The organism is Enterobacter cloacae complex sp. EB5, assembly GCF_031432835.1.
In the GTDB taxonomy this organism is placed as follows: domain Bacteria; phylum Pseudomonadota; class Gammaproteobacteria; order Enterobacterales; family Enterobacteriaceae; genus Enterobacter; species Enterobacter hormaechei_C.
The window spans coordinates 113,202-1,027,198 of record NZ_CP133860.1; the positions used below are offsets into that span (position 1 = coordinate 113,202).

Annotated in this window: 844 protein-coding genes, 17 tRNA genes, 4 other RNA genes, 11 pseudogenes, 3 CRISPR repeat arrays, 2 riboswitches and 2 other annotated features (2 of these 883 cut by a window edge); of the genes and pseudogenes, 403 read left to right on the forward strand and 473 right to left on the reverse strand. The window is 56.1% G+C overall.

Translation table 11 applies throughout. From position 1 onward, the window contains the following. The 3 genes in view from RHN82_RS00595 to RHN82_RS00605 are tightly spaced (each overlapping or abutting the next) and all read left to right on the forward strand, a layout consistent with a single transcriptional unit that may run on beyond the window. Positions 1-298 carry the end of a hemin ABC transporter substrate-binding protein gene (locus RHN82_RS00595; protein WP_047051462.1) on the forward strand. It extends 521 nt beyond the left edge of the window, so 298 of the gene's 819 nt are visible here — the last part of the coding sequence; the start codon falls outside the window, past its left edge; its stop codon occupies positions 296-298. After that, the gene (locus RHN82_RS00600) at positions 298-1,290 is read left to right on the forward strand and encodes an iron ABC transporter permease (protein WP_047051463.1); all 993 of its coding nucleotides are present in this window, start codon (positions 298-300) and stop codon (positions 1,288-1,290) included. The genes RHN82_RS00595 and RHN82_RS00600 overlap by 1 nt, the downstream gene beginning before the upstream one ends. After that, positions 1,283-2,062: a heme ABC transporter ATP-binding protein gene (locus RHN82_RS00605; protein WP_047051464.1), complete on the forward strand. Its 780-nt coding sequence runs from the start codon at positions 1,283-1,285 to the stop codon at positions 2,060-2,062. The genes RHN82_RS00600 and RHN82_RS00605 overlap by 8 nt, the downstream gene beginning before the upstream one ends. On the opposite strand, the gene selO is transcribed toward RHN82_RS00605, so the two are convergent. The 14 genes from selO to thrS all read right to left on the reverse strand — a co-directional run bounded on the left by selO (position 2,059) and on the right by thrS (position 14,701). Further along, complete coding sequence (selO, locus tag RHN82_RS00610; RefSeq protein WP_047051465.1) at positions 2,059-3,501, reverse strand: protein adenylyltransferase SelO; 1,443 nt, start codon at positions 3,499-3,501, stop codon at positions 2,059-2,061. The genes RHN82_RS00605 and selO overlap by 4 nt on opposite strands. Before the next feature lie 61 nt (positions 3,502-3,562). Continuing rightward, positions 3,563-4,276 carry an EAL domain-containing protein gene (locus tag RHN82_RS00615; protein WP_017384651.1) on the reverse strand — a complete coding sequence of 238 codons (714 nt, stop codon included), beginning with the start codon at positions 4,274-4,276 and terminating at the stop codon, positions 3,563-3,565. Positions 4,277-4,568: 292 nt separating this feature from the next. After that, positions 4,569-5,033: an NlpC/P60 family protein gene (locus RHN82_RS00620; RefSeq protein ID WP_015570730.1), complete on the reverse strand. Its 465-nt coding sequence runs from the start codon at positions 5,031-5,033 to the stop codon at positions 4,569-4,571. A gap of 72 nt (positions 5,034-5,105) precedes the next feature. Then, positions 5,106-5,861: a vitamin B12 ABC transporter ATP-binding protein BtuD gene (gene btuD / locus RHN82_RS00625; RefSeq protein WP_047051466.1), complete on the reverse strand. Its 756-nt coding sequence runs from the start codon at positions 5,859-5,861 to the stop codon at positions 5,106-5,108. Next, positions 5,861-6,412, reverse strand: coding sequence for a glutathione peroxidase (locus tag RHN82_RS00630; RefSeq protein WP_017384653.1), 552 nt, complete (start codon positions 6,410-6,412; stop codon positions 5,861-5,863). The genes btuD and RHN82_RS00630 overlap by 1 nt, the downstream gene beginning before the upstream one ends. Positions 6,413-6,445: 33 nt before the next feature. After that, positions 6,446-7,426: a vitamin B12 ABC transporter permease BtuC gene (gene btuC / locus RHN82_RS00635; protein ID WP_047051468.1), complete on the reverse strand. Its 981-nt coding sequence runs from the start codon at positions 7,424-7,426 to the stop codon at positions 6,446-6,448. Positions 7,427-7,529: 103 nt separating this feature from the next. After that, positions 7,530-7,829 carry an integration host factor subunit alpha gene (gene ihfA / locus RHN82_RS00640; protein ID WP_013097001.1) on the reverse strand — a complete coding sequence of 100 codons (300 nt, stop codon included), beginning with the start codon at positions 7,827-7,829 and terminating at the stop codon, positions 7,530-7,532. 4 nt (positions 7,830-7,833) lie between these two features. After that, positions 7,834-10,221: a phenylalanine--tRNA ligase subunit beta gene (gene pheT, locus RHN82_RS00645; protein ID WP_047051469.1), complete on the reverse strand. Its 2,388-nt coding sequence runs from the start codon at positions 10,219-10,221 to the stop codon at positions 7,834-7,836. Between the two features lie 15 nt (positions 10,222-10,236). Further along, entirely contained in the window at positions 10,237-11,220 is a 984-nt protein-coding gene (pheS, locus tag RHN82_RS00650; protein ID WP_003857809.1) for a phenylalanine--tRNA ligase subunit alpha, read from the reverse strand. A gap of 62 nt (positions 11,221-11,282) precedes the next feature. Then, positions 11,283-11,407: a sequence feature (Phe leader region), on the reverse strand. Beyond that, entirely contained in the window at positions 11,358-11,402 is a 45-nt protein-coding gene (gene pheM / locus RHN82_RS00655; protein ID WP_001386830.1) for a pheST operon leader peptide PheM, read from the reverse strand. (Overlaps the previous feature by 45 nt.) A gap of 117 nt (positions 11,408-11,524) precedes the next feature. After that, positions 11,525-11,881 carry a 50S ribosomal protein L20 gene (gene rplT, locus RHN82_RS00660; RefSeq protein ID WP_000124850.1) on the reverse strand — a complete coding sequence of 119 codons (357 nt, stop codon included), beginning with the start codon at positions 11,879-11,881 and terminating at the stop codon, positions 11,525-11,527. A gap of 50 nt (positions 11,882-11,931) precedes the next feature. Then, positions 11,932-12,129, reverse strand: coding sequence for a 50S ribosomal protein L35 (rpmI, locus tag RHN82_RS00665; RefSeq protein WP_001124225.1), 198 nt, complete (start codon positions 12,127-12,129; stop codon positions 11,932-11,934). Positions 12,130-12,226: 97 nt separating this feature from the next. Then, a complete protein-coding gene (gene infC / locus RHN82_RS00670; RefSeq protein ID WP_023616141.1) occupies positions 12,227-12,769 on the reverse strand; it encodes a translation initiation factor IF-3 in 543 nt (180 codons plus the stop codon). 3 nt (positions 12,770-12,772) lie between these two features. Continuing rightward, positions 12,773-14,701, reverse strand: coding sequence for a threonine--tRNA ligase (thrS, locus tag RHN82_RS00675; protein ID WP_047051470.1), 1,929 nt, complete (start codon positions 14,699-14,701; stop codon positions 12,773-12,775). A gap of 324 nt (positions 14,702-15,025) precedes the next feature. Here thrS and yncL (RHN82_RS00680) point away from each other — a divergent pair, with 324 nt between their 5' ends. Further along, the gene (gene yncL, locus RHN82_RS00680; protein WP_071842885.1) at positions 15,026-15,118 is read left to right on the forward strand and encodes a stress response membrane protein YncL; all 93 of its coding nucleotides are present in this window, start codon (positions 15,026-15,028) and stop codon (positions 15,116-15,118) included. Between the two features lie 98 nt (positions 15,119-15,216). After that, positions 15,217-15,324 carry a small membrane protein YniD gene (yniD, locus tag RHN82_RS00685; RefSeq protein ID WP_003857815.1) on the forward strand — a complete coding sequence of 36 codons (108 nt, stop codon included), beginning with the start codon at positions 15,217-15,219 and terminating at the stop codon, positions 15,322-15,324. A 150-nt stretch (positions 15,325-15,474) separates the two neighbouring features. On the opposite strand, the gene RHN82_RS00690 is transcribed toward yniD, so the two are convergent. Next, complete coding sequence (locus RHN82_RS00690; protein ID WP_023324497.1) at positions 15,475-15,708, reverse strand: hypothetical protein; 234 nt, start codon at positions 15,706-15,708, stop codon at positions 15,475-15,477. Between the two features lie 266 nt (positions 15,709-15,974). Further along, positions 15,975-16,733 (reverse strand): YdiY family protein, encoded by a 759-nt coding sequence (locus RHN82_RS00695; RefSeq protein ID WP_026080717.1) that lies wholly within the window; start codon positions 16,731-16,733, stop codon positions 15,975-15,977. A gap of 296 nt (positions 16,734-17,029) precedes the next feature. Between RHN82_RS00695 and pfkB the strand changes: the two genes are divergently transcribed. The 3 genes from pfkB (at position 17,030) to RHN82_RS00710 (ending at position 19,310) form a co-directional block, all read left to right on the forward strand. Beyond that, on the forward strand, positions 17,030-17,962 hold the full coding sequence (gene pfkB / locus RHN82_RS00700; protein WP_039271037.1) for a 6-phosphofructokinase II: 933 nt from the start codon (positions 17,030-17,032) through the stop codon (positions 17,960-17,962). A 91-nt stretch (positions 17,963-18,053) separates the two neighbouring features. Next, positions 18,054-18,344, forward strand: a complete 291-nt coding sequence (gene ghoS / locus RHN82_RS00705; RefSeq protein WP_047051472.1) for a type V toxin-antitoxin system endoribonuclease antitoxin GhoS — start codon at positions 18,054-18,056, stop codon at positions 18,342-18,344. Between the two features lie 105 nt (positions 18,345-18,449). Further along, the gene (locus tag RHN82_RS00710) at positions 18,450-19,310 is read left to right on the forward strand and encodes a fructosamine kinase family protein (RefSeq protein ID WP_032619835.1); all 861 of its coding nucleotides are present in this window, start codon (positions 18,450-18,452) and stop codon (positions 19,308-19,310) included. Positions 19,311-19,346: 36 nt separating this feature from the next. Here the strand turns inward: RHN82_RS00710 and RHN82_RS00715 are convergent, their stop codons facing one another. Beyond that, positions 19,347-19,883: a YniB family protein gene (locus RHN82_RS00715; protein ID WP_047051473.1), complete on the reverse strand. Its 537-nt coding sequence runs from the start codon at positions 19,881-19,883 to the stop codon at positions 19,347-19,349. 142 nt (positions 19,884-20,025) lie between these two features. Here RHN82_RS00715 and hxpB point away from each other — a divergent pair, with 142 nt between their 5' ends. The 4 genes from hxpB to tcyP all read left to right on the forward strand — a co-directional run bounded on the left by hxpB (position 20,026) and on the right by tcyP (position 23,792). Beyond that, a complete protein-coding gene (gene hxpB, locus RHN82_RS00720; protein ID WP_003857825.1) occupies positions 20,026-20,697 on the forward strand; it encodes a hexitol phosphatase HxpB in 672 nt (223 codons plus the stop codon). A 128-nt stretch (positions 20,698-20,825) separates the two neighbouring features. Beyond that, positions 20,826-21,587 carry a 2-dehydro-3-deoxy-D-gluconate 5-dehydrogenase KduD gene (gene kduD / locus RHN82_RS00725; protein ID WP_047051474.1) on the forward strand — a complete coding sequence of 254 codons (762 nt, stop codon included), beginning with the start codon at positions 20,826-20,828 and terminating at the stop codon, positions 21,585-21,587. 95 nt (positions 21,588-21,682) lie between these two features. Beyond that, positions 21,683-22,273 carry a metal-dependent hydrolase gene (locus tag RHN82_RS00730; RefSeq protein WP_015570742.1) on the forward strand — a complete coding sequence of 197 codons (591 nt, stop codon included), beginning with the start codon at positions 21,683-21,685 and terminating at the stop codon, positions 22,271-22,273. 127 nt (positions 22,274-22,400) lie between these two features. Then, positions 22,401-23,792 carry a cystine/sulfocysteine:cation symporter gene (gene tcyP, locus RHN82_RS00735; RefSeq protein WP_015570743.1) on the forward strand — a complete coding sequence of 464 codons (1,392 nt, stop codon included), beginning with the start codon at positions 22,401-22,403 and terminating at the stop codon, positions 23,790-23,792. Between the two features lie 48 nt (positions 23,793-23,840). Here tcyP and cedA read toward each other — a convergent pair whose 3' ends face one another. After that, the gene (cedA, locus tag RHN82_RS00740) at positions 23,841-24,095 is read right to left on the reverse strand and encodes a cell division activator CedA (RefSeq protein WP_071524159.1); all 255 of its coding nucleotides are present in this window, start codon (positions 24,093-24,095) and stop codon (positions 23,841-23,843) included. A gap of 188 nt (positions 24,096-24,283) precedes the next feature. On the opposite strand from cedA, the gene katE reads away from it, so the two are divergent. Continuing rightward, positions 24,284-26,533 carry a catalase HPII gene (gene katE / locus RHN82_RS00745; protein ID WP_047051476.1) on the forward strand — a complete coding sequence of 750 codons (2,250 nt, stop codon included), beginning with the start codon at positions 24,284-24,286 and terminating at the stop codon, positions 26,531-26,533. A 127-nt stretch (positions 26,534-26,660) separates the two neighbouring features. On the opposite strand, the gene chbG is transcribed toward katE, so the two are convergent. From chbG to osmE, 7 genes are all read right to left on the reverse strand, one after another. After that, on the reverse strand, positions 26,661-27,410 hold the full coding sequence (chbG, locus tag RHN82_RS00750) for a chitin disaccharide deacetylase (protein ID WP_047051478.1): 750 nt from the start codon (positions 27,408-27,410) through the stop codon (positions 26,661-26,663). Positions 27,411-27,421: 11 nt separating this feature from the next. Continuing rightward, a complete protein-coding gene (locus RHN82_RS00755; protein WP_047051479.1) occupies positions 27,422-28,777 on the reverse strand; it encodes a 6-phospho-beta-glucosidase in 1,356 nt (451 codons plus the stop codon). Positions 28,778-28,886: 109 nt separating this feature from the next. Continuing rightward, complete coding sequence (gene chbR, locus RHN82_RS00760) at positions 28,887-29,705, reverse strand: transcriptional regulator ChbR (RefSeq protein ID WP_017384663.1); 819 nt, start codon at positions 29,703-29,705, stop codon at positions 28,887-28,889. A gap of 29 nt (positions 29,706-29,734) precedes the next feature. Beyond that, complete coding sequence (gene chbA / locus RHN82_RS00765) at positions 29,735-30,082, reverse strand: PTS N,N'-diacetylchitobiose transporter subunit IIA (protein ID WP_003857835.1); 348 nt, start codon at positions 30,080-30,082, stop codon at positions 29,735-29,737. Between the two features lie 47 nt (positions 30,083-30,129). Further along, positions 30,130-31,488, reverse strand: a complete 1,359-nt coding sequence (chbC, locus tag RHN82_RS00770) for a PTS N,N'-diacetylchitobiose transporter subunit IIC (protein WP_047051480.1) — start codon at positions 31,486-31,488, stop codon at positions 30,130-30,132. A gap of 80 nt (positions 31,489-31,568) precedes the next feature. After that, positions 31,569-31,886: a PTS N,N'-diacetylchitobiose transporter subunit IIB gene (chbB, locus tag RHN82_RS00775; RefSeq protein ID WP_015570750.1), complete on the reverse strand. Its 318-nt coding sequence runs from the start codon at positions 31,884-31,886 to the stop codon at positions 31,569-31,571. Positions 31,887-32,167: 281 nt separating this feature from the next. Next, entirely contained in the window at positions 32,168-32,512 is a 345-nt protein-coding gene (osmE, locus tag RHN82_RS00780) for an osmotically-inducible lipoprotein OsmE (RefSeq protein WP_003857836.1), read from the reverse strand. Positions 32,513-32,743: 231 nt separating this feature from the next. Between osmE and nadE the strand changes: the two genes are divergently transcribed. Next, positions 32,744-33,571 (forward strand): ammonia-dependent NAD(+) synthetase, encoded by an 828-nt coding sequence (gene nadE / locus RHN82_RS00785; protein WP_003857837.1) that lies wholly within the window; start codon positions 32,744-32,746, stop codon positions 33,569-33,571. Positions 33,572-33,674: 103 nt separating this feature from the next. Further along, positions 33,675-34,565, forward strand: a complete 891-nt coding sequence (gene cho, locus RHN82_RS00790; RefSeq protein ID WP_199802062.1) for an excinuclease Cho — start codon at positions 33,675-33,677, stop codon at positions 34,563-34,565. Here cho and ves read toward each other — a convergent pair. The 7 genes from ves to RHN82_RS00825 form a co-directional block, all read right to left on the reverse strand. Further along, on the reverse strand, positions 34,543-35,100 hold the full coding sequence (gene ves, locus RHN82_RS00795; protein ID WP_017384666.1) for an environmental stress-induced protein Ves: 558 nt from the start codon (positions 35,098-35,100) through the stop codon (positions 34,543-34,545). The genes cho and ves overlap by 23 nt on opposite strands. Before the next feature lie 167 nt (positions 35,101-35,267). After that, a complete protein-coding gene (gene spy / locus RHN82_RS00800; protein WP_015570753.1) occupies positions 35,268-35,762 on the reverse strand; it encodes an ATP-independent periplasmic protein-refolding chaperone Spy in 495 nt (164 codons plus the stop codon). A 336-nt stretch (positions 35,763-36,098) separates the two neighbouring features. After that, entirely contained in the window at positions 36,099-37,064 is a 966-nt protein-coding gene (astE, locus tag RHN82_RS00805; protein WP_047051482.1) for a succinylglutamate desuccinylase, read from the reverse strand. A gap of 9 nt (positions 37,065-37,073) precedes the next feature. Beyond that, on the reverse strand, positions 37,074-38,399 hold the full coding sequence (gene astB / locus RHN82_RS00810) for an N-succinylarginine dihydrolase (RefSeq protein ID WP_047051483.1): 1,326 nt from the start codon (positions 38,397-38,399) through the stop codon (positions 37,074-37,076). Then, positions 38,386-39,873: a succinylglutamate-semialdehyde dehydrogenase gene (gene astD / locus RHN82_RS00815; RefSeq protein WP_047051485.1), complete on the reverse strand. Its 1,488-nt coding sequence runs from the start codon at positions 39,871-39,873 to the stop codon at positions 38,386-38,388. The genes astB and astD overlap by 14 nt, the downstream gene beginning before the upstream one ends. Then, positions 39,870-40,904 (reverse strand): arginine N-succinyltransferase, encoded by a 1,035-nt coding sequence (gene astA / locus RHN82_RS00820; RefSeq protein ID WP_015570755.1) that lies wholly within the window; start codon positions 40,902-40,904, stop codon positions 39,870-39,872. The genes astD and astA overlap by 4 nt, the downstream gene beginning before the upstream one ends. Then, positions 40,901-42,121: an aspartate aminotransferase family protein gene (locus tag RHN82_RS00825; RefSeq protein WP_047051487.1), complete on the reverse strand. Its 1,221-nt coding sequence runs from the start codon at positions 42,119-42,121 to the stop codon at positions 40,901-40,903. The genes astA and RHN82_RS00825 overlap by 4 nt, the downstream gene beginning before the upstream one ends. A 433-nt stretch (positions 42,122-42,554) precedes the next feature. Here RHN82_RS00825 and xthA point away from each other — a divergent pair, with 433 nt between their 5' ends. From xthA to RHN82_RS00855, 6 genes are all read left to right on the forward strand, one after another. Next, a complete protein-coding gene (xthA, locus tag RHN82_RS00830) occupies positions 42,555-43,361 on the forward strand; it encodes an exodeoxyribonuclease III (RefSeq protein ID WP_047051489.1) in 807 nt (268 codons plus the stop codon). Positions 43,362-43,367: 6 nt separating this feature from the next. Further along, positions 43,368-44,051, forward strand: a complete 684-nt coding sequence (locus RHN82_RS00835) for a TVP38/TMEM64 family protein (protein WP_047051490.1) — start codon at positions 43,368-43,370, stop codon at positions 44,049-44,051. A gap of 6 nt (positions 44,052-44,057) precedes the next feature. Beyond that, the gene (locus RHN82_RS00840) at positions 44,058-45,227 is read left to right on the forward strand and encodes an ABC transporter substrate-binding protein (protein ID WP_072203531.1); all 1,170 of its coding nucleotides are present in this window, start codon (positions 44,058-44,060) and stop codon (positions 45,225-45,227) included. After that, the gene (locus RHN82_RS00845) at positions 45,200-46,729 is read left to right on the forward strand and encodes an ABC transporter permease subunit (RefSeq protein ID WP_047051491.1); all 1,530 of its coding nucleotides are present in this window, start codon (positions 45,200-45,202) and stop codon (positions 46,727-46,729) included. The genes RHN82_RS00840 and RHN82_RS00845 overlap by 28 nt, the downstream gene beginning before the upstream one ends. Next, positions 46,729-47,349 carry an ATP-binding cassette domain-containing protein gene (locus RHN82_RS00850; protein ID WP_047051493.1) on the forward strand — a complete coding sequence of 207 codons (621 nt, stop codon included), beginning with the start codon at positions 46,729-46,731 and terminating at the stop codon, positions 47,347-47,349. The genes RHN82_RS00845 and RHN82_RS00850 overlap by 1 nt, the downstream gene beginning before the upstream one ends. A gap of 73 nt (positions 47,350-47,422) precedes the next feature. Beyond that, positions 47,423-48,730 carry a sulfurtransferase gene (locus RHN82_RS00855; RefSeq protein WP_047051528.1) on the forward strand — a complete coding sequence of 436 codons (1,308 nt, stop codon included), beginning with the start codon at positions 47,423-47,425 and terminating at the stop codon, positions 48,728-48,730. Here the strand turns inward: RHN82_RS00855 and RHN82_RS00860 are convergent. Both RHN82_RS00860 and RHN82_RS00865 read right to left on the reverse strand, forming a co-directional pair. Next, positions 48,727-49,344: a CDP-alcohol phosphatidyltransferase family protein gene (locus RHN82_RS00860; protein ID WP_047051495.1), complete on the reverse strand. Its 618-nt coding sequence runs from the start codon at positions 49,342-49,344 to the stop codon at positions 48,727-48,729. The two genes, RHN82_RS00855 and RHN82_RS00860, sit on opposite strands and share 4 nt — an antisense overlap. Further along, positions 49,334-49,906 carry a carboxymuconolactone decarboxylase family protein gene (locus RHN82_RS00865; protein ID WP_047051496.1) on the reverse strand — a complete coding sequence of 191 codons (573 nt, stop codon included), beginning with the start codon at positions 49,904-49,906 and terminating at the stop codon, positions 49,334-49,336. Before RHN82_RS00865 ends, RHN82_RS00860 begins: the two co-directional genes overlap by 11 nt. A 75-nt stretch (positions 49,907-49,981) precedes the next feature. On the opposite strand from RHN82_RS00865, the gene RHN82_RS00870 reads away from it, so the two are divergent. Beyond that, positions 49,982-50,395: a pyrimidine (deoxy)nucleoside triphosphate diphosphatase gene (locus RHN82_RS00870; RefSeq protein ID WP_047051498.1), complete on the forward strand. Its 414-nt coding sequence runs from the start codon at positions 49,982-49,984 to the stop codon at positions 50,393-50,395. On the opposite strand, the gene RHN82_RS00875 is transcribed toward RHN82_RS00870, so the two are convergent. After that, positions 50,358-50,630: a YnjH family protein gene (locus RHN82_RS00875; protein WP_047051500.1), complete on the reverse strand. Its 273-nt coding sequence runs from the start codon at positions 50,628-50,630 to the stop codon at positions 50,358-50,360. The two genes, RHN82_RS00870 and RHN82_RS00875, sit on opposite strands and share 38 nt — an antisense overlap. A gap of 225 nt (positions 50,631-50,855) precedes the next feature. Here RHN82_RS00875 and gdhA point away from each other — a divergent pair, with 225 nt between their 5' ends. Beyond that, positions 50,856-52,199: an NADP-specific glutamate dehydrogenase gene (gene gdhA / locus RHN82_RS00880; RefSeq protein WP_047051502.1), complete on the forward strand. Its 1,344-nt coding sequence runs from the start codon at positions 50,856-50,858 to the stop codon at positions 52,197-52,199. Between the two features lie 114 nt (positions 52,200-52,313). On the opposite strand, the gene RHN82_RS00885 is transcribed toward gdhA, so the two are convergent. The 3 genes from RHN82_RS00885 to RHN82_RS00895 all read right to left on the reverse strand — a co-directional run bounded on the left by RHN82_RS00885 (position 52,314) and on the right by RHN82_RS00895 (position 55,952). Further along, entirely contained in the window at positions 52,314-54,236 is a 1,923-nt protein-coding gene (locus RHN82_RS00885; RefSeq protein ID WP_047051503.1) for a DNA topoisomerase III, read from the reverse strand. 4 nt (positions 54,237-54,240) lie between these two features. Then, on the reverse strand, positions 54,241-55,284 hold the full coding sequence (selD, locus tag RHN82_RS00890; RefSeq protein WP_047051505.1) for a selenide, water dikinase SelD: 1,044 nt from the start codon (positions 55,282-55,284) through the stop codon (positions 54,241-54,243). Positions 55,285-55,400: 116 nt separating this feature from the next. After that, positions 55,401-55,952, reverse strand: a complete 552-nt coding sequence (locus tag RHN82_RS00895; protein WP_023303509.1) for an NAD(P)H nitroreductase — start codon at positions 55,950-55,952, stop codon at positions 55,401-55,403. Between the two features lie 167 nt (positions 55,953-56,119). On the opposite strand from RHN82_RS00895, the gene sppA reads away from it, so the two are divergent. The 4 genes from sppA to RHN82_RS00915 all read left to right on the forward strand — a co-directional run bounded on the left by sppA (position 56,120) and on the right by RHN82_RS00915 (position 61,178). Next, positions 56,120-57,976 (forward strand): signal peptide peptidase SppA, encoded by a 1,857-nt coding sequence (sppA, locus tag RHN82_RS00900; protein ID WP_032653247.1) that lies wholly within the window; start codon positions 56,120-56,122, stop codon positions 57,974-57,976. A gap of 62 nt (positions 57,977-58,038) precedes the next feature. Beyond that, positions 58,039-59,055 carry an asparaginase gene (gene ansA, locus RHN82_RS00905; protein ID WP_023303507.1) on the forward strand — a complete coding sequence of 339 codons (1,017 nt, stop codon included), beginning with the start codon at positions 58,039-58,041 and terminating at the stop codon, positions 59,053-59,055. Positions 59,056-59,064: 9 nt separating this feature from the next. Further along, the gene (pncA, locus tag RHN82_RS00910; protein ID WP_047051509.1) at positions 59,065-59,706 is read left to right on the forward strand and encodes a bifunctional nicotinamidase/pyrazinamidase; all 642 of its coding nucleotides are present in this window, start codon (positions 59,065-59,067) and stop codon (positions 59,704-59,706) included. A 218-nt stretch (positions 59,707-59,924) separates the two neighbouring features. Further along, the gene (locus tag RHN82_RS00915; RefSeq protein ID WP_047051510.1) at positions 59,925-61,178 is read left to right on the forward strand and encodes a glycoside hydrolase family 18 protein; all 1,254 of its coding nucleotides are present in this window, start codon (positions 59,925-59,927) and stop codon (positions 61,176-61,178) included. Positions 61,179-61,228: 50 nt separating this feature from the next. Here RHN82_RS00915 and RHN82_RS00920 read toward each other — a convergent pair whose 3' ends face one another. Both RHN82_RS00920 and msrB read right to left on the reverse strand, forming a co-directional pair. After that, a complete protein-coding gene (locus RHN82_RS00920) occupies positions 61,229-61,501 on the reverse strand; it encodes a YeaC family protein (RefSeq protein WP_047051511.1) in 273 nt (90 codons plus the stop codon). Positions 61,502-61,542: 41 nt separating this feature from the next. Next, positions 61,543-61,956 carry a peptide-methionine (R)-S-oxide reductase MsrB gene (msrB, locus tag RHN82_RS00925; RefSeq protein ID WP_003857865.1) on the reverse strand — a complete coding sequence of 138 codons (414 nt, stop codon included), beginning with the start codon at positions 61,954-61,956 and terminating at the stop codon, positions 61,543-61,545. Positions 61,957-62,297: 341 nt separating this feature from the next. Between msrB and gapA the strand changes: the two genes are divergently transcribed. Both gapA and RHN82_RS00935 read left to right on the forward strand, forming a co-directional pair. Further along, positions 62,298-63,293, forward strand: a complete 996-nt coding sequence (gapA, locus tag RHN82_RS00930; RefSeq protein WP_006809136.1) for a glyceraldehyde-3-phosphate dehydrogenase — start codon at positions 62,298-62,300, stop codon at positions 63,291-63,293. A 74-nt stretch (positions 63,294-63,367) separates the two neighbouring features. Further along, the gene (locus tag RHN82_RS00935; RefSeq protein WP_047051512.1) at positions 63,368-64,252 is read left to right on the forward strand and encodes a D-hexose-6-phosphate mutarotase; all 885 of its coding nucleotides are present in this window, start codon (positions 63,368-63,370) and stop codon (positions 64,250-64,252) included. Between the two features lie 66 nt (positions 64,253-64,318). Here the strand turns inward: RHN82_RS00935 and RHN82_RS00940 are convergent, their stop codons facing one another. After that, positions 64,319-65,065 carry a MipA/OmpV family protein gene (locus RHN82_RS00940; RefSeq protein WP_017384691.1) on the reverse strand — a complete coding sequence of 249 codons (747 nt, stop codon included), beginning with the start codon at positions 65,063-65,065 and terminating at the stop codon, positions 64,319-64,321. 432 nt (positions 65,066-65,497) lie between these two features. Here RHN82_RS00940 and yeaG point away from each other — a divergent pair, with 432 nt between their 5' ends. Continuing rightward, the gene (gene yeaG, locus RHN82_RS00945; RefSeq protein ID WP_006809140.1) at positions 65,498-67,432 is read left to right on the forward strand and encodes a protein kinase YeaG; all 1,935 of its coding nucleotides are present in this window, start codon (positions 65,498-65,500) and stop codon (positions 67,430-67,432) included. Positions 67,433-67,521: 89 nt separating this feature from the next. Next, positions 67,522-68,805 (forward strand): YeaH/YhbH family protein, encoded by a 1,284-nt coding sequence (locus tag RHN82_RS00950; protein WP_023299884.1) that lies wholly within the window; start codon positions 67,522-67,524, stop codon positions 68,803-68,805. A 258-nt stretch (positions 68,806-69,063) separates the two neighbouring features. On the opposite strand, the gene RHN82_RS00955 is transcribed toward RHN82_RS00950, so the two are convergent. Then, positions 69,064-69,384 carry a hypothetical protein gene (locus tag RHN82_RS00955; protein WP_023303504.1) on the reverse strand — a complete coding sequence of 107 codons (321 nt, stop codon included), beginning with the start codon at positions 69,382-69,384 and terminating at the stop codon, positions 69,064-69,066. Beyond that, on the reverse strand, positions 69,384-69,623 hold the full coding sequence (locus tag RHN82_RS00960; protein ID WP_047051515.1) for a hypothetical protein: 240 nt from the start codon (positions 69,621-69,623) through the stop codon (positions 69,384-69,386). Before RHN82_RS00960 ends, RHN82_RS00955 begins: the two co-directional genes overlap by 1 nt. Before the next feature lie 112 nt (positions 69,624-69,735). Between RHN82_RS00960 and RHN82_RS00965 the strand changes: the two genes are divergently transcribed. The 3 genes from RHN82_RS00965 to RHN82_RS00975 are packed head-to-tail and all read left to right on the forward strand — an operon-like array spanning position 69,736 to position 72,454. Next, on the forward strand, positions 69,736-70,098 hold the full coding sequence (locus tag RHN82_RS00965) for a GtrA family protein (protein WP_023303502.1): 363 nt from the start codon (positions 69,736-69,738) through the stop codon (positions 70,096-70,098). Further along, positions 70,095-71,012 carry a glycosyltransferase family 2 protein gene (locus RHN82_RS00970; RefSeq protein WP_047051516.1) on the forward strand — a complete coding sequence of 306 codons (918 nt, stop codon included), beginning with the start codon at positions 70,095-70,097 and terminating at the stop codon, positions 71,010-71,012. The genes RHN82_RS00965 and RHN82_RS00970 overlap by 4 nt, the downstream gene beginning before the upstream one ends. Then, a complete protein-coding gene (locus RHN82_RS00975) occupies positions 71,009-72,454 on the forward strand; it encodes a glucosyltransferase domain-containing protein (RefSeq protein WP_047051518.1) in 1,446 nt (481 codons plus the stop codon). The genes RHN82_RS00970 and RHN82_RS00975 overlap by 4 nt, the downstream gene beginning before the upstream one ends. Before the next feature lie 39 nt (positions 72,455-72,493). Here RHN82_RS00975 and RHN82_RS00980 read toward each other — a convergent pair whose 3' ends face one another. The 3 genes and pseudogenes from RHN82_RS00980 to RHN82_RS00990 all read right to left on the reverse strand — a co-directional run bounded on the left by RHN82_RS00980 (position 72,494) and on the right by RHN82_RS00990 (position 77,783). Further along, the gene (locus tag RHN82_RS00980) at positions 72,494-74,875 is read right to left on the reverse strand and encodes an SGNH/GDSL hydrolase family protein (RefSeq protein ID WP_047051520.1); all 2,382 of its coding nucleotides are present in this window, start codon (positions 74,873-74,875) and stop codon (positions 72,494-72,496) included. Between the two features lie 49 nt (positions 74,876-74,924). After that, a pseudogene (locus RHN82_RS00985) lies at positions 74,925-76,622 on the reverse strand (host specificity factor TipJ family phage tail protein); the annotation flags it as partial. Positions 76,623-76,662: 40 nt separating this feature from the next. Beyond that, positions 76,663-77,783 (reverse strand): IS3-like element ISSen4 family transposase gene (locus tag RHN82_RS00990; RefSeq protein ID WP_085950818.1). Its coding sequence is split into 2 segments (ribosomal slippage): positions 76,663-77,525 and positions 77,525-77,783, totalling 1,122 coding nucleotides; the frame shifts between segments, so codons are not numbered across the junction. A 97-nt stretch (positions 77,784-77,880) separates the two neighbouring features. Between RHN82_RS00990 and RHN82_RS00995 the strand changes: the two genes are divergently transcribed. Beyond that, positions 77,881-78,414, forward strand: a complete 534-nt coding sequence (locus tag RHN82_RS00995; RefSeq protein WP_224213927.1) for a tyrosine-type recombinase/integrase — start codon at positions 77,881-77,883, stop codon at positions 78,412-78,414. Between the two features lie 219 nt (positions 78,415-78,633). Further along, a complete protein-coding gene (locus tag RHN82_RS01000) occupies positions 78,634-79,134 on the forward strand; it encodes a YbaK/prolyl-tRNA synthetase associated domain-containing protein (RefSeq protein ID WP_047051951.1) in 501 nt (166 codons plus the stop codon). A 20-nt stretch (positions 79,135-79,154) separates the two neighbouring features. Here RHN82_RS01000 and yoaI read toward each other — a convergent pair whose 3' ends face one another. Next, positions 79,155-79,256, reverse strand: coding sequence for a small membrane protein YoaI (yoaI, locus tag RHN82_RS01005; protein ID WP_017384693.1), 102 nt, complete (start codon positions 79,254-79,256; stop codon positions 79,155-79,157). Positions 79,257-79,543: 287 nt separating this feature from the next. Here yoaI and RHN82_RS01010 point away from each other — a divergent pair, with 287 nt between their 5' ends. From RHN82_RS01010 to RHN82_RS01020, 3 genes are all read left to right on the forward strand, one after another. Then, a complete protein-coding gene (locus RHN82_RS01010) occupies positions 79,544-80,875 on the forward strand; it encodes a glycoside-pentoside-hexuronide (GPH):cation symporter (RefSeq protein WP_047051949.1) in 1,332 nt (443 codons plus the stop codon). A 15-nt stretch (positions 80,876-80,890) separates the two neighbouring features. Next, complete coding sequence (locus tag RHN82_RS01015; protein WP_047051948.1) at positions 80,891-82,927, forward strand: TIM-barrel domain-containing protein; 2,037 nt, start codon at positions 80,891-80,893, stop codon at positions 82,925-82,927. Between the two features lie 106 nt (positions 82,928-83,033). Then, positions 83,034-83,480 carry a DUF441 domain-containing protein gene (locus RHN82_RS01020; RefSeq protein WP_003857881.1) on the forward strand — a complete coding sequence of 149 codons (447 nt, stop codon included), beginning with the start codon at positions 83,034-83,036 and terminating at the stop codon, positions 83,478-83,480. Here RHN82_RS01020 and RHN82_RS01025 read toward each other — a convergent pair. Next, positions 83,464-84,255 (reverse strand): helix-turn-helix transcriptional regulator, encoded by a 792-nt coding sequence (locus RHN82_RS01025; RefSeq protein WP_017384695.1) that lies wholly within the window; start codon positions 84,253-84,255, stop codon positions 83,464-83,466. The genes RHN82_RS01020 and RHN82_RS01025 overlap by 17 nt on opposite strands. 99 nt (positions 84,256-84,354) lie before the next feature. Here RHN82_RS01025 and RHN82_RS01030 point away from each other — a divergent pair, with 99 nt between their 5' ends. After that, on the forward strand, positions 84,355-85,542 hold the full coding sequence (locus tag RHN82_RS01030; protein WP_047051946.1) for a CynX/NimT family MFS transporter: 1,188 nt from the start codon (positions 84,355-84,357) through the stop codon (positions 85,540-85,542). Positions 85,543-85,573: 31 nt separating this feature from the next. Here RHN82_RS01030 and RHN82_RS01035 read toward each other — a convergent pair whose 3' ends face one another. Beyond that, positions 85,574-86,281, reverse strand: a complete 708-nt coding sequence (locus RHN82_RS01035; RefSeq protein WP_047051944.1) for a CTP synthase — start codon at positions 86,279-86,281, stop codon at positions 85,574-85,576. Positions 86,282-86,432: 151 nt separating this feature from the next. Here RHN82_RS01035 and RHN82_RS01040 point away from each other — a divergent pair, with 151 nt between their 5' ends. Next, positions 86,433-86,777: a DUF488 domain-containing protein gene (locus RHN82_RS01040; RefSeq protein WP_047051942.1), complete on the forward strand. Its 345-nt coding sequence runs from the start codon at positions 86,433-86,435 to the stop codon at positions 86,775-86,777. On the opposite strand, the gene RHN82_RS01045 is transcribed toward RHN82_RS01040, so the two are convergent. Both RHN82_RS01045 and RHN82_RS01050 read right to left on the reverse strand, forming a co-directional pair. Continuing rightward, complete coding sequence (locus tag RHN82_RS01045; protein ID WP_047051940.1) at positions 86,778-87,083, reverse strand: periplasmic protein; 306 nt, start codon at positions 87,081-87,083, stop codon at positions 86,778-86,780. An 80-nt stretch (positions 87,084-87,163) separates the two neighbouring features. Then, positions 87,164-87,418: a DUF333 domain-containing protein gene (locus RHN82_RS01050; RefSeq protein ID WP_015570791.1), complete on the reverse strand. Its 255-nt coding sequence runs from the start codon at positions 87,416-87,418 to the stop codon at positions 87,164-87,166. Between the two features lie 312 nt (positions 87,419-87,730). Between RHN82_RS01050 and RHN82_RS01055 the strand changes: the two genes are divergently transcribed. Genes RHN82_RS01055 through yoaJ form a run of 3 tightly spaced genes read left to right on the forward strand, consistent with a single transcriptional unit; the run spans position 87,731 to position 88,978 of the window. Next, positions 87,731-88,759, forward strand: a complete 1,029-nt coding sequence (locus tag RHN82_RS01055) for a sensor domain-containing diguanylate cyclase (RefSeq protein ID WP_047051937.1) — start codon at positions 87,731-87,733, stop codon at positions 88,757-88,759. 45 nt (positions 88,760-88,804) lie between these two features. Next, positions 88,805-88,903: a YoaK family small membrane protein gene (locus RHN82_RS01060; RefSeq protein WP_015570793.1), complete on the forward strand. Its 99-nt coding sequence runs from the start codon at positions 88,805-88,807 to the stop codon at positions 88,901-88,903. After that, positions 88,904-88,978: a protein YoaJ gene (gene yoaJ, locus RHN82_RS24545; protein ID WP_015570794.1), complete on the forward strand. Its 75-nt coding sequence runs from the start codon at positions 88,904-88,906 to the stop codon at positions 88,976-88,978. It abuts the gene before it with no gap. A 53-nt stretch (positions 88,979-89,031) separates the two neighbouring features. Here the strand turns inward: yoaJ and RHN82_RS01065 are convergent, their stop codons facing one another. Beyond that, positions 89,032-89,280 (reverse strand): GlsB/YeaQ/YmgE family stress response membrane protein, encoded by a 249-nt coding sequence (locus RHN82_RS01065; RefSeq protein WP_003857896.1) that lies wholly within the window; start codon positions 89,278-89,280, stop codon positions 89,032-89,034. 371 nt (positions 89,281-89,651) lie between these two features. Here RHN82_RS01065 and yncL (RHN82_RS01070) point away from each other — a divergent pair, with 371 nt between their 5' ends. Then, positions 89,652-89,744, forward strand: coding sequence for a stress response membrane protein YncL (gene yncL, locus RHN82_RS01070; protein ID WP_071524166.1), 93 nt, complete (start codon positions 89,652-89,654; stop codon positions 89,742-89,744). 124 nt (positions 89,745-89,868) lie between these two features. Further along, positions 89,869-91,368 carry a cyclic diguanylate phosphodiesterase gene (locus RHN82_RS01075; protein WP_047051936.1) on the forward strand — a complete coding sequence of 500 codons (1,500 nt, stop codon included), beginning with the start codon at positions 89,869-89,871 and terminating at the stop codon, positions 91,366-91,368. A gap of 4 nt (positions 91,369-91,372) precedes the next feature. Here RHN82_RS01075 and RHN82_RS01080 read toward each other — a convergent pair whose 3' ends face one another. Both RHN82_RS01080 and icd read right to left on the reverse strand, forming a co-directional pair. Further along, positions 91,373-91,618, reverse strand: coding sequence for a YmjA family protein (locus tag RHN82_RS01080; protein ID WP_022650806.1), 246 nt, complete (start codon positions 91,616-91,618; stop codon positions 91,373-91,375). Positions 91,619-91,693: 75 nt separating this feature from the next. Further along, a complete protein-coding gene (gene icd, locus RHN82_RS01085; RefSeq protein WP_003857898.1) occupies positions 91,694-92,944 on the reverse strand; it encodes an NADP-dependent isocitrate dehydrogenase in 1,251 nt (416 codons plus the stop codon). Positions 92,945-93,061: 117 nt separating this feature from the next. Here icd and rluE point away from each other — a divergent pair, with 117 nt between their 5' ends. From rluE to purB, 5 genes are read left to right on the forward strand one after another with little or no spacing between them, the layout of a single operon-like run. After that, positions 93,062-93,724 carry a 23S rRNA pseudouridine(2457) synthase RluE gene (gene rluE / locus RHN82_RS01090; protein ID WP_022650805.1) on the forward strand — a complete coding sequence of 221 codons (663 nt, stop codon included), beginning with the start codon at positions 93,062-93,064 and terminating at the stop codon, positions 93,722-93,724. After that, a complete protein-coding gene (locus RHN82_RS01095; protein ID WP_047051934.1) occupies positions 93,724-94,197 on the forward strand; it encodes an NUDIX hydrolase in 474 nt (157 codons plus the stop codon). The genes rluE and RHN82_RS01095 overlap by 1 nt, the downstream gene beginning before the upstream one ends. A gap of 40 nt (positions 94,198-94,237) precedes the next feature. Then, the gene (gene mnmA / locus RHN82_RS01100) at positions 94,238-95,350 is read left to right on the forward strand and encodes a tRNA 2-thiouridine(34) synthase MnmA (protein WP_032103856.1); all 1,113 of its coding nucleotides are present in this window, start codon (positions 94,238-94,240) and stop codon (positions 95,348-95,350) included. Positions 95,351-95,377: 27 nt separating this feature from the next. After that, positions 95,378-96,007, forward strand: a complete 630-nt coding sequence (gene hflD, locus RHN82_RS01105; protein WP_047051933.1) for a high frequency lysogenization protein HflD — start codon at positions 95,378-95,380, stop codon at positions 96,005-96,007. Between the two features lie 19 nt (positions 96,008-96,026). Then, a complete protein-coding gene (purB, locus tag RHN82_RS01110) occupies positions 96,027-97,397 on the forward strand; it encodes an adenylosuccinate lyase (RefSeq protein ID WP_023305884.1) in 1,371 nt (456 codons plus the stop codon). A gap of 86 nt (positions 97,398-97,483) precedes the next feature. Here the strand turns inward: purB and RHN82_RS01115 are convergent, their stop codons facing one another. Beyond that, positions 97,484-97,876: a hypothetical protein gene (locus tag RHN82_RS01115; protein ID WP_168928031.1), complete on the reverse strand. Its 393-nt coding sequence runs from the start codon at positions 97,874-97,876 to the stop codon at positions 97,484-97,486. Positions 97,877-98,270: 394 nt separating this feature from the next. Here RHN82_RS01115 and phoP point away from each other — a divergent pair, with 394 nt between their 5' ends. The 3 genes from phoP to RHN82_RS01130 all read left to right on the forward strand — a co-directional run bounded on the left by phoP (position 98,271) and on the right by RHN82_RS01130 (position 101,619). Next, complete coding sequence (gene phoP / locus RHN82_RS01120) at positions 98,271-98,942, forward strand: two-component system response regulator PhoP (RefSeq protein WP_026094318.1); 672 nt, start codon at positions 98,271-98,273, stop codon at positions 98,940-98,942. After that, positions 98,943-100,406 (forward strand): two-component system sensor histidine kinase PhoQ, encoded by a 1,464-nt coding sequence (phoQ, locus tag RHN82_RS01125; RefSeq protein WP_047051930.1) that lies wholly within the window; start codon positions 98,943-98,945, stop codon positions 100,404-100,406. 91 nt (positions 100,407-100,497) lie between these two features. Then, positions 100,498-101,619 carry a cupin domain-containing protein gene (locus tag RHN82_RS01130; protein ID WP_047051928.1) on the forward strand — a complete coding sequence of 374 codons (1,122 nt, stop codon included), beginning with the start codon at positions 100,498-100,500 and terminating at the stop codon, positions 101,617-101,619. An 88-nt stretch (positions 101,620-101,707) separates the two neighbouring features. Here the strand turns inward: RHN82_RS01130 and RHN82_RS01135 are convergent, their stop codons facing one another. Next, positions 101,708-102,199, reverse strand: a complete 492-nt coding sequence (locus RHN82_RS01135; RefSeq protein ID WP_047051926.1) for an REP-associated tyrosine transposase — start codon at positions 102,197-102,199, stop codon at positions 101,708-101,710. A gap of 101 nt (positions 102,200-102,300) precedes the next feature. Further along, entirely contained in the window at positions 102,301-103,524 is a 1,224-nt protein-coding gene (gene pepT / locus RHN82_RS01140; RefSeq protein WP_047051922.1) for a peptidase T, read from the reverse strand. Positions 103,525-103,761: 237 nt separating this feature from the next. On the opposite strand from pepT, the gene potA reads away from it, so the two are divergent. From potA to potD, 4 genes are read left to right on the forward strand one after another with little or no spacing between them, the layout of a single operon-like run. Continuing rightward, positions 103,762-104,910, forward strand: a complete 1,149-nt coding sequence (potA, locus tag RHN82_RS01145) for a spermidine/putrescine ABC transporter ATP-binding protein PotA (RefSeq protein WP_173647333.1) — start codon at positions 103,762-103,764, stop codon at positions 104,908-104,910. After that, a complete protein-coding gene (gene potB, locus RHN82_RS01150; RefSeq protein ID WP_017693625.1) occupies positions 104,894-105,751 on the forward strand; it encodes a spermidine/putrescine ABC transporter permease PotB in 858 nt (285 codons plus the stop codon). The genes potA and potB overlap by 17 nt, the downstream gene beginning before the upstream one ends. Further along, entirely contained in the window at positions 105,748-106,539 is a 792-nt protein-coding gene (gene potC, locus RHN82_RS01155) for a spermidine/putrescine ABC transporter permease PotC (protein WP_047051917.1), read from the forward strand. The genes potB and potC overlap by 4 nt, the downstream gene beginning before the upstream one ends. Then, complete coding sequence (potD, locus tag RHN82_RS01160; RefSeq protein WP_047051916.1) at positions 106,536-107,570, forward strand: spermidine/putrescine ABC transporter substrate-binding protein PotD; 1,035 nt, start codon at positions 106,536-106,538, stop codon at positions 107,568-107,570. The genes potC and potD overlap by 4 nt, the downstream gene beginning before the upstream one ends. A 34-nt stretch (positions 107,571-107,604) precedes the next feature. On the opposite strand, the gene cobB is transcribed toward potD, so the two are convergent. From cobB to lolC, 5 genes are read right to left on the reverse strand one after another with little or no spacing between them, the layout of a single operon-like run. After that, positions 107,605-108,426, reverse strand: coding sequence for a Sir2 family NAD+-dependent deacetylase (gene cobB / locus RHN82_RS01165; protein WP_022647760.1), 822 nt, complete (start codon positions 108,424-108,426; stop codon positions 107,605-107,607). 14 nt (positions 108,427-108,440) lie between these two features. Next, a complete protein-coding gene (nagK, locus tag RHN82_RS01170) occupies positions 108,441-109,352 on the reverse strand; it encodes an N-acetylglucosamine kinase (RefSeq protein ID WP_047051914.1) in 912 nt (303 codons plus the stop codon). A 54-nt stretch (positions 109,353-109,406) separates the two neighbouring features. Continuing rightward, on the reverse strand, positions 109,407-110,651 hold the full coding sequence (gene lolE / locus RHN82_RS01175) for a lipoprotein-releasing ABC transporter permease subunit LolE (protein ID WP_017384711.1): 1,245 nt from the start codon (positions 110,649-110,651) through the stop codon (positions 109,407-109,409). Then, positions 110,651-111,352 (reverse strand): lipoprotein-releasing ABC transporter ATP-binding protein LolD, encoded by a 702-nt coding sequence (gene lolD / locus RHN82_RS01180; protein WP_015570809.1) that lies wholly within the window; start codon positions 111,350-111,352, stop codon positions 110,651-110,653. Before lolD ends, lolE begins: the two co-directional genes overlap by 1 nt. Beyond that, positions 111,345-112,544: a lipoprotein-releasing ABC transporter permease subunit LolC gene (lolC, locus tag RHN82_RS01185; RefSeq protein ID WP_017384712.1), complete on the reverse strand. Its 1,200-nt coding sequence runs from the start codon at positions 112,542-112,544 to the stop codon at positions 111,345-111,347. The genes lolD and lolC overlap by 8 nt, the downstream gene beginning before the upstream one ends. Before the next feature lie 256 nt (positions 112,545-112,800). Between lolC and RHN82_RS01190 the strand changes: the two genes are divergently transcribed. The 3 genes from RHN82_RS01190 to RHN82_RS01200 all read left to right on the forward strand — a co-directional run bounded on the left by RHN82_RS01190 (position 112,801) and on the right by RHN82_RS01200 (position 118,576). Next, positions 112,801-113,874, forward strand: coding sequence for an acyltransferase family protein (locus tag RHN82_RS01190; protein ID WP_047051911.1), 1,074 nt, complete (start codon positions 112,801-112,803; stop codon positions 113,872-113,874). A gap of 145 nt (positions 113,875-114,019) precedes the next feature. Further along, on the forward strand, positions 114,020-117,466 hold the full coding sequence (gene mfd, locus RHN82_RS01195; protein ID WP_047051909.1) for a transcription-repair coupling factor: 3,447 nt from the start codon (positions 114,020-114,022) through the stop codon (positions 117,464-117,466). A 144-nt stretch (positions 117,467-117,610) separates the two neighbouring features. After that, positions 117,611-118,576 (forward strand): L,D-transpeptidase family protein, encoded by a 966-nt coding sequence (locus tag RHN82_RS01200; RefSeq protein ID WP_022650791.1) that lies wholly within the window; start codon positions 117,611-117,613, stop codon positions 118,574-118,576. 77 nt (positions 118,577-118,653) lie between these two features. On the opposite strand, the gene bhsA is transcribed toward RHN82_RS01200, so the two are convergent. After that, positions 118,654-118,911: a multiple stress resistance protein BhsA gene (gene bhsA, locus RHN82_RS01205; RefSeq protein WP_006809234.1), complete on the reverse strand. Its 258-nt coding sequence runs from the start codon at positions 118,909-118,911 to the stop codon at positions 118,654-118,656. Between the two features lie 245 nt (positions 118,912-119,156). Here bhsA and comR point away from each other — a divergent pair, with 245 nt between their 5' ends. Then, positions 119,157-119,792, forward strand: coding sequence for a TetR family copper-responsive transcriptional repressor ComR (gene comR / locus RHN82_RS01210; RefSeq protein ID WP_047051907.1), 636 nt, complete (start codon positions 119,157-119,159; stop codon positions 119,790-119,792). Positions 119,793-119,851: 59 nt separating this feature from the next. Here the strand turns inward: comR and RHN82_RS01215 are convergent, their stop codons facing one another. The 8 genes from RHN82_RS01215 to hinT all read right to left on the reverse strand — a co-directional run bounded on the left by RHN82_RS01215 (position 119,852) and on the right by hinT (position 125,935). Further along, positions 119,852-120,391 carry a glycine zipper 2TM domain-containing protein gene (locus RHN82_RS01215; RefSeq protein WP_017384715.1) on the reverse strand — a complete coding sequence of 180 codons (540 nt, stop codon included), beginning with the start codon at positions 120,389-120,391 and terminating at the stop codon, positions 119,852-119,854. A gap of 193 nt (positions 120,392-120,584) precedes the next feature. After that, the gene (locus RHN82_RS01220; RefSeq protein WP_017693633.1) at positions 120,585-121,889 is read right to left on the reverse strand and encodes an NAD(P)/FAD-dependent oxidoreductase; all 1,305 of its coding nucleotides are present in this window, start codon (positions 121,887-121,889) and stop codon (positions 120,585-120,587) included. A 236-nt stretch (positions 121,890-122,125) separates the two neighbouring features. After that, positions 122,126-122,668, reverse strand: coding sequence for an alpha/beta hydrolase YcfP (gene ycfP, locus RHN82_RS01225; protein WP_006809239.1), 543 nt, complete (start codon positions 122,666-122,668; stop codon positions 122,126-122,128). 31 nt (positions 122,669-122,699) lie between these two features. Then, entirely contained in the window at positions 122,700-123,725 is a 1,026-nt protein-coding gene (nagZ, locus tag RHN82_RS01230) for a beta-N-acetylhexosaminidase (RefSeq protein ID WP_047051905.1), read from the reverse strand. Positions 123,726-123,736: 11 nt separating this feature from the next. Continuing rightward, on the reverse strand, positions 123,737-124,561 hold the full coding sequence (gene thiK, locus RHN82_RS01235; RefSeq protein ID WP_047051904.1) for a thiamine kinase: 825 nt from the start codon (positions 124,559-124,561) through the stop codon (positions 123,737-123,739). Continuing rightward, the gene (lpoB, locus tag RHN82_RS01240) at positions 124,542-125,186 is read right to left on the reverse strand and encodes a penicillin-binding protein activator LpoB (RefSeq protein WP_085929697.1); all 645 of its coding nucleotides are present in this window, start codon (positions 125,184-125,186) and stop codon (positions 124,542-124,544) included. Before lpoB ends, thiK begins: the two co-directional genes overlap by 20 nt. 13 nt (positions 125,187-125,199) lie before the next feature. Then, complete coding sequence (locus RHN82_RS01245; protein ID WP_003857939.1) at positions 125,200-125,574, reverse strand: YcfL family protein; 375 nt, start codon at positions 125,572-125,574, stop codon at positions 125,200-125,202. Between the two features lies 1 nt (position 125,575). After that, positions 125,576-125,935 carry a purine nucleoside phosphoramidase gene (gene hinT / locus RHN82_RS01250; protein WP_006809243.1) on the reverse strand — a complete coding sequence of 120 codons (360 nt, stop codon included), beginning with the start codon at positions 125,933-125,935 and terminating at the stop codon, positions 125,576-125,578. Positions 125,936-126,288: 353 nt separating this feature from the next. Here hinT and fhuE point away from each other — a divergent pair, with 353 nt between their 5' ends. Continuing rightward, positions 126,289-128,478 (forward strand): ferric-rhodotorulic acid/ferric-coprogen receptor FhuE, encoded by a 2,190-nt coding sequence (gene fhuE, locus RHN82_RS01255; protein WP_047051901.1) that lies wholly within the window; start codon positions 126,289-126,291, stop codon positions 128,476-128,478. A 141-nt stretch (positions 128,479-128,619) separates the two neighbouring features. On the opposite strand, the gene ptsG is transcribed toward fhuE, so the two are convergent. The 14 genes from ptsG to yceD form a co-directional block, all read right to left on the reverse strand. Continuing rightward, positions 128,620-130,053, reverse strand: coding sequence for a PTS glucose transporter subunit IIBC (gene ptsG / locus RHN82_RS01260; protein ID WP_003857942.1), 1,434 nt, complete (start codon positions 130,051-130,053; stop codon positions 128,620-128,622). Positions 130,054-130,350: 297 nt separating this feature from the next. Further along, complete coding sequence (locus RHN82_RS01265) at positions 130,351-131,145, reverse strand: metal-dependent hydrolase (RefSeq protein WP_015570819.1); 795 nt, start codon at positions 131,143-131,145, stop codon at positions 130,351-130,353. A gap of 10 nt (positions 131,146-131,155) precedes the next feature. Further along, positions 131,156-132,160, reverse strand: coding sequence for a DNA polymerase III subunit delta' (gene holB, locus RHN82_RS01270; protein ID WP_047051899.1), 1,005 nt, complete (start codon positions 132,158-132,160; stop codon positions 131,156-131,158). Further along, positions 132,157-132,798: a dTMP kinase gene (tmk, locus tag RHN82_RS01275; RefSeq protein ID WP_047051898.1), complete on the reverse strand. Its 642-nt coding sequence runs from the start codon at positions 132,796-132,798 to the stop codon at positions 132,157-132,159. The genes holB and tmk overlap by 4 nt, the downstream gene beginning before the upstream one ends. Beyond that, positions 132,788-133,810, reverse strand: coding sequence for a cell division protein YceG (gene yceG, locus RHN82_RS01280; protein WP_047051896.1), 1,023 nt, complete (start codon positions 133,808-133,810; stop codon positions 132,788-132,790). Before yceG ends, tmk begins: the two co-directional genes overlap by 11 nt. Positions 133,811-133,812: 2 nt before the next feature. Continuing rightward, a complete protein-coding gene (pabC, locus tag RHN82_RS01285) occupies positions 133,813-134,622 on the reverse strand; it encodes an aminodeoxychorismate lyase (protein ID WP_047051894.1) in 810 nt (269 codons plus the stop codon). Between the two features lie 121 nt (positions 134,623-134,743). Then, complete coding sequence (gene fabF / locus RHN82_RS01290; protein ID WP_003857950.1) at positions 134,744-135,985, reverse strand: beta-ketoacyl-ACP synthase II; 1,242 nt, start codon at positions 135,983-135,985, stop codon at positions 134,744-134,746. A 91-nt stretch (positions 135,986-136,076) separates the two neighbouring features. Beyond that, the gene (acpP, locus tag RHN82_RS01295; protein WP_003857954.1) at positions 136,077-136,313 is read right to left on the reverse strand and encodes an acyl carrier protein; all 237 of its coding nucleotides are present in this window, start codon (positions 136,311-136,313) and stop codon (positions 136,077-136,079) included. A 154-nt stretch (positions 136,314-136,467) separates the two neighbouring features. Continuing rightward, the gene (fabG, locus tag RHN82_RS01300; protein WP_003857956.1) at positions 136,468-137,202 is read right to left on the reverse strand and encodes a 3-oxoacyl-ACP reductase FabG; all 735 of its coding nucleotides are present in this window, start codon (positions 137,200-137,202) and stop codon (positions 136,468-136,470) included. Between the two features lie 12 nt (positions 137,203-137,214). Then, entirely contained in the window at positions 137,215-138,144 is a 930-nt protein-coding gene (gene fabD / locus RHN82_RS01305) for an ACP S-malonyltransferase (RefSeq protein ID WP_003857958.1), read from the reverse strand. Between the two features lie 15 nt (positions 138,145-138,159). Then, the gene (locus tag RHN82_RS01310) at positions 138,160-139,113 is read right to left on the reverse strand and encodes a beta-ketoacyl-ACP synthase III (protein ID WP_003857960.1); all 954 of its coding nucleotides are present in this window, start codon (positions 139,111-139,113) and stop codon (positions 138,160-138,162) included. Between the two features lie 6 nt (positions 139,114-139,119). Next, the gene (gene plsX, locus RHN82_RS01315; RefSeq protein ID WP_017693638.1) at positions 139,120-140,154 is read right to left on the reverse strand and encodes a phosphate acyltransferase PlsX; all 1,035 of its coding nucleotides are present in this window, start codon (positions 140,152-140,154) and stop codon (positions 139,120-139,122) included. Between the two features lie 81 nt (positions 140,155-140,235). Beyond that, positions 140,236-140,409 (reverse strand): 50S ribosomal protein L32, encoded by a 174-nt coding sequence (gene rpmF, locus RHN82_RS01320; protein ID WP_003857964.1) that lies wholly within the window; start codon positions 140,407-140,409, stop codon positions 140,236-140,238. Between the two features lie 16 nt (positions 140,410-140,425). Next, the gene (gene yceD, locus RHN82_RS01325) at positions 140,426-140,947 is read right to left on the reverse strand and encodes a 23S rRNA accumulation protein YceD (RefSeq protein WP_003857966.1); all 522 of its coding nucleotides are present in this window, start codon (positions 140,945-140,947) and stop codon (positions 140,426-140,428) included. A gap of 140 nt (positions 140,948-141,087) precedes the next feature. Between yceD and RHN82_RS01330 the strand changes: the two genes are divergently transcribed. Then, positions 141,088-141,672, forward strand: coding sequence for a nucleoside triphosphate pyrophosphatase (locus tag RHN82_RS01330; RefSeq protein WP_047051892.1), 585 nt, complete (start codon positions 141,088-141,090; stop codon positions 141,670-141,672). Between the two features lie 83 nt (positions 141,673-141,755). On the opposite strand, the gene rluC is transcribed toward RHN82_RS01330, so the two are convergent. Continuing rightward, positions 141,756-142,703 (reverse strand): 23S rRNA pseudouridine(955/2504/2580) synthase RluC, encoded by a 948-nt coding sequence (gene rluC / locus RHN82_RS01335; protein WP_047051890.1) that lies wholly within the window; start codon positions 142,701-142,703, stop codon positions 141,756-141,758. Between the two features lie 570 nt (positions 142,704-143,273). Here rluC and rne point away from each other — a divergent pair. Further along, positions 143,274-146,390 carry a ribonuclease E gene (gene rne, locus RHN82_RS01340; RefSeq protein WP_047051889.1) on the forward strand — a complete coding sequence of 1,039 codons (3,117 nt, stop codon included), beginning with the start codon at positions 143,274-143,276 and terminating at the stop codon, positions 146,388-146,390. A 44-nt stretch (positions 146,391-146,434) separates the two neighbouring features. On the opposite strand, the gene RHN82_RS01345 is transcribed toward rne, so the two are convergent. Next, entirely contained in the window at positions 146,435-147,373 is a 939-nt protein-coding gene (locus RHN82_RS01345; RefSeq protein ID WP_176686931.1) for a LysR family transcriptional regulator, read from the reverse strand. Positions 147,374-147,482: 109 nt separating this feature from the next. Here RHN82_RS01345 and RHN82_RS01350 point away from each other — a divergent pair, with 109 nt between their 5' ends. Further along, on the forward strand, positions 147,483-148,679 hold the full coding sequence (locus tag RHN82_RS01350) for an MFS transporter (RefSeq protein WP_047051885.1): 1,197 nt from the start codon (positions 147,483-147,485) through the stop codon (positions 148,677-148,679). 90 nt (positions 148,680-148,769) lie between these two features. Here RHN82_RS01350 and flgL read toward each other — a convergent pair whose 3' ends face one another. From flgL to flgB, 11 genes are all read right to left on the reverse strand, one after another. Further along, positions 148,770-149,723 carry a flagellar hook-associated protein FlgL gene (gene flgL / locus RHN82_RS01355; protein ID WP_047051884.1) on the reverse strand — a complete coding sequence of 318 codons (954 nt, stop codon included), beginning with the start codon at positions 149,721-149,723 and terminating at the stop codon, positions 148,770-148,772. Positions 149,724-149,739: 16 nt separating this feature from the next. Next, positions 149,740-151,380 carry a flagellar hook-associated protein FlgK gene (gene flgK, locus RHN82_RS01360; RefSeq protein WP_033487237.1) on the reverse strand — a complete coding sequence of 547 codons (1,641 nt, stop codon included), beginning with the start codon at positions 151,378-151,380 and terminating at the stop codon, positions 149,740-149,742. Positions 151,381-151,455: 75 nt separating this feature from the next. After that, positions 151,456-152,409, reverse strand: a complete 954-nt coding sequence (gene flgJ / locus RHN82_RS01365) for a flagellar assembly peptidoglycan hydrolase FlgJ (RefSeq protein ID WP_017384732.1) — start codon at positions 152,407-152,409, stop codon at positions 151,456-151,458. After that, on the reverse strand, positions 152,410-153,507 hold the full coding sequence (locus RHN82_RS01370) for a flagellar basal body P-ring protein FlgI (RefSeq protein WP_047052430.1): 1,098 nt from the start codon (positions 153,505-153,507) through the stop codon (positions 152,410-152,412). Positions 153,508-153,519: 12 nt separating this feature from the next. Beyond that, the gene (gene flgH, locus RHN82_RS01375) at positions 153,520-154,218 is read right to left on the reverse strand and encodes a flagellar basal body L-ring protein FlgH (RefSeq protein WP_003857987.1); all 699 of its coding nucleotides are present in this window, start codon (positions 154,216-154,218) and stop codon (positions 153,520-153,522) included. Positions 154,219-154,275: 57 nt separating this feature from the next. Beyond that, positions 154,276-155,058 carry a flagellar basal-body rod protein FlgG gene (flgG, locus tag RHN82_RS01380; protein WP_000625853.1) on the reverse strand — a complete coding sequence of 261 codons (783 nt, stop codon included), beginning with the start codon at positions 155,056-155,058 and terminating at the stop codon, positions 154,276-154,278. A gap of 11 nt (positions 155,059-155,069) precedes the next feature. Further along, positions 155,070-155,825 carry a flagellar basal body rod protein FlgF gene (locus RHN82_RS01385; protein WP_003857990.1) on the reverse strand — a complete coding sequence of 252 codons (756 nt, stop codon included), beginning with the start codon at positions 155,823-155,825 and terminating at the stop codon, positions 155,070-155,072. A 20-nt stretch (positions 155,826-155,845) separates the two neighbouring features. Further along, positions 155,846-157,054, reverse strand: a complete 1,209-nt coding sequence (flgE, locus tag RHN82_RS01390) for a flagellar hook protein FlgE (RefSeq protein ID WP_003857992.1) — start codon at positions 157,052-157,054, stop codon at positions 155,846-155,848. A 26-nt stretch (positions 157,055-157,080) separates the two neighbouring features. Continuing rightward, entirely contained in the window at positions 157,081-157,791 is a 711-nt protein-coding gene (gene flgD, locus RHN82_RS01395; protein WP_003857994.1) for a flagellar hook assembly protein FlgD, read from the reverse strand. Between the two features lie 11 nt (positions 157,792-157,802). Then, positions 157,803-158,207 carry a flagellar basal body rod protein FlgC gene (flgC, locus tag RHN82_RS01400; RefSeq protein WP_003857997.1) on the reverse strand — a complete coding sequence of 135 codons (405 nt, stop codon included), beginning with the start codon at positions 158,205-158,207 and terminating at the stop codon, positions 157,803-157,805. A gap of 3 nt (positions 158,208-158,210) precedes the next feature. Then, complete coding sequence (gene flgB, locus RHN82_RS01405; protein WP_003857999.1) at positions 158,211-158,627, reverse strand: flagellar basal body rod protein FlgB; 417 nt, start codon at positions 158,625-158,627, stop codon at positions 158,211-158,213. Between the two features lie 157 nt (positions 158,628-158,784). Between flgB and flgA the strand changes: the two genes are divergently transcribed. The 3 genes from flgA (at position 158,785) to flgN (ending at position 160,261) form a co-directional block, all read left to right on the forward strand. Beyond that, complete coding sequence (flgA, locus tag RHN82_RS01410; protein ID WP_045344268.1) at positions 158,785-159,444, forward strand: flagellar basal body P-ring formation chaperone FlgA; 660 nt, start codon at positions 158,785-158,787, stop codon at positions 159,442-159,444. Positions 159,445-159,537: 93 nt separating this feature from the next. After that, positions 159,538-159,831, forward strand: a complete 294-nt coding sequence (gene flgM / locus RHN82_RS01415; protein ID WP_003858002.1) for a flagellar biosynthesis anti-sigma factor FlgM — start codon at positions 159,538-159,540, stop codon at positions 159,829-159,831. A 4-nt stretch (positions 159,832-159,835) separates the two neighbouring features. Next, entirely contained in the window at positions 159,836-160,261 is a 426-nt protein-coding gene (gene flgN / locus RHN82_RS01420; RefSeq protein ID WP_003858003.1) for a flagella biosynthesis chaperone FlgN, read from the forward strand. Positions 160,262-160,320: 59 nt separating this feature from the next. On the opposite strand, the gene murJ is transcribed toward flgN, so the two are convergent. The 4 genes from murJ to rimJ all read right to left on the reverse strand — a co-directional run bounded on the left by murJ (position 160,321) and on the right by rimJ (position 164,156). After that, positions 160,321-161,856: a murein biosynthesis integral membrane protein MurJ gene (gene murJ / locus RHN82_RS01425; RefSeq protein WP_045349245.1), complete on the reverse strand. Its 1,536-nt coding sequence runs from the start codon at positions 161,854-161,856 to the stop codon at positions 160,321-160,323. Positions 161,857-161,985: 129 nt separating this feature from the next. Next, positions 161,986-162,909: a Gfo/Idh/MocA family protein gene (locus RHN82_RS01430; protein ID WP_047052429.1), complete on the reverse strand. Its 924-nt coding sequence runs from the start codon at positions 162,907-162,909 to the stop codon at positions 161,986-161,988. Between the two features lie 2 nt (positions 162,910-162,911). Continuing rightward, positions 162,912-163,562 (reverse strand): YceH family protein, encoded by a 651-nt coding sequence (locus RHN82_RS01435; protein WP_047052428.1) that lies wholly within the window; start codon positions 163,560-163,562, stop codon positions 162,912-162,914. 9 nt (positions 163,563-163,571) lie between these two features. After that, the gene (rimJ, locus tag RHN82_RS01440; RefSeq protein WP_045349243.1) at positions 163,572-164,156 is read right to left on the reverse strand and encodes a ribosomal protein S5-alanine N-acetyltransferase; all 585 of its coding nucleotides are present in this window, start codon (positions 164,154-164,156) and stop codon (positions 163,572-163,574) included. Positions 164,157-164,392: 236 nt separating this feature from the next. Here rimJ and mdtH point away from each other — a divergent pair, with 236 nt between their 5' ends. The 9 genes from mdtH (at position 164,393) to RHN82_RS01485 (ending at position 171,054) form a co-directional block, all read left to right on the forward strand. After that, positions 164,393-165,601 (forward strand): multidrug efflux MFS transporter MdtH, encoded by a 1,209-nt coding sequence (mdtH, locus tag RHN82_RS01445; protein ID WP_047052427.1) that lies wholly within the window; start codon positions 164,393-164,395, stop codon positions 165,599-165,601. Between the two features lie 98 nt (positions 165,602-165,699). Further along, positions 165,700-166,260: a lipoprotein gene (locus RHN82_RS01450; RefSeq protein WP_023305855.1), complete on the forward strand. Its 561-nt coding sequence runs from the start codon at positions 165,700-165,702 to the stop codon at positions 166,258-166,260. 128 nt (positions 166,261-166,388) lie between these two features. Further along, positions 166,389-167,435, forward strand: a complete 1,047-nt coding sequence (gene pyrC, locus RHN82_RS01455; RefSeq protein ID WP_017384740.1) for a dihydroorotase — start codon at positions 166,389-166,391, stop codon at positions 167,433-167,435. 74 nt (positions 167,436-167,509) lie between these two features. Then, positions 167,510-167,755: a DNA damage-inducible protein I gene (gene dinI, locus RHN82_RS01460; protein WP_003858011.1), complete on the forward strand. Its 246-nt coding sequence runs from the start codon at positions 167,510-167,512 to the stop codon at positions 167,753-167,755. 274 nt (positions 167,756-168,029) lie between these two features. Next, a complete protein-coding gene (gene bssS / locus RHN82_RS01465; protein WP_015570838.1) occupies positions 168,030-168,284 on the forward strand; it encodes a biofilm formation regulator BssS in 255 nt (84 codons plus the stop codon). A 114-nt stretch (positions 168,285-168,398) separates the two neighbouring features. Continuing rightward, positions 168,399-169,517: an N-methyl-L-tryptophan oxidase gene (gene solA / locus RHN82_RS01470; protein ID WP_047052426.1), complete on the forward strand. Its 1,119-nt coding sequence runs from the start codon at positions 168,399-168,401 to the stop codon at positions 169,515-169,517. A 50-nt stretch (positions 169,518-169,567) separates the two neighbouring features. Next, complete coding sequence (locus RHN82_RS01475; protein ID WP_003858014.1) at positions 169,568-169,681, forward strand: YceO family protein; 114 nt, start codon at positions 169,568-169,570, stop codon at positions 169,679-169,681. 226 nt (positions 169,682-169,907) lie between these two features. After that, the gene (locus RHN82_RS01480; RefSeq protein ID WP_017384743.1) at positions 169,908-170,474 is read left to right on the forward strand and encodes a cytochrome b; all 567 of its coding nucleotides are present in this window, start codon (positions 169,908-169,910) and stop codon (positions 170,472-170,474) included. 1 nt (position 170,475) lies between these two features. Beyond that, on the forward strand, positions 170,476-171,054 hold the full coding sequence (locus RHN82_RS01485; protein ID WP_022650779.1) for a YceI family protein: 579 nt from the start codon (positions 170,476-170,478) through the stop codon (positions 171,052-171,054). Positions 171,055-171,092: 38 nt separating this feature from the next. Here RHN82_RS01485 and RHN82_RS01490 read toward each other — a convergent pair whose 3' ends face one another. Continuing rightward, on the reverse strand, positions 171,093-172,142 hold the full coding sequence (locus RHN82_RS01490) for a rhodanese-related sulfurtransferase (RefSeq protein WP_032647970.1): 1,050 nt from the start codon (positions 172,140-172,142) through the stop codon (positions 171,093-171,095). Positions 172,143-172,360: 218 nt separating this feature from the next. Here RHN82_RS01490 and RHN82_RS01495 point away from each other — a divergent pair, with 218 nt between their 5' ends. The 3 genes from RHN82_RS01495 to RHN82_RS01505 all read left to right on the forward strand — a co-directional run bounded on the left by RHN82_RS01495 (position 172,361) and on the right by RHN82_RS01505 (position 175,118). Then, positions 172,361-173,287: a Kdo(2)-lipid IV(A) acyltransferase gene (locus RHN82_RS01495; protein ID WP_047052425.1), complete on the forward strand. Its 927-nt coding sequence runs from the start codon at positions 172,361-172,363 to the stop codon at positions 173,285-173,287. A gap of 141 nt (positions 173,288-173,428) precedes the next feature. Continuing rightward, the gene (mdtG, locus tag RHN82_RS01500) at positions 173,429-174,664 is read left to right on the forward strand and encodes a multidrug efflux MFS transporter MdtG (protein WP_047052424.1); all 1,236 of its coding nucleotides are present in this window, start codon (positions 173,429-173,431) and stop codon (positions 174,662-174,664) included. Positions 174,665-174,743: 79 nt separating this feature from the next. After that, a complete protein-coding gene (locus tag RHN82_RS01505; RefSeq protein WP_003858026.1) occupies positions 174,744-175,118 on the forward strand; it encodes a MysB family protein in 375 nt (124 codons plus the stop codon). Positions 175,119-175,125: 7 nt separating this feature from the next. Here RHN82_RS01505 and RHN82_RS01510 read toward each other — a convergent pair whose 3' ends face one another. The 3 genes from RHN82_RS01510 to mdoG all read right to left on the reverse strand — a co-directional run bounded on the left by RHN82_RS01510 (position 175,126) and on the right by mdoG (position 179,490). Next, positions 175,126-175,353, reverse strand: a complete 228-nt coding sequence (locus RHN82_RS01510; RefSeq protein WP_047052423.1) for a YceK/YidQ family lipoprotein — start codon at positions 175,351-175,353, stop codon at positions 175,126-175,128. Positions 175,354-175,415: 62 nt separating this feature from the next. Beyond that, positions 175,416-177,944: a glucans biosynthesis glucosyltransferase MdoH gene (gene mdoH, locus RHN82_RS01515; protein ID WP_047052422.1), complete on the reverse strand. Its 2,529-nt coding sequence runs from the start codon at positions 177,942-177,944 to the stop codon at positions 175,416-175,418. Next, the gene (mdoG, locus tag RHN82_RS01520) at positions 177,937-179,490 is read right to left on the reverse strand and encodes a glucans biosynthesis protein MdoG (protein WP_047052421.1); all 1,554 of its coding nucleotides are present in this window, start codon (positions 179,488-179,490) and stop codon (positions 177,937-177,939) included. Before mdoG ends, mdoH begins: the two co-directional genes overlap by 8 nt. A 255-nt stretch (positions 179,491-179,745) precedes the next feature. Between mdoG and mdoC the strand changes: the two genes are divergently transcribed. Beyond that, positions 179,746-180,885: a glucans biosynthesis protein MdoC gene (gene mdoC, locus RHN82_RS01525; RefSeq protein ID WP_047052420.1), complete on the forward strand. Its 1,140-nt coding sequence runs from the start codon at positions 179,746-179,748 to the stop codon at positions 180,883-180,885. 41 nt (positions 180,886-180,926) lie between these two features. Here mdoC and ymdB read toward each other — a convergent pair whose 3' ends face one another. The 5 genes from ymdB to csgB all read right to left on the reverse strand — a co-directional run bounded on the left by ymdB (position 180,927) and on the right by csgB (position 183,357). Beyond that, on the reverse strand, positions 180,927-181,463 hold the full coding sequence (gene ymdB / locus RHN82_RS01530; RefSeq protein WP_047052419.1) for an O-acetyl-ADP-ribose deacetylase: 537 nt from the start codon (positions 181,461-181,463) through the stop codon (positions 180,927-180,929). An 80-nt stretch (positions 181,464-181,543) separates the two neighbouring features. Beyond that, positions 181,544-181,864 (reverse strand): type 1 fimbrial protein, encoded by a 321-nt coding sequence (locus RHN82_RS01535; RefSeq protein WP_047052418.1) that lies wholly within the window; start codon positions 181,862-181,864, stop codon positions 181,544-181,546. Between the two features lie 153 nt (positions 181,865-182,017). Next, positions 182,018-182,350 carry a curli assembly chaperone CsgC gene (gene csgC / locus RHN82_RS01540; RefSeq protein WP_023296298.1) on the reverse strand — a complete coding sequence of 111 codons (333 nt, stop codon included), beginning with the start codon at positions 182,348-182,350 and terminating at the stop codon, positions 182,018-182,020. 56 nt (positions 182,351-182,406) lie between these two features. Beyond that, entirely contained in the window at positions 182,407-182,862 is a 456-nt protein-coding gene (csgA, locus tag RHN82_RS01545; protein WP_003858043.1) for a curli major subunit CsgA, read from the reverse strand. 39 nt (positions 182,863-182,901) lie between these two features. Then, on the reverse strand, positions 182,902-183,357 hold the full coding sequence (gene csgB / locus RHN82_RS01550; RefSeq protein ID WP_047052417.1) for a curli minor subunit CsgB: 456 nt from the start codon (positions 183,355-183,357) through the stop codon (positions 182,902-182,904). Positions 183,358-184,100: 743 nt separating this feature from the next. Here csgB and csgD point away from each other — a divergent pair. The 4 genes from csgD to csgG are packed head-to-tail and all read left to right on the forward strand — an operon-like array spanning position 184,101 to position 186,448. After that, positions 184,101-184,751, forward strand: a complete 651-nt coding sequence (gene csgD, locus RHN82_RS01555) for a biofilm master transcriptional regulator CsgD (protein ID WP_006809293.1) — start codon at positions 184,101-184,103, stop codon at positions 184,749-184,751. Positions 184,752-184,755: 4 nt separating this feature from the next. Next, positions 184,756-185,145, forward strand: coding sequence for a curli production assembly/transport protein CsgE (gene csgE / locus RHN82_RS01560; RefSeq protein WP_003858052.1), 390 nt, complete (start codon positions 184,756-184,758; stop codon positions 185,143-185,145). Positions 185,146-185,171: 26 nt separating this feature from the next. Beyond that, positions 185,172-185,588 carry a curli production assembly/transport protein CsgF gene (csgF, locus tag RHN82_RS01565; protein ID WP_003858054.1) on the forward strand — a complete coding sequence of 139 codons (417 nt, stop codon included), beginning with the start codon at positions 185,172-185,174 and terminating at the stop codon, positions 185,586-185,588. A gap of 26 nt (positions 185,589-185,614) precedes the next feature. Then, on the forward strand, positions 185,615-186,448 hold the full coding sequence (csgG, locus tag RHN82_RS01570) for a curli production assembly/transport protein CsgG (protein ID WP_003858055.1): 834 nt from the start codon (positions 185,615-185,617) through the stop codon (positions 186,446-186,448). 43 nt (positions 186,449-186,491) lie between these two features. On the opposite strand, the gene RHN82_RS01575 is transcribed toward csgG, so the two are convergent. From RHN82_RS01575 to ghrA, 4 genes are all read right to left on the reverse strand, one after another. Continuing rightward, positions 186,492-186,974, reverse strand: coding sequence for a DUF1097 domain-containing protein (locus RHN82_RS01575; RefSeq protein ID WP_072189991.1), 483 nt, complete (start codon positions 186,972-186,974; stop codon positions 186,492-186,494). 96 nt (positions 186,975-187,070) lie between these two features. Next, the gene (locus tag RHN82_RS01580; RefSeq protein ID WP_003858059.1) at positions 187,071-187,625 is read right to left on the reverse strand and encodes a molecular chaperone; all 555 of its coding nucleotides are present in this window, start codon (positions 187,623-187,625) and stop codon (positions 187,071-187,073) included. Positions 187,626-187,644: 19 nt separating this feature from the next. Beyond that, on the reverse strand, positions 187,645-188,382 hold the full coding sequence (locus RHN82_RS01585) for a phosphatase (protein WP_003858061.1): 738 nt from the start codon (positions 188,380-188,382) through the stop codon (positions 187,645-187,647). A gap of 84 nt (positions 188,383-188,466) precedes the next feature. Then, complete coding sequence (ghrA, locus tag RHN82_RS01590; RefSeq protein ID WP_047052415.1) at positions 188,467-189,405, reverse strand: glyoxylate/hydroxypyruvate reductase GhrA; 939 nt, start codon at positions 189,403-189,405, stop codon at positions 188,467-188,469. Between the two features lie 229 nt (positions 189,406-189,634). Between ghrA and RHN82_RS01595 the strand changes: the two genes are divergently transcribed. The 4 genes from RHN82_RS01595 to RHN82_RS01610 all read left to right on the forward strand — a co-directional run bounded on the left by RHN82_RS01595 (position 189,635) and on the right by RHN82_RS01610 (position 190,265). After that, positions 189,635-189,722 (forward strand) — tRNA-Ser (locus RHN82_RS01595). Between the two features lie 44 nt (positions 189,723-189,766). After that, positions 189,767-189,903, forward strand: a non-coding RNA gene (locus RHN82_RS01600) — RtT sRNA. A 44-nt stretch (positions 189,904-189,947) separates the two neighbouring features. Next, positions 189,948-190,084: non-coding RNA, RtT sRNA (locus RHN82_RS01605), on the forward strand. 44 nt (positions 190,085-190,128) lie between these two features. Beyond that, positions 190,129-190,265, forward strand: a non-coding RNA gene (locus RHN82_RS01610) — RtT sRNA. Between the two features lie 109 nt (positions 190,266-190,374). On the opposite strand, the gene RHN82_RS01615 is transcribed toward RHN82_RS01610, so the two are convergent. Then, positions 190,375-191,280 (reverse strand): LysR family transcriptional regulator, encoded by a 906-nt coding sequence (locus tag RHN82_RS01615; RefSeq protein WP_047052414.1) that lies wholly within the window; start codon positions 191,278-191,280, stop codon positions 190,375-190,377. Between the two features lie 109 nt (positions 191,281-191,389). Here RHN82_RS01615 and RHN82_RS01620 point away from each other — a divergent pair, with 109 nt between their 5' ends. The 3 genes from RHN82_RS01620 (at position 191,390) to RHN82_RS01630 (ending at position 193,172) form a co-directional block, all read left to right on the forward strand. Next, entirely contained in the window at positions 191,390-192,250 is an 861-nt protein-coding gene (locus RHN82_RS01620) for a pirin family protein (RefSeq protein ID WP_003858066.1), read from the forward strand. 19 nt (positions 192,251-192,269) lie between these two features. Continuing rightward, on the forward strand, positions 192,270-192,947 hold the full coding sequence (locus RHN82_RS01625; RefSeq protein ID WP_003858068.1) for an isochorismatase family protein: 678 nt from the start codon (positions 192,270-192,272) through the stop codon (positions 192,945-192,947). Between the two features lie 137 nt (positions 192,948-193,084). Beyond that, positions 193,085-193,172 (forward strand) — tRNA-Ser (locus RHN82_RS01630). 229 nt (positions 193,173-193,401) lie between these two features. Here RHN82_RS01630 and phoH read toward each other — a convergent pair. The 4 genes from phoH to efeU form a co-directional block, all read right to left on the reverse strand. Next, positions 193,402-194,190: a phosphate starvation-inducible protein PhoH gene (gene phoH / locus RHN82_RS01635; protein WP_047052678.1), complete on the reverse strand. Its 789-nt coding sequence runs from the start codon at positions 194,188-194,190 to the stop codon at positions 193,402-193,404. A gap of 500 nt (positions 194,191-194,690) precedes the next feature. Then, entirely contained in the window at positions 194,691-195,974 is a 1,284-nt protein-coding gene (efeB, locus tag RHN82_RS01640) for an iron uptake transporter deferrochelatase/peroxidase subunit (RefSeq protein WP_047052679.1), read from the reverse strand. Between the two features lie 3 nt (positions 195,975-195,977). Continuing rightward, positions 195,978-197,105, reverse strand: coding sequence for an iron uptake system protein EfeO (gene efeO / locus RHN82_RS01645; RefSeq protein WP_023303411.1), 1,128 nt, complete (start codon positions 197,103-197,105; stop codon positions 195,978-195,980). Between the two features lie 40 nt (positions 197,106-197,145). Next, complete coding sequence (efeU, locus tag RHN82_RS01650) at positions 197,146-197,979, reverse strand: iron uptake transporter permease EfeU (protein WP_003858080.1); 834 nt, start codon at positions 197,977-197,979, stop codon at positions 197,146-197,148. A gap of 251 nt (positions 197,980-198,230) precedes the next feature. Here efeU and RHN82_RS01655 point away from each other — a divergent pair, with 251 nt between their 5' ends. Then, a complete protein-coding gene (locus RHN82_RS01655) occupies positions 198,231-199,415 on the forward strand; it encodes a NupC/NupG family nucleoside CNT transporter (protein ID WP_047052680.1) in 1,185 nt (394 codons plus the stop codon). A 72-nt stretch (positions 199,416-199,487) separates the two neighbouring features. Here RHN82_RS01655 and RHN82_RS01660 read toward each other — a convergent pair whose 3' ends face one another. Both RHN82_RS01660 and putP read right to left on the reverse strand, forming a co-directional pair. Further along, the gene (locus RHN82_RS01660; RefSeq protein ID WP_047052681.1) at positions 199,488-199,907 is read right to left on the reverse strand and encodes a DUF3574 domain-containing protein; all 420 of its coding nucleotides are present in this window, start codon (positions 199,905-199,907) and stop codon (positions 199,488-199,490) included. 76 nt (positions 199,908-199,983) lie between these two features. Then, a complete protein-coding gene (gene putP / locus RHN82_RS01665; RefSeq protein ID WP_047052682.1) occupies positions 199,984-201,492 on the reverse strand; it encodes a sodium/proline symporter PutP in 1,509 nt (502 codons plus the stop codon). 422 nt (positions 201,493-201,914) lie between these two features. On the opposite strand from putP, the gene putA reads away from it, so the two are divergent. Continuing rightward, positions 201,915-205,877, forward strand: a complete 3,963-nt coding sequence (putA, locus tag RHN82_RS01670) for a trifunctional transcriptional regulator/proline dehydrogenase/L-glutamate gamma-semialdehyde dehydrogenase (protein WP_047052683.1) — start codon at positions 201,915-201,917, stop codon at positions 205,875-205,877. A 100-nt stretch (positions 205,878-205,977) separates the two neighbouring features. Beyond that, positions 205,978-206,373 (forward strand): lysozyme inhibitor LprI family protein, encoded by a 396-nt coding sequence (locus RHN82_RS01675; RefSeq protein ID WP_045911602.1) that lies wholly within the window; start codon positions 205,978-205,980, stop codon positions 206,371-206,373. Here RHN82_RS01675 and rutR read toward each other — a convergent pair. Continuing rightward, positions 206,370-207,008, reverse strand: coding sequence for an HTH-type transcriptional regulator RutR (gene rutR, locus RHN82_RS01680; protein WP_023324433.1), 639 nt, complete (start codon positions 207,006-207,008; stop codon positions 206,370-206,372). The genes RHN82_RS01675 and rutR overlap by 4 nt on opposite strands. Before the next feature lie 245 nt (positions 207,009-207,253). Here rutR and rutA point away from each other — a divergent pair, with 245 nt between their 5' ends. Genes rutA through rutG form a run of 7 tightly spaced genes read left to right on the forward strand, consistent with a single transcriptional unit; the run spans position 207,254 to position 212,688 of the window. After that, positions 207,254-208,345 (forward strand): pyrimidine utilization protein A, encoded by a 1,092-nt coding sequence (gene rutA / locus RHN82_RS01685; protein WP_047052684.1) that lies wholly within the window; start codon positions 207,254-207,256, stop codon positions 208,343-208,345. After that, a complete protein-coding gene (rutB, locus tag RHN82_RS01690) occupies positions 208,345-209,034 on the forward strand; it encodes a pyrimidine utilization protein B (RefSeq protein ID WP_047052685.1) in 690 nt (229 codons plus the stop codon). The genes rutA and rutB overlap by 1 nt, the downstream gene beginning before the upstream one ends. Positions 209,035-209,045: 11 nt before the next feature. Continuing rightward, on the forward strand, positions 209,046-209,432 hold the full coding sequence (gene rutC / locus RHN82_RS01695) for a pyrimidine utilization protein C (protein ID WP_032670161.1): 387 nt from the start codon (positions 209,046-209,048) through the stop codon (positions 209,430-209,432). Between the two features lie 7 nt (positions 209,433-209,439). Continuing rightward, entirely contained in the window at positions 209,440-210,240 is an 801-nt protein-coding gene (gene rutD / locus RHN82_RS01700) for a pyrimidine utilization protein D (RefSeq protein WP_047052686.1), read from the forward strand. Between the two features lie 9 nt (positions 210,241-210,249). Then, a complete protein-coding gene (locus RHN82_RS01705; RefSeq protein ID WP_047052687.1) occupies positions 210,250-210,840 on the forward strand; it encodes a malonic semialdehyde reductase in 591 nt (196 codons plus the stop codon). 12 nt (positions 210,841-210,852) lie between these two features. Beyond that, positions 210,853-211,344, forward strand: a complete 492-nt coding sequence (gene rutF, locus RHN82_RS01710) for an NADH-dependent FMN reductase RutF (RefSeq protein ID WP_047052688.1) — start codon at positions 210,853-210,855, stop codon at positions 211,342-211,344. A 21-nt stretch (positions 211,345-211,365) separates the two neighbouring features. Further along, positions 211,366-212,688 (forward strand): pyrimidine utilization transport protein G, encoded by a 1,323-nt coding sequence (rutG, locus tag RHN82_RS01715; protein WP_048982825.1) that lies wholly within the window; start codon positions 211,366-211,368, stop codon positions 212,686-212,688. Between the two features lie 58 nt (positions 212,689-212,746). Here the strand turns inward: rutG and RHN82_RS01720 are convergent, their stop codons facing one another. From RHN82_RS01720 to RHN82_RS01735, 4 genes are all read right to left on the reverse strand, one after another. Next, positions 212,747-213,268, reverse strand: a complete 522-nt coding sequence (locus tag RHN82_RS01720) for a GNAT family N-acetyltransferase (RefSeq protein WP_032670168.1) — start codon at positions 213,266-213,268, stop codon at positions 212,747-212,749. Positions 213,269-213,274: 6 nt separating this feature from the next. Beyond that, positions 213,275-213,544: a DUF1778 domain-containing protein gene (locus RHN82_RS01725; RefSeq protein WP_001303459.1), complete on the reverse strand. Its 270-nt coding sequence runs from the start codon at positions 213,542-213,544 to the stop codon at positions 213,275-213,277. 74 nt (positions 213,545-213,618) lie between these two features. After that, positions 213,619-214,524: a DMT family transporter gene (locus RHN82_RS01730; RefSeq protein ID WP_047051684.1), complete on the reverse strand. Its 906-nt coding sequence runs from the start codon at positions 214,522-214,524 to the stop codon at positions 213,619-213,621. A gap of 116 nt (positions 214,525-214,640) precedes the next feature. Next, positions 214,641-214,811: a general stress protein gene (locus tag RHN82_RS01735; RefSeq protein WP_001273664.1), complete on the reverse strand. Its 171-nt coding sequence runs from the start codon at positions 214,809-214,811 to the stop codon at positions 214,641-214,643. A gap of 391 nt (positions 214,812-215,202) precedes the next feature. Between RHN82_RS01735 and wrbA the strand changes: the two genes are divergently transcribed. After that, the gene (wrbA, locus tag RHN82_RS01740; protein WP_006809323.1) at positions 215,203-215,799 is read left to right on the forward strand and encodes an NAD(P)H:quinone oxidoreductase; all 597 of its coding nucleotides are present in this window, start codon (positions 215,203-215,205) and stop codon (positions 215,797-215,799) included. An 18-nt stretch (positions 215,800-215,817) separates the two neighbouring features. Beyond that, positions 215,818-216,045: a YccJ family protein gene (locus RHN82_RS01745; RefSeq protein ID WP_006809324.1), complete on the forward strand. Its 228-nt coding sequence runs from the start codon at positions 215,818-215,820 to the stop codon at positions 216,043-216,045. Positions 216,046-216,077: 32 nt separating this feature from the next. Here RHN82_RS01745 and agp read toward each other — a convergent pair whose 3' ends face one another. Next, on the reverse strand, positions 216,078-217,319 hold the full coding sequence (agp, locus tag RHN82_RS01750) for a bifunctional glucose-1-phosphatase/inositol phosphatase (RefSeq protein ID WP_047051685.1): 1,242 nt from the start codon (positions 217,317-217,319) through the stop codon (positions 216,078-216,080). Between the two features lie 152 nt (positions 217,320-217,471). Here agp and RHN82_RS01755 point away from each other — a divergent pair. Further along, a pseudogene (locus RHN82_RS01755) lies at positions 217,472-217,573 on the forward strand (winged helix-turn-helix transcriptional regulator); the annotation flags it as partial. 71 nt (positions 217,574-217,644) lie between these two features. Here RHN82_RS01755 and RHN82_RS01760 read toward each other — a convergent pair. Then, positions 217,645-218,004: a helix-turn-helix domain-containing protein gene (locus RHN82_RS01760; protein ID WP_040117469.1), complete on the reverse strand. Its 360-nt coding sequence runs from the start codon at positions 218,002-218,004 to the stop codon at positions 217,645-217,647. A 100-nt stretch (positions 218,005-218,104) separates the two neighbouring features. On the opposite strand from RHN82_RS01760, the gene RHN82_RS01765 reads away from it, so the two are divergent. Continuing rightward, positions 218,105-218,854: an SDR family oxidoreductase gene (locus RHN82_RS01765; RefSeq protein WP_047051686.1), complete on the forward strand. Its 750-nt coding sequence runs from the start codon at positions 218,105-218,107 to the stop codon at positions 218,852-218,854. 1 nt (position 218,855) lies between these two features. On the opposite strand, the gene RHN82_RS01770 is transcribed toward RHN82_RS01765, so the two are convergent. Further along, the gene (locus tag RHN82_RS01770) at positions 218,856-219,359 is read right to left on the reverse strand and encodes a DedA family protein (protein WP_047051687.1); all 504 of its coding nucleotides are present in this window, start codon (positions 219,357-219,359) and stop codon (positions 218,856-218,858) included. 159 nt (positions 219,360-219,518) lie between these two features. After that, positions 219,519-219,688, forward strand: a riboswitch (M-box (ykoK) riboswitch). Between the two features lie 60 nt (positions 219,689-219,748). Here RHN82_RS01770 and RHN82_RS01775 point away from each other — a divergent pair. Beyond that, positions 219,749-220,750 carry a magnesium transporter gene (locus tag RHN82_RS01775; RefSeq protein WP_015570882.1) on the forward strand — a complete coding sequence of 334 codons (1,002 nt, stop codon included), beginning with the start codon at positions 219,749-219,751 and terminating at the stop codon, positions 220,748-220,750. A 42-nt stretch (positions 220,751-220,792) separates the two neighbouring features. On the opposite strand, the gene RHN82_RS01780 is transcribed toward RHN82_RS01775, so the two are convergent. After that, positions 220,793-220,880: transfer RNA gene (locus RHN82_RS01780), tRNA-Ser, on the reverse strand. A gap of 254 nt (positions 220,881-221,134) precedes the next feature. Between RHN82_RS01780 and RHN82_RS01785 the strand changes: the two genes are divergently transcribed. Continuing rightward, a complete protein-coding gene (locus RHN82_RS01785) occupies positions 221,135-221,653 on the forward strand; it encodes a LuxR C-terminal-related transcriptional regulator (RefSeq protein WP_047051688.1) in 519 nt (172 codons plus the stop codon). A 40-nt stretch (positions 221,654-221,693) separates the two neighbouring features. On the opposite strand, the gene RHN82_RS01790 is transcribed toward RHN82_RS01785, so the two are convergent. Continuing rightward, the gene (locus RHN82_RS01790) at positions 221,694-223,307 is read right to left on the reverse strand and encodes a mechanosensitive ion channel family protein (RefSeq protein WP_047051689.1); all 1,614 of its coding nucleotides are present in this window, start codon (positions 223,305-223,307) and stop codon (positions 221,694-221,696) included. A 173-nt stretch (positions 223,308-223,480) separates the two neighbouring features. On the opposite strand from RHN82_RS01790, the gene RHN82_RS01795 reads away from it, so the two are divergent. Genes RHN82_RS01795 through RHN82_RS01805 form a run of 3 tightly spaced genes read left to right on the forward strand, consistent with a single transcriptional unit; the run spans position 223,481 to position 226,274 of the window. Beyond that, on the forward strand, positions 223,481-224,488 hold the full coding sequence (locus RHN82_RS01795) for an ABC transporter substrate-binding protein (protein ID WP_047051690.1): 1,008 nt from the start codon (positions 223,481-223,483) through the stop codon (positions 224,486-224,488). Beyond that, on the forward strand, positions 224,485-225,516 hold the full coding sequence (locus tag RHN82_RS01800) for an iron ABC transporter permease (protein ID WP_047051691.1): 1,032 nt from the start codon (positions 224,485-224,487) through the stop codon (positions 225,514-225,516). The genes RHN82_RS01795 and RHN82_RS01800 overlap by 4 nt, the downstream gene beginning before the upstream one ends. Continuing rightward, entirely contained in the window at positions 225,513-226,274 is a 762-nt protein-coding gene (locus tag RHN82_RS01805) for an ABC transporter ATP-binding protein (RefSeq protein ID WP_047051692.1), read from the forward strand. The genes RHN82_RS01800 and RHN82_RS01805 overlap by 4 nt, the downstream gene beginning before the upstream one ends. Before the next feature lie 60 nt (positions 226,275-226,334). Here the strand turns inward: RHN82_RS01805 and RHN82_RS01810 are convergent. Together RHN82_RS01810 and RHN82_RS01815 are read right to left on the reverse strand one after the other, a co-directional pair. Continuing rightward, positions 226,335-226,422, reverse strand: a tRNA-Ser gene (locus tag RHN82_RS01810). Positions 226,423-226,566: 144 nt separating this feature from the next. Beyond that, positions 226,567-228,195: an ABC transporter substrate-binding protein gene (locus RHN82_RS01815; RefSeq protein ID WP_047051693.1), complete on the reverse strand. Its 1,629-nt coding sequence runs from the start codon at positions 228,193-228,195 to the stop codon at positions 226,567-226,569. Between the two features lie 270 nt (positions 228,196-228,465). Between RHN82_RS01815 and yccA the strand changes: the two genes are divergently transcribed. Further along, positions 228,466-229,125 (forward strand): FtsH protease modulator YccA, encoded by a 660-nt coding sequence (yccA, locus tag RHN82_RS01820; protein ID WP_003858127.1) that lies wholly within the window; start codon positions 228,466-228,468, stop codon positions 229,123-229,125. 88 nt (positions 229,126-229,213) lie between these two features. After that, positions 229,214-229,543 carry a sulfurtransferase TusE gene (gene tusE / locus RHN82_RS01825; RefSeq protein WP_003858129.1) on the forward strand — a complete coding sequence of 110 codons (330 nt, stop codon included), beginning with the start codon at positions 229,214-229,216 and terminating at the stop codon, positions 229,541-229,543. Here tusE and yccX read toward each other — a convergent pair. Next, positions 229,540-229,821: an acylphosphatase gene (gene yccX, locus RHN82_RS01830; protein WP_072189990.1), complete on the reverse strand. Its 282-nt coding sequence runs from the start codon at positions 229,819-229,821 to the stop codon at positions 229,540-229,542. The genes tusE and yccX overlap by 4 nt on opposite strands. Positions 229,822-229,914: 93 nt before the next feature. Between yccX and rlmI the strand changes: the two genes are divergently transcribed. Together rlmI and hspQ are read left to right on the forward strand one after the other, a co-directional pair. Then, a complete protein-coding gene (gene rlmI, locus RHN82_RS01835) occupies positions 229,915-231,105 on the forward strand; it encodes a 23S rRNA (cytosine(1962)-C(5))-methyltransferase RlmI (protein ID WP_047051695.1) in 1,191 nt (396 codons plus the stop codon). Positions 231,106-231,165: 60 nt separating this feature from the next. Next, positions 231,166-231,483 carry a heat shock protein HspQ gene (hspQ, locus tag RHN82_RS01840; RefSeq protein ID WP_003858136.1) on the forward strand — a complete coding sequence of 106 codons (318 nt, stop codon included), beginning with the start codon at positions 231,166-231,168 and terminating at the stop codon, positions 231,481-231,483. A 32-nt stretch (positions 231,484-231,515) separates the two neighbouring features. Here the strand turns inward: hspQ and RHN82_RS01845 are convergent, their stop codons facing one another. Then, positions 231,516-231,929: a CoA-binding protein gene (locus RHN82_RS01845; protein ID WP_006809337.1), complete on the reverse strand. Its 414-nt coding sequence runs from the start codon at positions 231,927-231,929 to the stop codon at positions 231,516-231,518. Between the two features lie 172 nt (positions 231,930-232,101). Here RHN82_RS01845 and csgI point away from each other — a divergent pair, with 172 nt between their 5' ends. After that, positions 232,102-232,764, forward strand: a complete 663-nt coding sequence (gene csgI / locus RHN82_RS01850) for a curli synthesis inhibitor (protein ID WP_047051696.1) — start codon at positions 232,102-232,104, stop codon at positions 232,762-232,764. Between the two features lie 80 nt (positions 232,765-232,844). After that, complete coding sequence (gene mgsA / locus RHN82_RS01855) at positions 232,845-233,303, forward strand: methylglyoxal synthase (RefSeq protein WP_003858146.1); 459 nt, start codon at positions 232,845-232,847, stop codon at positions 233,301-233,303. Between the two features lie 53 nt (positions 233,304-233,356). Here mgsA and helD read toward each other — a convergent pair whose 3' ends face one another. Further along, complete coding sequence (gene helD / locus RHN82_RS01860) at positions 233,357-235,411, reverse strand: DNA helicase IV (protein ID WP_047051697.1); 2,055 nt, start codon at positions 235,409-235,411, stop codon at positions 233,357-233,359. A 122-nt stretch (positions 235,412-235,533) separates the two neighbouring features. Between helD and RHN82_RS01865 the strand changes: the two genes are divergently transcribed. After that, a complete protein-coding gene (locus RHN82_RS01865; protein ID WP_003858149.1) occupies positions 235,534-235,980 on the forward strand; it encodes a YccF domain-containing protein in 447 nt (148 codons plus the stop codon). An 18-nt stretch (positions 235,981-235,998) separates the two neighbouring features. Next, on the forward strand, positions 235,999-238,161 hold the full coding sequence (gene yccS, locus RHN82_RS01870) for a YccS family putative transporter (protein WP_047051698.1): 2,163 nt from the start codon (positions 235,999-236,001) through the stop codon (positions 238,159-238,161). Here the strand turns inward: yccS and RHN82_RS01875 are convergent. Further along, entirely contained in the window at positions 238,118-238,744 is a 627-nt protein-coding gene (locus RHN82_RS01875) for a TfoX/Sxy family DNA transformation protein (RefSeq protein WP_023299743.1), read from the reverse strand. The two genes, yccS and RHN82_RS01875, sit on opposite strands and share 44 nt — an antisense overlap. 217 nt (positions 238,745-238,961) lie before the next feature. Between RHN82_RS01875 and sulA the strand changes: the two genes are divergently transcribed. Further along, positions 238,962-239,471 (forward strand): SOS-induced cell division inhibitor SulA, encoded by a 510-nt coding sequence (gene sulA, locus RHN82_RS01880; protein ID WP_047051722.1) that lies wholly within the window; start codon positions 238,962-238,964, stop codon positions 239,469-239,471. Between the two features lie 356 nt (positions 239,472-239,827). Next, positions 239,828-240,880 carry a porin OmpA gene (gene ompA, locus RHN82_RS01885; protein WP_017694761.1) on the forward strand — a complete coding sequence of 351 codons (1,053 nt, stop codon included), beginning with the start codon at positions 239,828-239,830 and terminating at the stop codon, positions 240,878-240,880. A gap of 65 nt (positions 240,881-240,945) precedes the next feature. On the opposite strand, the gene matP is transcribed toward ompA, so the two are convergent. Beyond that, entirely contained in the window at positions 240,946-241,398 is a 453-nt protein-coding gene (matP, locus tag RHN82_RS01890; protein WP_003858158.1) for a macrodomain Ter protein MatP, read from the reverse strand. Positions 241,399-241,584: 186 nt separating this feature from the next. Here matP and RHN82_RS01895 point away from each other — a divergent pair, with 186 nt between their 5' ends. Then, complete coding sequence (locus RHN82_RS01895) at positions 241,585-243,345, forward strand: Lon protease family protein (RefSeq protein ID WP_047051699.1); 1,761 nt, start codon at positions 241,585-241,587, stop codon at positions 243,343-243,345. A gap of 68 nt (positions 243,346-243,413) precedes the next feature. After that, on the forward strand, positions 243,414-243,932 hold the full coding sequence (gene fabA / locus RHN82_RS01900) for a bifunctional 3-hydroxydecanoyl-ACP dehydratase/trans-2-decenoyl-ACP isomerase (protein WP_000227926.1): 519 nt from the start codon (positions 243,414-243,416) through the stop codon (positions 243,930-243,932). Positions 243,933-244,003: 71 nt separating this feature from the next. Here fabA and rmf read toward each other — a convergent pair whose 3' ends face one another. From rmf to rlmKL, 6 genes are all read right to left on the reverse strand, one after another. Further along, positions 244,004-244,171, reverse strand: coding sequence for a ribosome modulation factor (gene rmf / locus RHN82_RS01905; protein ID WP_003858162.1), 168 nt, complete (start codon positions 244,169-244,171; stop codon positions 244,004-244,006). A gap of 254 nt (positions 244,172-244,425) precedes the next feature. Further along, on the reverse strand, positions 244,426-244,992 hold the full coding sequence (pqiC, locus tag RHN82_RS01910) for a membrane integrity-associated transporter subunit PqiC (protein WP_047051700.1): 567 nt from the start codon (positions 244,990-244,992) through the stop codon (positions 244,426-244,428). Next, positions 244,989-246,629, reverse strand: coding sequence for an intermembrane transport protein PqiB (pqiB, locus tag RHN82_RS01915; RefSeq protein ID WP_032647911.1), 1,641 nt, complete (start codon positions 246,627-246,629; stop codon positions 244,989-244,991). Before pqiB ends, pqiC begins: the two co-directional genes overlap by 4 nt. A 4-nt stretch (positions 246,630-246,633) precedes the next feature. Next, positions 246,634-247,887: a membrane integrity-associated transporter subunit PqiA gene (gene pqiA, locus RHN82_RS01920; RefSeq protein WP_047051701.1), complete on the reverse strand. Its 1,254-nt coding sequence runs from the start codon at positions 247,885-247,887 to the stop codon at positions 246,634-246,636. Between the two features lie 13 nt (positions 247,888-247,900). Next, complete coding sequence (locus tag RHN82_RS01925) at positions 247,901-249,808, reverse strand: ABC transporter ATP-binding protein (RefSeq protein WP_047051702.1); 1,908 nt, start codon at positions 249,806-249,808, stop codon at positions 247,901-247,903. A 12-nt stretch (positions 249,809-249,820) separates the two neighbouring features. Then, on the reverse strand, positions 249,821-251,929 hold the full coding sequence (gene rlmKL / locus RHN82_RS01930; protein WP_047051723.1) for a bifunctional 23S rRNA (guanine(2069)-N(7))-methyltransferase RlmK/23S rRNA (guanine(2445)-N(2))-methyltransferase RlmL: 2,109 nt from the start codon (positions 251,927-251,929) through the stop codon (positions 249,821-249,823). Positions 251,930-252,027: 98 nt separating this feature from the next. Between rlmKL and RHN82_RS01935 the strand changes: the two genes are divergently transcribed. Next, a complete protein-coding gene (locus RHN82_RS01935; protein WP_047051703.1) occupies positions 252,028-253,137 on the forward strand; it encodes a YcbX family protein in 1,110 nt (369 codons plus the stop codon). Here RHN82_RS01935 and zapC read toward each other — a convergent pair. Both zapC and pyrD read right to left on the reverse strand, forming a co-directional pair. Beyond that, positions 253,134-253,676, reverse strand: a complete 543-nt coding sequence (gene zapC, locus RHN82_RS01940; RefSeq protein WP_006809355.1) for a cell division protein ZapC — start codon at positions 253,674-253,676, stop codon at positions 253,134-253,136. The two genes, RHN82_RS01935 and zapC, sit on opposite strands and share 4 nt — an antisense overlap. 166 nt (positions 253,677-253,842) lie before the next feature. Continuing rightward, the gene (pyrD, locus tag RHN82_RS01945; protein WP_015570907.1) at positions 253,843-254,853 is read right to left on the reverse strand and encodes a quinone-dependent dihydroorotate dehydrogenase; all 1,011 of its coding nucleotides are present in this window, start codon (positions 254,851-254,853) and stop codon (positions 253,843-253,845) included. Between the two features lie 249 nt (positions 254,854-255,102). Here pyrD and ssuE point away from each other — a divergent pair, with 249 nt between their 5' ends. The 5 genes from ssuE to ssuB are packed head-to-tail and all read left to right on the forward strand — an operon-like array spanning position 255,103 to position 259,343. Continuing rightward, on the forward strand, positions 255,103-255,678 hold the full coding sequence (gene ssuE, locus RHN82_RS01950; protein ID WP_023296267.1) for an NADPH-dependent FMN reductase: 576 nt from the start codon (positions 255,103-255,105) through the stop codon (positions 255,676-255,678). Next, a complete protein-coding gene (locus RHN82_RS01955; RefSeq protein ID WP_047051704.1) occupies positions 255,671-256,633 on the forward strand; it encodes a sulfonate ABC transporter substrate-binding protein in 963 nt (320 codons plus the stop codon). Before ssuE ends, RHN82_RS01955 begins: the two co-directional genes overlap by 8 nt. Next, entirely contained in the window at positions 256,630-257,775 is a 1,146-nt protein-coding gene (gene ssuD, locus RHN82_RS01960) for an FMNH2-dependent alkanesulfonate monooxygenase (RefSeq protein ID WP_017384817.1), read from the forward strand. The genes RHN82_RS01955 and ssuD overlap by 4 nt, the downstream gene beginning before the upstream one ends. A 9-nt stretch (positions 257,776-257,784) precedes the next feature. Next, complete coding sequence (ssuC, locus tag RHN82_RS01965; RefSeq protein ID WP_047051705.1) at positions 257,785-258,576, forward strand: aliphatic sulfonate ABC transporter permease SsuC; 792 nt, start codon at positions 257,785-257,787, stop codon at positions 258,574-258,576. Continuing rightward, positions 258,573-259,343, forward strand: a complete 771-nt coding sequence (gene ssuB, locus RHN82_RS01970) for an aliphatic sulfonates ABC transporter ATP-binding protein (RefSeq protein ID WP_022647644.1) — start codon at positions 258,573-258,575, stop codon at positions 259,341-259,343. Before ssuC ends, ssuB begins: the two co-directional genes overlap by 4 nt. 100 nt (positions 259,344-259,443) lie before the next feature. On the opposite strand, the gene pepN is transcribed toward ssuB, so the two are convergent. After that, positions 259,444-262,056, reverse strand: coding sequence for an aminopeptidase N (gene pepN / locus RHN82_RS01975; protein WP_047051706.1), 2,613 nt, complete (start codon positions 262,054-262,056; stop codon positions 259,444-259,446). Positions 262,057-262,310: 254 nt separating this feature from the next. Between pepN and pncB the strand changes: the two genes are divergently transcribed. The 4 genes from pncB to RHN82_RS01995 all read left to right on the forward strand — a co-directional run bounded on the left by pncB (position 262,311) and on the right by RHN82_RS01995 (position 268,121). After that, a complete protein-coding gene (pncB, locus tag RHN82_RS01980) occupies positions 262,311-263,513 on the forward strand; it encodes a nicotinate phosphoribosyltransferase (protein WP_003858188.1) in 1,203 nt (400 codons plus the stop codon). Positions 263,514-263,681: 168 nt separating this feature from the next. Further along, the gene (gene asnS, locus RHN82_RS01985) at positions 263,682-265,082 is read left to right on the forward strand and encodes an asparagine--tRNA ligase (protein ID WP_015570955.1); all 1,401 of its coding nucleotides are present in this window, start codon (positions 263,682-263,684) and stop codon (positions 265,080-265,082) included. Between the two features lie 605 nt (positions 265,083-265,687). After that, positions 265,688-266,746, forward strand: a complete 1,059-nt coding sequence (gene ompF / locus RHN82_RS01990; protein WP_047051707.1) for a porin OmpF — start codon at positions 265,688-265,690, stop codon at positions 266,744-266,746. 184 nt (positions 266,747-266,930) lie between these two features. Then, on the forward strand, positions 266,931-268,121 hold the full coding sequence (locus tag RHN82_RS01995) for an amino acid aminotransferase (RefSeq protein ID WP_023299734.1): 1,191 nt from the start codon (positions 266,931-266,933) through the stop codon (positions 268,119-268,121). A 53-nt stretch (positions 268,122-268,174) separates the two neighbouring features. Here RHN82_RS01995 and RHN82_RS02000 read toward each other — a convergent pair whose 3' ends face one another. The 7 genes from RHN82_RS02000 to cmoM form a co-directional block, all read right to left on the reverse strand. Beyond that, positions 268,175-268,822, reverse strand: coding sequence for an MBL fold metallo-hydrolase (locus tag RHN82_RS02000; protein ID WP_047051708.1), 648 nt, complete (start codon positions 268,820-268,822; stop codon positions 268,175-268,177). Positions 268,823-268,842: 20 nt separating this feature from the next. Further along, positions 268,843-269,394 carry a YcbK family protein gene (locus tag RHN82_RS02005; RefSeq protein ID WP_003858202.1) on the reverse strand — a complete coding sequence of 184 codons (552 nt, stop codon included), beginning with the start codon at positions 269,392-269,394 and terminating at the stop codon, positions 268,843-268,845. A gap of 175 nt (positions 269,395-269,569) precedes the next feature. Continuing rightward, on the reverse strand, positions 269,570-271,393 hold the full coding sequence (ldtD, locus tag RHN82_RS02010) for a L,D-transpeptidase (RefSeq protein ID WP_047051709.1): 1,824 nt from the start codon (positions 271,391-271,393) through the stop codon (positions 269,570-269,572). Positions 271,394-271,572: 179 nt separating this feature from the next. After that, positions 271,573-276,021: a chromosome partition protein MukB gene (mukB, locus tag RHN82_RS02015; protein ID WP_047051710.1), complete on the reverse strand. Its 4,449-nt coding sequence runs from the start codon at positions 276,019-276,021 to the stop codon at positions 271,573-271,575. Beyond that, positions 276,021-276,725, reverse strand: a complete 705-nt coding sequence (gene mukE, locus RHN82_RS02020) for a chromosome partition protein MukE (protein ID WP_003858208.1) — start codon at positions 276,723-276,725, stop codon at positions 276,021-276,023. The genes mukB and mukE overlap by 1 nt, the downstream gene beginning before the upstream one ends. Continuing rightward, positions 276,706-278,028 carry a chromosome partition protein MukF gene (gene mukF, locus RHN82_RS02025; RefSeq protein WP_047051711.1) on the reverse strand — a complete coding sequence of 441 codons (1,323 nt, stop codon included), beginning with the start codon at positions 278,026-278,028 and terminating at the stop codon, positions 276,706-276,708. Before mukF ends, mukE begins: the two co-directional genes overlap by 20 nt. A gap of 3 nt (positions 278,029-278,031) precedes the next feature. After that, the gene (gene cmoM / locus RHN82_RS02030; protein WP_003858212.1) at positions 278,032-278,811 is read right to left on the reverse strand and encodes a tRNA uridine 5-oxyacetic acid(34) methyltransferase CmoM; all 780 of its coding nucleotides are present in this window, start codon (positions 278,809-278,811) and stop codon (positions 278,032-278,034) included. A gap of 120 nt (positions 278,812-278,931) precedes the next feature. On the opposite strand from cmoM, the gene elyC reads away from it, so the two are divergent. Then, positions 278,932-279,711: an envelope biogenesis factor ElyC gene (elyC, locus tag RHN82_RS02035; protein ID WP_047051712.1), complete on the forward strand. Its 780-nt coding sequence runs from the start codon at positions 278,932-278,934 to the stop codon at positions 279,709-279,711. On the opposite strand, the gene RHN82_RS02040 is transcribed toward elyC, so the two are convergent. The 13 genes from RHN82_RS02040 to RHN82_RS02100 all read right to left on the reverse strand — a co-directional run bounded on the left by RHN82_RS02040 (position 279,688) and on the right by RHN82_RS02100 (position 294,612). Next, on the reverse strand, positions 279,688-280,581 hold the full coding sequence (locus tag RHN82_RS02040; protein WP_003858216.1) for a YcbJ family phosphotransferase: 894 nt from the start codon (positions 280,579-280,581) through the stop codon (positions 279,688-279,690). The genes elyC and RHN82_RS02040 overlap by 24 nt on opposite strands. A gap of 143 nt (positions 280,582-280,724) precedes the next feature. Next, entirely contained in the window at positions 280,725-281,471 is a 747-nt protein-coding gene (gene kdsB, locus RHN82_RS02045) for a 3-deoxy-manno-octulosonate cytidylyltransferase (protein ID WP_047051713.1), read from the reverse strand. Continuing rightward, a complete protein-coding gene (ycaR, locus tag RHN82_RS02050) occupies positions 281,468-281,650 on the reverse strand; it encodes a protein YcaR (protein ID WP_003858220.1) in 183 nt (60 codons plus the stop codon). Before ycaR ends, kdsB begins: the two co-directional genes overlap by 4 nt. A gap of 45 nt (positions 281,651-281,695) precedes the next feature. Then, entirely contained in the window at positions 281,696-282,925 is a 1,230-nt protein-coding gene (locus tag RHN82_RS02055) for a winged helix-turn-helix domain-containing protein (protein WP_047051714.1), read from the reverse strand. 43 nt (positions 282,926-282,968) lie between these two features. Further along, the gene (gene lpxK / locus RHN82_RS02060) at positions 282,969-283,946 is read right to left on the reverse strand and encodes a tetraacyldisaccharide 4'-kinase (RefSeq protein ID WP_047051715.1); all 978 of its coding nucleotides are present in this window, start codon (positions 283,944-283,946) and stop codon (positions 282,969-282,971) included. Beyond that, entirely contained in the window at positions 283,943-285,691 is a 1,749-nt protein-coding gene (gene msbA, locus RHN82_RS02065; RefSeq protein ID WP_003858227.1) for a lipid A ABC transporter ATP-binding protein/permease MsbA, read from the reverse strand. The genes lpxK and msbA overlap by 4 nt, the downstream gene beginning before the upstream one ends. Positions 285,692-285,727: 36 nt before the next feature. Further along, positions 285,728-287,992, reverse strand: a complete 2,265-nt coding sequence (locus RHN82_RS02070) for a ComEC family protein (protein ID WP_047051716.1) — start codon at positions 287,990-287,992, stop codon at positions 285,728-285,730. Between the two features lie 212 nt (positions 287,993-288,204). After that, positions 288,205-288,492, reverse strand: coding sequence for an integration host factor subunit beta (ihfB, locus tag RHN82_RS02075; protein ID WP_003858233.1), 288 nt, complete (start codon positions 288,490-288,492; stop codon positions 288,205-288,207). A gap of 170 nt (positions 288,493-288,662) precedes the next feature. Continuing rightward, complete coding sequence (gene rpsA / locus RHN82_RS02080) at positions 288,663-290,336, reverse strand: 30S ribosomal protein S1 (protein WP_003858235.1); 1,674 nt, start codon at positions 290,334-290,336, stop codon at positions 288,663-288,665. A gap of 111 nt (positions 290,337-290,447) precedes the next feature. Next, positions 290,448-291,131: a (d)CMP kinase gene (gene cmk / locus RHN82_RS02085; protein WP_015570968.1), complete on the reverse strand. Its 684-nt coding sequence runs from the start codon at positions 291,129-291,131 to the stop codon at positions 290,448-290,450. A 185-nt stretch (positions 291,132-291,316) separates the two neighbouring features. Then, positions 291,317-292,600 carry a 3-phosphoshikimate 1-carboxyvinyltransferase gene (aroA, locus tag RHN82_RS02090; protein WP_047051717.1) on the reverse strand — a complete coding sequence of 428 codons (1,284 nt, stop codon included), beginning with the start codon at positions 292,598-292,600 and terminating at the stop codon, positions 291,317-291,319. Between the two features lie 68 nt (positions 292,601-292,668). Beyond that, positions 292,669-293,757 (reverse strand): 3-phosphoserine/phosphohydroxythreonine transaminase, encoded by a 1,089-nt coding sequence (gene serC / locus RHN82_RS02095; RefSeq protein WP_023303390.1) that lies wholly within the window; start codon positions 293,755-293,757, stop codon positions 292,669-292,671. 162 nt (positions 293,758-293,919) lie between these two features. After that, positions 293,920-294,612, reverse strand: a complete 693-nt coding sequence (locus tag RHN82_RS02100) for a DUF421 domain-containing protein (RefSeq protein ID WP_047051718.1) — start codon at positions 294,610-294,612, stop codon at positions 293,920-293,922. A gap of 127 nt (positions 294,613-294,739) precedes the next feature. On the opposite strand from RHN82_RS02100, the gene ycaO reads away from it, so the two are divergent. The 4 genes from ycaO (at position 294,740) to pflA (ending at position 301,041) form a co-directional block, all read left to right on the forward strand. After that, complete coding sequence (gene ycaO / locus RHN82_RS02105) at positions 294,740-296,500, forward strand: 30S ribosomal protein S12 methylthiotransferase accessory factor YcaO (RefSeq protein WP_047051719.1); 1,761 nt, start codon at positions 294,740-294,742, stop codon at positions 296,498-296,500. 405 nt (positions 296,501-296,905) lie between these two features. Next, a complete protein-coding gene (gene focA, locus RHN82_RS02110; protein ID WP_017384832.1) occupies positions 296,906-297,763 on the forward strand; it encodes a formate transporter FocA in 858 nt (285 codons plus the stop codon). A gap of 51 nt (positions 297,764-297,814) precedes the next feature. Then, on the forward strand, positions 297,815-300,097 hold the full coding sequence (pflB, locus tag RHN82_RS02115) for a formate C-acetyltransferase (RefSeq protein ID WP_003858247.1): 2,283 nt from the start codon (positions 297,815-297,817) through the stop codon (positions 300,095-300,097). A 203-nt stretch (positions 300,098-300,300) separates the two neighbouring features. Next, positions 300,301-301,041 carry a pyruvate formate lyase 1-activating protein gene (gene pflA, locus RHN82_RS02120; RefSeq protein ID WP_003858250.1) on the forward strand — a complete coding sequence of 247 codons (741 nt, stop codon included), beginning with the start codon at positions 300,301-300,303 and terminating at the stop codon, positions 301,039-301,041. A gap of 36 nt (positions 301,042-301,077) precedes the next feature. Here the strand turns inward: pflA and RHN82_RS02125 are convergent, their stop codons facing one another. The 10 genes from RHN82_RS02125 to lrp all read right to left on the reverse strand — a co-directional run bounded on the left by RHN82_RS02125 (position 301,078) and on the right by lrp (position 315,074). Continuing rightward, entirely contained in the window at positions 301,078-301,599 is a 522-nt protein-coding gene (locus tag RHN82_RS02125; RefSeq protein ID WP_047051720.1) for an anti-virulence regulator CigR family protein, read from the reverse strand. Between the two features lie 123 nt (positions 301,600-301,722). Then, entirely contained in the window at positions 301,723-302,871 is a 1,149-nt protein-coding gene (locus RHN82_RS02130) for an MFS transporter (protein ID WP_003858254.1), read from the reverse strand. 274 nt (positions 302,872-303,145) lie between these two features. Next, positions 303,146-304,009 carry a dimethyl sulfoxide reductase anchor subunit family protein gene (locus RHN82_RS02135; RefSeq protein ID WP_047051721.1) on the reverse strand — a complete coding sequence of 288 codons (864 nt, stop codon included), beginning with the start codon at positions 304,007-304,009 and terminating at the stop codon, positions 303,146-303,148. A 1-nt stretch (position 304,010) separates the two neighbouring features. Beyond that, positions 304,011-304,628: a DMSO/selenate family reductase complex B subunit gene (locus RHN82_RS02140; RefSeq protein WP_022647979.1), complete on the reverse strand. Its 618-nt coding sequence runs from the start codon at positions 304,626-304,628 to the stop codon at positions 304,011-304,013. Positions 304,629-304,638: 10 nt separating this feature from the next. Further along, on the reverse strand, positions 304,639-307,083 hold the full coding sequence (dmsA, locus tag RHN82_RS02145) for a dimethylsulfoxide reductase subunit A (protein ID WP_022650720.1): 2,445 nt from the start codon (positions 307,081-307,083) through the stop codon (positions 304,639-304,641). 212 nt (positions 307,084-307,295) lie between these two features. After that, a complete protein-coding gene (serS, locus tag RHN82_RS02150; protein ID WP_008499983.1) occupies positions 307,296-308,588 on the reverse strand; it encodes a serine--tRNA ligase in 1,293 nt (430 codons plus the stop codon). Between the two features lie 92 nt (positions 308,589-308,680). Then, positions 308,681-310,024 carry a replication-associated recombination protein RarA gene (gene rarA / locus RHN82_RS02155; RefSeq protein WP_047052389.1) on the reverse strand — a complete coding sequence of 448 codons (1,344 nt, stop codon included), beginning with the start codon at positions 310,022-310,024 and terminating at the stop codon, positions 308,681-308,683. Between the two features lie 9 nt (positions 310,025-310,033). Next, positions 310,034-310,648, reverse strand: coding sequence for an outer membrane lipoprotein chaperone LolA (gene lolA / locus RHN82_RS02160; RefSeq protein ID WP_003858270.1), 615 nt, complete (start codon positions 310,646-310,648; stop codon positions 310,034-310,036). A gap of 127 nt (positions 310,649-310,775) precedes the next feature. Further along, positions 310,776-314,444, reverse strand: a complete 3,669-nt coding sequence (locus tag RHN82_RS02165; protein ID WP_047052387.1) for a DNA translocase FtsK 4TM domain-containing protein — start codon at positions 314,442-314,444, stop codon at positions 310,776-310,778. Between the two features lie 135 nt (positions 314,445-314,579). Then, positions 314,580-315,074 carry a leucine-responsive transcriptional regulator Lrp gene (gene lrp, locus RHN82_RS02170; RefSeq protein WP_000228469.1) on the reverse strand — a complete coding sequence of 165 codons (495 nt, stop codon included), beginning with the start codon at positions 315,072-315,074 and terminating at the stop codon, positions 314,580-314,582. Between the two features lie 543 nt (positions 315,075-315,617). Between lrp and trxB the strand changes: the two genes are divergently transcribed. The 7 genes from trxB (at position 315,618) to RHN82_RS02205 (ending at position 324,306) form a co-directional block, all read left to right on the forward strand. Then, positions 315,618-316,586 carry a thioredoxin-disulfide reductase gene (gene trxB / locus RHN82_RS02175; protein ID WP_047052385.1) on the forward strand — a complete coding sequence of 323 codons (969 nt, stop codon included), beginning with the start codon at positions 315,618-315,620 and terminating at the stop codon, positions 316,584-316,586. A gap of 114 nt (positions 316,587-316,700) precedes the next feature. Further along, positions 316,701-318,467, forward strand: coding sequence for a heme ABC transporter permease/ATP-binding protein CydD (gene cydD / locus RHN82_RS02180; RefSeq protein ID WP_047052383.1), 1,767 nt, complete (start codon positions 316,701-316,703; stop codon positions 318,465-318,467). Continuing rightward, on the forward strand, positions 318,467-320,188 hold the full coding sequence (gene cydC, locus RHN82_RS02185; protein WP_003858307.1) for a heme ABC transporter ATP-binding protein/permease CydC: 1,722 nt from the start codon (positions 318,467-318,469) through the stop codon (positions 320,186-320,188). Before cydD ends, cydC begins: the two co-directional genes overlap by 1 nt. 45 nt (positions 320,189-320,233) lie before the next feature. After that, entirely contained in the window at positions 320,234-320,938 is a 705-nt protein-coding gene (gene aat / locus RHN82_RS02190; RefSeq protein ID WP_047052381.1) for a leucyl/phenylalanyl-tRNA--protein transferase, read from the forward strand. Between the two features lie 284 nt (positions 320,939-321,222). Continuing rightward, a complete protein-coding gene (gene infA, locus RHN82_RS02195) occupies positions 321,223-321,441 on the forward strand; it encodes a translation initiation factor IF-1 (RefSeq protein ID WP_002211347.1) in 219 nt (72 codons plus the stop codon). A gap of 179 nt (positions 321,442-321,620) precedes the next feature. Next, positions 321,621-323,153: a CRISPR direct-repeat array (repeat unit 28 nt; unit sequence TTTCTAAGCTGCCTGTACGGCAGTGCAC). Positions 323,154-323,392: 239 nt separating this feature from the next. Beyond that, the gene (locus tag RHN82_RS02200) at positions 323,393-323,836 is read left to right on the forward strand and encodes an antitoxin Xre/MbcA/ParS toxin-binding domain-containing protein (protein WP_047052347.1); all 444 of its coding nucleotides are present in this window, start codon (positions 323,393-323,395) and stop codon (positions 323,834-323,836) included. Further along, complete coding sequence (locus RHN82_RS02205) at positions 323,833-324,306, forward strand: RES family NAD+ phosphorylase (protein WP_047052345.1); 474 nt, start codon at positions 323,833-323,835, stop codon at positions 324,304-324,306. The genes RHN82_RS02200 and RHN82_RS02205 overlap by 4 nt, the downstream gene beginning before the upstream one ends. Positions 324,307-324,328: 22 nt before the next feature. Here the strand turns inward: RHN82_RS02205 and cas6f are convergent, their stop codons facing one another. From cas6f to clpS, 9 genes are all read right to left on the reverse strand, one after another. Beyond that, positions 324,329-324,883, reverse strand: a complete 555-nt coding sequence (gene cas6f / locus RHN82_RS02210; RefSeq protein WP_047052344.1) for a type I-F CRISPR-associated endoribonuclease Cas6/Csy4 — start codon at positions 324,881-324,883, stop codon at positions 324,329-324,331. Between the two features lie 9 nt (positions 324,884-324,892). Then, the gene (csy3, locus tag RHN82_RS02215; protein ID WP_047052342.1) at positions 324,893-325,891 is read right to left on the reverse strand and encodes a type I-F CRISPR-associated protein Csy3; all 999 of its coding nucleotides are present in this window, start codon (positions 325,889-325,891) and stop codon (positions 324,893-324,895) included. Between the two features lie 13 nt (positions 325,892-325,904). Next, complete coding sequence (gene csy2 / locus RHN82_RS02220; RefSeq protein ID WP_047052340.1) at positions 325,905-326,840, reverse strand: type I-F CRISPR-associated protein Csy2; 936 nt, start codon at positions 326,838-326,840, stop codon at positions 325,905-325,907. Then, entirely contained in the window at positions 326,837-328,147 is a 1,311-nt protein-coding gene (gene csy1 / locus RHN82_RS02225; protein WP_047052339.1) for a type I-F CRISPR-associated protein Csy1, read from the reverse strand. Before csy1 ends, csy2 begins: the two co-directional genes overlap by 4 nt. 389 nt (positions 328,148-328,536) lie before the next feature. Beyond that, positions 328,537-331,755, reverse strand: coding sequence for a type I-F CRISPR-associated helicase Cas3f (cas3f, locus tag RHN82_RS02230; RefSeq protein ID WP_047052334.1), 3,219 nt, complete (start codon positions 331,753-331,755; stop codon positions 328,537-328,539). Continuing rightward, complete coding sequence (cas1f, locus tag RHN82_RS02235) at positions 331,752-332,735, reverse strand: type I-F CRISPR-associated endonuclease Cas1f (protein WP_047052332.1); 984 nt, start codon at positions 332,733-332,735, stop codon at positions 331,752-331,754. The genes cas3f and cas1f overlap by 4 nt, the downstream gene beginning before the upstream one ends. A gap of 323 nt (positions 332,736-333,058) precedes the next feature. After that, positions 333,059-333,806: direct repeats of the CRISPR family, unit length 28 nt; unit sequence TTTCTAAGCTGCCTGCACGGCAGTGAAC. Positions 333,807-333,983: 177 nt separating this feature from the next. Then, the gene (locus tag RHN82_RS02240; protein ID WP_047052330.1) at positions 333,984-334,424 is read right to left on the reverse strand and encodes a hypothetical protein; all 441 of its coding nucleotides are present in this window, start codon (positions 334,422-334,424) and stop codon (positions 333,984-333,986) included. A 469-nt stretch (positions 334,425-334,893) separates the two neighbouring features. After that, positions 334,894-337,173 carry an ATP-dependent Clp protease ATP-binding subunit ClpA gene (clpA, locus tag RHN82_RS02245; protein WP_006809407.1) on the reverse strand — a complete coding sequence of 760 codons (2,280 nt, stop codon included), beginning with the start codon at positions 337,171-337,173 and terminating at the stop codon, positions 334,894-334,896. Between the two features lie 27 nt (positions 337,174-337,200). Then, positions 337,201-337,521 (reverse strand): ATP-dependent Clp protease adapter ClpS, encoded by a 321-nt coding sequence (clpS, locus tag RHN82_RS02250; protein WP_006174393.1) that lies wholly within the window; start codon positions 337,519-337,521, stop codon positions 337,201-337,203. A gap of 267 nt (positions 337,522-337,788) precedes the next feature. Here clpS and cspD point away from each other — a divergent pair, with 267 nt between their 5' ends. Then, positions 337,789-338,010, forward strand: coding sequence for a cold shock-like protein CspD (gene cspD, locus RHN82_RS02255; RefSeq protein ID WP_006809408.1), 222 nt, complete (start codon positions 337,789-337,791; stop codon positions 338,008-338,010). Between the two features lie 70 nt (positions 338,011-338,080). Here the strand turns inward: cspD and macB are convergent, their stop codons facing one another. Next, positions 338,081-340,021 carry a macrolide ABC transporter ATP-binding protein/permease MacB gene (macB, locus tag RHN82_RS02260; protein WP_022650715.1) on the reverse strand — a complete coding sequence of 647 codons (1,941 nt, stop codon included), beginning with the start codon at positions 340,019-340,021 and terminating at the stop codon, positions 338,081-338,083. Continuing rightward, positions 340,018-341,133, reverse strand: coding sequence for a macrolide transporter subunit MacA (gene macA / locus RHN82_RS02265; RefSeq protein WP_047052327.1), 1,116 nt, complete (start codon positions 341,131-341,133; stop codon positions 340,018-340,020). The genes macB and macA overlap by 4 nt, the downstream gene beginning before the upstream one ends. A 159-nt stretch (positions 341,134-341,292) precedes the next feature. Here macA and RHN82_RS02270 point away from each other — a divergent pair, with 159 nt between their 5' ends. Further along, on the forward strand, positions 341,293-342,249 hold the full coding sequence (locus RHN82_RS02270) for a VirK/YbjX family protein (protein ID WP_047052326.1): 957 nt from the start codon (positions 341,293-341,295) through the stop codon (positions 342,247-342,249). Here the strand turns inward: RHN82_RS02270 and RHN82_RS02275 are convergent. Then, positions 342,246-343,904, reverse strand: coding sequence for an ATP-dependent endonuclease (locus RHN82_RS02275; RefSeq protein WP_047052323.1), 1,659 nt, complete (start codon positions 343,902-343,904; stop codon positions 342,246-342,248). The genes RHN82_RS02270 and RHN82_RS02275 overlap by 4 nt on opposite strands. Positions 343,905-344,195: 291 nt before the next feature. Here RHN82_RS02275 and aqpZ point away from each other — a divergent pair, with 291 nt between their 5' ends. The 8 genes from aqpZ to RHN82_RS02315 all read left to right on the forward strand — a co-directional run bounded on the left by aqpZ (position 344,196) and on the right by RHN82_RS02315 (position 355,100). Further along, positions 344,196-344,891 (forward strand): aquaporin Z, encoded by a 696-nt coding sequence (gene aqpZ / locus RHN82_RS02280; RefSeq protein ID WP_026080729.1) that lies wholly within the window; start codon positions 344,196-344,198, stop codon positions 344,889-344,891. A 176-nt stretch (positions 344,892-345,067) separates the two neighbouring features. Further along, the gene (locus tag RHN82_RS02285; RefSeq protein ID WP_015570988.1) at positions 345,068-345,967 is read left to right on the forward strand and encodes a lysine exporter LysO family protein; all 900 of its coding nucleotides are present in this window, start codon (positions 345,068-345,070) and stop codon (positions 345,965-345,967) included. Between the two features lie 144 nt (positions 345,968-346,111). Next, positions 346,112-347,764: a hydroxylamine reductase gene (gene hcp / locus RHN82_RS02290; protein WP_047052322.1), complete on the forward strand. Its 1,653-nt coding sequence runs from the start codon at positions 346,112-346,114 to the stop codon at positions 347,762-347,764. A gap of 10 nt (positions 347,765-347,774) precedes the next feature. Beyond that, on the forward strand, positions 347,775-348,743 hold the full coding sequence (hcr, locus tag RHN82_RS02295) for an NADH oxidoreductase (protein ID WP_047052320.1): 969 nt from the start codon (positions 347,775-347,777) through the stop codon (positions 348,741-348,743). Between the two features lie 436 nt (positions 348,744-349,179). Further along, positions 349,180-349,509: a CRISPR direct-repeat array (repeat unit 28 nt; unit sequence TTTCTAAGCTGCCTGCACGGCAGTGAAC). Positions 349,510-349,788: 279 nt separating this feature from the next. Further along, a complete protein-coding gene (poxB, locus tag RHN82_RS02300) occupies positions 349,789-351,507 on the forward strand; it encodes a ubiquinone-dependent pyruvate dehydrogenase (RefSeq protein WP_047051804.1) in 1,719 nt (572 codons plus the stop codon). Between the two features lie 38 nt (positions 351,508-351,545). Then, positions 351,546-352,547 (forward strand): low-specificity L-threonine aldolase, encoded by a 1,002-nt coding sequence (gene ltaE, locus RHN82_RS02305; RefSeq protein ID WP_047051803.1) that lies wholly within the window; start codon positions 351,546-351,548, stop codon positions 352,545-352,547. Between the two features lie 10 nt (positions 352,548-352,557). Continuing rightward, positions 352,558-353,994 carry an SDR family oxidoreductase gene (locus RHN82_RS02310; protein WP_047051802.1) on the forward strand — a complete coding sequence of 479 codons (1,437 nt, stop codon included), beginning with the start codon at positions 352,558-352,560 and terminating at the stop codon, positions 353,992-353,994. Between the two features lie 92 nt (positions 353,995-354,086). Next, positions 354,087-355,100: an NAD(P)-dependent oxidoreductase gene (locus RHN82_RS02315; RefSeq protein ID WP_017384852.1), complete on the forward strand. Its 1,014-nt coding sequence runs from the start codon at positions 354,087-354,089 to the stop codon at positions 355,098-355,100. Positions 355,101-355,244: 144 nt separating this feature from the next. Here the strand turns inward: RHN82_RS02315 and RHN82_RS02320 are convergent, their stop codons facing one another. From RHN82_RS02320 to gspC, 15 genes are all read right to left on the reverse strand, one after another. Further along, the gene (locus tag RHN82_RS02320) at positions 355,245-357,071 is read right to left on the reverse strand and encodes a chitinase (RefSeq protein ID WP_047051801.1); all 1,827 of its coding nucleotides are present in this window, start codon (positions 357,069-357,071) and stop codon (positions 355,245-355,247) included. Between the two features lie 134 nt (positions 357,072-357,205). Then, a complete protein-coding gene (iagB, locus tag RHN82_RS02325) occupies positions 357,206-357,646 on the reverse strand; it encodes a type III secretion system invasion protein IagB (protein WP_047051800.1) in 441 nt (146 codons plus the stop codon). A gap of 101 nt (positions 357,647-357,747) precedes the next feature. Further along, a complete protein-coding gene (locus RHN82_RS02330) occupies positions 357,748-360,450 on the reverse strand; it encodes a glycosyl hydrolase family 18 protein (RefSeq protein WP_047051799.1) in 2,703 nt (900 codons plus the stop codon). Between the two features lie 253 nt (positions 360,451-360,703). Further along, a complete protein-coding gene (locus RHN82_RS02335; RefSeq protein ID WP_047051798.1) occupies positions 360,704-361,501 on the reverse strand; it encodes an A24 family peptidase in 798 nt (265 codons plus the stop codon). Continuing rightward, a complete protein-coding gene (gspM, locus tag RHN82_RS02340) occupies positions 361,498-361,983 on the reverse strand; it encodes a type II secretion system protein GspM (RefSeq protein WP_047051797.1) in 486 nt (161 codons plus the stop codon). The genes RHN82_RS02335 and gspM overlap by 4 nt, the downstream gene beginning before the upstream one ends. Further along, a complete protein-coding gene (gene gspL, locus RHN82_RS02345) occupies positions 361,980-363,113 on the reverse strand; it encodes a type II secretion system protein GspL (protein ID WP_047051796.1) in 1,134 nt (377 codons plus the stop codon). The genes gspM and gspL overlap by 4 nt, the downstream gene beginning before the upstream one ends. A 15-nt stretch (positions 363,114-363,128) precedes the next feature. Beyond that, positions 363,129-364,139 carry a type II secretion system minor pseudopilin GspK gene (gene gspK, locus RHN82_RS02350; protein ID WP_047051795.1) on the reverse strand — a complete coding sequence of 337 codons (1,011 nt, stop codon included), beginning with the start codon at positions 364,137-364,139 and terminating at the stop codon, positions 363,129-363,131. Next, positions 364,136-364,795: a type II secretion system minor pseudopilin GspJ gene (gene gspJ / locus RHN82_RS02355; protein WP_059347438.1), complete on the reverse strand. Its 660-nt coding sequence runs from the start codon at positions 364,793-364,795 to the stop codon at positions 364,136-364,138. The genes gspK and gspJ overlap by 4 nt, the downstream gene beginning before the upstream one ends. After that, positions 364,792-365,172, reverse strand: a complete 381-nt coding sequence (gene gspI / locus RHN82_RS02360) for a type II secretion system minor pseudopilin GspI (RefSeq protein WP_045348025.1) — start codon at positions 365,170-365,172, stop codon at positions 364,792-364,794. Before gspI ends, gspJ begins: the two co-directional genes overlap by 4 nt. Beyond that, a complete protein-coding gene (gene gspH / locus RHN82_RS02365) occupies positions 365,165-365,650 on the reverse strand; it encodes a type II secretion system minor pseudopilin GspH (RefSeq protein WP_047051794.1) in 486 nt (161 codons plus the stop codon). Before gspH ends, gspI begins: the two co-directional genes overlap by 8 nt. Then, positions 365,650-366,099 (reverse strand): type II secretion system major pseudopilin GspG, encoded by a 450-nt coding sequence (gspG, locus tag RHN82_RS02370; protein WP_047051793.1) that lies wholly within the window; start codon positions 366,097-366,099, stop codon positions 365,650-365,652. The genes gspH and gspG overlap by 1 nt, the downstream gene beginning before the upstream one ends. 3 nt (positions 366,100-366,102) lie before the next feature. Further along, on the reverse strand, positions 366,103-367,311 hold the full coding sequence (gspF, locus tag RHN82_RS02375; RefSeq protein WP_047051792.1) for a type II secretion system inner membrane protein GspF: 1,209 nt from the start codon (positions 367,309-367,311) through the stop codon (positions 366,103-366,105). Beyond that, a complete protein-coding gene (gspE, locus tag RHN82_RS02380) occupies positions 367,311-368,789 on the reverse strand; it encodes a type II secretion system ATPase GspE (protein ID WP_047051791.1) in 1,479 nt (492 codons plus the stop codon). Before gspE ends, gspF begins: the two co-directional genes overlap by 1 nt. 14 nt (positions 368,790-368,803) lie before the next feature. Then, a complete protein-coding gene (gene gspD / locus RHN82_RS02385) occupies positions 368,804-370,720 on the reverse strand; it encodes a type II secretion system secretin GspD (protein ID WP_047051790.1) in 1,917 nt (638 codons plus the stop codon). A 13-nt stretch (positions 370,721-370,733) separates the two neighbouring features. Next, entirely contained in the window at positions 370,734-371,465 is a 732-nt protein-coding gene (gene gspC / locus RHN82_RS02390) for a type II secretion system protein GspC (RefSeq protein WP_047051789.1), read from the reverse strand. Positions 371,466-371,765: 300 nt separating this feature from the next. Here gspC and RHN82_RS02395 point away from each other — a divergent pair, with 300 nt between their 5' ends. Beyond that, positions 371,766-373,328 (forward strand): ExeA family protein, encoded by a 1,563-nt coding sequence (locus tag RHN82_RS02395; protein ID WP_047051788.1) that lies wholly within the window; start codon positions 371,766-371,768, stop codon positions 373,326-373,328. Further along, positions 373,328-373,960, forward strand: a complete 633-nt coding sequence (locus tag RHN82_RS02400; protein WP_047051787.1) for a hypothetical protein — start codon at positions 373,328-373,330, stop codon at positions 373,958-373,960. The genes RHN82_RS02395 and RHN82_RS02400 overlap by 1 nt, the downstream gene beginning before the upstream one ends. A 3-nt stretch (positions 373,961-373,963) precedes the next feature. On the opposite strand, the gene RHN82_RS02405 is transcribed toward RHN82_RS02400, so the two are convergent. From RHN82_RS02405 to RHN82_RS02415, 3 genes are all read right to left on the reverse strand, one after another. Continuing rightward, positions 373,964-374,587 carry a helix-turn-helix domain-containing protein gene (locus tag RHN82_RS02405; RefSeq protein ID WP_048981977.1) on the reverse strand — a complete coding sequence of 208 codons (624 nt, stop codon included), beginning with the start codon at positions 374,585-374,587 and terminating at the stop codon, positions 373,964-373,966. Positions 374,588-374,856: 269 nt separating this feature from the next. After that, positions 374,857-375,687: an N-acetylmuramoyl-L-alanine amidase gene (locus tag RHN82_RS02410; RefSeq protein ID WP_047051786.1), complete on the reverse strand. Its 831-nt coding sequence runs from the start codon at positions 375,685-375,687 to the stop codon at positions 374,857-374,859. Continuing rightward, positions 375,684-376,007, reverse strand: a complete 324-nt coding sequence (locus tag RHN82_RS02415; RefSeq protein ID WP_003858361.1) for a heavy metal-binding domain-containing protein — start codon at positions 376,005-376,007, stop codon at positions 375,684-375,686. The genes RHN82_RS02410 and RHN82_RS02415 overlap by 4 nt, the downstream gene beginning before the upstream one ends. 97 nt (positions 376,008-376,104) lie before the next feature. Between RHN82_RS02415 and RHN82_RS02420 the strand changes: the two genes are divergently transcribed. The 6 genes from RHN82_RS02420 to artJ all read left to right on the forward strand — a co-directional run bounded on the left by RHN82_RS02420 (position 376,105) and on the right by artJ (position 380,627). Then, positions 376,105-376,623, forward strand: a complete 519-nt coding sequence (locus tag RHN82_RS02420; protein WP_015571007.1) for a lipoprotein — start codon at positions 376,105-376,107, stop codon at positions 376,621-376,623. A 226-nt stretch (positions 376,624-376,849) separates the two neighbouring features. After that, positions 376,850-377,578 carry an arginine ABC transporter ATP-binding protein ArtP gene (artP, locus tag RHN82_RS02425; protein WP_006809439.1) on the forward strand — a complete coding sequence of 243 codons (729 nt, stop codon included), beginning with the start codon at positions 376,850-376,852 and terminating at the stop codon, positions 377,576-377,578. 18 nt (positions 377,579-377,596) lie between these two features. After that, positions 377,597-378,328 carry an arginine ABC transporter substrate-binding protein ArtI gene (gene artI, locus RHN82_RS02430; RefSeq protein ID WP_047051785.1) on the forward strand — a complete coding sequence of 244 codons (732 nt, stop codon included), beginning with the start codon at positions 377,597-377,599 and terminating at the stop codon, positions 378,326-378,328. 6 nt (positions 378,329-378,334) lie between these two features. After that, the gene (gene artQ / locus RHN82_RS02435) at positions 378,335-379,051 is read left to right on the forward strand and encodes an arginine ABC transporter permease ArtQ (RefSeq protein ID WP_047051784.1); all 717 of its coding nucleotides are present in this window, start codon (positions 378,335-378,337) and stop codon (positions 379,049-379,051) included. Beyond that, the gene (gene artM, locus RHN82_RS02440) at positions 379,051-379,719 is read left to right on the forward strand and encodes an arginine ABC transporter permease ArtM (protein ID WP_003858369.1); all 669 of its coding nucleotides are present in this window, start codon (positions 379,051-379,053) and stop codon (positions 379,717-379,719) included. Before artQ ends, artM begins: the two co-directional genes overlap by 1 nt. A gap of 176 nt (positions 379,720-379,895) precedes the next feature. Next, complete coding sequence (artJ, locus tag RHN82_RS02445; RefSeq protein WP_015571008.1) at positions 379,896-380,627, forward strand: arginine ABC transporter substrate-binding protein ArtJ; 732 nt, start codon at positions 379,896-379,898, stop codon at positions 380,625-380,627. A gap of 77 nt (positions 380,628-380,704) precedes the next feature. Here artJ and RHN82_RS02450 read toward each other — a convergent pair whose 3' ends face one another. From RHN82_RS02450 to nfsA, 11 genes are all read right to left on the reverse strand, one after another. Next, the gene (locus tag RHN82_RS02450; RefSeq protein ID WP_047051783.1) at positions 380,705-382,174 is read right to left on the reverse strand and encodes a sensor histidine kinase KdpD; all 1,470 of its coding nucleotides are present in this window, start codon (positions 382,172-382,174) and stop codon (positions 380,705-380,707) included. Beyond that, on the reverse strand, positions 382,158-382,865 hold the full coding sequence (locus RHN82_RS02455) for a response regulator transcription factor (protein ID WP_063160367.1): 708 nt from the start codon (positions 382,863-382,865) through the stop codon (positions 382,158-382,160). The genes RHN82_RS02450 and RHN82_RS02455 overlap by 17 nt, the downstream gene beginning before the upstream one ends. Positions 382,866-383,178: 313 nt before the next feature. Continuing rightward, on the reverse strand, positions 383,179-384,309 hold the full coding sequence (gene rlmC, locus RHN82_RS02460; RefSeq protein WP_047051780.1) for a 23S rRNA (uracil(747)-C(5))-methyltransferase RlmC: 1,131 nt from the start codon (positions 384,307-384,309) through the stop codon (positions 383,179-383,181). Positions 384,310-384,349: 40 nt separating this feature from the next. Continuing rightward, entirely contained in the window at positions 384,350-384,847 is a 498-nt protein-coding gene (locus RHN82_RS02465; protein ID WP_100245272.1) for a YbjO family protein, read from the reverse strand. A gap of 42 nt (positions 384,848-384,889) precedes the next feature. After that, positions 384,890-385,735 carry a putrescine ABC transporter permease PotI gene (gene potI / locus RHN82_RS02470; protein ID WP_003858378.1) on the reverse strand — a complete coding sequence of 282 codons (846 nt, stop codon included), beginning with the start codon at positions 385,733-385,735 and terminating at the stop codon, positions 384,890-384,892. After that, positions 385,732-386,685, reverse strand: coding sequence for a putrescine ABC transporter permease PotH (potH, locus tag RHN82_RS02475; RefSeq protein WP_017384875.1), 954 nt, complete (start codon positions 386,683-386,685; stop codon positions 385,732-385,734). The genes potI and potH overlap by 4 nt, the downstream gene beginning before the upstream one ends. 9 nt (positions 386,686-386,694) lie before the next feature. Next, a complete protein-coding gene (gene potG, locus RHN82_RS02480) occupies positions 386,695-387,828 on the reverse strand; it encodes a putrescine ABC transporter ATP-binding subunit PotG (protein ID WP_006809449.1) in 1,134 nt (377 codons plus the stop codon). Positions 387,829-387,971: 143 nt separating this feature from the next. Then, positions 387,972-389,084, reverse strand: a complete 1,113-nt coding sequence (gene potF / locus RHN82_RS02485; RefSeq protein ID WP_047051778.1) for a spermidine/putrescine ABC transporter substrate-binding protein PotF — start codon at positions 389,082-389,084, stop codon at positions 387,972-387,974. A 350-nt stretch (positions 389,085-389,434) separates the two neighbouring features. After that, on the reverse strand, positions 389,435-389,911 hold the full coding sequence (locus RHN82_RS02490; protein ID WP_003858385.1) for a YbjN domain-containing protein: 477 nt from the start codon (positions 389,909-389,911) through the stop codon (positions 389,435-389,437). Between the two features lie 63 nt (positions 389,912-389,974). Beyond that, a complete protein-coding gene (rimK, locus tag RHN82_RS02495) occupies positions 389,975-390,877 on the reverse strand; it encodes a 30S ribosomal protein S6--L-glutamate ligase (RefSeq protein ID WP_017384877.1) in 903 nt (300 codons plus the stop codon). A 64-nt stretch (positions 390,878-390,941) separates the two neighbouring features. Continuing rightward, a complete protein-coding gene (gene nfsA / locus RHN82_RS02500; protein WP_003858388.1) occupies positions 390,942-391,664 on the reverse strand; it encodes a nitroreductase NfsA in 723 nt (240 codons plus the stop codon). A 185-nt stretch (positions 391,665-391,849) separates the two neighbouring features. Between nfsA and RHN82_RS02505 the strand changes: the two genes are divergently transcribed. Continuing rightward, positions 391,850-392,119: a GrxA family glutaredoxin gene (locus RHN82_RS02505; RefSeq protein ID WP_006809455.1), complete on the forward strand. Its 270-nt coding sequence runs from the start codon at positions 391,850-391,852 to the stop codon at positions 392,117-392,119. 30 nt (positions 392,120-392,149) lie between these two features. Here RHN82_RS02505 and RHN82_RS02510 read toward each other — a convergent pair whose 3' ends face one another. Further along, positions 392,150-392,524 carry an inner membrane protein YbjM gene (locus RHN82_RS02510; protein ID WP_047051777.1) on the reverse strand — a complete coding sequence of 125 codons (375 nt, stop codon included), beginning with the start codon at positions 392,522-392,524 and terminating at the stop codon, positions 392,150-392,152. A 274-nt stretch (positions 392,525-392,798) separates the two neighbouring features. Here RHN82_RS02510 and RHN82_RS02515 point away from each other — a divergent pair, with 274 nt between their 5' ends. The 4 genes from RHN82_RS02515 (at position 392,799) to arsC (ending at position 396,833) form a co-directional block, all read left to right on the forward strand. Next, positions 392,799-394,484 (forward strand): aspartate:alanine antiporter, encoded by a 1,686-nt coding sequence (locus RHN82_RS02515; protein ID WP_032610193.1) that lies wholly within the window; start codon positions 392,799-392,801, stop codon positions 394,482-394,484. Positions 394,485-394,738: 254 nt separating this feature from the next. Beyond that, a complete protein-coding gene (locus RHN82_RS02520) occupies positions 394,739-395,059 on the forward strand; it encodes a metalloregulator ArsR/SmtB family transcription factor (protein WP_047051776.1) in 321 nt (106 codons plus the stop codon). A gap of 40 nt (positions 395,060-395,099) precedes the next feature. Next, entirely contained in the window at positions 395,100-396,389 is a 1,290-nt protein-coding gene (locus RHN82_RS02525; RefSeq protein ID WP_047051775.1) for an arsenic transporter, read from the forward strand. A gap of 12 nt (positions 396,390-396,401) precedes the next feature. Continuing rightward, positions 396,402-396,833 carry a glutaredoxin-dependent arsenate reductase gene (arsC, locus tag RHN82_RS02530; protein WP_047051774.1) on the forward strand — a complete coding sequence of 144 codons (432 nt, stop codon included), beginning with the start codon at positions 396,402-396,404 and terminating at the stop codon, positions 396,831-396,833. A gap of 21 nt (positions 396,834-396,854) precedes the next feature. Here arsC and RHN82_RS02535 read toward each other — a convergent pair whose 3' ends face one another. Continuing rightward, positions 396,855-397,406, reverse strand: a complete 552-nt coding sequence (locus tag RHN82_RS02535; protein ID WP_022650683.1) for a TetR/AcrR family transcriptional regulator — start codon at positions 397,404-397,406, stop codon at positions 396,855-396,857. A gap of 82 nt (positions 397,407-397,488) precedes the next feature. On the opposite strand from RHN82_RS02535, the gene RHN82_RS02540 reads away from it, so the two are divergent. Both RHN82_RS02540 and RHN82_RS02545 read left to right on the forward strand, forming a co-directional pair. Continuing rightward, complete coding sequence (locus RHN82_RS02540; protein WP_047051773.1) at positions 397,489-398,703, forward strand: MFS transporter; 1,215 nt, start codon at positions 397,489-397,491, stop codon at positions 398,701-398,703. Then, positions 398,693-399,505, forward strand: a complete 813-nt coding sequence (locus RHN82_RS02545) for a Cof-type HAD-IIB family hydrolase (RefSeq protein WP_047051772.1) — start codon at positions 398,693-398,695, stop codon at positions 399,503-399,505. Before RHN82_RS02540 ends, RHN82_RS02545 begins: the two co-directional genes overlap by 11 nt. Before the next feature lie 480 nt (positions 399,506-399,985). Here RHN82_RS02545 and RHN82_RS02550 read toward each other — a convergent pair whose 3' ends face one another. Beyond that, positions 399,986-401,218 (reverse strand): MFS transporter, encoded by a 1,233-nt coding sequence (locus RHN82_RS02550; RefSeq protein WP_047051771.1) that lies wholly within the window; start codon positions 401,216-401,218, stop codon positions 399,986-399,988. A 167-nt stretch (positions 401,219-401,385) separates the two neighbouring features. Between RHN82_RS02550 and RHN82_RS02555 the strand changes: the two genes are divergently transcribed. The 3 genes from RHN82_RS02555 to deoR all read left to right on the forward strand — a co-directional run bounded on the left by RHN82_RS02555 (position 401,386) and on the right by deoR (position 403,556). Beyond that, positions 401,386-402,114 (forward strand): phosphatase PAP2 family protein, encoded by a 729-nt coding sequence (locus RHN82_RS02555; RefSeq protein ID WP_047051770.1) that lies wholly within the window; start codon positions 401,386-401,388, stop codon positions 402,112-402,114. A 7-nt stretch (positions 402,115-402,121) separates the two neighbouring features. Next, complete coding sequence (gene ybjG, locus RHN82_RS02560) at positions 402,122-402,730, forward strand: undecaprenyl-diphosphate phosphatase (protein WP_047051769.1); 609 nt, start codon at positions 402,122-402,124, stop codon at positions 402,728-402,730. A 67-nt stretch (positions 402,731-402,797) separates the two neighbouring features. Then, positions 402,798-403,556 carry a DNA-binding transcriptional repressor DeoR gene (gene deoR / locus RHN82_RS02565; protein ID WP_017384886.1) on the forward strand — a complete coding sequence of 253 codons (759 nt, stop codon included), beginning with the start codon at positions 402,798-402,800 and terminating at the stop codon, positions 403,554-403,556. Between the two features lie 86 nt (positions 403,557-403,642). Here the strand turns inward: deoR and dacC are convergent, their stop codons facing one another. Continuing rightward, a complete protein-coding gene (gene dacC / locus RHN82_RS02570) occupies positions 403,643-404,848 on the reverse strand; it encodes a serine-type D-Ala-D-Ala carboxypeptidase (protein WP_022650677.1) in 1,206 nt (401 codons plus the stop codon). 243 nt (positions 404,849-405,091) lie between these two features. Between dacC and RHN82_RS02575 the strand changes: the two genes are divergently transcribed. After that, on the forward strand, positions 405,092-405,718 hold the full coding sequence (locus RHN82_RS02575; protein ID WP_040117423.1) for a glutathione S-transferase family protein: 627 nt from the start codon (positions 405,092-405,094) through the stop codon (positions 405,716-405,718). On the opposite strand, the gene RHN82_RS02580 is transcribed toward RHN82_RS02575, so the two are convergent. Further along, positions 405,719-406,837, reverse strand: coding sequence for a PQQ-dependent sugar dehydrogenase (locus RHN82_RS02580; protein ID WP_047053149.1), 1,119 nt, complete (start codon positions 406,835-406,837; stop codon positions 405,719-405,721). A 106-nt stretch (positions 406,838-406,943) separates the two neighbouring features. Beyond that, on the reverse strand, positions 406,944-407,327 hold the full coding sequence (bssR, locus tag RHN82_RS02585) for a biofilm formation regulator BssR (protein ID WP_032620009.1): 384 nt from the start codon (positions 407,325-407,327) through the stop codon (positions 406,944-406,946). A 217-nt stretch (positions 407,328-407,544) separates the two neighbouring features. Here bssR and rimO point away from each other — a divergent pair, with 217 nt between their 5' ends. After that, entirely contained in the window at positions 407,545-408,870 is a 1,326-nt protein-coding gene (gene rimO / locus RHN82_RS02590; RefSeq protein WP_022647549.1) for a 30S ribosomal protein S12 methylthiotransferase RimO, read from the forward strand. Between the two features lie 62 nt (positions 408,871-408,932). On the opposite strand, the gene gsiD is transcribed toward rimO, so the two are convergent. Genes gsiD through iaaA form a run of 5 tightly spaced genes read right to left on the reverse strand, consistent with a single transcriptional unit; the run spans position 408,933 to position 415,155 of the window. Further along, positions 408,933-409,844: a glutathione ABC transporter permease GsiD gene (gene gsiD, locus RHN82_RS02595; RefSeq protein WP_047053147.1), complete on the reverse strand. Its 912-nt coding sequence runs from the start codon at positions 409,842-409,844 to the stop codon at positions 408,933-408,935. A gap of 1 nt (position 409,845) precedes the next feature. Beyond that, complete coding sequence (gsiC, locus tag RHN82_RS02600) at positions 409,846-410,766, reverse strand: glutathione ABC transporter permease GsiC (protein WP_006809475.1); 921 nt, start codon at positions 410,764-410,766, stop codon at positions 409,846-409,848. Between the two features lie 5 nt (positions 410,767-410,771). Further along, a complete protein-coding gene (gene gsiB / locus RHN82_RS02605; protein ID WP_015571028.1) occupies positions 410,772-412,310 on the reverse strand; it encodes a glutathione ABC transporter substrate-binding protein GsiB in 1,539 nt (512 codons plus the stop codon). A 23-nt stretch (positions 412,311-412,333) separates the two neighbouring features. Beyond that, complete coding sequence (gene gsiA / locus RHN82_RS02610) at positions 412,334-414,205, reverse strand: glutathione ABC transporter ATP-binding protein GsiA (protein ID WP_023303356.1); 1,872 nt, start codon at positions 414,203-414,205, stop codon at positions 412,334-412,336. An 11-nt stretch (positions 414,206-414,216) separates the two neighbouring features. Beyond that, positions 414,217-415,155: a beta-aspartyl-peptidase gene (iaaA, locus tag RHN82_RS02615; protein WP_047053144.1), complete on the reverse strand. Its 939-nt coding sequence runs from the start codon at positions 415,153-415,155 to the stop codon at positions 414,217-414,219. 189 nt (positions 415,156-415,344) lie between these two features. On the opposite strand from iaaA, the gene moeA reads away from it, so the two are divergent. Both moeA and moeB read left to right on the forward strand, forming a co-directional pair. Beyond that, positions 415,345-416,577 carry a molybdopterin molybdotransferase MoeA gene (gene moeA / locus RHN82_RS02620; RefSeq protein ID WP_047053142.1) on the forward strand — a complete coding sequence of 411 codons (1,233 nt, stop codon included), beginning with the start codon at positions 415,345-415,347 and terminating at the stop codon, positions 416,575-416,577. 1 nt (position 416,578) lies between these two features. Then, positions 416,579-417,331, forward strand: a complete 753-nt coding sequence (gene moeB, locus RHN82_RS02625; RefSeq protein WP_047053140.1) for a molybdopterin-synthase adenylyltransferase MoeB — start codon at positions 416,579-416,581, stop codon at positions 417,329-417,331. A 205-nt stretch (positions 417,332-417,536) separates the two neighbouring features. On the opposite strand, the gene fsa is transcribed toward moeB, so the two are convergent. Next, positions 417,537-418,199 carry a fructose-6-phosphate aldolase gene (fsa, locus tag RHN82_RS02630; protein ID WP_047053138.1) on the reverse strand — a complete coding sequence of 221 codons (663 nt, stop codon included), beginning with the start codon at positions 418,197-418,199 and terminating at the stop codon, positions 417,537-417,539. 127 nt (positions 418,200-418,326) lie between these two features. Here fsa and RHN82_RS02635 point away from each other — a divergent pair, with 127 nt between their 5' ends. The 4 genes from RHN82_RS02635 (at position 418,327) to RHN82_RS02650 (ending at position 424,053) form a co-directional block, all read left to right on the forward strand. Further along, a complete protein-coding gene (locus RHN82_RS02635) occupies positions 418,327-419,226 on the forward strand; it encodes a glycyl-radical enzyme activating protein (protein ID WP_047053136.1) in 900 nt (299 codons plus the stop codon). A gap of 4 nt (positions 419,227-419,230) precedes the next feature. After that, complete coding sequence (locus RHN82_RS02640; protein ID WP_047053134.1) at positions 419,231-421,663, forward strand: formate C-acetyltransferase/glycerol dehydratase family glycyl radical enzyme; 2,433 nt, start codon at positions 419,231-419,233, stop codon at positions 421,661-421,663. Positions 421,664-421,829: 166 nt separating this feature from the next. Continuing rightward, complete coding sequence (locus RHN82_RS02645; RefSeq protein ID WP_047053132.1) at positions 421,830-422,645, forward strand: Cof-type HAD-IIB family hydrolase; 816 nt, start codon at positions 421,830-421,832, stop codon at positions 422,643-422,645. A gap of 151 nt (positions 422,646-422,796) precedes the next feature. Beyond that, on the forward strand, positions 422,797-424,053 hold the full coding sequence (locus RHN82_RS02650) for a DUF1479 domain-containing protein (RefSeq protein ID WP_047053130.1): 1,257 nt from the start codon (positions 422,797-422,799) through the stop codon (positions 424,051-424,053). Here the strand turns inward: RHN82_RS02650 and RHN82_RS02655 are convergent. Then, positions 424,050-425,123 (reverse strand): LacI family DNA-binding transcriptional regulator, encoded by a 1,074-nt coding sequence (locus RHN82_RS02655; protein ID WP_047053128.1) that lies wholly within the window; start codon positions 425,121-425,123, stop codon positions 424,050-424,052. The two genes, RHN82_RS02650 and RHN82_RS02655, sit on opposite strands and share 4 nt — an antisense overlap. Before the next feature lie 286 nt (positions 425,124-425,409). Here RHN82_RS02655 and RHN82_RS02660 point away from each other — a divergent pair, with 286 nt between their 5' ends. After that, positions 425,410-426,711, forward strand: coding sequence for an MFS transporter (locus RHN82_RS02660; RefSeq protein ID WP_047053126.1), 1,302 nt, complete (start codon positions 425,410-425,412; stop codon positions 426,709-426,711). A gap of 17 nt (positions 426,712-426,728) precedes the next feature. Then, positions 426,729-429,092, forward strand: coding sequence for a TIM-barrel domain-containing protein (locus tag RHN82_RS02665; RefSeq protein WP_047053125.1), 2,364 nt, complete (start codon positions 426,729-426,731; stop codon positions 429,090-429,092). Between the two features lie 82 nt (positions 429,093-429,174). On the opposite strand, the gene RHN82_RS02670 is transcribed toward RHN82_RS02665, so the two are convergent. Then, a complete protein-coding gene (locus tag RHN82_RS02670; RefSeq protein ID WP_003858434.1) occupies positions 429,175-430,770 on the reverse strand; it encodes an ABC-F family ATPase in 1,596 nt (531 codons plus the stop codon). A gap of 222 nt (positions 430,771-430,992) precedes the next feature. Here RHN82_RS02670 and ldtB point away from each other — a divergent pair, with 222 nt between their 5' ends. Further along, on the forward strand, positions 430,993-431,913 hold the full coding sequence (ldtB, locus tag RHN82_RS02675) for a L,D-transpeptidase (protein ID WP_003858435.1): 921 nt from the start codon (positions 430,993-430,995) through the stop codon (positions 431,911-431,913). Between the two features lie 40 nt (positions 431,914-431,953). Here the strand turns inward: ldtB and RHN82_RS02680 are convergent, their stop codons facing one another. From RHN82_RS02680 to mntR, 9 genes are all read right to left on the reverse strand, one after another. Continuing rightward, positions 431,954-432,670, reverse strand: coding sequence for a GntR family transcriptional regulator (locus RHN82_RS02680; RefSeq protein ID WP_015571043.1), 717 nt, complete (start codon positions 432,668-432,670; stop codon positions 431,954-431,956). A 15-nt stretch (positions 432,671-432,685) separates the two neighbouring features. Further along, positions 432,686-434,008: a PTS sugar transporter subunit IIC gene (locus RHN82_RS02685; RefSeq protein ID WP_047053123.1), complete on the reverse strand. Its 1,323-nt coding sequence runs from the start codon at positions 434,006-434,008 to the stop codon at positions 432,686-432,688. 51 nt (positions 434,009-434,059) lie between these two features. After that, positions 434,060-435,436, reverse strand: coding sequence for a glycoside hydrolase family 1 protein (locus RHN82_RS02690; protein ID WP_047053121.1), 1,377 nt, complete (start codon positions 435,434-435,436; stop codon positions 434,060-434,062). 161 nt (positions 435,437-435,597) lie between these two features. Beyond that, positions 435,598-436,638: an aldo/keto reductase gene (locus tag RHN82_RS02695; RefSeq protein ID WP_032608906.1), complete on the reverse strand. Its 1,041-nt coding sequence runs from the start codon at positions 436,636-436,638 to the stop codon at positions 435,598-435,600. A gap of 102 nt (positions 436,639-436,740) precedes the next feature. After that, positions 436,741-438,264: an efflux transporter outer membrane subunit gene (locus RHN82_RS02700; protein ID WP_047053119.1), complete on the reverse strand. Its 1,524-nt coding sequence runs from the start codon at positions 438,262-438,264 to the stop codon at positions 436,741-436,743. Next, positions 438,264-439,835, reverse strand: coding sequence for a DHA2 family efflux MFS transporter permease subunit (locus RHN82_RS02705; RefSeq protein ID WP_015571056.1), 1,572 nt, complete (start codon positions 439,833-439,835; stop codon positions 438,264-438,266). The genes RHN82_RS02700 and RHN82_RS02705 overlap by 1 nt, the downstream gene beginning before the upstream one ends. Then, positions 439,832-440,926 (reverse strand): HlyD family secretion protein, encoded by a 1,095-nt coding sequence (locus RHN82_RS02710; protein ID WP_047053117.1) that lies wholly within the window; start codon positions 440,924-440,926, stop codon positions 439,832-439,834. The genes RHN82_RS02705 and RHN82_RS02710 overlap by 4 nt, the downstream gene beginning before the upstream one ends. A gap of 101 nt (positions 440,927-441,027) precedes the next feature. Further along, on the reverse strand, positions 441,028-442,137 hold the full coding sequence (locus tag RHN82_RS02715; RefSeq protein ID WP_045347390.1) for an anion transporter: 1,110 nt from the start codon (positions 442,135-442,137) through the stop codon (positions 441,028-441,030). After that, the gene (gene mntR / locus RHN82_RS02720; protein WP_022650657.1) at positions 442,134-442,607 is read right to left on the reverse strand and encodes a manganese-binding transcriptional regulator MntR; all 474 of its coding nucleotides are present in this window, start codon (positions 442,605-442,607) and stop codon (positions 442,134-442,136) included. The genes RHN82_RS02715 and mntR overlap by 4 nt, the downstream gene beginning before the upstream one ends. Before the next feature lie 183 nt (positions 442,608-442,790). Between mntR and mntS the strand changes: the two genes are divergently transcribed. Together mntS and RHN82_RS02730 are read left to right on the forward strand one after the other, a co-directional pair. Further along, the gene (mntS, locus tag RHN82_RS02725) at positions 442,791-442,919 is read left to right on the forward strand and encodes a manganase accumulation protein MntS (protein WP_047053114.1); all 129 of its coding nucleotides are present in this window, start codon (positions 442,791-442,793) and stop codon (positions 442,917-442,919) included. Between the two features lie 269 nt (positions 442,920-443,188). After that, positions 443,189-444,772 carry a phosphoethanolamine transferase gene (locus tag RHN82_RS02730; protein WP_047053113.1) on the forward strand — a complete coding sequence of 528 codons (1,584 nt, stop codon included), beginning with the start codon at positions 443,189-443,191 and terminating at the stop codon, positions 444,770-444,772. A gap of 116 nt (positions 444,773-444,888) precedes the next feature. Here the strand turns inward: RHN82_RS02730 and ompX are convergent, their stop codons facing one another. Beyond that, entirely contained in the window at positions 444,889-445,407 is a 519-nt protein-coding gene (ompX, locus tag RHN82_RS02735) for an outer membrane protein OmpX (RefSeq protein ID WP_003858450.1), read from the reverse strand. 354 nt (positions 445,408-445,761) lie between these two features. Between ompX and rhtA the strand changes: the two genes are divergently transcribed. The 6 genes from rhtA (at position 445,762) to ybiO (ending at position 452,357) form a co-directional block, all read left to right on the forward strand. Further along, entirely contained in the window at positions 445,762-446,649 is an 888-nt protein-coding gene (gene rhtA, locus RHN82_RS02740; RefSeq protein ID WP_047053111.1) for a threonine/homoserine exporter RhtA, read from the forward strand. 298 nt (positions 446,650-446,947) lie between these two features. After that, positions 446,948-447,451, forward strand: a complete 504-nt coding sequence (dps, locus tag RHN82_RS02745) for a DNA starvation/stationary phase protection protein Dps (protein ID WP_000100801.1) — start codon at positions 446,948-446,950, stop codon at positions 447,449-447,451. A 361-nt stretch (positions 447,452-447,812) separates the two neighbouring features. Next, on the forward strand, positions 447,813-448,556 hold the full coding sequence (gene glnH, locus RHN82_RS02750; protein WP_003858455.1) for a glutamine ABC transporter substrate-binding protein GlnH: 744 nt from the start codon (positions 447,813-447,815) through the stop codon (positions 448,554-448,556). Positions 448,557-448,649: 93 nt separating this feature from the next. Then, positions 448,650-449,309: a glutamine ABC transporter permease GlnP gene (glnP, locus tag RHN82_RS02755; protein ID WP_003858462.1), complete on the forward strand. Its 660-nt coding sequence runs from the start codon at positions 448,650-448,652 to the stop codon at positions 449,307-449,309. Continuing rightward, on the forward strand, positions 449,306-450,028 hold the full coding sequence (gene glnQ / locus RHN82_RS02760) for a glutamine ABC transporter ATP-binding protein GlnQ (RefSeq protein WP_006809503.1): 723 nt from the start codon (positions 449,306-449,308) through the stop codon (positions 450,026-450,028). The genes glnP and glnQ overlap by 4 nt, the downstream gene beginning before the upstream one ends. 118 nt (positions 450,029-450,146) lie before the next feature. Further along, positions 450,147-452,357, forward strand: coding sequence for a mechanosensitive channel protein (ybiO, locus tag RHN82_RS02765; RefSeq protein ID WP_047053160.1), 2,211 nt, complete (start codon positions 450,147-450,149; stop codon positions 452,355-452,357). A 45-nt stretch (positions 452,358-452,402) separates the two neighbouring features. On the opposite strand, the gene rlmF is transcribed toward ybiO, so the two are convergent. Then, positions 452,403-453,314 carry a 23S rRNA (adenine(1618)-N(6))-methyltransferase RlmF gene (rlmF, locus tag RHN82_RS02770; protein ID WP_047053109.1) on the reverse strand — a complete coding sequence of 304 codons (912 nt, stop codon included), beginning with the start codon at positions 453,312-453,314 and terminating at the stop codon, positions 452,403-452,405. 242 nt (positions 453,315-453,556) lie between these two features. Here rlmF and mcbA point away from each other — a divergent pair, with 242 nt between their 5' ends. The 3 genes from mcbA (at position 453,557) to ybiJ (ending at position 454,756) form a co-directional block, all read left to right on the forward strand. Beyond that, positions 453,557-453,820 carry a DUF1471 family periplasmic protein McbA gene (gene mcbA / locus RHN82_RS02775; protein ID WP_003858470.1) on the forward strand — a complete coding sequence of 88 codons (264 nt, stop codon included), beginning with the start codon at positions 453,557-453,559 and terminating at the stop codon, positions 453,818-453,820. Between the two features lie 123 nt (positions 453,821-453,943). Continuing rightward, entirely contained in the window at positions 453,944-454,210 is a 267-nt protein-coding gene (locus tag RHN82_RS02780; protein WP_003858472.1) for a DksA/TraR family C4-type zinc finger protein, read from the forward strand. A 285-nt stretch (positions 454,211-454,495) separates the two neighbouring features. After that, a complete protein-coding gene (ybiJ, locus tag RHN82_RS02785; RefSeq protein ID WP_003858474.1) occupies positions 454,496-454,756 on the forward strand; it encodes a DUF1471 family protein YbiJ in 261 nt (86 codons plus the stop codon). Positions 454,757-454,872: 116 nt separating this feature from the next. On the opposite strand, the gene ybiB is transcribed toward ybiJ, so the two are convergent. After that, positions 454,873-455,835: a DNA-binding protein YbiB gene (gene ybiB / locus RHN82_RS02790; protein WP_047053105.1), complete on the reverse strand. Its 963-nt coding sequence runs from the start codon at positions 455,833-455,835 to the stop codon at positions 454,873-454,875. A gap of 256 nt (positions 455,836-456,091) precedes the next feature. Here ybiB and RHN82_RS02795 point away from each other — a divergent pair, with 256 nt between their 5' ends. From RHN82_RS02795 to RHN82_RS02815, 5 genes are all read left to right on the forward strand, one after another. Then, positions 456,092-456,628 (forward strand): fimbrial protein, encoded by a 537-nt coding sequence (locus RHN82_RS02795; RefSeq protein WP_047053102.1) that lies wholly within the window; start codon positions 456,092-456,094, stop codon positions 456,626-456,628. Between the two features lie 69 nt (positions 456,629-456,697). Continuing rightward, positions 456,698-457,372 carry a molecular chaperone gene (locus RHN82_RS02800; protein WP_047053100.1) on the forward strand — a complete coding sequence of 225 codons (675 nt, stop codon included), beginning with the start codon at positions 456,698-456,700 and terminating at the stop codon, positions 457,370-457,372. Between the two features lie 26 nt (positions 457,373-457,398). After that, positions 457,399-459,942 carry a fimbria/pilus outer membrane usher protein gene (locus tag RHN82_RS02805; protein WP_072190005.1) on the forward strand — a complete coding sequence of 848 codons (2,544 nt, stop codon included), beginning with the start codon at positions 457,399-457,401 and terminating at the stop codon, positions 459,940-459,942. 22 nt (positions 459,943-459,964) lie between these two features. After that, positions 459,965-460,954, forward strand: a complete 990-nt coding sequence (locus tag RHN82_RS02810; protein WP_047053096.1) for a fimbrial protein — start codon at positions 459,965-459,967, stop codon at positions 460,952-460,954. Positions 460,955-460,959: 5 nt separating this feature from the next. Next, positions 460,960-461,463: a fimbrial protein gene (locus RHN82_RS02815; protein WP_047053095.1), complete on the forward strand. Its 504-nt coding sequence runs from the start codon at positions 460,960-460,962 to the stop codon at positions 461,461-461,463. Here RHN82_RS02815 and dinG read toward each other — a convergent pair. Both dinG and rhlE read right to left on the reverse strand, forming a co-directional pair. Further along, complete coding sequence (gene dinG / locus RHN82_RS02820; RefSeq protein ID WP_047053093.1) at positions 461,450-463,627, reverse strand: ATP-dependent DNA helicase DinG; 2,178 nt, start codon at positions 463,625-463,627, stop codon at positions 461,450-461,452. The genes RHN82_RS02815 and dinG overlap by 14 nt on opposite strands. 97 nt (positions 463,628-463,724) lie before the next feature. Next, positions 463,725-465,107: an ATP-dependent RNA helicase RhlE gene (rhlE, locus tag RHN82_RS02825; protein ID WP_047053091.1), complete on the reverse strand. Its 1,383-nt coding sequence runs from the start codon at positions 465,105-465,107 to the stop codon at positions 463,725-463,727. Positions 465,108-465,311: 204 nt separating this feature from the next. On the opposite strand from rhlE, the gene cecR reads away from it, so the two are divergent. Genes cecR through RHN82_RS02850 form a run of 5 tightly spaced genes read left to right on the forward strand, consistent with a single transcriptional unit; the run spans position 465,312 to position 471,000 of the window. Continuing rightward, positions 465,312-465,989 (forward strand): transcriptional regulator CecR, encoded by a 678-nt coding sequence (gene cecR / locus RHN82_RS02830; protein ID WP_047053089.1) that lies wholly within the window; start codon positions 465,312-465,314, stop codon positions 465,987-465,989. Then, positions 465,986-466,981: a secretion protein HlyD gene (gene hlyD, locus RHN82_RS02835; protein ID WP_047053087.1), complete on the forward strand. Its 996-nt coding sequence runs from the start codon at positions 465,986-465,988 to the stop codon at positions 466,979-466,981. The genes cecR and hlyD overlap by 4 nt, the downstream gene beginning before the upstream one ends. Then, positions 466,974-468,713, forward strand: a complete 1,740-nt coding sequence (locus RHN82_RS02840) for an ATP-binding cassette domain-containing protein (RefSeq protein WP_047053085.1) — start codon at positions 466,974-466,976, stop codon at positions 468,711-468,713. The genes hlyD and RHN82_RS02840 overlap by 8 nt, the downstream gene beginning before the upstream one ends. Beyond that, positions 468,703-469,836 (forward strand): ABC transporter permease, encoded by a 1,134-nt coding sequence (locus RHN82_RS02845; protein ID WP_039271291.1) that lies wholly within the window; start codon positions 468,703-468,705, stop codon positions 469,834-469,836. Before RHN82_RS02840 ends, RHN82_RS02845 begins: the two co-directional genes overlap by 11 nt. Positions 469,837-469,893: 57 nt before the next feature. Beyond that, complete coding sequence (locus RHN82_RS02850; protein ID WP_017384932.1) at positions 469,894-471,000, forward strand: ABC transporter permease; 1,107 nt, start codon at positions 469,894-469,896, stop codon at positions 470,998-471,000. On the opposite strand, the gene RHN82_RS02855 is transcribed toward RHN82_RS02850, so the two are convergent. After that, on the reverse strand, positions 470,962-471,372 hold the full coding sequence (locus RHN82_RS02855; RefSeq protein WP_003858499.1) for a YbhQ family protein: 411 nt from the start codon (positions 471,370-471,372) through the stop codon (positions 470,962-470,964). The genes RHN82_RS02850 and RHN82_RS02855 overlap by 39 nt on opposite strands. A 133-nt stretch (positions 471,373-471,505) precedes the next feature. On the opposite strand from RHN82_RS02855, the gene RHN82_RS02860 reads away from it, so the two are divergent. The 3 genes from RHN82_RS02860 to RHN82_RS02870 are packed head-to-tail and all read left to right on the forward strand — an operon-like array spanning position 471,506 to position 474,464. Further along, complete coding sequence (locus tag RHN82_RS02860; protein WP_047053083.1) at positions 471,506-472,267, forward strand: endonuclease/exonuclease/phosphatase family protein; 762 nt, start codon at positions 471,506-471,508, stop codon at positions 472,265-472,267. After that, positions 472,264-473,502: a cardiolipin synthase ClsB gene (gene clsB, locus RHN82_RS02865; RefSeq protein ID WP_047053080.1), complete on the forward strand. Its 1,239-nt coding sequence runs from the start codon at positions 472,264-472,266 to the stop codon at positions 473,500-473,502. Before RHN82_RS02860 ends, clsB begins: the two co-directional genes overlap by 4 nt. Continuing rightward, positions 473,502-474,464, forward strand: coding sequence for a YbhN family protein (locus RHN82_RS02870; protein WP_047053078.1), 963 nt, complete (start codon positions 473,502-473,504; stop codon positions 474,462-474,464). Before clsB ends, RHN82_RS02870 begins: the two co-directional genes overlap by 1 nt. Positions 474,465-474,590: 126 nt before the next feature. Here RHN82_RS02870 and RHN82_RS02875 read toward each other — a convergent pair whose 3' ends face one another. From RHN82_RS02875 to moaA, 6 genes are all read right to left on the reverse strand, one after another. Continuing rightward, positions 474,591-475,298 carry a Bax inhibitor-1/YccA family protein gene (locus RHN82_RS02875; protein ID WP_015571081.1) on the reverse strand — a complete coding sequence of 236 codons (708 nt, stop codon included), beginning with the start codon at positions 475,296-475,298 and terminating at the stop codon, positions 474,591-474,593. 58 nt (positions 475,299-475,356) lie between these two features. Next, positions 475,357-475,809, reverse strand: a complete 453-nt coding sequence (gene moaE / locus RHN82_RS02880; protein ID WP_022647503.1) for a molybdopterin synthase catalytic subunit MoaE — start codon at positions 475,807-475,809, stop codon at positions 475,357-475,359. 1 nt (position 475,810) lies between these two features. Further along, entirely contained in the window at positions 475,811-476,056 is a 246-nt protein-coding gene (gene moaD, locus RHN82_RS02885; protein ID WP_040117401.1) for a molybdopterin synthase sulfur carrier subunit, read from the reverse strand. Beyond that, complete coding sequence (gene moaC / locus RHN82_RS02890) at positions 476,049-476,534, reverse strand: cyclic pyranopterin monophosphate synthase MoaC (protein WP_017384934.1); 486 nt, start codon at positions 476,532-476,534, stop codon at positions 476,049-476,051. The genes moaD and moaC overlap by 8 nt, the downstream gene beginning before the upstream one ends. A gap of 3 nt (positions 476,535-476,537) precedes the next feature. Beyond that, entirely contained in the window at positions 476,538-477,050 is a 513-nt protein-coding gene (gene moaB, locus RHN82_RS02895; RefSeq protein WP_045334163.1) for a molybdenum cofactor biosynthesis protein B, read from the reverse strand. Positions 477,051-477,074: 24 nt separating this feature from the next. Further along, entirely contained in the window at positions 477,075-478,064 is a 990-nt protein-coding gene (gene moaA / locus RHN82_RS02900) for a GTP 3',8-cyclase MoaA (protein WP_017384935.1), read from the reverse strand. Further along, positions 478,052-478,185, reverse strand: a riboswitch (molybdenum cofactor riboswitch). It overlaps the preceding gene by 13 nt. A gap of 226 nt (positions 478,186-478,411) precedes the next feature. Between moaA and yvcK the strand changes: the two genes are divergently transcribed. Continuing rightward, positions 478,412-479,320, forward strand: coding sequence for a uridine diphosphate-N-acetylglucosamine-binding protein YvcK (yvcK, locus tag RHN82_RS02905; RefSeq protein ID WP_017384936.1), 909 nt, complete (start codon positions 478,412-478,414; stop codon positions 479,318-479,320). Between the two features lie 78 nt (positions 479,321-479,398). On the opposite strand, the gene uvrB is transcribed toward yvcK, so the two are convergent. Continuing rightward, the gene (gene uvrB / locus RHN82_RS02910) at positions 479,399-481,414 is read right to left on the reverse strand and encodes an excinuclease ABC subunit UvrB (RefSeq protein ID WP_003858519.1); all 2,016 of its coding nucleotides are present in this window, start codon (positions 481,412-481,414) and stop codon (positions 479,399-479,401) included. 748 nt (positions 481,415-482,162) lie between these two features. On the opposite strand from uvrB, the gene RHN82_RS02915 reads away from it, so the two are divergent. Beyond that, positions 482,163-482,885, forward strand: coding sequence for an ABC transporter ATP-binding protein (locus tag RHN82_RS02915; protein ID WP_047053075.1), 723 nt, complete (start codon positions 482,163-482,165; stop codon positions 482,883-482,885). On the opposite strand, the gene bioD is transcribed toward RHN82_RS02915, so the two are convergent. From bioD to bioB, 4 genes are read right to left on the reverse strand one after another with little or no spacing between them, the layout of a single operon-like run. Continuing rightward, the gene (bioD, locus tag RHN82_RS02920; protein ID WP_063132343.1) at positions 482,848-483,549 is read right to left on the reverse strand and encodes a dethiobiotin synthase; all 702 of its coding nucleotides are present in this window, start codon (positions 483,547-483,549) and stop codon (positions 482,848-482,850) included. The genes RHN82_RS02915 and bioD overlap by 38 nt on opposite strands. Next, positions 483,542-484,297 (reverse strand): malonyl-ACP O-methyltransferase BioC, encoded by a 756-nt coding sequence (gene bioC / locus RHN82_RS02925; RefSeq protein WP_047053070.1) that lies wholly within the window; start codon positions 484,295-484,297, stop codon positions 483,542-483,544. The genes bioD and bioC overlap by 8 nt, the downstream gene beginning before the upstream one ends. Continuing rightward, complete coding sequence (gene bioF, locus RHN82_RS02930) at positions 484,281-485,438, reverse strand: 8-amino-7-oxononanoate synthase (protein WP_047053068.1); 1,158 nt, start codon at positions 485,436-485,438, stop codon at positions 484,281-484,283. The genes bioC and bioF overlap by 17 nt, the downstream gene beginning before the upstream one ends. Continuing rightward, entirely contained in the window at positions 485,435-486,475 is a 1,041-nt protein-coding gene (bioB, locus tag RHN82_RS02935) for a biotin synthase BioB (protein ID WP_003858529.1), read from the reverse strand. Before bioB ends, bioF begins: the two co-directional genes overlap by 4 nt. 86 nt (positions 486,476-486,561) lie before the next feature. Here bioB and bioA point away from each other — a divergent pair, with 86 nt between their 5' ends. Together bioA and RHN82_RS02945 are read left to right on the forward strand one after the other, a co-directional pair. After that, positions 486,562-487,851 (forward strand): adenosylmethionine--8-amino-7-oxononanoate transaminase, encoded by a 1,290-nt coding sequence (gene bioA / locus RHN82_RS02940; protein ID WP_047053066.1) that lies wholly within the window; start codon positions 486,562-486,564, stop codon positions 487,849-487,851. Positions 487,852-487,898: 47 nt separating this feature from the next. Further along, positions 487,899-488,375, forward strand: coding sequence for a kinase inhibitor (locus RHN82_RS02945; RefSeq protein ID WP_003858531.1), 477 nt, complete (start codon positions 487,899-487,901; stop codon positions 488,373-488,375). A gap of 102 nt (positions 488,376-488,477) precedes the next feature. On the opposite strand, the gene hutH is transcribed toward RHN82_RS02945, so the two are convergent. From hutH to hutI, 5 genes are all read right to left on the reverse strand, one after another. After that, positions 488,478-489,998, reverse strand: coding sequence for a histidine ammonia-lyase (gene hutH, locus RHN82_RS02950; protein ID WP_047053065.1), 1,521 nt, complete (start codon positions 489,996-489,998; stop codon positions 488,478-488,480). Continuing rightward, positions 489,995-491,683, reverse strand: coding sequence for a urocanate hydratase (gene hutU / locus RHN82_RS02955; RefSeq protein WP_003858533.1), 1,689 nt, complete (start codon positions 491,681-491,683; stop codon positions 489,995-489,997). The genes hutH and hutU overlap by 4 nt, the downstream gene beginning before the upstream one ends. 127 nt (positions 491,684-491,810) lie before the next feature. Continuing rightward, positions 491,811-492,545, reverse strand: coding sequence for a histidine utilization repressor (locus tag RHN82_RS02960; RefSeq protein WP_047053063.1), 735 nt, complete (start codon positions 492,543-492,545; stop codon positions 491,811-491,813). 19 nt (positions 492,546-492,564) lie between these two features. Further along, positions 492,565-493,503 (reverse strand): formimidoylglutamase, encoded by a 939-nt coding sequence (gene hutG, locus RHN82_RS02965; RefSeq protein WP_047053062.1) that lies wholly within the window; start codon positions 493,501-493,503, stop codon positions 492,565-492,567. Then, complete coding sequence (hutI, locus tag RHN82_RS02970; protein WP_047053059.1) at positions 493,500-494,723, reverse strand: imidazolonepropionase; 1,224 nt, start codon at positions 494,721-494,723, stop codon at positions 493,500-493,502. Before hutI ends, hutG begins: the two co-directional genes overlap by 4 nt. A 223-nt stretch (positions 494,724-494,946) precedes the next feature. Here hutI and RHN82_RS02975 point away from each other — a divergent pair, with 223 nt between their 5' ends. Further along, positions 494,947-496,230: a putative acyl-CoA thioester hydrolase gene (locus RHN82_RS02975; protein ID WP_045343747.1), complete on the forward strand. Its 1,284-nt coding sequence runs from the start codon at positions 494,947-494,949 to the stop codon at positions 496,228-496,230. A 102-nt stretch (positions 496,231-496,332) separates the two neighbouring features. Here RHN82_RS02975 and pgl read toward each other — a convergent pair whose 3' ends face one another. Then, a complete protein-coding gene (pgl, locus tag RHN82_RS02980) occupies positions 496,333-497,328 on the reverse strand; it encodes a 6-phosphogluconolactonase (RefSeq protein ID WP_047053058.1) in 996 nt (331 codons plus the stop codon). Between the two features lie 119 nt (positions 497,329-497,447). Between pgl and RHN82_RS02985 the strand changes: the two genes are divergently transcribed. Then, positions 497,448-498,266, forward strand: coding sequence for a pyridoxal phosphatase (locus RHN82_RS02985; protein ID WP_047053056.1), 819 nt, complete (start codon positions 497,448-497,450; stop codon positions 498,264-498,266). On the opposite strand, the gene modC is transcribed toward RHN82_RS02985, so the two are convergent. The 4 genes from modC to RHN82_RS03005 all read right to left on the reverse strand — a co-directional run bounded on the left by modC (position 498,267) and on the right by RHN82_RS03005 (position 501,121). Then, complete coding sequence (modC, locus tag RHN82_RS02990) at positions 498,267-499,325, reverse strand: molybdenum ABC transporter ATP-binding protein ModC (RefSeq protein WP_047053055.1); 1,059 nt, start codon at positions 499,323-499,325, stop codon at positions 498,267-498,269. Beyond that, complete coding sequence (modB, locus tag RHN82_RS02995) at positions 499,325-500,017, reverse strand: molybdate ABC transporter permease subunit (protein WP_015571097.1); 693 nt, start codon at positions 500,015-500,017, stop codon at positions 499,325-499,327. Before modB ends, modC begins: the two co-directional genes overlap by 1 nt. Continuing rightward, positions 500,014-500,790 carry a molybdate ABC transporter substrate-binding protein gene (gene modA / locus RHN82_RS03000; protein ID WP_047053054.1) on the reverse strand — a complete coding sequence of 259 codons (777 nt, stop codon included), beginning with the start codon at positions 500,788-500,790 and terminating at the stop codon, positions 500,014-500,016. Before modA ends, modB begins: the two co-directional genes overlap by 4 nt. Positions 500,791-500,968: 178 nt before the next feature. Further along, positions 500,969-501,121 carry an AcrZ family multidrug efflux pump-associated protein gene (locus tag RHN82_RS03005; RefSeq protein ID WP_003858549.1) on the reverse strand — a complete coding sequence of 51 codons (153 nt, stop codon included), beginning with the start codon at positions 501,119-501,121 and terminating at the stop codon, positions 500,969-500,971. Between the two features lie 127 nt (positions 501,122-501,248). On the opposite strand from RHN82_RS03005, the gene modE reads away from it, so the two are divergent. The 7 genes and pseudogenes from modE to gpmA all read left to right on the forward strand — a co-directional run bounded on the left by modE (position 501,249) and on the right by gpmA (position 509,058). Beyond that, positions 501,249-502,037, forward strand: coding sequence for a molybdenum-dependent transcriptional regulator (modE, locus tag RHN82_RS03010; RefSeq protein WP_047053052.1), 789 nt, complete (start codon positions 501,249-501,251; stop codon positions 502,035-502,037). Between the two features lie 67 nt (positions 502,038-502,104). Further along, a complete protein-coding gene (gene modF, locus RHN82_RS03015) occupies positions 502,105-503,577 on the forward strand; it encodes a molybdate ABC transporter ATP-binding protein ModF (protein ID WP_032647751.1) in 1,473 nt (490 codons plus the stop codon). A gap of 201 nt (positions 503,578-503,778) precedes the next feature. After that, entirely contained in the window at positions 503,779-504,795 is a 1,017-nt protein-coding gene (gene galE, locus RHN82_RS03020; protein WP_003858554.1) for a UDP-glucose 4-epimerase GalE, read from the forward strand. Positions 504,796-504,804: 9 nt separating this feature from the next. Further along, positions 504,805-505,852 (forward strand): annotated as a pseudogene (gene galT, locus RHN82_RS03025) (galactose-1-phosphate uridylyltransferase). A gap of 2 nt (positions 505,853-505,854) precedes the next feature. Then, positions 505,855-507,003, forward strand: a complete 1,149-nt coding sequence (galK, locus tag RHN82_RS03030) for a galactokinase (RefSeq protein WP_023324336.1) — start codon at positions 505,855-505,857, stop codon at positions 507,001-507,003. Beyond that, positions 506,997-508,040, forward strand: a complete 1,044-nt coding sequence (gene galM / locus RHN82_RS03035; RefSeq protein ID WP_047053048.1) for a galactose-1-epimerase — start codon at positions 506,997-506,999, stop codon at positions 508,038-508,040. The genes galK and galM overlap by 7 nt, the downstream gene beginning before the upstream one ends. Positions 508,041-508,305: 265 nt before the next feature. Beyond that, on the forward strand, positions 508,306-509,058 hold the full coding sequence (gene gpmA / locus RHN82_RS03040; protein WP_047053047.1) for a 2,3-diphosphoglycerate-dependent phosphoglycerate mutase: 753 nt from the start codon (positions 508,306-508,308) through the stop codon (positions 509,056-509,058). A 61-nt stretch (positions 509,059-509,119) separates the two neighbouring features. On the opposite strand, the gene aroG is transcribed toward gpmA, so the two are convergent. After that, positions 509,120-510,172 carry a 3-deoxy-7-phosphoheptulonate synthase AroG gene (gene aroG, locus RHN82_RS03045; protein ID WP_003858564.1) on the reverse strand — a complete coding sequence of 351 codons (1,053 nt, stop codon included), beginning with the start codon at positions 510,170-510,172 and terminating at the stop codon, positions 509,120-509,122. Positions 510,173-510,476: 304 nt separating this feature from the next. Here aroG and RHN82_RS03050 point away from each other — a divergent pair, with 304 nt between their 5' ends. Next, entirely contained in the window at positions 510,477-510,836 is a 360-nt protein-coding gene (locus RHN82_RS03050) for a protein YbgS (RefSeq protein WP_047053045.1), read from the forward strand. A gap of 99 nt (positions 510,837-510,935) precedes the next feature. After that, complete coding sequence (gene zitB, locus RHN82_RS03055) at positions 510,936-511,874, forward strand: CDF family zinc transporter ZitB (RefSeq protein WP_047053044.1); 939 nt, start codon at positions 510,936-510,938, stop codon at positions 511,872-511,874. Here zitB and pnuC read toward each other — a convergent pair. From pnuC to mngA, 20 genes are all read right to left on the reverse strand, one after another. Further along, positions 511,871-512,590 (reverse strand): nicotinamide riboside transporter PnuC, encoded by a 720-nt coding sequence (gene pnuC / locus RHN82_RS03060; RefSeq protein ID WP_023296141.1) that lies wholly within the window; start codon positions 512,588-512,590, stop codon positions 511,871-511,873. The genes zitB and pnuC overlap by 4 nt on opposite strands. A 22-nt stretch (positions 512,591-512,612) precedes the next feature. Continuing rightward, the gene (gene nadA, locus RHN82_RS03065; RefSeq protein ID WP_047053041.1) at positions 512,613-513,656 is read right to left on the reverse strand and encodes a quinolinate synthase NadA; all 1,044 of its coding nucleotides are present in this window, start codon (positions 513,654-513,656) and stop codon (positions 512,613-512,615) included. A gap of 230 nt (positions 513,657-513,886) precedes the next feature. Beyond that, positions 513,887-513,962, reverse strand: a tRNA-Lys gene (locus RHN82_RS03070). 31 nt (positions 513,963-513,993) lie between these two features. Beyond that, positions 513,994-514,069: transfer RNA gene (locus RHN82_RS03075), tRNA-Lys, on the reverse strand. Between the two features lie 41 nt (positions 514,070-514,110). Next, positions 514,111-514,186, reverse strand: a tRNA-Lys gene (locus RHN82_RS03080). Positions 514,187-514,189: 3 nt separating this feature from the next. Beyond that, positions 514,190-514,265: transfer RNA gene (locus tag RHN82_RS03085), tRNA-Val, on the reverse strand. A 27-nt stretch (positions 514,266-514,292) separates the two neighbouring features. Beyond that, positions 514,293-514,368 (reverse strand) — tRNA-Lys (locus tag RHN82_RS03090). A gap of 161 nt (positions 514,369-514,529) precedes the next feature. Beyond that, the gene (gene cpoB, locus RHN82_RS03095; protein ID WP_003858574.1) at positions 514,530-515,318 is read right to left on the reverse strand and encodes a cell division protein CpoB; all 789 of its coding nucleotides are present in this window, start codon (positions 515,316-515,318) and stop codon (positions 514,530-514,532) included. A gap of 9 nt (positions 515,319-515,327) precedes the next feature. After that, positions 515,328-515,849, reverse strand: a complete 522-nt coding sequence (gene pal / locus RHN82_RS03100) for a peptidoglycan-associated lipoprotein Pal (RefSeq protein WP_003858578.1) — start codon at positions 515,847-515,849, stop codon at positions 515,328-515,330. A 34-nt stretch (positions 515,850-515,883) separates the two neighbouring features. Beyond that, positions 515,884-517,176 carry a Tol-Pal system beta propeller repeat protein TolB gene (gene tolB, locus RHN82_RS03105; RefSeq protein WP_017384962.1) on the reverse strand — a complete coding sequence of 431 codons (1,293 nt, stop codon included), beginning with the start codon at positions 517,174-517,176 and terminating at the stop codon, positions 515,884-515,886. A gap of 100 nt (positions 517,177-517,276) precedes the next feature. Next, the gene (gene tolA, locus RHN82_RS03110; RefSeq protein WP_047053039.1) at positions 517,277-518,524 is read right to left on the reverse strand and encodes a cell envelope integrity protein TolA; all 1,248 of its coding nucleotides are present in this window, start codon (positions 518,522-518,524) and stop codon (positions 517,277-517,279) included. A gap of 28 nt (positions 518,525-518,552) precedes the next feature. Then, positions 518,553-518,981 (reverse strand): colicin uptake protein TolR, encoded by a 429-nt coding sequence (tolR, locus tag RHN82_RS03115; RefSeq protein ID WP_003858589.1) that lies wholly within the window; start codon positions 518,979-518,981, stop codon positions 518,553-518,555. 3 nt (positions 518,982-518,984) lie between these two features. Then, the gene (tolQ, locus tag RHN82_RS03120; protein WP_003858590.1) at positions 518,985-519,677 is read right to left on the reverse strand and encodes a Tol-Pal system protein TolQ; all 693 of its coding nucleotides are present in this window, start codon (positions 519,675-519,677) and stop codon (positions 518,985-518,987) included. Beyond that, the gene (gene ybgC, locus RHN82_RS03125) at positions 519,674-520,078 is read right to left on the reverse strand and encodes a tol-pal system-associated acyl-CoA thioesterase (RefSeq protein WP_003858593.1); all 405 of its coding nucleotides are present in this window, start codon (positions 520,076-520,078) and stop codon (positions 519,674-519,676) included. Before ybgC ends, tolQ begins: the two co-directional genes overlap by 4 nt. Before the next feature lie 148 nt (positions 520,079-520,226). Next, positions 520,227-520,517, reverse strand: a complete 291-nt coding sequence (gene ybgE, locus RHN82_RS03130; protein WP_003858596.1) for a cyd operon protein YbgE — start codon at positions 520,515-520,517, stop codon at positions 520,227-520,229. Beyond that, positions 520,517-520,630 (reverse strand): cytochrome bd-I oxidase subunit CydX, encoded by a 114-nt coding sequence (cydX, locus tag RHN82_RS03135; protein ID WP_003858598.1) that lies wholly within the window; start codon positions 520,628-520,630, stop codon positions 520,517-520,519. The genes ybgE and cydX overlap by 1 nt, the downstream gene beginning before the upstream one ends. Before the next feature lie 14 nt (positions 520,631-520,644). Beyond that, positions 520,645-521,784, reverse strand: a complete 1,140-nt coding sequence (gene cydB, locus RHN82_RS03140) for a cytochrome d ubiquinol oxidase subunit II (RefSeq protein WP_023303309.1) — start codon at positions 521,782-521,784, stop codon at positions 520,645-520,647. Positions 521,785-521,799: 15 nt separating this feature from the next. Then, positions 521,800-523,368 carry a cytochrome ubiquinol oxidase subunit I gene (cydA, locus tag RHN82_RS03145; protein ID WP_003858601.1) on the reverse strand — a complete coding sequence of 523 codons (1,569 nt, stop codon included), beginning with the start codon at positions 523,366-523,368 and terminating at the stop codon, positions 521,800-521,802. 679 nt (positions 523,369-524,047) lie between these two features. Beyond that, positions 524,048-526,684 (reverse strand): mannosylglycerate hydrolase, encoded by a 2,637-nt coding sequence (gene mngB, locus RHN82_RS03150; protein WP_047053035.1) that lies wholly within the window; start codon positions 526,682-526,684, stop codon positions 524,048-524,050. Positions 526,685-526,707: 23 nt separating this feature from the next. Further along, a complete protein-coding gene (gene mngA, locus RHN82_RS03155) occupies positions 526,708-528,624 on the reverse strand; it encodes a PTS 2-O-a-mannosyl-D-glycerate transporter subunit IIABC (protein WP_047053034.1) in 1,917 nt (638 codons plus the stop codon). Between the two features lie 171 nt (positions 528,625-528,795). Here mngA and RHN82_RS03160 point away from each other — a divergent pair, with 171 nt between their 5' ends. After that, the gene (locus tag RHN82_RS03160) at positions 528,796-529,512 is read left to right on the forward strand and encodes a GntR family transcriptional regulator (RefSeq protein WP_047053032.1); all 717 of its coding nucleotides are present in this window, start codon (positions 528,796-528,798) and stop codon (positions 529,510-529,512) included. Positions 529,513-529,598: 86 nt separating this feature from the next. Here the strand turns inward: RHN82_RS03160 and sucD are convergent, their stop codons facing one another. The 8 genes from sucD to sdhC all read right to left on the reverse strand — a co-directional run bounded on the left by sucD (position 529,599) and on the right by sdhC (position 539,370). After that, on the reverse strand, positions 529,599-530,468 hold the full coding sequence (gene sucD / locus RHN82_RS03165; protein WP_003858609.1) for a succinate--CoA ligase subunit alpha: 870 nt from the start codon (positions 530,466-530,468) through the stop codon (positions 529,599-529,601). Next, positions 530,468-531,634 carry an ADP-forming succinate--CoA ligase subunit beta gene (gene sucC, locus RHN82_RS03170; RefSeq protein WP_017384968.1) on the reverse strand — a complete coding sequence of 389 codons (1,167 nt, stop codon included), beginning with the start codon at positions 531,632-531,634 and terminating at the stop codon, positions 530,468-530,470. Before sucC ends, sucD begins: the two co-directional genes overlap by 1 nt. Before the next feature lie 84 nt (positions 531,635-531,718). Then, positions 531,719-532,945 (reverse strand): 2-oxoglutarate dehydrogenase complex dihydrolipoyllysine-residue succinyltransferase, encoded by a 1,227-nt coding sequence (odhB, locus tag RHN82_RS03175; protein WP_047053031.1) that lies wholly within the window; start codon positions 532,943-532,945, stop codon positions 531,719-531,721. 14 nt (positions 532,946-532,959) lie between these two features. Then, complete coding sequence (gene sucA, locus RHN82_RS03180; protein WP_003858615.1) at positions 532,960-535,767, reverse strand: 2-oxoglutarate dehydrogenase E1 component; 2,808 nt, start codon at positions 535,765-535,767, stop codon at positions 532,960-532,962. Between the two features lie 359 nt (positions 535,768-536,126). Continuing rightward, the gene (gene sdhB, locus RHN82_RS03185) at positions 536,127-536,843 is read right to left on the reverse strand and encodes a succinate dehydrogenase iron-sulfur subunit SdhB (RefSeq protein WP_017384969.1); all 717 of its coding nucleotides are present in this window, start codon (positions 536,841-536,843) and stop codon (positions 536,127-536,129) included. 15 nt (positions 536,844-536,858) lie between these two features. Beyond that, positions 536,859-538,625 carry a succinate dehydrogenase flavoprotein subunit gene (sdhA, locus tag RHN82_RS03190; protein WP_003858619.1) on the reverse strand — a complete coding sequence of 589 codons (1,767 nt, stop codon included), beginning with the start codon at positions 538,623-538,625 and terminating at the stop codon, positions 536,859-536,861. Continuing rightward, positions 538,625-538,972 (reverse strand): succinate dehydrogenase membrane anchor subunit, encoded by a 348-nt coding sequence (gene sdhD / locus RHN82_RS03195; protein ID WP_003858621.1) that lies wholly within the window; start codon positions 538,970-538,972, stop codon positions 538,625-538,627. Before sdhD ends, sdhA begins: the two co-directional genes overlap by 1 nt. Then, complete coding sequence (gene sdhC, locus RHN82_RS03200; protein WP_026080740.1) at positions 538,966-539,370, reverse strand: succinate dehydrogenase cytochrome b556 subunit; 405 nt, start codon at positions 539,368-539,370, stop codon at positions 538,966-538,968. The genes sdhD and sdhC overlap by 7 nt, the downstream gene beginning before the upstream one ends. Positions 539,371-540,009: 639 nt before the next feature. Between sdhC and RHN82_RS03205 the strand changes: the two genes are divergently transcribed. After that, a complete protein-coding gene (locus tag RHN82_RS03205) occupies positions 540,010-541,293 on the forward strand; it encodes a citrate synthase (RefSeq protein WP_003858624.1) in 1,284 nt (427 codons plus the stop codon). Between the two features lie 119 nt (positions 541,294-541,412). Here RHN82_RS03205 and nei read toward each other — a convergent pair whose 3' ends face one another. The 7 genes from nei to RHN82_RS03240 all read right to left on the reverse strand — a co-directional run bounded on the left by nei (position 541,413) and on the right by RHN82_RS03240 (position 547,518). Continuing rightward, the gene (gene nei / locus RHN82_RS03210) at positions 541,413-542,204 is read right to left on the reverse strand and encodes an endonuclease VIII (RefSeq protein ID WP_047053028.1); all 792 of its coding nucleotides are present in this window, start codon (positions 542,202-542,204) and stop codon (positions 541,413-541,415) included. Positions 542,205-542,222: 18 nt separating this feature from the next. After that, positions 542,223-542,963 (reverse strand): 5-oxoprolinase subunit PxpA, encoded by a 741-nt coding sequence (gene pxpA, locus RHN82_RS03215; protein WP_047053158.1) that lies wholly within the window; start codon positions 542,961-542,963, stop codon positions 542,223-542,225. Then, on the reverse strand, positions 542,950-543,882 hold the full coding sequence (gene pxpC, locus RHN82_RS03220; RefSeq protein ID WP_023315643.1) for a 5-oxoprolinase subunit PxpC: 933 nt from the start codon (positions 543,880-543,882) through the stop codon (positions 542,950-542,952). The genes pxpA and pxpC overlap by 14 nt, the downstream gene beginning before the upstream one ends. Beyond that, complete coding sequence (pxpB, locus tag RHN82_RS03225; protein WP_047053026.1) at positions 543,876-544,532, reverse strand: 5-oxoprolinase subunit PxpB; 657 nt, start codon at positions 544,530-544,532, stop codon at positions 543,876-543,878. Before pxpB ends, pxpC begins: the two co-directional genes overlap by 7 nt. Before the next feature lie 14 nt (positions 544,533-544,546). After that, complete coding sequence (locus RHN82_RS03230) at positions 544,547-545,290, reverse strand: type 2 GTP cyclohydrolase I (protein ID WP_047053156.1); 744 nt, start codon at positions 545,288-545,290, stop codon at positions 544,547-544,549. Positions 545,291-545,300: 10 nt separating this feature from the next. Continuing rightward, complete coding sequence (gene phrB, locus RHN82_RS03235; protein ID WP_047053024.1) at positions 545,301-546,713, reverse strand: deoxyribodipyrimidine photo-lyase; 1,413 nt, start codon at positions 546,711-546,713, stop codon at positions 545,301-545,303. Positions 546,714-547,311: 598 nt separating this feature from the next. Next, positions 547,312-547,518: a YbfA family protein gene (locus RHN82_RS03240; RefSeq protein WP_003858637.1), complete on the reverse strand. Its 207-nt coding sequence runs from the start codon at positions 547,516-547,518 to the stop codon at positions 547,312-547,314. Positions 547,519-547,829: 311 nt separating this feature from the next. On the opposite strand from RHN82_RS03240, the gene kdpF reads away from it, so the two are divergent. The 9 genes from kdpF (at position 547,830) to potE (ending at position 559,762) form a co-directional block, all read left to right on the forward strand. After that, a complete protein-coding gene (kdpF, locus tag RHN82_RS03245; RefSeq protein WP_003858638.1) occupies positions 547,830-547,919 on the forward strand; it encodes a K(+)-transporting ATPase subunit F in 90 nt (29 codons plus the stop codon). After that, the gene (kdpA, locus tag RHN82_RS03250) at positions 547,919-549,598 is read left to right on the forward strand and encodes a potassium-transporting ATPase subunit KdpA (protein WP_047053020.1); all 1,680 of its coding nucleotides are present in this window, start codon (positions 547,919-547,921) and stop codon (positions 549,596-549,598) included. The genes kdpF and kdpA overlap by 1 nt, the downstream gene beginning before the upstream one ends. Before the next feature lie 18 nt (positions 549,599-549,616). Next, the gene (gene kdpB, locus RHN82_RS03255) at positions 549,617-551,665 is read left to right on the forward strand and encodes a potassium-transporting ATPase subunit KdpB (protein WP_023303301.1); all 2,049 of its coding nucleotides are present in this window, start codon (positions 549,617-549,619) and stop codon (positions 551,663-551,665) included. 12 nt (positions 551,666-551,677) lie between these two features. Beyond that, positions 551,678-552,253, forward strand: a complete 576-nt coding sequence (kdpC, locus tag RHN82_RS03260) for a potassium-transporting ATPase subunit KdpC (RefSeq protein WP_047053016.1) — start codon at positions 551,678-551,680, stop codon at positions 552,251-552,253. Beyond that, a complete protein-coding gene (kdpD, locus tag RHN82_RS03265) occupies positions 552,254-554,941 on the forward strand; it encodes a two-component system sensor histidine kinase KdpD (protein WP_047053014.1) in 2,688 nt (895 codons plus the stop codon). Beyond that, positions 554,938-555,615 carry a two-component system response regulator KdpE gene (gene kdpE / locus RHN82_RS03270; protein ID WP_003858643.1) on the forward strand — a complete coding sequence of 226 codons (678 nt, stop codon included), beginning with the start codon at positions 554,938-554,940 and terminating at the stop codon, positions 555,613-555,615. The genes kdpD and kdpE overlap by 4 nt, the downstream gene beginning before the upstream one ends. 278 nt (positions 555,616-555,893) lie before the next feature. After that, positions 555,894-555,998: a leader peptide SpeFL gene (gene speFL / locus RHN82_RS03275; RefSeq protein WP_003858645.1), complete on the forward strand. Its 105-nt coding sequence runs from the start codon at positions 555,894-555,896 to the stop codon at positions 555,996-555,998. Positions 555,999-556,253: 255 nt separating this feature from the next. Continuing rightward, positions 556,254-558,452 carry an ornithine decarboxylase SpeF gene (gene speF, locus RHN82_RS03280; RefSeq protein WP_047053012.1) on the forward strand — a complete coding sequence of 733 codons (2,199 nt, stop codon included), beginning with the start codon at positions 556,254-556,256 and terminating at the stop codon, positions 558,450-558,452. Beyond that, positions 558,449-559,762: a putrescine-ornithine antiporter gene (gene potE, locus RHN82_RS03285; protein ID WP_047053010.1), complete on the forward strand. Its 1,314-nt coding sequence runs from the start codon at positions 558,449-558,451 to the stop codon at positions 559,760-559,762. The genes speF and potE overlap by 4 nt, the downstream gene beginning before the upstream one ends. Positions 559,763-559,905: 143 nt before the next feature. On the opposite strand, the gene pgm is transcribed toward potE, so the two are convergent. Both pgm and seqA read right to left on the reverse strand, forming a co-directional pair. Further along, a complete protein-coding gene (pgm, locus tag RHN82_RS03290) occupies positions 559,906-561,546 on the reverse strand; it encodes a phosphoglucomutase (alpha-D-glucose-1,6-bisphosphate-dependent) (RefSeq protein WP_003858649.1) in 1,641 nt (546 codons plus the stop codon). A 24-nt stretch (positions 561,547-561,570) separates the two neighbouring features. After that, complete coding sequence (gene seqA, locus RHN82_RS03295) at positions 561,571-562,116, reverse strand: replication initiation negative regulator SeqA (protein ID WP_003858650.1); 546 nt, start codon at positions 562,114-562,116, stop codon at positions 561,571-561,573. 183 nt (positions 562,117-562,299) lie between these two features. On the opposite strand from seqA, the gene ybfF reads away from it, so the two are divergent. From ybfF to fur, 4 genes are all read left to right on the forward strand, one after another. Then, positions 562,300-563,073, forward strand: a complete 774-nt coding sequence (ybfF, locus tag RHN82_RS03300; RefSeq protein ID WP_047053009.1) for an esterase — start codon at positions 562,300-562,302, stop codon at positions 563,071-563,073. 128 nt (positions 563,074-563,201) lie between these two features. Beyond that, the gene (ybfE, locus tag RHN82_RS03305) at positions 563,202-563,489 is read left to right on the forward strand and encodes a LexA regulated protein (protein ID WP_003858652.1); all 288 of its coding nucleotides are present in this window, start codon (positions 563,202-563,204) and stop codon (positions 563,487-563,489) included. A 155-nt stretch (positions 563,490-563,644) separates the two neighbouring features. Further along, positions 563,645-564,175, forward strand: a complete 531-nt coding sequence (fldA, locus tag RHN82_RS03310; protein ID WP_003858653.1) for a flavodoxin FldA — start codon at positions 563,645-563,647, stop codon at positions 564,173-564,175. Between the two features lie 291 nt (positions 564,176-564,466). After that, a complete protein-coding gene (gene fur / locus RHN82_RS03315; protein WP_003858655.1) occupies positions 564,467-564,913 on the forward strand; it encodes a ferric iron uptake transcriptional regulator in 447 nt (148 codons plus the stop codon). A gap of 142 nt (positions 564,914-565,055) precedes the next feature. Here the strand turns inward: fur and chiQ are convergent, their stop codons facing one another. The 4 genes and pseudogenes from chiQ to nagE all read right to left on the reverse strand — a co-directional run bounded on the left by chiQ (position 565,056) and on the right by nagE (position 571,061). Then, entirely contained in the window at positions 565,056-565,382 is a 327-nt protein-coding gene (gene chiQ / locus RHN82_RS03320; RefSeq protein ID WP_045896439.1) for a ChiQ/YbfN family lipoprotein, read from the reverse strand. Positions 565,383-565,429: 47 nt separating this feature from the next. Continuing rightward, positions 565,430-566,827 (reverse strand): annotated as a pseudogene (chiP, locus tag RHN82_RS03325) (chitoporin ChiP). Between the two features lie 447 nt (positions 566,828-567,274). After that, positions 567,275-568,942: a glutamine--tRNA ligase gene (glnS, locus tag RHN82_RS03335; RefSeq protein ID WP_047053006.1), complete on the reverse strand. Its 1,668-nt coding sequence runs from the start codon at positions 568,940-568,942 to the stop codon at positions 567,275-567,277. Between the two features lie 169 nt (positions 568,943-569,111). Beyond that, positions 569,112-571,061, reverse strand: coding sequence for a PTS N-acetyl glucosamine transporter subunit IIABC (gene nagE / locus RHN82_RS03340; RefSeq protein WP_048981656.1), 1,950 nt, complete (start codon positions 571,059-571,061; stop codon positions 569,112-569,114). Between the two features lie 325 nt (positions 571,062-571,386). Between nagE and nagB the strand changes: the two genes are divergently transcribed. From nagB to RHN82_RS03400, 12 genes are all read left to right on the forward strand, one after another. Next, positions 571,387-572,187: a glucosamine-6-phosphate deaminase gene (gene nagB / locus RHN82_RS03345; protein ID WP_003858663.1), complete on the forward strand. Its 801-nt coding sequence runs from the start codon at positions 571,387-571,389 to the stop codon at positions 572,185-572,187. A gap of 55 nt (positions 572,188-572,242) precedes the next feature. Then, on the forward strand, positions 572,243-573,391 hold the full coding sequence (nagA, locus tag RHN82_RS03350; RefSeq protein WP_023296119.1) for an N-acetylglucosamine-6-phosphate deacetylase: 1,149 nt from the start codon (positions 572,243-572,245) through the stop codon (positions 573,389-573,391). An 8-nt stretch (positions 573,392-573,399) separates the two neighbouring features. Continuing rightward, the gene (locus tag RHN82_RS03355) at positions 573,400-574,620 is read left to right on the forward strand and encodes an N-acetylglucosamine repressor (protein ID WP_006809613.1); all 1,221 of its coding nucleotides are present in this window, start codon (positions 573,400-573,402) and stop codon (positions 574,618-574,620) included. Between the two features lie 45 nt (positions 574,621-574,665). Beyond that, the gene (gene nagD, locus RHN82_RS03360; protein WP_003858667.1) at positions 574,666-575,418 is read left to right on the forward strand and encodes a ribonucleotide monophosphatase NagD; all 753 of its coding nucleotides are present in this window, start codon (positions 574,666-574,668) and stop codon (positions 575,416-575,418) included. 250 nt (positions 575,419-575,668) lie between these two features. Beyond that, positions 575,669-577,333 carry an asparagine synthase B gene (gene asnB / locus RHN82_RS03365; RefSeq protein ID WP_015571128.1) on the forward strand — a complete coding sequence of 555 codons (1,665 nt, stop codon included), beginning with the start codon at positions 575,669-575,671 and terminating at the stop codon, positions 577,331-577,333. 225 nt (positions 577,334-577,558) lie between these two features. Beyond that, positions 577,559-577,635, forward strand: a tRNA-Met gene (locus RHN82_RS03370). An 8-nt stretch (positions 577,636-577,643) separates the two neighbouring features. Further along, a tRNA-Leu gene (locus tag RHN82_RS03375) sits at positions 577,644-577,728 on the forward strand. Positions 577,729-577,751: 23 nt separating this feature from the next. Then, positions 577,752-577,826: transfer RNA gene (locus RHN82_RS03380), tRNA-Gln, on the forward strand. Between the two features lie 32 nt (positions 577,827-577,858). Next, positions 577,859-577,933: transfer RNA gene (locus RHN82_RS03385), tRNA-Gln, on the forward strand. A 17-nt stretch (positions 577,934-577,950) separates the two neighbouring features. Next, a tRNA-Met gene (locus RHN82_RS03390) sits at positions 577,951-578,027 on the forward strand. A gap of 41 nt (positions 578,028-578,068) precedes the next feature. Further along, positions 578,069-578,143, forward strand: a tRNA-Gln gene (locus tag RHN82_RS03395). Positions 578,144-578,177: 34 nt separating this feature from the next. After that, positions 578,178-578,252 (forward strand) — tRNA-Gln (locus tag RHN82_RS03400). Between the two features lie 108 nt (positions 578,253-578,360). On the opposite strand, the gene ubiF is transcribed toward RHN82_RS03400, so the two are convergent. Then, positions 578,361-579,536 (reverse strand): 3-demethoxyubiquinol 3-hydroxylase, encoded by a 1,176-nt coding sequence (gene ubiF / locus RHN82_RS03405; RefSeq protein WP_047053001.1) that lies wholly within the window; start codon positions 579,534-579,536, stop codon positions 578,361-578,363. A 135-nt stretch (positions 579,537-579,671) separates the two neighbouring features. Between ubiF and miaB the strand changes: the two genes are divergently transcribed. The 10 genes from miaB to rihA all read left to right on the forward strand — a co-directional run bounded on the left by miaB (position 579,672) and on the right by rihA (position 589,920). Beyond that, the gene (gene miaB, locus RHN82_RS03410; protein ID WP_047052999.1) at positions 579,672-581,096 is read left to right on the forward strand and encodes a tRNA (N6-isopentenyl adenosine(37)-C2)-methylthiotransferase MiaB; all 1,425 of its coding nucleotides are present in this window, start codon (positions 579,672-579,674) and stop codon (positions 581,094-581,096) included. A 163-nt stretch (positions 581,097-581,259) separates the two neighbouring features. Next, positions 581,260-582,306 (forward strand): PhoH family protein, encoded by a 1,047-nt coding sequence (locus tag RHN82_RS03415; RefSeq protein WP_003858674.1) that lies wholly within the window; start codon positions 581,260-581,262, stop codon positions 582,304-582,306. Next, positions 582,303-582,770, forward strand: a complete 468-nt coding sequence (gene ybeY / locus RHN82_RS03420; RefSeq protein ID WP_047052997.1) for an rRNA maturation RNase YbeY — start codon at positions 582,303-582,305, stop codon at positions 582,768-582,770. Before RHN82_RS03415 ends, ybeY begins: the two co-directional genes overlap by 4 nt. Before the next feature lie 84 nt (positions 582,771-582,854). Next, positions 582,855-583,733, forward strand: a complete 879-nt coding sequence (gene corC, locus RHN82_RS03425) for a CNNM family magnesium/cobalt transport protein CorC (protein ID WP_003858679.1) — start codon at positions 582,855-582,857, stop codon at positions 583,731-583,733. Positions 583,734-583,738: 5 nt separating this feature from the next. Continuing rightward, positions 583,739-585,277: an apolipoprotein N-acyltransferase gene (lnt, locus tag RHN82_RS03430; protein ID WP_017382463.1), complete on the forward strand. Its 1,539-nt coding sequence runs from the start codon at positions 583,739-583,741 to the stop codon at positions 585,275-585,277. Positions 585,278-585,657: 380 nt separating this feature from the next. After that, the gene (locus RHN82_RS03435; protein WP_047052994.1) at positions 585,658-586,563 is read left to right on the forward strand and encodes an amino acid ABC transporter substrate-binding protein; all 906 of its coding nucleotides are present in this window, start codon (positions 585,658-585,660) and stop codon (positions 586,561-586,563) included. A gap of 155 nt (positions 586,564-586,718) precedes the next feature. Continuing rightward, positions 586,719-587,459 (forward strand): glutamate/aspartate ABC transporter permease GltJ, encoded by a 741-nt coding sequence (gene gltJ / locus RHN82_RS03440; protein WP_015571133.1) that lies wholly within the window; start codon positions 586,719-586,721, stop codon positions 587,457-587,459. Continuing rightward, positions 587,460-588,134: a glutamate/aspartate ABC transporter permease GltK gene (gene gltK, locus RHN82_RS03445; RefSeq protein ID WP_003858686.1), complete on the forward strand. Its 675-nt coding sequence runs from the start codon at positions 587,460-587,462 to the stop codon at positions 588,132-588,134. Next, the gene (locus RHN82_RS03450; RefSeq protein WP_006809622.1) at positions 588,134-588,859 is read left to right on the forward strand and encodes an amino acid ABC transporter ATP-binding protein; all 726 of its coding nucleotides are present in this window, start codon (positions 588,134-588,136) and stop codon (positions 588,857-588,859) included. The genes gltK and RHN82_RS03450 overlap by 1 nt, the downstream gene beginning before the upstream one ends. A gap of 119 nt (positions 588,860-588,978) precedes the next feature. After that, entirely contained in the window at positions 588,979-589,920 is a 942-nt protein-coding gene (gene rihA, locus RHN82_RS03455) for a pyrimidine-specific ribonucleoside hydrolase RihA (RefSeq protein WP_032657583.1), read from the forward strand. Positions 589,921-589,974: 54 nt separating this feature from the next. On the opposite strand, the gene RHN82_RS03460 is transcribed toward rihA, so the two are convergent. Continuing rightward, complete coding sequence (locus RHN82_RS03460; protein ID WP_003858689.1) at positions 589,975-590,457, reverse strand: zinc ribbon-containing protein; 483 nt, start codon at positions 590,455-590,457, stop codon at positions 589,975-589,977. Between the two features lie 214 nt (positions 590,458-590,671). On the opposite strand from RHN82_RS03460, the pseudogene leuS reads away from it, so the two are divergent. The 14 genes and pseudogenes from leuS (at position 590,672) to lipA (ending at position 605,628) form a co-directional block, all read left to right on the forward strand. Further along, a pseudogene (leuS, locus tag RHN82_RS03465) lies at positions 590,672-593,255 on the forward strand (leucine--tRNA ligase). 14 nt (positions 593,256-593,269) lie between these two features. Beyond that, the gene (gene lptE / locus RHN82_RS03470) at positions 593,270-593,839 is read left to right on the forward strand and encodes an LPS assembly lipoprotein LptE (protein WP_047052991.1); all 570 of its coding nucleotides are present in this window, start codon (positions 593,270-593,272) and stop codon (positions 593,837-593,839) included. Further along, complete coding sequence (gene holA / locus RHN82_RS03475; protein WP_048981687.1) at positions 593,839-594,870, forward strand: DNA polymerase III subunit delta; 1,032 nt, start codon at positions 593,839-593,841, stop codon at positions 594,868-594,870. Before lptE ends, holA begins: the two co-directional genes overlap by 1 nt. Next, the gene (nadD, locus tag RHN82_RS03480; protein ID WP_047052988.1) at positions 594,863-595,528 is read left to right on the forward strand and encodes a nicotinate-nucleotide adenylyltransferase; all 666 of its coding nucleotides are present in this window, start codon (positions 594,863-594,865) and stop codon (positions 595,526-595,528) included. The genes holA and nadD overlap by 8 nt, the downstream gene beginning before the upstream one ends. 267 nt (positions 595,529-595,795) lie before the next feature. After that, the gene (gene rsfS, locus RHN82_RS03485) at positions 595,796-596,113 is read left to right on the forward strand and encodes a ribosome silencing factor (RefSeq protein ID WP_003858696.1); all 318 of its coding nucleotides are present in this window, start codon (positions 595,796-595,798) and stop codon (positions 596,111-596,113) included. Between the two features lie 3 nt (positions 596,114-596,116). Next, entirely contained in the window at positions 596,117-596,584 is a 468-nt protein-coding gene (gene rlmH, locus RHN82_RS03490; RefSeq protein ID WP_003858701.1) for a 23S rRNA (pseudouridine(1915)-N(3))-methyltransferase RlmH, read from the forward strand. Positions 596,585-596,612: 28 nt separating this feature from the next. After that, entirely contained in the window at positions 596,613-598,514 is a 1,902-nt protein-coding gene (mrdA, locus tag RHN82_RS03495; protein ID WP_015571138.1) for a peptidoglycan DD-transpeptidase MrdA, read from the forward strand. A gap of 2 nt (positions 598,515-598,516) precedes the next feature. Continuing rightward, entirely contained in the window at positions 598,517-599,629 is a 1,113-nt protein-coding gene (gene mrdB, locus RHN82_RS03500) for a peptidoglycan glycosyltransferase MrdB (RefSeq protein ID WP_015571139.1), read from the forward strand. 16 nt (positions 599,630-599,645) lie between these two features. Beyond that, the gene (rlpA, locus tag RHN82_RS03505) at positions 599,646-600,752 is read left to right on the forward strand and encodes an endolytic peptidoglycan transglycosylase RlpA (protein ID WP_047052986.1); all 1,107 of its coding nucleotides are present in this window, start codon (positions 599,646-599,648) and stop codon (positions 600,750-600,752) included. Between the two features lie 139 nt (positions 600,753-600,891). Beyond that, a complete protein-coding gene (gene dacA / locus RHN82_RS03510; RefSeq protein ID WP_003858714.1) occupies positions 600,892-602,103 on the forward strand; it encodes a D-alanyl-D-alanine carboxypeptidase DacA in 1,212 nt (403 codons plus the stop codon). Positions 602,104-602,210: 107 nt separating this feature from the next. Next, entirely contained in the window at positions 602,211-602,474 is a 264-nt protein-coding gene (gene ybeD, locus RHN82_RS03515) for a DUF493 family protein YbeD (RefSeq protein ID WP_003858718.1), read from the forward strand. 94 nt (positions 602,475-602,568) lie between these two features. After that, complete coding sequence (lipB, locus tag RHN82_RS03520) at positions 602,569-603,210, forward strand: lipoyl(octanoyl) transferase LipB (RefSeq protein WP_017382471.1); 642 nt, start codon at positions 602,569-602,571, stop codon at positions 603,208-603,210. 291 nt (positions 603,211-603,501) lie between these two features. Continuing rightward, a complete protein-coding gene (locus RHN82_RS03525; protein ID WP_047052984.1) occupies positions 603,502-604,455 on the forward strand; it encodes a YbeF family transcriptional regulator in 954 nt (317 codons plus the stop codon). A gap of 207 nt (positions 604,456-604,662) precedes the next feature. Beyond that, positions 604,663-605,628 carry a lipoyl synthase gene (lipA, locus tag RHN82_RS03530; RefSeq protein WP_006809637.1) on the forward strand — a complete coding sequence of 322 codons (966 nt, stop codon included), beginning with the start codon at positions 604,663-604,665 and terminating at the stop codon, positions 605,626-605,628. A 79-nt stretch (positions 605,629-605,707) separates the two neighbouring features. Here the strand turns inward: lipA and tatE are convergent, their stop codons facing one another. Together tatE and RHN82_RS03540 are read right to left on the reverse strand one after the other, a co-directional pair. Beyond that, positions 605,708-605,911 carry a twin-arginine translocase subunit TatE gene (tatE, locus tag RHN82_RS03535; RefSeq protein ID WP_003858723.1) on the reverse strand — a complete coding sequence of 68 codons (204 nt, stop codon included), beginning with the start codon at positions 605,909-605,911 and terminating at the stop codon, positions 605,708-605,710. A 125-nt stretch (positions 605,912-606,036) separates the two neighbouring features. After that, positions 606,037-606,825 (reverse strand): deaminated glutathione amidase, encoded by a 789-nt coding sequence (locus RHN82_RS03540; RefSeq protein WP_047052981.1) that lies wholly within the window; start codon positions 606,823-606,825, stop codon positions 606,037-606,039. Positions 606,826-606,892: 67 nt separating this feature from the next. On the opposite strand from RHN82_RS03540, the gene crcB reads away from it, so the two are divergent. Next, on the forward strand, positions 606,893-607,276 hold the full coding sequence (gene crcB / locus RHN82_RS03545) for a fluoride efflux transporter CrcB (protein ID WP_017382474.1): 384 nt from the start codon (positions 606,893-606,895) through the stop codon (positions 607,274-607,276). 219 nt (positions 607,277-607,495) lie between these two features. On the opposite strand, the gene cspE is transcribed toward crcB, so the two are convergent. The 3 genes and pseudogenes from cspE to RHN82_RS03560 form a co-directional block, all read right to left on the reverse strand. Then, complete coding sequence (cspE, locus tag RHN82_RS03550) at positions 607,496-607,705, reverse strand: transcription antiterminator/RNA stability regulator CspE (RefSeq protein WP_002439184.1); 210 nt, start codon at positions 607,703-607,705, stop codon at positions 607,496-607,498. A 190-nt stretch (positions 607,706-607,895) separates the two neighbouring features. Further along, positions 607,896-608,471, reverse strand: coding sequence for a lipid IV(A) palmitoyltransferase PagP (gene pagP, locus RHN82_RS03555; RefSeq protein WP_032647688.1), 576 nt, complete (start codon positions 608,469-608,471; stop codon positions 607,896-607,898). A 161-nt stretch (positions 608,472-608,632) separates the two neighbouring features. Then, positions 608,633-609,427, reverse strand: a pseudogene (locus RHN82_RS03560) (efflux RND transporter permease subunit); the annotation flags it as partial. A 368-nt stretch (positions 609,428-609,795) separates the two neighbouring features. Here RHN82_RS03560 and dcuC point away from each other — a divergent pair. The 7 genes from dcuC (at position 609,796) to ptsP (ending at position 618,497) form a co-directional block, all read left to right on the forward strand. After that, positions 609,796-611,163: an anaerobic C4-dicarboxylate transporter DcuC gene (dcuC, locus tag RHN82_RS03565; protein WP_017382481.1), complete on the forward strand. Its 1,368-nt coding sequence runs from the start codon at positions 609,796-609,798 to the stop codon at positions 611,161-611,163. Positions 611,164-611,257: 94 nt separating this feature from the next. Then, complete coding sequence (rna, locus tag RHN82_RS03570) at positions 611,258-612,067, forward strand: ribonuclease I (protein WP_040117369.1); 810 nt, start codon at positions 611,258-611,260, stop codon at positions 612,065-612,067. A 173-nt stretch (positions 612,068-612,240) separates the two neighbouring features. After that, a complete protein-coding gene (locus RHN82_RS03575) occupies positions 612,241-612,564 on the forward strand; it encodes a PTS fructose transporter subunit IIB (RefSeq protein WP_047052978.1) in 324 nt (107 codons plus the stop codon). Between the two features lie 27 nt (positions 612,565-612,591). Then, positions 612,592-613,842 carry a PTS fructose transporter subunit IIC gene (locus tag RHN82_RS03580; RefSeq protein ID WP_017382484.1) on the forward strand — a complete coding sequence of 417 codons (1,251 nt, stop codon included), beginning with the start codon at positions 612,592-612,594 and terminating at the stop codon, positions 613,840-613,842. A gap of 11 nt (positions 613,843-613,853) precedes the next feature. After that, positions 613,854-614,966 carry an aminopeptidase gene (ypdF, locus tag RHN82_RS03585; protein ID WP_047052975.1) on the forward strand — a complete coding sequence of 371 codons (1,113 nt, stop codon included), beginning with the start codon at positions 613,854-613,856 and terminating at the stop codon, positions 614,964-614,966. Then, positions 614,939-615,979 carry an aminopeptidase gene (ypdE, locus tag RHN82_RS03590; protein WP_047052973.1) on the forward strand — a complete coding sequence of 347 codons (1,041 nt, stop codon included), beginning with the start codon at positions 614,939-614,941 and terminating at the stop codon, positions 615,977-615,979. The genes ypdF and ypdE overlap by 28 nt, the downstream gene beginning before the upstream one ends. A 22-nt stretch (positions 615,980-616,001) precedes the next feature. Continuing rightward, entirely contained in the window at positions 616,002-618,497 is a 2,496-nt protein-coding gene (gene ptsP / locus RHN82_RS03595) for a phosphoenolpyruvate--protein phosphotransferase (protein WP_047052971.1), read from the forward strand. Between the two features lie 3 nt (positions 618,498-618,500). Here ptsP and RHN82_RS03600 read toward each other — a convergent pair whose 3' ends face one another. Then, positions 618,501-619,355: an AraC family transcriptional regulator gene (locus RHN82_RS03600; RefSeq protein ID WP_310398836.1), complete on the reverse strand. Its 855-nt coding sequence runs from the start codon at positions 619,353-619,355 to the stop codon at positions 618,501-618,503. A 1-nt stretch (position 619,356) separates the two neighbouring features. Continuing rightward, positions 619,357-619,977: a flavin reductase family protein gene (locus RHN82_RS03605; protein WP_003858756.1), complete on the reverse strand. Its 621-nt coding sequence runs from the start codon at positions 619,975-619,977 to the stop codon at positions 619,357-619,359. Positions 619,978-620,239: 262 nt separating this feature from the next. On the opposite strand from RHN82_RS03605, the gene rnk reads away from it, so the two are divergent. Further along, the gene (gene rnk, locus RHN82_RS03610) at positions 620,240-620,650 is read left to right on the forward strand and encodes a nucleoside diphosphate kinase regulator (RefSeq protein WP_006809650.1); all 411 of its coding nucleotides are present in this window, start codon (positions 620,240-620,242) and stop codon (positions 620,648-620,650) included. 137 nt (positions 620,651-620,787) lie between these two features. Then, a complete protein-coding gene (gene yldA, locus RHN82_RS03615) occupies positions 620,788-620,877 on the forward strand; it encodes a small membrane protein YldA (RefSeq protein WP_015571155.1) in 90 nt (29 codons plus the stop codon). Between the two features lie 10 nt (positions 620,878-620,887). Here yldA and RHN82_RS03620 read toward each other — a convergent pair whose 3' ends face one another. Further along, a complete protein-coding gene (locus tag RHN82_RS03620) occupies positions 620,888-622,126 on the reverse strand; it encodes a zinc-dependent alcohol dehydrogenase (protein WP_015571156.1) in 1,239 nt (412 codons plus the stop codon). Between the two features lie 181 nt (positions 622,127-622,307). Between RHN82_RS03620 and uspG the strand changes: the two genes are divergently transcribed. Then, a complete protein-coding gene (gene uspG / locus RHN82_RS03625; protein WP_047052967.1) occupies positions 622,308-622,736 on the forward strand; it encodes a universal stress protein UspG in 429 nt (142 codons plus the stop codon). Positions 622,737-622,776: 40 nt separating this feature from the next. Here uspG and RHN82_RS03630 read toward each other — a convergent pair whose 3' ends face one another. The 6 genes from RHN82_RS03630 to ahpC all read right to left on the reverse strand — a co-directional run bounded on the left by RHN82_RS03630 (position 622,777) and on the right by ahpC (position 629,460). Continuing rightward, the gene (locus RHN82_RS03630) at positions 622,777-623,544 is read right to left on the reverse strand and encodes a DmsC/YnfH family molybdoenzyme membrane anchor subunit (protein WP_047052965.1); all 768 of its coding nucleotides are present in this window, start codon (positions 623,542-623,544) and stop codon (positions 622,777-622,779) included. Continuing rightward, positions 623,544-624,101, reverse strand: coding sequence for a 4Fe-4S dicluster domain-containing protein (locus RHN82_RS03635; RefSeq protein WP_047052964.1), 558 nt, complete (start codon positions 624,099-624,101; stop codon positions 623,544-623,546). Before RHN82_RS03635 ends, RHN82_RS03630 begins: the two co-directional genes overlap by 1 nt. Next, a complete protein-coding gene (locus RHN82_RS03640; protein ID WP_047052962.1) occupies positions 624,098-626,374 on the reverse strand; it encodes a molybdopterin-dependent oxidoreductase in 2,277 nt (758 codons plus the stop codon). Before RHN82_RS03640 ends, RHN82_RS03635 begins: the two co-directional genes overlap by 4 nt. Further along, positions 626,371-626,943, reverse strand: coding sequence for a molecular chaperone (locus RHN82_RS03645; protein WP_047052961.1), 573 nt, complete (start codon positions 626,941-626,943; stop codon positions 626,371-626,373). Before RHN82_RS03645 ends, RHN82_RS03640 begins: the two co-directional genes overlap by 4 nt. Positions 626,944-627,143: 200 nt before the next feature. Further along, positions 627,144-628,709 carry an alkyl hydroperoxide reductase subunit F gene (gene ahpF, locus RHN82_RS03650; RefSeq protein WP_047052959.1) on the reverse strand — a complete coding sequence of 522 codons (1,566 nt, stop codon included), beginning with the start codon at positions 628,707-628,709 and terminating at the stop codon, positions 627,144-627,146. 187 nt (positions 628,710-628,896) lie between these two features. Then, a complete protein-coding gene (gene ahpC / locus RHN82_RS03655) occupies positions 628,897-629,460 on the reverse strand; it encodes an alkyl hydroperoxide reductase subunit C (protein ID WP_014882974.1) in 564 nt (187 codons plus the stop codon). Positions 629,461-630,087: 627 nt separating this feature from the next. On the opposite strand from ahpC, the gene citR reads away from it, so the two are divergent. The 3 genes from citR (at position 630,088) to RHN82_RS03670 (ending at position 632,993) form a co-directional block, all read left to right on the forward strand. Beyond that, entirely contained in the window at positions 630,088-630,993 is a 906-nt protein-coding gene (gene citR / locus RHN82_RS03660; protein ID WP_047052956.1) for a DNA-binding transcriptional repressor CitR, read from the forward strand. A gap of 165 nt (positions 630,994-631,158) precedes the next feature. Further along, the gene (locus RHN82_RS03665; RefSeq protein ID WP_047053153.1) at positions 631,159-632,382 is read left to right on the forward strand and encodes a phosphoadenosine phosphosulfate reductase; all 1,224 of its coding nucleotides are present in this window, start codon (positions 631,159-631,161) and stop codon (positions 632,380-632,382) included. Next, entirely contained in the window at positions 632,367-632,993 is a 627-nt protein-coding gene (locus RHN82_RS03670) for a ParB/RepB/Spo0J family partition protein (protein WP_047052954.1), read from the forward strand. Before RHN82_RS03665 ends, RHN82_RS03670 begins: the two co-directional genes overlap by 16 nt. Here RHN82_RS03670 and RHN82_RS03675 read toward each other — a convergent pair whose 3' ends face one another. Further along, a complete protein-coding gene (locus tag RHN82_RS03675; RefSeq protein WP_047052953.1) occupies positions 632,994-634,154 on the reverse strand; it encodes a pyridoxal phosphate-dependent aminotransferase in 1,161 nt (386 codons plus the stop codon). It lies immediately after the preceding gene. A 122-nt stretch (positions 634,155-634,276) separates the two neighbouring features. Between RHN82_RS03675 and RHN82_RS03680 the strand changes: the two genes are divergently transcribed. Genes RHN82_RS03680 through RHN82_RS03690 form a run of 3 tightly spaced genes read left to right on the forward strand, consistent with a single transcriptional unit; the run spans position 634,277 to position 636,116 of the window. Beyond that, complete coding sequence (locus tag RHN82_RS03680) at positions 634,277-634,891, forward strand: methylthioribulose 1-phosphate dehydratase (protein WP_022650583.1); 615 nt, start codon at positions 634,277-634,279, stop codon at positions 634,889-634,891. After that, positions 634,888-635,577: an acireductone synthase gene (mtnC, locus tag RHN82_RS03685; RefSeq protein WP_047052951.1), complete on the forward strand. Its 690-nt coding sequence runs from the start codon at positions 634,888-634,890 to the stop codon at positions 635,575-635,577. The genes RHN82_RS03680 and mtnC overlap by 4 nt, the downstream gene beginning before the upstream one ends. After that, the gene (locus RHN82_RS03690) at positions 635,574-636,116 is read left to right on the forward strand and encodes an acireductone dioxygenase (RefSeq protein ID WP_023315605.1); all 543 of its coding nucleotides are present in this window, start codon (positions 635,574-635,576) and stop codon (positions 636,114-636,116) included. The genes mtnC and RHN82_RS03690 overlap by 4 nt, the downstream gene beginning before the upstream one ends. Positions 636,117-636,233: 117 nt before the next feature. Here the strand turns inward: RHN82_RS03690 and RHN82_RS03695 are convergent. Beyond that, a pseudogene (locus RHN82_RS03695) lies at positions 636,234-636,305 on the reverse strand (polyketide cyclase); the annotation flags it as partial. 102 nt (positions 636,306-636,407) lie between these two features. Then, complete coding sequence (gene mtnA, locus RHN82_RS03700; protein WP_047052949.1) at positions 636,408-637,424, reverse strand: S-methyl-5-thioribose-1-phosphate isomerase; 1,017 nt, start codon at positions 637,422-637,424, stop codon at positions 636,408-636,410. A 102-nt stretch (positions 637,425-637,526) separates the two neighbouring features. Between mtnA and mtnK the strand changes: the two genes are divergently transcribed. Further along, on the forward strand, positions 637,527-638,726 hold the full coding sequence (mtnK, locus tag RHN82_RS03705) for an S-methyl-5-thioribose kinase (protein ID WP_047052947.1): 1,200 nt from the start codon (positions 637,527-637,529) through the stop codon (positions 638,724-638,726). Between the two features lie 52 nt (positions 638,727-638,778). Here mtnK and RHN82_RS03710 read toward each other — a convergent pair whose 3' ends face one another. The 4 genes from RHN82_RS03710 to RHN82_RS03725 form a co-directional block, all read right to left on the reverse strand. Beyond that, positions 638,779-640,020, reverse strand: coding sequence for an LVIVD repeat-containing protein (locus tag RHN82_RS03710; RefSeq protein WP_047052945.1), 1,242 nt, complete (start codon positions 640,018-640,020; stop codon positions 638,779-638,781). Positions 640,021-640,103: 83 nt separating this feature from the next. Then, complete coding sequence (locus RHN82_RS03715; RefSeq protein WP_047052943.1) at positions 640,104-641,168, reverse strand: sugar ABC transporter substrate-binding protein; 1,065 nt, start codon at positions 641,166-641,168, stop codon at positions 640,104-640,106. Positions 641,169-641,187: 19 nt separating this feature from the next. Then, complete coding sequence (locus tag RHN82_RS03720) at positions 641,188-642,183, reverse strand: ABC transporter permease (RefSeq protein WP_047052941.1); 996 nt, start codon at positions 642,181-642,183, stop codon at positions 641,188-641,190. Next, positions 642,180-643,682, reverse strand: a complete 1,503-nt coding sequence (locus RHN82_RS03725) for a sugar ABC transporter ATP-binding protein (RefSeq protein WP_047052939.1) — start codon at positions 643,680-643,682, stop codon at positions 642,180-642,182. Before RHN82_RS03725 ends, RHN82_RS03720 begins: the two co-directional genes overlap by 4 nt. 159 nt (positions 643,683-643,841) lie before the next feature. Here RHN82_RS03725 and RHN82_RS03730 point away from each other — a divergent pair, with 159 nt between their 5' ends. The 4 genes from RHN82_RS03730 to RHN82_RS03745 all read left to right on the forward strand — a co-directional run bounded on the left by RHN82_RS03730 (position 643,842) and on the right by RHN82_RS03745 (position 646,596). Beyond that, a complete protein-coding gene (locus RHN82_RS03730; protein ID WP_047052937.1) occupies positions 643,842-644,930 on the forward strand; it encodes an oxidoreductase in 1,089 nt (362 codons plus the stop codon). Positions 644,931-644,987: 57 nt separating this feature from the next. Beyond that, positions 644,988-645,731 (forward strand): SDR family NAD(P)-dependent oxidoreductase, encoded by a 744-nt coding sequence (locus tag RHN82_RS03735; RefSeq protein WP_047052936.1) that lies wholly within the window; start codon positions 644,988-644,990, stop codon positions 645,729-645,731. A 183-nt stretch (positions 645,732-645,914) separates the two neighbouring features. Beyond that, the gene (locus tag RHN82_RS03740) at positions 645,915-646,220 is read left to right on the forward strand and encodes a type II toxin-antitoxin system RelE/ParE family toxin (RefSeq protein ID WP_045142683.1); all 306 of its coding nucleotides are present in this window, start codon (positions 645,915-645,917) and stop codon (positions 646,218-646,220) included. Continuing rightward, entirely contained in the window at positions 646,192-646,596 is a 405-nt protein-coding gene (locus RHN82_RS03745; protein ID WP_032670385.1) for a helix-turn-helix domain-containing protein, read from the forward strand. The genes RHN82_RS03740 and RHN82_RS03745 overlap by 29 nt, the downstream gene beginning before the upstream one ends. Here RHN82_RS03745 and RHN82_RS03750 read toward each other — a convergent pair. From RHN82_RS03750 to entC, 7 genes are all read right to left on the reverse strand, one after another. Next, on the reverse strand, positions 646,593-646,790 hold the full coding sequence (locus RHN82_RS03750) for a YbdD/YjiX family protein (protein ID WP_006809671.1): 198 nt from the start codon (positions 646,788-646,790) through the stop codon (positions 646,593-646,595). The two genes, RHN82_RS03745 and RHN82_RS03750, sit on opposite strands and share 4 nt — an antisense overlap. Before the next feature lie 104 nt (positions 646,791-646,894). Further along, on the reverse strand, positions 646,895-649,000 hold the full coding sequence (cstA, locus tag RHN82_RS03755; protein WP_047052933.1) for a pyruvate/proton symporter CstA: 2,106 nt from the start codon (positions 648,998-649,000) through the stop codon (positions 646,895-646,897). A gap of 149 nt (positions 649,001-649,149) precedes the next feature. Then, positions 649,150-649,563 (reverse strand): proofreading thioesterase EntH, encoded by a 414-nt coding sequence (gene entH, locus RHN82_RS03760; RefSeq protein WP_032647647.1) that lies wholly within the window; start codon positions 649,561-649,563, stop codon positions 649,150-649,152. Further along, positions 649,563-650,318, reverse strand: coding sequence for a 2,3-dihydro-2,3-dihydroxybenzoate dehydrogenase EntA (entA, locus tag RHN82_RS03765; RefSeq protein ID WP_047052931.1), 756 nt, complete (start codon positions 650,316-650,318; stop codon positions 649,563-649,565). The genes entH and entA overlap by 1 nt, the downstream gene beginning before the upstream one ends. Then, complete coding sequence (locus RHN82_RS03770; protein WP_047052930.1) at positions 650,318-651,172, reverse strand: isochorismatase; 855 nt, start codon at positions 651,170-651,172, stop codon at positions 650,318-650,320. The genes entA and RHN82_RS03770 overlap by 1 nt, the downstream gene beginning before the upstream one ends. A 10-nt stretch (positions 651,173-651,182) precedes the next feature. Further along, positions 651,183-652,793 carry a (2,3-dihydroxybenzoyl)adenylate synthase EntE gene (entE, locus tag RHN82_RS03775; protein ID WP_047052928.1) on the reverse strand — a complete coding sequence of 537 codons (1,611 nt, stop codon included), beginning with the start codon at positions 652,791-652,793 and terminating at the stop codon, positions 651,183-651,185. 9 nt (positions 652,794-652,802) lie between these two features. Next, the gene (gene entC / locus RHN82_RS03780) at positions 652,803-653,978 is read right to left on the reverse strand and encodes an isochorismate synthase EntC (protein WP_047052927.1); all 1,176 of its coding nucleotides are present in this window, start codon (positions 653,976-653,978) and stop codon (positions 652,803-652,805) included. A gap of 188 nt (positions 653,979-654,166) precedes the next feature. On the opposite strand from entC, the gene fepB reads away from it, so the two are divergent. Continuing rightward, a complete protein-coding gene (gene fepB, locus RHN82_RS03785; protein WP_047052925.1) occupies positions 654,167-655,126 on the forward strand; it encodes a Fe2+-enterobactin ABC transporter substrate-binding protein in 960 nt (319 codons plus the stop codon). Positions 655,127-655,187: 61 nt separating this feature from the next. Here the strand turns inward: fepB and entS are convergent, their stop codons facing one another. Further along, positions 655,188-656,426, reverse strand: coding sequence for an enterobactin transporter EntS (entS, locus tag RHN82_RS03790; protein ID WP_047052923.1), 1,239 nt, complete (start codon positions 656,424-656,426; stop codon positions 655,188-655,190). Between the two features lie 108 nt (positions 656,427-656,534). On the opposite strand from entS, the gene fepD reads away from it, so the two are divergent. The 3 genes from fepD to fepC are packed head-to-tail and all read left to right on the forward strand — an operon-like array spanning position 656,535 to position 659,325. Beyond that, positions 656,535-657,539: a Fe(3+)-siderophore ABC transporter permease gene (fepD, locus tag RHN82_RS03795; protein WP_047052922.1), complete on the forward strand. Its 1,005-nt coding sequence runs from the start codon at positions 656,535-656,537 to the stop codon at positions 657,537-657,539. Beyond that, positions 657,539-658,528 (forward strand): iron-enterobactin ABC transporter permease, encoded by a 990-nt coding sequence (gene fepG, locus RHN82_RS03800; protein ID WP_072189935.1) that lies wholly within the window; start codon positions 657,539-657,541, stop codon positions 658,526-658,528. Before fepD ends, fepG begins: the two co-directional genes overlap by 1 nt. Next, positions 658,525-659,325 (forward strand): iron-enterobactin ABC transporter ATP-binding protein, encoded by an 801-nt coding sequence (gene fepC / locus RHN82_RS03805; RefSeq protein ID WP_032647637.1) that lies wholly within the window; start codon positions 658,525-658,527, stop codon positions 659,323-659,325. The genes fepG and fepC overlap by 4 nt, the downstream gene beginning before the upstream one ends. 89 nt (positions 659,326-659,414) lie before the next feature. Here the strand turns inward: fepC and entF are convergent, their stop codons facing one another. The 3 genes from entF to fes are packed head-to-tail and all read right to left on the reverse strand — an operon-like array spanning position 659,415 to position 664,691. Continuing rightward, on the reverse strand, positions 659,415-663,272 hold the full coding sequence (entF, locus tag RHN82_RS03810) for an enterobactin non-ribosomal peptide synthetase EntF (RefSeq protein ID WP_047052919.1): 3,858 nt from the start codon (positions 663,270-663,272) through the stop codon (positions 659,415-659,417). Continuing rightward, positions 663,269-663,481: an MbtH family NRPS accessory protein gene (locus tag RHN82_RS03815; RefSeq protein WP_047052918.1), complete on the reverse strand. Its 213-nt coding sequence runs from the start codon at positions 663,479-663,481 to the stop codon at positions 663,269-663,271. The genes entF and RHN82_RS03815 overlap by 4 nt, the downstream gene beginning before the upstream one ends. A 10-nt stretch (positions 663,482-663,491) precedes the next feature. Further along, on the reverse strand, positions 663,492-664,691 hold the full coding sequence (gene fes / locus RHN82_RS03820) for an enterochelin esterase (protein ID WP_047052916.1): 1,200 nt from the start codon (positions 664,689-664,691) through the stop codon (positions 663,492-663,494). Positions 664,692-664,837: 146 nt separating this feature from the next. Here fes and RHN82_RS03825 point away from each other — a divergent pair, with 146 nt between their 5' ends. Both RHN82_RS03825 and entD read left to right on the forward strand, forming a co-directional pair. Further along, positions 664,838-667,078: a TonB-dependent siderophore receptor gene (locus RHN82_RS03825; protein WP_047052915.1), complete on the forward strand. Its 2,241-nt coding sequence runs from the start codon at positions 664,838-664,840 to the stop codon at positions 667,076-667,078. A gap of 81 nt (positions 667,079-667,159) precedes the next feature. Further along, complete coding sequence (entD, locus tag RHN82_RS03830) at positions 667,160-667,849, forward strand: enterobactin synthase subunit EntD (protein ID WP_047052910.1); 690 nt, start codon at positions 667,160-667,162, stop codon at positions 667,847-667,849. Here the strand turns inward: entD and RHN82_RS03835 are convergent. Genes RHN82_RS03835 through RHN82_RS03850 form a run of 4 tightly spaced genes read right to left on the reverse strand, consistent with a single transcriptional unit; the run spans position 667,785 to position 671,186 of the window. Continuing rightward, a complete protein-coding gene (locus tag RHN82_RS03835) occupies positions 667,785-668,624 on the reverse strand; it encodes a metal ABC transporter permease (RefSeq protein ID WP_047052908.1) in 840 nt (279 codons plus the stop codon). The genes entD and RHN82_RS03835 overlap by 65 nt on opposite strands. Then, positions 668,618-669,469: an iron/manganese ABC transporter permease subunit SitC gene (sitC, locus tag RHN82_RS03840; RefSeq protein WP_047052907.1), complete on the reverse strand. Its 852-nt coding sequence runs from the start codon at positions 669,467-669,469 to the stop codon at positions 668,618-668,620. Before sitC ends, RHN82_RS03835 begins: the two co-directional genes overlap by 7 nt. Further along, positions 669,466-670,272, reverse strand: coding sequence for an iron/manganese ABC transporter ATP-binding protein SitB (gene sitB / locus RHN82_RS03845; protein ID WP_047052905.1), 807 nt, complete (start codon positions 670,270-670,272; stop codon positions 669,466-669,468). Before sitB ends, sitC begins: the two co-directional genes overlap by 4 nt. A 2-nt stretch (positions 670,273-670,274) precedes the next feature. Continuing rightward, positions 670,275-671,186, reverse strand: coding sequence for a metal ABC transporter substrate-binding protein (locus RHN82_RS03850; RefSeq protein ID WP_047052904.1), 912 nt, complete (start codon positions 671,184-671,186; stop codon positions 670,275-670,277). Positions 671,187-671,263: 77 nt separating this feature from the next. Between RHN82_RS03850 and RHN82_RS03855 the strand changes: the two genes are divergently transcribed. Then, positions 671,264-671,407 (forward strand): hypothetical protein, encoded by a 144-nt coding sequence (locus RHN82_RS03855; RefSeq protein WP_154815869.1) that lies wholly within the window; start codon positions 671,264-671,266, stop codon positions 671,405-671,407. Between the two features lie 20 nt (positions 671,408-671,427). Here the strand turns inward: RHN82_RS03855 and betT are convergent, their stop codons facing one another. Further along, positions 671,428-673,461 carry a choline BCCT transporter BetT gene (gene betT / locus RHN82_RS03860; protein WP_047052901.1) on the reverse strand — a complete coding sequence of 678 codons (2,034 nt, stop codon included), beginning with the start codon at positions 673,459-673,461 and terminating at the stop codon, positions 671,428-671,430. A 128-nt stretch (positions 673,462-673,589) separates the two neighbouring features. Here betT and betI point away from each other — a divergent pair, with 128 nt between their 5' ends. From betI to betA, 3 genes are read left to right on the forward strand one after another with little or no spacing between them, the layout of a single operon-like run. Then, the gene (gene betI / locus RHN82_RS03865; protein WP_003858827.1) at positions 673,590-674,177 is read left to right on the forward strand and encodes a transcriptional regulator BetI; all 588 of its coding nucleotides are present in this window, start codon (positions 673,590-673,592) and stop codon (positions 674,175-674,177) included. Between the two features lie 13 nt (positions 674,178-674,190). Continuing rightward, entirely contained in the window at positions 674,191-675,663 is a 1,473-nt protein-coding gene (betB, locus tag RHN82_RS03870; RefSeq protein ID WP_047052900.1) for a betaine-aldehyde dehydrogenase, read from the forward strand. A gap of 13 nt (positions 675,664-675,676) precedes the next feature. Then, positions 675,677-677,341, forward strand: coding sequence for a choline dehydrogenase (betA, locus tag RHN82_RS03875; protein ID WP_047052898.1), 1,665 nt, complete (start codon positions 675,677-675,679; stop codon positions 677,339-677,341). Positions 677,342-677,434: 93 nt separating this feature from the next. On the opposite strand, the gene RHN82_RS03880 is transcribed toward betA, so the two are convergent. Further along, positions 677,435-678,133 carry a GNAT family N-acetyltransferase gene (locus RHN82_RS03880; protein ID WP_047052897.1) on the reverse strand — a complete coding sequence of 233 codons (699 nt, stop codon included), beginning with the start codon at positions 678,131-678,133 and terminating at the stop codon, positions 677,435-677,437. A 200-nt stretch (positions 678,134-678,333) separates the two neighbouring features. Between RHN82_RS03880 and RHN82_RS03885 the strand changes: the two genes are divergently transcribed. The 5 genes from RHN82_RS03885 to RHN82_RS03905 all read left to right on the forward strand — a co-directional run bounded on the left by RHN82_RS03885 (position 678,334) and on the right by RHN82_RS03905 (position 683,367). Beyond that, entirely contained in the window at positions 678,334-679,902 is a 1,569-nt protein-coding gene (locus RHN82_RS03885; protein WP_047052895.1) for an ABC transporter substrate-binding protein, read from the forward strand. A gap of 98 nt (positions 679,903-680,000) precedes the next feature. Next, positions 680,001-681,014 carry an ABC transporter permease gene (locus tag RHN82_RS03890; protein ID WP_017694356.1) on the forward strand — a complete coding sequence of 338 codons (1,014 nt, stop codon included), beginning with the start codon at positions 680,001-680,003 and terminating at the stop codon, positions 681,012-681,014. Next, entirely contained in the window at positions 681,014-681,847 is an 834-nt protein-coding gene (locus RHN82_RS03895; protein ID WP_047052893.1) for an ABC transporter permease, read from the forward strand. The genes RHN82_RS03890 and RHN82_RS03895 overlap by 1 nt, the downstream gene beginning before the upstream one ends. Further along, positions 681,840-682,676: an ABC transporter ATP-binding protein gene (locus tag RHN82_RS03900; RefSeq protein ID WP_033486434.1), complete on the forward strand. Its 837-nt coding sequence runs from the start codon at positions 681,840-681,842 to the stop codon at positions 682,674-682,676. Before RHN82_RS03895 ends, RHN82_RS03900 begins: the two co-directional genes overlap by 8 nt. After that, positions 682,663-683,367: an ABC transporter ATP-binding protein gene (locus RHN82_RS03905; RefSeq protein ID WP_032103075.1), complete on the forward strand. Its 705-nt coding sequence runs from the start codon at positions 682,663-682,665 to the stop codon at positions 683,365-683,367. The genes RHN82_RS03900 and RHN82_RS03905 overlap by 14 nt, the downstream gene beginning before the upstream one ends. Positions 683,368-683,436: 69 nt before the next feature. On the opposite strand, the gene RHN82_RS03910 is transcribed toward RHN82_RS03905, so the two are convergent. From RHN82_RS03910 to budA, 4 genes are all read right to left on the reverse strand, one after another. Next, positions 683,437-683,910 (reverse strand): cold-shock protein, encoded by a 474-nt coding sequence (locus tag RHN82_RS03910; protein WP_015571193.1) that lies wholly within the window; start codon positions 683,908-683,910, stop codon positions 683,437-683,439. 130 nt (positions 683,911-684,040) lie between these two features. After that, the gene (locus tag RHN82_RS03915) at positions 684,041-684,811 is read right to left on the reverse strand and encodes a (S)-acetoin forming diacetyl reductase (RefSeq protein WP_003858846.1); all 771 of its coding nucleotides are present in this window, start codon (positions 684,809-684,811) and stop codon (positions 684,041-684,043) included. 20 nt (positions 684,812-684,831) lie between these two features. Beyond that, positions 684,832-686,511 carry an acetolactate synthase AlsS gene (alsS, locus tag RHN82_RS03920; protein WP_047052891.1) on the reverse strand — a complete coding sequence of 560 codons (1,680 nt, stop codon included), beginning with the start codon at positions 686,509-686,511 and terminating at the stop codon, positions 684,832-684,834. Positions 686,512-686,524: 13 nt separating this feature from the next. Beyond that, positions 686,525-687,304: an acetolactate decarboxylase gene (budA, locus tag RHN82_RS03925; protein WP_003858848.1), complete on the reverse strand. Its 780-nt coding sequence runs from the start codon at positions 687,302-687,304 to the stop codon at positions 686,525-686,527. Positions 687,305-687,409: 105 nt separating this feature from the next. On the opposite strand from budA, the gene RHN82_RS03930 reads away from it, so the two are divergent. From RHN82_RS03930 to RHN82_RS03950, 5 genes are all read left to right on the forward strand, one after another. Then, positions 687,410-688,291, forward strand: coding sequence for a LysR family transcriptional regulator (locus RHN82_RS03930; RefSeq protein ID WP_047052888.1), 882 nt, complete (start codon positions 687,410-687,412; stop codon positions 688,289-688,291). A gap of 306 nt (positions 688,292-688,597) precedes the next feature. Next, a complete protein-coding gene (locus tag RHN82_RS03935) occupies positions 688,598-688,708 on the forward strand; it encodes a hypothetical protein (protein WP_108454329.1) in 111 nt (36 codons plus the stop codon). Positions 688,709-688,721: 13 nt separating this feature from the next. Further along, positions 688,722-689,177: a hypothetical protein gene (locus RHN82_RS03940; protein WP_047052886.1), complete on the forward strand. Its 456-nt coding sequence runs from the start codon at positions 688,722-688,724 to the stop codon at positions 689,175-689,177. Positions 689,178-689,532: 355 nt separating this feature from the next. Next, a complete protein-coding gene (locus tag RHN82_RS03945; protein ID WP_227788390.1) occupies positions 689,533-691,017 on the forward strand; it encodes an SIR2 family protein in 1,485 nt (494 codons plus the stop codon). A gap of 2 nt (positions 691,018-691,019) precedes the next feature. Further along, on the forward strand, positions 691,020-691,487 hold the full coding sequence (locus RHN82_RS03950; RefSeq protein WP_047052884.1) for a TIR domain-containing protein: 468 nt from the start codon (positions 691,020-691,022) through the stop codon (positions 691,485-691,487). Between the two features lie 214 nt (positions 691,488-691,701). Here the strand turns inward: RHN82_RS03950 and RHN82_RS03955 are convergent, their stop codons facing one another. Continuing rightward, positions 691,702-692,592 (reverse strand): oxidoreductase, encoded by an 891-nt coding sequence (locus RHN82_RS03955; RefSeq protein ID WP_047052882.1) that lies wholly within the window; start codon positions 692,590-692,592, stop codon positions 691,702-691,704. Between the two features lie 105 nt (positions 692,593-692,697). On the opposite strand from RHN82_RS03955, the gene RHN82_RS03960 reads away from it, so the two are divergent. Beyond that, positions 692,698-693,819 (forward strand): YbdK family carboxylate-amine ligase, encoded by a 1,122-nt coding sequence (locus tag RHN82_RS03960; RefSeq protein ID WP_032652893.1) that lies wholly within the window; start codon positions 692,698-692,700, stop codon positions 693,817-693,819. Here the strand turns inward: RHN82_RS03960 and RHN82_RS03965 are convergent. The 3 genes from RHN82_RS03965 to RHN82_RS03975 all read right to left on the reverse strand — a co-directional run bounded on the left by RHN82_RS03965 (position 693,749) and on the right by RHN82_RS03975 (position 700,792). Further along, positions 693,749-696,904, reverse strand: a complete 3,156-nt coding sequence (locus RHN82_RS03965) for an efflux RND transporter permease subunit (RefSeq protein ID WP_047052878.1) — start codon at positions 696,902-696,904, stop codon at positions 693,749-693,751. The genes RHN82_RS03960 and RHN82_RS03965 overlap by 71 nt on opposite strands. A gap of 9 nt (positions 696,905-696,913) precedes the next feature. Continuing rightward, positions 696,914-697,978 carry an efflux RND transporter periplasmic adaptor subunit gene (locus tag RHN82_RS03970; RefSeq protein ID WP_310398868.1) on the reverse strand — a complete coding sequence of 355 codons (1,065 nt, stop codon included), beginning with the start codon at positions 697,976-697,978 and terminating at the stop codon, positions 696,914-696,916. A 105-nt stretch (positions 697,979-698,083) separates the two neighbouring features. Continuing rightward, the gene (locus tag RHN82_RS03975; RefSeq protein ID WP_047052874.1) at positions 698,084-700,792 is read right to left on the reverse strand and encodes a cation-transporting P-type ATPase; all 2,709 of its coding nucleotides are present in this window, start codon (positions 700,790-700,792) and stop codon (positions 698,084-698,086) included. 488 nt (positions 700,793-701,280) lie between these two features. Between RHN82_RS03975 and RHN82_RS03980 the strand changes: the two genes are divergently transcribed. Next, positions 701,281-701,529: a DUF1158 domain-containing protein gene (locus RHN82_RS03980; RefSeq protein ID WP_003858875.1), complete on the forward strand. Its 249-nt coding sequence runs from the start codon at positions 701,281-701,283 to the stop codon at positions 701,527-701,529. Here the strand turns inward: RHN82_RS03980 and RHN82_RS03985 are convergent. Continuing rightward, positions 701,515-703,083 carry an alpha/beta hydrolase-fold protein gene (locus RHN82_RS03985; RefSeq protein ID WP_047052872.1) on the reverse strand — a complete coding sequence of 523 codons (1,569 nt, stop codon included), beginning with the start codon at positions 703,081-703,083 and terminating at the stop codon, positions 701,515-701,517. The genes RHN82_RS03980 and RHN82_RS03985 overlap by 15 nt on opposite strands. A gap of 123 nt (positions 703,084-703,206) precedes the next feature. Here RHN82_RS03985 and RHN82_RS03990 point away from each other — a divergent pair, with 123 nt between their 5' ends. Continuing rightward, positions 703,207-705,351 (forward strand): TonB-dependent siderophore receptor, encoded by a 2,145-nt coding sequence (locus tag RHN82_RS03990; RefSeq protein ID WP_047052870.1) that lies wholly within the window; start codon positions 703,207-703,209, stop codon positions 705,349-705,351. A gap of 73 nt (positions 705,352-705,424) precedes the next feature. Here the strand turns inward: RHN82_RS03990 and RHN82_RS03995 are convergent, their stop codons facing one another. Continuing rightward, entirely contained in the window at positions 705,425-705,766 is a 342-nt protein-coding gene (locus RHN82_RS03995) for a RamA family antibiotic efflux transcriptional regulator (RefSeq protein WP_003858880.1), read from the reverse strand. 32 nt (positions 705,767-705,798) lie between these two features. Next, positions 705,799-706,902 carry a RomA family MBL fold metallo-hydrolase gene (locus tag RHN82_RS04000; protein ID WP_047052868.1) on the reverse strand — a complete coding sequence of 368 codons (1,104 nt, stop codon included), beginning with the start codon at positions 706,900-706,902 and terminating at the stop codon, positions 705,799-705,801. Positions 706,903-707,093: 191 nt separating this feature from the next. On the opposite strand from RHN82_RS04000, the gene RHN82_RS04005 reads away from it, so the two are divergent. From RHN82_RS04005 to nfsB, 3 genes are all read left to right on the forward strand, one after another. After that, positions 707,094-707,684 carry a TetR/AcrR family transcriptional regulator gene (locus RHN82_RS04005; RefSeq protein ID WP_003858882.1) on the forward strand — a complete coding sequence of 197 codons (591 nt, stop codon included), beginning with the start codon at positions 707,094-707,096 and terminating at the stop codon, positions 707,682-707,684. Continuing rightward, positions 707,674-708,042 carry an MmcQ/YjbR family DNA-binding protein gene (locus RHN82_RS04010; RefSeq protein ID WP_047052866.1) on the forward strand — a complete coding sequence of 123 codons (369 nt, stop codon included), beginning with the start codon at positions 707,674-707,676 and terminating at the stop codon, positions 708,040-708,042. Before RHN82_RS04005 ends, RHN82_RS04010 begins: the two co-directional genes overlap by 11 nt. 120 nt (positions 708,043-708,162) lie before the next feature. Next, positions 708,163-708,816 carry an oxygen-insensitive NAD(P)H nitroreductase gene (nfsB, locus tag RHN82_RS04015; RefSeq protein WP_003858884.1) on the forward strand — a complete coding sequence of 218 codons (654 nt, stop codon included), beginning with the start codon at positions 708,163-708,165 and terminating at the stop codon, positions 708,814-708,816. Positions 708,817-708,852: 36 nt separating this feature from the next. On the opposite strand, the gene RHN82_RS04020 is transcribed toward nfsB, so the two are convergent. From RHN82_RS04020 to RHN82_RS04030, 3 genes are read right to left on the reverse strand one after another with little or no spacing between them, the layout of a single operon-like run. After that, positions 708,853-709,140: a helix-turn-helix transcriptional regulator gene (locus RHN82_RS04020; protein ID WP_015571209.1), complete on the reverse strand. Its 288-nt coding sequence runs from the start codon at positions 709,138-709,140 to the stop codon at positions 708,853-708,855. Continuing rightward, entirely contained in the window at positions 709,121-709,327 is a 207-nt protein-coding gene (locus RHN82_RS04025) for a hypothetical protein (protein ID WP_047052864.1), read from the reverse strand. The genes RHN82_RS04020 and RHN82_RS04025 overlap by 20 nt, the downstream gene beginning before the upstream one ends. A 48-nt stretch (positions 709,328-709,375) precedes the next feature. Beyond that, positions 709,376-710,245, reverse strand: coding sequence for a helix-turn-helix transcriptional regulator (locus RHN82_RS04030; protein WP_017382554.1), 870 nt, complete (start codon positions 710,243-710,245; stop codon positions 709,376-709,378). A gap of 107 nt (positions 710,246-710,352) precedes the next feature. Here RHN82_RS04030 and RHN82_RS04035 point away from each other — a divergent pair, with 107 nt between their 5' ends. Together RHN82_RS04035 and RHN82_RS04040 are read left to right on the forward strand one after the other, a co-directional pair. After that, the gene (locus tag RHN82_RS04035; RefSeq protein WP_039271415.1) at positions 710,353-711,789 is read left to right on the forward strand and encodes an MFS transporter; all 1,437 of its coding nucleotides are present in this window, start codon (positions 710,353-710,355) and stop codon (positions 711,787-711,789) included. Between the two features lie 67 nt (positions 711,790-711,856). Beyond that, positions 711,857-713,101: a mechanosensitive ion channel family protein gene (locus RHN82_RS04040; protein ID WP_022650531.1), complete on the forward strand. Its 1,245-nt coding sequence runs from the start codon at positions 711,857-711,859 to the stop codon at positions 713,099-713,101. Here RHN82_RS04040 and RHN82_RS04045 read toward each other — a convergent pair whose 3' ends face one another. From RHN82_RS04045 to RHN82_RS04085, 9 genes are all read right to left on the reverse strand, one after another. After that, entirely contained in the window at positions 713,102-714,073 is a 972-nt protein-coding gene (locus RHN82_RS04045) for a LacI family DNA-binding transcriptional regulator (protein ID WP_047052861.1), read from the reverse strand. A gap of 75 nt (positions 714,074-714,148) precedes the next feature. After that, on the reverse strand, positions 714,149-715,291 hold the full coding sequence (locus tag RHN82_RS04050) for a Gfo/Idh/MocA family protein (RefSeq protein ID WP_047052859.1): 1,143 nt from the start codon (positions 715,289-715,291) through the stop codon (positions 714,149-714,151). Then, complete coding sequence (locus RHN82_RS04055) at positions 715,284-716,309, reverse strand: sugar phosphate isomerase/epimerase (protein ID WP_047052856.1); 1,026 nt, start codon at positions 716,307-716,309, stop codon at positions 715,284-715,286. The genes RHN82_RS04050 and RHN82_RS04055 overlap by 8 nt, the downstream gene beginning before the upstream one ends. 15 nt (positions 716,310-716,324) lie before the next feature. Then, positions 716,325-717,560, reverse strand: a complete 1,236-nt coding sequence (locus RHN82_RS04060; protein ID WP_047052854.1) for an MFS transporter — start codon at positions 717,558-717,560, stop codon at positions 716,325-716,327. 260 nt (positions 717,561-717,820) lie between these two features. Beyond that, entirely contained in the window at positions 717,821-719,206 is a 1,386-nt protein-coding gene (pheP, locus tag RHN82_RS04065) for a phenylalanine transporter (protein WP_047052853.1), read from the reverse strand. A 102-nt stretch (positions 719,207-719,308) separates the two neighbouring features. After that, entirely contained in the window at positions 719,309-721,282 is a 1,974-nt protein-coding gene (locus RHN82_RS04070) for a PhoX family phosphatase (protein ID WP_047052851.1), read from the reverse strand. A gap of 127 nt (positions 721,283-721,409) precedes the next feature. Then, positions 721,410-723,593 carry a TonB-dependent siderophore receptor gene (locus RHN82_RS04075; RefSeq protein ID WP_047052849.1) on the reverse strand — a complete coding sequence of 728 codons (2,184 nt, stop codon included), beginning with the start codon at positions 723,591-723,593 and terminating at the stop codon, positions 721,410-721,412. A gap of 201 nt (positions 723,594-723,794) precedes the next feature. After that, a complete protein-coding gene (yahO, locus tag RHN82_RS04080; protein WP_045334432.1) occupies positions 723,795-724,070 on the reverse strand; it encodes a DUF1471 family periplasmic protein YahO in 276 nt (91 codons plus the stop codon). 225 nt (positions 724,071-724,295) lie between these two features. Continuing rightward, positions 724,296-724,372 (reverse strand) — tRNA-Arg (locus RHN82_RS04085). 303 nt (positions 724,373-724,675) lie between these two features. Between RHN82_RS04085 and RHN82_RS04090 the strand changes: the two genes are divergently transcribed. The 3 genes from RHN82_RS04090 (at position 724,676) to fimZ (ending at position 727,521) form a co-directional block, all read left to right on the forward strand. Then, positions 724,676-725,338, forward strand: coding sequence for an EAL domain-containing protein (locus RHN82_RS04090; protein WP_047052846.1), 663 nt, complete (start codon positions 724,676-724,678; stop codon positions 725,336-725,338). A gap of 24 nt (positions 725,339-725,362) precedes the next feature. Continuing rightward, positions 725,363-726,079, forward strand: a complete 717-nt coding sequence (locus RHN82_RS04095) for a response regulator transcription factor (RefSeq protein WP_047052844.1) — start codon at positions 725,363-725,365, stop codon at positions 726,077-726,079. Between the two features lie 809 nt (positions 726,080-726,888). Continuing rightward, positions 726,889-727,521 carry a fimbria biosynthesis transcriptional regulator FimZ gene (gene fimZ, locus RHN82_RS04100; RefSeq protein WP_003858901.1) on the forward strand — a complete coding sequence of 211 codons (633 nt, stop codon included), beginning with the start codon at positions 726,889-726,891 and terminating at the stop codon, positions 727,519-727,521. Between the two features lie 50 nt (positions 727,522-727,571). On the opposite strand, the gene sfmF is transcribed toward fimZ, so the two are convergent. From sfmF to fimA, 6 genes are all read right to left on the reverse strand, one after another. Beyond that, entirely contained in the window at positions 727,572-728,093 is a 522-nt protein-coding gene (gene sfmF, locus RHN82_RS04105) for a fimbria assembly protein (protein ID WP_047052841.1), read from the reverse strand. Between the two features lie 9 nt (positions 728,094-728,102). Continuing rightward, entirely contained in the window at positions 728,103-729,110 is a 1,008-nt protein-coding gene (gene fimH, locus RHN82_RS04110) for a type 1 fimbria D-mannose specific adhesin FimH (protein WP_047052839.1), read from the reverse strand. Then, positions 729,103-731,661 carry a fimbrial biogenesis usher protein gene (locus tag RHN82_RS04115; RefSeq protein ID WP_047052838.1) on the reverse strand — a complete coding sequence of 853 codons (2,559 nt, stop codon included), beginning with the start codon at positions 731,659-731,661 and terminating at the stop codon, positions 729,103-729,105. Before RHN82_RS04115 ends, fimH begins: the two co-directional genes overlap by 8 nt. 14 nt (positions 731,662-731,675) lie before the next feature. Next, on the reverse strand, positions 731,676-732,368 hold the full coding sequence (gene fimC / locus RHN82_RS04120) for a type 1 fimbria chaperone FimC (RefSeq protein ID WP_015571222.1): 693 nt from the start codon (positions 732,366-732,368) through the stop codon (positions 731,676-731,678). A gap of 34 nt (positions 732,369-732,402) precedes the next feature. Beyond that, complete coding sequence (gene fimI, locus RHN82_RS04125; protein ID WP_023305613.1) at positions 732,403-732,945, reverse strand: type 1 fimbrial protein subunit FimI; 543 nt, start codon at positions 732,943-732,945, stop codon at positions 732,403-732,405. A gap of 69 nt (positions 732,946-733,014) precedes the next feature. Continuing rightward, positions 733,015-733,578, reverse strand: a complete 564-nt coding sequence (gene fimA / locus RHN82_RS04130; RefSeq protein ID WP_003858911.1) for a type 1 fimbrial major subunit FimA — start codon at positions 733,576-733,578, stop codon at positions 733,015-733,017. A 310-nt stretch (positions 733,579-733,888) separates the two neighbouring features. Here fimA and folD point away from each other — a divergent pair, with 310 nt between their 5' ends. From folD to RHN82_RS04155, 5 genes and pseudogenes are all read left to right on the forward strand, one after another. Beyond that, positions 733,889-734,755: a bifunctional methylenetetrahydrofolate dehydrogenase/methenyltetrahydrofolate cyclohydrolase FolD gene (folD, locus tag RHN82_RS04135; RefSeq protein ID WP_006809817.1), complete on the forward strand. Its 867-nt coding sequence runs from the start codon at positions 733,889-733,891 to the stop codon at positions 734,753-734,755. A 2-nt stretch (positions 734,756-734,757) separates the two neighbouring features. Then, a complete protein-coding gene (gene ybcJ / locus RHN82_RS04140) occupies positions 734,758-734,970 on the forward strand; it encodes a ribosome-associated protein YbcJ (protein WP_017694378.1) in 213 nt (70 codons plus the stop codon). Between the two features lie 281 nt (positions 734,971-735,251). Further along, positions 735,252-736,751 (forward strand): PTS transporter subunit EIIC, encoded by a 1,500-nt coding sequence (locus tag RHN82_RS04145; protein WP_047052834.1) that lies wholly within the window; start codon positions 735,252-735,254, stop codon positions 736,749-736,751. An 83-nt stretch (positions 736,752-736,834) separates the two neighbouring features. Beyond that, complete coding sequence (gene malI / locus RHN82_RS04150) at positions 736,835-737,851, forward strand: Mal regulon transcriptional regulator MalI (RefSeq protein ID WP_023296051.1); 1,017 nt, start codon at positions 736,835-736,837, stop codon at positions 737,849-737,851. A gap of 73 nt (positions 737,852-737,924) precedes the next feature. Further along, positions 737,925-738,451: pseudogene (locus tag RHN82_RS04155) on the forward strand (metal-dependent hydrolase). An 89-nt stretch (positions 738,452-738,540) separates the two neighbouring features. On the opposite strand, the gene cysS reads toward RHN82_RS04155, so the two are convergent. Beyond that, a complete protein-coding gene (gene cysS / locus RHN82_RS04160) occupies positions 738,541-739,926 on the reverse strand; it encodes a cysteine--tRNA ligase (protein ID WP_047051100.1) in 1,386 nt (461 codons plus the stop codon). Positions 739,927-740,101: 175 nt separating this feature from the next. Here cysS and ppiB point away from each other — a divergent pair, with 175 nt between their 5' ends. The 5 genes from ppiB (at position 740,102) to mnmH (ending at position 744,170) form a co-directional block, all read left to right on the forward strand. Next, entirely contained in the window at positions 740,102-740,596 is a 495-nt protein-coding gene (gene ppiB / locus RHN82_RS04165; protein ID WP_000256009.1) for a peptidylprolyl isomerase B, read from the forward strand. 3 nt (positions 740,597-740,599) lie between these two features. Further along, positions 740,600-741,322: a UDP-2,3-diacylglucosamine diphosphatase gene (gene lpxH, locus RHN82_RS04170; RefSeq protein WP_047051101.1), complete on the forward strand. Its 723-nt coding sequence runs from the start codon at positions 740,600-740,602 to the stop codon at positions 741,320-741,322. 119 nt (positions 741,323-741,441) lie between these two features. Next, on the forward strand, positions 741,442-741,951 hold the full coding sequence (gene purE / locus RHN82_RS04175) for a 5-(carboxyamino)imidazole ribonucleotide mutase (protein WP_003858921.1): 510 nt from the start codon (positions 741,442-741,444) through the stop codon (positions 741,949-741,951). Further along, positions 741,948-743,015, forward strand: coding sequence for a 5-(carboxyamino)imidazole ribonucleotide synthase (purK, locus tag RHN82_RS04180; RefSeq protein WP_003858922.1), 1,068 nt, complete (start codon positions 741,948-741,950; stop codon positions 743,013-743,015). Before purE ends, purK begins: the two co-directional genes overlap by 4 nt. Before the next feature lie 84 nt (positions 743,016-743,099). Continuing rightward, entirely contained in the window at positions 743,100-744,170 is a 1,071-nt protein-coding gene (mnmH, locus tag RHN82_RS04185) for a tRNA 2-selenouridine(34) synthase MnmH (protein WP_047051102.1), read from the forward strand. Positions 744,171-744,257: 87 nt separating this feature from the next. Here mnmH and RHN82_RS04190 read toward each other — a convergent pair whose 3' ends face one another. The 3 genes from RHN82_RS04190 to ybbA all read right to left on the reverse strand — a co-directional run bounded on the left by RHN82_RS04190 (position 744,258) and on the right by ybbA (position 748,683). Then, the gene (locus RHN82_RS04190; RefSeq protein ID WP_047051103.1) at positions 744,258-745,403 is read right to left on the reverse strand and encodes a porin; all 1,146 of its coding nucleotides are present in this window, start codon (positions 745,401-745,403) and stop codon (positions 744,258-744,260) included. A gap of 182 nt (positions 745,404-745,585) precedes the next feature. After that, positions 745,586-748,000, reverse strand: a complete 2,415-nt coding sequence (gene ybbP / locus RHN82_RS04195) for a putative ABC transporter permease subunit YbbP (RefSeq protein ID WP_047051104.1) — start codon at positions 747,998-748,000, stop codon at positions 745,586-745,588. After that, positions 747,997-748,683, reverse strand: coding sequence for a putative ABC transporter ATP-binding protein YbbA (gene ybbA, locus RHN82_RS04200; RefSeq protein ID WP_047051186.1), 687 nt, complete (start codon positions 748,681-748,683; stop codon positions 747,997-747,999). The genes ybbP and ybbA overlap by 4 nt, the downstream gene beginning before the upstream one ends. Between ybbA and tesA the strand changes: the two genes are divergently transcribed. The 3 genes from tesA to RHN82_RS04215 are packed head-to-tail and all read left to right on the forward strand — an operon-like array spanning position 748,654 to position 750,989. Beyond that, on the forward strand, positions 748,654-749,286 hold the full coding sequence (gene tesA / locus RHN82_RS04205; RefSeq protein WP_003858933.1) for a multifunctional acyl-CoA thioesterase I/protease I/lysophospholipase L1: 633 nt from the start codon (positions 748,654-748,656) through the stop codon (positions 749,284-749,286). The two genes, ybbA and tesA, sit on opposite strands and share 30 nt — an antisense overlap. Continuing rightward, positions 749,267-750,076, forward strand: coding sequence for an SDR family oxidoreductase (locus tag RHN82_RS04210; RefSeq protein WP_006809829.1), 810 nt, complete (start codon positions 749,267-749,269; stop codon positions 750,074-750,076). Before tesA ends, RHN82_RS04210 begins: the two co-directional genes overlap by 20 nt. A gap of 58 nt (positions 750,077-750,134) precedes the next feature. Continuing rightward, positions 750,135-750,989, forward strand: a complete 855-nt coding sequence (locus tag RHN82_RS04215) for a co-chaperone YbbN (protein WP_045327640.1) — start codon at positions 750,135-750,137, stop codon at positions 750,987-750,989. A 51-nt stretch (positions 750,990-751,040) separates the two neighbouring features. Here RHN82_RS04215 and fetB read toward each other — a convergent pair whose 3' ends face one another. Beyond that, entirely contained in the window at positions 751,041-751,823 is a 783-nt protein-coding gene (fetB, locus tag RHN82_RS04220) for an iron efflux ABC transporter permease subunit FetB (protein ID WP_047051105.1), read from the reverse strand. Then, the gene (gene fetA / locus RHN82_RS04225; RefSeq protein ID WP_047051106.1) at positions 751,816-752,487 is read right to left on the reverse strand and encodes an iron efflux ABC transporter ATP-binding subunit FetA; all 672 of its coding nucleotides are present in this window, start codon (positions 752,485-752,487) and stop codon (positions 751,816-751,818) included. The genes fetB and fetA overlap by 8 nt, the downstream gene beginning before the upstream one ends. A gap of 142 nt (positions 752,488-752,629) precedes the next feature. On the opposite strand from fetA, the gene RHN82_RS04230 reads away from it, so the two are divergent. From RHN82_RS04230 to RHN82_RS04240, 3 genes are all read left to right on the forward strand, one after another. Then, positions 752,630-753,484, forward strand: coding sequence for a hypothetical protein (locus tag RHN82_RS04230; RefSeq protein WP_047051107.1), 855 nt, complete (start codon positions 752,630-752,632; stop codon positions 753,482-753,484). A gap of 154 nt (positions 753,485-753,638) precedes the next feature. Next, positions 753,639-754,553, forward strand: coding sequence for an SPFH domain-containing protein (locus RHN82_RS04235; protein WP_003858941.1), 915 nt, complete (start codon positions 753,639-753,641; stop codon positions 754,551-754,553). After that, on the forward strand, positions 754,550-755,002 hold the full coding sequence (locus RHN82_RS04240; RefSeq protein WP_047051108.1) for an NfeD family protein: 453 nt from the start codon (positions 754,550-754,552) through the stop codon (positions 755,000-755,002). The genes RHN82_RS04235 and RHN82_RS04240 overlap by 4 nt, the downstream gene beginning before the upstream one ends. Here the strand turns inward: RHN82_RS04240 and cueR are convergent. Continuing rightward, positions 754,999-755,409, reverse strand: a complete 411-nt coding sequence (gene cueR, locus RHN82_RS04245; RefSeq protein ID WP_017383222.1) for a Cu(I)-responsive transcriptional regulator — start codon at positions 755,407-755,409, stop codon at positions 754,999-755,001. The two genes, RHN82_RS04240 and cueR, sit on opposite strands and share 4 nt — an antisense overlap. Before the next feature lie 108 nt (positions 755,410-755,517). Between cueR and copA the strand changes: the two genes are divergently transcribed. The 3 genes from copA to ybaK all read left to right on the forward strand — a co-directional run bounded on the left by copA (position 755,518) and on the right by ybaK (position 759,539). Continuing rightward, positions 755,518-758,016, forward strand: coding sequence for a copper-exporting P-type ATPase CopA (gene copA, locus RHN82_RS04250; RefSeq protein ID WP_045896233.1), 2,499 nt, complete (start codon positions 755,518-755,520; stop codon positions 758,014-758,016). Positions 758,017-758,066: 50 nt separating this feature from the next. After that, complete coding sequence (locus tag RHN82_RS04255) at positions 758,067-758,861, forward strand: TraB/GumN family protein (RefSeq protein ID WP_045327637.1); 795 nt, start codon at positions 758,067-758,069, stop codon at positions 758,859-758,861. Between the two features lie 198 nt (positions 758,862-759,059). Further along, positions 759,060-759,539, forward strand: coding sequence for a Cys-tRNA(Pro)/Cys-tRNA(Cys) deacylase YbaK (gene ybaK, locus RHN82_RS04260; protein ID WP_006809837.1), 480 nt, complete (start codon positions 759,060-759,062; stop codon positions 759,537-759,539). 95 nt (positions 759,540-759,634) lie between these two features. Here the strand turns inward: ybaK and ushA are convergent, their stop codons facing one another. Next, positions 759,635-761,287, reverse strand: coding sequence for a bifunctional UDP-sugar hydrolase/5'-nucleotidase UshA (ushA, locus tag RHN82_RS04265; protein WP_045907183.1), 1,653 nt, complete (start codon positions 761,285-761,287; stop codon positions 759,635-759,637). A gap of 164 nt (positions 761,288-761,451) precedes the next feature. Here ushA and RHN82_RS04270 point away from each other — a divergent pair, with 164 nt between their 5' ends. Together RHN82_RS04270 and ybaL are read left to right on the forward strand one after the other, a co-directional pair. After that, positions 761,452-762,672 (forward strand): MFS transporter, encoded by a 1,221-nt coding sequence (locus RHN82_RS04270; protein ID WP_047051109.1) that lies wholly within the window; start codon positions 761,452-761,454, stop codon positions 762,670-762,672. 232 nt (positions 762,673-762,904) lie between these two features. After that, entirely contained in the window at positions 762,905-764,581 is a 1,677-nt protein-coding gene (gene ybaL, locus RHN82_RS04275) for a YbaL family putative K(+) efflux transporter (protein ID WP_017383218.1), read from the forward strand. 93 nt (positions 764,582-764,674) lie between these two features. On the opposite strand, the gene RHN82_RS04280 is transcribed toward ybaL, so the two are convergent. The 9 genes from RHN82_RS04280 to RHN82_RS04320 form a co-directional block, all read right to left on the reverse strand. Further along, a complete protein-coding gene (locus tag RHN82_RS04280) occupies positions 764,675-765,979 on the reverse strand; it encodes an inosine/guanosine kinase (protein ID WP_032104066.1) in 1,305 nt (434 codons plus the stop codon). A gap of 62 nt (positions 765,980-766,041) precedes the next feature. Continuing rightward, the gene (gene hemH, locus RHN82_RS04285) at positions 766,042-767,004 is read right to left on the reverse strand and encodes a ferrochelatase (RefSeq protein WP_017383216.1); all 963 of its coding nucleotides are present in this window, start codon (positions 767,002-767,004) and stop codon (positions 766,042-766,044) included. Between the two features lie 124 nt (positions 767,005-767,128). After that, the gene (gene adk, locus RHN82_RS04290) at positions 767,129-767,773 is read right to left on the reverse strand and encodes an adenylate kinase (protein WP_006809841.1); all 645 of its coding nucleotides are present in this window, start codon (positions 767,771-767,773) and stop codon (positions 767,129-767,131) included. Between the two features lie 211 nt (positions 767,774-767,984). After that, positions 767,985-769,859, reverse strand: coding sequence for a molecular chaperone HtpG (gene htpG, locus RHN82_RS04295; RefSeq protein WP_059347599.1), 1,875 nt, complete (start codon positions 769,857-769,859; stop codon positions 767,985-767,987). A 110-nt stretch (positions 769,860-769,969) separates the two neighbouring features. After that, positions 769,970-770,575 carry a recombination mediator RecR gene (gene recR, locus RHN82_RS04300; RefSeq protein WP_006809843.1) on the reverse strand — a complete coding sequence of 202 codons (606 nt, stop codon included), beginning with the start codon at positions 770,573-770,575 and terminating at the stop codon, positions 769,970-769,972. Next, positions 770,575-770,907 carry a YbaB/EbfC family nucleoid-associated protein gene (locus tag RHN82_RS04305; RefSeq protein WP_003858972.1) on the reverse strand — a complete coding sequence of 111 codons (333 nt, stop codon included), beginning with the start codon at positions 770,905-770,907 and terminating at the stop codon, positions 770,575-770,577. The genes recR and RHN82_RS04305 overlap by 1 nt, the downstream gene beginning before the upstream one ends. 53 nt (positions 770,908-770,960) lie before the next feature. Next, positions 770,961-772,889, reverse strand: coding sequence for a DNA polymerase III subunit gamma/tau (dnaX, locus tag RHN82_RS04310; RefSeq protein WP_047051111.1), 1,929 nt, complete (start codon positions 772,887-772,889; stop codon positions 770,961-770,963). Continuing rightward, positions 771,567-771,631 (reverse strand) — a sequence feature (DnaX frameshifting element). (Overlaps the previous gene by 65 nt.) Positions 772,890-772,977: 88 nt before the next feature. After that, positions 772,978-773,529: an adenine phosphoribosyltransferase gene (gene apt, locus RHN82_RS04315; RefSeq protein ID WP_000127359.1), complete on the reverse strand. Its 552-nt coding sequence runs from the start codon at positions 773,527-773,529 to the stop codon at positions 772,978-772,980. Positions 773,530-773,680: 151 nt separating this feature from the next. Next, entirely contained in the window at positions 773,681-774,058 is a 378-nt protein-coding gene (locus RHN82_RS04320) for a DUF454 family protein (RefSeq protein ID WP_015571246.1), read from the reverse strand. Positions 774,059-774,108: 50 nt separating this feature from the next. Here RHN82_RS04320 and priC point away from each other — a divergent pair, with 50 nt between their 5' ends. Continuing rightward, positions 774,109-774,636 (forward strand): primosomal replication protein N'', encoded by a 528-nt coding sequence (gene priC / locus RHN82_RS04325; protein WP_047051112.1) that lies wholly within the window; start codon positions 774,109-774,111, stop codon positions 774,634-774,636. Between the two features lie 12 nt (positions 774,637-774,648). Continuing rightward, complete coding sequence (rsmS, locus tag RHN82_RS04330) at positions 774,649-774,825, forward strand: pleiotropic regulatory protein RsmS (protein ID WP_022650501.1); 177 nt, start codon at positions 774,649-774,651, stop codon at positions 774,823-774,825. Position 774,826: 1 nt separating this feature from the next. On the opposite strand, the gene mscK is transcribed toward rsmS, so the two are convergent. Then, positions 774,827-778,174, reverse strand: coding sequence for a mechanosensitive channel MscK (mscK, locus tag RHN82_RS04335; protein ID WP_047051113.1), 3,348 nt, complete (start codon positions 778,172-778,174; stop codon positions 774,827-774,829). A gap of 113 nt (positions 778,175-778,287) precedes the next feature. Beyond that, positions 778,288-778,941, reverse strand: a complete 654-nt coding sequence (gene acrR, locus RHN82_RS04340) for a multidrug efflux transporter transcriptional repressor AcrR (RefSeq protein ID WP_047051114.1) — start codon at positions 778,939-778,941, stop codon at positions 778,288-778,290. Between the two features lie 141 nt (positions 778,942-779,082). Here acrR and acrA point away from each other — a divergent pair, with 141 nt between their 5' ends. From acrA to RHN82_RS04370, 6 genes are all read left to right on the forward strand, one after another. Next, complete coding sequence (acrA, locus tag RHN82_RS04345; RefSeq protein WP_047051115.1) at positions 779,083-780,276, forward strand: multidrug efflux RND transporter periplasmic adaptor subunit AcrA; 1,194 nt, start codon at positions 779,083-779,085, stop codon at positions 780,274-780,276. Between the two features lie 22 nt (positions 780,277-780,298). Beyond that, on the forward strand, positions 780,299-783,445 hold the full coding sequence (gene acrB / locus RHN82_RS04350) for a multidrug efflux RND transporter permease subunit AcrB (protein WP_047051116.1): 3,147 nt from the start codon (positions 780,299-780,301) through the stop codon (positions 783,443-783,445). 509 nt (positions 783,446-783,954) lie between these two features. Next, entirely contained in the window at positions 783,955-784,329 is a 375-nt protein-coding gene (gene tomB, locus RHN82_RS04355; protein ID WP_006809850.1) for an Hha toxicity modulator TomB, read from the forward strand. A gap of 27 nt (positions 784,330-784,356) precedes the next feature. Then, positions 784,357-784,575, forward strand: coding sequence for an HHA domain-containing protein (locus RHN82_RS04360; protein WP_015571250.1), 219 nt, complete (start codon positions 784,357-784,359; stop codon positions 784,573-784,575). Between the two features lie 208 nt (positions 784,576-784,783). Further along, the gene (gene maa, locus RHN82_RS04365) at positions 784,784-785,335 is read left to right on the forward strand and encodes a maltose O-acetyltransferase (protein ID WP_017694396.1); all 552 of its coding nucleotides are present in this window, start codon (positions 784,784-784,786) and stop codon (positions 785,333-785,335) included. 116 nt (positions 785,336-785,451) lie between these two features. Beyond that, positions 785,452-785,919, forward strand: coding sequence for a YlaC family protein (locus tag RHN82_RS04370; RefSeq protein ID WP_017383209.1), 468 nt, complete (start codon positions 785,452-785,454; stop codon positions 785,917-785,919). Here RHN82_RS04370 and RHN82_RS04375 read toward each other — a convergent pair. Further along, positions 785,891-787,351: a PLP-dependent aminotransferase family protein gene (locus tag RHN82_RS04375; RefSeq protein WP_047051117.1), complete on the reverse strand. Its 1,461-nt coding sequence runs from the start codon at positions 787,349-787,351 to the stop codon at positions 785,891-785,893. The genes RHN82_RS04370 and RHN82_RS04375 overlap by 29 nt on opposite strands. Positions 787,352-787,452: 101 nt before the next feature. Between RHN82_RS04375 and RHN82_RS04380 the strand changes: the two genes are divergently transcribed. Then, positions 787,453-788,163 carry a GNAT family N-acetyltransferase gene (locus RHN82_RS04380; protein ID WP_047051118.1) on the forward strand — a complete coding sequence of 237 codons (711 nt, stop codon included), beginning with the start codon at positions 787,453-787,455 and terminating at the stop codon, positions 788,161-788,163. Here RHN82_RS04380 and ykgO read toward each other — a convergent pair. Together ykgO and RHN82_RS04390 are read right to left on the reverse strand one after the other, a co-directional pair. Beyond that, a complete protein-coding gene (ykgO, locus tag RHN82_RS04385) occupies positions 788,160-788,300 on the reverse strand; it encodes a type B 50S ribosomal protein L36 (RefSeq protein ID WP_003859006.1) in 141 nt (46 codons plus the stop codon). The two genes, RHN82_RS04380 and ykgO, sit on opposite strands and share 4 nt — an antisense overlap. A gap of 2 nt (positions 788,301-788,302) precedes the next feature. Further along, on the reverse strand, positions 788,303-788,563 hold the full coding sequence (locus RHN82_RS04390) for a type B 50S ribosomal protein L31 (protein WP_015571255.1): 261 nt from the start codon (positions 788,561-788,563) through the stop codon (positions 788,303-788,305). A gap of 217 nt (positions 788,564-788,780) precedes the next feature. On the opposite strand from RHN82_RS04390, the pseudogene RHN82_RS04395 reads away from it, so the two are divergent. Further along, positions 788,781-790,349, forward strand: a pseudogene (locus RHN82_RS04395) (EAL domain-containing protein). Here the strand turns inward: RHN82_RS04395 and RHN82_RS04400 are convergent. Further along, positions 790,342-790,614 (reverse strand): metal-sensing transcriptional repressor, encoded by a 273-nt coding sequence (locus tag RHN82_RS04400; RefSeq protein ID WP_015571258.1) that lies wholly within the window; start codon positions 790,612-790,614, stop codon positions 790,342-790,344. The pseudogene RHN82_RS04395 and the gene RHN82_RS04400 overlap by 8 nt on opposite strands. A gap of 134 nt (positions 790,615-790,748) precedes the next feature. Between RHN82_RS04400 and RHN82_RS04405 the strand changes: the two genes are divergently transcribed. After that, a complete protein-coding gene (locus tag RHN82_RS04405; protein WP_047051120.1) occupies positions 790,749-791,564 on the forward strand; it encodes a nickel/cobalt efflux protein RcnA in 816 nt (271 codons plus the stop codon). Between the two features lie 35 nt (positions 791,565-791,599). Here the strand turns inward: RHN82_RS04405 and RHN82_RS04410 are convergent, their stop codons facing one another. The 3 genes from RHN82_RS04410 to RHN82_RS04420 form a co-directional block, all read right to left on the reverse strand. Next, a complete protein-coding gene (locus RHN82_RS04410; protein ID WP_047051121.1) occupies positions 791,600-794,689 on the reverse strand; it encodes a beta-galactosidase in 3,090 nt (1,029 codons plus the stop codon). Positions 794,690-794,792: 103 nt separating this feature from the next. Beyond that, complete coding sequence (locus RHN82_RS04415) at positions 794,793-795,863, reverse strand: LacI family DNA-binding transcriptional regulator (protein WP_048981754.1); 1,071 nt, start codon at positions 795,861-795,863, stop codon at positions 794,793-794,795. Positions 795,864-795,940: 77 nt separating this feature from the next. After that, complete coding sequence (locus tag RHN82_RS04420; RefSeq protein ID WP_047051123.1) at positions 795,941-796,552, reverse strand: YitT family protein; 612 nt, start codon at positions 796,550-796,552, stop codon at positions 795,941-795,943. Positions 796,553-796,636: 84 nt separating this feature from the next. Here RHN82_RS04420 and RHN82_RS04425 point away from each other — a divergent pair, with 84 nt between their 5' ends. Next, positions 796,637-798,058, forward strand: a complete 1,422-nt coding sequence (locus tag RHN82_RS04425; RefSeq protein ID WP_047051124.1) for a PLP-dependent aminotransferase family protein — start codon at positions 796,637-796,639, stop codon at positions 798,056-798,058. Positions 798,059-798,128: 70 nt separating this feature from the next. On the opposite strand, the gene RHN82_RS04430 is transcribed toward RHN82_RS04425, so the two are convergent. From RHN82_RS04430 to ffs, 3 genes are all read right to left on the reverse strand, one after another. Continuing rightward, on the reverse strand, positions 798,129-798,344 hold the full coding sequence (locus RHN82_RS04430; RefSeq protein ID WP_015571263.1) for a hypothetical protein: 216 nt from the start codon (positions 798,342-798,344) through the stop codon (positions 798,129-798,131). Then, positions 798,341-798,592, reverse strand: coding sequence for a hypothetical protein (locus RHN82_RS04435; protein WP_047051125.1), 252 nt, complete (start codon positions 798,590-798,592; stop codon positions 798,341-798,343). The genes RHN82_RS04430 and RHN82_RS04435 overlap by 4 nt, the downstream gene beginning before the upstream one ends. A 247-nt stretch (positions 798,593-798,839) precedes the next feature. Next, positions 798,840-798,936, reverse strand: an RNA gene (ffs, locus tag RHN82_RS04440) — signal recognition particle sRNA small type. Between the two features lie 170 nt (positions 798,937-799,106). Between ffs and RHN82_RS04445 the strand changes: the two genes are divergently transcribed. Next, positions 799,107-799,418: an MGMT family protein gene (locus tag RHN82_RS04445; RefSeq protein ID WP_003859016.1), complete on the forward strand. Its 312-nt coding sequence runs from the start codon at positions 799,107-799,109 to the stop codon at positions 799,416-799,418. Between the two features lie 37 nt (positions 799,419-799,455). On the opposite strand, the gene RHN82_RS04450 is transcribed toward RHN82_RS04445, so the two are convergent. After that, positions 799,456-799,983, reverse strand: coding sequence for a YbaY family lipoprotein (locus RHN82_RS04450; protein WP_006809864.1), 528 nt, complete (start codon positions 799,981-799,983; stop codon positions 799,456-799,458). 203 nt (positions 799,984-800,186) lie between these two features. Between RHN82_RS04450 and tesB the strand changes: the two genes are divergently transcribed. Continuing rightward, positions 800,187-801,047 carry an acyl-CoA thioesterase II gene (gene tesB / locus RHN82_RS04455; RefSeq protein WP_047051126.1) on the forward strand — a complete coding sequence of 287 codons (861 nt, stop codon included), beginning with the start codon at positions 800,187-800,189 and terminating at the stop codon, positions 801,045-801,047. Positions 801,048-801,143: 96 nt separating this feature from the next. Here the strand turns inward: tesB and amtB are convergent, their stop codons facing one another. The 5 genes from amtB to RHN82_RS04480 form a co-directional block, all read right to left on the reverse strand. Beyond that, entirely contained in the window at positions 801,144-802,430 is a 1,287-nt protein-coding gene (gene amtB / locus RHN82_RS04460; RefSeq protein WP_022650485.1) for an ammonium transporter AmtB, read from the reverse strand. Positions 802,431-802,465: 35 nt separating this feature from the next. Beyond that, positions 802,466-802,804: a P-II family nitrogen regulator gene (gene glnK, locus RHN82_RS04465; RefSeq protein ID WP_006809867.1), complete on the reverse strand. Its 339-nt coding sequence runs from the start codon at positions 802,802-802,804 to the stop codon at positions 802,466-802,468. A gap of 211 nt (positions 802,805-803,015) precedes the next feature. After that, on the reverse strand, positions 803,016-804,797 hold the full coding sequence (locus RHN82_RS04470) for a SmdB family multidrug efflux ABC transporter permease/ATP-binding protein (RefSeq protein WP_047051127.1): 1,782 nt from the start codon (positions 804,795-804,797) through the stop codon (positions 803,016-803,018). Then, positions 804,790-806,544, reverse strand: a complete 1,755-nt coding sequence (locus RHN82_RS04475; protein ID WP_047051128.1) for a SmdA family multidrug ABC transporter permease/ATP-binding protein — start codon at positions 806,542-806,544, stop codon at positions 804,790-804,792. Before RHN82_RS04475 ends, RHN82_RS04470 begins: the two co-directional genes overlap by 8 nt. A 30-nt stretch (positions 806,545-806,574) precedes the next feature. Then, positions 806,575-807,033, reverse strand: a complete 459-nt coding sequence (locus tag RHN82_RS04480) for an Lrp/AsnC family transcriptional regulator (RefSeq protein ID WP_015571267.1) — start codon at positions 807,031-807,033, stop codon at positions 806,575-806,577. A 115-nt stretch (positions 807,034-807,148) separates the two neighbouring features. On the opposite strand from RHN82_RS04480, the gene RHN82_RS04485 reads away from it, so the two are divergent. Beyond that, positions 807,149-808,195 (forward strand): PLP-dependent cysteine synthase family protein, encoded by a 1,047-nt coding sequence (locus RHN82_RS04485; RefSeq protein ID WP_047051129.1) that lies wholly within the window; start codon positions 807,149-807,151, stop codon positions 808,193-808,195. A 41-nt stretch (positions 808,196-808,236) separates the two neighbouring features. Here RHN82_RS04485 and cof read toward each other — a convergent pair whose 3' ends face one another. Continuing rightward, positions 808,237-809,055 (reverse strand): HMP-PP phosphatase, encoded by an 819-nt coding sequence (gene cof, locus RHN82_RS04490; protein WP_045142054.1) that lies wholly within the window; start codon positions 809,053-809,055, stop codon positions 808,237-808,239. 101 nt (positions 809,056-809,156) lie between these two features. Between cof and RHN82_RS04495 the strand changes: the two genes are divergently transcribed. Together RHN82_RS04495 and queC are read left to right on the forward strand one after the other, a co-directional pair. Next, entirely contained in the window at positions 809,157-810,857 is a 1,701-nt protein-coding gene (locus RHN82_RS04495) for an SgrR family transcriptional regulator (RefSeq protein ID WP_039271556.1), read from the forward strand. A 66-nt stretch (positions 810,858-810,923) separates the two neighbouring features. Then, positions 810,924-811,619: a 7-cyano-7-deazaguanine synthase QueC gene (queC, locus tag RHN82_RS04500; RefSeq protein ID WP_047051130.1), complete on the forward strand. Its 696-nt coding sequence runs from the start codon at positions 810,924-810,926 to the stop codon at positions 811,617-811,619. A gap of 3 nt (positions 811,620-811,622) precedes the next feature. On the opposite strand, the gene RHN82_RS04505 is transcribed toward queC, so the two are convergent. From RHN82_RS04505 to bolA, 11 genes are all read right to left on the reverse strand, one after another. Further along, positions 811,623-811,952, reverse strand: a complete 330-nt coding sequence (locus RHN82_RS04505; protein ID WP_047051131.1) for a DNA-binding protein — start codon at positions 811,950-811,952, stop codon at positions 811,623-811,625. Next, positions 811,939-812,289, reverse strand: a complete 351-nt coding sequence (locus RHN82_RS04510; protein ID WP_047051132.1) for a type II toxin-antitoxin system RelE/ParE family toxin — start codon at positions 812,287-812,289, stop codon at positions 811,939-811,941. Before RHN82_RS04510 ends, RHN82_RS04505 begins: the two co-directional genes overlap by 14 nt. Positions 812,290-812,336: 47 nt before the next feature. Beyond that, a complete protein-coding gene (locus RHN82_RS04515; RefSeq protein ID WP_017694410.1) occupies positions 812,337-812,735 on the reverse strand; it encodes a YbgC/FadM family acyl-CoA thioesterase in 399 nt (132 codons plus the stop codon). 97 nt (positions 812,736-812,832) lie between these two features. Continuing rightward, the gene (locus RHN82_RS04520; protein ID WP_047051133.1) at positions 812,833-813,213 is read right to left on the reverse strand and encodes a helix-hairpin-helix domain-containing protein; all 381 of its coding nucleotides are present in this window, start codon (positions 813,211-813,213) and stop codon (positions 812,833-812,835) included. A gap of 148 nt (positions 813,214-813,361) precedes the next feature. Beyond that, positions 813,362-815,233, reverse strand: a complete 1,872-nt coding sequence (gene ppiD / locus RHN82_RS04525) for a peptidylprolyl isomerase (protein ID WP_047051134.1) — start codon at positions 815,231-815,233, stop codon at positions 813,362-813,364. Between the two features lie 212 nt (positions 815,234-815,445). After that, positions 815,446-815,718, reverse strand: coding sequence for a nucleoid-associated protein HU-beta (hupB, locus tag RHN82_RS04530; RefSeq protein ID WP_002444653.1), 273 nt, complete (start codon positions 815,716-815,718; stop codon positions 815,446-815,448). A gap of 210 nt (positions 815,719-815,928) precedes the next feature. After that, positions 815,929-818,283: an endopeptidase La gene (gene lon / locus RHN82_RS04535; protein ID WP_006809878.1), complete on the reverse strand. Its 2,355-nt coding sequence runs from the start codon at positions 818,281-818,283 to the stop codon at positions 815,929-815,931. Between the two features lie 184 nt (positions 818,284-818,467). Next, positions 818,468-819,742, reverse strand: coding sequence for an ATP-dependent protease ATP-binding subunit ClpX (gene clpX / locus RHN82_RS04540; RefSeq protein ID WP_006809879.1), 1,275 nt, complete (start codon positions 819,740-819,742; stop codon positions 818,468-818,470). Positions 819,743-819,869: 127 nt separating this feature from the next. Further along, positions 819,870-820,493 (reverse strand): ATP-dependent Clp endopeptidase proteolytic subunit ClpP, encoded by a 624-nt coding sequence (clpP, locus tag RHN82_RS04545; RefSeq protein WP_006809880.1) that lies wholly within the window; start codon positions 820,491-820,493, stop codon positions 819,870-819,872. Positions 820,494-820,753: 260 nt separating this feature from the next. Next, positions 820,754-822,052: a trigger factor gene (tig, locus tag RHN82_RS04550; RefSeq protein WP_015571277.1), complete on the reverse strand. Its 1,299-nt coding sequence runs from the start codon at positions 822,050-822,052 to the stop codon at positions 820,754-820,756. 331 nt (positions 822,053-822,383) lie between these two features. Further along, positions 822,384-822,701: a transcriptional regulator BolA gene (bolA, locus tag RHN82_RS04555; protein WP_047051135.1), complete on the reverse strand. Its 318-nt coding sequence runs from the start codon at positions 822,699-822,701 to the stop codon at positions 822,384-822,386. 303 nt (positions 822,702-823,004) lie between these two features. On the opposite strand from bolA, the gene RHN82_RS04560 reads away from it, so the two are divergent. The 7 genes from RHN82_RS04560 (at position 823,005) to cyoE (ending at position 830,367) form a co-directional block, all read left to right on the forward strand. Then, positions 823,005-823,583 carry a lipoprotein gene (locus RHN82_RS04560; RefSeq protein WP_047051136.1) on the forward strand — a complete coding sequence of 193 codons (579 nt, stop codon included), beginning with the start codon at positions 823,005-823,007 and terminating at the stop codon, positions 823,581-823,583. 45 nt (positions 823,584-823,628) lie between these two features. Next, complete coding sequence (ampG, locus tag RHN82_RS04565) at positions 823,629-825,104, forward strand: muropeptide MFS transporter AmpG (RefSeq protein WP_047051137.1); 1,476 nt, start codon at positions 823,629-823,631, stop codon at positions 825,102-825,104. Positions 825,105-825,582: 478 nt separating this feature from the next. Then, positions 825,583-826,530, forward strand: coding sequence for a cytochrome o ubiquinol oxidase subunit II (gene cyoA, locus RHN82_RS04570; RefSeq protein ID WP_047051138.1), 948 nt, complete (start codon positions 825,583-825,585; stop codon positions 826,528-826,530). Between the two features lie 16 nt (positions 826,531-826,546). After that, complete coding sequence (gene cyoB / locus RHN82_RS04575) at positions 826,547-828,538, forward strand: cytochrome o ubiquinol oxidase subunit I (RefSeq protein WP_045334475.1); 1,992 nt, start codon at positions 826,547-826,549, stop codon at positions 828,536-828,538. Further along, positions 828,528-829,142 carry a cytochrome o ubiquinol oxidase subunit III gene (locus RHN82_RS04580; protein WP_003859057.1) on the forward strand — a complete coding sequence of 205 codons (615 nt, stop codon included), beginning with the start codon at positions 828,528-828,530 and terminating at the stop codon, positions 829,140-829,142. The genes cyoB and RHN82_RS04580 overlap by 11 nt, the downstream gene beginning before the upstream one ends. After that, positions 829,142-829,468 (forward strand): cytochrome o ubiquinol oxidase subunit IV, encoded by a 327-nt coding sequence (locus RHN82_RS04585; protein ID WP_006809888.1) that lies wholly within the window; start codon positions 829,142-829,144, stop codon positions 829,466-829,468. Before RHN82_RS04580 ends, RHN82_RS04585 begins: the two co-directional genes overlap by 1 nt. 11 nt (positions 829,469-829,479) lie before the next feature. Beyond that, the gene (gene cyoE, locus RHN82_RS04590; protein ID WP_003859062.1) at positions 829,480-830,367 is read left to right on the forward strand and encodes a heme o synthase; all 888 of its coding nucleotides are present in this window, start codon (positions 829,480-829,482) and stop codon (positions 830,365-830,367) included. A gap of 41 nt (positions 830,368-830,408) precedes the next feature. Here the strand turns inward: cyoE and fucU are convergent, their stop codons facing one another. Genes fucU through fucI form a run of 3 tightly spaced genes read right to left on the reverse strand, consistent with a single transcriptional unit; the run spans position 830,409 to position 834,060 of the window. Beyond that, positions 830,409-830,837, reverse strand: a complete 429-nt coding sequence (gene fucU / locus RHN82_RS04595; protein ID WP_047051139.1) for an L-fucose mutarotase — start codon at positions 830,835-830,837, stop codon at positions 830,409-830,411. Next, positions 830,830-832,233: an L-fuculokinase gene (gene fucK / locus RHN82_RS04600; RefSeq protein WP_049019393.1), complete on the reverse strand. Its 1,404-nt coding sequence runs from the start codon at positions 832,231-832,233 to the stop codon at positions 830,830-830,832. Before fucK ends, fucU begins: the two co-directional genes overlap by 8 nt. A 48-nt stretch (positions 832,234-832,281) precedes the next feature. Further along, positions 832,282-834,060 (reverse strand): L-fucose isomerase, encoded by a 1,779-nt coding sequence (fucI, locus tag RHN82_RS04605; RefSeq protein ID WP_032657382.1) that lies wholly within the window; start codon positions 834,058-834,060, stop codon positions 832,282-832,284. A gap of 408 nt (positions 834,061-834,468) precedes the next feature. Here fucI and RHN82_RS04610 point away from each other — a divergent pair, with 408 nt between their 5' ends. The 7 genes from RHN82_RS04610 to RHN82_RS04640 all read left to right on the forward strand — a co-directional run bounded on the left by RHN82_RS04610 (position 834,469) and on the right by RHN82_RS04640 (position 842,761). Beyond that, complete coding sequence (locus tag RHN82_RS04610) at positions 834,469-835,968, forward strand: sugar ABC transporter ATP-binding protein (RefSeq protein WP_047051141.1); 1,500 nt, start codon at positions 834,469-834,471, stop codon at positions 835,966-835,968. A 2-nt stretch (positions 835,969-835,970) separates the two neighbouring features. Then, on the forward strand, positions 835,971-836,954 hold the full coding sequence (locus RHN82_RS04615; RefSeq protein ID WP_017383183.1) for an ABC transporter permease: 984 nt from the start codon (positions 835,971-835,973) through the stop codon (positions 836,952-836,954). 46 nt (positions 836,955-837,000) lie between these two features. Then, positions 837,001-837,951, forward strand: coding sequence for an ABC transporter substrate-binding protein (locus RHN82_RS04620; protein ID WP_000858088.1), 951 nt, complete (start codon positions 837,001-837,003; stop codon positions 837,949-837,951). A gap of 11 nt (positions 837,952-837,962) precedes the next feature. Next, complete coding sequence (locus RHN82_RS04625; RefSeq protein WP_047051142.1) at positions 837,963-839,552, forward strand: FGGY-family carbohydrate kinase; 1,590 nt, start codon at positions 837,963-837,965, stop codon at positions 839,550-839,552. Positions 839,553-839,612: 60 nt separating this feature from the next. After that, a complete protein-coding gene (locus RHN82_RS04630) occupies positions 839,613-840,608 on the forward strand; it encodes a LacI family DNA-binding transcriptional regulator (RefSeq protein ID WP_022650467.1) in 996 nt (331 codons plus the stop codon). A gap of 28 nt (positions 840,609-840,636) precedes the next feature. Next, a complete protein-coding gene (gene fucA, locus RHN82_RS04635; RefSeq protein WP_047051143.1) occupies positions 840,637-841,284 on the forward strand; it encodes an L-fuculose-phosphate aldolase in 648 nt (215 codons plus the stop codon). A 115-nt stretch (positions 841,285-841,399) separates the two neighbouring features. Beyond that, on the forward strand, positions 841,400-842,761 hold the full coding sequence (locus RHN82_RS04640) for an MFS transporter (protein WP_047051144.1): 1,362 nt from the start codon (positions 841,400-841,402) through the stop codon (positions 842,759-842,761). A 32-nt stretch (positions 842,762-842,793) separates the two neighbouring features. Here the strand turns inward: RHN82_RS04640 and RHN82_RS04645 are convergent, their stop codons facing one another. Next, positions 842,794-843,285 (reverse strand): YajQ family cyclic di-GMP-binding protein, encoded by a 492-nt coding sequence (locus RHN82_RS04645; RefSeq protein ID WP_047051145.1) that lies wholly within the window; start codon positions 843,283-843,285, stop codon positions 842,794-842,796. A gap of 125 nt (positions 843,286-843,410) precedes the next feature. Here RHN82_RS04645 and panE point away from each other — a divergent pair, with 125 nt between their 5' ends. Beyond that, complete coding sequence (gene panE, locus RHN82_RS04650; RefSeq protein ID WP_047051146.1) at positions 843,411-844,322, forward strand: 2-dehydropantoate 2-reductase; 912 nt, start codon at positions 843,411-843,413, stop codon at positions 844,320-844,322. Then, positions 844,285-844,878: a protein deglycase YajL gene (gene yajL / locus RHN82_RS04655; protein WP_047051147.1), complete on the forward strand. Its 594-nt coding sequence runs from the start codon at positions 844,285-844,287 to the stop codon at positions 844,876-844,878. Before panE ends, yajL begins: the two co-directional genes overlap by 38 nt. Positions 844,879-844,972: 94 nt before the next feature. Here the strand turns inward: yajL and thiI are convergent, their stop codons facing one another. After that, a complete protein-coding gene (gene thiI / locus RHN82_RS04660) occupies positions 844,973-846,421 on the reverse strand; it encodes a tRNA uracil 4-sulfurtransferase ThiI (RefSeq protein WP_047051148.1) in 1,449 nt (482 codons plus the stop codon). Positions 846,422-846,599: 178 nt separating this feature from the next. Here thiI and xseB point away from each other — a divergent pair, with 178 nt between their 5' ends. From xseB to RHN82_RS04680, 4 genes and pseudogenes are all read left to right on the forward strand, one after another. Further along, positions 846,600-846,842, forward strand: a complete 243-nt coding sequence (xseB, locus tag RHN82_RS04665; protein ID WP_003859094.1) for an exodeoxyribonuclease VII small subunit — start codon at positions 846,600-846,602, stop codon at positions 846,840-846,842. Beyond that, entirely contained in the window at positions 846,843-847,742 is a 900-nt protein-coding gene (ispA, locus tag RHN82_RS04670; protein WP_017383172.1) for a (2E,6E)-farnesyl diphosphate synthase, read from the forward strand. It abuts the gene before it with no gap. A gap of 24 nt (positions 847,743-847,766) precedes the next feature. Then, positions 847,767-849,629 carry a 1-deoxy-D-xylulose-5-phosphate synthase gene (dxs, locus tag RHN82_RS04675; protein WP_015571294.1) on the forward strand — a complete coding sequence of 621 codons (1,863 nt, stop codon included), beginning with the start codon at positions 847,767-847,769 and terminating at the stop codon, positions 849,627-849,629. Positions 849,630-849,691: 62 nt separating this feature from the next. Then, a pseudogene (locus RHN82_RS04680) lies at positions 849,692-850,666 on the forward strand (aldo/keto reductase). A gap of 99 nt (positions 850,667-850,765) precedes the next feature. Here the strand turns inward: RHN82_RS04680 and thiL are convergent. The 5 genes from thiL to nrdR all read right to left on the reverse strand — a co-directional run bounded on the left by thiL (position 850,766) and on the right by nrdR (position 854,371). After that, complete coding sequence (gene thiL, locus RHN82_RS04685; protein ID WP_045142045.1) at positions 850,766-851,737, reverse strand: thiamine-phosphate kinase; 972 nt, start codon at positions 851,735-851,737, stop codon at positions 850,766-850,768. A gap of 77 nt (positions 851,738-851,814) precedes the next feature. Beyond that, a complete protein-coding gene (nusB, locus tag RHN82_RS04690) occupies positions 851,815-852,234 on the reverse strand; it encodes a transcription antitermination factor NusB (RefSeq protein ID WP_006809908.1) in 420 nt (139 codons plus the stop codon). A 21-nt stretch (positions 852,235-852,255) separates the two neighbouring features. Further along, a complete protein-coding gene (ribE, locus tag RHN82_RS04695; protein ID WP_003859098.1) occupies positions 852,256-852,726 on the reverse strand; it encodes a 6,7-dimethyl-8-ribityllumazine synthase in 471 nt (156 codons plus the stop codon). Positions 852,727-852,813: 87 nt separating this feature from the next. Beyond that, positions 852,814-853,917 carry a bifunctional diaminohydroxyphosphoribosylaminopyrimidine deaminase/5-amino-6-(5-phosphoribosylamino)uracil reductase RibD gene (gene ribD / locus RHN82_RS04700; protein WP_047051149.1) on the reverse strand — a complete coding sequence of 368 codons (1,104 nt, stop codon included), beginning with the start codon at positions 853,915-853,917 and terminating at the stop codon, positions 852,814-852,816. A 4-nt stretch (positions 853,918-853,921) separates the two neighbouring features. Further along, complete coding sequence (nrdR, locus tag RHN82_RS04705; RefSeq protein ID WP_003859099.1) at positions 853,922-854,371, reverse strand: transcriptional regulator NrdR; 450 nt, start codon at positions 854,369-854,371, stop codon at positions 853,922-853,924. A 152-nt stretch (positions 854,372-854,523) separates the two neighbouring features. On the opposite strand from nrdR, the gene RHN82_RS04710 reads away from it, so the two are divergent. Then, a complete protein-coding gene (locus RHN82_RS04710) occupies positions 854,524-855,063 on the forward strand; it encodes a DUF3251 domain-containing protein (protein ID WP_047051187.1) in 540 nt (179 codons plus the stop codon). Between the two features lie 268 nt (positions 855,064-855,331). After that, the gene (locus tag RHN82_RS04715; protein ID WP_047051188.1) at positions 855,332-856,216 is read left to right on the forward strand and encodes a nucleoside-specific channel-forming protein Tsx; all 885 of its coding nucleotides are present in this window, start codon (positions 855,332-855,334) and stop codon (positions 856,214-856,216) included. A gap of 88 nt (positions 856,217-856,304) precedes the next feature. Here RHN82_RS04715 and RHN82_RS04720 read toward each other — a convergent pair whose 3' ends face one another. From RHN82_RS04720 to queA, 7 genes are all read right to left on the reverse strand, one after another. Continuing rightward, positions 856,305-856,985 carry a YafY family protein gene (locus RHN82_RS04720; protein WP_047051150.1) on the reverse strand — a complete coding sequence of 227 codons (681 nt, stop codon included), beginning with the start codon at positions 856,983-856,985 and terminating at the stop codon, positions 856,305-856,307. A 10-nt stretch (positions 856,986-856,995) separates the two neighbouring features. Further along, positions 856,996-857,361 (reverse strand): VOC family protein, encoded by a 366-nt coding sequence (locus RHN82_RS04725; protein ID WP_047051151.1) that lies wholly within the window; start codon positions 857,359-857,361, stop codon positions 856,996-856,998. Positions 857,362-857,499: 138 nt separating this feature from the next. Further along, entirely contained in the window at positions 857,500-858,471 is a 972-nt protein-coding gene (gene secF, locus RHN82_RS04730) for a protein translocase subunit SecF (RefSeq protein ID WP_003859105.1), read from the reverse strand. 10 nt (positions 858,472-858,481) lie between these two features. Then, a complete protein-coding gene (gene secD / locus RHN82_RS04735; protein ID WP_003859106.1) occupies positions 858,482-860,329 on the reverse strand; it encodes a protein translocase subunit SecD in 1,848 nt (615 codons plus the stop codon). A gap of 27 nt (positions 860,330-860,356) precedes the next feature. Then, positions 860,357-860,689 carry a preprotein translocase subunit YajC gene (yajC, locus tag RHN82_RS04740; RefSeq protein WP_003859109.1) on the reverse strand — a complete coding sequence of 111 codons (333 nt, stop codon included), beginning with the start codon at positions 860,687-860,689 and terminating at the stop codon, positions 860,357-860,359. A 22-nt stretch (positions 860,690-860,711) separates the two neighbouring features. Then, the gene (gene tgt / locus RHN82_RS04745; RefSeq protein ID WP_003859110.1) at positions 860,712-861,839 is read right to left on the reverse strand and encodes a tRNA guanosine(34) transglycosylase Tgt; all 1,128 of its coding nucleotides are present in this window, start codon (positions 861,837-861,839) and stop codon (positions 860,712-860,714) included. Positions 861,840-861,892: 53 nt separating this feature from the next. Continuing rightward, the gene (gene queA / locus RHN82_RS04750; RefSeq protein ID WP_006809916.1) at positions 861,893-862,963 is read right to left on the reverse strand and encodes a tRNA preQ1(34) S-adenosylmethionine ribosyltransferase-isomerase QueA; all 1,071 of its coding nucleotides are present in this window, start codon (positions 862,961-862,963) and stop codon (positions 861,893-861,895) included. A gap of 92 nt (positions 862,964-863,055) precedes the next feature. Here queA and acpH point away from each other — a divergent pair, with 92 nt between their 5' ends. After that, positions 863,056-863,637 (forward strand): ACP phosphodiesterase, encoded by a 582-nt coding sequence (gene acpH, locus RHN82_RS04755; protein WP_047051152.1) that lies wholly within the window; start codon positions 863,056-863,058, stop codon positions 863,635-863,637. A gap of 127 nt (positions 863,638-863,764) precedes the next feature. Next, entirely contained in the window at positions 863,765-864,367 is a 603-nt protein-coding gene (locus tag RHN82_RS04760) for a peroxiredoxin C (protein ID WP_003859113.1), read from the forward strand. Between the two features lie 49 nt (positions 864,368-864,416). On the opposite strand, the gene RHN82_RS04765 is transcribed toward RHN82_RS04760, so the two are convergent. From RHN82_RS04765 to phoB, 7 genes are all read right to left on the reverse strand, one after another. Next, the gene (locus RHN82_RS04765) at positions 864,417-865,796 is read right to left on the reverse strand and encodes a DUF3999 domain-containing protein (protein ID WP_047051153.1); all 1,380 of its coding nucleotides are present in this window, start codon (positions 865,794-865,796) and stop codon (positions 864,417-864,419) included. Then, complete coding sequence (locus RHN82_RS04770) at positions 865,793-868,402, reverse strand: DUF2339 domain-containing protein (protein WP_047051154.1); 2,610 nt, start codon at positions 868,400-868,402, stop codon at positions 865,793-865,795. Before RHN82_RS04770 ends, RHN82_RS04765 begins: the two co-directional genes overlap by 4 nt. A gap of 91 nt (positions 868,403-868,493) precedes the next feature. Beyond that, positions 868,494-870,311, reverse strand: a complete 1,818-nt coding sequence (gene malZ, locus RHN82_RS04775) for a maltodextrin glucosidase (RefSeq protein ID WP_047051155.1) — start codon at positions 870,309-870,311, stop codon at positions 868,494-868,496. A 163-nt stretch (positions 870,312-870,474) separates the two neighbouring features. After that, positions 870,475-871,848 (reverse strand): proline-specific permease ProY, encoded by a 1,374-nt coding sequence (proY, locus tag RHN82_RS04780; protein ID WP_003859117.1) that lies wholly within the window; start codon positions 871,846-871,848, stop codon positions 870,475-870,477. 81 nt (positions 871,849-871,929) lie between these two features. After that, complete coding sequence (gene brnQ, locus RHN82_RS04785) at positions 871,930-873,249, reverse strand: branched-chain amino acid transporter carrier protein BrnQ (protein ID WP_047051156.1); 1,320 nt, start codon at positions 873,247-873,249, stop codon at positions 871,930-871,932. A gap of 409 nt (positions 873,250-873,658) precedes the next feature. Next, entirely contained in the window at positions 873,659-874,954 is a 1,296-nt protein-coding gene (gene phoR / locus RHN82_RS04790) for a phosphate regulon sensor histidine kinase PhoR (RefSeq protein ID WP_047051157.1), read from the reverse strand. Between the two features lie 21 nt (positions 874,955-874,975). Then, entirely contained in the window at positions 874,976-875,665 is a 690-nt protein-coding gene (gene phoB / locus RHN82_RS04795; RefSeq protein ID WP_003859122.1) for a phosphate response regulator transcription factor PhoB, read from the reverse strand. Positions 875,666-875,852: 187 nt separating this feature from the next. On the opposite strand from phoB, the gene sbcD reads away from it, so the two are divergent. Next, positions 875,853-877,058: an exonuclease subunit SbcD gene (gene sbcD, locus RHN82_RS04800; RefSeq protein ID WP_047051158.1), complete on the forward strand. Its 1,206-nt coding sequence runs from the start codon at positions 875,853-875,855 to the stop codon at positions 877,056-877,058. Further along, a complete protein-coding gene (gene sbcC, locus RHN82_RS04805) occupies positions 877,055-880,186 on the forward strand; it encodes an exonuclease subunit SbcC (protein ID WP_047051159.1) in 3,132 nt (1,043 codons plus the stop codon). The genes sbcD and sbcC overlap by 4 nt, the downstream gene beginning before the upstream one ends. Positions 880,187-880,270: 84 nt before the next feature. Here the strand turns inward: sbcC and mak are convergent, their stop codons facing one another. Then, entirely contained in the window at positions 880,271-881,176 is a 906-nt protein-coding gene (gene mak, locus RHN82_RS04810) for a fructokinase (RefSeq protein WP_032647392.1), read from the reverse strand. Positions 881,177-881,299: 123 nt separating this feature from the next. Between mak and rdgC the strand changes: the two genes are divergently transcribed. Further along, positions 881,300-882,214 (forward strand): recombination-associated protein RdgC, encoded by a 915-nt coding sequence (gene rdgC / locus RHN82_RS04815; protein ID WP_006809928.1) that lies wholly within the window; start codon positions 881,300-881,302, stop codon positions 882,212-882,214. 47 nt (positions 882,215-882,261) lie between these two features. On the opposite strand, the gene ppnP is transcribed toward rdgC, so the two are convergent. The 5 genes from ppnP to RHN82_RS04840 all read right to left on the reverse strand — a co-directional run bounded on the left by ppnP (position 882,262) and on the right by RHN82_RS04840 (position 884,898). Further along, positions 882,262-882,549 carry a pyrimidine/purine nucleoside phosphorylase gene (gene ppnP, locus RHN82_RS04820; protein WP_047051189.1) on the reverse strand — a complete coding sequence of 96 codons (288 nt, stop codon included), beginning with the start codon at positions 882,547-882,549 and terminating at the stop codon, positions 882,262-882,264. 71 nt (positions 882,550-882,620) lie between these two features. After that, entirely contained in the window at positions 882,621-883,298 is a 678-nt protein-coding gene (locus RHN82_RS04825) for an AroM family protein (RefSeq protein WP_003859133.1), read from the reverse strand. A 236-nt stretch (positions 883,299-883,534) separates the two neighbouring features. Further along, complete coding sequence (yaiA, locus tag RHN82_RS04830) at positions 883,535-883,726, reverse strand: protein YaiA (protein WP_003859135.1); 192 nt, start codon at positions 883,724-883,726, stop codon at positions 883,535-883,537. A gap of 44 nt (positions 883,727-883,770) precedes the next feature. Beyond that, positions 883,771-884,295, reverse strand: a complete 525-nt coding sequence (gene aroL, locus RHN82_RS04835; protein ID WP_017383154.1) for a shikimate kinase AroL — start codon at positions 884,293-884,295, stop codon at positions 883,771-883,773. Positions 884,296-884,439: 144 nt separating this feature from the next. Beyond that, positions 884,440-884,898 (reverse strand): YaiI/YqxD family protein, encoded by a 459-nt coding sequence (locus RHN82_RS04840; protein WP_003859141.1) that lies wholly within the window; start codon positions 884,896-884,898, stop codon positions 884,440-884,442. A gap of 97 nt (positions 884,899-884,995) precedes the next feature. Here RHN82_RS04840 and proC point away from each other — a divergent pair, with 97 nt between their 5' ends. Continuing rightward, the gene (gene proC / locus RHN82_RS04845) at positions 884,996-885,805 is read left to right on the forward strand and encodes a pyrroline-5-carboxylate reductase (RefSeq protein WP_045334495.1); all 810 of its coding nucleotides are present in this window, start codon (positions 884,996-884,998) and stop codon (positions 885,803-885,805) included. Between the two features lie 16 nt (positions 885,806-885,821). On the opposite strand, the gene adrA is transcribed toward proC, so the two are convergent. The 5 genes from adrA to RHN82_RS04870 all read right to left on the reverse strand — a co-directional run bounded on the left by adrA (position 885,822) and on the right by RHN82_RS04870 (position 890,179). Then, positions 885,822-886,925 (reverse strand): diguanylate cyclase AdrA, encoded by a 1,104-nt coding sequence (adrA, locus tag RHN82_RS04850; protein ID WP_047051160.1) that lies wholly within the window; start codon positions 886,923-886,925, stop codon positions 885,822-885,824. Positions 886,926-887,027: 102 nt separating this feature from the next. Further along, a complete protein-coding gene (gene psiF, locus RHN82_RS04855) occupies positions 887,028-887,348 on the reverse strand; it encodes a phosphate starvation-inducible protein PsiF (RefSeq protein WP_048981818.1) in 321 nt (106 codons plus the stop codon). 294 nt (positions 887,349-887,642) lie between these two features. Continuing rightward, positions 887,643-887,903, reverse strand: a complete 261-nt coding sequence (gene iraP, locus RHN82_RS04860) for an anti-adapter protein IraP (RefSeq protein ID WP_003859148.1) — start codon at positions 887,901-887,903, stop codon at positions 887,643-887,645. 208 nt (positions 887,904-888,111) lie between these two features. Then, a complete protein-coding gene (locus tag RHN82_RS04865; RefSeq protein WP_047051162.1) occupies positions 888,112-889,326 on the reverse strand; it encodes a multidrug efflux MFS transporter in 1,215 nt (404 codons plus the stop codon). A 169-nt stretch (positions 889,327-889,495) separates the two neighbouring features. Next, entirely contained in the window at positions 889,496-890,179 is a 684-nt protein-coding gene (locus tag RHN82_RS04870; RefSeq protein WP_047051163.1) for an extensin family protein, read from the reverse strand. 104 nt (positions 890,180-890,283) lie between these two features. Here RHN82_RS04870 and ddlA point away from each other — a divergent pair, with 104 nt between their 5' ends. Further along, on the forward strand, positions 890,284-891,381 hold the full coding sequence (ddlA, locus tag RHN82_RS04875) for a D-alanine--D-alanine ligase (protein WP_047051164.1): 1,098 nt from the start codon (positions 890,284-890,286) through the stop codon (positions 891,379-891,381). 3 nt (positions 891,382-891,384) lie between these two features. Here ddlA and RHN82_RS04880 read toward each other — a convergent pair whose 3' ends face one another. Beyond that, complete coding sequence (locus tag RHN82_RS04880; RefSeq protein WP_015571318.1) at positions 891,385-891,606, reverse strand: DUF2754 domain-containing protein; 222 nt, start codon at positions 891,604-891,606, stop codon at positions 891,385-891,387. 248 nt (positions 891,607-891,854) lie between these two features. On the opposite strand from RHN82_RS04880, the gene RHN82_RS04885 reads away from it, so the two are divergent. Next, entirely contained in the window at positions 891,855-892,157 is a 303-nt protein-coding gene (locus RHN82_RS04885; protein ID WP_003859159.1) for a DUF2755 family protein, read from the forward strand. Here RHN82_RS04885 and RHN82_RS04890 read toward each other — a convergent pair whose 3' ends face one another. Together RHN82_RS04890 and sbmA are read right to left on the reverse strand one after the other, a co-directional pair. Continuing rightward, positions 892,158-893,255, reverse strand: a complete 1,098-nt coding sequence (locus tag RHN82_RS04890) for a DUF1615 domain-containing protein (protein WP_017383149.1) — start codon at positions 893,253-893,255, stop codon at positions 892,158-892,160. Positions 893,256-893,267: 12 nt separating this feature from the next. Beyond that, positions 893,268-894,488 (reverse strand): peptide antibiotic transporter SbmA, encoded by a 1,221-nt coding sequence (sbmA, locus tag RHN82_RS04895; protein ID WP_003859162.1) that lies wholly within the window; start codon positions 894,486-894,488, stop codon positions 893,268-893,270. A 351-nt stretch (positions 894,489-894,839) separates the two neighbouring features. On the opposite strand from sbmA, the gene ampH reads away from it, so the two are divergent. Continuing rightward, positions 894,840-896,000 carry a D-alanyl-D-alanine-carboxypeptidase/endopeptidase AmpH gene (gene ampH, locus RHN82_RS04900; RefSeq protein WP_032652680.1) on the forward strand — a complete coding sequence of 387 codons (1,161 nt, stop codon included), beginning with the start codon at positions 894,840-894,842 and terminating at the stop codon, positions 895,998-896,000. 2 nt (positions 896,001-896,002) lie between these two features. Here ampH and RHN82_RS04905 read toward each other — a convergent pair whose 3' ends face one another. Next, positions 896,003-896,629 (reverse strand): helix-turn-helix domain-containing protein, encoded by a 627-nt coding sequence (locus RHN82_RS04905; protein WP_047051165.1) that lies wholly within the window; start codon positions 896,627-896,629, stop codon positions 896,003-896,005. An 88-nt stretch (positions 896,630-896,717) separates the two neighbouring features. Next, a complete protein-coding gene (locus RHN82_RS04910; RefSeq protein WP_047051166.1) occupies positions 896,718-899,492 on the reverse strand; it encodes an autotransporter outer membrane beta-barrel domain-containing protein in 2,775 nt (924 codons plus the stop codon). Between the two features lie 449 nt (positions 899,493-899,941). Between RHN82_RS04910 and hemB the strand changes: the two genes are divergently transcribed. Both hemB and RHN82_RS04920 read left to right on the forward strand, forming a co-directional pair. Beyond that, a complete protein-coding gene (hemB, locus tag RHN82_RS04915) occupies positions 899,942-900,916 on the forward strand; it encodes a porphobilinogen synthase (protein ID WP_015571323.1) in 975 nt (324 codons plus the stop codon). Positions 900,917-901,044: 128 nt separating this feature from the next. Then, positions 901,045-902,745 carry a lysophospholipid acyltransferase family protein gene (locus tag RHN82_RS04920; RefSeq protein WP_047051167.1) on the forward strand — a complete coding sequence of 567 codons (1,701 nt, stop codon included), beginning with the start codon at positions 901,045-901,047 and terminating at the stop codon, positions 902,743-902,745. Between the two features lie 79 nt (positions 902,746-902,824). Here the strand turns inward: RHN82_RS04920 and tauD are convergent, their stop codons facing one another. The 6 genes from tauD to mmuP form a co-directional block, all read right to left on the reverse strand. After that, complete coding sequence (tauD, locus tag RHN82_RS04925) at positions 902,825-903,676, reverse strand: taurine dioxygenase (RefSeq protein ID WP_047051168.1); 852 nt, start codon at positions 903,674-903,676, stop codon at positions 902,825-902,827. After that, entirely contained in the window at positions 903,673-904,500 is an 828-nt protein-coding gene (tauC, locus tag RHN82_RS04930) for a taurine ABC transporter permease TauC (protein WP_047051169.1), read from the reverse strand. Before tauC ends, tauD begins: the two co-directional genes overlap by 4 nt. After that, positions 904,497-905,264, reverse strand: a complete 768-nt coding sequence (tauB, locus tag RHN82_RS04935; protein WP_047051170.1) for a taurine ABC transporter ATP-binding subunit — start codon at positions 905,262-905,264, stop codon at positions 904,497-904,499. The genes tauC and tauB overlap by 4 nt, the downstream gene beginning before the upstream one ends. Before the next feature lie 10 nt (positions 905,265-905,274). Continuing rightward, complete coding sequence (tauA, locus tag RHN82_RS04940) at positions 905,275-906,237, reverse strand: taurine ABC transporter substrate-binding protein (RefSeq protein WP_047051171.1); 963 nt, start codon at positions 906,235-906,237, stop codon at positions 905,275-905,277. 222 nt (positions 906,238-906,459) lie between these two features. Continuing rightward, positions 906,460-907,392 (reverse strand): homocysteine S-methyltransferase, encoded by a 933-nt coding sequence (gene mmuM / locus RHN82_RS04945; RefSeq protein WP_047051172.1) that lies wholly within the window; start codon positions 907,390-907,392, stop codon positions 906,460-906,462. Beyond that, positions 907,379-908,779, reverse strand: coding sequence for an S-methylmethionine permease (gene mmuP / locus RHN82_RS04950; protein WP_047051173.1), 1,401 nt, complete (start codon positions 908,777-908,779; stop codon positions 907,379-907,381). The genes mmuM and mmuP overlap by 14 nt, the downstream gene beginning before the upstream one ends. A 157-nt stretch (positions 908,780-908,936) precedes the next feature. Between mmuP and RHN82_RS04955 the strand changes: the two genes are divergently transcribed. From RHN82_RS04955 to RHN82_RS04970, 4 genes and pseudogenes are all read left to right on the forward strand, one after another. After that, positions 908,937-910,046, forward strand: a complete 1,110-nt coding sequence (locus RHN82_RS04955) for an AI-2E family transporter (protein ID WP_047051174.1) — start codon at positions 908,937-908,939, stop codon at positions 910,044-910,046. Positions 910,047-910,160: 114 nt separating this feature from the next. Continuing rightward, a complete protein-coding gene (locus RHN82_RS04960; RefSeq protein WP_047051175.1) occupies positions 910,161-911,945 on the forward strand; it encodes a diguanylate cyclase in 1,785 nt (594 codons plus the stop codon). A gap of 383 nt (positions 911,946-912,328) precedes the next feature. Beyond that, positions 912,329-912,823, forward strand: a complete 495-nt coding sequence (locus RHN82_RS04965) for a molybdopterin-dependent oxidoreductase (RefSeq protein ID WP_047051176.1) — start codon at positions 912,329-912,331, stop codon at positions 912,821-912,823. Between the two features lie 17 nt (positions 912,824-912,840). Continuing rightward, positions 912,841-913,997 (forward strand): annotated as a pseudogene (locus RHN82_RS04970) (putative bifunctional diguanylate cyclase/phosphodiesterase); its annotated part runs 418 nt beyond the window's last position; the annotation flags it as partial.

Sequence of the window (913,997 nt, forward strand, 5' to 3'; positions counted from 1 at the left end):
GGATGCGGCAATACGCGCCGCCGGGTTGCAGAACGCCATGCAGGGCTTTACCCGCTATCAGCCGCTTTCCCAGGAGGGGGTGATGGCCAGCCAGCCGGATCTGGTGGTGATTTCGCAGGACGGCCTTAACGCGCTGGGCGGCGAAGAAAATGTGTGGAAACTGCCCGGTCTGGCGCAAACGCCAGCGGGACGAAGCAAGCAGGTGCTGGCTATTGATGACATGGCCCTGCTGGGCTTCAGCGTCCGCACGCCGAAAGCCATACAACAGCTGCGTGCCAGAGCGGAGCAACTGCCCTGATGTCCCGGCGCATCACGTTATCGTTATGGCTTCTGGCGGGGTCGCTTACCGTCATGACGTTCATGGCTACCGGTTTTGGGGCGTTACGCCTGCCGGTGAACGTGCTGTGGAGCGGTAGCGATGAGACGCTACGCCAGATCTGGCTCACCATCCGTCTGCCCCGCGTGCTGCTGGCGCTGGTGATTGGCGGGTCATTGGCGCTCGCCGGCTGCGTCATGCAGGGGCTGTTCCGCAATCCGCTGGCCGACCCGGGCCTGCTCGGGATCAGCAGCGGTGCGGCGCTGGCCGTCGCCCTGTGGGTGGTGCTCCCGCTCTCGCTGCCCGCGCTGGTGATGCTTTACGCCCCTATGCTGGCGGCATTTCTTGGGGCGCTGGCAGCCACAGGCGTGATCTTCCTGCTCAGCAGGCAGCGTGACCCCTCTCTGTCACGTCTGTTGCTGGTGGGTATCGCCATCAATGCCCTGTGCGGTGCGGCAGTGGGTGTGCTTTCGTGGGTCAGCAATGACGCCCAGCTGCGTCAGCTTTCACTCTGGGGAATGGGAAGTCTTGGTCAGGCACAGTGGTCAACGCTGCTCGCCGTGACCTCGCTGATGGTGCCTGCCGCTCTGGCGATCTGGCGCTGTGCCAGCGCGTTAAATTTACTGCAACTGGGCGAAGAGGAAGCGCATTACCTTGGCGTGGACGTTGCCCTTGTACAGCGAATATTACTGTTATGCAGCGCCCTGCTGGTCGCGGCGGCTGTCGCCGTCAGCGGCGTGATTGGCTTTGTCGGACTCGTGGTGCCGCACCTGATGCGCATGTGGCTGGGCGCCGATCACCGGGCAACCCTCCCCGGCACGGTACTCGCGGGCGCGTTACTGCTGCTGGTGGCGGATACGGTCGCGCGCACCCTGGTCGCTCCGGCAGAAATGCCGGTCGGCCTGCTCACCAGTATCCTTGGTGCCCCCTGGTTCTTATGGCTCATTTTTCGTCGTGGAGAACAGCATGGCTGAACGTTATGCGGCTGAAAATCTTACTTTTACCCGGTCTGGCCGCACGCTGACAGATAACGTTTCGCTGTCACTGTCGCAGGGAGAGCTGGTTACATTGATCGGCCCCAACGGCGCGGGGAAATCCACGCTGCTGCGGCTGCTGACCGGCTACCTGAAACCCGACAGCGGCGGCTGTTCGCTGGCGGGAAAAGCGCTGGATGAATGGCATCCGCAGACGCTGTCCCGCTATCGGGCAGTGATGCGCCAGCAGTCTCAGCCTGGATTTGACTGGCAGGTGGAGGAGATCGTTGGAATGGGGCGTGCGCCCTGGACGCGTCACCCGGAACCGTCGATTGTGCGTGAGGTGTTGGAGCTGACCGGTTGCCTGCCGCTGGCCGGCAGGCGCTGGCATGCCCTCTCGGGGGGCGAGCAGCAGCGCGTCCAGCTCGCCCGCGCGCTGGCGCAGCTGTGGCGTGACGGAACGCCGCGCGGCTGGCTGTTTCTCGACGAACCCACTTCCGCGCTGGATCTCTACCACCAGCAGCATCTGCTACGCCTGTTGAAATCGCTGACCCGTCAGGGCCATCTTCACGCCTGCGTGGTGCTGCACGATCTCAATCTTGCCGCACTATGGTCGGACCGGATCCTGCTGTTACACAACGGCAGGATTGTTTCTCAGGGCATACCGGAGACGGTATTGCAGGCCGACGCGCTGGCCCGCTGGTACGGTGCGCAGGTGCACGTCGGCAAACATCCGGCGCACGCCGCGCCGCAGGTTTTTCTCGCCCCTTAGCTTGAGCAGCTCACTTCCAGCCGCTTGCCCCAGTCCGGCGGGCGGCTGACATAGTCATCCTCCCGGTCGGCAAACGGCGTGCGCAGGGCGATATGCAGCCGATGCAGCTCGGTATAGTCCCCCTGCTCTGCCTGCTCAATGGCCCGCTGCGCCAGCCAGTTGCGCAACACCATCGCCGGGTTAACCGCCTTCATCCGCGCCTGGCGGGTATCGTCATCAATGTGTTCCTGCTGTAAACGCGTCCGGTACGCGGCAAACCAGTCATCAAACGCCTGACGATCGATGAACTCGTCGCGCAGCGGTGACGCGGCGCTCTGCTGCGCGGTCTGGCTCAGCATACGGAAGGTTCGGGTATAGTCGCTGCCTTCCCGCGCCATGATGGCAAACAGCCCATTCAGCAGCGCGTTATCGCCTTTTTCCTGGGTCATCAGCCCCAGCTTGTTGCGCATTAACACACCATATTCCCGCAGCAGGACCTCCTGATAGCTGTCCAGCGCATCGTTCAGGGCATCGACGTCGATAAACGGCGACAGGCTTTGCGCAAGCCGCTGAAGGTTCCACAGCCCCACCGCAGGCTGGTTATCGAAACGGTAACGCCCCTGATAGTCCGAATGGCTACAGATGTAACCCGGCTGATAGTCATCAAGGAAGCCGTACGGACCGTAGTCAAACGTCAGCCCTAACAGGGACATGTTGTCGGTATTCATCACCCCGTGGGCAAAGCCGACGGCCTGCCAGCGGGCAATCATTGCGGCAGTGCGGGCGACAATATCCCGGAACCAGAGAACATAGCGGTCTGGTTCGTTTTGCAGGTGCGGCCAGTGACGGAGAAGGGCGTAATCGGCAAGCTGGCGGACTTTATCCGGCTCGCGGCGATAGTAGAAGTGTTCAAAATGACCGAAACGCAGATGGCTTTCCGCCACGCGGACCAGCATCGCCCCTTGCTCCATCGTTTCGCGGGCCACCGGCGTGTCGCTGGTGGCAATGGACAGCGCGCGTGAGGTGGGGATCCCCAGGGCATGCATCGCCTCGGAAGCCAGACCTTCACGAATGGTTGAACGCAGCACCGCGCGGCCATCCCCCATGCGTGAGTACGGGGTTAGCCCTGCCCCTTTCAGGTGCCAGTCGAGCGTTTCGCCATTCGGCAGAAGCTGTTCACCCAGCAGGATGCCGCGGCCATCGCCGAGCTGTCCCGCCCAGACGCCAAACTGATGTCCGCTGTAGACCTGAGCCAGCGGCTTCATGCCCGGAAGCAGCGTTTCGCCGCCCCAGACGCCGGCGCCTTTTTCTGGCTGAAAAAGCGTCGCAGGGATGCCAAGCGAATCCGCTAATGCATCGTTATGCCAGATAAGGCGCGCGTTTTGTAAAGGCGTTGGCTTAAGCGCGGTGTAAAAGCCGGGTAATTCATCGTGCCAGTGAGCAGTAAAAGACAGGGTCATAAGTCCTCCTGCTTTAAGTGTAGAGGGTTTCCCTGGACGTAAACAAGGGCGAAGAAAGGGGTTATTGCTGAACGAGAGTCGTGACCCGCTCTGCCGGGACGGCAGGCCACAGGCTTCCCTGCATTGCACCAAAATTGAAGGGCAGCACGCGTTGTAAGATGCCGTGATCGTCAATTCCCGAGACCATGACCGACTGACAATGCGGCGCGATCTGCCAAAGAATGGCGCGCATAAAAGGCTCAAACGAGAGTGCCGACACGCGCTGCTGGATAAAGTTTTTATCCAGAATCACCCGTTTGAACAGACCATCATAAACCGGTTTAAGGGACGCAGCCCCTGCACCGAAGTTAGCCAGCACTAAGGGGAAATGGATCGCCATTCTTGCCAGACAGGGATCGTCTTTCCCGTTATTTAAACCTGGATAGTTCTCATTAACAGTAAACTCAAGAAACGGATAACGCTCAAGGATTGAAACAGCGTTCTCATTAGTTAATAAAAACTCAACAATTGCAGGTGTAATATTGATCCATGCAATTAACTGATGCTGAATAAAAAATAGCTTACAGGTATCGAGTAATTGCAGTTTCTCCTGAAACAGCGCTAATTCATCTTCCTGAGAAAGATGTGGGATAACCAGTTCAGTCGGGATCCGTACGTCCGCACCCACGCCAGTAAAGTTAACCAAAATCTCTAAACCTTTAAGCAAACCTGCACTATCACGCGCCGGAAGGAGTAAAAGTTCAGACTGGTAAGCATTATCTAGCGTAATAATCATCGCGCTTGTCCTGCATTAAAGATGAGAGAGAACATCCTGGAGCAATTGCAGGCACAATTCCACTGTCTTGATTTTAATAAGATTAATTTCATTCTTTCCGTATTAATTTTCAGATTTTTCCCTGAATCTAAATTAATTTTATCCTGGTTATTGAATAATAGCCAGTTTTAGATAAAACAGGCACATGCGGACATAAATAATTGGGCAAAAAATTTAACTTTAATCAACCCGCAAGAAAAGCCTGACGTCTATTTTCACCGCCAGGCCCCCGCACTGCATTTTTATGCAGCGGTTAAATACGTCTGGCCTGCCAGAAGTTTTTACGCCAGTAAACATTATCCAGAGAGGAGCGCATCACGCCACGGCTGGTCGAGGCATGAATGAACTGATTATCGGTATCATAGATGCCGACATGAAGGCCGCTTTCACCGGAGCCCGTTTTAAAAAAGACCAGATCGCCGGGCAGGAGTTCGTCTTTATCAATTTCAGTGCCGATTTTCGCCTGCATACGCGTTTCACGCGGAAGCTGGAGGTCAAATTTATCGCGGAAGGTCATCAGCACGAATCCCGAGCAATCCACCCCGCCCCGGCTCATGCCGCCGTAGCGATAAGGGGTGCCGCGCCAGTTGCTGAGCTGATCGTTCAGGCTGGCAATGACCGTAATGGAATCAGAAAGTCGTGGGTTGGGCGGAGGTGCACGATGGCTGCTGCATCCTGCAAGAAAGAGCGCCGCAACAAGGAGAAACCAGAATCGCATTTCAGACGAATCCTCTGCTTTTTTTGTTCTTTCGGTAATTTAGCGTGCATCTATGCGACTGTGCAAGAAAGGTTATTCCTGCGCCGTGGAAATGAGCATCTTGTGGCCTTCAATATCCAGCCTCCGGAACGACATGTGGTAAGCGCTCGCAAGATTGGCGGCCGTCAGCACGCTGTCGCGCGTTCCGCTGGCAATCAGTTTGCCACGCGCCAGCAACCACACCTGATGCGCGTGGCGCAACGTATGGTTTAAATCATGGCTGCTCATCACAATGGCAATCCCCTTGCGACACAGCGCGCTGAGCAGGGTATCCAGCGCTGCCTGTTGGGCAACGTCCAGCCCACTCATCGGCTCGTCCAGCAGCAGCAACCGCCCGTGAGGATTTCCCGCCGGATGGATCTGAAGGATAACGGCGGCCAGACGCACGCGCTGCCACTCGCCGCCGGAAAGCTGATTTGCCTGCCGGGTAAGCTTGTCGTCTAACCCGAGCGCCGCAGCAACCTCGTTAAGCAAGCCCACCTGATTTTTATCAGGCAGATGCAGCGTCAGGTAGTGCCAGACGGGCATCGCAAAGGGCGGAACCTGCTGCTGAACCAGATAGCTTCGACGGGAGGCGAGTGTAGCGGGTAGCCAGTCGACGAGCGATTGCCCGAGAAAGGTAATCTCTCCTTCCCCGGTGGTCAGCCCCGCCATGCGCGCCAGCAGCGTGCTTTTTCCGGCGCCGTTTGGCCCAACCAGGTGAAGGATTTCACCTGCGTTGACTGCGGCAGTCACAGGCTCAAGACGTCCCTTCCCGGCAACGTCCGTGAGCTGCATCAGCAGCGTCATTATTTCGCCAGCGCCAGCTTGATTGATTCCATCACGATAGGATCTTCAGGCGTCATGTCAGGCGAAAAACGCTGCACGACTTCACCGTCACGGCCAATCAGGAATTTTTCGAAGTTCCACAGAATATCGTCCGGATAGAGCGGCGCGCGGCCTTTACTCGCCATACGCTCATAGAAACCACTCTCTTCAGGCGCAACGGCGGTCGGCGCCGCGGCCACCAGTTTGGCATACAGCGGATGACGATTTTCCCCGTTCACGTCAATTTTGCTGAACATCGGGAACGTCACGCCATAGGTTGTGCTGCAAAAGGTCTTAATCTCCTCTTCGCTGCCCGGCTCCTGGCCCAGGAACTGGTTGCACGGGAAGCCGAGTACGGTAAAGCCGTCTTTTTCCCAGGCTTTATGAATGTTTTCCAGCTGTTCATACTGCGGCGTAAGGCCACATTTCGACGCCACGTTAACGATGAGCAGCACCTTGCCCTTGTAGCCTTCCAGCGTGGTTTTCTCGCCGTCAATGGTCGTCACTTCGGTATTCAGAATATCAGACTGCATAGCATTCCCTCAGGTTGACTTACAGGTTGTGTTTTAACGTCCAGCTTTTAATAGTAGCCAGATAAAGACCGGTGCGCCCAGCGTTGCGGTCACCACGCCTATGGGCAACTCAGCGGCCGTCAGGGCGAGCCGGGCGATGATATCGGCAATCAGCAGCGTTGCCGCCCCGGCAACCGCCGAGGCCGGGAGCAGGGTTCGGTGGTCCGTAATGCCGCACAGGCGCAGCATATGCGGGATCACCAGCCCAATAAAGCCAATCGCCCCCGCCAGCGCCACGCTTACGCCCACCATCCAGCCAATGGCGATAACCAGCACGTTGCGCCAGAATCCAATCGGCATCCCGAGCTGGCGAGCAGACGTTTCGCCCAGCGCGAGAATATTAAGCGGCTGCGCCTGAAACGCCGTCCACAGGATGACCGGGATCAGGAGCACCATCAGCCATCCCTGACGCCAGTCGACGCCACCAAATCCTCCCATCATCCAGTACATTAACTGGCGCAGATCGAAGGAGGTAGAAAAGTAGACGGCCCAGGTCATCAGCGCACTACAGATGATCCCCAACGCTACCCCGGCAAGCAGCAGCCGACTGGTGGATAAGTGGCGACGGGCAAAGCGCAGAAGGATAAGGGTGATCAGCAGCGCGCCAAGGATGGCGCTGAGGCTAATCCCCCAGGCGGAGAGCTCGCCTCCCCCCAGCATCACGGCGGCGATAAGCCCGACGCCTGCGCCATTCGACACCCCGAGAAGTCCGGGTTCCGCCAGAGGGTTTTCAAATAATGCCTGCATGATCGTGCCGCACAGCGCCAGGGCAGCGCCGACTAAAAGGACCGCCAGCGTCCGCGGCAGGCGGATCTGCCAGACAAAGAGCTGTCCTTCAGGCGTAAACCAGCTTTCCGGCCCCAGCCACCGATCGCCCGCACACAGGCTGACGGTGGTGGCGACAATCAACAGCACCCCGAGCAGACACAGGCGGCGGAGATCGGAGCGGTGCTGGCGACGGGCAAGATCAAGCATAGACGATAGGTTATCCGGTTGAGATATCATTGATTTTACGGCGGGTTTAGCAAATAGCGCAAAGAAAAAAGGCCGCGTGAGCGGCCTTTTTAGTTAGTTCATATTACTCTGTTTTGGGCGTTGCGTTTTCGACACGGCTTTTTAACTTCTGTCCGGGTCTGAAGGTCACCACGCGGCGGGCTGTAATGGGAATATCTTCCCCCGTCTTCGGGTTACGGCCCGGACGTTGGTTTTTGTCTCGCAAATCAAAATTGCCAAAGCCGGAGAGTTTAACCTGCTCACCATTTTCCAGAGCACGACGGATCTCTTCGAAAAACAGCTCTACCAGCTCTTTGGCATCCCGTTTGCTAAGCCCAAGCTTATCAAACAGATATTCTGACATTTCAGCTTTTGTAAGCGCCATAGGTTCAATCCCTCAATGATGCCTGGAATCGCTCTTTTAATGCCTCTACACATTTGGCGACGGTAGCGGCAATCTCCTCTTCTTCGAGTGTACGGCTGGTATCCTGAAGGATAAGGCTAATAGCGAGGCTCTTGAAACCTTCTGCTACGCCCTTGCCGCGGTACACGTCAAATAAGTTTACGCCAACTACCTGATTTACGCCAACTTTCTTACATTCGGCCAAAATATCTGCTGCGGGCACATTTTCAGCGACCACAACCGCGATATCACGGCGGTTTGCCGGGAAGCGTGAGACGTCCTGCGCCTGAGGAATGACGCGGTCTGCAACCGGGTTCCACTCCAGCTCGAATACGATGGTACGGCCATTCAGATCCAGCTTACGTTCCAGCTCCGGGTGAACAACCCCAATGAAACCAACGCGTTTGCCGTCTAAATAGATCGCCGCACTCTGACCCGGATGCAGGGCAGGAATCGCTTCTGCGCGGAATTCAATTTCGGATAATTTACCGGTCAGATCAAGAATCGCTTCCAGATCGCCCTTCATATCGTAGAAATCAACCGTCCCTTTTGCCAGGTCCCAGTGCTCTTCAAAGCGGTTACCGCTGATGGCGCCGGCCAGCATGAGATCCTGACGGATGCCTAAATTCGCCTGAGTATCCGGTACAAAGCGCAAACCGCTTTCGAAAATACGTACACGGTTTTGCTGACGGTTCTGGTTATAAACGACAGTGCCCAGCAGTCCCGTCCACAGGGACAGACGCATCGCTGACATCTCGCTGGAAATCGGGCTTGGCAGGATCAGCGCTTCCTCACCCGGGTGGATCAGCTGTTGCAGCTTAGGATCAACGAAGCTGTAGGTGATCACTTCCTGGTAGCCTTTGTCGTTCAGCATGGTTTTCACACGCTTCAGAGACAGATCGGCTTCGCGATGGCTGCCCATCACCAGACCCGCCTGCACCGGCTCGTCAGGGATGTTGTTGTAGCCGTAAACGCGGGCCACTTCTTCCACCAGATCTTCTTCGATCCCCATGTCAAAACGCCAGGATGGCGCAACGGCTTTCCACTCGTCCTGACCTTCAGTGACTTCGCAGCCCAGACGCGTCAGAATGTCGGTCACCTGCGCATCGGCAACGTGGTGACCAATCAGGCGATCCAGCTTGCTGCGGCGCAGGGTAATGGTCGCACGCTTCGGCAGCGTCGCTTCGTTGGTCACATCAATTACCGGACCCGCTTCACCGCCGCAAATGGCGATCAGCAGGCGAGTCGCACGCTCCATCGCTTTGTATTGCAGCGCAGGATCCACGCCACGCTCGTAGCGGTGAGAAGCATCAGTGTGCAGACCGTGACGGCGTGCGCGGCCGGTGATGGAGAGCGGGCTGAAGAACGCACATTCCAGCAGGACGTTTTGCGTCTCGTCGTTAACGCCAGAGTGCTCGCCGCCGAAGATCCCGCCCATCGCCAGCGCTTTGTTGTGATCGGCAATCACCAGGGTGTCGGCGTTCAGTTTCGCTTCGCTGCCATCCAGCAGAACCAGGGTTTCGCCCTCTTTCGCCATGCGCACGACGATCCCACCTTCGATACGATCTTTATCAAAGGCGTGCATTGGCTGGCCCAGCTCCAGCAGGACATAGTTGGTGACGTCAACCACGGCGTCGATAGAACGAATACCGCAGCGACGCAGTTTCTCTTTCATCCACAGCGGGGTTGGCGCTTTAACGTTAATACCTTTCACCACACGACCGAGGTAGCGTGGGCAGGCCTCAGGCGCGTCTACCTGAATCGGCAGCACGTCACTGATGGTTGCCTCAACCGGAGCGATCTCCGGCACGTTCAGTTCAGTCTGATTCAGCACGGCCACGTCGCGGGCCACACCGATGATGCCTAAGCAGTCGGCACGGTTTGGCGTTACGCTGATTTCGATGGTGTTGTCATCAAGCTTCAGGTATTCGCGGATATCGGTACCAACTGGCGCATCCTGCGGCAGTTCAATAATGCCGGAGTGATCGTCGGAAATACCCAGTTCGGAGAAGGAGCACAGCATGCCTTCAGACGGCTCACCGCGCAGCTTAGCCGCTTTGATTTTGAAATCACCCGGCAGTACCGCACCAACGGTCGCTACGGCTACTTTCAGGCCCTGACGGCAGTTTGGCGCACCGCAGACGATATCCAGCAGACGGTCACCGCCCACATTGACTTTTGTTACGCGCAGTTTGTCAGCGTTAGGGTGCTGACCGCATTCAACCACTTCGCCCACGACCACGCCGGTGAAGGCGCCAGAAACCGGCTCCACACCGTCAACTTCCAGACCCGCCATGGTGATCTGGTTGGAAAGCGCGTCGCTGTCCAGCGTGGTGTTCACCCATTCGCGTAACCACAGTTCACTGAATTTCATTGTTCTGTCCTGCCCTTATTTAAACTGTTTGAGGAAACGCAGATCGTTTTCGAAGAACGCACGTAAATCGGTTACGCCGTAGCGCAGCATGGTCAGACGCTCCATGCCCATACCGAACGCAAAGCCGGAATACACTTCCGGATCGATACCCACGTTGCGCAGCACGTTTGGATGCACCATGCCGCAGCCCAGCACTTCCAGCCATTTGCCGTTTTTACCCATCACGTCAACTTCCGCAGACGGTTCAGTGAACGGGAAGTAGGACGGACGGAAGCGAACCTGCAAATCTTCCTCAAAGAAGTTGTTCAGGAAATCGTGCAGCGTGCCTTTCAGGTTGGTAAAGCTGATGTTTTTATCAACAATCAGACCTTCCATCTGGTGGAACATTGGGGTGTGGGTCTGATCGTAGTCGTTACGGTATACGCGACCCGGCGCGATGATGCGGATTGGCGGCTCCTGTTCCTTCATGGTGCGGATCTGCACGCCGGAGGTCTGGGTACGCAGCAGACGGGTGGCGTCAAACCAGAAAGTGTCGTGGTCAGCACGTGCCGGATGATGGCCAGGAATGTTCAGGGCATCGAAGTTGTGGTAGTCATCTTCAATTTCCGGGCCAGTCGCCACGGTAAAGCCGAGCTCACCGAAGAAACTTTCAATACGATCGATAGTACGGGTAACCGGATGCAGACCGCCGTTTTCAATACGACGACCCGGCAGAGAAACGTCTATCGTTTCTGCCGCCAGGCGCGCATTCAGGACTGCGCTTTCCAGCTCGGCTTTACGCGCGTTCAGCGCCTGCTGTACCTGCTCTTTGGCTTCGTTAATCACTGCACCGGCTGCCGGGCGCTCCTCTGCTGGCAGTTCACGCAGGGTAGTCATCTGAAGGGTCAAATGCCCTTTCTTGCCCAGATATTCGACGCGGACATTGTCTAACGCGGCAACATCTGAGGCCTGGTTAATGGCGGCCGTTGCACTGGCAACCAGCTCTGCGAGATGTGACATGGTTTTCCTCATTATGTCGGTGCAGACACCGAATTGTTGGACGTATTCTCTTAACTTCAGGCACAAAAAAAGCCTCCATCGGGAGGCTTATCTGGCGCTGTTTTTCGTTTCATCTTTCACGCGCTAGCCTCCTGAAGTCAGGTGCTAAAGTAAAAGAAGAAGCGGAAAATAGCAGCATTCATGCTTGCGTTACCTTGTAGGGTAAAAACCGTTAAGACCTTATTGAAAAGCCTGCACGGATAAATGTCAATCTTCTGATGGTGTTAAATGAAAAGAGGAGGCAAAGCCCCCTCTCTCAACTGGCTTATGCCAGTGCTGCTTTCGCTTTTTCGACCAGAGCGGTGAACGCTACTTTGTCGAATACTGCGATGTCAGCCAGGATCTTACGGTCGATTTCAACAGAGGCTTTTTTCAGGCCGTTGATGAATTTGCTGTAAGAAATACCGTTCTGACGTGCTGCTGCGTTGATACGCGCAATCCACAGTTGACGGAACTGACGCTTACGCTGACGACGGTCACGGTAAGCGTACTGACCTGCTTTGATAACAGCCTGGAAGGCAACGCGGTATACGCGTGAACGCGCACCGTAGTAGCCTTTAGCTTGTTTCAAAATTTTCTTGTGACGTGCACGTGCAATTACACCACGTTTTACGCGAGCCATGTGTGCTCTCCTGTATCTATTCTAAGTTAAAAAAGTTAAACGTTAACGACTTATGCGTACGGCAGGCACGCGATGACCAGGCCCAGATCGCCTTTAGAAACCATGGCTTTTGGACGCAGGTGACGTTTACGCTTGGTAGCTTTCTTAGTCAGAATGTGACGCAGGTTAGCGTGCTTGTGCTTAAAACCACCTTTACCGGTTTTTTTGAAGCGCTTAGCAGCACCGCGTACGGTCTTAATTTTTGGCATTTTAATAACTTCCACTTCGCATTGTTAAATAAACGAAACATAGGCGAACAAAACCTATGGTGCCCGAAGGCTCCACAGATTTTGCTGCTTGAAGGCCTTACTGTTTCTTCTTAGGAGCGAGCACCATGATCATCTGGCGGCCTTCGATCTTCGTAGGGAAGGATTCGACTACTGCCAGTTCACTCAGATCGTCACGGACGCGGTTAAGCACTTCCATACCAATCTGTTGGTGGGCCATCTCACGACCGCGGAAACGCAGCGTGATCTTGGCCTTATCGCCATCTTCCAGAAAGCGAATCAGGCTGCGGAGTTTTACCTGATAATCGCCATCGTCGGTACCAGGACGGAATTTGATTTCCTTAACCTGGATAACTTTTTGCTTCTTCTTCTGTTCCTTAGAAGACTTACTCTTTTCATAAAGGAACTTGCCGTAGTCCATGATACGACAAACTGGCGGTTCGGCGTTAGGGCTGATTTCAACTAAATCTACTCCAGCTTCTTCAGCCTTTTCGATCGCTTCTCTCAGACTCACAATCCCCAGCTGCTCGCCTTCCAGACCTGTTAAGCGAACTTCCTGGGCGCGAATCTCGCCATTGATACGATTCGGACGTGCCGTTTGAACTCGTTTTCCGCCTTTAATACCTTATTCCTCCAGTTGTTGAAGACTGCGGCTGCGAATCTCTTGTTGCAGCTTCTCAATCACTTCACTTACGTCCAAGCTCCCCAGGTCTTTACCACGGCGGGTGCGAACGGCAACTTTGCCTGCTTCCACCTCTTTATCACCACAGACCAACATATACGGGACACGACGTAAAGTGTGCTCGCGGATTTTAAAGCCAATCTTCTCATTTCTCAAGTCTGCTTTTACGCGAATGCCCGCATTTTGTAGTTTCTGCGTCAATTCTTTAACGTAATCCGCCTGAGAATCGGTAATGTTCATCACCACGACCTGCACTGGCGCAAGCCAGGTTGGGAAGAAGCCCGCAAACTCTTCGGTCAGGATGCCGATGAAGCGCTCCAGTGAACCGAGAATTGCACGGTGAATCATAACAGGCACCTGACGCTCGTTGTCTTCGCCAACATAAGAGGCGCTTAAACGCTGCGGCAGGGAGAAGTCCAGCTGTACCGTTCCGCACTGCCATGCGCGATCGAGGCAGTCATACAGGGTAAATTCAATTTTCGGACCGTAGAATGCGCCCTCGCCCAGCTGGTATTCGAACGGAATACCGTTCTCTTCCAGCGCCACGGCGAGATCCGCCTCTGCGCGATCCCATGTCTCATCGCTGCCGATACGTTTTTCCGGACGCGTTGAGAGTTTGACCACGATCTTCTCGAAGCCAAAGGTGCTGTACATATCGTAGACCATACGAATACAGGCGTTAACTTCATCACGAACCTGATCTTCAGTACAGAAGATATGCGCATCATCCTGAGTAAAGCCACGAACACGCATCAGACCGTGCAATGCACCTGATGGCTCGTTACGGTGGCAGCTACCGAACTCCGCCATACGCAGCGGCAGATCGCGGTAGGATTTCAGACCCTGGTTGAAGATCTGAACGTGGCCTGGGCAGTTCATTGGCTTGATGCAGTATTCACGGTTCTCAGACGAAGTGGTGAACATCGCATCTTTGTAGTTGTCCCAGTGGCCGGTTTTTTCCCACAGCACACGGTCCATCATGAACGGGCCTTTCACTTCCTGATACTGGTACTCTTTCAGCTTGGAGCGCACGAACGTTTCCAGTTCACGGAAGATAGTCCAGCCGTCGTTATGCCAGAACACCATACCCGGCGCTTCTTCCTGCATATGATACAGGTCAAGCTGCTTACCGATTTTACGGTGGTCACGCTTAGCCGCCTCTTCCAGGCGTTGAAGGTATGCGTTCAGGGCTTTCTTATCGGCCCACGCGGTACCATAGATACGCTGCAACATTTTGTTGTTGCTGTCGCCACGCCAGTAAGCGCCCGCGATTTTCATCAGTTTGAAGTGATGACAGAAGCGCATGTTCGGCACGTGCGGTCCACGGCACATGTCGACGTATTCCTGGTGATGGTACAAGCCTGGCTTGTCATCATGAGCGATGTTTTCATCAAGAATCGAGACTTTGTAGCTCTCGCCGCGCTTCACGAAGGTTTCACGCGCTTCGTGCCAGCTGACTTTCTTCTTAATGACGTCATAGTTGGTTTCGGCGAGCTCGTGCATACGTTTTTCGAGCGCGTCGATATCTTCCTGGGTCAGGGTGTGGTCAAGGTCAACGTCGTAGTAGAAACCGTTGTCGATAACCGGGCCGATCGCCATTTTGGTGTTTGGCCACAGCTGCTTGATAGCATGGCCTAACAGGTGCGCGCAGGAGTGACGAATGATCTCCAGACCTTCTTCGTCTTTCGCGGTGATGATCGCAAGCGTTGCATCGCTTTCAATCAGATCGGACGCGTCTACCAGCTCGCCGTTTACGCGGCCTGCAATGGTTGCTTTTGCAAGTCCAGGACCGATATCCAGGGCAACATCCATTGGGCTAACAGCGTGGTCGAAATGGCGTTGGCTGCCATCAGGAAGAGTAATTACAGGCATTTTATATCCTTATTTGCAGTGATGCCCCACACATAAGAGCATATACAAAGAAAATAATCGTGATTAAACAGTAGATTACGAAACCATCTGACCAACAATCGTCAAATTGGTTCGTCATCATTCACCGGCCGATTTCAGAATAATGCGTGTTTACGGCAGGCGTCGTAATGGTAACACTATTAACAGGGCGAATGCACCTTCCTGCGACCGTTTTGAACCGCACATCCTTTTGTATGCGTTCATGAACTTTTGCTGGCGGAGGCTCGCAATCCGAAAGTGCTGAGCTATTCTTGACTTGGTCCTTAAACATCGAAGGGGTATCACATGAATGTATCCAGCAGAACCGTTGTGATATTGAATCTACTTTCCGCTGCTTGCCTGGTATTGATTCTGGCTGACAGATTCCATTGGTTTTAAGCCGAACCAGTGTTCCGGCATAACCTGTTGTCCCGGGTTGAGCGCTTTCTGGCGCAAATTTTGATAGACTAAGGGTATCAACTGACAAGGATTAGGTTATGCCAACAAAAAGATTTGCCGTGAAGCACTGGAAAATGGTCGTGGTGTTAATTGCTATTTGCGGCGCGATGTTGCTGCTGCGCTGGGCCGCAATGATCTGGGGCTAATATTTTGACAGTGAAAACGTGGCGTTAGTTTACGGAATAAATTTTAACTATCTTTACGATAATTTAAGGTACAAAAACCGGTACGTCATAATCCGGTTTTCGACAGGCTGTGACAGCGTATATATTGCGTCACAGGTGGCAGTTGAAATATCAGGACCACTCACCCGCCACCAGCTTGTGTACATCAAATGCGTCATTCATTGACTGGCCGGTAGACTGAGAGCCGGGGGCAATGTTGGAGCCTGCTTCTACATCAGAGGCTTTAGCGATCCCGATTGGGTTGTTAACGTCACTGGCAGGTTGTGTCATATTATCAGCAGCAAATACGCCAAATGAAAGTGCGGAAAGCACCATCGCTGCTGTAGCGGTTTTGATTTTTTTCATAATTTTATTCTCATACTTATTTAATGCGATATGTCTGAGGCGATGTTTTCGCCTGTGCCGTAAGTGTAGATCTGGATCACATTTTTGCCTAGTCAAATTATTTATCAATTCGTGTCAAATAAACTGAATAAGCTCTGACAAGCAATTATGGAGAAATTATGAAGAAGAAACCAAACCCATTATTTATTTTAAAACGCCGTTTAATATAAATAAGCACAGTTTCAGAAAATAAAAAACGGGCCGAGAAGAGTCCCGGCCCGGCGAAATTACATTTTATAACCTAAAGAAATCGTAGTTCGGCGATCGGTATGTTCCGGCGCAGAATCAGGTGGGGATGAGTTCCAGGTTACGTTGTACGCCACCTTGAGTCCAAAGTGTTCGTTGATGGCCACGTTCAACGCACTTTCAGAGTTCAGCGTTGTATCTTCAGCGCCAAACACCGACACACCCTGGGTGAATTTTGCGTTATCCGTCATCTGCCATGCGTAGGTGCCAGATGCATAACCCAGCGGCTGCGTTTCATCTTCGCCGTTGGTGTACTCGTCGTAACGGACACCCGGACCGAATTCAAAACGCAGGCTGTGCACCGGCCCGTTGAGGAACTGACGACCATAACCCGCAGTCACGACATCACGCTGGCGATAGCCGTTGTAGCGGTCAGTCAGCCAGCTCGCCTGCCCGAACAGGTAGTCATAATCGGTCATGTTGTATCGGCTACGTCCGCCTACCGCGTATTTCTCCGATGAGCGTTGATCGTTAGCAGAGGTGTTGCTGGCATTTCCCCACAGCGACCAGGCCGTGGTGTTGCCGTACCAGGTCAGGGTGCTGTCTGCGGTCAGGGAGGAGCTTTTCGTGTTACCGGATTGCGCCAGATACCCGGCATTCACGTTACCTTCAAAGGGTTTTTTGGCAGTGGAGGGATCGTCCATGACAGTAAAAACGGTATCATCGGCGGTTGCATTCAGTGACGCAAATACGCCACCCGCCAGCATCAGTGCTGCGGGTACTGTCTTCAAAAGCTTCATTTTATTTAAGGAGTCCGTACAACATAAAAAGAGACCGTCACGGTCTCGGAAACTTTCTTGCGGATCAATGACAAGGCGACCATAGAAAGGTAACAAATTATAAAAAGCCGCAAATAACATAGCAATATTTTCTTCTTTCATTTTTTGAATAAGAACGATCCCAAAACGCGTTTTATTTTATATGCCCGGCGCGGGTTATTTGTCAGCATTCATATTTAAAATCATACTGTTATTTACGTTGCCTTCCTGCCAAACGGTGCCAGGCTTAAAAGAACCCATGATAAAAGGAGGTCATGATGGCTTCGATTTATACGCTGACACTCTCCCCTTCCCTCGACTCCGCGACCATGACGCCGCAAATCTACCCGGAAGGTAAGCTGCGCTGTAGCGCGCCGGTGTTTGAGCCGGGCGGCGGTGGCATTAACGTGGCGCGCGCCATTACCCATCTCGGCGGAAAAGCCACCGCCATCTTCCCCGCTGGCGGCGCCACGGGAGAACATCTGGTGGCGTTGCTGGCAGATGAACAGGTTGCCGTAGACACCGTCGACGCTAAAGACTGGACCCGGCAGAACCTGCATGTCCATGTTGAATCCAGCGGCGAGCAATATCGTTTTGTGATGCCGGGGGCGAAATTGACCGATGATGAGTTTCGTCAACTGGAAGAGAAAGTGCTGACCATTGAAAGCGGCTCATTACTGGTGATCAGCGGTAGTCTGCCGCCGGGCGTCGAAACCGAGAAACTGACGGCGCTGGTTCAGGCGGCGCTCCAGCGCGGCATCCGCTGCATTGTCGATAGCTCAGGCGAAGCCCTGAAGGCGGCGTTAGAACCCGGACAACTTGAACTCGTTAAACCTAACCAGAAAGAGCTCAGCGCCCTGGTTAATCGAGAACTCAGCCAGCCTGACGACGTGCGTACTGCCGCAGAAGAGCTGGTACGTACGGGCAAAGCGCATCGCGTTGTGGTTTCTCTCGGTCCTCAGGGTGCGCTGGCCGTCGACAAGACGGGCTTTGTGCAGGTTGTGCCACCGCCGATGAAAAGCCAGAGCACCGTGGGTGCCGGTGACAGTATGGTTGGCGCGATGGTGCTGAAGCTGGCGCAGGGCGCTTCGCTTCTTGAGATGGCACGCTATGGCGTCGCGGCAGGGAGTGCAGCCACCATCAATCAGGGAACGCGTCTGTGTTCGCTTGCGGATACCCAGAAAATTGTCGATTACCTGGCGAGAAGCTGAACCTGCTTCCCCTTCCCATGGAAGGGGAAGTCGCTAAACAGAGCGTATCGACTATGCTAAGAAAACTTTCAGGATAACAACGAGGTGAATTATGAGCAGTGGTGATATCACCCGCTACGTCGTAACTGTCAATATTCATGAAGCATCGCTGACCGAACTGAATGAACTCAACAACGCGTTCACGCGGGCGAATTTTCTGCTCACGCTGACGGACGATGAGGGCAATATTCACGATCTCGGCTCACTGGCATTTGGCCTGATAAGCCCGCTGAGCCAGGAAGAGGTGAAGGCGCTGGCCAGTAGCCTGGTGGAAAGCGTGACTGACAAAGCCACGGAAATTGATGTGGATAGCTGGGAAAACTGGCATAAAAAAGCACAATAAGTGCCCTGTATAAAATTAAACCGCTCAGTTGTGCGTTAGTTCCTGTTTTTTTATAGCCGTTTTGCGCTAACTTTATGATCTGGCAGACAACATGGGAGAGACATCATGTGGCAGGCTATCAGTCATCTTTTAAGTGAGCAGCTGGGTGAAGGTGAAATTGAACTGCGTAACGAACTGCCAGGCGGAGAGATCCATGCCGCATGGCATTTACGTTACGCCGGGCGCGATCTTTTCGTTAAATGTGATGAGCGCGAATTACTCCCCATTTTTACTGCCGAAGCCGATCAGCTTGAGCTGTTATCGCGCAGTAAAACAGTCACCGTTCCGCAGGTTTTAGCCGTCGGCAGCGATCGTGACTATAGCTTTCTGGTGATGAACTATCTTCCCGCGCGTCCTCTGGATGCGCACAACGCCTTTATTCTCGGGCAACAGATCGCCCGTTTGCACCAGTGGAGCGATCAACCTCAGTTTGGGCTCGATTTCGATAATGACCTCTCCACCACCCCACAGCCAAACGCATGGCAGCGCCGCTGGTCGACTTTTTTCGCCGAGCAGCGCATCGGCTGGCAGCTGGAGCTGGCCGCTGAAAAGGGATTAGCGTTCGGCAACATCGACGCGATTGTTGAACACATTCAGCAGCGTCTGGCTTCGCATCAGCCTCAGGCATCCCTTCTGCACGGTGATTTATGGTCGAACAACTGCGCGCTTGGGCCTGATGGTCCCTATATATTTGACCCGGCCTGCTACTGGGGCGACAGAGAGTGTGACCTCGCGATGCTGCCGTTGCACCCTGAACAGCCGCCACAAATTTATGATGGCTATCAGTCTGTCTCGCCGTTACCTGCGGGTTTCCTTGATCGTCAGCCGGTTTATCAGCTGTACACCTTGTTAAACCGGGCTATTTTGTTTGGCGGGAGTCATCTGGTGAATGCCCAGCGTGCGCTGGATCGTATTCTGGCCGCATAGCGGGAGGGGGCGGCTTCACGCCCCTTCCCTTAACATTTACAGGAAGCCAAGCAGGGTAAAGAAGAAATAGCCGGCCACAATGATAATGACCGGCAGGATGTAGAGCGGGAAAAACTGCACGAAAATGGTATGACGCGGCACGACAATGCGCGATTCGATCTGCTCGCGGCTCATCCCGTCAGGGCCTTTCGCCTTCTCAAGGATCAGCTGGTCTTCCACCCCTTCGCGTAAAAAGCGGGTCTGGCGACTCATGCGCGCGCCGGAGGCCTGCAACGCCATCGCGATAAATATCAACGCATAGATTATCCAGAAACCGACATCCAGCTGGTGGTGAAAATCCGGCGTGGGCGAGTTGAACCAGAACACGTTCAGGAACGGGGTGTTAAACCGCATCATCTCAATCATGACGTGGGCAAAATCAAGCATAACGGCGTTGATGCCCGGCTGTTTTTCGCTGTGTTCGTACATAAATTTGAGTACGGAGATCAGCGTTGAAATCAGGGCGGGAATGAAAATAACCCAACCAGCAATACGTTTTAAGACCGCGATGCGTCCAGCTTGTTGATACGTCATTAGTTCCTCTTCATAAAGACGCGTTATTTGTGCCTAAGTCTACCTGCTGTAGGTCATTTTCGCCCGCTCTTTGAATGCAATATGCTAAATTGCTTGTGCTTAGCACCGTTCGTCTTACCCCCCAAGATAAGGAGATGTTGTAATGTCGACCCCGCGCCAGATACTTGCCGCTATTTTTGACATGGATGGATTGCTGATTGATTCCGAACCCCTGTGGGATCGGGCTGAACTGGACGTGATGGCCAGCCTCGGCGTCGATATCAGTCGTCGTAACGAGCTTCCCGATACCCTGGGGCTGCGCATCGATATGGTGGTTGACCTCTGGTATGCCCACCAGCCATGGGTTGGCCCGGATCGCGACGAAGTTACGGCGCGCATTATCAACCGCGCCATTTCTCTCGTAGAAGAGTATAAGCCGCTGTTACCGGGCGTACGCGACGCTATCGCCCTGTGCAAGGCGCAAGGGTTGAAAGTGGGGCTGGCCTCCGCCTCACCGCTGCATATGCTGGAAAAAGTGCTGACGATGTTCGGGCTGCGCGACAGCTTCGATGCGCTGGCCTCGGCCGAAAAGCTTCCTTACAGCAAGCCACATCCGCAGGTGTATATGGACTGCGCCGCGAAACTGGGGCTGGATCCGCTTACCTGTGTGGCGCTGGAAGATTCGGTTAACGGTATGGTGGCGTCCAAAGCCGCACGTATGCGCTCCATCGTTGTGCCGGCTGAAGAAGGCCGACACGACCCCCGTTTTGCCCTCGCGGATGTCAGGCTGACGTCTCTTGAAGAATTGACTGCCCGCCATCTGCGCGGGGAGTAACGCCCTCTCAGGCAGCTTCGGCTGCCTGCCTCGTCAAATCAAAACATCGTTTTAGTTTATTTGCTTTTCTCATTCCAGACTCCTATTCTTACGTGCAGAATGACAATAACCTGACTTCTGAGGCGCGTATGATACTGGATGCTTTTACTCTGGCAGGAAAAGTGGCGATGGTGACCGGGTGCGATACCGGTCTGGGGCAAGGCATGGCCATTGCCCTCGCCCAGGCAGGATGCGATATCGTGGGGGTTAACCGCAAGGTTCCTGACGAAACGGCAGCGCGCGTTACGGCGCTGGGACGACGCTTTATCGCGATTCGCGCCGATCTTGGCAAGCAGGAGAGTATTCAGAGCGTGGTGGATACCGCAGTCGCTGAGATGGGTCGTATCGATATTCTGGTTAACAATGCCGGCACCATCCGCCGTGCCGATGCGCTGGAATTTAGCGAGAAGGACTGGGACGAGGTCATCGATCTCAATCTGAAATCGGTCTTTTTCCTCTCTCAGGCAGTGGCGAAACAGTTTATCGCGCAGGGTCAGGGCGGCAAGATCATTAACATTGCCTCCATGCTCTCCTTCCAGGGCGGCATCCGGGTGCCCTCCTATACGGCGTCCAAAAGCGGCGTGCTGGGCCTCACCCGCCTGCTGGCGAACGAATGGGCAACGCGGGGCATTAATGTGAATGCTATTGCACCGGGTTATATGGCGACCAATAACACCCGGCAACTTCGCGATGATGAGCAGCGCAGCCAGGCGATCCTTGACCGTATTCCGGCGGGCCGCTGGGGTCTGCCGGAGGATTTACAGGGTCCGGTGGTGTTCCTGGCATCATCGGCCTCTGATTACGTTAACGGTCATACCCTCGCCGTAGACGGTGGCTGGCTGGCGCGTTAACCGTGCGTTTGTGACAAAGAGTTACACCGTCACCTCTTTCACACACTGTATAAAAACCCTATACTGTATGAATCGACAGTTTACCGGGTTTTATCATGACGGCGGAAGGCCACCTGCTTTTTTCACTTGCCTGTGCAGTGTTTGCCAAAAACGCTGAACTGACCCCTGTGCTGGCACAGGGGGACTGGTGGCATATTGTCCCTTCCGCCGTGCTGACCTGCCTGCTGCCGGACATAGATCATCCAAAGTCATTCCTTGGCCAGCGGCTGAAGTGGATTTCAAAACCCATCGCCAGAGCCTTTGGGCATCGCGGATTTACCCACAGCCTGCTGGCCGTATTCGGCCTGCTTACACTCTTCTATTTGAAGGTTCCGGAGAGCTGGATCGTCCCGGCGGATGCCATTCAGGGTATGGTGCTCGGCTACTTAAGCCATATCCTCGCCGATATGCTGACGCCAGCGGGCGTACCGCTGCTCTGGCCCTGCCGCTGGCGTTTCCGCCTGCCCATCCTCGTGCCGCAAAAAGGCAACCAGCTTGAGCGCGTTCTGTGCATGGCGCTGTTTGCGTATGCCGTCTGGATGCCGCAGACATTGCCCGAAAATGGTGCAGTGCGCTGGTCATCGCAGATGATCAACTCGCTGCAATTTCAGTTCAATCGTTTTATTAATCACCAGATTGAACATTAAACCGACAATATAATCACTTTTGTCATAAACCATTCCATATGGATATAAGCGCGACATCACACTTCTGATAACCTTGCGCCAACAGGTTCGGTAAAAACCGACCGTATAATAAATCAGGAGAACGGGGATGAATTTTCCACTCATCGCGAACATTGTTGTGTTCGTCGTATTGCTATTGCTTCTCGCCCAGGCTCGCCACAAACAGTGGAGCCTGGCGAAAAAGGTACTGGTCGGTCTGGTCATGGGCGTGGTGTTTGGCCTGGCCTTACACGCCATTTACGGCTCCGATAGCCCGGTACTGAAAGATTCCATTCAGTGGTTCAACATTGTCGGTAACGGCTATGTACAGCTGCTGCAAATGATCGTTATGCCGCTGGTATTCGCCTCTATTCTGAGCGCCGTAGCCCGCCTGCATAATGCGTCTCAACTGGGTAAAATCAGTTTCCTGACCATTGGTACCCTGCTCTTCACCACGCTGATTGCGGCGCTGGTGGGTGTGCTGGTAACCAATCTGTTTGGCCTGACTGCTGAAGGTCTGGTGCAGGGTAGCGCTGAAACCGCGCGTCTGACGGCGATCGAGACCAACTACGTGGGTAAAGTGGCCGATCTGACCGTTCCGCAGATGGTGCTCTCCTTCATTCCGAAGAACCCGTTTGCTGACCTGACCGGCGCAAGCCCAACCTCCATTATCAGCGTGGTGATCTTCGCGGCGTTCTTGGGCGTGGCGGCGCTGAAGCTGCTGAAGGACGATGCGCCAAAAGGCGAGCGCGTGCTGACTGCCATTGATACCCTGCAAAGCTGGGTGATGAAGCTGGTGCGTCTGGTCATGCAGCTGACGCCGTACGGTGTCCTGGCGCTGATGACCAAAGTCGTGGCAGGCTCCAACCTGCAAGACATCATCAAGCTTGGCAGCTTTGTGATCGCCTCTTACCTGGGGCTGGGCATTATGTTTGTGGTGCACGGTATCCTGCTGGGCGTGAACGGCGTTAGCCCGCTGAAATATTTCCGCAAAGTCTGGCCGGTGCTGACCTTCGCCTTCACCAGCCGTTCCAGCGCGGCATCTATCCCGCTGAACGTAGAAGCACAGACCCGTCGTCTGGGCGTACCGGAGTCTATCGCCAGCTTCTCAGCCTCCTTTGGCGCCACCATCGGGCAGAACGGCTGTGCGGGTCTCTACCCGGCGATGCTGGCCGTGATGGTTGCCCCAACCGTGGGTATTAACCCGCTGGATCCGGTCTGGATTGCGACGCTGGTGGGTATCGTGACCATTAGCTCCGCCGGTGTTGCGGGCGTGGGCGGCGGCGCGACCTTCGCTGCGCTGATCGTTCTGCCTGCGCTGGGGCTGCCGGTGACGCTGGTTGCCCTGCTGATCTCTGTTGAACCGCTGATCGATATGGGTCGTACCGCCCTGAACGTGAGTGGCTCAATGACCGCCGGTACCCTGACCAGCCAGTGGCTGAAGCAGACCGACAAAACGATTCTCGACAGTGAAGAAGATGCCGAACTGGCCCATCGTTAATCACTGCTGAAATAAAAAAACCGCCTGCGGGCGGTTTTTTTATGGCTGTTATTCTTCAACCTCTTCATCCTGGCGGGTCTGCACAGCCCATCGCTGCGCCGATTCCGGCACCGTAAACGCAGGGGAGCGACGGAAGTGCTCGCCAATCAGCACGAAGGCAACGTATTTACCCCGTAACATCCAGACATCGCGAAAACCATCCACTTTCAGGGCATGGTCAGGCGGCGCGGGTTCAACGCGGGGCACATAGCTAATAACCTGGCGGTTTTGTTGACGAAGAGGTTTCATAAGCGACGGGTTCACTAAAGCAAATTCTTAAAGCAGGAAATTTCTATCATAGCCGATTCTCCCCCCACCCGTCGCGCCTGACATGTGGCAGATGGCTCCTTTCGCTAATCACTTCCTCTGAAAACGCTTAGTTCGCCTGCTAATTCATCACATTGTTCTATCCTTAATAGGGTTTTCAGGAACGAACAAAGGAGAATCGTGCAATGTCGAACAATGATAAACCCCATCAATCCCCTATTCATGGCACCGAAGAATCTCAACCAGGAATGGACTCACTCGCCCCGGCTGATGGCTCTCATAAACCGTCGCCAGGCCCTTCGGCGCCGGGCGAGCAACCTACTGCACCGGGAAGCATGAAGTCACCCGATGGGGACAACGAGAAGTTAAAATCTCTCGACCCGCACCGCAAAGGGGGTGAAGGCTTTGCGCTGACCACCAATCAGGGCGTGCGTATCGCCGATGACCAAAACTCCCTGCGCGCCGGAACGCGCGGCCCGACGCTGCTGGAAGATTTCATCCTGCGGGAAAAAATCACCCATTTCGACCATGAGCGTATCCCTGAGCGTATCGTTCACGCTCGCGGCTCCGCGGCGCACGGTTATTTCCAGCCGTACAAGAGCCTGAAGGCGATCACGAAGGCGGATTTCCTTTCCGATCCGAACAAAATCACGCCGGTATTTGTGCGCTTCTCTACCGTACAGGGCGGCGCGGGTTCGGCCGATACGGTGCGTGATATCCGCGGCTTCGCCACCAAATTCTATACCGAAGAGGGCATTTTCGACCTCGTCGGGAATAACACCCCGGTTTTCTTCATTCAGGATGCGCATAAATTCCCTGACTTTGTCCATGCGGTAAAACCAGAGCCACACTGGGCCATACCGCAGGGACAAAGTGCGCATGACACCTTCTGGGACTACGTCTCCCTGCAACCGGAAACCCTTCACAACGTGATGTGGGCGATGTCTGACCGGGGGATCCCACGCAGCTATCGCACCATGGAAGGGTTTGGTATTCATACCTTCCGTCTGATTAACGCTGAAGGTAAAGCGACGTTTGTGCGTTTCCACTGGAAACCGGTCGCGGGGAAAGCGTCCCTGGTGTGGGATGAAGCACAGAAGCTGACCGGGCGCGATCCGGACTTCCACCGTCGCGAACTGTGGGAATCCATTGAAGCCGGTGATTTCCCGGAATACGAGCTGGGGTTACAGCTGATCCCGGAAGAGGACGAGTTCAAATTCGACTTCGACCTGCTCGACCCAACCAAGCTTATTCCCGAAGAGCTGGTGCCGGTTCAGCTGGTGGGCAAAATGGTGCTTAACCGCAACCCGGATAACTTCTTCGCGGAGAATGAGCAGGCCGCGTTCCACCCGGGCCATATTGTGCCAGGGCTGGATTTCACCAACGATCCGCTGCTACAGGGCCGTCTCTTCTCTTACACCGATACGCAGATCAGCCGTCTCGGTGGACCGAACTTCCACGAAATTCCTATCAACCGTCCGACCTGCCCGTACCATAACTTCCAGCGTGACGGGATGCATCGCCAGGATATCGATACCAACCCGGCGAACTACGAGCCAAACTCCATTAACGATAACTGGCCGCGTGAAACCCCGCCGGGGCCAAAACGTGGCGGATTTGAGTCGTATCAGGAGCGCGTGGACGGTACAAAAATTCGCGAGCGCAGCCCGTCATTCGGCGAATATTACGCTCAGCCTCGCCTGTTCTGGAACAGCCAGACCCCGATTGAACAGCAGCACATTATCGGCGGTTTCAGCTTTGAGCTGAGCAAAGTGGTGCGTACCTACATTCGCGAGCGCGTGGTCGACCATCTGGCGCATATTGATATCCAGCTTGCTCAGGGCGTGGCGAATAATCTCGGCATTACGCTGACTGACGAGCAATGCCATGCCGCGCCGCCAAAAGACGTGAACGGGCTGAAGAAGGATCCGTCCCTGAGCCTGTATGCAGTACCAGGCGGGTCAATTAAAGGCCGCGTGGTGGCTATCCTGCTGAACGATAAACCGCGCGCCAGCGACGTACTGGGGATCATGAGGGCGCTCAAAACCCAGGGCGTACATGCCAAACTGCTTTACTCACGCATGGGTGAAATAACGGCCGATGATGGCTCTGTCCTGCCGATTGCCGCGACCTTCGCCGGAGCGCCGTCGCTGACGGTTGATGCGGTGATTATGCCGTGCGGCGACGTTGAGAGCCTGCTCGGTAACGGTGATGCCGCCTATTACCTGCTGGAAGCCTATAAGCACCTGAAGCCAATCGCCCTGGCAGGCGATGCGCGGAAGTTTAAATCTCTGCTGAAGGTACCGGATCAAGGGGAAGAAGGCATTGTCGAAGGTGATAACATTGACGATGCGTTTATGACCCGGCTGTTTGACCTGCTTGCCGCGCACCGCGTGTGGTCGCGCAGCAGTAAGATTGACCAGATACCGGCGTAAAAAACCATACCCGGTTGTGCGGCCTGAAGCCCTCACCCCGGCCCTCTCCCTCGGGAGAGGGAGAAAACAATAAAAACGGTAACCAAAAGGTTACCGTTTTGCTTTTACCTCGCCACCGGGCTTTAACTCAAAGATCCCTGAACGTCCCCAGACGATATCCGCGCTCGGCAATCGCGTACTTCAACGACGCCGACGTCAGCACTTCCAGTTCCGCCAGACGCGGCCAGCAGTAGGCGCTCTTACGTACGATCTGATCGACAAACGCCGGGTGCGCCATTACCTCAAGCGAGCGCTCCCCTTTTGCGGCGGAGTCATCCAGCACCTTCAGGAACAGCGCTTCGTCGATTTCGTCGCCATAAAATGCGCTGCTGAACCCCTCCGTTGACGTTACCGCGACGTCCGGCAACCCGCGCACCTCACGATCCACGCGCACCGCCACGCCTTTACGTTGCGCAAACTCTGCCACAAGCGGGAAAATCGCCGGGATCATATGCACATGATGATGGCTGTCAATATGGGTAGGCTCGCGGCCAAACACATCCACAAAGCGGTTAAACTGGCAATCCAGCTCGCGGGCAATCTCATCGAGCGGCAGAGCGTCCTGCTCCGCCATTTCCCAAATCCATTTCCCCAGTTGCCCCTCGCGCGTCAGACCTGGCATCGGTGAAAGGGGCAACCCAAGCGTCAGCACAAAGTGCATGCCCACGCCCAGTTCGGGCAGCTCACGGCTTAACTGCGCCGCATGTTCCACCGCCTCACCGTTGATAAGCGCTGTTGTAGAGGTCACGACGCCACGGCGACAGGCTTCAATAATGCCGTAGTTCTGCCCTTTTGACAGGCCAAAATCATCGGCATTGACGATCAGCAGGTTTTCCATCGCGCCTCCTCTTAACGGTGTGTGAGTTTCAGTTTCTCAACCGTTGCAGCAAAGTTTGGCAGCCATTTTTCATGCGCCAGGATCATCTCACTCGCGAGTTTTTCAGCGTCACGGTCAGAATGCACCAGCGGGCTGAGGTTCAGCGCCAGCAGCACGTCATTCAGTTCGCCGCTCAGGGCCGCATTGCTCGCTGCCACTTCAAAGCCTTTGATGGTGTGAATCAGCCCCATCACCTTATCGTCGAAGTGGGTAATGCGGGGATGCGGTTTTGCCCCCTCGCGCCCAAGGATGCAGGTCATCTCAACGGCCCAGTCTGCCGGGATATTGTCGATGTGCCCGTGATGGGGAACGTTCACATAGTGCTCGGCCTGCTTGTCATTGTAAATGGCGTTAATCACTTCACACGCGGCATCCGAATAGTATGCCCCGCCGCGCTGCTCCAGCTCTTTCGGTTTGACGTTCAGGTTCGGATCTTTATACAAATCAAACAGCTGCTTCTCTACTTTCTGCACAACCTGAGCGCGTGCGCCACCTTTGTAGTATTCGCCCATCTCAATGGCCAGCATCTCTTTCTGCTTGAAGTAGTAGAGCAGATACGAGCACGGCAGCAGATTCAGGGAGCGGATCAGCCCTTCGCTGAACGGCAGATCGAAGATATTTTTCACCGAGGCCGCGGTCAGGCGACCAGAGGCGACGCCGTCGAGCAGTTCCGCAAAGCGCGATTGCCCGTTCACTATCACATCTTTGATAAAGACCATGTGATTCAGGCCGAACAGGTCAATGGACAGGTCATCGTGATCGGTCAGTTCCAGTACATCGCGGATGAACATCTTCATGCCAATCGGAATATTGCAGACGCCGATAAAACGTTTGAAACCGGTGTGGCGATAGACTGCCTCGGTGACCATCCCGGCCGGGTTAGTAAAGTTGATCACCCAGGCGTTCGGGCAAATCTCCTCCACGTCTTTAATGATGTCAAAAATGACCGGAATGGTACGCAGGCCTTTAAACAGGCCACCTGCCCCGTTGGTTTCCTGGCCCAGATAACCGTGGCTCAGCGGAATGCGCTCGTCCAGCTCACGCGCCTTCAGCTGGCCGACGCGCAGCTGCGTGGTTACGAAGTCAGCATCTTTCAGCGCCAGGCGGCGATCCAGCGTTTTATGCACGGTTAAGGGCACGCCCGCTTTTTCAACCATGCGTTTGCACAGTTCAAAAATAATATTCAGTTTCTCCTGACCTTCTTCAACATCCACCAGCCATAATTCGCTGACCGGTAATTCATGATACCGTTTCAGGAAACCTTCAAGTAATTCCGGGGTATAGCTGCTGCCGCCACCAATGGTTACGACTTTTAATTTCTGTTGCATAATATCTCCCTTAGCGTATCAGGTTAATCGCCTGCAAGGTATAGCGTACTCTTCCCGCTATTTGGGCAAGCCATTACGTCACTGTTCCTGGCGGATAAACCGCCGAAAGTTAATTAATTACCGTTAAATTTTTGCGGTAACTGTTCGGTGTGAATGAAGTCAATTTTTTAAAGGTTTTAATAAACAGACTGGGGCTACTGTAACCCGATTCGTAAGCGATATCGGTGACAGAGTAATTAGTAATTTCCAGCTGTTTTTTGGCAAAGTTAATGCGGATTTCATTAATGATTTGCACAGGCGTTTTACGGTAATAACGCTGCGTGGCGCGCGTCAAATATTCCTGCGATTTACCCGACAGCGCCACCATATTCTCCAGGGCGTTATCGCTGAACTGTCCTTTATCGTGCATCAGCTCCACGGTACTGCGCAGCCACTGAGGAATATCATCCACCACCTGCTGTTCTTCACGGTGATGGCGGAGGCGATTCATGACGTAGAACGTCACGGTTTCAATAAATTCATCAAATTCATTGTCGCGGAAATTCAGCGAGGCGATAACCGTTTCAATCCAGGTCATAAACTCATTTTTAACGCGATACACCTGTGACGCCACAAAGCAGAACGGCACCAGCGGCAGATAGTGCTTCTCGAAGAAACGCCTGCTCACCCCTACGTTTAGAATGCGCGTCGCACCAAACTCATAAAAGCTCTGGTGATAAGATCCCATTGGCAGGAAGACGAAATCGCCACGCTCAAGCAGGACGCGCTTACCGTTGATCTCCTGATAGTAGCGGCCGGTCAGAACAATCGTGAACTCGTAGTAGTCATGCTGGTGCAGACCGCTGGCGCTCTCCGTTTTGTTGTAAATCACCACGTGAAAATTCTTGCCATTAAACAGCTGCTGCTCATGTGCGGTTTTGATTTCCATCGTGCTGACCTCCTGCTACTTCAACTGACTTATTGCATCTTCTCGTGAAGCTCGATGAGCTCCGCTACCAGCTCGCGTGCCAGCATGGAGGTCATCAGATGATCCTGCGCATGTACCAGCACCAGACTCACTTTCATCTTCCCTTCGCCCTGGTCGCTTTCGATGAGCTTCGTCTGCACCAGATGCGCTTCGTTTAACGCTGTACGGGACTGCTCCATCATGGTTTTCGCGGCAACGAAATCGCCCTGCTTAGCCTGCTTGAGCGCCGCATACGCCAGGCTGCGCGCCTGCCCGGAATTGATGATGAGGCCCATCACCACCTCTTCCAGATCGTTCTCTGCGGTTTCTTCGGCAACGATACTCTCTAAATCTAACATCTTTAAGCTCCTTTCCGCTGGCGCGGGTTGCCCCGCGCCGTGCAATTTTAGAATTTCAGTGCGAGGGCGATATCCTCTTCGCTCTCTTCTTCATCGATCACCGTTGCGGCCTTGTTCGCAATCGCCACGAAAGGCATGTAGAGCAGGGTTGCAATCCCGAGGTTGAATATCGCCAGCAGGAAGGCGGCCACGCTACCGTTGGTGTTGAAGAACGCGCCCAGACCAGCCGGCATCGTCCACGGCGCAATGTTGGTCACCGGCGGGATAATGCCCAGGTAGTACGCCGTCAGCGTAATCGCGGCCAGCAGCGGCTGAACCAGGATGAAGGGAATGAACATCACCGGGTTCATGATAATTGGCAGACCAAACAGGATCGGCTCGTTAATCTGGAAGATGCCTGACGGCAGGGCCAGCTTAGCAACCTGACGATGGTCAGCGCGGCGAGAGACAATAAAGACCGCGATGATCAGACCCAACGTCGCCCCGGTACCGCCCAGGAAGATATAGGAGTCAAGCATCGGCTTCGCCCACACATGGAAGGTTTTACCGGCCGCCAGCGCCGCATCGACGGAGCCGTACTGCTGGTAAAGCGCGACGTTTTCCAGTGCCCACGGGGTCATAATACCGCTGTCCAGCGCCGCCAGTGCCAGTGAACCATGCACGCCGAAGAACCACAGCAGGGAGGTAAAGATGACATACGCCCAACCGACCACGCTACCCATCGACGCCAGCGGCGTTGAGATAGAGTCCATAATGATCTGGTGGAAGTTTGTGCCCCAGTGAGAGAGCGCCCAGGCAATAATCCCCATGATGGAGAGAATAATGAAGCTCGGAATCAACGCGGAAAATGAACGAGAAACGGAGGCCGGAACGCTATCCGGCAAGCGGATAACCCAGTTACGGCGAATAATGAAGGTGAACATTTCGGCCACCACCAGTCCGATAATAATACCGGAAATGATGTTTGCCCCACCCAGCCAGTTGGCGCCAACGGCGTAAGCGTCACCCACGCTGTACGGTGTGACGGTCATGAACGCGGCAATGGACAGTAAGCCTGCCGCAAGCGGATCCACTTTACGCTCTTCCGCCAGCGCCATTCCGATAAAGAAAGGCGCCATTAGCGACATAATACCCAACGTACCATTGTATACGTTGCCGCCAATGGCTTTTAAACCATTAAGGGTTTCAATAGTTGAAGCATCTAACCTAATTCCTAATGAATAAAAAAAGGAACCTTCTCCAAAGCTCAGAAAAACGTTGTTAATTAAAACGAACATTGCCCCGGCTAATGTCAACGGCATTAATTTAATAAAGCCGTTCTTAATGGCATTAACATGAGGCTGCTTTCCTATTTTAACAGCAAAAGGAAGGAGTACCTTTTCAAGTGAAGCGATGACTTTACTCATAGGAAAATACCCTTAAAGGCCGCAACGACCGTTACGGCATATTGTGTGTGAAATAACTCTTTGACGGGAAAAATAAAAAATTAATTAGCAGCTTTTTTAATCGCCGCAACGGCAGCTTTTAATACACCTAAACCATCAATCTTGCCGTATAAAACGGAATCGATCACTTCGACCGGCTTATTGGGTAGCAGACGCTGAATTTCTGGCAGCATATAAGCGATTTGCGGCCCGAGTAAAATAACGTCTGCTGTCTGGCCCTTCTCGCCCGCCAGCGTTTCCGGAAACGCCTCAATCACCACAGGGACTTCATATTTTTCGGCCTGCGCGCGCATTTTGGAAACCAGCAGCGAAGTGGACATGCCCGCAGAGCAGAACAGATAGATATGTTTCTTTTCCATGATAACTTCCCTCTTGTTTGGCTACCCGCCGTCGCGCTATCACTCGACTCGCTATCCTGGCTGACGGGCAGTGTGCTGAACATTGTTTGTCGTTGAAGTGAGTATACGCAATGGTACAGGGAGGGGATAATTCTGGATAGACTGAAATTGTCTCTCATTGACCTGGCTTGTTGACTACCTTCACATTTCAGGCAAATAATTCGCGCCAAGAAATAAGATTCACGTATGCATAAAAAAACCGGCCTTCCGGCCGGTTTGTTAACGCTCTCAGGCAAGCAGGCTTACTGTGCCTTAGGTGCCTGTGGGTCGGTGTCGTATTCGGCGCAGGTCTGGTAACCGGAATTGATCACGTGACCCGTATCATCCAGGGCGACAAAGTAGGTCTCTGCCTTACCATCACGTTGACCCAGAATATAGGTCTGGCAGGTACCACGCGCGTGGATCATAGTGACTTCTGAAGAAGGTTTACCGGCAATGGCTGCAACCTGGGAACGCGTCATGCCTTTTTTGACGTCTTTTACCACTGGCTGTGTGAACTGATCTTTGGTGCGATCGTAAGCTGTACACCCTGCCAGCATAGTCAGTACCGCCGCTGCGCTTAAAATTCCTGCTACGTTCTTGTTCATATTCCGTCCTCTTGTTTATCAGCGTGTTAACTAAGCATGGGATAAAAATTACTATTGTTCAACTTTGCGAGTTACGCCAGACGAATTTCGGAAAATTCTAATAAAACAACGATAAGCTGCTAAATCGCTGTAAAACAGTACACTCAAAACTGTGATCCTTGTCGTTTCCCCGACAAAGGGTTAGTTTTAACAGATCACACTTTCTGTTTGGTTCTGCATAGGGAGGGCGTAATGGCTCTGCAACAAGAAATTATTCAGGCGCTGGGCGCGAAACCTGCGATTGATGCCAATGAAGAGATCCGTCGTAGCGTTGATTTTTTGAAAGCTTACCTGTCTGCACACCCTTTCCTGAAGACGCTGGTGCTGGGTATCAGCGGCGGTCAGGATTCCACTCTGGCCGGTAAGCTGAGCCAGATGGCCATCTCCGAGCTGCGTGACGAGACCGGTGACACCGCGCTGCAATTTATTGCCGTACGTCTGCCGTATGGCGTGCAGGCCGACGAGCAGGACTGTCAGGATGCGATTGCGTTTATTCAGCCGGACCGTGTTCTTACCGTAAACATCAAAGGTTCGGTACTGGCAAGCGAGCAGGCCTTGCGTGAAGCCGGTATTGAACTGAGCGATTTTGTCCGCGGCAACGAGAAAGCCCGTGAGCGCATGAAAGCGCAGTACAGTATCGCAGGGATGACCAAAGGGGTCGTCGTCGGCACCGACCACGCCGCAGAAGCCATCACCGGCTTCTTCACCAAATACGGCGATGGCGGCACGGATATCAACCCCCTCTTCCGTCTGAACAAGCGTCAGGGCAAGCAACTGCTGGCGGCGTTGGGCTGCCCGGAGCACCTGTATAAGAAGGCGCCAACGGCGGACCTGGAGGACGATCGCCCTTCCCTGCCGGATGAAGCGGCACTGGGCGTCACGTATGACAACATCGATGATTATCTGGAAGGCAAAACGCTCGACGAAGGTACCGCTAAAATTATCGAAGGCTGGTATCTGAAAACCGAGCACAAGCGTCGTCCGCCCATTACGGTGTTTGATGATTTCTGGAAAAAGTAACAGCAAAACGGTAACTCCGCTTTGCAGGCCGGGTAAGGCGTAGCCGCCACCCGGCTCTTTTTTAACCACCGAACACCTGCTACACTGTATGCCTGAACAGTATATGGAGCAGTATGTGAGCAGGCGTCAATCCGCCCCGCGTCTTGAGTTTGAAGCGGCGGCTATCTACGAATATCCCGAGCATCTTCGCCCCTGGCTTGAGGCACTGCCTAAACAGCCTGGCGTCTATTTCTTCCACGGCGACAGCGACACCATGCCGCTCTATATCGGCAAAAGCGTGAATATCCGCAGCCGGGTGATGTCGCACCTGCGTACGCCGGATGAAGCATCGATGCTCAGGCAGTCCCGGCGGATCACCTGGATCGAGACGGCAGGCGAACTGGGTGCGCTTCTGCTCGAAGCCCGGCTCATCAAGGAACAGCAGCCGCTGTTTAACAAGCGCCTGCGCCGCAACCGCCAGCTGTGTTCCTTGCAGATTAACGCAGGAAAACCGCAGGTCGTTTATGCCCGGGAAGTGGATTTTTCGCATGAACCCAATCTTTACGGTCTGTTTGCCAATAAACGTGCCGCACTGCAAACCCTGCAATCCCTGGCTGATGAATTACAGCTTTGTTACGGCCTGTTAGGACTGGAAGCCACCACCCGCGGTCGCGCCTGTTTCCGCTCCGCGCTGAAACGCTGCGCCGGGGCGTGCTGTGGAAAAGAGAGCGTTGAAGAACATCATGCCCGGTTTATGGCTGGCCTGGCCTCTATCAGCGTTAACTGCTGGCCGTGGGAAGGCGCGGTGGCGCTGAAAGAAACCCGCGATGGGATGACGCACTATCACATCATCCGCAACTGGCTCTGGCTTGGCGCCGTTGAAAGTCTGGATGACGCTACCGCTCTGCTGCGCACCCCTGCCGGTTTCGATCAGGATGGTTACAAAATTCTCTGCAAGCCACTGTTAACCGGAAAATATGAGATCATCGTCCTCAGTGACCCGGCAGCCAGGTAATTTCACTGAACAGCAGCGACCCCTTCGTTTCCAGTAAACGGAGGGTATGGCTGCCCGCTTCCCAGCTGGCGCCCTGATCGGCGGTCAGTAATTTGTCGCCCAGTTGCCAGGCGCCGCTTAATACGAATGCCACCCCACCGCGTGATGCGAAGGTAGTGAACGTCCGGGTAGCAACGCGCACCTTTGCCTGGCAGCAATCCCGTCGGGTCATGATGTTGAAGTCCATCGACATTTGCCCCTCTGTGAGCACGGCTTTCACCGCCAGATCGCCCGCAAATCGGTAAGGCTGATGATGCTTCAGGGTATGACAAAACGCCCTGCCTGCATCCAGGGTCACCTCGCCGCCCTCCAGCAGCGTAATCACCCGGTCAACGCCCGGGAACGCGGAAAATTCGCCGTTACTGGCGATGGAGGCAATACTGGCCCGCCAGAAAAAATCCCGCGTCGCGGGAGGAAAACAGCAAATCTCACGCGTCTCACCCGCACCATTACGCCAGAGACTGACCGGCATTTTACGGATATCAAAGAATTCCATGACCACTCCTGAAGGACGCACCGTGCGCCAGGGCATTTTCACAGACGTATTATCGGCAGCAGTCAGGCCAGACCTTAGGCATGGGATAAAAGAAAAACCGCCGGTCCTGTCCACAGCGTTTTCGCTTTTGTAGACAGGAGCCCGGCGGTCTTAAGAGAGTGAACCGATTATTCGGTTGGTGCAGGCATTTTACCTTCCGGCGCTGCACGTTCTGTCAGACGCTTCTCAAAATTGGCATTAAATTGCTTTTTCTGTTCCGGCGTCAGAATGTTGTAAATCTTGTTCTGGGTTTCCATGTGGGCCAGCATGCGCGCTTTATGCTGCTCGGCCATTTTGTCGATCTGCGCTTCCGCTTTTGCTTTATCGAAGCTGTCGCTGGCAATGATGTCATGCATTGCGCGGCGCTCTTCCAGCGGAGGACGTTTCATCTGGTCACGCTGGCTTTTCATGATGTCGCGGATCTGCTGCTTCTGCGCATCGGTGAGGTTCAGATCTTTAAACATCATCATCTCATGGTGCATACCCGGCTTGCCTTTATGATGCATCATCATTTTGCCTTCCGTCGGCGCGGCGGTAGTGGTCGCGGTATCGGCGGCGAACGCCATGCTGGTAGCGCCCAGAGCCAGGGTAGAGGCAACAAACAGTGCAGTTAATTTACGCATAATGTCTTTCCTTACTTTCAGTTATTCTTCGGCGCTATGCCGTGTTGACGAGATTAACTTTACGGGGTTTATCGTCAATTAGTCAGAGCAACGGTAAAACAATGAAAGTGTAAAAAACAACTTTTCGCCAATTGTGGAGAAATTAAGGAAAAGCGTGGAGAGATGAAACAAAAATATTCAACAGGATGATTTTAAAGAGATTATGGAGAAGTATAGCGAAGTGCCGTTTAATAATAAAGCAATTCTCCAGGAATATTCCGCAAACAATACCAGAGCGCTTTTAACGCTAAGAAATTTATTCTTCATTTCCCCTCCGGTCTGCGCGAGGGGAGACGATCAGAGCATTTTTTCCAGCATCAGGCCAGCTCGCAAACCAAACGCGACCGACGGATTAGGAAATAAAACATATTCCGTGGATTTCTGTACCGCATAGCGCGTCTCACCATCTTCCGCCAGCAGGACGCCCTGGCGAAACGGCGTAAAGTTCAGCGTATGGGGCGCCATATGTAGCTGGAAAGCCTCGCTTTGACGCGTGATCTGCTGCACGACCCGATAGCGCACAACGGGTTCCCGGGAGGGTTCCGGCGCAACCCCGGCGAGCAACGCCCGAAGCGCCTGATGCGTAGGGGCAAAACGCGTCAGGTCGTTTTGCCCGAACGGCAGCGCTTTTCCCAGCTCCAGGGTGCAGGATAACGCGCCAACATTCTCGCAGGTGAAGTGGGTAAACGTGCCGCCTGGCGTCTGGTGGAAGACCAGCGCCTCCAGCCCCGCGTCGCCAAGCCAGGTCAGAAACGCCTCATCCCACGGCTGATCACGCTGCGGTAACACGCCAAAACGCACGTGGTACGAGGCGCGAATGGCCGTATGCAGATCGAGATGCCAGCGCGTTTCCCCCGCCCCGGCAAAAAACGCCGTGACCACCTTCTCCAGCCATTGCGCGCGAGTCGTCTCATCACTCTGTGGAAACTGCGCCCAGCGACCACCAAACATGCGGTTGATGTCGCTCACGAGATACCGCTTGTTTTGCGCCAGCGCAGGCGGATTTCCCAGCACCACCAGCAGACGGCAGTGCAGCGTGATCTCTGCGCGATACAGCGCGCGCAGCAAAAGATCGACAATCTCCACGGGCGCGGTTTCGTTTCCGTGAATGCCGGTCGAAAGCAGCAGCGACAGGTCATATTCCCCCGTCGGCGTCAGTTCAAGCACGCCCGGCCCCAGCCATCGCCAGTGGAACGAAGGGCCTTTCCCCTCGTGCCGCTCCGGTGTCTCTTCAGCCAGCGTTAGCGCCAGTAGGTTTTCCATATCGTCTCCTTAGCGCTGGAACGGATAAACCGATCCCAGTTGCAGGATGGTCGATAATGCATCCAGCGCCTCGCGGCCTTCGCGCAGCAGCTGCGGGTCAACCAGATCGGCCTGAACCAGACGGTCGCGATAATAGCGGTCCACCCAGTCATTGAGGGTATTGAACAGCGTGTCGTTCATCATCACCGCCGGATTCACGGCCTGCATCTCCTCCGGCGTTAACACCACGCGCAGTCGCAGGCACGCCGGTCCCCCGCCGTTGGCCATACTTTCCCGCAGATCAAACACGCGCAGTTCATCAATCGGGTTATCCGCCTGCACCAGTTCGCTGAGATAGCGCCAGACGCCCTGATGGTTGCGGGACTCCTGCGGCAGCACCAGCATCATGCTGCCGTCATCCCGGCTCAGCAGCTGGCTGTTGAACAGATACGTTTCGACCGCATCCTGCACGCTTACCGCCTGCGTGGGCACCTGAATCGGCATAAATCCCGGCACCCGTTCGCGCAGCGTGGCCAGCAACTTTTCCTGATGGGCAAACGCCTGCTCGTGGCAGAACAGCACCTGACGGTTGGAAACGGCAATGACGTCGTTATGAAACACGCCCTGGTCGATCACCTGCGGATTTTGCTGGGCAAAAATCACCTGAGAAGGATTAACCTGGTTCAGCCGCGCAACCGCCTGGCTTGCGGCTAAGGTTTGTCTCGCCGGATAACGAACCGGCGCGGCGTGGCCGCCCTCTTCCCGTCCATAGATAAACAGCTGTAAACCCGGATCGCCATAGTCGCCGCCCAGACGGTTGTGGTTTGCCGCCCCTTCATCGCCAAACATCGCAACCTGCGGCAGCGCCGAATGCACCTCAAAATGAGCATCATGATTAAAAATGGCGCGCAGCACGCGCCCGGTGGTCTCCGCTTCGCTGGCGCGGTGGAATTTGTTGTTCAGGTTAGCAACGGTCAGATGCACTTTGCCGTCCAGCGTATCCGCCGACGGCGCGACGGTGGCGGCATTCGCCACCCACATCGAGGAGGCTGAACTGGCCGCGGAAAGCAGGTGTGGCGTCTGCGTGCCTGCTTTTTCCACCACCTGTTCATCCGTACCGCTGAATCCCAGCTGGCGCAGCACGGCCACGTTTGGGCGCTCCTGCGGCGGGATCACCGCCTGCGGGAAACCGGCATCGGACAGCGCCTTCATTTTCAGTAACCCCTGCTTCGCCGCCAGCTTCGGGTTCGAGACCTGGAAACGGTGCTTCGTCGAGGCTTCATTACCGAACGACAGCCCGGCATAGTGGTGTGTCAGCCCCACGAGGCCGTCAAAGTTAACCTCACGCGCTTTCATGGGCGTCACCCTCTGTAAAATCCAGCCCCGGATTCAGCGTCTCCGGCAGCGTCAGCGCCGGGGTTTCCAGGCTTGCCATCGGCCACGCGCAGTAATCGGCGGCATACCAGGCGCTGGCACGATGGTTGCCCGACGCCCCTACGCCACCAAACGGCGCGGTGCTCGCCGCACCGGTCAGCGGTTTGTTCCAGTTCACGATCCCGGCGCGCGCTTCCAGCAGCAGCTGTTCGAATTTCTCGCGATGCGGCGATATCACGCCGCTCGACAGGCCGTAGCGGGTGTTGTTGGCCATCTCGATCGCCGACTCAAAATCGTCATAGCGCCAGACGCACAGCAGCGGGCCAAAGACCTCTTCATCCGGCACGTTGCTCGTCGCACTCATCTCAATAATCCCCGGCGTCAGCAGCGACGTGCCCGGCTGAACCAGCTTCGGCTCCAGCAGGGTTTTCGCCCCGCGCGCCACGTGCTCCTGCCATGCTTTCAGCACGTTCAGCGCCGCCTGCGCGGAGATCAGCCCGCCGATAAACGGCTGCGGCTCGGCATCCCATTTCGCGGGAACCAGGCGCGCGCTCACCTCCACCAGACGCTTCAGGAACGCATCCCCCTGCGCGCCGCGCTTAACCAGCAGGCGGCGGGCGCAGGTGCAGCGCTGTCCGGCGGTAATAAACGCCGACTGAATGGTCAGGTGGACCGCGGCATCGATATCATCCGGATCTTCCACAATCAGCGGGTTGTTGCCGCCCATCTCCAGCGCCAGAATTTTTTCCGGCTGCCCCGCCAGCTGACGATGCAGCTGATACCCCGTTCCGGCACTACCGGTAAACAGCAGACCGTCAATGTCGCTCAGCGCACTCAGCGCCTGACCGGTTTCACGCCCGCCCTGCACCAGATTCAGCACCCCCGGCGGCAGCCCCGCCTGCTCCCAGAGTTTTACCACTGCTTCTCCGGTTAAGGGGGTTAACTCACTCGGCTTGAAGATGACGGTATTCCCCGCCAGCAGCGCAGGCACAATGTGCCCGTTCGGCAGATGCCCGGGGAAGTTATACGGGCCAAACACCGCCAGCACCCCGTGCGGACGGTGGCGCAGCGTGGCGGCGCCGTCTGGCATCTCGGTATGCTGCTCGCCGGTGCGGGTATGGTACGCCTTCACCGATATCGCAATTTTGTTGATCATCGCCGTGACTTCGGTTGTTGCCTCCCAGCGCGGCTTGCTGGTTTCGCAGGCAATGATGCGGGTCAGCTCGGCCTTATTAGCCTCCAGCAGCGCAGCAAATTTCTCAACCAGCGCCTGGCGCTCGGAGAATGGCCGTTTCGCCCATGCCGGAAACGCGCGGCGTGCAGCCTGGCAGGCCTGCTCAACCTGCCCGGCGCTGGCGTCGTTCCCCGACCAGAGCACCTCCTGGCCGACCGGGTTAGTTTTTGCCCGCGCGTCACCTTCGCCCGTTACCCAGTCACCGTTAATCCATAGAGTCATGCTGTTTTCTCCTCAGGGCAGAGCCGCACCAGGCGAACCGTGTCGCCAGCGTTACATTTCAGGGCATCCAGTTGCGCAGCCGTCAGTACCAGACGCTCGCATGTTGGGTTGGTTCGCACCAGCATGGCGCGGAAGTTGGTGTAATTCTCGTTCGAGACCAGGCAGGCTGGCCACTCGCCCGGCGCGGGCTGGCCTTCTGAAACCTCAACCAGGCGGCTTTTACGGATGGCGCGAACGCGGTCAATGTCGCATTCCAGCGTCGGGCCGCCGTCGAAGATGTCAACGTAGTTACGGTAGCGAAATCCCTCTTTCTCCAGCACCGCGCGAGCCGGAGCGGTTTGCGGGTGAACTTCGCCGATCACCGCCTGCGCTTCCGGGGTTAAGAAATGGGTATAAATAGGATGCTTCGGCATTAACTCGGCGATAAACGCCTTCTGACCGGTACCGCACAGGTAATCCGCCCGACTAAATTCCATGGAGAAGAAGCGTTCGCCCAGACTCTCCCAGAACGGCGAGTAGCCCGTCTCATCAATCACGCCGCGCATCTCCGCGACCACTTTTTCGTTGAAGCGGTCGCGAAAGGCGGCCATAAACATAAAGCGCGATTTGGAGAGCAGATAACCGTTGCCCTCTTTGCGCCAGTCCGGATCGAGAAACAGGGTGCAGAGTTCGCTGGCGCCGGTATGGTCATTACAGAGGAAGAGCGTCGGCAGCGCGTTGTAAACGTTCAGCTCTTTCGAGGCGTGGACCATCGTGCCGACGCGGTAGTTGTACCACGGATCGTTAAGCCCGACGGCCACCTCGATAGCGCAAATCCCCGCCACGGTTCCCGTGTCAGTATCTTCCAGCACGAACACATAGCCCTGTTCGCTTTTTGGCAACGTCCCCTGCCAGGTTTGCAGGGCGCGCTCAATGCGCGCCGACAGCGTTTTTTCATCGGCAGGCAGCGAGGTCAGCCCGCCCCCTGTCTTACCGGCAAGCTGCATAAGCCCGGCGAGATCGCCGTGCGCAACGGGACGGATGACCATCATGATGACACCCCGGCCTTCACCTGTTCGCAGGCCAGCGCAAAACGATCTAACCCGGTTCTGACCTCTTCCTCGCTGACGATCAGCGCAGGGGCAAACCGCACCACGTTAGCACCGGCAATCAGCACCATTACGCCCTGCTTTGCCGCTTCCTGTGAAATCAGCTTCGCTTTGCCGGCAAACTCAGGGGCAAGTTCACAGCCAATCAACAGCCCCAGACCGCGGATCTCGTTGAACAGGCCGGTCTGGTTATTGATGGCGGTAAGGCGCTCAACAAACCACTGGTGACGCTGCTTCACGCCGTTCAGCACCTCAGGGGTGTTGATGATATCCAGCACCTGTCCGGCGACAGCGGTTGCCAGCGGGTTGCCGCCGTATGTGGTGCCATGGGTGCCCACGGTCATCACGCTGGCGAATTTATCGGTGGTCAGCATCGCCCCCACCGGGAAACCGCCGCCGAGCGCTTTGGCTGTTGAGAGCACATCCGGGGTCACGCCATAGTGCATGTAGGCGTACAGCTCACCCGTGCGGCCCACGCCGGTCTGGACTTCGTCAAAAATCAGGACCGCGTTATGCCGATCGCACAGCTCGCGCAGCCCTTGCAGGAACGCTTTCTGGGCGGGCATGACGCCGCCTTCCCCCTGCATGGGCTCGACAATCACCGCACAGGTGGTGTCGTCAATCAGCTCGCTGGCAGAGTGTAAATCGTTATACGCCGCATGACGGATATCCGGCGGCAGCGGTGCAAAATCCTGAGAATATGAGGGCTGACCACCCGCACTGACGGTAAACAGCGTGCGACCATGAAAAGCATTTTTAAAGGCTACGATGCCGCTCTTGTGCGTGCCGAATTTATCATGCGCATATTTGCGCGCCAGCTTCAGCGCCGCTTCGTTCGCTTCCGCGCCGGAGTTACAGAAAAAGACTTTGTCTGCGAAAGTGGCGTCGATCAGCTTCTTCGCCAGACGCAACGCCGGTTCGTTGGTATAACCGTTGCCGGTATGCCAGAATTTCGCCGCCTGGTCATTCAGCGCCTGCCGCAGCGCCGGGTTTGCATGCCCCAGCGCATTCACCGCAATCCCACCCGCAAAGTCGATATACTCTTTGCCCTGCTGATCCCACAGGCGAGAGCCTTCCCCACGTACCGGAATAAAAGCCGCCGGAGCGTACACCGGCATCATCCATTCATCGAAATTTTCACGCGTAACTGACAGAGACATAGCGACCTCATCCGGTAAATAAAAGGTTGTTTAAATGTTAAATAATTGAGTGTTTGCACTGTGAATGTAGATTGCAGCGTTCGTGCCAGCCAGCGATAAAAATGCATAAACGGGTTGGGGTAACAGAATATCAATGAGTTACAATATGGAGTTATTCACTTTTAATGCATAAATAGTGAATATTTTTACGACAAGCGGCGCTTTGCCGCATGAAAACAAGAAAGAGTATGCAGAGGCCAAATATAATTCTGGAATTGTGATCGCTCGCGAAATTTATCGGTGCTTTACGCCCTGTTCGAGGGCAAAACGCGCCGAAATGGTGCAAATATTGCACCGTCGGCATCATCTGTCGCAGTAATTGGGCGAAGCGGATAACAGACGACGTAAATTCTGCTACCATCCTTGCACTATTCACCTTGCATTGGCAGCGACTATGAAATTTGTCTCTTTTAATATCAACGGCCTGCGTGCCCGCCCTCACCAGCTTGAAGCGATTGTTGAGCAACATCAGCCAGATGTGATCGGCTTGCAGGAGACAAAAGTTCACGACGATATGTTCCCGCTCGAAGAGGTAGCGAAGCTGGGCTATAACGTTTTTTACCACGGTCAGAAAGGCCACTACGGCGTTGCGCTGCTGACCAAAGATACGCCGGTGTCGGTGCGTCGTGGCTTCCCGGGGGACGGTGAAGAGGCGCAGCGCCGCATCATCATGGCGGAAATTCCTTCCGCGCTCGGCAATGTGACCGTCATCAACGGCTATTTCCCACAAGGTGAAAGCCGCGATCATGAAACCAAATTCCCGGCCAAAGCGAAGTTTTATCAGGATCTGCAAAACTACCTGACAACCGAACTCAAAAAAGAAAACCCGGTGCTGATCATGGGCGACATGAATATCAGCCCGACGGACCTGGATATCGGTATTGGCGAAGAGAACCGTAAGCGCTGGCTGCGTACCGGCAAATGCTCTTTCCTGCCGGAGGAGCGCGAGTGGATGGAGCGCCTGCTGGGTTGGGGGCTGGTGGATACTTTCCGCACGGCTAACCCGGCGACGCAGGACCGCTTCTCGTGGTTTGACTATCGCTCTAAAGGCTTTGATGACAACCGGGGCCTGCGTATTGACCTGCTGCTGGCGAGCGCTCCCCTGGCCGAACGCTGCATCGAAACCGGTATCGACTATGATATCCGCAGCATGGAAAAGCCGTCCGACCATGCGCCGGTATGGGCAACGTTCAAGCTGTAATCTTCAGTGAATATTAAAAAAATCAGTCTCCTGTGCGCCCTTCTGGGCGCATTTGTTTTGATCGTTGTTTTGCTTCCTCCGGGCATGCTCTCCCTCGACACGCTAAAAATGCACCAGCAAACGTTGCTCGATCGTGTGGAGCAGGCGCCCCTTCAGAGCGCGCTGATCTATTTTGCGGTTTACGTTCTGCTCTCCGCGCTGTCGATCCCCGGAGCCGCGCTTCTGACGCTGCTCGGCGGGGCGCTTTTCAGCCTGTGGGAGGCGACGCTGTTGGTGTCATTTGCCTCGACGCTCGGCGCCACGCTTGCCATGCTCGTCAGCCGTTATCTGCTGCGTGACTGGGTGCAGCGGCGCTTTGCCGCACAGATGAGCACGATCGATGCGGGGATGGATCGCGACGGCGCGCGCTACCTTTTTGCCCTGCGCCTGATGCCGTTGTTCCCGTTCTTTCTGGTCAATTTGCTGATGGGGCTAACCCGTCTCAGGGTGCGTCACTACTGGTGGGTCAGCCAGCTTGCAATGCTGCCTGCCACCGTCATTTATCTGAACGCCGGACGCGAGCTGGGGAAACTCACCTCGCTGCGCGATATTCTGTCGCCGGGACTGCTGTTCGCCTTTACACTGTTAGGGTTATTACCGCTGGTCACTCGCTGGCTGTTTTCCCGTTACATCCCTTCGATTAAAAAGTGAGGCATTATGCGCCGGGTGCGTTTTTGCGCGTTTCTGACGAGTCTGCTGCTGGCAACCTCTGCCTTCGCCGCAGAGAGCTGGCAATCCATTCAGCAACAGGCCACCGGGCAGACCGTCTGGTTTAACGCCTGGGGCGGTGACGAGGCCGTTAACCGCTACCTCGACTGGGTGAGCGGCGAGATGAAAACGCACTACGCCATCAACCTGAAGATTGTTCATCTGGCCGATGCCGCCGACGCGGTGAAGCGGATCCAGACGGAACAGGCCGCAGGACGCAAGAGTAACGGGTCGGTGGATCTGCTCTGGGTAAACGGGGAAAACTTCCGCAACCTGAAAGCGGCAAACCTGCTGCTCACCGGCTGGGCGCAAACCCTGCCCAACTGGCGCTACGTCGATACCCGTAAACCGGTAACGGAAGATTTTGCCATCCCGACCGATGGGGCAGAATCCCCGTGGGGCGGCGCGCAATTAACCTTTATCGCCCGTAAAGCGAGTACGCCGACGCCACCGGCAGATCCCCACGCGCTGCTGGTATACGCCCGACAGCACCCTGGTAAGGTGAGCTATCCGCGACCGCCGGATTTTACCGGCACGGCGTTTCTTGAACAGCTACTGCTGGCGCTGACCGCCCATCCGGAGGCGCTAAAAAACGCGCCAGACAGTACCTTTGCGCAGGTCACCGCGCCGCTGTGGGATTACCTTGATACGCTGCACCCCCTGCTGTGGCGCGAAGGGAACGATTTTCCTCCGTCGCCAGCGCGAATGGATACGCTGCTGGCCAGCGGCAGCCTGAACCTGTCGCTCACCTTTAACCCTGCCCATGCGATGCAAAAGGTGGCGAGCGGTGAACTGCCTGCCGACAGCTACAGTTTCGGCTTTCTCAAAGGCATGATCGGCAACGTCCATTTTGTCGCTATCCCGGCAAACGCCAGCGCGAGCGCAGGCGCGAAGATGGTGGCGAATTTCCTGCTGTCACCGCAGGCGCAGATCCGCAAAGCCAATCCTGCCGTCTGGGGTGACCCGAGCGTGCTGGATGGCGAAAAACTGCCTGCGAAAGCGGCAAAACAGCTTCGCGCCTTTACCCCCTCAGGCACGCCTGATGTACTTCCCGAACCGCACGCCGCCTGGGTTAACGCCCTGGAGCAGGAATGGCTTCGCCGCTACGGAACCCGCTAAGCGGGCTGGTCTGGGCGGCAATGGCGGTCATCTATCTGCCACTGCTTCCCGCCAGCGGCATGCTGCTGGCCCCGGCGTTTTCTCCCGGCAACTGGGCGACGCTGTTTGCCGACCCGCAGCTGCCGCAGGCGCTGACCGCCACGCTGGTTTCCACGCTTATCGCGACGCTGGGCTCACTGTTTGTCGCCCTGACCCTGCTTGCGCTTCTCTGGCCGGGTGAAGGCTGGCAGCGCCTTAGCACCCGTCTGCCGTTGCTGTTAGCCGTGCCGCACGTCGCCTTCGCCACCAGCGCGCTGCTGCTGTTTGCGGAAGGGGGGCAGTTTTACCGGATCTGTACAGTCTGTTCGCCGCAGCTTGACCGCTACGGTATCGGGCTTGGCCTGACGCTTGCGGTTAAGGAGAGCGCGTTTGTTCTGTGGGCAATCTACGCCGCGCTGCCTGAAAAGCGCCTCGCCCAGCAGAAAATTGTCCTGCATACCTTCGGCTACGGACGCATGCAGGCGCTCAACTGGCTCGTCCTCCCGGCCATTGCCCCCGCGCTGGGCGCTGTCATGCTGGCGGTGCTCGCCTGGTCGCTTTCCGTGGTGGATGTGGCGATCGTGCTCGGGCCGGGCAACCCGCCGACGCTGGCGGTGCTGGCCTGGCAGTGGCTCACCCAGGGCGATGCGCAGCAGCAAACAAAGGGAACTTTGCTGTGTCTGGTGTTGCTCCTGCTGCTGGCGGCGCTTGCCGCGGTGGGATACGGCTTCTGGACGGCATGGCGGCGCGCCCAGCCTGACCCCTCCGGGGTTCGTCGCGCTTCGCATAGCGCGCTGCCCGCACGGACGCTGGGCGGGTTACTGCCGCTTTGCGGCGTGCTCTGTGCGCTGGTTCTGCTGATGCTGGCACGCCGGGACGACATCGGCCCCGTCAGCGACAGCCTTTCACTGGGACTGCTGTCCAGCCTGACAGCGCTGGCCATTCTCATGCTCTGGCTTGAGTGGGGACCCCAGTGCGGCGCGGTGTGGATCTGGCTGCCGCTCGCCCTCCCGGCGCTGCCCCTCGTGTCCGGTCAGTACGCCGTAGCGCTGTGGCTGGGCATCGACGGCCAGTACGCTGCGGTGCTCTGGAGCCATATGCTCTGGGTCCTCCCGTGGATGCTCCTGGTGCTGCAACCGGCCTGGCGCAGGCTCGATCCCCGGCTTATCCTCACCGCCAGAACGCTGGGCTGGCGACAGGGGAAAATTTTCTGGTTGGTGAAATGCCCCCTGATGATTCGTCCGGCCCTGCTGGCCTTTGCCACCGGCTTTTCCGTGAGCATGGCCCAGTACATGCCGACCCTCTGGCTGGGCGCGGGACGATTCACCACCCTGACGACGGAGGCGGTCGCCCTCAGCAGCGGCGGCAGCATTCCAATCCTCGCCAGCCGGGCGCTGGGTCTGTTGCTGTTGACCAGCAGCGTATTTGCCCTTGCCGCGCTGCTCTCCCGGCTCGTGGGCCGTCACAGACAAGGATTACGTTAATGCTGACCGTGAAAAATCTCACCATTGCGCCACTTTTACGTGAGGTCAACTTCCGCGTCCCGGCGGGGGAGATCGTCACGCTGATGGGACCCTCCGGGAGCGGAAAATCGACCCTTTTCGCCTGGATGGTGGGGGCGTTATCCGCTGATTTTAAGGCGCACGGCGAGCTGTGGCTGAACGATCGCCGCTGCGATCTGCTCCCCGTGGAAACGCGCGGGATCGGCATTCTGTTTCAGGATGCCCTGCTGTTTGACGCCTTCAGCGTGGGGCAAAACCTGATGCTGGCGCTGCCGGCGCACATCGTCGGGCGGGCCCGCCACAACGCGGTCGAGCAGGCCCTGGACACTGCCGGGCTGGCAAACCACTACGCCAGCGATCCGGCGACCCTTTCCGGCGGCGAGCGCGCCCGGGTCAGCCTGTTGCGCGCCCTTCTCGCCCAGCCGCAGGCATTGCTGCTCGACGAGCCGTTCAGTCGACTGGATAAAACGCTGCGCGCCTCATTCCGGGCGTGGGTATTCGAGGTCACTCGCCAGCGCAGGATCCCGGTGGTGCTGGTCACGCATGATGAGGACGATATTCCGCCCGGCGGGGAGGTAATTGAGATTTCTCGCTGGCAATAATGTGCTAACGCAATGTTTTTGGCTTCAGGAGAGACGACAATGCCACCCTCTTTTAATGACGTCAGGTTTTTCGATGAAACGTGTTTCTCAACTGACCGCGCTGGCCCTGATCTGCGGCCTCGCCTCACTCTCCTCCATGGCGGCTGATATGCCCCACTCCCTCACCCTGGCTCAGCTCCAGACGCAAAACGGCGCGGTAATTGATACGCGCATCAGTGCGTTCTATAACGGCTGGCCGCAAACCCTGAGCGGAACGTCCGGGCATGAACCCGCCGCGCTTAACCTCTCTGCCAGCTGGCTTGGGGCAATGAGCGATGAACAGCTCAGCGGCTGGGCAAAACAGCATCGGCTTACGCCTGACATGCCGGTTGCGCTCTATGGCAACGATGATGACAACCAGACCGTCAAAACGCGGCTGGAGAAAGCGGGCTTTACCCACGTCTCCACCCTGAGCGATGCCCTGCAACAATCCGATCGTCTGCAACGTCTGGCGCATTTCGAACAGCTGGTTTATCCGCAGTGGATCCGCCAGTTGCAGCAGGGCAAACCCGTTACCGCCGCACCGGCCGGAGAGTGGAAGGTGATCGAGGCTGGCTGGGGTGCGCCGAAGCTTTATCTCCTGAGCCACATTCCCGGTGCGGGCTATATCGACACCAATGAAGTGGAAAGCGAACCGCTGTGGAATAAGGTCTCTGACGAAAAACTGAAAGCGATGCTGGCGAAGCACGGGATCCGTCACGATACCACCGTCATTCTGTACGGTCGCGACGTGTATGCCGCCGCGCGCGTGGCGCAGATCATGCTCTACGCGGGCGTGAAGGATGTACGAATTCTGGATGGCGGCTGGAAGGCGTGGTCCGACGCCAGCCTGCCCGTTGAGCGCGGAACGCCTGCAAAGGTGAAGCCAGCCCCTGATTTTGGCGCGCCGATCCCGGGCCAGCCCCGGCTGATGGTGGATATGGAGCAGGCCCGGGGAATGCTGCACCGTCAGGACGCCTCGCTGGTGAGCATTCGTTCCTGGCCAGAGTTTATCGGTGAAACCAGCGGCTACAGCTATATCAAGCCAAAAGGTGAAATTGCCGGTGCGCGCTGGGGCCATGCGGGCAGCGACGCGACCCACATGGAAGATTTCCACAATCCGGATGGCACCATGCGCAGCGCCGATGATATTGCCGCCATGTGGAAAACGTGGAATATCCTGCCGGAGCAGCACGTTGCGTTTTACTGTGGTACCGGCTGGCGCGCGTCTGAAGCCTTTATGTACGCCCGCGCCATGGGCTGGCAGAACGTTGCCGTCTACGACGGCGGCTGGTACGAATGGAGCAGCCATCCGCAGAACCCGGTCTCCACCGGGGAGCGCGGACCGGAAAGCGCACGCTAGCGGGGAAGTGATTTCAGCGTGATATAACCGCTCCAGATGCGCGTTGTGGTGGTCAGCCAGCACAACGCGCCAAACGTCCAGGCAAAGAGCGCGAAATGCGCCGGAAACAGGCAGCACAGCACAAACAGCGCGATAGTCTCCGTTCCTTCCGTTAATCCTCCAATGTAATAAAGCGACTTGTGCGCGTAGCCGGGGTTGTCGATATCATGCTTCCCCGCCAGCGCGGCAAAGGCCAGGAAGCTGCTGCCCGTCCCCATAAACGCGAACAGCAGCCAGGCGGCGGCGATCGCATTATCAGCCGGGGCGGCCAGCGCGAAGCCAAACGGCACCAGGGCGTAGAACAGGAAGTCGAGGGCGATATCAAGAAACCCGCCCGCGTCCGTCAGGCCACGGCGACGCGCCAGCGCGCCGTCCAGACCATCCAGCAGCCGGTTCAGCACAATGGCGATCAGCGCCGCCGGATACCAGCCCAGCGCCAGAAACGGTAACGCCAGCACGCCAATCGCAAACCCGGCGAGCGTTAGGCCATCAGGCGTGATAAAGGGTTTATCCAGCGCGGCGGCCAGCTGATTTAACCCGGGTTTCAGCCGGGGGTGCACATGTTTATCCAGCATGCGGTTTACCTTTAAACGTGGCGCACAGCCCCTGAGCCGGAATATCCAGCGCGGCGTTAAAGCGGGCGGAAAGATTCTGAAAGGCAATCAGAGCCGTCATTTCGGTAATCGTCTCTTCCGTAAAGTGGCGCTTCAGCAGACTTTTGATATTTTCATCCACCTGAGGCGGCGTGGCGCTGACCGCTTCCGCATAGGCCAGCGCCGCGCGCTCCTCTTCGCTGAACAGGGTGGAGTTTTGCCAGTCGCTGACGGCCTGCACTTTATCCAGCGCCCCGCTCCGCTCGGCCAGACGCAGGCTGTTGGCATCAATACAAAATGCGCAGTGGCAGATCTGCGAGACCCGCGTCATTAGCAGCGATCGCAGAACTGGCGTCAAACGCGCCTTGCGCCGCTCCAGATAGCCGACAAACAGCGCCACCAGCCAGAAAAGACGCGGCATACGCCCCCACCAGCGCGTGGGGTTCAGCACCGCGCCGAAGTGTTTTTTCTGCATGACGGCAATGGGGCTGAGGCTGACGGGAAGGGTTTCCATGGGCGCAACCCAGGCGGATGTCTCTTTCACCTGATTCTCCTGATGACTGGACTCTTTGGAAGGGCACGATAATATGTCGTTTTTCGCTATTAATTATTGACGAACATGCTGAAAACACTCGATGTGGTTGCGGCCATCCTCGAAAAAGAGGGCAAAATTTTGCTGGCGCAGCGTCCCGAACATGCCGATCAGCCAGGAATGTGGGAATTTGCGGGCGGGAAGGTTGAAGCCGGTGAGACCCAGCCGGAAGCGCTGATCCGCGAACTGCGCGAAGAGCTCGGCATTGAGGCCGTGCCCGCGCGGTATGTGGCAAGCCACCAGCGAGAGGTGTCGCAGCGGCTGATTCACCTCCACGCCTGGCATGTGCCTGAATTTAGCGGTGAGCTGAAGGCGCATTATCACTCGGCGCTGGTATGGTGCACGCCAGAAGACGCGTTCACGTATGATTTAGCCCCGGCGGATATACCGCTGCTGGACGCGTTTATTCTTTTACGCGACGCCAGACCAGCGGGTTTGTAGTGAGGGTGCGTTCATCACGCTGGCACTGCAACAGTACGCCCTCCGCCCTGACCACTGCGCCTTCGGAATAGTTTTGATCCTGATAGATACAGCACTGATTACACGGCTGCGCACGCTGGCCGCCAGCGCTAAAAACCTCTGGCGGCACGTTGACCTCGACATCCGGGCGAATGCGGTCAGCCTGTGCCCCGGCGGACACCATCAAACATAACGCGGCCATTGCGTAACGGTTCATAGACTTTATTTCCTTTGCATCGTTTATATCTATAACGGTCGATCCCGACGGGATCTTTAATTTATCTCGTCATCGCTTTTGGTTATGACGCGCGCCCTGTCATTAATTTCCCTTGCGGCATAAATTTCTGCTTGCCTCTCAAAGCGGTGCGGGTGGTATAGTCAAAAAAACGACACAAAACATCTCCGCCCCACGCATAAATTATTATAAGAGGTTCTTATATCTATGGATCAGACACGCTCTCTGGAAAGCTTTCTTGCCCATGTTCAGCAGCGCGACCCGCACCAAAGCGAGTTTGCTCAGGCCGTTCGTGAAGTCATGACCACCCTGTGGCCCTTCCTTGAGGAAAATCCGCGTTACCGTCAGATGGCGCTGCTTGAACGTCTGGTAGAGCCGGAGCGCGTCATCCAGTTCCGCGTGGCGTGGGTGGACGATCGCAATCAGGTGCAGGTCAACCGCGCGTGGCGCGTGCAGTTTAACTCCGCCATTGGGCCGTTTAAGGGCGGGATGCGCTTCCACCCCTCGGTGAACCTGTCGATTCTGAAATTCCTCGGCTTCGAGCAGACGTTTAAAAATGCGCTCACTACCCTGCCGATGGGCGGCGGTAAAGGCGGGAGTGATTTCGATCCGAAAGGCAAGAGCGAAGGCGAAGTGATGCGCTTCTGCCAGGCGCTGGTCACTGAGCTTTATCGCCACCTTGGGCCGGACACCGACGTTCCTGCCGGGGATATCGGCGTCGGGGGGCGTGAAGTGGGCTTTATGGCCGGGATGATGAAAAAGCTCTCCAACAACAGCGCCTGCGTCTTTACCGGCAAAGGCCTGTCGTTTGGCGGCAGCCTGATTCGCCCGGAAGCGACGGGTTACGGTCTGGTCTATTTCACTGAAGCGATGCTTAAGCGTCACGGGTTGAGCTTCGAGGGGATGCGCGTGGCGGTCTCCGGCTCCGGCAACGTGGCGCAGTACGCTATCGAGAAAGCGATGGCGTTTGGCGCGCGCGTGGTGACCGCCTCCGACTCCAGCGGTACCGTGGTGGATGAAGCTGGCTTTACGGCAGAAAAACTGGCGCGTCTGTGCGAAATCAAAGCCAGCCGTGACGGTCGGGTAGCGGATTATGCCCGTGAGTTTGGCCTGACCTATCTGGAAGGTAAACAGCCGTGGGGCGTGCCGGTGGATATCGCCCTGCCGTGCGCGACGCAAAACGAACTTGACGTGGATGCCGCCCAGACGCTGATTAGCAATGGCGTGAAAGCGGTAGCGGAAGGGGCAAATATGCCCACCACCATTGAAGCGACCGACCTGTTCCTGGATGCGGGCGTACTGTTTGCGCCAGGCAAGGCGGCGAACGCTGGCGGCGTGGCAACATCCGGTCTGGAAATGGCGCAAAACGCCGCGAGAATGGGCTGGAAGGCAGAGAAAGTGGATGCCCGTCTGCACCACATCATGCTCGACATTCATCACGCCTGCGTGGAGTACGGCGGCGAGGCCTCGCAAACTAACTACGTGCGCGGGGCGAATATCGCCGGGTTCGTGAAGGTGGCCGATGCGATGATCGGACAGGGTGTGATCTAGTTTCGCTGCATTCTCGTCCTTGTAGGCCCGGTAAGCGTTAGCGCCACCGGGCTTTTTTCAGGCCGCAGAGCGGCTTTTCGCCGGGTGGCGGCTTCGCCTTACCCGGCCTACGGTTTAAGCGGTTGTATTTTTGGCTGCGCTTTTCTTCTTTTTGAACGGTTTCTTCGCCCCGCCGCCCGGGGCGACCATTCCCCGGAATCGCTTCACTGGCGTACTGCGCGCCTGGTCAATCAGCTGATAAAGCGTCCCTACCAGCGGCTGCATAAAGTCCTGATAACGGCACTGCTTTTCGCTGATCTGCGTCAGCACCGACTCCCAGTGCGCGGTCATGTCCGGCCTGGCGGCCAGTTCAGGAAGGGAGTGGATGAGCGCCCGGCCCGGTTCTGTTGAATGGATGTAACGTCCCTTTTTCTCCAGGAAGCCGCGCTTAAAGAGCAGTTCGATGATCCCCGCGCGGGTCGCCTCCGTACCCAGACCGTCTGTGGCGCGCAGGATCTTCTTCAGATCTTTATCCTGCACAAAACGGGCGATGCCGGTCATGGCCGACAGCAGCGTCGCATCGGTGAAGTGGCGCGGCGGCTGGGTTTGTCGTTCAACCACTTCGCCCCTCTCGCACAGCAGTTCGTCGCCTTTGGCTACGACCGGCAGCGGCGTGCCGTCGTTCTCTTCGTCACGCTCTTTGTTGCCGAGCAGCGTGCGCCAGCCCGCTTCCGCGAGGAAACGCGCTTTGGCGATAAATTTGCCTTTGGCAATGTCCAGTTCAATAACGCACTTGCGGAACACCGCGTCCGGGCAGAACTGCATCAGATACTGACGAGCGATCAGGTTATAGACCTTTGCTTCGTTGTCGGTCAGGTTGACGTTGCTGGTGCGCGCCGTCGGGATTATCGCGTGGTGAGCATCGACTTTTTTATCGTCCCAGCAGCGGTTATGGGTATCCGGGTTTACCGCCGGTTGCGGCAACAGATCCGGCGCATGGACGCCAATGGCATTCATCACCGAGTGACGACCGGCGAAGTGTTCTTCCGGCAGATAGCGGCTGTCGGAACGCGGATAGGTGATCAGCTTGTGGGTTTCGTACAGCTTCTGGCAGATATCGAGCACGTTCTGCGCGCTAAGACCAAAGCGCTTAGCCGCCTCAATCTGCAACGCCGAAAGGGAGAACGGCAGCGGTGCGGGCTCTGTTTCCCGTTTGTCGTTATAGCTGGTGACGATCGCGGGCTGGCCGGTAATGCGGTTGACCACGTGCTCCGCCAGCGGGCGATGCAGCAGCCGTCCCTCTTCGTCCTGATATGACTCACAGGCATCGCTTGGCTGCCAGACGGCGGTAAAGCGTTCGTCTTTCGGCGTGACGATATGCGCTTTGACTTCGAAGAAGTCTTTGGCGACGAAATTTTCGATCTCTTCGTCGCGACGCACCACCAGCCCCAGCACCGGTGTCTGCACACGGCCCACGGAGAGTACGCCCTGATAACCCGCGTTGCGCCCGAGAATGGTGTAGGCGCGGGTCATGTTGATCCCGTACAGCCAGTCCGCACGGGCACGCGCCAGCGCGGAGACACACAAGGGAATAAATTCGCTGTTGGCGCGCAGGCGTGAAATGGCCCGCTCTACCGCCTGCGGGTTGAGATCGTTGATCAGGCAGCGCTGCACCTGCTGGCGCTTTTCCGGCGCCAGTTCAAGGTAGTCGAGCACTTCATCGACCAGCAGTTGCCCTTCCCTGTCCGGGTCACCCGCGTGGACCACTTCCGTCGCCTCATGCAGAAAACGCTTAATGACGTTGAGCTGTTTGGTGACGGAAGGACGCGGTTGCAGACGCCACTTTTCCGGAACAATTGGCAGATCGTTGAGGTTCCAGCGGGCGTAGCGGCTGTCGTAGACATCCGGCTGCGCCTGTTCAAGCAGGTGACCGATACACCAGGTGACCACCTGCCCGTTACCGCATTCGATAAAGCCGTCGCCTTTGCGATGCGGCTTGGGCAACACATCGGCGATGGCACGCGCCAGACTCGGCTTTTCGGCAATAAACAACCGCATCGAATTAACGGATCTCAATCATCGGGCGACCACCGCGGGCGGTCACCAGCTCACCAATGGCCGTCAGGGTGATGCCAAACTCGGCAGCCGTCGCCTGAACGTCAGCTTCAGCTTCCGGCGTCACCGCCAGCAACAGGCCGCCGGAGGTTTGCGGATCGCACAGCAGGTTACGCCACGCTTCCGGCATTTCACCCATTAAATGGCCGTAGCTGGCGAAGTTGCGCTGCGTCCCGCCCGGCACCGCGCCCTGAGCAATGTACTCTTCCACGCCCGGCAGCTTCGGCACATCCTGATACCAGACCTGCGCCTGCACGCCCGCGCCCTGACACACTTCTGAGAGGTGCCCCAGCAGACCAAAACCGGTCACGTCGGTCATGGCCTTCACGCCGTCGATATTGGCGAATGCCGCACCGGCGAGGTTCATCTGGCACATCACTTCCGTTGCCAGACCGATATGCTCGGGCTTCAGCAGGGATTTTTTCTCGGCAGTGGTCAGTACGCCAATGCCCAGCGGCTTGGTGAGGAACAGTTTGCAGCCCGGTTGCGCCGTGCTGTTGCGCTTCACGCGTTCGGTCGCCACCACGCCGGTGACGGCCAGGCCGAAGATCGGCTCCGGCGCATCGATAGAGTGACCACCGGCCAGGGCAATACCCGCCTGCTGGCAGGCAAAGCGTCCGCCTTCGATCACGTCGCGGGCAATCTCCGGCGGGAGGGTGTTAATCGGCCAACCCAGAATGGCGATCGCCATGATCGGTTTTCCGCCCATCGCAAAGATATCGCTGATGGCGTTGGTGGCCGCAATGCGCCCGAAGTCGAACGGGTTGTCGACAATCGGCATAAAGAAGTCAGTGGTGCTGATAATGCTGGTGCCGTTACCTAAGTCATAAACCGCTGCATCGTCACGCGTTTCGTTACCGACAAGCAGGTTCGGGTCGACAAACTTCGCCTGCTCACTGTGCAGGATGGTCTCCAGCACTTTCGGGGAAATTTTACAACCGCAACCGGCTCCGTGGCTGTATTGCGTTAAACGAATGGTTTGCTCGCTCATGGACGTCTCCTGTCATCTCAATCGCGCTATGGTAGCGCTCATTCCATAAAGAGGTAAGTATGACTGTCTGAATTCTGCGGCGGATGCTCAGAATCCAGACAGTTTAGCGCGGGTGATTAAAAACGGCTGACGAAAGGTGTGGTGTCCGGCACGCTAATGGTGCTGGAGGCTTTAAGCTGCGGGGTGCCGAGATAGAGGAAGCCGACAATTTTATCATGTTCGCCGCAGGAGAAACCTTCCCTCACGGCGGCGCTCCCGGTCAGCGGCCCGGTACGCCAGATGCCGTTAAAGCCCTGCGCGACGGCGGCCATCTGCATTGCCATTACCGCGCAACCGGCAGACATCTCCTGCTCCCAGACTGGCACTTTATGATCGGCCTGACATTTTGCGACTACCGCGATGATCATCGGCGCACGGAACGGCGCGTTGCGGGCTTTATCAATCCCCTTCTCATCCTGGCCTGCGGCAACAGCCCCCTGCTCCAGCAGCTGGCTGAAGCGGTCGCGCCCTTCGCCTTCAATAATAAAGAAGTGCCACGGCTGCAATGTGCCATGGTCCGGCGCACGCATTCCGGCACGCAGAATGTTTTCCAGCTGCTCGCCGACGGGTGCCGGTTCGGCCAGGCGGGAAGCGCTACGACGGTTAACAAGCAGTTCAAGTGCGTCCATTGGTTAACTCCTTTCATGAAATTTACTCACAAAATTAACACGACAGCAGAATTTGTTACAGCGTGGCAGGCGATTCCTGCTGACAAGTGGCGGTTGGGTCATTACGATAACCGCACATTACCGTCCCGTGGCGACGGAAACAGTCCTTTTCTGGTTAGGGAGAATACATGCGAACCCTTTGGCGAATCTTTGCCGGTTTCTTTAAATGGACGTGGCGACTGCTCAACTTCGTCCGCAACCTGGTGATGAACATCTTCTTCATCTTCCTGGTCCTGGTATGCGCAGGTATCTGGATGCATATCAGCAACGCAAACCAGTCGCAGCATTCGACGCGCGGCGCGCTGTTACTCGATATCACCGGCGTGATTGTTGATAAGCCATCGACCAGCAACCGTCTGGGCGTGATTGGTCGCCAGCTGTTCGGCGCAACGTCAGACCGTCTTCAGGAAAACTCCCTGTTTGATATCGTCGACACCATCCGTCAGGCCAAAGACGATCGTAACATTACCGGTATCGTGCTGGACCTGAAAGATTTTGCCGGCGCCGATCAGCCGTCAATGCAGTACATCGGTAAAGCGCTGCGCGAATTCCGCGACAGCGGTAAACCGGTTATTGCCATTGGCGACAGCTACACCCAGGGACAATATTATCTGGCGAGCTTTGCCAATAAGATCTGGCTTTCGCCACAGGGCACGGTCGATCTGCATGGCTTTGCCACTAACGGTCTGTACTACAAATCGCTGCTCGATAAGCTGAAAGTCACCACCCACGTCTTCCGCGTCGGGACCTATAAATCCGCCGTGGAGCCGTTTATCCGCGATGATATGTCCCCTGCCGCCCGTGAAGCGGACAGCCGCTGGATTGGCGAGCTGTGGCAGAACTACCTCGGCACCATTGCCGCTAACCGTCAGATTACCGCGGAGCAAGTCTTCCCGGGCGCGCGCGGCGTGCTGGACGGCCTGCGCAAGGTGGACGGCGATACAGCGAAATACGCGCTTGATAACAAACTGGTCGATCAGCTGGGTTCCAGCGCTGAAATTGAAAAAGCGCTGACCAAACAGTTCGGCTGGAGTAAAGAGGACAAAAACTACAGCGCCATCAGCATGTATGACTACGCCGCGAAAAAGCCGGACGACAGCGGTGACAGCATCGCCGTGGTGTTTGCTAACGGGGCCATTATGGACGGCGAAGAAACGCCGGGGAACGTCGGCGGGGACACCACCGCGTCGCAGATCCGCGATGCGCGCCTGGATCCGAAAGTGAAGGCGATTGTCCTGCGGGTGAACAGCCCTGGCGGCAGCGTCAGCGCCTCTGAAGTGATCCGTGCTGAACTGGCCGCCGCGCGCGCCGCAGGCAAGCCGGTAGTGGTCTCGATGGGCGGCATGGCGGCTTCCGGAGGTTACTGGATCTCGACGCCAGCCAACTACATTGTGGCTAACCCAAGCACGCTGACCGGCTCGATTGGCATCTTCGGCGTGATCAACACCGTAGAGAACAGCCTGGATTATCTCGGCGTCCACACCGACGGCGTTTCCACCTCGCCGCTGGCGGATGTGTCCGTCACCAAATCCCTGCCGCCTGAGGTGTCTGAGATGATGCAGCTCAGCATTGAGAGTGGCTATAAACGTTTCATCACACTGGTCGCGGACTCCCGTAAAAAGACGCCCGATCAGATTGACCAGATCGCTCAGGGCCACGTCTGGACCGGCCAGGACGCGAAGAGCAACGGCCTGGTAGACAGCCTGGGTGACTTCGACGACGCCGTGAAGAAAGCGGCGGAGCTGGCGAAGCTCAAGCAGTGGCACGTGGACTATTATCAGGACGAACCAACGTTCTTCGATATGGTCATGGACAGCATGTCCGGCTCCGTCCGTGCCATGCTGCCGGACGCGCTTCAGGCTTATCTGCCAGCGCCGGTGGCGACCGCGGCGAAAGCCATGAAAGCGGAGAGCGACAAGCTCGCAGCCTTTAATGATCCACAGAGCCGTTACGCGTTTTGCCTGACCTGTGCGAACGTGCGTTAAAAACCGTCCCCTCTTCCCGTGAAGAGGGGATTTTTTCTTTTGAAGAACAAGAACTCATTACCATGCAGAAGAAATCAATTTATGTCGCCTATACCGGCGGTACCATCGGTATGCAGCGCTCAGAAAATGGCTATATCCCGGTTTCCGGCCACTTGCAGCGCCAGCTGGCGCTGATGCCTGAATTCCACCGTCCGGAAATGCCGGACTTTACCATTCACGAATATGAGCCGCTGATGGACTCCTCCGACATGACGCCGGAAGACTGGCAGCATATTGCGGACGATATTAAAGCCCATTACGACCAGTACGACGGCTTCGTGATCCTGCACGGCACCGACACCATGGCGTTCACCGCCTCGGCGCTCTCCTTCATGCTGGAGAACCTGAGCAAGCCCGTCATCGTGACCGGCTCGCAGATCCCGCTGGCGGAACTGCGTTCAGACGGGCAGATCAACCTGCTTAACTCCCTGTACGTGGCCGCTAATTACCCGATCAACGAGGTAACGCTGTTCTTCAACAACCGGCTGTACCGCGGGAACCGTACCACTAAAGCGCACGCCGATGGCTTTGACGCGTTTGCCTCACCTAACCTGCAACCGCTGCTGGAAGCGGGGATCCATATCCGTCGTCTGGGCACGCCGCCCGCGCCAAATACCGCAGGCGAACTGATCGTTCACCCCATCACCCCGCAGCCGATCGGCGTGGTGACGATTTATCCGGGTATTTCCGCCGACGTGGTGCGCAACTTCCTGCGCCAGCCGGTGAAGGCGCTGATCCTGCGCTCTTATGGTGTGGGTAACGCCCCGCAGAACGGTGAGTTCCTGAAAGAGCTTCAGGAGGCGAGCGATCGCGGGATTGTGGTGGTCAACCTCACCCAGTGTATGTCCGGTAAGGTCAATATGGGCGGCTACGCCACCGGTAATGCTCTGGCGCACGCTGGCGTGATCAGTGGTTTCGATATGACCGTTGAGGCAACGCTGACTAAACTTCACTATTTACTGAGTCAGGATCTGGATATTGATTCCATTCGCCGCGCCATGATGCAAAACCTGCGCGGTGAACTGACGCCGGACGAATAAGGAGGTCCCATGAAGCAACGCGCCCTGTTACTGGTCGATTTGCAAAATGATTTCTGTGCGGGCGGTGCGCTGGCCGTCGCGGAAGGCGACAGCACCGTAGATGTCGCGAACTCGCTGATTGCGTGGTGTAAGGCTCGTGGTGAAGCGGTGGTGGCGAGTCAGGACTGGCATCCGGCAAACCACGGCAGCTTTGCCAGCCAGCACAACGTTGAGCCTTACAGCCAGGGCGAACTGGACGGGCTGGCGCAAACCTTCTGGCCCGATCACTGCGTGCAGCAGACGGAAGGCGCTGAGCTGCATCCGCTGCTGAACCAGAAGGCCATCGACGCGGTGTTCCACAAAGGTGAAAACCCAACCATCGACAGCTACAGCGCGTTCTTTGATAACGGCCATCGTCAGAAGACGGCGCTGGACGCGTGGTTGCGCCACCATGAGATCACCGAGCTGATTGTGCTGGGCCTGGCGACGGATTACTGCGTGAAGTTCACCGTGCTGGATGCGCTCCAGTTGGGCTATACCGTGAATGTCATTACCGACGGTTGTCGCGGGGTGAATATTCAGCCGCAGGACAGCGCTCAGGCGTTTATGGATATGGCCGCAGAAGGCGCAACGCTGTATACGCTGGCTGACTGGATGGAGACGCAGGCGTAAGCTTTTTAGCCGGGTGGCGGCTGCGCCTTACCCGGCCTACTTTCTCTGGTTTTGTAGACCGGGTAAGCGTCAGCGCCACCCGGCATTTCTTCCCCAATCCCCATAAAGTGAACTCCCTCGCATCACAAGCGAAACGGCGATGCTATTCTCTTCAGGCTGTTTTTCGCCACGCCTTTTCTGTGGCGTGGTTATTTTTATTTGGTCAAAGAGGAACTTATATGAAACATTTGCCCTTGCTGGCAGCATTACCCTTGCTTTGCGCGTCACTGGCTTCCGCCGCGCCCCTGATGTCCGTGGGCTACTTCAATGGCGGTGGCGATGTTACCGCCGGACCGGGTGGCGACATTAATAAACTCGACGTCCGCCAGATCACCCACCTCAACTACTCGTTTGGTCTGGTCTATAACAACGAGAAAGGCGAAACCAACGCCGCGCTGAAAGATCCGGCAAAACTGTATCAAATCTGGTTATCACCTAAGGTGGCATCCGATCTGGCGTTACTTCCTCAGCTTCGTAAACAAAACCCGAACCTGAAAGTCCTGCTTTCCGTTGGCGGCTGGGGCGCGCGTGGTTTTTCTGGCGCCGCGGCAACGAAAGAGAGTCGCGCGGTATTTATTCGCTCCGCGCAGGAGATCGTCAGTCAATACGGCCTGGACGGGATCGACCTTGACTGGGAATATCCGGTTAACGGCGCGTGGGGACTGGTCGAGAGCACCCCTGCCGACCGGGATAATTTCACCGCGCTGTTAAAAGAGATGCGTGACGCGTTTGGTAAGAAAAAGCTGGTCACGATTGCGGTGGGCGCGAATGCGGAAAGTCCGAAAAGCTGGGTGGATGTGAAAGCTATTGCCCCCCTGCTCGATTACATCAACCTGATGACCTACGACATGGCGTACGGTACTCAGTATTTTAACGCGAATCTGTATGACTCCAGCGCCTGGCCGACCGTGGCTGCCGCAGACAAATACAGCGTCGATTATGTGGTGAATAACTATCTGGCCGACGGGCTGAAGCCGCAGCAGATGAACCTCGGGATTGGTTTCTATGGGCGCGTGCCGAAACGTGCCGTAGAGCCAGGGATCGACTGGACGAAACCGGATGCGCAAAAAAATCCGGTGACGCAGCCCTACTTCGGGCCGCAGGAACTGGGCCTGTTCAAATCGCTTGGCTATGATCTGACCAAAGATACCTATGTGAAATACAACGATATCGTCCGCAAGCTGCTGAACGATCCGCAGAAACGCTTTACCGAGCACTGGGACGAACAGGCGAAGGTGCCGTGGCTGTCGGTGAAATCCGCCGACGGTAAGGCGCTGTTTGCGATTTCCTATGAGAACCCGCGCTCCGTGGCGATCAAAGCGGATTACATTAAGGAGAAAGGTCTGGCTGGCGCCATGTTCTGGGAGTACGGGGCTGACGACGAAAACCAGCTCGCGAAACAGCTGGCGGAGTCGCTTGGGATCCCGCACTAAGGTGTAGTGTGCCGGGTGGCGCTAGCGCTTACCCGGCCTACATGGGAGCTTTATTTGAAGGTCGCAATCGGCTTCGGCGTGATGCCGAAGTCTTCTTTCAGCTCGCGCTTGCTTTTCATCACCATCTGACCGTTAGTGTCGATGGTCATATGCTGGGCGTCAGTATTGTGACGCGCCTGCCAAAGCATCACCAGCTGCAAACTGTTCTCTTTTTGCTCAGGTGTGAGTGCCACACCGTCCGGCCATTTTCCCAGCTCAACGGCCGTCACCAGACGCTGATAAACCTCTGAGGTCATACCTGCAATCATGTCATCAATATTCATGATCTCTCCCTTTCAAAGGAATAATTTGCTGAATCGTTTTTTCAACCCTTGGTCTGGTCGCCGTTTTCATCATCGGTAAAGCTCATGGAAGCCGAATTTACGCAGAAACGCTCCCCCGTCGGCTGCGGGCCATCAGGGAAGACATGCCCAAGATGGGCGTCACAGTTCCCGCAGCGAATTTCGGTGCGCACCATGCCGTGCGAGGTGTCCGTCAGGTAGCGGATCGCATCATCGCTGACAGGCTCGTAAAAGCTCGGCCAGCCGCAGCCAGAATCGTACTTCGTCTGGGAGTTAAACAGCGGTGCATCACACACCAGGCAGTGGTAGACGCCTTCCCGTTTATTGTGCAGCAAACGCCCGGAAAACGGCGGTTCTGTGCCGTGATTTTGCGTCACGTAAAACTGCATCTCTGTAAGGTTTTTTTTCAAATCGTCGGGGTTACGTTGGTTCGACATATGCTTACATCTCGCTGTTGAAACAGACATCTTTTATCCCAGATTCTAACAAAACATTAACACCCGCGCGTGCACTTTTGTTCTAAACTTATGTGTCGCGAAAAGGCGGTCAGGCAATTGTGATCAATTTCACATTTTAATCCTGCGAGGCCTTTAAAATTCCGGGCGCAGCCCCCATGTGGTTGCTAGCTCAAAGGGAAAGTGAGGCGAGTCAGTCGCACAAACGTTAGTCACAGGATTGATTTGTCGCAATGATTGACACGATTCCGCTTGACGCTGCGTAAGGTTTTTGTAATTTTACAGGCAACCTTTTATTCACTAACAAATAGCTGGTGGAATATATGACTATCAAAGTAGGTATCAACGGTTTTGGCCGTATCGGCCGTATTGTTTTCCGTGCTGCTCAGAAACGTTCTGACATCGAAATCGTTGGTATCAACGATCTCCTGGACGCTGAATACATGGCGTACATGCTGAAGTACGACTCAACTCACGGTCGTTTCGACGGCACCGTTGAAGTGAAAGACGGCCACCTGGTTGTTAACGGCAAAACCATCCGCGTTACTGCTGAGAAAGACCCAGCTAACCTGAAATGGAACGAAATCGGTGTTGACGTTGTAGCTGAAGCTACCGGTATCTTCCTGACCGACGAAACTGCTCGTAAACACATCACTGCGGGTGCGAAGAAAGTTGTTCTGACTGGTCCTTCCAAAGACAACACCCCAATGTTCGTTCGCGGTGCAAACTTCGAAACTTACGCTGGCCAGGACATCGTTTCCAACGCATCCTGCACCACCAACTGCCTGGCACCGCTGGCTAAAGTTATCAACGACAACTTCGGCATCATCGAAGGTCTGATGACTACCGTTCACGCAACCACCGCTACTCAGAAAACCGTTGATGGCCCGTCTCACAAAGACTGGCGCGGCGGCCGTGGCGCGGCTCAGAACATCATCCCATCTTCTACCGGTGCTGCTAAAGCAGTAGGTAAAGTACTGCCAGAACTGAATGGCAAACTGACTGGTATGGCGTTCCGCGTTCCAACTCCTAACGTATCCGTTGTTGACCTGACCGTTCGTCTGGAAAAAGCTGCTTCTTATGAAGAAATTAAGAAAGCAATCAAAGCTGCTTCCGAAGGCCCAATGAAAGGCGTTCTGGGTTACACCGAAGACGACGTTGTATCTACCGATTTCAACGGCGAAGTGTGCACTTCCGTGTTCGATGCAAAAGCAGGTATCGCACTGAACGACAACTTCGTGAAACTGGTTTCCTGGTACGACAACGAAACTGGCTACTCTAACAAAGTACTGGACCTGATCGCTCACATCTCCAAATAAGTTGAGATGAGTGCTTGATCCTAAAAGGCGACTTCGGTCGCCTTTTTTATTGTTTTTAGACAGAGGATTGCTTAATGATTAATAAAATTTTTGCACTTCCGGTAGTCGAACAACTTACCCCTGTGCTCTCCCGCCGTCAGATTGACGGTGCCGATATCATCGTCGTTGATCATCCGCGCGTTAAAGCCTCCGTCGCGCTCAATGGCGCCCACCTGCTCTCCTGGAAACCAGAAGGTGAAGAAGAAGGCCTGTGGCTGAGCGAGGCCACCTCGTTCAAAAAAGGGGCAGCGATCCGCGGCGGCGTGCCGATCTGCTGGCCATGGTTTGGCCCGTCAGCGCAGCAGGGATTACCGTCTCACGGTTTCGCCCGTAACCAGCAGTGGACGCTGAAAGCCCACAACGAAGATGATAACGGCGCGGTGTTGACCTTTGAGCTCCAGGCGAATGATGAAACGCGCGCCCTGTGGCCACACGAGTTCACCCTGTATGCCCGCTTCAAGCTGGGTAAAACCTGCGAGATTGAACTAGAAGCGCACGGCGAATTCGAAACAACGTCCGCCCTACACACCTATTTTAACGTAGGCGACATTCAGGCCGTTAAGGTAAGCGGACTTGGCGATACCTTTATCGACAAAGTGGATAACGCGAAAGAAGGCAAGCTGGACGACGGCGTGCAGACTTTCCCGGATCGTACCGACCGCGTATACCTGCACCCGGAAGCCTGTAGCGTCATCCACGACAGCGCGCTGAACCGCGGTATTGATGTGGTTCACCATCACCACAGCAACGTGGTGGGCTGGAACCCGGGCCCTGCCCTTTCCGTCAGCATGGCGGATATCCCGGATGACGGTTACAAAACCTTCGTGTGCGTGGAAACCGCGTGCGTGACCGCGCCGCAGAAAACCAGCGAAGAAAAACCGTCCCGCTTAGGCCAGACGATCAAGATTGTGAAGCGCTAATATTGTTCAGGCATCATAAAAAACAAACGGGGCGCAAGCGCCCCGTTTTAATGCATCACGTTCTGGTCAGAACTTGTAGGTCACACCCACAGAGAAGATGCCAGACCAGGACTTGTCGACCATCGGGCTGTCTTTCACTTCATCGCTCAGACGAATGTAACGACCAGTACCGTACACATTCCAGTCACCGAGAAAGTTATACGAGGCGGTGAGTTCCAGGTACGGGTCCCAGCCATCATCCGCGCTGTAGCTCTTCAGACCACTGCGGCGAGACTCCGCTTTAGACACGCCATAGTAGTAGTCGTTGTAATTCTCGCTGCTGTACTGCACACCGATACCCGGCGTCAGCGTCACTGCGCCGTTGGTATAGCGATAAAGCCACGCCAGATCCCAGATGAAGCCGTTGCTGTTGTCCAGGGTATCGCCCGCCAGCGCAGTGCGCAGGAAGCCATACTCGGTATTATGGACGTAAGAAAGCCCCGCCATCAGTGAGCTTCTGCGTTTGTCCAGCTGACGAAGCGCATTGCTGTCGCTGTCGCCTGGTTTAAAGTGCGTTGGGTCGTAATAGGCCATGATGGAGAGCTTATCGGCCGTATCATTCCACAGATAGTAGCCACCGCCCAACCCACGGAACCAGAAGTTATCGCCTTCATAGGTGACAACGGGGACAGGATAAACGTCGCGGTCATACTGCTTGTACGGGCTGTTAATCACGCCAGCACCCGCGCCAACAGTCCACTGGCTCTCAGCCTGTACGGTGCTCGCTGCGGTAGCGGCAAGGATGCCCAATGCCAGAAGTTTGAGTTTGGTCACAATCCATTCTTTCCTGTAGTCAAATAATCAGCGGGTGAAGTGTAACCGCCATTCCCGTACATCCCAAAATTTTTTGCGCGCTAATCCGTTTGATTAACCCGTTATTTTTCATTTTTCAGATGACATACCGCTTTCATTTATGTGACCGATAAATGAAAAACCCGCTTTTGGCTTATAACCGCAGTGGAAATTTTTGGATGAGTTATTGATATGTCATTGAAAGTAGATTTTATCCGTATGCAAGTTTTGCAATTGCCATCTACGCTTTAATTTAAGAAGAGGTTTTGCTGAACACCCTGCGGTTCATAGCCTTCGACCTGGCACACAGGTTGCTGCTCTGGCAGTGAGGTGCGAAAAATTCTCTTCCGGGAGCCTCCACTACTCATACGAACGGCTCTTATCCTGTGCTAAAAAACGAAAGGACGGCATGCCATGAATATATTCGATCACTATCGCCAGCGCTACGAAGCTGCCAAGGACGAAGAGTTCACACTGCAGGAGTTTCTTACCATTTGTCGGCAAGATCGCAGTGCCTATGCCAATGCGGCAGAACGGCTATTGATGGCTATTGGTGAGCCAAACATGGTTGATACTGCCCTGGAGCCACGGCTTTCCCGTCTCTTTTCGAATCGGGTGGTCGCCCGATACCCGGCGTTTGAAGAGTTCTATGGCATGGAAGATGCCATTGAGCAGATCGTCTCCTACCTGAAGCATGCCGCTCAGGGGCTGGAAGAGAAGAAACAGATCCTTTACCTGCTGGGTCCTGTCGGTGGGGGTAAATCCTCCCTGGCTGAACGGCTGAAAGCGCTGATGCAGCGCGTGCCGATCTATGTGCTGAGCGCCAACGGCGAACGCAGCCCGGTCAATGACCATCCGCTGTGCCTGTTTAATCCGCAAGAGGATGCGCAGATTCTGGAAAAAGAGTTTGGCATTCCGCATCGCTATCTCGGTACGATCATGTCGCCGTGGGCGGCAAAACGTCTGCACGAGTTTGGCGGGGACATCACCAAGTTCCGCGTCGTGAAAGTGTGGCCGTCTATCCTCGAGCAGATCGCCATTGCCAAAACTGAACCCGGTGACGAGAACAACCAGGATATCTCGGCGCTGGTGGGTAAAGTCGATATCCGTAAGCTGGAGCATCACGCGCAAAACGACCCGGATGCCTACGGTTATTCCGGTGCGCTGTGCCGCGCCAACCAGGGGATTATGGAATTTGTCGAGATGTTTAAAGCACCGATCAAAGTGCTGCATCCGCTACTGACCGCCACCCAGGAAGGGAACTACAACGGGACAGAAGGTATTTCCGCCCTGCCGTTTAACGGGATTATCCTTGCCCACTCTAACGAATCTGAATGGGTGACCTTCCGTAACAACAAAAACAATGAGGCGTTCCTTGACCGTGTGTACATCGTCAAAGTGCCTTATTGCCTGCGGATCTCCGAGGAGATCAAGATTTACGAAAAACTGCTCAATCACAGTGAGCTGGTTCATGCCCCTTGCGCACCGGGAACGCTGGAAACACTGTCGCGCTTCTCGATCCTGTCGCGCCTGAAAGAGCCGGAAAACTCCAGCATCTACTCAAAAATGCGCGTGTATGACGGTGAAAGCCTGAAGGATACCGACCCAAAAGCGAAATCGTACCAGGAATACCGCGATTACGCCGGGGTCGACGAAGGGATGAACGGTTTGTCGACGCGTTTCGCGTTTAAGATCCTCTCCCGCGTCTTTAACTTCGACCACGCGGAGGTGGCCGCCAACCCGGTTCATCTGTTCTACGTGCTGGAACAGCAAATTGAACGTGAACAGTTCCCACAGGAGCAGGCTGAACGCTACCTGGAGTTCCTGAAAGGCTACCTGATCCCGAAATACGCCGAGTTCATTGGCAAAGAGATCCAGACCGCCTACCTGGAATCCTATTCCGAATACGGCCAGAACATCTTCGACCGGTACGTCACCTACGCTGACTTCTGGATCCAGGATCAGGAGTACCGCGACCCGGATACCGGCCAGCTGTTTGACCGTGAATCCCTGAACGCGGAGCTGGAAAAAATTGAGAAGCCAGCCGGGATCAGCAACCCGAAAGACTTCCGAAACGAGATTGTGAACTTCGTGCTGCGCGCCAGAGCGCATAACAACGGCCGTAATCCGAACTGGACCAGCTACGAAAAACTGCGCACGGTTATAGAGAAGAAAATGTTCTCTAACACGGAAGAGCTGTTGCCGGTCATCTCGTTCAACGCCAAAACCTCAACCGACGAGCAGAAAAAGCACGACGATTTTGTCGACCGTATGATGGAGAAAGGCTATACCCGCAAACAGGTCCGCCTGCTCTGTGAATGGTATCTGCGCGTGCGTAAATCGTCTTAAAACAAGTGCCCGGTAACGCGCTTACCGGGCCAACAAAATGTCCGGCACTTACGGACGCTGCAAGTTGGCAAATGCAGTACGGGGGATATATGACCTGGTTTATTGACCGGCGTCTTAACGGCAAAAACAAGAGCACGGTGAATCGCCAGCGCTTCTTGCGCCGTTATAAAGCGCAAATTAAACAGTCGATCTCCGAGGCCATCAACAAACGCTCGGTGACCGACGTCGACAGCGGCGAATCCGTCTCCATCCCTAATGATGACATCAGCGAACCGATGTTTCATCAGGGGCGTGGCGGCCTTCGCCATCGCGTGCACCCAGGTAATGACCACTTCGTCCAGAATGACAGAATCGAGCGGCCACAAGGCGGAGGCGGCGGTTCTGGCAGCGGTCAGGGACAGGCCAGCCAGGACGGTGAAGGCCAGGACGAGTTCGTCTTTCAGATTTCAAAAGACGAATATCTCGACCTGCTGTTTGAGGATCTGGCCCTGCCGAATCTGAGAAAGAATCAGCACCGCCAGCTCAACGAATACAAAACCCATCGCGCGGGTTATACCGCAAACGGGGTGCCCGCCAACATCAGCGTGGTGCGTTCACTGCAAAACTCGCTGGCGCGACGCACGGCGATGACGGCAGGCAAACGGCGCGAACTGCGCGAGCTGGAAACCAGCCTGAAAGTGGTGGAAAACACGGAACCGGCGCAACTGCTGGAAGAGGAGCGCCTGCGAAAAGAGATCGCCGAACTGCGGGCGAAGATCGACCGGGTGCCGTTTATCGACACGTTCGACCTGCGCTACAAGAACTACGAAAAACGGCCGGAGCCTTCCAGCCAGGCGGTGATGTTCTGCCTGATGGACGTATCAGGTTCAATGGATCAGGCCACCAAGGATATGGCTAAGCGTTTTTATATTCTGCTCTATCTGTTCCTGAGCAGAACGTATAAGAACGTGGAGGTGGTCTACATCCGCCATCACACTCAGGCGAAAGAGGTGGATGAACATGAGTTCTTCTACTCGCAGGAGACCGGCGGCACCATCGTGTCGAGCGCCCTGAAGCTGATGGATGAGGTGGTGAAGGAGCGCTACGATCCGGCGCAGTGGAACATCTACGCCGCGCAGGCATCGGATGGCGATAACTGGGCGGATGACTCGCCGCTGTGTCATGAAATTCTGGCGAAGAAGATCCTGCCGGTGGTGCGTTACTACAGCTACATTGAAATTACCCGTCGCGCCCACCAGACGCTGTGGCGTGAGTATGAGCATCTGCAAGCGATGTTCGATAACTTTGCGATGCAGCACATTCGAGACCAGGATGACATCTATCCGGTCTTCCGGGAACTGTTCCAGAAGCAGAGTTCTACAACCTCCAATTAAATGTTATTAATCAGCCAGTTAACCATGTTTTTCTGGCTGATTTTATTGCATTTTCATCCTTAAATTTCACTATATTTTTCATTCGCTTAGCTTTTATTTTGGGGAATGCGATTTTGAAGAAGTGATTATGCAAAACTTCCTTTGAGCTTTAGGATGGCCATCATGCGATGGAGGCAAAATCCTATCGTGCCGACCAAACTACACAAAAAACCAGCCTCTTATGGCTGGTTTTTTTCAGTGACGCATGGGGAACTTTATCTATATTGCAGGGCAATCATCATCTAATGCACGATTGATGAAGAACGTCACCCTACCCAGCACTTCCACTTCTTCAAGCGCTGATCCCTCAATCGCTTCACCATCATCCGTAATGAGTGCCTTGCCCATGAGTTTTGCAAATTGTGTGTGGCCGTCGCACAAAATTAACAACACATCTCCAGGCGTCTTTTTCGTTGCTGGCTCTATGACCGCAAACCCCATATCAGTTTCGAGCAACCTACTATCCGCCCCGATGTTGCACAGGATTGCTGGGGAAAGTTGACGCTCAACATAATCAGCAGCTGGTGATGCGAATCCCATCAGTGCACCCTCCCCATGTTACGCAGGATCCAATAGTGGTTATCGCTGCCGTCGGTGGTCTTATCAGCGAAGCCCGGCTGGTTGCGCTCTATCCAGGCATTCGCTTCTTCGCGCGAGTAGTGCCAGTTGAACTGCCGCAATTTCTCTATGAATGCGTCTGTGGTCAGGTAACGATACCCCTTGGGGTTTAACTCTATGGCCGCAACAAACGCGGCATGAATGTCTGCTGTGCGTGGCATAATCACCTCACAAAATAACTGTATACATATACAGTATCGTCAAATATGAGGGTCGATCAAGTTTCACAGTGGTGCTAAACTTCAGACCTTTCCGAATTGACTGATATATATAATGTTAAAGCTCTTTGCTAAGTACACATCAATCGGCGTCATTAACACGCTCATTCACTGGGTTGTGTTTGCTATCTGCATATACGCGTTTCACACAGGTCAGGCGCTTGGTAACTTCGCCGGATTCGTCGTGGCAGTGTCATTCAGTTTCTTTGCAAACGCCAGGTTCACCTTTAAGTCCTCGACAAGTACGATGCGCTACATGCTGTATGTCGGGTTTATGGGAACCTTGAGCGCAGCTGTTGGTTGGGCTGCCGATAAGTCTGGCATGGCTCCGATCGTGACTCTCATTCTTTTCTCCGCCATCAGTCTGGTGTGCGGATTTATTTATTCAAAGTTCATTGTCTTTAGGGATGCGAAATGAAAATTTCTCTGGTCGTTCCCGTCTTCAACGAAGAAGACGCGATACCGATTTTTTATAAAACGGTTCGGGAATTTGAAGGGCTTCAGCAGCATGAAGTAGAGATAGTCTTCATCAATGACGGCAGCAAAGACGCTACAGAATCAATTATCAACGCGCTTGCTGTTGCCGATCCGCTTGTGGTTCCACTGTCGTTCACTCGCAACTTTGGTAAAGAACCAGCGCTTTTCGCTGGTCTTGATCACGCCACCGGTGAAGCAATTATCCCTATTGACGTTGACTTGCAGGACCCTATCGAAGTCATTCCGCACCTGATAGAGAAATGGCAGGCTGGGGCCGATATGGTTCTGGCTAAGCGATCAGACCGCTCTACGGACGGGCGCCTGAAACGAAAGACCGCTGAGTGGTTCTATAAGCTGCACAACAAAATCAGCAATCCAAAGATCGAAGAAAACGTTGGCGACTTCCGTCTGATGTCTCGCGAGGTAGTGGAAAACATTAAGCTAATGCCAGAACGCAATCTGTTCATGAAGGGTGTGCTGAGCTGGGTTGGCGGGCGAACCGATGTTGTTGAGTATGCCAGGGCCGAGCGAGTGGCCGGCAGCACGAAATTTAATGGCTGGAAACTGTGGAACCTTGCCCTAGAGGGGATTACCAGCTTCTCTACTTTCCCGCTTCGCATGTGGACGTACATCGGCCTGTTAGTTGCCGGTGCTGCGTTTTTGTATGGTGCATGGATGATTTTCGACACGCTGGTATTCGGAAATGCAGTACGCGGATATCCTTCATTGCTGGTTTCTGTACTTTTCCTTGGTGGCATACAGTTAATCGGGATAGGAGTTCTTGGTGAGTATATTGGCAGAATCTATGTAGAAGTTAAGAAAAGACCGAGATATATTCTTAAGGGAAAAAAATGAGATTTCATAAGTCAGATAAACTTATATTTTTGCTAGCCGCTTTATTCAGCCTTCCATTTTTGTTGAATGCTGAATTATTTAAGGACGACTTATATAGGGCTGTTTCTGGAGATCCGAGCTATTGGGATAAAGATAGCCGACCGCTAACAACAGTACTAATGAAGGTGTTAAATCTAGGGGGTATGATAACTGATGTATCTCCTCTATCCTTTATCCTTGGTATGGTATGTATGATAATATCCGCCATTATAATTTCAAGGGCCATATCATCTAACAGACCTTCATATTTCTCATCAGCATTCGCATCGCTAATATTTTTAAATCCTATGTTTATAGGTAATGCAGTATTTTCATTTGATAGTGCCACCATGGGTGCGTCTATAGTAGTCGCGATTGCTTCAGCATATTTCTTTTACAATAGAAGTTATATCGATGTCGTCTGGAAAATCGTCGCAGTAACTTCTGTCATGTCAATGTATCAGCCTTCTTCTGCTCTTTTTGTTACAATGACAGCCTTTATTGTTATTGTAAAAATACTTGAACATGAGAGCGGGTATATCAAGGGATTGATATTAAATGCCATTTCTTTTGTTGCCGGTTTCACGATTTACACCCAAGTGGTGCAAAAAATTTATCCGCCAAATGAATATGCCTTGAGAAATTCTCAGTTTATTGATTTTCATAATGGAATTCTTACCGGATTACATGATGCTTTTAGTCGAAATCTTGATCCTGTGATAGGCTCAATGCCTTCTATTGTTAAGGCTACTTTAGTAATTACTTTGGCAATATCAGTAGCTTGTGTAATCAGGTGCGCTTTTTCACGTGATTACAAAATACAAGATCGTATATTATTAGTAGTTAGTTTTGCATTCTCACTGATAATGTTCTCTGGTTTTTCTCTAGCCGTGAAATCAGACTATGTTATGCCTCGCGTGCTAATGTCACTTGGCTTAACGCTATGCCTTGTATTCTTCATGGCACACAGACTAATAGGATTTAAAAAAATATCATATCTGGCATATGTTATATTTGCAGCCAACTCAATTAACATATCCTATTCATTCAACAATGCCATAAAGCATCAGAATAAATTTGACTCAGTTATTCTGACTTCAATATCTTCCGCGCTGCATCAAAACGGTATAAAGACCATTGACAACATTAATATTTCAGGATGGCCTCCAGTTTCTCTTCCTACTAAAGTTGCCTTTAGAAAATACCCATTCTTTAAAACTATCATGCCGCAATATCTTTCAAGCACTTGGGGTATCGGAGCGGTAGCTCCTTACTATGACATCACATACAAAAATAAGTTCTCTAACAATTTAGAGTTAAAGAAAAAGATTATTTCGAATGGTGTTAAGATATTTACTTCTTGTTCGGTAGATGTCTTTTCTGATAGAAAAGATGTTCTTTTAGACTTTACAAATAAATGTTAAAAAAGAGGGGCTTTCGCCCCTCTCCGCCCTGATTAAATTTTAAAGAACATAATGCGCAGTAGATCTAACAGATAATGTTTGTCCGCTTGTTCCTTTATTTATCAATCCAATCTTCCCTCCAGAGAAACCAGCGACTTGTTGCGTAACGGTCGCTCCACTAGTTGGCTTAACTGTAATGGTCGGAGTTGTTCCAGACAGGCCAGCTGTGAGCGTGACCTCACCTGTCACATCGCAAGTCAATGTGCCGACAACAGTAAGAGCGCCGAAAAGCATAGTCGAGATCTCAATGCCGGTCGCCACTCTCTTGGCAACAACTCCACTTTGTGAAGTGGGTTTGTAGTAAAAAACAACACCACAATCAACAGGCAAAGCTGAAAGGACAACATTCTGATCATTTGATGATTTAGTGGCACCATACATATCAGGCGCTTCATCATTTGCTGTTTCTGCACCATAAGCTAATAAGAGATCTGCTTTATCCCTTACCTGCCCGTAAACACCCTTTATCGCATTTGCAGCTAGGAATACAGAGGCGTTCTGAGAACATGATTCGTTCAGCTCTCCTCTGAATAACAGAGCGGGAGGGTATACTTTTGACGGTGTACCATCGTAAACAATCTCAATCTGATTCAGTCCTTTTTTAAGTATTCCGGTTCGAGTGGTTAGTTTGTTCGCAAACGATGAGACGCCATTACTCGCGATATTACCCGAAAAGAATGCTGCATTACGGTTATCTTGTTGTCGGATAGAGACGGAGTTAGCGCGACCTGCTGCAACATATGTTGGGTTATACGGTTCAAAAATAACCATTGATATATCAGAAGTATCACACCAGACAAAATATCGTATGGTTAAATTTTCAGTAGCTGGGGAAACCACGCCCCAGCCAGTTAAACCATTAAGATACGTGTTTCCACTCAACCGCTCCATACCAACGCTGTACGTGCTACCAGACGGGAAACCAAATGGCTGAATATCATTATCAACTGTTGGTACGAAGTTATTCCCTTTTTTCGCAGTGTGGACTCTATACGGCATAACAGCCTTTGCTGCATATGCGCCGATATATTGATGGCCCAAAGGAGCAAAATGCGTGCTATCAAAAGTGCCATCTGTCGGGCGACGCGCAATATCTTCAAGCGTATAGCTTCCGAGGTCTCTGTACATCTCAGTTACTGGCTGAGAGAGATCGAGGAACTCTACCGCTGGGAACAGGCGTTCAATATGCTTCTTGATTGATGCTTCTAGCGCCGCCCATTGTGAGCCATTCTGGTTCATTGAAACAACGCAGACAGCACATCCATAACCCCAAGCCTTGCGAATAAACTGCTCAAAGCGGAACAAATACTGATCGAACCCTAACGTATCCAGTTGCCCGTTATCGTTAACGCCCATGGACATGAAGCAAACGTCTGGCGGAACATTCCCGTATGCAGTGTTTTTGAAGAAGCCATGGTCAAAGTTACGGTTCGCCCACCCATCAATGAGACGTTTACCTGACGATGCACAGTTTTCTGCCTTAAAGATGAATGCGCCATTTTTTGTAAAACGGTTAAGCCAGTCCGTGAAAGTACGGAACCAGGAACCTGCGCCACCATTTCCATTATGGTCGTAGTTCGTTGAAGAAAGATCACCATTTGCGTCCGTTGGGTTGGCTACCCACCCGGCTCCATAAGCACCGTCTGTGATTGAGTCACCCACGATACCAACACGACATTGCGTATTGCGGCGAGCGAACTGGTTTATTACGTTGAATGCAGTGTATTTGCTGCCATGAGTTGCCAGTGAAACGTCAAACACATGTTCGTTACCCCATGGGTCGCGAGTAAGAATTTTTCCTTCACCAGTGAACTTGGTTACATCATCATCAGGCAGGAAATTACATCGCAGCTGCACACCCTTCGGAACATAAATTTGTCCTGTGTAAGCGTATACTGCTGCGCGGTTATCGGTCGTGCTATCAATGACGACCCCTGGAACATACTTTACAGCCAATGCGTCACTGCGGTATTTACCGTTGCTTAGCTCGGTCCTTAAAGCGGCATCCCCAACACTGACCCACTTCCCTTCACCAATACCGCCGGTGCTATCGGGAGTAGATGCCGGGGGAACATCTTTGGGCTCTGTAAGGTCTCCGTCCCATCTGTAATATTCCCCGTTGCTCTTCCAGCGCAGGCACTCGTTAGCAAGGCTAATGGTGCTGCCATCTTCAAAAGAATCCTTCGTGATATAGCCATAATTCAGAATTGCCTGATTCGCACTTTTCTCTATACCATACCATGTTTTCCTTTGCGCCCCAAAGCGGTCAGGATAGGATTCATTAGCTTGATCATTCACAAGATGATCAAGGTTTTCAGCGTTATCATACAAATCTTTTGCAGCAGCTGACCCCAGCGGATTGCCGGTGTTATAAGTCGTCATATGGGCCTCATAAACGAAAACCCGCCGAAGCGGGTTGTTTTGATATGGATTAAGCTACATTGCCGGGGTAGGAGGCATTGTCGTATTGATAGAATGAGTCTCGATATTCTTTGGCCGTGACCTGGCATGTTCCGTCAGATTGAGGAGCAATCTCTGAAATTAACGCGCTATATCCAACGCGTGATGACTCGCAGAAAATAAGTCGTGGAGGTTCAATTGCCGGGTCATTAAGGATAACTCCGCTGAACTCAGGTTGTTCAGGAACCGTTAAATCATAATCACTGACCTTTGTAACAACCAACAAACCAGAAGCTGAACCATCCTGATATCGGATCAGTGCACGAGGATTGCTGAATTCCCAGTTAAGCTTCTCAGAAACCGAGATTGTTGTTACTCCTCCTTCGATCGACATGCCCTCTATCAACGTACTGATAGTCTTGCTTCCAGGTATATCGTCAGTGAACACGATGCGGTCACCGACGTTGTAGCAAAGAGCGTCCAGCTCTGTGGTAGTGGTATGTGTGAGTCGCTGCTGCCTGTACTTCATCAGGCGTCGCATACCTATCTGATAAGCACGGTCCTGATCCAAAACTCCGTCTAAGGTATAGTCCTCAATTTTTACAGGAGTAGGATTGCCTGGAGTCCTGCACTGCACCGTTTCCTCTGCCCATGTTGTGCCGTTGATGTATGTCACATCAACACCATCATAATCATCTGCTGATGGTGCAACAAAGGCGGTCTGGAGAGGTTCTGTCATTTCCTGTGGGCTGATTATTCCTGTCCACGTTTTAACGCCCTCCCTTGCTACAGATGCAAGCCCGTCTGTAAGGAGAAAATAGCTTTTCCCTGCGTTAGTAACCTTCTGAAGCATTTCCAGTGCAGAAACAGAATCCGTAGTGGCATAGTCGAAGAATTCGCTGTCAGGAGTCCAGTACGTCTCTTCAAGCGAGTCAATGGCCTCATGGTCCATAGCCAGACCCAGCTCATCACCAATGTGATAAAGGGCACCAGATATAGTTCTGGTTCCTCCGGTGTCATAAATACGTGTTGCAACAATATTTACCCGGCGATCAGACTGCGCAGCGAGTTTCCCTCCAGTTTCCACTGTTACCGCCATTGTTGTTACGCCAGAATACGATGATGGGCGTGACAACAAACGTCCTCGCAATGACTGCCAGTACATGTTATCTCGTGAGTTACCTTCACCCTGCTCATTCGTCCTTCTGCAACGCACTTCAACCAGCCCAGGCGCTCCAAGTGTTACACGCTCAGTAAATCCAAGCCCGTTAATGTTTTTCATGTTGTACGAGCCGGTTTTGCTTGTCCATCCAGAACCAGAGCCATAGACTCGGTACTGAATTTCCCACGTTACAGTTCTGTTCTTTTTGCTACCACTGTCTTTGTATCCGCAGATACCGTTTGGGAAGAAGAAATTAACCTCGAACATATCGACGGTTTCATTCTCTGGACAAGCAAGAAATGGCCCCATCCATGAGTCGTTTTCATTCAGACTGTTTGCATCAAAATCAAGCACAGTACGAGGAGAGAATCCAGGCCATGACGGGTCTTCCACTCCATCTACCATACGTTCTAATGTCACCGTACCAGCATCAACATCGAGTATTTTGTACTCACTTCCAGCATGTGAAATGGAAAGACGTACATATCCCTCAGGAATCCCCGTAAACGCTGTTCCTGTGGAGCTGTCGTATGCCAGCGTGATTGATGCCGTTATCACATCCTCGCCTGGTGGCTCAGTGACCTGCCCCCACGATTAGATACAACACTCAGTTAGTAACGTCGGAATCTTCATTCTCAGAATGACCCTTTCTCCAGCCCGCTGCAAATTCAGACGGTGTCTGATAATTCAGCGTGGAGTGCGGGCGGCATTCGTTATAATCCTGCCGCCAGTCATTAATAATTTTCCTGGCATGAACGATATCGCTGAACCAGTGCTCATTCAAACATTCATCGCGAAATCGTCCGTTAAAGCTCTCAATAAATCCGTTCTGCGTTGGCTTGCCCGGCTGGATTAAGCGCAACTCAACACCATGCTCAAAGGCCCATTGATCCAGTGCACGGCAAGTGAACTCCGGCCCCTGGTCAGTTCTTATCGTCGCCGGATAGCCTCGAAACAGTGCAATGCTGTCCAGAATACGCGTGACCTGAACGCCTGAAATCCCAAAGGCAACAGTGACCGTCAGGCATTCCTTTGTGAAATCATCGACGCAGGTAAGACACTTGATCCTGCGACCGGTGGAAAGTGCGTCCATGACGAAATCCATCGACCAGGTCAGATTGGGCGCCGCCGGACGGAGCAGCGGCAGACGTTCTGTTGCCAGCCCTTTACGACGTCTTCTGCGTTTTACGCCCAGGCCACTGAGGTGATAAAGCCGGTACACGCGCTTATGATTAACATGAAGCCCTTCACGGCGCAGCAACTGCCAAATACGACGGTAGCCAAAACGCCTGCGCTCCAGTGCCAGCTCAGTGATGCGCCCTGATAAATGCGCATCAGCAGCCGGACGGTGAGCCTCATAGCGGCAGGTCGACAGGGATAAACCTGTAAGCCTGCAGGCACGACGTTGCGACAGACCGGTCGCATCACACATCAACATCACGGCTTCCCGCTTCTGGTCTGTCGTCAGTACTTTCGCCCAAGAGCCACCTGAAGCGCCTCTTTATCCAGCATGGCTTCGGCAAGCAGCTTCTTGAGTCTGGTGTTCTCTTCCTCAAGCGACTTCAGGCGCTTAACTTCAGGCACCTCCATACCGCCATACTTCTTACGCCAGGTGTAAAACGTGGCATCGGAAATGGCATGCTTGCGGCAGAGTTCACGGGCGGGTACCCCAGCTTCGGCTTCGCGGAGAATACTGATGATCTGTTCGTCGGAAAAACGCTTCTTCATGGGGATGTCCTCATGTGGCTTATGAAGACATTACTAACATCGGGGTGTACTAATCAACGGGGAGCAGGTCAGCAGACTTAGCATTGAACAATGGAAGTTGATTTTTGAAAGCGCAGGCACTTTGCCGCCTTGCGCTCAAAATTCTATGCTTTTAGCTTTAGTAACCGGGCAAAGGATTGGTGACATAGTCGAGATGAAGTTTAGTGACATTTGGGATAATTACCTTCATGTTACCCAAAATAAAACCGGAATGAAGTTAGCTATCCCCTTAAATTTAAAGTGCGATGCAATCGGGTTGACTCTGGCTGATGTTATTAGTAAGTGTCGCGATAGAGTAGTGAGCCCTTATCTGATCCACCATGTTAAGCATCACGCTTACGGTAAAGCGGGATCTCACGTTCCCGAAAAAACAATATCAAGATATTTTAAGGAGGCAAGAGATAAAGCAAATATTACCTGGCCTAAGGATTGCACTGCCCTTCCGCCGTTTCATGAACAGCGCTCGCTTTCATCAAGAACTTACAAAGCTCAGGGTATAGATGTCAAAACTCTTTTAGGGCATAAAACCGAAGCAATGAGCGTAATGTATGGAGATGATCGTGGTCTAGAATGGAAAAAAGTTGTGATTTAAACAGGGAGTTTTGGGGAATTATTTTGGGGATGTTTTGGGGAAAGAGTTTTATAAATTAAATTCAGTCACTTAGATTTTAGCGAATTGCTCCAGAAGCAGTCGTCCACCAGCAACGCATGACCCAACAGCCAGCGCGCCCGCTGGCTGTTTTCTTTCAGCCCTCTCCGTCCCGTGCTAATGTAGCAAGCTACGTATTGGCAAATCACAGGTGAAATCGTTATGTCTGATGACGTGACCGGGACGACGACCTATCAGCAGCTAATCAGCTTATTAACCGAGCAGGAGGCGCGCTTTCGCGTGGTGGCGCATGAGGCCGTTGGGAAATGCGAAGCGGTCAGTGAAATTCGCGGGACCGATCTCCGACAGGGTGCAAAAGCACTGGTCTGCAAGGTAAAAGGCAACGGCGTTAAGAAACATATTCTGGCAATCCTCGCCGCCGATCGGCAGGCCGATCTGAGCCTGCTGGCCAGTCATTTCGGTGGGCTAAAGGCCTCGCTCGCCAGTCCGGCTGAAGTGGATGCGCTTACCGGCTGCGTTTTCGGCGCCATTCCCCCCTTCAGCTTTCATCCGGATCTGACGCTGGTCGCCGATCCGCTGCTGTTTGAGCGCTTCGACGAGATCGCCTTTAACGCCGGCCTGCTGGAAAAATCGGTGATTATGGATACCCAGGACTATCTGCGTATCGCTCGTCCTGAACTGGTGACGTTCCGTAAACAATAAATACTGCGGCTGGCTAACGGTCAGCCGTTTTCCAGCAGCAGCACGGAAGCAATCAAAATAATCGCGATAATAAAAAACGATGAGGAGATAATCAGCGTTTCGACAAACATAGGATCGTTCATGATGCCCTCTGCTTTGCCCATTTGCCTCTTTTTTACCCCCGCACAATGACAGTTAAATGACAATGACGCGTCCGCGAAATAACTATTTTTCCGCTGAAACGATTCGCTGTTAACTATCCTTCCCCCGTATAAAGTCACTGTTTAAATACTTTATTTGTTACCGGTATCACGAAAAGAAATTTACGTAACCCCAATGCCAGATCTCGCAATTGTTAACCTTTTCATCCTGGTTAACCCTGTTTACGGAGCACCTCATAAATAAACCTTACAATGGCAAGGTGAATACAATGACCGAAATAATTACCCGTAAAGAAAAAATCAGTTATGGGTTAGGCGATATGGCGAGCCATATTGGGCTGGATAACGTCATTATTTTTCTGACGTTTTACTATACGGACGTGGTGGGGCTACCTGCCGCATTCGTGGGTACCATGTTTCTTCTGGCGAGAACCGCCGATGCCATAATAGACCCGGCGATGGGCTATATCGCAGACAGGACGCGCACGCGCTGGGGCAAATTCCGCCCCTGGATGCTGTGGCTGGCGCTGCCCTTTGGCGCAAGTTGTCTGCTGACCTACGCCGTGCCGGCGTCGCTCGATCTGCACGGTAAAATGATTTTCGCCACCGTCAGCTATACCCTGATGATGCTGATGTACACCGCAATCAATATTCCCTATTGCTCCATGGGCGCGGTGATTACGCCCGACAACGATGCGCGAATTTCCCTCCAGTCTTATCGCTTTTTCCTCGCCACGCTGGGTGGCGCGCTGTCGACATTCTTTATGATGCCGCTGGCAGAGTTTTTAGGCGGCGACGATAAATTACTGGGCTACCGCTGGGCGATGGCCATTATGGCGACCGTCGCGGTCGTCATGTTCTGGGTCTGCTTCGCCAATACGCGTGAACGTATTAAGGCTCCCGCCACCCACAATAATTATCTTGCGGAACTGCGGGATTTATTACGAAACGACCAATGGCGGGTTGTCGCCGTCCTGGTATTAACCAACATTGGTTTTGGCGTTATTCGCCTTGGCGCAATGATGTATTTCGTCACTTATTATCTCGGTAGCGCGAGCTATTTTATGTGGATGCTCGGGGCGCATATTCTCGGGAAAGCCGCAGGCAGCGCGCTGGCCAAACGTCTGACGCAGAACGTCAGCAAAGTGCAGATGTTTGGATACTGTTCCGTACTGGCGGGGGTACTCAGTATCGCCCTGTTCTTTGCGCCGAAGTCAGTGCTTATTCTGGTGCCCATGACGTTTATCGTCTCCACCCTTTACCAGGCCACCACCACCCTGATGTGGGTAATGATGGCGGACGTCGCCGATTACGGCGAATGGAAACAGGGCAAACGCATGGACGGCGTGATCTTCTCCACCTTCCTCGCCGTACTCAAGCTGGGGATGGCGATCAGCGGCGCGATTGTTGGCTGGACGCTGGGCTTAAGCGGCTATGTCGCCAATGCCCCGGAACAGACTACCACGGCCATGTACTGCATCATCGCCCTCTTCACCGTCGTGCCTGGCGTCTTGTCACTCTGCGCGTTTGCCACGCTGCGCTGGTACAAGCTCGACGACAGCACAATGCAATCCATCCATCTTGCCAAACACCCTGTTTAGAAGGACGCGTTATCCATGAGTGAGCTGATCCAACATTCCAACAGTATCGAATGGCGTTTTGAACGCCAGATCCTGCGTATTGAACCGTGGGGTGAAAACAGCCTGCGCGTCAGGGCCACCTGCTCTCCGGCTTTTGATGACGCTTTACAGGCACTGTTGCCCGCCGCCCCTTGCCAGGCTGAGATTATCGCCGAAGCGGAAAGCCTGACGCTGCGTAACGGCAATATTACCGCGACGCTGAACCTTAAAGGTCAGCTGGCCTTCTACAATCAGCGCGGCGAACTGCTGCTGGAGGAGATGTGGCGCCAGCGCTCAACGGTGGGTATCGGTGCCAGCGAGAAAAGTCAGGATAAATATGTCAGCGCCCTGAAGCTGGATGGCCGCGAATTTAAGCCACTAATGGGGGGGAAATATCAGCTCACCGTCCGGTTTGAATCGCGTCCGGATGAACGCATCTATGGCATGGGTCAGTATCAACAGCCGTGGCTGGATCTGAAAGGCTGTACGCTGGAACTGGCGCAGCGCAACTCCCAGGCCAGCGTGCCCTTTATGCAGTCCAGCCTTGGCTATGGCCTGCTGTGGAACAACCCGGCGATTGGTGAAGCCAGCTTTGCAAAAAATCAGACGGAATGGCGCGCCCGCGTGACGGGAGAAATGGACTACTGGATCACCGCCGCTGATACGGTGGCGGATATCACCCGCCAGTATGTGAAAGCCACCGGTACTCCGCCCCCCGCCCCGGCGTTTATCAGCGGGCTGTGGCAGTGCAAATTACGCTACCGCACCCAGCAGGAGGTGCTGGAGGTTGCGCGGGAGTATCGCCGCCGTAATCTGCCGCTGTCGGTGATGGTCATCGACTTTTTCCACTGGCCGAATCAGGGCACCTGGTGCTTCGACCCCGTAGACTGGCCCGATCCTGAAGGGATGGTCAACGAGCTGCGCGAAATGGGTATTGCGCTGATGGTGTCGGTGTGGCCAACGGTAGAGGCGCGCAGCCCTCTCTATCCGCTGATGAAAGCCAAAGGCTGGCTGGTCAGCAGTGAACGTGGCGTACAGGTCAACCTCGATTTTATGGGCAATACCACCTTCTTTGATGCGACCCATCCTGAGGCGCGGAAATTCGTCTGGGATACGGTGAAGAAAAATTACTACGACATGGGCATTAAGCTGTTCTGGCTGGACGAAGCGGAACCGGAATACCGCGCCTATGATTTTGACAACTATCGCTACCACGCCGGTCCGGTGCTGGAAGTGGGCAATCGCTACCCGCGTGACTTTGCGCAGGGCTTTTACGATGGGCTCCAGGCAAACGGTGAAACCGACATTGTTAACCTGGTACGCTGCGCCTGGGCAGGCAGCCAGCGCTTCGGCGTGCTGGCGTGGTCGGGTGATGTCCACTCCTCGTTCCATGCTTTTCGCAATCAACTCGCCGCGGGACTGAATATGGGGCTGGCGGGGATCCCATGGTGGACGACCGATATCGGCGGCTTCCAGGGAGGGAACGTTAACGATCCGGCGTTCCACGAATTGCTGATCCGTTGGTTCCAGTGGGCGGTGTTTACACCGGTTCTGCGCATGCACGGCTATCGCGAACCGCAGATCCAGCCCCCGGAGCGCTACCGTGACGGCATTCCTCAGTGTAACAGCGGTTCGCCTAATGAGCTGTGGAGTTACGGAGAAGAGAATTACGCCATCATGCAGCACTGGCTTACCGTGCGCGAAACCCTGCGCCCGTATATTGACGCGTTGTACCAGCAGGCTCATCTGCACGGAGACCCGCTCATGCGTCCGCTGTTCTGGCACTATCCGCAGGATAAGCAGAGCTGGGCGTGTGAAGATCAGTATCTGTTTGGCGAAGATCTGCTGGTGGCGCCGGTTATGCAGGCCGGTCAGCGTGAGCGCGATGTCTGGTTGCCGACGGGCAATAGCTGGGTCGCTCTTAACGGTGAGCGCTACGCCGGTGGGGAGCATATCCGTGTGCCTGCGGCGCTGGAAACCATCCCGGTGTTTATCCGTGAAGGGAGTCCGCTTATCCAGCAACTTGTGGACTGACGTCAGGCAAGTGCCCAAAAATAGACAATTTTTTCAGTAAAGCCTGCCTGCCGTCGCGTTTGCGCGTAAAGTAAGCAGGCTTACTATTTTTGGCAAGGATCCCGTCATGTTCGACCCTACACTGCTCATACTTTTGGCCCTGGCTGCTCTTGGTTTTGTCAGCCACAACACCACCGTTGCGATTTCCATTCTGGTCCTGATCATCGTTCGCGTCACACCGTTGAATACCTTCTTCCCGTGGATAGAAAAACAGGGGCTTACCATCGGGATCATTATTTTGACCATCGGCGTGATGGCCCCGATTGCCAGCGGAACGCTACCGGCCTCAACGCTGCTGCACTCCTTTGTAAACTGGAAATCGCTGGTGGCGATTGCGGTGGGCGTTTTTGTCTCGTGGCTTGGCGGGCGCGGCGTGACGCTGATGAGCAGCCAGCCTTCGCTGGTGGCCGGGCTGCTGGTAGGCACCGTGTTAGGCGTGGCGCTGTTTCGTGGCGTGCCGGTTGGCCCGCTGATTGCTGCCGGTCTGGTTTCGCTGTTTATCGGGAAGTCGTAGTCAGGCTGGCGATATAGCGGGCGGGCGTCTGTCCCAGTCCTTTCTTAAACATGGTGATGAAGGCGGTGGTGGAGTCATACCCCAGCGCCTGCGCCGCCTGCTGAACCGACTTTCCGCCGATCAAAAACTGCAATGCGACAATCAGCTGGAGCTGGTGCCGCCAGCGGCGAAAGCTTAAGCCGGTCTCTTTCACCACCAGCCGCGCCAGATTGCGTTCGCTCATGGCAAAGTGGCTTGCCCACTGCGCCAGCGTCTGCCAGGCGGCAGGTTCGTTTGCCATGGTCTCGCTCATCAGGCGAATTTTTGGATGCGGAGATACCGGCAGCTGTAGATGCTCCTGCGGTTGCAGGGGCAGTTCATCAAACAGGACGTCAACCAGCCTTCCGGTAGCGGGAAGAGGCAGTTCCTCCCGTGACCTGTCCGCAAGCGCCAGCACCAGCTCCCGCACCAGGGGCGATATTTTCAGCGTACAGGTACGCGTCGGCAATTCGAGCGCACCGGGTTCAATAAACAGCAGACAGAGCTGCGCGCCGGGCGTCGCCTTGTTGCTGTGCGGCGTTTGTCCCGGGATCCACACCGCATACTGGGGCGGCACCATCAGCATCGCGTTCTCCACTTCACAGGTGATCGCTCCCCCCAGCGCCATAATCAGCTGCCCTTTGCGGTGCTGATGCAGCGGAATATATTGTTCCTGTGCCACCACGCGGATGCGAAAGGCCACCGCCGCGTCGTGCTGGCTATCGGGATCGTAGCCATCGAGCCCCAGTCCGTACATAAAGTTGTCCGATATTAGCGATAAACTGTCATTTTAGCCTGATTTCAACCACGACTTAAATCGGTATGGTATGCGCTCGCCTGAACGTAAGAGACAATAATGACTACTGCTATTCAACCTTCCGGGAAACAGGGTGCGCTGCTGATTGCAGGCATCCTGATGATTGCCACGACGCTGCGCGTCACCTTTACCGGTGTCGCCCCCCTGCTCGATACCATCCGACAGGACTATGGCTTAAGCACGGCGCAAACCGGCCTGCTCACGACGCTGCCTCTGCTGGCCTTCGCCTTTATCTCTCCCCTTGCCGCAGGCGTCGCCCGGCGTCTGGGCATGGAGCGCAGCCTTTTTATCGCTCTGCTGCTGATTTGCATCGGGATTGGCGTACGTTCGCTACCGTCGGCCTCGCTGCTGTTTATCGGTACGGCGATCGTGGGCTGTGGGATTGCGCTGGGCAATGTCCTGCTACCCGGCTTAATCAAACGTGATTTTCCGGGCCAGGTCGCAAAACTGACGGGGGCTTATTCGCTGACGATGGGGGCCGCTGCTGCCGCAGGGTCGGCGCTGATCGTCCCCCTGTCGCTGGGGAGTGCTGGCTGGCACGGGGCGCTGTTGATGCTGATGTTCTTCCCGCTGGTGGCGCTGCTGCTGTGGTTACCGCAATGGCGCCACAGACCGGCTGCCACCCTGACCGGAGCGGGCGCGTTGCACAATCGGGCTATCTGGCGCTCGGCGCTCGCCTGGCAGGTGACGCTTTTTCTGGGCATTAACTCGCTGATTTACTATGTCATTATCGGCTGGTTACCCGCGATTTTGCTTAGCCACGGCTACAGCGAAACGCAGGCTGGCTCCATGCACGGGCTTCTCCAGCTGGCAACCGCGGTTCCCGGTCTCGCCATTCCGCTGATCCTGCACCGTCTTAACGATCAGCGAGGCATTGCCGGGCTTGTCGCCCTGATGTGCGCCGTCAGCGCGGCCGGGTTCTGGTTCGCGCCGGGGCTGGCCGTCGTCTGGACGCTGGTGTTTGGCTTTGGATCCGGAGCCACCATGATCCTCGGCCTGACGTTTATCGGGCTGCGCGCCAGCTCGGCCCATCAGGCCGCGGCGCTCTCCGGCATGGCACAGTCGATTGGCTATCTTCTGGCGGCCTGTGGCCCACCGCTGATGGGGAAAATTCACGATACCGCCGGAGACTGGCGCATTCCGCTGCTCGCCTGCGCGCTGGCCGCGGTGGTGATGGCGTTATGCGGTATGCTTGCCGGGCGTGACCGGGAGATCACACCCCGCTGACATTCAAGGCAGACCCGGAGGTCTGCTTTTTTTATCCCTGCGCCGCCCGCAGCATGGCCTGTACCAGCACGACCGGGCGCCCTTGCAGCGCGGCCCGCTCATGCTGGAACAGGGTGATGACAAAGAAAGGATGGGTTACCAGCTCTGCCGCGCGGATCTCGCCCTGCTCGTCCCAGCCCGTTACGCGCATGTCGCCCCGCTCAAGCTGGTCGGCAAACTCAGGTGAGACGCCGTAATTGCAGTGATACCCCTCCTGAATTTCCGGCTTGCCATACGCTCTGGCAATCAGCGTGTTGTTCCGCAGCTCGATCGCGTCGGTTTTTTCCACCAGCGAGCAGGTCAGCGGGGCAATTACCATCCTTCCCTCGGTGTCGGTTTCGGCATGGCCTGCATCGTGCCAGCCCAGTACATTACGCGCATACTCAATCAGCGCATGCTGGAACCCGCCGCAGGTGCCGAGAAAGGGGATGCTGTTCTCACGCGCGTAACGCGCCGCAATAAACGCCGCCTCGGTGTTTTTATACGGGCTTGCCGGTACCAGCCAGATGGCATCGTACCCGACCAGGTCTTCGGGGCTGGTCAGCTCAGGCGTGGCGAGCCAGTCATAATCAGCGGTGAGATCCAGAACCGCTGCGGCGTCGTCAATCGCCAGCGGGATCGCCTGGTGCGCAATAACATCGGGATTGTAATCACCAACCAGCGCGATGCGCAGCGTCGTTTTAACCGGGGAGAGTTCCATGAGAGATTCCTTATGCCGGAGGCTTTTCAGATAACATAAGGAACCTCAGACTACCGATCTTTTGCAATTATCACAATACCTTAAATTGGGTGGATACAAGGCGGGTGCTATAGTGTTGTTGCTGAACGTCGTAAGGAAATGAGGAGGACCCATGATTCAATGTAAACGCGTGTATGAGCAGGCGACCTCAAAAGACGGTTACCGGATCCTGGTCGACAGACTCTGGCCGCGAGGGATAAAAAAGACCGACCTCGCCTGTGACGAGTGGTGTAAAGCGCTAACGCCGTCCAGCGAACTACGAAAAGCCTTCCACAGTGAAACGATAGATTTCACCGCGTTCAGTGAAGCCTATCGTAAAGAGCTGGCGCAGCATCAGGATGAAGGCAAACGCCTGGCGGCTCTCGCCAAACAGCAGACCGTGACGCTACTCTATGGGGCGAAAAATACGGAGCAGAATCACGCGCGGGTACTGGCAGACTGGCTACGTAAACTGTGATTAACCGATCGCCAGCGCATCCACGTTGTGTGGCATCTCGTCGGGAGTAAGCGGCATCAGATGTTCCGGGCGAACAAACGCAAAACCGTGCTGGTTATCAAAGGCATAAACATCACCGGTGACCAGCCACAGCGCACGCGCTGACGTGGCGGGTAATTGCGTCATGACGCCGTTAACCGGGTTCACAAAACGCTGGCCCGGCTGACAAAGGCCAAACAGCTCCACGGATTTACCGATATTTCGACGGCCTGCCGCCGTACGCGCACCCACGATCATCGCCATGCTGCCCGGTTTTAACTGAAACATACTTCTTCTCGCAAACGTACTGCCAGAAACTGGCTAAGAATAATCCTAAAGAGAAGTGTATCGCAGTTTTATTGCCGTTGTCATCTGGTCGGTTGCGGGTGATCGCGGCGGTAGAGATCCCATTCATCGATCACTTCCCCGCCGGGCAATTTACACTCGGTACGTACGCCCTGCGGGCTTTGAACAGGGATTTGCTCTCCCCCTTTCTCCAGACAGTACACTGACGCCGGGTTTGCCATGCCAATAGCGTGCGGCGGTTGAGGCGCATCAGGAGGGGTTGTCTTTGTTGAGCAGGCGGCCAGCGGTAACACCAGCGCCAGGAGAAGATATTTCATTATCATGATCCTTCAGGGTGTAAAAACGTCAGAGTAACGGGTCATCGCCGTTTTCTCCATGATTTCTCCATTAAACCTGCACGATTCCCCCTTATAGTGATGCCTGTTCTCACACTGACCAGAGAACATCATTCCGTAATCAAGATGTTTTGCCCCGATCCCAACATCGGGGCTTTTTTTTAGCCTCTCCCTCATCCGCTTCCAGAAGAATCTATAAAATTAATCCTGTTCATGTTTTACTATGACCGGAGTCTATATTTTCAGCATAACATGCAGATACAGAGGTCTTCTGCATGGGAGTCAACCTGCCTCATGTCAGATATCATTCTTGCCCGTGTTTCAGAAACCCTCTCCACTGAGCAATCTCTCGACAGTCTGGTGCGTCAGCTACTGGAAATGCTGGAAATTGTGACGGATATGGAATCAACCTACCTGACGAAAGTCGATATCAATGCGCGTTTGCAGCACATTTTATATGCCCGTAACAGCAAGCAAATGCAGATCCCGGAAGGGTTCAGCGTGCCCTGGGACGAAACGCTGTGTAAGCGCGCCATCGACAGCGACACGTTGTTCAGTAACGAGGTGCCCGACCGCTGGCCGGAGTGTGAAGCGGCAAAAGCACTGGGTATTACAACCTATATGAGCGTGCCGGTTCACCTGGCTGACGGTTCTCTGTATGGCACGCTTTGCGCTGCCAGCACCGCACAGAAACAGTTCAGCGAGCGTGGCGAGCAGGTGATCAGACTCTTTGCCGGGTTAATTGGTCAGTACATTCAGAAAGAGTCGCTTGTACTTCAGCTTCGCGAAGCAAACGCGGCGCTCATTGCCCACTCTTACACCGACGCCCTCACCGGCCTGCCGAATCGCCGCGCCATTTTTGAAAACCTTACCACCCTGTTCTCACTGGCGCGCCATCTTAACCGCAGGGTCATGATGGCCTTTATTGACCTCGATGATTTCAAGCGAATCAATGACCAGTACGGGCATGAGGCGGGCGATCGCTTCCTCGTACAGGTCGGTAAGCGGCTGACTCACGAGCAAACGCAGGATGAGATTATTGGCCGGCTCGGCGGCGATGAATTTCTGGTTGCCAGCCTGAGTCACAGCGATGATGGCGACGCCAGCACAGAGGTCAACGCAATCAAAACCCGCCTCAATGGTCTTATTGCGGGCGAATACGGGTTAGGCAATGCCACCATTCTTTATCCCGGCGCAAGCCTTGGCGTCGTTATTGTTGATCCTCACCGCACTGATGAAGATAGCGCCCTGCGCACCGCCGACCTCGCGATGTATCAGGATAAAAAAGGAAAAAGCAAAACAGGCTTTGTCGCGTTAGATTAAAACCGTACACTCTACGGCCTTATACAAACTCAAACAGGTGATGGCATGAGAATAGGGATCCTCTTTCCGGTGGTTATTTTTATCACGGCGGTGGTGTTTTTAGGCTGGTTTTTCCTTGGCGGTTACGCCGCGCCGGGGGCATAAATGAGAAAAACGACCATCATCATGCTGATTGTCGCCATCGTGGCCGTCGCCGGTACGCAGTTAGGCTGGTGGTAACGCCCAAAGTAAAAAGGCCGCCGTCAGGCAGCCTTTTTTAACACAGGTCAGATTTAGCTTTTGATTTTTCTGTAGATAAACAGAACAACCAGCGCGCCAATCACCGCGACGACAAAGCTGCCGAAGTTGAAGCCATCAACTCTGCCAAAGCCGAACAGGGTACTGATCCAGCCACCGACGACTGCACCCACAATCCCCAGAATGATCGTGACGATGAAACCGCCGCCATCTTTGCCCGGCATAATCCACTTCGCCAGGATCCCCGCAATCAGCCCAAAGATAATCCAGGATAAAATTCCCATAGCTTTCCTCTCTGTATGGTTTTTGTCATTAAATCAACGACACAGAAAAGGATAGCACAGGATCTGAGAAAGGAAATTTGTGATAAGAATCACACGGCTCGTTTGAGTAAAATATGAGCAGTAAAAAATTGCCGTTCCACACTCATCGTGGGGTTGCATCTTTTACTGAGAAAGATTATCTTTCTCATTACTGAATAGTTGAGCAAATCACTCAGGTATTCAGTACGACATTGCTCACATTGCTTCCAGTATTTCTTGCCCACTCTTGAGTGGGCTTTTTTTTGCCCGACCCCACCAAAATCTGGCGTTTTTTCTGTGGAGGTGAAACGCTATTCTCTGTGGCTTCTGAATAACCAAAAAGCGTTGATAACATGAACGTATCGAGCAAGTTTGTCATCTGCCTTAATCTTGTTTCTGCCAGTACGCTACTGTTACTGCTCTCAACACGGTTTGAGTGGTTCTGAGTTGAAAGGAGCCTGGCATGGTGGCTTTCCTTCCGATACCGTGCGGCCTCAACTCTCATGCTTGTAGCTTTTATGACCTGTGTTAAGATCCCTGCACCTCAGGACGTGGCGGGACAGCAGGAAAATGAAGAAGGCCATTGCCGTTGCTATCATCTCAACCTTTATGGTCGTCCTGTCGCTGTATGCGGTTAACGCCATTATCGTTGAGCAGCAAAAGAACCGGCAGAGGGAGATCTCCCACACGCTCTTAAGCTATTCCGAAGAGTTAACGCAAAATATCGCCAGTACGCTTAAAAATACCTCCGCGCAGGGATGCGATAGCGCCAGTCTGAACGTCTACCGAAAATTAAAGATGCGCAGTCTCTATTTCGCCGATGTGGGGTTTATTGAAAAGGGGAAAATCACCTGCACCGCGTTTTGGGGCAAGCTGGCAAATCCCATCGCCCTTCCCTCTGAGCTGCATAAAACCCAGAACGGATTCAGTCTGGCGCAGTTTTCGCAGAAAGATTTCTTTGTCGGCAATGCGACAATTTATAACCACCTTATTATCTTTACCTCCCGTTCAGCCTACGATAAATTTGCCCCCGTTACCGCCAATTATTCGCTTCGTTCTTCCACTAAAGATTTCGGCCGCACCTTTTTCACCGTTACGCCGCCATCAGAAAACCTTAGCCGCTTACAGTCTCTGTTATTTACGCTGGCTGTGACAGAGTGCAGTACACGCTGGGATTTGTGCGTTACCGTCACACACCATGATGCCGGACTGGCTTCGCTCTCCCACGTAGTGATGGTGCTCCTGTGCCTGTTTTTATACTTTATATGGATATCCCTGACGCTGTTTTCTCTTCGACTTTATGAAGACCGACGTTCTCTGGAGCGAACGCTGGTCAAGGCGGTGAAAGCGAATACCATCAGCGTTCATTTTCAGCCTGTTATTCGGGTTGCTGATAAGAAAATTGTCGGGGTTGAAGTGTTATCAAGATGGCAGGATAACAATCACAAAGAGGTTTCTCCTGAGCTGTTTATCCCGTTAATCAAAAAAATTGGCCTGTATAACGTTTATTATCAGAACATGATAAAGAAATCCCTGGCGGAAATTGCCGCGCTGGCCGCTGAACATCAGTTAATGATTTCACTGAACGTTGGCCGGACGGAAATTGAAGACGGCAAATTCCTGGCGGTATTACGTCATGCATGCTCAGAGAACGCGATTCCCTTATCGTTAATCAAAGTTGAGTTATCCGAAAATGGCGTTTCCACCTCGGCCATCCTTGAAGAGTTTTGTGAGGAGCTTAAATCGGCAGGCGTCAACATTTCAATAGACGACTTTGGCGTGCAAAACTCAAATCTTGCCAGGCTCTCGAATCTCAAATATGACGAAATCAAGGTGGATAAGTCGTTAGTGGACGGCATCAGCGAGCACTATAAACAGGATATCCTGGTGATCTTCAGCGACGCGCTCGCTAAACTGCACAAAACCCTGGTTTTTGAAGGGGTCGAAAGCGAAACGCAATATCAGTTCATCGCGCAGAGATACCCCGATGCCCTCGTACAAGGCTGGTACTTTTCAAAGTCGCTAACCCGGCACGACCTCGCCAGGCTGCTGGCAGACTCAGCGCGATGACGCGTTATTCATTGCCCCACTGATTCAGGAAGTTCGCAATATCGTCAATGCGCGCTTCGTCTATCTCCGCTTGGACAGCCATCTCCCGCTGCGCCTCTTCACTGATTTCCTCATTGTTGTACAGGCGAGTGAGCAGCAGCTGGAAATAGTGTGCCAGCGGCGTACGCTCTGCCTCTTCTACCGGTTTCGCCGTTTCAGTCGCATACTCGTCGACGATGTCATAATACTTGAGCGGGATATCATGGGTCATAGCGTTGTTTCCGTCTTATGTGCATAAAAAACGGGAACCCTCAGGCTCCCGTTGTCATTTAACCCAGCGAGTGGATTACATGTTCGCGATAATCGCGTCGCCAAACTCTGAGCATTTCAGCAGTTTAGCGCCTTCCATCAGACGTTCAAAGTCATAGGTGACGGTTTTCGCGTTAATCGCGCCTTCCATACCCTTAACGATCAGGTCTGCGGCTTCGAACCATTCCATATGACGCAGCATCATCTCTGCGGAGAGAATGATAGAGCCTGGGTTGACTTTGTCCTGGCCTGCGTATTTAGGTGCAGTACCGTGAGTTGCTTCGAACAGGGCGCACTCGTCACCGATGTTCGCGCCCGGGGCGATACCGATACCACCCACCTGTGCGGCCAGCGCATCGGAGATGTAGTCACCGTTCAGGTTCATACAGGCGATCACGTCATACTCAGCTGGACGCAGCAGGATCTGTTGCAGGAACGCATCGGCAATCACATCTTTAATGATGATCTCTTTACCGGTGTTTGGGTTCTTAATTTTCTGCCATGGGCCGCCGTCGATCAGTTCACCGCCGAACTCTTCGGTCGCCAGCTGGTAGCCCCAGTCTTTGAACGCGCCTTCGGTGAACTTCATAATGTTGCCTTTGTGAACCAGGGTCACAGAGTCACGATCGTTGGTGATAGCGTATTCGATGGCGGCACGCACCAGACGCTTGGTCCCTTCTTCGGAGCACGGCTTGATGCCGATGCCGCAATGCTCAGGGAAGCGAATTTTCTTCACGCCCATCTCTTCGCGCAGGAATTTAATCACTTTTTCTGCATCAGCAGAGTCCGCTTTCCATTCGATACCGGCGTAGATGTCTTCTGAGTTTTCACGGAAGATAACCATGTCGGTCAGTTCCGGGTGCTTAACCGGGCTTGGGGTGCCCTGGTAGTAACGCACCGGACGCAGACACACATACAGATCCAGTTCCTGACGCAGCGCCACGTTCAGGGAGCGAATGCCGCCGCCAACTGGCGTGGTCAGAGGGCCTTTGATAGCAACGCGATAGTCGCGGATCAGGTCCAGCGTTTCGGCTGGCAGCCAGACGTCCTGGCCATAAACTTGAGTCGATTTTTCACCGGTGTAAATTTCCATCCAGGAAATTTTACGCTCGCCTTTGTAGGCTTTCTCAACAGCGGCATCAACCACTTTCAGCATTGCCGGGGTAACGTCTACACCGATACCGTCGCCTTCAATGAACGGGATAATCGGGTTGTGAGGAACGTTAATCTTGCCGTTTTGCAGGGTGATCTTTTTACCTTCCGCCGGAACAACTACTTTGCTTTCCATTAACCTCTCCTTCGAGCGCTTCTGGTTGTTACTGATCTTATGTTAATAAATTGTAATGAGCCTTCCGATAGTACCTGATTGTCCGACGCCATGAAAGGTCTTCGTTATTAGGCTATAATGCGGCAATTGATAACGCCTGAAAATACCATGACGAAAACTTCTTTTAGAAAACACCGGGTTGAGCGATTCAGCTCACGACAAGCCACCAGAAGAACGCCAGAACCCCAGCCAACGCGGGTCATACTGTTCAATAAACCCTACGATGTATTGCCGCAGTTTACCGACGAGGCCGGGCGCAGCACGCTGAAGGACTTTATTCCCGTACAGGGAGTCTACGCAGCGGGACGTCTGGATCGCGACAGCGAGGGGCTGCTGGTGCTTACCAATGACGGCGTGCTCCAGGCCAGGCTTACTCAGCCGGGCAAACGTACCGGAAAAATTTACTATGTGCAGGTTGAAGGCGAGCCGGACGACGCGTCGCTGGCAAAACTGCGCAACGGCGTAACGCTGAACGACGGTCCCACCCTGCCGGCTGGTATTGAGCGCGTGAATGAGCCCGAGTGGCTCTGGCCGCGCAACCCACCGATTCGTGAGCGGAAATCCATTCCCACCAGCTGGCTTAAAATCACCCTTTATGAAGGCCGCAACCGACAGGTCAGGCGCATGACTGCGCATGTGGGCTTCCCTACCCTGCGACTCATTCGCTATGCCATGGGCAGCTACACGCTGGACTCGCTGGCAAACGGGGAATGGCGGGATGTTACCCCTAAGGAGAACTGATGTTTAAACCTCATGTTACGGTCGCCTGCGTGGTCCACGCGCAGGGGAAATTCCTGGTGGTGGAAGAGACTATCAACGGCAAAGCGCTGTGGAATCAGCCTGCCGGGCATCTTGAAGCCAATGAAACCTTACGCCAGGCGGCAGCCCGTGAGCTGTGGGAGGAGACGGGTATCCGCGCCGAACCGCAGCATTTTATCCGTATGCATCAGTGGATAGCGCCTGACCAGACGCCTTTCCTGCGCTTCTTATTCGCCGTTGAGCTTAACGAAACGTGCGCCACTGAACCGCACGACGACGATATCGATCGCTGCCTGTGGGTGACTGCCGACGAGATCCTGAACGCGCCAAACCTGCGTTCGCCGCTGGTTGCGGAAAGCATCCGCTGCTGGCAGTCTGCGGCGCGCCTGCCGCTGGATGTCATTGCAGAATTTAACTGGCCGTTTACAGAGGGTGTCAATGGTGGGGGGGCGTGATAGAATACGCCGCCTTGAAGTTCAATGTCGTGAGTATTCCATGTCAGATAACAGCCAGAAAAAAGTAATCGTCGGCATGTCCGGCGGTGTCGATTCCTCCGTTTCCGCCTACCTGTTGCAGCAACAGGGCTATAAGGTGGAGGGCCTGTTCATGAAGAACTGGGAGGAAGACGATGGCGAGGAATACTGCACTGCCGCTGCGGATCTCGCCGATGCGCAGGCCGTGTGCGATAAGCTCGGCATCGAACTGCACACCGTTAACTTTGCCGCAGAATACTGGGACAACGTTTTTGAACTCTTCCTCGAAGAGTACAAAGCGGGCCGCACGCCAAACCCGGATATCCTGTGCAACAAAGAGATCAAATTCAAAGCCTTCCTGGAATTCGCCGCGGAAGACCTGGGCGCAGACTACATTGCGACCGGCCACTACGTGCGTCGCGCGGATGTGAATGGCAAAAGCCAGCTGCTGCGCGGTCTGGACGGTAACAAAGATCAGAGCTACTTCCTCTATACGCTGAGCCACGAACAGATTGCCCAAAGTCTGTTCCCGGTCGGCGAGCTGGAAAAGCCGGAAGTGCGTAAGATTGCTGAAGATCTGGATCTGATCACCGCGAAGAAAAAAGACTCCACCGGTATCTGTTTTATCGGCGAGCGTAAATTCCGCGAGTTCCTGGGGCGCTACCTGCCTGCACAGCCGGGCAAAATCGTCACCGTTGACGGCGATGAGATTGGTCAGCACCAGGGGCTGATGTACCACACTCTCGGCCAGCGTAAAGGTCTGGGTATCGGCGGCACCAAAGAGGGCAGCGAAGATCCGTGGTACGTGGTCGACAAAGACGTCGAAAACAATATTCTGGTTGTGGCTCAGGGTCACGACCACCCGCGCCTGATGTCCGTTGGACTGATCGCGCAACAGCTGCACTGGGTCGATCGCGAGCCGCTGAAAGGCACGCTGCGCTGCACAGTGAAAACGCGCTACCGCCAGACAGACATCCCTTGCACCGTAACCGCACTGGATGACGATCGCATTGACGTGCGTTTCGACGAGCCGGTTTCCGCCGTTACCCCTGGCCAGTCTGCTGTTTTCTACAGCGGCGAAATTTGCCTCGGCGGTGGGATCATTGAACAGCGCCTGCCGCTGCCTGCTGTTTAAACCGTTTGCACACATAAAGGAGACCGTGTGGCGAAGAACTATTACGACATCACCCTGGCGCTGGCGGGAATTTGCCAGTCAGCCCGTCTGGTGCAACAGCTGGCGCATCAGGGTCATTGCGACGCTGATGCCCTGCACGTTTCACTCAACAGCGTTATCGATCTTAACCCAGGCTCCACGCTGGGCGTCTTTGGCGGCAGTGAAACCAATCTTCGTCTCGGTCTTGAAACTCTGCTCGGCGTGCTCAACGCCAGCAACCGTCAGGGGTTGAACGCGGAACTGACCCGCTACACCTTAAGCCTGATGGTGCTGGAACGTAAGCTGAACGCGGCAAAAGGCGCAATGAATACCCTGGGCGACCGCATCGCCGGGCTACAGCGCCAGCTCGATCACTTTGATCTCCAGTCTGAGACCCTGCTCAGCGCGATGGCCGGTATCTACGTTGACGTGATTAGCCCGCTCGGCCCGCGTATTCAGGTCACCGGTTCGCCTGCCGTATTGCAAAGCCCACAGGTACAGGCGAAGGTACGCGCCTCGCTGCTGGCAGGCATCCGTGCCGCCGTGCTGTGGCAACAGGTCGGCGGTGGCCGCCTACAGTTAATGTTTTCTCGTCAACGCCTGACGACTCAGGCAAAACAAATTCTTGCTCATTGTTAACCTCCCGGAGTTGCGAATTATGGAATTATCCTCACTGACCGCCGTATCCCCTGTCGATGGACGCTACGGCGATAAAGTCAGCGCGCTGCGCGGGATCTTCAGCGAATATGGCCTGCTGAAGTTCCGTGTTCAGGTTGAAGTACGCTGGCTGCAAAAGCTGGCCGCCCAGACAGCAATCAAGGAAGTTCCTGCTTTTGACGCAAAGGCAAACGATTACCTTGATAAAATCGTTGCTGAGTTCAGCGAAGAAGATGCCGCGCGCATTAAAACCATCGAACGCACCACCAACCACGACGTGAAAGCGGTTGAATACTTCCTGAAAGAGAAAGTGGCAAGCGTCCCTGCCCTGCACGCGGTATCTGAATTTATTCACTTCGCCTGTACGTCTGAAGATATTAACAACCTGTCTCACGCGCTGATGCTCTCTACCGCGCGGAAAGAGGTGGTACTCCCTTACTGGCGTAAAATCATTGATGCGGTGAAAGCGCTGTCCGTGGAATACCGCGACATTCCGCTGCTGTCCCGTACTCACGGCCAGCCAGCAACCCCATCCACCATGGGTAAAGAGATGGCGAACGTGGCGTACCGCATGGAACGCCAGTATCGTCAGCTGGAGCAGGTTGAGATCCTCGGCAAAATCAACGGCGCGGTGGGTAACTACAACGCCCACATCGCCGCGTACCCGGAAGTGGACTGGCACCAGTTCAGCGAAGAGTTTGTGACGTCTCTGGGGATCCAGTGGAACCCGTACACCACCCAGATTGAGCCGCACGACTACATCGCCGAGCTGTTTGACTGCATTGCGCGCTTCAACACCATCCTGATCGACTTCGATCGTGACGTATGGGGTTACATCGCCCTGAACCACTTCAAGCAGAAGACCATCGCCGGGGAAATCGGCTCTTCCACCATGCCGCACAAAGTGAACCCAATCGACTTCGAAAACTCCGAAGGTAACCTGGGTCTGGCGAATGCCGTGTTGCAACATATGGCGAGCAAGCTGCCGGTATCCCGCTGGCAGCGCGACCTGACTGACTCCACGGTGCTGCGTAACCTGGGCGTAGGTATTGGCTACGCGCTGATCGCCTACCAGTCCACCCTGAAAGGTGTGAGCAAACTGGAAGTTAACCGCGACCGTCTGCTGGACGAGCTGGATCACAACTGGGAAGTGCTGGCGGAGCCGATTCAGACCGTGATGCGTCGTTACGGCATCGAAAAACCGTACGAGAAACTCAAAGAGCTGACCCGCGGTAAACGTGTTGATGCTGAAGGTATGAAACAGTTTATCGACGGTCTGGCGCTGCCAGAAGAAGAAAAAGCGCGTCTGAAAGAGATGACCCCGGCAAACTACATTGGCCGCGCCATTACTATGGTTGACGAGCTGAAGTAATCGCCCTTCCCCCTTTCCATCCGGAAAGGGGGCTGCTTTTCATCATCGAGCCGATGTTTTCACATTACATTCCCTGTTTGCCGTGATTAAAGCCTGCCGTCAGGCTGATTGTTAATTTTCGCTGTGGAATAACTTTCCGGTATATACCGTTTTAAGCCGAACGGGCACAGTTTGAACTGGCACGGGGTTTCAGCCGTGCACGGGCGATCCATCTCCTGTCGGTTTCCTGGACACGCGTTTTTCTGTTTGAACCCCATCCAGCCTATGGATGTAAAGGGCATTGCCTGCGCTATCCATACTCTGCGGCGCCGATCGTTAATCAGGATCCCCTGGTTTGAGGTGGTGATGATTTCACCTGTACGAACGTAATAATCTCCCTTTAACCACAGGATATAATTCAGGCCATACTGTGTTTCAACTTTGCAAAAAATGGTTCCGCTTTCCGGGCTCGCAATAGTCTCAACAACCTTCCATTCCATAAAATCCTCTTTACTCGCTATATTGCTGTTTTGTTGTGTAAAAATGCTGCTTTTCTGGCACATATTATGCAAATCTAATTTCGCACCATAAAATAAGCGTAGACAAAGACAGACATAGTGAGAACATCCTTACAAAAAAAAGGGCAATCTTTACAAAACTGGTATGCCGTTCTGTCAAAAAGCGACTCGCCTTCAACAGTTCATAAACGGATGGTTGTTTTATCCGGATTGCGGAAGCTTGCGAAAACAAGTCCGTTTATATTACCCGCGCCTGGCGTCATGCCCCCCCTGTGTTCGGGAGCATGAAAAAAATCATTTAATTTCATCGCGCTGGTGTCAACCTGAATAATCAGCGTTAAACTATTCATACCATTTATATAAGGGAGAAGTGATGATGCGCGTACTGGTTGTTGAGGATAACGCATTGCTACGTCATCACCTGAAAGTTCAACTTCAGGAGATGGGTCATCAGGTGGACGATGCTGAAGACGCAAAAGAGGCCGATTATTATCTCAATGAACACCTGCCGGACATCGCCATTGTCGATTTAGGGCTGCCGGATGAAGACGGATTGTCCCTTATCCGCCGCTGGCGTAGCCATGATGTTTCCCTGCCGGTGCTGGTGCTGACTGCCCGCGAAGGCTGGCAGGACAAGGTTGAAGTCCTGAGCGCTGGCGCGGATGACTACGTGACCAAACCCTTCCATATTGAAGAAGTCGCCGCGCGTATGCAGGCGCTGCTGCGCCGCAACAGCGGCCTGGCGTCGCAGGTGATCTCTCTGCCGCCGTTCCAGGTGGATCTCTCCCGCCGTGAATTTTCTATTAATGATGAAGTGATCAAGCTGACCGCATTCGAATACACCATCATGGAAACGCTGATCCGTAACAACGGCAAAGTGGTGAGCAAAGATTCCCTGATGCTTCAGCTCTATCCGGATGCCGAACTGCGCGAAAGCCACACCATTGACGTGCTGATGGGCCGCCTGCGTAAAAAAATTCAGGCGCAGTACCCGCATGACGTGATCACCACCGTGCGTGGTCAGGGCTACCTGTTCGAATTACGCTAAATGAAAGGGATTTTGCGTCACATTTTACCCCTTTCGCTGCGGGTTCGCTTTTTGCTGGCAACCGCCGCCGTCGTGCTGGTGCTGTCGCTCTCTTACGGGATGGTGGCGCTGGTCGGGTATAGCGTGAGCTTCGATAAAACCACCTTCCGCCTGCTTCGCGGCGAAAGTAACCTGTTTTATACCCTGGCGAAGTGGGAGAACAACCGAATCACCGTCGAGATGCCGGAAAACCTGAATCAGCAGAGCCCGACGCTGGCGCTGATCTACGATGAAAAAGGGAAATTGCTGTGGGCCCAGCGCAATGTCCCGTGGCTGAAAAAGCGCATCCGTCCGGAATGGCTGAAAACCAACGGTTTTCATGAAATAGAAGCTGACCTCAACTCCACCAGCAGCCTGCTGCGTGACGATCGCGCCTTACAGATCAAGCTTAATGAGATCCGTGCCGAAGATGACGACACGGAGATGACCCACTCCGTGGCCATCAACCTTTATCCCGCCACCCTGAACATGCCGCAGTTAACCATTGTGGTGATCGATACCATACCGGTTGAGCTGAAACGCTCGTATATGGTCTGGAACTGGTTTGTGTATGTTCTGGCTGCCAACCTGCTGCTGGTGATCCCTCTCCTGTGGGTTGCTGCGTGGTGGAGCCTCCGCCCGATTGAATCCCTTGCCAAAGAGGTGCGCGAGCTGGAGGAACATCACCGCGAGAAGCTCAACCCGGAGACCACCCGTGAGCTGACCAGCCTGGTGCGCAACCTCAACCGCCTGCTGAAAAGCGAACGTGAACGCTACGACAAGTATCGCACCACGCTCACCGACCTTACGCACAGCCTGAAAACCCCGCTGGCCGTGATGCAGAGTACCCTGCGTTCCATGCGCAGTTCGAAAATGAGCGTGGATGACGCCGAGCCGGTGATGCTGGAACAAATCAGCCGTATTTCACAGCAGATCGGCTATTACCTGCACCGCGCGAGCATGCGTTCCGGAAGCGCCTTGTTGAGCCGTGAACTGCACCCGGTAGCCCCGCTGCTGGATAACCTCACCTCTGCGCTGAATAAGGTGTACCAGCGTAAAGGGGTCAACATCAGTCTGGATATCTCACCGGAAATTAGCTTTGTCGGTGAGAAGAATGACTTTATGGAAGTGATGGGAAACCTGCTCGATAACGCCTGCAAATATTGTCTGGAGTTTGTCGAGGTGTCCGCGCGGGTAACGGATAACGAACTGCATATTATCGTTGAGGATGATGGTCCTGGCATTCCCCGTAATAAACGCGAAGTGGTGTTCGATCGCGGCCAGCGCGCCGATACGCTGCGGCCGGGCCAGGGCGTCGGATTATCCGTTGCCAGGGAAATTGTCGATCAGTACGAGGGCAAGATTGAAACCGGTGAAAGTTTGCTGGGCGGTGCCCGGATGGAAGTCATTTTTGGCCGCCAGCATCCCGTATCGAACGATAGTTGACCCGGAATGTGAAAAATACGCGGATCTCGCAGCTAGGGGGCGGGGCTTCCGTTATAATCCGTCTCAGTAAGAGCCTGCGGAATACATAAATATGGATTATCAATTAACGCTTAACTGGCCCGAATTTATTGAACGTTACTGGCAAAAACGCCCGGTCGTTCTTAAACGCGGGTTCAGCAATTTTATCGACCCTATTTCCCCTGACGAACTCGCTGGTCTGGCGATGGAAAACGAGGTAGACAGCCGTCTGGTGAGCCACCAGGACGGGAAATGGCAGGTCAGCCACGGTCCCTTTGAAAGCTACGATCACCTGGGCGAAAACAACTGGTCTTTACTGGTGCAGGCGGTCAACAACTGGCACGAACCTACCGCAGCCTTAATGCATCCCTTCCGCGCCCTGCCAGACTGGCGAATGGACGATCTGATGATCTCCTTCTCCGTTCCCGGTGGCGGCGTGGGTCCGCATCTGGATCAGTACGACGTGTTTATCATTCAGGGTACCGGTCGCCGTCGCTGGCGCGTGGGCGAAAAAGTGCCAATGAAGCAGCACTGCCCGCACCCGGATCTGCTCCAGGTTGATCCGTTTGAAGGGATCATTGATGAAGAGCTGGAGCCAGGCGACATTCTCTATATCCCGCCAGGCTTCCCGCATGAAGGTTATTCCCTGGAAAACTCGCTGAACTATTCGGTTGGTTTCCGCGCGCCAAGCGGCCGCGAGATGATCAGCGGATTTGCTGACTATGTTTTACAGCGTGAGCTGGGCAGCTACCGTTACAGCGATCCGGACGTTCCGGCGCGTGAGCATCCGGCGGATATTCTGCCAGTGGAGCTGGATAAGCTGCGCGGTATGATGCTGGATCTGATCAACGAACCGGAGCACTTCAGACAGTGGTTTGGCGAGTTTATCAGCCAGTCGCGTCATGAACTGGACGTCGCACCGCCAGAGCCGCCGTATCAGGCAGATGAAATTTATGATGCGCTCCAGCAGGGCGATAAGCTGGTTCGTCTGGGCGGATTACGCGTACTACGCATTGGCGAAGAGGTATTCGTCAACGGCGAGCGCCTGGACTCTCCGCATCGCCCGGCGCTGGAAGCAATTGCCAGCCATATGGTGCTGACTGCGGATACCTTCGGCGACGCGCTGGACGATCCCTCCTTCCTCGCCATGCTGGCCGCGCTGGTGAACAGCGGGTACTGGTTTTTTGAGGACTGAGCCGCTTTAATGCCCGGTGGCGCTGCGCTTACCGGGCCTACGATCGAAATGCAGGCCGGGTAAGGCGTAGCCGCCACCCGGCTTTGTTTTACTTCCGCTCCCCCGCCGCAAAATCCTCAATCTCACCCGCCCAGTCTGCCGGATATAACCCTTCCCGCACGTCCCGATGAAACGTTGAATAGGGCCAGTCGACGACTTTCCCGACATAGCCATGCTTCAGCGGATTGATGTAGACGTAATCCATATGCCGCCGATAATCCTGCTCATTGCGAATAGTGTGCTCCCAGAAACGCGGTTGCCAGACGTGGCGCATTTCAATGTTGCGGCTAAACGTTTTTTTGATGTCGCGCCAGCGCGCTGAAAAGTCACTGTCCCCTTCCGGCAGGCTCCAGATACAGTGCATATGTTCAGGCAGGATAACCCAGGCGTTAATGGTGAAGGGCTTCGCACGCTTAACCGTGGCGGTAGCGGAACGCAGGCTGTCGATGTGGCGAGTAAGTAAATTGCTCTGACGGTTTTGCAGATTGACGGTGAAAAACCAGGTCCCTCCGGGGATGTAGTAGCGGCGATAGTTTGACATTTGAACTCCCTGTTCATGTGCCGGGTGGCGGCTACGCCTTACCCGGCCTACATATTGCACCCGTAGGCCGGGTAAGGCGTAGCCGCCACCCGGCAAAAACATTACCGCTTCGCGGTTAACTCCGCTATCCGCACGATCACCTGCACCGCTTTCTCCATCCCTTCCAGCGTCACGAACTCATGCTTGCCGTGGTAGTTATATCCACCGGTAAACAGGTTCGGGCACGGCAAGCCCATAAACGACAGCTGTGAACCATCGGTACCGCCACGGATCGGTTTCATCACCGGCTCGATGTCACAATCGCGCATCGCCTGCTGGGCGATATCAAGAATGTGCGGATGCTCCATCACCTTATCGCGCATATTGTAATAGCTGTCTTCGATGATGAGTTCAATATAGCAATCCGGATGCAGCCCCTTGCCGACCTTTTTCGCGATCTCCATCATCTTACGCTTGCGCGTTTCAAAGGCCTTGCGGTCGAAATCGCGGACAATATAGTGCATCTGCGCGCTGTCCACGGTCCCCTTGATGCTGGTCAGATGATAAAAACCCTCATACCCTTCCGTCATCTCCGGGCTCTCTTCGGCGGGCACTTCCGCATGAATACGCGCAGCCAGCGACAGCGCATTCACCATCACCCCTTTCGCAGACCCCGGATGAACGTTATTCCCGACGATTTTGATCGTCACCGATGCCGCGTTAAAGTTTTCATACTCCAGTTCACCCACGCCGCCACCGTCGACGGTGTAGGCCCACTGCGCGTTAAACGCCTCAACGTCAAAGTGTTTTGCGCCTTTTCCAACCTCTTCATCCGGCGTGAAGGCCACGCGGATATCGCCATGCGGGATATTTTTGCCCTTCAGCACCGCCAGCGCCGTCATGATCTCGGCGATGCCCGCTTTGTCATCAGCCCCCAGCAAGGTTTTGCCGTCAGTGGTGATTAACGTCTGCCCCAGCAGCTGATGCAGTACCGGGAACATCACCGGCGACAGCACTTCGTCGCCAATGCCCAGCGCAATATCACCGCCGCGGTAGTTTTCAACAATCTGCGGGTTAACGTGTTTACCGCTAAAATCAGGTGAGGTATCGACATGAGAAATAAAGCCAATTGCCGGGATATCGCCGTCAATATTCGCCGGCAGCGTTCCCATCACGGTCCCTTTTTCGCTGAGCGTGACGTCGACCAGCCCCATGGCCTCCAGCTGCTCTTTCAGCAGATTTAGCAGCTTCCACTGGCCTTCGGTGCTTGGCACCTGTCGGACCCCCGGCTTAGATTGGGTATCCAGCGAAACGTAATGTAAGAAACGCTCAAGTAGTTTATCCATGCAGTCACCCTCACTTTTTGTGACAACATTATCATTAAGCAGCAAAACGCAAATATTGCGTCAGGTCACTTTTATCCCGCAAACGAGAACTTTTTACGTTTATATCGTTGTGCGTTAATAAATGTAGCTTATGAGTAAGTGAGAAGGATTGGCGATTCAGTGGGTTTGCCGTAGAATGTCCGCCCTCATTACGAGTCACCAAGGTGGTTACACACAAACCCCGCTTCAGTCTGCTGCCTGAGGCGTCTATATGGGACAGCGCGAAAATTGAATACACAACCCCGTTCCCTTTCACCGCTGGTGCAACTGGAACGAATTCGTAAAAGTTTCGATGGCAAAGATGTCATTTCCGACCTTAATCTGACCATCAATGACGGTGAGTTTCTCACGCTGCTCGGCCCCTCCGGCTGCGGCAAAACCACCGTCCTGCGCCTTATCGCCGGGCTGGAAAGCGTCGATAACGGCCATATCCATCTTGAGAACCAGGACATAACCCAGGTTCCAGCCGAAGATCGCCACGTCAATACCGTCTTTCAGAGCTATGCCCTGTTCCCGCACATGACCGTGTTTGAGAACGTGGCGTTTGGCCTGCGGATGCAAAAAACACCGGCCAGCGAGATCCCGCCCCGCGTCACCGAAGCCCTGCGCATGGTGCAGCTGGAAGAGTTTGCCCAGCGCAAGCCGCATCAACTTTCCGGCGGTCAGCAGCAGCGTGTGGCCATTGCCCGCGCCGTGGTCAACAAACCTCGCCTGCTCCTGCTGGATGAATCCCTTTCCGCGCTGGACTACAAGCTGCGCAAGCAGATGCAGAACGAGCTAAAAGCGCTTCAGCGTAAGCTCGGCATCACGTTCGTGTTTGTCACGCACGATCAGGAAGAAGCCCTGACCATGTCAGACCGTATCGTGGTGATGCGCGACGGCAAGATTGAGCAGGATGGCACCCCGCGTGAAATTTACGAAGAGCCGAAAAACCTGTTCGTCGCCAGCTTCATTGGTGAAATCAATATTTTCAACGCCACGGTGATTGAGCATCTGGACGAGCAGCGCATTCGCGCCAACGTAGAAGGCCGCGAATGCAATATTACCGTCAACTTTGCCGTCGAGAAGGGGCAGAAGCTCAACGTCCTGCTGCGCCCGGAAGATCTCCGCGTTGATGAGATCCACGACACGGCTGACGTCGAAGGTCTGATCGGTTACGTTCGCGAACGCAACTACAAAGGGATGACCCTCGAATCCGTTGTGGAACTGGAAAACGGCAAAATGGTGATGGTCAGCGAGTTCTTTAACGAGGACGATCCGGACTTTGACCACTCGCTGGATCAGAAAATGGTCATCAACTGGGTAGAAAGCTGGGAGGTTGTACTGGCTGATGAAGAACACAAGTAAGTTCCAGAATGTGGTGATTGCCACGATCGTCGGTTGGCTTGTGTTGTTTGTCTTTCTTCCCAACCTGATGATCATCGTGACCAGCTTCCTGACCCGCGACGACGCGAACTTCGTGGCGATGGTCTTTACGCTGGACAACTACGCACGCCTGCTCGATCCGCTCTATTTTGACGTGCTGCTGCACTCGCTCAATATGGCGCTGATTGCCACCCTCGCCTGTCTGGTGCTGGGGTATCCGTTCGCCTGGTTCCTGGCCCGCCTGCCGCAAAAAGTGCGGCCGCTGCTGCTGTTTTTACTGATTGTGCCCTTCTGGACCAACTCGTTAATCCGCATCTACGGGCTGAAAATCTTTCTCAGCACCAAAGGTTATCTGAACGAGTTTCTGCTGTGGCTGGGGGTGATCGAGACGCCGATCCGCATCATGTTCACCCCAGGCGCGGTGATTGTCGGCCTGGTCTATATCCTGCTGCCGTTTATGGTGATGCCGCTCTACTCAAGCATTGAAAAGCTCGATAAGCCGCTGCTGGAAGCGGCGAAAGACCTGGGCGCCAGTAAGTTACAAACCTTTGTCCGCATCATTATTCCGCTGACCATGCCGGGTATTATCGCCGGCTGTCTGCTGGTCATGCTGCCTGCGATGGGGCTGTTCTACGTCTCGGACCTGATGGGCGGGGCGAAAAACCTGCTGATCGGTAACGTGATTAAGAGCCAGTTCCTGAATATCCGCGACTGGCCGTTCGGCTCGGCCACCAGCATAACGCTGACGGTGGTGATGGGGCTGATGCTGCTGGTTTATTGGCGTGCCTCACGCCTGCTGAATAAGAAGGTGGAGCTGGAATGATCGGTCGACTGCTTCGCGGCGGTTTTATGACCGCCATTTATGCGTATCTCTATATTCCGATAATCATTTTGATCGTGAACTCCTTTAACAGCTCACGCTTCGGTATCAACTGGCAAGGGTTTACCATCAAATGGTATGGCCTGCTGATGAATAATGACAGCCTGCTACAGGCCGCTCAGCACTCGCTGACGATGGCGGTATTTTCTGCCACCTTCGCGACGCTGATTGGCTCGCTGACCGCCGTGGCGCTCTACCGCTACCGTTTTCGCGGTAAGCCGTTCGTCAGCGGCATGCTGTTTGTGGTGATGATGTCCCCGGATATCGTGATGGCCATTTCACTGCTGGTGCTGTTTATGCTGCTGGGCGTCCAGCTCGGTTTCTGGTCGCTGCTGTTCTCACATATCACCTTCTGTCTGCCGTTTGTGGTGGTAACCGTCTACGCGCGTCTGAAAGGGTTCGACGTACGCATGCTGGAAGCGGCGAAAGATCTGGGTGCGAGCGAGATGACCATTCTGCGCAAAATCATTCTGCCGCTGGCGATGCCCGCCGTGGCAGCAGGATGGCTGCTCAGCTTTACCCTGTCGATGGACGACGTGGTCGTGTCCTCCTTCGTCACCGGGCCGAGCTATGAAATTCTGCCGTTGAAGATCTACTCAATGGTTAAAGTCGGTGTTTCACCCGAAGTGAACGCGCTGGCGACTATTCTGTTGGTGTTATCGCTGGTTCTGGTGATTGCCAGCCAGGTTATTGCTCGTGATAAAACAAAATCTCAGGGGACACAGAAATGAAAAAAATGCTTGCCGCTGCGGCACTGGTGCTCGGAATGGGCGCCGCGCATGCTGATGACAGCAAAACGCTCTATTTCTACAACTGGACCGAGTATGTGCCGCCGGGCCTGCTGGAGCAGTTCACCAAAGAGACAGGCATCAAGGTGATCTATTCGACCTACGAGTCGAATGAAACCATGTACGCCAAGCTCAAAACCTATAAAGATGGCGCGTATGACCTGGTGGTGCCGTCGACCTATTTCGTCGACAAGATGCGCAAAGAAGGCATGATCCAGAAGATCGACAAAACGAAGCTAACCAATTTTTCAAACCTCGATCCTGAGATGCTAAACAAGCCGTTCGACCCGAACAACGACTACTCCATTCCGTACATCTGGGGCGCGACGGCAATTGGCGTTAACAGCGATGCCATTGATCCAAAAACGGTTTCATCCTGGGCTGACCTGTGGAAGCCGGAATACAAAAGCAGCCTGCTGTTAACCGACGATGCGCGCGAAGTGTTCCAGGTGGCGCTGCGTAAACTCGGCTATTCCGGTAACACCACCGATCCGAAAGAGATCGAAGCGGCGTATAACGAACTGAAAAAGCTGATGCCAAACGTGGCAGCGTTCAACTCGGATAACCCGGCTAACCCCTATATGGAAGGTGAAGTGAATCTGGGGATGGTCTGGAACGGCTCTGCTTTTGTCGCGCGTCAGGCCGGGACGCCGCTGGAGGTGGTCTGGCCGAAAGAGGGCGGCATCTTCTGGATGGACAGCCTCGCGATCCCGGCGAATGCGAAAAACGTCGAGGGCGCCCTGAAGCTGATCAACTTCCTGCTGCGCCCGGATGTGGCAAAACAGGTGGCGGAAACTATCGGCTACCCAACGCCAAACCTGGCCGCGCGGAAGCTGTTAAGCCCTGAAGTGGCAAATGATAAATCGCTTTATCCGGACGCTGAAACCATCAGCAAAGGGGAATGGCAAAACGACGTCGGTGACGCGAGCCGCCTGTATGAAGAGTATTATCAGAAGCTAAAAGCAGGCCGTTAATGCATAACGGGCGACGCAATGTCGCCCGTTACTCTTACAGCCCCTTCAGGAGTTTATCCACAAAGGCTGGCACCACCTCGCTCGCCAGACCGTAATGTTTCTCTTCAAACTCGCTCCCGACCTGGCTCGGCTCCAGATTAAGCTCCACCGTATGGGCACCTTGCAGTCGCGCTTCGTGAACAAATCCCGCCGCCGGATAGACATGTCCCGAAGTACCAATGGCGATAAAGACGTCCGCCATGGCCAGGGCGCTGTAAATCTCATCCATTCCCAGCGGCATTTCGCCAAACCAGACCACATGCGGACGCAGACGCGAAGGGAACTGACAGCAGTGGCAGCGGTCTTCGTCCAGCACGTCCTCTTTCCACTCCAGCACCTGGCCACTCCATGCGCATCGCACCTTGAGCAGTTCGCCGTGCATATGAATGATGTTGTGGTTTCCGGCCCTTTCGTGAAGATTGTCGATGTTCTGCGTGACCAGCAGAAAACGATCCCCCAGCGCTTCCTCCAGCTTTGCCAGCGCCAGGTGCGCCGCATTCGGCGCAATCTCCGGCTGCTGAAGCTGGCGACGGCGGGCGTTGTAGAACGCCTGCACCAGCGCCGGGTCGCGGGCGAAACCTTCCGGCGTCGCCACATCTTCAACTCGGTGTTCTTCCCACAGTCCGTCCGCCGCGCGGAAGGTCTGAATACCGGATTCGGCGGAGATCCCCGCCCCGGTCAACACCACCACTCTGGGTTTATCCATCGCTTCTGGCATCATCCTGTCTCTGAAAAAGATCCGCTGACGCAGGCGTTCACGTAAGCGGCGTTTATTTTTGCGAAAACGGCTGAGTCGACCCTGGCGACGCGACAGCATAATAACCTCGTAAACTAATCGGTGAGATGAAGGAATGCGGCTCCGCGCATGCCTCCTGCGTCCCCGTGTCGCGCGCGTTCAATGCGCGGCACGCGGGCGACCGGCAATAAATGTCGGGGCAGACGCCCGGACAACTGTTCCGTAATCGCAGTGAAATTTGACAGCCCTCCCCCGATCACCAGCAGATCCGGGTCGACGATGGTCAGGATATTCCCCAGGCACACGGCCAGCAGGTCGAGATAGCGTTCAACATGCTCTCGCGCCTGCGCATCCCCTTGTTCCCACAGGGTAATGATTTGGGGGGCGTCATGTTTCTGATGATAGAAGTGTTCATAAAGCCATGCAAACCCACGGCCTGAAAGGTAACTCTCAATACAACCGTGCTGACCACAACCGCAGCGGATCAACGGGAAATCACGTCCGACAACATCCAGCGCATCCACCGGCAGACGGATATGACCAAATTCGCCGGTAATGTAGCTGCGCCCGGTAATGGGCTTACCGTTAATAACTAACCCGCCCCCCACGCCGGTTCCGAGGATCAGCCCCATCACCAGCGGATAGCGACGAAACTCGTCGTCCCAGGCCTCTGAGAGGGCAAAACAGTTGGCATCGTTGTCTAAGCGCACGTCGCGCTCAAGGAGAGCAGAGAGATCGGCACGCAGCGGTTTGCCGCTGGCGGCAGGAACGTTGGCGGCATACAGCGTGCCGTCGTCGGTTTCGGGCATACCCGGAATACCAATGCCGACGCTGCCTTTGACGCCAAAGCGTTCATCCGCTTGCGCCACCAGCGCGGCAATGGCGGTTAAAAATTCATCGTAGCTTTCGCGTGGCGTGGGTACGCGGGTTTCCCATTGTAGCTTAAGGTCTTTATCGAACACGCCGAGCGCAATCTTGGTGCCGCCAATATCAAATCCGTAATACATGATGCATTCCTCTGTTTGATTCAGCGGCCAAAAGACCGCTAAACCATGACGAAATTACTGGCCACTTAATACCCTCGCCGGATCAATTCGGCTTGCGCGACGCGCCGGATACCAGCTTGCCAGCAGACTCAGTAAAAGTGCTGTAACCAGCACATAAATAACGTCCAGCCAGTGCAGTTCAGACGGCAGGAAGTCAATAAAATAGATATCACCTGACAGGAACTGATGGCCAATAAGCGCTTCAATTCCGTTAATAATCGGCGTCAGCTGAAGGGAAACCACCACGCCGATCGCCACGCCGCAGAGGCTGCCAAACAGCCCCGCCAGCAAACCGTACCAGACGAAGATGGCGCGAATAAGACCGTCTTTCGCCCCTAAGGTACGCAGCACGGCGATGTCGCCGCTCTTATCCTTAACGGCCATCACCAGCGTCGAGACGATATTAAAACACGCCACCCCAATCACCAGCACCATCGCCAGATACATAATCGCGCGGATCATCTGGATATCACGGTACATATACCCGTAAGTGCCGATCCAGCTTTTGATGTAGACATAGTTATTGGTCACGCTGCCGGCGTCACGCACCAGTTTATTGGCGTTGAAGACGTCGTTAACCTTAATGGCAATGCCCGTCACGCTGTCGCTCATATCGAGATACTGGCGCGCATCTTCCAGCGGCACCATCGCGAAGCTGTGATCGAGCTGGCCGCTCAGTTGCAAAATACCGGTGACGTGCAGACGTACGCGCTTAGGCTGCTGCAATTTGTGATCGGCGCTGGCGTTCGGGATCATGATCGAGACCCAGTCGCCCTGCTTCACCTTCAGCGCATCGGCAACGCCTTTGCCCATGATGATCTGCTGCTCGCCGGCCTTAAAGTTTGCCCATGCGCCATTTTGCACATAGCGCGGCAGCGCGCTCAGACGCTCTTCCTGACGAGGATTTACCCCTTTCACCTGAATAGCGCGCAGGTTTACTCCGCTCTCTACCAGCCCGGTAAAGTTGATGTAAGGTGCAGCCGCCGCAATGCCGGGCACCTTTTCCACTTTGTTAAGGGCATCACGCCAGCTGGACCACGGCTGGTTAACCGGCTCGATTTCACCGTGGGGGACAACGGCCAGAATGCGGTTATTCAGTTCACGCTCAAAGCCATTCATGGCGCTTAAGCCCACGATCAACACCGCCACGCCCAGGGCGATACCGATGGTGGAGATCACGGAGATAAGGGATACCATCCCGCTCCGGCGACGACCGCGGCTAAAGCGTAACCCGATGAGTAACGATAACGGTGAAGCCATTACTCCGCTCCCATCAGCGTCAGCTCTGCATTCAGACGACCGTCGCGCATTTCCAGCTGACGCCCCATCCGCTTAGCCAGTTGTAAATCGTGGGTGACCACCAGAAACGCGGTTCCCTGCGCGGCGTTCAGTTCACCGAGAAGCTGGAAAATGCTGTCTGCGTTACGCGCATCGAGGTTACCTGTCGGTTCATCCGCCAGCACCAGGCGCGGGTTGTTGACCAGCGCACGGGCGATGGCCACACGCTGACGCTCGCCGCCGGAAAGCTCAGACGGACGGTGATTTCCGCGATGACCCAGCCCTACCGCTTTTAGCATGTCGCTGGCGCGGGCATTAATTTCCGCAGGTTTCTTTTTACCAATCAGCAGCGGCATTGCAACGTTTTCCAGCGCCGTAAAGTCCGGCAGCAGATGGTGGAACTGATAGATAAAGCCCAGCTCGCGGTTACGCAGCTCGGCTTTCGCCGTAGACGACATTTTACTCAGCGGCTGCCCGGAGAAGATCACATCGCCTTCGGTTGGCGTGTCCAGCCCGCCAAGCAGGTGCAGCAGCGTACTTTTACCGGAGCCGGAGCTGCCGACAATCGCCATCATCTCGCCTTCACCCACGCTAAAACTCACATTGTGCAACACGTCGGTCTGCACAGTGCCTTCCTGATAGCGTTTGGACAGGTTGTCGCACTGCAACAGGATCTTATTCATAACGTAAAGCCTCAGCGGGTTGAGTGGCGGCAGCCCGCCAGGAAGGATAAAGCGTAGAAAGCAGCGCAATAGCCATCGCGGCCAGCGCAATACCGACCACCTGGAGCGGCTCGATAGCCACCGGCAGCGCCGCGCCATCAAGCAGCGCGCCGATAATCGGCATGAGATTGTTGAGCTGGCTGGCGAGCAGCGCCCCCAGCGCCGCGCCGAGCAGCGCGCCAATGATGCCAGCGCTGGCGCCCTGGACCATAAATACCGCCATGATCTGGCGCGGAGTCAGCCCCTGGGTTTGCAGAATGGCGACTTCGCCTTGCTTCTCCATCACCATCAGCCCGAGCGAGGTGATGATATTAAACGCGGCAACGGCCACGATCAGGCTCAGCAGCAGCCCCATCATGTTTTTCTCCATGCGCACGGCCTGGAACAGTTCGCCTTTCCGATCGCGCCAGTCCTGCCATTTCGTCCCTTCCGGTAGCGTCTGCTGGCTAAGGGTATCCACCTTCAGCGGCGCATCAAGCCACAGACGCCAGCCGGTGATATTTCCCGCCGGGTAGCGCATCAGACGCGAGGCGTCCTGAATGTTAACCAGCATCTGGTAACCATCAACTTCGCTGTTCGCCGCAAACGTGCCAATCACGTTGAACAGGCGCTGGCTTGGCAGACGTCCCATCGGCGTAAACTGACTGGCTGACGGCACCATCACGCGCAGCTGATCGCCACGGTTGACCCCGAGCTGCCCGGCAAGCTGCTCGCCAAGGATGACGTTGTATTTACCCGCTTCCAGGTCGGTTTGTTTCACATTGACCAGGAACGGCGTCAGCGGATCTTTTTGCGCCGGATCGATACCCAGCATCACCCCGACCGCCACGCTGCGGGCGCTTTGCAGCACCACATCGCCCGTCGTGAGCGGCGCAACGCGCGTGACACCCTGTAACTTCACCGCGCTTTCCGGCAGCTGTTGCGGATTAACGGAACCCTGAGTGGAAGAGAGAACGGCCTGCGGCATCAGCCCCAGGATATTGTTTTGCAGCTCGCGCTCGAAGCCGTTCATGACGGAAAGCACCGTCACCAGTGCCATCACGCCAAGCGTAATGCCAATAGTCGAAAGCCAGGAGACAAAGCGACCGAAGCGGTCCGCGGCGCGCCCACGCATGTAACGTAAGCCTATAAAGAGTGCGACAGGTTGATACATGAAATCCGTCTGTTTGCTGATAGCAGACCCACGAGTATATAAGCGAATCCGCTAAGCGTAAATGACTGAAACCGTAAGATTCGGTAATCATTTTTCCGAAAAATTCAGATAAATCATCATGCTACTGACTGAACTTCCGCCAGACAGCCTCCACCTTTTCCGAAAATCGTCCTGATACAGACTGTTACCCGTTACATCAGGGTTTCATTTTACAACAATCGTCCTTTCGTTTATGGCAACAAGGTCGTCACGCACAATGAAACAAAAAGCATTATGGATTAACCAGATAAAAGGTCTGTGCATCTGCCTGGTGGTGATTTACCACTCGGTGATCACCTTTTATCCTCACCTGGACGGGCTACAGCATCCGTTATCGGGCCTGCTCGCCAAATGCTGGGTCTACTTCAATCTTTACCTTGCCCCGTTCCGTATGCCGGTGTTTTTCTTTATCTCCGGCTATTTAATCCGTCGATATATAGACGAGGTGAACTGGCGCACCAGTCTCGACAAGCGGATCTGGAGCATTGTCTGGGTTTTGGCCCTGTGGGGCGTCCTGCAATGGCAGGCGCTGACCCATCTGAATGCCTGGCTCGCCCCCGAGCGAGAACTGGCGACATCATCCAATGCGGCCTACGCCGATTCCGTTTCAGGGTTTGTACTGGGAATGCTCACGGCCAGCACCAGCCTGTGGTATTTGTACGCCTTAGTGGTCTACTTTACGCTCTGTAAGCTGCTGAGCCGCTGGAAACTGCCGATGCTGGGGCTTCTGGCGCTGGCAAGCATCGCCATCAACTTCCTGCCGTTACCGTGGTGGGGAATGAACAGCGTGGTACGCAACATGGTCTACTACAGCCTCGGCGCATGGTACGGCGCGCAGTTGATGGCGTGGATGAAAGGGATGAATTTGCGTCGCAGCTGGCTGATACTCATCGCCTCTGGTGCGGTGTCGGTGGTGCTGTGGTTCGCTAATGTCCCTCTGCCGCTCTCTCTGCTGTCAATCGTGGTTATCATGAAGCTCTTTTACAGCTTCGAGCAGCGTTATGCCGTTCATCCCAATAATCTGCTGAACGTCATCGGTTCAAACACCATCGCGATTTATACCACCCACCGCATTTTAATTGAGGCGTTTAGCCTGCTCCTGATCCGCGAAATGAATGCGGCGTACTGGCCGATCTGGGCGGAGTTAACGCTGATTCTGGTCTATCCGTTTATCAGCCTGCTCGTCTGCACGCTGGTTGGGCTGGGGGCACGTAAGCTCTCGACCGCCCTCTTTGGCGATCTTTTCTTCTCCCCTCCCGCGCGGCTTTCGCCACAGACTGCTACCCGTTAATCTCCTCGGCCCCCATCCGGGGGCACTTTCCCTCTTGTGCGGTTACGATTTGCTTATGCATAACGATCGAGGATAATAAAGACATTGCGTATCAGTGATATGCCCCAATACTGTTGGTATATCCCCAAGAGACTCTGACATAGCCATGCCTGAACACTATCGTTTTTCCTTGCCTGTAAAAGCAGGTGACCAACGCCAGCTGGGCGAACTGACAGGCGCGGCCTGCGCCACGCTGGTGGCAGAAATTGCCGAGCGGCATCCAGGGCCGGTGGTGCTGGTTGCCCCGGACATGCAAAACGCCCTGCGCCTGCACGACGAAATTCGTCAGTTCACCGACAGTCTGGTATTCAGCCTGGCCGACTGGGAAACGCTTCCCTACGACAGTTTCTCTCCGCACCAGGAGATCATCTCCTCGCGCCTGTCGACGCTGTATCAGCTTCCCACCATGCAGCGCGGCGTGCTGATTGTGCCGGTGAATACCCTGATGCAGCGCGTCTGTCCGCACAGCTATTTGCACGGCCATGCGCTGGTGATGAAAAAAGGCCAGCGCCTGTCGCGCGATGCCCTGCGCGTGCAGCTGGACGGAGCAGGCTATCGTCATGTCGACCAGGTGATGGAGCACGGCGAATACGCGACGCGCGGTGCGCTGCTTGATCTTTATCCGATGGGCAGCGATCGGCCATATCGTCTGGATTTCTTCGATGATGAGATCGACAGCTTGCGCGTGTTCGACGCCGACACCCAGCGCACGCTGGAGGAAGTGGACTCCATTAATCTGCTGCCCGCCCATGAGTTCCCGACGGATAAAACCGCCATCGAACTGTTCCGCAGCCAGTGGCGCGACAGGTTCGACGTGAAACGCGATGCCGAACATATCTACCAGCAGGTCAGCAAGGGCACCCTTCCGGCCGGGATTGAGTACTGGCAGCCCCTGTTCTTTAACGAACCGCTGCCGGCGCTGTTCAGCTACTTCCCGGCGAATACGCTGATTGTTAACACCGGGGATATCGACGCCAGTGCCAGCCGCTTTGAAAGCGAAACGCGCGCCCGCTTTGAAAATCGGGGCGTTGACCCGATGCGTCCGCTGCTGCCACCGGACATGCTGTGGCTACGTACCGACGAGCTCAACGCCGAGCTGAAACGCTGGCCGCGCATGCAGCTGAAAACCGATTTGCTTGCCGAGAAGGCAGCGAACACCAATCTCGCGTTCCGGACACTGCCTGACCTGGCTGTTCAGGCGCAGCAGAAATCCCCGCTTGATAATCTGCGCAAGTTTCTTGAGTCCTTCACCGGGCCGGTGGTCTTCTCCGTTGAAAGTGAAGGTCGCCGTGAAGCGCTGGGCGAACTGCTGGGACGGATCAAAGTCGCGCCAAAGCGCATTCTTCGTCTGAGCGAAGCGACCGGTAATGGCCGTTACCTGATGATCGGCGCCGCCGAGCACGGATTCATTGATACGCTCAATAACCTGGCGTTGATTTGTGAAAGCGACCTGCTGGGCGAGCGCGTCGCGCGCCGTCGTCAGGACAGCCGTCGCACCATCAACCCGGACACCCTGATCCGTAACCTGGCCGAACTGCACCCCGGTCAGCCGATCGTTCACCTGGAACACGGTGTGGGTCGTTATCAGGGGATGACCACCCTCGAAGCAGGCGGCATCAAAGGTGAATACCTGATGCTGACCTACGCCAACGACGCCAAACTGTATGTGCCGGTGTCGTCCCTGCATCTTATCAGCCGCTACGCCGGGGGGGCGGAAGAGAATGCGCCGCTGCACAAGCTGGGCGGCGATGCCTGGGCGCGCGCGCGCCAGAAGGCGGCAGAAAAAGTACGCGACGTGGCCGCCGAGCTGCTGGATATCTACGCCCAGCGTGCGGCCAAAGAGGGCTATGCGTTTAAGCATGATAAAGAGCAGTACCAGCTGTTCTGCGACAGCTTCCCGTTTGAAACTACGCCGGATCAGGCCCAGGCCATTAACGCGGTGCTGAGCGACATGTGCCAGCCGCTGGCGATGGACCGTTTAGTCTGCGGTGACGTGGGCTTCGGCAAAACCGAAGTGGCGATGCGCGCCGCTTTCCTGGCGGTGGAAAACAACAAGCAGGTGGCGGTGCTGGTGCCGACTACCCTCCTCGCCCAGCAGCACTTCGACAACTTCCGCGACCGCTTCGCCAACTGGCCGGTACGCATAGAGATGCTGTCGCGTTTTCGCAGCGCCAAAGAGCAGACGCAGATCCTGGAACAGGCCAGTGAAGGCAAAATTGATATTCTGATCGGCACTCACAAGCTGCTGCAAAGTGACGTGAAGTGGAAAGATCTGGGGCTGCTGATCGTCGACGAAGAGCACCGCTTCGGGGTGCGCCACAAAGAGCGCATCAAAGCGATGCGCGCCGACGTCGACATTCTGACCCTGACCGCAACGCCGATCCCGCGCACCCTGAACATGGCGATGAGCGGCATGCGCGATCTGTCGATTATCGCCACCCCACCGGCGCGCCGTCTGGCGGTGAAAACCTTTGTTCGCGAGTACGACAATCTGGTGGTGCGCGAGGCGATCCTGCGCGAAGTGCTGCGCGGCGGCCAGGTGTATTACCTGTATAACGACGTTGAAAATATTCAGAAAGCCGCCGACAGGCTGGCAGAGCTGGTACCGGAAGCGCGCATCGCCATTGGTCACGGCCAGATGCGCGAGCGCGAGCTTGAGCGGGTGATGAACGATTTCCACCATCAGCGTTTCAACGTGCTGGTGTGTACCACCATCATTGAGACCGGGATCGACATTCCAACGGCGAACACCATCATCATCGAACGCGCGGATCACTTCGGCCTGGCCCAGCTGCACCAGCTGCGCGGGCGCGTCGGGCGTTCACACCATCAGGCCTACGCCTGGCTGCTGACGCCGCATCCGAAGGCGATGACCAACGACGCGCAAAAGCGTCTGGAAGCTATCGCCTCGCTGGAAGATCTGGGCGCTGGCTTTGCGCTGGCGACCCACGACCTGGAGATCCGCGGCGCCGGTGAGCTGCTGGGTGAAGACCAGAGCGGCTCCATGGAAACCATCGGTTTCTCGCTGTATATGGAGCTGCTGGAAAATGCCGTCGACGCGCTTAAAGCCGGACGTGAACCGTCTCTGGAAGATCTCACCAGCCAGCAGACCGAAGTGGAACTGCGCATGCCTTCTCTGCTGCCGGATGATTTTATTCCTGACGTGAATACCCGTCTGTCGTTCTACAAACGCATTGCCAGCGCGAAAAGCGAAGGCGAGCTGGAAGAGATCAAAGTCGAACTGATTGACCGTTTTGGGATATTGCCCGATGCGGCGCGCAACCTGCTGGATATTGCCCGCCTGCGTCAGCAGGCGCAGAAGCTGGGCATTCGCAAGCTTGAAGGCAATGAGAAAGGCGGCGTCATTGAGTTTGCCGAAAATAACCACGTCGATCCGATGTGGCTGATTGGCCTCCTGCAAAAACAGCCGCAGCATTTCCGTCTTGATGGCCCGACGCGCCTGAAATTTACTCAGGATCTGGCGGAACGTAAAACCCGCATGGACTGGGTGCGTAACTTTATACGTCAGTTAGAAGAAAACGCCATCGCATAACAGTTTCCCCCGCCAGCGCCCGGCTGGTGGGGTACAATTTACAAACTCTTTGCACTTCGCCCGAACTTCCCGACTATACATTCGCCATAATTATCATTAACGCCTTATAAAACAATAACCTTATCATTTGCATGGATTATGATAATGATGATTTCTTCGCGTTTTACCCGCTGGTTAACTCTGGTTGCGCTGGCCGCGACGGTTGCCGTCGCGCTCCCTGCTCGCGCCAATACCTGGCCTCTTCCGCCTGCCGGCAGCAACGTCGTAGGTGAAAACCGCTTTCACGTGGTTGAAAACGATGGCGGTTCGCTGGAAGCGATTGCCAAAAAATATAACGTCGGGTTCCTGGCGCTGTTGCAGGCCAACCCGGGGGTAGATCCGTACGTGCCCCGGGCGGGCAGCGTACTGACGATTCCGCTGCAAACCATCCTGCCGGACGCGCCGCGTCAGGGCATTGTGATTAACCTCGCCGAGCTGCGTCTGTATTACTACCCGCCGGGCAAGAACGAAGTGACCGTCTACCCTATCGGTATTGGTCAGCTGGGGGGCGATACGCTCACGCCTACCATGGTCACTACCGTCTCTGATAAGCGCGCTAATCCTACCTGGACCCCGACGGCAAACATTCGCGCCCGTTATAAAGCTCAAGGTATCGACCTGCCCGCCGTGGTGCCTGCTGGTCCGGATAACCCAATGGGGCACCATGCAATTCGCCTGGCGGCATACGGTGGGGTTTATCTTCTGCACGGTACGAATGCGGATTTCGGGATCGGGATGCGCGTCAGCTCCGGCTGCATTCGCCTGCGCGATGACGATATCAAAACGCTCTACCGCGTGATCGCCCCTGGCACGAAAGTGAATATCATCAATACGCCGATTAAAGTGTCTGAAGAGCCGGGTGGCGTCCGTCTGGTTGAGATCCACCAGCCGCTATCGAAAAATATCAATGACGATCCGCAGACGCTGCCAATTAATCTTAATGCCTCGATGGTGAGTTTTAAAACGAATGCCAATACCGATGGCGCGGTGATGGAGCGGGCGATGGAAGCACGCTCGGGGATGCCAACCGATGTCACGCGGCATCATGAGGTTGCTCAGCAGTCAATGTAAAGCAGTAATAACGACAAACGCCCTGCATGAGCAGGGCGTTTTTTATTGCAGTGGCATAACGGAGGGTTGCGTTACGCTTATTTGTAGATAACTGCGGTACCGTGCAGGGTGTTAGGACCGGTCACAGAGGTGATGCGGAATGATTTCGCACCCATTTCGTCAGCTTTTTGTGCCAGCTGATCTTCCAGAGAGCCCAGGTTAGTCCCGGCAGTGGCAGAGATGGTACCGACTTTCTGCTGGTCTGCTGGCGTGGATTGCACTTCAACAGCGGCGAAGCTTGCGAAAGAGAGTGAACTCAGAACGGCGGCAGCGATGAGGGTTTTAACGTTTTTCATGATTTTATACCTTTAGGCAGATGATGTAGTGGTCGTTAGTTATTTAGTTAACGATCGATAGGTAAATGATAGATGTGATCCAGGTCACACGTCAACCAATTTTTATAATGGTCGTTAAATTAATTTCATTTGTCTTATATTTCATAAAGATAAAATTAAATTATTTTTCAGAAATCACCGCTGGTCGTTGCAGACGTTTATTTTTATAATGACTATTCAACAAAACAACAGAGGACCAACGGCACATGACAACCGATGTCACGCGTTGCGCAAAGAAAAGCCGTGGCCGACCAAAAGTGTTCGACAGGGATGCGGCGCTCGATAAGGCCATGACGCTCTTCTGGCAGCATGGGTATGAAGCTACGTCGCTTTCCGATCTCGTGGAAGCAACGGGCGCGAAAGCCCCTACCCTGTACGCAGAGTTCACAAACAAAGAAGGCTTATTCCGGGCCGTTCTGGACAGATACATCTCGCGCTTCGCGGCAAAACATGAAGCCCAGCTGTTCTGCGAAGAAAAAACGGTTGAGCAGGCATTGCAGGATTATTTCTCGGCAATCGCGACCTGCTATACCAGCAAGGACACGCCTGCGGGCTGTTTTATGATCAACACCTCCGCGACCCTCGCGGCATCCTCTAAAGAGATTGCCAACACGGTCAAATCGCGGCATGCGATGCAGGAGGAGACGCTCAGCACGTTTCTGGCTCAGCGTCAGCAGCGCGGCGAAATCCCGGCGCATTGCCGCCCGCAGGAACTGGCCCAGTATCTGAGCTGTATTTTACAGGGGATGTCCATCAGCGCCCGTGAAGGCGCGACGCTGGAAAAATTGCAGGGGATTACGCAAACAACGCTGCGCCTGTGGCCTGAACTTCTTAAACTTTGACGCAAAAAAAAGCTCCTCAGCCTGAGCGCATGAGGAGCTAAGTTCAGAGAACATCTTTTTTACACTTTGTTATTCAGTATCAGCTGACCATTGCTGTCGAGAGGGATCTGCGTGCCAGGATCTTTATCCATGCGGATTTTGCCCTGCTGATCGCCAATTTTGTAGGTTACGTCGTAGCCCAACATTTTTTCAGACTTGTCATACACGGTTTTACAGCGCTGCTGCGTTGTAGTGTAGGTATCATTTTCCTGCATCGCGCCCTGCACCTGGTTTCCGGCATAACCGCCCCCCAACGCACCAACTACCGTCGCGACATCCTTACCACGGCCGCCACCAAACTGATGACCAATCACCCCACCAGCAACCGCGCCGAGCACGGAGCCTGCGATACGGTTTTCATCCTGAACCGGACGACGATGGGTGACAGAAACATTTCGGCACTCCTGACGAGGCGTCTTGACCGTCTCTTTGATCGGTGTAGCGGAAACCACCTGCGCATACTGCGGGCCACGATCAAGTACGTTCAGACTGGCAACGGCAGCCACACCTAACGCAGCTGCGACGCCAATCCCTATACCCGCCAACATTGATTTATTCACGGGACTTCCTCCTTTGTTGCAATTGGTAGCAATTTTGCAGCGCAATAAACGCTTCGCCAATAAGATAAAGGATCAAAATCAGGGTTGTTGGCCGGGACAACGAGGGTTTAAGAGAACTCTTAAGCGTCAGGAGCGAAATGTACAGCATGATGTGCTAAGAATTCCCTCCGGCGGGCCCGGAGGGAGAGAGAAATTAGTGCAGCTTCAGGCGTGGACGGATCACGCGGTTGATGCGGCCAACCAGCATCATCAGGCCGGTTTTGAAGTAGCCGTGCAGCGCAATCTGGTGCATACGATACAGAGAAATGTACACGAAGCGGGCGATGCGCCCTTCCACCATCATGGAGCCGCGCATCAGGTTACCCATCAGGCTGCCCACGGTGGAGAAGTTTGAGAGCGACACCAGAGAGCCGTGGTCTTTGTAGACATAGGCCTTCATCGGTTTGCCTTTCATCTGTGCCAGAATGTTATGCAGCACGAGGCTTGCCATCTGGTGCGCGGCCTGAGCGCGAGGCGGTACAAATCCGCCTTCCGGTCGTGCGCAGGAGGCACAGTCGCCAATGGCGAAGATGTCCGGATCGCGCGTGGTTTGCAGCGTCGGCTCTGTCACCAGCTGATTAATGCGGTTCGTCTCCAGCCCACCGATATCTTTCATGAAATCAGGCGCTTTGATCCCCGCAGCCCAGACCATCAGGTCGGCCTGGATGTATTCGCCGTCTTTGGTATGCAGGCCGCCCTCATCCGCGCTGGTCACCATAGTCTGGGTCAGCACGCGCACGCCCAGTTTGGTCAGCTCGTTGTGCGCCGCGCCGGAAATACGCGGCGGCAGCGCAGGCAGAATACGTTCACCTGCTTCCACCAGCGTCACATTCAGCGCTTCGTTAGTCAGCCCTTTGTAGCCGTAGCTGTGCAGCTGTTTGACCGCATTGTGCAACTCCGCCGATAATTCAACGCCCGTTGCCCCGCCGCCCACGATAGCAATGTTAACCTTGCCGTTAGCACCCATGTTGTTGGTGTACTTCAGGAACAGGTTAAGCATCTCCTGATGGAAACGACGCGCCTGATGCGGGTTATCCAGGAAGATGCAGTGCTCTTTTACGCCTGGGGTGTTGAAATCATTGGAGGTACTGCCCAGGGCCATCACCAGCGTGTCATAGGCCAGCTTGCGCTCAGGAACCAGCAGCTCGCCTTTATCATCACGCAGCTCAGCCAGCGTGATGGTTTTGTTTTCACGATTGATGTCCACCACCGAACCCAGCTGGAACTGGAAGTGGTGGTTACGCGCGTGCGCCAGATAGCTCAGCGCATCCACGCCCTCATCCAGCGACCCGGTTGCCACTTCGTGCAGTAACGGCTTCCACAGATGACTGTGGTTACGATCCACCAGCGTGATTTTGGCTTTCTTACCGCGCCCCAGCTTCTTACCCAGCTGTGTTGCCAGCTCCAGTCCGCCAGCACCACCGCCGACAATCACTATCTTTTTCAATGGCGTAGTCAACGTGACCCCCTCAAATTATTAACCAATTGTTAATTAAAAGTTATATAAATAACCCTTAATTAACAACAGGTTACTGCGCTGAAACCATTCAGATTCATTGAGAATAGCACGTCAGGCGCATTGGTCATACCAAAATTGATATGTATCAAGTTTTGATGGTTTAAAAGTAGACAACTCTGACAAAAAAGAGGCCCGGTACGCTCTCACGTACCGGGCCTTTATCAGGTTCAGGGAGATCAGCCCAGCGTTTTAAAGGCTTTAATACGCTGCAAGTGCGGGGAAATGTTTTTGAACTTGTGGGTCTGCTCTTCGTCCCAGACAATTTCGTAGTAATGGTGCAGAAGCTCGGCGGCGCGGGAGCTGTTCAGCGCTTCATCGTTGCGGGAAAGGATCACCAGACACCGATCGCGGTTCTTTTCACGGAAATTGCTCACGCATTTGGTTGCGATATCGGCGTACTCCTCCGGACGGTCGATCTTGCCTTCCATGTTTTCGTTTGGAAACAGGTTAGGATTAAAAATGACCTGACGGATATCGCACAAAAAACCGATGCGCTCTGCCCAGTATCCCCCCAAACCCACGCCGCAGATCAGCGGGCGATCGTCGATATTGAGCTGCAACATTTTGTCCACTTCTTTAAGCAGATGCTGCATGTCATGCTTCGGATGACGCGTGCTGTAACTGATCAGCCGGACATCCGGATCGATAAACTGCAATTGCAGCACTTTCTCATGATTACCAGGACTGTTTGAGTCAAAACCGTGTAAATAGATGATCATCGTCTCACCACGCTACGCCTTCCGGGATGAATTAAAGGGCTGCTTTATGTGCCTGCCAGCGCTCGTTCAGGGCTTCAAGCCGGGCGTTTACCGCTTTCCAGCGCGCCGAGTCCATCAGCTCCTGACGACTAAATGAACCTTTATGATACAATTGTGTAACACGTTCAGCATTGATCGGCGACAGGTTATCCAGCACGCTCACCGCCCCTTTACGATTATTGCAGACGAGGATCATATCGCAACCCGCATCCAGCGAAGCCTGCCCACGTTCCGCATAGCTACCCATAATCGCCGCCCCTTCCATGGATAAATCGTCAGAGAAAATTACGCCATTGAAGCCTAACTCCTGACGCAGCACGGTTTTCAGCCAGTGTGGAGAGCCGCTGGCCGGACGCGGATCGACCTCACTGTAGATGACGTGCGCAGGCATGATGGCGTCCAGCTTGTTATCGGCGATCAGCGAGCGGAAAACCGACATGTCTTTCGCGCGAATGTCTGCTTCAGGGCGCGGATCGCGCGGGGTTTCTTTATGGGAATCCGCCGTTACCGCCCCGTGGCCCGGGAAATGTTTGCCGGTGGTTTTCATGCCCGCAGCGTGCATACCGTCGATGAAGCGCGTCGCCATCGCCAGCGCGATACGCGGATCGTCATGATACGAACGCTCACCAATTGCCGCGCTAATGTGTCCTACGTCCAGCACCGGGGCGAAGCTGATATCGATATCCATGGCGATCATCTCGCTGGCCATCAGCCAGCCGGCGTCCTGCGCCAGTTGACCGCCCTCTTCAGTACCCAGCAGCGCAGCAAAAGATTGCGCGGCGGGTAAACGGGTAAACCCTTCGCGGAAACGCTGCACGCGTCCACCTTCCTGGTCAACCGCAATCACCAGGCGATTGCGCGACGCCGCGCGGATCTGGCGAACCAGCTCGCGCAGCTGTGCCGGATCATGATAATTGCGGGTGAAAAGAATCAGCCCCCCTACCAGCGGGTGCGCCAGAATTTCGCGCTCTTCCGCATCCAGCTCAAACCCTTCGACATCCAACATTACTGGACCCACACCAACCTCTCTTATCCTTTCGTTTGTAACTGACGCCAGGCATCATTTGCCAGCGCAATAAATTGTTTGTCATCTGTCTGCTGAAGGCGCATTTCAAACCATCCCGCCATCAGCATCAGTACCCACGGACGCCAGCGCGCGACCTGCCGCGCAAGGGTGAGCGCATTGATGTTGGCGTTTCGGGCATAGGCGGTTATCAGCTGCTCGCGCGAGGCCTCATCAGGCATCCAGACCGCAGCGAGTTCGAGCGCCACGTCACCGTCTCCGGCATATTCCCAGTCGATAAGTTTCTCGCCTGCCGTGGTATGAACGATATTCCCCGCGTGGACATCCATATGCAGCGGCGCCAGACGTAACGCCTGCGGCTCTCCCGCTTTACGCAGCCGCTTAAGCTGCGCCAGCCAGTAGGGCGTGCGTCGTCCAGGCGCAGCCTGCTGCCAGTAGCGATCCAGCAAAGGAAGTAACGTTACCCGCCAGCCCAGACGCGGCTGGCGATGCAGATGATACAGCATGGCTGCCAGCGCAGGCGTATCGGGAAGCTCGCTTTTGATCTCACCCGCAATAAATGCCACCGCCATCCAGTCTCTGATAAAGAGATGAGGTTGTGGCGCAAGGTCGGCGGGCAGGCGCTTCAGGGCGCAGAACTGGCGACGGAAATGGGAGGCAGGCGCGGCGGCATCGTGATGCTGACGTAAAACCAGCCGATGGTCGCCACGCTCAATAATGCAACTCGCGCCGCCAAGCCCGGCGGGGGCTTGCGGCGCGATAACACGGTACTGAGGGAAATAACGCGTCAGGACATCATGACGCGTGCGCTTATTGTTGCGTAACGGCACCTTTACCTGACCAGATAATTTCGCCGGTCTGAACCAGCATTAACTGCATCTGCAACGACGGCGTGTTCACGTTGCCTGTCGCGTTAGAATAAAGGACATACTGCGCGCCAACGTTGCGGGCGATACCAATTGCTTTACTGCGCGAACCCAGGCTGTCCTGAGGCGACAGACCAAGCTGTTGCTTGGCGACGGCGAGCTGCTGGGCTGAGACCAGCGTAAATTTACCGTTGTTTGCCAGCGCGTTGCGCAGGGTTTCCGTCGCTTCTCCCGCATTCAGGGAACCGTTTGTACGGTTGTTCACGCTGTCCACCAGCAGCACGCTGCCGGGCGTAACGCCCTGTGCCTGCAACATTTTGCCCACCATCGGCTGCATTGCGCCGTTCCAGTCATAGTGGCGTACTCGTGGCGCAGGCTGTGCGGTGTCGTCCGGATGTTCGATCGGGCCAGGCTGCGCCGGAATGGTCGGTACAGACGGCACGGTTGGAACAGGCTGCGCTGGCGTTGTTGGCTGTTCCGTTCCCGGCTTCGCCTGATCCACCGGTGCAGGTTCTTCCGTTCGCGTCACACAACCCGCCAGAAAGAGTGCAAAGGCACTCAGGAGCGCATAACGGCTCATTGTTTTAATCAAGGTTCACTCCTTACAAATAAAGATAAAGTCTCACCTTATGTGCACCCAGATAGCTGGCGCTGCCGTAGAGCGTGACCGACGATCTTGCCGGGATGGTCACGCTGCGCGGCGCCTCAAGCGGGTGCATCTCAAGACCTCTCACGTCATACCAGTAGAAGCGATAATGCACCGTCACTGGCTCTTGCCTTTCGTTATAGAGCGTAGAGGAGGCTGAAGACTGGATTTCGCTTATGGTCAGCGAAGGCTTCTCCGCCGTGATGCCCGCAGCAAGCACTGAGGACTCCATCACCAGCGTCTGTTCTTCACTGACCGGGATGGCAGGACGCGCGCTGCACCCAACCATTACCAGCGTCACGATCAGCGCTGCAATACGCCCAGTTAACATATTAAAGACCTTTATGTGCCAGCATCGGTCCCAGTGGACGTCCACCCAGCAGATGCATATGAATATGATAGACTTCCTGGCCGCCATGGCGATTACAGTTCATGATCAGACGGTATCCGTCTTCAGCAATCCCTTCCTGCTCAGCGATTTTCGCGGCCACCGTAAGCATACGGCCCAGCGCCACTTCATGCTCGGTTTTAACGTCATTAACGGTCGGGATCAGAATATTGGGAATAATAAGGATGTGCGTCGGCGCCTGGGGAGAAATGTCGCGGAAAGCCGTGACCAGTTCATCCTGATAGACAATATCCGACGGAATTTCGCGGCGGATAATTTTACTGAAAATCGTTTCTTCAGCCATGACCTTTTCCTTTTAAGTTTAATCTGGCGTCGTGCGTCCGTTGTTAACACACATTGTCTGATTTACTGCGTGACACAAGACAAGAGTATGAGCGAGTTTCTCCTGTCCTTTCAACCTTCTCCCGTGATTTCTTTCCTGATTGCCCCCCATCTGGCTGAAGAGGCATCGCTTTAGGACATTTCTTTTCTGAAACCTTATTTCAGTTCATCCCGAAACATCTGTTTACAGCGTTAATCACAATGCGTATATTTCGCATTTGCATTTTCATGCTCATTTTTAACATAGAAAACGACGTCAGCCCGTGCTAGCGGGACTGTCGCGAATTACCTTCACCATTCACTAAGGGTTTGATGATGTCTTTCATTAATCACACCAGGGATGGGCAACGTCAGCCTGCCGCAACACCTTCGTTGCTGGCCGCCTGCATTGCTATGGCATTGACGCCAACCGCCGCTTTCGCTGCTTCAACCACCGAAGATACCGTCGTCGTAGACGGGGGTTTTGACAACACACAGGATCTTTCTGCCAGCCAGGATCAGGATTACAGCGTAAAAACCACCACCACCGGCACCAAACTGTTGCTGGTTCCCCGCGACATCCCACAGTCCGTCAGCGTTATCAGCCAGCAGCGTATGGCTGACCAGAATCTGCAATCCATCGGACAGGTGCTGACGAACACCACGGGCATTACGGCCCAGGTGCAGGACAGCGACCGTACCGTGTTTTACTCACGCGGCTTTTTCGTCAGCAACTACGCCTATGACGACCTGCCGACGTCCATCAGTGAAGTGTGGAACTTTGGTGATACCGCCGCCGATACCGCGATTTATGACCGCATCGAAGTGGTTCGCGGCGCCACCGGCCTGATGTCCGGCACGGGCAACCCGGCGGCGTACGTTAATATGGTGCGTAAGCATGCGGACAGCACGGAATTTAAAGGTAACGTCTCCGCCAGCTACGGCAGCTGGGACAAGCAGCGCTACGTGCTGGATCTCCAGGCGCCGCTGGTGGAGTCAGGTAAGGTACGGGGCCGTCTGATCACCGGTTATCAGGATAACGACAGCTTCGTGGATAACTACCACTACCGGAAGAAATTCCTCTATGGTGTGATGGACGCGGATGTCACCGACAGCACCACCCTCTCGGTAGGGTATGAATATCAGGAAAGCCATACCACCGACCCGACATGGGGCGGGCTGCCGACCTGGTACAGCGACGGAAGCAAGACCCACTACAATCGCAGCCAGACCGTCGCGCCTGACTGGGCTTATTCAGATAAAGACAGCACCCGCATCTTCGCTAACCTGACTCAGCGTTTCGATAATGGCTGGGAAGCGCACATCAACGGTATGCATGCTGAAACCAACTTCGACTCCAAACTGATGTATATGTCCGGCTATCCGGATAAAGAGACCGGCGCGGGTCTGGTGGGTTATGGCGGCTGGAACCGTGGGGAACGTAAACAGGATGCGGTTGACGCCTTCCTGCGCGGCGGCTTCGATCTCTTTGGCCGTCAGCACGAAATGATGTTCGGCGGCAGCTTCAGCCGTCAGCGTAACCATTACGACAACTCCATGCCGGATGCGGTATACGGCATGGTTGATGTCGGCAACTTTAAGAACTGGAACGGGAACATCGCCGATCCGCAGTGGACGCCCTGGAAACTCTACAGCAAGGATGATATTCGCCAGTCTTCAGCCTATTCGTCGGCTCGTTTCTCGCTGGCCGATCCGCTGCACCTGATCCTGGGCGCGCGCTACACCCAATATAACATTCGTTATAACCCGGCAGGATCGCCGAATACCCGTCTGGAAAGCACCAAAGATGATGTCACGCCGTACGCCGGCCTGGTGTATGACATCAATGAGGACTGGTCGACCTACGTCAGCTATACCTCTATCTTCCAGCCGCAGGATAAACGCGATGCCAGCGGACGTTATCTCGACCCTACCACGGGTAAAAGCTACGAAGCCGGGGTGAAGGCGGACTGGTTTAATACCCGCCTCACCACCTCGCTGGCGATTTTCCGCATTGAGCAGGATAACGTCGCCAGCAACACCTATACCTACATGCCGAGCGGTGAGTCGATCTATGAATCGCTGGACGGCGTGGTCAGCAAAGGGGTCGAGTTCGAGCTCAACGGTGCCCTGACCGATAACTGGCAGCTGACCTTCGGCGCGACGCGTTACATTGCGGAAGATAAAAATGGCAACGCCGTCAGCTCCGATCAGCCGCGCACGACCATGAAGCTGTTCACCCGCTATCAACTGCCAATGCTGCCGGAACTGACCGTGGGCGGTGGCGTAAACTGGCAGAACAAAGTGTGGACGGACGTGGAAGGCGGCCCGGCAGGACGTTCCCGCGCGGAGCAAGGCAGCTATGGGCTGGTGAACCTGTTCAGCCGTTATCAGGTCACCAAAGATTTTGCGGTGCAGGCGAACGTCAACAACCTGTTCGACAAAGAGTATTACGATTACGTCGGCTCTTATGTAGTGTATGGCGCGCCGCTGAACGTCTCGGTGAGCGCGAGCTACGATTTCTGAGTGACAGAAGCCCGGTGGCGCTGCGCTTACCGGGCCTACCCATCACGTAGGCCCGGTAAGGTGCCGCCGCCACCCGGCACCACAAGCAGCAGTAATAAAAAAGGCAGCCATTCGGCTGCCTTAGTCTCCCCAGGTCACAGCTTAGTTGTTGCGGATGTACTCATCCATTTCGGTTTTCAGGTTATCGGATTTCGTACCGAAGATTGCCTGAACACCAGAACCTGCAACAACGACGCCCGCTGCGCCCAGTTTTTTCAGACCCGGCTGGTCTACTTTCGCCACGTCGGCAACGCTCACACGCAGACGAGTGATACACGCGTCCAGGTTAGTGATGTTCTCTTTACCACCGAAGGCAGCTACCAGAGCAGGCGCCATTTCGCTGGTCGCACCGGCTTTGCTGTCTTCCGTTGCATCTTCACGACCCGGCGTTTTCAGGTCCAGTGCTTTGATCAGCACGCGGAAGACGGTGTAGTACACCACTGCGTAGCCCGCACCCACGATTGGGAACAGCCACAGCTTGCTGCTGTTACCGGACAGAACGATGAAGTCGATCAGACCGTGAGAGAAGGACGTACCGTCACGCATACCCAGCAGAATACAGATTGGGAATGCCAGACCTGCCAGTACCGCGTGGATAATGTACAGGATCGGCGCAACGAACATGAAGGAGAACTCGATCGGCTCGGTGATACCGGTCAGGAACGAGGTCAGCGCTGCGGAGATCATGATACCGCCCACTTTTGCACGGTTCTCTGGTTTAGCAGAGTGCCAGATCGCAATTGCGGCAGCCGGCAGACCGTACATTTTGAACAGGAAGCCACCAGACAGTTTACCTGCCGTTGGGTCACCCGCCATGTAGCGTGGGATGTCGCCGTGGAACACCTGGCCTGCTGCGTTGGTGTATTCACCAATCTGCATCTGGAATGGAACGTTCCAGATGTGGTGCAGACCAAATGGTACCAGGCAGCGCTCAATGAAGCCGTAGATACCGAACGCCACAACCGGGTTCTGGTAAGCCGCCCACTGGGAGAAGGTCTGGATTGCCGTACCGATTGGTGGCCAGATGAAGGACAGAACCACACCGGTGAAAATCGCGGCCAGACCAGAAATGATCGGCACAAAACGTTTACCCGCGAAGAAGCCCAGATACTCAGGCAGCTTGATGCGATAGAAGCGGTTAAACATATACGCTGCAATCGCACCGGAGATGATACCACCGAGAACACCGGTGTCCGCCAGGTGCTTAGCGGCAATCTCTTCAGCAGGTAAATGCAGTACCAGCGGCGCAACCACAGCCATGGTTTTCACCATGATGCCGTAAGCAACAACGGACGCCAGAGCGGATACACCGTCGTTATTGGTGAAGCCCAGAGCAACACCGATAGCGAAGATCAGCGGCATGTTAGCAAAAACAGAACCGCCTGCTTCGGCCATCACGTGGGACACTACGGCTGGCAGCCAGCTGAAGTTTGCAGAACCGACACCCAGCAGGATACCTGCGATAGGCAGTACGGATACTGGCAGCATCAGCGATTTACCGACCTTTTGCAGGTTAGCAAATGCATTCTTAAACATAATTGAGAGTGCTCCTGAGTATTTGTGCTTTTTTTACGTTTTCACGCATTGGCCCGGGGGGAGTACCGCGCCGTGGACAGGACATCTAAGCGCCCTTTATTTATTACACAGAGTAAAATAATTCCCTCTGAGTTTGTTTGACGGCTATCACGTTTCAGTTCAAGACGGCCAAAAAACTTGCAGATATTTACATAAAGCATGTCTGGATGTGTCTAAAAACGCCATCACCGCCCCAAATGAGGCGGTGAACTTTACTCGTTTTACGTATTAATTACGAGCCTAAAAATAACAGGTGTATCAGACAGATTGCAGGCGGGCGGGGTCGATATGGAACAGGCTGGCGAAGTTTTCCGTTGTCACGCGAGCCAGCTCTTCAATACTGACACCTTTCAGAACGGCCATATACTCAGCGACATCCCGGGTCATCGCCGGCTGATTCTCTTTGCCGCGATGAGGCACCGGTGCCAGGTACGGGGAATCGGTTTCCACCAGAATACGATCCAGCGGAACATAGCGCGCCGCATCACGCAGTTGCTCGGCATTGCGGAACGTGACGATCCCCGAAAACGAGATATAAAAGCCTAAATCAAGCAGCTTACCCGCCGTTTCTCTGTCTTCTGTGAAACAGTGTAGTACGCCACCGCAATCCGTCACCTTTTCTTCCCGCAGGATCGCCAGCGTGTCGGCGCGCGCATCGCGGGTATGAACAATAACCGGCTTATTCAGCTCACGGCCAATACGGATGTGGTTGCGGAAGGATTCCTGCTGGCGAGGTTTCGTTTCCGGGGTGTAGAAATAGTCCAGGCCGGTCTCGCCCATCGCCACTACGCCCTCTTCTGCGGCAAGACGGCGTAAATCCTCAACATCGTACGCTTCATCCTGATTCAGCGGATGCACGCCGCAGGAGAAGACGACATTATCGCGCTCGCCTACCAGTTCACGCATGGAGCGGTAACCCGGCAGCGTGGTCGCCACGGCCAGGCAAAATTTCACATCGCGCGCGGCGGCTTTCGCCAGCACGTCGTCCACATTTTTATGCAGGGATTGATAATCCAGGCCATCGAGATGGCAGTGTGAGTCGACTAAAAACATAATGTCTCTCTCAGAGGTGGGAAACCGGCGGTATGACGCCCGGTTGCAGGTAGTGTTCGATACGCAGTAACTGGTCGGTCAGTAAAAGCTCGCGATTGAGACCGGTCACTGTCAATAGTTGTTCACGACTCTGGCAGATATCATGAAGGATAGCGTGCAGCGACTGCCCTGAAAGGCGATTCGCCAGCGTGGTGACCAGCGTCCACGCGTCAGGGTTAGTCAGAAGCGTCGCCCCCTGCTGGATTTTGAGCGCATCCAGCAGCAGTGCGGCCAGCCAGTGCAGCCGTTCCGGTGCCTGATCGCTGTTCAGCGCTGGCAGCACGCTCAGCCAGTCATGGCTGTCGAGGGCTGATTCAACCGCACGACACAGCGTTTCACGCTGGGACCACACCTCCGGCTGCAATAAGGCCAGCGCAGCCGCAGGCGCACCGCTGCACAGCCGCAACGCCGAGCGCGCCGCGTCTTGTGACACCGTCACTTCTCGCTCAAGCCAGGTGAGCGCCCAGGATTCCTGAGGGACAGCAAGGTGGTGAAGGCGGCAGCGACTGCGTAGCGTCGCCAGCAAGCGTTCCGGCTCGCGGCAGGAGAGGAAAAACCAGGTATTCTCTGGCGGCTCTTCCAGGGTTTTTAACAGGGCGTTGGCGGCGGCTTCCGTGAGCAGCGCGGCGTCTTTCAGCCACACCACTTTCGCCCCGCCCAGACGCGCATATTCGTACAGTTTCTCACTGACCTCACGCACCGCGTCGATACCAAGCGTATTTTTGCCCTTCTCGGGTTCGAGGGTGTAATAGTCAGGATGCGTGCCCGCCTGCATGAGCTGGCAACCCCGGCACTTACCGCAGCTTTTATGGCCTTCCGGCTGTTGGCACATCAGAAAGCGGGTGATGGCGTAAATCAACGCATCATCACCCATTCCCGGCAGCGCCTGGATCAGTAACGCATGATGCCCCCGACCAACCTGATAGCTGCCGATCAGCTGTTCAAAGTGTGGGCGCAACCATGGATACCATTTCATGCCTGCTGCTCCTGTAGCCACTGCGTAACGGTCTGCTGAATGTCACGCGTAACGTCTTCAAGGGATTGCGTCGCATCGATGGTACGAATGGTCTTGTCCTGCCCGGCCAGTTCCAGATAACGCGCACGGGTGCGGTCAAAGAAATCAAAAGACTCCTGTTCAATGCGGTCCAGTTCGCCGCGGGCACGGGCGCGCTTCAGGCCCACCTCAGGGGTCACGTCCAGATACAGCGTCAGGTCAGGACGGAAATCGCCCAGAACCGCGTCGCGAAGCGTAGCCAGCATGGTCTGGTCGATACCCCGGCCACCGCCCTGATACGCCTGGGTTGAGAGATCGTGGCGATCGCCAATCACCCATTTCCCTTCTGCCAGAGCGGGTTTGATCACCGTCTCCACCAGCTGAATGCGCGCCGCATAGAACATCAGCACTTCCGCTTTGTCGGTAATCACTTCATCACCAACGGATTTGATATCCAGAACCAGGCTGCGCAGTTTTTCCGCCAGCTGCGTACCGCCCGGCTCGCGGGTAAAGACCATGTCGGCGACGCCAAGCGACGTAAGCGTATCCACCACCACGTTACGGGCGGTGGTTTTGCCCGCCCCTTCGAGTCCCTCAATGACAATGTATTTACTGCGCATTTTTTTCCTTAAGTGCCTTCAGATAGTCCTGAACGGAGCGATTATGGCTGGCCAGGTTGGTATTAAAGGTATGCCCCCCTTTTCCGTCAGCCACAAAATAGAGATACGGCGTTTTGGCCGGGTGCGCGGCGGCCTTCAACGATGCTTCACTCGGCGTCGCAATCGGTCCAGGCGGCAGGCCGCTAATCACGTAGGTATTATACGCCGTTGGCGTCTCCAGATCTTTTCTGGAAATCCTGCCGTTGTAGTTTTCGCCCATGCCGTAGATGACGGTAGGATCGGTTTGCAAACGCATGCCGATGCGCAGACGGTTAATAAACACCGAGGCAACCTGGTCACGTTCAGCAGCCACGGCCGTCTCTTTCTCGATGATCGAGGCCATCGTCATGAACTGGTTTTGATCTTTATAAGGCAGGCCTTCTGCTCGCCCTTTCCAGGCAGCGTCTACCGCCGCGACCATTTTGTTATGCGCGCGCTTCAGAATGGCCACATCCGTCGTGCCTGCCGTATACATCCACGTATCGGGCCAGAACCAGCCTTCCACCCACTCGGGATGTTCGAATTTTAAGGCGTCTGCCACGGTCTGGTAGCGGTCATCTTTCAGCGTATGCTTGATATACGGCGCGTCACGCAGCTGCCTGAGGTAATCGCTCAGACGCATACCTTCCACAAAACGCAGCGGGAACTGGGCTTCTTTACCACTCTCCAGCAGTTGCAGCATCTCGCGCACGGTCATGCCAGGGGTAAAGCGATAGGTACCGGCCTTGAAATGTGACAGGTCCGGTTCAATACGCAGCAGCCACTGGAATACGCGTGGGCGATTGATAATTTTGTCGTCATACAGCTGCTGACCAAGCGCCTGCCGCCCGGTCCCCGCTTTCAGGGTAAAAATCGTCTCGTCTTTAATCAGGATCTTACTCTCCGCCAGCTGACGGACTTTCCACACTCCCGCTCCGCCAGCGATACCGAACGCAACGATAAGAAGGAGGACAAAGCGTAACATTTTCTTCATGACTACCTGGTTTGCTCACATAACGGGGCCAGAAACTGGAACAGCTCGCGGGATGACCAGCATTTGCGGCCATAAGCGCGAACGGGGACAACGGGCATCAGCGCATTGCAGATAACGACTTCATCGGCAGCCAGCAGCGCCTCTTCCTTAGCGTTGACTTCGACAACGCGAAAGCCTGCGCGTGCCAGCTGGTGCAGACAAAACTGCCGCATAATGCCGTTGACGCCGGCCTGCTCCAGCGAAGGCGTGAACACGTCACTGCCCTTCCGCCAGAGTAAATTAGCCGCACAGCATTCCGTAATGTACCCTTCGCTGTCAAGAACCAGCGCCTCCCCGGCCTCCGTCTGCTCAAGATGAGTACGAATAAGCACCTGTTCAAGGCGGTTGAGATGTTTTATACCCGCGAGCATCGGGTTTCGCCCCAGACGTACCGGGCTTAGCGCCAGGGCAACGCCCTCTTCACGCCAGTGCGCATAATGGGAAGGATAATCTGAAACGGAAAGGATCCGCGTAGGATGCAGACAGGCAGATCCGCTATAACCCCGGCCACCGCTCCCGCGGCTGATAATGACTTTCAGGACGCCGCTTGCCTTATCTGCCGCCAGCCGACGCATTTCACTTTCAAGAATGTCCCACTGCGAGAAGGGGATCAGTAATGTTTCGCAGGCTTTTTGTAAACGAAGGATATGGGCCCCGAGCAGGCACACGCCACCGTCGAGAATACGCGCAGTCGTGAAACAGCCATCGCCAAACTGGGTCGCCCTGTCGCTGGCCGGCAGCGTTTCTTGCTCAAGGCCATTAATTAAAAACATGGTGGCTCCTTATGCGTGGAGGCTCAGTCTGGCAGGATGTGGGCAGCCGGACAAGGGGATTTCACCTAATAAAAAAGGCCCGGCAAGCGGACCTTTTTTTATCGTCAGCGACTAACCAGACTCAGACCTTTTTGAAGATCAGAGAACCGTTAGTCCCACCGAAGCCGAAGGAGTTACACAGGGTATACTCCATACCGCTAACCTGGCGCGCTTCGTGAGGAACGAAGTCCAGATCGCAACCTTCATCCGGATTATCCAGGTTGATGGTTGGCGGTACAGCCTGATCGCGCAGCGCGAGAATAGAGTAGATTGACTCTACTGCCCCCGCAGCACCCAGCAGGTGACCGGTCATGGATTTCGTGGAGCTCACGAGCACACGGCTGGCAGATTCGCCGAAGATAGACTTAACAGCCTGCGCTTCTGCTTTATCGCCCGCAGGGGTAGACGTCCCGTGCGCGTTAACGTAGCCAATCTGTGCTGGCGTAATGCCCGCATCACGGATGGCGTTTTCCATCGCCAGCGCAGCGCCTGCGCCGTTCTCTGGAGGAGACGTCATGTGATAAGCATCGCTGCTCATGCCAAAGCCAACAACTTCAGCATAAATTTTCGCGCCACGTTTTTTCGCGTGTTCGTACTCTTCCAGTACGATCATGCCTGCACCGTCACCCAGCACGAAGCCGTCACGGTCTTTATCCCACGGACGGCTCGCCGCCTGAGGATTATCGTTTCGGGTAGAGAGCGCACGCGCTGCACCGAAGCCACCGACGCCCAGTGGGGTACTGGCTTTTTCAGCGCCGCCCGCAACCATAGCATCTGCATCGCCGTACGCAATGATACGCGCGGCCTGGCCGATGTTATGCACGCCAGACGTACAGGCTGTCGCGATTGAGATGCTTGGGCCACGCAGGCCGAACATAATGGTCAGGTGACCTGCCACCATGTTGACAATCGTAGACGGAACGAAGAACGGGCTGATTTTACGCGGGCCGCCATTCATCAGAGATGTATGGTTTTCTTCAATCAGACCCAGACCGCCAATCCCGGAGCCGATAGCGGCGCCGATACGGGTCGCGTTCTCTTCCGTAATCTCAAGGCCAGAATCCTGCATGGCCTGAACGCCAGCGACAATTCCATATTGAATGAAGGCATCCATCTTGCGCTGTTCTTTGCGCGAGATGATCTCTTCACAGTTAAAATCCTTTACTAAGCCAGCAAATTTCGTTGCATAGGCGCTAGTATCGAAATGGTCGATTAGGCTGATGCCGCTCTGACCGGCAAGGAGAGCTTTCCAGGTGGACTCTACGGTATTGCCGACAGGAGACAACATGCCAAGTCCGGTCACAACTACACGACGCTTAGACACGCTTGTCCTCCAGGGAGGGATAAAAAAAGAGATTCGTGGGACAACAAAAGATAAAACTCAGGCGGTCGAATGACCGCCTGGAGATGTTCACTTACGCCTGGTGACCGTTGATGTAATCAATGGCAGCCTGAACGGTGGTGATTTTCTCAGCTTCTTCGTCCGGAATCTCAGTATCAAACTCTTCTTCCAGAGCCATTACCAGCTCAACGGTGTCAAGAGAATCTGCGCCCAGGTCTTCAACAAAGGAAGCGGAGTTCACAACTTCTTCCTGCTTAACGCCCAGCTGTTCGCCGATAATTTTCTTAACGCGTTCTTCGATAGTGCTCATACTCTTAAATTTCCTATCAAAACTCGCTTTCGCGATGGTTTTCGTAGTGTATAAAATGTTGAAAAATTTGCAACTAAATCCCGGCAGGTCTTACCACGATTTTACGTTATTTTGAGGCCATTTGCCCAAATAACGCAAATATTTTCGATCGTGATTAAACCATGTACATCCCGCCGTTGACGTGGAGGGTTTCACCAGTGATGTAACCCGCTTCGTCAGAGGCTAAAAATGCAACCGCGCTGGCGATTTCTTTAGGGTCGCCAAGACGACCCGCCGGAACTGCCGCCAGCGTACCCGCACGCTGCTCATCAGTTAGCGCACGCGTCATGTCCGTTTCAATAAAGCCCGGAGCAACAACGTTTACAGTAATTCCGCGGGACGCGACTTCACGCGCCAGCGACTTACTGAAACCGATCAGACCTGCTTTCGCCGCAGCGTAGTTAGCCTGACCAGCATTTCCCATGGTACCAACCACAGAACCTACAGTGATAATACGACCATGACGCTTTTTCATCATAGCGCGCATTACCGCTTTTGACAGACGGAATACAGATGACAGGTTGGTTTCGATAATATCGTTCCACTCGTCGTCTTTCATTCGCATCAGCAGGTTGTCGCGCGTGATCCCGGCATTATTGACCAGAATATCCACTTCGCCAAACTCTGCGCGAATATTTTCCAGAACAGATTCGATAGATGCTGGTTCAGTCACATTCAGTACCAGACCTTTACCGTTCGCACCCAGATAGTCGCTGATAGCCTGTGCGCCATTCTCGCTGGTCGCAGTCCCGATCACCGTTGCGCCGCGCGCAACCAGTGTTTCAGCAATAGCGCGCCCAATACCGCGGCTTGCGCCGGTCACCAGGGCGATTTTTCCTTCAAAACTCATGGTATTCCTCTTTTATTGCGAGAGTGCCGCTTTCATAGCTTCCGGCTCGTTAATCGCCGAGGCAGTCAGGGTATCTACAATACGTTTTGTCAGACCGGTAAGTACTTTACCCGGACCGACTTCATACAGATGTTCCACGCCCTGAGAGGCCATAAATTCAACGGTTTTAGTCCACTGAACCGGGCTGTAGAGCTGGCGAACCAGCGCGTTACGGATAGCCTCCGGCGCGGTTTCGCACTTCACATCGACGTTATTCACAACGGAAATCGTCGGTGCGTTAAAGGTCATTTTTTCCAGCTCAACCGCCAGCTTATCGGCAGCGGGCTTCATCAGCGCGCAGTGAGACGGCACGCTCACCGGCAGGGGCAGTGCACGTTTTGCGCCCGCCGCTTTACAGGCAGCGCCTGCACGCTCAACCGCTTCTTTATGACCCGCGATAACCACCTGGCCTGGCGAGTTAAAGTTTACCGGAGAAACGACCTGACCTTCAGCAGATTCTTCACAGGCTTTAGCGATAGAAGCATCATCCAGACCGATGATGGCAGACATGCCGCCCGTGCCCTCTGGCACCGCTTCCTGCATGAATTTACCACGCAATTCAACCAGACGTACCGCGTCAGCGAAGGCAATCACGCCCGCGCATACCAGCGCAGAGTATTCACCGAGGCTATGACCCGCCATCAGCGTCGGCGCTTTGCCGCCCTGCTGCTGCCATACACGCCACAATGCGACGGAGGCCGCCAGCAGTGCCGGTTGAGTCTGCCAGGTTTTGTTCAGCTCTTCCGCAGGGCCCTGTTGGGTCAGCGCCCACAGATCATAACCCAGCGCGTCAGAAGCTTCACGGAAAGTCTCTTCAATAACCGGATAGTTTGCTGCCATTTCAGACAACATCCCAACAGTTTGCGAGCCCTGTCCCGGGAACACAAAAGCAAATTGCGTCATTTTTTAATCCTTATCCTAGAAACGAACCAGCGCGGAACCCCAGGTGAACCCGCCACCAAAGGCTTCAAGCAAGACCAGTTGGCCCCGTTTAATTCGTCCATCGCGTACCGCTTCGTCAAATGCGCACGGTACCGATGCCGCAGAGGTGTTGCCGTGGCGATCGAGCGTCACCACAACGTTATCCATAGACATGCCCAGCTTCTTCGCCGTCGCGCTGATAATACGCAGGTTAGCCTGATGCGGTACCAACCAGTCGAGTGCGGCGCGGTCCAGATTGTTCGCTTCCAGCGTCTCATCAACGATGTGAGCCAGTTCAGTCACGGCCACTTTAAACACTTCGTTACCCGCCATTGTCAGGTAAATCGAACTGTCCGGATTAACGCGATCGGCGTTAGGCAGCGTTAACAGCTCGCCGTAGCGGCCATCGGCATGCAGGTGCGTGGAGATGATGCCCGGCTCTTCGGACTGCCCCAGCAGCACCGCGCCCGCGCCATCGCCAAAAATAATGATCGTGCCGCGATCGGTTGGATCGCAGGTACGCGCCAGCACGTCAGCACCGATCACCAGCGCATATTTTACGGCGCCCGATTTTACATACTGATCGGCGATGCTCAGCGCATAGGTGAAACCCGCGCACGCTGCTGCAACATCAAATGCCGGGCAGCCTTTGATGCCGAGCATGTTCTGCACCTGGCACGCTGCGCTTGGGAAGGCATGCGTGGCAGAGGTGGTCGCCACCACAATAAGCCCGATCTGTTCTTTATCAATGCCAGCCATCTCAAGCGCTCGCTGAGCGGCTTCGTAGCCCATGGTGGACACAGTTTCGTCTGGCGCGGCGATACGACGTTCACGGATACCTGTGCGCGTGACAATCCACTCGTCAGACGTATCTACCATTTTTTCAAGATCGGCGTTGGTACGCACTTGTTTTGGCAGGTAGCTGCCGGTACCTAAAATCTTCGTATACATGTACGCTCAGTCACTTTTAGCTAATACAGATCCCAGGCGAGCGGCAATCCTCTGAGGGACTTGTCGCTGCACCGCCTGCACTGCCTGTTCAATCGCGACGGTAAATGCTCGCTGATTGGCGGCGCCATGACTCTTAATCACGATGCCGCGCAATCCTAACAGACAGGCGCCATTATACTGGTCGGGGTTGAGGTGACTGAATCGCCGCGTCAGGCTTTTTTGTAACCAACGCTTTAATAAAATCAGCCACCAGGACCTTTTTTTACCTTCTCCCTGCGATTTCAGCAGAGAAAGGAACATTCGCACGACCCCTTCCATGGTCTTCAACGTCACGTTTCCGGTGAAGCCATCACACACTAATACATCCGTTTTGCCCGTCAGCAACTCATTGGCTTCGAGATAACCAATATAGTTGATGGAGGGAACCTGTTTGAGTATTTCCGCAGCGTCGCGGATACTGTCCAGGCCTTTGGTCTCTTCTTCACCAATATTCAATAACGCAACGCGGGGATTGTTAATCCCGACCACGTCTTCTGCCAGCACCGACCCCATAACGGCAAACTGAGCCAGCATTGTACTATCACAATCCACGTTAGCGCCCAGATCCAGCACCACCGTTTTGCCCTTCTGCTGATGCGGTAACACCGTCACCAGCGCCGGACGCTCAATGCCCTCAATCGGCTTGAGCAATAATTTCGACAGCCCCATCAGCGCGCCAGTATTTCCCGCGCTGACGCAAGCCTGCGCTCGCCCTTCTTTCACCAGCTCCAGCGCCATTCGCATAGAGCTGCCGCGGCTATTACGAATAGCCTGCGATGGCCGGGCATCACTGGCAATAACTGACTGCGCAGGAATAATCTGCAGACGCGAACGTTGTTCAAAGTCAGCTTTTGCAAGTAATGGCGTGATTGTGTCGGGATTACCGACTAAAAGAAGTGTGAGTTGCGAATTAGAATTCAGTGCCTGCAATGCTGCAGGCACTGTCACGGTAGGGCCAAAATCTCCCCCCATGACATCTAACGCCAGGGTTAGACGTGTCAAGGTATCGTCGCAGCCTGGTTCGGTAAACTCCCCGTTTGCACGGGGAAGTTCCTCACTAAGCCTAATCACGCTGACGCGTGATTACTTAGTGATAACCTTGCGGCCGCGGTAGAAACCGTCAGCGGTGATGTGGTGACGCAGGTGTTTCTCACCAGAAGTCTTGTCTACAGACAGGCTGGTAACTGCGGTCAGCGCGTCATGGGAACGACGCATGCCACGTTTGGAACGGGTTGGTTTATTCTGTTGTACGGCCATGGACCTTACTCCTCAATTACTTACGCTTTAAGCTGGCTAATACGGCAAATGGGTTTGGTTTTTGCGCTTCATCAGGCAGTTCCCCAAAGACCATGTCCGCCTCGGACACTTCACAGTGTTCAGAATCATGCACCGGAACGACTGGCAGGGAGAGGATGACTTCATCTTCAACCAGCGCCAGAAGATCGATTTCACCGAATTCGTTAACCTCAATCGGCTCATACGCTTCCGGGAGTGCTTCAGCCTGTTCGTCAGAACGAACCGGACTAAAACAATACGTTGTGTGAACATGCTGTACAAACGGTTTCCCGCAACGCTGACATTCGAGCGTTACCGTCACCTTTGCATCACCGGTTAACACGGCGAGACGCTGGTTGTCGATAGCGAACGACATGGAGCATTCTACATCACTGTCCACACTGACTACAGATTCGGCAATACGCTCAGCCTGATCGGAAGAATAGATTCCTTCGTAATCGAGGCGTTTTTGAGCCGTACGAACCGGATCAAGAGTCAGGGGTAATTTTACCTTTTGCATAGGGCGCGCATATTAACTTTGTAACGTCATAGAGTCAAAGAAAAAGGCAACCAGAGCTGCCTTTTGCCAATTATTCGCACACATTGCGGCCTGTAGTTTAAAATGGCTGGCATCGATACGCTATATCTGGTGATAAAAATATGCCAAATCTCGTCCTTGCTTCCACTTCACCTTATCGCCGAATGCTGCTGGAAAAGCTCGGGATCCCGTTTGAATGCGCCACGCCGGAGGTGGATGAAACGCCACAGCCGGGCGAGTCACCGCGTCATCTGGTGACCCGTCTCGCGAAAGAGAAAGCACAGTCGCTGGCCGTACGTTACCCCGCTCATCTGATTATAGGCTCCGATCAGGTTTGTGTGCTGGATGGCGAAATCACCGGTAAACCGCATACGGAAGAAAACGCCTGCCAGCAGTTGATGCGAGCACGTGGCACTATCGTAACCTTTTATACGGGTCTTGCGCTCTACAACTCCGCCTCAGGCCATCTGCAAACGGAATGTGAACCCTTCGACGTGCACTTCCGTCATCTCAGCGAGCAGGAGATTATGGATTATGTGCGTCGGGAACGTCCGCTGAACTGTGCGGGGAGCTTTAAAAGTGAAGGACTGGGGATTGCGTTGTTCGATAAGCTGGATGGACGCGATCCCAACACGCTAGTGGGGTTGCCGCTGATTGCGCTGTGCCAGATGTTAAGGCGAGAAGCGTATAATCCGCTGACGATGTGACCGTTGCGGCCTGATGCCCTCACCCACAGGGAGAGGGAGAAAAACATGTAGGCCGGGTAAGCGCAGCGCCACCCGGCACAAAATCAGCCGCGCAAAACCTTAAGACAGCGTTTGAGCTGCTCATCCAGCGGCGCTTCAATACGGATAACTTCACCGGTATTAGGATGGGTAAACTTCAGCGCTGCCGCATGCAGGAACAGACGCGATAGCCCCGTCCCCGCCAGCTGCTTATCAAATTCACGATCGCCATAGCGGTCATCAAACGCAATCGGATGGCCCGCAAACTGGGTATGGACGCGAATCTGGTGGGTACGCCCCGTCACCGGACTACAGCGCACCAGCGTGGCGAATTCGTAGCGCTCTTCAACTTTAAAGCGCGTCTCAGACGGTTTCCCTTCCTGATTAACGCGAACAATGCGCTCGCCGCTTTGCAGAATATTTTTCAGCAGCGGCGCCTGCACCACTTTCACGTGGGACTGCCACTGGCCGCGCACCAGCGCCAGATAATCTTTCTGCATCCCTTTTTCGCGCAGCTGTTCATGCAGTGAACGCAGCGCAGAACGCTTTTTCGCCACCAGCAGCACGCCAGAAGTATCACGGTCAAGACGATGAACCAGTTCGAGGAAACGGGCTTCCGGGCGCAGCGCGCGTAACCCTTCAATCACGCCGAAGCTCAGGCCGCTCCCCCCGTGCACCGCCGTTCCGGACGGTTTATTCAGCACCAGAATGTGGTCGTCCTCATAAAGGATAACGTCGCTCAGGGCCGCGACTTTTTGCAGCTTCGGAGAAACGATCTCTTCTTCACGCTCTGCAACACGTACCGGCGGAATACGGATTTCATCGCCCGCCTCGAGCTTATACTCGGGCTTCACGCGTTTTTTGTTCACCCGCACCTCGCCCTTACGCAAGATGCGATAAATCATACTTTTTGGCACGCCCTTCAACTGGGTGCGCAAAAAATTATCGATACGTTGCCCCGCCTCATCGTCGGCGATGGCAACCATTTTTACGGCTGGAGTCTCTGTTTTCATGGTTGGCGATTCTAAATAGCGTCAGGCATTAGCGCCACTCATTTTTCTATGCTTATATTTACTTTTATCCGGACCACTCCCCTTTCGCGCAATCGATTTGGTGGTTATTAAACCAATCACCCCGTTGAAGTGAAGAAACTGTGAGTAACCGGGTGATAATTGGTAAAAGTCATCTTGCTATAACCCGGCGAGCAGTGGAATAATGAATCCGTTTTCCGCGTTAAATCCGGGTTTTGTAAGGATGTCGACGGAATGACCAATTTTGTCTGACCGATCATCCACGCAGCAATGGCGTAAGACGTATTGATCTTTCAGGCAGTTAGCGGGCTGCGGGTTGCAGTACTTCCCGGTATAAGGATTGTTCTCTGGAGAGTTTTCCCAGGCAATTCCCCTGATAATTGCGCTGTGTTTCCGTATGAAACACAGGCAACCGACACTCTGCGCCTCTTAAGCGAGCGACAACCGTGAGGTTGGCGACGTGAATAGACACGAGGCCATCGGTTCATACCCCGGAAAGCGTCACCTTGCCCGCAGCTTTGTCGTCAATGTAAGAATAACGAGTAAGTTACGATGAAAAGAATGTTAATCAACGCAACTCAGCAAGAAGAGTTGCGTGTCGCCCTTGTGGATGGGCAGCGCCTGTACGATCTGGATATCGAAAGTCCTGGACACGAACAGAAAAAAGCGAACATTTACAAAGGCAAAATCACCCGCATTGAACCAAGCCTTGAAGCTGCATTTGTCGATTACGGTGCTGAGCGTCACGGTTTCCTTCCTCTCAAAGAAATCGCCCGCGAATATTTTCCTGCAAACTACAACTCCCATGGCCGTCCGAACATTAAAGATGTTCTGCGTGAAGGTCAGGAAGTTATCGTCCAGATCGATAAAGAAGAGCGTGGCAACAAAGGCGCCGCACTGACCACCTTTATCAGCCTGGCAGGGAGCTATCTGGTGTTGATGCCAAACAACCCGCGTGCGGGTGGCATCTCTCGCCGTATCGAAGGCGATGACCGTACCGAGCTGAAAGAAGCGCTGGCAAGTCTCGAGCTGCCAGACGGCATGGGCCTTATCGTGCGCACCGCAGGCGTCGGCAAATCTGCCGAAGCGTTGCAGTGGGACCTGAGCTTCCGTCTGAAGCACTGGGAAGCCATCAAGAAAGCGGCTGAGAGCCGTCCTGCTCCGTTCCTGATCCACCAGGAAAGCAACGTTATTGTGCGTGCCTTCCGTGATTATCTGCGTCAGGACATCGGTGAAATTCTGATTGATAACCCAAAAGTGCTTGAGCTGGCTCGCCAGCACATCGCCGCGCTGGGTCGCCCGGATTTCACCAGCAAAATTAAACTGTACACCGGTGAAATCCCGCTGTTCAGCCACTATCAGATTGAATCCCAGATCGAGTCTGCCTTCCAGCGTGAAGTGCGTCTGCCATCCGGCGGTTCTATCGTTATCGATACCACCGAAGCGCTGACCGCTATCGATATCAACTCCGCGCGTGCAACCCGCGGCGGCGACATCGAAGAGACTGCCTTCAACACCAACCTTGAAGCCGCTGATGAAATCGCCCGCCAGCTCCGCCTGCGCGACCTGGGTGGTCTGATTGTTATCGACTTCATCGACATGACCCCGGTTCGCCACCAGCGTGCGGTTGAAAACCGTCTGCGTGAAGCGGTGCGCCAGGATCGCGCACGTATCCAGATTAGCCATATCTCCCGCTTCGGCCTGCTGGAAATGTCCCGTCAGCGCCTCAGCCCGTCACTCGGCGAGTCCAGCCATCACGTCTGCCCGCGCTGTTCCGGTACGGGTACCGTGCGTGACAATGAATCGCTCTCCCTCTCCATTCTGCGTCTGATTGAAGAAGAAGCGCTGAAAGAGAACACCAAAGAGGTTCACGCCATTGTTCCGGTGCCGATTGCCTCCTACCTGCTGAACGAAAAACGTGCAGCGGTGAGTGCAATCGAAGCGCGTCAGGGCGGCGTTCGCTGCATCATCGTGCCAAACGACGAGATGCAAACTCCGCACTATCACGTGCTGCGCGTGCGTAAAGGCGAAGAGACAAGCACCCTCAGCTACCTGCTGCCGAAGCTGCATGAAGAAGAAATGGCGCTGCCATCGGATGAAGAACCTGCCGAGCGTAAACTACCTGAGCAGCCTGCATTAGCAACCTTCATCATGCCGGAAGCCCCGCCGGAAGCGACGCTGGAAAAACCAGCGGCAAAACCTGCCGTGCAAAAGGCAGCCCCTGCCGCGCCAAAAGCGCAGCCTGAGCAGCCGGGTCTCCTGAGCCGCTTCTTCGGCGCGCTGAAAAAAATGTTTGCTGGCGAAGAAGTTCAGCCTGAGCAGCCGAAAGAAGCGCCAAAAGAAGCGAAACCAGAGCGTCAGCAGGATCGTCGTAAGCGTCAGAACAATCGTCGCGATCGCAATGACCGCAACGACCGTAGCGATCGTAACGAGCGCCGTGATAATCGTTCCGAGAACAACGAAGGTCGTGAACAACGCGAGGACAACCGTCGCAACCGTCGCGAGAAGCAACAGCAGAACGTTGAAGATCGTGAGATTCGCCAGCAGGCGGGCGATGAGTCCGAGAAGAGCAAACAGCGTGACGAGCAGCAGCCTCGCCGCGAGCGTAACCGTCGTCGTAACGACGAGAAACGCCAGGCCCAGCAGGAAGTCAAAAACCTGAACCGCGAAGCGCCTGTTGAACAGCAGGACACGGAGCAGGAAGAGCGTACTCAGGTTATGCCGCGTCGTAAGCAGCGTCAGCTGACCCAGAAAGTACGTGTGGGTGCTGTTCAGGCGGAAGAAAACGACGTTATCGTGGTTGAAGCAGCAGAAAGCACAACGGGTACCCAGGTTGCGAAAGTTGACCTGCCAGCCGTCGTGGAAAATCAGGTTGAGCAGGACGAAAGCAGCGAAAACCGTGACAACGCAGGTATGCCGCGTCGCTCCCGTCGTTCTCCGCGTCATCTGCGCGTGAGCGGTCAGCGTCGTCGTCGTTACCGTGACGAGCGTTACCCGACTCAGTCGCCAATGCCGCTGACCGTGGCGTGCGCGTCACCTGAGATGGCATCCGGTAAAGTCTGGATCCGTTACCCGGTTGCTCGCCCGGAGCAGGCTGTTGAAGAACAGGCTGTGACCGAAGAGGTGATTGCACCGGTAGCAGCGGTGGAAGACGTCGTGACTGAAGCGGCAACCGTGGTTGAACCGCAGGTTGTTGACACGGCGGCACCGCAGGCTGTGGAAGTTGAAACGACCCATCCTGAAGTGATTGCTGCGCCGGTTGATGCCGCCCCGCAGATCATTGCCGAAGAAGATACCGTGGTGGCTGAAGAAGTCGCGGAGGAAGCAGAACCGGTCTCCGCAGCAGAAGAGCCCGCAGACGTTGCCGTCGAGACGGTGACGGAAGAGGTTGTTCAGGACGTCGAGATTCAGGTAGAACCTGTTGTCGAAGAGGTCAAAGCGCCTGAAGTGAAATCCGAGCCGGTTGAGGTCGTTGCCGCGCCAGCGCCTGTTCACGTTGCTACCGCGCCGATGACTCGCGCCCCGGCACCTGAGTATGTACCTGAAGCGCCACGCCATAGCGACTGGGTTCGTCCGGCATTCAACTTCGAAGGCAAAGGTGCTGCCGGTGGTCACAGTGCGACGCACATGGCTACTGCGCCAGCTACCCGTCCTCAGCCTGTTGAATAACGCACGCTAAGTAAGACTGAAAGCCGACCTTCGGGTCGGCTTTTTTATGGCTGTTGCAGGGGCTTTCTCATCCCGGTGACCTCCGGCATTATCTGCCGCATCAGCTCCAGAAAACGCCGCAAACGCGCCGGATAATAACGAGACCAGGGGTAAACCAGATGTACCGGTAACGCTGCCGGCTGCCACTCTGGCAGTAGATGCACCAGTCTTCCTTCCTGAATATCATCCTGTACCGTCCAGCTGGATACCACCGCCACGCCAAGCCCGGTGAGTGCCGTATTGCGCGCCACATACAGGCTGTCGGTACTCAGGCGTGGCGTAATGGTAACCCGCGCCGGGGCGGATGATGCATCGTGGAAAAGCTCCACATGGCGTTGATAAAAAGAGCTGATGGCAATCCAGGGAAGCTGTTGCAAATCTTCCGGCGTTTTTATCGCGGGATAACGGGCCAGTAATTCCGGTGACGCCACCACCGAGCGCGGCACTTCAGCCAGCAGCATGGACACGGTCGCCGGATCGACTTCCACCCCCACCCGAATAGCACAGTCAAGGTTGTCGCCGAGGAAATCAACCGAGCGATCGTTAAGCATCCACTCAACAGAAAGCTGGGGATAGCGCTGCAAAAATTCGGTTAACGGTTTCAGAAGCTGATCCTGGCCAAACGCGTGCGGAGCGCGCACCCTCAGCACCCCAACCGGTTCATCTTCCGTCTGCCCTACCTCGTCTTCCAGCGCCAGCCAGCTGTCAATCACCCGTCGGGCATGCTGATAGCAGCGTTCGCCGTCATCGGTCAGCCGGGTCGTATGGGTTGTGCGCAGCATCAGGCGTACTCCCAGCATGGTCTCAAGCGACTGCAACCGTCGGCTCACCGTGGCCTGGGTTGTTGCCAGCTGACGTGCCGCCGCTGAAAGGGACCCCGCCTCCACAATGCGTACAAACGTTCGCATCAGTTCTACCCGATCTATACGCTCAGGCCTTTTCATACCATTTTCACCCATACGCTACACGTATAAGCGTTTTACCACCGCGCCCGCTACCGTCGCAAGGCGTACTGATAAAAAATAGCCGCACACGACGAATGAGGAACATCTTATGAACACAACCACCACCCGGGCCGTGAGCCGCTGGGTCATCTTAATGCTGGCGCTCGGTGCGGGCTTTAGCGTGGCATCCATCTATTATGCTCAGCCTCTGCTGCCGCTGATGGGCTCAGACCTGCACCTGAGCATCGAAGGCATGGGCATGGTCCCGACGCTCACCCAGACGGGTTATGCCTTAGGCATCCTGTTTCTGCTCCCGCTCGGCGATCGTCATGACCGCAGAACGTTGATCCTGATAAAAAGTGCGGCCCTGGCGCTGTTCTTGCTGGGTTGTAGCCTGACCGGACAGCTGCACTCCCTGCTGCTCACCAGCCTGCTGATTGGCATGGCGGCGACCATGGCGCAGGATATCGTCCCGGCCGCAGCGATCCTCGCGCCGGAAGGCAAACAGGGAAAAACGGTCGGCACGGTGATGACCGGCCTGCTGCTGGGGATTTTGCTCTCCAGAACCGTGAGCGGCGTGGTGGGTGAGGCCTTTGGCTGGCGGGTGATGTATCAGTTGGCCGCCGCAAGTATTGCCTTTATCGGCGTGGTGATGTGGGCCGTGCTTCCCCGCTTCGCCGTTCACTCCACGCTAAGCTACCCGGCGCTGATGCGTTCCATGGAACACCTCTGGCGCCGCTATCCGGCGCTGCGTCGGGCCGCGCTGGCCCAGGGTTTTCTGTCGATTGCCTTTAGCGCATTCTGGTCAACGCTGGCGGTTATGCTGCTGGAACGGTATCACCTTGGCAGCGCCGTGGCGGGTGGATTTGGTATTGCCGGAGCCGCTGGCGCGCTGGCTGCACCGCTGGCGGGTGGTCTTGCCGATAAGCTGGGCGCCGGTAAAGTCACCCAGTTGGGTGCCGCGCTGGTGACCCTCTCGTTTGCCCTGATGTTCCTGATGCCAGCACTGGGTGTACACGGTCAGTTGATACTGATTGCCCTCTCCGCGGTCGGTTTCGATCTCGGCTTGCAGTCCAGCCTCGTGGCCCACCAGAACCTGGTCTATAGCCTTGAGCCGCAGGCCCGCGGACGCCTGAACGCCCTGCTGTTTACCGTCATTTTCATCGGAATGGCGCTGGGTTCGGCAGTAGGCAGCAATATCTATACGCTGGCGGGTTGGTCTGGCGTGGTAGCTCTGGCAACCCTGTGTGGCGCCATTGCGCTGGCTATCAGAGTGGTTGAAAGCGCCAGGGTGCTGTCCGCATAGGCAGAAAGTGTGTAAAAAAAATGCCCAACCCGGACGGGTTGGGCAGTCAAAACATGCCCAGTTTCAAGACATGCCAAACAGGTCAGAGTCTTATTTGTTCATCTGGAACAAAGACATACCCTGCATATCGCTAAAGGCTTTATACGAGGCCTGCAACGCCGCCTGCTGCATGGTGTAGGACGAAATCACCGAGTTCCAGTCCACGTCAACCAGGTTACTCATCTGCTGGGTCTGACCCAGCGCGCGGTCTTCACCCAGAGCGTCCAGCTTGCCCAGCTCATCCAGCTTGATACCGAGGTCGGCGCGCACGGTCAGCACGTTGTTGAGGGAGTTGCTCAGGCCACGGTTGGCTTTATCAATAGCCGCCGTAAACGCCTCGGCTTTCGTTTCATCCTCCCCAATCGGCGTATTCAGCGCTTCAATTGCGGCGTCGAGGATCTTGAACAAATTCGTTTCCGGCGCACTACCATCTGGCTCTGGCTTCGCATTGCTGGTGAAGCTATCGAAAACTTCAGTGCCCGTATGGCTGATTTGCATCGTGCGCGCGGAGTCAACCTGCTGGCTGATTGGCGTTCCGCCGCCCTTATAATCACCCGTAGTCTGGTCGAAAGCCGCCGCTTCGGTCTTGTAACCGGAAAAAATATAGCGACCATTACCGTCCGTGCTGTTAGCGAGGTTCATGAGCTGATCGCGAATACCTTGCAGGTTCGTGGCCAGCGAAGCGCGGTCATCGTCACTTAACGTACCGTTGCCCGCATTGACAATCTTTTCCTGAGCAGCCTGGATAGCGGTTGTCACTTGCGATAACACGTTCTCTTCCAGCGAAACTTTTGTCGTAGCGAAAGAGCGTGCCAGCGCATACTGGCTGTTTTGCGTTTGAGCCTGAGAGAGCACAACGGCCTGCGAGGCGGCAATCGGATCGTCAGACGGACGGTTGATGCGCTTCCCCGTAGACATCTGCTCGCCGTAGCTGAGCCAGAGACTTTGGGAGTTCGTCACGCCGCGCATGCTTTGCTCATACATCATTTGAGTACTAATACGCATTTTTTATGCCTCAGCCTTAGCGGATATTGATCAATGCATCAAACAGCGTGCTCGCCGTTTGCAGCACCTGCGCATTCGCCAGATAGTACTGCTGATAGCGTTGCAGGTTGCCATACTCTTCATCCAGGTTAACCCCGGAGATTGACTGCTGTTGTTTGGTCAGCTGCGTCACCACGTTGACTTTGGTTTCGCTGCTGGTTTTCAGCGACGCCGTGGTGCTGCCCACCGTACTGACCAGCGCGGCATAAGCATCGTTAAAGGTTTTGTTCCCCCCCACCAATTTGGCGCTCTGCAAATCCAGCAGCTTCTGGCCATTGGTATTGTCGCTTTCGCCGCTTCCTTTCGCGGAGGCCATCGCCAATTTGGATTCGTCGCTGATCGCAACGTCCATATTCACAATAACGTCATTCACCGGCTTCACGATAAAGCTGTCTTTATTATTGGCCGAACCGCTAATCTTAACGTTGAGACCATCAAACGACAGATTACCGCTGGCGTCAGGCTTGGCCGTGAAGCTGGTGTTGTCCGACAGACGCGTGATTGTCCAGTCTGTACCGTTGTACTCAACTTTATAGTTTGTCGCCTGGACCTTTGTACTGTCCGTCATCGTGGCCGTAACGGACGCGCTTCCGGTGTTTTTACCGTTACTCAGCACCGCCGGGGAGCCAAAATCAAACAGCTTGCCGCCTGCATCCCCGTTGGCATCAAAGCCTGCCTGGTGCTGGGTATTCATGGCATCCGCAAACGCCAGCGCCATCTGGTTAAGGGTGTTTCGCGCCTGATCCAGATCCTGAGAACGGAACGTTAACAGCCCCCCAAGCGACCCCGTGGTGATCTGTTTTTCTGAGATCTCCACGTTGCCCGCTGCGGCATCCACATACGCAATTGTTGTACGCGCAGGGTCCGCACTGGATTTCACCGCCGCCAGCTGGCTGGCGTTGCTGCCCTGTACCAGGGTGTAACCGTTGGCGATAGAGATGTTGTAGGTGCCGCTGTCCTGTACGGTGACGTCCACACCGACAATCTTGTTCAGTTCACTCACCAGCTGATCGCGCTGATCGAGCAGTTCGTTCGGAGATGCGCCCGCACCGACGCCAGTCAGCCGGGAGATCTGATCGTTAAGATTGGCAATTTGTTTCGCGTAGTTATTGATCTGATCGACGCTGGTAGAAATCGCCGTATTGACCTGCGCATCCTGATCGCGGAGATATTGATCGTTGGTTTTAAACTGGTTTACCAGACCATCCGCCTTCCCGAGTACCGTCTGGCGTGCAGCCGGATCTTCTGCGTTACTCACCAGCGTTTGCAGGCTTTTAAAGAAATCCTGGAGGTTGGCAGAAAGCGAGTTTGTGGTATCAGAAAGCACGTCGTCAATTTTTGACATCTGCTGGTAGCGCGTGGTCAGCCCACTACTCTGGTTCTGCGCCGCGCGCAGCTGGTTGGTGATAAACGCATCATATTCACGCTGAACACCGGAGACATAGACCCCGTTACCCACCCAGCCACCGCCGGTCAGGGTGCTGTTTGATGCCCCCAGAATGGTGGTCTGGCGGGTATAACCTGCCACGTTGTAGCTTGAAATATTATTACTGACGGTATTGAGTGCCGACTGCGCAGCACTGAGGCCACTCATGGCGCTGTTAATCAAACTGGACATGGGGGTTCCTTTTATACGTTCAGACACGAGTCCTGATGAAGGTTATCGGCAACCTCCACCGGGACTTGAGAACTTTCAGAACAGATTTTCGAGATCTGTGCTATACGCTTTGCTGACCTTCTCAGACATGGATTTCAGCTGCTGGATCATGCTGGTCAGCTTGCGCGCATAGTTTGGATCGGTCGCGTAGCCAGCATTCTGCAATGCCTGAGCGCCCTGCTCTGGCGTGGCGGCCTGGGTCACGGCGGTGTAGCGCGGATTCCGGCTCAGCAGCCCGACATAATCCGACAACGCTTCCAGATACGAGCTGTAGACGCGGAATTTGGCTTTCACCTTCACTGCCGCACCGTTCTCATATTCGGTGGTGGTGATCTCGGTGGTCGGCCCTTTCCAGCTGGAGGTGGCCTTCACGCCAAAGATGTTGAAGCTCGGCTCACCGTTCTCCCTGCGGATCTGACGTTGCCCCCAGCCCGACTCCAGCGCCGCCTGCGCCAGAATCAGATGGTGCGGCACGCCGCTCTCTTCACTGGCAAGACGCGCCGGGAGGGAGAGCTGCGCCAGGAAGTCTTTGCTGTCGCCGGAGAGCGGCTCGTCACGCGTTTCTGCCGGCTTCGGCATCGCCTTACGCACCATCTGCGTCAGCGCCTGATTTTGATAACTGGTCACCTTTTCCAGATCAAACTTCAGCGGCACCTGCGGCGGGGCCTCTTCAGGCGGGAGCCCCTGAGCGGCTGCGGTCTGCTTCACAATCATATCCGCCAGGCCGAGCCCCTTTCCGGCGGTCATTTGCTGGGCAATCTGCTGATCGTACATGCTGGTGTAAAGCCGCGTGGAATCGCTGCTGAACATGCCATCTTTCGGCAGGGTTTCACGCATGCTTTTCAACATCATCTGCACGAACATGCCTTCCACCTGACGGGCAACCGGGCGGATATTCGCCGCCGGATCCTTGCCCGCTTTGGTTTTCAGCTCGTTGAGCGACTGGGCATCCCAGGCGGCACTGGTCAACAGTTTGCTATCGGTCAGCATTTAGATGATTTCCAGTCTGGCGCGCAGGCAGCCTGCACTTTGCATGGATTGCAGAATGGACATCAGATCCATTGGCGTTGCACCCAGCGCATTCAGAGCACGCACAACGCTGTTCAGGTTGGCGCTGGAGCGCACGCTCTGCAACGAACCGCCGCTCTGCCGTAAATCAATCTGCGTTTGCGGGGTCACTACCGTCTGACCGCCGCCAAACGGGGTATCCGGCTGGCTGACGTTGGCCGAGCGGTTAACCGTGACGGAAAGATTGCCCTGCGCAACGGCGCAGCTGTCCAGCGTCACTTCGCGGTTCATCACCACCGAGCCGGTACGGGAGTTGATAATGACTTTCGCATCCTGAATCGGCACGTTCACTTCCATATTCTGGATATCGGCCAGCATCCGCACCTGGTTGCTGCTGCCGGTTGACGTGCGGATCTGCACGGTGCGGGCATCCAGCGCGGTGGCGCTGCCGTAGCCCCGGCTGCGGTTGATGGTGTCAGCGATCTGCTGCGCCATCGTGAAGTCTTCGTTATTCAGTTGCAGGTTAATGGTGTTGCCGGTACCGAACTGGGTCGGCAGCTCACGTTCGATGATCGCGCCGTTGGTAATACGTCCCCCGTTCAGCTGGTTCACCTGCACGCTGCTGCCGCCCGCCGACGCGCCTGCCCCGCCAACCAGAATGTTGCCCTGCGCCAGAGCATACACCTGGCTGTCGACGCCTTTCAGCGGCGTCATCAGCAGCGTACCACCGCGCAGACTTTTGGCGTTACCCATCGACGAGACAACCACGTCGATGGTCTGCCCCTGACGCGCAAAGGCCGGATAAGACGCGGTCACCATCACGGCCGCCACGTTTTTCAGCTGCATGTTGGTCCCGGCCGGTACGGTAATACCGAGCTGCGAGAGCATATTGTTCAGGCTCTGGGTGGTGAACGGCGTCTGGGTCGTCTGGTCACCCGTCCCGTCCAGTCCCACCACCAGGCCGTAGCCAATCAGGGAGTTTTCGCGCACGCCCTGCACGCTGGTGAGATCGCGTATGCGATCGGCCTGCGCAACGGTAGCGACCAGCGACAGCGCCACGGCGAAGAGAAATTTATACATAGGTCACCTCGCTTACATCGGCGATAAGTTAAGGAAGAAGCGTTGCAGCCAGCCCATATTTTGCGCTTCGTTGATGTAGCCGTTGCCGACGTACTCAATGCGCGCATCCGCCACCTGGGTGGACGGTACGGTGTTGGTGCCGCTGATGGTGCGAGGGTTAACCACACCGGAGAAGCGAATGAATTCCGTACCCTGGTTAATGGCGATCTGTTTTTCGCCCACCACGTGCAGGTTGCCGTTCACCAGAACCTGGTCAACCGTTACCGTCAGCGTTCCGCTGAAGGTGTTGCTGGCGTTAGCGCCACCCTTACCGTTAAAGGTGTTGCCGCCGGAGGCTTCCACATCCGCACGGGCGTTGCCGAACAGCCCTTGCAGATAGCGCGGTACGGTGTCGAAGCCAAAATTGGTTTTGCCGTCGCGGCTGGCGTTCGCCGACGAGCTCTTACTCGCACTGACGTTTTCCTGCAACACAATGGTCAGCGTATCGCCAACGTTACGCGGACGACGGTCTTCAAACAGCGGCTGATAACCGTAGTTAATCGGCTGCGCGGTCTGGAAAATAGAGCCGTTCACCACCGGCGCGGGGCCGGGAACGGGTTGGGCGGTAGTCGCACCCTGTACCAATGGTTTAGACGGGATCCAGGCACACCCGCTGAGGGTGACGGCCAGAACAGTCAGGATCGGATAACGAAACGCCGCGTTTTTTTGCATTGCCTTCATCTTCGAAAACAGGGAGCCGGTGCGACGTTTACCGCACCGGGCTACACCTTAGAGTTGCGTCAGTTTTTGCAGCATCTGGTCGGTCGTCGACACTGCTTTACTGTTAATTTCATAGGCGCGCTGGACCTGGATCATATTCACCAGCTCTTCCGCCACGTTAACGTTCGAGGTTTCCACATACCCCTGATACAACAGCCCCGCCCCGTTCAGGCCCGGGGTACTTTCATTTGGCGTGCCGGAAGACTGCGTTTCGGTGTAGAGATTCTCGCCGATGCTTTCCAGTCCGGTATCGTTCATGAAGGTCGTCAGGTTAAGCTGTCCAACCTGGACCGGCGCGGCCTGACCTTGCTGAGTGACGCTGACGATACCGTCACGACCAATGGTGATACTCAGCGCGTTCGCCGGGATGGTGATCGCAGGCTGAACCTGGAAACCGCCCGCCGTCACCAGCTGACCATTCTGATCCACCTGGAAAGAACCATCGCGGGTATAGGCGGAGGTCCCGTCAGGCAGCTGCACCTGGAAGAAACCCTGACCTTTGATGGCAACGTCTTTACTGTTGTTGGTCTGGGACAGGTTGCCCTGGCTGTGCAGACGCTCGGTGGCGACCGGGCGCACGCCGGTACCAATTTGCAGACCGGACGGCAGCGTGGTTTGCTCAGAAGACTGCGCCCCTGGCTGACGAATCGTTTGATAAAGCAAATCTTCGAAAACCGCACGCTGGCGCTTGAAACCATTGGTGCTGACGTTTGCCAGGTTGTTGGCAATCACATCCATATTGGTTTGCTGTGCGTCCAGACCGGTTTTCGCGATCCATAAAGAACTGATCATAGGAAGTCCTGTTAACTCATAGCCAGAAGTTGGTTAGCCTTGCCTGCGTTTTCATCGACGCTGCTGATGATTTTCATCTGCATTTCGAAGCGGCGGGCGCTGGCGATCATGTCGGTCATGGCTTCTACCGGCTTCACGTTACTGCCTTCCAGCACGCCGGACATCACGCGGATGGTCGGGTCGGCCTGTAACGTGGCGCCACGCGTGGCCTGCGCCGCCTGGGTCAGACGGAACATCCCGTCATCGCCACGCTGCACTTCGTTGCCTTCCGCTTTCACCAGCTTCAGACGACCGACAGGCGCAACGGTGTTCGCCGGGTCACCCGGGTTTAACGCCGAGATCGTCCCGTCTGCCGCAATGGTCAGCTCGGACCCTTCCGGAACCGTCAACGGACCGGCTTCGCCCATCACCGGATGCCCCTGAATCGTCAGTTGCCCGGTGGCGCTTACCTGGATATTACCGTTGCGGGTATACCCTTCCCCGCCGTCCGCCGTTTGCACCGCCAGCCAGCCGTCTTGCTGAAGGGCAACGTCCAGCGGACGCGCGGTGTAATCCATCTGGCCTGGCGTCATGTCGGCGCCCGGCGTGGAGGCGGTGACCAGCGTACGCGTGGGCAATGACAGCCCTTCTACCGGCACCGCACGCAGCGCATTGAGCTGCGCACGAAAACCTGGCGTGGAGGCGTTTGCCAGGTTGCTGGCGGTAACGGCCTGCTGATTGAGCGTCTGGCTTGCTGCGCCCATCGCTGTATATATTGCGTGATCCATTGCGCTTTCCCGTCAGCTGCTTAACGCAGGTTAACCAGCGTGTTGAGGATCTGATCCTGGGTTTTGATGGTCTGCGCGTTGGACTGGTAGTTACGTTGCGCGACGATCATGTTCACCAGCTCTTTACTCAGATCGACGTTGGAGGCTTCCAGCGCGCCGTTAGTCAGCGTGCCGAAGTTACCGGAACCTGCGGTACCCAGCAGGGCAACACCGGAAGACTGCGTGGCAGACCAGACGTTATCCCCTTCGGATTTCAGGCCTTCGTTGTTAGCGAAGTTTGCCAGCACGATCTGGCCCAGCACCTGGGTCTGTTCGTTCGAATAGTTACCGACAACGGTACCGTCATCGTTGATCTGGTAGCTCACCAGATCGCCCGGCTTATAGCCGTTCTGGCTCGTCGCCACGATGTTGTTCGCACCGGTGTTTTGCTGCATGGAGTTGGCGAAACTCATGTCAAACGTGGCTGGCGTCGCACCCGGAACGGTGCCCGTTGTGATCTTGATATCATCGCCACCCGTCAGCACGCCGCTCGCGTTAAAGGTCAGCGTGGTTGCCAGTTTCGCTGCATCTCCCGCTACGCTGCCGTCCTGTGAATACACCTTCCAGGAGTTAGCTGGCGTCGCGTTTTTGACATAAAACAGGTTCATGTTGTGCGCATTACCCTGGCTGTCAAACACCGTCACGGTGCCTTTCTTGTTGTAAGAGTCAGGGTTGGCCGGGTCGAAGGCGACGGTTGGCGCGGTATCGGTGGAATTCAGGTTGATCTGCTGAGAGGCCGTGGTGGTGGACTTCGCCGCCATCAGCGTCGTTGGGATGGAGATCGCCTGCGGATTCGCACCGGTTTGCACCGTAGGCGGCGTGCCGGCAACCGGATAACCGGTTAACTGAAGCCCCTGCATGTTCACCAGGTTACGGTTTTCATCCAGCTTGAACTGGCCGTTGCGGCTGTAGAATACGGAACCGTTGGCATCCACCATACGGAAGAAACCGTTCTGGCTGATGGCGACGTCCAGACCGCGACCGGTGTTGGTGGTCGTCCCGTCGGTGAAGTCCTGGGTGATACCCGCCACCTTCACGCCCAGGCCCACTTTAGAGCCTGCAAACATATCTGCAAAAGACGCAGAACCGGATTTAAAACCATAGGTCGCGGAGTTGGCGATGTTGTTGCCAATGACGTCCAGGTTGGTGGCCGCAGCATTCAGGCCGCTGACCGCTTGAGAAAAGGCCATGACTTACTCCTGATAAGTATGAAGGCTTAGATAATCTGCCGAACTTCGTCGAGTGTGGTGGTACCGGAGGTACCCAAATCCAGTTTGTTGCCATCGCTACCCTTGATGACGCCCTGAACCAGGGCAAACTGTAGCGGCTGAGCCACCAGCTGAGTGGTGCCGTTGCTGGCGCTAATCGCAACCTGATACGAGCCGTTAGGCGCTTTAGTGCCATCGGTCAGGCTGCCATCCCAGGTAAAGGTATGAACGCCCGCTTTAAGCTCGCCAATCTCAATCGTGCGCACCACGTTGCCGCTGGCGTCTTTGATTGTGGCGGTGACTTTGTCGGCCGGCTGCTGCAACTCAACGCCAAACGGCGTCGTGGTGGTGGTGGACGTGCCATCGGTGGTGCTGGTGCCCGCCAGAATCGTGGTCCCCGGGATCATCACCCCGTGACCGATCAGGTTGGCGGCCTGCAAGGACTGGCTGTTATCGATTTGTCCGGAGACCGAGCCGAGCGTGGTGTTCAGTTTCTCAATGCCGCTGACGGTACTGATCTGCGCAAGCTGCGTGGTCAGTTCGTTGTTCTGCATCGGATTGGTCGGGTCCTGATTTTTCAGCTGCGCCACCAGCAGGGTCAGAAAGCTGCTCTGTAAATCGGAGGCATTGCTCCCGGTGAGAGAGCTGGAACCGGTCGCACTGCTGGTGCTGTTGACGCCGGTATTTGTCGGGTCATTCACGTTTACGGCGATGGACATGCGTGTCTCCTTTACTGGCCGAGAGTGAGTGTTTTGAGCATCATGCTCTTCACGGTATTAAGCACTTCGACGTTTGCCTGGTAGCTGCGCGACGCGGACATGGAGTTCACCATCTCCCCGACCACATCCACGTTCGGCATTTTCACGTAGCCGCTGGCATCCGCGAGCGGGTTGCCTGGCTCGTAAACCAGCTTGTCGGGCGCCTGGCTCTCAACCACGTCCGCCACTTTAACGCCGCCCGTTGCCGCACCCGGTGCAGCATCAACCTGGAAGACGACCTGTTTAGCGCGATACGGTTGTCCGTCAGGGCCGGTCACGCTGTCGGCGTTGGCCAGGTTACTGGCGGCCACGTTCAGTCGTTTGGACTGCGCCGTTAATGCCGAACCGGCGATATCAAAAATATTCAGCAAGGCCATTTACTAATTGCCCCCCTGTAGGACGGTCATCATGCCTTTAATTTGCCCGCCGAGTAGCGTCAGTCCTGTCTGGTATTGCAGGCTGTTATCGGCAAACTGTGTGCGCTCCCGGTCCATGTCGACGGTGTTGCCATCAAGCGAGGGCTGATCGGGAATACGGTAAAGCAGGTCGGTCGTTGGCGCGGTCATCGCCTGAGCGGGAATATGACGTGAGGAGGTCAGGGCCAGTGAGACACCCGTTCCTTCGGCACGTCCACGCTCCATCACTTTTTTGAGTTCACTGGAAAAATCAATATCGCGCGCCTGATACCCGGGGGTATCCGCGTTGGCGATATTGGCGGCTAAAATCTCCTGCCGCTGGGCGCGTAAGTTGAGCGCTTCCTGCTGAAAACGTAACGCGGCGTCGAGTTTATCGAGCATGTCTCCTCCGCTGATGAGAAAATTTCAGTTCACAGCTTAAATCTCAAGGCGTCTCCCTTATCGACGGAATAAGCGCAAAATGCGTCGCTATTTGTTGCGTTGATGGAAAACCACTGCGGGTAGAATTTGCTTAATTCTGGACATGGTGGAACGTGCGATGCGGACTTTTAAACGTGGCCTGGCGGCGGCCCTACTGCTTTTGAGCCCTCTGGTGCAGGCGGAGGGGTTAGAGGACCAGCTCAATGCATTCTTTGCGCAGAAGCTGGCCGGTTTCAGCGATGACGTACGCGTGACCGTGCGCACCCCGCCTAACCTTTATCCTTCCTGCGAAGCCCCGTCATTTAGCGTGACCGGCAGCACCCGCTTATGGGGCAACGTGAACGTGCTTGCGCGTTGCGCCAATGAAAAACGCTACTTACAGGTTGCGGTTCAGGCGACGGGCAATTATGTTGTCGCCGCCGTTCCCATTCCCCGGGGCAGCCTGCTGCAACCTGACAGCGTAACGCTGAAGCGAGGCCGTCTGGATCAGCTTCCACCGCGGACGATGCTGGATATCAACCAGGCTCAGGAGGCGGTCAGCCTGCGCGATGTCGCTCCTGGACAGGCGATACAGCTATCCATGCTGCGCCAGGCGTGGCGGGTGAAAGCGGGACAACAGGTGATGGTGGTCGCCAATGGCGAAGGCTTTAGTATCAACAGTGAAGGAAAAGCGCTGAATAATGCCGCAGTGGCGCAAAATGCCCGGGTCAGAATGTCCTCAGGCCAGGTGGTCAGCGGCACGGTCGGTCCTGATGGGAATATTCTGATTAACCTGTAATCTTTTTAAAGATTTCGCGGCGACTGCCGATAAATATTCAACAAATGATGATGTCAGGCGCAAACGCCGCGAACCCTCGATGAGGACAACACTATGAGCATTGATCGTACATCAGCCCTGAAGCCGGTTAGCACTGTACAACCTCGCGAAACGAATGAGGCTGCCCCGCAAAAAACGCGTCTGGAAAAAACGTCGACGGCTAACAGCACCAGCGTCACGCTGAGCGATGCCCAGTCGAAGCTGATGCAGCCAGGCAGCAGCGATATCAACATGGAACGTGTTGAAGCGCTGAAAACGGCTATCCGTAACGGCGAACTGAAAATGGATACCAGCAAAATCGCTGATGCGCTGATTCAGGACGCACAGAGTTTCCTCCAGAGTAACTAACCGTATGAGTCGACTGTCAGAAATACTGGATCAGATGACGGTGGTCCTGAACGACCTGAAAACGGTGATGGATGCCGAACAGCACCACCTCTCTTCTGGTCAAATCAACGGCAGCGCGTTGCAACGCATTACTGAAGATAAAAGCTCGCTGCTGGCGACCCTGGATTATCTGGAAAAACAGCGACGCGCTGAGCAAGACGCGAAACGCAGCGCCAATGATGAGATCAACGAACGCTGGCAGACCATTACAGAAAAAACCCAGCATCTTCGCGATCTCAACCAGCATAACGGCTGGCTGCTGGAAGGTCAGATTATCCGTAATCAGCAGGCGCTTGAGGTGTTAAAGCCCTATAAAGAGCCAGGGCTGTACGGTGCGGATGGTCAGACGGCCACGGCACGTATCACGGGCGGGAAAAAGATTTCGATTTGACGCAGTAGCGGCACGTCATGAAGCGGGGAGCACCTTCTGGTGAACTCCCCTTTTGGCGTTTATACCGTGCGGCGGGTGAACTCTTTCACTTTGAAGCCAAGCACCGCCAGCGTGGCAAAGTACGCCACCACCCCGACCACCACCACGGCCATCAGACGCATCAGGCGGTAAGGCATGGTACCCTGCGCCCACTCAGGCATGACATACAACATGCCAACCAGCGCGGCCGCCATCACTACTACCGCGATCGCCAGACGCAGCAGGAAGCCTGCCCAGCCCGGCTGCGGTGTGAAGATATCCTGCTTGCGCAGCTGCCAGTACAGCAGCCCGGCGTTCAGACAGGCCGCCAGACCAATCGACAATGACAGCCCCGCGTGTTTCAGCGGTCCAATAAACGCCAGGTTCATCAGCTGCGTCATGATCAGCGTCACAATGGCAATCTTAACCGGCGTTTTGATGTCCTGACGTGAATAGAAACCGGGCGCAAGCACCTTCACGACAATCAGCCCCATCAGCCCCACCGAGTAGGCTACGAGCGCACGCTGGGTCATGGCGGCATCAAAGGCGGTGAATTTTCCATACTGGAACAACGACACCGTCAACGGTTTTGCCAGGATCCCCAGCGCCACCGCGCTTGGCAGCGCCAGCAGAAAACAGAGACGCAGGCCCCAGTCCATCAGGCGGCAGTATTCATCGTGGTTGCCGCTGGCGAAACTTTTCGACAGTGACGGCAGCAGAATAGTCCCCAGCGCCACGCCCAGCACCCCGGATGGAAACTCCATCAGACGGTCGGCGTAGTACATCCAGGACACCGAGCCCGACACCAGGAAAGAGGCGAAGATGGTATTGATGATCAGCGAGATCTGGCTGACGGACACGCCGAGTATCGCCGGTCCCATCTGTTTAATAACGCGCATGGCGCCCGCATCTTTGAAATTAATGCGCGGCAGAACCAGCATGCCGATCTTTTTCAGATGCGGAAGCTGGTAAGCAAGCTGTAGCACGCCGCCGACGGTCACGGCCCAGGCCAGCGCCAGCACCGGTGGGTTAAAATGCGGCGCGGCGAACAGCGCAAAGCCAATCATGCTGACGTTGAGGAACGTGGGGGCAAAGGCCGGAACGGAGAAGCGGTTCCAGGTATTCAGGATGGCACCCACCAGCGACGCCAGCGAAATCAGCAGAATATAGGGGAAGGTTATACGCAGCAGTTGCGTGGTCAGGGCAAATTTATCCGCCGTGTCTGCAAAACCCGGCGCCGTCACCATGATCACCCAGGGTGCTGCCAGCATCCCCAGGACGGTCACGATCGCCAGCGCCAGCGTCAGTAATCCGGAAACGTAGGCCACAAAGACGCGGGTGGCATCTTCGCCCTGCTTGCTTTTATATTCTGCGAGGATCGGAACGAATGCCTGTGAGAAGGCCCCTTCGGCAAAAATACGGCGCAGCAGGTTTGGCAGCTTAAAGGCGACGAAAAAGGCGTCAGTCGCCATCCCGGCGCCAAAAACCCTTGCCACAATGGCATCGCGCGCAAAGCCAAGCACGCGGGAAAACATGGTCATCGAGCTGACGGCCGCCAGCGATTTTAATAAGTTCATTAACGTGAAGTTCCACAACCCTACGGATTTCCAGGACGGATAAGCGTTAGCGCCACCCGGCAAAGCCAACAAGCGGCGCTTAGTCTAACCGGATTTCAACGAATTACTATCGGCAGATGTTACAACGCGTTATTCCGACATGGCTTCGCGCCAGAGTCGTTCCACAATGCGCTGCGCCAGAATAGCCTGCTCCCCGGACGTTTCAGGAACCGTCTGATTCTGCACGCAGGTGATGAAGTGACGCGCGCAGCCCACGAAGCCACGCTGCTCCAGGGTGCTTTGCCAGCCGGGAACGGGTAACGCGATCACGCCATTGCCCTTCTCTTCCCGCCACTCTCGCATATCGGTGACGTCATACAGCGCGCCATCCGTAACGGCCTGCACGGACTCGCGCTGGCTGCCCGCCCGACGATGCATGCTGGTCGTCACCTGCAAATGCTCAACGGCAAAATGATGTTCGGCGTAAACCATCTCACCCTGCTCGTTGGTCAGCAGCGTGCCGCTTTGCAGCTGGGCTTTTCCATTACTCAGCCACAGTGCCGTATCCACGACGTGGAGATAATCATCCAGCAGCGTGAAACGCAGATCGTTCGGCCCCACGCTGTCGGTACGGTGCTTATCCATACGCAGAGAGGCGAACGAGCCGGACTGCGCTTTAAGCTGCTGATAGAGCGGCGCAAAACGTCGGTTGAAGCCGACCATCAGCGTCAGCTTTTTACGCGCGGCCAGCTCAATCAGTCGTTCAGCATCCTGTACATTTTCCGCCAGGGGTTTATCCACGCAGACGTGAACGCCTGCGTTCAGCAACTCGCTCACCACCTGGTAGTGCGTCGCGGTTGAGGTATGCACAAATACCGCATCACATTCACGGGCTAAATCCTGTAGCGAACCGGCATAAGGGATGCGCCAGGTTTTGCAGATGCGCTCTGCTTTCTCGCGGGTCGGCGACCACGCCCCTTGCAGCGTCCAGTCGGACGCGGCGCCTAAAACGGGCAGCCAGGCTTTTTGCGCAATCCCTCCCAGCCCCACAACACCAATGCGTAATGTTGTCACGATTAATCTCCCAGATGTGCGAGTAACGCATCCAGACGCTGCTTCAGCCCGGCGACCTCGTCCTCCAGGGCTGCCACGCGCGCGGTCAGGCTGTCGTTTGATGCTGGCGTATCAGATTCGACGGCCAGCGCAGAGGCCTCCACGTCGCCGCTAAACAGGTGCATGTAGCGGCTTTCACGCTTGCCCGGCTCGCGGGGCAGACGCACCACGTAAGGACCGTCCTCGCGTGAGGCCAGCCCCTCCAGCGTCTTTTCAACGTCCTGCATATCCTGAAACTCATGCATGCGGGAGGCGCGCGTGCGCAGTTCCCCCGGCGTCTGCGCCCCGCGCAGCAGCAGCGTGGTGATCACCGCCACTTCCGCAGCGCTGAGTTTTAAATCGCCAAATTCGGAATTACAAAAGCGCTGTTCATATTTAGTGACGCGATTACCGAAGCCGCTGACGGTGCGCAGGTAGTGGCGCTTCACCAGCTCATCAAGGATATCCTGCACCTCGTGCTCGCCAAGGTTCATCACCGGTTCACGGTTCGTCTTCTGGTTGCAGGCCATCGTGACGGCATTGACGGACAGTGGATACTGTTCCGGCGTCGTGACCTGCTTTTCCAGCAGGCAGCCAATCACGCGCGCTTCGGCGCCATTTAACTGATATTTCATTTTTTCTCCTTAACGACCCGCGGTCCACTCCTGCGTGGTGAGTGCGGTGAGCACATGGTCCCGCCACTCGCCGTCAATCAGCAGATAATCTTTGGCATAGCCCTCTTTCTCAAACCCGAGGCGGGCCAGCAGATCGCCGCTGCGCTTATTGTGCGGCATGTAGTTGGCCATAATGCGATGGATATGTTGCGTGCGCTGCATGTAGCGAATCGCCGCCGTCAGCGCCTCAAACATGAGCCCCTGCCCCTGCCATTTCTGGCCGATGGAATACCCGAGATAGCAGGCGTGAAACGACCCGCGTACCACGTTTGAAAAATTGGCAATGCCAACGATCTCTTTCTCTTCCGGATCGAGAAGCGCGAAATAAAACGCGCTTCCCTGTTTATGAAATTCCGTAATCATACTAAGGCGCGCCTGCCAGCCAGAGGGGTAGCAGTGGCTCTCGTCCCGAACGGGTTCCCAGGGTTTTAAAAACTGGCGATTCTCGGCGTAATAATCCGCCAGACGCCAGGCATCACGCTCATGCACCAGACGAACGACCAGCCTGTCCGTCGTCAGACGCACTTTTGGCACATTACTGCGATAGCCAAACATCGTTACCACTCCTTCCCGTCGCTTCTGCTCTGCCTGTTAGCTTTACTATACCTGCGCCTGTGCCTTCTGTGAAAACAGTGACATACCATTTTGATCGCTTTTCACATTTTTCGATGAGAACTCTCTATCAAAGCACCTTTTTGATAAAAAAATATTGTCGCCAGCGGGTATGGGAAAAAGCGCGGCGACACCGCAGAATGTTAGCGTGCTCACCTTTTATTTTCCCTGGAGGGAAAATGTCCCGCGTATCACAGGCCAGGAGCCTGGGTAAATATTTCCTGCTCGTCGATAACATGCTGGTCGTGCTCGGCTTTTTTGTCGTTTTTCCGCTGATATCGATTCGTTTTGTCGATCAAATGGGCTGGGCGGCGCTGATGGTCGGGATCGCGCTGGGTCTACGCCAGTTTGTACAACAGGGGCTGGGCGTGTTTGGCGGCGCAATAGCCGACCGCTTCGGCGCGAAACCGATGATCGTCACCGGCATGCTGTTACGTGCGGCGGGATTCGCCACCATGGCAATCGCTCATGAACCCTGGCTGCTGTGGTTCTCCTGTTTCCTTTCCGGAATTGGCGGCACCCTTTTCGACCCACCGCGTACCGCGCTGGTGGTGAAGCTTATCCGTCCGCAACACCGGGGGCGCTTCTTCTCGATTTTGATGATGCAGGACAGCGCTGGCGCGGTGGTGGGCGCCCTGCTGGGAAGCTGGCTGCTGCAATACGATTTCCGCCTGGTCTGCGCCACCGGCGCGGTGTTGTTTATTCTCTGCGCGTTGTTTAACGGTCTGTTTCTGCCTGCATGGAAGCTGTCGACGGTGAAGGCGCCTGTGCGGGAAGGGCTTGACCGTGTGCTGAGCGATAAACGCTTCGTCACCTATGTGTTAACCCTGACCGGCTACTACATGCTCGCCGTGCAGGTCATGCTGATGCTGCCCATTATGGTTAACGATATTGCCGGCACGCCGGCGGCGGTGAAATGGATGTATGCCATTGAGGCCTGCCTCTCACTGACGCTGCTTTATCCGATTGCCCGCTGGAGCGAGCGCCGTTTCCGGCTTGAGCACTGTCTGATGGCCGGGCTGTTGCTGATGACACTGAGCATGATGCCCATCGGCCTGGTGAGCTCACTCCAGCAACTGTTTATGCTCATCTGCACCTTCTATATTGGCTCAATCATTGCCGAGCCAGCCCGTGAAACGCTGAGTGCGTCACTTGCCGACGCCCGCGCCCGGGGCAGCTACATGGGCTTCAGCCGTCTCGGACTGGCGCTTGGCGGCGCACTGGGTTACACCGGTGGAGGCTGGCTGTTTGATGCCGGAAAAGCGCTCCATCAGCCGGAGCTGCCGTGGGTCATGCTCGGCATGGTCGGCTTTATGACGCTGATTGCCCTCTGGTGGCAGTTCAGTGATAAACGCAGCACCCGCGGGATGCTGGAGCCTGGCGCCTGACCCCTTTCACTATCAGTTTTTTCTGCTGGTTTCTGTTAGATCACCCTGACATACTGGCGTATCAGGACAGATGCGCCGATTTTATGTTGAGGAACGCCATGAAAAAGATCGTTATTGCCGCTGCGTTAATTGTCAGTGGTCTGCTGGTGGGATGTAACCAGCTTACGCAGTACACCGTCAGTGAGCAGGAAATTAATCAGGCGCTGGAAAAACATAATAACTTTTCAAAAGATATCGGCGTGCCCGGCCTTGCGGATGCGCATATCGTCCTGACGAATCTCGCCAGCCAGATTGGGCGCGAGGAGCCTAACAAAGTCACCCTTTCCGGCGATGCCAGCCTCGATATGACCTCGCTCTTCGGCAATCAGAAAGCGGATATCAAGCTGAAGCTCAAGGCGCTGCCGGTCTTTAATAAAGAGAAAGGGGCAATATTCCTGCAAGAGATGGAAATCGTCGATGCGGTTGTGACGCCGGATAAAATGAAACCGGTGCTGCAAACGCTGATGCCGTATCTCAACCAGTCGTTGCAGAACTACTTTAACCAACAGCCTGCCTATGTTCTGAGCGAAGACAAGAGCAAAGGCGAATCCCTGGCGAAAAAATATGCCAAAGGGATAGAGGTGAAGCCGGGTGAAATCATCATTCCTTTCACCGACTAAACACTCCGGGCGCTCAGGCGCCCGTTTTTTTTAACGGAATAGTGTGCAAACGAAAACGTTTCCGCTTATGATTTGTGTCCGGCAAAAACAGCCCTCTTATGACTGATCTCTTTCAAGCCGGAGCTTCCATGACTGTACAATCCCAGGTTCTCAAAATCCGCCGCCCAGACGACTGGCATATCCATCTTCGTGATGGCGACATGCTGAAAACCGTCGTGCCGTATACCAGCGAAATTTATGGCCGTGCGATTGTTATGCCTAACCTGGTTCCGCCAGTCACTACCGTCGAGGCCGCGATTGCCTATCGCCAGCGTATCCTTGACGCCGTTCCGGCCGGACACGATTTTACCCCATTGATGACCTGCTACCTGACGGACTCGCTGGATCCGAATGAAGTTGAGCGCGGGTTTAACGAAGGTGTGTTCACCGCCGCGAAGCTCTACCCGGCGAATGCCACCACCAACTCCAGCCATGGGGTGACCAGCATTGACGCCATCATGCCCGTTCTGGAGCGTATGCAAAAACTGGGCATGCCGCTGCTGGTGCACGGGGAAGTGACCCACGCTGACATTGATATTTTCGATCGCGAAGCACGTTTTATCGAAACGGTCATGGAGCCGCTGCGCCAGCGTCTTCCGGGGCTGAAAGTGGTGTTTGAACACATTACGACCAAAGATGCCGCAGAGTATGTCCGGGATGGAAACGAGCTGATTGCCGCCACCATCACCCCGCAGCACCTGATGTTTAACCGTAACCACATGCTGGTGGGCGGCGTTCGCCCACATCTGTATTGTCTGCCGATCCTCAAGCGCAACATCCACCAGCAGGCGCTACGTGAGCTGGTCGCCAGCGGCTTCCCGCGCGCGTTCCTCGGCACGGATTCAGCCCCGCATGCCCGTCACCGTAAAGAGGCGAGCTGCGGCTGTGCAGGCTGTTTTAACGCCCCGACCGCCCTGGCAAGTTACGCAACCGTGTTTGAAGAGATGAATGCGTTAGACCATTTCGAAGCCTTCTGCTCCCTTAACGGCCCGCGCTTCTACGGTCTGCCGGTTAATGACACGTTCATTGAGCTTGAGCGCAAAGAAAGCCAGGTTGAAGCGTCGATTGCGCTCACCGACGATACGCTGATCCCCTTCCTGGCCGGTGAAACCGTAAACTGGACGGTAAAACGCTAAAATAATCGCGCCCCCTGTTGTCAAAGCGACAATATAACTGTATAAATAAACAGTATATTACACAGGGGGCATTTATGCGTATCGAAGTCACCATAGCCAAATCCACCGTCCTGCCTGCTGGCGCACTCGACGCTCTGGCGGGTGAACTATCCCGACGTATTAACAGCACTTTTCCTGAAAACGATGGCGCCGTAACGGTACGTTATGCGACAGCAAACCATCTTTCCGTCATCGGCGGCGCGAAAGAAGACAAAGAACGCATCAGCGAAATTTTGCAGGAAACATGGGAAAGCGCCGACGACTGGTTCATCACTGATTAAAATTTGCTCCCTCATTGTGTTTTTTTGCCGGGTCGCCCCGGCTTTTTTTCGTTTCGTCTCCTGAAAGTTCAAAATATTTCAGCATCTTCTTAGAAAATCGTGAACAAGATGGTGTTTTATTGTTCGAACAATCCTAAAAAACAGAAAAATGTGTTGCTACCCGTTTATTTTTTCCTTCTGAACCCTTATTAATTGATATACTGAAATTGCTTTCAGAAAAACATGCATTGAACCTCAAAGTCGTTGTCTTCTAACACGCATTAAGGGGGTTATAATGGAAAAGAATAGTGAAGTCATCCAGACCCATCCGCTTGTTGGCTGGGATATCAGCACCGTAGACAGCTACGATGCGCTGATGCTGCGTTTGCACTACCAGACCCCAAATCAGCAAAACCGTGACGAAGCGGAAGTTGGACAGACGCTGTGGCTTACAACAGACGTCGCCCGTCAGTTTATCTCTATTTTAGAAGCAGGCATCGCAAAAATAGAATCTGGCGACTATCAGGAAAATGAGTATAAACGGCATTGACCTTATGCCCCTTTTCACTCAACAGGCACCCTCGCGGTGCCTTATTTATTTCGTTCTTGTATAAGCCCACATAGTTAATTACTCTGCTAACAAAGCGTTAGTAAAGAGAAGCCTATGAAATACGATTTAATCATTATCGGAAGCGGCTCCGTAGGATCTGCCGCCGGTTATTACGCCACGCAGGCGGGTCTGAATGTGCTGATGATTGACGCCCATCTTCCTCCCCACTCTGAAGGAAGCCATCACGGCGATACCCGTCTGATCCGTCACGCTTACGGCGAAGGTGAACGCTATGTACCGCTGGTGCTTCGGGCTCAGACGCTGTGGGATGAGCTGGCCGCCCTCACCGAAGAACGCATTTTTGAGCGCACCGGGGTCGTTAACCTGGGGCCAGCCAGCTCCACCTTTCTGACGACCGTCGAGGAGAGCGCGAAAGCCTACCGCCTGGACGTCGAGCGTCTGGATGCGAACGGCATCATGGCGCGCTGGCCGGAAATTTCTGTCCCTGAAGACTACATTGGGTTGTTTGAAGCCAACTCTGGCGTACTGCACAGCGAAACGGCCATTAAGACCTGGATTGATCTCGCCGCCAAAGCGGGCTGCGCGCAGTTGTTTAACTGTCCGGTCACGGGCATCACCCACCATGCCGGGGGTTCAACCGTCACCACCTCTGAAGGTGAATATAGCGCCACGCGTCTGCTGGTGAGTGCGGGAACGTGGGTGACGAAACTGCTGCCGGACCTGCCCATCCAGCCGGTGCGAAAAGTCTTCTCCTGGTTCCAGTCTGACGGGCGGTACAGCAGTCAGAACAAATTCTCGGCGTTTACAGGCGAGTTACCCAATGGCGACCAGTTCTACGGTTTTCCCTCGGAAAAAGACGCGCTCAAGATTGGCAAACATAACGGCGGGCAGGTAATTTCCTCTGCGGAAGAACGCAAGCCGTACGGCGCTTATCCGCAGGATGGTTCCGAAGCCTTCACGTTCCTGCGTAATATCCTGCCGGGCGTAGGCGGGTTGCTTTACGGCGCAGCGTGCACCTACGACAACACCCCGGATGAAGACTTTATCATCGACACCCTGCCGGGACACGACAACACCCTGCTCATAACCGGGCTCAGCGGCCACGGGTTTAAATTTGCCTCTGTGTTAGGTGAAATCGCCGCCCAGTTTGCTCAGGGGATCGCGCCTTCGTTTGATCTCAAGCCCTTCGCGCTCTCGCGCTTTGACCGATAATACCTCTACAGGCTCCGAATAACCGGGGCCTGTTTAGCGAGAGGGGCATGATGCGCAGACTGGTAAATTACCTTATCAATAACATCCGCGAGCATTTCATGCTCTACATTGTTCTTTGGTCGCTTCTGGCGATCATTGACGTTATCTATATTGTATTCTTCTGAAAGTTCGCGCTGACGTTTATTGACACTCCTTTAAACTTATTTAACTTATATTTTTTAAAAAACGTCCCCTCAAATTTATTGAACGAAGCGATTGAAATACATTGCGGAAACATATTCAAATTCGCTGAAATAAATTAAATAAAATACATTATTCATTTTTTTCAGTTGCATTATTTATTTAACCCGTCCATTTTTATTGCTCAGTCATTTGAGAACGGAAATTCATATGCAATGGCGTAACTCCTCCCGTCGCTACGGAATAATATCCATGTGTTTACACTGGCTATTTGCACTTGCCGTTTATGCCATGTTTGGTCTCGGCCTGTGGATGGTGACATTAAGCTATTATGACGGTTGGTATCATCAGGCCCCCGAATTGCACAAAAGCATTGGGGTTCTGCTGATGATGGGTCTGGTTTTTCGCGTGATCTGGCGACATATCTCTCCGCCCCCTCCAGCGCCCAAAAGCCATGGCCGACTTACCCGCATAAGCGCTGTTGGCGCGCATATCGCACTCTATGCCCTGCTGTTCGCCATTCTGATCAGCGGCTATCTCATTTCCACCGCAGACGGTAAACCGATCAGCGTGTTTGGGCTTTTTGACGTCCCAGCCACGCTGGCTGACGCCGGTTCACAGGCTGACACCGCAGGTGTGGTTCATCTGTGGCTGGCATGGAGCGTGGTGATCCTGTCTGTCCTGCATGGCCTTGCGGCCCTGAAACACCACTTTATTGATAAAGACGATACGCTGAAGCGCATGCTTGGCCGTTCGTCAGTTGACTCTGGAGCATAAAATGAAAAAACGCCTGTTGGGTATCGCATTAGGTTCGCTGTTATTTACCACCGGTTCGGCCCTGGCCGCCGACTATAAAATTGATAAAGAGGGCCAGCATGCCTTCGTCAATTTCCGTATTCAGCATCTGGGTTACAGCTGGTTATATGGCACGTTCAATGATTTCGATGGCACATTTACTTTCGACGAGAAAAATCCTGCTGCCGATAAAGTGAACGTCACCATTAATACCAATAGCGTCGACACTAATCACGCCGAGCGTGATAAACATCTGCGCAGCGCTGAATTCCTGAACGTGGGCAAATTCCCGCAAGCTACTTTCGCGTCGACAGAGGTGAAGAAAGACGGTGATAAGCTCGCTATTACCGGTAATCTGACGCTGAACGGCGTAACAAAACCGGTCACACTGGATGCCAAATTAATTGGACAGGGCGACGATCCGTGGGGCGGAAAACGTGCTGGGTTTGAAGCCGCAGGCAAAATTCATCTGAAAGATTTTAATATCACCACGGATTTAGGCCCGGCATCGCAGGATGTAGAGCTGATTATTTCGGTGGAAGGCGTTCAGCAGAAGTCATAAAACAGGCCCGGCAGGCTTGCAAGCCGCCGGGCAGTGTTTTACTCCGGGTCCGGAATACCCAGTTTGGTATTCAGTCGGCCCCGGGATTTATTAAAGATCTTATTCCCGTTCTCGCGTCCGGCACGGCGACGACGTTGCTCTTCTTCAGGCAACATACTCTCTTCACTGCACAGCTCGCTACAGCAGCCGTTAAACTTCTCGGCACATGCAGGGCACTGAATAAACAGCAGATGACACCCGTCGTTTTTGCAGTTGGTATGCGTATCGCACGGCGTACCGCACTGGTGGCAGTGCGCGATCACGTCCTCTGAAATTCGCTCGCCCATACGCTCATCAAACACAAAGTTTTTACCGATAAAACGCACCGGTAAACCCTGCTCACGGGCGCGGCGGGCATATTCAATGATCCCACCCTCAATGTGCCAGACTTTATTAAACCCGTTGTGCTTCATCCAGGCGCTGGCTTTTTCACAGCGGATCCCCCCGGTGCAGTACATCACGATTTTTTTGTCTTTATGCTCCTGCATCATCTCAACCGCTTTCGGCAGTTGCTCGCGGAAGGTGTCGGCAGGAATTTCCATCGCATTCTCGAAGTGCCCCACTTCATATTCGTAGTGGTTACGCATATCGATGAACACCGCATCCGGATCGTCGAGCATCGCGTTCACTTCAGCGGCCTTGAGGTATTCCCCCACATTAGCAGCATTAAAGCTCGGATCGTCAATGCCATCCGCCACAATACGCTCGCGCACCTTCATGCGCAGCACCCAGAATGATTTACCGTCATCATCCAGCGCAATGTTCAGGCGTAAGCCGTTAAGCGCCGGATCAAACCCGTAAAGGAGGTCGCGGAAGGCGCTAACCTTGCTTTCCGGCACGCTGATCTGCGCGTTAATCCCCTCACGCGCCAGATAGACGCGACCAAACACGTTCAGGGCGGTGAAAGCCTGGTAAAGTGCATCGCGGGTCGCCTGGGGATCGTTGATGGTGAAATACTTATAGAAAGAGATCGTTGTGCGCGGTTCGGTTTCGGCCAACATACGCGCTTTCAACATCTCATTCGAAACGCGGTTGTGTAACACTGGCATGGTGTACAAGTCCTGCAATCGTTGAGAAATAAAAATCGGTCGGCATGATATAGCAAACAAAGACAATTTACATCCACACAATTTACGCTACATTTCAGTCAACCTGATTAATCAGACTTAACATTTGCATATTCTTTCATGTTTCGATGACAGACATTTTGGCTATGCCTTAAAAAATGAGACAATAGCCTTTCAGGACGTTAGAACACAGGACAGACATGACCCAGTTACCGAAATTTACTGCCGCGCTTTTGCATCCCCGCTATTGGTTAACATGGTCAGGCATTGGCTTGTTGTGGCTAATTGTACAGCTGCCTTATCCCGTCATTTTCCGCATGGGTAAAGGACTGGGCCGCATTGCTCAGCAGTTTATGAAGCGTCGCGCCAGGATCGCGTATCGTAACCTTGAGCTTTGCTTTCCTCAGATGAGTGAATCTGAGCGCCACGACATGGTGGTTAAAAACTTCGAATCTGTCGGCATGGGGCTGATGGAGACCGGTATGGCCTGGTTCTGGTCGGATAAGCGCATGGCGCGCTGGACGGAAGTGGCCGGGACCGGCATGGAGCCGGTGCATACTCTTCAGGCCAACCAGACTGGCGTCCTGCTGATTGGCGTTCATTTCCTGACGCTCGAAATTGGCGCGCGCATGTTCGGCATGCAGGCGCCGGGAATTGGGGTTTATCGTCCTAACGATAATCCGGTGATCGATTTGATCCAGACCAACGGACGCATGCGCTCCAATAAAAGCATGATCGACCGCAAAGACCTGAAAGGGATGATCCGCGCCCTGAAATCAGGTGAAGTGGTCTGGTATGCCCCGGATCATGACTATGGCCCGCAATCCAGCGTGTTTGTTCCGTTCTTTGCGGTGGAAGAGGCCGCGACGACCACCGGGACCTGGATGCTGGCGCGAATGTCCAAAGCGGCTATCGTGCCGTTTGTACCGCGCCGTAAACCAGACGGTTCAGGCTATCAGCTCATCATGCTGGAGCCGGAACTCGCGCCGCCGCTGATTGATGCGGAAACCACCGCGCGCTGGATGAACGGCGTTGTCGAGAAATGCATTATGCTCGCGCCGGAGCAGTACATGTGGCTGCATCGCCGCTTTAAAACCCGGCCTCAGGGCGTCCCTTCCCGGTATTAACCTGCATGCGGCCTTCCGGGCCGCATGTTGTTTTAGCTTTAAAAGCTCCCCGTCATTGCGGCAATCATAACCCGGGCGCATAATTAGCAGGCTTACTACCTCACTGGCCATGGTGCCCTGCACCTCATTATGCGGATAGTTATGTCCCCCACAGATGCTCCCATAAACTGGAAACGTAACCTGACGGTTGCGTGGCTGGGTTGTTTTCTTACTGGCGCCGCCTTTAGCCTGGTGATGCCCTTTCTGCCCCTCTACGTTGAACAGCTTGGCGTTACCGGCCATAGTGCCCTGAATATGTGGTCCGGCCTGGTGTTCAGCATTACGTTCCTGTTCTCCGCCATTGCGTCCCCGTTCTGGGGTGGGCTGGCGGATCGCAAAGGCCGCAAAATTATGCTGCTGCGCTCCGCGCTCGGCATGGCGATCATTATGCTGCTGATGGGGGTGGCGCAGAACGTCTGGCAGTTCCTGATATTACGCGCCCTTCTCGGTCTGCTCGGGGGATTTATCCCCAATGCCAACGCCCTGATCGCCACCCAAATTCCGCGCCAGAAAAGCGGCTGGGCGTTGGGCACGCTCTCCACTGGCGGCGTAAGCGGCGCACTGCTGGGTCCGCTGGCGGGCGGGCTGCTGGCCGACCACTACGGACTGCGGCCAGTATTCTTCATTACCGCCAGCGTGCTGTTCCTCTGCTTCCTGGTGACGCTTATCTGTATCCGCGAGAATTTCACGCCCGTGGCCAAAAAAGAGATGCTGCACGCCCGGGATGTGCTGGCCTCGCTGAAAAACCCAAAGCTGGTGCTGAGTCTGTTTGTAACCACCATGATTATCCAGGTGGCCACCGGTTCAATCGCGCCTATACTGGCGCTCTATGTCCGCGATCTGGCGGGAAACGTCAGCAACATCGCCTTTATCAGCGGCCTGATCGCCTCTGTTCCCGGCGTGGCCGCGCTACTGAGCGCGCCGCGGCTCGGCAAGCTTGGAGACCGTATCGGCCCGGAAAAGATCCTGATCTGCGCCTTGATCGTCTCCGTCCTGCTGCTGATCCCCATGGCGATGGTGCAGTCTCCCTGGCAACTCGGCGTCCTGCGCTTCCTGCTGGGGGCTGCGGATGGTGCGCTACTCCCGGCTGTACAGACGCTGCTGGTCTATAACTCCACCAACCAGATAGCCGGTCGTATTTTCAGCTATAACCAGTCGTTTCGCGATCTGGGTAACGTCACCGGACCGCTGGTCGGCGCGGGGATTTCGGCCAGTTTCGGTTTCCGGGCGGTCTTTATCGTGACGGCAGGCGTCGTGCTGTTCAACGCCGTTTATTCGTGGCTCAGCTTATCCCGGGCGCTACGCCCGGCGCGAATAAGACAACATCGTGACGGCTAATTTTCGCATTCATACTTGCAAAATCACATAATCAGCTATTCTTTCCCTGAATACCTTCACGAAAAACAGGGAGACACCAATGACCATGTACGCCACGCTGGAAGAAGCAATTGATGCCGCTCGCGAAGAGTTCCTCGCCGATAATCCCGGCATTGAGGAAGAAGATGCTGACGTGCAACAACTCAATATCCAAAAATACGTCCTACAGGACGGCGATATTATGTGGCAGGCCGAATTCTTTGCTGATGAAGGTGAAGACGGTGAATGTCTGCCGATACTGAGTGGTGAAGGTGCGCAGGCGGTATTTGACGGCGACTATGACGAAATTGAGTTACGTCAGGAGTGGCTGGAAGAAAATACGCTGCACGAATGGGACGAAGGTGAGTTTCAGCTCGAACCGCCGCTGGATACCGAAGAGGGTCAGGCCGCAGCGGACGAATGGGACGAGCGATAAGTTACCGCTACTCGTAGGGGCCGTGGCTGGCATCGATGGGCAGCAGTAGCGTATCGAAAATCAGCGAAAACGGCAGATCGAGCACGGTGAGATAGCGCCATGCGGAATCACGGACATCCCACTGTACGCCGGGGTAGTATTGATTCCCGTGGCCCTGCCCGGGGATGGTGCGGCTGATAATGCTGCCGCAGCCGCTGAGCAGGCATGCCATCATGACGACAATGATTATTTTCATGTCTGACCTCTAAAAAAATACCGGCGATTAAGCCGGTATTTTATTTGGCGGGCAAAGAAGCGTTACTTCGCCTTCAGTGCCAGCGGATTCAGCTTCACGTCCTTGTAGTAGTTCACCCACGAAGAGTATCTCTCCGGAGAGGACCACACGCGGTAGTGAAGCCGTGCCATCGTCACCGGATCGCTCAACAACACCAGACGACGGTCGCGGTTAAGCTTTTCTGGCGTCTCGTTCAGCGCCTGCTCAACGTGGCGATCGCGGGCGATCTCCAGCACCTGGCTGGCGCGGTGACGCGCAGTCGCCATCGCGGTTGCCAGCGCGTTGAATGACGGATTAAACACGGCGTGCATAAAGCCATCATCCAGCGTGCGTTTGCGGTTCTGCTCCAGATAGGTATCGGTATCCACCAGCACCTGCGGCGGAGAATACTCTTCCGGGATCAGGAACAGCTTCCAGCGTTTGGTACGCAGGCCCACCGTGGAGCGGCTGGAGATCACCGACACAAACGGCGACAGGATCAGCGAGAAGACGATTGGCGCCAGCCAGAACAGGAAACGCAGATCCAGCCAGGCCATCCCAACGGCCCACACCAGGCCCAGCAGCAGCTGAGAGCCGTGGCGCATAAAGGCCTCACTCCACGGCGTAGAGTCATCGTCACGCTGCGGTGAATTCCACACCACTTCCCATCCCAGGAACGCGCTCACCACAAACACCGTATGGAACAGCATACGCACCGGCGCCAGCAGGACCGAGAACAGCACTTCCAGCAGCAGTGAAAGGGTCACGCGACAGAAACCACCGTACTCCTTCGAACCTTTACACCAGATCAGAATGATACTGAGCAGCTTAGGCAGGAACAGCAGCACCATGGTCGATGCGAACAGCGCAATCGCCAGCTCCGGACGCCACTGCGGCCACACCGGGAACAGCTGGCGCGGTTGCAGGAAGTACTGCGGCTCCGTCAGAGCATGCACAACCTGCAATGCGGTCGAGAGCGCCAGGAACATAAACCATAGCGGCGCAGACAGATACGACATAACGCCCGTCAGGAACACCGCACGGTGAACAGGGTGCATCCCCTTCACCAGGAACAGGCGGAAGTTCATCAGGTTACCGTGGCACCAGCGGCGGTCGCGTTTAAGCTCATCCAGCAGGTTCGGCGGCAGCTCTTCATACGAGCCCGGCAGATCGTAGGCAATCCAGACGCCCCATCCTGCGCGACGCATCAGCGCGGCTTCCACAAAGTCATGCGACAGAATGGACCCGGCAAACGACCCTTCACCCGGCAGCGGCGCCAGGGCGCAGTGCTCGATGAATGGCTTCACGCGGATAATGGCGTTGTGGCCCCAGTAGTGAGATTCACCCAGCTGCCAGAAGTGCAGACCGGCAGTAAACAGCGGCCCGTAGACGCGGGTCGCAAACTGCTGACAGCGCGCATACAGCGTGTCCATACCGGACGCTTTTGGCGAGGACTGAATAATACCCGCGTTCGGGTTGGCTTCCATCAGACGGACCAGCCCGCTCAGGCAGTCGCCGCTCATCACGGAGTCTGCATCCAGTACCACCATGTAGCTGTACTGGTTACCCCAGCGACGACAGAAGTCATCGATGTTCCCGCTCTTACGCTTAACACGACGACGACGACGACGGTAGAAGATCTGCCCTTCACCCTGCACCTCGGCAATCAGCTCCATCCAGGCTTTTTGCTCTGCCACGCAGATATCCGGGTTGTAGCTGTCGCTCAGGATATAGACGTCGAAATGCGCCGCGTTACCGGTCGCCTTCACGGACTCCCAGGTGGCACGCAGCCCGGCGAATACGCGGTCAACGTCTTCGTTACAGATAGGCATGATCAGCGCGGTACGGTGCTCAGGATTGAGGGGTTCATCCCCGACCGTCGACGCGGAAATGCTGTATTTGTCACGCCCCATCAGCAGTTGCAGGAAGCCCATCAGCGCCGTCCAGAACCCGGCGGAGACCCAACAGAACAGCACGGCGAACAGCAGAAGAATGCCGCTCTGTAAAATATACGGCAGCAGCTGCATGAAGGAGACCCAGATATCCTGGCCAATCATGTCAGCAGGGTTAATTAACGCCCAGCCCTGGTACGGCAGAATGGTTTTCATGTACCAGGTGGCGACAACCGTCTGCGCCAGCGTCAGCAGCAGCAGAATGTAACGACGAATCGTTCCTACGGTACGCCATTTCTGCTCGGACGCCTGCTGTTCTTTGGTCAGACGTGACAGATAGCGCGGCGTCACGTCTCGCCCACGCAGGCGATCCCAGAAGCGGCCCACCGGATTGGTGCGCCACGGATCGGGGAACATGGAGGAACGCGTGGCCTTCGGCATCGCCTGTAGCTGGTCACGCCCTTCGTCATCCTTGATTAACTGCCCTTCTGCCAGCGAGTCTGGCCATGCCTGCTCCAGACGTGCCTTCACTGACCCCAGCGGCGTATCATCATCACGGGAAAAGTGACGATGTTCACCATCCAGCGCGGTGTGAACCGCGCGGATGTCGCTCGCAGGGAGTGCCGCTTTTTCAATGTCCGTCAGCGGCATGGCATCAATATATTCAGATATATTATTCATTGGCAGGTAGCTGATAGCTCCAGGTTTCACTCAGCGGCTTATCGTTACTGACCAGCGCGGCGCGCATTTCAGTGGTCTGTTTCGGATCTTTCACCTTCACGCGCAGGGTCAAACGCCACCCTTTGGTGACCGGATTGTAGCGCACGGCGTTCTCAACGATTTCACCGTTATCGCCAATGCTGGCCTGTGCCGTCACGGCAGTATCCGGCGCCAGTTTTTTCATATCCTGCCCGGTGAAGTCCACGATAAATGCCAGCGTGCCATCCGGCTGACGAATCAGGTTGGACTGCTTCACGTCACCCGTCGAACGACGCGTCTGCATCACGAACGCGTTATCCGGCGCGTGCAGCTTGTCTTCGTCACGGCTGAAAGTGATCGCATACTTGAAGTTCATCTCTTTACCGGCTTCCGGCAGCTGATCCGGTGTCCAGTACGCCACGATGTTATCGTTGGTTTCATCGTTGGTTGGAATTTCAACCAGCTCAACTTTGCCTTTACCCCAGTCGCCTTTCGGCGTCACCCAGGCGCTTGGACGCAGATCGTAGCGGTCATCCAGATCTTCAAAGCGGGAGAACTGACGGCCACGTTGCAGCAGACCAAAGCCCTGCGGGTTTTCCATCGCAAAGCTGCTGACGGCGAGGTGTTTCGGGTTGTTCAGCGGACGCCAGATCCACTCGCCGTTACCCGCATGAATGGAGAGGCCATTGGAATCATGCAGTTCAGGACGGAAGTTGGTCGCCGGAGACGGCTGGTTCGGCCCGAACAGGAACATGCTGGTCAGCGGCGCGACGCCCAGTTTGCCCACTTTATCGCGCAGGTAAACTTTAGACTGTACGTCAACCACCGTGTCACGCCCTGGCATGATCACGAAGCGATAAGCGCCTGTCGCACGAGGGGAGTCCAGCAGCGCATAAATTGTCAGACGTTTGTCAGTTGGTTTTGGACGTTCGATCCAGAACTCGCGAAAACGTGGAAATTCTTCACCTGATGGCAGCGCGGTATCAATTGCCAGACCGCGCGCAGAAAGCCCGTACACCTGCCCCGCGCCAATCACGCGGAAGTAGCTGGCGCCAAGCATGCTGACGATTTCGTCGTTTTTATCTTTGCTGTTAATCGGATAAAGCACCTTGAAGCCTGCGAAGCCGAGGTCTTTCACCGTGTCTTTATCGTGTTGCACATCGCCAAAATTGAAATAATCCGGGCTGTACTTGATTTTGCGTACCGCGGTCGCCGTTACTTCGTTGATGGCAACCGGCGTGTCGAAGTACATACCCTGGTGGTAAAATTCAAGCTTGAACGGGGTTTTAATATTGTTCCAGTACGCTTTATCGTGATTGAACTGGATCTGCTGATAGTCCGCGTATTTCATGTCGCGGAAAACGGAGGGCAGGTTACTTTTTGGCGCTTCGTAGCTCTTGCCCGCCATCGATTTAGCCTGTTTTGCGACATCATCGATGTTAAAGGCCAGTGCAGATGAGGTATACAGTGACAACAGCACTGCTACACCCAACCAACGCATTTTCATCATTTGTGGTTTATGTTTCATAATAAGTAAGCACTTCCCCCTTTGTGTGCTTATATCGATCCGATCCATTTTAATGGAAACTCAGGCAATCCGACAACATTATCACTGCTTTGTTCAGCTCGCTGGCTCATGGATTAAGCAAATGAAAGAACCCGCTTTTCACTTTGCGTGCTTATCCTGGAGACAGGGTGTCGGTCTTGGTGTAGGGTTGGCTCCGAATGTAACCATTATGAGCCTTAGGGATAAGGCGAAAAGTCTGAGAATGCGCAAAGTTATATGAGCACAACCCCTGTACAACGTGAATATTTCCTCGACTCGATCCGCGCATGGCTCATGCTATTGGGGATCCCTTTTCATATTTCACTGATCTATTCCAGCCACACCTGGCACGTGAACAGCCAGATGCCCTCCTGGTGGCTGACGCTGTTTAATGATTTTATCCATGCCTTCCGCATGCAGGTGTTTTTTGTCATTTCCGGTTATTTCTCTTACATGCTCTTCTTGCGCTATCCCCTCAAACGATGGTGGAAAGTGCGCGTGGAGCGCGTGGGCATACCAATGTTGACGGCCATTCCGCTGCTGACGCTGCCGCAGTTCATCATGTTGCAGCATGTTAAAGGCAAGGCGGAAAACTGGCCGAATCTCTCCTTCTATGAGAAATACAACACCCTGGTCTGGGAGCTAATTTCCCACCTCTGGTTCCTGCTGGTACTGGTGGTGCTAACCACGGTGAGTTTGCTGATCTTCAGCCGGCTGCGCCAGCGCGCGAGTAGCGCATCCTCGACCTTCTTCGCCAACATCACCCTGGGCAAGCTGTCGCTGCTGTTTCTTGCGCTGGGGGTAGCGTATGCCGCCGTCAGGCGCACCCTGCTCATTGTCTACCCTCCCATTCTGAGCGATGGGCTGTTTAATTTCGTGGTGATGCAGACCCTGTTCTACATTCCCTTCTTCCTGATCGGGGCGCTGGCATTTATTCATCCCCGGCTTAAAGCGCTGTTTACCACCCCCTCCCCCTGGTGTGCGGTGGGTGCTGCGCTGGCCTTTGCCGCCTATCTTCTCAATCAGCGCTATGGCAGCGGGGACGCGTGGATGTATGAGACAGAGAGCGTGATAACGATGCTGATGGGCCTGTGGATGGTTAACGTGGTGTTCGCCCTTGGCCATCGTCTGCTGAATTTTAAATCCAGCCGCGTTACCTATTTCGTTAATGCTTCGCTGTTTATCTACCTGGTTCACCATCCGCTGACGCTGTTTTTCGGGGCGTACATTACGCCGCATATTGCCTCGAATGCGCTGGGCTTCTTCACCGGCCTGGTCTTTGTGGTTGGCATTGCCATCGTGTTGTATGAAATCCACCTGCGGATCCCGCTTTTGCGTTTCCTGTTCTCAGGCAAACCTCAGGTTAAAGCGGGATAACAAAACGGCGCCTTCAGGGCGCCGTTTTTGCATTTCAGACATCAAAAAGCCTGGCTGCGCGCGGTCAAAATCCGCTGATACAGGTCGGCGGTGTGCTCATCGAAGCAGACAAAAATGACTTTTTCCGGCATGGGTTTGAGGGAAAGGTAGTGATAAACGGTATTCACGGCGATCGTAGCTGCCGCTTCCTTTGGATAACCGTACACCCCGGTGCTAATGGCAGGGAACGCCATGGTCTTATAGCCGTTATCCGCCGCAAGCCGCAGGCAGTTACGATACGCCTGCTCCAGAATCTCAGCCTCCTGGCGGTCGCCACCGTGCCAGACGGGTCCAACGGTATGGATCACCGCTTTGGCCGGGAGATCGCCCGCAAGCGTAATAACAGCATGCCCCGGCGGGCACTCCCCCTGCTGCTGACGCACGGTTTTGCATGCTTCAAGGAGCTGAGGGCCTGCGGCCCGGTGAATGGCACCGTCCACCCCGCCCCCACCCATCAGGGAGGAATTGGCTGCGTTGACGATCACGTCAACGTGCACCGTCGTGATATCGCCATGAATAACGTCGATTTGCGGTCTCATAAACACCCTCTGCAACCCGCCTTTTTCATCAGTGTATCGCAGAGGGAGAAGGAGAAAAACTGCCGCGAAAAAAACGGCGGTTAGCGGTAATCCACCTGAACGACCGCAAGCGTTTTCTGCTCATTCAGGTATTTCATGCTGACAGCGGCCAGAGCTGAATGAGGATGATGGCCCTGGAGCGCTTCGTCATAACTGATGGTATGCGTTTTCATACGGTTATTTTCCGGGCAGGAGATTGCGAACTGCTGATGCCGGGGCGTGACTTCGCACGGGTCAGCGACCACCGCGCCACGAAAATGAATCACCCCACCATTTTCTATAGTTGCTGAATAAGCCGGAGAAAAAAAAGAGGACAGGATCAGTCCCAGACCAGAAATAATACACGCTGCGGATTTGAACATTATTTGTACTCCTCAATGAAATTCGTCCTTGAGGGGTAAAAACGCTCCGTTATGACGTATCATTTTAAGCAACCCGATTGCTGGGTTCTTGATATCAGCATAGCTTACCTGTGCAGCGCCGCCACTTTATTAAATCATTGATTTCATGAATGATTAAAGCGTACTTGCCGGTGCGTTCCACTGCTGTGATAAATGAAGCGATTTTCCATCGGAAACGGTGACGATTATTTTTACCGCATCCCCTGAGCGAATATTTAAACTGATTCGCGTTAAATCAATCGGCTGATTAGCGGGTATAAAAAGAGTATTTTTCTGCCGCGATGTACTTTGTCCCGCCTGCCCCTGTCGGACAGATAACACCTCAACCTGACATTCGCAGGCGTCTGCCAGCGTGACCTGAGGAATAATGGTTGTCATATTTGCCTGCTGTGAGGTGCTGAACGTTATCTGACTGGCAAGCGCGGCAAGGAGAATGAAGGTACTCATGAGATCCTCCCGAAAAAAAACAGGGCGCATGCCCTGTTTTTTGGTACAGAAATGAATCAGTACTGGTGTGCGGTCGCGTTGTTGCCAAAGCCAACCTGGTGGACAGTCACCGTTGAGCCGGACGCTGTCTGGTCTACCGCCGCGCCGTTGCCGCCGCCGAACTGTTTCACGTTGATAACAGAGTCTTTGCTATTCCACTGGTCGATGGTAGCGCTGTTACCAAAGCCTTTTTGCAGCAGATCGATAGAACTGTCATCAGAGCCCTGGCCAACATCTGCGCCGTTACCGCCACCATGCTGGGTAATGGTCAATTCAGAATCTCGGGCGTCCGTCTGCAAAGCAAGCGCGGAGTTACCGCCGCCGTACTGGTAAATGCTCAGGGTTGAGTCAGGGCCGTTATTGCCGCCACCCCAGCCACCACCGTGGCCGCCGCCAAATTGTGGTACCGCACCTGCGAAAGCACTGCCAGAAACTACGATTGCTGCAATAACTGCCACTTTGAAAAGTTTCATGGTAAACCCCCATCGGATTGATTAAGGCGTCACACATCGCTAGCGTTGAATAACGCGAATAGCCATTTGCGACTGTCTCTGTACTACAACTGCTGTTTTCTGCGTACCATACTGCGTTATATTCGCCCTGTTACCCGAGCCTTTCTGGATAATCATGGCGGTGTTGCCAAAAGCACCCTGCTTAATACTCGCATCGTTGCCGTTGCCGGTCTGATCGATATAAGCAAGGTTATACGTCCCTGACTGATCAACATGCGCGCGGTTATTCCCGCCCTCCTGGGAAATAACGGACAGCAATTTAGAACCGCCCTGGCGTACATCAGCATTATTACCTGAGCCCTGTTGACCAATAATGGCTGCCTGATTGTATGAAGCTTTACTTAATTCATTTATCGCAAAATTATATTCAGAACTGGCTAAATCTGAATCACCTGCGATTACAAACCCAGGCGCACCCAGTAATGTAAACATCATAAACAACGTTTTGTTTTTCATGCTGTCACCCTGGACCTGGCTATATAAAAGGTATTCCTGACTCCGTTAACGCGATTCGTTTTGTTAACGCCACGTTACGGAAAAGAGTATGTCTGCCGAAACATGTTTAATATCTCACCCGTGCGCCTTATTTTTATATTCTCCTTCACCTCAAAGTCGTAAATCTCGCCTGAAATGATGCGATACACGCCTGAAGCAGAAACCAAAAATGTCTTCCTGCGCTTGTACAACAGCGAGACAGACTGTCCAACCTGCACCGGCTTCTTCAGACAAAAACGACAATACCCTTTGCCACGTGCGTGACACGAAGCAAGTTTTCTTAAGAAAACATTCTGGCTTAGGGAAGTCTTATGTTTTTAGCAGAGTTCATACTTTTTACCGGCTGGCTTACAATAATACAAAGCCAGATAATTCAATTCATTATAATATAGAGTATGGTTTTTAAAATCTGTGCACGTTTATACGCCTGTACAACTTTCCCCTTACCTTAAAATCTATTAGCCCTGCAAAATACACAACTTAATATCGAATTTTACATTCTGTTACACGATTAACACTTGCTTTAAAGTTTGCAATAGCTAGATTGAAAACAGCAGTACGTTATTTGTTTTTAATTTTACCGCCTCCTTTGGAGGAGGTTTTTTAACTACACACAGCAGTGCCACACCTGTCAGTACTTCTGGTGCCCTTTTCAATAATACGAGGGCAGCTGCCGGGTGTCATAAATAACGTGGGGTTTCATCATGTTTAATGAAGTCCATAGCTTACCCGGTCATACATTATTGTTGATCACAAAACCTTCCTTACAAGCGACAGCGTTATTGCAGCATTTAAAGCAATGCCTGTCCCTTAACGGGAAACTGCATAATATTCAACGTTCTTTTGATGACATCGCTCCTGGCAGCATCATTCTTCTCGATATGATGGAAGCGGATAAAAAACTCATTCATTACTGGCAAGATAATTTAAGCAGGAAAAACAATAATATCCGCGTATTGTTATTAAATACGCCTGATGAGTATCCTTTCCGCGAAATTGAGAGCTGGCCGCATATTAACGGCGTATTTTACGTCACTGAAGAAGAAAACCGTGTCGTGGAAGGTTTGCAGGGCATATTGCGCGGGGAGTGTTATTTCTCGCAAAAACTGGCCAGCTACCTCATTACCCACTCCGGAAATTATCGCTATAACAGTTCAGAATCGGCCCTTCTGACGCACCGTGAGAAAGAGATCCTGAACAAACTGCGTATTGGTGCTTCAAATATTGAAATCGCCCGTTCGTTATTTATCAGCGAAAATACGGTTAAGACGCATCTTTATAATCTTTTCAAAAAGATAGCTGTTAAAAATCGCACGCAGGCGGTGTCGTGGGCAAACGATAACCTCAGGCGTTAATAGCATGAAACGCACCCTAAGTTGGATTGCCGCCGCAGGCATTATGCTTGCTGCCGGAAACCTTCAGGCTGTTGAGGTGGAAGTTCCCGGACTGTTGACCGACCACACCGTCACCTCTGTCGGACACGATTTTTATCGTGCCTTCAGCGATAAGTGGGAAAGCGATTATCCGGGTAACTTAACCATCAACGAACGGCCCAGTGCGCGGTGGGGAAGCTGGATCACAATAACCGCTAATCAGGACGTTATTTACCAGACTTTTTTATTCCCAACGAAAAGAGACTTCGATCAGAACGTCGCTTTCGCGCTGGCACAAACAGAAGAAGCTATTAACCGCCTACAGTTAGACAAAGCCCTTTTGAGCACAGGCGATTTAGCAAAAGATGAGTTCTAGCAACGACACCTATTTCGGAGGCTGTAATGCGTCTCGCACACACAGTGATTTCGTTAATGCTCATTGCGCCGTTGAGCTGGGCCGGAAATATGACATTCCAGTTCCGCAACCCTAATTTTGGCGGCAACCCGAATAACGGAGCCTTTATGCTTAACCAGGCTCAGGCTCAAAACTCCTATAAAGACCCCAGCTATGACGATGATTTCGGTATCGAGACCCCGTCAGCCCTGGATAATTTCACTCAGGCGATCCAGTCGCAAATATTAGGTGGCTTATTAACCAACATTAATACCGGAAAACCCGGCCGGATGGTCACTAACGACTTTATCGTCGATATTGCCAATAAAGACGGGCAGCTTCAGTTAAATGTGACTGATCGAAAAACCGGTAAAACGTCGACCATCCAGGTTTCCGGTTTGCAGACCAGTTCAACTGATTTCTAAACAACCCCGAAATAAGGACAATTATTATGCAGCGCTTTTTTATTTTAGTTGCAGTGTGCTTATTAAGCGGTTGTTTAACTGCCCCGCCAAAAGAAGCCGCTAAACCCACCCTGATGCCCCGTGCCCAGAGCTATCGGGATCTGACGCATCTGCCGGTCCCAACCGGGAAGATATTCGTCTCGGTGTATAATATTCAGGATGAGACGGGTCAGTTCAAACCGTATCCAGCCAGTAACTTCTCGACGGCCGTACCGCAGAGCGCCACCGCGATGCTGGTTACCGCCCTGAAAGATTCTCGCTGGTTTATCCCGCTGGAACGTCAGGGGCTGCAAAACCTGCTTAACGAACGAAAAATCATTCGTGCCGCGCAGGAGAATGGTACCGTTGGCGTCAATAACCGCATGCCGCTACAGTCTCTCACCGCTGCCAATATCATGGTGGAAGGGTCGATTATCGGCTACGAAAGTAACGTGAAATCGGGCGGCGCGGGTGCGCGTTACTTTGGCATCGGGGCCGACACGCAGTATCAGTTGGATCAGATTGCCGTCAACCTGCGCGTGGTTAACGTGAGCACGGGTGAGATATTATCCTCCGTGACCACCAGCAAAACGATTCTCTCTTATGAAGTGCAGGCCGGGGTGTTCCGCTTTATCGATTACCAGCGTCTGCTGGAGGGTGAAATTGGCTATACCTCTAACGAGCCGGTCATGCTGTGTCTGATGTCGGCCATCGAAACCGGCGTGATTTTCCTGATTAATGACGGTATCGATCGCGGCTTGTGGGATCTTCAGAATAAAAGTGACGTGAGTAATGCGGTGCTGGTGAAATACCGTGAGATGTCGGTGCCGCCAGAGTCATAATCGGCGGCGCATAAAAAAGGCGAGATTTCCGTCTCGCCTTTTTTTATTTGCTTACCGCAGGAACGCTCTGGCTCTTCTCGCGCCGGGCCGCAAGCCAGAGGCCGCTGTTCTTCATGGCATAGCCAAACAGTAATCCCAGCATGAGCGAAGGGACCACCAGCTTCCAGTCCCCCTGCCCTGCAAAGGTCGCGCAGGCACCCATGAACGTGCCGGGCACAAAGGACAACAGCAGATGTTTTGCCTGAACGCACATCAGGAAGGCCACAATACCGGTCATGACGTACCCCAGGATTTCCACATGCGGTGCCAGCGCGCTGCCTTTCATTATGACCAGCGCCCAGACCACGCCACTCAGTAACGTGCAGCCTGAAATAAAGAGCCCTTTGAGACCACCCTGCGGGCAGGCGAAATAGGCCGTGCAGCCAAGAAAACCGGCCCAGCTCAACAAGCCGAGAGATACCGCCACCCAACCCCAGAGGCCGGAGAGGATGCCAGTCGTGATTGCAATACAAAGTAATATGTTCATGGTACGCATCTTAGCAGATGCGCACCATAGAAATGAGATCGGAAGCACATTACGTGCAAGTTGAAATGTATCGTTGCAAGATTTTTGTGATTCAAATCACTCTTCGTTCTCTTCTTCCAGCTCGTCCCACATGGCAGCGATGGCGTCACGCGTCAGCGGAGCCAGCGTTCTCCAGAACGGCGAGGTGGCATGGGCTTCAACTTTACCCAGGAAGGTGCCAACCCACGGAAGCAAATACGTTTCGAACAGGGTTTCAATCGCCTCGTTCTCATCATCACCTGCATTATCTTCAATCCAGGAGGCCGCCAGCAGCAGGGTACCGATATGATCGGCAGGCATATCCGTCAGCGGCATGCCCCGTTCTGAAAGAAACGCCCGAACTTCCGCTTCGGTCGCACCTTCCTGCCAGGCAGAACGATACGGCGACACGCGACACTCCTCCCCCACAAACAGCGCGTTGTAATCCGTTGAAATCTGCTGCATATCGCAGCTTTTTTGCAAGCGTTCCAGCAACTCATCCTGTTCCAGCGGCCAGCTCTGCGCCAGTTTACCTTCACGAATCAGGGTAAACAGCGGAACCAGCAGCGGATCCTGCGGCTGGCGGTAATATAAGGTGCCCAGCACGCGGCAAAGGATGGAAAACTCATTCATGTTTTTATTCCGTTATTAATTAAAGATCGGCAAATTCATCAATCGGCGCCATGCCGCGCGACTCAAGGAAGTCGAGCATACGACGCGGCGTGACGTTCAGGATCTGTTCTTCCGGGAAATTCACGTCCCGCAATATTTTCAGGCACTCGCTGAAATCACCCAGCGTGAAGGCCGTATGTGAATCAGAGCCCAGCGCCACCATGCCGCCCGCGTCACGCACGGCCGCCGCCACTTCGCGGCAGTTGGCTTCACTGCCCTTGCGCGAGTGAACAAAGGAGGAGTTGTTAATCTCCAGCGCCACGCGGTGCTTCGCTGCCGCCTGCGCCACGGCCTGAATATCAATTGGGTATTTCGGATTACCCGGGTGGCTGATAATGTGCACATTGCCGCTGGCAATGGTGGCAATCATCGCTGCGGTGTTGGTCTCTTTATCCTGGGGCGCAAAGACCGGCTCGTGGAAGCCGGCGAGGATCAGATCTAACGAGGTCAGCATCGGGCCGGTGCAGTCAATTTCACCGTCGGTATTTTTGATGTTCGCTTCGATGCCGCGCAGTATCCCGATACCGTCCACCAGGCGTGGCCAGATACGCATATTCACAAAATGCCAGTAGTGCGGCGCATCCGCCATGTCCGGACCGTGATCGGTTATCGCAAACAGTTTGATGCCTTTCAGCTTCGCCTGAGCAATATAATCATGGAGGTTACTGTAAGCGTGGGTACTGGCGACGGTGTGCATATGCAGGTCAACGGGATACATCTTTCTCTCCTCTGCGGTTTTTCCCAAGGATAGCAGTTATCAGCGGCGAATATTAGCAAAAACCCGGCGAACGCCGGGTTTCTCTCAGTAGCCTCGCTGTCTGTCGACCTGTCCGGTCACCGCGTTGCCCTTCTCTATTTCGCTGATGGTATGTGAGATGTACGCCACGGCCTCCGCCGGTCGCGTCACGGCCGCAATATGGGGCGTCATCGCCACGCGCGGATGTGCCCAGAGCGGGCTGCCTTTTGGCAGCGGTTCGCGGCTATAGACATCCAGCATTGCGCCTTTCAGTTTACCGCTATCCAGCGCTTTCAGCAGATCGTCTTCCACAACGTGTACCCCGCGCGCCAGGTTCATTAAGTAGCTGTTCTCTGCCAACTGGTTGAGGAGCGTGCCATTGATAATGCCGACCGTTTCCGCCGTATTCGGCAGCAGGTTAATGAGGACGCGTGTCCCTTTCAGGAACGCCGGGAGTTCGTCCGTTCCGGCAAAGCTCTCGACGCCTGGATACTCCTTACGGCTCCGGCTCCAGCAGCGCAGTGGGAAGCCCCACGGGGCGAGCGCTTCGGCGACTTTTGAGCCCAGTACACCCGCGCCGAGGATGCCGATGGTGAAATCTTCACGCTGATAATCCGGGAGCGGTTCCCAGTGGGATTGCTGTTTGAACGCCTGATAATCGTCGAAGCGGCGGAACCAGTGCAGCACCTGGCTCACGGCATATTCCTGCATCTGCTGCCCCATACCGGTATCTTCCAGACGAAACAGGGGAATATCTTCCGGCAGCATTTCAGGGTGTGCCTTCAGCTTACTGAGAATGGAATCCACCCCTGCACCAAGAGCAAACACCGCCTTCAAACGGCGTCCCTGAAGCATTTCGACCGGGGGATGCCAGACCAGCGCGTAGTCGGCATGTTCATTATCGCCCTGTTTCCATTCGCGAACGCGTGCGCCAGGCAGTGCCGCCGTGAGTGCGTTAATCCAGTAAGCCGTATCAAAAGTGGGGTGATAGAAGATAATATCCATAGTCATTGCCTTTTATTGCGCTGTTTTATTTTCATTTTCAACTGGCTTGCCAGCATAACAAATTTATCGCTAAACCGCGTTGCTGATAAAAGAGGCGCATTTCGCACATTTCGGAATCAGGTTGCCTGAAGTTTGTCTAAACACGCTAAATTACTGAAAAAGTCGGTTGACGGCAGTACGGCTTTTCCTTACATTAGCGCCCGTCCCGACAACAACGGGATGACAATATGGTGAGGTGTCCGAGTGGCTGAAGGAGCACGCCTGGAAAGTGTGTATACGGCAACGTATCGGGGGTTCGAATCCCCCCCTCACCGCCATATTTGAAGAAGAGCTCGCATGAAAATGCGGGCTTTTTTTTCGCATGTTGCACGCCTTTGGGGGGATGAGAACCCCCGACCGGGGTTCGACAACTGGCGCAGCCAGTTGGACAGACTGAGAGCGTAGCGAACAGGCTGCCCGAAGGGCGAGCGAAGCGAGTCAATCCCCCCCTCACCGCCATATTTGAAGAAGAGCTCGCATGAAAATGCGGGCTTTTTTTTCGCATGTTGCACGCCTTTGGGGGGATGAGAACCCCCGACCGGGGTTCGACAACTGGCGCAGCCAGTTGGACAGACTGAGAGCGTAGCGAACAGGCTGCCCGAAGGGCGAGCGAAGCGAGTCAATCCCCCCCTCACCGCCATATTTGAAGAAGAGCTCGCATGAAAATGCGGGCTTTTTTTTCGCATGTTGCACGCCTTTGGGGGGATGAGAACCCCCGACCGGGGTTCGACAACTGGCGCAGCCAGTTGGACAGACTGAGAGCGTAGCGAACAGGCTGCCCGAAGGGCGAGCGAAGCGAGTCAATCCCCCCCTCACCGCCATATTTGAAGAAGAGCTCGCATGAAAATGCGGGCTTTTTTCTTTTATATTCTATTCGCTCCCTGCGCTCTTTATGTCGGGTGGCGCTACGCTTACCCGACCTACAAAAAGCTAGTCTTCAACCATCTTTGCGTACTCTTCGGTGAGAAAATCCACCAGCGTCCTGACCGATGGCAGCAGGCCGCGCCGGGATGGATACACCGCGTGGATCACTTCCCGTCTGGGTTCCCAGGCATTCAGCACCCGAACAAGTTCACCTGAAGCCAGCTGATCCTTCACCATCAAAATGGGCAGCTGTACCACGCCCACGCCCGCCATCGCCACCTCCCGCAGCGCCAGCATGTCGGTAGTCACCAGGCGCGGCGTGAAGTGAATTTCTGCCTTTGCGCCCTCCGGCCCGCTCAATTCCCACTTATGCAGGTGCTTGCCCGCCCCCATACTTAACCCCGGCCACTCGCTGAGTTCAGAGGGCATCGCCGGGTTGCCCATCCGTTCAATCAGTGCCGGTCCGGCAACCAGACAGTGCCCCCTGTCCGCCAGCACCCTTAATACCAGATCGCTGTCATCAAACGGGCGCGGACGAACGCGGATCGCCACATCCACCCCCTCCGCCACCAGATCGACCCGGCGGTTGGTGGCTTCAAGCTGGAGGTTGATCCCCGGATAGCGCGCCATAAACCGCGCCAGCATGGGCCCCACGTGAACGTGCAGCAAGGTGACAGGACAGGTGATCCGGACCATACCGCGCGGCTCAGCCTGTAAAGCAGCCACCGCCTCCTCCGCAGCTTCAGCTTCCACCAGCATGGCTTTACAGTGCTGATAGAATGTCTGCCCCACCTCCGTCACCGCAAACTGCCGCGTGGTACGTTGTATCAACCGAACGCCCAGGCGTTCTTCCAGCTGCGCAATCCGACGGCTCAGTTTCGACTTAGGCTGATCGAGCGCCCGACCCGCCGCCGCAAAGCCACCATGCTCCACTACCTTCACAAACCATACGAAATCATTGAGATCCTGCATACGCCTCCATTGTTCCATTTATGGAACAGTGAATGTCATTTTTGCTATCTACCGGGATATTAACCCTGAATATAAGCTAATTCCATCAACAGGACATCAGGAGTTAATCATGAAAAACGTAACAGGCGTGTATACCGCACCTCGGCCGCACTGGGTCGGTGACGGTTTTCCGGTTCGTTCGATGTTTTCTTACCAGACGCACGGCGAGCCCCTGAGCCCGTTCCTGCTGCTGGACTACGCCGGACCACATACCTTCCCGGCGGACGGCGCGAAACGCGGCGTGGGCGAGCATCCTCATCGCGGTTTTGAAACGGTGACCATCGTCTACTCAGGCGAAGTGGAGCACCGTGATTCCACCGGCAGAGGCGGCGTTATTGGCCCAGGCGACGTGCAGTGGATGACGGCGGGCGCAGGCATTTTGCACGAGGAGTTCCACTCCAGCGCGTTTTCGCAGAAAGGCGGTGAACTGAAAATGATGCAGCTGTGGGTCAACCTGCCCGCCAAAGACAAAATGGCGACGCCTGGCTACCAGAGCATCACTCAGGCGGATATCCCGGTGGTCACCCTGCCGGATAACAGCGGAACATTGCGCGTGATTGCTGGCCGTTTTGGAGAGGTAACCGGCCCGGCGCATACCTTCTCACCGCTGAACGTGTGGGATCTCGCGCTGCACCAGGGTAGCCATCTGACGCTCAATCAGCCCGAAGGCTGGAGCACGGCGCTGGTTGTCGTTGAAGGCAGCGTGACGGTGAACGGCACCACGCCTGCCGGTGAGGCGCAACTGGTCGTGCTGAGTCAGAGCGGTGACAAACTGCATCTCGAAGCCAGCAGCGATGCCAAAGTGCTGCTGATGGCCGGGGAGCCGCTGAATGAACCCATCGTGGGCTATGGCCCGTTTGTGATGAACAGTAAAACCGAAATTGCCGAGGCTATTCGCGATTTCAACTCCGGCCGCTTTGGCCAAATCTAAACGTAATAAGGAGCGCATTATGTCTACCCCTGCAAACTTCAACGGTGCACGTCCCGTTATTGACGTAAACGATGCCGTTATGCTGCTTATCGATCACCAGAGCGGGCTGTTCCAGACCGTCGGCGACATGCCAATGCCTGAGCTGCGCGCCCGTGCAGCGGCGCTGGCAAAAATCGCCTCGCTGGCGAAGATTCCGGTGATCACCACGGCGTCGGTTCCACAGGGACCGAACGGCCCGCTTATCCCGGAGATCCACGCCAACGCGCCGCACGCACAGTATGTGGCACGCAAGGGTGAGATCAACGCCTGGGATAACCCGGAGTTCGTGGCGGCGGTGAAAGCCACCGGGCGCAAAACGCTGATTATCGCGGGGACGATCACCAGCGTCTGCATGGCCTTCCCGTCCATCAGCGCGGTGGCGGACGGGTACAAAGTGTTTGCGGTGATTGATGCCTCCGGCACCTACAGCAAAATGGCGCAGGAGATCACCCTGGCGCGCGTGGTTCAGGCAGGCGTGGTGCCGATGGACACGGCAGCCGTTGCTTCCGAAATTCAGCGCACGTGGAACCGTGAAGATGCGGGTGAATGGGCTGAGGTGTACACACACATCTTCCCGGCCTACCAGCTGCTGATCGAAAGCTACAGCAAAGCGCAGGACGTGGTGAAAAATAGCGAAGTGCTCGATTCGCAGCGTTAATCCTGCGCGCTGCGACATAAGCTGATTAAGGCTTAACCGAACAAGCACGAATGCTGAAAATCTGCTTGACCGTTTTAGCGCAACTCCCTATAGTAGCGCCCCGTTGCCCCCCAAGCGGTCAGGCAGCAAAACAATATGGTGAGGTGTCCGAGTGGCTGAAGGAGCACGCCTGGAAAGTGTGTATACGGCAACGTATCGGGGGTTCGAATCCCCCCCTCACCGCCATATTTGAAGAAGAGCTCGCATGAAAATGCGAGCTTTTTTTTTTGCATGTTGCACGACTGTAGGGGGATTCGCCCCCTGGAACTCTCTGCGCTCTTCACGCCTGGTGGCGCTGCGCTTACCAGGCCTACGATCGGGGGTTTTGTAGGTCGGGTAAGCGCAGCGCCACCCGACATCACGCCCGCACAAAAAACAAAGCCCGGTTTCCCGGGCCTTGAACGCAACTGCACACTCAGTAATACGCTTGTAGCGTGCGCTGGCAGAGCGCCGAGCGCACACAGTCATCTTTGGTGAAGCGTACCACCCCTATCATTTCATCTTCCTCAAAACGTGACATGGCGTCGCTCAGTCCGGACTTCACGCCGGACGGCAGGTCACACTGGGTAATATCGCCATTGACGATAACCGTCACGTTCTCCCCGAGGCGCGTTAAAAACATCTTCATTTGCGCAGCGGTCACGTTCTGAGCCTCGTCAAGAATAACGACCGCATTTTCAAATGTACGTCCGCGCATATAGGCGAACGGCGCGATTTCCACCTTGCCAATCTCTGGTCGCAGGCAGTACTGCATAAAGGAAGCGCCCAGCCGCTTCACCAGCACGTCATAGACGGGCCTGAAGTACGGGGCAAACTTCTCGGAAATATCACCGGGCAGGAAGCCCAGATCTTCATCCGCTTGCAGTACCGGACGGGTAACGATGATCCTTTCCACGTCCTTATGAATCAGCGCCTCCGCCGCTTTGGCGGCACTGATCCAGGTTTTCCCGCATCCGGCTTCCCCGGTTGCAAAGATGAGCTGTTTACTCTCGATAGCATTCAGGTAGTGCGCCTGAGCTTCATTCCGCGCCACAATTGGCGATGCATCGCGGCTGTCCCGCGCCATGCCAATGGATTCTACGCCGCTCATCTGCACAAGCGAGGTGACCGATTCTTCTTCACGCTGTTTATGGCTACGTGAATCCCGTCTCAGCACACGTTTTGCTTCACGACGAGCTTTGATCACTGCTTTCTGTCTTCCCATGGATAGCACCTTGAGTTGTTGGTATTCATCACACGCGCCAGCATCGGCACGATTATGCGCACGAACATCAGAGGGTTGGCTTCCTTGTAAGCCATTGCTTGCATTACCGGATGACGATATACAACGGCTACGCGCACCGTTATGCACGTCGGTAGAAAAAGGTTCTTGAGGTGAAGGAGAGAATTTGGTGGTGAGGAAATCGCTGCCGGAGTCTGAGCCTCCGCGCCGGGTACTGCGGTTGATGTGTTTACCTTGTCCAGTACAGGACGCAACCATTCGCGATCTCCATAGTGAGTTAACATCACTGCCGGGAACTACCGCTGTCTTATCTTAAGTACATCAGGGATTATCACAAATGCAACATTTATTTTACCTGAATGCAACTTTTCAGACTGCCCCTACATGGAAAATCAGTCTTATATAGAAATATTACAGAAATATAACAATAAGATAGTCCTTCGAAAAAATAATGTCCCCGCGAACTGTCGCAGGGACGATTATCAGGCTTCTATCAGACCCTGAGCGAGCCAGGCGTTCGCGTCACGCGCGCCGGGCAGGGCAAAGAAATAGCCGCCGCCGATGGGCTTGATATACTCCTCCAGCGCTTCGCCGTTGAGCCGCTTCTGCACGGTGAGGAATCCCTTCTCCAGATCGTGCTGATAGCAGACAAACAGCAGTCCCATATCAAGCTGACCTGAGTTGGTCACCCCCAGCGAGTAGCTGTAGCCCCTGCGCATCATCAGGCTGGATTGCGTCTCTTTGGTGCGAGGATTGGCGAGGCGAATATGGCTGTCCAGCGCGATGACATCCCCGTTCGGATCGCGGGCGTAGTCGGGTTCATCGTGCTCGTGCTTCATGCCGAGCGGTGCGCCGGTTTGCTTATCGCGACCGAAGATAGTTTGCTGCTCTTTCAGCGGCGTGCGGTCCCAGAACTCCACGTGGAACTGAATGATACGCACCGCCTGATAGCTGCCGCCCACCGCCCAGGCCGGTTCACCCTGATCCGCCGTCACCCAGACCACGTTGTTCATCAACGCGGCATTGCTGCTGTCCGGGTTGGCGGTGCCGTCTTTGAAGCCCAGCAGGTTGACCGGCGTCTCTTTCCCTTTACTGCGCGCAGCGTGGTCAGAGATAAAACCTTCCCGCTTCCAGCGCACGCTCAGCAGATCCGGGGTGTGCTTGATGATATCGCGCAGGGCGTGGATCACCGTATCCTGGGTATTGGCGCAGATCTGCAACAGCAGATCGCCGTGGCACAGCGCCGCGTCGAGAGAGTCATTCGGGAATCGCGTCATTTTTTGCAGCGCTTTCGGCTTCTGCTTCGCCAGTCCGTAGCGATCATCAAACAGCGATTCCCCCACCGACACGGTGATGGTCAGATTATCGGGAGCGATAAACGCCCCGAGGATCCCGGAATCCATTGGCGGCAGGCGCGGATTCGGTGTTTCCGGTGCCGGACCACCCGCGGTAAGAAATGCAATGCGCGCCGTCAGCAGGCGGAACAGCCGCTCAAGGTCGGCCTTATCACTCGCCAGCGAATCGAAAGCCACCAGCATCATCGAGGCCTGCTGCGGCGTCAGGATCCCCGCCTGGTGCTCACCATAAAACGGCTGCGTTTCCATACGCGCATCCGGGGAGAGCGTGCCGGGGGCGCTTTGCGGTTTTGCCGCATGCGCCACCGGACAGCCGCCCGCCAGGGCAAACGCGCCGCCCAGCGCCCCTACCCCTTTTAACAACCGACGTCGGGAAGGTTCCGCCACGTCGTACTCGTCATGCTTGTTCATCGTTTAATCCAGACCCAGTACGCCACGCAGCAGGGAGAGATCTTCCGCCAGCGTCGTAATCGGGCCTTTCAGCGCGTTACGGTCTGCATCGGTCAGCTTGTCGTAGGTTTCGAACCCGTCTTTGGTGCGGTATTTCGCCAGAATAGCGTCAACTTTCTTAAAGTTGGCATCCACTTTCGCCAGCAGTTCGCCGTTCTCTTTTTGCAGCTGAGGCCGCAGCAGATCGACAATTTTCTGTGCGCCGTCGACGTTCGCCTGGAAGTCCCACAGGTCGGTGTGGCTGTAACGATCTTCTTCACCGCTGATTTTGCTGGCGGCCACTTCTTCAATCAGGCCCGCTGCGCCACCCACCACTTTCGACGGTGGGAATGCCAGCTCGCTGATGCGTTTTTGCAGCTCCAGCACGTCGCTGTTGAGCTGCTCGGCGTATTTCTCCATCCCACTGGTGGAGTTATCGCCAAACAGGGCTTTTTCCAGACGGTGGAAGCCGGTGAATTTCGGATCGGCGGCCTTCTGCTCGTAGTCGTCTTCACGGGCGTCAATGCTGCCATCGAGGTCAGAGAACAGTTCGGCAATCGGCTCAATGCGCTCGTAGTGCTGACGGGTAGGCGCATACAGGGATTTCGCTTTTTCGATGTCGCCCGCTTTCACCGCGTCGGTAAAGGCTTTGGTGCCTGCCACCAGGTCCGCTGTCTCTTTGGTGACATAGGCTTTATAGGCGGTAATGGCGTCGCCGAGGCTCAGCAGCGCCGTGCCTTTGGCCGCGTCCGCCGTCGCTGCGCCTTTGACGATCAGCTTACCTTTCGGGTTAGTCAGCAGGCCGCAGGTCATGTCATATTCCCCGGGCTGAAGATTTGCGGTCATCTTCTGGCTGAAGCCCGGCGCGATATTCTCGCGCTCTTCCACCACCATCACGCCTTTCAGGATTTCCCACTCCAGCGCCTTCTGGCTGTGGTTCTGAATAATAAACTGCGTTTTACCGCTGTTAACCGTGATGGTCATCGGCTCGCACTGTTTATCGTTGACGGTGACTTTGACCTGCGGAATATCTGCCGCCTGAGCGGTGAAGGCAGACACGAACAGCGCGGCAATGCCTGCGCATAACGCACTACGACGGAACTGAATGGCCATGACTCTTCCCTTTAAAAGTATGTTGTAACTAAAACAGCACTTACGGCGCAACGCGCGACGTCTGTGAGCCGGTACGCGGCGGCATAGCGAACAGGATCAGCGCTGGCACCAGATAGATAAAGTACATCGCCACTTCGCTGACGCTCGGCGTTTCCTGGTAGCCGAAGATCCCTTCGAGCAGGGTACCGGTCAGTGAATGGGTCGACAGGACGTTGCTGAGATCGAACGCCACGTCCTGGAAGTGGTTCCACAGACCCGCTTCGTGGAAGGCGCGGATCGCCCCTGCCGCCAGCCCCGCGGCCACCAGCAGAATAAACAGGCTGGTCCACTTGAAGAACGCACCCAGGTTAAGACGAATGCCGCCCCAGTAGAGCAGGAAGCCAAGCACAACCGCCGTGGCCAGCCCAAGCATCGCGCCCAGCGGCGGCCAGATGCCCACGTCCTGCTGAAAAGCCGCGAGCAGGAAGAACACAGACTCCAGGCCTTCACGCGCCACGGCGAAAAAGACCATCATGATCAGCGCCCAGCCGTGGTGGTTGCCTTTTTGCAGGGCGTTGTCCACCGCCTGCTCAAGCTGTACCTTCACGTTACGGGAGACCTTGCGCATCCAGAACACCATCCAGGTGAGGATCACCACCGCAATTACGGCGACGATCCCTTCAAACAGCTCCTGCTCTTTCTGAGGAAATTCACCGGTGGTTTCGTTGATAAGAATACCCAGCCCCAGGCAGAGCGCCGCGGCAAGGAAAACGCCAACCCACATCACGCCAATCCAGCGTCCGCGCTGGGTACGCTTCAGATAACTGGCGATAAGGCTAACAATCAGGGCCGCTTCAAGGCCTTCACGTAACATAATGAGAAAAGGAACAAACATGCCGACACCTTAAATGTTTATCGCGGTCAACTGATGCAAAGAAAGGTAAATTCTTGTGATAGTGATTATCATTACGGCAAGAAGAAAAACAAGCGAAATGTGTTGCGTTTTGATGACCAGATGTAAACGCATTGCGGAGTAATAATTGCCTGAGTAACCGTTACGTTTATAAGGTATAACGAAAATGCCCATTTACGGTTAACCGGGGCTGTGGCTAAATGTCCGCCTCGAAAACCAACTGAAAATAAGCCATGTTTAAAATTGTCCATTTCCTGCTGGCGCTGGTGATTATTCTTGCGCTCGCCTGGCTGGTGAGTTTCGACCGCCGAAAAATTCGTATTCGTTTCGTTTTACAGCTGATCGTGATTGAAATTGCGCTGGCGTTCTTTTTCCTCCACGCAGAAAGCGGCCTGTTTATTATTAAATACGTCTCCGGTTTCTTTGAGTCGCTGCTTAAATTCGCTGCCGAAGGGACGAATTTTGTCTTTGGCGGGATGGGTGAAAAAGGGCTGGCATTTATTTTCCTTGGCGTGCTCTGCCCCATTATTTTTATCTCGGCGCTGATTGGTATTCTTCAGCACTGGCGCATTCTGCCGATTTTTATTCGGGTGATCGGGACGCTACTGTCAAAACTGAACGGCATGGGCAAGCTTGAATCCTTTAACGCGGTGAGCTCACTGATCCTCGGTCAGTCGGAAAACTTCATTGCCTACAAGGGCGTACTCGGGGATCTCTCCTCGCGTCGTCTGTTTACGATGGCTGCCACGGCCATGTCGACGGTGTCGCTGTCGATTGTCGGCGCCTATATGACCATGCTCGACGCCAGATTTGTCGTCGCGGCGCTGATCCTGAACATGTTCAGCACCTTTATTATTCTTTCAGTCATTAACCCGACCCGCCCGGAAGCGGAGCCGGATATCAGGCTGGAAAAACTGCACGAATCCCAGAGCTTCTTTGAAATGCTGGGCGAGTATATTCTGGCCGGTTTTAAGGTGGCGATGATTATTCTGGCGATGCTGATTGGTTTTATCGCCCTTATTAGCGCCGTTAACGCCCTCTTCTCCAGTATATTTGGCATGAGCTTCCAGCAGATTCTGGGTTATGTGTTTTATCCGCTGGCGTGGCTTATTGGTATTCCGCTGAGCAATGCCTTAAACGCGGGGAGCATTATGGCAACAAAACTGGTGGCGAATGAATTTGTGGCGATGATCGAGCTGCAAAAAATAGCCCATCAAATGTCACCGCGCGGGCTGGGTATTTTGTCCGTGTTCCTGGTGTCGTTCGCGAACTTCGCCTCCATCGGCATCATCGCCGGGGCGATTAAGGGCCTGAACGAGCAGCAGGGCAACGTGGTGTCGCGGTTTGGTTTGCGTCTGGTGTACGGCGCGACGCTGGTGAGCCTGCTGTCGGCGAGCTTTGCGGGGTTGGTGCTGTAAGTTTTGTGCCCGGCGGCGCTTCGCTTGCACGGGCCTACGATACAACAACGGCGGGTTATCCCGCCGTTTTCATTAAAACTGCACGCACACCGGCTGGTCGACCCGCATCACCGACTCCTGCGCGAAACGTGACTTATAGATCCCGCGCAACGCTTCAATATTCTTCTCGCTCTGCGCATCTTTACCGTGGATCAGCATCAATGCCTTGCTGGGTTCGCGCGCCACTTTGCCATCGTTACCCAGCCACTGCCCACGCGCATCAAATACCGTTAAGCCATCGCGAAAGCGCGGCGTCACGTCCTGGTCGACAAACTGTTGCCACTCACTGCCGGTAATCTGCGCCCCGGCAGGACGGTTTAAGCCGAAATAGAGCGTGGTCTGCTGCATCTGGTTATCCGCTTTGCAGGTTTCTACCGGCGCGCGTTGCATTGGTGAATTACAGCCCGCCAGCATCACGAATGCCGCCGCCATCAACCCTGTTTTAATCATCATTTATTATTACTCACACTGGTGAACGGTCTGTTCCCTCTCCCCACCGGGGAGAGGGTTAGGGTGAGGGGGTATGTTTTTACTCAGCCTGGAGCTTAGACGGCGGCGCTGAGTGATAGTGCGCGTCCGCCTCCGCAAAGCGTTTCTGCATCGCGGCAGACGGCGCTTTACCCAGCAGGCTAAACACCACAATACCGAGGCTGCCGAAGATGAAGCCCGGGATGATTTCGTACAGGCCTAGCCACGCGAACTGTTTCCAGACGATAACGGTAACCGCACCGATAATCATCCCTGCCAGCGCGCCGTTGCGGGTCATGCGTGACCACAGTACAGAGAACAGCACCACCGGACCAAATGCGGCGCCAAAGCCCGCCCACGCGTAGCTCACCAGCCCCAGGACGCGGTTTTCCGGGTTTGCCGCCAGCGCAATCGCCACCAGCGCAACCAGCAGCACCATAAAGCGCCCTACCCACACCAGCTCTTTCTGACTCGCGCCCTTACGCAGGAACGCTTTGTAAAGGTCTTCGGTGATGGCGCTGGAGCACACCAGCAGCTGACAGCTAAGGGTGGACATCACCGCAGCGAGGATCGCGGAGAGCAGAATACCGGCAATCCACGGGTTGAACAGGATCTGCGCCAGCTCGATGAACACGCGCTCGGCGTTCTGGTTCACCGCGCCCGCCTGCGCCGGGTTGTTGTTGAAGTACGCGATACCGAAGAAGCCGACCGCACACGCCCCCGCCAGACACAGGATCATCCACGTCATGCTGATACGACGCGCGTGAACGATGGTGTGGTGGGAATCCGCCGCCATGAAGCGCGCCAGAATGTGCGGCTGGCCGAAGTAGCCCAGGCCCCAGCCCATCAGAGAGACGATGGCGACGAAGTTCAGCCCTTTCAGCATATCGACGTTTTCGATGCTCTTCTGCTTGATCACTTCCAGCGATTCGCCAAAGCCGCCGACGGTGAAAATGACAATCACCGGAGTGAGGATCAGGGCGAAGATCATCAGGCTCGCCTGCACGGTATCGGTCCAGCTTACCGCCAGGAATCCGCCCACGAAGGTATAGAGGATGGTCGCGGCCGCACCGGCCCACAGCGCCGTTTCATAGCTCATGCCGAAGGTGCTTTCGAACAGGCGCGCGCCCGCCACGATGCCGGAGGCACAGTAGATGGTGAAGAACAGCAGGATCACCACCGCAGAGATAATGCGCAGGATACGGCTGTTATCTTCAAAGCGTCCGGTGAAGTAGTCCGGCAGCGTCAGGGCGTTGTTGTTGGCTTCGGTGTGCACGCGCAGACGGCCTGCCACCAGCTTCCAGTTGATCCACGCGCCAACGGTCAGGCCGATGGCGATCCAGCTTTCGGAGATACCGGAGATGAAAATCGCGCCCGGCAGCCCCATCAGCAGCCAGCCGCTCATGTCGGAAGCGCCCGCAGAGAGTGCAGTGACCATCGGGCCTAAGCTGCGCCCGCCGAGGATGTAGTCGTCAAAGTTTTTAGTGGAACGCCATGCCAAAAACCCTATCAGGATCATGCCAAAAATATAAACGAGAAATGTCACCAGCATCGGTGTGCTAATAGCCATTCAAATTCTCCAAAATGTCGAGCGACAACCGTCCGGGTTGCCTTGTTATGTCATCACCGGAACGTAGTGATGTGTGTATGTGTTTCCGTTGGGCGCGCTATCCTGCCGTATACGCATCCCACTGACAAACGATTTAACACTGCATTTACATGAATTTCATCCCTGGTTTTATACGTCTTTCCTATAGGTTGCACTCGCTCACGCTTTTACGGGTTGCACCTTTAAAAAGTGTTAAGCACCGCATAAAAACTGGGCTCAGAAACGACCCCACGTTCTTTTTCACAGCTAACTAATCGTTAACAATCCATTCATTTTTCAGCTTGCAGACCAGGTCACATTTAACACGGTTGCACAAAGTTGCAACATGGTGGATATTTCACGCTATCAACAGAACGCTACTACAGAACAACAGGAGTTTTGGCATGGGGATGACCACCATGGGGGTTAAGCTGGATGACGCTACCCGCGAACGGATTAAAACCGCTGCGACCCGCATTGACCGCACACCGCACTGGTTAATCAAGCAGGCGATTTTTAACTATCTGGAAAGACTGGAGAGCGAAGAAGGTCTGCCGGAGCTGCCTGCCCTGCTGGCGGGCGCAGCGAACGAAAGCGAAGAGGCCGCGACGGCCGTTGAAGAGAACCACCAGCCGTTCCTGGAATTTGCCGAGCAGATCCTGCCGCAGTCCGTCAGCCGCGCCGCCATTACCGGCGCCTACCGCCGTGCCGAAACCGACGCCGTGCCGATGCTCCTGGAGCAGGCGCGCCTGCCGGAAGCCGTTGCCGCTCAGGCGCACAGCCTGGCGTATCAGCTCGCCGACAAGCTGCGTAATCAGAAAACCGCCAGCGGACGCGCCGGTATGGTGCAGGGTCTGTTGCAGGAGTTCTCCCTCTCCTCGCAGGAAGGCGTGGCGCTGATGTGTCTGGCGGAAGCGCTGCTGCGTATTCCGGATAAAGCCACCCGTGACGCCCTGATCCGCGACAAAATCAGCAACGGCAACTGGCACTCCCACATTGGCCGCAGTCCGTCCCTGTTCGTTAACGCCGCCACCTGGGGCCTGCTGTTTACCGGCAAGCTGGTCTCCACCCATAACGAAGCCAACCTGTCGCGCTCACTGAACCGCATCATCGGCAAGAGCGGCGAGCCGCTGATCCGCAAGGGCGTGGACATGGCGATGCGCCTGATGGGCGAGCAGTTCGTCACCGGGGAAACCATTGCCGAAGCGCTGGCGAACGCCCGCAAGCTGGAAGACAAAGGCTTCCGCTACTCCTACGACATGCTGGGTGAAGCGGCGCTGACCGCCGCCGACGCGCAGGCCTACATGGTCTCTTACCAGCAGGCGATCCACGCCATCGGTAAAGCGTCCAACGGCCGCGGTATTTATGAAGGGCCGGGCATCTCTATCAAGCTTTCCGCCCTGCACCCGCGCTACAGCCGCGCGCAGTACGATCGGGTAATGGAAGAACTCTACCCGCGCCTGAAGTCCCTGACCCTGCTGGCGCGCCAGTATGACATCGGCATCAACATCGACGCCGAAGAGGCGGACCGTCTGGAGATCTCCCTCGATCTGCTGGAAAAACTGTGCTTCGAGCCGGAGCTGGCGGGCTGGAACGGGATTGGTTTCGTCATCCAGGCCTACCAGAAACGCTGTCCGTTCGTTATTGATTACCTGATTGACCTGGCAAGCCGTAGCCGTCGCCGCCTGATGATCCGCCTGGTAAAAGGCGCCTACTGGGACAGCGAAATCAAACGCGCCCAGATGGAAGGTCTGGAAGGTTATCCGGTCTATACCCGCAAGGTCTACACCGACGTCTCTTACCTCGCCTGCGCGAAAAAACTGCTCGGCGTGCCGAACCTGATTTATCCGCAGTTCGCCACCCACAACGCCCACACCCTGGCGGCGATCTACAGCCTCGCGGGTCAGAACTACTATCCGGGCCAGTACGAGTTCCAGTGCCTGCACGGCATGGGCGAACCGCTGTACGAGCAGGTCACCGGTAAAGTGGCGGACGGCAAGCTGAACCGTCCGTGCCGTATTTATGCCCCGGTTGGGACACACGAAACCCTGCTGGCCTACCTGGTGCGTCGTCTGCTGGAGAACGGGGCGAACACCTCCTTCGTTAACCGCATCGCCGACACCACCCTGCCGCTGGACGAACTGGTGGCCGACCCGGTACAGGCCGTTGAGAAGATGGCGGCGCAGGAGGGCCAGATTGGTCTGCCGCATCCGAAGATTGCCCTGCCGCGCGAGCTGTATGGTGCAGGTCGCGTCAACTCGGCGGGTCTGGATCTCGCCAACGAACACCGTCTGGCGTCGCTCTCTTCCGCCCTGCTTAACAGCGCATTGCAGAAGTGGCAGGCCAAACCGATCCTTGAGCAGTCCGTTGAGGACGGTGAAATGCAGCCGGTGATCAACCCGGCAGAGCCGAAGGATATCGTCGGCTACGTGCGCGAAGCCACGGAAGCGGAAGTGGAGCAGGCCCTGGAGAGCGCGGTGAACAACGCGCCAATCTGGTTTGCCACCCCGCCGCAGGAGCGTGCCGCCATTCTGGAACGCGCGGCGGTGCTGATGGAAGATCAGATGCAGCAGCTGATCGGCATTCTGGTGCGTGAAGCGGGTAAAACCTTCAGCAACGCCATCGCCGAAGTGCGCGAGGCGGTCGACTTCCTGCACTACTACGCGGGTCAGGTGCGCGATGATTTCGACAACGAAACCCACCGTCCGCTCGGCCCGGTGGTGTGTATCAGCCCGTGGAACTTCCCGCTCGCGATCTTCACCGGCCAGATTGCCGCGGCGCTGGCCGCAGGCAACAGCGTGCTGGCAAAACCGGCAGAGCAGACCCCGCTGATTGCCGCCCAGGGCATTAACATTCTGCTGGAAGCGGGCGTACCGGCGGGCGTGGTGCAGCTGCTGCCAGGGCGCGGTGAAACGGTCGGCGCCAAACTGACCTCCGATAACCGCGTGCGCGGCGTGATGTTTACCGGTTCGACCGAAGTGGCCTCCCTGCTGCAACGCAACATCGCCCCCCGTCTGGATGCGCAGGGCCGTCCTACCCCGCTGATCGCTGAAACCGGCGGCATGAACGCCATGATCGTGGACTCCTCCGCGCTCACCGAGCAGGTCGTCGTTGACGTGCTGGCCTCTGCCTTCGACAGCGCGGGCCAACGCTGTTCCGCCCTGCGCGTATTGTGCTTACAGGATGACGTGGCTGACCACACGCTGAAGATGCTGCGCGGTGCGATGGCGGAATGCCGCATGGGCAACCCGGGCCGTCTCACCACCGACATCGGGCCGGTGATCGACGCGGAAGCCAAAGCCAACATTGAAAACCACATTCAGACCATGCGTGCCAAAGGCCGTCCGGTGTTCCAGGCGGTGCGCGAGAACAGCGAAGATGCCCGCGAGTGGCAGACCGGCACCTTCGTGCCGCCAACGCTGATTGAGCTGGCAAGCTTCGACGAGCTGAAAAAAGAGGTCTTCGGTCCGGTACTGCACGTGGTGCGCTACAACCGTAACAACCTCAACGAGCTGATCGATCAGATCAACGCCTCGGGTTACGGCCTGACGCTTGGCGTGCATACCCGTATCGACGAAACCATTGCCCAGGTGACCGGCACTGCCAAAGTCGGCAACCTGTACGTCAACCGCAACATGGTTGGCGCGGTCGTGGGCGTGCAGCCGTTCGGCGGTGAAGGTCTCTCCGGCACCGGTCCGAAAGCGGGCGGTCCGCTCTATCTGTACCGCCTGCTGGCAAACCGTCCGGAAAATGCGCTAGGCGTGACGCTGGCGCGTCAGGACGCTGAATATCCGGTGGATGCGCAGGTGAAAGCCGTGCTGACCCAGCCGCTGGACGCGCTGATTAAGTGGGCTGAAAATCGTCCCGAGCTGCGTGCGATTGCACAGCAGTACGGCGAGCTGGCGCAGGCGGGAACACAGCGTCTGCTGCCGGGTCCAACCGGTGAGCGCAACACCTGGACGCTGATGCCGCGCGAGCGTGTGCTGTGCGTGGCGGATAACGAGCAGGATGCGCTGGTGCAGCTGGCAGCCGCAACGGCAACGGGCTGTGAGGTGCTGTGGCCGGAAGATGCCCTGCATCGCGACCTCGCCAAACAGCTGCCAAAAGCGGTCTCGGCCCGCATTCGCTTTGCGAAGGCCGATGCCCTGCTGACCCAGCCGTTTGACGCGGTGATCTACCACGGTGATTCTGACCAGCTGCGCGAACTGTGCGAGCAGGTGGCGGCCCGCAGCGGCGCGATTGTCTCGGTGCAGGGCTTCGCCCGCGGGGAGACCAACCTGCTGCTGGAGCGCCTGTACGTTGAGCGCTCGCTCAGCGTCAACACCGCGGCGGCGGGCGGTAACGCCAGCCTGATGACAATCGGTTAATCGTGTAAACTCTCCCCGGTGACGCTACGCTTACCGGGGCGACAAAACAGCCCAGGCCGGATAAGCACAGCGTATCCGGCTTTTTTACATGGAGGGGATGATGAAAAGAGTATTTCTCGCAGGTGCAGCCCTGCTCATGAGCGCCAGCGCGCTGGCCGACGAGTGCGACAACGCGACCACCCAGCTTGAACTGAACACCTGTAGCGCGCAGCAGTACCAGGCCGCCGATAAAAAGCTCAACGAGACGTATCAGGCCGCCATCAAACGTGCGGCAGCGCCTCAGCGCGATCTGCTGAAAAAGGCGCAGCAGGCGTGGATCAACCTGCGCGATGCGGACTGTGCGTTTATCGGTTCGGGTACGGAAGGCGGGAGCGTTCAGCCAATGATCGTTAACCAGTGTCTGGCGGAGAAAACCGCGGAGCGCGAAGCGTTTCTGGCCACGCTGATGCAGTGTGAAGAGGGCGACTTAAGCTGCCCTCTTCCGCCGGGGAACTAGCGCACGCGGATCCCTTCGATAATCATCCGCTGTACGTTTTCCAGGGTGCTCTGGAAAAACGCCTCGTCCTGGAGCGTTTTACCGGTCACCGCCTCGACCTGGGCCGCGAAGTCAGCGTAGTGCTGGGTTGAGGCCCAAATCATGAAGATCAGATGATGCGGATCGACGGGCGCCAGTTTTCCGCTGGCGACCCATCCGGCAATAATGGCTGATTTATCGTCCACCAGCTGCTTTAGATCTCCCGTCAGCTCCGCCTGCAACAGCGGCGCGCCCTGCAACATCTCCAGACAGAACAGCCTTGATGCCTGCGGGTAATCACGCGACACCTCCAGCTTCAGGCGTATGTACTCCTCTATCGCCACCAGCGGGGCCAGCTCTTCGCGAAATGCTTTAAGTGGTGCGAGCCAGATATCCAGGATCTGCTGCATCACCGCCACATACAGCGCCTCTTTCGACGGGTAGTAGTAGAGCAGATTGGTCTTGGAGACCCCGGCCTGCTCGGCCACCTGCTCAAGGCGCGTGCCGTGAATACCAAACTGCGAAAATGTCTCCAGCGCGGCGCTGAGGATGGCCTGTTTCTTGGCGCTCACCGCCTGCGAACGTTTACCGGGTGTTTTCACTGCGCCTTGTGTCATTTCCGCTCTCCATTTTCTGTCCTGCGCTCAGCATAGCAAAACCCCCGTCTCGCCACGACCTTCTGCACCCTCAGCGCGCATGAGTGCCTGTTTTCTGTGCAATGATTTTGACCAGCTAGTCCACATTTTCGCTGTTAATTTTTACAACCATCATTTAACACCTTGATAACAAAGTAATTTTCAAAACTGGCATTCCCTTTGCAAAAACACCGTGACACCTGCGACGTAATGAAGAGAGGTTCGTGATGAAAATTGGCGTATTTGTACCGATCGGCAACAACGGCTGGCTTATCTCGACCACTGCCCCGCAATACATGCCGACCTTTGAGCTGAATAAAGCCATCGTGCAGAAAGCGGAGCACTACCACTTCGACTTTGCGCTCTCGATGATCAAGCTGCGCGGTTTCGGCGGTAAGACCGAATTCTGGGACCACAATCTGGAGTCTTTCACCCTGATGGCGGGCCTGGCGGCGGTAACCTCGCGCATCCAGATTTACGCCACCGCCGCCACCCTTACCCTTCCCCCGGCAATCGTGGCGCGGATGGCCTCCACCATCGACTCCATCTCCGGCGGGCGCTTTGGCGTTAACCTGGTCACCGGCTGGCAAAAGCCGGAGTACGAGCAGATGGGGATCTGGCCGGGGGACGATTACTTCTCCCGTCGCTACGACTACCTGACTGAATATGTGCAGGTGCTGCGCGATCTGTGGGGCACCGGCAAAAGCGATTTCAAAGGCGACTTCTTCACCATGAACGACTGCCGCGTCAGCCCGCAGCCGTCGGTGCCGATGAAGGTGATTTGCGCCGGGCAGAGCGACGCGGGAATGGAATTTTCCGCGAAATACGCCGACTTTAACTTCTGCTTCGGCAAAGGCGTTAACACCCCTGCCGCCTTCGCGCCCACCGCGGCACGTATGAAAGCGGCCGCCGACAAAACCGGGCGCGAAGTGGGCTCCTACGTGCTGTTTATGGTGATTGCCGACGAAACCGACGACGCCGCGCGCGCCAAATGGGAACGATACAAGGGCGGCGCGGATGACGACGCGCTGCGCTGGCTGACCGAGCAGAGCCAGAAAGATACCCGCTCCGGCGCGGACACCAATGTGCGCCAGATGGCCGACCCGACGTCTGCCGTCAATATCAACATGGGCACGCTGGTTGGCTCGTATGCCAGCGTCGCCAGAATGCTCGACGAAGTGGCTGCCGTGCCCGGCGCCGAAGGCGTGCTGCTGACCTTCGATGATTTTCTCACCGGCGTGGAAACCTTCGGCGAGCGCATTCAGCCGCTGATGCAGTGCCGCGCCCACATCCCTGCCGTGACGAAGGAGGTAGCGTAATGACGACCCTTAACGCTCGCCCGGAAGCCATTACCTTTGACGCGCAGCGCAGCGCGCTGATCGTGGTGGATATGCAAAACGCCTATGCCAGTAAAGGCGGGTATCTGGATCTGGCCGGGTTTGACGTCTCCACCACGCAGCCGGTGATTGAGAACATCAAAACCGCCGTGAGCGCCGCGCGTGCTGCGGGCATGCTGATCGTCTGGTTCCAGAACGGCTGGGACGACCAGTACGTCGAGGCTGGCGGTCCCGGTTCCCCCAACTTTCACAAATCCAACGCCCTGAAAACCATGCGCCAACGGCCCGAACTCCAGGGCTCGCTGCTGGCGAAAGGCGGCTGGGATTATCAGCTGGTAGATGAGCTGGTACCGGAACCCGGCGATATCGTGCTGCCGAAACCGCGCTACAGCGGCTTTTTCAATACCCCGCTCGACAGCCTGCTGCGCAGCCGGGGCATTCGTCATCTGGTGTTCACCGGCATCGCCACCAACGTGTGCGTGGAGTCGACCCTGCGCGACGGCTTTTTCCTCGAGTATTTTGGGGTGGTGCTGGAGGATGCCACCCATCAGGCCGGGCCGGATTTTGCCCAGAAAGCCGCCCTGTTCAATATCGAAACCTTTTTTGGCTGGGTCAGTAACGTCAATGATTTCTGCGACGCGCTGGATCCCCCGCTCGCCCGCATCGCCTGAGGAGAACCGCTATGCCGAAATCCGTGATTATTCCGCCGGGCACCAGCACCCCGATTGCCCCGTTTGTCCCCGGCACCCTCGCCGACGGCGTGGTGTATGTCTCAGGCACGCTGCCGTTTGATAAAGACAACAACGTGGTGTTTATCGATGACCCAAAGGCGCAAACCCGCCACGTGCTGGAGACGATCAAAACCGTGATCGAAACGGCGGGTGGCACGCTGGAGGACGTGACCTTCAACAGCATCTTTATCACCGACTGGAAAAACTACGCCGCGATTAACGAAATCTACGCGGAGTTCTTCCCCGGCGATAAACCGGCGCGGTTTTGCATCCAGTGCGGGCTGGTAAAGCCCGAAGCGCTGGTTGAAATTGCCACCGTTGCACACATCGCGAAGTGAGGCGGCCATGAAACTGTCCATTTCACCGCCCCCCTTTGCGGGCGCGCCCGTGGTGGTGCTGATTGCCGGACTCGGCGGCAGCGGCAACTACTGGCTGCCGCAGCTCGCCGTGCTGGGGCAGGAGTATCAGGTGGTGTGCTACGACCAGCGGGGCACGGGGAATAACCCGGATACCCTGCCGGAAGACTACACCCTCGCACACATGGCCGACGAGCTCGCGCTGGCGTTAGCCGGGGCCGGGATCGCCCGTTACTGCGTGGTCGGTCACGCGCTGGGGGCGCTGGTCGGCCTGCGGCTGGCTATCGATAAGCCCGACGCCCTCACCGCGCTGGTCTGCGTCAACTGCTGGCTGACCCTCAATGCCCATACCCGCCGCTGTTTTGACGTTCGCGAACGCCTGCTGCATGCGGGCGGCGCGCAGGCGTGGGTAGAGGCACAGCCGCTGTTCCTCTACCCGGCAGACTGGATGGCCGCCCGCGCCCCGCGGCTGGAGGCCGAGGACGCGCTGGCGCTGGCCCACTTTCAGGGCAAAGCCAATCTGCTGCGCAGGCTGCATGCCCTGAAGCAGGCCGATTTTAGCCGCCACGCGGCACGCGTTCGCTGCCCCGTGCAGATTATCTGTTCCACCGACGATCTGCTGGTGCCGTCCGTCTGCTCCGCTGAACTGCACGCCGCCCTCCCGCACGCCCGCAAAACGGTCATGCGCCAGGGCGGGCATGCCTGCAACGTGACCGCGCCGGACATCTTTAACACTCTGCTGCTGAACGGGCTTGCGAGCCTGCTGCACAGCCCAGAACCCGCTTTGTAAGGAGCTTGAATGAGCGAAGCCATCACGCCCGCCGCGCTGGAAACGCTGTTTACCGGCGCACGTACCCATAACGGCTGGCTGGATATACCGGTCAGTGACGAGACGCTGCGCGAGATTTATGACCTGATGAAATGGGGGCCGACGTCCGCCAACTGCTCACCGGCGCGCATTGTGTTTGTGCGAAGCCCGGAAGGAAAAGAGAAGCTCCGCCCGGCGCTTTCCAGCGGCAACCTGGAGAAAACGCTCACTGCCCCGGTCACGGCGATTGTCGCCTGGGACAGCGAGTTTTATGAGCGCCTGCCTGAACTGTTCCCGCACGGCGATGCCAGAAGCTGGTTTACCGCAAGCCCCGCGCTGGCGGAAGAGACCGCCTTTCGCAACAGCTCAATGCAGGCCGCGTACCTGATTTTCGCCTGCCGCGCGCTCGGGCTGGACACCGGGCCGATGTCCGGTTTTGACCGGGAAAAAGTGGACGCGGCCTTTTTCACGGGCACGCTGCTCAAAAGCAATCTGCTGATCAACATCGGCTACGGCGATGCGACCAAACTGTACGGACGCCTGCCGCGTCTGGCCTTTGACGATGCCTGCGGGCTGGCGTAAGGAGCGAACGTGATGACACCGGATAAACAAACCTTTCGCGACGCTATGGCCTGCGTCGGCGCAGCGGTCAATATCATCACCACCGACGGCCCGGCGGGAATGGCGGGCTTCACCGCCAGCGCGGTATGCAGCATTACGGATTCCCCGCCTACCCTGCTGGTGTGCCTGAACCGCGGCGCGTCGGTCTGGCCGATTTTCAGCGAGAACCGCACCCTGTGCGTTAACACGCTGAGTGCCGGACAGGAGCCGTTATCCAACCTGTTTGGCGGGAAAACACCGATGGCGGAACGCTTTGCCGCTGCCCGCTGGCAGACAGGCGACACGGGCTGCCCGCGTCTGGAAAATGCGCTGGCCTCGTTCGACTGCCGCATCAGCCAGGTGGTGAGCGTTGGCACTCACGACATTCTGTTTTGCGACATTGTATCCATCGTACGCCACCCGGCGCCGCAAGGGCTGGTGTGGTTCGACCGCGGCTATCACGCACTTATGCGACCCGCCTGTTAATCCGCATTCAGGAGACAGATCATGTTCGGACTTCCCCACTGGCAGTTGAAATCGACCTCCACAGAAGCAGGCGTGGTCGCGCCGGATGAAAGGCTCCCGCTCGGGCAGACAATGGTGATGGGCGTGCAGCACGCGGTCGCGATGTTTGGTGCGACGGTGCTGATGCCCATGCTGATGGGGCTGGATCCTAACCTCGCCATTTTGATGTCGGGTCTGGGTACCCTGCTGTTCTTTTTTGTCACCGGCGGACGTGTGCCCAGCTATCTGGGCTCCAGCGCCGCCTTCGTGGGGGTGGTTATTGCAGCGACCGGGTTTAACGGTCAGGGTATTAACCCCAACCTGAGCGTGGCCCTCGGCGGCATTATCGCCTGTGGGCTGGTCTACACCCTGACCGGTCTGGTGGTGATGAAAGTCGGCACACGCTGGATCGAGCGGATGATGCCCCCCGTCGTCACCGGGGCGGTGGTGATGGCGATAGGCCTGAACCTCGCGCCGATTGCGGTGAAGAGCGTTTCCGGCTCACCGTTTGAAAGTTGGATGGCGGTGATTACGGTGCTGTGCATCGGCGTGGTGGCGGTCTTTACGCGCGGCATGATCCAACGGCTGCTGATCCTGGTCGGGCTGATTGCGGCCTGTCTGGTCTACGCGCTGCTGGCGAACGTGTTCGGCCTCGGCAAACCGGTTGATTTCACACTGATTCACCAGGCCGCCTGGTTCGGCCTGCCGCAGATGACCTCACCCACCTTTAACGCTCAGGCGATGATGCTCATCGCGCCTGTCGCGGTGATTCTGGTGGCTGAAAACCTGGGCCACCTGAAAGCCGTAGCGGGAATGACCGGGCGCAATATGGATCCGTATATGGGACGGGCGTTTGTGGGAGACGGCCTGGCGACCATGCTCTCCGGCTCGGTCGGCGGCAGCGGCGTGACGACCTACGCGGAAAACATCGGCGTGATGGCAGTGACCAAAGTCTATTCGACGCTGGTCTTCGTGGCGGCGGCGGTGATGGCGATGCTGCTCGGCTTTTCTCCGAAATTCGGCGCATTGATCCACACCATCCCGGCACCCGTGATTGGCGGCGCCTCGATTGTGGTATTTGGTTTGATTGCCGTCGCGGGGGCACGTATCTGGGTGCAGAATCATGTTGATCTGAGCCAGAACGGTAATCTGATCATGGTGGCGGTGACGCTGGTGCTGGGGGCGGGTGATTTCGCCCTGACGCTGGGCGGGTTTACGGTGGGCGGGATTGGCACGGCGACCTTCGGCGCGATCCTGCTCAACGCCCTGCTGAGCCGCCGGATGGCTGCCGCGCCGCAGGGCGCCGTGGCGACTCAGGATCCGTGAAATCTACACGTCGGGTGACGGCGACGCCTTACCCGACGTGCATGTTCCTTAAGAGCGATCACGCCTGCTCAAACAGTCGTTCGATAGATTGCGTGGGGAAGAACAGCGAACTGCTGTTTTCACCTGCCAGCGGGATAAACCCCAGCTTCAGATAAAATCGTTTGGCCCGTTCGTTAAGCGCATCCACAAAAATTCCGTGGACGCCAACAGCCTGCGACGCCAGATAAACAACGCGCATAGCGTGTGTGACAAGCGTTGTTCCCCACTCGTTTCCCTGTAGTTCTTTATGGACAGCCAGACGCCCCAGCGTCACGCTGGGGACGTTGCTGTATGGGATGCGGCGCTGCTGAGTCTTTGAAGGAAGCATCGCTTTTTCAAAGCAACTTCCCGAGAGTGTGTAATAGCCCAGGACACGCGGATGGTCGCGTTCTTTAAGCAGGTAGCCGCGTAAAATACGCCCGCCGTGCTGACGTACCAGGTGCTCGGTAAGGAAGGCATTTAGCGAGGGTTCACCACAATCGAAATCGCCGAAATCGTAATCGGTTCCCTCTGATAACATTTCGATCGTGAGATTTGCCACGACGCTTCACTCCATGTTTCGAAGACGTTTCGCCGCTCGCTTCAGGCGTTCATTTGGCTCTGGCGGATTGTCGATGGCATCCATAACGGCATTCCATGAGGCTTCGTTTAATACGAGACGCCGATGCTGTTCGATGACTTCGGCAGCACGCTCTGACGCACTGTTCACCATAAACTGGGTGATCGTTTGGTTGGTCATCGCTGCCGCTTCTTCAATCATTGTTTTGTCTTCGTCCGACAGGCGAAGATCGATACGCTGTTTTTTGAGTGCTGGCATGGTTTTCATTTATCGTGTACGGTTTTCATCCGTACACATCGTAGTTAAACCTGCCCTTTATTTCAATCAAAAGCTTATTCGGCCGTTAAATCGTTCACCGCATTCCGACGCTTTCTGAGCTTTAACTCACTCACCAGCACGCCGAGAACAATAAACGCCGCGCCTACCAGCGCCAGCAGCGGCAGACGCTCCCCGGCGAGTCGCCCGAAAATACCCGCCCACACCGGTTCACCGGTATAAATGACCGTCGCCCGTGTCGGGGATACGCTGCGCTGCGCCCAGTTCATGGTGACCTGGATAATGGCGCTGAAAATGCCCAGCCCCAGCGCCACGACGATAAGCCCGGAAGACATCGGCGGGACGGACTCCCCTGCCGGCACCATCGTCGCGAACGCCACCAGCGACGCGGTGGCAAGCTGCACCACCGTCACCCGCTTGACGTCCACTTTTCCTGCCCAGGCGCTAATCAGAATAATTTCTGCCGCAATGGCAACGGCCCCCACCAGAGTGATGATCTCCCCCGGCCCCAGCGCCAGCAGATTATTTTCCGGCCCGGCTAATAAAATAAGACCGATGAACGCCAGCACGATGCCAATGCACGACATCAGCCCCGGCATTCTGCCGAGGCACAGCCACTGCAATAGCGGCACCAGCGGTACGTACATGGCGGTGATGAAGGCGGATTTACTGCTGGAGATAGACTGGAGCCCCCACGTTTGCAGGCTGTAGCCCATGGCAATCGCCACGCCAATGGCTACACCCGCTTTAAGCTCTCTCAGGGTCAACCCGCGCAGGGTTTTCAGCGAAATAAGCGCCACGGCAATCGCCGCGGTTGCAAAGCGCAGCCCCACGAAGAAAAACGGATCGCTCATCGTGACCGCGTACTGAACGGCAAGAAAGGTTCCGCCCCAGAACATGGTGATCAAAATCAGGATCGCTTCCTGAGGCTTAATGGAGAAGGTAAAACGGGAAACGGACATGGGACACCAGCACGAAGAATCAATCCTGTAGTGTGCGATGCCTTTGATGACAGTTCAATGCAGCAGACATAAAAAAACCGCCGGGAAACCCGGCGGCAGGGAGTTAACCCGGCGTACTACTTGTTGCTGCCGTGGCTATTTTTACCCCCTTTTTTACCAGCCTCTGATGCGCGCTGAGGGTCGTTTTTAAAGTTGCCCCCGCTAGACTGGCCACCTTTACGACCTGCTTCTGATGCTCTTTCACGGTCTTCAGCGAAATTACCTGAACCACCACGATGGTTTGCCATCTCTAACCTCCAGAGTGTGAAACATTAGACATCATATTGCATTCAGTAAAAGAGGATTCTTTCACCTCGCGGCTCAAGGATAGTGCCTTTATCTGTGCCGCGTGAAACTAAGCTTAGTGTAATGCGGCTATCCGGCAAGCGAGAGGTAATATTCTGCAACATGATCTCAGCCTTTCGTATGAAATATCGGGGAAGTCATTCATAAGCCATTCTTATATTTTGAAAAATCCGCGCCGCGAAAGTTGTTTCATTTTGCTACAAGGCGCGTAACCAAAAGATATTGTTATATATCAAAGAAATGCCGTTCATTTTTGCAGTCTGGCTGTGATGTCATATCTTTAAAGGAACGCAGCGATCCGCTGTAAGAAAAACCAACGAGGAGTGATGCAAAATGGCAAAAGTTCTGGTGCTCTATTATTCCATGTATGGACACATTGAAACCATGGCTCACGCAGTAGCAGAAGGCGCAAACAGAGTAGACGGCGTTGAGGTCGTGGTTAAACGCGTACCGGAAACCATGCAGGCGGAAGCCTTCGCCAAAGCCGGGGGTAAAACACAAAACGCCCCGGTCGCCACCCCGCAGGAGCTCGCGGACTATGATGCCATTATCTTCGGCACCCCAACCCGCTTCGGCAATATGTCCGGCCAGATGCGCACCTTCCTCGACCAGACGGGCGGGCTCTGGGCCTCCGGCGCGTTATACGGCAAACTGGCCAGCGTGTTCAGCTCTACCGGCACGGGCGGTGGCCAGGAGCAGACGATCACCTCCACCTGGACTACCCTTGCCCATCATGGGATGGTGATTGTGCCGATTGGCTACGGCGCGCAGGAACTGTTCGATGTTTCCCAGGTTCGTGGCGGGACACCGTATGGCGCGACAACCATTGCCGGTGGGGATGGGTCACGTCAGCCAAGCAATGAAGAACTTTCAATCGCCCGCTATCAGGGTGAATACGTCGCGGGTCTTGCCAAAAAACTGAACGGCTAACCCAACAGGAGGACAAGTATGCCAACTCAAGAATCCAAAGCTCACCACGTGGGCGAATGGGCAAGTTTACGCAATACCTCTCCGGAGATTGCCGAAGCCATCTTTGAAGTCGCCAATTATGACGAAAAGCTGGCTGAGCAGATTTGGGAAGAAGGCAACGATGAAGTGCTGGTTCGCGCCTTCGAAAAAACCGACAAAGACTCGCTGTTCTGGGGCGAGCAAACCATCGAGCGTAAAAACGTCTGAACGTTCCCCCCGCCCGCGCGGGGGGTTATCTTCTATTTCGCCGCGTTATTCATTACCGCATTGAATTTATCGACAGGACAGAAGCCGTTGCCATCCACCGGACAGCCCTTCAGCTCCAGCGTCACGCGCTGCGCAGGGGATTGCAGTGACAGTACGCTGGCGTTACGCAGCTGATCTGAACTCTGGTAGACATACTCAATTTTCATCAGCTCCTGATTAGTGTTTTTGTCATGCCAGCGCTGGAAGACAATTTTACCGCCAATCGGGGTGCGTTCCTGCTGGTCGTGCAGCTGATAAGGCCTGAAGTCCAGCGCGGTCAGCAGCGAGGCGATGTTGGAGTCGTGCCCCACCAGCAGGGTGATTTTTGGCGCTTTTGCCTGGTCGGTCACCAGCGCTTTATCAATGTACTTCACCAGCGGTTTAGCCACGTTCTGCGCCACCTCCGTCGACGTAAACAGCGAGTCCTGATAGCCGTTTTTCAGCTTCGACAGCACGCGCCACTGCTGATCGGTTTTGATTTCCCCCCAGGCCACCTGGTCTGTCGGGAAGCCTTCGTAATACTGAAGCGTGAACGCATCCACCAGCGAGTTACCCACCTTCAGCGGCCCGGAGACGCCCGGCTCTTTTTCATAATCGGCGCTGAACGTATCTTTCGCCTCCGTCAGGGAGCAGACTTTTTTTTCCTTGCAGGACGGCGAGTCGCTGTAGTTTGTCAGCTGTTCCAGCAGTTTGTAGCTTTCATCCAGCTGCATTTTCTGCCGTTCCGTCTCCATCGCTTTCAGCGCTTTCTCACGAAACTCAGTAGAGTTATCGGTAATGACCGGATTGAAGGTGGGGTCCATGGTGCCCATTTTTTCCTGGTGATGCACAGGAACATCGCACCCCGGGAACGCGCCGGTGATAAAGAACTGCGCGGTCGCCACGGTGCGCTGGAGGCTGTTGGCGTAGGCATAGACGGTATCCGCTGGCGGGCATTCACCCGCCTTCACCATCCCCTGCTCTGCCAGCCACTCGCGCATATAGTGACCCATATACACTTCCAGTACGCCGCCTTTGGTGGTGAGCTGTCCACCCGGGACGTCCCACTCCGGCCACTGCTTCGGCGTGGACTGCTCCAGCACGCTGCCGTTATTGGCAAGCGGCGCGCGCAGGTTGTGGCGGCTCATGATGAGCACCTGTTCCAGCTGATAGCCATCCGGCGTGTCCTGCGCCTGTGCGCCAAAGGTCACGGACAGGGTACCTGCAACGGCAACTGCGAGTAGTGCTTTTCTCATCCCTAATTCCTCACACGTTTTTAATGTCGCCCTGAGTGTGACAGATCCGTGACAGGTTTTTCGGGAAGCATTTCTCAAACTGATGATTAACGTGCTTACGGCGTGTGCCGATGAGTTTTATAAAAAAACCATACCCCACCGGAGAATTCGCTGTGAAACGGACCCGCCTTGAAGAGAGCACCTGCCCCGTCGCCCGTTCGCTGGATATTATCGGCGACTGGTGGTCGCTGCTGATTGTTCGCGACGCGCTACGGAGCGGCGCGCCTTGAGCTGTTCAACAGTGCGCGCACCGGCATTCTGGCACCGCGCTACGTAAAACAGTAGCCTAACGCTGAAGCTGGTCGCCGTACTCGCTCATCCAGGCGGCCAGCGGCGAGAGTGCGTCCTGAAGGGTTAGCCCCAGCTCGGTGATCTGATATTCCACGCGTGGCGGGATCTCCGGGTAGACCGTTCGCGTCACCAGCCCGCGTTGCTCAAACAGGCGCAGCTGCTTCGTCAGCTCTTTCTGGGTGATAGGGGCAGCGGCACGCAGCAGATCGCCAAAGCGAACGGGTGTATTGAACACAATCAGGCGATAGAGAATGGGGATCGCCCACTTACCGGAAATCAGGTTCACAAACTGCGTCATCGGGCAGGTATACGCCTCAGATTTTTTTTCGCAGCACGCTTCCAGCATCTCTGCCATTTCACACCTCTTGCCTCGTTAGTATCCATTTGGTACCTGGTTTCCTTTCGATACTAACGTTTCTATAGTGCTTTCTCCAGAGACATTTCAGGAGAAGAACATGGGTCGTTTAACCGATAAGTATACGTTGATTACCGGCGGCACCAGCGGTATCGGTCTCGCCACCGCGCAGGCGTTTATCGCCGAAGGGGCACGCGTCGCCGTGACCGGACGCAACCCGGACACCCTCGCCCAAGCAGAGCGCATTCTGGGCGATAAGGCCTGGGTGATCCCAACCGACGCAGGCGATATTTCGTCGCAAAAAGCGCTGGCGGAGACCCTCGCCGCCCGCTGGCCACGCCTGGACGCGGTCTTTCTCAATGCCGGTGACGTGACGCATGCGCCGCTGGAAGCCTGGCAGGAAGAGACCTGGGACCGTCTGATGAACATCAACCTGAAGGGACCGTTCTTTTTAATTCAGGCGCTGCTGCCGCTGCTGAATAACCCGTCCTCGGTGATCCTCTGCGGCTCCGTGAGCGCGCGCATCGGCCTGCCCACCAGCAGCGTGTATGCCGCGAGCAAGGCCGCCCTGCTGTCGCTGGCGCGCACGCTGTCGGCGGAGCTGCTGCCGCGCGGGATCCGCGTCAACGGCCTGAGCCCCGGTCCGGTGGAAACCCCGGCGTTCACGAAAACGGGCTTAAGCGACGAGGCGCTTAACGCGATGATGGCAGAGGTCATCAAGCTGGTGCCGCTGGGCAGAATGGGCTCGACGACCGAGCTGGCAAAAGCCGCGCTCTATCTGGCGTCCGACGAGTCGAGCTACACGGTGGGAACGGAGCTGCTGGTGGACGGCGGAATGGGGAGCCTGTAATTCAAAAGGCGCTGATGCCGGTGACCGCACCGACATACAGCGCCGCCCACGCACAGGCGGAAAGCAGGCTGACGGCGTAGACCTTGACGGCGTTCAGCCTGAGCATCCCGGCCGCCAGCGGGACGATGTAACGCAACACCGCCAGGAAGCGCGACGTAAAAAGCACGATGACCCCGTTCTTTTGCAGCTGATGCTGGACCCGCAGGAACTTATTGGCATGCTTTGAGGTGAAGCGCGTGACCATCCGGGTATGCCCCATCAGCTGGCCGATATGGTAATTCAGCATCGAACCTGCCGTTGCCCCCATCACTACGGCGAGCCACACCATCACAGGATGCATGCTCCCCTGGCTGACGGTAATGCCCGCCAGCAGCATCACCGACGCAGGCGGCAGCACGGAGGAGATCAGCACCGTCGATTTGCTCAGCGCCATCACGAATAACAGCGCGAACAGATGTGCCGGATACAGCGCAAAATGATTCAGCAGGTTATCAACCCATGCCATTTTCCCCTCCACCGTTAATAATTTAATTCTCCATTTAAAATGAATAACCTTAAATAAACCCTCAACATTTTATGAATAAGATTTATCTAAACCGTTCTTAAACATTATTTAATTTTCTGAGCGCTAAATTTAAACAGGCGTATTATCCCTCTCGTTTTACAACGATCTCGTTATGGCGAGGCTCCTGTACAAATACACGTTATCGCTCTGGTGGGTTCGAGAGAACCGGCACAGGGTAAAACAGGCACTGTCGAATCAAGGCTTTGTCAGTATAACTTCCCTTGCGGGATACGGTGTACAGTGCTGAACCCAGGACGTGGGGATCTCCTTTCCGACATGCCCTGTCTTGCTCGCCCCTGAGAGATTTTATTATTCAAAGGGAATCTACTATGTCTTATGCTATTCACAACCAAAACCTGGCTTTTAATGACAGCGCCATCGCGCAATATATGAATACCGATTTTATCGTTATCGATATTTCATTATGCGTAGCTCTGGCACGCGAGCAGTTCTTTGAAAAATTAAAAGATGATGATATTCCGTCGCATATTTTTATCGAAGATAACGGTCGCCTCGCGGGTTTGATCGCCGTACGCAAATTGTTGCAGGCCACGGACACCGTGCAGCCCGTTAAGGGGCTGATGATATCGGATTTTATTCAGCTCAAACCGGAAGATGAGCGGGCGGATGTTGCCGGGCTGCTGGCGCACGCGGGTGCGGATGTGGTGCCGGTGGTGACCCACGGCAAGCTGGTGGGCTGCCTTACCGAGCGTGAAATCGCCCATCTGCTGGAAGATGACGTTACTGAAGATGCCCAGCTTCAGGGGGCGACGCTGCCGCTGGAAAAACCCTATCTGGAAACCAGCGCCTTCAGCCTGTGGAAGAAACGCTCCGTCTGGCTGCTGCTGCTGTTTGTTGCGGAAGCGTATACCAGTTCGGTGATCCAGCATTTTGAAGAGGCACTGGAATCTGCCATCGCGCTGGCGTTTTTTATTCCGCTGCTGATTGGCACCGGCGGAAACAGCGGGACGCAGATCACCTCGACGCTGGTGCGCGCCATGGCGCTGGGTGAGGTCCACCTTCGCGATGTGGGTCGCGTGCTGCGCAAAGAGATCAGCACCTCGTTAATGATTGCCGCCACGCTGGGTCTGGCGGGCTGCGTTCGCGCCTGGATGATGGGCATTGGGATGGAAATCACGCTCATCGTCAGCCTGACGCTGGTCTGCATTACGCTGTGGAGCGCCATCGTCTCGTCGGTGATCCCGATGGTACTGAAACGCTGCAAAATCGATCCGGCGGTGGTCTCCGCACCGTTTATCGCCACGCTCATCGACGGCACCGGGCTGATTATCTACTTCAAAATCGCGCAGTATACGCTGGGGCTGGAATAACGAAAAAACCCTGCGATATTGCTATCGCAGGGTTTTCGAATTTGGCGGAAGCGTAGAGATTCGAACTCTAGAACCCTTTCGGGTCGCCGGTTTTCAAGACCGGTGCCTTCAACCGCTCGGCCACGCTTCCAAAGTGAGGCGCACTATAAACATCTCTGAGCATGATGTAAAGCACGAAATTGCATAACGTTACACGTCTTGCGTCGTCCCCTTCCGCCCCGCTGATTTCTTCGTCATCGGCTGGCTAAAATGTAAACATTTATTTTTACATTCATAACGTTTATTAGATTCGCAGGTGGTCATTTAGACTCTTTTTAGTACAACACCCATTAACCGTGGATCACTGCGATAAGAGATTAGCCATGACTTTATTTAACGACGATTATGAATTTTTTATTTATCAGTGATAACTACTACCTTTGCCAGGGCGTATCAAGCGCCCTGACATCGACCCATTTGATTCGCGATGACGCGGATATTCACGACCTTGATGGGGTCGATCAGGCGATGGATTTTATCATTGCGATTGAACAGGATAAGTCACGCAATAAAACCATTCGGCAGGTCAAAAAAGTTAAGCGTGATTACATTGTCCTGATGCATGAGATAGAAGCCAACCGTGCGGTGAGAATCGATAATATTATCTATTCGTCGATGCATTTTACTGCTCACCCTTTTCAGCAGCTGATGCGCTTTTACCGGGCGCTCAGAACACACTCTTTTACGCGACGCGAATATGACGTGCTGAAGCTGTTTCATTTGGAAAACCATGAGATCGCGAAAAAGCTGCAACTGTCACAAAAAACGACCAGCACCTACCGCGTGAGGATCCTCGAGAAATTAAATATGCGCTCAAAAAACATTCTGGCGATGACCCGTGTAAAATCGGCGATCGTCGATTAAAAGCTGTAACATTTTGCCTTGCCACGGAAAAACCGGGTCGTCACGTTTCGCCCTGAGGGGGTTTGGCTGGCGCGGTATACCAGTTCTCTTTGGCAACCATTACGCTGCCCTCTGGCTGCATAACAAAATTCGGGGACATGATCTGCACGTTAAATTCGTTAAACACATCCTGTATCTGGCTATGCAGTTCATTGCGGGCAACCGCGAGGGACTGTTCGGGCAGCAGACGGACCTGCAATTCGTAAGCGATATACCAGTCCATTAACCCTAACTGGCGTACCAGCGGCGGCTCGGAAAGGTCAATCCCTTTTGCCCGTTTCGCGGCCAGCTCCAGCATGGCATGCACCTGACGCCATGGGGTGTCATAACCGATCGTGACGCTGACCGTCAGATTGAGGCTGCCATCGGGCTGTAGCGCGCTCAGGTTGGTGATCTTACCGCTCACCACCACCGCGTTGGGCACGGTAACGACATAATTTTCCCGGGTAATAATTTTGGTCGCAAGCATGCCAATTTCACTGACCTTGCCTTCGTTATCCGCCACCCGAATGACATCGCCTTTGCGCAGCGCGCGGGAGTAAATCAGGACCAGACCGCTCATGGCATGGTTCATCACCCCCGCCGAGCCCAGCGTTAACATCAGGCCGAAGAAAACGCTAATACCTTTAAACGCCAGCGAGTTTGCACCGGGAAGAAACGGCCAGGCGGCGGAGAGAGCAAATAGCCAGACGGCAACGGAAATGAGCTTACGGGTGGCCCCCACGGTTTCCGGATGTACGCCGGGAAGTTGCAGACGACCAGCCTCCACCTGATTCAGCACCATCTTAAGAAGCTTCAGAATAAAAGCGGTAATGAGGAAAATGATCAGCACAATCGTCAGCCCCGGCAAGGCCGAGACAATCGCCAGGGCGATTTGCTGCACCACGCGAAGCGTCCAGTCTCCCAGCGACGTGCCCCACACCCGCGTCCACGGAAACAGACTGAATGCCCAGCTCAGCCAGACGTAAAAGCCGATAAACCCCAGCAGGAACATCAGCAAGGCGTAAAGCCGAATCTCAATGGCGCCAATGTACCGCCGCCAGCTTTGCGGCACCCGGCTGCGGTTCTCCACAATACGCCGACGGTAGACGCGCCGGAACCAGCGCCAGGATCGCCACGCGCCATAGCAGAGCAGCAACAGCGCCAGCAGGCCAGCGGCTGTTTTTACCGTCGACAGCGCCAGCCAGCCGGTATCGTATTGATCGCGCAGCGCCATCCTCTGCGCTTCCATGCGCGCCAGCACGCGCTGTGCGGCCTGATCGAGGGTAAGATCGTCGCCTTCGTCCAAATCCCCTTCGGTCAGCAGCATCACAGGTTTACCGTTCATCACTATCAGCCGTCCCTGCTGGTTATAGCGGGTCACGGGAACGATGCTGAGCGGCTCACGCACATCCGCCTCGGTAAAATTGCGCAGGGTGTTGCGGATGCGTAAAACGCGCTCTTCCGGCGTGGTCAGGCCAAATTTAGCCTGAAGCATGACGATGGGCTGATGGAAGATATAGACCGTTCGGGCGCGCTCCTGCTCCGTAGGCGCCTGGCGGGGCTCTGCGGGATACGATGAGAAGGCGCTCAGGGCGGCAAAACAGAACGCAAACGCGAGCAGGATCTTTTTCATCCTCACTACCCCAGGTCAGAAATCTTGTTATTTTTCAGGCAACCCGCGAATGCCAGGTGGGTATGTTGAGAATAGTCCAGCCTTTCGTTTCTGCAACAAGCGACGGTGAGCGTGTTGCTCTCAATCACAATATATGTATTATGTTATAACATAACAATTTTGGATTGCGTTCTATGTTACTCAAAAAAGGGTTATTTCTGGCTTCACTGCTCACCATAGCGCCTGCCGCTTTCGCCGCTACCACCTGGCCCCTCACGATTGAAAATTGCGGCGTAAAGCAGACCTTTACGCAGCCTCCTCAGCGCGTCGTGACCGTGGGTCAGCATGAAACAGAATTGCTGCTCGCACTGGGGCTGGAGAAAACGATCGCCGCGACGTCAGTCTGGTTCGGCAAGCTCCCGGCCCCGCTGGTGGATGCCGGGAAAAACCTCTCCCGGCTTGCGGACAATTCCCCCTCCTTTGAGGCCGTGGCAGGGCAGAAACCTGAACTCGTTCTCGCGCAGTATCACTGGCACATTGGTCCGCAGGGAGAAGTGGGAACCCGTAAGCAGTTTGCGTCGCTGGGGATTAAGACGTGGATCTCCCCTGCCGACTGCACGGATAAAACGGTAACGGAAACGTCAAACGCAGACGGAGCACGTAGCGCGCCGTTTTCACTGGCGGAAATTACACGGGAAGTGACCGATCTGGCGACGATTTTTGATGTTTCCGCGCGAGGTGAGCAGCTCAATCGTGCGCTGGCGGAACGTATTAAAAAGGCCCAGGCGCGCGCCTCCACGAAACCACTTAGCGTCGTATTCTGGTTCTCCAGCAGCCGTCTGAATGGCGACCCCTGGGTGGCGGGGAATTACGGCGCGCCTGGCTGGATCAGCCGCACGCTGGGGTTAAAGAACATTATTGACTCTCACGACGAATGGCCCGCTGTAACGTGGGAACATATTGCCCGATCGCAGCCGGACGTGATTGTTATCGCCGGGATGTCCCGCAGGCTCTACCCTGCCGATGACGTTGAGGTAAAAAAAACGTTCTTGCGCAGTGACCCGGTGACAAAGAACATGCCTGCGGTCAGGAACAACCACATCATCGTGGTGCCAGCGATGTCGTTAAACCCTTCATTGCGTAACGTCGATGCGGTTGAGCTTATCAGCGACCGGCTGGCTTCTTTCCAGGATGAACAATGAGTCATTTCGCTTTTGACCACCGCCAGCAGGGTTTACTGGCAGCCGGTGCCATGGCGCTGCCGCTGATGCTGGTCTTTGCCGCCAGTATCGGTGATATGCCGGTGTCGTATGCCAGTACCGGGAAAGCGATCCTCAACGGACTGGGTTTGACCTCTTATGCGTTGCCGCAAACGGAGGAAGGTATCGTCTGGCAATATCGCATGAGCCGGGCAGTGATGGCCGCGTGCAGCGGCGGCGGACTGGCGTTGTGCGGGCTGGTGTTGCAGTCGATCCTGCGTAACCCTCTGGCTGAGCCTTATCTGCTGGGGATTTCCGCGGGCGCATCGCTGGGGGCCGTCTGCGTGATGCTTCTCGGCATCGGGGGGAGCGTGATTGGCGTGAGCAGCGGTGCATTTGTCGGCTCGTGCGCCGCTTTTGCGCTCATCATGGTGATTACAAACGGGATGAGTGAAAGCCCGTCGCGCATTTTGCTGGCTGGCATTGCGGGCACCCAGCTCTTCAACGCCATGACCGCGTACGTCGTCAGTACGTCCGCCAATGCCGAGCAGCCCCGTAGCGTCATGTTCTGGCTGTTGGGGAGTCTGAGCGGCGTGCGCTGGCCTGACGCGCTGCTGGCGCTGGCCGTTACGCTTGCGGGTTTACTGGTGGTATTGCTCTTTTCACGGGCGCTGGACACCTTCACCTTCGGGGATGAGGTCTCCACCACGCTGGGGATCCCGGTTACCGCCGTGCGTATTGTCTTATTGCTGACCTGTGCCATTGTTACCGCAACGCTGGTGAGCGCCACGGGCGCAGTGGGGTTTGTCGGGCTGGTCATTCCCCATGTAACGCGCATGCTATGTGGGCCGGGCCATCGTCTATCTATCCCGCTGACGTTTCTTATCGGCGCCCACTTTATGATCCTCGCCGATATCGTCTCACGCACGCTGATTGTGCACCAGGTTCTGCCCATCGGGGTGGTGACTGCGCTGGTGGGCGCCCCCGTCTTTGTGGCGTTGCTTTATCAAAACCGAAAGGAGCATCCATGAATATTACCGTGGCCGGGTTAACCGTAACCCGACAAGCGCAGACGGTGCTTAAGAATATCGATCTCGACCTGCCATCCGGGCAGATTATCGGCCTGTTAGGGCCAAACGGCTCGGGCAAGTCGACGCTGCTGCGCTGTCTCGCCGGGCTGTTTCCACGGCTCAGCGAACGCGTGGCGCTTAATGGCACAACGCTTGGCATGATGCCGCTGAAAAAACGCGCTCAGCACATGGCGTTTGTCCCGCAACATGCTGAGGTCGACGAAGAACTGACCGTTGAGGACATTGTCAGGCTGGGGCGTACGCCCTACCGAAAAACATTCCAGAGATCCACCCGCGACGATGAGGCTGCGGTTGAGCAGGCGATTGGCCTGATGCAGTTATGCCGCTTACGCCAGCAGCGATGGCACTCTTTGTCTGGCGGAGAGCGCCAGCGAAGCCAGATAGCCCGCGCGCTGGCCCAGCAGCCGCAGGTGCTGTTGCTCGATGAACCGACAAACCACCTGGACATTCAGCACCAGCTGGAGCTGATGCGGCTCGTTTCACAGCTGCCGCTTACGGTGGTGGTTGCACTGCACGATCTCAATCTTGCGGCCAATTATTGCCAGCGTCTGATCCTCCTGAAGGCCGGGCAGATCGCCGCCACGGGCGCGCCAGAGGAGGTACTGACACCAGCAAACATTGAGGACACCTGGTGCGTAAAAGCTCAGGTCTGCAAGGCCGACGCCGGGATCACGATAAGCTACAACATGGTGGCATGACGGAAGCCTGGCGCAAAAGCAAAAACCCCTGCGATATTGCTATCGCAGGGGTTTCAAATTTGGCGGAAGCGTAGAGATTCGAACTCTAGAACCCTTTCGGGTCGCCGGTTTTCAAGACCGGTGCCTTCAACCGCTCGGCCACGCTTCCTAAGTGAGGCGAACTATAAACACCTCACCGCGCGCTGTAAAGAGTGCGCGCATTCGTTCGCTTTAAAAATAGCCAAAATGCGTTTAATCGGTTGAATAGACGACAGATTGGCCATTTTGCCAGCATAATATCCACCGCGGATCGTTAGTGCTTTTTGATGTACATATCTTTGGTGTAGTAGTACCCGAGCTTGTCTGGCGTGAAACCCCCTACCCACGGTTTCACCAGGTGCGTGCGCACGTAGTGATAGACCGGGATCGCCGGTACATCGCGTCCCAGCAGATCTTCTGCCTGCTGGTAGAACTTACCGCGCTCCTCCGCCGTTTTCGATTTCGCCGCGTTCACCAGTGCCCGATCGTAGTCCGGATTGCTGTACTGAGTGGTGTTTTGGCTATCCCCGGTACGGAAGGTATTCAGGAAGGTTGCTGCATCGTCGTAATCGGCAATCCAGGCGTAGCGCACCGCGTCAAAGTTATGGGTGTGCATGGTATCAAGCATGGTTTTCCACTCCTGATTTTGCAGCTTCGCCTCCACGCCGAGGTTCTTCTTCCACATTGAGCTGGCGGCAATGGCAATACGCTGGTGCGATTCCGAAGTGTTATAGAGAAGATTAAAGCTGAGCGGATGGCTGTCGTTAAATCCGGCTTCGGCCAGCAGCTTTTTCGCCTCGGCAATGCGTTTATCCATCGGCCAGCTGGCGTAATCCGGGTTCTGAAGCTTGACGCCGCCAATATCCGGCTGGCTGATCAGCCATGCCGGGCGCTGGCCCTGCCCTAATACTTTATCGGCGATGATGTCTTTATCCAGGGCCAGGTTCAGCGCCTTGCGCACGCGGGCGTCGTTGAACGGCGGCCGGGTGGTGTTGAACTGATAATAATAGGTGGCAAGCTGCGGTGAAACGTCCAGCTCGCTCCCCAGCGTTTTCTTCAGTTGAGCAAACTGGTTGATCGGCACCGTGTAGACAATGTCGATTTCGCCCGCTTTGTAGCGGTTGACGTCAGCAGCTTCAGAGGAAATGGGCAGATAGGTCACCTTGTTGATGACGGTATGTTCATTATCCCAGTATTTCGGGTTACGCACCGCCACAATGCGTTCGTTCACCACCCACTGTGACAGTTTATAGGCCCCGCTGCTGACAAAGTGCTCCGGTTTGGTCCACTTATCACCGAAACGGCCCACCAGGACTTTATCTATCGGCACCAGAGACGGATGAGCCAGCATCGCCAGGAAAGCGGCGTTGGGTTGCGTGAGCGTCACTTCCAGCGTGCTGTCATTGATGGCTTTCACCCCCAGCGACTCGGGCGCTTTTTTGCCTTCTGCGATATCAGTGCCGTTGAGGATACGCATACTGCCGGGATAGCTGGCATACGGAGAGGCAGTTTTCGGGTCGACCAGTCGCTGCCAGCTCCAGACAATATCTTCCGCGGTGATGGGGGTTCCATCGCTCCAGATAATGCCCGGGCGCAGATGGAACGTCCAGACGGTGTTGTCTTTATTTTCCCATTTCTCCGCCAGGCGCGGCTGGATTTCACCTGCCGGAGAGACGCTGACCAGCCCGTCGAATAAATCGCTGATAATATTGAATTCGACATCGCTTTCAACTTTATGCGGGTCGAGCGAGGCGGGTTCACTGCCGTTGTTCCTGACCAGTTCCTGCTTTTCTGCCAGCTGGGTTCCTGCCGGCACGTTAGCCGCCCAGGTTGCCGTGCTGGCGCACAGGACCCCTGCGGTTAACAAAGAGAGCGTAAAGCGCGTGCGTGTTTGTGGTTTCATTTCCTTCGCCTTATTGTCTGTTTTTATGACGATCCGGAAATAACTCTTAGCGGCCTTAGGGAAATAACGCAATATTTTTCAGTGACCTATAAGAGGTTGATCTGAATACGCCCAACAAACCGCACTTCATTCTGAGCACAAAGGCTTTGCCAGAATAAAAAACCAGCATAATCCCTAAGGGGCTGAGTAAAGATGGGTAAAACCACTTTGCCTCTGCCGCGCCGTTTCCTATTCTTTGCGCTAATTACATCTGTCATAAGAGAGTGACTCATGGATCGTATAATTACTTCTTCACGCGACCGCACATCGCTACTCAGCACCCATAAGGTGCTGCGCAATACCTATTTCATGCTCAGCCTGACGCTGGCGTTTTCGGCGATCACCGCGACGGCCAGCACCGTACTGATGCTGCCTTCTCCGGGCCTGATCCTGACGCTGGTGGGTATGTATGGTCTGATGTTCCTGACCTACAAAACCGCGGATAAACCGGTGGGTATTCTCTCCGCGTTCGCCTTTACCGGCTTCCTGGGCTACATTCTGGGGCCAATCCTGAATGCCTATCTGTCTGCCGGAATGGGCGATGTGATTGGTATGGCGCTGGGCGGTACCGCGCTGGTGTTCTTCTGCTGCTCGGCCTACGTGCTGACCACCCGTAAGGACATGTCCTTCCTTGGCGGTATGCTGATGGCGGGTATCGTGATTGTGCTGGTCGGTATGCTGGCGAACATCTTCCTGCAATTGCCTGCGCTGCATCTGGCAATCAGCGCGGTGTTTATCCTGATTTCATCCGGCGCAATCCTGTATGAAACCAGCAACATCATTCACGGCGGTGAGACGAACTATATCCGCGCCACCGTGAGCCTGTATGTGTCGCTGTACAACATTTTTGTCAGCCTGTTGAGCATCCTGGGCTTCGCCAGCCGCGATTAACTCACCGTGCTGTGAACAGGGCCCCGCTTATGCGGGGCTTTGTTTTTTTGGTAGACTTAGGCGGTTTTTGACTAACGCGTGAATGAATATGTTGAGTTTTGAAGGCAAAGAGATCGAAACCGATAACGACGGTTATCTGAAAGAGAGCAGCCAGTGGAGCGAAGCGCTGGCGGAGAAAATTGCGGAAAACGAAGGAATTACCCTCTCCCCGGAACACTGGGAAGTGGTGCGCTTCGTGCGAGAATTTTACCTTGAATTCAACACGTCGCCAGCTATCCGCATGCTGGTCAAAGCCATGGCGAATAAATTTGGCGAAGAGAAAGGCAACAGCCGTTATCTGTATCGCCTGTTTCCGAAAGGCCCGGCTAAACAGGCGACAAAAATCGCCGGCCTGCCAAAGCCGGTAAAATGCATTTAATAGCGAATACTGAAGTCAGCGTATTCCCGGTCGGGTTGATGCGGTTCCGTTAGCACCTTATCAACCCGCGCGCTGCGCGGTCCGCCCGCTTTCAGCCACGCCACCAGCTTCTCAACCCGATCCGCCTCACCGCAGGCCACAACCTCCACGCTGCCATCATCCATGTTACGCGCATACCCCGTCAGCCCGAGCTGAAGGGCTTCACGCTGGGTGCTGTAGCGGAATCCGACGCCCTGTACAAGGCCATGAATCCAGGCAATGGTGCAAACATTTGACATCATCCTTCTCCTTATCCGACTGGCGCGTTGCATTTCCTCACTGAAGTCGGGAAAATGGCGGCCATTTCATTGGAATCGACAGAATAGCAAATTATGAGTGTACGTTTAGTGTTAGCCAAAGGGCGCGAGAAGTCATTACTGCGCCGTCATCCCTGGGTCTTTTCCGGCGCGGTTGCCCGCATGGAAGGTAAAGCCAGCCTCGGTGAAACCATCGATATTGTTGACCATCAGGGGAAATGGTTAGCACGCGGCGCATACTCGCCTGCATCTCAGATTCGCGCGCGCGTCTGGACGTTCGATAAAGAAGAAGCCATCGATATCGACTTCTTTGTCCGTCGTTTGCAACAGGCGCAGCAGTGGCGCGAGTGGCTGGCAAAACGTGACGGGCTGGACAGCTATCGTCTGATTGCCGGTGAATCCGACGGGCTGCCGGGCGTGACCATTGACCGCTTCGGCAATTTCCTGGTGTTGCAGCTGCTGAGCGCCGGGGCGGAATACCAGCGTGCCGCGCTGATTAGCGCCCTGCAAACCCTGTTCCCGGAATGTGCCATTTACGACCGCAGCGACGTGGCGGTACGTAAAAAAGAGGGCATGGAGCTGACGCAAGGCCCGGTTACCGGCGAACTGCCACCTGCCCTGCTGCCTATTGAAGAGCATGGCATGAAGCTGCTGGTGGATATCCAGGGCGGCCATAAGACCGGTTATTACCTCGACCAGCGTGACAGCCGTCTGGCAACGCGCCAGTACGTTGCCGATAAGCGCGTGCTGAACTGCTTCTCTTATACCGGCGGCTTTGCGGTCTCTGCCCTGATGGGCGGCTGTGCTCAGGTAGTGAGCGTCGACACCTCACAGGAAGCGCTGGACGTGGCGAAGCAGAACGTTGAGCTGAACAAACTGGATCTGAGCAAAGCGGAGTTTGTGCGCGACGACGTGTTCAAACTGCTGCGTAAATACCGCGACCAGGGCGAGAAATTTGACGTCATCGTGATGGACCCGCCGAAATTTGTTGAAAACAAAAGCCAGCTGATGGGCGCCTGCCGTGGCTACAAAGACATTAATATGCTGGCGATCCAGCTGCTGACCCCGGGCGGCGTACTGCTGACATTCTCCTGCTCTGGCCTGATGACGACAGATTTATTCCAAAAAATCATCGCCGATGCCGCAATAGATGCGGGTCGTGATGTACAATTTATAGAGCAGTTCCGTCAGGCCGCCGATCACCCGGTGATCGCTACCTACCCGGAAGGGCTGTATCTGAAAGGGTTTGCCTGTCGCGTCATGTAACTTGAAAAGAGAAATATTGCCCGCACATAGTGTGTATGTAATGTTTCCCGGGAGGTGACTATGATTGCCAGCAAATTCGGTATCGGCCAGCAGGTCCGCCACACCTTGCTTGGATATTTGGGTGTGGTCGTGGATATCGACCCGGAGTATTCCCTTGATGAACCGTCAGCAGACGATCTGGCCGTTGACGCAGAGCTTCGCGCCGCGCCCTGGTATCATGTGGTTATGGAGGGCGACGATGGTCAGCCTGTCCATACCTATCTTGCCGAAGCGCAGCTGAGTGGTGAACTACAGGATGAGCATCCGGAACAACCCACTATGGACGAGCTTGCTCAGACCATCCGCAAACAGTTACAGGCACCAAGACTGCGCAACTAAAGGTGTAAAAAAGCCCGTCAAACGGGCTTTTTTTATTTTGCCAGCCCCAGACGGGGAATATCGATTGCCGGACAGCGATCCATCACCACCTTCAGCCCGGCATCACGCGCCAGCACGGCCGCCTGCTCATTAATCACGCCCAGCTGCATCCACAGCGTTTTCGCGCCAATGGCAATTGCTTCCTGCGCCACGCCCCAGGCGGCCTCTGAATTACGGAAAACGTCCACCATATCCACCTTTTCCGGTACGTCCGCGAGCGTCGCATAGCCCTGCTGGCCCAGCAGCGTTTTCCCCGCCACCTTCGGCGAGACCGGGATCACGTGATACCCCTGATCCAGAAGGTATTTCATGACCCGATAGCTTGGGCGATCCGGTTTATCGCTCGCGCCGACCAGCGCGATAGTGCGCGTGGACGTCAGAATCTCGACAATGTCGTTCTCTTTCATGCTCTTCCTCCTGGTTTTTTTCAAAGTGTACGTCAAAGCGGACGTCTCAACCACGCATCCCATACAGAAGTATGAGGGCAAAACGGCAGAATATGTCTATATGTTAGTAAACGTGTTTATCGAAAACTTTTGATACATTCTTACCGGGGTAGTTTGTCTACAGGAGTCTGCTATGAAAACCGGCATCGCCTGGGCTGTGGTTGCGTTAATCATGCCGGTCTATGTTTTCGCAACCACTCTCAGACTCTCAACCGACATTGACCTGCTGGTGCTGGACGGGAAAAAAGTCTCCAGCTCCCTGCTGCGGGGCGCAGACAGCATTGAGCTGGATAACGGCCCGCATCAGCTGGTTTTTCGGGTGGAAAAGACCATTCGCCTCGCCGACAACGAACAGCAGGTGTACATTTCGCCTCCGCTGGTGGTCAGCTTTAATACCCAGCGTATCAGCAAGGTCAATTTTCGTCTCCCGCGCCTTGAGACAGAAAAGGAGTCACTGACGTTTGATGCCTCGCCGCGCATAGAACTGGTGGACGGGGATTCCATGCCCATCCCGGTAAAGCTGGATATTCTGGCGCTGACAAAAAGGCCAAAAGGAACAGACTATGAAGCGGACACCGAGACCTACAACAGGGCCAGCAGGCGCGCCTCGCTGCCCCAGTTCGCCACCATGATGGCGGATGACAGTACCCTGCTTTCGGGCGTATCGGAACTGGATGTACTTCCCCCTCAGTCGCAGACCCTTACTGAGCAACGTCTCAAGTTCTGGTTCCAGAATGCCGATCCGGACACGCGCGCCCGTTTTCTGCAATGGGCGAAACAACAACCTTCGTCGTAAGCCACATTTTTTCGTCCTTTCTCTTGCAGCATCAGCCAGTTCCCGTCATCGTGTAGCGAGGTAACCTCACGGATAAGATTATGGAACTGACAACACGCACACTTCCGGCGCGCAAGCACATTGCTCTGGTTGCGCACGATCACTGTAAACAAATGCTGCTTAACTGGGTTCGTCGCCATCAGCCTCTTTTACAGCATCATGCCCTTTCTGCCACGGGAACAACCGGCAACCTGATCCACCGCGAAACCGGTCTGGAAGTGAATGCCATGCTGAGCGGCCCGATGGGGGGTGACCAGCAGGTAGGCGCTCAGATTTCGGAAGGTAAAATTGACGTTCTGATTTTCTTCTGGGATCCGCTGAACGCGGTTCCGCATGATCCGGACGTTAAAGCGCTGCTGCGTCTGGCGACGGTGTGGAACATTCCGGTAGCCACCAATCTTTCAACGGCAGATTTCATCATTGAATCGCCGCAGTTTAACGATCCGGTGGAGATTTTGATCCCGGATTATCAGCGTTATCTTGCGGAGAGACTGAAGTAGTTTTTTGCCCGGTGGCGCTGCGCTTACCGGGCCTACAGAATTTGCCCGGCGCGTTACGGCTTTCTCGCCACCGGCACGTCAATACTCTTCAAAATATCGACAAACACCGACGGCTCCTCTTTGTTGAACAAGAGCCACACGCGATGGCGCGCGCGGGTTATCGCCACGTACAGTAAGCGCCGCTCCTCTGCATCCGGGAAATCTTCCGGAACAGGCAATAACGCCTCTTCCATCACGGATTCCCGCGCCGGTGCCGGGAAACCGTCGCTCCCCTCTTTTAGCCCAACCACAATCACGTAGTCGGCCTGCTGCCCTTTACTGGCGTGAATGGTCATAAAATCGAGCTGTAGTTTTGGCCAGCGCGTCGCCGCTTTTTCCAGCGCCGTCGGCTTGAGGTGGTGATAACGCGCCAGCACCAAAATCCGTTCATCCGGTTTCGCATAGCCGCTCAGTTTATCCAGCAGCGGTTCCAGCTGATCGTCCGCCAGCAGCGTGACGGCCTTTTTATCACCCGAGGTCAGGCTATTAAGCGGTTTCGACAGCTGATGCGGGTTCTGCTGAATAAAACGGTTGGCTATTTCGCCAATCCGCGCGTTGAAGCGGTAGGTGGTGTCCAGATCGCTGCGATCGCCTTCCCCAAAATAGTGGTGGAAGGCCGTGGTGAGGGATAGTTGCGCCCCGCTGAAACGGTAGATAGCCTGCCAGTCATCGCCCACGGCAAACAGCGACGTGTGTTTATTCTGCGCCCGCAGCGCCGAAAGCAGCGCAGCGCGCTGAGGCGAGATATCCTGAAACTCATCCACCAGAATGTGTTTCCACGGGCTGACGAAGCGCCCTTTCTCCAGAATAATTATGGCCTGATGGATCAGCCCGGAAAAATCGACCGCGTTTTCGTCTTTCAGCGCGGTTTTCCACGCTTTCAGCATCGGCGCCATCAGCTTAACCCGCTTAGAAAACACGGCGCGGATAGACTCCGGTGCGCTTTCTGTCATCTCCGCCTGAGAGCCGCCGTGCATGCGCATCAGGCTCACCCACCGGTCGAGACGAGAGCCCAGCCGGCGCGCCAGCTTTTCATCCTGCCAGAAGCTGCCCTCCGGCACCTCCCAGTTGAGTTCCTCTTCAAGCCACTGACGCCAGCCTTTCGCCTGCGCCTTTTTTTCACTGCACTGCTGACGCCATGCCTTGATAAACAGCGCCTGGCGAGCCTGAGCGTCATTTTCCAGCTTGCTGACAACAGGAACTTTTTTGCTGCCCTGTTGAATGATGTGTAAAGCGAGGGAGTGGAACGTGCGCGCCGAGATATCCTGGGTATGCAAACGCGCCTGAATGCGCTCATCCATCTCCTGCGCCGCCTTGCGACCAAAGGCCAGCAGCAAAATCTGGTCGGCAACCGCCTCGCCCGTAGTCAGAAGCCAGCCCGCGCGCGCCACCAGCACCGACGTTTTGCCGCTCCCGGCGCCTGCAAGCACCAATAAAGACTGCTCGCCATTTACCACGGCGCGCGCCTGGGCAGGATTGAGGGGCGATGACTCCACCGTACTGAAAAAATCGGCATATTGCGTAAGCATCGCCTCAGTCCAGGCCTGGTTATGCGCCAGACGGCTTTTCTCGATATCGCTCAGCCAGGCCTGACACTTCCGCCACGCGTCGCGGCAGTTATCAAATTCCTCAAGCCGCGCCACCGGTAAAGGCAATGCCGTCAGCGCCTGGGCAATTTTTTGCTGAAGCCCGGCGGTTTGCTGGCGCGTCAGCCACTTCTGCTGCGTATTGCTTAGCGCGATATCGTCCAGCACCTGATGCAGCACCTGTGCGGCTATCACGCTCATCTCCTGGCTCCACTGCTGCCAGCGCATGTTCAGATGATGGTGGAAGCGTTGGGTTTCCGCCCACTCGGTCCCGTGGAGTCGCACCACTTTGTCTGCCGGCAGGACGAACTCCAGCTCCCCCCATACCAGCCCTCGTTTACAATGAATGGCCAGTAGCTGATTAAACGGAATAAGGTATTCGTGGCGTTCCCCGGAGACTTTCACTCCCGCATTGAGAAGGACAACCTTGTCGTAAGGGTGCTGCGCCAGGCGTTTGCCCATTGAAGTTGCTTTCAGTTCCATATCCTGCCGGATCCACGAGGTCATAATTTGTCAGACAGTTTAACTGCCAGTTTTAAGGTGCTCCAGCCCAAAAAAACGTTACAATCACCGGGCGTTAATCATATCGAAGGAAATGAGGGTTTATGCGTACCGTTCTGAATGTGTTGAATTTTGTCCTTGGCGGTTTTGCCACCACCCTTTCCTGGCTTTTTGCCACCCTGGTGAGCATCGTGCTCATCTTCACCCTTCCGCTGACGCGCTCCTGCTGGGAAATCACCAAACTCTCCCTCGTTCCTTATGGAAATGAAGCCGTGCACGTGGATGAGCTGGAGCCGGAAAGAAAAAATGCCCTGATGAATACCGGCGGCACGTTGCTGAATATTTTATGGCTGATCTTCTTTGGCTGGTGGCTGTGTCTGATGCATATCTTCGCCGGTATCGCCCAGTGCATCACGATTATTGGCATTCCGGTTGGCATCGCAAATTTCAAAATTGCCACCATCGCCCTGTGGCCGGTAGGACGCCGTGTTGTCCCGGTCGAAGTCGCGCAAGCCGCGCGTGAAGCCAACGCCCGTCGCCGTTTTCAGTAATAAGGACTGGCCGCACTCATGCTAAGCCCCCTGCTTCGTCGCTATACGTGGAACAGTAACTGGCTGTATAACGTCAGGATCTTTATCGCCCTCTGCGGCACCGTCGCTCTGCCGTGGTGGCTGAATGATGTGAAGCTCACCATCCCCCTCACGCTTGGGGTGGTGGCTGGTGCGCTGGCGGATCTCGACGACCGCCTGGCCGGTCGTTTGCGTAATCTGGTCATCACGCTGGTCTGCTTCTTTATTGCTTCCGCCTCCGTTGAGCTGCTTTTCCCCTGGCCCTGGCTGTTTGCCTTAGGGCTGACGGTGTCCACCAGCGGCTTCATTTTGCTCGGCGGCCTCGGGCAACGCTACGCTACTATCGCGTTTGGCGCCCTGCTGATTGCCATTTACACCATGCTGGGCGTCTCTCTTTACGATCAGTGGTATCAGCAACCGGTCCTGCTGCTGTTGGGCGCTATCTGGTATAACCTGCTGACCTTAACCGGGCATCTTATTTTTCCGGTTCGTGCCTTACAGGACAACATTGCCCGCAGTTACGAACAGCTGGCCCACTATCTGGAGCTGAAATCCCGGCTGTTTGATCCGGATATTGAAGAGGACAGCCAGGCGCCCCTGTACGATCTGGCGCTGGCAAATGGCCAGCTGGTCGCCACGCTGAATCAGACCAAAGCCTCTCTGCTCACCCGTCTGCGCGGCGATCGCGGTCAGCGCGGTACCCGGCGCACACTGCACTATTACTTTGTCGCCCAGGATATTCACGAGCGTGCCAGCTCGTCGCATGTGCAGTACGCTGACCTGCGCGAGAAATTCCGCTACAGCGACGTGATGTTCCGTTTCCAGCGCCTGCTGTCGATGCAGTCTCAGGCCTGCCAGCAACTTGCGCGCTCAATACTGCTGCGCACGCCCTATCAGCACGATCCGCGCTTTGAACGCGCATTCAGCCACCTGGATGCGGCGCTCGATCGCGTTCAGGCCAGTGGGACATCACCGGAACAGTTCAAAGCCCTGGGATTCCTGCTCAACAACCTGAGAGCCATCGATGCTCAGCTCGCCACCATTGAGTCTGAACAGGCGATGGCGATGCCGGGCAATGACGCTGATAACCTGCTTGCCGACGACAGTCTCAACGGTTTCAGCGATATGTGGCTGCGCCTGAGCCGTCATTTTACGCCGGAATCCGCCCTCTTTCGCCATGCGGTGAGGATGTCGCTGGTACTGTGCGTCGGCTACGCGTTTATCCAGATAACAGGATTGCACCACGGCTACTGGATCCTGCTGACCAGCCTGTTTGTCTGCCAGCCGAACTATAACGCTACCCGCCATAGGCTTGCGCTGCGTATTGTCGGGACATTAGTGGGGGTCGCCATCGGGCTGCCGGTGCTCTACTTTGTGCCATCCGTAGAAGGGCAACTGATCCTGATCGTGATTACCGGCGTACTGTTCTTCGCCTTCCGCAATGTGCAATATGCCCACGCCACGATGTTCATCACGCTGCTGGTGCTGCTCTGCTTCAATCTGCTGGGTGAAGGCTTTGAAGTGGCCCTCCCCCGCGTGATCGACACGCTGATCGGCTGCGCCATCGCCTGGGCGGCGGTGAGCTTTATCTGGCCTGACTGGCGTTTCCGAAATTTACCGCGCGTGTCCGACAGAGCAATGAACGCCAACTGCCGCTATCTGGATGCTATTCTTGAGCAATATCATCAGGGCCGCGATAACCGTCTGGCCTATCGGATTGCCCGTCGCGATGCGCACAACACGGACGCAGAGCTGGCTTCCGTTGTCTCGAATATGTCAACTGAGCCGCGCGCCACGGCAGAAATCCGGGAGACAGCCTTTCGCCTGCTGTGTCTGAACCACACGTTCACCAGCTATATCTCTACCCTTGGCGCCCACCGAGAGAAACTGACGAATCCGGGCATTCTGGCGCTGCTGGACGATGCCGTTTGCTACGTTGATGATGCGCTTCATCATCAACCTGCGGATGAGCCACGGGTTCACCAGGCACTGGATGAACTGGTGCAACGTATCGCACACCTTGATCCAGGCACCGACAACAAAGCTCCGCTGGTCCTCCAGCAAATTGGCCTGCTTATCGCTTTGCTGCCGGAAATTTGTCGGCTGCGCCAGCAGATCGCTACCTGGCGGAATGATGGCCCTGCGACTCAGGCAGCGCATTAAACCACTCCGTAAGCTCCCGGCGAATATCCGCCGGGAGTGCCGCTTCATGTAACCCTTCAATGGCGCCTTCAAGCGCGAACAATACCCGGATACTCAGCGCTTTATTCTTAGAGCGCATTTTCAGCCAGCTCGTCTTTGCTCCCAACTGTCGTAGCGTCTCTTCATTGGTAATGCCCGCCTCCATAAGCAGGACCTCAATCTGAAATGTCAGGTTCGGCAGATCTTTAAGCCGGTTACGCTGATGGCGCTGGTAGCGCTCTTTCCTGGCAGCATCGAGCGCAAACGAGGAGAGCTGAAGCAGTTTTTCCCTGTTTTGCCACAGACCTTCGTCCACACGGTAGTAATTAAGCAGCACTGGGCGTCCTCGTTTCATCAGGGTCAGAAAAGAGGAGGCGTTTTTTACACAGTATTTTGCACTTTGCTCACAGGCGCGAAGGTACAGCTCGCCGTCAGACACCATCGCGAACACCGCTTCATCCACGGCCAGGGTATAACCGCCAAACAGGGCGCGATGATGAATTTCGCCCAGCGGAGAGAGGTATTCCTGAGATTGATAAATCCGATCATAAGATATCTTTTTCATGATAATTCCATTAAAAATCATACAGTAACCACGATATTTCTTACTAACGGATCCGTTAGCAGGAAAATAGGCAACTTATTGCCGTTGGGCAAGATGATTTTTTCAGGTTCACCAGGAATGGATGAAATTTGCGAGTCGCGTTCCGAAAATGAGGTTGATCTTTATGCATACAGGGGTTACTGTATATCCATACAGTAACTACAGGGCTGGAATGAATATGTACACTTCAGGCTATGCAAATCACTTAACACCTTCTCCTTCTGCCGCAGGCAATGCTGCGCAGAATTCTATCGGGCGTGAATCGACAGGGCTTATCACTGAAGTGGTTTACCGTGAAGACCAGCCGCTGTTAACACAACTCTTACTCCTGCCGCTTTTGCAGCAGCTCGGGCAACAGTCTCGCTGGCAGCTCTGGCTGACGCCACAGCAAAAATTAAGTCGTGAATGGGTTCAGTCGGCTGGCCTGCCGTTAGCGAAGGTGATGCAGATTAATCAACTCTCCCCATGCGATACGGTCGAGTCGATGGTCCGGGCATTACGTACCGGGAACTATAGCGTCGTGATTGGGTGGTTGCCTGAGGATCTGTCGCAAGAGGAACATTTGCGTCTGACTGAAGCGGCTGAAGAAGGTAACGCGATGGGTTTCATCATGCGGCCGGTTCGTGGAGATTCCTATCGCAGAGGACAACATCCCGGGCTAAAAATTCACTCAAATGTGTACCATTGAGTCATTTTAAGAGTTTTCCTGGAATTTTTTTCGACCGCAGTATGCAAAAAAAGTTCAACGCGCCAAAACTGCGGCAAGGCTTGTCTGACGCGGTTCTCGTTAATTTTACTGCACAAAATTCGTTCAAAAATTGTTAAATATTAGGTATACGGAACTTTTTTTTTCATATGCCTGACGGACTTCACACTTGTAAGTTTTCAGCTACGTTGTAGACTTTACATCGCTAGGGGTGCTCGGCCTAAGCCGAAGATATCGGTAGGTTTATATTTGACCACGCCCCCCGGTGAAGGATTTAACCGTGATTCCTCCGATGGAGATATTCATGGCAAATTTTGGATGATAACGAGGCGCAAAAAATGAAAAAGACAGCTATCGCGATTGCAGTGGCACTGGCTGGCTTCGCTACCGTAGCGCAGGCCGCTCCGAAAGATAATACCTGGTATGCAGGTGGTAAACTGGGCTGGTCTCAGTTCCATGACACCGGTTGGTACAACAGCAGCCTGAACAACGATGGCCCTACTCACGAGAGCCAGCTGGGTGCAGGTGCGTTCGGTGGCTATCAGGTTAACCCGTATGTTGGCTTTGAAATGGGTTACGACTGGTTAGGTCGTATGCCTTACAAAGGCGACAACGTAAATGGCGCTTTCAAAGCTCAAGGCGTACAGCTGACCGCTAAACTGGGTTACCCAGTGACTGACGATCTGGACGTGTACACCCGTCTGGGCGGCATGGTATGGCGTGCAGACTCCAGCAACAGCATCGCTGGTGACGACCACGACACTGGTGTTTCCCCAGTATTCGCTGGTGGCGTTGAGTGGGCAATGACCCGTGACATCGCTACCCGTCTGGAATACCAGTGGGTTAACAACATCGGTGACGGTGCTACCGTTGGCGTTCGTCCAGACAACGGCATGCTGAGCGTTGGTGTTTCTTACCGTTTCGGTCAGCAGGAAGATGCGCCAGTCGTAGCTCCAGCTCCGGCTCCAGCTCCAGAAGTACAGACCAAGCACTTCACTCTGAAGTCTGACGTTCTGTTCAACTTCAACAAAGCTACCCTGAAACCAGAAGGTCAGCAGGCACTGGATCAGCTGTACACCCAGCTGAGCAACCTGGATCCTAAAGACGGTTCTGTAGTGGTTCTGGGCTTCACCGACCGTATCGGTTCTGACGCTTACAACCAGGGTCTGTCTGAGAAACGTGCTCAGTCTGTAGTTGATTACCTGGTATCTAAAGGTATCCCAGCTAACAAGATCTCCCCACGTGGTATGGGCGAATCTAACCCAGTTACCGGTTCTACCTGTGACAACGTGAAACCACGCGCTGCACTGATCGACTGCCTGGCACCAGATCGTCGCGTAGAGATCGAAGTTAAAGGTATCAAAGACGTTGTAACTCAGCCTGCGGCATAAGTTATCGTCTTATAAAAAAACCCCGCCATGCGGGGTTTTTTATTATCTGAAGAAAAGTAAAAAGCTTATTTTTTACCTAACAGTGCCTGTAGATCGTTCTTCAGCGTCGACATCTGGCTGGCATACTTCTCTTTGTGCTCAGCATCTTCAATCAGCTGCACCACCGTTTCCGACAGGGTTTTCCCGCGCCGTTGCGCAAGCCCGGCCAGACGCTGCCAGACCATAAACTCGAGGTCGATGGATTTCTTACGGGTGTGCTGATGCTCGGCATTGAAATGCCGTTTACGACGAGCACGGATAGTTTGCTTCATCCGGTTTAACAGGGCCGGATTAATGTGCTTCTCAATCCAGCCGTTGACCAGTACCGGTTCGTTTTCGAGGGTCAGCAACATATCCACAGCTTCTTGTGCCGCGCTGGCTTCGATGTAGCAGGTGATCAGCTCCCCTTCACGGTGCTTTTTGACCAGGTACTTCCATTTCCAGCCGCTTTCGAGGTTTTCCAGTTGTTGATATTTCATTGCGATCTCAGTGTTACCGTGTAACTCTGTTCAGAATATCAGTTTTTTGGCAATCTGCTGAAAAGAAATCATATCCTGTGAAACGCCGCAGGCGATCCGCATGACGAAAACCCGAATCCTGATTGGGCAGAGTGCGCCGCTTACGGTATACTCCACGGTTTTACTTCTGACTAAAAAACATCAACTTTGACCATTACGAAACTTGCATGGCGTGACCTGGTTCCGGATACCGAGAGCTATCAGGAGCTGTTTGCACAGCCAGACCTCACAAAAGAACACGAATTCATACTTAGCGATACACAACCGCGTTTGCATTACGCGCTGGAGCAGATGTCATCCCCATGGGCTACATCTCCTTTCATGCTGCTCAAAGCCCCGGAAGAAGCCGAGTATCTGACGCTTCTCGGTGATGCCATGCGCCAGTTGCAGCCAAAAACGAATGCCGTTTTTGGTGGTCAGTATCATATTGCCGGACGTGACGTGACGTACGAACCTGCCACGCAGGCAGACGGACAGTTCGCTGCAAAAGGCGAGGTGATTACCGCCAACTGGGTGGAAGCAGAACAGCTGTTCGGCTGCCTTCGTCAGTTCAATGGCGAGGTGTCACTGCAACCCGGTCTGGTACACCGCGCGAACGGCGGCGTGTTGCTCATCTCCCTTCGCACCCTGCTTGCACAGCCTCTGCTGTGGATGCGCCTGAAAACGGTGGTGACGCAGCAACGTTTCGACTGGGTAGGCTACGACGATTCACGTCCGCTGCCTGTTTCCATTCCGTCTATGCCGCTGTCGCTGACCGTCGTGCTGACGGGTGACCGTGAATCTCTGGCTGATTTCCAGGAAATGGAGCCAGAACTCGCGGAGCAGGCGGTTTACAGCGAATTTGAAGACAATATTCAGATCGCCGATGCCGATGACATGGCGCAGTGGTGTCAGTGGGTTATGGCCGTGGCGGAACGTTTCGCGCTGCCCTCGCCTGCCGAGGATGCGTGGCCGGGCTTAATCCGCGAGGCCGTACGCTACACTGGCGATCAGGAAACCCTGCCGCTCTGCCCGCTCTGGATCGGTAAACAGCTGCGTGAAGTGGACGTTATCAGCGGCAACGGTCCGTTTACCGGCGAGCAGCTTAGTCAGATGCTGGCCCAGCGTGAATGGCGTGAAGGTTATCTTGCTGACCGTATGCAGGATGAAATTCTGCTGGAACAGATTCTGGTGGAGACCGAAGGCGAACGTATCGGGCAAATCAACGCCTTGTCCGTCATCGAGTTCCCCGGACACCCGCGCGCCTTTGGCGAACCTTCCCGTATCAGCTGTGTCGTGCACATTGGTGACGGCGAATTTACCGATATCGAACGCAAGGCCGAACTGGGCGGAAACATTCATGCCAAAGGCATGATGATCATGCAGGCATTCCTGATGTCTGAACTTCAGCTTGAGCAGCAGATCCCCTTCTCTGCCTCGTTGACCTTTGAACAGTCCTACAGTGAAGTCGACGGCGATAGCGCCTCGATGGCGGAACTGTGCGCCGTGATCAGCGCGCTTGCAGACGTACCGATTAATCAGAATATTGCGATTACCGGTTCCGTGGATCAGTTTGGTCGTGCCCAACCGGTGGGTGGACTGAATGAGAAAATCGAAGGCTTCTTCGCTATCTGCCAGCAGCGCGGTTTAAACGGCAAACAGGGCGTGATTATTCCGGCGCCTAACGCTCGCCATTTGAGCCTGAGCCAGGCGATTCTGGATGCGGTCGAGCAGGAACAATTCGCCATCTGGGCCATCGAAGGGGTTGAGGATGCACTACCCTTACTGACAAACCTGGTCTGGGACGGCGAAGGTCAGACAACCCTGATGCAGACCATTCAGGAACGTATAGCTCAGGCGACACAGCAGGATGCTCGTCATCGTTATCCGTGGCCGTTACGCTGGTTAAGTTGGTTTAGTGCGAACTGATCGGACTTGTTCAGCGTACACGTGTTAGCTATCCTGCGTCCTTCACTAAAATAAGGCTTACTGAGAACATGGTAGATAAACGCGAATCCTATACTAAAGAAGACCTTCTTGCCTCTGGTCGCGGTGAACTGTTTGGCGCGAAAGGCCCGCAGTTACCGGCCCCAAATATGCTGATGATGGACCGTGTCGTGAAAATGACCGAAACCGGCGGCAACTTTGATAAGGGTTACGTAGAAGCAGAACTCGATATCAACCCGGACCTGTGGTTCTTCGGTTGCCACTTTATTGGCGATCCGGTAATGCCTGGCTGCCTGGGCCTCGATGCCATGTGGCAGCTGGTTGGCTTCTATCTGGGCTGGCTTGGCGGTGAAGGCAAAGGCCGTGCGCTGGGCGTAGGCGAAGTGAAATTCACCGGTCAGGTTCTGCCTACCGCGAAGAAAGTCACCTACCGTATCCATTTCAAACGCATCGTTAACCGCCGCCTGATTATGGGCCTGGCGGACGGTGAAGTGCTGGTAGATGGTCGTCTTATTTATACCGCGAACGACCTGAAAGTGGGTCTGTTCCAGGATACCTCCGCTTTCTGATAACGGCTTTTAGCCCCTTCCAGAAAGGCGAAACCTCCGCATTGCGGAGGTTTCTTTTTAAAGAGACGGTATCAAGCAAGTACTGCCCTGTCTCCGATGGCTTCTCGCCAGCCCCCTAGCCATTGGGACCTTTGATTCAGGGCCTGATAGGGACACATTTCTTTTGAACGTCCGGCGATGCCAGCCTGATAACCACGTTGATGAGCCCTTTCCAGGCGATCTCGTTTCTGTCTCTTCATGCCTCGTTTCCCTCATTCTTTTGTCTGGTGGAAAGAAAACAGTGGTTGCAATATGTGCAAGCACAGTTAACGAATACCCCGAATCGGCGTCAGCGTCAACGTTCAAAATTCATACGGGTGTCATATTTGTGAGCTACATGGAAGATCGTTTGTACAAAAAATGTGACGTGGGACAAGTAACAACCTGAACGCAAAACGAAAAAAAAGCCGCAATCAGCAAGAAGCTGAGTGCGGCTTTCGTCGATGAATTTTACTTATGGCAGCCGGGAAATCTCTCTTGCAATAACAGCCGACTCCTGTGCCCACCCCTGCGCGAGCACTTTCACCATTTCGTCATAGCCATCTTTCTGCTGCTTCAGTTCCAGATGGAAAGGACGCTTAATCAGCTGGCCCTGATGATTCAGCAGCCACTCCCCGCTGATAACAACGGCACCATCATAGCGGCCATGGAAACCCGTCACGTTAACATTCAGGGTGTCCTGATCGCTTCCCAGAGGCTGCGAGGCGACGACCCAACCAGGGAGCTGGCTGCTCAGATTCGCCACCAGCGTATTGCGTAGCTGCTGATCCAGCGGGCTGGCCCACAGGTTATTGTTAGCGATAACGTACTGCACATCGCTGGTCTGGTAGACCACCCCATTGCCCGCCAGATAATCTGGCACGGCAACCTGTTCAACCCACAGCAGACGGCTGCCCTGCGAGGCGCTGCTCTGCGCACCGGACTGGGCGCTTAACGGCAGCTGGTAGTAGCTTTTGTTATCGCTTCCAGAGCTACAGGCCGTTAATACCACTGCACCTGCGATGATTAGCCATTTTTTCATTGTTTCGCCCTCTTAGGCTCAGGATCCTTTTTGTCTTTCGCTTCAAACACCAGTGCGTTGCTCTTTTCATTGAGCGTTTTCAGAACGGGCTGTAGCTCGCGTAAAACCTGATCAAGACGTTGCATATCCGCCACCATCTTGTTGTAGGCCGCTGAGCCCGGCTGGAAGCCCTGCATACTGCGATTCAGTTCGCGCAACGTTTTCTGCATATCCTGCGGCAGCTGCTGCATGGACTGGTTAGCGGTGATCTTGTTGATATTATCCAGCGTGGTTTGCAGACGTTGCATCGTCGCCTGGCTCTGATGCAGTGATCCCGTCGCAGCCTCAAGCATTGGATTTAGCGGCAGATTGTTGATTTTATCCAGCGTTTCCATCAGGCGCTGTTGGATCTGCGCCAGGCCACTGCTGACCGTAGGAATGATTTTGTAGCCGCCAAATTCACGGATACCCGTCATTGGTGGCGCTTTTGGATAGAAGTCCATATCAACATACAACGCCCCTGTGACCAGGTTGCCAGTTTTCAGCGAGCCACGCAGCCCGCGATTCAGCAGGTCGCTGATATGCTCCCCAATATCCTGGTCCTCGCCTATCTGGTTAATCAAACGCTCAGGCTCAATGCGGATCAGCACCGGAATACGATAATCATCATCAAGCATCTGCTTCAGTCCCGGAACAAAGTAAGGTACTTGTCCCACTGTCCCCAGACGAATACCGCGGAACTCAACTGGTGCCCCTGGCTGCAAGCCGCGTACGGAATCCTTAAAGAACATCAGATAGTCGATGTGATCGGTATAGAGCGCATCCTGAATACTTTTTTGATCGTCAAACAGCCTGAAGGCGGTTTTCTCCGCCACCGGTTGCCCGAGCTCCATGCCTTCCGGCACGTCAAAACTGACGCCCCCACCAAACAGCGTGGTGAGTGAACCCATCTCAACGCGCATCCCCGCAGAGGTGAGATCCACCGCGATCCCGCTGTCTTTCCAGAAGCGAACGTTGCTGGTCACCAGGCGGTCATTAGGCGCATTGATAAATAGCTGATAGCTGATGGTCCGTTTTTGCGGATCGAAGGTGCTTGTTTCAACCGAACCGACGCGATACCCACGGAACAGCACCGGATCGCCCGGCGAGAGCTGGCCCGCTTTTTTGCTGTCCAGAATAACGCGGATCCCTTTTGCATCCGGTGGCGCAAGCGGCGGTGAATCCAGCAGCTGATAGTTTGCTGGCTGGGCGCCTTTGTTGCCGGGCTGGAGTTCAATATAAGCCCCGGACAATAGCGTCCCTAAGCCGCTGATCCCTTCTCTCCCGACCTGCGGTTTCACTACCCAAAAAACAGAATCTTCATGGAGCAGTTTTTCCATGCCGGCATTCAGGCGGGCCTTGATTTCAACATGGGTTAAATCATCCGTCAGGGTCGCGCTTTCCACGACACCCACATCCACGCTGCGGCTCTTGATGGTGGTTTTTCCGCCCTCAATCCCCTCTGCATTGGTGGTAATTAGCGTCACTTCCGGTCCCTGATGGCTGTAATGATAAAACAGGATCCATGCACCGATCAGCGCGGTCACGATGGGGAAAATCCACACCGGCGACCAGTTTCTGACCTTCTGCACTTTAGCCTCTCCACTCTTATTTTCCATGCTCTTACTCTTCCTCATGGCTTGAATCGGGCTCACGATCCCACGATAAACGAGGGTCGAAGGTCATGGCCGCAAACATGGTCATAATGACGACCAACGCAAACATCAGCGCTCCCATAGCGGGATAAATACTCATCAGCCCACCCATACGCACCAGCGCTGAGAGAACCGCAATCACGAACACGTCAATCATCGACCAGCGGCCAACAAATTCCACGACCTCATAAATCAGATGCATACGCTCGCTGTCTCGCTTACCGTGCCCTTTTGCATCCCAGCAAAGCCAGGCAATGGCAATCATCTTTAAGGTCGGAACCATAATACTGGCGAGGAATATGACGCCTGCAACAGGGTATGACCCCTCGCTCCACAGCAAAATCACCCCGGCCAGTATGGTCGAGGGCATTCTGTCGCCGAGCAGATCGGTGATCATGATCGGCAAGATATTGGCGGGCAGATAGAGCATGACAGAGGTCACCAGCAGCGCCATGGTCCATTGCAGGCTATTTTTACGCCGGACGTGACCTTTTGTTTCACAGCGCGGACACACCTCAACATCCGCAGGCAGCACGGCGGTGCAGCACGAGCAGGAGCGAAGCCCCTGACGGATACCCGGTACGCCTACCTTTACCGTCTGCGACAGCCTCGGCGCCGGGGCAATATCGTCCCAGGCCCAGCGTCGGTCCACGCACTGGAACGCGCGCAGTTGCAGCACGCAGTACAGACACCACGGAATAAAGCTACTGCCAATCCCCACATCGCCGTAGGCCATCAGCTTCACGAAGCTGACCAGAATACCGGCGAGAAAAATTTCCGCCATCCCCCAGCTTTTCAGCTGGAACAGGATCCGCGCGAGTTTGATTTTAAGGACAGTGGGCATCCTGACGCGGTTGACCAGCAGCAGAATGACGACCAGGCAAAAAGCCGGGACGATCTGCACGAAAAGAAGAAAGAAGGTGCCAAGGCTGGCGTAATCTTCCGAGAACATCACGCCTGGAATTTCCAGTAAATCCACCTGGCTGGTCATCCCGCCCACTTTCATATAGATGAAAGGGAAGAGATTGGAGAGCAGTAACATGAATAAGGCTGCCAGCGCATACGCCGTAGGACGCTGCCTTGGCGCGTCCCACTCAGTCGTCAGCGTAGCGCCGCAGCGCGGGCAGGCAGCCTTATGTCCGTGACCAAGCTCTGGCAACGCCACGAGCATATCGCATTGCGAGCATAATATATGCCGATCGGCATGGTGCTGGTCACACATAGATTATCCCTGTTTATGCGCCGTTTTTCAGAGACTCAAGGTACTCCCAGCGCTCAAATGCCTCTTCCAGCGCCTGTTCAGCCTGGGAGAGTTCAGCCAATACTTTCTGAGTATAGTCGTGAGGCTGCGTAAAGAATGACGCATCAGCGACCTGAATTTGCAGTGCTTCCAGTGCAGCTTCCAGCTCTTCCAGACGCTGCGGCAGCCCCTCCAGCTCGCGCTGCAAGTTATAACTCATTTTAGCAGGAGACTTTTTGACAGTTTCTGCCTTTGCAACAACAGGTTCAGCGACATTTTTGTTCTTCGTCTGTTTTTGCGCCAGCGACTGCGATTGCTGTCCACGCGCGTCATGATAGCCGCCCACATATTGCCCGATGCGTCCTTCGCCTTCGAAGATCCAGCACTCGGTCACGGTGTTATCGACAAACTGACGATCGTGGCTGACCAGCATCACAGTGCCCTGATAACCATCAATCAACTCTTCCAGCAGTTCCAGCGTTTCGACATCCAGATCGTTAGTCGGTTCATCGAGAATCAATAAGTTACTGGGTTTCAGGAACAGACGCGCCAGCAAAAGACGGTTACGCTCTCCCCCGGACAGCGCGCGCACCGGCGTCATGGCGCGTTTCGGGTGGAACAGGAAGTCCTGAAGGTAGCCCAGCACGTGACGCGGCTTGCCGTTAACCATGACCTCCTGTTTACCCTCGGCGAGGTTATCCATCACCGTACGGTCTGGATCCAGCTCGGCGCGGTGCTGGTCGAAGTACGCCACTTCCAGTTTGGTCCCGCAGTGGATACGACCGCTGTCGGCCTGAAGCTGGCCGAGCATCAGTTTCAGCAGCGTGGTTTTACCGCACCCGTTCGGGCCGATCAGCGCAATTTTGTCGCCGCGCTGAACCTGAGCGGAGAAATCGTTCACCAGCACTTTGCCGTCAACCGAATAATTCACGTTCTCCATTTCGAAGACAATCTTGCCCGAGCGGGACGCCTCTTCCACCTGCATTTTGGCGCTACCCATGACTTCGCGGCGTTCGCTACGTTCGCGGCGCATCGCCTTCAGGGCGCGAACGCGGCCTTCGTTACGGGTACGACGCGCTTTAATGCCCTGACGGATCCAGACCTCTTCCTGCGCCAGCTTGCGGTCGAACTCGGCGTTTTGCAGCTCTTCGACGCGCAGGTTCTCTTCTTTCTCCAGCAGATAGGTATCGTAATCGCCCGGATAGGTCACCAGCTTGCCGCGATCGAGATCGACAATGCGCGTGGCCATGTTGCGGATGAACGAACGGTCGTGGGAGATGAAGATAATGGTGCCGTTAAAGGTTTTCAGGAACCCTTCCAGCCAGTCAATCGCTTCGATATCCAGGTGGTTCGTCGGTTCGTCCAGCAGCAGCACCTTAGGCCCGCTCACCAGGGCACGGCCCAGCGCCGCTTTACGCAGCCAGCCGCCGGAGAGCGCCGACAGCTCCATATCCGCTTCCAGGCCAAGCTGGGCCAGCACTTCGTTAATGCGGTTTTCCAGCTGCCACAGACCGTGGTGATCGAGCATCTCCTGCACTTTTGCCAGCTCGTTGAGATTCTTGTCGCTCGGGTCCGTCATCACCAGATGCGAAATCTCGTGGTAACGCTTGAGGTATTCCGCCTGCTCTGAAATCCCTTCGGCCACAAAATCGTACACGCTGCCGGTGACGTTACGCGGCGGATCCTGTTGCAGACGAGAGACGATCAGATCCTGCTCGTAAACAATACGGCCGTCGTCCAGCCCCTGCTCACGGTTGAGGATCTTCATCAGCGTCGATTTACCTGCTCCGTTACGGCCCACCAGACAGACGCGCTCGTTATCTTCGATATGCAGCTCTGCATTATCGAGAAGCGGTGAGTCGCTGAAAGAGAGCCACGCGCCGTGCATACTAATTAAAGACATTTATTTTTCCTTTCAGACCGCGGAGATTAGCCAGCAGTTGTGGATCTGACGGTTACGGGCAAAGTCCTGAGACAGTGTTTTTTGGCTGATTTCTTGTGCTTTCAGTCCCAGTTCGGCCAGGCCGTCGTGATCCATGCGGAATCCGCGCTTGTTATTCGAGAACATAATGGTGCCGCCTTTACGCAGCAGACGCTTCAGGTCGGTCATCAGGCGCAGGTGATCGCGTTGAACATCAAAGCTATCCTCCATACGCTTGGAGTTAGAGAAGGTCGGCGGATCGATAAAGATCAGGTCAAACTGCTCGTCGGTATCGCGCAGCCAGCCCAGCACATCGGCCTGTAACAGGCGATGCTGACGACCGGTTAAGCCGTTAAGACGCAGGTTGCGCTCTGCCCACTCCAGATAAGTCCGGGACATATCTACCGTGGTGGTGCTACGCGCGCCGCCAAGCCCCGCATGAACGCTGGCGCTGCCGGTATAGGAGAACAGGTTCAGGAAGTCTTTGCCCTTGCTCATCTGGCCCAGCATGCGGCGGGCGATGCGGTGATCGAGGAACAGGCCGGTATCAAGGTAGTCGGTCAGGTTAACCCACAGGCGCGCGTTATATTCGCCCACTTCGAGGAAGTCGCCCTTCTCGCCCATCTTCTGATACTGATTTTTGCCTTTCTGACGCTCACGGGTTTTCAGCACCAGCTTGTTTGGCGAAATGCCAAGTACGGCGATGGTGGCCGCAATCACATCCAGCATACGCTGACGCGCTTTTTGCGCATCGATGGTTTTCGGCGGGGCGTATTCCTGAACCACCACCCAGTCCGCATAACGGTCAACCGCCACGTTGTATTCCGGCAGGTCAGCGTCGTACAGGCGATAACATTCGATGCCTTCCTGCTTCGCCCACTTCTCAAATTTCTTCAGGTTTTTGCGCAGGCGGTTGGCGTAATCTTCCGCCACGCCTAACGGTTTGCTGTCCGCCGCTACCTCTGCCAGATGGTAGTTTTTCTGCACGCAGTCCAGCGGGCCGTTTTTCGCCTTGAACTGGCGATCGGCACGCAATTGCAGGCAGCTCAGCAACTCCGGCGAGGCGCTAAACAGGGAGAGGTTCCAGCCGCCGAAATGCGCTTTCATGTTGCGGCCCAGCAGGCTGTGCAGCGCAATCAGCGCCGGCTCGCTGTCCAGACGCTCACCATACGGTGGGTTGCTAATCACCGTACCGTACGGGCCTTTTGGCAGCGGGTTGGTCAGGTTCGCCACGTCTTTCACCTCGAAGGTGACCAGCTCGCCGATACCGGCACGACGGGCGTTGCTGCGCGCGCGTTCAATCACCCGTGCATCGCTGTCCGAACCGTAAAAGTGAGAGGTGTACTCCGCCAGCCCTTTACGGGCGCGGGTCTGCGCATCGTCTTTGACATCTTTCCAGATGGCCTCATCGTGCTGCGCCCAGCCTTTGAAGCCCCAGTGACCGCGGTGCAGCCCTGGCGCACGGTCGGTGGCCAGCATCGCGGCTTCAATCAGCAGCGTACCGGAACCGCACATCGGATCGAGCAGCGGCGTACCTGGCTGCCATCCGGAGCGCATCACGATAGCGGCAGCCAGCGTTTCTTTGATCGGCGCCATCCCGGTGCGATCGCGATAGCCGCGCAGATGCAGGCCTGCGCCGCTCAGATCCAGGGAAATACTGGCCGTATCGCCGTTCAGCCAGACGTTGATACGCAGATCCGGGTTTTCACGGTCAACGTTCGGACGTTCTTTATTACGACGCGTGAAGCAGTCCACAATGGCATCCTTAACGCGCAGCGCACCGTATTGGCTGTTGCGGATTTCATCGTTGACGCCGTTGAAATGCACCGCAAAGGTAGCGTCCGGGGTGAAGATCTCTGTCCAGTCGATCATCTGTACGCCGGTGTAGAGATCAAGATCGCTGTAGACCTTGCACTCTTTCATCGGCAGCATGATGCGCGACGCCAGACGGCTCCACATCAGGCTCTGGTAAATAAGCCGCGTGTCGCCCTCAAAATGGACACCACCCTGAACCACCCGGCACTCTTTCGCGCCCAGGGCTTCCAGTTCAGTTTTTAACAGCTCTTCCAGCCCACGGGCCGTACTGGCAAACAGAGAATTCATATCGTCACTTTTACTCATAGAAAATTGTCGCGCATTATAGCTAATATGGCGTGTATGTCATAAAGTTGAAGGCTTATTTTCTTTAGCGGGAGTGTGCAGTGGCGACGTTATCCAGGCTTTTTATTCATCCGGTGAAATCGATGCGCGGTATCGGCGTGACTCACGCGCTGGCCGATATGAGCGGATTCGCCTTCGATCGTATTTTTATGGTCACCGAGCCTGACGGTACGTTTATCACCGCACGTCAGTTCCCGCAGATGGTTCGCTTTACCCCTTCCCCGCTTCATGACGGGCTGCATTTGACCGCGCCAGACGGTTCAAGCGTCGTGATCCGCTTTGCTGATTTTGCGCCGGTTGATGCGCCAACGGAAGTGTGGGGCAACCATTTTACCGCGCGTATCGCGCCGGACAATATTAACCAGTGGCTGAGCGGCTTTTTCTCCCGTGACGTTCAGCTGCGCTGGGTCGGGCCTGCGCTGACCCGTCGCGTGAAGCGCCACGATGCGGTTCCCCTCTCCTTTGCGGATGGTTTTCCCTTCCTGCTGACCAGCGAGGCCTCGCTGCGTGATTTACAAAATCGTTGCAAAGCTAGCGTGCAGATGGAGCAGTTTCGCCCGAATCTGGTGGTGACCGGAGCGGATGCCTGGGATGAAGATACCTGGAAAGTGATCCGCATCGGCAGCGTTATTTTTGATGTCGTGAAGCCATGCAGCCGCTGTATTTTTACCACCGTCAGCCCGGAGAAAGGCCAGAAACACCCTTCCGGCGAACCGCTGAAAACCTTGCAGTCATTTCGTACCGCGCAGGATAACGGCGATGTCGACTTCGGCCAGAACCTGATCCCCCGCTCCAGCGGCGTGATCCGCGTGGGCGACGAGGTCGAAATTCTCACCCGCGGGCCTGCCAGGGTGTACGGCGCAGGTCAAGAAGAAGAGATGGTTGACGTTGTCACCAACGTCGCTTCCGCGGTGGATATTCACTGGGAAGGCAAAGTCATCCGAGGTAACAATCAGCAGGTGCTACTGGAACAGCTGGAGCAGGCGGGTATCCGCGTACCGTATTCCTGTCGCGCGGGGATTTGCGGATGCTGTCGCATTAAACTGGTCGATGGTGAAGTGAGTGCCCTGAAGAAATCTGCGATTGGCAGTGACGGCACGATCCTGTGCTGTAGCTGTGTACCGAAAACATCCGTGCAGCTGGAAGCTTAAACCGCCTGTTCGAGGCTGAAGGAATCGACGCGCAGCTGTGGCTTCAGCCTGTCATTCATCACTTTGATGGCATCACCTAACTGCATGACTCGCCCGGCAATGGTCACGCCGGGTTGGGCCAGCAAACAGAGCGCAGCGTTTTCACCGGGTTCAACCACCAGCAAATTCACCTCTTCTTCGGTATCGCTCAGATTGACGCTTGCCGCATCGCCGATAGCCGGGGTCCAGCTCATGCCATGCGCGAGGAAATGCCAGCTTTTCGGCATTTGCGGTTTCAGGAAACGGATCGCCACCAGCGCATTTAATACAAGTTCAGCGCGCTGTTCTTTGGAGAGATCGAACTCGCGGCATTTTTCTTCGAAAGAGAAATAGAGTGCAGCATCGTCAACGCAAAAGCCAGAGGGCGCAAACGCGTCTGGCGTTAACATTCGGCGCGCAAAACGAGAGCGAAACAACATGCCATTGGCTAAGTCAAGCATCATACGGTCATGCTCGTCACAAAAATACCAGCGCCAGTTATCGTCAGGTTTAATTCGCATGTTTCTCTCCCGTCCCCTAAACGTCCTGTACTAAAAATGTCCTGTTTGCCGCTTCGCTTATAACACTAGTAATAAAAGACTATAATGTCTAAATAAGCAACAATGACGGAATATAAAACAACCAGGGCTGGAAATAAAGCCCTGGTTGTCTGATTAAGAGAAAAGATTAGATATGCGTGACGATTTCTTTAATCAGCGGCGGTCCTTTAAAAATAAAGCCGGAATAAATTTGCACCAGCGATGCGCCTGCCGCCATCTTCTCACGTGCAGCGATGACGGAGTCAATGCCACCCACGCCAATAATCGGCAGCTGGCCTTTTAATTCCGCGGAGAGTGCGCGAATAATTTCGGTGCTTTTTAATTGTACCGGACGGCCACTTAATCCCCCCGCTTCGTCACAGTTTTTCATTCCCTGAACGAGAGAGCGATCGAGTGTCGTATTGGTCGCAATCACACCATCAATATTATGGCGAACTAAACTGTCGGCAACCTGGATCAATTCTTCTGCCGAAAGATCAGGGGCGATCTTAACCGCGACCGGAACATATTTATGGTGGATCGCCTGTAGCGCCGTTTGTTTATTTTTAATGGCGCTAAGAAGATCGTCGAGCGCTTCGCCATATTGTAATGAACGCAGCCCTGGGGTGTTAGGCGAGGAGATATTCACCGCGATATAACCGGCATAGGCATAGACTTTTTCCATACAAATCAGATAGTCATCTTTACCCTGCTCGACCGGCGTGTCTTTATTTTTGCCAATATTAATACCCAGCACGCCATCAAAATGGGCTTTCTTAACGTTCTCAACCAGATGATCGACGCCAAGGTTATTAAAGCCCATGCGGTTGATCAGCCCCTCGGCTTCAACCAGGCGAAACAGACGTGGCTTGTCATTTCCCGGCTGCGGACGCGGCGTCACCGTCCCGATTTCAATCGAGCCAAAGCCCATCGCACCGAGTGCATCGATGCATTCGCCATTTTTGTCCAGACCGGCCGCCAGGCCCAGTGGATTTTTGAAAGTCAGGCCCATGCACTGAACTGGTTTTTCCGGCACGTTTTGACGCACCAGCGCGGCCAGAGGCGTTCCTGTAATACGGCGTAACTGCTGAAATGTAAATTCATGAGCGCGCTCAGGATCGAGCTGGAAAAGGGCTTTACGAACGAAGGGGTAGTACATGAACTCTCCTGGATTCCCGGTGTGCAAACCGGGAGGGGATTATGTGCGATCCCGCCCGGAAAGGGAATTGACCTGTGGCAAAAAAAGCCACGTAAAACGCAATCGTTTACTTATCGGTTCGCTTCTTATGCATTTTTCTGCATTCATCCTGAGGATAAATCATTTAGTGGAATAACCACGCAATGTCACACTCCTGAAAATTGTTATGAATGTTAGATAAAAGCAAACAATTAGTTATAAGGAGCAACCATGCGCGTCATTACCCTGGCCGGAAGCCCCCGCTTCCCCTCTCGCTCCAGCGCACTGCTGGAATACGCTCGCGAAAAGCTTAATGCTCTGGATGTCGAAGTGTGTCACTGGAATTTGCACAATTTCGCGCCTGAAGATCTGCTCTACGCCCGTTTCGACAGCCCAGCGCTGAAAACCCTGATCGAACAACTTAAGAGTGCTGACGGGCTGGTCGTCGCGACACCGATTTACAAAGCCTCTTTTTCCGGCGCACTGAAAACGCTGCTCGATCTGCTGCCCGAACGCGCGCTGGACGGTAAGGTCGTCCTGCCGCTGGCCACAGGCGGTACGGTAGCCCATTTACTGGCGGTGGATTATGCCCTCAAGCCGGTTCTGAACGCGCTTAAAGCGCAGGAGATCCTGCATGGCGTCTTCGCTGACGACTCACAGGTAATCGACTACCAGCATAAACCCCATTTCACGCCGAATCTGCAAACCCGCCTCGACAGTGCGCTCGACACCTTCTGGCACGCCCTGAACCGTCGGGATCGCCACGCGGCGGCATTTCATCAATCACAAGGAGTGGCGCATGTTTAAAACAGTTACCCGTATCGGGCTGGCAGGTCTGCTGGCAGTGGCGTCGCTGGCTCAGGCGGCGGAGAAAGCGCCGGATAGCCTGCGTATCGGTTATCAGAAGGGCAGCGTCAGCATGGTGCTGGCGAAAAGCCATGCGTTGCTGGAGAAGCGTTTCCCGGAGACCAAATTCTCATGGGTCGAGTTTCCTGCCGGGCCACAGATGCTGGAGGCGCTGAACGTCGGGAGTATTGATTTAGGCAGCACCGGCGATATCCCGCCGATCTTTGCGCAGGCTGCCGGGGCGGATCTGGTTTACGTTGGCGTTGAGCCCGCCAAGCCGAAGGCAGAGGTGATCCTGGTGCCGGAAAACAGCGAGATTAAAAGCGTCGCCGATCTTAAAGGCCATAAGGTTGCTTTCCAGAAAGGTTCCAGCTCGCACAACCTGCTGCTGCGCGCGTTGCAGGAGGCCGGCCTTAAATTCACCGATATCCAGCCCGTTTACCTGACGCCTGCCGATGCGCGCGCGGCGTTTCAGCAAAAAAATGTTGATGCCTGGGCTATCTGGGATCCGTACAACTCCGCCGCACTGTTGCAGGGCGGTGTGCGGGTGCTGAAAGACGGCACCACCCTGAAGCAGACCGGTTCGTTCTACCTGGCGGCACGTCCTTACGCTGAGAAAAATGGCGCATTTATTCAGCAGGTGCTGGATACCTTCTCTCAGGCCGATGCGCTGACCCAAAGCCAGCGTCAGCAGAGCATCACGCTGCTGGCAAAAACCATGGGCCTGCCTGAACCGGTGATCGCTACCTATCTTGACCACCGTCCTCCTACCACCATAGCGCCTGTTGACGCCCACGTTGCCGCTCTCCAGCAGCAAACGGCAGACCTCTTTTATCAAAACCGCCTGGTTCCAAAGCAGGTGAATATTCGCGAACGCATCTGGCAACCCGCTGGCATTGAAGGAAAAAAATCATGAGTCTGAATCTTTTCTGGTTTTTACCCACCCACGGTGATGGACACTATCTTGGCACAGAAGAAGGCGCCCGCCCGGTCGATCACGGCTATCTACAGCAGATCGCCCAGGCGGCAGACCGCATTGGTTTTACCGGGGTGCTGATCCCAACGGGCCGCTCATGTGAGGATGCGTGGCTGGTTGCCGCATCGATGATCCCCGTCACCCAGCGCCTGAAATTCCTGGTCGCCCTGCGCCCGAGCGTGGTGTCGCCCACCGTCGCGGCGCGTCAGGCAGCAACGCTGGACAGGCTCTCCAACGGCCGCGCGCTGTTCAACCTGGTGACGGGCAGCGATCCGCAGGAGCTGGCGGGCGATGGCGTTTTCCTCGATCATACCGAGCGTTATGAAGCTTCCGCGGAGTTCACCCGCGTCTGGCGACGTCTGCTGGAAGGGGAAACCGTCACCTTCGAAGGGAAACATATCCACGTTCGCGATGCGCAGCTCTACTTCCCGCCGGTACAGCAGCCGCGCCCTCCCCTCTATTTCGGCGGATCGTCGGACGTGGCGCAGGAGCTGGCGGCTGAGCAGGTCGATCTCTATCTGACCTGGGGTGAGCCACCGGAGCTGGTGAAAGAGAAAATTGCTCAGGTACGCGCTAAAGCCGCAGAACATGGCCGTACGGTACGCTTCGGCATTCGCCTGCACGTGATCGTCCGCGAAACCAACGACGAGGCCTGGCAAGCCGCCGACCGTCTGATCGCTCATCTGGACGACGACACTATCGCCAAAGCACAGGCGGCGTTTGCCAAAACCGACTCCGTGGGCCAGCACCGGATGGCCTCCCTGCACAACGGCAAGCGTGAAAATCTTGAGATCAGCCCGAACCTGTGGGCCGGGGTGGGTCTGGTGCGCGGCGGCGCCGGTACGGCACTGGTCGGCGACGGTCCAACCGTAGCGGCACGCATTAATGAATATGCGGCGCTGGGGATCGACAGCTTTATTCTGTCTGGCTACCCGCATCTGGAGGAGGCGTACAAGGTGGGTGAACTGCTGTTCCCGCACCTGGATGTCGCTATCCCGGAAATTCCGCAGCCACGCCAGCTTCAGTTGCAGGGCGAAGCCGTGGCGAACGCGTTTATCCCGCGAAAAGTCGCGCAAAGCTAAGGAGCCACCATGTCTGCAACCGCACAAAAATGGCTGCTGCGCGCCGCGCCGTGGTTTCTGCCCGTCGGCATTGTCCTCGTCTGGCAACTGGCGTCTTCAACTGGCTGGCTGTCGAGCCGCATTTTGCCCTCTCCGGAGGGCGTTGTGGAAGCGTTCTGGTCGCTCAGCGCCAGCGGTGAGCTGTGGCAACATCTTGCCATCAGCTCCTGGCGCGCGGTAATTGGCTTTTCGATTGGCGGAAGCATCGGCCTGACGCTGGGGCTGATCAGCGGCCTGTCACTCTGGGGTGAGCGGCTGCTGGATACCTCCGTTCAGATGCTGCGTAACGTGCCGCATCTGGCGCTTATTCCGCTGGTTATTCTGTGGTTTGGCATTGATGAGAGCGCCAAAATTTTCCTCGTGGCGCTGGGAACGTTATTCCCGATTTATATCAATACCTGGCATGGGATCCGCAATATCGATCGCGGTCTGGTGGAGATGGCCCGCAGCTATGGCCTGTCAGGTTTTGCCCTGTTTACCCATGTGATCCTGCCGGGCGCCCTGCCCTCCATTATGGTTGGGGTGCGTTTTGCGCTCGGCCTGATGTGGCTAACCCTGATCGTGGCGGAAACCATTTCGGCTAACTCCGGCATTGGTTATCTGGCGATGAACGCCCGCGAGTTCCTGCAAACGGACGTGGTGGTGGTTGCCATTATCCTTTATGCCCTGCTCGGCAAACTTGCGGACGTCAGCGCCCAGTGGCTGGAACGTAGCTGGCTGCGCTGGAACCCGGCCTACACCGCTCAGGAGGCGAAAGCATGAATACTGCACGACTGAACCAGGGAACACCGTTACTGCTGAACGGCGTGACCAAACGCTACGGCGACAACACCATTCTGAATGCACTGGATCTGCATATTCCTGCCGGACAGTTTGTGGCCGTTGTCGGCCGTAGCGGTGGCGGCAAGAGTACCCTGCTGCGTCTTTTAGCCGGGCTGGAAGCGCCTAACAGCGGTGACATTCTGGCAGGCACTACGCCGCTTTCCACAATTCAGGATGATACACGCATGATGTTTCAGGACGCGCGTCTGCTGCCGTGGAAAACGGTGATGGATAACGTCGGGCTGGGCCTGAAGGGCAGCTGGCGGGAGGACGCCCGGCAGGCACTCGCTGCGGTAGGGCTGGAGAATCGCGCGGGAGAGTGGCCTGCGGCCCTGTCGGGTGGACAAAAGCAGCGCGTAGCGCTGGCACGCGCGCTGATTCACCGTCCCGGCCTGTTGCTGCTTGATGAACCGCTCGGCGCGCTTGATGCCCTGACGCGGATCGAGATGCAGGATCTGATTGAAACCCTCTGGCAGACGCACGGCTTTACGGTGCTGCTGGTGACGCATGACGTCAGTGAAGCCGTGGCAATGGCAGACAGGGTGCTGTTAATAGAAGAAGGTAAAATTGGTCTGGATCTGACGGTAGATATTCCACGTCCTCGCCGCGTGGGATCGGCCCGCCTGGCGGAGCTGGAAGCCGAAGTGCTGGATCGGGTGATGAAGCGTGGGGAAGCGGAGATTCAGCGGATAAAGGCTAATGCCTGATGCCCTCACCCCGGCCCTCTCCCACAGGGAGAGGGAGAAAACCGATGCCCCGCGACCCCACGCAGGCCCGGTAAGCGTAGCGCCACCGGGCTTTTTTACATCAGGCCAGCGCCTTAGCAATCTTCTCGTACAGATCGCCAGACAGATTTTCCAGCCCTTTCAGCTGCTCAAGCGCGGCGCGCATTTTCGCCTGACGCTGCGCATCGTAACGTTTCAGGCGGATCAGCGGCTCAATCAGACGAGACGCCACCTGCGGGTTACGGCTGTTCAGCTCGGTTAGCATTTCAACCATGAACTGATAACCGCTGCCTTCTTCGGCATGGAACGCGGCCGGGTTGCTGCTGGCGAAGGCACCAATCAGAGAGCGGACGCGGTTCGGGTTGCTCATGGTAAACGAACGGTGCTTCAGCAGGCTGCGTACTTTGCTGAGTACATCGGCTGCCGGGCTGGTGGCCTGAAGGATGAACCACTTGTCCATCACCAGACCATCCTGATGCCACTTGTCGTCGTACTCCTGCATCAGCGCATCGCGGCACGGCAGTTCGGCGGCAACGCTTGCAGCCAGCGCGGCCAGCGCATCCGTCATGTTATCGGCTTCGTGGTACTGCTTGCTGACCAGCGTGTTCGCCAGCTCTGCCTCACCAAACGCCAGATAGCGCAGGCAGGTATTGCGCAGGGAACGTTTACCGATATCCGCATGTTCCACCCGATACGCGTCCAGCTTGTTGGCGTTATAAATGGCGAGGAACTCATCTGCCAGTTCGGTCGCCAGCGTGCGGGTCAGCGCTTCACGCACGGCGACGATGGCAATCGGATCAATGATGTCAAACAGCTCGGCGATTTCAGTCGCAGACGGCAGCGTCAAAATTTCAGCCGCCAGCGCCGGGTCAATGTTCTCATCCAGCAGGATGGCACGGAACGCGTCTGCCACATGAACCGGCAGCGTCAGCGGCTGGCCCTGCTGGTAACGGTTGACGTTCAGCTTGATGTAGGTCGCCAGCAGACTTTGTGCGGCATCCCAGCGAGAGAAATCGTTGCGCGCGTGACGCATCAGGAACGTCAGCTGCTGATCGCTCCACTTGTATTCGAGTTTCACCGGCGCGGAGAATTCGCACAGCAGGGCAGGAACAGGCTGGAAATAGACGTTATCAAAGATAAAGGTCTGCTCTGCCTGGGTCACGTTCAGCACGTTATGCACCGGGTGACCGCCCTTCTGTAAAGGGATCACGTTGCCTTCATTGTCGTACAGCTCAACGCTGAACGGAATGTGCAACGGATGTTTCTCTTCCTGCTCGGCCGTTGGCGGCGTGCGCTGGCTGATGGTCAGCGTGTACTGCTCAGTTTCCGGGTTGTAGTCGTCTTTGACCGTCACAATCGGCGTACCGGCCTGGCTGTACCAGCGGCGGAAATGAGACAGATCAACGTTAGAGGCGTCTTCCATCGCCTGAACGAAATCGTCGCAGGTGGCCGCACTGCCGTCGTGACGCTCGAAGTAAAGCTGCATCCCTTTCTGGAAATTCTCTTCACCCAGCAGGGTGTGGATCATGCGGATAATTTCAGCGCCTTTTTCATACACCGTCAGGGTGTAGAAGTTATTCATCTCAATGACTTTATCCGGGCGGATCGGGTGCGCCATTGGGCTGGCATCTTCTGCAAATTGCAGACCACGCATGGTGCGCACGTTGTTGATGCGGTTTACCGCCCGCGATCCCAGATCGGAGCTGAACTCCTGATCGCGGAAGACGGTTAAGCCCTCTTTCAGGCTCAGCTGGAACCAGTCGCGGCAGGTGACGCGGTTCCCGGTCCAGTTATGGAAATATTCGTGGCCGATAACGCGTTCGATATCGAGGTAATCTTTATCCGTTGCGGTATCGGTACGCGCCAGCACGTATTTGGAGTTAAAGATGTTAAGACCTTTATTCTCCATCGCGCCCATGTTGAAGAAATCGACCGCAACGATCATATAAATGTCGAGGTCATATTCGAGACCAAAGCGCGTTTCATCCCACTTCATGGAGTTGATGAGGGAGGTCATTGCCCACGGTGCGCGGTCAAGGTTGCCACGGTCCACGAACAGCTCCAGCGCGACTTCACGGCCAGAGCGCGTTTTAAAGGTGTCGCGCAGGACATCGAAATCTCCCGCCACCAGCGCAAACAGATAGCAGGGCTTCGGGAACGGATCCTGCCACTGTACCCAGTGACGGCCATTCTCCAGTTCCCCCTCGCCAATCCGGTTGCCGTTGGAGAGCAGGTACGGGTACAGCGTTTTGTCGGCAATAATTTTGGTGGTAAAGCGCGCCAGGACGTCCGGGCGATCCAGATACCAGGTGATATGGCGGAAACCTTCGGCTTCACACTGGGTACACAGGGCTACGCCTGACTGGTAAAGCCCTTCCAGCGCGGTATTGGCGGCAGGGCTAATTTCATTCACGATGCGCAGGGTGAAGCGTTCCGGCAGGTTGTCGATGACCAGCTGGTTGCCTTCTTCTTTATAGTCTGACCAGGCTTCATCATTAATATGCAGGGAAACCAGCGTCAGGTCTTCACCATCCAGACGCAACGGCACGGCTGTCGCGCTCTGGCGCGTCACCTGGCTTACCGCCGTCACGACGGTCTTTGTGGCATCCAGGTCGAAAGTCAGATCGATATCGCTTATCAGGTATTCCGGCGCACGGTAGTCGTGGCGGTATTTAGCTTGTGGCTGTTGTGTCATAGAAAACCTTATGCATCGTTTGTCGAGTAACGATTCAATATATTCCTGTTGCGTAAAACGCGCTATGCAGAATGTTCATCTTTTCAGGCACAACGCCCTTTTTAGCTACATTTTTGTAACACAGGGCACGAAATGCTCTCGACCATAAAGTGTGCTTATGTTGTGATCGGGGTTCAATAAATCACTAAACAGGGTATACTCCGGAGTTGTTTATTGTACTAAACGCTCCCGTGAGAGGATGCTACAGCGCACCTATGACTCAATTCGCTTCTCCGGTTCTGCATACGTTGCTGGATACCGACGCGTACAAGCTGCATATGCAGCAAGCCGTGTTTCACCACTATCATGATGTCCATGTTGCGGCGGAATTTCGCTGCCGGGGTGACGACTTGCTGGGTATCTACGCAGATTCCATTCGTGAACAGGTCGAGGCCATGCAGCATCTGGCGCTCACCGATGACGAATATCAGTGGCTTTCAGGCCTGCCTTTCTTTAAAGCGGACTATCTGAACTGGCTGCGTGAGTTCCGCTATAAGCCGGAACAGGTCACCGTCACCAATGATAACGGCAAGCTGGACATTCGTCTGACCGGCCCGTGGCGCGAAGTGATCATGTGGGAAGTGCCGCTTCTGGCCGTGATCAGCGAGCTGGCTCACCGCTATCGCTCCCCTGAAACCGGTGTGACGCAGGCGGTTGCCGCTCTGGAGAATAAACTCGTTGAGTTTTCCAGACTGACCGAAGGGCTGGATATGTCCCGCTTCCGTCTGATGGACTTTGGCACGCGCCGCCGCTTCTCTCGCGAGGTTCAGGAAGCCATTGTCAGACGTCTGCAACAGGAGCCGTGGTTCGTTGGCACCAGTAACTACGATCTGGCACGTCGCCTTGATTTAACGCCGATGGGCACTCAGGCGCACGAATGGTTCCAGGCGCACCAGCAGATCAGCCCTGACCTTGCCAACAGCCAGCGCGCTGCCCTCGCCGCGTGGCTTGAGGAATACCCGGATCGGCTGGGTATTGCCCTTACCGACTGCATTACCATGGACGCGTTCCTGCGCGACTTTGGCCCTGAGTTTGCCGAACGCTACCAGGGTTTGCGCCATGATTCCGGGGACCCGGTTGAATGGGGTGAGAAAGCCATCGCCCATTACGAAAAACTGGGCATCGACCCCATGAGTAAGGTGCTAGTCTTCTCCGATAACCTTGACCTGGCGAAAGCCGTCGACCTTTATCGCCATTTCTCATCGCGGGTGAACCTGAGTTTCGGGATTGGTACGCGGTTAACCTGTGATATTCCTCAGGTGAAACCGCTGAACATCGTCATAAAACTGGTGGAATGTAACGGTAAGCCGGTCGCGAAGCTCTCCGACAGTCCGGGCAAAACCATCTGCCATGACAAAGCGTTTGTCCGCGCATTACGTAAAGCCTTCGATTTGCCTCAGGTTAAAAAAGCCAGTTAACGGCTTCGGGGGAGCCTTCATGGCTCCCCTTCTCTTATTAATTTCTTATTTCTTCTCTTAAGACGGTGAAATTTACTTGTCTGATAGCGGATGGCAGGTAACATAGATATCCCCCCTATAAGGGCGGACAAGTGTTTATTTTTTCCGACTATTAACAGAGAGAATATTATGAGCGTTGTGCCTGTAGCCGACGTACTCCAGGGCCGTGTCGCCGTTGACCAGGAGGTCACCGTGCGCGGATGGGTGCGTACTCGCCGAGATTCTAAAGCTGGCATCTCCTTCCTCGCCGTCTATGACGGTTCCTGCTTTGATCCTGTACAGGCCGTCATTAATAATTCTCTGCCCAATTACAATGATGACGTTCTGCACCTGACAACCGGCTGTTCCGTGATCGTCACCGGTGTTGTGGTGGCCTCTCCGGGCCAGGGTCAGAGCTACGAAATTCAGGCGACCTCGGTGGAAGTGACCGGCTGGGTTGAAGATCCTGACACCTACCCGATGGCTGCAAAGCGTCACAGCATCGAATATCTGCGTGAAGTCGCGCACCTGCGTCCGCGCACCAACCTGATTGGTGCGGTTGCCCGCGTGCGTCATACGCTGGCGCAGGCGCTGCATCGCTTCTTTGACGAGCAGGGTTACTTCTGGGTTTCTACTCCGCTGATCACGGCTTCCGATACCGAAGGCGCAGGTGAAATGTTCCGCGTTTCGACGCTGGATATGGAAAACCTGCCGCGTACGCCGGAAGGTAAAGTCGATTACGACAAAGACTTCTTTGGTAAAGAAGCCTTCCTGACGGTTTCCGGCCAGCTCAACGGCGAAACCTACGCCTGTGCGCTGTCTAAGATCTACACCTTCGGCCCAACCTTCCGTGCGGAAAACTCCAACACCAGCCGTCACCTGGCGGAATTCTGGATGCTGGAGCCGGAAGTGGCCTTTGCCGATCTGAATGACGCGGCAGCCCTGGCAGAAGCGATGCTGAAATACGTGTTCAAAGCCGTTCTCGAAGAGCGTGCAGATGACATGAAATTCTTCGCTGAGCGTGTCGATAACGACGCTATCGCCCGTCTTGAGCGCTTCGTCTCCGCAGACTTCGCGCAGGTGGATTACACCGACGCGGTCGCTATCCTGGAAAAATGCGGTGAGAAATTCGAAAACCCGGTTTACTGGGGCGTGGATCTCTCCTCCGAGCACGAACGTTATCTGGCAGAGAAGCACTTCAAAGCACCGGTTGTGGTGAAAAACTATCCGAAAGACATTAAGGCGTTCTATATGCGCCTTAACGAAGACGGTAAAACCGTTGCCGCGATGGACGTGCTGGCGCCGGGCATCGGTGAGATCATCGGTGGCTCCCAGCGTGAAGAGCGCCTGGATGTGCTGGACGCGCGTATGCAGGAGATGGGGCTGAACCCGGCGGACTACAGCTGGTATCGCGATCTCCGTCGCTACGGCACCGTTCCGCACTCCGGCTTCGGCCTGGGCTTCGAACGTCTGATTGCTTACGTAACAGGTGTTCAGAACGTACGTGATGTGATTCCGTTCCCACGCACACCGCGTAACGCAAGTTTCTAACCGAGCAAATCATTAATGGCCAGCAAATGCTGGCCATTATTTTATCCTGCAATGTCAGTTTTCGTCAGTCAAAAGTAAGCATCTTTAAACCACAACCCCGCGATTACCTCTACCTGTTACGTTTTGTTTCCACGAAATATCCCGAGACAAAAATTAACCCCACTCTTATTGCGCTTAAAACAATTCTTACGCAATAGCACAAAAAACAACCAATTCCACAGCCATCCGGATGGCTTAAGCCGATTATAAGAAAAAATGAGCCGTTTAACTTCTGTTTATACGAAAGGCCTTTAGCTAAATTAAACATAAGGAAATCATATATATAAGAATAAAGCGGGTGTTTAATTCGCCAGGCGGCACTGAAGTTTGAGGTGCTTCACAAAGTTCCCAAAAATACACATTTAGTTACATATATTTTCTTTTGGTAACTGAATCTTGAAGATTGTAGCACTTTCAGTGTAGCGAAACGGTTCTATGAATGGAAAGATGCCTGTCAGACACATAAAGACACCTAACTCTCATCAATAGTTCCGGAAATATTTATTGACAGAATTTATTGACGGCAGTGGCGAGTGTCATAAAAAAACCAATGAGGGTAATAAATAATGATGAAGCGCAATATCCTGGCAGTGGTAGTCCCTGCCCTGCTGGTAGCCGGTGCAGCAAACGCTGCTGAAATCTATAACAAAGACGGCAACAAATTAGATCTTTACGGGAAAGCAGTCGGCCTGCATTACTTCTCCGATAATGACAGCAACGATGGCGACAACACTTACGCACGTCTGGGCTTCAAAGGCGAAACTCAGATCAACGATCAGCTGACTGGCTACGGTCAGTGGGAATATAACTTCCAGGGTAACAACTCTGAAGGCGCTGATGCTCAGAACGGCAACAAAACCCGTCTGGCATTTGCGGGCCTGAAATTCGGTGACGCAGGCTCCTTCGACTACGGTCGTAACTACGGTCTGGTCTATGACGCAATCGGCATCACCGATATGCTGCCTGAGTTCGGCGGCGACACCGGCGTCAGCGATAACTTCTTCTCTGGCCGTACCGGTGGCCTGGCGACGTACCGTAACAGCAACTTCTTCGGCCTGGTTGACGGTCTGAACTTTGGTGTTCAGTACCTGGGCAAAAACGAGCGTACTGATGCAGTACGTTCCAACGGCGACGGCTGGGCAACCTCTCTGAGCTATGATTTCGAAGGCTTCGGCATTGTGGGTGCTTATGGCGCCGCTGACCGTACCAACAACCAGCAGACGCTGGAATGGGGTAAAGGCGACAAAGCTGAACAGTGGGCAACCGGCCTGAAATATGATGCGAACAACATCTACCTGGCAGCTATTTATGGCGAAATGCGTAACGCAGCGCGTCTGGGCAGCCGTGGTTTCGCTAACAAGTCTCAGGACTTCTCTGTCGTCGCTCAGTACCAGTTCGACTTCGGTCTGCGTCCATCCATCGCTTACTACAAATCTAAAGCGAAAGACGTAGAAGGTATCGGTGACGAAGACTACATCAACTACATCGACGTTGGTGCGACATACTACTTCAACAAAAACATGTCTACCTATGTTGACTATCAGATCAACCAGCTGAAAGACGACAACAAGCTGGGCATCAACAACGACGACATCGTGGCTCTGGGTCTGGTTTACCAGTTCTAATCAGCACACCTCGTTGTTATATGCTTCATGAACAGGGCTTCGGCCCTGTTTTTTTATTCCTGAGAGAAAATAATAGCGACTTTTGAAAAGCCGCACGCTTTTCGTCGCAAACGGTTGGCATTTTGTAAATCTACCGTTAACCTGATAGCGGATTTCACTTCTGTAATCACAATGGAACTTCGTCATGTTTGAGAACATTACTGCCGCTCCTGCCGACCCAATTCTGGGCCTGGCCGATCTGTTTCGTGCCGACGACCGCCCTGGCAAAATCAACCTGGGTATTGGTGTATATAAAGATGAAACCGGCAAAACTCCGGTACTGACCAGCGTCAAAAAAGCTGAGCAGTATCTGCTGGAAAACGAAACCACCAAAAACTACCTCGGTATTGATGGTATCCCTGAATTTGGTCGCTGCACCCAGGAGCTGCTGTTCGGCAAAGGCAGCACCATTGTGAGCGAAAAACGCGCCCGCACGGCGCAGACCCCAGGCGGTACCGGCGCACTGCGCGTGGCGGCAGATTTCCTGGCGAAAAACACCTCTGTGAAGCGTGTGTGGGTAAGCAATCCAAGCTGGCCGAACCACAAGAGTGTGTTCAATTCTGCGGGTCTGGAAGTGCGTGAATACGCGTACTACGACGCGGCAAACCACGCGCTGGATTTCGACGGCCTGCTGGCCAGCCTGAGCGAAGCCCAGGCGGGCGATGTAGTGCTGTTCCACGGCTGCTGCCATAACCCAACCGGTATCGATCCTACGCTTGAGCAGTGGGAACAGCTGGCTAAGCTGTCCGTTGAAAAAGGCTGGCTGCCGCTGTTCGACTTCGCTTACCAGGGCTTTGCCCGTGGTCTGGAAGAAGATGCAGAAGGTCTGCGCGCATTCGCCGCCGTGCATCAGGAGCTGATTGTCGCAAGCTCCTATTCCAAGAACTTTGGTCTGTATAACGAGCGTGTCGGCGCCTGTACGCTGGTGGCCGCTGACGATCAAACCGTCGATCGCGCATTCAGCCAGATGAAGTCCGTGATCCGCGCTAACTACTCCAACCCACCGGCACACGGTGCGTCTGTGGTCGCGACGATCCTGAGCAACGATGCGCTGCGCGCAATCTGGGAGCAAGAGCTGAACGATATGCGTCAGCGCATTCAGCGCATGCGTCTTCTGTTTGTGAACACGCTGGCTGAGAAAGGCGCTGACCGTGACTTCAGCTTCATCATCAAGCAGAACGGCATGTTCTCCTTCAGCGGCCTGACCAAAGAGCAGGTGCTGCGCCTGCGTGAAGAGTTTGGCGTGTATGCCGTTGCCTCTGGCCGCGTGAACGTTGCAGGTATGACGCCTGACAACATGGCGCCGCTTTGCGAAGCCATTGTCGCGGTGCTGTAACCTGCACCCATAAAAAAAGCCTGCATCGCGCAGGCTTTTTTATTTTACCGGGTTTACCAGACAGGCATTTCATCCTGAAGGAACGGGTTATGCAACCGCTCATCGCCCAGCGTTGACATTGGTCCGTGTCCAGGGATAAACGTCACATCATCACCTAACGGCAATAACTTCTGCTTAATCGACTGAATCAGCTGACCGTGATCGCCGCGTGGGAAATCGCTGCGTCCTACGCCCCCTTTGAAAATCACGTCACCGGAAATCAGCAGGCGCGACACGTCATCAAAGAAGACGATATGGCCGGGCGTATGTCCGGGGCAATGCAACACCTGTAAAGTTACATTCCCTACGTTAACGCGATCGTCTTCGTTCAGCCAGCGATCCGGTGTCAGTGGCTGACAGTCATCCAGACCAAACATGCGGCTTTGGGCAGGCAGCCCCTGAAGCCAGAACTCATCTTCTTTTTCCGGACCGATAATCGGCACACCGTAGTGTTCAGCCAGTTCAGCCGCTGCACCCACATGGTCGAGATGGCCATGGGTGAGTAAAATCTGCATCAGCGTTACACCGCTGGCAGCGACTTCCTGCTTGATTGTCTTAGCGTCGCCACCGGGATCAACAAGCGCGGCCAGTTTAGTTTGTTCACACCAGATCAATGAACAGTTCTGTGAGAACGCGGTAACCGGAATAATACGATAGTTCATACTGCTCCTGTGTTTCGTTATTACCAGTGCCGAACCGGCCCGGTATCAATATGCACAAAGTTGCTACGTGGGTAGTATCCTACACCACCTGCGCGCATAGATAACGCCGCTTTGCGAATATTGGCTAACGAAACGCCTTCAATATGGAAATCCATCGCCTGCCCTTTGGTGTGATAGCTTTTTTTCGCTACCCCACGGCTGTGGGCGCGCAGTTCATTGTTGGTATCCAGAGAGCGATAGCCAGAAATGAGTTGCACCGGCCTTTTGGTTCCCAGCAGTCCCTGCAAGCGGTAAAGCTGATCGAATAATCCAGGGTCGATGGCTTTGATTTTATTCGCGCGGAAATCACGGAAAAAATGGTTGAGTCTTGCTAATTCATCCTGAATATAGCCTCTGCCATCGAAAAATTCCGCTTTAAGCGTCTCACCAGTATGCAGATTGTTGAGCGTTAAAATACGCGGACGAGGTGTCGAGAGGGTGGCAAATGCTGGCGTCGGAAGGATGGCTGCTGCGCCCAGCGCAACGCCACCTAACGCCAGCAATTTGCGGCGATTAGCGTCAAATTTGTCCATGATAATCAGGTCTACAGGTAAAAGAAATTGTCAATATGCTTAGCGCACGAAGGGCACCATAACTGGCAAAACCTGTTACGTCAAGGCGCCCAACCCCAGTAAATACGCGGCTTGCAGCCAGATCGCCTCATATTCACCATAACTTACGACAATCATTTTTACCGAACTACTTCATTTACCTGATTAATTGTTCCGCTTTTGGCAAAATTTGTGCGCCGGATCGCGCTGTCAGATCATAATTGTAAATATCTGTACGGTACTGGGTACGTCCGTCCGCGCCCACAAACGCCGTCAGATAGTAAAGATTGACCGGAATATTGTGGCGGATATTGACGTAACGCGTATCTCCCTGCTTCAGGGCATCCGATATCCGCGTATCGTTCCAGCCAGCATCCTGCAACAGCATATTCGCCAGCTCGGAGGCCTTGTTCACGCGGACACAGCCCGAGCTGAGCGCGCGCGCGTCTTTCTGGAACAGATTATGGTTCGGGGTATCATGCAGATAGATTGCGTCCGAACTTGGCATATTGAATTTGTAGCGTCCCAGCGAGTTATGCGCGCCCGGTGCCTGCTGGAAACGGAACGGCAGGTTCGAAGGCGTAATCGTTGACCAGTCCACCATCCAGGGGTCAATCGCTTCTTTGCTGTTCCAGCCCCGCATCACCGTATAGTTGTGTCGCTCCAGATAACCCGGGTCATTCCAGACCTTAGGCAGGATATCTTTGCGCGCCAGCGTCGGCGGCACGTTCCACGGCGGGTTAACCACCACGTTATTCAGCGCGCTGCTCATCATCGGCGTTTTGCGGTCAGGTCGACCGACAATCACGCGGGACGCCAGCACTTCGCTACCGTCCTGATAGTAGACCAGGGAGTACGCCGGAATGTTGACCATAATGCCGGTGGATAACGTGCCCGGCAGCAAGCGCAAGCGCTGGATATTCAACGCCAGCACCCCTGCCCGCTGGGCCGGAGAGACGTTCAGCCAGTCGCGAGTCGATGGACCAATCACGCCGTCAGCGCCCAGCCCCTGTGCGGCCTGGAACTGCTTCACCGCCGCGACCAGCTCGCGATCGTAAGCGGCGGGCTTATTGCTCAGCGCAACGGCGGTTTTCTCTTTTACCGGCGCCGACGGGCTGACGACCGCATTTTGCGTCTCGTCACCGGGCAGCGCAATTTTAGGACCGCTGTCGAGAATGCCGGAGCGTTTCATGATTTCGCGGATCGCAGGCACATCGCTGCTCCACTGCCCCGGACGCAGCGTTGTGGTGCCGCGCAGCTGAGGCCACGGGCGGGAATCCGCAACCAGCTCAAGAAGCGACTGATGCATCGTGGCATATTGCGGATGGGCAGGCGCAAGGCTTGCGATAAAGCGCGGCAGTTCGCCGTTATCCAGCGACAGCTGCCACTGGTTAATGACGGACAGCGCAGGCGTCGCCAGCTTGTACGGTTTACTGCTGTATAACCAGCGGTTACCGTTCACCGAAATCCCCGCCACAAACTGTAAGTAGCCCATCATGGCATCAGACAGCACCACGTCACGCGCCTGTCCGGTAACGGCAGGGTCGGTCAGGAGTTCAACCCAGGTCGTGAACTGCGGCTGAAAACCTGCAATCGCCACTTCAGCCAGCTGCTGCTGGAAGGCACGTACCGCCTCGCGATTTTCCCACATCGGTTTCATATCGCGCGCAACGTAAAGCAGCGTGAGCTGGTTAATATAAGCGGGAGTATAGCCCGAGGGCAGCCCGGTCATAAGCTGCTGGCGTAATGATTCAGTATCGATGCCTTCGGGCAGCGGTTTAATGCCGGCCATGATGGCCGTCGCCGGAGACTGATCCAGCGGTTGTGACAGCGACGTCGGCTGCGCGCCCATTGTCGCGGAGCTGTCCGTCGGTACAATTTCAGGCTCATCGGCCTGAGCGGTCAACAGTGGAGCAAACATCACTGTCAGGCACAAACTCAGCGCAGACAGCTGACGACCACGATTTTTCTTAAGCAACATCCCTTGCCCCCTGTTTTTCACGACATGCCCATTATTCTGGAGCTTTCCTTCAGTATAGAAAGGCACACACGCTGCTGCCTTACCTTATGTAAAGAAGTTTAAAGATAACGCAGCCCTGAACACAAGTTAAGTGAATAAAAAAAGCGGCGCATGAGCGCCGCTATTTGTCGCACCCCGGTTTAAGAGGCGTCAGCCGTGCCCGGTAATGACTCCGGTGGCTGCGGGGCGAAACCACGCAGGCCCACGACGTGCACATGTTCACTGTTCTGGAACACCTTACGCACCAGCTTATAGGTTGTCCCTTTTTCCGGACTGATGTTTTCCGGCGCCGCGATGATGAGCTGCATATCGAGTCGCTCGCAAAGCTCAAACAGCGTGGCGATGGAGCGAGCGTCGAGACGCGCGGCTTCATCGAGGAACAGCAGACGGCATGGCGAGATGTCTTTGCCGCGCAGACGACGCGCTTCATCTTCCCAGCTCTGCACCACCATCACCAGAATCGACATACCGGTACCGATGGCTTCACCGGTAGAGAGCGCACCGGATTCCGCGCGCAGCCAGCCGTCTGAGCCACGGTTAACCTCAACTTCCATTTCCAGATAGTTGCGGTAATCCAGCAGCTCCTCGCCGATGGTTTGCGGCGTACGCTGGCCCATGTCAATCTGCGGATTCAGACGCTGATACAGCTTCGCCAGCGCTTCGGAGAAGGTCAGGCGGTTACTGTTGAACAGATCCTGGTGCTGCTCATGCTGTTCAGACAACACGTCCAGCAGCGTGGAGTGCGCCTCACGCACGTTCACGCTCAGCCGTACGCTGTTGACCTGGCCAAACGACACGCTTTGCAGGCCCTGGTTCAGCTGACGGATACGGTTCTGCTCGCGCTGAATGGTTTTCCGAATAATATTCGCCACGCTGCGGGAGCTGATTGCCAGCTTCTGCTCGCGGGAGGTCAGCTCCTCCGTCAGACGTCCCAGCTCGATCTCCATCTGTTCGATCGCTTCCACCGGATCGTCGGTACGGATGATGTCCTGACGAATACGCTCGCGTAAGTGCTGATAAACCGCCACGAAGAACTGAATTTTGCGCTCAGGACGCTTCGGATCTTCGGACATACGCAACACGTCGCGCAGGTGTTCGTTATCCGCCACCGCCAGACGCAGCGCACCCAGCGCCTTATCCGACATAGAGCGCAGTTCATCGGCTGACAGGTACGCCAGCTCGCGACGGTGCAGACGACGCTCCACGTTGTTATCTTTCACCATGCGCATCACCGCGCACCAGCCCGCCTTCGCGGTCACAACCTGTTCACGCATCTCGTGATAGTCACGCTCCAGCTTGCGCAGGCGTCGCGTCAGGTTGTCCATCTCCGCTTCACAGAAGGTCAGCGCTTTTTCGAGCTGATTACGACGCGCGCGGTTGTTACTGAGCTGAGCATGCAGCTCATCGCGGCGAATACGCGCCCGCTCTTCTGCACCGCTGTCGGCGCGCACGCCGATGTCCTGCAACTCTTTATGCAGATCGTTTAACAGCTCTTTCTTGGTGTCGAAGGAGCTTTTCAGCGATGCCATCACCTGGCTGTACTGGCTCAGCTGTGCGGCGTGGGTACGCATCGCTTCACGGGCGCGCGTACGTTCTGCTTCGGCCTGCTCGAGACGCTGGCGCAGCTTTTCATTAAGATCGCTGTTCCCGCTCAGCATTTCTGCTGAATCGGAGTAGCCGAAGTGCGCGCGACGTTGCACCACTTCCGTCAGGGCAAACGCCTGCTGACGCGCTTCGCGCTGCACCTGCTGTGACCAGGCGTAATCCTCTTTTAACTGCTCAAACTGTTCCGGGTCGCTCTGGAGAACGGAAACCATCGGCTCCAGTTTTGCCAGCTGATTGCCGTGCTGCTGCACAAAGCGCGCGGCTTCCTGCGCTTCGTCCAGACGTTCCTGAATTTCATCCACGCGGTCGGCGAGCGTATCGTCCGCCAGCAGGTTCAGGCGCGGCAGGATACGGTTAAGGGCCGCAACGCCCTCTTTCGCCTGCTCGAACTGCACGCGGCTTTGCTGATTGTCATTTTCATGGCTGGCAAGCGCACGCTCCAGCTCACCACGACGGGTGTTGAGCTTGCGAATTTCAGCTTCCGGATCGGGCTCAAAGGCCACGCCCAGGTGGCTGCCGATAAAGCGGCTGAACGCCTGATGCAGACGCTGCGTTTTTTGAACATCAAACGACAGGGTTGCAAAACGTTCAGAAAGCGTTTCGCGCTCGGCGTGCAGGCTTTCAATACGGTTTTCACGCGCGGCGCGGCCAAACAGCGGCAGTTCCGGGAAGCGCGAATAGCGCCACTGGCGATCGGCGATTTTCACCACCACCGCTTTTTCCAGCTCGTCGACGCTGAATACGCTGTCATCAAACGACTGCGGATCCCCTTCGATGAGGTAGAGATCTTCCGGGCAGTCTTCCAGCCCTGCAAGCTGGTCAGAAATCAGCGACAGATCCGGCACCACAATCGCGTTACGGGATGGACCGTACAGCGCGGAGAAGTACGGCGCATCGTCCAGGCCGACATCGTCGTAAATTTCAGACAGCAGCACGCCGCCGAAACGCTCGGCTAAGGCATTCAGGCGCGGATCTTCTGAGCCGCCCGGCTGGCTTAAACGCTCGATCTCTTCATCGACGTCACGCTTGCGCGCGCCCACTTCGTCACGCTCAACAATCGCTTCACGCTCGCGCTCCAGCAGCTGTTGCATGTATTCGGTGACGTCCTGGCTGGAGGCAAACTCCTGGCCACACTGTTCGCTGAGCTGGTTCAGGCTGCTTTGTGCGGCCAGCCAGATCGGCGCACGCTGCAAGAGCGTCTTCGAACGGGACTGAAGCTGTTCCAGTTCCTGACGCAGCGTCATGCGCTGTTCGCTGGCATTCGATACGGTATCGGACAGGGCCGCAATACGCGCTTCCAGCTCCTGGTGCAGGGCCTCAAGCTCGTCGAAATCGTAATTTTTACCCTGACGTTTGCAGAATTCCGCCAGCAGACGCTCGGCTTCCTGCTGTTCACGCAGACGCTGTTCCAGCTCGTTCAGGCGCATGCGCAGCGGCTGCACCTGTTCGGCCAGATGGCGCTGATTAACGCCGTCGCGCAGCAGCTCGCGGGCAACGTCCCACGCTTCGTTACGCGCCAGCGGACCGTTGATCGCCACCACCAGCTGGTACGCCTGCTCAAACTGGCTGTGCGCCGTTTGCGCCACGCTCATTTTCTGATCGAGAGAAAGCAGTTTCTCAGTGGCTTCCTGCTCTTTGGCCTGGAAGGTATCCAGCCATTCGTCAGCGCTTTCCGGGGTCAGGTCCGGCAGATGGCACAGCTCTTTGGCACGCTGCAACGCCTGCAATGCCTGGTTGTACTGAATCGCACGGGTCTGCTGCACGTCCAGCGCCTGCTGGTAGTCAGCGAGCTGGCTTTTCAGCTCATCCACTTCCAGTTCGGCGGCTTCCGCGCGGGCTTCGTTCTCTTCCTGCAATTCGGCAGCTTCGGCCACCACTTCATTTTGCTCTTCAAGACGAATTTGCAACTCATCAAGATCGGCTTCGTAGCGCTCGATTTTTTCCTGCTGACGCAGCGCGGTCTGCACCAGGTTCAGGTGATCGCTGGCCGCCTGGTAATCGGCTTCCAGATCCCCTTCCGCACCGTTGTGCTCGCCCAGTTCGCGTGCCATTTCGACATGCTTATACTGCTCAGCCACCAGCTGTTTGCGGGAGGTAAACAGCTCGCGGCGGTATTCCAGCGCCTGATCGAGATGAATACGGCGCTCGTTGGCGTGGCGCATATAGTCCGCCGCCACGTAGTTGGTGGCTTCGCTGATCAGGTGCTTAAACAGGTCGCGGTCAGACTGTGTGACGCGAATCGCTTCCAGCGTCATGCGGTTTTCACGCAGCGCGGCTTCCATATCCTGGAAAGCCTTACGCACGCCGCTGTTTTCCGGCAACAGGTAGTCGCGCAGGGAGCGGGTAATGGCGCTGGAGATACCGCCGTACAGGGAGGCTTCAATCAGACGGTAGTATTTACTACGATCTGAGGCGCTGCGCAGACGACGGGCTACCACGCCGAGATCGAACATCAGAGAGTGGTAGTCGGTAATGGAGTTAAACTGCTTAAACTGCACGCCTTCGATGGCTTCCAGCTTGTCTTTCAGCTCCTGGAGCGTCAGGACGCGCGCCTGACGTTCATTCAGGGTTTCCGTCAGCAGCGCGGTCGGCTGTACGGAGGTTGGTAGTCCCTGGATCGCAAACGGTTTGATATCTACTTTACGGTCGCGACCGGCAACCTGTTGCAGACGCACGCCTACAACCACGCGCTGATGGCGGGAGTTGATCACGTCCAGTACGGAATAACAGACGCCCGCTTTCAGCTTACCGTGCAGACCTTTATCGCGGGAGCCGCTCGTGGCGCCCGCTTCGGTGGTGTTACGGAAGTGCAGCAGGGTCAGGTCAGGGATCAGCGCCGTCACGAAGGCCGCCATGGTGGTGGATTTACCCGCCCCGTTACCGCCGGAGAGCGTTGTCACCAGCTCATCCAGATCGAAGGTTCGGGCAAAGAAGCCGTTCCAGTTAATCAGCGTTAGTGAGCGAAATTTACCGCGTTCAATCATTACTCTTCCTCCCCGCTATCCGGCTGATTCTCTTCGTGCTCGTCATTGAGCTGCAAATGGTTTTCCACCGGCATCGCTTCACCGTCACGGATCATGCGCAGCTGCGCTTCACGCGCGTCGTCACCCGCACGCACGTCGGCGCCAAAGCGGAAGACCGATTCCGTAATGCGGAACTTGCTGCTGTCGTGCCCCATGAACCAGACCATTCCCAGACGGCGCAGACGGTTAAGGGAAGAGCGAACTTTTTCCTGTAATTTCTGACGGTCCAGATCGGACCCCGTTGAGCGGTTATTCACCAACTTGAGCAGCTTGCTTTCATCCGCCAGCGACAGCAGCTCATCGTAAAGCTCCTGCTGGGTGAAGATCCCTTCATTCGCCAGACGTTCCGGGCTGAGATAGAGGTAGCAGAGAATTTTGCCGACCATCATATCCAGTTCGGAAAGCACCGAGCGCGGAATAAGCGTGGTAGAGCGCGGACGCAGGTAGAAAAACCCTTCCGGCGCGCGGATCAGCTCAACGTTATAGCGAGCGTAAAACTCTTCCAGGTACTCCTGAAAATCCATCAAAAAGGCGTGATTATCCAGCTCGTCAAGGCCAATGTGACGACCGGCACGCAGCTGGCTGTCCAGCGCCGGAAACAACGGATTCGCCAGCGCCTGTGCCAGCTTAACTGGCATCACTTGTTCAATATTTGTCAATGACATGCGCCTGTACCTTGGCTCCGTAATCGTTAATCGGCTGCCACTTCGGCGGCAGTCCGGTGAAATCGGCTTGTGCGATGCCCAGGCGCACCGCCTGGTCTACAACAATGCGGGCAACATCGAAGTGTCGCGCGCGCGGATACTGCGCCAGATAGTCGCGTACCACGAGGCCAAGATCCAGCGGTGCTTGTCTGGTTTTGTAGACAGCGAGCTGTTCTTCGATCATCGCCGCAAGCTGCTCGCGAATTTCGTTAAATTCTTCGTATTCCAGATCCGGCGGCAGTTCACCGGTGACCTCTTCATCGCGCAGCGCCATCTCTTCGTCGCGCATATCCAGCAGACGATCGGCGTTGGCGTAGGTCAGCGCCCACGGCGCATCGAAATAGGTCTGTACCGACTGGCGCAGACGCTGAGCAAAGACGCGATTCTTATCCATATCGATGGCGGTACGGATAAATTTATGCACGTGGCGGTCGTAACCGATCCACAGGTCGATTGACTGCTGGCCCCAGCTGATAATGCGGTCAAGCTTGCTCTGCAAATCAAACACCAGACGGTCGATAAAATGCAGATCGTCGTGCGCCATTGTCGCGTCCTGGATGCGCAGCAGATTGGCCTGTAGCTTATCCCCCGCCGCCTCCAGCGTATCCTGCAACTCACGCAGCGTACCGGACGTTTCTGACAGCAAGAGTTCACAGCTGGAGATGGCCGCACGCCAGTCTTTATTAAGCAGTTGAGCGATATCGTCTTTCACCTGCTGCTGCTGTTCGTCCATCAGACGTTGAGTCAGATCGATACTGTCGAAAATCTCGGCGACCGAGTATTTCAGCGGCGCGTAAACGTTGCGATGCCAGTGGAATTCGTCACCGTTGTCATCAGCCGCGTCGGCGGCACGCTTCAGCTCGCCTGCAACAATAGAGAGCTGCATGGAGAGACGCAGCGTGGAAAATTCGCGCTGGCGGATGTAATAGTCGGTAATACCAATGCCCAGTGGCGTAAGACGATAGATGGCGTTTCCTTCCGCCTGCTCGCTGGTAAAGCGGTTCAGCAGACGTTGACGCACCATATCATTGATTGCGTTGTTGGCACGCACGCTAATGGTTTCGCTGGTTTGCTCAAACGCATCACTGACGTGGCGGAACGCATCCACCAGTTCGCCTTCACTCATTTCGCCATCCAGGCGTTCGCCGTTTAGCGTCGCAACCGCCAGCAGGAATGAGAGTCTGTCTACCGGCAGCGAGATGGAGAAATCGTTTTTCCTGGCCCAGGCAACCAGTTCGGGGACTGTCTGGGAAAATTCACTCATAGATTATCCTTGCATCTGCGGCTTGCGCGCGGTGACGTGTATATAGCGGCCAAGGCTCAGATAAGGCTCCTGGCGGCAGTACCGCGTCTCTATTTCTGTTAAGGCGTCTAAACAGTCATCCTGTTTTTGTTTATCACGCAGATAATCATGAAACACCCTCACGCCGGTTTTGCCGGTAATTTCCCAACCGATCTCCTCCAGCCAGCCATAGACCTGCTGCGGTTCACGGGGGAAATCCGGTGAAAGCGTGCGTCGTTTCTTTTTATACATGCCCTGCTGTACATAGCCAAAATTGCCGACCAACACGTTTCGCATTAGCAGGCCGTTGGCATTGTAAAACATCAGCGATAACGCACCGCCCGGGCGCAACATCGACCACAGCGTTTTTAACATCGCTTGTGGTTCGGCGATCCATTCGAGCACAGCATGAAACAATATCAGATCAACCTGCGTTTCCAAATGCTGCGGAATGTCCTGAGCGGCGCAATGTATAAAATGCATGTTGTCGCTCACACCTTTCTCTTCTGCCGCTCGCCCAGCGCGCGCAACCATCTCGGCAGAAAGATCGCAAAGCGTGACGTGATGTCCCCGCTGCGCCATCAGGATTGCAGTCTGACCTTCCCCACCGCCGGCATCCAGCACGCGCAACGGTCGGTCACCGAATTCAGCCAGCAGCTTGTCCAGATCCTGCCAGAGGATCGTCTGACGAAGCTGACCTTTGGTGGTGCCATAAATGTTGCGCGAAAACTTTTCCGCGATGTCATCAAAATTGCGATCCCGCATTGGGAGGGTTCCACTCACTGCAAAACCGCTATTTTGTCACACCCGCGCGGAGAATGAACCACTCTGGTGTAATATCACCGACAATCGCCTGCTGTATGGTTAAAAAAGGAACCAAAAAGGATGCTTTTTACCCTAAAAAAATATATCGGAGGCATGATGCTTCCCCTTCCCCTGCTGTTGCTTCTCATCGCGCTGGGGCTGGCATTGATATGGTTTAGCCGCTTTCAGAAAAGCGGTAAATCCCTCGTTACCGTGGGCTGGCTGGCGCTGCTGTTACTCAGCCTGCAACCGGTCGCCGACGGTTTATTACGTCCGATTGAAAACACCTACCCGACATGGCAGGGAAATCAGAAGGTGGGCTATATCGTGGTGCTGGGCGGCGGGTATACCTGGGATCCGAACTGGGCGCCCAGCTCGAACCTGATCAACAACAGCCTGCCTCGCCTGAACGAGGGGATCCGCCTGTGGCTGGCCAATCCGGGATCGAAGATGATCTTCACGGGCGCTGCGGCAAAAACCAACCCGGTCAGTACCGCTGAAGCTGGAGCAAGAGTGGCTGAATCGCTTGGCGTACCACGTTCCGCCATCATCACGCTGGACAGCCCAAAAGATACCGAAGAAGAGGCGGCGGCGGTGAAACAGGCCATCGGTAATGTACCGTTCCTGCTGGTGACCTCTGCTTCACACCTGCCGCGCGCAATGATTTTCTTTGAGAAGCAGGGTCTGCATCCGCTTCCTGCTCCGGCAAACCAGATGGCTATTGACGCCCCGCTCAATCCGTGGGAACGGATAATTCCGTCCCCGGTATGGCTGATGCACAGCGACCGCGTCGGCTACGAGACGCTTGGCCGCCTCTGGCAGTGGCTCAAAGGTTCGTCAGGCAAGCCAGGGCAGGAGTGATTTTGCGGCCAGATCGAAACTGGCGCGATTAAAGCGCCCGGTATTGACCAGCTGCGCCACCTCATCCCAGAGAAGATAGAGCCAGCGTCGCCAGAGAAAGGCTTCCGCAACGGGGGCGCGCTGAAGATAGTGCCAGAGCAAATCTTCCGCCGCCCCGCCCTCGCTCAGCCTGAACAGTTCGTACTCGCGCGGTGCCCAGAGCATGATCCCCGGCCCGACCATCGCCAGCAGCTGGTCGCTGCGCGAGTCTTTAAGCATACTGCGCAGCGTGAAGTTGCCGTGAACCAGCACGCAGTTGTCGTTAAAACCCTCAAACAGCGTCGGCAGACACTCCCGGGTGCGGAACAGAATACGTTTGTCCTGCATCGTTAAACCGGTGTTGTTGAACTGGTTCAGCGTGCCCCACAGCACTTCGACACGCTGGCGATACCACAGCGGCCACAGGTTTTCCTGGGTGCTGTCTACCGCGCCAACAAGACCCCGGCTGTCCTGCCGATGCCAGGCAAGCAGAGCCTCGACAATCTGATCTTTCAGCTGTTCCCAGCGCTCCGGTGTACGCGTCGGGGCTTCAACAGAAACCCCGCGTAAACGCTCGATAAGCAGAACATCCGGGCCGGGATGCTCCTCATGGGTCATCACGCCATAAACCGTCGGCATACGGACTGTCCCTTCCCGCGCCAGCATCGACATTTTCCAGGCCAGCTGTCTGGCGACGCCCGGCGAGGTAAAACTTCTGGCCATCAGCGGCATGGGGTTTCCCTGACTGTCGTACAACGACCAGAGTGCGGTATCGGCCTTTTCATTCACGCATTCCACCCGGCTTAGCTTTTCGCCAAGGAGATGGCTGAGTTCAGCACGCAGCTGTTCCATATGAGATTACCCCCATTAAGACTACTGCTTTTATAATGAGCGCGCGAAACCCGGATGTCACCCGGTAGAGATCAATAATGAAAAAGAAAAGGAAAATAGCCAGGCGGGAGAACATCCCCCCCAGACGAGGGGATGCCAGCGAATCAACGCATTTCGACGCGTACGCGCTCGAGATCTTCAGGGGTATCCACGCCGGTGCCAGGAATTTCTTGGGCAACCGCAACGTGAATTTTCTCGCCGTACCACAGCACGCGAAGCTGTTCGAGCATTTCAATATGCTCCAGCGGGCTTGGTGCCCAGGCGACATAGCGACGAATAAAGCCGGCGCGGTAGCCGTAAATACCGATGTGGCGCAGGAAGGTTTCGCCGATTGTCTCTTTCGATTGCGCGAAACGATCGCGATCCCACGGAATGGTGGCGCGGGAGAAATAGAGCGCGTAGCCCTCTGCGTCCATGACCACTTTCACCGCATTCGGATTGAACGCCTCTTCAGCATGGTGAATCGGCACCGCGAGGGTCGCCATCCCGACCTGACGCTGTGCCAGGTTATCGGCCACCTGACGGATAATCGCCGCCGGGATCATCGGCTCATCGCCCTGCACGTTCACAATCACCGTCTCGTCGCTGAAACCGCATTTTTCGACGACTTCCGCCAGGCGCTCGGTGCCTGACTGATGATCGGCACGGGTCATGCACACTTCCCCACCCGCGGACTCAACCGCGCGCGCAACATCCGGGTGATCGGTGGCGACGATGACGCGTCCGGCGCCCGATTCGCGTGCCCGTTCAAGGACATGCACAATCATCGGTTTGCCATTGATATCCACCAGCGGTTTACCTGGCAGGCGCGTGGAAGCATAACGCGCAGGGATAATGACAACAAAACTCATGGTTTGATCTCTTCTGCCACCAGGGAACGGGCTTCATTTTCCAGCAGGACCGGAATGCCGTCACGCAGCGGGAACGCCAGGCTGTCCAGTTTGCAAATCAGCTCTTGTTTATCCTGGCTGTAATACAGTTTGCCGTTGCATACCGGGCAGGCAATAATTTCAAGTAAACGGTGATCCATAGTTCCTCCGTATGGGTAATCGCTAAAGCTTATCACATTCCCTTTTCAGGGAGTGTCTGTTTCCCAGCCATCTCGACAGGTCGCAAACAGCTCCGCAGGCACGCGACCGAGTACAATTTCATGCGCCCCCTGCCAGCGCGCAAATTCACTGAGCGCAGTCGTTAACCCTTTTTCCAGGCCAGCCGTCACCTTTATGCCCTCTTCAAGCCAGAGCGCGATAATTTCAAGCATGCCGATTTTACGGTGCATTTTAGCGTCCATGCGCCCGACTAGCTGGCCTTTGTGCAGCAGCGGCAAAACAAAATAACCATATTGCCGCCTGGGCGCCGGGGTATAGCATTCCAGACGGTAGCTGAAATTAAACAACTGCCCGGCCCGCTTTCTGTCCCAGACAACGGGGTCGAACGGCGACAGCACGGCACTGTGGGTCGCCTGGAGCTTGCCCTCCTGCGCCTGCGCCAGCAGAGGGAACAAATCCGCATGCAACCACATTTCACCTAACGATTCTACCGAGACCGGCATGACGCGCTGTTCGCGCTGCCACGATTCCAGCAGTGGTTTTAGCTGCGGCTGACGCAGACGATAATAATCCGCCAGCCACTGTGGTCGGAAGATGCCAAGGCTGCGGGCGCTGTTCCCGAGCATGATGGCTTCGGCTGCGTCCTGAGACAGCAGGTCACGCGTATCGTCCCAGTGAGGCATAACGCGGTGCGTGAGGTCATAAACGCGCTGAAAGTTGCGGCGCTCGACCACCATCACTTTGCCCGACGTAAACAGCCCTTCAAGATGGCGTTTGTGCGGTTTCCACTCCCACCATCCGCTTGCGCCTTTTCGCGGGTGTTCAAAATCCGCGGAGCGTACCGGACCGTTTTCCTGAATATGGGCAATCAGTTGCTCTATTTCATCCGCGTGTTCCACCATCCACTCCTGGCGGTATTTCCAGCCCATTTTGTCCGGGGCGAGCATGCGGTGACGCACCAGGGCAAAATCGCTGCGCGGGAGAAAACAGGCTTCATGCGCCCAGTATTCCATCAGTTCGCCCTGACTTAGCGCATTATCCAGCCAGTGCGGAGGATAGTTTCCAAGGCGGCTAAACAAGACCAGATACGGGCTACGCGCCACGATGTTAATGGTGTCGATTTGCAGCAACGACATGCGTTGCACGGTAGAGAGGATATCAGCTGGTTGCGCGCGGCGGCGGGGCTTTTTCAGAAGCCCCTGGGCGGCAAGATGCAAGTTTCGTGCGGCTGCAAGTGAGAGTTGCGGTAGAGACATGCGTTTTCCTGTCAGTCAAAGCGCCACCGGAACCGCGTAGAAGTTACTGCACTAACGCGAGCAGTTCCTTGAGCAAATGTTCCGGCTGTTCGCCGCTGAGTTCAGCGTCAACCGGCAGATACCACCAGTTTTCTTTCGCAAAGGCCCGGCATTTTACCGCGTCTTTTTCCGTCATAATCAGCGTCTGGCCCGGCGCTGCCAGCCTTTCAACCTCTTCGGCAACTAACGTCTGGTGATCGGCGAGCGGCACCCGTTTATCAAGCTTTGCGCCGCACTGCTCCAGCGTTGCGAAGAAACGCGGCGGATGACCTATACCGGCCATCGCAACCAGATGTTCCAGTTGCGCGACGTCTTTGCGCTCGCCGGTCAACATATTCACGGCCTGTCCGGGACGAAGATGCATCGGGATTTCGCCCGCTCTGGCTTCACCCCCATTCACAATCACGGCATCGACGCTTTTCAGGCGCGACGCACGCTCACGCATTGGACCGGCTGGCAGCCACCAGCCGTTGCCAAAACGCCGCACGCCGTCGATGACCACGATCTCTTTGTCACGCGCCAGCGCGTAATGCTGCAAACCATCATCGGTAATAATGATTTGTACGTCATGCTCCGCAAGCAGTGCCTTCACGGCCTCACTGCGCACTGGCGATACCGCAACCGGCGCGCCGGTACGCTGATAAATCAGTACCGGCTCATCACCGGCTTCAGCGGTTGTCGTAGCTGGGCTCAGCACCAGGGGATACTGCGCCGCTTTACCACCGTAACCGCGTGAGACAACTCCCGGGCGGATACCGCGTTTATGGAGCTGTTCTACCAGCCAGATCACCACCGGGGTTTTGCCGTTTCCACCCGCCGTCAGGTTGCCGACCACCACCACCGGTACCGGTGCGCGCCAGGCGCACTTGATCCCGAGGCGGTAAAGCAGACGAATAGCACTGCTCACCAGGCCATACAGCCAGGAGAGCGGGAGAAGCAGCACCCACAGAGGGGATTCACCCGACCAGATGCGTGCAATCATTGACCGAACTGCATTTTATGAAGCTGGGCGTAAACACCACGCTGTTCAAGCAGGTCCGCATGGCTGCCGCGTTCAACGATCACGCCATCTTCCACCACCACGATTTCGTCAGCCTGTTCGATGGTCGACAGACGGTGCGCGATAACCAGCGAGGTACGGTTTTTCTGTAATTCATCCAGAGCCGACTGGATAGCGCGTTCAGATTCCGTATCCAGTGCGGACGTTGCTTCATCGAGGATCAGAATCGGGCTGTTGCGCAGCAGCGCACGGGCAATCGCGATACGCTGGCGCTGACCACCGGAGAGCAGCACCCCGTTTTCGCCAATGATCGTATCCAGACCGTTATCCATTTTGTTAATGAAGTCCATCGCATAGGCCATACGCGCCGCATTCTCAATCTCTTCACGGCTGTACTCTTCGGTACGGGCATACGCAATGTTGTTCGCCACCGTATCGTTGAACAGATGCACGTTCTGCGAGACCAGCGCAACTTGGTTACGCAGCGACTGGAGGGTATATTCCCGCAGGTCGTGACCATCAAGCAGGATCTCGCCCTGGTCGATATCGTAGAAACGGGTAATCAGGCTGGCAATGGTCGACTTGCCCGAACCGGAACGACCGACCAGCGCGACGGTTTTACCCGCCGGGATGGACAGGCTGATATCACGCAGCGCTGGCACTTCACGGCCTGGATAGGTAAAGGTGACGTTACGGAATTCCAGGTCGCCTTTAGCGCGCTCGATCACGCGTGTACCTTCATCTTTTTCCTGTTCGGAATCGAGAATGCTGAACAGCGTCTGACAGGCTGCCATCCCGCGCTGGAACTGGGCGTTGACGTTAGTCAGCGATTTCAGCGGACGCATCAGCGCAATCATGGATGAGAACACCACCGTAATGGTACCCGCAGTCAGGGTTTCCATGACGCTCGGGAAGCTTGCGGCATACAGGACAAAGGCCAGGGCCAGAGAGGCAATCAATTGAATGATCGGATCGGAAATCGACGAGGCCGATACCATTTTCATCCCTTGCAGGCGCATTCTGTTGCTGACCTTGTCAAAGCGTTTGGTTTCGACTTCCTGACCGCCGAAAATCAACACTTCCTTATGGCCTTTCAGCATCTGCTCGGCGCTGGTCGTCACCTGCCCCATCGTATTCTGCATATTTTTACTGATGTTGCGAAAACGCTTTGATACCACGCGGATCGCGATGGATACAATCGGCGCCAGCACAATAAGGATCAGCGACAGTTGCCAGCTGTAATAGAACATCATCGCGAACAGGCCGATGATGGATGCGCCTTCACGCACAACGGTAATCAGTGCGCTGGAAGAGGACGAGGCCACCTGCTCTGAATCGTAGGTAATACGCGACAGCAGGGTACCGGTTGACTGTTTGTCAAAGAATGAGACTGGCATCCCCATCATATGGCTGAATAACCGACGGCGCATGGTCATCACCACTTTACCGGATACCCAGGAGATGCAGTAGCTGGATACATAGCTGGAGATTCCGCGTAAGATCATCAGCCCAATAACCACCAGCGGCATCCATAGCAGCACTGAACGATCCGTTTTACCAAAACCGTCATCCAGTAACGGTTTGAGAAGCGATAACATAAACGTATCGCTGGCTGCGTTGAGGATTAACGCTACGCCCGCCACGATCAAGCCTGCTTTGAAAGGAGCAATCATCGGCCAGAGCCGGCGGAACGTTTGCCACGTGGAGAGATCTTTGTCGTTATGCATTCAAAAAACCAGCATTTGTTGAAATAGCCGCATATTCTACCCGTTATCTACGGGCGCGCCAAACCACTGATGATACCAACGCGGTAAATAGTGTTCACGTAAGCGGCGAATTTGCCGACTATGGTGCGAAAACGTCACAGATATCTGCCCGGACTGCGGGGTATCAAGCCAGAGATACCCTTCGGTTCGATAGCGCCGGACCACTTTAATGGAAGGGAAACGCCACGCGTTATAGCGGGCCATTGAGGCCAGCGAAACCTGCCCCTCCACGCGCTGTAGCAACGGTGTTGAGGATGACGTGTTACTTCCATGATGCGGCACCTGAATCAGTGTAGACGCAAGTTGACGCCAGCGGTGGCTCAGCATTGCCAGTTCTGCCTGCCCTTCAATATCTCCGGTCAGTAACACGCTCTGTTCGCCGTCATCGATTTTTACCACGCAGGAGCGGTTGTTACCTTTCGCCGAGGTGTTTTCGGGTGGCCAGTGCACGGAGAACGTTAAACCCTGCCACTGCCATCGCTGTCCTCGAAAGCACGGAAGATGCCCGGCCCAGGATAAGGGGCTTCTGATCCACATTGCGGGCCAGGCAGCTTTTAGCGATGCCAGCCCCCCCGCGTGGTCGAGATGTTCATGGCTCAGGATCGCCCCTTCCGGTTTCAGATGATGCCAGCGTAGCCAGGGGATAATCAGCTGCTGCGCACTGTCCCCACCGGGCCATGCCAGCCCGGTGTCATACAGAATGGCCTTCCCGTGACGCTCAATGACCATCGCCAGCCCCTGCCCTACATCCAGCATATGCAGGGACCAGCTGTCTGTTTTAACCCTGTGCCAGAGGGAAAAGGCCAACACCACGCTGCCTGCCAGACAGACTGCGGGTACTGCGCTAAAGGCCCTGAATCGCCAGCCAATGATCAGCAGCCACGGCAGTAACGTCAGGTATTGCCAGCGTTCATCAACGTCCTGCCAGCCATTCGGTAAATGCATCAATAGCCAGAAAAGCCCTGCCAGAGATTTATCGGTAGCCAGCCAGACGACACTTTCCAGCGCCGCCACCGGAAACAGATGCAGAAACATGCCGAGCAGGATCAGCGGAACTGAGATAAACGTGACCAGAGGAACGGCAAACAGATTCGCCACCAGCGAGGAGAGACTGAAACCATGAAAAATCAGCACCTGAAGCGGCAACAGAAGCAGCAGCATACCGACCTGCAAATACAATAGCGTAACCATCGGCCGCAGACGCCGGCCACGTTGCCAGTGAGGGAGAGGCAACCACTGATACCAAAAAATAAGCGCGGCGACCGCAAACGCTGAAAGCGCCAGGCTTTGTGACAGGACCGCCAGTGGATCGAAAACCAGGATCGCCGCCACGCAGGTAAGCCATACCTGCCAGGGCGACCACTGGCGACCGCTCATTTTTAATGCAGCCAGTACCACAAGCGCGATAACCGTACGCAGCGCAGGCGGCTGCAAACCCGTTAGCCATGCGTAAAACGCGGCAAAAATCAGCCCTGCCAGCATGGGGATTTGCCAGATAATCCAGCGGCCCGGCAGGAAGAACTGGATGCCCCGCGTCAGAAACCAGATGACAGAAGCGGCCAGCGCAATATGCAATCCCGAGATTGCCATCAGATGCATCGTTCCGGTCTCACGCATCAGGTTTTTTATCTCCCGCGAGACCGACAGCCGCTCCCCCATCCCCAGCCCCAGGATCACGGGTCCCCACTGATATGCGGAAAGCGTATTCTGTAGTGATGTCAGGTATTGCGCACGCAGACTACAGCCCTCGTCAACGAGCGCCGCATGGGAAAACCGTCCACTCAGCGTCTGGTGTCGGGCAAAGGCATTTTTCTGTGAATCATAGCCGCCATCGTTGAGTTCTCCGTGTACCGCCCTGAGCCGCAGGGTCATTGCCCAGCGTTGACCCACGCAGACGTTTTGCGGCAGATAGTTGCCATACAGCGCCACGCCCATGGCACCCCACACGCGTTCTCCATTGAGGCTGACAATCTTTCCCTGATGCATCGTTGCGCCGTCCGTTGCGGTAATGACCACCTCGGCCTGCTGCGGTGCTTTCGTTAAATGGTTCATCGGCCATACGCTTTCCTGAGCGGCCAGGATCCCCCAGCACATAAAAAGCAATGCCAGGCCTGAAAACCTGAGCCATTTTCTCTGCTGTACGGATAACGCAACTCCTGCGGCAATCAGCAACCAGACAAGATGCAAATCTGGCAAATCGGGTAACCAATAGAGCGGGATTATAGCCAGAATGGCGCACATACTGATGACGTGGATCCCCATCTTCACCTCCATGTTTCAGGCGATTATGCGGCGGGACTGATGCGTCGTCAGACAGAAAAGGCGTGATTTACAGCGGGCGCTGCAACGTTTTTAAGTGTTTACAGCAAAGAGGAAATGAATATGCGGCGCGTATTCAGAAATGCAGGGGCGGGATACAAAAAAAGCACCCTAAGGTGCTTCCTTTAAACTCAGTTTAACCCTAATGATTAAACTCAGTTACCGTAAATATTGGCGCGATCGCGCAGTTCTTTACCCGGCTTAAAGTGCGGAACATACTTTCCTTCCAGCTCCACTTTATCGCCAGTCTTCGGGTTACGCCCGGTACGTGGTGCACGATAGTGCAGAGAAAAACTACCGAAACCGCGGATTTCAATGCGCTCGCCCTGGGCAAGAGTGGTAGCCATATGCTCCAGCATCTCTTTAACGGCATCTTCCACAGCCTTAGCAGGGATATGCGGTTGCTGACTGGCAAGTCTTTCAATCAATTCTGACTTGGTCATGATTCCTCCGGTTCCTTTCAAACCCATTAGCTGAACAGCTTATTAAACAAGGGCGGCCGTAGCCGCCCTTTGTTATTGATTACAGGACGAATCCTGCAATCTGTCAAGTCTGCTCTCCATCCTTCGCGCTGTAAATGCGTTACAGCTCAAATGATGGTGCGAACCTGAACTTACTCGCCTTTAGCTGCTTTGAAAGCTTCAGCCATTGCGTTGTTAGAGAAGTTTGCATCTTCCTGTTTGTTCACAGTTGCGATTGCATCTTTCTCATCAGCTTCGTCTTTAGCACGAACAGACAGGCTGATTGCACGGTTCTTACGGTCAACACCGGTGAACTTAGCTTCAACGTCGTCACCAACGCTCAGAACCAGAGTTGCATCTTCAACGCGGTCACGTGAAGCTTCGGAAGCGCGCAGGTAACCTTCAACGCCGTCAGCCAGTTCTACGGTTGCGCCTTTAGCGTCAACAGCAGTCACTTTACCGTTTACGATTGCGCCTTTCTTGTTCAGTGCAACCCAGTTGTTGAACGGATCTTCTGCGAGCTGTTTAACGCCCAGGGAGATACGCTCACGCTCTGCGTCAACTTGCAGAACAACTGCTGCGATTTCGTCGCCTTTTTTGTATTCACGAACTGCTTCTTCGCCTGCAACGTTCCAGGAGATGTCAGACAGGTGAACCAGGCCATCGATGCCGCCGTCCAGGCCGATGAAGATACCGAAGTCAGTGATAGACTTGATTTTACCTTCAACACGGTCGCCCTTGTTGTGGGTTTCCGCGAACTGCTGCCATGGGTTGTTTTTGCACTGCTTCAGGCCCAGGGAGATACGACGACGTTCTTCGTCGATATCCAGAACCATCACTTCCACTACATCACCAACGTTAACAACTTTGGATGGGTGGATGTTTTTGTTGGTCCAGTCCATTTCGGAAACGTGCACCAGACCTTCAACGCCTTCTTCGATTTCAACGAAGCAGCCGTAGTCAGTCAGGTTGGTAACGCGACCAGTCAGTTTAGTACCTTCTGGGTAACGCTTAGCGATAGCTACCCATGGATCTTCGCCCAGCTGTTTCAGGCCGAGGGATACACGAGTACGCTCGCGGTCGAACTTCAGCACTTTAACAGTGATTTCGTCGCCCACGTTCACGATTTCGCTTGGGTGCTTAACGCGTTTCCACGCCATGTCGGTGATGTGCAGCAGACCATCAACGCCGCCCAGGTCAACGAATGCGCCGTAGTCAGTGAGGTTCTTAACGATACCTTTGACTTCCATGCCTTCCTGCAGGTTTTCCAGCAGCTGATCGCGTTCTGCGCTGTTTTCGGATTCGATAACGGCACGACGGGAAACAACAACGTTGTTACGCTTCTGGTCCAGCTTGATTACTTTGAACTCAAGCTCTTTGCCTTCGAGGTGCAGGGTGTCACGGACTGGACGAACGTCTACCAGAGAACCTGGCAGGAACGCACGAATACCATTCAGCTCAACAGTGAAGCCACCTTTAACTTTGCCGTTGATAACACCGACCACAGTTTCAGCTTCTTCGTAAGCTTTTTCCAGCGTGATCCATGCTTCGTGACGTTTAGCTTTCTCACGAGACAGCAGGGTTTCGCCGAAGCCGTCTTCTACTGCGTCCAGAGCAACGTCAACTTCGTCACCTACCTGGATTTCCAGCTCGCCCTGGGCGTTTTTGAACTGCTCAGCCGGGATGGCAGACTCAGATTTCAGACCGGCGTCAACCAGTACAACGTCTTTGTCGATAGCAACAACAACGCCACGAACGATGGAACCCGGACGGGTTTCGATTTCTTTTAAGGATTCTTCAAACAGTTGAGCAAAAGATTCAGTCATGTTTAATCTTCAGGTTAATATTAACGTCCACCTGGCTCCGTGCCGGATGGGGTTGTTTCACATACCCGCCGTCAATCCCTTGCAGCGGGGGTACTGCTAAATCGGTCGCGATTACGCGAGTGCCAGTTTTTGGCGCGCATATTGTAGCGCTTTTTCAATCACTTGCTCAATAGTTAAACTGGTTGAATCCAGCACTAATGCGTCTTGCGCGGGAACAAGTGGTGCGACGGCGCGGTTACGATCGCGGTCATCGCGCTCTTTTATCTCGGATAAAAGGCGATCAAAGTTAACACTAAACCCCTTTTCCTGCAACTGAAGCATGCGGCGTTGAGCACGTTCTTCAGAAGAGGCGTCAAGGAAAATTTTCACTGGCGCATCAGGGAATACCACGGTTCCCATGTCGCGGCCGTCGGCGATCAGCCCCGGCGCTTCACGGAAACCGCGCTGGCGGCGTAACAGCGCTTCACGAACGCGTGGGAAAGCCGCCACCTGAGAGGCCGCATTGGCCACTTCCTGGGTACGGATTTCACCGCTGACATCTTCCCCTTCCAGGATCACTTCAAGGTTGCCATCGGTCGAGACAAAGCGCACATCCAGATGCGCAGCCAGCGGTACCAGCGCTTCTTCAGACGCCACATCCACATGATGGTGCAGCGCAGCCAGCGCCAGCACGCGATAGATTGCTCCCGAATCTAAAAGATGCCATTGCAATGCTTCCGCCATCGCTTTGCACAGAGTACCTTTCCCTGCGCCACTTGGCCCATCAATGGTGATTACCGGGGCAATTGCCGTCATCTTTTTCTCCTTAATTAAGGCATACCGTTTACATGAACGCCGCGCATTATACGCGCCAACGTGCGCAACTGTTACCTTTGCGTGCAAATTACGGAATGATTGAAGCAGAGTGTAGAAGAAATGAAAGAGGATGAGTGTCAGAAAGCGTAAGGAAATGCCGCATCAGGTGATGCGGCATACGATCATCAGGCCAGGGTGCTAATGCGCGCCAGCTGTTCGAAGTAGTCCGGGAAGGTTTTCGCCGTACACTTCGGATCAAGGATAGTGACTGGCGTATCTGACAACGCCACCAGCGAGAAACACATCGCCATGCGGTGATCGTTGTAGGTGCCAATTTCTGCAAATTGCAGTTTTGCCGGCGGCGTGACGCGAATGTAGTCTTCGCCCTCTTCTACCTCCGCCCCCACTTTACGCAGCTCGGTTGCCATCGCGAACAGGCGGTCCGTCTCTTTCACACGCCAGTTGTAAATGTTTCGCAGCGTGGTGGTGCCTTTCGCAAACAGCGCAGCGGTGGCAATGGTCATCGCCGCGTCCGGAATATGGTTCATATCCATATCGATGGCGTTCAGCTCACCGTGGGTGCAGGAGATGAAGTCATCGCCCCAGGTCACCACCGCGCCCATTTTTTCCAGCACGTCAGCAAAACGGATATCGCCCTGCACGCTGTTGCGGCCAATACCCGTCACTTTTACCGTACCGCCTTTAATCGCGCCTGCGGCAAGGAAATAGGAGGCGGATGAAGCATCGCCTTCAACCAGGTAGTGGCCCGGCGACTGGTACTGCTGCTCACCGCGAACCACGAAACGCTGATAAGACTGGTTTTCCACCTCAACGCCAAAGGTGTTCATCAGGTGCAGGGTGATATCAATGTACGGCTTAGAAACCAGGTCGCCTTTAATGCTGATGACGGTGTCCTGTGGTGCCAGCGGTGCGGTCATCAGCAGCGCAGTCAGGAACTGGCTGGAAACGCTACCGTCAACCTCAACATTCCCGCCAGTGAATCCCCCGCGCAGACGCAGGGGCGGGTAATTTTCCTGCTCAAGATAATCAATCTGCGCGCCGCCCTGACGCAGGGCATCCACCAGATGGCCGATCGGACGCTCTTTCATTCGCGGCTCACCGGTCAGCACAATATCGTTACTCCCCAGACACAGCGCAGCGGCCAGAGGACGCATCGCGGTACCGGCGTTACCCAGGAAAAGCTCCAGCGCTTCAGCAGAATGTAACGCGCCGCCGTTACCGGTGACTTCACAACGGGTACGATCGTCAGACAGCGCGTACTGAACGCCCAACGCTTTCAGTGCATTGAGCATATGGCGCACGTCATCGCTGTCCAGCAGATTAGTGAGGACGGTGGTGCCGTTTGCCAGAGCTGCCAGCAGCAGAGCGCGGTTCGAGACACTTTTTGAACCAGGCAGATTAATGGTGCCATCTACCCGCGCGATAGGTTGTAACGTCAGGGATTCCATGAAACTCAACTCTCAACTCAACATAATAAAAACCCCGCAGGAACGCTGCGGGGGTGAAAAACAGCCAATTAACCGTGACGACGTTCGAAGTCGATCATGAAATCAGTCAGGGCTTTAACGCCTTCCAGCGGCATGGCGTTATAGATGGAGGCGCGCATCCCGCCTACCACACGGTGGCCTTTCAGCGCATGCAGACCCGCCGCGAAGGACTCTTCCAGGAACACATTATCCAGGTTGCTGTCCGCCAGCTGGAACGGCACGTTCATGCGTGAACGGTTAGTTTTGGCAACATCGTTACGGTAGAAATCGCTCCTGTCGATCACGCCATACAGCAGTTCAGCCTTTTGCTGATTGATCTTATCCATCTGCGCCACACCGCCTTTTTGCTTCAGCCATTTGAAGACCAGGCCGGAGAGATACCAGGCAAACGTTGGCGGGGTGTTGAACATGGAATCGTTGTCGTTCAGGACGGTGTAATCAAGAATTGACGGGCAAGACTTATGGGCTTTCCCCAGCAGGTCTTCACGCACGATAACGATAGTCAGACCCGCAGGACCGATGTTTTTCTGGGCACCCGCGTAGATGACGCCGTAGCGGCTGACATCCAGCGGGGTGGACAGAATGGTTGAAGAGAGGTCCGCCGTCACAATGACATTTTCGCCAAAGTCTGGCTCTTCGTGAATGGCAATACCGTCGATGGTTTCGTTCGGGCAGTAGTGAAGATATGCGGCGTTATCAGAAAGCTGCCACTCGCTCATCGGCTTCACGGCGCGCAGACCGTCAACGGTCACTTTGGCATCGATGACATTCGGCGTGCAATATTTGTGCGCTTCTTTTACCGCACTGGCCGCCCAGTAGCCGGCATCAACGTAATCAGCGGTGGTTTTGTCGCCCAGCAGATTGAGCGGAATACCCGCAAACTGGCCGCGTCCACCGCCGTGACAGAACAATACTTTGTAGTTCGAGGGAATGTTCAGCAGATCGCGAAAATCCTTTTCTGCCTCTTCCGCCACCTGAATAAACGCTTTACCCCGGTGGCTGACTTCCATCACCGACGTACCCAGACCGTTCCAGTCACACAGCTCCTGTTGAGCCTGTTTGAGCACGTCTGCCGGTAACATTGCCGGACCTGAACTGAAATTAAAGACTTGAGCCATTTCCCCTCACCACGCTAAAAGCCATAAGTTATAACTGTGGATATCGGTTTTATCATTCAGTGACACGCGCCGCAATGTCTAAAACTGATGGCCGAAGAAATGTGCCCCTCGTCACACAATACAATCTGCCGTACCGTTGTCACAAAACCGACAAAATCGCTGTCAGGTGATGCGTTTAGCCCGGCTAACCTTCGTCCATTCTGGATTCGTACAGCGGGGGCATAATTGATGATCGCCCGCCTGCATAACCACCACATGACTACATTTTATGCAGGCATACTCGCCCGCTTCAGGTACAGTTTTGTATCGCTCGATGAGCATATCCGGCAGGATGCACAGGCCGGGCTTCACCTCATCGTCGGGATAGTAATAGACGCTGATTTGTCCGTTCGTTTCCATAATCGCCAGACGCACCTGCCCCAGCTGTTCAACGCTGCTTATGCGAAGCTCCATAAAGAACTCAAACTCCGTCATATTGGCGCTTTGCACATTCTCCCAGGCCAGCTGTCCGTCTTCAACAATGACCACCGGCTTCCCTTCAAGCAGGTCTTCCAGCTTTTCGCTCTTCGACATCAGCCACATGACCAGCCGGTACAGCAGCGCAAGCGTCACGAAGACGATAAAGACCGGCACCATCGGCACATCGTCATAAAAGGCAACGTCCCCTGCCGCCGACCCCAGCGTCAGGATGATCAGCACTTCAAACAGCGACATCTGCCGCACGCCGCGACGTCCGGTGATTTTCAGAAACAGGAAAACCAGTACAAAGGTGTACAGGCTGCGCAGCGCCACTTCGCCTAAAAACTCAGGAGGGACTTTATCAAACGCCATCCGCTGGAGATCAAATGCTTTCATTTTTCTATGCCTTAACAGTAGGTTACTGCTTATAAGCATAGCCCAGCCATTTATTTTCGCCGGAGATAGCACCCGTCACGCAAAACCCGTATCATTGCGCGCTTTACGTACGATAAAAGTGAACGCCATGACTCAAACGTTTATCCCCGGCAAAGACGCCGCTCTGGAAGATTCCATCGCTCGCTTCCAGCAGAAACTGACCGACCTGGGCTTTAATATCGAAGAAGCCTCCTGGCTGAATCCGGTGCCTCACGTCTGGTCCGTGCATATTCGCGACAAAGACTGTGCGCTGTGCTTTACCAACGGTAAAGGCGCGACCAAAAAAGCGGCGCTGGCCTCTGCGCTGGGTGAGTATTTTGAGCGTCTGTCCACCAACTACTTCTTCGCCGACTTCTGGCTGGGCGAAACCATTGCCAACGGTCCGTTCGTTCACTACCCGAACGAAAAATGGTTCCCGCTGACCGAAAGCGATGAACTGCCGGAAGGCATTCTCGATGCCCGCCTGCGCGCGTTCTACGATCCGGAAAACGAACTGACCGGCAGCATGTTGATCGACCTGCAATCCGGCAATGAGGATCGTGGGATCTGCGCCCTGCCGTTCACCCGTCAGTCTGACGAGCAGACCGTTTATATCCCGATGAACATCGTCGGCAACCTGTATGTGTCTAACGGCATGTCTGCCGGTAACACCCGCAACGAAGCGCGCGTGCAGGGACTGTCTGAAGTTTTCGAGCGTCACATCAAAAACCGCATTATTGCTGAATCCATCAGCCTGCCGGAGATCCCGGCTGACGTGCTGGCGCGCTACCCTGGCGTGGTGGAATCCATCGCCAAACTGGAAGCAGAAGGTTTCCCAATCTTTGCTTATGACGGCTCTCTGGGCGGCAAATATCCGGTTATCTGCGTGGTACTGTTCAACCCGACCAACGGCACCTGCTTCGCCTCCTTCGGCGCGCACCCGGACTTCGGCGTAGCGCTGGAGCGTACCGTGACCGAACTGCTGCAAGGTCGTAGCCTGAAAGATCTCGATGTCTTTACTCCGCCAACCTTTGATGACGAAGAAGTCGCCGAGCACACCAACCTCGAAACACACTTCATCGACTCCAGCGGTTTGATCTCCTGGGATATGTTCAAACAGGACGCGGACTATCCGTTCGTGGACTGGAGCTTTGCCGGTACGACGGAAGAAGAGTTCGCCACCCTGATGGCGATCTTCAACGCGGAAGATCAGGAAGTTTACATTGCCGACTATGAACATCTCGGCGTTTACGCGTGCCGCATTATTGTGCCAGGTATGTCGGACATTTATCCGGCAGAAGATCTGTGGCTGGCGAACAACAGCATGGGCGCGCATCTGCGTGAAACCCTGCTGGCCCTGCCAGGCAGCGAGTGGGATAAAGAAGATTATCTGAACCTGATCGCCCAACTGGACGAAGAAGGACACGATGATTTCACCCGCGTGCGCGAACTGCTGGGTCTGGCGACCGGAAAAGATAACGGCTGGTACACCCTGCGCATCGGCGAGCTGAAAGCGATGCTGGCGCTGGCGGGCGGCGATCTGGATCAGGCTTTGGCCTGGACCGAGTGGACGATGGAGTTTAACCAGTCTGTCTTCTCCGCCGAGCGCACTAACTATTACCGTTGCCTGCAAACGCTGCTCCTGCTTTCTCAGGAAGACGACCGCGAGCCATTGCAGTATCTCAACGCCTTTGTACGTATGTACGGTGCGGATGCCGTTGAAGCTGCCAGCGCGGCGCTTAGCGGTGAAGAGCCGTTCTACGGCCTGCAAGCGGTTGACAGCGATCTGAAAGCCTTCCCGGCGCATCAGTCACTGCTCAATGCGTATGAAAAATTGCAGAAGGCAAAAGCCGCTTACTGGTCAAAATAAGCGCATATAACATTAATGGCTGTAGGCGTATTCAATCGCCTGAGCTATATTACGGGGCAATTTCATTGCCCCTTTTTTTTATTTTTTCGCAATGACGTTTAATTGTAATAATTAAGTTAACCACGGGTAAATATAAAAACGCTTACCTGAGCTTTACTGTTACTAATTATAATAAATACTCCATTTTAATTAACTGTTCCACGGGAGGCTTAAGGAAAAAATTCAACTCTTTTCATAACTTTTAAAATTTATTTTTATACGGATAATCAAATACTTACTCCGCTTTTGCTGTAAAACCATACACACTGCGGGCCTATAAGCCAGGCGAGATATGATCTATATCAATTTCTCTTCTATAATGCTTTGTTAGTATCTCGTCGCCGACTTAATAAAGAGAGAGTTAGTGTGAAAGCTGACAACCCTTTTGATCTATTACTCCCCGCTGCGATGGCGAAAGTTGCCGAAGAAGCGGGTGTCTACAAAGCCACGAAACATCCGATGACGACGTTCTTTCTGGCCATTACGGCTGGGGTGTTCATCTCCATCGCTTTCGTCTTCTATATCACAGCCACCACCGGCACAGCCGGGATGCCTTTCGGCATAGCGAAACTGATTGGTGGTATTTGCTTCTCACTGGGCCTGATTCTCTGCGTCATCTGCGGCGCCGACCTCTTCACCTCAACGGTGCTGATTGTTGTGGCAAAAGCCAGCGGAAGAATTACCTGGGGTCAACTGGGGCGCAACTGGCTCAATGTTTACGTTGGCAACCTGATTGGCTGTCTGCTCTTTGTTCTGTTGATGTGGCTTTCTGGCGAGTACATGACCGCCAACGGCGGCTGGGGTCTTAACGTCCTGCAAACCGCCGACCACAAGATGCACCATACATTTATCGAAGCCGTTGCTCTCGGCATCCTCGCAAACCTGATGGTCTGCCTGGCGGTCTGGATGAGCTACTCTGGTCGTAGCCTGATGGATAAAGCCATGATTATGGTTCTGCCGGTTGCGATGTTTGTTGCCAGCGGCTTTGAGCACAGTATTGCGAATATGTTCATGATCCCGATGGGGATTGTTATCCGCAACTTTGCAAGCCCGGAGTTCTGGACTGCTGTAGGTTCAACCCCGGAAAGTTTTTCCCACCTGACTATTATGAACTTTATTACTGATAACCTGATCCCCGTCACTATCGGGAACATTATCGGTGGGGGTCTGTTAGTTGGGTTGACATACTGGGTCATTTACCTGCGTGGCGGCGATCATCATTAATGGTTGTCTCAGGCAGTAAATAAAAAATCCACTTAAGAAGGTAGGTGTTACATGTCCGAGCTTAATGAAAAGTTAGCCACAGCCTGGGAAGGTTTTACGAAAGGTGACTGGCAGAATGAAGTCAACGTCCGTGACTTCATTCAGAAAAACTATACCCCGTATGAAGGTGACGAATCCTTCCTGGCTGGTGCGACTGACGCAACCACCAAGCTGTGGGACAGCGTAATGGAAGGCGTTAAACTGGAAAACCGCACTCACGCGCCAGTTGATTTTGACACCTCCGTTGCTTCTACCATCACTTCTCACGATGCTGGCTACATCAACAAAGCCCTTGAGAAAATCGTTGGTCTGCAAACTGAAGCACCACTGAAACGCGCAATCATCCCGTTCGGTGGTATCAAAATGGTTGAAGGTTCCTGCAAAGCGTATAACCGCGAGCTGGACCCAATGCTGAAAAAAATCTTCACCGAATACCGCAAAACCCATAACCAGGGCGTATTCGATGTTTACACCAAAGACATTCTGAACTGCCGTAAATCTGGCGTTCTGACCGGTCTGCCAGATGCCTATGGCCGTGGCCGTATCATCGGTGACTACCGTCGCGTTGCGCTGTACGGTATCGACTTCCTGATGAAAGACAAATACGCGCAGTTCGTCTCTCTCCAGTCTGACCTGGAAAACGGCGTAAACCTGGAAGCGACTATCCGTCTGCGTGAAGAGATCGCTGAACAGCACCGTGCGCTGGGTCAGATCAAAGAGATGGCGGCTAAATACGGCTGCGATATCTCTGGTCCTGCTACCAACGCTCAGGAAGCTATCCAGTGGACCTACTTCGGCTACCTGGCCGCTGTTAAGTCTCAGAACGGTGCAGCAATGTCCTTCGGCCGCGTATCCACCTTCCTGGATGCGTACATCGAACGTGACCTGAAAGCAGGCAAAATCACTGAACAAGACGCTCAGGAAATGATTGACCACCTGGTCATGAAACTGCGTATGGTTCGCTTCCTGCGTACCCCAGAATATGATGAGCTGTTCTCTGGTGACCCAATCTGGGCAACCGAATCTATCGGCGGTATGGGCGTAGATGGTCGTACTCTGGTAACCAAAAACAGCTTCCGCTTCCTGAACACCCTGTACACCATGGGGCCGTCTCCGGAGCCGAACATCACCGTTCTGTGGTCTGAAAAACTGCCTCTGAACTTCAAGAAATTCGCTGCTAAAGTGTCCATCGACACCTCTTCTCTGCAATATGAGAACGATGACCTGATGCGTCCTGACTTCAACAACGATGACTACGCTATCGCTTGCTGCGTAAGTCCAATGGTTGTTGGTAAGCAAATGCAGTTCTTCGGTGCGCGTGCAAACCTGGCGAAAACCATGCTGTACGCAATCAACGGCGGCGTTGATGAAAAACTGAAAATGCAGGTTGGTCCTAAGTCTGAACCGATCAAAGGCGACGTGCTGAACTATGACGAAGTCATGGACCGCATGGACCACTTCATGGACTGGCTGGCTAAACAGTACGTGACCGCGCTGAACGTTATCCACTACATGCACGACAAGTACAGCTACGAAGCCTCTCTGATGGCGCTGCACGACCGTGACGTCGTTCGCACCATGGCGTGTGGTATCGCAGGTCTGTCCGTTGCGGCTGACTCCCTGTCTGCAATCAAATATGCGAAAGTTAAACCAATTCGTGACGAAGATGGTCTGGCTATCGACTTCGAAATCGAAGGCGAATATCCGCAGTTTGGTAACAACGACGCTCGCGTTGATGACATGGCGGTTGACCTGGTAGAACGTTTCATGAAGAAAATTCAGAAACTCACTACCTATCGTAACGCTATCCCGACTCAGTCTGTTCTGACCATCACCTCTAACGTTGTGTATGGTAAGAAAACCGGTAACACCCCAGACGGTCGTCGTGCTGGCGCGCCATTCGGCCCAGGTGCTAACCCAATGCACGGTCGTGACCAGAAAGGTGCGGTTGCCTCTCTGACCTCCGTTGCTAAACTGCCGTTTGCTTACGCGAAAGATGGTATCTCTTACACCTTCTCTATCGTGCCAAACGCGCTGGGTAAAGACGACGAAGTGCGTAAAACTAACCTCGCGGGTCTGATGGATGGTTACTTCCACCACGAAGCGTCCATCGAAGGTGGTCAGCACCTGAACGTGAACGTGATGAACCGTGAAATGCTGCTCGACGCGATGGAACATCCTGAGAAATATCCTCAGCTGACCATCCGTGTATCTGGCTACGCAGTACGTTTTAACTCCCTGACGAAAGAACAGCAGCAGGACGTTATTACCCGTACTTTCACTCAGTCCATGTAAGTGGAATTGACTGAAATCACGCGTTAAAAAGCGTACAATAAAGGCTCCACGCAAGTGGGGCCTTTTTAACACCCTCGCTTCATCAGTCTCTTTTGTCCGCTATCTATACTTAATGGATAACAGCCAAAACAGACTCGACATAGCCTTTGAGCTGTGCATCTACATAGGCCCCCGGATGGGCCAAATTCGGAGATATCACCGCAATGTCAATTATTGGTCGCATTCACTCCTTTGAATCCTGTGGCACCGTCGATGGCCCGGGGATCCGCTTTATCACTTTCTTCCAGGGCTGCCTGATGCGCTGCCTGTACTGCCATAACCGTGACACCTGGGACACCCATGGCGGTAAAGAAGTCACCGTTGAAGATCTGATGAAAGAGGTGGTGACCTATCGCCACTTCATGAACGCGTCCGGCGGTGGCGTGACGGCATCCGGCGGTGAGGCCATTCTTCAGGCTGAATTTGTGCGCGACTGGTTCCGCGCCTGCCACAAAGAAGGCATTCATACCTGCCTCGACACCAACGGCTTTGTGCGCCGTTACGATCCGGTTATTGATGAATTGCTTGAAGTGACCGATCTGGTGATGCTCGATCTCAAGCAGATGAACGATGAGATCCACCAGAATCTGGTTGGCGTTTCAAACCACCGTACCCTGGAATTTGCTAAATACATTGCCAACAAAGGCGTCAAAACCTGGATCCGCTACGTGGTGGTGCCGGGCTGGTCAGATGATGATGACTCTGCACATCGTCTGGGTGAATTTACCCGGGATATGGGTAACGTGGAGAAAATCGAACTCCTGCCCTATCACGAGCTGGGTAAACATAAATGGGTGGCGATGGGTGAAGAGTACAAGCTCGATGGCGTGAAGCCGCCGAAAAAAGAGACAATGGAACGCGTCAAAGGTATTCTTGAGCAGTATGGCCATAAGGTCATGTATTAACGAAAAGGCCCGGTGAAAACCGGGCCTTTTTATATTCTATTTAAAGACGCCGTTAATAACGGAAGTCACAATCGCCGTACTCAGCGCAATTAAGACCAGGTCGTTACCTACCACGCGCCATTCATAGCCCGGATAGGAAGGAAGCTGACCCAGCATATCGGCTGGCACGGTTTTCTTCGCAATGCCCGGAGGCAGTGGCTTACCGCGCGCCAGGTTTTTCGCAATACCCGGAGGCAGAGAGTCGTAACCCGTTAAGCCGTAATTCAGTGCCAGATGGCGGGCATGATCGAAGCTCACGCGAGCATCCACATCATTACTGACATCTTTGCTGTTTTTAAAGCTCTTATCCGATTTCCCAGGGTTATCCTGACCGTTATTGTGCTTATTACCATGGTTACCAGAGTTCCCGTTACCATGATTGCCGCTATTACCTTGTCCGCCACCGTTTCCGTGACCACCGCCATTCCCGTTTCCAGGATTAGCCATGGCCGGAGCCGTTGCAAACGTTAAAGCCAACACTACGGCAAGTGCGGTAGTGGAAAAACGACGAGTAGACATGATGGCTGCCTTTTAGTGGGAGAACTCATTGGAATTATCGCCAGGCAGTAAAAACTCACAATAAGTAAAAGTCTTATATGTGACAGGGACAAAAAAGCCTGTCATCGACAGGCTTTTAATAAATCAGGCATGGGCCACTGGCGTTGGATGTTCGCCCACTTTGCGCAGCAGCATTAGCAGATAAATAAACGACACGCTGGCGATCATGATAAACAGCAGATTATCAGAATAATTTTGCATGAGCATAGCGGTAAACGTCGGCCCCAGTAAACTGCCGATGGTGTAACTCAGCAACAAAGCCTGGTTCATCGCCACCAGCTGGTGATGCTCAACTTTCTCACATGCCCAGGCCATCGCGACCGGATAGAGCGTAAAGCCCGCAGCCCCCAGAATGAACAGCGCAGGCGCCATCGCAGCGTTGCTGAGCATGGCGAGACAGCCCATGATGACCACGAAGACCTGAACGCGCAGCACCAGCAGACGACCAAAGCGGTCCGCCAGGCGGCCAATCGGCCACTGGCCGACAATCCCCGCGCTGACCATCACCGCCATCCAGAAACCGATCCCGGAATCACTGACGCCCTGATGGTTAAGATAGAGCGGCATCAGGCCATAGAGCGAGCCCAGCACAATCCCGGAAATAATGCAGCCGTTAACCCCCAGACGCGCCTGGCGCAGTCTCAGCATCGGCCAGACGTGGGTGGCTTCCTGATGTTCGCTGTTTTGATTCACAATGCGGGTAAAGAGCAGCGGCAGGATCGCCGCGAGCACCATGCCCGTCACCCACGGCAGCACGCTCATCAGGTCGGTTGGCAGTTTGCTGACCATCAGCTGTCCCAGCACGGTACCGACGTAGTAAACCATCATATAGGCCGCCAGCAGACGCCCGCGATTACGGGACGTGCCGCTGCACATCAGCGCACTTTCAACCACCACCCAGATCATGGCGCAGCCGACGCCCGCAATAAAGCGCCAGACCATCCAGCTCCAGAAGCCGACCATGAGGCCTAAACCGGCGCAGCCGACGGCAAAGATCAGCGACGCCAGATAATAACTGCGGTTAAAACCAAAGCGCTTAATAAGGCTGCCCGTTAATAAGGTGCCCAGCAGATTGCCCGTAAAAAAGGACGAGCTAACCATACCCACCTGCCAGGTCGGTAAGTTTTCATGGGCGAGCCATAGCGGGACGAGTGTGTTTAACACCGCGATCGCCAGGGTCAGCAAAAGCAGGCCACAGAGCAACAAAAGCACCGGGCGGGTATAGGTGGTCATGGATTAAAAACCGTGAGGAAGTTCAGATTTCGTGCGCATCATGCCACTGGCAAAAACAAAGTCAATCTACCGATTCAGGCGTCACGCACGTTATGCGCCTTGTCGATTTAAAAAACTCATCCTGCTAATGCAAAGCCTGCTACTGATATTAATTATCTATTTGTTTTTATTTATTTCCGGGAATTTTTACACCGAAACATCAGTCGAAAAATTTCATGAATGAAAAAAGAAAAGCCGGGCGCTATGTCCCGGCTTTTTATAACAAAAACTAAAATTAGCTGGCGATAGCCATACCGACCGTCATATGCAGACCGTAAAATACGCCGCGACCAATTAACTCCCCTGCCAGCACCAGCACAAAGGCCAGAGACAGCAACGGCAGCGCAGGCGAGTAACCTTTAAGCTGAGGGGCAATCCAGCACACCAGCGCCGCCGTCAGCAGCACCACACGCCAGGCCATCAGCGAACCGTAATCCGGCACCAGCGCCGAAGCCTGCTGGATAGAGCTGTGAATAGTCGCCAGCTCCGCTCCCTGCATGAGCGCGACAACGGTACTGATTACCAGCGCCAGCAGCGAGACCGCGGGCAGCAGGCGCATCGCCCAACCATTAATGCCAGCCACACGCAGCAGCAGATAACCCAGCAGTGGCCCGCCAATAAACATGGTCAGGAAGAAGCTCATCGGCGTCCAGACGCTATACCAGGTCGGAACGGTATCGATGGTGTTGTACACCCGGACCATCATCCAGACGAAGACAACGCCCAGTACCATGGTGACGATGAGCCACAACGCGCGTAACCCTGAAGGCAGCTTTTTCAGCGCTGCCAGTAACCACCCCAGCCCACCAACGGCAAAGAAGATTGCGCCGCTGGCAATCTCGTTACTCAGCGAAGAGGCACCTACACGGTTCAGGGAGTTAAACGCGCGCATCGGTGAGCCCAGGTGCAGCGTAGAGGCGATAAACCCAACGCCCATCAACACCCACAGGCCAAACATGCTTAACACCAAACGCTGCTGCTGTTCAGCATTGAGGTTCCCTTTTAACAGCGCCAGCGCAAGGACGATAAACCCGCCCGCCACGCACTGCCCAAAGACCGTGAAGATCATCAGCGGCCATTCATGCCATCCACTTCCCATCTCACACCTCCTTCGGGTTTGCCAGGTAGCCGGTGGTGTCACCCGTCGGACGGCTGTTGGCGTTAGGTTTAATCACAATACTCGGCTTCGTGAAGTGCGCAGACGGCAGCGGCGCGACGGCAGCAAGCTGACCGTGTTTTTTGCGCAGCTCTTCAATCGGGCCAAAGTCCAGCGCGCGCAGCGGGCAGGACTCGACGCAGATGGGCTTTTTGCCGTCCGCCACGCGGCTGTGGCAGCCGTCGCACTTGGTCATATGGCCTTTGGCGGCATTGTACTGCGGGGCGCCGTACGGGCAGGCCATGTGGCAGTAGCGACAGCCGATGCAGACATCCTCGTTCACCACCACAAAACCGTCGTCGCGCTTGTGCATCGCCCCGCTCGGGCAGACCTTGGTGCAGGCCGGATCTTCGCAGTGGTTGCAGGCAATCGACAGGTAATAGGCGAAGACATTCTGATGCCAGACGCCGTTATCCTCCTGCCAGTCGCCGCCCGCGTATTCGTAAATACGCCGGAAGCTGACGTCCGGGGTCAGGTCTTTGTAATCCTTGCAGGCCAGCTCGCAGGTTTTGCACCCGGTGCAGCGGCTGGAATCAATAAAAAATCCATACTGGGTTGTCATCGGTTAATCCTTACGCCTTTTCAACCTGAACGAGGTTTGTGTGGGATGGGTTGCCCTTCGCCAGCGGCGACGGACGCTGCGTAGTGAGAACGTTGATGCAGCCCGCCTGATCGATACGGTTCGCATCCGGGTTATACCAGGCCCCTTCTCCCAGCGCGACAACGCCAGGCATCATACGCGGAGTCACTTTAGCTTCGATATGCACTTCACCACGCCCGTTGAAGATACGTACGCGATCGCCATTACTGATGCCGCGCGCTTTCGCATCCATCGGGTTGATCCACATCTCCTGTCGGCAGGCCGCTTTCAGTACGTCAACGTTGCCGTAGGTGGAGTGGACACGCGCTTTGTAGTGGAAACCGGTCAACTGAAGCGGGAATTTCTCCGTCAGCGGATCGTTGTAGTTTTCGAAGCCTGGCGTATAAATCGGCAGCGGATCGATAACGTCCCCTTCCGGCAATTCCCACGTTGCGGCAATTTTTGCCAGCTCTTCGGAGTAGATCTCGATTTTGCCCGACGGCGTAGTCAGCGGATTGGCCTGCGGATCGTCGCGGAAGGCTTTATACGCCACGTGATGCCCTTCCGGATCGCGCTGCTTGTACATGCCCTGCTTGCGGAAGGTATCGAAGTCCGGCAGGTCAGGAATGGCTTTGCGGGAAAGCTCGTGCAGATGGCGCATCCAACCTTCCTGAGTACGTCCTTCAGTGAACTGCTGCTCAACGCCAAGACGTTTCGCCAGCTCAGAAGTCATCTCGTAGATGGTTTTGCACTCGAAGCGCGGTTTGATGGCCTGGTCAGTGAAGATCACATAGGACATGTTGCCGCAGGAGGCGTCCAGCGCGAAATCCATCTGCTCAGACGCGGTGCAGTCCGGGAGCAGAATATCGGCATACTTCGCCGATGAGGTCATGTGGCAGTCGATCACCACAATCATTTCGCACTTCTTGTCGTCCTGCAAAATTTCATGGGTGCGGTTGATTTCAGAGTGCTGGTTGATCAGGCAGTTACCGGCATAGTTCCAGATCATTTTGATCGGCACGTCCAGCTTATCTTTGCCGCGAACACCGTCGCGCAGCGCGGTCATTTCCGGGCCGCGCTCGATCGCGTCCGTCCACATAAACATGGAGATGCTGGTCTGAACTGGGTTATCCAGCGTTGGCATACGTTCAAACGGGACTTCATACGAGCCTTCACGCGCCCCGCTATTACCGCCGTGAATGCCGACGTTGCCAGTCAGAATCGAGAGCATAGAAATAGCGCGGGTGGCAATTTCGCCGTTCGCGTGACGCTGCGGCCCCCAGCCCTGGCTGATATAGGCCGGTTTCGTTGAACCAATTTCACGGGCCAGCTGAACAATACGTTCGACTGGGATGCCGGTGATGGTGGATGCCCACTCAGGGGTTTTCGCTACCCCATCGCTGCCCTGACCAAGAATGTACGCTTTGTAATGCCCGTTAGCCGGTGCGCTGGCTGGCAGGGTCTTCTCGTCATAACCCACGCAGTATTTATCAAGGAACGGCTGATCGACGAGGTTTTCAGTGATCATCACATACGCCAGCGCATTGACCAGCGCCGCATCGGTACCAGGCCGAATAGGGATCCACTCATCTTCACGTCCCGCACCGGTATCGGTATAGCGCGGATCGACGATGATCATACGTGCGTTGGATTTGGCGCGCGCCTGCTCAAGATAATAGGTTACCCCACCACCGCTCATGCGCGTTTCGCCTGGGTTGTTACCGAACAACACAACCAGTTTACTGTTTTCGATATCCGACGGGCTGTTACCGTCTGCCCAGCCGCCGTAGGTGTAGTTCAGCCCCGCAGCAATCTGTGCGGAAGAGTAGTCACCGTAATGATTGAGATAGCCGCCGCAGCAGTTCATCAGGCGCGCCACCAGCGTTTTACCCGGCGGCCAGGAGCGGGTCATGGTACCGCCCAGCGTCCCGGTGCCATAGTTGAGGTAGATGGATTCGTTGCCGTACTCTTTGATCAGGCGCTGCATGTTGGTCGCGATAATATCGTAGGCTTCGTCCCAGCTAATGCGCTCGAACTTCCCTTCCCCACGCTTACCGACGCGCTTCATTGGGTATTTCAGACGATCCGGATTATAAACGCGACGGCGCATTGAACGGCCACGCAGACAGGCACGAACCTGATGTAACCCTTCGTAGTTATCATCGCCGGTATTGTCGGTTTCGACATATTTGATTTCACCGTCCACAACATGCATACGCAGGGGACAACGACTACCACAGTTAACGGTACAGGCACTCCACACCACTTTTTCCGGGGCTGAAGCGGGAGACAGAGCCTCCGCAGCCGACGCCAGACGGGTAAAAGGGAGCGTAAAGGCGCTGCTGGCCACCGCCAGGCCACCTATTGCCGTGGTTTTCATCAACCCACGGCGAGTGACCTCGGCAGCCATTAACGCTTCAGGCGCTTTGATTTTCATAAAGACTCACTTTGGTTGCTCACAAAGAAAAGAGAGGCGGCGCAAACCGCTATGTAGTTTTATTTATAACGATTTACAACGTTACTGGTGTTTTATGCTAACTTTCGTTCGGGGAAGTATTACTACTTTAGAGTGAGGAGGTATTGCGTCGTATCAATTCAGAGGGATAAAAAAAGCGCCCGAAGGCGCTTTTGTGCGTGAATGCAAAATCATTAGCCGATGTACTGCTGACCTTTCATGTATGGACGCAGCACTTCTGGGATCTCAATACGTCCATCAGCCTGCTGGTAGTTTTCCAGCACGGCAACCAGCGTACGGCCGACAGCCAGACCAGAACCATTCAGGGTATGAACCAGACGGGTCTTCTTGTCGGACTTGCTGCGGCAACGCGCCTGCATACGGCGAGCCTGGAAATCCCAGACGTTAGAGCAGGAGGAGATTTCACGGTAGGTATTTTGCGCAGGCACCCAGACTTCGAGGTCGAAGGTTTTGCAGGCGCCGAAGCCCATGTCACCGGTGCACAGCGCCATACGGCGATATGGCAGCCCCAGCAGTTCCAGCACTTTCTCTGCGTGACCCGTCATCTCTTCCAGCGCGTCCATAGACTCTTCCGGACGAACGATCTGCACCATCTCAACTTTATCGAACTGGTGCATACGGATCAGACCGCGCGTATCGCGACCGTAAGAACCGGCTTCAGAACGGAAACATGGAGAGTGTGCGGTCAGTTTGATTGGCAGATCGTCTTCGTCGATGATCTCATCACGCACCAGGTTGGTCAGCGGAACTTCCGCGGTTGGGATCAGCGCGTAGTTGCTGCTGTCAGCTTCCTCGTCCAGCGGACGGGTATGGAACAGATCGCCGGCAAATTTCGGCAGCTGACCTGTACCGTACAGCGTATCGTGGTTAACCAGATACGGAACGTAGGTTTCGCTGTAGCCATGCTGCTCGGTGTGCAGATCCAGCATGAACTGCGCCAGCGCGCGGTGCAGATGGGCAATCTGACCTTTCATTACCACAAAGCGAGAACCGGTCAGCTTAACCGCAGCCGCAAAGTCCAGGCCCGCGTGCATTTCGCCCAGCGTCACGTGATCGCGCACCTCGAAGTCAAACTCGCGAGGCGTACCCCAGCGTTTCACTTCAACGTTGTCGTTTTCGTCTTTGCCGACAGGCACGCTGTCGTCAGGAATGTTCGGGATCGCCAGAGCGATATCACGAATTTCAGCCTGAAGAACGTCCAGTTCAGCTTTCGCCTGATCCAGCTCTTCACCCAGTTTGTTCACTTCCAGGCGTAATGGCTCAATATCTTCCCCGCGCGCTTTCGCCTGGCCAATGGATTTCGATCGAGAATTACGCTCTGCTTGCAGATTTTCAGTTTGTACCTGCAAAACTTTACGACGCTCTTCAAGAGCGCGCAGCTTATCTACATCCAGCTTAAAGCCCCGGCGTGCCAGTTTTTCAGCGACTGCGTCTGGCTCATTACGCAGCAGATTGGGATCGAGCATGCTTATCCTGTGCTTATCGAATTAAAAGAGGAAAAAGTGACCACAGCCTGCGGCCACAGAGATATATTGCCAACATTACCGCAACGATTGAACTAACGGTAGCGTTTTATAGGGCTATTTTGATCCTGTCCGGCAAGCCAGGCGAGCTTTTCGCCAATCTTACCCTCAAGACCTCTGTTTGTGGGGTGATAATAGCGGGTTTGTGCCATCTCCTGCGGGAAATACTCTTCCCCGGCGGCGTAGGCATTGGGTTCATCATGGGCGTAGCGATACTCCTGCCCATACCCCATCTCTTTCATCAATTTGGTTGGCGCATTGCGAAGATGTACCGGCACATCGTAGTCCGGGCGCTCACGCGCGTCCGACATCGCCGCTTTGAAGGCGGTATACACCGCGTTACTTTTCGGCGCGCAGGCCAGATAGACAATCGCCTGCGCAATGGCACGCTCGCCTTCCGCGGGCCCGACGCGGGTAAAGCAGTCCCAGGCGGAAATAGCGACCTGCATGGCGCGTGGATCGGCATTTCCGACATCTTCCGACGCAATGGCCAGGCAGCGACGCGCGACATATAACGGATCGCCACCGGCGGTAATGATACGCGCGTACCAGTAGAGCGCCGCATCCGGCGCGCTACCGCGCACGGACTTATGTAATGCCGAGATCAGGTCGTAAAAACGATCGCCTTTATTATCGAAGCGTGCGCTGCGTTCACCGGCTATTTCGGTGAGCAATTCAGGTTTCAGTACGCGCTTGCCCGCATCGTCCACTTCAGCCATATCGGCCATCATTTCCAGCGTATTCAGTGCCCGACGCGCATCGCCGTTGACCAGTTCAGCGATCGCACGACGCGTGTCGTCCGGCAGAACGATATCCTGTCCGCCGTAACCCCGCGCGTTGTCCTCCATCGCCTGAGTCAGAACCTTTTCGATATCTTCCGTGGTCAGCGACTTAAGAAGATAGACGCGCGCACGAGAAAGGAGCGCAGAGTTCAGCTCAAACGACGGGTTTTCCGTGGTTGCGCCGATGAAGAAAATCGTGCCGTCTTCAATGTGCGGCAGAAACGCATCCTGTTGGCTCTTGTTGAAGCGGTGGACTTCATCGACAAACAGAATGGTGCGACGTCCGGCATTGCGGTTTTGCCGTGCGCGCTCGATCGCCTCGCGGATCTCTTTCACCCCCGACGTCACCGCCGAGATGCGCTCAACGTCCGCGTTAGCATAGCGGGCGATCACTTCAGCGAGGGTAGTTTTACCGGTTCCGGGTGGCCCCCAGAGGATCATGGAGTGCAGATGCCCGGCCTCTATGGCGCGCGGCAAGGGTTTCCCCGCAGCCAGCAGGTGTTGCTGGCCGATGTACTGCGCTAAATTTTCTGGCCGCATACGGGCGGCCAGAGGTTGAAACGCATTATCTGAAAAATCGAGCGACAGGTTGCTCACTCATGCCTCTTACTTATTACGTTGGTCGTCCACCGTTACGCCCTGCGGCGGGGTAAAGGTGAATTTCGAAGCATCTACAGCGCCGTTTTGCTGAGACTTAAGCTGATAGCTACTGCGCTGATCGTCCTGCTCAACCGCACCAAACTGATTGATGGTACCGTTGCTGCTCACGTTAATGGTGAACTGCTTCAGGTTACCGTTGCTGCCTTTTGGCGTCAGGACGAACTCATCACCGTTTTGTTTAATGTTGTACTGCTGCCAGTCGCTGGACTGGTTACGGGCAATGAGCATAAACGGCGTATTACTGGTCGCGTCTTTCAGCCAGGTGGCGGTCGCCTGCTCAACAAACGGGTTGTAGAACCATAAGGTTTTACCGTCGGACACCAGAACGCTTTCATCCGGCTGGGTCATGTGCCAGTTGAAGAGATTCGGGCGTTTCACCCACAAATCCCCCTGACCTTCCTGCACCGCGTTGCCGCTGCCGTCAGTCACTTTTTGCGTGAAGCTGGCGTGGAAGCTGCTCACTTTATCCAGTCGGCTTTTAAGGTCGCTGGCTGCATCAGCCCAGACGCTGCTGGCAACAAAACTGGAGAGTAATGCACAGGCGATGGCGATTTTTTTCATTGTTATTCCTTAAAATACGTCTTCCCGATATGGGGGTTCCGTTTCTATTCTGAACCTGCCCGAAGGCAGGCGACAGAAGAATATGCTTAATTTTTGCTGATTTACCCTTCTTTGCAATCGCTGAAGGTTAATCAAACGGCGGTGGCGCCAGCACCTCACGGTTACCGTTATGCCCCTGTTCGCTCACGATGCCCTGGGCTTCCATCTGCTCGATGATACGTGCCGCGCGGTTGTAGCCGATACGGAACTGGCGCTGGACGCCGGAGATGGATGCTTTACGTTTTTCGGTAACGAAATTAACCGCCTGGTCAAATAACGGATCCAGCTCTTCGCCGCCGTCAAAACCACCGCCGCCGCCTTCACTTTCACTGTCGGAGGTGATGCCGTCGACGTATTGCGGCCGCCCGCGCGCTTTCCAGTCCTGCACCACCGCGTGCACTTCCTGGTCGCGAACAAACGCACCGTGGACACGCACCGGCGAGGTGGAGTTCGGGCCGGAATAGAGCATATCACCCATTCCCAGCAGCGACTCTGCACCGCCCTGGTCAAGGATAGTACGCGAGTCAATTTTACTCGACACGGTAAACGCGATACGGGTCGGGATGTTTGCCTTAATAAGACCGGTGATAACGTCTACGGACGGACGCTGCGTTGCCAGTACCAGATGGATGCCCGCCGCACGCGCTTTCTGCGCCAGACGCGCAATCAGCTCTTCCACCTTCTTGCCAACGGTCATCATCAGGTCGGCGAATTCATCTACCAGCACCACGATGTAAGGCAGTTTTTCCAGCACCGGATGCTGGGCATCCATGCTGTCACCCGGCTTCCAGTATGGGTCCGGAATCGGACGGCCCATACGCGCCGCCTCGGCGATTTTCTCGTTATAACCGGCCAGGTTACGCACGCCCAGCGCCGACATCAGCTTATAGCGACGCTCCATTTCATTGACGCTCCAGCGCAATGCGTTGGCGGCGTCCTTCATGTCGGTCACTACTTCCGTTAACAGGTGCGGAATGCCTTCGTAGACGGACAGTTCAAGCATTTTCGGGTCGATCATGATGAAACGCACATCTTCAGGCTGCGCTTTGTAGAGCATACTGAGGATCATGGCGTTCACCCCTACCGATTTACCGGAGCCGGTGGTACCTGCAACCAGCAGGTGCGGCATCTTCGCGAGATCGGCAACCACCGGATCGCCAGCAATATCTTTACCCAGCACCACGGTCAGCGGGGACGGGTTGTCGCGGAATTTGGTGTTATCCAGAACTTCACGCAGATAAACGGTCTGGCGTTTCTTGTTTGGCAGCTCAAGGCCAACGTAAGGCTTGCCTGGGATCACTTCCACCACGCGTACCGCCACGGTCGACAGAGAGCGCGCCAGGTCACGGGAGAGGTTAGAAATACGCGCGGCTTTTACGCCTGGCGCCAGGTTCAGTTCGAAACGGGTGATCACCGGGCCAGGTGAGTAGTTCACCACGTCCGCTTTAATACGGAAGTCAGCCAGACGCGCTTCCACCAGACGGGCCATCTGCTCAAGGGCAAAAGTATCCACCGGCTCGACTTCCGCTGGCGGCGGCGTTAACAGATCCAGCGACGGCAGCGGCGTACTTGGTCGTTGCAGCGGACGGCTGTCTCCGTTACGCATCAGCAGCGGGTGAATCAGGCTTTCCTGCGGCTGTGGTGCTGGCTGCTGGAACTGCGGCTGCGGCGGTTGGGCCGGTGGTGTATGCGGCTGCGTATAAGCCTGTGGCGCTGGCTGTTGTGGCTGCGCATTAACCTGTGGCGCTGGCGCCTGACGCACTGGCTCCGCTTCCGGCATCACGCTCGGCGTGAACAGCGGTTCGCTCGGACCGTCATCCACCAGATCTTTCATCGGTGAAAATTCAAAATCCGAGAGCGAGAACGGGTTTGCCCCCGAAGGCTGCTCACCGGAATAACGTTGCTGTTGCGTGGCCGCAAACTGACGCGCTAATTCCGCTTCGGCAGCATCATCTTCATCCTGCTGAGAATGAACATCGTGTTGGTACTCATTCCCGTAGCGCTGAGTCTGCTGGGCGGCAAACTGACGCGCCAGCTCATCCTGATGCAGTTCGTCGGCATCATCTTCGTAGTCGGACTCACGGGCTTTCTCTTCCGCCATACGCTGGGAAGGCAGCTTAATGCCATAAGAGGCCAGCTCCCGGCGCGTCGGTACGCGCACGCGATTAGGGCGCGGCAATTGTGGACCAATACCCTCTTTTACCTGAGGACGCGGCGCACCATCGGTTGCCGGGCTGAATAGTGGAGCGGACGCGGCAGCGGCTGTCGTTGCCTGCTTCACGGCTTCCGCTCCCGACGCAACGGCTGGCGCTGGGTCTACAGGTGCAACGCTCGCAGAAGGCGCTTTTACGACAGGCTCCTGCACCGGGTCAGGCACGGGCTGATACCAGGCGGCAAGCTGCTCGCGCTCACGGGCACGGCGCTCTTCCACTTCTTCAAAATAGTACAATGGCGGACGGGATGGCTTCGCTTCCTCCACCACTTCGGGTTCAGACACCGGCGCAACGTATGGCTGTTCAGGTACAGCGGGTTCGGGCGTATAAGCCTGATACGGCTGTTGCGGCTCGCTGACAGGCTCAGGCGGCTGATACGGTTGCTGCCACTGTTCCTGCTGAACAGGAATATAGCTTTCAGGCTCCGGCGCAATGGACGGTTCAGGCGTATGGACGCCTGGCGCAGTCTGCCAGTCTACCTGCGGTTGCTGGATCGCGGACTCCGGTGCCGGAACAGGCGAGGACGGCATCACAGCTTCAACAGGCGCAACATGGGCCTGCGCAGCCGTCGTTGCGGCAGCAGCAGCGGCTACCGGTTCAGTCACGGAATGACCATGCAACAGCGGATCGTATTCGTCATACTCACCCGGCGTAGCTCGATGACCAGAGAACAACACATCATCAGGATCGACGGCCTCGCCGCGATACTCAATCTGCTCCTCTTCATCCATACGTTTGCCGGAGAAAAGCGCGGCATCCGTTTTACGGCCTAACGGGTTAGCGAATTTTTCAGCAACGCGCTGGCGGCGTGCCAGAGCACCGCGCAGAATACGGGCACGGCGGGATTCACGACGCTGCACAGGTGCCTCGTCTTCCTCTTCGTACTCATCTTCATATTCGTCTTCATCGACCCACGTATCGTCACGACGGGTGCGATTGCTGGCAAACGTCAGCAGAGTCAGAATAAAACTGCCGATTTTTTCGGCAATACTCACCCAGGACCAGCCGGTAAACAGCGTCAGCCCTGCCGCCCAGATGCAGAGCAGCGCCAGCGTGCCGCCGCTGCTGTGAAGCATCGGTTGCAGCGCGGAGCTCAACAGGCTGCCAATCACCCCGCCGGAGGCGAAGTACCAGATGTCATCGGCATTGATCGCCGCCAGTCCGCAGGAGGTGAGGATCAGCGCCAGGGCGCCAATCAGGCGCAGCGAAACGGCAAAATAATCGATGTAGTCGTCGTTCTGTCGATGACGCCAGGCAAACCAGCATCCGCCAATAATGATGACGGGAAGGGTATAGGCCATCACACCGAAAATGAAGAAAAGCGTGTCCGCAAGCCAGGCGCCGGGAACGCCACCTAAATTATGGATAGGCTCATGCCATGCGGTTTGCGACCAGCTGGGATCTGAGGGGTTGAAACTGAGTAAGGCAGCCATCAGCCAGACGGCAAAAAGGGCAATAACAATCAGTAACGCCTCAAGGAGACGACGTCCGCTGCTTAGCTTAGATAATGTGACTTCTTTGTCTTCAGTGTATTCCTGGCTCAAGAAAGGCTCTCCAGGTATCAGGCATGTCCTGCCTGTGTGCTAAAACGGACAACAGCGCCGGGACTCCCCGGCACTGTTGCTGTATGGATTAACAGGAGTGTAATCAAACTACACTGATTTTGCACCTGTTCCGTGTTAGCGCGTCTTAATAACCAGACGATTGCTCTGTTTGACCTCTTCCATCACCACATAAGTACGGGTGTCGTTCACGCCTGGCAGACGCAGCAGGGTTTCACCCAGCAGCTTACGGTAGGCGGACATATCAGGCACACGGGTTTTCAACAGGTAGTCAAAATCACCGGAAACCAGATGACACTCTTGAATTTCTTCAAGTTTTTGTACAGCGGCGTTAAATTGCTCAAACACATCTGGTGCACCACGATTCAGAGTAATCTCAACAAATACCAGAAGTGAGGCATCCAGATAATGCGGGTTCAGCAGAGCCGTATAGCCCTGAATAAAACCCTGTCTTTCCAGTCGACGCACACGCTCAAGGCACGGCGTCGGGGAAAGTCCCACACGTTTTGAAAGCTCGACGTTGGAAATACGCCCATCCTTTTGCAATTCATTAAGAATGTTACGATCGATACGGTCGAGATCTTTGCCAGGGCGCTTCTTGCTATCTACCATTATTATTGTCTCTCTGTATTCCTTCCCTACTCCTGCCTGGACCCTGTGCACATCACTGTTCAGAGCCTGTACCCGTTATTCATCACATCGCCTGGTTATGTATTAGACGCGATGTGGATTCGGGTTCTGCGGTAAGAAGACCGTTGCCCGAAAGCAGTCACAGACATCACGTATGGCGTCTGTCCACACCATGCGTAGATTTCACTGACCCGGTAAAAATGGCATTTCCGTGCATGTCTATGCGGCATGCAGTTCGTGCGTCTTTTTTTCTTCCTTGAATGTTTTCGCAAAAGCGCAGGGGATTGTCAAAGCAAAACATCGATTTTTAGTACAAGATGCCGGATATTCATTACGGAGGGGTATTAATCCTCATTTTATTGCCTTATAAACGCGCGGTTTTCAGTAGCAGACGTGATGTGACCGCCTCTGACCCATAGGGCGCGTCTATTGCATATATCGGAAGCAAAACTGCCGTGCTCTTTTTTTACGGCAACAAATTCCCTACAATCCAGCCCATTGCCTGCCAACAACAATGGGGATCTCATGGGCACGACCAAACACAGTAAGCTGCTAATCCTTGGTTCTGGACCTGCGGGATATACCGCAGCGGTCTATGCTGCACGCGCTAACCTGCAACCGGTACTGATCACCGGGATGGAAAAAGGCGGTCAGCTGACCACCACCACGGAAGTGGAAAACTGGCCGGGCGACCCGAACGACCTGACCGGGCCACTGCTGATGGAGCGCATGCACGAGCATGCCGCCAAATTCGAAACCGAAATCCTGTTCGACCACATCAATAAAGTCGATTTGCAGAACCGTCCGTTCCGCCTGACGGGTGACAGCGGCGAATACACCTGCGATGCGCTGATCATCGCCACCGGCGCCTCTGCCCGCTATCTCGGTCTGCCGTCTGAAGAAGCGTTCAAAGGCCGCGGCGTCTCAGCCTGCGCGACCTGCGACGGTTTCTTCTATCGCAATCAGAAAGTTGCGGTGATCGGCGGCGGCAACACCGCTGTGGAAGAAGCGCTGTATCTGGCAAACATTGCCTCAGAAGTACACCTGATCCACCGTCGCGACACCTTCCGCGCGGAGAAGATCCTGATCAAACGCCTGATGGACAAAGTGGCGAGCGGCAATATTGTGCTGCATACCAACCGTACGCTGGAAGAAGTGACTGGCGATCAGATGGGCGTGGCGGGACTGCGTATCCGTGATACCCAGAACACCGATAACGTCGAATCGCTGGAAGTGGCAGGTCTGTTTGTGGCCATCGGCCACAGCCCGAACACGGCTATCTTCGAAGGTCAGCTGGAGCTTGAGAACGGCTACATCAAAGTGCAGTCTGGCATTCACGGCAACGCCACCCAGACCAGCGTTCCGGGTGTCTTCGCAGCCGGCGACGTAATGGACCATATTTATCGTCAGGCGATCACCTCTGCGGGCACCGGCTGTATGGCCGCGCTGGACGCAGAACGCTATCTGGACGGACTGGCTGAACAAGGTAAATAATCTTTACAAGTCAGTAACAAACGTAAATAAAGGCGGCCACTGGTCGCCTTTATTTTTGCTCGCGTGTAACATGCAGAGGTCTAATTTCTTATAACGTCACCTGCAAAGTACGCAATGGAAAAAACCCGTCAACAAGAGTTAACCCGCTGGCTGAAACAGCAAAGCGTTCTGTCCCGCCGCTGGCTTATGATTTCCCGCGTTCTGGGATTTATCAGCGGTCTGTTGATTGTTGCCCAGGCATGGCTGCTGGCCCGCATTCTCAACCATATGATCATGGAGAACATCCCGCGCGAAGCGCTGCTGTTGCCGTTTATCGTTCTGGTGCTGGTTTTCGTTCTGCGTGCGTGGGTGGTCTGGCTGCGAGAGCGGGTTGGGTTCCATGCCGGGCAGCACATCCGCTATGAGATCCGCCGCAAGGTGCTCGACCGGCTTTCGGAAGCCGGGCCTGCGTGGATCCAGGGCAAGCCGGCCGGTAGCTGGGCGACGCTGATCCTTGAGCAAATCGACGATATGCACGATTACTACGCGCGTTATCTTCCGCAGATGGCGCTGGCGGTGTTTGTGCCTCTGATGATTGTTATCGCCATCTTCCCTGTTAACTGGGTGGCGGCGTTGATCCTGCTGGGCACCGCCCCGCTCATCCCGCTGTTTATGGCGATGGTCGGCATGGGCGCGGCAGATGCTAACCGTCGTAACTTTCTGGCGCTGGGTCGGTTGAGCGGTCATTTCCTGGACCGTCTGCGCGGAATGGAAACCCTGCGGATCTTTGGTCGTGGTGAAGCGGAAACCGAAAACATTCGCCTGGCGTCGCAGGATTTTCGTCAGCGCACCATGGAAGTGTTGCGCATGGCCTTCCTCTCTTCTGGCGTGCTCGAATTTTTCACCTCCCTGTCGATTGCGCTGGTGGCGGTTTACTTTGGCTTCTCCTACCTCGGCGCGCTGGACTTTGGCCACTACGGTACGGCGGTCACGCTCTCCGCCGGGTTCCTGGCGCTGATCCTGGCCCCGGAGTTTTTCCAGCCGCTTCGCGATCTCGGCACCTTTTACCATGCCAAAGCGCAGGCGGTGGGTGCTGCCGACAGCCTGAAAACCTTTATGGAAACGCCGCTGGCGCATCCGGAGCGTGGTGAGGTAACGCTGAATACGAACGATCCGGTGACCATTGAAGCACAGGATTTTTCCGTTCTGTCGCCTGAAGGCAAAGTGCTGGCCGGTCCGCTGAACTTTACCCTGCCTGCCGGGCAACGGGTGGTGCTGGTGGGCACCAGCGGCTCAGGTAAAAGCTCACTGTTGAATGCACTGTCAGGTTTTATGGCGTACACCGGATCGCTGCGTATCAACAAAACGGAGCTGCGCGAGCTCGATCCGGATGCCTGGCGTAAACAGCTGAGTTGGGTGGGGCAAAACCCGCAGCTGCCAGCTCCGACGCTGCGCGAGAATGTGCTGCTGGCACGCCCGGATGCGCGTGAAGATGAGCTGCAATCGGTCCTCGACCGCGCCTGGGTCAGCGAGTTTCTGCCGCTGCTTGCGCAGGGTGTCGATACCGTCATTGGCGATCAGTCTGCCGGGCTGTCAGTGGGCCAGGCACAGCGCGTCGCGGTTGCCCGTGCGCTGCTGAATCCCTCTTCGCTAATGCTGCTGGACGAACCCGCCGCCAGCCTGGACGCTCACAGCGAGCAGCGCGTGATGGATGCGCTTAACGCAGCCTCACGCCAGCAAACCACCCTGATGGTGACTCACCAGCTGGAAGGTATTGCCGACTGGGATCAGATCTGGGTGATGGAAAACGGACACATTGTTGAGCAAGGCGATTACGCCGCGCTTGTTGCCGCGCAGGGGCCGTTTGCGACCCTGCTGGCGAACCGTCAGGAGGATATCTGATGCGCGCCCTGCTTCCGTATCTTGCACTGTATAAACGCCACAAATGGATGCTGACGCTCGGGATCGTGCTGGCGATCGTCACGCTGCTCGCCAGCATCGGCCTACTTACGCTTTCCGGCTGGTTCCTCTCCGCGTCTGCGGCCGCAGGCTTTGCCGGGCTGTACAGCTTCAACTACATGCTGCCTGCCGCCGGGGTGCGCGGTACGGCGATTACGCGAACTGCCGGGCGCTACTTCGAGCGTCTGGTCAGCCACGACGCGACCTTCCGCGTGCTGCAACACCTGCGTATTTATACGTTCAGCAAACTGCTGCCCCTCTCCCCTGCCGGGCTGGCACGTTTTCGACAGGGCGAATTACTCAACCGCGTGGTCGCGGATGTGGATACGCTGGATCACCTCTATCTGCGCGTCATTTCACCCATGGTGGGCGCGTTTGTGGTGATTGTCGTGGTCACGCTGGGGTTGAGTTTCCTGGATGTTCCCATCGCACTGACGCTCGGCGGCATCATGCTGATGACGCTGATTATTCTGCCGCCCCTGTTTTATCGTGCAGGTAAAACCACCGGGGAAAACCTGACGCGTCTGCGCGGGGAATATCGCCAGCAGCTCACCGCCTGGTTGCAGGGACAGGCCGAGCTTACCCTTTTTGGCGCCAGCAAGCGCTACCGCGCCCGTATGGAAAATACGGAGCTGAACTGGCATGAAGCCCAGCGTCGCCAGTCTGAACTGACCGCGTTCTCCCAGGCGCTGATGATGTTAATTGGTGGGATTGCCGTCATCGCCATGCTCTGGATGGCCTCCGGTGGCGTGGGCGGTAACGCGCAGCCTGGCCCGCTGATTGCGCTGTTTGTTTTCTGTGCCCTGGCAGCCTTTGAAGCCTTAGCCCCGGTCACGGGCGCTTTTCAGCATCTCGGCCAGGTGATTGCCTCTGCGCTGCGCATCACAGATATTGCCGAGCAGGAGCCGGAAGTGAAGTTCAGCGCGGGTCAAACCGCTGTGCCAGAGCAGGTCGCGCTGACGCTCAGCAATGTCACTTTCGCCTACGACAAGCAGGCGCAAAACGCGCTGGAAGACATCACCCTTTCTGTTGATGCCGGGCAGCGCATTGCGATCCTTGGCCGTACGGGATGTGGGAAATCGACACTTCTGCAACTTCTCACGCGCGCGTGGGACCCACAGCAGGGCGAGATTCGGTTTAACGACGTTCCGCTGTCTGGTTTTAGCGAAGCGGCCTTGCGTAAAACAGTCAGCGTCGTGCCCCAGCGGGTGCATCTGTTCAGCGCTACGCTGCGCGATAATCTTCTTCTGGCGGCACCAGATGCCTCCGACGATACGCTGCGAGCAATGCTGGAGCAGGTTGGGCTGCACAAGCTGCTTGAAGACGACGGCTTGAACAGCTGGCTGGGTGAAGGAGGTCGACAGCTTTCCGGCGGCGAACTGCGTCGTCTGGCCATTGCGCGTGCGCTGCTGCACGATGCGCCGCTGATGCTGCTGGATGAGCCGACAGAAGGACTGGATGCCACGACAGAGAGCCAAATCCTTGATTTACTGGCGAATGTGATGAAAGGTAAAACCGTACTGATGGTCACGCACCGTCTGCGCGGGCTGGTGAATTTCGATCAGATAATTGTGATGGACAACGGACACATAATTGAGCAAGGTAGTCACGCAGAGCTGCTGGCAAAACAGGGTCGCTACTACCAGTTTAAACAGCGCCTGTAGACTATATTTGTAGCGTCCTCTCTCGCGTACTGGAGTTCTGTTGTCATGCGCCTGGTGCAGCTTTCTCGCCATAATATTGCGTTCCCTTCACCGGAGGGGGCGCTGCGTGAACCTAACGGCTTGCTGGCTCTGGGCGGCGATCTCAGTCCGGCACGGCTCTTAATGGCTTACCAGCGCGGCATCTTCCCGTGGTTTTCTCCCGGCGACCCGATCTTATGGTGGTCTCCCGACCCGCGAGCCGTGCTGTGGCCTGGACAGTTTCACCTGAGCCGCAGCATGAAGCGTTTTCATGCAAAATCACCTTTTCGCGTCACGCTCAATCACGCCTTCGGCCAGGTTATCGAAGGCTGCGCTGAAGATCGTCATGAAGGCACCTGGATAACCCGCGATATCATTATCGCCTACCACCAGCTTCATGAGCTGGGCTACGCGCACTCTATTGAAGTATGGAAAGAGGATAACCTCGTCGGCGGAATGTACGGCGTGGCGCAGGGCACGCTGTTCTGCGGCGAGTCGATGTTCTCCCGCGACACGAATGCGTCGAAAACCGCGCTGCTGGTGTTTAGTGAGGAATTTGCCCGACGTGGCGGACGGCTGATGGATTGCCAGGTGTTGAATGAGCACACCGCCTCGCTCGGCGCCGTTGAAATCTCCCGCCGACATTATATCGAACACCTGGAACAGTGCCGAAAAGAGACCCTTCCACGCGATTTTTGGGTTCCCAGAACGCTCTTTATGCCCAATGCCTAAATGTTTTCCGCATATTTTTTATGAGGGTGTTATAATTATGCCGCAGAGTAGCTTCTGCCTGTTGCCCCGCCGCCGTTTGGGACCCTCGCTTCAGATAACGTCCTGACGTTTATCCTGTCGTCTCCCCTTTACGAATGCGCTTTCCGTTCGGTTGTACCGTGACGCTTGGGCAATACGCTGAGACTGTTTTGCTGCGTTTTAAACGCGCAATTCTTTACTTAATTGAGGAATTTCGGCATTATCTTGCCGGTTCAAAACTTGGTAGTGATACCCCAGAGGATTAGATGGCCAAAGAAGACAATATTGAAATGCAGGGTACCGTACTTGATACGTTGCCTAATACCATGTTTCGCGTAGAACTGGAAAACGGTCACGTGGTAACTGCGCACATCTCCGGTAAAATGCGCAAAAACTATATCCGCATTTTGACGGGCGACAAAGTGACTGTTGAACTGACCCCGTACGACCTGAGCAAAGGCCGCATTGTCTTCCGTAGTCGCTAATTGTTTTCGCCTGTAATGGCAGATGAATATTAAATAAGGCCGGGATATTCCCGGCCTTATTTTTTTGTTAGCACAGTCGATTATTTGAACGATTGGTTGGGTTTCGGGTTTGGTTTCGGGTTTTGTGTTGGTTGTGCGGTGGTGCACGGATGCGGTGGGAAATGCTGCTGCGTTGGATGTTATAAAACTGCCTGTACGGCAGTGAACAATGTCAAAACCGTGGCTCGAGAAACTCAACGTTTCTAAACTGCCTGTACAGCAGTGTACCCGGGTGACAACGGGAGGGTGATCAGCAACAATTTCTGAGCTGCCTGTACGGCAGTGCAGCTAACGCCGTCGGCGTTCTCATTCAGTTCACATTTCTAAGCTGCCTGTACGGCAGTGCACCAATCGACGACATGCTGATCAACCCGCAACGATTTCTAAGCTGCCTGTACGGCAGTGCACGAACGCATCTTCATCACTGGTAAACAGGCGGCTTTTCTAAGCTGCCTGTACGGCAGTGCACTGGATATCGCTGTCGTTCTGCACCAGCACGCGTTTCTAAGCTGCCTGTACGGCAGTGCACAGACTTTGAACGGCACGCCGCGGAATGATGCTTTTCTAAGCTGCCTGTACGGCAGTGCACGAACGTTTCACCCAGTCGAAGGAAGTCAGGCATTTCTAAGCTGCCTGTACCGCAGTGCACAACCATACACCGATTGGCATGATCACAATGAATTTCTAAGCTGCCTGTACGGCAGTGCACAAAAGACCGGGCTTCGTGGATGTTTTTCACGTCTTTCTAAGCTGCCTGTACGGCAGTGCACGCGCGTGGTAAAACCACCGTTATCGAGTTGCCATTTCTAAGCTGCCTGTACGGCAGTGCACACAGTTCTGCGCCATGAAAGTTCACGTTGATTTTTCTAAGCTGCCTGTACGGCAGTGCACATATTGGTTTGCACTATAGCGGCAGCCCTGTATTTTCTAAGCTGCCTGTACGGCAGTGCACGGGATCGGCGTATCGGTGTACTTCTGCCCGTCATTTCTAAGCTGCCTGTACGGCAGTGCACGTTATACATGTTGGCCGGGAAAAGTTTGAAATTTTCTAAGCTGCCTGTACGGCAGTGCACGACTTCAACTAACTGCCCGCCGACAGCGTGCCTTTCTAAGCTGCCTGTACGGCAGTGCACGTATGAATATTTTTCCCTTTAATAGCGTTTCTTTTCTAAGCTGCCTGTACGGCAGTGCACGTGCTGTAGTGGGTATATCCGTCGAAGTACACTTTCTAAGCTGCCTGTACGGCAGTGCACGATTTCCAGGGCTTAGGGCTACCGGGAATCGTTTTCTAAGCTGCCTGTACGGCAGTGCACCAGCCTTTCCAAAACAGCTTCAATTTTGTCATTTTCTAAGCTGCCTGTACGGCAGTGCACACAGACGCAGCGGCTGCGCCACGCCGTTACGGTTTCTAAGCTGCCTGTACGGCAGTGCACATGGTCGCTTCGGTACCGGAGTTCACCATACGTTTCTAAGCTGCCTGTACGGCAGTGCACGCGAACGTCAGCTCGCACGACTGACTCAGATGTTTCTAAGCTGCCTGTACGGCAGTGCACTATAAAAACATCGCGACCGTCGTGCCGTCATCTTTCTAAGCTGCCTGTACGGCAGTGCACTTACAAAAGACGAATTTATTGCAGTACGTAAATTTCTAAGCTGCCTGTACGGCAGTGCACTGAAATAATACCTCTCCACCATCATGATTTTCATACAAAAAAAGCTAAAAACACTGCTCAAACCCTTTTTTTACACCCCAGGATTTTTAATCTAAAAATCAATACATTACATTCTGGGCAAAAATTAGGGTCAAATATCATCCTTCTTTTACCCCACCCTGAACAAAAAACACCCGTTCCATACTCTCTGACAAATGGCTATACTTACTCATGACAAATGACATCACTCAGGAGGTATCATGAGAACATGGGTTCCTGCGCAAAGGTCGGCTGATAACACGCTGTGGCGCTACGCCGGTTTACCTGCAAGCAGAGGCATGCGGTTGATTGAATATCTCAATCAAGGATTACCCGTCAGCGTCCTCGACAATATTCACGAGTGGACGGACATGTCGAAAGCGGAGATTTTACGCGTCACGGGAATTAACGAGCGTAACGTTGCCCGCCGCAAAAGTACGGGCCGGACGCTGACGCCCGACGAGAGCGAACGTGTGGCGCGTTTCGTTCGGGTACTGGATGCGGCCGTCGATTATTTCGGCAGTAAAGAAGAGGCATGGAACTGGTTGCAGTTACCGGTACGTGGGCTTGGCAATGTTGCACCTGTCGATCTGATTGCCACGGAAACCGGTGCGCTGGAAGTTACCGATTTGATTGGTCGGCTGGAGCACGGAGTGTTCGCATGATTTTTTATCGTCTGGTAACAGGACGTTTTGCCAGCGAAGCGTGGAGTGGAAGTGGTGCAAACCAGTATGGAGGACGCTGGAATCATAAAGGCCATCCTGCCGTGTATGTCTCCACCTCCATCTCGCTGGCTTCACTGGAAATTCTGGTGCACGTCAGAAAAGACACCGTGCTGAACCAGTACCAGCTTTTCAGCATTAATATCCCGGATGATCAGATTGATTACCTGGATAAAGCGTGGCTGCCCGAGGACTGGCAGGAAAATCCGGCGCCGGTATCAACGATGGATCTGGGTACCGGTTGGTTGCAGGCTAACAGCGCTCTCGCACTCATCTTACCCTCCTGCATCATTCCCTATGAAAACAACGCCATACTTAATCCATTGCATCCGGCATTCCGCAAAGCACTCAATTCTGTTGAATTACTGCCTTTTGATTTTGATACCCGTCTCGCAGAAAAAACCGCACCCTGAAAGCTGATGCGGCTGTGATTTATCAGAACCAGGGAACTGTCGCTGTCGCGCTGAGTCCGTAGGTTGAAAACATGCCAACCACAGGTGCGGAAAGCAACTCACCATGACGGATAAAAAGCCTGAAAGACTGGCCCGTCGAGAGGCTACGTAAATTGAGCCAGGGCAAATCGGTCCTCGCTTCCTCCATTGTGCGTATCCTTTGCTGCGCCTCTTCTTCGGTTATCCAACCTTTTTTTACCGAACGACGCATAAGCCGCGGCGCGCTGCTTTTCACCTGAACGCGGGATACGCATCGCCAGTGATATACCTCTGGCACGGCTTTAACTGCCGAGCACAGACAGTAATCGCTCAGACCTTTTCGCCATGCCAGCGATTCGAGTTCGCTTAACGCCAGGTGTTCGCCGTGTAGGCGTAATACCGCGCCGGGCTTAATACCGTGCGCAGGGAAGCTAACGCCAATATCCCCTTTCCCTCGCTGACCCAGCGCACGATGTAGTTTGGCCATCAGCGCGGCCATTAGCATCTCCTCGGTAAACTCCGGGTCGGGCAGCACGCGGATCTCAATATAGTGATCCATAATCACTCCTTACTCGCCCTTCTCGCCGAAGACACCGCCACGGATCAGTACAGCCATCACATAATGCTGCTGCTCAGCGTCGGGTTTCTGCCCTTTCGTCACCCAGTTATCAAGGAGCGTGTAGAAGTCCATTTTCTCTTTTGGCTGACGGCAGGCCACGCCGCGGCTGGTGACCGATCCATACGGCTCAACGGCTATCGCGCCAAGCTCATCCACCTTTGGATGCCAGGTATCGATCGTCCGAATCGCATTGCCGATTTTCTGCGAGTGCATGCCAGCCACATTATCAACCTGATACAGCAGGCGACTCTTGCTGCTGTTGCTGTCAAGAACCAGCTCCTGCGACGGGAAGATCTCCTGTCCGGCACCGAGCAGCACCTGTGCCTCTACGTTCAACAGCACAAATCCCTCACCGCTAAGCCCTTTTTCAATTTCCTGCGCCAACGCTTCAAGATCCTTATCGCTTGCAGAAAAATCCCGCAGTGCGTAGCAATAAGCATCAAACGTCCACGTTTTACTGCCCGTCACGCGCACGATAATTTTTTCAGCGCCGACGCGGTTACGCCATAAAAAACGTCCGTTCGCCAGGTTAGTTGCATAGCGGCGCGCCAGTTCTGCAAAGCCGTGTTCACTGATATAGCCGTCAATAACCTGCTGAAGCGCATCCTGATAGGCGCGGTCATTACACACGGAAGGCGTGGACAGGTTGCCCAGCACGCGTAGGGTAAACTTCACCTGTAAGGTGTCGGCGTCTGCGGGCAGCGCAGCCACATCCACCCGCTGGAGGTTAGCTTTCTGGATCTCGGCATCCAGTTTTGCCGGATCGTTAGTAAGCGCGTTCTTCAGGCGGTTGGAAATCGTGCCACGCACCGCTTTTTCCTGAATGCGGATCGGTTGCCAGGTTTTACCCTGCCAGCTTCCGGAATACATCACCGCATCCGACGTCGCCAGTTTACGTTCAAATGCCAGAACAGATGCCGTTTTAACGGCAGTTGGAGCCTTTGCCATAGCTAAATCCTTTTTATTTTGAATGTGCAGATGTCACCGGCGCGCCCGCGCCCTGACAGTAGTAGCCCGTTTTTGTCGTATGAAAACGCCAGAAAATTTCATTAAGAGACTGAATCCGGTGCAGACCGCACCACTCGCCCACGCCATACACCGCCTCCGTAAACGCAAAGGGTGTTTCTGCATCACGTGCGTTACTTACCATGCCGGGGGAATAGAGTTCAGAAATTCGCTGATAGCCAGTCATCAAGGGCACCAGATAACCAGGGTTAGGTTTCGGAACATAGTGCCAGTTAGCCGGTTCGCCCTCACGAACGTCGCCCTCCTCCGGCGTTTCAGCCTGAAACTTCAACGCAGCGAAATCGAGCCAGGCATCGAGCAGCGAGGTATTGGGATCGCTCTCAAGAAGCGTTTGATAATGTTCCCCCAGCCAGCTGCTGCGATCGCGTAAGGCAAAACCGGGCATCAGCTGCCACTGCAACCGACACAGGTCACGACTGTCGGACGGCATCGCCATGACGGTAATAGCCTGAATATCGACGATGATGCCACCCGCCAGCCTGAGCGTCGGGCAAACCTGGCTGAGATGCTCTGCCAGATCGCGCTGCCCGTACTCGCCATTAGGGATTTCCCCATGGCATTCCAGCAGCAACGAAACCGTCATATGCATCCGGCCCTCTTCATTAAAGGAGGCTGTTTTCGCGTCCCGGGTGAGCGGATTGCGCGTCAGGGCAAACTGATAATCACGACCGGACGTATGCGCGTGGATCTGGTGCTCATGGCTGACGACAGCACAGCCATCGATTTTTAGCCCGTGGGTTTCCGTCAGCTTGCGAGATAACGCATGGGAAAATCCCAGAAAATGGGTGATGGCGGGAAAACCATACGTCAGGCCAGCAATGGCATTGGCGTTTTCAACTCTGATGCGGCGAAGCAGGATCAGTGAGCTCATTTCAGCGCCTCCTGAATGATTTTTTCCATCTCGCGGAGGTTAGAGCGTAAACGTTCGCGAGTTTCCCATTCACGTTTTTCCACGGCACCTAAATCCGGCATCGCCTTGCGCAGACGTGCGTTCAGCCACAGGGAAAAATCTTCTGCCACTGCGCCCTGCCAGTCGCCCTTTTCTCTCTCAAGTCGGAAGGCTTCGTCTGTTTTTGTGCGCCAGGGATCGAGCCAAAGCTGTTGATGAGGTTTCAGATTGGGGCAGTTAAGCGTCCAATTTTGCCAGGCTTCGCGTTGAAGTTCAGATGCAATTTCGAACAGCAGATCGATAAGCATATTGATATAACCATCACGAGCCTCGCGAATACGAAAACTGGTGTAACTGCCCGTTTTCGTGAGCAAGGAAACCAGCAACTGAATTTGACTCCTGGCACGACGGTCAAACTGCCCACCCGAGGTGAAAACAGAACGTAGATTTGTTGGCGCCTTTTCTGCTCTTTTCCCCTGCGGAGGCTGACAGGAAAGTAGCCAGCACCGCCCACCGCGCACGCTGTTGAGATAGGAAATATTTTGCGGTTTAGTACCGCCGAAGTGTATTTCCGCCGCATCCGGGAATAGCGTCAGCGGAGCGGGATGCCATGTTTTCTCGCGACGTGCTTTCCAGATGGCTTTAACTTCATCGCCAAAACGGAAGGCAATCATTTTCTGATGCATGGCGTGTACAAGCGAGGTAGCGAATAACGGGCTTAAGAGGTGATAACCTTCCCCTACCGGAAAATACCCCTGTTTCGCCAGCTTGTGCGAAGCGGGTTCTCCGGGGGTTAACGCACGGGAAAACCCCGCAATCCACTCCCTCAGTTGATTCTCGCCATCGGCAAAAGCGGCCAGCGCAGCGTGATCGCCCCGTTTCAGGCTTGCCAGAAGGGAGTCGCCACCGTCTACCCGCGTTTGCAGCAGCTTTGCAACATCCAGCGCCGCAGCGTTTCCCACCGCGTCTGTATCCAGACCTGACAACGCAGCGGTGCTGAGATACCCTTCCTGCGCCACTGCCTCGCTGTAAATACTGCTACTTTTTGAATCCCCGTGGGTAAATTTCGCCGCATGGGTCACGAGGTTAATTTGTCCGGCCCGCTTCGCGGCATCCGTCAGCCATGCTTTCGGTTCATAGCGAAGCTCCAGCTCCCGGCGTTCTGCCGCAAGCGTTGCGCTATCTGTATCGCTGCGCTTTGCGGCCTCTTTATCAAATGCTTCCAGCTTTGTTTGCCGTCGTCCGGCAATATACTCAGCGATGAAAGCGCTTAGTGCTTCTCCTGACATCACAACTCCTTGACCGTAATCATCTTCCTTAACGTCACTCGGTAAAGATACTTAAGATTCATCGAGAAACGCTCTGAATAATATGGTGCTAAAACAACGATTTTGAGTAAAAAACAACCATTAAAACGCCTACCAGCAGCATAAAACGTGTCAACCAGAGCAGCATCGTACAATCCCCACATAAAGTTCATGGGTAGTGTATCGTCAATGCACACCCTCCACAATATGACCTAGTTATAAAAAATCTCTTTTAAATTTTAAGGTATATTTATTTCTCTCATGTCGACCTATAAACTCTGTTTTCTGACTGTCGAGCAGACAGCTTAGAAATAGTTGCAAAAGATCTCATTTAATATGTCCACTGCTGTACAAGCAGCCCGCGCCCTCTTTCAGAGGGCGCGAAACACACCCAACATCGGGTGATATAGCCATTTATCATCCTTACCTGCCCTCAGCGTGATTTCGCCATAACGACGCGATACCGCCCCCAACTCCATCTGCTTTTCATCGGCCAGCGCCTGTAATACCTCTGCATAATCAATTGCAATCCACGGTTTAACGCCGTCAGCCATGGATAACGGCTGCACGCGAAACCTTCCCGCAGGTTTTAACACCCCGTCTTCCTGCATCAGGCAAAATTCAGGTTCATCGCCCTCCTCTTCCATATTCAAAAAGAACGAGTCCTGAGCTGAAGCGCGTCGAAATGATGTCCGTTTCTGAAGCTCACCGTTCCAGGTCAGCGGTAGTCGCCACCACAATGCGGCGACCGCATCTGATTTATCGCCGCCTTCCAGCAGTGCGGCACGCAACCGGGTGTGCTCCAGCGCCGCAAGGGCATTGCCGGGAACATCCTCAGCGATGCGCGGGATCGCATTCAGGGTGCGATAACCCTCTTCATCGATCAGTGCATGGAGGTCATGATGAGGCAGCAGATGCTGCCCGGTTTCAAAACCGGGTAAGCAGTAAGCGACCTTTTCTCCGCGAAGCGCGTGCACGTTGCGTTCCAGAATCACCAGATTTTCGTTATCAGGCACGATCTGACGATGGCGCTGAATACGTCCGGCGAATTGAATCAGCGAGCGCATTGAGCTCGGCTCAATTATTCCCCAATCAGCATCCAGATCTCTCCCCGTTTCAAGTATGGGGGAGCCGAGCACGACAAAAAGATGATGCTTTTCCTGCGATGCCAGCGCCTGCTTAACTTCAGGCAACTGCCAGATCCGCTCCGGCTCGTGCCGCGTAAATGCACAATCGAGTCGTTTTTCAATCGCCGCCCGCACCGCCAGCGGATGCTGGCTGTGATAAACGCAATAATGGATGCAGTAATTATCCGGGGAGGGTAATGCCATCAGCGTTTGCGCGACGGCAACCAGCGGATTGATATTGGCCATCCGCACCAGACCAAACGACACGGTTTTGCCAGCGTTATGCGTGCTGTGATGAAGGCCGTGCAACGCGATCATTTGCTGGCGTAGCGTCTGCGCCAGCGCGGAGACAACATCTGTCTTGCTGGAAGACTGCGGCTCCACGGCTGCCAGTTTCCCCAGACGAAGCCGCGGCTGCTCAGGCAGACGTTTGATCCGCTGGCGAACAAAATCGCCATGCGCCCGGCGAAAATGCGCGTCGTCGGCCACATCCTGCGACTGCGCGCCATACTCATCAAACCAGGCGCAGCAGATATTCATCGGCCTGTCAGACTGACCGCATGCGGCCTGCCAGGCTTTGCGCCCTTCCCGATAGGCTTCAAACAGCGCTTCCGTTAGCGCGGGCGGCAGCGTCGCGGAGGAAAGCAGCACCCGGGAACCGAGCATTCCGGCCCAGTTCACCAGTCGACAAAGGGCGTGCAAATCATCAATGTCGAAATCGTCAGGTTCATCAAGCACCAGATCGCTGGTCAGCAGACGCAGCATGGCAGGGATCTGCCTGCCGCCGCTCACGCCTTCCGTTGCCGGCATCAGGTGATCGATCGTTGTCACCAGCACCGGTGCGCTGACCAGGCGATTAAGCGCGGGTTCTTTCGCCAGCCACTGCTGAGCGATCCCGCTACTGATTGCCCCTTCATAATGCACGTAATGATGGCTGGCGAAGAACGCTTCATCGCTGGCGCTGCTGGTATCTTCGGTATCATTGCCCTGATACAGTTCCTTCACTGCTGCGGCACCGGTCACGACGGCCAGCGCGTCATCATCCAGCTTCAGGCGCGAACGCAAGGCCTGACCTGTTTGCAGCGTCAGCGTGCGAAGCCCCAGTGCCACGCTAAAACGACACCCTGTCTGCTCATCTGCCAACGCATACATAATCCGGGCATTAGCAAAGGTTTTACCGCATCCTGTCGAGGCCATATTAATGCCGAAGAAGCCCTGTTCGGCACTCTTCTCACGCAGGGAAGAGGCAACGTCCCAGGCATTGTTCTGCCAGTAATAACGCTCTTCTTTCGCCCTTTCCCGAAACGTTTTATGTCGGGCGATGGCGGGTAACGAACGGCGCAACGCCGGAAGAGAACGCCCCATCAATAGCGCCTGATGTGCTACGCCGACATTGTGCTCATCCAGCTTCTGTCTGAGTTCCCCTGTCCCCCGGTAGCTGTTAGCCCACGCCTGAAAGGCATCATCCTGCCATCCGGTATAAGCCGGTTGAGAGGAGTAAACGTGATCGGCCAGCATCAGCGACAGACGGGCAAGGTGGAGGGTGAAGAGATTATCCAGCGATCCCGCCTGAAGCAGCGCAGGCAGGTTCCGAATACGTTTACCAATCTGCCGGGCTTTCTCGCGCCAGGTTTTACTTCTTAGCGGCGTGCCGTGGGGGAATTTCCAGACATTTTTGAGATCACGCCCGGTCCATTTAGGCTTTTCAGATCGGTGATTAAGGGAGTTCCAGTCCGCATTCAGCTGTCGCTCAAGCCAGCCATCGCAGTACAGTAATTGTGGCTCTGCCGAATGGGACTGCGGTAAACGATGGTGCGACAGCATAAGCCAGGCCACTACCCTGGCAACTGGGGGTAATTTTTCGAGAGGGCTGTTGCTCCAGTCTGCCCTGTCCATTTTAAGTGCTTTCCGCATGGCTATATCATCAGCGGCTTTTAGCTGTGTGAGGGATGTCAGCCACTGTTCATCGGTTTGTTCACCCACGAAGGCCTCGAACAGACGCACCGAAATCCATTCGTGTCGGTACGGCTGAAAACGGTGCTTACTCTCTTTCAGCAGCGTTTGCTGGAAGCACATCCCCGCTTTGCCAAAATCGTGAAACAGCCCGGCGATGGCCGCCAGCAAGGCGATGCTTTCTGCACTTTGCCAGCGGTGTTCGCTGTCATTGCGGATAATTTGCAGCGTCGTGCGATTTGTTGGCACGTGCCCTTGCGCGTTAAAGCGACGCAAATTCCCGACTATCCACAGCAGTTCGGTTTGGCCGTTTTTTTTCAGCCAGTGGCAGGCCACGGCGGTATTACGTCGCGCAGTTTTACGCAACAGCTTGCGCAGTGTTATGGCACCTTCCATCGTAATCGTCGTCTGCCACGCCGCGTCCCCAGTGCGCTCAGCAAACTGATCGATAATCTGACAGCTTTGCTCGCGTGCACGTTTGGTACACCGAGAGATAATCAGCACATTCATTTTGTGCCCCCCGCCAGCGACTGCGAGGTTTCCTGCAACGTGGTAATCATCACATCCAGCGCATCGGCCTGCTGAAAAGCATTAATACAGCGCTGGCGAAACTGTTGATTATCTTCACCCTCCATAGCCGCAATAAATGCCTGCGGCATAACGAGGGCGTCTTTGATTAAATCGGCAATATCAAAAACCAGCCCGCCGCGTCGGGTTTTGCCATGCATCACCGCCAGACCGTGCGGAATGCCCGTCACCCAGGCCGCGACCGCCGCCAGCCCGTAGGCCAGATAATTACCCTGATCGAGAAAACGGTTTGCCATATCCGCCCCGCCACCCCGTTTGGCTCGGGTAAAATTGCCGTAACCTGTCGTCTGGCTGGTTAGTTTGTAGAGCGATTTCGTGAGCTGGGCTTCCTGGAGCATCAGAGAGGTGTGGTCCTGAGCCTTTTCCATACCCTGTCTGGCACGTTCGAGGAGAGTATTCAGAGCATCTTTATCTGGCTGAAAGGCCATTTCGCGCTGCATCCGCAACCCTGACCACTGATTTTCAATTTGTTGTAATCGAATAAACTGAAAGTGTTTTGCCGCCTGCAAGCGCTTTTCTTCGTTAAACCAGAAGGAGACCCAGTTCTGTAAATATTCCGTCGGGCGATATTCACTCTGCGGGCATAGCCAGGAGACATCAATATCCACTTCATTCGCGGAGTAGAGTGGCGTGCCATCCGTGCCACAAAAACCGACCATCACGCCCGCTCGCGCGAACTCCCGCATGGCCATTTGCGTAACGGATGTTCCCATTCCCAACATTACTGCCGTCGTATTAGCGATGGGAATATTCCAGTAAAACGACTCTTTACCTTCCTGAGTGACATATTCAACGCGTCCACCATTTACCTGAATACGACATTTCTCCAGGTAATAGATATTGGCACGTTTTGAATGAAGAATGGTTTTTAAGTCGGACGAGGTAATGCTGTTCGCTGGCATAGCAAGTGCTTTTTATTTCAATATGTTGAATGCAGGGTATGTTAGCGGAGATAAGATGAAGACAAATGTGACGCGTATCAAATGAATAATAATTATCGGAATGTCGAGATAAAAAACCTCTGACATATTTAATGTATTATTTTTGTGAATAATATATATGAGGGAATATGGTTGTGGGGTGAATGAGTATTGAGTTTATTTAAAATACAACGAGGATTGTGGTGATGATTGTGGGTTTTAAAATAGCTGGAGTGAATATTTAGGGAGTATGATGCCTGCACGGCAGTGAACTGTGATCTCAATTTCCCGGCTGTCAATTTCCATTTCTAAGCTGCCTGCACGGCAGTGAACTGGCTGCTGATGGTCCTCGCTATAAGGCCATTTTTCTAAGCTGCCTGCACGGCAGTGAACGAGGGTGGCCTGTCAATCAGGCAGGCGTTCGCTTTCTAAGCTGCCTGCACGGCAGTGAACGCATGGACGGAGCCAGTCTCTCAGTGCGCAACTTTCTAAGCTGCCTGCACGGCAGTGAACAACGATTTCATTTCAGCAGTTGCTTACGCCCATTTCTAAGCTGCCTGCACGGCAGTGAACATCACTGAGAGAACATTATTGAGATCGTGCTTTTTCTAAGCTGCCTGCACGGCAGTGAACCAGGCGACCATTAGCGTCCAGGCACACCACAGTTTCTAAGCTGCCTGCACGGCAGTGAACGAGGATTAAATACAGTATGTGTCAGGCCAAGCTTTCTAAGCTGCCTGCACGGCAGTGAACCCTGTATGGGACAAAGAAGTCAGCGACGAGCCTTTCTAAGCTGCCTGCACGGCAGTGAACTGACCCAGGCAACGAATAAAGTTGATGAGCCTTTTCTAAGCTGCCTGCACGGCAGTGAACCTGAAGATAACTGTTAGCCTTAATTGCAGCCGTTTCTAAGCTGCCTGCACGGCAGTGAACTGACACTTTTGCGTTTACAATAACCATTTTATTTTCTAAGCTGCCTGCACGGCAGTGAACTGACCGGACGGCCTACGCCGGACACGCCAGAATTTCTAAGCTGCCTGCACGGCAGTGAACTGGAAGAAATCTTCGCCATCTTATTGTTCGAAAAGAAAATAATCAACATATCTACCTAAAACCATTTTTTCTGCGGCCTTTATTCTCATAATAAAAATCAATAACTTAAAGAACCACTCGAAAAAATGGTTGCGACATACCGCGCCGGAGTCCCTTCCCCGACGCGCGACACTAAACTTAATTAATGATATGGATTACAGGCTTTCCATATTCAGGTGCAGCCACATCTGTCGCCATCGAATGTGTAATGTCATGCAGCAATCCTGTCAGATGGGGCAGCATCTCGCGGTCAAAATGCGACACCAGCAGCACGTGGTTTAATGCCCGGCAGTAATCGCATTTGGTTTCAGTACTTTCCAGAAGCCACTCTTTTTCCTTTGGCCGTTCCGCCTCGTCGTCAAATTCAACCACCCGGAAATCGCTCATTGATTCTGCGAGTTCGGTTTTGACTTCTTCCAGATAAGCACCGAGGCAACGGCAAACGGGCTGCGTTTGCGGGAGCGAATTGCAGTCCAGCAGGATTTCAGTGAGCAGATTACAGCGCTCGACGAGGGTTAGGAGATCGGGATTGAGAGATAGTTCGCTATAGAACTCGGAGAAATTGATTTCTGTATTCATTGGGTAATTCCTTCACACACATGAATTTACCACCGCAGGAAACGCCAGATTCGCTGGCGGCGGACGAAAAGGAATTGGCGTACCAGTGTGTGCACCTGGCGCTTCAAAAGAAGCTTCCGATTCGCCCGCCAGATGCAGAATTATACCCTTTTCCTTAGGGCGAACGAAGCCTACAGCAATACTGCTGGTCACACACTTTCAGGACGCCAATCCCGACACCTGATTTTGCAGGTGCGCCGCCATTTTAATACTGTGGTTTTATCCAGCAACAGACATCGAAAGAAACTGGAAAGCGCCTCGCAAAATTTCATTGCGGCCTGATGCCCTCACCCCAGCCCTCTCCCTCAAGGGAGAGGGGGCCGTCTGTGCAGGCATTATTTTGTGGGGATCCCTCAGCCCACAGGGAGAGGAAGAAAGGCACGCATAAAAAAACCGGGCATTTGCCCGGTTTTTTAGCCTAACGTTCAGCTTAGTGAGCCGCTTCCGGCTTGTGCTTCGCCGCACTCTGGAAATCGTACGTCAGTTCGTTCTTCGCCTGATCCAGCCCCACCGTTACCTGGCCGCCGTCCACCAGCGAGCCAAACAGCAGCTCGTTCGCCAGCGGTTTCTTCAGGTTGTCCTGAATCACACGCGCCATCGGACGGGCGCCCATCGCACGGTCGTAGCCTTTCTCAGCCAGCCAGTTGCGGGCCTCCTGGCTCACTTCCAGCGAGACGCCTTTCTGATCCAGCTGAACCTGCAACTCGACGATGAACTTGTCCACCACCTGATGGATCACCTCGGTAGACAGATGATCGAACCAGATAATGTTGTCCAGACGGTTACGGAACTCCGGCGTGAAGATCTTCTTGATCTCTTCCATCGCATCGGTGCTGTTATCCTGGTGGATCAGGCCGATGGATTTACGCTCGGTTTCCCGCACGCCCGCGTTGGTGGTCATCACCAGCACCACGTTGCGGAAATCGGCCTTGCGCCCGTTGTTATCGGTCAGCGTCCCGTTGTCCATCACTTGCAACAGGATGTTGAACACGTCCGGGTGCGCTTTCTCGATTTCATCGAGCAACAGTACCGCGTGTGGATGCTTGATAACCGCGTCCGTAAGCAGACCGCCCTGGTCAAAGCCCACGTAGCCCGGAGGTGCACCAATCAAACGGCTGACGGTATGACGCTCCATATACTCGGACATATCAAAGCGCAGCAGCTCAATGCCCAGCGCTTTGGAGAGCTGAACCGTCACCTCGGTTTTCCCCACGCCGGTCGGACCGGCGAACAGGAAGGAACCGACAGGCTTGTGGTCATGCCCCAGGCCAGCACGGGCCATCTTGATCGCTTCGGTTAAGGCCTCAATGGCTTTATCCTGACCAAAGACCAGCATTTTCAGGCGATTGCCAAGGGTGCGCAGCGTATCACGGTCGCTCTGAGAGACGCTCTTCTCAGGAATACGCGCAATGCGGGCCACCACGGACTCGATATCCGCCACGTTCACAGTTTTCTTACGCTTGCTGGCTGGCATCAGGCGCGCACGCGCACCCGCCTCATCAATCACGTCGATCGCTTTATCCGGCAGGTGACGATCGTTGATGTATTTCACCGCCAGCTCCACCGCCGCACGTACCGCTTTCGCGGTGTAACGCACGTCGTGGTGCGCTTCGTACTTGGTTTTCAGGCCGTTGATGATCTGCACCGTTTCGTCAACCGACGGCTCGGTAACGTCGATTTTCTGAAAACGACGCGCCAGCGCACGATCCTTCTCAAAGATGTTGCTGAACTCCTGGTACGTCGTGGAGCCCATCACGCGGATCTTGCCGCTGGAGAGCAGCGGTTTGATCAGGTTAGCGGCATCCACCTGGCCACCGGAGGCAGCACCTGCGCCGATGATGGTGTGGATCTCATCGATAAACAGGATGCTGTTGGTGTCCTGCTCCAGCTGTTTTAACAGCGCTTTGAAACGTTTTTCGAAATCACCGCGGTATTTGGTGCCCGCCAGCAGCGAGCCAATATCCAGCGAGTAGATGGTGCAGTCGGCAATCACTTCCGGCACGTCGCCCTGCACAATGCGCCAGGCCAGCCCTTCGGCAATCGCGGTTTTACCCACGCCAGATTCCCCCACCAGCAGCGGGTTGTTCTTACGGCGGCGGCACAGCACCTGGATGGCACGCTCCAGCTCTTTGTCGCGGCCAATCAGCGGGTCGATACCGCCAACGCGAGCAAGCTGGTTAAGGTTGGTGGTGAAGTTTTCCATACGATCCTCCCCGCCTGCTTGCTCTTCATTGCTGTTGATCTGTCCGCTGGGATCCGATGCCTGGTTAGGCTCGTCTTTTCGCGTTCCGTGAGAGATGAAGTTGACCACGTCGAGCCGGCTGACTTCGTGTTTACGAAGCAGGTAGGCCGCCTGGGACTCCTGCTCGCTGAAGATGGCGACCAGGACATTGGCGCCAGTCACTTCGCTACGTCCGGAAGACTGGACGTGGAAAACCGCGCGCTGCAACACCCGCTGGAAGCTGAGCGTCGGCTGCGTGTCGCGCTCTTCTTCACTGGCTGGCAGCACCGGTGTAGTTTGTTCGATGAAGGCTTCGAGTTCCTGACGTAGCGCCACCAGATCCACGGAGCAGGCTTCCAGCGCTTCGCGGGCAGATGGGTTGCTAAGCAATGCGAGCAGCAAATGCTCGACGGTCATAAACTCATGTCGGTGCTCACGCGCTCTGGCGAAAGCCATGTTTAAACTGAGTTCCAGTTCTTGATTGAGCATAGGCACCTCCCCCAATTTTATGCCTTATCAGGCCTTTTCCAGCGTACACAGCAACGGATGCTCGTTCTCCCTTGCATAGTCGTTCACCATCGCTACTTTGGTTTCCGCAACCTCGGCAGTAAAGATGCCGCAGATCGCTTTGCCACGATAATGAACGGTAAGCATCAGTTGCGTTGCACGTTCAACATCATAAGAAAAGAACTTTTGTAGCACGTCAATAACAAATTCCATCGGCGTGTAATCATCGTTCATTAACATAACTTTATACATAGATGGCGGTTTTAGCGCGTCGCGCACTTTATCTTCCGCCAGCTGGTCAAAATCCAGCCAGTCGTTGGTCTTACCCATGATGCATAACCACTTTGAATCTACCTCAGATGTTAGATAACAATCATCTATTACTGTCATCCGCGATGTCTGTCACAAACTGTTGCAATAGCGTTAACTGCCTCAAATTTTGGTTGATTATTGTCCCAACTCCAGCGCCAAACGCTTGACGGCTTCTTCCGTTTCTCTAAATTGTACAAGCGTGAGTTGGCGAGGTTTTGAACAGCCCCCACTCCACCACCGGTTCATTCCATCTTAATTTATAAGATTTACGAAGGATGTCGAAGCATGGAAATGGGTACTGTTAAGTGGTTCAACAACGCCAAGGGGTTTGGCTTCATTTGCCCCGAAGGCGGCGGCGAGGATATCTTCGCTCACTATTCCACCATTCAGATGGATGGTTACAGGACGCTCAAAGCCGGGCAGTCCGTCCGGTTCGATGTACACCAGGGGCCAAAAGGCAATCACGCCAGTCTTATCGTGCCCGTTGAAGCAGAAACGGTTGCATAGCTCTCTGATTCATTGTGTACACCCCGCAGGCAAAATGCCAGCCCGATCGGCTGGCATTTTTATTTTCGGGCTATTCCCGCGCCAGCGCATCCACCGGATCCAGCCGCGCCGCGTTTCGTGCCGGCAGCCAGCCAAACAAAATGCCGGTAAAGGTGGAGCACAAAAACGCGGTGAGGATCGCCATCGGTGAGAAGCCAATCTCCCACCCCGGTAAAAAGAGCTGGAGCGCGAAGGCGATCATCATTGAGAGCGCAATCCCCATCGCGCCTCCCACCAGACACACCAGCACCGCTTCAATTAAAAATTGCTGGAGCACATCGCTGGCTCTGGCCCCGACCGCCATGCGAATGCCGATCTCCCGCGTACGTTCGGTCACCGACACCAGCATAATGTTCATCACACCTATTCCGCCGACGACCAGCGAAATCACCGCCACCAGCGTCAGGAACAGCTGAAGAGTACGTGTGGTCTTTTCCGCCGTTTTCAAGAGGCCGTCCATGTTCCAGGTGAAGAAATCCTTTTTCCCGTGGCGCAACGTCAACAGTCGCTCGAGCTGCTGTTCCGCCAGCGCGCTGTCGTAGCCCTCCTTCACGCGCACGGTAATGGAGTTAAGCCAGGACTGCCCCATAATGCGCCCGGAAATGGTGCTGTACGGCAGCCAGACGCGCAGGATCTTGCTGCTGCCAAACATGGACTGTTTCTCTTCCGCCACACCAATCACCGTGGCGGGCATGTTACCCACCAGGATCACTTCCCCCACCACACGGGTTTTATTGGGGAAAAGCTGTCTGCGCGAGTTAGCGTCTAACACCACCACCTGCGCCCTGCCCGCCAGCTGTTCCGCGTTGAAGGTCGCCCCTTCGCTGAAGGTCATGCCGTAGACGTTGAAGTAATCTCCGCTGACGCCGTTAGCGCTGGCCGCCACGTCGATGTTGCCGTAGCGCAGACGCAGGTTTTGCGACACGGCAGGCGTGGCGGAGTTCACCCACGGCTGCTTCTGAATAGCCGCCAGATCGTCGTATTTCAGCGCCTGCTGATACTGCGGCTCGTCGTCGCCAAAATCTTTGCCGGGGTAAACGTCGATGGTGTTAGTCCCGATGGCGCGAATATCCGCCAGCACCAGCTGTTTTGCCGCATCGCCCACCACCACAATCGACACCACCGAGGCAATACCGATAATGATGCCGAGCATGGTCAGCAGGGTGCGCATTTTGTTGGCCGCCATCGCCAGCCAGGCCATGGTCAGCGCTTCACGAAAGCCGCTGGAGAACTGTCCCCAGCCGGTGGACGCAGGTAAGGCTTCTTTCGCTGCCGCCGCTCTGGACTGACGTGGCGGCGGGTTGCTGACCAGCTCGCCGTCGTGGATCTCAATGATGCGTTCCGCCTGCGCTGCCACCTGCGGATCGTGGGTGACAATAATCACCGTATGCCCCTGATCGCGAAGCTGATGCAGGATCGCCATCACCTCTTCACCGGAATGGCTGTCGAGCGCGCCGGTTGGCTCATCGGCGAGGATCACCTGTCCGCCGTTCATCAGCGCGCGGGCAATACTCACGCGCTGCTGCTGACCGCCGGAAAGCTGTGAAGGCTGATAATCAACACGCTCCGCCAGCCCAAGACGCGTTAACAGCGCCTTCGCGCGTTCGAGGCGTTTTTTGCGCTCGACGCCCGCATACACCGCCGGCACTTCCACATTCTGCGCCGCGCTCAGGTGTGAAAGCAGATGGTAACGCTGGAAGATAAAGCCAAAATGCTCGCGACGCAGCTTCGCCAGCGCGTCGCCGTCCAGGGTGGAAACATCCGTCCCGGCCACGCGATAGGTGCCGCTGGTGGGCTTATCCAGACAGCCGAGAATGTTCATCAGCGTTGATTTACCCGAGCCCGATGCCCCGACAATCGCCACCATTTCGCCGGCTTCAACGCGCAGGGAGATGCCCTTCAGCACCTCCACCGGCCCGTCGCCGGACGGATAGCTGCGACGAATGTCATTCAGCTCAAGCAGCGCCGTCATTGCGCGGCTCCGGGCAGGCTTTCGCTGGTGACCACTTCCTCACCCTCTTCCAGCCCTTTTACCACCACCACATCGGTGTCGTTACGCGCGCCAATCACCACTTCACGCTCGCGGGTTTCGCCGTTGCGCAGTACTTTCACCTTATAGCGATTGTCCCCGGCGGATTCACCCAGTGCGGAGAGCGGAACCGTCAGCACGTTTTTCACGCCGGTCAGCTGGATATGCACCTGGGCGGTCATGTCCAGACGCAGCACGCCCTGCGGGTTTGGCACCTCAAAACGCGCGTAGTAGAAGATGGCGTCGTTAACCTTCTCCGGCGTCGGCAGGATATCTTTCAGCACCCCTTCATAGCGAGTTTGCGGATCGCCCAGCACCGTAAACCAGGCTTTCTGCCCCGGCTTAAGGTGAATGACGTCCGCTTCGGATACCTGGGCTTTCACCAGCATGGTGCTCATATCCGCCAGGGTCAGGATGTTCGGCGCCTGCTGCGCGGCGATGACCGTCTGGCCTTGCAGGGTGGTGATCTGCGTCACTTCCCCGGCCATTGGCGCAACGATTTGCGTGTAATCGAGGTTGGTTTTCGCCGTATCCAGCGAGGCCTGATTCCGTTTGATTTGCGCATCGATGGTGCCAATCTGCGCCTGCTTCACCGCCAGCTCCGTGGCGGCGGTGTCCAGATCCTGTTTCGAGATGGCCTGGGTTTTCGCCAGCGCCTGCTGGCGCGTCAGGGTGATCTGAGCGAGATTACGCTCCGCCTGAGCCTGCGCGCGCTGCGCGCGCAGCTCCATCAGCTTCGCTTCCACTTCGCGGATCTGGTTTTGCGCCTGCTCAGGATCGATCACCCCAAGCAGCTGGCCTTTTTTAACCTTATCGCCAATCTCAACTGACAGGGTTTTAAGCTGACCGCTGACCTGCGCGCCCACGTCAACCTTACGCAGGGCATCCAGTTTCCCCGTCGCCAGCACGTTTTGTTGCAGCTCGCCCGGACGAACAATCAGCGTTTGATACTGTGGTACCGGCGCGTTCAGTACCTTCCATAACCAGAATCCGCCTGCTAACACCACTACCGCCAGCAGCAGAAACAGCTTTCTGCGTTTTCCCTTCAGGTTCATAAATATTCCAAATAATTGTTCTGGCTATCATCACCGTTGATTTTATCTAAACCACTCCTCAACGAAACCCCCGATCCCCGTAATCGTCGGGAATTGTTTACCCGATGTTGATAAAGCGCCTGCTGAAATAGCGATATTCCACCAGAAGCAGGATCTAACATGTCTTCCATCGTCGATACACCTTATTCAACGCTGCCCCAGCCTAAATCGGGCTGGCAACTGTTTAAAAGCCTGGCATCGGGTTCCCTCACGCCGGGGCTGGCGTGGCAAAATCCGGCCTATCGACGTAAGTTTATGTTGCGCTCGCTGGCAACGCCGTTCACCACTGCGCGCCTGCTCGGAAACCTTGCAAAACAGCCCCGTCTGATGCAGATCCTGCGCGTGCAGCCCGGCCTGCCGTGCCGCCTGCACCGGCCGTGGCTGACCGTCAATATGGGCCGTCAGAATACGCTGGACGCACTGAACGATCACTATCAGTTGATGAGCCGCCATCTTCCGGCGTCGCTGCTGAACGGCTACCTCTCCAGCCAGGGCATCACGCTGGTGACGTTAACGGGCAAAGAGGAGCAACAGTTTAGCGTTCGCCTGAGCGCGGATGCGTTTCTGGACAAAGAAGGGGAAGCGACCCTCACTTTTTGCGACCACCAGAACACGGTACTGGCCGAGCTGACCTTTACGCTGTGCACATACCAGGGCAAGTCAACGCTCTTCATCGGCGGAATGCAGGGGGCGAAAGCGCATGTCCCGTACGAGCACATTCAGCTGGCGACCAAAGCCTGTCACGGACTGTTCCCAAAACGTCTGCTGGTTGAAGCGGTCATGACGCTGGCAGGCGCCTTCCCGGTCGAGCAGATCCTCGCGGTGAGTAACGCCACCCACATCTACCGCAGCTGGCGCTATCGCAAGAAAAAAGAGGGAAAATTGCTGGCTGACTATGACAGCTTCTGGCGCTCCCTTGGCGGACAGCAGCAGGATAACGGCAACTTTGCCCTGCCACTGACCATGCCACGTAAACCGATGGAAGAGATTGCGAGTAAAAAACGGTCCGAATACCGCCGCCGCTATGCCCTGCTTGATAGCCTGATCCAACAGGTTTCGCAGGCGACTGCCCGTTAATCGGCCCTCCCGCGAGCCAGCCAGAGGACGCGGGAGAACATTTTACGCAGCAGCGTGGGCACCGACTCCACGCCTCGCCTGCCCGCTTCCGTCGCGACTTCAATGGCCAAATCCGGTTTTGACGACCGTTGGATAGCTTTGGCAATCACCCGACGCATATTCATGGGCACATCCACCGGGATCATCGCCACGCGGTGAAAAACGTCGTCAAATCCCTGGCGGTACATAAAGTGCTCCATGTCCATCGCAGGCAGCGCGGTCAGATGCTCCCGCTCCTCTTCACGATCGTTATTGAGCAGGCTGCGCACGGTCGCCGCATATTTTTTACCCGCCTCATCGCCATCAACCAGCACGTGCCACTCTATCCCCATCCGGCGCGCAAATTTGATCAGCGGTTTTAAGCCAGACTGAGCAAATTCGATCACTTTGATCCCTTCGGCATCAAAGTGGTGTCCGCACTGACGAGCCAGCTCGTTTATCACCCAGGTTTCCGTTTCCCCTTCCACCAGCAACCAGCAGCGGGCAAACAGGGAAGAGGCACGGTTAAAACGGATATGAAACGCAATCCGTCGGCCATCTTCGGCATTTAACCCGCCGGGCCCGAGCCGGTAGGCGGTGACCCGCGAGGATTCACGCACCAGGCGGCAGACATACTCCACCGGCGTCAGAGAGAGCAGCTCTCCGGAATTCGTGGTGGTGACTCGCTGCAACGGCAGCAGATTCAGAAGATGCCAGGCCACGGAAAGCATAATCGGATGCAGCCGCGTTTCCGGATCTTCCACCAGCAGCAGCGGGCGCGCGTCCCGATCCAGGCGCACCGTCCCTTTCGCCTGTAAAAGCGTGGAGAATAAACCCAGCAGGATCACCCGATGCGCCCGCCCGCCGGGGCGGTCGATCATGCGGTTGATAATATCGAGATAGCGCCAGCTTCGTTGTTCATCGTGCGAGCGGCGACGCATCAGACGGTGGCGCGCCTGCCCCGTTCCCTGCTCGGAGAAGTAGTGCTCCAGCAGTTGCACCATGGCAGACAGGCCCTGACGGATCTGGCCGTCGGTGAGGTTCTGCGGCCGTGAGACCAGTTCACGGGCAAGGAAATCCAGTTCGCGGGCGGTCACCTCCACCTCGGGCATATTCGGCACGGTGCCGTTACGGATCCGCCGCATAAAGCGCGCGTCTCGTAAGCGCAGCACGGGGGAAAGGCGGATAAGATGGCGGGCAAGCTCGTCAATATTATCGAGCGGGATCGGATTCCCCTTCTCATCAAGAAATTCACGCAGGGTTAATACCCCGTCGTTTTGCGCCATTTCGCCCTCAAGGCGATAGAAAATACGCTGGAAACCATCTTCACAGGGTACCCAGCAGGGCGACATAGGGCGAAAACGACGCACGCGATGGCGACCGGGCTCGGATTCGCGGAAGGTCAGAATGATATGCAGGTGTTTCTCGCGTCCGTTGACATCCCCCGGCGGAAACCAGAAGTCATCATGAACGAAGTGGTACAATTTCTCTTCGGGCGAAAGCAGCAGCGTCAGGGCATCCAGCAGGCTGGATTTACCCCAGGCATTTTCGCCTATCAGGACGTTGTTCTGTTCCAGTTGCAGCGACAGGCGGTTAATCCCGCGAAACCCGACAATCTCCACACGTTCGAGTAGCATACATCCCCCGCAATTCGGCCACTTTTTCCTTCAAGTTATCAGCAGTATAGCGGCAGGCTGTGGGTCACGACAGCAGAATATACGCCCCCTTAATTATTGGGCTATGCTCTTATTACCTCCGATCTGAACAAGGATTGACATCACATTGCCTTAAATCAAATTTAGTGAATTTATTTGAGTGGCGAAGGGATGTTGATGGTTTCAAAATACTGGCTCTTTGAGTCGTCATCCCTTTATGGCGATATAACCCGCGCGCAGGAATGGGCGTGGACGTTGATTATTGAGGTGGTTATGTTCAGAAAATTAGCGGCAGAATGCTTTGGTACATTCTGGCTGGTGTTTGGTGGCTGCGGTAGCGCAGTACTGGCAGCCGCATTTCCGGAATTAGGTATTGGCTTTGTCGGCGTCGCGCTGGCATTCGGTTTAACCGTATTAACCATGGCATTCGCCGTGGGGCATATTTCCGGCGGTCATTTCAACCCGGCCGTCACATTAGGATTATGGGCGGGCGGACGTTTCCCGGCGAAAGATATTATTGGCTATATTATTGCCCAGGTTATCGGCGGTATTATTGCCGCGGCGGTGCTGTACGTAATTGCCAGCGGAAAAGCCGGGTTTGACGCCGCGGCCAGCGGTTTTGCTTCGAACGGCTTCGGCGAACACTCTCCAGGCGGCTACTCGATGCTGTCTGCCATCGTGATTGAAATTGTGCTCACCGCAGGTTTCCTGTTGGTGATCCACGGCGCAACGGACAAATACGCGCCTGCGGGCTTTGCCCCCATCGCTATTGGTCTGGCGCTGACGCTGATCCACCTCATCTCCATCCCGGTGACTAACACCTCCGTTAACCCGGCGCGCAGCACCGCGGTGGCTATTTTCCAGGGCGGCTGGGCGCTTGAACAGCTGTGGCTGTTCTGGGTGATGCCTATTATCGGCGGTATTCTGGGCGGCGTGCTGTATCGCACCCTGCTGGAAAAACGCGATTAATTAAGTGCGGTCTGTAATGTCGGGTGGCGCTAAAGCTTACCCGACCTACGTTAGTGTGCACTTTGTAGGCCGGGTAAGGCACAGCCGCCACCCGGCTTTTTTTGTAGCTTTACCTCACAGCCTTTATTGGGTAGTGTCTCTGGCGCTTAACTGATACTCAAAAGGACCGGCTGTTCATGTTCTCAGGACTCCTCATCATTCTTCTGCCCCTGATTGTGGGCTACCTTATTCCGCTGCGTCATGAATCGGCCTTAAAGCTTATTAATCGTTTTCTCAGCTGGATTGTTTACGTCATTCTGTTCTTTATGGGGATCAGCCTGGCCTTCCTGGATAATCTGGCGACGAACTTGCTTTCCATCCTGCATTATTCTGCGGTTACGGTAGTGGTTATTCTGCTATGCAATATTGCTGCGCTGTTCTGGCTGGAGCGCACTATTCCCTGGAAAAATCACCACCATCAGGAAAAGCTCCCCTCCCGTATTGCGATGGCACTGGAATCATTAAAACTGTGCGGCGTGGTGGTACTCGGCTTTTTACTGGGGCTGACCGGCTGGGCATTTTTACAGCACGCAACGGAAGCCAGCGAATATACGCTTATTTTCCTGCTCTTCCTGATTGGTATTCAGCTGCGAAATAATGGCATGACGCTGAAACAGATTGTCCTTAACCGCCGGGGCATGATGGTTGCCGTTATCGTTGTGGCCAGCTCACTGGCGGGGGGAGTGATTAACGCCTTTATTCTCGATCTGCCGCTAAAAACCAGCCTGGCGATGGCGTCCGGTTTCGGCTGGTATTCGCTCTCCGGTATTCTGCTGACCGAATCGTTTGGTCCGGTGATCGGCAGCGCCGCCTTCTTTAACGATCTGGCGCGCGAGCTGATAGCCATCATGCTGATCCCCGGCCTGGTACGCCGCAGCCGCTCTACCGCGCTGGGCCTGTGCGGGGCCACCTCAATGGACTTTACCCTGCCGGTGTTACAGCGCTCGGGAGGGCTGGAGATGGTCCCTGCCGCCATCGTACACGGCTTTATTCTGAGCCTGCTGGTCCCCATCCTGATGGCGTTCTTCTCAGCCTGATACTGCTTTGGCGGTAGTGAACCTGCCGCCAAAATTGCGCTAAATCAATAACCCTCCACTTAGTATAAGAAAGCACTTTTCTCTGTTGTGGCACAGGCATAACCTTAAACATGTATCTAAAATATAACTTTAACAGGTGTGATTATGTTTTGTGTGCAATGTGAACAAACCATCCGTACCCCGGCAGGCAACGGCTGCTCTTACGCGCAGGGTATGTGCGGCAAAACCGCAGAAACGTCCGATCTCCAGGATCTGCTGATTGCGGCGCTGCAAGGCTTGTCCGCCTGGGCCTTCAAAGCCCGTGAATATGGCATTGTCGATCACTATGTCGACAGCTTTGCGCCGCGCGCATTTTTCTCCACGCTGACCAACGTTAACTTCGATTCTCCACGCATTGTGGGCTATGCCCGCGAAGCGATTGCCCTGCGTGAAGCCCTGAAAGCGCAGTGCCTGAAAGCCGACGCCAGCGCCCGCGTGGACAACCCGATGGCGGAGCTACAACTGGTGAGCGACGACCTGGGCGAGCTACAGCGTCAGGCCGCCGAATTTACTCCCAATAAAGACAAAGCGGCGATTGGCGAAAACATCCTCGGCCTGCGCCTGCTGTGCCTGTACGGTCTGAAAGGTGCTGCGGCCTATATGGAGCACGCGCACGTACTCGGCCAGTACGACAACGCTATTTACGCCCAGTACCACAAAATCATGGCCTGGCTGGGCACCTGGCCTTCCGATATGAACGCCCTGCTGGAATGCTCGATGGAAATCGGCCAGATGAACTTCAAAGTGATGAGCATTCTGGATGCCGGTGAAACCAGCACCTATGGCCACCCAACGCCGACGCAGGTCAACGTCAAAGCGACCGAAGGCAAATGCATCCTGATCTCCGGCCATGACCTGAAAGATCTCTACAACCTGCTGAAGCAGACCGAAGGCACCGGCGTTAACGTTTATACCCACGGCGAAATGCTGCCCGCGCACGGCTACCCGGAACTGCGTAAGTTCAAACATCTGGTGGGTAACTACGGCAGCGGCTGGCAGAACCAGCAGGTGGAGTTTGCCCGCTTCCCTGGCCCAATCGTCATGACCTCTAACTGCATCATCGACCCGACCGTCGGCGCGTATGACGACCGTATCTGGACCCGCAGCATCGTCGGCTGGCCGGGCGTGAGCCACCTTGAAGGCGACGATTTCGGTCCGGTTATCGCTCAGGCGCAGCAGATGGCGGGCTTCCCGTACAGCGAAATCCCGCACCTCATCACCGTCGGTTTTGGCCGTGAAACCCTGCTGGGCGCGGCGGATTCCCTGATTGACCTCGTCAGCCGTGAAAAACTGCGTCACATCTTCCTGATCGGCGGCTGTGACGGCGCGCGCGGGGAACGTAACTACTTCACCGATTTCGCCACCCGCGTACCGGAAGACTGCCTGATCCTGACCCTGGCCTGCGGTAAGTACCGTTTCAACAAGCTGGACTTCGGCAACATCGAAGGTCTGCCGCGCCTGGTGGATGCGGGTCAGTGTAACGATGCGTATTCAGCCATCATTCTGGCGGTCACGCTGGCAGAGAAACTGGGCTGCGGCGTGAACGATCTGCCGCTGTCGCTGGTGCTCTCCTGGTTCGAGCAGAAAGCGATCGTTATCCTGTTGACCCTGCTCTCGCTCGGCGTGACCAACATCGTCACCGGGCCGACCGCGCCAGGCTTCCTGACGCCGGACCTGCTGGCCATCCTGAACGAGAAATTTGGTCTGCGTTCCGTGACCAACGTTGAAGATGATATGAAGCAACTGCTGAGCGCGTAAGGAGTAACTCATGACCATGCCAACCTCACAATGTCCGTGGCGGATGCAGGTTCATCACATCCATCAGGAGACGCCGGATGTGTGGACGCTGTCGCTGCTGTGCCATGACTACTACCCGTACCGCGCGGGCCAGTATGCGCTGGTGAGCGTGCGTAATTCTGCGGATACCCTGCGCGCCTACACCCTCTCCTCCACGCCGGGCGTGAGCGAATACATTACGCTCACCGTTCGTCGTATTGATGACGGCGCAGGATCCGAGTGGCTGACCCGGGACGTGAAGCGCGGGGATTACATCTGGTTGTCTGACGCGCAGGGCGAGTTTACCTGTGACGACAAGACGGAAGATAAATTCCTGCTGCTGGCGGCGGGCTGTGGCGTGACGCCGATTATGTCGATGCGTCGCTGGCTGGCGAAATACCGACCTCAGGCCGACGTGCAGGTGATTTTCAGCGTGCGTTCCCCGGAAGATGTGATTTTTGCCGAAGAATGGCGCAACTATCCGGTGACGCTGGTCGCGGAAAACAATGCCACGCATGGCTTTGTCGCGGGGCGCCTGAGCCGCGAGCTGCTGCAAAGCGTGCCGGATATTGCGAACCGCACCGTGATGACCTGCGGCCCGGCGCCGTACATGGAGATCGTGGAGAAAGAAGTGAAAGCGCTCGGCGTGACCCGCTTCTTCAAAGAGCAGTTCTTCACGCCTGTAGCGGAAGCGGCGACCAGCGGGATGAAGTTCACGAAGCTGCAACCTGCGCAGACCTTCTTTGGGCGCGTGGGCACCACGCTGCTTGAAGCGCTGGAAAGCAACAACGTACCGGTGGCGGCGGCCTGTCGCGCCGGGGTGTGCGGTTGCTGTAAGACCAAAGTGGTTTCCGGTGAGTACACGGTCACCAGCACCATGACGCTAACCGACGCAGAAATTGCAGAGGGCTATGTGCTGGCATGTTCGTGCCATCCGCAAGGCGATCTTGTGCTCGCATAATCTTTCGCGGTTCACCTGTAGGCCCGGTAAGCATCAACGCCACCGGGCTTTTTTGTCTGTGCAGGCCAGCGCATTTGCCTTTGGAACTCCTGTAGGCCCGGTAAGCGTCAGCGCCACCGGGCTTTTTGCCCGTGCAGGCCAGCGCATTTGCCTTTGGAACCCTGTAGGCCCGGCAAGCGTCAGCGCCACCGGGCTTTTTGCCCGTGCAGGCCAGCGCATTTGCCTTTGGAACCCTGTAGGCCCGGTAAGCGTCAGCGCCACCGGGCTTTTTGCCCGTGCAGGCCAGCGCATTTGCCTTTGGAACCCCTGTAGGCCCGGTAAGCGTCAGCGCCACCGGGCTTTTTGCCGGGTGGCACTACGTTTACCCGGCCTACATTGTGCCTACGGCCTGTACGGCAGTGAACCGTGACTAAAGGCATGAGCAAATCAGGCAAGATTTCTAAGCTGCCTGCACGGCAGTGAACTCCTTCTTGCGCACTTCGCCTTCAAAGCTCAGTTTCTAAGCTGCCTGCACGGCAGTGAACAGAGCAGTGGCGTGCACGAATCATCGACCACTTTTCTAAGCTGCCTGCACGGCAGTGAACGTCGGCGGTGGCGCTTCTCTGTTTGCGGTTCCTTTCTAAGCTGCCTGCACGGCAGTGAACGTTTGTGCCGTGACTATGCTCGAAAATAAAAGATTTCTAAGCTGCCTGCACGGCAGTGAACTTCCATCAGTTAATCATCTCAATAGTTTGTGAGTTTCTAAGCTGCCTGCACGGCAGTGAACTGAAACAATCTACACCTATCCCTTTGTCTGATAAACCAATACCTCAAAAACTTCCTCCAGACCCTTTTTTATTCCCCTTCAGCCCAACCATATAAAATCAACAACTTATGCATCATCAGGAAAAAAGGGTCTGCAAACCCGCTTCCGCCCGCCCCAACCTCAGCCCGCTGGCGGCGCGTCGCGCAGAAAAACCACCTGTACTTAAAGAGTACTGAGCAGGCAATACAGCGACTTTCTTCTAAGCTTGTAAGCGATATCACAAAAAGGAGACGGACAACCATGAAACAAACCGTGGCTGCATACATAGCGAAAACCCTTGAGCAGGCTGGCGTAAAGCGTATCTGGGGCGTCACTGGCGACTCTCTGAACGGACTCAGCGATAGCCTTAACAAGATGAAGACCATTGAGTGGATGCCCACCCGCCATGAAGAGGTCGCCGCCTTTGCCGCCGGTGCCGAAGCGCAGCTTACGGGTGAACTCGCCGTCTGTGCGGGTTCCTGCGGACCGGGAAACCTGCACCTCATCAACGGTCTGTTCGACTGTCACCGCAACCATGTTCCGGTGCTGGCGATTGCGGCTCACATTCCGTCATCTGAAATCGGTAGCGGCTATTTTCAGGAGACGCATCCGCAGGAGCTGTTCCGTGAATGCAGCCACTATTGCGAGCTGGTCTCATCGCCGGAGCAGATCCCACAGGTGCTGGCGATAGCCATGCGTAAGGCGATCCTGAATCGCGGGGTTTCGGTGGTTGTGCTGCCGGGGGACGTGGCGCTGAAGGCCGCACCTGAAACCGCCACCACCCACTGGTACTCTGCGCCCCAGCCAACCATTACCCCTGCCGAAGAAGAGCTGAAAAAGCTGGCACAGCTGCTGCGATACTCCAGCAATATCGCCCTGATGTGCGGCAGCGGCTGCGCCGGCGCGCATAAAGAGCTGGTGGAATTTGCCGGCAAGCTGAAGGCGCCTATTGTGCATGCCCTGCGCGGGAAAGAGCACGTTGAATACGATAATCCGTACGATGTCGGCATGACCGGGCTGATCGGTTTTTCCAGCGGCTTCCACACCATGATGAACGCCGACACGCTGATACTGCTCGGCACCCAGTTCCCGTACCGCGCGTTCTACCCGACGGATGCCAAAATTATCCAGATCGACATTAATCCCGGCAGCATCGGCGCGCACAGCAAGGTGGATATGGCGCTTATCGGCGATATCAAATCCACTCTCGCCGCCCTGCTGCCGCTGCTGGAAGAAAAAACGGACCGCAAATTCCTCGATAAAGCCCTGAGCGACTATCGCGATGCGCGCAAGGGACTGGACGATCTCGCCAAACCGAGCGAAAAAGCGATCCACCCGCAGTATCTGGCGCAGCAGATCAGCCACTTCGCCGACGACGATGCCATCTTCACCTGCGACGTAGGAACGCCCACCGTCTGGGCCGCGCGCTATCTGAAAATGAACGGCAAACGTCGCCTGCTTGGGTCGTTCAACCATGGCTCAATGGCCAACGCCATGCCGCAGGCGCTGGGCGCAAAGGCGACGGCACCGGAACGTCAGGTGGTGGCGATGTGCGGCGACGGCGGGTTCAGCATGCTGATGGGGGATTTCCTGTCGGTGGCGCAGATGAAGCTTCCGCTGAAAATCGTGGTCTTTAACAACAGCGTGCTGGGCTTCGTGGCGATGGAGATGAAGGCCGGAGGCTACCTCACGGACGGCACCGAACTGCACGACACCAACTTCGCCCGCATCGCCGAAGCCTGCGGTATCACCGGTATTCGGGTGGAGAAAGCCTCAGAGGTGGACGACGCCCTGCAACGCGCCTTCGCCATCGACGGCCCGGTGCTGGTGGATGTGGTGGTCGCGAAAGAAGAGCTGGCGATCCCGCCTCAAATCAAGCTGGAACAGGCCAAAGGTTTTAGCCTCTACATGCTGCGCGCCATCATCAGCGGGCGCGGTGACGAAGTGATCGAACTGGCAAAAACCAACTGGCTCAGGTAAAACATTTCACAAGACCTCTTAAATTAAAGGGATGTGAAATGATTGATTTACGTAGTGATACCGTTACCCGTCCGGGCCGCGCCATGCTCGAAGAGATGATGGCCGCCCCGGTCGGGGACGACGTCTACGGCGATGACCCGACGGTCAACGAACTCCAGCGCTATGCGGCAGAGCTGAGCGGTAAAGAGGCTGCCCTGTTCCTGCCCACCGGCACGCAGGCTAACCTGGTGGCGCTGCTCAGCCACTGCGAGCGCGGCGAAGAGTATATCGTCGGCCAGGGGGCGCATAACTACCTGTACGAAGCTGGCGGTGCGGCGGTGCTTGGCAGCATCCAGCCGCAGCCGATTGACGCCGCGCCGGACGGTACGCTGCCGCTGGACAAGGTCGCGGCGAAAATCAAAGCCGATGATATTCACTTCGCCCGCACTAAACTGCTGAGCCTCGAAAACACCCATAACGGTAAAGTCCTGCCGCGCGAATACCTGAAAGCGGCATGGGACTTTACCCGTGAGCGCAAGCTCGGCCTGCACGTTGACGGCGCACGTATCTTCAACGCCGTGGTGGAGTACGGCTGCGAGCTGAAAGAGATCACCCAATATTGCGACTCGTTCACCATTTGCCTCTCTAAAGGGCTGGGTACGCCGGTAGGTTCCCTGCTGGTTGGCAGCGCGGACTACATCAGGCGCGCCAACCGCTGGCGCAAAATGACCGGCGGCGGGATGCGTCAGGCGGGTATTCTGGCGGCTGCCGGACTGTACGCCCTGAAAAATAACGTGTCACGCCTGAAAGACGATCACGACAATGCGGCGTGGATGGCAGCCCAGCTACGTGAAATCGGCGCTGATGTCATGCGTCACGACACCAACATGCTGTTTGTCCGCGTCGGCGATGAGCATGCTGCCGCGCTGGGCGACTTTATGAAAGCCCGTGGCGTGCTGATTAACGCCTCCCCGGTCGTGCGTCTGGTGATGCATCTTGACGTTAACCGCGAGCAGTTGACTGAGGTGGTGGAACACTGGCAGGCATTTTTACAGCGTTAAGGAGCATACCGTGCCGCAACGTATTCTGGTGCTCGGCGCCAGCGGGTATATCGGTCAGCATCTGACCACTGCGTTAAGCCAGCAGGGGCACCAGGTGCTGGCAGCGGCACGCAACACGGAACGCCTGCAAAAGCTACATTTGCCTGGCGTGACGTGTCACAACGTTGACCTTAACTGGCCGAAAGCGCTTCCTGCGCTGCTGGAAGGGGTCGATACGCTTTACTACCTTGTCCACAGCATGGGCGAAGGCGGCGATTTTATCGCCCACGAGCGTCAGGTGGCGATGAACGTCCGCGATGCCCTGCTGCAAACCCCGGTTAAGCAGGTGATTTTTTTAAGCTCGCTCCAGGCGCCTGAACACGAGCAGTCCGACCATCTGCGCGCCCGCCAGCTGACGGCGGACACGCTTCGCGGGGCGAATATACCTGTCACCGAACTGCGTGCCGGGATCATCGTTGGCGCGGGTTCCGCCGCATTCGAAGTGATGCGCGATATGGTCTACAACCTGCCTGTGCTGACGCCGCCGCGCTGGGTACGCTCACGCACCACGCCCATTGCGCTGGAGAATTTACTCCACTATCTGGTGGCATTGCTGGATCACCCGGCGGAGCAGCATCGCGTGCTGGAGGCGGCAGGCCCGGAAGTGCTGAGCTATCAGGCGCAGTTCGAACATTTTATGCGGGTGAGCGGCCGCCGCCGCTGGCTGATCCCCATCCCCTTCCCGACCCGCTGGATATCGGTGTGGTTTTTGAATGTGATTACCTCCGTGCCGCCGACGACCGCCAAAGCGCTGATCCAGGGGCTGAAGCACGATCTGCTGGCGGACGATCGCGCGCTGCGCGCCTTAATCCCTCAGGAATTGATCCGCTTTGACGACGCGGTGCGCAATACGCTGAAAGAGGAAGAGAAGCTGGTGAACTCCAGCGACTGGGGCTACGACGCGCATGCGTTTGCCCGCTGGCGGCCCGAGTACGGCTATTATCCGAAACAGGCGGGCTGTACGGTAAAAACCTCTGCCAGCCTGGCAGCGCTGTGGGAAGTGGTGAACCAGATCGGCGGCAAAGAGCGCTATTTTTTCGGCAATGTTCTCTGGCAAACGCGTGGCGCGCTGGATCTGCTGGTCGGTCACCGGCTGGCAAAAGGCCGCCCTGCCCATCCCTGGCTGAAGGTGGGCGATACCGTCGACAGCTGGAAGGTGATTATCGTTGAGTCGGAAAAACAGCTGGCGCTGCTGTTTGGCATGAAGGCGCCGGGGCTGGGGCGGCTCTGCTTCACCCTGAAGGACAACGGCGACCATCGTGAACTGGACGTTCGGGCATGGTGGCATCCGCACGGAATGCCGGGGCTGTTTTACTGGTTGCTGATGATCCCGGCACACCTGTTTATCTTTCGCGGAATGGCGAAACGGATAGCGCAACTGGCAGAACAAAAGCAGGAAGGTAACTAAATAAAACGCTTTTTCTTTCACCTTTCCCATTGCAACACATCGTAATTCACGAAAGAATGCGCACGAAATTCTTTTCAACACAGTGGATTGATATGAAGGTACTGGTTACCGGGGCGACCAGCGGCTTAGGCCGAAATGCGGTCGAGTTTCTGCGCAACAAAGGCATCAGCGTGAGGGCCACCGGTCGCAATGAGGCGATGGGTAAGCTCCTGCAAAAAATGGGCGCTGAATTTGTCCATGCCGATCTGACGGAGCTGGTCTCCTCTCAGGCCAAGGTGATGCTCGCCGGTATCGATACGCTGTGGCACTGCTCCAGTTTTACCTCTCCGTGGGGTACCCAGGAAGCCTTTGATCTCGCTAACGTGCGCGCCACGCGTCGTCTGGGCGAATGGGCCGTCGCCTGGGGCGTGCGTAACTTTATTCATATCTCCTCCCCGTCGCTCTATTTCGACTATCACCACCATCGTGATATTCAGGAAGATTTCCGCCCGGCGCGCTTCGCCTGTGAGTTTGCCCGCAGTAAAGCGGCGGGCGAAGAGGTGATCGACCTGCTGGCCCAGTCAAACCCGCACACCCGCTTTACCGTGCTGCGTCCGCAGAGCCTGTTTGGGCCGCACGACAAAGTCTTTATCCCGCGACTGGCCCAGATGATGCACCACTACGGCAGCGTGCTGTTACCGCGCGGCGGCGATGCGCTGGTGGACATGACCTATTACGAAAATGCCGTTCACGCCATGTGGCTGGCGAGCCAGCCGGAATGCGATAAGCTGGTGTCGGGGCGCGCTTATAACATCACCAACGGCGAGCCCTGTACCCTGCGCAGCATTGTGCAAAGGCTGATTGACGAGTTAAAAATCGACTGCCGGATCCGTTCCGTTCCCTACCCGATGCTGGACATGATTGCCCGCAGCATGGAGCGTTTTGGCAGTAAATCGGCGAAAGAGCCTGCGCTGACGCATTACGGTGTGTCGAAGCTCAACTTTGATTTTACGCTGGATATTTCGCGGGCGGAGAACGAGCTGGGGTATAAACCGATTGTATCGCTGGATGAAGGGATAGTGCGTACGGCGGCGTGGTTACGGGATCACGGGAAGTTGCACCGGTAAGCGTTCCAGCCTCATGTAGGCCGGGTAAGCGCAGCGCCACCCGGCAAAAAACAGAGAGTGCGGACTGATGCCCTCACCCCGGCCCTCTCCCACAGGGAGAGGGTGCAGACACTAAAACGGCAACCCGAGGGTTGCCGTTTGCTTTTACAGAGCCGTCCAGGCTTCAGCCCATGCCAGACCTGCGCCTGGTTCATAGTACGTTGGAGAGTTGTTACACCAGCCGCTGTACGGGAACGGTTTGCACTGGAACAGTTTACCGTGGTTGTTCACGATATCACCGGCGTTGTACTTGCTGTTCGCGCTCCATGCCGGGTAAGACGTATCTTCTCCGGATGGCGTTGCCGCTTTCGCTTTCACGTTCAGCAGGTAAGACGTGGTGCTGCTCAGCTCGCCATCGCTGACGGTCAGGCTCACTTCATACTGCTGCGCCGTCGCAGACTCTGGCGCGGTGAAGGTCACAACCGCTTTGTCCTGACCGGAAACAGTCTGACCATCCTGGGAACGCCAGGTATAGGTCAGCTTGTTGCCATCTGGATCGGTAGAGCCTTCCGCGCTCAGAGAAACCTGCGCACCCGCTTCAACTGCGCCGATCGGACCGGCAATCTGCGCAACCGGCGCGTGGTTCACCACAACAGGCTCGACCGGGGTTTCATCCGGCGTTGGTGTTGGTGTTGGCGCTGGCGTTTCATCGCCAGATGGCGTTGGTGTTGGCGTTACCGGGGTTTCGTCCGGGGTAACGGAAGAACCATCATCGTTAACGATTTTCACGTTAAAGAACTTCTGCACGCACTTGCTATAGTCGCCTTCTTTAAAGGCGCTGAACGGAGTCTGGTAGCCCACCAGCTGGCAAGAGTAGGTTTTGCCGTCCGGGGTATCCGCGCTCCATCCCCAGTCCTGTTCCCAGTAAATCTTCAGGGCGCCTGCGCCACCTTCGTCGAACTGCTTCATGTTGGCGCAACCCAACACCTCGTTCGCCGGAACAGGCACTTTCAGGTAGTTTGCGAACTCTTTGTAGTACTTGATACGGTTCTGAGACTGCGCAATTTCAGTCGGGCCGCCGCACTCAACGCCGCCGTTGATGATCTGGGTGGTCACACCAAAGCCCGGAACCAGACCGTTGGCTTTATCGTGGTCGTTCGGCTGCCATGTACCGTCGATCACCTGCAACATGCTTGGTTTTGGCGGCTGCGGATAGGCGAAGAAGAAGATCGCACTCGCCAGGTTCAGCCAGGTGTCCGCCACCAGCTCAGGTTTGTCGAGCAGCGTACGCACGTCGCCGTACATCGCTTCAGAGAATGGACCGTAGTTATAGTTGTAGGACAACTGTTTCGCCCCACGACCGAAGTAGCTCAGGAAATCGCCGTCTTTATCTTTACCGCAAGGCCAGGTCTGCCCCTGCCAGACGTCCGGGTTACATTCGCCGTTATAGCCGCCCTTCTGCCCTTCGCTCCAGCCCATTTCACGTACGTGGACCAGCGCCTGACGCCATTCGGCTTCCGGACGCCAGCTTTCGTGGCCGCCCGTTTCCTGGGCAAAGTGGGCAAACATGGTGGCCAGCTCTTTGCGGCAGATGGCGTCGCTGTCACGACCGTCATTGTAGGTCTTACACAGCGCCGGGAATTTGCCCACGGCTTTCAGGAAGTTGCTGTAGGTATAGGCCTGCGCACGCAGCGGGAAGAGATATTCCCAGTCGCTGGCTTTCACGATCCCTTCAACGCGTTTAACGTTGTCCGGGTTCGCCGCCCGGCCTGGCTCAATCAGTTCGACCTGCGCGTTATCCAGCGTCTGGATGGTCTCTTTCACCGAAGCCATCAGCGGGAAGTCCGTCAGTTCCTTCTCTTTCTTCGCCAGATCGCTGGCTTTGATGGTGTACGGCTCACTGCTGGTCTCCTTCAGATTCGCAGCCTGGGCCATGAATGGCGCCACGCAGGCTCCCGCAATGAGTACACTCAGTAACGTCCTTTTGTTCATTTCAGTTTTCCTGTTTATTTCAAATTAAATGTTAATATCCCGGCTTAGGTATTACTCCGTTAATACATAAACCACATTCAGCTGTTTTCACTTTTCGAAGAACACCTTCAGGAATTCTTCAAAAATAAAAAACGTTAATAACGTGCTGCTAATTTCAGTTGCTGATATTTGGCCCAGACCTTATGGGCATATTTCATCCTCTGCGGATAATTTTCTTTTTTCAGTCCGGCGTTATATGCGCCAACGGCTTCCCAGTTATAGCCATACACCCTGATCATCCCGGAGAGGATAGAAGCCCCGACCATGATCGAAGTACACGGCTCCGTGATTAATCGGTATTCGTCGATGCCTCTGCTTTCCAGCGCGGAAAAATGCGAACTGTTGATTTGCATCAGCCCGACATCCCGCGTGCCATCGCGGTTTTGCCCAACCGCATACGGATTCATACCGGATTCCACATTCGCTATCGCGTACAGTAAATAAGGATCGACATGATAATAATGCGCCGCTTTATCCCAACAATTTGCCAGTGCGCTTTGGCTTATTATCAATAACAACAAAATCAACTTTTTCATTTTTACCTGCTGACAGTTTCGGTTATTTCTCCTTACCAACATCCTGTAAAATGAATTTTGAATGACTCCCCCTCTGAAGGGGGAGTCATTAATGGGCTAGATTATTTGCAATCTGTTGATGCGCCTTCTTTTACCCATACGTCGCTGTTGGCTGGGTTATCACCACGGGTCCACCATTTCGCACGGTAAACGTTACCTTCATAGGTGGTGGTGTCGCCGCCGTTGTACACCAGGTCAGAACGCCAGTTCATCTTCACGTTGCTCACCAGCTCCCATGCATCCACACCGAAGCCAGGCTGATTGCCCTGAGTCCAGTACTTCGCTTTCCACACCAGATGGTCGAAGCTTACGGTATCGCCACCGTTGTAGATTTTGCTGGATTCCCACGCCGCGTATTTGCTGGCGTTAGCATCCACAGGGGCATCGCAGCTTCCTTTGTCAGACGGAGGAGTCACATCATCAGCCGGAGGGGTAACGTCATCCGCCGGGTTAGTGTCTTCGTCAGCAGGTACCGGTGCAGGCGCCGCTTTCGGATTCACGGTAACCTGGACGTTAGACTGCACGCTGGTCTTACCGTCGCTCACCACCACGCTCAGGGTGTAGGTAGACGTTGAGCTCACTTCCGGCGCCGTGATATTCACGTTCGCGGAGTCAGTTCCGGTGGCGTGCATATCTGCTGGTACGCTCCAGGCGTAGGTCAGCGCATCACCGTCTGGGTCCGCGGCCTGGGCATGCAGCGCATAGGTTTCACCAGATTCAAGCGTGATCGCTTCCATTGGGTTTAAAACCGGTGCCTGGTTAGCTTTCGGCGCCTTGTTCACCACCTGGACATCAATCGCGTTGCTCAGACCTTTTGCATCGGTCACCGTCAGGCGGAACGTCATGGTCTGGTCGGTGGTCGCTGCCGCAACGTTGAAGGTCGCTTTCGCTTTGGTGCTGTTGTTGATGGTGACAGACGGACCAGAGACCTGAGTCCATTTGTAGGTAATCGCATCGCCATCAGGATCGCTGGAAGCAGAGCCATCGAGCGTGACGGTTGCCGGGCCAGACACGTTCTGATCGGCAGAGGACGCGATTGGCGCGTGGTTGGTGACCACCGGATCAACCGGAGTCGAGTCGCTGCCCAGCAGGCTTTCGTTCATCGCATTCAGAATGTCGCCGGTATCAGAGTCGATAGACCACGCGAACAGACCGCCCAGTTTATTGGCCAGAACATACTTGCCTTTCGCCGTGGTTGAACGCGCATCTTCGTACGAGATCAGGTCGCCGGTGGATTTGTTGAAGACGTAAGGGGCTTCAGCGGTCGTGTCGTAGCCGTATTCCCAGCCTGGTTTGCCTTTGTATTCGTTCACGATCTGACGATAGTCAACCACGCCCGGTTCCCAGGTGCCTTTCACCATGCCGGTTGCCGTACCGGTGAATGGATTGTCACCGGTGTAGCCATGCACGCCGGTCCAGCCGCGGCCATACATGCCCGCACCCACCACGATCTTGCCTGGCTGTACGCCCTGCGCAAGCAGCGCGTTAACGCCGTTTTCAGTGGTGTAATCAGTGTCCGGACGCCATGCTGGCGCACGCAGCGCAGCCTGGTGGCCGAGAACGGTGTTGCTCCAGCCGCCGTAGAAGTCGTAGCTCATCAGGAAGATGTGGTCGAGATACTGCTGAGCCGTGGTGTAATCCACGTCTTCGATCTTATCGCGGCCTGCACCGATGGCGCTGGTCAGTTCATAGGTACGGCCCGTCTGTGCAGACAGCTCATTCAGCATGGTGCGCAGGTCGTGCATCAGTGCGGTATAGGTCGCTTTATCCTGCTGCGGGTTGCCGATGGTTTCGGTTACACCGCCACCGCCCGGGAATTCCCAGTCGATATCCACACCGTCAAAGAATTTCCACGTCTGGAGGAAATCTTTCACAGAAGAGACGAAGCGTGCGCGGATAGCCGGGTCGCCCATGTGGAAGAACGGATCGGAAAGCGTCCAGCCGCCGATAGATGGCAGCACTTTCAGGCCTGGATGTGCTTTTTTCAGCGCCATCAGCTGGCCAAAGTTACCTTTGTACGGGTCATCCCAGTTGGAGACGCCAGCCTGTGGTTTTTGCAGCGCAGCCCATGGGTCGTGGATCGCCACGGTAAAGTCAGGACGGCCCTTACAGTCGTTCTGAAGCACGCGGAAGCTGTTACCGCCTTCAATGGTTTTCAGGCCGTCGTTGATGCCGTCACCGCCACAGATTGGAATGAAGCCGTACAGAATGTGGTTGAGGTTTGCCGCAGGGATCTTATCAACCGGGAAGTTACGGTCGTAAACGCCCCATTCCGGGAAGTAGGCCGCAACCACTTTATCGGTATGCTTCGCGAACGCTTTGTTGTTCTCCTGGAGAGACGTATTCAGCGGCAGCAGGTGGCTACCGTCGGTGTCAGCCACAATAATCAGCTTACTGGCGCTTTTCGCACAGCCGCTGGCGTTACAGACTTCAACCTGTTCCTGATAACGCCCGCCTTTTTTCACTTTAAACGTTGCAGAGCCCGTCGCACCGGCTGCGCCGGTCCATACGGTCTGTCCGTCCAGCAGAACTTTCGCAGAAGTTGGCGCATCACCACTCCAGACGTTCCACTCAACTTTTACATCCACGCCATCGTTATGCACTTTGACAAGATTGTTATAATCCTGAGCAGCCTGATCGACTTCCACCAGGGCAAATTTGTCATTGCCATAGCCGATCGTCGGTGCACCTGGCGCTGCTGCAAATGCGGAGCTGGTTGCCGCCGCAATAAAGAGCGCCAGATATTTTGGCTTCATAAATTTCATTTTTATTTCCTGATAAATTTATTTATAACGTAGTAACCCATGTCTTCCGTGAGATCATGGATGCGTTTCGCGTAATGCGTATTTAACCAACGTGAGTGCCGTGAACAAAAAATTGTTGCTGCGTTGTATTCCTCCATTAAAAGATACAAGCCAAATCCCGTGTAGCTTATATCTCTTACGATACACTGAGCGTAAAGGATCGTCCTTTCCTTCCTCCATCAAAAAGATTTATAAAAAATCTTGACCTGTATATTTAAAATGTGAAAGCAATTTGCTGACTAATAAACACCCCTATTCCAGCAAAGGCGAGATAAGGACCAAAAGAAATAGTGAGGTTATTTTTATTTAAATTATTTACGGCGAAATAACCGACAATACCGCTTAACGCTGCCGCCAGTTCAATGGAGGGCAACGCCTGCCAGCCGCACCAGGCCCCCAGCGCCGCCAGTAGCTTAAAATCCCCGTAACCCAGACCTTCTCGTCCGGCGATCAGTCGAAAAGCCCAGTAGAGCAGCCAGAGCGACAGATAGCCCGCCACCGCACCGAACAGCGCATCGCGTAGCGGCAACGTGTGGTCAAACGCATGGAGCACTAACCCCGCCCACAGCAGCGGCTGGGTCAGGCAGTCCGGAAGCAGCTGGTGCTGCCAGTCGATCATGGCCAGCGGCAGTAAAAAAGCCGCCAGTAACCACATAGAGAACAGCGCCTGAACGTCCGGCATGCACCAGGCGGTGATGCCAAAAAACAAGGCGGAGATCAGTTCGACCAGAAAGAGTCGCAGCGGGATCGCGCTGCCGCACTGGTGGCAGCGCCCCCGTAATAAAAGCCAGCTGAGCAGCGGGATGTTTTCCCACGCCGCAAGCGTGTGCTGGCACACTGGACAGTGCGAGGCCGGAAAGAGCAGATTGCCATTCCCCTCCTCATCCATCACCATCCCCGGTACGCGCTCGGCGACAACGCCAAGAAAACTGCCCACAATGCCACCCAGGATCGCACTCATTATCGGGAACCCTACCGGGCAGGCGTCCCGTATCAGCGCGAAGGTATTCATGCGTTTTTTGACCAGGTGAGCTGCACCTGCGCTTTCACGTCGCTGAGGTGGTCAACCGGCGTGAGGTTTATTTTTTGCAGTCTCACGCCGGAGGTCTGATTAATTTCGCGCAGCCAGCTTTTTAATTCATACACATTCACCCGATTCACCACGAACGATAAAGTTTGCCCCTCCTGGCGCTCATCCGTCAGTGAAAGGTTAATTTCATGGGCGCTGTTCTCGACCACCGTACGCGGATTATCCGTTTTGACTAACTGGACCTGAAGATGATTTTTATCAATTTCACTGCGCATCCAGTTAAGCGTCTCTTTTTGTCTTTTAAGCGTCGATTTACTATTTTGAATCATATTATCCAAGGGGATCACTCCTGTGTAATACACCGCTGCCCCCACAATGGCAACGGCACATATTTTTAAAATAATTTTTTCCCGGGCGCTGTAATTCTGATAGCGCGCTTTCAGCTGCGCGATTCGCTCTTTCATTTATGTTTCCCTGCGATCATGGCGGTATACGGTTCGGTTGTTGAAACAGGCTGTAAGGTAAAATCAAAATTCTCACGGGTCTGGTTAACAAACGCCTGCAACGCGGGCTGGTTTTGCGCGCTGACGCTGAGCGTCAGGGTGTTTTGCTGCGCATCGTATTCCAGCAGATCGATCTCCATCGCAGGGACTGCCTGCCGGGCTTTCTCCAGCTCATCAAGCTGAAGAAAGAATCCCTTGCTCTGTTTTTTCAGGCTTTGACCAAAGTGATATTTGATATTGGTCTGCTGACGCATGCTGGGGAAATGGTGCTGATAAACCTGGACTATCTCCTCCTGCACCCGATTTTCCTGCTGCACCAGCATCCAGGCCATCGCAATGCGTGGCCCCAGCAGCAGACCAACAGACAGCACGCCCGCCGCCACCATCGCCGCTTTCATACTTTTCGCCGCCCGCCCATGACCGGCCTTAAGGCTGAATTCACCGTGAAGCAGGTTAACGCGACAGGTTTGCCACTGCGGCTGGATCAGCGCCAGCGGATGCTGCCAGGCATGCTGCACGTCAACGTGCACCTTCGCAGGCGCATCGCCGTAGCACCACACTTCCCCGACCCCGGCTTTCTGCATTAACAGCGGCAGCAGGGTTGCCTCCATTTCACCCGCCACATGGGGCGATAAACGCAGCCAGTAGCCATCATCCTGCGCGACCAGCGTGCTGCCCCCTGCCGTCACGGGCAAGAGCCAGGCATCAGGCAGGGCCTGAATCACGTTTAATCCGGCCTCCTGACAGCGGGTTAATGCCGCGCGCAGGCGGTCGGCGTCAATGGCCACGGCGTCGACGTCGGCGCCTTTTTTGTGGAGTACCGTCCAGTGGAGGTTGTCCACGTCGCCAATCAGCGTCTCTTCCGCCATCCACGAGAAGGCCATCGCCTGAGAAGCCACCTTTTTCGGCAGCGTAAAATGGCGGAAAATCATGTCGCTGGCGGGCAACAGGAGACAAACGCGCGTAGCCAGGGGGTGTTCGGCCAGCATCTCCAGGCTGTCGACCACCTCGACGCGCTCGCTGCCGGACTCACACCACATTATTTTCCCGCCCTCGCGGCTGTCGGGACGAACAAAAAGTACCTGTTTCATAACGTTCTACTTTTCTTATTCAATCATTCGGTAACGACGCTGCCACGTCACGATCTCACCGGCTTCGTTATTCACCTGAAGCTGGCTGACCACGCGAAGCGTTAATTCATCGGTATTGCCGGTGTAATTCACGCGGAAGTACCGGCTGTTTATAGAAAATTGATCCGCCACCTGCGGGAGATCGTCTTTTAACTGCGGGAAGGCCTGCTCCAGCGCTTTGCTGAACGCTTCCATATTTTCCCAGCCCGATTCCGGACGCGCATCCAGCAGGCGAACGGCGTCATCCCGCGTGAGTTTTCCCGGGAACATGGCCGCCAGCACGGCGGCCTGTTCCGGTTGCAGGGTGTTGACATCGACCTTGCTGGCGGCATCCGGCAGCGCGCATAACAGCTTGCTCACCTTCGGATACGCCGTAACAGGGAACGCCGGCAGCAGTTTGATTTCCGCGATGCTGCGCATCATCTGATTTGCCGGTTGCCGCGCGGGCACGACGCCAGCCCACGCATCGCTTTCGGCCCCCTCTTTCGCCGTGGTGCTGTCACCATCGAGATAATCCACCAGCTGGAAATAGACTTCCTCCGCCGTGCCCGGGCTGAGGCCGCTTTCCGTCAGGAGTTGTTCAACAATCCGCTCTTTACGCGGTTTTTCTGCCACCGCGGGAGCGCTTTGCCCCTGGGGTGCGACGTCGGCGGTCAACAGGTTATTGACGTTAAAGCAGTCCTGCGCATCTTCCACCTGGCTCACGACCGTATAATCTTCACCCTGCGTCTCCAGCGGCTGATGCCAGTCGCCGTCCAGGGCCAGCGGCTTGCTCTCGCCGCTGGCGTCGGTCTGTAACCGGTCCTTCACCACTTTTTCCTGGGCCTGCATCGCCCAGCGCAGCTGCTGCTGGCTTACCTGATAATGCGTTTTCTGCAAATTACGGCAGAACTGCTGGCTGATTTTGGCGGCCAGCGCCGACATCATCACCAGCAAAATCAGCACCACCAGCAGGGCGACGCCCTGTTGTTGACGGATCCGCTTCATGGTCTGGTCTCCGGCGAAGGCGCTGGCGCAGGGGCCGCATCCGGGGTCGGCGCAGGCGCGTCGGCGGCTTTCTCTGGCGCTGCGGCAGCGGCCACCTCCGGCATATCACCCGGCGTGGTGAACACCCAGCGCCAGGTATCCCCGTTTTCCATCGTCAACGTAATCTCCACGCCGTCCGGCAGATGGGCGGCGTCGTGCCAGGCTGTCAGCCAGCCCTGACGATAAAACCGCCACTGCAATGATTTTACGCCGCTGACAATCGGCACTTCGTCAGGCTTAACGTCCGCCGGGCCGTTAATGACCGGCCAGACGTCGCGATACAAACGCCCCTCTTCCAGCCGCCAGCGCACGCGCTCCAGCTGGACCGTTCCGCTCACGCCATTCAGGGTGGTCAGTTCAAGGGCATCGCCCTCCTGACGAAACAGCTCCGGCTCATTACGCGGGGCGCGCGCCTGGAGCTGGAAAAAATCACGCTCCATCAGACTCCAGGCACGCTGAAGCTGGTTGAGCTTTGCGGCGCTGGCATCCGTCGCCGAGCTGGTACGCATCGCGCCGTCCAGAATTTGCCAGGCCAGGGTGCTGATCACCGCGAAGATAGTCAGCGCAATCATGATTTCCAGCAGGGTAAATCCGCGCTGGCGTCGCGTTTTCTTCACTTGCTCTCTCCCGGCGGAATGATGCGCAGGGAAATAACCGGCTGGCTCTCATCGCCTTCCGCATACACGCGTAGGGTATTCGCCCAAACGTTGTCGGCGGTTTTCACCCGCTGCTTACGCCAGTTCCAGCTGCGCCCGCCCATGATTTCCGTCCCCTGCTGTTCAGCATCCGGGAAGTCAGTTTTCGTGAGCTGTGCTTCCGCCAGCTGGTTTTCCGCCACCCAACTGGCCTGCAAGGTATCGGCCAGGCCGTGGGTAAAACGCACGTTCAGGGAGACCGAGTTCATCAGCGCCAGCGCGGCGGTGGAGAAGATCACCAGAGCGACCATCACCTCCAGCAGCGTCATCCCCTTTTGCTTTTTGTTACCGTTAGCCATCGTTTTCTACCGATACCGGCGCCGCACCTTGCGACACCACGCGGAAATGGTGCTGTTTGTCGTAACTTTGCAGCGTCAGCGTAAAGCGGCTGATTTCACCGTCCGGTAAAAAGATCACCTGCGGCTCGGACGTCACCGTCGCGGCCAGGCGCTGCGGCGAGAGCGACACGTGCATCTCTTCCGGAAAATCACCTTTGGTGGTAATGCGTCCGGCAGATAATGGCACCCAGTGACGCTCGCCATTTTTATCGGCGATCGTCACCAGCTGATATTTATCGGTGGTGATCACCAGCCCGACAATATTTCCGTCCATCACCGCACGGTCTGAACCATAATCAACGAGTGCTTTTAATTGCTGGCCAAATATATCCGCGCCGCTGCGCGAAGGAATGGTGGAGACCACCATCATGGCGCAACTGGCAAATATCACCAGCGCCAGAATAATTTCCAGCAACGTAAAGCCGCGTTGATTTTTCATTATTTCTCTTTCTTATCCAGAGACCAGTTGGTAATGTCATCGGCGGTATTGGCTTCGCCGTCCGGACCGGCTGAGAAGACGTCCACCGCGCCGTGTTCACCCGGGCTCACCAGAATATAATCATTGCCCCAGGGGTCCTGCGGCAGGCGACGGATATAGCCGTCCGTGCGGTAGCCGTTCGGGATTGGCGCGATTTCAGGTTTGGTCACCAGCGCCTGTAACCCCTGCTCTGTGGTCGGGTAGCGGTGGTTATCCAGCTTGTACATATCCAGCGAGCCTTCGAGCGCGACAATATCGCTGGTTGCTTTTTGCGTATCGGCTTTTTCTTTATTGCCCATTAAATTTGGCACCACCATACTCGCCAGTACGCCGAGAATAACAATGACCACCATTAATTCGAGCAATGTAAAGCCCGCCTGGCGAGCCAGGTTTTTACGTTTTAAAGCCATGATTTAACCTACCATATTATTAAGTTGCAGAAGCGGTTGTAATATTGACAGCACGATGAATAAAACAATCGTCGCCATGGATACCACCAGCGCCGGTTCAAACACCGACAGCGTTAATGTAATTCGATGTTGTAAGGCCGATTCCTGGTTTTCCGCCGCGCGATCCATTAAATTACCTAATTCCCCGCTCTCTTCGCCGGAGGCAATCATATACAGCATGGTGGGCGGGAATAATTTCGCCTGTTCCAGCGCCGCATACAGCGACGCCCCCTGGCGCACGGTGTCGGCGGCCTGCTCCAGCACCTGCCGGGCATAGAGGTTTTCGATACCGTCCATCGCGATATACATCCCCTCCAGCAGCGGCACGCTACTGGCCTGCAAAATGCTCAGGGTACGGATATAGCGGGCGCTGTTGATGGCGCAGACCAGCTTTTTAATCGGCGAGCCGTTCACCAGCCAGCTGTGCCAGCGAAAACGGTTTTTGGCATTCCTCAGCCAGGTTTTGAAGCCGATAAAGCCGCCGCCCAGAATGCCCACAATATAAATGCCCCAGGCTTGCAGGAAATCACTGACCGCAATCAGCGTCCGGGTGGTGATCGGCAGCTGCTGCTTCATGTGGGTGAACTGCTCAATCACCTGCGGCACCACCGCCACCAGCAGGATGCTGATAACCGCGATGGCGACCACGGTGAGGGTTATCGGGTAGACCATTGCCTGCGTCAGCTTGCTTTTCATCTTCTGGCGCTGCTCGTTGTACTCCGCCAGCTTTTCCAGCACGTCGCCCAGGTGACCGGTCTTCTCCCCGGCCATCACCAGCGTGCAGTAAAGCTTGTCGAAGGTGCGCGGAAACTGGCTGAAGGCATCGAACAGGGTGTGGCCTTCCACCACCTTCTCGCGGATCTCCACCACCATCGCCGCCAGCTTTTTGTCTTCCGTTTGCTTTGAGATCGCCTTCAGCGCGCTCTCCAGCGGCAGCGCGGCGTTGACCAGCGTCGAAAGCTGACGGGTAAACATCGACAGTACCGGGGTGGAGAGCTTCGCCCCGGTTTTCGCTTTCCCGCCTGCCGCCGCCTCGCGGGTTTCGGTGATGCTGACGGGTATCAGCTTTTGCTCGCGAAGCCACTGGCGAACCTGCTTCTGCCCCTCGGCCTGTAACGTCCCGCGCTGGGTTTTCCCCGCGGCATCCGTCGCTGTCCAGGCGTAGAAAGCCATTACGCATCCCCCCCACGCTCGGCGGTGACGCGCATGACTTCTTCCAGAGACGTCACGCCGCTAATCACCTTCAGCAACCCGTTTTCACGCAGGCTGTAGGCCTGCTTAAAGAGCTGCGTTTCGAGGGACATTTCGTCCTTATCTTCATGGATGGCGCGGCGCATGGCGCTGTCCACCACCAGAAATTCATGGATACCGGCGCGGCCCTGATAGCCGCTCTGACGGCAGTGTTCGCACCCCACCGCGCGGTAAATCGCTTTTGGCGGCGCGTCCATAAAGCTGAACAGCGCTTTTTCATTGGCGTCCAGCGGACTGGTGGTGCGGCAGTGCGTACACAGCCGACGCACCAGACGCTGGGCAATGACACCGAGCAGCGATGAACCGATTAAAAACGACTCCAGCCCCATATCCCGCAGACGGGTTATCGCCCCTGCGGCACTGTTGGTGTGCAGCGTCGACATCACCAGGTGACCGGTCAGCGACGCCTGCACCGCAATCTGGGCGGTCTCACCGTCGCGAATTTCCCCGATCATCACCACGTCCGGGTCCTGACGCAGAATGGCGCGCAGCCCGCGGGCAAAGGTCATGTCCACGCGCGGGTTAACCTGCGTCTGCCCCACCCCTTCCAGCTCGTACTCAATCGGATCTTCCACGGTCAGAATGTTGCGTTCGTGGCCGTTCAGCGCCGAGAGTATGGCGTACAGCGTGGTACTTTTACCGGAACCCGTCGGGCCGGTAACGAGGATGATCCCGTGTGGGCGGTCGATCAGCCCTTTCAGCTTCTCCAGCTCTTCATCAATCAGCCCCAGCTTGTTGATGTCGGGCTTGAGATTGCTTTTATCGAGCAGGCGCATCACCACGCGCTCGCCGTACTGGGACGGAATAGTCGACACACGCACGTCGATGGCCTTGCGACCGATGCGCAGAGAGATACGGCCATCCTGCGGCAGACGTTTTTCGGCGATGTCCAGTTTCGACATGACCTTGATACGCGACACCAGCAGCGGGGCGAGCTTACGCGCCGGTTGCAGCACCGGGCGCAGCACGCCGTCAACGCGAAAGCGAATGCTCAGGGTGCGCTCGAAGGTTTCGATATGAATATCCGACGCGCCGTCCTTTACCGCCTCGCCGAGAATGGCGTTGATCAGGCGGATCACCGGCGAGTTTTCGTCGTTATCGAGCAGATCTTCGTTATCCGGGATCTCCTCGGTTAACGCCATCAGATCGATATCCGCGTCCATATCGTCCACCAGCTGCTGCGACACGCCGCTGCTCTGCTGCCAGATTTTAGCCAGCATCTCGTCAAACGCTTCCGGCGCCAGGGTGATCGGGACGAACGCGCGTCCCAGCACCCGGCGCACCTCCAGCAGTGCTAATGCCGGGGTGTCCTCACGGATATAGACGTCATTGTTGTAAAGCAGAACGCCGTTATCTTTTGCGTAGTTGCTGCTACACAGGGTTTTACTCAGTTCGTCCACGGTATCCCTCCGCCTTACTCTTTGAACGGATTGCGTGCCGCGGAGGTTTTCGCGGGTGCGGCGCTGGCGGCAGGGAACGCTGGCAGTACGGCGTTATCCGTCGGTTCAATAATGCCCAGCTTCTTCTCTTCCGCTCGCTGCATCTGGCGCACCCGGATCTGGTCATATTTCTCTTTCGAGGCTGCGCTGTAGTTGTCGTCGTCACGCAGGACGGTGGTATGAATAAACACCATCAGGTTGCGTTTGGAGGTATCCTGCGAGGTGTAGCGGAACAGCTGACCGACCAGCGGGATATCGCCCAGCAGCGGCACTTTGGAGACCGACTGTTTGGTCACATTTTCCATCAGGCCGCCGAGCACCACCGTCTGACCGCTGTGGACCATCACTTCGTTATTGATCGTGCGCGTGTTGAAGGTTGGGCCGAGGCTGGAATCTTCCGTCGCGCTGTTGTCAACGCTGGACACTTCCTGCTCAATCTTCAGGTGGATCATGTCGCCATCGTTGATTTGCGGCACAATCTTCAGCTTGGTCCCCACGGTTTTACGCTCAACGGAGTTAAACACGTTGTCGCCGCTGGTGGTTTGCGAACCGGAAAGCACCGGCACATCCTGACCGACGTTGAACGACGCTTCTTTGTTATCCAGCGTGACCACGCTTGGCGTGGAGAGGATGTCGTTTTTACCGTCGGTAGAGAGCGCGGTCATCAGCGCACCGAAATCACCGTTGAAGAAGCCGGTTGCCAGGCCAGTGAAGCTCGCCCCCTTCATGGTGCCATTTTTGATCTGGCTGATTGGCAGGCCGGTTGAGCCAAACTGCACGCCGCCGTGTTTGCTGGTCCACTGCACGCCAAGATCCAGGCCGTTGCCGTCCTGCACTTCGGCAATGATCGCTTCCACCAGCACCTGCGGACGGCGAATATCCAGCTTGTCGATCACCTTCTCCAGGGAGTTCATCACGTTAGGCTGCGCGGTGATCACCAGGGAGTTAGTTGACTCGTCGGCGGTAATATTCAGGTCGGTTGAGGCGCTCGCGGTTTTCGCTTTGGCCGCGCCCGGCTTGTCTTTCAGCTGCTCGCCAATCCCGGTCAGCACCGGCACCACTTTGGTGGCGCTGGCATATTTGAGGTAGAAGACGCGGGTGTTCCCCTCGTTATTCTGCTCGCGATCCAGCTGATGGATAAGGGAACGGGTACGCGCCCGCGCATCTTCCGAACCGCTGATCACCAGGCTGTTGGTTTCGTCATCCGCCACCACCTTGGTCGCCAGCTGCGGCGCGTTCTGTCCTTTCTGCTCTTCGTTGTTGAGGTTATTCAACATTTCCGAAAGCTCTTTGGCAGAGGCAAAGCGCAGCGGGACGATTTCGCGGCGCTGAATGCCGTCTTTATCGACGCGCTGCACCAGATCCACCAGGCGGTTCACCACCGAGGCTTTACCGGTTAACAGCAGGACGTTGGACGGCTCAAAGTGCACCACGTTCCCGATGCCGGTGGCATCGTTGAGCTGACGCAGCAGCGGGGCCAGTTCGCGAACGGGTACGTTTTCCATGCGCACCACGCGGGTGATGATCTCGTCACCTTTGCCCGGGTTCTTGCTGTCAGCCAGCGGCGCACCGGCGGTACGCGCCACGCTTGAGCGCACCACTTTGACCATGCCGTTGTCCATCGGGATCACCGACAGGCCATAGAGATCCAGCACGCTCAGAAAGAACTGGTAGTACTCATCTTCCGTCAGCACGTTGTAGGTTCGGACCGAGACGGTTCCCTGGACGGACGGGTCGACCAGAATGGTTTTGTTGAGATTGCGACCTACCGTATCGATAAACTCGCGAATATCAGTATTTTTAAAACTCGCGCTAAAGTTAGCTGCAAGCAGCGAACCGGAATATAACGACAATGCGGTCAGCGCCACGCACGCCCAGGGAAATTTTTTCATGTCTGCACACTTGTTAATTGTTTAGAACATTAACCCGAATATTTTCAAGGTGAGCGTGACGCCGTACGACGACCTCCGCTTCTTTCATTTTCGACCAGTTGGCAATAATGCTTTTCGCTTTTGCTTCATCGGTCATATCGACAGAGTTAACCTGAATCGCCACATCGCCTTTTTCCAGACCTGACTGACTGTAAAAGGCGGAGGCATTCCTTGGATTTATCCTGTAGCCTTCCAGTCGGCCTTTTTCAATGATGGGTTTTAACACCAGATAATCATCAAGATGCAAACTGTCTGCGCCAGCATCTTTCGTCGATTTTGTAACCGGGCCGCTATCCACGCCACCCTTAAAATAGTCCGGTTTATTTAACGCCAGTACCTGCGTAGCACCTTCATAATTAACCACCACATTATCTTTGTTTATTTCCTGAATAAATGCGTCGTTAAATCCGGCGAGAGGTTCACCCTCACGGTAGCTTCGCTGACCGCCTGGGGTTTTGATAACAGCGAAGGAGAGCCAGGCGTCATCACTGCGTACAATGCCCTCTACCTCCGCTGCCAGCGGGGCTTTTGCCGCATCCGGTAAGTTCTCCTGACGGACGGCAGCCGTAAAAAGCGTGAAGGGTTTCTCTTCGCGCGCTTTTTTCAGCGGCTGTAGATCAGATTTAGCCAACTTATTCGTAACTTTTTTATAATCTTTTAAGGTGAGATACCCTTGCTGGCCGCTAAAAATGAGCAGCACAAACATAATACAAGGCGTTATCCACCGTGACAGAAATGAGAACCTCATTTTTTATCCGGCCTATAGCAAAGCAAAAATAAGCAGCGTCATACTGCGCCAATATGGAGGAAAATAGTAATAAGCTGTTGCAAATACGACCACTGACTTCGCCACCAACTTTCATACAGAAAAATATTGACCGTATAAAATCCAGATGTTAGGCGCGGCCAGCTGGATATTTTTACCCTGTCTGCAAATTGACCGCTCAGGGGGATTACCTTACTTTCTGCTGCTGTTGCTATTCCTAATCAGAGACGGTCAGTCGTTATGTATCAGAGCCACTTTAATTTTAAAAATCCGCCATTCAGGACAATCACCCGTTTATCCGGTGATTTTCTGGTGCCTTATCATCAGGACGTGTTCAACCTGCTGAAAGAGAAAACCCAGCTGGCGGGAATTATCGGGCTTTTTTGCGACGATGCTCCGCTTCTGAGCCACTTCATCGACGCGCTGAAAGCCAGCAACCCTACCGTTCTTGCCATCAACGCATTTCCCAAACTGAGTTCCAGTAGCCTGCTGTACAAACTCAACCCGGGAACGAAAGCGATTAAAGATCGCATGCAAGCGGTGGATGCCGTCCTGCGCCAGTGGCAGGAGGGGAAAGCAAAATCCCGAGTGCTGACGATCGCCCATTCCGAAGCCATGAAGGAGAGCTGCCGTGAAGTCCTGGGAACGTTGCTCACGCGCGCCCAGGAGCTGAACTTCCGGCTCGCCGTGGTGCTGACGGGCACGGCGGATCAGGAACGCCTGCTAAAGCAACCTGAACTGCGCGAATATACGCACACCCATCATGTCCTGCGCCCCCTCACCTGCCGCGAATACCTGAGCTATGTGCAGGCGCAGTGCGAAGAGCACGGCTGTGAACATTCGCCGTTGCCGCCTGCCCGCGTGCGCAAAATGCACACGCTGACCAAAGGCAACATCAGCAAACTGAACGAACTGGCACACCTGTCAATGCTCGCCGCCTGGACGGAACGCGCGGCGCAGGTCAGCCCACGCCATTTACGTCTGGCGGCGGGAGAGATCCTGCCCGCCCAAAAACACGGTAAGCGCCTGGCGACCGTGGGGCTGTTTGCATCCGTGCTGTTTGCCGCCTGCGGCTGGTATTTTTCCTCGTCGATCGGCGCGCGCCTGCCGTTCCAGCTGCCGGTGCCCGTCAGCTGGAAACAGCAGACGCCAAAACCTGAGGCAGCCGTAGTGCCGGTTATCGACAACGAAATGGTTAATCAGCCGGATGCGATGCATCAGCTTTATCTCATGTGGGGGTATGACGCCTCGGCTGAAGATGCGCTGTGCCAGAACGCCGCCAAAGTGAATCTGATGTGTAAACAGGGGAACGCATCGCCGGAGACGCTGGCGCAGGAAGGGTATCCGTGGGTCAGTGAACTGAAAACCAGCGACCATCTTAACTATGCGGTGGTCGCCAGGGTCGGAGAGACGTCCATTGACCTGTTAATGAATAACCGGACCTGGCAGGTGAGCCGCAGCTGGTTTAACCGACACGCGACCGGCAACTTCACCCAGCTGCACCGCCTGACACCGGAAGGTAAAGACGCGATCGGCGCGGCCAGCGACAGCAAAGACATGGCCTGGCTGGATCAGCAATTAAGCCTGGCGCTGAACCAGCCCGAAACGCATGCCCGGATCTGGACCGCAGAGATGATGAAACGCACCCGCGAGTTCCAGCAAAAAATGCATCTGCACGTGGATGGTATCCCCGGCGAAGATACGCTGATGCAGCTGATGCGCGTGACCAACAGCACGCCGAGCGTACTGATTCAGGCCACCCGCACCACCCCGGACGCGAAAATGCAGGAGAAGAAAGCCTAATGTCGACCATCTGTCTTGCGGCCCAGCGCAGCTATACAACCGGGGAAGCGGTCTGGTTTTCGTACCGCCTCCCCAGCCTGAAAAACGTATTCGGCAAAACGGCGTTATGGCTGGTCGGGCTTTGCGCCATGCTGGTTGTCGGCCTGTATATGCACGTCTACTGGAACCTGCGCCACCCGGCGCCTGAACCGGTCAACGCCAGCGTTGCCAAACCGGAAACGCAGCTTTCGGAAATGCATTACGTGTACGTGAGTAAACCGTTCCCGCATCCGCAGCCTAAAGTTGCGCCAGTGCCTGTTGATGTTCCACCGATGCAGGATCTGCCGATCAACAGTGATGATGCCGACTGGCAGCAGGCGCCCGACGGCGCGGTGCCGCACGATACCTCGCGGGATACCTTACCCGGAACCGAGGCGCATGAGCACGATATCGCTCCCGTCAGCGCGAGCAGTGAAGAGTCATCATTAACAGAATTATTTAAGCAGGCGTTAAAAGAGCAGGAGCAGGATTATTCTCAAGGAAAAATTCCCGCGCCGCCGGTTGACGAAACGCAGGATAATTCACAAGCGAGTGTAAAAAACAGTGGAAATAGCCGTTCCCCTTTCAGTGAAAAAGAAGAACGGCGGGAGTAGGCATTAATATTTTTCAGGCAGTGCGGTAAGGTTAAGCAGTCGTCCTTTTTCCACCACAATATATTGACCTTTTTTCAGGTCGGAGAGGATTTTGATAATGGTGCTACGTGCGAGGTTAGTGTATTCCTGAATGTAATCATAAACGTTAATATCACGTTGCTGATGAACAGTCAGATCGTTAATCTCATATAAAAATTCACGAACAACAGAATACGCACTGCGGGCAACCAGAACATCATCACGTTTGCTCATCAGGCATATGTACCAGGACAGGACTTTAGTCAGGTCAGGCCACAGATTTTTTTCGGTCATCAACTGGGCGAAGACCTCTTTCTTGATCGAGCGAACGACCGTATTCGTCCGGACAAGGCCGTACATATGGGTGGCGTTGTAATACATTGACGACAGACCGAAAAGGCATTGCCCGGTGACGGTGAACATGCACAGTTCGTCAGATTCACGTCGAAATTCAACTTCGCCGCTGACGATGACATGAATGTACCCGGAATCAGAAGTGGAAATTTTCTGCCATTTCTTTAACGTTTTTTCTTCAACGCCTGCGGTTGCAGAAATAATTCTTTCCATTTCATATTGTGGACGTAATTTTTTTCCATAGATGCTTAACATTGTTATACCCGATTCAAGATGTGATTTTTTAAAATAAGATGGCCGCGGCGTTAACGCCGAACCATAAATTTTTACCTGATGAAAATTTCAAGAATAAAAATAAAAGAGTAAAGTTTTTGATTAATTCGCTACATTACTTAGCGCGCTATGTGTCCATCTTAAATCGGGATAATTTTAAGTCAATTAACTAAAAATGAAATGAGTTTGTACTTAGGATTAATCTGATAGAAACCTAAGAAAATATACCCATTCGGGGGTAATCCGAAGGTTTACCCCTGCCCGTATTTCTCTAAAAGTGCTTCGGCAATCGCCATAGTTTCCACATCCGCGACGCCATTCCATAACTGCGGACGGAAATGCATCTGGAAAACCATGATGATGCGTTTTTGCTGTGCGGGCGTGCTGTTTTCTGGCACCTCGTAACCGTAGCGCGCCAGCAGATCGAGCAGTGCTGCGGTATCAACCTGCTGATAATGCGGTCGCCCGTTGATATAAAAATTCACGCGCGCCGGATCGGGCCAGGCCCCGATCCCCTGCTGCGCCAGCTCGCGCCACGGAAACAGCGGGCCAGGATCGTCTTTACGCTGCGGGGCGATATCCGAGTGTGCCACCACGTTCTGCGGTTTAATGTCGTAGCGGGCGATGATGTCTCTGGCAAGCGGGATCAGCGCCGCAATTTGCCCCGGTTCGAAGGGGGTAAAGGTTTTCACGCCATCGGTTTTCCGCCAGCCGCGGTTTTCCAGCTCAATGCCGACGGAGGTATCATTTATGCGGTTGGTGCCACGCCAGAAGCTGATGCCCGCATGCCAGGCCAGCTCGCTCTCCGGGACCAGCTGCCAGATACGCGGTTTGCCCTGCGGAGCCGGGGGCTTTGCGGGGATGAGATAGTGAGAGCTGACGTTCTTATCGGTCAGGGTCGCAAGCGAGGTGTCGAAATCGTCGGCGGTGTAGTGAATAACCAGCACTTTTATACGCGGGTAGGCCGCCTGCGCCTGATGGCGCGTATCCAGCTCGTACGCGCCTTTATCAATGATGCCCTCTTCCGAGGCGCATCCTGCCAGCAACATCGCCAGCAGGAGGGTTGAGAGCGAACGCTTCATCGACGGGTTTTCACCGCCGTGCCGCTTACGCTTACCATCAGCATGCTGGCATCTTTCCCGACCGTTTCGTAGTCGATATCAATGCCTACCACCGCATCCGCGCCCAGCGCTTTGGCCTGCTCGCCCAGCTCCTTAAACGCAATGTCACGCGCTTTACGCAGCTCTTTCTCGTACGCGCCGGAACGCCCCCCGACGATATCCCGAATGCCGGCAAAGAAATCGCGGAAAATGTTCGCGCCCAGAATCGCCTCACCGGTGACCACGCCGCAGTACTCGGTAATCGGTTGACCTTCCAGGGTTGGCGTTGTTGAAAATTGCATACTTTCTCTCCTTCTTTAGCGTTCAATGCGTTAGCGACAGCATTATCGGTTCGTTACGCTATGATTGAAAGGATAGTTAATAAATAAGGAAATCAACATGCGCTACTCTGCTTTAACGCTTTTAGTGCCATGCGCGCTGGTGCTCAGCGCCTGCACAACGCCGGTCACGCCAGCCTTTAAGGATATCGGAACCCGCAGCGGCCCTTGTATTGAGGGTGGCCCGGACGCCGTGGCGCAACAATTCTATGATTACCGTATTCAGCATCGCGGTAATGACCTGACCGCCCTGCGCCCGTACCTGAGCGATAATCTGGCGAAACTGCTCACCGACGCTTCGCGCGATCCGCAGCATAACGCCCTGCTGTCATCCGATCCGTTCTCCAGCCGCGCCACGCTGCCGGACAGCGCCGACGTTGCCAGCGCATCCACCATTCCGAATACCGACGCGCGCAATATTCCCCTGCGCGTGAAGCTAACCCAGGGGACGCAAACCTGGCAGGATGAGGTGCTGATGATCCGTGAAGGCCAGTGCTGGGCAATAGACGATGTGCGCTACATTGGCGGCAGCGTTCATGCCCCGGCTGGCACCCTTCGCCAGTCGATCGAGAACCGCTAACGTATCCGTTAAATAAACGTTAACCCCGTAAAATGTCCGGCATTTCATGCGGAATGCCGACATTTATACTCGCCCCCCTTTCCCGTCGCTATTTTGTGCTATGTTTAAGAGGAAATACGGGTTATATTTAACTTTTAACGCAGAAATATTGCATAACTATTCTGTCAACGGTACTATCTGCGGCCTCAATTGCTATAGTTTGCCTGGATGAGTAAAGACTGCCCCGATGAGTATTAAACTAAACGGCATTAACTGCTTCTACGGCGCACACCAGGCGCTGTTCGACATTACGCTGAGTTGCCCGGAGGGCGAAACGCTGGTTTTGCTCGGCCCAAGCGGCGCGGGAAAAAGCTCCCTTCTGCGTGTTCTTAATCTGCTTGAAATGCCCCGTTCGGGGACGCTGGCCATCGCCGGTAACCATTTTGACTTCGCGAAAACCCCGTCTGATAAAGCGATTCGTGAACTGCGTCAAAACGTGGGCATGGTTTTCCAGCAATACAATCTCTGGCCGCATCTGACGGTGGTGCAAAACCTGATTGAAGCCCCGTGCCGCGTGCTTGGCTTAAGCAAAGACCAGGCGATGGCGCGTGCGGAAAAGCTGCTGGAACGTCTGCGTCTGAAACCGTACAGCGACCGGTATCCTTTACATCTCTCTGGTGGTCAGCAACAGCGTGTGGCGATCGCCCGTGCGCTGATGATGGAGCCCGCGGTGCTGCTGTTTGACGAGCCGACCGCGGCGCTGGACCCGGAAATTACCGCCCAGATCGTGAGCATCATTCGTGAGCTGGCGGAAACCAACATTACCCAGGTCATCGTGACCCACGAGGTGGAAGTGGCGCGCAAAACCGCCAGCCGCGTGGTCTATATGGAAAACGGGTATATCGTTGAGCAGGGTGACGCAAGCTGCTTCACTAACCCGCAAACCGATGCCTTCAAAAACTACTTATCACACTGATGTGTTAGGGAAACTATAATGAAAAAAGTATTGATTGCCGCGCTGCTTGCTAGCGTCAGCCTTTCCGCTACCGCAGCCCAGACCATCCGTTTCGCCACTGAAGCGTCCTACCCTCCGTTTGAATCCATTGATGCGAACAACAAGATTGTTGGCTTCGACGTGGACCTGGCAAATGCCCTGTGTAAAGAGATCGACGCGACCTGTACCTTCAGCAACCAGGCGTTCGACAGCCTGATCCCAAGCCTGAAGTTCCGCCGTATCGACGCCGTAATGGCCGGTATGGACATCACTCCGGAGCGTGAAAAGCAGGTTCTGTTCACCACCCCTTACTATGACAACTCGGCGCTGTTCATCGGTCAGAAAGGTAAATACGCCTCCGTTAACCTGCTGAAAGGTAAGAAAGTCGGCGTACAGAACGGCACCACGCACCAGAAATTCATCATGGATAAGCATCCGGAAATCACCACCGTGCCGTATGACAGCTACCAGAATGCGAAGCTGGACCTGCAAAACGGTCGTATCGATGCGGTGTTCGGGGATACGGCTGTCGTGACTGAATGGCTGAAAGCGAACGACAAGCTGGCCGCCGTAGGTGACAAGGTGACCGATAAAGACTACTTCGGTACAGGTCTGGGCATTGCCGTACGTCAGGGCAACACCGAGTTGCAGCAGAAATTCAACGCTGCGCTGGAAAAAGTGAAGAAAGACGGCACCTACGAAACCATCTACAAAAAATGGTTCCAGAAGTAATTCCTGATGAATGAAATTTTTCCTTTAGCAAGCGCCGCCGGGATGACCGTCGGCCTTGCCGTTTGTGCACTGATTATCGGCCTCGTACTAGCGATGTTCTTTGCGGTGTGGGAGTCCGTTAAGTGGCGCCCTGTCGCATGGCTCGGTTCAGCGCTGGTGACTGTGCTGCGTGGACTGCCGGAAATTCTGGTGGTCCTGTTTATCTATTTCGGCTCCTCACAGCTGCTGTTAACGCTGTCGGACGGCTTCACGATTCATCTCGGCTTTGCGCAGATCCCGGTGCAGATGCAGATTGAGAACTTCGACGTCAGCCCGTTCCTGTGCGGCGTGCTTGCGCTCTCCCTGCTCTATTCAGCCTATGCGTCACAAACGCTGCGCGGCGCGCTGAAAGCGGTACCGCAGGGTCAGTGGGAATCCGGTCAGGCGCTGGGCCTGTCGAAAGCGGCGATCTTCTTCCGCCTGGTGATGCCGCAGATGTGGCGTCATGCCCTGCCAGGGCTGGGTAATCAGTGGCTGGTGCTGCTGAAAGATACCGCGCTGGTAAGCCTGATCAGCGTGAACGATTTGATGTTGCAAACCAAAAGTATCGCCACCCGTACGCAGGAGCCGTTTACCTGGTACATTGTGGCGGCGGCGATCTACCTGGTGATCACGTTGCTGAGCCAGTACGTTCTGAAGCGTATTGATCTGCGCGCAACGCGTTTTGAACGGAGACCAGGCTGATGCTGGATTATTTACCCGAACTGATGAAAGGGCTGCACACCAGCCTGACGCTGACCGTCGCGTCTATCATCGTGGCGCTGATCCTGGCGCTGATCTTCACCATCGTCCTGACGCTGAAAACGCCGGTGCTGGTGTGGATTGTCCGTGGCTACATTACGCTCTTTACCGGTACGCCGCTGCTGGTGCAGATCTTCCTGATTTACTACGGCCCGGGCCAGTTCCCGTCGTTACAGGAATATCCGGTTATCTGGCATCTGCTCTCTGAGCCATGGCTCTGCGCCCTGATTGCACTCTCCCTGAACAGCGCGGCCTATACCACGCAGTTGTTCTACGGTGCGATCCGCGCGATCCCGGAAGGCCAGTGGCAGTCCTGCGGAGCGCTGGGCATGAGCAAGAAGGATACGCTGGCGATCCTGCTGCCTTATGCCTTTAAGCGCGCGCTCTCTTCCTATTCCAACGAAGTCGTTCTGGTGTTCAAAAGTACCTCTCTGGCCTACACCATCACCCTGATGGAAGTGATGGGCCATGGACAGCTGCTGTACGGACGCACCTACGACGTAATGGTGTTCGGTGCGGCGGGTCTGGTCTATCTGGTGGTCAACGGTCTGCTGACCCTGATGATGCGTCTTATCGAGCGTAAGGCGCTGGCGTTTGAGCGCAGAAATTAATCGTCTTAATGCATAAAGCTGTTGTTACGGTGCGGATAACCTGATGGGTTATCCGCATTTTTTTTATGCATTAAATAATATTTAATCATATTTATTGCATATAAATTCATTGAGTGGCATTGTACATCCATGCCGCAGACACGGCGCATAATGACAAGACAGACGGGAGCATTACAATGAAAAAGTTAGTTCTGGCCGCATTACTCGCAACCTTCGCCGCTGGCGCATCCGCCGCCGATAAAATCAATTTCGGCGTTTCTGCCACCTATCCGCCGTTTGAATCGCTGGATGCCAGTAACCAGATCGTCGGCTTCGACATCGACCTGGCGAAAGCGCTGTGCAAGCAGATGCAGGCCGACTGCACCTTTACTAACCACGCGTTTGACAGCCTGATCCCGTCCCTGAAATTTAAAAAGTACGACGCGGTGATCTCCGGCATGGACATCACGCCAGAGCGCAGCAAGCAGGTCGCGTTCACCGACCCGTACTACGCGAACTCTGCGGTGGTGATTGCGAAGAAAGGGGCTTATAAATCTTTCGACGAGCTGAAAGGCAAGCGCATCGGCATGGAGAACGGCACTACGCACCAGAAATACCTCCAGGACAAGCATCCTGAAGTGAAAACCGTGGCCTACGACAGCTACCAGAACGCCATTATCGACCTGAAAAATGGCCGTATTGATGGCGTATTTGGCGACACCGCGGTCGTGAATGAGTGGCTGAAAACCAACCCGCAGCTGGGGACAGCGACGGAGAAAGTGACCGATCCACAGTATTTCGGCACTGGCCTCGGCATTGCGGTACGTCCGGATAACAAAGCCCTGCTTGAGAAACTGAACGGCGCGCTGAAAGCGATTAAAGCTGACGGCACATACCAGAAAATCAGCGAGCAGTGGTTCCCGCAATAACATTTTTTTTGCCGGGTGACGGCTACGCCTTACCCGGCCTACAGGGGGAGTCCCAGGCCGGGTCACCCGGCAATTTCTTAAAGCGGCACAAAGAACCTGAACCGCGCCCCGCTCACGGACTCCATCAGCCTGATCCCCCCGCCGTGCAGCTCCAGCATTCTTTTCACGATTAACAGCCCTAACCCGCCCCGGTGCTCCCGCGAGGCCTGCGGATTTAACGCTGACGGTCGCTGGAACAGATCGTCCCGTAATGCGACATCAACACCCGTTCCGCTGTCGGCCACTTCAACCTGCAACCGATCGTTCTCCTGCCATACCGCCAGACGAATGTCTCCGCCTGCTGGGGTATGGCGTATCGCATTATCCAGCAGATTCGTCACCACCCGTTCAATCATGGAAACATCGGCGAACACCTGCGGCAGCGGACCCGGCACGTCAATGTGCAGATTTAACTCACGCGTGCGGGCAGCGAGTTCAAACTTCTGCGCCACGTCGGAAATCAGTTCAGCCATGGCAAAACGCTCGCGCTGGGGCTTGATGCCGCCGTGCTCAAGACGCGCCAGCTCGAACAGCTGCTGCGACAGATGGCGTACCTTTTGCCCCTGACGCAGCGCGGTAGCGAGGTACTGCTGATGCTCCTGCGGCGACAGCGTTGCGGATTTCAGCGACAGCGTTTCCAGATAACCCAGCAGCGACGTCAGCGGGGTGCGTAAGTCGTGGGAAATGTTGGCGATAAACTCCCGGCGCTGGCGGTCGCTGTCGGCCAGCCGATCCCACTGAGAGGTGATTTTGCGCGCCAGCTCGATAAAGGTATTACGCAGGATCGCCACTTCATCCTGGCCGGCAGGCTCAAGTGGCTGGGCCGCCAGCTGCTTAATCGCGCTGATGCTGTCCTGCTCCAGCCCGGCCACGTCCAGCGTGAGCTGTTTAACCGGGCGCGTCACCCAGTACCAGAGCAGCACCCCCGCCAGCAGACCAAACAGCGCCACCAGCAGCATCGACCACAGCGCCGTACTCCAGAGCGCTTTGTGCCAGGCCATCTCCGCCAGCGCGTTGGACTCCTCCCCCTGCAAAATAATGTACAGATACCCCTTCAGCTCACCGTCCTGTCGCAGCGGGGTGGCGCTGAAGACTTTCTTATTCTGGCTTCGGGGATCGTCGCCAAACACCGGCATCACCGTCCCGCCCAGGAAATTCTGTATCGGCGCGAGGTCAATTTTTTGTCGCTTAATGTGCCCCGGCGGGGCGGCATCGGCCAGGATATCGCCATCTGGCGAGACAACATACAGCTCGACGCTGGGATTAAAGGTCATCAGCCGGTCGAACAGCGGTTTTAGGGCGCTGCGATCCACCCTGCCCTGCGCATCCAGAATCGCTTCCCGCTGCACAATCTGCTGCGCCAGCCCGCCGGAGAGCCGCTGCACCATCGCATTGCCGTACTGCATGCTACTGTAGAGCTGCACCGCACAGGCGACGGTGGCGCAGAGCAGCAGTAACGCCGTAAACAGCAGCGTCAGGCGCTGGCTCAGGCTAAAGCGACGCATCATGATCCTGCTCCGCAAATTTGTAGCCTTTGCCCCAGACGGTGCGAACGATCTCCGGCTCGGCGGCATCTTTCTCTATTTTGATGCGCAGGCGGTTAATGTGGGTGTTGACGGTGTGTTCGTAGCCTTCGTGCTGATACCCCCACACCTGCTCCAGCAGCGCCAGCCGCGAAAAGACCTCTCCGGGATGGCGGGCAAAGAAATAGAGCAGTTCAAATTCGCGCGGGGTGAGATCGACGTGTTGACCGTTAAGGCGCACGGTGCGCGCCAGCGGATCGATAGTCAGACCGTGCGCCTGAATAATGCCGTCCGTCTGCGCCTGGCCCATCGCCTGCTGACGGCGGAACAGCGCCTTAATGCGGGCAATCAGCTCCTGCACCGAGAAAGGTTTTGCCAGATAATCATCCGCCCCGGTTTCCAGGCCGGTAATACGGTCAGTTTCACTGCTGCGGGCGCTAATGATGATAATGGGCAGGTAGCGGGTCATCTGGCGGATACGGCGGCAAATCTCCAGACCATCAACATTCGGCAGCATCAGATCGAGGATCACCGCGTCCCACGGCTGTGTTTCGAGACACTGTAAGGCGTTGCCCCCGTCGGGCTCGTGGGTAATGGCGTAGCCTTCATCTTCCAGGTTAAGACGCAGGAGTGCCGCGATATCGGGGTCATCTTCTACCAGCAGGATCTGCTTCATGGGTAAGCCTTTAATCATTTGTTATGACGTAAGCTTACCTGATTTCGAGCGGGGGAAGAGTTCACATTTTGTTGAAGATTGTGCGGGGTTTATGCCGGGTGGCGGCTTCGCCTTACCCGGCCTACGCTTTGGTTAACAACGTGAGCTGACAGGCTATTTTGCCGACCAATTGAAAGCGCCACGCTGGCTTAAAACAGAGGCGGGAGTCGCATTCATGGGTTGAGCAAACAAAGCCGGGTGGCGGCTACGCCTTACCCGGCCTACTCCAGATTGTAGGCCCGGTAAGCGCAGCGCCACCGGGCGATGTTGAGGATTAGCGCGTTTTCACCAACAACGTCAGCACTTCATAATGGGCGGTATGCGGGAACATATCGAAAAGCTGAACGCGTTCAATGCGGTAGCCCGGTAGATGAGCGATATCTTTCGCCATGGTCTGCGCGTTACAGCTGGAGTAGACGATGTACTCCGGCGCCATCTGGCTCAGGTAGTCGCAGAGCGCCTGGCCGATGCCCCGGCGCGGCGGGTTTACCAGCACCAGCTCCGGCACGTTGCCCTGCCCGGTCGCGAACTGCGTGGAGTCCAGTGCCTGGAAGTGCAGATTCGTCAGCCCCAGCTCCGCGGCGGACTGTTTCGCGCAGGCAATCGCTTCGGCGGAGATCTCAATGCCGGTAAGCTGCATGTCTGGCGTGGCACAGTGCAGGCCAAAGCCGCCGACGCCGCAGAACAGATCCCACATGTGATGAACCTGTAACGCACGCACCCAGTCGCGCGCGGTGGCGTACAGCGCGCTGGCGACGGTGGGGTTAGTCTGGAAGAAGCTTTGCGGACGGATCCACAGCGGCACGCCGTTGAAGTTTTCAGCCAGCGCGTGCTGGTCGGTGAAGAAGATCTCTTTCTCCCCTTCCATGATCGCCATATGCACCGGCTGAATATTTGCGGTGATAACCTTGAGCTGCGGAAGCTGTTCCTGCAACCCCGGAAGCGCCGCGCGCAACTGCTCCAGCTTGGTTTCCGAACGCAGCACAAAGCGCAGCATCATTCCGCCGTCGATTTGGCTTTCGGTCAGCAGAAGGTATTTCAGCTCGCCGCGCCTGCGGGCAACGTTATAGGGCGTTAACCCCGCCCGGGCGATAAACGGTTTCAGCGCGCTAAACACCGGCTCAAACGAGGCGGGATACAGCGGACAGCCGGTGAGATCTTCCGGCGTGCCGTCGCGGTGCAGCATCCCCAGCAGCGGCTTTTCAACGCTGCCGCTGACCACCATTTTGGCTTTATTGCGAAAGCCCTGCTCCGGGCCGCTGACGGGTGCGCACCACTCGCCCACCGCGTGTGCTGCCAGCAGCTGTTGCAGGTCGACCATTTTGGCGGTGAGTTGTTGAGAGACCGGCTGTTCTATCCACTGACAGGAGCGGCAGCGTCCGGCGTCGTAGAGTGCGCACTGCATATGAAAACCTTAAGAAACACGAGGGCTGCGATTATACACATTATTGCAGGCGGAAGAACCGCCGACTGGAAGCCGGGAGATAAAGCAGGCAGAGCACCAGCATATCCGGCAGTTTTTGCATCACCAGTGAATGGAAAATCTCGCGTCGCGACTCACCGGGTATGCTGAACAGCTCCGGATAGCCATAGCCCAGCGAGGCGGCCCACAGGTAGCTGGCGGCGGTGATCTGCGTCAGCAGATACAGCCAGCGCGCCCAGTTGCGGCCTTTCACCAGCGAGAACGCACAGTAGATCTCAATAAACACCAGCATCAGGCTGCTGAGAAACACCAGCGTCAGATTCCACGTCTGCGCGCTGCGGTGAATAAATTCCCCCATTCCGCGCGGACCCAGCGTGTTCATTATCATCAGCACATCCAGGCAGCGGATCATAATAATGGCGAGCGCCGCCACCTGCACCAGTGCAGGGACGTTCGGACGAGCGTGCGAATGACGTGTTTTTTGTAAGAATCCCAATGTTTTTACTTCCCTGAAAAACAGTGCCGCGTCATACGCGGCACATCACTGGAAATAGTAATTCCTTCAGCCGCGTCTTGCACGCTGGATATCGCGCACACGCTGTTTTTCCGCGCGCGCCATCAAATACCAGGCGATAAATCCGACAATTCCGACCACGCCAAGGATGATTGACGCCAGGGCGTTAATCTCCGGATTCACCCCCATCCGCACGCTGGAGAAGACCAGCATCGGCAGTGTCGTCGCGCCCGGTCCCGACACAAAGCTGGCGATAACCAGATCGTCGAGCGAGAGCGTGAACGCCAGCAGCCAGCCGGAGATCACCGCTGGCATAATCATCGGCAGCGTGATGATGAAAAAGACCTTCAGCGGCGTTGCGCCGAGATCCATCGCCGCCTCTTCAATGGAGCGATCCAGCTCGCGCAGCCGCGAGGATATCACCACCGCCACATACGCCGTACAGAAGGTGACGTGCGCCAGCCAGATGGTGAGCATCCCGCGATCTGCTGGCCAGCCGATGGCGTGCGCCAGCGCGACAAACAGCAGCAGCAACGACAGGCCGGTGATCACGTCCGGCATGACCAGCGGGGCGGTGATCATAAACGCGAAACCATTTGCCCCGCGGAAACGGCCAAAGCGCACCATCACCAGCGCGGCAATCGTGCCCAGCACGCAGGCCATCGTCGCCGCCAGCGCCGCAATGGTCAGGCTCAGCCCCACCGCGCTCATCATCGCATCATCGTGGAACAGCTCGCTGTACCAGCGCGTCGACCAACCCGCCCAGACGGTGACCAGCTTAGAGCTGTTGAACGAGTAGATCACCAGCATCAGCATCGGCGCATACAGGAAGGTAAAGCCGATAATCAGGATCGCAATTCGCCACGGGGAGCGTACTACCGGTAAGTTGTTCATCCGTGGTCTCCCATCTGTTTCTGCTGATGTTTATGGAACCACATGATCGGCACGATCAGCAGCAGTAACATGACGATCGCCACCGCCGAGGCCACCGGCCAGTCGCGGTTATTGAAGAACTCCTGCCACAGCACGCGGCCAATCATGATACTGTCCGGGCCGCCGAGCAGTTCCGGGATCACAAACTCCCCGACCGCCGGGATAAACACCAGCATCGATCCGGCGATGATCCCGCCTTTGGTGAGGGGCACAATGACGCTGAAAAAAGTCTTCAACGGGCGTGCGCCGAGATCCAGCGAGGCTTCCACCAGCGAGTAATCAATACGCGTCAGCGCCGTATAGATCGGCAGCACCATAAACGGCAGATAGGCATAGACAATCCCGATATACACCGCAAGGTTGGTGTGCAGGATCGTCAGCGGCTGGTCGATGACCCCAAGCCACAGCAGGAAGTTATTCAGTATGCCGTTATTCTTCAGGATCCCCATCCACGCGTACACGCGGATCAGGAACGACGTCCACGACGGTAAAATAACCAACAGCAGTAAAATATTTCGCGTCGACGGCTTGCTGTGCGCCACTGCCCACGCCAGCGGGTAGCCCATCAACAAACAGCAGATCGTTGAAATAGCCGCAACCTGTAACGACTGCAAATAGGCTTCGAAATAGAGCGGATCGTCGGTCAGTTGCAGGAAATTACCGAGGTTTACGGTCAGCGTCAGCTGGCCGTCGGCCCACTCCCACAGATCGGTATACGGTGGGATCGCCCGCGCCATCTCCGCCAGGCTGATCTTAAAGACGATCAGGAACGGCAGCAGAAACAGCAGGATCAGCCAGATATAGGGCATGGCGATGACCAGCTTGCGGCCATGCGCCATCTGCATGCGCGCTAGCCAGAGCGCGAAACCGCCCGGTTTTTTGACGCGGGCTGGAGGTTCAAGTGTGCTCATGACCGCTCCTTATACCGTCAGGACTACGCAACTGTCCGCATCCCAGCACAGGCTCACTTCGTCGCCCCAGGTTGGCTGTCCCTTGCGATAACGATGTTCGTTCTGTAACTGGGCGCTGAGCATCTGGCCGCTTTTCAGGCGCACATGGTAAATCGACAGATCGCCGAGATAGGCAATGTGTACCACTTCGCCCACGGCAAAGTTATAGCCATCGGCGGGCGGCTCATCGCAAAGCATGATTTTTTCCGGGCGCAGGGCAACGTAAACCGGCACGTTGTCCACCACGGAGTTATCAGAATCAACCTTCAGCGGGTGCACCAGCCCCGGCGATTCAATCACCAGACCGTCTTCCTGGCGTTCCTTCAGCAGCCCTTCGAAGACGTTCACCGAGCCGATGAACTCCGCGCTGTAGCGGGTTGTCGGGTGTTCGTAAATCTCTTCCGGCTCGCCGATCTGCACGAACTTACCGCGATTCATGATCGCAATGCGCCCGGCCATGGTCATCGCCTCTTCCTGGTCGTGGGTCACCATCACGCAGGTCACCCCCACGCGCTCGAGGATATCCACCACTTCCAGCTGCATCCGGTCGCGCAGCTTTTTGTCCAGCGCGCCCATCGGCTCGTCGAGCAGTAATAATTTTGGACGCTTCGCCAGACTTCTTGCCAGCGCCACGCGCTGACGCTGGCCGCCGGAAAGCTGATGCGGCTTACGCTTCGCAAACTCCTGCATATGCACCAGGCTCAGCATCTCCGCCACGCGCGCGGTGATTTCGGCTTTCGGCAGCTTGTCCTGCTTCAGGCCAAAGGCGATGTTCTGCTCGACGGTCATGTGCGGGAACAGGGCATAGGACTGGAACATCATGTTAATGGGCCGCTGGTACGGCGGCACGCTGGAGAGGTCTACCCCATCCAGCACGATCTGCCCGGCGGTGGGCTGTTCAAAGCCTGCCAGCATACGCAGCAGTGTGGATTTGCCGCAGCCCGATGCGCCGAGCAAAGCAAAAATTTCACCTTTGTAGATCGTCAGGCTGACATCGTCCACGGCATGCTGGCCGTCGAAGGATTTGGTGAGGTTACGAATTTCAAGAAGCGGGGTCAGCGCTTTACGGACTTTCGCCTGCGGGCGGGGGATAGCGTCATTCACGGGGTGCTCTCCGGCATAGATCAACACTGGTGCAAACGCACCGTCAGGGTGCGCATCGCCGGGCGGCGCTAACGCTTGCCCGGCCTACGGGATCTGTCGGCCCGGTAAGCAACAGCGCCACCGGGCAACGATATCAAACGCCGTTACTTACCGCTTTTCACCTTGGTCCACGCGCGGGTACGCACACGGTCAATTTTTGGTTCCTGCACTTTCAGGGTGAACAGCTTGGCAAACACATCGGCTGGCGGATAGATCGCCGGATTATTGCGGATTTCTTCGCTCACCAGCGGCACGGAGGCCTTGTTACCGTTGGCGTAGTAGACATGGTCGCTGATGTGGGCAATCACGTCCGGACGCATCAGATAGTTGAGGAACTGATACGCTTCCTCTTTGTTTTTCGCATCAGCTGGCATCGCGAAGACGTCGAAGAATGCCAGCGCCCCCTCCTTCGGAATGAAGTAGGAAACATTCACGCCGTTTTTCGCCTCTTTCGCGCGGTTCGCCGCCTGCCAGACGTCGCCCGCCCAGCCGATGGCCACGCAGATATCCCCGTTAGCCAGGTCATTGATGTACTGAGAGGAGTGGAAGTAGCGAATATTCGGACGCAGCTTCAGGAGCAGGTCAGTCGCCGGACCGGTGTAGTCGTCGGCCTTGCTGCTGTTTGGATCTTTGCCGAGATAGTTAAGCACGGTGGCGAAAATCTCTTCCGGCGCATCGAGGAAAGAGACGCCGCAGCTTTTCAGCTTCGCGAGGTTTTCCGGCTTCAGCACCACGTCCCAGCTGTCCAGCTTGACGTCCGGGCCCAGCGCCGCTTTGACTTTATCCACGTTATAGCCAATACCGGTGGTCGCCCACAGGTAAGGCATCGCGTATTTATTCTCCGGATCGTGCTTCGCCACCAGCTTCAGCACGTCCGGATCGAGGTTTTTCCAGTTTGGTAATTTGCTCTTGTCCAGCGGCTGGAAGACACCGGCGGTCAGCTGACGCTCCAGGAAGCTTGCCGACGGCACCACCAGATCGAAACCGGTGCTGCCCGCCATCAGTTTGCCTTCCAGCACTTCGTTGGAATCGAATACGTCGTAGACAACCTTAATGCCGGTCTCTTTTTCAAAATTCGCGACGGTGTCCGGCGCAATATAGTCAGACCAGTTATAGACGTGCAGCGTTTTTTGTTCCGCAGCGAGCGTGCCGGCAGAGACGGCCATCAGAGCACCCGCAACCAGACCCGATAACCATTTTTTATTCAAGGCGATCATATTGTTATTCCTTCTGAAAGTTCGTTAACAAACGAACCAAATCTGTGCAGCCTGAAGATATGCAATAATCATGCATAGTTTGTCGCTCTGCCCGAAATAAAATACCCCCCTCATTCCGGCAGGTTCCGCTCGCTTTTTTAAGCACCGCAAGAATAACTGTAGCCCGTGTCTCCGGCTATAGCCCAGACGAAAAAACGCCTTTTATCAATTTTTTATGCAGATTATGTCTACGTGATAAGCCGAAACGGCCGGAGAGGAGGTGAAAAACTCTTTAAAGAAAGGTTAAAAGCAGCAGAAAAAACGGTGTTATGCAGCCGCTCTGGCAGCGACTGCGCAAAAGTCAGACAGGCTTAGTGGAGAAAATTGGGAGATGCATCATTATTCTCGGCGTCATCTTCCGCGCTATACAGCAGGTGATGTGCGTTGGCTTCCATCATTACCATGGAAATTTGCTCTTCGCTCAGGCGCATAAACCAGGCGAACTGCTTGAAGGAGAGCCCCGCGCCGGAGAATAAAGACTGGCAAACCACCAGCTTTGGCAGATTATCATCCTGTATGTCGAGAAACGCTTTCACCGTCAAAGAACTGGCGTTGATCGCTGACAGATCAGAGGCCAGCGCCAGCAGCGCTGAAGGCTTTACTTCGGCCAGCGCGGAGAAAAGGATCACGTCGTTGATCAGATCGATTTTGGCATCGAAAATGCCGTCGAAATTTTGCATGTGAGGCAGATGCAGCGCCTGGCAGGAGTCGCATTCAAAGAAAGTAATACCGGCATCATCGAGCCATTGACGTAACGTATCCAGTGTAGGTACGACCTGTAAATCCATCGCTGTGCAGCCTCTTAAATAAAAACGTTGTCCAGCTTACGCAAAAAGTGCGCGCCGATCCATTTAACCGCCCGTTTTCAGGCAAAATCCCGGCGTCGCATGGCGTTCAATCCATGCGATCATTTTACCTGCAATATCGACGCCTGTGGTTTTTTCCACCCCTTCCAGCCCCGGCGAGGCGTTGACTTCCATCACCAGCGGCCCGCGCCCGGCACGCAGCAGATCGACCCCCGCCACGTCCAGGCCTAGCGTCTGCGCCGCTTTCACCGCAATCTCGCGCTCGCGCTCGCTGATAAGGGCCACCCGCGCGATACCGCCGCGGTGCAGGTTAGAGCGGAAGTCGCCCTCTTTCGCCTGCCGCTCTATGGCGGCCACCACTTCATCGCCCACTACAAAGCAGCGGATGTCGCACCCGTTGGCCTCTTTAATATACTCCTGCACCAGAATATGGGCATTCAGACCGCGAAACGCGTCAATCACGCTTTCCGCCGCCTGACGCGTCTCCGCCAGTACCACCCCAATACCCTGCGTGCCTTCCACCAGCTTAATGACCAGCGGCGCACCGCCCACCATGTCGATTAAATCGCTGGTATCGTCCGGGGAGTGGGCAATCCCGGTGACGGGCAGATCGATCCCCTGGCGCGCCAGCAGTTGCAGCGAGCGCAGCTTATCGCGGGCGCGGGAGATCGCCACGGACTCGTTGAGCGGATAGCTACCCAGCATTTCAAACTGGCGCAGCGCAGCCGTACCGTAATAGGTAATCTGGGAGCCAATGCGGGGAATTACCGCATCAAAATGCGGGAGTTTGCGGCCTTTGTAATGAATCGACGACGCCGCAGGGTCGATGTTCATATAGCAGGACATCGGATCGAGGATCTCAACCTGATGTCCGCGTTTCGCCGCCGCTTCTCGCAGGCGTTTACATGAATAGAGCGTTCCATCCCGGGACAATATGGCAATTTTCACCCTGCACCTCTCTAAAGACATGGTAAAAGCCTGCCTATCATACACGAGGCGCAGGAGGAATGGACTACCGCGTTGCCCAGCCCTGTTTGTGCAGGTAGTCGAGAATGAACGGGCGGTTCTCTTTGATGATGGTGCGACGAATATGGTCGCTCCAGGTGTCGCGGCGGTTGTTGCTGTCGCGCGTCAGATAGTAGTTCGCCAGCTCTTCATCGTATTGATGCAGAACGTCCTGGTCGACCGGCTGGTAGTGGTTTTCATGCACCAGCATCGCAGCAGGAATGCGCGGCTTCAGATCCGGGTTGTCCGCCGGCCAGCCGAGGCACAGACCAAACAGCGGCAGCACGTGTTTCGGCAGCTTCAGCAGTTCCGTCACGCTTTCGATGTTGTTACGCAGCCCGCCGATATAGACGCCGCCAAGCCCCAGCGATTCCGCCGCCGTGAACGCGTTTTGCGCCATCAGCGCCGTATCCACCACGCCCAGCAGCAGCTGTTCCGCCAGCCCCAGCTCGGCCTCGGGGCAGATTTGCAGGTGACGGTTAAAATCGGCGCAGAACACCCAGAACTCAGCCGCCTGGGCAACGTGCTTTTGTCCGCCCGTCAGCGTTACCAGCTGCTCACGCATCGCCGGATCGGTAATACGGATAATGGAGCTGCACTGCAAAAAGCTGGAACTGGAGGTGCCTCTTGCGCTGTCGATGATCGCGTCCCGCTGCGCCTGGGTAATTGGTTCATCGGTGAAATGGCGAATGGAACGGTGGGAACGAAGCAGGTCAATGGTTGGCGTCATTTTGTCTCTCTTTGTGTTGCGTAAAACGTATGGCAGCCAGTATAGGCAATGATCCACCTGATGTAATTGGCGAAACATAGCCTGACTGTATCAAAGTGACAGGTGAAACCTTCTTTCCATGACGGCAGGTTATCGTGCACTATAGGCGCTATTCGCCGTCAGGCTTGTTTTTTGAGGAGAGAGAAATGTTTGCAGTAATTTTTGGTCGTCCAGGATGCCCTTACTGTGTGCGCGCGAAAGAGCTGGCAGAGAAACTGACTGAAGAGCGTGATGATTTCAACTTCCGTTATGTGGATATCCACGCGGAAGGCATCACTAAAGCCGATCTGGAAAAAACCGTGGGTAAACCGGTTGAAACCGTGCCGCAGATCTTCCTCGATCAGAAACACATCGGCGGCTGCACCGATTTTGAAGCCTACGCCAAAGAACACCTGGGCCTGTTTGCGGCTCAGTAATGCGAAGACGCCCTCACCCTGAGGGCGTTTTTATTTACGGTGCTTCCGCTGTTGCAGCAGGCTGCGCGTAAATAAGAAACAGAGCGCGCCCAGCGCACACCAGAAAACGCCACTCAGTAGCCACGCCACTTCCTGCCAGACGCTTCTCGACGAGAGAAACAGCACGCGCATCAGAAGCAGACAGAGCGGGGCCGCAAGCATTGCCCCCAGCAGCGGCATCACCACCTCGCCGTTGCGCGAAAGAAAACTGGCCACTACCCCCGGCAGGATGAAAAACAACAGGCCCAGTTCGGGATGACCGGACGCTCTGAAGGCGCCTTTCACGTTAAAAGCGAGCGACATGCAAACGACCGTAAACAGCAAAAAACAGCTGATTACGCCAGCCCAGTTTCGTTTAAAGTTCAAACTATCCTCCTGACTTATCTCTATCAAATACAAAAATCGTCCGGTGGACGCCCAGTCAGATAAAGCAATGCGGCAATCCTTGCCAAAGCACGCACAGAAGTCGTGCGATAATAAGTGGCTGTCGGTAGCTATTACGATTAAACTAACCGCCTGCTAGTGTTTAGGGTATTTATCAGGAAGCAGGGAGGTGCAAAGTGATTCCCTGACTCTGAAAACAGTAGCCCAAATAGTCCTTTCATTCAACAACTTACTGGTAAACAAGAAGTTAGCCTCCGTGAATATAAACGTCGCAGACTTGTTAAATGGGAATTACATCCTGTTATTATTTGTGGTACTGGCGCTGGGCCTTTGTCTGGGTAAATTACGCCTGGGTTCAGTTCAACTTGGTAATTCCATTGGCGTTTTAGTCGTCTCCCTGTTATTAGGTCAACAACATTTCAGTATTAACACGGACGCGCTTAACTTAGGTTTCATGCTGTTTATTTTTTGCGTAGGCGTGGAAGCCGGTCCGAACTTTTTTTCCATTTTCTTCCGAGACGGCAAAAATTACCTGATGCTGGCGCTGGTGATGGTCGGCAGCGCCCTGCTGATTGCGTTAGGGTTGGGCAAACTGTTTGGCTGGGACATCGGCTTAACGGCCGGTATGCTGGCAGGCTCGATGACCTCCACGCCGGTGCTTGTTGGCGCGGGGGATACGCTTCGTCATTCTGGCATGGCAGGCACGCCGCTTTCCTCCGCGCTGGACAACCTGAGCCTGGGCTATGCCCTGACCTATCTGATTGGTCTGGTGAGCCTGATTGTGGGCGCGCGCTATCTGCCAAAGCTTCAGCATCAGGATCTCCAGACCAGCGCCCAGACCATCGCCCGCGAGCGCGGCCTGGACACGGACTCCAAACGTAAAGTTTACCTGCCGGTGATCCGCGCCTATCGCGTCGGGCCGGAGCTGGTTGCCTGGACCGACGGGAAAAACCTGCGCGAGCTGGGGATCTACCGTCAGACCGGCTGCTACATCGAACGTATTCGTCGTAACGGCATTCTGGCAAACCCGGACGGTGACGCGGTGCTCCAGATGGGCGATGACATCGCCCTTGTTGGCTACCCGGACGCCCACGCGCGTCTCGATCCGAGCTTCCGCAACGGGAAAGAGGTGTTTGACCGCGACCTGCTGGACATGCGTATCGTCACCGAAGAGATTGTGGTGAAAAACCACAACGCCGTGGGCCGCCGTCTGGCACAGTTGAAGCTGACCGACCACGGCTGTTTCCTCAACCGCGTGATCCGCAGCCAGATAGAAATGCCTATCGACGATAACGTGGTGCTCAATAAAGGCGATGTGTTGCAGGTCAGCGGCGATGCCCGACGGGTTAAAACCGTTGCCGACCGTATCGGCTTTATCTCGATCCACAGCCAGGTGACGGACCTGTTAGCCTTCTGCGCCTTCTTCATTGTCGGCCTGATGATCGGGATGATCACCTTCCAGTTCAGCAACTTTAGCTTCGGCATCGGTAACGCTGCCGGTCTGCTGTTCGCCGGGATCATGCTGGGCTTCCTGCGAGCGAACCATCCCACCTTCGGCTATATCCCTCAGGGGGCGCTGAACATGGTGAAAGAGTTCGGTCTGATGGTCTTTATGGCGGGTGTCGGCTTAAGCGCCGGGAGCGGCATTGGCAACGGCCTGGGCGCGGTCGGCTGGCAAATGTTGGTTTCCGGACTTATCGTCAGCCTGGTACCGGTAGTGATCTGCTTCCTGTTCGGCGCCTACGTGCTGCGCATGAACCGCGCCCTGCTCTTCGGCGCGATGATGGGCGCGCGCACCTGCGCACCTGCGATGGAGATCATCAGCGACACCGCGCGCAGCAATATCCCGGCGCTGGGCTATGCAGGTACGTACGCGATCGCCAACGTGCTGCTGACGCTGGCAGGTACGCTGATCATCATCATCTGGCCAGGACTCGGATAAATCTCAAGTTTGCGTGTGGCGCAAAAAATTTTCGTTACGCGCAGAACTTTTTACGCAGGGTGCAGTCATAACTAGTGCCACTGCTTTTCTTTGATGTCCCCAATTTGTGGAGCCCATCAACCCCGCCGTTTTGGTTCAAGGTTGATGGGTTTTTTGTTGCCTGAAACTTCCTCATTTTGCCATTTTCGCTTCCCCCTCCCTCTGCAAACATATATGATTAATCACATATGAATGAATGCACGCAGGATCACCCGATGCTCCACCCCATCCAGCTCTTCAAAACCCTTTCCGACGAAACGCGCCTCTCCATCGTCATGCTTCTGCGTGAAGCGGGCGAGCTGTGCGTCTGCGATCTCTGCTCCGCTACCAACGAGCCGCAGCCGAAAGTCTCACGCCACATGGCCTTGCTGCGCGAGGCCGGGCTGGTCATCGACCGTCGCGAGGGTAAGTGGATCTACTACCGTCTCTCTCCCAACATGCCTGCATGGGCGGCAACCGTTATCGACACCAGCTGGAACTGCCTGCGGGAAGAGACGCGTATGAAGCTGAAAAACCGACTTCCAGGCTCGTGCTGACCAAAACATATTCACAATAACAGATATAATGGAGTAAAGGATGTTTCTGGCAGGAGCGATTTTTTTATTCACACTGGTGCTGGTCATCTGGCAACCCAGAGGGCTCAGCATTGGCTGGAGCGCGACCATTGGCGCCGCGCTGGCGCTGATGAGTGGCGTTATCCACATTAACGATATCCCTGTGGTGTGGAATATCGTCTGGAATGCGACGGCAACGTTCATCGCCGTCATCATTATCAGCCTGCTGCTGGATGAGTCCGGCTTTTTCGAGTGGGCCGCGCTGCACGTTGCCCGCTGGGGAAACGGTCGCGGGCGATTGCTGTTTACCTGGATCGTGCTGCTGGGCGCAGCCGTGGCGGCGCTGTTTGCCAATGACGGCGCGGCGCTGATCCTCACCCCTATCGTTATCGCTATGCTGCTGGCGCTGGGGTTCAGCAAGCAGGCTACGCTGGCGTTCGTGATGGCGGCGGGATTTATCGCCGATACCGCCAGCCTGCCGCTGATTGTCTCCAACCTGGTCAACATTGTGTCGGCGGACTTCTTTAAGCTGGGCTTCAGCGAATACGCCTCGGTGATGATCCCGGTCGATATCGCTGCGATTGCCGCAACGCTGGTAATGCTGCATCTGTTCTTCCGAAAAGAAATCCCCCCCGAATATGACCAGGCAAAACTCCGCGAGCCCGCACGGGCCATTCACGACCTGCCGACGTTCAGAACGGGCTGGATCGTGCTGCTGCTACTGCTCGTCGGTTTCTTTGTGCTTGAACCTCTCGGCATTCCCGTCAGTGCCATCGCGAGTGTGGGCGCGCTGATTTTGTTTGCCGTTGCTAAACGCGGGCACGCCATTAACACCGGGAAAGTGCTGCGCGGCGCGCCGTGGAAAATTGTTATCTTCTCGCTGGGGATGTATCTGGTGGTGTATGGCCTGCGCAACGCCGGGCTGACGGAGTCTCTTTCAGGCGTTCTTGATCACTTAGCCGGATACGGACTCTGGGTTACCACGCTGGGAACCGGATTTATCACCGCCTTCCTGTCATCCATAATGAACAATATGCCAACGGTGCTGATTGGCGCGCTCTCCATTGAGGGTAGTGCTGCAACAGGGTTAATCAAAGAGGCGATGATTTACGCTAACGTGATTGGCTGCGATTTGGGGCCGAAAATTACCCCCATCGGGAGCCTGGCTACCCTGCTCTGGCTTCATGTGCTGGCACAGAAAAACATGACTATTACCTGGGGCTACTATTTCAGGACGGGCATCATAATGACGCTGCCGGTTCTCTTTGTGACGCTCGCCGCGCTGGCGCTACGTCTCTCCTTCACACTGTAATGAGTAACGGATATGAGCCATATCACCCTCTACCACAATCCGGCCTGCGGCACGTCGCGCAATACGCTGGAGATGATCCGCAACAGCGGTACGGAACCCGAAATTATTCTCTATCTTGAGAACCCACCGTCGCGTGATGAACTGACCAGGCTGATTGCAGACATGGGGATTTCCGTGTGCGATCTGCTGCGCAAAAACGTCGAGCCTTATGAGCAACTGGGCCTTGCCGGGGGAGATTTCACCGATGACCAGCTTATCGATTTCATGCTGCAATACCCCATCCTGATTAACCGTCCGATTGTAGTGACGCCGCTGGGCACCCGACTGTGCCGCCCTTCTGAAGTCGTTCTCGACATCCTTCCGGACGCGCAAAAAGGGGCATTTACGAAGGAAGATGGCGAAGTCGTCGTTGACGCCAGCGGGAAAAAAATCTCCCGACAGTAGGCGTAGCCGGGGCGAGTGCTATCAGACGGTATCCTCGCCTGCAATCCGCCCCACCATCACCCGGATCTCCTCCCGGGTTAACGGCGACCGATCGGTCACAAAATGCAGCGTCATCCCCTCGATAAACGCATCCAGCGCGCGGGCGGTGGCCGGATCAAACCACTGCTCCAGCGTAGTCTGGCTCATCTTCATCCAGTCCTGCATCACCGTTTTCAGCGCGGCGCTGCGGTGCATAAACGCGTATAACTGATACATCAGCGCCATATTGTGTGGCGTGGTCACGGCTGAACTGTGGATCAGCGTGGTAATGGCCTCGCACGCCCTCTCCCGCCCGGTAACCCCCGCGAAGAAATCCCGGTACTGCTGAGACATCTGCTGCGTAAACCACGTGAATGCCTCCTCCAGAAGCGACTCCATCCCGTCGAAATAGTAGGTCATCGACCCCAGCGGCACGCCTGCGCAGGTGGCAATTTTGCGGTGCGTGACGGCATGAATACCGTGCTCAGCAATGGTGTCCAGCGTCGCCTGGAGTATCTTCTCGCGGCGGTTAGGGTCGTTCGGTGGTCTGCTCATAAAATCCTCATCCGGTTTGTGTACAAATGTACACAAAGTTGCTAGTGTTGTCGCTATTGTTGTACTTCTGGTGCTGATCCCAATGACGCTAACTTCTCCTCGCAAAGCCCTGCATCTGCGCATGTGGGCGCTGTTTATGTTCTTCTTCATCCCCGGGCTGCTGATGGCTTCCTGGGCAACGCGCACCCCGGCAATCCGCGATACGCTATCCGTTTCGACGGCGGAGATGGGGATCGTGCTGTTTGGCCTGTCGATTGGCTCGATGAGCGGCATCCTCTGCTCGGCCTGGCTGGTGAAGCGCTTTGGCACGCGGGCGGTGATCCGCACCACCATGTGCTGCGCCGTGGTAGGTATGCTCGGTCTGAGCGTGGCGCTGTGGTTCGCCTCGCCGCTGATGTTTGCCCTTGGGCTCATGGTATTTGGCGGCAGCTTTGGTGCGGCGGAAGTGGCCATTAACGTCGAGGGGGCCGCCGTTGAACAGGCGATGAACAAAACGGTGCTGCCGATGATGCATGGCTTTTACAGCCTCGGCACGCTGGCAGGCGCGGGCGTGGGGATGGCGCTGACGGCGCTGGGCATTGCGGCCAATGTGCACATTTTACTCGCGGCGCTGGTCTGTATTATCCCGATCCTCACCGGCATCAGGGCTATTCCCGCAGGCACAGGACAAAATGCCTCGGACGAACAGAAGTCTGTGGCAAAAGGGTTGCCCTTCTATCGCGATTTCCAGCTGATGCTGATTGGCGTGGTGGTGCTGGCGATGGCGTTTGCTGAAGGCTCCGCCAACGACTGGCTACCGTTGCTGATGGTGGACGGGCACGGATTTAGCCCCACCTCCGGCTCGCTGATTTACGCCGGGTTTACGCTCGGCATGACCGTCGGACGCTTTACCGGGGGCTGGTTTATCGACCGTTACAGCCGCGTGGCTGTCGTCCGTGCCAGCGCCCTGCTGGGTGGGCTGGGCATCGCGATGATTATCTTTGTGGATGTGGACTGGATTGCCGGCGTGTCGGTGATCCTGTGGGGACTGGGCGCCTCCCTTGGCTTCCCGCTGACCATTTCCGCTGCCAGCGATACCGGCCCCGACGCGCCGACGCGCGTGAGCGTCGTAGCGACCACGGGATACCTCGCTTTCCTGGTGGGGCCGCCGCTGCTTGGATTCCTCGGTGAGCACTACGGGTTACGCAGCGCGATGCTGGTGGTATTAGGGTTAGTCATCATTGCCGCCCTGGTGGCGCGAGCGGTGGCAAAACCGGAAGCAGAACCAACGACAATGGAGAAGGGATATGAGCGTTAAACTGATTGCAGTCGACATGGATGGCTCCTTCCTGAGCGATGCGAAAACCTATAACCGCGCGCGTTTTCTGGCGCAGTACGCGCGCATGAAAGCGCAAGGCATCCGTTTTGTGGTCGCCAGCGGAAACCAGTACTATCAGCTGATCTCATTTTTCCCGGAGATCGCCCATGAAATCGCCTTCGTCGCCGAAAACGGCGGCTGGGTGGTGGATGCGGGCGAAGATGTGTTTAACGGCGAACTGTCGAAAGAGCACTTCCTGACCGTCGCCACCCTGTTAAACGATGTGCCCGGCATTGAGATAATTGCCTGCGGAAAAAACAGCGCCTACACGCTGAAAACGTATAACGACCTCTTCAAAGAGATTGCTGCGAAATACTATCACCGCCTTGAAAGCGTCAGTAGCTTTGACAACCTCAACGATATTTTCTTCAAATTCGGGCTTAACGTCTCTGACGACGAAATTCCGCGCATTCAGGCGCTGCTGCATGAGAAGCTTGGCGACATCATGGTGCCGGTGACCACTGGGCACGGCAGTATCGACCTGATTATCCCCGGCGTGCACAAAGCTAACGGCCTGCGGATCCTGCAAGCGCGCTGGGGCATAGAGGACAGTGAAGTGGTGGCCTTTGGCGACAGCGGTAACGACGTGGAGATGCTGCGACAGGCTGGGTTTGGCTTCGCGATGGCCAATGCCAGACCGCATATTAAAGCGGTGGCCCGCTATGAAGCGCCGAACAATAATGACGAAGGGGTGCTGGACGTGATTGATAAGGTGCTGGACGGGGAGGCGCCGTTTAATTGATTCCGTGCGCTCTGGTGCCCTCACCCACAGGGCTGGGGGTTCCCCACAAAATAATGCCTGCACAGACGGCCCCCTCTCCCTTGAGGGAGAGGGCTGGGGTGAGGGGGAACATACGGCTCTGGTGGTCATTCCGTTCACTTTATGTTCCTTGCTACTCTGTCACGACATGACCGGTGAACGTGCCAGGGTGGCTCAGTCGCCACCACCCTGGCGACCCGGGCTTCCGGCGGAAAATCGCCGCTTCGCGGTGCCTTCAGCTTATTCCCTCCGGCTTATCGGGGACGGGCGGAGGTAACATCCCTGTAAAGCCCGCCCTCTCGGCGCATCCCTGCGCCTCGCCCCGGCCTACAGGAAACGCCTCAGCGATTTACAGCCGGACCAGGGCATCGCTGAAAGCTCTCAGTTATTCTGAGGCAACGTTATAGCTTTTGCTTTCAAATTACTGGGGATCTCTCAGCCCATAGGGAGAGGGAATAAGGATTACGGTTGCAGGGCGTTTCCGACGCGTTTGTCTTTCAGGAATACCACCATCAGGGCAATCCACAGCACGCCGTTGGCGAGGTTAAACAGGCTGAACAGCCCGTTGCCGCCAAACGCGTAAGCATGCTTGCTCACCTCAATACCGACGGTAAAAATCAGCATTTGCAGCATCCCCATCGCGGCAGACACCGTGCCTTTACTCATTTCACTGGCGAACAGCGTCAGGCGCACCAGACCGGCATTCGCCACGCCGATACCAAACGCGTAAACGCTCAGCCCCGCCGTCATCCACAGGTACGCATGAGACGAGGCTACGGTCGCCACCGCCGCGACAATCAGCCCTGCCGCTATGGGCCAGCCGCCCATAATAATCAGCGAACGCACGGTACGGCGCGACGTCAGACGTGCCAGCACCAGGTTACCGATAATCAGCGCGCCAAAAATCGGCACCTGTAACAGGCCATACTCATAGCTGCTAAGCTGTTCGCCGCTGATGATAATAACCGGCGACTGGGCAATCCACGCCAGCAGCGGCAGGCTGACAAAGCCCGTCGCCAGCGCGCCCGCGACAAAACGGCCGTTTTTCAGCACCGCCTTATAATCACGCCCCAGCTCCTTAAGCGAGAGCTTTTCGCCCAGGCGGGTGGCGGTCTCCGGCATCGCACGGTGCAGGCCAAAGAAAGAGATGGCCGCAAGCGCGGCAAAGAGGACGAACATCCCTTCCCACGGCGCGACGTGGACCCATGCGGCTCCCACCAGCGGCCCCAGAAGCGGCGCAATCAGCGCCACGTTCGCCATCAGCGCGGTTATTTTGATACATACCGCCTCCTCAAACGACTCCTGAATAGCGGCGTAGCCCACGGCGCCAATAAAGCACAGGCTCACGCCCTGAAGGAAACGCAGCAGCGTGAATTGCTCAATGTTCTGCGCCAGCAGCGTGGCGAGACAGGTGACGATAAACCACACCACGCCCGTCAGCATCACCGGACGGCGGCCAATACGATCCGACAGCGGCCCTAAAAGCCACTGTAAAAACATGCCGCCCGCGAGATAGGCGGTCATGGATGTAGGTACCCACTCAATACCTGCGTTGTACTGCTCAACCACAGCCAGCATGCCTGGCTGGATCATGTCGTTGCCGATGTAGGTAGAGAATTCGTAAAGCACCAGACACAGAGGAAAAAGTAACGCCTGACGACCCAGACGATTACCGGAAGAAGAACGGTTTATCATGCAATCTCTTTAGTATGAAAAAATCGCGATGAGTGTAATGAATTGCCGCTGTCTGAGATAGCACAATCACGTGAAAACTCAGAAATAAGGCACTTATCGTTGTCGTTTAAGGTTTCCTTAAGTTGCCCTCCCTATGATAGTGCTATTTCACGTTATTGACCGAAACTATGACACACGCCGTCAGCCCTTCAGAATTATCTAAGTTACCGACAAATAAGACAAAACGCCTTTACCGTTTGCCTGCCCGCTTTTATGGTTATCAGCTTTTCGTGCTGATCGTCCTTGCGCTGCTTTTTACCTGGCTTTCGCGCGATGAATCGCTTGACCGATGGATCACCGGCTTCTGGTATGACGCGGCGACGCATCATTTCCCGCTACAGCAAAATCCGCTGCTGGATCTGCTCAACCATCGACTGGCGAAATATGTGGCCATTGCGCTGGCTGCCGCATCGCTGATTTACGGCGCTTACAAACGCAATGCCCGGCTGGTGACGGCCGCGCTTCTGATGGGGCTGGGTGCATTGGTAGTTGGGGTGCTGAAAAGCATAAGCCACCACAGCTGTCCGTGGGATCTGGTGGAGTATGGCGGCAAAGCCGTCTCGTATCCCCTGTTCAGCGCCGTTCCGGCAGACAGCGGACCGGGACGCTGCTTTCCCGGCGGCCACGCCTCAAGCGGGTTTATGGTGATGGGGTTGTTTTTTGCCTTCTGGCGTGAACGTCCACGCCTGGCCTGGACCTGTGTCGCGTTAGGCGTTGTTATGGGGCTGCTGATGGGATTCGGGCAGGTCATGCGCGGCGCGCATTTTTTCTCTCACAACCTGTGGGCCGGGTGGTGGGTCTGGTTTTCCCAGGTGCTGGTTTACGGGCTGGTTTCCGCCTGGTTTGCTAAAGAGTAACGAGATTATGTTAGAAAATCTGAACTTCGAACTGTTTTACCTGCTCAACGCCACGCCAGCGTCACCGGAATGGATGATCGATCTCGCCACCTTTATTGCGAAAGATGTGATCAGCATTGTACCGGCGCTGGCGGTGATCCTCTGGTTATGGGGACCTCGTACACAGGTCACCGCCCAGCGCCATCTGGTGATCAAAATGGCGATGGCGATCGGCGTGAGCGTGCTGGCAAGCTACGTGCTGGGCCACGCCTTCCCGCACGATCGGCCGTTTGTGGACCACGTCGGCTATAACTTCCTGCACCATGCGCCGGATGACTCGTTCCCGAGCGATCACGGCACGGTGATCTTCACCTTTGCGCTGGCCTTCCTGTTCTGGCATCGCCTGTGGTCCGGCATGGTGCTGATGGGCGTGGCGGTCGCCATCGCCTGGTCCCGCGTCTACCTGGGCGTGCACTGGCCGCTGGATATGGTCGGCGGTTTCCTGGTGGGACTGATGGGCTGCGTCAGCGCAGCCATCCTGTGGAGCCTCTTTGGTCCGGCGCTTTATCGTGGATTATCACAGGCCTATCGCGTTCTGTTTGCCCTTCCGATCCGCAAGGGCTGGATACGTGACTAACCCCGGTCCGTCAGGTTACACTTGAGCCTCCGCCCTGCGGGGGCTCACTTTTTTAGCCCGAGGATCTATGGAAACACGTCGCGATGACCGCATTGCTCAGCTGCTTCAGGCGCTGAAGCGCAGCGATAAGCTGCATCTTAAGGAAGCCGCTACCCTGCTTGGCGTGTCTGAAATGACCATTCGTCGCGATCTGAACAGCGACAGCGCCCCCGTTGTGCTGCTTGGCGGGTATATTGTTCTGGAGCCGCGTAGCGCCAGCCATTATCTGTTAAGCGATCAAAAAACACGCCTGGTGGAAGAGAAGCGCAAAGCCGCGCGGCTCGCCGCCTCGCTGGTCCAGCCCCATCAAACGCTGTTTTTTGACTGCGGTACGACAACCCCGTGGATCATCGAGGCCATCGACAGCACCGTTCCCTTTACCGCCGTCTGTTATTCGCTAAACACCTTCCTGGCCTTGCAGGAGAAACCGGCGTGCCGGGTGATTTTGTGTGGCGGCGAGTTTCATGCCAGCAACGCCATCTTCAAACCGCTGAATATTCAGGACACGCTGAGCAATGTATGCCCGGATATCGCCTTTTACTCTGCGGCGGGCGTGAATGTGAAACAGGGGGCAACCTGTTTTAATCTTGAAGAGTTACCGGTGAAACAGTGGGCGCTCAACGCCGCACAGCAGCATGTGCTGGTGGTTGATCACAGTAAATTTGGCAAGGTCCGTCCGGCAAGGATGGGTGAACTGTCGCGCTTTGACGCCATCGTCAGTGATTGCCGCCCGGATGACGAGCTGGTGTCGTATGCAAAGGCGCAGCAGGTGAAGTTAATGTATTGAGGTTGTGCCGGGTGGCGGCTTCGCCTTACCCGGCCTACAACGGCTCGAACGAAGGCCGGGTAAGCGAAGCGCCACCCGGCAAAAACCTAGCTAAACCAGCTGCCAAACCAGCCGTGGAATTTCATTAACACAAAGTCCCATATCCGGCTGAAGAAGCCGCCCTCTTCCACCGCTTCCATTACCACCAGCGGACGCTGCTCAATGGATTTGCCGTTAAGCTGGAAATCTATCGTCCCGACCACCTGGCCTTTTTTCAACGGCGCGGTCAGCTGTGGCTCGGTCAGGGTATAGCTGGCTTTCAGGTTTTTCAACTGACCGCGTGGAATGGTGACAGAACCCGCTTCACCTGCCCCCAGGTTCACTTCACTTTTATCCCCAAACCAGACGCGCTGGCTCACGAAGGTGGCGTCCGGCTTAATCGGCGTGACGGTTTCAAAGAAGCGGAAACCCCAGGTCAGCAGTTTTTCGGATTCGTTAAAACGAATGCGGTCGGTTTTCGTCCCCAATACCACCGAAATCAGGCGCATGTCGCCCTGCGTCGCAGAAGCCACCAGGTTATATCCTGCCCCGGCGGTCGTCCCCGTTTTCATGCCGTCCACGTTAACGTTACTGCTCCAGAGCAGACGGTTACGGTTAGGCTGGCGAATATTGTTGAAGGTGAACTCTTTCTCTTTATGGATGGCGTACTCATCCGGCACGTCATGGATCAACGCTTTGCCCAGCAGCGCCATATCGCGCGCGGTACTGAACTGACCGGGCGCATCCAGGCCGTGAACGGTTTTAAAGGTGGTATTGGTCAGGCCCAGTTTTTTCGCGTAGCCATTCATCAGCCCAATAAATGAGTCCTGACTGCCTGCGACGTAATCGGCCAGCGCAATACAGGCATCATTTCCCGACTGAATAATGACCCCTTTATTCAGATCGGAAACGGAGACCTGATCGCCGGGCTTCAGGAACATAACGGACGAGCCGCGCAGCGCCGGGTTACCGGTCGCCCAGGCATCTTTCCCGACGGTGACCATGTCATTCAGCTTGATTTTGCCCGCTTTCAACGCCTGACCGACCACATAGCTGGTCATAATTTTCGTCAGGCTCGCCGGGTCGAGTTTTTCGTCGGCGTTACCTTCCGCCAGCACTTTCCCGCTGGCGTAATCCATCAGGATCCAGGCGCGCGCATCGACAGGCGGCGCTTCGGGCGCCGTCTGTTCCGCCGCATGCAGCGTTGGGGCAAAAAGGAAAAGCAGCGCCGAGCCTGCCGCCAGGCTGCGCAGAGAAGAAGTTTTTTGCGTCATAAATGCCACCCGAGTGTCCATTCTAAAAATCACGTCACAATCACCGTGTCGCAAGAAGCGATGAGTAATAGCGCACTACAGCGTTCAAAGAAACCTGTTCCAGGTAAAGTTTTTAAAGTTTATGCAATAACATTCAGATACGCTTTGATTGCGGCGTTTTTTTTAGCATCTGTTGCGTAATTGTTAGGTTTATCTCACCATGGCGAAAAGCTGACTCGGATTCACATCTCATCGGGAGTAAATATGATTACGCTGTGGGGCAGGAACAATTCGACCAACGTGAAGAAAGTGCTCTGGACGCTGGAGGAGCTGGATTTACCGTTCAACCAAATCATGGCTGGCATGGCGTTCGGGGTGAATAAAGACGCCGACTATCTGGCGATGAACCCAAACGGACTGGTGCCGTTGCTGCGCGATGACGAGACAGACGCCACGCTGTGGGAGTCCAACACCATCGTGCGTTATCTCGCCGCGCAGTACGGCCAGGGTCGGCTGTGGGTTGAAAATCCAGCCCGCCGCGCGCAGGGCGAAAAATGGATGGACTGGGCAAACCAGACGCTTTCCCCCACGCACCGGGTGATCCTGATGGGGCTGATCCGCACGCCGGAAGCCGAACGTGATTATCCCGCCATTCATGCCGCCCAGGACGCCTGCGAATCCCTGTTCGCGATGATGGACGACGAACTGGCGAAGCACGCCTGGTTCTCCGGCGACACCTTCGGCGTGGGCGATATCGCCGTCGCCCCCTTCGTCTGGAACCTCACTAACATGGGTCTCAGCTGGACCCCACGTCCTCACCTGGAGCGCTGGATCCAGCAGCTTAGCGAGCGCCCGGCGTATCGCAATGTGGTGATGATCCCGGTGACCTGATTACGACCCGGACGGGCTGACTTTCAGCAGCTGCCCGTCCGTCTCGTCAGTCAGCACGTACAGATAGCCATCCGGCCCGACGCGCACATCGCGAATACGCTGATCTTTATCGCCCAGAATGCGTCCGTCCTCCGTCACGCTATTGCCCTTCACGCTCAGCACGATGACGTCTTTCTCCTTCAGCGCGCCGATAAACAGCTTGTTTTTCCACTGCGGGAAGACGTCGCTGTTGTAGAACGCCATGCCGCTAACGGCGGGCGACACTTTCCAGACAAACAGCGGTTTTTCGGTGCCCTCAACGTGCTCGCCTTTTGCTTCCGGGATTTTCAGGCCGCTGTAATTGATCCCGTGCGTCGCCAGGGGCCAGCCGTAGTTTTTGCCCTTCTCAGGAATGTTAATCTCATCCCCCCCGCGTGGTCCATGTTCGTTGAGCCACAGCGTGTCACTCCACGGATTCATCGCCATCCCCTGCGGGTTGCGAATACCATAGGACCAGATTTCAGGGCGCGCACCGGCGGTGTTCACAAACGGATTATCCGGCGGCACTTTTCCGTCCTCCGTCAGGCGCACCACCTTGCCCTGAAGCTTGTCCAGATCCTGCGCCGTCGGGCGCTGGTTGTTTTCACCCAGGCCAATAAAGAGATGGCCTTTGCCGTCGAACACCAGCCGTCCGCCAAAGTGGTTGCCGGTAGAGAGCTTCGGCATTTGTCGGAACACCACCTGGAAGCCCTCAATGCGCGACAGGTCATCGCTCAACCGCCCGTAGCCCACCGCGGTGCCCGCTTTACCATCATGACCTGCCTCGGCAAAGCTGAGCCAGACCCGCCGTGACTGTGCAAAATCCGGGGCCAGCGCGACGTCCAGCAGTCCGCCCTGGCCGCTCGCCCACACTTTCGGCACGCCGACAATCGGATCGGAGAGCCCTTTCCCTGCCTGCCAGTGCTTAAGCTGCCCGTCTTTGAGCGTGATCAGCAGCCCCTTGTTATCTGGCAGAAACGCCAGCGACCAGGGGTGATCCAGTTTTGTCTGGAGCACGTCAACCTTAACCGTCTCAGGCGCTGCAAGCAGTGAAAGCGGGAATAACAAGACTGGAAGGAAAATCAGCGAGGATCGAGGCATAACGCACTCCTTTATCGACATATGGCTTAAAGATTAGCCACTGTTCCCGGGTGCGTTACCACTTTTACAAAAGCTTAATCAGAAGGGGGAGTTGCCTCCCCCGGGTTCAGTGCCGGGCAAGCGTTTCCGGCTTGTTCAGACACATGATGCAAAGCGCGAGCGTGGTCAGGCAGTTTTCAAGCTTCTCCGCGTTAACGGCAATAAAATTCGGGCAGTCGTGACGTCCGTTCATCAAACAGACCCCGGCGATGGAGAGCACCTCGGCGGCGCGGCGCAGCGCCACTAATTCGCTTTCAGCGCAGTGCGCTTTCAGGATGGGTGCTTTTTCACGCATGAAATTGCAAAGTTCAAAGAAGTTATCACGCAGATTTTCGCTTTCGCTGACTGACATATACCCTTTCGCCTTGCGGAGTTGCAGATATGCGGCCAGGTCGATTCGGGCGTTGATCAGCTTGTTAAGCAGATCGCGTTTCAGTCTGTCAACGGACATGCTATTTCCTCCCCTGTCAGCCATGTTACCTTATTAAGCATAAGGTCATTTTTTGTACAATGTAATGCCTGAGATCAATAAACGATAACTGATTAACATTCTTTACAATGTTACAACGATTGCCCGCCTCAACTGCGCCATCAAGAGTGTATAAATCCCCCGCGATACGCTGTAAAATCCCGCCCTGATAACTCCATAATTGATGAATTTTTAACCTATGAGCAATGTTACGCACCCGCCGAAAATCGGCTTTGTCTCCCTGGGCTGCCCGAAGAACCTGGTGGACTCCGAACGCATCCTGACTGAACTTCGCACTGAAGGCTATGACGTGGTGCCAAGCTACGACAACGCCGACATGGTGATCGTCAACACCTGCGGGTTCATCGACAGCGCGGTCCAGGAGTCTCTGGAAGCCATTGGTGAAGCCCTGACGGAAAACGGCAAAGTGATTGTCACCGGCTGCCTGGGCGCGAAGGTGGATCAGATCCGCGAAGTGCACCCGAAAGTGCTGGAGATCACCGGCCCGCACAGCTACGAGCAGGTGCTGGAACATGTTCATCACTACGTCCCCAAACCAAAGCACAACCCGTTCCTGAGCCTGGTGCCGGAACAGGGCGTGAAGCTGACGCCGCGCCACTACGCGTATCTGAAAATTTCCGAAGGCTGCAACCATCGCTGTACCTTCTGCATCATCCCGTCGATGCGTGGCGATCTGGTGAGCCGTCCGATTGGCGAGGTGCTGGCAGAAGCCAAACGCCTGGCCGACGCGGGCGTGAAGGAGCTGCTGGTTATCTCCCAGGACACCTCCGCCTACGGCGTGGACGTCAAACACCGTTCCGGTTTCCACAACGGCGAGCCGGTGAAAACCAGCATGGTCGGCCTGTGCGAGCAGTTGGCTAAGCTCGGGATCTGGACGCGCCTGCACTACGTCTACCCTTACCCGCACGTTGACGATGTGATCCCGCTGATGGCGGAAGGCAAAATCCTGCCGTATCTGGATATCCCGCTACAGCACGCCAGCCCGCGCATTCTGAAGCTGATGAAACGTCCTGGCTCCGTGGATCGCCAGCTGGCGCGCATCAAGCAGTGGCGTGAGATCTGCCCGGATCTGACCCTGCGCTCCACCTTTATTGTCGGCTTCCCGGGTGAAACCGAAGAAGATTTCCAGATGCTGCTCGACTTCCTGAAAGAGGCGCGTCTGGATCGCGTCGGCTGCTTCAAGTACAGCCCGGTTGAAGGCGCAACGGCCAACGAGCTGGCGGACCAGGTGCCGGAAGAGGTAAAAGAGGAGCGCTGGAACCGCTTTATGCAGCTGCAACAGCAGATCTCGGCTGAACGCTTGCAGGAGAAAGTGGGCCGCGAAATTCTGGTGATTATCGACGAAGTGGACGAAGAAGGCGCGATTGGCCGCAGCATGGCGGATGCGCCTGAAATCGACGGCGCGGTGTACCTGAACGGGGAAACCAACGTCAAGCCGGGCGATATTATTCGCGTGAAGGTCGAAAACGCCGACGAGTATGATTTGTGGGGTAGCCGGGTTTAATCACCCACGCCTCTGTTCCAGGCCGGGTAAGGCGTCGCCGCCACCCGGCACATTCCACAGCACTACCCCTTAATCCGCGGATCCAGCGCGTCGCGCAGCCCATCCCCCAGCAGGTTAAACGCCAGCACGGTCAGGAAAATCGCCAGGCTCGGGAAGATCGCCACGTGTGGCGCAATCACCATATCCGCCCGCGCCTCGTTCAGCATCGCGCCCCACTCCGGCGTCGGTGGCTGTGCCCCTAGCCCCAGAAACGACAAGCTGGCCGCCGAGATAATCGACACGCCTATGCGCATGGTGAAATAGACCACGATAGACGAGACCGTTCCCGGCAGAATATGGCTGAACAGGATGGTGGCATCGCTGGCCCCCATGCTGCGCGCCGACTCGATAAAGGTCTGCTGCTTCAGCACCAGCGTGTTGCCACGTACCAGGCGCGCGAAAGCGGGAATCGAGAATACCGCCACGGCGATAATGACGTTCGCCATGCCGCTGCCCATCACCGCCACCACGGCAATCGCCAGCAGAATACCTGGAAAGGCAAACAGCACGTCGCAGATACGCATGATGATGCGGTCCAACCAGCCTTCGTAGTACCCGGCCACCAGCCCCAGCACGGTGCCAATTGCTGCGCCCATCAGCACCGCAAAGACCCCGGCCGCCAGCGAGATCTGCGCCCCTACCAGCACGCGGCTGAAAATATCGCGCCCGAGCGAGTCCACGCCAAACCAGTGCATCATCGACGGACCATCGTTCAGCCGGTCGTAGTCGAAGTAGTTTTCCGCATCAAACGGGGCTATCCAGGGGGCGATAATCGCCACCAGGATCAGCAGTAACACAAACAACCCGGCGACCATAGCGACGGGCTGACGACGGAATCGACGCCAGAACTCAACCCACGGGGTGCGAATATGGTCCGGCCTGATCCCCGGCATAGCGTTTAAAATGGCCTGGCGACGCCAGTTCAGTAATCGCATCTTACTTATACCTGATGGCCGGGTTAATGGCGGCGTACAGCACATCCACCACTAAGTTGATAAGAATAAACTCCAGCGAGAAAAGCAGGACTTCAGCCTGAATAACCGGATAGTCACGCATATCGACCGAGTCGACCAGCAGGCGCCCCAGCCCCGGCCAGTTAAAGACCTTCTCAACCACGATAGAGCCGCCCAGCAGGAAGCCGAACTGTAGCCCCATCATCGTGACCACCGGGATCATCGCATTACGAAAACCATGCTTCAGAATGACCCATTTTTCACTCACCCCTTTTGCCCGCGCGGTGCGAATGTAATCTTCGCTCAGCACGTCGACAAACGAGGCGCGGGTAAACCGGGCCATAACCGCCGCAACGGCCGCGCCAAGCGTCATAGAGGGCAGAATGTAGTGCTTCCAGGTGTCGGCCCCGACGGTCGGCAACCAGCCCAGCTCGACGGAGAAAATCTGCATCAGCAGCATGCCCAGCGCAAACGCCGGGAAAGAGATGCCGGTGACCGCCAGCGCCATACCGAGCTTATCCGGCCAGCGGTTGCGCCAGACGGCGGCGACAATCCCCGCCCCCAGGCCAAAGACAACCGCCCAGCTCATACTGGCAATCGTTAACCAGAAAGTGGGCATAAAGCGGCTGGCAATCTCCTCCGACACCGGACGACGCGACACCATTGAGATGCCGAAATCGCCCTGAAGGACATTGCCAATGTAACGCAGAAATTGCCTGTACAGCGGCTGGTCAAGACCGAGCTGTTTACGCACCAGTTCAATAACCGTCGCATCTGCTTCCGGCCCGGCAATCAAACGCGCCGGATCGCCGGGCAACATATGGACAAACAAAAACACCAGCACGGCCACAATCAGCAGCGTCGGGATAAGCCCCAGCAGGCGTTTACACACATAATTCAGCATGAGTTTTATTTTAAATCCGCGTCATCAAAGCTAAAGCCCGTATCCGGCATGATGTAAAAACCGGTCAGCGCTTTGTTGTGGGCTGAGACCAGTTTTTCCACCACCAGCGGCACCCACGGCGACTCTTTCCAGATAATGTCCTGCGCCTCTTTGTACAGGCGTGCTTTCTCTTCCGGTTTGGTGGTTTTCAGGGCATCGGCCAGATCTTTATCTACCTGCGGATTACTGTAGAACGCGGTATTGAACAGCGTTGGCGGCCAGTTCTGGGAAGCAAACAGCGGCGACAGGGACCAGTCCGCTTCTCCGGTTGAAGCCGTCCAGCCGGTGTAGAACATCCGCACGCCGCTCTCTTTCTGTCCTTTGCCTTCCACTTCCGCCGCCCGCTGTCCGGCATCCATCGCCGTGACTCGGGCTTTAATGCCCACCTGCGCCAGCTGCTGCTGGGTAAATTGCAGCACCTTCTGCGCGGTACTGTGGTTATGCGACGACCACAGCGTCGTGCTAAAGCCGTTCGGATAGCCCGCCTCTTTCAGCAGTTCCCGCGCTTTCGCCGGATCATACGGCCACGGCTGATAGCTTTGCGCGTACTCAATGGTTGGCGGCATCACGCCCGTCGCCGGGGTGGCGTAGCCGGCAAAGGCCACCTTCACCAGCGCCTGGCGGTTAATGGCGTAGTTGATGGCTTCACGCACCTTCGGGTTATCAAACGGTTTCTGCGTAACGTTCATGCTGATGTAGCGCTGCATGATCGACGGGCTGGCCACCAGTTCCAGCTTGCTGTTTTTCGCCAGCAGCGCCGCCTGTTCGTACGGGATGGGGAAGGCAAACTGCGCTTCGCCGGTTTGCAGCATTGCGGCGCGGGTGTTGTTGTCCACTACCGGCCGCCAGGTGATGGTATCCAGCTTCGGCAGCCCCTGCTGCCAGTATCCGGCGAATTTTTTTACCTTCACAAAATCGGTCTGGTTCCAGGTAAGCAGTTCGTACGGTCCGGTCCCCACCGGGTGGAAGCCAATCTCTTTGCCGTATTTTTTCAGGGCGGCGGGCGAAATCATCGCCGTCGCGGGATGCGCCAGGATATTGATAAACGCCGAGAACGGCTCTTTGAGGGTGATCTTCACCGTTGCCGGATCAACCACCTCGGTTTGGGCAATATTTTTATACAGGTTGTAGCGCTTAAGACCGTTTTCCGGATTGCTGGCACGATCCAGGTTGACCTTAACCGCCTCGGCGTTGAAGTCGGTGCCATCCTGGAACTTCACGCCGGTACGGAGCTTAACGGTATAGACCAGCCCGTCGTCCGACACGGTATAGCCTTCCGCCAGCACGTTTTTCAGCTTCATCTCGCGGTCCAGGCCGAACAGCCCCTGGTAGAAGGATTTTGCCACCGCCTGAGAAAGGGTGTCGTTAGCGTCATACGGGTCCAGCGTCGTGAAGTTAGACCCCACAGCCACCACCACGTCTTTCGCTGCGAACGCGGGGGCGGCGGCCAGCGCAGCCGTCACGCTCGCGGCCAGCAGCCATTTACGAGCAACAAAAGGAACCATTGTGTTCTCCTGCCTGTTGTAAGTTATAACCGCGAGAATGCATTGCCCTGACGCGGTGGTGCGACAAAATGACCGGGACCCACCTCACGCAGCGCCACGCGCTCCAGGGTTTCGCCCCGTTTACGAATATTGCTCGGCATTTCGTCCTGCAACAGCACGCGCTGGGCGTGACGATGCTCAGGATCGGCAACCGGTACGGCGGCCATCAGCTTGCGGGTGTACGGGTGCTGTGGGTTTTCAAACACCGCCCGACGGGGGCCGATTTCAACAATTTGCCCCATGTACATCACCGCCACGCGATGGCTGATCCGCTCCACCACCGCCATATCGTGGGAGATAAACAGAAACGCAATGCCCAAATCCCGCTGTAAATCGAGCAGGAGATTGATGATTTGCGCGCGGATAGAAACATCCAGCGCTGACACGGACTCATCCGCAATCACCACTTTCGGATTGAGGGCCAATGCCCGGGCAATGCAGATACGCTGTCGCTGACCGCCAGAAAATTCGTGCGGATAGCGCCAGGCATGCTCCGGCTTCAGGCCCACGCGCTCCAGCAGCCACGCGACGCGGCGCTGCGCGGCTTCACCGTCGAGCAGGTTATGCACCCGCAACGGCTCCATAATCGAGTACCCCACCGTATGGCGCGGATCGAGCGACGCATAAGGATCCTGGAATATAAACTGAATATCCCGGCGCACCGCCTGCAATTTACTGTTAGGGAGCGTGTCGATGCGCTCACCGTTGAAGGTAATGCTCCCCTCCTGCGACGCCACCAGCCTGAGCAGCGCCCGCCCGGTGGTGGATTTACCGCAGCCGGACTCCCCCACCAGCGCCAGCGTTTCGCCCGGCCAGAGATCAAAACTGACGTTTTCAACCGCATGCACTTCGCGCTTTACGCGATTAAGTATCCCGCTACGCAGCGGGAAACGGGTCACCAGGTCACGCACTTCGAGGATTGGCCTGCCGGGAACCACCGTATCCTGCTCGGTTTCGTCTTCCTGCTGGCCCTGTTCGGTCTGTGAGATCAGCGGAAAACGGCGCGGAAAATCACTGCCATTCATGGCCCCCAGACGCGGGACCGCCGCCAGCAGCGCTTTGGTATAAGGATGCACCGGCGCATGAAAGACCTGCTCCACCGTGCCGGTTTCCACGGCATTGCCCTGATGCATAACCAGCACCCGATCGGCAATATCCGCCACCACCCCCATATCGTGGGTGATGAAAATCACCCCCATCTCCATCTCCTGCTGCAACACCTTAATCAGTTGCAGGATCTGGGCCTGAATAGTGACATCCAGCGCCGTGGTGGGTTCGTCCGCAATGAGCACCGCCGGACGGCACGACAGCGCCATCGCAATCATCACCCGCTGGCGCATGCCGCCGGAAAGCTGATGCGGATAGCGGGACAAAATCGCGTGAGCCTCAGGGATACGTACCAGCTCCAGCATCCGTTTTGCTTCATTGAGCGCCTCATCACCGCTCAGTCCCTGATGCAGGCGGATAGATTCGGCAATCTGCTCGCCCACCGGAAAAACCGGGTTGAGGGAGGTCATCGGCTCCTGAAAAATCATCGCGATATCAGCTCCGCGCACCCCCTGCATCTGGGACGCGCTCAGCTCGTTGAGATCGATAACCTGACGGTTGCGACGGCGCAACAGCATCCGCTCGCTGGTGACCTGCCCGCCCGTCTGCTCAAGCAGACGCATCAGCGCCAGCGCGGTAACGGATTTACCGGAACCGGACTCGCCAACAATCGCCAGCGTCTCGCCGCGCCTGAGCGAAAACGATAAATTCTGTACTGCGGGGATGAACTGCCGCTCTTCCTGAAACGCAATATTCAGTTGGTGGACAGCCAGCACTTCGCAGTTGTCCAGCTCTTCACGGTGCGGCACGCAATGCCCCCTTATTCACGATAAATGCCTGTGCTGGGCGCATCGCCGGCATACCCCCACGCCCGGTACATCCCTTCACTGTTGAACGGCAGAGCCACGTTGCCCTCCCGATCCACCGCAATTAAGCCGCCAATCCCGCCCAGCGCCGGCAGTTTCTCCATCACTACCCGCTCGCAGGCCTCACTCAGGCTTAATCCGCCGTAATCCATTAGCGCGGTAATGTCGTAGGCCGCCAGCGCGCGGATAAACACTTCGCCGGTGCCGGTGCATGACACCGCCGCCGTGGCGTTATTGGCGTAACACCCGGCCCCCGGCAGCGGGCTGTCGCCGACGCGACCGGGAAGCTTGTTGGTCATGCCGCCTGTCGACGTCGCGGCGGCGAGGTTACCGGCTTTATCCAGCGCCACCGCGCCTACCGTGCCCATTTTGCTGCGTTCATCGAGCGGCGCGGCATGGTCCAGCTGCGTCATCCCCGCTGTACGGGCCTCGAGCAGTTGCCGGTAACGCTCCTCGGTGGAAAAAAGATCGGGCGAGACCGTGTCCATCCCGTGCTCGACGGCAAATTTTTCCGCCCCCGCCCCGGCCAGCAGCACATGCGGGCTTTGTTCCATCACCAGACGCGCGGCCAGCACCGGATTACGCAGACGGCTAACGCCCGCTACCGCGCCCGCTTTCAGGGTGATGCCGTCCATCACGCAGGCATCCAGCTCGTGCGTTTCATCGCGCGTAAAGACCGAGCCAATACCGGCATTGAACAGCGGACACTCCTCCAGCAAACGTACCGCTTCGGTCACCACGTCCAGCGCGCTGTCGCCCGCTTCCAGCATGCGCTGGCCTGTTTCCACAATGGCGTTCAGCGCATCAATATAACGCTTCTCCTGCTCGGGACTGAGCTGTGCACGGGTGATTGCCCCGGCACCGCCATGAATTGCGATAACCGCTTTACTCATTTCGCATCACCCATCAGCCTGGCTGGCTGCTTTTTCTATAAATATCATTATCGTCGACGAATCTTCAGATGATTTTTGAATATAGAAAGACGCAACTGTGATGTAAAGCGTACACCCATCGGGTCATACAGTTAGCCGCACTTTTCTGCCATAATGAGCGCTTTCGTTGTTACTCCGCAGGAGCCCACCATGGATTTTACCGCCGGACTGATGCCGCTTGAGACGGCACTCTCGCAGATGCTTGACCGCATTACTCCACTGCACGACGTTGAGACGCTGCCGCTTGTGCGCTGTTTTGGCCGTATTGCCGCGCGCGATATCGTCTCGCCGCTGAACGTGCCGGGGTTCGATAACGCGGCGATGGACGGCTATGCCGTACGTCTGGCGGATCTGCAAACGGGTCAGCCGCTGCCGGTAGCAGGTAAAGCGTTTGCCGGGCAGCCGTTCAACGGTGAGTGGCCAGCGGGCACCTGCGTGCGCATTATGACCGGCGCACCGGTGCCAAAGGGCTGTGAAGCCGTGGTGATGCAGGAAGAGACCGAACAAACGGACGACGGCGTGCGCTTTACCGCCAGCGTCAAAGCGGGACAGAATATCCGCCATATCGGGGAAGGCATTACCCTGGGCGCAACGGTCTTTGCCGCCGGGCAAAAACTGACGGTCGCCGAACTGCCGGTGCTGGCATCACTTGGCATCGCGGAGATTGACGTGGTCCGCAAAGTGCGCGTGGCGGTATTCTCCACGGGAGACGAGCTACAGCTTCCGGGTCAGCCGCTGAACGAGGGGCAGATTTACGACACCAACCGTCTGGCGGTACACCTGATGCTTGAGCAGCTGGGCTGCGAGGTGATTAACCTCGGTATCATTCCTGACGATCCGCAGAAACTGCGCGCGGCGTTTATCGACGCTGACGCCTCTGCCGACGTGGTGATCAGCTCCGGCGGCGTTTCGGTTGGCGAAGCGGATTACACCAAAACCCTGCTTGAAGAGCTGGGTGAAATCGCCTTCTGGAAGCTGGCGATTAAACCGGGCAAACCGTTCGCGTTTGGCAAACTTCCGCACAGCTGGTTCTGTGGCCTGCCGGGTAACCCGGTCTCTGCCGCGCTGACCTTCTACCAGCTGGTGATCCCGCTGCTGGCGAAGCTTTCAGGCAACAATGCCAGCCCGCTGCCGGAACGTGTGCGCGTGCGGGCGGCAACGCGCCTCAAAAAATCACCGGGCCGTCTCGATTTCCAGCGCGGCATTCTGGCGCGCAACGCCGACGGCGAGCTGGAGGTGAGCACCACCGGGCATCAGGGTTCACACATCTTTAGCTCCTTCAGTCAGGGTAACTGCTTTATCGTGCTGGAGCGCGATCGCGGCCACGTTGAGGCGGGTGAATGGGTTGAAGTGGAACGCTTTAACCACCTGTTCGGAGGCTGACATGACGGTGGAACTGAGCGACCCGGAGATGATGCGCTACAACCGCCAGATCGTGCTGCGCGGGTTTGATTTCGAGGGTCAGGAGGCGCTCAAGGCGGCCAGCGTGCTGGTTGTTGGCCTGGGCGGGCTGGGCTGCGCGGCGGCGCAATACCTGGCTGCGGCGGGCGTCGGCAGCATGACGCTGCTGGATTTCGACACCGTGTCGGTGTCCAACCTGCAACGCCAGACGCTGCACAGCGACGCGACGGTCGGTCAGCCTAAAGTGGAATCAGCACGCACAGCGCTGGCGCGCATTAACCCCAACGTTCAGTTCACCCTGATTGACGCGATGCTGGATGACGACGCGCTGTTTGCGCAGATTGCACGGCATGACCTGGTGCTGGACTGCACCGATAACGTCGGCATTCGCAACCAGCTCAATGCGGGCTGCTTTGCCCGTAAAACGCCGCTGATTTCCGGCGCGGCCATCCGCATGGAGGGGCAAATCAGCGTTTTTACCTACGCTGAAGGAGAGCCCTGCTACCGCTGCCTGAGCCGTCTGTTTGGCGAGAATGCGCTGACCTGCGTCGAGGCGGGCGTGATGGCGCCGCTGGTTGGCGTGATCGGTTCCTTGCAGGCGATGGAGGCGATCAAAGTGCTGGCGCACTACGGCACGCCCGCAGCGGGTAAAATCGTGATGTATGACGCGATGACCTGCCAGTTTCGCGAGATGAATCTGATGCGTAATCCCGGGTGTGAGGTGTGTAGTCAGTAAAAAGTCGGGTGGCGGCTTCGCCTTACCCGACCTACAACGGCTCGAACGGCGCCACCCGGCAACAGCAATGCGAATGTAGGCCGGGTAAGCGTTAGCGCCACCCGGCAACAGCGATGCAAACGTAGGCCGGGTAAGCGTCAGCGCCACCCGGCAACAGCGATGCAAACACAGGCCGGGTAAGCATCAGCGCCACCCGGCAACAGCGTCAAATAGACGTCCGCCCAAACGCCCCCTGCCAGTCCTGCTCAAACTTCACAATTGCCGCATCCACCGCCGGAGAGGTAATAAACTGCTGCGCCACGTCCAGCGGCAGCGTGATGGACTCGCACCCTGCCAGCAGGCAGTCCAGCGCCTGGCGCGGGGTTTTAAAGCTCGCCGCCAGCACTTTTGACTGCGGGGCATGCAGGGTCAGCAGCTGTTGCAGCTCGACCACCGTCTGGATCCCGTCCCCGCCCTGTGCGTCCACGCGATTTACATAAGGGGCCACATACTCAGCCCCCGCCAGTGCGGAGAGCATCCCCTGTGCTGCGCCATACACCGCCGTACCCAGCGTCGGGATCCCTTCTGCTTTCAGCATTTTGATCGCCGCCAGCCCTTCAGCGGTCACGGGCACTTTCACCACCAGGTCATTGATTATCGCGCGCAGCTTACGTGCGTCTTCCACCATCCCTTCGGCGGTCTTCGCCATCACCTGAGCGAACAGCCGGCCCTTGCCGCCCAGCGCGTCGTGCAGCGCGGGCAGCAGCTCTTCCAGAGGCGTTTTACCCGCCGCCACAATGCTTGGGTTAGTGGTCACGCCCGCCAGCGGAAAGCTACGCGCCAGCTTTTTGACTGCCGCAACGTCAGATGTGTCGAGATAAAGTTCCATGATGTCACCCTCAAAATTAGCCTGCACTTACCCTATCACAGCAAAACCTGCTCAGGAATTGACCCATATCAAGATACCTTTCATTCGAAAGTAATTTAATCTTCATATGTAATTCGAGGGCAAGAAAATGATCTTCAATATACAGCGTTACTCCACCCACGACGGCCCCGGTATTCGAACCGTGGTATTCCTGAAAGGCTGCTCGCTGGGCTGCCGCTGGTGTCAGAACCCGGAAAGCCGCTCCCGCACGCGGGACGTCCTGTTTGATGCCCGTCTGTGCCTGGACGGCTGTGACCTGTGTCAGCAGGCAGCGCCGGGGTGTGTTGAACGCGCGCTGAACGGGCTGGTCATTCATCGTGAGAAGCTTAACGACGAGACGCTCACTGCCCTTACCGACAGCTGCCCAACGCAGGCGCTTACCGTCTGCGGTGAAGAGAAGCAGGTGGAGGAGATTATGGCCACCGTGCTGCGCGACAAGCCCTTCTACGACCGCAGCGGCGGCGGAATCACCCTCTCCGGCGGCGAGCCGTTCATGAACCCGGCACTGGCACATGCCCTGTTTAAAGCCAGCCATGAACAAGGCATTCATACCGCCGTTGAAACCTGCCTTCACGTGCCCTGGCATTATATCGAGCCGTCACTGCCGTATGTCGATCTATTCCTGGCGGACCTGAAACATGTGGACAGTGACGTATTTAAACAGTGGACCGATGGCTCAGCCAGACGGATCCTGGACAACCTGAAACGCCTCGCCGCTGCCGGGAAAAAAATCACCATCCGCGTGCCGCTGATCCAGGGCTTCAACGCCGATGAAGCGTCAGTTACCGCCATTACCAATTTCGCCGCCGACGAACTCGGCGTTCACGATATTCATTTTCTGCCGTATCACACGCTGGGCATGAACAAATACACCCTGCTCGGCCAACCCTACTCTGCCCCTGACAAACCGCTGGATAACCCTGCCCTGCTGGACTTCGCGCAGCAGTATGCCTGCCAGAAAGGGTTAACAGCGACCTTACGAGGATAAACTTATGACCACCCTGAATCTCAACACCCTCAGCGAGCGCATCAAGGCGCACAAAACGGCGCTGGTGCATATCGTTAAGCCGCCGGTCTGTACCGAGCGCGCGCAGCATTACACCGAAATGTATCAGCAGCACATGGACAAGCCGATCCCGGTCCGTCGCGCCCTGGCCCTCGCCCACCACCTGGCAAAACGTACTATCTGGATCAAGCATGACGAGCTGATTATCGGTAACCAGGCCAGCGAAGTGCGCGCCGCACCGATCTTCCCGGAATACACCGTCTCGTGGATTGAGAAAGAGATTGACGATCTGGCGGACCGTCCGGGTGCGGGCTTCGCGGTCAGCGAAGAGAACAAGCGCGTGCTGCATGCGATCTGCCCGTGGTGGCGCGGCCAGACGGTGCAGGATCGCTGCTACGGTATGTTTACCGACGAGCAGAAAGGCCTGCTGGAAACCGGCATCATCAAAGCGGAAGGCAACATGACCTCCGGTGACGCACACCTGGCGGTGAATTTCCCGCTGGTGCTGGAAAAAGGGCTCGACGGCCTGCGCGCGAAAGTGGCCGAGCGCCGCTCGCGCATCAACCTCACGGTGCTGGACGATCTGCACGGCGATCAGTTCCTGAAAGCCATTGATATCGTGCTGGAAGCCGTAAGCCTGCACATCAAACGCTTCGCCGACCTGGCGCGTGAAATGGCCGCCAGCGAAACCCGCGACAGCCGCCGCGACGAGCTGCTGGCCATGGCGGAAAACTGCGACATCATCGCCCACCAACCGCCAAAAACCTTCTGGCAGGCGCTACAGCTGTGCTACTTCATTCAGCTGATCCTGCAAATTGAGTCCAACGGTCACTCCGTCTCCTTTGCCCGTATGGACCAGTACCTTTACCCGTACTACCGCCGCGACGTGGAGCTGGACCAGAGCCTGGATCGCGAGCACGCCATTGAGCTGCTGCACAGCTGCTGGCTGAAGCTGCTGGAAGTGAACAAAATCCGCTCCGGCTCGCACTCCAAAGCCTCTGCGGGCAGCCCGCTGTATCAGAACGTCACCATCGGCGGCCAGAAGCTGGTCAACGGTGAGCCGATGGACGCGGTCAACCCGCTCTCTTACGCGATTCTGGAGTCCTGCGGTCGCCTGCGCTCCACCCAGCCAAACCTGAGCGTGCGCTACCACGCGGGCATGAGCAACGACTTCCTCGACGCCTGCGTGCAGGTGATCCGCTGCGGCTTCGGGATGCCGGCGTTTAACAACGATGAAATCGTCATCCCGGAATTTATCAAGCTCGGCGTGGAACGGGACGATGCTTATGACTATGCGGCGATTGGCTGCATCGAAACCGCCGTCGGCGGCAAGTGGGGCTATCGCTGCACCGGCATGAGCTTCATCAACTTCGCCCGCGTGATGCTGGCGGCGCTGGAAGGCGGTCGCGACGCCACCAGCGGCCAGGTATTCCTGCCGCAGGAAAAAGCGCTTTCTGCCGGTAACTTCGGCAATTTCGATGAGGTCATGGCGGCGTGGGATAGCCAGATCCGCTACTACACCCGCAAATCCATTGAGATCGAGTACGTGGTGGACACCATGCTGGAAGAGAACGTCCACGATATTCTCTGCTCGGCGCTGGTGGACGACTGCATTGAACGCGCGAAAAGCATTAAGCAGGGCGGCGCGAAGTATGACTGGGTTTCCGGCCTACAGGTGGGGATCGCCAACCTTGGCAACAGCCTGGCGGCGGTGAAGAAGCTGGTGTTTGACCAGGGCGTTATCGGTCAGCAACAGCTGGCGGCGGCGCTGGCGGATGACTTCGAGGGGCTGACCCACGAGCAGCTGCGCCAGCGCCTGATCAACGGCGCGCCGAAGTACGGCAACGACGACGACAGCGTGGATCTGCTGCTGACCCGTGCTTATCAGACCTACATTGAAGAGCTGAAGCAGTACCATAACCCACGCTACGGCCGCGGCCCGATTGGAGGTAACTACTACGCGGGCACGTCGTCTATCTCCGCAAACGTGCCGTTTGGCGCAGCAACCATGGCAACGCCGGACGGCCGTAAAGCCCACACCCCGCTGGCGGAAGGGGCAAGCCCGGCCTCCGGTACCGACCACCTCGGCCCGACGGCGGTGATTGGCTCCGTGGGTAAACTGCCGACGGATGCGATTCTCGGCGGCGTGCTGCTAAACCAGAAGCTGAACCCGTCGACGCTGGAAAACGACAGCGATCGCCAGAAGCTGATGGTGCTGCTGCGCACCTTCTTCGAGGTGCATAAAGGCTGGCATATTCAGTACAACATCGTCTCCCGCGAAACGCTGCTGGAAGCGAAGAAACACCCGGATCAGTATCGTGACCTGGTGGTGCGCGTGGCGGGTTACTCGGCGTTCTTCACCGCCCTGTCGCCGGATGCGCAGGACGATATTATCGCCCGTACTGAGCATACGCTGTAAAAAAACGCCCGGTGGCGCTGCGCTTACCGGGCCTACATTGTTCCCCCGTAGGCCGGGTAAGGCGAAGCCGCCACCCGGCTTTCTGACTTTCATTCGAAATTAAATTTGTGCTCCCCGTCACCTTGTTATTAGAATGTTTCAAAACGTAGTGACCCAGGAGCACAGTATGACCGTAAAAGTTATCGTCACCGATATGGACGGAACTTTCCTTGATGATGCCAAGCAGTACGATCGTGACCGCTTCCAGGCACAGTTTGAGCAGCTTAAAGCCCGTAACATCGAATTTGTTGTCGCCAGCGGCAACCAGTATTACCAGCTCATCTCCTTTTTCCCGGAGCTGAAAGATCAGATCTCCTTCGTCGCGGAAAACGGCGCGCTGGTCTTCGATCACGGCGAACAGATTTTCCACGGCGAACTGACGCGTCATGAGTCGCAGATCGTCATTGGCGAGTTGCTGAAAGACAAAGGGCTGAACTTTGTGGCCTGCGGGCTGGAGAGCGCGTACGTCAGCGATAAAGCCCCGGACGCGTTCGTGGCGCTGATGTCAAAGCACTACCACCGCTTAAAGCGCATCAGCGATTACCGCGACATTGACGACGTGCTGTTTAAATTCTCCCTGAACCTGCCGGACAGCGATATCCCGAATCTGGTTGATAAACTGCATGTCTCCCTGGACGGCATCATGAAGCCGGTCACCAGCGGCTTCGGTTTTGTCGATTTGATTATCCCCGGCCTGCACAAAGCCAACGGCATCAGCCGCCTGCTGAAACGCTGGAAAACCTCCCCGCAGGAGTGCGTCGGCATTGGCGACAGCGGCAACGATGCGGAAATGCTGAAGCTGGTGAAATACTCCTTTGCGATGGGCAACGCGGCGGACAGCATTAAAGCGGTCAGCCGTTACACTACCGACGATAACAACCATCAGGGCGCGCTGAACGTGATTCAGGCCGTGCTCGACGCGCACTCCCCGTTCGACGCCTGATCCCCCTACCTGCCGGAGCCTCGCTCCGGCCCCCTCACTCTTTTCCCATCCTGTGGCACCCGTCAAGGTTTTAAACTTGCATTAACTTTTTTTTAACTTAAAGTATCACTTGTAGACACTTTTACTTTCGAATGAAAGATGCGAGGCAGTTATGACCTTTACCAGCGAAACGTTGCCAGCGGACCATAAAGCGGCAATCCGTCAGATGAAACGTGAATTACGCGCGCAGATCGGCGATGTGCAGGCGGTGTTCGACCGGCTCAGCGATAAAATCGCCACCCGCGTGGCGGAAATCAACGCCCTCAAAAACAAAGGCGAAACCGTCTGGCCAGTGATCCCCTTTGCCGACGTGAAAAACGGCACGATTACCGACACACAGCGCGAAGCGGTTAAACGTCGCGGCTGCGCGGTGATCAAAGGCCACTTCCCGCGCGAGCAGGCGTTGGCGTGGGATCAGTCGATGCTCGACTACCTCGATCTGAATAAGTTTGACGAGGTGTACAAAGGACCCGGCGATAACTTCTTCGGCACCTTAACGGCCTCTCGTCCGGAGATTTACCCGATCTACTGGTCTCAGGCGCAAATGCAGGCGCGCCAGAGTGAAGAGATGGCGCAGGTACAGTCGTTCCTGAACCGTTTATGGACATTTGAGAGCAACGGCAAGCAGTGGTTTGACCCGGACGTGAGCGTGATTTACCCGGACCGCATCCGCCGCCGCCCGCCAGGAACAACCTCGAAAGGACTTGGCGCACACACCGATTCCGGCGCGCTGGAGCGCTGGCTGCTGCCCGCTTATCAGCAGGTCTTTGCCCGCGTATTTGACGGCAACGTTGAGAAATACGATCCGTGGAACGCTGCGCACCGTACCGAGGTGGAAGAGTACACCGTGGATAACACCACCAAATGCTCGGTGTTCCGCACCTTCCAGGGCTGGACGGCGCTGTCGGACATGATCCCCGGACAGGGCTTGCTGCACGTGGTGCCGATCCCGGAGGCAATGGCCTATATTCTGCTGCGTCCGCTGCTGGACGACGTGCCGGAAGACGAGCTGTGCGGCGTGGCGCCGGGGCGCGTGCTGCCGATTTCTGAGAAGTGGCACCCGCTGCTGATCGAAGCGTTAACCAGCATTCCGGCGCTGGAAGCCGGTGACTCCGTGTGGTGGCACTGCGATGTGATCCACTCCGTCGCGCCGGTGGAAAATCAGCAGGGCTGGGGTAACGTGATGTATATTCCTGCCGCGCCGATGTGCGAGAAGAATCTCGCCTATGCGAAAAAGGTCAAGGAAGCGCTGGAAACCGGCGCGTCACCGGGTGATTTCCCGCGCGAGGATTATGAGAAAAGCTGGCAGGACCGCTTTACCGTGAACGATCTCAACATCCACGGCAGGCGGGCGCTGGGCATGGCTTAACTGTCGTACAGCCCTTCCCGCTCCACGGCGGTGCGTCGTTTCCCCTGACGTATCCGCCGTACCGACTCCCGTACGGTCAGCGTGCCGTTTAGCAGCAACGTTCCCACCGGCGCATCCGGGCGCATCAGCCGCTGCTGGAGCATATGCACCGCTTCCGTTCCCAGCTCATCACGCGGAACATGTACCGCGGTTAAGGGCACATCCTGAATCGCCGCGAGATTAAAGCCGTCGATGCTCATCACCGAGACATCCTGCGGCACGCGCAGACCGTGTTTTTGCAGCGCGCTGATGGTCCCCGCCGCCATAAAATCGCCGCCAACCAGGAACGCCGTTGGCAGGTCTTTCCCTTTCTGCTGGTGAAGCCACTCGCTTACCAGCTGCTCCGTCTCTCTGGCGCTGAAGCTGGACACCATCAGCAGGTCGCGCCTGTCGCTGAACCTGAGGTTATGACCGTGCCACGCGTCGCGGATCCCGGACAGGCGCAGCTCCATGGTGTAGCGACGCAGGCACAGCACGTTCATCACCTCCCGGTGCCCCATCTCGAACAGGTACTCCGCCGCCCGCTCGCCAATCGCGCGATGATCCGGCGCGACGGCGGGCAGGCGCATGTGGCGGTCCCGGCAGTTAATCAGCATGCAGGGTTTCCCCACGTCCACCGCCAGATCGTGGATATGCGGATCGTCGATACCGAGGAGGATTGCCGCCTGGGTGTCCGTTTCGTTCATGCGGGCCAGAAACAGCTGGGCATCGCTGTCGTTCTCCTCCAGCGCACAGTAGCGCAGACGCACCTCGTGCGAGGCCAGCCCTTTGCTCACGCTCTGGATGACGCGGTAGTAAAAGATGTCGGACCGCTCGTCAAACGCCCGCTGCGGGGCAAACACCACCAGGCTGTTAAGCAGCAGACGCCCCGCCGCCATGCCGTCCATTACCCCCAGCTCCCGCGCGCACGCCAGCACCTTTGCCCGCGCTTTTTCGCTGGTGTTTGCCTTCCCCGCCAGCACGCGAGAAACGGTGCTGATGGAGAGCTGCGTCCGGGCGGCGATTTCGGTGATTTTAAGCCTTTTGTCCATTTTGTGATCTGGCTCCGGATGTGAAATGAAAAAATTTTCACAACATGATTATCAGGTAATAACTTGCGAGAAGGCCATAATGCCGAAAATTGAACCTCGGTTATGAGAAAGTTTGCACAAAATCCACTATTCCCTGCCCAATTTCTTTCTTAAGGTGAACCTGTCACACAACTTCCATACTAGTTGTATAGCAGCTTAGCACTCTAAAACAGATAACTTTCAAACGCCTGACGCTGTGTGACACCTGAACCTTTGTCCCCTTACCGTCCGTCTTGTGGAGAAGAAAATGAGTCAGGACATCAATAACACCGTTGCGACAAGCAAAACACGTCGCGTCATCAGGAACCTGCGCTGGTACGTACTGGTGCTGTTTCTTCTCGGCGTAACCGTTAACTACATCACCCGTAACTCGTTAGGTATTCTCGCCCCTGAGCTGAAAGAGAGCCTCGGGATCACCACCGAGCAGTACTCCTGGATCGTCGGCGCGTTCCAGATCGCCTACACCATTTTCCAGCCCCTGTGCGGCTGGCTGATTGACGTTATCGGCCTGAAAATCGGCTTTATGGTCTGCGCCGGGATCTGGGCGCTAATGTGTATCTTCCACGCGGGTGCCGGAAGCTGGCTGCACCTGGCGATTCTGCGCTTCTTTATGGGGGCGTCCGAAGCGGCCGCCACGCCAGCGAACGCCAAAACCATCGGCGAATGGTTTCCGAAATCAGAGCGCCCTGTTGCCGCAGGCTGGGCGGGGGTAGGCTTCTCCATTGGGGCCATGCTGGCCCCGCCTATCATCTACTTTGCTCACGCGTCGTTCGGCTGGCAGGGTGCGTTTATGTTTACCGGCGTGCTGGCGCTGCTGTGGGTGATCCTGTGGTGGGCGTTTTATCACAACCCGGAACAGCACCCGAACCTGAGCCGCGATGAGCTGGCGTTTATCAAGCAGGATAACGAACCTGCGCCGGTCAAACTGCCCTTCCTGACCGCGCTGAAAACCGTCTCGAAGAACAAACGCTTCTACGGTATCGCCATCCCTGCCTTTATGGCGGAACCGGCCTGGGCCGTACTGAGCTTCTGGGTGCCGCTGTACCTCGCCAAAGAGCACGGCATGGACCTGAAGCAGATTGCGATGTTCGCCTGGCTGCCGTTCCTGGCCGCCGACCTCGGCAGCGTGGCGAGCGGCTACCTGACGCGTCTGTACACCCGTCTGTTCGGCTGCTCCCGCGTCAACTCGGTCGTCGCCAGCTCCGTCACCGGCGCGTTTCTGATGATTTCTCTGGCTGTCGTCGCCGTGACCCGCGACCCGTATATCACCATCGTGCTGATCTCCATCGGCGGCTTCGGGCACCAGATCATCTCCTGCATGCTGAGCGCCCTGGTGGTGGAGTCGTTCGACAAAGGCCAGATGGCGACCGTCAACGGCATGCGCGGCTCGGCGGCGTGGATCGCCAGCTTCCTGTTCTCCCTTTTGATTGGGGTGACCGCCGACAAAATCGGCTTCAACCCGCTCTTTATCGCCATGGGCTTCTTTGACCTGCTTGGCGCTGTTTTCCTGGTGGCATTTATTGCTGAACGTCGCGCCAAGCGCGCCTGATAGTGGATGTATTGCATATGAAAACCCTGAAAAACTGGACCGTCGATACGCAGTCGGCGAATCATCTGGAACTGCTGGTGGATAAGCAGCACCGCCTGTGCCTGTATGTGCTGGAAGAGAATCTGTTCCGCGTGCTGATCAAACGTAAAGGCGAGCTGGCGCTGAACCGCACCTGGAGCATCGCGCCGGAACAAGATGTGCCGTGGGAAGGCCGCCGTCGCGACGATGTCAGCGGCTTCACCTGCCCGGCCTGGACGCTGACGCAGCAGGACGACACGTTAACCGTAGCGACCGAACAGCTGCGCGTCACCGTCCACCAGCCGCTGTGGCTGGAGTGGCACTACCGCAATGAGGCGGGCGAGTGGCAGCCGCTGGTCAATGACCGCCCGACCAGCGCCTACCTGCTGAACGCCCACGGCGACGGCGTGGCGCACTATCTCAGCCGCCTTAAGGATGAACGTTTTTACGGTCTGGGTGAGAAAGCGGGCGATTTACAGCGCAACGGCAAACGTTATGAGATGCGTAACCTGGACGCGATGGGCTATAACGCGGCCAGCACCGATCCGCTGTACAAGCACATCCCGTTCACCCTCACCCGTCGCGATGACGTGAGCTACGGTCTGTTCTACGATAACCTGAGCAGCTGCTGGCTGGATCTGGGTAACGAGATCGACAACTATCACACCGCCTACCGCCGCTGGCAGGCGGAAGCGGGCGATATTGATTACTACATCTTTACCGGCAAGCGTGCGCTGGACGTGACCAAAGCCTTCGTACGCCTGACGGGGAAAACGCTGTTCGGACCGAAATGGAGCCTGGGCTACAGCGGCTCGACCATGCACTACACCGACGCGCCGGACGCGCAAAACCAGCTGATGAACTTCATCCGCCTGTGCGATGAGCATGCCATTCCGTGCGACTCGTTCCAGCTCTCCTCCGGCTATACCTCGATTAACGGCAAGCGCTACGTCTTTAACTGGAACTACGACAAAGTGCCACAGCCGAAGGTGATGAGCCAGGCGTTCCACGACGCGGGGCTGCGGCTTGCGGCCAACATCAAGCCGTGTCTGTTGCAGGATCATCCCCGCTACAGCGAAGTGGCGGAACGCGGCCTGTTCATTCGTGATTCAGAAACCGATGCGCCTGAACGTTCCAGCTTCTGGGATGACGAAGGATCGCATCTCGACTTCACCAACCCGCAGACGGTGCAGTGGTGGCAGAACGGCGTGACCACGCAGCTGCTGGAGATGGGCATCGACTCCACCTGGAACGACAACAACGAGTATGAAGTGTGGGACGGGGAAGCGCGCTGCTATGGCTTCGGCCAGGAGATCGCCATCAAGCACATTCGCCCGGTGATGCCGCTGCTGATGATGCGCGCCTCGCTGGAAGCGCAGCAGCGCTTTGCGCCGGAGAAACGTCCGTATCTGATCTCCCGCTCCGGCTGCGCCGGGATGCAGCGCTACGTTCAGACCTGGAGCGGCGACAACCGCACCAACTGGGACACCCTGCGCTACAACATCCGCATGGGGCTGGGCATGAGCCTGTCCGGACTGTTCAACGTCGGTCACGACGTCGGCGGTTTCTCCGGCGACAAGCCGGATGCCGAGCTGTTCGTGCGCTGGGTACAGAACGGCGTGATGCACCCGCGCTTTACCATCCATTCGTGGAACGATGACCATACCGTGAACGAGCCGTGGATGTACCCGGGCGTCACGCCTGCGATTCGCAGCGCCATTGAACTGCGCTACCGCCTGCTGCCGTATCTCTACACCCTGCTCTGGCAGGCGCACGCCGACGACGAGCCGATGCTGCGCCCGACCTTCCTCGATCATGAGCACGATGCACAGAGCTTTGAAGAGTGCGACGACTTCCTGCTGGGCCGTGACCTGCTGGTGGCCAGCGTCGTCGAAGCCGGGCAGCGCGAGCGCCGCGTCTGGCTGCCGGATAACGAAACCGGCTGGTACGATTTTTACACCCACGCGTGGTATGCGGGCGGGCAAGCGATCGTCCTTGATGCGCCGCTGGAAAAGCTGCCGCTGCTGGTGCGCGCCGGGGCCGGTTTGCCGCTCAGCGAACGCATCCGTCACGTGAGCGCCGATAAAGACGATACCCGTGAGCTGAAACTGTTCCCGGTGAAAGGCGTCGGCACCACCGCCGGGCTGCTGTTTGAGGATGACGGCGAAAGCTGGGGCTACCAGAACGGCAATGCGCTGTGGGTGGAATGGGAGATGGTGTGCGATGGCGCAAGTATCAACCTGAAGGTGAATGCGCGCGGTGATTATCGTCCGGCATGGAAGGCGCTGAAGGTGTCATTACCGGCGGGGGAAAAACGTACGCTGCGGGTGAACGGGGCTGAAGGGGGCGAGTGGGTGCTCTGAACAATGCCGGGTGGCGGCGTCGCCTTACCCGGCCTACAAACTGATCCGTAGGCCCGGTAAGCGAAGCGCCACCGGGCTTTTTTTAACTCTCGATACCTTTACTGCGCAGGTAATCTTCGTAGTTACCGGTGAAGTCCACCACGCGCTCTGGCGTAATTTCGATCACGCGGGTCGCCAGCGAGCTGACGAACTCACGGTCGTGAGAGACGAAGATCAGGGTGCCCTGATACATCTCCAGCGCCATGTTCAGCGACTCAATAGATTCCATATCCAGGTGGTTGGTCGGTTCGTCCATCACCAGAATATTCGGTTTTTCCATCATCAGCTTGCCGAACAGCATACGGCCCTTTTCACCACCGGAGAGCACTTTGGCGGGCTTTTTGATATCGTCCTGGCTGAACAGCAGACGCCCCAGAATGCTGCGTACCGCCTGCTCGTCGTCGCCTTCCTGCTTCCACTGGCTCATCCAGTCGAAGACGGTCAGATCGTTTTCGAACTCATATTCATGGTCCTGCGCGTAGTAACCAATCTGCGCGTTTTCAGACCATTTCACGGTACCGTTGTCCGGTTGCAGTTCACCCACCAGGGTTTTCAGCATAGTGGATTTACCCACGCCGTTGGCGCCGAGGATGGCAATCTTCTCGCCCACTTCCAGCAGCAGGTTGAAGTTTTTGAACAGCGGGCCTTCATCGAAGCCTTTGGTGAGGGCTTCCACTTCCAGCGCGTTACGGAACAGCTTCTTGTCCTGCTCGAAGCGGATGAACGGGTTCTGACGGCTGGAGGCTTTAACCTCTTCCAGCTTGATTTTGTCGATCTGACGGGCACGCGACGTTGCCTGGCGCGATTTAGAGGCGTTGGCGCTGAAGCGGCTGACGAAGGATTGCAGGTCCGCAATCTGCGCTTTCTTCTTGGCGTTGTCGGCAAGCAGACGTTCACGCGCCTGGGTTGCCGCCGTCATGTACTCATCGTAGTTGCCCGGATAAACGCGCAGCTCGCCGTAGTCCAGATCCGCCATGTGGGTACACACCATGTTCAGGAAGTGACGGTCGTGCGAGATGATGATCATGGTGCTGTCGCGATCGTTCAGCGTCTGCTCCAGCCAGCGGATGGTGTCGATGTCCAGGTTGTTCGTCGGTTCGTCGAGCAGCAGGATGTCCGGGTTAGAGAACAGCGCCTGCGCCAGCAGCACACGCAGCTTCCAGCCTGGCGCGACTTCGCTCATCGGGCCGTAATGCTGTTCAACCGGAATACCCACGCCCAGCAGCAGTTCGCCCGCACGCGCTTCCGCAGAGTAGCCGTCCATTTCGCCGTATTGCGTTTCCAGGTCGGCCACTTTGTAACCGTCTTCTTCGCTCATCTCAGCGAGACCGTAGATACGATCGCGCTCCTGCTTCACTTCCCACAGCTCCGCGTGCCCCATGATCACGGTGTCGAGCACGGTGAACTCTTCGAAGGCGAACTGATCCTGACGCAGCTTACCGATGCGCTCGTTAGGGTCGAGCGACACGTTACCGAGCGTTGGCTCCAGGTCACCGCCGAGGATCTTCATAAAGGTGGATTTTCCGCTACCGTTGGCACCAATCAGGCCGTAACGGTTGCCGCCGCCAAATTTGACGGAAATGTTTTCGAACAGCGGCTTACTGCCAAACTGCATAGTGACGTTGCTGGTAACTAACACGGAGAGATTCCTGCGAAAAGTGTGATAAACGCGGCATTATGCCACAATTCCGAATTGAGATCCCGTGTTGCGGTAATCCACTAAACTTTAACAAAATCGAAAAAAATGTGATTTCGTACACATCTGAATTCCCAGTTAACGGGAATGCACATATAATGCGCTCCCATTACCGATTCAGACTTATCAACTCATCGCCAGAATGGCTTAGATACCTCGCATAACATGAACATGAAATTAACAACGCTTTTTGCGGCGGCGTTAGCCGTAGTAGGTTTTTGTAAGACCGCGTCTGCGGTGACGTATCCCCTGCCGACAGACGGAAGCCGTCTGGTGGGTGAAAACCAGGTGGTGACGGTGCCGGAAGGTAACACTCAGCCGCTGGAATACTTCGCGGCGCAGTATCAGCTCGGCCTGTCTAACATGCTGGAAGCGAACCCGGGCGTTGACCCGTATCTGCCGAAAGCGGGTACCGTACTCAACATTCCACAGCAGCTGATCCTGCCGGATACCGTGCACGAAGGTATCGTGATTAACAGCGCCGAAATGCGTCTGTATTACTACCCGAAAGGCACCAACACCGTGATCGTGCTGCCTATCGGTATCGGTCAGTTGGGTAAAGACACCCCGCTGAACTGGACCACCAAAGTGGAGCGTAAGAAAGCGGGCCCAACCTGGACGCCGACCGCCAAAATGCACGCTGAGTACATTGCTGCCGGCGAACCGCTGCCGGCCGTTGTGCCTGCTGGCCCGGATAACCCGATGGGTCTGTACGCGCTGTACATTGGTCGTCTGTATGCCATCCACGGTACTAACGCCAACTTCGGTATCGGCCTGCGCGTAAGCCACGGCTGCGTGCGTCTGCGTAATGAAGACATCAAATTCCTGTTCGATAACGTGCCGGTCGGTACGCGCGTGCAGTTCATTAACGAACCGGTGAAAGCGACGTCAGAGCCGGACGGCAGCCGTTACATTGAAGTGCATAACCCGCTGTCCACCAGCGAAGATCAGATCAACAACAACGAAATCGTACCGATTAAGCTGACCAGCGCGGTGCAGTCCGTCACCTCTCAGGCGGATGTTGACACGACCATCGTTGACCAGGCGATTCAGAACCGTTCCGGTATGCCGGTGCGTCTGAACTAATCGTGATTATTTAAAAAGCGGGCCGCGAGGCCCGCTTTTTTTATCCGTTATTCACGATAACGATGCCGCCATGGTCATAGCGATAGTGACAATGGGCGTACTCCAGCGGCGTACCATCTTCCAGATAGATCACCTGCTCTACCTCCAGCACCGGGTCGGTTGGCTCGCAGACAAGGTGCTGCATATCCAGCGCACTGGGCTTCAGCGCCCGCACCACCCGATACGATCCCATGATCTTCAGCCCCAGCGTCTCCTGCACATAGCGGAATACCGAACTTTCAAGATGGGTTTTGTTCAGGCCGGGGACCAGATTGAGCGGCATTACCGTGGCGTCCAGAGACATCGGCTCACCGTTCAGTAAACGCAGACGGATAAAGTCATAGATCGGCGTATCCGGATTTATCATCAGCGATGCCTGCTCTTTCTCGTTCGGGAAGCGCAGTTCGAAGTGCACCACCTGGCTCGTCACCGTGCCTAAATGTTCCCAGGTTTTGGTCGCCCCGAAGTAGTCGCTGCCGGAGAGATCCCACTGGGAAAGCTGGAGGAAATTTTTGCGGATAAACGTGCCCTGCCCCTGTCGGGTGTAGACCAGCCCTTCTACGATCAGCTGACGCATCGCCTGCTGAATGGTCATCCGGCTGGTGCTAAACTCCGCCGCCAGCGCGAACTGGTCCGGCAGCGGTTCATTGGCGGCGTATTGCTGGGTAATAATACGTTTCTTGATTTCCCGCGCTATGGTGATGTACTTCGCCGCCATCGTCCTTCCTTACCGTTAGTTTTCTATCCCGCTGTTTTTCAACGCCACTCGCTCGGCAATCTTGAGGAAAGGCAGGTAGAAGAATACACCAAATACGATGATTGCCAACTGCACCACCACCGCCCGCCAGTCCCCCGCCGTCGCCAGCCAGGCGCTGAGGATCGGCGGGGTCGTCCACGGGATCATCACCACGCAGCGCGACATGAGCCCCAGCGTGGTACAGAGCCACGCAAAGTAAATCCCGATAGCGGGCAGCAGCACGAACGGGATCATCAGCGGCAGGTTAAAGACTATCGGCAGGCCGAAAATCACCGGCTCGTTGATGTTAAACAGACCCGGCGCCAGCGACAGACGCGCCACCTGCTTCGCTGATTTCTGTCTTGAGAAGATGAAGATAGCGATCAGCAATGAGATTGTGCTGCCCGTCCCGCCCACCATGCCAAAGGTCGGCACAAAGATGTTGTTGATGATGTGCGGGATGGGCTGGCCGTTGGCGAAGGCCAGCATATTCTCATTGGTATTGATCAGCAGGAACGGTTCCAGCACCACGCTGTTGACCACCGACTGATGAATACCGAGCGTGAACAGGAAGTTACCGAAGCTGTAGATGAAGATCGTCCCGGGCAGGCTGGTGTTGATCAGCCGCAGCGGCTGCTGAATAAAGGTGGTAATAAGATGGATCAGATCCGTGTGCAGCACGTTCGCCAGTATGGCCGCCAGCACCGCAAACAGGGAGAGCGTGAGGATCGTCGGGATCAGCGCGGTAAAGGATTTGCTCACCGCTGGCGGTACGTTCTCCCCCAGCGAAATGTGCAGCGCCTTCAGCCGTGAAATGGCGATAAACAGCTCGGTTGAGAGCAGCCCAATCAGCACCCCGGCGAAAATCCCGGTAGAGCCGATATTAGCGAACGTCAGCACCTGGGTGACGTTCACCATGGCGTCGCTGCCGACGGGGGTAATCTGTAAGCGCATCGGCATCATGATGATGAAACTGCTGACGGCGATAACCACTGCCGAGACCGGATTGTCGAAATCTTTGTTGCGCGCCAGCGACCAGGCGATCATCGGCGCCAGCAGCAGCGCGGCGATGTTCAGCGTGCCGTTGATAATCGCCTCGCCCCACACCTTAAACTGCGTAAGCGTGTCGCCCGCAAAAATCCACGGGAACACCACGTTATTCACCAGCACCGCCAGACCGGCAAGGATGAAAATCGGCATTACCGTGGCGAAGGCATCGCGCAGGGATCGCAGGTGCACCTGGTTTGCCAGGCGCGCCGAGAACTCTACAAATTTATCGACAAAAGACTGCATGTGCGGTGTTATTTTTGTTTCAGACATAGCGGAGTGTTCCCATCAATCAGTCACAAAAACGGCCCGGCAGCGTACGGCTTACATCTCGCGTCCGTTGGTATGGATAACCTGTTTTAACCACGCGTAGCTCTTCTTCGGCACGCGCTTCAGGTCTTTCAGGTCGTGATTTTCACGGTTGACGTAGACCACGCCGTAGCGCTTACGCATGTCGCCCTGGGAGCTGAGAATGTCAATCAACCCCCAGCCGAGATAGCCCATCACCTCTGCCCCGTCCTCGAACATCGCCTCTTTCATGGCCTCGATATGCGCCCGGTGGTAGTCGATGCGGTAGGTGTCCTCAATCGGATTCACGCCATCCCAGGACTCAATCACCCCAATACCGTTTTCAATCGGGAATACCGGCATCCGCCAGTCGTTGGCATAGCGGGTGATGATGGTGCGAAATCCCAGCGGATCGATCTGCCAGTTCCACTCGGTGGCCTTCAGGTACGGATTGTTTTTCTCGCCGTGCAGCAGGTAATAGTTCACCGGCGTGCCTTCCGGGATGGCATCGCTGTCCAGCGTTTTGCTGGCGTAGTAGCTGAAGGCCATAAAGTCGTTCTTCGTGCGCGCAAACAGCGCGAGATCGTCTGCGCGGTAGATATCGCCGAAGCCTTCCTGCTCCACCACCGCCATCACCGCCGGGCTGTAGCCCTGGCCCGCGAAGACGCGCAGCAGGTTCTGGTTGAGGAATTCGTCGTACTGCTGGGCGCAGAAGATGTCACGCGGTTTGCAGGTGGCCGGATAAATCAGCTGGTGCGCCAGCATGCCGCCCATCAGCTTGCCCGGCTTAGTCTGGTGCAGGTATTCGGTCAGTGTCATGTGCGCCACCATCGCATGGTGCTGAAGCTCATACAGCTCGCGCAGGGTTTGTTCACCTTTCATGTAACCGGAAATGCGGAACGCTTCCGGCATATGGAAAATGTTCTGCTCGTTGAAGGTCAGCCAGTACTTCACCCGGTCACCGAAGCAGTCGATCATCTTTTTGCCGTAGCGGATAAAGGCCTCCACCACGCGGCGATCGTTAAATCCGTTGTACTCCTGCGCCAGCGCCAGCGGCATATCGAAGTGGTAGAGACAGACCATCGGCTCGATACCGCGGGCGAGCAGATCGTTAATAAAGCGGTCGTAAAACACGATGCCTTCGTCGTTGAACTCGCCGTCACCCTGCGGGCAGACGCGGCTCCAGGAGATCTGGAAACGGTAGCAGTTCATGCCCAGATCCTGCATCAGATCGAAATCTTCCCGGTAGCGGTGGTAGGAGTCGGTCGCCACTTTCCAGTCAGAGATGTTCTCCCCGGCTTCCCGAATGTCGTACACCGACATCCCCTTCCCGCCCTCATTCCATGCCCCTTCCGTCTGCATGCTGGATACCGAGTTGCCCCATAAAAAGTTGGCTGGCAGTGATTTGTTCATGGTCGCTCCCTATATGACTAGTCATTTAAATTTCATGACTAGTCATATAGGCGAAGATAAAATTTCGATCAAAGGTGTGGATCGTTTTTTGTGAGGTGGGTTGAAATAAAGACCAGAGTTAGTAGCCCCGGTAAGCGAAGCGCCACCGGGGAAAAGGAAGGTTACTGCTGCGCGAGCTGGCTACGACGGTATTCTCCCTGCCGCTCAAGCATCCAGCCCGGATATTCACGCGGCAGCGCGCTGACGGTATCCAGCTGTTTAAGCTCGTCTTCGCTTAAGCGGATCCCGGTGGCGGCAATATTATCGTCCAGCTGATCGACGCGTTTCGCACCAATAATGACACTGGTCACCGCTTTCTGGTGCAGCAGCCACGCCAGCGCGATTTGCGCCACGGAAACGCCTTTACTTTCGGCGATGATACGCATCACGTCCACGCAGTCGAAGGCGCGATCTTTATTCACCGGCGGGAAGTCGAACGCCAGGCGACGACTACCGGCCGCGCTCTGCCCGTCGCGATCGTATTTTCCGCTCAGCAGACCACCCGCCAGCGGGCTCCATACCATCAATCCAACGCCTTCGCTCTGCATCATCGGCACCAGTTCGCGCTCAAGATCGCGCCCGGCGATGGTGTAGTACGCCTGCAATGAGGCAAAACGCGCCAGCCCCAGACGCTCAGAGATGCCGAGCGCTTTGGCAATCTGCCATGCCGCCCAGTTCGAGACGCCGATATAGCGCACGTGACCGTGCTGCACAAGATTATCCAGCGCGTAAAGCGTCTCCTCGATGGGGGTAGCGGGGTCGAAACCGTGCAGCTGATAGAGATCGATATGATCCAGCTGCAAGCGACGCAGGCTCTCCTTCACGCCGCTGATGATGTGATAGCGCGAGCTACCGCGCGAGTTCACCCCCGCAGTGCCGGTTTCACCGAACACCTTGGTGGCAACGACCACATTTTCGCGCGGAATTTTCAGGTTCTTCAGCGCCTGCCCGGTGATCTCCTCCGAACGCCCTTCCGAGTAAACGTCGGCGGTGTCGATAAAGTTGATCCCGGCATCCAGCGCGCGGCCCACCAGCTGCTCGGCCTCGTTTTGCTGAAGCTGACCAATTTTGCCCCACATGCCGCCTTCACCGCCGAAGGTCATGGTGCCGAGGCAGAGTTCAGAAACAAACAGTCCGGTATTGCCCAGTTTTTGATAACGCATAACGCTTTCCTCGCATGTCGATTGGGTGTCTGTTAGTTATACCCGCCCCCCAGCCATCGCGAATGTGGCGTTCCTGTCCGTTTCTTGCCCAATCCTCTGAATCTATCCGCGCGGGGCGTCGCCAAAGACGCTGTAGTCTGGCAGCCGCACCTGCTGATACGGCTCCCAACCGCCGCCGAGGGCTTTGTAGAGCGCCACCAGGTCAAGCGCGCTCTGCACCTGCGCCTGCGCCCGCTGCTGTTCGGCCTGAGCGAGCTGGCGCTGGGCGTCCAGCACGTCAATAAAGCTGGCGATCCCCTGCCGATAGCTGTCGCTGGCGAGATCAAAAGCGTTTTGCAGCGCGTCGATAGTTTTCGCCAGGCCCGCTTCACGCTGCTGGTCGGTGCGATAGCTCACCAGCGCGTTTTCAACGTCGCCGAGCGCCGTCAGCACCGTCTGACGATAGTCCAGCACTGCCGCCCCCTGCTGCGCACGCGCCACCTTGACGTTGGAGACCAGCCGACCGCCCTGGAAAATCGGTATGGAAACCTGCGGGCCAAAGCTGTAGAAGTGGCTGCTCCAGTCGGTCAGCCAGTTAGATTCGCTGTTGCGCAGGCCAAACTGTCCGGAGAGGGTAAAGCTCGGGAACAGCTCTGCCACCGAGACGCCAATCTGCGCCGTGGCGGCGTGGAGATTCGCCTCCGCTTCGCGCACGTCCGGGCGACGGCGTGCGAGGGTGGACGGAATACCGGTCTGCACAATATCCGGCAGGGCAGGCATCGGCTGCACGGATTGCAGTTCGGCATCCAGCGCGCCCGGCGGCTTACCAAGGAGGATCGCCAGTCCGTTCATCGCCTGGCGTTCCTGCGCCTGATACTGCGGCAGCTGGGCTTCAAGATTGCCCAGCTGCGCCCGGGCATTTTCCACGTCTATCTGCGGCGACAGCCCGCCCCGCTGGCGGCTTTCGGTCAGATCCAGCGTCTGCTGCGCGCTTTCAATTTGCGTATTAAGCGTGGCAATGATGCTCTGCGCCCCACGCAGCTGTAGCCACGCCCGCGCCACTTCGGCTTCCAGCGAGACCAGCGCATCGTTACGCTGCTCGATCGCCGCCCGCTGCTGCGCCTCGGCCGCTTCTACCTGACGGCGCACCTTGCCCCACAGGTCGATTTCCCACTGGGCGTCGAAGCTGCCCTGATAGAGGTTTATCGGCTGCGTCAGCGGGCCTAACGCGCCCCGCAGTTCAGGATCGACATTATTCAACTGGTCGTACACGCCGTGGGATTTCAGCTCCCCTTCCAGCCCAAGCTGCTGTCGCGTCGCCTGCACATTGCCATTCACCGACGGGAAAAACGCCCCGCCGGCCTGGTTAATCTGTTCGCGCGCGCCGGCAATGCGTAATACCGTTTGCTGTAGCGTCAGATTCCCGGCGATGGCGCGTTCAATCAGGCTGTCGAGCTGCGGCGAGCCGAAGGTTTTCCACCAGCGCGGGTTGGTGGCGGCGGAGGAAGTTTGCGATTTCACCGCGCTGTCGCCCTTATCGTTCCAGTGCGTGGTAGCGGGCGGTGCTGGCTGTTGGTAGTCCGGCCCGACGGCGCAACCCACCAGCAGCATCATTATCATCAGAGGGTGTAAACGTCTGTGTATCATCAGTGTGCTCCTGCACTCCCCTCGCTCTTAACCGGCGAGAGCAACAAACAAAACGGAATCAGTAATAGGGCCACCGCGCTCAGAATGGTGAAGACGTCAATGTAGGCCAGAAAGCGCGACTGCTCGATCATCGTCTGGTACATCCGCCCGGTGGCAATGCCGGTCGGATCGCCCACCTGAGTGGTGAAGTTCTGGATCGCCTGGGCGCTTTCGCGTATCGCCAGCTGGAACTGCTCGTTAAACGGCGAAGCGTGGTAAGCCAGATGCGCGCTGTGCGCCTGCGAGCGCTCGGTGATCGCCGCCGTCGAGAGCGAAATCCCAATCGAGCCGGCCACGTTGCGGAACATGGTAAACAGCGCCGCCGCGTCGGCGTTAAGCCGCCTCGGGATCGAGATAAAGGCGATGGTGGTCAGCGGCACAAACAGGAACCCCAGCCCTATAGACTGGGCGCTGCGGAACAGCACCAGCGTTTCGAAATCGATATCCGGCGTCAGCGTGCGGGACCAGAAGAACGACACCGCCAGGCAGGTAAAGCCGAAGGCGATGATCCAGCGCGTCTGCACCACCGGCATCAGCTTCAGCACCAGCGGGATGGTCAGCACAATCAGCACCGCGCCGGGCGAGAGCACCAGCCCGGACCAGGTGGCGGTATAGCCCAAATCCTGCTGCGCCAGCTGAGGAATAACCACCGAACTGCCGTACAGGATCATCGCCATCCCCGCCATCAGCAGGCTGGAGATCGCAAAGTTGCGATCCTTCATGCAGTGCAGATCCACCACCGGCTTTCTGGCATACATCAGCCAGTAGATCGCGCCGATAATACCGACCAGCGTCAGTACCGCAAAGGTGCGGATAAAGTTCGAATAGAACCAGTCATCATCTTCGCCCCGGTCGAGCATCACCTGCAAACAGCCAAGACCGAGGGCGATCAGGCCGATCCCCGTCCAGTCGACGGTGAGCTTCTCTTCCGACTTTTTCTCCCACGGCGGATCTTCCAGCAGCTGATAGATGGCCAGCACCGTCACAATCCCTACCGGGATATTGATAAAGAACACCCAGCGCCAGGAGTAGTTATCGGTGATCCAGCCCCCCAGCGTAGGGCCGAGTACTGGCGCGACGATAATGGCAATGGATGAAAGGCCAAAGGCTTTACCCCTGTCCTCCGGCTTGAAGTAGTCGAGTAGCACCGACTGCTGGGTGGGCTGCAACCCGCCGCCAAAGAAGCCCTGCATCACGCGGAACAGGATGATTTGCCATAGCTCGGTGGCGATGCCGCACAGGAACGAGCAGATGGTGAACATCACAATGCAGATCAGGAAGAACTGCTTGCGACCAAACAGGCGGCTCAGAAAGGCCGAGATCGGCAGCACGATGCCGTTCGCCACCAGGTAGCTGGTGAGCACCCAGGTGGATTCGTCATAGCTGGCCGAGAGCGACCCTGCGACGTGGGGCAGCGCCACGTTGACGATGGTGGTGTCCAGAATTTCCATAAACACCGCCAGGGTGACCACAATCGCCACCGCCCACGGGTTACTGGCGGGCTTCCAGTTATCGTGGCTGTGATCCGTCATTCCACGGTGACCTTCGGTTCAACCGACAGCCCCAGCGGCAGCGGCTTGTTCGGATCCAGCCCTTTATCAATGACGATTTTCACCGGCACGCGCTGAACGATCTTCACAAAGTTACCGGTGGCGTTTTCCGACGGGAAGGCGGAGAAACGCGAGCCGCTGCCCTGCTGGATGCTGTCGATATGGCCTTCCAGCTCCATATCCGGCCAGGCATCGACGGACACGGTCACTTTGTCGCCCGGCTTCATGCGCTCAAGCTGCGACTCCTTGAAGTTCGCCACCACCCACACGTTCGGGGAGACCAGCGAGAACAGCGCCGTGCCTGCCTGCACCAGCGTACCGGGCTGGACGTTGCGTTTGGTGACAAAACCGTCGAACGGGGCGCGGACTTCGGTATAAGAGAGGTTCAGGTTGGCGGTTTCCAGCTGCGCTCTGGCCTGATCGACCTGGCGTTCGCGGGCTTCGACGTTGGTCTCCTGCTGGCGGATTTGCAGCTGAACCTGCTCCGCCACTTCCAGCTGCGCCTGCGCGCTGGCAAGGCCAGCCTGGGCGCTGCGCAGCTGAGCGTTCGCGGCATCGATACTTTGTTGCGTGGTCGCACGCGGGTCAACGCCGCGCTGACGGCGGTACTCCGCCTGCGCGTTGGCCATATCCGCCTGGGCTTTCAGCACCTGCGCTTTGGCTTCATCGCGCTGGGCGGGATATTGCACCTTCGAGAGCGCCAGCTGCGCCTGCGCCTGATGCAGCTGCGCAACCGCCAGCCCAAGCTGGGCCTGAGCCTGATCGCGCTGGGCGGTGGTATCACGCGGATCGATGACCACCAGAATATCCCCTTTCTTCACGCGCTGGTTATCCCGCACGCGAAGTTCGGTAACGTAGCCTGCCGTTTTTGGGGCAATTGTCACTACGTCGCCGTTGGTAAAGGCGTCGTCGGTGGTCTCTTCGTTACGGGTTAAAAACCACCAGACCAGCGCCACGATCACCATCACGATGACCACAATACCAAGGATAATTAACGGTTTTTTGCCCGGGCGCTTGCGCTCGTTATTGTTTTGATCCTGCTCGTCAGCAGGTGGGTTTTGATCTTCTGCCATAGTTCAGCAACGGTCCTGTCAGTGAGCGGCATCACACTATGCCGTTCACTAAAGCTAGGACGTTGCTATACATTTGCCAGGAAAAACTGACAAATTGCGCACTATATGAGAAGGAATAGTCCGAAACCGACCGCCGCTGACCAGAGCAGCATCGGGATTGACCATACATGGAAGCGCCACCAGATGCGGCGATCGTTGGCCATCCGCAGGGCGATGAGGTTAGCCAGCGAGCCGGGCAGCAGCCCAAAGCCGCCGACGTTGACCGCCCACGCCAGCAGTACCGTAGGGGGAACATAGTTAAGCAGCAAAATGGTGGACGGCACGTTACTGATCACCTGCGAGAGACCAATCGCCGTCAGCCATAATCCCGGCTGCGACAGACCGCTGACGCTATGGAGAACGTTCTGCAATACCGGAAGCTGGATCAGCAGATGGACGTCAATAAACATCGCCATAAACACCAGCAGCAGCGTCCAGTCAACGCTCACCAGCACCCGCCGGGCGAGGAACAGGAAGCCGCACGCCACCAGCAGCGCGCCCGCCAGCGCCTGGTTTAACTCCAGAGCGATAAGGAAAACGATATACAGCCCCAGGCAGCTCCAGACGAGACGCGGCTGCCACTGGGGGCCGGTTGTACCGCTGTGGTACTGCAACGATTTATTCGGGAAAGCAAACCAGCCCACCGCCAGCAGCGACGCCACGATCGCCAGCGCCAGCGGCGCCATCTGCCCGGTAAATGCGGTAAACGACAGGCCGGAGCGTCCCCACAGCAGAATGTTCTGCGGGTTACCGATCGGCGTGAGCAGCGAGCCCGCATTGACGGCCAGCGCTTCAAAGATAATCAGACGGGTAACCGGTATTTCGCACAGCTTACGCAGCGTGAGCGTAAGCGGCACCACGATAAACAGCGCCACGTCATTAGTGAGAAACGTCGACAGCAGCGCCGCCGAAAAGACCATGAACAGGGCCAGCTTGCGCTCGGTGGCGAAGCGGCGCACCATTTTGCGCCCCAGCACATCAAAATAGCCGCTCAGCTCCACGCCTTTGGTGAGCATCATCAAACCGCTCAGGGTAATAATGGTGCGCCAGTCTATGGCCGCCGGCCAGGTGTGCGGCGTGAAGGGCACAAAGACGCTGAGCCCAACGCCAGTAATAAGTAAAAGATGGAAAAAGCGATCGCGTTTCAGGGCCTGCAAGCCGGGGATGTTCATTCAGCGGAGGGACCGTATTTGAGCGTAAATTCGCGGAACTTCACCAGCGTCTCTTCGCTGACGTGGTGTTCCATACCTTCGGCATCCCGACGGGCAATTTCCGGGCTGACGCCCAGCACCAGTAAAAAATTCTCGACGATCTGGTGGCGCTCGCGGCTCTCCTGCGCCAGCTTTTCGCCCTCAGCGGTGAGAAACACCCCGCGCCAGGGGATCATCTCGATCAGCCCGACCGACGCCAGACGTTTTAACATTTTGGCAACGGTTGGCTGCGACACCCCAAGGCGTGCGGCCATATCCACCTGGCGCGCTTCTCCCACCTCACGAATCAGATCAGAGATCAGTTCGACATAATCATCAATCAGCTCCCGGCGGTGCGCCTCGCGCACCTGGCGGAAGCCTTCCACATGCTCTTCAACGTTCACCAGTTGCGTCGTTTTTTTTGTTGTTGGCTTACCTGCGCGACGGTTCATTGTGCTTCCTCAATGGGGTTGACGCTTCCAGCGCCCTGTAACGGAGCGCACATTGTAAACCATAGCTCTACAAGCACAAAAAATTAACGAATTAGCCATAGCTATACAATATAGCCTGTGCTATATCTGTATGTAATGCAGTCACCCTTCACGGATCGAAGGGATCATGAATCAGGAGGTCTTATGAATGAATTCAAGAGGTGTATGAACGTGTTTACCCACTCTCCTTTTAAAGTGCGCCTGATGCTGTTGAACATGCTGTGCGATATGTTTAACACCAAACCGCAGCAGGACGACAACTCTTCCCACTAAGCGGCGTCGCGGTACGCCGCTTCATTTTCCTGTCACACTTTCGCTGTACACTGGCCTGTTCCCGATTATTTTTGCGGATTTGCAGCCCCCTTCGCAAAACATCTGTTTAGCAACTGTTGACCTTAATTCATGCTCGCACTATCTTCTTGCAGCCCTGCACAATTTGCGGCTCGCTGAAGCGGACCTCTCATTCCCTTTCCACGCACTGTCCGGCAGGCTTTGACCCTTGACGCCAGGGTGAGCACATGGCGTTTTCGTGATAGTGATCTATGAACGTAACCCTGATTGATACACTTGTTACCCGCAGCCGGGCCTTAAGCCCGTGGACGGGATTCTATTTTTTGCAATCGCTGTTGATTAACTTTGCTCTTGGCTACCCCTTTAGCCTGCTTTATGCCGTCGGGTTCACCTGTATTCTTCACCTGCTCTGGCGAAGCGCACCGCGCATGCAGAAGGTGCTTATCGGGATCTGTTCTCTGGTTGCTGCCGCCTATTTCCCGTTTGGCCAGGCCTATGGCGCGCCGAACTTTAATACTCTGCTGGCGCTCCACTCCACCAATATGGAAGAGTCAACGGAGATCCTGACGATCTTCCCGTGGTACAACTACGTGGTTGGCCTTTTCATTTTTGCCCTCGGCGTGATTGCGGTTCGCCGTAAGCCCGTCGGGAAAAAAGCATGGGGTAAAATTGAAAGCCTGTGTCTGGCCTTTAGCGTGGTGACGTTTTTTGTTGCGCCGGTACAAAATCTGGCCTGGGGCGGCGTGTTTAAGCTTAAAGATACCGGGTATCCGGTGTTTCGCTTCGTCAAAGACGTGGTGGTGAATAACGAGGAAGTGCTCGACGAGCAGGCGCGTATGGCCGAGCTTTCCACCATGAAAGACACCTGGAACGTGCTGGCGGTGAAACCGAAGTATCACACTTACGTGGTGGTGATCGGGGAAAGCGCGCGTCGCGATGCGCTCGGCGCGTTTGGCGGTCACTGGGATAACACGCCGTTTGCCAGCTCCGTTAACGGTACGCTGTTTACCGACTACGTGGCGGCCAGCGGCTCGACGCAGAAATCACTCGGTCTGACGCTCAACCGCGTGGTGGATGGAAAACCGCAGTTTCAGGATAATTTTGTCACCCTGGCCAACCGGGCAGGTTTTCAGACATGGTGGTTCTCTAACCAGGGACAGATCGGCGAGTATGATACCGCCATCGCCAGCATCGCGAAGCGTGCCGACGAGGTACAGTTCCTGAAAAGCGGTGATTTCGAAGCCGATAAAAACACAAAAGATGAAGCGTTGCTAAAAATGACCGCGCAGGTCTTTGCCACTCAGCGCACCCAGCCGCAGCTGATCGTCCTGCACCTGATGGGGTCACACCCGCAGGCATGCGATCGTACCGGGGGAAAATATGCGGAGTTTGTGCAATCCAAAGAGACCTCGTGTTATCTCTACACCATGACGCAAACCGACGATCTGCTCAGCAAACTGTACGCACAGCTGCGCAACAGCGGCGACAGCTTCTCGATGGTCTATTTCTCTGACCACGGCCTGGCGTTTAAGGAGCGCGGTAAAGAGGTGCAGTATCTGGCCCACGATGACAAGTTCCAGCAGAACTTCCAGGTACCGTTTATGGTGCTGTCGAGTGATGACAAAACGCATCGCATCATCAAAGCGCGCCGTTCCGCGAACGATTTCCTGAAATTCTTCTCACAGTGGACGGGGATTAAGGCGAAAGAGATAAAAAATGATTACCCGTTTATCTCCGGGAAGAAAGGTCCGCCAGTTTACATTACCAACTTTAAGTTACAGAAAGTCGACTATAACCATCTTGGGACGGATATTTTCGATATTAAGAGTAAGTAATTTCTGCCGTTTCGTGCGGGCTGATGCCCTCACCCCGGCCCTCTCCCACGGAGAGAGGGTACAAACAAAAAAAATCCGCCTCAAAGGGCGGATTTTTTACTGGCTCACCGAAGTGATTAGAAGCGGTAACCTACGCCCGCGATCCAGGTGCCAACGTCAACGTTGCGGATACGGCTCTGCTCATAGGAGAAGTCCAGAGCAACGTTTTCGATTGGGTTGAACTGCATACCTGCGCCATAGGAGAAACCATAGTCGCTGTTGCTTGCAGTACGGTTCAGACCCTGGTTTTCGGTCTGCTGGAATTTACCGTAGCCAACACCTACAACACCGTAGATGCTTGCCCAGTCATTCAGGCGGTAAGCAGGACCCGCGGTGATGCCGTAGTACTGACCTTTATTGTAAGAGCCATTTTCAGTACGATCTTTCTCGGTGTAAGTGAAAGAACCGATCACACCCAGCGGGTTGTTGTCTTGCTCGTAACGGTACTTCAGGTTGAAACCGTTGGTTTTGTTCATCACGCCCTGCATATCGCTCTGAGCGTAACCACCGGTTACAGTAGAAGTTGCCGCTACAGCGGTACCTGCGGAAACAGCCAGAACAGCTGCCAGTGCTGAAAGACATGCAATTTTTTTCATAACCACCTCAAATGTGCTTCAAGTAAGTCCGTAAGTTTTAAATATATCAAAAAAATCTGTGAAACTCTTTGTCATTCACGATGTCTAATGCGACCTTTCCTGTAACAGAACATTTCCAGCACCAGCTATCTCGTTCAAATAACTCCAGATTTTCACCTGTAAATGCTAATAGTGCGCGTCATCGCCATTTAGTTCATCCAGATTATTCCTAATCTTTCAGGCGATAAAATCATCAACGTTTTCTCATTTTACGGATTTTCCCTGGATTTTTTTCAACAGTAGCTCAACCGTTGCAGCTTATTTCCATTACACTGCGACTTTTACCTCATTTGACATAAATTGACAGGAGAAAGGATGCCAGGTTTACCCCGTAAATCGTCGGTCTGGATGCCGGTGGCAGTCATACTTATCGCGATGATGTCCATACAAAGCGGCGCGTCGCTGGCAAAATCGCTCTTTCCGCTCGTTGGTGCGCCCGGCGTCACGGCGCTGCGTATCGCCTTAGGCACCCTGATCCTCGTGGTTGTCTTTAAACCCTGGCGGCTACGGTTTAAAAAAGAGCAGCGACTGCCTCTGCTTTTTTATGGGCTGGCGCTGGGAGGGATGAACTACATGTTCTATCTCTCTATTCAGACGATCCCGCTGGGGATCGCGGTCGCGCTTGAATTTACCGGCCCGCTGGCGGTTGCCCTCTTCTCTTCTCGTCGTCCGGTAGACTTTATCTGGGTCATACTGGCCGTACTGGGGCTATGGTTCCTGCTGCCGCTCGGGCAAAGCGTTTCACAAGTCGATCTGACCGGGGCAGCTCTGGCGCTGGGCGCGGGGGCGTGCTGGGCGGTGTATATTCTCACTGGCCAGCGTGCGGGCGAAGAGCATGGCCCCGCGACGGTCGCCTTAGGCTCGCTGATTGCCGCCGTTATCTTTGTCCCAATCGGAATGGCACAAGCGACGGATTCAATATGGCAATGGTCAATCCTGCCGGTTGGGCTGGCGGTTGCCATTCTCTCTACGGCGCTGCCCTACTCTCTTGAGATGATCGCTCTGACGCGCCTGCCCACGCGAATTTTTGGCACGCTTATGAGCATGGAGCCCGCGCTGGCCGCCATCTCAGGTATGATTTTCCTCGGTGAGACCCTGACCCTGGTACAAACGCTGGCGCTCTGTTCCATTATCGCGGCGTCTATGGGCTCCACCCTGACCATGCGCCCGGAACCTAAAGTGCAAAAAATCGACCTCAACTAAGCCTTAAATTCTGCATGGCTAACCCGCCATGCAGAATATACGTCTCGTCAGTAGTTCAAATAATTTCTTACAAACTCTCTTATATTGCCAAAATATTTCACCTGCCCGCCTTCCCGGAGAATGAATTAAGATTGATCTGTATCAACTTAAATAAACCACCTATTTTTCAAACAGTTGATAATACAAGCCTCCTTTCGCTATTAAACCAATAGGCAGAGCCAAACCGCAGAGAAAAAATCCGGTGCTATACTTAGTTCCGTAATTACCTGGGACACAAACATCAAGAGGATATGAGATTATGAGTACCGCTAAACTGGTGAAAACGAAAGCGTCTAATCTGCTTTATACCCGTAACGATGTATCGGATAGCGATAAAAAAGCGACCATTGAGCTGCTGAATCGCCAGGTGGTCCAGTTCATCGATCTTTCGCTGATCACCAAACAGGCTCACTGGAATATGCGCGGTGCAAACTTTATTGCCGTTCATGAAATGCTGGATGGCTTCCGCACAGCACTGGTGACTCACCTGGATACCATGGCCGAACGCGCCGTACAGCTGGGTGGCGTGGCACTGGGTACCACACAGGTGATCAACAGCAAAACGCCACTGAAAAGCTATCCGCTGGATATCCATACCGTTCAGGATCACCTGAAAGAGCTGGCAGATCGTTATGCGATTGTGGCGAACGATGTTCGTAAAGCGATTGGCGAAGCCAAAGATGAAGATACAGCTGATATCTTCACTGCCGCATCACGCGACCTGGATCAGTTCCTGTGGTTCATTGAGTCCAACATCGAATAATCCCTGCGGATTTTCCGAATAACCCTCGCCCCTGGCGGGGGTTTTGCACATTTATGGTGCGCACTTTTGCCCGCAACGGCCGCAAAAGTGAATAAAATGTAATAATCACCTCACACAACCGTTAACGGAAGATTGTTTTTTCGTCAGATTCTGCGCTAAATATCCCCCTGTCAGAAGACCTTAACGAAGCGCACCAAAACGGTGCTCCATTCTGGTGCAACCTGACAGAATTGCCACGCTTATTGTGCAATGCGTGACATCATCCCCTTTGCAAAACAACAGCTTGTAAAACTGGCACGATTTTTTCATTGTGCCAGAGGTTCTCGCAGGGGATCGCCCCGTGGATATAAAAGGAAATGCTATGAAGTCTGTATTAAAAGTTTCACTGGCTGCACTTACCCTGGCGTTTGCGGTGTCCTCGCAGGCTGCCGACAAACTGGTTGTGGCGACTGACACAGCGTTCGTACCGTTTGAATTTAAACAGGGTGATAAATACGTTGGTTTTGACGTGGATCTGTGGGCTGCGGTCGCAAAAGAACTCAAACTGGATTACACCCTGAAGCCAATGGATTTCAGCGGCATTATCCCGGCACTGCAAACCAAAAACGTTGACCTGGCGCTGGCAGGCATCACCATTACCGAAGAGCGTAAAAAAGCCATCGATTTCTCTGACGGCTACTACAAAAGCGGCCTGCTGGTGATGGTGAAAGCGGATAACAACGACGTGAAAAGCGTGAAAGATCTCGACGGTAAAGTGGTCGCCGTGAAGAGCGGCACCGGCTCCGTTGATTACGCGAAAGCCAACATCAAAACCAAAGACCTGCGTCAGTTCCCGAACATCGACAACGCTTACATGGAACTGGGCACCAACCGCGCGGATGCGGTGCTGCACGACACGCCTAACATCCTTTACTTCATCAAAACCGCCGGTAACGGCAAGTTCAAAGCGGTAGGTGATTCTCTGGAAGCACAACAGTACGGTATTGCGTTCCCGAAAGGCAGCGACGACCTGCGTAACAAAGTTAACGGCGCGCTGAAAACCCTGAAAGAGAACGGCACCTATAACGAAATCTACAAAAAATGGTTCGGTACCGAGCCTAAATAATTTCACCTGACTTCAGGTTTGTAACGCCCGGTGGCGCTTGCGCATACCGGGCCTACGTTTTTCGTTTTTCACCACGGTATACAGGAATACATCATGCAGTTTGACTGGAGCGCCATCTGGCCTGCCATTCCTCTCTTGCTTGAAGGCGCTAAAATGACCCTGTGGATTTCGGTCCTCGGTCTGGTTGGCGGGTTGATTATCGGTCTGGTGGCCGGTTTCGCCCGCACCTACGGCGGCTGGATTGCAAACCACATCGCACTGGTTTTCATCGAAGTGATCCGCGGCACCCCTATTGTGGTGCAGGTCATGTTTATCTACTTCGCCCTGCCGATGGCCTTCACCGACCTGCGCATCGACCCGTTCAGCGCCGCCGTTGTCACCATCATGATCAACTCCGGCGCCTACATTGCGGAAATTACCCGCGGTGCGGTGCTGTCGATTCATAAAGGCTTCAGCGAAGCTGGCCTGGCGTTAGGTCTTTCCCGTCGCGAAACCATTCGTCACGTGATCCTGCCGCTGGCGCTGCGCCGCATGCTGCCGCCGCTGGGTAACCAGTGGATCATCAGCATTAAAGACACCTCGCTGTTTATTGTTATCGGCGTGGCCGAGCTGACCCGTCAGGGCCAGGAGATCATCGCGGGTAACTTCCGCGCCCTGGAAATCTGGAGTGCGGTCGCCGTTGTCTACCTGATTATCACGCTTGTCCTGAGCTTTGTTCTGCGTCGTCTTGAAAGAAGGATGAAAATCCTGTGATTGAATTTAAAAACGTTTCCAAGCACTTTGGCCCAACCCAGGTGCTGCACAATATCGATTTGAACATCAGGCAGGGTGAAGTGGTGGTGATCATCGGCCCGTCCGGTTCCGGTAAATCCACCCTGCTGCGCTGCATTAACAAGCTTGAGGAGATCACCAGCGGCGATTTGATCGTCGATGGTCTGAAGGTTAACGATCCGAAAGTGGACGAGCGCCTGATCCGCCAGGAAGCGGGCATGGTGTTTCAGCAGTTCTACCTGTTCCCGCACCTCACGGCGCTGGAAAACGTGATGTTCGGTCCTCTGCGCGTGCGCGGGGCCAGCAAAGCGGCAGCGGAAGCGCTGGCAAAAGATCTGCTGGCGAAGGTTGGTCTGGCGGAGCGTGCCCACCACTATCCTTCCGAGCTGTCCGGCGGCCAGCAGCAGCGCGTGGCCATTGCCCGTGCGCTGGCGGTGAAGCCAAAGATGATGCTGTTCGATGAGCCAACGTCGGCACTCGACCCGGAGCTGCGTCACGAAGTGCTGAAAGTTATGCAGGATCTGGCGGAAGAAGGCATGACGATGGTGATCGTGACCCACGAAATCGGCTTTGCTGAAAAGGTGGCGTCCCGTCTGATCTTCATCGATAAGGGCCGCATCGCGGAAGACGGTAATCCGCAGGCGCTGATTGCGAACCCACCAAGCCAGCGCCTTCAGGAGTTCCTGCAACACGTCTCCTGATAGCTACATAGAGCCGGGCATGCCCGGCTTTTTTACGCCGGATTGTTCCCAAAAACTCCCCTCCGCTCCCCGCGCTCTATACTTATCATTTTGCACGATATTTTTGTCGGAGGACGCCGTGCCGTGGATCCTGTTGCTACTGTTTAGCCTGTTAAGCGCGCCATCACTTGCTGTAACCCTTCCCGGCGTCACCACCGGAGCCACCGCCACCCAGCAAAATGCGCCGCCAGAGCCAGACGCAGAAAAGAAAAAAGCCGCTTACGGCGCGCTGGCCGACGTGCTTGAGAACGACACGTCCCGACAGGAGCTGATCGATCAGCTGAGGAAGGTGGCCGCCACGCCGCCTCAGGATCCGGTTCCTGCTATTGCGCCGCCGGAAGCAGAAGAAGAAAAAACGGTGCTGGAAAACGTCACCGACATCAGTCGCCGCTACGGGGAAGCCCTGTCGTCGCGTTTTGCCCAGCTCTATCGCAACCTGGTTGGCACCTCGCATAAGCCTTTTAATCCTCACACCTTTTCCGCAGCCGCCACCCAGTTTGCTATTCTGGCTGGCGCCGTCTTCATTTTTTACTGGCTGTTGCGCCTGTCTGTCTGGCCGCTTTACCGGAAAATGGGCCAGTGGGGACGCAAAAAGAATCAGCATAAAAGCAGCTGGCTGCATCTTCCGGCAATGATTACCGGGGCGTTTGTCATCGATTTGCTGCTGCTGGCCCTGACGCTGTTTGTCGGCCAGATGCTGGCCGACCGACTTAATACCGGAAACAAAACCATCGCGTTTCAGCAGGGACTGTTCCTCAATGCGTTTGCCCTGATTGAGTTCTTTAAAGCCCTCTTGCGGTTGATCTTCTGCCCACGCGTGCCGGACCTTCGCCCCTTCGCCATTTCGGATCAGAGCGCCAAATACTGGGCGGTGCGGCTCAGCGTGCTGAGCGGGTTGATTGGTTATGGCCTGCTGGTTGCCGTGCCGATTATTTCCAACCAGGTTAACGTGCAGTTCGGCGCGCTGGCGAACGTGCTGATCATGCTGTGCATTACCGTCTGGGCGCTGTACCTCATCTTCCACAATAAAAAAGCGATCACCGACAGCCTGCTGCACCTGGCCGATCGCTCTCTCTCCTTTTTCAGCCTCTTTATTCGCGCCTTTGCGCTGGTGTGGCACTGGCTGGCCAGCGCCTATTTTATTGTGCTCTGTTTCTTCTCCCTGTTCGATCCGGGCAATAGCCTGAAATTTATGATGGGGGCGACGTTCAAAAGCCTGGCGATTATCGGCATCGCGGCCTTTGTCTCTGGCCTGCTCTCCCGCTGGCTGTCGAAAACGATCACCCTGTCGCCGCAGGTTCAGCGTAACTACCCGGAACTGCAAAAGCGGGTGAATGGCTGGATGACGGTATCCCTGAAGGTGGCGCGTATTCTGACGGTCTGCGTGGCAATTATGCTGCTGCTGAACGCGTGGGGGCTATTTGATTTCTGGAACTGGCTGCATAACGGCGCGGGGGAGAAGACCGTTGATATTCTTATTCGTATCGCGCTGATCCTGTTCTTCTCCGCCGTCGGCTGGACGTTGCTGGCAAGCCTTATCGAAAACCGTCTGGTGTCGGATGTCCACGGCAGGCCGCTGCCGAGCGCACGCGCCCGCACGCTGCTGACCCTGTGCCGCAACGCGCTGGCGGTGATCATCAGCACCATCACCATCATGATTGTGCTGTCGGAAATCGGCGTGAATATCGCCCCGCTGCTGGCGGGTGCCGGTGCCCTGGGGCTGGCGATCTCCTTTGGTTCGCAGACGCTGGTGAAGGATATTATCACCGGCATTTTTATCCAGTTTGAGAACGGGATGAACACCGGGGATCTGGTGACCATCGGACCGCTCACCGGCACGGTGGAACGAATGTCCATTCGCTCCGTCGGTGTGCGTCAGGATACCGGCGCGTACCACATTATTCCGTGGTCATCGATCACCACCTTTGCCAACTTTGTGCGCGGCATTGGTTCGGTGGTGGCGAATTATGATGTCGATCGTCACGAAGATGCAGAGAAGGCGAAACAGGCGCTGCGGGATGCGGTGAGCGAACTGATGGAGATGGAGGATATTCGCGGGCTGGTGATTGGTGAACCGTCGTTCGCGGGCATCGTCGGGCTGACGAACACTGCCTTTACCCTGCGCGTGTCGTTCACCACCCAGCCGCTTAAGCAGTGGACGGTGCGCTTTGCCCTCGACAGCATGGTGAAAAAACACTTCGATCTGGCGAACGTGAGAGCGCCGGTGCAGACGTATCAGGTATTGTCGCCGCCCGCTTCGCCGCTGCCTCCGCAGGAGCCGACGCTGTAACCGAGCCGGGTGGCGGCTTCGCCTTACCCGGCCTGCGATGGGGTGCTATTTGCGGCGTTTGTTATCGTCCATAAAGGTCCAGGCGATAAAGCGGCTCTGCTTCTGGCCCTGCGCCATCTCTTTTTTGACCACTTTCACCGCGCCGACGTCGGTCAGGGCGCGGTAAAGCGGCGGCAGGTTATCGCCACGGGAAACCAGCGTGGTAAACCATTTCACTTGACGACCGAAGCCCTTACTCTCGGCAATCATGCGCAGAATAAATGCCACTTCCCCGCCCTCGCACCACAGCTCCTGCTGCTGGCCGCCAAAGTTCAGCGCGCCATCTTCAGCCTGGCCCAGGTTACGCCGCTTGCGTTCACTTCCCGCACGAGCGGAGGCGGCGGAGTCGTGGAATGGCGGGTTGCACAGGGTGGCATCATATTGTTCGTTCTTGTGAATAATGCCGTTGAAAATAGCAGCGGCATCCTTCTGACGACGCAGACGAACGGCCCGGCTTAACCCTGGGTTAGCGTTGATAATGGCCTGCGCGCTGGCGAAGGCTTCGGCGCCGATCTCGCTGCCGGTAAACCGCCACTGGTACTCATATGCGCCTATCAGGGGATAGATCAGGTTCGCGCCCGTACCGATATCAAGCACGGTGGCCTGTTTCGGCACCACGCCGCCGTTATCATCCGCCAGCAGATCGGCAAGATGATGGACATAATCCGCACGGCCTGGCACCGGTGGGCAGAGAAAGCCATCCGGGATGTCCCAGTGCGTAACGCCATAAAAATGGGCCAGCAGCGCTTTGTTCAGCGTTTTAACCGCCAGCGGATCGGCAAAGTTTACCGACGGTTCACCGGCTGGTGTCTGAACAATAAAATCCTGCAATTCCGGGCAGCTCAGGCACAGGGCTTTCATGTCGTAGCGGCTACGGTGGCGGTTACGCGGGTGCAACCCCGGCTTTTGGGAAGTCATGGCATTCTCCTTTAAACAGCCGCGTAAGATACCCTGTGACGGCGCGGGGGTAAATATCTGTCTGCGCTGCACAAAAAATCGACGAAAATCAGCAACCTGTATGTCTATGATCTGTCAGCAAATTGTCAGAATTCATCGTTCAAAAAATAAGCAGATCATCATCAAATTTTTGCGCTAAATCACACACGTCAGGCTTCTAAACTTAAGAGGAATCACCTGTTGTTTCCCCTGAGGATGTGATTATGAAAAAGTATCTGACCTTTATTATTGCGGGTGCGCTGGCAGGCGCATCGTTCTCAGCCTGGTCCGTTCAACCGCTAACCGACAGCAACGACACCAGCCAGCTACGTGCGGCGGGGACGGTCTCTGTCAGCCGGGCAAGCAACCTGGATGACCTTCAGGACAAGCTAGCCGAAAAAGCGCGTCAGGAAGGGGCTAAAGGCTTCGTGGTGAACGCCGCCGGTGGCGATAACCATATGTACGGCACCGCGACAATCTATAAATAATCGATCTCCTTCCCACACTGCATCTGCCAGGCAGATGCAGTTCTCATTCCCTTCCTTCGCCTTGACTGTGCGTTTTTTAACCCCATATTAAGATGAATGGCTTAAACAATTCAGGAGAACATGATGGCTTCCGGCTGGGCGAATGACGACGCCGTTAACGAACAGATCAACAGTACCATTGAAGATGCGGTCGCGCGTGCTCGCGGTGAAATTCCGCGCGGCGAAAGCTTGACGGAATGCGAAGAGTGCGGAGATCCGATTCCTGAGGCACGGCGTAAAGCCATTCCTGGCGTACGGCTATGTATTGCCTGTCAGCAGGAGAAAGATTCAAAAAATGCGACACATTCAGGATATAATCGCAGGGGATCGAAAGACAGCCAGTTACGTTGACTTTCCTTTACCGAAGTTAACCGCGCCAGTCGTTTACTTTACGCTCACGACTTTTAGCGAAACGCGTAGCAAAACGTGCCCTTCCGATGGCTTCTGTAAAGCGCATCCACAAGAAGTGTCAATTGCGCTTCTGAATTTATTAATAATCAATAAGTTATTTGTCATTCAATTTTTTTGAGCAACCACGTCAATTCTCTTCGATTTTATCTTCCGCTAAAAACCGTGATACTTATCACATCGACGGAACATCGTCCCCTTAACAGAATAACCTGCGAGAATTGACCTATGAAAACCATCAAATATGCTGTCGCCGCTGTTGCCCTGTCCGCTCTCTCTTTCGGCGCTTTCGCCGTGGAGCCAGTCTCCTCTACTCAGGCACAGGATCTGAACAAAATCGGGGTGGTGAGTGCTGAAGGCGCGACTACGCTGGACGGTCTGGAAGCAAAACTGGCGGAAAAAGCGGCCGCTGCCGGCGCAAGTGGATACACCATCACCTCCACTAACGGTAATAACAAACTGAGCGGTACTGCGGTTATCTACAAGTAATCGAACAAATTATGCTCCACCCTCACCATACCCTCTGGTGAGATGCTCCAACCCTCATTGACCCTGTTGTTGTTACCCTTGTTTGCCCGTCCGCCACTGGACGGGCTTTTTTTTGCTTAAAACGACTGCGCCACGCGCTGCAATCCGGCTTCCACGGATGCCACTTCCCCTGCCGCCAGCAGGCAGCAGGCCATTTGCAGCTTGATCGACTGCGGAACAGGCACCTTTCCGGCCAGACACTGCACGATCCAGTGCGCGGTGACCTGCGGATCTTTCGACTCAGGCAGGATCACACCGCTGTTCTCTTCCCCACGCTCCAGCACGACCCGCGTCCCGGCAGGCTCAATCAGCATCAGCTGTGGACAACGCTGCGGGTTGGCGTAAACCTCCCCTTCCGTCCCGTGCATCAGCAGCGCCCGCCCGCCGATTTCGGCAAAAAATTGCCCGACCCGCGTCACGTACTCCGGATGGGAGACGCTGGAAAGACGTAGCGCGGCGTCTTCGGCAAACGGCGTCGCCAGCTTCGCCAGGGTGTGGGCGCTGTTACGAACCCCCATACGCCAGCGCATGTCCAGCTGCTTTTCCAGCGGCGGGCAGAGCGCGCGCACGGGAATATAGACCGGCTGGTTCCCCTCCAGTTTGGCCTGCGCCTGGCCAGCATGGAGAGTAGGTTCGATGCCTAATAATTCCAGAATGGTTTCTGTCAGCACGCGCGTTGGATCTTCGCTCACGCCATGCACCACCACCGGGAAACCGAGTTTCTGCAACAGAATAGCCAGCAGCGGCGTGAGGTTTGCCTGCTTACGCGCGCCATTGTAGGTCGGGATCACAATCGGCATCGGCTTCGTGACGGGCGGGGTTAAACGCATCGTCTGCGACTGCATGGCCTCATAAAAACCGCGCATCTCTGCCTCACCTTCCCCTTTGATACGCAGCGCAATCAGAATGCCGCCCATTTCCAGCTCCGGCACGTCGCCATTCAGCATATGCGTGTACAACGCACGGGCCGTTTCCTGGTCCAGATCGCGAGCATGGTTTTTCCCACGCCCTACCTCTTTGATAATTTTGCGGTAATCCACGACATTTCTCCTGACAGCATCATCTTGTTAACAATATAGCCCGATGAACACGCACCCGATAGTGTTTTGTGATCATTATCAACCTGCTGTTTTCAGGTAAAAAAAATAAACTCAAGCATTATTTGCATTATTTGTGATTGGGACAAAAGATTCGTCTCTGTCCTTTTTTTGATTAAATAAACATCTGAAAGTCATTAAAGGTCAACGGTGAAAACGTCCAGGCAACGTTTTTGCCAGAAACACATTGGGATTTACTATGAACAAGGTTGCATTAGGGTTGTTTATCGCCGCAACGGTGGGATGTTCTGCATCCGCATTTGCGGCAACCAACGGTGAAGGGCAGATTAATTTCACCGGAGAAATTATCGATTCTGCTTGTCAGGTCGTGAATGGATTAAGTAATCCATTAAATGTTCAGTTGGGAAAAGTATCTAAAACGGTATTTACCGGCGCAGGCTCTACCAGCACATTAACGAAGTTTGATATTAAGTTAACCAATTGTCCGGAAACCGTAACCTCGGCTGCAATTAACTTCGGTGGTACCCCGGATGCCGATAATAATGCCGCGCTGGCATTAACGCCCGATACCGATGCGGCTACCGGTGTGGCTATTCAGCTGGTTGACACGTCCGGGCAGCCTGTCACCCTGTATACCCCTTCGCAGCAATATCCTTTAGCCTCCGGCACGGCGGTTAACGATCTGGAGTTCGGCGCACGTTATATTCAAACCCAGGCGGCAGTCACCGCAGGCCCTGCTAACTCTGTATCGACCTTCACCGTTATTTATAACTGATCTTATCAATCCTGAGATATTAATGCTTTTGCGGGCATTAATATCTCATCTTTTTATTGAGAAATCTTTATGCGCCACGGTTATTTACTGAGCACTCTTTTACTGGTAGCAGCCTCGGCACAGGCGGGTGTTGTGATTAACGGCACCCGCCTGGTCTATCAGGGAGATAAAAAGGAATCATCTCTTGGTCTTTCAAACCCGGATACCACGGATTATCTGGTGCAGTCCTGGGTCGATTCTGGCGGTAAAAACCAGGCTAAAGCCCCGTTCCTGATAACCCCGCCGCTTTTCCGGCTGGACGCGAAAGAGGATAACGTCCTGCGCGTGGTCCGTACGGGAGGAAATTTACCGGAAGACAGGGAATCTCTGTACTGGCTGAATATTAAAGCGATCCCTTCTTCGAAGCATGTTGAAGGCGTAAATACGCTGCAAATTGCCATTAATACCCGCATTAAATTGCTCTATCGCCCGTCAGCGGTAAAAGGCAGACCTGAAGACGTGGCCGATAAACTTGAATGGCATCGCGAAGGGAATGATTTAGTGGTGAATAATCCCACGCCTTTCTATATGAATTTTCAGACCGTCACCCTGAATGGTCAGAAAGTCACGAAAGCCACCTGGGCCGTGCCGAAAACTGAAACGCATTTTGCTTTACCTGGCAACGGCGGAGGCTCGACCGTCGCGTATTCCATTATTACCGATTACGGCAGCATCAGCCAGACATGGTCTAAACCCGTTCATTAATCGTATTACCCGGTAATAAAATCATCATGTACAGCCATAAAAAGCCGTTCACCTGCCGATTTTCGTCATTGCTGATGGCTATTTGTTGCCTGGCAATGGCGATCTTTGCGCAGCAGGTTTTGGCTGATGATTATTTTAACCCCGCCCTGCTGGACATTGATAACCCGCAGCAGGGAAAGACCGATCTGTCTGTCTATGAAAAAGGTCCCGGCCAGGCGCCAGGTCAATATCAGGTCGCGGTTTTTATCAATAACAATAAAATTGATACCCGCGACGTGACCTTTAACTTAGTTAAAGATCCACAGGGCACCAGCACGCTTCAGCCTTGTTTTTCACTGGACGAATTAAAGCGCCTCGGGATCAAAACCCAAAACTATCCACGGCTGATGGTAGAGGGTCAGTGCGCCGATCTACACGCCATCCCTTCGGCATCCGCGACCTTTCGCGTGCGCAACCAGCAACTGCTGCTGAGCATTCCGCAAAAGGCGCTTGGACAGGTGCCTCGCGGTTACATCGACCCGAAAGAGTTTGACGAAGGGATCAACGCGGGCCTGCTTAATTACAGCGTCAACGCCAGCCAGAGCCATGCGCGCCAGCAGGGTGAAGAGGATAGCAGCAGCCAGTACGTTAACCTGCGTCCCGGCTTCAACATCGGAGCATGGCGCGTTCGTAACTACTCCACCTGGAATCGCAGCACCACGGGTCACGAGGAGGAACAGAAATTCACCTCCGTTTATACCTATGCGCAACGCGATATTGTGGCGATGAAAAGTGACGTGACGGTAGGGCAAAGCACCTCGCCTGCCGACGTTTTTGACAGCGTCCCCTACACCGGCGTGGAGCTGAAATCCGACAACGACATGTTGCCGGACAGCAAAAAAGGCTATGCCCCCATTATTCGCGGCACCGCCCACAGCAACGCGCTGGTAATGGTCCGCCAGAACGGGTACGTGATTTATCAGAATACGGTCGCGCCTGGCGCGTTCGAAATTAACGACCTCTACCCCACCGGCAGCAGCGGCGACCTCCAGGTCACGGTGAAAGAAACTGACGGCAGCGAAAGTCATTTCGTCGTGCCGTTTGCCTCCGTGCCGGTATTGCAGCGTGAAAAAAACCTGCGCTACAGCGTAACCGCCGGGCGCTATCGCTCTTATGACAAAGACGTTGAAAAGACCCCGTTTGCCCAGGGAAGCGCCATCTACGGTTTACCTTATGGCTACACGGCCTACGGCGGCGTGCAGCAGAGCAGCCATTATCAGTCTCAGGCGATTGGCGCCGGGAAAAACATGGGCGATTTAGGGGCGTTCTCTATTGACGTGACCCGCGCCAGAGCCCTGTTGAAAAAACAGAAGTCCAGCAAAGGCCAGTCATGGCGCATCCGTTACAGCAAAGATTTCGCCGGTTCGGGCACCAACTTTACCCTTGCGGGCTATCGCTATAACAGCAAGGGGTTTTACACCCTGGACGACACCATGGAGTCGTATACCCGCGCCGACGACTGGTCTGCTCCCCAGCAGCGCCGCGCCCGTACCGAAGCCACCGTTGACCAGACGCTGCCAGAAGGCTGGGGGTCGGTCACGCTGAGCATGGTGAAGGAAACCTACTGGAGCCAGAGTCAGGACATGACTTCCCTGAGCGTCAGCTACAACAACAGCTGGCACGGCGTGAGCTACAGCCTCAGCTACAGCATGAACAAAAACACCCACGACAGCGATGAAGACGGTAATGAGGTAACAAACGACAACCAGTTCTCGCTGAGCGTTTCGGTGCCGCTGGATCGCTGGATGCATAACACCTGGGCCACGTACAACCTGAACAACACCAAAGACGGCACCACGCAGAACATTGGCCTGAACGGTACGGCACTGAAAGAAGACAACCTGAACTGGAATATCCAGGAAGGGCTGAGCAGCACCGGCAGCGGTAACTCCACCAGCATCAACGCCGATTACAAAGCAACCTACGGCGAAGTGAGCGCAGGCGTCAGTCAGGATAAGTATCAGCAGACCCTGAACGTCGGTTTGCAGGGTGGCGTGGTGGCCCACGCTAACGGGATAACCCTGAGCCAGCCGCTCGGTGAAACCATCGCGCTGGTGAAAGCGCCGGGTACGCACGGCACCCATATCACCAACCAGACAGGCGTGGAGACTGACTTCCGCGGCTATACCGTCGTGCCGTTCGTGACCGCGTATCGCCATAACACCATCGCGCTGGATACCGAAACGCTGCCGGACGATGCCGACGTCACCCACGCGGCGCAGATCGTGACGCCGACCCGCGGGGCCGTGGTGCGCGCCAGCTTTACTACCCGCGTGGGTAACCGCGTCCTGATGACGCTTACACAAAATGGTAAACCGCTGCCCTTCGGCGCAACGGTCACCACCGGGGATAAGGACAGCGAATTTATTGTCGGGAATGACGGCCAGACCTACCTCTCGGGTCTGCCACAGCAAGGGCATCTCATCGTTTCCTGGGGACAGGAGGCGAGCGAGCACTGCGTCGCTGACTATGCGCTAACGGATGAGAAAGAGAAAACCAGCATCATTAACGCTGCCGCGCAGTGTCACTGATCCACCGTTCAGGCTAACGATTATGCAAATGATTAAACAGTGCTTTTTCTTACTGGTTCTGGGAACCGCCGCGTTATTTATGCCGCATGCGAAGGCGACCTGCACCACGCCGGATCTGCCCAAAATGATTAATGTGGCCTCCATCTCTGTCCCCACGACGCTGGCGGTTGGCGCAACCATTCCGGGTACAGAGCAGAGCGTTCATGTTGCCGGGCACTGCGATCAGAGTATCGACAGCGGACTGGAAATTGTCTCGTGTTACTACGGTACCGGAGCGGAAATTCCGGGGCTTAAGGGAGTATATGAATCCGGCGTACCGGGTGTCGGGGTCGCATTGATGAACGATCAGGGTCAGCGAATCAGCGGAGCAGGCGGAGTACAGTGCGATTCACGCGGAACGCCTGTTGGCTATGTTTCTACTGATGGCACACAGTCGTTCAACTTTGACGTCACGCTTGAACTGGTCAAAACAAGCGACGCCGTGACCTCCGGCACGCTGGTGCAGTCTCAGACCGAATTTGGCATTGGCGTTTTCGGTCACGAAGGGATCGGCAGCCCTAACCATATTGCGTATGCAGGTAACGTCATTTTGCATCAGGTCACCTGCTCTGTTTCGCCAAAAAATCTCACCGTTAATTTGGGTGATTTTCCCGTCAGTGATTTTATGAGCGTGGGGTTTTTATCCAGCCCCGCTCAAACGTTTAATATCACCGTTAACTGTGACACAACCGTTCAGCCTGAGCTAAAAATCACCAGTGCTAACGGCTACGAGACGGCATTCGAGGGGGTGATCAAACTGACGAAGCAGACAGGCATGGCAACGGGCGTCGGGGTGAGAATGCTGTTTGATGACCGCATTGCGACCTTTGACACCTACGTCAGCACCCAAAGCCAGGCCGTTGCCAATGAAACGCTGGATATCCCCTTTCAGGTTCGCTACGAGCAGATCAGCGATGTGGTGACGCCCGGCCCCGCCAACACCGTAGCAACCATCACTCTCGCCTATAAGTGACCGACATGAAAAAGACAATCGCGTTTCTGGCGGTGGGCTTACTGGCCCAGGCCCACGCAGACGACATTCAGATCCAGATGACGGGAAATATTTACGCCAATACCTGCGTCATTGACAGCGCCAGCCGCAACCTGACAGTGGACTTAGGCCAGGCGGTGTCGGGCAGTTTTAAAGACGTGGGAGATACCGGCGAGTGGAAAGACTTTTCCCTGTCCGTATCGCACTGCCCTGCCACGCTGGCGCTTGCCACGGCCTTTTTCTATGGCCAGGCAGACAGCGTGCATCCGACCAAATTTGCCAATATCGGTAGCGCAAAGGGACTGGCGCTGGAGCTGGCAGACCGACAGGACAAAATACTGATTGCCCCACAGGCCGCCTTTAACGCCGCCATCAATCCGGGTGACCACACGGCAACCTTTCCCCTGTCCGCACGTTACTACGCCACCTCAATGCCCGTCACTGCCGGGACATTCAGCAGCGTGATTCAGGTGACATTCACTTACCAGTAGGACCGCGCCCCTTAGCACGGAAGCTTTTTCGACGCCCGGCAGCAAGTTTTGCCGGGCGTTTTTTTACTTCCGGCACGTCCGGCTGCTCAATCGGGAAGATCGGCAGCGCATTCAGCAGCCGCTGGCCATAGTTTTTGGTGAGCAGACGTTTGTCATAAATCACCACCTCGCCCCAGCAGCCGTGGCTACGGATCAAGCGCCCAACCTGCTGGATCAGGTTAAACGACGCCGCAGGCAGGCTTTGCACTTCAAACGGATAACGGTTGAGGCTTTTCAGCCATTCGCCTTCGGTGATCACCACCGGGCTGTCGATGGGCGGGAAAGCGATTTTATGGATATGCACCTGCGTCAGGTAGTCGCCTTTCAAATCCAGCCCTTCCGCAAAGGACTGTAGCCCCACCAGCACGCTGCGCTCGCCGTTATCAATGCGTTTACGGTGGGTTTCCACCAGCCGATAGCGCGGCTGATCGCCCTGCACCAGCAGGAGCAAGCGCAGATCGGTGACGTGCTCCAGGAAGCGTTGCATCGCGCGGCCGCTGGCAAACAGCACCAGCATGCCGGGGTATTTTTTACTCTCAACCTGCTCGCGGAAGTAGGCCGCCATTTCCGCAATATGCTGCTCTTCGTTATCGATAAGCGGCTCATAGTTCATGCGCGGGATCACCAGCTTGCCCTGCTCACAGTGGTTGAACGGTGAGTCCAGGGCCACAAAACGGTCCCCCGCTTTCTCTTTCAGGCCGCTCATTTCCTGCAACCTTGAGAAGCTGTTCAGGGAACGCAGGGTCGCCGACGTCACTACCACGTGCGGCACGCTGCGCCAGATCAGCTTTTCCAGCTGATCGGCCACGCGAATGCCCACGCAGTGGAAGAACAGATGTACCTGCCCGTCCCGCACTTCGCGGGTGGCCCACTTAGTCACTGGCGCCCCGGACGCCTGCGCCATTGAGGCCAGCCGCCAGAGTTTGCTCTGCGCCTCAAACATGCCCAGCGCACGGTTCATTTGCAGCAGAATGCGGTGCAAACGCACCACGTCATGAGTACCGGTTTTCTCGCTGAGATCGTTTAAGAACATCTCGGCCAGCCCGCGCAGCTTTTCAAGGTGCTTCGCCAGTTGCTGACAAATTTCCATCACTTCCTGCGGCAACTCACCCATCGCAAAGCGGTGTTCCGCTTCCTGGGTAGCGGGAAGATACAGGTTAAGGATGTTATTCAGCGAGGCGATGAGGCCGTACACCTCTTCACAGTGCTCGCTCAACCGCTCCGGGACCGCCAGCGGCGGCGTGGTTTTCGGGCGGAACTGCTCCATGCAGGTTGCCACCAGCTTGCAGAATAGATCCAGTTGCAGGCGAAACCACGGGGCGGTAATTTCCGCACTCATCTCCAGCGCATCCCGCGCCACGTCGGGCAGATGATGACCTTCATCGAGCACCAGCAGCAGGTTTTTGGGCTCCGGCAGGACCGCTTCACTCTCCAGGGCAGCCATCACCAGCGCATGGTTGGCGACAACCACCTCCGCTTCCTGAATCTCACGCCGGGCGACAAAGAACGGGCACTCGCGGTAGTAGTGACAGTTGCGGTTCAGGCAGCTCGCTTTATCGGTGCTGAGCCTGCGCCACAGGTCGTCGCCGATTGCCTGGCTGGTGTGATCCCGCAGGCCGTCCCACCTGTAGCCATCGAGATCGGCCTTCAGCTTTGCGCACTGCTCCTGCTCCGCCTTGTTATTTGGCGTTAGCTCGTCATCAAGAAACGCGAGCAGATCCTGCTGGGAGGGTTCACTGCTGGCCAGCGCCGCCAGATTGCGCGGGCAGACGTAGCGCCCGCGACCAAAGGCGGCGGTGAAGCGTAAATCGGGGATAATTTTGCGCAGCAGCGGCAAATCTTTGCTGAAGATCTGATCCTGCAAGGCCACGTTAGCGGTGCTGACCACCAGCGTTTTGTCTTCTTCCCGCGCGATGGCAATGCCGGGAATGAGATACGACAGGGTTTTCCCGACGCCGGTCGGGGCTTCAATCGCCAGATGTCGCCCGTCGTCCCCGGCGAGCGTTTTTGCCACGTCGGCAATCATCTGCCGCTGCGGGGCTCGGGGGATAAAGTCGGGGATCTGCTGTTGTAGCGCCTTATACCATGCGCCAATTTGCGCCTTGAGCGCAGCGGTTAAAGCCATCGGAAAACCTGAAATACTGTATAAACAGCCACTATTGTGGCACTTTCTCTCCGCTGCCGCAAAAAGAAAAGCCCGGCTTTACGACCGGGCTTCCAGATTACTGCGGGTTAGCAGGTTTACGCGGGCGGCGTCGGCGCTGCCCCTCGCCTGTCGGTTTCCCTTCGCCGCTACGCCACGGGTTTTCACCGGCTGGTTTGCTGTCGTTATGACGACGCGGCGGTTTGCCCGAAGATTTCGGCGCGCCACCTTCTGAACGACGCGGCTGCTGGCCGCGACCACCGCCGCCCTGACCGCGCCCGCCACCCTGACGACCGTTCTGAATTGGCTCGGCTTTGATCGACGGGTCCACTTCATAGCCCGGGGTTTCAATGCGCGGGATCTCTTTCTTCAGCAGGCGTTCGATGTCGCGCAGCAGCTTGTGTTCATCCACGCAAACCAGAGAGAGCGCTTCCCCGGTTGCCGCCGCGCGTCCGGTACGGCCGATACGGTGAACGTAATCTTCCGGCACGTTTGGCAGCTCGTAGTTCACCACGTGCGGCAGCTCTTCAATGTCCAGGCCACGGGCGGCGATGTCGGTTGCCACCAGCACGCGAATGTCGCCGGATTTGAAGTCCGCCAGCGCACGGGTACGCGCGCCCTGGCTCTTGTTGCCGTGAATAGCCGCGCTGCGGATGCCGTCTTTATTCAGCTGTTCCGCCAGGTGGTTGGCGCCGTGCTTGGTGCGGGTAAAGACCAGCACCTGCTGCCAGTTGCCCTGGCCGATCATCTGGGAGAGCAGTTCCCGCTTGCGCTTCTTATCCACAAAGTGAACGTGCTGCGTCACCTGCTCGGAGGCGGTGTTGCGGCGCGCGACTTCCACTTCCAGCGGGTTATGCAGCAGCTTTTCCGCTAGCGCCTTGATCTCGTCGGAGAAGGTCGCGGAGAAGAGCAGGTTCTGACGACGCGCAGGCAGTTTAGCCAGCACGCGGCGAATGTCGTGGATGAAGCCCATGTCCAGCATGCGGTCGGCTTCGTCCAGCACCAGAATTTCAACGCTATCGAGCTTCACCGCGTTCTGGTGTTCCAGATCCAGCAGACGCCCCGGCGTTGCCACCAGCACGTCCACGCCGCCGCGCAGCTTCATCATCTGCGGGTTAATGCTCACCCCGCCGAAAACCACCAGCGAACGAATGTTGAGGTAGCGGCTGTATTCACGCACGTTCTCACCAATCTGAGCCGCCAGCTCGCGGGTTGGGGTGAGGATCAGCGCACGCACCGGACGACGGCCTTTGGCGTGCGGCTGGTTTTTTACCAGTAGTTCTAACAGCGGCAGGGTAAAGCCCGCGGTCTTACCGGTACCGGTCTGCGCGCTTGCCATCAGGTCACGACCCTGCAAAACGGCCGGAATGGCCTGCTGCTGGATAGGGGTTGGCTCAACGTAGCCCTGCTCTGCGATGGCGCGCAGAATTTCCGGGTTCAGACCAAGGGAATCAAAAGACATAAAAACTCCGAACCGCCCCGACCATCACAGGTGTAGTTTTCAGGGAGATATAACGAATAGAAGGACAAAAACCACAATGTCGCGAAGGTGCGGAGTGTAGCAGCTTTTGTGACGTGGCGCATAAAATATCCCCGGCGGTGACTCGACGCAGGCAGGAATCAGGCATAAACTTAATCAATCGATTGATTAATTTTTAATGCTGCTATGAATACAACCCCAACGACAACCAAAGGCGAACAGGCGAAAAGTCAGCTTATCGCCGCTGCGCTGGCGCAGTTTGGCGAGTATGGTCTGCATGCCACCACGCGGGATATCGCCGCCCAGGCCGGGCAGAATATTGCGGCCATCACCTACTATTTTGGCTCAAAAGAGGATTTATACCTCGCCTGCGCCCAGTGGATCGCGGATTTTATCGGCACCAGCTTTCGCCCGCACGTGGAAGAAGCCACCGCGCTGTTCAGCCAGCCAGAGCCGGACCGGGCTGCCATCCGCCAGCTGATTCTTAACGCCTGTCACAACATGATCCGCCTGCTGACGCACGACGATACGCTGAACCTGAGCAAATTTATCTCCCGCGAGCAGCTCTCCCCCACTGCCGCGTACCAGCTGGTGCACGATCAGGTGATCGCCCCGATGCACGGCCATCTGACCCGGCTGATCGCCGCCTATACCGGACGGGACGCCAGCGATACCGACACCATTTTGCATACCCACGCCCTGCTGGGTGAAGTGCTCGCCTTCCGTCTGGGGCGTGAGACCATCCTGTTACGTACGGGCTGGGAACAATTCGATGAGGATAAAGCCGCGCAAATTAGCCTGGTCATTACCTGTCACGTTGATCTGATCCTGCAAGGCTTAACGCAAAGGAGCCAGAAGTCATGAAAAAACCTGTCGCCATCATTCTGGTGGTTGTTGTGTTACTTGCTGCGGGAATCGGTGGCTGGCTGTGGTATCAGAGCCAGCAGGATCGTGGCCTGACGCTGTACGGCAACGTGGATATCCGCACCGTGAATATGAGCTTCCGCGTCGGCGGGCGGCTGGCCTCGCTGAACGTTGACGAAGGCGATGCCATCAAAGCCGGGCAGACGCTCGGGATGCTGGACAAAGCCCCGTTTGAGAACGCGCTGATGCAGGCAAAAGCAGGCGTCTCCGTCGCACAGGCGCAATACGACCTGATGCTGGCGGGCTACCGTGACGAAGAGATCTCCCAGGCGGCCGCTGCCGTTAAGCAGGCAAAAGCCGCCTATGACTATGCGCAGAATTTCTATAACCGTCAGCAAGGCTTATGGAAAAGCCGCACTATTTCCGCCAACGACCTGGAAAACGCGCGCTCATCCCGCGACCAGGCGCAGGCGACGCTGAAATCTGCCCAGGATAAGTTAAGCCAGTACCGCACCGGTAACCGTGCGCAGGACATTGCCCAGGCGAAGGCCAGCCTTGAGCAGGCGCAGACGCAGTTAGCCCAGGCGGAGCTGGATCTGCACGACACCACGTTAGTCGCCCCGTCTGACGGTACGCTGATGACCCGCGCCGTGGAGCCGGGCAGCATGCTCAGCGCGGGCAGCACCGTGTTAACGCTCTCCTTAACCCGTCCGGTGTGGGTGCGCGCTTACATTGATGAGCCAAATCTTGGCCAGATGCAGCCGGGACGCGAACTGCTGCTCTATACCGACGGCCGCCCGGACAAGCCGTATCACGGCAAAGTGGGCTTCGTCTCTCCTACCGCCGAGTTCACGCCAAAAACCGTTGAAACCCCGGACCTGCGTACCGACCTGGTGTATCGCCTGCGCATCATCGTCACCGATGCGGACGACGCGCTGCGTCAGGGCATGCCTGTTACCGTGACCTTAAACGACGGGGAACGACATGAATGATGCGGTTATCCAGCTCAACAATCTGGTCAAACGCTTCCCGGGAATGGCTAAACCGGCGGTCGCGCCGCTGAACTGTACGATTCAGAAAGGCTATGTGACCGGGCTGGTGGGGCCGGACGGCGCGGGTAAAACCACGCTGATGCGGATGCTGGCGGGATTGCTGAAGCCGGATGAAGGCAGTGCCAGCGTGCTTGGCCTCGATCCGATCAAAGACGACGCGGCGCTCCACGGCATACTCGGCTATATGCCGCAGAAGTTTGGTCTGTACGAAGATCTGACGGTAATGGAAAACCTGAACCTGTATGCCGATCTGCGCAGCGTTACCGGCGAAACCCGGCAGAAAACCTTTGAGCGTCTGCTGGCGTTTACTTCCCTCGGCCCGTTCACCGACCGGCTGGCGGGCAAACTTTCCGGCGGGATGAAGCAGAAGCTGGGGCTGGCCTGCACGCTGGTGGGCGAACCGAAGGTGCTCTTGCTGGATGAACCCGGCGTGGGCGTGGACCCGATTTCCCGCCGCGAGCTGTGGCAGATGGTGCATGAGCTGGCGGGTGACGGCATGCTGATCCTCTGGAGTACCTCTTACCTCGACGAAGCGGAGCAGTGCCGCGACGTGCTGCTGATGAACGAAGGCGAACTGCTCTATCAGGGCGAGCCGACCAAACTGACGCAAACCATGGCCGGGCGCAGTTTTCTGCTGCACAGCGCGCAGGAATCCAACCGCAGGCTGCTCCAGCGGGTGCTCAAGCTGCCCCAGGTGAGCGACGGGATGATTCAGGGCCGTTCGGTGCGCGTGATCCTCAAAAAAGAGGCCACCGCCGACGATATCCGCCGTGCGCAGGGGATGCCTGAGATCGACATGACAGAGACCGCGCCGCGCTTTGAAGATGCGTTTATCGATCTGCTGGGCGGGGCGGGAACCTCAGAATCACCGCTTGGCGCCATCCTGCACACGGTGGACGGCACGCCGGGCGAAACGGTCATTGAAGCGAAATCGCTCACCAAAAAATTCGGTGATTTCGCCGCCACCGATAACGTCAATTTTGCCGTGAAGCGCGGCGAGATTTTCGGCCTCCTCGGGCCGAACGGCGCGGGAAAATCCACCACCTTTAAAATGATGTGCGGTCTGCTGGTACCGACGTCCGGCAAAGCGCTGGTGCTGAACATGGATCTCAAAGTCAGCTCCGGCAAGGCGCGCCAGCACCTGGGCTATATGGCGCAGAAGTTTTCGCTCTACGGCAACCTGACGGTGGAGCAAAATCTGCGATTTTTCTCCGGCGTCTACGGCCTGCGGGGACGGGCGCAGAACGAGAAGATCGGCCGCATGTGCGACGCCTTCGGCCTGACCGATATCGCCTCACACGCGACCGACGCGCTGCCGCTTGGCTTCAAACAGCGGCTGGCGCTGGCCTGCTCACTGATGCACGAGCCCGATATTCTGTTTCTGGATGAACCGACTTCGGGCGTTGACCCCATTACCCGCCGCGAATTCTGGTTGCATATCAATAGTATGGTGGAAAAAGGGGTAACCGTGATGGTCACCACCCACTTTATGGACGAGGCGGAGTATTGCGACCGCATCGGGCTGGTCTATCGCGGCAAGCTGATTGCCCACGGCACGCCGGATGACCTGAAAGCGCAGGCCGCCGACGACGCGCAGCCAGACCCGACCATGGAGCAGGCGTTTATCACCCTCATCCACGACTGGGATAAGGAGAATACTCATGCGCAGTAACGCCCTTTCCTGGCGCCGGGTGCGCGCCCTGTGCGTCAAAGAGACGCGGCAGATTGTGCGAGACCCCAGCAGCTGGCTGATTGCGGTGGTGATCCCCCTGCTGCTGCTGTTTATTTTCGGCTACGGGATTAACCTCGACTCCAGCAAGCTGCGGGTCGGGATCCTGCTGGAGCAGCAGAGCGAAGAGGCGCTGGACTTCACCCACGCGATGACCGGCTCGCCCTACATCGATGCCACCATCAGCGACAACCGGCAGGAACTGATCCAGAAAATGCAGGCCGGAAAAATTCGCGGTCTGATCGTCATCCCGGTCGATTTCGCCGCCAACATGGCACGCCCGGGCGCCGATGCCCCGATTCAGGTGATCACCGACGGCAGCGAGCCGAACACCGCCAACTTCGTGCAGGGCTATGCGGAGGGGATCTGGCAGCTGTGGCAGATGCAGCGCGCCGAAGACCGGGGGGAAAAATTTGAACCGCTGATTGACGTGCAGACGCGCTACTGGTTTAACCCCGCCGCCATCAGCCAGCACTTTATTATTCCGGGGGCGGTGACGATTATCATGACGGTGATTGGCGCGATCCTCACCTCGCTGGTGATCGCCCGCGAATGGGAGCGCGGCACCATGGAGGCGCTGCTCTCCACCGAAGTGACGCGCGTCGAGCTTTTGCTCTGCAAGCTGATCCCCTACTACTTCCTCGGCATGCTGGCGATGCTGCTCTGTATGCTGGTCTCGGTATTTATTCTTGGCGTGCCGTACCGCGGCTCGCTGGTGCTGCTGTTCTTTATTACCAGCCTGTTTTTACTCAGCACGCTGGGGATGGGACTGTTAATTTCCACCGTCACCCGCAACCAGTTTAACGCCGCGCAGGTGGCGCTTAATGCCGCCTTCCTGCCGTCGATTATGCTCTCCGGCTTTATCTTCCAGATAGACAGTATGCCAGCGGTGATCCGCGCCGTGACCTACATCATTCCGGCGCGCTACTTTGTGAGTACCCTGCAAAGCCTGTTCCTGGCGGGGAATATTCCGGTGGTGCTGATCATCAATACCCTGTTTTTGCTGGCGTCGGCGGTGATGTTTATCGGGCTGACGTGGATGAAAACGAAAAGAAGATTAGATTAGCCATCGGATTTTGTAGGTCGGGTAGGCGCAAGCGCCACCCGACAGGAGGACGACGCGATGTTTCACCGTTTATGGACATTGATCCGCAAAGAGCTGCAATCCTTGCTGCGCGAGCCGCAGACCCGCGCCATTCTGGTGCTGCCGGTGCTGCTTCAGGTTGTACTGTTTCCGTTTGCCGCCACGCTGGAGGTCACCAACGCCACCATCGCCATTTACAACGAAGACAACGGCAAGCATTCCGTCGAGTTGACGCAGCGTTTCGCCCGCGCCAAAGCCTTTACCCATGTCCTGCTGCTGGAAAGCCCGCAGGCGATCCAGCCCACCATCGACACGCAGAAAGCATTATTGCTGGTGCGCTTCCCGGCGGACTTCTCCCGCAACCTGGACACCTTCCAGACCGCGCCGATGCAGCTGATCCTCGACGGACGTAACTCCAACAGCGCCCAGATTGCGGCGAACTATTTGCAACAGGTGGTGAAGGATTACCAGCAGGAGCTGATGGCGGGCAAACCCAAACCCAACAACAGCGAACTGGTGGTGCGCAACTGGTACAACCCGAACCTGGACTACAAATGGTTTGTGGTGCCGTCGCTGATCGCCATGATCACCACCATTGGCGTGATGATTGTCACCTCGCTGTCCGTGGCGCGCGAACGTGAGCAAGGGACGCTGGATCAGCTGCTGGTCTCGCCGCTCGCCACCTGGCAGATATTTGTCGGCAAGGCGGTGCCGGCACTGATTGTCGCGACGTTCCAGGCCACCATCGTGCTGGGCGTGGGAATATGGGCGTACCAGATCCCGTTTGCCGGATCGCTGGCGCTGTTTTACTTCACGATGGTGATTTACGGCCTGTCGCTGGTGGGGTTTGGGCTGCTGATTTCCGCGCTCTGCTCAACGCAGCAGCAGGCGTTTATCGGGGTGTTTGTCTTTATGATGCCGGCGATTTTGCTTTCAGGGTACGTTTCGCCAGTGGAGAACATGCCGGTGTGGTTACAGGATTTGACGTGGATAAACCCGATTCGTCACTTTACGGATATCACCAAGCAAATCTATCTGAAGGATGCGAGTCTGGATATTGTGTGGGGAAGTTTGTGGCCGCTACTGGTCATCGCGGCCACAACGGGCTCAGTGGCCTATGCGATGTTTAGACGAAACATCGCGTAGCTTTTTCTCTTTGGTGAGCAACGACACCACCGCAGGCCCTGCGAGGATAGCCAGACCCGCCAGGGCCAGCAGCAGGTTGTTTTGCAGCACGCGTGACAACAGCCACAGGACGATCATTGCCGCACCAAAATACCAGGTGGTGGTGAGCTCTTCGAGCACATCACCCACTTCACGCCAGCGCGCGTCGTGGTGACGCTGTAAAAACAGCATCGACAGCACGGTCACGCCGTAAACCACACATAACCCTAAGCCGACGCGCACCAGCGTGCCGCTCATCCAGCCCATCACCAGTACGGCCACGACCAGTAAATGCAACATTATCTGCCAGCAACTCAAACCGGTTGCGACACGAACGCGTTGTTGCCACTTCATGGCTTCTCTCCTGAAGGATTTTTCTCTGCTAATTCAGACTACCGCACTTTACGGAAAATTCCGTAACGCCGCATCTTTTTGTGACGCCTACTACACTTTATTTTCATCGGGATAGTCACCCAGGAAGGTGTTTATGAGCAAAAAAACGCAGCATTTCTCGCTTAAGGTGCTGACGATAAACATTCATAAGGGCTTCACAGCATTTAACCGCCGCTTCATTTTACCGGAGCTGCGCGACGCGGTACGTACCGTCAGCGCCGATATTGTCTGCCTCCAGGAGGTCATGGGCGCGCACGAAGTGCACCCGATGCATTTCGAAAACTGGCCCGACACGCCCCACTACGAGTTTCTGGCGGATACCATGTGGAGCGATTACGCCTACGGGCGCAATGCGGTCTACCCTGAGGGGCATCACGGAAACGCGGTGCTGTCGCGTTTTCCTATCGAGCATTATGAGAACCGCGACGTCTCCGTTGGCGAGAGCGAAAAACGCGGGCTGTTATACTGTCGTATCACCCCCCCGGCGCTCGATTTTCCCATTCATGTAGGCTGTGTTCATCTTGGCCTGCGTGAAGCCCACCGTCAGGCCCAACTACAGATGCTGGCAGACTGGACCAATGCGCTGCCGGAGGGCGAGCCCGTGGTGGTGGCCGGTGATTTCAACGACTGGCGGCAGCGGGCCAACCATCCGCTGAAGGTGAATGCGGGGCTGGAGGAGATTTTCACCCGCGCACGCGGTCGTCCCGCGCGGACGTTTCCGGTGCGCTTCCCCCTGCTGCGCCTTGACCGTATCTACGTAAAAAATGCCCACGCCAGCAGCCCGACGGCGCTGGCTTTACTCAACTGGCGACATCTCTCCGACCATGCCCCACTCAGCGCGGAGATCCACTTATGAAATGCACATGGCAGGAAGGTAACCGTATTACGCTGCTGGAAAATGGCGATAACTATTATCCGGCGGTTTTTGAGGCGATTAGTCACGCACAGCAGAAAGTCTTTCTGGAAACGTTTATCTGGTTTGAAGACGACGTGGGCAGGCAGTTGCACAGCGCACTGCTGCATGCCGCCCGTCGCGGTATAAAAATCGAGGTTCTGCTCGACGGGTATGGTTCGCCGGATCTCAGCGACGAATTTGTTAACGAGCTCACTGCCGCAGGGGTGGTGTTCCGCTATTACGATCCCGGCCCGCGTCTGTTCGGCATGCGCACCAACCTGTTCCGCCGAATGCACCGCAAAATTGTAGTGGTGGATGAAACGGTGGCCTTCGTTGGCGGCATTAACTACTCCGCCGAGCATATGTCGGATTACGGTCCTGAGGCCAAACAGGATTATGCAATCCGCATTGAGGGACCGGTAGTTCAGGACATTCAGTTGTTCGTGCTGGAAAACTTACCCGGCAAAGAGGCCGCACGCCGCTGGTGGCGACGCCGTCATCGCCCGGAAGAGAACCGCAAGCCCGGCGAGGCGCAGGCGCTGTTCGTCTGGCGGGATAACGAGGAGCACCGGGACGATATCGAGCGTCATTACCTGAAGATGCTGGCGAACGCGAAGCGCGAGGTGATTATCGCCAACGCCTATTTCTTCCCCGGTTACCGGATATTGCACGCCATGCGCAACGCGGCCCGACGCGGCGTGAGCGTGAAGCTTATCGTGCAGGGTGAGCCCGATATGCCGATTGTGAAGGTGGGCGCGCGTCTGCTCTATCGCTATCTGGTCAAAAGCGGCGTGCAGATCTATGAGTATCGTCGCCGCCCGCTGCACGGCAAAGTCGCCGTGATGGATGACCACTGGGCGACCGTCGGCTCCAGCAACCTTGATCCGCTGAGCTTATCGCTCAATCTGGAAGCGAACCTGATCATCCACGATCGCCAGTTTAATCAGACCCTGCGCAATAACCTTCAGGGTCTGATCAATAAAGACTGCGTGCGGGTGGATGAGTCCATGGTGCCGAAACGGAGCTGGTGGAACGTGGGCATCGGCGTGGTGGTGTTCCACTTCCTGCGCCACTTCCCGGCCATGGTGGGCTGGCTGCCCGCGCATACGCCGAAACTGGCGCTGGTGGATCCGCCTGTGCAACCCGAAATGGAAACCCAGGACCGCGTAGAGGCGGAAGATGGAGGGAAAACCTGATGTCGAAATCTCATCCTCGCTGGCGGCTGGCGAAAAAAATCCTGACGTGGCTGTTCTTCATCGCCGTCGCGGTACTGCTGGTGGTGTACGCGCAAAAGGTAGACTGGGAAGAGGTGTGGAAAGTTATCCGCAACTACAACCGGACAGTCCTGCTGGGGGCCGTTGGGCTGGTGATAGTAAGTTACCTGATGTACGGCTGCTATGACCTGTTAGGGCGCGCCTACTGCGGGCACAAGCTGGCAAAGCGGCAGGTTATGCTGGTGTCATTCATCTGCTACGCCTTTAACCTGACGCTCAGCACCTGGGTGGGCGGGATTGGTATGCGCTATCGCCTGTACTCCCGCCTTGGCTTACCAGGCGGCACCATCACGCGCATTTTCTCACTGAGTATCACCACCAACTGGCTGGGCTATATTCTCCTCGGCGGGGTGATTTTCACCATCGGCGTGGTGCAGCTGCCTGCGCACTGGTACATCGATGAGGCTACCCTGCGCATTCTGGGCATCGTACTGCTGCTGATCATCGCAGCCTACCTGTGGGCCTGCGCCTTTGCCAAACGTCGCCACATGACCATTAAAGGCCAGAAGCTGGTGCTGCCGTCATGGAAATTTGCCGTCCTGCAAATGGTGGTTTCCAGCGCTAACTGGATGGCGATGGGGGCCATTATCTGGCTGTTGATTGGCGAAGATGTGAACTACTTCTTCGTGCTGGGCGTGCTGCTGGTAAGCAGTATTGCCGGCGTGATTGTGCACATTCCGGCGGGGATTGGCGTACTGGAAGCGGTGTTTATCGCGCTGCTTGCGGGGGAGCATGTGTCTCACGGGACGGTTATCGCCGCCCTGCTCGCGTACCGCATGATCTACTACTTCCTGCCGCTGGCGCTGGCAACGGTCTGTTATCTGGTGCTGGAGAGTCGGGCGAAGAAGCTGCGCGCGAAGAATGAGAGGATGTTAGCGAAGTGAGTTGTGTCGGGTAGCGCTGCGGTCTGATGCCCTCACCCCGGCCCTCTCCCACGGGGAGAGGGAGAAAAGCCCGCACCGTGCAATCCCCTCTCCCTGAGGGAGAGGGTTAGGGTGAGGGGGAAATAACTAGCGACGGTTGCCAAAAATACGCAGCAGCATCAGGAACAGGTTGATGAAGTCCAGATAAAGCGTCAGCGCGCCCAGAATCGAGTATTTGCGCAGGTTTGAACTGTCGCGAACATCAATTTGTTCACCGATGTTTTTCAGCTTCTGGGTGTCGTAAGCGGTTAAGCCCACGAAGATCACCACCCCGATATAGGTCACCGCCCACATCAGCGCGTCACTCTTCAGCCACAGGTTCACCAGCGACGCCAGCACAATCCCAATCAGCCCCATAAACAGCATGTTGCCGAAGCCGCTCAGGTCACGTTTGGTGGTGTACCCGTACAGGCTCATCACACCGAACATCCCGCCGGTCACCACAAAGGTGCTGGCGATGGAAGAGTAGGTGTAAACGATGAAAATACTGGAAAGCGTCAGCCCGGTCAGCGCCGAATAGAGCATAAACAGCGTGGTCGCCATACCCGCGCTGAGCTTGTGCACCAGCCCGGAGAGCACGAACACCAGCGCCAGTTGCGCAATAATCAGCCCAAAGAAGGTGATTTTGCTGGAGAAGATAAACATCATCAGTTCAGGCGTGTTTGCCGCATACCACGCGATAAACGCGGTAAGCAGCAGGCCAACCGTCATCCAGCCATACACCTGAGCCATGTAGGTTTGCAGCCCGCTACGGGTCTGCTGAACTATCGAATCGGAACGCGGAAATCGGTCCATGATTCACTCCTGATTAAGTAAACACACACGTTAAGACTAACACATCCACGTAAACCTGTTACCAGCGGCTGGCAGCCTGTTTGTCGCTGTCGCGCGATTCCACCCAGCGCTCACCTTCCGGCGTCGCTTCACGCTTCCAGAACGGCGCTTTGGTTTTGAGGTAATCCATGATGAACTCCCCCGCCGCAAACGCACTCCCGCGATGGGCGCTGGTGACGCCGACAAACACAATCTCTTCACCGGGCCACATTTCGCCGATGCGATGGATAACCGTAACACGCCCCAGCGGCCAGCGGCCTCGCGCCTCTTCCACAATGGCCGCCAGCGATTTTTCGGTCATTCCCGGATAGTGCTCCAGCGTCAGCGCTTTTACGCTGTCGCCGAGATTATGATTACGCACTTTCCCGGTAAACGTCACGACCGCGCCGTCTTCGTCGCGCCCGGCCAGCCAGTCATATTCCGTGCCCACGTTAAAACGCTCATGGCCGACCAGAATTCGGGTTTCCGTCATCTTAACCCCCTGTGACCGGCGGGAAGAAGGCCACTTCGTCCCCATCGGCCAGCGGGTGGGTCAACTCCACCAGCGTCTGATTCACGGCGGCCAGCAGTTTGCCTTCGTCCAGCGCCAGCGCCCAGCGGTCGCCTTGCGCCGCCAGATGCGCACGCAGGGCGGCGACATTTTCGAAAGCGCCGTCCAGCGTCAGGCTGTCGGTATTCACCAGCTCACGCACCTGGGCAAAAAAGAGCACCTTAATCATGGCTTTCCACCTTAAAATCGCCGGATTTGCCGCCGCTTTTTGCCAGCAGACGCACCGGGCCAATCACCATATCTTTCTGCACCGCTTTACACATGTCGTAGATGGTCAGCGCCGCCACGGAGGCCGCCGTCAACGCCTCCATCTCCACGCCGGTTTTCCCGGTTAAGCGGCACAGGGACTCGATACGCACGCGGTTATGCGCCGGCTGCGCCTGCAAATTTACCTCCACTTTGCTGAGCATCAACGGATGGCAGAGCGGGATGAGGTCCCAGGTACGTTTAGCGGCCTGAATACCGGCGATGCGGGCGGTGGCAAACACGTCACCCTTGTGATGGCTGCCGTCGATAATCATCGCCAGCGTCTCCGGCAGCATGGTGACGAACGCTTCAGCACGCGCCTCGCGCACCGTTTCGGCTTTGGCGGAGACATCCACCATATGCGCTTCGCCAGCGGCGTTAATGTGGGTCAGTTGTGACATAGCTTATTTCTTTAAATGGGGATGGAAATTACACGGACGGGTACGGGCATCCAGCTGCGGGGCAATAATGTTTTCCCACGCGGTGCGGCAGGCTTTGGTCGACCCCGGCATGGCGAAGATCAGCGTCTTGTTCGCCACCCCCGCGACGGCACGGGACTGAAGCGTAGAGGTGCCAATCTCTTCAAACGAGAGCATGCGGAACACTTCGCCGAAGCCTTCCACTTCGCGATCGAACAGCGGGAGCAGCGCTTCCGGCGCCTGGTCGCCTGCGGTAAAGCCGGTGCCGCCAGTGATCAGCACCACCTGGACGTCATCACCCGCAATCCACTGTGAGACCTGAGCGCGAATGGCGTAACGGTTTTCTTTGACGATCGCTTTATCAACAATCTGGTGTCCGGCTTCGTGTGCCGCCTCGCGCAGCCAGTGGCCGGAGGTATCATCCTCTTCACCACGACGATCGGAAACGGTAAGAATAGCAATGCGTGTCGGGATAAATTCCGCGCTTACCTGACTCATCTTCTGGTTCCTTCTAAAGCCTGATTACCCGCCGATATAGGACAGGTTCTGAGTAATGCCGGTGTTGCCCTGATGCAGGAAATGGGTCTGCTTTTTGTGCGTCAGCGCCTCGGAAATGCGTGCTTCAAGCGCGTCCTGTTGGGCGTCATCTTCCAGCAAATCGCGCAGATCGACGCCGCCATCCCCGAACAGGCAAAGATGGAGCTTGCCGACGGAGGAGACGCGCAGGCGGTTGCAGCTGGCACAGAAGTCTTTTTCATAGGGCATGATCAGGCCGATTTCGCCTTCATAATCCGGATGACAAAAGACCTGCGCCGGGCCATCGCTGCGCTGGCGGATCTGGTGGATCCAGCCGCGTTTCAGCAGTTCGTCGCGCAGAACCATGCCGGAGATATGATGGCGACGGAACAGCTCGCTGCCCTCCCCGGTCTCCATCAGCTCAATAAAACGCAGTTGAATGCGGCGCGGTTTGATCCACGCCAGGAAGGTGTCCAGCTGATGGTGGTTCACATCACGCATCAACACGGTGTTGACTTTGACCTTGTCGAAACCGGCGGTGAACGCGGCATCGATGCCGTCCATCACCTGCTGGAACTTATCCTGGCCGGTAATGGCGTGGAACTGACGGGCGTCCAGGCTATCGACGCTGACGTTGATCGCCGTCAGCCCCGCATCGCGCCAGTTCGCCACGTCACGCGCCATGCGGTAACCGTTGGTGGTTACTGCAATCTGGCGGATACGTTCGTTTTCACGCACGGCGGCAATGATGTCAGGGAAGTCACGGCGCAGGGAGGGCTCTCCCCCGGTAAGACGCACTTTTTCCGTGCCGAGTTCAGAGAACGCGCGCGTGACGCGGCGTACTTCATCCACGGAGAGAAAGCCGTTATTGGTGACGCTGCCCGGCTTGTAGCCATCGGGCAGGCAGTAGGTGCAACGGAAGTTACACACGTCGGTAATCGACAAACGTAAGTAGAAAAACTTACGCGCGAAAGCATCAGTAAGTTGTGAAGCCATGTACACCTTTCCAGATCGGGAGGCACAGTCATTTCTTTCTGTACCCTGGTGGCAAATCCGCCACGGCCAGGGCGCCATATCTCTCGACACAGGCGCCAGGGCTAGAGTGTATGTTTTCAGATTTGAAAACGTGGTTATGGCGATAGTAGCGTGGAAATCGTGACTTCGCCATTGTCGCTTTTCGCTATATAAATTTATATATAACGATGTTATCGTGCATTTTCACTACAGAATACGCAAAAACAGCGCTTTCGCATTGATTTACGTCATTATGGATTGTGAGAGGCATCGTCTTTTAGGAGTAGTTGCGTTACTGTGACGCAAGCTTAACAGGATAAGGAATTGGTATGCGCAATCGCACTTTTGCGGATCTGGACCGCGTGGTCGCTCTTGGCGGAGGTCACGGTCTGGGACGCGTGATGTCGTCGTTATCGTCACTGGGCTCGCGCCTGACGGGCATCGTGACAACAACGGACAACGGCGGCTCAACCGGGCGGATCCGACGTGCTGAAGGCGGGATTGCCTGGGGTGACATGCGCAATTGCCTCAACCAGCTCATCACGGAGCCAAGCGTGGCCTCGGCAATGTTTGAGTACCGTTTTGGCGGGAATGGCGAACTTTCAGGCCATAACCTTGGAAATCTGATGTTAAAGGCGCTGGATCACCTGAGCGTGCGCCCTCTGGAAGCGATCAATTTAATTCGTAACCTGTTAAAGGTGGATGCATTCCTGATCCCGATGTCTGAACAGCCGGTGGATTTAATGGCGATCGATGCCGACGATCACGAAGTGTATGGTGAAGTGAATATCGACCAGCTTCTTCTGCCGCCAAAAGAGCTGATGACCTACCCCAGCGTACCCGCAACGCGTGAAGCGGTAGAAGCGATTGCCGAGGCCGATCTGATCCTGATTGGGCCAGGAAGTTTTTATACCAGCCTGATGCCGATCCTGCTCGTTAAAGAGCTGGCGCAGGCGCTGCGCAGAACGCCTGCGCCCATGGTCTATATCGGTAATTTAGGCCGCGAACTCAGCCCGGCGGCGGCAAGCCTGTCGCTGGCGGATAAGCTGGACCTGATGGAACAGTACGTTGGTAAGAAAATTATCGATGGTGTCGTGGTCGGGCCGAAAGTGGATGTATCGGGGATTGGCGATCGCGTGGTGGTGCAGGAGCCGCTGGAAGCCAGCGATATTAAATATCGCCACGACCGCCATCTGCTGCGCGAGGCGCTGGAGAAGGCGATTCAGGCATTAGGTTAGGTTCGTTTTGTGCGGCCTGATGCCCTCACCCCGGCCCTCTCCCACAGGGAGAGGGAGAAAACGCCACCGGGCAAAAAACTACGATGCCGCAATAAACAGATCCCGCAGCTGATGCAGCTGATCGCGGATTTGCGCGGCCTCTTCGAACTCCAGGTTCTGCGCGTGCTGCATCATCTGCCCCTCCAGCTCGTGGATCTTCTGCTGCAACGCTTTCGGCGTCAGCGCGACGGTATCCTCTTCCACCACTGAACGGGCCTTGCCGCGGCCTTTCGCTTTGGTCTTCGCAATATTCTGACCCAGCGCCAGGATATCTACCACCTTCTTGTTCAGCCCCTGCGGCGTAATGCCGTGCTCTTCGTTATAGCGCTGCTGCTTCTCGCGACGACGTTCCGTTTCGCCAATCGCTTTGGCCATCGACGGGGTGATTTTATCCCCGTACAGGATCGCCTTCCCGTTGACGTTACGCGCGGCGCGGCCAATGGTCTGGATCAGCGAGCGCTCGGAACGCAGGAAGCCCTCTTTGTCCGCGTCCAGAATCGCCACCAGCGACACCTCAGGCATATCCAGCCCTTCTCGCAGAAGGTTAATCCCTACCAGCACGTCGAACTCGCCCAGACGCAGATCGCGGATGATCTCCATACGCTCCACGGTATCGATATCCGAGTGCAGATACCGCACCTTCTCGCCGTGTTCTTCCAGATACTCCGTCAAATCTTCCGCCATACGTTTGGTGAGCGTGGTAACCAGCACGCGCTCGTTGATGGCGGAGCGGGCACGTATTTCCGAGAGCAGATCGTCCACCTGCGTCGCCACCGGACGCACCTCGATAATCGGATCCAGCAGCCCGGTCGGACGCACCACCTGGTCCACCACATCATCACCGGATTTTTCCAGCTCGTAGTTGCCCGGCGTGGCCGATACGTAGATGGTCTGCGGAGCAAGCGCCTCAAACTCTTCAAATTTCATTGGACGGTTGTCCAGCGCTGACGGCAGTCGGAACCCGTACTCCACCAGCGTCTCTTTACGCGCGCGGTCACCGCGGTACATCCCGCCGATCTGGGGGATCGTAACGTGGGATTCGTCGATCACCAGCAGGCCGTCCGCCGGAAGGTAGTCAAACAGCGTCGGCGGCGCTTCGCCCGGCCCGCGCCCGGAGAGGTAGCGCGAGTAGTTTTCGATGCCGGAGCAGTAGCCCAGCTCGTTCATCATCTCCAGATCGAATTGGGTACGCTGGCTCAGGCGTTGCTCTTCCAGCAGCTTATTGTTCGCCAGCAGCACCTTGCGGCGGTCCGCCAGCTCAATTTTGATCTCTTCCATCGCCTGCACGATACGCTCGCGCGGCGTCACGTAGTGCGTTTTCGGGTAGATGGTGAAGCGCTGGATCACCGACTCGACGTGACCGGTCAACGGATCGAACAGCGACAGGCGTTCAACCTCTTCGTCGAACAGCTCCACGCGCAGCGCCATATCGTCCGACTCCGCCGGGAAGATATCAATCACCTCGCCGCGCACGCGGAAGGTCCCGCGCTGGAACGCCTGATCGTTACGGGTGTACTGCAACTCCGCCAGACGGCGCAAAATCGCACGCTGATCGATGATCATCCCCTGCGTCAGGTGCAGCATCATCTTGAGATAGAGATCCGGATCGCCCAGGCCGTAAATCGCCGACACCGAGGCCACCACCACCACATCACGACGCTCCAGCAGCGCCTTGGTCGCCGACAAACGCATCTGCTCAATATGTTCGTTCACCGAGGCATCTTTCTCGATAAACGTGTCGGAGCTGGGAACGTAGGCTTCCGGCTGGTAGTAGTCGTAGTAGGAGACGAAATACTCCACCGCGTTTTCCGGGAAGAACTCTTTCATCTCACCATACAGCTGCGCCGCCAGCGTTTTGTTCGGCGCGAGAACCATCGTCGGACGCTGGAGATCGGCAATGACGTTGGCAATGGTGAAGGTTTTGCCCGAACCGGTAACCCCCAGCAGGGTCTGGTGCGCCAGCCCGTCCTCCAGCCCCTCTTCCAGGCGACGAATAGCCTCGGGCTGATCCCCGGAAGGACGGAAAGCAGAATTCAGTTTAAACGGTTTACTCATGGGCGACGACCTGATGACAGAATAAGCGGCAGGTGAGTAATTTTACTCGTTGTGGCCAGGATTGCCAGTAAAAAACACTGGATGAAAAACCAGTAGCGTGTCAGGATATTTAGCGTAGCGCAGAGAGGATTAGTGCGTTCGAGAGCCAAATTTCGACTGTGACAAAATAAAACACCAGCCTCAGGGGGTTATCCCCAGAACTATTACTTTTTTAACATTTGTCAAGGGCGGTTATGAAAGTTTTATGGCAACAGGTCTCGCTGGCGTTGAGGGAATTGCTTTTATCTAATTCGTTAAAAAATAAAGACTAATTTATTAAGCCGCGTTTCGCATCAATTTGGTTGTAACCCGCGTATTCTCTCGCTTATCGCGGGTTTTCTAACTCTAATGCACAAGGTTATCCACAGGAATAGTGGATAACTGCCTCCAGCCCGTACAGCATGCACTCCAGCAAATTCCCGGTTTTTCCCACGAAGCGGCAGTAAAAAATTTTTATCACTCTTTTTTGCCTGGAAAACGTTCATTTTTTCATAAGCGACTGGCGAGATCTTAATCACAATTCTGTCATTTCTCCTGCACCACGATTCGACATGCGCAGCACCGGGAGTGTGCATTTCGTATAAACGTTCAGCTTTTGATAGTGAGTTATTCCTAAAAATGGCCTTTTTTTAATCATTCTGAAGTTCCTGGCAGGCGTTTTGCAGACATCACTCTGTGCATCACCCCACACATTTTTAAGGAGAGAAAGATGTTGAGTCTGCGTGCTGTAAATCAGTTTTACGGAAGCCAACATACGCTATGGAACGTGAATATCGATTTCCCGCAAGGCATCTGTACGGGCATTGTTGGCCTGCCTGGGATGGGTAAATCCACGCTTATGAACTGCATTACCGGAAAGGTGCCCGTCGAGAGCGGCACCATCATCTGGCATGAGGCTGGCGCGCCGCCGCGTAATTTGCTCAGCCCTGCGTCAACATTCCCGGCGCCGCCGACGATAGGCTACGTCCCGCAGGATCGGCGGATATTTTCCCAGCTGACCGTCGATGAAAATCTGCATATCGCTATGCGGGCGACAGGGAAACCTGACCCGACATCAAAAAGTGACGTGTATGCCCTGTTTCCGGAGCTCTATCCGCTGCGACGGAGCCGTGCCTCTGTGCTGTCCCCTGACGACCAGTATCAGCTGGCCCTCGCCAGTGCGCTGGTTAATCGTCCGCGCGTGTTGATTCTGGATGAGCCCATGCATGGCGCAGGGCACGGTTTCGCGCGCAGGCTGGGGCAGCTGCTGGTGCGGTTGAATCGGGAGCTGGGAATGACGGTGCTGTTAGCGGAGCAACAGCTGTCGTTTATCCGCCGGGTAGCGGATCGTTTCTGCATGCTCTATCGGGGTCGTAACGTGGCACAGGGCCACGTTAACGAGCTGGATGACGATCTTATTGCGCACTGGATGGCGCGGGACATAAGGCGCTAAGGTCAAGATAGCGTCCGGTTTCCGCCTGCTCTGCGCCGTCGGCAAGCCACGGGATCTCGCCGAGAAACGGCGCAGGCAGCACCCGCTTCAGCGTCGCCAGATACTCAGGATGACGTTTTCCCGGCGCTACCACGTCATTGGCAATCCACCCTGCCAGACGCAACCCGGCCTGCTGCACGGCCTGAGCGGTCAGCATAGCGTGATTGATACAGCCAAGCTTCACGCCGACCACCAGAATGACCGGAAGCTGCTCGGCCTGCACCCAGTCAGCAAATGTCTGCTCGTCGGACAGCGGGGTAAACCAGCCGCCAGCCCCCTCCACCAGCACCCAGTCGGCCTGCGTTTCCAGGTCGCGTAACCCGCAAGAGAGCACCAAAAAATCAATCGGACGATCTTCATCGGCGCTGACGATGTGCGGCGAGGTGGGTTCAGCAAAGGTATAGGGGTTCACCGCAGAATAGGCCAGCGCAAGGCTGCTGTTACGCTGAAGCGCCAGCGCATCGGTATTGCGTAAGCCTTCCGGCGTCATCTCGCTGCCGGAGGCTACGGGCTTATACCCGGCCGTTGTTTTCCCCAGCAGACGCGCCGCCTGCAACAGCGCGGCACTGGCAACCGTTTTACCGACTTCAGTGTCCGTGCCGGTAACAAAATAACGTTCAGTCACGTTCAATAATCCCATGAAAAAGATGATAAGAGAGCGGGAACCGGCCCCGCTCCTGCGGCCAGGCCAGCTCGAGACGCTGGAGTTGGCCGCGGGTAAGGGGTTTTTTCTCCCGTCCGGCGTGCAGGTGCGTCGCGCCTATGCCCTTAAGCGATCGCATGGCGCTTAACGCATCGCTAAATTCGAGGGTGACGGTCTGGACCACGCTGCGATAGCGCCAGCCTGCCAGCGCCTGAGTGACCTGTTCGTGCGAGAGAAACCGGTTGGCGTGCGGCTGCGCATCCACTGCCCTCCACGCCTGATTCAGCTCTGGCAACGAACTTTCCAGCAGGGTGGTAAAGGCCACCGCTCCGCCGGGCCGCGCCACGCGGTAAAGCTCGCGTAGGGCCTGCGGCAGGCTGGCGCACCACTGCACCGCCAGATGGCTCCAGACGAGGTCAAACAGGGCATCCTCCAGCGGGATGGCCTCGATATCGGCCACCAGATAACGGTCTGCTGACTGCTGTTGGCGGGCCTCATCCAGCATCTGCGCGGATAAATCCAGCGCCGTGACGTGGCTACCCGTTGCGCGCCAGTAGCGGCTATTGCCGCCTGGCCCGCAGCCAGCGTCGAGCACCTGCGCAAAACGCCCCTCACCGAGCGCGGCCAGCAGCCCGCGGGCGCTCAGGCGTTGCAGCTCATCGTGCTGTGAATAGCTTTGCGCTGCCCGGCCAAACGCGGCGGCAACGGCCTGTTTATTGACAGGAGACATACAGTGCCTCCAGAAGCGTATCGATATCCTGCGGCTCGTGCGCTGCCGTGAGCGTCAGACGCAAGCGCGCGGTGCCTGACGGCACGGTGGGTGGGCGGATCGCCGTGACCCACTGCCCGCGTTCTCGTAACGCCTGTGCCAGCATCAGCGCCCGAGGGTTCTCACCCACAATCACGGGCTGAATGGCGCTGTGCGAGTCGGTAAGCCGGTAAGACAGCTCGCTTACCCCCCGGCGAAAACGCTGAATATGGTCGGCCAGCCGCGCCCGGCGTTCAGCGCCGTCTTCGCCGCGGATCACCGCAAGCGACGCAGAGAGCGCCACGGCCTGCGCCGGGGGCATGCTGGTGCTGTAGATCAGGTGCCGGGCGAACTGCACCAGGTAATCGGCCACCGGCTCGCTGCACAACACCGCCGCGCCGCTGACGCCGAAGCCTTTGCCGAAGGTGACCACCAGCAGTTCCGGCCTGACGCGTTGCTGGTGCGCGCTTCCGCGCCCCTCCTCGCCGGTGACGCCAATACCGTGGGCATCGTCGACCAGCAGCCAGGCGTTCTGCTGCTTTGCGACGTCATGCAAAGTGGCAAGGGGCGCGCTGTCGCCGTCCATGCTGAATACCCCTTCCGTCACCGCCAGCTGAAGCCCTGAACAGGGTTTACCCAGCAGGACGTTCAGCTGAGAGGCATCGTTATGGGCAAAACGCCGCAGCTGCGCCGGGCTGAGACTGGCCGCTTCAAGCAGAGACGCGTGGCTCAGGCGGTCCGCGACGATGCGGTCATCTTTGCCCATCAGGGCGGCAATCACCGCCTGATTCGCGGCAAAACCGGAGATAAACAGCAGCGCCCGCGGGTACCCCAGCCAGTCGGCCAGCTCTTCCTCCAGCGCCTGATGCGCCGTGGTGTAGCCGCTGACGTGCCCGGAGCCACCGCTGCCCACGCCGTAGCGATCCGCGCCCTGCTGCCAGGCGCGAACGATCTGCGGGTGCTGGCTCAGGCCCAGATAATCGTTGCTGGAGAAATTACAGAACAGCTCTCCTTCCCGGGTGAGATAACGGCCTGCACCGTTTTCCATAACCCTGCGTACCCGAAACGCATCCGCCGCCCGCCGCTCGTCGAGCGCGGTCCTGATACGTGCCTGCCAGGTCATACGGCTGCCGCGTTGTAGAACTGGTCGGTGTCGGCGTTAAAAATCTGCTGCTCCAGCTGCTGTTGTTGCTCGTTATCCCCCACCTGTACCCCGGTCTGGTGTGGGTTCAGCCCCAGCTTGCGGAACAGCTGGACATCTTTGTCCTCTTCCGGGTTTGGCGTGGTCAGCAGTTTGCAGCCGTAGAAGATGGAGTTGGCCCCGGCCATGAAGCACATCGCCTGGGTCTGCTCGCTCATCTGCTCGCGACCGGCAGAGAGGCGAACGTAAGAGGTCGGCATCATGATGCGCGCCACCGCGATGGTGCGGATGAAATCGAAGGCATCCACGTCCTCGTTATCCGCCAGCGGCGTGCCTTTTACCTTCACCAGCATGTTGATGGGCACGCTTTCCGGCGGGGTCGGCAGGTTTGCCAGCTGTAACAACAGGCCGGCACGATCTTTTACCGTCTCGCCCAGTCCCACGATGCCGCCGGAACAGACCTTGATCCCCGCATCACGCACTTTATCCAGCGTGTCCAGACGCTCCTGATAGGTGCGCGTGGTGATGATGTTGCCGTAGAATTCCGGCGAGGTATCGAGGTTGTGGTTATAGTAATCCAGCCCCGCCGCCGAGAGACGCTGCGCCTGCTCCTCGTTCAACGTTCCCAGGGTCATGCAGGCTTCAAGCCCCATCTCCTTCACCCCCTTCACCATCTGCTCCAGATAGGGCATGTCGCGATCATGCGGATTTTTCCACGCCGCGCCCATGCAGAAGCGGGTCGAGCCAGCGTTTTTGGCCTTGCGCGCGGAGTCGAGCACCTGCTCGACTTCCATCAGGCGCTCGGATTCGAGACCGGTTTTATAGCGCGCGCTTTGCGGGCAATATTTGCAGTCTTCCGGGCAAGCCCCGGTTTTGATCGACAGCAGCGTGCTGACCTGAACATGACGCGGATCGAAGTGCTGGCGGTGCACCTGTTGCGCCTCAAACATTAGCTCCAGGAAAGGTTTGTTGAATAATTCAGTGACTTGCGACATCGTCCAGCGTGCGTGGTGAGCCATCGGGCTTCTCCAAAGGGTTTTGTTAATTGTCGGTTCGGTTTATACTTGTAAACCTAAAACTTTTCAAAATGGTTTACAAGTCGATTATGACCCAGGACGATCTCGCCTTCGACAAGCAGCATATCTGGCACCCTTACACCTCCACGACCCGCCCCCTTCCCGTCTATCCGGTAGCCTCGGCCCACGGCTGCGAGCTGCATCTCGCCAGCGGCGAGCGGCTTGTTGACGGGATGTCCTCCTGGTGGGCGGCGATCCATGGCTACAACCACCCGCGACTGAACGCGGCGATGAAAGCGCAGATTGACCAGATGTCACACGTGATGTTTGGCGGGATCACGCATCAGCCCGCGGTGGATTTATGCCGTCGCCTGGTAGCGATGACGCCTGAATCGCTGGAGTGCGTTTTCCTGGCCGACTCCGGCTCGGTGGCCGTGGAAGTGGCGATGAAAATGGCGTTGCAGTACTGGCATGCGAAGGGCGAAACGCGCCAGCGGTTCCTTACCTTCCGCAACGGCTATCACGGCGACACTTTCGGCGCGATGTCGGTATGTGATCCGGACAACTCCATGCACAGCCTGTGGAAAGGCTATCTGCCGGAAAACCTGTTTGCGCCAGCCCCGCAGAGCCGCTTCGACGGCGAATGGAACGAGATGGACATGGTGGGCTTCGCGCGGCTGATGGCGGCCCATCGCCACGAGATTGCCGCCGTTATTCTCGAACCGATTGTGCAGGGCGCGGGCGGAATGCGGATGTACCATCCCGAGTGGCTGAAGCGCATTCGGAAGATGTGCGACCGCGAAGGGATCCTGCTGATTGCCGATGAGATCGCCACCGGCTTTGGCCGCACCGGAAAGCTGTTCGCCTGCGAGCATGCGGGGATCGCGCCGGATATTCTGTGCCTGGGGAAAGCGCTCACCGGCGGCACCATGACGCTCTCCGCCACGCTTACCACCCGCCAGGTTGCCGACACCATCAGCGACGGCGACGCGGGCTGCTTTATGCACGGCCCGACGTTTATGGGCAACCCGCTGGCCTGCGCCGTGGCAAGCGAAAGCCTCGCCATTCTGGAGAGCGGCGCGTGGCAGACGCAGGTGGCGGCGATTGAGGCGCAGCTGAAGCAGCAGTTAAGCGCGGCGGCGGAGGCGGAATACGTCGCGGACGTCCGCGTACTGGGCGCCATCGGGGTGATCGAGACAACGCATCCGGTGAACATGGCCGCGTTGCAGCGCTTCTTCGTTGACCAGGGCGTGTGGGTGCGGCCTTTCGGTAAGCTGATCTACCTCATGCCGCCGTACAGCATTTCTGCGGATCAGCTCCGCAAGCTGACCGGGGCAGTGGTTAAAGCCGTTACCATTTCAGCGCATTTCACGATTTAACCCCATGCGTTACACTTTCTGAATGAGTGAGTAACGAGGAAAATCGGATGAAAATCATCAGTAAAGATTTGCGCGACGGCGAAAAGCTGCCGGAACGTCACGTATTTAACGGGATGGGTTATCAGGGGGATAATATCTCTCCCCATCTGGCGTGGGACGATGTGCCAGCGGGAACCAAAAGTTTTGTTGTGACCTGCTACGATCCGGATGCGCCAACCGGGTCGGGCTGGTGGCACTGGATCGTGGCAAACCTGCCCGCCGACACGCGCGTGCTGCCGCAGGGCTCCGGTTCCGATCTGGTTGCTCTACCCGACGGTGCGATTCAGACGCGCACGGACTTTGGCAAAGCGGGCTACGGCGGCGCGGCGCCGCCAAAAGGGGAAACGCACCGCTATATCTTCACCGTGCACGCGCTGGATGTGGACAAGATTGAGGTCGACGAAGGGGCGAGCGGCGCGATGGTAGGCTTTAACGTGCATTTCCATTCGTTGGGTAGCGCGTCGATTACGGCGATGTATTCGTAATCGTGCGGCTGATGCCCTCACCCCGGCCCTCTCCCACAGGGAGAGGGAGAAAACCTAACAATTCCCTCTCCCTGTGGGAGAGGGTTAGGGTGAGGGTAAAAATCACAGCACGGAAGGCAATAGCCCCACCAGCCGTCCTTCCTCCAGAAGCTGCATCGCCTTATCAATATCCGGCGCAAAGAAGCGGTCGTCATCGTAGTGCGTAACGTGCTCGCGCAGCGTATGACGCGCCTGCTCCAGCAGCGGGCTGGATGTTAGCCCTTCACGCAAATCAATACCCTGACACGCCGCCAGCCACTCCACCGCCAGCACGCCGCGGGTGTTAGAGGCCATCTCCCAGAGGCGACGCCCGGCAGCCGGGGCCATCGAAACGTGATCTTCCTGGTTGGCTGAGGTTGGCAGGCTGTCCACGCTGTGCGGATGCGACAGGGCTTTGTTCTCGCTTGCCAGTGCCGCGGCGGTGACCTGGGCGATCATAAAGCCCGAGTTCACGCCGCCGTTGCGCACCAGGAATGGCGGCAGCTGGGACATGTGCTTATCCATCATCAGCGCGATTCGACGCTCAGACAACGCCCCGATTTCGGCAATCGCCAGGGCGATGTTATCAGCGGCCATCGCCACCGGCTCGGCGTGGAAGTTACCGCCGGAGACCACCTCGTTTTCCTGGGCAAACACCAGCGGGTTGTCGGACACCGCATTGGCCTCCACCAGCAGCACTTCTGCCGCCTGGCGCAGCTGCGTCAGGCAGGCGCCCATCACCTGCGGCTGACAGCGGAGGGAATACGGATCCTGCACCTTCTCGCAGTTGTGATGCGAATCGGCAATGTCGCTGGTATCGGTAAGTACGTGGCGGTACATGGCAGCGGCATCAATCTGACCGCGCTGACCGCGCACCTCGTGGATGCGGGCATCGAACGGACGACGCGAGCCGAGCACCGCCTCAGTGGTCAGTGCACCGCACACCACCGCGGAGGCGAACAGATCTTCCGCTTCAAACAGACCGCGCAGCGCGAAAGCGGTCGACGCCTGCGTGCCGTTGAGCAGCGCCAGCCCCTCTTTTGCCGCGAGGGTGATCGGCGTTAACCCGGCTTTTTTCAGCGCCTCTTTCGCAGGCAGCCACTCCCCTTGCCAGCGCGCCTGGCCTTCACCCAGCAGGAGCAGCGACATATGCGCCAGCGGCGCCAGATCGCCGGAGGCGCCGACGGAGCCCTTCGCCGGGATCCACGGATAAACTTCTGCATTGACCAGCGCCATCAGCGCCTGGATCACGCTCAGACGAATGCCGGAAAACCCACGCGCCAGGCTGTTGATTTTCAACACCATCATCAGGCGGACGATCTCATCGTCCAGCGGCTGACCGACGCCCGCCGCGTGCGACAGCACCAGCGAACGCTGTAAATTCTCCAGATCGTGCGTGGCGATGCGGGTCTGCGCCAGCAGGCCAAACCCGGTGTTGATGCCGTAGGCGGTGCGCCCCTCCGCCACAATCGCCTCCACGCAGGCCACGCTGTCGTTAATGGCGCGGTGGGCGCTTTCATCAAGGGAGAGTGTCACCGGCTGACGCCAGACGTGACGCAGCTGTTTGAGCGTCAGCGAGCCGGGAGTAAGTGTTAACGCGTTCATGCAGGCTTTCCTTGTGTGGCGGGGATCATCGGCAGGTTCAGGCCCTGCTCTTTGGCACAGTCAATGGCAATCTCGTAACCCGCATCCGCGTGACGCATCACGCCAGTTGCCGGGTCGTTGTGCAGCACGCGAGCGATACGCGCCGCCGCTTCATCAGTTCCGTCACAGACGATGACCATCCCGGAATGCTGGGAGAAGCCCATCCCGACGCCGCCGCCGTGGTGCAGCGATACCCAGGTCGCGCCGCTGGCGGTGTTCAGCAGGGCATTCAGCAGCGGCCAGTCGGAGACCGCATCCGAGCCGTCGCGCATGGCTTCGGTTTCACGGTTCGGACTGGCGACAGAGCCGGAGTCCAGGTGGTCGCGGCCAATGACGATCGGCGCGGAGACTTCGCCGCTGCGCACCATTTCGTTAAAGGCGAGGCCGAGTTTTTGCCGCCACTCCAGCCCGACCCAGCAGATACGCGCCGGTAAGCCCTGGAAATTAATGCGCTCGCGCGCCATATCCAGCCAGCGATGCAGGTGTTCGTCGTCGGCGACAATCTCTTTCACTCTGGCGTCAGTTTTGTAGATATCCTCCGGGTCGCCGGACAGGGCAACCCAGCGGAACGGCCCGATGCCGCGGCAGAACAGCGGACGAATATAGGCGGGCACGAAGCCGGGGAAGTCAAAGGCGTTATTCACACCCATCTCTTTCGCCATCTGGCGGATGTTATTCCCGTAATCAAAGGTCGGAATACCCATCTTACTGAAGGCCAGCATCGCGGAGACGTGTTCCGCCATGGCGCGTTTAGCCGCCAGTACCGTGCCCTCAGGATCGGTTTCCGCTTTTTGCTGGTAGTCTTCCCACGTCCAGCCTTTTGGCAGATAGCCGTGAAGCGGATCGTGAGCGCTGGTCTGGTCGGTGACCAGATCCGGACGCACGCCGCGCGCCACCAGTTCCGGCAGAATATCCGCCGCGTTGCCGCACAGGGCAACCGACACGGCTTTGCCTTCAGCGGTGTACTTTTTGATGCGCGCCAGCGCGTCATCGAGGTTGTCGGCCTGTTCATCGACATAGCGGGTACGCAGACGGAAATCGATGCGGCTCTGCTGGCACTCAATGTTCAGGGAGCACGCGCCCGCCAGCGTCGCGGCCAGCGGCTGCGCGCCGCCCATGCCGCCCAGTCCGGCGGTGAGCACCCAGCGGCCTTTCAGTGAGCCGTTATAGTGCTGACGGCCCGCTTCCACGAAGGTTTCATAGGTGCCCTGCACAATCCCCTGGCTGCCGATGTAGATCCAGCTGCCCGCGGTCATCTGGCCGTACATGGCCAGCCCTTTTGCGTCCAGCTCGTTGAAGTGTTCCCACGTCGCCCAGTGCGGCACCAGGTTGGAGTTGGCAATCAGCACGCGGGGCGCATTTTTATGGGTTTTGAATACGCCCACCGGTTTGCCGGATTGCACCAGCAGCGTTTCGTCGTTTTCGAGATTCGTCAAAGACTCGACAATCGCGTCATAGCACGCCCAGTTGCGCGCGGCGCGGCCAATGCCGCCGTAGACCACCAGCTCGTGGGGATTTTCTGCTACCTCAGGATCAAGGTTGTTCATCAACATGCGCAGCGGTGCTTCGGTGAGCCAGCTTTTTGCGGTGAGCGTGGTGCCGCGCGCGGCGCGGACATCCTGCTTGCGGTATTTATCTGACGACATTGTGTGTTCCTCATAAGGGACAGGTGATGCATTTAGATATACTTGTATAGACAAGCACACACAAGGTCGGATTTAACAAAAAAGATACAATTTTGCTATATTGCGTTAGCGATCACGCTTATAAAACTTATGACATAAAGTGGCCCTGCAACCGGTAGCGATTCCCCGGGAACAGCAGCTTCGCATGCGACACAATTTGCGAGGACGACCAGGTACGACGGCGGATCAGCAGGCAGGGATCGTGCTCTTTAATACGCAACAGCTCGCACTCCTGCGGCGTGGCGCGCACGGCCTCCACGATATGCTCCCCTTCCGTCAGCGGGGCGACGAGCGAGAGATACGCATGCGGTGTGGTTTGGGTGTAATCCTGGTTCAGGTAGTCCGGTATCCGCTCCGCGTTGACGCAGCGATCTTCAATCTGGACCGGAATGTCGTTCTCATAATGCACCATCACCGAATGGAAAATCCGGGTGCCCTCGGTAACGTTCAGCTCGATGGCCTGTTCGGCGCTGGCCTGCGTCTCTTCAAGCACCAGCACCTCGCAGTGGTGCTGATGGTTACGGGCGGCAATTTCATCGGCAATGCTGCGGATTTCAAACAGCGCTGACTGTCCTTTTGGCTCCGCCACAAATGTCCCGACCCCTTGCAGGCGCACCAGCAACCCTTCATCGGTCAGTTCACGCAGTGCGCGGTTGATGGTCATTCGGCTAAAGCCAAACTGCGTCACCAGCTCGGCCTCGGACGGAATGCGGTCGTGCGGGCGCCAGACGCCGGCGGCGATTTTTTCGCTGATCGCCTGCTTCACCTTTTCGTAAAAAGGTGCGGGAGGGCTCGGCTGCGGCAGGGGCGAGCGTGAAAACATCATGACTCCTTGAATGTTGTTATGCCCACCAGTGAGCAATTTGCCAGGCCAGTCGGGCGGCGAGCTTCGCCCCCTGTCCGTCCCGATCGTAGTGCGGATTAAATTCCACCAGATCCGCCGCCTGTAGTTTACCGCTTCGGCAGATACGCTCAATCACCGGGAACAGATCCAGCGCCGGGATCCCCAACGCCGCAGGGGCGGACACGGCAGGCATTTCTGCGGCGGGCAGCACATCCAGGTCAACGGTGAGATAAACCCGGTCTGCCTGCGCAAGCACGCTATCCAGCGCGGATAGCGCATCCCGGCGAAAATCGAGATCTTCAACCAGCGTCACGTTCAACCGCTCAGCTTCCTCCCACAGCGCCTGAGTATTCGCCGCACGGCTTACCCCCAGGCATGCGTAGTGAAACGCCCGCGACTGAGACGCGCAGTAGTGCGCCAGCTGGCGGAACGGCGTGCCGGACGTTGCCCGTTCGGCCTTGCGTAAATCGAGGTGCGCATCCAGGTTGATCACCGCAATGCGATCGTTCGGAAAGGCGTCCAGCACGCCGCGCCCGTGCGCCCAGGCGGTTTCATGTCCACCGCCGAAAACCAGAGTACGCATCCCGGATTGCTGGCACGCGGTTATGGCCTCGCTCAGCGCCTGCTGTGCCGCCTCCAGCGCGTCGCCTTCAACATAAACAGAACCCATATCCACGAGGCGCGCATGCCCCTGATGGCTCGCCATATTCGCCAGCGCGCCGCGCAACACATCGGGCGCCTGTGCAGCACCGGGCCTGCCCTGGTTACGCTTAACCCCTTCATCACATTCAAAGCCCAGCAGGGCGATGCCTGACGGCACGGGAGAAAAGTGTTCGCGCTGCTGTATGGTCTGGAAGAGACGTTTCGCGGTGCTGGACTCGGCGCTGTCGTCACGCCCTTGCCAGACCTGCGGAGAGACGGGATGCCACAGTTTCATGCTACCTGCCCCCGAAACACGCGTTGATACAAAGGATTCCGCCCCGGCTCGTAAACCATCTCAACCGGATGATTCGCCTCCCAGACGACGAAATCAGCCACATAACCGGGCTTTAACTGCCCGTGCGTCGCACCACGTCCTAGCGCCTGCGCCGCATGCCGCGTCACGCCAGCCCAGGCCTCTTCCGGCGTGAGGCCAAACTGGACGCAGGCCATGTTCATTGCCAGATGTAGGCTGGCAAACGGGCTGGTGCCCGGATTGTAGTCGGTAGCCACCGCCATCGGCACGCCCTGCTCTCTCAGCTGCGCCACCGGTGGACGCTGGCGCTCCTGAAGAAAATAGAACGCGCCGGGGAGCAATACCGCCACCGTGCCGCTTTGCGCCATCGCCTGAATACCTGCATCATCGAGATACTCAATATGATCGGCCGACAGCCCTTTATACTGGCTGACCAGCGCCGCGCCGCCGAGATTCGACAGTTGCTCTACATGCCCTTTTACCGGGATCCCGAGCGCGGCGGCGGCCCGGAACAGGCGCTCGGTTTGAGCCGGGGTAAAGCCGACGTTTTCACAAAACACGTCCACCGCTTCAAATAACTCTTTTTGCCACAGCGTGGGCATGATCTGCTCACAGACCAGCGTCAGATAGGCATCCGGATCCTGTCGGTACTCGGCAGGAACGGCGTGCGCGGCCAGCAGCGTCGGGCTGATATCGACCAGATTATTCAGGCTGAGCTGGCGGGCAACCAGCAGCATTTTCTCTTCGGCTTCGGCATTCAGTCCGTATCCTGATTTGATTTCAACGGTCGTTACGCCTTCATTCATCAGCCGCTGGAGTCGCTGCTGCGCCACCCTCAGGAGCGTTTCCGGCGAACTGTTGCGGGTGGCCGTGACCGTGGCGTTAATTCCGCCGCCCTGCGCGCTAATGGTCTGATATGACACGCCGTTAAGCCGTTGCTCCCATTCCGCTGCGCGATCGCCGCCGAACACCAGATGGGTGTGGCAATCGATCAGGCCGGGGGTAACCAGACGCCCGTCGAGATCGACACACTGACGATGCCCGGAGGGGATCTCGGATTCAGGAATCACGGCCAGAATCGTCTGGCCGCGCACAACGAGGGCATGTTGTTCTCTCAGGCCGTAGGGTTCCGCCTCACCTGTCGCCAGGGTTGCCAGTCGCGCATTTCGCCATATCACATCATCGGGATGAAGCTGCTGCATGTGCCTTCCACTTGTCATGGGTTGTATAGACATTTATTTTCATCTGCCGCCTGCTGTCAACCGCATTGGGGGAAAATGTTATTTATTTGTGATGACTTTCCCGTCGCCTGCGGGCAAAAATGCAACTTTTCCGGTTTTTATCTTCCCGTTTCGCTCAACTTAGTATAAAAAAGCAGGCTATTTCGTCTATCCAGATAAGACTTGCATACCCAGGAGCATTACCTTGAATATTTCCAGGATTTCCCGTCTGGCGTTGGCACTCGCCTTTGGCGTGACTTTATCCGCTTGCAGTTCAACACCACCGGATCAGCAACCTTCTGAGCAGGTTGCTCCGGGCACCGCTTCCCGTCCGATCCTGTCAGCGGCTGAAGCGAAAAACTTCACCCGTGCGCACTATTTCTCGGCGATGGATCCCAATGCAGCCCCGTGGACGCCTTCTTCTATTAACCTGCCGAAACAGCCAGACTTCGTTGTCGGCCCGGCCGGGGCAGAGGGCGTTACACACACCTCTATTCAGGCAGCCGTTGATGCCGCAATCACCAAACACAGCGCATCTCGTCAGTACATTGCCATCCTGCCGGGTGAATACGAAGGAACCGTTTATGTTCCGGCGGCACCGGGAAGCATTACGCTTTACGGCCTGGGCGAAAAAGCGGTCGACGTAAAAATTGGCCTGGCGATTGATTCAGAGATCGACAGCACCACCTGGCGCCATCTGGTGAACCCGGCCGGTAAATACATGCCAGGTAAACCGGCGTGGTATATGTTTGATAACTGCCAGCGCAAGCGTGCCGCCACCATTGGCGTGATGTGCTCGGCGGTATTCTGGTCACAGAACAACGGTCTGCAATTGCAGAACCTGACCATTCAGAACACCCTGGGCGACAGCGTTGACGCAGGTAATCATCAGGCCGTGGCGCTGCGTAGCGATGGCGACAAGGTACAGATTAACAACGTCAATATCCTGGGCCGCCAGAACACCTTCTTCGTGACCAACAGCGGCGTGCAGAATACCCTTCAGAACAATCGTCTGACGCGTACTCTGGTCACCAACAGCTACATTGAAGGCGACGTGGATATGGTCTCCGGCCGCGGCGCGGTGGTGTTTGATAATACCGACTTCCGCGTGGTGAATTCACGTACGCAGCAGGAAGGTTACGTCTTTGCCCCGGCCACGCAGTCTAACCTGTTCTACGGCTTCCTGGCCGTGAATAGCCGCTTTACTGCTGCTGGCGATGGCGTGGCGCAGCTTGGTCGCTCTCTGGACGTGGACTCCGCCACTAACGGCCAGGTCGTGATCCGCGACAGCGTGATTAACGAAGGCTTTAACATGGCGAAACCGTGGGCGGATGCGGCGATCTCGAAACGTCCTTTCTCCGGCAACACCGGCACGATGGATGATAAAGACAACGTGCAGCGTAACCTGAACGACGCTAACTTTAACCGCATGTGGGAATACAACAACCGCGGTCTGGGTAGCAAAGTGGTTGCTGAGCCGAAGCAGTAAAATGCCTGCTGCCGGGTGGCGGCTGCGCCTTACCCGGCCTACCTCATGCATTAACCGCGCATAAAAAAACCTCGCATTTGCGAGGTTTTTTTCGTCTGCGGATCAGTGAGCGTTAATCACAACCCACATCGGCCCTTGTCCGACCGCATAGCGTCCTTTCTCTTCCAGCAGACCCTGCACGCCCTGGATTTCATAGAGCGCGATGTGGTGGGATTTCTGCCCCGCCGCAATCAGGTATTTGCCGCTGTGGTCGACATTAAAGCCGCGCGGCTGGGTTTCTGTCGGCTGGAAGCCTTCAACTGCCAGAACGCTGCCGTCTTCAGAGACGCTGAAGACGGTGATCAGACTGGAGGTACGGTCACAGGCATACAGGTGACGGCCATCCGGCGTGATGTGAATGTCTGCCGCCCAGCGTGTGTCGGAGAAATCAGATGGCATCATGTCCAGCGTCTGTACGCACTCGATCTGCCCGTTAGGATCGTTCAGCTCCCACACGTCTACCGAGCTGTTCAGCTCGTTAACGACATAGGCATACTGCTGATTCGGAAGGAAGACCATGTGGCGCGGGCCTGCGCCTTCCACGGTGGTGACTTCCGCCGGGCTCTGCGCGACCAGATGGCCGTCATCGCTCAGGGTAAACAGGCAGATGCGGTCCTGCTTCAGCGCTGGCACCCACAGCGTGCGGTTATCCGGCGAAATGTTGGCGGAGTGGCAACCTTCGAGCCCTTCTACCACGTCGACGGTCTCAACGGGAATACCGTCTTCCAGGCGGGTGACGCTCACGCAGCCTGCATTGTAGGAGCCGCTGAAGATAAAGTTGCCTTTATGGTCGGTAGAAATATGGGTCGGACTGCCCGGCAGCGGGGCTTCTGCGGTATAGGTCAGCGCGCCGTCATCCGGGGAGATGCGGTATGCCAGCACGCGGAATTCCGGGCGTACGCCGACATAAAGAAAACGTTTATCCGGGCTGACGACCATCGGCTGCACCTGGCCTGGCACATCAACAACCTGAACCAGCGTAAGCGAACCTTCTGTATTCAAACGCCAGACATGGATCTGCTGACTTTCAGGACTGGCGGTATAAACGGTTTGTTTCATGAATACTCCTGATTATTTTTAACGGTGAATGCTGAATTGTAGTCCGGGATTTTGCAGGGTTCCGCTCTCGGTGTACCATCCCGACAGACCTTAAATTCAACATTAACCCGGAAGAAAAAATGACCTCGCGAGTGATTGCCCTGGATTTAGACGGAACACTGCTTACCCCTCAGAAAACCCTGCTCCCCTCTTCCCTTGAGGCCCTCAAACGAGCCCAGGAAGCGGGGTATCAACTTCTCATCGTAACGGGTCGACATCACGTAGCCATTCATCCTTTTTATCAGGCACTGGGCTTAGATACACCTGCAATTTGTTGTAATGGCACCTATTTGTATGATTATCAGGCAAAAAAGGTTTTAGCCTCCGATCCGCTTCCCGTTACTCAGGCGCTACAATTAATTGATTTGCTGGATGAGCACGCCATTCACGGCCTGATGTATGTGGATAACGCCATGGTGTATGAACGCCCTACCGGCCATGTGATCCGCACCAGCAACTGGGCTCTGTCTCTGCCGGAAGCGCAGCGTCCGGTGTTCACTCAGGTTTCCTCCCTGCGCCAGGCGGCGGAAGACGTCGACGCAATCTGGAAATTTGCCCTGACCGATGAAGACACCGCCAAACTGAATACTTTCGCAAAACAGGTCGAGCATACGCTGGGTCTGGAATGTGAATGGTCCTGGCACGATCAGGTGGATATCGCCCGCAAAGGCAACAGTAAGGGAAAGCGTCTGACCCAGTTCGTTGAATCGCAGGGCGGATCAATGCAGGACGTGATTGCTTTCGGCGATAACTATAACGACATCAGCATGCTGGAAGCGGCCGGAACGGGCGTGGCGATGGGTAATGCCGATGACGCGGTGAAAGCGCGTGCTGACGTGGTGATTGGCGATAACACCACCGACAGCATCGCGCAGTATATTTATACCCACCTGCTGTAATCAGGCGGTGATGGAGACGCTCTTGATTTGCGCGTAAAGCCACAGGCCAGGCTTGATGCCCAGCTCATCCCTGGCCCACGGGCTGATGCGCGCCCACAGCGTTCTGCTGCCCACTTCCAGCTGCACTTCCACCTGGCCGTTATCATCAAAACACTGCGCCACTTTTGCGCGCAAAATATTGCGGATACTGGTTTGCAGCGGCGGTTGCAGGACCAGAGAGACATCCGATGCCTGAATGCGGATCCGTAACGTGGACTGAATCGGCGTATCGATTTTATTCACCCACAAATGCTGATCGCCCAGCGCCAGCGCGGTCATCGCGTAGTGCGGATGGTGCTCCAGCACGCTCACCTTCAGAATGCTGCTCTGCTGCTCCTTTGGCAGCCATGGATGCATAACGCTGCTGCCCCACACCTCCTCCAGATTGCCGAATGCCTTCACCCTGCCCGCTTCCAGCACCAGCACTTTGTCGGCCAGATGTAAGATCTCATCCAGCGAATGGCTGACGTAGAGCATGGGCACGTTGATTTCCCGCGCCAGACGTTGCAGATACGGCAGCAGCTCGCGCTTGCGCGGAATATCCAGCGAGGCCAGCGGCTCATCCAGCAGCAACAGTTCCGGCGCGGTTAACAGGGCGCGGCCAATCGCCACGCGCTGTTTTTCACCCCCCGACAGCGACGACGGCAGACGATCCAGCAGCGGTTCGATGCCCAGCAGCGCCACCAGCTTATCGAACTGTCCGGCCATGCTTTTTGCCATGCCGTAACGCAGGTTCCCGCGTACGCTGTAGTGCGGAAACAGGCGCGCATCCTGAAACACATAGCCGATGCGACGTTTGTCCGGTGACAGGCAGACCTTCTTCTCCGCGTCATTCAAGACGCGGTTATTTAACACAATACGGCCAGACTGGGGACGCGTCAGGCCGCTAATCGCATTAATCAGCGACGTTTTCCCCGCCCCCGACACGCCAAAAATAGCGGTGATACCGCAGGCAGGCAGCGTTTCGTTCAGCGTCAGCGTGTGGCTGCCCAGGGTTTGCGTAAAGTTGAGTTCCAGCATCACGGTTTCCCCATCCGTTCACGGCTGAGGCGCGCCAGCCACTCAGACACCAGCAGCGAGACCAGAGCGAGCACAATCGAAATAATACACAGCCGGGCCGCCGCACCTTCGCCGCCCGGGGTCTGAATCAGGGTATACATGGCCGACGGGATGGTCCGCGTCTCGCCGGGAATGTTCGACACAAAGGTGATGGTCGCGCCAAACTCACCCAGCGAGCGGGCGAAGGCTAACACCGTACCGACGATAATGCCCGGTAACGTGAGCGGAAGCGTAATGGTCAGGAATACCCGCCAGCGGCCTGCGCCCAGCGTACGGGCGGCCTGTTCTAACCGAGTATCCACCCCTTCCAGCGCCAGGCGGATAGCGCGCACCATCAGCGGGAAGGACATCACCGCCGCGGCCAGAACCGCGCCGCGCCAGCTGAAAGCAAAGGTCAGGCCGAACCAGTCGTACAGCCATTCGCCGATAAAACCGCGTCGCCCCATGGAGATCAGCAGCAGATATCCGACCACCACAGGCGGTAAGACGAGCGGAAGATGGAGAACACTGTCGAGCAGGGCTTTGCCTGGAAACTTCACGCGAACCAGTAACCAGGCAAAGAACACCCCAAAGGGCAAACTCAGCGCAACCGCCAGGGAAGAGACTTTCAGGCTCAGCAGCACGGCCTGCCATTCAGGTTCGGTCAATATCATTCGTGAGTCGTAAATCCGTAACGTTTAAAGATCGCGGACGCTTCCGGCCCCTTCAGGTAGTCAACGAAGGCCGTCACGCTCGCATTTTTATGTCCATCAACTATCGCAACAGGATATTCCACTTTCTTATGCGAGTCTTCCGGGAAGGTGCCCACCACCTTCACACCTTTACTGGCGACGGCATCGGAGCCGTAAACGATCCCGAGTGGCGCTTCGTTACGCTCCACCAGCGCCAGCGCGCCACGCACATCTTCTGCGGGAGCCAGCTTCGGCGATAAGGTCTCCCACGCGCCCAGTTTTTGTAGCGCTTCTTTCGCATAAATCCCGGCAGGAACATGCTCCGGATCGCCTACCGCCAGACGGCCACCGTTGAGCAGACGGGTCCAGTCCGTCTGTTTGTTGATGGCGATGTCGTCCTGCTTGCTGTTTACGGGCGCGACCACCACCAGGCTATTTCCCAGCAGCGTTTCGCGGGTAGCCGTATCAACAGATTTTTTCTCCACCGCGTAATCCATCCATTTCTGATCGGCAGAGATGAACAGATCCGCGGGCGCCCCCGCTTCAATCTGGCGGGCCAGCGTGGACGAGGAGGCAAACGACGAGACCACCTCGACGTTTTTCTCTTTTTTGTATACCGCAGCAATATCCTGCATCGCGTTAGTCAGCGACGCCGCCGCAAAGACCGTGATTTTTACTTCATCCGCCAGCGCGTGGCCGGTGAGTGAGAGAGTCAGCGTTGCCCCTGCGAAAAGGCGTACCCATGAACGTGCCATTTGAAGCTCCTGTGCGTATCGTTATATACAAATAAATATAACGACATATCGCAGGCGTTCCTAGCGCTAAATCGTACCCATTAATGCGTAAACTCAAGGAACGTTGTAAAAGATATCGGCGGGAAAGGAATAAACTTGAGAGCAAAACGCCCGGGCTGGCCGGGCGTTTTGGAGGAAATCATTGCTGCTTTTTAGGCTGGTCACGACGATGACCAATGTTCGAAAAGACGTTGAACACTTCACCCAGGCCGTAGATGGCACCGAGGATGATAGCCATCACTACTGGCACCATGATTACCGCGAATACCAGACTTTTCAACAACTCTAACATGGTTTTCTCCAGATCTTGTGAACGGCTTATTCTACCCTGAAAAGTAAGAAAAACATCCCCTTTTGTGCGGTGCGCTTTCCGCCCCCGGGCATTTGGGTCACAATAGCCTTTTTGCCGGGACACTGTTATGCAGGCCGAAATTCTCCTCACACTACGACTTCAGCAGAAGCTTTTCGCCGATCCGCGACGCATCGCCCTGTTAAAACAAATAGAACAAACTGGCTCGATTAGCCAGGGAGCCAAAAACACCGGCATCAGCTATAAAAGCGCCTGGGATGCGATTAACGACATGAACACCCTGAGCGAACATACGCTGGTTGAGCGCGCCACCGGCGGGAAAGGCGGCGGCGGCGCCGTGTTGACGCGTTACGGGCAACGTCTGATCCAGCTCTACGATTTACTGGCGCAGATCCAGCAAAAAGCATTTGATGTGCTGAGCGATGACGACAACCTGCCGCTGGACAGCCTGCTGGGCGCCATCTCCCGTTTCTCTTTGCAGACCAGCGCCCGCAACCAGTGGTTTGGTACGGTGACGGGGCGCGATCATTCGCAGGTGCAGGAGCATATAGAGATCCTGCTCGCGGACGGTACGACGCGCCTGAAAGCCGCCATCACCGCGCAAAGTGGTCAACGCCTTGGGCTGAACGAAGGTCAGGAGGTGCTGGTATTACTCAAAGCGCCCTGGATCAGCATCGCACTCAACCCTGAGCAGGCCGCAGAGGCCGACAACCAGCTACGCGGGCGTATCAGCCACATCGAGCGCGGCGCAGAACAATGTGAAGTGCTGATGACCCTGCCGGATGGACAGTTGCTCTGCGCCACCGTTCCGGTGAACGACGCGACCGAATTAGACGAAGGTGCTGTGGTGACCGCATATTTCAATGCAGACAGGGTAATTATCGCCACATTGTGCTAAGCGCATTGACAACCCTGCTTACACTGAGTATCCCTGACATCTGTTGCTGCAAAAAATGGGATAACACATGTCATCATTGCATATTTCGCAAGGCACGTTTCGTCTTAGTGATACCCGTACCTTATCGCTGCCAGAGTTAACCCTTCGCGCCGGAGAAAGCTGGGCGTTTGTGGGCACGAATGGCAGCGGAAAATCCGCGCTGGCCCGCGCTCTGGCAGGCGAATTAACCCAACTGAAGGGTGAACGTCGGTGCACCTTTACCCGGCTGACGCGCCTTTCCTTCGAACAGCTGCAAAAGCTGGTCAGCGATGAGTGGCAGCGTAACAATACCGATTTGCTCAGCCCCGGCGAAGAAGATACCGGCCGCACGACGGCGGAAATTATCCAGGATGAGATAAAAGATCCTGCCCGCTGTCAGCAGCTGGCGGAGCAATTTGGCATTACCGCCCTGCTTAATCGCCGCTTTAAATACCTTTCAACCGGTGAAACGCGCAAAACGCTGCTGTGTCAGGCGCTGATGAGCGAGCCGGAACTCCTGATCCTGGATGAACCGTTTGACGGACTGGATGTGCAGTCCCGCGCGCAGCTGGCCGCGTTGCTGGCGTCGCTTAACCAGCAGGGATACACGCTTGTGCTGGTGCTTAACCGCTTTGATGAGATCCCGGATTTCGTACATTATGCGGGCGTGCTGGCGGACTGTAGCCTGACCGAAACCGGCGAGAAAGCCGTACTGCTTCGGCAGGCGCTGATTGCACAGCTGGCGCACAGCGAGAAACTGGACGGTATTGCCCTGCCGGAGCCGGATGCGCCTTCAGCACGCCACGGGCTGGACCCTGATCAGCCGCGCATTGTGCTGCGCGATGGGGTGGTTGCTTACGACGATCGCCCTATTCTTAATCACCTCAGCTGGACGGTTAATCCTGGTGAACACTGGCAGATCGTCGGCCCCAACGGGGCGGGTAAATCCACGCTGCTGAGCCTGATCACCGGGGATCACCCGCAGGGGTACAGCAACGATCTCACCCTGTTCGGCCGTCGCCGCGGCAGCGGGGAAACCATCTGGGATATCAAAAAGCACATTGGCTATGTCAGCAGCAGCCTGCATCTGGACTACCGGGTGAGCACCACGGTGCGAAACGTGATCCTCTCTGGCTTCTTCGACTCCATTGGTATTTATCAGGCGGTATCTGACAAGCAGCACAAGCTGGCGCAGCAGTGGCTGGATATTCTGGGTATGGACAACCGGGTAGCTGATGCGCCATTCCACAGCCTGTCGTGGGGACAGCAGCGGCTGGCATTGATCGTCCGCGCGCTGGTCAAGCATCCTACGCTGCTGATTCTGGATGAACCGTTGCAGGGGCTGGATCCGCTCAACCGTCAGCTGATCCGCCGCTTTGTGGATGTCCTGATTAGCGAAGGTGAAACCCAGCTACTGTTTGTGTCTCACCATGCTGAGGATGCCCCCTCCTGCATCACCCATCGGCTGGAATTTGTCCCTGACGGCGAGCAATACCGCTACCTGCTGAGCAAAATCGATTAACGCGTGGAGGGCGCTGCCCTCCGCTTTTCAGACAACCTGCAACAATACATCTCTATCTCTTTGATCTACAATGCACTCAGTCTGATAAAAAGCGGGTGTGAAAACCAGTGTAAACGATACCACTATTTTATCCCATGTCACACTTTTCGCGTCTCTGATATGCTATGGTTAATTCATACCATAAGCCTAATGGAGCGAAATATGCGAGTTCTGGTAACAGGTGGTAGCGGTTACATAGGAAGTCATACCTGTGTGCAACTGCTGCAAAGCGGCCACGATGTCGTCATTCTTGATAACCTGTGCAACAGTAAGCGCAGCGTGCTGCCGGTCATCGAACGTCTTTCGGGCAAACAGCCGACTTTCGTGGAAGGCGACATCCGCAATGAAGCGTTGATGACTGAAATCCTTCACGATCACGCGATTGAAACCGTTATCCACTTCGCGGGGCTCAAAGCGGTTGGCGAATCGGTGGCAAAACCGCTTGAGTACTATGACAACAACGTCAACGGTACCCTGCGTCTGATCTCCGCCATGCGTGCGGCCAACGTTAAAAACTTTATCTTCAGCTCCTCCGCGACCGTCTACGGCGATCAGCCAAAAATTCCTTACGTTGAAAGCTTCCCGACCGGTACGCCGCAAAGCCCGTATGGCAAAAGCAAGCTGATGGTAGAGCAGATCCTGACCGACCTGCAAAAAGCCCAGCCTGAGTGGAGCATCGCCTTGCTGCGCTACTTCAACCCGGTTGGCGCGCATCCGTCAGGGGATATGGGCGAAGATCCGCAGGGCATTCCTAATAACCTGATGCCGTATATCGCGCAGGTTGCCGTAGGGCGCCGCGATTCCCTGGCGATTTTTGGTAACGATTATCCCACCGAAGATGGCACCGGCGTGCGCGATTACATTCACGTTATGGATCTGGCCGACGGCCACGTGGCGGCGATGCAGCAGCTGGCGGATAAACCGGGCGTGCATATTTACAACCTCGGCGCCGGGATCGGCAGCAGCGTGCTGGACGTGGTGAATGCCTTCAGTAAAGCCTGCGGCAAGCCGGTGAAGTATCACTTCGCTCCCCGCCGTGATGGCGACCTCCCGGCTTACTGGGCCGATGCCACCAAAGCGGATAAAGAGCTTAACTGGCGTGTCACCCGCACGCTTGATGAAATGGCACAGGATACCTGGCACTGGCAGTCACGCCATCCGCAGGGTTATCCGGATTAAGGATTTGTCATGACGCAATTCAATCCCGTCGATCACCCGCATCGTCGTTTTTAACCCGCTCAGCGGGCAATGGATTTTAGTTTCACCGCATCGCGCCAAGCGCCCCTGGCAGGGGGCGCAAGAGACGCCTGCCAAACAGACGCTGCCGCAGCATGATCCGGACTGTTTCCTCTGCCCGGGCAATACGCGCGTGACGGGCGATAAAAACCCGGACTACCAAGGCACCTTCGTGTTTACTAACGACTTTGCCGCGCTGATGACCGATACGCCAGACGCGCCGGAAAGCCATGACCCGCTGATGCGCTGCGAAAGCGCCCGCGGCACCAGCCGCGTGATCTGCTTCTCGCCCGATCACAGCAAAACGCTGCCGGAGCTGAGCGTGGATGCCCTGAAAGAGGTGGTCAGCACCTGGCAGGCGCAAACCGCGGAGCTGGGGCAGAGCTATCCCTGGGTGCAGGTGTTCGAAAACAAAGGCGCGGCGATGGGCTGCTCAAACCCGCATCCGCACGGTCAGATCTGGGCGAACAGCTTCCTGCCGAATGAAGCCGAGCGTGAGGACCGACTGCAAAAAGCCTATTTCGCCCAGAACGGTTCGCCGATGCTGGTGGATTACACCCAGCGTGAGCTGGCGGATGGCAGCCGTACCGTGGTGGAAACCGAGCACTGGCTTGCGGTAGTCCCTTACTGGGCGGCGTGGCCGTTTGAGACGCTGCTGCTGCCTAAAGCCCATGTTCAGCGCATTACCGAACTCAGCGACGCCCAGCGTGACGACCTGGCGCTGGCGCTGAAAAAACTGACCAGCCGCTACGACAACCTCTTCCAGTGCTCCTTCCCCTACTCCATGGGCTGGCACGGCGCGCCGTTTAACGGCGAAGAGAATCAACACTGGCAGTTACATGCACACTTCTACCCGCCGCTGCTGCGTTCTGCGACGGTACGTAAATTCATGGTGGGCTATGAAATGCTGGCGGAAACCCAGCGCGACCTGACGGCGGAACAGGCGGCAGAACGTCTGCGTGCCGTTAGCGACGTCCATTACCGCGAATCAGGAGTCTAAAAATGAGTCTGAAAGATAAAACACAATCCCTGTTTGCTGAAAAATTTGGCTACCCTGCCACCCATGTTATCCAGGCGCCAGGCCGCGTTAATCTGATCGGCGAGCACACCGACTATAACGACGGTTTTGTCCTGCCGTGTGCCATCGACTACCAGACGGTGATCAGCTGCGCGAAACGCGACGATCGTCATGTGCGAGTGATCGCCGCGGATTACGGCAACGAAATTGACGAATTTTCCCTCGATGCGCCGATCGTGACCCACGACAGCCAGCAGTGGTCGAACTATGTTCGCGGCGTGGTGAAGCACCTGCAAAAGCGTAACAAGAATTTCGGCGGGGCCGATCTGGTGATCAGCGGCAACGTGCCGCAGGGGGCGGGATTAAGCTCTTCCGCATCGCTGGAAGTGGCGGTCGGCACCGTGTTCCAGCAGCTTTATCATCTGCCGCTGGACGGGGCGCAGATCGCCCTCAACGGTCAGGAAGCGGAAAACCAGTTCGTGGGCTGCAACTGCGGCATTATGGATCAGCTGATTTCCGCGCTGGGCAAGAAAGAACACGCTTTGCTGATTGACTGCCGCTCGCTCGGGACCAAAGCGGTTCCGCTGCCTAAAGGTGCGGCTGTGGTGATCATCAACAGCAACTTCAAACGCACCCTGGTGGGCAGCGAGTACAACACCCGTCGCGAACAGTGCGAAACCGGCGCGCGCTTCTTCCAGCAGCCAGCCCTGCGTGATGTCTCACTTGATGAATTTAACAAGGTTGCCCACGAGCTGGACCCGGTTGTCACGAAGCGCGTGCGTCATATACTGACGGAAAATGCCCGTACCGTAGAAGCCGCCTCCGCGCTGGCGAAAGGTGACCTGAAACGGATGGGCGAGCTGATGGCCGAATCGCATGCCTCCATGCGTGACGATTTCGAAATCACCGTGCCGCAAATCGACACCCTGGTTGAAATTGTGAAAGCCACGATTGGCGACAAAGGCGGCGTGCGTATGACCGGCGGCGGATTCGGCGGGTGCGTCGTCGCCCTGGTGCCGGAAGAGCTGGTCCCTGCCATTCAGGACGCGGTGGCTAAACAGTACGAAGCCAAAACGGGCATCAAAGAAACTTTCTATGTCTGCAAAGCATCACAAGGAGCCGGACAGTGCTAAACGAAACACCAACACTCGCACCGGATGGTCTGCCGTATCGCCTGTTAACCCTGCGCAACAGCGCCGGGATGGTGGTTACGCTGATGGACTGGGGCGCAACGTTACTTTCTGCCCGCGTACCGATGCCTGACGGCAGCGTGCGCGAAACCCTGCTCGGCTGCGCATCGCCGGAGCAGTATATCGAGCAGACCGCTTTTCTGGGCGCATCCATAGGCCGCTACGCTAACCGCATCGCCAGAAGCCGGTTTACGATGGACGGCGTAACGTATTCCCTGCTTGCCAGCCAGGGCGAAAATCAGCTGCACGGCGGCCCGGAAGGGTTTGATAAACGTCGCTGGAAGATTGTGCAGCAAAATGACGGTGAGGTCTGGTTCTCTCTGGACTCCCTCGATGGAGACCAGGGCTTCCCGGGCAATCTCACTGCAACCGCGCGCTTCACCCTGACCGAAGATAATCGCATCGCCATTGAGTACCGCGCGACCGTCGATAAGCCGTGCCCGGTCAACCTGACTAACCACGCCTATTTCAACCTTGACGGTAATCAGACCGATGTCCGCAGCCACAAACTCCAGATCCTGGCGGATGAGTATCTGCCGGTCGATGAGATGGGTATCCCTTATCAGGGGCTGAAACCGGTAAGCGGAAATAGCTTTGATTTCCGTCAGCCGAAAACCATTGCTCAGGATTTCCTGAGTGATGACGATCAGCGCAAGGTGAAAGGCTACGACCATGCTTTCCTGTTGCAGGCGAAAGGCGATCTTTCTCAACCTGCCGCACAGGTCTGGTCTGCTGATGAGAAGTTACAGATGACGGTCTACACCACCGCCCCCGCCCTACAGTTCTACTCCGGTAACTATCTGGAGGGTACCACGGCGCGTGAACATGACGCCTACGGCGCCTGGCAAGGACTGGCGCTGGAGAGCGAGTTCCTGCCGGACAGTCCTAACCATCCTGAATGGCCGCAGCCGGACTGTGTGCTTCGTCCGGGTGAAGAGTACGTAAGCGTCACCGAGTATCATTTTATTCCGCGCGCTTAATATCCGGCGGCGCACGGGCCTACGAATGTAGGCCTGATAAGCGAAGCGCCATCCGGCAAAAAAGCCTGGCCCTCACCGCGAGGGCTTTTTTATCTCCGCCTTGCTGAAAATAGCGGCGATCGCAGACAAAATCATAACCCTGGATTCACATGCATCTTACACTCTCGAACTATTTTCGCTATGGTTAGGGTTAAGCGTTGCTGCTGGCACAGTCACGGCAATATAATGAGAATTGTTATCATTCAAAATGCTTGAGGAGTAAGAAATGGCTAATACTAAGCTTGTCCTGGTGCGCCACGGCGAAAGCCAGTGGAACAACGAAAACCGCTTCACCGGTTGGTATGACGTTGATCTGTCCGAGAAAGGCGTGAGCGAAGCAAAAGCGGCAGGTAAACTGCTGAAAGATGAAGGCTTCACCTTTGACTTTGCTTACACCTCTGTGCTGAAACGTGCCATCCATACCCTGTGGAACATTCTGGACGAGCTGGATCAGGCCTGGCTGCCGGTTGAGAAATCCTGGAAACTGAACGAGCGTCACTACGGTGCGCTGCAAGGTCTGAACAAAGCGGAAACCGCAGAAAAATACGGTGACGAGCAGGTTAAGCAGTGGCGTCGTGGTTTTGCGGTCACGCCTCCAGAGCTGAGCAAAGATGACGAGCGCTACCCGGGCCACGATCCGCGTTACGCGAAGCTGACTGAGGCTGAACTGCCGCAGACCGAAAGCCTGGCGCTGACCATCGACCGCGTTGTGCCTTACTGGAACGAAACCATTCTGCCACGCCTGAAAAGCGGCGAGCGCGTCATTATCGCTGCTCACGGTAACTCCCTGCGTGCGCTGGTGAAATACCTGGACAACATGGGTGAAGATGAAATCCTCGAGCTGAACATCCCTACCGGCGTGCCGCTGGTGTACGAGTTCGACGAAAACTTCAAGCCAGTTAAACATTACTACCTGGGTAACGCCGACGAAATCGCTGCAAAAGCGGCGGCCGTGGCGAACCAGGGTAAAGCGAAGTAATATTCGCCGGACATAAAAAAAGCGTGGAGCAATCCACGCTTTTTTATTGCCCGCGACAAACTTAGCCGCGACGCGCTTTTACCGCATCCGCCAGCTGACGCAGGATCGCATCGGTATCGTCCCAGCCAATGCAGGCATCCGTCACGCTCTTACCGTAGACCAGCGGCTCGCTGCCCTCCAGATTCTGGTTGCCTTCCACCAGATGGCTCTCAATCATCACCCCAATCACTGCGCGTTCACCGCTGGCGATTTGCTGACACACATCTGCGCCGACTTCCATCTGCTTTTTGAACTGTTTGCTGGAGTTGGCATGGCTGAAATCGATCATCACCTGCGGTGCCAGACCCGCTTTCTCCAGCCCTGCTTTCACCTCCGCTACGTGTTTAGCACTGTAGTTAGGCTCTTTACCGCCGCGCAGTATGATATGGCAATCACCATTACCGCTGGTGTTCACGATAGCCGAGTGGCCCCACTTGGTCACCGACAGGAAGCAGTGCGGCGCGCCAGCCGCATTAATGGCGTCAATGGCGACCTTGATGGTGCCATCAGTGCCATTTTTGAAACCCACCGGGCATGAAAGGCCAGACGCCAGCTCACGGTGAACCTGAGATTCAGTCGTACGCGCGCCAATAGCGCCCCAGCTCATCAGGTCAGCCAGATACTGTGGGGTGATCATATCGAGGAATTCTCCGGCAGCAGGCAGCCCGCTGTCGTTGATCTCCAGCAGCAGCTTACGCGCAATGCGCAGGCCGTCGTTGATCTGGAAACTGTTGTCCATATGCGGATCGTTGATCAACCCTTTCCAGCCCACGGTGGTACGCGGTTTTTCGAAATAAACGCGCATCACGATTTCCAGTTCGCCTTTCAGCTCTTCACGCAGGGCGAGCAGACGCGACGCATACTCTTTGGCCGCAGCAGGATCGTGAATGGAGCACGGCCCAATGACTACCAGAAGACGATCGTCGCTACCTTTCAGGATCTTGTGGATCGCCTTGCGGGCATGAGACACCGTGTTGGCGGCATTTTCGGTGGCGGGGAATTTTTCAAGGAGCGCTACGGGAGGTAATAACTCATTGATCTCTTTAATGCGTAAATCGTCGTTCTGATAATTCATCTTCTTTCCGGCTCTGCCATATCTTTAGTAATGAAAGCAATCCTTTCAATCTAACTTGTCGGCCACGAAGTGTAAACGGGCTTTTACACTTCGCGCAGATAATTCCTGGAATTCGCCTAAAATACGCAACAAAATAGCGAAAAATGAGATCTGGCCTAAGCTTTTTACTTGTAACGACTGTTTTTAAATATTTATACGCGATTCCATCCTGACATAAATCAGGAAACCGGGATCTTTCGCCACTGAACAAGATGCACTGTTGGAGAATGTTATCCAGCGTAACGATAAGAACAGGAGCACCATGATGAAAATGACGAAACTGACTACGCTTTTCCTGACGGCAACCCTTACCCTGGCAAGCGGTAGCGTACTGGCTGCTGATGCAGGCTCATCCGGCAGCAACGGCGACGCGAATGCCGCTGCCGAGGCGGGCCAGGTTGCGCCGGATGCAAAACAGAATATTGCGCCAAACAATGTTGATAACAGTAATATCAACACGGGCAATACCAACACCGGCGGGACGAACACAGGCACGATGAACCATGACGGTATGAGTACCGACGAGGTGCACAAAAACTCAGTGTGTAAAGACGGGAAATGCCCGGACCCGAATGACAAAGTGGGCAGCGATGCCAATACCAAAACGGACGGTACTACCCAGTAACCTTCCGTAAGGTAAAACAGGGAGAGCGAATGCTCTCCTTTTTTATTTAAGCTCTTAAAAACGCTACACTAAAAATAATAATAAATCAGGAACGATACCATGGCGCACTCCCACTCCCATTCCCACTCCACTGGCGATGAAAATGCCAAACGGCTTTTGCTGGCTTTTGGCGTCACTGCCACCTTTATGATAATTGAGGTAACAGGCGGGCTGATATCCGGATCGCTGGCGCTGCTGGCCGATGCCGGGCATATGCTGACCGACGCTGCCGCGCTCCTGTTTGCTCTGCTGGCCGTGCAGTTTGCCCGTCGCCCTCCCAATGCCCGCCACACCTTTGGCTGGCTCAGGCTGACCACGCTTGCCGCCTTTGTGAATGCGATTGCGCTGGTGGTCATTACCATTCTTATCGTCTGGGAGGCTTTTCAGCGCTTTCGGCATCCACAACCGGTAGCCGGGACGACAATGATGGTTATCGCCATTGCCGGGTTGGTCGCCAATATTCTGGCGTTCTGGATATTGCACCGCGGCAGCAGCGAAAAAAATCTGAACGTACGGGCCGCGGCGCTTCATGTACTGGGCGATCTGCTGGGTTCCGTAGGTGCTATCGTAGCCGCGCTGATCATTATGGGCACGGGCTGGACTCCCATCGACCCGATTCTTTCCGTGCTGGTATCGTGCCTTGTTTTACGCAGTGCCTGGCGGCTGTTGAAAGAGAGCGTCAATGAGCTGCTGGAAGGCGCTCCCACGTCGCTGGATATTGGCGAGCTAAAACGCAATCTGTGTCGTTCCATTCCTGAAGTCCGTAACGTTCACCACGTTCACGTCTGGCTGGTGGGTGAGAAACCGCTTATGACGCTGCACGTTCAGGTTATTCCGCCCCACGATCACGATGCGTTGCTTGAACGTATTCGGCACTTCCTTGAGCATCACTACGAAATTGCGCACGCCACTATTCAGATGGAGTATCAGCCCTGTAACGGGCCAGACTGTCACCTGAACGAGGCGCAGTCCGGCCACTCACACGTCCATCACCATTAACGGGAAAGCGCGCGAGAGCCACGCTCACGCGCGCTGTTAATCCACATGCGACTGCCGTTCAGGGCAATGACCGTCAGCAGCATGTACTCCAGCGACATGGCATAAACACCCTGGCGGGCAAAAATCACCACGCTAATGACGTTGATGACCACCCACAGCAGCCAGTTCTCAACGTATTTACGGGTCATCAGGATCATTGCGGCAATCGACAACACCATCATGCAGGAATCCCAGAACGGGAAGGCATCCGGCTGAAGCTCAGGCATCGTCACGTTTAATCCCAGACCCGACATGACCGAGACCGCCACGCGCGTCAGGAAGGCAAATACCGGATCAATAAAGACGGTCATAAAGCCGATAGCCACCACGCAGGCCGCGAACCAGGCGATGGCTTTTGGCAACGGTAGCCAGCGGATTTGCAGTTCCGCCTCCTGCTGACTGTTTTGCCGAGACCAGGCGTACCAGCCATAGATATTGGCTGCGAAGAAGAACAGCTGTAGAAGCAGGCTGGCGTAGAGCTGGATCTGGAAAAAGATGATCGCAAACAGCGTGACGTTTATCAGCCCGAACGCATAGTTACTTATCTTCTCAAGGCTGGCCAGCCAGATACAGAGTAAACCGGCCAGCGTACCCACCGCTTCAATCCACGACAGGTCATAGCCGCCCGCACCAATCGGGATATGAACCAGTATGTTCTGTGTGCTAAAAAAATCCATTTTTTCTCCGGGGCGTAATAAGTTAAGTACGTAGTGTAGCCGCAAAATCCAGCATACGGTTAAGTGGAATTAACGCGCCTTCACGCAGAGCGGCATCCACGTGGATCTCATGCGCTGCGCCACCGTTCTCCAGGCCCTCCGCAATCGCTTTGAGCCCATTCATCGCCATCCACGGACAATGCGCGCAGCTTCGGCAGGTCGCCCCTTCTCCGGCGGTCGGCGCTTCGAGCAACGTTTTTTCCGGCACGGCCTGCTGCATCTTGTAGAAGATACCGCGATCGGTCGCCACAATGAGCTGCTTGTGCGGCAGGGTTTTCGCAGCATGAATAAGCTGGCTGGTTGACCCGACGGCATCCGCCATGTCGACGATGGACTGCGGGGATTCCGGGTGCACCAGAATTGCGGCGTCCGGGTATAACCCTCTCATGCGCGTCAGGGTCTGGGTCTTAAACTCGTCGTGAACGATACAGGCGCCCTGCCAGCACAGCACATCCGCACCGGTCTGTTTTTGTACGTAGTTCCCCAGGTGACGATCGGGCGCCCAGATGATTTTCTCCCCCAGGCTGTCCAGATGCTCAATCAGCTCAACGGCGATACTGGACGTCACTACCCAGTCTGCCCGGGCTTTCACTGCCGCAGACGTGTTGGCATAGACCACCACGGTACGGTCAGGGTGGGCATCACAGAAGGCGGTGAACTCATCAATCGGGCAACCGAGGTCAAGGGAGCATTCGGCATTCAGCGTCGGCATCAGTATGGTTTTTTCCGGGCTGAGAATTTTTGCCGTTTCGCCCATGAAGCGCACACCTGCAACCAGCAGCGTGGAGGCAGGATGTTTAGCACCGAAACGCGCCATTTCCAGGGAGTCTGAAATACAGCCGCCCGTCTCTTCCGCCAGCTGCTGAATTTCCGGGTCGGTGTAGTAATGCGCCACCATCACCGCATCACGCTCTTTAAGCAGGCGCTTGATTTTCTCACGATAGAACTGTTTTTCATCCCTGCTTAGCGGAGCGGGCTTCGGCGGGAAGGGATAGATTGCGGTTTCGGGATCAAACATCACACTCATTATGGCTTCTCGTTTTACTGGCTTAACAATATTGCCTTTGTTTTGCATGAGATAACAAAAATGAGGCAATGGTGTTTTATATACTAAACAAGATAGCGAATTTGAGGGGGAATGTCACCGGGAATTGATGCCGGTAGCATCTGTCGGATGGCGGCTTCGCCTTACCCGCCCTGCAAGGCACTGGCGAACGACAGATAGCAAAAAGGCGCCTTTAGGGCGCCTTTCAACACTGGTGGGTCGTGCAGGATTCGAACCTGCGACCAATTGATTAAAAGTCAACTGCTCTACCAACTGAGCTAACGACCCCTTGCGGGATGTACTTCAAATCTATTCAGGCTGGTGGGTCGTGCAGGATTCGAACCTGCGACCAATTGATTAAAAGTCAACTGCTCTACCAACTGAGCTAACGACCCATTCGGGTGTTGCCTGAATTATCACTCGGAACCAATAAAATTGGTGGGTCGTGCAGGATTCGAACCTGCGACCAATTGATTAAAAGTCAACTGCTCTACCAACTGAGCTAACGACCCGAGTGGTGGGTGATGACGGGCTCGAACCGCCGACCCCCTCCGTGTAAAGGAGATGCTCTACCAACTGAGCTAATCACCCACTCTGTACTGCCGGAACTGCTTTAAGTGGTGGGTCGTGCAGGATTCGAACCTGCGACCAATTGATTAAAAGTCAACTGCTCTACCAACTGAGCTAACGACCCACTTTTGCGCTGCTTTCACGTTGTTTGATATCCCGTGGCAACGGCGGCATATATTACTGATTTAAGAATTCTGCGCAACAAAAATTTCGATGAAGATCACTTAACTGCTTAGGAATCATGCTGCACGACCAGAAATAACGCGATTTCTGGTCATGCGATAATCAACCCATCGAACTCAAACGTTTTTGCGCTTGTTTGGCGCCGTCTGTACCCGGGAATTTCGCAACCACCTGCTGATAAACCGCTTTGGCTTTTGCCGTGTCGCCTTTGTCCTGCATGATCACGCCGACTTTATACATCGCATCAGGCGCTTTAGGTGATTTCGGGTAATTTTTCACCACAGAGGCAAAATAAAACGCCGCATCATCCTTTTTACCCTTGTTGTAATTCAACTGACCCAGCCAGTAGTTCGCATTTGGCTGGTAAGTGGAATCAGGGTATTTCTTCACGAAGTTCTGAAACGCAACGATAGCATCGTCCTGCCGCGATTTATCCTGCACCAGGGCAATGGCCGCGTTGTAGTCCGTATTCGCGTCACCGCTCTGTACAGGCGCACCAGACGACGCGGAGGCATCTGCCGCAGGTGCAGGCGTTGCCGCACCGCTTTGATCGCCTGCTGCTGGCTGTGCTGCTGCTCCGCCGCTGTTCAGGCTATCCATCTGCAACAAAATTTGCTTCTGGCGCTCCACAACCTGATTAAGCTGATACTGACTCTCCTGGATCTGACCACGAAGGGAATCAATATCATTCTGGTTATCGGAAAGCTGCTGCTGGAGTTGAGTTAAAAGCTGGCTGTGAGCGTTAGATATACGCTCGAGTTGAGTGACCCGGTCTTCTACCGAGCCTGAGCCGACACTACTGATTGGTGCCTGAGCAAAAGCGGCCCAGGGGGCCGCTATTCCAACCAGTAACGACAGACTCATCAGATGATGTCTGAAGTTACTGCTCATGCAATTCTCTTAGTAAACGAGTACGGCACGACGGTTTTTGGAGTAAGCCGCTTCGTCGTGACCCAGTACTGCTGGTTTTTCTTTACCGTAAGAAACGATGGAGATCTGGTCAGCAGAAACGCCTTTACCCTGGAGGTACATTTTAACAGCGTTTGCACGACGTTCACCCAGGGAGATGTTGTACTCCGGAGTACCACGTTCGTCCGCATGACCTTCTACGGTGACTTTGTAAGACGGGTTGCTACGCAGGAAGTTTGCGTGCGCATCCAGCATTGCAGCGAAGTCAGAACGGATGTCGTATTTATCCAGATCGAAGTAAACGATGTTGTTCTGCTGTAACTGCTGCATCTGAAGACGCGCTTGCTCTTCAGAAGACATATTGCCATTGCCGTTAGCGTCCATACCGGTGCCGGCACCCATCATGCCTTCGCCGCTCTGGTCATTGCTTGCGTTCTTGTTAGAAGAACACGCTGCGATTGCCATAACAGGCAGAGCGATCATCAGCCCCTTCAGCACTTTGTTCAGTTGCATTTCTAAGATTCCTTTAGTAATCAATTAATTATTATTACAGATACGGCGACCAGGCAGGTGATTTTACCTGTCCATCAGTTGCCGGAAGACGCGCTTTGAAACGCCCATCTGTAGAAACCAGATTCAGCACGGATCCCATCCCCTGAGAAGAGCTGTAGATTACCATGGTGCCGTTAGGTGCCAGACTTGGCGTTTCATCCAGGAACGTTGACGACAGTACTTGTACGCCCCCCGTTACCAGATCTTGTTTGGCAATGTGCTGCTGACCACCCGCAGTACTGACCATTACCATTGTTTTACCATCGGCACTGACGTCAGCATCCTGGTTCTGAGAACCTTCCCAGGTAATACGCTGCGCTGCTCCGCCGTTGATATTCACTTTATAAACTTGTGGACGACCTGCCTGGTCAGACGTAAAGGCCAGATTCTGGCTGTCCGGGAACCAGGTTGGCTCAGTGTTGTTGCTACGACCATCCGTGACCTGACGGATCTGACCAGAACCAATATCCATCACGTACAGGTTCAGGCTACCGGTTTTAGACAGGGCAAACGCCAGTTTGGTACCGTCCGGAGAGAACGCAGGCGCACCGTTGTGACGCGGGAATGACGCAACCTGACGCACAGCACCGTTAGAGAGCGTCTGGATGACCAGCGCGGAACGGCCGCTTTCGAAGGTCACGTACGCCAGCTTAGAGCCGTCCGGAGACCATGCCGGAGACATCAGCGGCTGTGGTGAACGGTGTACGGTGAACTGGTTGTAGCCATCGTAGTCAGAGACGCGCAGCTCATAAGGGAACTGGCCGCCGTTGGTCTGTACTACGTACGCGATACGGGTACGGAACGCACCTTTAATACCGGTCAGCTTCTCAAACACTTCGTCACTCGCCGTGTGGCCTGCGTAACGCAGCCACTGCTTGTTCACCTTATACGTGTTTTGAGCCAGAACGGTACCCGGCGCACCGCCAGTATCCACCAGCTGATAAGCGACGTTATAGCCGCCGTCTGGCGCAGGAGTAACCTGTCCGACAACCACGGCATCAATACCCAGTGCAGACCATGCAGCAGGTTGAACTTCCTGAGCGGTACCCGGCTGCTGCGGCAGACGAGAACGATCTAAGGGGTTAAATTTACCGCTGTTACGCAGGTCAGCTGCAACAATGCCGCCAATATCTTCAGGCGCAGCGCCCGGGCCTGCCCACTGGAACGGAACGACACCGATTGGACGCGCTGAGTCGTTCCAGTCGGTAATGTCGATGCTTACTGTGGCATGCACTGCTGACGTCAACAGTACTAAAAAACCAAAAGCTAATCGTAATGCCTGCTTCATCATATCTCCCTTATCCGAACAATAAGTCCTGGATAATTTAGCAGAAGGTTAACAAACTCAAATACACAAAACTATCAGAACCCGATAACCGCAGCTCTGCTTATGGCTTAAAGTTCAGCGAAGCGTCTTTGAACACTTCATAGACAGCCTGTGACGGAGGTTTTGGCAATTTTGCCTGGTTCACTGCCACAAGTGCAGCCTGGCATAACGCTTCATCTCCCCCTTCTGACTCAACGCTCAGCACCATACCATCCGTAGCCAGTTTAATATGCAGTCGGCACGTTTTCCCGGTATAGAGCGATTTATCGTTAAGTCTGCTGGCAATAGCCGCAGCAATCTGATTCTTATAGTCGTTGATCTCAGCGCCAGAAGCACCGTTGTTCTTAGTGTTACCACTTCCTGCCGGTGCTGCGTTACTTCCTTTCGCCCCACCGCCCGTTTTCGGTGCATTCTTACCGGAGCTCAGGTCGCCCAGCAGATCGTCAACCCCTGCGGCAGCGGCTTTTTCCGCAGCAGCGGCCTTTTTAGCCGCGGCTTTTTCGGCAGCCGCTTTCTTATCAGCAGCGGCTTTCTCAGCTGCCGCTTTTTTATCAGCAGCGGCTTTTTCCGCAGCGGCGGCTTTTTCTGCCGCAGCTTTCTCGGCGGCGGCCGCTTTTTTCGCAGCATCGGCAGCCGCTTTCTTCTCTGCTTCCTGCGCAGCTTTTTTGGCGGCTTCCGCTTCGGCTTTCTTCTGTGCGTCAGCGGCCGCTTTTTTCGCCGCTTCAGCTTCTGCTTTCTTCTTCGCATCAGCAGCGGCTTTCTTCGCCGCTTCGGCTTCCGCTTTCTTCTGCGCATCAGCCGCCGCTTTCTTCGCCGCTTCTGCGGCTAACTTAGCCTGAGCATCTGCCTGCGCCTTCGCGTCTGCTGCGGCTTTGGCTGCCGCCTCTTCCGCCTGCTTCTGCTGTTCCTGAGCTTTCTTCGCTGCGGCTTCAGCCTGTTTCTGCTGCTCCGCCTGCTCTTTAGCGGCTTCCTGCGCCTGCAAACGCTCTTTCTCAAGCTGCTTCAGACGTTCCTGCTCGGCGGCCTGCTTTTCACGCAGCTCTTCCGCCTGCTGTTGCGCCTGTTTTTCACGCTGTTCTTCCGCGCGTTTTGCGCTCGCCTGCTGCTGTTGCTGGCGATTATAGTTCTGCACTACCGCACCGGGATCCACCATGACGGCGTCGATGGACGAGCCTCCACTGCCGCCTGATGCATCAAGGTGCTCATCGAACGAACTCCAGATCAGTGCTGCAAAAAGAATTACGTGCAGCACTGCGGAGACGATTATCGCTCGCTTAAGCTTGTCGTTCTGTTCGGTTGCCTTTGACACTATCGGTTCCCAAAAACTACGCAGATGATCAAATAGGCTGAGTCATTAAGCCAACCGACTTAACGCCCGCGCTATGTAGCAAGTTCAGCGCTTTGATAATTTCATCATATGGTACGTCTTTCGCACCACCGATTAAGAAGACCGTCTTCGGATTTGACTCCAGACGTCGTTGCGCTTCAGCAATAACCTGCTCTGGCGGAAGCTGATCCATACGATCTTTCTCTACCACCACGCTGTACTGCCCTACGCCGGAAACCTCAATGATGACCGGAGGATCGTCATTGGTGCTTACCGCCTGTGATTCTGTCGCATCCGGCAGATCAACTTCCACGCTCTGGGTGATGATGGGCGCTGTCGCCATAAAGATCAGCAGCAGCACCAGCAGCACGTCCAGTAACGGAACGATATTGATTTCGGACTTGAGCTCGCGACGACCTCGTCCACGCGATCTGGCCATGGTTTACCCCTTGTTGCTCTCGGTGCTGGTAAACGCCTGACGATGCAGAATCGCGGTGAACTCTTCCATAAAGTTGTCGTAGTTCAGTTCCAGTTTGTTCACGCGCTGGTTCAGACGGTTGTACGCCATTACCGCCGGAATTGCGGCGAACAGACCGATTGCGGTCGCGATCAGTGCTTCTGCGATACCCGGTGCAACCATCTGCAACGTTGCCTGTTTCACCGCCCCCAGGGCGATAAAGGCGTGCATGATCCCCCACACCGTACCAAACAGGCCGATATACGGGCTGATGGAGCCAACGGTTCCGAGGAAAGGAATATGCGTTTCAAGATTTTCCAGTTCGCGGTTCATGGAGATGCGCATCGCACGCGACGCTCCTTCTACCACGGCTTCCGGCGCATGGCTGTTAGCGCGATGTAAGCGAGCGAACTCTTTGAAACCGCTATAGAAAATTTGTTCGGAGCCTGAAAGGTTATCACGGCGTCCCTGGCTTTCCTGGTACAGACGAGAAAGCTCAATACCCGACCAGAACTTATCTTCAAACGCTTCGGCTTCGCGGCCGGCGGCATTGAGGATACGCGTTCTCTGGATGATGATGGCCCAGGATGCGATTGAAAAACCAATCAAAATCAACATGATAAGTTTAACCAGAAGGCTTGCCTTCAGGAACAAATCAAGGATATTCATGTCAGTCACTGCTTAAACTCCGCGACAATAGACTTAGGAAGCGCACGAGGCTTCATTATGGTTGGATCAACACAGACAATCAGGACTTCAGCTGAGTTCAGTACCGTATTCTCTGCATTGACTATCCGCTGCGTGAAAACCAGTGAAGTTCCGCGCATTGATGTAATTTCTGTTTGAACTTCGAGCATATCGTCGAGTCTGGCAGGCGCAAAATACTCAAGCGTCATCTTGCGTACCACGAAGGCAACTCGCTCAGCCAACAGCACCTGTTGACTAAAGTGATGATGGCGCAGCATCTCTGTGCGTGCCCGTTCATAAAAAGCAACGTAGCTGGCGTGGTAGACCACACCACCGGCATCAGTATCTTCGTAATAGACACGTACCGGCCATCGAAACAGCGTTGTATTCACTTTACATCCCGGTAATACAAGAAAAGTTGGAGCTTTCAAACTTCGCTACTATACGCGCGGGAATGATGGTTTGGAATGGGGGAAAGTAAACGGAGAGTAAATTTTTATGGGCCAGGGTAAGCCCATAACGTTAACGGACATTTCTTATTCAGAAGAAGAAGAAAATCAAACCGGCGAGGAGAACCAGATCGGCAATCAGTGGGCAGAAGATGCCCTGCCAGTGAAGCGCTTTCGGACGAAAGCCGACACCGTGAATCACGCCTGCGCACACCGCCCACATAATCAGGAAGCCGTGCCAGATTTCAAGCTCGCTGGTTTTCGCCGCGAAGCGCGACGGGTCCCAGAAGATACAGCCTGCCAGCAGTAATGCCATAATGAGGGAAAGCGCCCTCAAGGGGCGCTTATCCATTACCGCATATAACGTTGCGATAATATTCATTAGTGCTTTTCTTCACCTGCTTTGGTCGCTTCTACATGCTCAAGCGCCAGGGCAGTGATGACACCAAACGCACAGGCAAGAAGCGTCCCTAAAATCCATGCGAAATACCACATATTCAGCTCCTTACTTAGTACATAGAGTGGGTGTTGCTTTCGATATGTTCTTTAGTGATACGACCGAACATTTTCCAGTAACACCAGATGGTGTAAGCCAGAACAATCGGAACGAACACGCAAGCCACATAGGTCATTAAGTTCAGCGTCATATGGCTGGACGTTGCATCCCACATGGTCAGACTGGCATTCATCATGGTGCTGGATGGCATCACGAACGGGAACATCGCAATACCGGCCGTCAGGATGATGCACGCCAGCGTCAGGGAAGAGAATACGAACGCCAGAGCGCCTTTCTCCAGACGAGACGTCAGCACGGTCAGCAGCGGCAGCAGCACACCCAGAGCCGGGATAGCCCACAGCACAGGGGTATTGTTGAAGTTCACCAGCCATGCACCGGCCTGACGCGCCACCTCTTTGGTCAGCGGGTTAGACGGCGCAGCATGGTTGATAGCAGACGTCACCACGTATCCATCAATACCATACACCACCCACACGCCTGCCAGCGCGAAGCAGACCAGCGTCACCAGCGCCGCCACCTGAGCGGTAGCGCGGGAACGCAGATGCAGTTCACCTACGGTACGCATCTGGAGATAGGTTGCCCCCTGGGTGATGATCATCGCCACGCTCACCACGCCCGCCAGCAGACCAAACGGATTCAGCAGCTGGAAGAAGTTACCGGTGTAGAACAGACGCATATATTCGTCGACGTGGAACGGTACGCCCTGCAACAGGTTACCGAACGCCACACCAATGACCAGCGGTGGAACGAAGCTACCGATGAAGATGCCCCAGTCCCACATGTTACGCCAGCGGGTGTCTTCAATCTTGGAACGGTAGTCGAAACCCACCGGACGGAAGAATAAAGAAGCCAGCACCAGAATCATCGCCACATAGAAGCCGGAGAACGCAGCCGCGTAGACCATCGGCCAGGCAGCGAACAGCGCGCCGCCTGCGGTGATCAGCCACACCTGGTTACCGTCCCAGTGCGGGGCGATGGAGTTGATCATGATTCGACGCTCGGTGTCATTACGACCGAGGAAACGGGTGAGCATGCCCACGCCCATGTCGAAACCATCGGTGACCGCGAAACCAATCAGCAGAACACCGATCAGCAGCCACCAGATAAAACGCAATACTTCATAATCGATCATTTGATGACTCCTGTCTTAGCGTGCCGGCTGAGTAGTCGCAACAGACTGCTCGTAGTGGTAGCGACCGGTTTTCAAGCTGCTTGGGCCAAGGCGCGCGAACTTGAACATCAGGAACAGTTCAGCCACCAGGAACAGGGTGTACAGACCGCAAATGAGCAGCATGGAGAAGATCAGGTCGCCTGCGGTCAGGGAGGAGTTCGCTACCGCTGTTGGCAGCACCTCACCGATGGCCCACGGCTGACGGCCATATTCCGCAACAAACCAGCCGGACTCGATAGCAATCCATGGCAGTGGGATACCGTACAGCGCGGTGCGCAGCAGCCATTTTTTCTCACCGATACGGTTACGAATGACTGACCAGAACGAGGCCGCGATGATCAGCAGCATGATAATGCCGCAACCCACCATGATGCGGAACGCGAAGTACAGCGGCGCAACGCGTGGAATAGAGTCTTTGGTTGCCATCTGAATCTGCGCTTCCGTCGCGTCGGAGACGTTCGGGGTATAGCGTTTCAGCAGCAGACCGTAACCGAGGTCTTTCTTCACGTCGTTAAATTGATCGCGAACGGCCTGGTCGGTAGAGCCGGCGCGCAGCTGTTCCAGAAGTGAGTAGGCTTTCATCCCGTTACGGATACGCTCTTCATGCTGCACCATCAGATCTTTCAGGCCAGTCACCTGTTTGTCGACGGAGCGCGTGGCGATAATACCCAGAGCGTAAGGAATTTGAATGGCGAAGCGGTTTTCCTGCGCTTCCTGGTCAGGCACACCGAACAGGGTAAACGCTGCCGGTGCTGGCTGGGTTTCCCATTCAGCTTCAATTGCGGCGAGTTTGGTTTTCTGCACGTCGCCCATTTCGTAACCGGATTCATCACCCAGAACAATAACGGACAGAATCGCGGCCATACCGAAGCTTGCTGCGATAGCAAAAGAACGCTTGGCAAAGGCGAAGTCGCGGCCGCGCAGCATATAGTAGGAGCTGATGCCCAGCACGAACATCGCGCCGCACACATAGCCAGACGCCACGGTGTGAACGAATTTAACCTGAGCAACCGGGTTCAGGACTAGCTCAGCGAAGCTGACCATCTCCATACGCATGGTTTCGAAGTTGAAATCAGATGCGATTGGGTTTTGCATCCAGCCGTTCGCCACCAGGATCCACAGTGCGGACAAGTTGGAGCCTAATGCCACCAGCCAGGTTACCGCCATATGCTGGACTTTACCCAGACGGTCCCAACCGAAGAAGAACAGACCTACAAAGGTGGATTCGAGGAAGAAGGCCATCAGACCTTCAATGGCCAGCGGCGCACCGAAAATATCCCCCACATAGTGGGAATAGTAAGACCAGTTTGTCCCGAACTGGAACTCCATGGTCAGACCGGTTGCCACGCCCAGCGCAAAGTTGATACCAAACAACTTGCCCCAGAACTTGGTCATATCTTTATAAATCTGTTTGCCGGAGAGGACGTAAACCGTTTCCATGATGGCCAGCAGGAACGCCATACCGAGCGTCAGCGGCACAAACAGGAAGTGGTACATCGCGGTCAAGGCAAACTGTAAGCGCGACAGTTCGACTACGTCTAACATTATGACTCCTTGCTCATCGCATGAAGACTCCGAGAGTGAACCCCGTTAGATAAGGATCCACACGCATGCCCCAATACAAAGTAATCTGCTTCCCTTCTTCGTTGCTTATTCTCTACATGAGGAAAAAGCAATGATGAAAGGTTACAAATACGTTAAGAAAAAACCAAATTGATCCCGTAAATATAATACGCTGCAAAACCCTTACAATAAACAGGTTTTTATTCGAACAGATTTACGTTTTTCGACGGCGATCAATTTATAGCAAAATTACCACTTTTCGGCCATTTTGATCGGGAACAATTTAACGCCTTTTGGAGCCTTTTTCCAAGGATTAAACATTGATTTAAATCAAAAACAGCCAGAGCTGTTAATGATGTTTCTTTGTGGTACGGATAGTAAAAACCTTGTTAATAATATGTATATTTAAAGGCGTTATTGGTTATAAAAGCCAGATGATAATATAAACAGTTGTGATTTTTATTAACGCACGAGAAAAAACGCTTTTTGCCGGAAGATAAACATATAATGTTATCAGCTTCACAGTATTTTTCTTTCGCTTTGCTACCCGCCGAAACGATTACATTTCATTCACCTTTAATAATCTTAAAATTAACACCGTTTCGTGACTATTCGATGAAATAAAGGCCGCAGGAATGCGGCCTTTATTTTGTTTTGAGGATTACCTTTCAATTTTTATGCTGAAGGTGCGTGACTGGCCTGGCCGGAACGGTCCCGTAATGGCTGAACCCTCCTCCCCTTGCGCTTTGCACAACTCATTCATGTCCGTTTCGCAACAGGCCTGGACCTCACGGTTCACAGACAAAGCCACGTCACAGGAGCGGGTCTCCGAAGGGTTATACAGACGAAGAATCATCTCGTCACGATCCTCCGCTTTTTTCAGCGCACTGAGTACGCATCCGTTAGGCGCCAGCGTTAGCAGGCTATAGCTACAGGGAGTGGTGAAAGAGGCGCGGTTAAGCTTCATCGCATCCCACGGGATTTTGTTATAACAGTGCACTGGCGTTAACCACGACTTCGCCTGCTGCGCAACGCCAGCACTGACGGGCGTACCATTAAAACTGAACAGGCTAAAGCGACAGGTTAACTGGCCCCGCATCTGCGAATCAGGCACCGGCATTTTGATCCCGGACGGTCTGCCGGGGCGCAGCAGTAAATCTTCCTTCCCAAGCACACCCACGCCGCGCAGCAACGTCAGGGCAAACGTTTTTTGACGCTCGCCAGTCACTTCAAATTCGCGCAATCCTTCGGTAAACAGCGCCATCCCGTTACGCCGTTCCTGGAGCACCGCGTAGTTGAGCAGATTCCACACCGGCAGCGGCGCTTCCTTCCAGCCCTCCTCCTGCCAGTTCGCCATCGCTTCATCCTGTACAGGTCGCGTCAGCGAACCGAACTGGGTATCGGCTAACACCGTGTCTGTGGTAAATGGCGTCGGGATCAGCACCCGCACACGGTGGTCATCCGCGTGATTTCCGAGACGCGCCTCAACGTCGATACGTCGGCTGTTATGGCTGAGCGTGACCGTGAGCTCTGCCTCAAGCGTTCCCGTCTGCTGACGCGCAGAACGTTCGGCGAGATCCGCCGGCACCGCCATGCGATGGCGGATCACCGCCCTGCTCTGCCAGGCCTCGTGGATCACCTCAACCTCATGCTCGCCCTGTGCGGAAGTGAGTCTCCACTCTTCCCGTGAAGGCGAGTAGTCGTACTCATCGCCATCATCCGAGCTCTCTTCTATTTCCAGCACGCGGTCATAGATAAGCCCGGACGCTTTATCGAGCAGACGCAGGGTGCCGTCGTCGTTTAACGTTATTTCCCAGAAAGCATTTTCCAGTAACGCCTCCGACGATTTTTCTGCCGCCAGCAGCTTGCCAGCCACGTGCGGCTCGATATAGAGCGTGCGGTAGCCCATTGATGGCAGGATCTGATTGAGCTGGATATCAAACTCCATAAAGGGATCGTAGTTGCCGTAATGTACAATTTGCCGGTCAATCAAGCCGGGGTCGATTTCACGCGCGCTGCGCAGGCAGTAAGGGATTTCATTCCCCCTATCGTCCAGCAGGCGGAACTGGCTGGCACGCAGACGTATCGTGGTGTTAATCACTTCCTCACGCGGCCAGGGCGTGAGGTTAAATATCACCAGTTTGTCTTCCTCGCTCTGCGGCATGTTGTCGACAATCTTGCGCATATAGAAGCATGTCAGGTTATCGGCCATGTCTTCCGCCAGCTCGAAGCGTGACATCACCTCACGATGCACTTTGTCACTACAGCAGCAGCCGATACTGTCGTGGGCGTGATTCTTGAGGATCTCTTTCCACATTTTTTCCAGCAAGCCGTGGTGATACTCAAAGCACAGCGTCCAGGCAAGCGTGGCCAGCGGCTCAAGGACGTTGACGATTTTATTCTCTATCCGGGCGTGGGCGATTTTAATGTCCATCCGCGTGGAGCCTATCGTCCGGTGCACCCGCATATATTTACCGTCAATAAACTCCCCTTTCAGCGTCGCCAGTTCATCGCGGTGCGCGTCAATGTGGTCAAACACCTCCTCGAAGCGGCTCATCACAAACTGACGCTGCGGATAGATTTCGCGCAGCTTATCCATCACCGCAAAGATGTTCTGCTGGAGCGGCATCTGATCATGGCCGTTAGGCAGTAAAATTTCTTTCGTCACGGAGGCTTTTTCCAGCACCTCGAAGTACGTGTCGAGCCGTTTGCGCAGCCCGGCCTCATCCTCCGGTAAGTACTTACCAATCGCGTAGCCCAGCGGTAGCACCTGTGCCGTCACTTCGCTACCGTCCTGACTTTGCCAGAGAAATTCGGTTTTATCGGTACCGTGCCGCTCGGAACACCCGCGCCAGAACATGGTGCGCGTGATGCCAAAACCGTTGTAAATGTGCGGCAGCTGGGAGGACATGCCGAAGGAGTCCGGCAGATAGCCAATTTTCATCGGCTCGCCAAAGGCCAGACAGTCGCGAATGCCGTACATCAGATTTCGGACAATCGACTCGCCGGAGACAAGGGTGGTGTCCGTCTGGGTATACCACGGCCCGATAATCAGCTTCCCGGCCGCCACCAGCGCCTTCACGCGTGGCCTGTTTTCCGGTTTTACGGCAAAATAATCTTCCAGCACCGCCGTCTGGCCGTCGAGAACGTAGTATTTATACTCTGCGTCCTGCTCAAGACGGGTGAGGATCTCTTCCATATTATTGACCAGAAGAATACGTGACGCTTCGGTGGTGAAGTACCACTCCCGGTCCCAGTGCATATGTGGCGTGATATGAACGCGAGATACAGCTTTCATCTTCGTTTCCTGTCAGTGCGTGTTTACGATGGTATGTCTTCAGTCACGTAGGTGCCGCTCTTCACGGCCTGGCGTCGCCAGAGCAGTAAAATGAGCGTAGAGATTGCGGCGCCAATCAGCGCGGCGCCAAACCAGCCAACAGCGGCCATCACGCCGCCCATCCCGGCATCATGCAGTAAGAAGAGCGAGAAAATGCCCGCGCCTGGGGTGGATAGCCCAATCCCCATCGCCCCGACAATCGCTCCGGTCGCCATTGACCCCAGAACAAATGAGCCGATGACCCGCAGCGGATCTTCGATAGCCATCGGAATTGCCCCTTCGGTGATGCCCGCCAGCCCCAGCAGCCATGTGGACTTGCCGGTTTCAATTTCGAACTGTTTGAACAGGTTCGGAGCCAGCATCGTTGATGCCGTCACGGTAAAGGCCGATACCATTTTGACGGAGGCAAAAATCGCATAAGGCCCGTATACGCCATTGGCCATCGCTCCCAGACAGAACGCGTAAGAGGCTTTGTTGACCGGACCGCCCAGATCGAACGAGCACATAAAGCCCAGGATCGCCCCCAGCAGCAGCGCGTTCGCGCCGGACAGACCGTTAAGCCAGGCGGTCAGGGCGTTATTGATCCAGGCCACCGGTTCGCCGATCACAAACAGTATCAGGCTGCCTGCGCCCAGCACACCAATCACCGGATAGAGATAAAAGGTCAGAAAGCCGTTGTAGCGGCTACTCAGCCGGATGTGGTTTTTCACCCAGCGCATCAGGTAGCCCGCAATCAGCCCGCCGACGATGGCCCCGAGAAAACCAGAGCCGATCATATTGGCGGCAAGACCCGCCGCAAAGCCGGGCGTAAGTGCAGGTTTATCCGCCAGCGAGTAAGCGGTATAGGCCGCCAGAACAGGCACCATCAGAATACCGAGCATCCCGCCGCCCAGTTTGCGGTACATCCACAGCCACGAGTTTTCCTGATCGAACAGATGCTGCAAGCCCAGGATTTGCGCCAGCAGTACCGACACGGCCAGCACCGTGCCGCCAGCGACAATCAGCGGCACCGCAAAAGAGATACCGCTGAGCAGCGCCTGCTTGAGTTCGGTTTTAACGCACTTTTTCGCGTCCGAGTCGACGTGCGCAGGACGCGCATCGGATACAGGCTGTAGCGCCAGCGCACGCTCAATGAGCGCTTCCGCATGGCGCAAGGGTTCCGCGACAGGCACGGAAATGGCGGGGATCCCCTGAAAACGCTCACGCTCTTTGATCGCCACTTCCGCCGCGAAGATACACGCTTTTGCCTCCTGCAACTGCTGCGCGGTGATGCGCCCCTCAATACCATTCGCCCCCTGCTTTTCGACCACCACATTGACGCCGAGCTTACGTCCCGCTTTTTCGAGATATTCCGCTGCCATGTAGGTATGGGCGATCCCGGCCGGACAGGCGGTTACGCAGACGATCGTCGGGGCATTCTCCGCAACGGCGGTTTCTTGTGCGTCAGGCGCCGTTTCCAGCGCCGCAAGCACCGCTTCCGCGCTGGTCGCCGTCATCACGCGCGCCCTGAGCTCGTCATCCGCCAGGCGAGACGTCAGTTCCGTCAGGACCTGAATATGCGTTGACCCCGCTTGAGCGGGAGGAATGGCGAGCAGAAAAATCAGCTCGACCTCCTCCGGCCCGTCCACGCCTTCCCAGGCCAGCGGCTCGCGCAGTGTGGCCACAGCAAAAGCCGCTTCCTTTACCGCCACTGATTTACCATGGGGTACGGCCAGCCCCTCGCCCAGCGCCGTCGGGCCAAGCGATTCCCGATGGAAAACGTCTGCCAGAAACGTATCGGCGTCGGCTATTTTGCCCAACGCCACCAGCCGCGTCGCAAGCTGACGGATTGCCTCATCACGGCTGGTGAACTGCGCCTGCACGCAGACAGCACGGGGGTCGGTCAGAGTCGTCAGGTTCATAAAGATCCTCACCTATCCAAAGTTATTGTCTGGGGAGGATTGTGGCAGACCGGATAATACATTTATGTGATCATTTTCACTAACACCGATATTTGTATCTTATTTGTATTATTTACAAATTTACCGCTGAAGGCATAATTCCCTGAAAAGGTATTTAAAAGGCGCGACACAATGGGCAATAAACCGATGTACCGGCAGATCGCCGATGCGTTCCGCGAGAAAATTAATGCCGGTGAGTTAAAACCTGGCGACGCGCTGCCGACGGAATCCAGCCTTCAGGAGGCGTTTAGCGTCAGCCGTGTCACCGTGCGGCAGGCGCTGAAGCTGCTCGCCGACGAGCAGATCATCGAAAGTATTCAGGGCAGCGGCTCGTATGTAAAAGAGGAGCGGGTGAATTACGATATTTATCAGCTCACCGGCTTTTACGAAAAGCTGGCGGATCGCAACGTCGATACGCACAGCGACGTCAGCGTCTTCGAAGTGGTGAAAGCCGATGAGCGGCTCGCGGCAAAACTGGCGCTCAATCCGGATGATAAAGTCTGGCACGTCAAGCGCGTACGCTTCATCAGGGAAAAGCCGGTGAATCTGGAAGAGACATGGATGCCGCTGGCGATGTTCCCCGACCTCACCTGGGAAGTGATGGAACAGTCGAAATACCATTACATTGAGCAGATCAAAAAGATGGTTATCGATCGCAGCGAGCAGGAGCTGGTGCCAGTCATGCCATCGGACGAGGCGATTGCCGCCCTGGCGATCGATCCGGCAAAACCGATTCTGGAAAAAGTCTCCCGCGGCTTTCTGAAAGACGGCCGGGTATTTGAATACAGTCGCAACGTGTTTAACACCGACGACTATAAATTCACTCTGGTGGCTAAACGCAGACAATAAAAAAAGGCCGCTTTACAGCGGCCAACCATGTCGAAACGGACATTTTTTTATACTTCAACGCGCCCCATTCGGGGAGCAGAGAGGACTTACTTAATGATGGATTTCAGTGCTTCACCGATATCCGCCAGGCTGCGAACGGTTTTCACGCCTGCGGCTTCCAGTGCTGCGAATTTCTCATCAGCCGTACCTTTACCGCCTGCGATAATCGCGCCCGCGTGACCCATACGTTTGCCTTTCGGCGCGGTCACACCTGCGATGTAACCCACCACCGGCTTGGTCACATGATCTTTGATGTAAGCAGCCGCTTCTTCTTCCGCGCTACCACCGATCTCACCGATCATCACGATCGCTTCGGTCTGTGGATCTTCCTGGAACAGCTTCAGGATGTCGATGAAGTTAGAGCCCGGGATCGGGTCACCGCCGATGCCCACGCAGGTGGACTGACCGAAACCGTAGTCGGTAGTCTGCTTAACCGCTTCATAGGTCAGGGTACCGGAACGGGACACGATGCCCACTTTGCCTGGGCGATGAATGTGGCCCGGCATGATGCCGATTTTGCATTCGCCCGGAGTGATAACGCCTGGGCAGTTCGGGCCGATCATGCGCACGCCTGCTTCGTCCAGCTTCACCTTCACGGTCAGCATATCCAGCGTCGGGATGCCTTCGGTGATGGTGATGATCAGCTTAATGCCTGCGTCGATCGCTTCCAGAATAGAGTCTTTGCAGAACGGCGCCGGAACGTAGATCACGGTCGCGGTTGCGCCCGTCGCTTCTACCGCTTCACGCACGGTGTTGAACACCGGCAGGCCCAGGTGCGTGGTGCCGCCTTTACCTGGCGTTACGCCGCCAACCATCTGCGTACCGTAGGCAATCGCCTGTTCGGAGTGGAAAGTCCCCTGGCTACCGGTGAAGCCCTGGCAGATAACCTTGGTATCTTTATTAATTAAAACGGACATTATTTCCCCTCCACTGCGGCAACAACCTGCTGAGCTGCATCCGTCAGACTTTTCGCTGCAATAATATTCAGGCCGCTGTCAGCCAGTTTTTTCGCGCCGAGTTCAGCGTTGTTCCCTTCCAGACGTACAACAACCGGAACGTTAACGCCCACTTCTTCTACCGCGCCGATGATACCGTCGGCGATCAGGTCGCAACGTACGATACCGCCGAAGATGTTCACCAGAACCGCTTTCACGTTGCTGTCAGAGAGAATGATTTTGAACGCTTCGGTTACGCGCTCTTTAGTTGCGCCACCGCCCACGTCGAGGAAGTTCGCTGGCTCACCGCCGTGCAGCTTAACGATGTCCATGGTGCCCATTGCCAGGCCCGCACCGTTAACCATGCAGCCGATGTTGCCATCCAGCGCCACGTAGTTCAGTTCCCACTGTGCAGCCTGCGCTTCACGCGGATCTTCCTGAGACTGATCGCGCATTTCACGCAGATCGGACTGGCGGAACAGCGCGTTGCCGTCAGCGCCCAGCTTGCCGTCGAGGCAGATCAGGTCGCCCTGGGTGGTGATCACCAGCGGGTTGATCTCGATCAGCGCCAGATCGCGCTCCAGGAAGATGGTCGCCAGACCCATGAAGATCTTGGTGAACTGCTGAACCAGCTTGCCTTCCAGACCTAGTTTGAACGCCAGCTCACGACCCTGGTAAGGCATTGGGCCCGCCAGCGGATCGATAGCCACTTTGTGGATCAGGTGCGGAGTCTCTTCCGCCACTTTTTCGATTTCCACGCCGCCTTCGGTAGACGCCATGAACACCACGCGACGGGAGCTACGGTCTACGACTGCGCCGAGGTACAGTTCTTTCGCGATGTCGGTTGCCGCTTCAACCAGGATCTGGTTAACCGGCTGGCCGTTCGCATCTGTCTGGTAGGTTACCAGACGCTTGCCGAGCCAATGTTCAGCAAACGCACGGATCTCTTCTTTGCTCTTAACAACCTTCACACCGCCCGCTTTACCACGGCCACCAGCGTGAACCTGACATTTAACTACCCACGGGCCGGAACCGATTTTAGACGCGGCTTCTTCTGCTTCACGCGGGGTAGTACAGGCATAACCCACCGGAGCCGGTAAGCCATACCGGGCAAACAGCTGTTTGGCCTGATATTCATGTAAGTTCATGTGTTCTATCCATCCTTCAGGTAATCGTTAGGTAGTGCTTTGTAGGCCCGGCAAGCAACGCGCCGCCGGGCAAGACTGCAAAAACTAGACGTCCAGCAGCAGACGCGTTGGATCTTCCAGCAGCTCTTTAATGGCAACCAGGAAGCCTACGGACTCGCGGCCGTCGATCAGGCGGTGATCGTAAGAGAGCGCCAGGTACATCATCGGCAGGATCTCCACTTTACCGTCTACCGCCATTGGACGATCTTTAATGGCGTGCATACCCAGGATCGCGCTCTGCGGCGGGTTGATGATCGGGGTAGACATCAGCGAGCCGAACACACCACCGTTGGTAATGGTGAAGTTACCGCCGGTCAGATCCTCAACGGTCAGCTTGCCGTCGCGGCCTTTCACGGCCAGCTCTTTGATTTTCTTCTCAATGTCAGCCATACCCAGGGTGTCTACGTCACGCAGAACTGGGGTAACCAGGCCGCGTGGGGTAGAAACCGCCATGCTGACGTCGAAGTAGTTGTGGTAAACCACGTCATCGCCATCGATAGACGCGTTCACTTCCGGGTAGCGTTTCAGCGCTTCAACTACCGCTTTCACGTAGAAGGACATGAAGCCCAGACGGATACCGTGACGTTTTTCAAACGCGTCACCGTACTGCTTGCGCAGATCCATGATTGGCTTCATGTTGACTTCGTTAAAGGTGGTCAGCATCGCGGTGGAGTTTTTCGCTTCCAGCAGACGCTCGGCCACGCGCTTACGCAGGCGGGTCATAGGCACGCGTTTTTCGCTACGAGCGCCCAGAGCGGGCTGTGCCGCTGGTGCTGCCGCAGGGGCTTTCGCTTCCGCTTTCGCCTCAGAAGGCGCTTTTGCCAGATGCTTGTCGATGTCTTCACGCGTCAGACGGCCACCCACGCCGGTGCCTTTGATGGCTGCCGGATCAAGGCTGTGCTCAGCCAGCAGGCGACGGATCGCCGGGCTGAGCGTGTCGTTGGTCTGATCGGACAGAGACGCCTGCTGGCGCTGGGCCGGGGTAGACGCTTTCTCTTCAGATTTGGCGCTGGACTCTTTGCCCGCGCTGTTGCCTTCACGCAGGCGACCCAGGATCTGGCGAGAAGTAACGGTCGTACCTTCATCTTCCAGGACTGCATCCAGAATGCCATCCGCTGAAGCCGGTACTTCCAGTACCACTTTGTCAGTTTCGATTTCTACCAGCACTTCGTCACGGGTTACCGCGTCGCCTGGTTTTTTGTGCCAGGTGGCGACGGTTGCATCTGCTACGGACTCAGGCAGGTCGGGAACAAGAATATCTACGCTACTCATTATGTATCCTTTAATTAATCGACGTTCAGCGCGTCATTGACCAGATCTTGTTGCTGCTTCTGGTGAACGGACATATACCCTACCGCCGGAGAGGCGGAGGCCGGGCGACCTGCATAACGCAGGGCAGACCCAAATGGAATCACTTCACGGAAATGATGCTGGCTGCAATACCATGCGCCCTGGTTGAGCGGCTCTTCCTGGCACCAGACAAAATCATGAACGTGAGCGTACTGTTTCAGCACTTCCTGCATCGCCTGATGCGGGAACGGATAAAGCTGTTCGATACGCACGATGGCGACATCTTTCTGATCGTTCTTACGGCGCTGTTCCAGCAGGTCGTAATAAACCTTACCAGAACACATTACGACACGCTTAACGGCCTGCGGATCCAGCTCGTCAATTTCACCGATGGCCGGCAGGAAGGTGCCGTTTGCCAGCTCTTCCAGGCTGGAGACCGCCAGCGGATGGCGCAGCAGGGATTTTGGCGACATGACTACCAGCGGACGGCGCATACCGCGCAGCGCCTGACGACGCAGCATGTGGTAAACCTGAGCCGGGGTGGACGGCACGCAAACCTGCATGTTCTGCTCGGCGCAGAGTTGCAGATAACGCTCCAGACGCGCGGAGGAGTGCTCCGGACCTTGTCCTTCATAGCCGTGCGGCAGCAGCATCACCAGACCGCACATACGGCCCCACTTCTGCTCACCGGAGGAGATGAACTGGTCGATGACGACCTGCGCACCGTTGGCGAAGTCACCGAACTGCGCTTCCCAGATGGTCAGGGTGCGGGGTTCTGCGGTGGCGTAGCCGTATTCGAAGGCCAGAACCGCTTCTTCTGACAGCACGGAGTCCCAGACCTTGAACTGGCCCTGACCGTTATGCACGTGCTGAAGCGGAGTGTACGTTGAACCGTTAGACTGGTTGTGTACAACCGCATGACGGTGGAAGAAGGTGCCACGACCCGCATCTTCACCGGACAGACGAACCGGAATACCTTCGTCAACCAGCGTCGCATAGGCCAGCGTTTCCGCGCCGCCCCAGTCGAACAGCTTCTCACCCGCCGCCATTGCCTGGCGATCGCCATAGATCTTGGCCACGCGGGACTGCATCTCGATCGCTTCCGGCACGGTGCTGATGCGTTTAGCCAGCTCCTGCAAACGCTTCATCTCAACCTTGTTCGGGTAGCTCTCGTCCCACTCGTGGTTGAGATACGGCGACCAGGTAAAGGAGTGCATGTTCATTGGGCGCAGCTCTTTGACCACGCATTCACCCGCGTCCAGCGCGTCGCGGTAGAGGTTGACCATTTCGGTCGCATCTTCCAGCGTCGCCACTTTTTCGCTTTCCAGCTTGTCAGCATAGATTTTACGCGGCGTCGGGTGTTTTTTGATTTTCTGGTACATCAGCGGCTGGGTTGCACTTGGCTCATCCGCTTCGTTGTGGCCGTGACGGCGGTAGCAGAAGAGGTCAATGAACACATCGCGCTTGAAGGTGTTACGGAAGTCCAGCGCCAGACGGGTCACGAAAGCAACGGCTTCCGGGTCATCCGCGTTAACGTGGAAGATGGGCGCCTGAACCATTTTACCGATGTCGGTGCAGTACGGGGTGGAACGCGCATCCAGCGGGTTAGAGGTGGTGAAGCCCACCTGGTTGTTGATCACGATGCGAACGGTACCGCCCACTTCATAACCACGCGCTTTCGACATGTTCAGGGTTTCCTGAACCACGCCCTGCCCTGTGACCGCCGCATCACCGTGAATGGTGATTGGCAGCACTTTATTGCTGCTCGGCTCGTCCAGACGATCCAGACGCGCACGCACGGAACCGATAACTACCGGGCTGACGATTTCCAGGTGCGACGGGTTAAACGCCAGCGCCAGGTGAACCTGACCGCCCTCGGTTTCGATATCTGACGAGAAGCCCATGTGGTACTTCACGTCACCGGTGCCGAGGTGCTCTTTATGTTTACCCGCAAATTCGTCGAACAGATCCTGCGGCTTTTTACCCAGCACGTTAACCAGCACGTTCAGGCGACCACGGTGCGCCATGCCCAGCACCACTTCGCGCGTGCCGCTCTTACCGGCATGACGAATCAGCTCTTTCAGCATCGGGACTAACGCATCGCCGCCCTCCAGTGAGAAGCGTTTTGCGCCAGGGAATTTCGCGCCCAGATAGCGCTCAAGGCCTTCCGCTGCGGTCAATTCGCTGAGGAAACGTTTTTTCTCTTCTGCTGAGAAATTCGCGTGGCCTGCCACGGATTCGATACGCTGCTGGATCCAGCGTTTCTCTTCGGTGGAGGTAATGTGCATATATTCCGCGCCGATGGAGCCGCAGTAGGTTTGCTTGAGCGCGTCAATCAGATCGCCCAGCTTCATCGTGTCTTTGCCGATGGCAAAGGAACCTACGTTAAAGCTTTCCTGGAAATCGGCCTCGGTCAGATCGTGATAAGCCGGATCGAGATCCGCTACACGTTCCTGCTGCCACAGTCCCAGCGGATCGAGATTCGCATGCTGGTGACCACGGAAGCGATAAGCGTTGATAAGTTGCAGGACTTTAACCTGCTTCGCATTGGTGTCAGGGTCGGAAATCGCAGAAGAGTAACGTGAGGCATCCTTCGCCAGACGACGGAAATAATCACGTGTTTTTGAATGGAATTGATCCGGTTTGACCCCTGTACCAGGCAACTGCTGGAACATGGAACGCCAGTTTGCGTCCACTGAGTCAGGATCGGTTAAGAAGTCTTCATAGAGCTGTTCTATCCAGCTCTGGTTTGAACCAGAGAGGTAAGAAGAGTCCAGCCAGGCTTTCATTGCGCCGTTCTGCATCGTGATCCCTTAAGCATTTTTATGCTTACTTTCGCCGTAGAAACTACCACGCACACCATGTGTACGTGCCGGGGTTCACCTGCGAGCTCTTTGTGGCCCGCGAAGGAACCTTTAGAAACTGTCTAAATAATCTTCGTCGTTCCGGCTGCGACTGCGTTGCGGCTTTCACTCACCCCAGTCACATAGTCAACTATGCTCCAGGGGATTCGTTCAACCGCGCCTTGTCTCGCGCTGAACGTCTCGATTATTTACTTATCTGGCAGTTTTTAAAGGTTTCTGCAATTTGCCCGGTGACGCTACGCTTACCGGGCCTACTGTTACGTAGGCCGGATAAGCGCAGCGCCATCCGGCGTTGTTACTTACGCACTGCGCTGCAACAACATCGACTTAATATGGCCGATGGCGCGCGTCGGGTTCAGCCCCTTAGGACACACACTGACGCAGTTCATGATGCTATGGCAGCGGAATACGCTGAAAGCGTCACTTAGCCCTTCCAGACGATTCTCGGTTTCGGTATCGCGGCTGTCGATCAGGAAGCGATAGGCAGCCAGCAGACCCGCAGGGCCGATAAATTTATCCGGGTTCCACCAGAATGACGGGCATGACGTTGAACAGCATGCACAGAGAATACACTCGTACAACCCATCGAGTTTTTCACGCTGCTCAGGAGACTGTAAGTGCTCGCGAGCGGGTGGATTTTGCCCATTATTCAATAAGTAAGGCTTAATCTTCTCATATTGTGCATAGAATTGCCCCATGTCCACCACCAAATCACGCACGACCGGCAGGCCAGGCAGAGGACGGATGACAATTTTCTGGCCAGGACGCTGTAGCGCTGAAATTGGCGTGATACAGGCCAGACCGTTTTTGCCGTTCATGTTCACACCGTCAGAGCCACACACCCCTTCACGGCAGGAGCGGCGGAACGACAGCGTAGGATCTTTCTCTTTCAGCTGGATTAAGGCATCCAGCAGCATCATGTCACGACCTTCTTCCGCTTCGAGGGTGTAATCCTGCATACGCGGAGCATCGTCTACATCCGGGTTATAACGATAAACTGAGAATTCGAGTTTCATTATCCTGTCTCCGCATTAGTAAGTACGAATCTTCGGCGGGAACGCCGGACGCAGTTTCGGTTCCATGTTAACGCTACGACGCGTCATGGTTTCCGACTCTGGCAGATACAGGGAATGGCACAGCCAGTTTTCGTCATCACGATCCGGGAAGTCGAAGCGGCTATGGGCGCCACGGCTTTCGGTACGGAAGTTTGCCGACATCGCAGTGGCGAACGCGGTTTCCATCAGGTTATCCAGCTCCAGGCACTCAACGCGCTGGGTGTTGAACTCGCTTGAGGTATCGTCCAGACGAGCATTTTTCAGACGCTCGCGGATCGCTTTCAGCTGCTCAAGCCCTTTGGCCATCGCGTCACCTTCACGGAATACCGAGAAGTTGTGCTGCATACACTCCTGCAACGCTTTACGGATCTCCACCGGATCTTCGCCGTTACGGTTGCCGTTCCAGCGGTTGAGCCGCTCAAGAGAGGCATCGATTTCGTCGTCGGTCGCATCACGCAGCGCGCCCTGCTCGGCAATAGATTCCTGGAGATGCAGCCCCACCGCACGACCAAACACCACCAGGTCCAGCAGGGAGTTGCCGCCCAGACGGTTTGCGCCGTGCACGGATACGCAGGCAATTTCGCCTACCGCGAACAGGCCAGGGATGACCACGTCTTCGCCCTGCTCGTTCACGGTCAGCGCCTGACCGGTCACTTTGGTCGGAATACCGCCCATCATGTAGTGACAGGTTGGGATAACCGGAATTGGCTCTTTCACCGGGTCGACGTGCGCGAAGGTGCGGGACAGCTCCAGAATGCCCGGCAGACGGGATTCCAGTACTTCTTTACCCAGATGGTCGAGTTTCAGCTTCGCGTGTGGACCCCAAGGGCCGTCACAGCCGCGGCCTTCACGGATTTCGATCATGATGGAACGCGCCACCACGTCACGGCCCGCCAGGTCTTTCGCGTTCGGCGCATAACGCTCCATAAAGCGCTCGCCATGTTTGTTCAGCAGGTAGCCGCCTTCACCACGGCAGCCTTCTGTCACCAGTACGCCCGCCCCGGCGATACCGGTTGGGTGGAACTGCCACATCTCCATGTCCTGCACCGGCACGCCAGCGCGGATCGCCATCCCAACGCCGTCACCGGTGTTGATATGGGCATTGGTAGTGGACTGATAGATACGGCCTGCGCCGCCGGTCGCCAGCACGGTTGCGCGGGCTTTGAAGTAGACCACTTCACCGGTTTCGATGCACAGGGCGGTACAACCCACCACGGCGCCATCGGCGTTTTTCACCAGATCCAGCGCATACCACTCGGAGAAGATGGTGGTGTGGTTTTTCAGGTTCTGCTGATACAGCGTGTGCAGCAGCGCGTGGCCGGTACGGTCAGCTGCCGCTGCGGTACGTGCCGCCTGCTCGCCGCCGAAGTTTTTCGACTGGCCGCCAAACGGACGCTGATAGATGGTGCCATTTTCCAGACGGGAGAACGGCAGACCCATGTGGTCCAGCTCCAGAATCGCTTCCGGGCCAGTTTTACACATATATTCGATGGCATCCTGGTCACCGATGTAATCGGAACCTTTTACCGTATCGTACATGTGCCATTCCCAGTTATCTTCATGGGAATTACCCAGCGCAACGGTGATACCGCCCTGCGCAGACACAGTGTGGGAACGGGTCGGGAATACTTTAGAGAGCAGCGCACAGGTCTGGCCGCTCTGGGAAATTTGCAGTGCGGCGCGCATACCTGCGCCACCCGCACCAATCACAACAGCATCAAATTCTCTGACTGGCAGTTTCATTACACACCCCACACCACAACAAATCCATAAATGACGTAAACCAGCAGAGCAACAACAATAATCAGTTGCAGCGGAAGGCGAATCGCCAGCGGTTTAACGTAATCGGTCAACACCTGCCACATGCCAATCCAGGCATGAATAAGGATGGAGAACAGGGCCAGCAGGGTGAACACTTTGGTGAAGGCCGATCCGAAGAAACCACTCCAGATTTCCCACGTCAGCGTCCCGCTGGTCGCGAAGAAACCGATCATATAGATGATGTAAAGGGTGAGAACGATGGCGGTAGCACGGACCAGGATGAAGTCATGTACGCCGTTGCGTCCTAATGCGGAGGCGTTGCTTACCATACGAGAACTCCTGCGAGAAGTGAAAGCACGACAGTGATCACAAATGAAATGTTAGCGGTACGTTTACCGGCCTCGAACGTCTCTTCCAGGTAGCCAAAGTCCATCAGCATATGGCGAACGCCGCCAACCACGTGATAGGCCAGCGCGGTCAGAATGCCCCACATGATAAATTTCACGAAGAAGCTGTTCATAATGGCTGAGGCCTGGAGGAATCCTTCAGGGGATGAGAGGCTGGTTCCCAGTAACCACAGCAAGATACCGACCGCCACAAACGTAATCACACCAGAAACACGGTGCAGAATGGACGCTATTGCTGTTACAGGGAATCGGATCGTTTTGAGATCCAGATTGACAGGTCTTTGTTTTTTCACATTTCTTATCATGAATAACGCCCACATGCTGTTCTTATTGTTTCCTTCCTCCGGACTGCGATGCGGGTCAGACAGCGTTCCTTTTCTATAACTGCGCGTCATGCAAAACATTGCTTCCAAATGCTAAAACGACACGTTACAACGCTGGGTGGCTCGGGATTGCAGGGTGTTCCGGAGACCTGGCGGCAGTATAGGCCGTTCACAAAATCATTACAATTAACCTACATACAGTTTGTTGGGTTTTCTCTGGAACAGTGATCGGGGTCACGATAACAACATCTTTTTAATTTTTAATCATCTGATTTGACAAATGTTAAACAATATTGTTACAAACGTCATCAGAAAAGGCATATAATGCGCAAAAGTTATGAGGTCTCTCTTTCACCTGACAAATAGTTATGTAACAGTGTGATGGTATTGACCGAAGTTATCAGGACAGTTATTAGTGATATACAGGTTTGAATAATTCGGACTGCAAAAACGCTGATTTGCTGTTGTTTCACTGATATTTCATTCGTTTACCTGCAAGGCGCCATAGCTCTGTACCCTGGTTTCTCCTCGTGAGCTGAGCGGTAAGCCAAATAACAATCTGGTAACGATGATTAACAGCTGAAAGCAAATCCGGTAAAGCGCAGTCTTAAGCATAAGGCGCTAAGGAGACCGTAAATGGCTGATACAAAGGCAAAACTCACCCTAAATGGTGATGATGCTATTGAACTGGATGTGCTAAAAGGCACGCTCGGTCAGGATGTTATTGATATCCGTACGCTGGGTTCAAAAGGGGTATTCACCTTTGACCCTGGATTCACCTCCACCGCATCTTGCGAATCCAAAATCACCTACATTGACGGTGACGAAGGTATCCTGCTCCATCGCGGCTTCCCCATCGATCAGTTAGCCACCGAATCCAACTATCTGGAAGTGTGCTACATCCTGCTGAACGGCGAAAAACCGACGCAGGCGCAGTACGATGAATTTAAAACCACCGTGACCCGTCACACCATGATCCATGAGCAGATTACCCGTCTGTTCCATGCGTTCCGTCGTGACTCTCACCCGATGGCGGTCATGTGCGGTATCACCGGTGCGCTGGCGGCGTTCTACCACGATTCTCTGGACGTGAATAACCCACGTCACCGTGATATCGCGGCGTTCCGTCTGCTGTCCAAAATGCCTACCATGGCGGCGATGTGTTACAAATACTCTATCGGCCAGCCGTTTGTGTATCCACGCAACGACCTCTCCTACGCGGGTAACTTCCTGCGCATGATGTTCTCCACGCCGTGCGAAGAGTACGAAGTGAACCCGGTGCTGGAACGCGCGATGGACCGTATTCTGATCCTGCACGCTGACCACGAACAGAACGCCTCGACCTCTACCGTCCGTACCGCGGGCTCTTCCGGCGCGAACCCGTTCGCCTGTATCGCGGCGGGTATCGCTTCCCTGTGGGGACCGGCGCACGGCGGCGCGAACGAAGCAGCACTGAAGATGCTGGAAGAGATCAGCTCCGTTGAGCACATTCCAGAGTTCGTGCGCCGCGCGAAAGACAAGAATGACTCCTTCCGTCTGATGGGCTTCGGTCATCGTGTTTACAAAAACTACGACCCGCGCGCCACCGTCATGCGTGAGACCTGCCACGAAGTGCTGAAAGAGCTGGGCACGAAAGATGATCTGCTGGAAGTGGCGATGGAGCTGGAACACATCGCGCTGAACGACCCGTACTTCATCGAGAAGAAACTCTACCCAAACGTCGATTTCTACTCTGGCATTATTCTGAAAGCGATGGGTATTCCGTCTTCCATGTTCACCGTGATCTTCGCCATGGCGCGTACCGTGGGCTGGATTGCGCACTGGAACGAAATGCACAGCGAAGGCATGAAGATCGCTCGTCCTCGTCAGCTGTATACCGGCTACGAGCAGCGTGATTTTAAGTCTGATCTGAAGCGCTAACAGACGTTGGGTGCGGCCTGATGCCCTCACCCCGGCCCTCTCCCACAGGGAGAGGGTGAAACCATTAAAAACGGCAACTTTCGTTGCCGTTTTGCTTTTACCTCCGCCACCCGGCTTTATTATTTCTGACAGTTCGGACACCAGTAAAACGGTCTGGAAGAGATCGTCGCCTTCTCAATCACCCCGCCGCACCGCTCGCACTTTTTACCCGCCCGATGAAACACCTTGAAGCGGAACAGCGCCCCGTGATGCTTGTTCTCATCCACCACGCCACGCGTGTTGTACGACAGCCGTGGAATATCCAGTAACGCGTGCGACAGCGCCTCCAGTTGTTCATCGCTCAGTTGCGACGCTTTGCGCTGCGGCGCCAGCCCCACTTCCCAGAGGATCTCCACCCGCAGGTAGTTTCCCAGCCCCGCCAGAAATGCCTGATCGAGCAACAGCCCGGAAAACTGTCGGTTGCGGAATGTGGAGGATAACAACCGGGCTTTCACATCGCTTGCCGTCAGACGCATGTCCAGCACGTCCGGCCCGACCCGCTGTAAGAACGGATGCGCCAGCAGCTGCTCCGGCGTTAACATTTCGATATCAGAGGCGCTGTAGAGCAGGATCGCCTTATCCGCCGTTTGTAGCCGCACGCGCAGCACGCGGGTCGTTTGCGGCTGCTCGTCCGCCTCCACCACCCGCCAGACACCGTAAAGCTGATTATGGCTATATAACGTCAGGTTATGGGAAAAGTGGGTGAGTAACGCTTTGCCGCGCGTTTCAATGTGGGTCACCGTCTGCCCCACCAACTGCGATTCAAACGGCTTGAGTTGAGGAAAGGCAAACCAGACGTTTGTCAAAGGTTTGCCCTTTATCGCCGCCTCCAGGCTATCCGCCGCGCGGCGGATCTCCGGACCTTCAGGCATGTTTTTGTCCTTTCATGATTATTCTGCGCTGACAACAATGCCCTCTTCCGAGAACGCCGCCCGCAGGCGTCGCGCAAACTGGAGCGCATGCTCGCCGTCACCGTGTAAGCACACCGTATCAGCCTGAACGTTTGCCGTTGTACCCTCCGTTGAGGTTACTCGCCCGAAGCGCACCATCTCCAGGGTCTGCGCCAGCGCTTTACCTTCGTCGGCGATCAGCGCACCGGCCTGCGTACGCGGAACCAGGCTACCGTCCGGCAGGTATCCCCGATCGGCAAACACTTCCTGCCGCGTAGTCAGCCCCAGCCGTTCTCCGGCACGAATAAGCTCGCTGCCCGCCAGGCCCACCAGAATCAGTTGCGGATTACAGTCCCGCACCGCGCGGGCAATGGCATCCGCCAGCACCGGATCTTTCGCCGCCTGGTTATAGAGCATGCCGTGCGGCTTGACGTGGCGCAACACGCCATTCTCAGCGCGCACTATCGCCTCCAGCGCGCCGATCTGGTAGAGCATTTGCGCGTAAACCGTCTCAGGGGGCAGATCCATCGCCGTGCGACCAAAGTTTTCCCGGTCGGGAAAGCTGGGGTGAGCGCCAATCGCCACGCCGTTTTTCATGGCATTGCGCACGCTCGCCAGCATGGTCTGCGCATCGCCGGCATGAAACCCGCAGGCGATGTTCACCGAGGAGACCAGCGTCATCAGCGCTGCATCGGCGCTGCTGCCCTCCCCCAGATCGGCGTTTAAATCAATCTTTACCATCGAGCCTCCACGCCAGCTGTTCGAGATAACGCTGCTGATCCTGCCGGGCTTTCAGCGCCTCCTCCAGCGAACACTGCACAAAATGAATGGGCTGACCGAGAGGAATTTGCGCCAGATGGTAGCGATCCGCTTCGATAATGCAGGCAATACGCGGATATCCCCCCGTGGTTTGCGCATCGTTCATCAGTACGATGGGCTGCCCGTTGCCCGGCACCTGAATCACCCCCGGCAACAGACCATGGGAAAGCAGCTCCCGGTCAGTCGTGCGGGTCAGCGGCTGGCCCTGAAGCCGGTAACCCATGCGGTTACTCTGCGGGCTGATCTTCCACGGCGAGCGCCAGAAAGACTCTTTCGCGGCTTCATCAAACTCCTGATATTCCGGCCCCGGTAAGGCGCGGATCACGTTCCCCCACAGCAGCTGTTTCACGCCCTGCGTGGTGGTGAAATGGCGCGTTGAGGTCTTTATTCGCAGACGATCGCCGTCGCGCAGCAGCCGCCCTTCATGGCCGCCCATTCCCGCTTTCTGATCGGTGCTGGATGAGCCCAACACCTCAGGCACGTCGATACCCCCCGCCACCGCAAGATAGCTGCGCACGCCGTGCAGAGGACGCTTGAGGGTCAGACGCTGCCCGGCCTTCGCCCGCAGGCGCCAGCCGGTCCACACCGCTTTGCCGTCCAGCGTCGCGTCACAGCCCGCGCCGGTTAAGGCAAACCAGGTTTCCTGACCAAACTCAATCACGCACTGACCCAGCGTAATTTCTAACGCCGCCGTGCTGCCTGCGTTACCTACCAGCAGGTTGGCAATCTCCAGCGAAGGGCGATCAAGCGCGCCGCAGTAGCTCACGCCTGACTGACGCAGTCCAAAACGGCCGGCATCCTGTACCGAGGTGTAAAGCCCTGCACGAATAAGCGTTAACATACCCCCTCCTTCTGCGGGATAAAGCGCAGGGTATCCCCCGGACGCAGGAGTATTGGCGCGTCATGGCCGGGTTCAAATAACGGCGTGGACGTGTGCCCGATCAGCTGCCAGCCTCCCGGCGAAGCGAGCGGATAAACTCCCGTTTGCTCGCCACCAATCGCCACGCTGCCCGCCGGTACGCTCAGGCGCGGCTCAGCCCGGCGCGGCGTATGCAGCTGGGGCGATAACCCGCCCAGATAGGGGAAACCCGGCTGAAATCCCAAAAACCAGACAACATAGTCGACTGAGCTATGCAGCTCCACAACCTGCTTCTCCGTTAATCCACAGTGTTCGGCCACCACGCCAAGGTCGGGACCTCCCTTGCCGCCATAGACAACCGGGATCTCAATCGTCCGTGATTCCGGCTCCAGCGCCTCGCTCTCCTCCCACCAGCGTTGCAGACGCTCAATGGCATCCAGCGCCCCCGTGTGCGGATCACGCAGCACCACGGTGATATTATTCATACCCGGAATAGCTTCAACCACGCCGGGTAGCTCGGGCAATCGCTGAGCCAGACGCCAGATACGCTTTTGCGTGGCAAGCGTCACCGGAGGCTCAAGCTCCAGAACTACCGCGGTTTCACCCAGAAGATAACAACGCGCTCGCTGCACTTAACTACCTCTCATCAGGCCGGATTAGGGATATCAATAAACGTCACATCCAGATCGGTATTTTCCGTCAGCCACTCGCTGAGGGCGCGGATGCCGCCACGCTCGGTGGCGTGATGGCCTGCCGCGTAAAAATGCAGGCCTTGTTCACGGGCTGAGTGAATAGTCTGCTCAGAGACTTCGCCGGTAATGAAGGCGTCGACACCAAAACGCGCCGCGCTGTCAATAAAGCCCTGACCGCCGCCGGTGCACCATGCCACGCGCTTCACGGTATCCGGCCCGGTGTCGCCGCACCACAGCGGACGACGCCCCAGGCGTGCTTCGATCCACGAGGCCAGCTCCAGACCCGGAACTGGCATCGACAGTTCGCCCCACGGCACCAGGGGTTCAATTTCACCCATCACGGTAATCCCCAGCAGCTGCGCAAGCTGAACGTTGTTCCCCAGCTCAGGATGCGCATCGAGCGGCAGGTGATAGCCGTACAGGTTGATATCATTCGCCAGCAGCGTTTTGAGTCGGTTGCGCTTCATGCCGCGAATAATCGGTGATTCGTTTTTCCAGAAATAACCGTGGTGGACAATCACCGCATCGGCTTCCTGGCGCACCGCCTCATCCAGCAGCGCCTGGCTTGCCGTGACGCCGGTGATGATTTTTTGCACCGTCTCGCGCCCCTCCACCTGCAAGCCATTCGGGCCGTAGTCGCTAAACGAAGCCGTATTGAGTTTTTCGTTAATCATGCGTTCCAGTTCACTGTTTTTCATCATCATTCTCTCAAACTTTTCGGGCGGCTTCGTACGCCGCCAGCGTGGCGACGCGCGCCTGTTTATGGTCGACAATGGGACGGGGATAGTTCAGGGTAACACGCTGTTTATCCGCCCATACCCAGGGTTCATGAATGGCTTTGGCGGGGACATCCTTAAGCTCCGGCAGCCAGCGACGGATAAACTCGCCGTCGGCATCAAATCGTTGCCCCTGCGTGGTCGGATTGAAGATCCGAAAATAGGGAGCCGCATCCGTTCCGGTGGAGGCCGCCCACTGCCAGCCGCCGTTATTCGCCGCCAGATCGCCATCGATCAGCTGAGAGATAAAATAACGCTCTCCGGTTCGCCAGTCGATAAGCAGATCCTTCACCAGGAAGCTGGCGGTAATCATACGCAGACGGTTATGCATCCACCCGGTTTCATTGAGCTGCCGCATAGCCGCATCAACAATCGGGAAGCCGGTGAGCCCATGCTGCCATGCCTTAATCAGCTTCTCATTCGACTGCCACTGTACCTGTTCGGTCCAGTGAATAAAGGGCCGATGTTTACACAAATCAGGATGATACGTCATCAGATGGCGATAAAACTCACGCCAGATCAGTTCGTTCAGCCACACTGCGCCCGCCCCCCCGTCTAAGGCCTGAGGCTGTTCCGCCAGCAGGCGATGTAAACACTGGCGCGGAGAGAGCGCGCCCAGCGCTAAACAGGCCGACAAGCGACTGGTGCCCTCAATCGCTGGAAAATCCCGACGCGCCTCGTACTCCGCCGCCCCCTGCGCGCAGAACTGACGCAACCGGGCGATGGCCGCTTTCTCGCTGGCGGGGAATAGTGTTTCATCGAACGACTGCTGAGGATAATTCAGCTTGATCTCAGGCAGATCCGTTATCGTATCCCCTCTCACGGCCGGGGCGGTAACGCACTCAGGCAGCCCCTCTTTCAGGCGTTTGATAAAGGCATTTTTAAACGGCGTGAAAACTTTATACATCTCGTGACTGCCGGTCATTACGCTGCCCGGGGCGAGCATCACGCTGTCATCAAAGCCTTCACAGACCACGCCCGCAAGGGTTTTCTCCAGTTGACGATCCCGCTGTTGCTCGTTGAATTCATACTGATAGTTGTAATAAAGATGCGTTACTGCGTGCTGCTGGCAGATTGCCTGCACCGTCTGGCGCTGCGCGGCAAAATCATGGACCTCTTTATAGATCAGCGGAATGCCTTTTTCGGCCAGTGAATGTTGCAGGTCATTCAGATACGCGCTGAGTAATGCCGCTTGCCGGGGCGCCATGTCGTGCTGCCGCCACTGTTCAGGCGTGGCGATAAACAGGGCCAGCACATTCGCGTCTTTAGCGCGGCAGGCCGCCGCGAGAGCGAAGTTGTCGTGAATGCGTAAATCCGCGCGAAACCAAACCAGATGGGTGGGCATAAAACTCCAGGCAATTGTCCATTATGTCCGTAAGGGCATGCCGTAAAAGGAAAAAGGCATGCATTGAACTACTTTGCCATGAAGTGTAGACGGGATGAAATAAAAAAGGCCGCCCGAGGCGGCCTTAACGCTACTTGTCCTGCGCTATCGGGGTAAAGGCAATAAACACATCCGGTTTATCACGCTTTACAACGAGTGCGCTGGCGACAATGAACGCGATGCATAAATAGCGTTTCACTATGCGGTCCCTGCTGCTAACCGCTCCACCTATCACCACCGGTGATAAATCGGTGGACACAAGCCCGGGTAGGCGGGCTGCTTTACGGCTATGGATACACCTTTCCCAGGACCGATGCCCATTTGCGAGATGGCGGAAAGGGACGTGGCATCATAATTAACACCAACGCCAAAAGTAAGTTATTTCAGTAAAATTAGGAATTTATAAAGGTGAAGCGGATTGCGAACTTTTTAAAGAAGGGTATGATAAAAATCCCGGGTAGGGGCTGCAAGATTACCCAACGGACCGCGAATCCCGAGGGACAAAAAAACCGCCACATTGCTGTAGGCGGTTTTTTTATGGCTACGATGTCACACCGTATCAGTAGAAATCGCAGGTCGCTTTCTCGGCCTGATCCATCCACACCGGCTTCTCGCTGGTTTTCGCCCAGACGCGGTGCAGGTAACTGTAGAAACGTGCGCGATCTTTCCAGAACAGCATCACTGGCAGGGCCAGCACGCCAGCCACTACGGCGAAAGTGCGACGCATGAAAATGATATGAGCCGGAAACTCTTTATAAAGATCCATAATTTTCTCCCCTGTAGTTGGCCGGAAACCGTCTCCGGAAAATGTGAAATCTGTGACCTGGTTAAAATAATACCGCTTTGTTTGTAATTTTACTACTCATCCGACCACTTATTTTCATCCATTTCGTGAATATTTACATTCCCGCCTGTAATTAAGTTACAAAAAAGTTAACAGTTTACTTACCAATAGTTAAATTGTGGTCTTTTCCCTTTTTTATACTTTTTTTACACCTGCCCTTCTGATTTTTGCGAAATCTTTGCGCCGTAAATCTTACCGTTAGCACAACAACAAAAGTCACCCGGAGGTGGATTGTGAGTGCAGGTCTGATTGCCGGCATCGTGCTGGTGTTCCTGTTATTGGGTTATCTGATTTATGCCCTGATTAATGCGGAGGCATTCTGATGGCTGCTCAGGCGTTTTTGCTTATTGCCAGCTTTTTACTGGTGCTGTTTGTGCTCGCCAGGCCGCTGGGAACAGCGCTGGCGCGTCTGATAAACAACGTGCCATTGCCGGGCACGCGAAATATTGAAAACGTGCTCTGGTGCATTTCAGGTATCAGCGACCGGGAAATGAACTGGCGCCAGTACCTGATGGCGATACTGCTTCTGAATATCCTGGGGCTTATTGCCCTCTTTACGCTGCTCATGCTCCAGGGCAGTCTGCCGTTGAACCCGCAGCAGTTACCGGGTTTATCCTGGCATCTGGCGCTGAACACGGCGGTCAGCTTTGTCACCAACACCAACTGGCAGTCTTACGCCGGTGAAACCACGCTCAGCTACTTCAGCCAGATGGCCGGGTTAACCGTGCAAAACTTTCTTTCTGCGGCCAGCGGTATCGCGGTGATCTTCGCCCTGACGCGCGCGTTTGCCCGTCAGAATGTCAGCACCCTCGGCAACGCCTGGGTTGATGTTACGCGCATCACCCTTTGGATCCTGGTGCCTGTTGCGCTGATTATTGCCCTGTTCTTTATTCAGCAAGGCACTCTGCAAAACCTGCTGCCTTATACCCCTTACACCTCGCTTGAAGGGGCCAGGGAACTCCTGCCTATGGGGCCAGTGGCGTCGCAGGAAGCGATCAAGATGCTGGGCACCAACGGCGGCGGCTTCTTCAACGCCAACTCATCGCATCCGTTTGAAAACCCAACGGCATTAACCAATTTTGTACAGATGCTGGCGATCTTCCTGATCCCCGCTGCGCTCTGCTTCGCCTTTGGCGATGTGGTTAACGATCGCCGCCAGGGACGTACGCTGCTGTGGGCGATGTCGTTGATCTTCGTGGTCTGCGTTGCACTGGTGATGTGGGCCGAATGGAACGGCAACAGCCACTTCATGCAGCTGGGGGCTAACAGCAATATCAACCTGGAAGGCAAAGAGAGCCGCTTCGGCATTCTTGCCAGCAGCCTCTATGCGGTGGTCACCACGGCGGCCTCCTGCGGGGCGGTGAACGGCATGCACGACTCTTTCACCGCGCTCGGCGGCATGATCCCGATGTGGCTAATGCAGATTGGCGAGGTGGTTTTCGGCGGGGTCGGCTCGGGGCTGTACGGCATGCTGTTGTTCGTTCTGCTCGCCGTGTTTATCGCCGGGCTAATGATCGGCCGCACGCCGGAGTATCTCGGCAAAAAAATCGACGTCCGCGAAATGAAATTAACCGCGCTGGCGATCCTGGTCACCCCCGCCCTTGTGCTGCTCGGTACCGCGCTGGCGCTGATGACCGACGCCGGACGCAGCGGCATCTTTAACCCGGGCATTCACGGCTTTAGCGAAGTGCTTTACGCCGTTTCGTCTGCCGCCAACAACAACGGCAGCGCCTTTGCAGGGTTAAGCGCCAACTCGCCGTTCTGGAACTGTCTGCTGGCGTTCTGCATGTTCATCGGTCGTTTCGGCGTGATTATTCCCGTCATGGCGATCGCTGGAACACTGGTGAATAAGAAGATCCAGCCGACCACCACCGGTACGTTACCGACTCACGGCGCGCTGTTCGTCGGCCTGCTGATTGGCACCGTTCTGCTGGTGGGTGCCCTGACCTTTATCCCCGCCCTCGCGTTAGGCCCGGTTGCGGAATATCTCTCTTTACGCTGATTTTGCGGAGAATTTGTCATGAGTCGTAAACAACTGGCCCTGCTCGAACCGACGTTAGTTCGTCAGGCCCTCATGGATGCGGTAAAAAAACTGAGCCCGCGCGTGCAGTGGCACAACCCGGTGATGTTTATTGTCTGGACTGGAAGTTTACTCACCACCGCACTGGCGATTGCCATGGGAACGGGACAGCTTTCAGGGAATGCAACCTTTACCGGCGCCATCAGCCTGTGGCTGTGGTTTACCGTGCTGTTCGCCAACTTTGCCGAAGCGCTGGCGGAAGGCCGCAGTAAGGCGCAGGCCAACAGCCTGAAAGGGGTAAAAAAAACCGCCTTTGCGCGCAAATTACGCGAACCTAAATACGGCGCGCAGATGGACCACGTTCCGGCGGATGAGCTGCGTAAAGGTGACGTGGTGCTGGTGGAAGCTGGCGACATCATCCCCTGCGACGGGGAGGTGATCGAGGGCGGCGCGTCGGTAGACGAAAGCGCCATTACCGGGGAATCCGCACCGGTGATCCGTGAGTCGGGCGGAGATTTCGCCTCAGTTACCGGCGGAACGCGCATTCTTTCCGACTGGCTGGTGATCCAGTGCAGCGTTAACCCGGGCGAAACCTTTCTCGACCGGATGATCGCCATGGTGGAAGGCGCACAGCGTCGTAAAACGCCGAACGAGATCGCCCTGACCATTCTGCTGGTGGCGCTCACCATTGTCTTCCTGCTGGCAACGGCGACACTGTGGCCCTTCTCCGCTTACGGCGGTACAGCGGTCAGCATCACCGTACTGATCGCCCTGCTCGTCTGTCTGATCCCTACCACTATCGGCGGCCTGCTTTCCGCGATTGGCGTGGCGGGGATGAGCCGGATGCTGGGCGCGAACGTCATCGCCACCAGCGGACGCGCCGTTGAAGCGGCGGGTGACGTAGACGTGCTGCTGCTGGATAAAACCGGGACCATTACCCTGGGCAATCGTCAGGCTTCTGACTTTCTACCTGCTCCCGGCGTGGATGAAAAAACGCTGGCTGACGCGGCGCAGCTTTCCTCGCTGGCCGATGAAACGCCGGAAGGCCGCAGTATCGTGATCCTCGCCAAGCAGCGCTTTAACCTGCGCCAGCGCGACGTTCAGAGCCTGCACGCCACGTTCGTGCCCTTTACGGCGCAAACCCGCATGAGCGGAATTAACATTCAGGACCGGATGATCCGTAAAGGGTCCGTTGATGCCATTCGCCGTCATATTGAAGCCAATAATGGACACTTCCCCCCGGAAGTCGACCACCTGGTGGAAAGCGTGGCGCGTCAGGGGGCAACCCCGCTGGTGGTGGCGGAAGGTGCAAGCGTTCTGGGGGTTATCGCTCTGAAGGATATCGTTAAAGGCGGTATTAAAGAGCGTTTCGCCCAGATGCGTAAGATGGGGATCAAAACGGTGATGATCACCGGGGATAACCGTCTGACTGCGGCGGCCATTGCCGCCGAAGCGGGCGTGGATGATTTCCTTTCCGAAGCGACGCCGGAAGCGAAGCTGGCGCTCATTCGCCAGTATCAGGCGGAAGGCCGTCTGGTGGCGATGACCGGCGACGGCACCAACGACGCCCCGGCGCTGGCGCAGGCCGACGTGGCGGTGGCAATGAACTCCGGTACCCAGGCGGCAAAAGAGGCGGGCAACATGGTGGATCTCGACTCGAACCCGACCAAACTGATCGAGGTGGTGCATATCGGGAAGCAGATGCTGATGACGCGCGGCTCGCTGACCACGTTCAGTATCGCCAACGACGTGGCGAAGTATTTCGCCATCATTCCGGCGGCGTTTGCGGCAACCTACCCGCAGCTGAATGCCCTGAACGTGATGCACCTGCACTCTCCGGCCTCGGCCATTCTGAGCGCGGTGATCTTCAACGCGCTGATTATTGTCTTTCTTATTCCGCTGGCGCTGAAAGGGGTGAGCTATAAGCCGCTGACGGCCGCCGCCATGCTGCGCCGTAACCTGTGGATTTACGGTCTGGGTGGGCTGGTGGTGCCCTTTATTGGGATCAAGGTTATCGACATGTTGTTAACGCTGTTCGGGCTGGTTTAAAAGGTGGATCCAATGACGATGTTACGTCCCGCTATACTGTTGTTTATTCTGCTGTCTCTGATTACCGGCGGGCTTTACCCGCTGATGACTACCGCGCTGGGCCAGTGGTGGTTTGAGGATCAGGCCAACGGCTCGCTGATTATCCAGAACGGTGAAAACCGCGGCTCGCGGCTGATTGGGCAGAACTTTACGGACCCGCGCTACTTCCAGGGACGCCCTTCCGCCACTGCCGAAAGCCCGTATAATCCAATGGCCTCCGGCGGCAGCAATCTGGCGGGCAGTAACCCTGACCTGGACAAAGCCGTTGCTGAACGCGTTACCGCCCTGCGCGCCGCGAATCCGCAGGCCAGCCGTGAGGTGCCGGTTGAGCTGGTCACCGCCTCCGCGAGCGGGCTGGATTACAGCCTGACGCCGGACGCGGTGGTCTGGCAGATCCCACGCGTGGCCGCCGCCCGTCAGCTGACCGTCGATCAGGTGAGCCAGCTGGTCGCAGAACATACGCAAAAGCCGCTGGTCAGCTTCATCGGCATGCCGGTAGTGAACATTGTTGAGCTGAATCTGGCGCTGGATGCGCTAAGGAAGAACTAAATGACCGACGAGCCTATGCGCCCGGATCCGGACAGGCTGCTTGAACAGACGGCTGAAGCCCATCGCGGCAAGCTGAAAATTTTCTTCGGCGCCTGCGCGGGCGTCGGGAAAACCTTCGCCATGCTGACGGAAGCCCAGCGGCTTCGGGCGCAGGGGCTTGATATTCTCATCGGCGTGGTGGAAACCCACGGTCGCAAAGAGACGGCTGCGCTGCTGACGGGGCTGGCGACGCAGCCGCCCCAGCGTATCAGCCATCGCGGGCGGCTGGTCACGGAGTTTGATCTTGATGCCGCCCTCGCCCGCCGCCCTGCCCTGATCCTGATGGACGAACTGGCGCACAGCAACGCGCCAGGCTCGCGCCATCCGAAGCGCTGGCAGGATGTTGAGGAGCTGCTTGAGGCTGGCATCGACGTCTTCACCACGGTGAATGTTCAGCATCTGGAAAGCCTGAACGACGTGGTGAGCGGCGTAACCGGTATCCAGGTGCGGGAAACCGTCCCCGATCCGTTTTTTGATTCTGCCGATGAAGTCGTACTGGTTGACCTGCCGCCGGACGATCTGCGTCAGCGCCTGCACGAAGGCAAAGTGTATATTGCCGGCCAGGCCGAACGCGCCATCGAACATTTTTTCCGCAAAGGAAATCTGATTGCCCTGCGCGAGCTGGCCCTGCGCCGCACCGCCGATCGCGTTGATGACCAGATGCGCGCCTGGCGAGATCTTCAGGGGCAGGAGCGCGTCTGGCACACGCGGGACGCCATTCTGTTATGCATTGGTCACGGCAGCGGCAACGAAAAACTGGTTCGCACCGCCGCCCGGCTTGCAGCGAAGTTTGGCAGCGTCTGGCACGCGGTCTACGTCGAAACGCCGCAGCTGCATGGCCTGCCGGAAAACCAGCGTCGCGCCATTTTGAGCGCGCTGCGGCTGGCGCAGGAGCTGGGCGCCGAAACCGCCACCCTGTCCGATCCGCAGGAAGATAAAGCCATTCTGCGCTACGCGCGCGAGCACAACCTGGGCAAGATTGTGATTGGACGTCGCCAGCACCGCCGCTGGTTTAGCCGCGAATCTTTTGCCGACAGGCTGGCCCGCCGCGCGCCGGATCTTGATTTAGTCATCGTCGCGCTGGATGACAAGCCCGCCCCCCTGCCCAACCGTACGCCGGACGCTCGCACCTTTGGCGATAAATGGCGCATTCAGATCCGCGGCTGCCTGGTGGCCGTGGTCCTCTGCGCCCTGATTACGGTGATTGCCAGCCAGTGGCTCATCGCCTTCGACGCCGCCAATCTGGTCATGATTTATCTGCTGGGCGTCGTGGTGGTCGCGCTCTTTTATGGCCGCTGGCCGTCGGTGCTGGCGACGGTGATCAACGTCATCAGCTTCGATCTCTTCTTTATCGCTCCGCGCGGGACGCTTGCTGTCTCGGACGTGCAGTACATTCTGACCTTTGCCGTAATGCTTACCGTCGGGCTGGTGATCGGGAATCTGACGGCAGGCGTGCGCTACCAGGCACGCATTGCCCGCTATCGCGAACAGCGCACGCGCCATCTGTATGAAATGTCAAAATCGCTGGCGGTTGGCCGCACGCAGCGGGATATCGTGCAGACCAGCGAGCAGTTTATCCGTTCGACCTTTCATGCCAGCAACCTGATTTTGCTCCCCGACGAACAAGGGCGCCTTCGCCCGCTGACCTCCCCTTCGGGGATGACGCCCTGGGATGAAGCGATTGCCCGCTGGAGTTTCGATAAGGGTTTACCTGCCGGTGCCGGCACCGACACGCTGCCCGGCGTGCCTTACCAGATCCTGCCGCTGCGCAGCGCGGATAAAAATCACGGGCTGGTCATCGTCGAGCCGTCTAACCTGCGTCAGCTGATGATCCCCGAGCAGCAGCGCCTGCTGGAAACCTTTACCCTACTGGTCGCCAGCGCCCTTGAACGGCTGGCGCTCACCGCCAGCGAAGAGCAGGCGCGGCTGGCAAGCGAGCGTGAAAGTATTCGCAATTCGCTGCTGGCAGCGCTGTCTCACGATTTGCGGACCCCGCTTACCGTGCTGTTTGGCCAGTCCGAAATTCTGACGCTGGATCTGGCGGCAGAAGGATCAAAGCACGCGATGCAGGCCAGCGAAATTCGCCAGCATGTGCTGAATACCACGCGACTGGTGAACAATCTGCTGGACATGGCGCGCATTCAGTCCGGCGGGTTTAACCTCAAAAAAGAGTGGCTCACCCTTGAGGAGGTTGTCGGCAGCGCGCTGAAGATGCTGGAGCCGGGTCTCGGCGGGCGCCATATCGAGCTGGACATGCCGGCCCCCCTGACGTTAATCCATGTGGATGGCCCGCTGTTTGAGCGCGTGCTGATTAATCTGCTGGAAAATGCCGCTAAATACGCCGGGGCAAAGGCCCGGCTGGGGATCGCTGCCTGGGTGGATAAACGTGTGCTGCGGCTCGACGTCTGGGATACCGGGCCGGGTATTCCGGCCGGTCAGGAGCGCGCCATATTCGAAAAATTTGCGCGCGGTAATAAGGAATCCGCCATTCCGGGCGTTGGGCTGGGGCTGGCGATCTGCCAGGCGATTGTCGACGTGCATGGCGGCACCATTTCCGCAGAGAACCGCCCGGAAGGTGGGGCACGCTTTTGTGTTACACTTCCTCTTGAAACCCCACCAGAACTTGATGAATTACCAGAGGATGTGTGATTAACGTTCTGATTGTTGAAGATGAGCTCGCTATCAGCCGATTTCTGCGTACCGCGCTGGAAGGCGACGGTTTGCGCGTTCATGAAGCCGGTACGCTTCAACGGGGGTTAATTGAAGCCGCCACCCGCAAGCCAGATCTGGTGATCCTGGATCTGGGACTTCCGGATGGCGACGGCATTGATTTTATTCGTGAGGTGCGTCAGTGGAGCCAGATGCCCATTCTGGTGCTCTCTGCCCGCACCGAAGAGACGGATAAAATCGCCGCGCTGGATGCCGGAGCGGATGATTATCTGATCAAACCATTTGGCATTGGCGAGTTACAGGCCCGGCTTCGTGTGGCGCTGCGTCGACACAGTGCCACGTCCCCTTCCGATCCGGTGTACGCCTTTGGCGATATCCGCGTCGATCTTGCTGCCCGCCGCATCGTGCGGGGGGAAGAAGAGATCCACCTTACGCCTATCGAATTTCGTCTGCTGGCCGTGCTGCTCAATAACCATGGCAAAGTGTTAACGCAGCGACAGCTGTTAAGCCAGGTCTGGGGACCGAATGCTGTCGAACATAGTCACTATTTGCGCATTTATATGGGACACCTTCGCCAGAAACTTGAAGCCGATCCCGCGCGTCCTCGTCATTTATTAACAGAAACCGGTATCGGATATCGGTTTATGATCTGAATAAGTATTCACTTTAATTTTAAATAAAAAACATACCAGCCTGAATATAGTCATGAAAATAACGATGAGAGTATTTTCGTGGCTATATTCGCCCGCCTTAAACACAAATAAAACATCAATTTAACACCGAACCAACAAAACAGCATTTTGATCTGCGTTATTCACTCAAAACGACTAATTATTTCTGAAATGATCGGTTATTGGTGATCTGTTCCACGGTTAATCCCTTTTTCCTGGATAAAATGACCATGCTTTCAATTACTGAAAGGAAACTGAACATGGAAAACAATAATCGTTTAATGCCCCATATAAGGCGGACAACACATATCATGATGTTTGCCCACCGTAACTGTTTTGACTTTCATCTCTTTAACGCCCGGTAGTCCTTCGACTTCTGGCGCATCTGCTTACAGGTTATCCTGAAACGCGTTATTTTACAGGCTATTGCCTGTGAACACCTGCGCTCATTCCTTGTAATTCAGATTCTCCGCAACCGGGCGGACTGAATTCTACTCAGCAAAAAAGCAATTAACTGATTTCGTATCAGCGGACACGCTTTGCTTTTTTTTCCGGAAAAAATCGATTTCTTTACCGCAAGAAGTCGAGGGCCCCATATTGCCTGAAATAAAGAGGTAAAGATGAAAACGTTAAAAATTGCCGTCAGCCGTACCTGCCCTGAATGCTTTACCACTTCGCGCGACATCGTGGATATCACCGCATCGGATTATATTGATGTGGCAGCCGTGGTTCTGGCCGTCAGCGATATTTTCAATGGCGCCATAGAAGAAATAGAAGCTACGGGATTCGGTATTCCGGTGTTTATTGCCACGCATAAAGAAGAAAGGGTTCCGGCTGAATTTCTGTCGCGTATACACGGCGTTTTTGAGTACTCCGACACCAGCAATGCGTACTACGGACGCCAGCTTGAAGCGGCTGCGCAGAAGTACGAAACCCAGCTCCGCCCGCCGTTCTTCCGCGCGCTGGTCGATTACGTCCAGCAGGGGAACAGCGCGTTTGACTGCCCCGGGCATCAGGGAGGCCAGTTCTTCCGCCGCCATCCGGCCGGAAACCAGTTTGTCGATTTCTTTGGCGAAACGCTTTTCCGCGCCGATCTGTGCAATGCCGACGTGGCAATGGGCGATCTGCTGATCCACGAAGGCGCGCCATGCATCGCCCAACAGCATGCGGCAAAAGTCTTTAATGCGGATAAAACCTACTTCGTGCTGAACGGCACCTCTTCTTCCAATAAGGTGGTGCTCAATGCCCTGCTCACGCCAGGCGATCTGGTGCTGTTCGATCGCAATAACCATAAATCTAATCACCACGGGGCGCTGTTACAGGCGGGCGCGACGCCGGTGTATCTGGAAACGGCGCGCAACCCATACGGGTTTATCGGCGGTATTGATGCACACTGTTTCGACGAGAGCTACCTGCGGGAGCTGGTGTCGGAGGTCGCGCCTGGCCGCGCGCGGGATGAACGTCCGTTCCGTCTGGCGGTGATCCAGCTGGGCACCTACGACGGTACCATTTATAACGCCCGTCAGGTGGTGGATAAGATTGGTCACCTGTGCGATTACATTCTGTTTGACTCCGCCTGGGTGGGTTACGAGCAGTTTATCCCGATGATGGCCGACTGCTCGCCGCTACTGCTGGAGCTGAACGAAAACGATCCGGGCATTCTGGTTACCCAGTCGGTGCATAAGCAGCAGGCAGGCTTCTCACAAACCTCGCAAATCCATAAGAAGGACAGCCACATAAAAGGCCAGCCGCGCTATGTCCCGCATAAGCGCCTCAACAACGCCTTTATGATGCACGCCTCCACCAGCCCGTTTTATCCACTGTTTGCCGCCCTGGATATCAACGCTCGCATGCACGAGGGGCAAAGTGGGCGCAACATGTGGATGGACTGCGTGGTGACGGGTATCGAAGCGCGGAAACTGATCCTTCAGAACTGTCAGTTTATTCGTCCGTTCGTGCCGGAGACGGTGGATGGCCGTCCATGGGAAAGCTGGGATACGGCAGAGATTGCTACCGATCTGCGCTTCTTCCATTTCGTTCCGGGCGAACGCTGGCACGCCTTTGAGGGATATGCCGAGCATCAGTATTTTATCGATCCCTGCAAACTGCTGCTGACTACGCCGGGCATCAACGCCCGCACTGGTGAGTACGATGATTTCGGCGTGCCCGCGACCATCCTCGCCAACTTCCTGCGTGAAAACGGCATCGTGCCGGAAAAATGCGACCTCAATTCCATTCTGTTCCTGCTCACCCCGGCGGAGGACATGGGCAAATTGCAGCAGCTCGTCGCCCAGCTGGTGCGCTTCGAAAAACTGCTCCAGGGCGATGTGCCGCTGAAAGAAGTTCTGCCCTCTCTTTATAAGCAACATCCGGAACGTTATGCGGATTATACCCTGCGTCAGATTTGTCAGGAGATGCATGACCTCTACGCCCGCCATAACGTGAAGCAGTTGCAGAAAGAGATGTTCCGCAAGTCTCACTTCCCGCGCGTCATGATGAACCCGCAGGAGGCGAACTATGCCTATCTGCGCGGTGAGGTCGAGCTGGTGTCCCTGCGCGACGCGGAAGGCCGTATCGCCGCGGAAGGCGCGCTGCCTTACCCACCGGGGGTGTTGTGCGTGGTTCCGGGAGAAGTCTGGGGCGGTTCCGTGCTGCGCTATTTCGCCGCGCTGGAAGACGGGATCAATCTGCTGCCGGGCTTTGCGCCGGAGTTACAGGGGGTTTACGTCGAAGAGTGTGACGGTCGTAAACAGGTGCGCTGCTACGTCATCAAACAACCTGCCGCTCAGCCATCGCTGCTGAAAGGAGAAAAATTATGAGTAAGGCCAACAAGATGGGCGTGGTGCAACTCACTATTCTCACCATGGTGAATATGATGGGTTCGGGGATCATCATGCTGCCCACCAAGCTCGCTGAAGTGGGGACGATTTCGATTATCTCCTGGCTTGTCACCGCCGTGGGTTCGATGGCGCTGGCGTGGGCGTTTGCCAAGTGCGGCATGTTCAGCCGCAAGTCCGGCGGGATGGGTGGCTATGCCGAATATGCGTTTGGTAAGTCCGGCAACTTTATGGCGAACTATACCTACGGTGTGTCGCTGCTGATCGCCAACGTGGCGATTGCCATTTCCGCTGTCGGTTACGGCACAGAGTTGTTTGGCGCGACGCTTACCCCGGTGCAGATTGGGCTGGCGACCATCGGCGTGCTGTGGATCTGCACCGTCGCCAACTTTGGCGGCGCGCGCATCACCGGACAGCTCAGCAGCATTACCGTCTGGGGCGTCATCATCCCGGTTGTCGGCCTGTGCATCATCGGCTGGTTCTGGTTCAGTCCGACGCTGTACGCCAACTCCTGGAATCCGCATCACGTACCGTTCTTCACCGCCGTGGGATCGTCCATCGCCATGACGCTGTGGGCTTTCCTCGGGCTGGAGTCGGCCTGTGCGAATGCGGAAGTGGTGGAAAACCCGGAGAAAAATGTGCCGATCGCGGTACTCGGCGGGACGCTGGGGGCGGCGGTGATCTATATCGTCTCGACCAACGTGATTGCGGGGATTGTGCCCAACATGGATCTGGCTAACTCCACGGCGCCGTTCGGACTGGCGTTTGCGCAGATGTTTACGCCGGAGGTAGGGAAAGTGATCATGGGACTGATGGTGATGTCCTGCTGCGGCTCGCTGCTGGGCTGGCAGTTCACCATCGCCCAGGTATTCAAATCTTCCGCTGACGAAGGTTATTTCCCGAAAATCTTCTCCCGCGTCACCAAAGCGGATGCGCCGGTGCAGGGTATGCTGGCGATTGTGATTTTCCAGAGCGGTTTGTCGCTGATGACCATCAGCCCGTCACTGAACAGCCAGTTTAACGTGCTGGTCAACCTGGCGGTGGTGACGAACATCATTCCGTACATTCTGTCGATGGCGGCGCTGGTGATTATTCAGAAGGTGGCGAAGGTGGATCCGCGCAAAGCCCGGGCGGCCAATATCGTGGCACTGGTTGGGGCGATTTACAGCTTCTACGCGCTCTACTCGTCCGGTCAGGAGGCGATGCTGTATGGGGCGATGGTGACCTTTATGGGCTGGACGCTGTACGGTCTGGTGTCGCCGAGATTTGAATTGAAGAACAAACATAGCTAAAAAAAGCCCAGTGGCGCTAACGCTTACCGGGCCTACGCGGTTAATGCAAAACGGCAACCCTGAGGTTGCCGTTTTTTATGTTTTCTCCCTCTCCCTGTGGGAGAGGGCCGGGGTGAGGGCATCAGCCCGCACCAGATCACGACTTATGCGTTTTTCAGCACTTCGCTGACAATCTCTACCGCTTCTTTCTCAATCTGCTGGCGGTGCTCAGCGCCGAGGAAGCTTTCGCAATAGATTTTGTACGCATCTTCCGTACCGGATGGACGCGCGGCGAACCAGCCGTTTTCGGTCATCACTTTCAGGCCGCCGATCGATGCGCCGTTACCCGGCGCCGCCGTCAGACGCGCGGTGATCGGGTCACCTGCCAGGGTGCTGGCGCTGACCATCTCCGGAGAGAGTTTTGACAGAGCTGCTTTTTGCGCAGACGTGGCGCCAGCCTGAATACGGTTATAGCTTGGCGCGCCAAAACGTTCCGCCAGCTCGTTGTAATGTTCCTGCGGGTTCTTACCGGTGACCGCAGTGATTTCCGCCGCCAGCAGGCACATGATGATGCCGTCTTTATCGGTTGACCATGGGGTGCCATCGAAGCGCAGGAAGGATGCCCCCGCGCTCTCTTCACCGCCAAAGCCGAAGCTGCCGTCGTGCAGACCGTCAACAAACCACTTAAAGCCCACCGGCACTTCCACCAGCTTGCGACCCAGCGCATCGACCACACGGTCAATCATAGCGGAAGAGACCAGCGTTTTACCCACCGCAACCTCTTTGCCCCACTGCGGACGGTGCTGGAAGAGATAGTTAATCGCAACAGCCAGGTAGTGGTTCGGGTTCATCAGCCCGGCAGGGGTGACGATACCGTGACGGTCGTAGTCCGGGTCGTTGGCAAACGCCAGATCGAACTTGTCGCGCAGCGCCAGCAGGCCAGCCATTGCGCATTCGGAGGAGCAGTCCATACGGATCGCGCCGTCTTTGTCCAGGTGCATAAAGCGGAAGGTCTGATCGACGTGATCGTTCACGATGGTCAGATCCAGCTTGTAGTGCTCGGCAATGCGTTTCCAGTATTCAATGCCGGAGCCGCCCAGCGGATCCACGCCCAGCTTCAGACCGGCTTTCTGGATAGCGGCCATATCGACGATATCCGCCAGCCCTTCCACGAACGGCTGCACCAGATCCTGCTCTTTCACGTGGCCGGAGGCCATGGCTTCATCCAGCGAGATACGCTTCACGCCGTTCAGACCGTTAGCCAGTAACGCGTTGGCGCGATCTTCCACCACTTTCGTGACGTTGGTATCCGCCGGGCCACCGTTAGGTGGGTTGTACTTGATGCCGCCATCTTCCGGTGGGTTGTGGGACGGGGTGATCACAATGCCGTCAGCCTGCGCGCCACCTTTTTTGTTATGTACCAGAATAGCGTTAGACACCGCAGGCGTTGGCGTGAAACCGTTGTTCTCCTGAACAATCACGTCTACGCCGTTCGCCGCCAGCACTTCCAGCACGGAGATAAAAGCAGGTTCAGACAGGGCGTGGGTATCTTTCCCTACATAGCACGGACCGGTGACGCCATTTTTGGCGCGCTCTTCCGCGATGGCCTGAGCAATGGCCAGAATGTGCGGTTCGTTAAAGCTGTGGCGCGCCGCACTACCGCGGTGGCCAGATGTACCAAACTTCACTGCGTGTTCTGCGTTGCCCACCACCGGCTTCAGCACGTAGTACTGCGCGGTCAGTTGAGCGACGTTAATCAAATCGCGTTGTTGTGCAGGTTGTCCTGCACGGCTGTGATTTGCCATTGCCTGGTCCTTCTGATGCAAGGGTTAAATTGTACCGCAAACCTTTTCGATCAATTCCGCCGGGAACTGCATGGACTGCATGATATGTTCGATCATGCTGCACTTACGGCCCGTATTGGTGTTGGTGATCACCCAGTATGGTGTACCGGGAACGTGTTTGGGCTTGGTTTGGTTGCCATTTTGCAGCAAGGTCTGCTCGTCGCCTGCGAAGTAAACGCGCGTGCGACCGTGCAGCGACTCTGTCGCTTCTGCAAATGCGTTGTTATCCAGTGAGTAAAGTGTAGACAGCACCAGCATAAAGCGGTTAACCGCCTTTTTCTGCTCGGCATATTCATCGGACAGCAGCAGCTCGCGCATCGCGCGCACTTTGTCTTTTGCCGGCATAACGGCAGGTTTTACTTGTGCAACAACGCTCGGCTGAGACACGACATCTTTAGTGACAGGAGTGGGCTGTGAGGCGGCGGAAATTTTAAGCATGCGCCGTAAAATGTCGGACGCGCTCTCCCCAATATGCCGCGTCTGGCTGGCAATATACTGATAGAGTTCGTCATCAACTTCGATTGTTTTCATCTTAATCCAGTGCGATATCTTATCTGAATACAAGTCATTGAGATTATAAGGTCAAATCCCAACAGCGGATAGCGTCAAACCAGGTTGGCGGCAAAAGTCAGATTAAACTGGATCCTTGCCCCCGGGCGGCAGAATGGTCAACATGATACCCTAACCTGACAAACCTAAAAAAAGAACTTTGCCATGAAATTGAATACCCGAGCGCAAATTGCACAATCGCCGAACAATAATTCTCCCATCGTACTGGTTCACGGCCTGTTTGGTAGCCTGGATAATCTGGGTGTGCTGGCGCGCGATTTAGTGACCGATCACGCGATCCTCCAGGTTGATATGCGCAATCACGGTCTTTCTGGGCGCTCGGAGGAGATGACCTACGCAGCCATGGCGCAGGATCTGCGGGACACCCTCGATGCGAATCATATCCAGAAAGCGACGCTTATCGGGCATTCAATGGGCGGCAAAGCGGTGATGGCGCTCACTGCGCTGGCCCCTGAGCGAATTTCCGGGCTGGTGGTCATCGACGTTGCGCCCGTCAATTACGACGTTCGCCGTCACGATGAGATTTTTGCCGCCATCAATGCGGTCACCGAAGCGGGTGTCGCAACCCGCCAGCAGGCGGCTGCCGTTATGCGCGAGCATCTCGATGAAGAAGGCGTGGTCCAGTTCCTGCTGAAATCGTTTGTTGACGGACAATGGCGCTTTAACTTCCCGGTACTGTGGGATCAGTATTCGCATATTGTGGGCTGGGAAACCGTCCCCGCCTGGCCGCACCCTACCCTTTTTATTCGCGGCGGCAACTCCCCTTACGTCACTGACGCATACCGTGACACGCTGCTGGCGCAATTCCCGCAGGCTCGCGCTCACGTCATTGCCGGTGCCGGGCACTGGGTACACGCGGAAAAACCGGATGCCGTCCTGCGCGCCATTCGCCGCTATCTTACTGATACAGCGAATTGATTAAAAAGCCAGCGACCGGAAGACGACGGGCTTCCAGTCGTTGGCGTGTGGATTTGGGTGATGTATGATGGCGCGCTTATCGCCCGGGCATTAGCAGGGCGGCGTGTTTCCCCCGAAGTCTCAGAATCATGGCCAAAGAACAAACGGACCGTACGACACTAGATCTGTTCGCGAATGAGCGTCGACCGGGACGACCGAAAACGAATCCGCTTTCGCGCGATGAACAGCTGCGTATCAATAAACGCAACCAGCTTAAACGCGATAAAAATCGTGGGCTTAAGCGTGTCGAACTGAAGCTGAATGCCGATGCCGTCGATGCGCTTAACGAATTGGCTGACGCGCGCAACATCAGCCGCAGCGAACTGATCGAAGAGATGCTGATCGCCCAGCTTGAGACGTTACGCGGCAAGGCGTGAGTCAGAAAATCCCCAATATTACCTTTTTCATGTAGCACAGAGTGCAGTCCTGCGTGATAGCTGTTTCCGCAGGGTTGCCTGTTCTGCTATTATTGCCCTTATCCGTGGACAATTTGCGCCACCATACCATTAAGTTTCAAGAGGTTATTTTACTCATGGCAATCATCGGCATTTTCTTTGGCAGTGATACCGGCAATACTGAAAATATCGCAAAAAACATTCAAAAACAGCTCGGTAAAGACGTTGCTGATGTGCATGACATCGCCAAGAGCAGCAAAGAAGATCTCGAGGGCTATGACATCCTGCTGCTGGGCATCCCGACCTGGTACTACGGTGAAGCACAGTGTGACTGGGACGATTTCTTCCCGACGCTGGAAGAAGTAGACTTCAACGGCAAGCTGGTTGCCCTGTTTGGCTGTGGCGATCAGGAAGACTATGCTGAATATTTCTGTGATGCGCTGGGAACTATTCGCGACATCATTGAGCCACGCGGTGCGGCGATTGTCGGTCACTGGCCAACGGCGGGTTACCATTTCGAAGCGTCCAAAGGTCTGGCAGATGACGATCACTTCGTTGGTCTGGCGATTGATGAAGACCGTCAGCCAGAGCTGACCGCTGAGCGTGTAGAAAAATGGGTTAAGCAGGTTCGTGAAGAGCTGAACCTGGACGATATCCTTAACGCCTGATATCCCTGCGGCGCAACTCCGGTTGCGCCCGTTTTCCAGGTAAAACCGATTAAATTAATTGCTACAAACTTTTAACTTTTTCGCCCAGACCTGTACAATATCCCCCTGGTAAAAAGTGGGTGCCATCGAACAAGTTTGTTGGTGATACCACGTTTTTATAAGCATACTTTGCTTGAGACTTGCAGTTTTCATTTAGCCATGGCAGTTCTATAATGAGACGCATTATCCCAAGTGCATTTTCTGTCACTTCTTCTTTTGAAGTGAATCGTTTAGCAACAGGACAGATTCCGCATGACTGACAACAATACCGCATTAAAGAAAGCTGGCCTGAAAGTAACGCTTCCTCGGTTAAAAATCCTTGAAGTGCTTCAGGGGCCAGACAATCACCATGTCAGTGCGGAAGACCTTTATAAGCGTCTTATCGATATGGGTGAAGAGATTGGGCTGGCAACCGTCTATCGTGTGCTGAACCAGTTTGATGACGCGGGCATTGTTACTCGTCATAATTTCGAAGGCGGTAAATCCGTGTTCGAGCTGACTCAGCAGCACCACCACGATCACCTGATCTGCCTCGACTGTGGCAAGGTCATTGAATTTAGCGATGATTCCATTGAATCACGCCAGCGTGAAATCGCCGCCCGTCATGGCATCCGCCTGACCAACCACAGCCTGTACCTGTACGGTCACTGCGCTGAAGGGGATTGCCGCGAAAATGAACATGCGCACGACGCAAAATAAGTGAGTGTTCATACTCTGAGCCAGCCGTAAGGTTGGCTTTTTTTTGCCTGAAAAAAGCCCGGTGGCGCTGCGCTTACCGGGCCTACGGGCTATGACACCGTTGTAGGTCCGGTAAGCGCAGCGCCACCGGGCGTAAAGCAACTTATTTATTGTTATTGCGAATCTCGTCCCAGATCTTATCGCAACGCTTCGCCACTTCCTGATCGTTACCGGTTTTCCGCGCCTGGATACAGGCCTGGTAATCCATCACGCGAACATTTTCCTGCGTCGCAAACTGCTCGTGCGCTTTCTCTTTTTTCAGCACATTCAGCACGCTTTGACAGGCTTCAATTTTCTCCGGCGATCCTTCGGCAGTATTAATACAGGCGCTATACGCCTCCTTCAGACGCGAGTCTTCTTTCTGCGCCTGATCCTGCGCACACGCCACCAGCCCCGATGCCAGCAGCGCAACGATTACCATTTTTTTCATCATGTGCAGTCTCCATGCTGGCGGGATCTCCCCCGCTAGCGTGTTCATCAGAAGATTGTGAATGGCGCAATGACCATGAATTTCACGTCACGTTCATCCTGGAAGATGTTGCCGTAACCGCCCGCGTAGCTCGGGATATCGGAGTGGTTGTCATACTGGGTGAAGTGCAGTTTGAACATCGTGCCTTTCGCACGGCCCTCCTGAAGGGTGTAAATCGCATCCAGGCTGTATGAAGACTCTTTCAGACGGTAGTTCGGATCGTAGTAGGCGTCTGGCGTAGCCATATCCGCTGGCTTCGCATCCCAGGCGTACGCGTAAGACGCCCCCACTGCCCAGCCAGGCAGGTTCCAGTTCTTCAGGTCATACATTGCGCCGAAGAAGACTGCCTTTTCGCCGTCGGCGTTGAAGTCAGAGCGGTTATCCCACCAGATATCCAGACGACCATTGGAAGAGGCGTAGGTTGGCGTCATACGTTGCAGGAAGTAGCCCTGCTGCCCTTCAGCCTTGACCCATGTTCCCTCCAGACGTAAATCAACCTGACCTACCTTGTAGCCGAAGGTCAGCGCCTGTAACCACGCGGTGCCGTCATAGATATCATTTACGCTGCCATCACTGACTTTGTCGCGCGTACCGTAGAACTGATAGCTGGTGCTCAGCGGGCTACCCGCGATATCAAATTTGTAGCTGGCTTTAGCAAAGTACTGATCGATATAGCCTTCAGCCTGACCAAAAGCAGCTTCCAGCACCAGATCGTTTTTGAAGTCGTACTTCGCCCCCAGCGAGTGGAGATAATCAACTTTGGTTTTTTTATCGTTCTAATAGAACTTGTCCATCTCAATGTGCCACGGCGCTTTGTACTCGTTGGTCCACATATAGGAGAAGCTCAACGCCCCCGCATCGCCGTAGTCAAAATTAGCACCGGCTTCCGCCCCCTGATAGGTGCCTGGCATAAAGCTCCAGTGCGGCGCTAACAGCGTCTGGCCGGTTGGCTGGATATAACCACCACGCGCCCAGACCGGACCATATTTGAATTTTGCAGCCGCTTTATACAGGCTGATACCGCTTTTATCGCCGGACCAGTCTTCATCGTAGGCTTTATTGCTGGAGGAGAACGCAATTTCGTTCGGGTGGCCGCTGTCGCCATTTTCAGCCATTTCAATTGCGGTGAACGCGGCAATATCGATCCCGAGCATATCGGCGGCATATCCCGACTGGAAATCCAGGTTGGCGTTCCAGGTCGAGTGAGAAAGGTTGGTTTTGTATTTATCTTCAGTGACGTCTTTACGGTCACGCTCACGCTGCCAGTAATAAATACCGCCCGTAAGGGTAGAATCTTCAATGAAACCTGCTGCTTTTGCCTCTGGCGCAACCACCAGGCCCGACATTGCTGTTACACCGGCGATAGCCAGCGCCAGCGCACTACGTTTGCCACTGAACGTACGCATAGATTATTCCTCTTTGACGAATTAAAACGCCTTAAACGGCGAAAAACAGAAAAGACCAAGTGGTCAGGGGTAGTCAGAAATACCCTCGAATTAACTACCGTCTTTAGGTTATTTTTCGCGATGCGAATTATCAATGCTTTTAATCAGGCAAAAGTCAGGATTATGACGAAGAGCACATATTTCGTAGTGCTTTGTAACATTTACCGGGAAGCGAGTACTGGCGGGGGAATGCGCTAATTTTCAGTAAGTAACATTGATATTGTGAATATATTTTTCAGCGTTTCTCTTTTTGGAAAACAACAAACTTTTTTTAAATAAAATAAGTAGCACCACATTGACCTGGAATGTTGGCTTTAAATGATTATCCCGATGCTTAACGACATGATCGTTAAATAAAAAAACGCCGCATTACGCGGCGTTTGTTTCTCATTGACCAGGGCAGCGTTATTATTCGCCGATCTTAGTCCAGGTATCACGCAGACCGACGGTACGGTTAAATACCGGTTTTTCTGCCGTGCTGTAACGGCTGTCCAGGCAGAAGTAACCCTCACGTTCGAACTGGAACGCTTTACCGGCTTCAGCGGCTTTCAGAGACGGCTCGGCATAACCCTGCTTGATAATCAGCGACTCAGGGTTGATAACCGCCAGGAAGTCCTCCGCGGCGCCTGGGTTAGGCACGCTGAACAGACGATCGTAGAGACGGATCTCAACCGGCAGCGCATGCTGCGCGCTCACCCAGTGGATTACACCTTTCACTTTACGGCCATCCGCCGGATCTTTGCTCAGCGTCTCTGCGTCGTACGTACAGAAGATGGTCGTGATGTTACCTTCCGCATCTTTCTCTACGCGCTCGGCTTTGATCACATAGGCGTTACGCAGACGCACTTCTTTGCCCAGCACCAGACGCTTGTATTGCTTGTTCGCTTCTTCGCGGAAGTCGGCACGATCGATCCAGATTTCACCGCTGAACGGCACGTCGCGGGTGCCCATTTCCGGTTTGTTAGGATGGTTAGGCATCGAGACCCGTTCGCTTCCGCCCTGCGGATAGTTTTCAATAACCAGTTTCACGGGATCGATCACTGCCATCGCGCGCGGCGCGTTTTCGTTCAGGTCTTCACGAATGCAGGATTCCAGAGACGCCATTTCGATGGTGTTGTCCTGCTTGGTAACGCCAATACGTTTGCAGAACTCACGAATAGAGGCGGCAGTATAACCACGACGGCGCAGGCCGGAGATGGTTGGCATACGCGGGTCGTCCCAGCCTTCAACGTGCTTGTCGGTGACCAGCAGGTTCAGCTTACGCTTGGACATCACGGTGTATTCCAGGTTCAGACGAGAGAACTCGTACTGACGCGGATGCACAGGAATGGTGATGTTATCCAGCACCCAGTCGTACAGACGACGGTTGTCCTGGAATTCCAGCGTGCACAGAGAGTGCGTAATGCCTTCCAGCGCATCGCTGATGCAGTGGGTGAAGTCGTACATCGGGTAGATGCACCACTTGTTACCGGTCTGGTGGTGTTCAGCGAACTTAATGCGGTACAGCACCGGATCGCGCATCACGATGAACGGAGACGCCATATCGATTTTGGCACGCAGACACGCTTTACCTTCTTCGAAGCCACCGGCACGCATTTTTTCAAACAGCGCCAGGTTCTCTTCCACGCTACGATCGCGGAACGGGCTGTTTTTGCCAGGCTGAGTCAGCGTACCGCGGTATTCACGGATTTCGTCAGCAGACAATTCGTCGACGTATGCCAGACCTTTGTTAATCAGTTCAACCGCATAGGCATACAGCTGATCGAAATAGTCTGAGGAGTAGCAGATATCGCCAGACCAGTTGAAGCCCAGCCATTGCACGTCGTTTTTAATCGACTCAACGTATTCGATGTCTTCTTTTACTGGGTTGGTGTCATCGAAACGCAGGTTGCACTGTCCCTGGTAATCTTGCGCAATACCAAAGTTCAGGCAGATCGATTTGGCGTGACCAATGTGCAGGTAGCCATTTGGCTCCGGCGGGAAACGCGTGTGGACTGTGGTGTGCTTACCACTGGCCAGATCTTCATCGATGATCTGACGAATAAAGTTACTCGGGCGGGCTTCTGCCTCACTCATCGTGGATTCCTCAAAGCGTAAACAACGTATAACGGCATATGATCTTATAAGCCGGACGTAGTGACAACCCTTAAAACGTCCCGGAAGAAAATAATGGGGGCAATTGCTGCAAAAAAAAGCGGCGGAGGATATCCCCCGCCGCTAAAGGCATAACTCTACTCAGGAGCGATTACTTGCCTTTAATCTCATACAGTGGCGTCTGGCCTGCAACCACCTGACCCTGCGCCTGGAGCACCAGACCGCTGAAGTCGTCGATGTTGCTGCACACTACCGGGCTTATCATGGAGCGCGCGTTGGCATTCAGGAAGTCCAGATCCATTTCCAGAATCGGCTGGCCTGCCGCTACTTCAGCACCCTCTTCCACCAGGCGAGTAAAGCCCTGGCCGTTCAGCGCAACGGTATCGATACCCATATGGACTACGATCTCCGCGCCTTTTTCCGTTTCCAGACAGAACGCGTGGTTGGTGTTGAAGATTTTCACGATAGTACCGGCAGCCGGAGAGACCACGGTTTTGTCCGTTGGTTTCACCGCCACGCCGTCGCCGACCGCTTTGCTGGCGAATGCTTCGTCAGGCACCTGCTCAAGCGCAACAACGTCACCTGTCACCGGAGAAACCAGCGCAGCGATGGTCACCGCGTTTGGCACAGCCTGCGGTTTTGCAACCGGCGCGTCAGCCACTGGCGCGTTATCCGTTGAGGCGGCAGCGACCGGCCCACGGGCAACCACTTTTTTCATTTCATCGCCGATAGATTCGGCTTTCGCACCCACGATTACCTGGATGGTTTGTTTGTTCAGTTTCACCACACCAGACGCACCCAGGCGTTTGCACATTGCATCGCTCACGCGCGCGGAGTCGCCCACGGTCAGACGCAGACGGGTAATACAGGCATCGATCGCTTTCAGGTTGTCGGTGCCACCCACAGCGGCAATGTAGCTGGTTGCCAGCTGGGTTAAACCTTCTTCGGTATTGCTGTTGGCTTCACTGGTCACAACATCATCTTTCGTATCTTCGCGGCCCGGCGTCTTCAGGTTAAACATACGAATAACCGCGCTGAACAGAACGAAGTAGATAACGAAGAAGATCAGGCCCATCACCATCAGCATCCAGACGTTGCTGCTTGCCGCCGGCAGGTTGTACATCAACACATAGTCGATGGCGCCTGCGGAGAAGGAGAAGCCAGCATGGATACCCAGAAGGGTGGCGACGAACAGGCTGATACCGGTCAGGATCGCGTGCATCAGATACAGCAGCGGAGCCAGGAACATGAACAGGAATTCCAGTGGCTCGGTCACGCCGGTCAGGAAGGCGGTGATCGCAACGGACAGCAGCATCCCGCCAACCATTGGGCGACGCGCTTTCGGCGCAGCCAGGTACATTGCCAGCGCCGCGCCTGGCAGACCAAACATCATGATTGGGAAGAAGCCAGACATGAACATGCCCGCGGTGCCGTCGCCTGCGTAGAAGCGGTTGATATCACCGTGGAATACCGCGCCAGCCGCGTTGGTGAACTCACCAATCTGGAACCAGGCGATGGTGTTCAGTACCTGATGCAGACCGGTTGGGATCAGCAGACGGTTAATGAAACCGAAGATGCCCGCGCCCATTGCGCCCGCAGACACGATCCACTCGCCACCCGCATGAATAGCATGCTGCACCGGTGGCCAAACGTAGCCAAAGATGGCGGCGAGGATCAGACAGAAAAAGCCCGTCGCAATCGGCACAAAACGTTTACCGCCGAAGAAGCTCAGGAAGTCCGGAAGTTTGATACCTGCCCAACGGTTGTACACGGCGCCACCGACCAGGCCGGTAATGATACCTGCCAGCACACCCATGTTGATTTCAGGGTTGATGGTTACCATCGCTTTCGTGAGGATGAAGTAACCGACAGCCCCTGCCAGTGCCGCGGCACCAGCGCTGTCTTTTGACCAGCTTGACGCCACACCGATGGCGAAAATCAGCGCCAGGTTGTCAAAAATTGCGCCGCCTGCCTGGGCAATAAACGGCACGTTAAGAAGATCGGGTTGCCCGAATCGCAGCAGCAATGCTGCAACCGGTAGCACGGCGATAGGGAGCTGCAAAGCCCTACCGAGGCGCTGGAAAAAACCTAAAATATTCATCCTATTCCCCCTACGAGACCCTTTGTTAAGACTCGCGCATAAACTATGTTTTTATTGTGTCACGAACGATAGATACAGTTGATGATTCACTGGCAGTGTGAGTGTGTGAAAAATTAATTCGTATCGCAAATTAAACACCTATTTTTTGTGATTATTGTCACCAAATATCGTATTAAACCCTCCCTTTCACTGGCTAACGACGAAAACTTATTTTATCATTCAAAAAATCAAGACGGATTGATCCGGCCTGAAAGGTTCCAGGTTACGCTTAGTTCAGGTTGCACTAATCATCCGCCCACTTTTACTTAAACTTTAGAGGTGAATAATGAGACTGATTCCCCTGGCAACAGCTGAACAAGTCGGAAAATGGGCTGCTCGTCATATCGTTAACCGCATCAACGCGTTCAAACCCACAGCCGATCGTCCTTTCGTTCTCGGTCTTCCAACCGGCGGCACGCCCCTGACCGCGTATAAAGCTCTGGTTGAAATGCACAAAGCGGGCCAAGTTAGCTTTAAACACGTTGTGACCTTCAACATGGACGAATATGTCGGCCTGCCGAAGGAACATCCGGAAAGTTACCACAGCTTTATGCACCGTAATTTCTTCGATCACGTTGATATTCCGGCTGAAAACATTAACCTGCTGAATGGAAACGCGCCTGATATTGACGCAGAATGCCGTCAGTATGAAGAAAAAATCCGTTCCTACGGTAAAATCCACCTGTTTATGGGCGGCGTAGGCAACGATGGTCATATCGCGTTCAACGAACCGGCATCTTCACTGGCTTCCCGCACCCGTATTAAAACGCTGACCCATGACACGCGCGTGGCTAACTCCCGCTTCTTTGACGGCGACGTCAATCAGGTGCCTAAATACGCGCTGACCGTGGGCGTGGGCACGCTGCTGGATGCCGAAGAAGTGATGATTCTGGTGCTGGGCGCGGTGAAAGCGCAAGCGCTTCAGGCTGCCGTTGAAGGTAACGTGAACCATATGTGGACGATCAGCTGCTTACAGCTGCATCCAAAAGCGGTTGTCGTGTGTGACGAACCATCCACTATGGAGCTGAAGGTGAAAACGCTGAAATACTTCAACGAGCTGGAAGCTGAGAACATCAAAGGTCTGTAATTGAATAACCGCCTCTTTTATCCGGGGCGGTCGCTTTTTTTAACCGGGGGTCGATATGTACGCTTTAACCCACGGTCGGATTTATACCGGCCATGAAATTCTGGATGACCATGCGATTGTAATCGCTAATGGCCTGATTGAACGTGTTTGCCCGCTGGCGGAACTGCCGCCGGAGATCGAACAGCGTTCCCTCAATGGAGCAGTAATCTCCCCCGGTTTCATCGACGTACAGCTCAACGGCTGCGGCGGTGTCCAGTTTAACGATACCGCAGAGGCGGTATCGGTTGAAACGCTGGAAATCATGCAAAAAGCCAACGAGAAATCGGGCTGCACCAGCTATCTGCCAACGCTGATCACCAGCAGCGATGACCTGATGAAACAGGGTATCCGCGTCATGCGCGAATACCTGGCAAAACATCCGAATCAGGCGCTGGGCCTGCACCTGGAAGGGCCATGGCTGAACATGGTCAAGAAAGGCACCCATAACCCAAACTACGTGCGTAAACCGGATGCCGAGCTGGTGGATTACATGTGCGCCAATGCTGATGTGATCACCAAAGTAACGCTGGCCCCGGAAATGACCGGCACGGACGTTATCAGCAAACTGGCCGCCGCCGGGATTGTGGTGTCTGCGGGCCATTCGAACGCGACGCTGAAAGAGGCGAAGGCCGGTTTCCGCGCAGGGATTACGTTTGCCACACACCTTTATAACGCGATGCCCTATATTACTGGCCGCGAACCGGGGCTGGTTGGCGCCATTCTGGATGAACCAGACGTCTACTGCGGCATTATCGCCGACGGCTTGCATGTCGATTACACCAACATCCGCAACGCCAAACGCCTGAAAGGCGACAAGCTCTGCCTGGTGACGGATGCTACCGCTCCGGCAGGGGCGAATATTGACCAGTTCATTTTTGCTGGTAAAACAATATACTACCGGAATGGACTGTGTGTGGATGAGAACGGCACGCTGAGCGGTTCTTCTCTGACGATGATCGAAGGGGTACGTAACCTCGTTGAACATTGCGGCATCGCGCTTGAGGAAGTGCTGCGCATGGCCACGCTTTATCCGGCGCGCGCCATTGGCGTCGATAAACAGCTCGGCGGTATTGCGCCAGGTATGGTTGCAAACCTGACGGCGTTCACACACGATTATAAAATTATTAAGACCATCGTTAATGGTAACGAGGTCGTCACTGAGTAAGTAAAAGTATGACACCAGGCGGACAAGCTCAAATCGGTAATGTCGATCTCGTTAAACAGCTTAACAGCGCGGCAGTTTATCGCCTGATTGACCAGCACGGGCCAATCTCACGCATTCAAATAGCCGAACAAAGCCAGCTTGCTCCCGCCAGCGTGACAAAAATTACACGTCAGCTTATTGAGCGCGGCCTGATCAAAGAAGTTGATCAGCAGGCCTCCACCGGGGGCCGCCGCGCGATTTCCATCGTCACGGAAACCCGCAATTTTCAGGCCATTGGCGTTCGCTTAGGACGTCATGACACCACGCTTACGCTCTACGATCTGAGCAGCAAGGCCATTGCCGAAGAACACTACCCCCTTCCTGAGCGCACGCAGGAGACGCTTGAACACGCGTTACTGAATACCATTGCGCATTTCATCGAAAGCTGTCAGCGCAAGATCCGTGAACTCATCGCCATCTCGGTGATTTTGCCCGGCCTGGTAGACCCGGAAAGCGGCGTTATTCGCTACATGCCGCATATTAAGGTAGAGAACTGGGGGCTGGTTGAGGCGCTGGAAAAGCGCTTCAAGCTGACCTGCTTTGTTGGTCACGATATTCGCTCGCTGGCGCTGGCGGAGCACTACTTTGGTGCGAGCCAGGACTGCGAAGACTCTATTCTGGTGCGCGTTCACCGTGGTACAGGTGCGGGCATCATCTCGAATGGCCGCATTTTTATTGGTCGTAACGGTAACGTAGGCGAGATTGGTCATATCCAGGTGGAACCGCTTGGCGAGCGCTGCCACTGCGGTAACTTTGGCTGTCTTGAAACCGTTGCCGCCAATGCCGCCATTGAACATCGCGTTCGCCATCTGCTGGAGCAGGGTTACCAGAGCCGCGTCACGCTGGACGATTGTAAGATCGGCGCCATCTGCAAAGCGGCAAACAAAGGCGATGCGCTGGCCTGCGAAGTGATCGAACAGGTAGGACGCCATCTGGGTAAGACCATCGCCATTGCCATCAACCTGTTTAATCCGCAAAAAGTGGTGATTGCCGGCGAGATCGTTGAAGCCGAAAAAGTGTTACTGCCCGCCATTGAAGGCTGCATCAATACCCAGGCGCTGAAGGCATTTCGCCAGAATTTGCCGGTGGTGCGATCTACGCTCGATCACCGCTCGGCAATTGGCGCATTCGCCCTGGTAAAACGCGCCATGCTGAACGGGATCCTGCTGCAACATTTGCTGGAATCCTGATCGGACCTTATAGTAACGCCTTCTTTTTTTGATGTCGGATTGTCCATGACCATTAAGAACGTAATTTGTGATATCGACGGCGTGCTGATGCACGACAACGTTGCCGTGCCGGGTGCTGCGGAGTTTCTTCACCGCATCATCGACAAAGGAATGCCACTGGTTCTTCTCACGAACTACCCTTCACAGACTGGTCAGGATCTGGCAAACCGCTTTGCTACCGCAGGCGTCAACGTCCCGGACAGCGTGTTTTATACCTCTGCGATGGCGACCGCGGATTTCCTGAAGCGTCAGGAAGGCAAAAAAGCCTATGTGGTTGGCGAAGGTGCGCTGATCCACGAGCTGTATAAAGCGGGCTTCACCATCACCGACGTGAACCCGGACTTTGTCATCGTGGGCGAAACGCGCTCCTTTAACTGGGAGATGATGCATAAGGCAGCCTACTTTGTCGCCAACGGTGCGCGTTTTATCGCCACCAACCCGGACACGCACGGTCGTGGTTTTTATCCCGCCTGCGGTGCGCTGTGCGCCGGTATCGAAAAAATCTCGGGTCGTAAGCCGTTTGTTGTCGGTAAACCGAGCCCGTGGATTATCCGCGCCGCACTGAATACGATGCAGGCACACTCAGAAGAAACCGTCATTGTGGGCGACAACCTGCGTACCGATATTCTGGCTGGTTTCCAGGCGGGGCTTGAAACCATCCTGGTGCTTTCTGGCGTTTCACAGCTTGATGACATTGATACAATGCCGTTCCGGCCAAGCTGGATTTACCCCTCTGTCGACGAAATCGACGTTATTTGATTCAGAACCACGCCTCAGGGCGTGGTTTTTCATTTCTGCTGTCTGAAAACATCACTTCATTTAACGAAATCAGCCCTTCATTGAGAAATCATCAATAGAATCGCTTAAGACATACTCTTTTTTTAAGATTCGGCAATTGCCATTGCACTTTTTACGTTTTCATCGGTAAAACGCTTGCGCCCCCTCCCCCTTTTGCGGCATTTTCATAAGCAAGCAACATCACAACGCAACAGGGTTAACGGAGAAGGTTATGTGTTCTATTTTTGGCGTACTGGATATTAAAACTGACGCGGGCGAACTGCGTAAAAAAGCACTCGAATTGTCCCGCCTGATGCGCCATCGCGGTCCGGACTGGTCAGGCGTATACGCCAGCGATAAAGCGATTCTGGCTCACGAACGTCTCTCCATTGTAGATGTCAACGCTGGCGCACAGCCGCTGTATAACGAGAAAAAAACACACGCGCTGGCTGTTAACGGTGAAATTTACAACCATCAGGCGCTGCGCGCCGAGTACGGCGATCGCTACGCGTTTCAGACCGGCTCAGACTGCGAAGTGATCCTGGCGCTGTATCAGGAGAAAGGCCCGGAGTTCCTCGACGATCTGCAAGGTATGTTCGCCTTCGCGCTGTACGACAGCGAAAAAGACGCTTACCTGATTGGCCGCGACCATATCGGTATTATCCCGCTGTACATGGGACACGATGAGCACGGCAACTTCTACGTTGCCTCAGAGATGAAAGCCCTGGTACCGGTGTGCCGCACCATCAAAGAGTTCCCGGCAGGTAGCTACCTGTGGAGTAAAGACGGCGAGATCCGCCCGTACTACCAGCGTGACTGGTTTGATTATGAGGCGGTGAAAGACAACGTGACGGACAAAGCCGAACTGCGTCAGGCTCTGGAAGAGTCAGTGAAAAGCCACCTGATGTCAGATGTCCCCTACGGCGTACTGCTCTCCGGCGGTCTGGACTCCTCCGTGATCTCCGCGATCACCAAGAAATTCGCCGCACGTCGCGTGGAAGATCAGGAGCGATCTGAAGCCTGGTGGCCGCAGTTGCACTCCTTTGCCGTGGGTCTGGAAGGGGCACCTGACCTGAAAGCCGCCCAGGAAGTGGCGAATCATCTCGGCACGGTGCACCATGAAATTCACTTCACCGTGCAGGAAGGTCTGGATGCGATCCGCGATGTGATCTATCACATTGAAACCTATGATGTGACCACCATTCGCGCCTCCACGCCGATGTATTTGATGTCGCGGAAGATCAAAGCGATGGGCATCAAGATGGTGCTCTCCGGCGAGGGTTCTGACGAAGTGTTTGGCGGTTACCTCTATTTCCACAAAGCGCCAAACGCCAAAGAGCTGCATGAAGAAACGGTGCGTAAGCTACAGGCGCTGCACATGTTTGACTGCGCGCGCGCCAACAAAGCGATGTCCGCCTGGGGTGTGGAAGCCCGCGTGCCGTTCCTCGATAAGAAATTCCTTGATGTGGCGATGCGCATCAACCCGCAGGACAAAATGTGCGGCAACGGCAAAATGGAGAAACACATCCTGCGTGAATGTTTTGAATCCTACCTGCCAGCGAGCGTGGCGTGGCGTCAGAAAGAGCAGTTCTCCGATGGCGTGGGTTACAGCTGGATCGACACCCTGAAAGAGGTGGCGGCGAAACAGGTTTCTGATCAACAACTGGAAACTGCGAGCTTCCGTTTCCCGTACAACACGCCAGCCTCGAAAGAAGCGTATTTGTATCGTGAGATCTTTGAGGAGCTGTTCCCGGTTCCAAGCGCAGCCGAGTGCGTACCGGGTGGTCCTTCGGTCGCCTGCTCTTCTGCTAAAGCCATTGAATGGGATGAATCATTCAAAGCGATGAACGATCCGTCAGGACGCGCGGTGGGCGTTCACCAGTCTGCCTATAAATAATGTTCAGAGTATCATCAGGCCCTCCGGGGCCTGATTTTTTTGGCTCTCTTTTCTCCGCATAAAATCGATTAATAACCAATAATTGTCGAATATTCGGCCTCGCTGTTCGCAACCTAACCAAACAGTCACATTCCGGCTATTTTCATTGAAAAAGGTGTTGACGCTGCAAGGGTCTATACGCATAATGCGCCCCGCAACGCCGATAAGGTAACGCGAAAAAAAGATGGCTACGTAGCTCAGTTGGTTAGAGCACATCACTCATAATGATGGGGTCACAGGTTCGAATCCCGTCGTAGCCACCATCTTTTTTGCGGGAGTGGCGAAATTGGTAGACGCACCAGATTTAGGTTCTGGCGCCGCAAGGTGTGCGAGTTCAAGTCTCGCCTCCCGCACCATTCCCAGGTAAGCGTTGCACGGATGGGGTATCGCCAAGCGGTAAGGCACCGGTTTTTGATACCGGCATTCCCTGGTTCGAATCCAGGTACCCCAGCCATATTTCTTCGATCATGCGGTTCTCCGCGGTATTGGGGTATCGCCAAGCGGTAAGGCACCGGTTTTTGATACCGGCATTCCCTGGTTCGAATCCAGGTACCCCAGCCATCGAAGATTGCAGTACTGGCTACGTAGCTCAGTTGGTTAGAGCACATCACTCATAATGATGGGGTCACAGGTTCGAATCCCGTCGTAGCCACCATATTTATGTTATCGAATACGATTCGGTAAACTGAACATTGTTGGGGTATCGCCAAGCGGTAAGGCACCGGATTCTGATTCCGGCATTCCGAGGTTCGAATCCTCGTACCCCAGCCACTTTAAAGTCGTTAAGCAGTTTGTTTAACGCAATTGGGGTGTCGCCAAGCGGTAAGGCTCTGGTTTCTGATACCAGCATTCCGGGGTTCGAATCCCTGCACCCCAGCCACTTAAAACAAAAAAGCCCGCTCTGCGGGCTTTTTTGTTTTTGTTGCTCAGAATAGTGCGGCCTGATGCCCTCACCCTAACCCTCTCCCACGGGGAGAGGGAATAAAGATTAGAGTCCGAGGGCATATTTCAGGGCCTGACGCTTCAGACCACCGGCACGTTCCGCTGCCATCAACCCAATATTGCGCACTATACGCACCGGACCAACATCATTGCTGAACCCGGCATAGAACAGATCCATCCCCGACTGCATAATGAAGTTATCCGTCATGCGGCGCGTCTGGTAGCGCTTCAGTACCTGAAGGCTGGCCCAGGCTTCCGCGTGGGCGCGAGCGTTACCCAGCACATCCAGTAACGCATCGACGTCACGGTATCCCAGATTCACCCCCTGCCCCGCCAGCGGATGAATGGTGTGCGCCGCATCTCCCACCAGCACCAGTCCTTCACGGGCATACTGTAACGCATGGCGTCGCATCAGCGGGAATGCGCCGGCGGCAACCGGGGTCACGTTACCCAGACGGCTCGGGAAGTGCTGGCGAATTTCGCGCTGCAACTGATCCATGGACAGACCCTGCAACTGTCGAATGCGCGCCGGTTTGTCGTACCACACCAGCGAAGCCCAGTTATCAAACAGCGGTAAGAATGCATGCGGGCCGTTCGGCGTAAAATGCTGCCAGGTGCTTTCGCCCGGCGCGTTTTCTGACTGCACGGTGATCAGCATGCAGGACTGCTGGTACTGCCAGGCATGGATCCCAATGCCTGCCATCTGCCTGACCTGCGAGTTCGCGCCATCCGCCCCCACCACCAGCTTCACGGCCAGCTCATCGTCGTTATCCAGCGTCAGGAGATACCCGCCCTCATGACGATGCAGGCCTTTCAGCGAGTCCGGAACGCGCAGCGTCACCTTCGGGTGCGCCTCCAGCGCCTGCCAGAGTGCCTGCTGGAGCACGTTGTTTTCCACCATATAGCCCAGGCGCGGCAGTTTCAGCTCGGCGGCATCAAACGACACGTGAGCATTTTCCCACTCCCAGGTTTCAAGACGGCTGTAAGGGTGCGCGCGCATCGCCAGCACCGCCTCCCAGACGCCCAGCCCGCGAAGCAGATCAACAGAGGCCGCGCTGATGGCGGAAATACGCACGTCCGGTTGGCTGGCAGGATCGAATGCCGGCGGAGCCGCCTGTTCAATAACGGTTACGTCAAATCCCTGCTGCGCCAGCCCCAGCGCCAGTGCGCCGCCGACCATACCGCCGCCAACAACGGCAACTTCGGTTTTCAGGAGTGTCATGGTCACTATTCCTTATTGAAGAATGCCTTAAGTTTACCGGATTTTTACGGCCCTGAGGTTGACAACCTTCATACTGGTCACAACCGCACCAAAGCATTACAATACGCGGCTTGCAATCCTGAGCTGAGCAAGTCGATGACTAAAAAACTCCATATAAAAACCTGGGGCTGTCAGATGAACGAATACGATTCATCGAAGATGGCCGATCTGCTGGATACCACCCACGGATACCAGCTGACTGAAAATGCGAAAGAAGCCGATGTGCTGCTGCTGAACACCTGTTCAATTCGTGAAAAAGCACAGGAAAAAGTCTTTCATGTGTTAGGCCGCTGGAAGCTTCTCAAACGGAAAAATCCGGACCTGATCATTGGCGTGGGTGGCTGCGTCGCATCGCAGGAAGGTAAGCTGATCCGCCAGAGAGCCCCCTATGTGGATATCGTTTTTGGCCCTCAGACCCTGCACCGCCTGCCAGAGATGATTAATCAGGTTCGCGGCAGCCGTAGCCCGGTGGTTGACGTGAGCTTCCCGGAGATCGAGAAATTTGACCGTCTGCCAGAGCCGCGCGCTGATGGCCCGACCGCCTTCGTCTCCATCATGGAAGGCTGCAACAAATACTGTACTTACTGCGTGGTGCCTTACACCCGCGGTGAAGAAGTGAGCCGCCCGGCAGACGATATCCTGTTTGAAATCGCGCAGCTTGCCGCGCAGGGCGTTCGTGAAGTGAACCTGCTGGGCCAGAACGTGAACGCCTGGCGCGGGGAAAACTACGACGGCACCACCGGCAGCTTTGCGGAACTGCTGCGTCTGGTGGCGGCGATTGACGGCATCGACCGCATTCGCTTTACCACCAGCCATCCGATGGAATTTACCGACGACATTATTGACGTCTATCGCGATACGCCAGAGCTGGTGAGCTTCCTGCACCTGCCGATCCAGTGCGGCTCTGACCGCGTGCTGAACCTGATGGGTCGTCCACATACGGTGCTGGAGTATAAGTCCACCATCCGCAAGCTGCGTGAAGCGCGCCCGGATATCCAGATTAGCTCCGACTTTATCGTCGGCTTCCCTGGCGAAACCGCTGATGACTTCGAGCGCACCATGAAGCTTATCGGCGAGGTGAATTTCGACGTCAGCTACAGCTTTATCTTCTCTGCGCGCCCGGGCACCCCTGCGGCCGATATGGTTGACGATGTGCCGGAAGAAGAGAAAAAGCAGCGTCTGTATATTCTACAGGAGCGTATCAACCAGCAGGCCAACGCCTGGAGTCGTCGTATGCTCGGCACTGTCCAGCGTATTCTGGTGGAAGGTACTTCCCGTAAGAGCATCATGGAACTGTCTGGTCGAACCGAAAATAACCGCGTGGTGAATTTTGAAGGCACCCCGGACATGATCGGTAAGTTTGTGGACGTCGAGATTGTTGAAGTGCTCACGAACTCGCTGCGCGGGAAGGTGGTACGCACTGAGGACGAAATGGGTCTGCGAATTGCCGAGACGCCTGAGTCTGTTATCTCTCGCACCCGCAAAGTCAACGATTCTGGCGTAGGTATTTACCAGCCGTGATCCTCCTGGCCTGCCTGTCCGGCAGGCCTTGTATTTCCTCTCATCACCCCCAATATCTACCGCAACGCTTGCGCCTTTATTGTGTGGCGTGAATAATTTCGGTAATGACCGTTTTATTACGCCGTGTGGCGGCGAGTCAGTTAACTACTCAAAGAGGAACAGTTTGAACATAGATACGCGTGAAATTAGCCTTGAGCCAGCAGACAACGCTCGCCTGCTGAGCCTGTGCGGGCCGTTTGATGACAACATCAAACAACTTGAGCGACGTCTGGGTATCGAAATCAATCGTCGCGATAACCATTTCAAACTCACCGGACGCCCAATCTGCGTCAACGCCGCGGCGGATATTCTCCGCAGCCTGTATGTTGATACCGCCCCGATGCGCGGTGAGATCCAGGATATTGAACCTGAACAGATCCACCTGGCCATCAAAGAGGCGCGCGTGCTTGAGCAGAGCGCGGAGAGCGTGCCGGACTATGGCAAAGCCATCAACATCAAAACTAAACGCGGCGTGATTAAGCCTCGTACCCCGAACCAGGCACAGTACATCGCCAACATTCTCGACCATGACATCACCTTTGGCGTGGGCCCGGCGGGTACGGGTAAAACCTATCTGGCCGTTGCTGCTGCGGTCGATGCGCTTGAGCGTCAGGAGATCCGCCGTATCCTGCTGACCCGCCCTGCTGTTGAAGCCGGTGAGAAACTCGGCTTCCTGCCGGGCGATTTGAGTCAGAAAGTGGACCCCTACCTGCGCCCGCTGTATGACGCGCTGTTCGAAATGCTCGGCTTCGAGAAAGTTGAAAAGCTCATCGAGCGTAACGTGATTGAAGTTGCTCCGCTGGCCTACATGCGTGGCCGTACGCTTAACGACGCGTTCATCATTCTGGATGAGAGCCAGAACACCACCATCGAACAGATGAAGATGTTCCTGACGCGTATTGGCTTTAACTCGAAAGCGGTTATCACCGGTGACGTCACCCAGATTGACCTGCCGCGTAACACCAAATCTGGCCTGCGTCACGCCATCGAAGTCCTGGCCGAGGTAGAGGAAATCAGCTTTAACTTCTTCCACAGTGAAGACGTGGTACGCCATCCCGTGGTCGCGCGTATCGTTAACGCTTATGAGGCCTGGGAAGAGGCAGATCAGAAGCGCAGGGCCGAACTGGCCGCAGAACGTAAGCGCGAAGCGCAGGAGCATGAACAGAAATGAGTCAGGTGATCCTCGATTTACAGCTGGCCTGTGATGATAATACCGGCATGCCAGAAGAGGCACAGTTTCAGAAATGGCTGGATGCCGTTATCCCCCAGTTTCAGGAAGAATCAGAGGTCACGATTCGCCTGGTGGATGAAGCAGAAAGCCATGAGCTCAACCTGACCTACCGCGGGAAAGATAAGCCGACCAACGTGCTCTCTTTCCCGTTCGAAGCCCCTCCGGGCATTGAGATGCCGCTGCTGGGCGATCTGATCATCTGCCGTCAGGTGGTTGAGCAGGAAGCCAAAGAGCAGCAAAAGCCGCTGGAAGCGCACTGGGCACACATGGTGGTGCACGGTAGCCTGCATCTTCTGGGTTACGACCATATTGAAGATGACGAAGCGGAAGAGATGGAATCCCTCGAGACAGAGATAATGCTTGCTCTGGGCTATGAGGATCCGTACATTGCCGAGAAAGAATAGTCAGTCACTGACTACCATGCCGCCGCGCAGGGACATAGCGCGGCGGTTAACGTTGAACTAACAAGAGAACCCTTAACAAACGCCATGAGCGACGACAATTCACACAGTAGCGACACGACAACCACTAAAAAGGGATTTTTCTCCCTCATTCTGAACCAGCTTTTCCACGGCGAACCAAAAAACCGTGATGAACTGCTGGAGCTGATTCGTGATTCCGGGCAGAACGACCTTATCGACGAAGATACGCGCGAAATGCTCGAAGGGGTGATGGACATCGCCGACCAGCGCGTCCGCGACATCATGATCCCCCGCTCGCAGATGATTACCCTGAAACGCAACCAGACGCTGGACGAGTGCCTCGATGTGATTATCGAATCGGCTCACTCACGTTTCCCGGTCATCAGCGAAGACAAAGATCACATTGAAGGGATTTTGATGGCGAAAGATCTGCTGCCGTTTATGCGCAGCGATGCCGAAGCCTTCAGTATGGAAAAGGTGTTACGCCCGGCCGTGGTTGTGCCGGAAAGTAAACGTGTGGATCGGATGCTGAAGGAGTTTCGCTCCCAGCGCTATCACATGGCGATTGTTATTGATGAATTTGGTGGCGTTTCCGGTCTGGTCACAATCGAGGACATCCTTGAGCTGATCGTGGGCGAAATCGAAGATGAGTATGACGAAGAAGAGGATATCGACTTCCGTCAGCTGAGCCGCCACACCTGGACCGTTCGCGCGCTGGCCTCCATTGAAGACTTCAACGACACCTTTGGCACCAGCTTCAGCGATGAAGAAGTGGACACCATTGGTGGTCTGGTGATGCAGGCCTTCGGCCATCTTCCGGCCCGCGGTGAAACCGTTGACATCGATGGTTACCAGTTCAAGGTCGCAATGGCTGACAGCCGACGTATTATTCAGGTTCACGTCAGAATGCCGGACGACTCACCGGTGCCAAAACTGGAAGATTAATGTAAATGGCATTTGCCCCACTCTTTGAACGCCAGCGCGTCCGTTTGCTGCTGGCGCTGTTACTCGGAGCCAGCGGTACGCTGGCTTTTTCTCCTTACGATATCTGGCCCGCCGCTATTCTCTCCCTGATGGGGCTACAGGGGCTTACCCTGAACCGTCGTCCGGTACAGGCCGCGGCCATTGGCTACTTCTGGGGGCTGGGGCTGTTCGGCTCTGGTATCAACTGGGTCTACGTCAGTATCGCGCAATTTGGCGGAATGCCGGGGCCGGTTAACGTCTTCCTGGTTGTGCTGCTCGCCGCCTATCTCTCGCTCTACACCGGCCTGTTCGCGGGCATCCTCTCTCGCCTGTGGCCAAAAACGACCTGGCTGCGCGTGGCGATAGCGGCACCCGTTGTCTGGCAAATCACCGAATTTCTGCGCGGCTGGGTACTGACCGGTTTCCCGTGGTTGCAGTTCGGCTATAGCCAGGTAGACGGCCCGCTGAAAGGCCTGGCCCCGGTCATGGGCGTGGAGGCGATCAACTTCCTGCTCATGGCGGTCAGCGGCCTTCTGGTGCTGGCTCTGGTGACACGTAACTGGAAGCCGCTGGTTGCCGCGTTAATCCTGTTTGCCCTGCCCTTCCCGCTGCGTTATATCCAGTGGTTTACGCTGGAGCCCGCGCGCGCCACGCAGGTTTCTCTGGTCCAGGGCGATATCCCGCAGTCCCTGAAATGGGATGAGAATCAGCTGCTGAACACGCTGAAAATCTACGCCAACGCCACTGAAAAGGTGATGGGCAAATCGCAGCTCATCATCTGGCCTGAGTCTGCGATCCCGGACCTGGAGATCAATCAGCAGCCCTTCCTGAAGATGATGGACGATCTGCTGCGCGCGCGCGGCAGTACGCTGATCACCGGAATTGTGGATGCGCGTCTCAATCAGCAGAACCGCTATGACACGTACAACACGATTATTACGCTCGGTAAGGACAGCGAATACAGCTATACCTCCACCAATCGCTACAACAAAAACCACCTTGTACCGTTTGGCGAATTTGTTCCGCTGGAGTCTATTCTGCGCCCACTGGCACCGTTCTTTGATTTGCCGATGTCCTCATTCAGCCGGGGCCCTTACGTTCAGCCGCAGCTGCATGCGCACGGTTTTGCCCTGACGGCCGCTATTTGCTACGAGATTATCCTCGGCGAGCAGGTGCGCGATAATTTCCGCCCGGACACCGACTATCTGCTGACCATCTCAAACGATGCGTGGTTCGGTAAATCGATTGGCCCGTGGCAGCACTTCCAGATGGCGCGAATGCGTTCTCTGGAGCTGGCGCGTCCGTTGCTGCGCAGCACCAATAACGGCATTACCGCCGTGATTGGTCCGCAGGGTGAAATCCAGGCCATGATCCCGCAGTTTACCCGTGAGGTGCTGACTACTAACGTCACGCCAACTACCGGGCTTACGCCTTACGCGCGCACCGGGAACTGGCCGCTGTGGATTTTGACCTTGCTGTTCGGCTTTGGCGCCGTACTGATGAGCCTGCGTCAGCGTCGCAAATAACCTTACCTTCTGTTGCCGGGTGGCGGCTACGCCTTACCCGGCCTACTCTCCGGCGCCGCCACCCGACAATTTCCTCCCAAACTTCAATTCTGGCACGCCTGTTGCTTTGTTTATTCATATCAACGCTGTCTGGCTTAACGTGCAACTTTGTCGCACCAGCGTAGATCATCGGTAGCACCGAAACGGTGCAACGAGGGATTATTGCCTCTGAATGGTGCGGCGCGCTTCGCAAAAATAAACAATAACGCAGCAAAATCTTTACATTAAGCCAGACTAAATGTTAACAAGCTTGCATAACACTGCACTCGCATTGCGCGAGATATAACAACATCACAATGGGTATCTATGCGTCACTGGCGCTGATAAGAAAGGAGTTGGGTATGCAATTACGTAAACTGGCCACAGCAATGCTAGTTATGGGAATGTCTGCGGGGGTTGTCCACGCTGAAGACGCTCCGGCAGCAGGAAGCACTCTCGACAAGATTGCCAAAAACGGCGTGATCGTGGTCGGCCACCGTGAATCTTCTGTCCCGTTCTCTTACTACGACAACACGCAAAAAGTCGTGGGCTATTCACAGGATTACTCCAACGCCATCGTTGAAGCCGTGAAGAAAAAGCTGAACAAACCTGACCTGCAAGTGAAGCTGATCCCCATCACTTCACAAAACCGTATTCCTCTGCTGCAAAACGGCACATTTGATTTTGAATGTGGCTCAACCACCAACAACCTTGAGCGTCAGAAACAGGCCGCTTTCTCGAACACCATCTTCGTTGTGGGCACCCGCCTGCTGACGAAGAAAGGCGGCGATATCAAAGATTTTGCTGACCTGAAAGGCAAAGCGGTTGTCGTGACCTCCGGTACCACGTCCGAAGTGCTGCTGCACAAGCTGAACGACGAGAAGAAAATGGACATGCGCATCATCAGCGCGAAAGACCATGGCGACTCCTTCCGTACCCTGGAAAGCGGCCGTGCTGTTGCGTTTATGATGGATGACGCCCTGCTGGCAGGCGAGCGCGCGAAAGCGAAGAAACCAGACAACTGGGAAATCGTCGGTACCGCCCAGTCGAAAGAAGCCTACGGCTGTATGCTGCGTAAAGGTGACGAGGACTTCAAGAAACTGATCGATGACACCATCGCTCAGGCGCAAACCTCTGGCGAAGCGGCAAAATGGTTCGACAAATGGTTCAAAAACCCAATTCCACCAAAAAACCTGAACATGAACTTTGAACTTTCTGACGACATGAAAGCGCTGTTCAAATCACCAAACGACAAAGCTCTTAACTAATTAGAACGACAGGGGCGGGATCTCCTGCCCTCTCGATTGTCGGGAAGCATGGACAGACTATACGTTGAGTGGTCGTTCCCCACTCAGCGCAAAAATTGAGCTTCTCACCAATCTTCGAGGGTAGCGCTGCTACCCTTTTTTTTCTGGAGTTTACTATGTCAATTGACTGGAACTGGGGCATCTTTCTGCAACAAGCCCCGTTCGGCAACACCACCTATCTCGGCTGGCTGTGGAGCGGCTTTCAGGTTACCGTTGCGTTATCGATAACGGCGTGGATTATCGCGTTTCTTGTCGGTTCGCTGTTCGGTATTCTGCGTACCGTCCCTAACCGTTTTCTCTCTTCGATTGGCACGCTCTATGTGGAACTGTTCCGTAACGTTCCGCTGATCGTGCAGTTCTTTACCTGGTATCTGGTGATCCCGGAACTGCTGCCGGAAGATCTCGGCATGTGGTTCAAGGCCGAACTGGATCCTAACGTACAATTTTTTGTCTCCTCTATGCTGTGTCTGGGGCTGTTCACCGCTGCGCGCGTCTGCGAGCAGGTACGTGCCGCCATACAGTCACTGCCGCGTGGGCAAAAGAATGCGGCACTGGCAATGGGCCTGACTCTGCCTCAGGCCTACCGTTATGTACTGCTGCCTAACGCTTACCGCGTCATCGTTCCGCCGATGACGTCCGAGATGATGAACCTGGTGAAAAACTCAGCCATCGCCTCAACCATCGGCCTGGTGGATATGGCGGCGCAGGCGGGCAAACTGCTGGATTACTCCGCTCATGCCTGGGAATCCTTCACGGCGATCACGCTCGCCTATGTTCTGATTAACGCTTTCATCATGCTGGTGATGAACCTGGTTGAACGCAAAGTACGCCTGCCGGGCAATCTGGGGGGCAAATAAATGTACGATTTTGACTGGAGTTCCATTGTTCCCTCCATGCCCTATCTGCTGGATGGACTGGCGATCACCTTAAAGATCACCGTTATCGCCATTATCGTCGGTATTGTCTGGGGCACCCTGCTGGCAGTGATGCGCCTGTCGAGCTTTAAGCCGCTCGCCTGGTTTGCCACGGCTTACGTTAACGTATTCCGCTCCATTCCACTGGTCATGGTGCTGCTGTGGTTTTACCTGATTGTTCCCGGCTTTTTACAGAACGTACTGGGACTGTCGCCAAAGACCGATATCCGCCTGATCTCTGCCATGGTGGCGTTTTCCATGTTTGAAGCCGCCTACTACTCAGAGATCATCCGCGCAGGTATTCAGAGTATCTCTCGCGGGCAGTCCAGCGCTGCGCTGGCGCTCGGTATGACGCACTGGCAGTCCATGAAGCTCATTATTCTGCCGCAGGCGTTTCGCGCCATGGTTCCGCTGCTGCTGACTCAGGGCATCGTCCTGTTCCAGGATACCTCCCTGGTCTACGTGCTAAGTCTGGCAGACTTCTTCCGTACCGCCTCCACCATTGGCGAACGTGACGGAACGCAGGTTGAGATGATCCTCTTCGCGGGCGGGGTCTATTTTGTGATTAGTTTAAGCGCATCGCTGTTGGTCAGCTGGCTGAAGAAAAGGACGGTATAATGATTTCCCTGAAAAATGTTTCTAAATGGTATGGGCACTTTCAGGTGCTGACCGACTGCTCAACAGAAGTGAAAAAAGGCGATGTGGTGGTGGTATGCGGCCCGTCCGGTTCCGGTAAGTCGACGCTTATCAAAACCGTTAATGGGCTGGAACCTGTCCAGCAGGGCGAGATTGTCGTTAACGGCACCAAAGTAAATGACAGGAAAACCAACCTTGCCCAGCTTCGCTCCCACGTAGGGATGGTGTTCCAGCATTTTGAGCTATTCCCTCACCTGTCCATCATTGAGAACCTGACGCTGGCGCAGGTCAAAGTGCTGAAACGCGACAAAAAAGCGGCGCGCGAAAAGGGGCTGAAGCTGCTGGAACGCGTCGGGCTGTCTGCGCATGCGGATAAGTTCCCGGCCCAGCTTTCGGGCGGCCAACAGCAGCGTGTGGCAATCGCGCGTGCGCTGTGCATGGATCCGGTGGCGATGCTGTTTGATGAGCCGACGTCGGCGCTCGATCCTGAGATGATCAACGAAGTGCTGGACGTCATGGTGGAGCTGGCGCACGAAGGGATGACCATGATGGTGGTAACGCACGAAATGGGCTTCGCCCGTAAAGTGGCCAACCGCGTGATTTTCATGGATGAAGGGAAAATTGTTGAAGACTCACCGAAAGAAGAGTTCTTCGCCAATCCTAAATCTGAACGTGCAAAAGACTTCCTCGCCAAAATCCTGCATTAATCCTTTTAGTGCGCAATCTGCGGATTGCGCACTGCTTCACGCTTTAGATCTCTTTTTCTATTCGGCGTCACATCGCAGCGTTAACCTTGTCACAAATAATGCTGAGAATGGAGAACGCTATGGCACAGCCAATTATTCTCGACTGCGATCCGGGTCATGATGACGCGATCGCACTCGTCCTTGCTCTTGCCTCCCCTGAACTGGACGTAAAAGCTGTCACCTCCTCCGCCGGAAACCAGACGCCGGATAAAACCTTGCGAAACGTGTTGCGCATGTTGACGCTGCTAAAACGCACCGATATTCCGGTCGCTGGTGGCGCCGTTAAGCCGCTGATGCGCGAGCTGATCATTGCGGATAACGTTCACGGTGAAAGTGGGCTGGATGGTCCGGCGCTGCCGGAGCCGGATTTCGCACCGCAAAACTGCACTGCCGTCGAGCTCATGGCAAAGGTGCTACGTGAAAGCGCCGAGCCCGTGACGCTGGTGGCGACCGGCCCGCAGACCAACGTTGCGCTGCTGCTGAACAGCCATCCTGAACTGCACAGCAACATCGCCCGTATCGTCATCATGGGCGGGGCAATGGGGCTGGGAAACTGGACGCCAGCCGCGGAATTCAACATCTTCGTTGACCCGGAAGCCGCGGAAATCGTCTTCCAGTCTGGCCTGCCGATTGTGATGGCGGGGCTGGACGTTACCCACCGCGCACAAATTATGGCGCAGGACATCGAACGATTCCGTTCTGTGGGCAACCCGGTTGCAACGACCGTGGCAGAGCTGCTCGACTTCTTTATGGAGTATCACAAAGCCGAGAAGTGGGGCTTCCACGGCGCCCCGCTGCATGACCCATGCACCATCGCCTGGCTGCTGAAGCCGGAGATGTTTACCACGGTCGAGCGTTGGGTTGGTGTGGAAACACAGGGGAAATATACCCAGGGAATGACGGTGGTGGACTATTACTCGCTGACGGGAAACAAGCCGAATACCACGGTGATGGTGGATATCGATCGGGAAGCGTTTGTGGATTTGCTGGCGGAGCGGCTGGCTTATTATTCTGCGGCCTGATGCCCTCACCCCGACCCTCTCCCTGTGGGAGAGGGAATAAACCTGCGCTTTTACTTATGGCTCAAATGGCCGACGCTGGAACTGGTCGTGCCCGCACTTCGGACACAGCGACAACACCTCTGGCGTATAAACGGCTATATGGTGGTGGCACTTCTCACACACCAGGTTCCCCAACCCCACTACTTCGCCGCTGTGATAGACACCGTGGTGGTTTAAATCCTGAAACACCTCACGCCATTCCAGCTGAGTTTTATCGGTAATATCTGCCAGCTCCTGCCACAGGCTCTCTTTAATGACCCGCATAAAAACGCTGTCGGCGATCTCGTCCTGGCTCTCTTCATAGCTTCGCGCGAACTCCTCCAGGTCACGGCGCACGGCGCGCGTTACCTCTTCCACTTCGGTTCGCGTTAACTCACCCGTTTGCGTCACGCGTGCGCGTGCCTGTTCGACCAGCGCGTCGATATCACGCTCGCCGTTACGCAGCCGTTCCGTCAGAGTCGCTACCAGTTCACGGTAAAATTGAGCAACCTTGTTCATCATTTTGCCTCCCGGGTAAGTAACTGTCTCTAATAATAGACCTTATTTCGCCGCCGCTTTGTCAGGTGAAGCACAGACCCGGTAAATTCCTGCAAAGTGCATTTGCGTGAAAGGCTGTTTTGACGCGGGCGTTTGGGCTATGCTATGCGGATCTGAATTACCACATCCATTGGCTACATTTGTAGCTGTATTGAACACAGGACCACTGGCTGCCATGCAAGAGCAATACCGCCCGGAAGAGATAGAATCAAAAGTCCAGCAACACTGGGACGAGAAGCGCACCTTTGAAGTAACCGAAGACGAGAGCAAAGAGAAGTATTACTGCCTGTCGATGCTTCCCTATCCTTCTGGTCGACTACACATGGGCCACGTGCGTAACTACACCATCGGTGACGTGATTGCGCGCTACCAGCGTATGCTGGGCAAAAACGTGCTTCAGCCTATCGGCTGGGATGCGTTCGGCCTGCCTGCTGAAGGCGCGGCGGTGAAAAACAACACGGCACCGGCGCCGTGGACGTACGACAACATCGCGTACATGAAAAACCAGCTGAAAATGCTGGGCTTCGGCTATGACTGGAGCCGCGAGCTGGCAACCTGTACCCCGGAATACTACCGCTGGGAGCAGAAATTCTTCACCGAGCTGTATAAAAAAGGCCTGGTGTATAAGAAGACCTCTGCCGTTAACTGGTGCCCGAATGACCAGACCGTTCTCGCGAACGAACAGGTTATCGACGGCTGCTGCTGGCGCTGCGACACCAAAGTAGAGCGTAAAGAGATCCCGCAGTGGTTTATCAAAATCACCGCCTACGCTGACGAACTGCTGAACGATCTGGATAATCTGGACCACTGGCCAGATACCGTTAAGACCATGCAGCGCAACTGGATCGGCCGTTCCGAAGGTGTGGAAATTACCTTCAACGTTGAGAACTACGACCAGACCTTGACCGTCTACACTACCCGTCCGGACACCTTCATGGGCGCGACCTACCTGGCCGTGGCCGCAGGTCACCCGCTGGCGCAGAAAGCGGCAGAAAACAATCCGGAACTGGCGACCTTCATCGACGAATGCCGCAATACTAAAGTGGCCGAAGCCGACATGGCGACGATGGAGAAAAAAGGCGTTGATACCGGCTTTAAAGCCATTCACCCGCTGACGGGCGAAGCGATCCCTGTCTGGGCCGCCAACTTCGTACTGATGGAATACGGCACAGGCGCCGTGATGGCCGTGCCGGGTCACGACCAGCGCGACTACGAATTTGCCACCAAATACGGCCTGACCATCAAGCCTGTTATTCTTGCTGCTGACGGCTCTGAACCGGATCTTCTCTGAGCAAGCGCTGACTGAAAAAGGCACCCTGTTTAACTCCGGTGAGTTCAGCGGCCTGAGCTTCGAAGAGGGCTTCAACGCCATCGCCGACAAGCTGGCCTCCCTGGGCGTGGGCGAGCGTAAAGTGAACTACCGTCTGCGCGACTGGGGCGTTTCCCGTCAGCGTTACTGGGGTGCGCCAATCCCAATGGTGACTCTGGAAGATGGCACCGTGATGCCAACGCCGGAAGATCAGCTGCCGGTTATTCTGCCGGAAGACGTGGTCATGGACGGCATCACCAGCCCGATCAAAGCCGATCCTGAGTGGGCGAAAACCACCGTCAACGGTAAGCCAGCGCTGCGTGAAACCGACACCTTTGACACCTTTATGGAATCCTCCTGGTACTATGCGCGCTACACCTGCCCGCAGTACAAAGAAGGCATGCTGGATTCCGATGCAGCAAACTACTGGCTGCCGGTAGACATCTACATCGGTGGCATTGAACACGCCATCATGCACCTGCTCTACTTCCGCTTCTTCCACAAACTGATGCGTGACGCAGGCCTGGTCAACTCCGACGAGCCGGCAAAACAGCTGCTGTGTCAGGGTATGGTGCTGGCAGATGCGTTCTACTATGTTGGCGCGAACGGCGAACGTAACTGGGTTTCTCCGGTTGATGCGATTGTGGAGCGCGACGAGAAAGGCCGTATCGTGAAGGCGAAAGACGCCGAAGGTCATGAACTGGTGTATACCGGCATGAGCAAGATGTCCAAGTCGAAAAATAACGGTATCGACCCGCAGGTAATGGTTGAGCGTTACGGCGCTGACACCGTGCGTCTGTTCATGATGTTCGCCTCCCCGGCGGATATGACGCTGGAATGGCAGGAATCCGGCGTTGAAGGGGCAAACCGCTTCCTGAAACGCGTCTGGAAACTGGTGTACGAGCACACCTCTCAGGGTGATGCGCCAGCGCTGAACGTGGCTGCACTGAGCGAAGATCAGCAGGCGCTGCGTCGTGATGTTCATAAAACCATTGCGAAAGTCACCGATGATATTGGTCGTCGTCAGACCTTCAATACCGCAATTGCGGCTATTATGGAACTGATGAACAAGCTGGCGAAAGCTCCGCAGGATGGCGAGCAGGATCGCGCGTTAATGCGTGAAGCGCTGCTGGCGGTCGTTCGCATGCTGAACCCGTTCACGCCGCACGTTAGCTTCACCCTGTGGCAGGAACTGAAAGGCGAAGGCGATATCGACAACGCGCCGTGGCCAGTGGCGGATGAATCCGCTATGGTGGAAAATACCACGCTGGTGGTGGTGCAGGTTAACGGTAAAGTGCGCGGTAAAATTACCGTCGCGGTCGACGCAACCGAAGAACAGGTTCGCGAGCGCGCAGGCCAGGAGCATCTGGTCGCGAAATACCTTGAGGGCGTTACCGTACGTAAAGTGATCTACGTACCGGGTAAACTGCTGAATCTGGTCGTTGGCTAAGCGCGGGAGGAAACGTGCGACAACTGGCAACAATACTCTTATCTCTGGCGGTGCTGGTCACCGCTGGCTGCGGCTGGCACCTGCGCAACACCACGGCAGTGCCTGCTCAGATGAAAACGATGATCTTCGACTCATCCGATCCGAACGGACCGCTGAGCCGGGCCATTCGTAACCAGCTGCGTTTGAACGATGTTGAGCTGATCGAGAAGGGAACCCTGCGTCAGGATGTTCCTTCGCTTCGCGTCCTGAAATCAACGCTGTCACAAGATACGGCCTCGATCTTCCAGGATGGGCGGACGGCGGAATATCAGATGGTGCTTACCGTTGATGCGGCCGTCTTGATGCCAGGTAAAGATATTTACCCTATCAGTACCGAAGTCTACCGCTCGTTCTTCGATAACCCGCAGACGGCGCTGGCAAAAGACGCCGAACAGCAGATTATCATCAAGGAAATGTATGATAAGGCCGCGGAACAGCTGATCCGCAGACTGCCTGCCATTGCCGCGTCGACGAAAAAAGGCGCTGACGTCATCGAAACACCGGACGCCAGCACGCCGGATATGCCAACGTCGCTGGGTAACTGATGATCAGGTTGTATCCTGAACAACTCCGCGCGCAGCTCAACGAAGGGCTGCGCGCGGCCTATCTGCTACTCGGCAATGACCCCCTGTTACTTCAGGAAAGCCTTGATGCGGTTCGCCATGCGGCAGCCGCGCAGGGTTTCGATGAGCATCATACGTTCCAGATCGATAACAGTACCGACTGGAACGCTATCTTCTCGCTTTGTCAGGCCATGAGCCTGTTTGCCTCTCGTCAGACAATCCAGATCCTGCTGCCGGAGAATGGACCTAACGCTGCCATCAATGAACAACTGGCTATGCTGGTGAGTTTGTTACACGGCGATCTGCTGCTTATCGTACGCGGCAACAAACTCACAAAAGCGCAGGAAAACGCGGCCTGGTTTACCCGGCTAGCCCCCAGTGCGGTGCTGGTCACCTGCCAGACGCCAGAGCAGGCACATCTGCCAAAATGGGTTGCCGCGCGAGCAAAGCAGCACAATTTGCAGCTGGATGAGGCCGCCAGTCAGCTCCTGTGCTACTGCTACGAAGGCAACCTTCTGGCACTGGCGCAGGCGCTGGACAGGCTCGCCCTGCTGTGGCCCGATGGTAAGCTGACGCTGCCGCGCGTGGAACAGGCGGTGAATGATGCCGCGCACTTTACCCCCTTCCACTGGGTTGATGCGCTGCTGTTGGCGAAAAGTAAGCGTGCTCTGCACATCCTGCAACAGCTGCGCCTGGAAGGGAGTGAGCCGGTCATCCTGCTCCGTACGCTCCAGCGCGAATTACTGCTGCTGAACAACCTTAAACGCCAGTCGGCACATACGCCCCTGCGCGCCTTATTCGACAAACATCGCGTCTGGCAAAACCGTCGGGCGATGACCACGGAGGCGATAAACCGCCTGAGCCAGGAGCAGTTGCGTCAGGCAGTACAGCTTCTGATGCGCGCCGAACTGACGTTAAAACAGGATTACGGCCAGTCTGTCTGGGCGGAGCTGGAGAGCCTCTCTTTGCTGCTCTGCCATAAGGCGCTGGCAGACGTATTTATCGATGGGTGATATGCATTCTTTACAGGCAATGTATGGCGGGACCTTCGACCCGGTACACTATGGGCATCTTAAGCCGGTAGAAATCCTCGCGAATTTGATTGGGTTGCAGCGGGTAATCATCATGCCCAACAATGTTCCGCCGCACCGTCCTCAGCCAGAAGCAACCAGCGAGCAGCGTAAAGCGATGCTCGCGCTGGCTATCGCCGATAAGCCTCTCTTCACGCTGGATGAGCGTGAACTGCGCAGGGATACCCCTTCCTGGACATCGCAAACGCTGCGGGAGTGGCGCGCTGAGCAAGGGCCCATGAAACCGCTGGCGTTTATCATCGGCCAGGATTCCTTGCTCAACTTTCCCAGCTGGTACCAGTACGAAACCATTCTGGAAAACAGTCATCTGCTGGTCTGCCGCCGTCCGGGCTACCCGCTGACCATGCGCGACGCACAGCATCAGCAGTGGCTTGACGCGCATCTGACGGACAATATAGAAGACCTGCACATTCTCCCCGCCGGGAAAATTTACCTCGCTGAAACGCCGTGGTTTGATATTTCCGCGACCCTCATCCGCGAGCGTCTCCAGCAGGGTTTAGACTGTGACGATCTCCTCCCCTCGCCCGTGCTGGCCTATATCCATTCGCACGGTCTGTATCAGAAAAGTACAGATGCCTGAGCATCGCCGGCGAAATTGTTCGTTAATGATTATCCTGCCTTGACAGGCTAAGCCATACTGATATCCTCCGCTGCCAGACTTTCCCGCCGATCGCTGCTTTACAGAAATTGTTTTACAAAAATGGCGATGCAATCTCAGGCGGAGGGTGGGATGATACCCGCCTTCAAAAGCCGGGCGGTGACATTTGTCCCGCGACTGGCGTCAGTTCAGGTATACTGACTGGCCACGAATTCATAGTTGTACAATCTCATTCACCAGGGGGAAAACTTGCAGGGTAAAGCACTCCAGGATTTTGTTATCGACAAAATTGATGACCTGAAAGGTCAGGACATCATCGCTATCGACGTTAAGGGTAAATCCAGCATCACCGACTGCATGATCATCTGCACCGGGACCTCAACTCGTCACGTTGTTTCGATTGCTGACCATGTTGTTCAGGAATCGCGCGCGGCAGGGCTGCTTCCGCTGGGCGTTGAAGGTGAAGCGACCGCTGACTGGGTGGTTGTCGATCTCGGCGATGTGATTGTCCACGTCATGCAGGAAGAGAGCCGTCGCCTGTATGAGCTGGAAAAACTCTGGGGTTAATGCGTGAAGTTGCAACTGGTCGCCGTCGGCACCAAAATGCCGGACTGGGTACAAACCGGTTTTACTGAGTATCTGCGTCGTTTCCCAAAAGATATGCCGTTTGAACTGGTGGAGATCCCAGCAGGAAAGCGCGGCAAGAACGCAGATATCAAACGTATTCTCGATAAAGAGGGAGAGCTGATGCTGGCTGCCGCAGGCAAAAACCGCATCGTGACCCTCGATATCCCGGGCAAACCCTGGGATACGCCGCAGCTGGCGCACGAACTGGAGCGCTGGAAGCAGGATGGTCGGGACGTCAGTCTGTTGATTGGCGGACCAGAGGGGTTATCTCCCGCCTGCAAAGCGGCAGCAGAACAAAGTTGGTCACTCTCGGCGCTGACGTTGCCCCACCCGCTTGTGCGGGTTCTCGTGGCAGAAAGTTTGTATCGCGCATGGAGCATCACTACCAACCACCCTTATCACCGCGAGTAATGACTGACCAGGGTAATTTAAGCAGCGGATGAAACTACAGAATTCTTTTCGCGACTATACGGCTGAGTCCGCGCTGTTTGTGCGCCGGGCGCTGGTCGCCTTTACCGGGATTTTGCTGCTTACCGGCGTGCTGATCGCCAACCTCTATAATCTGCAAATTGTCCGCTATACCGATTACCAGACCCGCTCAAACGAAAACCGTATCAAGCTGGTGCCCATCGCGCCCAGCCGCGGCATTATCTACGATCGTAACGGCACGCCGCTGGCGCTTAATCGCACCATCTACCAGATAGAGATGATGCCCGAGAAAGTGGATAACGTGCAGGATACCCTGAACGCGCTGAGAAGCGTTGTCGACCTGACTGATGACGATATCGCTGCGTTCAAAAAAGAGCGCGCACGTTCTCACCGCTTCACCTCCATTCCGGTAAAAACCAACCTGACGGAAGTGCAGGTCGCCCGTTTTGCCGTTAACCAGTACCGTTTCCCCGGTGTGGAAGTGAAAGGCTATAAACGCCGCTACTATCCTTACGGCTCCGCGCTGACGCACGTCATTGGTTACGTCTCCAAAATCAACGATAAAGACGTCGAACGCCTTGATAAAGACGGCAAGCTGGCTAACTACGCCGCAACCCATGATATTGGCAAGCTGGGGATCGAACGTTATTACGAAGACGTGCTGCACGGTCAGACCGGGTATGAAGAGGTTGAAGTTAACAACCGTGGCCGCGTGATCCGTCAGCTGAAAGAGGTTCCCCCGCAGGCGGGACATGACGTCTATCTGACGCTCGACCTGAAGCTACAGCAGTATATCGAGACGCTGCTGGCGGGTAGCCGTGCGGCGGTTATCGTGACCGACCCGCGTACCGGCGGCATTCTGGCGATGGTTTCCATGCCAAGCTACGATCCGAACCTGTTCGTGGATGGTATCTCCAGCAAGGATTACTCCGGCCTGCTCAACGATCCAAACACGCCGCTGGTAAACCGCGCAACGCAGGGGGTTTATCCTCCCGCTTCAACGGTTAAACCGTACGTCGCCGTGTCTGCGCTGAGCGCGGGCGTCATCACCCGTAATACCAGTCTGTTTGACCCCGGCTGGTGGCAGTTGCCTGGCTCTGAGAAACGCTACCGCGACTGGAAAAAATGGGGCCACGGCCATCTGAACGTGACCAAATCACTGGAGGAGTCGGCGGATACCTTCTTCTATCAGGTCGCCTACGACATGGGTATTGACCGTCTGTCTGAATGGATGAGCAAATTCGGCTACGGGCATTACACCGGCATAGATTTGGCGGAAGAACGTTCCGGCAACATGCCAACCCGCGAATGGAAGCTGAAGCGCTTTAAAAAACCCTGGTATCAGGGTGACACCATTCCGGTGGGGATCGGCCAGGGCTACTGGACGGCAACCCCGCTGCAAATGAACAAGGCGATGATGATCCTCATCAACGATGGCGTCGTGAAAGTGCCGCACCTGCTGCAAAGCACCGTTGAAGACGGCAAAAAAGTGCCGTGGATACAGCCGCACGAGCCGCCGGTGGGTGACATTCATTCCGGGTACTGGGAAATCGCGAAAGACGGCATGTACGGTGTAGCCAACCGCCCTAACGGGACGGCGCACAAATATTTCGCTGGCGCACCGTATAAGGTAGCCGCGAAATCAGGTACGGCTCAGGTCTTCGGTCTGAAAGCGAATGAAACCTATAACGCACATAAAATTGCCGAACGTCTGCGTGACCACAAGCTCATGACGGCGTTTGCCCCTTATGATAACCCGCAGGTTGCGGTGGCGATGATTCTGGAGAACGGCGGCGCAGGCCCGGCGGTGGGTACCATCATGCGTCAAATCCTCGACCACATCATGCTGGGTGACAACAACACCGAACTGCCAGCTGAAAACCCGGCAGCCGCTGCGGCGGAGGACCAATAATCATGACGGATAATCCGAATAAAAAATCGCTGTGGGACAAGATCCACATCGACCCTGCCATGCTGCTGATCCTGCTGGCTCTGCTGGTCTATAGCGCCCTCGTTATCTGGAGCGCCAGCGGCCAGGATATCGGCATGATGGAGCGTAAAATCGGCCAGATCGCCATGGGTCTGGTCATTATGGTGGTGATGGCGCAAATACCGCCGCGCGTGTACGAGGGCTGGGCGCCCTATCTCTATATTTTCTGTATCATTTTGTTGGTGGCAGTAGATGCTTTCGGCGCCATCTCGAAAGGGGCGCAACGCTGGCTGGATCTGGGGATTGTTCGCTTCCAGCCGTCGGAAATCGCCAAAATCGCCGTCCCGCTGATGGTGGCGCGCTTTATTAACCGCGACGTCTGCCCGCCGTCGTTGAAAAATACCGCCATTGCGCTGGTGCTGATTTTCCTGCCGACGCTGCTCGTGGCCGCACAGCCGGACCTCGGTACTTCAATTCTTATCGCCCTCTCCGGCCTGTTCGTCCTGTTCCTGTCCGGCCTGAGCTGGCGTTTGATCGGTATCGCCGTGGTGCTGGTTGCCGCGTTTATCCCTATCCTCTGGTTCTTCCTGATGCATGATTACCAGCGTCAGCGCGTTATGATGCTGCTCGATCCCGAGACCGATCCGCTGGGCGCAGGCTATCATATTATTCAGTCGAAGATTGCGATTGGCTCCGGCGGCCTGCGTGGTAAAGGCTGGCTGCACGGTACGCAGTCGCAGCTCGAATTTTTACCGGAACGCCACACCGACTTTATCTTTGCCGTTCTGGCTGAGGAGTTGGGGCTGGTAGGCATCCTGGTGCTGCTTGCACTCTACGTGCTGCTGATCATGCGAGGTTTGTGGATTGCCGCGCGCGCGCAAACCACCTTTGGTCGCGTGATGGCAGGCGGATTAATGTTGATTTTGTTCGTTTATGTCTTCGTAAATATTGGTATGGTGAGTGGGATCCTGCCGGTTGTTGGCGTACCGCTGCCGCTGGTGAGTTACGGGGGCTCGGCACTGATCGTGTTGATGGCCGGGTTTGGTATCGTCATGTCGATCCATACCCACAGGAAAATGTTGTCCAAAAGCGTATAAAAATAAGGGGATCGCAATGCGTAAGCAGTGGCTGGGGATCTGCATCGCAGCAAGTTTACTTGCCGCCTGTACAAGTGATGATGGTCAGCAACAGGCAACCGTCGCGCCGCCGCAGCCTGCGGTCTGTAATGGCCCGATTGTTGAGATTAGCGGTGCCGATCCCGTTTATGAACCGCTGAACGCCAGCGTGAATCAGGATTATCAGCGCGACGGTAAAAGCTATAAAATCGTTCAGGATCCTTCCCGTTTCAGCCAGGCTGGCTTTGCTGCCATCTATGACGCTGAGCCCGGCAGCAATCTGACCGCGTCGGGTGAAACCTTCGATCCGATGCAGATCACGGCGGCGCACCCGACGCTGCCCATCCCGAGCTATGCGCGCATCACTAACCTGGCGAATGGCCGAATGATCGTGGTGCGTATCAACGATCGCGGTCCTTACGGCAGCGATCGCGTGATCTCCCTGTCTCGCGCGGCGGCCGACCGTCTGAACACCTCAAACAATACTAAAGTGCGTATCGACCCGATTATCGTGGCGCAGGATGGTTCGCTGTCTGGCCCGGGCACGGCCTGTACCACGGTCGCGAAACAGACCTATGCCCTGCCCGCGCGCCCGGATCTGAGCGGTGGTATGGGGGGCGCTTCAACGCCGGCAGAGCCCGTGCAGCCGCAGGGTGAAGTGCGCGCTATCAGCAACGATACGCTGCAAAGTGAAGACGCGACAGGCGCCCCGGTGAAAAGCAGTGGTTTCCTTGGCGCACCCACCACGTTAGCGCCGGGCGTGATTGAATCAAATGAACCTGCCCCAGCGCCTGCGCCCGTTGTTGCTGCACCCGCTGCACAACCCGCCCCGGTAACCGCGCCTGCTGCTACGCAGACTGCGGCGCCTGCGACGGCGAGCGGCAGCTACGTGGTTCAGGTTGGCGCCGTCAGCGATCGGACCCGTGCAGAGCAATATCAGCAGCGTTTAAGCAAGCAATTTGGCGTGCCAGGCCGCGTTGAGCAAAACGGTGCGGTATGGCGTATCCAGATGGGTCCGTTTGCCAGCAAATCGCAGGCAGCATCCCTGCAACAGCGTTTGCAGAGCGAGGCGCAGCTCCAGTCGTTTATCGCTGTTGCAAAATAATTAATCGGTGGTATCCGAAATGTCAGTTTGTGTAAACCACGTTAACACTCTCATGATGAAAGTCGGATGCCTGCCCGTATAGCATTTGCTATAGTAAGGCACTTTTTTTAATTCCATCACGGATGTCGTAGTTCTGACCATGAAGACCACTTTTTCTGCTCGTTTTGTGCAGCGCATGGCGCTGACCACGGCCCTTTGCGCTGCTGCGTTCTCCGCAGCTCACGCGGATGACCTGAACATCAAGACCATGATCCCTGGCGTTCCGCAGATCGACGCGGAATCCTACATCCTGATTGATTACAACTCCGGCAAAGTTCTGGCAGAACAGAACGCCGATGCCCGCCGCGATCCGGCCAGCCTGACCAAAATGATGACCAGCTATGTAATCGGTCAGGCCATGAAAGCAGGCAAATTCAAAGAAACCGACCTGGTGACTATCGGTAACGATGCGTGGGCAACCGGCAACCCGGTGTTCAAAGGTTCATCGCTGATGTTCCTGAAGCCTGGCATGCAGGTTCCGGTCTCTCAGCTTATCCGTGGCATCAACTTGCAGTCCGGTAACGACGCCTGCGTGGCCATGGCCGATTTTGCCGCAGGCAGCCAGGACGCGTTTGTGGGCCTGATGAACAGCTACGTCTCCGCGCTGGGTCTGAAAAACAGCCACTTCCAGACCGTTCACGGCCTGGACGCCGAGGGTCAGTACAGCTCCGCGCGTGATATGGCGCTGATCGGCCAGGCGCTGATCCGCGACGTGCCAAACGAGTACTCTATTTACAAAGAGAAAGAGTTCACCTTCAACGGCATTCGTCAGACCAACCGTAACGGCCTGCTGTGGGACAACAGCCTGAACGTCGACGGTATCAAAACCGGCCACACCGACAAAGCCGGCTATAACCTGGTGGCCTCCGCCACTGAAGGCCAGATGCGTCTGATCTCTGCCGTGATGGGGGGACGTACGTTTAAAGGTCGCGAAACGGAAAGCAAAAAACTGCTGACCTGGGGCTTCCGCTTCTTCGAAACCGTGAACCCGCTGAAAGCCGGTAAAGAATTTGCCTCTGAACCTGTCTGGTTTGGCGATAACGACCGCGCTTCCCTGGGCGTGGACAAAGATCTCTATCTGACTATCCCACGTGGTCGTATGAAAGATCTGAAAGCCAGCTACGTGCTGAATACCACCGAGCTGCACGCCCCGCTGCAAAAGAATCAGGTCGTGGGTACTATCAACTTCCAGCTGGATGGCAAAACCATCGATCAGCGCCCGCTGGTGGTGCTGGAGGAAATTCCTGAAGGCAATTTCTTCGGCAAAATCATTGATTACATTAAGCTGATGTTCCATCACTGGTTTGGTTAAAAATTGAACACTTGAAAGTGTGATTTTGATCCCCATATACTACGTATCAGTAAAACTCCCGCCCCGTGGCGGGAGTTATTATTTTTTATACACACGCCGGAGCTGACATGAAAACCAAACTTAACGAACTGCTTGAATTCCCTACCCCTTTTACTTACAAAGTAATGGGTCTGGCGAAACCTGAGCTGGTTGATCAGGTGGTTGAAGTGGTACAGCGCCATGCGCCGGGCGACTACTCTCCATCAGTCAAACCGAGCAGCAAAGGTAACTACCACTCGGTCTCAATCACCATCACTGCGACACACATTGAGCAGGTTGAGACGCTGTACGAAGAGCTCGGCAATATCGAAATTGTTCGTATGGTGCTGTAGTCCCTCAGCGGTTACCCGGTTTGCCGGGTAACCCACTTCCCCGCTGTGATATACTCCCCGTTACCTATTCTCCCTTGTCTTCGGAGACGTCCTTTTGTACCAGGATAAAATTCTTGTCCGCCATCTTGGGCTACAGCCTTACGAGCCAGTCTCTCAGGCTATGCATGACTTTACCGATATGCGCGATGACACCACCCCTGATGAAATCTGGCTGGTTGAACACCTGCCGGTGTTTACTCAAGGCCAGGCAGGAAAAGCCGAACATTTATTGATGACGGGTGATATCCCGGTGATCCAGAGCGATCGCGGTGGACAGGTAACCTACCACGGCCCGGGCCAGCAGGTCATGTATGTCCTGCTTAACCTGAAACGCAGAAAGCTGGGCGTGCGTGAGCTCGTGACCTTACTGGAACAAACCGTGGTGAACACGCTCGCTGAGTACGGTATCGATGCTCACCCTCGCGCCGATGCCCCGGGTGTCTATGTTGGAGAGATGAAAATCTGTTCGCTGGGGCTGCGCATCCGTAAAGGCTGCTCGTTCCACGGTCTGGCGCTGAATATCAATATGGATCTGACCCCTTTCCAGCGCATCAACCCATGCGGGTATGCCGGTATGGAAATGACGCAAATGCGCCAGTGGGTCGATACCGCCACGCCTGAGAATATCCGCCCCGTGCTTCTGAAGAAGTTTTTAGCGCTGCTTAACAATCCTGACTACGAATATATTGCTGCTTAACACACTTCCGGCAGTGGCTCGGTTATTTGACCAGCCACTGCTTAATTGCCGCATTTACGCTTTACAATAAACCGCATATTCTATATTTTCGAGTCGCCCATATATTAGCGTCCCATATTAATTATAACCTTAATAGTACCATCACCGGGTATCGTGTAACGTGCGTGATAATCACCCAACTGCTTGTTTTCGATAAACAAGGGAAACTTACGAAACACTTTACGAATCTCTGCAAGCATAATAAATAAATTCAACTATCATTCATATTGTGAATGGATACGGAGTAAGAGCGTGGAGCCTACTAATTTACCAGCCAAACGCCTGAATGAAACCAGCGGCGAAGATAAGCCGCAAATTTTCCGGACTTTACGTAATATTGATCTCAATTTATTGACTATTTTTGAGGCGGTATATGTCCACAAAGGGATCGTTAATGCTGCGAAAATTCTTAATCTCACGCCCTCTGCAATTAGCCAGTCAATTCAAAAATTGCGCGCGATATTTCCCGATCCCTTATTTATTCGTAAAGGCCAGGGCGTAACCCCCACCGCGTACGCCACCCATCTGCATGAGTACATCAGCCAGGGACTGGAATCGATTCTGGGCGCGCTGGATCTCACCGGCAGTTACGATAAGCAACGAACCATCACCATAGGCACCTCTCCCTCTGTGGGCGTTCTGGTCATGCCCGCTATTTACCAGGCTGTTAAACAGCATGCGCCACAGCTGCTGATCCGCAACGTGCCCGTTAACGATCCGGAAACTCAGCTGGCGCAATTCCAGACGGACCTGATCATCGACAGCAACAGCTTCGCGGCCAGGGCATTAGGGCATAACGTTCTCTATACCGACTCTCTGGCGCTCGTGTGTCGTCAGAATCATCCTGCATTGGGCGCATCTTTAACGCCTGAAAATTTACGTCATTACGAACATGCAACCTTTATGTCCGAGGGACAGGGTCCGGATCCGCTGCGCCAGCGTATTGACGAACTGTTCCCGGACCGTCTGATCAGCTTCAGCAGTTACAATATGTTTACCCTCGCGGCCCTGATTGGCAACAGCGATTTGCTCTGTATTATGCCTGTGCGTCTCTTCACTCTGCTTAAAAAGTGCTGGCCGCTGGAGAGTATTCCATTGAGTCAACTTACGACGGAATCTGTTGAAATCTCACTGCATTACAACAAGCTAAGCCTGCGCGATCCGGTGCTGGAAAACGTCATTAACGTGATCCGCCAGGCGTTCTGATCCCGCCTTTCAGCACAAGCCCCTGCCGCATGCGGGGCAAAAGGCACAAAACAACAACTATTTTACAAATTGGCGACCTGGCAGGCTGCTTTATCGCCCCTTTAAATGATATACTGCCTGTCGTTCGTTCAAAAATAGTTGATAATTACAACATTCCCTTGAATTGAAACGCTTTCCTTCGATATTCGCAACTGGAACACGCACGCTATGAGTAAACCCATTGTGATGGAACGCGGTGTTAAATACCGCGATGCCGATAAAATGGCCCTTATCCCGGTTAAAAACGTGGCTACAGAGCGCGAGGCGCTGTTAAGAAAACCGGAATGGATGAAAATCAAACTTCCGGCCGACTCTTCGCGTATCCAGGGGATCAAAGCGGCGATGCGCAAAAATGGCCTTCACTCTGTCTGTGAAGAGGCCTCCTGCCCTAACCTTGCTGAATGTTTCAATCACGGTACCGCGACATTTATGATTCTGGGTGCCATCTGCACCCGCCGCTGTCCGTTCTGTGACGTTGCCCATGGCCGTCCTGTTGCGCCTGACGCTAACGAACCGCAAAAACTGGCGCAGACGATTGCTGATATGGCGCTGCGTTATGTTGTTATCACCTCCGTTGACCGTGACGATCTGCGCGATGGCGGTGCTCAGCATTTCGCTGACTGTATTACCGCCATCCGCGAAAAAAGCCCGAACATTAAGATTGAGACGCTGGTGCCGGACTTCCGTGGCCGTATGGATCGCGCGCTCGATATCCTGACCGCGACGCCACCAGACGTGTTCAACCACAACCTGGAGAACGTACCGCGTATCTACCGTCAGGTGCGTCCCGGTGCAGACTACAACTGGTCGCTGAAGCTGCTGGAGCGCTTTAAAGAAGCCCATCCGCATATTCCAACCAAGTCTGGCCTGATGGTCGGCCTGGGTGAAACCAACGCTGAGATCATTGAAGTGATGCGCGATCTGCGCCGCCACGGCGTCACCATGCTGACGCTGGGCCAGTACCTCCAGCCAAGCCGTCACCACCTGCCCGTACAGCGTTACGTGAGCCCGGATGAGTTCGATGAAATGAAAGCCGAAGCGATGGCGATGGGCTTTACCCATGCCGCGTGCGGTCCGTTTGTTCGCTCCTCTTATCACGCCGATATGCAGGCGAAGGGCGAAGAAGTGAAATAAAGCTGTAAAATTTATTTACAGTAAAACAAAAAACCGGCCTCCTGAGCCGGTTTTTTATGCAAGCCTTGCAGCATTGCCATTACTCTTTGTGTGAAAGCTTCTGTGCAGTGATGTCATCTTCGGCACTTTTCTTCGCTGCCGCGTCGTCATCGTTCATTGCTTTCTTAAAGCCCTTAATGGCAGCACCCAGGTCTCCACCCAGCGTGCGTAACTTCTTGGTACCGAACAGCAGGACGACCAGTGCGGCAACCACCAGCAGTTTGGTAATACTAATCTCACCCATAAATACCTTCTTTACATGAAACAGGCTGCATTCCGCCAAAAAACCTGAACGTATTAACGGTCATTTGGCGCGTGCACACAATAGCAATCTGTAACAAGGTGAATCAAGCATTGTTGAAAAAAACATCACATTAATTGCGGTGGCGCAAACCTGCGATTGCGCAGAACAGGTAATTGCTGCCGCGCAAGCGCTATTCGGGCTGAAATTATCTCTGTCAGCAATAACGCAGGCGTCTCCGCTGCCGCAACAACCGTCACCCCCAGCGGATCGACAACCCTGCTCTGCCCGATATTTTTGTTACCACATTCACCCGCGGCTACCACGTAACAGGTGGTATCCAGCGCGCGTGCTGCCAGCAGCGTCGCCCAGTGATGCTCCTTAAGCGGTCCTTTGACCCAGGCGGCAGGCAGAACCAGCACCTCGGCCCCCTGCAATGCCAGGTTCAGCGCCAGCTCGGGAAAACGAATGTCGTAGCAGGTCATCAGGCCCACCTTAAAACCCTCCACCTCAATCAGCGGCGGAATTACACTCCCCGGATCGACCAGGCGCGACTCCTGAACGCTGAACGCATCATACAGATGAAGTTTGGCGTAGCTCGCGACAATGGCGCCTTCACGTATCGCCACCAGCGTGTTCACCGCGCGCCCCGGCGTGGACGGAACATGGACCGTCAATATCGTGGTGAGCGTGTTGCCAACGCTTTCGGCCAGCAGTCGTTTCAGAAACGCCCCTTCCAGCGTTTGCGCAGACTTTACCGACAGGTCCGGATCGCCATCATCACGGGCCAGTAACGCCTCGGGAAGTACCAGCAACGACGCCCCCTTTTGCTTCGCCTGATGCATCAGGGAGACGCATTTTTCCGCGTTTTCATTCCAGTCCGGCGTCACCGCGAACTGCCCTACTGCAACATACATAATTGTCTCCCGGTCAAAAACAGCGTTACACTCGACGCACTTACACAGCAAATAGCAGGTATTGACAGTGTTACAACTACTTATAGCCGTTTTTATTGGTGGAGGCACGGGTAGCGTTGCGCGGTGGCTCTTAAGCATGCGGTTTAACCCCCTGCATCAGGCCATTCCGATGGGAACACTGGCGGCAAACCTGATCGGGGCGTTTATTATTGGGATGGGGCTGGCCTGGTTTAATCGCATGACCAACATCGACCCTATGTGGAAGGTTCTGATTACAACCGGTTTCTGCGGCGGCTTAACAACGTTTTCTACCTTCTCTGCGGAGGTGGTGTTTCTGTTTCAGGAAGGCCGGATGGGCTGGGCGCTGACCAACATTGCCGTTAACATGCTTGGCTCGTTTGCGATGACTGCGATCGCATTCTGGTTATTTTCCTCCGCCAGCGGACATTAAGCGCGGCAACCTTAATGTTGGCTTAATTTTTCTCTGTCACTCTTGGCTCAATATTGAACGAGGGTGATAGCATTAAAGAAAATCTCTTAGGCGCAGGTATGGTATTGCTAAGCGTCGCGATCGTCGCCAGCTTCCTGAAAATCTACCTTATCGGTTGATTCAGAACGAAAAAAACCCGCTCATTGAGCGGGTTTTGAAATTCTTGCTGACGCGTCTGAATTACAGAGCGATTACGTTAGCAGCAGAAGGGCCTTTGGCACCGTTAGTGATTTCGAACTCTACGCGCTGACCTTCAGCCAGAGTTTTGAAACCATTAGACTGGATTGCAGAGAAGTGTACGAACACGTCTTTGCTGCCATCTTCAGGAGTAATGAAACCGAATCCTTTGGACTCATTAAACCACTTAACGTTACCTTTAATCTTAGACATCAAAATTACCTTTACATTAAAAAACGACACAAATGCTGTGTCGGGTATCAGTACAACAATTGTGAGGCGTTTTGTCCAGCGGATCTTTGATAAAAAGTGACAAAAGTCGCGTTAATTTTCGCTGTCCGATTTTTATCCTTTACATTTCAATGCCTGTGCGTTTTTTGGCCGATTTAGCAGAAAAATTCAGTTAAAACTGAAACCGCATCCAGGCAAAGTAAACGTTACCGTTGTTATACGTACCCGGTATGTAGGTCATCTGAAACGTCGCCGGACCGTAACCGATGGAGGCAAGCGGCAGCAGTACCGGAACAGGAATGTATTTCCAGTTATCACGCGCCGTAAACCCTGCCGTATAGCCCAGCCCCAGACGGAAGTTGTCGTCCGATAACGGACGCCAGGTTTTTTCCCAGCCATAGCCGCCAATAGGCTCCCATTTATTGTAGGAGTCTTTAAACGCCATCAGGTACAGGCCATGCCAGTTACCTTTTTCATCCCAGCGAGACTGACCGAAGCCGGCCCCCCACGGACGCTCGTTATAACGGTCAGTTTTTTCTTTATCGTAGGCAAAACGTGCATGCCACGTAATGGCCGGAATGTAGAGATCGTAATGCTCAGGTTCATTCCATGTTTGCGCGACGTTATCCGTGAAGGTGGTGAACCAGCCTTTATCCGCTGTATTGCTCTCTGCATTAACAGCAGACGCAAATGATAACTGCCCAATAATAAACAATAAAATCAGGGGAAATTTAATTCGTACAATCACAGTGCCATTACCATATTTAGTATTCGGTGCAGACTTTAACACAGAATACTTGAATGAACGCTTAACAGCATGGGTGTTATTCCTAATTACCCTCCCGTTTCTGGGAATAATCTGAGGAAACATAAACTGCATGCCTGAATAAGCACATGCAGTTGACATATTTAACGTTGATGTAACAATTTATAAAGTGCGGGAATAACTAGCATCGACAATAACGGTGCCGTTACCATGCCACCAATCATCGGCGCGGCAATACGTTGCATCACCTCTGAGCCACTCCCACTGCCCCACATGATGGGCAGCAGTCCCGCCATAATAGTGGCGACCGTCATCACCTTCGGACGCACGCGCAGCACGGCTCCTTCGTGGATCGCCCGCATCAGCACCGTATTTCCCCCTTCTGGCTCCAGCCTGTGATATTTATCAAGCGCATGATTCAAATAAAGAACCATAATTACGCCGAATTCTGCCGCCACCCCGGAAAGGGCGATGAAACCAACGGCCCCCGCCACTGACAAATTATATTCAAGCAGCCACAGTAACCACACGCCCCCAATAAGCGCGAAAGGCAATGTCCCCATTATTATCAGGACATTTGATATCCGCCTGAAGGTTAACCATAAAAGGACGAATATAATCATCAGCGTGACAGGTAAGACTATTTTGAGCGTCGCGGTCGCCCGTTCCAGATATTCAAACTGCCCGGACCAGGAGAGAGACACGCCCTGCGGCAATACCACCGTCTCCTCCACCCGTTTTTGCATTTCATCCACGGCGGACTTCAGATCGCGCCCGCGCAAGTCCACGTAGATCCAGCTGGAAAGGCGCGCGTTTTCACTTTTGAGCATCGGTGGGCCTTCCGTCACGACGATATCGGCCAATTCCCCCAGCGCCACCTGGCTACCGCTGGCGGTCACTACCGGCAACACCCGCAACGTGTCGACGTTTTGATAAAGCGCAGGCGATATGTCCAGCTGGCGTGCATATTCAGATCGTCGGACAGGAGAAAGTGAGCCGAGTATAAGCAGGCAAAAGAATGAAAGAGAAGTGGTTTTAAAGAGATTTACGTTTTAAATCGATTCTCGGCAAGTAATACTCAAAACCTTAACACTTCACCATCAATTTAATGACATATAATATCTATTCATCAGGTCAATAACGTCTTAATATAAATGACGCAGGGTTAGCAAAAATATCGTCGTCAGTGCCTTTAGTAGTCTCTTTCTTGATTTTAATCAGCAAGGACTGGACATTTATTCGGCACATTTCAGCTTCTTTTTTATTGATTATTTGTCTCTCGGGCAGCAAGGATACAGGGGAAATCATGCTTACTTTTCTCGAACTCCTCATTGGAGTCGTGGTCATTGTTGGTGTAGCACGCTACATCATTAAAGGTTACTCAGCCACCGGCGTGCTATTTGTCGGCGGCCTGACGCTGCTGATCATTAGCGCGCTAATGGGTCATCAGGTTTTACCCGCCAGCGAAGCCAGCACCGGATATACCGCTACCGATATTGTGGAATATATAAAAATTCTGCTGATGAGCCGCGGCGGCGATCTGGGCATGATGATCATGATGCTCTGCGGATTTGCTGCCTATATGACCCATATCGGCGCGAATGATATGGTGGTCAAGCTGGCTTCTAAGCCGCTGCAATATATTAACTCCCCCTATCTGCTGATGGTCGCGGCCTATTTCCTGGCCTGTCTGATGTCATTAGCCGTTTCCTCAGCAACAGGCCTTGGCGTGCTGTTAATGGCAACGTTATTCCCGGTAATGGTTAACGTCGGGATCAGCCGTGGCGCAGCGGCGGCTATTTGCGCCTCTCCGGCGGCGATTATTCTCTCCCCTACTTCCGGTGACGTAGTGCTGGCCGCAAAAGCCGCGGAAATGTCGTTGATTGACTTTGCCTTCAAAACCACACTGCCGATCTCCATCACCGCTATTCTCGGCATGGGCGTGGCGCATTTCTTCTGGCAGCGCTATCTCGATAAGAAAGAGAACGTCAGCCACGAAATGATGGACGTCAGCGAAATCACCACTACCGCCCCGGCGTTTTATTCCATCCTGCCCTTCACGCCAATTATTGGCGTGCTTATTTTTGACGGCAAATGGGGCCCGCAGCTGCACATCATCACTATCCTGGTGATCTGTATGCTGCTGGCGGCCATCCTGGAATTCGTTCGGGGTTTTAATACCCAGAAAGTATTCACGGGTCTGGAAGTTGCTTTCCGCGGTATGGCGGATGCCTTCGCGGGCGTGGTGATGCTGCTGGTTGCCGCGGGAGTGTTTGCCCAGGGGCTGAGCACCATCGGCTTTATTCAGAGCCTGATCTCTATCGCCACCTCGTTCGGCTCGGCCAGTATTATCCTGATGCTGGTGCTGGTGGTGCTGACCATGCTGGCGGCGATGACCACCGGCTCCGGTAACGCGCCGTTCTACGCCTTTGTTGAGATGATCCCGAAGCTGGCGCACTCCTCCGGCATCAACCCGGCTTACCTGTCCATTCCGATGCTTCAGGCCTCCAACCTGGGTCGTACCATTTCTCCGGTATCGGGCGTGGTGGTTGCGGTTGCGGGGATGGCGAAAATCTCTCCGTTTGAAGTGGTAAAACGCACGTCAGTGCCGGTGCTGGTTGGCCTGATTATCGTTATTATCGCCACCGAAGTGCTGGTTCCCGGCGCTGCCTAAGTGAAATTCCTGATTTCCAAAAAGCGCCTGCGGGCGCTTTTTGTGCTTTAATAACCCCCAGAAATTAATCGCGCCCAACCAATCAGGAAAGCAAATGTTCAGGAAGGATATCGTTATCCCGTCTGGCGCAGTAGCGCTTGCACTCTGTGTCTTCTCAATTCAGGCAGATCCGCTTAAGCCAACCCAGTACGGCGATTTCGATCGCTACGTTCTGGCCCTTTCCTGGCAAACCGGATTTTGCCAGAGCATGGTCGAACGTAACCGTGACGAACCGGAAGAGTGCCGCCTGCAAAAAGAGAGCAGCAACAAAACCGATTTTCTGACCGTCCACGGCTTATGGCCCGCGCTGCCGAAATCTATTGCCGCTCGCGGGGTGGATGAACGCCGCTGGATGCGCTTCGGCTGCGCCACTCGTCCGGTTCCGAATATGCCGGAAGCAAAAGCCAGCCGAAAATGTGACGCCGCAGAGACCGGGCTATCGCTAACGGGCGCGGCGAAGCTGAACAGCGTGATGCCCGGCGCGGGGGGCAACTCCTGCCTTGAACGTTATGAATACGCGAAACACGGCGTCTGCTTTGGTTTTGATCCCGACGCTTACTTCGGCACCATGGTGCGCATGAACCAGGAAGTGAAGCACAGCGCGGCAGGAAAATTTCTGGCGGAAAACTATGGCAAAACCGTCCGCCGCAGCGACTTCGATGCCGCCGTGGCCAAAAGCTGGGGGAAACAGAGCGTAAAAGCGTTCAAGCTTACCTGCCATGGCAATCCGGCTTATCTTACCGAGATGCAGATCTCGCTGAACGCCAGCACCATCAACAACCCGCTCTCTGCCGGCTCCTTTACGCCTCAGCCGCATCCGGGCAACTGCGGTAAACAGTTTGTCATTGATAAAGCCGGTTACTGACACTGCGTCGGGCACCTTTTTGCCCGGTTTTTCATTGATTTCCGTGATATGACGATTAACCTCACACTTCCGCTCACCCGCATCATTTTTCCAGCTAAAGCATTATTAATCCGGTAAACAGCACTGAAACCTCCCCGCCATAATCGTGGCGTCATCTACAGGAGGAATTTCACATGGCTAAAAAACTGATTGCACTGTGCGCCTGCCCGATGGGCCTGGCACATACCTTCATGGCAGCCCAGGCGCTGGAAGACGCGGCGACGGAAGCCGGTTATGAGGTAAAAATTGAAACCCAGGGCGCGGACGGGATCCAGAATCGCCTGACCCCGCAGGATATTGCCGACGCTGACATTATTATCCACGCCATCGCGATCACCCCGGAAGACAATGAGCGCTTCGAATCGCGCGACGTGTATGAGATTACGCTTCAGGACGCCATTAAAAACGCGGCGGGCACCCTGAAAGAGATCGAAGAGATGATTGCAGCAGAACAATAATAATCTTCACATCCAGGGGTTTTCGTCATGGCTATTAAAAAACGCAGCGCGGTTCGCCCGGACAGTCACGAGGGTGACACACTTGCTATCAAATCCGCACCGGTTGCCGCCGGTGCGTCTTTCTGGAAAGAGCTTCCACAGCACATTATGTCGGGGATATCCCGCATGGTGCCAACGCTTATCATGGGCGGGGTTATCCTCGCCATTTCACAGCTCATCGCCTACGTCTGGCTGGAGATCCCACCTGACACCGGTATTCTCGACGCGCTTAACTCAGGCAAATTCACCGGTTTCAATCTCTCGGTATTGAAATTTGGCTATTTGACCGAATCGTTCGGCGGGCTGCTGTTCAGCTTCGCCATCCCGATGTTTGCCGCCTTTGTCGCCAACTCTATTGGCGGAAAGCTGGCCTTCCCGGCCGGGTTTATCGGTGGCCTGGTCGCCACGCAGCCGACGCTGGTGCTGAACTTTGATGCGGAAAAACTGACCTGGCTTGCCACCAAACCCGTACCCTCCACGTTTATTGGCGCGCTGATTATCGCCATTGCCGCAGGCTATCTGGTCAAATGGCTGAATAGCCGCATTAACGTACCGCAGTATCTGCTGGCCTTCAAAAGCACCTTTCTGATCCCAATCCTCTCGGCGCTGTTTGTGATGCTGGCGATGTATTACATCATCACGCCGATTGGTGGCTGGCTGAATGCAGGTATGCGGACCGTACTGCTGGCGGCGGGTCAGGCGGGCTCCATGATGTACGCCATCGGGATGGCGGCGGCCACGGCGATTGATCTTGGCGGCCCCATTAACAAAGCGGCGGGGTTTGTTGGCCTGGGGCTGACAACCGATCATGTCCTGCCCATCACCTCCCGCGCCGTGGCGATTGTTATTCCGCCCATTGGTCTGGGGCTGGCCACGCTGATTGACCATCGTCTGACCGGCAAACGCCTGTTCAGTCCGCAGCTTTATCCGCAAGGCAAAACGGCCATGTTCCTCGCCTTTATGGGCATCAGTGAAGGGGCCATCCCGTTCCTGCTGGAAAATCCGCTTGCGACGTTGCCAGCGTATATGGCGGGTGCGATCGCCGGTGCAATGACCGCCACCGCGCTCGGTGCCGTGCAGTGGTTCCCTGAATCGGCAATCTGGGCGTGGCCGCTGGTCACTAATCTGGGGGCGTACATGCTCAGTATTGTGGTCGGGGCGGCGATCACCGCGCTGTTGGTTGTGATTATTCGTAACAGTCTGCACAAGCGCGGAAAACTCGCTATCGACACGCTGTAACGGGGTGAACCATGGAACTACTGAGAAGGCTTCGTGCCTGGCTGGCTGCGGAGAAACTGGACGGCGTGCTCATCGCTTCGCGCCAGAATAAACAGCCGCACCTGGGCATTTCAACCGGTTCGGGCTATGTGCTGGTGACACAAACCGCGGCACATATCCTGGTGGATTTCCGTTACTACAGCGATATCGCTTCACGAGCGGCGGGCTATGAGATGCACCTGCTTAACACGGAGAACCCGTTTGCGCAGGCGGTGAATCAGATTATTGCGAAGGAAGATCTTACCCGTCTTGGCTTTGAGGGTGAATACGTGAGCTGGCAAACAGGCGTGCTGTGGCGCGATACGCTGAATACCACCCTTTGCAGCACCTCGCTCGACGCACTGCGGCAGATAAAAACCGCTGACGAAATCGACCGTATCCGTGCAGCGTGCGGCATTGCCGACCGCGCCGCACAGCACATCCGGCGTTTCATTCAGCCCGGTATGCGCGAGCGTGATGTCGCTGCCGAGCTGGAATGGTTTATGAAGCAGGAGGGTGCGGACAAGCCCTCTTTCGACACCATTGTCGCCAGCGGGCCGCGCGGTGCGCTGCCCCACGGCAAAGCCTCTGCCAAAGTGATTATGCCTGGCGAGATGATCACCCTTGATTTCGGCGCCCAACACCAGGGGTATTGCTCGGATATGACAAGGACCTTTCTTGTCGCCGGGCAAAACACGCCGCCGGAGGAGCACCCTCTCTATGCGGTGTACCAGATCGTTCTGGCGGCACAACAGGCGGCCATTGATGCCATCCGCCCCGGCGTTTCCTGTCATCAGATCGATAGCGCCGCACGTTCCGTGATTGAACGTGCAGGTTACGGCCCGCAGTTCGGGCATAACACCGGCCATGCCATTGGTATTGATGTCCATGAAAATCCACGTTTTTCCCCCACCGATCGCATCCTGTTACAGCCCGGCATGGTGCTGACCGTTGAGCCGGGGATCTACCTTGAACACCTGGGCGGGGTACGAATTGAAGATGTGGTGCTGGTGACGAAAACGGGCGCCGAGGTGCTTTATACCTTCGACAAACAGCTATTGCTGACGGGAGAACAAGAGTGGACAGAGATTTACTGCGCGCCCTGAGCGAAGCAGACGCCATTGCGGCCTCAGAGCAAGAGGTGCGCGACATCCTGCTCAGTGAGGCGCAAAAATACCATAAAGAGGTTCAGTTTGATGGGCTGGGTTCCGTGCTTATCCGCGTCAACCAAAGCCGGGGCCCGAAGGTGATGGTCTGCGCCCATATGGATGAAGTCGGTTTTATGGTGCGTAGCGTCTCGCGCGAAGGGGCCATTGATGTCCTGCCCATCGGCAACGTGCGCATGATGGCCCGCACCCTTCAGCCGGTGCGCATCACCACGCGTAACGGGGAAAAAATACCGGGCCTGCTGGATGGGGATCTGAAAGGAGAAAACGTTGACAATTTGCGTGTCGACATTGGCGCGACGTCGGCGGAGGAGGTGTTCGCCGCCGGTATCGACGCAGGCGACCGCGTGACGTTCGATACGCCCTTTCAGACCCTTCCCCATCATCGGGTGATGGGTAAAGCCTTCGACGATCGTCTCGGCTGTTACCTGCTGATCGCGCTGCTGCGCGAGCTGCACCAGACGCCGCTCGACTGCGAGCTTTGGCTGGTGGCCAGCTCAAGTGAAGAGGTCGGCCTGCGCGGCGGCCAGACCGCCACGCGCGCCATTCATCCTGATATCGCGCTGGTGCTGGATACCGCCTGCTGGTCAAAAAATTTCGATTATGGCAGCGCCAACCATCGCCAGATCGGTGCGGGCCCGATGCTGGTGCTGTACGACAAAACGCTCATCGCCCCAGCCAAACTGATTGCGCTGGCGGACACGATCGCGCAATCGCAGGGGATCCCGCTGCAAAAAGACATGTTCAGCAACGGCGGAACGGACGGCGGGGCGATCCATCTCTCCGGCACTGGCGTGCCGACTCTTGTGCTTGGTCCCCCAACCCGACACGGGCACTGCGCGGCATCCATTGCCGACGAAAAAGACATTCATCACACCCAACAACTGCTTGTCGCGCTTGTGGCAGGCATGAACCGTGAGACCGTGGATCATCTGACGGACTTCAGATGCTGATCTCACGCGGCCAGGAGGAAGTATGCTTTCAATTGAATTTTTCTGCCCACTGCCCAACGGCCTGCATGCGCGTCCGGCCTGGGCGTTAAAAGAGCAGTGCAGCGCATGGCGCAGCGACATCCGCTTTATCAACAGACGGCTTAACACTCACGCGGATGCCAAAAGCTCGCTGGCGCTGATCAGTACCGGTACGCTGTTCAATGACAGCTGCGTGCTGGAAATTAACGGCAGCGACGAGGAGCAGGCCCGACGCGTGCTGGAGGCGTATCTCACCGGCGCGTTTATCGACAGCGACAGTATTCCCTCCGGCGACGCGCCGCACGTTGCGCATCCCCTGCCCCGCTCGCTTGTAAGGCTTGCTCCCCATCTTCAGCACGGCATTACGCTCGCCAGTGGCATCGGGGCTGGCACTCTGCGAGGCTGGCAGAGCGATAACCTCAAACGTTATTGTCAGATCCCCGCCTCGCCGGAAGATATTACCCGCCTGGAACACAGCCTGGCGACGCTGGCTGAACAGCTCAACCACCGCCTGCGCGGGCTGGACGGCGAGAGTAAAACCATTCTCAGCGCGCATCTTTCGCTGATCCAGGATGAGGAGTTTGGCGGCACCATACGCCGACTGATCGCCGAGGAGCGGCTAAGCCTTGCGGAGGCGATCATTCGTAATATGGAGCTGATCTGCGACAAGCTGTCACTCTCCGCCAGCGACTACCTGCGTGAACGCGTCAGCGATATTCGCGACATCAGCGAGCAGCTTCTTACCATTACCTGGCCGGAGTTGCAGCAAACCTCCGCATTCACCCTCAGCGCTCCCACTATTCTGGTGGCGGAAGATCTGACGCCCAGCCAGTTTCTCAGCCTCGACACGCAGTACCTGAAAGGCATGGTGCTTGAAAAAACAGGCCGGACGTCGCATACGCTGATCCTGGCACGCGCGGCCTCCGTGCCTGTGCTGAGTGGTTTAACGGTCACCTCGCTGGCGCCGTTGATGGGAAAAGAGGTCATTCTGGACGGCATCTGTAGCGTGCTGGTCGTTGAACCCAACGACGCGGTGAATGATTACTACAGCGTGGCGCAGCGCCTTGCCGACCGACGCCACCAGCAGCAGATCAAAGATGCGGGTCTTCCTGCGCTCACCCGCGACAACGTACCAGTAGAGATTGCCGCCAACATCGGCAGCGCGCTGGAAGCGCCCGGGGCGTTTACCTGCGGCGCGCAGGGTATCGGGCTGTTTCGCACTGAAATGCTGTATATGGACAGAGACACTGCGCCGGACGAGCAGGAGCAATTCGAAGCCTATCAGCAGGTGCTGCTCTCCGCGCAGGGCAAGCCGGTCATCTTTCGCACAATGGACATCGGCGGCGATAAGCAGATCCCTTACCTGAACATTCCCCAGGAAGAAAACCCGTTCCTCGGCTATCGCGCCGTTCGCATTTATCCCGAATTTGCCGATCTCTTCCGCACCCAGCTGCGCGCGATCTTACGCGCAGGCGCCAGCGGCAATGCGCTGTTGATGATCCCGATGGTGCACAGCCTCGATCAGATTTTATGGATCAAACAGGAGCTGCAAAACATTCGTGACGCCCTGGCCTCACAGGGGTTACGTCACACCGCGCACCTGCCGCTGGGGATCATGGTTGAAGTGCCTTCAGTCTGCTTTATCATCGATCACTTCTGCGAAGAGGTGGATTTCTTCAGTATCGGCTCGAACGATATGACTCAGTATCTCTACGCTGTCGATCGCAACAACCCGCGCGTTTCGGCGCTGTATAACCCCATCACACCGTCTTTTTTACGCATGGTTCGCCAGATTGTCACCGCAGCGCATCGTCACGGGAAATGGGTCGGCATTTGCGGGGAACTTGGCGGAGAGCAGCGCTACTTCCCTCTTCTGCTTGGGCTGGGTATAGATGAGTTCAGCATGAGCGGGCCGCGCATCCCTGCGGTAAAAACCCAGCTGCGTCAGCTGGACATGGCGGCCTGCCGGGCGCTGGCAGATAAGGCCTGCGACAGCCGCAGCGCAGAGGAAATTGAAGCCCTGCTGGCGGATTTCACACCGGAAGCGCCGCCGCGTCCATTGCTGGCGCTGGAGACTATCGTGGTCAATGAGCCGCTGACCTCAAAAGAGCAGGTGCTTCAGTTCTTATGCGGAAATCTTGCGATTCATGGCAGAACCGAAAACCCGCTGGAGCTTGAAGAAGATCTCTGGCAGCGCGAAGAGATTGTCACCACCGCCGTCGGGTTTGGCGTGGCGATCCCCCACACCAAATCGCAATGGATACGCCACTCCAGCATCAGCATTGCCAGGCTGGACAAGGCGATTGACTGGGAGTCGGATTTGGGCGACGTCGAGCTGGTGATCATGCTGACGCTCGGTGCTCAGGAAGGGATTAATCACGTGAAGGTCTTTTCCCAGCTGGCGCGGAAGCTGGTCAATAAAACGTTTCGCGAGTCGCTGTTTGCAGCAACGACGCCGCAAAGTATTCTGGATCTGCTGAACGCTGAAATCACGTTCTGACTGTCACTGAAAGCGTGCGCGATACTCCCCCGGCGTCAGGCCAAACTGACGCCGGAACAGACGGCTAAAATAGTCGCTATCGGCATAGCCGCAGCGCTTCGCCACTTCCCCCACTGGCAGATGGTATTTTTGCAGGATGGTTCTCGCCTTCGCCATACGCACCCAACGAACGTAATCCACAAAACTCATCGTCCCCTGTTGGGAGAACAGGCGTGACAGATGGTTAGCCGAAATATTAAACAGCGCAGCGACGCTCTCCCGCGACAGGGATTCAGCATAGTTTTCCTGCACCCAGTTACAAATGCTCTGATAGAGGAAATCCCCGCGCAACAGTCCCGGTTCAGGCAGCGACGACACCACTTTCCGGCACCAGTGCAGCAGGCTCAGCACCAGCGGTTGAATAATGGCCTGATCCTGCGGGGAAGCGCTCAGGTGCGTCAGGGCCATCAGCATCGCAGCACATTCGCCTCGTTCAGGGTGAGGAAGCTCAACGTGTCGCTGTGCAGGCACCGATTGGCCGTGACGGGAATCATGAAACACCAGCCCCAGCCACGACGGCGCAAAAAGGATGCTCAGCAGCATGACCGGTCGTTCAAACACCGGGACGCTGGCGGCCTGGGCGGGAAGAAACAGCATTTCCCCATGGCGGAGGATCTGCTGCCCGGCAACCAGTCTGTTGCCATATTCCCCGCGAAGAACGACGTCAAGCCGTGGCCAGTCGCGGCTCACGCTTCCGACAGCGTCAGACGCGCCACGTTGAGCAAACCAGACTCGTCCCAGCTGCTGTGGGTTGAGCACCAGGCCGCTCAACAGATCGGCAAAAAACTGCTGATCGGCGGGCAACAGGGTTGCGCGCATATCACCCCCTGCGCGCATCCGGGCGTACCAGGTCGAAGCGATGGCTGTCACTGATGGCGTAGTAGGCCGTCGGTCCACCCGCTCGCAGAATGGGCTGCGCTTTCGCGGTCTGGTAAATCCCCTCTTCCAGCAAACTCTCGGCGATATGGACGCCCACGACTTCGCCGAGCACCAGCCAGGTATCAATCGGTGTCCCATCCGCGCCGGTAAGCTGAATGCACTGTGACAATCGACACTCGAAATTCACCGGGCTTTCCGCCACGCGCGGCGAGCTCACAAGCTGGCTGGCTACGGGCGTCAGGCCGGCAAAGGTAAATTCATCCTCGCCATGTGGGAGCGTGGCGGAGGTTTCATTCATCGCCTCGGCCAGATCGCGCGTTGCGAGGTTCCAGACAAACTCCCCCGTTTCGGTAATATTCCGCACGCTATCCTTCCAGCCGTTGCTGGAAAAACCAATGATCGGTGGGCGATAGTTAAAGCAGTTAAAGAAGCTGTACGGGGCAAGGTTCAGTTGACCGGCCTTGTCACAGGATGAGATCCAGCCAATCGGACGCGGACCGATAATGGCGTTCAGCGGGTCGTGCGGCAGGCCGTGCCCCTGCGACGGTTGGTAAAAGTACATATCGCTCTCTCTACGCTGGGGCTGCAACGTGCATTGCCCGGGTTCAGTCTTCCCAGCGTAACGAAATTTCCGTTCAGCGTGAATCGGGATGCCGGGTTTATTGCCAAAAATTCATATGGCGCATGATTGTGACCTTCATCACTTCAAACTTACGGTTTCAGACAGTATCATCAGCTAAGTTAAACCCTCGCTGCCAGACGGCGAGGGTTTTCTTTTGGATTGGTTTCTGCGTTACACGCAGCATTAACGACATGGAGTAAAAATGTCCAGACCTACGATTATCATCAATGAACTCGACGCAGAACGTATTGACCGACTGTTGGAGAAACCAGAATTCGCCTCGCTGCCGGTAGCCGATGCGCTGAACGAAGAGCTCGACCGGGCGCAGATGTGTACGCCTGAGACCATGCCGCATGATGTGGTCACCATGAACAGCCAGGTGAAGTTCCGCAACCTGACCACCGGCGAGGAGCTCACCCGTACGCTGGTCTATCCGGCGCAGATGACCGACAGCAGCACGCAACTGTCGGTGCTGGCACCCGTGGGCGCAGCGCTGCTTGGACTGCGCACGGGCGATACCATCCACTGGGAACTCCCGGGTGGCGCCTCAGCTCACCTGGAAGTGCTTGAGCTGCTCTACCAGCCCGAAGCCGCTGGCGATTACCTGCGTTAATCCCTTCTGAACAAGCGACCCCGCTTTGCACAGAGGATGCATTCGCATCCTCTTTCCGCAAATTCACCCGATTGTGCTATACCGGACAAAAACCGCTTAATCCACGCTTACTCTGTTGTGGTGCCGTGGGGACGGTCATGGGTGAGATACTTGTTATCACACTGGTTTTTCTCATCATCCTGGCGATCCTCGTCGTGGCGGTGCTGTACCTTGAGCGCCACTGGTGAGTGAGGAACTTCACACAACGCCGCCGGGGAAGGCATTCACCAGTCCCTTCACTTTCTGCTGCGCTGCCTCCGGGGTGTCTGCGCCAGGCACCAGGATCACCTTGCGGCACTCCTCCTCCCGTTTTTCGAAGATCTTATAGGCGCGCTCCGCATCAGCCAGCGGTAGATAGTGGGTCACAATATCTTCCGGTGTAAGCAGCCCTTTTTCGATGAGCGGCAGCAGCTCTCCCAGCCAGGCATGGACGTGGGTCTGGCCCATCTTAAAGCTCAGCCCTTTATCGAAGGCATCGCCAAACAGGAAGCCGTGAATAAAACCGGCGTACACGCCCGGCACGCTGACCACGCCGCCGCGCCGCACCGCAGCAATGCATTGGCGCAGGGCTTTGCCGCTGCTGCCTTCAATTTTCAGGTTACTGAGGATCGTTTCCGTGGTGCTGCCTTTGGCCTCAAACCCGACGGCATCAATCACCGCATCCACCCCGCGCTGTCCGGCTGTTTGCTCAATGATTTTCTCCGCTGCGTCGTTATCGTCATCAAAGTTAATCGGGATCGCGCCGTAGCGCTCCTGGGCAAACCGCAGTCGATAGGGATGATGGTCAACCACGAAAATCTGCTCTGCGCCAAGAAGCCGCGCGCAGGCAATGGTCAGTAACCCCACCGGCCCGGCACCGAATACGGCGACGCTGGAGCCTTTCTGGATCTGCGCATTTTTCGCCGCCTGCCAGGCGGTAGGCAGAATATCTGACAGGAAAAGCGCTTTGTCGTCAGACAGCAGTTGAGGCACCTTAAACGGCCCCACGTTGCCTTTCGGGACGCGCACATACTCCGCCTGTCCGCCCGGCACGCCGCCGTAAAGATGGCTGTAGCCAAACAGCGCGGCAGGGGCGGGAATTTGCTTTTTGTTCAGCGCCGCGCCCTGTCCGCGGTTCGTGTTTTCACAGGCCGCGTACTGTTGCATCTGGCAAAAGAAGCAGTCACCGCAGGCAATCACAAACGGGATCACCACCCGATCACCTTTCTGCACGTTTTTCACTTCGCTCCCGCACTCCACCACCTCGCCCATAAATTCATGACCAAAGATATCGCCGTGCTGGACCTTGGGAATTTTTCCGCGATAAAGATGCAAATCAGAACCACAGATCGCCGTGGCGGTTACGCGCAGGATGATATCGTCAGGCTGTTCGATGCCCGGATCGGGGACATTATCGACCCGAACATGATGTGGACCGTGATAGGTGAGAGCTTTCATGCAACCTCCGAAAGGGTGTGGGTAAGCTTATAAAAGGGTAGCTACCTCTCGGGATCTGCCCCGGAATCCGGCTGTTTTGAGATTTATCCTGGCGAGATAAAAAAGTGCTGTCGGGATTACAGAAACCATTTATATTTTGTGGTTGAATGATTTCAGCGTTTATTAACAAGGAGAAACGGTTATGTATCAAACAATCATTATGCCGGTTGATGTTTTCGAAATGGAACTGAGTGATAAGGCTGTACGTCACGCGGAATTTCTCGCGCAGCAGGACGGAATTATTCATCTTCTGCATGTTTTACCGGGCTCAGCCAGCCTGAGCCTGCATCGTTTCGCTGCTGATGTGCGTCGTTTTGAAGAGCATTTACAGCACGAAGCCGAGACGCGTCTGCAAACCATGGTCGGGCACTTCAGCATCGATCCTTCCCGCATCAAAACCCACGTCCGGTTCGGTAGCGTGCGCGACGCCGTTAATGAGCTGGCGGGGGAATTAAATGCCGACGTGGTAGTGATTGGTTCACGTAACCCTTCCATCACCACTCACCTGCTGGGGTCGAACGCCTCCAGCGTGATCCGCCACACCCACATTCCGGTGATGGTTGTCCGCTAACTGCCCGATAAAAAACCCCGCTTTCGCGGGGTTTAGTTTATCAGTACAGATGTCCTATATTGACGATGGTGCTGACGGTATCGCCGAAGAAGGTCAGGCGGCTAAGCACCACGCCCACCAGCAGGATCGCGAACACGGCTTTTTGCATCGGCTGACGCTTCAGCGAAAGTGCGCATCCCACAACACAGCACAGCAGGCTCCCCAGATAGAGCGGTGAGCTGAGCCAGGCATGGGCGGTCATTTTCATGATCGTGCCCCCGCTGAGCCAGGTAGCCGGCGCGGCAATCAGCAGCGCCATCAGGGCGATAATTCCCTGACGCAGCGCGGCGGTTGACGCCCTCAGCCCGAGCAGCGGCGTCGCCGCACAGCCCATGACCCAGACGGTGGCAAAGAACAGCATCATCGTGATGCCGTTGGCAATGGCCTGCATCGCCGGTGCCGCGTAGGTCATTCCCTGCACCACCACCAGCAATATTCCGAACAGGGACGCCAGCAGCGCTGCCCCTTTATTGCCTTTGGTGAGGAAGGCCAGGCCGATCGTGGCGCCGTACAGCGTCGCCCCCAGAATTTCACGACTCAGCCAGGCATGCTTAAGGTTGATAAGCGCATTGTAGGCACGATCAGGATGCGCCAGGTGCAGGATCGCCGCAATCGATGCCACCCCCAGAATCAGGCCGGTTATCAGCCAGTACAGGCGATTCCCTTCAATCTCATTTCGCAGCGTACGCCAGGTCAGGAGCAGCGTCATCCCAACGGACATCTGGCTTAGCACGGTAAAAATAACAAGCGGTAACTCATACTTTTCCATTATTTATCTCCCGGCTGCTTTGGCTGACGGGCCAGAATGAAGCGCGTGCCCGGATTGAGTTGAGGCATTTCTGGAAAGCCCGGCGGGTACTGCACGGCATTGTTCGGCAGCGGATCGGCATCAAGATCGATTATCGTCAGCGCACCGACCGGGCACGCGTTCACACAGGCCGGGGCCATCCCGATATCCAGACGCTCATAACACATGCTGCATTTCTCAGCCTTTTGCGTCTCTTCATTGAAGCGCGGCGCACCATACGGACAGTTACGAATGCAGTTTTTACAGCCGATGCAGCGTTCAGGGTTATGCACCACCACGCCATCATCGCGTTTGGTATAGGCTTCCACCGGACACGCCGCCAGACAGGCCGGGTTCTCACAGTGGTTACAGGCCAGCGAGTAGAACGCCCGCTCCTCATGCGGATAAATCGCTTTATCCAGCGGATAGACGTAACGCCAGAAACGCTCCGGTTCGAGCTGGTTGAAGCTCTTGCAGGCCATTGCGCATCCGCGGCAGCCAATGCACTTATCACTGTTGACTAAAAATGCGCGTCTCATGCCTCTGCTCCTTCATTCGCGATAAGGGTAATGTCGACAAACTGGCTGTGAATTGCCGCTCCCGGCGCACCGGTTGCCATCTTGCCCATATCGGCGGGGGTATCCTTCACCACGTTCTGCACGTTGTATTTGAGCTTGTTAAACCAGGATTCGTACATCACCAGGAAATCTTCCGGTACGTTGGTGGTGATCTTCGCGCGCAGCTCCACTTCACCGGCTTCGTTAAAGACCTTCACCCTCGCCAGTTCGCGAATGCCCTTCTTCTGCGCGGCAACAGGATGGATATAGACAAAAGGTTCAGGCCAGAATACCTGCATCCAGTCGAGGTTCACAAACTGAGAGTGCAGCCCGTACTGCAAATGGGGCGTAAAGAGGTGGAACGGCAGCTTCCCTTCTGCGGCAGGCAGATACTCCGGCAGTGCCTTATGGCCGTTCTTTTCACACCGCTCAGAGAGGAACTCATACTTGCCCGATGGCGTTTTAAACTTGCGATCGTGCCAGGCCGCCGAGCTGACCATTCTGGCTTTCACCGGGCCATTCAGCAGATCGTCCCACGAGCGAATGCCGAACTGCTTCGCCATCCCCTCGTTAAATTCCAGATCCAGCCATTTTTTCTGATCAACATCCTGCGGGAAGGTGCACGAGCCGGGTTCCATTTTGTTGATGGTTCGCGAGAGCAGCACGGCAATATCCAGATCGCTCTTGCACTCGTACATCGGTTTAATGGCCGGTTCATTCACCGAAAGCCAGTAATGCCAGTAAGAGGACGAAAGGTTCCAGTGCTCAAAGGTTGTGGTGACCGGCAGCACGATATCGGCATGCTGCACCGTCTCGTTGAAGAACTGATCGACGCAAACCACCATCTCCAGCTTGCTGAAGGCTTTTTCCATTTTGTAGCGGTCAAAATCCTGCGCGAACGGGTTTTTGCACGCCACCCACAGCATACGGATCGGCGGATCGTTGGCATCAAGAATACTCTGCGCGGTCTGGTTAAGGTTCAGCGCGCGGTCGGAATAGTGGCGCTTTTCACCGCTGTCGCTAACGAACTCACCCACCGGGCCGCTTTCACCGACCATGCCCACCGAGCCCGCAGGCGGTTTTTGCGTCATCGCGTGGTAGTTGTAACCCCAGGTCTGAAGGTGACCATAGCGGGCCCCGCCCCCTTCCAGGCCAATGTTGCCGGTCATCGCCACAAATGCGTCGATGGCGCGGACATTCGCGCCGCCGTTGACGTGGCGCTGCATGCCGTAGCCAATCCACACCGTCGCTGGCTTCACGGCGGTAAACTCTTCCGCCAACTGACGGATAACCTCCGCAGACAGGCCGCAGATCTCAGATGCCCACTCCACCGTGATGTTATTGCGAAGGTACTGTTCAAACGCCGGGAAACCGTGCGCAAAGTTGTTCACAAACTCGTGGTCGACGCGGCCAGTATCCAGCAGGTGACGGGCCATCCCCAGCGCCAGTGCGCCGTCAGAACCCGGACGCACGCGCAAATAGAGGTCGGCCTTGGCGGCGGTTTGCGTGAACAGCGGGTCAATCACCACCACTTTCGCCCCTTTCTCACGCGCCTGATAGATATATTTCATGGAGTGCATGGAGCACCACGCCGGGTTGACGCCCCAGAGGATGATGTATTTGGCTTTCACCAAATCTTCTGGATCGTTACACCACATGTCGCCCATATCATAATGTTGGGCGTCAATGCCCGCCGGCCAGCACGGCGTCCCGGCAAAGCGCGTGGTATAGCCCAGCGAGGACATCATCCCCTCAACGGCATAGCTCATGACTCCCAGGTTGCCGGAGTATTTCGACAGCGCCAGGCCGAGCATCGAGCCATCTTTCTTTTTGATCTCCAACATCTTGCTGGCAATCTTCTGCATCGCTTCTTCCCAGGAGACGCGACGCCACTTTCCGCTGCCGCGGCCGTCCTGAATCATGGGATATTTAATCCGGTCCGGGGAATAAACGCGGCGCGGATAGGTCAACCCTTTTACGCACGGCGCGCCGTGGGTATAAGTAGACTCACTCGCCCCCTCGACAAAGGTGATCACCTCGTCCTTTACCCAGGTTTTTAAGCTACAGGCGTCATAGCAGTTACGCGGGCAGGCGTTTCGGAAGATTTTGTAGGTTTTTGGGTTAAAAGGAATGGGGGGTTGTGCCAGCGCACAGCGGGACGATAATAATCCGCCGGGCAAGGCGGCAACGCTCCCTAACGCAATCAGCCCTTTTAAAAAGGAGCGTCTGTTGAGTTGCCCTTTATCAATGCTCATAATATTACTCTCGTTTTTAATTCATCAAACCAATTAGTCAGTTGCAATGCGAGACGTTTAATTGCGGATGTTTTCGCGTTGAGGTTTATTTTTTCGATAAATGCGGGAAGCCATAATTCAAGATGGCCGCACACGAAACGGGCCAGTGCATCCTGATATTGCGGGGAATGTCGGGCATGGACAGAAAGCATCACCACCAGTTCAATTTCATGACTGATATGGTCATCGGGTACGCTATTTTCCGCGGCAACCGCTAAACCCATACGTTGCAGAAACGCGCGGACACTCAGCGTTGTTGGCCCCATCAGCACGGGAGCATCGTCCAGATAGACGCAGGCATAAGGCGGTGCCAGCAGCGCCGCCGGGCCGACAAACAGGGCATTGAAATCATACTCAACGTTCCGTCTTTCCTCCTCCGGAAGATCGCACCCGTCGAGCAAATGGCGCAACGGAATATGTCGTGCAGCGCTATCCGGGGCATTAAAAAAATCACGAAACATTAATCCGTTTATTTCAAACGGCGTGAGCGATTCATATATTGACCCTGCAAATACATTCTGTTCATTCATATAAAATATAAATATTTATCGATTATGACCGACAAAATATTATCAGCGCGCTTATTAATTTCATTGATCGAAGCAGGCAATTACTTCACGCCGGGATGAGTGACGAGAATATTAGGGAATAAAAAGAGGTGCAAAAAAAGCGATAAAAAAAGCCGCCTTATGATAAGGCGGCTATGCAGGTGTAGTCTTACTTTCTTTTATTATGCGGTTTTGGTGCGGATCAGGTAATCAAACGAGCTCAGCGACGCTTTCGCACCTTCGCCGGTGGCGATGATGATCTGTTTGTACGGCACGGTGGTGCAGTCGCCCGCCGCAAATACGCCCTTCACGCTGGTTTCGCATTTCGCATCGATGATGATCTCGCCCATGCGGTTGCGCTCAATCGCGCCTTCCAGCCAGGTGGTGTTTGGCAGCAGGCCAATCTGAACAAAGATCCCTGCCAGCGCTACGCTGTGGATATCGCCACTCACGCGGTCACGGTATTCCAGACCGGTCACTTTGCTGCCGTCGCCTTTCACTTCTGTCGTCTGGGCATTGAGCACAATGTCGACGTTATTCAGGCTACGTACTTTATCCTGCAACACCTGGTCCGCTTTCATCTCAGGGGCGAACTCCAGCAGGGTAACGTGTTCAACAATTCCCGCCAGATCGATAGCCGCTTCCACGCCGGAGTTACCGCCGCCGATCACCGCGACGCGTTTACCTTTGAACAGCGGGCCGTCACAGTGCGGGCAATAGGTCACGCCTTTGGTGCGATACTGATCTTCGCCCGGGACGTTCATGTTGCGCCATTTCGCGCCGGTGGCAATGATCACGCTGCGCGCCTTCAGCACCGCGCCGGACGCTGTTTCAATCTGGTGCAAACCACCCTCGACCGCCGCCGGAACCAGTTTGCTGGCGCTCTGGCTGTCAATGACATCCACGTCGTAGTCGCTGACGTGCGCTTTCAGCGCCCCGGCCAGTTTCTGGCCTTCGGTTTTCGGCACGGAAATGTAGTTTTCAATGTCTACGGTATCCAGAACCTGACCACCGAAACGCTCGCCCATCAGACCGGTACGGATCCCTTTACGTGCGGAGTAGACCGCCGCTGCCGCGCCCGCCGGGCCGGAGCCAACAATCAGTACGTCATAAGCATCGCGTTGGTTCAACTCTTCCGCCGCGCGTTTTTCTGCGCCAGTATCCACTTTGGCGACGATTTCGGTCAGCGTCATACGCCCCTGGCCGAACTCCTGACCATTCAGGTAAACCGCCGGAACGCCCATCACGTTGCGCTCGGTGATTTCGTTCTGGAACGTACCGCCGTCAATCGCCGTGTGCTTAATGCGCGGGTTGAGGACTGACATCAGGTTCAGCGCCTGCACCACGTCCGGGCAGTTGTGGCAGGAGAGTGAGTAATAGGTTTCAAACTCAAAATCACCGTCGATATCGCGGATCTGCTCCAGCAGCGCCTGCGCTTCTTTTGACGGATGACCACCGGTCCACAGCAGCGCCAGCACCAGGGACGTAAATTCGTGCCCCAGCGGAGAACCCGCGAAACGTGGCCCCTGGTCAGACCCTGGGTTGGCGATCAGGAAAGAAGGTTTACGGACTGCCAGGGTGTTGTCTTCTTTGAAGGTCACTTTCGGCGACAGCTCAGTAATCTCTGTCAGCAGTGCTTTGATTTCTGCCGATTTCGCGCTGTCGTCCAGCGTGGCAATCAGCTCAACAGGTTTGGTCAGTTTCTCAAGGTAGGCCTTGAGCTGGGTTTTCATGTTAGTGTCGAGCATTATTCTTCCCTCTCTTAAAACGTCATCATGCAAGCCGCCTTATACGGGCTGCCTGAATGCAACTTGCATCATGGTGCTGGAATGAAATGGGCGCGGGTGCGCCCATTGATTGCCGGGTGGCACTTCGTTTACCCGGCCTACGATACTGTAGGCCTGTGCAAGCGTAGCGCCGCCAGGTTTTACAGACTTAGATCTTGCCAACCAGGTCCAGAGATGGCGCCAGCGTCGCTTCGCCTTCTTTCCATTTCGCCGGGCACACTTCGCCTGGGTGAGAAGCAACGTACTGAGCCGCTTTCACTTTGCGCAGCAGGTCAGATGCATCACGGCCGATACCTTCAGCGGTAACTTCGATAGCCTGGATAATGCCCTGCGGGTCAACAACGAAGGTCGCACGGTCAGCCAGGCCTTCATCTTCACGCATGTTGTCGAAGTTACGGGTCAGGGCGCCAGTCGGGTCGCCGATCATCGCGTATTTGATTTTCGCGATAGTTTCAGAGCTGCTGTGCCACGCTTTGTGGGTGAAGTGGGTATCGGTAGACACAGAGTAAACGTCTACGCCCAGCTTTTGCAGTTCTTCGTAGTGGTCTGCCACGTCACCCAGTTCGGTCGGGCAAACGAAGGTGAAGTCAGCCGGATAGAAGAAGAACACGCTCCAGCGGCCTTCGGTATCTTTCTCGGTCACTTCGATGAACTCACCGTTTTTGAACGCCTGGTTTTTGAAAGGTTTAATTTTGGTGTTAATCAAGGACATCTGTACTTCCTCCGTGTTTTCGTTGAGATGTAAGGTAACCAACTTTGTTCATCGGGGCTAATGCATATGCTTTATCAAATCAATCAGCCAAACCTTACAACAGCAACAAGACAGCAAGGTGAACCTTTTACAGGAAAGCCTGAAAGTAAAAAGGCCGCCTCAACGGGCGGCCCTGATACCTGAATTCCCCGCAGGTACATTCAGTGCCAGCCGAAGCTGGCGTTGCGTTGCGCTCTACATACCTTGTATCAAGGCCGTAACAGCGCTTTGATTACAACACCAGTGAAGCGGAAGGGCAATGCGCCCTGACGGCATTCCTGCCTATGGTTGTGATAGGTTTTATCGAACAATGTGCGAATAGTAAAGTGAATAAATCAACCAAATTTATATATCTCTTTCTAAATATAAATGTCAATTGTACTTTCCCTTCGACGGCGCATTGCTAAAGATAAAATTATCTTAACTTCCTTTGAAGAACCATTTTAATAATCCGACACCGTGATATATTAAGGCGTCTTAAAAAACTAATTAAGTATGTTAGCCACACGGATTGTAAATGGCTAGCTTCAATCTATAGTTATCAGTGATGTGGTAACTTCAGCAGACACGGCAGCATCAGGACGAATCATGGCAAATCTCTACGACCTTAAAAAATTTGACCTTAACCTTTTAGTCATATTTGAATGTATTTTTCAGCATCTCAGCATCAGTAAAGCCGCCGAGACGCTGTATATTACGCCATCCGCCGTAAGCCAGTCGCTGCAACGTCTGCGCGGGCAGCTTAACGATCCCCTGTTCATTCGTTCAGGTAAAGGCATTACGCCAACCACCGTGGGCGTAAATCTGCATCATCATCTGGAACAGAACCTCAACCAACTGGAACAGACTATTAACATGATGCATACCAGCGGGCTGAAGAAAAGTTTCGTGATCTACTCCCCGCAATTTATGACGCCCAAAATCATGCTTGGTCCTATGCAGATTTTGATGGATAAGCATAACTATCATATTGAACTACATGATATTTTCCTCGCGCCGGATTCAGCGGAAAACCTGCTGGCCTATCGAAAAGCAGACCTTATCTTTTCGTTTTCACCTATACAAAGTCGGTCTACGGCCTGTAGCTTGTTTTATGAGATGCCTTTTGTGCTTGTATGCCGTCAGGGCCATCCACGTATCGGCCATAGCGCGACAACCGAAGAACTTCTCCGTGAAAATTTCACGGCTTTTTTAAGCGATGAGGCCAGCGTGAAAACCTACCAGGAAAGTGCTGAAATGCTGCTTCCTGAAAGAAATATTGTATTCCGCAGTGATTCATTTATATCACTGCTGTCGATGATCAGCTTCAGCGATATTATTGGTCTGTCTCCCTTGCCAGCGTTTGAGCAATACGGCACGGCATTAAATTTGCGGAAAATTGAGACGGATTTAAAGGTCCCCTCCATCAAAATATACGCCATGTATAATCGCTCGGCATTGAATAACCCGACGTTCGCCTGCTTTATCGAAGAATTATCGCAATTGCAGTCCTAATGAACCCTGGCTACTTTCGGGTAGCCGGGAGATTTCCATATGTATTCATTAAATTTATAATTTAAAAAAATCATACAATTTATTTCCCTTTATTTCTCCTCCCTGTTGTATCCTTCCGCATATTGACTCCGTCTCAGGTAATTATTACTCAGGAAGAGAATGATCATGTCAATCTATAAAATACCGTTGACCCAAAATGTCCTCAACGCCACCGAGGAGCGAATAGCGTGGACGCTTGAGAATATATCCCGGGTTTGCGTCTCCTTTTCAGGCGGTAAAGATTCTACCGTCATGCTGCATCTCGCGGCGCTGCGCGCCAGGCAGATGAAAAGAAAAATTGACGTGCTGTTTATAGACTGGGAAGCGCAGTTCACCTATACCATTGCCCATATCGAGCATATGCGCTCACTCTACAGCGATGTGATAGATCACTTCTGGTGGGTGGCCCTTCCCCTCACCACGCAAAATTCGTTGTCGCAGTTTCAACCAGAGTGGCAATGCTGGGAACCCGACACGCCGTGGGTGCGACAGCCCCCTGACGACGCCATTACCGATCCCGCTTTTTTTCCTTTCTACCAGCCGGGAATGACCTTCGAAACCTTTGTTCGCAGCTTCTCTGACTGGTTTTCCCTCAATCGTCCGGCAGCCATGATGATAGGCATTCGCGCCGATGAATCCTACAACCGCTTTCTGGCTATCGCGTCGGCACGCAAGCAGCGCTTTTCTGACGATAAACCCTGGACGACCGTCGCACCGGGCGGGCATACCTGGTATATCTACCCTTTGTACGACTGGAAAACCGCCGACATCTGGACGTGGTTCGCGAAATCAAAATGTTGCTATAACCCGTTATACGACCTGATGTACAAGGCGGGGGTGCCGCCGCGTTATATGCGCATCTGCGAACCGTTTGGCCCGGAACAGCGTCAGGGCTTGTGGCTCTATCATGTCATTGAACCCGAACGCTGGGCGGCGATGTGTGAACGCGCCTGCGGGGTGCGCAGCGGCGGTATTTATGCCGGGCACGATAACCATTTTTATGGACACAGGAAGATCCTGAAACCCGATCATCTTGGCTGGCGCGAATACGCCATGCTGTTACTCGACAGCATGCCGCAAAATACGGCGGAACATTACCGCAATAAAATCGCGGTTTATCTCCACTGGTATCAAAAGCGAGGCATGGACGATATTCCCGATACGCAGGAGGGTGACATTGGTGCAAAAGATATCCCTTCCTGGCGACGCATTTGTAAGGTTTTACTCAACAATGACTATTGGTGCCGGGCACTTTCGTTTAGCCCAAATAAGCCTAAACACTATCAGCGCTACAGCGACAGAGTGAAAGCAAAACGCAAGGAATGGGGGATTTTATGCAACAACGAATAATCACCGAAATGGAAACGTACCTTCAGGCACTTTCTGAAGAAGAGCAAATAGCCGCCATTAATGCGTTTCGTCAGGCATTACATGAAATCAGCCCTTTTCGCGATCAGCCCGTCGATTGCGTATTGTGGATAAAAAAGACAAACATCACCGCTAACGATTACAACCCAAATAACGTCGCGCCGCCGGAAAAGCGGCTGCTCAGCAAGTCACTGGAGCTGGATGGATTCACACAACCTATCGTTGTGACGGAAAATGCGCCACAGCACTACGAAATTGTCGATGGTTTTCATCGTCATGATATCGGCAGTAACCGGGCGACCCTGAAGCGCCAGCTTAAGGGTTACCTTCCTGTCACCTGCCTGCGTAAAGCGCGGCAGGAAAAGTTCGACCGCATGGCTGCGACCATTCGCCATAACCGCGCGCGCGGACGCCACCAGATCAACGCCATGTCAGAAATCGTGCGCGAGCTGGTGCTTATGGGCTGGAGTGAACAGAAAATTGGTCAGGAATTGGGTATGGACAGCGATGAAGTGCTGCGTCTGAAGCAGATCAACGGTCTGCTCGAACTCTTCGCAGACCGTCGTTTTTCTGAAGCCTGGACGGTGAAATAGTCAGAGCGCGTTTAACCGCGCAGCCGCTGCCAGCAGCGTCGATTCCTGCTTCGCAAAGCAAAGCCGGATCAGCTTATGCGGGAAGGGATCGGCGCAGAACACCGACAGCGGAATGGCCGCCACACCCACCTCTTTCGTCAGCCACTGGCAGAAACTCACGTCGTCCAGATCGGAAAGCGCGCTGTAGTCGGCCAGCAGGAAGTAAGTGCCTTCACAGGGTAAAATCTCCAGCCGACTCTGGCTCAACGCAGCCACAAACCGATCCCGACGCGCACGGTAAAAATCCGGTAGCTCACGGTAGTGTCCGGGTTCGCTGCGCAACATGTCCGCCAGCGCCAGCTGAGCGGGTGTGTTCACCGCAAACGTCAGATACTGGTGCACTTTACGCAGCTCAGCGCTGATGGCGGCGGGCGCCACGCAGTACCCGACCTTCCAGCCGGTCATATGGTAGGTTTTGCCAAATGACGATACCGCGATTGCACGCTCGCGAAGCTGCGGATGCGCCAGCACGCTGGCATGCCCCTCTTCGGCGAAGCAGATATGCTCATACACCTCGTCGCTCAGAACATAGATTTCACGTTCGGCGATGGCCTGCCACAGGGCGGCAAAATCGCTCTTCAGCCACACCGTCGCCGATGGGTTGTGCGGCGTATTCAGGATCACCAGCCGGGTTTTATCGCTCAGCAGCGCGGCAAACGCCTGCCAGTCCGGACGAAAATGCGGCGGCTGGAGCGCCACGCGTTTCACCACGCCGCCGGCCAGTTCAATCGCCGGGGCGTAGCTATCGTAGCTCGGGTCAAAACAAATCACCTCATCGCCGGTACGCACCAGGGCGGTTATCGCCGCATACAGCGCTTCGGTCGCCCCTGCGGTTACCGTGATATCGCTGTTCGCGTCAGGCTTATGGCCGTATAACTCCGCCGTTTTATCCGCAATGGCCTCACGCAACGCCTGCACGCCGGTCATCGGCGCATACTGGTTGGCTCCCTGCGCAACGTGATACGCCAGACGCTCCTGCAAATATTTCGGCCCGTCAAAATCCGGGAAACCTTGCGAGAGGTTAATGGCGTTGTGCTGCTGCGCCAGGGCGCTCATCTGCGTAAAAATCGTCGTGCCAAGATTCGGAAGTTTACTCTGCGGGATCAACGGGTTATTGCTCATTGTAGTGTGCCTGCCTGTAATACTTATGTTGCTGACACTATAACACGATGTTAGTCTTTGGCAATCAAGACGCTTAGACGTCTAAACGATATAAATATTCCTGACCGAGAGGGTAAAAGGAAATGACAGACAACCTGCAACTCACACACCTGGTCGAGGCCTGCCGCTGGATTGGCGCTAAAGGCTGGGCGCCCGCTACCGGCGGCAATATGTCCGTGCGTCAGGATGAACACCTGTGCTGGCTGAGCGAATCCGGAAAAGACAAAGGCAGCCTGACAACCGCCGATTTTCTACAGGTTGAAATCGCCACCAACCGTGCGCCGTCTGGCCGTAAACCGTCGGCAGAGACCGGACTGCATACCCTCATCTATCGCCTGTTCCCCGAGGCTAACGCCGTCCTGCACGTTCACACCGTCAATGCCACGGTACTGTCGCGTCTGGTCAACGAGGCCGAGCTGAAGATCACCGGTTTTGAGATGCAAAAATCCCTTACCGGGCAGACCACGCACCGGGATACGGTGGCCATCCCGGTGTTTGATAACGACCAGGACATCGACGCCCTCGCCTCACGCATCGCCCATTACGCGCAGGAACGCCCGCTTAATTATGGTTTTCTTCTGCGCGGCCATGGCTTAACCTGCTGGGGACGCGACGTGGCCGAAGCCCGCCGTCATCTGGAAGGTTTAGAATTCTTATTTGAATGCGAAATGCGTTTACGACAATGGGAGAGAGTATGATTCGCGCGATTGTGACGGATATTGAAGGGACCACCAGCGATATCCGTTTTGTCCATGATGTTTTGTTCCCCTACGCGCGTGAGCGGCTGGCGGCCTTTGTGACCGCGCAGCAGTACGCCGAGCCGGTCAAATCGATTCTGGACAACCTGCGCGATGAAATCAGCGCTCCGCATGCCAGCGTCAGCGATCTCATCAACGTGCTGTTTACCTTTATGGATGAAGACCGCAAATCGACGGCGCTCAAAGCCCTGCAAGGCATCATCTGGCAGGACGGTTACGTCAACGGTGACTTTACCGGACATCTCTATCCTGACGTACTGCCTGCGCTGGAAAAATGGAAGGCGCAAGGGATTGATCTTTATGTTTATTCCTCTGGCTCCGTCGCCGCGCAGAAACTGTTATTTGGCTACAGCGACGAAGGTGATATTACTCACTTATTCAGCGGCTATTTTGATACCCACATTGGCGCCAAGCGCGAGGTGCAGTCTTATCAAAATATTGCGACGCAAACGGGCATCGCCCCGTCGCAGATCCTGTTCCTGTCGGATATTCATCAGGAGCTGGACGCGGCTGAACAGGCGGGTTTTCGCACCCTGCAACTGATTCGCGGTGAAGATGACGGCGCAAGCCATCATCATCAGATCCACCAGTTTGACGAGATTAATCCGGAGCAGATCCCTTCATGAGCGCATTGACCATTTATTCCGATAAAGACGCCAGTCAGCACCAGTGGCACAGCACCGACGCCGCCGAGATCGCCCAACAGCTCAACGCGAAAGGCGTGCGTTTTGAACGCTGGGCGGCGGATCGCGATTTAGGGCACGATCCCGCGCCTGAAGCCGTGATCGCGGCGTATCAGCATGCGATCGACAAGCTGGTGGCAGAGAAAGGTTACCAGAGCTGGGATGTGATCAGCCTGCGCGCCGACAATCCGCAGAAAGAGGCGCTGCGCGCGAAGTTCCTGAACGAACACACCCACGGCGAAGACGAAGTGCGCTTTTTCGTGGAAGGGGCGGGATTATTCTGCCTGCACATCGGCGATGAGGTGTATCAGGTGCTGTGCGAGAAAAACGACCTGATTTCCGTACCCGCGGGCACGCCGCACTGGTTTGACATGGGCTCAGAGCCGAACTTTACGGCGATCCGTATTTTCGATAACCCGGAGGGTTGGGTGGCGCAGTTTACCGGGGATGCGATTGCGGATGCGTATCCACGCCTGGCCTAGTCTGAACAGGCACGGTTAGCCCCCTCTCCCCGTGGGAGAGGGTTGGGGTGAGGGCACCCGTGCGCACTACGCGTTAAGCCCCTTAACATACCCCACCAGCTGATCCAGCACAACACCCTACCCTTCATGGAAGCCCATCTGCTCATGCTGCTCGCGGATCTCCTTCGTCGGATGACGCGCAATCGCTGAGGTCGCGCGGTGCATCCACCACGCGCTCCAGTTTTAAGTCTGTGTCAGGATCGAGCGTCACGATGTTGTCCTCTCAGGGCCCCGCTTAAAGGATAGCCGGACTCAGGCAAATTTCCCTTCCGCCACCTCGTCCGGCGTGACCACGCCTGTATCCAGTACCCAGCCGCTAATCAGCGAGGCGGGGGTGACGTCAAACGCCGGGTTATAAACCTGCGCCTCTTGCGGCGCCCACTGCACCGCGCCAAAGCTTCCCGCCACGCCCGTCACTTCGCTGGCCGCGCGCTGCTCAATCGGGATCGCATCCCCGTTCGGGCAGTCCGGGTCGAGAGTCGTTTGCGGGGCGGCGACGTAGAACGGAATACCGTGGAACTTCGCCAGCACCGCCAGGGAATAGGTGCCGATTTTGTTCGCCACGTCGCCGTTGGCGGCAATGCGGTCTGCACCCACCCATACGGCGTCCACCTGCCCTTTTGCCATCAGGCTGGCGGCCATGGAGTCGGTGATCAGCTGATACGGTACGCCCAGCTCGCCGAGTTCCCACGCGGTCAGCCTGCCACCCTGCAATAGCGGACGGGTTTCATCCACCCAGACGTTGCTGACCTTGCCTTCCTGATGCGCGCGGGCAATCACCCCCAGCGCGGTACCGACGCCCGCCGTCGCCAGCCCGCCGGTGTTGCAGTGGGTCAGCAGACGGCTGCCGGGCTTCACCAGCGCGCTCCCCGCACTGGCAATGGCGTCACAAAGCCGTTTGTCTTCGTCAATCAGACGCAGCGCTTCAGCCACCAGCGCCGGAACGAACGCTTCCTGCCACAGCGCCAGCTTCATGCGGTCGAGATTGTTCATCAGGTTCACCGCCGTCGGGCGGGAGGCGCGCAGGGTCTCCAGCGCCACCGCCAGCTCATCGCGGCTTTTGCCGCTTTCCGCTAACAGCGCCAGCAGCAGGCTTGCAGAGAGACCAATCAGCGGCGCGCCGCGCACCCGCAGGGCGTGGATGTGCCCGACCAGCGCCTCCACCGTCGAGGCATCCAGCCAGCGTTTCTCCTGCGGAAGCGCCTGCTGGTCGAGAATAAAGAGCTGATTATCCGCCACCCGCAGGCTGGTCGTCTGTAATGTCTGCATGTCGTTAATTCCCTGTTGCGTTGTTGTAGCACATTGTGTCAGGATGAAATCCAGATGTATAGACGTCCACATGTCTTAACTAGCAAAACTGAGGAGCAGGCCATGTCGCAATACCGTACCTTTACCGCTCAGGATGCCGTGGAGTATGCCAGGCAGTTTGGCGGACTTGACGATCCTTCATCGCTGGTAGAGGCGCAGGAAATCGGCGACGGCAACCTCAACCTGGTCTTTAAAATTTTCGACGGCGCGGGCGTGAGCCGCATCATCGTTAAGCAGGCGCTGCCCTACGTGCGCTGCGTCGGCGAGTCCTGGCCGCTGACGCTGGACCGCGCCCGTCTTGAAGCGCAAACCCTGGTCGAGCATTACCAGCACAGCCCGCAGCACACGGTGAAAATCCACCACTTTGATCCGGAACTGGCGGTGATGGTGATGGAAGATCTCTCCAGCCATCGCATCTGGCGCGGCGAGCTGATCAAAAATAATTATTACCCACAGGCAGCGCGTCAGCTGGGGGAATATCTGGCTCACACCCTGTTCCACACCAGCGATTTTTATCTGCATCCGCACGAGAAAAAAGCGCAGGTGGCGAAATTCATCAACCCGGAGATGTGCGAGATCACCGAAGATCTGTTCTTCAACGATCCGTACCAGATCCACGCGCGCAACAGCTACCCGGCCGATCTGGAAAACGACGTCGCCGCCCTGCGCGACGACGCCCAGCTTAAAATCGCCGTGGCCTCCCTCAAGCACCGCTTCTTCTCGCACGCCGAAGCCCTGCTGCACGGGGACATTCACAGCGGATCGATTTTTGTGGCCGACGGCAGCCTGAAGGCCATCGACGCTGAGTTCGGCTATTTCGGCCCAATCGGTTTTGACGTCGGCACCGCCATCGGCAACCTGCTGCTCAACTTCTGCGGCCTGCCGGGGCACCTCGGCATTCGCGATGCCGCCGCCGCGCGCGAGCAGCGCCTGACCGATATTCAGGAACTGTGGAACACCCTCGCGGAGCGCTTCCAGGCGCTGGCGAACGAGAAAGCCCGCGACGCCGCACTCAGCGCGCCGGGCTATGCCTCCGCGTTCCTGAAAAAGGTCTGGCATGACGCCATCGGATTCTGCGGCACCGAGCTGATTCGCCGCAGCGTCGGGCTTTCGCACGTGGCGGATATCGACACCATTCAGGATGAAGCGATGCGTCACGAATGCCTGCGCCATGCAATATCCCTTGGCAAGGCGCTGATTGTGATTGCCGACCGCATCGACAGCGCAGAAGAGCTGGTGGCAAGGGTGCGGCAGTACAGCTGATTTTCTCCCTCTCCCTGTGGGAGAGGGCCGGGGTGAGGGCATCAAACCGCACTCACCCCAGATACTCAATCACCGACAACCCGCCGTTATAATCCGTGCTGTAAATAATCCCCTGCGCATCCACAAACACGTCGCATGACTGGATCACCTGCGGGCGGTTGGGCCGCGTATCCATCATCTTCGCAGGCGCCGCGGGCACCAGCGCCCCCGTTTCCACCGGGCGATACGGATTAGATATGTCATACGCGCGCACGCCCGCGTTCTGGTACGTCGCGAAGATCAGCGTTGAGCTGATAAAGCTCCCCGGCCGGTTCTCGTGCAGGTTGTGCGGGCCGAAATGCGCCCCTTTCGCCACGTAGTCGGTTTCATCCGGCTGCGGGAAGGTAGAGATACTTACCGGGTTCGACGGCTCGCGGATATCAAACAGCCAGATCAGCTTCTCGCCGTCCTGCTGGTTATCCAGCACCGCCTCGTCCAGCACCACCAGCAGGTCGCGATCCGGCAGCGGCAGCGCAGTGTGCGTCCCACCGCCAAACGGCGGGCTCCAGTTACGGTGGCTAATGAGCTTAGGCCGGGTGCGATCCTTCACGTCCAGCAGCGTCAGGCCGCCGTCGCGCCAGCTGCCATACGCGGTGTCGCCGGCAATAATCGCATGGTGCAGGGCGTAGCGTTTCCCTTCCGGCCAGTCCGGCTGTTCGCTTTCGGCCTGGTTCATCCCGGGCAGCCACCAGCGCCCCGCCACTTCAGGCTTACGCGGGTCGGCCAGGTCGATAGTCAGAAAAATGTAGTCGGTAAAACCGTCGATCAGCGCGGAGACGTACGCCCAGCGGCCACCGACGTACCAGATGCGGTGAATGCCGATGCCGCTCAGCGACAGAAAGCCAATTTCGCGCGGCGCGTCCGGCGTGGAAATATCAAAGACGCGCAGCCCGGCGCTCCAGCCTTTATCCTGCACGTCGCTGACGGTCTCCCCCACCTGGCGGGTGTAGTAGACCTTCTCATCGGCAAAACGCGCATCGGCAAACAGATCCCGGGCGTTGATGACCAGCAGCAAATCGTCGTGCGCCTGGAGGTGTACGTTCCAGGTACCCGGCGGCGCAGGCACGTAACCTGCGGCTTTTGGATTTTTCGGATCGCGCACATCAACGATGGAAAAGCCCTGCGACACCATATGACCGATCCAGGCGAAACCACGGTGCACCATCAGCTGTACGCCGTCCGGACGACCACCCTGGTCGCTATGGCCAATCAGCCGCATATTGCGGCTGTATTCGGGTTGAGGTAATGCAGACATGTATAAGTCCTTTCGCCGGATGGCGGCTGCGCCTTATCCGGCCTACAACACCGTAGGCCCGGTAAGCGAAGCGCCACCGGGCATTATTTTGACCTGGCTTCCAGCGTCGCAAACCACGGCGCGATAAAATCTTCCGTCTGGCCCCAGCCCGGAATGATTTTCCCCAGCGACGCCACGTTCACCGCGCCCGGCTGGGCGGTCAGCAGCGCCTGCGGAATAGCCGCCGCCTTGAAATCGTAGGTGGCAGGCGTCGCTTCTCCGGCAATCTTATTGGCGATCAGGCGTACGTTGGTCGCGCCAATCAGCTTCGGATCTACCGCCACGCTCACCTTCCACGGGCTACCCGGCTCGCGCATCAGCTGCAAATCCTGGTTGGAGATGTCGATGCTGTAGAGCTTGATCTCGGTGCGGCCGTTCTCTTCCAGCGCCTTATACGCGCCCTGGCTGAAGGCATCCCAGGTCCCCCAGATGGCGTCGATTTTACCTTTCGGGTATTTCGCCAGGATCGCCCCCACCTTGTTGGCGGTGTCGCCCTGCACGTCAGAGGAGACCGCGCCGATGGACTCCAGCTCTTTAATCTCCGGATACTGTTTTTGCAGTTCTTTATACGCCGCCTGACGGCGCTCCATCGGCGGGAAGCCCGCCACCCACAGCTTGACGATATTGGCCTTGCCGTTGAAATCTTTCGCCAGTTGACCAAAAGAGAGGTTGGTCAGGGAGGCATCGTCCTGCTGGGTAACGGTTACGCCCGGGATCTCGCCGTTCACGGCGGTATCAAACACCGAAACTTTGATCCCGGCATCCACCGCCTTCTTCACCAGCGCGGTGGAGTACGGATCGCGCCCCTGAGAGAGAATAATCCCGTCGTATTTCTGGCTGATGGCCTGGTTAACGAAGTCCTGGAATCTGGCGTCGTCCCCGTTACTTAAAAACGTGCTGACCTTAAACCCGAGCTTTTTCCCTTCCTGAATCGCCCCGGCAACAAACTGCGTGGTGTTGTCGTCCGAGCCCAGGTTGCGGATCACCGCGATGCGAATGGGGCCGTCGTGGCTGGCAATGGCGGCCGGAACCGGCGCGGGGGTAGCCGCCAGGCCCGGCAGAGCAGTGAGTAACCCAAGAGCCACCAAAGAGAGTGCAATCTTTTTCATTTATTATCCCGTTGTGTTGTCAGCGTTTTTGTATGTAAGTAATCGCCAGCGCCACCGCGAGCACCAGCCCTTTTATAATGTCCATGGCGTAATACGGCACGGAGAGCATCACCAGCCCGTTGGAGAGCACGCCGAGGATCACCGCCCCCACCAGCGTGCCCAGCGCGTTCGGCTTGCCGGACCCGGCCAGCGAGAAGCCGATCCACGCCGCCGCCACCGCATCCATCAGGTAGCCGCCGCCCGCATTCACCTGCGACGACCCAATGCGCGAGGCCAGCAGAATGCCGCCCAGCCCCGCCAGCAGCGAGGCAATCACGTAGGCCGCCACCTTGTAGCGCGTGGTGCGTATCCCGGAGAGGCGCGCGGCTTCCGGGTTGCCGCCAATGGCGTACATGCGTCGTCCATGGGTGGTCAGCGACAGCCCAAGCTGCGCCAGAAGGGTCACCGCCAGCATAATGATGACGATGGTCGGCACCTGCCCCAGCAGGCTGAACGCCGCCGGAATGGTGCCTTCCGCCATGTCGCCGCTCGGAAGCACCATGTTCTCGGTAATCGACCCGCCGTAGCTGTAGGTCATCGCCACGCCCTGGATGACAAACAGGGTGGCGAGCGTCGCGAGCATGTCCGGAATGCGCAGGATGACGATCAGAAAGGCGTTAAACAGGCCGACCAGCGTGCAGAGCGCGAGGGTGATCAGAATCGACTCGGTGGTGCCGAAGCCGTGCCAGACGAAAAGCGAAATCACCAGCGCGTTTGCCAGCGACGCGGTGGATCCCACTGAGAGATCGAACCCGCCGACGGTCAGGGAGATCGAGACGCCGATGGCAATCACCGTCACGATGGCGATCGCGCGCAGAATGTTGATGATGTTGTTGGGATCGAGGAAGCTGTCCGACGCCAGGCCAAACACCGCCACCAGCGCGACAACGGTCAGCAGCATGCCCCACTTATAAAGAAAATCGAATAGTTGCTGGCGGCCAGATGCCGCCGCCGTCACTGAAAGGGCCTTGCTCACGACGCCGTTCCTCCGGTTGAATAATAAAGTAGTGTCTCTTCCCGGGCCTCGGCTCCGGCGATTTCCGCCACGATGCGTCCGTCCCACAGCACGCAGATGCGGTCGCACAGCCCGACCAGCTCGGCGAACTCGCCCGAGGCGTAAATCACCCCTTTGCCCTCGCGCGCCAGGCCGTCGATCAGCTGAAACAGATCGGTTTTGGCCTTCACGTCCACGCCTTTGGTCGGCTCGTCAAAGATCAGCACGCTGGCGTCATTGCGCAGCCATTTCCCGATGGCGACCTTCTGCTGGTTACCGCCGGAAAGCCGACGCAGCACCTGCCCCGGCCCGCGCGTGCGCACGCCGACGCGGGCAATCACCTCTTCTGCCCAGCGCCACGCCTGACGATGACCAAACAGGCTCCAGCGCGAGAAGCTGTTATCGGCGCACACGGCAAGGTTCATGCTCACCGGCTCGTCGATAAAAATGCCCTCTTTGCGCCGCTCCTCCGGCACCAGCGCCAGACCGCGCAGCACTGAGTCTGCCGGGTCGCGCGGTTTCCAGGGCTGATGGTTCAGCTCGCCGTTCGCGACGCGGCTTTTGCTGGCGCCAAACAGCGCCTTGCAGAGTTCCGTTTTCCCCGCTCCCGCCAGCCCGGCAATGCCGAGGATTTCGCCTTTGCGCAGGTGCAGGGAGATATCTTTCAGCAGCGCGTCGTCGTGCAGCCCTTCCACCCGCAGCAGCGTCTCCTCACCGTGCGGCGGACGCGGGGGCGGATAGATATCGCTCAGCTCGTGGCCGAGCATCTTCTCAACAATCGCTTCGCCGCTCAGATCCGCCATCGGGCCGGACTCAATCAGCCTGCCGTCGCGCAGCACCGTCAGGGTGTCGCAGATGGCCTTCAGCTCGTGAATGCGGTGAGAGATAAACACCACGCCGATACCCTGCTGTTGCAGACGTCTTACTACCGCAAACAGACGCTCACTCTCGTGCGCGTCCAGCGGCGCGGTGGGCTCATCAAGGATGAGAAAACGGCAGTGGTGCGAGAGCGCCCGCGCCAGCAAAATCTGCTGTTTTTCAGCCAGCGTGCAACTGTCGATGGAGCGGCGTACGTCGAGCGAAACATCCAGCTGCGCCAGCGCCTGCCGCGCCTGCTGGCGGATGTCGCGCCAGCTGTAGCGATGCCCCGGATGCGCCAGCTGGTCGAGCATGATGTTTTCGGCAATGCTTAACCCGGGAATGAGCGCAACATCCACCTCCTGCTGCACAAGGTGGATACCCAGCCGTTTGGCGTCCAGCGGCTCGCGGATACTTACCGGCTGGTTGTTAATGCAAATTTCGCCTTCATAACGATCGTGCGTCCCGCACAGCACCGCCATCAGCGTCGATTTCCCCGCGCCGTTGGCGCCGGTCAGCGCATGCACCGACCCGCCGTTCAGGGTGAAATCCACGCGTGACAGGGCCTGAAAGCCGGAAAAGGCCAGGCTGATACCGCGCATCTCAAGGCGACTGGAAACCATCCGCGTAAATCCTTCATTACTCTTCTGATTTAGCGAATTTTTCACAGCTCCTGTTGACTGACAACGACGGAAAAGGCATAAGATAAAGCGAAATATTATTAGCCATCCGGATGTCCAGACATAACATCGGGTTAGCGCTTGCTAAAAAAGGACAACTTCATGAGCAACACCGATATCCGCGTCGTGCCCGGCCCGGCGAACTACTTCTCTCATCCGGGAAGCCTTTCGCACCTGGATGATTTCTTTACTCCGGAACAGCTTTCCCGCGCGGTGTGGATCTACGGCGAGCGGGCAATCGAGGGCGCACGCCCTTATCTGCCGCAGAGTTTTAACGCGACGGGGGCAAAACATCTGCTGTTTAAGGGCCATTGCAGCGAGCGTGACGTCACTCATCTGGTGAACGAGTCGGGTAGTGAAACCAGCGTGGTGATTGGCGTGGGCGGCGGCGCGGTGATGGATACGGTCAAGGCCGTGGCGCGTCGTCTGGGCGTGCCGTTCGTGGGCATTCCCACTATCGCCGCCACCTGCGCGGCGTGGACACCCCTCTCCGTGTGGTACAACGATGCCGGGCAGGCGCTACAGTTTGAGATTTTTGACGACGCCAACTTTCTGGTACTGGTGGAGCCGCAGATCATCCTTAACGCCCCGGCGGAATATCTGCTGGCGGGCATCGGCGATACGCTGGCGAAGTGGTACGAAGCGGTGGTGCTCGCCCCTCAACCTGAGAGTCTGCCGCTGACCGTGCGTCTTGGCCTGAACGGTGCGCTGGCGATCCGCGACGTGCTGCTGGAACGCAGCGAAGAGGCGCTTGCGGATCAGCAGCGCGGCGAACAGACGCAGGCGTTTCGGGACGTGGTGGACGCGATTATTGCCGGAGGCGGAATGGTCGGCGGTCTGGGTGAGCGCTACACCCGCGTGGCGGCGGCGCACGCGGTGCACAACGGCTTAACCGTGCTGCCACAGACGGAAAAATACCTGCACGGCACCAAGGTGGCCTACGGCATTCTGGTGCAGAGCGCGCTGCTCGGTCAGGACGACGTGCTGGCGCAGCTGGTGGCGGCGTACCAGCGCTTCAATCTGCCGACCACGCTTCGCGAGCTGGACGTCGACATTCACAACCGCGACGAGCTGGATAAGGTCATTGCCCACACCCTGCGCCCGGTGGAGTCGATTCATCTTCTGCCAGTTACGTTAACGCCTGAGGTTCTGCGCGCCGCGTTTGAGAAGGTGGAATCCTTCAGCCGTTAATCGCGCCGACGGACTATACCTAATGATGATTCTCTCCACTCTCGTAACGAGGTCATCATGCAGATCGATTTAACAGGTAAAAAGGCGCTGGTTACCGGCGCCAGTCGTAGGCTGGGTCGGGCGATTGCGCTGTCGCTGGCGCGCGCCGGTGCCGATGTGGTTATCACCTACGAAAAATCCGTCGATAAAGCTCAGCAGGTTGTCGATGAGATCAACGCGCTGGGGCGACACGGCGAGGCGATTCAGGCCGACAGCGCCAGCGCGCAGGCGATTCAGGATGCGGTCACGCAGGCGGCGCGCTCCCTCGGCGGGCTGGATATTCTGGTCAATAACGCTGGGATCGCGCGCGGCGGTCCGCTGGAGTCCATGACCCTGGCGGACATCGACGCTCTGATCAACGTCAACATCCGCGGCGTGGTGATCGCCATTCAGGAAGCGCTGGTGCATATGTCTGACGGCGGACGCATCATCAACATCGGTAGCTGTCTGGCGAACCGCGTGGCACAGCCGGGGATCGCCGTCTACTCGATGACCAAGTCTGCCCTTAACTCCCTTACCCGCGGGCTGGCCCGCGATTTAGGCCCGCGCGGCATTACCGTCAACCTGGTCCACCCCGGCCCGACCAACAGCGATATGAACCCGGAGGACGGCGAGCAGGCTGACTCTCAGCGTCAGCTTATTGCCCTGGGCCATTACGGCCAGCCGGAGGATATCGCAGCGGCGGTCACCTTCCTCGCCAGCCCGGCTGCGGGTCAAATTTCCGGCACCGGTCTGGATGTCGACGGCGGTCTGAACGCCTGATCGCAAATTTACTGTATGCCTCTGTCGCCCGGCAGAGGCCTGTTCGAGCCGCCTCGACGATTCGCGGTTTGCCGCTTTCTCGCGGTTTTTCTCCGCTCTACAGTAGCCCATAAGAAATTCGGAATTTATCTAATAGTCTTATTATTTCCTTATATTTTGTGTGGGCGTACAGTGGAGGTACGGATGAAGATTGTCTGGTCCAATGGTGCAAAAAAGGCATTTTCCAGAATTGACGAGCGGTATCAGCGTCGCATTGAGGTAAAGCTTACTGAGCTGGATGACCGCTCGGCTCCCCGGCCCGATATCAAAAAAATATCGGCGACCGAAGATCATTTCCGGCTTCGCGTAGGCGATTACCGCATCGTCTATACGCTTCGGGACAATCCTGATAACCATTGTTATGTTTTGGCCGTCAAGCGCAGAACTTCAACGACTTACCTGCATGAGGAGAGTGCCACCTATGGCTGTTCAGCTAATCAAGGACGATAACGGGAAAACGCAGTACGCCGTTATTCCCTATCACGAATATTTTCGTATGCTCTTACAGATGTCAGAAATTGACGACGAAACCGACGACGATCTGGAGGATATTGAAGTCGAACACGATAGTCTGGATGACGTCGAATTGCCCGGAGAAGTATGCAGCATCATGACCTGGCAAAACGTCAGCCTACAGGCCGCCTGGCGCATTTTACGCGGCATGTCCCAGCAGGAGGTGGCGGAGAAGCTTGGCATCAGCCAGTCCGCCGTGTCACAGCTGGAAGCGCTGGACTCCCGACCGCAAAAGCGCACCCGCGAAAAGCTGGCGGCAATTTACGGCTGTAAACAGGAGCAGATCAGCCTCTATTTACCAAAAGAGGGTTAACAGCACTTCGCCCCGCCCTTGCCACCGTAGCGGGCATCCTGGCGGTCGCGGAAAAATTCTTCGTAGGTCATGGGCGTCTGATCCGGGTGGTTGACGCGCATATGCTCGACGTAGTTGTCGTAATCCGGCACGCCAATCATCATTTTAGCGGCCTGGCCCAGGTATTTACCTGCTTTGGAAAGGGTGTCGAACATAATCAGTTTCTCGTTTGTTTCCCTCACCCCGGCCCTCTCCCACAGGGAGAGGGAGGATAAGAAATGTAGGCCGGGTAAGGCGAAGCCGCCACCCGGCACACGGGTTAATGCGCTCCTTTCGCCTGGGTGACAATCTTGTCCAGGTTCTCAGGCATTGGCTCATACGGCGTCTCTTTCGCCGTCGGGGTGTCGACTTTCAACGCCGCCAGCGCGGTTTTCAGAGAATACAACGCCAGCACCACAACCACCACCATAAAGAAGATGGTCAGCCCGGCGTCCAGACGGTTGTTAAACACCAGCTGCGACAGCTGAGATTCGGTGTATTGTGCCGGGATCTTGCCGCTGTCGATCATCGCCTGGAACTTGTTGGCGATCGCCAGGAAGCCCACCTTGTTGTCCGGGCTGAAGGCTTTCTGCCAGCCCGCGGTCAGGGTACAGATCAGCAGCCACGCCGTTGGCACCAGCGCCACCCATGCGTAACGCTGGCGCTTCATCTTGAACAGGACTACGGCACAGAGCATCAGCGCCATGCCCGCCAGCATCTGGTTGGCGATACCGAACAGCGGCCACAGGGTGTTAATCCCGCCCAACGGATCGACCACGCCCTGATGCAGGAAGTAGCCCCACGCCAGCACGCACAGCGCCGTCGCCAGCAGGTTAGCCGGGAGTGAATCGGTACGTTTCAGATTCGGGGAGATCACCCCCAGCAGATCCTGCAACATAAAGCGCGCCGCACGCGTACCGGCATCCACCGCCGTCAGAATAAACAGCGCCTCGAACAGAATGGCGAAGTGATACCAGAACGAGACATCCATCAGCCCGCCCAGCGCGCCGTGCAGGATGTAGGCCATGCCCACCGCCAGCGTTGGCGCTCCGCCCGCACGGGAGATAATCGACTGCTCGCCTACTTCATTAGCGATATGCGTCAACGTTTCCGGGGTGATCGCAAAGCCCCAGCCGCTGACCACCTGCGCGGCAGAGGCCACCACGTCAACGGTGCCCGCCGGGGCCAGTACCGCCATCGGGCTGTTCATCGCAAAGTAAACGCCCGGGTCAATAATACAGGCCGAAACCAGCGCCATAATCGCCACGAAGGATTCCATCAGCATGCCGCCATAGCCGATCAGGCAGGCCTGATTTTCATTCGCCAGCATCTTCGGCGTGGTCCCGGAGGCGATTAGCGCGTGGAAGCCCGACACCGCCCCACAGGCGATGGTGATAAACAGGAACGGGAACAGGTTGCCGGTCCAGACCGGGCCGGTGCCGTCAATAAATTTGGTCAGCGCAGGCATGGTCAGGGTCGGGCGCATAATCAGAATGCCGATCGCCAGCCCGACGATGGTGCCGATTTTCAGGAAGGTAGAGAGGTAGTCACGCGGAGCCAGCAGCAGCCATACCGGCAGCACCGCCGCCACGAAACCGTAGCCCACCAGCATCCAGGTCAGCTGCACGCCGGTAAAGTCGAAGAACGGCGCCCAGGTCGGGCTTTCCGCCACCCAACCGCCGGAGATAATCGCAAACACCAGGAACACCAGGCCAATAACTGAAACTTCACCAATACGTCCCGGACGCAGGTAGCGAATGTAGATCCCCATAAACAGCGCCAGCGGAATGGTAAAGGCGACGGTGTAGGTTCCCCACGGGCTGTGGGTCAAGGCTTTCACCACGATCATCGCCAGCACCGCGAGGATGATCACCATGATCATAAAGGTCGCCACCAGCGCAATCACCCCGGCGGTTGCGCCCATCTCCTCTTTCACCAGCTCACCCAGCGAACGACCGTCGCGACGGGTGGAGACGAACAGCACCATGAAGTCCTGCACCGCGCCCGCCAGCACCACCCCCGCGAGGATCCAGATCATCCCCGGCAGGTAGCCCATCTGCGCGGCCAGTACCGGCCCCACCAGCGGGCCTGCCCCGGCAATCGCCGCGAAATGGTGACCGAACAGCACTTTTTTGTCGGTCGGCACGTAGTCCAGACCGTCATTGTGACGCACGGCAGGCGTCATGCGCGTGCCGTCTACGCCCAGCACCGTCTTCGCGATATAGCGGCCATAAAAACGGTATGCGATCAGATAAATGCAGACGGAGGCGACGACGATCCACAGCGCGTTGATCTGCTCCCCCCGGTTGAGGGCGATATAGCCCAGGGCAAAGGCTCCCACCACGGAGAGCACCGCCCACGTAAGGTATTTCCCTGAGTTGTTCATAGTTGTTGTCCGTTGTTGTGAAACAGTGAGATGTTACATTTTGTTTCTAGAACAACGGATAAAATTTAACAACTTTGAAACGCAATAATGCGTGGTCAAACCAGAGATTTACACCACAGTGTTAAGCCGATCACTTTCAGTTGAATGACTTACCCCAACACCATCGTACTCAACCGACAGGTACAGCACCGCCGCCCCTGCTCGTCGAACACCACGATCTCCCAGCTCTGGCTGGAACGGCCCAGATGCAGCGGCTGACACACGCCGCGTACCTTACCGTGAGAGACCGCGCGGTGATGCGTGGCATTCAGTTCCGTGCCCACCACGTTCTGCCCGTCACGGGTCATCAGAAAACCGGCCATTGAGCCCAGCGTTTCCGCCAGCGCCGCTGAGGCGCCGCCATGCAGCAGGCCAAACGGCTGGTGCGTGCGGGCATCCACCGGCATCTCCGCTTCAAGCGTATCGTCCCCGAGGCGGGTATAGACGATGCCAAGGTGCTCCACCATTGTGTTCTGGCTGGTGGCGTTCAGCTCCTCGAGCGTTAAATGACGTTTCCAGATCATTACGCCCCCAGCGTGGAGCCGCCGTCCACCACAATATCCTGCAAGGTGATATGGCTGGCGGCATCGGATGCCAGGAACAGCACGGTCGCAGCAATCTCCTGCGGACGGGCAATTTTACCGAGCGGAATGCCGAGCTTGAACTGCTCGCCAAAGCCGCGAATGCGCCGCTGTTCCGCATCATCGCTGGTCCACAGGGTGCGCTGCATGTCGGTATCCGTTGAACCCGGCGACACCAGATTACAGCGCACGCCGCTGCCCGCCAGCTCCAGCCCGACGGTCAGCGCCAGGCTTTTCAGCGCCGCTTTCGACGCGCCGTAGGCGCTCATGCCGATGCGCGGCGTGTGCGCCGCGTCAGAGGCCACCGTCACAATCGCCCCACCCTGCTGACGACGGAACTGGCCCATCGTCTGCTGGAACAGGTTGAACGCACCGCCGACGTTGACCGCGAAGGTCTGCTGCCAGTCCTCCAGCGAGAGCTCGTCCGTCGCGCCCATGCGCAGAATGCCCGCCGCGTTAACCAGCACGTCGAGGCGCTCAAGGGTGCCGAGTAAACGCCCGCAGACGTCGCCCACCTGCGCCGCGTCCGCCACGTCCAGCGTTTCGGTGGCAAACGGATAATCGTCCTGCGGAAAGGCCAGATCGAACCCGGTCACCCGCGCGCCCGCCTCTACAAAGGCCAGCGCGGCCGCATAGCCAATACCTTTACCCGCGCCCGTTACCCAAACCGTTTTACCGGTAAAATCGAACCCGGCCATCACTTCACCTCACGGGAGAGCAGCGCCCACCAGGCGTCGAGGGTCGGATTTTTCGCCAGCATCACGAAGTCGATGTCGCCGTGCACCTTCCGCCAGCGGGCGGCCAGCGCCATCATGCGCACTGAATCCAGACCGTAGTCGATCAGGTTTTCGTCATCCATCGGCTCGTCGGACTCGTCCAGCAGCGGCAGGATCAGCTCGCGCAGCGCGGCTTTCGTTGTCGGAACGGACGGCAGCAGCTCGTCGGTCATCACCACGCGGCCCGAACGTCCGGCCACGTATTTCAGCGACATCAGGTGCTCGTCGCGGGTGAAGTCCGCCAGCGCATCGGCGATAAAGAACGGCTTGATGTCGCGCATAAAGGCGTCGGTGGCGGTGGTCATGCAGCCGATGTGGGCATACACGCCGGTAATCAGCAGCTGGTTGCGGCCGGTCTCTTTCAGCATCTGCTCCAGCGGCGAGCGGTGAAATGCGCTGTAGCGCCACTTCACCAGCACGGTGTCCGCTTCGTCCGGCGTCAGTTCAGCCACGATGCGCTGCTGCTCCGGCGAGCGGGTCAGCCCCGGCCCCCACATGTCGTTCAGCAGGGCACGGTCTTCATCGCTCTGCTCTTTCGGCTGCGCGGTGTAGTACACCGGGATATTGTGTTCTTTGCAGTACGCGCGCAGTTTAGCGATGTTCGCCACCACCTGCTGCATCATGTCGCTATTTTCGCCCCAGAAGTTCAGGAAATACTCCTGCATATCGTGGATCAGCAGCGCGGCGCGCTCCGGTTCAAACGCCCAGTTCACCTTGTTGGTCGGCAGCTCTGCGGCGGTTGGCAGCGCGTAAGCGGTTAATTTTGGAATGGCCATTCTCTGTTCCTCAGCCCCGGGCGCGTTCAGCAAGCCACAGGCGCAACTGTTTCTTATCAACTTTGCCGACCGGCGTGAGCGGAAGCGCATCCACGCTTTCCACGCGGTCCGGCAGCTTAAATTCGGCAACGCCCTGCTCGCGCAGGAAGCGGCGTACCTCAACCGCGCGCAGGGGTTGTTTCACCACCAGATACGCACAGCTTTTTTCGCCCAGCAGGCTGTCCTCCATGCTCACCAGCGCGGCGTGGATCACCGCTTCGTGGCGCAGCAGCAGGTTTTCAATCTCTTCGGCGGCAATCTTTTCGCCACCGCGGTTAATCTGATCTTTCTCGCGCCCCTGCACGGTAATGTAGCCCTGCTCGTCGATGGCGATCAGATCGCCGGAGCAGTAAAAACCGTTGGCATCAAAGGCGCTGGCGTTGTGCTCCGGGCTGTTGAAGTAGCCGCGGAAGGTGTAAGGGCCGCGCGTCATCAAACGTCCGACTTCTCCGCGCGGGAGCGGGTTACCGTCCTCGTCCGCCACCCACACCTCGTCATCAGGGCACATTGGGCGGCCCTGAGTGTTGATGATGCGTTCCGGGGCATCGTCGAGGGCGGTGTAGTTCACCAGCCCTTCCGCCATGCCAAACACCTGCTGAAGCTGACAGCCAATTTCCGCCGGAATACGCGCCGCAAGCGTGGCGGAGAGGCGTGCGCCGCCCACCTGGAGCAGCTCCAGGGATTTCAGCTGGGCGTTCCCCGCGCCGTCGGCAATCGCCTGCAACCACAGGCTGACCGCGGGCGGCACCAGCGAGGTGACGTTTATCTGATGCTGCTCAATCAGCGGGAAGCAGAGCGTGGCGCTCGGATCGTTCGCCAGCACCACGCAGCCGCCCGCCGTGAAAACGCCTAACGATCCCGGCGAGCTCATGGCGTAGTTATGCGCCGCGGGAAGCGCGTTCAGATAGCGGGTGCGCGCAGTGATACCGCAGATTTCGTTGCTGCGACGGATGCTGTAGTCGTAATCGTTATGCGTACGCGGGATCAGCTTCGGCGTGCCGGTGCTGCCGCCGGAGAGCTGGAAGAACGCCACTTCGTCGGCGGGCGTCGGGTTTGGGATGAAATTGTCCGCCGGGCGCGCAATCGCCGCCTCCAGCGCGTGTTCGCCCTTATCGCCGCGTAGCAGCACAACGCGTACCGAGCGATGCGCATCCACAAAGGTATTGAGAAAATCATCACCCGCGAACAGCGCGTGGTCGCGATCGGCAATCAGCACGGCGGGTTTGATCTGCTCCGCGTAGGCGTTGAGTTCGCTGCGCTGATGGCTAAAGAGCGCGTTGACCGGCGCGACGCCGATTTGCAGCAGCGCGAAGAAGGTGATGTAGAACTCGGCCACGTTGCCGAGCTGCACCAGCGCGGTCTCGCCGCGATGCAGCCCCTGCGCCTGAAGGGCAGACGCCAGATTCGTCACCGCCTGATTAAACGCGCGGTAGGTGATGCGGCGATCGCCGTCAATTATCGCGACCGCATCGCTGTCCACATGGTCCGTCAGGATGTGGGTCAGCGGCCGATCCTGCCAGTAGCCTTTTTCACGGTAGCGGCGGGCAAACTCCTCAGGCCAGCGGGTAAAAGGGATGGTCATGAGTATTCCTTAGTGCAAACCAAACACGTTGAGCATGGTGGAGAGCTTCACGCCCGTCTCGCGCCACTCACCCACCGGGGAGGAAGCAGGCACAATGCCCGCGCCGGCAAACAGGCGAACGGTATTTTGATGCAGCCGCGCGCAGCGAATAGTTACCACCCACTCGCCGTTGCCTTCGCTGTCGCACCAGCCAACGATGCCGCCGAACAGCTCACGGTCGAACGGCTCCAGCTCGGCAATTAGCTCTTTTGCCGCCTGATGCGGGAAGCCGCTCAGCGCTGGCGTCGGGTGCAGCAGGCAGGCCAGCGTCAGGGCGTTTTCGTTTTCACGCGCGTCACCTTCTACCGGCGTCGCCAGATGCCACAGCGTTGGGGTGGTAATGAGCTGCGGGGAAGCCGGCATGCTCAGATGATGGCTGCGCGGTTCCAGAATGGTTTTCATCGCCTGGGTTACCAGGTCGTGCTCGTGACGGTCTTTTTCGGAGGCCAGCAGCTTAGTGCCCGCTTCGCGATCCAGCACATCGTCCGGCTGACGGCGCGCAGAGCCCGCCAGCGGCAGCGAGCTAAAGTGCGTGCCCTCTTTACGCAGCAGCAGTTCCGGGCTGGCGCCCAGCAGCACGCCGCCGTCTTCCAGCGGTACGTGGAAATTAAAGCTCGCCGGGTTCTGGGCGATAAGACGCTCCATCAGCGCGCTGCTATCGATCTGTTTGTCGGTGGCGATATCAATCAGGCGCGACAGCACCACCTTATTCACCTGCGGCGTGGCGGTGAGCGACGCGGCGCGAGCGACCATCTCCTCAAAAACCGGCTGCGGCGGGATCTCGGTGCGTTGTTGCACGTTCAGCGTCTGCGCGCCGGAGGCGTAGCGTGCGGACTGCTGACGCGCCGGGCGGGAGAAGGTTTGCCAGCGTTGCGGAATAAACAGCGATGACGGTTTGCGGGTATCGAAGGGGATCGCCCCTACCATCACCGGATGAGCAATGCCGCTGTTTTTCGCATTCCGGAAAGCCTGAGCTAATTTCTGCTGAAAAGGACCCGCCGGATCGTCACCGCCGACGGCGGGTTCAGAAAAACGGGCAAAACAGCCGGACGTGGTAAAACTGCGGTAAGGCGACATAAAGAAAAAGCTGTCTGCTTGCAGCGTGGTCGCGGTGTGCTGAACTTCCTCAGCCAGGGACGTGTCCATATCATCCTCCTTAAAATGATAAAAGAAGCAATAATGATTATCATTTATATTTTCGTCGGCTAACCTAATCCCACATCGCCCCGCTGTCAACCGTCGGGCAAATAACTTGTGCGACAAACGCTTGCATCCCTTTTCCACAGCCCTGAAAATGAGAAGCATTATCTTCAATAAAATCAGGATGCCGCTCTGTGAAAATCGCTGCCCTTTGCCGCAATGCCCTTCTTTTAACAGGACTTTTTGTTTTAGGACTAACCTCAGCCATCGCCGCCGACTGGCCGCGCCAGGTCACCGACAGCCGCGGCGTTCACACGCTTGAGCGCAAACCGACGCACATTGTCTCCACCAGCGTGACCCTAACCGGCTCGCTGCTGGCGATTGACGCCCCGGTCATTGCCAGCGGTGCGACCACGCCGAACAACCGCGTGGCGGATGCGCAGGGCTTTTTACGTCAGTGGGGCGATATCGCGAAGCAGTGTAAGGTTGCCCGGCTGTACATCGGCGAGCCGAGCGCCGAAGCGGTCGCGGCCCAGATGCCGGACCTGATTTTGATCAGCGCCACCGGCGGGGATTCCGCGCTGGCGCTCTACGATCAGCTTTCCGCCATCGCCCCGACGCTTATCATTAACTACGACGACAAAAGCTGGCAGGAACTGCTGACCCAGCTGGGGACGATCACCGGGCAGGAAACACAGGCCGCAGAGCGCATCGCTGCCTTCGATAAACAGCTCGCCCAGGTGAAGCAGCAAATGAAGCTGCCGCCGCAGCCGGTGAACGCCATCGTCTACACCGCCGCGGCGCACACGGCGAACCTGTGGACGACAGACTCGGCGCAGGGCAAGCTGCTGCACCAGTTGGGCTTTACGCTGGCCGACCTTCCCGCCGGGCTGCACACCTCGAAAAGCCAGGGCAAGCGTCACGACATTATTCAGCTGGGCGGGGAAAACCTGGCGACGGGGCTGAACGGCGAAGGACTGTTCGTGTTTGCCGGCGACCAGAAAGACGTGGATGCGATTTACGCCAACCCGCTGCTGGCGCATCTGCCGTCGGTCAAGAACAAGCGCGTCTGGGCGCTGGGAACAGAGACGTTCCGCCTGGATTATTACAGCGCGATGTTGGTGTTGCAGCGTTTAGATTCAATTTTTAAATAAGTGGCACATTCCCTGTAGGCCCGGTAAGCGCAGCGCCACCGGGCGTTTTGTCGGGTGGCGGCTACGCCTTACCCGACCTACAGGGGCTGAACCGCCGCAATTCCACCAGCGCCACCAGTAAGATCGCGCCAACTACGGCTAACACAAACCCGCTGCTGCTCGCCGAGGCCACCGGGGTCATTATCGCCCCCAGCCCGCCGAGGATCGCTGCGCCAATCGCATCGCCCGTAACGTTCTGCGCCGTCCACAGGCCATTAATGCGCCCGAGCATCCCTTCCGGCGTCTGGGTCTGGATCAGGGTGTACTGTAAAAGCGAGCTGACCGCGCTCAGCCAGCCAAAAATCACCAGACACATCACCCCCAGCGCCCACACCTGCATCAGGCTAAAGAAACCAATCGCGATAAACGAGGCCAGCGTCGCCACCAGCATGATCAACCCCGGTCTCGCACTCTGCGCCAGGTTGCCGCTGGTCAGCGCCCCGCACGCGGCGCCGAGCGGAATGGCGGCGTACAGCACGCCAATCTCTGAGGCGCTCATCTGCCACTCGCCCGCCAGCGCCGGGTACAGCACGCGCACGGCGCTCGCCATCGTCAGCAGGCCGCCGAGCAGCGCAATGCCGCCAATCATCGGGTTGCTGAACAGGAAACGAATCGCGGCCATCAGGGACTTCAGCGGATGCTCGCGCGGCTGCGGCGGGGGTGGCAGGAGCGGCAGACGCAGCAGCGTCAGGGTGGTGATAAAGGTGCCCGCCGCGGCAAGGCCGTAGTTCCACGCCACGTTGCCGGTCGCCAGCAGCAGGCCGCCGACCATCGGCGAAATCACCGAGCCGAGGCGCACGGTGAGCATGGTGATCGCCCCCGCCTGCATCAGGTTCTCGCGCCCGACCAGCGCGGGGGTCGCCGCCAGCAGCGCCGTCACGCCTAACGAGGCAAAAAAACCGTCCCACAGGCCCAGGGCATAAATCGCCATCAGCGACGGCTCCGGCAGCATGGCGTTCAGACACAGCCCGACAAAGCCCACCCCGCAGGTGCCGCGCGCCAGCAGGATAAGCTTTTTACGCTCGTAGCGATCCGCCAGCACGCCGCCCACCATCAGACCGATAAACATCGCCCCGCCGGTTAAGGTGACGGATAACCCCACCAGCCAGCTGGAGTGGGTCATGGACTGGATCTGGACGGGCACGGCAACTCCAAGCAGGCCGAGGGACAAAATAGAGATAAAGCGGGCGATAAAGACGGCGCGAAACGCCGGGTGCGTCTTAAGCAGGCTGAGGTTAAGCAGCCAGGATTTTTGATTCATGACAAGGCCTTGAGTCTATTTCTACCAATTCCATGGGCGCACATGCTAACATAGCCAAATAAGATAGATAACGATAATCACTATCATTATCAAATCATGGATGTTGCTATGTCGTTTTCCTCTTCTGCGGTGCGCGCCATTGCCGTGCCCGTTTTATTGCTACTGCTAATCCTTGCGATTGCACTCAGCCTGCTGGTCGGCGCAAAACCGCTGCCCGCGTCCGTTATTGTCGATGCGCTCTCCGGTACCTGTCAGAGCGCCGACTGCACCATCGTGCTCGACGCTCGCCTGCCCCGCACCCTTGCCGGACTGCTGGCCGGCGGCGCGCTCGGCCTTGCCGGAGCCCTGATGCAAACCCTCACCCGCAACCCGCTGGCGGACCCCGGTATTCTCGGCGTTAACTCCGGCGCCAGCTTTGCCATCGTGCTCGGCGCGGCGCTGTTCGGGTTAACGTCCCCCTCTGAACAGCTGGTGATGGCCTTTTGCGGCGCGCTGGCGGCCTCGCTGGTGGTGGCGTTTACCGGCAGCCAGGGCGGTGGACAGCTCAGCCCGGTACGCTTAACCTTGGCGGGCGTGGCGCTCGCGGCGGTGCTGGAAGGCTTGTCCAACGGCATCGCCCTGCTCAACCCGGACGTGTATGACCAGCTGCGCTTCTGGCAGGCTGGTTCGCTGGATATCCGTACCCTTGATACCCTGAAAGTGGTGGCATTCCCGGTCATTATCGCTGCCGCCGTGGCGCTAATCTTAAGCCGATCGCTCAACAGCCTGAGCCTCGGCAGCGACACCGCGACCGCCCTCGGCAACCGCGTGGCGCGCACGCAGCTGACGGGCCTGCTTGTCATCACCGTGCTGTGCGGCAGCGCGACCGCCGTCGTCGGGCCGATTGCCTTTATCGGCCTGATGATGCCGCACATGGCGCGCTGGCTGGTGGGTGCGGATCACCGCTGGTCGCTGCCGGTCACGCTGCTGGCGACCCCTGCCCTGCTGCTGTTTGCCGACGTACTGGGCCGCCTGCTGGTGCCGGGTGAACTGCGCGTCTCGGTGGTCAGCGCCTTTATCGGCGCGCCGGTGCTGATCTTCCTGGTACGACGCAGACGCGGGGGTGGCGCATGATGGCCCCGTCCCGTCGTTTACTCACCAGCGTCGCCCTGCTGGTCGTCGCCAGTCTGCTGCTGGCGGTCTGGAGCCTGCAAAGCGGTGCCGTAACGCTTGATTTCGCGCAGGTCTTTCACGCTCTCACCGGCAGCGCGCCGCGTAACATCACCATGGTGGTCACCGAATGGCGACTGCCGCGCGTGGCGATGGCGATCCTGGTCGGCGCGGCGCTCGGCGTCAGCGGCGCGATATTCCAGTCGCTGATGCGTAACCCCCTCGGCAGCCCGGACGTGATGGGCCTGAATACCGGCGCGTGGAGCGGCGTGCTGGTGGCGATGGTGCTGTTCGGGCAGCATCTCACGGCCATTACCTTTACGGCGATGGCGGGCGGCATTCTCACCTCCCTGCTTATCTGGGCCCTGGCCTGGCGCAACGGCATCGACACCTTCCGCCTGATCATCATCGGGATCGGCATCCGCGCGATGCTGATGGCGTTTAACACCTGGCTTCTGCTACAGGCGTCGCTGGAAACCGCGCTCTCCGCCGGGCTGTGGTACGCCGGTTCCCTCAACGGTCTGACGTGGGGAAAAACCTGGCCCGCCGCGCCGCTGATTATCCTGATGTTTATTGGTGCGTTGCTGCTGGTCAGGCGCATGCGGCTGCTGGAGATGGGCGACGACAGCGCCTGCGCGCTGGGCGTGAGCGTAGAGCGCTCGCGCCTGATGCTGATGCTGGTCGCCGTACTGCTGACCGCTGCCTCTACCGCTATCGCCGGGCCAATCTCGTTTATTGCCCTTGTCGCGCCGCATATCGCGCGGCGACTTAGCGGCACCGCGCGCTGGGGCTTAACCCAGGCGGCGCTGTGCGGCGCGCTGTTACTGCTGGCCGCCGATCTCTGCGCCCAGCAATTGTTTATGCCTTATCAACTGCCGGTGGGCGTGGTGACCGTCAGCCTCGGCGGGATTTACCTCATCGTCTTGCTCGTTCAGGAGTCACGCAAGAAATGACAGATTCAACACCCCGCTTGCGCGGCGAAAACTTGACCCTCGGCTACGGTAAAAAAATCATTGCCCGGGACTTATCCGTTGCCATTCCGGACGGCCACTTCACCGCCATTATCGGGCCAAACGGCTGCGGCAAATCGACATTGCTGCGCACGCTGAGCCGCCTGATGTCGCCGGTTGAGGGCAGCGTGTTCCTCGACGGGGAGCAGATCCAGCGCTTCGCCAGCAAAGAGGTGGCGCGACGCATCGGACTGCTGGCGCAAAACGCCACCACGCCGGGGGATATTACCGTGCAGGAGCTGGTCTCCCGCGGGCGCTATCCGCACCAGCCACTGTTTACCCGCTGGCGCAAGGAGGACGACGAGGCCGTGAAGCGCGCGATGCAGGCGACGGGCATCACCGATCTCGCCCAGCAAAGCGTCGATACCCTCTCCGGCGGACAGCGCCAGCGCGCGTGGATCGCAATGGTGCTGGCGCAGGAAACCTCGATCATGCTGCTGGACGAGCCGACGACCTGGCTGGATATCAGCCATCAGATTGACCTGCTGGAGCTGCTGAGCGAACTGAACCGTACGCAGGGGTACACCCTGGCGGCAGTGCTGCACGACTTAAACCAGGCGTGCCGCTACGCGACGCATCTGATTGCGCTGCGCGACGGCGAGATTGTGGCGCAGGGCGCGCCGAAAGAGATTGTGACGCCGGATCTGATCGCGCGGATCTACGGCATGCGCTGCATGATTATTGACGATCCGGTGGCGGGTACGCCGCTGGTGGTGCCGTTGGGCAAGCGTGCGGTCTGATGCCCTCACCCCGGCCCTCTCCCACAGGGAGAGGGAGCAAACCATCCCCTCTCCCCGTGGGAGAGGGTTAGGGTGAGGGGCTTTAAACGTTACCCCAAAATTTCCTTCAGTACCGGCCCAATCTTCTCAAACGCCTGCGGTGAAATAATATCCACATGGGCGCAGTCCTGGCTGTACACCTCCAGCTCACCCACCCACGGCGCCCACGCGACCTGCGGATCCATCGTTCGCGTTCGCTCGGCGACAAACAGCGTCGCTTTACCGTCAAACCGCGCGCTGTGTGCCGTGGTAAGCAGCCGCACCGCGTCCGCATAGTTGCCTTCAATGGCGTTAAACAGCTCGCTGGAACCCTGCCCCTGCTGGGCGGCGATAAACGCCTGACGTTCGCGCTCAATTTCTGCCAGCACCTCCGGATCGAGGCCGTTGGCCTCTTTCTCCGCCCAGTTCTGGGTTTCCGGCGGCCAGGTATCCAGCAGGCCGAGGAACGCTACGTCTTCACCCTGCTCGCGCAGGCGCGCCGCAATGCCCTGCGCCAGCGTGCCGCCGAGGGAATAGCCGAACAGATAATACGGCCCCTGCGGCTGTTGCTTACGCAACGTGTTCAGATGATGCTCGATCACCGCATCGAGATCCGCACACTGCTGCATCGGCCCGTCCGGGCGCGGCGACTGAATGCCGACGATTGACCAGCGCGGGCTGAGGTAGCGCGCCAGGACGCTAAACTGCCAGGCAAAGCCGGACGCCGGATGGAAGCAGAACAGCGTCGGGCCGTTGCTTTCACGCAGCGGGAGAACAGTTTCATACCCCAGACGCTGCGCCTGCTCGTCGCTCATCTGCGAGTCCAGCAGGCCGCTAAGCTTACTCACCGTCGAGGCGACCATAATCTGCCCCGGCGTGACCTTGCGGCTGAACGCACGGCTGAGCTGAGCCGCGAGGCGCATCGCCAGCAGCGAGTGGCCGCCGAGGGCAAAGAAATCGGCCTCGATATCGTTCACCGCGCAGCCCAGCAGGTCAGAAAACGCCTGCGCCACGGCGTCTTCGGTTTGCGTCTCAGGCGCGCGACCGGAAGTTTTGCTGGTCAGCTCCGGCAGCGGCAACGCCTTGCGATCCAGCTTGCCGTTGGCGCTTAACGGCAACGCGCTGATTTGCAGCAGCACCACCGGCACCATATGCGGCGGCAGCTGGGCTTTGAGTGAGGCAAGCAGCGCGTCGCGATCCAGCGGTAAGCCGGATTCGGAGACAACGTACCCCACCAGCTGACGGGCATCGCCGCCCGTGGCAGCCGCCTGGTTGAACACGCAGGCGTGCGCTACGGCCTGAGCCACATCTGGTAGCGCGAGCATCGCCCGGTCGATTTCGCCCAGCTCGATGCGCTGGCCGCGGATTTTCAGCTGATCGTCGCTGCGGCCCAGATATTCCACCGCGCCGTTGTCCAGCCAGCGGGCAACGTCCCCGGTGCGGTACATTCGCTCGCCGGGGGCAAACGGATCGGCAATAAAGCGGCTGGCGGTGAGGTCCGGACGGCCCAGATACCCCTGCGCCAGCTGAATGCCGGTGAGATACAGATCCCCCGCCACGCCGAACGGCACCGGGCGCATCATCGCGTCCAGAATGCGCAGCCCCGTATTCCACACCGGGAAGCCGATAGGCACGCTGTTGCCTTCCACCGCCGCCAGCTCGGGGCCGTACGCCGGATACCAGCTGACGTCCACCGCCGCTTCGGTCGGGCCATAGAGGTTGTGCAGCGGCGCATGGGTGAGCTGTTCCCATTCGCGGCACAGCGCCGTTGGCAATGCCTCGCCGCTACAGAACACCTGCTTTAGCGTCCTGCAACAGTCGACGTTTTCCGGCGTCAGCGAGGCGACGAACGCCGCCAGCATCGACGGCACGAAGTGGGTGGTGGTTACGCCATATTCTGCGAAGAAGCTCTGCATCGCCTGCGGATCGCGGTGCGCGTCCGGCTCGGCCATCACCAGCTTCGCCCCGGCGATAAACGGCCACCAGAACTCCCACACCGACACGTCAAAGCTGCACGGCGTTTTCTGCGCCACCACGTCATGCGCCGTCAGTGGATAATGATCCTGCATCCATTTCAGGCGGTTAACGATGGCGGTATGGCCGACCATCACCCCTTTTGGACGTCCCGTCGAACCGGAAGTAAAGATGATGTACGCGGTCTGCTCCGGCTTCGCCAGGCGCAGAGGTTCAGCATCGGTGGCCGGTAATAGTGTGTTGTAACTAAAGGTGGCGATCGGCAGATTGTCAAAGCGCGGAAGCTGCTCGTCGGTGGTAATGAGCAGCGACGGCTTCGCGTCCTCCAGCATCATCCGCAGACGGTCGTCCGGGTAACCGGTATCCAGCGGCAGCCAGGCGGCGCCAGCTTCAACAATCCCGTGCAGCGCCAGGGTCAGGAACACCGAGCGCGGGAGCGCCACCGCCACGCTGTCGCCCGGCTTCACGCCGCGCGCGCGCAGCAGGTTTGCCAGCGCGACTACCTGCTCGCGCATCTGGCGGTAGTTCAGTTCAGTATGGGCATCCGCCAGCGCGGGGGCGTCCGGCGTTTTGCTCGCCTGCTCCGCGACCAGATCTGCCAGCGTGGTGGACGGCAGCGCCAGCCCGGTATCGTTGATGCGCGCCAGCCGGGAGTATTCCTGCTCTGATACGGTTTCCACGTCGCCACAGCGCAGGTCCGGATTGGCGGCAAACTGCGTCAGCATTGCGTTCAGGCGCGCCGCGTGTCCCTTCAGCGTCGCCTCGTCGTAACGCTGCCTGTTGGCGAGGATCTCAATGCTCAGTCCGCCCTGCTCGTCCGGGAACAGCGCCAGCTCCAGATCGTTCACCGGGCCGGTCGCCAGCGTGTGGGTCATGGCCTCCACGCCGTCGATATCCAGCTGATAATCGAACACCTTAACGTTCAGCACCGGACCAAACAGGGCTTCATCGCCTGCGGCACGCCCGCTGTCGCGCACGATCTGCTCGGCGTCGTAACGCTGATGGCGGCGCATTTTTTTCAACTGGTTCGCCAGGCGCAGCGCCAGTTCCGGCAGGCTCTCCTGCGGGCGAATATTCACCGCCAGCGGCAGGACGTTGAGCACCGGTCCGGTCGCGGTCAGCGCGGCGGAGCCCATACGGCGCATAAAGATAAACCCGGCGGCGTAGTCCAGCCGTCCGGTCAGGCGGCCCAGCCACAGCGCCACCAGCGCAAGGGCCAGATCGGTACGCTGCGCCTGGCCTGCCATCTGTGCAAGCTGGCTGAACGCACGGCCGTCCATCGCAATTTTCAGGCGCAGGATATCGGTGGTGGCGGCGCGTCCCGGCAGCGGCGCGGAAGAGAGCGAGACCGGAGAAGGAAGCTGTTTGCGCTGCTCGGCCCAGAAAGCACCGTCGCGCTGATACGCCTCGCTGTCGCGATAGCGCTGATACTCCTCCACCACCTCGGCGAACGGGGTGAACGGGGAGGCTGGCGTGGATTTACCTTTCTGCCACGCAGCGTAAATGGCGGCGATCTGGCGGGTAATGGCCGGGAAACTGAAGCCATCCACCACCAGATGATGATACCGCTGATACCAGTACCAGCGGTTTTCTCCCACCTGAATCAGCTGGTGAAACGTCAGCGGCTGACCGCTGTCGACGCGCAGGTTCTGGTTGAGATCGGCCTCCATCAGCGCCACGGCGGCGTCGTGGCAGTCAACGCGCACGATGGACGGCTCCGGCAGGATCATGGCCTCATCGATCCACTGCCACACCTCACCGTTATCTTCGGCAAAACGCATCCGCAGCGTGTCGGCCTGCATCATGCCTTCAGCGATGGCTTTTGCCAGCAATGGCGCGTCGATAGCGCCTTTCAGTTCGGTGTAGTGCGCGACGCTCCAGGCGTTTGGCAGGGAGGAAAGCTGCTCTGCCATCCAGATCCCCGGCTGGGCGGCGACAAGAGGGAGACGGTTCATGCGCGCTCCCCCGCAAAATAAGACGGCTCAAGCGTCTGCCACTGTTCCGACAGCCACTGCTGGCACGCCTCCTGAGATTGCGGTTCGCAGACCACGCGCCAGCCCGCGGGCAACTCGCACTGCTGCGGCCACAGGCTGTACTGCCCCTGGTCATTTTGCAAAATGGCGAACTGTCCCTGCGGATTATCGAAAGGATTGCTGAATTCCATACAGACTCCGTTATTGAATAAGCGGCTGCCAGAGGGTCATCAGCCCCTGCGTCAGCCCACCGCGCCAGCAAAGCGCATCGTGTCCGCCGTCAACCTGACGCCAGAAAACCGGTTGCTGAGTGTGTAGTTCGGCGAGGATCGCCTGGTTTGCGCGCAAGATAAGCGGTTCGTTGCGCCCGGCCTCAAGGACGATGCGCAGCCCGCGAGCGGTTTTTTCACCCGCTTTGAGTTGTTCGATGAGCAGCCCGTCCTGCTGCGCGCCGCGGTGCGGCCACCAGTAGGATCCGGACTGGCTGAGGATGCAGCCAAAACGCTGCGGCCAGTTGAGGCCCGCGTAGAGGGAGGAAAGACCGCCGAAGCTCTGGCCCGCCACCACGGTATGGTCGGCGCGGTCACTGAACGGGGCCATGCTTTTCACCTGCGGGAGGAGTTCGTCCTGCACCGCCAGCCAGAAATCAGGGTTACACGGCAGCTCGCGGCTGCGGTGTGCGGTGTCAATCACGTCGATTAAGACATAGACCGCAGGCGGCAGTTTGCCTTCATGGGTGAGCGACGCCAGCGCAGGCCAGACGGGCATGCTTTCGGCCCAGAACTGCCCGTCGAGCAGCACCGCCAGCGGGCGCTCGGGGCTTTCATCCCCGGTGGTAAAAATCCACACGCGGCGACGGTTCTTCAGACGCGCGCTGTGCCACTCAATGCAGACAGGCTTTTTGTAAGGGGTATCGGGATGGTTCCAGCCGGGCTGTACGGGCGCCTCCGGCATCTCCAGCGCCGAGACGCCGTGCCCGCGCCCGCCGCGCCAGCTCTGGACATTCAGCGGGTCAGACACCGCGTGCGGCAGCAGTTTGCGCCAGCCTTCGCGCAGCGCCATGCGGTCCGGCTGCTCGCCCTCAAACACTGCGCTGGCAAAATCGTTTTCATTGTCGGAGGGGATAAAACAGTAGCTGCCGCGCCATTCGGGGCTGAACTCGCCCTGCCACTGCCAGACGTCAGTATCCGGGATACGTTCAAGGGACTGCGGACGGGCATTTTGATGGTGATCGGTCACGCCGGTGACGTAGAGCCAGACGCGTTTCACCGTCGACGTTTTCTGCGTTCCCGCCGGGTCCCGCCACCAGAATGTCACGCGATAGTTTTCCTGATGACGTTCCCGTTCCGGCCCGTTTTTCGCCTGCCACCACGCTTCACTTCCGGTTGTTAACCCCGTCACCCTTATAACCCCATGTTTAACAGTCTTTTTTGTTGCAGAGCAAATTTTATTGATAATATTATTGATAACTATTTTCATTTGCAATAGCGTAATGCCCGCGCTGTGGGAAGCGCGCTCATTAAATAACCATAAAAGCGGGACGTACAATGAATAAGAAGATTCACTCTCTGGCCTTGCTGGTCAATTTAGGGATTTATGGTGTCGCGCTGCCCGCCATGGCAGACGACAACACCGCCTCCGCGCAGCACGAAGACACCATGGTGATCACCGCCGCCGAGCAGAATTTGCAGGCGCCGGGCGTGTCGACCATCACCGCCGACGAGATCCGCAAAAACCCGCCCGCGCGCGACGTGGCGGAAATCATCCGCACCATGCCGGGCGTTAACCTGACCGGCAACTCCACCAGCGGCCAGCGCGGGAACAACCGTCAGATTGACATTCGCGGCATGGGCCCGGAAAACACCCTGATCCTGATTGACGGCAAGCCGGTTACCAGCCGCAACTCCATCCGTCTGGGCTGGCGCGGCGAGCGTGATACCCGCGGCGATACCGGCTGGGTCCCGCCGGAGATGATCGAGCGCATCGAAGTGATCCGTGGCCCGGCCGCTGCCCGCTACGGTAATGGTGCTGCGGGCGGCGTGGTGAACATCATCACCAAAAAATTCGACGACCAGTGGCACGGCTCCTGGAACACCTATCTGAACGCGCCAGAGCATAAAGACGAAGGTTCCACCAAACGCACCAACTTCAGCCTGAGCGGCCCGCTGGGCGGGGATTTCAGCTTCCGCATGTACGGTAACCTGGATAAAACCCAGGCCGACGCGTGGGACATCAACCAGGGTCATCAGTCCGATCGCACGGGCGCTTACGCCAACACCCTGCCCGCAGGCCGTGAAGGGGTGGAAAATAAAGACATCAACGGCGTGGTGCGCTGGGACTTCGCACCGATGCAGTCGCTGGAGTTTGAAGCGGGCTACAGCCGCCAGAACAACCTTTATGCGGGTGACACGCAGAACACCAACAACGACAACGCGCTGGTGAAGAAAAACTACGGTAAAGAGACTAACCGTATCTATCGTCAGAACTTCGCGGTGACCTGGAACGGCGGCTGGGATAACGGCATCACCACCAGCAACTGGGCGCAGTACGAGCACACCCGCAACTCTCGTCTGGGCGAAGGGCTGGCGGGCGGTCTGGAAGGCCTGTTCAACAGCAATAAGTTCACCGATACCGATCTGGCCGACGTGATGCTGCACAGCGAAATCAACCTGCCGATTGATTTCATTGTGAACCAGAACCTGACGCTCGGCACCGAGTGGAACCAGCAGCGCATGAAGGACTCGACCTCCTTCTCGCAAACCCAGCAGGGCGGCACTATCCCGGGCATGAGCGAAGACCGTAGCCCGTACACCTCAGCGGAGATCTTCTCCCTGTTCGCCGAAAACAACATGGAGCTGACCGACAGCACCATGCTGACCCCTGCCCTGCGCTTCGACCACCATACTATTGTCGGCAATAACTGGAGCCCGTCCCTGAACCTGTCGCAGGGTCTGGGGGATGACTTCACCCTGAAGATGGGCATCGCGCGCGCCTATAAAGCGCCAAGCCTGTATCAGACCAACCCGAACTACCTGCTGTACAGCAAAGGCCAGGGCTGCTACGCCAGTTCCGACGGCGTGGGCTGCTACATGATGGGTAACGACGATCTGAAAGCGGAAACCAGTATCAACAAAGAGATTGGCCTGGAGTGGAAACGCGACGGCTGGCTGGCGGGCGTGACCTGGTTCCGCAACGACTACCGCAACAAGATTGAAGCGGGCTACGCGCCGATTGGCCAGACGTCCACCGGCAAAGTCACCACCGATATCTACCAGTGGGAAAACGTGCCGAAGGCGGTAGTGGAAGGTCTGGAAGGCTCCCTGAACGTGCCGGTCAGCGACACCATCAACTGGACCAACAACATCACCTACATGCTGCAAAGCAAGAACAAGGAGACCGGCGATCGTCTGTCGATCATCCCGGAGTACACGCTGAACTCAACCCTGAGCTGGCAGGTACGTCAGGACGTGTCCTTGCAGTCGACCTTCACCTGGTACGGCAAGCAGCAGCCGAAGAAGTACAACTACAAAGGTCAGCCGGTGACCGGGTCTGAGAAAGACGAAGTCAGCCCGTACAGCATCGTTGGCCTGAGCGCGACCTGGGACGTGACCAAAAACGTCAGCCTGACCGGCGGCGTGGACAACGTCTTCGACAAACGCCAGTGGCGCGCAGGTAACGCCCAGACCACGGGTAATACCACGACGGGTGCGTATATGTACGGTGCGGGTGCGTATACGTATAATGAACCGGGCCGTACCTGGTATATGAGCGTGAATACGAGGTTCTGATATAGGCAATGACTTCCCCCTCTCCCTGTGGGAGAGGGCCGGGGAGAGGGCATCAGGCCGCACAATACTGAAGGGAAAACCATGCACACCACCCACAGCACATTTTCTCTCGCCGGCCACACCCTCCACCGCGTCACCTTCGACCCCGCCACCTTCACCGACGCCGATCTCCTCTGGCTCCCCCACCACGCACAGCTCGCTGACGCCGGACGCAAACGCAAGGCCGACCACCTGGCAGGCCGCATCGCCGCCGCGCACGCCTTGCCCGACCACACCATGCCCGCCATCGGCCCCAGCGGGGAACCGCTCTGGCCGCACGGCATTTCCGGCAGCATCACCCACAGCGGCACGCAGGCGATAGCCGTCGTCACGCAATACCCGGCGCTTATCGGCATCGACTGTGAAACGATCCTCTCCGAAAACGAAGCCAGGGAAATCAAAGACGGCATTATTGATGCGCAGGAAGAACCTGTGCTTTCCCGCTCGCGATACCCGTTCGCCCTCGCCCTGACGCTGGTCTTCAGCGCCAAAGAGAGCCTGTTTAAGGCCCTCTTTCCGCAGGTACAGGCCTGGATGGGTTTTGACTGCGCCCGCGTTACCAGGCTCGACGACAAGACGCTCACGCTGGCGTTGACCCGTCAACTGGCTGGCTTTAACGAAGGCACCGCCTTCCCCCTGCACTGGCAGCAGCACGGCGAACAGGTCATCACCCTGCTGTCACACGCTCCTGGCGACGAGCCTTCACGCTGGTCACCACAAACGTCACGATAAACACCATCGCGAACAGGACCACAATGGTCGGTGCAGGCGCGCTGTCGAGATAAAACGAGGCATACACGCCGCTTACCGACACGAGGGCTGAAACGGCGACCGACACCAGCAGCGCCATGTGAAAGCGTCGGGTAATCAGCACCGCCACCGCGCCGGGCGCAATCAGCAGGGAAATCGACAGAATGATCCCCACCGCTTTCAGCGTCGCGACGATGGTCAGCGAAACCATGCACAGTAAGCCGTAGTGCAGCCAGCGGGTGCGCAGGCCGCTCGCCTGCGCCTGCTGATAGTCAAAGCAGAACAGCAGAAAATCGCGCCACTTCAGGCCAATCACCAGCGCAATCAGCCCCGCGACGAGACCGCTTTGCAGAATGTCCATCCCGTTAATACCCAGCATATCGCCGAACAGAATGTGGTCGAGATGCACCTCAGGTTTGACGGCGATATAGAGGATCAGCCCGGCGCCGAACATGCCGGAAAAGACGATCCCCATGACCGTATCCTGTTTGATGCGGCTGTTATCCTTCAGGTATCCGGTGGCGACCGCGCAGAACAGACCGGCCACGAACGCGCCCAGCGCCAGCGGCAGGCCCATCATCCAGGCCAGCACGACGCCGGGAAACACCGCGTGGCTCATGGCGTCGCCCATCAGCGCCCAGCCTTTCAGCACCAGAAAAACCGACAGCAGCGCGCAGGGCACGGCCACCAGGAGTGAAATCAACAGCGCGTTGTTCATAAACGCAAACTGGAACGGTTCGAGAAGCAGCGTCAACATGGGTGTGCCTCCCGCGCCCGACGACGGCTGGCGAGCAGACCGTGCTTTGGCGCAAAGACGAACGCCAGCAGGAACAGCAGCGTCTGGGCGACCACGATAATGCCGCCGGTGGCGCCGTCCAGGTAATAGCTGGCCCACGCGCCGAGGAAGCTGGTGATGCTGCCAATGGCGACGGCAATCATCAGCAGGCGCGGGAAGCGGTCGGTCAGCAGCCACGCGGTCGCGCCGGGCGTGACCACCAGACAGATCACCAGAAATGCGCCGACGGTTTGCAGCGCCGCCACGGTAGAGACCGCCAGCAGCGTGAAGAAGAGAATTTTCAGGCGTTCCGGGCGCAGGCCGATGGCGCGGGCGTGGTTCTCATCAAAAAAGGTCACCATCAGATCTTTCCATTTGAACAGCAGGATAACCATCGACACTACGCCGATAATCGCCAGCTGGACGATATCCTCCGGGGCGATAGCCAGAATATTGCCGAGGACGATGGTCTGAATGTTCACCGATGTCGGGTTGAGCGAGACCATAAACAGCCCCAACCCGAAAAACGAGGAGAAGATCAGCCCGATAATGGCGTCCTCCTTCAGACGGCTGCGCTGGTTGAGAAACAGCATGCTGCCCGCCGCCAGCCCGCCCGATAAAAACGCCCCCAGCGAGAACGGCAGCCCGAGCATGTAAGCACCCGCCACGCCTGGCACGATGGAGTGCGACAGCGCATCGCCGATCAGCGACCAGCCTTTGAGCATCAGATAGCAGGAGAGAAACGCGCACAGCCCGCCCACCATCGCCGAGACCCACATCGCGTTGAGCATGTACTCGTAGCCGAAGGGTTCGAGAAGCACGTTCATTTGGCCTCCTGTCGGTGCGTGACGAAGGGGCGCTCGTCGTCGGTAATAATGCGATCTTCCGAACCGCTGAGCACCACGTGGCGCAGCACGCCGCTGAAGGCGTGCTCAAGATTTTCGGCGGTGAAGGTGGTTTCCGTCGGGCCGCTCGCCAGCACGGTGCCTTTGACCATCACCGTGTAATCACAAAACTCCGTGACCGAGCCCAGGTTATGGGTCGAGACCAGCATCGTTTTACCCTCGTCGCGCAGCTCCCGCAGCAGGCTGATGATCCTGGCTTCGGTTTTGACGTCCACGCCGGTAAACGGCTCGTCGAGCAGGATCACTTCGCCCTGCTGGGCAATCGCCCGCGCCAGAAACACGCGCTTCTTCTGCCCGCCGGACAGCTCGCCAATCTGCCGATGGCGCAGCTCAAGCATATCCACGCGCTTCAGGGCGTCGGTGACGATCTGCTTATCGCATTCTTTGGGACGACGCAGAAAACCCATATGCCCGTAGCGGCCCATCATCACCACGTCTTCGACCAGCACCGGAAACGACCAGTCGACCTCTTCCGACTGCGGCACGTAGGCGACCAGGTTCTGACGCAGCGCCTGGTGAGGCGGCAACCCCAGAATGGAGATAGTGCCGCTCGCCGCCCGCACAAACCCCATCACCGCCTTAAACAACGTGGACTTGCCGGAACCGTTCACCCCCACCAGGGCGGCAATCGATCCGCCCGGCACGCTGAACGATGCGTCGCGCAGCGCCGTGTGGCCGTTGCGGTAGGTCACGGTCACGTCGGTTACAACAATCCCCTTCTGCATGGTTACTCCTTCATCCCGTCGCGGATGCCCTGTACCAGCGTGCGGGTGGTGACGTTCAGCAGATCAATATAGGTCGGCACCGGACCGTTTTCCGCGCTCAGGGAGTCAACGTACAGCACGCCGCCGTAGTGGGCGCCGGTTTCACGCGCCACCTGACGGGCGGGCTTATCCGAGACGGTACTTTCGCTGAACACCGCCGGGATATGATGTTTTTTCACCAGATCGATAACCTTGCGCACCTGCTGGGGCGTGCCCTGCTGATCGGCGTTGATCGGCCACAGGTACAGCTCCTTCAGGCCCAAATCCCGCGCCAGATAGGAAAAAGCGCCTTCACTGGTCACCATCCAGCGCTTGTCTTCCGGGATTTCCGCGACCTGCTTACGCAGCGGTTCGAGAGTGGCGGTGATCGTCTGCTTGTAGGCTTCCGCGTTGCGCTGATAGCTCTGGGCATTGGCCGGATCGTACTTCACCAGCGCGTCGCGGATGTTATCGACATAAATCAGGGCGTTGTCCGGCGACATCCACGCGTGCGGGTTGGGCTTGCCGTTATAGGGCCCTTCGCTGATGCCCATCGGGGTGATGCCTTTGGTGACAATCACCTCCGGCACGCCGTTCAGGTGCTGATAAAAGCGCTGGAACCACAGCTCCAGATTCATGCCGTTCGCCAGGATCAGCTGTGCCTTCTGCGCGCGTTTGATATCGCCCGGGGTGGGCTGGTATTCGTGAATTTCCGCGCCCGGTTTGGTAATGGAGGTGACCTCTGCGGCATCCCCCGCCACGTTTTTCGCCATATCAGCAATAACGGTAAAAGTGGTGATGACCTGGAACTTTTCAGCCGCCAGCGCGCCGGTCGTGGTCGCGGTCATGAGTAGCGCGCCGAGCAACAGTCGCTTCAATCCTTGCCGTGGATGCATCGCAGAAGTCTCCTGAGGTGATTAAAATCAAAGCAAAATTAGCCTGTGCTATAAGGTATAGCACAGGCTATATTTAAATGAAAATAATTATCATTAAAGTTGTGTCAATGAAGGGCGTGCCTGATGGCGCTTCGCTTATCAGGCCTACGGAAAAGCAGTTTTGGAGTTTTGTAGGCCGGGTAAGCGCAGCGCCACCCGGCAAAAAATGGCTGGATTTTTAATTAAAGGAGTTTGTCATTACTTAGACATCCGGGAACATCACGCTATTTCCCGGCGCTTCCCTGTGCAGATGGATAAAGTTCAGGTGCCGTTCATACTGATCCAGAATGTCCGTGATCACCTGCTCCTTGCTGTAATCCATCAAATCATTCCCCTGGCTGCCTTCCAGCAGGAAGGTTTCCAGCCGGTAGTAGGTCGACTTCCCGCTGCGCGCCCGGTAGGTGAACCCGGGCACCGAATACTGCTGCGGCCAGATCTGATAGACAAAGTTCTGCTCGTCGCCCATGTGCACCAGCAGATCCAGGTGCCCCAGGTTCTCGCCCTCATCCGGCGGCAGGTTTTTCAGCTCCACGTAGGCGCCACGCAGCTTCAGCTCCTGGGCCACCTCTTCCATGGCCGGGAAGCAGACCGTCTCCATCATCTGTTTGGTGTAGCGCGTGCCAGGGTAGTTCATCAGGCGCGAGAGGCGTTTTTTCCAGCTCAGCCTGTCCTGCGCGCCCAGCGGACGCGGGGCGGTGTCGCGGCTGGCGCTGACGCGGCGGTAGTCTTCCACCTTAAGCGATTTATACAGCCCGGCCATCACGAAGAAGATCACGAAGCTGAACGGCAGGCCCATGATCACCGTGGTGTTCTGCAACGCAGAGATACCGTTGGTCATCAGCATGCCGAGCGTCAGCAGGCCGATGGCGACGGACCAGAAGATGCGCAGCCAGTTCGGCGCGTCGCTGTTAATGTCCTTCAGCTTCGAGGTGAAGTTCCCCAGCACCAGCGCGCCGGAGTCCGCCGAGGTGACGTAGAACAGCAGACCGGTAATGGTCGCTACCGACGCGCTAAAGGTAAACGCCGGATACTGCGCCAGCAGGCTGTAGAAGCCGCGCTCCGGGTGCGCCATCGCTTCCTGGGCGAAGGTCGCATTGCCGTGGATGATCTCATGCAGCGCGCTGTTGCCGAAAATCGACAGCCACAGCAGGGTAAAGGTGAACGGGATGATCAGCGTGCCCATCACGAACTGGCGGATGGTGCGCCCACGCGAAATACGTGCCAGGAACAGGCCGACAAACGGCGACCACGCCACCCACCACGCCCAGAAGAACAGCGTCCAGTTGTTCATCCATTCTGTCGGACGGTCAAAGGCGAAGCTGTTCAGCGTCATGCCCATAAAGCGGTTCACGTAATCACCCACGTTCAGCACTAAGGCATTGAGCAGGAACGAGGTGTCGCCCATAAACAGCACGAACAGGATCAGCCCCAGCGCCAGCGCGACGTTCAGCTCGGAGAGCACGCGAATCCCTTTATCCACGCCGGAGGTCACCGAGATGGTGGCGATAATCACCGACAGCGCAATCAGCGCCGCCTTCGCCGCCATCGAATCCGGGATGTCAAACAGCACGCTCAGCCCGTAGTTAAGCTGCACCACGCCAATCCCGAGCGTGGTGGCGATGCCGAAGATGGTGCCGATCACCGCCGCGATGTCTACCGTGTGACCAATCGGGCCGTTGATCTTTTTGCCGAAAATCGGGTACAGCGCGGAGCGGATGGTAAGGGGCAAATTATAACGATAGCTAAAGTATCCGAGCGCCATGCCCATCAGGGCATACATCGACCAGCCCGTCAGGCCGTAGTGGAACAGCGTCCAGACCATCGCCTGGCGCGCGGCCTCCATCGTCTGCCCTGCCCCTTCCGGCGGCTGCATATACTGCGTAACCGGTTCCGCCACCGAGAAGAACATCAGGTCGATGCCGATACCCGCGGCAAACAGCATCGCGGCCCAGCTCAACAGGCTGAACTCGGGCTTGGACTGCTCTGGCCCGAGCTTCACCGAACCGAAGCGCGAGCAGGCAATGCAGACCACGAAGACAATATAGAGCGTCGCCGCCAGCAGGTAGTACCAGCCGAAGGTCTTTGACACCCAGTTCAGGGTGCGCCCAATCCACTCGGCAGAAAAATCACGAAAGAAGATCGTCGTCAGGGAAAACAACAAAATCAGCCCGGCGGACGTATAAAAAACGACCGGGTTGATTTTGTCTTTTTCTCTGTCTTGTGAAAGGTCTGTCATCCAGTATCCCCACTGTTTTTGTAACTATTGAAATCCAAAATCGCAACAATTAAGACACATTTTATATTGAACGTCCAATCAAAAACCGCTTTAATAGTTAACCAACGCTGATGAATGGAGTGGCAAAAATGCCCAAAGTGGGGATGCAGCCGATCCGGCGCAGGCAGCTAATCGATGCCACGCTGGAAGCAATTAATGAAGTGGGAATGCATGACGCAACCATCGCGCAAATCGCCCGTCGGGCGGGCGTGTCCACGGGGATCATCAGCCACTATTTCAAAGATAAAAACGGTCTGCTGGAAGCAACCATGCGCGACATCACCGGTCAGCTGCGCGACGCGGTATTAAGCCGTTTACGCGCCCTGCCGGACGGCAGCGCAGAGCAGCGTTTGCAGGCGATTGTTGGCGGCAATTTTGATGAAACCCAGGTCAGCGGCGCGGCGATGAAGGCCTGGCTGGCCTTCTGGGCGAGCAGCATGCATCAGCCGATGCTCTACCGTTTGCAGCAGGTCAGCAGCCGTCGGTTGCTCTCAAACCTGGTGTACGAGTTCCGCCGCGAGCTGCCGCGTGAACAGGCTGAAGAGGCGGGCTACGGGCTCGCCGCACTGATTGACGGGCTGTGGCTGCGCGCTGCGCTCAGCGGCAAACCGCTGGATAAAACCCTGGCCCAGTCGCTCACCAGCCACTTTATCAGCCAGCATCTACCGACCGATTAACCGAGGAGAATTTATGTCCCGAATGGCAGAACAGCAGCTTTATATCAATGGTGGTTATACATCCGCCACCAGCGGTCGCACCTTCGAGACCATCAATCCGGCGAACGGTGAAGTTCTGGCAACCGTGCAGGCCGCCGGGCGCGAAGACGTGGACCGCGCCGTCGAAAGCGCAAAACGCGGGCAAAAAATCTGGGCGGCGATGACCGCCATGGAGCGCTCGCGCATTTTGCGCCGCGCCGTCGATATCCTGCGCGAGCGCAACGACGAGCTGGCAACGCTGGAAACCCTCGACACCGGTAAAGCGTTTTCCGAAACCTCGACCGTGGATATCGTCACCGGTGCAGACGTGCTGGAGTACTACGCGGGGCTGATCCCGGCGCTGGAAGGCAGCCAGATCCCGCTGCGCGACACCTCATTCGTCTACACCCGCCGCGAGCCGCTGGGCGTGGTGGCGGGCATCGGCGCGTGGAACTACCCGATCCAGATCGCCCTGTGGAAATCGGCCCCGGCGCTGGCGGCGGGCAACGCGATGATCTTCAAGCCGAGCGAAGTGACGCCGCTTACCGCCCTGAAGCTGGCGGAGATCTACACCGAAGCGGGCGTGCCGGACGGCGTGTTTAACGTCCTGCCGGGCGTGGGCGCAGAGACCGGCCAGTTCCTGACCGAGCATCCGGGCATCGCCAAAGTCTCCTTCACCGGTGGCGTGGCCAGCGGCAAAAAGGTGATGGCGAACTCGGCGGCCTCGTCCCTGAAAGAGGTGACGATGGAGCTGGGCGGTAAATCCCCGCTAATAGTATTTGACGACGCGGATCTGGATCTCGCGGCAGATATCGCCATGATGGCGAACTTCTTCAGCTCCGGCCAGGTGTGCACCAACGGCACCCGCGTGTTCGTGCCCGCGAAGGTCAAAGCCGCGTTTGAGCAAAAAATCGTCGAGCGCGTGGGCCGCATCCGCGCGGGCGATCTGTTCGATGAAAGCACCAACTTTGGCCCGATGGTCAGCTTCCCGCACCGCGACAGCGTGCTGCGCTACATCGCCAAAGGCAAAGAGGAAGGCGCGCGCGTGCTGTGCGGCGGCGACGTGCTGAAGGGTGACGGCTTTGACAACGGCGCGTGGGTGGCCCCGACCGTGTTCACCGACTGCACCGACGAAATGACCATCGTGCGCGAAGAGATCTTCGGCCCGGTGATGTCCATTCTTACCTATGACACTGACGAAGAGGCCATTCGCCGCGCCAATGATACCGACTACGGTCTGGCGGCGGGCATCGTCACTGCCGATCTGAACCGCGCCCACGGCGCCATTCATCAGCTCGAAGCGGGCATCTGCTGGATCAACACCTGGGGCGAATCCGCCGCAGAGATGCCGGTCGGCGGCTACAAACACTCCGGCATTGGCCGCGAGAACGGCGTCATGACGCTTCAGAGTTACACCCAGGTGAAGTCCATCCAGGTTGAGATGGGTAAATTCCAGTCCATATTTTAACCGGGAGGTTTATTTGCAATTTGACTATATCATTATCGGGGCCGGCTCTGCCGGCAACGTTCTGGCAACACGACTGACTGAAGATCCGAACACCACCGTCCTGCTGCTTGAGGCGGGCGGGCCGGACTATCGCTTTGACTTCCGCACCCAGATGCCTGCCGCGCTGGCCTTCCCGTTGCAGGGCAAGCGCTACAACTGGGCGTATGAAACCGAGCCAGAGCCTTTCATGAACAACCGCCGCATGGAGTGCGGACGAGGTAAAGGGCTGGGCGGCTCGTCGCTGATCAACGGCATGTGCTACGTGCGCGGCAACGCGATGGATCTGGACAACTGGGCGAAAGAACCGGGTCTGGAGCACTGGAGCTATCTCAACTGCCTGCCCTACTACCGCAAGGCAGAGACCCGCGACGTGGGGCCGAACGACTACCACGGCGGCGACGGTCCGGTGAGCGTCACCACCTCTAAGCCGGGCGTGAACCCGCTATTTGAAGCGATGGTAGAGGCGGGCGTGCAGGCGGGCTACCCGCGCACCGACGATCTCAACGGCTATCAGCAGGAAGGCTTCGGCCCGATGGACCGCACGGTCACGCCGCAGGGCCGACGCGCCAGCACCGCGCGCGGCTATCTGGACCAGGCCAAACCACGCCCGAACCTGACCATCCGCAGCCACGCCATGACCGATCATATAATCTTTGACGGCAAGCGCGCGGTGGGCGTCGAGTGGCTGGAAGGCGAAAGCACCATTCCGTCAAAAGCGACAGCGAAGAAAGAGGTGCTGCTGTGCGCGGGAGCCATCGCGTCTCCGCAGATCCTCCAGCGCTCCGGCGTGGGCAACGCTGAACTGCTGAAGCAGTTTGATATCCCGCTGGTGCATGATTTACCCGGCGTGGGTGAAAACTTGCAGGATCACCTGGAGATGTACCTTCAGTATGAATGTAAGGAGCCGGTCTCCCTCTACCCTGCCCTGCAATGGTGGAACCAGCCGAAGATTGGCGCGGAGTGGCTGTTTGGCGGCACAGGCGTGGGCGCAAGCAACCACTTCGAAGCGGGCGGGTTTATCCGCAGCCGCGAGGAGTTCGAGTGGCCGAACATTCAGTATCACTTCCTGCCGGTGGCGATTAACTACAACGGCTCGAACGCGGTGAAAGAACATGGCTTCCAGTGCCACGTTGGCTCCATGCGCTCGCCGAGCCGCGGCCACGTGCGCATCAAGTCGCGCGATCCGCACCAGCATCCGGCGATCCTGTTCAACTACATGTCCCACGAGCAGGACTGGCAGGAGTTCCGCGACGCGATCCGCATCACCCGCGAGATCATGCACCAGCCAGCGCTGGACAAGTATCGCGGTCGCGAAATCAGCCCGGGCGTCGAATGCCAGACCGATGAACAGCTGGACGAGTTCGTGCGCAACCACGCTGAAACCGCCTTCCACCCGTGCGGCACCTGCAAAATGGGCTACGACGAAATGGCGGTGGTCGACGGCGAAGGCCGGGTTCACGGGCTGGAAGGGTTACGCGTAGTGGATGCGTCGATCATGCCGCAGATTATCACCGGCAACCTGAACGCCACCACCATCATGATTGGCGAAAAGATTGCCGACGCCATTCGCGGGCGCGAGCCGCTGGCGAAGAGCACGGCGGCGTATTATGTGGCGAACGGGGCGCCGGTTCGCCGCTGAGTGCGAACGTCTCCCCTCACCCCGGCCCTCTCCCAAAGGGAGAGGGTGTCATCGTCCCCTCTCCCTCTGGGAGAGGGTTAGGGTGAGGGGAAATTATTTCCGAAATGCTTCAAGCCGCTTAACCTGCCGTCCTTCCCCGTCAAAATTCTCCGCCGCCAGCCAGGCGCGCAGCTCTGCATCGCGCTGCGGCCATTCGCCGTCAATAATCGAAAGCATATCGCTGTCGCGGTTGCGTCCTTTGCGCACCAGCTTCTGGCGCAGGCGCCCTTCCCAGACAAACCCCAGCCGCTCCGCCGCGTTGCGTGAGGCGATGTTCATCGAATCGCACTTCCACTCCAGCCGACGATATTTATGCTCAAAGGCATTTTTCAGCAGCAGCCACACCGCTTCGGTACCCACGCGGGTGCCCTTCATTCTGCGCGACCAGGTGACGTGGCCGATCTCAACCGAGCCCTGAAAGCGTTCTATCGCCATATAGCTGACCAGCCCTACCGCCTTTTCGGTGCGCAGATCGATGACGGCAAAGGGCACCAGGTCGTCATCCAGCACCTTTCCCAGTACCCAGTGCGCAGTGGCCTCAACGCTCCCAGGCTGGGTGCTGGCAAGCCACGTCCAGTCGCTGTCGTCACCCAGCGCATAGGCTTCAAACAAATCAGCCGAATGGCGGTCGGCATCCAGCGGCTCCAGGCGGCAATACTGCCCGGTGAGCAGGGTACGGGTTAACGCGCGGGCGCATTTCCAGTCCGGGACAATATCGTTAACGGTTTGACCATGTTGATTGATTTCGGGCACGGCGATGACTCCCTGAAAGGTAAGGAGTTTGTTATAGCAGGTTAAAAAGCGAACGCAAAGAGAGGTGACTCATAACCAGACCGAATGCGTTATTCCCGGATGGCATAAGCAAAGCAGAATTTCGACTTTGAGGAAATCCTCAGCCAGCCTACCGTAACGGTGCATAAAACAATCACAATATATTTTCTTCAGGGATCGCTATGACTAAAAAACTGCTGCCGTTACTGGTGCTGGCTGCGCTCTCCAGCGCTGCTCATGCCGCTACCCCACCCAACACGCTGGTTGTCGCCCAGGGTCTGGATGATATCGTGAGCCTTGACCCGGCCGAAGCCAACGAACTTTCCAGCATCCAGACCGTACCGAGTTTGTATCAGCGTCTGGTACAGCCGGACCGCGATAACCCGGAGAAAATCACCCCGGTTCTGGCCGAAAGCTGGGAAGCAGACGCAGCAGCAAAAACTCTGACCATCAAACTTAAGCCCGATGCGAAATTCGCCTCCGGCAACCCGCTGCGCCCGGAAGATGTGATCTTCTCTTATACCCGCGCCGTGACGCTGAACAAATCCCCGGCGTTTATCCTCAACGTACTGGGCTGGGACGCCAGCAACATCGCCAGCCAGCTAAAGAAAGTGGACGACCATACCCTCACGCTTCACTGGACGGCCGACGTTAGCCCGTCGGTGGCGCTGAATATTCTCTCCACGCCGATTGCCTCCATCGTCGATGAAAAACAGGTTGCGGCGAACGTGAAGGATAACGACTTCGGCAACGCGTGGTTAAAAATGCACTCTGCGGGCAGCGGCGCGTTCAAAATGCGCGTTTACCAGCCGCATCAGGCCATCGTGCTGGAAGCCAACGACTCCGCGCCCGGCGGCGCGCCGAAGCTTAAAAGCATCATCATTAAAAACGTCCCCGATCCCGCTTCCCGCCGCCTGCTGATCCAGCAGGGTGATGCGGACGTGGCGCGCGATCTGGGTGCAGACCAGATAAGCGCCCTCAGCGGCAAGCCGGGCGTGAAGGTGCTAAGCATTCCTTCTGCCGAGCAAAACTATCTGGTGTTTAACACCGGCAACAGCGCTAACCCGCTGCTGAATAATCCTGCGTTCTGGGAGGCCTCGCGCTGGCTGGTGGATTATGAAGGCATCACCAAAGACCTGCTGAAAGGCCAGTATTTTGTTCATCAGAGCTTCCTGCCGGTCGGCCTGCCGGGCGCGCTGGAAGACAATCCGTTCACGTTTGACCCGGCAAAAGCAAAAGCGATCCTCGCCAAAGCGGGCATCAAAGACGCGCATTTCACGCTGGACGTAGAGAATAAACCGCCGTTCATCACCATCGCGCAATCCATGCAGGCGAGCTTCGCTCAGGGCGGCGTGAAGGTGGATCTGCTGCCCGCTGCGGGTAGCCAGGTGTACGCCCGCGTGCGTGCGAAACAACATCAGGCGGCCATCCGTCTGTGGATCCCGGATTACTTCGATGCGCACTCCAACGCCAGCGCCTTCGCATGGAATGACGGGAAATCCAGCACCGTGGCCGGGCTTAACGGCTGGAAAATTCCGGAGCTGAACAACGCTACGCTGGCGGCGGTTGCCGAGCCGGATCCGGCAAAACGTCTGGATCTGTATAAGAAGATGCAGGAACAGTTACAGCATAACTCGCCGTACGTGTTCGTTGACCAGGGCAAAACCCAGATCGTGGTGCGCGATAACGTGAAGGGGTATCAGCAGGGGCTGAACGCAGATATGGTCTGGTACGATCGCGTTACGAAGTAGCCCTTGTTGCCGGGTGGCGCTGCGCTTACCCGGCCTACGTTCCTGGTTTTTGTAGGCCGGGTAAGGCGAAGCCGCCACCCGGCATAAAGAGATTTCCCATGCCACATCTTTCCACCCGCGTGCTTCAGGGTCTGCTGACTCTCCTGCTCACGCTGTTCGGGCTACTGCTGGTCACGTTTGCGCTCTCTGCCTTTTCCCCGGTCGATCGCGTATTGCAGATTGTCGGCGATCACGCCAGCCAGTCCACTTACGATCAGGTTCGCCACCAGCTTGGGCTGGATCGGCCTCTTCCCGTACAGTTCTGGCACTACCTGCAAAACCTCGCTCACGGTGATTTAGGCACCGCCAGCGCTACCGGTCAGCCGGTATTGCAGGACCTGCTGCACGCCTTTCCCGCCACGCTGGAACTGGCAACGCTGGCGCTAATTATCGGCACGGTACTCGGCGTGATTGCGGGTGTGCTGTGCGCCCGCTACGCCGGTTCGCCACTGGACTTAGCGATCAGAACGCTCACCCTGCTCGGCAATTCGGTGCCGATATTCTGGCTCGGACTGCTGATGCTGGCTCTGTTCTACGCGAAACTACAGTGGAGCGCCGGCCCCGGCAGGCTGGACGACATCTGGCAATTCACCGTCGAGCCACGAACCGGATTTGCGCTGGTTGATACCTGGCTTTCCGGCGACCGCGAGGCGTTCCACAACGCCATCAGCCACCTGGTGCTGCCGGTGCTGCTGCTGGCCTACTACTCGCTGGCAAGTATCACCCGCCTGACGCGCTCCGCCTGTCTGAGCGAGATGAACAAAGAGTACATATTGCTCGCCCGCGCCAAAGGCGCCGGAGAGATGACCATCCTGCTGCGTCACGTGCTGCCGAACATTCGCAGTACCCTATTGACGGTGATTGCGCTGGCCTACACCAGCATGCTGGAGGGCGCGGTATTAACCGAAACCGTCTTCTCATGGCCGGGCATCGGGCGCTACCTCACCACGGCCCTGTTCGCCGGTGACACCACCGCCGTGATGGGCGGCACGCTGCTGATTGGCGTCTGCTTTGTTCTGATCAATAACCTTACCGACCTGCTTGTGCGGGCGACCGATCCCAGGGTGCGCTAATGCCGTTTTATCTCTTCTTACGCCGCCTGCGCCGCTCCCCTGCCGCGTTTTGCGGGCTGATCGCCATCGCGCTGCTGGTGCTTATTGCCCTGTTCGCGCCGTGGCTTGCGCCGCATGATCCCAACTGGCAGGACGCCGCCGCGCGTCTGCAACCGCCCAACGCGCAGCACTGGCTGGGTACCGACAGCTATGGGCGGGATCTGCTCTCCCGATTAATCTACGGCACCCGTCCGGCACTGGGGCTGGTGGTCTTAGTCACCGTTATTACCCTCCCCGCCGGTCTGCTGGTGGGGATTTTGTCAGGCTACTACGGCGGCTGGATGGAGCGCATCCTGATGCGCTTTACCGACGTGGTGATGTCGATGCCGCGCCTGATCCTCGCCTTCGCGTTTGTCGCGATGCTCGGCCCCGGTCTGGTGAACGGCGCGCTGGCGCTGGCCTTAACGACCTGGCCTGCCTATGCGCGCCAGGCGCGCAGTGAAATCCAGCGTCTGCGCCACAGCGATTATCTGGCCGCCGCGGAGATGATGGGCATTCGCGGCCCGCGCCTGCTGGTCGGCCATATTCTGCCCCTGTGCCTGCCCTCCGCGATTGTGCGGCTGGCGCTGGATCTGGCCGGGATCATTCTGGCCGCCGCCGGGCTGGGCTTCCTTGGCCTGGGCGCACGTCCACCGATGGCGGAATGGGGCGCGATGATTGCCGACGGCATGCAGGTCATTTTTGACCAGTGGTGGATTGCCGCCATTCCAGGCGGGGCGATTCTGTTTGCCAGCCTGGCCTTTAACCTGCTGGGCGATGGCCTGCGCGACGTACTGGAGCCACAGCATGACTGAACACCGCGTCATCGTCGATGCGCTGAATATCGACTACCCCGCCGCGCGCGTGGTCAACAACCTGAGCTTTACGTTGGGCAACGAGCGGCTGGCGCTGGTGGGAGAATCCGGCTCCGGCAAGTCCATGTCTGCCCGCGCCCTGATGGGGCTGGTGCGCAAGCCCGGCATCGTGAGCGCTAAGCGGCTTAACGTGCTTGGCAACGACCTGCTGACCCTGAACAGCCGCCGCTGGCAGGCGCTGCGCGGCAACGGCATTGCGATGGTTCTACAGGACCCGCGCTACGCGCTAAACCCGGTGAAAACCGTCGCCGCCCAGCTTGATGAGGCGCTGACCCTCCATCAGCGCCTGCCCCGCGCCGAACGCCTGGCGCGCATTCACGATATCATCCGTGCCGTAGGGCTGAACGAGCACGTGCTCCAGCGCTATCCCGGTGAACTCTCCGGCGGCATGGGCCAGCGCGTGATGATCGCCATTGCGCTCGTCAACAACCCGCAGGTGCTGATCGCCGACGAACCGACTTCCGCGCTGGACGCACGCCTGCGCAACCAGATCCTGGAGCTGCTGGTACAGCAGTGCGAGGCGCGGCAGATGGCGATGCTGTTAATCAGCCACGACTTGCCGCTCGTCGCGGAACACTGTGACCGCGTGCTGGTGATGTATCAGGGTGAGAACGTTGATGAAATGGCGGCGAGCCAGTTGCCGCAGGCAACCCATCCCTACACGCGCACGCTCTGGACCTGCCGCCCGAACGCCGGGACGTTTGGCCAGATGCTGCCGACGCTCGACCGTTCGCAACCGTGGAAGGAGGCCGACAATGGCACTCGTTGAGGTTAACCAGCTCCGGGTGAGTTTTGGTGAAAAAACGGCGGTTTCCGCCGCCAGTTTTGCCATCGAAAAAGGCGAAACCTTCAGCCTGATCGGTGAATCCGGCTGCGGCAAATCGACTCTTCTGCGCGTGCTGGCGGGGCTGCTGCGCGAGTGGAATGGCCACATTTCCGTCCTCGGGGAAAATTTACGGCCGGGACGACGTTTTGAAGGCGCGCTTCGCCGTAACGTGCAGATGGTGTTCCAGGATCCGTGGGCGTCTTTGCACCCGAACCACACCATTGCCCGCACCCTGTCGGAGCCGTTAAATATCCACGGCGAAACCCAGGTTGCCGAAAAGGTGGCGGATGCGCTGCAACAGGTGGGTCTGGCTGCCGACGCGGGCAGGCGTTACCCGCATCAGCTTTCCGGCGGACAGCGTCAGCGCGTGGCCATTGCCCGCGCGCTGCTGCTGCGCCCGCAGCTTCTGCTGCTGGATGAACCGACCTCGGCGCTGGATATGTCGGTACAGGCGGAGATCCTGAACCTGCTCAACCGCCTGAAGGCGCAGCACGGCATGACCTACCTGCTGGTGAGCCACGATGCGGACGTGATTGCGCATATGTCCGACCGGGCGGCATTTATGGCGCACGGGGAGATCCAGCGGGTGTTTGACCGTGAGGCGATGTTGCGGGGCGAGCACAGGATGGGGTAAACCGTGCGGCGGCGAGTGCCGCACGCATTTTGTAGGCCGGGTAAGGCATCGCCGCCACCCGGCAAAAAATCACTTCAGCAGCTTCACCGTGGCATCAATGTCGATCTCATCTTCAGTGAAGATCAGCGTCGTGTTCTGGAAGGTAGTGATCGCCAGCTTCTTCACCGTGCGCATTTCGCCCGGCTTTTTCTCGGTTTTTGGTTTAATGCTGTTCATCAGCAGCCCCACCGACAGCACCGCATTCTCTTTGTCAATTTTGGTCTCAACGGGCTCTTCCTCGCTGAATACCACGAAGGATTTGATCGAGGTGAGCTTCACGCGCTCGCCCGCAATATAAAGATGCTTACTCTCCGGGATCACCTTCACCGCATACGCGGAAAGGCCTTTGCTGTTGGTGGTTGGCTCGAAGGTCACCGCCGCATCTTTCTTAATCAGATCAGGGTTGGCGACCTTAATCACATGAAAATAGCGGTTGTCGCCGTTTTCATCTTTGATAAATCCAAAGCCTTTATCTTTAAACCACGTTGTGATTGTACCGTTCATCGCTGTTACCGCCTGTCAGATCTCAAGACTAAAGTTTTGCAGCGCGCAGTGTAATGCACAATGGCTGAGGAGACAAAAAAAAGCCCCTGCACGGGAGCAGGGGAAAGTTCATGTCAGAGCTTATTAGAATTTAGTTGAACACCATCCCACCATCAATCAGCAGCGACTGACCGGTCATGTAGTCGGAATCCGGCCCGGCCAGGTATGAGACGCAGGCGGCGACATCTTCCGGCTCGGACAGACGGCCAAGCGTGATGCGTTTGGCAAAGGTTTCTGTCCCGTAGCCGAGCGGTTTACCCGCCGCCTCGGAGACCTGACGGTCGATTTCCGCCCACATCGGCGTTTTGACGATCCCCGGGCAGTAGGCGTTAACGGTGATCCCCAGCGGCGCGAGATCCCGCGCAGCGGTCTGGGTTAAGCCACGCACCGCGAACTTGCTGGAGCTGTAGACCGCCAGCTCCGGGTTACCGGTATGGCCCGCCTGGGAGCAGGCGTTGATGATCTTGCCGCCGTGCCCCTCTTTACGAAAGGCGTCAATCGCGGCCTGAATGCCCCAGATCACCCCTTTCACGTTGATGTTGTAAACCTTGTCGACAATTTCCGGCGTGATGGATTCGATGGGCGTGGACGGCGCCACCCCGGCGTTATTGACGATGACGTTAAAACCGCCCAGCGCGGTGCGGGCTTTTTCCACCGCCGCGAACACCTGCTCGCGGTCAGAGACGTCCACCTTCACGGCGACGGCCTTCCCGCCGTTACGGGTGATCTCATCCGCGACCGCTTTCGCCGTCTCTTCGTTGTAATCCGCAATAGCAACGGCAAAGCCGTCCTTCACCAGGCGAAGCGCGATCGCTTTGCCAATCCCCTGGCCGGAGCCGGTTACGAGAGCCACTTTTTGCATTTCTCTGTCCTTATATTGATTCACAAAATCTGGCTGAGATGGAGCTGGCCCATCAGCAGCGGGTTATCGCTGTAGTCGACGGGAATGGCCACCACGGCCGGGCCATCGACATCCATTGCCGCACGCAGCGTCGGTTCGAGCGCATCGGCGCTCTCGACGGCAAAGCCTTTTGCACCGAACGCGTCGGCATAGGCTTTGAAATCGACCGGGCCGAACTCGACGCCGGAAAGCCTCTGGTATTTTTTCTCCTCCTGGATGGCCACCATGTTGTAGGCGTTATCCACCCAGATGATGTGCAGCACGTTGGCGTTGAGGCGCACGGCAGTTTCCAGCTCCATGCTCGACTGCAAAAAGCCGCCGTCCCCGGAGACCGAGACCACCTTGCGCCCCGGGTTGACCAGCCACGCGCCAATCGCCCACGGCAGCGCCACGCCCATGGTCTGCTGACCGTTGGAGATCATCACCTGACGCGCCCGGAAGCTGTAAAGGTAGCGGGCGATCCAGATATGGAAGCTGCCCATGTCGACGGTGAGCGTCACGTCGTTGTTCACGATGTCCTGCATGGCGCGCACGATGCGCAGCGGATGCAGGGCAAACTGGTTAAGCGATGCGCCGCGACGGTCGAGGAGGTCCCGCTGATGCTGGCGATCGACAAGAATTTCCGAGGCGCGCTGGCTGAGTTCAAGTTTGTGCTCGATTCGGCTGGCAAGCAGATTCAGCGTGACGGCAATATCCCCGACCAGTTCCAGATCGGGAACATATTTGCGCTCCTCATAGGCGGGCAGCACGTCAATGTGCACCAGCGTCGCGTCGCCGCTGTTCCACATGGACGGCTCGTATTCCACCGGGCTGTAACCGATACAGATGATCAGGTCTGCCAGATGCAGCAGCCGATCGCCCGCCTGGTTGTTAAACAGGCCGACGCGACCGGCGAAGCGGGTGAAGTGTTCCTGATTCACCGCCCCGGCGGCCTGATAGGTGCTGGTGACCGGAATACGGCTTCTCTCCAGCAGCTTATGCAGCGCGGCGCTGTTGGCAGGCTGGCTGGCCATCAGGCCGAGTAAGATGACCGGGTTTTTAGCTTTGTCGATGAGCTTCGCCACGTCGTTAATGGCCGATTCGGGAGCCGGGCCCATCAGCGCCGGGCCACTGGCGGGTAAAATCGCCCCCGTGGTGGGCTGGTCGACAATATCCTGCGGCAGGCTGACAAACGCCCCGCCCGGCCTGCCCTGCTCGGCAGCGCGAAACGCGTTCGACACCACCTCGGCAATCGCCTCCGGCGAATTGACCTCCACGGCGTATTTGGTCACCGGGCTGAACATGGCGACGGTATCCATGCTCTGGTGCACCAGCTTGGCTTTATCCGCCCGTTTCACCGCCCCGCCCAGCGCCACCACCGGGTCACCTTCGCTGTTGGCGGTGGCGATGCCGGTGATCAGGTTGGAGCAGCCCGGCCCGGAGGTGACCAGCGCGACCCCGGCCTTGCCGGTTAACCGTCCTACCGCTGCCGCCATAAACGCCGCGTTCGCCTCGTGACGCACCGGGATAATCTCGATGGAGGAGTCCAGCAGGGAGTCAAAGACCTTGTCGATCTTCGCGCCCGGTATGCCGAATACCTGCTTCACGCCCTGCGCTTCCAGCTGGCCGACAACCATATCGGCGCCGTGCGCCCACTGACGTGACTGTTTCTCACTGTTCACGGTAGTTCTCCTGTTAGTTTTCGACGGCGCGGATAGCCGCATCAAGATTGCTGGGGTGCAGGTTGGCCTGTAAAAACGCGCTGTCGGCGGGCAGGTCAATCATCAGCTTGTGAATTTCACCGAAGGTGAGCACGCCGTTCTCCAGCTGGTAGTCCAGCAGATGCCCACCGCCCTGACGGTCGTCGGTGATGAAATGCTCGTGATAGCCCGCCACGTTAATGCCCTGCATATGCTGCGGGGTGCGGAACCCCACCAGCACGCCCTCGCGCTGGTTGAAGCGGAACACCGGCTGGTCGTCCAGCACGTCGGTCATCGCCCGGTACGGCGGCGTCTGGCGCGGTACGGTGCGGGTGTGCGCGTGGCGGAAATTGCCGTCGATGCGCAGCGCGCAGAACAGGTTATCGGAGGGGATTTGCTGGTCGATCACGTCGTGGATCTGCTGACGGCTGACCGGCCCGTCGAAGGTTTTGCGGTACTGCGGCTGGAACCAGGTCATCACCGCGAACGGCGTTTTTTGCTCCGGCTTCGCGGCGCGGGCGCTGCCGTCGGCACGCAGCTGGTACACCTGGCTGCTGAAGGCAATCATTTCGCCATCCAGCTCGTTAAAGGTACCGAGACCAAAATCACCGTGTGCCAGCAGGTCGGCGATGGTCGTCTCCCCTTCGTAGACGCCGCTTAGCAGGGCGCTCATTAGCGATGTCTGATAGATCACGCTGTCAGGATGCTGAGCCGAGAACCCGCGCAGGGTCTCGCATAAACTCGCCTCACAGTCGCATGCAGATGAATGCATCATCGTGCCCGTCCTCTTCAACTTTATTTATAAAGGTTAAATAAATGTTGACCCGATTCAGCAGAGAGTTCCAATATAGAATCCATGCTGGTTTGAGACGTTTTTGATATGGAACTTCGTTATCTGCGCTATTTTGTCGCGGTAGCACGCGAGCGACACTTCACCAGGGCGGCCAAAGCGCTGGGTATTTCACAGCCTCCTCTGAGTCAGCAGATCAAACGGCTCGAAGAGGAGGTGGGCACGCCGCTGTTCAGGCGCCTGACGCGGGGCGTGGAGCTGACCGAGGCGGGAGAAGCCTTCTATGAGGACGCCTGTAAGATCCTGGCGCTGAGCGATGCCGCGCTGGAAAAAGCCCGGGGCATCGCGCGCGGGCTGAACGGCAGCCTGTCGATTGGCATCACCAGTTCAGATGCTTTTCATCCCAAAATTTTTGCGCTGATACGTCAGTTTCAGGTGCAGAACATGGCGGTGCAGGTTCACCAGGTGGAAGCCAATATGTCGTCGCTGACGACGATGCTGGCGGAGGGTGAGCTGGATATCGCCTTTGTGCGCCTGCCATGCGAGAGCAGTAAGGTGTTCGAATTAAAAATCCTCGATCGGGAGCCGATGGTGGTGGCGCTACATCGCGATCATCCTCTGGCGGCATGTGGCGATCTGGCGCTGGATGAGCTGCGGAATACGCCGGTGGTGCTGTTCCCCCAGGAGGTCGCGCCGGGGCTGTATGACCGCGTTTACGGCAGCTGCGAGCGGGCCGGAATCGATATGCAACACACGCTGCAATCTTCACAACTTTCCTCTTCCCTGAGCATGGTCTCCGCTGGCGGCGGGTTCGCGCTGGTACCGAAATCGATGGCCGCTATTTCTCCGCCGAATGTCACCTACCATGCGCTGTGCTCGCCGGAGCTTTATACCGATATCGCGCTCTGCTGGCGGCGCTTTGAGCGTTCGCGGACGGTGAAGCGGTTTCTGGCGATGATGAGCGAGGGGTAACGACGGTGCGGCTGTGCCCGGCGGCGCTGCGCTTGCGCGGGCCTACGGTTCGTGTCGCTGTTGGGGCTTTGGATTTTGTAGGCCGGGTCAGGCGTAGCCGCCACCCGGCATTGCCGTTCTGGAAGCCGCCTCGCAAACCTGCAAGCAACCTTATGTAATTCAGGGGTATCCCCTTTCCTTCCTTTTTTCACCGCCGTAAAGTGCCTGCGTTGCGGCACATCCGTAACCGGGCGTAGGAACCCGCATAACATGACATGGCAATTATTTTTGTCGCGACAGCGCTCATCCCGTTAAAATACGGTCGCGCTGGCGGAGCAACCGAAAGGTTGGCCGTTAGTCATGTGCGGTATTCCTACCTCCGTCAGCGCTACCACCCATGAGCGTAGGAACTTATGTGGTGGTCTGGAGTATGTTTAAAAAGGAAAATCACATGACAACTATCCCTTCCCTGTCTTACGCGCTTTCTGAGGAAAGTGCTGTTCATCATCTTCTCCTCCTGCAACTGCCTGAGTCTGCGGATCTCTTTGAACTGGCTGACGCCTGCACTGCGTATGTGAGCGTGCTGGTTGAAACGGACGACACAGTGACATTCACCACGCTTTGCGAGCGCCTGCTGGCTGCGCTGAAGCGGCTGCGCGAGTGCTGTGACTCAGAACTTCCGCCGTATCTGGTTGAACGGCTCATTGCCGGGGAAAAGATCGCCTCCTGCGTGCCGGAATGCTGGCAAGAAACGGCGCTACAGGTGGACTATGCCGTAGCGTTAACGCTGGCGGTAATGGGTGGGACATTACCTGCGAGCGTAGCGAAAGAGCTCACCGGGCTGTTGCATGATATGGTCTGGCTGTTGGCGGAGTTTGTGAAAGAGCCTTATATAACGGCGCACTGAGGCGGGTGATGGGAGACCGGAGTTCTGCGGGGTAAAAAGCAGGACTTTGGCCTTACTAAAAGAATAGCGTTGTTTATTGTGTGTCCGTTAAGAGCGAACAGCGGAAGTAATTACTTAACTACCAACAATGAAAAATAGCTACGAAATCGTGACAATCTATTCCGATATCCACCCTGTATCAGATCGGGGGCACTTGAAAACACCACCCAAAGACCACACATTATTAGTGGATATTGATTCAAACAATGCCACCTATATCGATAGGCAATGATCTCAGTCGTAATGAATCCATTTAAATGCCATAGCACTGCGTTTAAGTGGTGTTATCGAATGACTAGAGTTGGTTTGGGGTACGATGTTAGATGTCTATCTTTTAATAGGATCGTCTAAAAATATGAGTGTTCAGTTTTCAGCTGAAGTCGAAGCTTTCATAAGAACTTATGTGAAGGATCTCGAAGAAGGGGCCGCCGCCGTTTTTGCCGGTGCAGGCCTATCTAGGACTAGCGGCTTCGTTAATTGGAGCGAACTGCTACGTGAAATTGCAGAAGAACTGGGTCTTTCTGTTGAGCTAGAGCACGACTTAATTTCGGTTGCGCAATACCACGTCAACAAGAAGAACAGCTCAACCGGTTTAGCCAGGAAAATCTTGGAGGAATTTTCGGAGCAGGCGGAACCTTCCGAAGCTCATAAAATTCTCGCACGGCTTCCCATTAGAACATATTGGACAACCAACTATGACACTTTGATTGAGGATAGTCTTAAAGAGAACTACCGCGTCGCAGATATCAAGCGCAAGACAGATGACCTTATTACCACTCGTCCTAAACGGGACGCTGTCGTTTACAAAATGCATGGTGACGTGGATTCGCCAGGCGCAGCCATACTCTACAAAGCGCAGTATGAGCAGTACTACAAGACCCACGAAGGTTTTGTAACCGCACTGAGTGGAGACCTAATTTCCAAAACATTCTTATTTATTGGCTTCAGTTTCACTGATCCCAATCTTGATTACATACTGAGCCGCTTGCATGTGCCGGAGAAGCATCGACGTACACACTACTGCTTCCTTCGCAAGGAACCCTCTGTGCCGCAAGGAAATGAAGACGAAGCCAGCGCAATGTATAGACAGCGTCGTCAAGAGCATCATATTCGCGATTTGCTCCGCTTTGGTATACAGGCAGTACTAGTTAACGAGTACGAGGACATTCCGGTTATATTGAAAGAGATCGAGAGCCGCTTCCTCAAGAAGACCATATTTATCTCCGGAAGCGCAGAAGAGTATGGAACTTGGGACAAGCAGGAAGCGCTGAACTTTGTACATTCTCTCTCGGCATCCTTGGTGAAGGCTGGTTATCGAGTTGTCAATGGATTTGGATGGGGTATTGGCAGTGCAGTCATCAACGGAGCTCTCGATGCCATCTATTCCAAGCCTGACAAGTACTCCGAAGATCAACTTATCATGCGGCCATTCCCGCAGCATCCATCAAACGGTAAAGCGCTGAGCGAGCTGTGGGATGAGTATCGACACCGTATGATCGGTCTTTCTGGAGTCGCTATATTTCTTTTCGGGAATAAGCTCCATGATGGTCAAATTGTCAATGCCGGTGGGGTGCGAAAGGAGTTTCAAATTGCTCAGAATACTGGGGTTGCCGTGCTTCCGCTTGGCATCACTGGGTATATGGCCAAGGAACTGGCAGACGAGATGTTGGCAGATCCAAGTAAACATTTTGTCCAGTACCCTTGGTTGGAAACTGAAGTGGCTCAGCTTGCGGATCTCTCTGCTGACCGGGCAAAGATCGAAAAGAAGGTTCTAACAATTTTAAAGAAACTAGGAGGTTAGATATGAAACGTAAGGTCTTTTACAGCTTTCACTTTGATAACGATGTTATGCGGGTACAGCAGATTCGCAACATGGGGGTACTGGAGGGTGACGAACCAGCCAGCCCTAATACTTGGGAACAAATTAAGCGAACCGAGCAGGGAGTGAAGAATTGGATTAACCAGAGTCTAAATGGCAAATCCTGCCTAGTAGTACTGATCGGGAGTCAAACAGCGAATCGTCCATGGATCAAGTACGAGATCCAAAGAGCCTGGCAAGAGGGTAAGGCCGTGGTAGGCATTCATATCCATCGACTGAAATGTCCTCGTAACGGCTACGGGACAAAGGGGGCGAATCCTTTCGACCAATTCACCTTCAAGCGAGGCGACCAAGTCATTAAGCCGCTCGTATATGAACCTAGCTTTAACGACGCTTATAACGATATCAAGAACAACTTGGCGACTTGGATAGAAAACGCCATCAAACAATAACTCAATCACGGGGACTTGACGTGCCCCCGTTAATTAGCATGGACTGAAATTAGGAATGTCTGCTCCTGGCTCAGAGCGGACATTCATATTCATCTCCCTTCCTCTCTATCGGCCCGCCGCCACTCTCAGGCATGAATACGTTTATCACCCTGTTTAGAAAAGCGATGGGCAGCACGGCCGCCCATTACCTTGCCGAACGGAAAAACAGTGGCCGTTAGCCCGGCCCCTCACTCCCCGCCGCCAGCAGCGGCACCACCACATCGCTGATGGGCACCGCAATCCCGTGCCTGCGGCCATAGCGCTGGATCACGCCGTTGCGGATGTCCCACTCCATCGGGCGATCCGCCTGACGGTCGGCGAGGATCGACGTGCCCAAATCCACTGGCGCGCGCTGAAAGTTCGCCAGAATCTCCTGCGCCACGTCATCGGCCAGCTTCGCCCCCTCGGCGCGGGCGACGGCCAGCCCCTCGCGCAGGTAGGCCAGCGCCAGTTCGCTGATATCCTCGCGCCTGAACATCCCGGCGCGGCGATTGGCCAGCACCATCAGCCCGGCAACCGCGTTTTGCAGCAGCTTGCGCCAGGCGACGGTAGTGAAATCTGTCGAGAGCTCAACGTCACAGCGCGTCCCGCGAAGCGCCTCCACCACCCGCTGCGCCTGCGGCACGTCCGGCAGCGTCAGGCGCGGTTTTGCCCGCAGCCAGACGGAGGCGTCCGGCTCGCGCTGAGCGGGGAACCAGACCACCGAGGGCAGCACCGTTGCGCCATTGACCAAAGGCGCGAGCTGGGCTTTCTGCTCCACGCCGTTTTGCAGCGCGCAGACCACGGTGTTTTCATCGCACAGGGCGCGCAGCCAACCGGCGCTGTCGGCATTTTGCGTCGTTTTTACCGCCAAAAAAACGAGGTCAACGGGGCGCGTAATGACGCTGGGATCGGTGAGTACCGGACCGGGCACCACAATTTCACCCTCATCGTGACGCAGGCGCAGTTCCGGATGCGCGGTGCGACCACACAGCAGCGGCGTGCGGCCCGCTTCATGCAGCACCGCGGCGATGGTGGTCCCAATCGCACCGGGTCCTGTCAGCGCAATGGTTGGATAGTCAGACATGGATCACTCCCCTTTTGCTAAGCCTGCTATCAGTTATACCACCCTGGAAAGAGCGCGCCACGCCCATTGTCTATACTCAACACATAACAGACAACGGAGTGCGCCATGCCCTTACCCGACTTCAAATCCTCTGAACCTTATACCCTCGGCATTGAGCTCGAACTCCAGGTGGTTAACCCGCCGGGTTACGATCTGAGCCAGGACTCCTCTGCCCTCATCGCCGCCGTCAAAGACGACATCAAAGGGGGCGAAGTCAAACACGACATCACCGAAAGCATGCTCGAAATCGCCACCGGCGTGTGCCAGACCATCGACCAGGCAGCGGCGCAGTTTTCAGTGATGCAGCAGAGTATCCTGCGGGCGGCGGAAGATCAGCATATCCAGATCTGCGGCGGTGGGACGCATCCGTTCCAGAAATGGCAGCGGCAGGAAGTGTGCGACGACGAGCGCTATAACGTCACGCTGGAGCGCTTTGGCTACCTGATTTTGCAGGCGACGGTGTTCGGCCAGCACGTACACGTCGGCTGTCGGACCGGGGACGACGCCATTTACCTGCTGCACGGCCTGTCGCGCTTTGTGCCGCACTTTATCGCCCTGGCCGCCGCATCACCGTATATGCAGGGCACGGACACGAAGTTCGCCTCATCGCGTCTCAACATCTTCTCGGGCTTCCCGGATAACGGCCAGATGCCGTGGGTCAACAGCTGGCAGGAGTTCGAGGGGCTGTTCCGCCGCCTGAGTTCCACCAGCATGATCGACAGCATTAAGGATCTGCACTGGGACATCCGCCCCAGCCCGCACTTCGGCACCGTCGAGGTGCGGGTGATGGATACGCCGCTGACGCTCGGCCATGCCATTAACATCGCCGGGCTTATTCAGGCGACGTCGCACTGGCTGCTGACCGCGCGGCCCTATAAGCATCAGGAACGAGATTTTCTGCTGTATCGTTTTAACCGTTTTCAGGCCTGTCGCTACGGGCTGGATGGCATTCTGACGGACGTGCATACCGGCGAGCACAAAACCGTGGCGGAAGATATCGCCTGGCTGCTGGAGCAGGTTGCGCCGTCGGCCGAGAAGCTCGGCGCGACAAGCGCAATCAATGAGATTGCCCTGCTGTTAAAGCAGGGCAAGAGCGAGGCGCAGCGCATGCGGGACTTTATTGCCGATGGCGGCTCGCTGATTTCTCTGGTGCAGAAGCACTGTGAGCTGTGGGCGACGAGTCCGTAAGGCCGTGGCCCCACTCGCGCAGGCGCTGGAACAGCACGAACAGCGCCGGGATGAACACTATCCCCACCACGGTCGCCACCAGCATGCCGCTGAACACCGTAGTGCCGATGATGCGGCGGCTCTGGGCGCCCGCCCCGGTCGCCAGCATCATCGGCAGGACGCCGATAATGAACGACACGGCGGTCATCATTACCGCGCGGAAGCGGCGCGAGGCCCCCTCCCGTGCGGCATCGACAATCGCCATTCCGTCCATGCGCCGGGCGCGGGCAAACTCCACGATAAGAATTGCGTTCTTGGCGGCGAGGGCTATCAGTAGCACCAGACCAATCTGCACATACACATCGTTGGCGTAGCCCGCCAGCCACAGCCAGACCAGCGCCCCGCCGATGGCGAACAGCACCGAGAGCATCACGCTCGCCGGGAGCGTCCAGCTCTCATACTGGGCGACGAGGAACAGCCACGCCATCACCACCGCCGCCAGCACAATCCATATCGCCTGATTGCCGGTCTGCTGCTCCTGATACGACATGCCGCTCCAGGCGTAGTCGTACCCGGCTGGCAGGTTTTCCGCCAGAATCTCGCCCATCGCCGCCATTGCGGTGCTGCTACTCACTCCTTCCGTTGCCGAGCCGCTCACCGATACCGACGGGAACTGGTTGTACTGCTGAATGAATGGTGCGCCGACGGTCGGCGTGATGGTGACGAGGTTGCTCAGACGCACCCGCTCGCCGCTGTTGCTGCGCACGAACAGGTCGCTGATTTGCTCCGCGCGCTCGCGCCACTGCATCTCGTTCTGCATCACCACGTGGTAGACGCGGTTGTTGACGCTGAAATCCCCGGCGCGCGTGCCGCCAAAGGCGGTTTGCAGGCTGCTGAAGATGCGTGACACCGGCACGTCGAGGCGGGCCGCGCGCTCGCGGTCAACGGTAAGCGTCATCTGCGGCACGTTGCTGCTCCAGGTGGTGAACACGCGGCTTAGCTGCGGGTGCTGGTTGGCTTTCGCCAGCACCTCACGCGTCACGCGCTCCAGCTCCGCCGGGCTTTGCCCCGCCTGCGCCTGAATGCGCAGGTCGAAGCCGGAGGCGTTGCCCAGCCCCGGCAGCGTCGGCGGCGCAAAGGTCATGATGGTGGCTTCCGGCAGGGCCAGCAGCTGGCGCTGAAGGGTGCCCATCACCTCATCCAGCGGCGGGCGCTCGCCCCAGTCTTTGAGCATGATGGAGATAAACCCGCCGTTCGATGCGCTGGTGCCGTTGAGGATGTTAAACCCTGAAACCTGAATCACGTCTTCTACCGCCGGGTTTTTAGCGATCAGCTCGCGCGCGGTGGTCATCACCGCTTCGGTGCGCTCCAGCGAGGCTGCCTCCGGCAGCTGGACGCTGGCGAAGAAGTAGCCCTGATCCTCCTGGGGCAGGAAGCCCTTTGGCATCGACATGAAGCTGAATACCACCACCGCCGTCGCGCCTGCGGTGGCCAGCAGCGCCAGCCACGGACGGAGGTTGAACACGCTCACGATCCGGGTGTAAAGCGTGCGCGTGGCGTCCAGCCCGCGGTTGAACCCACGGAAAACGGCGGCGGGCTGAGCCGGACGCGGGCGCAGCAGCATCGCGCAGAGCGCGGGCGTAAGAGTCAACGCCACCAGGCTTGAGAGCGTCACGGCAGTCGAGAGCGTCACCGCGAACTGGCGGTACAATTCGCCCACTATCCCCGGCAGGAGCGCCACCGGCACAAACACCGCCAGCAGCACCAGCGTGGTGGCAATCACTGGCCCGGCGATCTGGCGCAGCGCCAGCGCGGTCGCCGCCGTACGGCTCTGCCCTTCCGCCATCAGCGTTTCGACGCTCTCCACCACCACGATGGCGTCATCCACCACCATGGTCAGCGCCAGAATGATAGCGAACAGGCTCAGCGTATTGGCGGAGTAGCCGAGCGTATAGAGCACCGCGAAGGTGCCCACCAGCGACACCGGAATGGCAAGGGCAACAATCAGCGTCGCGCGCCAGCTTTGCAGGAACAGGGACACCACGACCACCACCGCCAGCATCGTCAGCGCCAGCGAGACGCCAATCTCTTTGATGGTGGCGGCCACAAACGAGGTGGTGTCGAATTTGACTTCATAGACCAGATCGTCCGGGAAGCGCGTGGATAACCGTTCCAGCTCCGCGCGCACCGCATCGGCCACGCGCAGGGCGTTAGCGGACGGCGTCGGGTAGATGCCGAGGTAGGCGGAGTCGTGCCCGTTCAGCTGCGCGCCAGAGCTGTAGCTGCGCGAGCCAAGCTCGATGGTGGCGACGTCCTTCAGGCGCACCAGCTGACCCATCTCCCCGGCGCGGATAATGATGTTGGCAAAGTCGTCGGCCTGGTTTAAGCGCCCCAGCCCGTTAATGGTCAGCGTCTGCTGCTGGCCGTTAAACACCGGCGGTGTACCGACCTGGCCTGCCGCCCCCTGCACGTTCTGCTCGCGCAGCGCCTGCGCCACGTCATCGCTGGTCACGTTCAGGGCGTTCATGCGGTCCGGACGCAGCCAGATGCGCATGCTGTAGTCCCGTGCGCCAAACATCTGTACCTGCCCGACGCCCGGCAGACGCGACAACGCCTCGCGCACCTGGGTGCTGGCGTAGTTGCTGACGAACAGCGGCGTGTGGGTGTTGTTCGGTGAGTAAAGGCTTACCCCCATCATCAGGCTGGTGGCGCGCTTGCGTACCTGCACGCCGTTTTGCTGTGCCTCGGTCGGCAGCTGCGCCACGGCCTGCGCCACGCGGTTCTGCACGTCGATGGCGGCGAGATCCGGGTCGGTGCCCGCCGCAAAGGTGATGTTCAGGCTGTACGTGCCTTCGTCCGAACTGGTGGACTCCATATAGAGCATGTGATCCACGCCGTTCAGCTGCGTTTCCAGCGGCGTGGCGATGGCCTCCGCCACGTCAGCCGAGCTGGCGCCCGGCCAAGACGCTGACACATTCACGACCGGCGGGGTGATCTGCGGGTACTGCTCCACCGGAATAATCTTCAGCGCGATGGCCCCCAGCAGGGTGATAACCAGCGCAATCACCATCGCAAAGCGCGGGCGTTTGATGAAAAACGTCAGCATGATGGCTCCTTAATTCAGTATCTGGACGGCAACGCCTGGCTGCACGCGCTGCGCACCGTCAGTAATCGCTCGCTCACCGGGCTTCACGCCGGAGGCAATCCGGAACTGCTGGCCGATCTGCCCGGCGACCTTCAGCGGACGCATTTCGGCTTTGCCATCGGCGTTAACCACCCAGGCAAAGAACCCGTCGCCATTCTGCTGTACGGCAGCGGCGGGCAGGGTCAGCACCGGTTGCTCGCTTACCGGACGCAGGTAGACGTTCACGTTGCCGCCGGGCAGCAGCTGATGGCGCGGGTTGGCGAACTCGGCGCGCAGCATCACGCTGGCGGTGCGCGGGTCGATGCGGTTGTCCACGGAGGTGAGTTCACCGCTGATGCGCTGGCCGTTGCTGTCAATCAGCGCCTGCCAGGCCTGCTTCATGGCGCTGATATCCGCATGCTGTCCGGCTTTAGTGGCAAACGTGCCCTCTTCCAGCGCAAAGGCGATGCGGATGGGATCGAGCTGCACCACCTCCACCAGCACACCGCTGGCAGGATTCACCAGACTGCCGACGTGAAAGTTGCTGTGCCCCACGCGTCCGTCAATCGGTGAGGTAATGCGCGTGTAGTCGAGGGTGACGCTGCGGGTCTCGAGCCGGGCTTTCGCCTGCTCCAGCGCGGCGCTCGCTACGTCGCGCTGCATGCGGGCGTTGTCCACGTCGTGGCGGCTGATGGCGTTACTGCTGCCCAGGCTTTCGAAGCGGGACAGCTGCTGCTGCGCCTGACGCAGCGTGGCTTCGGCGCTTCTCACTTCGGCCTGCGCCAGACGCAGGGCGGCGCGCGGCTCGGCGTCGTCCAGTTCGAACAACACGTCGCCTTTTTTCACGTACTGCCCGTCGCGGAAGTGGATTTTCGTTATCACGCCTTCCGTACGCCCGCGCAGCTCAACGGTGTGAATGGCTTCAATGCGGCCCGGGATCTGACGCTCGGCGGCGTGGGCGGTCTGCTCCACGGTGGCGACACGCACGGGAATGGCGGCGGCGAATGCGGGTGGCAGGGTGCAGGCGAGGAGTGCGAACAGGAGTGGGAATTTCATGGGAGTACCTCAGGGTTGTTGCCCTCACCCCGGCCCTCTCCCACGGGGAGAGGGAGGTCAGAGTTCCCTCTCCCCGTGGGAGAGGGTTAGGGTGAGGGCAAAAGGTTATGCAGCCTTACGGAACCTGCGGGTCAGTCGCTTCTCGATTTCGACGACGAAGAACATCACCCCCGCCACCGCCAGCGTCACGAACCAGTAGCGCAGCGGCAGCGCTTCGGTGCCGAACAGCATCTGCATAAACGGCAGGTAGATGATCGCCGCCTGGAGCAGGAACAGCACGCCCGTTACCAGCCAGATCCCTTTGTTCGCCAGCAGGCCGCGGTTCAGGGAGAACCCGTCGGTGTTGCGGCAGTTAATCATGTATACCCACTGGGCGCAGACCAGCATCTGCAACAGCACGGTGCGGATGAACTCCGCGCTGTGGCCGCGCGGGGCCAGCCAGGCTTCCAGCGCAAAGGCGGCAATGGCAATCATGGTGCCGACAAAGGCCACGCGCCAGACGGCGTAGGCGTCCATCACGTGCTGCCCGGTCTGACGCGGCGGGCGGCGCATAATGTTGCGCTCGGCGGCCTCGAAGGCCAGACCGAAGGAGAGCGTGGCGGAGGTCGCCATGTTCATCCACAGGATCAGCACCGGCGTCAGCGGAATGATGTTCCCCGCCAGCAGCGCAATCACAATCAATAGCCCCTGCGCCAGGTTGGTCGGCATGATGAACAGGATGGTCTTCTTCAGGTTGTCGTAAACGCGACGCCCCTCTTTCACCGCGCTGGCGATGGTGGCGAAGTTATCGTCCGTCAGGACCATATCCGCCGCCTCTTTGGTCACTTCCGTGCCTTTGATGCCCATCGCGATACCCACGTCCGCCTGGCGCAGCGCCGGGGCATCGTTCACGCCGTCACCGGTCATGCCGACGATTTCGCCTTTGTCCTGCAACGCTTTCACCAGGCGCAGCTTATGCTCCGGGCTGGTACGGGCGAAGATGTCATACTTCACCGCCGCTTCCGCCAGCTCGGCGTCGTCCATCTTCTCCAGCTGGTAGCCGGTAACCGCCTGCTCGCTGTTGGTGATCCCCAGCATCTGGCCGATGCTCATCGCCGTCTGCGGGTGATCCCCGGTGATCATCTTCACGCGGATCCCCGCCTGCTGGCAGGCGTTAATCGCCTCAATCGCTTCCGGACGCGGCGGATCCATCATCCCGGCAATGCCGAGGAAAATCAGGCCGTGGCTCAGGTCGTCGTGAGTTAATGCCTGCTCGCCGTTCGCTGGCTTGAACGCCGCGGCGACCATGCGCAGCCCCTGACGCGCATAGCGCTCCATCTCCGTTTCCCAGTACGCGCGGTCAAAGGCTTGCGCACCGTTGCGGGTCTGCTGCTGCTCACACAGGGCGAAAATCACGTCCGGCGCGCCGGTGATCAAAATCTGCTCTTCACCGCCAATCTGGTAGTGGGTGCTCATGTACTTGTACTGCGAGTCGAACGGGATCTTGTTGACCAAGGTGGTCTCGACCGGCGCGAGGTGCGCTTTCGCCGCCAGCACCTTCAGCGCGCCCTCGGTCGGGCCGCCGGTGATGCCCCACAGCCCGCGCTCGTCCTGAATCAGCTGGCTGTCGTTACACAGGTCGATGGTGCGCAGGTACTGCTCCAGCACGGTGCCCGGCTGGATCTGCACCGGCTCGTCGCTGCCTTCGAGGTAGATGTTGCCCACCGGCTCGTAGCTGTTTCCGTCCACGCGATAGCAGGTGTCGGCGGTGATGATGGCTTTCACCGTCATCTCGTTCATGGTCAGGGTGCCGGTTTTATCCGAGCAGACCACGGTCATCGCGCCCAGGGTTTCAACCGTCGGCAGCTTGCGGATAATCGCCCGCTTGCGCGCCATCGCCTGCACGCCCAGGGAGAGTATAATGGAGATAATCGCCGGCAGACCTTCCGGCACGGAGGCTACCGCCAGGCTAATCAGGGAGAGCAGCAGCTCGCCCATCGGGATCTCGCGGAACACCAGGCTGAAGACAAACAGCGCGGCCATCATCGCCAGAATGATGGCGAAGATCGCTTTACCCAGCTTGTCCATCTGCACCAGCAGCGGGGTGCGGTGTTTTTCAATGCCCGCCATCATCTGGTTGATGTGGCCGAGTTCGGTCTCCTGGCCCGTGGCAATGACCACGCCCACGCCGCCGCCCGCGCTGACCGTCGTACCGGAAAAGACCAGGTTCGTGCGGTCGCCCAGCGGTAATTCGCCGTTCAGCGGGTTCGTGTGTTTATCCACCACGGTGGATTCACCGGTCAGAATTGCCTCTTCCACACGTAAATTATGCGCTTCGATTAAACGCATATCCGCCGGAATACGATCACCTGCGCGCAACACAATAATATCGCCCGGGACGATTTCCGTCGTCGGGATAGTTTCATGGTTGCCGTTACGAATAACGCGCGCCTCGCTGGAGAGCATATTGCGAATACTCTTCAGGGATTTTTCCGCGTTACTTTCCTGAATGTGGCCAATTAAGGCATTGATTACCGCCACGCCCAGAATAACCAGCGTATCAACCCAGTGTCCCATGACTGCCGTTAATACGGCGGCCGCCAGCAGGACGTAAATCAGGACATCGTTAAAATGCGCGAGAAAACGCAGCCAGCCCGGCTTGCCTTTTTTCTCCGGCAGCGCGTTCGGGCCATGTTTCTGCAAACGTGCCTGCGCCTCGGCGCGGTCCAGGCCATTAGCCTGGCTCTGCGCCTGAGCAAGCACCTGCTCTACGGTCTGCTGGTACGCCTGCCCGCCTGCGGGTGGCATATTCTGCGAGAAATTTTTTTTGGTCATGGTATTTTTCCTTCAATATCCGGTGGACGGAAGCCGGAATTCCTTTCTGGCTTTAAATAATTCATTTTTAAATCTTGCGGGTTAAATTGATCTACCGCAATATATTGACTACCCGGTTATTCAAAACTGATTAAAATTATTTCGACGCGTTGATTTTTACAAAATATTTCTAAACCAACACTAAACGAGGAGGAAGCATGTTTGGTATTTATCGCGGACGGCGCCTGGCGTTATACATTGTCGCAGCCATTGTTATTGCGACGTTAATTGGATATAGCACCTATAGCTTTGTAAAATTATTTTCGTGAGAAAGACGTTTATTTACATAACGCGATATTAATTTAATCGCCGCGGAAATATTATCTATTTTCTGTTATTAATTCTCAGAATAACGGTGGCCTTTCACCCAATTTTGCCAGTGGGCATGATATTGCTTTACGTTTCAGGATGCCGGACAATGACATTTTTAACTGACGATTAACATTACGATGAAACACCCGTTAGAATCGCTGCTCACCGCAGGGGGCATTTTGCTGATGGCCCTGCTCTCCTGCCTGCTATTACCTGCGCCGTCGCTGGGTCTGGTGCTGGCGCAGAAGCTGGTTCAGACCTTTCATATGGTCGATCTGAATCAGCTGTACACCATTCTGTTCTGTCTGTGGTTTTTGGTGCTCGGCGCCATCGAATTCTTTATCCTGCGTTTCATCTGGCGCCGCTGGTTTTCACTGGCGTCGTAAGCCAGTGAGATCGCGCATCCCGTGGATTAGCGCTTCACACCAGGCCGCGTAGTCGTGGCCGCTGGATGAGGGGTGGAAGCTGACGCGGTAGCCTTTATTCCTCAGCACCTGTTCAAAATCCTGCGTGGTGCGATAGATACCGCCGCCCGGCCCCGTGGTTTCAAACTTCCCGGCCTGTAACCAGAAACGCACCGGATACGGTGGAGACTGTTGGTACTGACGCGTCAGCCAGCCGGGGGCGTCACCTTCTGGCGCCCACCAGTAAGAACCGGAAAGGCTCAGCACGTTGCCAAACAGGCGCGGATAGCGCAGCGCTACCCATGAAGAGGCAATTCCCCCATAGCTTGATCCTGCCAGTACGGTTTTCTGCCGCTGCATGCCAATGCCCTTCCCCCGCAGCCACGGCAGCAGTTCGTGCGCCATAAAGTCAGCAAAATCCGGGTTCGGCGGCAGCTCGTTGCCGCGACGGGCGTGATCGAGGCTGTCGATAAACACCACGTTAATCGGTGGCAGGTGATGCCGGGCAATCAGACCGTCCAGCACGTTGGCAAAATGGTATTCGTCCTGATAAACCTGTCCGTCGAAGAGGATGAGCGTCCAGCGTGCAGGCTGTGCGCCGCGCGGTTGGTAGATCATCACGTCGCGGGCATTGCCGAGGATGTTGCTGCTCAGCCTCTGGCGGCTCAACGTCCCGTGTACCAGCGGCTGTGCCGTAGCCCGAACGGAGCAGTAGCGCGCCGGGCTGAGATCGAGCAGAGAATAGCGATTCCAGCGATCGGTCTTCTGCTCCCCGAAGGTATTCGGGTTAAGCGGATCGGCCTGCGCGCTCACCAGGATGGCGCGGCGTTGATCGCGGGCAGAGCCTTCAACGATCGGCACATCGGGGGCGAGCTTGTACTGCATCACCGTATCAGCGGGGACCACGTAGCTGCGGAACCAGACGTCGCTGTTGCCCAGGCGGAACAGCGGATCGTGATCCCCCGCCGGCGAGCCGAGAATGAAGACGTTATCCCGCGCGCCGCGCCACAGAAAGGTCACGCGCTTATGGCTCGCATCTACCGGCTCAACCATCGGCGTTCCCTGTCGACGCTGCGCCTGCCAGAACGCCTCGGTACTTCCACCGGCAGAAATGTCGTTTGCCAGCGCCTTCAGCGTCGGGCTTTCTGGCACCAGCATCTGCACGCGTGGTAACGGAGAGGTCTCTTTCATTCGCCACTGAAAACGCCACGGCTTGCCGGCTTCGCCGTGTAGCACCAGCGAGGTGTTCTGTTTCACCGGCAGAGCAAACAGCAGCGTGTGTTCCCCGTCGGCAGGACCGTTTTCGACCAGCGTGCGAATGCGGCGGTTTTGTCCGTCCAGCAGGCGCGCATCCGTCACGCCATGCAGCGTGGCGGAAACGTAATTTTCACCCAATTCAGGCAGGGAGAAGCAGACTTCGCCGCTGGCATCAAACTTTCCCTGAATATCGCCCTGCCGGGACGATTGCTCGCACGTTGCCGCCACGGCGGGCAGCGCGCCGATCCCCAACAGCAACCCACTCCATACCCTCTTCATTACCGCTTGTTCCCCAACGAAATTTGTTAACAACGCTAATGCAAATGGTAATAATTTGCAATATCATCAACGGCGATTTACCGGTGTTTTTATGGCGATAGCAACCAAGGACGTTCAATAAAAATGTTTAAAAATAATAAGATAATGCAGCTCTGGCTGCTGAGTCTGGCGACGACCAGCGTCGCGGCTCAGGCAGAAACGAAAGAAGAAACGATTACGGTAACGCAGGGCGTGAGTGAAGAGCCCACTGCGCCCGTAAAAAGCATTGTGGCGACGAAAACGCTCTCCGCCACCAAGACCAGCGCGGAGATCGTGAAGACGCCGCAGTCGGTATCGGTGATCACCCGCGATCAGATGAACATGCAGGACGTCACCTCCGTTTCGCAGGCGCTGCGCTACTCGGCGGGCGTGTTTACCGAGTATCGGGGCTCGTCTAACCGTAACGACGAGGTGTTTGTGCGCGGCTTTAGCTATGTGCCGAAATTCCTCGACGGCTTAAGCTTTGGCGCAACGGCTTCCTCACAGACGGGCACAGTTGACCCGTGGCTGCTTGAGCGCGTGGAGCTAGTGCGCGGCCCGGCGTCGGTGCTGTTTGGACAGGTGAATCCGGGCGGATTAATCAGCATGACCAGCAAGCGCCCGACGGCGGAGGCCATTCACAACGTGCAGTTCCGCACCGGCAATCACGATCTCGCCGAAGGTGCGTTTGATTTCGGCGGCAGGCTGAGCGACGACGGCGGCGTGCTGTATCGCGTGAACGGCATCGCCCGTACGCAGCATAATCAGGTGGACGATTATAAAGAGACGCGGATGGCGATCGCCCCGGCGATCACCTGGTACCCGAACGATCAGACCCGCTTTACGCTGCTGACCAGCTACCAGAAAGATCCGGATGCCGGATACCGCAACTTCCTGCCCGCCTACGGCACGGTGAAAAGCGTCGACGGGAAGTACATCCCGCGCAACTTTAACGTCAGCGATCCGAATTACAATCAGTCCTGGCGCGAGCAGACGATGATTGGCTACGAGCTGGAACACCAGTTCGCCGACAACCTCACCTTCCGCCAGAACGCCCGTTACGCCACCATCAAGCAGAAATATCGTTATCTGGTTTACGCCAACAGCGCGGCCAACAGCACGGTGTTGACCCGTCGCGCCCAGCATGAAGAGCGCACGACCAACGAATTTGGCCTTGATAACCAGCTGGAATATCTGCTGGAGACCGGAAGCGTCAGCCACACCCTGCTCGGCGGGTTTGATTACAAGACCAGTAAGGATAAACAGCTGCTGGCGCGCGGGAGCGGCTCACAGTATGACCTCGACTGGACAAACCCGGTTTACGGCGTGAACGTGGATGAAAGCACCTTCAAAACGGCGTCCGACGAGCAGCAAAATCTCGACCAGATAGGTCTGTATCTTCAGGATCAGATGAGCTGGAACAACTGGGAGTGGCTGGTTTCCGGGCGCTACGACTGGAGCGAAGTGCGTACCAACGACTTCACCGACAACAGCTTAACCCAGCAGAACGACAGCAAATTTACCTGGCGCACTGGCCTGCTGTACGCGTTTGATTCTGGCCTGTCGCCGTACGTCAGCTACAGCACCTCGTTTGAACCGAACCTGCAAACCAACCGTGCGCCGGGCGTCGCGCCATTCAGGCCGACTACCGGGGAGCAGACCGAGATTGGCCTGAAATATCAGCCGGTCGACACCACGCTGATGACCCTGGCGCTGTACGATTTAACTCAGGACAACGTCGCGACCTATAACAGCGCTGAAGGCTGGTTCGAAAATGCGGGCAAGGTGCGTTCGAAAGGCGCCGAAGCGGAAATCCACGCCACGCTGATGGATAACATCAACCTGATTGGCTCCTACACTTACACCGATTCAAAAACCGAAAGCACCACGGTGGCGGGAACTGAAGGCAAAACGCCTGCGCGCATTCCGGCGCATATGGCATCGGCATTCGCCAGCTATACCGTTCCGGGCGGGGCGCTGAAGAGCCTGACCGCTGGCGTGGGGATGCGCTACATCGGCACCAGCTACGGCGATGCGAAGAACACCTTTAAGGTGCCATCGGTGGATCTGTATGACGCGATGCTGCGCTACGACCTGGGCGAGATGAACCGCAGCCTGAAAGGGGCAAACGTGCAGTTCAACGTCAATAACGTGGCAGACACGAAGTATGTGGCGTCGTGCGCAAGCGATACGGCGTGCTTCTACGGGATTGGCCGGACGGTGACGGCGACGGTGAATTACAGCTGGTAAGCATGGTGCGGTCTGATCCACTCACTCCGGCCCTCTCCCCTTTGGGGAGAGGGTTAGGGTGAGGGGATGTTTTTCAGTGCGCCCGACCGTGGTTTTCTTTGCGATACGCACCGGGCGGCTGGTTGAAGGTGCGGGTAAAGATGCGGGTAAACGTCTGCTGCGAGTCAAACCCGTAGCGCAGGCAGATGTCGTACACCCGCTCGTCTGACTCACGCAGATCGCGCGCCGCCATCAGCAGCTTGCGTTCGCGGATGTAGCGCCCCAGACTTTCGCCTTTGTACTGCATAAACAGCCGCTGTAAATGCCATTTTGAGTAACCCGCGTGGCGGGCAATTTCTTCGATGCGTAACGGCTGGTGTAGGTTGTCATCGATCCATTCGACAATCGTATCAATGACCTGAGCGGAAATCGTCATACTGCTCTCCCCCTCTGCTTCTCGCTTAAACATTATTCCCACCACTCGCGAAATTGTTGCGTGGTATCACTCACCCGCACGGGTTCGCCCAGCTCCGGCGTCAGCAGCCGGTAGTTTTTATCCTTACTGGCTTTCGCCAGCTGGATCAGTGGATCGTTCCAGGTATGTTTCGCCAGCACAAAACGCCCGTTATGTCCCGGTACGACCGCTTTGGCATTGAGATCTGCCGAGGCCTGCGCCGTTTCTGCCGGGTGCATATGGATGTACTTCCAGTCCTGGTCGTACTGCCCGTTTTCCATGATGGCTAAGTCAACTCCGCCAAACTGCTCGCCAATAGCCTTGAAGTGCGGGCCGTAACCGGAGTCACCGCTGTAGTAGACCTTTCGCTCTGGGGTGACAAACATAAAGCTGCCCCACAAGGTCTGGTTACGCTTAATGCCGCGCCCGGAAAAATGGCGCGCCGGCAGAACGTGTACCGTCAGCGCATCGCTGATATGCACCGACTGGTTCCAGTCCCGCTCGTCGATTATCTCCGGGTTCATCCCCCAGTAGCGCAGATGCGACCCCACGCCCAGCGGCGTGACCACGCGCTTAACCTTCGGCAGCAGCGCCTTGATGGTGGCGTAATCCAGATGGTCATAGTGATCGTGGGAGATAATCAGCAGGTCGATCTCCGGCATGCTCTCCGCACGCCACGGGTACTCCCCCACAAACGCTTTATTGAGGAACGAGAACGGTGCGGCGTAGCTACTCAGAACCGGATCGATCAGGATGCGTTTCCCCGCCAGCTGCATATACCAGGAGGAGTGGCCGAGCCACACCAGTGTGTCCTGTTCAGGCGACAGGCTCGCCAGATCGGTTTTCACCAGCGGCAGCGGCTGCGCAGGACGGGCGTTTTCGGTTTTACGGGTAAGGAACTGCCACCACGCCACCAGCATATTTTGTTGCCCGGTAAAGCCCGGCGTAGGGAGCGTGTTATGGAATTGCCCGTCGCGATAGTGCGGAGAGGCTTCCACTTCAGAGAGCTGCGCACCCTGCGGTGGCTGGCCAAATCCGGCATTCAGTACAAACGGTAAACTGGCAGCTGAAGCAATAATCATGACTAACACCACGCAGATGAATAGAGGCTTTTTCATTTCCTGACCCGCCTACGCGCCCCATCCGATGGTTTGCGCGGGTGATACTTGATTATGAGTGAGTAAGCACTCATTATAGATAGGATGATTACGCCGTCAAGAAGGTTTTCGATCTTTGACATTCCGCGTTGCAGCGTATCAAGGCTCGTGTTTCAATCAGGGCTTTTACAATTGACGGGAGGAAAAATTTAGTGGCACGTCCGAAGAGTGAAGATAAAAAACAGGCCTTACTGGAAGCAGCAACGGCTGCGTTTGCGCAGTCAGGTATTGCCGCCTCAACGGCGTTAATTGCCCGTAATGCGGGCGTCGCTGAAGGGACACTGTTTCGCTACTTTGCTACCAAAGACGATCTGCTGAATGCCCTCTACCTGCATCTGAAGCAGGATCTCTGCCAGACCATGCTGGCGAATCTCGATCGCACCATCACCGAGCCAAAAGAGCATACCCGCAATATCTGGAACAGCTATGTGGACTGGGGCATTCGTAACCCCCTGGCGCATGCGGCTATCCGCCAGATTGGCGTCAGTGAAAAGCTAAACGCCGAAACCGAGCAGGCGGTGAAAGACATGTTCCCGGAGCTGCATGAACTGTGTCGTCGTTCGATCCGCCCGGTGTTTATGTCTGACGAGTTTAAGACCTTCGGTGATGCAATGTTCTTATCGCTGGCTGAAACCACCATGGAGTTTGCCGCGCGCGATCCGTCCCGTGCCGTCGATTTTAAAGCGCTGGGCTTTGAAGCCATGTGGCGCGGGCTTGCTGAGGAAGATAACCATGGACAGTAAATCCTTGCAGGAACATGCCAGACGCGTCGCGCTGGAGATGCCTTTTACCGAACATTGCTGGCCGTTTGGCCCGGAGTATGACGTGTTTAAGGTGGGCGGGAAAATTTTTATGCTGATGGCGACGGCACACGGTCGGGCCCACGTCAGCCTGAAATCCGATCCGGAAAAATCGCTGCTCAATCAGCAGATCTACCGTGGCGTGGAGCCCGGTTACCATCTGAATAAAAAACACTGGATCTCCCTTTATGGCACGGACGACATCACGCCTGAACTGGTCACCGACCTGATTACGGATTCGTGGAATCTGGTCGTTGATAAACTGCCGAAAAAAGATCAGAAGTGGATTCGGTCAGCCTGATTGTTCGTCTCAGACGAACAGAATAAGCGCTCGAATCGCACTTATCTTTTCCCGCTTCGCGCGGTAATCTGCTTTCCTTTCACGCCCGCCCGCGGGCGAATTTCATCACCAGGAGTTGTTATGGATATTATTTCTGTCGCCCTGAAACGCCACTCTACCAAGGCGTTCGACCCAGCCAAAAAACTGACCGCAGAAGAAGCGGAAAAAATCAAAACGCTGCTGCAATACAGCCCGTCCAGCACCAACTCCCAGCCGTGGCACTTTATTGTTGCCAGCACTGAAGAGGGTAAAGCGCGCGTGGCAAAATCCGCGGCGGGCACCTATGTGTTTAACGAACGCAAAATGCTGGATGCCTCTCACGTGGTGGTGTTCTGCGCGAAAACCGCGATGGACGATGCCTGGCTTGAGCGCGTTGTCGATCAGGAAGAGGCTGACGGCCGTTTCGCCACGCCAGAAGCAAAAGCCGCAAACCACAAAGGCCGCTGCTATTTTGCCGACATGCACCGCGTGGATCTGAAAGATGACGACCAGTGGATGGCGAAGCAGGTTTACCTGAACGTCGGCAACTTCCTGCTGGGCGTGGCCGCGATGGGCCTGGATGCGGTACCCATCGAAGGGTTTGACGCCGCGATCCTCGATGAAGAGTTTGGCCTGAAAGAGAAAGGCTTCACCAGCCTGGTGGTGGTCCCGGTCGGGCATCACAGCGTGGAAGATTTTAACGCCACGCTGCCGAAGTCTCGTCTGCCGCTGAGCACGATTGTGACTGAGTGCTAAGCGCTTCTGGCACGCCGGCTATCGGCGTGCCCGTTTTCAGTAAAGCGTTATCTGCGGATGCTTTACCCCGCACACCAGCGCATAACGCGTTAATGTATCGAGACTCGCCCGGGTAATATTTGCTTCCATTCGTGATACCGTCGGTGCGCTGACGCCCATCCGCTCCGCCACCTGGGCGCGCGTCAGACCAGCATGATTGCGCCATTGCGCCAGCATCTCCCGCAGGCGTTCCTTGCGCTCTTCTGCATCAAAGGAAGCCTGAACTTCTGAATCGCTTAACAGTTCAGCTCTGAGTTCGTCCCAGTCAATAATCTTTTTGCTCATCCAACATCTCCTGTTGTCGTTTCAGTGCCAGACGGAGTTCAGCAGAGGGCGTTTTTTGCGTCTTCTTAATAAATATCCCCATCGCCGTCGGGTTAGCGAGAAATTTATCAAGCTGGCGGTCAGCTTCGCCTGTACTCCTGAAGGCAGAAAAAGGCTCCCTGATATTAGCATATGAGGCAATTTGCATTAAAGGCTAAGTCACGCGTTGATTCCCTGAAAGCCCCTCGCAAAAAACTTACTTCCCCTGCTCCGCCAGCCACGCCATCGCCCTCTCCCCTGCCTCATCCACGGGTAAATAGACCAGCAGCCGCGATCCGTTTCGCGGGGCGGAGTACCAGTACATCTGCTGGAGATGAAAATCCCCCAGCTCGGGATGGGTGAACAGCTTGAGCTGGTTCTCCACGCCGCGCACGTCGTTACGCTGGTGCCACAGGGTTTTGAACTCTTCGGACACCGCAAAAAAACGCGCCAGCTTCGCTTCCCAGAGCGGGTCGCCACGGTGCTCAGCCATGGCCGCGCGGAAGTAGGAGACGAAAATCGGCAGCACGTCGTCACGTTTGCCGAGCCGCGCGCGCCACGCCGGATGGGTGAGGAACAGGTAAATACAGTTGCGATCTTCCGGCGGGATGGCGTTGAAATCGACGCCCATCAGGTGGCCGAAGCTGTCGTTCCACGCCACGATATCGAAATTCGGTTTCTGAATACTGGCAGGTTTCGGCATCAGGGTATCCAGCAGGCGTCGCGTGCCTTCGCTGATCCCCTCGCAGCACACCGCCTGCGGGGCTTCACCCGGCGGCAAACCGGCGAGCACAAAAAGATGTCGGGCTTCGGTCGGGGTGCATTGCAGCGCCTTTGCGATGGCGGCCATCACCGCGCTGGACGGATTGACGTCCCGGCCCTGCTCCAGCCAGGTGTACCAGGTCACGCCGACATCCGCGAGCATCGCCACCTCCTCCCGACGCAGGCCCGGCGTGCGGCGGCGGCCGCTGCGCGGTAAGCCGAGGCGCTGCGGATCGAGGCTTTCGCGCCGGGCACGCAAAAACGCGCCCAGCTGCTTGCGGGTGTCATCCTGGAGAGAGGTGACAGGTTCAGACATCAGCGCCATAACATCTCCTGCATGGTAGTGCCAGTACCAGTATAAGCAAGAACTGGTACCCGTTTATCAGATGGTTGATGCTACGACTCTACGCTGTTTGACGCAATGGAGTCATCATGAATACGTCAGTTGTTTCACCGGGTCGTGCGGGCCTGATACTGCTGTTAACCGGCCAGATGCTGCCGCTGATTGATACCTCAATCACCAACGTGGCGCTGGATTCCATCACCCATTCATTACACGCCACCGCCACCGAACTGGAGCTGATCGTCGCCCTCTACGGCGTGGCCTTTGCCGTCTGCCTGGCCCCCGGCAGCAAGCTGGGCGATAACCTTGGCCGCCGTCGCCTGTTTATGTGGGGCGTGGCGTGTTTTGGCCTGGCCTCGCTGCTGTGCGGCATGGCGGGCAATATCGAACAGTTACTTGGCGCGCGCATTATTCAGGGCGCGGGCGCCGCGCTGATCATGCCGCAAATTCTCGCGACGTTGCATGTGACGTTAAAAGGAACGGCACACGCCAGAGCGATCAGCCTGTTCGGGGGTATCGGCGGAATTGCATTTATCGTCGGCCAGATGGGTGGCGGCTGGCTGGTGTCGGCGGACATCGCCGGGCTGGGCTGGCGCAACGCCTTCTTTATCAACGTGCCGATTTGTCTGGTGGTGCTGGCGCTGAGCCGTCGCTACGTGCCGGAAACCCGCCGCGACACGCCGTCGCGCATTGACTGGACCGGGACTGTCCTGCTGACGGCAATACTGTGCTGTCTGCTGTTCCCGATGGCGCTCGGCCCGCAGTGGCACTGGTCGTGGCCGCTGAAAGCCGCACTGCTGGCGATTGTACCGCTGGCCTGTTTGATGGTGCTGAACGCGCGCAAAAAAGAGCGTGAGAATGCCCACCCGCTCATCGCCCCGCGCCTGTTGCAGCTGCGCAGCATCCGCTTTGGCGTACTGATTGGGATACTCTTTTTCAGCGTCTGGTCCGGGTTCATGTTCTGTATGGCGTTGACCATGCAAAGCGGTCTGGGGATGGCGCCGTGGCAGTCCGGGAACAGCTTTATCGCGCTCGGCGTCACCTATTTTATTTCTGCCTGGTTCGCCCCACGCCTGATTGCCCGCTACAGCACCAGCGCCATCCTGCTGACCGGGCTTGCGATTCAGCTTGTCGGCCTGGTGGCGCTGATCGCCACGTTCCGTCACTGGGGAATGCAGAATACCGCGCTGACGCTGGCCCCGGCCACCGGGCTGGTGGGTTACGGGCAGGCGCTGATTGTAAACAGCTTCTACCGCATCGGGATGCGCGATATTCAGCCTGACGACGCAGGGGCCGCGAGCGCGATTTTAAGCACGCTGCAACAGGCTGCGCTGGGGCTTGGCCCGGCCATTTTCGGCGCGATTTTGCTGCACGGGCTGCAAAATCATCACGGAGATTACACCCAGGCGGTCAACGTCTTCCTGATGGTGGAAACGGCCATGATGGTGGTGCTGGCGCTGGTCACGCTGCGTATGCGCCATCGTCTGTGTTTACCGGTCGTCAAGGCCTGTCCGGCGACAAAATAAAACTGCCTGAATTTGCATAATAGATCCGCAGCCGCCATTATGGGGCTGCATCAATACAGGAGACGTTATGCAGGAATTAATTGCTCAGGTTGAAGAGTTAGGGATTGAAATTAATCACACCACCTCTTTAGTGATTATCTTTGGTATTATTTTTCTTACAGCCATTATCGTTCATTTTATTCTGCACAAAGTGGTGCTGCGCGCATTCGAGAAACGCGCCCAGGCCAGCAGCCATTTATGGTTGCAGATCATTACGCAGAACAAGTTATTTCACCGTCTGGCGTTTACCCTCCAGGGGATAATCGTCAACGTTCAGGCGGTTCTGTGGCTGCAAAAAGGCAGCGAAGCGGCGGAATTACTCACCACCTGCGCAAAATTGTGGGTGATGGTTTATGCCCTGCTCTCCTTCTTCTCGTTGCTGGACGTGATTTTCAATCTGTCGCAGAAAATGGCTACCGCCTCGCAGCTGCCGCTGAAGGGGATATTCCAGGGCATCAAGCTGGTGAGCGCCATTCTGGTGGGGATACTGATTATCTCTCTGCTGATCGGTCAGTCACCCGCCATTCTGATAAGCGGCCTGGGTGCGATGGCTGCCGTTCTGATGCTGGTCTTTAAAGACCCGATACTGGGCTTAGTGGCGGGCATTCAGCTCTCCGCCAACGACATGCTCAAGCTCGGCGACTGGCTGGAGATGCCGAAATACGGCGCCAACGGCACGGTGACCGACATCGGCCTGACCACCGTGAAAGTGCGCAATTTCGATAACACCATCACCACCATTCCGACGTGGGCGCTGGTGTCCGATGCGTTCATCAACTGGAGCGGCATGTCCGCCTCCGGTGGTCGCCGCATCAAGCGCAGCCTGAATATCGATACCACCAGCATTCATTTCCTCGACGAGCAGGAGCAGCAGAAGCTGATTCAGGCGAAACTGCTGAAGCCGTATCTGGCCGCGCGTCATGAGGAAATTAACCTGTGGAATCAGCAGAACGGCGAAGGGGAATCGGTATTAAACCTGCGCAAGATGACTAATATCGGCACCTTCCGCGCCTACCTGAATGAATATCTGCGTAACCACCCGCGTATTCGTAAAGATATGACGCTGATGGTGCGCCAGCTCGCGCCGGATGCCAACGGGCTGCCGATTGAAATATATGCCTTTACCAACACGGTGATCTGGGCGGAATACGAAGATATTCAGGCCGACATCTTCGATCATATTTTCGCGGTGGTGGATGAATTTGGCCTGCGTATTCACCAGTCGCCAACCGGAAACGATATTCGCTCGCTGGCTGGCGTTATCGCCAGATAATCAGGTGCTGGCGCGGGAAATAAAGCGCCAGTCCATCATGACCCTCTCCGTGGGCGCATCCGGGTTGTCGATCTTATTTAACAGCAGATTGACCGCCTTGCGCCCGATATCCCGCGACGGCTGTTCAATGGTGGTGAGTGAAATCATCTCCGCCAGCTCGGTGCCGTCAAAGCCGACCACCGCGATATCTTCTGGCACCCGCAGCCCTGCCTGCTGAATGGCGCGCAGCGCCCCCGCCGCCAGCGTATCGGAAACGGCAAATACCGCATCCGGCGGGTTTGCTTTTAACAGGTTTTGCATCGCCGCCATGCCCGCACCGGAGCTGAGTTCGCTGGCGTACTCCACCGCCTGATAGTCCAGATCCCGCAGGTGTATGACGCTCTTATAGCCGCGCTCGCGCAGACGGGCATATTTGTAGCTGAGGTCGTGGTTGATCAACGCAATGCGTTTGCGGCCCCCGTCGGCAAGCTGGCTGACAACGTGCTGGGAGGCATCAACATCATTAATCCCCACGCAGGAGACCGCGCCCGCATCGGCGTATTCAGCGCACTGCACCCACGGCGCGTTGCCAATCAGCGCGGCCAGCTCCGGCAGTTTCGAGAATGCATCCATGGTGATAATGCCGTCGACGATTTTACCGGAGAGCAGGCTTAAGCCCGAGCGGGAGCGCTCAATATCCGAGCCGGAGTTGCACAGCAGAATGCGATAGCCGTTCTTTTCCGCCTCGGCTTCGATGCCCTTCACCACTTCGGCACAGAACGGGTTGGCGATGTTCGAGACCATCACCAGGATCATATAGCTGCGGGCAGTGCGCAGCTGACGCGCCAGCAGATTGGGCTGGTAGTTACTCTCCTGGATCGCCTGCAAAACGCGCTCGCGGTTTTTCGCCTTCACGGTATCGCTGTTATTCAGTACGCGGGAGACCGTTGCCACGGATACCCCGGCCAGTTGAGCGATTTTCTGAATTGACATAGCGACGATACATCCTGCGGTTAGCGTTTTGTGCAGGCTACCACAAATTGATTGCCCGGCGAACCGGGCAATGCGTCAGTATTCCACGCGCACCCAGCGCTGCTGCTGATGACTTTTCACAATTGCATCAATGATATACATCACACTGGCGCCATCGTGGAAGGTGGCAAACTGCGGATTATCCGGCATCGCGCCCGCCTGCACGGCACGGTAAAACTGCCCCATCATATTTTTAAAGGCATCCGGCCAGCCTTCAATGTGCCCGCCGGGGAAGTGGGCGCTGTCGGCCACGTCACGGTTCATCAGGCCCGGATCGTCGCTGAGTATCTGGTTTGCCCTGGCGCGATGGCCGATCCACAGCTGCTGCGGGATTTCCTGATCCCACGCCACCGACTGCTCGCTGCCGTTAATTTCAAAGGTCAGGCGATTTTTTCGCCCCGCGCTCACCTGCGAGACGCTAAAGCTGCCCTTGCTGCCGTCGTCAAAGCGGAACAGCACCGAGCCAAAGTCTTCGGTGGTGACCGGTTTGTCTTCATACTCCGCCTGCTCGTCATGGGAGAAGGTCTGATGACCGCCCGCGCTGGCCTTGCGCGTTGGCCAGACGGTGGATAAATCAGCCATCACCCCGGTAATGCGCCTGCCGGTCACATACTGTACCGTATCGCACCAGTGGGAGCCGATATCCGCCACCGTCCGCGACGCGCCGCCGAGCGCGGCATCCACCCGCCAGTTGTAGTCGGTTTCCAGCAGCATCCAGTCCTGTAAATAGCTGCCGTGCGAGGCAAACAGCCGCCCGAGGCTGCCCGCGCGCATCATGCTCGCCGCCTGGCGCACCATCGCAAACTGGCGATAGACAAAGCTCACGCCGTGCACCACGCCCGCCTGCTCCGCCAGCGCCACCAGCTCGCGCGCCTCGTCCGGCGTCATGCACAGCGGCTTTTCGGAAAACACGTGCTTGCCCGCACGCAGGATCTGGCAGTTAATCTCCGCGTGCAGGTGGTTCGGCGTGCAGTTGTGCACCGCGTGCAGATTAGGGAGCGCGAGCAGTTCCTCCACGCTGGCACAGGCGTGCGGCACATTGAGCTGGTGCGCCTTTTCCTGCGCCTTAACGAGCGAGCCGTCGCAGAGCGCGACCACCTGCACAAAGCCGAGACGCCTGAGCGCCTCGATATGCGCCGGGCCAATAAACCCGCTGCCGATAATCCCGACGTTAATCATGGCTGCCCCCTGCGGCGAAATCATCAAACGCCCGTCCGGAAACCGGGATGATATTACGGCGGATAAATTCGCTGCCCTCACTCGCGCCGGCATCGCCATCCTTCAGGCAGCACTCCCACTCCAGCACCGCCCAGCCGTCGTAGTCGTACTGGGTCAGCTTGCTGAAAATGCCCTTAAAGTCGATCTGTCCGTCGCCGGGCGAGCGGAAGCGTCCGGCGCGGTTGATCCACGGCTGGTAGCCGCCGTAGACGCCGCTGCGCCCGCAGGGGCGGAACTCGGCATCCTTGACGTGGAACGCTTTAATGCGCGCGTGGAAGATGTCGATAAAGGCCAGATAGTCCATCTGCTGGAGCAGCATATGGCTTGGATCGTAGAGAATATTACAGCGCGGATGGTTGTCCACCAGCGCCAGAAAACGCTCGAAGGTGACGCCGTCGTGCAGATCTTCCCCCGGATGCAGCTCAAAGCAGACGTCCACGCCCTGCTCGTCGAAGGTATCCAGAATCGGCCGCCAGCGGGTCGCCAGCGCCTGGAACGCCTCCTGAAAGCGCTGCTCGTTGTGCGGCGGCCACGGATAGAAAAACGGCCAGGCCAGCGATCCGGAGAAGGTGGCATGCGCTTTCAGGCCTAATCGGGCCGAGGCGACCGCCGCCTGCTTCAGCTTTTCCGTCGCCCACGCCTGACGCGCCGCCTCGTTACCGCGCACGAAAGCAGGGGCGAAATGGTCAAACGCCTCGCTGTAAACCGGGTTTACCGCCACAAGCTGCCCTTCCAGATGGGTCGACAGCTCGCTGATGACCAGCCCATGCGCGGCCAGCTTGCCCGCGATTTCATCGCAGTAGGCCTGACTCTCTGCGGCTTTCTCCACATCAAAGATATGCGGATGGTTGCAGGGGATCTGCACCGCTTTGTAACCCTTCCCCGCCGCCCATCCTGCCAGCCCGTCGAGCGTGTTGAAGGGCGCTTCCCCGCCAATAAACTGCGACAGAAAAATGCCCGGCCCTTTCATTGTCCTCATACCACCTCCTGAACATTACGCCTTGTCATCGTCATACTTAAACGTGAGAAGGAAAATCAGCGCGATCGCCGCGGCAGCCACCGCCGGGATCCACCAGAATGTGACCCACGCCTGCGGCACGGTCTGCCCTGCCACCAGACGGTTGTAGAGCGCGCCGGAAATCTGCGAGCCGAGCAGCATGCCGATGCCGTAGGTGAACATCACGATCATGCTCTGCGCCTGGCCTTTCACCTTTTCGCCCGCCACGCGGTCGGTGTAGATAAAGCCGACGACAAAGAAGAAATCGTAGCAGACGCCGTGGAGCAGAATGCCGAGATACAGCAGAATGCGCCCCTCCTCGCTGACGCCCAGCGCGAACATGGCATAACGCACGAACCATGCCAGCATGCCGATCAGCAGCATATATTTCACGCCCAGGCGGCGGAACAGCAGAGGGATAACCAGCATGAAGACGATCTCAGACATCTGCCCGAAGGACATGGCGGTGCTGACGTCGGCAATCCCGGCATCCGCCAGATACGAGGCGGTGTAGGCGTAGTAGGTGCCGAGCGGGACGGAAATCAGCATCGCGCAGACGGAGAAGACGAAGAAGTGGCGGGTTTTGAGCAGCGCAAAGGCATCCGCGCAGAAGAGATCGCGCACCTTCACCGGCAGGCCTTTCGCCGGGGCGGGCGTGTGCGGCAGCGTCAGGCTGTAGATCGCCAGCAGCACGGAGCTTATCGCCGCCACCTGGAAGATGGTGACGCTGGACGCCACGCCGGTGACACCGATGAAAATGCCCGCCGCGATCCAGCCGATGGTGCCGAACACGCGCACTACCGGGAAGGTTTTATCCACGTTCGCCAGGCTGTGAAACGCAATGTTGTTGGTCAGCGCCAGCGTCGGTATATAGCAGAGCGTGTAGCCAAACAGCAGGCCAATCAGCAGCGCGCCGTTCTCAGCAATCAGCGCCCCCGGCACGAACCAGAGGATCGCCGCGCCCGCGAGGTGCATCACCGCCATCACCTTCTGCGAGGCAAAGAAGCGGTCCACCAGCATCCCGAGCACGAACGGCGAGAGAATGGAAGCGATAGGCCCGGCAGAGAACGCGTCGCCAATCAGCAAAGACATGTTGTGCTGGCTCATCACCAGGCCAAGCGTGACCGACCAGCTACCCCAGATAAAAAATTGCAGAAACATCATCAGCGACAGACGCGGCACCAGCAGCCGGTGCTGCGCTATCGCCTTTTCACTACTCTCAGTTGACACCATGATAAGCCTCACCCGGAAAAAGTAATCGATTACAAATGCGTTCAAATGAAAAGTAATCGATTACAAAATAAAGATCCTGTGGATCGAAACAGAATTGGGAGAGGGGTCACGATAAAGGTGAAGGGGAGGTGCCGGGTGACGGCTGCGCCACCGGGCGTTAAGGCGGGCAGTGTGGTGCGGTCTGGTGCCCTCACCCCGGCCCTCTCCCACAGGGAGAGGGTGCAAATACTAAAAACGGCAACCAGGTTGCCGTTTTGCTTTTACCTTCGTGAAAGCTTAAACGCGATAAACAGGAACACCACCCACACCGGCAGCAGCATCGCTGACAGGCGCATCTCATCCATGGTGCACATCAGCACCAGAATCAGGCCGAGGAAGGCGATACAGAGGTAGTTCCCCGCCGGATAGAGCAGCGCTTTAAACTGCGTCTCGCGCCCTTTGCGGCGCATTGCCGCGCGGAAGCGCAGGTGCGCCAGGCAGATCATGATCCAGTTCAGCAGCAGCGTGGCGACAACCAGCGCCATCAGCAGGCCAAACGCCTCTTTCGGCAGCAGATAGTTAATCAGCACTACCAGCGAGGTGATAGCGCCAGAAAGGAACAGCGAATTGATCGGCACGCCGCGACGGCTGACGCGGGTGAGGAACTTCGGCGCGTTGCCCTGTACGGAGAGGCCAAACAGCATGCGGCTGTTGGAGTAAACCCCGCTGTTGTAAACCGACAATGACGCCACGAGAATGACGAAGTTCAGCGCCGAAGCCACCACGTTGCTGTTTAAATCGTGGAAAATCATCACGAACGGGCTGCTGTCAGATTTCACTTCCACCCACGGGTAGAGCGCCAGCAGCACCACCAGCGAGCCGATATAGAACAGCAGGATACGGTACACCACCTGGTTGACCGCTTTCGGAATGCTTTTGTGCGGATCGCGCGCTTCAGCCGCGGTGATGCCAATCAGCTCCAGCCCGCCGAAGGAGAACATAATGACCGCCAGCGACAGGATCAGCCCTTTCCAGCCGGTCGCCAGAAAGCCGCCGTGCTGCCACAGGTTGTCGATGCTTGCGCGCTCGCCGCCGTGACCGGAGAACAGCAGCCACAGGCCAAAGCCGATCATGCCAATAATCGCCAGCACCTTGATCAGCGCAAACCAGAACTCGGTCTCGCCATACAGGCGCACGTTCACAACGTTAACGGCGTTAATGATGATGAAGAAGGCCGCGGCCCAAATCCACGTCGGCACGTCCGGGAGCCAGTACTGCATATAGATGCCAGCGGCGGTCAGCTCTGCCATGCCCACCAGCACGAACATCACCCAGTAGTTCCAGCCGGAGAGGAAACCTGCGAACGGCCCCCAGTATTTATAGGCAAAATGTGCGAAGGAGCCGGACACCGGCTCTTCAACGACCATCTCGCCGAGCTGGCGCATGATCAGGAAGGCGATAATCCCGGCGAGAGCGTAACCCAGCAGAACCGCCGGGCCAGCCATTTGGATGGCGGGGCCGATGCCGAGAAACAGCCCGGTCCCGATCGCGCCGCCGAGGGCAATTAACTGAATATGTCGATTTTGCAAACCACGTTGCAGCGTCGGACTCTGATCCGACGAAGCTTCAGCGCTACCATGGCCTGAAGCGGATGACGCGTCTTTCACGCCCTACCCCTGTCTCTTTTTTAGAAGGGGCACGTTTTAACACTTCATGCTGGTGGTAGCAAGCTTAACGCCGGGCCAGCGCATGCGCCCGGCGGATAAACGTCACGACCCGATGATCCCGCCGTCCGCTTTGGTAATCACCACCGTTGACGATCGCGGACGCCCGTTCGGGCTGGCGTCTGGCCAGTTGGAAACGGCGCGCGGATTGGCCGGGTCGGTAATATCATCCCCGCCCTCCCCCGGATGCTGAATATTGATAAACAGCGTGCGGTTGTCCGGCGTAAACGCAATGCCGGTGATTTCGCACCCGCGCGGCCCGGTCAGGAAACGGCGATACTCGTTGGTGCCCGGAATGGTGGCGACCATCTGGTTATTGCCCATCCCCTCGTACGCTTTCTTATTGATGGTGCTGGAGGAGACGTCGGTCTGGATCCACAGGACACCCTGGTGATCGAACGACAACCCATCCGGGCTGCCGAATGCCGCGCCCTGCATGGAGCCTTTGGCCTTCGGATCGTCGCCGTCGGTACGCCCGGCCATAACCAGAATATCCCACTTAAAGCGTGCGGCGGCAGGATCGGCGCCGTCTTCGTGCCAGTGCATGATGTGCCCAAACACGTTGTTGGCGCGCGGGTTAGCGGCATCGACCGGCGCCTTGCCCTCTTTACCGCGATCGCTGTTGTTGGTGAGCGTACAGTAGACGCTGCCGCTGGCGTGCGGATCGACGGCAATCCACTCCGGGCGATCCATTTTCGTCGCCCCCACCACGTCGGCCGCCAGGCGGGTTTTAATCAGCAGATCGCCCTGGCTTGCAAAACCGTTGCTTTTATCCAGGCCATTTTGCCCGAAGATCAGCGGCAGCCAGTCGCCGCTCCCGTCCTGGTTGAACCTGGCGACGTACAGCGTGCCGGACGTCAGCAGCTGCATATTGGCTTCCCGGTTCGCGGGATCGTATTTTTTGTCGGAGACAAACTTATAGATGTACTCAAACTTCTGGTCGTCGCCCATGTAGACCACCACGCGATTATCGGCGGCGAGCGTGACGGCGGCCCCCTCATGCTTGAAGCGGCCCAGCGCGGTGTGCTTACGCGGGGTGGAGGTCGGGTTGTAGGGATCGATCTCCACCACCCAGCCGAAACGGTTGGGTTCGTTAGGGGTTTTATCGACGCTGAACCGCTCATCCACCTCGTTCCAGCGATAGGACTCATCGCTGTCGCTGATGCCGTAGCGTTTTTCCAGCGGATTGAGATCGGCTTTTTTCACAAAAATGTCCGACCAGTTCTCCTCGCAGGTGAGATAGGTGCCCCACGGCGTGTGGCCGTTGGCGCAGTTCTGCATGGTGCCCAGCACGCGTTCCCCCTGCGGGTCGGCGGCGGTTTTCATTAAGTCCTGATGCCGCGCCGGGCCGGTAAGCTGCATCGGCGTATTGACGGTAATACGCCGGGCGAAGGAAGACGGACGCACCACCTCCCAGCCGCTGCCCGTTTTTTTCACTTCCACCACCGACACGCCCATCGCGTTCTGCCCCTTGCGGGCTTTGTCGAGGCTCCAGTTCGCCGTACCGTCGGTAAACAGCATCCCGTTATCGATGTATTCATGGTTCAGCGCCAGCAGACCATGCTCCGGGTTTTGCGCCCCCTGCGGCAGGCTAAACCACGCCATGCCGTCGTGGTGCATGCCCGCCTGCACAGCCTGTTCGTCTGTGGTATTGCTGGCGTCCGGCTTAAAGGCCGGCATGTTGTCTTTGATCCCCGTCGGATCTCCCCAGCGATAGAACGGGCGGGCAATATAGCCTTCCGGCACCCTGACCGTGTCTTCCGTAGAGACGTCGATGCTGGTAAAGCCCAGGGAAACCGCTTTTGCCAGCGCGGAAGGCTTCGATACCGCGGCAATGGCATTTTCGGGTGTGATCAGATACGGGAATGATACGGCGGCCCCCGCTACGGCCCCCATCTGGAGAAAACGGCGGCGGGAGAGGAACACCTCTGCCACCTCGGAGAATACCGGGTTAGCGCTGCGGTTACTGATATCGTCGCGATGTTCTTTTTTAAATACGGATTTGAGGGGTCTGCCCATAGCGGCTTCCTGTCATTGGCCAAGAGGTAAGGATGTGGCGACCAGTGTAAGAAGCTTTTATTACAATTTTATAACACGACAACGAAGGGATTGGGGCGTCCCTGCCCCGGATAACGAGGTGGAACGCTTAGAACTCGTAGCCAACCGAGACCTTAAAGGTACGCGGCTCGCCCTGAGTGATGTAAGTACCGGAATCGTCCACGCTTGACCAGTAGTTCTCGTTGGTCACGTTGTCGATGCCAGCCCGCACGGTCATCTGGTTTTCATTGTGGTTCACCGCGAAGCGATAGCGCATGCCCAGATCCAGCGTGGTGTAGCTGTCCAGCTTTTTGGTGTTCGCGAGATCGGCATACTGCGTGCCGGAGTGGTTAACGCGCGCGGTCGCCGTCAGGCCTTCAATCGGCCTGATGTCATACTCTGCGCCCAGCACGGCGTAGAAGCTCGGAATACCAATGGCATCGTTACCCTGATTGACGCCGTTTTTGGTTTTGGTCAGCTCAGCCTGCAACCAGGTGGCGCTGGCATTCAGGCGCATCCCGAGCATGGGCTCGCCGAAAACGTTCAGCTCTACGCCGCGGTTACGCTGTTCTGCATCCAGGCCATAGTGACCGCTGTCGTCAAGGATCGCCGACGGCATTTTGATCTCAAACAGCGCCAGGGAGCCGCCCACGCGGCCAAAGTCCGCCTTAACGCCCACTTCGTTCTGCTTAGAGTGCACGATACCGGTGCTCTGGCCGTAGTTAGTAGCAGTGTTCGGCGCAGTTTCACCGGGCTGTAACGCTTCGGTATGGTTGGCGTAGAGGGAAATTTCCTCCCACGGTTTATAGACTACGCCGTAGGTTGGCATCCAGCGGCTGCCGTCGAAACCGTCCGCGTCGTTTTCCGCGCCGGTGATTTTGTTGTACCCACGGATGACAACTTTCTGATGACGTGCGCCTGCGGTGAACAGCAGCCTGTCGTCCAGCACGCCCAGGGTATCACTCAGCAGCCAGCCCTGCGTGCGGGTGCGCCCGCTGGTCAGCGGATCGCTGTATTTGCCGCCTGAGCCGCTGAAGTTGCTGCTGTCCGGCATAGCCACGCCGGTGTTGTGGTAGATATTGGTGGTCGGGTTATCCGCCGCGGCCGACATCTTCCACGCGATTTTTTCGTTTTTGGTCATCGCCGAATACCCGACGTTCACCTTATGCGAGACGAAGCCGGTAGTGAAGTTACCGCGAATGCCCGCCATGCCGCTGACGGAATCGCTGATGCGGTTGGTATCAAGGCGGCTGACCGTCGCATTACCGCTCTTATCGAGGAGCTTCGGCGCGCTGTAGATCCCTTCTTCGTGCGCGTGCTGCGCGCCGAGACCGGTATACGCCGTCCAGCTATCGGTGATGTCATACTCGCTGCGCCACATCCCGAACTCGTTTTCGATATCGCTGTAGGCCCATTTCTGCGAGAAGTTGCGATCGTTCTTCGGCGGTTCAGGCACAAAGTCCACCGCCGAGATGTTGACGCTGGTCGGGCTGCCGTGGAAAGTTTTTTTCTGGTAGCCCAGGTCCAGCGAGGTGCGGAAGCGGTCGCCTTTGTAATCCAGACCGGTGGAGAGCAGCGTGGTGCGGCGGCGGTCGTTCGGCACGCCGGTTTCGCCTTCGCGATGCACGAGGTTCACGCGCGCGCCAAACTGGTCGTTATCACCAAAGCGACGACCCGCATCCAGCGTGGTGCCAATCTGGGAATCCGAGGTGTAGTCGACGCCCACTTTCGCCTGCGGGGTGTCGCCCGCGTGTTTAGGCTCAAGGTTGATCATCCCGCCCACGCCGGAGCTTGCGGCGCCGTTCATCAGCGAGTTGGCCCCTTTGAAGATCTCGATGCGGTCAACCATCTGGGCATCCACCACCTGACGCGGCAGCACGCCGGACAATCCGCCAAAGGTCATATCGTCGCCGTCAAACTTCAGGCCGCGAATGCGGAAGGTTTCCGCGCTGTTGCCGTACCCCTGAACGAACTGCACGCCCGCGTCGTTAGCGACCACGTCAGCAATGGTTTTCGCCTGCTGATCTTCCACCAGCTTCGAGGTGTAGCTGATGATGTTGAACGGCACGTCCATGGCGTTCTGCTGACCGAGCATCCCCATTCGTCCGCCGTTCGCCACCTGCCCGTCAAGGAAGGCGGGCACCAGCTGGTCGCCGCCGGGTTTGAAATCACTCCCCGCGGTGGACTGGACGACAATGGTGTCCTCTTTTTTCTCATCCGCCGCAAAAGCGGAGTGGGTTACCGCGCCGATGGCAATCGCCAGCAGCGTTTTGTGCATTGTGGTGTTGTTCATAATGAGCTCTTAACGTGCGCGCAAAAATGACCCGTTGTCGGGCCTTAAATGTTATTAAAAGAAATGCAAATGAGAACTATACGCATTACGCATGCGTAATCAAGTGTCAACGGGCCTCTCTGAGCGAGAAGCGGCAAGAAACAATGTTGAGGGGGAGGTATGGCGCGCAACCACCCCGAAACAGGGGTGGTTGCTAAGGCATTATTTTTTCTTGTAAATATCGGCAGTGCCGTGAATTTTGTTGTTGGTGTTGCCGGAAGTCAGCACCAGCACATCAGCACCTTCTTTATCGGCTTTCTCGATCAGCTCTTTTTTTGCGTCGTCTACCGAGACTTCATTGGAAGTGCTAACCGTACCGATTTTTTCATACTGTGATTCCACTTTCTCAAACTCGTTTTTCGTCAGCAGTTCAGCCGCAAAGGTATTGGTGGTAAACAGAAATGCAGCGCCCATCAAAATAGCAGTCGTTTTTTTCATAACCTTTATCCTTGAGATTAATCAGCAACTACAAAAAGCCCCACGAGTGAGAGTGAGGTGATATGAGCATGGTAGAGGAATAACAAAATTGCCACAGTGTAAGAAAAATACTGTTATAACAGTCAATTGTGCTGTGAAAAATGTGCGTTAACGCTACTTTCGCGAGGGGGGTTTCATGGAGAAAATCAGCAGGGCGTCGCGCGGGCGGCAATCTGTGAAAATTAATGGCACGCCCTGTAGGATTCGAACCTACGACCTACGGCTTAGAAGGCCGTTGCTCTATCCAACTGAGCTAAGGGCGCACGGAGAAGAGTGTACTTCGCGGTGGTGAAACGCCTGGAATTATACGGTCAATGCGTAGTGAGTCAATGCCTTTTCCGCCTTCTCTGGCGATAATGACTAGATGATTGTAAATACGGCTGTTTTTTCAACATTTATCCCTCTTTTACGGGCTGCGAAAAGGCTTAGCCGCTTTTAAGTAACGCCTGCTGTTTTCCTGTTCACTTCACCTTCACACTGTCCTGCGGTATCCCGGCCACCTGGAGGCTGGAAGTGAACAGGACGACGGAGTGACAGCGCCAGAGCAGACAGGTTTCCCCTCGTGCGTGCAGCACATCTCACACGACATTACAGGCATTAAGCTTGAACCCATTGTCGCCCTCTCCTCTTCACGCACGGTGGGGGCCGAAGTGCTCAGCGTGCTGTCGCCGCATCAGCAAAGCGAAAGCTTTTTCCAGGACTGGTCCGCCGCCCGGGCGCTTATGCTGCTGGAAGCACAGATCGCCGCGTTAAAAAACCCCTTCCCCTGTGACAACCTTTTCATAAATTTGCCGATAACCGTTCTGACCATACCGGAAATGTTCCAGCGTTTACTGCAACTTAACAGCCCACCGCTGAACATTGAACTCGTGGAGCCTGCCTCGTTCTTTACACTCTCAGACCCGGCGCGTCTGAGGGTGAGTTGTGCGCTTCAGCAGTTGACCGCGCGAGGACACCGGATCTGGCTGGATGATATTGATGAAGCGTCAGGGCACGCATTTTTATCCTGCCGCCTGCCGTTAAGCGGAATAAAAATCGATAAGATCGCTTTCTGGCGTTTACGTGCAACACCGGCGCTGACACAGCTGGTCACCCTTTGTTCAAAAATTGCTGCGAATGTGCTTATTGAAGGCATTGAAACAGAAAGGGACCGTATATGCGCGCTTCATGCTGGCGCGCGCTTCGGTCAGGGATATTATTGGCCATCCTGGAGATGGCAGGAGGACTGAACGGTCATCGCCAAGAGGGAAGCTATGCGAATGACAGTGCGCCGTTACCGGCGTCGTCGGACAGGAAGTGATTCACTGGGTTCTACGCACTCGCCTTTTGCTCTCCCATTTTTTGATCGTCTCGAATATTTGAGCCAGTCAATCAACCAGACCCGCAAAACCGATGCTCCCTTTATCATTCTGGTCACACAGGATAATTATTTCCGTTCCGGTTTTCTGAGCGGGCAGTCGCCCCTGAGCAATTGCTGCGACTATTCCACGCTGGATGCCGCCCTCAGTGATTTAAATCACTGGCCTTCATCGCGTCTGGTCGTCGACATTGAGAGCCGCGCCTCGCCGCTCATTGACCTGCTGGACCGATTACGCCGCCACAGCCTGTTCGCCCCCTACCTGACACCCTACCTGCTCGTCCGCGCCGATGATTATGATGCACGCCTGTTTTGTAAAGCGGCTGGCCCTTTTCATGTGCTTGAACGCCAGCTAACGGCGCTGGCTATGCAACAAACCTTGCTGGAAGCACCGGCCCCCGTCGGCAACCGCAAAGAGTGGTTTTCACGGGATGAATGGCCGATCTTACAGGCGCTGTCCCAGGGTCGCTCCCTGCGTCAGATCGCGCAGTTACAGAACCGCCCCTACAGCCGCATTATTTACCGTCTCAGCTGCATCCTGGCGAAACTTGGGCTGAACCATCGTCATGAGTTGCTACATCTTCTCAACAACCTCTCAGATTTCACGTATTAACGTATTCAGTAACTACTTAATTCCTAAAGACCTTTAGGAAATTACTTAGGATATATGTTAAATTTTTGTGTTTTTTAACAAAACTTTCGATTTTATAACTATTCCTAATTCCTGACCTTAAACCATGCGAAATGCTGCCGGTACGCTCAACGAGAGTGATTTTATCCATGCGTTAAGGTTCTGGCGCTTCCGTTAACAGGATGATAATGGTGTAAAAACAAGCGATTCACCTGTAAAAGAATGCGATGAGAGGTGAAGAAAACAGCAGATAGTGCTGTTCTGTTGTTGGGATCGGCAATTTGCCATGAGACGTTTGAAACGGGGAGATGACGCACGAAATGGCGGATTTCAGGGAGGGCGGACAGGCGGAATGCAGGCTGTCATAGTCTGCGTATTGTTAACATTTGATCAACATACAGTAAGATCGTTTATTTTTTGTTATTACATAAAGATGAAAGTGTGTGGTAAATGCAATATCAGGACATTTTTGCTAATTTTAAAAAGTTAGTGATTCAGATCCAGAAGATAATAATCAGCAATATATGGATATTAATTTACAGGCTTTTCGGACAATACTTAAACGGTATAATAAGACGTGTTTGACACACTAATAAGAAAAATCATTTTGCCATAACCAGCCTTATGAGATAACTGCGCTGAGGCATTGATATCACCACTACGTAAACAAGGATGCTTTCGCTCTTCCCAGGGACATTTACCGTACAAGGATCTGCGCAATTATCCTTCCGGCTTTTCGAGAGTTTTAACAAAACTCAGCATAACGCTTTTAACAATCTGAGGCATAAAAAATGAAACCGGCATCCGTTATCATTATGGACGAACACCCTATCGTCAGAATGTCGATAGAAGTCCTGCTACAGAAAAATAAAAACATCCAGGTCAAACTGAAGTCAGGCGACAGCCACGAAGTGCTTGACTGTATACGCAACCACCCCATTGATCTGGTCATTCTCGATATTGAAATGACGGGCACAGATGGGTTTGTATTGCTGAAAAGAATCAGGAACTTAAATAAAGACATTAAGGTTCTTTTCCTCTCTTCGAAATCTGAAGCCTTCTACGCAGGACGCGCCATCCGCGCCGGGGCAAATGGTTTTGTCAGTAAGCGAAAAGATCTGGGGGAAATTTATAACGCGGTGGAAATGATCCTGACGGGCTATTCTTTCTTCCCCTCAGAAACATTGAGTTTTATAAACCATCTGGGCTCGCGGACGGGCGCCGCTGTGGATATGCCATTATCGAATCGTGAAGTGACGGTTCTGCGATATCTGGCGAACGGATTATCTAATAAGGAGATTGCGGATCAATTATTACTTAGCAACAAAACAATTAGCGCCCATAAGTCTAATATCTTTTCCAAGCTGGGCGTGCAAAGTATCGTTGAATTAATTGATTACGCGAAAGCGCACGAATTACTGTAATCCTTCCCTCTCCCTGCAACATATAACCGTTACAGGGAGAGTGGATACGATTAATTATAATTAATCATGAACGTTGCATCGGCGTCAGCCCGGCCCGGCTGCGGGTTATCCGCCGTGGCGATATAATTGGCATAAAACGACAGTTCAGCATTTCCCTGCGCATCCACCGCCACCGTCTGGCTGGCCTGCTGCAACGCGAGGCGCGTTTTATCCCGGTCGAGGATCTCCACGGCCACGTTGCTGACCGCGCTGGCGTCATTCAGCGCCAGCAGGCTGTTATCATGCCCGTCCATCTTCCCCGTAAATGTGACCGAAGCCGCCCCCGGCGGGCATCCGGTCAGCTTCAGGGTGAACGGTACAGGCTGCGTCCGGCTCCCCGTTGTGCGAAGCTGTTTCGTGGGCCAGGTGCCGAGCGTGACGGTTTTATTACTGTCGTCCCCCTCCGCCACGCAGGTAAAATCCACGATATTGCCGTAAAGCTGAATGTTAATTTCCCCAAGCGCCGTCTCTGCGTGTGCAGGGGAGCAAAGCGCAAAGAGCGCGACGGCTAAATACCGCATTCCGTTTCGCATACCTGCTCCTTAGTCGTAGTCGACGCGTAAATAGCCGCGAGAGGTAAAACGCCCCTCGGCAGGTTTTTTACCGGTTACGCTGACGGGCCACGCGCGGATCCCCACCTGCGCCTGAGCGCTGTCGTCCAGACGGAACGGGATTTTGCTGGTCAGGTTGTTGGGCGTCAGCGGTACGCCATTACTGTTGGCAATCACAAAACCCACATCCGCGTTATCGGAAACCAGCGTACTGCCTGAAACCTTCTCCGCTTCAACACGCATCGTGAGCATGGCGTTCGCCTCGACGTTGGTGCATTTGATGCCGATGGTTTTGCTTTGCGCTGAGATCCCCTCCGGCTTATTCCCGATGCCCGCTTTACTGAACAGGGAGGCGCCAATGTCCCCGAAATCGAACTCCACCACATTCCCGGCATTAATTTCGCAGCTCTGAGGGACCTGTATGGTCCCGCTGTAGCTGATGGTATAAACCGGCGTGGTGAGCGGATCCGAGGAGGTCGTGGTGACATAAACCCGGAACATGGTCGCCCGGGGGATCACCACCATATTGATAAAGCGTCGGGTCACTTTAAGCCGGAAGACGAGGCTGGAATCCTGTACGCCAAACGGTTTGTTTTTAGACACATTCGGGTGGCTCCCCATCTGGATGTAGCTTTTGGGCGGATAAAACGTGCCAGCGTAGCTGTCGGTGATTTTCATCGCCCCGTCCAGATAGTCGTTAAGCTTCAGATACTGGTAGCCATCGCTGGTGCCCGTGACCGGGAAATCGGTAACATAGCTGCGCTTGGTAGTGTTCCCGGTGGTTCCCTTAGGACAGACGGCGTTGACGCCCACCCACTGGGACTTCTCGCTGAGCGTGACAATCTGCCCCACCTGGTTATTGGAGCTGTTGAATTTATCCGTCAGGTCGTAATACACCTCCGTCGGCACGCCATTTTCATTGACGCAGACGGTGGCGAAGGCCTCAGATAGCGGCAAAAACGCCAGCAGGGATAGCCCCAGATAATGGATTTTATTCACAGCGGATCCCCTTAAGTGTGATCGCCTGTTGCAGGCTTTGTTCTGGCAGGCTGTAGGGCGCACGACACTGGGACTGCTTCCCGTCTCCCCACTGAATCAGCAGTTCTCCGCTCAGCGGCAGCCCGCTCAGGTAAATCTGACCGTCATCTCCCACCATGCTGGTTACGCCGCTCTGCGTCTCACGCACCACCGCCCCAAACGGTACGGGCTGGTTATCACGCTTCACGGTGAGCAGCGCACGCACGCCGATGCGGGTGTCAAAACTGGCGCGCACCAGCGCACCGTTCGTCGGCACGACACTGGAAACGTTATTTTCAATGTCGGTGTTGTTGCTCATGGTGTTGGTGTCGAGCGCCACGCGGTTGTAACGGTACACCGTGGCGTACGGCATCACCGCATAGCCACGCCAGTCTGTTTTGACGCCGGTCTGGTTTTCGACGCTCACGCCTGACGCGCCCGGCGCTTTAATCAAGACGTTGGTATCGCCCAGCGGCTGGCTGAATGTGATGCCGTCAGAATGCCCGACCACGCCGCCGGAGAGCTGCCAGTTGAGGTCGTGCTGATCCCGGGCGTAGTTGTAGCCCACGCCCAGCGTGCCGTACGTCGCCTGCCAGTTAGCGCTGGCGCTGCCGCTGGCACCGTTATTGCTGGTGTGACCCTGCGTGACGCTGTAGTTCAGGTTACGATCCTGGAGCAGCGTTCCGCTGATCCCGGTCTGCCAGCTGGTATCACCGTCGCTGTTACGGCTGGCTGAGGCCGTGGCATAGGCCCGGTCGATGGCGTTATCGCGACGGTAGCCGTGACGGGTAAACAGGCTGAACGGGACGGAGACGTTGAACGAGGCGATCCGGTCGGTTCCATCAATGCCGACGGCCTTGTTCCACGACCAGGATAAGGCGTAGCTGATCCCTTTCACCCCGCCCGCGTAGCCGAGCTGATACCAGACGTTGGATTCGCTGGTGCCCCAGTAACTTTGCTGGCTGCCCGACACGTACACTGAGCCGTAATCGCCGAGAGACTGGGAGATATTGAGCTGGAAACGCCCTTTTTTATTCAGCGTCAGGTTGTGATAGCTCTGCACGTCCGGCACGCCGTCATCGTCCTGATCGTCGCCATACTGGTAGCCTTCCATTGTTCGCCAGGCCACATCGTCGAGGGTGTAGAAGCCTTTGGTCGAGTAGCGATAGCCCAGCAGCTGGAAGTTGGTGCCGAATCCGTTAAGGGATTTGGCGTACAGGAACCGCAGGGACTGCCCTTCATGGCGGCTGTCATCGGCAAGCTGGCTGCGGGCATGGGTGAGGTCAAGTGAAACCGCCCCCCAGTCACCGAGGTTTTTACCCGCGCCAATGGCGATGGCGGTATAGCGCGAGGCCAGCTGCGTTCCGCCGTACAGCGTGTAGCCGTCGGCAAGACCCGCAATCATCGTACCCTGAGTAAAGAACGGCGTGTCCTGCTCGCTGTTGCCGCTGCGATAGTCCCCTGCCACCAGATCGTATTTCCAGCGTCCTTCACGCTGGAGCAGCGGAACGGTGGAATACGGAACGGTGTAGCGCTGCTGGCTGCCGTCCTTCTCTTCCACCGTCACCTCCAGGTCACCGCTTGAGGAGGTCGGGTTAAGGTCAGTTATCGCAAAAGCCCCCGGCTGCACATAGCTCTGGTAAATCACGTATCCGTTCTGGCGGATCACCACTTTGGCGGGGGTGCGGGCGATTCCGCGCACGGTAGGCGCGTAACCTTGCAGGCTGTCCGGATACATACTGTCGGACGAATAGAGGCGACCACCGCGAAAACCGACGCTGTCGAAGACATCGTTACCGGTGTTGCTGTCACCCAGCACCAGCTCGCTTTTCAGCGGGATGATCGTACGCTGCGCCCAGGTACCAATATTTTGCCAGCTGCTGTGCCGCTTGCCGTTGCTTTCGGTATAACGCCACGCGCCGTTATTGCGTAATCGCCAGGCGCCATAGTTCAACCCGCTTTGCAGGTTCAGATAGTAGCTGTCGTCGTCGCTGCCCCGGTTGCCGGTAAAGCTGTAGTTCAGCAGCGCGGCGGGGATGCCTTCATCCCACTGTTCAGGCGGAATATACCCGCGGGCGCTGTTTTGCATCGCCACCTGAGGCAGGCTGACGTTCAGGCGCAACGAGGCGAAGTTGAACGCCGTTTCGCTGCCCGGAATCGCCGTGGTGAGCGGAACGCAGGTATCGCTCTGCACGTTGCTCAGTTCCGGGAAGGCGGCGATATTGACGCCAAAGCGATCGAGCATCGCGCGCGTAATGCACGGCGACAAACCGCCCGCGACCGGCGGCGTGTTGTCAGCTTGCTCAAACCGCACGTCCTGCGTGCCGATAAACTCATCGTTACGCCAGATATCGACGCGATAGACGCCCGGTGCCTGCTGGTGGCCTTTTTCAAAACGCGACAAATCCGCCACGTTCGCCGTGTCATCGGAGAGAAACGCCGGGTTAAAGTAGCTTTCGCCCCAGCCAGCGAGTGGCCAGAGCGTTGCCATCAGTGCCAGCGCAACCGGGCAGTAACGCCATTGAGTGTTCATCGCCCTGTCTCTGCTCACAGGCTGACGCTACGCGCCGGCGTAATGGCGCCATAGTCATTCACACTCTGCCAGGAGAGCGTGCCGCTCGCGGCGGCAGGCAGCACCTGCTGCGCCGAGCTTTTAGGAGCAACCATCAGGTTATCCAGCGTCTGACCGCCGAGCTTCAGATTGACCAGCGTGACGTAATACGGCGAGGCATTGCTCACCTTAAGATGGTTGCCGACGCGCTCGAAACGCAGCTGTGAGAGCGCCTCTTCCGGCGGCATCGCCAGGTTAGCCGGGCGAACAAACAGCTTGATGCGTGACAGAATAGCCAGTTGCAGGACGTTGTTGCCGTCCTGATGTTTTTTGCTGACGGAGGGAATCGCTTTGACGTTCATGTAAAAGAGCGATTCGCGATCGGCAGGCAGCGCCGGGCCTGCGTAGATAATGCGCAGGGTGTTTTCGCTGGCCGGCTCGCTGACAAACAGCGGCGGCGTGACGGCAAAGGTTTTTTCCTTTTGCCCGTTGGCATTTTCTATCCACGCGTTAATTAAATAGCGCTCTTGTTTATTGCTGTTGGTGATCGCCAGCGACGTTTGTTTGGCATCGGCCGGATAAATAACGCGCGTCGCGCCCAGCGCAATTCCGCCGGACGCATTCGCGCTGGCAGAAACCATCATCAAAATAAAAGCTAAAAACAGTCCAGGTTTAATCAGGGTGTTCATCACAACCGTACCTTTAATAATTAGTTCGCAGGCGTCAGGGATAAATCAACGTAAACCAGACATTCGACTGAATAGTGCCTGGTACAAGGTGTTCGGAAATTGCCCGGTAGCGGGCGCTGAAATGAAATACCAGCTCGCGGGTGTTAATGGGTAACCAGCTCACCGCCGTCGCGTTCGGGATAATCTGACGTTGCTGTTCGTCAAAAAGCGCCAGCCCGACACCACTGCTGACCGCATTTTCCCCCGGCCGCGATGTCGCCAGGAAAACCTGCGGGTCTTCTGCCGGTGTCACTCCCTGGAACTGGATCCCTACGGTGCGGGAGACGTCCACGCTGCAATCCAGCAGACGTACGGTGAAAGGCACATTAACCGTGGAAAAGCTGCCGACGCCGGAAAAGGCGTTTGTGCGGTATTGCCCCATATCCACGCGCATATTCTGGCTGTCCGGAGCCACGGCGCAGCCGCCGTTAACCAGCTCTCCCCTGAGGTGTACTTTGCCGCCGTCAATGACCACGGTATGTGCGTTTACCGCTGAGGCAATCGCAAGGGCACACAGCAGTATCCCAGTCCTTGTCATCCTTCGCTCCCGGTATAGGCGATCAAAAGACCTCTTCCCTGAGGCCAGACACATCCCTGTACTCAGGCATTACTCGTATTTCATTACGAATGTTGCGTCCGCGTTTGCCTGGCCCGGCTCGGTGGTCGCCGCCGTGGCTTTATAGCGCGCGGTGAAGTTCAGGGTGTTAGTCCCTTCAATCAGGTTCTGCGCCGCAGAGAAGGTGGCGCCATCCGGGGTCAGCGTGGAGGATTTGCTGTCGAGGATCTCAATACCTACGCCCTTCGCGGAGTTGTCGTTGTTACCGGAGCTTACCGCCAGCAGCGTTTTGTCGGTGGCGTCGATCTGGCCGGTAAACGCGACAGCAGCGGTTTTCGCTACCGCAGGATCGCAGTCGTTCAGTTCGATGGTGAACGGAATATTGGAGGTGGTGTCACCCACTTTAGTGAATTTCGCGGTACGGTACTGGCCAAGATTAACCGTCTGCTCTGAAGAGTCAGTATTCACTGAACACGCGGCATTCACTAATTCACCTTTAAAATGCACCGTACCACCGTTTACAGATACAGGCGCTACCGGATCTTCTGCGTGAGCGGCACCCGCGACCAGGGCCAGAGTTGCAATAACAGTAGAAGCAATGTTGCTGAGTTTCATGTCTATTCCTTTAAAATGTAAATAACCCTTCCCGCGCATATTCGGGAATAAGAAATACGTTCAATTAAAAAATTGAAGGCTTATTTCGGAGAGGACAAAGTAGCTCAGGAATCTATTTCGTAATATGTCAAAACGCTGCCATTTTGCCAGGTCACATCCTAATCGCCTCTAAGAAATTGACCATGCCCTGAGAAGGGGTTTTGCAGGCCATCGATGAAATCTCGTAAAGGGTGACTGACAGCGGCGCTCGCTTCTGACAAAATACAGGCAATCCCCCCTTTCTAACGTTACAGACGGAATCTTCTCTCTGATGGCAGCAAAGATTATTGACGGTAAAACGATTGCGCAGCAGGTGCGCTCTGAGGTTGCGGAAAAAGTGAAGGCGCGTAAAGCCGCCGGATTTCGCGCCCCCGGGCTGGCCGTTGTGCTGGTTGGCAGCAACCCGGCTTCGCAAATTTATGTCGGCAGCAAACGCAAAGCGTGTGAAGAGGTGGGGTTCGTCTCCCGCTCTTACGATCTGCCGGAAACCACCAGCGAAGCGGAACTGCTGGAACTGATCGACACCCTGAATGCCGATAAAGAGATCGACGGCATCCTGGTTCAGCTGCCGCTGCCTGCGGGCATCGACAACGTGAAGGTGCTGGAGCGCATCGCGCCGGACAAAGACGTTGACGGTTTCCATCCGTATAACGTGGGCCGCCTGTGCCAGCGCGCGCCGCGCCTGCGTCCGTGTACCCCGCGCGGCATCGTGACGCTGCTGGAGCGTTATAACATCGATACCTACGGCCTCAACGCCGTGGTAATTGGCGCCTCCAACATCGTGGGCCGTCCGATGAGCATGGAGCTGCTGCTGGCGGGCTGTACCACCACTGTCACCCACCGCTTCACCAAAAACCTGCGTCACCACGTCGAAAACGCCGATCTGCTGATCGTTGCGGTCGGCAAGCCAGGCTTTATTCCAGGTGAATGGATCAAAGAGGGCGCAATCGTCGTGGACGTGGGTATTAACCGCCTGGAAAACGGCAAAGTGGTCGGCGACGTGGTGTATGAAGATGCCGCAGCGCGCGCATCCTATATCACTCCGGTCCCGGGCGGCGTAGGCCCGATGACGGTCGCAACACTGATTCAGAATACCTTGCAGGCGTGCGAGGAGTATCACGACGTAGAGGACGCGTAATCATGGCAACTTTTTCTTTAGGTAAACATCCGCACGTTGAGCTGTGCGATCTGCTGAAGCTGGAAGGCTGGAGCGAAAGCGGTGCGCAGGCGAAGATCGTCATCGCCGACGGGCAGGTAAAAGTAGACGGCGCGGTGGAAACCCGCAAGCGCTGCAAAATTGTCGCGGGTCAGACCGTGAGTTTTGCAGGACAGAGCGTGACCGTGACGGCGTAAGTTGTTTGATGCCCGGTGGCGCTGCGCTTACCGGGCCTACGTACTGTTTCCGTTTGTAGGCCTGGTAAGGCGAAGCCGCCACCCGGCAATTTCTTTCACAATCCCCTCACACCCATCACGGTTAATTATCGATCAACTTCAAATAATCACTATTCCCTCTGGCGAAATGTGAAATTTAAGTTGCGCGATTTTCAGACTTTCCCCACGATAAGTAGAACGTTCTACTAAAACGTTCTACTTACAATAACAGCGCGAAAAAGCGCTACTCGGGGGAAATCAGCATGAGCCTGATATCAGGGTTTGTTAAATCGCTGTCTAAGTTATCGATGATTGGTCGCGCCTTAATGCTGCCAATTTCACTGCTTCCCGCTGCGGGCCTGCTGCTGGCTTTCGGCGATAAGTTCCACCTGCCGCTGATGATGAACGCAGGCGGGGTTATCTTTGATAACCTACCGATGCTGTTCGCCATCGGCTCTGCCGTCGGTCTGGCTTCGGAATCCGGCATTGCCGCACTCTCTGCGGCGGTCTCCGTGTTTGTCACTAACATCACCATCAGCACCGTGCTGAGCATTACGCCGGAAATGGCCTCTCAGGGCGGGAAATACGCCATGGTCGTTGGCATTCCGACGTTGCAGATGGGCGTCTTTGGCGGCCTGATCTGCGGTATTCTTGCGGCCTGGTGCTACAACCGCTTCCACACCATGCAGCTGCCGGAGTTCCTCGGCTTCTTCTCCGGCAAGCGCTTTGTGGCGATTGCGACGGCGTTTCTGTCGTTCCTGCTCGGCCTGCTGCTGCCGTACGTCTGGCAGCACATTCAGTCCGGCATCGACGCCCTGTCCGTGGTGGTAAATGGCGATAACCAGGCGGCCTCGACCTTTATCTTCGGGCTGGTGGAGCGCGCGCTGATCCCGCTCGGCCTGCATCACATCTGGTATCCCTCCTTCTGGTATTCGTTCGGGGATTACACTACCCAGGCGGGCCAGGTGATCCACGGCGACCAGACCATCTGGTTCAAGATGCTGGAAGAAGGGGTGAAATCCTTCAGCAGCGACACCTACCAGAACGCCGGGAAATTCATGCAGGGCGAGTTCCCGCTGATGCTGTTCGCGCTGCCTGCGGCGTGCCTGGCGATGTACCACGAAGCGCACACCAAAAATAAAAAAATCGCGGCCGGTATTCTGTTCTCTGCGGCGCTCACCTGTTTCCTGACGGGGATCACCGAGCCGGTGGAGTTCACCTTTATCTTCGTGGCGCCAATCCTTTACGTTTTCAATGCCATCATGGCGGGGCTGGCGTACATGACCATGTACCTGCTGCATGCGCATATCGCCAAATCGTTCTCGGCGGGCTTTATCGACTACCTGTCGTTCGGGATCCTGCCGTCGTTTAACGGCTATCAGACCAACTTCCTGAGCGCCGTTATCATCGGCATTCCGATGGCGTTGATCTACTACTTCACCTTCCGCTTCGTGATCCGTCGCTTCGACGTGAAAACGCCGGGCCGCACCGAAGTGACCGCCAGCGCGAATGACAAGTCCGATTCCGAACTTGCCACCGAAATCATCGGCCTGCTGGGCGGTGCGCAGAACATTGATTCCGTCGGCTCCTGCATCACGCGTCTGCGTCTGGAAGTGGCGAAGAGCGAAGCGGTGGACCGGGACGGGCTGAACGGGCTTGGCGCGCGCGGCGTGGTGTTCGTGGGCGACAACGGGATACAGGTGATTTTCGGGGCCAGAGCACAGTTTATCGCCCAGACCATGTCCACCATGATTGGCAAATAATAAGATGCCTGAAGGAGGCGTCTCCTGTACGCTGGGGAACGCCTCTTATCTGGCTGATAATCGCGAAATTTCAGGGAGCGGTTTTGAAGAAAGTCAGCATTATTGATGTCGCAAAGCATGCGGGCGTGTCGGTTTCTACCGTTTCGCTGGTGCTGCGCCAGAAAGGGAAGATCTCAGAGGCGACGATCGGGAAGGTCAATGCCGCCATCACAACGCTGGGCTATGTTCATAACGTCGCCGCTGCCAACCTTCGCGCCAACACCTCCAACTTAATCGGCCTGATCCTGCGCGACTTCAGCGACAGCTTTTCCATCAAGGTGATGGCGAGCATCGTTCAGGAGCTGGAGAAGCAGGGTTATATGGTTTTTCTCGGTCAGCCGCTGAACGACGGCGAACATCTTGAGCGTACCCTGCTCTCGTTTAAGCAGCAGGGCGTGGCGGGCGTCATCTACCTGGCGTCGGACACCCGCGCCGCCTCTCTCCCGGAACACATTCGCCACTGCCCGCTGCCGCTTGTGGCGGTTTCGCAGTCATTGCTGGAAGAGAAATGCAACCTGGTGATGCGCGATAACCGCCAGGCGGCGAACCTGGCCGCGCGTTATCTTATCGAGCGCGGGCACCGCAACATCGCCTACATTGGCGGGCGCGACGGGTGCCGTATCCGCGAGCAGCGCCTGCTCGGTTTTCGCAGCGCGATGACGCAGAACGGCCTGGTCTGGCGTGAGGAATATTCTCCCGCCTGCACCGATGACACGCAGGCGGCGGCCATGGCGACTCGTCAGCTGCTGGAGAAGAACAACACGATTACCGCCCTGCTCTGCCATTCACCGGACGCGATGATCGGTTCGATCTCCGGTATTCACCAGGTGGGGCGCACGGTGGGTAAAGACGTGTTTTTAACCCAGCAGGTGGCGCTGATCGGTTTTGAAGATATGCTCCACGTTAATCTCACGTCGCCGTCGCTGACTTACGTTTCGTCTGCCAGCGAAGAGACCGGCCGCCAGGCGGCAGGGCTGATGATCCGCAGGCTGAAAGAGCCGGATCTGCAAACGCAGCGCATTACCCTCTCCGGGCAGCTTATCGCGCGGGAATCGGCGTAAAATCAGAATTTAGCACAGGTTTGCTGCGGCGGATCTGCTGCTATATTCCCATGATTTGCCATGGATAAATGCAATGCCTACCGTTATCACCCACGCTGCCGTACCTCTGTGTTGGGCTTAGGACTCGGAACTAAAGTCATCCCACCCCGCCTGCTGTTTGCCGGGATCGTCCTCGCCATGCTGCCCGATGCCGACGTACTGGCGTTTCAATTCGGTGTCGCCTACGGGAATATTTTCGGCCATCGCGGTTTCACTCATTCGCTACTGTTTGCCCTGGTGGTGCCGATACTCTGCGTGCTGGCAGGCCGACGATGGTTCAGGGCCAGCCTGACGCGCTGCTGGCTGTTTTTAACCGTGTCATTGCTGTCGCACAGCCTGCTGGATTCGATCACCACCGGCGGGAAAGGCGTCGGCTGGCTGTGGCCCTGGTCAGATGAGCGCTTCTTTGCGCCGTGGCAAGTGATCAAGGTCGCGCCGTTTGCGCTGTCACGCTATACCACGCCGTACGGGCATGAGGTCATTATCTCGGAACTGCTGTGGGTGTGGCTGCCGGGGATGGTGCTGATGGGGTTGCTGTGGTGGCGAAAACGTGCGCGCTGATGCCCTCACCCCGGCCCTCTCCCACGGGGAGAGGGAGAAAACCTAACAATTCCCTCTCCCTGCGGGAGAGGGTTAGGGTGAGGGGAAAATTACTTACGACGCCAGGTCGTTCCCTGCGGGCCATCTTCCAGAATAATGCCCATCTCGGTCAGACGGTTACGCGCCGCATCCGCCGCCGCCCAGTCTTTCGCCTGACGCGCTTCGAAACGCGCTTTGATCAGTGCTTCAATTTCCGCTACTTCTCCGTCGTCCGCCTGCGCGCCGCTTTGCAGGAACACGTCCGGCTCCTGCTCCAGCAGGCCGAGCACGGAAGAGAGCTTACGCAGGTGAGATGCCAGCGCATTGGCCGCCGCCATATCTTCTGACTTCAGGCGGTTCACCTCACGCGCCATGTCGAACAGCACGGAGTAGGCTTCCGGGGTGTTGAAGTCGTCGTTCATCACCTCAACGAAGCGGGCTTCGAACGCCTCGCCGCCTGCGGCCGGAACAGACTTGTCGGTGCCGCGCAGTGCGGTATACAGACGCTCCAGCGCAGCGCGCGCCTGCTTCAGGTTCTCTTCGCTGTAGTTCAGCTGGCTGCGATAGTGGCCAGACATCAGGAAGTAGCGCACGGTTTCCGCGTCGTAATACTTCAGCACGTCGCGCACGGTGAAGAAGTTACCCAGCGATTTCGACATCTTCTCGCGGTCAACCATTACCATCCCGGAGTGCATCCAGTAGTTCACGTACTCGCCGCCGTGAGCACAGGTGGACTGCGCGATTTCGTTTTCGTGGTGCGGGAACATCAGATCCGAACCGCCGCCGTGGATGTCGAAATGGTTGCCCAGCTGTTTGCAGTTCATCGCGGAACATTCAATGTGCCAGCCCGGACGCCCTTCGCCCCACGGGGATGGCCAGCTCGGTTCGCCCGCTTTGGACATCTTCCACAGCACGAAGTCCATCGGATTACGCTTCACGTCCACCACGTCCACGCGCGCACCGGCCTGGAGCTGGTCCAGATCCTGGCGGGAAAGTGCACCGTAGGTTGGGTCCGTCGGCACCGAGAACATCACGTCGCCGTTGTCCGCCACATAGGCGTGACCGCGCTCGATCAGCTTTTGGGTGATATCAATGATTTCATGGATATGGTGGGTCGCACGCGGCTCGCTGTCCGGGCGCAGAATATTTAAGGCATCAAAATCCTTGTGCATTTCGGCGATCATGCGATCCACCAGCGCGACAAAGCTTTCGCCATTTTCATTAGCACGTTTAATGATTTTGTCGTCAATGTCGGTGATGTTGCGCACGTACTTCAGGTTGTAGCCCAGGAAGCGCAGGTAGCGAGACACCACGTCAAACGCGACAAAGGTACGGCCATGGCCGATATGACAGAGATCGTAAACCGTAATACCACACACGTACATGCCGACTTCCCCGGCATGGATAGGTTTAAATTCCTCTTTTTGGCGCGTCATTGTATTAAAGATTTTTAACATCGAAGATTCCATGTAAACACGTGTGTGGATTGTTTGTTCCTTATAATACCCATAATTCGGAGTACGGTCAGCACACAATGCAAGGTGATCGTGTCCTGTGGTTATGCTATAACAAGCCCCTATATGTGACCCGAGCACGGGTCGACGCACCACAATAACGGAACAGGATGCAAAAATGGTTACTTTCCACACTAATCATGGCGATATCGTAATCAAAACCTTTGATGACAAAGCGCCTGAAACAGTTAAAAACTTCCTGGACTACTGCCGCGAAGGTTTCTACAACAACACTATTTTCCACCGTGTGATCAACGGCTTTATGATCCAGGGCGGCGGTTTCGAGCCTGGCATGCGCCAGAAAGAGACGAAAGAAGCGATCAAAAACGAAGCGAACAACGGCCTGAAAAACACCCGTGGTACGCTGGCAATGGCCCGTACTCAGGCGCCACACTCTGCGACCGCACAGTTCTTCATCAACGTAGCGGACAACGACTTCCTGAACTTCTCTGGCGAAAGTCTGCAAGGCTGGGGCTACTGCGTATTCGCAGAAGTGGTTGAAGGGATGGACGTGGTCGACAAGATCAAAGCCGTTTCTACTGGCCGCAGCGGTATGCACCAGGACGTTCCTAAAGAAGACGTTGTGATCACAAGCGTGACCGTCAGCGAGTAATTCGTGGCGACACTCTTTATTGCGGATCTGCATCTGCAAACAGAAGAACCGGCGATAACCGCCGGTTTTCTGCGTTTTTTACGCGGTGAAGCGAAAAACGCCGACGCGCTGTACATTCTGGGCGACCTGTTTGAGGCCTGGATAGGCGATGACGATCCGAACCCGCTGCACCGTGAGATGGCGGCGGCCATTAAAGCACTGGTGGATTCCGGCGTCCCCTGCTATTTCATTCACGGCAACCGTGATTTCCTGATCGGCCAGCGCTACGCCCGCGAGAGCGGTATGACGCTGCTGCCGGAAGAGCAGGTGCTCAACCTCTATGGCCGCAATATTCTGATCATGCACGGCGACACGCTCTGCACTGACGATACCGGCTACCTGGCGTTTCGCGCCAAAGTTCACACCCCGTGGATCCAGAAAGTGTTCCTCGCCCTGCCGCTGTTTATCCGCAACCGCATCGCCGCCAGAATGCGCGCGGGCAGCAAGGCCGCCAACAGCAGCAAATCGATGACCATCATGGACGTCAATCCGCAGGCGGTGGTGAACGTGATGGAGAAGCATCGCGTTCAGTGGCTGATCCACGGCCATACCCATCGTCCCGATGTACATTCCCTTATCGCCAACGGCGAGCCCGCCCATCGCGTGGTTTTAGGCGCCTGGCACAGCGAAGGATCGATGGTCAAAGTCACGCCGGAAGGTGTTGAACTGATCGCCTTCCCGTTTTAACGCCTCCCCGTCTTTTCGCCCATTTACCGACCACGCAACCGTTTTCCTTGCCCGTATAACATGCTATTCTCTGTGCCCTCGAAAGCAGTGTGTTCCGCACCACAGGAGTTTTAAGACGCATGTCTTCCCGCAATAATCCGGCGCGTGTCGCCATCGTGATGGGGTCCAAAAGCGACTGGGCTACCATGCAATTCGCCGCCGAAATCTTTGAAATCCTGAATGTTCCGCACCACGTCGAAGTGGTTTCCGCGCACCGTACGCCGGATAAACTGTTCAGCTTCGCCGAAAGCGCCGAAGAGAACGGTTACGAGGTGATCATTGCCGGTGCGGGCGGCGCAGCACATCTGCCGGGCATGATTGCCGCCAAAACGCTGGTGCCGGTACTGGGTGTTCCCGTGCAGAGCGCCGCGTTAAGCGGGGTGGATAGCCTTTACTCTATCGTCCAGATGCCGCGCGGTATTCCAGTCGGTACGCTGGCGATTGGTAAAGCGGGTGCGGCAAATGCCGCCCTGCTGGCCGCGCAGATCCTGGCGACGCATGATAAAGAGTTACATCAGCGTCTGGCGGAGTGGCGTAAAGCCCAGACCGACGAGGTGCTGGATAACCCGGATCCGCGGGGTGCAGCATGAAGCAGGTTTGCGTTCTTGGTAATGGTCAGCTTGGCCGGATGCTGCGTCAGGCCGGTGAGCCGCTGGGTATTGCCGTCTGGCCCGTCGGGCTGGATGCCGAGCCGGAAGCCGTGCCGTTCCATCAGAGCGTGATCACCGCCGAAATTGAACGCTGGCCGGAAACCGCCCTGACCCGCGAGCTGGCGCGCCATAACGCCTTTGTGAACCGCGACGTCTTCCCGATCATTGCCGACCGTCTCACGCAAAAACAGCTTTTCGACAAGCTCGGCCTCGCGACCGCGCCGTGGCAGCTGCTTTCCGATAAGCGCGAGTGGGATGACGTGTTTGCGATGCTGGGAGACCTGGCGATTGTGAAGCGTCGCGTCGGCGGCTACGACGGTCGCGGGCAGTGGCGCCTGCGCGCGAACGACACCGCCGAGCTGCCGGACGACTGCTACGGCGAGTGTATCGTTGAGCAGGGCATTAACTTTAGCGGTGAAGTATCGCTGGTTGGCGCGCGCGGGCATGACGGGCACACCGTTTTTTACCCGCTGACGCATAACCTGCATCAGGACGGCATCCTGCGCACCAGCGTCGCCTTCCCGCAGGCCAATGCTGACCAGCAGGCGCAGGCGGAAGAGATGCTCTCTGCCATCATGCATGAGCTGGGCTATGTGGGTGTGATGGCGATGGAGTGTTTCGTCACGCCGTCGGGTCTGCTGATCAACGAACTTGCGCCGCGCGTGCACAACAGCGGCCACTGGACGCAAAACGGTGCCTCCATCAGCCAGTTCGAGCTGCACCTGCGCGCCATCACCGATCTGCCGCTGCCGCAGCCGGTGGTGACCAGCCCGTCGGTGATGATCAACCTGATCGGCACCGATCTGAACTACAACTGGCTGAAGCTGCCGCTGGTGCACCTGCACTGGTACGACAAAGAGGTGCGTCCGGGACGTAAGGTCGGCCACCTGAACCTGAACGATACCGACACGGACCGCCTGAGCGCCACGCTGGAAGCGATTGTTCCCCTGCTGCCGCCAGAATACGCGAGCGGCATTGTCTGGGCGCAGTCAAAACTGAAGTAAGTATCCCACGCCGGGGAGTTGACCTTCCCCTTCCCCGGCGTACAATCCCCGCCCATTGCTGCTCAGTTTTCTTCTGGAATCACCATGAACGATGGAACGGACTATCGCGCGATCCTCGCGTCCGATACCCCTTTAATCGACGTTCGCGCGCCGATCGAATTTGCCCAGGGTGCGATGCCCGCCGCACTCAACCTGCCCTTAATGAACGACGACGAGCGTGCCGCCGTCGGCACCTGCTATAAACGCCAGGGTCCGGACGCCGCGCTGGCGCTCGGCCATAGCCTGGTCAACGGCGAAACGCGAGAGGCGCGCATCAACGCCTGGCGGGAAGCCTGCCTGGTCCATCCTGAGGGCTACCTTTGCTGCGCGCGCGGTGGCCAGCGCTCGCATATCTCACAGGCCTGGCTGAAAGAGGCGGGAATCGATTATCCGCTGATCCGCGGCGGCTATAAGGCCCTGCGTCAGACGGCGATTCAGGTGACCATTGAGCAGTCACAAAAGCCGATGGTGCTTATTGGCGGCTGTACCGGTAACGGTAAAACGCTGCTGGTGAAGCAGCATGCGCAGGGCATCGATCTGGAAGGGCTGGCGCACCATCGCGGCTCGTCGTTTGGCCGCACGCTCACCCCGCAGCTTTCTCAGGCGAGCTTCGAGAATCACCTTGCGGTTGAGCTATTGAAAAAAGACGCCGCGCGCTGGGTGCTTGAAGACGAGGGCCGGATGATTGGCTCCAACCACCTGCCGGAGTGTCTGCGCGACCGCATGGCTGAAGCGCCTGTCGTGGTGGTCGAAGATCCGTTTGAGATCCGTCTTGAACGCCTGCGCGAAGAGTATTTCGACCACATGTGGGCCGACTTTTCTTCCGCCTACGGTGAAGAGGCGGGCTGGAAAGCGTACAGCGAATATCTGCATCACGGCCTGTACGCCATTCGTCGCCGTCTGGGGCTACAGCGTTTTGCGGAATTTACCGCCCTGTTAGATTCCGCGCTGCTGGAACAACAACGCTCTGGAAGCACTGACGCGCACTTCAGCTGGCTTGTGCCGCTGCTGAAGGACTATTACGACCCGATGTACGGCTATCAGCTGGAGAAAAAGGCGGAGAAAATTGTGTATCGCGGGACGTTCGCAGAAATTGCTGAGTGGCTTGATCGCTGAAAAAAGCCGGGTGGCGGCTACGCCTTACCCGGCCTACGCGTGCTTTTGTAGCCCCGGTAAGCGCAGCGCCACCGGGGAACAAACCACTTAGAAGTCGTAACGCAGACGCACCAGGTTCATATCGCCCAGGTTGTCGGTGCTGGAGGTGAACACGTGTTCGTAATCCACGCGGAAACCGTAATCCAGCTGGAAGCTGATACCCACGCCGTTGTCGATGCGCTGGTAGTTACGGCCATTCACGTACTCGATACGGTCGCCCATGAAGTACGGCTGGATGGATTTCACCGCATACTGACCAACCGGGAACTTGTAACCCGCAAAGTATTCAATACCCCATGCATCACCGGCGAAGTAGTCGTTAACGGACACTTTTTTGGTGGTCAGGAAGTTCTGATACCAGCCGCCGCCTGCGGAGAAGGTCCAGTTATCCGGCGTCCAGCTCAGGGCGGTACCAAGGATGTTCTGGTCGTAGGATTTGCTGTCGCCGTTGTCCGGGTTACGCATGTCCGCGCGGGTGTAGTTCCACGCTGCGCCCCAGGTCAGATCGGTGGTCAGGTGATAATCGATACCCAGAGAACCGCCGCCTTTACGCTTGTAGCGCAGGCCGTTGCCCGGCAGGTATTCGCTGTCTTCAAACAGGTAAGAGGCGTAGATGTCAGCATCGCCCACGGTTTTCTTGTACTTCAGCATCTGGCGTGAACGGTAAGAGCCGTCGTAGTCGCCATTGATCCCGTTACCTGGCGCCTGACCAATCATGTCGTAGGCCCAGATGTCGGTTTTTGCGCCCACCACGTCATAGTACACGCTGTTCTGCTGGCCGAAGGTCAGCGTACCCCAGGTGTCGCTCTTCAGACCGGTGTAGAGCATACGACGAGAGGTGTCGTGCGCGCCGTCGGCGTAGTGATGATCCCAGTTGAACTGCGCCGGAATGTTCACACCCAGCTCGTAGTAGCTGATCCAGCTGATGTCATCGAACAGGTAGTAATCCGCAGCGAAACGGAAGCGGGTGCCGCCGTCAAAGCCGTTGCGCTTGTAGCTGTTTTTGCCGTCATCACCGGTCATATTCTGGAACTGAGGACGGATGCTGCCGCCAACGGTAAAGTTCAGGCGGCTCAGCGGGTTACCCGCCTGCGGATCCTGTTTCAGAAGGGTGATTTCCGCCTGAGATGCGAATGAAGCCAATGCCACTGCTGCGCCGATCGTTGTCGCCAGCGCTGTTTTTCTTATAGTCATTCTTTTTCCTTGATAGACACGCTGCTAAATATTTAGCTGGTGAATATTAACCGGAAAAATTCGGGCTGTGTGGGCGGGTTTTTAATGTTTTGTGCTACTAAATGCAGGGACATTAACGATTTGTGCCGTTAAGCGATGACGCATCAGCAGAAATGCCGGTGCGTCATCATCACATCAGTAAACTAGCTGACAAACTGGCGGAATAGCGCTTTACCTTTCAACAGCCGGGTTCCGAGCCAGCCGCCGCACAGGGACAGCAGCACGGCGCCGCAGACGGGCAGCGTGAGCCACAGCCGCCAGTCGGGCTCCCACGGGAAGTCGAAGACCTTGCTCTGGAGTACCGCCAGCGCGGTTTCCGCCCCGATGGCCGCCACCAGTCCCGCCACCAGACCGAGCAGGGCAAATTCGCTCCACAGCGTGGCGCGCAGCAGCCGTTTACTGGCTCCCAGCGTGCGGTAGACCACCAGCTCCTGATGACGCTGACGCATGCCCACCTGCACCTGCGCCAGCAGCAACAGCACGCCGCAGACGGTCACCAGCACTACCATCACCTCCAGCGCGCGGCTCACCTGCTCCAGCACCTGCCCGACCTGTTTGAGGATCGCGCCGATATCCAGCAGGCTCACGGTCGGAAATTCCCGGTTAAGCTGCGTCAGCATGCCGTTGCCGTTTTCCCAGCGGAAGCTGGTGAGCCAGCTCTGCGGCTGTCCGTCCAGCGCACCCGGCGGGAAGATGAAGAAGAAGTTTGGCCGCAGGCTTTCCCAGTCCACTTTACGCAGGCTGGTGACTTTGGCGGTGAAGTCCTGGGTATCACCGGTGAAGGTCACGCTGTCGCCGAGCTTCACGTTCAGGCGTGTCGCCAGCCCCTCCTCCATCGACACTTCCCCCGCTTTCGGCGGCCAGGTGCCGGCAACGATCGGGTTATGGTCCGGACGTTTCGCCTGCCAGGTCAGGTTGAGTTCGCGATTGAGCGATTCATCCTTATTTCCCTCCGTCGACTGGCCGTTGATCTGCGTCAGGCGGGCGCGCACGATCGGATAGAACGATTCCGGAACAATGTGATGCTCAGACAGGAAACCCTTCAGCGGCGTCACCTGTTCGGGAGCAATGTTGATCAGGAAATAGTTCGGGCTTTCCGGCGGAAGCTGCTGCTGCCAGCGATCCAGCAGATCCCCGCGCAGCACCAGCAGAAGCGCCAGCAGCATAAACGACAGCGAAAATGCCGAGAGCTGGCTGAGGGTAGACCACGGCTGGTGCAGCAGTCGGTTAACCGCTAACCGTATGGGGAGTGATTTAACTGTCAGCTTTCTCAGGACATTAAGCAGTATCCAGCCCACTACGCCGCACAGCAGCGCCAGCACCACCGCGCCCGCCAGCACCGCCCACAGCAGCGTACTGCCGCCCATCAGCCAGGCCAACAGCCCGACCGCCACCGCAATAATCACCGGCAGGTAGAACTTCAGCGGCCAGACACTGGCCACCACATCGCGGCGCAGCACGCGCAGCGGCTGGGTGGCGAGCAGCAGCCGGTACGGGCGTAACCCCACCAGCAGGGAGATCGTCGTCATCGCGCCGATTGCCCACAGCCACGGCCAGAGGCTGGCAGGCGGTAATGCGGCGGGCAGTACCGGTTTGAGCAGCACCATCAGCAACTTTTCAAACAGCAACCCTATCGCCCCGCCGGTCAGAGCCGACAACGCCAGCACCATCAGCCACTGGCCGACAATCAGCTTGCGCAGCTGCGCGCGGCCCGCGCCGAGGGTTTTGAGGATCGCCACCAGATCGTAACGGCTGCGACAGTAGTGCCCCATCGCCACGGCAACCGCCGCAATGGCAAGCAGCAGGGTTAACAGCGCCGACAGCAGCAGGAACTGCTGGGAACGTTCGAGGGATTTGCCGAGCGCCCCGTCATCCTGCTCCAGCCCGTACCAGCGGTGTTCCGGCTTGAGCTGCGGCAGGAGCCATTTTTCGTACGCCTCCAGCTGCGCAGGCGTCCCGCCAAACTTATACCGCCAGGTGACACGGCTTCCCGGCTGGACGGCGTTGGTTTTCGCCACATCAGCGGTGTTCATCAGCAGGCGCGGCGCAAGCTGGAACGGATTAAATCCAGAGTCGGGCTCCTGCACCACTTCCCCGGCAATTTTGAGTGTCGCGTCGCCGACGTCGATACTGTCGCCGGGTTTCAGGTTCAGCAGCGCCATCAGTCGCGATGCCAGCAGGACCGTACCGGCCGTCGGTTTTAGCCCCGGCGGGCTGGTTTGTAAGTCACCGTACATCGGGTAGATGTCATCCACGGCTTTTACGCTGGCAAGCTGCGGCGTGTCGCCCGCAAAGGTCATGGTCTGAAAGGTGATCTGCTCCCCTACCTTCAGCCCCTCTTTGCGCGCTTCCTCAATCCAGCCCGGCGGCACGGGGCGAGAACTTTGCAGAGCCCGGTCCCCGGCCATAAATTCCCGACTCTGCTGGCTAAGCCCTTTCTCCATACGATCGCTGACGCTGCCGAGCGCCAGCACGCAGGCCACCGCCAGGCTCAACGCCAGCCAGACAATAAGCAGCGAGGGCGAGCGCCACTCGCGCCAGAACCAGCGGGCAATCATGCTTCCTCCTGAAGAATACCGTTCACCAGCCGCAGGCGGCGGTCGCAGCGGGCGGCCAGCTGCGGATCGTGGGTAACCAGAATCAGCGTGGTGCCGTGCTCGCGGTTGAGGGAAAACAGCAGATCGGCAATTTTGTCCCCGGTTTTACGGTCGAGATTACCCGTTGGCTCATCGGCAAACAGCACTTCCGGGCGCCCGTTAAACGCCCGGGCCAGCGCCACGCGCTGCTGCTCACCGCCGGAAAGCTGTGCCGGAAGGTGGTCGAGACGTTTTCCCAGCCCCAGCTGTTCCAACAACGCCCTGGCGTGATCGCGGCTTTCACGGGTATTGTCACCGCGCAGCAGGCCGGGCAGCTCAACGTTTTCCAGCGCGTTCAGCGTCGGGATCAGCATGAATGACTGAAAGACAAACCCGATATGCCGGGCACGCAGCGCGGCGCGGGCCTCTTCATCAAGCGCGTGGAGGGGCTGGCCGACCAGATTCACTTCCCCACTGCTGCCATCATCCAGACCGGCGAGAATGGCCAGCAGCGTGGACTTACCGGAACCGGATTCACCAATCAGGGCGATGGTTTCGGCACGTTTGACAACGAGTTCAACTCCGGTGAGGATGGAAAGCTCGTGTTCTCCCTGACCGACGGACTTCTTAAGACAATGAACTTCAACAATGTTTTCCGCTGGCATTTGCCCTTCCTGTTTTTGATGCTGATGACCTTCCGCGCGGCGGCTGCGGACACGTTATTGATTCTGGGCGACAGCCTGAGCGCGGGCTATCGTATGGCCGCCAGTGCGGCCTGGCCCGCCCTGCTCAATGATAAATGGCAGTCCCGGGCGTCTGTCGTGAACGGCAGCATCAGCGGCGATACGTCGCAGCAAGGCTTATCGCGCCTGCCTGCCCTGCTTAAGCAGCATCAACCGCGTTGGGTGCTGGTTGAACTGGGCGGTAATGATGGTTTGCGCGGCTTCCAGCCTCAGCAAACGGAGCAAACGCTGCGGACCATTTTGCAGACCATTAAGGCCGCCAATGCCCAGCCGCTGCTGATGCAAATTCGCCTGCCCGCCAACTACGGCCGTCGGTATAATGAGGCGTTTAGTGCGATCTATCCTAAGCTTGCCAAAGAGTTTGATATTCCGCTGCTGCCATTTTTCATGGAAGAGGTCTATCTGAAACCCCAGTGGATGCAGGATGATGGCATTCACCCCAATCGCGATGCCCAGCCGTTCATTGCCGACTGGATGGCAACCCGGCTGGCTCCTTTAGTAAAACATGACTCGTCAAACAGCTGAGAACCTGACAGGTAAAGTTATGCAAAAATCGGTCTTAATAACAGGATGTTCCAGCGGAATTGGCCTTGAAAGCGCCCTTGAACTGAAACGTCAGGGGTTTTGGGTGCTGGCAGCCTGCCGCAAACCCGAGGATGTCGAACGCATGCGTGGGCTGGGATTTACCGGCATTCTGCTGGATCTCGATTCGCCAGAGAGCGTGGAGCAGGCCGCCGATGAGGTTATCGCCCTGACCAACAACCGTCTTTACGGTCTGTTCAACAATGCGGGCTATGGCGTGTACGGCCCGCTACAGACTCTCTCACGGGAACAGCTGGAGCAGCAGTTCTCCGCTAACTTTTTCGGGGCGCATCAGCTTACCATGCGCCTTCTCCCGGCCATGCTGCCGCACGGCGAAGGGCGCATCGTGATGACCTCCTCGGTTATGGGCCTGATCTCCACGCCGGGCCGCGGGGCTTACGCCGCCAGTAAATATGCGCTTGAAGCCTGGTCCGATGCGTTGCGCATGGAACTGCGCCACAGCGGTATTAAGGTCAGCCTGATTGAACCGGGCCCGATCCGCACCCGCTTTACGGAAAACGTTAACCAGACGCAGGCGGACAAACCGGTCGAAAATCCCGGTATCGCGGCGCGTTTTACGCTTGGGCCAGAAGCCGTCGTTGCCAAAGTGCGCCACGCGTTTGAGAGCGATACCCCTAAAATGCGCTATCCGGTCACGCTGGTGACCCATGCCGTCGGCTGGTTGAAACGCCTGCTGCCGGGGCGGATGATGGACAAAATTTTGCAGGGTTGAGTTGAAGCGACCACGCTTACCCCCATGTAAAGAGTAAACCGATAAAAGAGAATGCCGCATGTCCGTACAGAATATCGTCAACATAACTGAAGCTAACCTGCAACAGACGCTCGAACAGTCAATGACTAAACCGGTGCTGTTCTACTTCTGGTCTGAACGCAGCCAACACTGCCTGCAACTGACGCCGGTCCTGGAAAGCCTTGCCGCGCAGTACAACGGTCAGTTCATTCTGGCGAAGCTGGATTGTGACGCCGAACCAATGGTGGCTTCCCAGTTTGGCCTGCGCGCGATCCCCACCGTCTACCTGTTCCAGAACGGTCAGCCGGTGGATGGCTTCCAGGGGCCGCAGCCAGAAGAGGCGATCCGCGCCCTGCTGGATAAAGTCCTGCCGCGCGAAGAAGAGCTGAAAGCGCAGGAAGCCATGGCGCTGATGCAGGAAGGCAAGTACGACGAGGCGCTGCCGCTGTTAAAAGACGCGTGGCAACTGTCGAACCAGAACAGCCAGATTGGTCTGCTGCTGGCAGAGACCCAGATTGCGCTGCACCGCCCTGAAGACGCGGAAGCCGTGCTGAAAACGGTGCCGATGCAGGATCAGGATACCCGTTATCAGGGTCTGGTGGCGCAGATTGACCTGCTGAAACAGGCGGCCGATACCCCTGAAATTCAGCAGCTTCAGCAGCAGGTTGCAGACAACCCGGAAGATGCCGCGCTGGCAAGCCAGCTGGCGCTTCAGCTTCACCAGGTGGGGCGTAACGAAGAGGCGCTGGAGCTGCTGTTTAGCCATCTTCAGAAGGACCTGGGCGCCGCAGACGGTCAGGCGCGGAAGATGTTCCAGGAGATCCTGGCCGCGCTGGGTACCGGTGACGCGCTGGCGTCGAAGTATCGTCGTCAGCTGTACGCGTTGCTCTACTAGCAAAAAAATGCCCGGTGGCGCTAACGCTGTCCGGGCCTACAAAAACCGGTATTACCCCGTCTTTTTCAAGGGCGTCACCACCAGCTGGTGGCGCGCGTTGTAAAACTTCCGATAGGTCAGGTAGCAGGCAATGATGGTGGACAGGCTCGCCGTTGAGAGCAGCATAAACGTCACCATAATCTGGTACTTAATCGCTTTTACCGGATCGATACCGGCAAAAATCAGCCCCGACATCATACCCGGCAGGCTAACCAGACCCACCGTTTTAGCGGAATCCACCGTTGGGATCAGTGAAGAGCGAATGCTGTCGCGGATCAACCTCGCCGAGGCCACCTTCGGCGTCGCGCCCAGGCTTAGCTTCTCCTGAAGCTGCTGCTGTTCACTGCTGAACCGTTGCCCCAGATTGTTGTAGCACAACCCGACCGCCACCATCGCATTGCCCGCAATCATCCCGGAAATAGGGATCACCTGCATCGGCGTAAATTCTATCGAGCCGGAAAGCACCAGCACCGCCAGCGTTAATGCGGTCCCGGTAGTGATGGCGATAAACGACGAGATGAACGCTTTATCGATGTATTTACTGCGTTTCTGCGCGTTCCATGCCGCGTTAAAGCAGATAAACAGCACCATCAACAGGGTCAGCACGGCATGATTGACGTTGAAGATGTATTTCAGCACATAGCCGACGATGATGAGCTGAATGACCGCGCGGGCGATACTCCAAAGAATATCTTTTTCCAGCCCCAGCTTTTCCCGGTAGCTGACCACAATCGCCACCAGCACCAGGACCATCGACAGCGCCAGCGATTCGTTGGTTATGTTATGTTCACCCACGGTGAGCCTCCTGCATTTTCCCGCCCTGCGGCCTGAGCGTGATGACCTCATCCGCATGGGTAATTTCATTTGAATCATGCGTCACCCACAGCACGGCAATATTCTGCTCCCGGGCGTAGCGGTGGATAATGTCATTGACGTTGCGCTTGTTAGCGTCATCCAGCGCGCTGGTGATTTCGTCCAGCAACAGCGCCTTCGGCAGGAATTGCAGGTTACGGATCAGCGAGACGCGCTGCTTTTCCCCGCCCGACAATTCGGCGATCGATTTGGTCAGCGTCTCCGGCGAAAGCCCGAACCGGGTCAGATCGTCGGTAAACTTTTTCGGATCAGGCGTTTGGTTGCGGATGTGCCAGGGGAAAACCAGGTTGTCGTATACCGTGTCGCCAAACAGGGACGGCGTTTGCACGCAGTATGACACCTGCTGGCGATAGCTTTCCGGTGAAAGCGTGGCGATATCTTTTCCTGCATACAGGATGGTTCCCTCCGTTGGGCTCAGTAGCGAAGCCACGATTTTGAGGAGGGTGCTTTTGCCGCAGCCGGAGGGGCCGGTTATCAGTTTAAATTCGCCCGGAGAGAGACAAAAATCGACGTGCTGAAGGATGGTGTTATCACCCACACGAAAGCCAACATCCCTGATATCCAGAAGATTTTTTTTATTATTCATTCCGATTCCGTTAACCGCTGTGATAAGAACAGCCTTTAGCATAATCCTTTCCGCTACGCAGCGCGAATAGCCTTAACCTATAGCAAGTGTTAAACTTTTTGCCTGTTTATTGTCACCTCTATCACTACAGGAAGTCAGCAACATGACACATATCTTTTATGAGTTCTCTTCCCTGAAGCCTGGTGTTCCTGATGTGGAAACATTAATGGAAGTCATCAATTCTTCTGAACTCACGCGTTTTGTCATGGGTGCAGAGGTGGTCGATTTTGTTAAGAAGGCGCTCATCGTTAACACCACAATCGGTAGCTTTAAAAACTGCTATTTTGCTTTCGATGATGGAGCTTACTTTCTCGAGTTTGACGGCAAGGGTAAATCCAGACGCTTTACTGAGGTGCCGGACTGGTTCGTTTCCCCTGCGGAATTTGCCCGCTCGCAATGGCTGATTAACCATGATCTGGCCGATGTGAAGGCGACGGCGTTTATCGACGTGCTGATGTCCTACCCGCTTAAAGAGCGCCGGGCGCACTGCAATCTGCTGTTTGGTCTGGATCTGCATAAGGTCAATGTGGTTCCGGCGCCTACAGCCCCTGCCGGAAAAATGGGCAATAAAAACGGAAAAACCACCAAGCCTCGCGTTACGGATCTCGGCTCTTTTGAGCTTTTTACCGCGTTCTTTGCGCGTATGAAAACCGCCGTCAATGCTAATGAATTCCCTACCCTACAGGTGCTGACCGGCCAGGAGGATCTTACAAAAGCGCCGCACAGCTTAAAGCAAGGGATCAGAACCTGGTTTAAGGCGATTACCGGCGATCTGCCGCCGAACAACAAACGTGTCGGGGCGGGCAATGCGGTATTGTTCTGCGCTCCCGTTCGCGAGCAGATCCAGCAGATAGAGGCCATCGGCCTGGAAAAATACTACCAGGGCTTATCAAAAGCCATCGCTGACGCCGGGGATGGGTTTATCACCGACTTCAGCTATACCTGGTCTGAAGAGTAACGTTTTGCGCCCCGCATTTCGAACGGGGCGTTTTATTTCTGCCAGTCCGGTTCCCACCTCTTTACAGGGGCGAAATCCTCTTCGTTAGCCGATATACTTACGTTCAACAAATACGCAGTTTTCCTCGTTACGGCATGCAAAACAGGAGGTTTTAATGCTCATCGTTGTTCCTGTCCTTATTTTCGTTGCGCTGGTTATCGTGGGCGCAGGCGTCAAAATTGTCCCGCAGGGTTACCAGTGGACCGTTGAACGCTTCGGCCGCTATACCAATACCCTTCAGCCGGGTTTAAGCCTGATCGTCCCGTTCATGGACAGAATTGGGCGTAAGATCAATATGATGGAGCAGGTGCTGGATATCCCTTCCCAGGAAGTCATCTCCAAGGATAACGCCAACGTCACCATCGATGCGGTGTGCTTTATTCAGGTGATTGATGCGCCGAAAGCGGCCTATGAGGTGAGCAACCTGGAGCTGGCGATCGTCAACCTGACGATGACCAACATCCGTACCGTGCTGGGCTCAATGGAGCTGGACGAAATGCTCTCCCAGCGCGACAGCATTAATACCCGCCTGCTGCACATTGTGGATGAAGCCACCAATCCGTGGGGGATCAAAGTGACACGCATTGAGATCCGCGACGTGCGTCCACCGGCAGAGCTGATTGCTTCCATGAACGCGCAGATGAAGGCCGAGCGTACCAAGCGTGCCTATATTCTTGAAGCCGAAGGGGTGCGTCAGGCCGAGATCCTGAAAGCGGAAGGGGAAAAACAGTCGCAGATCCTGAAAGCCGAGGGCGATCGTCAGTCTGCCTTCCTCCAGGCGGAAGCGCGTGAACGTTCGGCAGAAGCGGAAGCCCGCGCGACGCAAATGGTTTCCGAGGCGATTGCCGCCGGGGATATTCAGGCCGTGAACTACTTCGTCGCACAAAAATATACCGATGCGCTGAAGGAGATCGGCTCCGCGAACAACAGCAAGGTGGTGATGATGCCGCTGGATGCCAGCAGCCTGATGGGATCCATCGCCGGAATTGCCGAACTGATCAAAGACGGCGGAAACGAGCGTAAAAAATGATTGAGCTCATCGTTGCACATCCTCATGCATTCTGGCTCAGCCTTGGCGGACTGCTGCTGGCCGCCGAGATGCTTGGCGGCAACGGTTATCTGCTGTGGAGCGGGGTTGCCGCGGTGATTACCGGGCTGGTCGTCTGGCTACTGCCTGTCGGCTGGGAGTGGCAGGGTGCGCTGTTTGCCGTGCTGACGCTGGTGGCCGCCTGGCTGTGGTGGCGCTGGCTGAACAAACGGGTGAAGGCGCAGAAGCCGGTCGACGCGCATCTCAACCAGCGTGGGCAGCAGATCGTAGGTAAGCGTTTTACGCTTGATAACGCGCTAATCAACGGACGCGGTCATATGCGCGTGGGGGACAGTTCGTGGCCGGTAGTGGCCGACGATGACCTCAGCGCCGGCACACGGGTTGAGGTCATTGCGGTGGAAGGCATTACCCTGCGGGTTAAAGCCTGTTAGGCGTGGGTTTTACGGTGGCAGCAGCCGGAAAGATTGTCGATAATCGGGCACTCGGCGCTGTCATCTCCCGGGCAGGATTCTGCCAGCTGTAACAGTTGCTCACGCATCGCCTGTAATTCGATGATATGGCGTTCGATCTCTGCCACTTTTTCCAGCGTACGTTTTTTCACGTCGGCACTGTGGCGTTTCGGATCGTTAAACAGGTTAACCAGCTCGCCACACTCTTCAAGGTTAAATCCTACCTGTCTTGCCTGGCGCAGTAACGTCAGTTCATCAAGATGCAGCTGCGTATAGCTGCGGTAGCCGTTCTCACTGCGCAACGGTGGCGTCACCAGCCCTTTTTCCTCATAAAAGCGAATCGCTTTGCTGGTTAAGCCGGTTTTTTTCGCAACATCGCTGATATTCACATTTCCCCCTTGACCTTCCCCTTGATGGAAGGTTTAACCTTCATAACAGTTAGCGAAAAGCAGAGTGAAGGTCAACAATTGACCAGAACATTATACGGGAGTTTTGTTATGTCTCACACTATTGACCTGACACTGGACGGCCTCTCCTGCGGCCACTGTGTCAAACGCGTTAAAGAAAGCCTGGAGCAGCGTCCTGACGTGGAAAGCGCTGAGGTGACTATCGATCATGCCGCCGTGACCGGCAGCGCCAGCGCCGACGCGCTGATTGATACCATTAAACAGGCCGGTTACGGGGCGGAGTTAAGCCACCCAAAGGCTAAACCGCTGGCAGAGTCATCATCCCCGTCGGAAGCACTGACAGCGGCCACTCCTGAGCTTCCGGCAGCTGATGACATTGATGACAGCCAACAGCTGCTGATCAACGGCATGAGCTGCGCCAGCTGCGTCTCCCGGGTACAAAACGCCTTACAGGCGGTACCGGGTGTCGCACAGGCACGGGTAAACCTGGCGGAGCGTACTGCGCTGGTGATGGGCAGCGCCTCCGCCGCAGAGTTAGTGCAGGCCGTGGAGAAAGCGGGCTACGGGGCGGAGGCCATCGAAGATGATGCCGAGCGCCGCGAGCGCCAGCAGGAAACGGCTGTCGCCACCATGAAGCGCTTCCGCTGGCAGGCGATTGTCGCCCTGCTGGTCGGTATTCCGGTGATGGTGTGGGGTATGATGGGTGACAACATGATGGTCACCGCTGACAACCGCACCCTGTGGCTGGTGATTGGTCTGATTACCCTTGCGGTAATGGTGTTTGCTGGCGGACATTTCTATACCAGCGCCTGGAAGAGCCTGAAAAACCGCACCGCGACGATGGACACGCTGGTCGCGCTCGGTACCGGCGCCGCATGGCTCTATTCGATGAGCGTGAACGTCTGGCCGCAGTGGTTCCCGATGGAGGCGCGACATCTCTATTATGAAGCGAGTGCGATGATTATCGGTCTGATTAACTTAGGCCATATGCTCGAAGCCCGCGCGCGTCAGCGCTCGTCGAAAGCGCTGGAAAGATTACTCGATTTAACCCCGCCGACGGCCCGCGTGGTCACGGACGACGGGGAAAAAAGCGTTCCGCTCTCAGAGGTACAGCCGGGAATGACGCTGCGCCTGACCACCGGCGACCGCGTGCCCGTGGACGGTGAAATCACCCAGGGCGATGCCTGGCTGGATGAAGCGATGCTGACCGGCGAGCCGATACCCCAGCAGAAATCTCAGGGCGATGCGGTGCATGCGGGTACGGTGGTACAGGACGGCAGCGTGCTGTTCCGCGCCAGCGCGGTCGGAAGCCATACCACGCTGTCACGCATCATTCGCATGGTCCGCCAGGCGCAGAGCAGTAAGCCTGAGATTGGTCAGCTTGCCGATAAAATCTCCGCCATTTTTGTGCCGGTGGTCGTCGGTATTGCCCTGCTGAGCGCGGCGATCTGGTATTTCTTCGGCCCGGCACCGCAGATTGTCTATACCCTGGTGATCGCCACCACGGTGTTGATCATCGCCTGCCCTTGCGCCCTTGGCCTGGCCACGCCGATGTCGATTATCTCTGGCGTCGGACGCGCCGCCGAATTTGGCGTACTGGTCCGTGATGCTGACGCCCTGCAACGGGCAAGCACGCTGGACACCCTTGTCTTTGATAAAACCGGCACGCTCACCGAGGGCAAACCGCAGGTGGTGGCCGTCAGTACCGTTGGCTGTACGGAGACGGATGCCCTGCGCCTTGCCGCCGCGCTGGAACAAGGTTCCAGTCACCCGCTGGCGCGCGCCATCCTGGAGAAAGCCGGTGATGCCCGTCTACCGCAGGTCAGCAACTTCCGTACCCTGCGCGGTTTAGGGGTCAGCGGTGAAGCCGAAGGCCATACGCTGCTGCTGGGTAACCAGGCACTGCTGACTGAACACGGCGTTGATACGTCCGCGCTGGACGCAGAGCTGAACGCGCAGGCCTCTCAGGGCGCAACGCCGGTTCTGCTGGCGAGGGATGGTCAGGTTGCGGCGCTGCTGGCCGTGCGTGATCCGTTACGCCAGGACAGCGTGGATGCCTTACAGCGCCTGCACCGCGCGGGCTATCGTCTGGTGATGTTAACCGGGGACAACCCGACCACCGCCAACGCCATTGCGAAAGAAGCCGGGATTGATGAGGTGATCGCGGGCGTGCTGCCGGACGGCAAAGCGGACGCCATCAAGAACCTGCAAAGTCAGGGTCGCCAGGTGGCGATGGTGGGCGACGGCATTAACGACGCCCCGGCGCTGGCGCAGGCTGACGTAGGCATTGCGATGGGCGGCGGGAGCGATGTCGCCATTGAAACCGCGGCGATCACCCTGATGCGCCACAGCCTGATGGGGGTGGCGGATGCGCTGGCGATTTCGAAAGCCACGTTGCGCAACATGAAGCAGAACCTGCTGGGGGCCTTCGTCTATAACTCGCTCGGCATTCCGATTGCCGCCGGGATCTTGTGGCCGCTGACCGGTACCCTGCTGAACCCGGTTGTTGCGGGTGCGGCGATGGCGCTCTCTTCAATTACCGTGGTGAGCAACGCTAACCGTCTGCTGCGGTTTAAACCGAAGGATTGAACCTTGTACCCGTACGCGCTAGCATGAACCTTTCCGGTCATGGAGCGCGTATGGGTCTGTTTAATCGTCTAAAAACATCGTTTCGCGCCCTTTTTCCCCGCCGTTATGCCTGGCCCGGTATGGATATTTCGCTTCCGGGCGGGCAGCATCTGCACCTGGTGGGAAGCATTCATATGGGCACGCAGGACATGTCCCCCCTGCCCTCCGGCCTGATTAAACTGCTGAAGCGCGCCGACGCGCTGATCGTCGAAGCCGACATCTCCGGCCATGAATCGCCGTTTGCCGGGCTGGAAAGCGATCGCCCCCTGGCCGAACGTCTTAACGAGACGCAGCTGGCTGAGCTTACCCGTCTTGCGGATGAGACCGGCGTTTCGCTCTCTATGCTCGACACCCTGCCCCTGTGGCAAATTGCCATGGTGCTACAGGCAACCCAGGCGCAGCGCCTGGGGCTGCGCGGCGATTACGGTATCGATTATCAACTGCTGAATGCGGCAAGGGCGCGCAATATGTCCGTCATTGAACTGGAAGGCACGGACAGCCAGATTGCGCTTCTTCGCCAGCTTCCCGATGACGGCCTGATACTGCTGGATGATACCCTGACCCACTGGCACACCAACGCGCGTCTGCTGCAAACGATGATTGGCTGGTGGCTGGATGCGCCGCCCGCAGACGGTAAGCTGGCGTTACCGTCGACGTTCAGTGAATCGTTGTATGATGTGCTGATGAACGCGCGCAACCAGGCGTGGCGGGAGACGCTATATGCCCTGCCTGCCGGTCGTTATGTTGTCGCGGTTGGCGCGTTGCATTTGTACGGAGAAGGGAATTTGCCGTCGCTGCTGAAATAAAAAAATGGCCAATATCTCTATTGGCCCGTCAAAGAGGAATTTCATCGTTTTTATTATACCGAAGTGACCTTCGGCTACGCCGATTGTCGCTCAAAGTAACCATCACTGCCAATACTATTGCGCAAGATGGTGCTATTTTTTAGACAAACGTCAGGCGTATGCTGCTGGCATGAATCGTCTGTCGTAAGAAGGATAGCCATGACTCCCGCCGTTAAATTACTCGAAAAAAACAAAATTTCTTTCCGGATCCACACCTACGATCACGATCCGAACGAAACCAACTTTGGTGATGAAGTGGTGCGCAAGCTGGGGCTGAACGCGGACCAGGTCTACAAAACGCTGCTGGTCGCGGTGAACGGCGATATGAAGCACCTCGCCGTGGCAGTGACGCCCGTCGCCGGACAGCTTGATCTGAAGAAAGTGGCCAAAGCGCTGGGAGCGAAAAAGGTCGATATGGCTGACCCGATGGTTGCGCAACGCACGACGGGTTATCTGGTCGGCGGGATCAGCCCGCTCGGCCAGAAAAAGCGTCTGCCCACGCTGATCGATGCGCCTTCGCAGGAATTTGAGACGATCTATATTTCTGGCGGCAAACGCGGGCTGGATATCGAACTGGCCGCAGGCGATCTGGCGAAAATGCTGGACGCGAAATTTGCGGATATTGCGCGCCGGGAGTAGACGAAAAAGCCGGGTGGCGGCTACGCCTTACCCGGCCTACATGTTGCTCCCGTAGGCCCGGTAAGCGCAGCGCCACCGGGCAACCAAACCCCGCACTACTGCCAGCTCACCTCGCCCTTCGGCTCATACATGTTCACGTCAATCGGTGAATTTTGCTGGATAAACTGCTTCAACACTTCCGCATCAATAAACCCGGTATTTACATAGCCCGGTTTGTTATCGATGTGCGGATAGCCGTCGCCGCCGGTGGCGTTAAAGCTTAACGTTGCCAGGCGGTAGGTTTTGGCCGGATCAACCGGTTCGCCTTTGATTTTGAGATCGTTAAGCTTGCCGTCCTTCGCGACAAAGCTGACGTTAGCAAACTGCGGATACGCCCCGGAATCCGGCTTCATCTGCGCCACGGCGGTCAGGTAGTCAATCACTTCCTTCCCGCTCATGTCCGCATAGACCACCACGTTGCCAAACGGCTGCACTTTGAGCACGTCTTTATAGGTGATGTCTCCGCCTTCGATGGAATCACGAATACCGCCGCCGCTCATCACGCCGAAATCCGCATTCGTGCGCGCCATCTGCGCGGCCAGCACCAGACGCCCCATGTTGGTCTGTACGAAGCGGACTTTGCTGCGGTCCCCTTCCAGTCGTCCGTTAAGCGTGCCAATCTTCACGTCCAGCTGCGCTTTCCCTTTGCTCTGGAACGGCGTCAGCAGCGAGAGCATCTGCTGGTTTTCAGCGATCTCTGGCGTGTAGAGTACCCGCTCGCTTTTGCCGTCCGGGTAGGTCACTTTCTTCTTCAGGTTGACCGGGATGAGCTGATAGTGCACCAGCTTCATTTCGCCGTTACGGAATTCGAAATCCGCGCGGCCAACGTATTTACCCCACTCGTGGGCCTGTACAATCCAGATCCCGTTCTGACGATCCGGCGCGCACGGCGTGCCGGGCACATAATCTACCTGCTTTTTATTCTCAGAGGCCATGCAGACCGGATCCTGCGAATGACCGCCCACAATCATCGCCAGCGAGCCCGCAGGAAGGCTGCGCGCCATCTCCACGTCGCCCGGCGCGTTAGAGCCGTGCTGACCGTTATCGTAATGCCCCATGTGGGTGGTCGCGATAATCACATCCGGTTTTTCATTCTGCTGCAACTCCTGGATCACCAGCTTCGCTTCGTCCGCCGGTTTACGGAATTCGATGTCGGTGAAAAATTCAGGGTTGCCAATTTTGGCCGTATCGTCAGTGGTTAAGCCGATGACCGCGATCTTCAGATCCTGACGCTTAAACAGCGCCCACGGTTTAAACAGGCGCTCGCCGGTGCTTTTCTGATAAATATTGGCGGAAAGGAACGGGAATTTGGACCACTTCTCCTGCTGGCGCAACACGCTCAGCGGATTATCAAACTCGTGGTTTCCGACCGCCATCGCGTCGTAACCGATTAAATTCATACCGCGAAAATCAGGCTCGGCATCCTGCAAATCAGATTCCGGTACCCCGGTATTAATATCCCCGCCCGACAGCAGCAGCACGCTGCCGCCCTGGGCCGCGACCTCTTTACGAATGCCGTCCACCAGCGTTTTTTGCGCCGCCAGGCCATATTCACCGTATTCGCTGCGCCAGAAATGGCCGTGATGATCGTTAGTATGCAGAATGGTAATTTTATAGGTTTTATCTTTTTCATACGCCTGCGCGGGCAGGCTTGTCAGCCCCCATGCGGCGATGAGCGCCAGCGCGACGCCACGCTTCATTAACTTCATCTTCTCTCTCCCTGACCCATAGACAAACGCAAAAATTACAGTGACTCACAAGAATAGACAAATAAGTTTTCAGAATTGCGACTTTCTTCAAATGTCACGGACGGGTATGTTAGTCGGATAATAATTACTCCCTGCATCTCTAATAACAAATCGACGTGGTATTTATGGCAATCAGTGAATCAACCCAGCCCGTCCAGGGCGCTCCGGCGTCGCCGCCGAAATCGCGCACTTCCTTTAAAGTATTAGGCGCAATCAGTCTCTCTCATCTGCTCAACGACATGATCCAGTCGCTGATTCTGGCGATCTACCCGCTGTTGCAGTCTGAGTTCTCATTAACCTTCGTGCAGATCGGGATGATCACCCTGACCTTCCAGCTGGCCTCGTCGCTGCTCCAGCCGGTGGTGGGCTACTGGACGGACAAATACCCGATGCCATGGTCGCTGCCCATTGGGATGTGCTTCACCCTGAGCGGGCTGGTGCTGCTGGCCATGGCGGGCAGCTTTGAGGCGGTACTGGTTGCCGCGGCGCTGGTGGGAACCGGTTCATCGGTGTTCCATCCGGAATCGTCCCGCGTGGCGCGTATGGCCTCCGGCGGACGCCACGGGCTGGCGCAGTCTTTGTTCCAGGTGGGGGGGAACTTTGGTAGCTCCCTCGGTCCTCTGCTGGCGGCGGTGATTATCGCGCCCTACGGTAAGGGCAACGTGGCGTGGTTTGTGCTGGCCGCGCTGCTGGCGATTGTCGTCCTGGCGCAAATCAGCCGCTGGTATGCCGCGCAGCATCGCGTAAATAAGGGAAAACCTGTCGCGAAGATAACCAATCCCCTTCCGCGCAATAAGGTGATCCCTGCCGTCAGCGTGCTGCTGGTGCTGATTTTCTCGAAATATTTCTATATGGCGAGCATCAGTAGCTATTACACCTTCTATCTGATGCAAAAATTCGGATTATCGGTACAAAACGCCCAGTTCCACCTCTTTGCCTTCCTGTTTGCGGTGGCGGCAGGCACGGTGATTGGCGGCCCTGTGGGGGATAAAATTGGGCGTAAATATGTGATTTGGGGCTCTATCCTCGGCGTTGCGCCGTTCACGCTTGTTTTACCCTACGCCACGCTGGAATGGACCGGAATATTGACGGTGATTATTGGTTTTATTCTCGCATCGGCATTTTCAGCCATCCTGGTCTATGCGCAGGAGCTGCTGCCGGGACGTATCGGTATGGTTTCCGGCCTCTTTTTCGGTTTTGCCTTTGGCATGGGCGGCCTTGGTGCAGCCGTGTTGGGGATGGTTGCCGACCACACCAGCATCTTCCTGGTCTATAAAATCTGCGCTTTCCTGCCACTTCTGGGGATGTTGACCATATTCCTGCCTGACAATCGTCATAAAGCGTGACTTCACGGCTGCCAAAGTTAAACTTTGGCAGCCGGATAACCTGATGCCATAAGGCTTTCCTCTCCCTCCCCTCAGCAAATTTATCAAAATCTGCCTTTTTTCATGCTTATTGCCTTTTTATTGTGATTTCAACAATTATTCATAAACATAAGCGTAAAAATTGTCATAAACTATTAATCGGCTTTTTGGTATTTGCACCAAAAATGGATCACCCATCGCGAAAGGAGACGGAATGCACCACGCCACACCGCTTATCACCACCATTGTTGGTGGACTTGTGCTCGCTTTTATTCTCGGCATGATTGCCAATAAATTGCGTATTTCGCCCCTGGTAGGCTATTTGCTGGCGGGCGTGCTGGCAGGGCCCTTTACGCCGGGTTTTGTCGCAGATACCAAACTGGCGCCTGAGCTGGCGGAATTGGGCGTGATCCTGCTGATGTTTGGCGTCGGGCTGCATTTTTCCCTGAAGGATCTGATGGCGGTAAAGTCGATTGCCATACCGGGAGCGATCGCCCAGATAGGGGTGGCGACGCTGCTGGGCATGGCGCTTTCGGCGGTGCTGGGCTGGTCAATCATGACCGGTATCGTATTTGGGCTGTGTCTTTCAACCGCCAGTACTGTGGTGCTGCTGCGCGCGCTTGAAGAGAGACAGCTGATAGACAGCCAGCGCGGGCAAATCGCGATAGGCTGGCTGATTGTTGAAGATCTGGTGATGGTGTTGACGCTGGTACTGCTGCCTGCCGTTGCCGGGATGATGGAAAAAGAGAATATCGGCTTCGCCTCGCTGGCGCTGGATATGAGCATTACCATCGGTAAGGTTGTGGCGTTTATCGCCATCATGATGCTGGTGGGCCGCCGTCTGGTGCCGTGGATCATGTCACGCAGCGCCGCCACGGGCTCGCGTGAACTGTTCACGCTTTCGGTCCTTGCGCTGGCGCTGGGCATTGCCTTTGGCGCCGTCGAGCTGTTTGACGTCTCCTTTGCGCTGGGCGCGTTCTTCGCCGGGATGGTGTTGAACGAGTCCGAGCTGAGCCACCGCGCCGCGCACGATACCCTGCCGCTACGTGATGCATTCGCAGTGCTGTTCTTCGTCTCCGTCGGGATGCTGTTCGACCCGCTGATCCTCATTCAGCAGCCGCTGGCCGTGCTGGGTACGCTGGCAATCATCATCTTTGGTAAGTCCGTTGCCGCCTTCTTCCTGGTACGGATGTTCGGCCATTCGCCGCGCACGGCGCTGACCATTGCCGCCAGCCTGGCGCAGATTGGCGAGTTCGCCTTTATTCTTGCCGGTCTGGGGATGGCCCTGAACCTGCTGCCACAGGCGGGGCAAAATCTGGTGCTGGCGGGGGCGATCCTCTCCATCATGCTAAACCCGGTATTGTTTGCCCTGCTGGAGAAATATCTCGAGAAGACCGAAACCCTCGAAGAGCAAACCCTGGAAGAGGCGATTGAGGAGGAGAAACAGATCCCGGTGGATATCTGCAACCACGCGCTGCTGGTCGGTTTTGGCCGCGTCGGCAGCCTGCTCGGTGAGAAGCTGATGGCCCAGGGCATTCCGCTGGTGGTGATTGAGACGTCACGCACCCGCGTGGATGAGCTTCGCGAGCGCGGCATCCGCGCGGTGCTGGGCAACGCGGCTAACGAAGAGATTATGAATCTGGCGCATCTGGACTGCGCCCGCTGGCTGTTACTCACTATCCCGAACGGTTACGAGGCTGGCGAGATTGTCGCCACAGCCCGTGAAAAATGCCCGCATATCGAAATCATTGCCCGCGCCCATTATGATGACGAAGTGGAGTACATCACCGAGCGCGGCGCGAACCAGGTGGTGATGGGTGAGCGTGAGATTGCGAATACGATGCTGACAATGCTGACGAAACCGCCGGTTGAAGAGGCGGTGACGGGGTAAGTTTTGTGCGGCCTGATGCCCTCACCCTGGCCCTCTCCCACGGGGAGAGGGAACAAACACTAAAAACGGCAACCACAGGTTGCCGTTTTGCTTTTACCTGTCCCAATACGCCTCTTCGAGGCTGTCTTCCCGTTCCGGCAGCCCCCGCGTTAAGCGCGGTGAATGCTGGTTCAGCACCTGATAACTCACGCGGTTCGCGTACTTGCACACCTGCGCCAGCGAGGAGTAGGTCAGCCAGTTGAAGGTGTGCTTGCTGGAATTCGGCACATTGGTTTTGTGGTAGGCGTTGGCAGTGATGTCGTGCAGCAGCGCGGCCAGCGCGCCGTCGCCCGCGCCGTTGGTGTTCATGATCTTCTCGGGTCCCCCCATATACGGTGCGATGTGAGAGAAGATACGCAGCGGGTTGATGCAGTCTTTATGACGCATGGCGCGGCTGAACTCGTACTGGTTAAATTCGGCGATTGCGCCCGGCAGCAGTGGGTGCTGGGTTTTGCGCTTGCTCTCTTCTTCCGTGAACCCCGCCATATACAACCCGACCGGCCCGGCGGTGCAGAGCACCAGATCCACCCAGTCCAGCGCCTTATCAGACGCCAGCAGCGGATCGCTTTCGCCGGTCAGCGCTTCGGCTTCTTCTTCATTCATCGCCAGAATCGAGACGTGTTCTTTCAGGAAGGCCTGCCACCACTCCGGGTTGTCGGCAATGACGAATTTGGTGCCCAGCGTCAGGACCACCGGCACGTTGTATTTCTTCGCGTACTCAATTGCCTTCATGGTTGCGTCCGGCATTGGTTCGCCCGGTTTGCAGCGCACCAGATAGGAGGTCAGTACCAGCGCAGACGCGCCCGCGATCACCTCTTCCGGGATACTTTCAGCGCGCAGCTTATTCATATGGCCGGGGCTGATGGCAAAGGTACGCTCGCCGGAATCGCTTATCAGCGTAAAGCAGCGGCCAATCGGCCCGTCAACGCCCTGCAAATAGTTCAGATCGGTGCGGCTGGAGGTATTGCACAGGTAGCGGTAGGCGTAGCCACCGATTTCGATATTGCTGCACATCACGCCAAGCAGCACCGAGCGGTCGTCTGCCAGTACGGAGTAGTTGTGCATGGTGTTGCCGATGGTGCCGCCGGCAAACTGGTGGGTGATAAGATTTTCGCGCACCAGCTCCTGATACAGCGCTTCAGCAACGTCATCCTCAATCACCAGCGAGTGCCCGGCGCTCAGACCGTAACGTGCGACAAACGCATCATCCACTTTGGCTTCAATGTCCACCAGCGTCTGATCGATACCGACCACCCAGGCAGCGCTGGTTTCGCTTTCCTGCTGAATTTGCTGTAACAGCGGATCGCGGGCATCGACGGGGAAATAGTGTTTGGACTTACGTTTACCGGGAAATTTCATGGTCTGAACTGTGCAAAGAATACGGGCCGGGAATGGTAGCACAAACCCGGCCCGTAACGCGATCAGCGGCGGGTGGTGACCAGTGAGACCATCATGTCGATGTGTTCAGGGGAGTCGTTAAGGGCAGGAATGTATTCGTATTTCGTTCCGCCCGCCTCCATAAAGAACTCTTTGTTCTGGACAGCAATCTCTTCCAGCGTTTCCAGACAGTCCGCCGAGAAGCCCGGCGACATCACCTGAATGTGCTTCACGCCCTTCTCGCCCAGCATTTTAAGCGTTTCATCAGTATACGGGGTCAGCCACGGTTCACGGCCGAAGCGCGACTGGAAGGTCATCATCACCTTCTCAGGCGGCAGGCCGAGGGCGGAGACCAGCTCGCGGGTGGTATCGCGGCAACGCTGGGGGTAATCGTCCCCTTCGTTCGCGAAACGCTGCGGAATACCGTGATAGGAGAGCAGCAGCAGATCCGGCTCGCCGTGTTTTTCAAACGACGCGCGCGCGCTGCTGGCAAGCGCCTGAATGTACAGCTCGTTATCGGCGTAGTCGCGGATAAAGGTGATGCCCGGTATACGGCGGCGGGTCGCCAGAATGCGCGCCAGTTCGTCCCAGACGGCAGCCACTGTGGAGCACGAATACTGCGGATAAAGGGCCAGCACCACAATGTGTTCAACGCCCTGCGCCAGCAGAGAGTCGACGGCGCTTTCCAGGGAAGGCTTACCGTAGCTCATGCCGAGCGCAACGGGCATGTCCGGCAGGCGGGCGGCCAGCGCCTTCTCCTGACGACGGCTGTAGACCATCAGCGGCGAGCCCTCTTCCATCCAAACGGACTGATAGAGCTTTGCCACACGCGGGGAACGAATCGGCAGAATGACGCCACGCAGCAGTGGCCACCACAGCAGTCTTGGGGTATCCACGACGCGCGTGTCGCTTAAAAATTGTCGCAGGTAGCGTTTGACCGCCGCTGGAGTAGGTGCTTCTGGGGTGCCCAGATTGGCAAGCAGGATGCCGGTTTTCGCCTGACTCATTCACGCCTCTTAACCATTTGATAGGTTGTCAATTGTAGCGGAAATGCGTTTAAACGAAACCCATTGCTGTAATAGGTAAGATGAGAATTTTTCTCACCCGGGGCTCCGGGTGAGAGAGGTGTGCTTAGCCGAGGATTTTTTCCAGCTCTGCACGTACGTCAGCCACGGCTTTGGTGCCGTCCACTTTCGCGTATTTGGTGTTACCCGCCTGCGCTTCTTTGGTGTAGTAGCCGATCAGCGGTGCAGTCATCTGATGGTATTCCACCAGGCGTTTACGCACGGTCTCTTCCTGATCGTCTTTACGGGTGGTCAGCTCTTCGCCGGTCACGTCGTCTTTGCCTTCAACCTTAGGTGGGTTGAATTTGATGTGGTAGACGCGGCCAGAAGCAGCGTGTACGCGACGGCCAACGATACGGTCAACGATCAGCTCGTCCGGTACGTCGAACTCCAGCACGTAATCCACGTTGATGCCCGCTTCTTTCATGGCGTCAGCCTGAGGAATGGTGCGCGGGAAACCGTCCAGCAGGAAACCATTGCGGCAGTCTTCCTGAGCAATGCGCTCTTTTACCAGCGCGATAACCAGTTCGTCGGTCACGAGCTTGCCTGCGTCCATGATGTCTTTAGCTTGTTTGCCCAGCTCGGAGCCAGATTTAACAGCGGCACGCAGCATGTCACCCGTAGAGATTTGCGGAATACCGTATTTCTCCATGATGAACTGAGCCTGAGTTCCCTTACCCGCGCCCGGAGCGCCAAGCAGAATAATACGCATTGCGAAAATCCCCTCAAATGTCGATTCAATTTTTCAAAAGCGCTAAACAATACCACCAGAACGGATATCGCTCAAGGAAGGCGGGGAGGCTGAAACGGTTAATGAGGGGAGATAATTTGGCTTCGTGCGGTCTGGTGCCCTCACCCTCTCCCACAGGGAGAGGGAACTCTTTCACCCTCTCCCTGTGGGAGAGGGCCGGGGTGAGGGAAGATTACGCCAGCAGCAGCGCATTCACACGTTTAATGAACAGGTTAGGATCTTCCAGCGTACCGCGTTCGGCCAGCAGGGACTGATCCAGCAACAGTTCAACCCACTCCGCAAAGCGGGCGTCGTCCTGGGTATCCGCCGCGCGTTTCACCAGCGGATGATCCGGATTAAGCTCAAAGATATATTTCACTTCCGGCACGGCCTGGCCCGCCGCAGCGAACAGTTTCGCCATCTGGGTGCTCATTTCGTCCGCATCGGTGGTGACAATGGCTGGCGTATCGGTCAGGCGGTGCGTGAAGCGCACCTCTTTCACGCGGTCGCCCAGCAGCGTTTTAACGCGCTCAACGAACGGCTCCAGCGCCTTCTCGGCTTCTTTCGCGCTTTCGTCCACTTCATCCGCCAGCTTATCGATAGACTCGTCGGCTTTGGCAACGGACTGGAAGGATTTACCGTCGAACTCGGTCAGGTAGTTCATCATCCACTCGTCGATGCGGTCAGACAGCAGCAGCACTTCGATGCCTTTCTTACGCAGCAGTTCCAGATGCGGGCTGCTCTTCGCTGCCGCATAGCTGTCGGCGGTGATGTAGTAGATCTTCTCCTGCCCTTCTTTCATGCGGGAGACATACTCTTCCAGCGACACGGTCTGGGCGGAGGAGTCGTTGTGCGTAGAGGCGAAGCGCAGCAGTTTAGCGATAGCTTCCACGTTCGCGGTGTCTTCCGCCGGACCTTCTTTCAGCACCTGGCCAAACTGTTTCCAGAAGGTCTGGTATTTTTCCGCATCGTCCTTCGCCAGTTTTTCCAGCATCTGCAACGCACGTTTGGTCAGGGCGTTACGCAGGTTACGGGTGACGGTGCTGTCCTGAAGAATTTCACGGGAGACGTTCAGCGGCAGATCGTTGGAGTCTATCAGGCCACGCACAAAGCGCAGGTAGTTCGGCATGAACTGCTCGGCGTCGTCCATAATGAACACGCGCTGCACGTACAGCTTCAGGCCGTGCTTGTGATCGCGGTTCCACATGTCCCACGGCGCCTGCGCCGGAATGTACAGCAGGCTGGTGTACTCCTGCTTCCCTTCCACACGGTTGTGGCTCCAGGTCAGCGGATCGGTGAAGTCGTGGGCAATGTGCTTGTAAAACTCGTTGTACTCGTCGTCTTTAATTTCAGCTTTGTTACGCGTCCACAGCGCCTGCGCCTTGTTGATTTTCTCCCAGGAAACCACGGTTTCGCCGTCTTTCTCTTCCTGTTTTTCAATCTCAACCGGCAGCGCGATGTGGTCGGAATATTTGCTGATGATGGAGCGTACGCGCCAGTCGTTCAGGAAATCGTCTTCGCCTTCACGCAGGTGCAGGGTGATTTCGGTGCCGCGATCCGCTTTGGTGATGTCATCAACGGTGTACTCGCCTTCCCCTTTGGATTCCCACAGTACGCCGTTCTCGGCGCTGTCGCCCGCGGCGCGGGTGCGTACGGTGACTTTGTCCGCCACGATGAACGCCGAGTAGAAGCCTACGCCGAACTGACCGATCAGCTGGCTGTCTTTCGCCTGGTCAGAGCCCATGGACTCGAGGAACGCTTTGGTGCCGGATTTGGCGATGGTCCCGAGGTGGTCGATCACCTCGTCGCGGTTCATCCCGATGCCGTTATCGGCGATGGTCAGGGTGCGGTTCTCTTTATTGAACGAGACGCGCACGCGCAGTTCGCCGTCGCCTTCGTACAGATCCGGGTTAGACAGCGCGCGGAAGCGCAGCTTGTCCGCCGCATCGGAGGCGTTGGAAATCAGCTCACGCAGGAAAATTTCTTTGTTGGAATACAGGGAATGGATCATCAGGTGCAGAAGCTGTTTTACTTCTGACTGGAAACCACGGGTTTCTTGTCCTTTCATCTAAGTCGACCTCAACAATGCCATTTAATGGGGTTGTAAAACGTTGAGTGAGAGATGGGGATAAGGGGGGAAATTTTCAAGCGGAGGCCGCGCGCGCAGCCTCCGTTTGGTCAGAAAATAATCTTGTGACGTCCGGCCAGCGAGTGCGACAGCGTGGTGCCGTCGACCATCTCCAGCTCACCGCCGACCGGCACGCCGTGGGCGATGCGGCTGGCGTCAACGCCGTATTGCGCACACAGCTCGGCGATGTAGTTGGCGGTTGCTTCCCCTTCCACCGTCGGGTTGGTGGCGAGGATCACCTCTTTGATGGTTTCCGACTCCAGCCGCTGCTCCAGGCGATCGAGACCGATATCGTCCGGGCCGATGCCGTCCAGCGGGGAGAGATGCCCCATCAGCACGAAATAGCGGCCGGAAAACTGCCCGGTTTGTTCGATGGCGTAGATGTCCGCCGGACTCTCCACCACGCAAATCTGACCGTTTTCCTGTCGACGCGGGTTCGTGCAGATGTTACATACGTCCTGCTCGGTAAAGGTCCGGCAATCCGCACAGTGGCCAATTTCTGACATGGCGCGGGTCAGAGCCTGCGCCAGGCGCATCCCGCCGCTGCGGTCGCGCTGCAATAGCGTAAACGCCATACGCTGCGCCGACTTCGGGCCAACGCCCGGCAGGCAGCGCAGTGCTTCCATTAACTGCGTGAGCAGCGGACTGGTTTGCATCAGAATGGCATCTTAAAGCCCGGCGGCAGTTGCATACCGCTGGAAACAGAGGCCATTTTCTCTTTCTGGGTTTCGTCGATACGGCGAGCGGCATCGTTAAACGCGGCTGCAACCAGATCTTCCAGCATCTCTTTGTCGTCTTCGAGCAGGCTCGGGTCGATTTCAACGCGACGGCAGTTATGCGCACCGTTGATGGTCACCTTGACCAGACCGGCACCGGATTCACCCGTGACTTCCAGCTGAGCGATCTCTTCCTGCATCTTCTGCATTTTTTCCTGCATCTGCTGAGCCTGCTTCATCAGGCCACCCAGACCGCCTTTTCCACCAAACATAGGCTTCTCTCTTCTTTCACGTTAAGGATTACAACCGTAAGTCAGACTCACGATCAAATGGGGCGAATACTCTCTTCATCCAGATCGGCGTCGAAGAACCGGCGCAGGGTCTGGATGTTGTTATCCGCAATTATCGCCTCGCGCGCCTGCGCGAGCTTCTCTTCATATATGGCCTGACGCCATTCGAGCGGCGTTTTCACCGCCGGATTATCATCTTCAATGATAGTCAATTCAACCGGTACACCCTGTAATGCGGTAAGCGCCTCGGCCAGCGCCTTTTGCGCGCCAGGGGAGTTGAGGTGCCGCTGGCCAGGGCGCAGGTGCAGACGCACCTGATTACCGTCCTGCTCTTTCCAGGCGTTCAGCGCGACCTGCTCCACCAGCTTCGGCAGTTGCAGTTTGCTAACCTCGGCGGCCCAGGCATCGCGCTCAATGGATTCTTCCGCGAGCTTCGCGGACAGCTCCGGCGTTTTTTCATGCTCCAGCGCCTTTTTCAGCGCTTTTGGCGTGGCGACCACTTCCTTGACCGTTTCAACAACGGTAGTCGCCTTCCAGCGGTATGCCTCTTCTTTCGCCGGGGCTTTTTGCTCGAGCGCGGACGGTGCCGGACGCGACTGCACGCGCTCCGTTACCGAGGCCAGTCGTTCAAGCGCGGCGTTGTTCACCGGCCGCGCTCTTGCAGGCGCTGCCGGTTCACTCTTTTTTGGTTTGGTTGCTCCCTGCGCACGTTGCAACTGGCTTCGTGCGGCAAGCACCGAACTGGTGGCATCCGACAGCGGCACGTTTTGCGGCGGCGGAGATGTCGGTTGCGGTGGCACCTGCTGCGGTGACATTACCGCGGTCGGCGCAACCGGCGCAAAGGACTGCCGGGGCGTTTCCGGCTCCGGCAATGGCTTGCGCGGATGGAAGGCCAGCGCGCGCAGCAGCGTCATTTCAACGCCCATCCGGCGATCCGGTGCAAACGGCAGCTCTTTGCGGCCAATCAGCAGCGTCTGATAATAAAGCTGAACATCAGCCGGCGGCACGGTGCGCGCAAGTTCACGCATCCGCTGTTCAATGGTCGCCATGTCCGCGCCAATAGCCGACGGAGACAGTTGCAGCATCGCCACGCGGTGCAGCAGGCTGAGCATCTCGACCAGCAGCGCTTCCCACTCAATGCCACGGGCAGCGGCGTCGTTGACGAGGGTCATTACCCGCTCACCGTTGGCGGCAATCATCGCTTCGATAAGCGACAGCGCCTGATCGTCATCCAGCGTGCCGAGCATGGTGCTGACCGCGTCGGTGGAGAGTTGACCGTCACCGCTGGCAATCGCCTGATCGGTCAGGCTCAGCGCATCGCGCAGGCTGCCGTCCGCGGCACGGGCCAGCAGTTGCAGCGCACGCGGTTCATGGACAATGTTCTCTTCATCGAGGATATGCTCAAGCTGAGCGCGGATCTGCTCAACGTCGAGCGCCTTCAGATGGAATTGCAGGCAGCGCGAGAGGATCGTGACCGGCAGCTTTTGCGGATCGGTGGTCGCCAGCAGGAATTTGACATGCGCAGGCGGCTCTTCCAGCGTTTTCAGCAGGGCGTTGAAGCTGTGGCGCGACAGCATGTGCACTTCATCGATCAGATAGACCTTGAAGCGGCCGCGCGCCGGGGCGTACTGCACGTTGTCGAGCAGATCGCGGGTGTCTTCCACTTTGGTGCGCGAGGCGGCGTCGATCTCAATCAGATCGACAAAACGCCCCTGCTCGATCTCACGACAGTTGTCGCACACGCCGCACGGGGTGGCGGTGATCCCGGTTTCGCAGTTCAGACCTTTTGCCAGCAGACGGGCAATAGAGGTTTTACCGACGCCGCGGGTGCCGGAAAAAAGATAGGCGTGATGGATGCGACCTAGCGACAAGCCGTTCGCCAGGGCCGTCAGCACATGTTCCTGACCGACAACGTCAGCAAAGGTTTGTGGTCGCCATTTACGGGCTAACACCTGATAACTCATGGGCAGGCTCTGCAACGCTGGAAGGTGAATTAATGGAGGGGAATGCTATCACAACCTCACCCATTGAGCGAGGTTGTGAGATACGGGATTAATGTCCCGGGAATGGCACCAGGCTGTAGCTGGTAATACCCTGTTTTTCCAGGCGCTGCTCGCCGCCGAGATCGAACAGGTTGATGATGAATGCCGCGTCGGTCACTTCCCCGCCCAGACGACGGATCAGCTTCACGGTCGCTTCGATGGTGCCGCCGGTTGCCAGCAGATCGTCCACCACCAGCACTTTGTCGCCTGGCTTGATCGCATCAACGTGAATTTCCAGCTGATCGGTGCCGTATTCCAGCTCATAGCTCTCAGCAATGGTTTCACGCGGCAGTTTGCGCGGCTTACGCACCGGCACAAAACCCACGCCCATCGCCAGCGCAACCGGTGCGCCAAACAGGAAGCCACGGGCTTCAGTACCTACTACTTTGGTGATCCCGGCGTTTTTATAACGCTCAACCAGCAGTTCAATGCTGAGGGCGTACGCTTTCGGGTCTTCCAGCAAGCTGGTGACATCGCGGAAAAGAATGCCAGGTTTTGGATAGTCCTGGATACTTTTGATGCTATTTTTCAGATATTCAAGCTGCTGTGCAGTTGCGGTCATCGGTTTGTGCCTAAATGAAACAGTGTTACTCACGGCGCGCGACGAGTCGGTCAAAGTAACAGTTGTTTAACCTTTGACTAGGCGCACCTGTGCTCGAAAACGGTCGAATTTACTGGCTGTGCGCCATAATTGCAACCGCCATGATGAGGCTTCAGTGCTTTTGTTGCTTTTCATCAACCACGGGGATCCGCCACATAAAGATCAGCAGGCAGACCAGGATCGCCAGCAGCAGAATGCGCACCCACATCATTTTCACCAGCCATAACGAGACGGCGAAGGTGATCAGGATGAAGGCGATGGCGCGCGGCTTGGCACCGGGCGGCATGGCCCGGTGTTTTTGCCAGTGCCGCAGGTAGCCGCCGAACCACGAGCGGTACAGAAGCCAGTGGTGAAAACGCGGCGACGAGCGGGCGAAGCACCAGGCGGCCAACAGGATAAACGGGGTGGTCGGCAGCAAGGGTAAAACCACACCCAGCGTGCCCAGCACTACCGCGAGCCAGCCAATGATGATTAAAATAGTACGCTGCATAATGCGAATCGTTATCAAACTGAACGGCTACTTTACCACTGGAGAGCGCCTTGAAAACAGCACTGCTTCTTGAGAGGCTGCAAAATCAGCTGCTCGCGCTGCGGGCGCAGGCCACGCCGCTGATGGGTCACGCCACGCTGAAACCGCGCTTTGACCGGCAGCTCTTCCGCACCCGCAGCACCGTCATTGAGGATTATCTGGCTGAAGCGCAGACCAACCTCGACGAGCTTCGCCACGCGGTTGAGAGTGAACAGCAGGAACAGGTCGCGTGGCTTGCGGAGCATCTTACCAAGCAGATCACTGCCCTGCACCGGGAAATCGCCGCCTGGCCGTTACGGGCATGGGACAGCGCCTCGCCGGGACTCGGTAAATGGCAGCGCAAGCGGCTGGAGAACCAGGAGTTTGAGCGCCGTCTGTTTGAGATGAAGCGTGAGCGCGAAGCCCGCCTGAACGCCAGCGAAACGCTGGAAGAGCAGCAGTTATTAATGCGAGAAATCAGCGCGCTGGAAGGCCGCATCGTCCGCTGCCGTCAGGCGCTGGATGAGATTGAACGCGTCATTGAACGCCTGACCCGTTAACAGGAGCCACTGATGTCACTGGAAAATGCCCCCGACGAGGTCAAACTGGCCGTCGATTTAATTATGCTGCTGGAGAATCATGCGATCCCGGCGGAGACGGTGCTGAAAGCGCTGGAGATTGTGCGGCGGGATTTTGAGGGGAAACTTCCCCCTCACCCTGCCCTCTCCCCGGAGGGGAGAGGGAAATAGTTTAAGCGGGAGTAGGGTCGTCCCCCTTAATCTCGCGCTTCACTTCCGTATGCTCGTCACCTTTCTCGTTACGCAGGTGCACTTCAAGCTGGTTGAAGGCGATATTAATGTTGTTTTCACGACACAGACGGTCAATGGTGCGGTTCAGCTCATCGACGGTGTAGCTGCGATCGCGCAGTTCGCGTACGTACAGGCGCAGCTCATGATCCAGCGTGCTTGGCCCGAAGGTGGTGAAGAACACGTCAGGCGCAGGATCGTGCATCACTTTAGGATGTGATTTCGCGGCTTCCAGCAGGACCTCTTTCACTTTATCCAGATCTGAACCGTAGGCCACCCCGAGTCGGATCACCACGCGGGTGGTGGTATCCGAGAGCGACCAGTTGATCAGGCGCTCGGTCACAAAGGCTTTGTTCGGGATGATCACCTCTTTACGATCGAAGTCGGTAATGGTGGTCGCACGAATACGGATCTTGCTGACGGTCCCGGAGAAGGTGCCGATGGTGACGGTATCGCCGATACGCACCGGACGTTCGAACAGGATAATCAGGCCAGAAACAAAGTTACCGAAGATCTCCTGCAAGCCGAAGCCGAGACCCACCGACAACGCTGCCGCCAGCCACTGGAGTTTATCCCACGAGACGCCCAGCGAGCCGAATACCGTCATCGCCCCGACAATAATAATGACGTAGTTCAGGATGGTAGTAATGGCATACGACGCCCCCTGACGCAGGTTCAGCCTTGAGAGCACCAGCACTTCCAGCAGACCCGGCAGGTTGCGGATCAACGCCCAGGCAACCACTGACGACACCAGCGCAAAGAGCAGGCTGCCCATGGTGACGCTTTTCATTACCGCAGCGCCCGCTTCGGTACCGTTGTATTGCCAGAGGGTGATACTGTCGAGGTAGGCGAAGACGGTAATGAGATCAGACCAGATAGCCCAGAACATCACCGCAAACAGGGCGATCATCACCAGCATGGTAATACGCATTGTTTGCTGGTTAACCTGCTCCAGGGCAATGGTCGGCTCTTCCTGCGGCTCTGCCCCTTCAGCCCCCTCTTTCACCTGATGCTGCCGACGGGCAACGGCACGACGATACGCAATGCGGCGCGCCGCCACGCTCAAACCACGCAGCACGGTCTGGAACAGCAGGTTCCACACAATCACCAGATAAACCGTTTCGATCCAGCGGCCTGACAGACGCAGCGTGGTATAGAAGTAACCCGTTGCCGTCAGCACCATCAGCGCCAGCGGAATGATCGCCAGCACCGTTACGGTAACCAGACGAAGATTGTGGGACTCTTTATCCCGCCAGCTATCGCGGCACATCGGCCACATCAGGACGGCAATCAGCAGCAGGTTCAGCAGTATGACGATCTGGCCCAGTACGTCATCCATCAGATGCAGCGGCGAAAGCTCGGCCACAACGGACCAGAAGTGCAGCGGCAGCAGCGCGAGGCTGATGCGCACAATCTGGCGACGCCAGTGGCTGGTCAGCTGAGCTGGCATGTTGAAATGACGTACCGCTACGCCATCTTTTTCCAGCACTTTCCAGCACAGACCAAACACCAGCCAGAACAGCGCCAGCTTCTTGCTGAACGCCCACAGCAGATCGCTGATATTCAGCTGCATGGTCAACAGGATCAGGCCCACGGCGAGTATCAGCAGACAGACCGGCAGAGCACGGATCAGATCGATCAGGATCGCTTTCGGGGTGTGCAGCTGGCTGTCGTTACGCAGTTGCCCCACTTCCGAGGCCAGCTTCGCCTGGTACTGTTTCAGCCATTTCAAACGCCAGCGAATTACGCCAGCGATGAGCAGCAAAGGCAGACCCGCCAGGAAGGCAATCATTACCGCAGGCCAGGCTTTCTCCCAGTTCACGGTAATTTTCATGCTTTTTATCTGGGATTTCAGCGTTTCCGGGAAAGATTTAAACCAGTCCCAGTCCATGGGTTTATTGCTGTTCACCCAGAAAATCTGCTGGGTCAGGATCTCCTGGAGGCTTTTAGAAACGCTCACCAGCTGCTGCTGGTTGATTTGCAGGTTAATCGCCATCATCAGCTGATTGCCCAGCTGCTTGTTAAGCTGATCGAGCAGTTCGCGGCGCATGTCCACCACCTGCAACAGCGCGTCGTGAACTTCAGCGTTCACTTCACCTGAATGGCCCTCTTCCACTTTGGCAACGAAGGTATCGCTCTGGAATAGCGCATCGCGCTGCTGGTTGACGTCAAACTGTTCAAGACGCAAATCCGCAATGCGGTTGGTCATGTCTTCCAGCTCGTCGGCAGACGGCAGCGTCTGCTGTTGCTGGTAGAGAATGCGCGACAGCAGCAGACTGCCCTTCAGGACGGCAATCTGCTCCTTGACGTTGCGCTCGGCCTGCAACGCGCGATCCAGCCAGTTTTTGACCTTAATATTCTGCTGCACCAGCGCGCTGCCGTTTTCAGTCGCCTGAATCAGACGCTCGCTCAGCTGGTGGTTAATCTCCAGCTCCTGCTTCACCAGCGGGTTGGCCTGAATACGCGCCGTTTCGTCTGGCGAGACCGCTTCCTGCGCCGTTTTTTCAGTCAGCGTCAGGCGCTTGCTGTTCACCGCTTCCTGCAACAGCTGAAGCTGATGCTCAAGCCGATTGATATTTGCGGTCACGTAGTCACGCTGTTTTTGCAGCGCATCCTGTAGCACCGTGTTGCCTTCCAGACTCTTACGCTGCTGTTCAATCTCTGCGTTTAACAACGTCTGCTGGATATTCAGCAGCGTTTGCTGGGTGGGGCGAAGCGCCCCTTCCCCCACGGTGACGCCATTCAGACGGTTACGTATCTGCTGTAGCTGTTGCGACGCCGAGTACATGGCGTTCTGCACGCGCTCAGGCTGGGTTTGCAGCGAAACCAGCTGGCTGTTGTAGGTTGAGAGATCGGACTGCGCCGTTTGCAGATCGTCCAGCAGCTGCGCCACGCGCGACTCAAGCTGGCGCAACGACAGCGTGGCAAGCGTTTTTCGGGTTTCATCGTCGTTATCGACGTCGCTGAGCGCATTCAGCGCCTCCGTAGCCTTACGCATGTTTTCCGGCGCCTGAGCGACCTTCTGCCGCAGTTGGGCCGTTTCGGCTTTAATGCGATCGATCTTGTCCAGCGTTTCCAGGGTTTCCGTCAGGTCCTGCTGAACGAGTTTTTCCTGGGCGGAGAGATCTTTCTGCTTATTCAGGGTGTCGAGTTGCGACTGAACATCAGCACGCGTGGGAATGTCACTGCCGTTGTCTGCACGGGCCCAGGAAAGCGGCGCGGCTGCAAAGTAAAACAGCAGGATCAAAAACAGGGCCAGAACAGGATGTTGCGAGCGATTGGTGTGCAGCATAGTTGTGAATGTGATGTGAGAAATGACCGGAAATAGTCGGGCATGAAGGATATCACGCCCGGCTGAAGCAGAATAGTACGACGGAAAGGGTCTGCGATTTTTCCCGTGCCCGATCAGGCAGAACGCGGATTATGCTTACTTTGAAGGGTCGGACAGAGCTGGCACATCTCAAGAAAAATGTCGACGTAGCTGCGCGCCTCTGATCTGAGATCGAACGACTCCGGGGCGAAAAGCCAGTTTTCCATCAGGCCGGAAATATAGCTGCGCATCAGGATCGCCGCCCGGCGGGTGAGTAAGGTGGCAGGAAGCATTTTGGCCTGCATGCACTCCGTGAGAACCTGTTCGATGCGATCATAGCTCTCCAGACACAGGTCGCGCTGCGCCTGCTGAACCACCGCCATTTCGCCAACAAACTCACATTTATGAAAGATGATTTCCATCATCAGACGGCGGCGCTCTTCAACAACTGTCGCTTCAAGGATATATACTAGAATTTCTCTTAACACAGAGAGTGGATCGTGAGGGAATTTTGCCCGATACTCACTCTCAAGATCGCTAATGCTGGACTCTGAAAGCTCCCAGATTTCACCAAACAGATCGGACTTGTCTTTGAAATGCCAGTAAATCGCTCCCCGCGTGACGCCCGCGGCCTGAGCAATCTGTGCCAGCGAGGTTGCCGAAACACCCTGCTGTGAGAACAAACGCATGGCCACATCCAGAATGTGTTGTCGGGTTTCCAGCGCTTGTTGTTTGGTTTTTCGTGCCATACGTTGATGAATTTACAGGAGTCAGATTTACATACATTTATGAATGTATGTACCATAGCATGACGATAATATAAACGCAGCAATGGGTTTTTAGACTCAGGACCCTTGATCAATTTGAAATCGGACACTCGAGGTTTACATATGAACAAAAACAGAGGGTTAACGCCTCTGGCGGTCGTTCTGATGCTCTCAGGCAGCTTAGCGCTTACAGGATGTGACGACAAACAGGCTCAACAAGGAGCTCAGCAGGTGCCAGAAGTTGGCGTCGTGACGCTCAAATCCGAACCTCTCCAGATGACAACAGAACTACCGGGCCGCACCAGCGCCTACCGCATTGCCGAAGTGCGTCCGCAGGTGAGCGGTATCATCCTGAAACGTAACTTCACCGAAGGCGGTGATGTCAAAGCAGGTGAGTCTCTGTATCAGATTGATCCAGCAACCTATCAGGCGTCTTATGAGAGCGCTAAGGGCGATCTGGCCAAAGCCGAAGCGGCAGCCAAAATCGCGCAGCTGACGTTGAATCGTTACAAGAAACTGCTCGGCACGCAGTACATCAGCCAACAGGATTACGATTCTGCCCTGGCCGATGCACAGCAAGCTAACGCAGCCGTTGTGGCGGCGAAAGCGGCGGTAGAAACCGCGCGTATTAACCTGGCCTACACCAAAGTGACCTCCCCTATCAGCGGTCGCATTGGTAAATCTGCCGTCACCGAAGGTGCGCTGGTGCAGAACGGTCAAACCACCGCGCTGGCCACCGTGCAGCAGCTTGACCCGATCTACGTTGACGTCACCCAGTCCAGCAACGATTTCCTGCGTCTCAAACAGGAGCTGGCCAGCGGTCAACTGAAACAGGAAAACGGTAAAGCCAAAGTGGAACTGGTTACCAACGACGGTATCAAGTTCTCACAGACCGGCACACTGGAATTTTCTGATGTGACCGTCGATCAGACCACCGGCTCTATCACTATCCGGGCCATTTTCCCGAATCCGGATAAAACCCTGCTGCCGGGGATGTTCGTACGCGCCCGTCTTGAGGAAGGGACTAACCCAAGCGCCATTCTGGTTCCGCAGCAAGGTGTGACCCGTACGCCACGCGGCGATGCGAGCGCGCTGGTTGTGGGTGCCGATAACAAAGTCGAAACCCGCAATATCACTGCGACGCAGGCGATTGGCGACAAGTGGCTGGTAACGGAAGGTCTGAAAGATGGCGATCGCGTGATTATTACTGGTTTGCAAAAAGTTCGTCCTGGCGCGCAGGTCAAAGCTCAGGAAGTGAAATCTGACGACAAACAACAAGCGTCGGCCGCTGGCCAGTCAGAACAAACCAAGTCTTAACTTAAACAGGAGCCGTTAAGACATGCCTAATTTCTTTATCGATCGCCCCATATTTGCGTGGGTGATCGCCATAATCATCATGCTGGCCGGGGGACTTGCGATCCTGAAGCTGCCTGTCGCGCAATATCCAACGATTGCGCCGCCGGCAGTGACGATCTCCGCAACTTACCCGGGTGCTGATGCCAAAACGGTGCAGGATACCGTTACGCAGGTTATCGAACAGAACATGAACGGTATCGATAACCTGATGTACATGTCCTCAAACAGTGACTCAACCGGTACGGTTCAGATCACCCTGACCTTTGAATCCGGTACGGATGCGGACATTGCACAGGTTCAGGTGCAGAACAAATTGCAGCTGGCGATGCCTCTGCTGCCGCAGGAAGTACAACAGCAGGGCGTGAGCGTCGAGAAATCGTCCAGTAGCTTCCTGATGGTTGTCGGCGTGATCAACACCAACGGCACCATGACGCAGGAGGATATTTCCGACTACGTGGGCGCCAACATGAAGGACGCCATCAGCCGTACGTCTGGTGTGGGTGACGTTCAGCTGTTCGGTTCCCAGTACGCGATGCGTATCTGGATGGATCCGAATAAACTGAACAACTTCCAGCTGACGCCGGTTGACGTGATCAACGCGATTAAAGCGCAGAACGCCCAGGTTGCCGCCGGTCAGTTGGGTGGTACACCGCCGGTGAAAGGCCAGCAGCTTAACGCGTCGATCATCGCGCAAACGCGTCTGACCTCCGCCGATGAGTTCAGCAAAATTCTGCTGAAGGTGAATCAGGACGGTTCGCAGGTTCGCCTGCGTGACGTGGCGAAGGTTGAGCTGGGCGGTGAGAACTACGACGTAGTTGCGAAGTTCAACGGCAAACCGGCTTCCGGTCTGGGTATCAAACTGGCGACCGGCGCGAACGCCCTGGACACCGCGACGGCTATCCGTGCAGAACTGAAGAAGATGGAACCGTTCTTCCCGTCAGGTCTGAAAATCGTTTATCCGTATGACACCACGCCATTCGTTAAAATTTCGATTCACGAAGTGGTGAAAACCCTGGTTGAGGCGATCATTCTCGTCTTCCTGGTGATGTACCTGTTCCTGCAAAACTTCCGCGCAACCCTGATCCCAACCATCGCCGTGCCGGTTGTACTGCTCGGGACCTTCGCGGTGCTGGCGATATTTGGCTACTCGATAAACACCCTGACGATGTTCGGGATGGTGCTCGCCATCGGCCTGCTGGTGGATGACGCCATCGTGGTGGTCGAAAACGTCGAGCGTGTCATGGCGGAAGAAGGCCTGCCGCCGAAGGAAGCAACCCGTAAATCTATGGGCCAGATCCAGGGCGCGCTGGTCGGTATCGCGATGGTACTGTCTGCGGTATTTATCCCGATGGCCTTCTTCGGCGGCTCTACCGGTGCGATTTACCGTCAGTTCTCCATCACCATCGTTTCGGCGATGGCGCTGTCGGTACTGGTTGCACTGATCCTGACGCCAGCCCTCTGCGCGACGATGCTGAAGCCGATTCAGAAAGGCGGACACGGCGAACATAAAGGCTTCTTCGGCTGGTTCAACCGCATGTTTGATAAGAGCACGCACCACTACACCGACAGCGTGGGTAACATCCTGCGCAGCACCGGTCGTTACCTGCTGCTCTATATCATCATCGTGGTGGGGATGGCTTTCCTGTTCGTTCGTCTGCCAAGCTCTTTCCTGCCAGATGAAGACCAGGGCGTGTTCCTGAGTATGGCGCAGCTCCCGGCCGGTGCGACGCAAGAGCGTACCCAGAAAGTGCTGGATGAGATGACCGACTACTTCCTGACCAAAGAGAAAGACAACGTCGAATCCGTGTTTGCGGTTAACGGCTTTGGCTTCGCGGGTCGTGGTCAGAACACCGGTATCGCCTTCGTTTCTCTGAAAGACTGGTCTGAACGTCCGGGCGCAGAGAACAAGGTAGAAGCCATTACCGGTCGTGCGATGGGCACCTTCTCACAGATAAAAGATGCGATGGTCTTCGCCTTTAACCTGCCAGCGATTGTTGAACTGGGTACGGCGACCGGCTTCGACTTCCAGCTGATTGACCAGGGCGGTCTGGGCCACGAAAAACTGACTCAGGCGCGTAACCAGCTGTTTGGCGAGGTGGCAAAACACCCTGACCTGCTGGTGGGCGTACGTCCTAACGGTCTGGAAGATACGCCGCAGTACAAGATCGATATCGACCAGGAAAAAGCGCAGGCGCTGGGTGTGTCCATCAGTGATATTAATACCACGCTGGGTGCAGCCTGGGGTGGCAGCTACGTCAACGACTTCATCGACCGTGGTCGCGTGAAGAAAGTGTACGTGATGTCCGAAGCGCAATACCGCATGCTGCCGAACGATATCAACAACTGGTACGTTCGCGGCAGCAATGGTCAGATGGTGCCGTTCTCCGCCTTCTCAACCTCGCGCTGGGAATACGGTTCGCCGCGTCTGGAGCGTTATAACGGCTTGCCATCGATGGAAATCCTCGGTCAGGCAGCGCCGGGCCGAAGCACCGGTGAAGCCATGAACCTGATGGAAGAACTGGCCAGCAAACTGCCTGCGGGTATCGGCTACGACTGGACCGGCATGTCCTATCAGGAACGTCTGTCCGGTAACCAGGCTCCTGCCCTGTACGCTATTTCACTGATTGTGGTGTTCCTGTGTCTGGCGGCATTGTATGAGAGCTGGTCGATTCCGTTCTCCGTTATGCTGGTGGTTCCGCTGGGGGTTATCGGTGCGCTGCTTGCCGCAACGTTCCGTGGGCTGACCAACGACGTTTACTTCCAGGTAGGCCTGCTGACAACCATTGGCTTGTCGGCGAAGAACGCGATACTTATCGTCGAATTCGCCAAAGATCTGATGGAGAAAGAAGGTAAAGGCCTGATTGAAGCAACGCTGGAAGCGGTTCGTATGCGTTTGCGTCCAATCCTGATGACGTCCCTGGCGTTTATCCTCGGCGTTATGCCGCTGGTTATCAGTTCAGGTGCAGGCTCCGGCGCACAGAACGCGGTAGGTACGGGTGTAATGGGTGGTATGGTCACGGCGACCGTTCTCGCCATCTTCTTTGTGCCGGTGTTCTTCGTGGTGGTTCGTCGCCGCTTCAGCCGCAAAAATGAAGATGTTGAGCACAATCATTCGGTAGAACATCACTGATACCGGTTTCACATGATAAAAAGGCCGCATTTGCGGCCTTTTTCATTTTGAGAAAAAATCATAAAATAGACCTATTGCCTTTCTATTTATTTTTTTCTTTTTAATTAGCCCTATCATAATAGGCCGATAACTTACACCAGGAACTCAGCATACTTTTATTATCATTTCGCGGCGTAAATTATTCGGACTATTCCTAAGTAACGGAAAATATCTGAAGATATCTGGTTTCGGACTTCACATGAAACTTTGCGCTAACTCAATGAATTTTAAGGAACCGATAAAAAATGGCTTTTTATTTGATTAATGCGGTCGCGGCAAAAGGTACATTTGCGTAAAGGCTCGCACGGTAACGATTTAATTGTAATTTTTCGTAATAGCGCGGTGAAATCTTGATCAGAGTGGCTTATAGTTAGAGTTATCAGGAACACAGCTCCCGTGTGGCTAAGCAAGTTGTATCCATCCCGACATGATGTTCGGTGAGTAAAAAATCACTCAGAAGGGGATGCGCTATGGACGAGTACTCGCCAAAAAGGCATGATATCGCGCAGTTGAAATTTCTCTGCGAATCCTTGTACCATGACTGCCTTGCCAATCTTGAAGAAAGTAACCATGGCTGGGTGAACGATCCAACGTCTGCTATCAATTTACAGCTCAACGAGCTGATCGAGCATATCGCCACCTTCGCACTTAATTATAAAATTAAGTACAATGAAGATAATAAGTTGATAGAGCAAATTGATGAATACCTGGACGACACCTTTATGTTGTTCAGCAGCTACGGCATTAACGCACAGGATTTGCAGAAATGGCGTAAATCAGGAAACCGTCTATTTCGCTGCTTCACTAATGTCAGCAGAGCTAATCCGGTTAGTCTTTCCTGTTAAAATTATTACAATTACTAAGGTGAATTTATGTCTGATAAACCATTAACAAAAGTCGATTATTTGATGCGCCTGCGACGCTGCCAGTCAATTGACACCCTCGAACGTGTAATTGAGAAAAATAAATACGAGCTGTCTGATAATGAACTGGCGGTATTTTATTCAGCTGCCGACCATCGTCTGGCTGAACTGACCATGAATAAACTGTATGACAAGATCCCCTCTTCGGTTTGGAAATTTGTTCGTTAATCGTTGAAGAGAGACTGTAAAGGCACTACGCCCGTTGTTAAGCTGAATTTACCTTTCGAATTACGCTTCAAGTGCAAACGCCAGGTTCCCGTATAAAACGTATTCTTGCGCAAGAATGTTGTGACTCCCGTCACAGCCACTTTTAGGGAACGTTCCCTTTCTGGTTAATCCTCTTTACGCTACGTAAAACGATTCCAGAGAGGTTCCCATGAGTGAAGAAAAACAGAAGATGATTGCAGGTGAATATTACCGCCCTGGCGATGACACGCTGAGGGCTGACCGTTTACGCGCGCGTCATCTTGTTCACCGCTATAACCATACCGCCCCCGATGAGAAGGCCGAACGTCGCGCCTTATTAGCTGACCTGCTGGGTCAAAGCGAAGGCGCCTATATAGAGCCGAGCTTCCGCTGCGACTACGGGTATAACATCTATCTGGGCAAAAATTTTTACGCCAACTTTGACTGCGTCATGCTGGACGTCTGCCCTGTCCGCATTGGCGATAACTGTATGCTGGCGCCGGGAGTGCACATTTATACGGCCACGCATCCTCTGGATGCGACCGAACGTAACAGCGGGCTGGAGTACGGTAAACCGGTCACCATTGGTGATAATGTCTGGATCGGCGGACGTGCAGTCATTAACCCGGGCGTCACCATTGGTGATAATGCGGTTATCGCTTCCGGCGCGGTAGTGACCAAAGACGTACCGGCCAATGCTGTCGTGGGCGGCAATCCGGCGAAAATCATTAAAATGCTGTAAGCGCATCCTGAGTAACTGTTATGCTTTTTCCTGGCATAACTGTTACTTTCATCGCCTAAACCCCTCTCATAAAATAGGCAGATCACCTGTATTTTCAACAATCATAAAGGCAAAAAATGACAGAGATACAGCGCCTGCTTACCGCCACCATCGACGATCTCAATACCCGCGAAAAGCGCGACAATCGCCCGCGCTTTAGCATCAGCTTTATTCGCAAACACCCCGGGTTGTTCGTCGCCATGTACGCTGCCTGGCTGGCAACGCTTATCGTCATGTTGAAGTCTGAAACGCTGGTCGATTCCGTCTGGCTACTGGTTGTGCTGTTCGTGGTGTTTAACGCGTTTTTCTTTTTCGACGTCAATCCGCGTTACCGGTATGAAGATATCGACGTACTCGATTTCCGCGTGTGCTACAACGGGGAGTGGTACAACACGCGTTACGTACCGAAGGAGCTGATCGACAGCATCCTGCACTCGCCAGCCGTCGAAGCCGGGCAAAAAGAGAAGTTGCAGAAAATGGTCACCACCAAGGGCCAGCTCTCTTTTTATGATGTCTTTACCCTTTCCCGCTCCACTGCTGCGTAATGAGCGCCTGAAGACGTCGGATACCCGGCGCAAACTGCGAAGCAGAGGTATTGCCGTAACCTAAAACCAGACCGGTTTGTCCCTGCTTCGTCTCAAGGTAATACCCGCTCAGCGCAGCGGGCGCCAGCTGAAACGCTCTTACCTGCTCCACCAGCCGCTGGTCGTCGATACCGTCAATCGCCAGCGCCAGGTGCATTCCCCCTTCCCCGGCAAGAACACGGTGCGGCGTATGAAGCTCTGCGCTCAGCACCTCCCTCAGCTGGCGGTAACGCTTACGGTAAAGGCGGCGCATGGCGGCAAGATGTCGTGCATAGTGGCCTTCCTCAATAAACAGCGCCAGGGTGCGCTGTTCAGCGCGATGCCCGCCGCGCAGCAGCGAGCCGATGGCCGGACGCGCCGCCTTCGCCAGCGCTGGCGGTAACACCATGAACCCCATCCGGAGCGACGGAAACAGCGTTTTGCTGAACGTCCCCAGATACACAACGGGCGCATTGTTGAGCATGCCCAGCATCGCCGGGACGGGCTCACCGGTATAACGAAATTCGCTGTCGTAATCGTCCTCAATGATCCACGCGCTGTGCTGCCGGGCCAGTTCCAGCAGCGCCAGACGCCGCCGCGCGCTGAGCACGCTTCCGTAAGGGAACTGATGCGATGGCGAAGTAAAAATCAGCGTGGGTGAAGGCGCAGACAGCCCTTCCCAGCACATCCCCTCGTCATCCACCGGTATGCCGGTCATCGCCAGGCCGGTTTTGACAAAAGCGCTTTTGGCGCCGCTATAGCCGGGATTTTCCACCCAGGCGACATCCCCCGGCTCGCTTAACAGCATCGTGCACAGATTGACGCCCTCCAGCGCCCCTTCGGTTATCACTATCTGGCTGGCGTCACAGTCAATGCCGCGGGAGAGCGCAAGATGGCGGGCAATGGCGGCCCGCAGCGTCGGCTCGCCGGCCGGGTCGCCATACCCTAACAGGGCGCTTCCCTCCTCGCGCAGGACGCGATCGTACAACCGCCGCCACAGCGGCAAGGGGAAATAGTTGATGGCAGGCGTTCCCGGCGTAAACGCCATCACCGGAGTGTCGCGCGGCACGGGCGCGGGCAGCAGGGCGACACGTTTTGTCAGCCTGACGTCCGGGTCCGGTAATGTCCCGGCAAGCGTCCGAGGAGCGAATTGCCCCACCCGCGTACCCTGGCGGCTACGCAGCAAATAACCTTCGAGCGTGAGCTGGTCCAGCGCCGCGTTGACGGTATTTCGGGACACCGAGATCTGCTGCGCCAGCGTTCGTGAGCCGGGCAAATGGCTGCCGGACCGCAGCCTTCCGCACAGTATGGCCTCCCGCAAAGCAAGATAGAGCGCACGCTGGAGCGTCTCTTCCCCACGTTTTTTCAGCGCAGCATGGAGCAAGGTGTATAGCTCATCACCCGGTATATTCATCTTTCCTCCTCGTGGTACCAGAAAAACATAGCCTGGTGGTTCTTTTTAAGGAACCAGCAATTCATTAATCTGGAGATCTTCTTAACGTCATGGGAATAAAGATGAATACATTCAATGAGTTTGGACAACCTGTAGGGGAAAGCCTTATCGACTGGCAGCCTCGGCCGCACCCGTCCCGGGTGGTCCTTCAGGGTCACTCTTGTCGGCTTGAGCCGCTGCGCGTGGAGCATGCCCACGCGTTGTTCTCTGCGTATTCCCTGGCCGGAGATACCCGAAGCTGGACGTGGCTGCTGCGTGAACCCGATGCCACCGCAGAGGAGTTTGCCGAATGGGTGGCGAGCGTGAGCGAATTAGCCGATCCCATCCACTTTACCGTTATCGATAACCAGACCCAGTCTCCTGTCGGGACGCTGTCCCTGATGCGGATCGATCCTAAAAACGGCGTTGTGGAAGTGGGACATGTTCACTTCTCGTCACTGTTAAGCCGCACGCCCATGTCGACAGAAGCGCAGTATCTGCTGATGCGGTACGTGTTCGATACCCTGGGCTACCGGCGTTATGAGTGGAAGTGCAACAGCCTGAACGAACCCTCCCGCAAAGCGGCCCTGCGTCTGGGCTTTCAGTTTGAAGGGCGTTTTCGCCAGGCGCTGGTCATAAAAGGCCGAAACCGGGACACCGACTGGTTTTCAATTCTCGACAAAGAGTGGCCAGCGCTGGCGAGCGCGTTTGAAAGCTGGCTTGCCACCGACAATTTTACCGCCGATGGCAAACAGAAAAGATCCCTGGAAAGCTGGCGAAAAACGCGCGTCTAGCGTCTTTTTTTACGCCCCTGCACCGCCTTAAAGCGCGGGTTAGATTTGCAAATCACGTATAAGCGTCCCTTGCGTTTGACTATCTGGCAATCCGGGTGACGCTGTTTTGCACTGCGCAATGAGTTCAGCACCTGCATGATTAGCCTCGCTTCGCATCAAGAAAGCCGCCAAAACGCTTGCGGAAGCGTGCCGCGCTGCCATCCGTCGAGAAGGTCTTCTGCTTCCCGGTATAAAACGGATGTGATTTAGAGGAGACATCAAGGGTAACGTAGGGATACGTTTTCCCCTCAAGCTCAATTTCACGGTCTGTCTTAATCGTTGAGCCGACTTTAAAGTATTCATTCGCCGTGGTGTCGTGAAACACAACGGTGCGATAGGTTGGATGGATATTCGGTTTCATCTCTGGCCTTCATGTATTGTTATAACATAACAAAATACTATCTGAGCTTTGCTGCAAAAACAACCCCTGTGACGCTCAGCCTGTTTTTGAAAGGTTTATTCAGGTACCTGCCTGAGACTGTTGCATGCTATAACTATATCATTTAGCGATAAAAAACTTTTTCCTCTGGCGCGCAAACTCCAGGCCCGAGGCGGGCATATGGGAAGGATAAAGCAGCATGCGAACCCGACATCTGGTCAGCCTGGTGACAGGCGTACTGATTTTCTCTGTGCTGGTCCCTGTGTGCCTCAGTATCTGGCTGGCGCATCGTCAGGCTGAGGAGAAATTTGTGGAAGCGCTGGACAACTATGCCTCGCGCGTCCTGATCCGTACCGACAGAGTCGTTGCGCAGGCAAAACAGGCGCTCACGCACCTACAGACATTCCACGCCCCGCCCTGCACTCCCCCGCATTTACGCGAAATGCGCCGGGTCGCGTTCTCCTGGCGCTATATCCAGGAAGTGATGTATATCGATAGCCTGAAACCGCTCTGCTCATCCCTGGAACAATCCAGTAATACGGCGATCTTGCCGCCCCCGATGCGGATCACCGCAGACGGGTTTAGCGCGTGGCTCACCTCGCAAAACGACCTCGGCATTGATCGTTATATGGCCGTTCTGGGGAAAGGACATTATCTGGTGATGGTTGATCCGGCCTCGCTTGTGGATGTTGTTCCTTTCGGTGATATTTCGATGGATGCCGCCCTGGTGGGCAGCGAAACCCATCGGATATTTGCCAGAAGCAATATTGTCGACCCGTATATTCTTTCTGTCGTTAAGGAGCAGCAGGACGTTACGCGCGTGCAATACAACGGCTCGATGTACGTATTGAAGCCTGTACCCGAACTGGGGTTTACGGTGATCGCGTGGGCGTCGTTAAAACCGCTGGCGGAATCCTGGCACCAGCAGCTGATCATCTGGCTACCGGCTGGCATCTTGTTAAGCCTGGTTGCTGCCCTTATTGTCCTGCGCATCCTCCGCCGTTTGCTGTCCCCGCGTCACCGCCTGATCGACGCGATCAACAACCGGGAGATCGAGGTTCACTACCAGCCCATCGTGGCGCTGTGTAGTGGAAAACTGGTGGGTGCTGAAGCGCTGATGCGCTGGCCGCAGCCGGATGGCAGTAACCTGTCGCCTAATCTCTTTGTTCCGCTGGCTGAGCAGACGGGGCTTATTTCAAAGCTCACGCAGCTGGTGGTGAATGAGGTGTTTGAGGATCTTGGCGCCTAGCTGCACCATCACCCGGAACTGCACATTTCTGTCAACCTTGCACCATCGGATTTAACGTCCCCCGAGCTGCCTCGCCAGTTGAGCCAGTTGCTCAACAAATGGGGCGTCCACCCGCGCCAGATCGCCCTTGAATTGACCGAGCGCGGCTTTGCCGATCCCGCCGTCAGCGTGCCTGCCATCGCTGCGTTTCGCCGCGCCGGACACGCTATCTACATTGATGATTTTGGTACGGGTTACTCCAGCCTGAGCTATTTGCAGGATCTGGATGTCGATACCCTGAAGATTGATAAATCCTTTGTGGATGCGCTGGAGTACAAGAACGTGACTCCCCACATCATCGAAATGGCCAAATCGCTTAAACTGGCGATGGTCGCCGAAGGCATTGAAACTGAAGGGCAGATTGAATGGTTGCATCGCCACGGCGTGCAGTACGGCCAGGGCTGGTATTTCAGCAAGGCGCTGCCTAAAGAGGATTTCATTCTCTGGGCCGGGCACAACCTGGAGAAGCACATTACTTAAGGTACGATTTGATCACCTGCATTACGACCCCGAGATCGGCTTCGCGCTGCGCTTCCTCTGGCTCTTTCACCACGTGATCGGTTAAATGTCCCTCAATCACTTGCATCATCATGCCGTTTACCGCGCCCCTGATCGCCGCCAGCTGCTGTAACACCTCGGCGCATTCATGATCGCTGTTGAGCATTTTTTCCAGCGCAGCGCTCTGCCCCTGAATTTTTTTCAAACGGGTCAATAACTTCTTTTTATCACGAACCGTGTGTGACATCGCTTAGCTCCTCTTTGGTGGCGTAAAAAGCATATCACGCTCTACTCCCCCTGGGTATTTTTCTACCGGGGGGTAGTATTATACTACTGGGGGGGAGTAGTATTCGCGGCATGTTTTCCACCCCGGAATGTTCCATGAACGATTTTTCTTCTCTTCTTCAGCAGGGCAACGCCTGGCTGTTCGTCCCCAGCGCCATCCTGCTTGGCGCGCTCCACGGCCTCGAGCCAGGCCATTCAAAAACAATGATGGCGGCTTTCATCGTGGCGATCCGCGGTACGCTGAAACAGGCAGTGTTGCTTGGGTTGTCCGCAACGCTGTCTCATACGGCGGTCGTCTGGATCATTGCGATGGCAGGATTATGGTTTGGTCGGGGATGGGACGCAGATACATCTGAGCCCTGGTTTCAGTTGATTTCCGGGGTTCTGATCGTGTTGATCGCCCTGTGGATGGCGTGGCGAACCTGGCATGAGAGCCAACCGCATCACCACCATGATGATCATCATCACCATCATGATCATCACGACCACGCGCATCATCACGACCACACGTCTCCTCTGGTTGAAGAGGAGTGGCAGGATGCCCACCAGCGCGCACACGCTCAGGACATTAACCGACGCTTCAACGGTAAAGAGGTCACCACCGGGCAAATCGCGCTATTCGGCCTGACCGGTGGGCTTATCCCCTGTCCGGCCTCCATTACGGTGCTGCTGATCTGCCTGCAACTGAAACATTTCGCGCTCGGCGCCACGCTGGTGTTCAGTTTCAGTATCGGGCTGGCGCTTACTCTCGTCGCCTCTGGCGCAATTGCCGCATTAAGCATGAAACATGCGGCGAAGCGCTGGCCCGGCTTTAGCGCCTTTTCGCGCAGGGCGCCGTGGATCTCAGCGGCACTGATCGCGGTAGTCGGAGTTTATATGAGCATTCACGGCGTAAGCGGGATCCTGAGATAAGCATTGCGGCCACGGCAGTGGCCGCACGCTTCTGCTTAGCCGTTCTGCTGCCAGCTAAACGTGTAGCGCAGCCGGCGATTTTGCAGAATGAAGGCCGGGGCTACGCTCGGACTCCATGAGTCGTCTCCCCCTACGCCCATGTGAAACGCATCAAGATTCAACCAGCAGCCAGCCTCTTCCCGCAGCAAGTGCTGATGCGTTGTCTCATGCAGCTGCCGCTGGCTATAACGGCTCAGGGAGAAATGGAACTGTCCCTGCAACTGATGGGAGCCAAACATCAGCTCTCGAGTGTCGCAGCGCAAACCGTTCTCCGTCGGGAAGATATACGGCGTCTGCATCTCTTCCAGCGGTAACGCCCAGCGCCCCTGCTGCGCCGCCAGTTTTCTGTCCGGATAGTTCTCCAGTGGCCCGAGCCCCAGCCAGCGCACCGTTTCCGGGATATCCGCCAGCATAACGCTCAGGCCCACGCGAGCGGGCTCAGGAATGTCAGATGCCACCGTCACCTGCACATCACCGTGCAGTACCCCGTGGTCATCAATCCGCCAGACCTTGCAGCTGATAAAAAGCGCTTTTCCCTGATGTTCCCAGACGTGCTGCGTGGTCACCACCACCTCACGGGCATGCTGCTCCGCTTCACACTGGAGGAGGCGCGAGGACATCTCATACATCCCCGCCGCTTTCCAGCGTTCCACCCACGCGTTCGGATCGATGCGGGTCGCCTCGCTGACGCCAATGTCATTGTCCAGCGGCGCGCGGGTGAAGTTATCCGTTAGCGGGGAACGGAGCGTTTCAGCGCCCTCGTTCCACCACTGGGTCAGGTTTCCGGTGAGACGGCTAAACTGCCAGCGCTGCTGCTGATGAGTAATGTCCAGCGCTTCGTCCTGCACCGTTAGCTGCGGAGGGGTTCCGCCTGCTTTCGGTGGCGCAAGGTACAGCGGAGCCGGGAGCGGCCACTGATCCCAGGCACAACGGTGGCCGGGCGGCGACCACGGCGTGGCCTGCGGCTGAACGATCTCCACGTTGAGCCAGACCTCGCCCGGTTCAGTGTCAAGCTCAGGCAGCGGGATCTCAACGCGCTGCGTCCCCTGGGGCGCAACAGAAAGGGGTATTTCGCCGGAAGCCAACACCGCACCGTCACGCACCACCGACCATCGCAGATGCTCGTTGTCAGTATGACGGAACAGATAATCGCTCTGGATCTCGACGACCAGCGGAACGGTGCTCACCAGCGTAAAGGTAAAGAACTGCTGGGCACGCTGCGCCTCGTAAAGGGCGGGATGCGGAGTGCGATCGGGAAACACCAGCCCGTTGAGGCAGAACTGACGGTCGTTGGGCTTATCGCCAAAATCGCCGCCGTAGGCCCAGAATGCCGTGCCGTCTTCCGCTTTTTTCGTCAGCGCCTGATCGACCCAGTCCCAGACAAAGCCGCCCTGCAACCGGGGATGGCTGCGGAATGCCTGCCAGTAGCTGGCAAAGCCGCCAAAGCTGTTGCCCATCGCGTGGGCATACTCGCAGAGGATCAGCGGACGGGTTTCGTCCGGCATGCCGATCCACTTTTTAATCGACCACTTTGGCACCGCCGGGAACGGCTGATCCTGATCGACGCGGGCATACATCGGGCAGACAATATCGGTAGCGGCTGTACTGGCGCCGCCGCCTTCGTACTGCACCGGCCGCGTGGGATCGGTGGTTTTCAGCCAGCGGTACAGCGCATCGTGGTTCGCCCCATGCCCGGACTCATTCCCCAGGGACCAGATGATGATGGACGGATGATTCCGGTCCCGCTGCACCATACGCGTTACGCGTTCGCTCATGGCAGGCAGCCAGCGCGGATCGTCCGCCAGGCGGCTCATCGGCACCATGCCGTGGGTTTCAATATTCGCCTCATCGACCACATACAGGCCGTAGCGATCGCAAAGCGTGTACCACAGAGGATGGTTCGGGTAATGCGAGCAGCGCACGGCGTTGAAGTTATGCTGCTTCATCAGTTCGATGTCGCGGCGCATGGTCGCCTCATCCATCACCTGCCCCTTCTCAGGATGATGTTCGTGACGGTTCACGCCGCGGATCAGCAGCGGTTTGCCGTTAAGCTTCAGCAGGCCGTTGCTGATTTCGACGCGTCTGAAACCGACATCGCAGGCTTCAGTTTCCAGCACATTACCCTGCGCATCCCGAAGCGACATTGTCAGCCGATAGCATTCCGGTGTTTCAGCGCTCCACAGCGCGGGAGCGTTCACGGGTATCGCCACCGTAAGCCGTTCAGCCCAACTGCCGCGTTCGTCCACGATGGCCGATCCGGGCTGCTGCGTGGTTTGCGCGCAGGCTTCGCCGCTACGCCACAGGGTAAACGCCACCTCGCATTCGGCGTAACGTGTGCCTTCCAGCGCAACGTCAACCCGGAGTATCGCCCGATCGCATTCGGCATTCAGATCGGTCACGATCTGATAATCGGCAATTCGCGTTTCCGGCTTGTGCAGCAGCGAGACGTCGCGGAAAATGCCGCTCATCCGCCACATGTCCTGATCTTCCAGGTAGCTTCCGTCGCACCAGCGTAACACCATCACCGCCAGACGGTTCTGCCCCGGTCGCAGCACCGCGCTGAGATCGAACTCCGCAGGCAGACGGCTGTCCTGCGAATAGCCCACCCACTGGCCGTTACACCACAGATGAAAAGCTGAATTCACCCCGTCAAAAATAATGCGGGTTTGCCCGCTGCACAGCCAGGTGTCATCCATCTCAAATGTGAGCGAGTAACAACCGGTTGGGTTTTCAGCCGGAACATACGGCGGGTTCACATTTATCGGATAGGTGACGTTGGTATAGATGGGAGTATCAAATCCCTCCATCTGCCAGTTCGACGGCACGGGCATCTCAACGGCGTCAGCCAGATCGTCCGTTAACCATGACTCGGGAACCTGCTCTGGCGCCGGGAAAAAGCTGAATCGCCAGACGCCATTAAGCAGACGCTTGCTCAGCGAAGGCTTATCCTCGCGGGCGAAGGTTTCATCGCGCCAGCTATGAAAAGGCGCGTGTACGACCAGACGATTCCACTGCGTCACGCCCGGGTTTTCCCAGTCACGACGCGCCAGCAGTGCGCTGAGGGTCAGCGGCAATGTAGAAGACATATCAACCTCTTTGCGAAGCGCTCACAATTTTAGCCAACATGCCCTGGTAAACGGTGGCGGTAAAGACTTTGATCGTCACCAGGCGAGCAGGATCACAAAAGTGCTAACTGCGCGCCAGTTTCTCCGCCAGCAGCGCCAGCGTTCTGAGCTGTTGCGCCAGATCTTCACGATCGGCCTGCCGTGCGGCGCGCGGCGCGGTGGAATGACGCACGATCAACGTAACGGGAAGTTGTTCCTGCCAGCGTTCGTGGTGATGGGCAGGTGCCATCAGCCACTCCACGCTGCGCTCACCGGCCTCGCGGAACGCCTGCCGAACGGTGGTGAGCGGAGGTGAAAACCACGCGCTGTCAGCCGTATCATCAAACCCGACAACCGAGATCTGCCCCGGTACCGCAACGCCTTTTTCCGCACAGGCGCGTAAAACGCCAAGCGCCATCTGATCGTTAGCGACGAGGATCGCCTCCGGCAGCTGCGCGCCCGCCAAGAGCTGATGCCCTTTCTCATAGCCCGAGGCCGCGCTCCAGTCGCCCTGCGCCACCGCAAACGCCTCTACACCGGCCTGAGCCAGCGTGGTTTTCCATCCCGCCAGACGAGCCCGGGCAGAGACTGAACTTTCCGGCCCGGCGAGCAGCGCAATTCGCTGGTGCCCCAGCGAAAGCAGATGCTCTGCCCCCAGGACAGCGCCCTGTTCGGCATTGAAAACGAGGCTGTTAACCCGAGCTGTCGGGGAAACATCGAGAAAAAGAACCGGGGTCGGCGAGGCCATTTCCTGAAGCATTTCTGCCTGGGTATCTTCCAGCGGAACGTTCACCAGCAGCGCCTCCACGCGCTGCGCCAGTAACTCCTGCAAAGCAGCCTGACACTGCGCGGGATGCTCCACCATGGAGATGAGTACGCCAGCCCCCTGCTCCACTGCCCTGGATTTTACAGCTGAGGCGATTTGCGACGGCGCATGCAGCGCCAGATCGCTGGTCATCAGCCCCAGCGTGCGGGTACGTTTCCCGGCCAGCTGCTGCGCGCCACGGTTGGGCACATAGTGTAGCGCCGCCATGGCCTGCCGGACCTTTTCCCGCGTACGGGCAGAAACGTGTTCCGCGTCGTTAATCACCCGAGAAACGGTCTGATAAGAAACGCCCGCCACGCGGGCAACGTCATAAAGAGTGATCGCTTTCATACATTCTGGCGTCGTAAAAAGAGAAGTCTCTATTCTGACACAGTTACGCCATCATAGCCTGTGAGCGCTTCGCAAAATTAAACAATCCGCTCCGGCTGTGCGGCTTTCTGAATGCGCGGTCTCTGGCGAAACCACGGCAAACAGAGCTGGATCAGCGGGCCGATGGTTAATGCATACAGTACGGTTCCAACGCCAAACGCTCCCCCAAGGAGGTAGCCGACGATCAACACGGTCACCTCGATCGCGGTACGCACGCTGCGGATCGACCAGCCCAGCCGGGCGTGTATGCCGGTCATCAGACCGTCGCGCGGGCCTGCGCCAAAACCCGCGCCGATATACATCCCGGTGACAAGGGCGTTAACCACAATGCCGGAAACCAGCAGGGTGATGCGCACGGGCAGCGAGGTGAGCTCAGGGATTAGCGCCATTGACGCATCTGCCGCCAGACCAATACAAATCACATTACTGATAGTGCCCAGCCCCGGCAGCTGACGCAGCGGGATCCACAGCAGCAGCACCGCGGCCCCGGTTAAAATAATCACCGTGCCGATGCTCATCCCGGTCTGGATGGCGACGCCAAGGTGAAAGACATCCCACGGGTCGACACCCAGATCCGAACGTATAAACATCGCGGTTGAAAGCCCGTACAGGCCTAAACCGACATAAAGTTGTACCAGACGACGTACCATTTTCTCTTCTCCGAAGAACCAGGTTCCATCTTCGGTGAAAATGGCACTATGATTAATGTCCAGTTTTCAAATAGTGGACTGCATATGTCATCACGTCGTTTTGGTAGCCAGTCTCTGGTTCGCCTGTTAGGGCACTGGCAGCAAGCCTCTTCCCGTACCCCGCTGTGGCACCAGCTGGCTGACGCGTTACGCCTGTTAATTCTGGATGGCAGGCTGGCGCTAAACACGCGCCTGCCCGGAGAGCGGGAGCTGGCCGCCGCACTGAGCGTAAGCCGCACCACCATCAGCAGCGCGCTGGCGCATCTGCGGGAGGAGGGTTATCTGGAGAGCCGTCACGGTAGCGGTTCGCGGGCGATCCTGCCAGACAGCCGTGCCGTGCCCACGCTTTCAACAGCCAGCGCGGCGCTGGATCTCTCAACCGCCGCGCTCAACGCGGGACCAGAGATCCACCAGGCCTACGCCCGCGCGCTGACGGCCATCACGCCGAATCTGGCGCTGACCGGGTACGATCAGCTTGGGCTTCCGGCGTTGCGTGAAGCTATCGCCGCCCGCTACACCGCACGCGGTCTGCCCACCCGGGCAGACGAAGTGATGGTGGTGAACGGCGCCGTCAGCGGCTTCGCCCTGATCTTAAGAATGATGACCGGTCCCGGGGATCGCGTGGTGGTGGATCATCCCACTTACCCGCTGGCGATAGCCGCTATTCAGGGGGCACTATGCCGGCCCGTGGGCGTCTCGCTGCCTGAAACGGGCTGGGATACCGACGGTTTTGCCGCAACGCTTGCCCAGACCGCCCCGCGTCTGGCCTATCTGATGCCGGATTTTCATAATCCGACCGGGCGTTGCATGGATGCCGCGACACGCCAGACCATAACCGACATCGCCGCGCAAACCCGCACCACGCTGGTGGTGGATGAAACCATGGTTGATCTCTGGTTCGATGCTCCCCCGCCGCCGCCGCTCGCCGCCTTTAACCCGGAGGCTACGGTGATTACGCTGGGTTCCGCAGGCAAAAGCTTCTGGGGTGGGCTGCGTCTCGGCTGGATCCGCGCCTCGTCCCGCACTATCGCCACCCTCGCGCAGACGCGCGACACGCTGGATCTGGGCTCTCCGGTGCTGGAACAGCTGGCCACGCTGTGGCTTATCGAAAACAGTGAAACCTTCCTGCCTGCCCGGCGGGAAATGCTGGCAGAACGGCGCGACCGCTGCGGCCAGATGCTGCGGGAACATTTCCCCGAATGGCGGTTTCAGGAAGCGGAGGGAGGGCTTTCATACTGGATTGAATTACCCGGCATGCTGGCGACACAGCTGGCGGCACGCGCCGAAACGACAGGCATCATTATGGGCACCGGCACGCGCTTTGGGCTCTCAGGCGCGTTTGACCGCTACCTGCGGATGCCCTTCTCACTCAGTCCGCCTGAACTTGAAGAGGCATTATTGCGGATCAAACCGCTGTGGCGTGCGTTAAATAAAAGTGTAGCGCCAGTAAAACGGAGCCTGGTGTAAATTATTCGCCAGAAACAATAAAAACTGCTGACTGTAACGCATGCAGTCAGCAGTTTTCATGAAGAACAGCTTAATGTTGAGGAGGGATCGGGAAGCCTTTCAGCGAAATAATGAAATTATCCCCTTCTTTCTTTATTTTTGCACCGGTATCACACCAGTCAGACGCAATACGAAAGAACTCATCACTTCCTACATTCCAGCCAAGACGAACATGTTTCACGTAGCCGGAACGTAACAGATTGCAGGCCTCGTTGTAGTCACTGGCAGTCGATAGTTGTTGTTTCATTTTCTCTTCTTCAGAAGTTTACGTAGTGCTTTGATTTCTTTAGGAGTAAATGGAGTTACGCTCTCTTCTTCCGTATGCTGATTATCAACATCCTCTTCCGATACTCCCGCCTCTTCTACTGCTTCAAATGCCAGCAGCAGCAGTTTCTCTGTGGTCACGCTTAAATTCTCATTATTGTCTTCCGCATAGTGGCGAAGTCTTTCTTTTAGCGCTTCATCAATTTTAACGTTTAAAACCGCAGTACCCATGATTGTCACATCCTTTCGGAACACGTGTTTAATTTAATACACGAAGATAAGTTTGTTATCCAGATATATATTTTTTAGCTTATGACAGAATAAAGGCATCCGAAAATAAAATGACAGTCTATTATTACAGGTTTATGACATTATTATTTCAGTTAAATGAAGGCTGTATTACAGAAAATACAATAGACACATAATTTAGAAGGTTTATTCAGGGGAACGACTTGAGAGGAGCACAAATGGGTGGGGGCCCTGCCAGCTACATCCCGGCACCCACGTCGTCTGCCCTGGCTGCTTCCTTCCGGACCTGACCTGGTGAACAGAGTAGCGTTGCGGGAGAACCAACAGAGCCCCCATTGAGAGCGTTGATAACCAACGCGCTGGCGCATTATCCCTGCGGAGCACCTCAATTGCAAGCCGCTGGCAACCGGATGCTGGATTATTGCGCAAACTGCCCAGACAATCTTCTTTATCTTCGTATAACATTACCCTTCGCTGATTTCCCGCAGGAGAAACAATGGACGAACATGACACTTTCCCACAGCGAGTGTGGCAAATCGTGGCTTCGATTCCGGAAGGCTGTGTCACGACCTATGGGGAAGTCGCCCGGCTGGCGGGTTCTCCGCGTGCGGCGCGTCAGGTAGGCGGCGTGCTAAGGAGACTACCGGAAGGAAGCACGTTACCGTGGCACCGGGTCGTCAATCGCCATGGCGCCATTTCCCTCACCGGGCCAGACTTGCAGCGCCAGCGTCAGGCTTTACTTTCAGAAGGGGTGCAGGTGTCCGGGGCAGGACAGATTGATATGCAGAAGTATCGCTGGGAGTACTGACGCCCTCTCCCGTCAACATGGAGAGGGCGAGAGAGAATTACATCTGTGTTGGCGGTGTAGGCAGAGTCGGCTGATTGGTCTGCGTTGCAACAGGTACTTCAGTTTGCTGCACCGGTACCAGGGTCAGGTCGATTTTGGTGCCACCTTTGTTGACCGCTTCCTGCACGGTATCGGTGATAAAGACCAGTTTATCGTTGATCGTTACCGCCGCGCTCAGGAGGATACGCGCATTGGGTTGCACGTCAGACGGGTTGTACGGCAGCACAAAGCTGAACGGCGCCTGTTTACCCTCTGTACGAACCGCGCGCTGCGCAAGCACTTTGGACGGCGCATCCGCCAGGGAAGCATCAGACAGCGTGACCGTTAAAACCGCATCCGGCGGCAGCGCAACCTTCTGTTTGATCCAGATCGTACCGGAAACATTTGGCTGCTGAATAGCTTGCTGTGAAAGGGTGTTAATCCCGTTTGCGCTTGCTGTTGGCACCGGTACATCGGCACTCTTACCAGCACAGGCGGACAACGCTACCGCAATTGCTACACCACTGAGCATAGGCACGAGTTTCATTGAAGTCTCCTTATCATCAATGCACCAGCGGGATCGATCCCATCTGATGTCGTTTTATTCACACAACGAATACAAGTGTGGCACAAATCACGGATTTATGCCTAATTTCGTCCGGATATTAAGATTATTCTACCCATCGGACCACTTTCATTTCTGCGTTATACTCTGCGTATCTTTCGCCACGGCGTTTATTGAGGAACACTATGAGTCAGGCACTGAACAATCTGCTGACATTGCTGAACCTGGAAAAAATAGAAGAAGGGCTATTTCGCGGACAGAGCGAAGATTTAGGCTTACGCCAGGTTTTTGGCGGCCAGGTCGTGGGGCAAGCGCTGTATGCCGCCAGGGAGACCGTCCCGGCAGACCGTCTGGTGCACTCGTTTCACAGCTACTTTTTACGCCCCGGTGACAGTGCTAAACCAATTGTGTACGACGTGGAAGTTCTGCGTGACGGTCAAAGCTTCAGCGCCCGTCGCGTGGCGGCCATCCAGCATGGGAAACCCATCTTCTACATGACCGCCTCGTTCCAGGCGCCAGAGCCGGGCTATGAGCATCAAAAAAAGATGCCGCCTGCCCCGTCGCCGGACGATCTGAAATCAGAAACCGAAATTGCCCGCGAACTCGCGCATCTGCTTCCGCCGCAGGTAAAAGAGAAGTTTCTGTGCGATAAACCGCTGGAGATCCGCCCGGTCGAATTTCATAACCCAATGAAGGGGCATACCGCTGAGCCCGCCCGCCAGGTGTGGATCCGCGCCAACGGCAGCGTACCGGCAGATTTACGCGTGCATCAGTACCTGCTGGGGTATGCGTCGGATTTCAACTTCCTGCCGGTTGCGCTACAGCCGCACGGCGTGGGCTTCCTCGAAAAAGGGATGCAGGTCGCCACGATTGACCATTCCATGTGGTTCCACCGTCCGTTCGATATGAATGAATGGCTGCTTTACAGCGTGGAAAGTACCTCTGCGTCCAGCGCGCGCGGCTTTGTACGCGGGGAGTTTTACACTCAGGATGGCGTGCTGGTGGCCTCTACCGTTCAGGAAGGTGTGATGCGCAATCGCGGGTGATGTATAAAGCCCGGTAGCGCTGCGCTTACCGGGCCTGGGAATTATGTTTTTTCAGGCCGGGTAAGGCGAAGCCGCCGCCCGGCAAAAGCACTCAAATTATGCGTTGTACGCATTCTCGCCGTGGCTGTTGACGTCCAGACCTTCGCGCTCCTGCTCTTCTGGCACGCGCAGCCCCACGGTCATATCGGCCAGCTTGTAGCCGATAAAGGCCACAACGCCCGACCAGACAACGGTAATGGCGATACTTTCCAGCTGCACCAACACCTGATGTCCCATGGTCACGCCTTCTGCGTAACCCACACCGCCCAGAGATTGGGCAGCAAAGATACCGGTCATGATGCAGCCGACAATGCCGCACACACCGTGCACGCCAAATACATCACACGGATCGTCAACGCGCAGAACACGTTTCAGTGCGGTAACGCCCCACAGCCCCGCCAGACCTGCGACGATACCGATCAGCAGCGCACCGCCTACGCCCACGTAACCGCACGCTGGTGTAATACCTACCAGACCGGCAATCGCCCCGGAACAGGCACCCAGCAGCGATGGCTTGCCGCGAACGGCCCACTCGCCAAATACCCATGAGAGGATAGCGCCGGCGGTTGCCACAACGGTATTCACGAAGGCCAGCGCGGCGATTTCGTTAGCGGCGCTGGCTGAACCTGCGTTGAAGCCGAACCAGCCAAAATAGAGGATGGCGGTGCCGGTAAAGACCATCGGCAGGTTGTGCGGCTTGAATGCTTCCTTCCCGAAGCCCACGCGCTTGCCAATCAGGTAGGCGCCTACCAGGCCTGCTACCGCGGCGTTGATGTGCACAACGGTACCGCCCGCAAAGTCCAGCGCGCCATGGGAAGCCAACAGACCACCGCCCCAGACCATATGCGCAATCGGGATATAGGAGAGCGTCAGCCAGACCACCACGAAAATCAGTACCGCAGAGAAGCGGATACGCTCAGCCAGTGCGCCCACAATCAGCCCCACGGTGATGCAGGCGAATGAGCCCTGGAACGCGACATGAATATACTGATAAAAGCTGCCCATCACCGCGGTCAGTTCGATATTTTTCAGCATCGCCCAGTTAACGTTGCCGAAGAAGGCGTTGCCCTCCCCGAAGGCCAGCGAGTAACCGTAAACCACCCACAGCACGCACACCAGCGCGAACGTGACGGCAACCTGCGTCAGCATGGAGAGTACGTTCTTGCCGCGGATCAGGCCGCCGTAAAACAGCGCGATCCCCGGAATCGTCATGAACAGCACCAGCGCGGTGCAAATCATCATAAAGGCGTTATCGGCTTTGTCTGCCACAGCAGGTGCAGCCATTGCCAGGCCCGGCAGCAGTGCCAGCGAACCCAGACCTGTTTTCATTGTTGCTTTCTTCATTTTCTCGATCCCTATCACTGTGTGCCAGGAGTTACTTACAACGCCGCTTCGTCAGATTCGCCGGTACGGATGCGAATGACGCGCTGTAGTTCAGCAACGAAAATTTTGCCGTCGCCAATTTTTCCGGTGTAGGCCGCTTTGCTGACGACATCAATCACCTCATCAAGCTGATCGTCGGCAATCGCCACATCAATCTTCACTTTTGGCAGGAAGTTAACGCTGTATTCCGCCCCGCGATAAAGCTCGGCATGACCTTTCTGACGCCCAAAGCCTTTCACTTCGGTGACAGTCAGTCCCTGAATACCCATGGAAGACAGTGCTTCACGCACGTCTTCGAGTTTGAATGGTTTGATTACCACCGTAACCAGCTTCATATATCCCCTCCAGTCAGAATTCGGTAATGGCCGCAGCTAACACAAGAGGGATATTGCAAAGGGTGTGCCAGAAGTGAAAGGTGAGGAGGAAAGCGCCGCGGCGCGGATGCGCCGGGAAGAGGTGAAAAAAAACGCACCATGGCAGTGCAGGGTGCGTTTCAGTTTTGCACCAACTGTTAAGACTGTTAGCGCATTGCCTTGTTATGGTGCATCAGGCGCTGAGTGACTCTTCCTCGCGCACGCTGGCGGCCAGCTCGTCGCCTGCCAGCTGCAACTGATACATCTGCCAGTAGCGTCCTTTTGCCTCAAGCAGCGCTCTGTGCGTCCCCCGTTCAACGGCCTGACCACGGTGCAGCACCAGAATGGTATCGGCATCGACGATCGTTGACAGGCGGTGGGCGATCACCACCAGCGTAGTGCGATCCCGCACGGCAGCCAGCGCCTGCTGGATCGCCTGCTCGGTACCGGAGTCAATGCTTGCTGTCGCTTCATCCAGAATTAACACCTGCGGCGTCTCAATCAGCACGCGCGCCAGCGCCAGAAGCTGCTTTTGCCCGACGGAGAGGTTATTGCCCTGCTCGCCCAGCCGGGTATTGATCCCCTCGCTTAACCCGCGCGCCAGATCCGCCAGCTGCACCGTTTCCAGCACCTCCCATACCTGCTCAGGGGTGAAAGGTCGTCCCAGCGTCACGTTGGCATAAAAGGTATCCGCCAGTACCACCGGATCCTGCTGCACCATCGCGACGCCCTTACGCAACGCGTTGTGGCTAAGCGAGGAAAGGGGCCGTCCGTCCAGACGGATCTCCCCCTGCGTCAACGGATAGTAGCCCATCAGCAAACTGGCGAGCGTGCTTTTGCCGCTGCCGGTATGCCCAACCAGGGCGACAAAACCGCGCGACGGTACCTCGAGGTTGATATCCTGCAAGACAAGCTGGTCGTCGCGGTAGGCAAACGAGACATGATCAAACGCGATAGTTCCACTTTCCAGCGGGCGTTCGTCATCGCCATAGGTCTGACGCGGCCTGTCCATCAGCTCGAACACACGCTCGCCCGCAACCACCGCCTGTTGCAGCATCGATTGCTGCGTGGTGAGTTCAATCAGCGGTTCGTTAAGGCGACCAAGGTAGCTGATAAATGCGTACAGTACCCCCACCTCGATGGTTCCGCGCGTCGTCAGGCCAAACAGCATCAACAGCCCGCACAGCACCAGCGCAGAGAAGAGGCTTAGCAGCGGGCGTAACAGGAAGCCATCCAGCCGTAACGTCTGCATCCGCGCCATATAGTGCGAGCGGCTGGCTTCCCCCATTCGTTCACCAAAACGCGCCTGCTGGCGAAACTGCTGGATAACGCTCATACCGTTGATCACTTCGTTGAAGCCATCATTGATATCTGCAAGGTAAGCGCGCACGCGACGAACAATCGGCGTGCTGTAGCGCTGGTAAATCACCATCACAATCAGCACCGCCGGGAAAATAGCGATCGCCACCAGCGCCATACGCCAGTCCAGGCTGAACATCGCCACCAGCATCGCGCCAATTAACGCGGCACTGCGCAGAACTGTTGCGACAACGGTTACATAGAGGTCGCGGATCACCTCGGTGTCATTGGTGACGCGCGAAATAACCTGCCCGACCGGCTGAGTATCAAACTCGCTCAGCGGCTGGCGCAGCGCGGCATCCATCACATCCGTGCGAAGCTGCTGGACCACGCCCACGGCGGCCCGGTTAAACAGCAGCGACTGCGCATAGTGCAGCCCCGCCGCCGTCAGCTGTAGCCCGACATACGCCACGCCCAGTCCCGCCACCAGCCCCAGCGGCAGATAGCTTTTCGCCACCATGTTATCGATGAAATAGCTGATAAGCAGCGGACCGGTCACCTCCGCTATCGCGGCGATCCACAGCAACAGCACGGCGATGGAAAGCGGTTTGCGCCACGGTGAGCCATAGGCCAGCAGCCGTTTTAACGTCGGCCACATCTGTCCAAACTTACGCATCGGCGACCTCCTCATCCAGCGCGGCTTCAAGCTGTTGATAGCGGTACATATCCCGATACCACCCGGTCTGCCCGGCAAGCTGCTCATGCTGACCACGCTGAGCAATATGCCCGTGCTGAAGCACCAGAATTTCACTGGCTTCGGTTAGGGCCGACAGACGGTGCGCGCTGATGATGACCGTGCGCCCCTCCCCCCACTGGCGAAGGTTATGCAAAATTTGATGTTCAGTACGCCCGTCAACCGCGGACAGCGCATCATCCAGTATCAGGATCTCAGCGTCCAGCAGCAGCGCGCGGGCAATAGAGATACGCTGTTTTTGTCCGCCAGAGAGCATAACGCCCCGCTCCCCCACTTCCGTGTCGTAGCCCTGCGGCAGGCGCAGAATATCCTCGTGGACGCTGGCCAGGCGCGCCACGTGCTCGATCTGGTCCTGTGTCGCCGTCGGACACCCGAGCGCGATATTGTTGGCAATGGTGTCTGAAAACAAAAACGGCGTCTGGCTGACGACCGCCAGGCGGCTGCGCCAGTCATCCAGCAGCAGGCGTGGCAGAGGGACGTCGTGGAAACGGATATCGCCTTCGCTCACGTCAAAATGGCGCTGAATCAGTGACAGAATGGTGCTTTTACCGGAACCCGTCGGGCCACAGATGCCCAGCATCTGACCAGGAGGCAGCGTGAAACTGACGTTCTCAAGCACCGGATGTTCCGTTTGCGGGTAGAGAAAGGCGCGGATATCCGCCTTCAGAATACCCGGACCTTCCGGTACCGGCTCGCTGCCATCGTTCACGACCGGCACTTCCGCCAGCATGGCGCGGATACGGCTGTAAGCGGCGCTCCCGCGTTCAACGATATTAAACATCCAGGCCAGCGCCAGCATCGGCCAGATCATCAGCCCAAGGTACATCGCAAAGCTGGTTAACTGCCCGAGAGTCATCGTGCCTTGCACCACCATCCAACTACCGCCGCCCACCGCCAGCAGGTTCGCCATGCCAATCGCAATATAAATTGTCGGATCGAATCGGGCATCAATACGCGCCACGCGCATGTTTTTCGCGCCGGTATCGGCGGCGTCGGCGGCAAACAGCGCGGACTGGCGGTCTTCCAGACCAAACGCTTTGATCATGCGGATGCTGGTCATGCTCTCCTGGGTGCGATCGTTCAGCGACGAGAACGCCGCCTGCGCCAGCTTAAAGCGTTCATGGAGCTGCTCGCCGTAGCGGTTAATTGCCAGCGCCATCAGCGGCATCGGCAGCAGCGCCAGCAGCGTGAGCTCCCAGCTAATTTGCGTAGACATGACAATCAATACCGCACAGCCCATCACCAGGGAATCCACCAGCGTTAACACCCCTTCACCGGCGGCAAACACCACGCGGTCTACATCGTTAGTGGCGCGGGCGATGAGATCCCCGGTACGGTGACGCAGATAAAACTCAGGGTGCTGGCGGCTCAGCTGGCGGTAAAAGTCCTCGCGCAGCTCAACGGCAAGCTGATAGGACGCGCCGAACAGCAGCACGCGCCAGACATAACGCAGCAGGTAAACCACCACGGCCGTCAGCACCAGCGTACCGACCCACATCATCACCCGTGCGGCGGTGTAATGTTGTTCCGTAACGCCATCCACGACGTAGCCCACCACTTTGGGCGGGATCAGTTGCAGAATGGCAATGATAATAAGCAGGGCCACCGCGCCGAGGTAGCGTTGCCACTCCCGACGAAAGTACCAGCTTAATTGGGCAAATAATCGCACGCGGTCTTTTCCTGAAGGTATTTTAAGAAGTTATTCAATGGGTAACGCTGTGGTGTATTTAATCTGTTCCATGGCGAAACTGGAGGTGACATCGGACAAGCCCGGTACGCTATTGACCAGCCGCTTGTAAAAATCATCGTAGCGCTTCATGTCTGCCACCTGAACGCGCATCAGATAGTCGTATTCCCCCGCCATGCGCCAGAAGCCGAGCACCTCAGGCATGTCGGAAACCTGCGTGACGAAGCGGCAGTACCATTCGCTACTGTGATGCTGCGTTTTTATCAGGACGAAGGCGGTCAGTCCAAGCCCCAGTTTTTCGGGATCCAGCAACGCCACACGTCCCAGCAGAATGCCATCATCTTCCAGCTTCTTGAGGCGCTTCCAGCACGGTGTGGTGGTCAGATTAACGGCATCTGCCAGCGCCTGCAAAGAGAGGGTGCAGTCGCTTTGCAGTAAAGAAAGCAGCTTACGGTCAATTTTATCTAACATAGCCACCTCGAAGAGAAAATTATTCTCCTTACATTCTATTTTAAAGGTCAGATAGCAACAATTTTTTCTGTGCTTTTCGCTATGCTGGGCACAAAATGACAAACGGATAACTACGATGAATAGCACCTGGGTTAAACATGCCATCAGCGAAATAAATGCCGACTATCAGCGCTCGGCAGACACCCACTTGATCCGCCTGCCTCTGCCTGGATTTCCCGGCATTCAGCTTTACCTGAAGGATGAAAGCACCCATCCTACCGGCAGCCTGAAGCATCGCCTGGCGCGTTCACTCTTTTTATACGGTTTATGTAACGGCTGGATTAAAGAAGGCACCACGATTATTGAATCGTCGTCCGGATCAACTGCCGTCTCCGAAGCCTACTTTGCCCGCCTGTTGGGTCTGCCGTTTATCGCCGTGATGCCTTCCTGCACGGCGAAACGTAAAGTCGAACAGATCGAATTTTACGGCGGACGCTGCCACTTTGTGGAAAGCGCCTGCGAAATCTATGCGGCCTCCGAAATGCTGGCTCGCGAACTAAATGGTCACTATATGGACCAGTTTACCTTCGCCGAGCGCGCCACCGACTGGCGCGGCAATAATAACATTGCGGACAGCATTTACCGCCAGATGACCCACGAGCCGCATCCTGTCCCCTCTTACATTGTCATGAGCGCGGGCACGGGCGGAACCTCCGCCACCATCGGACGTTATATCCGCTGTCAGGGTTATGATACGCAGCTGATGGTGGTTGACCCGCAAAACTCGGTGTTCCTCGATTACTGGCAATCCCGCGATGCCAACCTGCGTAGCCCCGTGGGGAGCAAGATCGAAGGGATTGGTCGCCCGCGCGTCGAACCCTCGTTCATTCCGGACGTTGTAGATGAGATGCTCCGCGTGCCGGACGCCGCCAGCGTCGCGACGGCGCACTGGCTGGAGACACAGCTTGGCCGTAAAGTCGGGGCCTCTACCGGCACCAATATGTGGGGCGCGCTACAGCTGGCCGCGAGGATGCGCGAAGAAGGCCGTACCGGCTCTGTCGTCACGCTGCTGTGCGACAGCGGGGAGCGCTACCTGGACACCTATTACAACGCAGAATGGGTACAGGCCAATATTGGCGATGTCGAACCGTGGAAAGCGCAGATTTCGCAGCTGGTGAAATAAAAAAAAGCCAGGCTTTAGCCTGGCTTGCTGGAAGGGTCTCACTATTCGGGGGAATATGGGAGGTTATTTTTGTCCAGCCAATGCGTCAAAAAATGGGACACCGCTTCGTTACGACAGTGTCCGATAACCGGTAAATGCGGGAGCGCGGCGATAAGTTGCGGCATCGCGTTCCCCATAATCAGCCCACGGCCCACGCTGCTCAGCATCTCGTGGTCGTTCATGGCGTCACCAAAGGCCATACAGTCCTGCATCGTCAGCCCCAGATGATCGCTTAGCACCGCCAGCGCAGATCCTTTGTTACAGCCCACCGGCAGCACTTCCAGGCAGTCCACCGCCGAGAAAGTCAGGTGCGCCCGGTCGCCCAGCGCCTCGTTAAGCTGAATACGCAGACGGCAGAGATCGTCGTGATCGCCACAGAAGCAGATCTTGGTCACCTTGTGTGCCGGAATGCGGCGCAAATCGATAAGCTGATATTTAAAGCCGCTGTAAACGTGAGCGTGCAGCAAGGCCGGGATCTCACGCCCGGTAAACCAGCCTTCATCGTTAAAAACATGCACGCTGGCCTGCGTATCCCAGGTGCTGTGCAGGACAATGTCCGCCACTTCCGGGTTCAGATCCTGACGGTGCAGCACATCGCCGTCGACGGAGTGAATGCGCGTCCCGTTGCCGGTGATCAGGAACGCATCGAGGGCAAATGTTCCCAGCAGATGGCGCATCTCGAGAACATGACGACCAGTGGCAAACGTCAGGGTGACTTCACGCTCGCGCAGGCGCTTAAGTGTGTTCAGGGTTTTCTCCCCTAAACGGTGATCCGGCATTAACAGCGTGCCGTCCATATCAAATGCAGCGAGCCGAGCCATAATTACTCCCGAAATGTGATGCGGTTAACTTGTGCATCAGTATTACGTGAGATATACGGAAGTAATAGTGAATAGATGATAATTATTGTTCCGGGTTTTTCATGCGCCAGCTTAATCGTCTTAACCAGTATCAGCGTCTGTGGCACCCCTCCGCCGGCGCACCGCAGCAGGTTACCATCAGTGAACTTGCCAGCCGCTGCTTTTGCAGCGAGCGACATGTTCGCACCCTGCTGCGCCAGGCGCAGGAGGCGGGCTGGCTAAGCTGGCACGCCCGCTCCGGACGAGGAAAGCGTGGGGAATTACGCTTTCACGTCACCCCGGACTCGTTGCGTAATACGATGATGGAAGAGGCCCTGAAAAGTGGACAGCAGCACAACGCGCTGGAGCTGGCCCAGCTCGCGCCTGAAGATTTGCGATCGCTACTGCATCCGTTTATGGGCGGGCAGTGGCAGAACGATACGCCGACGCTGCGTATTCCCTACTATCGCTCGCTGGAGCCGCTTCAGCCGGGTTTTCTCCCTGGCCGGGCGGAGCAGCATCTGGCGGGACAGGTATTCTCTGGTTTGACGCGTTTTAATGGTAACAGCAGTGAACCCACGGGCGATCTGGCGCATCACTGGGAAATCTCCGCTGACGGCCTGCGCTGGCATTTCTACATTCGCTCCACCCTGCACTGGCATAACGGCGATAAAATAGAGACGGCACAGCTCCGGCAAAGCCTGACGGCGCTGTTATCGCAGCCCGGCATGGGCACGCTTTTCCGCAGCGTCTTACGTATCGAAACCACGCACCCGCAGTGCCTGACGTTTATTCTCCATCAACCTGACTACTGGCTGGCGCACAGGCTGGCAACCTACTGTAGCCGTCTGGCGCATCCCGATTACCCCGTGGTGGGCAGCGGTCCCTTTCGACTGAGCGTTTTTGAGCCTGAACTGGTGCGTCTGGAAAGCCACGAGCAGTATCACCTTGGCCATCCGTTGCTTAAGGCTATCGAGTACTGGATCACGCCCCAGCTTTTTGACTACAGTCTGGGCACCAGCTGTCGCCACCCGGTGCAAATCGCCATTGGCGAGGCCGACGAGCTGGCCAGCCTGCGGCTGGTGAGTAACAGCACCAGTCTGGGTTTCTGCTACCTCACGCTGAAACAGAGCCCGCGTCTGAGCGAACTTCAGGCAAAGCGGCTGATTAATATCATTCATCTCTCAACGCTGCTGCACACGCTTCCCCTGAACGAAGGGCTCATCACCCCTACCGAGGAACTGCTTCCCGGCTGGGCGATCCCCCAATGGCCTGATTTAACCGACGTTGCGCTGCCAGAGGCATTGACGCTCGTCTACCACCTGCCGGTTGAGCTTCACACCATGGCCAGCCAGTTAAAAGCATACCTTGCGCGGCAGGGTTGTGAACTGACCGTCATCTTTCACGACGCCAAAACGTGGGACGGGTGCCAGCAGCTTGCCGATGCAGACATCATGATGGGAGACAGACTGATTGGCGAAGCGCCAGCGTACACGCTTGAGCAGTGGCTCCGCTGCGATGCGCTCTGGCCGCATCTGCTGAGCGCACCGGCATACGCCCATTTGCAGGCCACGCTGGATGCGGTGCAGACGCAGGCCGACGAGCGTGACCGACACGCAGGACTTCAGGCTATATTCAGCCGGTTAATGGAGACAGCCGTCCTGACGCCGCTCTTTAACTACCAGTATCAAATCAGCGCGCCTCCGGGCGTCAACGGCATACGCCTTAACACCCGCGGCTGGTTTGACTTCACCGAAGCCTGGCTTCCTCCCCCAAACGCGTGAAGAAGCTGGTCGCCGCTTTAGCCAGGCGTTAACATGACGCTTTTACTGTAACTGTCGAGATGATCTATGAAACGTGCCGTCGTCGTGTTCAGCGGAGGACAAGATTCCACCACCTGCCTGATTCAGGCGCTTCACCAGTATGATGAAGTGCACTGCGTCACTTTTGATTATGGTCAGCGTCATCGCGCTGAAATCGATGTCGCTCGTGAACTGGCTCTCAAACTGGGCGCCCGCGCTCATAAAGTGCTGGACGTGACGCTGTTAAATGAACTGGCCGTCAGCAGCCTCACCCGCGACAGCATTCCGGTGCCTGATTACGAACCGGATGCCAGCGGCATTCCGAACACCTTCGTACCGGGCCGCAACATTCTCTTCCTGACCCTGACGGCGATCTATGCCTACCAGGTGAAAGCCGAAGCGGTGATCACGGGCGTGTGTGAGACCGACTTCTCTGGCTACCCGGACTGCCGGGATGAATTCGTGAAAGCACTCAATCACGCCGTCGATCTGGGAATGGCAAAAGAGACCCGCTTCGAAACGCCGCTGATGTGGCTGGATAAGGCTGAAACCTGGGCGCTGGCCGACTACTGGGGCAAGCTGGATGTCGTTCGCAACGAGACCCTGACCTGCTACAACGGCATTAAAGGGGACGGCTGCGGGCAGTGTGCCGCCTGTAACCTGCGCGCGAACGGTCTGAATCATTATCTTGCGGATAAAGCGGGCGTGCTGGCCGCGATGCAGAAAAAGACCGGGCTGAAATAAGGGCTACCTGACCGTGCTGTCGAACAGTTTTACACCGGCAGCACGGGTAATTTTCATCAGTGTAGTCAGCGTTGGGTTACCATTTTCGGACAGGGTGCGGTATAGCTGCTGACGTGAAAGCCCCGCTTTGGCTGAAATCTCTCCGATACCGCCGCGCGCTTCGATAACGCGTCTGAGGGCAATCAAATAGGCTGGGATCCCTTGGTCTTCGTAAATTTCATCCAGTGCAATTTGCAGATAGAGTTGCGCGTAAGAAGGATTTTCGCGCAGCATTTTGACTACAGCTTCATCATGGCTGACGGTACTTGAGAATTTTCGCTCACTTATGCTCATGGGATTTATCCTTTTGATGATCTTTCCAGTAGTCTATTGCCAGCATCACATCCGCTTTCTGACTCTTTTTGTCACCGCCGATCAGCAACAATAAGATTTCCCGATGCTGGATTGCAAAATAGACTCGATAACCGGGACCACAATCAACCTTCAACTCCCAGACACCCTCTTTGAGATAACGGTAATCGCCAAAATTCCCCTTCTCCGCGCGGTCGATTCGCAGAAGGATCCGAAACGCCAGCTCCGGATCCTTTCGTCTCAACTTTGCTATCCAATCCTCAAACGGTATTTTTCCGTCGCGGGTTCGGTAACGTTTAACAACGTAGTCCCTGTTCATGATTTTATCCCTGAAAACCCTTTTTGTCTTTTATAAAAGACAAAAATTTACGCGATCATCAGCTCCAGCTTTTCGCGCAACTCCCCTTCCAGCGGCAACGCTTTCTGGGTTTTGAGATCGATACAGACAAAGGTGATCAGCGCATCGGCCACCACCTGCCCTTCTGGCTCCAGCGTAACGACCTGGCTCAATACACCACTTTTGCCATTCAGTTGTTGGACCTCACTGGTCACGGTGAGCACATCCCCCAGCACAGCCGGACGGCGGTAGTTAATGTTGATGTTAACGACCACAAACGCGATGTTGTGTGCGGTCAGCCACTGGAAGCTTTCGCTGTTCTCCAGGCCGTCCCAGCGCGCCTCTTCAAGAAATTCAAGGTAGCGGGCGTTATTGACGTGCTGGTAAACATCGAGGTGATAACCACGGACTTTGATTTGTGTCTGCATAGCGCAATAGCCTTTCGTTGTTATAGGTTCAGAGGTCATAACTGGTATGACCTCTTTATCCTGGCAAATTTTTGCCGCAGTGCAAGTGATTACGCGATTACAGCGTCAGGTGTGCGAGATTGCGCTCAACCAGCGCGCTGCCCATACCCGGCACCTGCTTGAGATCGTCAAGGGTTTTGAAAGGGCCATACTCTTCACGATAGCTGACGATGGCCTGCGCTTTTTTTAGACCCACGCCATTCATAACGCGGGCAAGATCGTCCGCAGAGGCAGTATTGATACTGACCCGCGTACCCTCGTCCTCAATGGCTTTCGTGCTGGCCGTCGCGTTGGTTTTAACCTGACCTTGTGACGTTGCATCGGCCTGAGTTTGTGCAGCCTGGGCTTTAGCCGAAGGGGACGCCGCCAGCGCGCCCGCACTCATCCCGGAAGTGGCAATCGCCAGGGTAATTAACAGTGCTTTGATTCCACATTTCATGCTGTTTTCTCCTTGTTTGTTGACAGCCACGCCACGATAACCGCGCGGGAAAACCGGGACAAACAGCAGATTGCAGAAATGGAAAAGGCCGCGAAAGCGGCCTTTAGTTTTTGCAGAGCGTTACGAAAATCTGCGAGCAGATACGTAATTATTGCTCCTGAGTGACCACATCACCCAGCTTGATTTTGGCTTCTTTACGCAGGTTGCTCATCAACGCTTCGAAAGCAATCTGGGCATTGTTCTGGGTAATTCCCTGAACCATGGCCTTCTTCTGCGCGTCTGGCAGCGTGCCGGCTTTCACTTCATCCAGCGCCAGAACCACCACGTTACCCTGCATATCGGTCGTGGTGCCAAAGACAGGTTTGTCTTTCGCCGGCAGGCTCAGGCCAAACGCCGCCTGGCTGACAGGATCCTGACCGGTACGGCTCAGCGTTTTTGCTTCGCCAAAGCTCAGGCCAGCCGCTTTCAGCGCATCGTTCTTACCGGCTTTCAGATCGGCCAGTATTTTCTCTGCATCCAGTTTTGCCTGCTGTGCCGCTTTGTTGTGTTTCACCAGCGCCACCACCTGATCTTTCACTTCCGCCAGGGGCTTCACTGCCTCAGCTTTGTGCTCGCTGACGCGCAGTACGAACGCACGGTCACCGTCAACGGTAATGATGTCTGAGTTGCTGCCCGGCGTACCGTTCTCACCGACCAGACCACCATTGAAAATGGCATCTGAAACCGGTTTGAAGTTCAGTTCTTCCGGCAGGTTTTCGTGGCTGAACCAGCCTGTCTCAACCGCCTTCACGCCAGCAGCCTGCTCAGCGCCCGCCAGTGATTCGTTGTCGTTGCTTGCGGCATCGCTCACTTTCTGTTGCAGCGCATAGAAGGCGTCCAGCGCTTTCTCCTGCTTCACTTTCGCAGCGATATCATCACGAACGTCAGCCAGCGGCTTGGTTTTCACCGCCACAACATCGTCCAGACGCGCCACCAGGAAACCAACGGAGGATTTGATTACACCAGACAGTTGGCCTTTCTCTTTCAGGCCTGCATTTTTCAGCTCATCCGGGGTAGTGGACTCTTCCAGCCAGCCCATATCACCGCCGTTTTTGGCAGAAATAATATCGGTGGATTTTGCTTTCGCTAAGGTGGCGAAATCAGCACCTTTGTTCAGCTCGTCCAGCACGGCTTTCGCTTCTGCTTCCGTTTTGGTCTGGATCACGCTGTAACGGTTACGCTGCGGCTGAGTGAACTGATCCTGATGCTGGTCGTAATAAGACTGGATCTCGGCGTCAGTCGCGTTTTCCTGCATCGCAGCTGCATCCAGCTTGATATAGCTTACGCGGAACTGTTCCGGAGAGATGAAGTTGTTCTTGTTTTGCTCGTAGTAAGCATTAACTTCAGCGTCGCTGACCTGCTGTTTCGCTGCCAGTGCGTTGACATCAATTGTGGCTTCACGCACCACGCGTTGCTGCGCCACCAGTGCCGCCAGCTCTTCAGTTTCGCCTTTCAACATGAAATCGGTGCCCACCACCGCGTTGATCAGCTGTTGCGTGGTCAACTGGTTACGCAGCGCCTGAGCGTACTGGTCAGCCGTCATACCCATCTGGTTAACAATGCTGTTGTAACGCGCGTTGTCGAACTTCCCATTAGACTGGAAAGCCTGCGTTGAGAAGATGGCTTTTTTAACCTGCTCATCGCTGATGCCCAGACCGAGGCTTTTCGCGTACTGATCCAGCAGCGCCTCGTCAATAAGGCGGTTCAGCGTCTGCTGACGCAGGTTTTTCATATAGCCTTCGTTGGCTGCAAGTTCAGAGTATTGGTCGCCCAGCTGTTGCTGCATGCGGTTACGTTCACCAGCAAAAGCGTTCTCGAACTGCCCACGGCTAATTTCCTGGCCATTCACTTTTGCGGCGTAGTTCGCGCCACCGCCGATGAGGTAACTACTCACACCGGTCAATATGAACGACACGATAATGATACCGAAAATAATCTTGAGCACGAGACTGTTAGCAGCCGTGCGTAAGCTGTCCATCATGGTGTAACAACACTCCGCTGTAGGTGACTGGTTACCTGACGCTGACGGAAAATCCTGACCGTCGCGCGTAAAGGCGTATTGTGACAAGAAAACAGGGCAATTGTCAGCCCACAACTCGCATAAACTCGCACAAATCAGGTCTGGACAAACAAAAAAGGCACATCAAACGATGCGCCCTTGTACTTTTCAGCTTCCCTGGAGCGGGAAAGCAATCAGTTTACTGCGTCTTTCAGCGCTTTACCTGCACGGAAACCCGGCACTTTAGCGGCAGCAATGGTGATCTCTTTGCCGGTCTGAGGGTTGCGGCCAGTACGGGCTGCACGCTCTTTAACCGCAAAAGTACCGAAGCCTACCAGTGCAACGTCGTCCCCAGCTTGCAGAGATTCAGTAACAGAAGCAATTAAAGCATCTAAAGCACGTCCCGCTGCAGCTTTAGAAATATCAGCACCCGCAGCAATTTTGTCAATCAGTTGAGATTTATTCACTGTTCTCTTCCTCTCTTTATAATTTATATCGCACCTGAATCCTTCACAGCGCGACCGCGCAGCAGTTATATCAGTCCTGCTATGACCTTACAACACCCGTTGTTGATGGCTAACCCAATCAGCAATCTAAATTAGCTATACAAAAAAAGGCTGGCAAGTACGAAATGACTTACCAGCCTTGTTTTTATTGGCGCTCTTTGCGCGAGGTCACTATTTTGCGGTTACAACCTGCATTCCGGACGGTTCATTTTGCAGTGCGAGAGTCAGAACTTCCTCAATGCGTTTCACCGGATGGATCTGCAAATCGGCAATAACGTTGTCCGGAATCTCTTCCAGATCGCGTTTATTCTCGTAAGGGATCAATACGGTTTTGATCCCACCACGGTGGGCCGCCAGCAGTTTTTCTTTTAACCCGCCGATAGGCAGTACCTGACCACGCAGCGTAATTTCACCGGTCATGGCCACATCAGCACGAACCGGGTTCCCTGTCAGGCAGGAGACCAGCGCCGTACACATGGCAATACCTGCGCTTGGGCCATCTTTCGGCGTCGCCCCTTCCGGAACGTGAACGTGAATGTCGCGTTTTTCGTAGAAATCCGGGTTGATACCCAGTTTTTCCGCACGCGCGCGCACCACGGTCAGCGCCGCCTGGATGGACTCCTGCATCACTTCACCCAGTGAACCGGTGTAGGTGAGTTTGCCTTTGCCTGGGACACAGGCGGTTTCGATGGTCAGCAGATCGCCGCCCACTTCCGTCCATGCCAGACCGGTCACCTGACCAACGCGGTTTTCGTTGTCTGCGCGACCGTAGTCGAAGCGCTGAACGCCCAGGTACGCATGCAGATTGTCGCCGTTAATCACAATGTGTTTCAGGCTCTTATCCAGCAGCAGCTGTTTCACCGCTTTACGGCACAGCTTAGAGATCTCACGCTCGAGGCTACGCACGCCCGCTTCACGGGTGTAGTAACGAATAATGCCGACAATGGCGCTGTCCTCAACGGTCAGCTCGTTAGCCTTCAGCGCGTTACGCTCAATCTGCTTCGGCAGCAGGTGCTGTTTAGCAATATTCAGCTTCTCGTCTTCGGTATAACCGGAGAGACGGATCACTTCCATACGGTCCAGCAGCGGTGCAGGAATGTTCATGGAGTTGGAGGTCGCCACGAACATCACGTCGCTCAGGTCGTAGTCCACTTCCAGATAGTGATCGCTGAACGCGACGTTCTGCTCTGGATCAAGCACTTCCAGCAGCGCCGACGCCGGATCGCCACGCATGTCCGAAGACATTTTGTCGATCTCATCGAGCAGGAACAGCGGGTTTTTGACCCCCACTTTCGCCATCTTCTGGATCAGCTTGCCCGGCATGGAACCGATATAGGTGCGACGATGGCCGCGGATTTCCGCTTCATCACGCACGCCGCCCAGCGCCATACGGATGTACTTACGTCCTGTCGCTTTGGCGATTGACTGGCCCAGAGAGGTTTTACCCACCCCTGGAGGTCCTACCAGGCACAGGATTGGGCCTTTGATTTTGTTCACACGGCTCTGTACCGCGAGGTACTCAAGAATGCGGTCTTTCACACGTTCCAGGCCGTAGTGGTCGGTATCCAGGATCTCCTGGGCCTGACGCAGGTCTTTTTTGACCTTGCTGCGGGCATTCCACGGAACCTGCACCATCCACTCAATGTAGCCGCGTACAACGGTCGCTTCCGCCGACATCGGAGACATCATTTTCAGCTTTTGCAACTCAGCTTCGGCTTTCTCTTTCGCCTCTTTCGGCATCTTCGCCGCGTCGATCTTACGCTTCAGCGCTTCGTTTTCATCCGGCGCATCGTCCATCTCGCCGAGCTCTTTCTGAATGGCTTTCATTTGCTCGTTCAGATAGTACTCACGCTGCGATTTTTCCATCTGCTTTTTGACGCGGTTGCGAATGCGCTTCTCAACCTGGAGCAGATCGATCTCAGACTCCATCATCGCCATCAGGTATTCCAGACGTTCGTTAACGTCGGACATTTCCAGCACGGACTGTTTGTCAGCCAGCTTCAGCGGCATATGCGCAGCGATGGTATCCGCCAGACGTGCAGGATCGTCGATGCTGTTCAGCGACGTCAGCACTTCAGGTGGGATTTTCTTATTCAGCTTGATGTAGCCTTCGAACTGGCTGATCGCGGTGCGTACCAGCACTTCCTGTTCGCGCTCATCAAGTTCCGGTGAATCAAGGTACTCCGCCTTCGCAGAGAAGTGCTCGCCATCGTCTGACAGAGTGGTAATACGCGCACGCTGTAAGCCTTCCACCAGCACCTTCACGGTGCCGTCTGGCAGCTTCAGCATCTGCAAAATAGAGGCCACGGTCCCGACGGTGAAAAGATCGTTTACACCCGGCTCATCCGTTGATGCTTCCTTCTGCGCAACCAACATGATTTTTTTATCATGATCCATGGCGGCTTCGAGGCAACGGATAGATTTTTCCCGCCCTACAAATAAGGGTATGACCATGTGCGGATAAACCACCACATCGCGCAACGGCAATACGGGGATTTCAATGCGTTCAGAACGCTCAGGATTCATAGAGCTCTCTCTTAGTTTAGTGTCCGCCAGGTAAACTGGTCATGTAACTGTGCTTCACACAACCATTAACATGTAATCCAGTATATGGGGATGTTTCCCATACATTCAACGCCATGAATACGGAAAAAGTAAAGGGGAGATAAAATCCCCCCTTTTTGATTAACTGATTGTATGAAATGGTGAATTATTCGCCAGATGCCTGTTGCGCTTCCGGTTTACCGTAAATCAGTAACGGCTTGGTCTGGCCACCAATGACGGACTCGTCGATCACGACTTTTTCGACGTCTTCCATAGAAGGAAGATCGTACATCGTGTCGAGCAATGCTGCTTCTACGATAGAACGCAGGCCACGGGCACCGGTTTTACGCGCCATCGCTTTCTTGGCAATCGCGTCCAGCGCTTCGTCACGGAACTCCAGCTCAACGCCTTCCAGATTAAACAGCGCCTGATACTGCTTGGTCAGCGCGTTTTTCGGCTCTTTCAGGATCTGAATCAGCGCGTCTTCGCTAAGTTCATTCAGGGTCGCCACAACCGGCAGACGGCCGATAAATTCCGGAATCAAACCGAATTTGATCAGATCTTCCGGCTCAACCTGCGCCAGCAGTTGGCCTTCGTTTGGTTTTTCAGACGTGGCTTTCACCGTTGCGCCAAAACCAATGCCGGAGCCGGTTTCCACACGGTGAGAGATCACTTTATCCAGGCCTGCAAACGCACCACCGCAGATAAACAGGATCTTGGAGGTATCAACCTGCAAGAATTCCTGCTGCGGATGTTTACGCCCACCCTGCGGTGGAACAGCCGCAACCGTACCTTCGATCAGCTTAAGGAGCGCCTGCTGCACGCCCTCGCCCGAGACGTCACGGGTGATCGACGGGTTGTCTGATTTACGGGAGATTTTGTCGATCTCATCGATATAGACGATCCCGCGCTGGGCTTTCTGTACGTCGTAATCGCACTTCTGAAGCAGCTTCTGGATAATATTTTCTACGTCTTCACCCACATAACCGGCTTCGGTCAGAGTGGTGGCATCCGCCATGGTGAACGGAACATCCAGCAGGCGCGCCAGCGTTTCCGCCAGCAGGGTTTTACCGGAACCCGTAGGCCCGATCAGCAGAATGTTACTTTTACCCAGTTCCACGCCATTGCTGGTATCGCCGTTACGCAGACGTTTGTAGTGGTTGTATACCGCCACCGCCAGCACTTTTTTCGCCTGCTCCTGACCAATGACATAGTCGTCCAGGTGGTGGCGAATCTCGTGTGGCGTTGGTAACGCGCTGCGCTCACGGTGCGGCGCGACTTCTTTAATCTCTTCGCGAATGATGTCGTTACATAAATCGACGCATTCGTCGCAGATATACACGGACGGCCCGGCAATCAGTTTACGCACTTCATGCTGGCTTTTGCCGCAAAAAGAGCAGTACAGCAGTTTGCCCGAACCATCTTTGCGTTTATCTGTCATGAGTCCAAACCTCTTTTTAAGTTCTATGTGCCGCACATGACGACGCAAATGCCATTCTCAGACGCAAGCTGCTTACAGGCAACGTGCCGCCCTACCTTAGTATAGCGGCACACTCGCGTCGCGGGCATCAATTACGATGGGTCAAAATGGAGTCGACTAAGCCGTACTCAACTGCCTCTGGTGCAGAGAGGAAGCGATCGCGCTCGGTATCGCGCTCGATCTGCTCGAGAGGTTGACCCGTATGCTGCGCCATAAGTTCATTCATGCGCGCTTTTACTTTCAGAATTTCTCGGGCGTGGATTTCAATATCCGTCGCCTGGCCCTGGTAACCACCCAGCGGCTGGTGAATCATCACGCGGGAGTTAGGCAGGCAGAAACGCTTACCTTTCGCCCCTGCGGTTAACAGGAAAGCCCCCATGGACGCCGCCTGCCCCATACAGATGGTGCTGACATCCGGCTTGATGAATTGCATGGTGTCGTAAATAGACATGCCCGCCGTAATCACACCGCCCGGCGAGTTGATGTACAGGTAAATGTCTTTTTCCGGGTTTTCCGCTTCCAGGAACAGCATCTGCGCCACGATCAGGTTAGCCATATGGTCTTCCACCTGGCCGGTCAGAAAGATAACGCGTTCCTTGAGCAGACGGGAATAGATATCGAAAGAACGCTCACCGCGTGAGGTCTGTTCAATAACCATTGGCACCAGCGCCATATGGGGTGCAAAGTTATCTCGTTCGCCACTGTATGACATTTCCGTCTCCTGGTTCAAAATTGAAAACACCTGCTGTACTGATTGTAACCTTATGGACGGATTATCAGCCAGTCTCAATCATCGTGATTACATACTAATGGGGGTCGCCATGCCCTATTTCAAGCATAACAACGTTTTGTTGTAACGCTAACACTGAAAGGGCGTTTTAGCACCCTTCCAGGACTAAAGCTGTGATAAAAAAAACCCGTCGCCGGAGGGCAACGGGTTTTTTGTTCAAACTTTAAACCGTTGGGGCGAAATTACGCCTGCTGGTTCATCAGTTCGGTGAAAGAGGTCTCTTTTTCGGTCACTTTCGCTTTCGCCAGTACCGCTTCAACAGCCTGCTCTTCCAGCGCGACGTTGCGCATGTTGTCCATCAGCTCTTTGTTCTTACCGTAGAACTCGATCACTTCTGATGGATCTTCGTATGCTGAAGCCATCTCTTCGATCAGGCCTTTCACACGCTCTTCGTCAGCTTTCAGCTCGTGGGTACGAATCACTTCGCCCAGCAGCAGGCCAACAACAACGCGACGTTTCGCTTGCTCTTCGAACAGCTCGCGTGGCAGTTCCATCGCTTGCTGCTGGTTGCCACCGAAACGCTGTGCAGCCTGACGGCGCAGAACGTCGATTTCGCTGTCGATCAGGGCAGCAGGAACGTCGATGTCGTTCGCTTTCACCAGACCTTCAATCGCCTGAGACTTCACGCGGTTACGTACAGCGCCGTTCAGCTCGCGCTCCATGTTTTTACGCACTTCGGTACGCAGGCCCGCGACAGATCCATCTTCCACGCCGAAACGCTTGATGAATTCTTCAGTCAGTTCTGGCAGTTCGCGCTCTTCCACTTTCTTCAGGTTGATAACGAACTTCGCTGCTTTACCTTTCAGGTTTTCAGCGTGGTATTCTTCAGGGAAGGTCACGTCGATGGTGAATTCTTCGCCCGCTTTGTGGCCTTTGATACCGTCTTCGAAGCCTGGGATCATACGACCCTGGCCCATCGCCAGTACGAAATCAGACGCTTTACCGCCTTCGAACTCTTCGCCGTCTACAGAACCGGTGAAGTCGATGGTTACGCGGTCTTCCGCGTCAACAGCGCCTTCTTTCTCTTTCCAGTTCGCCTGCTGCTTACGCAGGGTATCCAGCATGCCGTCAACGTCTTCGTCAGTCACAGAAACGATCGGTTTTTCAACTTCGATAGATTCCAGACCTTTCAGCTCAACTTCCGGGTACACTTCGAACTCTACGGAGTAGGTGAAGTCTTCGCCCTGCTTGTATTCGCCTGGAACGTAGTTCGGCGCGCCGGCTGGATTGATTTTTTCTTTGATGATCGCGTCGATAAAGTTGCGGCTCATCAGTTCACCCAGCACATCCTGACGCACGGAAGCGCCATAACGCTGAGCAACAACATTCATTGGTACTTTGCCCTTGCGGAAGCCGTCAATACGTACTTTTTTTGCTACGTTGACCAGCTCGCTTTTCACAGCAGTTTCGATGCTGTCAGCAGCGATAGTAATCGTTACACGGCGGCCAAGGCCTTGAGTGGTTTCAACTGAAACTTGCATCTTGTTACCTCAAAAAAATCACAGTGCTCGGTCAACTCTGAATCTGTCTGTTATACCGGGATGCTCTCTTATGTGCAGATTCACATTCCCTGTCGCCAGAATCATCCCGAAGACATTCAATAAGACGCGGCATTATAGCGGCATCACTTAGGTGAGTCGAGAACGGTTGGAGCATGTTGCTGCGGCTTTTTTCACACTTTAAGGCTATTTTTAGCCTTAAAAACGCGCCATCCGCTCAAAACTCAGACAAAACAAAACGGCCCGAAGGCCGTCTTGACGAAATCTGTAAGCAACATACTGGAAAAACTCCGGCGGTTGCAAATCCGATTTATCAGGCGATGGAGCCTGCACCCCGACAAGGCGGTGATGCGAATACCGTATCCTGTAGCCCTTCCCATTCCTTAATGGTGTAGGTATGCAGCGCCAGCGCATGTACGGTTGTGGAGAGTTCTTCCGTCAAGGTGCTGTAGATCAAGCGGTGTCGGTTCAGGAAACGTTCTCCCGTGAAGCGATCGCTGACCAGAACCACTTTAAAGTGGCTTTCAGAACCTGCCGGCACGTTATGACGATAGCTTTCGTCGACAACTTCGAGAAACACAGGGTTGAACGCTGCCCTTAATTTTTCTTCTATCTGTTCACGTATCATCATGAAATCACTCCTCCGACAACGCTAAGATGTCACCCATCCCTTTAAATATTAGCCGCTTTTACCGGTTCCATTACACCTTGACAACAAATATTTAGCTTTCGTCTGATTTTCTCATCCAAACGAATGAAGTTCACTATGTGGTTCATACGTTTTGTCACTTACAGGCAGAGAAAAGCGGAAAGGTGGTCAGTTTTCGGACAAGGCGATGAATTTACATGCGTTGACCACTTCCCCTGGCCGTTGGCGATGTTATGATGGCGGCAATTTTTCTCTCTTTGCTTACGATTCGTTGAGAACCCGAAAATGTTAAAAAAACTCTTCTTTCCGTTGCTAGCACTCTTTATGCTCGCCGGCTGCGCGACTCCGCCGACGACCATTGACGTTTCACCAAAAATTACCCTGCCTCAGCAGGATCCAAGCCTGATGGGCGTTACGGTCAGCATTAATGGCGCCGATCAGCGTCAGGACCAGGCGCTGGCGAAAGTGACTCGCGACAACCAGCAGGTCACGCTGACCGCCTCCCGCGACCTGCGCTTCCTGTTGCAGGAAGTGCTGGAGAAACAGATGACCTCCCGTGGCTACATGATTGGCCCAAGCGGCGCGGTTGATCTGCAAATCATCGTGAACAACCTGTACGCTGACGTCTCCCAGGGTAACGTTCGCTACAACATTGCGACCAAAGCCGATATCGCCATCATCGCTACCGCGAATAACGGCAACAAAATGAACAAAAACTACCGTGCAAGCTATTCCGTTGAAGGCGCATTCCAGGCCTCCAACAAAAATATCGCTGACGCGGTTAACAGCGTGCTGACTGACACCATTGCTGACATGGCACAGGACACCAGCATTCACGACTTCATCAAGCAGAACGCCCGTTAATCCTGCTGACTGACCCGGTGCTTCACCGGGTCAGTTCATAAGAACATGTCCAGTCACTACTTACGTATTTTCCAGCAACCGAAATCAGCTATTCTGCTGATCCTTGGTTTCGCCTCCGGTTTACCCCTTGCGCTCACCTCCGGCACGTTACAGGCGTGGATGACGGTTGAGAACATCGATCTTAAAACCATTGGTTTCTTCTCGCTCGTCGGCCAGGCTTACGTCTTTAAGTTCCTGTGGTCGCCGGTGATGGATCGCTATACCCCGCCGTTCCTCGGGCGCCGTCGCGGCTGGTTAGTGATGACGCAGGGTCTGCTGTTGCTGGCCATTGCCGCAATGGGTTTCCTTGAGCCGTCAACACAGCTGCGCTGGATGGCCGCGCTTGCGGTGGTCATCGCCTTCTGTTCCGCTTCGCAGGACATTGTTTTTGACGCCTGGAAGACGGACGTCCTGCCAGCGGAAGAGCGTGGCGCCGGTGCGGCAATCAGCGTGCTTGGCTACCGCCTGGGTATGCTGGTTTCCGGCGGACTGGCCCTCTGGCTTGCCGATCGCTATCTCGGCTGGCAGGGAATGTACTGGCTGATGGCCGCTCTGCTGATCCCCTGCATTATTGCCACGCTATTCGCGCCTGAACCGAGCGATGTGATTCCGGTCCCCCGCTCGCTGGAGCAGGCCGTCGCCGCACCGCTCCGCGACTTCTTTGGTCGCAATAATGCCTGGCTTATCCTGCTGCTGATTGTCCTTTATAAGCTCGGCGACGCTTTCGCCATGAGTCTGACCACCACCTTCCTGATCCGCGGCGTCGGATTTGATGCGGGCGAGGTCGGCGTGGTGAACAAAACCCTGGGGCTGTTTGCCACGATCGTCGGCGCGCTGTACGGCGGCGTATTGATGCAGCGCCTGTCGCTGTTCCGTGCTCTGCTGATCTTTGGCATCCTTCAGGGCGCATCGAATGCCGGTTACTGGCTGCTGTCGATCACCGACAAGCATATGATCAGCATGGCGACGGCGGTATTTTTTGAAAACCTGTGTGGCGGTATGGGCACTGCGGCATTTGTTGCCCTGCTGATGACGCTATGCAATAAGTCATTTTCCGCCACCCAGTTTGCGCTACTCTCTGCCCTTTCTGCCGTCGGGCGCGTATACGTTGGCCCCGTCGCGGGCTGGTTTGTTGAAGCCCACGGCTGGCCGACGTTTTATCTCTTCTCGGTGGCGGCGGCGGTGCCGGGGATTTTATTGCTGCTGGTCTGTCGCCAGACGCTGGAATATACCCAGCGGACGGAACATTTCATGCCGCGCACGGAATATCAGGCTGCTTACCGGTTTGCCCTGCGTCTGCTGATGGCTGGTTGTCTTGCGCTGGTAGTGTGGCTCGCGGTACTCATCATGAATGCGACGACCACCTTGTCGCTTCCGTTTGAAACCCACCTGCTTGATGCTGGCGTGTTTCTCGCCATCGTGGGTATCCTGACCGGTGGGTTGCTGGATTTCATGTCACTGCGGAAAACGCAGATGACATGAAGTAAAAAGCGAAAGGTTATTTCCCGTTGTAATAACGACACGAAATTATAACGGTGAAATAACCGCCATCGGCAAAAAAAATATTTGTTGTTTTGTGCGGGATAGCATTCGGAAATTATTGGAGCTTATTTCGCTACGCTATTTTCCGTTAAACGATTCAGCATTCGAAAGATTGAATTTTCGTTTTTTAGTTGTCTTTTTATTGATAATTAATTGTTAATTATTTGTGTATTTTCCGCAATGGTTATACCAATTGTCCCTTTTGCGGTATGCTGGGGCACCCTTTCGTTATAACGCCCACTCCGTGCGGCTTCCCCCGGGAAACGCGACATAATTTGCAACACTTGTGACATGTGCGGCAGAACCCGGTAACACCTTCCTGACACAGGGCTAATGATGTTTACAGTAATGTAACCTTCCCGTAAAATGCCCCCACACTTTAAACGCCACCAGACTCCCGTGGAATTGAGGTCGTTAAATGAGACTCAGGAAATACAATAAAAGTTTGGGATGGTTGTCATTATTCGCAGGCACTGTATTACTCAGTGGCTGCGATTCTGCACTACTAGACCCCAAAGGACAGATTGGACTGGAACAACGTTCATTGATACTGACGGCTTTTGGCCTGATGTTGATTGTGGTTATTCCTGCCATCTTGATGGCTGTTGGTTTCGCCTGGAAGTATCGTGCGAGCAATAAAGATGCGAAGTATAGCCCTAACTGGTCACACTCCAATAAAGTGGAAGCTGTGGTCTGGACGGTACCTATTCTGATCATCCTGTTCCTTGCTGTACTGACCTGGAAAACCACTCACGCACTTGAGCCGAGCAAACCGCTGGTTCACGATGAAAAACCTATTACCATTGAAGTGGTCTCCATGGACTGGAAATGGTTCTTCATCTATCCAGAACAGGGCATTGCTACCGTGAATGAAATCGCCTTCCCGGCGAACACTCCGGTTCAGTTCAAAGTGACCTCCAACTCCGTAATGAACTCCTTCTTCATCCCACGTCTGGGCAGCCAGATTTACGCGATGGCCGGTATGCAGACTAACCTGCACCTGATCGCGAATGAAGCAGGCACCTACGACGGTATCTCCGCCAGCTATAGTGGCCCGGGCTTCTCGGGTATGAAGTTCAAAGCTATCGCTACGCCAGACCGCGCGACTTTCGACCAGTGGGTTGCAAAAGCGAAGCAGTCTCCAAACACCATGTCTGACATGGCGGCGTTCGAAAAAGTGGCTGCACCTAGCGAATACAACAAGGTGGAGTACTTCTCTAACGTGAAACCGAATCTGTTCAAAGATGTTATTGGCAAATTTATGGTTCACGGCATGAGCATGGACATGACCCAGCCTGAAGGCGAGCACAACACGCACCAGGGTATGGAAGGCATGGACATGAGCCACGCGGAAACCGCTCACTAAGGGGCCGAGGAAGAAAATGTTCGGAAAATTGACACTGGATGCAGTGCCCTACCATGAACCGATTATTATGGTTACGGTGGCTGCAATTATCATTGGTGGCGCGGCCTTAGTTGGCCTGATCACTTACTTCGGTAAGTGGAGCTACCTGTGGAATGAGTGGCTGACTTCGGTTGACCACAAAAAACTCGGTATCATGTACTGCATCGTCGGTATCGTCATGTTAATTCGTGGCTTTGCGGATGCAATCATGATGCGTAGCCAGCAGGCGCTTGCGTCTGCGGGTGAAGCCGGCTTCCTGCCGCCGCACCACTATGATCAGATCTTTACCGCCCACGGCGTTATCATGATCTTCTTCGTGGCGATGCCGCTGGTAATCGGTCTGATGAACGTGGTCGTTCCGCTGCAAATCGGCGCGCGCGACGTTGCGTTCCCGTTCCTGAACAACCTGAGCTTCTGGTTCACGGTTGTCGGCGTTATCCTGGTTAACCTGTCACTGGGTGTGGGCGAATTTGCTCAGACCGGCTGGCTGGCCTATCCGCCGCTGTCGGGAATTGAGTACAGTCCGGGCGTGGGCGTTGACTACTGGATTTGGGCGCTTCAGCTCTCCGGTGTCGGTACCACCCTGACCGGTATCAACTTCTTCGTGACCATCCTGAAGATGCGTGCACCAGGAATGACGATGTTCAAGATGCCAGTATTTACCTGGGCATCTCTGTGCGCCAACGTCCTGATTATCGCGTCGTTCCCAATTCTGACCGTCACCATCGCGCTGCTGACCCTGGATCGCTATCTGGGTACCCATTTCTTCACGAATGATATGGGTGGCAACATGATGATGTACATCAACCTGATTTGGGCCTGGGGTCACCCGGAAGTGTACATTCTGGTTCTGCCTGTCTTCGGTGTGTTCTCCGAAATCGCGGCAACCTTCTCGCGTAAACGTCTGTTTGGTTACACCTCTCTGGTGTGGGCAACCGTGTGTATTACCGTTCTGTCGTTCATCGTTTGGCTGCACCACTTCTTCACCATGGGTGCGGGCGCGAACGTAAACGCCTTCTTCGGTATCACCACCATGATTATCGCCATCCCTACCGGGGTGAAGATCTTCAACTGGCTGTTCACCATGTACCAGGGCCGTATCGTGTTCCACTCAGCTATGCTGTGGACCATCGGCTTCATCGTGACCTTCTCCGTAGGTGGGATGACCGGCGTACTGCTGGCGGTACCGGGTGCTGACTTCGTTCTGCACAACAGTCTGTTCCTGATTGCGCACTTCCATAACGTTATCATCGGTGGCGTGGTCTTCGGCTGCTTCGCTGGTGTGACCTACTGGTGGCCAAAAGCGTTCGGTTTCACCCTGAACGAAAAATGGGGTAAACGCGCGTTCTGGTTCTGGATCATCGGCTTCTTCGTGGCGTTTATGCCGCTGTACGTGCTGGGCTTCATGGGGATGACCCGTCGTCTGAGCCAGCAGATCGATCCGCAGTTCCACCCAATGCTGATGATTGCAGCGGGCGGCGCAGCGCTGATTGCCTGCGGTATTCTGTGCCAGCTGATTCAGTACTACGTGTCTATCCGTGACCGTAACCTGAACCGCGACCTGACCGGTGACCCGTGGGGTGGCCGTACGCTGGAGTGGTCTACCTCTTCTCCACCTCCGTTCTATAACTTTGCCGTAGTGCCGCACGTTCATGAGCGTGACGCATTCTGGGAAATGAAAGAAAAAGGTGAAGCGTACAAGCAACCTGAACATTACGAAGAGATCCATATGCCGAAAAACAGCGGTGCGGGCATCGTGATTGCCGCCTTCGCAACGGTATTTGGTTTCGCAATGATCTGGCACATCTGGTGGATGGCGATTGTTGGCTTCGCTGGCATCGTAATCAGCTGGATTGTGAAGAGCTTTGACGAGGACGTGGACTACTACGTACCAGTCCGTGAAGTTGAAAAGCTGGAAAACCAGCATTTTGACGAGATTTCTAAAGCGGGGCTGAAAAATGGCAACTGATACTCTGGCGCACTCAACTGCCCACGCGCATGAACATGCGCACCATGATACAGGACCGACGAAAGTCTTCGGTTTCTGGATCTACCTGATGAGCGACTGCATCCTGTTCTGCTGTCTGTTCGCAACCTATGCCGTTCTGGTGAACGGCACAGCGGGCGGCCCGACCGGTAAGGACATCTTTGAACTGCCGTTCGTTCTGGTTGAAACCGCACTGCTGTTATTCAGCTCCATCACCTACGGCATGGCTGCTATCGCCATGTACAAAAACAACAAGAGCCAGGTTGTCTCCTGGCTGGCGTTGACCTGGCTGTTTGGTGCTGGCTTTATCGGGATGGAAATCTATGAATTCCATCACCTGATCATGGAAGGTTTCGGCCCGGATCGTAGCGGCTTCCTGTCAGCGTTCTTCGCGCTGGTAGGCACCCACGGTCTGCACGTAACCTCGGGTCTGATCTGGATGGCGGTGCTGATGTTCCAGATCTCCCGTCGCGGCCTGACCAGTACTAACCGTACCCGTATTATGTGCCTGAGCCTGTTCTGGCACTTCCTGGACGTGGTATGGATCTGTGTGTTCTCTGTTGTCTATCTGATGGGGGCGATGTAATGAGTCATTCTAACGATCATGGCGCTTCCCACGGCAGCGTAAAAACCTACATGACAGGTTTCATCCTGTCGATCATTCTGACGGTGATCCCGTTCTGGATGGTGATGAACGGTTCTGCATCTAAGCCGGTTATCCTGGGCGCAATCCTGGTGACCGCGGTGATTCAGATTCTGGTGCATCTGGTTTGCTTCCTGCACATGAACACCAAGTCCGATGAAGGCTGGAACATGACGGCCTTTATCTTTACCGTGATTATCATCGCTATCCTGGTAGTCGGTTCCATCTGGATTATGTGGAACCTTAACTACAACATGATGGTTCACTAAGAGCGGCGAGTATGTTTAAGCAATACCTGCAAGTCACGAAACCAGGCATCATCTTTGGCAACCTGATCTCCGTAATCGGAGGGTTCCTGCTGGCCTCTAAAGGCAGCATTGATTACACCCTCTTTATTTACACGCTGGTCGGTGTGTCACTGGTGGTTGCGTCCGGTTGTGTATTTAACAACTACATCGACATGGATATCGACAAGAAGATGGAAAGGACCAAAAATCGGGTGCTGGTTAAAGGCCTGATTGCCCCTTCCGTCTCGCTGGTGTACGCCACCTTGCTGGGTATTGCTGGCTTTATGCTGCTGTGGTTTGGTGCTAACCCACTGGCCTGCTGGCTGGGGGTGATGGGGTTCGTGGTGTATGTGGGCGTCTACAGCCTGTATATGAAACGTCACTCCGTCTACGGCACGCTGATTGGTTCTCTCTCCGGCGCTGCGCCGCCGGTGATTGGCTACTGCGCCGTCACGAACGAGTTCGACAGCGGTGCGCTGATCCTGCTGGCTATCTTTAGCCTGTGGCAGATGCCGCACTCCTACGCCATCGCGATTTTCCGCTTTAAGGATTATCAGGCGGCGAACATTCCGGTTCTGCCGGTCGTGAAAGGCATTTCGGTTGCCAAGAACCACATCACGCTCTACATCATCGCTTTTGCCGTGGCAACGCTGATGCTCTCTCTGGGCGGTTACGCCGGATATAAATATCTGGTGGTAGCAGCTGCGGTGAGCGTCTGGTGGCTCGGCATGGCCCTGCGCGGTTACAAAGTGGAAGATGACAAAGTCTGGGCACGCAAGCTGTTTGTGTTCTCGATTGTCGCCATCACCTCCCTGTCCGTGATGATGTCCGTAGACTTCATGGTGCCTGATTCACAAAACCTGCTGACTTACGTCTGGTAAGAAGACTGAAGTAAAAACGCCGGGTTTAACCCGGCGTTTTTTTATGGGTACGGCGTAACCCCTTTCTTTAACAGTATATTGCCGTATTTCGCGGTCTCGCCCGTCACCACAATGGCGTACGCTTTCTGTGCCCGCGCATAAAACGCATAACGGTCAATACGCGTAATCCCCTCCCCTTCCGCCTCACCAAAGAGTGCGTTGCGATAGCGCGCTTCGACCTGGATATCGAGCGTATCCCCGTCGACAGGGGCCATCATCACCAGCGGTGGCGCATAGCTGTCGAGTTCAAACAGCGGTATCACCGCGGCCAGCAAATCGCTGATGAGCAGGCCATCTGCGCGGATCGTCTTTGGCCCAAGGCTGTTTGCGGGAAAGTGAGCATCTGCAAAAATAATCTCGTCACCATGACCCATCTCTGCCAGCGTTTTCAGCAGCTCGGGTGAAATCAGAGGGGATATCGTTTTAAGCACAAGGTTGCTCCTCAGGATAGAAATAACGGTAACGATAGTGGACCCGATCGCGAGCAGCCTCAGCGCTGGCCGTTTCCCCGACGCCCCACCATCCGTACAAAGACGCCCCCAGTACGGTCGTATCAGCCTCTTCAAGAACCTTCACCGGGATCCCAAGCGCATTGGACTTGAGCTGATTCCATAGCATATTGCGGCTACCTCCCCCCACCAGCAGGAGTTCACGCGCCTTAAATTGCGCGATCGTCTCCAGCGCCAGGCGTTTTTCTTGCAGATGCACCGTGAGTCCTTCCAGGGCTGCGCGGTAAAAATGGGCTGGCGTGGTGGTGAGCGTAACGCCCTGCCAGCCGGCGAGTGGAGAATCGAGCAGTTGGGTATTCATCGTGACGCCATCCGCGCCATTCGGAATTGCCGCCGCCTGAGCCAGAATAGTGTCCCAGTCGGTACCAGGCGACCAGAACAGCGCGCGGATCCACTCCAGTACGCCAGACGCCAGATATTGCATTCCCGGATTATAGAGCCCCGTCCGGCTATCCAGTTCGCAGGTCGCGCCCGGGTATTGCCCCAGCAAAGCGGTATCAACCTGCGTGGTGCGCGCCATTAAAATCTCCCAGGTACCCGAAGAGAGAACTGGCTCATTAATTCCCGCTCCGGCGCCAAAAAGGGCAAACTGCGTGTCGTGCCCGGCGGAGATCACCGGCACACCGCAAGGCAATCCGAGCCTGGATGCAGCGTCGGGCCGCAATTCACCAATCCTTTCTCCGGGGGAAACCAGCGGCGGGAAAAGGGAATGAGGCACGCCGATCTTGCTTAAGATCGTTTCGCTGAAGCGCTGCTGATGCAGATCGAACATCTGACTGGTACCGGCCATCGTGAGATCGGTCGTCATCTTTCCGGTCAGGCGATGGTTGATTAGCGAGGAGATAAAAAGCCAGGCGTGAGCACGCTGTAACAGATCGGGATGGTTGTCCTGAAGCCAGCCTAGCTTATACAACGTGTTGAAACTAAACTGCCCAACGCCGGTGATCTGCTGTAGTTCAGCCGGGGAGCATGAACGGGCCACCGCTTCCATCACCGGCACGGTTCGTGGGCACTTCCAGCTGATGATCGGGTAAAGCAGTTCTCCCCGCTCATCTACCAGTGCGCCATCCACGCCAAAGGTCGTCACACTCATTCCGCACAGTTGATGCTCGCTCAGCGCTGCGCTGATTTTCTGACAACAGACGGCAAACCGTTGCATGATGGCGTCGAGCGACCACTGGTGCCAGGCCGGATTTTCAGCGGCGCTTTCGCTTTCGTTCGCCACCGCGGCGCGCGCCACAATATTCCCTTCGGGATCCAGCGCAATGGCGCGCACGTTCGTCGCGCCACAATCGAGAACCAGAAAACATTTTTTCATCGCGGTCCCCACAGGCTGCCAGCCCGCCGGAGCAGGCTGGCAGGCCGGTTAATGTTTGTATAACGGTCCGTAATTTTCACAGGCGCGGTAATCCTGCCCTTCCGGATCCATACCGTGAGCGCCCCAGGCCGTCGGCCGATAAATCAGCGCCTCCGGTACGTTATGCATGCATACAGGGATGCGCAGCATGGACGCCAGGGTGATGAAATCAGCGCCGACGTGCCCGACGGTTAATACCCCGTGGTTAGCGCCCCAGTTCGCCATCACTGAATAGACGTCGCTGAACGGGCCTTTACCGGTCAGGCGTGGGGCAAACCAGGTGGTAGGCCAGGTTGAATCGGTGCGCTTATTCAGAATGTCATGTACGTGTTCCGGCAGCTCAACACTCCAGCCTTCCGCTATCTGTAATACCGGACCCACACCCTTGATGAGGTTTACGCGGGTCATGGTAAATGGCACGCCACCCCGGGTGAGGAAGTTTGATGAGAAACCGCCCCCGCGGAAGTATTCATGCACCGCCGGACACCAGTGGGTTGCGGCCAGGCACGCGCTGGCTTCCTGCTCAGTAATGTCCCAGTGTGGTTTCAGGGTCGGTTTCCCCTCGGCGTCTTTCTGCTCCGCTGTACCGTCCAGCGCCGCCGAGCCGGAGTTGATCAGATGAATAATGCCGTGCTCAGCCCGTCCAGTGAGCTTCTGGCCGGTAACACGCTCCACCGACTCCGGCGACCAGTAGGTGCGTACATCAGCAAAAATCTGCGCGGTGCCGGTCATCAGATGCCCAAACAGCATCGCCACCCCGTTCAGGCTGTCATTTTCCGTCGCCACCACCAACGGCTGGCGAATACCGTTCCAGTCGAAAGAGCTGTTCAACAGCGCCTCTGCGGTATCGCCATTTGGATACTGATCCGTCCAGTGGCGCTGCCCCTGGAAACCGGACGCAATGGCGTTATAGCCCAGCGATTCCTCCACGCGGCCCATTGCAGCGAGTTTAGGGTTGCCCTGCATCATGTCGCGGATGCACATCGCCATTAGCAGGCTCTCCCGCAGGATCGCGGCATTTTCCTGTTCATTGCGACGATACTGCTCCGCGTTTTTATCCTCGCCGAAACGGAAATGTGCCTTCGCCCAGCTCAGGGCCAGCTCAAGTTCTTGCTCGTCGTAAATCTTATGATCGATGCGGCGACGCAGTTCGGTCATATCCACCGCCTGCACCTTCATCCCCAGCCAGGATTCAAAGAAGTTGTGATCGACAATCGAGCCTGCGATCCCCATTGAGACACCGCCCACCGACAGATAACTTTTCCCCTTCATGCTGGCGACCGCCAGGCCCGCCCGGGCGAAGCGCAACAATTTTTCCTCAACGTCTGCCGGGATGGTCTCGTCGCCCGCATCCTGTACATCGTGGCCGTAAATGGAAAACGCCGGGATCCCTTTCTGGTTATGCGCTGCCAGCGCCGCCGCGAGGTATACCGCCCCCGGACGCTCGGTGCCATTAAAGCCCCAGATCGCTTTCGGGCGCAGCGGATCCATATCAATGGTTTCACTCCCGTAACACCAGCAGGGGGTGACGGTGATCGTCAGACCAACGTGGCACGTGCTGAACTTCTCTTCGCAAGCGGCGGATTCCGCCATTCCGGCAATGCAGCTGTCGGCAATTACGCACTCTACGGGCGTACCGCAGGGGTGGCGTAATTTTTCAGTGAGTAGCGCCGCCGTGGCTTTCGCCATGTTCATGGTCTGCTCTTCCAGAGACTCGCGTACGCCCATTCGGCGGCCATCAATAACAGGTCGAATGCCAATCCGGGGTAACGCTTTTATCGTTTTCATAGCCCTTCCTCACGTTGGTTAACCTATCCGTCTCAGGGGCATAGCCGTGAAAAAGCGCCCGGGCAGCACCGTGAACGGAAAGTGGTGAAATTTGCTAACTCGAATTAGCTTAGAGTTCTCCCTAAAAATGAGACAAGATAAATGTGCAGGATCTGTGAGCAGTTTCACGATGAGAGGTCAAAATTCGATCAGCGTCAGGTATTACGATTCAGCAAAAAACTAAATATATCGTTTAAATTCAATTAAATAACAAAATACCTTTGCACGGCGTCACAATTTGAATACAAATGATTTGGCTAAATTATGACCCTAAAATAGCTTTTAAGGACGAAAGCTAAGTCGAGTTAGCTTATTAACCAAATCACTGTGGCTTGTGATTCATTGCCTTTCCAACACAGGAATTTTGCAATGTCAGAGACTCTTATTCAGATGACGCGCATCACCAAACGCTTTCCCGGCGTGCTGGCGCTGAATCAGGTTGATTTCGATTTACGCCGCGGCGAAGTACATGCCCTGTTAGGTGAAAACGGTGCCGGCAAATCGACGCTGATGAAAATATTATCCGGTGTTTACCAACCCGATTCCGGTGAAATTCGCTTTGAAGGGCAATCCGTATCATTCAGCGATCCGCTAAGTGCTCAGCACGCAGGTATTACGATTATCCATCAGGAATTTAATCTCTTTCCCGATTTAACCGTGGAAGAGAATATCTTTATTGGCCGTGAATTCTGCAAAAATAGCCGCTGGCAGTTAGATAAACGCGCCCAGCGACAGGCGGTTGAGAAAATACTGCACACGCTGAATTTAAAAATCGCCCCGGACGCCCGCGTCAGTGAATTAACCGTAGCCCAGCAGCAGATGGTGGAAATTGCCAAAGCGATTTCGGTCAATGCCAAAGTGCTAATCATGGATGAACCCACCGCCGCGCTGACCGAAAGTGAAATCGAGAGTTTGTTTGACGTCACGCGGATGCTCAAGGCTCAGGGCACGGGGATAGTCTACATCTCGCACCGCCTGGAAGAGCTGGCTCTGATCGCCGATCGTGCGACCGTCATGCGCGACGGACAATACATCGCCACCGTGGATTATGAAACGGTTCAGATCGGCGAGCTTATCGCCATGATGGTTGGCCGCAATCTCGATAACATCTACCCAAAACGCCCGCCGCCTCAGCGCAGAGAAAAAGTGCTGGAAGTGAACGGCCTGACGCGAAATGGTGTACTGCACGACATCAACTTTACCCTATGGCGCGGTGAGATCCTCGGCCTCGCTGGCTTGATGGGCGCAGGCCGAACGGAACTGGGCCGGGCCCTGTTTGGCGCCGATGCGATCGACGCCGGTACCCTGACGCTGAACGGCACCCCCACACGGATTAAAGACGTGGCTGACGCCATTGAGAAAGGCATCAGCTATTTAACAGAAGACCGCAAAAAAGAGGGACTCGCCCTCGGCCTTTCCGTTGAGATGAACATTATGCTCGGCAATTACCCGGACTACGCTGGCGTCGTGGGTAATGTCGATGAAAAACGCTGCCGGGAGTCCAGCCAGAAACTGGTGGATGCGCTGCGAATAAAAACGCCGCATCTGGAACAGGCGGCACTGAATTTAAGCGGCGGTAATCAACAGAAGATCATTATTGCCCGCTGGGTCTGTAAAGATACCGATATTTTAATTTTTGATGAGCCAACCCGGGGAATTGATGTTGGCGCCAAGCTGGAAATTTATGAACTAATGAACCGCCTTGTCGCTAAAGGTAAATCGATCATCATGATTTCATCCGAACTGCCGGAAGTATTAGGAATGTGCGACCGCATACTTGTGATGCGCAGCGGCCGCATTGCCGGCGAAATAGAGGCTGAGCACGCCACCCAGGAAAAAATCATGCAATACGCCACGCTGGAGGATTAATCATGTCCGTTACCGTTCCATCGCCGCAAAGCGGAAGTCATACGATGAAAATAAATAAAGCGCTCCTGATGCGTCTGGCGCCTCTTTTTAGCCTGGTATTGCTGGTTCTGTTTTTCAGCTTCAGCTCACCGTTCTTCTTTAATACTGAAAATATCATGACTATCGCCTTGCAAACGGCGGTGATTGGCATCATGGCCATTGGCGTAACCTTTGTGATTATTACCGCCGGGATCGACCTGTCGCTCGGATCGGTGGTGGCGTTCTCAGGGGTTGCGGTGGGCATCGCCGCCGGGTTTGGTATGCCGCTGCCGGTCTGTATTCTGGCAGGCGTGCTCGCCGGCGGGCTTTGCGGCTATGTGAACGCGTTTCTGGTCACCAAAATGACCATACCACCGTTTATTGCCACCCTCGGCTTAATGATGTCGGTACGCGGCATCAATATGGTGATGACCGATGGCCGCGCGATTTATTTTTCTGACTACCCGCAGTTCAAGCTGCTAGCGCAGGGTCGCTTGTTCGACGTCCTGCCTTACCCGGTGTTCTACCTGGTCATCGTGGCACTGATCGCCATGTGGATCCTGAAGAAAACGGTGATGGGCCGCTATATCTACGCTGTCGGCAGCAATGAAACGGCGGCACATCTTTCCGGGATCAAAGTCCAGCGAGTGAAAATTTTCGTTTACGCCTTATGCGGCCTGTTAACCGGCGTGGCCGGGGTGATCCTCGCCTCTCGTCTCAATTCAGGCCAGCCAACCGTAGGCGTGGGTTATGAGCTGGAAGCCATTGCGGCGGTAGTGATCGGCGGTACCAGTCTGATGGGCGGCGTGGGCACGATTGGCGGCACCATCATAGGCGCGTTCATTATGAGCGTGCTGAAAAACGGCCTCAATCTCATGGGCGTGTCCCAGTTCTGGCAGATGGTGGCGATGGGCGTGGTCGTCGTTGCCGCCGTCTACCTGGACACGTTACGTAAAAGAATGCGTTAGGTTCTCGATACAACAAGCCCTGCCAACCCTACAACGGAGCAAAATAATGAAAACCAGCCATATCCTGAGCGCCCTGTCGCTCGTTGCCATCCTGTCCAGCAGCGCGCTGGCAAAAGATTTGAACCTGCCGGTAGTCAGTAAAGGTTACCAGCACGAATTCTGGCAGACGGTCAAAATGGGGACGGAAGCTGCCGCAAAAGAGTTGGGTGACAAAACCAGCTACGTTGGCCCTGCCGATGAAACGCAAATCGCCGAGCAGATCCAGTTAGTCGAAAACACCATGGCACAAAAGCCAAACGGCCTGTTGCTGGCCGCGCTTGATGCAAACGCCCTTGCCCCGCTGGTCGAAACCGCCAACAGCCGGGGGATCAAAGTGGTGACCTTCGACTCGGGCGTGAACTCCGATATCCCGGCCAGCTTTGTCGCCACCAATAACCGTAAGGCGGGCGCACAGGCTGCGGATGCGCTGGCGGAGCAGGTAGGCCAGAAGGGGAAGGTGGGTATTATCGCCCACGTAGCCGGAACGACGTCCGCCATTGAGCGCTCTGAAGGATTCAGCGAGCGAATGAAAGAGAAGTACCCGAATATTCAGGTACTGCCGGTGCAATATAGCGATGGCGACCCGCAAAAGGCGATGGATAAAACCATTGATATGGTTCAGGCCAACCCGGATATCGCCGGTATTTATGCCACCAACGAAGGCTCAACCCTGGGCGTTGCGAACGCGATCGACAGCCAGAATCTGAAGGGCAAAGTGAAAGTCATCGGTTTTGACAGCACCGAAGCCATCATTAACTTCCTCAAAAACGGCGTGATTCAGGGCTTTGTGGTGCAGGACGCGTACCAGATTGGTTATCAGGGCATAAAGGCGCTGAACGCGGTGATTTCCGGACAGACGGTGGCTAAAGAAATTGATATTCCAGTGAAATATGTCAATGCGCAGAATATCAACACCCCTGAAATTGATAAACTGTTACATCCGTTTGGTAAAAAATAAGGAAGTTCATGATGAGTGACGGCTATTTCCTCGGGGTCGATATGGGTTCAGCCAGCGTTCGTGCTGGGCTTTACTCTGCGCAAGGCGAGCGTTTGAGCTTCGCGACCCGTCCGATTTCGCAGTTTCACGCCAGCAACGCGCGCGTGGAACAGTCCTCCGCGGAGATCTGGCAGCAGGTTTGCGCGGTGGTGCGGGAAGCCGTCGACTCCTCTGGGATCTCACCCGACGCCATTCGTTCGATTGGCTTCGACGCCACCTGCTCGCTGGTCGCGCTGGATGCTGAGGGTAACGGCCTGAGCGTGTCCCCCGACAGTCCGGCATCGCAGGACATCATTATGTGGATGGATCATCGTGCTCACGAAGAAACCGTTCGCATCAATGCCACACGCGATCCGGCCCTGTGCTACGTGGGCGGCGAGGTGAGTATTGAAATGGAACTGCCAAAACTGCTGTGGTTGCAGCGACATCATCCTGAAACCTGGAATCAGGCCTGGCGCTTTTTCGACCTTGCCGATTTTCTGGTCTGGAAAGCGACGGGCCAGGACGCCGCCAGCCTGTGCACCCTCACCTGCAAATGGAACTACCTTGCGCATGAGGCGCAGTTCAGCGAATCGCTGCTCAGGGAGGTGGGGCTGGAGACCTTACTGACAAAAATTCCCGATACTATTCTGGACGTCGCTGAATGCGTCGGGAAACTCAGCCCACAGGCAGCGCAAGCTCTGGGGTTGCCCGAAGAGGTGGTTGTGGCAAGCGGCATGATCGATGCCCACGCGGGTGGCGTGGCGCTGACGGGCTCACACCCGGAGGGCACGCTGGCGCTCATCAGCGGAACCTCGAACTGCCATATGCTTGCCAGTCAGACGGAGATCCATACGCCCGGCGTCTGGGGGCCTTACTGGAGCGCCATGCTGCCGGGCTACTGGCTGACGGAAGGCGGGCAAAGTGCTGCCGGGGCGCTGGTCGACTGGACGTTGCGCGAGCACGGAGCCAGCGCAGACCTGTTTGCAAAAGCAGAAGCGGCGCAACGCCATCCGGTGGCGCTGCTCAACGACTGGGTAGCCGCTCTTGAACAGGAAGAAAAATACCCCACCCGCAACCTGCACATTCTGGCCGATCACCACGGTAACCGCTCGCCGCGTTCGCGTCCGGATGCGCGGGGCAGCGTGGTCGGTCTGACATTAGAAACCGGTGAACGTGCGCTGGCGAGGCTCTATCTGGCCACGCTACAGGCCATAGCCTATGGCACACGACATATTATGGATACCCTGAAACATCACGGGCACACCTTGTCGCGCATTGTCATTTGTGGAGGAGCCACCCATAACCGGCTCTGGCTGCGGGAGTATGCCGATGCCACGGGCTGCGATATTCATCTTTTAGCCGAAGAAGATGCCGTCACTCTCGGCGCGGCCATTTGCGGCGCAGTGGCGAGCGGTGCATGGGCAACGCTCACCGACGCTACCCGGGAAATGGTCAAAGCCGGCGACATCATCACCCGTCGGCCGGAAACCGCGGCCTTCCACCGGCAAAAATATGAGGCGTACCTGATGCTGTGGACCCAGCAGCAGGCGCTTAATCTCCTGATGCAGCAGGAAATGTAATGGCAGGATGCGTATGCTTTATCAGCAGTTTTTACGTACGTTAAGGATTGAGGCGTAGCGATGGCCAAAACAGTTGAACAGATAGCGAAGGATCTGAATTTATCCGTCACCACCGTGCGGCTGGTACTGAGCGGGAAAGCCGAACAGTATCGGATCAGCGTGAAAACACAGTCCCGAATTAATGAACACGTCGAGCGCTTCGGCTATACCCTCAACCATTCGGCGCGCAGTCTTAAGCTAAACAAAACCGAGACGCTGGGGCTCATCGTGCCCAACATCTCGAACGTGTTCTTTGCAACGCTCGCCGAGAAACTCGAACTGCGCTGCCGCCGTTCGGGCTACCAGCTGATGATCAGCTGTACTTACAACGATGTGGATTACGAAAACAAGCTGGTCAAAGCCCTGATGGCGCGCAACGTGGACGGCTTGTTTATCGTTCCCTCGACGCTGGAAAACCAGCAGCATCATTTGCGGCAGATCCAAAAACCGCTGGTGCTCCTCGACCGGGATTTTGGCTTTACTGACAACGCGCTGGTTGAGAGTCATAACGAGGCCGGGGGGGATGAACTGGCCCGCAACATGCTGGCAGAGAGAAAAATGCCGCTCTGGTTCCTTGTGGGCGATACCGCACTGCCCAGTATTACGGACCGTCTGAACGGCTACTTACAGGCCCTGAAAACAGCCGGTATTCACCATCGCGAGTGGGTCATCGAAGGGCCGGACAATACGCCGGAGGGCGGATATGCCCTGATGGATTCGCTTATCGACAGCCAGGGTGTTCCGCAGGCGTTTATCGCCTCATCGTTACCCGTTCTGGAAGGGGCAATCGAAGCCCTGCGGACGCGTACCGGCACCGTGCCCCAACACATCAATATCGGCACCTTCGATGAGCACCCCATGCTGGGGTTCCTGCCAAACAGCGTCTGGTCCATGCAACAGGATGAAGATACCTGGGCGGAAAAAGCGTTTGAACTGATGCAGCGAGCCATCGACGGCGAAGCGGTCAACGAGACGGCGAAAGTCGATATGAAGCTGGTCAAACGTTCCCGCCAGTAAAAATAAAACTGTACCCGGAGAATAAAAAATGGAACGAGCCCGATTAGCCAGAGACATTATTGACACCTGCCTTGAGATGACCCGCATGGGGTTAAATCAGGGCACCGCCGGCAATATCAGCGTTCGCTATCGCGACGGCATGCTGATTACGCCGACCGGAATTCCCTACGAGCATCTGACCGAAGAGAGTATCGTCTATGTAGATGCACAGGGGCGACACGAAGAAGATAAACTGCCCTCCAGCGAATGGCGTTTTCATCAGGTTGTGTATCAGACCCGCCCGGATGCTAACGCCGTCGTCCATAACCATGCGGTTAACTGTACCGCCGTCTCGATACTCAACCGCCCCATTCCTGCTATTCACTATATGATTGCCGCCGCCGGGGGAAACTCCATTCCCTGCGCCCCTTACGCGACCTTCGGGACGCGCGCGCTGTCAGAGCATGTCGCGGTCGCGTTACGCGATCGCAAAGCGACGCTCTTACAGCACCACGGCCTGATAACCTGCGAAGAAAATCTTGAAAAGGCACTGTGGCTGGCGCAGGAGGTAGAGGTGCTGGCAAAACTCTACCTGACCACGCTGGCGATAGTGGATCCCGTTCCGGTACTCAGTGACGATGAAATTGCCATTGTTCTTGAGAAATTCAAAAGCTACGGATTGCGCGTCGAGCCGTAATTTTTTTATCCGGGGGTGCTTTTATCACACCCTCGTAATATCTCTTAAACAAACACCTATTTACCGCACTTATCACCCCGCCTAAACTATGGCCTGCTTTTTGGTAGAGGTGGTAATGAACGATTATAAAATGACGCCAGGCGAACTGCGTGCGACCTGGGGTTTAGGGACTGTTTTCTCGCTGCGGATGCTTGGCATGTTTATGGTCCTGCCCGTTCTGACCACATATGGCATGGCGTTACAGGGTGCCAGCGAAGCGCTGATTGGTCTGGCGATTGGTATCTATGGCCTGGCGCAGGCGATATTCCAGATCCCCTTTGGCCTGCTCTCCGACCGCGTGGGTCGTAAACCGCTGATTGTCGGCGGGCTGCTGGTGTTTGTACTTGGCAGTATCATCGCCGCCCTCTCCCACTCCATCTGGGGAATAATTCTTGGGCGCGCCCTGCAAGGTTCCGGGGCGATTGCCGCCGCCGTGATGGCGCTACTGTCAGACTTAACCCGCGAGCAAAACCGCACCAAAGCCATGGCGTTTATCGGCGTCAGCTTCGGCGTCACGTTTGCCATTGCCATGGTGCTGGGGCCCGTTATCACTCATGCGCTCGGCCTGCACGCCCTGTTCTGGATGATTGCGGTGCTGGCGACCATCGGGATCGCGCTCACGCTGTGGGTTGTACCTGACAGTAAAAACCACGTCCTCAACCGTGAATCCGGGATGGTGAAAGGCTGCTTCAGCAAAGTCATCGTCGAGCCGCGCCTGCTTAAGCTGAACTTCGGCATTATGTGCCTGCACATTCTGCTGATGTCCACCTTCGTCGCCCTGCCCGGTCAACTGGCCGCAGCAGGTTTCCCGGCGGCAGAGCACTGGAAAATTTATCTGGTCACAATGCTGATCTCGTTTGTCTCCGTTGTGCCCTTCATTATTTACGCCGAAGTGAAGCGCAAAATGAAACGCGTCTTCGTGGGCTGCGTGGCGTTACTGCTGATTGCCGAGATTGTGTTGTGGGGCGCCGGCCCGCATTTCTGGGAGCTGATCGCCGGCGTACAACTGTTCTTCCTGGCCTTTAATCTGATGGAAGCCCTGCTGCCGTCGCTTATCAGCAAAGAGTCTCCGGCAGGATACAAAGGCACCGCGATGGGCATTTACTCCACCAGCCAGTTTCTCGGCGTGGCAATCGGCGGGTCGCTCGGCGGCTGGGTGGACGGTCTGTTTGACTCCCAGACCGTTTTCCTCGCCGGTGCGCTGCTGGCGATGCTCTGGCTGTTTGTTGCCAGCACCATGAAAGAGCCGCGCTATGTGAGTAGCCTGCGGGTAGAAATTCCCGATGACGTGGCAATGGGTGACGCGTTAAAACAGCGTCTGGAAGCGACAGAGGGCGTGAGCGAAGTGCTGATTGTTCCGGAAGAGCGCAGTGCGTATGTCAAAATTGACAGCAAAGTGACTAATCGCTTTGAGGTGGAGCAGGCGCTGAAGGCCTGAAAAAATGCCCGGTTTAGCCGGGCATGATTGTCTTAATCGCGGAAGTTTTTAAACTGGAATGGCTGACCGAGATCGCCGCCACGCACCAGCGCCATCACGGATTGCAGGTCATCACGGGATTTTCCGGTCACGCGGATCTCTTCACCCTGAATCTGCGCCTGCACTTTGAGCTTACTGTCTTTGATAAGCTTAACGATTTTTTTCTGTACCGCGCTCTCAATCCCCTGCTTCAGCTTCGCTTCCACAAACCAGGTTTTGCCGCTGTGAACAAATTCTTCCGGTACATCAAGTGAGGTTCCTTCAATGCCGCGCTTGAGCAGCTTGGCGCGCAGGATATCCAGCAACTGGTTGACCTGGAAATCAGACTCACTCAGGACTTTGATCGTCTTGTTCGCGTCGTTCAGTTCAATGGTCGCCTCAACGCCACGAAAATCGAAACGTGACTCAACCTCACGGACAGCATTTTCTACGCCGTTACGCGCTTCCTGCAAATCAACTTCAGAAACAATATCGAAAGATGGCATCTTTTCTTCTCCCTTCATTTTTGTTGCGTTGCATAATACCCGCAACGAGGCATAACGAGAAGCTTAGCTGATGGCGCTATACTTAGCGTCATAGCACCTGGCGCCGTTGCAGGTGAGGAGGAACGATGAAAGTAACAGTGCTTGGATGCGGAGCCCTTGGCCAACTCTGGCTTACAGCGCTATGCAAACAGGGACACGACGTTCAGGGCTGGCTGCGAATTCCCCAGCCCTATTGCAGTGTGAACGTGATTGGTACAGACGGTTCAATTTTTAACGAGTCTTTGACGGCAAACGATCCGGAATTTCTTGCCACCAGCGATTTGCTGCTGGTCACGCTGAAGGCCTGGCAGGTCTCCGATGCGGTGAAAAGCCTGGCTGCCCAGTTACCTGAAAGCACGCCAATCCTGCTGATTCATAACGGTATGGGTACCATTGAAGAGCTAAAATCTGTCCGGCAACCGCTGCTGATGGGGACAACCACCCACGCGGCACGTCGCGACGGTAACGTCATTATCCATGTAGCCAGTGGTATCACCCATATCGGTCCTGCGCGTGAACAGCCCGGCGATTACAGCTATCTTGCGGATACCCTGCAAAGCACGCTGCCTGACGTCGCCTGGCACAATAACATTCGCGCGGAACTGTGGCGCAAACTGGCGGTCAACTGCGCGATCAATCCGCTGACCGCCCTGCTGGATTGCCCTAACGGTGAGCTGCGCCAGCACCCCGATCGGGTAGCGCTGATTTGCCGGGAAGTTGCCGCCGTCATTGAACGCGAAGGCTACCACACCTCAGAATCCGATTTACGTTATTATGTCGACCAGGTCATTGAGAGTACGGCAGAAAATATCTCCTCAATGTTGCAGGATATCCGGGCTATGCGGCATACCGAAATTGATTACATAACCGGTTATCTGTTAAAACGCGCCCGGGCACACGGCATTACCGTTGCGGAAAACAGCCGTCTGTTTGAGTTAGTAAAACGAAAGGAGAGTGAGTATGAGCGCATCGGCACTGGTATGCCTCGCCCCTGGTAGCGAAGAGACAGAAGCGGTCACCACCATTGATTTGATGGTGCGTGGTGGTATTAAGGTTACTACCGCCAGCGTCGCCAGCGACGGAAGTCTGGCGATTACCTGCTCGCGTGGGGTGAAGATCCTGGCGGATGCACCGCTTGTACAGGTGGCGGACGGTGATTACGACATTATCGTTCTGCCGGGTGGGCTGAAGGGTGCAGAGTGTTTCCGCGACAGCCCGCTGCTGGTTGAAACCGTTCGTCAGTTTCATCTTTCCGGGCGTATCGTCGCGGCAATCTGTGCGGCCGCGGGTACGGTGCTGGTTCCGCACGACATTTTCCCCATCGGCAATATGACCGGCTTCCCTGGTCTGAAGGACACGATTCCGGAAGAGCAGTGGGTGGATAAACGCGTGGTCTGGGATCCACGCGTTAACCTGCTCACCAGCCAGGGGCCGGGCACCGCCATTGATTTTGGCCTGAAGATTATTGACCTACTGGTCGGGCGCGAGAAGGCCTACGAAGTGGCTTCGTCGATGGTGATGGCGGCGGGGATTTATAATTACTATGAAGAGTAGTGCATAAAAAAAGCCGGGTGGCGGCTACGCCTTACCCGGCCTACAAATGCACGGTACCGTAGGCCCGGTAAGCGAAGCGCTACCGGGCGAGAAACTACGGGCGATACACCTTCACATTGGCGAAGCCCTGCTCACGCAGATACAGCGCCTGCAAACGGCTCATGACCCCACGTTCGCACCACAGCAGATACGTTTTGCTCTGGTCGAGATCGCCAAACTGGGTGCTCAGCTTGTAGAACGGCAGCGAAACCACCTCCACACCTTCCACCTGCAACGGCTTGTCATCCTGCTCATCAACAGAACGGATATCCAGAATCGTATCGTTAGCACCAAAGCCGCTGACCGTCTCCACTTCAACCACTTCCTGCTCGGTCTGCTGGGCGATCTCACGGATATCGATGTTGGACGCTTCCGCCACCACTTTTTCCAGGATGCTGAAATCGAAGTTCTCTTCTTCCGCTTCGATCTTCGCCTTCACCGCTTTAATGGTTGGGCTTTTTGAGATCACACCGCAATATTCCGGCATGGTACGGGCAAAATCTTCAGTACCAATTTTACGCGCCAGATCGATGATGTGCTCTTTATCGTGAGAGATCAGCGGACGCAGGATCAGCGTATCAGACACGTTGTCGATAAGGCGCAGGTTGGTCAGCGTCTGGCTGGAGACCTGCCCCAGCGCTTCACCGGTGACCAGCGCCTGCACGCCGTAGCGCTCAGCCACTTTGGACGCCGCACGCACCATCATACGTTTCAGGACCACGCCCATCTGGCCGTCGTCCACTTTTTCGAGGATTTCGCCGACCACCGGCTCAAAGTTGATCGCCACAAAACGCACGCGGTGAGAGCTGCCGAAGCGGTTCCACAGGTAATGCGCCACCTGACGTACGCCGATTTCATGCGCCGCGCCGCCCAGGTTAAAGAAGCAGTAGTGCACGCGGCAGCCGCGACGCATCAGCATATAGCTGGACACGCCGGAGTCGAACCCGCCGGAGATCAGCGACAGCACATCTTCCTGAGTGCCGATAGGGAAACCGCCAATCCCTTCGTAACGACCCTTGACCAGCAGCAGGCGATCGTTTTCGATCTCAAGGTTAACGGTGACGTCCGGGTTAGTCAGGCGCACGCGCGCCATTTCAACGTGCTGGTTCAGACCACCGCCGACGTAGCGCTCAACCTCAATAGAGCTAAACTCATGCTTACCCCGGCGCTTCACGCGCACGCAGAACGTTTTCCCTTCGATCTGGTCGCGGTACTGTACCAGCGCCTTTTCGAAGATATCGTGCATATCGGTGAAGGGAACGTCTTCCACTTCCAGAATATGGTGAATACCCGGGATACGGGTCAGCGCGTCGCGAATATCAAGACGTTTGTTTTCGTCTTTCGCGCGGACTTCAACGTGGTCCCAGTGACGCACCACGGCGAGCGTTTCGTCGTAGTGTTTTAATACGTTACGAATGTTCCCGGTGAGAATTTTAATAAAGCGCAAACGCACGGATTGGCTTTTGATGGTGATTTCAGGGAACAATTTAATGATAAACTTCATGGCGGCAATGTTTCTTAGGCAAGCTTATAAAAGCTTGTAGTGGAAAATGATACAGCAGCCCACACCCGTGGCTGCATCCAGGCGCGCAAGTATACCACCATCGCGCCACTCGCGTTATTTGATAATTGCCCCGAGTCCGTTACCATGTCAGGGCGAAAAATTTAAGAGTCAATTCACTATGCCGAAGAAAAACGACGCACCGGCCAGTTTCGAAACTGCGCTGAGTGAACTGGAGCAGATCGTTACCCGTCTTGAGAGCGGCGATCTCCCGCTGGAAGACGCGCTCAACGAATTTGAACGCGGCGTGCAGCTTGCGCGCCAGGGGCAGGTAAAACTCCAGCAGGCCGAGCAGCGTGTGCAGATCCTGCTTTCCGACAGCGAAGACGCTAAAACCACGCCATTCACACCGGACGCCGAGTAAATGGATTTTTCCAACGCGCTTCAGGCGCGCGTCATCCGCGCCAACGATGCGCTGCGCCGTTTCATTGAGCCGCAGCCTTTTCAGAACACTCCACTGGTTGAAGCCATGCACTATGGCGCACTCTTGGGGGGTAAACGCCTGCGTCCGTTCCTGGTGTATGCCACGGGCAATATGTTCGGTATCAGCGATAACACGCTGGACGCCCCGGCAGCCGCCGTGGAGTGTATCCATGCCTATTCGCTGATCCACGATGATTTACCGGCCATGGACGATGACGATCTGCGTCGCGGTCAGCCAACCTGCCATATCAAATTTGGCGAAGCGAATGCCATTCTGGCGGGGGATGCGCTGCAAACCCTGGCCTTCTCCATTCTGAGCGATGCGCCGATGGTTGAGGTGAGCGATCGCGATCGTCTGGCAATGGTGTCCGAACTGGCAATGGCCAGCGGCGTCGCCGGGATGTGCGGCGGCCAGGCGCTGGATTTAGAGGCTGAAGGTCGTCAGGTTACTCTGGAACAGCTGGAGCGCATCCACCGTCACAAAACGGGCGCACTGATTCGTGCAGCCGTTCGCCTGGGCGCGCTGAGCGCGGGTGAACGCGGGCGTAAAGCCCTGCCGGTTCTGGACAGATACGCAGAAAGTATCGGTCTGGCATTCCAGGTTCAGGATGACATTCTGGATGTGGTGGGCGATACTGCAACATTGGGAAAACGTCAGGGTGCGGATCAGCAGCTTGGCAAAAGTACCTACCCCGCCCTGTTGGGCCTTGAGCATGCCCAACGTAAAGCCCGGGATCTGATAGACGATGCCCGTCGGTCGCTGAATGAGCTGGCCGCGCAATCGCTGGATACCTCGGCACTGGAAGCGCTAGCGGACTACATAATCCAGCGTGATAAATAAACTATAAATCTCGATGAGCCTTTGATGAGTTTTGATATTGCCAAATACCCGACACTGGCGTTAGTTGACTCCACTCAGGAGTTACGTCTGTTGCCGAAAGAGAGTCTGCCGAAGCTGTGTGACGAGCTGCGTCGCTACCTGCTCGACAGCGTTAGCCGCTCCAGCGGCCACTTCGCCTCCGGACTTGGCACGGTTGAGCTGACCGTGGCGTTGCATTACGTCTATAACACGCCGTTCGATCAGCTGATCTGGGATGTCGGCCACCAGGCCTATCCGCACAAAATTCTGACCGGACGTCGCGATAAAATTGGCACCATTCGCCAGAAAGGGGGCCTGCACCCGTTCCCGTGGCGCGGCGAGAGTGAATATGATGTGTTAAGCGTCGGCCACTCTTCCACCTCCATTTCTGCGGGCATTGGTATTGCCGTTGCCGCCGAAAAAGAGAATAAACAACGCCGCACCGTCTGCGTGATTGGCGACGGGGCGATCACCGCGGGGATGGCCTTTGAGGCTATGAACCACGCGGGCGATATCAAACCGGACATGCTGGTGATCCTCAACGATAACGAAATGTCGATCTCTGAGAACGTCGGCGCGCTGAATAACCATCTGGCGCAGCTACTGTCCGGCAAGCTTTACTCCTCACTGCGTGAAGGCGGTAAAAAAGTCTTCTCCGGCGTACCGCCGATCAAAGAGCTGCTTAAGCGTACCGAAGAACATATCAAAGGCATGGTCGTGCCGGGTACGCTGTTCGAAGAGCTGGGCTTTAACTATATTGGCCCGGTGGACGGCCACGATGTGCTGGGCCTGGTGACGACGCTTAAAAATATGCGCGACCTGAAAGGCCCGCAGTTCCTGCACATCATGACCAAAAAAGGGCGTGGTTACGAACCGGCGGAAAAAGATCCGATCACCTTCCACGCGGTGCCTAAGTTCGACCATACCAGCGGCTGCCTGCCGAAAAGCAGCGGCGGGATGCCGAGCTATTCAAAAATCTTTGGCGACTGGCTGTGCGAAACGGCGGCGAAAGACAACATGCTGATGGCGGTAACGCCTGCCATGCGTGAAGGCTCCGGCATGGTCGAGTTTTCCAAAAAATACCCGGACCAGTATTTCGACGTCGCCATTGCCGAACAGCACGCGGTGACCTTCGCAGCGGGACTGGCGATTGGCGGCTACAAGCCGGTGGTCGCGATCTACTCTACCTTCCTGCAACGCGCCTACGATCAGGTTATCCATGACGTTGCCATCCAGAAGCTGCCGGTGCTGTTTGCTATCGATCGCGCGGGCATTGTGGGGGCTGACGGCCAGACGCACCAGGGCGCGTTTGATCTCTCCTTCCTGCGTTGCATCCCTGATATGGTGATCATGACGCCAAGCGACGAAAACGAGTGTCGTCAGATGCTGTATACCGGTTACCACTATCAGGACGGCCCCTGCGCGGTACGTTATCCGCGCGGTAATGCCCTTGGCGTTGAATTACAGCCGCTGGAAAAACTGGATATCGGTAAAGGTCTGGTGAAACGTCGCGGTGAAAAAGTGGCGATCCTGAACTTTGGTACGTTGATGCCGGAAGCGGCAAAAGTCGCTGAAAATCTGAATGCGACGCTGGTCGATATGCGATTCGTGAAGCCGCTCGATGAATCTCTGATTCTGAGCATGGCGGAAAGCCATGACGTGCTGGTCACGCTGGAAGAGAACGCCATCATGGGTGGCGCAGGTAGCGGCGTGAATGAAGTGCTGATGGCGAACCGTAAAGCCGTTCCGGTGCTTAATCTCGGCCTCCCTGACCACTTCATCCCGCAAGGCACCCAGGACGAGGCGCGCGCCGACATTGGTCTGGACGCCGCCGGTATCGAAGCTAAAATTCGCACCTGGCTGGCCTGATCCCTCTCCTTTTCTGCTCCTGCTATGCTTAAACGTATTGTTTAAACAGCAGGAGCGGAACCATGCAATACACGACATTAGGAAAAACGGACCTTAAGGTGTCCCGGCTTTGCCTGGGATGCATGACGTTTGGCGAGCCTGACCGGGGAAATCATGCCTAGACGCTGCCGGAAGAGAGCAGCCGCCCCATCATCAAGCGCGCCATTGACGGCGGCATCAACTTCTTCGATACCGCCAACAGCTACTCCGACGGCAGCAGCGAAGAGATTGTGGGTCGCGCCCTGCGAGATTTTGCCCGTCGTGATGACGTTGTGGTCGCCACCAAGGTGTACTACCCGTCAGGCGATCTGGCGGAAGGCCTTTCTCGCGCGCAGATCCTGCGTTCCATTGATGACAGCCTCAGACGCCTGAACATGGATTACGTCGATCTGCTGCAAATCCACCGCTGGGATTACAGCACCCCGCTCGAAGAGACGCTTGAAGCGTTAAACGACGTTGTGAAAGCCGGTAAAGCGCGCTACATCGGCGCATCGTCCATGCATGCCTCACAGTTTGCCCAGGCGCTCAAGCTCCAGGCGCAGAACGGCTGGGCGCGCTTTGTCACCATGCAGGATCACTACAACCTGATTTACCGGGAAGAAGAGCGCGAGATGCTGCCGCTCTGCTACCAGGAAGGCGTGGCGGTGATCCCGTGGAGCCCGCTGGCGCGCGGAAGGTTAACCCGTCCGTGGGGCGAAACCACCGCCCGGCTGGTATCGGACGAAGTGGGTAAAAACCTGTATGACGATACAGAAGCCAGCGATGCGTTAATTGCCGAACGCTTAGCCGGGATCGCCGACGATATCGGTGCAACGCGCGCGCAGGTGGCGCTGGCGTGGCTGCTGAGCAAGCGCGGTGTCGCCGCGCCGATTGTGGGCACATCGCGGGAAGAACAGCTGGATGAGTTGTTGAGTGCGGTAGATTTATCGTTGACGCCGGAGCAGATTGCCGAGCTGGAAACGCCGTATCAGCAGCATCCGGTGGTAGGGTTTAAATAAACGCTTGCCGGGTGGCGGCTTCGCCTTACCCGGCCTACGATCGCACCTTTTGTAGGCCGGGTAAGCGCAGCGCCACCCGGCAACACAGAGCGCACAAACTCACGCGAAGTGATCGTACCCTTTCCAGTCAAGCGTAACCGGGGCGCCGTCGCGGACAAACAGCAGCCCTTCACTTTCCGGCATCACCTGCCCGATGCAGGTAAATTTCGCCCCCAGATGCGCTAACGCCACATCCAGCGTTCCGCGATTCAGCTCAGGCACGGTGAAGCACAGCTCATAATCTTCTCCACCGGATAACGCCCAGCGCAGTGCCTGTTCAGGTTCGACATGGCGAAGCAGTTGCTCCGACAGCGGGAACAGATCCAGGTCAACGCGTGCGCCCACGCCGCTGGCTTTCAGGATATGGCCGAGATCGGAGATCAGCCCGTCAGAGAGATCGATTGCGGAGCTTGCCCGCTCACGCAGCGCCTGACCGTGCAGAATACGCGGCGTTGGCCGCAGATGGCGCTTCACCAGATACGCCGCATCGTCAGCATCTTCAACCGTTAAACGGTTCTGAAGGATCGCCAGCCCTGCCGCGCTGTCGCCCGGCGTACCGGTCACGTAGATCCAGTCGCCTGGTTTTGCGCCCGAACGCTTCAGCGCGCGTCCGGCAGGCACATAGCCGTGAATTGCCAGGGTCATCGACAGCGGACCGGCGGTGGTATCACCGCCAATCAGCTGCATATCGTAATAATTCAGCTGTTCAAACAGGGCATCGCTGAAGGCTTCAAGCCAGGCTTCATCCACCTCCGGCAGGGTCAGCGCCAGCGTCAGCCAGGCCGGGTCGGCGCCCATTGCCGCCAGATCGCTGACGTTGACCGCCAGCGCCTTATACGCCAGATCGGCAGGATCGATATCCGGCAGGAAATGTCGCCCACACACTAAGGTGTCGGTGCTGATTGCCAGCGTCTGTTTTTCGGGAATATTGAGAAGTGCGCAGTCATCGCCAATGCCGGTTTCAACATCAAGACGAGAGGTTCTGACACGGTCGAAATAACGGGCAATCAGGGAGAATTCGCCGCATGCCATACGTTATGCCTCAGCAAATAAAAGAAAAAACCGGAGCCGCACTGCCGTTGGGGCAATGCAGGACTCCGGTTTGCGGATCACTTTTTGTGGGGACGGATCGCAGGTGCGGCTTTATCCAGCACGCCGTTAACAAACTTGTGGCTGTCTTCAGCGCCGAAGGTTTTCGCCAGTTCGATCGCTTCGTTGATGGCCACTTTGTACGGCACATCATCACGTTTAGACAGTTCAAACAGCGCGATACGCAACACTGCTTTTTCGACCTGGCCCAGCTCTTCGAGCAGACGGGACAGGTATGGCTTCATCAGACCATCGAGATACGCGCTATTAGTCGCCACTCCCGACAGCAGTTCACGGAAGTACAGAACGTCAACATCTTTCACGTCCTGTTCTGACAGGAACTGGTATTCAACATCAGCGATGTCGTTCTGGGACAACTGCCAGGAGTAAAGTGCCTGGACGGCACATTCACGGGCGCGGCGACGAGCAGCAGGTTTCACGGAATTCCCCTTACAAAAAAATCAGGCCTTGATGGCTTTCAATACATTGATCATTTCAAGCGCGGTCAGTGCAGCTTCTGCACCTTTGTTACCGGCTTTGGTGCCAGCACGTTCGATGGCTTGTTCAATACTTTCGGTGGTCAGCACGCCGAACGCGACAGGAATTTCAGCATCCTGTGCAACGTGCGCCAGACCATTGCTTGCACCGCCCGCAACGTATTCGAAGTGCGCAGTGCCGCCACGAATAACAGTACCCAGCGCAATCACCGCGTCGTATTTACCGGTTTTCGCCAGCGCGCCCGCTGCCAGTGGCAGTTCGTAAGCACCTGGTACCCAAACGACGGTAATGTTGTCATCTTTAACCTGGCCGATACGTTTCAGGGCGTCAACCGCACCTTCCAGCAGGCTATCGTTGATGAAGTTGTTGAAACGCGCAATGGTGATGGCGACGCGAGCGTCCGGGGTAGCTACAGCAGCTTCAATAATGTTCATACTCTTCCTTTACGGGTTCATTTGGCCCCGCAGGGGGGCGGATTTTATCATAATACTTTGCGCACTGCTTCCCTATTTCAGGAGCAATTACGCTGTCGTTAAATGGAGGCAGACATCCGGTCCTACCGGACGAATCTCGCTGAATGAGAGTTGCGGCGCATCGGCCAGTTTTTCAAGGCCGGGCAGCACAAACAGGCCGCGCGCGTCGTTACCTAACAGTTTAGGCGCAACGTAGACGAGAAGCTCATCCAATAGCCCCGCCTGAAGCAGCGCGCCGGCGAGCGTCGGACCGGCTTCAACCCAGATGCTGTTGACCTGCTGTTTGCCGAGCAGCATCATCAGCACCACCAGATCGAGATGCCCGTTATGTTCCGGCACCATAATGCTGCGCACGCCTTGCGGCCATTCGCGCGTATCTTCTTTGGTGCGCGCAATCCAGGTTTCACCCGGCTGCTGCACGATGCGGTGCTCCGGCGTCACGCGGTTCTGGCTATCAACAATAATGCGCAGCGGCTGACGCAGGTTCTCCTGCGGATAGAGCGCCTGGGTATCCGCATTCAGCTCTTCCCAGCGCACGGTCATGGCCGGATCGTCAGCCAGTACCGTTTCACTGCTGGTGAGAATAGCATGGCTTTGCGCGCGCAGACGTTGCACATCGCGCCTTGCCTGCGGCGAGGTGATCCACTGGCTCTCGCCGTTCGCCATCGCCGTGCGGCCATCCAGTGATGCGCCAAGCTTAAGCTGGATAAACGGAAAGCCGGTGCGCATGCGCTTCAGAAAGCCTTTATTCAGGGCTTCCGCATCCTGCATCATCAGGCCGTGGCTGACGTCGATACCTTCCTGTTGCAGACGATACAGCCCGCGGCCCGCCACCTGCGGGTTAGGATCCTGCATGGCGGCGACAACGCGCGAGACGCCCGCCGCAATCAGCGCTTCACAGCACGGCGGCGTGCGCCCGTGATGGCTGCATGGCTCCAGCGTCACGTAGGCCGTCGCGCCACGCGCTTTCTCCCCCGCCATGCGCAGGGCATGCACTTCAGCATGCGGCTCGCCTGCGCGGTAGTGAAAACCTTCCCCCACGATCTCGCCATCTTTAACAATGACGCACCCGACATTGGGGTTAGGGTGAGTGGTAAACCGACCGCGCTGCGCCAGCTTCATGGCTCGCGCCATGTACATCTCGTCGTGCATGGGCTTAATCCTGTAAGCGGGCGATCTCTTCGCCAAACTCTTTGATGTCTTCGAAGCTGCGGTAAACAGAGGCAAAGCGGATATAGGCGACTTTATCGAGCTTTTTCAGCTGTTCCATCACCAGATTGCCGATCATTTTGCTCGGCACTTCGCGCTCACCTAACCCCCGCAGATAAGATTTAATATGGTTTAACGCCATTTCAACGTCATCGGAGCTGACGGGCCGTTTTTCCAGCGCCTTGAGCATCCCGCTACGCAGTTTCTCTTCATTGAACGGTTCGCGCACATCGTTACTTTTTACCACGCGCGGCATTACCAGCTCTGCCACCTCAAAGGTGGTAAAACGCTCGTTGCACACCAGACACTGCCGACGACGACGCACGGAAGACCCTTCGCCTACAAGACGTGAGTCGATGACTTTGGTATCCACAGCGGAGCAAAATGGGCAATGCATACGATGTCCCTGTTATCTGGTTAACTGATTTCTATTTTACCCTGAACTGGCCCGACAACAAAGGAAGAGCTTTTTGAGACAAAGGATCTATGCCTGACGGCACTATCCTGTCTACCATTGCAGCAATCTGTGATTTCAAGGAATTAAACGCAATGACAAGACGTTACCTGAAAATAGTGCTGGTGGGGAGCCTGTTCACGCTCAGCGCCTGCGCACAGCAAAGTGAAGTCCGCGAGATGAAACAAAGCGTGAATACGCTTAACGTGGCGATGGACAAACTTAATAAAGAAACCGTGAAGATCACCCAGCAGAACGCGCTCAATGTCAAATCCAGCAATGGCGTTTATTTATTGCCAGGTGCAAACACGCCCGCGCGTCTGAACAGCCAGATTGGCACGCTAAAGATGTCTCTGGTGAATGTTGCAGCGAATGCCGATGGTACTCGCGCAACATTACGCATTCAGGGTGAATCCAACGATCCGCTTCCCGCGTTCAGCGGCACCGTAGAGTGGGGCCAGATTCAGGGCACCACGGAGAGCTATCAGGAAGTGAACGTGAAAAATCAGCTCTTCACCGCCCCCGCCAGCACGCTGGCGCCGAGCGACGTGGACATCCCGGTTCAGCTGAGCGGCCTGACGCCGGAACAGTTAGGCTTTATCCGCATTCACGACATTCAACCCGCCGCGCAATAACCTCCCCTTTTGGCGGAGTGAAATGTCACTCCGCTAACATTTACATTTCGTATGGATTGGCAACATAAATGATTGCCGCTACAATCCCGCCCGTCTAAAGTACGCAAACGTGAACGCAATCGATTACGTATGTGAGAGATATGTGAAACAACACATATTTTTGTGAGCAAGGATTCCTATAATAGGCTCCGCAGAAACACGAAATATTTAGAAACGCAATTCGCGCATTTTTCACTCCCGGAAGGGAATTTCAATCAGTGGCATGATTATGAAAAAAACATTACTCGCAGCCGGTGCAGTTCTGGCACTGTCCTCCTCTTTCACTGTTAACGCAGCGGAAAACGACAAACCACAATACCTCTCCGACTGGTGGCACCAGAGCGTTAACGTGGTAGGCAGCTACCACACCCGTTTCGGACCACAGATCCGTAACGATACTTACCTCGAGTACGAAGCGTTCGCTAAAAAAGACTGGTTTGATTTCTACGGCTACGTCGATCTCCCGGTATTCTTCGGCGGTAACTCCGATGCCAAAGGTATCTGGAACAACGGCTCCCCGCTGTTCATGGAAATCGAACCACGCTTCTCCATCGACAAGCTGACCGGCACCGATCTTAGCTTCGGTCCGTTCAAAGAGTGGTATTTCGCGAACAACTACATTTATGACATGGGTCGCAACGATTCTCAGGAACAGAGCACCTGGTATATGGGTCTGGGTACTGACATCGATACCGGCCTGCCAATGAGCCTGTCTCTGAACGTGTATGCGAAATACCAGTGGCAGAACTATGGCGCATCGAATGAGAACGAGTGGGATGGCTACCGTTTCAAAGTGAAATACTTTGTGCCAATCACTCAGCTGTGGGGCGGTAACCTGAGCTATATCGGTTTCACCAACTTTGACTGGGGTTCAGATCTGGGCGACGATAACTTCTATGACAACAACGGGAAGCACGCTCGTACCAGTAACTCCATCGCGTCCAGCCACATCCTGGCGCTGAACTACGATCACTGGCACTACTCTGTTGTTGCGCGTTACTGGCACAACGGTGGCCAGTGGAACGATGACGCCAGCCTGAACTTCGGCAACGGCGACTTCAGCGTTCGCTCTACCGGTTGGGGTGGTTACCTGGTCGTGGGTTACAACTTCTAATCAGTGCGGATTCCGCCCGGTGGCGCTACGCTTACCGGGCCTACGATCCGAATGTAGGCCGGGTAAGGCGTAGCCGCCACCCGGCTTTTTACTGCCTCACCTTGCGCAAAAAATCTGCCAATGACCTGTCCGCACTTTCGCTAAACCGCCTCTCCGTCTGCACAATATTGAGGCATCGGTCGAGCCGGAAACAGCGATAGTCATCGCGCCGCTCGCACCACGCAGCCAACAGCCAGTGTTCCCCCCAGAAGAACAGCCCAAGCGGCTGCACCTCACGCCAGGTTAACTGTCCGGCCTCATCACGGTAATGCAGCACCAGCACGCGCTGCGCAGATATCGCCTGATGAATCACATCAAATCCGCTGCGGGAATGGGGCTGAAGCGCAATATCCGGCGCGTAAATTCGCGTCTGTTCCGCTTTGCGGCGGCTCTCTTCCGGCAGGATCGCCAGCACTTTTTCCTGAGCAGACTCCAGCTCGCGCGACAGCGATTCCCCGCCCCAGGTTTTGAGCAGGCGAATCGCCACCATCAGCGCCTCGGACTCTTTGTTGGTCAGCATCAGCGGGGGTAAATCAAAACCCGACATCAGCCGATATCCGCTTCCCGCCTCGCCTTCCACCGGCACGCCGGAAAGCGACAGGTCGCGGATATCGCGGTACACCGTGCGCTCGGACACGCCAAGCCTTTCCGCCAGATGCGCTGCCGTTGTCAGACGCCTGCCCCGAAGGATCTGCACAATCTGGAACAAACGGTCAGCGCGTCGGGTCATCGGTTTACTCTCATACCGGTTGATGGAGGCCGACGCGATTACCTTCGCTGTCGGTAAACAGGGCTATAGTGCCAATGCCTTGCGGCAGTTCCAGCGGGCCAAACACGCACTCACCGCCCGCAGAAGCAATACGATCGAGCGTGGCCGCCAGATTGTCAGTATGCAGGTAAATAATAGCGCCCTGTGAAGAGGGTGTAACGCCGTCAAATTTCGCCAGCGCGCCGCCGGTGGCCGGATCCTCGTGCGGGAAAATCGCCAGCTCAGCCACGTCCATCTTCTCGCGCCGCAGCGCGACCTGCATCACCGGCTCATAAAATTTGATGGCGCGATCCATATCGGCGACCGGAATTTCAAACCAGTTAATAACACTTTTCATACGTCCTCCTGCCTGTTGTTAAGGTTCAGAAGGAGTCTACGACAGGGCTCCTGACAGCATACTGTCAGGAGTGTTTGTGAGATGCAGACAAAAAAAATCCCGGCCAGCAGGCCGGGATTTCGATACTACCTAAGACTCTTAAGGCAGAATGGACGGCTGATCCGCCCCTTCTTTCTCGACTTTCTGCTGGATCAGATGCTCGCGCTTCATGCCCAGCTTCAGCGCCAGCGCGGACGCGACGTAGATAGACGAGGCCGTACCGATAGACACACCGATCAGCATGGTCAGCGAGAAGCCTTCCAGCACCGGGCCACCGAACAGGAACAGCATCAGGATCACCATCAGGGTGGTGCCGGAAGTGATCAACGTACGGTGCAGCGTCTGGGTCAACGACACGTTAAAGATTTCGTACGGCGTGCCGCGACGGATCTTACGGAAGTTTTCACGAATACGGTCAGATACCACGATACTGTCGTTCAGTGAGTAACCGATAACGGACATCAGGGATGCCACGATCGTCAGGTCAATCTCAATGTGGAAGAGAGACAGTATGCCCATGGTGATCACCACGTCGTGCGCCAGGGCGATAACCACGCCTGCCGCCAGTCGCCACTCAAAGCGGAAACCGACGTAAATCAGGATCGAGATCAGCGCCACCAGCAGCGCCATCGCACCGGTCTGCGCCAGGTCAGCACCAACGCTGGGGCCGACAAACTCAATACGCTTAACCGTTGCATCCTGGCTGGTCGTTTCGTTAATAACCTGAACGACCTTGCTGCCCAGCTCCTGGCTGCCGTTGGCATCGTGTACCGGCGGCATACGCACCATGATATCGCGGCTGCTGCCGAAGTTCTGTAGCAGCGGCTCTTCAAAGCCCGCTTTTTGCAGAGACTCACGCATCTGGTCCATATCGACCGGTTTTTCCAGGGTAATTTCGATCACCGTACCACCGGTGAAATCCAGACCCCAGTTAAAGCCTTTCACGCCCATAATGACGATGGACAAGATCAGCAGAAAACCTGAAATGCCGAAGGCCCAGTAGTCCCAGCGCATAAAGTCCCAGACTTTACGGCCGTGGTTCAATTGTTCAACAGTATATTCCTGTGCCACAACGCACTCCTCAGATAGACAGCTTTTTGACGCGCTTGCCGCCGTACAGCAGGTTCACGATGGCACGGGTGCCGACAATAGCGGTAAACATCGACGTTGCGACACCGATACCGGTAGTAATCGCAAAGCCTTTGATCGCGCCAGTACCCACTGCATACAGGATAAGAACCTTAATCAGTGTTGTTACGTTCGCATCGAAGATGGAGCTGAACGCCCCTTTGTAGCCTTCTTCAATCGCCTGCTGTACAGAACGACCGTTGCTCAGCTCTTCTTTGATACGTTCGTTTATCAGTACGTTGGCGTCGACCGCCACCGCAAGGGTTAGAACGATACCCGCAATCCCCGGCATGGTCAGCGTCGCCCCCGGCAGCAGGGACATGATACCGATGATCAGCACCAGGTTGGCAATCAGCGCGGAGGTCGCAATCAGGCCGAACTTCTTATAGAAGAAGATCATGAAGATGATGGACACCGCCAGACCGGCCAGACACGCTTCCAGACCCTGTTTGATGTTCTGCATACCCAGGGTTGGACCGATGGTACGTTCTTCAACAATCTGAATTGGCGCAATCAGCGCACCGGCACGCAGCAGCAGAGAGAGCTGACGCGCTTCGTTCGGGTTGCTGATACCGGTAATACGGAAGCTGTTACCCAGACGAGACTGGATGTTGGCGATGTTAATCACCTCTTCCTCTTTCACCAGCACGGCACGGCCATTGGCGTCTTTCTTACCGCTGTCTTTGTACTCCACGAACAGGGTCGCCATCGGTTTGCCGATGTTGTCCTTGGTGAAGTTAGACATGATGTTGCCGCCTGCGCTATCCAGCGAGATGTTAACCTGCGGCTGGTTGTACTCATCCTGGCTTGAAGTGGAGTCGGTGATATGGTCACCGGTCAGGATCACGCGTTTGTACAGCACAACCGGCTGGCCTTCGCGGGTCTGTTTCACTTCAGAATCGCCCGGCACACGGCCTGAAGCCGCAGCAGCCTGGTCGACGTTGGAGTTAACCAGACGGAACTCCAGGGTCGCCGTCGCGCCCAGAATCTCTTTCGCACGGGCGGTATCCTGGATACCTGGCAGTTCGACCACAATACGGTCAGCACCCTGACGCTGTACCAGTGGCTCAGCCACGCCCAGCTGGTTTACACGGTTACGCAGAATGTTAATGTTCTGCTGAACGGCGTACTCACGTGCTTCACTCAGACGCGCGTCGGTCATTACCGCACGCAGCTGGTTGCTGCCCTGAGAGGTGATCACCAGATCGCGGTGACGCTGAGACAGATAGGTCACAGCCTGATCGCGTGCCGCGCTGTCGCGGAACGTGATGCTCATGCCGTAGTTATCTTCTTTACGTACGGTGGTGTACGGAATGCCCTTATCGCGCAGATCGCTGCGCAGGCTGTCGATGTTCTGTTCCTGTAGCTTGCCGAGCGCGGTATCCATATCCACTTCCATCAGGAAGTGAACGCCGCCACGCAGGTCAAGACCCAGTTTCATTGGCTCTGCGTTCAGCGCAGCCAGCCAGCGTGGGGTTGCAGGAGCAAGGTTAAGCGCCACGACATATTTATCACCCAGCACGCCCATCAGCGCTTCACGTGCGCGGAGCTGCGTGTCGGTGGTGTCGAAGCGAGCAAGAATTGCGCCCTCTTCCAGTGCCACAGACTTAGCGGTAATTTTTTCTTCTTGTAACGTTTTCTGGACCTGGATCAGCGTTTGCTCACTGGCGGCGACACCGCGCGCGCCAGTGATTTGAACGGCCGGATCCTCACCATACAGGTTGGGAAGCGCGTACAGCAGGCCGACGATAATCACGACGACCAGCATGATGTACTTCCACAAAGGATAACGGTTTAACACGGCAGTTCCCTTTGGGAAAAGTTGGGATTACAGCGCCTTCATGGTGCCTTTCGGCAGAACGGCAGCTACGAAGTCACGTTTGATAACCACTTCAGTGGTGTCGTTGAGGGCGATAGCAATGTAGCCGTTTTCCGCTACTTTGGTTACGCGACCCACCAGGCCACCATTGGTCAGGACTTCATCGCCCTTCGCGATGGAGTTCATCAGGTTTTTGTGCTCTTTAGTACGCTTCTGCTGTGGACGCAGGATCATGAAGTAGAAGATCAGACCGAACACAACCAGCATCAGAATCAGAGACATCGGGCTGCCCTGCGCTGGTGCACCCGTTGCTGCTACCGCATCAGAAATAAAAAAGCTCATTCAAATTCCCTCATTATTAAAATTAATCAACGTTCAACGGTGGAACATCCCGCCCCTGACGTTGGTAGAAATCGGTCACGAAGCTCTCTAATTTACCCTCTTCGATAGCCTTACGTAAACCAGCCATTAAGCGCTGATAATAACGAAGATTATGAATGGTATTGAGACGCGCCCCCAAAATCTCGTTGCAACGATCGAGATGATGCAGATACGCGCGAGAATAATTGCGACAGGTATAGCAATCGCACTCGGAATCGAGCGGGCTGGTGTCACTTTTATGCTTCGCGTTACGGATTTTCACCACGCCATCGGTAACGAACAGATGACCGTTACGCGCGTTTCGGGTTGGCATAACGCAGTCGAACATATCAATGCCGCGACGTACGCCTTCCACCAGATCTTCTGGTTTACCCACACCCATCAGGTATCGTGGTTTATCCGCCGGGATTTGCGGGCAGACATGCTCCAGAATACGGTGCATGTCTTCCTTCGGCTCACCCACAGCCAAACCGCCGACAGCGTAGCCATCAAAGCCTATCTCTACCAGACCTTTAACCGAGATATCGCGTAAATCTTCGTAAACGCTGCCCTGGATAATGCCGAACAGCGCATTTTTGTTTTGCAGGGAGTCAAAACGGTCGCGGCTACGCTTCGCCCAACGCAGGGACATCTCCATGGAGCGTTTGGCGTAGTCCCAGTCCGCCGGGTATGGCGTACATTCATCGAAGATCATTACGATATCGGAGCCGAGATCGTACTGAATCTCCATGGATTTTTCCGGATCGAGGAAGATTGGATCGCCGTTGATCGGGTTACGGAAGTGTACGCCCTGCTCGGTGATCTTACGGATATCACCCAGGCTGAAGACCTGGAAACCGCCGGAATCGGTGAGGATCGGGCCTTTCCACTGCATGAAATCGTGCAGGTCGCCGTGGAGCTTCATGATCTCCTGGCCCGGACGCAGCCACAGGTGGAAGGTGTTGCCGAGGATAATCTGTGCGCCAGTGGCTTCAACTTCTTCCGGCGTCATTCCTTTTACGGTGCCGTACGTGCCCACAGGCATAAACGCGGGGGTTTCTACCACGCCGCGATCAAACACCAGACGACCGCGACGCGCGCGACCATCGGTGGTATCGAGTTCAAATTTCATTTTTTCTCCGACGTCAGAAAAACAGTCCAACGTTGTAATACGGTGCCGCGGACTTATTCCCCGACACGCTCATTCAAAGCCTGCGGATTGTACGTGATAAACATCGCGTCACCGTAGCTAAAAAAGCGATATTTTTGTTCTACCGCAGACTTGTAGGCGTTCATCGTATGCTGATACCCCGCAAACGCGGAAACCAGCATAATCAGCGTCGATTCAGGCAGATGGAAGTTGGTCACCAGCGCATCAATGACTTTGTACTGATAGCCCGGGTAGATAAAGATCTGCGTATCGCCAAAGAATGGCTCAATCAGCTCGCTTTTCGCGGCCTGCGCAGCGCTCTCAAGGGAACGTACCGACGTTGTACCGACGGCCACGACGCGACTACCGCGCGCTTTCGCCGCCAGCACCGCATCCACCACCTCCTGCGGCACTTCGGCATACTCAGAGTGCATGATGTGGTCTTCGATGCTGTCCACGCGCACCGGCTGGAAGGTCCCCGCGCCGACGTGCAGCGTCACGAACGCCATCTCAATGCCTTTCGCGCGCAGTTTTTCCAGCAGCGGTTCATCAAAGTGCAGACCCGCCGTTGGCGCCGCGACCGCACCAGGCTTCTGGCTGTAGACGGTCTGGTACAGCTCGCGGTCGGCCTCTTCGTCCGGGCGCTCAATATACGGCGGCAGCGGCATGTGGCCGATGGCGTTCAGGATATCAAGCACCGTGCGCTCGTCGTTGAATTCCACCTCGAACAGCGCGTCGTGGCGCGCGGTCATGGTCGCTTTGATGCTCTCGTCATCCCCCAGCAGCAGCTCAGCGCCCGGCTTCGGCGCTTTGGAGGCGCGAATATGTGCCAGAATACGTTTATCATCGAGCATACGTTCGACCAGCACCTCGATCTTGCCGCCGCTGGCCTTACGGCCAAACAGACGCGCCGGGATCACGCGGGTATTGTTAAAGACCAGCAGATCGCCAGGGTTGAGCTTGTCGAGCAGATCGGTGAAAGTACCGTGCGTCAGCGCGCCCGTTGGCCCGTCCAGTGACAGCAAGCGACAGCTGCTACGCTCAGGCATGGGATAGTGAGCAATCAGGGATTCAGGTAGTTCAAAGGAGAAATCGGCGACGCGCATGACGTATACTCGTGACTTAAAAACAGGCGGCATAGTCTAGTGCTCACACCCTTTTGCTGCAACAACTAGCCGCCACCGGACAACGAAAACGCATGAATTTTCTCGCTCACCTGCATCTCGCTCATCTCGCGGACAGCTCCCTCTCCGGCAATTTGCTGGCCGATTTTGTACGCGGCAACCCCGCGGAAGCGTACTCCCCTGAGGTTGTCGACGGGATTTTTATGCACCGCCGCATCGACGTGCTGACCGATAACCTGCCGGAAGTGACGGAAGCCAAAGCCTGGTTCCGCCCCGAAACGCGACGCGTGGCGCCGATCACGCTCGACGTCATGTGGGATCATTTCCTGTCGCGCCACTGGTCGCAGCTGTCGCCTGATATGTCGCTGCCTGAGTTTGTGCGCTACGCCCATGCGCAGGTGTCGATCATTTTGCCGGACTCCCCGCCGCGCTTTGTGAATCTGAATAACTATCTCTGGTCTGAACGCTGGCTGGAGCGATACCGCGAGATGGATTTCATTCAGAACGTCCTGAACGGCATGGCGAGCCGTCGACCGCGTCTGGACGCGCTGCGCGACTCATGGCATGACCTGGATGAACATTACGATGCGCTGGAAACCCGCTTCTGGCAGTTCTACCCGCGAATGATGACGCAGGCGAAAAATAAAGAACTGTGAAGTCGGTTCGATTGATAGGTAAAAGCTGGTGGAACGATTGTTACCACCTCTTTGTCTTATTCTCGTACTGCCTCTATACTGGCCCGCGTTGCGTTCCAAATAACCTTAGTATCTACAGGAGAATCATATGGTTCTGGTAACTCGTCCGGCTCCGGATTTTACAGCTGCCGCCGTTCTGGGCAATGGTGAAATCGTTGAAAACTTCAACTTCAAACAGCACACCAACGGTAAAGCGACCGTTCTGTTCTTCTGGCCAATGGACTTCACTTTCGTTTGCCCGTCTGAGCTGATCGCGTTCGACAAACGTTACGAAGAATTCCAGAAGCGTGGCGTGGAAGTGGTTGGCGTCTCCTTCGACTCTGAATTTGTACACAACGCATGGCGTAACACCCCTGTCGAAAACGGCGGCATCGGTGCGGTGAAATACGCGATGGTTGCGGACATCAAACGCGAAATCCAGCAGGCTTACGGTATCGAACATCCGGACGCTGGCGTTGCACTGCGTGGTTCTTTCCTGATCGACGCGAACGGCATCGTTCGTCACCAGGTTGTGAACGATCTGCCGCTGGGTCGTAACATCGACGAAATGCTGCGCATGGTTGACGCGCTCCAGTTCCACGAAGAGCACGGTGAAGTGTGCCCGGCTCAGTGGGAAAAAGGTAAAGAAGGTATGGCGGCTTCCCCAGACGGCGTAGCTAAATACCTGTCTGAGAACGTATCCAGCCTGTAATCGGCACGGTTTACCAAAAAACCCGCGAATACGCGGGTTTTTTTATGGCTTATGCTGCGCCGTCTTTTTTTACCTCACGCCAGATGCGCCATGCCATACCCGCAAGCACCATCACCCCCGCAATCAGTACGCCCCAGACCATCAGCATTTTCATTCTGCTTTCCTGATCAGCCGCAGACGTCGCGGTTAAACGCGCCTCGCCACCCAGCGGGACAGGTTCCAGCGTATCCGCCATCGGCAGGGCTGCCAGATCGTAGGTTTTACGCAGTTCGGTCGGGATCAGCATATCCGTCTCCACGCTCGCCGGTTTCGCAGCCCCGTTCCCCCACGCGAGCAGGTACGGCCCCTTCCCCTGCGCGTTGAACATCAGATCATAGCGCACGCGTTGCCCGGTCACGCCAGGCAGGTTCTCGGGCAGTCGCGCATTGAGGGTCTTAATTTTTACCGCCTCGACCAGCCCGCCCGGGAGCGGAACATGTTCAGACGTTTTGCCGCCGAGCTGGTAGATCACCTCTTTTTTCAGCGTATGCCACCGATCCTTATCCGCCTCCCGCCAGGCTATTTCTGCCGGGAGAACGCCGTCGCCATTCAGCATAAAGCCGATCGCACTCAGAGGCTGCGGATGTTTCCAGCGCCACACGGCTTCGCTTTCGGATAACCGCTCCCCCTCTCCCGCCAGGCTAATGTGCTCAGATTCCGGCTGCGCAGGCGCGTTAATCGCGTTGACGCCGGTTAACGTCAGGGCAGAACGCCCCGTGTTCAGCACCAGCAGCAGATAGCGATTCGCCTCAGGCGATAACACCAGATCGGTATCGATGCGGTCGAGCTTCAGGCGATCCTGTCCACTCATTACGTCCAGCAGGGGCATCTCTTCACGCAGGGTATACCAGTTTTTCAGATCCTCGCTGTAATAGACCGATGCCGTCCCCTGCCACGAACCCTGCGGCGTGTCCCAGAAAAGCTGGAGCTGAGAAAGCGGAATCTCCGACGCGTTTTCCGGCAGGGTCAGCAGATAGTGCTGTCCGGCAGCCGCCGCGTGTTGCCCTTCCAGCACAATTTCCACGCCGTTTCTGGCCCGTAGCATAATTTTATCGCCGCTGTCCTCTTCCCCGCCCGGCGAGGCGTTAAGCGCAAAGAGGCGCAGCGCCGTGGTGGTCGGTGCCGGCTGCGGACGCGTCGTGGTAACCAGGCTGAACGGTACCGGCTCGCCCGACTGATTAAACACGCGCACGTCGCGCAGATCGGGCGATGTGCTCTGCTGATAAACCGCCAGCGGCAGCATGACCCGATACCACGGCGAAGAGGCAGAGGTATCAAGGGACAGGCCATAGGCATAATCCCGCGGGGATTCCGCTGGCGCGCCCTCGCTGAATGACGGACCGGCCACAGCCAGCAGTGCCGCACAAACAACCGCGTTCATCCATTTCATTTTTCTTCTCCTGCTTTAGGCGGTAACGGCGAGAAATAGCCCACAATCAGGACCAGGATCGCCACGCCAATAAACGCGACGGCGCGCGCCAGGCCGCCACCGCCCGCGCTGTCCACCAGCATCAGTTTGAGCATCACCACCCCCAGCAGCGCCGCACCGCCAATCCACTGCTGACGGGAGGCCTGACGGGTGGCGCGGATCATGACCCCCAGCGCGCAGAACATCCAGAACAGGGCAAAGGTGGTCTGGATAAGCCGCGAATGCCACAACGACTCCCAATTCCAGGCCACCTCGCCGTACCACGCCAGCGCGCGCAGCAGTGCACCGTTAAGCCACCAGAAGCCAAGCGCCATCAGCGCAACGGCGGGCCACGGGCGGGACTGCGCAAGCGATGCAGGATAGTAGCGATCCACTGCCCGATAAAACACCACCAGCCCCAGCAGCGCGAACGCCGCCCCTTCCTCAAGCGGGTTCACCAGCGGCAGCCAGGTCTGTTGATAGACCACACCGTCCTGCAAATTGGTCACGACCAGCAATACCACCAGCGCCACAACCACAGGGATCGCGGCAAGGCAGGCGTAGAGCGCGGGCCATACCCGGAACGGCCAACCGCGACGCCGTACGGCCGCGGAGAGCGCCATTATCACCCCACCGCCGACAGCCATCGCAATGCCGCTTCCCCAGGCCGCCATGCCCCACGGCAGGGAGCGGGCTAACCAGTAAAGCTCGGCGGCTATGGCGAGTAAAATCATCCACACCAGCGACAGATGCAGCCCCATTGAGATGCGCGGCAGACGTTTATCTTCGTCGCGCCGCAGCAGCATCAGGGCGGCAGGCAGCGCAATAGCCCAGGCCAGATTTGCCCAACCGGCCGCCAGGATCTGCTGTTGCCAGACCTGATACAGCACCATCAGCAGCATCACCGGCCACAGCAGCCATTTGCTGGCATCCAGCTCCCGCCATGCCAGACGAGCGGCAGCCTGCCGCCATCCCCAGGCCGACGCCGCCGTCAGCGCCAGCACGCCTGCCAGAACCGATAACTCCTGCTTCAGGAACAGCTGCGACGCGCCCAGCAGCGCCACTAACCAGAACAGCAGCCCACCAGCCAGCAATGCCCAACTGCCCGGCAGCGCGATTTTCTGCCACAGCCAGGCCGCAGCCAGCCAGCAAAGACTGAGCACTGCGAAAATAAGCAGCAGGCTCAGCGAGGTGACGCCGTCCATCTGCGCCCATATCGCGCTGCCGAGCGCCAGCACCAGCAGCGCCGTCCCGCTATAGCTCATGCGCCGCTGCTGCTGTTGCACGCCCAGCCAGAGAATACCCAGCCCTTCCAGCGCCCAGGCCATCGCCGTCCAGCGCGCTGAAAGCGCCAGCGGTATGGCAAGCGTGGCAAACCCGCCGCCGATCGCCAGCGCCGCCATAACCAGTGGCCGCCCGACAGACGGATAGCGTCGCAGTGCGAGAAACGCCAGGGAGAGATAAAACGCACCATAGCCCAGCGCGCTGAGCGCCGGGCCGTACGACCAGTGAGACGTCATGCCGTACTGCATCCCAAAACCAATCAGCGGCGGAGCAAACAGCAGTACGCCGTCAATAATCTGTTTGCCTTTTTCCTGCGCCCGCAGCGACAGCGCCACGCTAAACACGCCAAAAATAAGCGTATTGGCAATCAGGAACAGCTGACAGATAACATAGTCTTCAGGCTGGTAGTCGCTCAGCCCCCATACCCCGCCAACGCCAAACGTGAAGAGCAGCCCGAGCAGGTTGAGCTCGCGCCAGTGCTGCCAGATGCTGATGACGAGAATGCCGATGGATAACAGGAGATAGAAGGAGAACAGCGCCACAAAGCTGCCGCCTCCGGTAGACAACAGCAGCGGCGCAAGGTATCCGCCGAGGCTCGCCAGCATGGCAAGGCTCAGCGCCTTTTGCAGCACGGCCAGCCCGACGCTCGCCGCGCAAATCACCACCAGCAGCGCAAACGCCAGCGTCATCGGCAGCATTTGCCACAGCCGGAATGCGCCAAAGACGGTCAGATAAAGCACGCCGGTCGCCCCGCCCTGGAGGATTAGCGCGTAGATCCGCTGCCTGTGCCGCAGCCGCCATCCAACGGCCAGCAGAACCATGGCAAACAGCGCCGTGGCGGCAAGACGCAGCTCAAGCGGAAACAGTGAATGTTCAACGGTATAGCGCAGCAGGAACGAGAGGCCGAGGAAGAGCAGTATAATCCCCAGTTTTGCCAGCGGATTGCCCTGCATAAACCAGCGCGTCAGCGAGGACAGGATGCCGCCAAAGGCGGAAGGCCGTTTTGCCGCCGGTACAGGCGCAGGTTCTGCTTCAGTGACGGGCGGTTCGGGACGCCAGGGATCGACAGGTGCGGTAACGGCTTCTGGCACCGACGCTGGCGTCTCCACCGGCGCGGCGGTCTGCACCGGCTCCGGCGCTTTCTCAGCGACACCGCGCTGCTCAAGCGCCTCAATGCGCTGGCGAAGCCGGGCGATCTCCTGCCGCGCCGCCGTGCTTCGGTTAAAGCCTATCACCGCGAGCACGGGTGCCACGACCAGCGCAAAAACCAGGAACAAACAGCCAAGGATGTAAAGCTCGTCCATGTTTCCACCTTCACCGTAAACGATCCGCTAAGATTGACACAAATCGTTGCATTTGCGCCATCTTAAAAGGTGAAAACTATTCTGCCTGCGCTTAGCTGCCGAACCAGACCGCAGCGGAGATCGCCGGCAGCGTGAGCACGCTCTCCTGGAACGTCGCTTTACCCTCTTTGCTCTTCCACGTTTTACCGGCCAGCAGCGGTGAATCTTCCAGCACCACTTCACACGCCTCGCCCCGGTTGATCGCCACCAGCACGCGCTGCTGGTTATAGACGCGGACAAACACCACCACGTTATCGTGGGCGTACATCACCTGACAGCCCCCGTAGCGTATGGCCTGACTCTGCCTGCGCAGCGTCGCCATACGCTGGTACAGGCTGAACAGATCCTGATCCTGTTTTTCACTCTCCCACGGGAAGGTTTTTCGGCAGAACGGATCGTTATTCCCCTCCAGCCCCACTTCATCGCCATAGTAGATGCAGGGTACGCCCGGCCAGGTAAAGAGCCAGGTCACCGCCAGCGGCAGACGCGCCACATCTTTACCCAGCAACGATTTAAAGCGCGCGGTATCGTGGCTGTCGAGCTGGTTAAACATCCGCAGCTGCTGCTGATGCGACAGGCCAGCGCGATAGTTTTCCATCCACGCCATGCAGGTTTCGGCGTCAATATGCTGCGGATCGTAAGAGATATCGGTGTTAGCGAGGAAACCCCACAGCGGGAAGGTGAAGCCGCGATAGTTCATCGCCGCGTCTTCTGCATCAGCCTGTAACCACTGACGCGCGTCGCCAAAATGCTCCCCGAAGACGAATGCTTCCGACCGGGCCACTTTTGCCGATCGGGTAATGGCGGCGACATGCTGAAGGTTATTCCGCGACCCGCCTGCTTCACCCAGCATATGCACCACGTCCAGCCGCCAGCCGTCCATGTTCCACGGCGCTTTCAGCCAGTGGCGCACGATGCTGTCGTCGCCGCCGTAGATCTCATTCACCAGCGATGGCGACTGGAAATCGAGCTTCGGCAGACTCGGGTAACCCAGCCAGTCCAGGGCGCGGCCATTCTCATCAAAACTGTACCAGTCACGCTGCGGTGAGTCCGGATTATGGCATGCGCCGCTCATCGATTGATTATGACGGTCAAACCATGCGTGAGAATCACCGCTGTGATTGAACACGCCATCAAGGATCAGGCGCATACCCTCTTTTTGCGTGTTGTGCCGCAGCCGTAGCAGCGCCTCGTCACCGCCAAACTGCTCGTCAACGTGGCGGTAGTCCTGCGTATCGTATTTGTGCACGCTTGGCGCTTTAAACACCGGGTTCAGGTACAGCGCCGTGACGCCGAGCGTTTTCAGGTACGGCAGTTTTTCGCTGATACCGTCGAGATCGCCGCCGTAAAAGGTCGATCCCCCCGCCTGGGCGGTCAGCGGCTCGTCCCATTTTTTCAGAATGATGTCGTGACCGACCGCATGATGGTAATAAACCTTGTCCTGATCGGCGGTGCGCTTTTCGCTGCGCGCAAAGCGGTCTGGGAAAATCTGGTAAAAGACCTGATCGTTAACCCACTGCGGGCCGTTATCCGGGTGATCCACGGCAAACTGCTCCAGCCTGGCCGGAGGGAAACGGCTGAAGCCCTGCGGGGTAAACCACAGCTGGCGGTTGTTCCACAGCAGCTTGAAGCCGTAGCGGCGACGCGGCTGCCCGCTGCGCAAATCAATATTTGCCCGCCACGCCGTGACGCCCGGCTGCGGCTGGCTGCGCACTTTGTGCATTTTCAGCGACGTTTCTTCGTTATCCACTTCGGCGCGCAGGGTCACACGTTCAGGCTGATTGTCCCCTGCCAGCCAGAGCGTAATCACAAGGTTGTCTTTGTTTTGCTTAACAAATGGGGCAACCGGAAGGTGCCAGGCGTTTAACATCACGAATCCCCTTTGATGAAATTGACGTCACCTTGCCACAGGGTGATTAAAGATAGCTCATCGTGTTCGGGATTATTGGGGGAGGAGAACGGAGGAGGAGATTTTTTCCAGGGCAAAAGGGAGTGTAGGCCGGGTAAGCGCAGCGCCACCCGGCATTTTTACCTTACTGTGCTTCCGCCAGCTGACGATCGCGGCGACATTTAAACATCCAGCCCACCAGCAGCAGGACGATCCACGCGAAGCCCACGTACAGGGAGATACGGGTATCCGGGTGATAACCAATCAGGCCAATGATGAAGACCAGGAAGATGAGGCCGACAATAGTCGTTGGCACGCCGCCCGGCACTTTAAACTTCAGCGCTTTGGCCTCTTCTGGCGACAGGCGGCGACGGAACGCAATCTGCGACAGCAGGATCATGATCCACACCCACACCGTCGCGAAGGTCGCCAGCGACGCAATCACCAGGAAGACGTTCTCTGGCATGATGTAGTTCAGGTAGACCGAGAACAGCAGCGCCACGGTCATGACCAGCACCGTTACCCACGGGGTGCCGCGACGCGACGTTTTGGCAAACACCTTCGGCGCACTGCCCTGCTCCGCCATGCCGTGCAGCATACGGCCCACGCCGAACACGTCACTGTTGATGGCCGACAGCGAGGCGGTCAGTACCACAAAGTTGAGAATGCTGGCGGCAAACGCAATGCCCATATGCTGGAAAGTCAGGACAAACGGGCTGCCGTTGGTGCCCACCTGGTTCCACGGGTAGATGGACATAATCACAAACAGCGTGCCCACGTAAAACACCAGGATACGCATCGGCACCGAGTTGATGGCGCGCGGAATGGACTTCTCCGGATCTTTCGCTTCCCCGGCGGTGATGCCGATAATCTCAATACCGCCGTAGGCGAACATGACCATCTGGAGCGACATGACCATCCCGAGCCAGCCGTTGCTGAAGAAGCCGCCGTTGCTCCACAGGTTATGGATGCCGGTTGGCTGCCCGCCGTTGCCGATACCCCAGATGATGATGCCGAAACCGGCGAGGATCATGATGATAATGGTCGCGACCTTGAAGAAGGAGAACCAGAACTCCAGCTCGCCAAACACCTTCACGCTCATCAGGTTGACGGCGCAGATAATCAGCACCACGCTCAGTACCCAGATCCAGTGCGGCACGGCGGGGAACCAGACCCCCATATAGATGCCAAACGCCGTCACATCGGCAATGGCGACAATCAGGATTTCAAAGCAGTAGGTCCAGCCGGTGATAAACCCGGCCAGCGGGCCTAAGTTCTCTTGTGCATAGCGTGAAAACGAGCTGGCAGACGGGTTGTGAACCGACATCTCCCCCAGCGCACGCATGATGATATAGGCCGCGGCGCCGCCGATGATGTAGGCCAGCAGAACGCTTGGACCGGCCATTTTGATGGCATCTGCCGAGCCATAAAAAAGACCGGTGCCGATAGCCGAGCCCAGCGCCATAAAGCGGATGTGGCGGGTGCTCAATCCACGTTTAAGTTTGTTAGTGCTTTCCATTAAAATCTTGCCATTCAACACGAAAAAAACAAAAAACCACGGGGCCTTAAGCCCCGTGGTTAAACAATTTGTTGCCGTTGATTAATGGGCGTTGGATGTCACCTGACGCCCGGCCGCACGGTCCCAGATAATCGCCAGAACCAGCGCTACAACGGAAGGCATCAGCCAGGCCAGGCCCTGCTCGGACAGCGGCAGACGCTGTGTCCAGGCTGGCAGGATTTCTGCAAATGCTGATGCTTTGATCCCGTCAAGGATACCAAAAATCAGGCTGATAAACATGGCCGGCGCAATAATTCGCGTCGAGTTATGCCACCACGGGCGGGTGAAGCTCAGCACCACCAGCACGATACATGGCGGATAGATCGCCGTCAGCACCGGAATTGATACCTGAATCAGGTGGCTCAGACCGAGGTTTGACACCGCCATGGAGAAGATGCCGAGGATAAACACCAGCGAGCGGTAAGAGAGCGGCAGATACTGGGCGAAGAACTCCGCACAGGCGCAGGTCAGACCCACCGCCGTCACCAGACAGGCCAGGAAAATCAGCGCCGCCAGCAGCATGCTGCCTGCGCCACCAAAGGTGTGCTGCACGTAAGCATGCAGGATCGCCGCGCCGTTTGCGCTCTGATCGACCAGCGTTGCGCTATCTGAACCCAGACGGAACAGCGCCAGATACAGCAGCGTCAGGCCGACACCGGCCATCAGGCCAGCCCAGATGGTGTAGCGAGTCAGCAGACGCGCTTCGGTCACCCCGCGGGAACGCGCGGCGTTAACGATAACGATACCAAACACCATCGCACCGAGCGTATCCATCGTCAGATAGCCGTTCACGAAACCGTTTGAGAACGCCGCGTTCTGATAAGCGTCCATCGCGGAGCTGATGGGCCCCGCAGGCCAGACGATGGCCGCAACCGCCAGCACGATCAGCGCCACAATTTTCAGCGGTGCCAGGAAGTTACCCACGGTATCCAGCAGCTTGCCGGGATAGAGAGAAACCAGAATCACGATGGCGAAGTAAATGAGGCTGTAAATAAACAGCGGCATCGCGCCGTCACCGGTCAGCGGAGCGATACCCACTTCAAAGGAGACGGTCGCCGTACGCGGGGTCGCGAACAGCGGGCCAACGGCCAGATAGCAGACGGTTGCCAGCAGAACGCCAGCCACTTTGCCAATCGGGGTGCTGAGGCTGTCCACACCGCCACCGACTTTCGCCAGCGCAATAACGGTCAGTACCGGCAGGCCCACGGCAGTAAGCAGGAAGCCAAACGCAGCTGTCCAGACGTGTTCACCCGCCTGTAAGCCAACCATTGGAGGAAAAATGATATTACCTGCGCCAACGAACAGCGCAAATGTCATAAAGCCCAGCGCGATAATGTCACGCGATTTCAAGTGATGGGTCATAAAACCTTACTGCCTGTGGATGTGGTGTTGAATACGTTGAGATTTTCGCCATCCCTGACGGGACGATACAGCGGAAAATTTGCTCAATTTCAGCGGGATATGCTCCCGTCCTGGCGTGGCGAAGAATAGTTTTTCGATTTACCACGCAAATACAGTCGGTCTGACAGTATATGGGGGGCAATTTAAACGCTTATAACGTTTAAAGGCAAGGAGGGATCGTAAAACCAGAACAATATGCCAGCATGAAAATGCAGACCAACATAATATGCCATGTATAAGAAAAACTCATGGCTAATCATGCGAACAAAAAAGCACCAACCGTATAATATTCATCCGCGTTTCGCTTGACTGCAAAGCAAACGGGCCAGCATTCGCTGGCCCGTGGAAAAGTAGCCTGACACATCTGCCGTCAGGCGCTCTTTTTGGCAATTAATCGTTCCGGAATCACGAAACTGAAGCGCGTGCCCTTCCCGAGGGTGCTTTCGATATTGAGCCGGCTTTCGTGGTGGCTGACGGCATGCTTCACAATTGCCAGCCCCAGCCCGCTCCCGCCGGTCTGCCGCGAGCGCGCCTTATCCACCCGGTAGAACCGTTCGGTGAGACGCGGGAGGTGTTCAGGCCCAATCCCCGGCCCGTTGTCCTCGACGCTAAACTCAGCGCCCGCCGGGGTATGCTGCCAGCGCACCGCGATATGCGTCCCTTTCGGAGTATGATTCACGGCGTTATAGACCAGGTTTGAGATAGCGCTTCGCAGCTCATCTTCACTGCCGAGCACTTTCAGCGTGTTATCAACGTCAAAACTCAGGGTGTGCTGATTATGACTCAGCGTTTGGGCTTCGCGCTCCACCACCCGCAACATCATCGGCACATCAATGATGTCGTTTAGCGCCAGCGACGGGGCAGCCTCAATCTTTGAAAGCGTCAGCAGCTGTTTGACCAGCCCTTCCATGCGGAACGTCTGCTCCCGCATGGTATGCAGCGCTTTCTCACGCGGCGGCCCCTCAAGCGTTTGCTCCTGCATCATCTCCAGGTAGCCCTGAAGCACCGTCAACGGCGTACGCAGCTCGTGGCTGACGTTGGCAAAGAAGTTACGTCTCGCGCCCTCAAGCTGGTGCATTTGGGTTACGTCACGTGCCACCATCAGCCACTGCCGATCGCTGTAGGGCATCACGCGGATTTCCAGATGACGACCGTTGTTGAGCTTAAGGTTATGCGGACGGGTAAAATCGCGCTTTTTCAGATACAGCGTGAACTCGGGATAACGCAGAAGGTTAAGGATATTTTGGCCATTATCATCCGGCCAGCGCAGGCCCAGCAGCTGTTGCGCGAGGCCATTACACCAGAAGATTGTCCCTTCTTCTGTCGTCAGGATCACCGCGTCCGGCAGCGACTCCGCACCGCTGCGAAAGCGTTTGATCAGGCTTCCCAGCTCACGACGGCGCTTTTTGTTACGCATCTGCATCTGGTGCAGGCCGTAGAGTAGCGGTTCCCAGCTCCCGCTTCCCGGCGGGGGGGTCATACTTCTGTCGACCCACAGCCACCAGGAGAGACGCAGTAAATTCCAGAAATGCCAGACGAGCAATCCCGTCACGGCCACCAGTAAAAACCACGGCAGATAGCCAAAGATAGCCCCCAGAATGAGGGCCGGAATACAGCATAAGATCAGTTCAAAGACGAGCCTTTTCCATGACAGACGTTCCAGCACGCGTCACACTCCTGTCATTGTTCAGAAACGGGTCGAGAAGCGGTAACCCGTGCCGCGGACCGTCTGTACCATGCGATCGTGGCCGCTCAGTTCCAGTGCTTTACGCAGGCGGCGAATATGGACGTCAACCGTTCGGTCTTCGACATAGACGTTAGTTCCCCAGACGTTATTCAGCAACTGTTCGCGGCTGTAGACGCGCTCCGGGTGGGTCATAAAGAAGTGCAGGAGTTTAAATTCGGTCGGTCCCATATCGAGGGGATTTTCACCGGTCATGACCCGGTGTGAGGTAGGATCCAGGCTCAGCCCCTGCATCTCAATCACCTCTTCCACCGCCATCGGTGAAATACGGCGCATCACGGCTTTGATACGCGCCACCAGCTCTTTCGGGGAGAACGGTTTGGTGATGTAATCGTCCGCGCCGGTTTCCAGACCGCGCACGCGATCCTCTTCCTCGCCGCGCGCCGTCAGCATCACCACCGGGATATCGCGGGTCATCGCCTCGCGTTTGATATGCTTGATAAACTGCAATCCGGAACCGCCAGGCAGCATCCAGTCCAGCAGGATCAGATCGGGCCAGGGTTCATTCAGCTGGTTCACCGCGCTGTCATAATCTTCCGCTTCAACCGGCTGGAAGCCATTTTGTTCAAGCACGAAGCACACCATTTCACGGATCGGAGCTTCATCTTCTACGACCAGAATACGTCTCGCCATACTTTGCCCTGTCTTATCGTATTTAAGTTACAAGTCTGTAATGCGGCGTCATTATGCGTCAGATTTATGACAGATTTATGAAAAACATTACCACTATAAATGGCAAACTGTTGTTTTATTACAGCGGTTATTTTCCATTCCCCGAACGTTTATAATCCTGCATTCTTATTATGGCCACGGATCTTTTATGCGCATACTTCACACCTCAGACTGGCACCTGGGTCAAAATTTTTATAGCAAAAGCCGCGCCGCGGAACATGAAGCGTTCCTGAACTGGCTGCTGGAGACGGCTCAGGCTCACGAGGTGGACGCGATTATTGTGGCGGGCGACATTTTTGATACCGGATCGCCGCCGAGCTATGCGCGTGAGCTGTACAACCGTTTTGTGGTCAACCTCCAGCAAACCGGTTGTCACCTGGTGATTGTCGCCGGAAACCATGACTCGGTGGCGACGCTAAATGAATCCCGCGATATTCTGGCGTTCCTCAATACCACCGTGGTGGCCAGCGCCGGACACGCGCCGCAGATCCTGAAAAAACGCGACGGCACGCCTGGCGCGGTGCTGTGCCCAATCCCGTTTTTACGCCCGCGCGATATCGTACAAAGCCAGGCTGGTCTGTCCGGCAGCGAAAAGCAGCAGCATCTGTTGCAGGCCATCACCCGCTATTATCACCAACAGCATACGGAAGCCTGCGCCCTGCGCGGCGATCAGGCCATTCCGATCATTGCCACCGGACACCTCACCACCGTCGGAGCCAGTAAGAGTGATGCGGTGCGCGAGATCTATATCGGTACGCTGGACGCGTTTCCGGCGCAAAACTTCCCCCCCGCCGACTACATTGCCCTCGGGCATATTCACCGGGCGCAGATCATCGGCGGCTGCGAGCATATCCGCTACTGCGGCTCGCCCATTTCGCTCAGTTTTGACGAAACGGGCAAAGCCAAATCCGTGCATCTGGTGAGCTTCACCGGGGGCAAACTCAGCGCCGTTGAGACGCTTGAGGTGCCGGTCACCCAGCCGCTGGCGGTGCTGAAAGGCGATCTGGCCGCCATTACCGCTCAGCTTGAGCAGTGGCGCGGCGCAGCGCTTAATCCCCCCGTCTGGCTCGATATCGAAATCGCCACCGACGAGTACCTGTACGATATGCAGCGTAAAATTCAGACGCTGACGGAAGACCTTCCCGTGGAGGTGCTGCTGGTACGCCGCAGCCGCGAGCAGCGCGAGAAAATTCTGCTCAACGCCCAGCGTGAAACGCTGAGCGAACTTCGGGTTGAAGAGGTGTTCGCGCGGCGGCTTGCGCATGAAGAGGTGGACGAGGCCAGACGCACCAGGCTTAACGAGCTGTTTGCCCAGACCCTGCATTCCCTCCATGACGAGGACGAAAACGCATGAAAATTCTGAGCCTGCGTCTGAAAAATCTGAATTCGCTAAAGGGTGAGTGGAAAATTGATTTCACCGCGGAGCCGTTCGCCAGCAACGGACTGTTTGCCATCACCGGCGCAACTGGCGCGGGTAAAACCACGCTGCTGGATGCCATCTGCCTGGCGCTGTACCACGAAACGCCGCGTCTTAATAAGGTCTCTCAGGCGCAAAACGACCTGATGACGCGCGATACCGCCGAATGCCTGGCGGAAGTGGAATTTGAGGTCAAAGGCGTTGCTTATCGCGCTTTCTGGAGCCAGAACCGCGCCCGCAACCAGCCGGACGGGAACTTACAGGCACCGCGCGTCGAGCTGGCCCGCTGCGAAGACGGCAAAATTCTGGCCGACAAAGTCACGGATAAGCTGGAACAAACCGCCACACTCACCGGGCTGGACTATGGTCGCTTTACCCGCTCGATGCTGCTCTCTCAGGGGCAGTTTGCCGCCTTCCTGAATGCCAAACCGAGCGATCGCGCTGAGCTGCTGGAGGAACTGACCGGCACGGAAATTTACGGCCAGATTTCCGCCATGGTTTTTGAAAAACACAAAGCGGCACGTAACGCGCTGGAGATGTGCGAAGCGCAGGCCGCAGGGGTTGTGCTGCTGAGCGAGGAACAGCAGCAGCACTTGCAGCAAAGTTTGCAGGCACTTACTGACGAAGAAAAAGTCCTGCTGGCACAGCAGCAGAGCCAACAGAAAGATTTTCAGTGGCTTACGCGTAACGACGAACTGATACGTGAGCAGCAGCGCGCAGCCGCTTCGCAGCAGCAGGCGCAACAGGCTCTGACGGACGCCGCTCCCCAACTGGCGAAGCTCAAGCTGGCGCAGCCCGCCGCCCAGCTACGTCCGCTATGGGAGTATCAGCAGGAGCAGACCACCCGCCTGGCGCAGACAACAGAGCGAATTGTTGAAGTAAATACTCGCTTACTCCACAGAGCGGCGCAACGCTCGCGTATCCGTAACGGTGCGCTGCGCAACCGTGAACAGTTGCAGGCAGAGCATACGGTACTGACGCAGTGGCTGACCGAACACGATCGTTTCCGTCAGTGGGGGCAGGAAATTGCTGGCTGGCGGGCGCATTTTACGCAGCTGAATCGCGATAAAAATCAGCTTGTTGCCCAGTCAGCGCGTATGGCTGAGCTTCGTCAGAAGCTGGCTGAGATGCCTGAAAGTAGGTTGACGCTGACGGCTGAGGATCTCGCGACGGCAATGGAGCAACAGGCACAATCGCGGGCGCTCCGCCAGCGTCTGACAGCGCTTCACGCTCGCTATCAGCCGCTGCAAAAACGACTGCGCCAGAATGCGGAAAGCGTGCAGAAAGCGCAGGCTGAGCAGGGTAAGCTCAATGAAACGCTGATCCTGCGGCGTCAGCAGTTCAAAGAGAAACATCAGCACTATGCCGACCTGAAAGCGCTCTGTGAGCGTGAGGCGACAATCAAAGATCTTGAGAACTATCGTGCACAGCTCGAAGCGGGTAAGCCTTGCCCGCTCTGCGGTTCACACGAACACCCGGCAGTTGTGCAGTATCAGGCGCTTGAACTGACCGACAATCAGCGCCGCCGCGACGCGCTGGAGAAAGAGGTTGCCGCGCTAAAAGAGGAAGGATTGCTGGTGCTCGGGCAGGTGAATGCGCTGACCCAGCAGATCCAGCGCGAGACTGAGGAAGCACAGGCTCTCTCTGAGGAAGAGCAAGCACTCACTAAAGAGTGGCTGGAGGTCTGCGCCTCCCTGAACATAGCGCTGAATATTCAGGATGATATTGCCCCCTGGATGAGCGAACAGGAACAGTATGAACGCCAGCTGTATCAGCTCAGCCAGCGTCTGACGCTGCAAAACCAGCTCAATGAACAGGAAGGTCAGGCGCGCCAGTACCAGCAGCAGCTGACGGCGACGCGTCAGGCGCTGGCGGCCTCGTTACAATCGCTGTCGCTTAGCGTGCCCGATGAAGGGGCTGAAAGCGCCTGGCTGAGCGCACGCGAAAGCGAATATACCCTGTGGCAGGAAAAACAGGCCCAGCACGTTACGATTCAGGAACGTATTAACGCCCTGATGCCCATCCTGGAGACGCTGCCGGTTACCGATGATGCAGAAGCCGACGCGGTTATCCCTGAGAACTGGCGCGGCATCCACGACGAATGCGTGTCGCTGCAAAGCCAGCTCACCACCCTACAGCAGCAGGAGACGCTTGAGCGTGAACGGCTCCAGCAATCACAGGCTCAGTTCAACGCCGCGCTGACCGCGAGCTGCTTTGCCGATCGGGAGGCATTTCTCTCCGCCCTGCTGGATGAAGCGTCGATCCGCCAGCTTGAACAGCAAAAGCAGACGCTGGAAAACCAGCTCCAGCAGGCCACGGCGCTTTCGGTGCAGGCAAGTCAGCAGCTTCAGGCGCATCAGGCACAGCGCCCCGAGGGGCTGGAAACCGATGCCGCAACGCTTCAGGCGCAGTTACACCAGCTGGCGCAACAGCTTCGGGACAACACCACGCATCAGGGGGAGATTCGCCAGCAGCTCAAACAGGACGCCGATAACCGTCTGCACCAGCAGGCGCTTATGCAGCAGATTGAGGAGGCGGCGCGTCAGGCCGATGACTGGGGCTATCTCAACGCGCTGATAGGCTCCAGCACCGGCGATAAATTCCGTAAATTCGCCCAGGGGCTGACGCTGGATAATCTGGTGTGGCTTGCCAACCAGCAGCTCAACCGTCTGCATGGCCGCTATCTGCTTCAGCGTAAAGCCAGCGACGCGCTGGAGCTGGAAGTGGTCGATACCTGGCAGGCCGATGCGGTACGCGATACCCGTACCCTTTCCGGCGGGGAGAGTTTCCTGGTCAGCCTGGCGCTGGCTTTAGCGCTTTCCGATCTGGTCAGTCACAAAACGCGCATTGACTCGCTGTTCCTGGATGAAGGATTCGGCACGCTCGACAGCGAAACGCTGGACACCGCGCTGGATGCGCTCGACGCGCTGAACGCCACCGGGAAAAACATTGGCGTGATCAGCCACGTAGAGGCAATGAAAGAGCGTATTCCGGTGCAGATCAAAGTGAAGAAGATCAACGGGCTGGGATATAGCCGGCTGGACAGGGAGTTTGCGGTGCAGTAAATGGGGGGATGATGCGCTCTGGTGCCCTCACCCTGACCCTCTCCTACTGGGGAGAGGGTACAAACATTAAAAACTGTTTTGCGTTTATTCCGGCCAGAGCCACGCCGCGCCGCGTACGCCGCTGGAGTCACCGTGGACGGCTTTGCGGATCGGCGTTTCGCACTCGCCGCCAAATACCCACTGTTTCACCAGCGTTGGCACCGTGGCGTACAGCCGGTCAACGTTGCTCATGCCGCCGCCCAGCACAATCACGTCCGGATCGAGGATGTTGATCACATGCGCCAGGGACTTAGCCAGCCGCATTTCGTAGCGGCTGAGCGCCAGTTCAGCCACCGGATCCTGCTCCTCAACCAGACGCATAATCTCGTTACCTTTCAGCGGCTGGCCGCTCAGACGATGATAATCGGTGGCAAACCCCGTGCCGGAGATAAAGGTCTCAATACAGCCCTGCTTGCCGCAGTAGCACGGCACTTCGGCGCGGTATTTGAGTTCATCTTCGTCCATCCACGGCAGCGGGTTGTGTCCCCACTCGCCCGCGGTGCCGTTGCCGCCAATATGCGAACGCCCGCCGATAGCCACGCCCGCCCCACAGCCGGTGCCGATAATGACCGCAAATACGGTCTGCGCGCCAGCTGCTGCGCCATCCACGGCCTCAGACACCGCAAGGCAGTTAGCGTCATTCGCCAGACGCACCTCCCGGTTCAGGCGTTGGCTTAAGTCTTTATCAAACGGCTGACCGTTGAGCCAGGTGGAGTTGGCGTTTTTCACCACGCCGGTATACGGCGAAATGGAGCCGGGGATCCCCATCCCGACCGTGCCCGTCTCGCCCGTTGCCTGCTCTGCCATATCGACCAGGCGGGCAATCGTCTCTATGGTCTGGTGATAATCATCGCGCGGCGTAGGCAGACGGTGGCGAAACAGTTGCTCCCCCTGCTCGCTCAGCGCAATAACTTCTGTTTTGGTGCCGCCCAAATCAATCCCAATACGCACAAGACACTCCTCATTATTTTGATTATCAACAGAGTAGAAGCCCGCTTCCCGATTAGCAATGCAAGCGATGCGACAATTCGTTATCATGCCCGCTGATTTAACGACAAGGCCGTGGAAATTATCATGCTGTGGTTCAAAAATTTGATGGTTTACCGTCTCAGCCGCGACGTTTCGCTGCGTGCAGAAGAGATGGAAAAACAGTTAGCCGCTTACTCCTTTACCCCTTGCGGTAGCCAGGATATGGCAAAAACCGGCTGGGTTCCGCCAATGGGTTCTCAAAGCGATGCGCTGACCCACGCCAGCAGCACGGGGCAAATCATCGTTTGCGCCCGTAAAGAAGAGAAGATCTTACCGACGCCCGTGGTTAAGCAGGCGCTCGAAGCGAAGATCTTCAAGCTGGAAGCTGAACAGGGCCGTAAGCTTAAAAAAACCGAAAAAGATTCGCTGAAGGATGAAGTGCTGCACTCGCTGCTGCCGCGCGCCTTTAGCCGCTTTAGCCAGACCATGATGTGGATCGACACCGTGAACGGGCTGATTATGGTGGACTGCGCCAGCGCCAAAAAAGCGGAAGATACCCTGGCGCTGCTGCGTAAGAGCCTTGGCTCATTACCGGTGGTACCGCTGGCGCTGGAAACGCCGATTGAGCTGACCCTGACCGAGTGGGTGCGCAGCGGGACTGCTGCGCAGGGCTTCCAGATCCTTGATGAAGCAGAGCTCAAAGCGCTGCTGGAAGATGGCGGCGTGATCCGCGCGAAGAAGCAGGATCTGGTGAGCGACGAAATCGCCGTGCACATTGAAGCGGGCAAAGTGGTGACCAAACTGGCACTCGACTGGCAGCAGCGCATTCAGTTTGTGATGTGTGATGACGGCTCCGTGAAGCGCCTTAAGTTCTGTGATGAACTGCGCGATCAGAACGAAGATATCGACCGCGAAGATTATGCTCAGCGCTTTGACGCAGACTTTATCCTGATGACCGGCGAGCTGGCGGCGCTGATTCAGAACCTGGTGGAAGGTCTCGGCGGCGAAGCGCAGCGCTGACAGGCAAAACGCAGGCCGGGTAAGCGAATGCGCCACCCGGCATGCTTTTATTTCAGATAGCGGCACAGATAAGAGGTTGGCTCTGCAACCTGTAAATGGAACTCGCTGTGGCCCGGCACGTTGAAGACCTGCCCGGCACTATAGACTTTCCACTCCGTTTCACCCGGCAGCAGGACGTTCAGCGCGCCGCTGACCACCGTCATCTCTTCCGCTTCTGCGGTGCCAAAGGTGTATTCCCCTTCCGCCATGACGCCGACACTGGCGCGGCCAGTGGTGCTGCTGGTAAAACCAATGGATTTCACTTTACCGGAAAAGTATTCGTTACTTTGAAGCATGAACTGGCCCTTATATTTATAGAGAAAAATCAACTATAGGGGCCATGCTCATGACCTGTCACGCAAAATCATTACACCAGTAATTCTGACGCCAGGCGCGCCATCAGGACGTTAGAGAGCAGCACCGGAACATCCAGCGCCTTTTGCAGTAAATCACGATGCCGCTGATGGAAGCCCAGGCAGTCGAGCATCAGGACATCCGCCCCTCTGTCGATCAACTCCTGCCCGGCCGCAATCAGCTTCGCTTCGCTGTCCCAGAACGGGTTTGCCAGCGCGTACAGCGGGGTGTGCTCCAGCGCAGCCCACTTCACCGTCTGGTTATCCAGCAGTTCCTCAACGGGAACGATGACCCCAACCTGATGACCATCAACAATTGAGGCCACCAGCGGGGGGATAATCCGCATCGGTTCGAGCAGAATGGCATTACGCGCGCTGAGCCCTTTAACGGGTGCCGTGCTCATCAGCAAAATGACGTCATAGTCCTGATTGTCGAGCACTTCGATCACGCCCTGTAGCGCGCGCTCGATTTTCTGGCGCGACACATGCGCCAGTTTACCGTCACTGAGTAACGTTGCCAGGGGATCTTCCCCCTCTCCGACCGCGTAGTCTTCCATGACCTCTTCCCGACTGAGCTTCCCTAACAGACTGAGATGCGTAATTTGTTGTTCAGAGACATGCTCGGTTAAGAGCGGTAATACTTCGCTTACAGGCACCACACCAATCGTGAGGATCGCCAACGTCGCCTTCATTTTGATCGCCTTCCGTTACTACCACAACTGCCACACAGGTACAGGCTCACTACGCTGCACTGTTCATTTATTCAACAAAACAGCACCAAGCGTAGCAGGGGATCTCTACATCGTAATGTAAAGATCGACTGGCCTTTCCGAATCCACCTGTAATAACTAAATATTAACTGCTGCTTAACATCAGCGATAAGTTAAAAGTGTGATTCAGGCACGGTTGTAACGAATTCGGATTCCTGTCAGGACTTCTCAGGATCCTCATAGCGCCGTTTCGCATCCAGCGCTTCCTGTTCGGTTTCATGTTCGCTGATCAGCGAATCAGGTTTAGGGTGATCGGCACGCAGCTGGTACCAGGTTACGGTCTGATCGCCGTTACCTTTTTCAACGGTAACGATGCGGGCTTCACGTGGATAGGGAGGTCTGGTTGGCATAGCTCATCCTTTTTTTATGTCTGAGCTATGAGTATAGACGGCTGTTAGCTGGCGCAAGCCAAACGCAGGGCGGTAATAATCTGAATCGCAACTTTCTCGGGTGACGCCGACGCATCCACAACGTGGTGTGCCGCCTCGCGGTACAGTGCATCGCGTTCGGCAAGGACGTCGCTGACCTCTTCACTCAGCGGTTTCGCGGTCAGCGCCGGGCGCTGCCCCTCTTCCGGAAACGCCTCCAGCCGCCCCACCAGCGTAGAGACCGGTGCACAAAGGTAGATCACGACACCCTTTTCGCGCATAAACTGGCGATTATACGGCGCCAGAATAATGCCCCCACCGGTCGCAATCACGGTTGACGGCGCGGTCACCGCTTCCAGCGTGGCTGTTTCACGCGCACGAAAGCTCTCCCACCCCTCATCCTCTACGATATCGGCGATGGTCTTACCGGCATTCTCCTGGAGCCAGTGGTCAGTATCGACAAACTGACTCTGGCACAGACGCGCCAGCTCCAGACCAACGGTGGTTTTCCCACAGCCGCGAGGGCCAACTAAAAAGATGGGTGGGTTCATAACCAGGTGTTCCCCTTGCTGCCGGATAACTGAAGGCTGTAAAGAAATGATTGCAGTAGATGTTGCGCTAACTTTACTGCAAAGCGGTACGGAATGACAAGCCTGTGGAAGCCACACTGTACCACAAAACCGCCCGGAGGTGGGCTAAGCCGGGCGGCGCTTCACTTCCAGCAGCCATTTATCCAGCTCGGCGGCAAACTGCTGGCGATCGCGCTGCGACAGGCTGTCCGGCCCACCGGTTTGCACGCCGCTGGAACGAAGCGTATCCATAAAATCACGCATGGTGAGCTTCTCCCGGATCGTTGCCGGTGAATAGCGTTCTCCGCGCGGGTTCAGCGCCGCCGCCCCTTTCGCCAGCACATCGGCAGCCAGCGGGATATCCGCGGTGATCACCAGATCTCCTGCGTCACACAGGCGTACTATCTCGTTATCCGCCACGTCAAACCCGGCCGGAACGCGCAGAGAACGGATGTATCTGGAGGGCGGCACGCGGATATTCTGGTTCGCCACCAGCGTCAGCGGCATCTGCACGCGCTCGGCAGCACGAAATAAAATCTCTTTAATCACATTCGGACACGCGTCCGCATCAACCCAAATCGCCATCGTCTCTCCCCATTATGATTCTGGCGACTATTGTCGCCTGCATTTCGTTGTTAAGCTATCTGTGAGAGATAACAACGCATAATAACGGAGAGACGTGATGGATAAGAAAATCGGGTTTATCGGCTGCGGAAACATGGGTAAAGCTATCCTCGGCGGACTGATTGCCAGCGGGCAGGTACTGCCGGGGCAGATTTGGGTCTATACCCCATCCCCGGATAAAGTCGCGGCGCTGCGTGATGAGTATGGCGTCAACGCAGCCGAAAGCGCGCAGGAAGTGGCTCAGGTGGCGGATATTGTCTTTGGCGCCGTTAAGCCGAATATCATGATTAAAGTCCTGAGCGAGATCACCTCCAGCCTTAACAAAGAGACCCTGGTGGTGTCGATTGCCGCAGGCGTTACCCTCGACCAGCTCGCCCGCGCGCTGGGCCACGACCGTAAGATTGTTCGCGCCATGCCAAACACCCCGTCGCTGGTGAATGCCGGTATGACCTCCGTCACCCCGAACGCGCTGGTCACTTCTGAAGACGTGGCAGATGTACTGAATATCTTCCGCTGCTTCGGCGAAGCGGAAGTGATTGCCGAACCGATGATCCACCCGGTGGTCGGCGTGAGCGGCTCTGCCCCGGCGTATGTTTTTATGTTTATCGAAGCCATGGCCGATGCCGCCGTACTGGGTGGAATGCCTCGCGCGCAGGCCTACAAATTTGCAGCGCAGGCGGTGATGGGTTCGGCCAAAATGGTGCTGGAAACGGGTAAACATCCGGGCGAACTGAAAGATATGGTGTGCTCGCCGGGGGGCACCACCATTGAAGCCGTACGCGTGCTGGAAGATCGTGGGTTCCGCTCTGCCGTGATCGAGGCGATGCAAAAATGCATGGAAAAATCAGAGAAGCTCAGTAAGTCCTGATGCGCTACGCCGGGCGTCAGGCGGCCACTTCGGTGCGGCCCCGTCCGGCATTTTTGGCTTTATAGAGGGCCACGTCTGCCGCCTTTAGCCATTCACGATAGTGGGTGAACTGCGCCCCCCAAGGGGCAACCCCAACGCTGATACATAACCTCGCCGTTGGTGCTCCGTGCAGCGGCATGTTGACCAGCCGTTCATGGACGCGCGACATCGCTGCAATCGCGCTGTCGGCAGGCGTGCCGGACATGATCACCGCGAACTCATCCCCACCAAAGCGACCAATATAATCGCCTGAGCGCAGGGTCAACTGAAGCTGGCGCGTGATGGCAACAATCGCTTCATCCCCCACGTCATGCCCCCAGGTGTCATTGATCGTCTTGAAGTGATCGATATCAATGAGCAATATCGTCGCCTGTCGATGGCTGCGACGGCAGGCATCAAATTCATTACGCAGCAGCGTTTCCCAGTGACGGCGATTGAACACCCCGGTCATGCCGTCGCGGGTACTCATCAGCTCAAGCCGACGCTTATGCTCTGCCAGCCGGATCGCCGTGCGGTGGCTGAGCCAGGCAAACAGCATGGGGTAGACCACCAGCACGGGGAGCGTCAGCCACAACGCCAGCGGTTCAGAGGTCAATAGCACAGGAGTACCCGTGGATTGCACGGTCAACAAGGCAGACAGAGCAAGCAGCGCCAGTCCTGTCAGAAATAACCGGCACCCCCCCGATCCCATCATATTCATGCCGATCATCATGATCAGCGCCGCCGTTGGCAGCGCACTGCACCCTGTTAGCCCCATCCAGACACCGGCAATAATGGCATCGATTTTCAGATTAACGATTTCACTGCTGTTGGGTTCAGCCGAACGAAAAGCCAGTTGCCAGGCCAGATGGGGCCAGACAAAGACCCAGCCCACCAGCAACAACCACCAGACGCCGGAAAGAAACTGACTCACCAGAACGCTGGCAAGCGGAATAAACAGTGCCGCCAGACCGACGATGCGTGCCAGCCGTAACCGCCGTGCAAATCGCAGACCGGAACGGTATGAATCATCCTGAGTAAGCTGCTGGTGCCAGGCTTCCCGAATGTTCTCGTGATTGTCATAAAACTCATCATTCATCATTTTTGGGAATATTCTGAAACATTTTCCCAAATTATAGAGAGGGGGATAGCGGGGAAAGTATGAAATTTTGGGTGAGCCACAGCCGTGACTCACCCGTTAGCACTACGCCTGTTTTTTCAGGCACGCGCTCATGAACTTGCTGCGATCGTCGCCTTTCAGCATCTGCTGTGTCGCCTGGGCGTTGCACTCGCGCATTTTTTGCTGCTGCGGGGTCAGGCTTTTTTCACCGGGTTTAGCCGCACCATTTTTAAGGCAGTCGCTCATGTACGTTTTACGGGCATCCCCTTTCAGGCTTTGCGATGTCGCCTGTTGGTTACAGGTAGTCATGCGTTGCTGCTGGGGCGTTAACGTTTTCTCTTCCGCGTGTGCTGAGGCCATCAGACACAGGCCAGAGAGCAGGGTAACCAGTATTGTTGTTTTCATTGCACCATCCTTTATGTGAAGTTCCACGTTAAGTCTGGTTCGTTACGGAAAAAAAACCACCCTGCGGCCCTGATTTTCGCCGGGCTTCCCGGTTATTTCAGCCCTGTAGCGACACAATGATCATTATCCGGTTTCGCCGGAAGGGAGGCGGTAATTAATAGCAGAAATTATGCGGTGAAAAGTGTGCTCTGTCTCAATTTAATTCCCCCTGCATAAATGTGTAAAAATAAAAACAGAGCGACGCCAGGCATCCTGCATGACAATTCTGTGACACGTCATTTCACCTCAGGCAGGTTAGCTGCGAGGATGCCTTAAAAGCTTCTTTACGTATTGCTGAAGCAGCTCCGCATCTTCCGCAGGCACCTGGGAATCAGGACGCGCTTTTTCCAGCGCACCTTCAACGTTGTCAATCAACGCCTCCTGCTCCGGCTTTGCCATCTGTCGCAGCAGCGCCGTCACAACGATTTCCAGCGCCTCGACCTGGGCAACCAGCTCTTTCGACTCTTCTTCCTTTTGGGCAAGCTTAACCAACAACTCAGCAATGAGATTTTTCATGGTGCTATTTCCTTATGTGATTTCCCCTGAAATTAACACCCTCACTGAATAATGAAAAGCATGGATTGGCTTTATCTTATGCAAAAGTGACGTCGCTGCCAAAAAAGATATTTCAGCGCGAAAGCGAAACGTTTTTCTAAAAGAAAGGCGCCGCATTTCGTTATATAAAAATGCGGCGTTCATAAGAATAAATAATATATTATCGTGTTTACCGGGCCGACTTAGCCTCAGCGATTCGCCTGCGACGGCGCAAGGCAAAGGCCAGTTGAATAATATTCAGAAGCACCACCACCGCCGTCGCGGCAAATACCCAGCGGAAACCCGCCATCGCCGAGACCGAGGCGCCAATAAGCGGGCCCGCTACGTTGCCTAAATACATGAACGACTGGTTGTAGCCAAAAATACGGCCGGTTACCTGGTCACTGGAATATTTCACCAGCAGCGTCTGAACAGCGGGCAACATGGCGCCATCCGCGAAGCCAAGCAGGAAGCGCAGGATGCCCAACTGAAGAGGTGTGGTGACGAATGACATGGCAAAGAAAAGGATCACCGCAATGATGAGCGTTGCCATCAGAATACGTGCCGTACCGATCCTGTCGCCCAGTTTCCCCAGACGCGGAGCGGACATCAGCGCCGACACGCCAGGCACGGCGGCAATCATCCCGCTCAGAAACGCAATGTTGCTGCTGTCCGGCGCCATCGACTTGATAAACAGCGCCAGAATCGGCCCCACCGAGCCGTTACAAAGCTGGATCACCATCGTCGTCACAAAGAGGCTAATCATCAGGCCAGGATACGGCAGCGAGGCGAAAACCGCTTTTCCGCTCAGGCGTTCGGATTTACTGACAACAGGCCGCCCGCCCTCTTTAATCAGAAAAAGGGTGACCAGAAAGCTGATCGTCAGCAGGATCGCGGTAATGATAAAGACCGCACGCAGCCCAACATGGTCAGCCAGGAAGCCGCCGAGCAGCGGGCCGCCAATGACCCCGCTGATCTGGGCGGTGGAAAGCGTGCTGAGCGCCCAGCCGCTTCGCTCACGCGGTACCTGTGAGGCCACCAGCGCCATGGCATTCGGAATGTAACCGGAGGTCAGCCCCATTATCGCCCGCAGAATAAACAGCTGCCAGACGTTGGTGGCGAAGGCCTGGAGCAAAATGGCTATCGCCATCCCCAGCGAGGCGCGGAGCAGCATCAACTTGCGCCCCTTGCGATCCGCCAGGCTACCCCACATCGGCGACACAATGGCGGAGACCAGAAACGTCACGCTGAACGTCAGGCCGGACCACATGGAGAGCGCTTCATGGGAAGTGACCCCCAACTGCGACACATACAGCGGCAGGAAGGGCAATATCTGGCTGATAGCCAGTCCGGTGAAGAAGCAGCCGAACCAGACTGAAATGAGGTTAACTTTCCAGGATACCATAACAGAAATAGTCTTCATTTTTAGGCGAATTCGCCGACAGATTAGCAAGTTACGCGCAATGACATAGCGCCAGAGATGCGGCCTTGCAGACTTTGGTGTTTTATCTTCCCAGTCATCATATTTGTGAAATAAGTCACAATTTATCCAAATTTAGGCGGAAGATTATGCTTCATCGACATAATCCATATCCGCGCATCCCCAGATGGAAATGGTTGGCATGGGCGGCATTATAGTCCGGTCCCAGACCGTTACCGTAATAACCACAGCTTGCCGAGAGCAGTGCCTGTAGCCAGGGCTGCGTCTTTTCCGCTTTCCAGCCGTTCAGGACGGTAACGCGATGTCCATTTGCCAGCCTGAAAGCGCTGATATCCAGCGCATCCGCCGTGGCATGTTCGCTGCGCCGCGCATCCGGGCGGCTGTAGATATTGCGGCAGGCAAAGCTGCCCAGATGTTCAATACGGGTAAGCTCGCTTCCCGTCCAGGTTTTAGTGAGCGGCCGGGCCTGCTGGCTGATAAACAGCGCCGAACTTAACGCCAGCGGGCAACTGGCCAGAAAGCTGCTGTTCAGGCTGACCGGGCCAAAATCGCGCACGCGCACCACGTTACTCAGCGGACACTCCCCGGCGCTGTCAGCGACAGCCTGGGTACGGATAAGCTGGCGTTGATTCGCCTGCGCTAACAGGCTTTCGCACGCCTGCGGTGTTAAACGCCGAAGTTTAAACTGGGTTATTTTTCCGGGAGGATCGTCAAGCGTAAGCGGCACGAAAGGGTTGTAATGCGGCGGCAGCCAGCGGTAGCCCACCGTGGCGATCCCGGCAATAACAATAAGAATAAACAGACCTTTTCCTTTCACGCGCCCCCCTTCAGCATCCCTCAAAACATTATGGCAGAAGGCCGCGAAACCCGCCGGGCATCGTGGTATGTTATTGGCTTTTCGTCAGACTGGAAGAGAGTGAGATGGCAAAGCAGCGCGTAGGTATTGTCTTTGGGGGAAAATCGGCAGAGCACGAGGTGTCGTTGCAATCGGCTAAAAATATCGTTGATGCGATTGATAAAAGCCGTTTTGACGTGGTGCTGTTGGGCATTGATAAACAGGGCCAGTGGCATGTTAACGATGCCAGCCAGTATCTGTTACACGCTGACGATCCGGCGCACATTGCCCTTAATCCTTCTGATATCAGCGTCGCAACGGTTCCAGGCGTGGAACAGGGACAGCTTATCGATGCCGGGAACGCGCAGGCGCTGGCACAGATTGACGTGGTGTTCCCTATTGTTCACGGCACGCTGGGCGAAGACGGCTCCTTGCAAGGCATGCTGCGGATGGCGAACCTGCCGTTTGTCGGTTCTGATGTGCTGGGCTCTGCCGCCTGCATGGATAAAGACGTCACAAAACGTCTCCTGCGTGACGCCGGTCTGAATATTGCGCCGTTCGTGACGCTTACTCGCGCCAACCGCGATAAACACAGCTTCGCGCAGATCCAGGCGCAACTCGGCCTGCCGCTGTTTGTGAAACCAGCGAATCAGGGCTCGTCCGTCGGCGTCAGCAAAGTCACCAGCGAAGCGCAGTTTAACGATGCCGTTCGTCTGGCCTTTGAGTTTGACCATAAGGTGGTGGTTGAGCAGGGAATAAACGGACGCGAAATTGAGTGCGCCGTACTGGGCAACGACTTCCCGCAGGCGAGTACCTGCGGTGAAGTCGTGTTGAACAGCGACTTCTATTCCTACGACACCAAATATATTGACGACAAAGGTGCCCAGGTTGTGGTTCCCGCCGCGCTCGATCCTGACGTTAACGACAAGATCCGCGCGATCGCCGTTGAAGCCTATCAGGCGCTGGGATGCTGTGGGATGGCGCGCGTCGACGTGTTTCTGACGCCGGAAAACGAGGTGGTGATTAACGAAATCAACACCCTGCCGGGCTTTACCAATATCAGCATGTACCCGAAACTGTGGCAGGCCAGCGGGATAAGCTATCCGGAACTGATCACCCGTCTGATTGAACTGGCGCTGGAGCGTCACGCCGCTGACAGCGCCCTGAAAAGCTCCGTTAACTAACGGTTAGTCGGCTTTCTCTGCCGTCGTCGTCTCATCGGGACGACGGCGGATAATGAATCCCGCCAGCCAGAAACTGATTACCCAGGTCACCAGCCCAACCGCATAGGTTTGCCAGCCTTTCGCTTCAAATCCCAGCAGCCCGACAACACCGTTGAGAATAAAGATCAGCCCGATCGCAAAGGCGTAGTAATGCCAGTCACGGCGTAGTTTGGAAGTGAGCTTCATGACAACTCCGGCAGAAAAAAAACTATCCTCTCACAGTTTGATCAAGGCGTCTGTGGCGGATACGTAAATTCTGAAAAGCAGCGCAGTTTCACTTATGTTATCAATTTGTGACGTGATGCAGAATTCGACAATCCAGGAGAAATCCTGAACCCAATTTCCCACGATTCTGATATTGACAAATGCTATGACCTGTCACACTCACCCTGTACGACGCGTATTAAAACAGAGTGATATTTTCGGGAGGTCTTATGGCAGACTTTACATTGTCGAAACCGATTTTTGGCGGAAAACAACCAAAAACCTCCACGGCGGGGAATATTGCCTATGCCCTGTTTGTTCTGTTTTGTTTCTGGGCAGGTACCCAGCTTCTGAATATGCTGGTGCATGCTCCTGGCGTATATGAGCATCTGATGCAGGTGCAGGATACAGGCCGCCCGCGCGTTGAAATCGGTTTAGGCGTGAGCACCGTATTTGGACTCATTCCCTTCCTCGCGGGCAGCATGGTTCTGGGCGTGATTGCCCTTGTCCTGCGCTGGCGCAACCGCCACTGATTACAGTCCCATACAGCGTGCCCGACGATCGTCAACGCGTTTCGCGAACCAGGCGGTCGTCAGGTTACGCGTGATCTTCGGGCTTTCCAGCTGAATGCCTGGCAGAATGGCTCTGGGTAATGCCTTCCCACTTTTCTTCTCGGCCAGCGCAAAGACCTGCTTATACAGATCCGTTTTCTCAAACGCCAGGCTGTCGCCCTTCTCCAGCTGTCGGCGAATGTCGCTGTTGCTCATCTCCAGCTTCGTCGAGAGTTTTCGCACCGCACGTTCGGTGGTCCCGGCCTCACTGCTGCCGTAAGCAATGAGATCGCCGTCCAAAGCGAGCTTCACACCGCTGGCGCGGCTTACCGCATTCTGGAAGGCTGCATTTCGGCTGGCATACCAGCCCGCGTTAAAGTCGGCAAAGCGATACAGCGGTTTATCGTAGTTGGCCGGATAATTCAGCAGGTGATACGTCCCAAACCACAACCCACCGCGCAGGGAGAAGACCTCCTGACGCACCGTACCGTCGATATCCCACGGATAGCCGTCGGTATGCTTTTCCGCAAATGCGATACTGACCTGCATCGGACCGCCGGTATGCACCGGATTTAGCGAACCAAACAGCTTCTGCCCCATCGGCACCATATTGATGAAATCATCGAAGATGGCGCTGAGCTGCTTCTCGGTTTTCACCGTATCCAGCCGTTCACTGTAGCTTTTACCGTTTGGCGAGGTGATTTTAAGGGCGGTATGCACCAGGAAAACCGGGATATGCATCGATTCGGCCCGGCGGTCGATCTCCTTCCAGGCAATTTTGTTCAGGCCAGGCACAACAGGATCTGACTGATACATCGATTCCTGCTGTGCCACCGCCAGCACCGAGCAGATATTCTCCTCGGTAGGCGCGATCTTCTGGCTTTTGAAGGTCGCTGCCAGCGCATCAGCCCACTCACTGCGATCCTTCACGCTGGCGGGCATTTTTTGCCGCACCACGCTCGCCACATCAACGGGCTTCTCCCCTTCTTTGAGCGGGGCAGCCCCTTTTTCGGCACAGCCCGCCAGCACGAAGGCGGCGAGTAACGTCAGCGGTAATGCACGTGGTACGGCAAATGGCATAGCAATTCCTTTTTAACCTAATGTATGGGTAACTTCCTGCACGTCCTTATCGTCCAGCTCACGCTCGAAACTGCGTAAACGTTTGTAGATGGACATCAGCTCCACCAGCGTAGTCCAGGAGCTAATCAGATACTGGAACGAACCGCGAACCTGACCAAAGACGTTGGTGATTTGGGTCATCAGACCGAGCGTAATCGTACCCGCAACGATGGACGGGAACAGCAGGAACAACCCGAAAACGTTATCAACCTGAAGATAAAGAATGCGCGCGATATTGAAATACATGTAATGGAAATAGAGGCGGAAGTAGTTACGACGTACGGCGCCAAACAGCTCACGCACGGTAGGCGGTGACGCACGGTTGGCATCGTCTTCGCCATACACCAGCTCTTTACGGTAGGCCGCTTCCACGCGCTGGTTTTTAAACTCCAGCCCCGGCAGCTTGATCCCCACCACCGCCAGCAGCCCCGTTCCCATCAGCGACCAGACAATCGCGGCAATCACCAGGCCGTAGGGCAGATGGCCGACAATCGGCAGCTCCGGAACGTGCGACGAGAGCGTCACCAGCACAGGCAGGAAGGCGATCAGCGTCATGATGGCGTTGATAAAGCTCACGCCCATATCTTCCAGAGTAGAGGCAAAACGCATGGTGTCTTCCTGCACACGCTGTGCGGCACCTTCGATATGCCGCAGGTGCTGCCAGTGCGCCATATAGTGTTCGTTCATCGCGGTACGCCAGCGGAACACATAGTGGCTGACGAAAAAGTTATTCATCACGCCGATCACCACGGCGATGAGGGCGATGCCGAGGAAGATCCCCACCTCATGGTAGAACTGGTTAATGGTCACTTTATGCGGCGAACTCAACGCCGTCTGGATCAGATCGTAAAACGGCGCATACCAGGCGTTGACCGCTACGCCCACCTCCACCAGGAACCAGGTGACAAAGATGATTAACGACGTGCCGAGAATCGACCAGTATTGCCAGCGGTGAGGAGAATAGACAAACCAGAACATGGCAAAAAGCCCTACGCAGAGCACGTAATAAGCGTAGAAAAGCAGATAGCTCATGGACCAGAAGCGCGCTGCGCTAATGGGAATATCGCCCGTTGCCCCCGTAAGACGGGTCAGCCACGCGCCGCCACCGGCCTGCCAGAAAATGACAGCCAGCAGTGCCCAAATAAATGCCGACAGGAAAAAGGGCCCCGGCTTTGGGAAAAAAGACTTAAACATTGTGCTTCCTTCTTGTTGTTATGGCTGTTGCTGTGTTCAACATATCGCCACACGAAACCTTGCCTGCGCCAGCCTCCCGGCTCACGCAAAAAAGTGAGACCTGCGGGTGAATTATTAGTTCGCTTCCCCGTTTTCAGGAATTGTTTCGGTGCGTTTCATTCGCAACAGCGATCGTAGCGTCTATCATACGGTCGATGTCACAAAATGGGAGCCACGCCGCAAGTAAATTGTTCAAATTTACCCACGGTTACGTTTTTCTCGCTATCGTTATGCAAATCGGGCCATTGCCCGACGCCGATTAGTAGTATAACTACCCGTAACTTTCCTTATTCACTTGATGGATGCTTTTCGTTGAAACGTTGTCTGCTCTCTATCGCCGCGCTGTGTGCGGTGAGCCTGTCCACCGCCCAGGCGGCACAGCCTCTGACGGCCCCGGTTCTGGCCTCTGACATTGCCGATCGCTACGCGAACCTTATTTATTACGGCAGCGGTGCGACGGGAATGGCGCTGGTCGTGATCGACGGTAACCAACGGGTGTTTCGCAGCTTCGGTGAAACACGGCCGGGAAATAACGTTCGTCCGCAGCTGGATTCCGTTATCCGTATCGCGTCGATAACCAAGTTGATGACCAGCGAAATGCTGGTGAAACTGCTCGATCAGGGCGTGGTGAAACTCGACGATCCGCTCAGCAAATATGCGCCGCCCGGCGCTCGCGTTCCGACATATCAGGGAACGCCGATCAGACTGGTCAATCTGGCGACCCATACCAGCGCCCTGCCGCGAGAACAGCCCGGTGGCGCTGCGCATCGCCCTGTCTTTGTCTGGCCAACCCGCGAGCAACGCTGGAACTACCTGAGCACAGCAACCCTGAAATCGGCCCCGGGCTCGCAGGCCGGCTATTCTAACCTGGCGTTTGATCTGCTGGCCGACGCTTTAGCGACGGCCTCGGGTAAGCCCTACCCTCAACTGTTTGAAGAGCAGATCACGCGTCCGCTCGGGATGAAAGATACCACGTACACCCCCTCCCCGGACCAGTGCAAGCGTCTGATGGTGGCGGAAAAAGGGGCCAGCCCGTGCAATAACACGCTGGCCGCCATTGGCAGCGGTGGCGTTTACTCTACGCCTGGCGACATGATGCGCTGGATGCAACAGTTCCTCTCATCGGATTTTTACGCGCGCAGCAATCAGGCCGACCGAATGCAGACGCTCATCTACCAGCGTGCTCAGCTACGTCGCGTCATTGGCATGGATGTTCCAGGTAAAGCCGATGCCCTCGGCATGGGCTGGGTGTATATGGCGCCAAAAGATGGCCGACCGGGGATCATTCAAAAAACCGGTGGAGGTGGCGGATTCATCACCTACATGGCGATGATTCCGCAATCAAACGTAGGCGCTTTTGTGGTGGTCACCCGGTCGCCAAATACACGCTTCGTGAATATGAGTGATGGCGTAAATAATCTGGTGGCCGAGCTGAGCGCCAATAAAGCGCAGGTGCTTACGGCCTCTAACTGATCTCAATAGTCCGTGGGCAAACGGTTGATACTGATCAGTTTGCCCCGGCTCATATTGATGTAGTTCCCCTGCCGCAGCGCAGCCAGAACCTCAGCAACGACCGAACGAGAAATACGCGTGCTACGCTGAATATGATTCATAACACCAATTTTTGAACGTAGCGTGTCATCCCACTCGGCCATATTGATCAGCATCGCCCGGATTTGGCTATAGGAGTTATTTCCGACCAACTGCATATCACGCTTTCCCATTAAATGGTTTAGCCATGACAGCCAGCAGAAAGCCTCTTGCCAAAGTTGCGCTTCCTGAATAAGTGGGCACGCGTCAGAGGCTGGCAAATAAAATCCGCTACAAGGTGTTTGTGCTATCAGAGAATATTCAAGATGGTTGTCATTTATCCATGCGCTTAAACCGTGGATATACGGCGCCCGCGCGATACCCATAAGTAATTCGTCTGATTTACGGTGGACGGCAGTCAGACCGGATTGTATGACAACGGTCAAGGGTTCATCATCATTATTGCCGGTAGTTATTAATTGTTGTGGTTCGGTCTTAAATGGGGTACCGGCGATTTCCAGACACTTTATGAGCCGGCTTAATTCAGAAAGTGGTTTCGCATTAACGTTCATGCATACCTCAAGTCATCTGTATCTGTCGGTTCTTTATTATTTTTAAAGCACATAAAAAAGCGGGGGCAAAATCCCCCGCGCTTTTTTCTTACCAGGTATATTTCACACCCAGGTTTGCTCCCCAGTTCTGGTCAACGTCGCCGCCGCCCAGATAAGTCGCATCAGTGTAAGCAATGAAGTTTTTCGTGAAGCTGAACTGAGTGCCCAGTCCCACGCGAACCGCAGAGCCTTCCACGCCGTTATCAATGCTGTCGTTGTTGATATCAGCATTGTTGTCGGCATCGTCATACACGTAAGCCAGTTTGAAGTAAGGCGTTAATGCCTGCTCGCCGCCGTAGTTGAAGGTATAACCTGCATCCACGCCGAGTTCATAACGCATACTGTCGTAAGACTGACCATCGATACGCATGTCGTTGCTTAACTGGTAGTCATCACCGGACTGGAACAGGCCAGAGATCGCCGCGTAAGGCGTGACGTAGCCAGACAGGTTTGGTTTCCAGTCATAGCCCAGTTTCATTCCGAAACCAACGGCGTCAGTCGTGGTATTACCGTCAACATACTGACCATTGCTCATGGTGGCAGAGAGGTCGTTGTTGAAGCGGGTGTAGCTCAGGGAGCTGTCGAGGAAGATGTCATTCATGAACTTCGCCGACGCGTAGATCATCGCAGTCTGGCTGTCCTGATCGACCTGACCTGTACGATCGCTGATATCACCCTTCGCGAAACCAGCCGCACCACCGACAATCCACTTAGCATTATTACCGTCGATCTGAGTATCCAGACCTACCATAATGCCGCTTACGTCCTGATCGTAGCTAACGGTGCCATTATCCGCGTCAAAGTTGCCGCCGAAATAGCTCACCCATGCGCCGCCGTTATCTGCCAGGCCATGACGGCTGTTGGTCAGACGGGTACCCACGGTATCCTGTTGCAGATTCCAGATGTTGGTATTAGCAGAAGGAATGCTCAGCGCCATGTTGGCGTAGTCAGTCAGCTCTTCCTGCTGGAGAACAACGGTGTCGCCCTTCTGCTGCGCCTGATAGGTGTAAGCACCTAAATCAGCTTTGTTTGCCGCAGTAAAGCTGGCAGCGGTATCCGCGTTATTGTCATAGACGCGAATGATCTCTTTGTTTTTGTAGTCAGCTACGGAGCCTGCGCCGGTCGCATCGTCGATGCGCACTTTATAGTTACCGGCAACGTCACCGTTCACCGCCAGATGACCGTCAGAGTTCAGCGCGACAACACCATAGTCGTAGTCAGCTTTATAGCGATCGTTGGTGATATAGCGTGCGTTGTTCAGGTCGCTGTTCAGCACATAATCGCGGCTGGCAACGTTGAGCACACCGCCATCGGTCAGCACCATATTGTGTGTATCAACCTGACCCAGACCCAGCGCCAGCTCTGCACCGTTGTCCACGGTAATGGTGTTGGCATACAGCTCAGCTGTCTCTTCAGTCAGTGCCGCACGGCTGTAGCTATCCAGATACAGGCTGTCGGTTGCTACCGCGCCGCTGTCGCCGATATTCAGGCTAGACACATTGGTCAGAGTGATGGAATCGGCCAGCAGGCCGGAGTTTTCAACATTGACCTGAGACTGGTTGTTCACCGTCAGCGCGTCGATGTTGGAGATCTTACGGGTATCCCACTCGGAACCGTTATCCAGCGCCACGTTGAACAGGCCGCTCTGATAAACCTCTTCACCCGCAACGTGACCGTTGCTGTCAAAGGTAGAATCAGGCCAAATGCTGTTTGGAGAAAGCGCGTGCCAGTCTACATTGCTGTAGCCTTCACCATACATCTGCGCCGTGCCGATGGCTTCAACGCTGGACTGCGCGGCACCCACCCATTTACTGCCATTGGTCAGCGTGACATCCAGCTTGTCGGTATCATCCCAGCCGTTGGTAGTTGGGTTATAGATGCCGTCATCGGTGGTATCCGTTGCCGGATCGCCATTCTCGTAGAAGTTGTTATCAAAGGTGCTGGAGAAAAGGATATCGCCAGTAATGGTAGAGTGATCGAAGGTAGCGGTGGTCTGCATAGCGTTATCAGACGCGCCAGCCGCAACGATCAGCGCCGCATCATCGGCAGCCGTGGCGTTGGTTTCACCGTAGTCGCTCGGCTTCGCCGTTTGACCGTAGAAGCCGCTGGTACCCAGATCGCTGTACGCACCGGAGGTCAGGACAGAGTCTTTCACCACCAGCGTATCGGTAAAGACATTGCTGCTGTTAGCAACGCCTTCAACACCGTCGTATGGCGTGTTATCCAGATCCTGGTAACCCTGCGTCAGCGTGATGCCCGCGATGTGGGAGTTGTTCTGAATAACGATATCAGACTCAACGTCCAGGGTGATGGCGTTACCCAGACCATAGGTGTCCAGATAATGCGTTTCAGTGGTTTCGCCATTAACGACATCATACGCGTAATGCTCGTAGGTATCGTTGATGGTGGAGTTATCAACGGTCAGGCTAAAACGATCATACTGGGTATGAGCGGTGCCGTCAGTATCTACGCCATCTGCACACGTCGTGGTCATACACTCTGACGTGATCATGCCGTTAATGGTACTGTTAGAAATACTCAACGCGTTCGCACGGCCATTGACACCATCATCCAGATAGTATGTCGAAATAACTCCGTTTACGGTTGATTTATTGACGACCGGATAAATGTCACCATCATGTGTGGCATCTGAATAATTCCAGTCAGCATAACCATAATACCAGGGCGTGGACGCAGTATTGTCATATCCAAAAGTATTATATGTCGTGCCGGATATATCTTTCGCATTGGCCTGAGAAGCGATAGCCAGTGTGCAGGCTAATGCAAGTTGTGATACAACCAGTTTCTTTTTCCATGTTTGCATTGGGTCATCCCTCCTCAGGGACGTAAGCAAGTTTGTCCATCAAATCATTTGGCAATGTTTAATTGCGGAAGGAATTATGCAGTTTCACTTCGAAAAGGTTCAATGAATGATTCCATTAAGTCCGTATTCAGACAAATAAGCTTATAAACCCAGGACAATATCAATCATTATGAATAAAGATTATAAAATCAGTAGATTGCAATCTCATTTCATTGGTTCAATAAATATAATAAAAAACAATAGATCACTAATAATGATATTACCTCTTCAATACAGAAATAACGCCAATATATTCCCATCTTTAAAATGCCTTTTTAATTCCGGGAGGACAAATTACCCGTCGCGTGTTTTGACGCAACGCCCAAAATCTAAAAGCCCACTTTAGTAAAACACCGCTCCCCGCTTTCAGGTACACTATACCTCTTTGTTCCACAAACATCAGGCATACCATGACCGATTTAATTGCACGTCCCCGTCGCCTGCGCAAGTCACCCGCACTGCGCGCCATGTTTGAAGAGACAACACTGACCTTAAACGATCTGGTGTTGCCGATTTTTGTTGAAGAAGAGATCGATGACTACAAAGCCATCGACGCGATGCCGGGCGTGATGCGCATTCCTGAAAAGCATCTGGCCCGCGAGATCGAACGTATTGCGAATGCGGGCATCCGCTCGGTGATGACGTTCGGTATCTCCCACCACACTGACGCGACCGGCAGCGATGCCTGGAAAGAAGACGGCCTCGTCGCCCGCATGTCGCGCATCTGCAAAGAGAGTGTGCCGGAGATGATCGTCATGTCCGATACCTGCTTCTGCGAATACACCTCTCATGGCCACTGCGGTGTGCTGTGCGATCACGGCGTGGACAACGATGCGACCCTGCTGAATCTGGGCAAGCAGGCGGTGGTTGCCGCCGCTGCGGGTGCGGATTTCATTGCGCCTTCTGCGGCAATGGATGGGCAGGTACAGGCGATCCGCCAGGCGCTGGACGCCGCGGGCTTCACCGACACCGCCATCATGTCCTACTCCACCAAATTCGCCTCCTCTTTCTACGGCCCGTTCCGCGAAGCAGCGGGCACCGCGCTGAAAGGCGATCGTAAAACCTATCAGATGAACCCGCTGAACCGCCGCGAAGCGATTCGTGAGTCTCTGCTTGATGAAGCCCAGGGCGCTGACTGCCTGATGGTGAAACCGGCTGGCGCATACCTGGATATCCTGCGCGACATTCGCGAACGCACCGAACTGCCGCTTGGCGCCTACCAGGTGAGTGGCGAGTACGCGATGATCAAATTCGCCGCGCAGGCGGGCGCCATCGACGAAGAGAAAGTGATCCTTGAAAGCCTGGGGGCGATCAAACGTGCGGGCGCGGATCTAATCTTCAGCTATTTCGCGCTGGATCTGGCCGAGAAGAAAATTCTGCGTTAATCCGCTTTAGCGCCGGGTGACGGCTTCGCCTTACCCGGCCTGCTCTCTGCGCTAATCTTCACCAAACTGCAATACAAACGACATCTCCTCCTTCTACTGTCTGGGCAAGACGGCAGGAGGAGTGATCAATGTTTAGTCTCGACAGCGTTCTTGATGACCTTTGGCCTCAGGCGAGGCCCGCACCCTGGCAAAAAAGTCTGTTAAAAAGACTGCTACACGAAGACGAATTTCAGCAGTTTGCCGCCAGCCACCGTCACCTGAAAGGGCTGGATATGGTGGAGCAGGTTCTGGAACACCTTGATATTCACTGCTCCGTTTCCGCCCGCGATCTCGAACAAATCCCCGAACACGGCCCACTTATTGTGATAGCGAACCACCCCACCGGCACCCTGGATGGGCTGGCGCTGCTGTACGCCGTTTCCCGCGTGCGCCGCGACGTCAGGGTTGTTACCAACAGGATGCTGTCCCACCTTGAGCCCCTCAGTTCATTGTTTATTCCCGTAGATAATATGGGCGGCAGAACCGCAAAAGCCTCGCTGATACAGATGGAGCAGCACCTGCAAAACGCCGGCGTGCTGATCTTCTTTCCGGCGGGTGAAGTTTCCCGCCCAACGCGCAAAGGCATCCGCGATAAAAAATGGCATCCGGGCTTTATCAAGCTGGCCGGTAAATTACGGGTGCCGCTACTTCCGGTACATATCCAGGCGCACAACAGCCTGCTGTTTTATGCCAGCACGCTGGTCTCGCCAACGGTATCCATGCTGCTGCTGATGCAACAGATGTTTCGCCGCCGTCACAGTCAGCTGCCGATCAAAATCGACCAGCAGATTGCCTGGAATGAGCGGTTTAGTTCTACCCTTTCATCGCGTGAGATGGCCGAGCAGTGTCGTCAGCACGTGATACGTCTTGGCAAGGGATTGCCTGGCGTCTTTAAAACCCAGTGCGCCATTGCCCGCCCGGAAGACAGGGCCACGCTGAAGCGCGAACTGGCGCAGGCCGAGTGTCTGGGCAAAACCAGCGATGGTAAGGCCATCTATCTTTGGCAGCGCAACGGGCAGGAAGAGGCGCCTCTGCTGCGCGAGCTGGGGCGGCTGCGCGAGATTGCTTTTCGTGCCGTGGAGGAAGGCAGCGGGAAGCGCCGGGATACGGACAGCTACGATGATGACTATCTGCACCTCATACTGTGGGATGACGATGACCTGGAAATTGTCGGCGCATACCGCTTTATGCCAACGGCCATGCAGGTGGAAAAGCGCGGCGTCGAGGGGTTGTACAGCTACAGCCTGTTCCACTACGACGAAAAAATGCAGGACATACTGGAGCATGGTATTGAGCTGGGGCGCAGCTTTATACAGCCGCGCTACTGGGGGCGTCGCGGTCTGGACTATCTGTGGTCAGGTATTGGCGCCTATCTGGCACGCTATCCCCATTACCGCTACCTGTTTGGCCCGGTCTCTATTTCCGGCGGCTTACCGCCTGCCGCGCGGGATCTGCTGGTGGCGTTTTATCGTCTCTGGTTTCCGGCCAGCCATCCTTTAGCCGCCTCGCGTCAACCCTACCCGCCCTCACTTCCGGACGTGCTGGCACAGTTTGGCGGGGTGGATTACGTGGATGACCTGACAAAGCTGAAATCCCTGCTCGGCAACCTGGGTTGTGGCATCCCGCCGCTCTACAAACAGTATTCCGAGCTATGCGAGCCAGGCGGCGTGCAGTTTATCGATTTCGGCAGCGATCCGGCGTTCAATAACTGTATCGACGGGCTGGTGCTGGTGGATCTGTGTTATCTGAAGGCAAACCGCTATCAGCGGTATATAGAGGCACACCTTTAGCTCCGTTGCCCGGTGGCGCTGCGCTTACCGGGCCTACAATTAAACGTAGGCCGGGTAAGGCAACGCCGCCACCCGGCAATCAAGGCGCACGGTAAAACGGCTTATCCCCCAGGATCGTCGCCCGCTGCATAATCCTTCGCTGCGGCAGGTATTCCGCATTGGCGTAATGCTGCGTGACGCGGTTATCCCAGATCGCCAGATCGTTCTCCTGCCAGCGCCAGCGCACCTGGAACTCCGGTTTGGTGATGTGCGCGAACAGGAAGCCAAGCAGCGCCTCACTCTCTTTTTCCGCTACGTCCACGATGCGTGTGGTGAACCCTTCATTCACAAACAGCGCCTGTTTGCCCGTCACCGGATGGGTCCGCACCACCGGGTGCAGCAGCGGGGGATGTTTTGCGACCGCATCCAGCCAACGCTGGTGTTCCTCTTCCGTTTTACGGTACTTGTACTCCGGGAACGATTTTTTGAAGTCATGCTCCGCCCGCAGGCCGCTCAGCAGGGTCTGGAGCGGCGCGGAGAGCGCCTCAAACGCGGCAATCCCGCTGGCCCACAGCGTGTCCCCACCCGTCTCCGGCAGCTGTTTTGCTGCCAGAATCGCCCCGGCTGGCGGTGTGTCGATAAAGGTAACGTCCGTGTGCCAGTTGTCGTTATCGGGCGGGTTATCGTTATGGGTGTCCAGCACGATAATTTCCTCCACCCCTTCCGCATGCGGGTAGACCGGATGGATATGCAGGTCGCCAAAACGCAGGGCCAGCGCGCGCTGCTGCTGCGGGGTAATGGCCTGTTCACGCAGGAACACCACCTGATGACGTAGCACCGCGTGGTACAGCTGCTCAAACTGGTTATCGCTCAGCGGACGGGTTACGTCCAGGCCCGACACCTGCGCGCCAATATACGGCCCCAGCGGGGTAATGGTCAGTCGTTCACTCATTGTATTTCTCCATGCCAGGGCGTCAGGCGACGCTGTAGCGCGCGCAGTCCCAGTTCTAATCCAAAGGCGATCGCGGCGATCACCGCGATCCCTGCCAGTACCACGTCAGTCGCCAGGAACTCTCCCGCCGACTGCACCATAAACCCAAGGCCGCGCGTGGCGGCTATCAGCTCTGCCGCCACCAGCGTAGACCAGCCCACCCCAAGGCCGATGCGCAGCCCGGTCAATATCTCCGGCAGCGCGCCCGGTAAAATGACGAACAGCAGTACCTGCACGCGGCTGGCGCCGAGCGACTGCGCCGCACGTATGCGTACCTGCTGCGCACTCTTTACGCCAGCCAGGGCCGACATGGCTACCGGCGCAAATATCGCCAGGTATATCAGTAAGATCTTTGACGTCTCGCCGATGCCAAACCAGATCACCATCAGGGGCAGGTAAGCCAGCGGCGGGACGGGACGGTAAAGCTCTATCAGCGGGTCGAGAATGCCGCGTATCGTCGGGCTCAGTCCCATCGCGATCCCCACCGGAACGCCAATAATGACCGCCGCCAGCAGCGCCACCAGAATACGCGTCAGACTGGCGCCTAAATGCTGCCAGAGCGTGGCATCCATAAAGCCCTGCGGCCCGGCGATAGTAATCAGTTTTTCCAGAACCTGACCTGGCGGGGGCAGAAACAGCGGGCTGATCCACTGCTGCGCGGCAACCGCCCACCATACCGCCAGCAACACCACCAGCGTGCTGACGCTTAAGGTGAGCTGGCGAGAGAACGGCCAGCGTAAGGCAAGGCGCGGCCGCCGCGTTTTTTCACTGAAAACAATGCTCATGAGAACGCCTCCCGTTGCTCAAACACGCGGCTTAAGACGTATTCACGCTGTTCAATAAACAGCGGATCGGATTTGATGCTGCGTACCGGCTCTCCCGCCACATAGCGCCGGGCAAACTCAAGCGGCAGGCGCTCCAGCACGCGTCCCGGCCCCGGTGAGAGCAGCACCAGCTCCGTCGCCATAAACACGGCCTCTTCGATATCATGGGTGATTAACAGCACCTGCTTGCCGGTTTCGTGCCACAGGCGCAGCAGCAGGGTTTGCATCTGCTCGCGGGTGAAGGCATCCAGCGCCCCGAAAGGTTCGTCCAGCAACAGCAGCTGTGGGTTAGCCGCCAGCGCACGGGCAATCCCGACGCGCTGACGCTGCCCGCCTGAAAGCTGCCAGATAAAGCGTTTTTCAGCCCCCTCCAGCCCGACCTTTTTCAGCATATCGCGCGCCGTATTCAGGCGCTGTTCACGCGCTACACCGGCCAGTTGCAGACCAAACGCAACGTTTTCCTGCACGTTTCGCCACGGGAGTAGTCCTTCATTCTGAAAGACCACGCCGCGCTCTGCGCCCGGCCCCGTTACCCGTTTCCCTTCCAGTTGGATCGTGCCGTGCTGATACGGTACAAACCCGGCGATCAGGTTCAGCAGCGTCGTTTTCCCGCAGCCGGACGGTCCCAGCACCACCAGCAGTTCACCGCTGTCCAGCGTCAGGTTGATCTCTTCCAGGGCGAGTTTGCCGCCGTAATCGGCAGACAGGTTTGTAATGTTCAGCATTGCAGCCCCCTTATTTCACAAAGCGATCGGTCACGAACTGGCTGTAATCCGCCGCCACCGCAGGCACTTTGCCCTGCTCTTTCAGGAACGTCGCAGTGTCGACAATCGCTTTGCTCACCGGCCCGTTCAGCTGCTGGACCTGCTGCGCAGGCGTCAGATAGGTGTTGCCTTTTACCAGCCCCGGCACGTCAGCTTCCGGCACGCCGCTCAGACGTGAGAGTTTCTCCAGGTTGGCGGGCTGTTTCAGCCATTCATCCGGGTTGCTGATGTATGGCTGCTGTGCGTCGATGGCGCTTTTGGCGAAGGCTTTCACCACTTCAGGGTGTTTCTCGGCAAAGTCCTTACGTACGACCCAGACGTCAAGGGTTGGCGCGCCCCACTGCCCCACTTTTTCGGAGTCGGTCAGCACGGTGCCCTCTTTTTCCAGCTCGTTGACGGCGGGCGCCCAGACGTATGCTCCGTCGATGTCGCCACGCTGCCAGGCGGCAATAATCGCCGGAGGTTGCAGGTTAATGATCTGCACCTGGCCCGGCTTAATGCCCCAGTGTTTCAGCGCTGCCAGCAGGCTGTAATGCGTGGTGGAGATAAACGGCACCGCGATGCGTTTGCCGATCAAATCTTCGGGTTTCGTGATAGTTTTCTTCACCACCAGCGCTTCGGAATTTCCGAGCTGCGACGCCAGCAGGAAAACTTCAATCGGCACCTGCTGGCTGGCGGCCACCGCCAGCGGGCTGGAGCCCAGGTTGCCAATCTGCACGTCGCCCGAGGCTAACGCCCGCACAATCGCCGCGCCGCTGTCGAACTTGCGCCAGTCGACATTCGCCCCGCTCGCTTTGGCGAAGGTGTTGTCCGCCTGCGCGACTTTCGCCGGTTCCGCGGAGGTCTGATACGCGACGGTGACGTCCACCGCCTGCGCATGAAATGCCCACAGCGCCAGTGCGCCGAGTAATGTGATCCGCGATGAAATTGCCATAATGTCTGCTCCCCTTGTTGTTATGAGGGCAGTATTTCCGGCGCGAGAACTTTGATAAAGGAATAAAAAAGAATCGCTAATGACGATTCGTTTTTAGAAAAAAAGCGGGAAAGGATAGTGAATTTTGTGCGGTTGTTTCGCCGGGTGGCGCTGCGCTTACCCGGCCTACGGTTCGTGCAATTTGTAGGCCGGGTAAGGCGCAGCCGCCACCCGGCAAAGCCCTCAGCGCTGAACAGTCAGCGCAGCAATATCTTTCGGCGTGGTCCGGCAACATCCTCCGATTAATTTTGCGCCAGCCGCCAGCCACTGCGGTAAATACCCTGCCAGCGTCTCGCAGGCTTCACCGTGGTGATGCCAGGTTTTGCTCACCGCGTCATAATGCTCGCCGGAGTTCGGATAGACCACCAGCGGCAGCGATGTCAGGCTGTGCAGATGCGTCAGCGCCGCGGTGGTGTTTTCCAGCGCGATACAGTTGATCCCCAGCGCAACAATCTGCGGGTAGCTTTCCAGCGCAGAAACGACATCCCGCAGCGGCGTTCCGTCACTCAGATGCTCGCTGTCACGCAGGGTAAATGAGAACCATGCCCGGGCGCGGGGATACGCCGTCAGCAACGCCGCAAGCGCCTTAATCTCCGGGAACGAAGGCAGCGTTTCACAGGCCAGCAGATCCGCGCCCGCATCCAGCAGCGCCTCCACGCGGGGACGATGGAACGCGGTGAATTCTTCAGCGTGACGCACGTAATCGCCGCGATATTCAGATCCATCGGCAAGATACGCGCCGTACGGCCCTACCGACCCCGCCACCAGCAGCGTGCCCGCCTGCGCATTCTCAGCCAGGTACGCTTCCCGCGCTTTGCGTGCCAGCTCTACGCTTTTGCCAATCAGTGCCCGGGATTGCGCCTCGTCCAGCCCGCGTGCAGCAAAGCCCGCAGGCGTGGCCTGATAGCTGGCGGTAATCGCCACCTGTGCCCCCGCGCGGTAGTAGTCGAGGTGCACGTCACGGATCAGCTCCGGGTTCTCCATCAGCACTTTGGCCGACCAGAGGCTGTCGGCAAGGTTACAACCGCGCGCTTCCAGCTCCGTTGCCATTGCCCCATCCAGCACGACAAACGGCTGGTTTTCAAGGAGGGCGGTAAGCGGATTATTCTGCGACATGTTCAGGCTCCTGCGTGGTCAGGTTTCGGGTCAGGTAGTACGCACCATAACACAGGGCGACAAACGGCAGCCCGCAATAAAGGGCAATACGCTGGCTGGGGTCAAACCACAGGCCGACGCAGGCCACCAGACAGAGGATAAAGCCAAGCACGGGCACCAGCGGATACCATGGCGCGCGATACTGCAACGCCGAAAGCGGCTGCCCGGACTGCACGTGACGGCGACGAAACACGAAGTGTGACGCGCAGATGCTGATCCACACCGCCACCACCGCAAAACCGGAAATGGCTGACAGGGCCACAAACACCGTATCCGGCGCGACCACGCTGGAGAACAGCGCCAGCACGCCGCCCAACATGGAAACGGAGAGCGCCGTCAGCGGCACGCCGTTTTTGTTGACGCGGGCAAAGCAGCGCGGCAGCGTTTTCTCGTTAGACAGAGACCACAGCATACGACCAGAGGCGTACAGGCCCGAGTTCGCCGCCGAGAGGATCGCCGTCAGGATCACGAAGTTAAAGATATCCGCCGCATACGGAATGCCGACCTTTTCAAACACCAGCACGAACGGGCTTTTCTCCACACCAGCCTGCTGCATCGGGATCAGCGCCGCCAGCACAAACACGGTGCCAATAAAGAAGATGATGAGCCGGGCGATGGTGGTGCGAATAGCAACCGGAATAACCTTGTGCGGGTTTTCCGTTTCTCCTGCGGCGATGCCGATAAGCTCCGTTCCGGAGAAGGCAAAGTTGACCGCCACCATGGTCATCAGGATCGGCAGACCGCCGTGCGGGAACCAGCCTTCGGCAGTAATGTTGCTTAAGCCCGGCGCCGTCGAACCGTCCTGCATCGGGATAAAACCGAAGATCGCCGCCCCGCCAAGAATAATGAAGGCGATGATGGTGATGACTTTCACCAGCGAGAACCAGAATTCCCCTTCAGCGAAGAAGCGCGTGGAAATGACGTTAAGAGCAAAAATCACCACGCAAAAGACGACGCACCACGTCCAGACGGGAACCTGCGGGAACCAGTACTGCATACAGAACCCGGCTGCGGTAAAGCTCGATCCCAGCGCCACTGTCCATGTAAGCCAGTAAAGCCACGCCACGGTATACCCTGTCGCCGGGCCGAGATAACGAGCGGCGTAGACGTGGAACGCGCCGGTTTCCGGCATCGCCACGGAAAGTTCCCCCAGGCATTGCATAACCAGCCAGACCACCAGCGCACCGATAAGATACGCCAGCAGCGTGCCCGCCGCGCCAGTTGTCGAAATGATGTATCCGGTATTGAAGAATAACCCTGTGCCAATAACGCCACCCAGCGAGAGCATAATCAGGTGACGGGTTTTCATGGTGCGCTTAAGCTGCCCGTTTTGTTGTTCTGTTTGCATATTACCTTCTAAACGTATGGACATCTAAACATCCAAAGAAGGGTGTTATACCGCGATTGTTAACAAAAAGCCACCCGGCATAACTTCGGCGCAATTATTGGTAAATCCTTAAATCAGTTCTATAGTCGACACAGTTTCTTCTTCACCAGGACTCACTATGCGATTTAACGGACTGACCAAAGGTTTCTTTATTCTCATCCTGGCCCTTGTTACCTGGGCTTTCTTTGACGTGTTGTCACCCTACTTCTCGGCGATTCTGTGGGCCGCGATCCTGACCATCATTTTCAACCCGGTGAAAAACAAACTGCGTACCGCGCTGGGCGATCGCAACGGGCTGGCTTCCCTCCTCACACTCGGCATTATCTGCCTGATCGTGTTTATTCCGTTGATGGTGATCCTTTCCTCGCTCGCGGTGGAACTGAACATGGTTTACACCAAGCTGCAACAGAACAACACGCAGTTCCCGGAAGTCATCGCCGGTATCTTCAACCGCCTGCCGGACTGGGCCAGCGGCTTCCTGGCGGATCACAACCTGACCAACGCCGCGCAGATCCAGAAGAAGCTCTCCGATGTCGCGTTACAGGGCGGACAGTATCTGGCGGGAAGCGCGTTCCTGATTGGTAAAGGGACGTTCGGCTTTGCTATAAGCTTCGGCATTATGCTGTACCTGCTGTTTTTCCTGCTCAAAGACGGGCCCTATCTGGTGCGCCAGATCCTCGACTCGCTGCCGCTGTCTGACTTCGTCAAACAGCACCTGTTCGCGAAATTTGTCGGCGTCTCACGCGCCACGGTAAAAGGCACGGCGGTCGTGGCGGTGGTTCAGGGTACGCTTGGCGGTATCGCCTTTGCCATCGTCGGTATTGACGGTAGCGTACTCTGGGGTGCGCTGATGGCGTTCCTCTCCCTGGTGCCCGCCGTCGGCTCGGCAATTGTCTGGGTTCCCGCCGCGATCTTCCTGTTTGCCACTCACCAGCTGTGGCAGGGTCTGTTCATTGTGGGCTTCTTTGTCATTATCGTCGGGCTGGTGGACAACCTTTTACGTCCGCTGCTGGTGGGCAAAGACACCAAAATGCCGGACTACCTGATACTGATCACCACGCTCGGCGGTATGGAGCTGTATGGCATTAACGGCTTTGTGATTGGGCCGCTGATTGCCGCCCTGTTTATCGCCTGCTGGAACCTCTTCTCCGGCCGCGACCACGCAGGCAACGCCGAGGAGCTGGACTCAGACTTTATCGAAGAGGGAAAAAATCATCCGGACCTCTAACGTAACGCGTTTGGACAGGCGGCCCGGTGCCGCCTTTTTTTTCGCGTTAAATCAGGGGTTTTCTATAATCTGAAATGAACGCTCTTCCACATTTGTCGTAGAAGGATCCAACAGGTGCGAATCGCCACGATCACAAACTGGGCTTATGGTGTCACGGTGTGCCTGACCATTGCCTCCGGCATCGTCATGCTGATGGCTTCCCATGCCGACAACGTAGAGCGTCAGGCTGTTAAGCAACGACAAATTTTTGACCAGCTTACGGAAGAGATTGAAGCAGAAACCTGGATGCTCTCCGATTTAGCGCGCCTTTACGCCATCAAAAAAGAGCCCGATGTGCTGAAAGCGTACCAGGCGAAAGAAGGTGAACTGAAGAATATTGAACACAAAGTGGGGCAGTTAAAAGATACGGGCGCAACGGGCGAAGAGCTGGCGCTGCTGTATGAAGGGCTGAAGATTGTCGATGGCCTACAGGATGAACAGCAGGCAGCAATAGCGAGCGTCGCCCGGGGTGAGGAACAACAGGCCATTGCGTTACTCTTCGGCAAAATCTACGAACTGGAAACGGAACGCGCCCAGAGCAAGATTGACCATTTTCGTATGCTGCTGGATAAGCGCATTATTGCCGATGTCCAGGCGGCGACCAAAACGTCGAAAACGCTGCGTACCGCCTCAGAGGTGATGGTCGGCCTGACCGCCCTGCTCTTCTTATTCGTGATGGGCTTTATTCTCAAGCACCGCGTGCTGCGCCCGGTGGTGCGCCTCAGTGATGTGGTTCACCGGCTGGCCTCACAGGACTACGCCGTCGAAACGCCCAATTTCAACCAGGTCGATGAGATAGGTGATATGGCGCAGGCCATTCGCATTTTCCGCGAGAACGGACTGGCAAGGCAGCGGCTTGAAAAAGAACGCGATGCAGACTGGGCCATCCGCGAGCTGCTCGCGCGAATGACCCAGCGCTTGCAGGGGTGCGAGAACGTTAGCGACGTGATTGCGGTGGCAGAGCTGTTTGCGCCCAACATTGCGCCGGGTGTCGCCGGGCGTCTGTATATTCTGGATCGAAACCCGTGGGAGATGCGCTGTGCGGCGGAATGGTTATCTCCCCAGGGAGAAAAAAATGCTTTCCACCCCGATCAATGCTGGGCCATACGCCGTGGTCAGAGCCACCCACCGGTCAACGGCGAGCCGGATATCGGTTGCCAGCATCTGCCTGAATCACAAAAAGACAGTTCACTGTGCGTGCCGCTCATTGCGCAGGGGGAAGCCATTGGTTTGCTGTCGTTTCAGAACATTACGCCTGAAACGGCACCGTCCCGCGCATATCTCGAATTAATGGCGGAAGCCCTGGGTCTGGCGCTGGCCAACCAGCGTCTGCGCGATGCCCTGCTGGAAAAAGCGCTATTCGACCCGCTCACCGGCTTGCGTAACCGCCACCACCTGGAAGATACCCTGCGCACTCAGATAGCTCAGGCGATGCGCAATGATGAACCTTTGAGCTGCATGATGATCGACATCGATCACTTTAAAAGCATTAACGATCGCTTCGGCCATGAGGCTGGCGATCATGTGATTAAGAGCGTGGCGACAATTGTTCAGCGTGCCGTGCATGATGCCGGTCTGGCTTTCCGCTTTGGTGGCGAAGAGTTTCTGGTGCTGCTTACGGGTGCGGATGAGGAAGCGGCTCACGCCTGCGCAACGGAGATTTATAACGGCGTCCATACGCTGTCGCTGCGCTATGGGCTTGCTGAGATTGGCCCGGTGGATGTGTCGATCGGGATCGCCAGTTACCCGCAGCACGCCCAAAGCGACGACCTGCTGCGCGCGGCAGACGTGGCGCTCTACCGGGCGAAAGAGCTGGGGCGCTCGCGGATCGTCAGTTTCAGTATGCTGGAGGCGGGTTAAGCGAAACTCCGTGCCATCGACGTCAGCGGTACGCGCACTCTCTTATTCCCTCACATTGAGGGTACGTTATCATTCTTTGTACAAATAAATTCATCTTAACGATGCCACCATTGATAAAAAATGGGGGTGCGTAAATATATCAATAAATCAAAGCGATCATTTTTTAAACTCGGGTGGCTTATTACACTGAGTTTTTATGTTTTAAAAAAAGTAAGCTCCAGCCAGCGGTCTGCAATCACGGGGAAAACAACAGCTATCTTTTTGATTTTGATGATTTTAATCAAGTAGCGTTTGCAAAAAGGCGTGGCGTTCAACAAAATAGACAAACTTATAGGATAAATAACTTATAATTCTTATACTTCTGTTAAAAAGAGGAGGTCAATATGCGAATAATCCTAATACTGTGCTGCTTTTTGGTACAAAGTTTAAGCTGGGCTGGCGAACTGCCAAAGCCTGTGGGCAAACCCATTTTAACCATTACCGGTAATATAGAAAATACGAACGAAAATGGAAAAGCCGTTTTTGATATTGCCAGCCTTGAAAAACTGGGGATGGTGAGTTTCCAGACGACCTCTCCCTGGTATAATGGCCGCACGAAGTTTGAGGGTATCCCGATGCGCAAACTCATGGAGTATGTGGGTGCAAAGGGTTCGGTCCTGAATGTGGTTGCACTCAATGATTACACGACCGTCATCCCTCTCAGCGACTTCCAGAAATACAACGCCATCCTGGCTTTAAAGGTCAATGGCGAATATATGCGCATCCGCGATAAAGGTCCGTCATTCATCGTCTACCCTTATGACAGTCTTCCTGAACTCAATAATCAGATTTATTACTCGCGATCGGCATGGCAGGTCAGCAAAATGAAGATTGAATAGTAGTTCAGGAGAACATAATGAACAGGATACTGGTTGGTATCATTTTTTCTCTTTTTATCACTACGGGATATATAGCATTTCTTGTTTACGATCGTCAGCAAGAGTTGCAAAAACTGACTCACTACACTGAGTCCTGGTCTGTAGCCCAACTGGTGTCTGAATATTACCGATTTGAATCATGGATTGGACTGTACGCAACCGAGACTGATGACGTTACGGTAGACCAGGTTCGCATGCGCCTGGAAATCATGCTGAGCCAGAATGATTTATTGAAAGAAGGCGGCCTGGGTCGTTATATAAACAGCGAAAAAGCGCATCAGGCGCTCGCCTTACGCCTGGAAAACATACTGAACTATCTGGATGGTCATCTTGAGAAAATGAGCCGTTCAGAGTTAAAGCTCTATCTGAAAAATATGCATTCACTGGATGCTCCGCTAAGCCAGCTTTCATCCACGGCTTTAACAAAAGATGTTAATACAATCAATGAAACCAACCTTAAAATACAGGTTCTGTATTATATTTATTCAGCACTTTCGCTGTTACTAGTTATTTTAAGCTTCATACTGGGCTTTTTGATTATCTATCAAAATAAAAATATCCTGAAAGCCCATATGCAGGTGAAAACGCTGGCTGAAGAACTTCAGCTATCCAAAGAAACCCTGCAAATCCAGAACACAAAACTGGAATACGATGTTTATCATGACTCCCTTACCGGCATGAAAAACCGTCTTTTCTTCTGGGATGATCTCAATAAGCTTAATCTACAGGCTGAGAAAAAACATATTTCGGTCACGGTGATGTTATTCGATTTAGACCGGTTCAAAGAGGTGAATGATACCTACGGTCATGATACTGGGGATTTACTGTTACGTGAGGTATCCACGCGCCTTAACGCTTTGAGCCGCTTTTCAGAGACATTTTATCGTTTGGGCGGCGACGAATTTGCGTTTCTCTCCAATGGCTTAACCGAAGCCGCAGCCGTTTCACGCGCGCGAGAAATCAGTGATAGCATCAGCAAGCCCTATACAATTAATAATCAACTTATAAAAATAGCCACCTGCGTGGGTATTGTTTTATCGGATAACGAACGACGTTCGGATTACCTTTATAAATTTGCCGATCTGGCGCTCTATGAAGCCAAGAAAGAAGGTTCTCAGCAGATCAAAGTCTTCCG

Excerpts from the sequence above, each read along its gene's own strand:
- RHN82_RS04115 (WP_047052838.1), bottom strand. The coding sequence starts at position 731,661 with ATGAACACTCAATGGCGTTACTGCCCGGTTGCGCTGGCACTGATGGCA.
- flgD (WP_003857994.1), bottom strand. The coding sequence starts at position 157,791 with ATGTCCATCGCCGTAAACGTGAATGACCCGACAAATACCGGCGTCAAC.
- RHN82_RS04910 (WP_047051166.1), bottom strand. The coding sequence starts at position 899,492 with ATGCAAACATGGAAAAAGAAACTGGTTGTATCACAACTTGCATTAGCC.
- RHN82_RS02490 (WP_003858385.1), bottom strand. The coding sequence starts at position 389,911 with ATGGATTTACAGGTCGTACCTACACTGGATACGTTACGTCAATGGCTC.
- RHN82_RS04305 (WP_003858972.1), bottom strand. The coding sequence starts at position 770,907 with ATGTTTGGTGGAAAAGGCGGTCTGGGTGGCCTGATGAAGCAGGCTCAG.
- flgB (WP_003857999.1), bottom strand. The coding sequence starts at position 158,627 with ATGCTCGATAAACTCGACGCCGCGTTACGTTTTCAGCAGGAAGCGCTC.
- nadA (WP_047053041.1), bottom strand. The coding sequence starts at position 513,656 with ATGAGTGTGATGTTTGATCCCGAAACCGCAATCTATCCCTTCCCGCCG.
- tgt (WP_003859110.1), bottom strand. The coding sequence starts at position 861,839 with ATGAAATTTGAACTCGATACCACCGATGGTCGCGCGCGTCGCGGTCGT.
- flgG (WP_000625853.1), bottom strand. The coding sequence starts at position 155,058 with ATGATCAGTTCTTTATGGATCGCGAAAACCGGTCTGGACGCACAGCAA.
- rsmS (WP_022650501.1), top strand. The coding sequence starts at position 774,649 with ATGTCACTGGAAAATGCCCCCGACGAGGTCAAACTGGCCGTCGATTTA.
- moaA (WP_017384935.1), bottom strand. The coding sequence starts at position 478,064 with ATGGCTTCACAACTTACTGATGCTTTCGCGCGTAAGTTTTTCTACTTA.
- RHN82_RS00845 (WP_047051491.1), top strand. The coding sequence starts at position 45,200 with ATGGCTTCGCCGCTACGGAACCCGCTAAGCGGGCTGGTCTGGGCGGCA.
- cydD (WP_047052383.1), top strand. The coding sequence starts at position 316,701 with ATGGAAAAAACCCGTCAACAAGAGTTAACCCGCTGGCTGAAACAGCAA.
- hxpB (WP_003857825.1), top strand. The coding sequence starts at position 20,026 with ATGTCGACCCCGCGCCAGATACTTGCCGCTATTTTTGACATGGATGGA.
- RHN82_RS03005 (WP_003858549.1), bottom strand. The coding sequence starts at position 501,121 with ATGTTAGAGTTGTTGAAAAGTCTGGTATTCGCGGTAATCATGGTGCCA.
- RHN82_RS02550 (WP_047051771.1), bottom strand. The coding sequence starts at position 401,218 with ATGATAAACCGTTCTTCTTCCGGTAATCGTCTGGGTCGTCAGGCGTTA.
- RHN82_RS02660 (WP_047053126.1), top strand. The coding sequence starts at position 425,410 with ATGAGTCAGGACATCAATAACACCGTTGCGACAAGCAAAACACGTCGC.
- apt (WP_000127359.1), bottom strand. The coding sequence starts at position 773,529 with ATGACCGCAACTGCACAGCAGCTTGAATATCTGAAAAATAGCATCAAA.
- moaB (WP_045334163.1), bottom strand. The coding sequence starts at position 477,050 with ATGAGTCAGGTAAGCGCGGAATTTATCCCGACACGCATTGCTATTCTT.
- hutH (WP_047053065.1), bottom strand. The coding sequence starts at position 489,998 with ATGAACGCGTTAACACTTACTCCCGGCTCGCTGACGCTCAAACAGCTG.
- RHN82_RS02450 (WP_047051783.1), bottom strand. The coding sequence starts at position 382,174 with ATGATGCGTCGCTTTAGCCTGAGCCAGCGCCTGACGCTGCTGTTTACG.
- ihfB (WP_003858233.1), bottom strand. The coding sequence starts at position 288,492 with ATGACCAAGTCAGAATTGATTGAAAGACTTGCCAGTCAGCAACCGCAT.
- csgF (WP_003858054.1), top strand. The coding sequence starts at position 185,172 with ATGCGTCTCGCACACACAGTGATTTCGTTAATGCTCATTGCGCCGTTG.
- RHN82_RS02845 (WP_039271291.1), top strand. The coding sequence starts at position 468,703 with ATGCGCAGTAACGCCCTTTCCTGGCGCCGGGTGCGCGCCCTGTGCGTC.
- gltK (WP_003858686.1), top strand. The coding sequence starts at position 587,460 with ATGTACGATTTTGACTGGAGTTCCATTGTTCCCTCCATGCCCTATCTG.
- RHN82_RS02315 (WP_017384852.1), top strand. The coding sequence starts at position 354,087 with ATGAAGGTACTGGTTACCGGGGCGACCAGCGGCTTAGGCCGAAATGCG.
- ompX (WP_003858450.1), bottom strand. The coding sequence starts at position 445,407 with ATGAAAAAAATTGCATGTCTTTCAGCACTGGCAGCTGTTCTGGCTGTT.
- RHN82_RS01845 (WP_006809337.1), bottom strand. The coding sequence starts at position 231,929 with ATGAAAGAGAACGACATTGTCGAGATTCTGACGTCCACGCGCACTATC.
- lpxK (WP_047051715.1), bottom strand. The coding sequence starts at position 283,946 with ATGATTGCACGCATCTGGTCGGGTGAATCCCCTCTGTGGGTGCTGCTT.
- putA (WP_047052683.1), top strand. The coding sequence starts at position 201,915 with ATGGGGATGACCACCATGGGGGTTAAGCTGGATGACGCTACCCGCGAA.
- ghoS (WP_047051472.1), top strand. The coding sequence starts at position 18,054 with ATGAGCAGTGGTGATATCACCCGCTACGTCGTAACTGTCAATATTCAT.
- pal (WP_003858578.1), bottom strand. The coding sequence starts at position 515,849 with ATGCAACTGAACAAAGTGCTGAAGGGGCTGATGATCGCTCTGCCTGTT.
- nfsB (WP_003858884.1), top strand. The coding sequence starts at position 708,163 with ATGGATATTATTTCTGTCGCCCTGAAACGCCACTCTACCAAGGCGTTC.
- gpmA (WP_047053047.1), top strand. The coding sequence starts at position 508,306 with ATGGCTAATACTAAGCTTGTCCTGGTGCGCCACGGCGAAAGCCAGTGG.
- RHN82_RS01135 (WP_047051926.1), bottom strand. The coding sequence starts at position 102,199 with ATGTCAAACTATCGCCGCTACTACATCCCCGGAGGGACCTGGTTTTTC.
- RHN82_RS02140 (WP_022647979.1), bottom strand. The coding sequence starts at position 304,628 with ATGACAACCCAGTATGGATTTTTTATTGATTCCAGCCGCTGCACCGGG.
- RHN82_RS01190 (WP_047051911.1), top strand. The coding sequence starts at position 112,801 with ATGAAACAAAAAGCATTATGGATTAACCAGATAAAAGGTCTGTGCATC.
- RHN82_RS04030 (WP_017382554.1), bottom strand. The coding sequence starts at position 710,245 with ATGGCGCTGATGTCTGAACCTGTCACCTCTCTCCAGGATGACACCCGC.
- RHN82_RS03905 (WP_032103075.1), top strand. The coding sequence starts at position 682,663 with ATGGCACTCGTTGAGGTTAACCAGCTCCGGGTGAGTTTTGGTGAAAAA.
- yceD (WP_003857966.1), bottom strand. The coding sequence starts at position 140,947 with ATGCAAAAGGTAAAATTACCCCTGACTCTTGATCCGGTTCGTACGGCT.
- RHN82_RS04270 (WP_047051109.1), top strand. The coding sequence starts at position 761,452 with ATGGCAATCAGTGAATCAACCCAGCCCGTCCAGGGCGCTCCGGCGTCG.
- RHN82_RS04055 (WP_047052856.1), bottom strand. The coding sequence starts at position 716,309 with ATGAGGACAATGAAAGGGCCGGGCATTTTTCTGTCGCAGTTTATTGGC.
- RHN82_RS02635 (WP_047053136.1), top strand. The coding sequence starts at position 418,327 with ATGATCTTCAATATACAGCGTTACTCCACCCACGACGGCCCCGGTATT.
- entS (WP_047052923.1), bottom strand. The coding sequence starts at position 656,426 with ATGAATCAAAAATCCTGGCTGCTTAACCTCAGCCTGCTTAAGACGCAC.
- RHN82_RS00955 (WP_023303504.1), bottom strand. The coding sequence starts at position 69,384 with ATGGGATTCGCATCACCAGCTGCTGATTATGTTGAGCGTCAACTTTCC.
- RHN82_RS00630 (WP_017384653.1), bottom strand. The coding sequence starts at position 6,412 with ATGCAGTCTGATATTCTGAATACCGAAGTGACGACCATTGACGGCGAG.
- RHN82_RS04415 (WP_048981754.1), bottom strand. The coding sequence starts at position 795,863 with ATGAAAGCGATCACTCTTTATGACGTTGCCCGCGTGGCGGGCGTTTCT.
- RHN82_RS03995 (WP_003858880.1), bottom strand. The coding sequence starts at position 705,766 with ATGACGATTTCCGCTCAGGTCATTGATACGATTGTCGAATGGATCGAT.
- cecR (WP_047053089.1), top strand. The coding sequence starts at position 465,312 with ATGAATACAACCCCAACGACAACCAAAGGCGAACAGGCGAAAAGTCAG.
- sucC (WP_017384968.1), bottom strand. The coding sequence starts at position 531,634 with ATGAACTTACATGAATATCAGGCCAAACAGCTGTTTGCCCGGTATGGC.
- ycaO (WP_047051719.1), top strand. The coding sequence starts at position 294,740 with ATGACTCAAACGTTTATCCCCGGCAAAGACGCCGCTCTGGAAGATTCC.
- RHN82_RS03815 (WP_047052918.1), bottom strand. The coding sequence starts at position 663,481 with ATGGAATTCAGCAATCCTTTCGATAATCCGCAGGGACAGTTCGCCATT.
- purB (WP_023305884.1), top strand. The coding sequence starts at position 96,027 with ATGGAATTATCCTCACTGACCGCCGTATCCCCTGTCGATGGACGCTAC.
- RHN82_RS01350 (WP_047051885.1), top strand. The coding sequence starts at position 147,483 with ATGAACACAACCACCACCCGGGCCGTGAGCCGCTGGGTCATCTTAATG.
- RHN82_RS01510 (WP_047052423.1), bottom strand. The coding sequence starts at position 175,353 with ATGAAAATAATCATTGTCGTCATGATGGCATGCCTGCTCAGCGGCTGC.
- RHN82_RS04880 (WP_015571318.1), bottom strand. The coding sequence starts at position 891,606 with ATGAAGCTCACTTCCAAACTACGCCGTGACTGGCATTACTACGCCTTT.
- RHN82_RS03770 (WP_047052930.1), bottom strand. The coding sequence starts at position 651,172 with ATGGCCATTCCAAAATTAACCGCTTACGCGCTGCCAACCGCCGCAGAG.
- seqA (WP_003858650.1), bottom strand. The coding sequence starts at position 562,116 with ATGAAAACAATCGAAGTTGATGACGAACTCTATCAGTATATTGCCAGC.
- RHN82_RS04560 (WP_047051136.1), top strand. The coding sequence starts at position 823,005 with ATGTTAAAAAAACTCTTCTTTCCGTTGCTAGCACTCTTTATGCTCGCC.
- ssuB (WP_022647644.1), top strand. The coding sequence starts at position 258,573 with ATGAATACTGCACGACTGAACCAGGGAACACCGTTACTGCTGAACGGC.
- iraP (WP_003859148.1), bottom strand. The coding sequence starts at position 887,903 with ATGAAAAATCTCATTGCTGAGTTGTTGGTTAAGCTTGCCCAAAAGGAA.
- nagB (WP_003858663.1), top strand. The coding sequence starts at position 571,387 with ATGAGACTGATTCCCCTGGCAACAGCTGAACAAGTCGGAAAATGGGCT.
- yahO (WP_045334432.1), bottom strand. The coding sequence starts at position 724,070 with ATGAAAAAAACGACTGCTATTTTGATGGGCGCTGCATTTCTGTTTACC.
- rutD (WP_047052686.1), top strand. The coding sequence starts at position 209,440 with ATGAAACTGTCCATTTCACCGCCCCCCTTTGCGGGCGCGCCCGTGGTG.
- nfsA (WP_003858388.1), bottom strand. The coding sequence starts at position 391,664 with ATGACGCCAACCATTGACCTGCTTCGTTCCCACCGTTCCATTCGCCAT.
- RHN82_RS00825 (WP_047051487.1), bottom strand. The coding sequence starts at position 42,121 with ATGTCTCTGTCAGTTACGCGTGAAAATTTCGATGAATGGATGATGCCG.
- kdpA (WP_047053020.1), top strand. The coding sequence starts at position 547,919 with ATGGCTGCTCAGGCGTTTTTGCTTATTGCCAGCTTTTTACTGGTGCTG.
- RHN82_RS03645 (WP_047052961.1), bottom strand. The coding sequence starts at position 626,943 with ATGAATGAACAGAATGTATTTGCAGGGTCAATATATGAATCGCTCACG.
- rhlE (WP_047053091.1), bottom strand. The coding sequence starts at position 465,107 with ATGTCTTTTGATTCCCTTGGTCTGAACCCGGAAATTCTGCGCGCCATC.
- RHN82_RS01330 (WP_047051892.1), top strand. The coding sequence starts at position 141,088 with ATGCCAAATCTCGTCCTTGCTTCCACTTCACCTTATCGCCGAATGCTG.
- clpX (WP_006809879.1), bottom strand. The coding sequence starts at position 819,742 with ATGACAGATAAACGCAAAGATGGTTCGGGCAAACTGCTGTACTGCTCT.
- btuC (WP_047051468.1), bottom strand. The coding sequence starts at position 7,426 with ATGCTTGATCTTGCCCGTCGCCAGCACCGCTCCGATCTCCGCCGCCTG.
- RHN82_RS02285 (WP_015570988.1), top strand. The coding sequence starts at position 345,068 with ATGTTCTCAGGACTCCTCATCATTCTTCTGCCCCTGATTGTGGGCTAC.
- RHN82_RS04520 (WP_047051133.1), bottom strand. The coding sequence starts at position 813,213 with ATGAAATGTGGAATCAAAGCACTGTTAATTACCCTGGCGATTGCCACT.
- mmuM (WP_047051172.1), bottom strand. The coding sequence starts at position 907,392 with ATGTCGCAGAATAATCCGCTTACCGCCCTCCTTGAAAACCAGCCGTTT.
- hinT (WP_006809243.1), bottom strand. The coding sequence starts at position 125,935 with ATGGCTGAAGAAACGATTTTCAGTAAAATTATCCGCCGCGAAATTCCG.
- RHN82_RS03670 (WP_047052954.1), top strand. The coding sequence starts at position 632,367 with ATGCAACAACGAATAATCACCGAAATGGAAACGTACCTTCAGGCACTT.
- RHN82_RS04430 (WP_015571263.1), bottom strand. The coding sequence starts at position 798,344 with ATGAAACAACAACTATCGACTGCCAGTGACTACAACGAGGCCTGCAAT.
- RHN82_RS02780 (WP_003858472.1), top strand. The coding sequence starts at position 453,944 with ATGGCTTCCGGCTGGGCGAATGACGACGCCGTTAACGAACAGATCAAC.
- yajC (WP_003859109.1), bottom strand. The coding sequence starts at position 860,689 with ATGAGCTTTTTTATTTCTGATGCGGTAGCAGCAACGGGTGCACCAGCG.
- RHN82_RS04095 (WP_047052844.1), top strand. The coding sequence starts at position 725,363 with ATGCGAATGACAGTGCGCCGTTACCGGCGTCGTCGGACAGGAAGTGAT.
- RHN82_RS04235 (WP_003858941.1), top strand. The coding sequence starts at position 753,639 with ATGCTCATCGTTGTTCCTGTCCTTATTTTCGTTGCGCTGGTTATCGTG.
- fucA (WP_047051143.1), top strand. The coding sequence starts at position 840,637 with ATGGAACGAGCCCGATTAGCCAGAGACATTATTGACACCTGCCTTGAG.
- sbcC (WP_047051159.1), top strand. The coding sequence starts at position 877,055 with ATGAAAATTCTGAGCCTGCGTCTGAAAAATCTGAATTCGCTAAAGGGT.
- elyC (WP_047051712.1), top strand. The coding sequence starts at position 278,932 with ATGCTTTTTACCCTAAAAAAATATATCGGAGGCATGATGCTTCCCCTT.
- betI (WP_003858827.1), top strand. The coding sequence starts at position 673,590 with ATGCCCAAAGTGGGGATGCAGCCGATCCGGCGCAGGCAGCTAATCGAT.
- RHN82_RS04375 (WP_047051117.1), bottom strand. The coding sequence starts at position 787,351 with ATGAATATACCGGGTGATGAGCTATACACCTTGCTCCATGCTGCGCTG.
- pflB (WP_003858247.1), top strand. The coding sequence starts at position 297,815 with ATGTCCGAGCTTAATGAAAAGTTAGCCACAGCCTGGGAAGGTTTTACG.
- RHN82_RS02680 (WP_015571043.1), bottom strand. The coding sequence starts at position 432,670 with ATGGCGGCGAAGTACATCACCATAGCGCGGGAAATCAAGAAACGTATT.
- RHN82_RS04905 (WP_047051165.1), bottom strand. The coding sequence starts at position 896,629 with ATGAACGTTAATGCGAAACCACTTTCTGAATTAAGCCGGCTCATAAAG.
- yncL (WP_071524166.1), top strand. The coding sequence starts at position 89,652 with ATGAACGTATCGAGCAAGTTTGTCATCTGCCTTAATCTTGTTTCTGCC.
- RHN82_RS04040 (WP_022650531.1), top strand. The coding sequence starts at position 711,857 with ATGCAGGAATTAATTGCTCAGGTTGAAGAGTTAGGGATTGAAATTAAT.
- RHN82_RS04400 (WP_015571258.1), bottom strand. The coding sequence starts at position 790,614 with ATGTCACACACGGTTCGTGATAAAAAGAAGTTATTGACCCGTTTGAAA.
- csy3 (WP_047052342.1), bottom strand. The coding sequence starts at position 325,891 with ATGGCAAAGGCTCCAACTGCCGTTAAAACGGCATCTGTTCTGGCATTT.
- mngB (WP_047053035.1), bottom strand. The coding sequence starts at position 526,684 with ATGAAAGCTGTATCTCGCGTTCATATCACGCCACATATGCACTGGGAC.
- ykgO (WP_003859006.1), bottom strand. The coding sequence starts at position 788,300 with ATGCAGGTGCTGAACTCATTGCGCAGTGCAAAACAGCGTCACCCGGAT.
- zitB (WP_047053044.1), top strand. The coding sequence starts at position 510,936 with ATGGCGCACTCCCACTCCCATTCCCACTCCACTGGCGATGAAAATGCC.
- RHN82_RS02415 (WP_003858361.1), bottom strand. The coding sequence starts at position 376,007 with ATGCAATTTTCAACAACGCCAACCCTGGAAGGTCAACCGATTACCGAG.
- tolB (WP_017384962.1), bottom strand. The coding sequence starts at position 517,176 with ATGAAGCAGGCATTACGATTAGCTTTTGGTTTTTTAGTACTGTTGACG.
- csgC (WP_023296298.1), bottom strand. The coding sequence starts at position 182,350 with ATGAGTACCTTCATTCTCCTTGCCGCGCTTGCCAGTCAGATAACGTTC.
- yvcK (WP_017384936.1), top strand. The coding sequence starts at position 478,412 with ATGCGCAATCGCACTTTTGCGGATCTGGACCGCGTGGTCGCTCTTGGC.
- phoP (WP_026094318.1), top strand. The coding sequence starts at position 98,271 with ATGCGCGTACTGGTTGTTGAGGATAACGCATTGCTACGTCATCACCTG.
- mrdB (WP_015571139.1), top strand. The coding sequence starts at position 598,517 with ATGACGGATAATCCGAATAAAAAATCGCTGTGGGACAAGATCCACATC.
- acrR (WP_047051114.1), bottom strand. The coding sequence starts at position 778,941 with ATGGCACGAAAAACCAAACAACAAGCGCTGGAAACCCGACAACACATT.
- RHN82_RS04955 (WP_047051174.1), top strand. The coding sequence starts at position 908,937 with ATGCGATTTAACGGACTGACCAAAGGTTTCTTTATTCTCATCCTGGCC.
- betT (WP_047052901.1), bottom strand. The coding sequence starts at position 673,461 with ATGACAGACCTTTCACAAGACAGAGAAAAAGACAAAATCAACCCGGTC.
- flgK (WP_033487237.1), bottom strand. The coding sequence starts at position 151,380 with ATGTCCAGTTTGATTAACAGCGCCATGAGTGGCCTCAGTGCTGCGCAG.
- RHN82_RS02505 (WP_006809455.1), top strand. The coding sequence starts at position 391,850 with ATGTTTGCAGTAATTTTTGGTCGTCCAGGATGCCCTTACTGTGTGCGC.
- yccA (WP_003858127.1), top strand. The coding sequence starts at position 228,466 with ATGGATCGTATAATTACTTCTTCACGCGACCGCACATCGCTACTCAGC.
- rpmF (WP_003857964.1), bottom strand. The coding sequence starts at position 140,409 with ATGGCCGTACAACAGAATAAACCAACCCGTTCCAAACGTGGCATGCGT.
- agp (WP_047051685.1), bottom strand. The coding sequence starts at position 217,319 with ATGAGAAAAGCACTACTCGCAGTTGCCGTTGCAGGTACCCTGTCCGTG.
- RHN82_RS00620 (WP_015570730.1), bottom strand. The coding sequence starts at position 5,033 with ATGCGATTCTGGTTTCTCCTTGTTGCGGCGCTCTTTCTTGCAGGATGC.
- RHN82_RS02580 (WP_047053149.1), bottom strand. The coding sequence starts at position 406,837 with ATGCCTCGATCCTCGCTGATTTTCCTTCCAGTCTTGTTATTCCCGCTT.
- artP (WP_006809439.1), top strand. The coding sequence starts at position 376,850 with ATGAGTATTAAACTAAACGGCATTAACTGCTTCTACGGCGCACACCAG.
- bioA (WP_047053066.1), top strand. The coding sequence starts at position 486,562 with ATGACCCAGGACGATCTCGCCTTCGACAAGCAGCATATCTGGCACCCT.
- RHN82_RS01995 (WP_023299734.1), top strand. The coding sequence starts at position 266,931 with ATGTTTGAGAACATTACTGCCGCTCCTGCCGACCCAATTCTGGGCCTG.
- moeA (WP_047053142.1), top strand. The coding sequence starts at position 415,345 with ATGGATTTTACCGCCGGACTGATGCCGCTTGAGACGGCACTCTCGCAG.
- deoR (WP_017384886.1), top strand. The coding sequence starts at position 402,798 with ATGGAAACACGTCGCGATGACCGCATTGCTCAGCTGCTTCAGGCGCTG.
- RHN82_RS02395 (WP_047051788.1), top strand. The coding sequence starts at position 371,766 with ATGTATCAGAGCCACTTTAATTTTAAAAATCCGCCATTCAGGACAATC.
- RHN82_RS03725 (WP_047052939.1), bottom strand. The coding sequence starts at position 643,682 with ATGGTTTCCAGTCGCCTTGAGATGCGCGGTATCAGCCTGGCCTTTTCC.
- RHN82_RS01725 (WP_001303459.1), bottom strand. The coding sequence starts at position 213,544 with ATGCCAGCACTCAAAAAACAGCGTATCGATCTTCGCCTGTCGGACGAA.
- RHN82_RS03540 (WP_047052981.1), bottom strand. The coding sequence starts at position 606,825 with ATGTATGTTGCAGTAGGGCAGTTCGCGGTGACGCCGGACTGGAATGAA.
- RHN82_RS02005 (WP_003858202.1), bottom strand. The coding sequence starts at position 269,394 with ATGGACAAATTTGACGCTAATCGCCGCAAATTGCTGGCGTTAGGTGGC.
- RHN82_RS00970 (WP_047051516.1), top strand. The coding sequence starts at position 70,095 with ATGAAAATTTCTCTGGTCGTTCCCGTCTTCAACGAAGAAGACGCGATA.
- budA (WP_003858848.1), bottom strand. The coding sequence starts at position 687,304 with ATGATGCATTCATCTGCATGCGACTGTGAGGCGAGTTTATGCGAGACC.
- wrbA (WP_006809323.1), top strand. The coding sequence starts at position 215,203 with ATGGCAAAAGTTCTGGTGCTCTATTATTCCATGTATGGACACATTGAA.
- pfkB (WP_039271037.1), top strand. The coding sequence starts at position 17,030 with ATGGCTTCGATTTATACGCTGACACTCTCCCCTTCCCTCGACTCCGCG.
- RHN82_RS04645 (WP_047051145.1), bottom strand. The coding sequence starts at position 843,285 with ATGCCATCTTTCGATATTGTTTCTGAAGTTGATTTGCAGGAAGCGCGT.
- RHN82_RS02405 (WP_048981977.1), bottom strand. The coding sequence starts at position 374,587 with ATGTTAAGCATCTATGGAAAAAAATTACGTCCACAATATGAAATGGAA.
- rplT (WP_000124850.1), bottom strand. The coding sequence starts at position 11,881 with ATGGCTCGCGTAAAACGTGGTGTAATTGCACGTGCACGTCACAAGAAA.
- glnS (WP_047053006.1), bottom strand. The coding sequence starts at position 568,942 with ATGAGTGAGGCAGAAGCCCGCCCGAGTAACTTTATTCGTCAGATCATC.
- selO (WP_047051465.1), bottom strand. The coding sequence starts at position 3,501 with ATGACCCTGTCTTTTACTGCTCACTGGCACGATGAATTACCCGGCTTT.
- pflA (WP_003858250.1), top strand. The coding sequence starts at position 300,301 with ATGTCAATTATTGGTCGCATTCACTCCTTTGAATCCTGTGGCACCGTC.
- mngA (WP_047053034.1), bottom strand. The coding sequence starts at position 528,624 with ATGAACCTGACGACTCTGACCGACCCCCGTGCTGTCTGCGTGCAGGCG.
- astD (WP_047051485.1), bottom strand. The coding sequence starts at position 39,873 with ATGACTCTATGGATTAACGGTGACTGGGTAACGGGCGAAGGTGACGCG.
- iagB (WP_047051800.1), bottom strand. The coding sequence starts at position 357,646 with ATGAAAAAGTTGATTTTGTTGTTATTGATAATAAGCCAAAGCGCACTG.
- RHN82_RS01025 (WP_017384695.1), bottom strand. The coding sequence starts at position 84,255 with ATGTACGGACTGGGGCTCGATGGCTACGATCCCGATAGCCAGCACGAC.
- asnS (WP_015570955.1), top strand. The coding sequence starts at position 263,682 with ATGAGCGTTGTGCCTGTAGCCGACGTACTCCAGGGCCGTGTCGCCGTT.
- acrB (WP_047051116.1), top strand. The coding sequence starts at position 780,299 with ATGCCTAATTTCTTTATCGATCGCCCCATATTTGCGTGGGTGATCGCC.
- sitB (WP_047052905.1), bottom strand. The coding sequence starts at position 670,272 with ATGCAGAAGGGGATTGTTGTAACCGACGTGACCGTGACCTACCGCAAC.
- RHN82_RS02555 (WP_047051770.1), top strand. The coding sequence starts at position 401,386 with ATGACACACGCCGTCAGCCCTTCAGAATTATCTAAGTTACCGACAAAT.
- RHN82_RS02645 (WP_047053132.1), top strand. The coding sequence starts at position 421,830 with ATGACCGTAAAAGTTATCGTCACCGATATGGACGGAACTTTCCTTGAT.
- btuD (WP_047051466.1), bottom strand. The coding sequence starts at position 5,861 with ATGACGCTGCTGATGCAGCTCACGGACGTTGCCGGGAAGGGACGTCTT.
- ubiF (WP_047053001.1), bottom strand. The coding sequence starts at position 579,536 with ATGACACTCCTGAAAACCGAAGTTGCCGTTGTTGGCGGCGGTATGGTC.
- mdtG (WP_047052424.1), top strand. The coding sequence starts at position 173,429 with ATGTCCCCCACAGATGCTCCCATAAACTGGAAACGTAACCTGACGGTT.
- dinI (WP_003858011.1), top strand. The coding sequence starts at position 167,510 with ATGCGTATCGAAGTCACCATAGCCAAATCCACCGTCCTGCCTGCTGGC.
- RHN82_RS04035 (WP_039271415.1), top strand. The coding sequence starts at position 710,353 with ATGAATACGTCAGTTGTTTCACCGGGTCGTGCGGGCCTGATACTGCTG.
- RHN82_RS04145 (WP_047052834.1), top strand. The coding sequence starts at position 735,252 with ATGAGCCTGATATCAGGGTTTGTTAAATCGCTGTCTAAGTTATCGATG.
- flgM (WP_003858002.1), top strand. The coding sequence starts at position 159,538 with ATGAGCATTGATCGTACATCAGCCCTGAAGCCGGTTAGCACTGTACAA.
- dacA (WP_003858714.1), top strand. The coding sequence starts at position 600,892 with ATGAAGACCACTTTTTCTGCTCGTTTTGTGCAGCGCATGGCGCTGACC.
- amtB (WP_022650485.1), bottom strand. The coding sequence starts at position 802,430 with ATGAAGAAAGCAACAATGAAAACAGGTCTGGGTTCGCTGGCACTGCTG.
- mgsA (WP_003858146.1), top strand. The coding sequence starts at position 232,845 with ATGGAACTGACAACACGCACACTTCCGGCGCGCAAGCACATTGCTCTG.
- RHN82_RS01865 (WP_003858149.1), top strand. The coding sequence starts at position 235,534 with ATGCGTACCGTTCTGAATGTGTTGAATTTTGTCCTTGGCGGTTTTGCC.
- RHN82_RS03680 (WP_022650583.1), top strand. The coding sequence starts at position 634,277 with ATGACAGACAACCTGCAACTCACACACCTGGTCGAGGCCTGCCGCTGG.
- RHN82_RS04515 (WP_017694410.1), bottom strand. The coding sequence starts at position 812,735 with ATGCAGACACAAATCAAAGTCCGTGGTTATCACCTCGATGTTTACCAG.
- RHN82_RS04825 (WP_003859133.1), bottom strand. The coding sequence starts at position 883,298 with ATGAAGGCGACGTTGGCGATCCTCACGATTGGTGTGGTGCCTGTAAGC.
- pncB (WP_003858188.1), top strand. The coding sequence starts at position 262,311 with ATGACTCAATTCGCTTCTCCGGTTCTGCATACGTTGCTGGATACCGAC.
- RHN82_RS00965 (WP_023303502.1), top strand. The coding sequence starts at position 69,736 with ATGTTAAAGCTCTTTGCTAAGTACACATCAATCGGCGTCATTAACACG.
- matP (WP_003858158.1), bottom strand. The coding sequence starts at position 241,398 with ATGAAATATCAACAACTGGAAAACCTCGAAAGCGGCTGGAAATGGAAG.
- RHN82_RS03955 (WP_047052882.1), bottom strand. The coding sequence starts at position 692,592 with ATGTCTGACTATCCAACCATTGCGCTGACAGGACCCGGTGCGATTGGG.
- fldA (WP_003858653.1), top strand. The coding sequence starts at position 563,645 with ATGGCAATCATCGGCATTTTCTTTGGCAGTGATACCGGCAATACTGAA.
- RHN82_RS04435 (WP_047051125.1), bottom strand. The coding sequence starts at position 798,592 with ATGGGTACTGCGGTTTTAAACGTTAAAATTGATGAAGCGCTAAAAGAA.
- flgC (WP_003857997.1), bottom strand. The coding sequence starts at position 158,207 with ATGGCCTTGCTGAATATTTTTGATATCGCCGGTTCGGCATTAACGGCG.
- comR (WP_047051907.1), top strand. The coding sequence starts at position 119,157 with ATGACAACCGATGTCACGCGTTGCGCAAAGAAAAGCCGTGGCCGACCA.
- gspI (WP_045348025.1), bottom strand. The coding sequence starts at position 365,172 with ATGGCTAACGGTAACAAAAAGCAAAAGGGGATGACGCTGCTGGAGGTG.
- cas3f (WP_047052334.1), bottom strand. The coding sequence starts at position 331,755 with ATGAATGTGCTGATTATCTCTCGGTGTACCAAACGTGCACGCGAGCAA.
- RHN82_RS04190 (WP_047051103.1), bottom strand. The coding sequence starts at position 745,403 with ATGACTATAAGAAAAACAGCGCTGGCGACAACGATCGGCGCAGCAGTG.
- nrdR (WP_003859099.1), bottom strand. The coding sequence starts at position 854,371 with ATGCATTGCCCATTTTGCTCCGCTGTGGATACCAAAGTCATCGACTCA.
- rutB (WP_047052685.1), top strand. The coding sequence starts at position 208,345 with ATGACGACCCTTAACGCTCGCCCGGAAGCCATTACCTTTGACGCGCAG.
- ghrA (WP_047052415.1), bottom strand. The coding sequence starts at position 189,405 with ATGGATATTATCTTCTATCACCCCACTTTTGATACGGCTTACTGGATT.
- ybaL (WP_017383218.1), top strand. The coding sequence starts at position 762,905 with ATGCACCACGCCACACCGCTTATCACCACCATTGTTGGTGGACTTGTG.
- fimZ (WP_003858901.1), top strand. The coding sequence starts at position 726,889 with ATGAAACCGGCATCCGTTATCATTATGGACGAACACCCTATCGTCAGA.
- cspE (WP_002439184.1), bottom strand. The coding sequence starts at position 607,705 with ATGTCTAAGATTAAAGGTAACGTTAAGTGGTTTAATGAGTCCAAAGGA.
- RHN82_RS01435 (WP_047052428.1), bottom strand. The coding sequence starts at position 163,562 with ATGAAATATCAGTTAAATGGCGCCGAAGCGCGCGTGATTGGCTGCCTG.
- holB (WP_047051899.1), bottom strand. The coding sequence starts at position 132,160 with ATGAAATGGTATCCATGGTTGCGCCCACACTTTGAACAGCTGATCGGC.
- RHN82_RS01095 (WP_047051934.1), top strand. The coding sequence starts at position 93,724 with ATGTTTAAACCTCATGTTACGGTCGCCTGCGTGGTCCACGCGCAGGGG.
- RHN82_RS04215 (WP_045327640.1), top strand. The coding sequence starts at position 750,135 with ATGTCCGTACAGAATATCGTCAACATAACTGAAGCTAACCTGCAACAG.
- RHN82_RS00695 (WP_026080717.1), bottom strand. The coding sequence starts at position 16,733 with ATGAAGCTTTTGAAGACAGTACCCGCAGCACTGATGCTGGCGGGTGGC.
- RHN82_RS02915 (WP_047053075.1), top strand. The coding sequence starts at position 482,163 with ATGTTGAGTCTGCGTGCTGTAAATCAGTTTTACGGAAGCCAACATACG.
- artQ (WP_047051784.1), top strand. The coding sequence starts at position 378,335 with ATGAATGAAATTTTTCCTTTAGCAAGCGCCGCCGGGATGACCGTCGGC.
- RHN82_RS03050 (WP_047053045.1), top strand. The coding sequence starts at position 510,477 with ATGAAAATGACGAAACTGACTACGCTTTTCCTGACGGCAACCCTTACC.
- yccS (WP_047051698.1), top strand. The coding sequence starts at position 235,999 with ATGCTAAGCCCCCTGCTTCGTCGCTATACGTGGAACAGTAACTGGCTG.
- copA (WP_045896233.1), top strand. The coding sequence starts at position 755,518 with ATGTCTCACACTATTGACCTGACACTGGACGGCCTCTCCTGCGGCCAC.
- RHN82_RS03205 (WP_003858624.1), top strand. The coding sequence starts at position 540,010 with ATGGCTGATACAAAGGCAAAACTCACCCTAAATGGTGATGATGCTATT.
- RHN82_RS01815 (WP_047051693.1), bottom strand. The coding sequence starts at position 228,195 with ATGAAACCACAAACACGCACGCGCTTTACGCTCTCTTTGTTAACCGCA.
- RHN82_RS00715 (WP_047051473.1), bottom strand. The coding sequence starts at position 19,883 with ATGACGTATCAACAAGCTGGACGCATCGCGGTCTTAAAACGTATTGCT.
- ppiD (WP_047051134.1), bottom strand. The coding sequence starts at position 815,233 with ATGATGGACAGCTTACGCACGGCTGCTAACAGTCTCGTGCTCAAGATT.
- efeU (WP_003858080.1), bottom strand. The coding sequence starts at position 197,979 with ATGTTTGTTCCTTTTCTCATTATGTTACGTGAAGGCCTTGAAGCGGCC.
- cstA (WP_047052933.1), bottom strand. The coding sequence starts at position 649,000 with ATGAACAACTCAGGGAAATACCTTACGTGGGCGGTGCTCTCCGTGGTG.
- ihfA (WP_013097001.1), bottom strand. The coding sequence starts at position 7,829 with ATGGCGCTTACAAAAGCTGAAATGTCAGAATATCTGTTTGATAAGCTT.
- sulA (WP_047051722.1), top strand. The coding sequence starts at position 238,962 with ATGTACACTTCAGGCTATGCAAATCACTTAACACCTTCTCCTTCTGCC.
- RHN82_RS03230 (WP_047053156.1), bottom strand. The coding sequence starts at position 545,290 with ATGAAAAACAGTGAACTGGAACGCATGATTAACGAAAAACTCAATACG.
- gspD (WP_047051790.1), bottom strand. The coding sequence starts at position 370,720 with ATGAAAAAATTTCCCTGGGCGTGCGTGGCGCTGACCGCATTGTCGTTA.
- chbR (WP_017384663.1), bottom strand. The coding sequence starts at position 29,705 with ATGGAAATCAAAACCGCACATGAGCAGCAGCTGTTTAATGGCAAGAAT.
- poxB (WP_047051804.1), top strand. The coding sequence starts at position 349,789 with ATGAAACAAACCGTGGCTGCATACATAGCGAAAACCCTTGAGCAGGCT.
- rutR (WP_023324433.1), bottom strand. The coding sequence starts at position 207,008 with ATGACACAAGGCGCAGTGAAAACACCCGGTAAACGTTCGCAGGCGGTG.
- hutU (WP_003858533.1), bottom strand. The coding sequence starts at position 491,683 with ATGTCGTCAGATAAATACCGCAAGCAGGATGTCCGCGCCGCGCGCGGC.
- RHN82_RS00755 (WP_047051479.1), bottom strand. The coding sequence starts at position 28,777 with ATGCAACAGAAATTAAAAGTCGTAACCATTGGTGGCGGCAGCAGCTAT.
- odhB (WP_047053031.1), bottom strand. The coding sequence starts at position 532,945 with ATGAGTAGCGTAGATATTCTTGTTCCCGACCTGCCTGAGTCCGTAGCA.
- corC (WP_003858679.1), top strand. The coding sequence starts at position 582,855 with ATGAGCGACGACAATTCACACAGTAGCGACACGACAACCACTAAAAAG.
- lolD (WP_015570809.1), bottom strand. The coding sequence starts at position 111,352 with ATGAATAAGATCCTGTTGCAGTGCGACAACCTGTCCAAACGCTATCAG.
- folD (WP_006809817.1), top strand. The coding sequence starts at position 733,889 with ATGGCAGCAAAGATTATTGACGGTAAAACGATTGCGCAGCAGGTGCGC.
- lipA (WP_006809637.1), top strand. The coding sequence starts at position 604,663 with ATGAGTAAACCCATTGTGATGGAACGCGGTGTTAAATACCGCGATGCC.
- RHN82_RS02730 (WP_047053113.1), top strand. The coding sequence starts at position 443,189 with ATGAACGTAACCCTGATTGATACACTTGTTACCCGCAGCCGGGCCTTA.
- dacC (WP_022650677.1), bottom strand. The coding sequence starts at position 404,848 with ATGACGCAAAAAACTTCTTCTCTGCGCAGCCTGGCGGCAGGCTCGGCG.
- glnP (WP_003858462.1), top strand. The coding sequence starts at position 448,650 with ATGCAGTTTGACTGGAGCGCCATCTGGCCTGCCATTCCTCTCTTGCTT.
- RHN82_RS03735 (WP_047052936.1), top strand. The coding sequence starts at position 644,988 with ATGCAGATCGATTTAACAGGTAAAAAGGCGCTGGTTACCGGCGCCAGT.
- dnaX (WP_047051111.1), bottom strand. The coding sequence starts at position 772,889 with ATGAGTTATCAGGTGTTAGCCCGTAAATGGCGACCACAAACCTTTGCT.
- bssS (WP_015570838.1), top strand. The coding sequence starts at position 168,030 with ATGGAAAAGAATAGTGAAGTCATCCAGACCCATCCGCTTGTTGGCTGG.
- RHN82_RS04025 (WP_047052864.1), bottom strand. The coding sequence starts at position 709,327 with ATGCAAATTGCCTCATATGCTAATATCAGGGAGCCTTTTTCTGCCTTC.
- RHN82_RS02130 (WP_003858254.1), bottom strand. The coding sequence starts at position 302,871 with ATGACCACCTATACCCGCCCGGTGCTTTTGTTGCTCTGTGGCCTGCTT.
- RHN82_RS02655 (WP_047053128.1), bottom strand. The coding sequence starts at position 425,123 with ATGGACAAAAGGCTTAAAATCACCGAAATCGCCGCCCGGACGCAGCTC.
- RHN82_RS03750 (WP_006809671.1), bottom strand. The coding sequence starts at position 646,790 with ATGTTCGACACCCTTTCCAAAGCAGGTAAATACCTGGGCCAGGCCGCT.
- ssuE (WP_023296267.1), top strand. The coding sequence starts at position 255,103 with ATGCGCGTCATTACCCTGGCCGGAAGCCCCCGCTTCCCCTCTCGCTCC.
- chbB (WP_015570750.1), bottom strand. The coding sequence starts at position 31,886 with ATGGAAAAGAAACATATCTATCTGTTCTGCTCTGCGGGCATGTCCACT.
- RHN82_RS02810 (WP_047053096.1), top strand. The coding sequence starts at position 459,965 with ATGCAAATGATTAAACAGTGCTTTTTCTTACTGGTTCTGGGAACCGCC.
- nei (WP_047053028.1), bottom strand. The coding sequence starts at position 542,204 with ATGCCTGAAGGTCCGGAGATCCGCCGCGCGGCGGATAGCCTGGAGGCG.
- queC (WP_047051130.1), top strand. The coding sequence starts at position 810,924 with ATGAAACGTGCCGTCGTCGTGTTCAGCGGAGGACAAGATTCCACCACC.
- serS (WP_008499983.1), bottom strand. The coding sequence starts at position 308,588 with ATGCTCGATCCCAATCTGCTGCGTAATGAGCCAGACGCAGTCGCTGAA.
- fetA (WP_047051106.1), bottom strand. The coding sequence starts at position 752,487 with ATGAATAATAAAAAAAATCTTCTGGATATCAGGGATGTTGGCTTTCGT.
- RHN82_RS01310 (WP_003857960.1), bottom strand. The coding sequence starts at position 139,113 with ATGTATACGAAGATTTTAGGTACCGGCAGCTACCTGCCAAAACAAGTG.
- lolA (WP_003858270.1), bottom strand. The coding sequence starts at position 310,648 with ATGAAAAAAATCGCCATCGCCTGTGCATTACTCTCCAGTTTTGTTGCC.
- ptsG (WP_003857942.1), bottom strand. The coding sequence starts at position 130,053 with ATGTTTAAGAATGCATTTGCTAACCTGCAAAAGGTCGGTAAATCGCTG.
- RHN82_RS02540 (WP_047051773.1), top strand. The coding sequence starts at position 397,489 with ATGACGCTAACTTCTCCTCGCAAAGCCCTGCATCTGCGCATGTGGGCG.
- RHN82_RS02875 (WP_015571081.1), bottom strand. The coding sequence starts at position 475,298 with ATGGACCGATTTCCGCGTTCCGATTCGATAGTTCAGCAGACCCGTAGC.
- cho (WP_199802062.1), top strand. The coding sequence starts at position 33,675 with ATGGAGCAGTATGTGAGCAGGCGTCAATCCGCCCCGCGTCTTGAGTTT.
- kduD (WP_047051474.1), top strand. The coding sequence starts at position 20,826 with ATGATACTGGATGCTTTTACTCTGGCAGGAAAAGTGGCGATGGTGACC.
- RHN82_RS04505 (WP_047051131.1), bottom strand. The coding sequence starts at position 811,952 with ATGAGCATAAGTGAGCGAAAATTCTCAAGTACCGTCAGCCATGATGAA.
- RHN82_RS02840 (WP_047053085.1), top strand. The coding sequence starts at position 466,974 with ATGAATGATGCGGTTATCCAGCTCAACAATCTGGTCAAACGCTTCCCG.
- ypdF (WP_047052975.1), top strand. The coding sequence starts at position 613,854 with ATGGAACTACTGAGAAGGCTTCGTGCCTGGCTGGCTGCGGAGAAACTG.
- artM (WP_003858369.1), top strand. The coding sequence starts at position 379,051 with ATGCTGGATTATTTACCCGAACTGATGAAAGGGCTGCACACCAGCCTG.
- RHN82_RS04485 (WP_047051129.1), top strand. The coding sequence starts at position 807,149 with ATGAATAGCACCTGGGTTAAACATGCCATCAGCGAAATAAATGCCGAC.
- miaB (WP_047052999.1), top strand. The coding sequence starts at position 579,672 with ATGACTAAAAAACTCCATATAAAAACCTGGGGCTGTCAGATGAACGAA.
- sdhB (WP_017384969.1), bottom strand. The coding sequence starts at position 536,843 with ATGAAACTCGAATTCTCAGTTTATCGTTATAACCCGGATGTAGACGAT.
- RHN82_RS01730 (WP_047051684.1), bottom strand. The coding sequence starts at position 214,524 with ATGTCCGTTTCCCGTTTTACCTTCTCCATTAAGCCTCAGGAAGCGATC.
- RHN82_RS04720 (WP_047051150.1), bottom strand. The coding sequence starts at position 856,985 with ATGACCCGACGCGCTGACCGTTTGTTCCAGATTGTGCAGATCCTTCGG.
- fhuE (WP_047051901.1), top strand. The coding sequence starts at position 126,289 with ATGTCTTTCATTAATCACACCAGGGATGGGCAACGTCAGCCTGCCGCA.
- astE (WP_047051482.1), bottom strand. The coding sequence starts at position 37,064 with ATGGAAAACCTACTGGCGCTAACGCTGGCTGAAGAGACACCGGAGCGG.
- bioC (WP_047053070.1), bottom strand. The coding sequence starts at position 484,297 with ATGTCTCCTGTCAATAAACAGGCCGTTGCCGCCGCGTTTGGCCGGGCA.
- rimO (WP_022647549.1), top strand. The coding sequence starts at position 407,545 with ATGAGCAATGTTACGCACCCGCCGAAAATCGGCTTTGTCTCCCTGGGC.
- hcr (WP_047052320.1), top strand. The coding sequence starts at position 347,775 with ATGACCATGCCAACCTCACAATGTCCGTGGCGGATGCAGGTTCATCAC.
- arsC (WP_047051774.1), top strand. The coding sequence starts at position 396,402 with ATGAGCCATATCACCCTCTACCACAATCCGGCCTGCGGCACGTCGCGC.
- RHN82_RS01580 (WP_003858059.1), bottom strand. The coding sequence starts at position 187,625 with ATGAATGAGTTTTCCATCCTTTGCCGCGTGCTGGGCACCTTATATTAC.
- aroL (WP_017383154.1), bottom strand. The coding sequence starts at position 884,295 with ATGAACCCACCCATCTTTTTAGTTGGCCCTCGCGGCTGTGGGAAAACC.
- tauD (WP_047051168.1), bottom strand. The coding sequence starts at position 903,676 with ATGAGTGAACGACTGACCATTACCCCGCTGGGGCCGTATATTGGCGCG.
- thiI (WP_047051148.1), bottom strand. The coding sequence starts at position 846,421 with ATGAAGTTTATCATTAAATTGTTCCCTGAAATCACCATCAAAAGCCAA.
- tcyP (WP_015570743.1), top strand. The coding sequence starts at position 22,401 with ATGAATTTTCCACTCATCGCGAACATTGTTGTGTTCGTCGTATTGCTA.
- speF (WP_047053012.1), top strand. The coding sequence starts at position 556,254 with ATGAAAACGTTAAAAATTGCCGTCAGCCGTACCTGCCCTGAATGCTTT.
- RHN82_RS02805 (WP_072190005.1), top strand. The coding sequence starts at position 457,399 with ATGTACAGCCATAAAAAGCCGTTCACCTGCCGATTTTCGTCATTGCTG.
- nagD (WP_003858667.1), top strand. The coding sequence starts at position 574,666 with ATGACCATTAAGAACGTAATTTGTGATATCGACGGCGTGCTGATGCAC.
- clpS (WP_006174393.1), bottom strand. The coding sequence starts at position 337,521 with ATGGGTAAGACCAACGACTGGCTGGATTTTGACCAGCTGGCGGAAGAT.
- pncA (WP_047051509.1), top strand. The coding sequence starts at position 59,065 with ATGAAGCAACGCGCCCTGTTACTGGTCGATTTGCAAAATGATTTCTGT.
- RHN82_RS00980 (WP_047051520.1), bottom strand. The coding sequence starts at position 74,875 with ATGACGACTTATAACACCGGCAATCCGCTGGGGTCAGCTGCTGCAAAA.
- RHN82_RS02205 (WP_047052345.1), top strand. The coding sequence starts at position 323,833 with ATGATTTTTTATCGTCTGGTAACAGGACGTTTTGCCAGCGAAGCGTGG.
- gspM (WP_047051797.1), bottom strand. The coding sequence starts at position 361,983 with ATGAAAGAGCGAATCGCGCAGCTGAAAGCGCGCTATCAGAATTACAGC.
- hcp (WP_047052322.1), top strand. The coding sequence starts at position 346,112 with ATGTTTTGTGTGCAATGTGAACAAACCATCCGTACCCCGGCAGGCAAC.
- RHN82_RS04580 (WP_003859057.1), top strand. The coding sequence starts at position 828,528 with ATGGCAACTGATACTCTGGCGCACTCAACTGCCCACGCGCATGAACAT.
- RHN82_RS01370 (WP_047052430.1), bottom strand. The coding sequence starts at position 153,507 with ATGTATAAATTTCTCTTCGCCGTGGCGCTGTCGCTGGTCGCTACCGTT.
- rutA (WP_047052684.1), top strand. The coding sequence starts at position 207,254 with ATGAAAATTGGCGTATTTGTACCGATCGGCAACAACGGCTGGCTTATC.
- mukB (WP_047051710.1), bottom strand. The coding sequence starts at position 276,021 with ATGATTGAACGCGGTAAATTTCGCTCACTAACGCTGATTAACTGGAAC.
- RHN82_RS04885 (WP_003859159.1), top strand. The coding sequence starts at position 891,855 with ATGGCAGACTTTACATTGTCGAAACCGATTTTTGGCGGAAAACAACCA.
- phoQ (WP_047051930.1), top strand. The coding sequence starts at position 98,943 with ATGAAAGGGATTTTGCGTCACATTTTACCCCTTTCGCTGCGGGTTCGC.
- RHN82_RS02535 (WP_022650683.1), bottom strand. The coding sequence starts at position 397,406 with ATGAGCAGACCACCGAACGACCCTAACCGCCGCGAGAAGATACTCCAG.
- RHN82_RS02665 (WP_047053125.1), top strand. The coding sequence starts at position 426,729 with ATGAAAACCCTGAAAAACTGGACCGTCGATACGCAGTCGGCGAATCAT.
- pepN (WP_047051706.1), bottom strand. The coding sequence starts at position 262,056 with ATGACACAACAGCCACAAGCTAAATACCGCCACGACTACCGTGCGCCG.
- RHN82_RS02240 (WP_047052330.1), bottom strand. The coding sequence starts at position 334,424 with ATGAATACAGAAATCAATTTCTCCGAGTTCTATAGCGAACTATCTCTC.
- RHN82_RS03980 (WP_003858875.1), top strand. The coding sequence starts at position 701,281 with ATGAAACACCCGTTAGAATCGCTGCTCACCGCAGGGGGCATTTTGCTG.
- mntR (WP_022650657.1), bottom strand. The coding sequence starts at position 442,607 with ATGAACCGTCGCGCAGGTAAGCCAACAACAAAAAAAACGACGCAACTG.
- adrA (WP_047051160.1), bottom strand. The coding sequence starts at position 886,925 with ATGATGAATGATGAGTTTTATGACAATCACGAGAACATTCGGGAAGCC.
- ldtB (WP_003858435.1), top strand. The coding sequence starts at position 430,993 with ATGAACATGAAATTAACAACGCTTTTTGCGGCGGCGTTAGCCGTAGTA.
- RHN82_RS01020 (WP_003857881.1), top strand. The coding sequence starts at position 83,034 with ATGTTCGACCCTACACTGCTCATACTTTTGGCCCTGGCTGCTCTTGGT.
- RHN82_RS03885 (WP_047052895.1), top strand. The coding sequence starts at position 678,334 with ATGACTAAAAAACTGCTGCCGTTACTGGTGCTGGCTGCGCTCTCCAGC.
- mmuP (WP_047051173.1), bottom strand. The coding sequence starts at position 908,779 with ATGCAAACAGAACAACAAAACGGGCAGCTTAAGCGCACCATGAAAACC.
- mdoH (WP_047052422.1), bottom strand. The coding sequence starts at position 177,944 with ATGAATAATATATCTGAATATATTGATGCCATGCCGCTGACGGACATT.
- RHN82_RS02860 (WP_047053083.1), top strand. The coding sequence starts at position 471,506 with ATGAGCAAAAAAACGCAGCATTTCTCGCTTAAGGTGCTGACGATAAAC.
- pgm (WP_003858649.1), bottom strand. The coding sequence starts at position 561,546 with ATGGCAAATCACAGCCGTGCAGGACAACCTGCACAACAACGCGATTTG.
- RHN82_RS00975 (WP_047051518.1), top strand. The coding sequence starts at position 71,009 with ATGAGATTTCATAAGTCAGATAAACTTATATTTTTGCTAGCCGCTTTA.
- pyrC (WP_017384740.1), top strand. The coding sequence starts at position 166,389 with ATGACTGTACAATCCCAGGTTCTCAAAATCCGCCGCCCAGACGACTGG.
- efeO (WP_023303411.1), bottom strand. The coding sequence starts at position 197,105 with ATGGCCATTCAGTTCCGTCGTAGTGCGTTATGCGCAGGCATTGCCGCG.
- aroA (WP_047051717.1), bottom strand. The coding sequence starts at position 292,600 with ATGGAATCCCTGACGTTACAACCTATCGCGCGGGTAGATGGCACCATT.
- moaC (WP_017384934.1), bottom strand. The coding sequence starts at position 476,534 with ATGTCACAACTGACCCACATTAACGCCGCTGGCGAAGCGCATATGGTG.
- RHN82_RS01585 (WP_003858061.1), bottom strand. The coding sequence starts at position 188,382 with ATGTATCCCGTTGACCTGCATATGCACACCGTCGCCAGTACCCACGCT.
- queA (WP_006809916.1), bottom strand. The coding sequence starts at position 862,963 with ATGCGCGTCGCCGATTTCTCCTTTGAACTACCTGAATCCCTGATTGCT.
- RHN82_RS04425 (WP_047051124.1), top strand. The coding sequence starts at position 796,637 with ATGTCATCACGTCGTTTTGGTAGCCAGTCTCTGGTTCGCCTGTTAGGG.
- kdpD (WP_047053014.1), top strand. The coding sequence starts at position 552,254 with ATGACCGACGAGCCTATGCGCCCGGATCCGGACAGGCTGCTTGAACAG.
- RHN82_RS03675 (WP_047052953.1), bottom strand. The coding sequence starts at position 634,154 with ATGAGCAATAACCCGTTGATCCCGCAGAGTAAACTTCCGAATCTTGGC.
- thrS (WP_047051470.1), bottom strand. The coding sequence starts at position 14,701 with ATGCCTGTAATTACTCTTCCTGATGGCAGCCAACGCCATTTCGACCAC.
- entH (WP_032647647.1), bottom strand. The coding sequence starts at position 649,563 with ATGATCTGGAAACGTCATTTAACGCTCGAGGAGCTGAACGCCACCAGC.
- RHN82_RS01620 (WP_003858066.1), top strand. The coding sequence starts at position 191,390 with ATGAAAAACGTAACAGGCGTGTATACCGCACCTCGGCCGCACTGGGTC.
- RHN82_RS01475 (WP_003858014.1), top strand. The coding sequence starts at position 169,568 with ATGCGCAGACTGGTAAATTACCTTATCAATAACATCCGCGAGCATTTC.
- RHN82_RS02695 (WP_032608906.1), bottom strand. The coding sequence starts at position 436,638 with ATGCGTTATCAAAAACTGGGCAATACCGGACTGTTTGTTTCTGAACTC.
- RHN82_RS02100 (WP_047051718.1), bottom strand. The coding sequence starts at position 294,612 with ATGAAAGCATTTGATCTCCAGCGGATGGCGTTTGATAAAGTCCCTCCT.
- RHN82_RS02070 (WP_047051716.1), bottom strand. The coding sequence starts at position 287,992 with ATGGGGATCCACGTCATCAGTATGTGCGCCATTCTGGCTATAATCCCG.
- RHN82_RS01490 (WP_032647970.1), bottom strand. The coding sequence starts at position 172,142 with ATGCCAGTGTTACACAACCGCGTTTCGAATGAGATGTTGAAAGCGCGT.
- mdoC (WP_047052420.1), top strand. The coding sequence starts at position 179,746 with ATGAGCACAACCCCTGTACAACGTGAATATTTCCTCGACTCGATCCGC.
- potB (WP_017693625.1), top strand. The coding sequence starts at position 104,894 with ATGAAGAACACAAGTAAGTTCCAGAATGTGGTGATTGCCACGATCGTC.
- RHN82_RS04585 (WP_006809888.1), top strand. The coding sequence starts at position 829,142 with ATGAGTCATTCTAACGATCATGGCGCTTCCCACGGCAGCGTAAAAACC.
- gsiB (WP_015571028.1), bottom strand. The coding sequence starts at position 412,310 with ATGGTTCCTTTTGTTGCTCGTAAATGGCTGCTGGCCGCGAGCGTGACG.
- RHN82_RS04010 (WP_047052866.1), top strand. The coding sequence starts at position 707,674 with ATGGACAGTAAATCCTTGCAGGAACATGCCAGACGCGTCGCGCTGGAG.
- yldA (WP_015571155.1), top strand. The coding sequence starts at position 620,788 with ATGGGTGAGATACTTGTTATCACACTGGTTTTTCTCATCATCCTGGCG.
- acpH (WP_047051152.1), top strand. The coding sequence starts at position 863,056 with ATGAATTTTCTCGCTCACCTGCATCTCGCTCATCTCGCGGACAGCTCC.
- RHN82_RS03435 (WP_047052994.1), top strand. The coding sequence starts at position 585,658 with ATGCAATTACGTAAACTGGCCACAGCAATGCTAGTTATGGGAATGTCT.
- ldtD (WP_047051709.1), bottom strand. The coding sequence starts at position 271,393 with ATGTTGCTTAAGAAAAATCGTGGTCGTCAGCTGTCTGCGCTGAGTTTG.
- hemB (WP_015571323.1), top strand. The coding sequence starts at position 899,942 with ATGACCGATTTAATTGCACGTCCCCGTCGCCTGCGCAAGTCACCCGCA.
- hlyD (WP_047053087.1), top strand. The coding sequence starts at position 465,986 with ATGAAAAAACCTGTCGCCATCATTCTGGTGGTTGTTGTGTTACTTGCT.
- cof (WP_045142054.1), bottom strand. The coding sequence starts at position 809,055 with ATGGCTCGGCTCGCTGCATTTGATATGGACGGCACGCTGTTAATGCCG.
- uvrB (WP_003858519.1), bottom strand. The coding sequence starts at position 481,414 with ATGAGTAAACCGTTTAAACTGAATTCTGCTTTCCGTCCTTCCGGGGAT.
- betB (WP_047052900.1), top strand. The coding sequence starts at position 674,191 with ATGTCCCGAATGGCAGAACAGCAGCTTTATATCAATGGTGGTTATACA.
- RHN82_RS04075 (WP_047052849.1), bottom strand. The coding sequence starts at position 723,593 with ATGAACAACACCACAATGCACAAAACGCTGCTGGCGATTGCCATCGGC.
- msbA (WP_003858227.1), bottom strand. The coding sequence starts at position 285,691 with ATGCATAACGACAAAGATCTCTCCACGTGGCAAACGTTCCGCCGGCTC.
- RHN82_RS03460 (WP_003858689.1), bottom strand. The coding sequence starts at position 590,457 with ATGAACAAGGTTGCTCAATTTTACCGTGAACTGGTAGCGACTCTGACG.
- RHN82_RS03450 (WP_006809622.1), top strand. The coding sequence starts at position 588,134 with ATGATTTCCCTGAAAAATGTTTCTAAATGGTATGGGCACTTTCAGGTG.
- RHN82_RS01050 (WP_015570791.1), bottom strand. The coding sequence starts at position 87,418 with ATGAAATATCTTCTCCTGGCGCTGGTGTTACCGCTGGCCGCCTGCTCA.
- RHN82_RS04495 (WP_039271556.1), top strand. The coding sequence starts at position 809,157 with ATGCGCCAGCTTAATCGTCTTAACCAGTATCAGCGTCTGTGGCACCCC.
- cydB (WP_023303309.1), bottom strand. The coding sequence starts at position 521,784 with ATGATCGATTATGAAGTATTGCGTTTTATCTGGTGGCTGCTGATCGGT.
- RHN82_RS03915 (WP_003858846.1), bottom strand. The coding sequence starts at position 684,811 with ATGCAAAAAGTGGCTCTCGTAACCGGCTCCGGCCAGGGGATTGGCAAA.
- RHN82_RS03710 (WP_047052945.1), bottom strand. The coding sequence starts at position 640,020 with ATGTCTGCATTACCTCAACCCGAATACAGCCGCAATATGCGGCTGATT.
- RHN82_RS01480 (WP_017384743.1), top strand. The coding sequence starts at position 169,908 with ATGCAATGGCGTAACTCCTCCCGTCGCTACGGAATAATATCCATGTGT.
- RHN82_RS03930 (WP_047052888.1), top strand. The coding sequence starts at position 687,410 with ATGGAACTTCGTTATCTGCGCTATTTTGTCGCGGTAGCACGCGAGCGA.
- ybfF (WP_047053009.1), top strand. The coding sequence starts at position 562,300 with ATGAAATTGAATACCCGAGCGCAAATTGCACAATCGCCGAACAATAAT.
- ptsP (WP_047052971.1), top strand. The coding sequence starts at position 616,002 with ATGCTTTCAATTGAATTTTTCTGCCCACTGCCCAACGGCCTGCATGCG.
- bssR (WP_032620009.1), bottom strand. The coding sequence starts at position 407,327 with ATGTCCGTTGACAGACTGAAACGCGATCTGCTTAACAAGCTGATCAAC.
- sitC (WP_047052907.1), bottom strand. The coding sequence starts at position 669,469 with ATGAACGTGCTTCTCGAACCCTTCGGCTACGAGTACATGCTCAACGCG.
- RHN82_RS01955 (WP_047051704.1), top strand. The coding sequence starts at position 255,671 with ATGTTTAAAACAGTTACCCGTATCGGGCTGGCAGGTCTGCTGGCAGTG.
- RHN82_RS01705 (WP_047052687.1), top strand. The coding sequence starts at position 210,250 with ATGAGCGAAGCCATCACGCCCGCCGCGCTGGAAACGCTGTTTACCGGC.
- RHN82_RS00615 (WP_017384651.1), bottom strand. The coding sequence starts at position 4,276 with ATGATTATTACGCTAGATAATGCTTACCAGTCTGAACTTTTACTCCTT.
- tusE (WP_003858129.1), top strand. The coding sequence starts at position 229,214 with ATGTTGAGTTTTGAAGGCAAAGAGATCGAAACCGATAACGACGGTTAT.
- modF (WP_032647751.1), top strand. The coding sequence starts at position 502,105 with ATGTCATCATTGCATATTTCGCAAGGCACGTTTCGTCTTAGTGATACC.
- RHN82_RS03690 (WP_023315605.1), top strand. The coding sequence starts at position 635,574 with ATGAGCGCATTGACCATTTATTCCGATAAAGACGCCAGTCAGCACCAG.
- RHN82_RS03835 (WP_047052908.1), bottom strand. The coding sequence starts at position 668,624 with ATGTTGACGCTGCTTCTCGAACCGTTCCAGTTTGCGTTTATGAACAAC.
- nagA (WP_023296119.1), top strand. The coding sequence starts at position 572,243 with ATGTACGCTTTAACCCACGGTCGGATTTATACCGGCCATGAAATTCTG.
- tesB (WP_047051126.1), top strand. The coding sequence starts at position 800,187 with ATGAGTCAGGCACTGAACAATCTGCTGACATTGCTGAACCTGGAAAAA.
- fimC (WP_015571222.1), bottom strand. The coding sequence starts at position 732,368 with ATGAACACCCTGATTAAACCTGGACTGTTTTTAGCTTTTATTTTGATG.
- zapC (WP_006809355.1), bottom strand. The coding sequence starts at position 253,676 with ATGCGAATTAAACCTGACGATAACTGGCGCTGGTATTTTTGTGACGAG.
- clpA (WP_006809407.1), bottom strand. The coding sequence starts at position 337,173 with ATGCTCAATCAAGAACTGGAACTCAGTTTAAACATGGCTTTCGCCAGA.
- RHN82_RS01045 (WP_047051940.1), bottom strand. The coding sequence starts at position 87,083 with ATGTTTCAGTTAAAACCGGGCAGCATGGCGATGATCGTGGGTGCGCGT.
- galK (WP_023324336.1), top strand. The coding sequence starts at position 505,855 with ATGAGTCTGAAAGATAAAACACAATCCCTGTTTGCTGAAAAATTTGGC.
- ybfE (WP_003858652.1), top strand. The coding sequence starts at position 563,202 with ATGGCCAAAGAACAAACGGACCGTACGACACTAGATCTGTTCGCGAAT.
- RHN82_RS02710 (WP_047053117.1), bottom strand. The coding sequence starts at position 440,926 with ATGGCAGAAGATCAAAACCCACCTGCTGACGAGCAGGATCAAAACAAT.
- RHN82_RS02525 (WP_047051775.1), top strand. The coding sequence starts at position 395,100 with ATGTTTCTGGCAGGAGCGATTTTTTTATTCACACTGGTGCTGGTCATC.
- RHN82_RS02410 (WP_047051786.1), bottom strand. The coding sequence starts at position 375,687 with ATGAAGCGTTCGCTCTCAACCCTCCTGCTGGCGATGTTGCTGGCAGGA.
- RHN82_RS00690 (WP_023324497.1), bottom strand. The coding sequence starts at position 15,708 with ATGAAAAAAATCAAAACCGCTACAGCAGCGATGGTGCTTTCCGCACTT.
- RHN82_RS04360 (WP_015571250.1), top strand. The coding sequence starts at position 784,357 with ATGTCTGATAAACCATTAACAAAAGTCGATTATTTGATGCGCCTGCGA.
- ycfP (WP_006809239.1), bottom strand. The coding sequence starts at position 122,668 with ATGATCATCTATTTACACGGTTTTGACTCAAACAGTCCTGGTAATCAT.
- RHN82_RS01625 (WP_003858068.1), top strand. The coding sequence starts at position 192,270 with ATGTCTACCCCTGCAAACTTCAACGGTGCACGTCCCGTTATTGACGTA.
- pgl (WP_047053058.1), bottom strand. The coding sequence starts at position 497,328 with ATGAAACAAACCGTTTATACCGCCAGTCCTGAAAGTCAGCAGATCCAT.
- RHN82_RS03975 (WP_047052874.1), bottom strand. The coding sequence starts at position 700,792 with ATGACCAAAAAAAATTTCTCGCAGAATATGCCACCCGCAGGCGGGCAG.
- phoB (WP_003859122.1), bottom strand. The coding sequence starts at position 875,665 with ATGGCGAGACGTATTCTGGTCGTAGAAGATGAAGCTCCGATCCGTGAA.
- fimA (WP_003858911.1), bottom strand. The coding sequence starts at position 733,578 with ATGAAACTCAGCAACATTGCTTCTACTGTTATTGCAACTCTGGCCCTG.
- rnk (WP_006809650.1), top strand. The coding sequence starts at position 620,240 with ATGTCCAGACCTACGATTATCATCAATGAACTCGACGCAGAACGTATT.
- RHN82_RS03240 (WP_003858637.1), bottom strand. The coding sequence starts at position 547,518 with ATGGATCTTTATAAAGAGTTTCCGGCTCATATCATTTTCATGCGTCGC.
- gsiD (WP_047053147.1), bottom strand. The coding sequence starts at position 409,844 with ATGCGATTACTGAACTGGCGTCGCCAGGCCATTTTAAACGCTATGCCG.
- RHN82_RS02960 (WP_047053063.1), bottom strand. The coding sequence starts at position 492,545 with ATGTTTTCACGCTCGCCCCTGCCGCAGCCGAGCCCTCCCGCACCTTTT.
- RHN82_RS04320 (WP_015571246.1), bottom strand. The coding sequence starts at position 774,058 with ATGCAGCGTACTATTTTAATCATCATTGGCTGGCTCGCGGTAGTGCTG.
- RHN82_RS03910 (WP_015571193.1), bottom strand. The coding sequence starts at position 683,910 with ATGAACGGTACAATCACAACGTGGTTTAAAGATAAAGGCTTTGGATTT.
- tig (WP_015571277.1), bottom strand. The coding sequence starts at position 822,052 with ATGCAAGTTTCAGTTGAAACCACTCAAGGCCTTGGCCGCCGTGTAACG.
- msrB (WP_003857865.1), bottom strand. The coding sequence starts at position 61,956 with ATGTCGAACCAACGTAACCCCGACGATTTGAAAAAAAACCTTACAGAG.
- RHN82_RS00605 (WP_047051464.1), top strand. The coding sequence starts at position 1,283 with ATGGCTGAACGTTATGCGGCTGAAAATCTTACTTTTACCCGGTCTGGC.
- katE (WP_047051476.1), top strand. The coding sequence starts at position 24,284 with ATGTCGAACAATGATAAACCCCATCAATCCCCTATTCATGGCACCGAA.
- modB (WP_015571097.1), bottom strand. The coding sequence starts at position 500,017 with ATGATATTGACCGAACCTGAATGGCAGGCCGTGCTGCTGAGCCTGAAA.
- RHN82_RS02135 (WP_047051721.1), bottom strand. The coding sequence starts at position 304,009 with ATGGGAAGTGGATGGCATGAATGGCCGCTGATGATCTTCACGGTCTTT.
- pqiA (WP_047051701.1), bottom strand. The coding sequence starts at position 247,887 with ATGTGTGACCAGCACCATGCCGATCGGCATATATTATGCTCGCAATGC.
- RHN82_RS01495 (WP_047052425.1), top strand. The coding sequence starts at position 172,361 with ATGACCCAGTTACCGAAATTTACTGCCGCGCTTTTGCATCCCCGCTAT.
- yncL (WP_071842885.1), top strand. The coding sequence starts at position 15,026 with ATGAATGTATCCAGCAGAACCGTTGTGATATTGAATCTACTTTCCGCT.
- RHN82_RS01735 (WP_001273664.1), bottom strand. The coding sequence starts at position 214,811 with ATGGCAAACCATCGTGGTGGTTCAGGTAATTTCGCTGAAGACCGTGAA.
- rmf (WP_003858162.1), bottom strand. The coding sequence starts at position 244,171 with ATGAAGAGACAGAAACGAGATCGCCTGGAAAGGGCTCATCAACGTGGT.
- purK (WP_003858922.1), top strand. The coding sequence starts at position 741,948 with ATGAAGCAGGTTTGCGTTCTTGGTAATGGTCAGCTTGGCCGGATGCTG.
- gdhA (WP_047051502.1), top strand. The coding sequence starts at position 50,856 with ATGGATCAGACACGCTCTCTGGAAAGCTTTCTTGCCCATGTTCAGCAG.
- chiQ (WP_045896439.1), bottom strand. The coding sequence starts at position 565,382 with ATGAAAAAAATGGTAATCGTTGCGCTGCTGGCATCGGGGCTGGTGGCG.
- RHN82_RS00860 (WP_047051495.1), bottom strand. The coding sequence starts at position 49,344 with ATGCTGGATAAACATGTGCACCCCCGGCTGAAACCCGGGTTAAATCAG.
- RHN82_RS01200 (WP_022650791.1), top strand. The coding sequence starts at position 117,611 with ATGATGATTTCTTCGCGTTTTACCCGCTGGTTAACTCTGGTTGCGCTG.
- bioF (WP_047053068.1), bottom strand. The coding sequence starts at position 485,438 with ATGACCTGGCAGGCACGTATCAGGACCGCGCTCGACGAGCGGCGGGCG.
- mdoG (WP_047052421.1), bottom strand. The coding sequence starts at position 179,490 with ATGAAACATAAACCACAAATGATGAAAATGCGTTGGTTGGGTGTAGCA.
- pheT (WP_047051469.1), bottom strand. The coding sequence starts at position 10,221 with ATGAAATTCAGTGAACTGTGGTTACGCGAATGGGTGAACACCACGCTG.
- rutF (WP_047052688.1), top strand. The coding sequence starts at position 210,853 with ATGACACCGGATAAACAAACCTTTCGCGACGCTATGGCCTGCGTCGGC.
- csgG (WP_003858055.1), top strand. The coding sequence starts at position 185,615 with ATGCAGCGCTTTTTTATTTTAGTTGCAGTGTGCTTATTAAGCGGTTGT.
- RHN82_RS01770 (WP_047051687.1), bottom strand. The coding sequence starts at position 219,359 with ATGGCATGGGTTGATAACCTGCTGAATCATTTTGCGCTGTATCCGGCA.
- gspF (WP_047051792.1), bottom strand. The coding sequence starts at position 367,311 with ATGGCTTTCTACGCCTGGACAGCGACGGATGCCGCGGGGAAAACCCAG.
- mcbA (WP_003858470.1), top strand. The coding sequence starts at position 453,557 with ATGAAAAAGTATCTGACCTTTATTATTGCGGGTGCGCTGGCAGGCGCA.
- efeB (WP_047052679.1), bottom strand. The coding sequence starts at position 195,974 with ATGAACAAGCATGACGAGTACGACGTGGCGGAACCTTCCCGACGTCGG.
- RHN82_RS01805 (WP_047051692.1), top strand. The coding sequence starts at position 225,513 with ATGAATATTACCGTGGCCGGGTTAACCGTAACCCGACAAGCGCAGACG.
- RHN82_RS00600 (WP_047051463.1), top strand. The coding sequence starts at position 298 with ATGTCCCGGCGCATCACGTTATCGTTATGGCTTCTGGCGGGGTCGCTT.
- ribD (WP_047051149.1), bottom strand. The coding sequence starts at position 853,917 with ATGCACGACGAGATGTACATGGCGCGAGCCATGAAGCTGGCGCAGCGC.
- RHN82_RS04610 (WP_047051141.1), top strand. The coding sequence starts at position 834,469 with ATGTCAGAGACTCTTATTCAGATGACGCGCATCACCAAACGCTTTCCC.
- flgE (WP_003857992.1), bottom strand. The coding sequence starts at position 157,054 with ATGGCCTTTTCTCAAGCGGTCAGCGGCCTGAATGCTGCGGCCACCAAC.
- sdhC (WP_026080740.1), bottom strand. The coding sequence starts at position 539,370 with ATGTGGGCGTTATTCATGATAAGAAATGTGAAAAAACAAAGACCTGTC.
- fur (WP_003858655.1), top strand. The coding sequence starts at position 564,467 with ATGACTGACAACAATACCGCATTAAAGAAAGCTGGCCTGAAAGTAACG.
- RHN82_RS01785 (WP_047051688.1), top strand. The coding sequence starts at position 221,135 with ATGAATTTTTTATTTATCAGTGATAACTACTACCTTTGCCAGGGCGTA.
- lolE (WP_017384711.1), bottom strand. The coding sequence starts at position 110,651 with ATGGCTTCACCGTTATCGTTACTCATCGGGTTACGCTTTAGCCGCGGT.
- RHN82_RS03825 (WP_047052915.1), top strand. The coding sequence starts at position 664,838 with ATGAATAAGAAGATTCACTCTCTGGCCTTGCTGGTCAATTTAGGGATT.
- sucA (WP_003858615.1), bottom strand. The coding sequence starts at position 535,767 with ATGCAGAACGGCGCAATGAAAGCCTGGCTGGACTCTTCTTACCTCTCT.
- trxB (WP_047052385.1), top strand. The coding sequence starts at position 315,618 with ATGGGCACGACCAAACACAGTAAGCTGCTAATCCTTGGTTCTGGACCT.
- rhtA (WP_047053111.1), top strand. The coding sequence starts at position 445,762 with ATGCCAGGTTTACCCCGTAAATCGTCGGTCTGGATGCCGGTGGCAGTC.
- rutC (WP_032670161.1), top strand. The coding sequence starts at position 209,046 with ATGCCGAAATCCGTGATTATTCCGCCGGGCACCAGCACCCCGATTGCC.
- RHN82_RS00895 (WP_023303509.1), bottom strand. The coding sequence starts at position 55,952 with ATGGACGCACTTGAACTGCTTGTTAACCGTCGTAGCGCTTCCCGCCTG.
- csy1 (WP_047052339.1), bottom strand. The coding sequence starts at position 328,147 with ATGTCAGGAGAAGCACTAAGCGCTTTCATCGCTGAGTATATTGCCGGA.
- selD (WP_047051505.1), bottom strand. The coding sequence starts at position 55,284 with ATGAGCGAGCAAACCATTCGTTTAACGCAATACAGCCACGGAGCCGGT.
- RHN82_RS02200 (WP_047052347.1), top strand. The coding sequence starts at position 323,393 with ATGAGAACATGGGTTCCTGCGCAAAGGTCGGCTGATAACACGCTGTGG.
- sdhA (WP_003858619.1), bottom strand. The coding sequence starts at position 538,625 with ATGAAACTGCCAGTCAGAGAATTTGATGCTGTTGTGATTGGTGCGGGT.
- chbA (WP_003857835.1), bottom strand. The coding sequence starts at position 30,082 with ATGTTAGATTTAGAGAGTATCGTTGCCGAAGAAACCGCAGAGAACGAT.
- RHN82_RS04070 (WP_047052851.1), bottom strand. The coding sequence starts at position 721,282 with ATGGGCAGACCCCTCAAATCCGTATTTAAAAAAGAACATCGCGACGAT.
- RHN82_RS01055 (WP_047051937.1), top strand. The coding sequence starts at position 87,731 with ATGTCAGATATCATTCTTGCCCGTGTTTCAGAAACCCTCTCCACTGAG.
- RHN82_RS00850 (WP_047051493.1), top strand. The coding sequence starts at position 46,729 with ATGCTGACCGTGAAAAATCTCACCATTGCGCCACTTTTACGTGAGGTC.
- RHN82_RS01265 (WP_015570819.1), bottom strand. The coding sequence starts at position 131,145 with ATGTTTTTAGTCGACTCACACTGCCATCTCGATGGCCTGGATTATCAA.
- fabG (WP_003857956.1), bottom strand. The coding sequence starts at position 137,202 with ATGAGTTTTGAAGGAAAAATCGCCCTGGTGACCGGCGCAAGCCGCGGT.
- ompA (WP_017694761.1), top strand. The coding sequence starts at position 239,828 with ATGAAAAAGACAGCTATCGCGATTGCAGTGGCACTGGCTGGCTTCGCT.
- mntS (WP_047053114.1), top strand. The coding sequence starts at position 442,791 with ATGAATGAATTCAAGAGGTGTATGAACGTGTTTACCCACTCTCCTTTT.
- galE (WP_003858554.1), top strand. The coding sequence starts at position 503,779 with ATGCGAGTTCTGGTAACAGGTGGTAGCGGTTACATAGGAAGTCATACC.
- kdpB (WP_023303301.1), top strand. The coding sequence starts at position 549,617 with ATGAGTCGTAAACAACTGGCCCTGCTCGAACCGACGTTAGTTCGTCAG.
- cas1f (WP_047052332.1), bottom strand. The coding sequence starts at position 332,735 with ATGCCAGCGAACAGCATTACCTCGTCCGACTTAAAAACCATTCTTCAT.
- RHN82_RS00960 (WP_047051515.1), bottom strand. The coding sequence starts at position 69,623 with ATGCCACGCACAGCAGACATTCATGCCGCGTTTGTTGCGGCCATAGAG.
- pxpA (WP_047053158.1), bottom strand. The coding sequence starts at position 542,963 with ATGGTAAAGATTGATTTAAACGCCGATCTGGGGGAGGGCAGCAGCGCC.
- clpP (WP_006809880.1), bottom strand. The coding sequence starts at position 820,493 with ATGTCATACAGTGGCGAACGAGATAACTTTGCACCCCATATGGCGCTG.
- RHN82_RS00875 (WP_047051500.1), bottom strand. The coding sequence starts at position 50,630 with ATGAACCGTTACGCAATGGCCGCGTTATGTTTGATGGTGTCCGCCGGG.
- thiL (WP_045142045.1), bottom strand. The coding sequence starts at position 851,737 with ATGGCATGCGGCGAATTCTCCCTGATTGCCCGTTATTTCGACCGTGTC.
- RHN82_RS04965 (WP_047051176.1), top strand. The coding sequence starts at position 912,329 with ATGCGAATAATCCTAATACTGTGCTGCTTTTTGGTACAAAGTTTAAGC.
- phoH (WP_047052678.1), bottom strand. The coding sequence starts at position 194,190 with ATGGGAAGACAGAAAGCAGTGATCAAAGCTCGTCGTGAAGCAAAACGT.
- pyrD (WP_015570907.1), bottom strand. The coding sequence starts at position 254,853 with ATGTACTACCCCTTCGTTCGTAAAGCCCTTTTCCAGCTCGATCCTGAG.
- RHN82_RS03890 (WP_017694356.1), top strand. The coding sequence starts at position 680,001 with ATGCCACATCTTTCCACCCGCGTGCTTCAGGGTCTGCTGACTCTCCTG.
- RHN82_RS04890 (WP_017383149.1), bottom strand. The coding sequence starts at position 893,255 with ATGCCATTTGCCGTACCACGTGCATTACCGCTGACGTTACTCGCCGCC.
- macA (WP_047052327.1), bottom strand. The coding sequence starts at position 341,133 with ATGAACCTGAAGGGAAAACGCAGAAAGCTGTTTCTGCTGCTGGCGGTA.
- pxpC (WP_023315643.1), bottom strand. The coding sequence starts at position 543,882 with ATGTTAACGCTTATTCGTGCAGGGCTTTACACCTCGGTACAGGATGCC.
- RHN82_RS01875 (WP_023299743.1), bottom strand. The coding sequence starts at position 238,744 with ATGAAAAAGATATCTTATGATCGGATTTATCAATCTCAGGAATACCTC.
- rluC (WP_047051890.1), bottom strand. The coding sequence starts at position 142,703 with ATGAAAACAGAGACTCCAGCCGTAAAAATGGTTGCCATCGCCGACGAT.
- psiF (WP_048981818.1), bottom strand. The coding sequence starts at position 887,348 with ATGAAAACAACAATACTGGTTACCCTGCTCTCTGGCCTGTGTCTGATG.
- RHN82_RS03940 (WP_047052886.1), top strand. The coding sequence starts at position 688,722 with ATGACAACTATCCCTTCCCTGTCTTACGCGCTTTCTGAGGAAAGTGCT.
- entC (WP_047052927.1), bottom strand. The coding sequence starts at position 653,978 with ATGGACACGTCCCTGGCTGAGGAAGTTCAGCACACCGCGACCACGCTG.
- cpoB (WP_003858574.1), bottom strand. The coding sequence starts at position 515,318 with ATGAGCAGTAACTTCAGACATCATCTGATGAGTCTGTCGTTACTGGTT.
- chbG (WP_047051478.1), bottom strand. The coding sequence starts at position 27,410 with ATGGAAAACCTGCTGATCGTCAATGCCGATGATTTTGGCCTGTCAAAA.
- RHN82_RS01015 (WP_047051948.1), top strand. The coding sequence starts at position 80,891 with ATGAGTGAGCTGATCCAACATTCCAACAGTATCGAATGGCGTTTTGAA.
- RHN82_RS02545 (WP_047051772.1), top strand. The coding sequence starts at position 398,693 with ATGAGCGTTAAACTGATTGCAGTCGACATGGATGGCTCCTTCCTGAGC.
- ssuC (WP_047051705.1), top strand. The coding sequence starts at position 257,785 with ATGTCTGCAACCGCACAAAAATGGCTGCTGCGCGCCGCGCCGTGGTTT.
- RHN82_RS03970 (WP_310398868.1), bottom strand. The coding sequence starts at position 697,978 with ATGAAATTCCCACTCCTGTTCGCACTCCTCGCCTGCACCCTGCCACCC.
- dxs (WP_015571294.1), top strand. The coding sequence starts at position 847,767 with ATGAGTTTTGATATTGCCAAATACCCGACACTGGCGTTAGTTGACTCC.
- uspG (WP_047052967.1), top strand. The coding sequence starts at position 622,308 with ATGTATCAAACAATCATTATGCCGGTTGATGTTTTCGAAATGGAACTG.
- RHN82_RS03665 (WP_047053153.1), top strand. The coding sequence starts at position 631,159 with ATGTCAATCTATAAAATACCGTTGACCCAAAATGTCCTCAACGCCACC.
- RHN82_RS04770 (WP_047051154.1), bottom strand. The coding sequence starts at position 868,402 with ATGGACGAGCTTTACATCCTTGGCTGTTTGTTCCTGGTTTTTGCGCTG.
- mfd (WP_047051909.1), top strand. The coding sequence starts at position 114,020 with ATGCCTGAACACTATCGTTTTTCCTTGCCTGTAAAAGCAGGTGACCAA.
- ybaK (WP_006809837.1), top strand. The coding sequence starts at position 759,060 with ATGACTCCCGCCGTTAAATTACTCGAAAAAAACAAAATTTCTTTCCGG.
- RHN82_RS02330 (WP_047051799.1), bottom strand. The coding sequence starts at position 360,450 with ATGAAATTTATGAAGCCAAAATATCTGGCGCTCTTTATTGCGGCGGCA.
- helD (WP_047051697.1), bottom strand. The coding sequence starts at position 235,411 with ATGGAACTGAAAGCAACTTCAATGGGCAAACGCCTGGCGCAGCACCCT.
- RHN82_RS03900 (WP_033486434.1), top strand. The coding sequence starts at position 681,840 with ATGACTGAACACCGCGTCATCGTCGATGCGCTGAATATCGACTACCCC.
- RHN82_RS01450 (WP_023305855.1), top strand. The coding sequence starts at position 165,700 with ATGAAAAAGATCGTTATTGCCGCTGCGTTAATTGTCAGTGGTCTGCTG.
- hspQ (WP_003858136.1), top strand. The coding sequence starts at position 231,166 with ATGATTGCCAGCAAATTCGGTATCGGCCAGCAGGTCCGCCACACCTTG.
- hutI (WP_047053059.1), bottom strand. The coding sequence starts at position 494,723 with ATGCAGCAGCTTCATCCCGATGATGTGATATGGCGAAATGCGCGACTG.
- ompF (WP_047051707.1), top strand. The coding sequence starts at position 265,688 with ATGATGAAGCGCAATATCCTGGCAGTGGTAGTCCCTGCCCTGCTGGTA.
- RHN82_RS02040 (WP_003858216.1), bottom strand. The coding sequence starts at position 280,581 with ATGGAACAGCTGCGTGCTGAACTCAGCCATCTCCTTGGCGAAAAGCTA.
- RHN82_RS03630 (WP_047052965.1), bottom strand. The coding sequence starts at position 623,544 with ATGGAAAAGTATGAGTTACCGCTTGTTATTTTTACCGTGCTAAGCCAG.
- rlmI (WP_047051695.1), top strand. The coding sequence starts at position 229,915 with ATGAGTGTACGTTTAGTGTTAGCCAAAGGGCGCGAGAAGTCATTACTG.
- RHN82_RS02855 (WP_003858499.1), bottom strand. The coding sequence starts at position 471,372 with ATGAAGTGGCAACAACGCGTTCGTGTCGCAACCGGTTTGAGTTGCTGG.
- purE (WP_003858921.1), top strand. The coding sequence starts at position 741,442 with ATGTCTTCCCGCAATAATCCGGCGCGTGTCGCCATCGTGATGGGGTCC.
- csgE (WP_003858052.1), top strand. The coding sequence starts at position 184,756 with ATGAAACGCACCCTAAGTTGGATTGCCGCCGCAGGCATTATGCTTGCT.
- lnt (WP_017382463.1), top strand. The coding sequence starts at position 583,739 with ATGGCATTTGCCCCACTCTTTGAACGCCAGCGCGTCCGTTTGCTGCTG.
- gspL (WP_047051796.1), bottom strand. The coding sequence starts at position 363,113 with ATGAAACAGGTACTTTTTGTTCGTCCCGACAGCCGCGAGGGCGGGAAA.
- sppA (WP_032653247.1), top strand. The coding sequence starts at position 56,120 with ATGCGAACCCTTTGGCGAATCTTTGCCGGTTTCTTTAAATGGACGTGG.
- RHN82_RS01790 (WP_047051689.1), bottom strand. The coding sequence starts at position 223,307 with ATGAAAAAGATCCTGCTCGCGTTTGCGTTCTGTTTTGCCGCCCTGAGC.
- ybbP (WP_047051104.1), bottom strand. The coding sequence starts at position 748,000 with ATGATTGCCCGCTGGTTCTGGCGCGAGTGGCGCTCGCCCTCGCTGCTT.
- fabA (WP_000227926.1), top strand. The coding sequence starts at position 243,414 with ATGGTAGATAAACGCGAATCCTATACTAAAGAAGACCTTCTTGCCTCT.
- moaE (WP_022647503.1), bottom strand. The coding sequence starts at position 475,809 with ATGACGGAAACCCGAATTCTGGTCGGCCATGAGCGTTTTAACGTGGGC.
- RHN82_RS01075 (WP_047051936.1), top strand. The coding sequence starts at position 89,869 with ATGAAGAAGGCCATTGCCGTTGCTATCATCTCAACCTTTATGGTCGTC.
- RHN82_RS04380 (WP_047051118.1), top strand. The coding sequence starts at position 787,453 with ATGAATACATTCAATGAGTTTGGACAACCTGTAGGGGAAAGCCTTATC.
- RHN82_RS01115 (WP_168928031.1), bottom strand. The coding sequence starts at position 97,876 with ATGGAATGGAAGGTTGTTGAGACTATTGCGAGCCCGGAAAGCGGAACC.
- ymdB (WP_047052419.1), bottom strand. The coding sequence starts at position 181,463 with ATGAGACCGCAAATCGACGTTATTCATGGCGATATCACGACGGTGCAC.
- RHN82_RS01765 (WP_047051686.1), top strand. The coding sequence starts at position 218,105 with ATGGGTCGTTTAACCGATAAGTATACGTTGATTACCGGCGGCACCAGC.
- yoaI (WP_017384693.1), bottom strand. The coding sequence starts at position 79,256 with ATGAACGATCCTATGTTTGTCGAAACGCTGATTATCTCCTCATCGTTT.
- RHN82_RS03985 (WP_047052872.1), bottom strand. The coding sequence starts at position 703,083 with ATGAAGAGGGTATGGAGTGGGTTGCTGTTGGGGATCGGCGCGCTGCCC.
- RHN82_RS02985 (WP_047053056.1), top strand. The coding sequence starts at position 497,448 with ATGACCTCGCGAGTGATTGCCCTGGATTTAGACGGAACACTGCTTACC.
- lon (WP_006809878.1), bottom strand. The coding sequence starts at position 818,283 with ATGAATCCTGAGCGTTCTGAACGCATTGAAATCCCCGTATTGCCGTTG.
- aqpZ (WP_026080729.1), top strand. The coding sequence starts at position 344,196 with ATGTTCAGAAAATTAGCGGCAGAATGCTTTGGTACATTCTGGCTGGTG.
- flgA (WP_045344268.1), top strand. The coding sequence starts at position 158,785 with ATGCGGACTTTTAAACGTGGCCTGGCGGCGGCCCTACTGCTTTTGAGC.
- tauB (WP_047051170.1), bottom strand. The coding sequence starts at position 905,264 with ATGCTGAACATTACAAACCTGTCTGCCGATTACGGCGGCAAACTCGCC.
- RHN82_RS02685 (WP_047053123.1), bottom strand. The coding sequence starts at position 434,008 with ATGTCTGAAACAAAAATAACACCGCACATGCAGTCTTTTGTCGATAAA.
- recR (WP_006809843.1), bottom strand. The coding sequence starts at position 770,575 with ATGCAAACCAGTCCGCTGCTCACGCAGTTAATGGAAGCACTGCGCTGC.
- cmoM (WP_003858212.1), bottom strand. The coding sequence starts at position 278,811 with ATGCGGGATCGCAATTTTGATGACATCGCGGAAAAGTTTTCGCGCAAC.
- moeB (WP_047053140.1), top strand. The coding sequence starts at position 416,579 with ATGACGGTGGAACTGAGCGACCCGGAGATGATGCGCTACAACCGCCAG.
- RHN82_RS01010 (WP_047051949.1), top strand. The coding sequence starts at position 79,544 with ATGACCGAAATAATTACCCGTAAAGAAAAAATCAGTTATGGGTTAGGC.
- RHN82_RS03355 (WP_006809613.1), top strand. The coding sequence starts at position 573,400 with ATGACACCAGGCGGACAAGCTCAAATCGGTAATGTCGATCTCGTTAAA.
- gltJ (WP_015571133.1), top strand. The coding sequence starts at position 586,719 with ATGTCAATTGACTGGAACTGGGGCATCTTTCTGCAACAAGCCCCGTTC.
- RHN82_RS01800 (WP_047051691.1), top strand. The coding sequence starts at position 224,485 with ATGAGTCATTTCGCTTTTGACCACCGCCAGCAGGGTTTACTGGCAGCC.
- RHN82_RS03945 (WP_227788390.1), top strand. The coding sequence starts at position 689,533 with ATGTTAGATGTCTATCTTTTAATAGGATCGTCTAAAAATATGAGTGTT.
- RHN82_RS01575 (WP_072189991.1), bottom strand. The coding sequence starts at position 186,974 with ATGAACATATTACTTTGTATTGCAATCACGACTGGCATCCTCTCCGGC.
- cas6f (WP_047052344.1), bottom strand. The coding sequence starts at position 324,883 with ATGGATCACTATATTGAGATCCGCGTGCTGCCCGACCCGGAGTTTACC.
- rlpA (WP_047052986.1), top strand. The coding sequence starts at position 599,646 with ATGCGTAAGCAGTGGCTGGGGATCTGCATCGCAGCAAGTTTACTTGCC.
- RHN82_RS02690 (WP_047053121.1), bottom strand. The coding sequence starts at position 435,436 with ATGAACAAATCACTGCCAGCCAACTTTTTATGGGGCAACTCGGTATCC.
- htpG (WP_059347599.1), bottom strand. The coding sequence starts at position 769,859 with ATGAAAGGACAAGAAACCCGTGGTTTCCAGTCAGAAGTAAAACAGCTT.
- RHN82_RS04390 (WP_015571255.1), bottom strand. The coding sequence starts at position 788,563 with ATGAAACCGAATATCCATCCAACCTATCGCACCGTTGTGTTTCACGAC.
- RHN82_RS04045 (WP_047052861.1), bottom strand. The coding sequence starts at position 714,073 with ATGTCAATTCAGAAAATCGCTCAACTGGCCGGGGTATCCGTGGCAACG.
- mnmH (WP_047051102.1), top strand. The coding sequence starts at position 743,100 with ATGAACGATGGAACGGACTATCGCGCGATCCTCGCGTCCGATACCCCT.
- cydA (WP_003858601.1), bottom strand. The coding sequence starts at position 523,368 with ATGTTAGACGTAGTCGAACTGTCGCGCTTACAGTTTGCCTTGACCGCG.
- sfmF (WP_047052841.1), bottom strand. The coding sequence starts at position 728,093 with ATGCGAAACGGAATGCGGTATTTAGCCGTCGCGCTCTTTGCGCTTTGC.
- acpP (WP_003857954.1), bottom strand. The coding sequence starts at position 136,313 with ATGAGCACTATCGAAGAACGCGTTAAGAAAATTATCGGCGAACAGCTG.
- RHN82_RS04050 (WP_047052859.1), bottom strand. The coding sequence starts at position 715,291 with ATGATTAACGTCGGGATTATCGGCAGCGGGTTTATTGGCCCGGCGCAT.
- potH (WP_017384875.1), bottom strand. The coding sequence starts at position 386,685 with ATGAGCACACTTGAACCTCCAGCCCGCGTCAAAAAACCGGGCGGTTTC.
- rihA (WP_032657583.1), top strand. The coding sequence starts at position 588,979 with ATGGCACAGCCAATTATTCTCGACTGCGATCCGGGTCATGATGACGCG.
- pheS (WP_003857809.1), bottom strand. The coding sequence starts at position 11,220 with ATGTCACATCTCGCAGAGCTGGTTGCCAGTGCAACGGCCGCCATTAAC.
- RHN82_RS02650 (WP_047053130.1), top strand. The coding sequence starts at position 422,797 with ATGACCTTTACCAGCGAAACGTTGCCAGCGGACCATAAAGCGGCAATC.
- RHN82_RS03580 (WP_017382484.1), top strand. The coding sequence starts at position 612,592 with ATGGCTATTAAAAAACGCAGCGCGGTTCGCCCGGACAGTCACGAGGGT.
- RHN82_RS03600 (WP_310398836.1), bottom strand. The coding sequence starts at position 619,355 with ATGCGCGCAACCCTGTTGCCCGCCGATCAGCAGTTTTTTGCCGATCTG.
- lrp (WP_000228469.1), bottom strand. The coding sequence starts at position 315,074 with ATGGTAGATAGCAAGAAGCGCCCTGGCAAAGATCTCGACCGTATCGAT.
- RHN82_RS04725 (WP_047051151.1), bottom strand. The coding sequence starts at position 857,361 with ATGAAAAGTGTTATTAACTGGTTTGAAATTCCGGTCGCCGATATGGAT.
- proC (WP_045334495.1), top strand. The coding sequence starts at position 884,996 with ATGGATAAGAAAATCGGGTTTATCGGCTGCGGAAACATGGGTAAAGCT.
- fabD (WP_003857958.1), bottom strand. The coding sequence starts at position 138,144 with ATGACGCAATTTGCTTTTGTGTTCCCGGGACAGGGCTCGCAAACTGTT.
- mnmA (WP_032103856.1), top strand. The coding sequence starts at position 94,238 with ATGTCAGATAACAGCCAGAAAAAAGTAATCGTCGGCATGTCCGGCGGT.
- RHN82_RS04370 (WP_017383209.1), top strand. The coding sequence starts at position 785,452 with ATGACAGAGATACAGCGCCTGCTTACCGCCACCATCGACGATCTCAAT.
- RHN82_RS02320 (WP_047051801.1), bottom strand. The coding sequence starts at position 357,071 with ATGAACAAAAGGACGTTACTGAGTGTACTCATTGCGGGAGCCTGCGTG.
- RHN82_RS02575 (WP_040117423.1), top strand. The coding sequence starts at position 405,092 with ATGATTACGCTGTGGGGCAGGAACAATTCGACCAACGTGAAGAAAGTG.
- osmE (WP_003857836.1), bottom strand. The coding sequence starts at position 32,512 with ATGAACAAGAACGTAGCAGGAATTTTAAGCGCAGCGGCGGTACTGACT.
- RHN82_RS01795 (WP_047051690.1), top strand. The coding sequence starts at position 223,481 with ATGTTACTCAAAAAAGGGTTATTTCTGGCTTCACTGCTCACCATAGCG.
- speFL (WP_003858645.1), top strand. The coding sequence starts at position 555,894 with ATGGAAAACAATAATCGTTTAATGCCCCATATAAGGCGGACAACACAT.
- RHN82_RS02455 (WP_063160367.1), bottom strand. The coding sequence starts at position 382,865 with ATGAAGCAGATCCTGCTGGTAGAAGATGACCCCGATATCGCGGCACTC.
- fepC (WP_032647637.1), top strand. The coding sequence starts at position 658,525 with ATGACAGATTCAACACCCCGCTTGCGCGGCGAAAACTTGACCCTCGGC.
- aroG (WP_003858564.1), bottom strand. The coding sequence starts at position 510,172 with ATGAATTATCAGAACGACGATTTACGCATTAAAGAGATCAATGAGTTA.
- RHN82_RS04060 (WP_047052854.1), bottom strand. The coding sequence starts at position 717,560 with ATGGTGTCAACTGAGAGTAGTGAAAAGGCGATAGCGCAGCACCGGCTG.
- cspD (WP_006809408.1), top strand. The coding sequence starts at position 337,789 with ATGGAAATGGGTACTGTTAAGTGGTTCAACAACGCCAAGGGGTTTGGC.
- clsB (WP_047053080.1), top strand. The coding sequence starts at position 472,264 with ATGAAATGCACATGGCAGGAAGGTAACCGTATTACGCTGCTGGAAAAT.
- RHN82_RS01035 (WP_047051944.1), bottom strand. The coding sequence starts at position 86,281 with ATGGAACTCTCCCCGGTTAAAACGACGCTGCGCATCGCGCTGGTTGGT.
- flgN (WP_003858003.1), top strand. The coding sequence starts at position 159,836 with ATGAGTCGACTGTCAGAAATACTGGATCAGATGACGGTGGTCCTGAAC.
- pqiB (WP_032647911.1), bottom strand. The coding sequence starts at position 246,629 with ATGGAAAATAAGAGTGGAGAGGCTAAAGTGCAGAAGGTCAGAAACTGG.
- RHN82_RS02795 (WP_047053102.1), top strand. The coding sequence starts at position 456,092 with ATGAACAAGGTTGCATTAGGGTTGTTTATCGCCGCAACGGTGGGATGT.
- RHN82_RS03730 (WP_047052937.1), top strand. The coding sequence starts at position 643,842 with ATGAGCAACACCGATATCCGCGTCGTGCCCGGCCCGGCGAACTACTTC.
- RHN82_RS01655 (WP_047052680.1), top strand. The coding sequence starts at position 198,231 with ATGTTTAAAATTGTCCATTTCCTGCTGGCGCTGGTGATTATTCTTGCG.
- cmk (WP_015570968.1), bottom strand. The coding sequence starts at position 291,131 with ATGACGGCAATTGCCCCGGTAATCACCATTGATGGGCCAAGTGGCGCA.
- RHN82_RS02700 (WP_047053119.1), bottom strand. The coding sequence starts at position 438,264 with ATGATACACAGACGTTTACACCCTCTGATGATAATGATGCTGCTGGTG.
- ppnP (WP_047051189.1), bottom strand. The coding sequence starts at position 882,549 with ATGCTTCAAAGTAACGAATACTTTTCCGGTAAAGTGAAATCCATTGGT.
- RHN82_RS00915 (WP_047051510.1), top strand. The coding sequence starts at position 59,925 with ATGAAACATTTGCCCTTGCTGGCAGCATTACCCTTGCTTTGCGCGTCA.
- bolA (WP_047051135.1), bottom strand. The coding sequence starts at position 822,701 with ATGATGATACGTGAACAGATAGAAGAAAAATTAAGGGCAGCGTTCAAC.
- cyoE (WP_003859062.1), top strand. The coding sequence starts at position 829,480 with ATGTTTAAGCAATACCTGCAAGTCACGAAACCAGGCATCATCTTTGGC.
- RHN82_RS04255 (WP_045327637.1), top strand. The coding sequence starts at position 758,067 with ATGGGTCTGTTTAATCGTCTAAAAACATCGTTTCGCGCCCTTTTTCCC.
- pabC (WP_047051894.1), bottom strand. The coding sequence starts at position 134,622 with ATGTTTTTAATTAATGGCCTTGAGCAAGAAACGCTGCCGGCCAGCGAC.
- dcuC (WP_017382481.1), top strand. The coding sequence starts at position 609,796 with ATGCTTACTTTTCTCGAACTCCTCATTGGAGTCGTGGTCATTGTTGGT.
- murJ (WP_045349245.1), bottom strand. The coding sequence starts at position 161,856 with ATGAACTTATTAAAATCGCTGGCGGCCGTCAGCTCGATGACCATGTTT.
- infA (WP_002211347.1), top strand. The coding sequence starts at position 321,223 with ATGGCCAAAGAAGACAATATTGAAATGCAGGGTACCGTACTTGATACG.
- adk (WP_006809841.1), bottom strand. The coding sequence starts at position 767,773 with ATGCGTATTATTCTGCTTGGCGCTCCGGGCGCGGGTAAGGGAACTCAG.
- mukF (WP_047051711.1), bottom strand. The coding sequence starts at position 278,028 with ATGAGTGAATTTTCCCAGACAGTCCCCGAACTGGTTGCCTGGGCCAGG.
- RHN82_RS00950 (WP_023299884.1), top strand. The coding sequence starts at position 67,522 with ATGACCTGGTTTATTGACCGGCGTCTTAACGGCAAAAACAAGAGCACG.
- RHN82_RS01485 (WP_022650779.1), top strand. The coding sequence starts at position 170,476 with ATGAAAAAACGCCTGTTGGGTATCGCATTAGGTTCGCTGTTATTTACC.
- RHN82_RS00710 (WP_032619835.1), top strand. The coding sequence starts at position 18,450 with ATGTGGCAGGCTATCAGTCATCTTTTAAGTGAGCAGCTGGGTGAAGGT.
- nagK (WP_047051914.1), bottom strand. The coding sequence starts at position 109,352 with ATGTATTACGGATTTGATATTGGCGGCACCAAGATTGCGCTCGGCGTG.
- RHN82_RS01675 (WP_045911602.1), top strand. The coding sequence starts at position 205,978 with ATGAAAAGAGTATTTCTCGCAGGTGCAGCCCTGCTCATGAGCGCCAGC.
- proY (WP_003859117.1), bottom strand. The coding sequence starts at position 871,848 with ATGGAAAGCACTAACAAACTTAAACGTGGATTGAGCACCCGCCACATC.
- RHN82_RS02705 (WP_015571056.1), bottom strand. The coding sequence starts at position 439,835 with ATGACGGATCACAGCCACGATAACTGGAAGCCCGCCAGTAACCCGTGG.
- RHN82_RS03620 (WP_015571156.1), bottom strand. The coding sequence starts at position 622,126 with ATGAAAGCTCTCACCTATCACGGTCCACATCATGTTCGGGTCGATAAT.
- sdhD (WP_003858621.1), bottom strand. The coding sequence starts at position 538,972 with ATGGTAAGCAACGCCTCCGCATTAGGACGCAACGGCGTACATGACTTC.
- mtnC (WP_047052951.1), top strand. The coding sequence starts at position 634,888 with ATGATTCGCGCGATTGTGACGGATATTGAAGGGACCACCAGCGATATC.
- RHN82_RS02520 (WP_047051776.1), top strand. The coding sequence starts at position 394,739 with ATGCTCCACCCCATCCAGCTCTTCAAAACCCTTTCCGACGAAACGCGC.
- RHN82_RS04625 (WP_047051142.1), top strand. The coding sequence starts at position 837,963 with ATGAGTGACGGCTATTTCCTCGGGGTCGATATGGGTTCAGCCAGCGTT.
- ahpC (WP_014882974.1), bottom strand. The coding sequence starts at position 629,460 with ATGTCCTTGATTAACACCAAAATTAAACCTTTCAAAAACCAGGCGTTC.
- ppiB (WP_000256009.1), top strand. The coding sequence starts at position 740,102 with ATGGTTACTTTCCACACTAATCATGGCGATATCGTAATCAAAACCTTT.
- fucK (WP_049019393.1), bottom strand. The coding sequence starts at position 832,233 with ATGAAAAAATGTTTTCTGGTTCTCGATTGTGGCGCGACGAACGTGCGC.
- RHN82_RS02275 (WP_047052323.1), bottom strand. The coding sequence starts at position 343,904 with ATGCTACTCGAACGTGTGGAGATTGTCGGGTTTCGCGGGATTAACCGC.
- RHN82_RS01060 (WP_015570793.1), top strand. The coding sequence starts at position 88,805 with ATGAGAATAGGGATCCTCTTTCCGGTGGTTATTTTTATCACGGCGGTG.
- acrA (WP_047051115.1), top strand. The coding sequence starts at position 779,083 with ATGAACAAAAACAGAGGGTTAACGCCTCTGGCGGTCGTTCTGATGCTC.
- icd (WP_003857898.1), bottom strand. The coding sequence starts at position 92,944 with ATGGAAAGCAAAGTAGTTGTTCCGGCGGAAGGTAAAAAGATCACCCTG.
- cyoA (WP_047051138.1), top strand. The coding sequence starts at position 825,583 with ATGAGACTCAGGAAATACAATAAAAGTTTGGGATGGTTGTCATTATTC.
- cyoB (WP_045334475.1), top strand. The coding sequence starts at position 826,547 with ATGTTCGGAAAATTGACACTGGATGCAGTGCCCTACCATGAACCGATT.
- hutG (WP_047053062.1), bottom strand. The coding sequence starts at position 493,503 with ATGAAACTGTGGCATCCCGTCTCTCCGCAGGTCTGGCAAGGGCGTGAC.
- RHN82_RS01245 (WP_003857939.1), bottom strand. The coding sequence starts at position 125,574 with ATGTTAACTGGGCGTATTGCAGCGCTGATCGTGACGCTGGTAATGGTT.
- RHN82_RS02420 (WP_015571007.1), top strand. The coding sequence starts at position 376,105 with ATGCGCTACTCTGCTTTAACGCTTTTAGTGCCATGCGCGCTGGTGCTC.
- RHN82_RS00855 (WP_047051528.1), top strand. The coding sequence starts at position 47,423 with ATGAAACGTGTTTCTCAACTGACCGCGCTGGCCCTGATCTGCGGCCTC.
- modE (WP_047053052.1), top strand. The coding sequence starts at position 501,249 with ATGCAGGCCGAAATTCTCCTCACACTACGACTTCAGCAGAAGCTTTTC.
- ves (WP_017384666.1), bottom strand. The coding sequence starts at position 35,100 with ATGGAATTCTTTGATATCCGTAAAATGCCGGTCAGTCTCTGGCGTAAT.
- potE (WP_047053010.1), top strand. The coding sequence starts at position 558,449 with ATGAGTAAGGCCAACAAGATGGGCGTGGTGCAACTCACTATTCTCACC.
- ybeY (WP_047052997.1), top strand. The coding sequence starts at position 582,303 with ATGAGTCAGGTGATCCTCGATTTACAGCTGGCCTGTGATGATAATACC.
- RHN82_RS03990 (WP_047052870.1), top strand. The coding sequence starts at position 703,207 with ATGTTTAAAAATAATAAGATAATGCAGCTCTGGCTGCTGAGTCTGGCG.
- RHN82_RS00885 (WP_047051503.1), bottom strand. The coding sequence starts at position 54,236 with ATGCGGTTGTTTATTGCCGAAAAGCCGAGTCTGGCGCGTGCCATCGCC.
- RHN82_RS01660 (WP_047052681.1), bottom strand. The coding sequence starts at position 199,907 with ATGATGATTAAAACAGGGTTGATGGCGGCGGCATTCGTGATGCTGGCG.
- rdgC (WP_006809928.1), top strand. The coding sequence starts at position 881,300 with ATGCTGTGGTTCAAAAATTTGATGGTTTACCGTCTCAGCCGCGACGTT.
- spy (WP_015570753.1), bottom strand. The coding sequence starts at position 35,762 with ATGCGTAAATTAACTGCACTGTTTGTTGCCTCTACCCTGGCTCTGGGC.
- ybjG (WP_047051769.1), top strand. The coding sequence starts at position 402,122 with ATGTTAGAAAATCTGAACTTCGAACTGTTTTACCTGCTCAACGCCACG.
- RHN82_RS04405 (WP_047051120.1), top strand. The coding sequence starts at position 790,749 with ATGAACGATTTTTCTTCTCTTCTTCAGCAGGGCAACGCCTGGCTGTTC.
- RHN82_RS01535 (WP_047052418.1), bottom strand. The coding sequence starts at position 181,864 with ATGTTCAAATCCGCAGCGTGTATTATTTCTGGTCTGGGACTGATCCTG.
- rutG (WP_048982825.1), top strand. The coding sequence starts at position 211,366 with ATGTTCGGACTTCCCCACTGGCAGTTGAAATCGACCTCCACAGAAGCA.
- RHN82_RS01615 (WP_047052414.1), bottom strand. The coding sequence starts at position 191,280 with ATGCAGGATCTCAATGATTTCGTATGGTTTGTGAAGGTAGTGGAGCAT.
- RHN82_RS03895 (WP_047052893.1), top strand. The coding sequence starts at position 681,014 with ATGCCGTTTTATCTCTTCTTACGCCGCCTGCGCCGCTCCCCTGCCGCG.
- RHN82_RS04630 (WP_022650467.1), top strand. The coding sequence starts at position 839,613 with ATGGCCAAAACAGTTGAACAGATAGCGAAGGATCTGAATTTATCCGTC.
- RHN82_RS02870 (WP_047053078.1), top strand. The coding sequence starts at position 473,502 with ATGTCGAAATCTCATCCTCGCTGGCGGCTGGCGAAAAAAATCCTGACG.
- dmsA (WP_022650720.1), bottom strand. The coding sequence starts at position 307,083 with ATGAAAATCAAAGCGCCTGAAGCGTTAATGGCTGCCGAGGTCACTCGC.
- gspK (WP_047051795.1), bottom strand. The coding sequence starts at position 364,139 with ATGAAGCGGATCCGTCAACAACAGGGCGTCGCCCTGCTGGTGGTGCTG.
- RHN82_RS03745 (WP_032670385.1), top strand. The coding sequence starts at position 646,192 with ATGGCTGTTCAGCTAATCAAGGACGATAACGGGAAAACGCAGTACGCC.
- RHN82_RS01080 (WP_022650806.1), bottom strand. The coding sequence starts at position 91,618 with ATGACCCATGATATCCCGCTCAAGTATTATGACATCGTCGACGAGTAT.
- csy2 (WP_047052340.1), bottom strand. The coding sequence starts at position 326,840 with ATGAGCTCACTGATCCTGCTTCGCCGCATCAGAGTTGAAAACGCCAAT.
- panE (WP_047051146.1), top strand. The coding sequence starts at position 843,411 with ATGAAAGTAACAGTGCTTGGATGCGGAGCCCTTGGCCAACTCTGGCTT.
- RHN82_RS04020 (WP_015571209.1), bottom strand. The coding sequence starts at position 709,140 with ATGAGCAAAAAGATTATTGACTGGGACGAACTCAGAGCTGAACTGTTA.
- chbC (WP_047051480.1), bottom strand. The coding sequence starts at position 31,488 with ATGAGTAAAGTCATCGCTTCACTTGAAAAGGTACTCCTTCCTTTTGCT.
- tesA (WP_003858933.1), top strand. The coding sequence starts at position 748,654 with ATGAACTTCAACAATGTTTTCCGCTGGCATTTGCCCTTCCTGTTTTTG.
- potD (WP_047051916.1), top strand. The coding sequence starts at position 106,536 with ATGAAAAAAATGCTTGCCGCTGCGGCACTGGTGCTCGGAATGGGCGCC.
- gsiC (WP_006809475.1), bottom strand. The coding sequence starts at position 410,766 with ATGCTGAATTATGTGTGTAAACGCCTGCTGGGGCTTATCCCGACGCTG.
- RHN82_RS04510 (WP_047051132.1), bottom strand. The coding sequence starts at position 812,289 with ATGAACAGGGACTACGTTGTTAAACGTTACCGAACCCGCGACGGAAAA.
- RHN82_RS02815 (WP_047053095.1), top strand. The coding sequence starts at position 460,960 with ATGAAAAAGACAATCGCGTTTCTGGCGGTGGGCTTACTGGCCCAGGCC.
- yajL (WP_047051147.1), top strand. The coding sequence starts at position 844,285 with ATGAGCGCATCGGCACTGGTATGCCTCGCCCCTGGTAGCGAAGAGACA.
- astA (WP_015570755.1), bottom strand. The coding sequence starts at position 40,904 with ATGATGGTCATCCGTCCCGTTGCGCACGGCGATCTCGCCGGGCTTATG.
- RHN82_RS04450 (WP_006809864.1), bottom strand. The coding sequence starts at position 799,983 with ATGAAACTCGTGCCTATGCTCAGTGGTGTAGCAATTGCGGTAGCGTTG.
- maa (WP_017694396.1), top strand. The coding sequence starts at position 784,784 with ATGAGTGAAGAAAAACAGAAGATGATTGCAGGTGAATATTACCGCCCT.
- rlmF (WP_047053109.1), bottom strand. The coding sequence starts at position 453,314 with ATGACTTCCCAAAAGCCGGGGTTGCACCCGCGTAACCGCCACCGTAGC.
- rlmC (WP_047051780.1), bottom strand. The coding sequence starts at position 384,309 with ATGCAGTGCGCACTCTACGACGCCGGACGCTGCCGCTCCTGTCAGTGG.
- pepT (WP_047051922.1), bottom strand. The coding sequence starts at position 103,524 with ATGGATAAACTACTTGAGCGTTTCTTACATTACGTTTCGCTGGATACC.
- potF (WP_047051778.1), bottom strand. The coding sequence starts at position 389,084 with ATGATCGCCTTGAATAAAAAATGGTTATCGGGTCTGGTTGCGGGTGCT.
- mtnA (WP_047052949.1), bottom strand. The coding sequence starts at position 637,424 with ATGCAGACATTACAGACGACCAGCCTGCGGGTGGCGGATAATCAGCTC.
- iaaA (WP_047053144.1), bottom strand. The coding sequence starts at position 415,155 with ATGAGTAAAGCGGTTATCGCAATTCATGGCGGTGCCGGGGCAATCACC.
- RHN82_RS03605 (WP_003858756.1), bottom strand. The coding sequence starts at position 619,977 with ATGTACTTTTACCAACCGTCGCAGGGGCACGGCCTGCCGCACGACCCG.
- RHN82_RS04470 (WP_047051127.1), bottom strand. The coding sequence starts at position 804,797 with ATGCGTAAGTTTGGACAGATGTGGCCGACGTTAAAACGGCTGCTGGCC.
- RHN82_RS02400 (WP_047051787.1), top strand. The coding sequence starts at position 373,328 with ATGTCGACCATCTGTCTTGCGGCCCAGCGCAGCTATACAACCGGGGAA.
- RHN82_RS01925 (WP_047051702.1), bottom strand. The coding sequence starts at position 249,808 with ATGTCTTTAATTAGTATGCACGGCGCGTGGCTCTCTTTCAGCGACTCA.
- ybeD (WP_003858718.1), top strand. The coding sequence starts at position 602,211 with ATGAAAACCAAACTTAACGAACTGCTTGAATTCCCTACCCCTTTTACT.
- RHN82_RS04710 (WP_047051187.1), top strand. The coding sequence starts at position 854,524 with ATGACAAGACGTTACCTGAAAATAGTGCTGGTGGGGAGCCTGTTCACG.
- RHN82_RS01040 (WP_047051942.1), top strand. The coding sequence starts at position 86,433 with ATGATTCAATGTAAACGCGTGTATGAGCAGGCGACCTCAAAAGACGGT.
- RHN82_RS04920 (WP_047051167.1), top strand. The coding sequence starts at position 901,045 with ATGTTTAGTCTCGACAGCGTTCTTGATGACCTTTGGCCTCAGGCGAGG.
- malZ (WP_047051155.1), bottom strand. The coding sequence starts at position 870,311 with ATGTTAAACGCCTGGCACCTTCCGGTTGCCCCATTTGTTAAGCAAAAC.
- csgI (WP_047051696.1), top strand. The coding sequence starts at position 232,102 with ATGAAAACCGGCATCGCCTGGGCTGTGGTTGCGTTAATCATGCCGGTC.
- lolC (WP_017384712.1), bottom strand. The coding sequence starts at position 112,544 with ATGTATCAACCTGTCGCACTCTTTATAGGCTTACGTTACATGCGTGGG.
- yccX (WP_072189990.1), bottom strand. The coding sequence starts at position 229,821 with ATGTCAAATGTTTGCACCATTGCCTGGATTCATGGCCTTGTACAGGGC.
- tomB (WP_006809850.1), top strand. The coding sequence starts at position 783,955 with ATGGACGAGTACTCGCCAAAAAGGCATGATATCGCGCAGTTGAAATTT.
- RHN82_RS04615 (WP_017383183.1), top strand. The coding sequence starts at position 835,971 with ATGTCCGTTACCGTTCCATCGCCGCAAAGCGGAAGTCATACGATGAAA.
- RHN82_RS01065 (WP_003857896.1), bottom strand. The coding sequence starts at position 89,280 with ATGGGAATTTTATCCTGGATTATCTTTGGGCTGATTGCGGGGATCCTG.
- RHN82_RS01775 (WP_015570882.1), top strand. The coding sequence starts at position 219,749 with ATGTCTTATGCTATTCACAACCAAAACCTGGCTTTTAATGACAGCGCC.
- tauC (WP_047051169.1), bottom strand. The coding sequence starts at position 904,500 with ATGAGCATTGTTTTCAGTGAAAAAACGCGGCGGCCGCGCCTTGCCTTA.
- RHN82_RS04760 (WP_003859113.1), top strand. The coding sequence starts at position 863,765 with ATGGTTCTGGTAACTCGTCCGGCTCCGGATTTTACAGCTGCCGCCGTT.
- gspC (WP_047051789.1), bottom strand. The coding sequence starts at position 371,465 with ATGTTTGTGCTGCTCATTTTTAGCGGCCAGCAAGGGTATCTCACCTTA.
- bioB (WP_003858529.1), bottom strand. The coding sequence starts at position 486,475 with ATGGCTCACCACGCACGCTGGACGATGTCGCAAGTCACTGAATTATTC.
- ybbA (WP_047051186.1), bottom strand. The coding sequence starts at position 748,683 with ATGCCAGCGGAAAACATTGTTGAAGTTCATTGTCTTAAGAAGTCCGTC.
- RHN82_RS01345 (WP_176686931.1), bottom strand. The coding sequence starts at position 147,373 with ATGAAAAGGCCTGAGCGTATAGATCGGGTAGAACTGATGCGAACGTTT.
- ltaE (WP_047051803.1), top strand. The coding sequence starts at position 351,546 with ATGATTGATTTACGTAGTGATACCGTTACCCGTCCGGGCCGCGCCATG.
- asnB (WP_015571128.1), top strand. The coding sequence starts at position 575,669 with ATGTGTTCTATTTTTGGCGTACTGGATATTAAAACTGACGCGGGCGAA.
- RHN82_RS02945 (WP_003858531.1), top strand. The coding sequence starts at position 487,899 with ATGAAAATCATCAGTAAAGATTTGCGCGACGGCGAAAAGCTGCCGGAA.
- RHN82_RS04620 (WP_000858088.1), top strand. The coding sequence starts at position 837,001 with ATGAAAACCAGCCATATCCTGAGCGCCCTGTCGCTCGTTGCCATCCTG.
- yceG (WP_047051896.1), bottom strand. The coding sequence starts at position 133,810 with ATGAAGAAAATGTTACGCTTTGTCCTCCTTCTTATCGTTGCGTTCGGT.
- ampG (WP_047051137.1), top strand. The coding sequence starts at position 823,629 with ATGTCCAGTCACTACTTACGTATTTTCCAGCAACCGAAATCAGCTATT.
- modA (WP_047053054.1), bottom strand. The coding sequence starts at position 500,790 with ATGGCACGTTCATGGGTACGCCTTTTCGCAGGGGCAACGCTGACTCTC.
- RHN82_RS04410 (WP_047051121.1), bottom strand. The coding sequence starts at position 794,689 with ATGTCTTCTACATTGCCGCTGACCCTCAGCGCACTGCTGGCGCGTCGT.
- cydC (WP_003858307.1), top strand. The coding sequence starts at position 318,467 with ATGCGCGCCCTGCTTCCGTATCTTGCACTGTATAAACGCCACAAATGG.
- ribE (WP_003859098.1), bottom strand. The coding sequence starts at position 852,726 with ATGAACATTATTGAAGCTGCTGTAGCTACCCCGGACGCTCGCGTCGCC.
- ahpF (WP_047052959.1), bottom strand. The coding sequence starts at position 628,709 with ATGCTCGACACTAACATGAAAACCCAGCTCAAGGCCTACCTTGAGAAA.
- gspH (WP_047051794.1), bottom strand. The coding sequence starts at position 365,650 with ATGAAAAATCAACGCGGCTTTACGTTGCTGGAAATTATTCTGGCGCTG.
- RHN82_RS01760 (WP_040117469.1), bottom strand. The coding sequence starts at position 218,004 with ATGGCAGAGATGCTGGAAGCGTGCTGCGAAAAAAAATCTGAGGCGTAT.
- sbmA (WP_003859162.1), bottom strand. The coding sequence starts at position 894,488 with ATGTTTAAGTCTTTTTTCCCAAAGCCGGGGCCCTTTTTCCTGTCGGCA.
- potC (WP_047051917.1), top strand. The coding sequence starts at position 105,748 with ATGATCGGTCGACTGCTTCGCGGCGGTTTTATGACCGCCATTTATGCG.
- citR (WP_047052956.1), top strand. The coding sequence starts at position 630,088 with ATGGCAAATCTCTACGACCTTAAAAAATTTGACCTTAACCTTTTAGTC.
- RHN82_RS03855 (WP_154815869.1), top strand. The coding sequence starts at position 671,264 with ATGAAAATAATTATCATTAAAGTTGTGTCAATGAAGGGCGTGCCTGAT.
- serC (WP_023303390.1), bottom strand. The coding sequence starts at position 293,757 with ATGGCTCAAGTCTTTAATTTCAGTTCAGGTCCGGCAATGTTACCGGCA.
- flgL (WP_047051884.1), bottom strand. The coding sequence starts at position 149,723 with ATGCGTATTAGTACTCAAATGATGTATGAGCAAAGCATGCGCGGCGTG.
- RHN82_RS02270 (WP_047052326.1), top strand. The coding sequence starts at position 341,293 with ATGTCTTCCATCGTCGATACACCTTATTCAACGCTGCCCCAGCCTAAA.
- rna (WP_040117369.1), top strand. The coding sequence starts at position 611,258 with ATGTTCAGGAAGGATATCGTTATCCCGTCTGGCGCAGTAGCGCTTGCA.
- csgB (WP_047052417.1), bottom strand. The coding sequence starts at position 183,357 with ATGAAAAACAAAACGTTGTTTATGATGTTTACATTACTGGGTGCGCCT.
- fepG (WP_072189935.1), top strand. The coding sequence starts at position 657,539 with ATGGCCCCGTCCCGTCGTTTACTCACCAGCGTCGCCCTGCTGGTCGTC.
- RHN82_RS01745 (WP_006809324.1), top strand. The coding sequence starts at position 215,818 with ATGCCAACTCAAGAATCCAAAGCTCACCACGTGGGCGAATGGGCAAGT.
- mscK (WP_047051113.1), bottom strand. The coding sequence starts at position 778,174 with ATGCTGCACACCAATCGCTCGCAACATCCTGTTCTGGCCCTGTTTTTG.
- fimI (WP_023305613.1), bottom strand. The coding sequence starts at position 732,945 with ATGACAAGGACTGGGATACTGCTGTGTGCCCTTGCGATTGCCTCAGCG.
- RHN82_RS04765 (WP_047051153.1), bottom strand. The coding sequence starts at position 865,796 with ATGAAATGGATGAACGCGGTTGTTTGTGCGGCACTGCTGGCTGTGGCC.
- dinG (WP_047053093.1), bottom strand. The coding sequence starts at position 463,627 with ATGGCTTTAACCGCTGCGCTCAAGGCGCAAATTGGCGCATGGTATAAG.
- RHN82_RS04230 (WP_047051107.1), top strand. The coding sequence starts at position 752,630 with ATGACACATATCTTTTATGAGTTCTCTTCCCTGAAGCCTGGTGTTCCT.
- astB (WP_047051483.1), bottom strand. The coding sequence starts at position 38,399 with ATGAAAGCGCGTGAGGTTAACTTTGACGGCCTCGTGGGGCTGACACAC.
- RHN82_RS00870 (WP_047051498.1), top strand. The coding sequence starts at position 49,982 with ATGCTGAAAACACTCGATGTGGTTGCGGCCATCCTCGAAAAAGAGGGC.
- hemH (WP_017383216.1), bottom strand. The coding sequence starts at position 767,004 with ATGAGTCAGGCGAAAACCGGCATCCTGCTTGCCAATCTGGGCACCCCA.
- entA (WP_047052931.1), bottom strand. The coding sequence starts at position 650,318 with ATGGCCGGGTTCGATTTTACCGGTAAAACGGTTTGGGTAACGGGCGCG.
- ddlA (WP_047051164.1), top strand. The coding sequence starts at position 890,284 with ATGGCAAAGCAGCGCGTAGGTATTGTCTTTGGGGGAAAATCGGCAGAG.
- ansA (WP_023303507.1), top strand. The coding sequence starts at position 58,039 with ATGCAGAAGAAATCAATTTATGTCGCCTATACCGGCGGTACCATCGGT.
- rlmKL (WP_047051723.1), bottom strand. The coding sequence starts at position 251,929 with ATGAATTCTCTGTTTGCCAGTACGGCCCGTGGGCTGGAAGAGCTGTTA.
- nadD (WP_047052988.1), top strand. The coding sequence starts at position 594,863 with ATGGGTGATATGCATTCTTTACAGGCAATGTATGGCGGGACCTTCGAC.
- RHN82_RS02715 (WP_045347390.1), bottom strand. The coding sequence starts at position 442,137 with ATGAACATCCCCGGCTTGCAGGCCCTGAAACGCGATCGCTTTTTCCAT.
- RHN82_RS03965 (WP_047052878.1), bottom strand. The coding sequence starts at position 696,904 with ATGCTGACGTTTTTCATCAAACGCCCGCGCTTTGCGATGGTGATTGCG.
- macB (WP_022650715.1), bottom strand. The coding sequence starts at position 340,021 with ATGACGGCGCTGCTTGAGCTGAATGACATTCGTCGCAGCTATCCGTCC.
- RHN82_RS01505 (WP_003858026.1), top strand. The coding sequence starts at position 174,744 with ATGACCATGTACGCCACGCTGGAAGAAGCAATTGATGCCGCTCGCGAA.
- RHN82_RS02850 (WP_017384932.1), top strand. The coding sequence starts at position 469,894 with ATGTTTCACCGTTTATGGACATTGATCCGCAAAGAGCTGCAATCCTTG.
- ispA (WP_017383172.1), top strand. The coding sequence starts at position 846,843 with ATGGATTTTTCCAACGCGCTTCAGGCGCGCGTCATCCGCGCCAACGAT.
- RHN82_RS01130 (WP_047051928.1), top strand. The coding sequence starts at position 100,498 with ATGGATTATCAATTAACGCTTAACTGGCCCGAATTTATTGAACGTTAC.
- RHN82_RS00920 (WP_047051511.1), bottom strand. The coding sequence starts at position 61,501 with ATGAATATTGATGACATGATTGCAGGTATGACCTCAGAGGTTTATCAG.
- RHN82_RS03715 (WP_047052943.1), bottom strand. The coding sequence starts at position 641,168 with ATGAAAAAGATTGCACTCTCTTTGGTGGCTCTTGGGTTACTCACTGCT.
- RHN82_RS00840 (WP_072203531.1), top strand. The coding sequence starts at position 44,058 with ATGCGCCGGGTGCGTTTTTGCGCGTTTCTGACGAGTCTGCTGCTGGCA.
- tauA (WP_047051171.1), bottom strand. The coding sequence starts at position 906,237 with ATGGCAATTTCATCGCGGATCACATTACTCGGCGCACTGGCGCTGTGG.
- fepD (WP_047052922.1), top strand. The coding sequence starts at position 656,535 with ATGTCGTTTTCCTCTTCTGCGGTGCGCGCCATTGCCGTGCCCGTTTTA.
- cysS (WP_047051100.1), bottom strand. The coding sequence starts at position 739,926 with ATGTTAAAAATCTTTAATACAATGACGCGCCAAAAAGAGGAATTTAAA.
- rimJ (WP_045349243.1), bottom strand. The coding sequence starts at position 164,156 with ATGTTTGGCTATCGCAGTAATGTGCCAAAAGTGCGTCTGACGACGGAC.
- RHN82_RS03740 (WP_045142683.1), top strand. The coding sequence starts at position 645,915 with ATGAAGATTGTCTGGTCCAATGGTGCAAAAAAGGCATTTTCCAGAATT.
- RHN82_RS04210 (WP_006809829.1), top strand. The coding sequence starts at position 749,267 with ATGACTCGTCAAACAGCTGAGAACCTGACAGGTAAAGTTATGCAAAAA.
- RHN82_RS04445 (WP_003859016.1), top strand. The coding sequence starts at position 799,107 with ATGGACGAACATGACACTTTCCCACAGCGAGTGTGGCAAATCGTGGCT.
- cobB (WP_022647760.1), bottom strand. The coding sequence starts at position 108,426 with ATGCTGTCGCGTCGCCAGGGTCGACTCAGCCGTTTTCGCAAAAATAAA.
- phrB (WP_047053024.1), bottom strand. The coding sequence starts at position 546,713 with ATGCCCACCCATCTGGTTTGGTTTCGCGCGGATTTACGCATTCACGAC.
- potI (WP_003858378.1), bottom strand. The coding sequence starts at position 385,735 with ATGAACAACTTACCGGTAGTACGCTCCCCGTGGCGAATTGCGATCCTG.
- RHN82_RS02640 (WP_047053134.1), top strand. The coding sequence starts at position 419,231 with ATGACCACCCTGAATCTCAACACCCTCAGCGAGCGCATCAAGGCGCAC.
- mrdA (WP_015571138.1), top strand. The coding sequence starts at position 596,613 with ATGAAACTACAGAATTCTTTTCGCGACTATACGGCTGAGTCCGCGCTG.
- ssuD (WP_017384817.1), top strand. The coding sequence starts at position 256,630 with ATGAGTCTGAATCTTTTCTGGTTTTTACCCACCCACGGTGATGGACAC.
- rpmI (WP_001124225.1), bottom strand. The coding sequence starts at position 12,129 with ATGCCAAAAATTAAGACCGTACGCGGTGCTGCTAAGCGCTTCAAAAAA.
- RHN82_RS02800 (WP_047053100.1), top strand. The coding sequence starts at position 456,698 with ATGCGCCACGGTTATTTACTGAGCACTCTTTTACTGGTAGCAGCCTCG.
- putP (WP_047052682.1), bottom strand. The coding sequence starts at position 201,492 with ATGGCTATTAGCACACCGATGCTGGTGACATTTCTCGTTTATATTTTT.
- cydX (WP_003858598.1), bottom strand. The coding sequence starts at position 520,630 with ATGTGGTATTTCGCATGGATTTTAGGGACGCTTCTTGCCTGTGCGTTT.
- RHN82_RS01385 (WP_003857990.1), bottom strand. The coding sequence starts at position 155,825 with ATGGATCACGCAATATATACAGCGATGGGCGCAGCAAGCCAGACGCTC.
- RHN82_RS03850 (WP_047052904.1), bottom strand. The coding sequence starts at position 671,186 with ATGCATCCACGGCAAGGATTGAAGCGACTGTTGCTCGGCGCGCTACTC.
- RHN82_RS03160 (WP_047053032.1), top strand. The coding sequence starts at position 528,796 with ATGGGCAATAAACCGATGTACCGGCAGATCGCCGATGCGTTCCGCGAG.
- fsa (WP_047053138.1), bottom strand. The coding sequence starts at position 418,199 with ATGGAACTTTATCTCGACACATCTGACGTTGCGGCAGTCAAAAAGCTG.
- flgJ (WP_017384732.1), bottom strand. The coding sequence starts at position 152,409 with ATGCTGACCGATAGCAAACTGTTGACCAGTGCCGCCTGGGATGCCCAG.
- ybcJ (WP_017694378.1), top strand. The coding sequence starts at position 734,758 with ATGGCAACTTTTTCTTTAGGTAAACATCCGCACGTTGAGCTGTGCGAT.
- RHN82_RS03575 (WP_047052978.1), top strand. The coding sequence starts at position 612,241 with ATGGCTAAAAAACTGATTGCACTGTGCGCCTGCCCGATGGGCCTGGCA.
- RHN82_RS04840 (WP_003859141.1), bottom strand. The coding sequence starts at position 884,898 with ATGGCGATTTGGGTTGATGCGGACGCGTGTCCGAATGTGATTAAAGAG.
- nadE (WP_003857837.1), top strand. The coding sequence starts at position 32,744 with ATGGCTCTGCAACAAGAAATTATTCAGGCGCTGGGCGCGAAACCTGCG.
- RHN82_RS04640 (WP_047051144.1), top strand. The coding sequence starts at position 841,400 with ATGAACGATTATAAAATGACGCCAGGCGAACTGCGTGCGACCTGGGGT.
- RHN82_RS04000 (WP_047052868.1), bottom strand. The coding sequence starts at position 706,902 with ATGAAAAAGCCTCTATTCATCTGCGTGGTGTTAGTCATGATTATTGCT.
- csgA (WP_003858043.1), bottom strand. The coding sequence starts at position 182,862 with ATGAAACTTTTCAAAGTGGCAGTTATTGCAGCAATCGTAGTTTCTGGC.
- ybiJ (WP_003858474.1), top strand. The coding sequence starts at position 454,496 with ATGAAAACCATCAAATATGCTGTCGCCGCTGTTGCCCTGTCCGCTCTC.
- RHN82_RS02335 (WP_047051798.1), bottom strand. The coding sequence starts at position 361,501 with ATGAATACCTTCGCGCTGATACGGGACGCCTGCCCGGTAGGGTTCCCG.
- entD (WP_047052910.1), top strand. The coding sequence starts at position 667,160 with ATGCACACCACCCACAGCACATTTTCTCTCGCCGGCCACACCCTCCAC.
- rne (WP_047051889.1), top strand. The coding sequence starts at position 143,274 with ATGAAAAGAATGTTAATCAACGCAACTCAGCAAGAAGAGTTGCGTGTC.
- RHN82_RS01000 (WP_047051951.1), top strand. The coding sequence starts at position 78,634 with ATGTCTGATGACGTGACCGGGACGACGACCTATCAGCAGCTAATCAGC.
- sucD (WP_003858609.1), bottom strand. The coding sequence starts at position 530,468 with ATGTCCGTTTTAATTAATAAAGATACCAAGGTTATCTGCCAGGGCTTC.
- RHN82_RS04280 (WP_032104066.1), bottom strand. The coding sequence starts at position 765,979 with ATGAAATTTCCCGGTAAACGTAAGTCCAAACACTATTTCCCCGTCGAT.
- aat (WP_047052381.1), top strand. The coding sequence starts at position 320,234 with ATGCGCCTGGTGCAGCTTTCTCGCCATAATATTGCGTTCCCTTCACCG.
- nagE (WP_048981656.1), bottom strand. The coding sequence starts at position 571,061 with ATGAATATTTTAGGTTTTTTCCAGCGCCTCGGTAGGGCTTTGCAGCTC.
- RHN82_RS03950 (WP_047052884.1), top strand. The coding sequence starts at position 691,020 with ATGAAACGTAAGGTCTTTTACAGCTTTCACTTTGATAACGATGTTATG.
- ushA (WP_045907183.1), bottom strand. The coding sequence starts at position 761,287 with ATGAAGTTAATGAAGCGTGGCGTCGCGCTGGCGCTCATCGCCGCATGG.
- flgH (WP_003857987.1), bottom strand. The coding sequence starts at position 154,218 with ATGCAAAAAAACGCGGCGTTTCGTTATCCGATCCTGACTGTTCTGGCC.
- pqiC (WP_047051700.1), bottom strand. The coding sequence starts at position 244,992 with ATGAAAAAATGGCTAATCATCGCAGGTGCAGTGGTATTAACGGCCTGT.
- RHN82_RS01030 (WP_047051946.1), top strand. The coding sequence starts at position 84,355 with ATGACTACTGCTATTCAACCTTCCGGGAAACAGGGTGCGCTGCTGATT.
- RHN82_RS00730 (WP_015570742.1), top strand. The coding sequence starts at position 21,683 with ATGACGGCGGAAGGCCACCTGCTTTTTTCACTTGCCTGTGCAGTGTTT.
- mdtH (WP_047052427.1), top strand. The coding sequence starts at position 164,393 with ATGTCCCGCGTATCACAGGCCAGGAGCCTGGGTAAATATTTCCTGCTC.
- tolR (WP_003858589.1), bottom strand. The coding sequence starts at position 518,981 with ATGGCCAGATCGCGTGGACGAGGTCGTCGCGAGCTCAAGTCCGAAATC.
- tatE (WP_003858723.1), bottom strand. The coding sequence starts at position 605,911 with ATGGGTGAGATTAGTATTACCAAACTGCTGGTGGTTGCCGCACTGGTC.
- yeaG (WP_006809140.1), top strand. The coding sequence starts at position 65,498 with ATGAATATATTCGATCACTATCGCCAGCGCTACGAAGCTGCCAAGGAC.
- brnQ (WP_047051156.1), bottom strand. The coding sequence starts at position 873,249 with ATGACCCATCACTTGAAATCGCGTGACATTATCGCGCTGGGCTTTATG.
- csgD (WP_006809293.1), top strand. The coding sequence starts at position 184,101 with ATGTTTAATGAAGTCCATAGCTTACCCGGTCATACATTATTGTTGATC.
- RHN82_RS04480 (WP_015571267.1), bottom strand. The coding sequence starts at position 807,033 with ATGTTAGATAAAATTGACCGTAAGCTGCTTTCTTTACTGCAAAGCGAC.
- xthA (WP_047051489.1), top strand. The coding sequence starts at position 42,555 with ATGAAATTTGTCTCTTTTAATATCAACGGCCTGCGTGCCCGCCCTCAC.
- yaiA (WP_003859135.1), bottom strand. The coding sequence starts at position 883,726 with ATGCCAACCAGACCTCCCTATCCACGTGAAGCCCGCATCGTTACCGTT.
- fucI (WP_032657382.1), bottom strand. The coding sequence starts at position 834,060 with ATGAAAACGATAAAAGCGTTACCCCGGATTGGCATTCGACCTGTTATT.
- rpsA (WP_003858235.1), bottom strand. The coding sequence starts at position 290,336 with ATGACTGAATCTTTTGCTCAACTGTTTGAAGAATCCTTAAAAGAAATC.
- pnuC (WP_023296141.1), bottom strand. The coding sequence starts at position 512,590 with ATGGATTTTTTTAGCACACAGAACATACTGGTTCATATCCCGATTGGT.
- gspG (WP_047051793.1), bottom strand. The coding sequence starts at position 366,099 with ATGGCTTTAAAACGTAAAAACCTGGCTCGCCAGGCGGGCTTTACATTG.
- ycaR (WP_003858220.1), bottom strand. The coding sequence starts at position 281,650 with ATGGATCACCGTTTACTTGAAATTATTGCCTGCCCGGTATGCAACGGC.
- RHN82_RS04715 (WP_047051188.1), top strand. The coding sequence starts at position 855,332 with ATGAAAAAAACATTACTCGCAGCCGGTGCAGTTCTGGCACTGTCCTCC.
- glnH (WP_003858455.1), top strand. The coding sequence starts at position 447,813 with ATGAAGTCTGTATTAAAAGTTTCACTGGCTGCACTTACCCTGGCGTTT.
- kdpC (WP_047053016.1), top strand. The coding sequence starts at position 551,678 with ATGACGATGTTACGTCCCGCTATACTGTTGTTTATTCTGCTGTCTCTG.
- RHN82_RS04865 (WP_047051162.1), bottom strand. The coding sequence starts at position 889,326 with ATGGTATCCTGGAAAGTTAACCTCATTTCAGTCTGGTTCGGCTGCTTC.
- gapA (WP_006809136.1), top strand. The coding sequence starts at position 62,298 with ATGACTATCAAAGTAGGTATCAACGGTTTTGGCCGTATCGGCCGTATT.
- rluE (WP_022650805.1), top strand. The coding sequence starts at position 93,062 with ATGCGGCAATTGATAACGCCTGAAAATACCATGACGAAAACTTCTTTT.
- bhsA (WP_006809234.1), bottom strand. The coding sequence starts at position 118,911 with ATGAAAAACGTTAAAACCCTCATCGCTGCCGCCGTTCTGAGTTCACTC.
- RHN82_RS03640 (WP_047052962.1), bottom strand. The coding sequence starts at position 626,374 with ATGAGCATTGATAAAGGGCAACTCAACAGACGCTCCTTTTTAAAAGGG.
- moaD (WP_040117401.1), bottom strand. The coding sequence starts at position 476,056 with ATGATTAAGGTGCTCTTTTTTGCCCAGGTGCGTGAGCTGGTGAATACC.
- RHN82_RS04240 (WP_047051108.1), top strand. The coding sequence starts at position 754,550 with ATGATTGAGCTCATCGTTGCACATCCTCATGCATTCTGGCTCAGCCTT.
- RHN82_RS02055 (WP_047051714.1), bottom strand. The coding sequence starts at position 282,925 with ATGTCTCTACCGCAACTCTCACTTGCAGCCGCACGAAACTTGCATCTT.
- kdsB (WP_047051713.1), bottom strand. The coding sequence starts at position 281,471 with ATGAGTTTTGTTGTCATTATCCCTGCGCGTTATGCTTCCACGCGCCTG.
- RHN82_RS04420 (WP_047051123.1), bottom strand. The coding sequence starts at position 796,552 with ATGGTACGTCGTCTGGTACAACTTTATGTCGGTTTAGGCCTGTACGGG.
- RHN82_RS02000 (WP_047051708.1), bottom strand. The coding sequence starts at position 268,822 with ATGAACTATCGTATTATTCCGGTTACCGCGTTCTCACAGAACTGTTCA.
- RHN82_RS03960 (WP_032652893.1), top strand. The coding sequence starts at position 692,698 with ATGCCCTTACCCGACTTCAAATCCTCTGAACCTTATACCCTCGGCATT.
- artJ (WP_015571008.1), top strand. The coding sequence starts at position 379,896 with ATGAAAAAGTTAGTTCTGGCCGCATTACTCGCAACCTTCGCCGCTGGC.
- modC (WP_047053055.1), bottom strand. The coding sequence starts at position 499,325 with ATGCTGGAACTCAACTTTACGCAAACCCTGGGCAGCCACACGCTGACG.
- artI (WP_047051785.1), top strand. The coding sequence starts at position 377,597 with ATGAAAAAAGTATTGATTGCCGCGCTGCTTGCTAGCGTCAGCCTTTCC.
- holA (WP_048981687.1), top strand. The coding sequence starts at position 593,839 with ATGATCAGGTTGTATCCTGAACAACTCCGCGCGCAGCTCAACGAAGGG.
- mukE (WP_003858208.1), bottom strand. The coding sequence starts at position 276,725 with ATGTCATTGACAAATATTGAACAAGTGATGCCAGTTAAGCTGGCACAG.
- tmk (WP_047051898.1), bottom strand. The coding sequence starts at position 132,798 with ATGCGCAGTAAATACATTGTCATTGAGGGACTCGAAGGGGCGGGCAAA.
- RHN82_RS00935 (WP_047051512.1), top strand. The coding sequence starts at position 63,368 with ATGATTAATAAAATTTTTGCACTTCCGGTAGTCGAACAACTTACCCCT.
- entF (WP_047052919.1), bottom strand. The coding sequence starts at position 663,272 with ATGAACCGTCTCCCTCTTGTCGCCGCCCAGCCGGGGATCTGGATGGCA.
- solA (WP_047052426.1), top strand. The coding sequence starts at position 168,399 with ATGAAATACGATTTAATCATTATCGGAAGCGGCTCCGTAGGATCTGCC.
- xseB (WP_003859094.1), top strand. The coding sequence starts at position 846,600 with ATGCCGAAGAAAAACGACGCACCGGCCAGTTTCGAAACTGCGCTGAGT.
- ybgE (WP_003858596.1), bottom strand. The coding sequence starts at position 520,517 with ATGAATATTATCGCAACGTTATATGCGGTAATGGATAAGCGCCCCTTG.
- sbcD (WP_047051158.1), top strand. The coding sequence starts at position 875,853 with ATGCGCATACTTCACACCTCAGACTGGCACCTGGGTCAAAATTTTTAT.
- RHN82_RS02125 (WP_047051720.1), bottom strand. The coding sequence starts at position 301,599 with ATGTCTACTCGTCGTTTTTCCACTACCGCACTTGCCGTAGTGTTGGCT.
- mtnK (WP_047052947.1), top strand. The coding sequence starts at position 637,527 with ATGTCGCAATACCGTACCTTTACCGCTCAGGATGCCGTGGAGTATGCC.
- entE (WP_047052928.1), bottom strand. The coding sequence starts at position 652,793 with ATGACCATCCCTTTTACCCGCTGGCCTGAGGAGTTTGCCCGCCGCTAC.
- RHN82_RS03635 (WP_047052964.1), bottom strand. The coding sequence starts at position 624,101 with ATGAGACGCGCATTTTTAGTCAACAGTGATAAGTGCATTGGCTGCCGC.
- yniD (WP_003857815.1), top strand. The coding sequence starts at position 15,217 with ATGCCAACAAAAAGATTTGCCGTGAAGCACTGGAAAATGGTCGTGGTG.
- dps (WP_000100801.1), top strand. The coding sequence starts at position 446,948 with ATGAGTACCGCTAAACTGGTGAAAACGAAAGCGTCTAATCTGCTTTAT.
- glnK (WP_006809867.1), bottom strand. The coding sequence starts at position 802,804 with ATGAAGCTGGTTACGGTGGTAATCAAACCATTCAAACTCGAAGACGTG.